The 922746-nt window shown below is 52.2% G+C and carries 815 protein-coding genes, 14 tRNA genes, 3 rRNA genes, 3 other RNA genes, 8 pseudogenes, 1 riboswitch and 1 other annotated feature (2 of these 845 only partly in view); of the genes and pseudogenes, 369 read left to right on the forward strand and 474 right to left on the reverse strand.

The features are described from left to right. A protein-coding gene (gene maeB, locus FOB24_RS18365; protein ID WP_038642540.1) for an NADP-dependent oxaloacetate-decarboxylating malate dehydrogenase crosses the window boundary here: on the reverse strand, window positions 1-2201 show its 5' portion. Its footprint begins 79 nt before the window's first position; only the first 2201 of its 2280 coding nucleotides appear in the window; its start codon is at window positions 2199-2201; its stop codon lies off the left edge, out of view. A 279-nt stretch (window positions 2202-2480) separates the two neighbouring features. Here maeB and tkt (FOB24_RS18370) point away from each other — a divergent pair, with 279 nt between their 5' ends. Further along, a complete protein-coding gene (gene tkt / locus FOB24_RS18370; RefSeq protein WP_150345290.1) occupies window positions 2481-4475 on the forward strand; it encodes a transketolase in 1995 nt (664 codons plus the stop codon). Here the strand turns inward: tkt (FOB24_RS18370) and FOB24_RS18375 are convergent. The 3 genes from FOB24_RS18375 to aegA all read right to left on the reverse strand — a co-directional run bounded on the left by FOB24_RS18375 (window position 4465) and on the right by aegA (window position 8254). Then, window positions 4465-5508, reverse strand: a complete 1044-nt coding sequence (locus FOB24_RS18375; protein ID WP_038642544.1) for a DUF1176 domain-containing protein — start codon at window positions 5506-5508, stop codon at window positions 4465-4467. The genes tkt (FOB24_RS18370) and FOB24_RS18375 overlap by 11 nt on opposite strands. A gap of 123 nt (window positions 5509-5631) precedes the next feature. Continuing rightward, entirely contained in the window at window positions 5632-6207 is a 576-nt protein-coding gene (gene nudK / locus FOB24_RS18380) for a GDP-mannose pyrophosphatase NudK (RefSeq protein WP_006683526.1), read from the reverse strand. 67 nt (window positions 6208-6274) lie between these two features. Continuing rightward, window positions 6275-8254 (reverse strand): formate-dependent uric acid utilization protein AegA, encoded by a 1980-nt coding sequence (aegA, locus tag FOB24_RS18385; protein WP_085049249.1) that lies wholly within the window; start codon window positions 8252-8254, stop codon window positions 6275-6277. A gap of 263 nt (window positions 8255-8517) precedes the next feature. On the opposite strand from aegA, the gene narQ reads away from it, so the two are divergent. Continuing rightward, window positions 8518-10215, forward strand: coding sequence for a nitrate/nitrite two-component system sensor histidine kinase NarQ (narQ, locus tag FOB24_RS18390; RefSeq protein ID WP_087856429.1), 1698 nt, complete (start codon window positions 8518-8520; stop codon window positions 10213-10215). Window positions 10216-10399: 184 nt separating this feature from the next. Further along, a complete protein-coding gene (acrD, locus tag FOB24_RS18395) occupies window positions 10400-13513 on the forward strand; it encodes a multidrug efflux RND transporter permease AcrD (RefSeq protein ID WP_069324476.1) in 3114 nt (1037 codons plus the stop codon). A gap of 75 nt (window positions 13514-13588) precedes the next feature. Here the strand turns inward: acrD and ypfM are convergent, their stop codons facing one another. Then, on the reverse strand, window positions 13589-13648 hold the full coding sequence (ypfM, locus tag FOB24_RS18400; RefSeq protein ID WP_001386977.1) for a protein YpfM: 60 nt from the start codon (window positions 13646-13648) through the stop codon (window positions 13589-13591). A gap of 388 nt (window positions 13649-14036) precedes the next feature. Here ypfM and FOB24_RS18405 point away from each other — a divergent pair, with 388 nt between their 5' ends. Genes FOB24_RS18405 through FOB24_RS18415 form a run of 3 tightly spaced genes read left to right on the forward strand, consistent with a single transcriptional unit; the run spans window position 14037 to window position 15752 of the window. Next, complete coding sequence (locus tag FOB24_RS18405) at window positions 14037-14393, forward strand: ArsC family reductase (protein ID WP_150345291.1); 357 nt, start codon at window positions 14037-14039, stop codon at window positions 14391-14393. A gap of 3 nt (window positions 14394-14396) precedes the next feature. Beyond that, window positions 14397-15524: a succinyl-diaminopimelate desuccinylase gene (dapE, locus tag FOB24_RS18410; protein ID WP_038642554.1), complete on the forward strand. Its 1128-nt coding sequence runs from the start codon at window positions 14397-14399 to the stop codon at window positions 15522-15524. Window positions 15525-15551: 27 nt separating this feature from the next. Continuing rightward, window positions 15552-15752, forward strand: a complete 201-nt coding sequence (locus FOB24_RS18415; protein WP_003037974.1) for a membrane protein — start codon at window positions 15552-15554, stop codon at window positions 15750-15752. 104 nt (window positions 15753-15856) lie between these two features. On the opposite strand, the gene ypfH is transcribed toward FOB24_RS18415, so the two are convergent. The 6 genes from ypfH to dapA form a co-directional block, all read right to left on the reverse strand. After that, entirely contained in the window at window positions 15857-16555 is a 699-nt protein-coding gene (gene ypfH / locus FOB24_RS18420; RefSeq protein ID WP_150345292.1) for an esterase, read from the reverse strand. A gap of 73 nt (window positions 16556-16628) precedes the next feature. Continuing rightward, window positions 16629-18644, reverse strand: a complete 2016-nt coding sequence (locus FOB24_RS18425) for a tRNA(Met) cytidine acetyltransferase TmcA (protein ID WP_150345293.1) — start codon at window positions 18642-18644, stop codon at window positions 16629-16631. Window positions 18645-18659: 15 nt separating this feature from the next. Continuing rightward, complete coding sequence (ypfJ, locus tag FOB24_RS18430; RefSeq protein WP_085049253.1) at window positions 18660-19523, reverse strand: KPN_02809 family neutral zinc metallopeptidase; 864 nt, start codon at window positions 19521-19523, stop codon at window positions 18660-18662. A 128-nt stretch (window positions 19524-19651) separates the two neighbouring features. Next, on the reverse strand, window positions 19652-20365 hold the full coding sequence (gene purC, locus FOB24_RS18435; RefSeq protein WP_003835086.1) for a phosphoribosylaminoimidazolesuccinocarboxamide synthase: 714 nt from the start codon (window positions 20363-20365) through the stop codon (window positions 19652-19654). 111 nt (window positions 20366-20476) lie between these two features. Then, on the reverse strand, window positions 20477-21511 hold the full coding sequence (gene bamC, locus FOB24_RS18440) for an outer membrane protein assembly factor BamC (protein ID WP_038642564.1): 1035 nt from the start codon (window positions 21509-21511) through the stop codon (window positions 20477-20479). Between the two features lie 16 nt (window positions 21512-21527). Further along, complete coding sequence (gene dapA, locus FOB24_RS18445) at window positions 21528-22406, reverse strand: 4-hydroxy-tetrahydrodipicolinate synthase (protein WP_006683510.1); 879 nt, start codon at window positions 22404-22406, stop codon at window positions 21528-21530. Window positions 22407-22551: 145 nt separating this feature from the next. On the opposite strand from dapA, the gene FOB24_RS18450 reads away from it, so the two are divergent. The 3 genes and pseudogenes from FOB24_RS18450 to FOB24_RS24665 all read left to right on the forward strand — a co-directional run. Further along, window positions 22552-23124, forward strand: a complete 573-nt coding sequence (locus FOB24_RS18450) for a glycine cleavage system transcriptional repressor (RefSeq protein ID WP_038642566.1) — start codon at window positions 22552-22554, stop codon at window positions 23122-23124. Next, on the forward strand, window positions 23124-23594 hold the full coding sequence (gene bcp, locus FOB24_RS18455; RefSeq protein ID WP_038642568.1) for a thioredoxin-dependent thiol peroxidase: 471 nt from the start codon (window positions 23124-23126) through the stop codon (window positions 23592-23594). Before FOB24_RS18450 ends, bcp begins: the two co-directional genes overlap by 1 nt. A 21-nt stretch (window positions 23595-23615) precedes the next feature. Beyond that, a pseudogene (locus FOB24_RS24665) lies at window positions 23616-23774 on the forward strand (hypothetical protein); the annotation flags it as partial. On the opposite strand, the gene iadA reads toward FOB24_RS24665, so the two are convergent. The 4 genes from iadA to FOB24_RS18475 form a co-directional block, all read right to left on the reverse strand. Beyond that, window positions 23705-24868 carry a beta-aspartyl-peptidase gene (gene iadA, locus FOB24_RS18460; protein ID WP_150345294.1) on the reverse strand — a complete coding sequence of 388 codons (1164 nt, stop codon included), beginning with the start codon at window positions 24866-24868 and terminating at the stop codon, window positions 23705-23707. The pseudogene FOB24_RS24665 and the gene iadA sit on opposite strands and share 70 nt — an antisense overlap. A gap of 11 nt (window positions 24869-24879) precedes the next feature. Continuing rightward, window positions 24880-25341 (reverse strand): YjiG family protein, encoded by a 462-nt coding sequence (locus tag FOB24_RS18465; protein ID WP_003037948.1) that lies wholly within the window; start codon window positions 25339-25341, stop codon window positions 24880-24882. 1 nt (window position 25342) lies between these two features. Then, complete coding sequence (locus FOB24_RS18470; protein WP_085049255.1) at window positions 25343-26002, reverse strand: nucleoside recognition domain-containing protein; 660 nt, start codon at window positions 26000-26002, stop codon at window positions 25343-25345. 166 nt (window positions 26003-26168) lie between these two features. Continuing rightward, entirely contained in the window at window positions 26169-27233 is a 1065-nt protein-coding gene (locus FOB24_RS18475; RefSeq protein ID WP_006683504.1) for an AI-2E family transporter, read from the reverse strand. Window positions 27234-27459: 226 nt separating this feature from the next. Between FOB24_RS18475 and bepA the strand changes: the two genes are divergently transcribed. Further along, window positions 27460-28923, forward strand: coding sequence for a beta-barrel assembly-enhancing protease (gene bepA / locus FOB24_RS18480; protein WP_038642574.1), 1464 nt, complete (start codon window positions 27460-27462; stop codon window positions 28921-28923). 71 nt (window positions 28924-28994) lie between these two features. Further along, window positions 28995-29354 carry an arsenate reductase (glutaredoxin) gene (gene arsC / locus FOB24_RS18485; protein ID WP_126317574.1) on the forward strand — a complete coding sequence of 120 codons (360 nt, stop codon included), beginning with the start codon at window positions 28995-28997 and terminating at the stop codon, window positions 29352-29354. A gap of 34 nt (window positions 29355-29388) precedes the next feature. On the opposite strand, the gene FOB24_RS18490 is transcribed toward arsC, so the two are convergent. The 4 genes from FOB24_RS18490 to FOB24_RS18505 all read right to left on the reverse strand — a co-directional run bounded on the left by FOB24_RS18490 (window position 29389) and on the right by FOB24_RS18505 (window position 33812). Then, a complete protein-coding gene (locus FOB24_RS18490) occupies window positions 29389-30090 on the reverse strand; it encodes a DnaA inactivator Hda (protein WP_211924219.1) in 702 nt (233 codons plus the stop codon). 95 nt (window positions 30091-30185) lie between these two features. Next, on the reverse strand, window positions 30186-31475 hold the full coding sequence (gene uraA / locus FOB24_RS18495) for a uracil permease (RefSeq protein ID WP_038642578.1): 1290 nt from the start codon (window positions 31473-31475) through the stop codon (window positions 30186-30188). A gap of 96 nt (window positions 31476-31571) precedes the next feature. Beyond that, the gene (gene upp / locus FOB24_RS18500; protein ID WP_038642580.1) at window positions 31572-32198 is read right to left on the reverse strand and encodes a uracil phosphoribosyltransferase; all 627 of its coding nucleotides are present in this window, start codon (window positions 32196-32198) and stop codon (window positions 31572-31574) included. 183 nt (window positions 32199-32381) lie between these two features. Next, window positions 32382-33812: a 6-phospho-beta-glucosidase gene (locus tag FOB24_RS18505; RefSeq protein ID WP_150345295.1), complete on the reverse strand. Its 1431-nt coding sequence runs from the start codon at window positions 33810-33812 to the stop codon at window positions 32382-32384. Between the two features lie 295 nt (window positions 33813-34107). Between FOB24_RS18505 and purM the strand changes: the two genes are divergently transcribed. The 4 genes from purM to ppx all read left to right on the forward strand — a co-directional run bounded on the left by purM (window position 34108) and on the right by ppx (window position 39575). Further along, a complete protein-coding gene (purM, locus tag FOB24_RS18510; protein ID WP_150345296.1) occupies window positions 34108-35145 on the forward strand; it encodes a phosphoribosylformylglycinamidine cyclo-ligase in 1038 nt (345 codons plus the stop codon). Further along, window positions 35142-35783, forward strand: a complete 642-nt coding sequence (purN, locus tag FOB24_RS18515; protein WP_085049257.1) for a phosphoribosylglycinamide formyltransferase — start codon at window positions 35142-35144, stop codon at window positions 35781-35783. Before purM ends, purN begins: the two co-directional genes overlap by 4 nt. A gap of 179 nt (window positions 35784-35962) precedes the next feature. Then, window positions 35963-38029, forward strand: a complete 2067-nt coding sequence (ppk1, locus tag FOB24_RS18520; protein ID WP_069324466.1) for a polyphosphate kinase 1 — start codon at window positions 35963-35965, stop codon at window positions 38027-38029. Window positions 38030-38033: 4 nt separating this feature from the next. Further along, the gene (ppx, locus tag FOB24_RS18525) at window positions 38034-39575 is read left to right on the forward strand and encodes an exopolyphosphatase (RefSeq protein ID WP_038642590.1); all 1542 of its coding nucleotides are present in this window, start codon (window positions 38034-38036) and stop codon (window positions 39573-39575) included. Here ppx and FOB24_RS18530 read toward each other — a convergent pair. After that, window positions 39555-41825, reverse strand: a complete 2271-nt coding sequence (locus FOB24_RS18530; RefSeq protein ID WP_150345297.1) for a bifunctional diguanylate cyclase/phosphodiesterase — start codon at window positions 41823-41825, stop codon at window positions 39555-39557. The genes ppx and FOB24_RS18530 overlap by 21 nt on opposite strands. Before the next feature lie 347 nt (window positions 41826-42172). On the opposite strand from FOB24_RS18530, the gene FOB24_RS18535 reads away from it, so the two are divergent. The 4 genes and pseudogenes from FOB24_RS18535 to FOB24_RS18550 all read left to right on the forward strand — a co-directional run bounded on the left by FOB24_RS18535 (window position 42173) and on the right by FOB24_RS18550 (window position 45150). After that, entirely contained in the window at window positions 42173-42376 is a 204-nt protein-coding gene (locus tag FOB24_RS18535) for a YfgG family protein (protein ID WP_071888163.1), read from the forward strand. A gap of 432 nt (window positions 42377-42808) precedes the next feature. Continuing rightward, window positions 42809-43057: pseudogene (locus tag FOB24_RS18540) on the forward strand (mechanosensitive ion channel domain-containing protein); the annotation flags it as partial. 236 nt (window positions 43058-43293) lie between these two features. Then, window positions 43294-43962, forward strand: coding sequence for a hypothetical protein (locus FOB24_RS18545; RefSeq protein ID WP_085049260.1), 669 nt, complete (start codon window positions 43294-43296; stop codon window positions 43960-43962). Between the two features lie 33 nt (window positions 43963-43995). After that, entirely contained in the window at window positions 43996-45150 is a 1155-nt protein-coding gene (locus FOB24_RS18550; protein ID WP_150345298.1) for a hypothetical protein, read from the forward strand. A 429-nt stretch (window positions 45151-45579) separates the two neighbouring features. Here FOB24_RS18550 and guaA read toward each other — a convergent pair whose 3' ends face one another. Both guaA and guaB read right to left on the reverse strand, forming a co-directional pair. Then, entirely contained in the window at window positions 45580-47157 is a 1578-nt protein-coding gene (gene guaA, locus FOB24_RS18555; protein ID WP_038642595.1) for a glutamine-hydrolyzing GMP synthase, read from the reverse strand. Window positions 47158-47226: 69 nt separating this feature from the next. After that, window positions 47227-48693: an IMP dehydrogenase gene (guaB, locus tag FOB24_RS18560; protein ID WP_038642597.1), complete on the reverse strand. Its 1467-nt coding sequence runs from the start codon at window positions 48691-48693 to the stop codon at window positions 47227-47229. Between the two features lie 160 nt (window positions 48694-48853). Here guaB and xseA point away from each other — a divergent pair, with 160 nt between their 5' ends. Beyond that, a complete protein-coding gene (gene xseA / locus FOB24_RS18565; protein ID WP_085049327.1) occupies window positions 48854-50227 on the forward strand; it encodes an exodeoxyribonuclease VII large subunit in 1374 nt (457 codons plus the stop codon). Here xseA and FOB24_RS18570 read toward each other — a convergent pair. From FOB24_RS18570 to FOB24_RS18625, 12 genes are all read right to left on the reverse strand, one after another. Further along, window positions 50224-50439 carry a zinc ribbon domain-containing protein gene (locus FOB24_RS18570; protein ID WP_074458516.1) on the reverse strand — a complete coding sequence of 72 codons (216 nt, stop codon included), beginning with the start codon at window positions 50437-50439 and terminating at the stop codon, window positions 50224-50226. The genes xseA and FOB24_RS18570 overlap by 4 nt on opposite strands. 139 nt (window positions 50440-50578) lie before the next feature. Next, window positions 50579-52120: a peptide MFS transporter gene (locus FOB24_RS18575; protein WP_038642603.1), complete on the reverse strand. Its 1542-nt coding sequence runs from the start codon at window positions 52118-52120 to the stop codon at window positions 50579-50581. A gap of 299 nt (window positions 52121-52419) precedes the next feature. Further along, window positions 52420-53892: a ribosome biogenesis GTPase Der gene (der, locus tag FOB24_RS18580; protein WP_150345299.1), complete on the reverse strand. Its 1473-nt coding sequence runs from the start codon at window positions 53890-53892 to the stop codon at window positions 52420-52422. Between the two features lie 117 nt (window positions 53893-54009). After that, window positions 54010-55188, reverse strand: coding sequence for an outer membrane protein assembly factor BamB (gene bamB / locus FOB24_RS18585; RefSeq protein ID WP_069324460.1), 1179 nt, complete (start codon window positions 55186-55188; stop codon window positions 54010-54012). 10 nt (window positions 55189-55198) lie between these two features. Next, entirely contained in the window at window positions 55199-55819 is a 621-nt protein-coding gene (locus FOB24_RS18590) for a YfgM family protein (protein WP_038642608.1), read from the reverse strand. A 13-nt stretch (window positions 55820-55832) separates the two neighbouring features. After that, window positions 55833-57107, reverse strand: coding sequence for a histidine--tRNA ligase (gene hisS / locus FOB24_RS18595; RefSeq protein ID WP_069324459.1), 1275 nt, complete (start codon window positions 57105-57107; stop codon window positions 55833-55835). Between the two features lie 110 nt (window positions 57108-57217). After that, window positions 57218-58336 carry a flavodoxin-dependent (E)-4-hydroxy-3-methylbut-2-enyl-diphosphate synthase gene (ispG, locus tag FOB24_RS18600; RefSeq protein WP_016154000.1) on the reverse strand — a complete coding sequence of 373 codons (1119 nt, stop codon included), beginning with the start codon at window positions 58334-58336 and terminating at the stop codon, window positions 57218-57220. Window positions 58337-58362: 26 nt separating this feature from the next. Continuing rightward, the gene (gene rodZ, locus FOB24_RS18605; RefSeq protein WP_150345300.1) at window positions 58363-59361 is read right to left on the reverse strand and encodes a cytoskeleton protein RodZ; all 999 of its coding nucleotides are present in this window, start codon (window positions 59359-59361) and stop codon (window positions 58363-58365) included. Between the two features lie 285 nt (window positions 59362-59646). Continuing rightward, window positions 59647-60813: a bifunctional tRNA (adenosine(37)-C2)-methyltransferase TrmG/ribosomal RNA large subunit methyltransferase RlmN gene (locus tag FOB24_RS18610; protein ID WP_003037713.1), complete on the reverse strand. Its 1167-nt coding sequence runs from the start codon at window positions 60811-60813 to the stop codon at window positions 59647-59649. Between the two features lie 250 nt (window positions 60814-61063). Further along, the gene (gene ndk / locus FOB24_RS18615; protein WP_003037710.1) at window positions 61064-61495 is read right to left on the reverse strand and encodes a nucleoside-diphosphate kinase; all 432 of its coding nucleotides are present in this window, start codon (window positions 61493-61495) and stop codon (window positions 61064-61066) included. Between the two features lie 149 nt (window positions 61496-61644). Further along, complete coding sequence (gene pbpC / locus FOB24_RS18620; protein WP_150345301.1) at window positions 61645-63957, reverse strand: peptidoglycan glycosyltransferase PbpC; 2313 nt, start codon at window positions 63955-63957, stop codon at window positions 61645-61647. Then, window positions 63958-68892 (reverse strand): alpha-2-macroglobulin family protein, encoded by a 4935-nt coding sequence (locus tag FOB24_RS18625; protein WP_150345302.1) that lies wholly within the window; start codon window positions 68890-68892, stop codon window positions 63958-63960. A gap of 206 nt (window positions 68893-69098) precedes the next feature. Between FOB24_RS18625 and sseA the strand changes: the two genes are divergently transcribed. Both sseA and timP read left to right on the forward strand, forming a co-directional pair. Continuing rightward, window positions 69099-69950: a 3-mercaptopyruvate sulfurtransferase gene (sseA, locus tag FOB24_RS18630; RefSeq protein WP_085049321.1), complete on the forward strand. Its 852-nt coding sequence runs from the start codon at window positions 69099-69101 to the stop codon at window positions 69948-69950. A 357-nt stretch (window positions 69951-70307) separates the two neighbouring features. Continuing rightward, entirely contained in the window at window positions 70308-70418 is a 111-nt protein-coding gene (gene timP, locus FOB24_RS24545; protein ID WP_263364683.1) for a small toxic inner membrane protein TimP, read from the forward strand. Between the two features lie 36 nt (window positions 70419-70454). Here timP and sseB read toward each other — a convergent pair whose 3' ends face one another. From sseB to trmJ, 11 genes are all read right to left on the reverse strand, one after another. Then, the gene (sseB, locus tag FOB24_RS18635; protein ID WP_150345303.1) at window positions 70455-71231 is read right to left on the reverse strand and encodes an enhanced serine sensitivity protein SseB; all 777 of its coding nucleotides are present in this window, start codon (window positions 71229-71231) and stop codon (window positions 70455-70457) included. Between the two features lie 70 nt (window positions 71232-71301). Beyond that, a complete protein-coding gene (gene pepB, locus FOB24_RS18640) occupies window positions 71302-72585 on the reverse strand; it encodes an aminopeptidase PepB (RefSeq protein WP_038642620.1) in 1284 nt (427 codons plus the stop codon). Between the two features lie 61 nt (window positions 72586-72646). Further along, window positions 72647-72847 carry a Fe-S cluster assembly protein IscX gene (iscX, locus tag FOB24_RS18645; RefSeq protein WP_003037694.1) on the reverse strand — a complete coding sequence of 67 codons (201 nt, stop codon included), beginning with the start codon at window positions 72845-72847 and terminating at the stop codon, window positions 72647-72649. Between the two features lie 11 nt (window positions 72848-72858). After that, window positions 72859-73194: an ISC system 2Fe-2S type ferredoxin gene (gene fdx / locus FOB24_RS18650; protein ID WP_137350948.1), complete on the reverse strand. Its 336-nt coding sequence runs from the start codon at window positions 73192-73194 to the stop codon at window positions 72859-72861. A 1-nt stretch (window position 73195) separates the two neighbouring features. Further along, window positions 73196-75046 carry a Fe-S protein assembly chaperone HscA gene (gene hscA, locus FOB24_RS18655; RefSeq protein ID WP_150345304.1) on the reverse strand — a complete coding sequence of 617 codons (1851 nt, stop codon included), beginning with the start codon at window positions 75044-75046 and terminating at the stop codon, window positions 73196-73198. Between the two features lie 15 nt (window positions 75047-75061). Beyond that, window positions 75062-75577, reverse strand: coding sequence for a co-chaperone HscB (gene hscB / locus FOB24_RS18660; protein WP_038642626.1), 516 nt, complete (start codon window positions 75575-75577; stop codon window positions 75062-75064). A gap of 74 nt (window positions 75578-75651) precedes the next feature. Next, window positions 75652-75975 carry an iron-sulfur cluster assembly protein IscA gene (gene iscA / locus FOB24_RS18665; RefSeq protein WP_003037681.1) on the reverse strand — a complete coding sequence of 108 codons (324 nt, stop codon included), beginning with the start codon at window positions 75973-75975 and terminating at the stop codon, window positions 75652-75654. Between the two features lie 20 nt (window positions 75976-75995). Further along, window positions 75996-76382: a Fe-S cluster assembly scaffold IscU gene (gene iscU / locus FOB24_RS18670; RefSeq protein WP_002913991.1), complete on the reverse strand. Its 387-nt coding sequence runs from the start codon at window positions 76380-76382 to the stop codon at window positions 75996-75998. Window positions 76383-76408: 26 nt separating this feature from the next. Next, entirely contained in the window at window positions 76409-77623 is a 1215-nt protein-coding gene (iscS, locus tag FOB24_RS18675) for a cysteine desulfurase (protein WP_038642631.1), read from the reverse strand. A 112-nt stretch (window positions 77624-77735) separates the two neighbouring features. After that, the gene (gene iscR / locus FOB24_RS18680; RefSeq protein ID WP_003037674.1) at window positions 77736-78227 is read right to left on the reverse strand and encodes a Fe-S cluster assembly transcriptional regulator IscR; all 492 of its coding nucleotides are present in this window, start codon (window positions 78225-78227) and stop codon (window positions 77736-77738) included. A 173-nt stretch (window positions 78228-78400) separates the two neighbouring features. Further along, window positions 78401-79132, reverse strand: a complete 732-nt coding sequence (gene trmJ / locus FOB24_RS18685; protein WP_069324453.1) for a tRNA (cytosine(32)/uridine(32)-2'-O)-methyltransferase TrmJ — start codon at window positions 79130-79132, stop codon at window positions 78401-78403. A 118-nt stretch (window positions 79133-79250) separates the two neighbouring features. Here trmJ and suhB point away from each other — a divergent pair, with 118 nt between their 5' ends. Continuing rightward, window positions 79251-80054 carry an inositol-1-monophosphatase gene (gene suhB / locus FOB24_RS18690; protein WP_003835237.1) on the forward strand — a complete coding sequence of 268 codons (804 nt, stop codon included), beginning with the start codon at window positions 79251-79253 and terminating at the stop codon, window positions 80052-80054. Window positions 80055-80158: 104 nt separating this feature from the next. Here suhB and FOB24_RS18695 read toward each other — a convergent pair whose 3' ends face one another. Both FOB24_RS18695 and FOB24_RS18700 read right to left on the reverse strand, forming a co-directional pair. Further along, window positions 80159-81139: a nickel/cobalt transporter gene (locus FOB24_RS18695; protein WP_150345305.1), complete on the reverse strand. Its 981-nt coding sequence runs from the start codon at window positions 81137-81139 to the stop codon at window positions 80159-80161. After that, window positions 81130-81768, reverse strand: coding sequence for a DUF1007 family protein (locus tag FOB24_RS18700; protein WP_150345306.1), 639 nt, complete (start codon window positions 81766-81768; stop codon window positions 81130-81132). Before FOB24_RS18700 ends, FOB24_RS18695 begins: the two co-directional genes overlap by 10 nt. Before the next feature lie 417 nt (window positions 81769-82185). Here FOB24_RS18700 and FOB24_RS18705 point away from each other — a divergent pair, with 417 nt between their 5' ends. The 6 genes from FOB24_RS18705 to FOB24_RS18730 all read left to right on the forward strand — a co-directional run bounded on the left by FOB24_RS18705 (window position 82186) and on the right by FOB24_RS18730 (window position 88969). After that, window positions 82186-83169, forward strand: a complete 984-nt coding sequence (locus tag FOB24_RS18705; protein ID WP_038642638.1) for an autoinducer 2 ABC transporter substrate-binding protein — start codon at window positions 82186-82188, stop codon at window positions 83167-83169. A 103-nt stretch (window positions 83170-83272) separates the two neighbouring features. Then, complete coding sequence (locus FOB24_RS18710; RefSeq protein WP_069324450.1) at window positions 83273-84781, forward strand: sugar ABC transporter ATP-binding protein; 1509 nt, start codon at window positions 83273-83275, stop codon at window positions 84779-84781. Further along, window positions 84774-85763 carry an ABC transporter permease gene (locus FOB24_RS18715; protein ID WP_038642642.1) on the forward strand — a complete coding sequence of 330 codons (990 nt, stop codon included), beginning with the start codon at window positions 84774-84776 and terminating at the stop codon, window positions 85761-85763. Before FOB24_RS18710 ends, FOB24_RS18715 begins: the two co-directional genes overlap by 8 nt. A gap of 1 nt (window position 85764) precedes the next feature. Further along, window positions 85765-86718: an ABC transporter permease gene (locus tag FOB24_RS18720; RefSeq protein ID WP_038642644.1), complete on the forward strand. Its 954-nt coding sequence runs from the start codon at window positions 85765-85767 to the stop codon at window positions 86716-86718. Window positions 86719-86735: 17 nt separating this feature from the next. After that, entirely contained in the window at window positions 86736-88373 is a 1638-nt protein-coding gene (locus FOB24_RS18725; protein WP_038642646.1) for an FGGY-family carbohydrate kinase, read from the forward strand. After that, window positions 88370-88969, forward strand: coding sequence for a KpsF/GutQ family sugar-phosphate isomerase (locus tag FOB24_RS18730; protein ID WP_150345307.1), 600 nt, complete (start codon window positions 88370-88372; stop codon window positions 88967-88969). The genes FOB24_RS18725 and FOB24_RS18730 overlap by 4 nt, the downstream gene beginning before the upstream one ends. Before the next feature lie 266 nt (window positions 88970-89235). On the opposite strand, the gene FOB24_RS24315 is transcribed toward FOB24_RS18730, so the two are convergent. Beyond that, window positions 89236-89550 (reverse strand): hypothetical protein, encoded by a 315-nt coding sequence (locus FOB24_RS24315; protein WP_190971842.1) that lies wholly within the window; start codon window positions 89548-89550, stop codon window positions 89236-89238. Window positions 89551-89613: 63 nt separating this feature from the next. On the opposite strand from FOB24_RS24315, the gene csiE reads away from it, so the two are divergent. Next, window positions 89614-90891 carry a stationary phase inducible protein CsiE gene (csiE, locus tag FOB24_RS18745; protein ID WP_038642650.1) on the forward strand — a complete coding sequence of 426 codons (1278 nt, stop codon included), beginning with the start codon at window positions 89614-89616 and terminating at the stop codon, window positions 90889-90891. Here the strand turns inward: csiE and FOB24_RS18750 are convergent. The 4 genes from FOB24_RS18750 to FOB24_RS18765 all read right to left on the reverse strand — a co-directional run bounded on the left by FOB24_RS18750 (window position 90886) and on the right by FOB24_RS18765 (window position 97743). Further along, window positions 90886-92034 carry a 3-phenylpropionate MFS transporter gene (locus FOB24_RS18750; RefSeq protein ID WP_150345309.1) on the reverse strand — a complete coding sequence of 383 codons (1149 nt, stop codon included), beginning with the start codon at window positions 92032-92034 and terminating at the stop codon, window positions 90886-90888. The genes csiE and FOB24_RS18750 overlap by 6 nt on opposite strands. Before the next feature lie 88 nt (window positions 92035-92122). Continuing rightward, a complete protein-coding gene (locus FOB24_RS18755) occupies window positions 92123-92965 on the reverse strand; it encodes an aldose 1-epimerase (RefSeq protein WP_137347042.1) in 843 nt (280 codons plus the stop codon). Continuing rightward, the gene (locus FOB24_RS18760) at window positions 92965-94404 is read right to left on the reverse strand and encodes a sugar porter family MFS transporter (protein ID WP_150345310.1); all 1440 of its coding nucleotides are present in this window, start codon (window positions 94402-94404) and stop codon (window positions 92965-92967) included. The genes FOB24_RS18755 and FOB24_RS18760 overlap by 1 nt, the downstream gene beginning before the upstream one ends. Window positions 94405-94476: 72 nt before the next feature. Beyond that, window positions 94477-97743, reverse strand: coding sequence for a DUF5107 domain-containing protein (locus FOB24_RS18765; RefSeq protein WP_150345311.1), 3267 nt, complete (start codon window positions 97741-97743; stop codon window positions 94477-94479). 114 nt (window positions 97744-97857) lie between these two features. Here FOB24_RS18765 and FOB24_RS18770 point away from each other — a divergent pair, with 114 nt between their 5' ends. Further along, on the forward strand, window positions 97858-99051 hold the full coding sequence (locus tag FOB24_RS18770; protein WP_150345312.1) for an ROK family transcriptional regulator: 1194 nt from the start codon (window positions 97858-97860) through the stop codon (window positions 99049-99051). Between the two features lie 3 nt (window positions 99052-99054). Here the strand turns inward: FOB24_RS18770 and hcaR are convergent, their stop codons facing one another. Further along, the gene (gene hcaR / locus FOB24_RS18775) at window positions 99055-99948 is read right to left on the reverse strand and encodes a DNA-binding transcriptional regulator HcaR (RefSeq protein ID WP_150345313.1); all 894 of its coding nucleotides are present in this window, start codon (window positions 99946-99948) and stop codon (window positions 99055-99057) included. 135 nt (window positions 99949-100083) lie between these two features. Between hcaR and hcaE the strand changes: the two genes are divergently transcribed. Genes hcaE through hcaD form a run of 5 tightly spaced genes read left to right on the forward strand, consistent with a single transcriptional unit; the run spans window position 100084 to window position 104301 of the window. Then, a complete protein-coding gene (hcaE, locus tag FOB24_RS18780; protein WP_137350954.1) occupies window positions 100084-101445 on the forward strand; it encodes a 3-phenylpropionate/cinnamic acid dioxygenase subunit alpha in 1362 nt (453 codons plus the stop codon). Next, complete coding sequence (hcaF, locus tag FOB24_RS18785) at window positions 101442-101960, forward strand: 3-phenylpropionate/cinnamic acid dioxygenase subunit beta (protein WP_150345314.1); 519 nt, start codon at window positions 101442-101444, stop codon at window positions 101958-101960. Before hcaE ends, hcaF begins: the two co-directional genes overlap by 4 nt. Beyond that, window positions 101960-102280: a 3-phenylpropionate/cinnamic acid dioxygenase ferredoxin subunit gene (hcaC, locus tag FOB24_RS18790; RefSeq protein WP_038642667.1), complete on the forward strand. Its 321-nt coding sequence runs from the start codon at window positions 101960-101962 to the stop codon at window positions 102278-102280. The genes hcaF and hcaC overlap by 1 nt, the downstream gene beginning before the upstream one ends. Continuing rightward, the gene (gene hcaB, locus FOB24_RS18795; protein WP_150345315.1) at window positions 102277-103089 is read left to right on the forward strand and encodes a 3-phenylpropionate-dihydrodiol/cinnamic acid-dihydrodiol dehydrogenase; all 813 of its coding nucleotides are present in this window, start codon (window positions 102277-102279) and stop codon (window positions 103087-103089) included. Before hcaC ends, hcaB begins: the two co-directional genes overlap by 4 nt. A 9-nt stretch (window positions 103090-103098) precedes the next feature. Beyond that, on the forward strand, window positions 103099-104301 hold the full coding sequence (gene hcaD / locus FOB24_RS18800; RefSeq protein ID WP_150345316.1) for a phenylpropionate dioxygenase ferredoxin reductase subunit: 1203 nt from the start codon (window positions 103099-103101) through the stop codon (window positions 104299-104301). Between the two features lie 78 nt (window positions 104302-104379). Here hcaD and glyA read toward each other — a convergent pair whose 3' ends face one another. After that, the gene (gene glyA / locus FOB24_RS18805; protein WP_032939458.1) at window positions 104380-105633 is read right to left on the reverse strand and encodes a serine hydroxymethyltransferase; all 1254 of its coding nucleotides are present in this window, start codon (window positions 105631-105633) and stop codon (window positions 104380-104382) included. A gap of 326 nt (window positions 105634-105959) precedes the next feature. On the opposite strand from glyA, the gene hmpA reads away from it, so the two are divergent. After that, on the forward strand, window positions 105960-107150 hold the full coding sequence (gene hmpA / locus FOB24_RS18810) for an NO-inducible flavohemoprotein (protein ID WP_069324438.1): 1191 nt from the start codon (window positions 105960-105962) through the stop codon (window positions 107148-107150). Window positions 107151-107251: 101 nt separating this feature from the next. Here hmpA and glnB read toward each other — a convergent pair whose 3' ends face one another. The 5 genes from glnB to purL form a co-directional block, all read right to left on the reverse strand. Continuing rightward, window positions 107252-107590: a nitrogen regulatory protein P-II gene (gene glnB, locus FOB24_RS18815; protein ID WP_000717694.1), complete on the reverse strand. Its 339-nt coding sequence runs from the start codon at window positions 107588-107590 to the stop codon at window positions 107252-107254. Between the two features lie 60 nt (window positions 107591-107650). Further along, window positions 107651-108985 (reverse strand): two-component system response regulator GlrR, encoded by a 1335-nt coding sequence (gene glrR, locus FOB24_RS18820; protein ID WP_304441077.1) that lies wholly within the window; start codon window positions 108983-108985, stop codon window positions 107651-107653. Next, window positions 108985-109728, reverse strand: coding sequence for a two-component system QseEF-associated lipoprotein QseG (qseG, locus tag FOB24_RS18825; RefSeq protein ID WP_038642680.1), 744 nt, complete (start codon window positions 109726-109728; stop codon window positions 108985-108987). Before qseG ends, glrR begins: the two co-directional genes overlap by 1 nt. Before the next feature lie 22 nt (window positions 109729-109750). Next, window positions 109751-111181, reverse strand: coding sequence for a two component system sensor histidine kinase QseE/GlrK (gene qseE / locus FOB24_RS18830; RefSeq protein WP_123261017.1), 1431 nt, complete (start codon window positions 111179-111181; stop codon window positions 109751-109753). A 599-nt stretch (window positions 111182-111780) separates the two neighbouring features. Then, complete coding sequence (gene purL / locus FOB24_RS18835; protein WP_150345317.1) at window positions 111781-115668, reverse strand: phosphoribosylformylglycinamidine synthase; 3888 nt, start codon at window positions 115666-115668, stop codon at window positions 111781-111783. A gap of 257 nt (window positions 115669-115925) precedes the next feature. Here purL and mltF point away from each other — a divergent pair, with 257 nt between their 5' ends. After that, window positions 115926-117476 carry a membrane-bound lytic murein transglycosylase MltF gene (gene mltF, locus FOB24_RS18845; protein ID WP_150345318.1) on the forward strand — a complete coding sequence of 517 codons (1551 nt, stop codon included), beginning with the start codon at window positions 115926-115928 and terminating at the stop codon, window positions 117474-117476. 40 nt (window positions 117477-117516) lie between these two features. On the opposite strand, the gene tadA is transcribed toward mltF, so the two are convergent. From tadA to murQ, 4 genes are read right to left on the reverse strand one after another with little or no spacing between them, the layout of a single operon-like run. After that, window positions 117517-118014, reverse strand: coding sequence for a tRNA adenosine(34) deaminase TadA (gene tadA / locus FOB24_RS18850; RefSeq protein WP_038642688.1), 498 nt, complete (start codon window positions 118012-118014; stop codon window positions 117517-117519). 57 nt (window positions 118015-118071) lie between these two features. After that, a complete protein-coding gene (gene yfhb / locus FOB24_RS18855) occupies window positions 118072-118707 on the reverse strand; it encodes a phosphatidylglycerophosphatase C (protein WP_038642689.1) in 636 nt (211 codons plus the stop codon). A 3-nt stretch (window positions 118708-118710) separates the two neighbouring features. Then, window positions 118711-120075 (reverse strand): PTS transporter subunit EIIC, encoded by a 1365-nt coding sequence (locus tag FOB24_RS18860; RefSeq protein ID WP_150345319.1) that lies wholly within the window; start codon window positions 120073-120075, stop codon window positions 118711-118713. 9 nt (window positions 120076-120084) lie between these two features. Then, window positions 120085-120978 (reverse strand): N-acetylmuramic acid 6-phosphate etherase, encoded by an 894-nt coding sequence (murQ, locus tag FOB24_RS18865; protein ID WP_085049329.1) that lies wholly within the window; start codon window positions 120976-120978, stop codon window positions 120085-120087. A 117-nt stretch (window positions 120979-121095) separates the two neighbouring features. Between murQ and FOB24_RS18870 the strand changes: the two genes are divergently transcribed. Beyond that, complete coding sequence (locus FOB24_RS18870) at window positions 121096-121944, forward strand: MurR/RpiR family transcriptional regulator (protein WP_085049300.1); 849 nt, start codon at window positions 121096-121098, stop codon at window positions 121942-121944. A gap of 55 nt (window positions 121945-121999) precedes the next feature. Beyond that, complete coding sequence (locus FOB24_RS18875; RefSeq protein WP_038642696.1) at window positions 122000-122260, forward strand: YfhL family 4Fe-4S dicluster ferredoxin; 261 nt, start codon at window positions 122000-122002, stop codon at window positions 122258-122260. On the opposite strand, the gene acpS is transcribed toward FOB24_RS18875, so the two are convergent. From acpS to rseD, 12 genes and pseudogenes are all read right to left on the reverse strand, one after another. Then, window positions 122257-122637, reverse strand: coding sequence for a holo-ACP synthase (acpS, locus tag FOB24_RS18880; RefSeq protein ID WP_038642698.1), 381 nt, complete (start codon window positions 122635-122637; stop codon window positions 122257-122259). The genes FOB24_RS18875 and acpS overlap by 4 nt on opposite strands. Then, window positions 122637-123368: a pyridoxine 5'-phosphate synthase gene (gene pdxJ / locus FOB24_RS18885; protein ID WP_003838383.1), complete on the reverse strand. Its 732-nt coding sequence runs from the start codon at window positions 123366-123368 to the stop codon at window positions 122637-122639. Before pdxJ ends, acpS begins: the two co-directional genes overlap by 1 nt. A gap of 11 nt (window positions 123369-123379) precedes the next feature. Further along, a complete protein-coding gene (gene recO / locus FOB24_RS18890) occupies window positions 123380-124108 on the reverse strand; it encodes a DNA repair protein RecO (protein WP_038642700.1) in 729 nt (242 codons plus the stop codon). A 134-nt stretch (window positions 124109-124242) separates the two neighbouring features. Next, window positions 124243-125148: a GTPase Era gene (era, locus tag FOB24_RS18895; protein ID WP_110497136.1), complete on the reverse strand. Its 906-nt coding sequence runs from the start codon at window positions 125146-125148 to the stop codon at window positions 124243-124245. Then, the gene (gene rnc / locus FOB24_RS18900; protein WP_003037579.1) at window positions 125145-125825 is read right to left on the reverse strand and encodes a ribonuclease III; all 681 of its coding nucleotides are present in this window, start codon (window positions 125823-125825) and stop codon (window positions 125145-125147) included. Before rnc ends, era begins: the two co-directional genes overlap by 4 nt. 269 nt (window positions 125826-126094) lie before the next feature. Next, the gene (gene lepB, locus FOB24_RS18905) at window positions 126095-127069 is read right to left on the reverse strand and encodes a signal peptidase I (RefSeq protein ID WP_038642704.1); all 975 of its coding nucleotides are present in this window, start codon (window positions 127067-127069) and stop codon (window positions 126095-126097) included. A gap of 15 nt (window positions 127070-127084) precedes the next feature. Continuing rightward, window positions 127085-128884 carry a translation elongation factor 4 gene (gene lepA / locus FOB24_RS18910; protein ID WP_038642706.1) on the reverse strand — a complete coding sequence of 600 codons (1800 nt, stop codon included), beginning with the start codon at window positions 128882-128884 and terminating at the stop codon, window positions 127085-127087. 270 nt (window positions 128885-129154) lie between these two features. Then, a complete protein-coding gene (gene rseC, locus FOB24_RS18915; protein ID WP_042306646.1) occupies window positions 129155-129619 on the reverse strand; it encodes a SoxR-reducing system protein RseC in 465 nt (154 codons plus the stop codon). Next, entirely contained in the window at window positions 129616-130572 is a 957-nt protein-coding gene (gene rseB, locus FOB24_RS18920; protein ID WP_038642710.1) for a sigma-E factor regulatory protein RseB, read from the reverse strand. The genes rseC and rseB overlap by 4 nt, the downstream gene beginning before the upstream one ends. Further along, window positions 130572-131222, reverse strand: a complete 651-nt coding sequence (rseA, locus tag FOB24_RS18925; RefSeq protein ID WP_008785497.1) for an anti-sigma-E factor RseA — start codon at window positions 131220-131222, stop codon at window positions 130572-130574. Before rseA ends, rseB begins: the two co-directional genes overlap by 1 nt. A 31-nt stretch (window positions 131223-131253) precedes the next feature. Further along, on the reverse strand, window positions 131254-131829 hold the full coding sequence (gene rpoE, locus FOB24_RS18930; protein ID WP_003037573.1) for an RNA polymerase sigma factor RpoE: 576 nt from the start codon (window positions 131827-131829) through the stop codon (window positions 131254-131256). Beyond that, window positions 131826-131991: pseudogene (rseD, locus tag FOB24_RS18935) on the reverse strand (rpoE leader peptide RseD). The gene rpoE and the pseudogene rseD overlap by 4 nt, the downstream one beginning before the upstream one ends. Before the next feature lie 263 nt (window positions 131992-132254). Between rseD and nadB the strand changes: the two are divergent. Beyond that, the gene (nadB, locus tag FOB24_RS18940; RefSeq protein ID WP_038642714.1) at window positions 132255-133877 is read left to right on the forward strand and encodes an L-aspartate oxidase; all 1623 of its coding nucleotides are present in this window, start codon (window positions 132255-132257) and stop codon (window positions 133875-133877) included. On the opposite strand, the gene trmN is transcribed toward nadB, so the two are convergent. After that, on the reverse strand, window positions 133862-134599 hold the full coding sequence (gene trmN / locus FOB24_RS18945; RefSeq protein WP_085048976.1) for a tRNA(1)(Val) (adenine(37)-N(6))-methyltransferase TrmN: 738 nt from the start codon (window positions 134597-134599) through the stop codon (window positions 133862-133864). The two genes, nadB and trmN, sit on opposite strands and share 16 nt — an antisense overlap. A 132-nt stretch (window positions 134600-134731) precedes the next feature. Between trmN and srmB the strand changes: the two genes are divergently transcribed. Further along, the gene (gene srmB / locus FOB24_RS18950) at window positions 134732-136060 is read left to right on the forward strand and encodes an ATP-dependent RNA helicase SrmB (protein WP_038642718.1); all 1329 of its coding nucleotides are present in this window, start codon (window positions 134732-134734) and stop codon (window positions 136058-136060) included. An 18-nt stretch (window positions 136061-136078) separates the two neighbouring features. Here srmB and FOB24_RS18955 read toward each other — a convergent pair whose 3' ends face one another. Continuing rightward, the gene (locus FOB24_RS18955) at window positions 136079-136975 is read right to left on the reverse strand and encodes a LysR family transcriptional regulator (protein WP_087856395.1); all 897 of its coding nucleotides are present in this window, start codon (window positions 136973-136975) and stop codon (window positions 136079-136081) included. Between the two features lie 102 nt (window positions 136976-137077). On the opposite strand from FOB24_RS18955, the gene eamB reads away from it, so the two are divergent. After that, a complete protein-coding gene (gene eamB, locus FOB24_RS18960) occupies window positions 137078-137665 on the forward strand; it encodes a cysteine/O-acetylserine transporter (RefSeq protein WP_038642722.1) in 588 nt (195 codons plus the stop codon). A 78-nt stretch (window positions 137666-137743) separates the two neighbouring features. On the opposite strand, the gene grcA is transcribed toward eamB, so the two are convergent. Further along, the gene (gene grcA / locus FOB24_RS18965) at window positions 137744-138127 is read right to left on the reverse strand and encodes an autonomous glycyl radical cofactor GrcA (protein ID WP_005121223.1); all 384 of its coding nucleotides are present in this window, start codon (window positions 138125-138127) and stop codon (window positions 137744-137746) included. Window positions 138128-138444: 317 nt separating this feature from the next. Between grcA and ung the strand changes: the two genes are divergently transcribed. Further along, window positions 138445-139134, forward strand: coding sequence for a uracil-DNA glycosylase (gene ung, locus FOB24_RS18970; RefSeq protein WP_042306632.1), 690 nt, complete (start codon window positions 138445-138447; stop codon window positions 139132-139134). A 33-nt stretch (window positions 139135-139167) separates the two neighbouring features. Here the strand turns inward: ung and FOB24_RS18975 are convergent, their stop codons facing one another. After that, complete coding sequence (locus tag FOB24_RS18975) at window positions 139168-140247, reverse strand: tRNA/rRNA methyltransferase (RefSeq protein WP_038642726.1); 1080 nt, start codon at window positions 140245-140247, stop codon at window positions 139168-139170. A 207-nt stretch (window positions 140248-140454) separates the two neighbouring features. Here FOB24_RS18975 and trxC point away from each other — a divergent pair, with 207 nt between their 5' ends. The 5 genes from trxC to FOB24_RS19000 all read left to right on the forward strand — a co-directional run bounded on the left by trxC (window position 140455) and on the right by FOB24_RS19000 (window position 146176). Next, window positions 140455-140874, forward strand: coding sequence for a thioredoxin TrxC (trxC, locus tag FOB24_RS18980; protein ID WP_003037559.1), 420 nt, complete (start codon window positions 140455-140457; stop codon window positions 140872-140874). Window positions 140875-140943: 69 nt separating this feature from the next. Beyond that, the gene (gene tapT / locus FOB24_RS18985; RefSeq protein WP_087856392.1) at window positions 140944-141642 is read left to right on the forward strand and encodes a tRNA-uridine aminocarboxypropyltransferase; all 699 of its coding nucleotides are present in this window, start codon (window positions 140944-140946) and stop codon (window positions 141640-141642) included. A gap of 36 nt (window positions 141643-141678) precedes the next feature. Beyond that, complete coding sequence (locus FOB24_RS18990) at window positions 141679-144339, forward strand: bifunctional acetate--CoA ligase family protein/GNAT family N-acetyltransferase (RefSeq protein ID WP_038642730.1); 2661 nt, start codon at window positions 141679-141681, stop codon at window positions 144337-144339. A 114-nt stretch (window positions 144340-144453) separates the two neighbouring features. Next, window positions 144454-145809 carry a CDP-diacylglycerol--serine O-phosphatidyltransferase gene (gene pssA / locus FOB24_RS18995; protein ID WP_061382223.1) on the forward strand — a complete coding sequence of 452 codons (1356 nt, stop codon included), beginning with the start codon at window positions 144454-144456 and terminating at the stop codon, window positions 145807-145809. A gap of 31 nt (window positions 145810-145840) precedes the next feature. Continuing rightward, a complete protein-coding gene (locus tag FOB24_RS19000; RefSeq protein WP_201746028.1) occupies window positions 145841-146176 on the forward strand; it encodes a YfiM family lipoprotein in 336 nt (111 codons plus the stop codon). On the opposite strand, the gene FOB24_RS19005 is transcribed toward FOB24_RS19000, so the two are convergent. From FOB24_RS19005 to rluD, 8 genes are all read right to left on the reverse strand, one after another. After that, window positions 146173-147471, reverse strand: coding sequence for an MFS transporter (locus tag FOB24_RS19005; RefSeq protein ID WP_061382224.1), 1299 nt, complete (start codon window positions 147469-147471; stop codon window positions 146173-146175). The genes FOB24_RS19000 and FOB24_RS19005 overlap by 4 nt on opposite strands. A gap of 414 nt (window positions 147472-147885) precedes the next feature. Then, window positions 147886-148001, reverse strand: a 5S ribosomal RNA gene (rrf, locus tag FOB24_RS19015). 99 nt (window positions 148002-148100) lie between these two features. Further along, window positions 148101-151005 (reverse strand): 23S ribosomal RNA (locus tag FOB24_RS19020). A gap of 209 nt (window positions 151006-151214) precedes the next feature. Continuing rightward, window positions 151215-151290: transfer RNA gene (locus FOB24_RS19025), tRNA-Glu, on the reverse strand. Between the two features lie 85 nt (window positions 151291-151375). Beyond that, window positions 151376-152915: ribosomal RNA gene (locus FOB24_RS19030) — 16S ribosomal RNA — on the reverse strand. The 16S, 23S and 5S rRNA genes sit together here with 1 tRNA gene alongside, the layout of an rRNA operon. Window positions 152916-153331: 416 nt before the next feature. Further along, complete coding sequence (gene clpB, locus FOB24_RS19035) at window positions 153332-155905, reverse strand: ATP-dependent chaperone ClpB (protein WP_150345320.1); 2574 nt, start codon at window positions 155903-155905, stop codon at window positions 153332-153334. Window positions 155906-156034: 129 nt separating this feature from the next. Further along, complete coding sequence (gene yfiH, locus FOB24_RS19040) at window positions 156035-156766, reverse strand: purine nucleoside phosphorylase YfiH (protein WP_085048919.1); 732 nt, start codon at window positions 156764-156766, stop codon at window positions 156035-156037. Further along, window positions 156763-157743, reverse strand: coding sequence for a 23S rRNA pseudouridine(1911/1915/1917) synthase RluD (gene rluD, locus FOB24_RS19045; protein WP_038642740.1), 981 nt, complete (start codon window positions 157741-157743; stop codon window positions 156763-156765). Before rluD ends, yfiH begins: the two co-directional genes overlap by 4 nt. Window positions 157744-157874: 131 nt before the next feature. Here rluD and bamD point away from each other — a divergent pair, with 131 nt between their 5' ends. From bamD to pheA, 4 genes are all read left to right on the forward strand, one after another. Continuing rightward, window positions 157875-158612: an outer membrane protein assembly factor BamD gene (bamD, locus tag FOB24_RS19050; protein WP_005130417.1), complete on the forward strand. Its 738-nt coding sequence runs from the start codon at window positions 157875-157877 to the stop codon at window positions 158610-158612. 270 nt (window positions 158613-158882) lie between these two features. Next, window positions 158883-159221, forward strand: coding sequence for a ribosome-associated translation inhibitor RaiA (gene raiA, locus FOB24_RS19055; protein ID WP_003031244.1), 339 nt, complete (start codon window positions 158883-158885; stop codon window positions 159219-159221). A 102-nt stretch (window positions 159222-159323) separates the two neighbouring features. Next, window positions 159324-159449, forward strand: a sequence feature (Phe leader region). Next, window positions 159325-159372: a pheA operon leader peptide PheL gene (gene pheL, locus FOB24_RS19060; RefSeq protein WP_100249759.1), complete on the forward strand. Its 48-nt coding sequence runs from the start codon at window positions 159325-159327 to the stop codon at window positions 159370-159372. It overlaps the preceding feature by 48 nt. A 22-nt stretch (window positions 159450-159471) precedes the next feature. Further along, window positions 159472-160632, forward strand: coding sequence for a bifunctional chorismate mutase/prephenate dehydratase (pheA, locus tag FOB24_RS19065; RefSeq protein WP_038642743.1), 1161 nt, complete (start codon window positions 159472-159474; stop codon window positions 160630-160632). Window positions 160633-160674: 42 nt separating this feature from the next. Here pheA and tyrA read toward each other — a convergent pair whose 3' ends face one another. Together tyrA and aroF are read right to left on the reverse strand one after the other, a co-directional pair. Continuing rightward, entirely contained in the window at window positions 160675-161796 is a 1122-nt protein-coding gene (tyrA, locus tag FOB24_RS19070; protein WP_038642745.1) for a bifunctional chorismate mutase/prephenate dehydrogenase, read from the reverse strand. Window positions 161797-161806: 10 nt separating this feature from the next. Next, window positions 161807-162877, reverse strand: coding sequence for a 3-deoxy-7-phosphoheptulonate synthase AroF (aroF, locus tag FOB24_RS19075; RefSeq protein WP_150345321.1), 1071 nt, complete (start codon window positions 162875-162877; stop codon window positions 161807-161809). Between the two features lie 215 nt (window positions 162878-163092). Between aroF and FOB24_RS19080 the strand changes: the two genes are divergently transcribed. The 4 genes from FOB24_RS19080 to FOB24_RS19095 all read left to right on the forward strand — a co-directional run bounded on the left by FOB24_RS19080 (window position 163093) and on the right by FOB24_RS19095 (window position 165855). Then, a complete protein-coding gene (locus FOB24_RS19080) occupies window positions 163093-163467 on the forward strand; it encodes a DUF2799 domain-containing protein (RefSeq protein ID WP_038642749.1) in 375 nt (124 codons plus the stop codon). A 158-nt stretch (window positions 163468-163625) separates the two neighbouring features. Then, a complete protein-coding gene (locus FOB24_RS19085) occupies window positions 163626-164144 on the forward strand; it encodes a YfiR family protein (protein ID WP_038642751.1) in 519 nt (172 codons plus the stop codon). Beyond that, on the forward strand, window positions 164137-165360 hold the full coding sequence (dgcN, locus tag FOB24_RS19090; RefSeq protein WP_121529417.1) for a diguanylate cyclase DgcN: 1224 nt from the start codon (window positions 164137-164139) through the stop codon (window positions 165358-165360). Before FOB24_RS19085 ends, dgcN begins: the two co-directional genes overlap by 8 nt. 12 nt (window positions 165361-165372) lie before the next feature. Further along, window positions 165373-165855: an OmpA family protein gene (locus FOB24_RS19095; protein WP_038642755.1), complete on the forward strand. Its 483-nt coding sequence runs from the start codon at window positions 165373-165375 to the stop codon at window positions 165853-165855. A 138-nt stretch (window positions 165856-165993) separates the two neighbouring features. Here the strand turns inward: FOB24_RS19095 and rplS are convergent, their stop codons facing one another. The 5 genes from rplS to ffh form a co-directional block, all read right to left on the reverse strand. Then, complete coding sequence (gene rplS, locus FOB24_RS19100; RefSeq protein ID WP_006687325.1) at window positions 165994-166341, reverse strand: 50S ribosomal protein L19; 348 nt, start codon at window positions 166339-166341, stop codon at window positions 165994-165996. A gap of 39 nt (window positions 166342-166380) precedes the next feature. Next, a complete protein-coding gene (gene trmD / locus FOB24_RS19105; RefSeq protein ID WP_003031232.1) occupies window positions 166381-167148 on the reverse strand; it encodes a tRNA (guanosine(37)-N1)-methyltransferase TrmD in 768 nt (255 codons plus the stop codon). A 44-nt stretch (window positions 167149-167192) separates the two neighbouring features. Next, complete coding sequence (gene rimM, locus FOB24_RS19110) at window positions 167193-167741, reverse strand: ribosome maturation factor RimM (RefSeq protein ID WP_003031230.1); 549 nt, start codon at window positions 167739-167741, stop codon at window positions 167193-167195. 18 nt (window positions 167742-167759) lie between these two features. Continuing rightward, on the reverse strand, window positions 167760-168008 hold the full coding sequence (gene rpsP, locus FOB24_RS19115; RefSeq protein WP_003031228.1) for a 30S ribosomal protein S16: 249 nt from the start codon (window positions 168006-168008) through the stop codon (window positions 167760-167762). A gap of 250 nt (window positions 168009-168258) precedes the next feature. Beyond that, window positions 168259-169620 carry a signal recognition particle protein gene (gene ffh, locus FOB24_RS19120; RefSeq protein WP_006687321.1) on the reverse strand — a complete coding sequence of 454 codons (1362 nt, stop codon included), beginning with the start codon at window positions 169618-169620 and terminating at the stop codon, window positions 168259-168261. Window positions 169621-169786: 166 nt separating this feature from the next. Here ffh and FOB24_RS19125 point away from each other — a divergent pair, with 166 nt between their 5' ends. Together FOB24_RS19125 and FOB24_RS19130 are read left to right on the forward strand one after the other, a co-directional pair. Continuing rightward, the gene (locus tag FOB24_RS19125; protein ID WP_042313291.1) at window positions 169787-170578 is read left to right on the forward strand and encodes a cytochrome C assembly family protein; all 792 of its coding nucleotides are present in this window, start codon (window positions 169787-169789) and stop codon (window positions 170576-170578) included. Between the two features lie 18 nt (window positions 170579-170596). Then, window positions 170597-171886 carry an HlyC/CorC family transporter gene (locus tag FOB24_RS19130; RefSeq protein WP_038642758.1) on the forward strand — a complete coding sequence of 430 codons (1290 nt, stop codon included), beginning with the start codon at window positions 170597-170599 and terminating at the stop codon, window positions 171884-171886. Window positions 171887-171935: 49 nt separating this feature from the next. Here FOB24_RS19130 and grpE read toward each other — a convergent pair whose 3' ends face one another. Next, on the reverse strand, window positions 171936-172529 hold the full coding sequence (gene grpE, locus FOB24_RS19135; RefSeq protein WP_038642760.1) for a nucleotide exchange factor GrpE: 594 nt from the start codon (window positions 172527-172529) through the stop codon (window positions 171936-171938). A gap of 122 nt (window positions 172530-172651) precedes the next feature. Here grpE and nadK point away from each other — a divergent pair, with 122 nt between their 5' ends. The 3 genes from nadK to bamE all read left to right on the forward strand — a co-directional run bounded on the left by nadK (window position 172652) and on the right by bamE (window position 175771). Then, on the forward strand, window positions 172652-173530 hold the full coding sequence (gene nadK / locus FOB24_RS19140; protein ID WP_038642764.1) for an NAD(+) kinase: 879 nt from the start codon (window positions 172652-172654) through the stop codon (window positions 173528-173530). An 85-nt stretch (window positions 173531-173615) separates the two neighbouring features. Further along, on the forward strand, window positions 173616-175277 hold the full coding sequence (gene recN / locus FOB24_RS19145) for a DNA repair protein RecN (protein WP_087856188.1): 1662 nt from the start codon (window positions 173616-173618) through the stop codon (window positions 175275-175277). 149 nt (window positions 175278-175426) lie between these two features. Further along, on the forward strand, window positions 175427-175771 hold the full coding sequence (gene bamE, locus FOB24_RS19150; protein WP_003826401.1) for an outer membrane protein assembly factor BamE: 345 nt from the start codon (window positions 175427-175429) through the stop codon (window positions 175769-175771). 50 nt (window positions 175772-175821) lie between these two features. On the opposite strand, the gene FOB24_RS19155 is transcribed toward bamE, so the two are convergent. Beyond that, window positions 175822-176118 carry an RnfH family protein gene (locus FOB24_RS19155; protein WP_038642768.1) on the reverse strand — a complete coding sequence of 99 codons (297 nt, stop codon included), beginning with the start codon at window positions 176116-176118 and terminating at the stop codon, window positions 175822-175824. After that, window positions 176102-176545 carry a type II toxin-antitoxin system toxin RatA gene (ratA, locus tag FOB24_RS19160; RefSeq protein ID WP_038642770.1) on the reverse strand — a complete coding sequence of 148 codons (444 nt, stop codon included), beginning with the start codon at window positions 176543-176545 and terminating at the stop codon, window positions 176102-176104. Before ratA ends, FOB24_RS19155 begins: the two co-directional genes overlap by 17 nt. A gap of 154 nt (window positions 176546-176699) precedes the next feature. Here ratA and smpB point away from each other — a divergent pair, with 154 nt between their 5' ends. The 8 genes from smpB to FOB24_RS19205 all read left to right on the forward strand — a co-directional run bounded on the left by smpB (window position 176700) and on the right by FOB24_RS19205 (window position 196321). Further along, window positions 176700-177182: an SsrA-binding protein SmpB gene (gene smpB / locus FOB24_RS19165; protein WP_043017973.1), complete on the forward strand. Its 483-nt coding sequence runs from the start codon at window positions 176700-176702 to the stop codon at window positions 177180-177182. A 567-nt stretch (window positions 177183-177749) separates the two neighbouring features. Continuing rightward, window positions 177750-188990: a BapA/Bap/LapF family large adhesin gene (locus FOB24_RS19170; protein WP_150345322.1), complete on the forward strand. Its 11241-nt coding sequence runs from the start codon at window positions 177750-177752 to the stop codon at window positions 188988-188990. A gap of 71 nt (window positions 188991-189061) precedes the next feature. Next, the gene (locus FOB24_RS19175) at window positions 189062-190471 is read left to right on the forward strand and encodes a TolC family outer membrane protein (RefSeq protein WP_150345323.1); all 1410 of its coding nucleotides are present in this window, start codon (window positions 189062-189064) and stop codon (window positions 190469-190471) included. Further along, the gene (locus FOB24_RS19180) at window positions 190468-192654 is read left to right on the forward strand and encodes a type I secretion system permease/ATPase (RefSeq protein WP_150345324.1); all 2187 of its coding nucleotides are present in this window, start codon (window positions 190468-190470) and stop codon (window positions 192652-192654) included. The genes FOB24_RS19175 and FOB24_RS19180 overlap by 4 nt, the downstream gene beginning before the upstream one ends. A gap of 7 nt (window positions 192655-192661) precedes the next feature. Next, window positions 192662-193825: an HlyD family efflux transporter periplasmic adaptor subunit gene (locus FOB24_RS19185; protein WP_150345587.1), complete on the forward strand. Its 1164-nt coding sequence runs from the start codon at window positions 192662-192664 to the stop codon at window positions 193823-193825. 72 nt (window positions 193826-193897) lie between these two features. Further along, window positions 193898-194261: a transfer-messenger RNA gene (gene ssrA / locus FOB24_RS19190) on the forward strand. Between the two features lie 166 nt (window positions 194262-194427). After that, window positions 194428-195675 carry an integrase domain-containing protein gene (locus FOB24_RS19195; RefSeq protein ID WP_190971843.1) on the forward strand — a complete coding sequence of 416 codons (1248 nt, stop codon included), beginning with the start codon at window positions 194428-194430 and terminating at the stop codon, window positions 195673-195675. 1 nt (window position 195676) lies between these two features. After that, window positions 195677-196321, forward strand: a complete 645-nt coding sequence (locus FOB24_RS19205; protein WP_150345326.1) for a hypothetical protein — start codon at window positions 195677-195679, stop codon at window positions 196319-196321. 345 nt (window positions 196322-196666) lie between these two features. Here FOB24_RS19205 and FOB24_RS19210 read toward each other — a convergent pair whose 3' ends face one another. Together FOB24_RS19210 and FOB24_RS19215 are read right to left on the reverse strand one after the other, a co-directional pair. Then, window positions 196667-197179: a TIR domain-containing protein gene (locus FOB24_RS19210; RefSeq protein ID WP_150345327.1), complete on the reverse strand. Its 513-nt coding sequence runs from the start codon at window positions 197177-197179 to the stop codon at window positions 196667-196669. 142 nt (window positions 197180-197321) lie between these two features. Further along, window positions 197322-198158 carry a macro domain-containing protein gene (locus FOB24_RS19215; protein ID WP_150345328.1) on the reverse strand — a complete coding sequence of 279 codons (837 nt, stop codon included), beginning with the start codon at window positions 198156-198158 and terminating at the stop codon, window positions 197322-197324. A 529-nt stretch (window positions 198159-198687) separates the two neighbouring features. Between FOB24_RS19215 and FOB24_RS19220 the strand changes: the two genes are divergently transcribed. From FOB24_RS19220 to FOB24_RS19230, 3 genes are read left to right on the forward strand one after another with little or no spacing between them, the layout of a single operon-like run. After that, window positions 198688-198903, forward strand: a complete 216-nt coding sequence (locus tag FOB24_RS19220) for an AlpA family transcriptional regulator (protein ID WP_020801525.1) — start codon at window positions 198688-198690, stop codon at window positions 198901-198903. Window positions 198904-198938: 35 nt separating this feature from the next. Further along, window positions 198939-201008 carry a DUF927 domain-containing protein gene (locus tag FOB24_RS19225; RefSeq protein ID WP_150345329.1) on the forward strand — a complete coding sequence of 690 codons (2070 nt, stop codon included), beginning with the start codon at window positions 198939-198941 and terminating at the stop codon, window positions 201006-201008. A gap of 37 nt (window positions 201009-201045) precedes the next feature. After that, a complete protein-coding gene (locus tag FOB24_RS19230; protein WP_150345330.1) occupies window positions 201046-201477 on the forward strand; it encodes a hypothetical protein in 432 nt (143 codons plus the stop codon). A gap of 129 nt (window positions 201478-201606) precedes the next feature. Here FOB24_RS19230 and FOB24_RS19235 read toward each other — a convergent pair whose 3' ends face one another. From FOB24_RS19235 to FOB24_RS19245, 3 genes are all read right to left on the reverse strand, one after another. Next, window positions 201607-202443: a hypothetical protein gene (locus FOB24_RS19235; protein WP_200028691.1), complete on the reverse strand. Its 837-nt coding sequence runs from the start codon at window positions 202441-202443 to the stop codon at window positions 201607-201609. A gap of 41 nt (window positions 202444-202484) precedes the next feature. Then, window positions 202485-202736, reverse strand: coding sequence for a helix-turn-helix transcriptional regulator (locus FOB24_RS19240; RefSeq protein WP_150345331.1), 252 nt, complete (start codon window positions 202734-202736; stop codon window positions 202485-202487). Window positions 202737-202855: 119 nt separating this feature from the next. Then, a complete protein-coding gene (locus FOB24_RS19245) occupies window positions 202856-203128 on the reverse strand; it encodes a helix-turn-helix transcriptional regulator (protein ID WP_150345332.1) in 273 nt (90 codons plus the stop codon). Between the two features lie 129 nt (window positions 203129-203257). Between FOB24_RS19245 and FOB24_RS19250 the strand changes: the two genes are divergently transcribed. The 6 genes and pseudogenes from FOB24_RS19250 (at window position 203258) to FOB24_RS19275 (ending at window position 207185) form a co-directional block, all read left to right on the forward strand. Then, on the forward strand, window positions 203258-203533 hold the full coding sequence (locus FOB24_RS19250; RefSeq protein WP_150345333.1) for a helix-turn-helix domain-containing protein: 276 nt from the start codon (window positions 203258-203260) through the stop codon (window positions 203531-203533). Between the two features lie 112 nt (window positions 203534-203645). Beyond that, window positions 203646-204167: pseudogene (gene srlA / locus FOB24_RS19255) on the forward strand (PTS glucitol/sorbitol transporter subunit IIC). After that, the gene (locus FOB24_RS19260; protein WP_150345334.1) at window positions 204164-204538 is read left to right on the forward strand and encodes a PTS glucitol/sorbitol transporter subunit IIA; all 375 of its coding nucleotides are present in this window, start codon (window positions 204164-204166) and stop codon (window positions 204536-204538) included. Before srlA (FOB24_RS19255) ends, FOB24_RS19260 begins: the two are co-directional and overlap by 4 nt. Then, the gene (gene srlE / locus FOB24_RS19265; RefSeq protein WP_150345335.1) at window positions 204535-205515 is read left to right on the forward strand and encodes a PTS glucitol/sorbitol transporter subunit IIB; all 981 of its coding nucleotides are present in this window, start codon (window positions 204535-204537) and stop codon (window positions 205513-205515) included. The genes FOB24_RS19260 and srlE (FOB24_RS19265) overlap by 4 nt, the downstream gene beginning before the upstream one ends. A 10-nt stretch (window positions 205516-205525) precedes the next feature. Continuing rightward, entirely contained in the window at window positions 205526-206539 is a 1014-nt protein-coding gene (locus FOB24_RS19270) for a Gfo/Idh/MocA family protein (protein WP_150345336.1), read from the forward strand. A gap of 439 nt (window positions 206540-206978) precedes the next feature. Further along, on the forward strand, window positions 206979-207185 hold the full coding sequence (locus FOB24_RS19275) for a hypothetical protein (RefSeq protein ID WP_150345337.1): 207 nt from the start codon (window positions 206979-206981) through the stop codon (window positions 207183-207185). Between the two features lie 84 nt (window positions 207186-207269). On the opposite strand, the gene hxlA is transcribed toward FOB24_RS19275, so the two are convergent. From hxlA to ptsG, 4 genes are read right to left on the reverse strand one after another with little or no spacing between them, the layout of a single operon-like run. Further along, window positions 207270-207905, reverse strand: coding sequence for a 3-hexulose-6-phosphate synthase (hxlA, locus tag FOB24_RS19280; RefSeq protein WP_150345338.1), 636 nt, complete (start codon window positions 207903-207905; stop codon window positions 207270-207272). Window positions 207906-207928: 23 nt separating this feature from the next. Then, the gene (gene hxlB, locus FOB24_RS19285; RefSeq protein ID WP_150345588.1) at window positions 207929-208492 is read right to left on the reverse strand and encodes a 6-phospho-3-hexuloisomerase; all 564 of its coding nucleotides are present in this window, start codon (window positions 208490-208492) and stop codon (window positions 207929-207931) included. Next, window positions 208492-209334: a glucose-6-phosphate isomerase family protein gene (locus tag FOB24_RS19290; protein ID WP_150345339.1), complete on the reverse strand. Its 843-nt coding sequence runs from the start codon at window positions 209332-209334 to the stop codon at window positions 208492-208494. The genes hxlB and FOB24_RS19290 overlap by 1 nt, the downstream gene beginning before the upstream one ends. Further along, complete coding sequence (gene ptsG, locus FOB24_RS19295) at window positions 209331-210857, reverse strand: glucose-specific PTS transporter subunit IIBC (RefSeq protein WP_150345340.1); 1527 nt, start codon at window positions 210855-210857, stop codon at window positions 209331-209333. Before ptsG ends, FOB24_RS19290 begins: the two co-directional genes overlap by 4 nt. A 222-nt stretch (window positions 210858-211079) precedes the next feature. Between ptsG and FOB24_RS19300 the strand changes: the two genes are divergently transcribed. The 3 genes from FOB24_RS19300 to FOB24_RS19310 all read left to right on the forward strand — a co-directional run bounded on the left by FOB24_RS19300 (window position 211080) and on the right by FOB24_RS19310 (window position 216788). Continuing rightward, complete coding sequence (locus tag FOB24_RS19300; RefSeq protein WP_150345341.1) at window positions 211080-212759, forward strand: SgrR family transcriptional regulator; 1680 nt, start codon at window positions 211080-211082, stop codon at window positions 212757-212759. A 1113-nt stretch (window positions 212760-213872) separates the two neighbouring features. Beyond that, the gene (locus FOB24_RS19305) at window positions 213873-214748 is read left to right on the forward strand and encodes an integrase domain-containing protein (RefSeq protein WP_150345342.1); all 876 of its coding nucleotides are present in this window, start codon (window positions 213873-213875) and stop codon (window positions 214746-214748) included. A gap of 165 nt (window positions 214749-214913) precedes the next feature. Next, on the forward strand, window positions 214914-216788 hold the full coding sequence (locus tag FOB24_RS19310) for a hypothetical protein (RefSeq protein ID WP_150345343.1): 1875 nt from the start codon (window positions 214914-214916) through the stop codon (window positions 216786-216788). A 259-nt stretch (window positions 216789-217047) separates the two neighbouring features. On the opposite strand, the gene FOB24_RS19315 is transcribed toward FOB24_RS19310, so the two are convergent. After that, window positions 217048-218331 (reverse strand): hypothetical protein, encoded by a 1284-nt coding sequence (locus FOB24_RS19315; protein WP_150345589.1) that lies wholly within the window; start codon window positions 218329-218331, stop codon window positions 217048-217050. A 236-nt stretch (window positions 218332-218567) separates the two neighbouring features. After that, the gene (locus tag FOB24_RS24320) at window positions 218568-218714 is read right to left on the reverse strand and encodes a hypothetical protein (protein ID WP_190971844.1); all 147 of its coding nucleotides are present in this window, start codon (window positions 218712-218714) and stop codon (window positions 218568-218570) included. Window positions 218715-218941: 227 nt separating this feature from the next. On the opposite strand from FOB24_RS24320, the pseudogene FOB24_RS19320 reads away from it, so the two are divergent. Continuing rightward, window positions 218942-220168 (forward strand): annotated as a pseudogene (locus FOB24_RS19320) (integrase domain-containing protein). Between the two features lie 23 nt (window positions 220169-220191). Here the strand turns inward: FOB24_RS19320 and FOB24_RS19325 are convergent. From FOB24_RS19325 to FOB24_RS24490, 3 genes and pseudogenes are all read right to left on the reverse strand, one after another. Continuing rightward, window positions 220192-221625, reverse strand: coding sequence for a P-loop ATPase, Sll1717 family (locus FOB24_RS19325; protein WP_150345344.1), 1434 nt, complete (start codon window positions 221623-221625; stop codon window positions 220192-220194). A gap of 1099 nt (window positions 221626-222724) precedes the next feature. Further along, window positions 222725-223173: pseudogene (locus tag FOB24_RS19330) on the reverse strand (phage polarity suppression protein); the annotation flags it as partial. Window positions 223174-223224: 51 nt separating this feature from the next. Then, window positions 223225-224025 (reverse strand): nucleotidyltransferase domain-containing protein, encoded by an 801-nt coding sequence (locus FOB24_RS24490; RefSeq protein ID WP_150345345.1) that lies wholly within the window; start codon window positions 224023-224025, stop codon window positions 223225-223227. Between the two features lie 407 nt (window positions 224026-224432). Here FOB24_RS24490 and FOB24_RS19340 point away from each other — a divergent pair, with 407 nt between their 5' ends. Beyond that, entirely contained in the window at window positions 224433-224981 is a 549-nt protein-coding gene (locus FOB24_RS19340) for an AAA family ATPase (protein ID WP_038632799.1), read from the forward strand. A 153-nt stretch (window positions 224982-225134) separates the two neighbouring features. Next, the gene (locus FOB24_RS19345; protein ID WP_150345346.1) at window positions 225135-225587 is read left to right on the forward strand and encodes an NUDIX hydrolase; all 453 of its coding nucleotides are present in this window, start codon (window positions 225135-225137) and stop codon (window positions 225585-225587) included. Window positions 225588-225716: 129 nt separating this feature from the next. On the opposite strand, the gene FOB24_RS19350 is transcribed toward FOB24_RS19345, so the two are convergent. The 3 genes from FOB24_RS19350 to FOB24_RS19360 all read right to left on the reverse strand — a co-directional run bounded on the left by FOB24_RS19350 (window position 225717) and on the right by FOB24_RS19360 (window position 227714). Next, window positions 225717-226289, reverse strand: coding sequence for a TetR/AcrR family transcriptional regulator (locus tag FOB24_RS19350; protein ID WP_137351676.1), 573 nt, complete (start codon window positions 226287-226289; stop codon window positions 225717-225719). 88 nt (window positions 226290-226377) lie between these two features. Beyond that, window positions 226378-227241 (reverse strand): arginase family protein, encoded by an 864-nt coding sequence (locus FOB24_RS19355; protein WP_150345347.1) that lies wholly within the window; start codon window positions 227239-227241, stop codon window positions 226378-226380. Between the two features lie 245 nt (window positions 227242-227486). Next, window positions 227487-227714 (reverse strand): DUF1272 domain-containing protein, encoded by a 228-nt coding sequence (locus FOB24_RS19360; protein ID WP_087856195.1) that lies wholly within the window; start codon window positions 227712-227714, stop codon window positions 227487-227489. Window positions 227715-228154: 440 nt separating this feature from the next. On the opposite strand from FOB24_RS19360, the gene FOB24_RS19365 reads away from it, so the two are divergent. The 4 genes from FOB24_RS19365 (at window position 228155) to FOB24_RS19380 (ending at window position 234006) form a co-directional block, all read left to right on the forward strand. Continuing rightward, entirely contained in the window at window positions 228155-228511 is a 357-nt protein-coding gene (locus tag FOB24_RS19365) for a hypothetical protein (RefSeq protein WP_038632820.1), read from the forward strand. A 348-nt stretch (window positions 228512-228859) separates the two neighbouring features. Beyond that, complete coding sequence (locus tag FOB24_RS19370) at window positions 228860-229426, forward strand: Slp family lipoprotein (protein WP_038632823.1); 567 nt, start codon at window positions 228860-228862, stop codon at window positions 229424-229426. A 277-nt stretch (window positions 229427-229703) separates the two neighbouring features. Further along, window positions 229704-230861 carry an efflux RND transporter periplasmic adaptor subunit gene (locus tag FOB24_RS19375; RefSeq protein ID WP_085048906.1) on the forward strand — a complete coding sequence of 386 codons (1158 nt, stop codon included), beginning with the start codon at window positions 229704-229706 and terminating at the stop codon, window positions 230859-230861. A gap of 28 nt (window positions 230862-230889) precedes the next feature. Beyond that, a complete protein-coding gene (locus FOB24_RS19380; protein WP_150345348.1) occupies window positions 230890-234006 on the forward strand; it encodes an efflux RND transporter permease subunit in 3117 nt (1038 codons plus the stop codon). A gap of 213 nt (window positions 234007-234219) precedes the next feature. On the opposite strand, the gene FOB24_RS19385 is transcribed toward FOB24_RS19380, so the two are convergent. Together FOB24_RS19385 and FOB24_RS19390 are read right to left on the reverse strand one after the other, a co-directional pair. After that, entirely contained in the window at window positions 234220-234567 is a 348-nt protein-coding gene (locus FOB24_RS19385; protein ID WP_038632832.1) for an HdeA/HdeB family chaperone, read from the reverse strand. Then, window positions 234567-235163: a DUF308 domain-containing protein gene (locus FOB24_RS19390; RefSeq protein ID WP_150345349.1), complete on the reverse strand. Its 597-nt coding sequence runs from the start codon at window positions 235161-235163 to the stop codon at window positions 234567-234569. The genes FOB24_RS19385 and FOB24_RS19390 overlap by 1 nt, the downstream gene beginning before the upstream one ends. Before the next feature lie 281 nt (window positions 235164-235444). Between FOB24_RS19390 and FOB24_RS19395 the strand changes: the two genes are divergently transcribed. Next, entirely contained in the window at window positions 235445-236074 is a 630-nt protein-coding gene (locus tag FOB24_RS19395; RefSeq protein WP_121529445.1) for a YfdX family protein, read from the forward strand. 76 nt (window positions 236075-236150) lie between these two features. Here FOB24_RS19395 and FOB24_RS19400 read toward each other — a convergent pair whose 3' ends face one another. From FOB24_RS19400 to dpaL, 6 genes are all read right to left on the reverse strand, one after another. Then, window positions 236151-239393, reverse strand: coding sequence for a response regulator (locus FOB24_RS19400; RefSeq protein ID WP_150345350.1), 3243 nt, complete (start codon window positions 239391-239393; stop codon window positions 236151-236153). A 4-nt stretch (window positions 239394-239397) separates the two neighbouring features. After that, window positions 239398-240012, reverse strand: a complete 615-nt coding sequence (evgA, locus tag FOB24_RS19405; RefSeq protein WP_150345351.1) for an acid-sensing system DNA-binding response regulator EvgA — start codon at window positions 240010-240012, stop codon at window positions 239398-239400. A gap of 418 nt (window positions 240013-240430) precedes the next feature. After that, entirely contained in the window at window positions 240431-241717 is a 1287-nt protein-coding gene (locus tag FOB24_RS19410) for an MFS transporter (protein ID WP_042313230.1), read from the reverse strand. Between the two features lie 78 nt (window positions 241718-241795). After that, on the reverse strand, window positions 241796-243388 hold the full coding sequence (locus FOB24_RS19415; RefSeq protein WP_150345352.1) for an N-acyl-D-amino-acid deacylase family protein: 1593 nt from the start codon (window positions 243386-243388) through the stop codon (window positions 241796-241798). A gap of 67 nt (window positions 243389-243455) precedes the next feature. After that, entirely contained in the window at window positions 243456-244640 is a 1185-nt protein-coding gene (locus tag FOB24_RS19420) for a YgeY family selenium metabolism-linked hydrolase (protein WP_038632852.1), read from the reverse strand. A gap of 32 nt (window positions 244641-244672) precedes the next feature. Further along, a complete protein-coding gene (dpaL, locus tag FOB24_RS19425) occupies window positions 244673-245887 on the reverse strand; it encodes a diaminopropionate ammonia-lyase (RefSeq protein ID WP_150345590.1) in 1215 nt (404 codons plus the stop codon). Between the two features lie 380 nt (window positions 245888-246267). On the opposite strand from dpaL, the gene FOB24_RS19430 reads away from it, so the two are divergent. Further along, window positions 246268-248016, forward strand: a complete 1749-nt coding sequence (locus FOB24_RS19430) for a sigma-54 interaction domain-containing protein (protein WP_150345353.1) — start codon at window positions 246268-246270, stop codon at window positions 248014-248016. An 80-nt stretch (window positions 248017-248096) separates the two neighbouring features. Here the strand turns inward: FOB24_RS19430 and FOB24_RS19435 are convergent, their stop codons facing one another. Next, window positions 248097-248597: an anti-virulence regulator CigR family protein gene (locus tag FOB24_RS19435; RefSeq protein WP_038632857.1), complete on the reverse strand. Its 501-nt coding sequence runs from the start codon at window positions 248595-248597 to the stop codon at window positions 248097-248099. 328 nt (window positions 248598-248925) lie between these two features. Here FOB24_RS19435 and FOB24_RS19440 point away from each other — a divergent pair, with 328 nt between their 5' ends. From FOB24_RS19440 to galE, 3 genes are all read left to right on the forward strand, one after another. After that, window positions 248926-249561 (forward strand): carbonic anhydrase, encoded by a 636-nt coding sequence (locus FOB24_RS19440; RefSeq protein WP_038632863.1) that lies wholly within the window; start codon window positions 248926-248928, stop codon window positions 249559-249561. 222 nt (window positions 249562-249783) lie between these two features. Beyond that, the gene (locus FOB24_RS19445; RefSeq protein WP_150345354.1) at window positions 249784-250722 is read left to right on the forward strand and encodes a glucosamine inositolphosphorylceramide transferase family protein; all 939 of its coding nucleotides are present in this window, start codon (window positions 249784-249786) and stop codon (window positions 250720-250722) included. Window positions 250723-250785: 63 nt separating this feature from the next. Next, complete coding sequence (gene galE / locus FOB24_RS19450; RefSeq protein ID WP_038632871.1) at window positions 250786-251802, forward strand: UDP-glucose 4-epimerase GalE; 1017 nt, start codon at window positions 250786-250788, stop codon at window positions 251800-251802. Between the two features lie 46 nt (window positions 251803-251848). Here galE and FOB24_RS19455 read toward each other — a convergent pair whose 3' ends face one another. The 13 genes from FOB24_RS19455 to tctD form a co-directional block, all read right to left on the reverse strand. After that, window positions 251849-253240 (reverse strand): DUF4832 domain-containing protein, encoded by a 1392-nt coding sequence (locus tag FOB24_RS19455; protein ID WP_137351667.1) that lies wholly within the window; start codon window positions 253238-253240, stop codon window positions 251849-251851. A 31-nt stretch (window positions 253241-253271) separates the two neighbouring features. Next, the gene (locus tag FOB24_RS19460; protein ID WP_038632874.1) at window positions 253272-253679 is read right to left on the reverse strand and encodes a hypothetical protein; all 408 of its coding nucleotides are present in this window, start codon (window positions 253677-253679) and stop codon (window positions 253272-253274) included. A gap of 2 nt (window positions 253680-253681) precedes the next feature. Continuing rightward, window positions 253682-254791 (reverse strand): glycosyltransferase family 4 protein, encoded by a 1110-nt coding sequence (locus FOB24_RS19465; RefSeq protein WP_150345355.1) that lies wholly within the window; start codon window positions 254789-254791, stop codon window positions 253682-253684. 1 nt (window position 254792) lies between these two features. Then, the gene (locus FOB24_RS19470) at window positions 254793-256004 is read right to left on the reverse strand and encodes a glycosyltransferase family 4 protein (RefSeq protein WP_150345356.1); all 1212 of its coding nucleotides are present in this window, start codon (window positions 256002-256004) and stop codon (window positions 254793-254795) included. Between the two features lie 14 nt (window positions 256005-256018). Continuing rightward, entirely contained in the window at window positions 256019-257008 is a 990-nt protein-coding gene (locus tag FOB24_RS19475; protein ID WP_150345357.1) for a glycosyltransferase, read from the reverse strand. Window positions 257009-257012: 4 nt separating this feature from the next. Further along, window positions 257013-258383 carry a hypothetical protein gene (locus FOB24_RS19480; RefSeq protein WP_038632883.1) on the reverse strand — a complete coding sequence of 457 codons (1371 nt, stop codon included), beginning with the start codon at window positions 258381-258383 and terminating at the stop codon, window positions 257013-257015. Next, a complete protein-coding gene (locus FOB24_RS19485; protein ID WP_038632887.1) occupies window positions 258380-259591 on the reverse strand; it encodes a lipopolysaccharide biosynthesis protein in 1212 nt (403 codons plus the stop codon). Before FOB24_RS19485 ends, FOB24_RS19480 begins: the two co-directional genes overlap by 4 nt. Continuing rightward, window positions 259588-261717 (reverse strand): GumC family protein, encoded by a 2130-nt coding sequence (locus FOB24_RS19490; RefSeq protein ID WP_150345358.1) that lies wholly within the window; start codon window positions 261715-261717, stop codon window positions 259588-259590. The genes FOB24_RS19485 and FOB24_RS19490 overlap by 4 nt, the downstream gene beginning before the upstream one ends. A gap of 2 nt (window positions 261718-261719) precedes the next feature. Continuing rightward, on the reverse strand, window positions 261720-262277 hold the full coding sequence (locus FOB24_RS19495; protein WP_038632893.1) for a polysaccharide biosynthesis/export family protein: 558 nt from the start codon (window positions 262275-262277) through the stop codon (window positions 261720-261722). 1 nt (window position 262278) lies between these two features. Next, window positions 262279-263565: an outer membrane beta-barrel protein gene (locus tag FOB24_RS19500; RefSeq protein ID WP_137351665.1), complete on the reverse strand. Its 1287-nt coding sequence runs from the start codon at window positions 263563-263565 to the stop codon at window positions 262279-262281. Continuing rightward, the gene (locus FOB24_RS19505; RefSeq protein ID WP_087856207.1) at window positions 263555-264970 is read right to left on the reverse strand and encodes an undecaprenyl-phosphate glucose phosphotransferase; all 1416 of its coding nucleotides are present in this window, start codon (window positions 264968-264970) and stop codon (window positions 263555-263557) included. Before FOB24_RS19505 ends, FOB24_RS19500 begins: the two co-directional genes overlap by 11 nt. Window positions 264971-265420: 450 nt before the next feature. After that, complete coding sequence (locus FOB24_RS19510; protein ID WP_150345359.1) at window positions 265421-266833, reverse strand: sensor histidine kinase; 1413 nt, start codon at window positions 266831-266833, stop codon at window positions 265421-265423. Continuing rightward, window positions 266820-267494, reverse strand: a complete 675-nt coding sequence (gene tctD / locus FOB24_RS19515; RefSeq protein WP_069324600.1) for a transcriptional regulator TctD — start codon at window positions 267492-267494, stop codon at window positions 266820-266822. Before tctD ends, FOB24_RS19510 begins: the two co-directional genes overlap by 14 nt. Window positions 267495-267647: 153 nt before the next feature. Between tctD and FOB24_RS19520 the strand changes: the two genes are divergently transcribed. From FOB24_RS19520 to FOB24_RS19530, 3 genes are read left to right on the forward strand one after another with little or no spacing between them, the layout of a single operon-like run. Beyond that, window positions 267648-268625, forward strand: coding sequence for a Bug family tripartite tricarboxylate transporter substrate binding protein (locus FOB24_RS19520; RefSeq protein ID WP_038632908.1), 978 nt, complete (start codon window positions 267648-267650; stop codon window positions 268623-268625). A 14-nt stretch (window positions 268626-268639) separates the two neighbouring features. Then, window positions 268640-269074 carry a tripartite tricarboxylate transporter TctB family protein gene (locus FOB24_RS19525; RefSeq protein ID WP_087856208.1) on the forward strand — a complete coding sequence of 145 codons (435 nt, stop codon included), beginning with the start codon at window positions 268640-268642 and terminating at the stop codon, window positions 269072-269074. A 10-nt stretch (window positions 269075-269084) separates the two neighbouring features. Continuing rightward, complete coding sequence (locus FOB24_RS19530) at window positions 269085-270599, forward strand: tripartite tricarboxylate transporter permease (RefSeq protein WP_069324599.1); 1515 nt, start codon at window positions 269085-269087, stop codon at window positions 270597-270599. A gap of 34 nt (window positions 270600-270633) precedes the next feature. On the opposite strand, the gene FOB24_RS19535 is transcribed toward FOB24_RS19530, so the two are convergent. Beyond that, entirely contained in the window at window positions 270634-271524 is an 891-nt protein-coding gene (locus tag FOB24_RS19535; protein ID WP_085048892.1) for a LysR family transcriptional regulator, read from the reverse strand. A gap of 98 nt (window positions 271525-271622) precedes the next feature. Here FOB24_RS19535 and FOB24_RS19540 point away from each other — a divergent pair, with 98 nt between their 5' ends. Further along, a complete protein-coding gene (locus FOB24_RS19540) occupies window positions 271623-272225 on the forward strand; it encodes a short chain dehydrogenase (RefSeq protein WP_150345360.1) in 603 nt (200 codons plus the stop codon). Between the two features lie 56 nt (window positions 272226-272281). On the opposite strand, the gene FOB24_RS19545 is transcribed toward FOB24_RS19540, so the two are convergent. After that, window positions 272282-274456 carry an extracellular solute-binding protein gene (locus FOB24_RS19545; protein ID WP_190971845.1) on the reverse strand — a complete coding sequence of 725 codons (2175 nt, stop codon included), beginning with the start codon at window positions 274454-274456 and terminating at the stop codon, window positions 272282-272284. 337 nt (window positions 274457-274793) lie between these two features. Here FOB24_RS19545 and FOB24_RS19550 point away from each other — a divergent pair, with 337 nt between their 5' ends. The 9 genes from FOB24_RS19550 (at window position 274794) to csiR (ending at window position 285170) form a co-directional block, all read left to right on the forward strand. After that, entirely contained in the window at window positions 274794-275618 is an 825-nt protein-coding gene (locus FOB24_RS19550; RefSeq protein ID WP_069324595.1) for an MBL fold metallo-hydrolase, read from the forward strand. Between the two features lie 11 nt (window positions 275619-275629). Continuing rightward, the gene (locus tag FOB24_RS19555) at window positions 275630-276865 is read left to right on the forward strand and encodes an MFS transporter (protein ID WP_038632926.1); all 1236 of its coding nucleotides are present in this window, start codon (window positions 275630-275632) and stop codon (window positions 276863-276865) included. Between the two features lie 31 nt (window positions 276866-276896). Continuing rightward, window positions 276897-277610 carry an MgtC/SapB family protein gene (locus FOB24_RS19560; RefSeq protein WP_038632928.1) on the forward strand — a complete coding sequence of 238 codons (714 nt, stop codon included), beginning with the start codon at window positions 276897-276899 and terminating at the stop codon, window positions 277608-277610. A gap of 240 nt (window positions 277611-277850) precedes the next feature. After that, window positions 277851-278828 (forward strand): glutarate dioxygenase GlaH, encoded by a 978-nt coding sequence (gene glaH / locus FOB24_RS19565; RefSeq protein WP_085048889.1) that lies wholly within the window; start codon window positions 277851-277853, stop codon window positions 278826-278828. Window positions 278829-278847: 19 nt separating this feature from the next. Then, a complete protein-coding gene (gene lhgO, locus FOB24_RS19570) occupies window positions 278848-280116 on the forward strand; it encodes an L-2-hydroxyglutarate oxidase (protein ID WP_150345362.1) in 1269 nt (422 codons plus the stop codon). Between the two features lie 23 nt (window positions 280117-280139). Next, window positions 280140-281588 (forward strand): NADP-dependent succinate-semialdehyde dehydrogenase, encoded by a 1449-nt coding sequence (gene gabD / locus FOB24_RS19575; RefSeq protein ID WP_069324593.1) that lies wholly within the window; start codon window positions 280140-280142, stop codon window positions 281586-281588. A gap of 25 nt (window positions 281589-281613) precedes the next feature. Further along, complete coding sequence (gene gabT, locus FOB24_RS19580) at window positions 281614-282897, forward strand: 4-aminobutyrate--2-oxoglutarate transaminase (RefSeq protein ID WP_038632940.1); 1284 nt, start codon at window positions 281614-281616, stop codon at window positions 282895-282897. 140 nt (window positions 282898-283037) lie between these two features. Continuing rightward, on the forward strand, window positions 283038-284438 hold the full coding sequence (gene gabP / locus FOB24_RS19585; RefSeq protein WP_069324592.1) for a GABA permease: 1401 nt from the start codon (window positions 283038-283040) through the stop codon (window positions 284436-284438). Between the two features lie 45 nt (window positions 284439-284483). Beyond that, entirely contained in the window at window positions 284484-285170 is a 687-nt protein-coding gene (gene csiR / locus FOB24_RS19590) for a DNA-binding transcriptional regulator CsiR (protein WP_038632944.1), read from the forward strand. A gap of 12 nt (window positions 285171-285182) precedes the next feature. Here the strand turns inward: csiR and lysM are convergent, their stop codons facing one another. Together lysM and FOB24_RS19600 are read right to left on the reverse strand one after the other, a co-directional pair. Next, window positions 285183-285632, reverse strand: a complete 450-nt coding sequence (lysM, locus tag FOB24_RS19595) for a peptidoglycan-binding protein LysM (protein WP_150345363.1) — start codon at window positions 285630-285632, stop codon at window positions 285183-285185. Between the two features lie 98 nt (window positions 285633-285730). Further along, entirely contained in the window at window positions 285731-285889 is a 159-nt protein-coding gene (locus FOB24_RS19600; protein ID WP_038632951.1) for a YqaE/Pmp3 family membrane protein, read from the reverse strand. Between the two features lie 184 nt (window positions 285890-286073). On the opposite strand from FOB24_RS19600, the gene FOB24_RS19605 reads away from it, so the two are divergent. From FOB24_RS19605 to FOB24_RS19615, 3 genes are all read left to right on the forward strand, one after another. Further along, window positions 286074-286373 (forward strand): ArsR/SmtB family transcription factor, encoded by a 300-nt coding sequence (locus FOB24_RS19605; protein WP_006687216.1) that lies wholly within the window; start codon window positions 286074-286076, stop codon window positions 286371-286373. 9 nt (window positions 286374-286382) lie between these two features. Then, complete coding sequence (locus tag FOB24_RS19610) at window positions 286383-286910, forward strand: rhodanese family protein (protein WP_038632958.1); 528 nt, start codon at window positions 286383-286385, stop codon at window positions 286908-286910. Between the two features lie 80 nt (window positions 286911-286990). Then, window positions 286991-287170 (forward strand): hypothetical protein, encoded by a 180-nt coding sequence (locus FOB24_RS19615; RefSeq protein WP_038632960.1) that lies wholly within the window; start codon window positions 286991-286993, stop codon window positions 287168-287170. Between the two features lie 36 nt (window positions 287171-287206). On the opposite strand, the gene stpA is transcribed toward FOB24_RS19615, so the two are convergent. Then, the gene (stpA, locus tag FOB24_RS19620; RefSeq protein ID WP_038632963.1) at window positions 287207-287608 is read right to left on the reverse strand and encodes a DNA-binding protein StpA; all 402 of its coding nucleotides are present in this window, start codon (window positions 287606-287608) and stop codon (window positions 287207-287209) included. Window positions 287609-288156: 548 nt separating this feature from the next. Here stpA and alaE point away from each other — a divergent pair. After that, a complete protein-coding gene (gene alaE / locus FOB24_RS19625) occupies window positions 288157-288606 on the forward strand; it encodes an L-alanine exporter AlaE (RefSeq protein WP_003037259.1) in 450 nt (149 codons plus the stop codon). A gap of 36 nt (window positions 288607-288642) precedes the next feature. Here alaE and FOB24_RS19630 read toward each other — a convergent pair whose 3' ends face one another. Next, window positions 288643-288993: a DUF2002 family protein gene (locus FOB24_RS19630; RefSeq protein WP_038632969.1), complete on the reverse strand. Its 351-nt coding sequence runs from the start codon at window positions 288991-288993 to the stop codon at window positions 288643-288645. A gap of 123 nt (window positions 288994-289116) precedes the next feature. Beyond that, the gene (pdxR, locus tag FOB24_RS19635) at window positions 289117-290451 is read right to left on the reverse strand and encodes a MocR-like pyridoxine biosynthesis transcription factor PdxR (protein ID WP_085048885.1); all 1335 of its coding nucleotides are present in this window, start codon (window positions 290449-290451) and stop codon (window positions 289117-289119) included. A gap of 90 nt (window positions 290452-290541) precedes the next feature. On the opposite strand from pdxR, the gene FOB24_RS19640 reads away from it, so the two are divergent. The 14 genes from FOB24_RS19640 (at window position 290542) to emrB (ending at window position 304709) form a co-directional block, all read left to right on the forward strand. After that, window positions 290542-290973, forward strand: a complete 432-nt coding sequence (locus FOB24_RS19640) for a carboxymuconolactone decarboxylase family protein (protein ID WP_038632976.1) — start codon at window positions 290542-290544, stop codon at window positions 290971-290973. A 281-nt stretch (window positions 290974-291254) separates the two neighbouring features. Then, window positions 291255-291500, forward strand: a complete 246-nt coding sequence (nrdH, locus tag FOB24_RS19645; protein ID WP_038632979.1) for a glutaredoxin-like protein NrdH — start codon at window positions 291255-291257, stop codon at window positions 291498-291500. Beyond that, on the forward strand, window positions 291497-291907 hold the full coding sequence (gene nrdI, locus FOB24_RS19650; RefSeq protein ID WP_038632982.1) for a class Ib ribonucleoside-diphosphate reductase assembly flavoprotein NrdI: 411 nt from the start codon (window positions 291497-291499) through the stop codon (window positions 291905-291907). Before nrdH ends, nrdI begins: the two co-directional genes overlap by 4 nt. Next, a complete protein-coding gene (nrdE, locus tag FOB24_RS19655; protein WP_150345364.1) occupies window positions 291880-294024 on the forward strand; it encodes a class 1b ribonucleoside-diphosphate reductase subunit alpha in 2145 nt (714 codons plus the stop codon). The genes nrdI and nrdE overlap by 28 nt, the downstream gene beginning before the upstream one ends. A 10-nt stretch (window positions 294025-294034) precedes the next feature. After that, window positions 294035-294994 (forward strand): class 1b ribonucleoside-diphosphate reductase subunit beta, encoded by a 960-nt coding sequence (gene nrdF / locus FOB24_RS19660; RefSeq protein WP_085048881.1) that lies wholly within the window; start codon window positions 294035-294037, stop codon window positions 294992-294994. 354 nt (window positions 294995-295348) lie between these two features. After that, on the forward strand, window positions 295349-296551 hold the full coding sequence (gene proV / locus FOB24_RS19665) for a glycine betaine/L-proline ABC transporter ATP-binding protein ProV (protein WP_038632990.1): 1203 nt from the start codon (window positions 295349-295351) through the stop codon (window positions 296549-296551). Beyond that, entirely contained in the window at window positions 296544-297608 is a 1065-nt protein-coding gene (gene proW, locus FOB24_RS19670) for a glycine betaine/L-proline ABC transporter permease ProW (RefSeq protein WP_038632993.1), read from the forward strand. The genes proV and proW overlap by 8 nt, the downstream gene beginning before the upstream one ends. Before the next feature lie 68 nt (window positions 297609-297676). Next, window positions 297677-298672 (forward strand): glycine betaine/L-proline ABC transporter substrate-binding protein ProX, encoded by a 996-nt coding sequence (proX, locus tag FOB24_RS19675; RefSeq protein WP_003825976.1) that lies wholly within the window; start codon window positions 297677-297679, stop codon window positions 298670-298672. Between the two features lie 191 nt (window positions 298673-298863). Further along, window positions 298864-300048, forward strand: a complete 1185-nt coding sequence (locus FOB24_RS19680) for an MFS transporter (RefSeq protein WP_038633000.1) — start codon at window positions 298864-298866, stop codon at window positions 300046-300048. 122 nt (window positions 300049-300170) lie between these two features. Further along, window positions 300171-300908, forward strand: a complete 738-nt coding sequence (locus FOB24_RS19685) for an AzlC family ABC transporter permease (RefSeq protein WP_069324583.1) — start codon at window positions 300171-300173, stop codon at window positions 300906-300908. After that, the gene (ygaH, locus tag FOB24_RS19690) at window positions 300898-301233 is read left to right on the forward strand and encodes an L-valine transporter subunit YgaH (protein ID WP_042313111.1); all 336 of its coding nucleotides are present in this window, start codon (window positions 300898-300900) and stop codon (window positions 301231-301233) included. The genes FOB24_RS19685 and ygaH overlap by 11 nt, the downstream gene beginning before the upstream one ends. Before the next feature lie 90 nt (window positions 301234-301323). After that, window positions 301324-301854, forward strand: coding sequence for a multidrug efflux transporter EmrAB transcriptional repressor EmrR (emrR, locus tag FOB24_RS19695; RefSeq protein ID WP_042313109.1), 531 nt, complete (start codon window positions 301324-301326; stop codon window positions 301852-301854). A 127-nt stretch (window positions 301855-301981) separates the two neighbouring features. Beyond that, the gene (emrA, locus tag FOB24_RS19700; RefSeq protein ID WP_085048879.1) at window positions 301982-303154 is read left to right on the forward strand and encodes a multidrug efflux MFS transporter periplasmic adaptor subunit EmrA; all 1173 of its coding nucleotides are present in this window, start codon (window positions 301982-301984) and stop codon (window positions 303152-303154) included. Between the two features lie 16 nt (window positions 303155-303170). Further along, window positions 303171-304709 carry a multidrug efflux MFS transporter permease subunit EmrB gene (gene emrB / locus FOB24_RS19705; RefSeq protein ID WP_069324580.1) on the forward strand — a complete coding sequence of 513 codons (1539 nt, stop codon included), beginning with the start codon at window positions 303171-303173 and terminating at the stop codon, window positions 304707-304709. Between the two features lie 101 nt (window positions 304710-304810). Here the strand turns inward: emrB and luxS are convergent, their stop codons facing one another. The 4 genes from luxS to yqaB all read right to left on the reverse strand — a co-directional run bounded on the left by luxS (window position 304811) and on the right by yqaB (window position 308101). Next, window positions 304811-305326 carry an S-ribosylhomocysteine lyase gene (gene luxS / locus FOB24_RS19710; protein ID WP_006687194.1) on the reverse strand — a complete coding sequence of 172 codons (516 nt, stop codon included), beginning with the start codon at window positions 305324-305326 and terminating at the stop codon, window positions 304811-304813. A gap of 149 nt (window positions 305327-305475) precedes the next feature. Beyond that, on the reverse strand, window positions 305476-307032 hold the full coding sequence (gshA, locus tag FOB24_RS19715) for a glutamate--cysteine ligase (RefSeq protein ID WP_038633015.1): 1557 nt from the start codon (window positions 307030-307032) through the stop codon (window positions 305476-305478). A gap of 77 nt (window positions 307033-307109) precedes the next feature. Then, window positions 307110-307538: a YqaA family protein gene (locus FOB24_RS19720; protein WP_038633018.1), complete on the reverse strand. Its 429-nt coding sequence runs from the start codon at window positions 307536-307538 to the stop codon at window positions 307110-307112. Then, the gene (gene yqaB, locus FOB24_RS19725; RefSeq protein ID WP_085048878.1) at window positions 307535-308101 is read right to left on the reverse strand and encodes a fructose-1-phosphate/6-phosphogluconate phosphatase; all 567 of its coding nucleotides are present in this window, start codon (window positions 308099-308101) and stop codon (window positions 307535-307537) included. The genes FOB24_RS19720 and yqaB overlap by 4 nt, the downstream gene beginning before the upstream one ends. 105 nt (window positions 308102-308206) lie before the next feature. Between yqaB and FOB24_RS24325 the strand changes: the two genes are divergently transcribed. Further along, window positions 308207-308344 carry a hypothetical protein gene (locus FOB24_RS24325; protein WP_190971846.1) on the forward strand — a complete coding sequence of 46 codons (138 nt, stop codon included), beginning with the start codon at window positions 308207-308209 and terminating at the stop codon, window positions 308342-308344. A gap of 31 nt (window positions 308345-308375) precedes the next feature. On the opposite strand, the gene FOB24_RS19730 is transcribed toward FOB24_RS24325, so the two are convergent. The 11 genes from FOB24_RS19730 to mltB all read right to left on the reverse strand — a co-directional run bounded on the left by FOB24_RS19730 (window position 308376) and on the right by mltB (window position 316085). After that, window positions 308376-308452, reverse strand: a tRNA-Arg gene (locus tag FOB24_RS19730). Between the two features lie 171 nt (window positions 308453-308623). Next, a tRNA-Arg gene (locus tag FOB24_RS19735) sits at window positions 308624-308700 on the reverse strand. 60 nt (window positions 308701-308760) lie between these two features. Continuing rightward, window positions 308761-308837, reverse strand: a tRNA-Arg gene (locus tag FOB24_RS19740). A 59-nt stretch (window positions 308838-308896) separates the two neighbouring features. Then, window positions 308897-308973 (reverse strand) — tRNA-Arg (locus FOB24_RS19745). 3 nt (window positions 308974-308976) lie between these two features. After that, window positions 308977-309069 (reverse strand) — tRNA-Ser (locus FOB24_RS19750). A 336-nt stretch (window positions 309070-309405) separates the two neighbouring features. Further along, window positions 309406-309591 carry a carbon storage regulator CsrA gene (csrA, locus tag FOB24_RS19755; protein ID WP_000906486.1) on the reverse strand — a complete coding sequence of 62 codons (186 nt, stop codon included), beginning with the start codon at window positions 309589-309591 and terminating at the stop codon, window positions 309406-309408. A 238-nt stretch (window positions 309592-309829) separates the two neighbouring features. Then, the gene (gene alaS / locus FOB24_RS19760) at window positions 309830-312457 is read right to left on the reverse strand and encodes an alanine--tRNA ligase (RefSeq protein WP_061382320.1); all 2628 of its coding nucleotides are present in this window, start codon (window positions 312455-312457) and stop codon (window positions 309830-309832) included. Window positions 312458-312584: 127 nt separating this feature from the next. Next, window positions 312585-313085, reverse strand: coding sequence for a recombination regulator RecX (gene recX, locus FOB24_RS19765; protein ID WP_085048877.1), 501 nt, complete (start codon window positions 313083-313085; stop codon window positions 312585-312587). 72 nt (window positions 313086-313157) lie between these two features. Next, window positions 313158-314222: a recombinase RecA gene (gene recA / locus FOB24_RS19770; protein WP_137347526.1), complete on the reverse strand. Its 1065-nt coding sequence runs from the start codon at window positions 314220-314222 to the stop codon at window positions 313158-313160. A 92-nt stretch (window positions 314223-314314) separates the two neighbouring features. Then, on the reverse strand, window positions 314315-314812 hold the full coding sequence (gene pncC / locus FOB24_RS19775; protein ID WP_003037333.1) for a nicotinamide-nucleotide amidase: 498 nt from the start codon (window positions 314810-314812) through the stop codon (window positions 314315-314317). 193 nt (window positions 314813-315005) lie between these two features. Beyond that, entirely contained in the window at window positions 315006-316085 is a 1080-nt protein-coding gene (mltB, locus tag FOB24_RS19780) for a lytic murein transglycosylase B (protein ID WP_038633043.1), read from the reverse strand. Between the two features lie 265 nt (window positions 316086-316350). Between mltB and srlA (FOB24_RS19785) the strand changes: the two genes are divergently transcribed. The 7 genes from srlA (FOB24_RS19785) (at window position 316351) to gutQ (ending at window position 321319) form a co-directional block, all read left to right on the forward strand. Beyond that, complete coding sequence (gene srlA / locus FOB24_RS19785; protein WP_003825953.1) at window positions 316351-316914, forward strand: PTS glucitol/sorbitol transporter subunit IIC; 564 nt, start codon at window positions 316351-316353, stop codon at window positions 316912-316914. Next, window positions 316911-317882, forward strand: coding sequence for a PTS glucitol/sorbitol transporter subunit IIB (gene srlE / locus FOB24_RS19790; RefSeq protein ID WP_069324575.1), 972 nt, complete (start codon window positions 316911-316913; stop codon window positions 317880-317882). Before srlA (FOB24_RS19785) ends, srlE (FOB24_RS19790) begins: the two co-directional genes overlap by 4 nt. 13 nt (window positions 317883-317895) lie before the next feature. Next, entirely contained in the window at window positions 317896-318258 is a 363-nt protein-coding gene (gene srlB / locus FOB24_RS19795) for a PTS glucitol/sorbitol transporter subunit IIA (RefSeq protein ID WP_038633050.1), read from the forward strand. A gap of 17 nt (window positions 318259-318275) precedes the next feature. Beyond that, window positions 318276-319055 carry a sorbitol-6-phosphate dehydrogenase gene (srlD, locus tag FOB24_RS19800; protein WP_006687183.1) on the forward strand — a complete coding sequence of 260 codons (780 nt, stop codon included), beginning with the start codon at window positions 318276-318278 and terminating at the stop codon, window positions 319053-319055. Window positions 319056-319156: 101 nt separating this feature from the next. Continuing rightward, window positions 319157-319516 carry a transcriptional regulator GutM gene (gutM, locus tag FOB24_RS19805; RefSeq protein ID WP_038633053.1) on the forward strand — a complete coding sequence of 120 codons (360 nt, stop codon included), beginning with the start codon at window positions 319157-319159 and terminating at the stop codon, window positions 319514-319516. Window positions 319517-319587: 71 nt separating this feature from the next. Then, entirely contained in the window at window positions 319588-320361 is a 774-nt protein-coding gene (srlR, locus tag FOB24_RS19810; RefSeq protein ID WP_006687181.1) for a glucitol operon DNA-binding transcriptional repressor SrlR, read from the forward strand. Further along, entirely contained in the window at window positions 320354-321319 is a 966-nt protein-coding gene (gene gutQ, locus FOB24_RS19815) for an arabinose-5-phosphate isomerase GutQ (RefSeq protein ID WP_038633059.1), read from the forward strand. Before srlR ends, gutQ begins: the two co-directional genes overlap by 8 nt. On the opposite strand, the gene norR is transcribed toward gutQ, so the two are convergent. Beyond that, window positions 321316-322833: a nitric oxide reductase transcriptional regulator NorR gene (gene norR, locus FOB24_RS19820; RefSeq protein WP_085048872.1), complete on the reverse strand. Its 1518-nt coding sequence runs from the start codon at window positions 322831-322833 to the stop codon at window positions 321316-321318. The genes gutQ and norR overlap by 4 nt on opposite strands. Before the next feature lie 187 nt (window positions 322834-323020). On the opposite strand from norR, the gene norV reads away from it, so the two are divergent. Together norV and norW are read left to right on the forward strand one after the other, a co-directional pair. Beyond that, window positions 323021-324469: an anaerobic nitric oxide reductase flavorubredoxin gene (norV, locus tag FOB24_RS19825; protein WP_085048871.1), complete on the forward strand. Its 1449-nt coding sequence runs from the start codon at window positions 323021-323023 to the stop codon at window positions 324467-324469. Continuing rightward, window positions 324466-325599 (forward strand): NADH:flavorubredoxin reductase NorW, encoded by a 1134-nt coding sequence (norW, locus tag FOB24_RS19830; protein WP_038633069.1) that lies wholly within the window; start codon window positions 324466-324468, stop codon window positions 325597-325599. The genes norV and norW overlap by 4 nt, the downstream gene beginning before the upstream one ends. Before the next feature lie 102 nt (window positions 325600-325701). On the opposite strand, the gene hypF is transcribed toward norW, so the two are convergent. The 3 genes from hypF to FOB24_RS19845 form a co-directional block, all read right to left on the reverse strand. After that, window positions 325702-327936 (reverse strand): carbamoyltransferase HypF, encoded by a 2235-nt coding sequence (gene hypF, locus FOB24_RS19835; RefSeq protein WP_150345365.1) that lies wholly within the window; start codon window positions 327934-327936, stop codon window positions 325702-325704. A 143-nt stretch (window positions 327937-328079) separates the two neighbouring features. After that, on the reverse strand, window positions 328080-328625 hold the full coding sequence (gene hydN / locus FOB24_RS19840; protein WP_003037366.1) for an electron transport protein HydN: 546 nt from the start codon (window positions 328623-328625) through the stop codon (window positions 328080-328082). Between the two features lie 145 nt (window positions 328626-328770). Beyond that, complete coding sequence (locus FOB24_RS19845; RefSeq protein ID WP_150345366.1) at window positions 328771-329784, reverse strand: LacI family DNA-binding transcriptional regulator; 1014 nt, start codon at window positions 329782-329784, stop codon at window positions 328771-328773. A 263-nt stretch (window positions 329785-330047) separates the two neighbouring features. Here FOB24_RS19845 and ascF point away from each other — a divergent pair, with 263 nt between their 5' ends. From ascF to FOB24_RS19860, 3 genes are all read left to right on the forward strand, one after another. Beyond that, window positions 330048-331502: a PTS cellobiose/arbutin/salicin transporter subunit IIBC gene (gene ascF, locus FOB24_RS19850; RefSeq protein WP_087856227.1), complete on the forward strand. Its 1455-nt coding sequence runs from the start codon at window positions 330048-330050 to the stop codon at window positions 331500-331502. 22 nt (window positions 331503-331524) lie between these two features. Beyond that, window positions 331525-332949 carry a 6-phospho-beta-glucosidase gene (locus FOB24_RS19855; RefSeq protein ID WP_150345367.1) on the forward strand — a complete coding sequence of 475 codons (1425 nt, stop codon included), beginning with the start codon at window positions 331525-331527 and terminating at the stop codon, window positions 332947-332949. 171 nt (window positions 332950-333120) lie between these two features. Continuing rightward, the gene (locus FOB24_RS19860; RefSeq protein ID WP_038633077.1) at window positions 333121-333372 is read left to right on the forward strand and encodes a SymE family type I addiction module toxin; all 252 of its coding nucleotides are present in this window, start codon (window positions 333121-333123) and stop codon (window positions 333370-333372) included. A gap of 45 nt (window positions 333373-333417) precedes the next feature. Here FOB24_RS19860 and hycI read toward each other — a convergent pair whose 3' ends face one another. The 9 genes from hycI to hycA form a co-directional block, all read right to left on the reverse strand. Continuing rightward, a complete protein-coding gene (gene hycI / locus FOB24_RS19865) occupies window positions 333418-333888 on the reverse strand; it encodes a hydrogenase maturation peptidase HycI (protein WP_150345368.1) in 471 nt (156 codons plus the stop codon). Next, a complete protein-coding gene (locus FOB24_RS19870) occupies window positions 333881-334291 on the reverse strand; it encodes a formate hydrogenlyase maturation HycH family protein (protein ID WP_003037385.1) in 411 nt (136 codons plus the stop codon). The genes hycI and FOB24_RS19870 overlap by 8 nt, the downstream gene beginning before the upstream one ends. Beyond that, entirely contained in the window at window positions 334288-335055 is a 768-nt protein-coding gene (gene hycG / locus FOB24_RS19875) for a formate hydrogenlyase subunit HycG (RefSeq protein WP_003037388.1), read from the reverse strand. The genes FOB24_RS19870 and hycG overlap by 4 nt, the downstream gene beginning before the upstream one ends. Beyond that, complete coding sequence (gene hycF, locus FOB24_RS19880) at window positions 335055-335597, reverse strand: formate hydrogenlyase subunit HycF (RefSeq protein ID WP_038633082.1); 543 nt, start codon at window positions 335595-335597, stop codon at window positions 335055-335057. The genes hycG and hycF overlap by 1 nt, the downstream gene beginning before the upstream one ends. 9 nt (window positions 335598-335606) lie before the next feature. Next, on the reverse strand, window positions 335607-337316 hold the full coding sequence (gene hycE, locus FOB24_RS19885) for a formate hydrogenlyase subunit HycE (protein ID WP_006687169.1): 1710 nt from the start codon (window positions 337314-337316) through the stop codon (window positions 335607-335609). Window positions 337317-337333: 17 nt separating this feature from the next. Next, window positions 337334-338257: a respiratory chain complex I subunit 1 family protein gene (locus FOB24_RS19890; RefSeq protein WP_137347520.1), complete on the reverse strand. Its 924-nt coding sequence runs from the start codon at window positions 338255-338257 to the stop codon at window positions 337334-337336. Between the two features lie 2 nt (window positions 338258-338259). Further along, window positions 338260-340086, reverse strand: coding sequence for a formate hydrogenlyase subunit 3 (gene hycC / locus FOB24_RS19895; RefSeq protein ID WP_150345369.1), 1827 nt, complete (start codon window positions 340084-340086; stop codon window positions 338260-338262). Beyond that, entirely contained in the window at window positions 340083-340694 is a 612-nt protein-coding gene (gene hycB, locus FOB24_RS19900; protein WP_038633091.1) for a formate hydrogenlyase subunit HycB, read from the reverse strand. Before hycB ends, hycC begins: the two co-directional genes overlap by 4 nt. A 144-nt stretch (window positions 340695-340838) precedes the next feature. Further along, window positions 340839-341297: a formate hydrogenlyase regulator HycA gene (gene hycA / locus FOB24_RS19910; RefSeq protein WP_038633094.1), complete on the reverse strand. Its 459-nt coding sequence runs from the start codon at window positions 341295-341297 to the stop codon at window positions 340839-340841. Window positions 341298-341495: 198 nt separating this feature from the next. Here hycA and hypA (FOB24_RS19915) point away from each other — a divergent pair, with 198 nt between their 5' ends. From hypA (FOB24_RS19915) to flhA, 6 genes are all read left to right on the forward strand, one after another. Next, window positions 341496-341852, forward strand: a complete 357-nt coding sequence (hypA, locus tag FOB24_RS19915) for a hydrogenase maturation nickel metallochaperone HypA (protein WP_042310587.1) — start codon at window positions 341496-341498, stop codon at window positions 341850-341852. Window positions 341853-341939: 87 nt separating this feature from the next. After that, a complete protein-coding gene (gene hypB, locus FOB24_RS19920) occupies window positions 341940-342812 on the forward strand; it encodes a hydrogenase nickel incorporation protein HypB (protein WP_038633101.1) in 873 nt (290 codons plus the stop codon). Then, a complete protein-coding gene (gene hypC, locus FOB24_RS19925) occupies window positions 342803-343075 on the forward strand; it encodes a hydrogenase 3 maturation protein HypC (protein WP_038633103.1) in 273 nt (90 codons plus the stop codon). The genes hypB and hypC overlap by 10 nt, the downstream gene beginning before the upstream one ends. Next, window positions 343076-344197: a hydrogenase formation protein HypD gene (gene hypD / locus FOB24_RS19930; RefSeq protein ID WP_038633106.1), complete on the forward strand. Its 1122-nt coding sequence runs from the start codon at window positions 343076-343078 to the stop codon at window positions 344195-344197. Next, complete coding sequence (gene hypE, locus FOB24_RS19935) at window positions 344194-345204, forward strand: hydrogenase maturation carbamoyl dehydratase HypE (protein WP_069324562.1); 1011 nt, start codon at window positions 344194-344196, stop codon at window positions 345202-345204. The genes hypD and hypE overlap by 4 nt, the downstream gene beginning before the upstream one ends. A 217-nt stretch (window positions 345205-345421) precedes the next feature. Further along, entirely contained in the window at window positions 345422-347500 is a 2079-nt protein-coding gene (gene flhA, locus FOB24_RS19940) for a formate hydrogenlyase transcriptional activator FlhA (protein ID WP_038633112.1), read from the forward strand. A 102-nt stretch (window positions 347501-347602) separates the two neighbouring features. Here the strand turns inward: flhA and FOB24_RS19945 are convergent, their stop codons facing one another. From FOB24_RS19945 to dcuC (FOB24_RS19955), 3 genes are all read right to left on the reverse strand, one after another. Further along, window positions 347603-347947, reverse strand: a complete 345-nt coding sequence (locus FOB24_RS19945) for a nitrous oxide-stimulated promoter family protein (protein ID WP_044699707.1) — start codon at window positions 347945-347947, stop codon at window positions 347603-347605. 83 nt (window positions 347948-348030) lie between these two features. Next, on the reverse strand, window positions 348031-349725 hold the full coding sequence (locus FOB24_RS19950; RefSeq protein WP_087856230.1) for an NAD-dependent malic enzyme: 1695 nt from the start codon (window positions 349723-349725) through the stop codon (window positions 348031-348033). A gap of 51 nt (window positions 349726-349776) precedes the next feature. Next, complete coding sequence (gene dcuC, locus FOB24_RS19955; RefSeq protein WP_150345370.1) at window positions 349777-351144, reverse strand: C4-dicarboxylate transporter DcuC; 1368 nt, start codon at window positions 351142-351144, stop codon at window positions 349777-349779. Between the two features lie 353 nt (window positions 351145-351497). Between dcuC (FOB24_RS19955) and FOB24_RS19960 the strand changes: the two genes are divergently transcribed. After that, window positions 351498-352391: a MurR/RpiR family transcriptional regulator gene (locus tag FOB24_RS19960; protein WP_085048862.1), complete on the forward strand. Its 894-nt coding sequence runs from the start codon at window positions 351498-351500 to the stop codon at window positions 352389-352391. Between the two features lie 39 nt (window positions 352392-352430). Here the strand turns inward: FOB24_RS19960 and FOB24_RS19965 are convergent, their stop codons facing one another. Beyond that, the gene (locus FOB24_RS19965) at window positions 352431-353801 is read right to left on the reverse strand and encodes a class-II fumarase/aspartase family protein (RefSeq protein ID WP_085048861.1); all 1371 of its coding nucleotides are present in this window, start codon (window positions 353799-353801) and stop codon (window positions 352431-352433) included. A gap of 407 nt (window positions 353802-354208) precedes the next feature. Between FOB24_RS19965 and FOB24_RS19970 the strand changes: the two genes are divergently transcribed. The 7 genes from FOB24_RS19970 (at window position 354209) to FOB24_RS20000 (ending at window position 361458) form a co-directional block, all read left to right on the forward strand. Continuing rightward, window positions 354209-355249: a porin gene (locus tag FOB24_RS19970; RefSeq protein ID WP_085048860.1), complete on the forward strand. Its 1041-nt coding sequence runs from the start codon at window positions 354209-354211 to the stop codon at window positions 355247-355249. A gap of 10 nt (window positions 355250-355259) precedes the next feature. Further along, entirely contained in the window at window positions 355260-356033 is a 774-nt protein-coding gene (locus tag FOB24_RS19975; protein WP_085048859.1) for a DUF4886 domain-containing protein, read from the forward strand. A gap of 181 nt (window positions 356034-356214) precedes the next feature. Further along, entirely contained in the window at window positions 356215-357132 is a 918-nt protein-coding gene (locus FOB24_RS19980) for a metal ABC transporter substrate-binding protein (RefSeq protein ID WP_121529474.1), read from the forward strand. Beyond that, window positions 357129-357944, forward strand: coding sequence for an iron/manganese ABC transporter ATP-binding protein SitB (sitB, locus tag FOB24_RS19985; RefSeq protein ID WP_069324560.1), 816 nt, complete (start codon window positions 357129-357131; stop codon window positions 357942-357944). The genes FOB24_RS19980 and sitB overlap by 4 nt, the downstream gene beginning before the upstream one ends. A 2-nt stretch (window positions 357945-357946) precedes the next feature. After that, the gene (sitC, locus tag FOB24_RS19990) at window positions 357947-358804 is read left to right on the forward strand and encodes an iron/manganese ABC transporter permease subunit SitC (RefSeq protein ID WP_150345371.1); all 858 of its coding nucleotides are present in this window, start codon (window positions 357947-357949) and stop codon (window positions 358802-358804) included. Continuing rightward, window positions 358801-359652, forward strand: a complete 852-nt coding sequence (gene sitD, locus FOB24_RS19995) for an iron/manganese ABC transporter permease subunit SitD (protein WP_087856236.1) — start codon at window positions 358801-358803, stop codon at window positions 359650-359652. Before sitC ends, sitD begins: the two co-directional genes overlap by 4 nt. Window positions 359653-359835: 183 nt before the next feature. Then, entirely contained in the window at window positions 359836-361458 is a 1623-nt protein-coding gene (locus tag FOB24_RS20000; protein WP_150345372.1) for a serine hydrolase, read from the forward strand. 72 nt (window positions 361459-361530) lie between these two features. On the opposite strand, the gene FOB24_RS20005 is transcribed toward FOB24_RS20000, so the two are convergent. The 9 genes from FOB24_RS20005 to FOB24_RS20045 are packed head-to-tail and all read right to left on the reverse strand — an operon-like array spanning window position 361531 to window position 373382. Further along, the gene (locus tag FOB24_RS20005; RefSeq protein ID WP_085048854.1) at window positions 361531-361890 is read right to left on the reverse strand and encodes a hypothetical protein; all 360 of its coding nucleotides are present in this window, start codon (window positions 361888-361890) and stop codon (window positions 361531-361533) included. Then, complete coding sequence (locus FOB24_RS20010) at window positions 361874-362398, reverse strand: chemotaxis protein CheW (RefSeq protein ID WP_085048853.1); 525 nt, start codon at window positions 362396-362398, stop codon at window positions 361874-361876. Before FOB24_RS20010 ends, FOB24_RS20005 begins: the two co-directional genes overlap by 17 nt. Window positions 362399-362409: 11 nt before the next feature. After that, entirely contained in the window at window positions 362410-364086 is a 1677-nt protein-coding gene (locus tag FOB24_RS20015) for a diguanylate cyclase (RefSeq protein WP_137347512.1), read from the reverse strand. A 13-nt stretch (window positions 364087-364099) separates the two neighbouring features. Next, window positions 364100-364462 carry a response regulator gene (locus FOB24_RS20020; protein ID WP_137347511.1) on the reverse strand — a complete coding sequence of 121 codons (363 nt, stop codon included), beginning with the start codon at window positions 364460-364462 and terminating at the stop codon, window positions 364100-364102. A gap of 22 nt (window positions 364463-364484) precedes the next feature. After that, window positions 364485-366617, reverse strand: coding sequence for a hybrid sensor histidine kinase/response regulator (locus FOB24_RS20025; protein ID WP_137347510.1), 2133 nt, complete (start codon window positions 366615-366617; stop codon window positions 364485-364487). Between the two features lie 8 nt (window positions 366618-366625). Beyond that, on the reverse strand, window positions 366626-368041 hold the full coding sequence (locus FOB24_RS20030; RefSeq protein WP_150345373.1) for a CheR family methyltransferase: 1416 nt from the start codon (window positions 368039-368041) through the stop codon (window positions 366626-366628). Then, window positions 368038-369105 carry a chemotaxis protein CheB gene (locus tag FOB24_RS20035; RefSeq protein WP_137347509.1) on the reverse strand — a complete coding sequence of 356 codons (1068 nt, stop codon included), beginning with the start codon at window positions 369103-369105 and terminating at the stop codon, window positions 368038-368040. Before FOB24_RS20035 ends, FOB24_RS20030 begins: the two co-directional genes overlap by 4 nt. Further along, complete coding sequence (locus tag FOB24_RS20040) at window positions 369102-371192, reverse strand: methyl-accepting chemotaxis protein (RefSeq protein ID WP_137351646.1); 2091 nt, start codon at window positions 371190-371192, stop codon at window positions 369102-369104. Before FOB24_RS20040 ends, FOB24_RS20035 begins: the two co-directional genes overlap by 4 nt. Window positions 371193-371252: 60 nt before the next feature. After that, window positions 371253-373382 carry a sensor domain-containing phosphodiesterase gene (locus tag FOB24_RS20045; RefSeq protein WP_223851218.1) on the reverse strand — a complete coding sequence of 710 codons (2130 nt, stop codon included), beginning with the start codon at window positions 373380-373382 and terminating at the stop codon, window positions 371253-371255. 672 nt (window positions 373383-374054) lie between these two features. On the opposite strand from FOB24_RS20045, the gene FOB24_RS20050 reads away from it, so the two are divergent. Genes FOB24_RS20050 through lapD form a run of 5 tightly spaced genes read left to right on the forward strand, consistent with a single transcriptional unit; the run spans window position 374055 to window position 380679 of the window. Continuing rightward, a complete protein-coding gene (locus tag FOB24_RS20050; protein ID WP_150345374.1) occupies window positions 374055-376247 on the forward strand; it encodes a putative bifunctional diguanylate cyclase/phosphodiesterase in 2193 nt (730 codons plus the stop codon). Beyond that, on the forward strand, window positions 376240-377163 hold the full coding sequence (locus tag FOB24_RS20055; RefSeq protein ID WP_085048845.1) for an amino acid ABC transporter substrate-binding protein: 924 nt from the start codon (window positions 376240-376242) through the stop codon (window positions 377161-377163). The genes FOB24_RS20050 and FOB24_RS20055 overlap by 8 nt, the downstream gene beginning before the upstream one ends. Beyond that, on the forward strand, window positions 377147-378040 hold the full coding sequence (locus FOB24_RS20060; RefSeq protein ID WP_087856247.1) for a transporter substrate-binding domain-containing protein: 894 nt from the start codon (window positions 377147-377149) through the stop codon (window positions 378038-378040). Before FOB24_RS20055 ends, FOB24_RS20060 begins: the two co-directional genes overlap by 17 nt. Before the next feature lie 5 nt (window positions 378041-378045). After that, entirely contained in the window at window positions 378046-378735 is a 690-nt protein-coding gene (lapG, locus tag FOB24_RS20065) for a cysteine protease LapG (protein WP_369708756.1), read from the forward strand. Window positions 378736-378744: 9 nt separating this feature from the next. Next, window positions 378745-380679, forward strand: a complete 1935-nt coding sequence (gene lapD / locus FOB24_RS20070) for a cyclic di-GMP receptor LapD (protein ID WP_110497012.1) — start codon at window positions 378745-378747, stop codon at window positions 380677-380679. 73 nt (window positions 380680-380752) lie between these two features. On the opposite strand, the gene FOB24_RS20075 is transcribed toward lapD, so the two are convergent. Continuing rightward, window positions 380753-381019, reverse strand: coding sequence for a hypothetical protein (locus FOB24_RS20075; RefSeq protein ID WP_042311152.1), 267 nt, complete (start codon window positions 381017-381019; stop codon window positions 380753-380755). A 66-nt stretch (window positions 381020-381085) separates the two neighbouring features. Next, window positions 381086-390175, reverse strand: a complete 9090-nt coding sequence (locus tag FOB24_RS20080) for a retention module-containing protein (protein WP_150345375.1) — start codon at window positions 390173-390175, stop codon at window positions 381086-381088. Window positions 390176-390507: 332 nt separating this feature from the next. On the opposite strand from FOB24_RS20080, the gene FOB24_RS20085 reads away from it, so the two are divergent. The 3 genes from FOB24_RS20085 to FOB24_RS20095 all read left to right on the forward strand — a co-directional run bounded on the left by FOB24_RS20085 (window position 390508) and on the right by FOB24_RS20095 (window position 395494). Beyond that, on the forward strand, window positions 390508-391851 hold the full coding sequence (locus tag FOB24_RS20085; protein WP_085048840.1) for a TolC family outer membrane protein: 1344 nt from the start codon (window positions 390508-390510) through the stop codon (window positions 391849-391851). A 90-nt stretch (window positions 391852-391941) separates the two neighbouring features. After that, complete coding sequence (locus tag FOB24_RS20090; protein ID WP_223851219.1) at window positions 391942-394134, forward strand: type I secretion system permease/ATPase; 2193 nt, start codon at window positions 391942-391944, stop codon at window positions 394132-394134. Further along, entirely contained in the window at window positions 394121-395494 is a 1374-nt protein-coding gene (locus FOB24_RS20095) for an HlyD family type I secretion periplasmic adaptor subunit (RefSeq protein WP_150345377.1), read from the forward strand. Before FOB24_RS20090 ends, FOB24_RS20095 begins: the two co-directional genes overlap by 14 nt. 41 nt (window positions 395495-395535) lie before the next feature. On the opposite strand, the gene FOB24_RS20100 is transcribed toward FOB24_RS20095, so the two are convergent. Next, window positions 395536-396093, reverse strand: coding sequence for a helix-turn-helix domain-containing protein (locus FOB24_RS20100; protein WP_223229541.1), 558 nt, complete (start codon window positions 396091-396093; stop codon window positions 395536-395538). A 494-nt stretch (window positions 396094-396587) separates the two neighbouring features. Here FOB24_RS20100 and FOB24_RS20105 point away from each other — a divergent pair, with 494 nt between their 5' ends. Together FOB24_RS20105 and FOB24_RS20110 are read left to right on the forward strand one after the other, a co-directional pair. Further along, window positions 396588-397373 carry a transcriptional regulator gene (locus tag FOB24_RS20105; RefSeq protein WP_087856932.1) on the forward strand — a complete coding sequence of 262 codons (786 nt, stop codon included), beginning with the start codon at window positions 396588-396590 and terminating at the stop codon, window positions 397371-397373. Further along, window positions 397373-397885, forward strand: coding sequence for a hypothetical protein (locus FOB24_RS20110; protein ID WP_150345378.1), 513 nt, complete (start codon window positions 397373-397375; stop codon window positions 397883-397885). The genes FOB24_RS20105 and FOB24_RS20110 overlap by 1 nt, the downstream gene beginning before the upstream one ends. 118 nt (window positions 397886-398003) lie before the next feature. On the opposite strand, the gene FOB24_RS20115 is transcribed toward FOB24_RS20110, so the two are convergent. Then, entirely contained in the window at window positions 398004-399257 is a 1254-nt protein-coding gene (locus FOB24_RS20115; protein ID WP_087856933.1) for an enolase C-terminal domain-like protein, read from the reverse strand. Between the two features lie 326 nt (window positions 399258-399583). Here FOB24_RS20115 and FOB24_RS20120 point away from each other — a divergent pair, with 326 nt between their 5' ends. The 5 genes from FOB24_RS20120 to mutS all read left to right on the forward strand — a co-directional run bounded on the left by FOB24_RS20120 (window position 399584) and on the right by mutS (window position 406414). Then, a complete protein-coding gene (locus FOB24_RS20120; RefSeq protein ID WP_085048833.1) occupies window positions 399584-400351 on the forward strand; it encodes an SDR family oxidoreductase in 768 nt (255 codons plus the stop codon). Between the two features lie 85 nt (window positions 400352-400436). Next, window positions 400437-401789 (forward strand): MFS transporter, encoded by a 1353-nt coding sequence (locus FOB24_RS20125; RefSeq protein WP_085048832.1) that lies wholly within the window; start codon window positions 400437-400439, stop codon window positions 401787-401789. A gap of 10 nt (window positions 401790-401799) precedes the next feature. Then, on the forward strand, window positions 401800-402849 hold the full coding sequence (gene idnD / locus FOB24_RS20130) for an L-idonate 5-dehydrogenase (protein WP_087856934.1): 1050 nt from the start codon (window positions 401800-401802) through the stop codon (window positions 402847-402849). 87 nt (window positions 402850-402936) lie between these two features. Further along, a complete protein-coding gene (locus tag FOB24_RS20135) occupies window positions 402937-403650 on the forward strand; it encodes a FadR/GntR family transcriptional regulator (protein WP_085048830.1) in 714 nt (237 codons plus the stop codon). A 202-nt stretch (window positions 403651-403852) separates the two neighbouring features. Further along, window positions 403853-406414 (forward strand): DNA mismatch repair protein MutS, encoded by a 2562-nt coding sequence (mutS, locus tag FOB24_RS20140; RefSeq protein ID WP_038633127.1) that lies wholly within the window; start codon window positions 403853-403855, stop codon window positions 406412-406414. A gap of 45 nt (window positions 406415-406459) precedes the next feature. Here the strand turns inward: mutS and FOB24_RS20145 are convergent, their stop codons facing one another. Genes FOB24_RS20145 through FOB24_RS20155 form a run of 3 tightly spaced genes read right to left on the reverse strand, consistent with a single transcriptional unit; the run spans window position 406460 to window position 408727 of the window. Next, window positions 406460-406696 (reverse strand): non-oxidative hydroxyarylic acid decarboxylases subunit D, encoded by a 237-nt coding sequence (locus FOB24_RS20145; RefSeq protein WP_038633131.1) that lies wholly within the window; start codon window positions 406694-406696, stop codon window positions 406460-406462. Between the two features lie 10 nt (window positions 406697-406706). After that, entirely contained in the window at window positions 406707-408134 is a 1428-nt protein-coding gene (locus FOB24_RS20150; RefSeq protein WP_038633134.1) for a non-oxidative hydroxyarylic acid decarboxylases subunit C, read from the reverse strand. Continuing rightward, window positions 408134-408727: a non-oxidative hydroxyarylic acid decarboxylases subunit B gene (locus FOB24_RS20155; RefSeq protein ID WP_038633137.1), complete on the reverse strand. Its 594-nt coding sequence runs from the start codon at window positions 408725-408727 to the stop codon at window positions 408134-408136. The genes FOB24_RS20150 and FOB24_RS20155 overlap by 1 nt, the downstream gene beginning before the upstream one ends. Window positions 408728-408885: 158 nt before the next feature. Here FOB24_RS20155 and FOB24_RS20160 point away from each other — a divergent pair, with 158 nt between their 5' ends. Next, a complete protein-coding gene (locus FOB24_RS20160; RefSeq protein WP_038633140.1) occupies window positions 408886-409290 on the forward strand; it encodes a MarR family winged helix-turn-helix transcriptional regulator in 405 nt (134 codons plus the stop codon). 144 nt (window positions 409291-409434) lie between these two features. On the opposite strand, the gene rpoS is transcribed toward FOB24_RS20160, so the two are convergent. The 12 genes from rpoS to cysD all read right to left on the reverse strand — a co-directional run bounded on the left by rpoS (window position 409435) and on the right by cysD (window position 419200). Next, window positions 409435-410427 (reverse strand): RNA polymerase sigma factor RpoS, encoded by a 993-nt coding sequence (gene rpoS / locus FOB24_RS20165; protein WP_000081498.1) that lies wholly within the window; start codon window positions 410425-410427, stop codon window positions 409435-409437. Between the two features lie 62 nt (window positions 410428-410489). After that, window positions 410490-411572 (reverse strand): murein hydrolase activator NlpD, encoded by a 1083-nt coding sequence (nlpD, locus tag FOB24_RS20170; protein ID WP_223229542.1) that lies wholly within the window; start codon window positions 411570-411572, stop codon window positions 410490-410492. Between the two features lie 164 nt (window positions 411573-411736). Then, window positions 411737-412363 (reverse strand): protein-L-isoaspartate O-methyltransferase, encoded by a 627-nt coding sequence (gene pcm, locus FOB24_RS20175; RefSeq protein WP_038633150.1) that lies wholly within the window; start codon window positions 412361-412363, stop codon window positions 411737-411739. Then, complete coding sequence (gene surE / locus FOB24_RS20180; RefSeq protein ID WP_038633152.1) at window positions 412357-413118, reverse strand: 5'/3'-nucleotidase SurE; 762 nt, start codon at window positions 413116-413118, stop codon at window positions 412357-412359. Before surE ends, pcm begins: the two co-directional genes overlap by 7 nt. Beyond that, complete coding sequence (gene truD, locus FOB24_RS20185) at window positions 413099-414148, reverse strand: tRNA pseudouridine(13) synthase TruD (RefSeq protein ID WP_038633155.1); 1050 nt, start codon at window positions 414146-414148, stop codon at window positions 413099-413101. Before truD ends, surE begins: the two co-directional genes overlap by 20 nt. Then, window positions 414145-414624 carry a 2-C-methyl-D-erythritol 2,4-cyclodiphosphate synthase gene (gene ispF / locus FOB24_RS20190; RefSeq protein WP_150345379.1) on the reverse strand — a complete coding sequence of 160 codons (480 nt, stop codon included), beginning with the start codon at window positions 414622-414624 and terminating at the stop codon, window positions 414145-414147. Before ispF ends, truD begins: the two co-directional genes overlap by 4 nt. Further along, a complete protein-coding gene (gene ispD, locus FOB24_RS20195) occupies window positions 414624-415334 on the reverse strand; it encodes a 2-C-methyl-D-erythritol 4-phosphate cytidylyltransferase (RefSeq protein ID WP_038633159.1) in 711 nt (236 codons plus the stop codon). Before ispD ends, ispF begins: the two co-directional genes overlap by 1 nt. Before the next feature lie 18 nt (window positions 415335-415352). Further along, on the reverse strand, window positions 415353-415664 hold the full coding sequence (ftsB, locus tag FOB24_RS20200; RefSeq protein WP_003034163.1) for a cell division protein FtsB: 312 nt from the start codon (window positions 415662-415664) through the stop codon (window positions 415353-415355). Between the two features lie 214 nt (window positions 415665-415878). Beyond that, a complete protein-coding gene (locus tag FOB24_RS20205) occupies window positions 415879-416202 on the reverse strand; it encodes a DUF3561 family protein (RefSeq protein ID WP_038633162.1) in 324 nt (107 codons plus the stop codon). Between the two features lie 47 nt (window positions 416203-416249). Beyond that, on the reverse strand, window positions 416250-416855 hold the full coding sequence (gene cysC / locus FOB24_RS20210) for an adenylyl-sulfate kinase (RefSeq protein WP_150345380.1): 606 nt from the start codon (window positions 416853-416855) through the stop codon (window positions 416250-416252). Then, window positions 416855-418282 (reverse strand): sulfate adenylyltransferase subunit CysN, encoded by a 1428-nt coding sequence (cysN, locus tag FOB24_RS20215; RefSeq protein ID WP_150345381.1) that lies wholly within the window; start codon window positions 418280-418282, stop codon window positions 416855-416857. The genes cysC and cysN overlap by 1 nt, the downstream gene beginning before the upstream one ends. Window positions 418283-418291: 9 nt before the next feature. Further along, the gene (gene cysD, locus FOB24_RS20220) at window positions 418292-419200 is read right to left on the reverse strand and encodes a sulfate adenylyltransferase subunit CysD (RefSeq protein ID WP_150345382.1); all 909 of its coding nucleotides are present in this window, start codon (window positions 419198-419200) and stop codon (window positions 418292-418294) included. Window positions 419201-419454: 254 nt separating this feature from the next. On the opposite strand from cysD, the gene FOB24_RS20225 reads away from it, so the two are divergent. Further along, window positions 419455-420492, forward strand: a complete 1038-nt coding sequence (locus FOB24_RS20225; RefSeq protein ID WP_150345383.1) for an aminopeptidase — start codon at window positions 419455-419457, stop codon at window positions 420490-420492. 50 nt (window positions 420493-420542) lie between these two features. Here the strand turns inward: FOB24_RS20225 and cysH are convergent, their stop codons facing one another. From cysH to cysJ, 3 genes are all read right to left on the reverse strand, one after another. Beyond that, entirely contained in the window at window positions 420543-421277 is a 735-nt protein-coding gene (gene cysH, locus FOB24_RS20230; RefSeq protein WP_085048822.1) for a phosphoadenosine phosphosulfate reductase, read from the reverse strand. A gap of 76 nt (window positions 421278-421353) precedes the next feature. After that, on the reverse strand, window positions 421354-423066 hold the full coding sequence (gene cysI / locus FOB24_RS20235) for an assimilatory sulfite reductase (NADPH) hemoprotein subunit (protein ID WP_150345384.1): 1713 nt from the start codon (window positions 423064-423066) through the stop codon (window positions 421354-421356). Continuing rightward, the gene (cysJ, locus tag FOB24_RS20240) at window positions 423066-424865 is read right to left on the reverse strand and encodes an NADPH-dependent assimilatory sulfite reductase flavoprotein subunit (RefSeq protein ID WP_150345385.1); all 1800 of its coding nucleotides are present in this window, start codon (window positions 424863-424865) and stop codon (window positions 423066-423068) included. Before cysJ ends, cysI begins: the two co-directional genes overlap by 1 nt. 438 nt (window positions 424866-425303) lie before the next feature. Between cysJ and queD the strand changes: the two genes are divergently transcribed. Next, window positions 425304-425666, forward strand: a complete 363-nt coding sequence (queD, locus tag FOB24_RS20245; protein WP_137351637.1) for a 6-carboxytetrahydropterin synthase QueD — start codon at window positions 425304-425306, stop codon at window positions 425664-425666. A 47-nt stretch (window positions 425667-425713) separates the two neighbouring features. Here queD and queE read toward each other — a convergent pair whose 3' ends face one another. From queE to FOB24_RS20260, 3 genes are all read right to left on the reverse strand, one after another. Then, window positions 425714-426385 carry a 7-carboxy-7-deazaguanine synthase QueE gene (gene queE / locus FOB24_RS20250; protein WP_038633185.1) on the reverse strand — a complete coding sequence of 224 codons (672 nt, stop codon included), beginning with the start codon at window positions 426383-426385 and terminating at the stop codon, window positions 425714-425716. Window positions 426386-426456: 71 nt separating this feature from the next. Further along, a complete protein-coding gene (locus FOB24_RS20255; protein ID WP_069324549.1) occupies window positions 426457-427146 on the reverse strand; it encodes an N-acetylmannosamine-6-phosphate 2-epimerase in 690 nt (229 codons plus the stop codon). Next, entirely contained in the window at window positions 427146-428702 is a 1557-nt protein-coding gene (locus FOB24_RS20260; protein ID WP_150345386.1) for a maltose/glucose-specific PTS transporter subunit IIC, read from the reverse strand. The genes FOB24_RS20255 and FOB24_RS20260 overlap by 1 nt, the downstream gene beginning before the upstream one ends. A gap of 165 nt (window positions 428703-428867) precedes the next feature. On the opposite strand from FOB24_RS20260, the gene FOB24_RS20265 reads away from it, so the two are divergent. Continuing rightward, the gene (locus FOB24_RS20265) at window positions 428868-429692 is read left to right on the forward strand and encodes a MurR/RpiR family transcriptional regulator (protein WP_087856940.1); all 825 of its coding nucleotides are present in this window, start codon (window positions 428868-428870) and stop codon (window positions 429690-429692) included. 55 nt (window positions 429693-429747) lie between these two features. Here the strand turns inward: FOB24_RS20265 and eno are convergent, their stop codons facing one another. The 5 genes from eno to rlmD form a co-directional block, all read right to left on the reverse strand. Continuing rightward, the gene (gene eno / locus FOB24_RS20270; protein ID WP_003034129.1) at window positions 429748-431046 is read right to left on the reverse strand and encodes a phosphopyruvate hydratase; all 1299 of its coding nucleotides are present in this window, start codon (window positions 431044-431046) and stop codon (window positions 429748-429750) included. Window positions 431047-431132: 86 nt separating this feature from the next. Next, the gene (gene pyrG, locus FOB24_RS20275) at window positions 431133-432770 is read right to left on the reverse strand and encodes a glutamine hydrolyzing CTP synthase (protein ID WP_005130912.1); all 1638 of its coding nucleotides are present in this window, start codon (window positions 432768-432770) and stop codon (window positions 431133-431135) included. 224 nt (window positions 432771-432994) lie between these two features. Beyond that, entirely contained in the window at window positions 432995-433786 is a 792-nt protein-coding gene (gene mazG, locus FOB24_RS20280; RefSeq protein WP_085048930.1) for a nucleoside triphosphate pyrophosphohydrolase, read from the reverse strand. Between the two features lie 113 nt (window positions 433787-433899). Continuing rightward, complete coding sequence (gene relA / locus FOB24_RS20285; RefSeq protein WP_042310708.1) at window positions 433900-436134, reverse strand: GTP diphosphokinase; 2235 nt, start codon at window positions 436132-436134, stop codon at window positions 433900-433902. A gap of 100 nt (window positions 436135-436234) precedes the next feature. Then, complete coding sequence (rlmD, locus tag FOB24_RS20290; protein WP_150345387.1) at window positions 436235-437533, reverse strand: 23S rRNA (uracil(1939)-C(5))-methyltransferase RlmD; 1299 nt, start codon at window positions 437531-437533, stop codon at window positions 436235-436237. Window positions 437534-437590: 57 nt separating this feature from the next. Between rlmD and barA the strand changes: the two genes are divergently transcribed. Then, on the forward strand, window positions 437591-440347 hold the full coding sequence (gene barA / locus FOB24_RS20295) for a two-component sensor histidine kinase BarA (protein WP_038633206.1): 2757 nt from the start codon (window positions 437591-437593) through the stop codon (window positions 440345-440347). Window positions 440348-440390: 43 nt separating this feature from the next. Here barA and FOB24_RS20300 read toward each other — a convergent pair whose 3' ends face one another. The 8 genes from FOB24_RS20300 to syd form a co-directional block, all read right to left on the reverse strand. Continuing rightward, window positions 440391-441533, reverse strand: a complete 1143-nt coding sequence (locus FOB24_RS20300) for a glycerate kinase (protein WP_085048816.1) — start codon at window positions 441531-441533, stop codon at window positions 440391-440393. Window positions 441534-441615: 82 nt separating this feature from the next. After that, the gene (gudD, locus tag FOB24_RS20305) at window positions 441616-442956 is read right to left on the reverse strand and encodes a glucarate dehydratase (protein WP_042310713.1); all 1341 of its coding nucleotides are present in this window, start codon (window positions 442954-442956) and stop codon (window positions 441616-441618) included. A gap of 20 nt (window positions 442957-442976) precedes the next feature. Next, complete coding sequence (locus tag FOB24_RS20310) at window positions 442977-444317, reverse strand: enolase C-terminal domain-like protein (protein ID WP_038633213.1); 1341 nt, start codon at window positions 444315-444317, stop codon at window positions 442977-442979. Window positions 444318-444319: 2 nt separating this feature from the next. After that, entirely contained in the window at window positions 444320-445672 is a 1353-nt protein-coding gene (gudP, locus tag FOB24_RS20315) for a galactarate/glucarate/glycerate transporter GudP (RefSeq protein ID WP_061382367.1), read from the reverse strand. A gap of 344 nt (window positions 445673-446016) precedes the next feature. Continuing rightward, a complete protein-coding gene (locus tag FOB24_RS20325; protein ID WP_038633219.1) occupies window positions 446017-446466 on the reverse strand; it encodes a flavodoxin in 450 nt (149 codons plus the stop codon). 19 nt (window positions 446467-446485) lie between these two features. Then, the gene (gene truC / locus FOB24_RS20330) at window positions 446486-447268 is read right to left on the reverse strand and encodes a tRNA pseudouridine(65) synthase TruC (RefSeq protein ID WP_042310721.1); all 783 of its coding nucleotides are present in this window, start codon (window positions 447266-447268) and stop codon (window positions 446486-446488) included. After that, window positions 447268-447597, reverse strand: a complete 330-nt coding sequence (locus FOB24_RS20335) for a YqcC family protein (RefSeq protein WP_087856945.1) — start codon at window positions 447595-447597, stop codon at window positions 447268-447270. Before FOB24_RS20335 ends, truC begins: the two co-directional genes overlap by 1 nt. 632 nt (window positions 447598-448229) lie before the next feature. Further along, the gene (gene syd / locus FOB24_RS20345) at window positions 448230-448775 is read right to left on the reverse strand and encodes a SecY-interacting protein (protein ID WP_038633227.1); all 546 of its coding nucleotides are present in this window, start codon (window positions 448773-448775) and stop codon (window positions 448230-448232) included. Between the two features lie 68 nt (window positions 448776-448843). On the opposite strand from syd, the gene queF reads away from it, so the two are divergent. From queF to xni, 5 genes are all read left to right on the forward strand, one after another. Next, window positions 448844-449692, forward strand: a complete 849-nt coding sequence (gene queF / locus FOB24_RS20350) for an NADPH-dependent 7-cyano-7-deazaguanine reductase QueF (RefSeq protein WP_038633229.1) — start codon at window positions 448844-448846, stop codon at window positions 449690-449692. Between the two features lie 113 nt (window positions 449693-449805). After that, window positions 449806-451170 carry a nucleotide 5'-monophosphate nucleosidase PpnN gene (ppnN, locus tag FOB24_RS20355; protein WP_038633231.1) on the forward strand — a complete coding sequence of 455 codons (1365 nt, stop codon included), beginning with the start codon at window positions 449806-449808 and terminating at the stop codon, window positions 451168-451170. A gap of 562 nt (window positions 451171-451732) precedes the next feature. Continuing rightward, window positions 451733-453022, forward strand: a complete 1290-nt coding sequence (locus tag FOB24_RS20360) for an HAAAP family serine/threonine permease (protein ID WP_006687002.1) — start codon at window positions 451733-451735, stop codon at window positions 453020-453022. Between the two features lie 53 nt (window positions 453023-453075). Further along, entirely contained in the window at window positions 453076-454443 is a 1368-nt protein-coding gene (locus FOB24_RS20365) for an L-serine ammonia-lyase (RefSeq protein ID WP_085048811.1), read from the forward strand. 170 nt (window positions 454444-454613) lie between these two features. Beyond that, window positions 454614-455369 (forward strand): flap endonuclease Xni, encoded by a 756-nt coding sequence (xni, locus tag FOB24_RS20370; protein ID WP_087856946.1) that lies wholly within the window; start codon window positions 454614-454616, stop codon window positions 455367-455369. Between the two features lie 81 nt (window positions 455370-455450). Here the strand turns inward: xni and fucO are convergent, their stop codons facing one another. The 7 genes from fucO to FOB24_RS20405 all read right to left on the reverse strand — a co-directional run bounded on the left by fucO (window position 455451) and on the right by FOB24_RS20405 (window position 463626). Then, window positions 455451-456599: a lactaldehyde reductase gene (gene fucO / locus FOB24_RS20375; protein ID WP_069324536.1), complete on the reverse strand. Its 1149-nt coding sequence runs from the start codon at window positions 456597-456599 to the stop codon at window positions 455451-455453. A gap of 27 nt (window positions 456600-456626) precedes the next feature. Continuing rightward, the gene (gene fucA / locus FOB24_RS20380; protein WP_003034062.1) at window positions 456627-457274 is read right to left on the reverse strand and encodes an L-fuculose-phosphate aldolase; all 648 of its coding nucleotides are present in this window, start codon (window positions 457272-457274) and stop codon (window positions 456627-456629) included. A gap of 142 nt (window positions 457275-457416) precedes the next feature. Further along, window positions 457417-458415 carry a LacI family DNA-binding transcriptional regulator gene (locus FOB24_RS20385; protein ID WP_038633242.1) on the reverse strand — a complete coding sequence of 333 codons (999 nt, stop codon included), beginning with the start codon at window positions 458413-458415 and terminating at the stop codon, window positions 457417-457419. A gap of 66 nt (window positions 458416-458481) precedes the next feature. After that, window positions 458482-460062, reverse strand: a complete 1581-nt coding sequence (locus FOB24_RS20390) for an FGGY-family carbohydrate kinase (RefSeq protein WP_150345388.1) — start codon at window positions 460060-460062, stop codon at window positions 458482-458484. A 53-nt stretch (window positions 460063-460115) separates the two neighbouring features. Then, entirely contained in the window at window positions 460116-461066 is a 951-nt protein-coding gene (locus FOB24_RS20395) for an ABC transporter substrate-binding protein (RefSeq protein WP_061382372.1), read from the reverse strand. A 73-nt stretch (window positions 461067-461139) separates the two neighbouring features. Next, entirely contained in the window at window positions 461140-462123 is a 984-nt protein-coding gene (locus FOB24_RS20400) for an ABC transporter permease (RefSeq protein WP_087856949.1), read from the reverse strand. 3 nt (window positions 462124-462126) lie between these two features. After that, window positions 462127-463626, reverse strand: coding sequence for a sugar ABC transporter ATP-binding protein (locus FOB24_RS20405; RefSeq protein ID WP_069324532.1), 1500 nt, complete (start codon window positions 463624-463626; stop codon window positions 462127-462129). 465 nt (window positions 463627-464091) lie between these two features. On the opposite strand from FOB24_RS20405, the gene fucI reads away from it, so the two are divergent. The 4 genes from fucI to fucR all read left to right on the forward strand — a co-directional run bounded on the left by fucI (window position 464092) and on the right by fucR (window position 468586). Beyond that, complete coding sequence (gene fucI, locus FOB24_RS20410) at window positions 464092-465867, forward strand: L-fucose isomerase (RefSeq protein ID WP_150345389.1); 1776 nt, start codon at window positions 464092-464094, stop codon at window positions 465865-465867. Between the two features lie 99 nt (window positions 465868-465966). Further along, complete coding sequence (gene fucK, locus FOB24_RS20415; RefSeq protein WP_121529501.1) at window positions 465967-467385, forward strand: L-fuculokinase; 1419 nt, start codon at window positions 465967-465969, stop codon at window positions 467383-467385. A gap of 1 nt (window position 467386) precedes the next feature. After that, complete coding sequence (fucU, locus tag FOB24_RS20420) at window positions 467387-467809, forward strand: L-fucose mutarotase (protein ID WP_006686989.1); 423 nt, start codon at window positions 467387-467389, stop codon at window positions 467807-467809. A gap of 57 nt (window positions 467810-467866) precedes the next feature. Next, window positions 467867-468586 carry an L-fucose operon activator gene (gene fucR, locus FOB24_RS20425; RefSeq protein ID WP_121529503.1) on the forward strand — a complete coding sequence of 240 codons (720 nt, stop codon included), beginning with the start codon at window positions 467867-467869 and terminating at the stop codon, window positions 468584-468586. A gap of 43 nt (window positions 468587-468629) precedes the next feature. On the opposite strand, the gene rlmM is transcribed toward fucR, so the two are convergent. From rlmM to FOB24_RS20445, 4 genes are all read right to left on the reverse strand, one after another. Beyond that, window positions 468630-469730, reverse strand: a complete 1101-nt coding sequence (gene rlmM, locus FOB24_RS20430; protein ID WP_038633266.1) for a 23S rRNA (cytidine(2498)-2'-O)-methyltransferase RlmM — start codon at window positions 469728-469730, stop codon at window positions 468630-468632. Further along, a complete protein-coding gene (locus tag FOB24_RS20435) occupies window positions 469723-470118 on the reverse strand; it encodes a DUF423 domain-containing protein (protein WP_003034037.1) in 396 nt (131 codons plus the stop codon). Before FOB24_RS20435 ends, rlmM begins: the two co-directional genes overlap by 8 nt. An 18-nt stretch (window positions 470119-470136) precedes the next feature. Further along, complete coding sequence (gene gcvA, locus FOB24_RS20440; protein ID WP_038633269.1) at window positions 470137-471054, reverse strand: glycine cleavage system transcriptional regulator GcvA; 918 nt, start codon at window positions 471052-471054, stop codon at window positions 470137-470139. Window positions 471055-471416: 362 nt separating this feature from the next. Beyond that, window positions 471417-471644 carry a YgdI/YgdR family lipoprotein gene (locus tag FOB24_RS20445; protein WP_016154261.1) on the reverse strand — a complete coding sequence of 76 codons (228 nt, stop codon included), beginning with the start codon at window positions 471642-471644 and terminating at the stop codon, window positions 471417-471419. 192 nt (window positions 471645-471836) lie between these two features. On the opposite strand from FOB24_RS20445, the gene csdA reads away from it, so the two are divergent. Then, complete coding sequence (gene csdA / locus FOB24_RS20450; RefSeq protein ID WP_085048929.1) at window positions 471837-473042, forward strand: cysteine desulfurase CsdA; 1206 nt, start codon at window positions 471837-471839, stop codon at window positions 473040-473042. Beyond that, window positions 473042-473488, forward strand: coding sequence for a cysteine desulfurase sulfur acceptor subunit CsdE (gene csdE, locus FOB24_RS20455; protein ID WP_069324527.1), 447 nt, complete (start codon window positions 473042-473044; stop codon window positions 473486-473488). The genes csdA and csdE overlap by 1 nt, the downstream gene beginning before the upstream one ends. Before the next feature lie 78 nt (window positions 473489-473566). Here the strand turns inward: csdE and tcdA are convergent, their stop codons facing one another. Together tcdA and mltA are read right to left on the reverse strand one after the other, a co-directional pair. After that, entirely contained in the window at window positions 473567-474373 is an 807-nt protein-coding gene (tcdA, locus tag FOB24_RS20460) for a tRNA cyclic N6-threonylcarbamoyladenosine(37) synthase TcdA (protein ID WP_038633280.1), read from the reverse strand. Between the two features lie 134 nt (window positions 474374-474507). Next, complete coding sequence (gene mltA / locus FOB24_RS20465) at window positions 474508-475605, reverse strand: murein transglycosylase A (RefSeq protein WP_150345390.1); 1098 nt, start codon at window positions 475603-475605, stop codon at window positions 474508-474510. 205 nt (window positions 475606-475810) lie between these two features. On the opposite strand from mltA, the gene FOB24_RS20470 reads away from it, so the two are divergent. The 3 genes from FOB24_RS20470 to FOB24_RS20480 all read left to right on the forward strand — a co-directional run bounded on the left by FOB24_RS20470 (window position 475811) and on the right by FOB24_RS20480 (window position 476240). Then, window positions 475811-475887 (forward strand) — tRNA-Met (locus FOB24_RS20470). Window positions 475888-475935: 48 nt separating this feature from the next. Beyond that, window positions 475936-476012, forward strand: a tRNA-Met gene (locus FOB24_RS20475). 151 nt (window positions 476013-476163) lie between these two features. Beyond that, window positions 476164-476240: transfer RNA gene (locus FOB24_RS20480), tRNA-Met, on the forward strand. Window positions 476241-476315: 75 nt separating this feature from the next. Here FOB24_RS20480 and amiC read toward each other — a convergent pair. Continuing rightward, the gene (gene amiC / locus FOB24_RS20485; protein ID WP_042310761.1) at window positions 476316-477569 is read right to left on the reverse strand and encodes an N-acetylmuramoyl-L-alanine amidase AmiC; all 1254 of its coding nucleotides are present in this window, start codon (window positions 477567-477569) and stop codon (window positions 476316-476318) included. A 234-nt stretch (window positions 477570-477803) separates the two neighbouring features. Here amiC and argA point away from each other — a divergent pair, with 234 nt between their 5' ends. Then, entirely contained in the window at window positions 477804-479135 is a 1332-nt protein-coding gene (argA, locus tag FOB24_RS20490; protein ID WP_038633289.1) for an amino-acid N-acetyltransferase, read from the forward strand. A gap of 44 nt (window positions 479136-479179) precedes the next feature. Here argA and recD read toward each other — a convergent pair whose 3' ends face one another. The 12 genes from recD to rppH form a co-directional block, all read right to left on the reverse strand. Further along, the gene (gene recD / locus FOB24_RS20495; RefSeq protein WP_150345391.1) at window positions 479180-481009 is read right to left on the reverse strand and encodes an exodeoxyribonuclease V subunit alpha; all 1830 of its coding nucleotides are present in this window, start codon (window positions 481007-481009) and stop codon (window positions 479180-479182) included. Continuing rightward, entirely contained in the window at window positions 481006-484551 is a 3546-nt protein-coding gene (recB, locus tag FOB24_RS20500) for an exodeoxyribonuclease V subunit beta (protein ID WP_150345392.1), read from the reverse strand. Before recB ends, recD begins: the two co-directional genes overlap by 4 nt. Beyond that, entirely contained in the window at window positions 484544-487432 is a 2889-nt protein-coding gene (gene ptrA / locus FOB24_RS20505) for a pitrilysin (RefSeq protein ID WP_038633297.1), read from the reverse strand. Before ptrA ends, recB begins: the two co-directional genes overlap by 8 nt. A 179-nt stretch (window positions 487433-487611) precedes the next feature. Further along, window positions 487612-490980 carry an exodeoxyribonuclease V subunit gamma gene (gene recC, locus FOB24_RS20510; RefSeq protein ID WP_150345393.1) on the reverse strand — a complete coding sequence of 1123 codons (3369 nt, stop codon included), beginning with the start codon at window positions 490978-490980 and terminating at the stop codon, window positions 487612-487614. Window positions 490981-490992: 12 nt separating this feature from the next. Beyond that, entirely contained in the window at window positions 490993-491316 is a 324-nt protein-coding gene (locus FOB24_RS20515) for a prepilin-type N-terminal cleavage/methylation domain-containing protein (RefSeq protein ID WP_038633302.1), read from the reverse strand. Then, window positions 491301-491708 carry a DUF2509 family protein gene (locus tag FOB24_RS20520; RefSeq protein ID WP_085048798.1) on the reverse strand — a complete coding sequence of 136 codons (408 nt, stop codon included), beginning with the start codon at window positions 491706-491708 and terminating at the stop codon, window positions 491301-491303. The genes FOB24_RS20515 and FOB24_RS20520 overlap by 16 nt, the downstream gene beginning before the upstream one ends. Further along, window positions 491705-492268, reverse strand: a complete 564-nt coding sequence (locus FOB24_RS20525; RefSeq protein WP_150345394.1) for a prepilin peptidase-dependent protein — start codon at window positions 492266-492268, stop codon at window positions 491705-491707. Before FOB24_RS20525 ends, FOB24_RS20520 begins: the two co-directional genes overlap by 4 nt. Beyond that, window positions 492259-492729, reverse strand: a complete 471-nt coding sequence (locus FOB24_RS20530; RefSeq protein WP_150345395.1) for a prepilin peptidase-dependent protein — start codon at window positions 492727-492729, stop codon at window positions 492259-492261. Before FOB24_RS20530 ends, FOB24_RS20525 begins: the two co-directional genes overlap by 10 nt. Before the next feature lie 184 nt (window positions 492730-492913). After that, the gene (gene thyA / locus FOB24_RS20535; protein WP_038633316.1) at window positions 492914-493708 is read right to left on the reverse strand and encodes a thymidylate synthase; all 795 of its coding nucleotides are present in this window, start codon (window positions 493706-493708) and stop codon (window positions 492914-492916) included. Between the two features lie 6 nt (window positions 493709-493714). After that, window positions 493715-494590: a prolipoprotein diacylglyceryl transferase gene (gene lgt / locus FOB24_RS20540; RefSeq protein ID WP_038633319.1), complete on the reverse strand. Its 876-nt coding sequence runs from the start codon at window positions 494588-494590 to the stop codon at window positions 493715-493717. 188 nt (window positions 494591-494778) lie between these two features. Continuing rightward, window positions 494779-497025: a phosphoenolpyruvate--protein phosphotransferase gene (ptsP, locus tag FOB24_RS20545; RefSeq protein ID WP_038633322.1), complete on the reverse strand. Its 2247-nt coding sequence runs from the start codon at window positions 497023-497025 to the stop codon at window positions 494779-494781. Window positions 497026-497037: 12 nt separating this feature from the next. After that, on the reverse strand, window positions 497038-497568 hold the full coding sequence (gene rppH / locus FOB24_RS20550; protein WP_003825602.1) for an RNA pyrophosphohydrolase: 531 nt from the start codon (window positions 497566-497568) through the stop codon (window positions 497038-497040). A gap of 684 nt (window positions 497569-498252) precedes the next feature. On the opposite strand from rppH, the gene mutH reads away from it, so the two are divergent. The 4 genes from mutH (at window position 498253) to FOB24_RS20570 (ending at window position 501248) form a co-directional block, all read left to right on the forward strand. Continuing rightward, a complete protein-coding gene (mutH, locus tag FOB24_RS20555; RefSeq protein ID WP_038633327.1) occupies window positions 498253-498948 on the forward strand; it encodes a DNA mismatch repair endonuclease MutH in 696 nt (231 codons plus the stop codon). 75 nt (window positions 498949-499023) lie between these two features. Further along, window positions 499024-499737 (forward strand): TerC family protein, encoded by a 714-nt coding sequence (locus FOB24_RS20560; RefSeq protein WP_038633330.1) that lies wholly within the window; start codon window positions 499024-499026, stop codon window positions 499735-499737. Window positions 499738-499882: 145 nt separating this feature from the next. After that, complete coding sequence (gene ygdR / locus FOB24_RS20565) at window positions 499883-500101, forward strand: lipoprotein YgdR (RefSeq protein ID WP_038633333.1); 219 nt, start codon at window positions 499883-499885, stop codon at window positions 500099-500101. A gap of 106 nt (window positions 500102-500207) precedes the next feature. Then, entirely contained in the window at window positions 500208-501248 is a 1041-nt protein-coding gene (locus FOB24_RS20570) for an NADP(H)-dependent aldo-keto reductase (protein ID WP_150345396.1), read from the forward strand. Between the two features lie 84 nt (window positions 501249-501332). On the opposite strand, the gene lplT is transcribed toward FOB24_RS20570, so the two are convergent. Further along, window positions 501333-502526, reverse strand: a complete 1194-nt coding sequence (gene lplT, locus FOB24_RS20575; RefSeq protein WP_038633338.1) for a lysophospholipid transporter LplT — start codon at window positions 502524-502526, stop codon at window positions 501333-501335. Then, window positions 502519-504678 (reverse strand): bifunctional acyl-ACP--phospholipid O-acyltransferase/long-chain-fatty-acid--ACP ligase, encoded by a 2160-nt coding sequence (aas, locus tag FOB24_RS20580; protein ID WP_085048794.1) that lies wholly within the window; start codon window positions 504676-504678, stop codon window positions 502519-502521. The genes lplT and aas overlap by 8 nt, the downstream gene beginning before the upstream one ends. A 597-nt stretch (window positions 504679-505275) precedes the next feature. Here aas and galR point away from each other — a divergent pair. After that, entirely contained in the window at window positions 505276-506304 is a 1029-nt protein-coding gene (gene galR, locus FOB24_RS20590) for an HTH-type transcriptional regulator GalR (RefSeq protein WP_038633343.1), read from the forward strand. 13 nt (window positions 506305-506317) lie between these two features. Then, window positions 506318-507328 (forward strand): LacI family DNA-binding transcriptional regulator, encoded by a 1011-nt coding sequence (locus FOB24_RS20595; protein WP_038633346.1) that lies wholly within the window; start codon window positions 506318-506320, stop codon window positions 507326-507328. A gap of 49 nt (window positions 507329-507377) precedes the next feature. On the opposite strand, the gene lysA is transcribed toward FOB24_RS20595, so the two are convergent. Next, complete coding sequence (gene lysA, locus FOB24_RS20600; protein ID WP_150345591.1) at window positions 507378-508634, reverse strand: diaminopimelate decarboxylase; 1257 nt, start codon at window positions 508632-508634, stop codon at window positions 507378-507380. Window positions 508635-508752: 118 nt separating this feature from the next. Between lysA and FOB24_RS20605 the strand changes: the two genes are divergently transcribed. Beyond that, the gene (locus FOB24_RS20605; RefSeq protein WP_137347586.1) at window positions 508753-509688 is read left to right on the forward strand and encodes a LysR family transcriptional regulator; all 936 of its coding nucleotides are present in this window, start codon (window positions 508753-508755) and stop codon (window positions 509686-509688) included. Here the strand turns inward: FOB24_RS20605 and FOB24_RS20610 are convergent. Further along, complete coding sequence (locus FOB24_RS20610) at window positions 509660-510367, reverse strand: aspartate/glutamate racemase (protein WP_150345397.1); 708 nt, start codon at window positions 510365-510367, stop codon at window positions 509660-509662. The two genes, FOB24_RS20605 and FOB24_RS20610, sit on opposite strands and share 29 nt — an antisense overlap. Before the next feature lie 141 nt (window positions 510368-510508). Here FOB24_RS20610 and FOB24_RS20615 point away from each other — a divergent pair, with 141 nt between their 5' ends. Both FOB24_RS20615 and FOB24_RS20620 read left to right on the forward strand, forming a co-directional pair. After that, a complete protein-coding gene (locus FOB24_RS20615; protein ID WP_038633354.1) occupies window positions 510509-510835 on the forward strand; it encodes a cupin domain-containing protein in 327 nt (108 codons plus the stop codon). 196 nt (window positions 510836-511031) lie between these two features. Next, the gene (locus FOB24_RS20620) at window positions 511032-511919 is read left to right on the forward strand and encodes an Rpn family recombination-promoting nuclease/putative transposase (protein ID WP_038633357.1); all 888 of its coding nucleotides are present in this window, start codon (window positions 511032-511034) and stop codon (window positions 511917-511919) included. 55 nt (window positions 511920-511974) lie between these two features. Here FOB24_RS20620 and araE read toward each other — a convergent pair whose 3' ends face one another. The 5 genes from araE to FOB24_RS20645 form a co-directional block, all read right to left on the reverse strand. After that, the gene (gene araE / locus FOB24_RS20625; protein ID WP_038633360.1) at window positions 511975-513393 is read right to left on the reverse strand and encodes an arabinose-proton symporter AraE; all 1419 of its coding nucleotides are present in this window, start codon (window positions 513391-513393) and stop codon (window positions 511975-511977) included. 316 nt (window positions 513394-513709) lie between these two features. Beyond that, window positions 513710-514471: a 2-dehydro-3-deoxy-D-gluconate 5-dehydrogenase KduD gene (kduD, locus tag FOB24_RS20630; protein WP_003033923.1), complete on the reverse strand. Its 762-nt coding sequence runs from the start codon at window positions 514469-514471 to the stop codon at window positions 513710-513712. Window positions 514472-514529: 58 nt separating this feature from the next. Continuing rightward, complete coding sequence (gene kduI / locus FOB24_RS20635) at window positions 514530-515366, reverse strand: 5-dehydro-4-deoxy-D-glucuronate isomerase (RefSeq protein WP_042310807.1); 837 nt, start codon at window positions 515364-515366, stop codon at window positions 514530-514532. 480 nt (window positions 515367-515846) lie between these two features. Then, entirely contained in the window at window positions 515847-517025 is a 1179-nt protein-coding gene (locus FOB24_RS20640) for an acetyl-CoA C-acetyltransferase (protein ID WP_006686936.1), read from the reverse strand. 102 nt (window positions 517026-517127) lie between these two features. Continuing rightward, on the reverse strand, window positions 517128-518012 hold the full coding sequence (locus FOB24_RS20645) for a LysR family transcriptional regulator (protein WP_121529516.1): 885 nt from the start codon (window positions 518010-518012) through the stop codon (window positions 517128-517130). Window positions 518013-518113: 101 nt separating this feature from the next. Here FOB24_RS20645 and FOB24_RS20650 point away from each other — a divergent pair, with 101 nt between their 5' ends. Continuing rightward, the gene (locus FOB24_RS20650; RefSeq protein WP_038633369.1) at window positions 518114-518569 is read left to right on the forward strand and encodes a multidrug/biocide efflux PACE transporter; all 456 of its coding nucleotides are present in this window, start codon (window positions 518114-518116) and stop codon (window positions 518567-518569) included. 142 nt (window positions 518570-518711) lie between these two features. Beyond that, the gene (locus tag FOB24_RS20655; RefSeq protein ID WP_038633372.1) at window positions 518712-519941 is read left to right on the forward strand and encodes an amino acid permease; all 1230 of its coding nucleotides are present in this window, start codon (window positions 518712-518714) and stop codon (window positions 519939-519941) included. A 387-nt stretch (window positions 519942-520328) separates the two neighbouring features. Here FOB24_RS20655 and rcnR read toward each other — a convergent pair whose 3' ends face one another. After that, window positions 520329-520601 carry a Ni(II)/Co(II)-binding transcriptional repressor RcnR gene (rcnR, locus tag FOB24_RS20665; protein ID WP_003825567.1) on the reverse strand — a complete coding sequence of 91 codons (273 nt, stop codon included), beginning with the start codon at window positions 520599-520601 and terminating at the stop codon, window positions 520329-520331. A gap of 120 nt (window positions 520602-520721) precedes the next feature. Here rcnR and FOB24_RS20670 point away from each other — a divergent pair, with 120 nt between their 5' ends. Continuing rightward, window positions 520722-521603: a nickel/cobalt efflux protein RcnA gene (locus FOB24_RS20670; RefSeq protein ID WP_085048787.1), complete on the forward strand. Its 882-nt coding sequence runs from the start codon at window positions 520722-520724 to the stop codon at window positions 521601-521603. Between the two features lie 45 nt (window positions 521604-521648). Here FOB24_RS20670 and FOB24_RS20675 read toward each other — a convergent pair whose 3' ends face one another. The 7 genes from FOB24_RS20675 to FOB24_RS20705 form a co-directional block, all read right to left on the reverse strand. After that, window positions 521649-523031 carry an amidohydrolase family protein gene (locus FOB24_RS20675; protein ID WP_150345398.1) on the reverse strand — a complete coding sequence of 461 codons (1383 nt, stop codon included), beginning with the start codon at window positions 523029-523031 and terminating at the stop codon, window positions 521649-521651. Between the two features lie 12 nt (window positions 523032-523043). Beyond that, window positions 523044-523994, reverse strand: coding sequence for a carbamate kinase family protein (locus FOB24_RS20680; RefSeq protein ID WP_150345399.1), 951 nt, complete (start codon window positions 523992-523994; stop codon window positions 523044-523046). 26 nt (window positions 523995-524020) lie between these two features. Then, the gene (locus FOB24_RS20685) at window positions 524021-525571 is read right to left on the reverse strand and encodes a hypothetical protein (RefSeq protein ID WP_038633383.1); all 1551 of its coding nucleotides are present in this window, start codon (window positions 525569-525571) and stop codon (window positions 524021-524023) included. Window positions 525572-525691: 120 nt separating this feature from the next. Then, window positions 525692-527107 carry a YlbE family protein gene (locus tag FOB24_RS20690; RefSeq protein WP_121529519.1) on the reverse strand — a complete coding sequence of 472 codons (1416 nt, stop codon included), beginning with the start codon at window positions 527105-527107 and terminating at the stop codon, window positions 525692-525694. Then, complete coding sequence (gene fdrA / locus FOB24_RS20695) at window positions 527107-528654, reverse strand: acyl-CoA synthetase FdrA (RefSeq protein WP_085048783.1); 1548 nt, start codon at window positions 528652-528654, stop codon at window positions 527107-527109. The genes FOB24_RS20690 and fdrA overlap by 1 nt, the downstream gene beginning before the upstream one ends. After that, on the reverse strand, window positions 528632-529420 hold the full coding sequence (locus FOB24_RS20700; protein WP_121530029.1) for a DUF2877 domain-containing protein: 789 nt from the start codon (window positions 529418-529420) through the stop codon (window positions 528632-528634). The genes fdrA and FOB24_RS20700 overlap by 23 nt, the downstream gene beginning before the upstream one ends. Window positions 529421-529546: 126 nt before the next feature. Next, window positions 529547-530152, reverse strand: a complete 606-nt coding sequence (locus FOB24_RS20705) for an ankyrin repeat domain-containing protein (protein ID WP_085048781.1) — start codon at window positions 530150-530152, stop codon at window positions 529547-529549. Between the two features lie 391 nt (window positions 530153-530543). Between FOB24_RS20705 and FOB24_RS20710 the strand changes: the two genes are divergently transcribed. Next, window positions 530544-531473, forward strand: a complete 930-nt coding sequence (locus FOB24_RS20710) for a LysR substrate-binding domain-containing protein (RefSeq protein ID WP_038633395.1) — start codon at window positions 530544-530546, stop codon at window positions 531471-531473. A 35-nt stretch (window positions 531474-531508) separates the two neighbouring features. Here the strand turns inward: FOB24_RS20710 and FOB24_RS20715 are convergent, their stop codons facing one another. The 6 genes from FOB24_RS20715 to pgaA all read right to left on the reverse strand — a co-directional run bounded on the left by FOB24_RS20715 (window position 531509) and on the right by pgaA (window position 538431). Beyond that, the gene (locus FOB24_RS20715) at window positions 531509-531781 is read right to left on the reverse strand and encodes a GNAT family N-acetyltransferase (RefSeq protein ID WP_003033869.1); all 273 of its coding nucleotides are present in this window, start codon (window positions 531779-531781) and stop codon (window positions 531509-531511) included. A gap of 11 nt (window positions 531782-531792) precedes the next feature. Continuing rightward, window positions 531793-532023 carry a 4Fe-4S mono-cluster protein YjdI gene (gene yjdI, locus FOB24_RS20720; protein ID WP_038642853.1) on the reverse strand — a complete coding sequence of 77 codons (231 nt, stop codon included), beginning with the start codon at window positions 532021-532023 and terminating at the stop codon, window positions 531793-531795. Between the two features lie 80 nt (window positions 532024-532103). Next, window positions 532104-532610, reverse strand: a complete 507-nt coding sequence (gene pgaD / locus FOB24_RS20725) for a poly-beta-1,6-N-acetyl-D-glucosamine biosynthesis protein PgaD (protein WP_150345400.1) — start codon at window positions 532608-532610, stop codon at window positions 532104-532106. Further along, the gene (gene pgaC / locus FOB24_RS20730; RefSeq protein ID WP_069324829.1) at window positions 532607-533941 is read right to left on the reverse strand and encodes a poly-beta-1,6-N-acetyl-D-glucosamine synthase; all 1335 of its coding nucleotides are present in this window, start codon (window positions 533939-533941) and stop codon (window positions 532607-532609) included. The genes pgaD and pgaC overlap by 4 nt, the downstream gene beginning before the upstream one ends. After that, complete coding sequence (gene pgaB / locus FOB24_RS20735; RefSeq protein WP_087856768.1) at window positions 533938-535959, reverse strand: poly-beta-1,6-N-acetyl-D-glucosamine N-deacetylase PgaB; 2022 nt, start codon at window positions 535957-535959, stop codon at window positions 533938-533940. The genes pgaC and pgaB overlap by 4 nt, the downstream gene beginning before the upstream one ends. 9 nt (window positions 535960-535968) lie before the next feature. After that, window positions 535969-538431 (reverse strand): poly-beta-1,6 N-acetyl-D-glucosamine export porin PgaA, encoded by a 2463-nt coding sequence (pgaA, locus tag FOB24_RS20740; protein WP_150345401.1) that lies wholly within the window; start codon window positions 538429-538431, stop codon window positions 535969-535971. Between the two features lie 808 nt (window positions 538432-539239). On the opposite strand from pgaA, the gene FOB24_RS20745 reads away from it, so the two are divergent. Continuing rightward, window positions 539240-539776 (forward strand): GNAT family N-acetyltransferase, encoded by a 537-nt coding sequence (locus tag FOB24_RS20745; RefSeq protein WP_150345402.1) that lies wholly within the window; start codon window positions 539240-539242, stop codon window positions 539774-539776. A 34-nt stretch (window positions 539777-539810) separates the two neighbouring features. On the opposite strand, the gene FOB24_RS20750 is transcribed toward FOB24_RS20745, so the two are convergent. The 3 genes from FOB24_RS20750 to FOB24_RS20760 all read right to left on the reverse strand — a co-directional run bounded on the left by FOB24_RS20750 (window position 539811) and on the right by FOB24_RS20760 (window position 541650). Next, window positions 539811-539884, reverse strand: a tRNA-Gly gene (locus FOB24_RS20750). A 79-nt stretch (window positions 539885-539963) separates the two neighbouring features. Further along, on the reverse strand, window positions 539964-540698 hold the full coding sequence (gene actS / locus FOB24_RS20755) for an amidase activator ActS (protein WP_038642856.1): 735 nt from the start codon (window positions 540696-540698) through the stop codon (window positions 539964-539966). Window positions 540699-540786: 88 nt separating this feature from the next. Then, a complete protein-coding gene (locus FOB24_RS20760; protein ID WP_223229509.1) occupies window positions 540787-541650 on the reverse strand; it encodes a LysR family transcriptional regulator in 864 nt (287 codons plus the stop codon). Here FOB24_RS20760 and FOB24_RS24550 point away from each other — a divergent pair. From FOB24_RS24550 to idi, 5 genes are all read left to right on the forward strand, one after another. Beyond that, the gene (locus tag FOB24_RS24550) at window positions 541604-541738 is read left to right on the forward strand and encodes a hypothetical protein (RefSeq protein ID WP_255366011.1); all 135 of its coding nucleotides are present in this window, start codon (window positions 541604-541606) and stop codon (window positions 541736-541738) included. The genes FOB24_RS20760 and FOB24_RS24550 overlap by 47 nt on opposite strands. A 161-nt stretch (window positions 541739-541899) precedes the next feature. Next, window positions 541900-543393 (forward strand): UbiD family decarboxylase, encoded by a 1494-nt coding sequence (locus tag FOB24_RS20765; RefSeq protein ID WP_038633458.1) that lies wholly within the window; start codon window positions 541900-541902, stop codon window positions 543391-543393. A gap of 11 nt (window positions 543394-543404) precedes the next feature. Then, window positions 543405-543983: a UbiX family flavin prenyltransferase gene (locus FOB24_RS20770; protein WP_038633460.1), complete on the forward strand. Its 579-nt coding sequence runs from the start codon at window positions 543405-543407 to the stop codon at window positions 543981-543983. A 14-nt stretch (window positions 543984-543997) separates the two neighbouring features. Further along, on the forward strand, window positions 543998-544714 hold the full coding sequence (locus FOB24_RS20775) for a DUF554 domain-containing protein (RefSeq protein ID WP_150345403.1): 717 nt from the start codon (window positions 543998-544000) through the stop codon (window positions 544712-544714). Window positions 544715-544767: 53 nt separating this feature from the next. Further along, the gene (gene idi, locus FOB24_RS20780) at window positions 544768-545316 is read left to right on the forward strand and encodes an isopentenyl-diphosphate Delta-isomerase (protein ID WP_038633466.1); all 549 of its coding nucleotides are present in this window, start codon (window positions 544768-544770) and stop codon (window positions 545314-545316) included. An 85-nt stretch (window positions 545317-545401) separates the two neighbouring features. Here the strand turns inward: idi and lysS are convergent, their stop codons facing one another. The 5 genes from lysS to xerD form a co-directional block, all read right to left on the reverse strand. Next, window positions 545402-546919 (reverse strand): lysine--tRNA ligase, encoded by a 1518-nt coding sequence (gene lysS / locus FOB24_RS20785; protein WP_006686909.1) that lies wholly within the window; start codon window positions 546917-546919, stop codon window positions 545402-545404. Between the two features lie 9 nt (window positions 546920-546928). Then, window positions 546929-548027, reverse strand: a protein-coding gene (gene prfB, locus FOB24_RS20790; protein WP_100194817.1) for a peptide chain release factor 2 whose coding sequence is annotated in 2 segments (ribosomal slippage) — window positions 546929-547951 and window positions 547953-548027 — 1098 coding nt in all. Because the reading frame shifts where the segments join, the coding sequence is not laid out codon by codon here. A gap of 91 nt (window positions 548028-548118) precedes the next feature. Further along, on the reverse strand, window positions 548119-549852 hold the full coding sequence (recJ, locus tag FOB24_RS20795; protein WP_150345404.1) for a single-stranded-DNA-specific exonuclease RecJ: 1734 nt from the start codon (window positions 549850-549852) through the stop codon (window positions 548119-548121). Between the two features lie 5 nt (window positions 549853-549857). Next, window positions 549858-550571 carry a bifunctional protein-disulfide isomerase/oxidoreductase DsbC gene (dsbC, locus tag FOB24_RS20800; protein WP_061382414.1) on the reverse strand — a complete coding sequence of 238 codons (714 nt, stop codon included), beginning with the start codon at window positions 550569-550571 and terminating at the stop codon, window positions 549858-549860. Window positions 550572-550594: 23 nt separating this feature from the next. Next, on the reverse strand, window positions 550595-551491 hold the full coding sequence (gene xerD, locus FOB24_RS20805) for a site-specific tyrosine recombinase XerD (RefSeq protein ID WP_038633475.1): 897 nt from the start codon (window positions 551489-551491) through the stop codon (window positions 550595-550597). Between the two features lie 113 nt (window positions 551492-551604). Between xerD and fldB the strand changes: the two genes are divergently transcribed. Further along, window positions 551605-552126 carry a flavodoxin FldB gene (fldB, locus tag FOB24_RS20810; protein WP_038633478.1) on the forward strand — a complete coding sequence of 174 codons (522 nt, stop codon included), beginning with the start codon at window positions 551605-551607 and terminating at the stop codon, window positions 552124-552126. A 100-nt stretch (window positions 552127-552226) separates the two neighbouring features. Here fldB and FOB24_RS20815 read toward each other — a convergent pair whose 3' ends face one another. Together FOB24_RS20815 and sdhE are read right to left on the reverse strand one after the other, a co-directional pair. After that, window positions 552227-552634 (reverse strand): protein YgfX, encoded by a 408-nt coding sequence (locus tag FOB24_RS20815; RefSeq protein WP_038633481.1) that lies wholly within the window; start codon window positions 552632-552634, stop codon window positions 552227-552229. Next, window positions 552615-552881, reverse strand: a complete 267-nt coding sequence (sdhE, locus tag FOB24_RS20820; protein WP_016154349.1) for an FAD assembly factor SdhE — start codon at window positions 552879-552881, stop codon at window positions 552615-552617. Before sdhE ends, FOB24_RS20815 begins: the two co-directional genes overlap by 20 nt. 256 nt (window positions 552882-553137) lie before the next feature. Between sdhE and ygfZ the strand changes: the two genes are divergently transcribed. Then, the gene (gene ygfZ, locus FOB24_RS20830) at window positions 553138-554118 is read left to right on the forward strand and encodes a tRNA-modifying protein YgfZ (RefSeq protein ID WP_150345405.1); all 981 of its coding nucleotides are present in this window, start codon (window positions 553138-553140) and stop codon (window positions 554116-554118) included. A gap of 91 nt (window positions 554119-554209) precedes the next feature. On the opposite strand, the gene trhA is transcribed toward ygfZ, so the two are convergent. Next, window positions 554210-554869 (reverse strand): PAQR family membrane homeostasis protein TrhA, encoded by a 660-nt coding sequence (gene trhA / locus FOB24_RS20835; RefSeq protein WP_038633489.1) that lies wholly within the window; start codon window positions 554867-554869, stop codon window positions 554210-554212. A 163-nt stretch (window positions 554870-555032) separates the two neighbouring features. Continuing rightward, window positions 555033-555344, reverse strand: a complete 312-nt coding sequence (gene yqfB, locus FOB24_RS20840) for a N(4)-acetylcytidine aminohydrolase (RefSeq protein WP_085048763.1) — start codon at window positions 555342-555344, stop codon at window positions 555033-555035. A gap of 52 nt (window positions 555345-555396) precedes the next feature. Here yqfB and FOB24_RS20845 point away from each other — a divergent pair, with 52 nt between their 5' ends. Together FOB24_RS20845 and bglA are read left to right on the forward strand one after the other, a co-directional pair. After that, window positions 555397-556125 carry a MurR/RpiR family transcriptional regulator gene (locus FOB24_RS20845; protein ID WP_150345592.1) on the forward strand — a complete coding sequence of 243 codons (729 nt, stop codon included), beginning with the start codon at window positions 555397-555399 and terminating at the stop codon, window positions 556123-556125. Between the two features lie 120 nt (window positions 556126-556245). Beyond that, a complete protein-coding gene (gene bglA, locus FOB24_RS20850; protein ID WP_038633498.1) occupies window positions 556246-557679 on the forward strand; it encodes a 6-phospho-beta-glucosidase BglA in 1434 nt (477 codons plus the stop codon). 93 nt (window positions 557680-557772) lie between these two features. Here the strand turns inward: bglA and FOB24_RS20855 are convergent, their stop codons facing one another. The 8 genes from FOB24_RS20855 to FOB24_RS20890 form a co-directional block, all read right to left on the reverse strand. Beyond that, a complete protein-coding gene (locus FOB24_RS20855; protein ID WP_137347456.1) occupies window positions 557773-558516 on the reverse strand; it encodes an SDR family oxidoreductase in 744 nt (247 codons plus the stop codon). A gap of 78 nt (window positions 558517-558594) precedes the next feature. Next, window positions 558595-561468 carry an aminomethyl-transferring glycine dehydrogenase gene (gene gcvP / locus FOB24_RS20860; protein WP_150345406.1) on the reverse strand — a complete coding sequence of 958 codons (2874 nt, stop codon included), beginning with the start codon at window positions 561466-561468 and terminating at the stop codon, window positions 558595-558597. Between the two features lie 162 nt (window positions 561469-561630). After that, entirely contained in the window at window positions 561631-562020 is a 390-nt protein-coding gene (gene gcvH, locus FOB24_RS20865) for a glycine cleavage system protein GcvH (protein WP_006686886.1), read from the reverse strand. A 24-nt stretch (window positions 562021-562044) separates the two neighbouring features. Further along, on the reverse strand, window positions 562045-563139 hold the full coding sequence (gene gcvT, locus FOB24_RS20870) for a glycine cleavage system aminomethyltransferase GcvT (RefSeq protein WP_110496904.1): 1095 nt from the start codon (window positions 563137-563139) through the stop codon (window positions 562045-562047). Window positions 563140-563591: 452 nt separating this feature from the next. Continuing rightward, window positions 563592-564794, reverse strand: coding sequence for an FAD-dependent 2-octaprenylphenol hydroxylase (gene ubiI / locus FOB24_RS20875; RefSeq protein ID WP_087856778.1), 1203 nt, complete (start codon window positions 564792-564794; stop codon window positions 563592-563594). A gap of 81 nt (window positions 564795-564875) precedes the next feature. Next, window positions 564876-566054: a 2-octaprenyl-6-methoxyphenyl hydroxylase gene (gene ubiH, locus FOB24_RS20880; protein ID WP_150345407.1), complete on the reverse strand. Its 1179-nt coding sequence runs from the start codon at window positions 566052-566054 to the stop codon at window positions 564876-564878. Continuing rightward, window positions 566051-567376, reverse strand: coding sequence for a Xaa-Pro aminopeptidase (pepP, locus tag FOB24_RS20885; protein WP_150345408.1), 1326 nt, complete (start codon window positions 567374-567376; stop codon window positions 566051-566053). Before pepP ends, ubiH begins: the two co-directional genes overlap by 4 nt. Before the next feature lie 25 nt (window positions 567377-567401). Beyond that, window positions 567402-567980, reverse strand: a complete 579-nt coding sequence (locus FOB24_RS20890) for a YecA/YgfB family protein (RefSeq protein WP_087856780.1) — start codon at window positions 567978-567980, stop codon at window positions 567402-567404. Between the two features lie 167 nt (window positions 567981-568147). Here FOB24_RS20890 and zapA point away from each other — a divergent pair, with 167 nt between their 5' ends. The 3 genes from zapA (at window position 568148) to FOB24_RS20905 (ending at window position 569318) form a co-directional block, all read left to right on the forward strand. After that, window positions 568148-568477: a cell division protein ZapA gene (zapA, locus tag FOB24_RS20895; RefSeq protein WP_003026980.1), complete on the forward strand. Its 330-nt coding sequence runs from the start codon at window positions 568148-568150 to the stop codon at window positions 568475-568477. Between the two features lie 41 nt (window positions 568478-568518). Continuing rightward, window positions 568519-568702, forward strand: a non-coding RNA gene (gene ssrS, locus FOB24_RS20900) — 6S RNA. Between the two features lie 19 nt (window positions 568703-568721). Continuing rightward, window positions 568722-569318 (forward strand): 5-formyltetrahydrofolate cyclo-ligase, encoded by a 597-nt coding sequence (locus FOB24_RS20905; RefSeq protein WP_150345409.1) that lies wholly within the window; start codon window positions 568722-568724, stop codon window positions 569316-569318. A gap of 380 nt (window positions 569319-569698) precedes the next feature. Here the strand turns inward: FOB24_RS20905 and serA are convergent, their stop codons facing one another. Both serA and rpiA read right to left on the reverse strand, forming a co-directional pair. Beyond that, entirely contained in the window at window positions 569699-570931 is a 1233-nt protein-coding gene (gene serA / locus FOB24_RS20910) for a phosphoglycerate dehydrogenase (protein WP_006686878.1), read from the reverse strand. Window positions 570932-571201: 270 nt separating this feature from the next. Then, on the reverse strand, window positions 571202-571861 hold the full coding sequence (gene rpiA, locus FOB24_RS20915) for a ribose-5-phosphate isomerase RpiA (RefSeq protein WP_016154364.1): 660 nt from the start codon (window positions 571859-571861) through the stop codon (window positions 571202-571204). A gap of 170 nt (window positions 571862-572031) precedes the next feature. Here rpiA and argP point away from each other — a divergent pair, with 170 nt between their 5' ends. From argP to FOB24_RS20940, 5 genes are all read left to right on the forward strand, one after another. Then, window positions 572032-572925 (forward strand): DNA-binding transcriptional regulator ArgP, encoded by an 894-nt coding sequence (argP, locus tag FOB24_RS20920; RefSeq protein WP_032940465.1) that lies wholly within the window; start codon window positions 572032-572034, stop codon window positions 572923-572925. 233 nt (window positions 572926-573158) lie between these two features. After that, window positions 573159-575303: a methylmalonyl-CoA mutase gene (scpA, locus tag FOB24_RS20925; RefSeq protein ID WP_085048757.1), complete on the forward strand. Its 2145-nt coding sequence runs from the start codon at window positions 573159-573161 to the stop codon at window positions 575301-575303. Beyond that, window positions 575296-576291, forward strand: a complete 996-nt coding sequence (gene meaB / locus FOB24_RS20930) for a methylmalonyl Co-A mutase-associated GTPase MeaB (protein WP_038633531.1) — start codon at window positions 575296-575298, stop codon at window positions 576289-576291. Before scpA ends, meaB begins: the two co-directional genes overlap by 8 nt. A 10-nt stretch (window positions 576292-576301) precedes the next feature. Then, entirely contained in the window at window positions 576302-577087 is a 786-nt protein-coding gene (scpB, locus tag FOB24_RS20935; protein WP_032940464.1) for a methylmalonyl-CoA decarboxylase, read from the forward strand. Window positions 577088-577111: 24 nt separating this feature from the next. After that, window positions 577112-578578, forward strand: a complete 1467-nt coding sequence (locus tag FOB24_RS20940; RefSeq protein WP_150345410.1) for an acetyl-CoA hydrolase/transferase family protein — start codon at window positions 577112-577114, stop codon at window positions 578576-578578. Here the strand turns inward: FOB24_RS20940 and srsR are convergent. From srsR to tkt (FOB24_RS20985), 9 genes are all read right to left on the reverse strand, one after another. Then, entirely contained in the window at window positions 578575-579471 is an 897-nt protein-coding gene (gene srsR, locus FOB24_RS20945; protein WP_038633537.1) for a LysR family transcriptional regulator SrsR, read from the reverse strand. The genes FOB24_RS20940 and srsR overlap by 4 nt on opposite strands. Before the next feature lie 123 nt (window positions 579472-579594). Beyond that, entirely contained in the window at window positions 579595-580341 is a 747-nt protein-coding gene (locus FOB24_RS20950; RefSeq protein WP_003027002.1) for an oxidative stress defense protein, read from the reverse strand. A gap of 93 nt (window positions 580342-580434) precedes the next feature. Further along, window positions 580435-581070 (reverse strand): arginine exporter ArgO, encoded by a 636-nt coding sequence (argO, locus tag FOB24_RS20955; RefSeq protein WP_038642859.1) that lies wholly within the window; start codon window positions 581068-581070, stop codon window positions 580435-580437. A gap of 208 nt (window positions 581071-581278) precedes the next feature. After that, entirely contained in the window at window positions 581279-582139 is an 861-nt protein-coding gene (locus FOB24_RS20960) for a small-conductance mechanosensitive channel MscS (protein WP_038633539.1), read from the reverse strand. A gap of 192 nt (window positions 582140-582331) precedes the next feature. Further along, a complete protein-coding gene (gene fbaA / locus FOB24_RS20965; RefSeq protein WP_038633542.1) occupies window positions 582332-583411 on the reverse strand; it encodes a class II fructose-bisphosphate aldolase in 1080 nt (359 codons plus the stop codon). A gap of 88 nt (window positions 583412-583499) precedes the next feature. After that, a complete protein-coding gene (gene pgk / locus FOB24_RS20970) occupies window positions 583500-584663 on the reverse strand; it encodes a phosphoglycerate kinase (protein ID WP_038633545.1) in 1164 nt (387 codons plus the stop codon). A 39-nt stretch (window positions 584664-584702) separates the two neighbouring features. Beyond that, a complete protein-coding gene (gene epd / locus FOB24_RS20975; RefSeq protein WP_038633548.1) occupies window positions 584703-585731 on the reverse strand; it encodes an erythrose-4-phosphate dehydrogenase in 1029 nt (342 codons plus the stop codon). A 311-nt stretch (window positions 585732-586042) separates the two neighbouring features. Next, complete coding sequence (locus FOB24_RS20980) at window positions 586043-586909, reverse strand: glycerophosphodiester phosphodiesterase family protein (RefSeq protein WP_150345411.1); 867 nt, start codon at window positions 586907-586909, stop codon at window positions 586043-586045. A gap of 315 nt (window positions 586910-587224) precedes the next feature. Further along, complete coding sequence (tkt, locus tag FOB24_RS20985) at window positions 587225-589216, reverse strand: transketolase (protein WP_085048755.1); 1992 nt, start codon at window positions 589214-589216, stop codon at window positions 587225-587227. 279 nt (window positions 589217-589495) lie between these two features. On the opposite strand from tkt (FOB24_RS20985), the gene loiP reads away from it, so the two are divergent. Next, on the forward strand, window positions 589496-590254 hold the full coding sequence (loiP, locus tag FOB24_RS20990) for a metalloprotease LoiP (protein ID WP_038633572.1): 759 nt from the start codon (window positions 589496-589498) through the stop codon (window positions 590252-590254). 185 nt (window positions 590255-590439) lie between these two features. On the opposite strand, the gene speB is transcribed toward loiP, so the two are convergent. The 4 genes and pseudogenes from speB to FOB24_RS24600 all read right to left on the reverse strand — a co-directional run. Continuing rightward, window positions 590440-591360 (reverse strand): agmatinase, encoded by a 921-nt coding sequence (speB, locus tag FOB24_RS20995; RefSeq protein WP_150345412.1) that lies wholly within the window; start codon window positions 591358-591360, stop codon window positions 590440-590442. A gap of 164 nt (window positions 591361-591524) precedes the next feature. After that, the gene (gene speA, locus FOB24_RS21000; RefSeq protein ID WP_072014782.1) at window positions 591525-593501 is read right to left on the reverse strand and encodes a biosynthetic arginine decarboxylase; all 1977 of its coding nucleotides are present in this window, start codon (window positions 593499-593501) and stop codon (window positions 591525-591527) included. An 8-nt stretch (window positions 593502-593509) separates the two neighbouring features. Beyond that, a complete protein-coding gene (yqgB, locus tag FOB24_RS21005; protein ID WP_064507034.1) occupies window positions 593510-593641 on the reverse strand; it encodes an acid stress response protein YqgB in 132 nt (43 codons plus the stop codon). Window positions 593642-593899: 258 nt separating this feature from the next. Beyond that, window positions 593900-594001, reverse strand: a pseudogene (locus FOB24_RS24600) (hypothetical protein); the annotation flags it as partial. Window positions 594002-594418: 417 nt separating this feature from the next. Here FOB24_RS24600 and metK point away from each other — a divergent pair. The 8 genes from metK to ruvX all read left to right on the forward strand — a co-directional run bounded on the left by metK (window position 594419) and on the right by ruvX (window position 601605). After that, complete coding sequence (metK, locus tag FOB24_RS21010) at window positions 594419-595573, forward strand: methionine adenosyltransferase (protein WP_006686850.1); 1155 nt, start codon at window positions 594419-594421, stop codon at window positions 595571-595573. Window positions 595574-595975: 402 nt separating this feature from the next. After that, complete coding sequence (gene galP, locus FOB24_RS21015; protein ID WP_069324803.1) at window positions 595976-597370, forward strand: galactose/proton symporter; 1395 nt, start codon at window positions 595976-595978, stop codon at window positions 597368-597370. Window positions 597371-597448: 78 nt separating this feature from the next. Beyond that, window positions 597449-597946, forward strand: coding sequence for a SprT family zinc-dependent metalloprotease (locus FOB24_RS21020; protein WP_150345413.1), 498 nt, complete (start codon window positions 597449-597451; stop codon window positions 597944-597946). Between the two features lie 94 nt (window positions 597947-598040). After that, entirely contained in the window at window positions 598041-598748 is a 708-nt protein-coding gene (gene endA / locus FOB24_RS21025) for a deoxyribonuclease I (protein WP_085048753.1), read from the forward strand. Window positions 598749-598822: 74 nt separating this feature from the next. Beyond that, window positions 598823-599554, forward strand: a complete 732-nt coding sequence (rsmE, locus tag FOB24_RS21030) for a 16S rRNA (uracil(1498)-N(3))-methyltransferase (RefSeq protein ID WP_038633593.1) — start codon at window positions 598823-598825, stop codon at window positions 599552-599554. A gap of 12 nt (window positions 599555-599566) precedes the next feature. Next, window positions 599567-600514, forward strand: a complete 948-nt coding sequence (gene gshB, locus FOB24_RS21035; RefSeq protein WP_038633598.1) for a glutathione synthase — start codon at window positions 599567-599569, stop codon at window positions 600512-600514. A gap of 111 nt (window positions 600515-600625) precedes the next feature. Then, the gene (locus FOB24_RS21040; RefSeq protein ID WP_032940453.1) at window positions 600626-601189 is read left to right on the forward strand and encodes a YqgE/AlgH family protein; all 564 of its coding nucleotides are present in this window, start codon (window positions 600626-600628) and stop codon (window positions 601187-601189) included. Further along, window positions 601189-601605 (forward strand): Holliday junction resolvase RuvX, encoded by a 417-nt coding sequence (ruvX, locus tag FOB24_RS21045; protein ID WP_038633601.1) that lies wholly within the window; start codon window positions 601189-601191, stop codon window positions 601603-601605. The genes FOB24_RS21040 and ruvX overlap by 1 nt, the downstream gene beginning before the upstream one ends. On the opposite strand, the gene FOB24_RS21050 is transcribed toward ruvX, so the two are convergent. Continuing rightward, window positions 601602-602582: a type IV pilus twitching motility protein PilT gene (locus FOB24_RS21050; RefSeq protein WP_150345414.1), complete on the reverse strand. Its 981-nt coding sequence runs from the start codon at window positions 602580-602582 to the stop codon at window positions 601602-601604. The genes ruvX and FOB24_RS21050 overlap by 4 nt on opposite strands. 17 nt (window positions 602583-602599) lie before the next feature. Here FOB24_RS21050 and FOB24_RS21055 point away from each other — a divergent pair, with 17 nt between their 5' ends. The 5 genes from FOB24_RS21055 to hemW are packed head-to-tail and all read left to right on the forward strand — an operon-like array spanning window position 602600 to window position 605906. After that, entirely contained in the window at window positions 602600-603304 is a 705-nt protein-coding gene (locus tag FOB24_RS21055) for a YggS family pyridoxal phosphate-dependent enzyme (protein WP_038633606.1), read from the forward strand. Between the two features lie 18 nt (window positions 603305-603322). Further along, window positions 603323-603889 (forward strand): YggT family protein, encoded by a 567-nt coding sequence (locus tag FOB24_RS21060; protein ID WP_038633609.1) that lies wholly within the window; start codon window positions 603323-603325, stop codon window positions 603887-603889. Then, window positions 603886-604176: a DUF167 family protein YggU gene (gene yggU, locus FOB24_RS21065; protein ID WP_003027101.1), complete on the forward strand. Its 291-nt coding sequence runs from the start codon at window positions 603886-603888 to the stop codon at window positions 604174-604176. Before FOB24_RS21060 ends, yggU begins: the two co-directional genes overlap by 4 nt. 7 nt (window positions 604177-604183) lie before the next feature. Further along, window positions 604184-604777, forward strand: a complete 594-nt coding sequence (locus FOB24_RS21070; protein ID WP_038633614.1) for an XTP/dITP diphosphatase — start codon at window positions 604184-604186, stop codon at window positions 604775-604777. Further along, the gene (hemW, locus tag FOB24_RS21075; RefSeq protein ID WP_150345415.1) at window positions 604770-605906 is read left to right on the forward strand and encodes a radical SAM family heme chaperone HemW; all 1137 of its coding nucleotides are present in this window, start codon (window positions 604770-604772) and stop codon (window positions 605904-605906) included. Before FOB24_RS21070 ends, hemW begins: the two co-directional genes overlap by 8 nt. Before the next feature lie 116 nt (window positions 605907-606022). On the opposite strand, the gene ansB is transcribed toward hemW, so the two are convergent. From ansB to trmB, 4 genes are all read right to left on the reverse strand, one after another. After that, window positions 606023-607069 carry an L-asparaginase 2 gene (gene ansB / locus FOB24_RS21080; RefSeq protein WP_038633619.1) on the reverse strand — a complete coding sequence of 349 codons (1047 nt, stop codon included), beginning with the start codon at window positions 607067-607069 and terminating at the stop codon, window positions 606023-606025. A 188-nt stretch (window positions 607070-607257) separates the two neighbouring features. Then, window positions 607258-607977 (reverse strand): YggN family protein, encoded by a 720-nt coding sequence (locus FOB24_RS21085; protein WP_038633622.1) that lies wholly within the window; start codon window positions 607975-607977, stop codon window positions 607258-607260. A 49-nt stretch (window positions 607978-608026) separates the two neighbouring features. Then, entirely contained in the window at window positions 608027-608353 is a 327-nt protein-coding gene (locus FOB24_RS21090) for a YggL family protein (protein ID WP_038633626.1), read from the reverse strand. Continuing rightward, window positions 608353-609072 (reverse strand): tRNA (guanosine(46)-N7)-methyltransferase TrmB, encoded by a 720-nt coding sequence (gene trmB / locus FOB24_RS21095; RefSeq protein WP_038633629.1) that lies wholly within the window; start codon window positions 609070-609072, stop codon window positions 608353-608355. The genes FOB24_RS21090 and trmB overlap by 1 nt, the downstream gene beginning before the upstream one ends. A 160-nt stretch (window positions 609073-609232) precedes the next feature. Between trmB and mutY the strand changes: the two genes are divergently transcribed. From mutY to FOB24_RS21115, 4 genes are all read left to right on the forward strand, one after another. Beyond that, window positions 609233-610285 carry an A/G-specific adenine glycosylase gene (mutY, locus tag FOB24_RS21100; RefSeq protein ID WP_121530031.1) on the forward strand — a complete coding sequence of 351 codons (1053 nt, stop codon included), beginning with the start codon at window positions 609233-609235 and terminating at the stop codon, window positions 610283-610285. Between the two features lie 27 nt (window positions 610286-610312). Beyond that, complete coding sequence (locus FOB24_RS21105; protein ID WP_003027126.1) at window positions 610313-610582, forward strand: oxidative damage protection protein; 270 nt, start codon at window positions 610313-610315, stop codon at window positions 610580-610582. An 86-nt stretch (window positions 610583-610668) separates the two neighbouring features. After that, on the forward strand, window positions 610669-611754 hold the full coding sequence (mltC, locus tag FOB24_RS21110) for a membrane-bound lytic murein transglycosylase MltC (protein WP_129694833.1): 1086 nt from the start codon (window positions 610669-610671) through the stop codon (window positions 611752-611754). Between the two features lie 210 nt (window positions 611755-611964). Then, window positions 611965-613221, forward strand: coding sequence for a nucleoside permease (locus tag FOB24_RS21115; protein ID WP_069324795.1), 1257 nt, complete (start codon window positions 611965-611967; stop codon window positions 613219-613221). Window positions 613222-613277: 56 nt separating this feature from the next. Here the strand turns inward: FOB24_RS21115 and FOB24_RS21120 are convergent, their stop codons facing one another. Further along, window positions 613278-615413, reverse strand: a complete 2136-nt coding sequence (locus FOB24_RS21120) for an ornithine decarboxylase (RefSeq protein WP_137347442.1) — start codon at window positions 615411-615413, stop codon at window positions 613278-613280. A gap of 467 nt (window positions 615414-615880) precedes the next feature. Here FOB24_RS21120 and FOB24_RS21130 point away from each other — a divergent pair, with 467 nt between their 5' ends. Both FOB24_RS21130 and FOB24_RS21135 read left to right on the forward strand, forming a co-directional pair. After that, the gene (locus tag FOB24_RS21130) at window positions 615881-616588 is read left to right on the forward strand and encodes a DUF554 domain-containing protein (RefSeq protein WP_038633642.1); all 708 of its coding nucleotides are present in this window, start codon (window positions 615881-615883) and stop codon (window positions 616586-616588) included. 105 nt (window positions 616589-616693) lie between these two features. Further along, a tRNA-Phe gene (locus FOB24_RS21135) sits at window positions 616694-616769 on the forward strand. A 214-nt stretch (window positions 616770-616983) separates the two neighbouring features. On the opposite strand, the gene FOB24_RS21145 is transcribed toward FOB24_RS21135, so the two are convergent. From FOB24_RS21145 to FOB24_RS21265, 25 genes are all read right to left on the reverse strand, one after another. Then, entirely contained in the window at window positions 616984-618324 is a 1341-nt protein-coding gene (locus FOB24_RS21145; RefSeq protein WP_150345416.1) for a VasL domain-containing protein, read from the reverse strand. Between the two features lies 1 nt (window position 618325). After that, window positions 618326-618769 (reverse strand): type VI secretion system baseplate subunit TssE, encoded by a 444-nt coding sequence (gene tssE / locus FOB24_RS21150; RefSeq protein ID WP_085048745.1) that lies wholly within the window; start codon window positions 618767-618769, stop codon window positions 618326-618328. Continuing rightward, window positions 618769-619302 (reverse strand): type VI secretion system lipoprotein TssJ, encoded by a 534-nt coding sequence (gene tssJ / locus FOB24_RS21155; RefSeq protein ID WP_121529532.1) that lies wholly within the window; start codon window positions 619300-619302, stop codon window positions 618769-618771. The genes tssE and tssJ overlap by 1 nt, the downstream gene beginning before the upstream one ends. Then, window positions 619277-620365 (reverse strand): type VI secretion system baseplate subunit TssG, encoded by a 1089-nt coding sequence (gene tssG / locus FOB24_RS21160; RefSeq protein ID WP_150345417.1) that lies wholly within the window; start codon window positions 620363-620365, stop codon window positions 619277-619279. Before tssG ends, tssJ begins: the two co-directional genes overlap by 26 nt. Next, window positions 620326-622092 carry a type VI secretion system baseplate subunit TssF gene (tssF, locus tag FOB24_RS21165; RefSeq protein WP_150345418.1) on the reverse strand — a complete coding sequence of 589 codons (1767 nt, stop codon included), beginning with the start codon at window positions 622090-622092 and terminating at the stop codon, window positions 620326-620328. Before tssF ends, tssG begins: the two co-directional genes overlap by 40 nt. Before the next feature lie 22 nt (window positions 622093-622114). After that, a complete protein-coding gene (gene tssA, locus FOB24_RS21170; RefSeq protein WP_150345419.1) occupies window positions 622115-623713 on the reverse strand; it encodes a type VI secretion system protein TssA in 1599 nt (532 codons plus the stop codon). Beyond that, on the reverse strand, window positions 623710-627087 hold the full coding sequence (locus FOB24_RS21175; protein ID WP_190971847.1) for an ImcF-related family protein: 3378 nt from the start codon (window positions 627085-627087) through the stop codon (window positions 623710-623712). Before FOB24_RS21175 ends, tssA begins: the two co-directional genes overlap by 4 nt. Next, on the reverse strand, window positions 627059-628243 hold the full coding sequence (locus FOB24_RS21180) for a hypothetical protein (protein ID WP_150345420.1): 1185 nt from the start codon (window positions 628241-628243) through the stop codon (window positions 627059-627061). The genes FOB24_RS21175 and FOB24_RS21180 overlap by 29 nt, the downstream gene beginning before the upstream one ends. 4 nt (window positions 628244-628247) lie before the next feature. Further along, a complete protein-coding gene (locus FOB24_RS21185; protein ID WP_150345421.1) occupies window positions 628248-628514 on the reverse strand; it encodes a PAAR domain-containing protein in 267 nt (88 codons plus the stop codon). Window positions 628515-628675: 161 nt separating this feature from the next. Further along, a complete protein-coding gene (locus tag FOB24_RS21190) occupies window positions 628676-629473 on the reverse strand; it encodes a hypothetical protein (RefSeq protein WP_137351588.1) in 798 nt (265 codons plus the stop codon). 247 nt (window positions 629474-629720) lie between these two features. Then, complete coding sequence (locus FOB24_RS21195; RefSeq protein WP_150345422.1) at window positions 629721-630392, reverse strand: hypothetical protein; 672 nt, start codon at window positions 630390-630392, stop codon at window positions 629721-629723. Between the two features lie 112 nt (window positions 630393-630504). Beyond that, window positions 630505-631173, reverse strand: coding sequence for a hypothetical protein (locus tag FOB24_RS21200; RefSeq protein ID WP_087856805.1), 669 nt, complete (start codon window positions 631171-631173; stop codon window positions 630505-630507). A gap of 88 nt (window positions 631174-631261) precedes the next feature. Continuing rightward, a complete protein-coding gene (locus FOB24_RS21205; protein WP_087856806.1) occupies window positions 631262-633325 on the reverse strand; it encodes a lipase family protein in 2064 nt (687 codons plus the stop codon). A gap of 5 nt (window positions 633326-633330) precedes the next feature. Continuing rightward, a complete protein-coding gene (locus FOB24_RS21210; protein ID WP_150345423.1) occupies window positions 633331-635865 on the reverse strand; it encodes a type VI secretion system Vgr family protein in 2535 nt (844 codons plus the stop codon). 54 nt (window positions 635866-635919) lie between these two features. Next, window positions 635920-636321 (reverse strand): hypothetical protein, encoded by a 402-nt coding sequence (locus FOB24_RS21215; RefSeq protein WP_150345424.1) that lies wholly within the window; start codon window positions 636319-636321, stop codon window positions 635920-635922. Window positions 636322-636327: 6 nt separating this feature from the next. Further along, window positions 636328-637020, reverse strand: coding sequence for a hypothetical protein (locus FOB24_RS21220; protein WP_121529540.1), 693 nt, complete (start codon window positions 637018-637020; stop codon window positions 636328-636330). Next, complete coding sequence (gene tssH / locus FOB24_RS21225) at window positions 637013-639637, reverse strand: type VI secretion system ATPase TssH (protein ID WP_150345425.1); 2625 nt, start codon at window positions 639635-639637, stop codon at window positions 637013-637015. The genes FOB24_RS21220 and tssH overlap by 8 nt, the downstream gene beginning before the upstream one ends. A 160-nt stretch (window positions 639638-639797) precedes the next feature. Continuing rightward, window positions 639798-640289, reverse strand: a complete 492-nt coding sequence (gene tssD, locus FOB24_RS21230; protein WP_003024437.1) for a type VI secretion system tube protein TssD — start codon at window positions 640287-640289, stop codon at window positions 639798-639800. A gap of 17 nt (window positions 640290-640306) precedes the next feature. Beyond that, window positions 640307-641971, reverse strand: coding sequence for an OmpA family protein (locus FOB24_RS21235; RefSeq protein ID WP_150345426.1), 1665 nt, complete (start codon window positions 641969-641971; stop codon window positions 640307-640309). A 3-nt stretch (window positions 641972-641974) separates the two neighbouring features. Further along, window positions 641975-642616 (reverse strand): type VI secretion system protein TssL, short form, encoded by a 642-nt coding sequence (tssL, locus tag FOB24_RS21240; protein ID WP_087856812.1) that lies wholly within the window; start codon window positions 642614-642616, stop codon window positions 641975-641977. 5 nt (window positions 642617-642621) lie between these two features. Further along, window positions 642622-643959, reverse strand: a complete 1338-nt coding sequence (tssK, locus tag FOB24_RS21245) for a type VI secretion system baseplate subunit TssK (RefSeq protein ID WP_150345427.1) — start codon at window positions 643957-643959, stop codon at window positions 642622-642624. A gap of 23 nt (window positions 643960-643982) precedes the next feature. Beyond that, entirely contained in the window at window positions 643983-645512 is a 1530-nt protein-coding gene (gene tssC, locus FOB24_RS21250; protein ID WP_069324335.1) for a type VI secretion system contractile sheath large subunit, read from the reverse strand. Between the two features lie 65 nt (window positions 645513-645577). Further along, window positions 645578-646075 carry a type VI secretion system contractile sheath small subunit gene (gene tssB / locus FOB24_RS21255; RefSeq protein ID WP_085048740.1) on the reverse strand — a complete coding sequence of 166 codons (498 nt, stop codon included), beginning with the start codon at window positions 646073-646075 and terminating at the stop codon, window positions 645578-645580. Between the two features lie 467 nt (window positions 646076-646542). Continuing rightward, on the reverse strand, window positions 646543-648405 hold the full coding sequence (gss, locus tag FOB24_RS21260) for a bifunctional glutathionylspermidine amidase/synthase (RefSeq protein ID WP_121529545.1): 1863 nt from the start codon (window positions 648403-648405) through the stop codon (window positions 646543-646545). A gap of 153 nt (window positions 648406-648558) precedes the next feature. Continuing rightward, window positions 648559-650847 (reverse strand): FdhF/YdeP family oxidoreductase, encoded by a 2289-nt coding sequence (locus FOB24_RS21265; protein ID WP_150345428.1) that lies wholly within the window; start codon window positions 650845-650847, stop codon window positions 648559-648561. A gap of 218 nt (window positions 650848-651065) precedes the next feature. Here FOB24_RS21265 and yghU point away from each other — a divergent pair, with 218 nt between their 5' ends. Beyond that, a complete protein-coding gene (gene yghU, locus FOB24_RS21270) occupies window positions 651066-651932 on the forward strand; it encodes a glutathione-dependent disulfide-bond oxidoreductase (RefSeq protein WP_150345429.1) in 867 nt (288 codons plus the stop codon). A gap of 95 nt (window positions 651933-652027) precedes the next feature. Here yghU and hybG read toward each other — a convergent pair whose 3' ends face one another. From hybG to FOB24_RS21320, 10 genes are all read right to left on the reverse strand, one after another. Beyond that, complete coding sequence (gene hybG, locus FOB24_RS21275; RefSeq protein WP_003024459.1) at window positions 652028-652276, reverse strand: hydrogenase maturation factor HybG; 249 nt, start codon at window positions 652274-652276, stop codon at window positions 652028-652030. A gap of 30 nt (window positions 652277-652306) precedes the next feature. Further along, window positions 652307-652648: a hydrogenase maturation nickel metallochaperone HypA gene (gene hypA, locus FOB24_RS21280; protein ID WP_003828349.1), complete on the reverse strand. Its 342-nt coding sequence runs from the start codon at window positions 652646-652648 to the stop codon at window positions 652307-652309. Further along, the gene (gene hybE / locus FOB24_RS21285; protein ID WP_038633834.1) at window positions 652641-653129 is read right to left on the reverse strand and encodes a hydrogenase-2 assembly chaperone; all 489 of its coding nucleotides are present in this window, start codon (window positions 653127-653129) and stop codon (window positions 652641-652643) included. The genes hypA (FOB24_RS21280) and hybE overlap by 8 nt, the downstream gene beginning before the upstream one ends. Next, entirely contained in the window at window positions 653122-653616 is a 495-nt protein-coding gene (locus tag FOB24_RS21290; RefSeq protein ID WP_032944999.1) for a HyaD/HybD family hydrogenase maturation endopeptidase, read from the reverse strand. Before FOB24_RS21290 ends, hybE begins: the two co-directional genes overlap by 8 nt. Next, window positions 653616-655319 (reverse strand): hydrogenase 2 large subunit, encoded by a 1704-nt coding sequence (gene hybC / locus FOB24_RS21295; RefSeq protein WP_038633838.1) that lies wholly within the window; start codon window positions 655317-655319, stop codon window positions 653616-653618. The genes FOB24_RS21290 and hybC overlap by 1 nt, the downstream gene beginning before the upstream one ends. Next, window positions 655316-656494 carry a Ni/Fe-hydrogenase cytochrome b subunit gene (gene hybB / locus FOB24_RS21300; protein ID WP_038633842.1) on the reverse strand — a complete coding sequence of 393 codons (1179 nt, stop codon included), beginning with the start codon at window positions 656492-656494 and terminating at the stop codon, window positions 655316-655318. Before hybB ends, hybC begins: the two co-directional genes overlap by 4 nt. After that, the gene (gene hybA, locus FOB24_RS21305) at window positions 656484-657470 is read right to left on the reverse strand and encodes a hydrogenase 2 operon protein HybA (RefSeq protein ID WP_003828357.1); all 987 of its coding nucleotides are present in this window, start codon (window positions 657468-657470) and stop codon (window positions 656484-656486) included. Before hybA ends, hybB begins: the two co-directional genes overlap by 11 nt. Before the next feature lie 2 nt (window positions 657471-657472). After that, the gene (gene hybO, locus FOB24_RS21310; RefSeq protein WP_003024486.1) at window positions 657473-658591 is read right to left on the reverse strand and encodes a hydrogenase 2 small subunit; all 1119 of its coding nucleotides are present in this window, start codon (window positions 658589-658591) and stop codon (window positions 657473-657475) included. A 190-nt stretch (window positions 658592-658781) separates the two neighbouring features. Further along, entirely contained in the window at window positions 658782-659069 is a 288-nt protein-coding gene (locus FOB24_RS21315; protein WP_038633845.1) for a DUF2623 family protein, read from the reverse strand. Between the two features lie 85 nt (window positions 659070-659154). After that, complete coding sequence (locus FOB24_RS21320) at window positions 659155-660795, reverse strand: methyl-accepting chemotaxis protein (protein WP_038633848.1); 1641 nt, start codon at window positions 660793-660795, stop codon at window positions 659155-659157. Window positions 660796-661277: 482 nt separating this feature from the next. Between FOB24_RS21320 and FOB24_RS21330 the strand changes: the two genes are divergently transcribed. Further along, entirely contained in the window at window positions 661278-662318 is a 1041-nt protein-coding gene (locus FOB24_RS21330) for an aldo/keto reductase (RefSeq protein ID WP_042310975.1), read from the forward strand. A 64-nt stretch (window positions 662319-662382) separates the two neighbouring features. Here the strand turns inward: FOB24_RS21330 and FOB24_RS21335 are convergent, their stop codons facing one another. Continuing rightward, on the reverse strand, window positions 662383-662886 hold the full coding sequence (locus FOB24_RS21335) for an ESA_00282 family adhesion-associated protein (protein ID WP_150345430.1): 504 nt from the start codon (window positions 662884-662886) through the stop codon (window positions 662383-662385). A 104-nt stretch (window positions 662887-662990) separates the two neighbouring features. On the opposite strand from FOB24_RS21335, the gene FOB24_RS21340 reads away from it, so the two are divergent. Continuing rightward, a complete protein-coding gene (locus tag FOB24_RS21340; RefSeq protein ID WP_085048736.1) occupies window positions 662991-663395 on the forward strand; it encodes a hypothetical protein in 405 nt (134 codons plus the stop codon). Between the two features lies 1 nt (window position 663396). Next, window positions 663397-663804 (forward strand): hypothetical protein, encoded by a 408-nt coding sequence (locus FOB24_RS21345; RefSeq protein WP_038633861.1) that lies wholly within the window; start codon window positions 663397-663399, stop codon window positions 663802-663804. Between the two features lie 71 nt (window positions 663805-663875). On the opposite strand, the gene exbD is transcribed toward FOB24_RS21345, so the two are convergent. Both exbD and exbB read right to left on the reverse strand, forming a co-directional pair. Beyond that, window positions 663876-664301 (reverse strand): TonB system transport protein ExbD, encoded by a 426-nt coding sequence (gene exbD, locus FOB24_RS21350; RefSeq protein WP_038633864.1) that lies wholly within the window; start codon window positions 664299-664301, stop codon window positions 663876-663878. Window positions 664302-664307: 6 nt separating this feature from the next. Further along, window positions 664308-665042 (reverse strand): tol-pal system-associated acyl-CoA thioesterase, encoded by a 735-nt coding sequence (exbB, locus tag FOB24_RS21355; protein ID WP_061382446.1) that lies wholly within the window; start codon window positions 665040-665042, stop codon window positions 664308-664310. Window positions 665043-665292: 250 nt separating this feature from the next. Between exbB and metC the strand changes: the two genes are divergently transcribed. Together metC and yghB are read left to right on the forward strand one after the other, a co-directional pair. Further along, window positions 665293-666480, forward strand: a complete 1188-nt coding sequence (gene metC, locus FOB24_RS21360; protein WP_150345431.1) for a cystathionine beta-lyase — start codon at window positions 665293-665295, stop codon at window positions 666478-666480. 131 nt (window positions 666481-666611) lie between these two features. After that, window positions 666612-667271, forward strand: coding sequence for a DedA family general envelope maintenance protein YghB (gene yghB, locus FOB24_RS21365; RefSeq protein ID WP_003024510.1), 660 nt, complete (start codon window positions 666612-666614; stop codon window positions 667269-667271). 90 nt (window positions 667272-667361) lie between these two features. Here yghB and FOB24_RS21370 read toward each other — a convergent pair whose 3' ends face one another. Further along, a complete protein-coding gene (locus FOB24_RS21370; RefSeq protein WP_139815576.1) occupies window positions 667362-668261 on the reverse strand; it encodes an AraC family transcriptional regulator in 900 nt (299 codons plus the stop codon). A gap of 193 nt (window positions 668262-668454) precedes the next feature. Between FOB24_RS21370 and yqhD the strand changes: the two genes are divergently transcribed. The 4 genes from yqhD (at window position 668455) to FOB24_RS21390 (ending at window position 672691) form a co-directional block, all read left to right on the forward strand. After that, the gene (gene yqhD, locus FOB24_RS21375; RefSeq protein ID WP_038633876.1) at window positions 668455-669618 is read left to right on the forward strand and encodes an alcohol dehydrogenase; all 1164 of its coding nucleotides are present in this window, start codon (window positions 668455-668457) and stop codon (window positions 669616-669618) included. Between the two features lie 103 nt (window positions 669619-669721). Further along, window positions 669722-670549: a 2,5-didehydrogluconate reductase DkgA gene (gene dkgA, locus FOB24_RS21380; RefSeq protein ID WP_038633879.1), complete on the forward strand. Its 828-nt coding sequence runs from the start codon at window positions 669722-669724 to the stop codon at window positions 670547-670549. 188 nt (window positions 670550-670737) lie between these two features. Beyond that, complete coding sequence (locus FOB24_RS21385; RefSeq protein WP_038633882.1) at window positions 670738-672192, forward strand: DASS family sodium-coupled anion symporter; 1455 nt, start codon at window positions 670738-670740, stop codon at window positions 672190-672192. Between the two features lie 43 nt (window positions 672193-672235). Then, entirely contained in the window at window positions 672236-672691 is a 456-nt protein-coding gene (locus FOB24_RS21390; protein ID WP_042310999.1) for an HIT family protein, read from the forward strand. Between the two features lie 55 nt (window positions 672692-672746). Here FOB24_RS21390 and FOB24_RS21395 read toward each other — a convergent pair whose 3' ends face one another. After that, window positions 672747-674918 carry a YgiQ family radical SAM protein gene (locus FOB24_RS21395; RefSeq protein WP_003024532.1) on the reverse strand — a complete coding sequence of 724 codons (2172 nt, stop codon included), beginning with the start codon at window positions 674916-674918 and terminating at the stop codon, window positions 672747-672749. 198 nt (window positions 674919-675116) lie between these two features. Between FOB24_RS21395 and FOB24_RS21400 the strand changes: the two genes are divergently transcribed. Further along, a complete protein-coding gene (locus FOB24_RS21400) occupies window positions 675117-676592 on the forward strand; it encodes a TrkH family potassium uptake protein (RefSeq protein WP_087856818.1) in 1476 nt (491 codons plus the stop codon). 16 nt (window positions 676593-676608) lie between these two features. Here the strand turns inward: FOB24_RS21400 and ftsP are convergent, their stop codons facing one another. From ftsP to FOB24_RS21420, 4 genes are all read right to left on the reverse strand, one after another. Next, window positions 676609-678021 carry a cell division protein FtsP gene (ftsP, locus tag FOB24_RS21405; protein WP_038633892.1) on the reverse strand — a complete coding sequence of 471 codons (1413 nt, stop codon included), beginning with the start codon at window positions 678019-678021 and terminating at the stop codon, window positions 676609-676611. A 71-nt stretch (window positions 678022-678092) separates the two neighbouring features. Continuing rightward, a complete protein-coding gene (gene plsC / locus FOB24_RS21410; RefSeq protein WP_038633894.1) occupies window positions 678093-678830 on the reverse strand; it encodes a 1-acylglycerol-3-phosphate O-acyltransferase in 738 nt (245 codons plus the stop codon). Between the two features lie 194 nt (window positions 678831-679024). Further along, a complete protein-coding gene (gene parC / locus FOB24_RS21415; protein ID WP_150345432.1) occupies window positions 679025-681283 on the reverse strand; it encodes a DNA topoisomerase IV subunit A in 2259 nt (752 codons plus the stop codon). 118 nt (window positions 681284-681401) lie between these two features. After that, window positions 681402-681797: a YgiW/YdeI family stress tolerance OB fold protein gene (locus FOB24_RS21420; RefSeq protein WP_038633899.1), complete on the reverse strand. Its 396-nt coding sequence runs from the start codon at window positions 681795-681797 to the stop codon at window positions 681402-681404. Between the two features lie 151 nt (window positions 681798-681948). Here FOB24_RS21420 and qseB point away from each other — a divergent pair, with 151 nt between their 5' ends. The 4 genes from qseB (at window position 681949) to FOB24_RS21440 (ending at window position 684990) form a co-directional block, all read left to right on the forward strand. Then, a complete protein-coding gene (gene qseB, locus FOB24_RS21425) occupies window positions 681949-682608 on the forward strand; it encodes a quorum sensing response regulator transcription factor QseB (RefSeq protein ID WP_150345433.1) in 660 nt (219 codons plus the stop codon). Beyond that, window positions 682605-683954, forward strand: a complete 1350-nt coding sequence (gene qseC / locus FOB24_RS21430; RefSeq protein WP_069324346.1) for a quorum sensing histidine kinase QseC — start codon at window positions 682605-682607, stop codon at window positions 683952-683954. The genes qseB and qseC overlap by 4 nt, the downstream gene beginning before the upstream one ends. Window positions 683955-684063: 109 nt before the next feature. After that, the gene (locus FOB24_RS21435) at window positions 684064-684645 is read left to right on the forward strand and encodes an NAD(P)H-dependent oxidoreductase (RefSeq protein WP_006688047.1); all 582 of its coding nucleotides are present in this window, start codon (window positions 684064-684066) and stop codon (window positions 684643-684645) included. A gap of 30 nt (window positions 684646-684675) precedes the next feature. Then, window positions 684676-684990, forward strand: coding sequence for a putative quinol monooxygenase (locus FOB24_RS21440; RefSeq protein WP_069324347.1), 315 nt, complete (start codon window positions 684676-684678; stop codon window positions 684988-684990). A 99-nt stretch (window positions 684991-685089) separates the two neighbouring features. Here the strand turns inward: FOB24_RS21440 and parE are convergent, their stop codons facing one another. From parE to nudF, 5 genes are read right to left on the reverse strand one after another with little or no spacing between them, the layout of a single operon-like run. Continuing rightward, complete coding sequence (gene parE, locus FOB24_RS21445) at window positions 685090-686982, reverse strand: DNA topoisomerase IV subunit B (protein ID WP_005123094.1); 1893 nt, start codon at window positions 686980-686982, stop codon at window positions 685090-685092. Between the two features lie 28 nt (window positions 686983-687010). Further along, window positions 687011-687592 carry an esterase YqiA gene (gene yqiA, locus FOB24_RS21450; RefSeq protein ID WP_038633915.1) on the reverse strand — a complete coding sequence of 194 codons (582 nt, stop codon included), beginning with the start codon at window positions 687590-687592 and terminating at the stop codon, window positions 687011-687013. Further along, window positions 687592-688419 (reverse strand): 3',5'-cyclic-AMP phosphodiesterase, encoded by an 828-nt coding sequence (gene cpdA / locus FOB24_RS21455; RefSeq protein ID WP_069324348.1) that lies wholly within the window; start codon window positions 688417-688419, stop codon window positions 687592-687594. The genes yqiA and cpdA overlap by 1 nt, the downstream gene beginning before the upstream one ends. A gap of 24 nt (window positions 688420-688443) precedes the next feature. Then, window positions 688444-688866, reverse strand: coding sequence for a DUF1249 family protein (locus FOB24_RS21460; RefSeq protein WP_003024582.1), 423 nt, complete (start codon window positions 688864-688866; stop codon window positions 688444-688446). Next, window positions 688863-689495: an ADP-ribose diphosphatase gene (gene nudF, locus FOB24_RS21465; protein WP_038633920.1), complete on the reverse strand. Its 633-nt coding sequence runs from the start codon at window positions 689493-689495 to the stop codon at window positions 688863-688865. The genes FOB24_RS21460 and nudF overlap by 4 nt, the downstream gene beginning before the upstream one ends. Before the next feature lie 199 nt (window positions 689496-689694). Between nudF and tolC the strand changes: the two genes are divergently transcribed. The 3 genes from tolC (at window position 689695) to FOB24_RS21480 (ending at window position 693165) form a co-directional block, all read left to right on the forward strand. Then, window positions 689695-691173 (forward strand): outer membrane channel protein TolC, encoded by a 1479-nt coding sequence (tolC, locus tag FOB24_RS21470; protein WP_121529552.1) that lies wholly within the window; start codon window positions 689695-689697, stop codon window positions 691171-691173. Window positions 691174-691321: 148 nt separating this feature from the next. Beyond that, window positions 691322-691999, forward strand: coding sequence for a DUF1190 family protein (locus tag FOB24_RS21475; protein WP_006688037.1), 678 nt, complete (start codon window positions 691322-691324; stop codon window positions 691997-691999). Between the two features lie 5 nt (window positions 692000-692004). Beyond that, window positions 692005-693165, forward strand: coding sequence for a glutathionylspermidine synthase family protein (locus tag FOB24_RS21480; protein WP_038642878.1), 1161 nt, complete (start codon window positions 692005-692007; stop codon window positions 693163-693165). Between the two features lie 84 nt (window positions 693166-693249). Here the strand turns inward: FOB24_RS21480 and ygiD are convergent, their stop codons facing one another. Next, the gene (gene ygiD / locus FOB24_RS21485; protein WP_121529553.1) at window positions 693250-694038 is read right to left on the reverse strand and encodes a 4,5-DOPA-extradiol-dioxygenase; all 789 of its coding nucleotides are present in this window, start codon (window positions 694036-694038) and stop codon (window positions 693250-693252) included. 147 nt (window positions 694039-694185) lie between these two features. Here ygiD and zupT point away from each other — a divergent pair, with 147 nt between their 5' ends. Further along, window positions 694186-694959: a zinc transporter ZupT gene (gene zupT / locus FOB24_RS21490; RefSeq protein ID WP_038633928.1), complete on the forward strand. Its 774-nt coding sequence runs from the start codon at window positions 694186-694188 to the stop codon at window positions 694957-694959. 66 nt (window positions 694960-695025) lie between these two features. On the opposite strand, the gene FOB24_RS24335 is transcribed toward zupT, so the two are convergent. Then, window positions 695026-695202 (reverse strand): DUF4051 domain-containing protein, encoded by a 177-nt coding sequence (locus FOB24_RS24335; RefSeq protein ID WP_121529554.1) that lies wholly within the window; start codon window positions 695200-695202, stop codon window positions 695026-695028. A 394-nt stretch (window positions 695203-695596) separates the two neighbouring features. On the opposite strand from FOB24_RS24335, the gene FOB24_RS21495 reads away from it, so the two are divergent. The 3 genes from FOB24_RS21495 to dsbI are packed head-to-tail and all read left to right on the forward strand — an operon-like array spanning window position 695597 to window position 698777. Further along, entirely contained in the window at window positions 695597-697393 is a 1797-nt protein-coding gene (locus FOB24_RS21495; protein ID WP_085048724.1) for an aryl-sulfate sulfotransferase, read from the forward strand. Between the two features lie 23 nt (window positions 697394-697416). Beyond that, window positions 697417-698085, forward strand: coding sequence for a thiol:disulfide interchange protein DsbA/DsbL (locus tag FOB24_RS21500; RefSeq protein WP_150345434.1), 669 nt, complete (start codon window positions 697417-697419; stop codon window positions 698083-698085). 14 nt (window positions 698086-698099) lie between these two features. Beyond that, window positions 698100-698777: a protein-disulfide oxidoreductase DsbI gene (gene dsbI / locus FOB24_RS21505; RefSeq protein ID WP_085048722.1), complete on the forward strand. Its 678-nt coding sequence runs from the start codon at window positions 698100-698102 to the stop codon at window positions 698775-698777. Window positions 698778-698861: 84 nt separating this feature from the next. On the opposite strand, the gene ribB is transcribed toward dsbI, so the two are convergent. Beyond that, window positions 698862-699515: a 3,4-dihydroxy-2-butanone-4-phosphate synthase gene (gene ribB / locus FOB24_RS21510; protein ID WP_038633931.1), complete on the reverse strand. Its 654-nt coding sequence runs from the start codon at window positions 699513-699515 to the stop codon at window positions 698862-698864. A gap of 106 nt (window positions 699516-699621) precedes the next feature. Further along, window positions 699622-699772, reverse strand: a riboswitch (FMN riboswitch). Window positions 699773-699904: 132 nt separating this feature from the next. On the opposite strand from ribB, the gene ubiK reads away from it, so the two are divergent. Next, window positions 699905-700201, forward strand: coding sequence for a ubiquinone biosynthesis accessory factor UbiK (gene ubiK, locus FOB24_RS21515; RefSeq protein ID WP_150345435.1), 297 nt, complete (start codon window positions 699905-699907; stop codon window positions 700199-700201). A gap of 33 nt (window positions 700202-700234) precedes the next feature. Here ubiK and glgS read toward each other — a convergent pair whose 3' ends face one another. The 4 genes from glgS to FOB24_RS21535 all read right to left on the reverse strand — a co-directional run bounded on the left by glgS (window position 700235) and on the right by FOB24_RS21535 (window position 706489). After that, window positions 700235-700441, reverse strand: a complete 207-nt coding sequence (gene glgS / locus FOB24_RS21520) for a cell surface composition regulator GlgS (protein WP_150345436.1) — start codon at window positions 700439-700441, stop codon at window positions 700235-700237. Between the two features lie 365 nt (window positions 700442-700806). After that, the gene (hldE, locus tag FOB24_RS21525; RefSeq protein WP_038633941.1) at window positions 700807-702240 is read right to left on the reverse strand and encodes a bifunctional D-glycero-beta-D-manno-heptose-7-phosphate kinase/D-glycero-beta-D-manno-heptose 1-phosphate adenylyltransferase HldE; all 1434 of its coding nucleotides are present in this window, start codon (window positions 702238-702240) and stop codon (window positions 700807-700809) included. Window positions 702241-702299: 59 nt separating this feature from the next. Continuing rightward, window positions 702300-705140, reverse strand: coding sequence for a bifunctional [glutamate--ammonia ligase]-adenylyl-L-tyrosine phosphorylase/[glutamate--ammonia-ligase] adenylyltransferase (gene glnE / locus FOB24_RS21530; RefSeq protein ID WP_150345437.1), 2841 nt, complete (start codon window positions 705138-705140; stop codon window positions 702300-702302). Between the two features lie 47 nt (window positions 705141-705187). Then, a complete protein-coding gene (locus FOB24_RS21535; RefSeq protein ID WP_150345438.1) occupies window positions 705188-706489 on the reverse strand; it encodes a CYTH domain-containing protein in 1302 nt (433 codons plus the stop codon). Window positions 706490-706731: 242 nt separating this feature from the next. Between FOB24_RS21535 and FOB24_RS21540 the strand changes: the two genes are divergently transcribed. Both FOB24_RS21540 and FOB24_RS21545 read left to right on the forward strand, forming a co-directional pair. Then, window positions 706732-707352 carry a TIGR04211 family SH3 domain-containing protein gene (locus FOB24_RS21540; RefSeq protein WP_038633948.1) on the forward strand — a complete coding sequence of 207 codons (621 nt, stop codon included), beginning with the start codon at window positions 706732-706734 and terminating at the stop codon, window positions 707350-707352. Window positions 707353-707414: 62 nt separating this feature from the next. Then, complete coding sequence (locus FOB24_RS21545; protein ID WP_121529559.1) at window positions 707415-708647, forward strand: multifunctional CCA addition/repair protein; 1233 nt, start codon at window positions 707415-707417, stop codon at window positions 708645-708647. A gap of 48 nt (window positions 708648-708695) precedes the next feature. On the opposite strand, the gene FOB24_RS21550 is transcribed toward FOB24_RS21545, so the two are convergent. The 3 genes from FOB24_RS21550 to folB all read right to left on the reverse strand — a co-directional run bounded on the left by FOB24_RS21550 (window position 708696) and on the right by folB (window position 712338). Beyond that, the gene (locus tag FOB24_RS21550; protein WP_087856827.1) at window positions 708696-710786 is read right to left on the reverse strand and encodes a glycosyl hydrolase family 18 protein; all 2091 of its coding nucleotides are present in this window, start codon (window positions 710784-710786) and stop codon (window positions 708696-708698) included. Window positions 710787-711064: 278 nt separating this feature from the next. Then, window positions 711065-711883, reverse strand: a complete 819-nt coding sequence (gene bacA / locus FOB24_RS21555) for an undecaprenyl-diphosphate phosphatase (RefSeq protein ID WP_087856828.1) — start codon at window positions 711881-711883, stop codon at window positions 711065-711067. A gap of 86 nt (window positions 711884-711969) precedes the next feature. Then, window positions 711970-712338: a bifunctional dihydroneopterin aldolase/7,8-dihydroneopterin epimerase gene (gene folB, locus FOB24_RS21560; RefSeq protein WP_038633959.1), complete on the reverse strand. Its 369-nt coding sequence runs from the start codon at window positions 712336-712338 to the stop codon at window positions 711970-711972. A gap of 106 nt (window positions 712339-712444) precedes the next feature. On the opposite strand from folB, the gene plsY reads away from it, so the two are divergent. Further along, window positions 712445-713062, forward strand: a complete 618-nt coding sequence (gene plsY / locus FOB24_RS21565; protein WP_003828443.1) for a glycerol-3-phosphate 1-O-acyltransferase PlsY — start codon at window positions 712445-712447, stop codon at window positions 713060-713062. Window positions 713063-713109: 47 nt separating this feature from the next. On the opposite strand, the gene ttdR is transcribed toward plsY, so the two are convergent. Next, a complete protein-coding gene (ttdR, locus tag FOB24_RS21570) occupies window positions 713110-714042 on the reverse strand; it encodes an L-tartrate utilization transcriptional activator TtdR (RefSeq protein WP_150345439.1) in 933 nt (310 codons plus the stop codon). Window positions 714043-714254: 212 nt separating this feature from the next. Here ttdR and ttdA point away from each other — a divergent pair, with 212 nt between their 5' ends. The 10 genes from ttdA (at window position 714255) to ureG (ending at window position 722330) form a co-directional block, all read left to right on the forward strand. Then, the gene (gene ttdA, locus FOB24_RS21575; protein ID WP_038633966.1) at window positions 714255-715163 is read left to right on the forward strand and encodes a L(+)-tartrate dehydratase subunit alpha; all 909 of its coding nucleotides are present in this window, start codon (window positions 714255-714257) and stop codon (window positions 715161-715163) included. Continuing rightward, complete coding sequence (gene ttdB, locus FOB24_RS21580; protein ID WP_006688017.1) at window positions 715160-715765, forward strand: L(+)-tartrate dehydratase subunit beta; 606 nt, start codon at window positions 715160-715162, stop codon at window positions 715763-715765. The genes ttdA and ttdB overlap by 4 nt, the downstream gene beginning before the upstream one ends. Window positions 715766-715813: 48 nt before the next feature. Continuing rightward, window positions 715814-717277 carry an anion permease gene (locus FOB24_RS21585; RefSeq protein ID WP_042311057.1) on the forward strand — a complete coding sequence of 488 codons (1464 nt, stop codon included), beginning with the start codon at window positions 715814-715816 and terminating at the stop codon, window positions 717275-717277. A 123-nt stretch (window positions 717278-717400) separates the two neighbouring features. After that, window positions 717401-718225, forward strand: coding sequence for an urease accessory protein UreD (locus tag FOB24_RS21590; RefSeq protein WP_199966698.1), 825 nt, complete (start codon window positions 717401-717403; stop codon window positions 718223-718225). 10 nt (window positions 718226-718235) lie between these two features. Then, window positions 718236-718538 carry an urease subunit gamma gene (locus tag FOB24_RS21595; protein WP_003024678.1) on the forward strand — a complete coding sequence of 101 codons (303 nt, stop codon included), beginning with the start codon at window positions 718236-718238 and terminating at the stop codon, window positions 718536-718538. A gap of 9 nt (window positions 718539-718547) precedes the next feature. Further along, on the forward strand, window positions 718548-718868 hold the full coding sequence (locus FOB24_RS21600) for an urease subunit beta (RefSeq protein ID WP_038633976.1): 321 nt from the start codon (window positions 718548-718550) through the stop codon (window positions 718866-718868). Then, on the forward strand, window positions 718861-720564 hold the full coding sequence (gene ureC, locus FOB24_RS21605) for an urease subunit alpha (RefSeq protein WP_110496800.1): 1704 nt from the start codon (window positions 718861-718863) through the stop codon (window positions 720562-720564). The genes FOB24_RS21600 and ureC overlap by 8 nt, the downstream gene beginning before the upstream one ends. A gap of 9 nt (window positions 720565-720573) precedes the next feature. Next, window positions 720574-721032 carry an urease accessory protein UreE gene (gene ureE, locus FOB24_RS21610; RefSeq protein WP_150345440.1) on the forward strand — a complete coding sequence of 153 codons (459 nt, stop codon included), beginning with the start codon at window positions 720574-720576 and terminating at the stop codon, window positions 721030-721032. Then, window positions 721032-721703 (forward strand): urease accessory protein UreF, encoded by a 672-nt coding sequence (locus FOB24_RS21615; RefSeq protein ID WP_110496798.1) that lies wholly within the window; start codon window positions 721032-721034, stop codon window positions 721701-721703. Before ureE ends, FOB24_RS21615 begins: the two co-directional genes overlap by 1 nt. A gap of 9 nt (window positions 721704-721712) precedes the next feature. Beyond that, window positions 721713-722330 (forward strand): urease accessory protein UreG, encoded by a 618-nt coding sequence (ureG, locus tag FOB24_RS21620; protein WP_038633986.1) that lies wholly within the window; start codon window positions 721713-721715, stop codon window positions 722328-722330. A gap of 87 nt (window positions 722331-722417) precedes the next feature. Here the strand turns inward: ureG and tsaD are convergent, their stop codons facing one another. After that, window positions 722418-723431, reverse strand: a complete 1014-nt coding sequence (gene tsaD / locus FOB24_RS21625) for a tRNA (adenosine(37)-N6)-threonylcarbamoyltransferase complex transferase subunit TsaD (RefSeq protein ID WP_038633989.1) — start codon at window positions 723429-723431, stop codon at window positions 722418-722420. A 236-nt stretch (window positions 723432-723667) separates the two neighbouring features. Here tsaD and rpsU point away from each other — a divergent pair, with 236 nt between their 5' ends. The 3 genes from rpsU (at window position 723668) to rpoD (ending at window position 727998) form a co-directional block, all read left to right on the forward strand. Continuing rightward, a complete protein-coding gene (gene rpsU / locus FOB24_RS21630; protein ID WP_001144069.1) occupies window positions 723668-723883 on the forward strand; it encodes a 30S ribosomal protein S21 in 216 nt (71 codons plus the stop codon). A gap of 240 nt (window positions 723884-724123) precedes the next feature. Continuing rightward, window positions 724124-725869, forward strand: a complete 1746-nt coding sequence (dnaG, locus tag FOB24_RS21635) for a DNA primase (protein WP_038633998.1) — start codon at window positions 724124-724126, stop codon at window positions 725867-725869. A 284-nt stretch (window positions 725870-726153) separates the two neighbouring features. Further along, window positions 726154-727998 carry an RNA polymerase sigma factor RpoD gene (gene rpoD, locus FOB24_RS21640; RefSeq protein ID WP_038634001.1) on the forward strand — a complete coding sequence of 615 codons (1845 nt, stop codon included), beginning with the start codon at window positions 726154-726156 and terminating at the stop codon, window positions 727996-727998. Window positions 727999-728043: 45 nt separating this feature from the next. Here the strand turns inward: rpoD and mug are convergent, their stop codons facing one another. Next, window positions 728044-728550, reverse strand: coding sequence for a G/U mismatch-specific DNA glycosylase (mug, locus tag FOB24_RS21645; protein ID WP_069324359.1), 507 nt, complete (start codon window positions 728548-728550; stop codon window positions 728044-728046). 124 nt (window positions 728551-728674) lie between these two features. On the opposite strand from mug, the gene FOB24_RS21650 reads away from it, so the two are divergent. After that, a tRNA-Ile gene (locus FOB24_RS21650) sits at window positions 728675-728750 on the forward strand. 148 nt (window positions 728751-728898) lie between these two features. Here the strand turns inward: FOB24_RS21650 and FOB24_RS21655 are convergent. The 5 genes from FOB24_RS21655 to FOB24_RS21675 all read right to left on the reverse strand — a co-directional run bounded on the left by FOB24_RS21655 (window position 728899) and on the right by FOB24_RS21675 (window position 733851). Next, the gene (locus FOB24_RS21655; RefSeq protein ID WP_001573898.1) at window positions 728899-729222 is read right to left on the reverse strand and encodes a DUF1889 family protein; all 324 of its coding nucleotides are present in this window, start codon (window positions 729220-729222) and stop codon (window positions 728899-728901) included. Between the two features lie 109 nt (window positions 729223-729331). After that, window positions 729332-731146, reverse strand: coding sequence for a diol dehydratase reactivase subunit alpha (locus tag FOB24_RS21660; protein WP_121529564.1), 1815 nt, complete (start codon window positions 731144-731146; stop codon window positions 729332-729334). A 10-nt stretch (window positions 731147-731156) separates the two neighbouring features. After that, the gene (locus FOB24_RS21665) at window positions 731157-731585 is read right to left on the reverse strand and encodes a diol dehydratase small subunit (protein ID WP_079225973.1); all 429 of its coding nucleotides are present in this window, start codon (window positions 731583-731585) and stop codon (window positions 731157-731159) included. A gap of 2 nt (window positions 731586-731587) precedes the next feature. Beyond that, on the reverse strand, window positions 731588-732172 hold the full coding sequence (locus FOB24_RS21670; RefSeq protein ID WP_038634014.1) for a propanediol/glycerol family dehydratase medium subunit: 585 nt from the start codon (window positions 732170-732172) through the stop codon (window positions 731588-731590). Between the two features lie 11 nt (window positions 732173-732183). Continuing rightward, window positions 732184-733851, reverse strand: a complete 1668-nt coding sequence (locus tag FOB24_RS21675) for a propanediol/glycerol family dehydratase large subunit (protein WP_016243883.1) — start codon at window positions 733849-733851, stop codon at window positions 732184-732186. A 392-nt stretch (window positions 733852-734243) separates the two neighbouring features. On the opposite strand from FOB24_RS21675, the gene FOB24_RS21680 reads away from it, so the two are divergent. From FOB24_RS21680 to FOB24_RS21695, 4 genes are read left to right on the forward strand one after another with little or no spacing between them, the layout of a single operon-like run. Then, window positions 734244-734672, forward strand: a complete 429-nt coding sequence (locus FOB24_RS21680; RefSeq protein ID WP_150345441.1) for a GlcG/HbpS family heme-binding protein — start codon at window positions 734244-734246, stop codon at window positions 734670-734672. Window positions 734673-734694: 22 nt separating this feature from the next. After that, window positions 734695-735858, forward strand: coding sequence for a 1,3-propanediol dehydrogenase (gene dhaT / locus FOB24_RS21685; protein ID WP_150345442.1), 1164 nt, complete (start codon window positions 734695-734697; stop codon window positions 735856-735858). A 16-nt stretch (window positions 735859-735874) separates the two neighbouring features. Beyond that, the gene (locus FOB24_RS21690; protein WP_150345443.1) at window positions 735875-736228 is read left to right on the forward strand and encodes a glycerol dehydratase reactivase beta/small subunit family protein; all 354 of its coding nucleotides are present in this window, start codon (window positions 735875-735877) and stop codon (window positions 736226-736228) included. Beyond that, a complete protein-coding gene (locus tag FOB24_RS21695; RefSeq protein WP_150345444.1) occupies window positions 736229-736759 on the forward strand; it encodes a cob(I)yrinic acid a,c-diamide adenosyltransferase in 531 nt (176 codons plus the stop codon). On the opposite strand, the gene dhaR is transcribed toward FOB24_RS21695, so the two are convergent. The 3 genes from dhaR to FOB24_RS21710 form a co-directional block, all read right to left on the reverse strand. Continuing rightward, window positions 736737-738662, reverse strand: a complete 1926-nt coding sequence (gene dhaR, locus FOB24_RS21700) for a dihydroxyacetone kinase operon transcriptional regulator DhaR (RefSeq protein ID WP_150345445.1) — start codon at window positions 738660-738662, stop codon at window positions 736737-736739. The genes FOB24_RS21695 and dhaR overlap by 23 nt on opposite strands. An 89-nt stretch (window positions 738663-738751) precedes the next feature. Next, window positions 738752-739849 carry a glycerol dehydrogenase gene (locus FOB24_RS21705; RefSeq protein WP_007372185.1) on the reverse strand — a complete coding sequence of 366 codons (1098 nt, stop codon included), beginning with the start codon at window positions 739847-739849 and terminating at the stop codon, window positions 738752-738754. Window positions 739850-739907: 58 nt separating this feature from the next. Further along, a complete protein-coding gene (locus FOB24_RS21710; protein WP_223851221.1) occupies window positions 739908-740228 on the reverse strand; it encodes a hypothetical protein in 321 nt (106 codons plus the stop codon). 181 nt (window positions 740229-740409) lie between these two features. Between FOB24_RS21710 and FOB24_RS21715 the strand changes: the two genes are divergently transcribed. Further along, window positions 740410-742068 (forward strand): glycerone kinase, encoded by a 1659-nt coding sequence (locus FOB24_RS21715; protein ID WP_137350646.1) that lies wholly within the window; start codon window positions 740410-740412, stop codon window positions 742066-742068. A 40-nt stretch (window positions 742069-742108) separates the two neighbouring features. On the opposite strand, the gene cfa is transcribed toward FOB24_RS21715, so the two are convergent. Next, window positions 742109-743263: a cyclopropane fatty acyl phospholipid synthase gene (gene cfa / locus FOB24_RS21720; protein WP_038634036.1), complete on the reverse strand. Its 1155-nt coding sequence runs from the start codon at window positions 743261-743263 to the stop codon at window positions 742109-742111. Between the two features lie 66 nt (window positions 743264-743329). On the opposite strand from cfa, the gene FOB24_RS21725 reads away from it, so the two are divergent. Further along, on the forward strand, window positions 743330-744178 hold the full coding sequence (locus FOB24_RS21725) for a helix-turn-helix domain-containing protein (protein ID WP_137347596.1): 849 nt from the start codon (window positions 743330-743332) through the stop codon (window positions 744176-744178). Here FOB24_RS21725 and FOB24_RS21730 read toward each other — a convergent pair whose 3' ends face one another. Beyond that, entirely contained in the window at window positions 744179-744952 is a 774-nt protein-coding gene (locus tag FOB24_RS21730) for a siderophore-interacting protein (protein WP_150345446.1), read from the reverse strand. Between the two features lie 236 nt (window positions 744953-745188). On the opposite strand from FOB24_RS21730, the gene FOB24_RS21735 reads away from it, so the two are divergent. Next, on the forward strand, window positions 745189-745863 hold the full coding sequence (locus FOB24_RS21735; protein ID WP_190971848.1) for a PadR family transcriptional regulator: 675 nt from the start codon (window positions 745189-745191) through the stop codon (window positions 745861-745863). 52 nt (window positions 745864-745915) lie between these two features. Here FOB24_RS21735 and FOB24_RS21740 read toward each other — a convergent pair whose 3' ends face one another. Then, on the reverse strand, window positions 745916-747436 hold the full coding sequence (locus FOB24_RS21740; RefSeq protein WP_087856867.1) for a methyl-accepting chemotaxis protein: 1521 nt from the start codon (window positions 747434-747436) through the stop codon (window positions 745916-745918). Window positions 747437-747866: 430 nt separating this feature from the next. Between FOB24_RS21740 and ygjG the strand changes: the two genes are divergently transcribed. Next, window positions 747867-749246, forward strand: a complete 1380-nt coding sequence (gene ygjG / locus FOB24_RS21745; RefSeq protein ID WP_167371260.1) for a putrescine aminotransferase — start codon at window positions 747867-747869, stop codon at window positions 749244-749246. 215 nt (window positions 749247-749461) lie between these two features. Then, a complete protein-coding gene (locus FOB24_RS21750; protein ID WP_137347594.1) occupies window positions 749462-751480 on the forward strand; it encodes an NADPH-dependent 2,4-dienoyl-CoA reductase in 2019 nt (672 codons plus the stop codon). A 56-nt stretch (window positions 751481-751536) separates the two neighbouring features. Here the strand turns inward: FOB24_RS21750 and rlmG are convergent, their stop codons facing one another. Beyond that, window positions 751537-752673, reverse strand: coding sequence for a 23S rRNA (guanine(1835)-N(2))-methyltransferase RlmG (rlmG, locus tag FOB24_RS21755; RefSeq protein ID WP_038634052.1), 1137 nt, complete (start codon window positions 752671-752673; stop codon window positions 751537-751539). 84 nt (window positions 752674-752757) lie between these two features. On the opposite strand from rlmG, the gene FOB24_RS21760 reads away from it, so the two are divergent. The 4 genes from FOB24_RS21760 to sstT all read left to right on the forward strand — a co-directional run bounded on the left by FOB24_RS21760 (window position 752758) and on the right by sstT (window position 757054). Continuing rightward, window positions 752758-753258: a M48 metallopeptidase family protein gene (locus tag FOB24_RS21760; protein ID WP_038634055.1), complete on the forward strand. Its 501-nt coding sequence runs from the start codon at window positions 752758-752760 to the stop codon at window positions 753256-753258. Window positions 753259-753330: 72 nt separating this feature from the next. After that, the gene (locus tag FOB24_RS21765) at window positions 753331-754329 is read left to right on the forward strand and encodes a Gfo/Idh/MocA family protein (protein ID WP_150345447.1); all 999 of its coding nucleotides are present in this window, start codon (window positions 753331-753333) and stop codon (window positions 754327-754329) included. A gap of 268 nt (window positions 754330-754597) precedes the next feature. Then, window positions 754598-755566 carry a TerC family protein gene (locus FOB24_RS21770; RefSeq protein ID WP_150345448.1) on the forward strand — a complete coding sequence of 323 codons (969 nt, stop codon included), beginning with the start codon at window positions 754598-754600 and terminating at the stop codon, window positions 755564-755566. A 243-nt stretch (window positions 755567-755809) separates the two neighbouring features. Next, window positions 755810-757054, forward strand: coding sequence for a serine/threonine transporter SstT (gene sstT / locus FOB24_RS21775; protein WP_085048679.1), 1245 nt, complete (start codon window positions 755810-755812; stop codon window positions 757052-757054). A 16-nt stretch (window positions 757055-757070) separates the two neighbouring features. On the opposite strand, the gene FOB24_RS21780 is transcribed toward sstT, so the two are convergent. The 3 genes from FOB24_RS21780 to uxaC all read right to left on the reverse strand — a co-directional run bounded on the left by FOB24_RS21780 (window position 757071) and on the right by uxaC (window position 760648). Beyond that, complete coding sequence (locus FOB24_RS21780) at window positions 757071-757625, reverse strand: YgjV family protein (protein ID WP_137347591.1); 555 nt, start codon at window positions 757623-757625, stop codon at window positions 757071-757073. Between the two features lie 108 nt (window positions 757626-757733). Beyond that, the gene (locus FOB24_RS21785) at window positions 757734-759221 is read right to left on the reverse strand and encodes a UxaA family hydrolase (protein WP_150345449.1); all 1488 of its coding nucleotides are present in this window, start codon (window positions 759219-759221) and stop codon (window positions 757734-757736) included. A gap of 14 nt (window positions 759222-759235) precedes the next feature. Next, window positions 759236-760648 (reverse strand): glucuronate isomerase, encoded by a 1413-nt coding sequence (gene uxaC / locus FOB24_RS21790; RefSeq protein ID WP_085048678.1) that lies wholly within the window; start codon window positions 760646-760648, stop codon window positions 759236-759238. Window positions 760649-761121: 473 nt separating this feature from the next. Here uxaC and FOB24_RS21795 point away from each other — a divergent pair, with 473 nt between their 5' ends. The 11 genes from FOB24_RS21795 (at window position 761122) to FOB24_RS21850 (ending at window position 769253) form a co-directional block, all read left to right on the forward strand. After that, window positions 761122-762423 carry an MFS transporter gene (locus tag FOB24_RS21795; protein ID WP_032940740.1) on the forward strand — a complete coding sequence of 434 codons (1302 nt, stop codon included), beginning with the start codon at window positions 761122-761124 and terminating at the stop codon, window positions 762421-762423. Window positions 762424-762557: 134 nt separating this feature from the next. Next, window positions 762558-763334, forward strand: a complete 777-nt coding sequence (gene exuR, locus FOB24_RS21800; protein ID WP_038634073.1) for a transcriptional regulator ExuR — start codon at window positions 762558-762560, stop codon at window positions 763332-763334. Between the two features lie 349 nt (window positions 763335-763683). Further along, window positions 763684-764346 carry a DedA family general envelope maintenance protein YqjA gene (yqjA, locus tag FOB24_RS21805; RefSeq protein ID WP_003024820.1) on the forward strand — a complete coding sequence of 221 codons (663 nt, stop codon included), beginning with the start codon at window positions 763684-763686 and terminating at the stop codon, window positions 764344-764346. A gap of 3 nt (window positions 764347-764349) precedes the next feature. Next, a complete protein-coding gene (mzrA, locus tag FOB24_RS21810) occupies window positions 764350-764733 on the forward strand; it encodes an EnvZ/OmpR regulon moderator MzrA (protein ID WP_038634076.1) in 384 nt (127 codons plus the stop codon). A gap of 148 nt (window positions 764734-764881) precedes the next feature. After that, complete coding sequence (locus FOB24_RS21815; protein WP_038634079.1) at window positions 764882-765250, forward strand: DUF1090 domain-containing protein; 369 nt, start codon at window positions 764882-764884, stop codon at window positions 765248-765250. Between the two features lie 33 nt (window positions 765251-765283). Further along, window positions 765284-765589: a DUF883 family protein gene (locus FOB24_RS21820; RefSeq protein ID WP_006687949.1), complete on the forward strand. Its 306-nt coding sequence runs from the start codon at window positions 765284-765286 to the stop codon at window positions 765587-765589. A gap of 2 nt (window positions 765590-765591) precedes the next feature. Further along, a complete protein-coding gene (locus tag FOB24_RS21825) occupies window positions 765592-765987 on the forward strand; it encodes a phage holin family protein (protein ID WP_038634082.1) in 396 nt (131 codons plus the stop codon). Next, the gene (locus tag FOB24_RS21830; protein ID WP_150345450.1) at window positions 765987-766286 is read left to right on the forward strand and encodes a YqjK-like family protein; all 300 of its coding nucleotides are present in this window, start codon (window positions 765987-765989) and stop codon (window positions 766284-766286) included. Before FOB24_RS21825 ends, FOB24_RS21830 begins: the two co-directional genes overlap by 1 nt. A 171-nt stretch (window positions 766287-766457) precedes the next feature. Beyond that, window positions 766458-766850 (forward strand): DoxX family protein, encoded by a 393-nt coding sequence (locus FOB24_RS21835; protein ID WP_032940735.1) that lies wholly within the window; start codon window positions 766458-766460, stop codon window positions 766848-766850. A gap of 189 nt (window positions 766851-767039) precedes the next feature. Then, the gene (locus FOB24_RS21840; protein WP_038634087.1) at window positions 767040-768026 is read left to right on the forward strand and encodes a glutathione S-transferase family protein; all 987 of its coding nucleotides are present in this window, start codon (window positions 767040-767042) and stop codon (window positions 768024-768026) included. 861 nt (window positions 768027-768887) lie between these two features. Then, window positions 768888-769253 carry a DUF805 domain-containing protein gene (locus FOB24_RS21850; RefSeq protein WP_038642883.1) on the forward strand — a complete coding sequence of 122 codons (366 nt, stop codon included), beginning with the start codon at window positions 768888-768890 and terminating at the stop codon, window positions 769251-769253. A gap of 109 nt (window positions 769254-769362) precedes the next feature. On the opposite strand, the gene yhaJ is transcribed toward FOB24_RS21850, so the two are convergent. Beyond that, window positions 769363-770259 carry a DNA-binding transcriptional regulator YhaJ gene (yhaJ, locus tag FOB24_RS21855; RefSeq protein WP_016154624.1) on the reverse strand — a complete coding sequence of 299 codons (897 nt, stop codon included), beginning with the start codon at window positions 770257-770259 and terminating at the stop codon, window positions 769363-769365. 104 nt (window positions 770260-770363) lie between these two features. On the opposite strand from yhaJ, the gene FOB24_RS21860 reads away from it, so the two are divergent. Both FOB24_RS21860 and FOB24_RS24340 read left to right on the forward strand, forming a co-directional pair. Beyond that, window positions 770364-771065, forward strand: a complete 702-nt coding sequence (locus FOB24_RS21860) for a pirin family protein (RefSeq protein WP_005131482.1) — start codon at window positions 770364-770366, stop codon at window positions 771063-771065. A 26-nt stretch (window positions 771066-771091) separates the two neighbouring features. Next, window positions 771092-771241 carry a hypothetical protein gene (locus FOB24_RS24340; protein ID WP_170973652.1) on the forward strand — a complete coding sequence of 50 codons (150 nt, stop codon included), beginning with the start codon at window positions 771092-771094 and terminating at the stop codon, window positions 771239-771241. A gap of 53 nt (window positions 771242-771294) precedes the next feature. Here the strand turns inward: FOB24_RS24340 and FOB24_RS21865 are convergent, their stop codons facing one another. The 9 genes from FOB24_RS21865 to tdcA form a co-directional block, all read right to left on the reverse strand. Then, a complete protein-coding gene (locus FOB24_RS21865; RefSeq protein WP_150345451.1) occupies window positions 771295-772605 on the reverse strand; it encodes an L-cysteine desulfidase family protein in 1311 nt (436 codons plus the stop codon). A gap of 24 nt (window positions 772606-772629) precedes the next feature. Continuing rightward, window positions 772630-773961, reverse strand: coding sequence for an SLC5/6 family protein (locus tag FOB24_RS21870; RefSeq protein WP_038634097.1), 1332 nt, complete (start codon window positions 773959-773961; stop codon window positions 772630-772632). A 744-nt stretch (window positions 773962-774705) separates the two neighbouring features. Further along, entirely contained in the window at window positions 774706-776070 is a 1365-nt protein-coding gene (tdcG, locus tag FOB24_RS21880) for an L-serine ammonia-lyase (RefSeq protein WP_038634099.1), read from the reverse strand. A gap of 87 nt (window positions 776071-776157) precedes the next feature. Next, window positions 776158-776553, reverse strand: a complete 396-nt coding sequence (locus FOB24_RS21885) for an enamine/imine deaminase (RefSeq protein WP_110496762.1) — start codon at window positions 776551-776553, stop codon at window positions 776158-776160. Between the two features lie 13 nt (window positions 776554-776566). Beyond that, the gene (gene tdcE / locus FOB24_RS21890) at window positions 776567-778861 is read right to left on the reverse strand and encodes a 2-ketobutyrate formate-lyase/pyruvate formate-lyase (RefSeq protein WP_085048674.1); all 2295 of its coding nucleotides are present in this window, start codon (window positions 778859-778861) and stop codon (window positions 776567-776569) included. 28 nt (window positions 778862-778889) lie between these two features. Next, on the reverse strand, window positions 778890-780098 hold the full coding sequence (gene tdcD, locus FOB24_RS21895; protein ID WP_079225955.1) for a propionate kinase: 1209 nt from the start codon (window positions 780096-780098) through the stop codon (window positions 778890-778892). A gap of 31 nt (window positions 780099-780129) precedes the next feature. After that, entirely contained in the window at window positions 780130-781461 is a 1332-nt protein-coding gene (gene tdcC / locus FOB24_RS21900) for a threonine/serine transporter TdcC (protein WP_006687934.1), read from the reverse strand. 22 nt (window positions 781462-781483) lie between these two features. Then, window positions 781484-782473, reverse strand: a complete 990-nt coding sequence (gene tdcB, locus FOB24_RS21905; protein ID WP_150345452.1) for a bifunctional threonine ammonia-lyase/L-serine ammonia-lyase TdcB — start codon at window positions 782471-782473, stop codon at window positions 781484-781486. 98 nt (window positions 782474-782571) lie between these two features. Further along, window positions 782572-783510, reverse strand: a complete 939-nt coding sequence (gene tdcA, locus FOB24_RS21910; RefSeq protein WP_042311194.1) for a transcriptional regulator TdcA — start codon at window positions 783508-783510, stop codon at window positions 782572-782574. A 1148-nt stretch (window positions 783511-784658) separates the two neighbouring features. On the opposite strand from tdcA, the gene FOB24_RS21915 reads away from it, so the two are divergent. The 18 genes from FOB24_RS21915 to FOB24_RS22000 all read left to right on the forward strand — a co-directional run bounded on the left by FOB24_RS21915 (window position 784659) and on the right by FOB24_RS22000 (window position 801020). Beyond that, a complete protein-coding gene (locus tag FOB24_RS21915; RefSeq protein ID WP_150345453.1) occupies window positions 784659-785168 on the forward strand; it encodes a redoxin family protein in 510 nt (169 codons plus the stop codon). Between the two features lie 394 nt (window positions 785169-785562). Continuing rightward, on the forward strand, window positions 785563-786474 hold the full coding sequence (locus FOB24_RS21920; protein ID WP_150345454.1) for a helix-turn-helix domain-containing protein: 912 nt from the start codon (window positions 785563-785565) through the stop codon (window positions 786472-786474). A gap of 492 nt (window positions 786475-786966) precedes the next feature. After that, complete coding sequence (locus tag FOB24_RS21925) at window positions 786967-787509, forward strand: fimbrial protein (protein ID WP_150345455.1); 543 nt, start codon at window positions 786967-786969, stop codon at window positions 787507-787509. A gap of 76 nt (window positions 787510-787585) precedes the next feature. Continuing rightward, window positions 787586-789949: a PefC/AfrB family outer membrane usher protein gene (gene pefC / locus FOB24_RS21930; protein ID WP_150345456.1), complete on the forward strand. Its 2364-nt coding sequence runs from the start codon at window positions 787586-787588 to the stop codon at window positions 789947-789949. Then, the gene (locus FOB24_RS21935; protein WP_150345457.1) at window positions 789933-790625 is read left to right on the forward strand and encodes a fimbrial chaperone; all 693 of its coding nucleotides are present in this window, start codon (window positions 789933-789935) and stop codon (window positions 790623-790625) included. Before pefC ends, FOB24_RS21935 begins: the two co-directional genes overlap by 17 nt. Continuing rightward, window positions 790626-791690: a hypothetical protein gene (locus FOB24_RS21940; RefSeq protein ID WP_150345458.1), complete on the forward strand. Its 1065-nt coding sequence runs from the start codon at window positions 790626-790628 to the stop codon at window positions 791688-791690. A 35-nt stretch (window positions 791691-791725) separates the two neighbouring features. After that, window positions 791726-792238, forward strand: a complete 513-nt coding sequence (locus tag FOB24_RS21945) for a fimbrial protein (protein WP_223851222.1) — start codon at window positions 791726-791728, stop codon at window positions 792236-792238. A 9-nt stretch (window positions 792239-792247) separates the two neighbouring features. After that, window positions 792248-792727 (forward strand): fimbrial protein, encoded by a 480-nt coding sequence (locus tag FOB24_RS21950; RefSeq protein ID WP_150345460.1) that lies wholly within the window; start codon window positions 792248-792250, stop codon window positions 792725-792727. A gap of 14 nt (window positions 792728-792741) precedes the next feature. Next, window positions 792742-793263: a fimbrial protein gene (locus FOB24_RS21955; protein ID WP_121529579.1), complete on the forward strand. Its 522-nt coding sequence runs from the start codon at window positions 792742-792744 to the stop codon at window positions 793261-793263. Between the two features lie 8 nt (window positions 793264-793271). Beyond that, entirely contained in the window at window positions 793272-793766 is a 495-nt protein-coding gene (locus FOB24_RS21960) for a fimbrial protein (RefSeq protein ID WP_150345461.1), read from the forward strand. 27 nt (window positions 793767-793793) lie between these two features. Then, the gene (locus tag FOB24_RS21965; protein ID WP_150345462.1) at window positions 793794-794282 is read left to right on the forward strand and encodes a fimbrial protein; all 489 of its coding nucleotides are present in this window, start codon (window positions 793794-793796) and stop codon (window positions 794280-794282) included. Then, a complete protein-coding gene (locus FOB24_RS21970; RefSeq protein ID WP_223851223.1) occupies window positions 794275-794829 on the forward strand; it encodes a type 1 fimbrial protein in 555 nt (184 codons plus the stop codon). The genes FOB24_RS21965 and FOB24_RS21970 overlap by 8 nt, the downstream gene beginning before the upstream one ends. 78 nt (window positions 794830-794907) lie before the next feature. Further along, the gene (locus tag FOB24_RS21975) at window positions 794908-795177 is read left to right on the forward strand and encodes a hypothetical protein (RefSeq protein WP_223851249.1); all 270 of its coding nucleotides are present in this window, start codon (window positions 794908-794910) and stop codon (window positions 795175-795177) included. A gap of 64 nt (window positions 795178-795241) precedes the next feature. After that, window positions 795242-796381 carry a polysaccharide export protein gene (locus FOB24_RS21980; protein ID WP_150345463.1) on the forward strand — a complete coding sequence of 380 codons (1140 nt, stop codon included), beginning with the start codon at window positions 795242-795244 and terminating at the stop codon, window positions 796379-796381. Continuing rightward, entirely contained in the window at window positions 796369-796815 is a 447-nt protein-coding gene (locus FOB24_RS21985; RefSeq protein WP_150345464.1) for an arsenate reductase/protein-tyrosine-phosphatase family protein, read from the forward strand. Before FOB24_RS21980 ends, FOB24_RS21985 begins: the two co-directional genes overlap by 13 nt. Window positions 796816-796829: 14 nt before the next feature. Next, a complete protein-coding gene (locus FOB24_RS21990) occupies window positions 796830-798986 on the forward strand; it encodes a polysaccharide biosynthesis tyrosine autokinase (RefSeq protein WP_396027586.1) in 2157 nt (718 codons plus the stop codon). Between the two features lie 86 nt (window positions 798987-799072). Then, window positions 799073-799702: a DsbA family protein gene (locus FOB24_RS21995; protein WP_190971849.1), complete on the forward strand. Its 630-nt coding sequence runs from the start codon at window positions 799073-799075 to the stop codon at window positions 799700-799702. A 478-nt stretch (window positions 799703-800180) separates the two neighbouring features. Continuing rightward, window positions 800181-801020: a helix-turn-helix domain-containing protein gene (locus FOB24_RS22000; RefSeq protein ID WP_150345466.1), complete on the forward strand. Its 840-nt coding sequence runs from the start codon at window positions 800181-800183 to the stop codon at window positions 801018-801020. Between the two features lie 895 nt (window positions 801021-801915). On the opposite strand, the gene rnpB is transcribed toward FOB24_RS22000, so the two are convergent. The 5 genes from rnpB to garP all read right to left on the reverse strand — a co-directional run bounded on the left by rnpB (window position 801916) and on the right by garP (window position 806577). Beyond that, an RNA gene (rnpB, locus tag FOB24_RS22010) (RNase P RNA component class A) lies at window positions 801916-802292 on the reverse strand. A 32-nt stretch (window positions 802293-802324) separates the two neighbouring features. After that, window positions 802325-803470 (reverse strand): glycerate 2-kinase, encoded by a 1146-nt coding sequence (gene garK, locus FOB24_RS22015; protein WP_150345467.1) that lies wholly within the window; start codon window positions 803468-803470, stop codon window positions 802325-802327. A 65-nt stretch (window positions 803471-803535) separates the two neighbouring features. Then, window positions 803536-804426 (reverse strand): 2-hydroxy-3-oxopropionate reductase, encoded by an 891-nt coding sequence (garR, locus tag FOB24_RS22020; RefSeq protein WP_038634119.1) that lies wholly within the window; start codon window positions 804424-804426, stop codon window positions 803536-803538. A 30-nt stretch (window positions 804427-804456) separates the two neighbouring features. Further along, a complete protein-coding gene (gene garL, locus FOB24_RS22025; protein WP_038634122.1) occupies window positions 804457-805227 on the reverse strand; it encodes a 2-dehydro-3-deoxyglucarate aldolase in 771 nt (256 codons plus the stop codon). A 15-nt stretch (window positions 805228-805242) separates the two neighbouring features. Further along, the gene (garP, locus tag FOB24_RS22030; RefSeq protein ID WP_150345468.1) at window positions 805243-806577 is read right to left on the reverse strand and encodes a galactarate/glucarate/glycerate transporter GarP; all 1335 of its coding nucleotides are present in this window, start codon (window positions 806575-806577) and stop codon (window positions 805243-805245) included. A 406-nt stretch (window positions 806578-806983) separates the two neighbouring features. On the opposite strand from garP, the gene garD reads away from it, so the two are divergent. Beyond that, window positions 806984-808555: a galactarate dehydratase gene (garD, locus tag FOB24_RS22040; RefSeq protein ID WP_038634129.1), complete on the forward strand. Its 1572-nt coding sequence runs from the start codon at window positions 806984-806986 to the stop codon at window positions 808553-808555. Window positions 808556-808614: 59 nt separating this feature from the next. Here garD and FOB24_RS22045 read toward each other — a convergent pair whose 3' ends face one another. Beyond that, window positions 808615-809424, reverse strand: coding sequence for a DeoR family transcriptional regulator (locus FOB24_RS22045; protein WP_038634132.1), 810 nt, complete (start codon window positions 809422-809424; stop codon window positions 808615-808617). A gap of 267 nt (window positions 809425-809691) precedes the next feature. Here FOB24_RS22045 and kbaZ point away from each other — a divergent pair, with 267 nt between their 5' ends. The 9 genes from kbaZ (at window position 809692) to FOB24_RS22090 (ending at window position 817354) form a co-directional block, all read left to right on the forward strand. After that, on the forward strand, window positions 809692-810969 hold the full coding sequence (gene kbaZ / locus FOB24_RS22050; protein ID WP_263364684.1) for a tagatose-bisphosphate aldolase subunit KbaZ: 1278 nt from the start codon (window positions 809692-809694) through the stop codon (window positions 810967-810969). Window positions 810970-810988: 19 nt separating this feature from the next. Continuing rightward, on the forward strand, window positions 810989-811462 hold the full coding sequence (gene agaV, locus FOB24_RS22055; protein WP_038634137.1) for a PTS N-acetylgalactosamine transporter subunit IIB: 474 nt from the start codon (window positions 810989-810991) through the stop codon (window positions 811460-811462). 10 nt (window positions 811463-811472) lie between these two features. Beyond that, a complete protein-coding gene (gene agaW / locus FOB24_RS22060; RefSeq protein WP_038634140.1) occupies window positions 811473-812252 on the forward strand; it encodes a PTS N-acetylgalactosamine transporter subunit IIC in 780 nt (259 codons plus the stop codon). Next, window positions 812242-813120, forward strand: coding sequence for a PTS N-acetylgalactosamine transporter subunit IID (agaE, locus tag FOB24_RS22065; protein WP_038634142.1), 879 nt, complete (start codon window positions 812242-812244; stop codon window positions 813118-813120). Before agaW ends, agaE begins: the two co-directional genes overlap by 11 nt. Before the next feature lie 16 nt (window positions 813121-813136). Beyond that, window positions 813137-813571, forward strand: a complete 435-nt coding sequence (gene agaF / locus FOB24_RS22070) for a PTS galactosamine/N-acetylgalactosamine transporter subunit IIA (RefSeq protein WP_150345470.1) — start codon at window positions 813137-813139, stop codon at window positions 813569-813571. Further along, complete coding sequence (nagA, locus tag FOB24_RS22075) at window positions 813568-814701, forward strand: N-acetylglucosamine-6-phosphate deacetylase (RefSeq protein WP_150345471.1); 1134 nt, start codon at window positions 813568-813570, stop codon at window positions 814699-814701. The genes agaF and nagA overlap by 4 nt, the downstream gene beginning before the upstream one ends. A 300-nt stretch (window positions 814702-815001) precedes the next feature. Then, a complete protein-coding gene (locus tag FOB24_RS22080) occupies window positions 815002-816156 on the forward strand; it encodes an AgaS family sugar isomerase (RefSeq protein WP_085048665.1) in 1155 nt (384 codons plus the stop codon). 12 nt (window positions 816157-816168) lie between these two features. Beyond that, window positions 816169-817044, forward strand: coding sequence for a tagatose-bisphosphate aldolase subunit KbaY (gene kbaY, locus FOB24_RS22085; protein ID WP_087856879.1), 876 nt, complete (start codon window positions 816169-816171; stop codon window positions 817042-817044). A 130-nt stretch (window positions 817045-817174) separates the two neighbouring features. Continuing rightward, on the forward strand, window positions 817175-817354 hold the full coding sequence (locus tag FOB24_RS22090; protein WP_223229507.1) for a sugar phosphate isomerase family: 180 nt from the start codon (window positions 817175-817177) through the stop codon (window positions 817352-817354). Window positions 817355-817358: 4 nt separating this feature from the next. On the opposite strand, the gene FOB24_RS22095 is transcribed toward FOB24_RS22090, so the two are convergent. Next, window positions 817359-818360, reverse strand: coding sequence for a Fic family protein (locus FOB24_RS22095; RefSeq protein ID WP_087856880.1), 1002 nt, complete (start codon window positions 818358-818360; stop codon window positions 817359-817361). 2 nt (window positions 818361-818362) lie between these two features. Next, complete coding sequence (gene rsmI / locus FOB24_RS22100) at window positions 818363-819226, reverse strand: 16S rRNA (cytidine(1402)-2'-O)-methyltransferase (RefSeq protein ID WP_038634156.1); 864 nt, start codon at window positions 819224-819226, stop codon at window positions 818363-818365. 63 nt (window positions 819227-819289) lie between these two features. On the opposite strand from rsmI, the gene FOB24_RS22105 reads away from it, so the two are divergent. Genes FOB24_RS22105 through dolP form a run of 4 tightly spaced genes read left to right on the forward strand, consistent with a single transcriptional unit; the run spans window position 819290 to window position 822904 of the window. Then, a complete protein-coding gene (locus FOB24_RS22105; protein WP_150345472.1) occupies window positions 819290-821341 on the forward strand; it encodes a penicillin-binding protein activator in 2052 nt (683 codons plus the stop codon). Then, window positions 821299-821694, forward strand: coding sequence for a YraN family protein (locus FOB24_RS22110; protein WP_038634160.1), 396 nt, complete (start codon window positions 821299-821301; stop codon window positions 821692-821694). Before FOB24_RS22105 ends, FOB24_RS22110 begins: the two co-directional genes overlap by 43 nt. 34 nt (window positions 821695-821728) lie before the next feature. Continuing rightward, complete coding sequence (diaA, locus tag FOB24_RS22115) at window positions 821729-822319, forward strand: DnaA initiator-associating protein DiaA (RefSeq protein WP_003024948.1); 591 nt, start codon at window positions 821729-821731, stop codon at window positions 822317-822319. Window positions 822320-822328: 9 nt separating this feature from the next. After that, window positions 822329-822904 carry a division/outer membrane stress-associated lipid-binding lipoprotein gene (gene dolP / locus FOB24_RS22120; protein ID WP_003024954.1) on the forward strand — a complete coding sequence of 192 codons (576 nt, stop codon included), beginning with the start codon at window positions 822329-822331 and terminating at the stop codon, window positions 822902-822904. A 93-nt stretch (window positions 822905-822997) separates the two neighbouring features. On the opposite strand, the gene FOB24_RS22125 is transcribed toward dolP, so the two are convergent. After that, window positions 822998-823633: an NAD(P)H-binding protein gene (locus tag FOB24_RS22125; protein WP_150345473.1), complete on the reverse strand. Its 636-nt coding sequence runs from the start codon at window positions 823631-823633 to the stop codon at window positions 822998-823000. Between the two features lie 128 nt (window positions 823634-823761). Between FOB24_RS22125 and FOB24_RS22130 the strand changes: the two genes are divergently transcribed. Beyond that, window positions 823762-824280, forward strand: coding sequence for a type 1 glutamine amidotransferase domain-containing protein (locus FOB24_RS22130; RefSeq protein ID WP_038634164.1), 519 nt, complete (start codon window positions 823762-823764; stop codon window positions 824278-824280). Here the strand turns inward: FOB24_RS22130 and FOB24_RS22135 are convergent. Further along, window positions 824260-824703 carry a YhbP family protein gene (locus tag FOB24_RS22135; RefSeq protein ID WP_150345474.1) on the reverse strand — a complete coding sequence of 148 codons (444 nt, stop codon included), beginning with the start codon at window positions 824701-824703 and terminating at the stop codon, window positions 824260-824262. The two genes, FOB24_RS22130 and FOB24_RS22135, sit on opposite strands and share 21 nt — an antisense overlap. A gap of 52 nt (window positions 824704-824755) precedes the next feature. Between FOB24_RS22135 and FOB24_RS22140 the strand changes: the two genes are divergently transcribed. Continuing rightward, on the forward strand, window positions 824756-825055 hold the full coding sequence (locus FOB24_RS22140) for a GIY-YIG nuclease family protein (RefSeq protein ID WP_038634168.1): 300 nt from the start codon (window positions 824756-824758) through the stop codon (window positions 825053-825055). Here the strand turns inward: FOB24_RS22140 and FOB24_RS22145 are convergent. Both FOB24_RS22145 and ubiT read right to left on the reverse strand, forming a co-directional pair. Then, window positions 825042-825545, reverse strand: a complete 504-nt coding sequence (locus FOB24_RS22145; protein WP_003024966.1) for a GNAT family N-acetyltransferase — start codon at window positions 825543-825545, stop codon at window positions 825042-825044. The two genes, FOB24_RS22140 and FOB24_RS22145, sit on opposite strands and share 14 nt — an antisense overlap. After that, window positions 825539-826063 (reverse strand): ubiquinone anaerobic biosynthesis accessory factor UbiT, encoded by a 525-nt coding sequence (ubiT, locus tag FOB24_RS22150; protein WP_038634172.1) that lies wholly within the window; start codon window positions 826061-826063, stop codon window positions 825539-825541. The genes FOB24_RS22145 and ubiT overlap by 7 nt, the downstream gene beginning before the upstream one ends. A 220-nt stretch (window positions 826064-826283) precedes the next feature. Here ubiT and ubiU point away from each other — a divergent pair, with 220 nt between their 5' ends. The 3 genes from ubiU to FOB24_RS22165 all read left to right on the forward strand — a co-directional run bounded on the left by ubiU (window position 826284) and on the right by FOB24_RS22165 (window position 829361). Beyond that, complete coding sequence (gene ubiU, locus FOB24_RS22155) at window positions 826284-827279, forward strand: ubiquinone anaerobic biosynthesis protein UbiU (RefSeq protein WP_006687898.1); 996 nt, start codon at window positions 826284-826286, stop codon at window positions 827277-827279. An 8-nt stretch (window positions 827280-827287) separates the two neighbouring features. Continuing rightward, on the forward strand, window positions 827288-828166 hold the full coding sequence (locus FOB24_RS22160) for a U32 family peptidase (RefSeq protein WP_449508533.1): 879 nt from the start codon (window positions 827288-827290) through the stop codon (window positions 828164-828166). A 187-nt stretch (window positions 828167-828353) separates the two neighbouring features. Further along, entirely contained in the window at window positions 828354-829361 is a 1008-nt protein-coding gene (locus FOB24_RS22165) for a luciferase-like monooxygenase (protein ID WP_150345476.1), read from the forward strand. 88 nt (window positions 829362-829449) lie between these two features. On the opposite strand, the gene mtr is transcribed toward FOB24_RS22165, so the two are convergent. From mtr to FOB24_RS22225, 12 genes are all read right to left on the reverse strand, one after another. Next, window positions 829450-830694, reverse strand: coding sequence for a tryptophan permease (gene mtr, locus FOB24_RS22170; RefSeq protein WP_038634179.1), 1245 nt, complete (start codon window positions 830692-830694; stop codon window positions 829450-829452). Between the two features lie 146 nt (window positions 830695-830840). Further along, window positions 830841-832766 (reverse strand): ATP-dependent RNA helicase DeaD, encoded by a 1926-nt coding sequence (deaD, locus tag FOB24_RS22175; protein ID WP_150345477.1) that lies wholly within the window; start codon window positions 832764-832766, stop codon window positions 830841-830843. Continuing rightward, window positions 832759-832839: a protein YrbN gene (yrbN, locus tag FOB24_RS22180; protein WP_010723222.1), complete on the reverse strand. Its 81-nt coding sequence runs from the start codon at window positions 832837-832839 to the stop codon at window positions 832759-832761. Before yrbN ends, deaD begins: the two co-directional genes overlap by 8 nt. A gap of 106 nt (window positions 832840-832945) precedes the next feature. Then, complete coding sequence (gene nlpI / locus FOB24_RS22185) at window positions 832946-833830, reverse strand: lipoprotein NlpI (RefSeq protein WP_038634184.1); 885 nt, start codon at window positions 833828-833830, stop codon at window positions 832946-832948. A 109-nt stretch (window positions 833831-833939) separates the two neighbouring features. Continuing rightward, window positions 833940-836075: a polyribonucleotide nucleotidyltransferase gene (pnp, locus tag FOB24_RS22190; RefSeq protein WP_038634187.1), complete on the reverse strand. Its 2136-nt coding sequence runs from the start codon at window positions 836073-836075 to the stop codon at window positions 833940-833942. A gap of 246 nt (window positions 836076-836321) precedes the next feature. Next, on the reverse strand, window positions 836322-836591 hold the full coding sequence (gene rpsO / locus FOB24_RS22195; RefSeq protein ID WP_000059465.1) for a 30S ribosomal protein S15: 270 nt from the start codon (window positions 836589-836591) through the stop codon (window positions 836322-836324). 273 nt (window positions 836592-836864) lie between these two features. Next, the gene (gene truB / locus FOB24_RS22200; protein WP_121529596.1) at window positions 836865-837809 is read right to left on the reverse strand and encodes a tRNA pseudouridine(55) synthase TruB; all 945 of its coding nucleotides are present in this window, start codon (window positions 837807-837809) and stop codon (window positions 836865-836867) included. After that, window positions 837809-838213, reverse strand: coding sequence for a 30S ribosome-binding factor RbfA (rbfA, locus tag FOB24_RS22205; RefSeq protein ID WP_003024988.1), 405 nt, complete (start codon window positions 838211-838213; stop codon window positions 837809-837811). Before rbfA ends, truB begins: the two co-directional genes overlap by 1 nt. Before the next feature lie 220 nt (window positions 838214-838433). Further along, window positions 838434-841124 (reverse strand): translation initiation factor IF-2, encoded by a 2691-nt coding sequence (gene infB, locus FOB24_RS22210; protein ID WP_038634196.1) that lies wholly within the window; start codon window positions 841122-841124, stop codon window positions 838434-838436. Between the two features lie 24 nt (window positions 841125-841148). Next, window positions 841149-842636, reverse strand: coding sequence for a transcription termination factor NusA (gene nusA, locus FOB24_RS22215; protein ID WP_038634199.1), 1488 nt, complete (start codon window positions 842634-842636; stop codon window positions 841149-841151). A 28-nt stretch (window positions 842637-842664) separates the two neighbouring features. Beyond that, window positions 842665-843117: a ribosome maturation factor RimP gene (rimP, locus tag FOB24_RS22220; protein WP_003024996.1), complete on the reverse strand. Its 453-nt coding sequence runs from the start codon at window positions 843115-843117 to the stop codon at window positions 842665-842667. 207 nt (window positions 843118-843324) lie between these two features. Further along, window positions 843325-843401: transfer RNA gene (locus FOB24_RS22225), tRNA-Met, on the reverse strand. A gap of 334 nt (window positions 843402-843735) precedes the next feature. Between FOB24_RS22225 and argG the strand changes: the two genes are divergently transcribed. After that, the gene (gene argG, locus FOB24_RS22230; protein ID WP_006687887.1) at window positions 843736-845079 is read left to right on the forward strand and encodes an argininosuccinate synthase; all 1344 of its coding nucleotides are present in this window, start codon (window positions 843736-843738) and stop codon (window positions 845077-845079) included. A gap of 197 nt (window positions 845080-845276) precedes the next feature. On the opposite strand, the gene FOB24_RS22240 is transcribed toward argG, so the two are convergent. The 18 genes from FOB24_RS22240 to rlmE form a co-directional block, all read right to left on the reverse strand. Then, window positions 845277-845363 (reverse strand) — tRNA-Leu (locus FOB24_RS22240). Window positions 845364-845372: 9 nt separating this feature from the next. Beyond that, a complete protein-coding gene (gene secG, locus FOB24_RS22245; protein WP_006687886.1) occupies window positions 845373-845705 on the reverse strand; it encodes a preprotein translocase subunit SecG in 333 nt (110 codons plus the stop codon). A 214-nt stretch (window positions 845706-845919) separates the two neighbouring features. Next, window positions 845920-847233: a M23 family metallopeptidase gene (locus FOB24_RS22250; protein ID WP_150345479.1), complete on the reverse strand. Its 1314-nt coding sequence runs from the start codon at window positions 847231-847233 to the stop codon at window positions 845920-845922. After that, on the reverse strand, window positions 847230-848069 hold the full coding sequence (locus FOB24_RS22255; protein WP_160955928.1) for a prepilin peptidase: 840 nt from the start codon (window positions 848067-848069) through the stop codon (window positions 847230-847232). The genes FOB24_RS22250 and FOB24_RS22255 overlap by 4 nt, the downstream gene beginning before the upstream one ends. A gap of 79 nt (window positions 848070-848148) precedes the next feature. Further along, window positions 848149-848988 carry a hypothetical protein gene (locus FOB24_RS22260; RefSeq protein ID WP_150345481.1) on the reverse strand — a complete coding sequence of 280 codons (840 nt, stop codon included), beginning with the start codon at window positions 848986-848988 and terminating at the stop codon, window positions 848149-848151. Continuing rightward, on the reverse strand, window positions 848985-850013 hold the full coding sequence (locus tag FOB24_RS22265; protein WP_137347335.1) for a type II secretion system F family protein: 1029 nt from the start codon (window positions 850011-850013) through the stop codon (window positions 848985-848987). The genes FOB24_RS22260 and FOB24_RS22265 overlap by 4 nt, the downstream gene beginning before the upstream one ends. Beyond that, window positions 849997-851355, reverse strand: a complete 1359-nt coding sequence (locus FOB24_RS22270; RefSeq protein ID WP_170973651.1) for an ATPase, T2SS/T4P/T4SS family — start codon at window positions 851353-851355, stop codon at window positions 849997-849999. The genes FOB24_RS22265 and FOB24_RS22270 overlap by 17 nt, the downstream gene beginning before the upstream one ends. Window positions 851356-851531: 176 nt before the next feature. Further along, on the reverse strand, window positions 851532-852140 hold the full coding sequence (locus tag FOB24_RS22275; protein WP_051594486.1) for a hypothetical protein: 609 nt from the start codon (window positions 852138-852140) through the stop codon (window positions 851532-851534). After that, window positions 852128-853024: a hypothetical protein gene (locus FOB24_RS22280; protein ID WP_150345482.1), complete on the reverse strand. Its 897-nt coding sequence runs from the start codon at window positions 853022-853024 to the stop codon at window positions 852128-852130. Before FOB24_RS22280 ends, FOB24_RS22275 begins: the two co-directional genes overlap by 13 nt. Window positions 853025-853027: 3 nt before the next feature. Next, on the reverse strand, window positions 853028-853570 hold the full coding sequence (locus FOB24_RS22285) for a hypothetical protein (RefSeq protein ID WP_038634220.1): 543 nt from the start codon (window positions 853568-853570) through the stop codon (window positions 853028-853030). A 12-nt stretch (window positions 853571-853582) separates the two neighbouring features. Next, entirely contained in the window at window positions 853583-855052 is a 1470-nt protein-coding gene (locus tag FOB24_RS22290; RefSeq protein ID WP_223851224.1) for a type II and III secretion system protein, read from the reverse strand. 1 nt (window position 855053) lies between these two features. Then, window positions 855054-855485, reverse strand: coding sequence for a TcpQ domain-containing protein (locus tag FOB24_RS22295; protein ID WP_085048649.1), 432 nt, complete (start codon window positions 855483-855485; stop codon window positions 855054-855056). Window positions 855486-855515: 30 nt separating this feature from the next. After that, a complete protein-coding gene (locus tag FOB24_RS22300; protein WP_150345483.1) occupies window positions 855516-857399 on the reverse strand; it encodes a prepilin-type N-terminal cleavage/methylation domain-containing protein in 1884 nt (627 codons plus the stop codon). 116 nt (window positions 857400-857515) lie between these two features. Further along, the gene (locus FOB24_RS22305) at window positions 857516-858232 is read right to left on the reverse strand and encodes a type IV pilus major pilin (RefSeq protein ID WP_137347341.1); all 717 of its coding nucleotides are present in this window, start codon (window positions 858230-858232) and stop codon (window positions 857516-857518) included. A gap of 444 nt (window positions 858233-858676) precedes the next feature. Further along, window positions 858677-860014 (reverse strand): phosphoglucosamine mutase, encoded by a 1338-nt coding sequence (gene glmM / locus FOB24_RS22310; RefSeq protein ID WP_038634228.1) that lies wholly within the window; start codon window positions 860012-860014, stop codon window positions 858677-858679. Then, the gene (gene folP, locus FOB24_RS22315; protein ID WP_038634231.1) at window positions 860007-860855 is read right to left on the reverse strand and encodes a dihydropteroate synthase; all 849 of its coding nucleotides are present in this window, start codon (window positions 860853-860855) and stop codon (window positions 860007-860009) included. Before folP ends, glmM begins: the two co-directional genes overlap by 8 nt. 99 nt (window positions 860856-860954) lie before the next feature. Beyond that, window positions 860955-862889, reverse strand: coding sequence for an ATP-dependent zinc metalloprotease FtsH (gene ftsH, locus FOB24_RS22320; RefSeq protein ID WP_003025013.1), 1935 nt, complete (start codon window positions 862887-862889; stop codon window positions 860955-860957). Window positions 862890-862988: 99 nt separating this feature from the next. Next, window positions 862989-863618, reverse strand: coding sequence for a 23S rRNA (uridine(2552)-2'-O)-methyltransferase RlmE (gene rlmE, locus FOB24_RS22325; RefSeq protein ID WP_150345484.1), 630 nt, complete (start codon window positions 863616-863618; stop codon window positions 862989-862991). A 125-nt stretch (window positions 863619-863743) separates the two neighbouring features. Here rlmE and yhbY point away from each other — a divergent pair, with 125 nt between their 5' ends. After that, window positions 863744-864037 (forward strand): ribosome assembly RNA-binding protein YhbY, encoded by a 294-nt coding sequence (gene yhbY / locus FOB24_RS22330; RefSeq protein WP_003025016.1) that lies wholly within the window; start codon window positions 863744-863746, stop codon window positions 864035-864037. A 153-nt stretch (window positions 864038-864190) separates the two neighbouring features. On the opposite strand, the gene greA is transcribed toward yhbY, so the two are convergent. Further along, on the reverse strand, window positions 864191-864667 hold the full coding sequence (greA, locus tag FOB24_RS22340) for a transcription elongation factor GreA (RefSeq protein WP_003025019.1): 477 nt from the start codon (window positions 864665-864667) through the stop codon (window positions 864191-864193). Window positions 864668-864915: 248 nt separating this feature from the next. Here greA and dacB point away from each other — a divergent pair, with 248 nt between their 5' ends. Beyond that, window positions 864916-866349, forward strand: a complete 1434-nt coding sequence (dacB, locus tag FOB24_RS22345) for a serine-type D-Ala-D-Ala carboxypeptidase (RefSeq protein ID WP_085048645.1) — start codon at window positions 864916-864918, stop codon at window positions 866347-866349. A gap of 36 nt (window positions 866350-866385) precedes the next feature. Here dacB and opgB read toward each other — a convergent pair whose 3' ends face one another. The 5 genes from opgB to rplU form a co-directional block, all read right to left on the reverse strand. Then, window positions 866386-868710, reverse strand: coding sequence for a phosphatidylglycerol--membrane-oligosaccharide glycerophosphotransferase (opgB, locus tag FOB24_RS22350; RefSeq protein WP_137350629.1), 2325 nt, complete (start codon window positions 868708-868710; stop codon window positions 866386-866388). Between the two features lie 123 nt (window positions 868711-868833). Next, on the reverse strand, window positions 868834-870006 hold the full coding sequence (gene cgtA, locus FOB24_RS22355; RefSeq protein WP_038634240.1) for an Obg family GTPase CgtA: 1173 nt from the start codon (window positions 870004-870006) through the stop codon (window positions 868834-868836). Between the two features lie 15 nt (window positions 870007-870021). Beyond that, window positions 870022-870987 carry a DMT family transporter gene (locus tag FOB24_RS22360; protein WP_006687874.1) on the reverse strand — a complete coding sequence of 322 codons (966 nt, stop codon included), beginning with the start codon at window positions 870985-870987 and terminating at the stop codon, window positions 870022-870024. A 127-nt stretch (window positions 870988-871114) separates the two neighbouring features. After that, window positions 871115-871372 carry a 50S ribosomal protein L27 gene (gene rpmA / locus FOB24_RS22365; RefSeq protein WP_003025030.1) on the reverse strand — a complete coding sequence of 86 codons (258 nt, stop codon included), beginning with the start codon at window positions 871370-871372 and terminating at the stop codon, window positions 871115-871117. Window positions 871373-871391: 19 nt separating this feature from the next. Beyond that, window positions 871392-871703, reverse strand: a complete 312-nt coding sequence (gene rplU, locus FOB24_RS22370; RefSeq protein ID WP_003025032.1) for a 50S ribosomal protein L21 — start codon at window positions 871701-871703, stop codon at window positions 871392-871394. A gap of 258 nt (window positions 871704-871961) precedes the next feature. Here rplU and ispB point away from each other — a divergent pair, with 258 nt between their 5' ends. Together ispB and sfsB are read left to right on the forward strand one after the other, a co-directional pair. Then, a complete protein-coding gene (ispB, locus tag FOB24_RS22375) occupies window positions 871962-872933 on the forward strand; it encodes an octaprenyl diphosphate synthase (protein WP_003025033.1) in 972 nt (323 codons plus the stop codon). A gap of 223 nt (window positions 872934-873156) precedes the next feature. Then, window positions 873157-873441: a DNA-binding transcriptional regulator SfsB gene (gene sfsB / locus FOB24_RS22380; RefSeq protein WP_038634246.1), complete on the forward strand. Its 285-nt coding sequence runs from the start codon at window positions 873157-873159 to the stop codon at window positions 873439-873441. A 56-nt stretch (window positions 873442-873497) separates the two neighbouring features. On the opposite strand, the gene murA is transcribed toward sfsB, so the two are convergent. From murA to mlaF, 7 genes are all read right to left on the reverse strand, one after another. Then, a complete protein-coding gene (gene murA / locus FOB24_RS22385; RefSeq protein ID WP_047026390.1) occupies window positions 873498-874757 on the reverse strand; it encodes a UDP-N-acetylglucosamine 1-carboxyvinyltransferase in 1260 nt (419 codons plus the stop codon). A 53-nt stretch (window positions 874758-874810) separates the two neighbouring features. Then, window positions 874811-875065, reverse strand: coding sequence for a BolA family iron metabolism protein IbaG (gene ibaG, locus FOB24_RS22390; protein ID WP_032940719.1), 255 nt, complete (start codon window positions 875063-875065; stop codon window positions 874811-874813). 169 nt (window positions 875066-875234) lie between these two features. Next, window positions 875235-875528, reverse strand: a complete 294-nt coding sequence (gene mlaB / locus FOB24_RS22395; protein ID WP_150345485.1) for a lipid asymmetry maintenance protein MlaB — start codon at window positions 875526-875528, stop codon at window positions 875235-875237. Beyond that, the gene (gene mlaC, locus FOB24_RS22400; RefSeq protein ID WP_038634253.1) at window positions 875528-876163 is read right to left on the reverse strand and encodes a phospholipid-binding protein MlaC; all 636 of its coding nucleotides are present in this window, start codon (window positions 876161-876163) and stop codon (window positions 875528-875530) included. Before mlaC ends, mlaB begins: the two co-directional genes overlap by 1 nt. Before the next feature lie 18 nt (window positions 876164-876181). Next, complete coding sequence (mlaD, locus tag FOB24_RS22405; protein WP_038642894.1) at window positions 876182-876739, reverse strand: outer membrane lipid asymmetry maintenance protein MlaD; 558 nt, start codon at window positions 876737-876739, stop codon at window positions 876182-876184. Window positions 876740-876743: 4 nt separating this feature from the next. Next, complete coding sequence (gene mlaE, locus FOB24_RS22410) at window positions 876744-877526, reverse strand: lipid asymmetry maintenance ABC transporter permease subunit MlaE (protein ID WP_085048643.1); 783 nt, start codon at window positions 877524-877526, stop codon at window positions 876744-876746. Window positions 877527-877533: 7 nt separating this feature from the next. Beyond that, window positions 877534-878346 carry a phospholipid ABC transporter ATP-binding protein MlaF gene (gene mlaF / locus FOB24_RS22415; RefSeq protein ID WP_038634255.1) on the reverse strand — a complete coding sequence of 271 codons (813 nt, stop codon included), beginning with the start codon at window positions 878344-878346 and terminating at the stop codon, window positions 877534-877536. Between the two features lie 215 nt (window positions 878347-878561). Here mlaF and FOB24_RS22420 point away from each other — a divergent pair, with 215 nt between their 5' ends. The 11 genes from FOB24_RS22420 to npr all read left to right on the forward strand — a co-directional run bounded on the left by FOB24_RS22420 (window position 878562) and on the right by npr (window position 886480). Further along, a complete protein-coding gene (locus tag FOB24_RS22420; protein WP_150345486.1) occupies window positions 878562-879539 on the forward strand; it encodes a calcium/sodium antiporter in 978 nt (325 codons plus the stop codon). Window positions 879540-879552: 13 nt separating this feature from the next. Continuing rightward, entirely contained in the window at window positions 879553-880539 is a 987-nt protein-coding gene (kdsD, locus tag FOB24_RS22425; protein ID WP_038634261.1) for an arabinose-5-phosphate isomerase KdsD, read from the forward strand. Window positions 880540-880559: 20 nt separating this feature from the next. Next, window positions 880560-881126, forward strand: a complete 567-nt coding sequence (kdsC, locus tag FOB24_RS22430; protein ID WP_069324401.1) for a 3-deoxy-manno-octulosonate-8-phosphatase KdsC — start codon at window positions 880560-880562, stop codon at window positions 881124-881126. Beyond that, a complete protein-coding gene (gene lptC / locus FOB24_RS22435) occupies window positions 881123-881698 on the forward strand; it encodes an LPS export ABC transporter periplasmic protein LptC (protein WP_038634267.1) in 576 nt (191 codons plus the stop codon). The genes kdsC and lptC overlap by 4 nt, the downstream gene beginning before the upstream one ends. After that, on the forward strand, window positions 881667-882215 hold the full coding sequence (lptA, locus tag FOB24_RS22440) for a lipopolysaccharide ABC transporter substrate-binding protein LptA (RefSeq protein WP_038634270.1): 549 nt from the start codon (window positions 881667-881669) through the stop codon (window positions 882213-882215). Before lptC ends, lptA begins: the two co-directional genes overlap by 32 nt. 6 nt (window positions 882216-882221) lie before the next feature. Next, window positions 882222-882947, forward strand: a complete 726-nt coding sequence (lptB, locus tag FOB24_RS22445) for an LPS export ABC transporter ATP-binding protein (RefSeq protein WP_003025073.1) — start codon at window positions 882222-882224, stop codon at window positions 882945-882947. A 46-nt stretch (window positions 882948-882993) separates the two neighbouring features. After that, complete coding sequence (rpoN, locus tag FOB24_RS22450; protein ID WP_038634272.1) at window positions 882994-884427, forward strand: RNA polymerase factor sigma-54; 1434 nt, start codon at window positions 882994-882996, stop codon at window positions 884425-884427. Between the two features lie 22 nt (window positions 884428-884449). Then, window positions 884450-884737, forward strand: a complete 288-nt coding sequence (hpf, locus tag FOB24_RS22455; protein ID WP_038634275.1) for a ribosome hibernation promoting factor — start codon at window positions 884450-884452, stop codon at window positions 884735-884737. Between the two features lie 82 nt (window positions 884738-884819). Next, entirely contained in the window at window positions 884820-885311 is a 492-nt protein-coding gene (gene ptsN / locus FOB24_RS22460; protein ID WP_038634278.1) for a PTS IIA-like nitrogen regulatory protein PtsN, read from the forward strand. 45 nt (window positions 885312-885356) lie between these two features. Continuing rightward, window positions 885357-886211 (forward strand): RNase adapter RapZ, encoded by an 855-nt coding sequence (gene rapZ, locus FOB24_RS22465; RefSeq protein WP_003025085.1) that lies wholly within the window; start codon window positions 885357-885359, stop codon window positions 886209-886211. Continuing rightward, complete coding sequence (npr, locus tag FOB24_RS22470; RefSeq protein WP_003025086.1) at window positions 886208-886480, forward strand: PTS phosphocarrier protein NPr; 273 nt, start codon at window positions 886208-886210, stop codon at window positions 886478-886480. The genes rapZ and npr overlap by 4 nt, the downstream gene beginning before the upstream one ends. A 66-nt stretch (window positions 886481-886546) precedes the next feature. Here npr and mtgA read toward each other — a convergent pair whose 3' ends face one another. From mtgA to FOB24_RS22490, 4 genes are all read right to left on the reverse strand, one after another. Then, window positions 886547-887266 (reverse strand): monofunctional biosynthetic peptidoglycan transglycosylase, encoded by a 720-nt coding sequence (gene mtgA / locus FOB24_RS22475; protein WP_038634281.1) that lies wholly within the window; start codon window positions 887264-887266, stop codon window positions 886547-886549. Then, complete coding sequence (gene elbB / locus FOB24_RS22480) at window positions 887263-887916, reverse strand: isoprenoid biosynthesis glyoxalase ElbB (RefSeq protein WP_038634284.1); 654 nt, start codon at window positions 887914-887916, stop codon at window positions 887263-887265. The genes mtgA and elbB overlap by 4 nt, the downstream gene beginning before the upstream one ends. A gap of 229 nt (window positions 887917-888145) precedes the next feature. Next, window positions 888146-890482, reverse strand: coding sequence for an aerobic respiration two-component sensor histidine kinase ArcB (gene arcB / locus FOB24_RS22485; RefSeq protein ID WP_069324404.1), 2337 nt, complete (start codon window positions 890480-890482; stop codon window positions 888146-888148). Between the two features lie 207 nt (window positions 890483-890689). Then, entirely contained in the window at window positions 890690-891619 is a 930-nt protein-coding gene (locus tag FOB24_RS22490; protein ID WP_110496730.1) for a TIGR01212 family radical SAM protein, read from the reverse strand. 683 nt (window positions 891620-892302) lie between these two features. Between FOB24_RS22490 and gltB the strand changes: the two genes are divergently transcribed. The 5 genes and pseudogenes from gltB to FOB24_RS22510 all read left to right on the forward strand — a co-directional run bounded on the left by gltB (window position 892303) and on the right by FOB24_RS22510 (window position 901000). Next, a complete protein-coding gene (gene gltB / locus FOB24_RS22495) occupies window positions 892303-896763 on the forward strand; it encodes a glutamate synthase large subunit (RefSeq protein WP_137347345.1) in 4461 nt (1486 codons plus the stop codon). A 12-nt stretch (window positions 896764-896775) separates the two neighbouring features. Further along, a complete protein-coding gene (locus FOB24_RS22500) occupies window positions 896776-898194 on the forward strand; it encodes a glutamate synthase small subunit (protein ID WP_038634296.1) in 1419 nt (472 codons plus the stop codon). Between the two features lie 82 nt (window positions 898195-898276). After that, window positions 898277-898363 (forward strand): annotated as a pseudogene (locus FOB24_RS24500) (hypothetical protein); the annotation flags it as partial. Between the two features lie 116 nt (window positions 898364-898479). Continuing rightward, window positions 898480-899733: a cytosine permease gene (gene codB, locus FOB24_RS22505; RefSeq protein ID WP_150345487.1), complete on the forward strand. Its 1254-nt coding sequence runs from the start codon at window positions 898480-898482 to the stop codon at window positions 899731-899733. Next, on the forward strand, window positions 899720-901000 hold the full coding sequence (locus tag FOB24_RS22510; protein WP_085048635.1) for a cytosine deaminase: 1281 nt from the start codon (window positions 899720-899722) through the stop codon (window positions 900998-901000). Before codB ends, FOB24_RS22510 begins: the two co-directional genes overlap by 14 nt. A 60-nt stretch (window positions 901001-901060) precedes the next feature. Here FOB24_RS22510 and nanQ read toward each other — a convergent pair whose 3' ends face one another. The 5 genes from nanQ to nanR all read right to left on the reverse strand — a co-directional run bounded on the left by nanQ (window position 901061) and on the right by nanR (window position 906051). Next, window positions 901061-901528 carry an N-acetylneuraminate anomerase gene (gene nanQ, locus FOB24_RS22515; RefSeq protein ID WP_038642896.1) on the reverse strand — a complete coding sequence of 156 codons (468 nt, stop codon included), beginning with the start codon at window positions 901526-901528 and terminating at the stop codon, window positions 901061-901063. A gap of 2 nt (window positions 901529-901530) precedes the next feature. After that, window positions 901531-902400 carry an N-acetylmannosamine kinase gene (nanK, locus tag FOB24_RS22520; protein WP_087856902.1) on the reverse strand — a complete coding sequence of 290 codons (870 nt, stop codon included), beginning with the start codon at window positions 902398-902400 and terminating at the stop codon, window positions 901531-901533. Window positions 902401-902506: 106 nt separating this feature from the next. Continuing rightward, complete coding sequence (gene nanT / locus FOB24_RS22525) at window positions 902507-903997, reverse strand: sialic acid transporter NanT (protein ID WP_038634306.1); 1491 nt, start codon at window positions 903995-903997, stop codon at window positions 902507-902509. Window positions 903998-904106: 109 nt separating this feature from the next. Next, the gene (gene nanA / locus FOB24_RS22530) at window positions 904107-905000 is read right to left on the reverse strand and encodes an N-acetylneuraminate lyase (RefSeq protein WP_085048633.1); all 894 of its coding nucleotides are present in this window, start codon (window positions 904998-905000) and stop codon (window positions 904107-904109) included. A 259-nt stretch (window positions 905001-905259) separates the two neighbouring features. Next, complete coding sequence (gene nanR, locus FOB24_RS22535) at window positions 905260-906051, reverse strand: transcriptional regulator NanR (protein ID WP_038634311.1); 792 nt, start codon at window positions 906049-906051, stop codon at window positions 905260-905262. Between the two features lie 353 nt (window positions 906052-906404). On the opposite strand from nanR, the gene dcuC (FOB24_RS22540) reads away from it, so the two are divergent. Continuing rightward, window positions 906405-907772 carry an anaerobic C4-dicarboxylate transporter DcuC gene (gene dcuC / locus FOB24_RS22540; RefSeq protein WP_085048632.1) on the forward strand — a complete coding sequence of 456 codons (1368 nt, stop codon included), beginning with the start codon at window positions 906405-906407 and terminating at the stop codon, window positions 907770-907772. Window positions 907773-907827: 55 nt separating this feature from the next. Here the strand turns inward: dcuC (FOB24_RS22540) and sspB are convergent, their stop codons facing one another. From sspB to zapE, 5 genes are all read right to left on the reverse strand, one after another. Then, window positions 907828-908331, reverse strand: a complete 504-nt coding sequence (sspB, locus tag FOB24_RS22545; protein ID WP_038634317.1) for a ClpXP protease specificity-enhancing factor — start codon at window positions 908329-908331, stop codon at window positions 907828-907830. Window positions 908332-908336: 5 nt separating this feature from the next. Beyond that, complete coding sequence (gene sspA / locus FOB24_RS22550) at window positions 908337-908975, reverse strand: stringent starvation protein SspA (protein ID WP_003025132.1); 639 nt, start codon at window positions 908973-908975, stop codon at window positions 908337-908339. 316 nt (window positions 908976-909291) lie between these two features. Continuing rightward, window positions 909292-909684, reverse strand: a complete 393-nt coding sequence (gene rpsI, locus FOB24_RS22560) for a 30S ribosomal protein S9 (protein WP_000829815.1) — start codon at window positions 909682-909684, stop codon at window positions 909292-909294. A gap of 15 nt (window positions 909685-909699) precedes the next feature. After that, a complete protein-coding gene (gene rplM / locus FOB24_RS22565; protein WP_003025141.1) occupies window positions 909700-910128 on the reverse strand; it encodes a 50S ribosomal protein L13 in 429 nt (142 codons plus the stop codon). Window positions 910129-910343: 215 nt separating this feature from the next. Next, window positions 910344-911471 carry a cell division protein ZapE gene (gene zapE / locus FOB24_RS22570; protein WP_038634326.1) on the reverse strand — a complete coding sequence of 376 codons (1128 nt, stop codon included), beginning with the start codon at window positions 911469-911471 and terminating at the stop codon, window positions 910344-910346. Between the two features lie 192 nt (window positions 911472-911663). Here zapE and zapG point away from each other — a divergent pair, with 192 nt between their 5' ends. The 3 genes from zapG (at window position 911664) to degS (ending at window position 914755) form a co-directional block, all read left to right on the forward strand. After that, entirely contained in the window at window positions 911664-912062 is a 399-nt protein-coding gene (gene zapG, locus FOB24_RS22575) for a Z-ring associated protein ZapG (RefSeq protein ID WP_003025147.1), read from the forward strand. Window positions 912063-912230: 168 nt separating this feature from the next. Next, window positions 912231-913598, forward strand: a complete 1368-nt coding sequence (gene degQ, locus FOB24_RS22580; RefSeq protein ID WP_038634331.1) for a serine endoprotease DegQ — start codon at window positions 912231-912233, stop codon at window positions 913596-913598. Window positions 913599-913687: 89 nt separating this feature from the next. Beyond that, window positions 913688-914755, forward strand: a complete 1068-nt coding sequence (degS, locus tag FOB24_RS22585) for an outer membrane-stress sensor serine endopeptidase DegS (RefSeq protein ID WP_038634334.1) — start codon at window positions 913688-913690, stop codon at window positions 914753-914755. 146 nt (window positions 914756-914901) lie between these two features. Here the strand turns inward: degS and mdh are convergent, their stop codons facing one another. Next, complete coding sequence (gene mdh / locus FOB24_RS22590) at window positions 914902-915837, reverse strand: malate dehydrogenase (protein WP_038634337.1); 936 nt, start codon at window positions 915835-915837, stop codon at window positions 914902-914904. Window positions 915838-916273: 436 nt separating this feature from the next. Between mdh and argR the strand changes: the two genes are divergently transcribed. Then, complete coding sequence (gene argR, locus FOB24_RS22600; protein ID WP_003025162.1) at window positions 916274-916744, forward strand: transcriptional regulator ArgR; 471 nt, start codon at window positions 916274-916276, stop codon at window positions 916742-916744. Between the two features lie 375 nt (window positions 916745-917119). Continuing rightward, entirely contained in the window at window positions 917120-917386 is a 267-nt protein-coding gene (gene yhcN / locus FOB24_RS22605) for a peroxide/acid stress response protein YhcN (protein WP_038634340.1), read from the forward strand. Window positions 917387-917442: 56 nt separating this feature from the next. Here yhcN and FOB24_RS22610 read toward each other — a convergent pair whose 3' ends face one another. The 4 genes from FOB24_RS22610 to aaeX form a co-directional block, all read right to left on the reverse strand. Beyond that, a complete protein-coding gene (locus tag FOB24_RS22610; RefSeq protein WP_038634342.1) occupies window positions 917443-917721 on the reverse strand; it encodes a barstar family protein in 279 nt (92 codons plus the stop codon). Between the two features lie 117 nt (window positions 917722-917838). Further along, window positions 917839-919806 carry a p-hydroxybenzoic acid efflux pump subunit AaeB gene (gene aaeB / locus FOB24_RS22615; RefSeq protein WP_038634345.1) on the reverse strand — a complete coding sequence of 656 codons (1968 nt, stop codon included), beginning with the start codon at window positions 919804-919806 and terminating at the stop codon, window positions 917839-917841. Window positions 919807-919811: 5 nt separating this feature from the next. Continuing rightward, entirely contained in the window at window positions 919812-920744 is a 933-nt protein-coding gene (gene aaeA, locus FOB24_RS22620) for a p-hydroxybenzoic acid efflux pump subunit AaeA (RefSeq protein WP_038634348.1), read from the reverse strand. Window positions 920745-920751: 7 nt separating this feature from the next. Next, window positions 920752-920955 carry a p-hydroxybenzoic acid efflux pump operon protein AaeX gene (gene aaeX / locus FOB24_RS22625; protein ID WP_003025177.1) on the reverse strand — a complete coding sequence of 68 codons (204 nt, stop codon included), beginning with the start codon at window positions 920953-920955 and terminating at the stop codon, window positions 920752-920754. Window positions 920956-921139: 184 nt separating this feature from the next. Between aaeX and aaeR the strand changes: the two genes are divergently transcribed. Next, the gene (gene aaeR, locus FOB24_RS22630) at window positions 921140-922069 is read left to right on the forward strand and encodes an HTH-type transcriptional activator AaeR (protein WP_038634351.1); all 930 of its coding nucleotides are present in this window, start codon (window positions 921140-921142) and stop codon (window positions 922067-922069) included. Between the two features lie 85 nt (window positions 922070-922154). On the opposite strand, the gene tldD is transcribed toward aaeR, so the two are convergent. After that, window positions 922155-922746: the final stretch of a metalloprotease TldD gene (gene tldD / locus FOB24_RS22635; RefSeq protein WP_038642897.1), read on the reverse strand. 854 nt of this gene lie beyond the right edge of the window; 592 of the gene's 1446 nt are visible here — the last part of the coding sequence; its start codon lies beyond the right edge, outside the window; the stop codon is at window positions 922155-922157.

A 922746-nucleotide genomic window follows, 5' to 3' on the forward strand; every position in this document is an offset into this window, starting at 1 on the left:
AATACGTGCACCGGTTTCGCTACCCCCATCAACACTGGGCCGACCGTTACGCCTTCGGAGCTGGAAACACGTAGTAAGTTGTAACTAATACGAGCAGCCTCCATATTCGGCATCACCAGAATATTGGCTGAGCCTTTCAGTGGGCTATCCGGCATACGGTCGTTACGGATACTTTCCACCAGCGCGGCATCACCGTGCATTTCACCGTCAATCATCAATTCCGGCGCACGCGCCTTAATCAGCGCCAGTGCTTCACGCATTTTGCTGGCAGACGGACAATTTGATGAGCCAAAGTTGGAATGTGACAGTAATGCCACCTTCGGTTCGATACCAAAGCGACGCACGGTTTCTGCCGCCATCACGGCGATTTCAGCCAGTTGCTCCGGCGTTGGGTCATCGTTGACGTAGGTGTCGGCGATAAAGGTGTTACCGCTTGGCAGCAGCAGTGCGTTCATCGCCCCGGCTGTATGCACGCCATCACGGTGACCAAACACCTCTTTCACCACGCTGAAGTGCTCATGATAGTCACCAATCGTACCGCAGATCATCGCATCGGCTTCACCGCGCTGCACCATGATCGCGCCGATAACCGTAGTGTTGGCAATCACCGCACGCTGCGCCTGCTCCTGGGTAATACCACGGCGCTTCATGATCTGGTAGTACTCGTTCCAGTACTCTTTAAAGCGCGGATCGGACTCATTGTTAACGATTTCAAAATCGACGCCGGCTTTGATCTGCAGTCCCAGTTTCTGGATACGCATTTCGATCACACTCGGACGACCAATCAGGATCGGCTTCGCCAGACCTAAGGTGATCAGCTCCTGCGTCGCATGCAGCACACGCGCCTCTTCCCCTTCCGTCAGCACCACACGCTTCGGCGCTTTACGTGCCTGGGAGAAAATCGGCTTCATGAACAGGTTGGTTTTGTAGACAAATTCGGTCAGCTTATCGATATAAGCGTCAAAGTCAGCAATCGGACGCGTTGCCACACCGGAGTCCATCGCCGCTTTTGCTACCGCTGGAGCGATTTTAACAATCAGACGCGGGTCGAACGGTTTAGGGATGATGTATTCCGGGCCAAAGCTCAGGTCCTGGTCGCCATAGGCGGAGGCCACCACTTCGCTCTGCTCGGCGTGCGCCAGCTCAGCAATGGCGTGTACCGCGGCCAGTTTCATCTCTTCGTTGATGGCGGTAGCGCCGACGTCCAGCGCGCCACGGAAGATGAACGGGAAGCAGAGAACGTTGTTAACCTGGTTCGGGTAGTCGGAACGACCGGTACAAATGATAGCGTCCGAGCGCACCTCTTTTGCCAGCGGCGGCAGGATTTCCGGTTCCGGGTTGGCGAGTGCCAGGATCATTGGCGCACGCGCCATCTTCTTGACCATTTCCTGGGTCAGCACTTTGGGACCGGAGCAGCCGAGGAAAATGTCTGCGCCGTCAATCACGTCATCCAGCGTACGTTTACCGTCATCCACTACCGCGTAAGCTGCTTTGGTTTCCGCCATGTTCGGTTCGCGGTCTTTGTAAATCACGCCTTTGGAGTCGCAGACCACAATATTGTGTTTCTGCATCCCCAGCGCCACCAGCAGGTTCATACAGGCAATCGCCGCCGCACCTGCGCCGGACACCACCATGCGTACGTCAGAGATATTTTTCTCTACCACCCGCAGACCGTTAAGAATTGCGGCGGTACTGATGATCGCCGTGCCGTGCTGATCATCATGGAATACCGGTATATTCATACGCTCGCGCAGTTTTTGCTCGATGTAGAAGCATTCCGGCGCTTTGATGTCTTCGAGGTTGATGCCGCCAAACGTTGGCTCCAGGGCCGCCACGACATTGATAAATTTATCCGGATCAAGCTCATCCACTTCGATGTCGAACACGTCAATCCCGGCGAATTTCTTAAACAGAACGCCTTTTCCTTCCATCACCGGTTTGCCAGCCAGTGCGCCGATATTGCCCAGGCCCAGCACAGCTGTACCGTTGGAGATAACCGCAACCAGGTTGCCGCGCGCGGTGTATTTGTAGGCCGCCAGCGGGTCCTTTTCAATTTCCAGACACGGGGCTGCAACGCCTGGCGAGTAGGCCAGAGCAAGATCGCGCTGTGTTGCAAGAGGCTTGGTCGGAGAAACCTGAATTTTACCTGGTACTGGAAATTCGTGGAAATCGAGGGCGCTTTGTTTTAACTGGTCATCCATCTTGTTGTTCCTTTCACGTGTCGATCAAAAAAGTGGCGCGGGTAACCATGCTACGAGCCGCACATTATCACCTCAGTCAGCGGCCCAAACTTTGAAGGTCCCCAAACTCTCGCCATTCAAAGAAAGAATTTGTTATCAACTTATAACAGCCATGTTACCTGCTTAATCCAGCAATGCCATGCTTGTCTGCTATGCTTTTTGCGTGTGCAGCCCGCAATTTTCCCAAAAGTGTGAATTAACACACGCATCTAACGCTTTACTTTTCAAGGAGTATTTCCTATGACCCGTAAAGAGCTTGCCAATGCCATTCGTGCGCTAAGTATGGATGCCGTACAAAAAGCTAACTCAGGCCACCCCGGCGCACCAATGGGAATGGCCGATATTGCCGAAGTACTGTGGAATGATTTCCTCCGCCATAACCCGACCGATCCCACCTGGTACGATCGTGACCGGTTTATTCTGTCCAATGGTCACGCTTCAATGCTGCTTTACAGTCTGCTGCATCTTTCCGGCTACGATTTGCCGTTAGAGGAGTTGAAGAACTTCCGCCAACTGCATTCGAAGACGCCAGGGCACCCGGAAATCGGCTACACGCCGGGCGTGGAAACCACCACCGGCCCGCTGGGTCAGGGTTTAGCCAACGCGGTTGGCCTGGCGATTGCCGAACGCACGCTGGCGGCGCAATTTAACCAGCCGAATCATGAGATTGTTAACCACTATACCTGGGTGTTTATGGGCGACGGCTGCCTGATGGAAGGGATTTCCCACGAGGTTTGTTCCCTGGCGGGAACCCTGGGACTGGGCAAACTGATCGGCTTCTACGATCACAACGGCATCTCGATCGATGGCGAAACCGACGGCTGGTTTACCGACGATACCGCGAAACGCTTTGAGGCCTATCACTGGCATGTAGTGCATGAGATTGACGGTCATGATCCTGAGGCAGTGAAAAAAGCGATTCAGGAAGCGCAGGCTGTTACCGATAAGCCATCGCTGATTATCTGCCGCACGGTGATTGGTTTTGGCTCACCGAATAAAGCCGGGAAAGAAGAAGCGCACGGCGCCGCGCTGGGCGAAGAAGAAGTGGCGCTAACCCGACAGAAGCTGGGGTGGCACCATCCTGCTTTTGAGATCCCCAAAGAGATTTACCGGGCGTGGGATGCACGGGAAAAAGGTGAGAAAGCGCAACAGGCCTGGAACGAGAAATTCGCGGCGTATCAACAAGCTCACCCGCAGCTGGCGGCTGAATTTACCCGTCGAATGAGCGGCGGGCTACCGGAACAGTGGGAAGAGACGACCCAGAAGTACATTACCGACTTACAGGCTAATCCGGCCAAAATCGCCACCCGTAAGGCCTCGCAAAATACCCTGAACGCCTACGGTCCGATACTGCCTGAACTGCTTGGCGGCTCAGCGGATCTGGCGCCGAGCAACCTGACCATTTGGACAGGATCTACGTCGCTTAAAGAGGATCCCGCCGGAAATTACATCCACTATGGCGTGCGGGAGTTTGGCATGACCGCGATTGCCAACGGTATCGCCCATCACGGTGGCTTTGTGCCGTACACCGCCACGTTCCTGATGTTTGTCGAATATGCCCGTAATGCCGCGCGCATGGCGGCGTTGATGAAGGCCAGACAAATCATGGTTTATACCCACGACTCGATTGGTCTGGGGGAGGATGGTCCTACGCACCAGGCCGTCGAACAGCTCGCCAGCCTGCGTCTGACGCCTAATTTCAGCACCTGGCGACCGTGCGATCAGGTTGAGGCGGCAGTAGGCTGGAAGCTGGCGGTCGAACGCCATGACGGGCCAACGGCGCTAATCCTCTCCAGACAAAATCTGGCGCAGGTTGAGCGTACACCTGAACAGGTGCAGCAGATTGCCCGCGGGGGATATGTGCTGAAGGACAGCGGCGGTAAACCGGATGTTATTTTGATTGCTACCGGTTCAGAAATGGAAATCACGCTGCTGGCGGCGGAAAAACTGACCGGTGAGGGTCGTAACGTGCGTGTGGTTTCTCTGCCCTCGACCGATATTTTTGACGCTCAGGATGAGGCGTACCGGGAATCGGTCTTACCGGCAAACGTCAGCGCCCGGGTGGCGGTGGAAGCAGGCATTGCCGATTACTGGTACAAATATGTCGGTCTAAAGGGGGCAATTGTCGGCATGACCGGTTATGGAGAATCAGCTCCGGCAGATAAATTGTTCCCGTTCTTCGGCTTTACGGTGGATAACATCGTCGCCAAAGCGCATAAAGTGCTTAACGCGTGATCCACAATGTGGGCCAGGCATCTGGCCCATGCCAGTTATCGCAACTTGGTTCCTGAGCATAACGCGCCAGGCGAAACCGCTGTCCGTCGTAGCGCCAGCGCGTCTGGATACCGCAATCAGCCAACCCTCGTCCTTTGGCGAGGGTGACCAGTTCCCGCGACTTCTCGTCAAACGTGGCGTTGGTCAGTTCCATATCCCGACTTTCGGCATCCGTTTTAAATGGCAGACTCAAACGGACGGCACTGGAGGTTAACGGTTTTGCGCGTGAAACAATCCACGCCAGATCGATGGTGTTATACGCCCCGGCTTCACAGCCGATCATCAGTAGCGCTTTGTCATCCGTCAGGGCCGTGACGCGCATCTCGCGACGCAGTGGATCGATCGAGCAGCGAATACCATTGATGCGCCAGTTACCATAATCCAGCAGCTCACTGCGCTCTTGTTGCGTTAAGGGCGTTGGCGTTGGGTTAATGACAGCCACACCTTTCAGGGCCGGGGCTGGCGGTACGCTGAGCGGCGGCTCATCACCTTTTTCGATCCAGGCGGTTTCGCTCCCCACGCGTTTTTGCTGGGCGTCGATAAACAGCAATGCGGCTTTTAATCCGATCAGTGAAAGATTTTGCGCGCCTTTTTGCAGGGTTATTGCCTTCGCGTCCTGTACGGTTTGTAAAAATGCGCTAATAGTGACCGGATCATCGGTCATCAGTTGCCAGGGCGTAATACGCCAGTGCTCACCGCTAAGCGAAAGCGGTGCGCCATCCAGCAACAGGCGCGGCGCAATTTCGCTCTCTTTTGCATGGGAAGGCTCCAGCCCTCCCAGTTCAATACGCAACACCGCATCGGTGTGCGCCCCGGCGCTGCGGCTGAGGGTCATGACCAGGCCGTGATGTTCTCCGGTATTGCGCGCCACGCAAAAATTCTGGTTATTACACGTCACCTGCCAGTCAGAAAACGCCTGCTGCGCGGGCGCGGCCCACAGCAAACGGACGGGAATCAGTCCGAGCAGAAAAATGAAAATGACGCGATAGCGCATGGACGGTACAACCCCGGAATTAAAACACACAGCCTAAGCGGTATCTTCCTTGCGCGACTGATGTGGCTCAATAAGAATCGTCGGATTGGCCGTCTATTTGTAAAGAAATATTAATACTCAGGGTTAATCCATAAGGTGCGACGACTGCAGGTAGTTCAACAACAGCACCGTTTTGCCGTCACGGATCTCACCCGTTTTAATCATTTCCAGCGCCTGCGTGAACGGCAACTCCAGAACCTCAATATCTTCATCTTCAACACCGCCGCCTGCATTTGCCCGCTGACTGTCGCTGTATTGCGCGATAAAGAAATGGATCAGCTCCGTTACGCCGCCCGGCGACATGTAGAGTTCGAACAGTTTACGCACTTCCCCCACTTCATAGCCGGTCTCTTCAATCGCCTCTTTACGAATACACGCTTCTGGTTCGTCGTTATCCAGTAGTCCGGCGCAGGTTTCAATCAGTTGGCCGTCTTCGTTACCGTTGACCCAGGTCGCGACGCGGAACTGACGGATGAGCACCACGGTTTTCTTCTCCGCGTTATACAGCAGAATTGTGGCGCCGTTGCCGCGATCGTAAACCTCGCGCTTGTGACGAATCACCTCACCGTTACTTCGGGTCAGATCATAGGTAATATTGCGCAGGATGAAGTAGTTATCAGAAAGGACTTTATCTTTGATGAGGGTAATTTTTTGCGACATACCGGCTCCACGGCGAGAAGTGAGAAATAATACTACGCCGTGAAACCGGGTTTGTCTTGACCTTCGGCTAGTGAGATTTGACTGATTTTACGCCCAGCCAGTCGACGATCCCTTGGGCAGCATGCCGCCCTTCAGCCATCGCCGTGACCACCAGGTCCGCACCGCGTACCGCATCTCCGCCGGCAAAGATTTTCGGGTTACTGGTTTGATAACGGTACGCGCTCTCAACGTTGGCGGCAATGCGTCCCCAGTTATCGACCTTAACGCCATGCGCCTCCAGCCACGGCATACCGTGCGGGTGGAAACCAAACGCCATGATCACCGCGTCTGCGGGCATAACAAACTCACTCCCGGCGATCGGCACCGGACGTCGACGCCCATTCGCGTCCGGCTCGCCAAGCTGGGTACGTAAGAAACGCACTCCGCTGACTCGTCCATCGGCATTCAACACCAGCTCAACCGGCTGGACGTTAAACTCAAAGTTCGCCCCCTCTTCGCGCGCGTTTTTCACCTCTTTTTTCGAACCCGGCATGTTGGCTTCATCACGACGATAGGCGCAGGTAACCTGGCTTGCCCCGTGACGCAGCGCGGTACGCACGCAGTCCATCGCCGTATCGCCTCCGCCCAGCACCACAACGTTCAGCCCGGCGGTATCGATAAACGGTTCTTCAGGCAGTTCATCCAGCCCCATCACCTGTTTGGTGTTGGCAATCAGGAACGGCAGCGCATCATAAACGCCCGGCGCGTCTTCATTCGGCAGGTCCGCCTTCATGGAACGATAGGTCCCCACGCCCACAAATACGGCATCGTACTCTTCCAGCAGCGTCGCCAGCGCCACATCCCTACCCACTTCACAGTTAAGTTCGAAATGAATGCCCATGGCGCTGAAGATTTCACGGCGACGCGCCAGCAGCGTTTTGTCCAGCTTGAAGGCCGGTATGCCAAACGTCAGCAAACCGCCGATTTCAGGATGGCGATCGTATACGGTGGCGCTAACGCCGTTTCGCGCTAACACATCCGCACAGGCCAGGCCTGCCGGACCCGCGCCGATAATCGCGACGCGCCTATCCACTTTCTGTACGTGGCTTAAGTCCGGTCGCCAACCTTTGCTCAGCGCCCGGTCAGAAATATAACGCTCAATATTACCGATAGTCACCGCGCCATGCTCGTTACGCACCGTGCATGCCCCTTCGCAGAGCCGGTCCTGGGGACACACGCGCCCGGTCACTTCCGGCAGGCAGTTGGTCTGATGAGAAAGCTCAACCGCCGCGTCGATGTTCCCGGCTTTGACCAGTTCTATCCACTGCGGAATATGGTTATGCAGTGGGCAGGTCCATTCGCAAATACTGTGGTCGCCGCATTTCAGGCAGCGGGATGCTTCCCGTTCCGCCTGCGCCGTGCGAAACGGCAGATAGATCTCTTCAAAGCTGGTTTTTCGGGCTTCAATCGCCAGCTTATCTGGCTCACCACGCGCAGGCGTCGCCTGCATTTGCTCACGTTTGGTGATGGCATCCTGAACAAAATCGGTAGCGCTACTGTGCCAGGGCTGACTCTCCAGACTGGCTGTACGCAGTCTGCGCGCTTTTGACAGGCCGGTAAGCGCGTTTTCCGTCACCAGCTGTAACGCCTGTGCCGGACAGTTTTCCACGCAGGCGGGGCCTTCTTCACGCCCCTGGCACAAATCGCATTTATGCGCAGTCGCTTTCACCTTTCCTTTAGCCACGGGAGTGAGTACGATCTGCATCGTGCCAAAGGGACAGGCCACGACGCACGATTTGCAGCCAATACACTTTTGCGGGTTCACCTGCACGCTGTCGTTATCATGGCTGATTGCCCCGTTTGGGCAACTTCTGGCGCAGGGGGCATCTTCACAGTGGTGGCAGGTCACCGCACTGCGCTGTTGCTGATGCTTGATGACGGTAATTCGGGGCTGAAAATGCCGCGGGCTCAGGACATGCTGCTCGCCATTGTGGGCCATGACGCAAGCGACCTCACAGGCATGGCAACCCAGGCACTGCTGGCTATTGACCATAATAAAACGATTCATGGCTTCCTTCTTTTTTGGTTGCAAAAACCTTATTCTTTATATGACTGTTGTTATTAACCGACACGGAAGGAAGCGGCAATGTTCATTTGCCCAGGAAGCACAACTATTTATCCAGAACCTGTGGCAGATCAATTTATTTCATCGCATATGAAATTGTGTTTCAGTTACCATCCAGTTTCATGGCGTTTTATTAACATTTATCAAATACACCGTATCGTTCGGGCTGTATCAAGGCGCGACGTGTATTGTGTGAGGATGCGCAAGTGACGGTAAAGCGTCCGGTCTCGGCCAGCCTGGCCAAGGCTTTTTTCTACATCGTGCTGTTGTCGATTCTCTCAACGGGTATTGCGTTGCTCACGCTGACCAGCAGCTTGCGGGATGCTGAAGCCATCAACGTTGCTGGCTCATTGCGCATGCAAAGTTACCGTCTGGGTTACGATCTGCAAAGCCAAAGCCCGCAGCTCAACGCCCACCGCCAACTTTTCCAGCAGGCGCTAAACTCGTCGGCATTACAAAATCTGAATGCGTGGTATGTACCGCAAGCGGTGAAAAGTCGCTATGGACGACTGCATGCAAACTGGCTGGAAATGAACGCCCGTCTGATCGATGGCGATTTAAAATGGTACCAGGCCAATATCAATAACTATGTCGATCAAATCGATCTCTTCGTGCTGGCGTTGCAACATTACGCCGAACGCAAAGTGATGCTGGTTTTTGGTATTTCGCTGGCAGGCGGGATTGGCATATTCACGCTCGTCTTCTTTACCCTGCGGCGCATTCGCCAGCAGGTGGTGCGGCCGCTAAATAAGCTGGTAATGGCCAGCCAGCATATTGAGCACGGTCAGTTTGATATCCCACCGCTGGATACCGGTTTACCCAACGAACTGGGGCTGCTGGGCAAGACCTTTAGCCAGATGTCGAGTGAATTACACAAGCTGTACCGTTCACTGGAAGCCTCGGTCGCAGAGAAAACCCACGATCTCCACGAAGCCAATCGCCGTCTGGAGGTGCTGTATCAGTGCTCACAGGCGCTGAATACCAGTCAGATTGATGTGTACTGCTTCCGCCATATTTTACAGATTGTCCGCGAACATGACGCCGCGTATTTCCTGGAGCTTACCGTCGGTGATAACTGGCGGATTAGTGAAGGGAGCAAAAGCCCCGAGCTGCCAATGCAAATCCTGCCGGTCACGATGCAGGAAACCGTCTACGGCGAACTACACTGGCAAAGTCCAAACGTCAATGCCTCGACCCCGCTGCTCAACAGCGTATCTTCTATGCTGGGACGTGGGTTGTACTTCAACCAGGCGCAAAAACATTTTCAGCAGCTGTTGTTAATGGAAGAGCGCGCGACCATTGCACGCGAACTGCACGACTCGCTGGCGCAGGTGCTCTCTTATCTACGCATTCAGCTCACGTTGCTGAAGCGCTCGATTCCAGAGGATAACGCTCCGGCGCAAAGTATTATGGCGGATTTCTCTCAGGCGCTGAATGATGCCTATCGTCAACTGCGCGAGCTGCTGACCACCTTCCGTCTGACCTTACAGCAGGCCGATTTACCCTCCGCCCTGCATGAAATGCTGGAAACGCTGCAAAATCAGACCTCAGCTAAACTGGTGCTCGATTGCCGGTTGCCTACGCTGGCGCTGGATGCGCAAATGCAGGTGCATCTGCTGCAGATTGTTCGTGAAGCGGTACTGAACGCAATTAAGCATGCTAACGCAACCGAAATTGCCGTCAGTTGCGTCACCGCGCCGGATGGCAATCATACGGTTTATATTCGCGATAACGGCATCGGCATTGGCGAACCGCATGAGCCCACCGGGCACTATGGATTAAATATTATGCGTGAACGAGCGGAAAGACTGAGCGGCACATTGACCTTCTCGCAGCCCTCCGGCGGGGGAACGCTGGTAAGCATCAGTTTTCGTTCGGCTGAATCCGACAGTAAGCTAACGTAAAGAACCGCAAAGCGCCGTCGGGTCTGGATCCAGGTCTGACGGCGCTGGCACAAAAGGTATGCTGTAAACGGGCATGATAATTTACATTATCTTCTTTTTTTCTCCACGTTTGCCCCGTACCTTGCCGCTAAAGTGAAGCAAGTCATACCCATAACGATACGCAGAAACACGAGGTCCCCTTTTAATGGCGAATTTTTTCATCGATCGCCCCATTTTTGCCTGGGTGTTAGCTATCCTGTTGTGTCTGACAGGAGCCCTGGCTATTTTTTCGCTACCCGTTGAGCAATATCCCGATCTGGCCCCGCCCAACGTGCGGGTAACCGCCAACTATCCTGGTGCATCTGCACAAACGCTGGAAAACACCGTGACCCAGGTCATCGAGCAGAATATGACCGGTCTCGATAATCTGATGTATATGTCATCACAGAGCAGCGGGACAGGCCAGGCGACGGTTACGCTGAGTTTTGTCGCCGGGACCGATCCTGATGAAGCCGTACAGCAGGTGCAAAACCAACTGCAATCGGCAATGCGTAAGCTGCCGCAGGCGGTACAGGATCAAGGGGTCACGGTACGCAAAACCGGGGATACCAATATTCTGACCATCGCCTTCGTCTCTACCGATGGCTCCATGGATAAGCAGGACATCGCCGATTATGTGGCGAGTAATATTCAGGACCCGCTCAGTCGTATAAACGGCGTGGGGGATATCGACGCCTACGGTTCACAATACTCCATGCGTATCTGGCTCGACCCGGCCAAACTTAACAGCTTCCAGATGACCGCCAAAGATGTGACCGACGCTATCGAGTCACAGAATGCGCAGATTGCCGTCGGGCAACTTGGCGGCACGCCTTCAGTGGACAAACAGGCGCTGAATGCGACGATTAATGCCCAGTCGCTGCTGCAGACTCCGGATCAATTCCGCGATATTACTCTGCGCGTTAACCAGGATGGTTCGGAAGTTAAACTGGGCGACGTGGCGACGGTCGAAATGGGGGCTGAAAAGTATGATTATCTCAGCCGCTTTAATGGTAATCCCGCCTCCGGTCTGGGCGTGAAGCTGGCCTCCGGCGCCAATGAAATGGCAACGGCAACGCTGGTTATTAACCGCCTGAACGAGCTGTCGCAATATTTTCCGCACGGGCTGGAATATAAGGTGGCGTATGAAACCACCTCCTTCGTAAAAGCCTCAATTATCGACGTGGTAAAAACGCTGCTGGAAGCGATCGCGCTGGTATTTTTGGTCATGTACCTGTTCCTGCAAAATTTCCGCGCCACGCTGATTCCCACTATCGCCGTTCCCGTCGTGCTGATGGGTACCTTCTCCGTGCTCTACGCCTTTGGCTATAGCGTGAACACGTTAACCATGTTTGCGATGGTGCTGGCGATCGGCCTGCTGGTGGATGACGCCATTGTGGTAGTGGAAAACGTCGAGCGTATTATGAGTGAGGAGGGCCTCTCACCGCGTGAAGCCACGCGAAAATCGATGGGACAAATCCAGGGCGCGCTGGTCGGTATCGCCATGGTACTGTCGGCGGTGTTTATCCCAATGGCCTTCTTCGGCGGCACTACCGGGGCTATTTATCGCCAGTTCTCGATTACCATTGTTTCCGCGATGGTGCTGTCCGTTCTGGTGGCGATGATCCTCACCCCTGCGCTGTGCGCCACGCTGCTTAAACCGCTGCATAAAGGCGAACAACACGGGCAGACCGGTTTCTTCGGTTGGTTTAACCGCATGTTTAACCGCAATGCCGAACGCTACGAAAAAGGCGTTGCCCGGATCCTGCATCGCAGCCTGCGCTGGATCCTGATCTACGTTCTGCTGCTCGGCGGTATGGTCTTCCTGTTCCTGCGTCTGCCGACTTCCTTCCTGCCGCTGGAAGACCGCGGAATGTTTACCACCTCGATACAGCTCCCCAGCGGCTCCACCCAACAACAAACGTTGAAAGTGGTAGAGGAAGTAGAGAAGTATTACTTCACCCACGAAAAAGACAACATCATGTCGGTCTTTTCCACGGTAGGATCCGGCCCCGGCGGGAACGGACAAAACGTGGCGCGTATGTTCGTGCGTTTAAAAGACTGGGATGAGCGTGACACCACCACCGGGACCTCCTTCGCCATCATCGAACGCGCGACCAAAGCGTTTAATAAGATTAAAGAGGCTCGCGTCTTCGCCAGCAGCCCTCCAGCCATTAGCGGCCTCGGAAGTTCGGCTGGTTTTGATATGGAACTGCAGGATCACGCCGGCGCGGGCCATGACGCGTTAATGGCCGCACGCGACAAGCTGATTGAGCTGGCCGGGAAAGACGCGTCCCTCACCCGCGTTCGTCATAACGGACTCGACGACAGTCCACAATTGCAAATTGATATCGATCAGCGCAAAGCCCAGGCGCTGGGCGTGTCCATTGACGACATCAACGACACATTGCAAACGGCCTGGGGCTCCAGCTACGTTAACGACTTTATGGACCGCGGCCGCGTGAAGAAAGTCTACGTCCAGGCGGCGGCAAAATACCGCATGCTCCCGGACGATATCAACCTGTGGTACGTCCGCAATAATAGCGGCGGCATGGTGCCTTTTTCGGCCTTTGCCACCTCGCGTTGGGAAACCGGCTCACCGCGTCTGGAGCGTTATAACGGCTATTCTGCCGTCGAGATTGTCGGTGAAGCCGCGCCCGGCGTCAGTACCGGTACGGCGATGGACGTGATGGAGTCGCTGGTCCGCCAATTGCCGACCGGATTTGGCCTGGAATGGACGGCGATGTCTTATCAGGAACGACTGTCGGGTTCTCAGGCCCCCGCCCTGTACGCCATCTCTCTGCTGGTGGTGTTCCTGTGTCTGGCAGCGCTGTACGAGAGCTGGTCGGTGCCCTTCTCCGTCATGCTGGTCGTGCCGCTGGGGGTTATCGGCGCGCTGCTGGCCACCTGGATGCGCGGTCTGGAAAACGATGTGTATTTCCAGGTCGGGTTATTAACCGTTATCGGACTCTCAGCGAAGAACGCGATATTGATTGTTGAATTCGCCAATGAGATGAACGAGAAAGGACACGATCTGCTTGATGCCACGCTGCATGCCTGTCGCCAGCGCTTACGCCCGATTCTGATGACGTCGCTGGCGTTCATCTTTGGGGTGTTGCCGATGGCCATCAGCAATGGCGCAGGTTCCGGCGGTCAACATGCGGTGGGGACCGGTGTAATGGGCGGGATGATTTCAGCCACAATCCTGGCAATTTACTTCGTTCCCCTGTTCTTTGTGCTGGTCCGTCGACGCTTCCCATTGAAGCCACGCCCAGAATAATCGGACACAAAAAAGGCGACTTACGTTGAGTCGCCTTTTTTTATCCTTTGCAGGATATGAATTTCTTCCAGAAAATTATTTACGAAGCATGACTTCGATAAAGTCTTTCCAGTTCCCCAGTTCACGTTCAATCATAACAACCTCTCTTATTATTATGAGCATTCTACGAAATCATCATCATCAAAAGAAGATCATTTAACCGATGGTTGTGATTACATCCTCCCGTGTTTGGGGTATATGTGATCACTATGCGCTAAACCCATAAATTTTATGTGACTTACTGCAACATTTTGAAATATTCATACATCATCTACTACTTTGACAATTCTGATGGAAAAACAGGCTGATGCAAACAGGCAAATTCTGATTTTCATTTATACGATAGTTTTGGAACTTTCAGGAATCATTATTCACCCTTGTTCAACAATGTTATATTTCTCTATAACGCCTGAATGACAATATGTATTATTCATGTTCACAAAACATAGGCATAAATATTCAAATTCCATCAATAAGGATTCAGATGATTACTCTCTACGGCATTAAGAATTGCGATACGATTAAAAAAGCCAGACGCTGGTTAGAAGAACGAGGGATCGACTACCGCTTCCATGATTATCGCGTCGACGGCCTGGACAACACGCTATTACAGTCCTTTATCAGCGAATTAGGTTGGGAGCCGCTGCTCAATACGCGTGGAACCACCTGGCGAAAACTGGATGAAGCCACGCGTAGCCAAATCACTACTGCGGACGCCGCCGCCGCGTTGATGATTGAAATGCCTGCAATTATCAAACGCCCATTGCTCTGCGCGTCGGGTAAGCCTATGCTGCTTGGTTTCAGTGATTCCAGTTATACGCAGTTTTTTAATGAGGTGTAATCTATGTCGTGCCCGGTTATTGAGCTGACTCAGCAGCTTATTCGCCGTCCTTCTCTGAGCCCGGATGATGCCGGGTGCCAGGCGTTAATGATTGAACGCCTGCGCGCGGTAGGTTTTACCGTTGAGCGAATGGATTTTGGTGACACGCAGAATTTTTGGGCATGGCGCGGTAAAGGTGAGACCCTGGCATTTGCCGGTCACACTGACGTAGTGCCTGCCGGCGATGTCGATCGCTGGATTAATCCGCCGTTTGAACCGACCATTCGCGATGGCATGTTGTTTGGGCGTGGCGCTGCCGATATGAAGGGTTCACTGGCGGCGATGGTCGTGGCCGCAGAACGCTTTGTCGCCCAACATCCTAATCATCAGGGCCGCCTGGCATTCCTGATAACCTCTGACGAAGAGGCCAGCGCCAAAAATGGCACCGTGAAGGTGGTTGAAGCGCTCATGGCGCGGAACGAACGCCTCGATTATTGTCTGGTTGGCGAGCCGTCCAGTACGGAAATCGTTGGCGACGTGGTGAAAAATGGTCGTCGTGGTTCACTGACCTGCAACCTGACCATTCACGGCGTGCAGGGGCACGTAGCCTACCCGCATCTGGCTGATAACCCGGTACACCGCGCAGCGCCTATGCTCAATGAACTGGTGGCGATCGAGTGGGATCAGGGTAACGAGTTCTTCCCGGCGACCAGCATGCAGATTGCCAATATTCAGGCAGGAACCGGCAGCAACAATGTTATCCCGGGCGAGCTCTTTATTCAGTTCAACTTCCGTTTCAGCACCGAATTAACCGATGAAATGATTAAAGCCAGGGTGCTGGAACTGCTGGATAAACACCAACTGCGTTATACCGTCGACTGGTGGCTCTCCGGTCAGCCGTTCCTGACCGCACGCGGTAAACTGGTGGATGCAGTAGTGAACGCCATTGAGCACTATAATGAAATTAAACCGCAGTTACTGACTACAGGCGGGACATCCGACGGGCGTTTTATTGCCCGCATGGGGGCACAGGTAGTAGAGCTTGGGCCGGTCAATGCGACCATTCATAAAATTAATGAATGCGTTAATGCCGCCGACCTGCAACTGCTGGCCCGTATGTATCAACGTATCATGGAGCAACTCGTCGCCTGATGAGTGTTCCTGTAAGAGGAAATGAGCATGGACTGGCTGGCAAAATACTGGTGGATTTTAGTGTTGGTGTTTCTGGTAGGCGTATTGCTGAACGTGATTAAAGATCTCAAGCGTGTCGACCCTAAGAAATATCTCGCCAATAAGCCGGAGCTTCCCCCGCATCGTGACTTTAACGATAAGTGGGACGACGACGACGATTGGCCAAACAAGGATCAACCGAAGAAATAATATGTAGGCCGGATAAGTTCCGTAGGCCCGGTAAGCATTAGCGCTACCGGGTATTAAGTGCCGGATGGCAACGCTTCGCGTTTTATCCGGCCTACTGTGATCAATCAGATCATCTCAATCACATCATCATCGTGAGGCTTACCACCGCTCAGCGCTTCATCAAAGTAGTGTTTCGGTACGGTAAAACGCAGATGATCGAGCGCAAACTGCATGCTGTGTTCATCAATGGCGTGCCCCAGATTTTCGACGATATCCAGCGTCACATCTCCACCGGCGCGAATTAACGCTTCCTGCGCAGCAACGGCGTGAGATAACTCAATCACCCGGTCTTCACCGCCGTGAATCAAATGTACCGTCGTAGCCGTGGTTGCAATCTCTGGTAAGGTGGCGTAGCGACCATTGAAGGCGATGACCCGCGATGCCAGCCCCGGCTCGGCTTTAATACTCTCAAGCGACATAATCGCCCCCTGAGAAAAACCAATCAGCGCGGTAGCCTGAGGTGAAACGCCGCTGTGTTTTTGCCAGTAGCGCACGGTTTCAATAAAGACCGGCATAATGGCGTCAACACGCGCCTGCCGGTTCTCCTCCGTTACGCCCTGAACCGAAAACCACTGACGTCCGGAAGGAGAACCATAAGGCTCAGCCCCGCCAATGCTGACGATGAGCGCATCCGGAAACAGCGGTGCAAACCAGGAGCCGATTTCGCCCATGGCAACCGGGTTATCGCCGACGCCATGAAACAGCAGCAGTAGCTGTTGAGCGGGTTTATCAGGACTTTGAACAACAAAATGGTCATGTTTCATGGCGATCTCCTTAACTGATGAGAATCATTCTACGCCGCTTAACCGCAATGACCATGTCAGTAAATTGAAGAAGTTAGTGAAAATTTTGCCATTGCATAATGCGATTTTGTAGCCGCTGTATACGTTCAGCATCCAACTGTTTCAGCGCCTGCGCCGCCTCGGCCCGCTGAACGACCAGCAGTGCTTTACGCCCGGGGATCTTCAACTGCTGGCACAATTCGACATCGCTGCGTTTAGCCTGTAAGCGGCCCCGCAAGGCCGGGAGAGGTAACTCGCTATGCTGAAGCAGACGAGTCAGACAGCCAAGCGACGTCAGTAATGGCCGATGGGCGAAGGCAAATCCCACCAGATCATTCCAGTCATGCTCATTAAGCGTAGACTCTTTCAACGGGTCCAGCGGAATGCCCTCACCGTTCCACTGCGTAAGTATCTCCGCATCGCGCCGCAGACGCAGGTGTTCGCGCCCGGCGAGGCGTTTTCCCGCTTCGCTAATAGGCAGTAACGCCATGGCGGTATAGCACCCGCTGCTGGCTTCGCGGTGATTGCCCATTCGCACCAGAACAAAACCACAGCGCTGCCAGAAACGCCAGAGTTCGACCGTATACCCAAAACTGACGGACAGATAGTCACATTGCGTGGAGTAACGCCGGGCCTGCATAATCAACTGCTGCCCGATACCTTCTCGCTGGCGAGCAGGATGAACCGCAATTCGGCTTACCCGCCGTCCAATGAGCGTTGCCGCCAACGGATCACCGCCGTGCGCCGCCAGTGACTGTGCAACCAGATTTCCTCGTGGTCGGCGATATCCTGCCCAAACGGCCTGGCTTAATTCCGCAGACAGTCCCCCTTCATCCACCAACCAGACGGCTCCCGCCACCGAGTCTGCACACGATGCCTGAAGGAAATGCTGGCCAGGCGCGTCCATCATTCGCCGCAGATCCAGTGGCGAAGTGCGATAGTGCGCCCCGGAAAGCAGTTGATATACCGCTACCGGCAGCGCCGGGTTGTCATACCAGGATTGTTGTTCAAATGCACTGAAATGGAGATCGCCCGACGGGGCATGCGTAAACGTTTCGTCGTCAAACAGCAGCGCATCGCTGACGATTTTCTCCAGCGGACATCCCAGCGCCCAGCGTACGGGCTGTTGTAACTCAAAACGTCGAAGATGGGGAAAGCGGGCGCAGAACTTCAACAAGAAGCCTCTGCCGGTTCCCTCATAGCCCTGAACGGTGGTGGTTAATAGCGTGCGGGGAAAACGCGCGACTAACTGATGCAGTAGCGGCGCGGGGATTGCGGCGGCTTCATCAACGATAAGCCAGTCTGCGGTTGCAGAACTGCTTAACAACGCGTCCGGGGCCATAAAGCGGTAACGTTCTGCGGCAAATTGCGCCAGCACATCGGTTGCCGCTTTGGCAGGCGCGGTAACAATTGCAGTCCCGTTGATACGTGCAATCAGTTGCCCCGCCAGCGCGGATTTTCCCCGACCACGCGCGGCCGTCACGGCAACCACGCCAGAAGGCATAGTCAGTAACTGCGATAAAATCAGCGCCTGTTCAGGCTGAGGTTCACCGGTTGCCGCGTGCCAGTCGGCGCAAGCAGCAAAGTGGGGATATGTAGCGGGCTGATGCTGCTGCCAGTGCAACGCCTGTCCATCACGGGAAATGACCCGTTTGACGTGTTCAACAAAATACGGCGTTGGAATCGGGTCAGCGCAGTCACTCCAGCGCAGTGAATCCGCGTCAGGATGCGTGTGCCAGCTATGCCAGGGTGGAGTCAGCAACACCAGCCAGCTGCCGGCGATCAGCGTGCCGCTTAAGGCGGCAAACGCCGCAGCGTCAAATCCCTGCCCGGCGTCAAAAACTGCATGATGGAATTCACGCCCTAGTAATGTTTGCAGCGCCTGCGGCGTACAGTTCGGCTCAGCAGGGGCTTGCGCCCCTACCCATAGCCAGTCACCGGGTAACGCGTTGCGTAGCGCTAATGCTTGCGCCTGACGCCAGCTATCCTCGCCGCTGATAACCAGCAGACGGCGGATGCCTTCGCGGGTCATCTGTTCAGTTAACGCCCTCAGCGCCGTGTTATCAGACATCCCTGCCTCTGTCTCTTAAATGCCTTTTCCAAAAGTATTGCACTGCCCCGGATCGCCACTGTCAAAGCCGCGTTTGAACCAGGTAAAGCGCTGTTCAGAAGTTCCGTGGGTAAAACTGTCCGGTACAACGCGGCCTTGTCCTTGCTGCTGCAGGCGATCGTCACCGATAGCTTGCGCGGCGTTCAGCGCCTCTTCCAGATCGCCGGACTCCAGCACGCCCTGCTGCTGCATACTATGGCCCCAGACGCCGGCAAAGCAATCCGCCTGCAGTTCCATACGCACGGAAAGACGGTTCACTTCAGCCTGTGAGGCATTCTGTTGCATCTGACGAACTTTCGGTTCAATACCCAGCAGTTTCTGCACGTGGTGGCCCACTTCATGGGCGATAACATAGCCCTGAGCAAAATCACCATCGGCGCCCAGCTTGTTTTTCATATCGTCGTAGAAGGAGAGGTCGATGTACACGGTGCCATCCGCCGGGCAGTAAAACGGGCCCATCACGGACTGGCCTGCGCCGCATCCGGTACGCGTAGCGCCCCGATACATCACCAGCTTCGGCTGTTGATAGGTCCGGCCCATTTTTTCAAACTGCTGTCCCCAGGTATCCTCCGTGGTGGCCAGAATCACCGAGGTAAATTTTGCCGCTTCATCATCATTTGGGCTGATGGAGTGTGATGATTGCTGTTGGGAAACGGGTTGACCGGTCATTAATCCGGTGAGATCCACGCCATAATAACCTGCGACCAGCACCACTATCAGCAGGATGATGCCGCCTTTACCACTGGGCAAACGAAAACCAGGCCCGCCCATAGAAGGGCCGCCGGAGCTGTTTCGTCTGTCTTCTACATTGTCACTTTCACGACGCCCTTGCCAGCGCATAATCACCTCAACTTTTTATTCATTATGATGATGATCGTAGGCGGTTCGGAACAGGATTACCATAAGAAACAGTAATCAAAATCGGCGAGATTGATGAGCCGGTGAGCGATCGCCGGCTCAAAGGGGAATTAGTCTAACTTGACACCCAGGCGATGCGCGACGGCTTCATAGGCTTCGATCAGACCGCCCAGGCTCTGGCGGAAGCGATCTTTGTCCATTTTATCCAGCGTTTCTTTGTCCCACAGACGGCTACCGTCCGGTGAGAATTCATCGCCCAGCACCACTTCACCTTTATACAAGCCAAACTCAAGTTTGAAATCGACCAGAATCAAGCCCGCATCATCAAACATCTTTTTCAGCACGTCGTTCGCTTTGTAGGTCAGCTCTTTCATACGCGCCAGATTCTCTTTGCTCACCCAACCAAAAGTTTCGCAATAGGAATCGTTAATCATTGGATCGTGCATAGCATCGTTTTTCAGGAACAGATCAAACAGCGGCGGATTCAGTTCAATACCTTCCTCAACGCCTAAACGCTTAACCAGTGAGCCCGCCGCGCGGTTACGCACCACACATTCAACCGGTACCATCTCCAGTTTTTTCACCAGACATTCGGTATCGGAAAGCAGTCGCTCCATCTGGGTAGGAATGCCCGCTTCTTGCAGTTTAGTCATAATGAAATGGTTGAACTTATTATTCACCATGCCTTTACGGTCAAACTGTTCAATGCGCGCGCCATCCCCTGCTGACGTATCATTGCGGAATTCGAGCACCAACAGGTCCGGGTTTTCCGTGCTGTATACGGTCTTCGCTTTACCACGATACAACTCAGCTTGCTTTTGCATCTTTATTACTCCTGGGTGTGAATTAACGATAAATATTGCGTTTTTCTGCCGACGCACACGTTTGCGTATCATATCAGAAAAAAAGGGCTGGAGTTATCCAGCCCTTCATTTTTACTTACTGAACGCTGCCTGGAAGACGGCGACCAGCGCGTCGTTCTGGCTTTGCGTCAGGGTATGCCCCTTCGGATCGATAAACTGCATACTACTGCGGTTATCTAAATCACCGACCTGCAGTTTATAGTCGCCAGACACTAAACCTGGATCGCTTGCGCCCAGTTCCTGCCAGCTGCTATCAGACAGTGGTTTGTAGGTCACGGCGATGCTACCCTGAGAACGGGTGCTGTCGGTCACTTTCATGCCCACTTTCTCAAGCGCTGCCGGCAGACGCTGCCACACCACGTTGAACGGTCCACGCACCACCAGCATTGGTAAACCAGTGTCGTCGGCGGCGCTCTGAACATCCATGGTTGCTGCAGAGCGGTTCTGCGCGGCATTCGCAGCATCTGTGGCGTTCTTATCCAGACCAGCAGAGATGACGTTCATCATCTCAGCGCTGTAACGCTGCATAGATGCCGCATCGGCTACAGGTTTACCCGCCTGCTCGAGGTTAGTCAGTTTCACCGTTACCGCTTGCTGATAGCCCTGCGGTTTAACCGAGATTTGATAACGTCCACGGTACTGCTCGTCTTCATCCAGACGGTTCCAGTCAACCCAGTCGGTGGTCAACGTCTGGCTGGCATCATCACGCTTAGCGATCGTGTAGTTTTTAGACTGAATGACGCTAACGACCTGTGGCCACAGCGTGTTGCCACGACCATTTTCCACCAGTAATGTCGACGTATCACCTGCGATCTGGGTACGAGCGCCAGTGACTAACGCTAACGGCTGGGCCGGTGGGCGAATATCCAGCGCTTTACCCACGGCACCGCTACCGTTGGTTACCGGGATATTATAATCACCTGACATAACCGGCAGAATCATCCCAGCTGGCGCATGAAGCTCAGCAAGCGGTGCGGCCTCCAGATAGGATTCATCACCGCTCACCTGGCGCTTATAGCGCGAGTCAGAACTACAGGCCGCGAGCAACATAACAAGCGAAACACCCGCAACCTTGGCCAGGCGCGACTTTTGTACTGAGTAAGCCATCAAATCTCCCTAAACTTTACAGCAAACCGGCATGCTTAAGCGCCGCCTTGACGATTTCACGAGCATTGTCCGTGATTGGCGTCATCGGCAGACGCAGCGTATCGGTCGCCACAAGTCCCAACTCCTTACATGCCCATTTCACTGGGATAGGATTGGGTTCGACAAAAAGTTTGTTGTGTAACGGCATCAGACGCTGGTTAATTACCCGCGCCTCGGCAAAATGCCCTGCAGCCGCCAGTTTGCACATTTCAGCCATGTCACGCGCCGCAACGTTAGACGTTACGGAAATCACGCCATGACCACCGAGCTGCATAAAATCCAGTCCGGTCGCGTCATCACCGCTGAGCAGAATGAAGTCGTCTGAAACCAGCTCTTTGATCTGGTGAACGCGACTTAAGTTCCCCGTGGCCTCTTTAATAGCGATAATATTTTTTACTTTCGCCAGACGGCCAACGGTTTCTGGCAGCATATCGCAGCCAGTACGGGACGGCACATTATACAGAATTTGCGGCAGGTCAGTATGTTCAGCGATGGCTTTGAAATGCTGGAACAAACCTTCCTGGGTTGGGCGGTTGTAATACGGCGTCACCGTCAGGCAGCCGACAACACCGCTATCGTTGAAACGCTGCGTCAGACTAATGGCTTCTGCGGTCGCATTGGCGCCCGTTCCGGCAATTACCGGAATACGCCCGTCGGCCAGCTCCAGCGTCATCATCACCACATCGCCATGTTCATCATGACTCAGGGTGGCAGACTCACCGGTGGTGCCAACCGAAACGATCGCCGAGGTGCCGCTGGCGACATGATAATCAATCAGTTTTTTCAGGCTCGACCGGCAGACTTTACCTTTCTCATCCATCGGCGTAACAAGCGCGACAATACTTCCCGTGAACATGGGCCATCCTCTGTGCAAACAAGTGTCTCAATGGTACGTTTGGTACGACAATAAAAGCAAGCGACCAGAGCCGTTCTGATTGTTGTATGCATGTTTTTTTTATGCTTTCCTTATGATTACCTCACCGCTCAAAGGAAGAACAGGTTTGACATCGTCATCGCAACACTATCTGGTCATTACTGCGCTGGGTGCCGACCGCCCAGGAATTGTGAACACCATCACGCGTCATGTCAGCAGTTGCGGCTGTAATATCGAAGACAGCCGACTGGCGATGCTGGGTGACGAATTCACATTTATCATGCTGCTGTCAGGCACCTGGAATGCCATCACCCTGATTGAATCAACCTTGCCGTTGAAAGGCGCTGAGCTGGATTTATTGATTGTCATGAAGCGCACGACTGCGCGTCCCCGCCCAGCAATGCCCGCCACGGTATGGGTGCAGGTCGATGTCCCCGATTCTCCACATTTGATTGAACGCTTTACCGCCCTGTTTGATAGCCACCAAATGAATATTGCGGAACTGGTTTCACGCACGCAACCGGCTGAGAATGGAAAGACGGCGCAGTTGTTTATTCAAATTACCGCACATAGTCCTGCGTCACATGACGCGGCAAATATTGAAGATGCGTTTAAAGCACTCTGTACAGAACTCAATGCGCAAGGCAGTATTAACGTCGTCAATTACTCACAGCATGATGAACAGGATGGAGTTAAGTAATGAACCCACTGAAAGCCGGTGATATCGCACCGAAATTTAGCTTGCCGGATCAAGACGGAGAACAAGTAAATTTAACCGACTTCCAGGGACAGCGTGTTCTGGTTTATTTTTACCCGAAAGCCATGACACCCGGCTGTACCGTACAGGCCTGCGGCCTGCGCGATAACATGGATGAGTTAAAAAAAGCAGGTGTTGAAGTGCTGGGAATCAGCACCGATAAACCGGAAAAACTTTCCCGATTCGCGGAGAAAGAAGTTCTTAACTTCACGCTCTTGTCCGACGAAGATCATCAGGTTTGCGAGCAGTTCGGCGTCTGGGGTGAGAAGTCATTTATGGGCAAAACCTACGATGGCATCCACCGCATCAGCTTCCTGATTGATGCTGAAGGGAAAATTGAGCATGTGTTTGATAACTTCAAAACCAGCAATCACCACGACGTGGTAATGAACTGGCTGAAAGAGAACGCCTGATTCACGTTTTTCTGAAAAAAGCCTGATGGCGCTTTGCTTATCAGGCCTACAGTTTGCACACTTTGTAGGCCGGATAAGGCGTTTACACCGCCATCCGGCATCAACCTCGGTTATTCAAACGTCCCTTTGACGCAGGCTTTTTTCTCTCTGACTACCGCTTTTCCCTTCGCCCACAGGTGATTCACCTCCAGCGCGTCGTTCAGCACCAGAATATCCGCATCGCATCCCACAGCCAGACGCCCTTTATGCTCCAGCCCTAAAAATTCTGCCACCGTACGCGTCAGCGGACACAGCGCCTGTTCCAGCGGTATAGTATGAACCTTCACCAACTGGCGCACCGTTTCCGCCAGTGATTCAAACCCCGCGACGCCAATCCCGGTGAGATTACCTGACTCATCAAATTCCGGTTGGCTGCCGTTGCCGTCCGAGCTCAGGGTAATGCGCGACAGCGGCACATTTTGGCGCAGCGCCGTGGCAATAGCCGTGGCCGGATCAACAGGCTCATCAATGCTGCTGGTAATATCGATAAAACCGCCTTTGCGGGCATACTCCAGTGCCGCCTGGAACAAGGGTTCCGCACGGTTAACGTGAGTCGGCAACAGTTTAGTTATCGGCACGTCGCAGTTTTCAAGGATCTGATACAACGGTTCCAGCATGCGCGGGCTGTCGCCCATATGGAAAACGCTGATCCCCGGTTTGCGCCCTAACAATCCACCGACGCGCGACTGCGCCGCCATGTTCGCCAGTGCCTGGGTATCTGGAGCTGAAGAACGATGGTCCGAAATCGCACACTTCACGCCAATCACTTTATCGATCAGCGCCACGTCGCGATCGATGCTGCCGGTGATAGTCGGGGAAGGCAGAGAATACGCTCCGGTCAGCATCCAGGCGCTGATACCTTCAAACTCCAGCGCGCGGGTTTTCGCCAGCAGCGACTCCGGATGACGGGTAATACCATCTGTGCCCAGCAATCCCACCACCGAAGTGACGCCAGCTTCAACCAGCCGTGACAAACGCACTTCCGGCGTGCGGGTGTGCGGCCCCGCTTCACCGCCACCGCCAATCAAATGGACGTGCTGATCGATAAACCCCGGGCACACAATCGCGCCGTCCAGATTGACGCACTCGCAGCCGGGAAAGTCTTCAGGAGAAATCGACGGCGCGATGGCAACAATTTTGCTGCCGGATACCAGTATATCCTGTCGCCCTAGATCTTCCGGCGCGTACACATGTCCCTGCTGGAACAATGTCAAATTAAGAATTGAACAGTTCATAACCTTCCTTGTCAGGCAATAACCTGCATGACCCAAATAGAGAGCAGTGCATTAATGACGCACACCGCAATAATAAGCGGATAGTAACGAGGATGGACCCCCGCAGTCCCCAAACAACGTCCCACATTTTGCACCGGATTACCCATCAGGTAGATAGCGGGTAATAATACCGTGGCATCATGTCCCGAAAGCGTACCGGCAACAACCAGGCTGGCGCAAACACCGACGCCGCCTCCCATACTCATGACCGCCGCCAGAAGGACGGTGGCAGATTCGCCCGGCAGCCCCCATAACGCCATCACGGGCTCACATACCCGCCCGACAATCTCGAGCAGCCCCGTTACTTTCAGCGCCTGGATAATCACAAACGCCATCACCACGTTCGGTAACAGGCTGGTTGTTGCTATGGTAAACCCGCGCCGTGCGCCATCGATAAACATATCCATGACGTTTTTACGTACCTGCGTTGTCATCTCAGGCCTCCTGCTGCGTACGGCGATTTTCCAACTGCGCAATCCATAAGCGCAGCAGGTTAGCCCCCACAAATTTGAACACGAGGATCACCGCCAGCGGCGTAATCACCGGAACGGTAACCATCGTAAACAGCGCGGCCCCTGAGGAAAAATAGTTGGTAATACAGGCGCTGCCGCTGGTTTGCCAGCAGGCAAAAACGGCACGTTCCTGTTCAGTGATAATGCCCTCTTCAGCCATTTCTTTCGTCATCCCGGCTGCGGCATCGGTATTTTGCAAATTCGCGATCAGCGCCAGCGAACAAACACCTGGAATTCCGAGCAACGGGCGCAGGACTGGCGTCATTAACTGTTGTGCGGCGCGCAATCCACCTAACCCTTCGGTGACGGAGATAATCCCCAGAGAAAGAATGACGGAAGGCGCCAGCTCCAGTGCGAATAAAAAGCCATCTTTAGCGCCCATGCCACCCGTGCCGCGAAAAGAGATGGCCGTATCGCCTGCCGCATTAACCTTCCCAAACGCACCGTTAAGGACGGTGAAGTCAAATACCCGCCACCATTCGGTACTTTTCGCAAACATGCCGGAAAAAAGAATAATTGTAATAAAAAAAGCGAGATAACCGCCCCATCCCACCTTTTGCTGCGTGTGTGTGTTGTGACCCATGTTGTTCTCCTGTTGGTCTTATTCCTTGCGTGACGAAAAGACATCACGCGGGTCAAGTTAAAGACAAACGCGGAGAAAAACGACACCAGAGGAGATTATTCAGAAAGTGTGGATAGAGGTCAGACAAGTTCAGCTCCGGCGACATTGCATCGCCGGAGTTTGCAGATTAAGGTTCGTCAACGGCCTGACCATCAGGCCAGGCATGCATGACGGCTTTGATAAGCGTCGCCAGAGGAATCGCAAAGAATACGCCCCAGAATCCCCACAGCCCGCCAAAAATAACGACCGACAGAATAATCACCAGCGGGTGCAGATTAACGGCCTCGGAGAACAGTACCGGGACCAGCAGATTACCGTCCAGCGCCTGGATTATCAGGTACACGGCAAAGCAGCTCCAGAACTCGGTGCCAAGCCCGAACTGGAACAACGCCACTCCGACGACCGGAATCGTCACCACAAAAGCGCCGATATACGGGATCAAAACCGAGAACCCCACCAGCACCGCCAATAGCAGAGAATAGTTGAGGCCAAACAGCAGGAAGCCGAGCCAGGTCGCCACGCCGACCACCACCATTTCCAGCACCTTTCCGCGGATATAGTTGGTGATTTGCTGATTCATCTCTTTCCATACCTGTCCCGCCAGTCCGCGATTACGCGGCAGTACCCGACGCACGGCGTTCAGCATCTGACCTTTATCTTTGATCAGGAAGAATACCATCAACGGGACAAGCACCAGATAGACCGCCAGCGTCAGCAATCCGACCAGAGAGGCTAACGAATATTTCACCACCGAATCGCCCATGGTGAGCATCCGCGAGCGCATATTCTCCGCCATCGCATCAATAATGCCCGCATCCATCAGCGCCGGATAACGTCGTGGCAAAGTGGCGGCAAAATCAGATAATTTATTGAGCATACCGGGCATATCGCGGATCAGGTAAATCCCCTGCTGCCACGCGACGGGCATCACGACAAACGCCATCAGCAGCAAAATACCGACAAACACCACCAGCACGATTGATGTCGCCCAGCGCCGTGAACAGCCGATATGTTCCAGCCGTACAGTCGGCCACTCAAGCAGGTACGCCAGCACAATGGCGACCAACAGCGGCGCCAAAAGACCGCTAAAGAAGAACAGGATGCCAAAACCGGCAACCAGAATAATTAGCAGGGCGATGGCCTCGGGGTCGCTAAAGCGGCGGCGATACCATTGCATCAACATTTCGAGCATAAAACCCTTCCATGAACCCAATAGCGGGATTGCGATCCCGAATTGTATCGAAATGTCACAAAAAAGACTTCGCTTTTTATGGCTGATTACGCAAAGTGAAAAGACATTTTTCCTGGGTGTTCATCGTCAGGTTTCACAGTTACACTCCCTAAGCTTGCGGAGTGTGAACGATACTTCACGGCATTGGTCAAATGGCTATCTCAAAAAAGAATACAGGACAGAGGTTATGTTCAGGCAGTTGAAAAAAAACCTGGTTGCTACCCTCATTGCCGCACTGACCATCGGTCAGGTTGCGCCCGCATTTGCCGACCCCGCGGACACCCTGCCTGATATGGGAACCTCGGCAGGGAGTACCCTTTCCATAGGACAGGAAATGCAGATGGGCGATTTTTATGTACGCCAGCTGCGGGGTAGCGCGCCGTTAATTAACGATCCGTTGCTGACCCAATATATTAATAGTCTGGGGATGCGTTTAGTTGCACACGCCGACTCGGTAAAAACGCCCTTCACCTTCTTTTTAATCAACAACGATGAAATTAACGCCTTTGCCTTCTTTGGCGGCAACGTTGTTTTGCACTCCGCACTGTTCCGCTATTCCGATAACGAAAGCCAACTGGCATCGGTTATGGCGCACGAAATTTCCCACGTCACGCAGCGTCACCTGGCGCGAGCGATGGAAGATCAGAAACGCAGCGCCCCGCTAACGTGGGTCGGTGCGTTAGGATCCATTTTATTGGCGATGGCCAGTCCCCAGGCGGGTATGGCGGCGCTGACCGGTACGCTGGCGGGTACGCGCCAGGGAATGATCAGCTTTACGCAGCAAAACGAACAGGAAGCGGACCGCATCGGTATTCAGGTACTGCAACGCTCGGGATTCGATCCCCAGGCCATGCCGACATTCCTGGAAAAACTGCTCGATCAGGCCCGTTACTCTTCGCGTCCACCGGAAATTTTGCTGACCCACCCCCTGCCAGAAAGCCGTCTGGCAGATGCGCGTAACCGCGCCAACCAGATGCGCCCGGTCGTCGTCCAGTCTTCAGAAGATTTTTATCTGGCCAAGGCGCGAACCTTAGGCATGTATAACTCTGGTCGCAACCAGTTGACCGATGACTTGCTGAGTAGCTGGTCGAAAGGCAACGTACGCGAGCAACGTGCGGCGCAGTATGGTCGGGCGTTGCAGGCAATGGAGGCCAGTAAATACGACGAGGCGCGTAAAGCGCTGCAACCATTGCTGACGGCCGAACCAAACAATGCCTGGTATCTTGACCTGGCAACGGATATCGATCTCGGCCAGAAGAAAACCGGCGACGCGATTAATCGCCTTAAAAATGCTCGAGACCTGCGAGTCAATCCGGTACTGCAGCTCAATCTGGCAAATGCGTATTTACAGGGCGGACAAGCCAAAGAAGCAGCCAATATCCTGAATCGTTATACGTTTAACCACAAGGATGACCCTAACGGCTGGGATTTGTTAGCGCAAACGGAGGCTGCTCTCGGTAACCGCGATCAGGAACTGGCTGCCCGTGCGGAAGGGTATGCCCTTGCAGGGCGTCTTGACCAGGCGATTTCGATGCTCAGCAGCGCAAGTTCGCAGGTCAAACTGGGAAGCCAGCAGCAGGCCAGATACGATGCCCGTATCGACCAGTTGCGCCAGTTGCAAGAACGTTTTAAACCGTATACGAAGATGTAATTATCGAACTCTTGCCGGATGGCGATGCTGTAGCGTCGCCATCCGGCAGTATTGTTATGCAAGGAGAAGTCATGTCAGACGCGATTAAAATCTACCATAACCCACGTTGTTCCAAGAGCCGCGAAACGCTGGAATTGCTGAAGTCCAACGGCGTGGACCCGGAAGTAGTACTGTATCTGGAAACGCCGGCAGACGCCGCAACCCTGCGTGAACTGCTGCAGATGCTGGGCATGTCCAGCGCGCGCGAACTGATGCGCCAGAAAGAAGATCTCTACAAGTCGCTTAACCTGGCGGACAAGAATTTGAGTGAAGATACGCTGATTCAGGCGATGGTTGAAAATCCGAAGCTGATGGAGCGCCCCATTGTGGTTGCCAAAGGCCAGGCGCGGATCGGACGTCCGCCGGAGCAGGTACTGGAAATCGTCGGTTAACCTGAAATCGCCGCACTCTTTTCGGCTGCGGCGTTTACAGTTTCAAAATCTCTTTTACGAACGGAATGGTCAGCTTACGCTGGGCGGTGATCGATGCGTGATCAAGCTGATCCAACGTCATAAACAGCGTACGCATTTCCCGATCCAGACGTTTAAGCAGGAAACGTCCCACATCTTCCGGCAGTTCAAACCCACGAAGCCTGGCGCGTAATTGCAGCGCCTGCAGCTTATCTTCATCGGAAAGCGGCTGCAGCTTGTAGATCTGTCCCCAGTCCAGTCGCGAGGCGAGATCCGGTAACCCCAGATTGAGCTGCCTTGGCGGGCGATCGCCGGTGATCAGCAGACGCGTTTTCCCAGACTCCAGAATACGGTTGTAGAGATCAAAGATCGCCATTTCCCACAGCGAATCACCGGCCACACATTCGATGTTATCAATGCATACCAGCGATAAATGCTCCATACCGTCGAGCACCTCGGGAACAAACCAGGTGCGCTTATCGAGCGGCACGTAGCCTACCGCATCGCCGCGCGCAGACAGTTCCGCACAGGCTGCATGCAGCAAATGACTACGGCCAGCGCCTTCACGCGACCAGAGATAAATATACCCGCTATGTTCCTGACGCAGCACGTTTTGCAGTGCAGCCAGTAAAGAGGAGTTATCCCCCGGCCAGAAACTTGCAAACGTTTCGTCGTCAGGAAGATAAAGTGGCAAAGAGAGCTGTGCCGGTGTGTTCAGAGATACCTCAACCCAGGATTTCATAAAATCGCGTTGAGTTTAACACAGAAATGCGTCGCGATAGAACCGGGCAGCGATGCCGCCCGGTCAGAGACTTACTGTTGCGGGCTGTCTGCATCTTTTGCGTCGAGCACCACTTCTTCCGGACGCAGCAGGCTGATGACTTTAAAAATCAAGCTCAGGCAGACACCAACGATGGTCGCCAGCGCCATGCCTTTCAGCTCTGCGGCGCCAATGTGAACTTTCGCGCCACTCACGCCAATGATCAAAATGACCGAGGTCAGGATCAAGTTCTGAGCTTTGTTGTAGTCAACTTTTGATTCGATCAGTACGCGAATACCGGAAGCACCAATCACGCCATACAGTAACAACGATACGCCGCCCATGACCGGCAGCGGGATGATCTGGATCGCCGCCGCCAGCTTGCCTACACAGGAGAGCAGAATGGCAAAAATCGCGGCGCCGCCAATAACCCAGGTACTGTAAACGCGGGTAATCGCCATTACGCCGATGTTTTCGCCATACGTGGTGTTCGGCGTAGAGCCAAAGAAACCGGAGATGACCGTAGACAGGCCGTTGGCGAACATAGAACGATGCAAACCAGGATCGCGAATCAAATCTTTTTTCACGATATTTGCCGTCACTACCAGGTGTCCGACGTGTTCAGCGATAACCACCAGCGCAGCAGGCAAGATGGTCAGAATGGCAACCCATTCAAAACGCGGCGTATAGAGAGTCGGCAGCGCAAACCAGTGCGCCTGGGCAATCGGCGTGGTGTCCACAACGCCCATCACGAAAGAGAGCGCATAACCGGCCAGCACCCCAATCAGAATCGGGATAATCGCCATAAAACCGCGGAACAGTACGGAGCCAAATACCGTCACCGCCAGCGTCACCATCGAGATGATGATGGTTTTCGAATCCGGTAATTGCCCTTCAGCAGGCAGTAATCCCGCCATGCCCGCAGCAACACCTGCCAGCTCCAGGCCGATGACGGCAACGATTGCGCCCATCGCCGCCGGAGGGAACATCACATCCAGCCAGCCGGTGCCTGCTTTCTTAACGATGAAAGAAACCAGGCAGAACAGGACGCCGCACATAATGAAACCGCCCAGCGCCACTTCATAACCTAACGGCAGCAGCAGCAGCACCGGAGAAATAAACGCAAAGCTGGAACCGAGATACGCGGGAATTTTACCCTTACAGATAAAGAGATACAGCAACGTACCAATGCCGTTAAACAGCAAAACGGTAGCCGGGTTGATGTGGAACAGAACTGGCACCAGTACCGTAGCGCCAAACATGGCGAACAGGTGCTGCAAACTAAGCGGGATTGTCTGTAAAAGCGGCGGTCTTTCACTTACCCCGATAGCACGGCGCGTCATAGTGTTTTCCTCTGAGTGTTGTTTGTTATTAGCGATTAGGTTGTTGTATTCAAAAAAAAGCCGACTCTTAAAGTCGGCTTCTTTTCACTTATTCGTTTACTTGGTACCAAAAATCTTATCGCCGGCATCGCCAAGCCCCGGAATAATGTATCCGTGCTCGTTCAGTCCCTGATCGATGGAGGCCGTGTACAGCTCAACATCCGGGTGCGCTTTTTCCAGCGCCGCGATACCTTCCGGCGCCGCAACCAGCACCAGCACTTTAATGCTGGTGCAGCCTGCATTTTTCAGCAGGTCGATGGTGGCGATAACGGAACCGCCGGTCGCCAGCATCGGGTCTACGATCAGCGCCATACGCTCATCGATGTTAGAAACCAGCTTCTGGAAATACGGAACCGGCTCCAGCGTTTCTTCGTTACGGTACATACCGACAACGCTGATACGCGCGCTCGGAACGTTTTCCAGTACGCCTTCCATCATGCCCAGACCGGCACGCAGGATTGGCACAACGGTGATTTTTTTACCTTTGATTTGGTCTACTTCAACCGGACCGTTCCAGCCCTCAATGGTCACCTTTTCGGTTTCCAGATCAGCGGTTGCTTCATAAGTCAGCAGGCTGCCAACTTCCGAGGCGAGTTCACGAAAGCGTTTAGTGCTGATATCGTTTTCACGCATCAGTCCCAGCTTGTGTTTGACGAGTGGGTGTTTGACTTCCACGATCTTCATACTCTTCTCCTTTCCTCAGACGAGTGGCAACCACAAAAAAAATCGCCGGATTATACCGCTTTTCGTCTCTGGCGCAACACTGCATCCGCTTGATATGGATCAACCAAAGTCGTTTGCGTCTGGATGATGAGTATAAAACAAGCCCCGTACTCATGGCGGAGCTTGTTATCAATGCTATGAATTTTAAAGATATTCAGCATTAGTCTGGATGACGTTTTGATACCATGAAAAAGATTTCTTAGGCGAGCGTGCTAATGTCCCACTACCGTCATTATTTTTATCGACGTAGATAAACCCGTAGCGTTTTTTCATCTCCCCCGTCCCGGCCGAGACTAAATCAATACACCCCCACGGGGTATATCCCATCAGTTCCACGCCATCTTCCACCACCGCTTTTTTCATCTCACGTATGTGGGCGGCAAGGTAGTCGATACGGTACTGGTCGTTGACTGTACCATCGCTCTCGCGCACGTCGATGGCGCCAAATCCATTTTCGACAATAAATAGCGGCAGTTGATAATGATCCCAGAACCAATTCAGCGAATAGCGCAGACCGACCGGATCAATCTGCCAGCCCCAGTCCGATTTTTGCACGTACGGGTTAGGTACCAGGCTTTTCGACTCATCGTAATCTAACTGGGGGTTATCCGCCGTAGCCTGCGTCGCGAAAGACATATAGTAGCTAAAACCGATGTAATCAACGCAGCCCAGGGCCAGCGCCTGACGGTCTTCCTTGGTGATATCGAGTTCAAAGCCACGGCGAGCAAAGTAGTTGAGAAGATGCTGCGGGTATCTACCACGCACATGCACGTCGGTAAACCAGTAACGACGGTGCATGGCGTTCATCGCCATCATCATATCGTCTGGCGCGCAGGTCAGCGGGTAGATTGGACACATGGCAATCATGCACCCTACCTGCAACGCGGGGTTAATTTCACGCGCGGTCTTCACCGCCAGCGCGCTTGCCACCAGTTCATAGTGCGCAGCCTGGTACATGACCGGCTCGCGATCTTCACCAGGCTGGTACTTCAGACCAGAATTAGTAAAAGGGGCGAAGTCTTCGTGATAATTCGCCTGGTTGTTAATCTCATTAAACGTCATCCAGTACTTCACTTTGTGCTGATAACGCGTGAAAACCACCCCGGCAAAACGGACAAAGAAATCGATAAGTTTACGATTGCGCCAGCCGCCGTATTCCGTCACCAGATGGTAAGGCATCTCAAAATGCGACAGCGTAATTACCGGCTCAATGCCATATTTCAGACATTCGTCGAACAGATCATCATAAAACTGCAGGCCGGCTTCATTAGGTTGCGCTTCATCGCCTAATGGGAAAATACGCGTCCACGCAATGGAAGTACGAAAACATTTAAAGCCCATTTCAGCAAACAGCTTTATGTCCTCTTTATAGCGGTGATAAAAATCAATCGCCTCATGGTTAGGGTAATTTTTACCGGCGATCACACCGTCAGTAATTTCACGCGCCACACCATGCGCCCCCGCCGTCATCACATCAGCAACGCTAATTCCCTTTCCACCTTCCCGCCAGCCACCTTCCAGTTGGTGAGCGGCTACAGCGCCCCCCCACATGAAATCTGCTTTAAATCCAGACATACCTTCCCCCTATCATGATTACCCTGTTCAAAACACTCTCGGTGAGGTCCGTAACAGAAAACAGAAACCGGTTTCAGTACGATACTGCGCATTTGGCTGGCTGGTTTCAAGCACAAGAATGTACCCGGTTTCATTTTCGTGGCGCGATTCAAACAAATAGATAAATGACTGTAAAATGCTGAAAAAATCAGCAGATAAAACTTGATGCAGAGCAGGCTCGCAAACGTTTGCTTTCCCTGTTAGAATTGCGCCGAATTTAACTTTTACTGCAAGTAAACATGTGGGGAAGCAGGCAGTGACCGATAAAACCTCTCTTAGCTACAAAGATGCCGGTGTTGATATTGATGCAGGTAATGCTCTGGTTGATCGAATCAAAGGCGTAGTAAAGAAAACGCGTCGCCCGGAAGTAATGGGTGGTCTGGGTGGCTTCGGTGCGCTGTGCGCATTGCCGCAAAAATATCGTGAACCGGTACTGGTTTCCGGCACAGATGGCGTAGGCACAAAACTGCGTCTGGCGATGGACCTGAAACGCCACGACACCATTGGCATCGACCTGGTCGCGATGTGCGTCAACGACCTCGTGGTTCAGGGTGCTGAGCCGCTGTTTTTCCTCGACTACTATGCGACTGGCAAACTGGATGTGGATACCGCAGCCAGCGTCATTAATGGTATTGCCGAAGGCTGTCTGCAGTCAGGCTGTGCGCTGGTGGGCGGTGAAACGGCTGAAATGCCGGGCATGTACCACGGCGAAGATTACGACGTGGCTGGCTTCTGCGTTGGCGTCGTCGAAAAATCCGAGATTATCGACGGTTCAAAAGTGGCTGACGGCGACGTGCTGATTGCGCTCGGCTCCAGCGGCCCGCACTCCAACGGCTACTCCCTGGTACGTAAAATCGTTGAAGTCAGCGGTTGTGACCCTGAAACCACCGAGCTTGAAGGCAAGTCGCTGGCCGATCACTTACTGGCCCCGACCCGTATTTACGTAAAATCCATTCTGGAGCTGATCGGGAAGGTTGATGTGCATGCCATCGCCCACCTGACCGGCGGCGGCTTCTGGGAAAATATTCCGCGCGTCCTGCCAGACAACACACAGGCAGTGATCGACGAATCCTCATGGCAGTGGCCAGCCGTCTTCACCTGGCTGCAAACGGCGGGTAACGTCAGCCAGCACGAGATGTACCGTACCTTCAACTGCGGCGTAGGCATGGTCATCGCCCTGCCAGCTTCGGAAGTGGACAACGCCCTCGCTTTGCTCAATGAGAAAGGTGAAAACGCATGGAAAATCGGTATCATCAAAGCCTCTGATTCCGAACAGCGTGTGGTCATTGAATGAAAAACATTGTGGTGCTCATTTCCGGTAACGGAAGCAATTTGCAGGCGATCATCGACGCCTGCGAACAGAAAAAAATCAATGGCACCATACGGGCAGTATTCAGTAACAAGGCCGATGCGTTCGGCCTTGAACGTGCACGAGAAGCGAATATTCCGGCACATTCGCTGGAGGCCGCTCAGTTTGCCAGCCGCGACGCATTTGACCGCCAACTGATACAAGAGATTGACGCCTACGGCCCCGATGTCGTGGTGCTGGCCGGTTATATGCGCATCCTCAGCCCGGCGTTTGTTGCTCACTATTCTGAACGGTTGCTGAATATCCACCCGTCTTTATTGCCGAAGTATCCCGGTTTGCACACGCACCGTCAGGTACTGGATAACGGCGATGAAGAGCATGGAACCTCCGTCCATTTTGTTACTGATGAACTGGACGGTGGACCGGTTATTCTCCAGGCCAAGGTTCCGGTATTTGAAGGCGACAGCGAAGATGACGTCACTGCCCGGGTTCAGGCCCAGGAACATGCGATTTACCCGCTGGTGGTAAGCTGGTTTATCGATGGTCGCCTGAAGATGCGCGATAACGCAGCATGGTTGGACGGCGTTCGCCTGCCGCCGCAAGGCTACGCCGCCGACGAATAATCACATCTTCCGGTAGGCCTGATGGCGCTTCGCTTATCCGGCCTACTATTCTTCCCCCCTTTCTCTTTGCTATCAGACAGTTTATTGTCATATTTTTCTGGCACAGTTGGACATCTGAGAGCAATGCTCGCCATAATAAATCGGTAGTGTCCCGTGAATGAAACGGAGTAAAAGTGGTAATGGGTCAGGAAAAGCTATATATCGAGAAAGAACTCAGCTGGTTAGCGTTTAACGAACGTGTACTCCAGGAAGCTGCTGATAAATCAAACCCGTTGATCGAACGGATGCGTTTTTTAGGCATCTATTCCAATAACCTCGACGAGTTTTACAAGGTTCGTTTTGCCGAACTGAAGCGCCGAATCATCATTAGCGAAGAACAGGGTTCAAACTCTCACTCCCGCCATCTGCTCGGCAAAATCCAGGCCCGCGTATTAAAAGCCGATCAGGAATTTGACGGCCTGTATAACGAATTACTGCTGGAGATGGCGCGTAACCAGATTTTCTTAATCAACGAACGCCAATTGTCGGTGAATCAGCAGAGCTGGTTACGCCATTACTTCAAGCAATATCTTCGCCAGCACATTACGCCGATTCTGATTAACCGTGAGACGGATTTAGTCCAGTTTCTGAAAGATGACTATACCTATCTGGCGGTGGAGATTATCCGTGGTGATACGATCCGCTACGCGCTGCTGGAAATCCCTTCTGACAAGGTTCCCCGTTTTGTGAATTTGCCGCCGGAGACCCCGCGTCGTCGTAAGCCGATGATCCTGTTGGACAACATTTTACGTTATTGCCTTGACGATATTTTCAAAGGGTTCTTTGATTACGATGCGCTGAACGCCTATTCGATGAAAATGACCCGCGACGCGGAATACGATTTAGTGCACGAGATGGAATCCAGCCTGATGGAGCTGATGTCATCCAGCCTGAAACAGCGTCTGACCGCCGAGCCTGTGCGCTTTGTTTATCAGCGAGATATGCCTAATGCGCTGGTCGAGGTGCTGCGTGAAAAACTGACCATTTCTCGCTACGACTCCATCGTTCCCGGCGGGCGTTACCATAACTTCAAAGACTTTATTAACTTCCCCAATGTTGGCAAAGCTAACCTGGTGAATAAACCACTGCCCCGTCTGCGTCACATCTGGTTCGATAACGAGAAATTCCGTAACGGATTTGATGCAATCCGCGAGCGTGATGTACTGCTTTATTATCCGTATCACACCTTTGAACATGTGCTGGAACTGCTGCGTCAGGCCTCCTTCGACCCAAGCGTACTGGCGATAAAAATCAACATCTACCGTGTGGCAAAAGACTCGCGCATCATCGACGCGATGATCCATGCCGCGCATAACGGTAAGAAAGTCACTGTCGTCGTGGAACTGCAGGCACGCTTCGATGAAGAAGCCAACATTCACTGGGCCAAACGTCTTACCGAAGCGGGCGTTCACGTCATCTTCTCCGCCCCAGGCCTGAAAATTCACGCCAAGCTGTTTCTTATCTCACGTAAAGAAGGCGATGACGTCGTGCGCTATGCGCATATCGGGACCGGTAACTTCAACGAAAAAACGGCGCGCCTCTATACCGATTACTCATTGCTTACCGCCGATTCACGCATTACTAACGAAGTTCGCCGGGTGTTCAACTTCATTGAAAACCCATATCGTCCGGTAACATTTGATTATCTGTTGGTTTCTCCGCAGAACTCACGTCGCCTGCTGTACGCCATGATCGACAAAGAGATCGCTAACGCACAGCAAGGGTTACCTTCAGGAATTACGTTAAAACTGAATAACCTGGTCGACAAAGGTCTGGTGGATCGTCTCTATGCAGCCTCAGGCTCGGGCGTGCCGGTCAATTTATTGATTCGCGGTATGTGTTCTCTGATCCCGAACCTTGAAGGCATCAGCGACAATATTCGCGTTATCAGCATTGTTGACCGCTACCTCGAACATGACCGGGTTTATATCTTTGAGAACGGCGGCGATAAGCAGGTGTATCTCTCCTCGGCTGACTGGATGACAAGAAATATCGACTATCGTATCGAAGTCGCTACCCCACTACTTGATCCACGCCTCAAGCAACGCGTGCTGGATATCATTGATATTTTGTTTAGCGATACGGTGAAGGCTCGCTTCATCGATAAAGAACTGAGTAATCGCTACGTGCCACGTGGAAACCGCCGTAAGGTTCAGTCACAATTGGCGATTTACGACTACATCAAATCACTCGAGCAACCTGACTAACGATATGCCAATACACGACAAGTCACCACGACCGCAGGAATTTGCTGCGGTCGACCTGGGTTCAAACAGTTTTCATATGGTCATTGCCCGCGTGGTTGATGGTGCAATGCAAATCATCGGACGACTGAAACAACGCGTACATCTGGCGGATGGGCTCGGCGCAGACAACAAGCTGAGCGAAGAAGCAATGGAGCGCGGATTAAGCTGTTTGTCGCTTTTCGCCGAACGACTGCAAGGTTTTCCCCCGTCGAGCGTATGTATCGTGGGAACCCATACTCTACGTCAGGCGCTGAACGCGACCGATTTTCTCAAGCGAGCAGAAAAAGTCATCCCCTACCCGATTGAGATTATTTCTGGCAATGAAGAAGCACGTCTGATTTTTATGGGCGTTGAACACACCCAGCCGGAAAAAGGCCGCAAGCTGGTTATCGATATCGGCGGCGGTTCAACGGAACTGGTGATCGGCGAAGATTTCGAACCCAAACTGGTCGAAAGCCGCCGTATGGGCTGCGTTAGTTTTGCTCAGATGTATTTCCCGGGCGGCGCTATCAGTCGGGAAAACTTCCAGCGCGCCCGCATGGCGGCAGCGCAAAAACTTGAAACGCTAACCTGGCAGTTTCGCATTCAGGGCTGGAACGTTGCGCTGGGCGCGTCGGGTACCATTAAAGCGGCACACGAAGTGCTGCTGGAGATGGGGGAGAAAGATGGTTTTATCACCCCCGAACGTCTGGAAAAACTGACCGCTGAAGTGCTGAAGCACGCGTCATTCGATGCGCTCAGTTTGCCGGGACTGTCAGAAGAACGAAAAGCGGTGTTTGTACCTGGGCTTGCTATTTTGTGCGGCGTTTTTGATGCGCTGGCGATTCGCGAGCTTCGGCTGTCCGATGGCGCGCTACGTGAAGGCGTGCTGTATGAGATGGAAGGCCGTTTTCGCCATCAGGATGTACGTAGCCGCACCGCCAGCAGCCTGGCGAATCAGTACAACATTGACAGTGAGCAAGCCCGGCGTGTGCTGGAAACCACCATGCAGATGTATGACCAGTGGCATATTCAGCAGCCAAAACTGGCCAATCCCCAGTTGGAAGCGTTACTGCGCTGGGCTGCGATGCTGCATGAGGTTGGGCTGAATATTAACCATAGCGGCCTGCATCGCCATTCTGCTTACATTCTACAAAATAGCGATTTACCGGGATTCAATCAGGAACAGCAACTGATGATGGCAACATTAGTTCGTTACCATCGTAAAGCTGTGAAACTTGATGATTTACCCCGCTTTACGCTGTTTAAGAAAAAACAGTTTCTGCCGTTAATCCAGCTATTGCGTCTGGGGGTATTACTGAATAATCAGCGTCAGGCGACAACCACGCCGCCGACCCTAACCCTGCTAACCGAAGACAACCACTGGACCTTACGCTTCCCACATGACTGGTTCAGCCAAAATGCGCTGGTACTGCTCGATCTGGAAAAAGAGCAGCAATACTGGGAAGCGGTAACCGGCTGGCGTCTCAAAATTGAAGAAGAAAGCTCACCCGATATCGCAGCATAAGCTCCCAACAGGTGCCGGCTCGTCTGGCACCTGCTCTTCCAGCGTTTCGCGCAGCGGCAACGGTTTGCCAATCAAATACCCCTGCAGGTAATCAATTCCCAGCGAAATCACCGCGCTGCGTATTTCTTCGCTTTCGACATACTCCGCAACCACCAGCATTCTTTTCATCCGCGCCAGATGACAAATGGAGGCCACGATTTGGTAATCGAGGCTGTTCGAAACGATATTACGAATAAAACTGCCGTCAATTTTCAGGATATCGGCATTCACATTTTTCAGTCGCGCATAGCTGGCATATCCGGTGCCAAAATCATCAATCGCAATCTGACAGCCCAAAGATTGCAGCTGTAGTAACGTCGCCTGTGCCTGTTCCGCATTGGTTAAGGCATTGCTTTCCGTCACCTCAAAGATGAGTTGCCAGGCTTCAACTTTGTATTTCGTCAGTAACTGATTGATGTCATGCGGAAGCCGGGCACGGCATACCGATGTAGGTGATAAGTTAATAGCAAACCGACGGGCAGGCATTTGTTCCCGATTCCGCGCCATAAATTTCAGCGTGTTTTCAATCACCCACATGTCGATGCTGGATGACAAACCAAACTCGTGCGCTACCGGCAAGAAATTATCCGGAGCGATAGTTTCACCATCATCCCCATGAAGTCGCAGCAGAATTTCATGATAGACATCGCCACGCACGCCAGCGATCGGCTGCGCCATCAGGAAAAAGCGATTGTGCTCCAGCGCCTGCTGCAGACGGTTCATCATCGCAACCTTATCTTTCAGGTCACGTTGCAAGTGCATCACGCCGCGTCGCTGCATATTTTCTGGAGAATTGGTCGCCAGAGATATTTCGGCAATGGTGCTTAACTCACCGAGCAATAAATAAATGTGGTTAACCGGAGCGCGAACATAGCAAAAGCTGATGCCAACCTGCGGCTGTAAAGGCATGCCATCCCAGATAAAGCGGAATTGCTTAATATGCCTGTCCAGGGCTTCAATGCGCTCCTGGTGAGCCTCTGTGTTAAAACGCAAAACGAGATCATTACCCGATAATTGATAGACATGCTCATCCGGTTCTAACAGAGGTGTTATCCACTGAGCGAGCTTTTGCTTGTACTGGATACGCAGCATAATGCCGTAATTTTTCACCAGCAGTTCCATGCCGGGCACGCGCAAAAAGCAGAGCACTGACCAGGGCGCTTTTTTCAAATCCCGATTCAACGCACGCAAGTTTGGAATATGTACCATTGGATCAAAGAATGCCAGACGATGGTTCCGTCGGGTAACAAACCGCTGGCGCGTTGCCAGTACGGCAATGAAATTCACTATAAAGGAGAAAACCAGATAGCTCGATGAGGTAATGGCAAGCTGGGTATCATAGCCCGAATACCAGGGCATATAGCGCTGATAATAATGAATTGCAGTAATAAGTACGACTGACCATATCAACGAAATAAATCTATAACCGTAACGCATTGCGCCCCATAGCATAACGGGCAGTAACAGTGACAAGGTATAATTCGTGCTAAATATTGAGCTTTGTTCATTTAGCGGCATACACAACATTGACATAAATGCGGCCAATATAATCGACCAGACTGCAAGCTCTGTTTTGGTAACTTTGCTGTCAAACTGCTGCTTTAACTGAGAAAAATAGCCTCTCAGGTGCAATGGATTGCGAATCGTTCGAATAATAAGATAGCACAGTGGTACCCCAACCAGATTCCCCGCCAGCATAGCCTGATAATTGATTAACGTGCCGGTGTTAAAGGGCATTACGCCCACCATGCCTGATTTGCTCTCATAGACGCCCACAAAGGCGGCAAACTGGAAGAGAATCAGAAACAGCGTTGCCGGGCAGAACACCTGCCAGAACATTCGCTGAAACATCAGGTGAGAATCGCCGTGGGAAACATTGTTGCGTCGGGGAACGAATACCTTATACCCGCCCCAACTAAGCACTAGCGTAACTATAAAGTGAGAAATTATTGAGAGTGTTTCAAATAGTCCAACCTGCGGATATTTATACCCGATTATGGAAATGATAATTCCTGGCAATGCCGCCCAGCCAAAAAAGAGCATCAGACTAATCATCAGCGCCAATGGCAGATAGAAAAGTATTACGGTCCCCGTACTAATATGGGCATAGGTGTTGGCAGTGCTCAATATAGGCAACAGCAAAGAAGGCAAGATGAGAGGTAACGCCCACCATCTATCTCTAATACCAATATATTTTTTATTGAGTTTCATAGATGCTCAGTAGAATCCCACACATCCTGTAGGGGGTATTCAGACAGGCATCCCACCTGACTTTAAATCGTTAAAGTAATACATCATATTGATTCATCAATTCTAGTTGTCAGCAAAGGCCGACGTTTGATACATATCAAAAAAAATGCCCCTCATTAATCAATTATTACTCTTTTCATTATTTTTTATCGTTAATTCATTATTCGCGCAAATAATCATATTAATTTCCATAACATAAGGGGATAAAACAACTGAAGCAATTTTACATAACGAAGAATTGACCATTCCCTCACAGTATGCCTTAATGTGAGTATCGCCCATGTCGGGTACACTACAAGGAACCTTTTGTGAGCCAGGTTACCAGCCTACGCAAACGACACCGATTTAACAGTCGCATGATCCGGATCGTACTGCTTATCAGCTTCCTCTTCTTCTTCGGACGCTTCGTCTACTCCGCCATTGGTGCGTGGCATCACCACCAGGACAAAAAAGAATCTCAGCAGCTAACCCTGCCGCAACAGACCTCCCCAGCACAAACAGCCCCACGTTAATCGCTCGCAGACCGCGTTGATGTCCTGACCCTCAAGATTCCTTACCGGATGGCTAATCGTCTGACAGTTAACCATCCGGTAAGGGATTTGTGTTCCCTCCCGTCACTACTTTTATAATGCCGCATACTACCCCAGCAAATCATTTTTTGATTTCCGTACAATTGCGCAATATTTTCGCTCCTCGTCACCACACTATTCGCACTGAGTTACTATGTTTCTGTGTATTGGAGATAATAAACGTAAATACAGTTCAAATAGTCACTCACCGATAGCATTAGTTAATATAAATAACGCACACATTAATATTTAAAATGTAATTACATATATATAAGATTTTGGCTTTTTATATTCAACAAGGTAATACGATGCAGGGTTTTACATTATTCCCGAAAATTCGAAGCGGTATTGAATGACTCACTGGGCACAGCGATGCTATCCAACATCACCGCTGGTGTATTGTTGGTTTCCTTGCGACCTTTCCGCGCCGAAGAAATCGTGCAGATTGGCACTGTCACCGGGACAGTTGAAAAAGTGCATCTTTTCTCAACCACCCTACTCACCGCTGATAGTAAAAAGGTGGTGATCCCTAACGGCAAAATCATCGCTGACAATATTGTTAACTGCTCTCGCCCCCCGTTTCGCCGCACCGACCAGGTCGATTGTCGATTAAAATACGCTGACCGGGGGTATTTCCTCTGCTGGGCCGCATTAGCGTTGATTAATAGCTTAAAAACCCACTCTTAAATAAAATTTAAAAATTAAATGCTAAAAAGGAGACCGTAAATATCATCATCGTTACATGTTTCCAGGTCTCACATTACAGGCTACAAAAAACAACCTCCCCCCCTCCCCAACATATCTGTACAATACTCTCTATCGTTTTCTATGCGTTATTCATGATGAAGGAATCCATAAAAATGGAACAACCGGTCAAATGTGACCCACATATCCTGTCGTTACTGAAAAAAACCTCCCTCAATCACATTGACTATCTGGTCGACGTTCTGACAGACAACGGCAAGGGCCGGGTAGCATTATCATCGTCCGTTAAGGACTTACTACTCGAAGAGAAGGCAGAACGGGATTACAGCGAGCATGGACTGCGGCATCTGCTACATGAATTGCAGGAATATGGCGGACACTCGCTCGTTAATATTTTCCGCAGTGAGCCGTTGCCTTATTCTGAGTTATTAACCGATGTTCATAAAAAGCTCAATGGCAAAGACAGCAAGAAAAAAAATAACGCCACAAAAGAGCGGGAAATCGTCCTAAGTTTGTTTGGTGATGACTGGCAGTCATTAGCCGATCATGAACGTTGGGAGCGCTGCACAGAAACGAAAGTTGTCTCCGGTTTTTTCAAGATGCAGGATAATCTGCGCATCAACGATAAAGGGGTTGTTATCGGCCTGTCAACTGCGGCAAGCGTAGCGGCATTTGCCGCACTCCGCTTACATCCCGTCACTGCTATCGTCAGTACGATTGGCCTTGCTAACCAAACGCTTGGGGAGGCATACCGGGTAACAATTCCTTTCATTGCCCATATCGCGATGCTCAACATGCTTTACTCGCCCAAAGTAGCGCAGTAAAAATACCGTAACTAACCCAGCAGAATTCACCCTATGTCAACTTTAGCGAACAACAATCAGATAGCTGAGCAAGAAGCGGCCTTCGAGGTGGACATCGTCGACGCGCAAAATAATGCCCTGGTGAAAATACGCAGCCAGCCTGGATACTGGCAAGATATTGCGCAACAGGACTCGCAGACGGAACTTGATCCCAGCAGCATTTCACTCTTTAACCACTGGCTCAGTAGCGTACCCACCGTCGCCACTGCCGTTGCAGGTAACGCGACACAATTAATGACCTGTTCTTTCGAATACAGCCAACTGATACAGGCGAAAGATGGCAGCGGAGCAATCGGCGCGGTACTTAATCCAGACACCAACAAAATTGGCGCGCAAGCCCGATTTAACGAAGCTGAAAATCTGAAGTCGCTGGTCAATGCCAGCCTGGTTTTTAATATCGCGTCACAACTTCTGGCCCAAAAACATCTTGCCGATATTAATGAGAGACTGCGGGTCATCGAACAAAAGATCGATTCGATTAAAAGCCATCTTGAACAATCGCGCCTCGCGAAGATCCAGGCTTTCCATGAACATCTCAATATTATCGGTTTATTACTGAGCCGTAATGAAATTATCACCAAAGAGTCACTACTCAACCTGGCCAAAAGCGCGCAGGAAGTACGCTCGCAGGTTAAGCATCTTGAAAAGGATATCACTCAGGCATATCGAGAAATTGAACAATTTGAACCAACCAGTTGGTTTGGATCTGACGATCTCCGGGAAGCGCTCAAACGGAAAATAAGCAATGTGGAGCGGTTGCAGCGTGAGTATCTGACGGGTATGCAATGTTTGTTGGTGGCTAATCTCATCCTGTTCATCAAGCATGACGGCAACCAAGAATTTGTCCTGACAAGCGAAGTATATTTAAAAGAACTGAATGCCAGCAACGGCATATTTCAGCAATGGGAAAAAATAAAACGTAAAGTCGCCCATCATCTCAGCAAGATGAAGCCGTTATTTGAACGAGCAAGCAGCACCCAGGCAAATGCCTTACAGGTAGAACGCAAGCTAAATCAAACGGATAATCTGCTTAATACTGATAACGTTTTACTCACACAACTCGGCGAACGCATCCAGGCAGCCCAATCACCGCAGGTATTGTTAGAGATTGTGGATAATAAGGTGCTGAGAGGTCGCTTTTTGCGTTAGCGCACCGACGCTAACTAACCGTCCAGAATTGGCTATACAATACGAGATGTCGCGGCTGGAAGCAGCGGCATCTCGCCAACCAAGCGGGTGAAGGCGTGCTGGCTGTGATTTCCACAAATTATTGATATTTGGCAATCTCATTCTAATGACGATCAACTTGAAATATACGCTGTAAATTCCGCAAAGAATATATCCAGTTTTAGTAATAAGCAGGACATAGAGTCCCCGAAGTAATCAATATGGATATTCATTATTATTAAATGATTTTCTTTATGACTCGACCTGGTTCGACGATTACGTCAAATTTACCGTCAGGAACTGTGCGCCGCATAGAAAACTCATGAATGTACACAAATAAAAACCCCCTGTAAAAACAGAGGGTTGATTGCATTTTTACCTGTTCATGAAAACTCAGGAAAGGTTATCGGCTTATTCCCACTCAATCGTGGCTGGCGGCTTACCGCTAATGTCATACACCACGCGAGAAATGCCGTTCACTTCGTTGATGATGCGGTTAGAGACGCGGCCTAAGAAGTCATACGGCAGGTGCGCCCAGTGTGCGGTCATAAAGTCGATAGTTTCGACCGCGCGCAGAGAGACAACCCAGTCATATTTACGGCCATCGCCCATCACGCCAACGGAACGTACCGGCAGGAACACGGTAAACGCCTGGCTGACTTTGTTGTACAGGTCAGCTTTGTGCAGCTCTTCAATGAAGATAGCGTCCGCACGACGCAGCAGGTCGCAGTACTCTTTCTTCACTTCACCCAGCACACGAACGCCGAGACCTGGGCCCGGGAACGGGTGACGGTAGAGCATGTCGTACGGCAGGCCCAATTCCAGACCGATTTTGCGCACTTCGTCTTTGAACAGCTCACGCAGCGGCTCAACCAGCCCCATCTTCATCTCTTTCGGCAGGCCGCCCACGTTGTGGTGAGATTTGATGACGTGTGCTTTACCGGTCGCGGAAGCGGCAGATTCGATTACGTCAGGATAGATAGTCCCCTGCGCCAGCCACTTCACATCTTCCAGCTTCAGCGCTTCTTCGTCGAATACTTCAACGAACACACGGCCGATGATCTTACGTTTAGCTTCCGGATCGTTCTCGCCTTTCAGCGCTTCCAGGAAGCGCGATTCGCCTTCCACGTGAACAATGTTCAGACCAAAGTGGTCGCCGAACATGTCCATCACCTGCTGGGCTTCGTTAAGACGCAGCAGACCGTTGTCTACGAACACGCAGGTCAGGTTTTTACCGATTGCGCGGTGCAGCAGCATCGCGGTGACGGAAGAATCCACGCCGCCGGAAAGACCGAGGATCACTTTGTCGTCGCCAACCTGCTCGCGAATACGGACAACGGCATCGTCGATGATTTTCGCCGGAGTCCACAGCGCTTCACACTGGCAGATATCGCGTACGAAACGCTCCAGCATGCGCATACCCTGACGGGTGTGGGTTACTTCCGGGTGGAACTGCACGCCGTAGAAGCGTTTTTCTTCGTGCGCCATAATGGCGAACGGGCAGGTCTCGGTGCTGGCAACGGTGACGAAACCTTCCGGGATCGCGGTTACTTTGTCGCCGTGACTCATCCATACGTCGAGCAGCGGTTTGCCGTCGGCGGTCAGAGAATCTTCGATACCGCGAATCAGCGCGCTGTCGGTCTGTACCTCAACCTGGGCGTAGCCGAATTCACGCTCGTTAGAACCTTCAACGTGGCCGCCCAACTGCATTGCCATGGTCTGCATACCGTAGCAGACGCCGAAGACCGGCACACCGGCGTTGAAGACATACTCAGGCGCACGCGGGCTGTTTGCTTCGGTGGTGCTTTCCGGGCCACCGGAGAGGATGATGCCGCTCGGGTTGAACTCACGGATTTGTGCTTCAGTAACATCCCATGCCCACAGTTCACAGTAGACGCCCAGTTCACGTACGCGACGTGCAACCAGTTGGGTGTACTGCGATCCGAAATCGAGGATGAGAATGCGATGTTTATGAATATTGTCTGTCATTTGACGATAATTCCGAGGCAAGTGAAACAATAACAAAACGCCCGGTTTAAAACCGGGCGCGGAAACTTATCAGGAGCCCAAGCGGTAGTTCGGGGACTCTTTGGTAATGGTCACGTCGTGAACGTGGCTTTCCTGGATACCCGCACCGCTGATACGCACGAATTCAGCCTTCGTACGCAGCAGGTCGATGGTACCACAACCGGTCAGACCCATACAGGAACGCAAGCCACCCATCTGCTGGTGAATGATCTCTTTCAGGCGGCCTTTATACGCTACGCGGCCTTCGATACCTTCCGGCACCAGTTTGTCAGCGGCGTTGTCGCTCTGGAAGTAACGGTCGGAGGAACCTTTGGACATCGCGCCCAGGGAGCCCATACCGCGGTAGGATTTGTAAGAACGGCCCTGATACAGTTCGATTTCGCCCGGAGACTCTTCGGTACCCGCCAGCATAGAGCCAACCATGACGGCAGCGGCGCCAGCGGCAATCGCTTTAGCGATGTCGCCGGAGAAACGGATACCGCCGTCGGCGATAACTGGAATACCGGTACCTTCCAGCGCTTCAACCGCGTCAGAAACGGCAGTGATCTGCGGAACGCCCACGCCAGTGACGATACGGGTAGTACAGATGGAGCCAGGGCCGATACCGACTTTCACCGCGCTGCAACCAGCTTCGGCGAGTGCGCGAGCGCCAGCGCCAGTGGCGACGTTACCGCCGATGATTTGCAGGTCAGGATATTTAGCACGGGTTTCACGGATACGTTGCAGCACGCCTTCAGAGTGACCGTGAGAGGAATCGATCAACAGTACGTCAACGCCGGCAGCAACCAGCGCGTCAACACGTTCTTCGTTACCTGCACCTGCGCCTACAGCCGCGCCGACACGCAGACGACCATGCTCGTCTTTACATGAGTTCGGTTTACGTTCTGCTTTCTGGAAATCTTTAACGGTGATCATGCCGAGCAGGTGGAAGCTGTCATCAACAACCAGCGCTTTCTCAACGCGCTTCTCGTGCATTTTGGCCAGCACGACATCACGCGCTTCACCTTCACGAACGGTCACCAGGCGCTCTTTCGGCGTCATGTATACGCTAACCGGCTGGTTCAGGTCAGTCACAAAGCGCACGTCACGACCGGTGATGATGCCAACCAGTTCGTTGTCTTCAGTCACTACCGGGTAACCCGCAAAACCGTTACGTTCAGTCAGTTCTTTCACTTCACGCAGGGTGGTGGTTGGCAGCACTGTCTGCGGGTCGGTTACCACGCCAGATTCGTGTTTTTTCACGCGGCGGACTTCTTCAGCCTGGCGCTCGATAGACATGTTCTTGTGGATAAAACCGATGCCGCCTTCCTGTGCCAGGGCAATAGCCAGGCGCGCTTCCGTCACGGTATCCATTGCTGCGGAGAGCATAGGAATGTTCAGGCGAATCGTTTTGGTCAGCTGAGTGCTAAGGTCAGCCGTGTTCGGCAGAACGGTAGAATGAGCGGGAACGAGGAGGACGTCGTCAAACGTCAGGGCTTCTTTTGCGATACGTAGCATGGGCAATATCTCACCTGGGAGGTTATTAAATATTGCCGCGGCATTATACAGAGCGTAACCGATTGCATCCACACTTTTTTGCAAAAAAACCTTGCGCTCCTCTGTGAGCATGTTACTTTCGACTGAATAACCTGCTGATTTAGAATTTGATCCCGCTCACATGTTATCCTCTCAGACCGCCTCAATTTTTACCGTAAGCCGCCTGAATCAGACGGTTCGTCTGCTGCTTGAGCAGGAGATGGGACAAGTGTGGATCAGCGGCGAAATATCGAATTTCACCCAGCCCTCTTCCGGCCACTGGTACTTCACCTTAAAAGACGATAACGCCCAGGTGCGCTGCGCGATGTTCCGCAACAGCAACCGCCGGGTGACGTTCCGTCCGCAGCACGGTCAGCAGGTACTGGTACGCGCCAACATCACGCTGTACGAACCGCGCGGCGATTACCAGATAATTGTTGAGAGCATGCAGCCCGCGGGCGAAGGGCTATTACAGCAGAAGTATGAACAGCTGAAAGCCAAACTGCAGGCGGAAGGGTTGTTCGATCAGCAATATAAGCAACCGCTGCCCTCCCCGGCCCACTGTGTCGGAGTGATTACCTCGAAAACCGGCGCGGCGCTGCACGATATTCTCCACGTTCTTAAACGCCGCGATCCGTCGCTGCCGGTAGTTATCTACCCTACCGCGGTACAGGGCGACGACGCGCCGGGGCAAATCGTTCGCGCCATTGAACTGGCAAACGCGCGCGGCGAGTGCGACGTGTTAATCGTCGGGCGCGGCGGCGGCTCGCTGGAAGATTTATGGAGTTTTAACGACGAACGCGTGGCGCGCGCAATATTTGCCAGCCGCATTCCAGTGGTTAGCGCCGTCGGCCACGAAACCGACGTCACGATCGCCGATTTTGTCGGCGACCTGCGCGCGCCGACGCCGTCGGCGGCGGCGGAAATCGTCAGCCGTAACCAGCAAGAGCTGCTGCGTCAGGTGCAATCTGCCCAGCAGCGTCTGGGCATGGCGATGGATTACTACCTCGCCAACCGCACCCGTCGTTTCACGCAGCTTTTCCACCGCCTCCAGCAGCAGCACCCGCAGTTGCGTCTGGCGCGCCAGCAAACTTCTCTGGAACGGCTGCGTCAGCGCATGAGCAGCGCGCTGGAAAACCAAATAAAGCAGGCGAATCAGCGCCAGCAACGTATGCTGCAGCGACTGAATCAACAAAATCCACAGCCCCGCATTTATCGCGCACAAGCCCGTATTCAGCAGTTGGAATATCGTCTGATGGAGAATGTACGCACACGTATAAGCGAACAGCGAGAGCGTTTCGGCAACGCGGTTACTCATCTCGAAGCGGTCAGTCCGCTGGCGACGCTGGCGCGCGGCTACAGCGTTTCTACCACCACGGGCGGCGGCGTACTGAAACAGATCAAACAGGTCAGCGCAGGCGATGTCATCACCACCCGACTAGCAGATGGCTGGGTGGAAAGCGAAGTGAGGGGCGTAACGGCGGCGAAAAAAACGCGGAAGAAAAAGCCGGTTTAAACCGGCACATACTCCACGCGTTTTTTCGAAATCAGCCCATGGCCATGCTGACAGAAATAATCCACCGCGCCACAAGCCTTGAGTACTTCGAGTGGTTGATGGCACTCTGGGCAACGTGCTTCCAGTTGAAAATCTTTTTGGCAACTCTCACAGCGCGCCGCACCGTTTTGTGGCTCCAGTTCAGCGTGGCAATCCGGACAAATGATAGACATTGCAACTCCAGTACAGGGATCGATTCTTGCGTTGAGTTTAACACGCTGCGCTAAATGTCGCCCAGGTCCAACAAAACGTCATACCTCATCAATTGAATGACCGGGGCATAGTTTCTGCCCCGGCATAATCGAGGTGTTATCAGGCGCTGGTTGCCGGTTTAGTTTGCGTATTTTCCAGCATGCGACGAATGGGAACAATAAGGACAATCAGGATCGCGGCGCAGATCAGCAGCGCAATCGAGCAGCGAGCGAAGAGATCCGGCAGCATATCCAGTTGGTCAGCCTTCACATGACCGCCAATCAGACCTGCGGCCAGGTTACCCAGCGCACTGGCACAAAACCACAGGCCCATCATTTGCCCACGCATTCTTTCCGGTGCCAGCAGCGTCATGGTCGCCAGACCGATCGGGCTCAGACACAACTCGCCAAGCGTCAGCATCAGGATACTGCCTACCAGCCAGAATGGAGAAACGCCCGCCCCGCCGTTGCTGAGAACGTTTTGCGCCGCCAGCATCATCAGGCCAAAGCCTGCCGCCGCACACAAAATACCGATAACGAACTTAGTGATGCTGCTCGGGCGAATGTTCATACTCGCCAGCTTCGGCCACGCCCAACTAAATACCGGCGCCAGCAGGATGATAAACAGGGCGTTTATCGACTGGAACCAGACCGCCGGAATTTCAAAATCACCGATCATACGGTTAGTGTAGTCGTTGGCGAACAGGTTGAACGAGGTGGGTTTTTGCTCAAACGCCGACCAGAAGAATGCGGCGGAAACCAGCAGGATAAAGCAAACCAGCAGTCTGGCGCGCTCTTTGCGATTCAGGCCGGCAAAGATGAACAGGTAGATAAAGTAGAGCGCAACAGAGGCGGCAATCACGTACACCAGTATGCTGGCAACCGCGACCGGATTAATCACAATCACGCCCTGCGCAATCAGCGTAACGATAATCGCCACACCGACAGCCAGCGCGAGTAGCCATGCGCCCACACCGTTACGCTTCACTACCGGGCTGTTCCAGGTCGAGTCCAGTCCCACTTCGCTGTCGTAGCGTTTCATCGACGGAACGGCAAACACACGGAAGATGATTAACGCCACCAGCATCCCGATACCACCGATACCAAAGCCCCAATGCCAGCCATGGGTTTTAATCAACCAACCGGAGATCAAGGGGGCGATGAATGACCCCATATTGATGCCCATGTAAAACAGCGAGAAACCGCCATCACGACGCGCATCGCCTTTTTTATACAATGTGCCAACCATGACCGAAATACAGGTCTTAAACAGACCGGAACCGAGCACGATAAACATCAGGCCGATAAAGAACAGGTTATTACCCATAATGGCCGAAAGCGCAATCGACAGATGACCAAGCGCAATCAGGATGGAACCGTACCATACGGCTTTCTGTTGGCCGAGCCAGTTATCCGCCAGCCAACCACCAGGCAGCGCGGCGAGATACATCGTACCGGCAAAAATACCCACAATCGCCGAGGCGTTTTCACGCGCCAGCCCCATGCCGCCGTCATAGACGGTAGCCGCCATAAACAGGATCAGTAATGGGCGAATGCCATAAAACGAGAAACGCTCCCACATCTCTGTGAAGAACAGCGAGCCGAGCGGATAAGGATGGCCGAAGAAAGTTCGGCTTTCTTTTTGATTAACAGAGGATTGCATAATTCTCCCGAAAGTTATGTCGTCGTGCGTGTATACACCGCATGTACGCCAGCCAGTTACGTATCTGACCGATTTTTTACATGCGGCGAAAAGTTATTTAACCATTTGATAACCTAAGACTAGTTTTGTCTAGTACCAACCCCCGGACTTTAAGATGAAAACTCGACAAATGTCTACTTTCTTAGATTTAAACTTGGTAAAAAACGAATAGTGATTGACATCGCACGGTCAGAAGCTGGCGATGGAATACCGAAAAAAAACCCGCGACAAGCGCGGGTTTTTATCAACATCAGCAACGATTATTTGCTTTTTTTAATGTGCTTAATCAAACGTTTACGTTTACGCATCTGGGTCGGCGTCAGTGTATTACGTTTATTCGCAAACGGGTTTTCCCCTTCTTTGAACTGAATGCGGATCGGAGTCCCCATCACGTCCAGAGTTTTGCGGAAGTAGTTCATCAGATAGCGCTTATATGAATCCGGCAGATCTTTCACCTGATTGCCATGAATCACCACGATCGGCGGGTTATAACCACCGGCATGGGCATATTTCAGCTTCACGCGACGACCACGTACCAGCGGCGGCTGATGATCTTCTACCGCCATGGTCATGATACGCGTCAGCATCGCGGTACTAACGCGACGGGTGGCGCTGTCGTACGCTTCGCGGACCGATTCAAACAGATTACCGACACCGCTACCGTGCAGCGCAGAGATAAAGTGTACGCGCGCAAAATCAATAAAGCCCAGACGGAAGTCCAGCGTTTCCTTGACCTGCTCTTTCACTTCCTGCGTCAGGCCGTCCCATTTGTTGACGACAATAACAAGTGAGCGCCCACTATTGAGGATAAAGCCCAGCAGCGACAGGTCCTGATCGGAAATACCTTCCCGCGCATCAATCACCAGCATGACCACGTTGGCATCTTCAATCGCCTGCAGCGTTTTGATGACTGAGAATTTTTCTACCGCTTCGGTAATTTTCCCGCGCTTACGCACGCCAGCGGTGTCGATCAGCACATATTCACGGTCGTCGCGTTGCATCGGAATATAAATGCTGTCACGCGTGGTCCCTGGCATGTCGTAAACCACCACGCGGTCTTCGCCGAGAATACGGTTAGTCAGTGTGGACTTACCTACGTTCGGACGCCCGACAATCGCCAGCTTGATCGGCAGATCCTGCGGGTTGAAGTCGTCTTCAGGCTCTTCTTCACCGTTTTCTTTGGCTTCCAGTTGCGCCCAATATTCCGCATCTTCATCGACTTCTTCCTGCGGCGCAACGTCATCCATCCACGGCAGCAGAACATGCTCCAGCAGGCTGAGAACGCCGCGACCATGGGAGGCAGCAATCGGATAAATTTCACCCAGACCCAGCGAGTAGAAATCAACAACCGCCTGATCGGGATCCAGTCCGTCCGTTTTGTTGGCCACCAGGAACGTCGGTTTCTGGCGTGAACGCAGATGTTTAGCAATGGCTTCATCCGCTGGCATCAGGCCAGCACGCGCATCCACCATAAACAGTACAACGTCCGCTTCTTCGATAGCCAACAGAGACTGTTCAGCCATGCGGGTTTCAACACCGTCTTCCGTACCATCAATACCGCCGGTATCAATACAGATAAACTCGCGGCCTTCAATTTCCGCACGACCGTACTTACGGTCACGAGTCAGACCCGGGAAATCCGCAACCAGCGCATCTCGGGTGCGAGTTAGACGGTTAAATAACGTGGATTTGCCAACGTTAGGGCGCCCGACAAGCGCGACCACAGGTACCATGTTTAAAGCCTCATTTAAAAAATCATCAGACAACGCGCACATTTTTGTGCCGTTGTTAAAAACAGTAAAACGGCCCCTGCACCAGGAGCCGTTTTTCAAAGCGAGCGGCCAGGACGATTAACGCGTAATGGAGTACAGCGTACCGTCTTTCGCCTGGATCAGCAGTTTACCATCCGCAGAGACTGGCTCGGTCAGGAAACCGGAGCTGTCGACTTTCTGCTGGGCAACAAAGCGACCATCTTCAACGTTAATCCAGTGCAGGTAGCCTTCGCTATCGCCCACAACCAAATTGCCGTTATACAATGCCGGAGACGTCAGCAGACGGTGCAACAGATCGCTTTGCGTCCACAGCGTCACGCCGCCGTCGGTGGTCAGCGCCAGTATGCGGTCGTTCTGATCGACCAGATAGATACGGTTTCCGTCGACGATGAAATCATTCACCGAGCCCAGTTCACGTTTCCACATAATCTGGCCACTGCGCAGATCCAGCGCGGTCAGGTTACCATTATAAGCCAGCGCGTAAACAACGCCATTGACGATAACCGGGGTGGTATCAACGTCACTCAGACGATCGATTTCCGTTGGGCCTGTCGCCTGAGAAATACGTTGCTGCCAAATCATCTGGCCCTGTTGCATCAGCACGGCGCTTACGCGACCGTTATCACCACCAACAATTGCTGCGCCAAAGGCCGTCGCAGGGGCAGATTCGCCACGCAGAGACAGGGATGGCATGTCGAGGTTAACGGTCCACTTGATGGCGCCGTCAGCTTCGTTCAACGCCTGCAATTGACCGTTGCTGGTGTGGATTAATACCATGCCATCGCTCACAACCGGCCGGGACAGCGCTTCACCGGCAACTTTCGTTTGCCATGCGGTGGTACCGTCGCTGGTATTCAACGCATACACCTGCGCTTTTTCACTGCCAATGTAAACATGACCACCGGACACGGTTACGCCGCCAGAAAGCTGTGCAGATGCACGGGAGAACCAACCGTCTTTCTCACCCAGATTAACAGACCACACTTCTTTACCGTCGTCTGCGTTCAACGCTTTCACGACACCTGCGCGATCGGCTGCATAGACAACGTTATCCGCCAGCGCAGGATGAAGATTGGAATAGAAATCACCAATACCGTTGCCCACGGAAGTGCTCCAGTCCGTAGACGGAGTAAACTGGTTTTCAACCACCGGTAATGGGGACATCTTAACGACATCTTCTTCGCCACTAAACAGTGAACAGCCGCTCAATAGGGTAACGGAAAGCAGCCCTGGCAGAAGTAATTTACGCAATTGCATCGGGTCCCTCTCAGATGGACAAATTATTGATTTTCATCTGCATCATTTCGCTCAGAGCAGGAGAGGCATCGCTTTTCACACCCGCTTCCCATGCGCTACGCGCACCTTGTTTGTCGCCCTTGCTCAGCAACGCTTCACCGCGCAGATCGGCAACAATGGCCGTCCACCCTTCACCTTTAATAGTATCGAGTGTTTTCAGCGCGGTATCAGCCTGTTTAAGCTGAACCTGAACACGAGCCAGACGCAGGTTAATCACCGCTTTGAGATTCTCATCGCTGGTTGCAGCCAGGCCTTGTTGCAGCTGGCTTGCGGCTTTCTCAAGTTCATTTTGGTCAACAAACTGCTGCGCAAGTTCCAGTGAAGCTAACGCGCCGTAGGTATTTTTATTCTCTGCTGCAAATTTCTCTGCCGCAGGAATGCTATCCGCTTTACCCGCGCTAACCGCGGTCACCGTATTTTGGTATGCCAGAGAAGCAGAGCGTGCGGACTCCGTCTGATGGCTGGTCCAATAACGCCAGCCAACCAGTGCGCCAACCCCTAAAATTATCCCAACCGCCAGCGCTTTGCCGTTTTCGGCAAAGAAGCGTTTTACCGCATCAACCTGGTCGTGTTCGTTCTCGTAAATTTCCACGCTGTCCTTCTCCTTAGCCCAGTAGAGTGCGCAAATGCGCGGCAACGCCATCCTGCGCTACTGCCGTTTGCTCACCAGAGCGCAAATCCTTCACTACAACAGTACCGTCAGCCACTTCGGACTCACCCAGTACCAGTGCAACGCGGGCGCCCCACTTATCGGCACGGGCAAACTGTTTCTTAAAGTTGCCGCCGCCGTGGTTGGTCATCAGTTTCACACCAGGAACTTCATCACGCAGACGTTCCGCAAGCCGCATTGCCGCCGACTGTGTGTCTGTGCCTGAAGCAACCAGGTATATATCGACAACAGGGGAGGCAATAAATTCCGGATTCACTGCCTGAACTAACAAAACAAGGCGTTCCAGGCCCATGGCGAAGCCCACAGCTGGCGTTGCACGACCGCCCAGTTGCTCTACCAGACCGTCGTAACGACCACCGGCACACACGGTGCCCTGCGAGCCCAGACTGCTGGTAACCCACTCAAATACGGTGCGGTTGTAGTAATCAAGACCACGAACCAGACGCTGATTAACGGTGTAGGCAATCCCTGCGGATTCCAGTAGTTTGCACAGACCCGCGAAATGCTCGCGAGAGTCGTCATCGAGATAATCACCCAGCGCAGGTGCGTCGTTGAGTAGCGCCTGCACTTCTGGGTTTTTGGAGTCAAGCACGCGCAGCGGGTTGGTGTACATGCGACGCTTGCAGTCTTCGTCCAGTTTCTCTTTATGCTGTTCCAGATAGGCGACCAGCGCATCACGGTAGTTAGCGCGGGCTTCAAGCGAACCAATTGAGTTCAGCTCCAGGCTAACATGTTGAGAAATACCCAGCGCGCGCCACCAGCGAGCGGTCAGCATAATCAGTTCAGCATCAATGTCCGGGCCCTGCAGGCCAAACACTTCGACACCCAACTGATGGAACTGACGATAGCGTCCTTTCTGCGGACGTTCGTGGCGGAACATCGGCCCGATATACCACAGACGCTGTTCCTGATTGTACAGGAGACCATGTTCAATGCCGGCGCGTACGCAGCCCGCAGTCCCTTCAGGACGCAGAGTCAGGCTGTCGCCATTTCTGTCCTCAAAGGTATACATCTCTTTTTCAACCACGTCGGTAACTTCACCGATCGCGCGTTTGAATAACGGGGTCTGCTCTACAATCGGCAAGCGGATTTCACTGTAACCGTAGCTACCGAGCACGTTTTTGAGTGTGCCTTCAATGCGCTGCCAGATGGCGGTTTCGCCAGGCAGATAATCGTTCATGCCGCGAATGGCTTGAATGTTTTTTGCCACGTTTATTCTCTTTATGAATATAAAAATGAACCCTCAGCGCTAACCCGAACAATGCGGGCGCCATGCGGGTTCAATCATACACGGGAAGCACGCCGCTTCCCATCACGTTGTTATTTTTCAAGCTGCTGCACGTCGATACGGCGCGCTTCGTCCAGGATACTCGCTTTAGCGCGAATACGGGCTTCAAGCTGTGTGATCATATCGTCGTTGTCGAGTCGGTCCTTACGCACACCGTCTTCGTACAGGCCGCTTTTCTTGTTACCGCCCGTCACGCCCAACGTAGAAACCAGCGCTTCGCCAGGACCGTTTACCACACAGCCGATGATCGAAACATCCATTGGCGTAATGATATCTTCCAGGCGTTGCTCCAACGCGTTAACCGTACCGATAACGTCGAATTCCTGACGTGAGCAGGTTGGACAAGCGATGAAATTGATCCCGCGCGCGCGAATGCGCAGCGATTTCAAAATATCGAAGCCCACTTTGATCTCTTCCACCGGATCGGCAGCCAGAGAAACACGCAGCGTATCGCCGATCCCTTCTGATAGCAGCAATCCTAAACCGATCGCGGATTTCACCGCCCCGCTACGTGCGCCACCGGCTTCGGTGATCCCCAGATGCAGCGGTTGATCGATCTGTTTCGCCAGCAGGCGATAGGATTCTACGGCGAGGAAAACGTCAGAGGCTTTAACGCTGACTTTGAATTGATCGAAGTTCAAACGATCGAGGTGATCCACATGACGCATAGCGGATTCCAGCAGCGCCTGCGGCGTCGGTTCACCGTATTTTTCCTGCAGATCTTTTTCCAGCGATCCGGCGTTTACGCCGATGCGGATAGGAATATTTTTATCACGAGCGCAGTCTACTACCATACGGATGCGCTCTTCATTACCGATATTGCCTGGGTTGATACGCAGACAGTCAACGCCGTATTCCGCCACTTTCAGCGCGATACGGTAGTCGAAGTGAATATCGGCAACCAGCGGGACATTAACCTGCTGTTTGATAAGCTTGAACGCTTCTGCAGCATCCATTGTCGGTACAGAGACACGAACAATATCTGCGCCTACGCGTTCCAGCGCTTTGATCTGATTAACCGTCGCTTCCACGTCAGTGGTGCGCGTATTGGTCATAGACTGTACGGCGATGGGCGCGCCATCGCCGATCGGCACGTTCCCAACGTAAATGCGTGTCGATTTTCTACGTTGAATTGGAGCCTGGTTATGCATTAAAAAATCTCCCGCATTGCCGTCTGTTACTGAGCCGGTGATTGTTCGGCATTAACGGTCAGACGTGCAACCTGGTTAGTTCTGATAAAACGACTCAGATCGACAGGTTTACCCTGGAACTGAATCTGCACTGCCGCCGGAGCGCCAATTTTCAGTTTGTACGGCGCCTGACCGGTCAAATTCAGATTACCGTCTTTACGCTGCATACCGCTGAACAATTTTTTACCGGTCGCATCGGTTACTTCCAACCAGCAATCGGCGGTAAAGTTCATTACCAGTGCGTTAGGATCGGCTGCTGGGGTACTTACACCCGCCTGGTCAGTCGGCAGCGGGGCCGCATTTGTTGGCGCTGTTGGCGCTGCGGTTGCGGTATCCACATTGGCCTGAGACGGTGCCACAACAGCATTCTGTTGCGCATCCGCGGCTGGCGCCGGGGTTGCCGGAGCATCCGTCGATGGCGCGGCGTCCGCCACTGCGCCATCATCTGCAGTCGGCGTCGTCTCCTGACCTGCTGCGGCGCTGGTATCTAACGGTACATTCTGCGCGCTGTCTTTACCGGCATTCAGCTCAGCAGAAGATTGATCGGCCATGGTGCTGATCTCTTCCTGCTGCGCTTTGTGGTTCTGCCACCACCAGGCGCCTGTCAGTCCGACAACGACAAACAGCACCAGCCAGGTGAAGGTCATTAACCAGCCATCGCGCTTTTTACGACGCTTACCGAGCGAGAAGCTCTGCATCGGCGCGACTTTAGCAGGGCGAACTGGAGCCTGTTTTTCCAGCCCTGGCAACAGTTCTTCTTCAGGAATATGCACCAGACGCGCATAAGAACGGATGTACCCACGCAGGAATGTTGAAGCGAGATCGGCTGGTGCCTTATCTTCTTCAATATCGCGTACCGTGGAGACCTTCAGGCACAGTCGTTCCGCGACTGCCTGTTGGCTGAATCCGAGTTGTTCACGGGCATTGCGCAGACGAACGCCGGTGGAGAGTGCTTCATTTTTGTCGTGCGTGGCTTCAGTATTCATTCGCTACAGCTGCGTAAATTTGGGTTCTGGCGCCGGCGAGTCACAATGCTCACCCACACCGCGAAACATCTGGTCAGTTAACCTTCGTCAGACAGTATAAAACGGTCAGACTACCAATGACAAAAAAGCGTAAACCTGAGGGCTAAACTCTTGTTGCGCCGTTACATACTGCCTTAAAGTCGACAAAAACGCACCGTTATTATTGACCTGACGACAACAACCAAAGAACCTCACCTGGCTTACATTGCACTACGGTACAAGAATTATACCGTAGTGCGCTCGACATCAAACGGTTTTGATGTCGATAGCATCACCCTGCATACGCTTGCGCAGAGTACGCTTGGTACGGTCGATAACGTCGCCTGCCAATTGGCCGCAGGCTGCATCGATGTCATCGCCACGTGTTTTACGCACGATGGTGGTGAAACCATAGCTCATCAACACTTTGGAGAAACGATCGATACGGCTGTTAGAGCTACGACCATACGGTGCGCCAGGGAACGGGTTCCACGGGATCAGGTTGATCTTACACGGCGTATCTTTCAGCAGTTCAGCCAGTTGATGCGCGTGTTCGGTACCGTCATTAATGTGATCCAACATGACATACTCAATGGTCACACGACCCTGGTTGGCGTTGGATTTTTCCAGATAACGACGCACTGCCCCGAGGAACGTTTCGATATTGTACTTTTTGTTGATAGGCACAATTTCGTCACGAATTTCATCGTTCGGCGCATGCAGAGAGATCGCCAGCGCAACGTCAATCATATCGCCCAGCTTATCCAACGCAGGTACAACCCCTGAGGTGGAAAGCGTAACGCGACGCTTGGACAGCCCGAAACCGAAGTCATCCAGCATGATTTCCATCGCCGGCACCACGTTAGTCAGGTTGAGCAACGGCTCGCCCATCCCCATCATCACCACGTTGGTGATAGGACGAACACCCGTTGCTTTTACCGCGCCGACGATTTTCGCCGCACGCCAAACCTGACCAATGATTTCCGACACTCGCAGGTTACGGTTAAATCCCTGTTGCGCCGTAGAGCAGAATTTACACTCTAATGCACAACCAACCTGTGAAGAAACACACAGGGTCGCGCGATCGTCTTCCGGAATATAAACGGTTTCAACGCGCTGATCGCCAACCGCGATAGCCCATTTGATCGTGCCATCAGAGGAACGCTGCTCTTCCACCACTTCCGGGGCGCGAATTTCAGCGACTTCTTTCAGCTTGTTACGCAGCACCTTATTGATGTCAGTCATGTCATCAAAGTTGTCGCTGCAATAGTGGTACATCCACTTCATGACCTGATCGGCACGAAACGGCTTTTCGCCCATTTCTTTGAAGAATTCGCGCATTTGCTGACGGTTCAGATCCAGCAGGTTAATTTTTCCATTTTTATTTGGAACCGCAGGAATGACGACTTCAGAGGTGTTAACTAATTCAGACATAATTTTTTCCGGCCTCGTTGTTACACGTTGTGGCCCGTGGAGGGTTAAAAAGAAACGCCCCGGCAAGCGGTCTGCTCTTCCGGGGCGTTGCATTGTACAAAGTCTGGCGCAGGGATGCCACGTTTGCACGAAGCATTAGCGAAAATAATATGTAAAGAAAGAACGTAGGCCTGATAAGACGCCTCGCGTCGCCATCAGGCAAAGCAGAGCCGGATGCGCAAACGCTTATCCGGCCTACAGGACGAGCTTATTAGCGCGTACGCGGGCAAACCTCGCCCTCACCGAAGAAATAGGCGATTTCGCGAGCGGCAGATTCAACGGAATCAGAACCGTGAGTCCCGTTTTCGGTGAAGCTGTCAGCGTAGTCGGCACGCAGGGTTCCGGCCAGCGCGTTCGCCGGGTTGGTAGCGCCCAGCAGATCGCGATGACGCTGTACGGCGTTTTCGCTTTCCAGAACGGAAACAACGATCGGACCGGAGGTCATGAATTCAACCAGACCGTCAAAGAACGGTTTGCCGTCGTGCTCAGCATAAAAGCCACGCGCCTGCTCAACGGTCAGGTGCAGCATTTTAGTCCCTACAATCTTGAACCCTGCAGCTTCAAAGCGCGCAAAGATGCTCCCAATAACGTTTTTTGCCACCGCGTTTGGTTTAATGATGGAAAAAGTACGTTCAATAGCCATTGATAACCTCTGTAATATGTTCTGTTGTTGTCTATATAGATGTACGACCTGGCGCGGATTATAAAGAGCATCCCGGCAATTGACTATTGATGAAGGTAACATTTCTTTAAAATAAGATGAGTTTTAGCAACAAATACTCACCAACTGGTCTACTGCACCGAAAATCTCACCGTCGCCACCTGTCCGGCGTCATCCATCACCAGCAGTTGGTAATCCCCTTTGACCGTCAGACGTAGCGTCAAGTGACGCCCGCGCTCGTCCAGACGTTGTCCGTTAAGAAACCACCAGCGATCGCCTGTTCCACCGCTGGTTTGCACCGGCAATGAAGCCTCTGGAGAACCAGGTAAACGCTTCACAATCGCGCCATCGCGCAGACCTGTCAACTGCAACCGTAACCCGGGATCCTGCCCCAACGGCGGACATGTGGCAGAAACAGGCGGTAATCTCGCCCCACGGCGCTCTGATTCCGGCAGCCATGGTTCAAGCGGCAAGGGCCAGACGATAAGCGTCTGTTCGCGCGCCTGCGGGCAATCCGCCGCCACGCGTTTGCCCTCTCCGTCCAGCCAGACAGGGAAACGAATGCCGTTAACGCCTTCCTGCTCAGGTAATAACAGTGTTGGCGGCTGACTGCCATCCAGTAGCCAGGTTGCCAGCCGGCGGCGACAGTTACTGTCTCCAGCCGCAAGAGATTGCCCGCCCGGCCAACATACCACGCCGCGGCTAACGGATTCAGGACGGGGGTCTTCCGGCTGATTCGTCCCGCGAGAGAGCAGCAGATTGTTGACCTGATTGAGCACAGGTACGGCGCTGGCAAAGCCAAACTGCCCCACCACCGGCGTACCGTCGGGCCTGCCGGTCCAGATGCCAATCACATAACGGGCGTTAATCCCAATCGCCCACGCATCGCGATAGCCATAGCTGGTGCCCGTTTTCCACGCCAGAGGAACCACTCTGCTCAGTGCGTTATCCGGTAGCGGTTGTGCTTCGTCAGCCATAATCCGGCGAATAATCCACGCCGCGCCTGCCGACATCAGCGGACGCTCCAGTAGCGGGTCTGCCGGCTGCAGACGCAATTTACCCGCCTTCCCGTGGCGGGCAAAGGCGCTATACGCCGCCGCCATATCATCAAGCCTTGCCCCCGCCCCGCCTAAAATCAGCGACAGATTCGGCGCAGCCCCTGCGGGCAGATATAACGGTAAACCGACGTTACGTAACGATGCGGCAAAACGCTTCGGGCCATAGGCTTCCAGAACCTGGACCGCAGGTAAATTCAGCGAACGTACTAGCGCCTCGCTCATACTTACCGGTCCGTGAAAACCACTGTCAAAATTCCCCGGTCGATAATCACCGGTTCGCCGTGGTACATCCTGCAACAACGAAGCGGGATGAATTAATCCGTCATCCAGAGCCAGACCATAGATAAACGGCTTCAGCACCGATCCCGGCGAGCGGATCGCATTCACCATATCCACATGACCAAAGCGGGAGTCATCATTCATATCCACTGACCCCACCCAGCCACGCACGCTCATATCGGTGTGATCGACCACAATCATCGCCAGCGAACTGCGCGCCGGCAATCGCCCTTTCCAGTTTTGCGCCAGCTCTTCGAGTTGCCGCTGCAACCCGGCGTCAAGGGTAGTCACGATTTTATCGCTGCGGCTTTTTCCCAGCATCATGCGCGAAAATAACGGCGCTAACTGCGGCATCTGCCTGGGGGCCAGCCAGACCGGCTCTTCGCGTGACTCCTGCACCTGTTTTGCGGACCAAATGCCCTGAATTGCCATACGTTCGAGCACTTTATTACGCGCCGCTTCAGCGCGCTCCGGCCAACGGTCCGGACGCAGACGGCTCGGCGCCTGTGGCAGCACAGCCAGCAATGCTGCATCGGAGTAGCTCAGTTGTGCAGGCGATTTGCCAAGATAGGCCCAGCTCGCTGCGCCCACGCCTTGCAGCGTGCCGCCAAACGGCGCACGGTTAAGATACAGCGTCAGAATGTCGCGCTTGGACAGATGCCATTCCAGTTGCAACGCGCGCCAGAGCTGGCGAAACTTGCCGCCAAAGGTGCGTGGGTGGGGATCGAGTAAACGCGCCACCTGCATGGTGAGCGTACTGCCGCCCGAGACGACACGCCCGGATGAGAGGTCCTGCCACGCGGCGCGCAGTACTGAAAACGGATTGACCCCGGGGTGTTTCCAGAACCAACGGTCTTCGTAGTTAATTAAGGCCTGAAGGTAGCGGGGGGATACCTCATCAATCGTCACCGGATAACGCCAGATACCGTCCGCGTCGGCGAAGCGCCAGAGAGGCGTACCATCGTGCGCCACCACGACACGCGCGGGATCCACCTCATGAAGCGGCAGCGGCCAGATTTTGTCTGCCGCCCAAATCGCCATCACAAACACTAGCGCAACGACTGCCAGCCAGAGCCAGCAGCCGCGTTTACCCAACCCGCGCATCATTTATGGTCTGACAATCAAAAGCCCCTCTGCCGCACCGGTTGCCCGCCACTGCGGAACATACATTGATTCCACCTGCGGGACGGGAACCTGATACGTTCCCGGTGTTACTGCTCTCGCCAGATAGACCAGCGTAACCGGCTGTCCTTCATTGACCGCCACCGCAGCGACAAAGCGATCGTCACGGAACTCAATATGCTGGATATCTGCCTGCTGCATCTGATTGAGCAGGTTCGCCACTTCGCTACCGCTATCCTGCAGACTGGCGCTGCCGTTAGCCAGATTTTGGTTTTCCAGCTCCAGTCCGGCAGGCAGTAAGTCGACGACCAGAGCATCCGGCACGTTCTGGCTGGCTTTAACGTCCAGCCAGACCAGCACCAGTTCGCCGCTGCGCAGAGAATCCAGTGATTTGCTGCTCCCGTCGAGTCCCAGGATCTGACGTTCAATATGCAGGACGTTGCTGGCAGGCGTCGGTGCGGTTTGCGGATAACCGCTGACATCCAGACGCAGCCACAGCGGCAGATTACCGGTATTCGTGACGCTCAGCGTGGACAGCTCGTCGGCATCCAGATTCCGGGTTTGCGATTTATCACCTGCTAACGGTTGTTCAGAGAGTGATGTTTGCGCCTGCCACGTGCCAGGTAAATCCTGTAACGTACGCGCGGCAAGGAACAACGCATTATTTTCCTGAGTAGAGAGCCAGCGCTGACCAAAGGCCTGTTCTGACAATGTGTTCAGCAACGTATTCTGCTCTTCAGGTTTGAGCTTGTTCTCTTCCAGCAATGCCAGCATCAGCGCGTTGTCGCGTAGCTGACTGCCGTAATCCGCCATCCACTGTTGTGCATCGCGACGCGGTGTATTCAGCGCCAACGTAAGCGCCTGTTCACTGCGATTAGCATCGCCCATGTTTTTCAGCGCGATCCCCAGTTGCAACAGCGGCAAACCAGAAGCCGCCTGAGCGCGGCGCTCCCAGATTTCACGCAGTGCGCCAAGCGGGGCTTTTTGCTGACGAGCCAACACCAGCGCGGCGTAGGCCTGTACAGCAAACCGGCTTGCAGACGAGTCATCGGTATAACGAATCGACATCATCCCCGGATCCTGCAAATAACGCAGCAGCCGCTCGTTCCCCCGGTTAATCACCTCAACCGGGACGCTGTAGCCTTGTTCGTTCGCGCGGACGAGGAAATCCATTACGTACGCGGTCAGCCAGTACTCTTCCGGCCCGTTCTTATCCCACAGCGCAAAACCGCCGTTATCGCGCTGCATTTGCAGTAAACGGGAAATGCCAATCTCTACTGCCGCACGGCGTTTTTCATCACTGTCGCCCGCGATACCTAATGCCTTCAGTTGCGCAGCATTGGTGTATAAAGAGGGGAACAACCCGCTCGCCGTTTGCTCAAGACAACCGTAAGGGTAAGCTTTCAGTTCACGGATGTAGCGCGCCAGATTCAGCGGCGGTTTACCGCTGAACAGCAATTGTCCCTGCATTGTCACAGGAGAGAAATTAGCCAACTCTTCGCCTGGCAGCTGCCAGGTTGCCCCCGGCTGGAGCGCAACGCCATTATTGACAGTTTGCGCGGGAAACGCCGGGCGCACGCCAATCTTCCACTGTTTGTGCTGCACAGGCAGCGTCTCCCCTGGCAGAGACAGACCGCTAATCTGCGCCTGAATTTCCCCCTCGCCAAAGCCTTCCCGCGCGCGCACCGGAATAAACAGCGTAGTCCGTACGCCTGGCGCCAGATTCACAGGCGCAAGATCTTGCCCTATCAGTTCCAGTAAACCGCTGGCCGCGAGGTTAATATTCAGCGTCTGTGGTTTATCGGTCAGGTTGGTCACGTCCAGCGTCAGGCGCGAAGTATCTCCCCCGGCCAAAAAGCGCGGCATGTTCAGTTCAGCAATCACCGGCGCGGCGACAATCACTTTGCTTTCGCTGCTACCAAAGTCATCCGCCGTCCAGGCCTGCGCCATGACCCGCAGCTCGCCGTTGAAATCACCAATCGGTAACGTCACCGTACCTTCGCCCTGCTCGTTAAGCGTGACCGGTAACGCCTGTTGCGCCACGATATTGACGTGATTAACCGGAGGCTTACCGCCACGCTTTAACTCATCGCCATCGCCACCAAAGCGCAGCGCCGCCAGACGTCCTTGTCCTTCGATGACCTGACCGTAGATATCATAAATATCCGCACCATAGCGTTTTTGTCCGAAAAACGCCTGCCATGGGTCGGGCGTAACGTAATCAGTGATGTTCAACACCCCGCTATCAACGGCAGAGACCAGTACGTTAACCTGTTTTGGCACGTCGCCATTTTTAACGCTGGCTTTAATCTTGACGGTTAATGGCTGATTTGGGCGTATTTTCGTCGGACTTTCCAGCACCAGTCCCAGACGACGATTTTCATCGCCCAGCGGTAAATGCAGCAACCCAACCGCCCGTTTTGGCGTCGCCGAACGGGATTTGTCGCCAGGACGAACCACCAGCGCACTGAGATACAAATCGTGGCGATTCCAGGTTTTATCGACTGGAATAGTGAGGTCCAGGCCATTCGCAGGCACGTCTATTTCTTGCCACCACAACGGTCCTTCGCTAGATTCTACCATCGCATAACCTTTGCCAGCCGCGGGGGCGGCAATATGCAGCTTCATGGTATCGCCAGGACGATAGCCGGGTTTATCCAGTTTCAGGGTCACACGATCGGGGCGAACAGAGCCGCTGCCGTCGCTATTATCCTGCCAGCTATAACCCGCCCAGAAGCGCACGCTGCTCACCGCATCATTCGGCGCTTTTACTTCCAGACGATAGGCGCCCCACTCAACCGGGAAGCTCACTTTACCGGTTTCATCGGCCTTAAGATCCAGAGTCTGCTCACCTTCGATCAGATCTTTTTGATCAAACTGCGATTGCCAGCCCTCGCCTTCAGTCCAGTTCCAGTAATAATCACGACGTTCGCGGATCAAACGCACCTGCAAGCCGGACACCGCTTTTTTATCGCCTTGCGCATCGGCATAAACGATATCGAAAGCAGCATTGCTGTCTTCATCGACGATAGGCTGATTCACCGTGGTGTCAGTGCGATAATCATAAACAGCTTTAGCCGCAAACTGCGGTCGAATCCCCGGCAGCGTATCTGCAGGCCAGATGGCTTGTTCAACCCGACGCGTCACCGGGCGGCCACCCGACTCCAGCAGGCTGGCTTGCAACACCACCTGTAACGGGGAATGCGTCTCCTGCCACTGGCTGTTGGCGGTCACTTCGCCGCGACCGTGATCGTCCAGCGTGAGCTGAACTTCATCAAGACTGCGGGAAAGGTTTTCTTCGGCAATATTACCAAACTGAAACCCCGGCAGTGTCTGCACCGCTTCGCGTAACGGGCGCAGGAAAAGCTGCCCTTGCAGAGCGTTGCCGTTGGCGGGCGCGCCGTACAGGTAGTAACCCACCACCGAGAATTTCACTTCATCAGTTGGCGCTACCGGCATTTTGCTGGCGGTGAGATTGAGCGCCATCCGCTCTGGCATAAAATCTTCAACGTGGAAATCCCACATCCGCGACTGGTTGTCGCCAGTATTGGCGCGAATATGCCACATACCGGTCGGCGCGCTGCTATCCAGCGGCCAGCTAAAGCGGTACAGACCGTTCTCCGGCTGGCTAACAACCGAGCGTAAAACCTGTCCGTCGGGCTTGACCACTTCCAGCTTCACCGGCTGGTCGGGCAACGTTTTACCGTCGCTGTCACGTAGTAATCCATTGAGGATCACCGTTTCACCGGGGCGATAGAGATCGCGCGGACCAAACATAAAGAACTGTTTGCTGTATCCCGGTGCGCCGGCAATATCAAACTCAGCCAGATCCAATGCCGGAAGTTTCAGGTCAAGCAGCGTAGTCTGCCCGTCTTTGCGGGCCAGCAATAAGGCAGCTTCTTTATCAGTCTTAAGCTGTACATGCCCCTGCGCGTCACTGGTGGCTTGCGCCAGCGTCTGCCCTTTTTCGTTGAGTAATGTGACTTCAATGCCCTGCTGCGCTGCGCCGTTTTCCAGACTCTGCGTAAAGATATCCAGTTGATTATGGTAACGATGCGCTGACACACCAATATCGCTGAGCGTAAACAGCGTCGCGGCATTACTGTAGTTGTATTTTCCGGCCTGATTCATCACCGCGATGTAAACACCAGCCTGCTGCAACGGTTTGATTTCGCTCAGCGGCAGCAACAGCTTTTCGCGAGTGTTGCGCGCAGGGTTGAGGTCAAAGCGTCCGGTATAGACCAGTTCCGCCATTTTCAGCAGATTATCGGATTCCCAGTTCGACAACGAATTGCGGTATTCCCACTGGCTGACAAACGCGCCGAGCGACTCTGGCTTCACGCGATAAAAATTCACATCCACACTGTTAACGTTGAGCGCCATCACCGGCAGCCCTTCAATCACCTTTCCCGGCAGTAGCGAACCGCGACTGGCGAACCCTACGCTCGGCTGGACGTCACGTGTGGTGATATTTTTTTCATAATCGATACCAAACGTCGCTTTATTCAGCGCCAGTAAATCACGCTCAATGGTAACCACCAGTTCCCGGTTAGGTTCGAGGTGCCGTAAGCGTAGCTCTTTCAGGTTTGGCGCCAGCTCCCAGGCACCATCGACTTTGCCGCTTTTTTTATCGACAACGTGCACTACGCGGGAAAAATCCTGTTCCGGATCGAGGGGAATGGAGAAGGTCAACACGAGCGTTGCCGCGCCGTCGAGCTGGACCTCTGAGGCATCTAACAGCGTCAGCGACTTGCCCTGACTTTGTTGCATCAGCTTCTCTAACTGGGCCTTGTCTTTTGCGGGCGCAGTCTGCGGAGCAGGTGCATCCGGCTTCGCAGCCGTCGTCGATTTTTCGTTATTATTATCACACCCGACAAGTGCCAGCATCAGCATGCAGGCCGCTACGCGTAAATGTTTCATTTTTCATCCCTGGCCATAGTGGCCCGTTAGCTACGTAGAACAACTATTATGCGTTAGTTTTCAGGCTGTGGAAGCCAGTAAATGAACAACGTTGTCCTAATTTTCGTGATTAATGTGGATTCGCCTGACAAATCAGCCTCTTTTACTTGTCGCTTTGCACTAAACGTCCGACAATTTGCCAAAACCTGGTAAAAATGGAGATGCCTATGACCACCGCCTTCTTTGTCGCTGCCGACTGGCTTGCCGAACACATTGACGACCCGGAAATACAAATCCTTGATGCCCGGATGGCACCTCCAGGTCAGGAAGATCGCGATGTTGGCGAGGAGTATCGCGCAGGTCATATTCCTGGCGCCGTTTTTTTTGATATTGAAGCGCTTTCCGACCATACCTCGCCGTTGCCGCACATGATGCCGCGCCCGGAAGCCTTCGCTGTCGCGATGCGCGAATTGGGTGTTCATCAGGATAAACATCTGGTTGTCTACGATGACGGCAATCTGTTTTCGGCGCCGCGCGCATGGTGGATGCTGCGGACTTTTGGCGTCGAGAATGTCTCCATTCTGGCGGGCGGTCTTGCTGGCTGGCAGCGCGATGAGCTGATGCTGCAGGAAGGAAACGAGGAGTTACCCGAAGGCGAATTTAACGTCGCATTTACGCCTGAAGCCGTGGTGCGCGTCACCGATGTGCTGCTGGCCAGTCATGAAAAAACGGCGCAGATCGTCGATGCCCGCCCGGCTGCGCGTTTTAATGCCGAAGTTGACGAGCCGCGTCCAGGCCTGAAGCGTGGTCATGTACCCGGTGCGCTTAACGTACCGTGGACAGAGCTGGTTCGTGACGGCGAACTCAAAACTACCGATGAGCTGGATGCTATTTTCTTCAGCCACGGCGTGAGCTTTGACCGCCCCATTATCGCCAGCTGCGGCTCCGGCGTAACGGCTGCCGTGGTGGTACTGGCGCTTGCCACGCTGGATGTTTCGAACGTCGCACTGTATGACGGGGCGTGGAGCGAATGGGGAGCGCGCAACGATTTACCGGTAGAACCATCTGAGGCTAAATAAAATCTGATTTACTCATCTTTTTCGCCCACAAAAAAACCGCCCAAATGAGCGGTTTTTTTGTGCCAGTCCGGTTCGCGGCCTTTCCAGCAGGCGTTGTTGCCATAGCAACGCAAGCACACCACAGTGCGGTAATATTCCTTTTAAAGGGAGCTAAAGTCAAGTTAATTAGCTCGAAAACTATTCAACAATTGATGTATTATCCTGACCGGCCCTTTTCGCCGTCTCGCAAACGGGCACTGGCTTCAGGAAAGGATGTCCCGTGGCCGTAAACGCAAGCACACCACAGTGCTTGCTATCACGGCATTATCGCCAGTGGTGCTGTCGTGATGCGGTCTTCGCATGGACCGCGCAATGAAGATGCGATACTTCTGTATCGTGCTTGTTGTTTCTGGCGCGTTGTGTCTTCACGGGGACCAGAGTTACTCAGGTAATTCTGCACGCGTGACGCTCAGCACCCAGGGCAAGTAAGCCTGGTAGCCGCCCTTCGGGGCGGCTTTCCTTCACTCAGATAATCCGGTTCTGTTTAAAGTCGCGCAGGAAGCCGCCCCAGCGGCGTTCGTAGAACGGTGCGATATGCTCGGTGATAAAGTGGCTGACACCCTTCTCGCCTTTCTTCACCTGGCAAATATCAATCGGTTCATCGCCCGGCAATGTGTCGGTCGCGACGCTGCCCGCAGCGTGGATGATCTCTTCAATATCACCGTCAGCTTCAATCCCGATCAACAGGTTTGGCTGAGCTTCCGCACTTTCTTTGATTGAGCAGAGAAACGCACGTTTTACCGGCTTGATGGTTTTAAACAGCGTGGTCAGCGAGTCGATCATCTGCGCTGGCGGTTCAGCAACTTCAGAGAGGATCAGCGATTCGCCGCCTTCCAGTACTTCCTGGGTGCTTAGCGGACTCCCCTCATCACCGATCAGCAGACTGATTTCACGCGGCATAAACTCTTTGCCGGTCGGCAACTTCGCGTTGAGAAACAGCGTTTCGCCGAGCGTCATTTCAAATAACGTACGCACCGGCATGACGACAAATGCTTGCTCATCTTCAACCGCCTGCTGCAGGGTCTCAAGGGAAGTAAAGAACGGGATCACGGTTGTGCCGTCTTCTTTTTCCCAGTGCTGAAGGTCGAGGGCGCTGTCTTCAACCACCGCCTCGCCTTCTGCAGCAGTACCCGGCACCCAGACGGTGGATTCAAGTAAAGTACGGAAAAATGCCGGTCGATGCGCAGGCTCTGTCGCCGCTTGTTCCAGCAACGTTTCTAATTCATTTTTTGTTTCGGACATAAGGATCACAAATTGGATGAATACATGTAGGCCGGATAAGCGTAGCGCCATCCGGCAATACAGTCATGAATTATGCGGTCAGCAGATTCGCGATGGTGCGCACACCCAGACCGGTTGCGCCCGCAGACCACTGCTCAACTGGCGCTTTGCGATAAGTTGCAGAGCAGTCGATGTGCAGCCAGCCTTGCTGGTAGTTTTCCACAAAATGAGACAGGAAGCCTGCTGCAGTGCTCGCACCCGCCGGATAAGCCGCACTGCCGGTGTTATTCAGCTCGGCAAAGTTAGACGGCAGCTGACTACGGTGGAACTCAGCCAACGGCAGACGCCAGAACGGCTCGTTTTCTTGTGCCGCGCTTGCCAGCAGACGGGCAGCCAGCTTGTCGTCAAAGCTGAACAACGCGTGATAATCGTTACCCAGGGCGGTTTTCGCGGCACCGGTCAGCGTAGCTGCATCAATAATCAGCTCCGGTTTTTGCGCGCTGGCGTCGATCAGACCATCCGCCAGCACCAGGCGTCCTTCCGCATCGGTATTCATCACTTCCACTTTTTTGCCGTTGCGATAGTGAATAATATCGCCCAGCTTAAAGGCGTTGCCGCTGATCAGGTTATCCGCACAGCACAGGTACAGCTTCACACGCTTGTTCAGACCACGGGTGATGGCAAACGCCAGCGCGCCGGTGACCGTTGCCGCACCGCCCATATCGGACTTCATTGAGTCCATAAATGCGCTTTGCTTGATGCTGTAACCGCCGGAGTCAAAAGTAATGCCTTTGCCAACCAAACAAGCGTAAACCGGGGCTTCTTTGTCGCCAGTCGGGTTGTAGTCCAGCGCCAGCAGCACCGGAGGACGCTCAGAACCGCGCCCCACGGTATGCAGTCCCATGTAGTTCTGCTCACGCAGATCTTCACCTTTGGTGATGCGGTAAGAGACGTTATCGCAGGCAACAGAGCACAGCAGATCGACCGCGCGCTGCGCCAGTTGTTCCGGGCCCAGTTCTTCCGCCGGGGCATTAATGGTATCGCGCACCCAGTCAATAATCTTCAGACGGTTATCCAGCTCTTTGCGCTGTGCTTCGTCCAGGGCAGCCCACTCAACTTTGCGACTGCCTTTCGGTCCTTTATAACCCTGCCAGAAAGCCCAGCTGCGTTCGGTATCCCAGCCTTCACCGTCCAGTTGCACGTGTTTAATACCCAGGCCGTCGATTTTACGCGCGGCGCGCTGGATAAGGCCGAGGTCATCTTTTCCGTTCAGGTGCAGGGTAATGCCTTCATTATTAATGCTGTATGTTGCCTTTTCACCCCAGCGGGCATCGGCAGGTTGCGTGGAAAGCGTAATTTTCATGGCTTCTGTCATTTTATTTATCCTTATTTTCGCGCATACAGGAAAACGGGCCACCCGTGGGCAGCCCGTTGACTTATTCGGCTTCGTCCAGCCAGACCAGTAAAATGGCCTCAAGGATTTTTTCGTTCGATGCCTGTGGATCATCATCGAACTCTTCCAGGTCACAGATCCATTGGTGCAGATCGGTGAAACGAACGGTCTTGGGATCGAGATCGGGGAAGGCGTCGTACAGCGCTTCACCGATTTCACGGCTATCGGTCCACTTCAGTCCCATACTACCCTCTGTTAATGCTCACGTGCATGATTGATTGTGTAACGTGGGATTTCGACCACTAAATCGTCCGCGGTTACCCGCGCCTGACAGCTTAAACGGCTCTCCGGCTCCAGGCCCCAGGCTTTATCCAGCATGTCGTCTTCTTCTTCCGTGCTTTCCGGCAAAGAATCAAAACCTTCACGTACGATGCAGTGACAGGTCGTACAGGCACAGGATTTTTCACAGGCATGTTCAATCTCGATGCCGTTACGCAGGGCAACGTCGAGAATGGTTTCGCCAGTCTCAGCTTCCAGAACTGCGCCATCGGGACAGAGATCCTGATGAGGCAAAATAACAATCTTTGGCATATTAAACCTCGTCCACGGAATGGCCTTTCAGCGCGCTACGGACGGATTTGTCCATGCGGCGAGCGGCGAATTCCTGGGTTTGTTTGTCTACGTTTTTAATGGCTTGTTCTATCGCGTCAACATCGTCACCCTGCGCAACCTCGCTCAAGTGCGCGGCGGCGGTGTCGATAGCCTGACGCTCTGCGGCGCTTAACAGCGCGGCATCAGCGTTCAGCGCACCGGATAAGCTTTCCAGTACACGTGCCGCTTCGACTTTCTGTTCTGCCAGCATACGGGCTTTGACGTCCTGCTCGGCAAAACTCATCGAATCCTGAATCATGGAGGCGATTTCACCGTCGGTCAGACCATAGGACGGTTTGACCTGAATGGAGGACTCAACGCCGGTGGATTTCTCCATAGCGGTGACGCTCAGCAGCCCATCGGCATCCACCTGAAAGGTCACACGGATATGCGCGCCGCCTGCTGGCAGCGCAGGAATACCGCGCAGCGCAAAGCGCGCCAGTGAACGACAGTCCTGCACCAGCTCACGCTCGCCTTGCATCACGTGGATGGACATCGCGGTCTGGCCGTCTTTAAAGGTGGTAAAGTCCTGCGCACGCGCCACCGGGATAGTGGTGTTACGCGGGATCACTTTCTCCACCAGACCGCCCATGGTTTCAAGGCCCAGGGACAGCGGAATGACGTCCAGCAGCAGCATTTCGCTGTCTGGTTTATTCCCGACCAGAATATCCGCCTGGATTGCCGCGCCGATAGCGACCACTTTATCCGGGTCGATAGAGGTCAGCGGCGTACGGCCAAAAAACTCACCAACGCGTTCACGTACCAGCGGCACGCGGGTTGAACCACCGACCATCACCACTTCCAACACATCCTGCGGCTCAACGCCCGCATCTTTCAGCGCGCGACGGCAGGCCAGCAGCGTACGCTTAACCAGTGCGGAAATCAGTTCATTGAAGGTTTCACGGGTGATTTCACCCTGCCATCCCGCCACGTTAACCGTTACAGAATCGGCGTCGCTGAGCGCAATTTTCGCCGCAATGGCGGCATCCAACAGTTCACGCTGTACGCGGTTGTCGCTGCGATCGGCAACCCCCGCCTGCTCGCGAATGTAATCGGCGAGCAGATGGTCAAAATCATCGCCGCCGAGCGCGGAATCACCGCCGGTCGCCAGCACTTCGAACACGCCGCGGCTCAGGCGCAGAATAGAAATATCAAAGGTACCGCCGCCAAGGTCATAGACTGCGATCACGCCTTCCTGACCGGAGTCCAGGCCATAAGCGATCGCCGCAGCGGTCGGCTCATTCAGCAGACGTAATACGTGCAGACCAGCCAGGCGCGCGGCGTCTTTGGTTCCCTGACGCTGTGCATCGTCAAAATATGCCGGAACGGTGATCACGACGCCGTCCAGTTCACCGGACAGCGATTCGGTTGCCCGCGCGGCCAGCGCTTTCAGAATATCAGCGGATACGCGCACCGGATTAAGTAAACCGACAGCGGTTTCAATCATCGGCAGGCCGTTTTCACTGGCCTGAAACGTATAAGGCTGATGCGGATAGCGCGCCTGGATATCCGCCAGAGAGCGGCCCATCATGCGTTTTACCGAACTCACGGTATTGGCCGGGTCAAGCGCGGCATTGGCGCGGGCATCGTAACCGACAGAGTAGCCCTGCGGCTGATAGTGAACCACTGACGGCAACAGGTGGCGACCCTCATGGTCTGCCAGCGTTTCGGCCTGGCCGCTGCGTACGGTTGCAACCAGGGAGTTGGTAGTGCCTAAATCGATACCTACCGCCAGACGACGCTGGTGCGGCGCGGCGCTCAGACCAGGCTCACTAATTTGTAATAAGGCCATTTTCGCTTCCGGAAATTAAAAATCGAGCAGTTTTTCTTCGAGTTGTTCTGCACTGCTTCGCAGTTTATCGAGAAAACGCAGCTTACGCACGGTATCCGCCGCCGCGTCCCACATCTCGTTATCCAGCTGTTCAACCATCAGTTGATGGCGACTTTCAAACATTTTTTTCACGCGCTGGATAAAACTTTCCAGTCGCGATTCGTCTTTCGTCTGCTCGATCTCGTCAAGCTCTTCCCGCAGTTCCAGTTGCTCCATCAGGAACGCGGTATCACGCACCGTGTGCTGCTCATTGCGAATATCAAAACCGTGTAAAGACAATAAGTATTCGGCGCGCATCAAGGGATGACGCAGCGTTTGCCAGGCCTGATTAATGGTGGCGGACTGCGAAACCGCAGCAAGTTGTTCCGCCTGAGAACCGCTGGCGAATTTATCAGGATGATACTGACGTTGTAGATCCTGAAAACGGATCGTCAGGGCCTGGAGATCAATAGGATATTGAGCGGGTAATCCGAAGAGAGTGAAGTAATCCATAACTATCTCAGGGGTAGCCTGTTAGAACAAACCCCACACGTAAAATCATGCGTGTGGGGTTATCGGTGAGCGCGTTATACGTGGAAGCTTTCGCCGCATCCACATTCGTCTTTCACGTTCGGGTTAGTGAACTTAAACCCTTCGTTCAGACCTTCTTTGACGAAGTCTAACTGCGTACCGTCGAGAAATTGCAGGCTCTTACCGTCGACCACAACTTTAACGCCTTTGTCTTCAAACACGGTATCTTCAGCCGCCGGCTCGTCAACAAATTCCAGTACATAGGCCATACCTGAGCAGCCGGAGGTTCTCACGCCCAGACGCAGGCCAAACCCCTTACCGCGGTTAGCCAGGAAGGTATTTACACGCGCTGCTGCACTGTCGCTTAAGGTAATCGACATAATAAAACCTCAACTCTTAATTATTTTGCTTCACGTTTGCTTTTGTAATCCGCAATCGCGGCTTTAATCGCGTCTTCAGCCAGGATAGAGCAGTGAATTTTCACCGGTGGCAGTTCAAGCTCGTCGGCGATATCGGTGTTTTTAATCGCCTGTGCTTCGTCCAGAGATTTCCCTTTTACCCATTCGGTAACCAGAGAGCTGGAGGCAATGGCGGAACCGCAGCCGTAAGTCTTGAAACGCGCGTCTTCAATGATACCCTCATTGTTGACTTTGATCTGCAACTTCATCACGTCGCCACAGGCCGGTGCGCCGACCATGCCGCTACCCACGTTCTCGTCGCTGTTGTCAAAAGAGCCCACGTTACGTGGATTCTCGTAGTGATCGATAACTTTTTCGCTGTAAGCCATGTTGAATTCTCCTTATTGGTGCCGAATTAGTGATGTGACCATTCAATACTGTTCAAGTCCACGCCCTGTTTGAACATTTCCCACAGCGGAGAAAGGTCGCGCAGACGGCCAATGGAGTTGCGAACCAGATTGATGGCGTAGTCAATCTCTTCTTCGGTAGTGAAACGACCTAAAGAGAAACGAATTGAGCTGTGTGCCAGCTCGTCGGTCATACCCAGCGCGCGCAGCACGTAGGATGGCTCCAGGCTTGCTGAAGTACATGCAGAACCGGAGGATACCGCCAGGTCTTTCAGCGCCATAATCAGCGACTCGCCTTCAACAAAGTTGAAGCTGACGTTGAGAATGTTCGGCGCGCCCTGTTCGAGATCGCCGTTCAGGTACACTTCTTCCATGTCCTTCACGCCGTTCCACAGACGGTTACGCAGACTGCGCAGACGCGCCATCTCGGTTTCCATCTCTTCTTTCGCGATACGGTACGCTTCACCCATGCCAACGATCTGGTGGACAGGCAAAGTACCGGAACGCATGCCGCGCTCGTGACCGCCGCCGTGCATCTGCGCTTCGATACGAATACGCGGTTTACGACGCACGTACAGCGCGCCGATACCTTTCGGACCATAGATTTTGTGGCCGGAGAAGGACATCAGGTCAACTTTCAGTTGGCTCAGGTCGATAGGCAGTTTGCCCACGCTCTGAGTGGCGTCAACGTGATAGATGATGCCGCGCGCACGGCACATTTCACCGATAGTCGCGATATCCTGCACCACGCCAATTTCGTTGTTCACGTGCATGATGGACACGAGGATAGTGTCGTCACGCATTGCCGCTTCAAGTTCTTTCAGGTCGATAATACCGTTACGCTGTGGGGCGAGGTAAGTGACTTCAAACCCTTCGCGCTCCAACTGACGGCAGGTATCCAGCACAGCTTTGTGTTCGGTTTTGCTGGTGATGATGTGCTTGCCTTTTTTCTGATAAAAGTTGGCTGCACCTTTAATCGCCAGGTTATCGGATTCCGTCGCACCGGAGGTAAAGACGATTTCACGCGGATCGGCACCGACCAGATCAGCGATCTGATTACGGGCGATATCTACCGCCTCTTCAGCATGCCAGCCAAAACGGTGTGAACGGGAAGCTGGGTTACCAAAGTTTCCGTCCAGGGTCAGACACTGCATCATTTTCTCGGCAACACGCGGGTCCACCGGCGTGGTTGCGGAGTAATCGAGATAGATCGGTAATTTCATTGCTCTATAAACTCCGTACATCGCTTCAATGCAAGGAACCAGGCAACCGGCTGGATGTACGACCGAGTTAACGGGGCGTTTAACACCCCGGCCTGATTCTAAAATACTTTTATTATGCGCGTAACTTAACGTCGATCGCGTCTTGAGCACGATTAGTGCGTGGAGCGTCATGCGTGTGCTGGCGACCAGACACATCCAGGACTTCCTGATTATTCACCAGTTCGCCCAACGTAATGTTGTTGAGGAAACCGGTCAGACGATCGCTCAGATCGCGCCACAGCGCGTGGGTCAGGCATTTATCGCCGCCCTGACAACCGCCTTTGCCCTGGCAACGGGTCGCATCTACAGACTCGTCGACAGCGCTAATGACTTCACCTACTGCGATGCTGCCGGCATCTTTACCCAGCAGATACCCGCCGCCTGGTCCACGTACGCTTGAAACCAGACCGTTTTTACGCAAACGGGAAAACAGCTGCTCCAGATATGACAGGGAAATTCCCTGACGTTCAGAAATATCAGCCAACGGTACCGGGCCCGTTTCTGAGTTGAGCGCAACGTCCAACATTGCGGTCACGGCATAACGCCCTTTTGATGTCAGTCTCATGTCTTACTTAGCCTCAAACTCGCCCCTGCCCGGGGTTTTTTATTGTAAAATGGGGGTATTGCATAGCAGGGGCAAGTCTGACATTCCCGACTAAATCAGTCAACTATTTACTTGACTAATTTAGTCAGGTATTTAACCTTCAGTGCCGTTTTCACTTGCAGGAGGCGTTTCGCTTACTTGCCTTTATTCTGCTGTTCGATAGATGCCAGAATCCCGCGCAGGATATTCAGCTCCTGACTCTCAGGACGCGCACGCGTAAACAGACGGCGCAGCTTGTTCATCACTTGTCCCGGATGGCCTTCGCGAATAAACCCGGTCGACAGCAGCGTTTGTTCCAGATGACCGTAAAAACGCTCTAAATCATCCACCAGCGGATACTCAGCTTCTTCGTATTCGACGCTCTTATCACCTTCCTGCGTCGCCAGCCAGGCCATGCGGACTTCATAAGAGATAACCTGCACCGCCATCGCCAGGTTGAGCGAACTGTATTCCGGGTTCGCAGCAATGGCGACGTGATAATGGCATTTTTGCAGTTCTTCGTTGGTCAGGCCAACGCGTTCACGACCAAATACCAGCGCCACCGGCGTATTCGCCGCTTCAGAGACGCTTTTTAAGCCGCATTCGCGCGGGTCCAGCATCGGCCACGGCAACGTACGGGAACGCGCGCTGGTGCCTACTACCAGACTACAACCCGCCAGCGCTTCATCGAGGGTATCGACGATCTGCGCGCTGCCGATCACATCGCTGGCGCCTGCCGCCAGGGCGATGGCCTGCGAGTCCGGTTTGACCAGTGGATTAACCAGCCACAGATTGGTTAAACCCATGGTTTTCATTGCACGGGCCACAGAGCCCATGTTGCCAGTGTGAGAGGTTTCCACCAGCACAATTCGAATATTTTGCAGCATTGTATTTCTTCGGCTAAAGATTATTCGGGCATATTATCATAAAACGAAGACATATTCCGAACTCGCTGCTATACTCTGCGCCGTTTTCCCGTTCTTTAACATCCAGTGAGAGAGACCGATGCATCCGATGCTGACCATCGCCGTGCGCGCAGCGCGCAAGGCGGGTAATGTAATTGCCAAACACTACGAAACGCCAGACTCTGTAGAAACCAGCCAGAAAGGCAGCAATGATTTCGTGACTAACGTCGATAAAGCCGCCGAAGCGATTATTATCGAAACGATTCGCAAATCTTACCCACAGCACACCATCATCACCGAAGAAAGCGGTGAACATGTTGGTGAAGATTTGGATGTTCAATGGGTTATCGATCCACTGGATGGCACCACCAACTTCGTAAAACGCCTGCCGCACTTCGCGGTATCTATCGCAGTACGCATTAAAGGCCGTACTGAAGTTGCCGTTGTTTACGATCCAATGCGTAATGAACTGTTCACCGCAACCCGCGGTCAGGGCGCGCAGCTTAACGGTTACCGTCTGCGTGGCAGCACGGCTCGCGATCTGGACGGCACCATCATTGCCACCGGCTTCCCGTTCAAAGCGAAACAGCACGCCGCTTCTTACATGAAAATCCTTGGCAACATGTTTACCGAATGCGCTGACTTCCGCCGTACCGGCTCTGCCGCGCTGGATCTGGCCTACGTTGCCGCAGCCCGCGTTGACGGTTATTTCGAAATTGGTCTGCGCCCGTGGGATTTCGCCGCAGGCGAGCTGATTGCGCGTGAAGCTGGCGCCCTGGTGTGCGACTTCACCGGCGGGCATAACTACATGGCGACCGGCAACATCGTTGCAGGTAACCCGCGCGTAGTGAAAGCCATGCTGGCTAACATGCGTGACGAACTGAGCGACGCGCTGAAGCGCTAATCGTTTGATGCCGGATGGCGGCTAGCGCCTGATCCGGCCTACCAGGGAAGTTCCCCGTAGGCCTGATAAGCGAAGCGCCATCAGGCATTCATCCTACAACAGTGCTAAAAAGGTCTTATCCCTCGCCCCACCGGCACCGCGCTCATCCACATCACCACCGCTGCCGCAATTAATACCGCGCCCCCGGCTAACGCCAGCGTCGTCCAGCCAATCTGTCGCCACAGCACCGGCGCTTTATGCCCGCTAAGTCTCACCGCCAGCGTGCGGAAACTGTGTACCAATAAAGCCAGTGACGTAATCGTCAAAGAGGTGCCCGCCGCCATCGCCAGCGCCGACGCCATGCCCCAGTAAAAGACGCCAATCACTTTACTGAACAGCAGTACCATGATGGCCCCGGAGCATGGGCGCATCCCCATAGACAGAATAATCATCAGCCGGGCGCGCCAGTCATCACCGCTTTGCACCTGTTCAGGGTTCGGCAGATGCTGATGCCCGCAGCCACAGCCGTCGTGATGCACATGGCGCGGCATGAAGGCGGTAAACGTTGGCCGCTTTAGCAATAAGCGCAGTTTTTTCAGTGCCCGCCAGCACAGCAGCAGGCCTAACACGCCCACCAGCACATAACTCCCTCTCTCCAGCCAGAAGCTGCTCATATGCAGCTGCCGCGCAGGCAACTGCAAGACGGTGAGCACGATAATCACCAGACCAATCGCGACCAGTCCTTGTAATAAAGACGACGCCAGCGTCAGGCCGATACTGGATTTGAGTTTTGACGGGTGCGTCGCAAGCCAGGTAGTAATCACCACTTTTCCATGTCCCGGCCCCAGCGCATGCAGAACACCGTAGAGAAAACTAAACAGTAGCAGCGATCCCCCTGCCTGGGTCGGACTGGCAGCAACCGCTTTCAACAATCCGCTCATCTGTTGGTTTACTTCGCGCTGCCAGACGATGCTTTTCATCATCACCTGCGGCCAGGCCAGCCATAGCCACAGTATGCCGCCTGCCGCCAGCAGCAAAAATAGCGCCAGCGGCCACAGCGTGAGCCAGCGACGTCCAGTGGGTCGTGGTTGATAAACTACTGACATTGCAGCGTTACCGTTTGTGCGAACTGTTTACCCAACTCCATATCCTCCGGCGGGGCGTCTTCTTTATCCAGCGACTGCGCAAAGATCAGCGTTTGTTCATTCGGCGTCGGGGTGTGTACTGAAATACGGCATTGCTGGCTGATCGCCTGCGACAGCCGGGCATCGCTATCCTGGTCATAGCTCATGTCCACGTAGTAGGTCGGATCGAAGGTTGAAATGGTATATTTTTGACCACTCAGCGGCTGTGGTTCAGCTAAGGGTAGAACGAACGTCAGCACCGCCTGATGTTCCTCACGTTCCATGCCGTATTCCGTCGGCCTGTTTTTAAACTTTACCTTTTGCCCTCCATGCCACACTTCAGTGAAATAATGCTGCCCAAGCACATTCGCCATCACTTCCGCCGCCAGTTTTTTCCAGATCTCCGAGCCAGGTTTAGCATTCCCCGCATCGTAAAGCAGATCTGCCGAGGTGATTTCATCCACCGTCCAGCGCATTTTCAGCGCCACGAACTGATTATTCTCGCTCACTATCTCGGTTTTCAAATGGATAAAGCTGTGGGGATGCGCACCTGCGCCAAAGGACAGGACAGCAAGAAACAACGTTACAATGATGTGCTTAACACGCTGCATGACTTCTCCACGATAAAAATCCAGGCCGCCAGAAATAATGGTGTGTTTGGCGAAAGAGTGCTGAGGATAACATTGAACGAAAAAATGTTGAGCCCCCTTTTCCGGTATCGATTCAGTTCTCAATTTCGACAATTCTTTCTCCAGCAACACCCGTCTGAATCCCTTTTCGCGGCCACAATTTATGCAAAATGATAATAAATTGTTAATTAAAAGTTTTATTTTAATTATTTATTAACAATAGTTTTGCTGGTATGGATATAAAACTCCATGAATTTAACTAATATTTAACCATTAGTTTTCTTTAAATTTACAATAACGGACATAGATCACATTCACGGAACTTATGATTCATTCCCTCTTCCATTCGTAGTTAACTTCACCCCGTGACATGTCCTGCCCCCTACGAAAGGTACAACTATGAAATTCAAACTCGCATTACTCAGTGCAACCCTGGTTTCTGCATGCATGTTGTCCGGCACGTCCTTTGCGGCGGAAAAATATGAAATTGCTGTGGTTGCCAAAGTCACCGGGATTCCGTGGTTTAACCGGATGGAAACCGGCGTTAATGAAGCAGCAAAAAAACTGGATGTGAATGCTTACCAGACCGGGCCTTCCACGCCGGATCCGGCTCAACAGGTGAAAGTCATTGAGGATCTGATCGCCAAAAACGTTAACGCGATCATCGTGGTGCCGAATGATGCCAAGGTCCTTGAGCCGGTGCTGAAAAAAGCGCGCGATAAAGGCATCGTGGTGCTGACGCACGAATCCCCGGACGAGCAGATTGGTCAATGGGATATTGAAACCATCGACAGTGAAAAATATGCGCAGGCTAACGTCGATGAATTAGCGAAAAGTATGGGCGGTAAAGGGGGTTATGCCATCTATGTCGGTTCGCTGACGGTACCGTTGCATAACGCGTGGGCCGATTTTGCGATTAAGTACCAAAAAGAAAAATATCCCGAAATGTTCGAGGTCACTTCACGTCTGCCGGTCGCGGAAAGCATCGATAAATCCTACGCCACCACGCTGGACCTGATGAAAACCTATCCGCAGATGAAGGGCATTATCGGCTTCGGCTCGCTGGGTCCGATCGGTGCGGGTCAGGCGGTGCAGAAAAAACGCGCCAAAGATAAAATCGCCGTCGTCGGGATCGCCATGCCAGCACAGGCTGCGCCGTACCTGATGCGCGGCGATATCAAAAAAGCGCTGCTGTGGGATCCAAAAGACGCGGGCTACGCGCTGGTAACGGTGGCCGACCAGCTGTTGCAGGGTAAAGAAGTGAACGCCGATTTGAGTATTGATGGTTTAGGGAAAGCCGATATCGACACGGAGAAGAAAGTGATCCGCTTTAACAAGATCCTCGAAGTCACCAAAGACAACGCACAATCACTCGGTTTCTAAGGCTTTAGCCGACACCAGGGAACCTTAACGCCGACCGTCTGGTCGGCGCTATCAACCAAACTAACACTTAGCGTCCATGCGGACGTGCGCAGGGGTATTGTCCATGACAGACACCACCGCATTTATCACTCTTGAGAATATCAGCAAACAATTCCCGGGCGTGCTGGCGCTGGATAACGTGAATCTGACGCTGAGAAAAGGCGAAGTTCACTGTCTGGCGGGTCAAAACGGCTGTGGTAAAAGCACCATTATTAAAGTGATCTCTGGGGTGTATCATCCGGAAAAAGGCGCGCAGATTTTACTCGATGGTAAATTATTCCATCACCTGACGCCGCAGCTTTCTTCCCATTATGGTATTCAGGTTATTTATCAGGACCTGTCGTTATTCCCTAACTTTAGCGTCGCTGAAAATATCGCGGTCAACCGCTATCTGCCCGGTGGCGATATCTGGGTACGCCGTGGCGCGATGAAACAGCAGGCGCTGGCCGCCATGAAACGCATCGGCGTGAACATCGATCCCGATAAAAAAGTCGAAAAACTGTCGATTGCCGACCGGCAACTGGTCGCCATTTGCCGCGCTATTGCCGCCGATGCGCGTCTGGTGATTATGGATGAACCCACCGCTTCGTTAACCCGCCAGGAGGTCAATGGTCTGCTGCGGGTCGTCAACGAACTGAAAGCGGCCGGGATTTGCGTGGTGTTTGTCAGCCACCGTCTGGATGAAGTGATGGAAGTGGCGGACCGTATCAGCGTGATGCGCGACGGCAAACTGGTGGGAACATACCCAGCCAGCGAACTCGACAGTCACGAACTGGCCTTCCTGATGACCGGACAACGCTTCCACTACAGCCCGCTGCCGGAAAGACCCGCTATTGAGCAAGAGCCGCTGCTCGAGCTACGCAACCTCAGCCGCCGGGGGAAATACCAGAACATCAATTTATCGCTACATAGCGGTGAGATTGTCTCCATTGTCGGTCTGCTGGGTGCCGGTCGCACCGAGCTTTGCCTCAGTTTGTTCGGCATGACCCATCCGGAAAGCGGCGAAATGCGCATTAACGGTCAGCCGGTTACTCTGCGCAATAACCATGACGCCATCAAACACGGGATCGGCTATGTCTCAGAAGATCGCCTGACGCAGGGGTTGATCATGGAGCAGTCGATCTATGACAACACCATCGTCACGGTGTTTGACCAACTGCATACCGGCAGCGGTCTGCTCGATCATCGTAAAGCGCAAAAGCTGGTCGCCGATTTGATCCGTGAGTTGAACATTAAAGTCTCCGATCCGCATCTGCCGGTTAAAACGCTCTCCGGCGGTAATGCTCAACGCATTGCCATTGCCAAATGGGTGGCAACCCATCCGCGCATCCTGATCCTCGACTCCCCTACCGTCGGCGTGGATATCGCCAACAAAGAGGGGATTTACCAGATAGCCCGCGATCTGGCGGAACAGGGAATGGCGGTACTAATGATTTGCGATGAAATCCCGGAAGCGTATTACAACAGCCATCGTGTGCTGGTGATGCGCCGCGGCAAACTGGTGGCGGAATTTAATCCTCATCACTGCCGTGAAGAGGAGATTGCTGAAGTGGTCGAGGTAATCAATGAATAGTCTGCGTCTCTCCCGTTTAATCGGGCAACATGAATTCTGGCTGGGCCTGCTGGTCGTGGCGCTCGCCGTCGGGCTGAGCGTCAGTACCGATGAGTTCCTGTCGCTGGGCAATCTCACAGATGTCGCCACCAGTTACGCGATTCTCGGCATTCTCGCCTGCGGGCTGTTTGTGGTGCTGATTTCCGGCGGGATCGACATCTCATTTCCGGCGATGACCGCGATTGCCCAGTATGCGATGGCCAGTTGGGTGATCGCTCACGGCGGCAACTTCATATTGGCTTTAACCATCGCAATGGCGGTAGGTCTGCTGCTTGGGCTGATTAATGGCTTCCTGGTGTACTGGCTGCGCGTTCCGGCGATCATCATTACCATCGCCACGCTAAACGTCTACTACGGCCTGCTGGTTTATGCTACCAAGGGTACCTGGCTGTACGGCTTCCCGGACTGGTTTATGAACGGTATCAACTGGTTGTCGTTCACCGCGACAGACGGCTACGACTACGGTTTAACCCTGCCCCTGCTGTGCCTGGCGGCGGTGATCATCTTTACCGCCGTACTGATGAACTATACCCGTCTTGGCCGTCAGGTTTACGCCATGGGCGGCAACCGCGACGCGGCCTCGCGCCTGGGGCTGAATTTGCTGAAGCTGCATTTCTACGTCTATGGCTATATGGGCATTCTGGCAGGCGTTGCCGCCGTGGTTCAGGCGCAAATCACCCAGTCTGTTGCCCCCAATTCCCTGCTCGGCTTTGAGCTGACGGTGCTGGCGGCGGTCGTGCTCGGCGGCACCAGCATGAGCGGCGGGCGCGGTACGTTAACCGGAACGCTACTGGGTGTTGTGCTGCTGGCGTTCTTGCAAAATGGTCTGACGCTGCTGAGCGTCTCCTCTTACTGGCACACCGTGTTCAGCGGCGCCATTATCCTGGTCAGCATTAGCGCCACGGCCTGGAACGAAAAACGTAAACTGGCAAGGGAGCTTTGAGATGAAAACAATCGCCAGATTTTTACCCGGTGATGCCATCATTCGTCTGCAATGCGTCATTATTGTGGTCGTCGCCCTGGTCTTCTCGGCCCTGCTCGGCAGCCGTTTTTTCAGCGTCGCTAACTTCCAGTCGATCGGCTCGCAGTTGCCAATCCTCGGCATGCTGGCCCTCGGGATGGGCATGACCATGCTGACCGGCGGCATTAACCTGTCGATTATTGCCGGTGCGAACGCCTGCTCGCTGGTGATGGCGGCGATTATCGTCACCCACCCGGATAACCCGCTGTTTCTGGCGCTGGCGTTGATTGCAGGAGCAGCGGTGGCGGTGGCTATCGGCACGCTCAACGGCGCTTTAATTGCCTGGGTCGGCGTCTCGCCTATTCTCGCCACCCTCGGCACGATGACGCTGATCTCGGGGCTGAATATTTTGCTCTCCAACGGGACGGTGATTTCCGGCTTCCCGACCGCCATTCAATACCTTGGTAATGCGACGATTGCCGGTATTCCGGTGGCACTGCTGCTCTTTTTCCTCGTGGCAATCCTGCTGTGGGTGCTGCTGGAGCACACCACGCTTGGGCGCAGCCTGTATCTCGTCGGTTCCAATGAGCAGGCTACCCGCTACAGCGGTGTGAATACCGTACGGGTACAAATTTCGGTGTACGTTATTTCTGCCCTGCTCGGCTGGGTCGCCGCCATTCTGATGATGGCGAAATTCAACTCGGCAAAAGCCGGATACGGTGAATCCTACCTGCTGGTCACCATCCTTGCCTCCGTGCTCGGCGGTATCAATCCGGACGGCGGCTTCGGACGCATTATCGGCCTGGTACTGGCGCTGATTGTGCTGCAAATGCTGGAAAGCGGCCTTAACTTGCTGGGGGTCAGCAGCTATCTGACGATGGCGCTGTGGGGCGCGGTGCTGATCCTCTTTATCGCATTACAGAATCGTAAAGCCTGATTTCAGGAGAAAAAATTATGGCAAGTTACTTTATTGGTGTGGATGTCGGAACCGGAAGCGCCCGCGCTGGCGTGTTTGATCTCAACGGCAGAATGGTCGGTCAGGCCAGTCGGGCCATCGAGATTTACCGTCCGCAGGCCGATTTTGTTGAGCAGTCTTCCGATAACATCTGGCAGGCTGTGTGTAACGCGGTACGCGATGCGATTAACCAGTCGGATATCAATCCTATCCAGGTGAAAGGTCTGGGCTTCGACGCCACCTGTTCATTGGTGGTGCTGGATAAAGAAGGCAACCCGCTGACCATCAGCCCTTCCGGGCGCAGTGAACAGAACATTATTGTGTGGATGGACCATCGCGCCATTACTCAGGCCGATCGCATTAACGCCCTGCATCATCGGGTGCTGGACTATGTGGGCGGTATTATCTCCCCGGAAATGCAAACGCCAAAACTGCTGTGGCTGAAGCAGCATATGCCCAATACCTGGGCTAACGCCGGTTACTACTTTGACCTGCCTGATTTCCTCACCTGGCGCGCAACGGGCGATGACACACGCTCATTGTGCTCGACGGTGTGTAAATGGACCTATATGGGCCATGAAGATAAATGGGATGCCAGCTATTTCCGCCAGATTGGGCTGGAAGATTTGCTGGAGCACGATGCCGCCAAAATTGGCCGTTACGTGAAGACCATGGGCGAACCGCTCGGCCATGGGCTGTCAGCGCGCGCCGCCAGCGAAATGGGACTCATCCCCGGCACCGCGGTCAGCGTATCAATTATTGATGCCCACGCCGGTACGCTCGGCACGCTCGGCGCCAGCGGCGTTTCTGGCGAGGTGCCGGATTTCGACCGTCGTATCGCACTGATTGGCGGCACCTCCACCGGACACATGGCGATTTCCAAAGAGCCGCGTTTTATCGGGGGCGTATGGGGGCCTTACTACTCTGCCGTGTTGCCGGAATACTGGCTCAACGAAGGCGGGCAGTCGGCTACGGGGGCGTTAATCGACCACGTAATTCAGTCGCATCCGTGCTACGACACCCTACTGGCGCAGGCAAAATCCCAGGGACAAACCATTTATGAAGTGCTGAATGCGTTGCTGCGTAAAATGGCCGGTGAGCCGGAAGATATCGCCTTCCTGACCCGCGATATGCATATCCTGCCCTATTTCCACGGCAACCGCTCGCCGCGCGCCAACCCAACGCTTACGGGTGCAATCACCGGACTTAAGCTGTCGCGCACGCCGGAAGATATGGCGCGACAGTATCTGGCAACCATCCAGGCCATTGCCCTCGGTACCCGGCATATTATTGAAACGATGAATCAAAGCGGCTACACCATCGATACGATTATGGCCAGCGGCGGCGGCACGAAAAACCCGATCTTCGTTCAGGAGCATGCCAACGCCACCGGCTGCGCGATGCTACTGCCGGAAGAGAGTGAAGCCATGCTGCTGGGCGGCGCCATGATGGGAACCATCGCCGCAGGCGTTTTTGACTCCTTCCCGGAAGCGATGTCGGCGATGAGCCGGATTGGTAAAACGGTCACCCCGCAAACCAACCGTATTAAACAGTACTACGATCGCAAATATCGGGTATTCCACGAGATGTATCAGGATCATATGAAATATCGCCAGTTGATGCAGGAGGAGGCATGAGTAATTCATGGTCTCAAGCCACCGGCGTATTCCAGATCTACAGCGATGCCCTTGCGGGACTGGGACAGCATCTGACTGAGCCGGTCTGGCAGTCGCTGATGGCGGAACTGCGCGGATGCCAGGGGAAAATCGTCGTTACCGGCGTCGGTACCTCCGGCATTGCGGCGCGTAAAGTCGCGCATATGCTCGCCTGCGTGGAGCGCCCGGCGATTTATCTCAATGCCACCGATGCGGCGCACGGCGATCTGGGGTTTTTACGCGCCGACGACCTGGTTATTATGCTGTCGCGCGGTGGCAATTCGGATGAACTTACCCGGCTGCTGCCTGGGCTGGCGGCGAGAAATGTGCCGATCCTGAGCGTGACGGAAAACGCCAATTCGGCCATCGCTAAAGCGTCGAGGCTGGTGATTTCCACCGGCGTACAGCGTGAGGCCGACCCGCTGAACATGCTGGCGACGACCTCAATTCTGCTGGTTCTGGCTATCTTTGACGCCGCCTGCGCCTGTCTGATGAGTGAAAGCGGCTACTCAAAGGAGACGCTGCTGGCGGTGCATCCCGGCGGCGATGTGGGATTAACGCTGAGCCGTGGGCAGTAACGCCAGGCATCTGTTCCGGAGGTAATGAATCTGTTGCCTCCGGTGTATTGCTACGTTCACCTTATGTTTTTCACTTCTCTGAAATAATAGTACCCGTGAACGTGTTAAGGGTACTATCGCCGTACCCTTAACAATCCCGGCTCCCGGCGGGAAAATTGCCACTTCGTGGTTCCCTCCGCTTATTCCTCCAGGCTACCGGGCCGGGCGCGAGGTAGCGTCCTTGCAAAGCGCGCCCTGAGCCAGCATCCATGCTGGCTCTCCCGGCCTTACGGAAACACGTCGGCAATTTTCAGCCGTACCAGCCCACACCTGACCACCTGTATTTTTATTTGAAAATATCTGAACAGCAAAACCGATATAGCTAAAAGCAAGAGCGCTGAAGCGACACCCCGATCCGGAATCACATGTTCTCCATAATGTTTAACAGACATGCAGTACATCTCTACCAGTTCTTTTATATGTAAACTAAAGATAAAACCGTGAAAAAGTGGATTAACGCGCTGCGTTTCACTACCGCTATCTGTTCCGCACGTTAAAAATTCTGTGACGCTCCCCAGCATTCCTGGCGTAAAGCTTTCCATTCCGCAAATCTATGCGCAAACTTTAACTATTCTTATCAAACATACTCACGGGAGATTCTACAGATGATGTCAACGCTCGCCCCGCCATCTGTACTTTCCGCTCCCCAACGCCGTTGCCAGGTACTGCTGACGCTTTTTCTGCCGGGGCAGATTGCTACCGCGCAGACCTTCAGCAGTCTCAATGGCGTCGATGATGCCACCGTTCAGGAGGATATCATTGGCGCGGGGCTCGAAATCCAGCGCTATCATCGGCTCGCCATTACTTCCGCCCAGAATGGCGGCTATACGATCGAAGGCGCCCCGCTGAACCAGCGGCTGTGCCTGTTGCATTGGCTGCGCCGTGGCCTGCGGATCTGCCCGACGTTTATCACGCAACATTTCACACCCACATTGAAAATGGCGCTTAAACAGCAGGGTATAGCGCGCACGTTGTATGATGACACCAATCTGCATGCGCTGATTAACCTCTGCTCCCGACGCTTGCAAAAGCCCTTTGAGTGCCGTGATATCCAGTTCCTGCGGCTGTTTTTACAATACTGCCTGCTGCAACATCACGCGGGGATCACCCCGGAGTTTAATCCGCTCCAGCAGCGCTGGGCGCAATCCTGCGCGGAGTATGCGCTCGCTGAGGAGATTGCCCGCCACTGGCAACGTCACGTCATGCAAAGTGCGCCGCCGGGCGAATCGCTGTTTATGGCATTGCTGTTCTCAATGATTCGCATCCCCGATCCCATCCGCGATAACCACCAGCAGGATCGCCGTTTGCGTCTGGCTATCGCGCGGCTGGTGCTGCGTTTTCGCGAGTATGGCAACGTTCGCTTCAGTGATGAACAAGGGCTGAACGACCAGTTGTATATCCACCTTGCCCAGGCCCTGAACCGCAGTTTGTTTGCCATTGGTATTGATAACACGCTGCCGGAGGAGTTCAGCCGACTTTATCCCCGGCTGGTTCGCACCACCCGCGAGGCGATACACGGATTCGAAGCGGAATACGAAGTGCAATTTTCAGAAGAAGAGATCGGTCTGGTGGCGGTGATTTTCGGTGCCTGGCTGATGCAGGAGAAGGATTTGCACGAAAAGCAGATTATCCTGCTGACCGGCAGTAATGAACAACTCGAAGCGCATATTGAACAGCAGCTACGCGAACTGACGCTACTGCCGCTCAACGTAAAACATATGCCAATGCAGGACTTTCAAAAAGAGGGTGCGCCGCGCGGCGTAACGCTGATCGTCACACCGTACACTACGCCGCTGCCGCTGTTTTCACCACCGTTGATTCATGCGGATCTGGCGCTGACGTCTCACCAGCAGCAGCAGATCCGCAAAATCCTCGAATCATAACGTCGCAGGCTGCGCCACTACTTTCGGGCGCAACACGATAGCCGGTAGCGCCACCAGCGCCATCACCCAGAATACGCCGCTGCCCAGGTTTTGGTACAGGTAGCCAGCGAAAACGGTCATGATGGCGATACTGCCGCCCATCGCTATCGCGGAATAGACCGCCTGTAAACGAATCACTTCGCTGCCCTGTCGCGCCGCGATATAGCGCATTGCCGCCAGGTGGCAGACGGTGAAGGTACCGCAGTGCAGGATCTGCACCACAATCAGCCACGGTAGTTTGGTGCTCCAGCCCATCAGCCCCCAACGCGCCACGCCGCAAACGGCGGAAAGCAACAGCAGATCGCGGGCACTAAAGCGGCGGAACAGCTTGTGGCTGAGCGCGAAGATAATGACTTCCGCCACCACGCCCAATGACCATAAATAGCCCACCGCCGAAGCGGAATAACCAGCAGACTGCCAGTAAATGGCGCTAAAACCATAATAGGCGGCATGCGCGCCCTGCAGCAGACTCACGCAGGCAAGAAAACGCCAGCTTTGCGTTATTAACGCGCGCCAGGCGGGCCACCCCGCACTCTCCTGCTGACGGGTTTCACCTGCTGGCTGCACGCTCGGACGAATCATCATGCCCAGCAGCATTGAGGCGACGCCAAGCGACAGCAGAATAAGGATCACCCGATAGTCAAACAGGCTCACCAGCTTACCGGTCAGCGCAGAGCCAATCACAAAGGCCACGGATCCCCACAGTCGAACCCGCCCGTAATCCATGGTTATCTGTTTTTGCCAGGTGTTAGCCAGCGCGTCGGTCAGCGGCACCAACGGTGAGAAAAACAGGTTAAATCCGACCATCACCACCATCAGCCACGCCACGTTGGTCCCCGCCCAGAAGGCCAGCGCAAACACCAACGTCAACAGAGCCAGAATACGTAAAGCGGTAATCAGACGAGAGGGATCGCTCACGCGCGGCGCAATCAGCAAGCTACCGAGAAAACGGGCAATCAGCCCCGCGCCCAGCAGTAAACCAATGGTTTCCGGTGTCAGCCCCAACCCTTCGAGCCAGACGCTCCAGAAAGGCAGAAAAATACCGTAGCTAAAGAAATAGGTGAAATAACCGAGCGCCAGCCAGCGCGTGGAATGCAAAGCCATGAATCCCTCCCGTTTGGAGACGGTAGTCTGGCGATAAACTCTGGCTGGCGCAAGAGACCATTAACAGGCAGATAACATGATTTTCGCCCTATTCGACACAAATTTGCATCGCAAAATGACAGCGTTCTCCCTGCGCTAAAACCTGCAATCCCGGCTGCCCCTGCATGTGGTGGGCATTCACCGGATGCGTCTGCGGCTCCAGGCACAGGAATGGTTCACCCGACATTCTGAACAGCATCAGCCACGGAGTTTGCGCTAAAATCGTGACTTTCATCACATCGCGCTGAATAACGGCCCGCCCGCTCCAGCCAGAATAACCCACATTCAACCAGGCATCTTCACCGTATTGCGCATGCATAAAATCCGCTGCGGGTGGAATATCACTTTGCCAGTCCAGTGGCAGATGCTGTTCCCCCTCCGGCCAATAGCCGCTGGCGGTGAACTGAGCCGTACTGTACGTATCAAAGGCGAAAAACGGATGGAACCCGCAGCCATAGATCATCGGTCGTTCCCCGCAATGGGTGAGCGTCAATGAAGCATGCAGGCTCGAAGCTTCCAGTTGGTAGCAAATCTGCGCCGTATAGTCGTAGCCACAGGGATGCCAACTGCGCAACTGTAGCAAACAACCGCTTGGTGTCGCGGTGATAACCCGCCAGCGCTGCAGCCAGCCGTCACCGTGCAGGAAGAAGTGTTCATCCGCCTCATGGTGCGGTAGCACAACCTCTTCCCCACGTAGCATAAAACGGTTGCCCGCCACCCGGTTTGCCACCGGCAGCATCGGGAACAGGCCGCAATCACCGGGCTGCTGACCATGACCTTCACGTAATATTGCCCGTTGATGTTGTAACGAAACCAGACTCAATAGCGAACCGCCCTGCGGATCTACGCACATCCGTAGATGTGCGTTTTGAAGCATCAGCAGAGAATTCATTAGCGGGTGCTTCGTTGTTGGCTTGATGCGCCAACTTTCGTATGCTGCGCCGCCAGCTGTTCCTCCAGCGCTTCCAGCGTCACGCCTTTGGTTTCCGGCACATTACGCAGAATATAGATAAAGCCCATCGCGCAAATCACACCGTAGAGCAGGAAGCTTCCCGATGCGCCCAGACTCGCATTCAGCAGTGGGAAGGTATAGGTCAGCAGGAAGCAGGCAATCCACAACGCCAGCGTGCCGAACGACATCGCTAACCCGCGTACTCGGTTGGGGAAGATTTCGGACAGCAGTACCCATGTTACCGGGGCCAGCGTCAGGGCGTAAATGGCGATCGCCGCCAGCACCAGTACCAAAACCGGCCAGCCCAGAATGCCCAACCCGTATGCCCCGGCAATGAGTACGTAGATAACCGTCAGCCCTGATGCACCAAACAGCATCAGTTTACGACGCCCAATTTTGTCCACCAGCGGCAGAGCGGCAAGGGTAAAGACCAGATTGATGATCCCGGTCGCTACGATCGATTTTAACGTGCCGTTGATGTCGAATCCGGCAGAAGCAAATATCTCCTGCGCATAGTTGAAAATAACGTTGATCCCACACCACTGCTGGAACACTGCCAGCACCATGCCAATAATCACTATCGGTTTGATCTGCGGTTGTAACAGTGATGACCACGCGACCTTGTGGTTATCTTTTTGTAGCGTATGTTCAATCTCTTTCAGCGTTTGCCCGGCATATTCCGCCGAACCAATGCGCTGCAGCATGGTGCGCGCACGTTCGGCTTTTCCTGCCTTCACCAACCAGCGCGGCGATTCAGGGACAAAGAACATCAGCACCAGGAAAATTACCGCGGGCACTAATTCAGCGCCAAACATCCAGCGCCAGCCCGTCTGACCGTTCCAGCTTTCCACAATCGCCTGCTGCGTAGCGCCTGTAGCGACAGGTTCGGCAATCATCAGGTTGATAAGCTGCGCCGCCAGGACGCCAATGACGATGGTGAGTTGGTTAACGGCAACAAAGCGACCACGCTTTTCCGCCGGGCTGACCTCAGCGATATACAGCGGGCTTAGCGCGGATGCCAGACCAATCCCCACGCCGCCAACGATGCGATAGACAACAAACATGTCAAAATTGCTGGCAACTGCTGTTCCCCAGGCTGAAGCGCTAAAAAGGATTGCCGAGAGAATCAGCGGCATCTTTCGGCCAAACTTATCGGCACACCAGCCGGAAATCAGCGCACCAAAGATACAACCAACCAGCGCCGAGCTCATCGCCCAGCCAGATTGCGCCGGATCGGTAATCGAAAAATAAGCTTCATAGAAGGGCTTTGCCCCGCCGATCACCACCCAGTCATAGCCAAACAGTAAACCACCGCAGGCGGCAACCAGGCAGATAGTCCAGACGTAACCAATCTTTAAATGTGTCTGCGCGTTATTCATTATGATTCCTCTTTCAGGGAAACGCAGGGAACAGAAGGTTTCGGGTGAGGTTGCCCCCACCCGTTTCGGGTGTTACTGGAACAGCCTTACGTTAATGGCGTGACGCAGCAGTAACGCCTTGTCATGCGCCGGATTGAGTTGCAGAAGCTCATCAAGATCGCGCTGGCAAGCAGAACTATTTCCCAGCCCCAGATGCCCAAGCGCATTGATAAACAGGCAGTGTTGCTGGTGTTTTGCTTGTGCTGAGGTATCCAGCACCACCAGATCGGGCAGCGATACGGCAAAGAAATCGACATCCGGGACGTTGTCGCGATGCGACTCAACCCATTGCAGGAAGCTGTTGAACAGAGCGTCCGCCTGTGCATCATCGCCAAGTTTTCTCTGCGCCATACCCTGCCAGAAGAGATAGTCCACCGGCTGGTCGTTGTAGTAACGTCCGGCATCCAGTGAGCTACCGCCACGCGTGGCACGGGAGAAATAGCGCCGGGACTCCTCGAAATGCCCCTGCTGCTGGGCGCAATAACCCAGCAAATACCAGATGTCATTATCCGTTTGCCCAGGCAGGCGCCCCTCTCCAAGGTTTTGCGGGTAGTGCAGCGCCTGTTGCAGTTGCGTGATGGCGGTTTGCGGGTCGCCCGACTGAACGGCCTCCAGTGCGCGATGCATCTGATTCAGTAGATATTGCCCGGTGGCTTTGCCTTCTCCTCCCTCCCACGGATGAAATACACGCTCACGTAAGATTGCCGCGGCCTCGTCGTAGCGCCCCAATCCATTCCACAGACTAAGCAGTTCCACCGTCAGATCGTCACGATGGAAGACAATATCTTTGCTGGCTTCCAGTCGTTGCAAACGCTGTTCAGCCGGTTGCGCCATCAGCTTTTTGAGATAGTCGAGTTCGAACAGGAAACGGGCATTTTGCGGCTCCAGTGCTACGGCCTGCGACAGATACTGCATCGCCTGCTGTGCATCGTGCTGTTTGTTCCAGGCATAGATACCCAATAAGCGATGCACTGGGGCAAAATCCGGCTCCTGCGCAAGGGTAAAGTGCCAGCAGGAGACCGCCTCGTCATAGCAGCGTTTGCTGTACCAGAAACAGCCGAGCAAATAACGGGCAAAAGCGCTCTGCTCGAGGGTTTGCAGCATCTGTACTTCATCCAGCGTATTGGGAAAACGGACGCGATTTTGCAGACACTTACGCGCTCGTTCGATAAAAGGTTGCGGATTGTCGCTCAGCGAAGCGCGCCACAGCATCGGTAGCGTTTCCTGGCTGTCGAGCAGTTCCAGCACGCCACGGGCAGCATCTTTTTGCCCCAATGCGATCAACCAGCCAGCCAGTTCACACGCGTTGGTACCGCGCCGCCCGGTAATCGAGATTAGCGCCTGTGCCGTCGCTTCATCCTGACAAATAGCCCAGCGTGCATAGTGCAGGGTGTAACTCAGCGGATAATCAACCAGCTGTTGGCGAATGTATTCCAGCGCTTGCGCATTGCGATCAAGCTTAGCCAGCGCCAGCGCTTTCAGTCCCATCGCCAGGTTATTACTGCCGTTAAAACGCAGGCTCTGCTCGACTTTTTCCAACGCGCCGGCATAGTCCTGACGTTTCATCGCCAGGCGCGCTAACGACCAGAAAGCCGCATCCCGGCAGTTGCCGCTCCAGCTCGCCTTATAATAATTATCCCAGGCGCTTTCATCGTCGCCCTGGCGTTCCTGCGCGGCGGCCAGCAGCATACTCGCCTCGCCATCACGCGGATTCTTATTGAGCTTGTGCGCCCGTTCCAGCGCCTTGCCCGCGCAATGGGCTGCTAATGCCCAGTCCGCGCGGTTTAGCGCCAGCGTCCCCAGCGCCACATTATTGCGATAATCAAGCGGGTCGACCTCCAGCGCGCGGCGGTAATAGTCTTCGGCATAGCGGCTGGCGTGGTTGTACTGCTCCAGATGCTGACCAATAAAATAGAGTTCATCGGTATTAGCAATCGCTTCTGGCTGAGCTGGCGCGCTGGCCGCCGAGGGTAGTGGTAACTCTTGCGCCATGTGCTCTTCGTACTGTAAAAGCGTGGAGCCATCGGCGCGAGTGACGGTCATCGTTACCCGGGCATGGCCATTGTCAGACACATCGGCTAACCAGCTCTGCCCCGGCTCAAGGGTGAGTGTATTCTCAAAGAACGCCTCCCCGTGTGCCGCAAGCGTAACCTGAACATCGCGTAGCGGCGCTATCGCATAAACGCCCACTGAAAGTTGGCTTCCCTCACGCACCAGCCGAAGCGCCAGTTGCGTGCTGGCGTTTTGCACCATGCCAAGTTCGCTGTAGGGCAGGAAGTTTTGCACGAAAACTTTCTCTTCGTACGGCGCAAGCCAGGTGAAATCCGGTTGGTTATCGGTAAAGACCCCGGTCATCAGTTCGATATACGGACCGTTGTCATCAGTGAGATTACGATCCCAGGCAACGCCAAAGTCGCCGTATCCCCAGGTCCACTGTTTTTTCCCCGGCGAAACATGGTGGTCCGCCACGTGCAGTAATCCACCGCGTTCGCCGTGGTGCCAGGCGCCGACAAAGTCATAATCCGATTTTTCCGCCATATAAGAGGTCGGAACGGGTACGTTTTTGTAGCGAGAGATATCCACACCCGCCGAGTAATCCACTTTGTAGTAGGTGCCAGTAGCGACAGGAAACGCTGAAACATCGCGCTTGCCGTGGTCGAATACCGCGGTTACATCCGGCGGAAACACGCTCTGATGATCGTCGCCGCCTTTCACCGCCGGATTCGCCCACCACAGGAAGTGGCGCGGCGTGGCGTTACCGTTAAACACCTTCCCGGTTATTTCGATCAGCGCGCGATCTGGATACAGTGTGAATCCGGTCATCACCTGTAAACCACGCATGGGTTCGACCTCCCCCATCCACACGGTATATTCGCCCTGCTCGCCCTGCTGTTGCGTAAAATCAACCGGCATAAAGGTGGTTGGACGATGATGCTGCGGCCAGTTGAACTCAATGCCGCCAGAGATCCATGGCCCAAGCAGGCCAACCAACGCTGGTTTCACCACTTCGTTGTAGTAGACGAAATCACGTTGCTGCACTTTGTCATACGCACGATGGATACGTCCGCCTAATTCCGGCAGCAGCATGATGCGAATGAAGTCATTCTCCATCCACACCGCCTGATAGTCGCGCATTTCACGCTTGCCGGTCAGGGTATCAATCACGCCGTAGGGATAAACCGCACCAGAGGATCCCTGATATACCCTTTTCTCCAGAAACATCGGGTTAGCGTCTTCTTCACCCACCGTCCACGTTGGGAGGGTGATCGTTTCCTGCCAGACTTTAACTGAACCGTACATGCCGCTCTCCACTCAATAAACAAAAGTAAAAATTTAACCTGAGGCTATTCTGCGGCAGTTAAGTAGCGTTAAAATGCGCAATGCTCACGCAATATAGTAAAGGAAGTTAAGTGTATGCAGCGTTCGGGATTCAATAACGCCAGGGTACGTCAAGCAAATAAACAGATCTTTTTGTCGCATCTATGGCGGGAAAAACAGCTTAGCAAGTCGCAGTTGGCGCAGCTGACCAGTCTGTCGATCCCGGCGGTCAGCAATATTCTTGAAGAGCTGATGGATGAAGGGAGAATCAGCCATTCGCGAGAGACGTTAAGCCAGCGCGGTTTGAGTAGCGGCAGTTATCATTTGCCAGAAACAGGTGCCTGGACGCTCTGCATCAACGTCACCCCCACCAGCATCACCAGCCAACTGGCGGACGCGCGTCTGGTGGCCGTCGGTGACTGGCACCATGAGGTCATTAATCCTGATACGCCAAAAGCGCTACTGGCGGCATTGGCGACACACTGGCGAGAATACCGTCGGCAATTTCCAGAGGTTACGATTAATCTGGCGCTGGGCGTGCACGGCCAGGTTGATCCGATTACCGGCGCATCAAAAACCATGCCTCAGGCTCCGTGGAAAACACCGGTGGAAATAAAATACCTGCTTGAGGAGATGCTTGGTGTGCAGGTCCGGCTGGACAATGACTGCGTGATGCTGGCGCTGGCGGAAAAGTGGCAAAATCCGGCGGCTAACGGTGATTTTTGTGTGATTAACGTTGATTACGGCATTGGCTCATCGTTTGTCATTAACGATAACATCTGGCGGGGCAGTTTGTACGGCAGCGGTCAGATTGGCCATACAATAATTGATCCGGACGGGGTTGCCTGCGACTGTGGCCGTTATGGGTGTCTGGAAACGGTGGCGTCATTAAGCGCACTGAAAAAGCAGGCTCGCGTGTGGATGAAATCGCAACCGACATCCCTGTATGATCCCCAAACGCTGACGACCGACCAGCTTATTGATGCCTGGAGGCACGGAGATGTTCGCATTCAGGCGTGGGCCGAACATGCCGCCAGCGCCATTGGCCTGAGTCTGTACAATTTTCTAAATATATTAAATATTAATCAAATCTGGCTGTATGGTCGTAGCTGCGCCTTCGGCGAGAGCTGGCTCAATACGCTGGTGCAGCAAACCGGATTTAATCCGTTCGATCATGGCGATAACCCACGAGCCCGGGCAACGCAGATCGGTTTCGGTAAGCTTAATCGCGCTCAGCAACTGATGGGCATCGGCTATCTGTATGTCGAGTCGCAGCTTAGCGAGCTGTAGTCGTTAATCCACAACGCTTACGGCTAAACGTTCATGCACCGTGGCGATAAAGTCGGTCAGCGCCGGTTTCAGCGCCCCCTTTTTCCACGCCATCAGCAGCGCAATGGTTGGAACATCGCCAACAATAGGGCGAAAAACCACCTGCCCGGTATTAAAATTATTCATATAACCGGGTATCAAAGTCACCCCCAACCCCATGCTGACCAGGTTCATGGTCACCAGAATATTGGTCGCCACCTGCACGATATTGGGCTGGCTTTTTTGCTGCTGAAACCAGTTTTTGACAATCATCGCTAACGCGCCGGAATAGGCCGGATCGGTACTGACAAAATTGACGCCGTGCAGTTGCTGTGCCGATATCGATTTCTCATTAGCGAGTGGATGATTCACCGGTAATACCACCACCAGCGGCTCATGAATCAGCTCCAGATAATCCAGTTCCGGGCTGTAAACCGGATGACGCATTAAGCCAACGTCCAGCTCTCCGCGCAGGATCTTCTCCTCCTGCTCAGTGGTGATCAAACTGACCAGTTCAATATGCATATCCGGTTGTTTTAAACGAAACAAAGGCAGCACTTTGGGCAACAGATTTACCTCTGCGGAAGGGACAAAGCCGATGGCGAAATGGTTATCTTCCTGCACCGTTTTACGGGCGCGAACTTTGGCATTTTCCGCCTGCGCGAGGATAACCAACGCATCCTGTAAAAAACATTCACCTGCTGCCGTTAACGCAACTTTGCGCTTGTCCCGCACCAGCAAGGGAACCCCCACACAGGTCTCCAGATCGCGGATCTGACTGCTTAACGAGGGCTGAGAGGTATGCAGTTTTTCTGCCGCCCGGGTGAAATTCAGCGCCTGCGCCACCGCCACAAAATAGCGTAAGTGCCTCAGTTCCATGCCCTTCTCCTTGTTATCGAAAAAATGTCTCAACTGGTAGAAATTTACTATTTCACAGATTGATAACTAACCAGCAACATCCTTAGGGTACAAAAAAAGAAGGTCAATACATCTTAGCTTTCAGGATTAAAAAATATGACCATACCCTCAAATTTAGACATCTACCGACTGATCGACACGCAAAACGGTCGCGTAACCCCACGTATTTATACCGACCCTGAAATTTACCAACTGGAGCTGGAACGCATCTTCGGACGCTGCTGGCTGTTTCTCGCCCACGAAAGCCAAATCCCCAAACCGGGCGATTTCTTTAACACTTATATGGGCGAAGACGCCGTGGTGGTGGTGCGCCAGAAGGACGGCAGCATCAAAGCGTTTCTCAACCAGTGCCGCCACCGCGCGATGCGCGTGAGTTATGCCGACTGCGGTAACACCCGCGCCTTCACCTGCCCGTATCACGGCTGGTCATACGGCATTAACGGCGAGCTGATCGACGTGCCGCTGGAGCCGCGCGCCTACCCACAAGGGTTGTGCAAATCCCACTGGGGGCTGAACGAAGTGCCATGCGTCGAGAGCTACAAAGGGCTGATTTTCGGTAACTGGGATACCACCGCGCCGAATCTTCGCGATTATCTCGGCGACATCGCCTGGTATCTCGACGGCGTGCTGGATCGCCGTGAAGGCGGCACTGAAATCGTCGGCGGCGTACAGAAGTGGACCATCGACTGTAACTGGAAATTCCCCGCCGAACAGTTCGCCAGTGACCAGTATCACGCGTTGTTCAGCCACGCCTCTGCCGTACAGGTATTGGGCGCGAAAGACGACGGCAGCGACAAACGCCTGGGAGACGGTCAAACCGCCCGCCCGGTGTGGGAAACCGCCAAAGACGCGCTACAGTTCGGCCAGGATGGACACGGCAGCGGCTTCTTCTTTACCGAGAAACCGGACGCCAACGTCTGGGTCGACGGCGAAGTCTCCAGCTACTATCGCGATACCTATGAAGAGGCCGAGCGGCGTCTGGGTAAGGTACGCGCGCTGCGTCTCGCCGGTCACAACAATATTTTCCCCACGCTCTCCTGGCTGAACGGTACCGCCACGCTGCGCGTCTGGCATCCGCGCGGGCCGGACAAAGTCGAAGTATGGGCGTTCTGCATCGCCGATAAAGCCGCCTCTGATGACGTCAAAGCCGCTTTTGAAAACAGCGCCACCCGCGCCTTCGGCCCGGCGGGGTTCCTTGAGCAGGACGACTCGGAAAACTGGTGTGAGATTCAAAAACTGCTCAAAGGCCACCGGGCACGCAACACCAACCTGTGCCTGGAGATGGGGCTCGGCCAGGAAAAACGTCGTGAAGACGGCATTCCGGGGATCACTAACTACATCTTCTCGGAAACCGCCGCCCGCGGCATGTATCAGCGTTGGGCCGATTTATTAAGCAGCGAAAGCTGGCAGGAAGTGCAGGAAAAAACCGCCGCATACCAGCAGGAGGTGATGAAATGAGCGCGTTAGTCTCCCCTGAGCTGCATCACCGCATCAGCCAGTTTCTGTATGAAGAAGCGCGTCTGCTGGACGACTGGCAGTTCCGCGGCTGGCTGGCGCAACTGGATGACGACATTCGTTACACCATGCGCACCACGGTGAATGCCCAGACGCGCGACCGCCGTAAAGGCGTACAGCCGCCGACCACCTGGATTTTCAACGACAATAAAGACCAGCTTGAACGCCGCATCGCGCGGCTGGAAACCGGCATGGCCTGGGCCGAAGAGCCACCTTCCCGCACCCGCCACATGATCAGCAACCTGCAGGTGAGCGAAACCGACCAGCCGGACGTGTTCGCCGTGCGCCTGAACTATCTGCTGTACCGCGCACAAAAAGAGCGTGACGAGACGTTCTACGTCGGCACGCGCATGGATAAGGTCCGTCGTCTGCAGGGCGACGAATGGCGCTTACTGGAGCGTGAGATCGTGCTCGATCAGGCGGTGATCACCTCCCACAACCTGAGTGTACTGTTCTGATGAGCCGCATATTTGCCTGCTCCGCCACGGAGCTGCCGGAGGGGGAAGCCCTCCGGCTGGAAACCTCTCCCGTCATCGCGCTGTTTCACGTTGGCGGTGAGTTTTATGCCATTAACGATCGCTGTAGCCACGGTAACGCCTCGATGTCGGAGGGCTATCTGGAAGACGACGCCACGGTGGAGTGCCCGCTGCACGCCGCCAGCTTCTGCCTGAAAACCGGCAAAGCGTTGTGCCTGCCCGCCACCGATCCGCTCACCACCTATGCGGTGCATGTGGAAGGCGGCGAGGTGTTTATTGATTTACCCGAGGAGGCCAGATGAGCGATTTACGCGATAACGTTGTGTTTATTACTGGCGGCGGCTCCGGGCTGGGGCTGGCGCTGGTAGAACGCTTTATTGAAGAAGGTGCGAAAGTCGCCACGCTCGAGCTGTCCGCAGCGAAGATTGCCAGCCTGCGCCAGCGCTTTGGTGAACACGTACTGGCGGTGGAAGGCAACGTGACCTGCTATGCCGACTACCAGCGCGCGGTTGATCGGATCCTCACCACCTTCGGCAAGCTGGACTGTTTTATCGGCAACGCGGGTATATGGGATCACAACGCTTCGCTGGTCAATACGCCCGTCGAGGCGCTGGAAAGCGGCTTCCACGAGCTGTTTAACGTTAACGTGCTGGGCTATCTGCTGGGCGCCAAAGCCTGCGCCCAGGCATTAATCGCCAGCGAAGGCAGCATCATCTTTACCCTGTCTAACGCCGCATGGTATCCCGGCGGCGGCGGGCCCCTGTATACCGCCAGCAAGCACGCGGCCACCGGGTTGATTCGCCAACTGGCCTACGAACTCGCCCCCAAAGTGCGGGTGAACGGTGTCGGCCCGTGCGGCATGGCGACCGATCTGCGTGGCCCGCAGGCGCTGGGGCAAAACGACACCTCGATTATGCAGTCGCTAACACCGGAGAAAATCGCCGCCATTCTGCCGTTGCAGTTCTTCCCGGAACCGGCTGACTTCACCGGCCCGTACGTGATGCTGGCGTCACGCCGCAACAACCGTACGCTAAGCGGCGTGATGATCAACGCCGACGCCGGCCTGGGGATCCGTGGGATCCGCCACGTCGCGGCTGGTCTGGATCTGTAAGGAGTCATCATGAACGAACAGATTATTGCCATCATCGGCGGCGGCCAGGCGGGAGCGATGGCCGCCGCCGCGCTACGTCAGCAGGGGTTTAGCGGACCGTTACACCTCTTTTCTGACGAGGCTCACCTGGCCTACGAGCGCCCGCCGCTGTCAAAAGCGATGCTGCTGGACGATAACCCGCAGCTTCAGCCGGTTCTGCCCGCCAGCTGGTGGCAGGAACACAACGTGCAGTTGCATCTGGGCGTTACGCTACGCGAGATTGATCGCGCCTCGCGTACGTTAACGCTCGCCGATGGGCAAACCTACCGCTGGACTCAGTTGCTGCTGGCTACCGGGGCCGCCGCCAGACCGCTACCGCTGCTGGATGCGCTGGGCGAGCGCTGTTTTACCCTACGTCATGCGGGAGATGCCGAGCGTCTCCGGGCTGCGCTACAGCCAGGAAAATCGATCGTGATTGTCGGCGCGGGCACCATTGGCCTGGAGCTGGCGGCCAGCGCCATCCAGCGCGGCTGCCGGGTGACGGTAGTCGAACTGGCATCAACGGTGATGGGCCGCAATGCGCCTGCGCCGGTGCGCGACTATCTGTTAGCCCGCCATCAGCAGGCCGGGGTGAGAATGCTGCTCAATAGCGCCATTGAGCACGCTGAAGCGGGAGAATTTCTCACGCTCACGCTGCAAAACGGCGAATTACTGAAGGCCGATGCGGTGGTTTACGGCATCGGCATCGTGGCGAACGATACGCTGGCCCGCGACGCGGGGCTGGAAACGGCCAATGGTATTATTGTCGATAGCGCCTGCGCCACCTCCGACCCGGTCATTTTCGCCGCCGGTGATGTGGCGCTCACTCGCCAGCCGGACGGTTCGTTAAAGCGCATAGAAAGCTGGGAAAATGCCAACTGCCAGGCGCAAGTTGCCGCTGCTGCTATGCTCGGTTTACCCCTGCCAGAAGCCACGCCGGGCTGGTTCTGGACCGATCAATACAGTGATAACCTGCAATTTGTTGGTGAAATGCAGGGAGAAAGTTGGCTCGCACGTGGCGATCCTGATGCGCAGAAAGCAATATGGTTTAGTTTGCAGAATGACGTTATTGTCGGCGCAGTGACGTTGAACCAGGGCCGGGAAATGCGCTTATTGCGGAAATGGATTCAGGCTAAGAAAAAGCCGCCAGTGGCAGCTTTAGTCGATGAAACAATCTTGCTTAAGTCACTATAACTGGCGGATGTCTCTTCGTTTATCCGGCCTACAGGTAACTCACCTGTAGGCCGGATAAGGTCCAGCAATCAATATGACTTACGCGTAAACCGGGAAGCGTGCGCAGATATCCAGCACTTTACCTTTGATGCGCTCAATTACCGCTTCATCATTGATATTGTCCAGAACATCACACATCCAGCCAGCCAGCTCTTTCACTTCCGCTTCTTTAAAGCCACGGCGAGTGACAGCCGGAGAACCGATACGGATACCGGAAGTCACAAACGGGCTCTTCGGATCGTTCGGTACGCTGTTTTTGTTCACGGTGATGTTAGCACGACCCAGTGCAGCGTCAGCTTCTTTACCGGTCAGGTTTTTATCAACCAGATCCAGCAGGAACAGGTGGTTTTCAGTCCCACCGGAAACCACTTTGTAGCCGCGGTTCAGGAACACTTCCACCATCGCTTTGGCGTTTTTCGCAACCTGCTGCTGGTAAACTTTGAACTCTGGCTCCATCGCTTCTTTCAGCGCCACGGCTTTCGCCGCAATCACGTGCATCAGCGGGCCGCCCTGCGCGCTTGGGAACACGGCGGAGTTCAGTTTTTTGTACAGCTCTTCATCACCGCCTTTCGCCAGGATCAGGCCGCCGCGCGGACCCGCCAGGGTTTTGTGGGTGGTGGTGGTCACAACGTGAGCGTGCGGAACCGGGTTCGGGTAAACGCCGGCGGCAATCAGACCGGCAACGTGCGCCATGTCGACGAACAGGTATGCGCCGATGCTGTCGGCGATTTCACGCATTTTTGCCCAGTCAACCACGCCGGAGTAGGCAGAGAAGCCACCGATAATCATTTTCGGTTTGTGCTCTTTGGCCTGCTTAGCCATGTCTTCGTAGTCAATTTTACCGGACTCATCAATGCCGTAAGGAATGATGTTGTACAGTTTGCCGGAGAAGTTAACCGGGGAGCCGTGAGTCAGGTGGCCGCCCTGCGCCAGGTTCATACCCAGCACGGTATCGCCCGGCTGCAGCAGCGCGGTGTAGACAGCGAAGTTAGCCTGAGAGCCAGAGTGCGGCTGTACGTTAGCGTAGTCAGCGCCAAACAGCTCTTTAGCGCGATCGATAGCCAGTTGCTCAACGATATCAACGTACTCGCAACCGCCGTAGTAGCGCTTGCCCGGATAACCTTCAGCGTATTTGTTGGTCAGCTGAGAACCCTGCGCCTGCATTACACGCGGGCTGGTATAGTTTTCGGAGGCGATCAGTTCGATGTGCTCTTCCTGACGTACTTTTTCCTGCTCCATAGCCTGCCACAGTTCGGCATCATAATCGGCAATGTTCATTTCACGCTTTAACATCCGCATCTCCTGACTCAGCTAACAAGTAAATTTTGGCCTGAAAAGGCAGTCTTCCAGGACTTCGGCCAACAGTATAACCGAATCATTCTTCGATAACAGGTCTTGACAAAGGATTTTACGCAAACGATTACCTTCACGGCACACAAGGCTTTGGAGAACAAAGGTCTGCTGAATTTCAACGGATTTCTTTTCAGGTTTGTGATGCAGATTTTTCACGATGTAACCTTTACAACGCAAAGTTACAAAGAACCATTTACAATGCAGGGGTATTTTTTATAAGATGCATTTGACATACATCATTAAAGTTTCAGATAAAGGAAGACCGTATGCTTGACGCACAAACCATCGCTACAGTGAAAGCCACCATTCCCCTGCTGGTTGAAACAGGTCCGAAGCTGACCGCCCATTTCTACGATCGCATGTTTACGCATAACCCAGAGCTGAAAGAAATTTTCAACATGAGTAACCAGCGCAATGGCGACCAACGTGAAGCGCTGTTTAACGCCATTGCCGCGTATGCCAGCAACATCGACAACCTGCCAGCGCTGTTGCCAGCCGTTGAGAAAATCGCCCAGAAACATACCAGCTTCCAGATTAAACCAGAGCAGTACAACATCGTAGGAAGTCACCTGCTGGCCACGCTGGACGAAATGTTCAGCCCGGGCCAGGAAGTGCTGGATGCGTGGGGCAAAGCATACGGCGTGCTGGCGGGCGTGTTTATTAACCGTGAAGCGCAAATCTACAGCGAAAACGCCAGCAAAACCGGCGGTTGGGAAGGTACGCGTCCTTTCCGTATCGTGGCGAAAACGCCGCAAAGCCGCGCGATTACCAGCTTTGAGTTTGAACCCGTCGATGGCGGTGCAGTGGCGGAATACCATCCGGGTCAATACCTGGGCGTCTGGCTGAAGCCGGAAGGTTTCCCGCATCAGGAAATCCGTCAGTATTCGCTGACCCGTAAGCCAGATGGCAAAGGCTACCGTATTGCCGTGAAGCGCGAGGACGGTGGTCAGGTTTCAACCTGGCTACATAACCACGCCAATGTCGGTGATGTAGTTCACCTGGCCGCGCCAGCAGGGGATTTCTTTATGGACGTCGCGACCGATACGCCGGTGTCGCTGATTTCCGCAGGCGTGGGCCAAACGCCGATGCTGGCGATGCTGGATACGCTGGCGAAAGCTCATCATACGGCGCAGGTTAACTGGTTCCACGCGGCGGAAAATGGCGATGTACATGCTTTCGCCGATGAAGTAAAAGAACTCGGCAAAACGCTGCCACGCTTTAGCGCACATACCTGGTATCGTGAGCCAAACGAAGCCGATCGCGCGAAAGGTGCGTTTGATAGCATTGGTCTGATGGATCTGAACAAACTGGAAGGGGCAATCAGCGATCCGGCGATGCAGTTTTATCTGTGCGGCCCGGTCGGCTTTATGCAGTTCGCCGCGAAGCAACTGGTCGGTCTGGGCGTGAAAAACGAGAACATTCATTACGAATGCTTCGGCCCGCATAAAGTATTGTAATGTATTACGCGAGTAGGCCGGATAAGGCGTTTACGCCGACATCCGGCAATCACTCTGCCTGATGCGCTACGCTTATCAGGCCTACAAATTAACGGCGCGGCTTAGATTGCCGCGTCGTCTTCTTCACCGGTACGAATACGAATAACGCGCGCCACGTCGAAAACAAAAATCTTACCGTCACCGATTTTACCGGTCTGTGCGGTACGAATAATGGTGTCAACGCAGGTATCGACGATGTCGTCGGGAACCACAATTTCAATTTTTACCTTCGGCAGAAAATCCACCATGTATTCCGCACCACGGTATAACTCGGTATGGCCTTTCTGACGGCCAAACCCTTTCACTTCTGTCACAGTCATACCGGTAATGCCGACTTCAGCCAGCGCTTCACGGACGTCGTCCAGCTTGAAAGGTTTAATAATCGCATCAATCTTTTTCATGCTATTCCTTGAAAAGGTCGCCTGTCTTTTGATCGAATAAAGCTAACATAATCCGCAGATTTATTCTTTGAAATCGTTTGCATCCAGCTCATGGCGAGAAAGCAACTTGTAGAACTCGGTGCGATTGCGCCCCGCCATTCGCGCCGCGTGGGTCACATTGCCTTTTGTGATTTGCAATAGTTTGCGCAGGTAGTTAAGTTCAAACTGATTGCGCGCTTCAACAAAAGTCGGCAGCGCGGTGTTCTCCCCTTCCAGGGCCTGCTCCACCAGCGCATCGCTGATAACCGGCGAAGAGGTCAAGGCCACGCACTGCTCAATCACGTTGACCAACTGGCGTACGTTGCCCGGCCAACTGGCGGTCATCAAACGCTTCATGGCATCGGTCGAGAAGGCACGCACGAAGGGTTTGTGCCGTTCAGCAGACTGTCGCAGCAGGTGGTTTGCCAGCAGCGGAATATCTTCCGTACGCTCGGCAAGCGCTGGGATCTTCAGACTAACCACGTTGAGGCGATAGTACAAATCTTCACGGAACTCGCCCCGCGCCATCGCTTTAGGCAGGTCGCGGTGGGTAGCCGATATAATGCGCACATCAATGTCTATATCGCGGTTACTGCCCAGCGGCCTGACCTTGCGTTCCTGTAAAACGCGCAACAATTTGACCTGTAACGGCGCGGGCATATCGCCAATCTCATCAAGGAACAGCGTCCCGCCTTCCGCCGCCTGAAACAGGCCCTCGCGATTGCTTACCGCACCGGTAAAGGCGCCGCGCGCATGACCAAACAGTTCGGATTCCAGCAGCTGTTCCGGTAACGCGCCGCAGTTAATAGCAATGAATGGCTTGTGGCTGCGCGGGCTGGCGTTATGAATCGCCTGGGCAAACACCTCTTTCCCGGTTCCGCTTTGACCGTTAATCAATACGCTCACATCCGATTGCGCTACCATCCGCGCCTGTTCTAACAGACGCAGCATCAGCGGGCTGCGGGTGACGATAGACTCACGCCAGCTGTCATCAGTGGCTGGCGCAGACTGTTCCAATGCGCCATCAATCGCGTGGTATAACGCGTCTTTATCAACCGGCTTGGTGAGAAAACTGAATACCCCTTGCTGCGTCGCGGCAACGGCGTCAGGGATGGAACCGTGAGCAGTGAGGATGATAACCGGCATTCCAGGTTGTACTTTCTGGATTTCAGTAAACAGCTGCATGCCGTCCATTTCATCCATACGCAGATCGCTGATAACCAGATCCACTTTTTCGCGGTTCAGCACCCGTAACCCTTCCTGCCCACTTTCGGCGGTTACGACGCTGTAACCTTCGCTGGTCAGTCGCATACCGAGCAATTTCAACAGGCCCGGATCGTCATCCACCAGCAGCAGATGTGCGGGCTTACGGCTTATCATGGTGTGACCTCATCGGCAGATGGCGCAGTGCCATCCTCGTTATCAGGCGTGGTGAGTTTATCATTCCCGTGCGGCGCGTCAGGATTGTAGCTGCCGGCAGGTTTGCGCGTGGAAAGCTGACGTTCTATATCGGTCAGATTCTCCAGCTTACGGGTTGTGAGATCGAGCTGGGACTGCAAATGCTGCTGCTGTTGACGCAGCGTGTCCAGATCGCTGTCCGATGTTTGCTGGAGTTTACTGTAGCGCATACGCTCTTCGGCAAGCTGCAGTTGTAGCGTTTGGCTGCTGAGCCAGACCTGATACAGCGGTCTGACTTGCGGCGGAATTTGCGGACTTAATGCCTCGAGGCGCGTAACAGCCTCCCGCCTTTCAGGTGGCGTAATGTTAGCGTTATCAAGCAGAATCCCGCGTCTGAAAGCCCCCTGCCAGGTATCTGGCATCATCATACTGGCTTCACTGCGCGCCTGTACCGGCATCAGGCGATTGGCGCAATCCATAGCCCGCAGCCAGTACAGTGGGTTTGTCTCTGTAGGCTGGCTCGTCAGGGACCAGATATCCGTACACTCGGTTGCAAGATAGTCCGCCAGTTGGTAAGGCGGAATTTTCTCCTGAGAGGGGTCGCCAGTAACATGATTCACCGCGTTCGGCACGCACCCGGCCAGCGCCAGACACGGCAGGCTCATAAGCAAGACTCGACGGAAAAAATGTCGTTTAAGCATTCGGAAAACAACGTGTGGCATACTCACCAGACTTAGGTTTATTTTAGTGATTTTTTGCAGCAGATAGGGGCAATTCTATGCGAAAACAAACGCTTTGCGCATGGTCATCAACCAGATACAGTTTGCCTCGCATACGGCGGATGCAATCTCTGGCAATGCTCAGCCCCAACCCGCTTCCTTTTACCGCCCCTTTTCGCTGATGGCTACCCTGGAAAAAAGGCTCGAAGATCATGGTCTGTTCTGCTTCTGGAATCGGTGTGCCTGTATTCGTTATATCGATGTATACCGTTGAGCCATGCAAACTGCTGCGAATCCAAATGTTACCGGATTCAGCGCCATAGTGCACCGCATTGGAATAAAGATTGTCCAGCACGCTCATCAACAGCATCGGTTCCGCCAGGCAGGTGTTCGCCTCAAGCGCTACCTCAGTATGTATCATTTTGCCGCGAGCAGGCAGGCTATGTGCAGAAACAACGCTTTCAACCAGCGGCGCGATGTCCACACTCTCAAGCTCAACCTCGTCATCCGCCAGTTTGCGGTTGTAATCAAGAAGCTGCTCAATCAGCTTTTGCAGGTTACGGCTGCTGTCATCCAGAATACCGACCACCTCTTTTTGCTCCGGCGTAAGCGGTCCAACGACCTGATCGGCCAGCAACTCCGTCCCTTCGCGCATGCTCGCCAGCGGCGTTTTCAGCTCATGGGAAAGATGACGTAAAAACTGATGCCGTTGCGACTCAAGCCAGGAAAGACGTTCGCTCAACCAGATAATGCGCTGACCGACAGACCTCAGCTCACGCGGCCCGGTAAATAATACGCTGTCGCCCAGCGAGCGCCCTTCCCCCAGCCGATTGATCATCCTTTCTATGCCCTTCACCGGGCCGATAATCATACGAGTGAACAGCAGTACCATCGCCAGGCTGACGAGAAACAGCACCAGCGCCTGCCAGCCGAAGAACTGCCCACGTTCGGCAATTTCCTGCTGTAGCTGCTGGCCACGAGAAAAGACCACGGTGCGCGTCGCCTGTACCATCTCGGTATTGGCATTCGCAAACGCTTCCAGCCGGGCTGCCGCTACGCTATCTGGACCGCTGTTATTGCACTGTAATTGCGCGAGGTCGTTGAGATCCTGACGTAACGCCTGATAAAGCTTGGTATCCGGCAACACGCCCGCATGCGCATCCAGCATGTCGCTATAGCGCTTACGCTGACTCTGGTAGACCTTTGCCAACGTTGAGTCATCAAGCACACAATACTGCCGGTAGCTACGCTCCATCTCCAGCGCGGCGTTGGTCATCGCCTCACTGCGTCTGGCGTCAATCAGCGTGGTGCGGTTGGTCAGCGCCGCCTGCGCGCTCAAGGCATTCAGGCTTTGCCACGCCTGCCAGGCCAGAACTAACAACGGCAGCAGAATCAGCAAGAATGCCAACATAACCAATTGACGTAAAGATCGGGGGAAAACTGACCAGCGCTTCAAGGCGTTACTCTCAATGGACAGGAATAGCTTGATGCTAACTGAGGGGAACGCCAGATACAACAAAGCCGGGATTAACCCGGCTTTGTTGTGGAATAAGGCGGTGCCTAACTCGACGTTTCGCCCGGAGGTTGATATGAGCCATGCTAATATCAGATGTTGGACGGCAGGCACCTTGTTGTGCGTCATTCGAAGTTTATGTAGCGCTTCCCGAAGGGGCTGACATAAGAAGGTGAATGAGCCACTGGTTAATATTATGCAGCATCTGTGCCAATATTCAAAACACTTTGTTAACACAATGATAGATATGAAGAATATCGTTGTTCATGCAAAAAATAGTTCTGCCGGTTTTTTGCACTTTCTGTCGCCAATCAGCAACAGCTGTAGCACTTAAAAACAAAACCATTATAAATCATATAATTAAATGTCTCTTTTTGACGACATCATCACCCCGCCCATGTCGGGATTTACCGACACTTTAATTTTGCGGCATAAGCACTGAGTTTATTGCCGGATGGCGGCGTAAACACCTTATCCGGCCTACAAAGAGACAGGCAAAAAAAAAGCCCCTCGCAGGAGGGGCTTAATGGCTATCGGGCTAATTAACCGAGCTGTTTGCGCGCGTTGCGGAAAATACGCATCCACGGGCTGTCTTCGCCCCAGTTTTCCGGGTGCCAGGAGTTAGCCACGGTGCGGAACACACGTTCCGGGTGCGGCATCATAATGGTGACGCGACCATTTTCAGTGGTAACGGCAGTAATACCGTTCGGCGAACCGTTCGGGTTCGCCGGGTAGGTTTCGGTCACCTTACCGAAGTTATCAACGTAGCGCAGCGCCACCAGGCCTTTGCTCTCAAGCTGAGCCAAATGCGCGTCGTCACGCACTTCCACACGGCCTTCACCGTGAGAAACGGCAATCGGCATCATCGAACCAACCATGTCGGAGAGCAGTAAAGACGGGCTTTGCGTCACTTCGACCAGGCTGAAGCGGGCTTCAAAACGATCGGAGTGGTTACGCACAAAGCGCGGCCACAGGTCGCTTCCCGGGATCAGTTCACGCAGGTTAGACATCATCTGACAACCGTTACACACGCCCAGCGCCAGCGTTTGCGGGCGATGGAAGAAGGTTTCAAACTCATCACGGACGCGGTTGTTGAACAGAATCGACTTCGCCCAGCCCTCCCCGGCGCCGAGCACATCACCGTAAGAGAAGCCGCCACAGGCTACCAGCGCCTGGAAATTCCCCAGACCGATACGTCCGCCCAGCAGATCGCTCATGTGCACGTCGATAGCATCGAAGCCCGCACGATGGAAAGCGGCCGCCATCTCGACGTGGGAGTTAACGCCCTGCTCACGCAGTACAGCGACTTTAGGACGTGCGCCGGTGGCGATGTACGGGGCAGCAACATCTTCGTTGATATCGAACGTCAGTTTAACGTTGAGGCCAGGATCGGCGTCGTTGGTTTTAGCGTCGTGTTCCTGATCGGCGCACTCCGGGTTGTCGCGCAGACGCTGCATCTGCCAGGTGGTTTCTGCCCACCACATACGCAGGGTAGTACGGCTTTCGCTGAACACCGGCTGTCCGTTAGCGGAGAGAGTGAAGCGGTCGCCTTCCACGGCTTTGCCGAGGTAGTGTACGCAGTCTGCCAGGCCGTTGGCCGCCAGAATGGCTTCCACCGCGTCACGGTCAGCGGCGCAAACCTGGATCACCGCGCCCAGTTCTTCGTTAAACAGCGCTGCCAGACGATCGTCGCCCAGCGTGCTGATATCAGCCTCAATACCACAGTGCCCGGTGAAAGCCATTTCCGCCAGCGTCACCAGCAAGCCGCCGTCGGAGCGATCGTGGTAAGCCAGCAGCTTGCGCTGTGCGACCAGCGCCTGCATGGCCTCGTAGAAGCCTTTCAACTGCGCCACATCACGTACGTCGGCCGGTTTGTCGCCCAGTTGGCGGTAAACCTGCGCCAGCGCGGTCGCGCCGAGTGCGTTGTGGCTCAGACCAAGGTCAATTAACAGCAGGGCATTATCTTCAGTAGAGAGCTGCGGAGTAATGGTGTGGCGCACGTCTTCCACGCGGGCAAAAGCGGTGATCACCAGTGACAACGGCGAGGTCATTTCGCGCTGTTCGTTGCCTTCCTGCCAGCGGGTCTTCATCGACATGGAGTCTTTACCCACCGGAATGGTCAGGCCAAGCGCCGGACATAATTCTTCCCCGACGGCTTTTACCGCTTCGTATAACCCGGCATCTTCACCCGGGTGACCCGCAGCCGCCATCCAGTTTGCGGAGAGTTTAATGCGTTTGATGTCGCCAATCTGTGTTGCCGCAATGTTAGTCAGCGCTTCACCTACCGCCAGACGGGCAGAAGCTGCGAAGTCCAGCAGAGCGACTGGCGCACGTTCGCCGATAGACATCGCTTCACCATAGTAGCTATCAAGACTGGCGGTGGTCACCGCACAGTTAGCCACCGGGATCTGCCACGGCCCGACCATCTGGTCACGCGCCACCATACCGGTAACGGTACGGTCGCCGATGGTTACGAGGAAGGTTTTTTCCGCGACGGTCGGCAGATGCAGTACGCGGTTCACCGCATCGGCAATCGAGATTTCGCCACGATTCAGGGCATCACCCTTCGCTTTCAGCGTCTGCACGTCGCGGGTCATCTTCGGCGTTTTGCCCAGCAACACGTCCAGCGGCATATCGATCGGCTGGTTGTCGAAGTGGCTGTCGCTCAGGGTCAGATGCTGCTCTTCGGTGGCTTCGCCAATCACCGCGTACGGCGCGCGCTCACGCTTACACAGCTCGTCAAACAACGGCAACTGGTCAGCGGCCACCGCCAGCACGTAGCGCTCCTGGGATTCGTTACACCAGATTTCCAGCGGGCTCATACCCGGCTCGTCGCTGAGGATATCGCGCAACTGGAATTTACCGCCGCGACCGCCATCGCTTACCAGTTCCGGCATGGCGTTGGACAGACCGCCCGCGCCGACGTCGTGAATAAACAGAATCGGGTTGGCATCGCCCATCTGCCAGCAGCGGTCGATAACTTCCTGACAACGGCGTTCCATTTCCGGGTTATCGCGTTGTACGGAGGCGAAGTCGAGATCGGCATCAGACTGACCGGAAGCCATAGAGGATGCAGCGCCACCGCCGAGGCCGATGTTCATCGCCGGACCGCCGAGGACAATCAGCTTCGCGCCGACGACGATCTCGCCTTTCTGCACGTGATCGGCGCGGATGTTGCCGATCCCTCCCGCCAGCATGATCGGCTTGTGGTAGCCGCGCAGCTCTTCACCGTTGTGGCTGTTAACCTTCTCTTCGTAAGTTCGGAAGTAGCCGGTCAGCGCCGGGCGACCAAATTCATTATTAAACGCCGCGCCGCCTAATGGCCCTTCGGTCATGATATCCAGCGCGGTAACGATACGGTCCGGCTTACCAAAGTCTTCTTCCCATGGCTGTTCAAAGCCCGGAATACGCAGGTTGGAAACGGAGAAGCCCACCAGCCCGGCTTTCGGCTTCGCGCCGCGCCCGGTTGCGCCTTCATCACGAATTTCACCGCCGGATCCGGTTGCCGCGCCCGGCCACGGAGAGATGGCGGTCGGGTGGTTGTGAGTTTCTACCTTCATCAGGATATGGGCTGGCTCCTGATGGAAATCGTAGCGACCGGTTTTGTGGTCGGCAAAGTAGCGCCCCACGTCAGAACCTTCCATCACCGCGGCGTTGTCTTTATAGGCGGACAGCACGTGGTCCGGGGTGGTTTCAAAGGTATTTTTGATCATCTTAAACAGCGACTTCGGCTGCTGTTTACCGTCGATAACCCAGTCGGCGTTAAAAATCTTGTGGCGACAGTGCTCAGAGTTGGCCTGCGCGAACATGTACAGTTCGATGTCGTTCGGGTTGCGCCCCAGTTTGCTGAACGCGTCCTGCAGATAGTCGATTTCATCCTCCGCCAATGCCAGGCCGAGACGCACGTTGGCGTCAATCAGCGCCTGACGGCCCTCATCCAGCAGATCGACGCTGGAGACCGGCGCAGGCTGGTGATGCGCAAAGAGTTTTTCGGCATCGTTTAGCGCAGAGAAAACCGTTTCCATCATGCGGTCGTGCAGTACGTCGGCAACCTCCTGCCACTGCTCCGCAGTCAGCGTAGAAGCTTCTACATAGTAAGCAACGCCACGTTCCAGACGGCTAATCTGTTGTAGGCCGCAATTGTGGGCAATATCAGTCGCTTTAGAAGACCACGGGGAGATGGTGCCCGGACGAGGGGTGACCAGCAGCAATTTGCCCTCAGGAGCGTGGCTGTGAAGAGCAGGACCATATTTCAGCAGGCGTGCAAGCTGCGCGTGCTCATCTTTATTCAATGGTGCGTTCAGATCGGCAAAATGGACGTACTCGGCGTAAATATTGTGGACCTGGAGGTTGGCAGCCTGAAAACGTGCCAGCAGTTTGTTAATACGGAATGCAGACAGTGCAGGTGAACCACGCAGAATTTCCATCATAAGTCTCTCGTCTTCTAAGCTTTCGGTGTGCCCAAGTGGGGGAAACGGGCGGTATTATAAAGAATCTACCGCGCCGACGAAACCGTTTGCGTCGAAATAAAATCGCGGCCTCGTCTTATCATCAAATGCGGTCTGTTTTCTGAATAAGTTGCCAACTGACGCAAGTTTAAGCAAAATGCCGCTCATTAATGACGACTTCACTTCTTAAACAACACTACAGCAGGCAGAGACAACGTACGGTTCAGAGAATTAACTAATTGAAAAAATTAAAGATTAATTATCTGTTCATCGGCATATTAACGCTGTTGTTGGCAGCGGCCCTCTGGCCATCTATTCCCTGGTTCGGTAAAGCCGAAAATCGTATCGCCGCCATTCAGTCGCGGGGAGAACTGCGCGTCAGTACCATTGACTCGCCATTAACTTATGCGACCCTCAACGGCAAAAAATTCGGTCTGGATTATGAACTGGCCCAGGCGTTCGCCAACTATTTAGGCGTGAAATTAAAAATCACCGTGCGCCAGAACATCAGCCAGCTGTTTGACGACCTGGATAACGGGGATGCCGATCTGTTAGCCGCAGGTCTGGTGTATAACAGCGAGCGGGTGAAAAATTACCAGCCCGGCCCGACCTATTACTCGGTGTCACAACAGCTGGTGTATCGGGTTGGGCAATATCGCCCCCGAACCCTGGCTAGCGTGAATGAAAATCAGCTGACTATCGCCCCGGGGCATGTGGTGGTTAACGATCTCCAGCAGCTAAAAGAGAAAAAATTTCCCGACCTGAGCTGGAGAGTGGATGACAAAAAGGGCACCACTGAACTACTTGATGATGTCATCGCCGGTAAGCTGGATTACACCATTGCCGATTCCGTCGCCATCAGCCTGTACCAACGCGTACACCCTGAGCTGGCCGTCGCGCTGGACGTCTCCGACGAACAGCCGGTGACCTGGTTTAGTCGTCTGGACGATGACAATACGCTGGCCGCTGCCCTGTTGGATTTCTTTAATTCCATGAACGAAGAGGGTTCCCTGGCAAGACTGGAAGAGAAATATCTTGGGCATGGCGATGATTTTGACTATGTCGACACCCGTACCTTTTTGCGCGCCGTAGACAGCGTGTTGCCAGACCTCAAGCCGCTGTTTGAGAAGTATGCGCAGGAAATAGACTGGCGACTGCTTGCCGCGATCTCTTATCAGGAGTCGCACTGGGACGCGCAGGCCACTTCTCCGACCGGCGTACGCGGACTGATGATGTTGACCAAAAATACCGCCCAGAGTCTCGGGCTGACTGACCGTACCGATGCCGAACAGAGCATCAGCGGCGGCGCGCGTTATTTGCAGGATATGATGAGTAAAGTGCCGGATACCGTCCCGGAAGGGGAACGGATCTGGTTTGCGCTTGCCGCCTACAATATGGGTTATGCACATATGCTGGACGCGCGGGCGCTGACGGTCAAAACCAAAGGCAATCCGAATAGCTGGTCCGATGTAAAACAGCGGCTACCGCTGCTCAGCCAAAAGCCGTATTACAACAAGCTGACCTATGGCTATGCGCGTGGTCATGAAGCCTACGCCTATGTGGAAAATATCCGTAAATACCAGATAAGCCTGGTGGGATATCTGCAAGAAAAAGAAAAGCAGGCGCAGGAAACGCAGCAACTGGCGCAGGATTACCCGGCGGTGTCGCCCGCGGAGTTATTAGGTAAAGAGAAATTCCCGCTTTCCGCGTTTCTGTCTCAGACGTCGTCAAACTACCTGACGCACTCCCCTTCCCTGCTGTTTTCAGCGCAAAAGAAAGAGGAAAAGTAGTCTTATCGGCCTGATAAACATCAGGCAATCAGACCGGCATTTACGCATTGGCGGATTTTTTCAGGGCTTTAATTTCCTGACGACGCATACGAAAGAAATCGCTGAGCAGCGTGGCGCATTCATCCCGCAGGACTCCCTCTGTCACTTCAACCCGATGATTCATTCCAGGGTGATGTAGCACGTCAATTAATGAACCCGCCGCCCCCGTTTTCGCATCGCGCGCGCCAAAAACCACCCGGCCGATACGGCTGTGCACCATCGCGCCGGCGCACATCACGCACGGCTCCAGAGTGACGTACAACGTGGCATCCAACAGACGGTAATTTTGCAGCACCAGGCCGCCCTGACGCAGCGCCATAATTTCAGCGTGGGCCGTGGGATCATGGTGACCAATCGGCCGGTTCCAGCCTTCGCCAATGACGCGGTTATTATGCACTAATACTGCGCCCACCGGGACTTCACGCTCATCCCAGGCGCGCTTTGCCAGCGTTAAAGCATGACGCATCCAGTATTCGTGGCTAAATTCAACTTCAGACAAAGGGGGTAACTCCAGTAATCAAAGCGGGCGCATTATACACAGACGCTATCGTTTACTCTATTCGAGTTGTTGCAGTTCCCCACGCGGTGTGACGCGCCAGCGATGCTGGCAAAAAGAGAGCAGCGGGTTGTCCTGCTTACTGTCGCTATAACCACTATAAAGTTGCAGCGGCGCGCCAATCTGGCGTTCCAGCTGTGTCACTTTCTCATGCCCCAGACAACGCAGAGGCAACACCCAGCCACCGTATCCTCGCGCCATTTTACTGGCGATCAGATTGACGCGCGGTAGCCACGGGGTATCAAAGTAAACCTGCTCCACCAGCGACTGTGGGGAGCCGGTGATAAGCCAGATGTCGGCGTCAGAACTTAACAGATAAGTGGTCAGCCGCTGCTGTACAAGCGGAAACGCCGTCACGTTATCGCGAAACCAACGTACAAAATCGGCCTGGTGCGCTTTCAGACGCGCCTCGCTACGACCAAAAGTGCATCCCCACAACAGCAGGCTCATTGGCCAGCGGGCCGCGCGTCCTTTTATCAACAACGCCAGCGCAATCACCGGTAACAGAGGCAGCACAAGCAACACGTTCAGCGGCTGACGACGCAGCAGATAACGTATAAAACTCCCGAACATATCCTGCTGATGTAACGTGCCATCCAAATCAAAAAAGACAACGCGGCGCTGGTGATTGGTCAAACTTTATTCCTCTGGATCGTTGAACCCCAATAGCCAGGTAAACAGAAACCCGGCAATAACTGCTACCAGATAGCCTAACAGATAGAACATCACTTTTCCGGCAACAATCGTTAATGCCAGCGGTAATCCTGAGATACCAAAGGTGATAACCGTCGCCACTTTCCAGTAGCTTATCAGCGCCCCGCCTACCGCTCCGCCAAGACAGGCACCGATAAACGGCTTACCCAACGGCAGCGTAACACCAAAAATCAGCGGTTCGCCAATCCCCAACAATCCAACCGGCAACGCCCCTTTGATCACCTTTTTTAGTCGTGCGTTGCGGGTTTTCATCAGCACCGCAATCGCAGCACCGATTTGCCCAACACCCGCCATTGCAAGGATTGGGAAGAGCGCGTTATAACCATGCGCCTGCACCAGTTCGACGTGGATAGGCACTAACCCCTGATGAAGTCCGGTGAGCACCAGCGGCAGGAAGGTTCCCGCCAGTATAGCGCCGACCAGAAAACCGCCGCGATCGATAGCCCAGGATGCGCCGTGAGCGATAGATTCGGAAATCCAACCGCCCAACGGTTGCAGCGCCACTATCGCAATAGCCCCGGTAATAATGGTGGTCAGCAGTGGGTTAAGGATCAGTTCCAGTGATTCCGGCAGCAGTTCGCGGAATTTGCGTTCGATCCAGCACATCAACGCTACCACCAACAGCACGGCGATTACCCCGCCGCGCCCCGGCTGCAGCGTTTCGCCAAACAGGGTAATTTGCGCCAGTTGCGGACTGGAGAGGATCCCCGCCATCACTCCGCCCATCGCCAGAGAACCGCCAAAGACTTTAGCGGTATTCACCCCGACCAGAATATTCATAATGGCAAACACGGCGCTGCCAAATATGCCCATCAGTCCAAGTAAATTCGGATAGTGGGTCGCAAAATCCCCGACGATATCCGGTCGCTTAAGGATGTTAATAATGCCGGTAATTAAACCGGAGGCGATAAACGCCGGAATAAGAGGGATAAAGACGTTCGCCAGCTTACGCAGCGCATCGCTCATCGGCGCTTTGTATTTCGCTTTAGCCGCTGACTTCGCGAGCTCGATATCATGCGCATCGGTGCGCTCGCCGCCAACGGCAATCAGGGCGCGCATAGCATCCACCACCCTGGCGGCTTTACCGGGACCGACGATGATCTGGTGCTGCGCGCCCTGCTTCACGTAGCCGCTGACGCCGGACAGTTGCTTGAGTCGGGATACATCGAGCTGAGCCTCATCCCGGACTTCCACCCTGACACGGGTCATACAGTTTTCCAGGCGCAGAATATTTTTCTCTCCGCCAACGCCCAGCAGAATGTCGCTGGCCAGCACCGCCGTCTTATCCATATACACCTCTTAGTGTTCTAACGCCGCGCGTAAAAAACCCTGGTGAGCGGCAAGCTTTTCGCGGGCGGCAGCGGCGTCCAGGCCGGTGAGCGCCATTAAAATGGCGGGTTTAACCTCAAAGTCAGTCTGCTTTAACAGCGCTTGCGCCTGCTCTCGCGCAATGCCAGTGGCCTCAACCACCATGCGACACGCCCGATCGACCAGTTTGACGTTGGTTGCCTGCATATCCACCATCAGGTTCTGATACACCTTGCCAAACTTCACCATCGCACCGGTGGAGATCATATTGAGCACCAGTTTTTGCGCAGTGCCGGATTTCAGTCGTGTTGACCCCGTCAGGGCCTCCGGCCCTACCACAGGGGAGATGGCAATATCCGCTTCATGAGCAATAGGAGAGTCCGGATTGCAGGAAATCGCCACCGTCGTACAGCCTACCGTCCGGGCATATTTCAGCCCACCAATCACATACGGCGTACGACCTGACGCCGCCAGACCAACCACCAGATCCTCTGGGGTAAGGTTGAGCGTACGCAGATCGTCTTCACCTAACTGCGGGTTATCTTCCGCGCCTTCAACCGCCTTCAGCAACGCGCCCGGTCCTCCGGCTATCAGGCCAACCACCAGACCGTGCGGTACGCCGAAAGTCGGTGGGCATTCAGAGGCATCCAGCACGCCAAGACGCCCGCTGGTACCCGCGCCCATGTATATAATGCGTCCGCCCGCTTTAAGCGCATCCGCCGCCGCATCGACCGCTCGCGCAACTTCAGGAAGAGTGGCTTTTACTGCTTGTGCTACCAGCGTATCCTGTTGATTAAAACGATGAACCAACTCCAGCGTGGAGAGCGCATCAAGATCCATGGTCTGAGGGTTACGGGTTTCTGAAACTAATGCACCGAGATTCATTTTTTGGTCCTTAGGAATTTTTAATTCATAATAATCTGTCATAATGGAATATTATATTCATCCAGGCGAGGGAAATTTTGTTTTGTAATCGCCATCACGTTTTCGCCAGGAGACAGCATGAACTGTTTAATTCGCATTCGTCAGCGTTACCCGGATCTCGCGCAAAGCGATAAAAAACTTGCGGATTATCTCCTTGCTCAACCAGATACCGCGCGTCATCTCAGCTCACAGCAGTTGGCCTTCGAAGCGGGCGTCAGCCAGTCCAGCGTGGTGAAGTTCGCGCAAAAATTGGGTTTTAAAGGATTTCCGGCACTGAAACTGGCGATTAGCGAAGCGCTGGCCAGTAATCCCAACCCCCATTCTGTTCCGGTGCATAACCAGATTCGGGGTGATGACCCGATGCGTCTGGTGGGCGAAAAGCTGATTCAGGAGAACGTGGCGGCGATGCATGCGACGCTGGATATTAACAGCGAAGAAAAACTGTTGGAGAGCGTCACGATGTTGCGCTCTGCCCGACGTATTATTCTGACCGGTATTGGCGCATCGGGTCTGGTCGCGCAGAACTTTGCCTGGAAGCTGTTGAAGATTGGTTTTAACGCGGTAGTCGAACGTGATATGCACGCCCTGCTGGCGACGGTGCAGGCGCTTTCACCAGGCGATTTGTTGCTGGCTATTTCGTACACCGGTGAGCGCCGCGAACTTAATCTGGCGGCAGATGAAACGCTGCGTACCGGGGCCAAAATTCTCGCCATCACCGGATTTACGCCCAATGCCCTGCAGCAACGTGCAAGTCATTGTCTGTATACGATTGCCGAGGAACAGGCTACGCGCAGCGCCGCGATCTCCTCCACCCACGCGCAAATGATGCTCACCGATTTACTGTTTATGGCGCTGGTGCAGCAGGATCTGGAGCATGCCCCGGAACGCATTCGTCACAGCGAAGCGCTGGTAAAAAAACTGGTCTGAGCAAAGAATGCGCGTATAATGCCCGCCCGATTTGTGATGTTTTGAGAGTTTCCTGATGGCCCTGTTAATCACTAAAAAGTGTATCAATTGCGATATGTGCGAACCTGAATGCCCGAATGAGGCGATTTCGATGGGTGACAGCATTTACGAGATTAACAGCGACAAATGTACGGAATGCGTAGGCCATTACGACACGCCAACCTGCCAGAAGGTGTGCCCGATCCCCAATACTATTTTGAAAGATCCGGCACATTTAGAGAGTGAAGAGCAGTTGTGGGATAAATTCGTCCAGATGCATCACGCGGACAAAATCTAACTTTCAATAATCACCGTGGCGCAGGCGTAGTGACGCTCATCGGCCAGCGTCACATGCATATGGGCGACGCCGAGTTTTTCCGCCAGGTTTAACGCCTCTCCCCATAACCGCAGACGCGGCTTACCGAGCTCGTCGTTGAAAACCTCAAACTGGTTGAACGCCAGGCCGTTGCGGATACCCGTACCAAAGGCTTTTGCTGCCGCTTCTTTAACCGCAAAACGCTTCGCCAGAAAACGCACCGGCTGCTGATGCGTCTCCCAGATTGCCCATTCGTTGTCGCTGAGCACGCGTCTTGCCAGACGGTCACCGGAGCGGGAGATCACCGCTTCAATGCGGGCAATCTCCACGATATCCGTACCTAATCCCAAAATCGCCATTAGCCACGCGCTTCCAGCATCAGGCGTTTCATTTCTACTACCGCGTCTTTCAGACCGCTCATCACTGCGCGTCCGATAATGGCATGACCGATGTTCAGTTCGTGCATTTCAGGGATCCGCGCGATGGCTTTAACGTTGTGGTACGTCAGGCCGTGACCCGCATTCACCTTCAGGCCAAGGCTTGCGGCAAAGGTCGCCGCTTTGGCGATACGCGCCAGTTCGCTGGCCTGTTCCGCGTCAGTTTTCGCATCAGCGTAACAGCCGGTGTGAATTTCAATAAACGGCGCGCCAACTTCAGCAGCGGCTTTAATCTGTTCTTCGTCGGCATCAATGAACAGTGAAACCAGAATGCCAGCATCCGCCAGGCGTTTACAGGCGTCGCGCATTTTGTCGCGTTGACCGGCGACGTCCAGACCACCTTCGGTGGTAACTTCCTGGCGTTTTTCCGGCACCAGGCAGCAAAAATGCGGCTTCGTCTCAACGGCAATGGCCAGCATCTCTTCGGTTACCGCCATTTCCAGATTCATACGGGTATCCAGCGTCTGGCGCAGAATACGCACGTCTCTGTCGGTAATATGGCGACGGTCTTCACGCAGATGTACGGTAATGCCGTCTGCGCCCGCCTGTTCAACGATAAACGCCGCCTGAACCGGGTCCGGGTATGCGGTGCCGCGTGCATTACGTAAAGTGGCAATGTGGTCAATGTTGACGCCTAACAGTAATTCAGCCATGACAATCCTCGTTAATCATTTTTAATTTTTACTGCGCGTTTTGGCATAAATTGCCGGAACAGTTCCCGGCTTTTTAACGGCTTACCACCAAGATACGGCTTTAACGCCATGCGGGTAAAGCGTTTCGCAGCGCGAAGCGTATCAGCATCCGGAAATTCACGCGACTCAAGCGCTTTCAGATGGCGTCCGGTAAAGGTGGCGTTATCAATCACTACACTTGCGATAAATCCTTTCTCTTCCCGATAGCGATAGGTCATGGTGTCATCTACCGGCTCACCGCTACCCGCGCAGTGGGTAAAATCCACGCCATAACCCAGATGACCGAGTAAAGCCAGTTCAAAGCGACGCAAGGCAGGCTCTGGCGAACCCGTCGCGCCTGCCAGCGCCTGAATACAGTTCAGGTAGTCGAAAAAGAGTTCAGAAAAGCGGGTCTCGTATTCAAGCACGCGTGAGATAAGCTCGTTGATATACAGACCGCTGTACAACGTAATACCGCTTAGAGGGAGTGCCAGAGAGACGGCTTCGGCGCTACGCAAGGTTTTGACCTCACCACGTCCACCAAAGCGAAGCAGTAACGGCGTAAAAGGCTGGAGGGCGCCTTTAAGATTGGAACGTTTGGAACGCGCGCCTTTGGCTACAAGGCGCACGCGGCCCGATTCTTCCGTGAAGACGTCCAGTACGAGGCTGGTTTCGCTCCACGGGCGGCTGTGCAGGACAAAAGCGCGTTGCCATCCTTCCATCATAATACTCGTCGTCTTTCAAGTTGCAGGTGCGTTAGCTGCGCCCGTTCACCCCAGTCACTTACGAGAGTAAGCTCCCGGGGATTCACGGACTTGCCGCCTTCCTGCACCTCGAAAGCCATAGAGTATTAAAACTACTGGTCGTCGCCGTAACCGAGGCTGCGCAGCGCGCGTTCGTCATCGGCCCAGCCGGATTTCACTTTCACCCACAGTTCAAGGTGAACAGGCGCTTCGAACATTTCCTGCATGTCTTTACGCGCTTCAATACCGATGGTTTTAATTTTGGCCCCTTTGTTGCCAATCACCATCTTCTTCTGCCCTTCACGTTCGACAAGGATCAGACCGTTGATATCGTAGCCGCCGCGCTCGTTAGAGATAAAACGCTCAATCTCAACGGTGACGGAGTACGGCAGTTCAGCGCCCAGAAAACGCATCAGCTTCTCACGGATGATTTCAGAGGCCATAAAGCGCTGAGAACGATCGGTGATGTAATCTTCCGGGAAGTGATGAATTGCTTCCGGCAGATGCTTACGTACGATACCCGCAATGGTATCAACATTCAGACCGGTCTCGGCAGAGATCGGCACGATGTCGAGAAAGTTCATCTGGCTGGCCAGGAACTGCAGGTGCGGCAGCAGATCGGCTTTTTCCTGAACGTTATCGACTTTGTTCACCGCCAGAATTACCGGGGCTTTACCATCACGCAGCTTGTTGAGCACCATTTCGTCGTCCGGCGTCCAGCGAGTGCCTTCCACAACGAAAATCACCAGCTCAACATCACCAATCGAGCTGCTCGCCGCCTTGTTCATCAAGCGGTTAATGGCACGTTTTTCTTCCATATGCAGGCCCGGGGTATCAACATAAATCGCCTGATACGCGCCTTCGGTATGGATGCCAACAATACGGTGACGAGTTGTCTGAGCCTTACGAGAGGTAATAGAAATCTTCTGCCCAAGCAGATTATTCAACAAGGTGGATTTGCCAACGTTCGGGCGGCCGACGATGGCAATAAATCCGCAGTAAGTTTTATCGATGCTCATTCCAGCTCCAGTTTTTTCAACGCCTGTTCGGCGGCAGCCTGCTCAGCCTTACGACGGCTCGAACCTGTGCCAACCACCGGTTCACTCAGGCCGCTGACCTGGCAGTGGATAGTAAATTCTTGATCGTGAGCTTCACCACGGACCTGCACCACCAGGTAGGACGGCAGCGGCAGGTGGCGACCCTGCAAATATTCCTGCAGGCGCGTTTTCGGATCTTTTTGTTTGTCGCCTGGGCTAATTTCATCCAGACGGGTTTGATACCAATTCAGGATCAGTTGTTCAACGGTTTGAATATCGCTGTCGAGGAAGACGCCGCCGATCAAAGCTTCAACGGTGTCCGCCAGGATCGATTCACGACGGAAACCGCCGCTTTTCAGCTCGCCTGGCCCCAAACGTAAACATTCACCGAGGTCAAACTCACGGGCTAATTCTGCCAGCGTATTACCGCGAACCAGCGTCGCGCGCATGCGGCTCATATCACCTTCATCCACACGCGGGAAACGGTGATATAACGCATTAGCGATGACAAAGCTCAAAATAGAGTCGCCTAAAAATTCTAAACGCTCGTTATGTTTGCTGCTGGCGCTACGGTGAGTTAATGCCTGCTGCAACAGCTCCTGATGATTAAAAGTGTAGCCCAGCTTCCGTTGAAGCCGATTAATTACGATGGGGTTCATGCGATACCAATAAATGAATGCGTCAACAATTCAGCACACGAAACAGACCTGATATACGCCATTCACTTAGCCATCTGGCATCGTCTGAATGCTTTTGTATACAAACCAACGCTGTTTCGTGTGCCGTGGCAACCTGTCGGTGCCAACCTAAAACTTCGGGGGAATATTCTATACACAACGACAAGGGATGTCGTTAGTCTGCGGGAATTTATCCGAGAAATAATTCACGTTGTCGCCATAATGACGACAACGTGAACGATTATTAGCAATTAATGAATACCACCAATACGGCTTAAACGCACGCCGGTCGGCCATTCACCCTCTTGCTTGTCGAAACTCATCCAGATTGCAGTCGCTTTACCCACCAGATTCGCTTCCGGCACAAATCCCCAGTAACGGCTGTCCGCGCTATTGTCACGGTTATCACCCATCATGAAGTAGTGTCCCGGTGGGACGATCCAGGTCGCTAGCTGCTGGCCAGGCTGACGGTAGTACATCCCTACCTGATCCTGCGCGATTGGCACGGTCAGAATGCGGTGCGTTACCTCACCGAGCGTTTCTTTACGTTCGGTGAGGCGAATACCGTTCTCTTTCGTTTCGTTCAACGGAACTTCAAAGAAACCGCTGGTCGCTTCCCCGCCGTTGCGACGAGCAAAGGTCTGCACAAAATCACTTGGCTGAACATCAGAGTAGGTTACCGGCAGCGCATTTTCACACGCCTGACCGGAGCTGCAACCAGGCTGAATAGTCACCTCTTTCGCCACCGGATCGTACGTCACTTTGTCTCCCGGTAAACCGACAGCGCGTTTGATGTAGTCCAGGCGCGGATCTTCCGGGTATTTAAACACCACGATATCACCGCGTTTCGGATGGCCGGTTTCGATCAACGTTTTCTGGTAAATCGGATCTTTAATCCCGTAGGCGAATTTCTCCACCAGAATAAAGTCGCCAATCAACAGCGTCGGCATCATCGAACCTGACGGGATCTGGAACGGTTCATAAATAAACGAACGCACCACCAGCACGATAGCTAATACCGGGAAAACGGATGCGCCAGTTTCCAGCCAGCCCGGCTTAGGGGCCACTTTTTTCAGCGTTGCTTTATCCAGTGAATCACCTGCAGCAGCTTGCGCTGCTGCCTGACGCTCCCGGCGTTTTGGCGCGAAAATGAATTTATCTACGCACCATAAAATGCCCGTCACTAGTGTGGCAATCACCAGAATCAGGGCAAACATGTTCGCCATGCCAACTCCTTAAGATTATTTGCTGTCTTTACCGACATGCAGAATGGCGAGGAACGCTTCCTGCGGCAGTTCGACGTTACCGATCTGCTTCATGCGCTTTTTACCCTCTTTCTGTTTTTGCAGCAGCTTTTTCTTACGGCTGATATCGCCACCGTAGCATTTCGCCAGAACGTTTTTACGCAGTTGCTTCACCGTTGAACGCGCGATGATGTGCGTGCCGATAGCCGCCTGGATCGCGATATCAAACTGCTGGCGCGGGATCAGATCTTTCATCTTCTCGACCAGCTCACGGCCACGGCTCTGGGAGTTGTCGCGGTGAGTGATCAGCGCCAGCGCATCGACACGTTCGTTGTTGATGAGGACATCAACACGCACCATGTCAGACGCCTGGAAGCGTTTGAAGTTATAGTCCAGCGACGCATAGCCGCGGGAGGTCGACTTCAGGCGGTCGAAGAAGTCGAGTACCACTTCCGCCATCGGAATTTCATAGGTCAGCGCGACCTGGTTACCGTGATAAACCATGTTGGTCTGTACGCCACGTTTCTCGATACACAGCGTGATGACGTTACCAAGGTAAGCCTGCGGCAGCAGCATGTGACACTCGGCGATCGGCTCGCGCAGTTCGTAGATGTTGTTCAGCGGCGGCAGCTTGGACGGGCTATCGACGTAGATTGTCTCCTTCGCTGTGGTTTCCACTTCGTAAACTACGGTCGGCGCGGTAGTGATCAGATCCAGATCATATTCACGTTCCAGACGTTCCTGAATGATCTCCATGTGCAACAGGCCAAGGAAGCCACAGCGGAAGCCAAAGCCCAGCGCGGTTGAGCTTTCCGGCTCATAGAACAAGGAAGCGTCGTTCAGGCTCAGCTTGCCGAGCGCATCACGGAAGTTTTCGTAATCGTCAGAGCTGACCGGGAACAGACCGGCATAAACCTGCGGTTTCACCTTCTTGAAACCTGGCAGCGCTTTCTCTGCCGGATTACGCGCAGACGTTAAGGTATCACCCACCGGGGCGCCAAGGATGTCTTTAATCGCACAAACCAACCAACCTACCTCGCCGCATTTCAGCTCGGTACGGTCAACCTGTTTTGGCGTAAAGATGCCCAGACGGTCGGCGTTATAAACCTGACCGGTGCTCATCACTTTAATCTTGTCGCCTTTACGCATGGTGCCGTTTTTAATACGCACCAGCGAAACCACGCCCAGGTAGTTATCGAACCAGGAGTCGATGATCAGCGCCTGCAATGGGCCTTCCGGATCGCCTTCCGGCGGCGGAATGTCGCGCACCAGACGTTCCAGCACGTCGGTCACGCCCACGCCGGTTTTCGCCGAGCAGCGTACTGCGTCGGTGGCGTCGATGCCGACGATATCTTCAATTTCTTCCGCTACACGCTCAGGGTCAGCGGCTGGCAGGTCAATTTTGTTCAGTACCGGCACCACTTCCAGATCCATTTCCATGGCGGTGTAGCAGTTGGCCAGCGTTTGCGCTTCTACACCCTGCCCGGCGTCAACCACCAGCAGTGCGCCTTCACAGGCGGCAAGCGAGCGGGAAACTTCATATGAGAAGTCGACGTGGCCCGGTGTGTCGATAAAGTTAAGCTGATAGGTTTCACCATCAGATGCTTTGAAATCGAGCGTCACGCTCTGCGCTTTGATAGTAATACCGCGCTCACGCTCAAGATCCATCGAGTCGAGAACCTGCGCTTCCATTTCACGGTCAGACAGGCCACCGCAGATCTGGATAATACGGTCAGACAGCGTCGATTTACCGTGGTCGATGTGAGCTATGATTGAAAAGTTACGTATGTTCTTCATATAGAGTAATTATTGTGCCTTACGCCCGCCTGAGCAGGCTCTGAGAAGTCGCTGATCTGAGCTTAACGTCTGTTTAAGTGAAACGCCGCATTCTACACTACAACGCTGAGGCGAGGAAACGTTCATAGAGCAAGGATAGCGGGAACTGGAAACAACCTTACAAAGTCGGTGAAACTTTTGCCGGATGGCAGCATAAACGCCTTATCCGGCCTACGCCTGCATCTGAAAACACGGTAGGCCTGATAAGCGCAGCGCCATCAGGCAAAGATATCACTGCTGGGTTTCAACGCGAATAAGATCGGGCGGGAGGGCAACGTTCAGAATGACCGGCTGCCAGGCTTCACGTTCAGCAAGCTTACGGGAATATCCGCGGGCGATCAGGAATCCGCCCACGCCACCCAGTACAGCCCCGCTTAAAGCTGCCAGGTCGGAGCCAAACAGCACCTGGAACAGCGCCGCGAAAAGAAAGAGCCCCGCCAGCGGAGACATATAAACCAGCATCGCCGATCCCAACAGGCTCCTCTCGGCAATGCCCAGCTCAACTTTTTGACCAGGGGCCAATGGCTCATCGCTGGGTACCACAATAGTGTGCGTGGTCTGCGGTCCAAGTTTATTCAGCACGCGGCTCCCGCATCCGGCCCGGGAAGCACAGCTGCTACATGACGCTTTCACATCACAGCTGACCGTCGCCAGACCATTTTGCCAGGAAACGACTGTCGCCCACTCTTTGATCATTGTGCGGCCCTGAACTTAATATTGTCCGCGATACGCTTCGCCGTTTGTGGCGGCAGTTCGCCCACTATCGTAATTTCCGCGTTATCACGCACGCTGGTGCTGACCGTTCTACGCCCGGTTCGCAGCAGTTGATCGGTGCTGTTTTGCGTCGCGCGGTTTACGTTCACGGAGAAACTGAACAGGCCATCCGAATAAAGGCGTGATTCAATCGGCATGTTATCCATGGTCGGCAGCGGACGTCGACTGCTGGAGACTTCACTAAAGCCTTGCGGCACCCATGACGGACTCCAGTTGAAGTTGGTTTTTTCACCCGCAGGAACCGACAGCAACGGCGGTAGATTGGCTTTCGCCAGCGTCTGCATGCTGTCGCTAACGCCGTTGTTTACGGTAAAGGCGATGACGCGGAACTGTTCCAGCGTTTCGCCATCACGATCGAGAAGATCGACACGCATCGGTAGCTTGGTTTCGGTGTCCATCCAGACGATATAGCTGTAACGCGTGCCGTCACGAGCGACAACGCGGATCACTTCACAGAGCCGATCGGCAATGCGAGTGCGGCCTACTGAAATAAAATCATAGTAGGGTGCAAGGCGTTTGAAGTCGGTATAAATCAGGGATGGCAATGAATCAACGATATAGTCGCCGTTCAGCGTGAACGGTTCGAGCCCAGGCTCGAAATAACTTATTTCATTGCCGCGTTGCACCACTTCCCGGCGCGGTCCATCCAATTGCAACAACTGCGCTAACGGACGGTTATCCTGGCGGGCATGGCGATAACGTAGGGATTCAACACCCTGTTTATTGATGCTGACAAATGACAGCTCATAGGTTAGCGACTGGCTGGCCAGATTCATCTGCTGCAACAACGCCCCGGACGCAGGATTGGCCGAGGCGTTTACAGAGAAGAACAGGCTACCAGCCACAAGTGACATGGCAAACCAAAGTTGCTTCATTACTGCGATTGCGTTCCTAAAGTTTGAATTCCTGGCACCTGCACAGCGGCTTGCTGTGTTTGCGCCTGCTCAAACTGAAGCTGTTCAGAGTGCAGTCGACGTTGCAGTTCGTAATCCTGCAACATGGCATTAATACGACGACGCTGCTCCTGTACCTGCTGTTGCTGACCGCCGCTGGCTGTCGCGTCAGAAGGTACACCCAGGCTTACCGGACTGGCTTTACCCATCATCGGTAATGTATTAAATACCGGCGTTTCGGGCTGCTGGGACGTTTCAGATTGACCGTTATAGTGCTGGACGCCAACAATAACTGCAAGTGATACACACGCGGCCACCCCCATTTGGGTAAGCTGCGCGGCCCACGGACGCATTTTCTTCCAGAATGGCATTTTCTGCCACTGGTGCGGTGCTGGTTGGGCCTCAGGAATCAATGGCGCCGTCTGACGTACTGGCTCATCCTGGATGGCAGCCATTACGCGGGCGGAAATATCGAAATGGAGAACGTCGGCGGTATCACCTCGCATGGAATCGCGAATCAGGTGATAACTCTCCCAGGTTTTTTGCATTTCCGGGTCGTGAGTCAGCTCTTTAAGCAACTCAGTATCCAGCGTTTCACCATCCATTAAAGCGGAAAGTTTTTCTTTCTGCATGCCTAATACCTTTTCCAGTATCCCGCTATCGTCAACGCCTGATAAGCGGTTGAACTTTATTATCAATAGCTTCCCTCGCTCGGAAGATACGTGAACGCACCGTACCTACCGGACAATCCATGATAGCGGCTATCTCTTCATAGCTCAGGCCATCCAGCTCCCGCAAGGTTATTGCCATGCGTAAATCTTCCGGGAGGGACTCAATAGTTCGGAAAACTATCTGTCTCAGTTCTTCTGACAACATTAAGTTCTCAGGGTTCGAAATTTCTTTCAGTGCACCGCCACTTTCGTAGTTTTCTGCTTCAATCGCATCTATATCACTGGAAGGTGGACGACGCCCCTGAGCGACCAGGTAATTCTTCGCTGTATTGACTGCGATACGATACAGCCAGGTATAAAAAGCACTATCCCCCCGGAACGAGTCCAGCGCACGATAGGCCTTGATAAATGCTTCTTGTACTACATCGGGTACATCGCCCGACGGTACATAGCGAGAAACCAGACTCGCCACCTTATGCTGATAGCGGACTACCAGTAGGTTAAAGGCTTTCTGATCTCCCTTCTGGACCCGTTCTACCAGGACCTGGTCCGTTAACTGCTCGCTCATCCGAGGTAAAGTCTCCCCAAACCAAATTTCCACGCGCTGTCGAAACGCCACTCCATAAGCTTCACTATGAGCAAGCAAATGCTTAGAGTGCTCAAGTTTCGTAAAGTTCCGTTACGCATTTGTTTTTTGTTTGTCATGTTGTAGACAGGTCTTATCTCTCATTATAAGTCTACATAACCCGATCAACGCACTATCTGTAAGAAATGCCCATTTCACCGCTTGCAGAGTAACCCAACGGCCACTTTATTTCATCACATAATCTGATGCTAACGGCCTGCTTCACAAAATAATTTTGCTCATTTCGGCCTCGTCATACTTTTTCTTTCATGTTTAGCCATTGCAACACATTTAAAAATAAAACGTGCAGCAACGCGTATTCTGGTGCTATTGTGAGCAAACACTGTTTAGTAAATTAAACAAACATTATGAATACAACTCCTGAATTATCCTGTGACGTGCTGATCATTGGCAGCGGAGCTGCCGGACTCTCGCTGGCGCTGCGGCTGGCTGAGAAACATCAGGTTATTGTACTGAGCAAAGGTCCTGTTAGCGAAGGCTCGACGTTTTATGCTCAGGGTGGTATTGCCGCGGTTTTCGATGAAACCGACAGTATCGACTCCCACGTTGAAGACACGCTGGTTGCCGGGGCCGGACTTTGCGATCGTCATGCGGTAGAGTTTGTCGCCAGCAATGCCCGCACCTGTGTGCAGTGGCTTATCGATCAGGGTGTGTTATTTGATACGCAGGTTCAGCCCAACGGTGAAGAGAGTTATCACCTGACCCGTGAAGGCGGTCATAGTCATCGACGCATCCTGCATGCTGCGGATGCTACCGGTAAAGAAGTCGAAACCACCCTTGTCAGCCAGGCGCAAAATCATCCTAACATACAGGTTCTGGAGCGCAGTAATGCCGTCGATCTGATTGTCTCTGATAAAATCGGCCTGCCGGGAACGCGTCGGGTTGTTGGGGCCTGGATCTGGAATCGTAATAAAGAAGCTGTCGAAACCTGCCATGCGAAGTCAGTGGTGTTAGCTACCGGCGGCGCGTCAAAAGTGTATCAGTACACTACCAATCCGGATATCTCCTCGGGGGACGGGATTGCGATGGCCTGGCGCGCGGGATGTCGTGTCGCCAATCTTGAATTTAACCAGTTTCATCCAACGGCGCTGTATCATCCGCAGGCGCGCAATTTCCTGCTGACCGAGGCGCTGCGTGGCGAAGGCGCGCACCTGAAGCGCCCGGACGGCTCGCGCTTTATGCCCGATTTTGACGAGCGTGGCGAACTGGCTCCCCGCGATATCGTCGCCCGTGCCATTGACCACGAGATGAAGCGTCTGGGCGCTGACTGCATGTTCCTCGACATCAGCCATAAACCGGAAGCATTTGTTCGTCAGCATTTCCCGATGATTTATGAAAAACTGCTGGGACTGGGCATCGATTTGACCAAAGAGCCGGTCCCTATCGTCCCTGCCGCGCACTATACCTGCGGCGGTGTGATGGTTGATGACTTTGGCCGCACGGATGTCGACGGTCTGTATGCCATCGGCGAAGTGAGCTATACCGGCCTGCATGGCGCCAACCGTATGGCGTCGAACTCATTGCTTGAGTGCCTGGTTTACGGCTGGTCAGCCGCTGAAGATATCGACAGGCGAATGCCTTACGCACGCGGTGTCAACACACTTCCCGCCTGGGATGAAAGTCGTGTGGAAAATCCGGATGAGTTGGTGGTGATTCAGCATAACTGGCATGAGCTGCGCTTATTTATGTGGGACTACGTCGGGATTGTGCGTACGACTAAGCGCCTGGAGCGCGCGCTGCGCCGTATCACCATGCTGCAACAGGAAATCGACGAGTATTACGCCCATTTCCGCGTGTCGAACAATTTGCTGGAACTGCGCAACCTGGTGCAGGTTGCCGAGCTGATTGTACGCTGCGCAATGATGCGCAAAGAGAGTCGGGGCCTGCACTACACGCTGGATTATCCTGAACAACTTCCCGAGTCAGGCCCGTCCATCCTCTCGCCGCTAAGTCATCACATAAACAGATAAAACGCCTGGGTCAGCGCCGTGTAACCTTCAGAGTAACGTTGGTCTGGCCCACGGATAACCAACCTGTCGCTAAAGCACTCCCCGGCCTGCGGGGAGAATGCCAACAATACACGATGTGGTAGCCGGGCCTCAGTTTCTGCCACATCCGTACGTAAACGCAAATGCCAGCCCATACTTAATGCCTGCTGGGTAAAGGCGTTACCAATTTGTTCCGGCAGCACGACACAAAAAAAACCATCTTCAGTAATACTCCCCGCCGCCAGCGCCAGCAATGCTTCATGATCGAGCGCGGTCGTGTAACGTGCCTGTTCGCGCTGCGGCGTGGCGCATTCCACTCCCTGTTCATAATAAGGTGGATTGCTGATAATCAAATCAAAACGCACGGTCTGGCGTGGTATCCATTGCTGCGCATCTGCTGTATGAACGCTGACGCGATGCATCCACGGAGATTGCGCGATGTTCTCCTGCGCCTGCTGCGCGGCGTCAACATCAAGCTCCACGGCGTCAATGATGACATTTTCATCAGTACGCTGGGCCAGCATCAACGCCAACAGGCCGCTCCCGGTACCAATATCCAGGATCCGTTTTACGCCCGCAACGGGGGCCCAGGCCCCTAATAAAATACCGTCCGTTCCGACTTTCATCGCACAACGATCATGCGCCACAAAAAACTGCTTAAATGTAAATCCATTACGTCTAAGTACGGATGTAGACTGGGGCATGGAGAACAACCTTCCTGGGGAAAAAAGACGATAACATAGGATAAAAACAATACCTGAGAAGCTATATCCATACAAACAGATGAAGATTGCAGCCGTAACGTCTATAATCAGCGCCCCACACAGAGGTAGAACATGACTGTAACGACTTTTTCCGAACTTGAACTCGATGAAAGCCTTCTGGATGCCCTCCAGGAAAAAGGTTTCACTCGCCCGACCGCCATTCAGGCTGCCGCCATTCCGCCTGCGCTCGATGGCCGTGATGTACTCGGTTCTGCGCCGACAGGCACCGGTAAAACGGCGGCATATTTGCTGCCAGCGTTGCAGCACCTGCTCGACTTCCCGCGCAAAAAATCTGGCCCACCGCGCATTTTAATTCTGACGCCAACGCGCGAACTGGCGATGCAGGTTGCCGACCACGCCCGTGAACTGGCGAAGAATACGCATCTGGATATCGCCACAATTACCGGCGGCGTGGCTTACATGAACCATATGGAAGTCTTTAGCGAAAACCAGGATATCGTGGTCGCCACCACCGGTCGCCTGCTGCAATACATCAAAGAAGAGAATTTCGACTGCCACGCGGTTGAAACGCTGATCCTCGATGAGGCAGACCGTATGCTGGACATGGGCTTTGCCCAGGACATCGAACATATCGCCGGTGAAACCCGCTGGCGTAAGCAGACGATGTTATTCTCTGCCACGCTGGAAGGCGACGCGATTAAAGATTTTGCCGAGCGCCTGCTGGAGGATCCGGTTGAGGTTTCGGCGGATCCCTCGACCCGCGAACGCAAGAAGATCCATCAATTTTACTACCGTGCCGATGACATTGAGCACAAAACGGCTCTGCTGATCCATCTGTTAAAACAGCCGGAAGCGACCCGTTCGATTGTTTTTGTACGTAAGCGTGAGCGTGTACACGAGCTGGCAGGCTGGCTGCGCCAGGCTGGCATTAATAACTGCTATCTCGAAGGCGAGATGGTACAGATCAAGCGTAACGAAGCGATCAAACGCCTGACCGATGGTCGTGTGAACGTACTGGTTGCGACCGATGTTGCCGCCCGCGGGATCGACATTCCTGATGTTAGCCACGTGTTTAACTACGACATGCCGCGCAGTGGTGATGCCTATCTACACCGCATTGGCCGTACCGGCCGCGCTGGCCGTAAAGGTACCGCGATTTCTCTGGTTGAAGCGCACGACCACCTGCTGCTTGGTAAAGCGAGCCGCTATATCGACGAACCGCTGAAGGCGCGCGTTATTGACGAACTGCGTCCGACAACTCGCGCGCCAAGTGAGAAATCTAACGGCAAGCCGTCCAAGAAAGTGCTGGCGAAGCGCGCCGAGCAAAAAGCCAAAGAAAAAGAGAAACCGCGCGTGAAGAAACGTCACCGCGACGCCAAAAATATCGGCAAACGTCGTAAGCCGAGCGGAACGGCTCCCCAGCAGTCCGACAAAGAGTAAAACCGTATGCCGGGCCGTTTAGCCCGGCATTTTTTCATGCATCGCAAAGCTCTCTTCAATACACTCAATAAACACCCGCATCGCCGGGCTAACGACTTTTCCAGCATGATAACCGCACAATGCCGTAATTAACTCCGGCTGTTCGCTGAACGGTAACTCAACCAATTCCCCTGAACGTAGCTCCTTCTCAACGGCAAAACGCGGCAAAAAACTGACGCCAAGATTTGCCGATACGCAGTGCTTGATGCTCTCAATACTCCACAACTCAATCGTATTTTCCAGCGTAATATGACGCTTACGCAGTAGCCCTTCGAAGCGTTGTCTGAAAATACATTGCGGTTCATTAATGATAAAGCTGCAGGGAATGTGCTGGTGATGCCGGGTGAAATCAACGTGCTGCAGCAGAGGCGACGCAACCAGCGCCAGTGACTGATCGCCCAGCGGTATCATCTCAAGTGCATCATCATTACCAACACGATAAAACACGCCCAGATCAACCTCATCACCGAGCAACGCATCGCGAATGACATAGCAGTTAAGCGACTGTAAGGACAACCGCACATGAGGCGCGCGTTGTTTAAATCGCTGTAGAACCTGCGGCATTTTATACGCCAGCAGCGTTTCGCCGGTCGCAACGCGTAGATCGCCGCTCGGCTGCGCATCCTGCTGCGCTGACTGACGAATCGATGCCATCACGCGGGTCAGGTCGTGTATATGCGGCATCAACCGTTTGCCCTCACTGGTGAGACACATTCTGCGGCCAATTTTTTCGAACAGCTGCACCGAAAGCTCTTGCTCAAGCTGCTGAATATGAAACGTCACGGTCGATTGCGTACAACAAAGCTTTTGTGACGCCCGCAGGAACGACCCCTCTTCCACCACCGTTTTTAACGTAATAAACCGACGTAAATCCATCCGCACCAACCTATCGAAAATATCGAACTCAGAATGCGAAAACATTCATTTTTTTAAATGTTTTGACTCGAGTACTGTCTACCAAAACAGAGGAGATAACAAGTGACCCCCATACTTTTAAGTGCATTCTGGACCTATACATTGATTACCGCGCTAACCCCCGGCCCAAATAACATCCTTGCGCTCAGTGCTGCGACGTCACACGGTTTTCGCCAGAGCACGCGCGTACTTGCCGGGATGAGTCTGGGCTTTTTAATCGTCATGCTGATATGCGCCGGGATTTCGTTTTCGCTTGCCGCGATGGATCCTGCCATCATCCACTGGCTCAGTTGGGCAGGCGCGGCATATATCTTGTGGCTGGCATTGAAAATCGCCACCAGCCCGGCGGCAAACGATAATTTGCAGTCCGAACCGATCGGCTTCTGGGCGAGTTTTGGCTTGCAGTTTGTTAACGTCAAAATCATTTTGTACGGCATTACCGCGTTATCCACGTTCGTACTGCCCTATACGCAGGATGCACACTGGCTGATTGGGGTGAGTATTCTGCTGGCGCTGATCGGCACCTTTGGTAATGCATGTTGGGCACTAGCAGGCCATCTTTTTCAGCGCCTCTTTCGCCGTTACGGCCGACAGTTGAATATCATTCTGGCGCTGCTGTTAGTGTATTGCGCAGTACGAATTTTTTACTAACGGATATAAAAAAGCGGAAGACGCGCTGGCATCTTCCGCTTTTGATCCTCTGCTAAACGGGGTTATTCCCCGCGAGCCTTACAGGCTCTCAGTAAAGGTACGAGCAATAACGTCGCGCTGCTGTTCTGGGGTCAGAGAGTTGAAACGTACCGCATAACCAGAAACACGGATGGTCAGCTGCGGATATTTTTCCGGATGCTTAACCGCATCTTCCAGCGTTTCGCGACGCAGAACGTTCACGTTCAGGTGCTGACCACCTTCCACGCGAACTTCCGGCTGTACGTCTACCGGCACTTCACGGTATTCGATTTCACCCAGTTTGCTGACGGCAACGACGTCATCCGCATTGAAACCTGCTTTCGCAACGATGCAGCGTGCTTCGCCTTTTTCGCTGTCCAGCAGCCAGAAAGAGTTCAGCAGGTCGTCGTTTGCAGCTTTAGTAATCTGGATACCTGTAATCATTTGATGCCTCCCCGGCAAAATTATTTGATCTCGGTTGGCCGTCATCCGGCCAATTGGTAAAACCATTGTTGCTTGAGTGTATATATACCCCTCACACACCCTTGGATCTTTGATTTAAATCAATAAAAACCACACATGAAAAGTGGTGATAGGTGGATTTTATTGTTTTACATCAACTTACGCCACGTACACAGCTAAACTTTTTACATAAATTTTCAACTATCTTTAAGGCCCATGCCGTTGAGAAACGTACAGAATTTTGCGACGTGGTAAGAAGCAGTTAAGCTAGAGGGATTGAAAATTCGCAGGAGAGCGAGATGGCCACCGAATTAACCTGGCACGATGTGCTGGCAGATGAGAAACAGCAGCCTTATTTTGTTAACACGCTACATACTGTCGCTGGCGAGCGTCAGTCGGGTATGACAATTTACCCGCCGCAAAAAGATGTGTTTAACGCTTTTCGCTTTACCGAACTTGGCGACGTGAAAGTCGTCATCCTGGGGCAGGATCCTTACCACGGTCCAGGCCAGGCACACGGTCTCGCGTTCTCTGTTCGTCCGGGTATTGCCACTCCCCCATCGCTGCTGAACATGTACAAAGAGCTGGAAGCGACGATTCCAGGCTTCACGCGCCCAACGCACGGTTATCTGGAAAGCTGGGCACGTCAGGGGGTACTGTTACTGAATACCGTACTCACCGTCCGCGCCGGTCAGGCACATTCGCACGCCAGCCTGGGCTGGGAAACCTTTACCGATAAAGTCATCAGCCTGATTAATCAGCATCGCGAAGGCGTCGTTTTCCTGCTCTGGGGTTCACACGCACAAAAGAAAGGTGCGATTATTGATACCCAACGTCACCATGTGTTGAAAGCGCCGCACCCGTCACCGCTCTCCGCGCATCGCGGTTTCTTTGGCTGCAATCACTTTGTACTGGCTAATGAATGGCTGGAACAACGAGGTGAAAAACCGATTGACTGGACGCCGGTGTTACCTGCAGAAAGTGAGTAAAAAAATGCCAGCGATTCGCTGGCATTTTTATTATCAGGCTTTGTTCTGACGCCACCACTCCGCGAGCAGTACGCCGGTTGCCACAGATACGTTGAGCGTTTCAACGTTACCCGTACCGTCAATCGCCACGCACAGGTCGTCGGCTGAGCATGCCGCTTCCGGCAGCGCTTCACGCTCACGCCCTAATACCAGCACCATTTTTTCCGGCAGCGTGGTAGTAAACAACGGTTTGCCTTTCACGCTTGAGGTCATCACTACCGTGTAACCTGCCTTACGGAAGTCGTCCAGCACATCGACAATGCTGTCACCGGTGATCGGCTGAACATGCTCTGCGCCACCTTCAGCGGTACGGATTGCCGCACCTGATTCCAGCAGCGCCGCGTCCTGTACCACCACGCCTTTCACACCAAAGTGGGCGCAGCTACGCATCATTCCGCCCAGGTTGTGCGGGTTAGCGATGTCTTCCAGAGCCAGTACGCAATCCTGCGCCCCAGCCTGACCCACCCACTGCTTAACGGTGGTACCGTTACGTTTTTTGATCAGGAAGCAAACACCACCATGGTGCTCAGTACCGGAGGCTTTCGCCAGCTCAGCTTCGTCAACCACATGGTAGGCTTTACGGTTTGCCGCCATCCAGCGTAATGCTTCTTTAAAGCGCGGGGTGACGCTCTGCACGAACCAGGCGCGAACAATAGCGTCCGGACGACTCTGGAACAGAGCCTGACAGGCATTTTCACCGTAAACGCGGGTTTCTTCCGCGCGCTGACGACGTAAGACTTCAGGATCGATAAAACTCTTGCCGCTAATGCCACCATGATCGGCTTTATCCTCAGCATCATCATTCGGTGCGCGGGACACGGTACGCCATGGTGAATCTTCACGTCTGCGATCGCGTTCTGCATCGCGGTCACGACCACGTTCACGGCCGCGTTCGCTGTTCGGACCCTTTCTGTCATCACGGGCAGGGCGACGACCGCCTTCGGCTCGGGAAGTACCGGGGCGTCCGCCGCCTTTACCAGTACGTGGATTTTGGGTGCGTTTATCCGAGTCATCGTCACTGCGGACGTACATCACTTTGACCTTGCCGTTTTTGTTCTTCAGTTCGTCGCTCATGTTTTTCTCCACCTGCTCTGCGCGAAGCGCGCAGATTACCCGATGTGCACGTCGTTAGCCATTATTTCATTTAAAAGCTAAGGACTATTGTACTCATTGAATAAAACGCATTGTTGTTTAGAACAGACTCCCCGATAATATGTAACATAATAGAAACATACTGGCGTCACTGCCATGAAGTCCACACTACTCATCCAGAGGTTAGTTATGAATACCGTTTGTACCAGCTGCCAGGCTATCAACCGCATTCCCGACGATCGTGTCCAGGAAGCGGCTAAATGCGGACGCTGTGGTCACGACCTGTTCGATGGGGAGGTGATCAATGCGACCGGTGAAACACTGGATAAACTGTTAAAAGACGATCTCCCGGTGGTGGTTGATTTTTGGGCCCCCTGGTGCGGACCATGCCGTAACTTTGCCCCAATTTTTGAAGATGTCGCGGAAGAGCGTAGCGGTAAAGTACGTTTTGTTAAAGTGAATACAGAAGCCGAGCGTGAACTCAGCGCCCGCTTCGGCATCCGCAGTATTCCGACCATCATGATCTTCAGAAAAGGTGAAATCGTCGATATGCTTAATGGCGCCGTACCTAAGGCTCCGTTTGATAGCTGGCTTAACGAATCATTATAATCTCTGCGGGGCGCATCTTGTGCCCCGTTTTCACCTCTGCGACAATAGCGTTTTTCAACGTGTTCCCCCATGACCGATAACGCAGTTCTTCAGTTACGCGCTGAGCGCCTCGCGCGCGCCACGCGTCCTTTCCTCGCCCGAGGTAACCGTATTCGTCGCTGCCAGCGCTGCCTGCTGCCGCTAAAGCTCTGCTTATGCGCAACGTTAGTACCGTCTGAGGCCAAAAGCCGTTTTTGTCTGGTCATGTTTGATACAGAGCCGATGAAGCCCAGTAACACGGGACGTTTAATCGCCGATATTTTGCCCGATACCGCGGCTTTTCAGTGGTCACGCACCGAACCGCCGCAGGCGCTGCTTGAGCTGGTGAAAAATCCCGATTACCAGCCGATGGTGGTATTCCCGGCTTCCTATGCGGGCGAAGAGCGCGAAGTGATTTTCACGCCGCCGACCGGCAAACCGCCGTTGTTTATTATGCTCGATGGCACCTGGCCGGAAGCGCGTAAAATGTTCCGCAAAAGCCCGTACCTCGACAACCTGCCGGTGATCTCCGTTGATTTATCGCGCCTTTCTGCTTATCACCTGCGTGGTATTCACGCCGAAGGGCAATACTGTACTGCCGAAGTCGCCATCGCTTTGCTGGATCTGGCTGGCGATACGCAAGCTGCGGAAGGGTTAAGCGATCACTTCACTCGCTTTAAAACCCGTTACCTGGCAGGAAAAACTCAACATCAGGGAAGCGTCACAGCAGACTCGACAGAAAGCGTTTAAAATCATTCGGTCACTGGTGTCATTAAGGAAGCCGATATGAGTCAACGTGGTCTGGAAGCACTACTGCGACCGAAATCCATTGCGGTGATTGGGGCGTCGATGAAGCCTAACCGCGCGGGTTACCTGATGATGCGTAATCTGCTTGCCGGCGGTTTCAATGGGCCAGTTCTACCGGTGACGCCCGCCTGGAAAGCGGTATTGGGCGTACTGGCCTGGCCCAATATCAGCAGCTTGCCTTTTAGCCCCGACCTCGCCGTGTTGTGCACCAATGCCAGCCGTAACCTGGCATTGCTCGAAGCGCTTGGCGAGAAAGGCTGTAAAACCTGCATTATTCTTTCGGCTCCCGCGGCCCAGCATGCAGAACTGCTGGCCTGCGCCTCACGCTATAAAATACGCCTGCTGGGTCCCAACAGTCTGGGACTTCTCGCCCCCTGGCAGGGACTTAACGCCAGCTTTTCCCCCGTCCCGATTAAGCGCGGCAAGCTGGCTTTTATCTCTCAATCCGCCGCCGTATCCAATACCATACTCGACTGGGCGCAGCAGAGAGAAATGGGCTTTTCTTACTTTATCGCGTTGGGTGACAGCCTGGATATCGACGTTGATGAGCTGCTGGATTACCTGGCGCGCGACAGTAAAACCAGCGCAATATTGCTCTATCTCGAACATTTGAGCGATGCCCGGCGCTTTGTCTCTGCCGCCCGTAGCGCCGCGCGCAACAAACCCATTCTGGTGATTAAGAGTGGCCGCAGCCCAGCAGCGCAGCGTTTACTGCACACCAGTGCAGGGATGGACCCAGCCTGGGATGCGGCTATTCAGCGCGCCGGTTTATTACGCGTGCAAGATACTCACGAGCTGTTCTCGGCGGTCGAAACCCTGAGTCACATGCGCCCGCTGCGTGGTGACAGACTAATGATCATCAGTAACGGCGCCGCGCCTGCCGCACTGGCATTGGATGAGCTATGGTCGAAGAATGGCAAACTCGCCACGCTGAGTGAAGATACCTGCCAGAAATTACGCGATGCGCTACCAGCCCATGTTGATATCGGCAACCCGCTGGATCTTCGTGACGACGCCAGTAGCGAACACTATGTAAAAACGCTGGATATTTTGCTCGCCAGCCAGGACTTCGACGCCCTGATGGTGATTCATTCGCCCAGCGCCGCTGCCCCCGGGACCGAAAGCGCGCAAGCGTTGATCGAAGCAGTAAAGCAGCATCCTCGAGGGAAATTTATCTCCTTACTAACCAACTGGTGCGGGGAGTTTTCTTCCCAGGAAGCCCGTAGGCTATTTAGCGAAGCAGGGGTGCCCACCTACCGTACACCGGAAGGAACCATCACCGCATTTATGCATATGGTTGAGTATCGGCGTAACCAGAAGCAACTGCGAGAAACGCCTGCGCTACCGGACTACCTGACCACGAACACCGCCGAGGCGCATAATCTGTTACAGCAGGCGATTGCCGAAGGGGCCACATCGCTGGATACCCATGAAGTGCAGCCGATTTTACAAGCTTATGGCTTACACACGCTCCCGACCTGGATCGCCAGCGACAGCGCGGAAGCTGTGCATATCGCAGAGCAGATCGGCTATCCGGTGGCGCTTAAGCTGCGTTCCCCTGATATCCCGCATAAATCGGAAGTTCAGGGGGTAATGCTCTACCTGCGTACGGCAACAGAGGTACAGCAGGCCGCGAATGCGATTTTTGATCGGGTGAAAATGGCCTGGCCGCAGGCGCGCATCCACGGTTTATTAGTGCAAAGCATGGCGAATCGCGCTGGCGCTCAGGAGCTTCGCGTCGTCGTTGAACACGATCCGGTATTTGGCCCGCTGATTATGCTGGGTGAAGGCGGGGTTGAGTGGCGACCAGAAGAGCAAGCCGTGGTGGCATTGCCGCCATTGAACATGAATCTGGCGCGTTATCTGGTGATCCAGGGGATCAAAAATAAGAAGATCCGCGCTCGTAGCGCACTACGCCCACTGGATATCGCCGGGCTGAGCCAGCTTCTGGTGCAGGTATCCAACCTGATCGTCGATTGTCCGGAAATTCAGCGTCTGGATATCCATCCGCTGCTGGCCTCCGCCGGTGAATTTACCGCGCTGGACGTCACGCTGGACATTGCCCCTTTCACGGGCGATAACGAAAGCAGATTGGCTGTACGCCCCTACCCTCATCAGCTTGAAGAGTGGGTTGAGTTGAAGAACGGCGAGCGCTGCCTGTTCCGCCCCATTTTGCCAGAGGATGAACCTCATCTGCAGCAGTTCATTTCTCAGGTAACCAAAGAAGATCTTTATTATCGCTATTTTAGTGAGATCAACGAATTTACCCATGAAGATTTAGCCAATATGACACAGATCGACTACGATCGTGAAATGGCCTTTGTCGCTGTGCGTTGTAGAGATAATCATGAAGAGATCCTCGGCGTGACGCGAGCTATCTCGGATCCTGATAACGTAGATGCCGAGTTTGCCGTCCTGGTTCGTTCTGATCTCAAAGGACTTGGACTGGGTCGCCGATTGATGGAAAAATTAATTGCCTATACCCGAGATCACGGACTTAGACGTTTGAATGGTATTACGATGCCAAACAATCGCGGTATGGTCGCCCTGGCCCGGAAACTCGGGTTCGTTGTTGACGTCCAACTCGAAGAGGGGATTGTTGGGCTAACGCTTAATCTGGCCCAATTTGAGGAATCGTGAGTAAGGTACTGGAAATGTTGACCACATTAATGGGTACTGGTGGTATCATTGCCCGCTTATGTCGTCTGCATAGCACAGAGGACCCTTCAATGAACAGAGAAGAAATGCACTGTGATGTTGTCAAAATTTAAGCGTAATAAACATCAACAACACCTTGCCCAACTACCCAAGATTTCTCAGTCAGTTGATGATGTAGATTTCTTTTATGCTCCCGCTAATTTCAGGGAGACTCTGCTGGAAAAAATCGCCAGCGCGACGCGACGGATCTGCATTATTGCGCTGTACCTGGAACAGGATGACGGTGGCAAAGGCATACTCGACGCGCTCTATGCGGCAAAACGGCAGCGTCCTGAACTGGATGTCCGGGTGCTTGTCGACTGGCACCGAGCCCAGCGCGGGCGCATTGGTGCTGCGGCATCTAATACCAATGCTGACTGGTATTGCCGCATGGCGCAAGAAAACCCCGGTATCGATATTCCTGTCTATGGTGTGCCGATTAACACGCGCGAAGCCCTTGGCGTTCTACATTTCAAAGGCTTTATCATCGATGACAGCGTCCTGTATAGCGGCGCCAGCCTGAACGATGTTTATCTGCATCAGCATGATAAATATCGCTACGACCGTTATCAGTTGATTCGCAACCCTCAAATGGCCGATATCATGTTCAATTGGGTGGCGCAAAACCTGATGAATGGTCGCGGCGTTAATCGTCTTGATGATATCAATCGCCCTAAAAGCCCGGAAATTAAAAACGACATCCGCTTGTACCGTCAGGAACTGCGCGATGCGTCATTCCATTTTCAGGGAGATGCGGATAATGAACAGCTTTCTGTTACGCCTCTGGTTGGACTCGGAAAATCCAGTCTGTTAAATAAGACTATTTTCCACCTCATGCCCTGCGCAGAGCACAAACTCACAATTTGTACCCCTTATTTCAATCTGCCCGCCATACTGGTGCGCAATATCATTCAGCTGCTGCGTGAAGGGAAAAAGGTCGAAATCATTGTCGGTGATAAAACCGCCAACGACTTTTATATCCCGGAAGATGAGCCTTTTAAAATCATCGGCGCGCTGCCCTATCTGTATGAAATTAACCTGCGCCGTTTCCTGAGCAGACTGCAATATTATGTGAATACCGACCAGTTAGTCGTGCGCTTATGGAAAGATGATGACAACACTTATCATCTGAAAGGTATGTGGGTTGATGATAAATGGATGCTGCTCACCGGCAACAACCTTAATCCTCGAGCCTGGCGTCTGGATCTGGAAAATGCCATCCTTATCCACGATCCTAAGCAAGAGCTGGCGCCCCAGCGCGATAAAGAGCTGGAGCTTATCCGCACGCATACCACCGTGGTTAAGCACTACCGCGACCTGCAAAGCATTGCTGACTATCCAGTCAAAGTGCGTAAGCTGATCCGTCGACTACGCCGTATTCGTATCGACAGATTAATTAGCCGTATTCTGTAACCAAAACCCCGTCACTGACGGGGTTTTTCATATGGAGGCAACGGTGCGCCTGTTTATTCTTACCAGTATCCTGGCTATTTCTGGCTGCAGCCACATGGCAAACGACCGCTGGAGCGGACAAGACAAAGCTCAACATTTTATTGCCTCCGCCATGCTTGCCGCAGCCGGTAACGAATATGCCCAGCATCAGGGTAACAACCGAGATCGCAGTGCGGCTATTGGTTTGATGTTCTCAGTCAGCCTGGGCGCGTCAAAAGAACTGTGGGACAGCCGCCCCGCTGGGAGCGGCTGGAGCTGGAAGGACTTTGCCTGGGATGTTGCGGGCGCCTCAACCGGCTATGCAGTCTGGCAACTGGCGCATCATTAGAGGCGCAGCCCTTTCCCCTTACCATGCAGCATCAGCGATACTAAAAATGCGACGACTGCCAGCGCGGTAACGTACCAGAAGAATGTGGTTTCCATACCGATGGATTTCAGGGATAAGGCAACATATTCGGCTGAACCACCAAACAGAGCATTCGCCACCGCATAAGATAACCCAACCCCCAGGGCGCGTACCTGCGCCGGAAACATCTCAGCTTTCAGAATGCCGCTGATGGACGTATAGAAACTCACGATCAACAAGGCGCACATTACCAGAGCAAACGCCATATACGGAGACGTCACGTTTTGCAATGCAGTCAAAATGGGAACGGTGAAAATCGCAGCTAATGCGCCAAAGCATAGCATGGAAGTACGTCGGCCAATTTTATCTGACAAAGCGCCAAACAATGGTTGCACCAGCATGAACACGCACAGTGCCGCCGTCATAATCCCACTGGCTACGTTGGCATGCATACCTGCGGTATTAACCAGGTACTTCTGCATATAGGTTGTGAAGGTGTAAAAACACAGCGAGCCAGCAGCAGTAAAGCCAAGCACCATGATGAAGGCTTTGCGATTACGCCACAGACCTTTCAGAGAGCCCGCTTCTTTCAGCGCGCGAACGTCCTGTTTCGAGGTTTCATCCAACTGGCGACGCAGCCATAGCGCGACAATAGCTAACACGGCTCCCAGCGCAAATGGAATACGCCACCCCCACTCTCTGAGCGCTGAATCTTCTAAGGTTTGCTGTAAAATGACCACAACCAGTAATGCCAATAGCTGCCCGCCAATTAACGTTACGTACTGGAATGAAGCATAAAAACCTTTCTTACCTTCAATGGCCACTTCACTCATGTAGGTAGCGCTGGTCCCGTATTCGCCCCCGACAGACAGTCCCTGAAATAGTCTGGCCAGTAGCAATAGCGCAGGAGCCCAGGTACCGATGGTTTCATACCCCGGAAGACAAGCGATCACCAGCGATCCCATACACATCATACAAACTGACAGCAGCATGGATTTTTTGCGCCCGTGCTTATCAGCGATGCGACCAAACAACCAGCCGCCAATTGGTCGCATCAGAAAGCCTGCGGCAAAAACGCCGGCAGTCTGTAAGAGTTGCGTAGTGGTGTTTCCTGATGGAAAAAAGATATGAGCAAAATAGAGAGAGCAGAAAGAATAGATATAGAAATCAAACCATTCGACCAGATTCCCTGATGATGCTCCGACAATCGCCCAAATACGACGGCGGGTATCGCCGTCTGTCAGCGTCCCGTTCTCAGTTACACTGCTATCAGCCATTAGAATTATACCCCTGCCAAGGATCGCGTGAATTTATCAATGCTAGTTGTGTCTTTTTTGGTAAACCAAATGTTATATAATTGTTATAATTAATTATGCGATATAAGTCACGGTTTTAATTAGCACAGAAAGGATTCAGATATGTTCGAGGGGATAGAGTTGGAGGTCGCATAAGGCGACAGGTTTCATTTCGTACAGACGCAAAAAAGCCCATCCGGCAGGACGGGCTTTTGCACTTGTTTGATGCCTGGCAGTTTATGGCGGGCGTCCTGCCCGCCACCCTCCGGGCCGTTGCTGCGCAACGTTCAAATCCGCTCCCGGCGGATTTGTCCTCCTCAGGAGAGCCCTCACCGACAGACAACAGATAAAACAAAAGGCCCGGTCTTTCGACCGGGCCTTCCGCTTTTATTTGATGCCTGGCAGTTCCCTACTCTCGCATGGGGAGACCCCACACTACCATCGGCGCTACGGCGTTTCACTTCTGAGTTCGGCATGGGGTCAGGTGGGACCACCGCGCTACAGCCGCCAGGCAAATTCTGTTTATTAACCCGCTTTTTGGCCGGTTAATCTTATCTGTATCAGGCTGAAAATCTGTCTTCTCAAATCCGCCAAAACATCTTCGGCGTTGTAAGGTTAAGCCTCACGGTTCATTAGTATCGGTTAGCTCAATGTATCGCTACACTTACACACCCGACCTATCAACGTCGTCGTCTTCAACGTTCCTTCAGGAGACTCAAAGTCTCAGGGAGAACTCATCTCGGGGCAAGTTTCGTGCTTAGATGCTTTCAGCACTTATCTCTTCCGCATTTAGCTACCGGGCAGTGCCATTGGCATGACAACCCGAACACCAGTGATGCGTCCACTCCGGTCCTCTCGTACTAGGAGCAGCCCCCCTCAATTCTCCAGCGCCCACGGCAGATAGGGACCGAACTGTCTCACGACGTTCTAAACCCAGCTCGCGTACCACTTTAAATGGCGAACAGCCATACCCTTGGGACCTACTTCAGCCCCAGGATGTGATGAGCCGACATCGAGGTGCCAAACACCGCCGTCGATATGAACTCTTGGGCGGTATCAGCCTGTTATCCCCGGAGTACCTTTTATCCGTTGAGCGATGGCCCTTCCATTCAGAACCACCGGATCACTAAGACCTGCTTTCGCACCTGCTCGAGCCGTCACTCTCGCAGTCAAGCTAGCTTATGCCTTTGCACTAACCTCCTGATGTCCGACCAGGATTAGCTAACCTTCGTGCTCCTCCGTTACTCTTTGGGAGGAGACCGCCCCAGTCAAACTACCCACCAGACACTGTCCGCAACCCGGATTACGGGCCCACGTTAGAACACCAGCCATTAAAGGGTGGTATTTCAAGGACGGCTCCATGCAGACTGGCGTCCACACTTCAAAGCCTCCCACCTATCCTACACATCAAGGACCAGTGTTCAGTGTCAAGCTATAGTAAAGGTTCACGGGGTCTTTCCGTCTTGCCGCGGGTACACTGCATCTTCACAGCGAGTTCAATTTCACTGAGTCTCGGGTGGAGACAGCCTGGCCATCATTACGCCATTCGTGCAGGTCGGAACTTACCCGACAAGGAATTTCGCTACCTTAGGACCGTTATAGTTACGGCCGCCGTTTACCGGGGCTTCGATCAAGAGCTTCTCCTTACGGATAACCCCATCAATTAACCTTCCGGCACCGGGCAGGCGTCACACCGTATACGTCCACTTTCGTGTTTGCACAGTGCTGTGTTTTTAATAAACAGTTGCAGCCAGCTGGTATCTTCGACTGATTTCAGCTCCATGAGTAAATCACTTCACCTACATATCAGCGTGCCTTCTCCCGAAGTTACGGCACCATTTTGCCTAGTTCCTTCACCCGAGTTCTCTCAAGCGCCTTGGTATTCTCTACCTGACCACCTGTGTCGGTTTGGGGTACGATTTCGTGTTACCTGATGCTTAGAGGCTTTTCCTGGAAGCAGGGCATTTGTCACTTCAGCACCGTAGTGCCTCGTCATCACGCCTCAGTGTTAAAGTGAACCGGATTTACCTGGAACACACACCTACACGCTTAAACCGGGACAACCGTCGCCCGGCCGACATAGCCTTCTCCGTCCCCCCTTCGCAGTAACACCAAGTACAGGAATATTAACCTGTTTCCCATCGACTACGCCTTTCGGCCTCGCCTTAGGGGTCGACTCACCCTGCCCCGATTAACGTTGGACAGGAACCCTTGGTCTTCCGGCGTGCGGGTTTTTCACCCGCATTATCGTTACTTATGTCAGCATTCGCACTTCTGATACCTCCAGCAACCCTCACAGGCCACCTTCAACGGCTTACAGAACGCTCCCCTACCCAACAACACATAGTGTCGCTGCCGCAGCTTCGGTGCATGGTTTAGCCCCGTTACATCTTCCGCGCAGGCCGACTCGACCAGTGAGCTATTACGCTTTCTTTAAATGATGGCTGCTTCTAAGCCAACATCCTGGCTGTCTGTGCCTTCCCACATCGTTTCCCACTTAACCATGACTTTGGGACCTTAGCTGGCGGTCTGGGTTGTTTCCCTCTTCACGACGGACGTTAGCACCCGCCGTGTGTCTCCCGTGATAACATTCTTCGGTATTCGCAGTTTGCATCGGGTTGGTAAGTCGGGATGACCCCCTAGCCGAAACAGTGCTCTACCCCCGAAGATGAATTCACGAGGCGCTACCTAAATAGCTTTCGGGGAGAACCAGCTATCTCCCGGTTTGATTGGCCTTTCACCCCCAGCCACAAGTCATCCGCTAATTTTTCAACATTAGTCGGTTCGGTCCTCCAGTTAGTGTTACCCAACCTTCAACCTGCCCATGGCTAGATCACCGGGTTTCGGGTCTATACCCTGCAACTTAACGCCCAGTTAAGACTCGGTTTCCCTTCGGCTCCCCTATACGGTTAACCTTGCTACAGAATATAAGTCGCTGACCCATTATACAAAAGGTACGCAGTCACACCCGAAGGTGCTCCCACTGCTTGTACGTACACGGTTTCAGGTTCTTTTTCACTCCCCTCGCCGGGGTTCTTTTCGCCTTTCCCTCACGGTACTGGTTCACTATCGGTCAGTCAGGAGTATTTAGCCTTGGAGGATGGTCCCCCCATATTCAGACAGGATACCACGTGTCCCGCCCTACTCTTCGAGTTCACAACCTGTGCATTTTTGTGTACGGGACTATCACCCTGTACCGTCGGACTTTCCAGACCGTTCCACTAACACACATGCTGATTCAGACTCTGGGCTGCTCCCCGTTCGCTCGCCGCTACTGGGGGAATCTCGGTTGATTTCTTTTCCTCGGGGTACTTAGATGTTTCAGTTCCCCCGGTTCGCTTCATTACGCTATGTATTCACGTAATGATAGTGTGACGAATCACACTGGGTTTCCCCATTCGGAAATCGCCGGTTATAACGGTTCATATCACCTTACCGGCGCTTATCGCAGATTAGCACGTCCTTCATCGCCTCTGACTGCCAGGGCATCCACCGTGTACGCTTAGTCGCTTAACCTCACAACCCGAAGATGTTTCACTTCTGATTGCGAAAATTTGAGAGACTCGAACACACCATTTATCTGTTCTTATTACGGAGAACAGACACAGTGTGTCGTTTCAATTTTCAGCTTGATCCAGATTTTTAAAGAGCAAATATCTCAAACATCACCCGAAGATGAGTTTTGAGATATCAGGGCGCGCGTCTTTCACTCACGAACCAGCAAGTGGCGTCCCCTAGGGGATTCGAACCCCTGTTACCGCCGTGAAAGGGCGGTGTCCTGGGCCTCTAGACGAAGGGGACACTGAAGTCTCAATCGCAAGACGCCTTGCTATTCACTTTTCATCAGACAATCTGTGTGAGCACTGCAAAGGTCGGTTCTTTAAGGTAAGGAGGTGATCCAACCGCAGGTTCCCCTACGGTTACCTTGTTACGACTTCACCCCAGTCATGAATCACAAAGTGGTAAGCGCCCTCCCGAAGGTTAAGCTACCTACTTCTTTTGCAACCCACTCCCATGGTGTGACGGGCGGTGTGTACAAGGCCCGGGAACGTATTCACCGTGGCATTCTGATCCACGATTACTAGCGATTCCGACTTCATGGAGTCGAGTTGCAGACTCCAATCCGGACTACGACATACTTTATGAGGTCCGCTTGCTCTCGCGAGGTCGCTTCTCTTTGTATATGCCATTGTAGCACGTGTGTAGCCCTACTCGTAAGGGCCATGATGACTTGACGTCATCCCCACCTTCCTCCAGTTTATCACTGGCAGTCTCCTTTGAGTTCCCGACCGAATCGCTGGCAACAAAGGATAAGGGTTGCGCTCGTTGCGGGACTTAACCCAACATTTCACAACACGAGCTGACGACAGCCATGCAGCACCTGTCTCAGAGCTCCCGAAGGCACCAAAGCATCTCTGCTAAGTTCTCTGGATGTCAAGAGTAGGTAAGGTTCTTCGCGTTGCATCGAATTAAACCACATGCTCCACCGCTTGTGCGGGCCCCCGTCAATTCATTTGAGTTTTAACCTTGCGGCCGTACTCCCCAGGCGGTCGACTTAACGCGTTAGCTCCGGAAGCCACGCCTCAAGGGCACAACCTCCAAGTCGACATCGTTTACGGCGTGGACTACCAGGGTATCTAATCCTGTTTGCTCCCCACGCTTTCGCACCTGAGCGTCAGTCTTTGTCCAGGGGGCCGCCTTCGCCACCGGTATTCCTCCAGATCTCTACGCATTTCACCGCTACACCTGGAATTCTACCCCCCTCTACAAGACTCTAGCCTGCCAGTTTCGGATGCAGTTCCCAGGTTGAGCCCGGGGATTTCACATCCGACTTGACAGACCGCCTGCGTGCGCTTTACGCCCAGTAATTCCGATTAACGCTTGCACCCTCCGTATTACCGCGGCTGCTGGCACGGAGTTAGCCGGTGCTTCTTCTGCGAGTAACGTCAATCGCTGTGGTTATTAACCACAACGCCTTCCTCCTCGCTGAAAGTACTTTACAACCCGAAGGCCTTCTTCATACACGCGGCATGGCTGCATCAGGCTTGCGCCCATTGTGCAATATTCCCCACTGCTGCCTCCCGTAGGAGTCTGGACCGTGTCTCAGTTCCAGTGTGGCTGGTCATCCTCTCAGACCAGCTAGGGATCGTCGCCTAGGTGAGCCGTTACCCCACCTACAAGCTAATCCCATCTGGGCACATCCGATGGCAAGAGGCCCGAAGGTCCCCCTCTTTGGTCTTGCGACATTATGCGGTATTAGCTACCGTTTCCAGTAGTTATCCCCCTCCATCGGGCAGTTTCCCAGACATTACTCACCCGTCCGCCACTCGTCACCCGAGAGCAAGCTCTCTGTGCTACCGTTCGACTTGCATGTGTTAGGCCTGCCGCCAGCGTTCAATCTGAGCCATGATCAAACTCTTCAATTTAAGTTTGATGCTCGTGAATTAAACTTCGTAATGAATTACGTGTTCACTCAGAGACTTGGTATTCATTTTTCGTCTTGCGACGTTAAGAATCCGTATCCTCGAGTGCCCACACAGATTGTCTGATAAATTGTTAAAGAGCAGTGCCGCTTCGCTTTTTCTCAGCGGCGCGGGGTGTGCATATTACGCTATCCCGCTTCAGAGTCAAGCGTTTATTTACGCTTTTCTCCGCTGACCCGGCGGCGTGTAATCCGTTGTTCCGTGTCAGTGGAGGCGCATTATAGGGAGTTATTTCAGGCTGACAAGTTAAAAATACAAAAAACTTATCAAACGATTACTTTTTACTCAACCCTTCTATTTTTGCCTGGTTTTCAAACAAAAACGAGCCCCGCAGGGCTCGTTTATTATCGTTTTGTGACTTACTGCACTGCCACGATACGGTCGTCGTTCACTTCCAGGCGAATGGCTTTGCCAGGAATCAGCTCCCCAGACAAAATTTGCTGCGCCAGCGGGTTTTCGATCTGTTGCTGGATAGCGCGTTTCAATGGACGCGCGCCATATACCGGATCGTAACCATTCGCACTCAGCAGTTTGAGCGCTTCGTCAGAGATATGGATTTCATAGCCACGCTCTTCCAGACGTTTATACAGACGCTGCAGTTGGATCTGAGCAATAGAAGCAATGTGCTGCTCACCCAACGGATGGAATACCACAACCTCATCTATACGGTTGATAAATTCCGGGCGGAAGTTATGGCTCACAACGCCCAGCACCATATCCTTCATGTGGCTGTAATCGAGCTCGCCAAAACGTTCCTGGATCAGATCGGACCCCAGGTTCGAAGTCATGATGACCACCGTATTACGGAAGTCGACTGTTCTCCCCTGCCCGTCGGTCAGACGACCATCGTCAAGCACCTGCAGCAGAATGTTGAACACATCCGGATGCGCTTTCTCCACTTCATCCAGCAGGATGACGGAGTAAGGACGACGGCGCACTGCTTCAGTGAGATACCCCCCCTCTTCGTAGCCGACATATCCCGGAGGCGCACCGACCAGACGAGACACCGAGTGTTTCTCCATAAACTCGGACATATCGATACGCACCATTGCATCGTCACTGTCGAACATAAAGTTTGCCAGCGCTTTACACAGTTCGGTTTTACCGACACCGGTCGGCCCAAGGAACAGGAATGAACCAATCGGACGGTTCGGGTCAGACAGCCCAGCACGGCTACGGCGAATCGCGTTAGATACCGCTTCAACCGCTTCGTTCTGGCCAATCACACGGCTGTGCAACTCCTGCTCCATACGCAACAGTTTTTCCCGTTCGCCTTCCAGCATGCGGGCAACCGGGATCCCCGTCCAACGCGCCAGCACTTCAGCAATTTCTGCATCGGTCACTTTGTTACGCAACAGACGCATAGTTTTACCTTCCGACTGGGTAGCGGCTTCCAGCTGTTTTTCCAGCTCCGGGATTTTACCGTACTGTAGCTCGGACATCCGCGCCAGGTCGCCCACACGACGCGCCTGCTCGATGGCGATCTTCGCCTGCTCCAGCTCAGCCTTAATCGTCTGAGTACCGGAGAGCGAGGCTTTTTCCGCTTTCCACTCTTCTTCTAACTCGGAATACTGGCGCTCTTTGTCGTCCAGTTCTTCGTTGAGCATATCAAGACGTTTTTTACTCGCCTCATCAGACTCTTTCATTAATGCCTGCTGTTCCAGTTTGAGCTGGATAATACGGCGGTCGAGTCTGTCCAGTTCTTCCGGCTTGGAGTCAATCTGCATACGAATGCTGGATGCCGCTTCATCGATCAGGTCGATGGCTTTATCCGGCAACTGACGGTCGGCAATATAGCGGTGAGACAGCGTCGCTGCCGCAACAATCGCCGGGTCAGTGATCTGCACATGGTGGTGCAGCTCATAACGTTCTTTCAGACCACGCAAAATGGCGATGGTGTCTTCTACTGAAGGTTCAGCCACAAACACTTTCTGGAAACGACGTTCCAGCGCCGCATCTTTTTCGATGTACTGACGATATTCATCGAGCGTGGTTGCGCCTACGCAGTGCAGTTCCCCACGCGCCAGCGCCGGTTTCAGCATGTTACCGGCGTCCATGGCGCCATCGGCTTTACCTGCGCCAACCATGGTATGCAGCTCATCAATAAACAGAATGACGTTGCCTTCTTGTTTAGAGAGATCGTTCAGCACACCTTTTAAACGTTCTTCAAACTCGCCACGATATTTCGCCCCGGCCACCAGCGCGCCCATATCCAGCGCCAGTACGCGGCGGCCTTTTAAGCCTTCCGGCACTTCGCCGTTGATAATACGCTGCGCCAGCCCTTCAACGATGGCGGTTTTACCGACGCCAGGTTCACCAATCAACACCGGGTTATTTTTAGTACGACGTTGCAGCACCTGAATGGTGCGGCGGATTTCTTCATCACGACCGATAACCGGATCGAGCTTGCCCTGTTCGGCGCGTTCGGTCAGATCGACGGTATATTTTTTCAAGGCCTGACGTTGGTCTTCAGCTCCCTGATCATTCACGCTTTCACCTCCACGCATTTGTTCAATTGCCTGAGTGATATTGGCGGTCGTCGCCCCTGCTGATTTTAATAAATCGGTCAGCGTACCGCGTGACTCAAGCACCGCCAGAACGAACAGTTCTGACGAAATAAAGTTGTCCCCTCTTTTTTGCGCCAGCTTGTCGCAAAGATTCAGTACACGCACCAGATCCTGAGAAGGCTGCACATCACCGCCGGTGCCTTCTACCTGCGGCAAGCGGCTCAACGCCTGGTCAATGGCTGTACGTAACTGGCCGGCATTAATGCCAGCAGAGGTTAATAAAGGACGTACCGATCCCCCTTCCTGATTCAGCAAGGCGCTCATTAGATGAAGTGGTTCGATAAATTGATTGTCGTGCCCCAATGCGAGTGACTGGGCATCGGCAAGAGCAAGCTGGAATTTATTAGTAAGACGATCCAGACGCATAACTCCTCCCATAACAGGTCAAAATTGCTACTGGAGATTAAATGAGGTCATCCCTCAATTATTCAAGGTGAATGACCTGAATTATGTGAAAAGAAAATTACACGTACCGGATCGTCTTGATTCTTTAGGTTATATCAGCCAAATAAAACTTGCCATACGACCCGTGGTATTGTCGCGACGATAAGAGAAGAAAGTCTCACTTTCGCTGAAGGTGCACCGGTCACCGCCGTAGAGGTGCGTCACGCCGACATTTGCCAGACGCTGGCGCGCAAGCTGGTAGATATCCGCCAGATATTTGTCTGCGCGCGGTACAAATGCGAGGTCCGCCTGCGGATCATGCGCCATGAACGCTGCGCGGACTTCTGGCCCCACTTCAAACGCGTTCGGGCCAATCGCCGGGCCTAGCCAGGCAATAATGTTTTCAGGTTTGTCGGCAAAACACGCCACCGTCTCTTCCAGCACACCGGCGCATAATCCGCGCCAACCTGCATGGGCCGCCGCGACTTCCGTACCTGCACGATTACAAAATAGTACGGGCAGACAGTCCGCCGTCATCACCGCACACACGGTGCCTGGCGTATTGCTGTATGACGCATCCGCACGTTTGGAGGAGTACGGCTCGCCCGTCAGTTTCAGGACCTCCTTACCGTGGACCTGTTCCAGCCAGACTGGCTTTGAAGGCAGATTGCCCGCAGCAAACAGTCGTTTGCGGTTCTCTTCGACATGCTCCGGGTTATCGCCGCAATGGGCGCCCAGATTCAGCGAATCATAAGGCGGCATACTGATACCGCCAATACGGGTAGAACTACATGCCGCAACACCTTGCGGTAGCGGCCACTGCGGGACAATTAGCTTACTCATAACCAGGCAATATCATCCTTATGTTCTTCGAAATCAGCGCGCATCACTTCAATCAGTTCCACCATATCTTGCGGAATTGGCGCATGCCATTCCATTTCGATACCGGAAATCGGGTGATACAGACGCAGCATGGTCGCGTGCAGCGCCTGACGGTCGAACTTACGCAATACGGAAATAAATTCGTCAGAAGCGCCTTTTGGTGGACGCGGACGACCACCGTAGACCGGATCTCCCACCAGCGGATGAGTGATATGCGCCATGTGCACGCGGATCTGGTGCGTACGTCCGGTTTCCAGACGCAACCGCAGACGCGTGTGCACACGGAAGTGTTCCATAATACGATAGTGCGTCACCGCCGGTTTACCCATCGGGTGTACCGCCATGTGTGTACGCTTGGTCGGGTGACGGCTAATCGGCTCTTCAACGGTTCCGCCCGCTGTCATATGACCAATCGCCACGGCTTCGTACTCACGGGTAATTTCACGCAGCTGTAATGACTCCACCAGACGCGTTTGCGCCGGAACGGTTTTTGCCACCACCATTAATCCGGTCGTGTCTTTGTCCAGACGATGGACGATACCCGCGCGAGGAACATCCGCAATTGGCGGGTAGTAATGCAGCAACGCATTCAATACCGTGCCATCAGGATTGCCTGCGCCCGGATGCACCACGAGGTCACGCGGTTTGTTGATAACAAGAATATCGTCATCTTCATACACGATATCCAGCGGGATATCCTGAGGCTCAAAACGAACCTCTTCGTCAATTTCTGCATTGATGGAGACCTGCTCTCCACCCAACACTTTTTCTTTCGGTTTATCGCAAAGATTGCCATTTACCAGCACGCGCTGGTCGAGGATCCATTCTTTTATGCGCGATCGCGAATAATCAGGGAACAATTCGGCCAAAGCCTGATCTAAGCGTTGACCGAGCTGATTTTCGGAGACTGTTGCGGTGAGTTCTACTCGTTGTGCCATAAACTGCTTCTTTGTTTAACGTTGGGTTTTACGGCTTTGCCGTTTAATATAGTGTGCTATTGTAGCTGGTCTTAACCGGGAGCAGGAACAGAGAATCTCCCGTAAAACATTTTGAGGAAAGTCAAAACGTCATGACGCGCATGAAATATCTGGTGGCAGCAGCCACGTTGAGCCTGTTTTTGGCGGGTTGCTCTGGTTCAAAGGAAGAGGTGCCCGATAATCCGCCAAATGAAATCTACGCGACTGCTCAGCAAAAGCTGCAGGACGGTAACTGGAAACAGGCAATAACGCAATTGGAAGCGTTGGATAACCGTTATCCATTTGGACCGTATTCTCAGCAGGTGCAATTAGATCTCATCTACGCCTACTACAAAAACGCCGATCTGCCACTTGCTCAGGCTGCCATCGATCGTTTTATCCGTCTTAATCCGACACACCCTAACATTGATTATGTCATGTATATGCGTGGCCTGACCAATATGGCGTTGGATGATAGCGCACTGCAAGGATTCTTTGGGGTTGATCGCAGCGATCGCGATCCACAACATGCCCGAGCTGCGTTTAATGACTTTTCCAAGCTGGTACGTGGCTATCCGAACAGCCAGTACACCACTGACGCCACTAAACGTCTGGTGTTCCTGAAAGATCGTCTGGCGAAGTATGAATACTCCGTTGCGGAATATTACACTGCCCGTGGCGCATGGGTGGCGGTGGTAAACCGTGTGGAAGGCATGCTGCGCGACTACCCGGATACCCAGGCAACGCGTGATGCTCTGCCGTTAATGGAAAACGCTTATCGCCAGATGCAAATGAATGCTCAGGCAGAAAAAGTAGCGAAAATCATTGCCGCCAACAGCAGTAACACCTGATTTACCTCAGAATGCAAAACGGCAGCCCCAAGGGCTGCCGTTTTTTTATCCGTTTACGCCATAACTGAAGCGGTTTAGCTCCAACGCATCTCATCAAATATGGCCTGCTTTCTGCTATTCCTCAAGTAAAAAATCGCTTGTTCCTGCGGTGCCTCACAAAAAGGTTTTCTTGACAAAAAGCGACAAAATAATGTGATTTAAATCACACATTTTGACATTAGGAACGGTATGCTGGAATCACCAAGACGGGAAAGACAAGAGGTAAAATTTATGACAATGAACATTACCAGTAAACAAATGGAAATTACTCCGGCAATTCGCCAGCATGTCGCAGACCGTCTCGCCAAACTTGAAAAATGGCAAACTCATCTGATTAATCCACATATCATTCTGTCTAAGGAGCCACAGGGTTTCATTGCTGATGCCACCATCAATACACCGAACGGACATCTGGTCGCCAGCGCAAAACACGAGGATATGTACACCGCAATTAACGATTTGATCAACAAGCTGGAACGGCAGCTCAATAAAGTGCAGCACAAAGGCGAAGCCCGTCGTGCAACAACTTCAGTCAAAGACGCCAACTTCGTCGAAGCAGAAGAAGAGTAGTCCCTTACATTGAGTGTATCGCCAACGCGCCTTCGGGCGCGTTTTTTGTTGACAGGGTGAAAACAGTACGGGTACTTTACTGACGTAGCCAAAGGAAAATTACATGAAACTTACCCCGTTCTTCTTCGCATTCTTTTTTACCTTCCCCTGAATGGGAGGCGTTTCGTCGTGTGATAAAGAATGCGAAGACGAACAATAAGGCCTCCCACAACGGGGGGCCTTTTTTATTGATAACAAGAAAGGCAACACTATGACATCGGAAAACCCATTGCTGGCGCTGCGCGATAAAATCAGTTCGCTGGATGAAAAATTACTGGCCCTACTGGCTGAACGGCGTGGGCTGGCCGTAGAAGTCGGTAAAGCTAAACTGCTTTCACATCGTCCAGTACGTGATATCGACCGCGAACGCGATCTGTTAGACCGGCTGATTCAGCTTGGCAAAGCACATCATCTCGACGCGCACTATATCACCCGCCTGTTCCAACTGATTATCGAAGACTCCGTCCTGACGCAGCAGGCACTGCTCCAGCAACATCTGAACAAAATTAACCCCCATTCCGCGCGCGTCGCATTCCTTGGGCCAAAAGGCTCATACTCACACCTCGCCGCACGTCAGTACGCTGCCCGTCATTTTGAACAATTCATTGAAAGCGGCTGCGCGAAATTTGCCGATATCTTTAATCAGGTCGAAACCGGACAAGCTGACTATGCGGTGGTCCCGATTGAAAACACCAGCTCCGGTGGGATTAACGACGTCTACGACCTGCTGCAGCACACCAGTCTGTCTATCGTTGGCGAGATGACTATTACAATTGACCACTGCGTACTGGTATCCGGCACAACCGATCTCGAGACCATTGATACGGTATACAGCCACCCGCAGCCGTTCCAACAGTGCAGCAAGTTCCTGAGCCGTTACCCACACTGGAAGATTGAGTACACCGAAAGCACCTCAGCGGCGATGGAAAAAGTTGCACAAGCTAACTCACCACGCGTAGCCGCATTGGGGAGCGAAGCCGGAGGCGTACTGTATGGTTTGCAGGTTCTCGAGCATATCGAAGCTAACCAGACACAAAACATCACCCGCTTTGTGGTACTGGCACGCAAGGCTATCAATGTTTCCGACCAGGTTCCGGCGAAAACCACGCTGCTGATGGCAACAGGCCAACAGGCCGGTGCGCTGGTTGAAGCGCTGCTGGTACTGCGCAACCATAATCTGATTATGACTAAACTGGAGTCACGCCCGATTCACGGCAATCCATGGGAAGAGATGTTTTATCTTGATATCCAGGCCAATCTGGAATCCCCCCAAATGCAAAAAGCGTTAAAAGAATTGGGGGAGATTACGCGTTCGATGAAAGTGCTGGGATGTTACCCGAGTGAGAACGTGGTGCCGGTCGATCCGAGTTAACGTGACAATGCCGGATGGCGCTAAGCTTATCCGGCATCTTAGTTAAGGACGGCTGTCATTCGCCTGGCGCAACAAAGTACGGCTTTCGCTCTGGAAGCGTTTCGCATAATCGCCAAACCAGTGCTCCACCTTACGGAAGCTGTCGATAAACGCTTGCTTATCGCCCTGCTCCAGTAAACCAATCGCCTCACCAAAACGTTGATAGTAGCGTTTGATCAGCGCAAGGTTGCTCTCAGACGACATAATGATATCGGCATACAGCTGCGGATCCTGGGCAAACAAGCGTCCAACCATCGCCAGTTCAAGGCGATAAATCGGCGAAGAGAGCGCCAGCAATTGTTCCAGTTGCACGTTTTCTTCCGCCAGGTGCAGACCATAGGCGAAGGTCGCAAAGTGACGCAAGGCCTGAATAAACGCCATATTCTGGTCGTGTTCAACGGCGCTGATCCGATGCAACCGCGCGCCCCAGACCTGAATCTGTTCCAGGAACCACTGATAGGCTTCCGGCTGACGTCCATCACACCAGACAACCACCTGTTTTGCCAGACTGCCGCTGTCCGGACCAAACATGGGATGTAACCCCACCACCGGACCATCGTGCGCTGCCAGCATCGCCTGTAAAGGACCATTTTTCACCGATGCCAAATCGACCAGGATACAGTCAGACGGCAGACGCGGTAATTTAGCGATCACCTGCTCGGTGACGTGGATCGGCACGCTGACGATCACCATGCCTGCATCAGAGACGATCTCCGACGCGCGATCCCAGTCCTGCTGTTCCAGGATCCGCACCTGATAACCTGACAGAGTGAGCATTTTTTCGAAAAGACGCCCCATCTGACCACCGCCGCCGACGATCACTACCGGTCGTAGGGAAGGACAAAGCGTTTTAAATCCTTTGTCATTTTCACTGGAGTAGGACTCGCGCATAACCCGGCGCAGCACATCTTCAATCAGATCCGGCGGTACGCCAAGGGCTTCCGCTTCCGCGCGGCGTGAAGCCAACATAGAGGCCTCCCGCTCCGGCACGTAAATCGGCAGCCCAAAGCGGCTTTTTACTTCACCGACTTCAGCAACCAGCTCCAGGCGGCGTGCCAGCAAATCCAGCAGCGCCTTGTCGACTTCATCAATTTGATCGCGTAATGCGGTCAATTCAGCAACCATAACCAACCTCTTATGCTACACGCGCCGACAGCTGGCCGTTTAAATCCTGGCTAATTTCACGCAGTAGCGCATCCGTCATTTCCCAGCTAATGCATGCATCGGTTACGGACACGCCGTATTTCATTGCGCTGCGCGGCTGTTCGGAAGACTGGTTGCCTTCATGAATATTACTTTCAATCATCAAACCAATGATCGAGCGATTGCCATCTTTGATTTGCGCAATCACGGATTCAGCCACGGCAGGCTGACGGCGGTAATCTTTATTGGAGTTACCATGACTGCAATCTACCATCAGGGAAGGTCTTAGTCCCGCCTGTTCCATCTCTTTTTCGCACTGGGCAACATCTGCCGGGCTGTAGTTCGGCGCTTTGCCGCCACGCAGGATCACATGACCGTCCGGATTGCCCTGAGTTTGCAGCAGCGCTACCTGCCCTGCCTGGTTAATACCGACAAAACGGTGTGACTGCGCCGCGGCACGCATGGCGTTGATCGCGGTTGCCAGGCTACCGTCAGTGCCGTTCTTAAAGCCAACCGGCATCGAAAGACCAGAAGCCATTTCACGGTGAGTCTGTGATTCCGTGGTACGCGCACCGATTGCCGACCAGCTAAACAGATCGCCCAGGTATTGTGGGCTATTAGGATCCAGGGCTTCAGTTGCCAGCGGGAGTCCCATATTTACCAGTTCAAGCAGCAGTTGACGCGCAATTTTCAGTCCAGCTTCAACATCAAAAGAGCCATCCATATGAGGATCGTTAATTAACCCTTTCCAACCAACGGTAGTACGGGGTTTTTCAAAATAGACGCGCATCACCAGGTAGAGGTTATCGCTGACCTCTGCGGCAAGGGCTTTAAATCGACGAGCGTACTCAATTGCCATTTCAGGATCGTGAATGGAGCACGGACCACATACCACCAGCAGACGCGGATCGCGACCGGAGATAATATCTGAAATGGTTTTACGCGACTGGGAGATTTGCGCCTCTTGTGCCTGGCTCAGCGGAAATTCAGCTTTCAGCTGTTCCGGAGTCATCAGAACCTGTTCGTCGGTAATATGTACGTTGTTCAGCGCGTCTTTTTGCATGATGGTGATCCTGTTTAGCTCGTTTGCGATAGTTGATCCTCAGCGAGGAGGAAATAACGATATCACAACGGGTAAAGATTTCAATCCATAATCCGTAAATTTTAATTTACATCGCGCTATTAAGCACTAAATAAAGCCTATCTGAGTGTACATTTAAATTTACATCATCCTGATATCAGATCCACTATGCTTAAAAAAACGCGGGAGCACAGGCTATGAAGCAACTCATCAGCACCTTATTAATACTACTTCTTAGCGGATGTCAGATAGACCCCTATACTCACGCCCCTACCTGGACTGGCACCGACTGGTACGATGCCGGGATACGCGATGCCATTTCAGGCTATGCGGTTAAAGATAATGAAATTCTTGCCGACAATTACAATGATCCAGAAGTCGATCGTACGGAATATCTTAAGGGTTACGCCGAGGGACAACGTAAAACCTGCCAGCAGGATTTTGTTTACGCCAGGGGTCTGGCCGGGAAAACCTTTCCCCCAAGTTGCGATACTGTCGAAAATGTTGACCAGTTACACAACGCCTGGCAAAAAGGGGCAAACGAAGGTAATGCCGCTATAAGACTAAATTAAACAATAACTTATATTTTATATGCACATAAGATTTAACTTAAATTATCCATAGCTTTATACCCGGAATAATGACGACTTAGGAAAATAATGTTATTTTGTCTCAAACAATCTTGAGTGTATTTCGACGCTTTACGGCAACCGCTGGTAGGTAACTATTCATGAGCTATTCTTACCGACTCATACTTCTACTGGCACTGCTCCTGACCGGATTACCGCTGTACGCCCAGAGCGTTACGGAAGAAGCAAAATCTGTACGCGCGATGGTTTCCGGCATCGTCAGTTATACACACTGGCCTGCACTTTCCGGGCCACCAAAACTGTGTATTTTCTCTTCATCGCGTTTTTCCAGTGTACTGGGAGATACCAGTACTGGTGCTTTACCCTATCTTCCCGTCATCATTCGTACGGAACAAGAAATATTAGTTTCGCAGTGTGATGGTTTTTATTTTGGAAAAGAATCCCCTGGTTATCAGGTGGAATTAAAGAATAAATATCCGACAAAGGCACTGTTATTAATCGCTGAACAGAATCCCGAATGCGTTATTGGCAGTGCCTTTTGCCTCATAATTAAAGATGAAGATGTGAGATTTTCCGTAAATATGGATTCCCTTTCACGCAGTGGCGTAAGGGTCAGTCCAGACGTATTGATGCTTGCACGGAATAAAAAGCATGGATAAGGGCCATTCTCCCATAACACGCCCGACGTTTAAGCGGACATTACGGCGTATCAGCATAATCAGCGTCCTGGTCACCATGACGTTGATCTGGCTACTGCTTAGCATTTCCTCCGTGCTGGCATTAAGACAGTATGCGCAAAAGAACCTGGACCTGACCGCAGCCACGATGACTCGTACACTTGAAGCTGCATTAGTCTTTTCTGACAGTGTTGCGGCAACAGAAACTCTGGCGGCGCTAGGGCAACAAGGGCAGTTTTCCGTAGCGGAAGTGCGTAATAAAAAGCAGAACGTGATCGCCACCTGGCGCTATGACGCGCAGGACACCACTGAAAAGATCAGCGGTTTGATCAGCCACTGGCTGTTTCCGCAACCGGTCACACAGCCCATTTTGCATAATGGCAATGTTATTGGTGAAGTGCGCCTGACTGCCCGCGATAGCGTGATCAGCCATTTCATTTATTTGTCGCTGGCCGTTCTTACCGGATGCATTCTGTTGGCATCAGGCATTGCATTAATGCTCACTCGCTATTTGCACAATGGCGTAGTAGAAGCCCTGCAAAATATCACCGAGGTGGTACATGATGTCCGTACCAACCGTAACTTTTCACGACGTGTTTCAGAAGAACGTATCGAAGAATTTCATCTTTTTGCTCAGGATTTTAATAGCCTGCTGGACGAAATGGAGGAATGGCAACTTCGGTTGCAGGCAAAGAACGCTCAGCTTTTGCGTACCGCGTTACATGATCCTCTGACAGGACTGGCAAATCGCGCCGCATTTCGCAGCAGCATTAACGCCCTGATGAACGACGATGCTGCCCGCAGCAGTTCTGCATTGCTATTCCTTGATGGTGATAATTTTAAATTTATTAACGATACCTGGGGCCACGCAGCGGGCGACCGTGTCCTGATTGAAGTTGCAAAAAGGCTGTCCGAGTTTGGAGGTGATCGACATCACCCCTACAGGCTTGGCGGCGATGAGTTTGCCATGGTGCTGTATAGCGTTCACTCAGAATACGAAGTTCAGCGTATCTGTGCCGCACTGTCACAAGCGTTTAACCGACCTTTTGACCTGCACAATGGTCATCTGGCAAGCATGACACTCAGCATTGGCTTTGCGCTGACGTGGGAACATGCCTCTGCCGAAAAATTACAAGAACTTGCCGATCAAAATATGTATCAGGCCAAACATTTGCGTTCTGAACGCATTATTAAATAAGGAATTACACACATGTTAAAACGTCTATTTTCACCGTTTTTTCTGCTTTTACTGATTGTGGCAGGCTGTCAGGCACCTCAGGGAAAATTTACCCCAGAGCAAATTGCAGCTATGAAATCGTACGGATTTAGCGAAGTTTCAGGAGACTGGTCTCTTGGCCTGTCTGACAATATCCTGTTTGATAAAAACGACTATAAGCTACGTCCGGAAAGTGAAAAGCAGATTCAGGAAATGGCATCCAAACTGGCTGCTACCGGGCTAAACCATGCTCGTCTGGATGGTCATACGGATAACTACGGCGAAGACAGCTACAACGAGGCTCTGTCGCTCAAACGCGCGAATGTCGTGGCCGATGCCTGGGCACAAGGCGCTAATATTCCCCGTACCAATCTGACCACCCAGGGACTCGGGAAGAAATACCCTATCGCCAGTAACCAGACCTCTAAAGGTCGTGCTGAAAACCGCCGTGTCGCGGTCGTCATCGCCACACCGTAATCATCCCCGGCTGACTGTATCCAGAGAGTATGTAAAGTTCCCCGGCAGTCAGTCTGTTCCCATCAGTAAATATCGCGATAAAAAAAGGGCCAGCCTTTCGGCCAGCCCTTTTCTAACAGGATGTCGCTTGCGCGAATCTTAGTTAAGACGCTCTTTGATACGAGCAGACTTACCAGTGCGCTCACGCAGGTAGTACAGTTTAGCTTTACGAACAGCACCACGACGTTTAACAGCAATGCTGTCAACTACCGGAGAGTGAGTCTGGAAGACACGCTCAACGCCTTCGCCGTTGGAAATTTTACGAACAGTGAATGCAGAGTGCAGACCGCGGCTACGAATAGCGATAACCACGCCCTCAAATGCCTGCAGACGTTTTTTGGAACCTTCAACAACCCATACTTTCACTTCCACGGTATCACCCGGACGGAAGGAAGGTACGTCCTGCTTCATCTGTTCTTGTTCAAGTTGCTTAATAATGTTGCTCATAATTTAATCTCTTATCCTGGGTAAACTGATATTGGGGGCTTACGCCTGCCCATCATGTTTATGTTGCTGTTGTGCGTGTTCCTTTTTGAACTCCGCCAGCAACCTTGCTTGCTCTTCAGTCAGAGCCAGGTTTTCCAGAAGTTCAGGTCTTCTAAGCCAGGTCCGGCCCAGCGACTGTTTCAAACGCCAGCGACGTATCTCAGCGTGGTTCCCCGACAGTAACACTGCCGGTACTTCCATCTGCTCTAACACTTCAGGTCGGGTATAGTGTGGACAGTCCAGCAACCCGTCAGCAAACGAATCTTCGATTGCTGATGCTTCATGACCCAGAACCCCCGGAATAAATCGGGAAACGGAATCGATCAGCGTCATTGCCGGTAACTCACCACCGCTGAGGACGTAATCGCCGATTGACCATTCTTCATCAATTTCGGTTTGAATCACGCGCTCATCGATACCTTCATAGCGACCACACACCAGAATCAGCTTTTGATTCGTGGCCAGTTCGCTGACGCCCGCTTGATCAAGCTTGCGTCCCTGAGGTGACAGATAAATCACCTTTGCGCCTTCACCAGCCGCAGCTTTTGCTGCATGAATGGCGTCCCGTAAGGGTTGCACCATCATTAACATCCCCGGTCCGCCGCCGTAAGGACGATCGTCCACGGTACGGTGCCGGTCATGAGTAAAGTCTCGAGGACTCCAGCTCTGGATGTTCAGCAGGCCATTTTTTACTGCCCGGCCAGTTACCCCGTAATCGGTAATTGCGCGGAACATTTCAGGAAACAGGCTAACGATACCTATAAACACAAGCCAATCCCCATAACGCCGACTTTTACCGTTTATCCGGTGGTTTAAAAACCAGGATCCCAATCTACTTCGATAGTACGAGTAGCGAGATCGACTTTCTTGATAACCTGCCCATCGAGGAACGGTACAAGACGTTCCTTGATACCAAACGCATCTTTCAGGTTTGCCTTGATGACAATGACGTCATTCGAACCGGTTTCCATCATATCGACGACTTTACCGAGATCGTAGCCTTCAGTGGTCACTACCTGGCAGCCCATAAGGTCTTTCCAGTAGTAGGAACCATCTTCCAGCGCTGGCAACTGCGAGGAATCCACGACAATTTCGCAATTGGTCAGTAGATTCGCCGAATCACGATCGTCAACGCCTTTCAGCTTGATGATCAGATCCTGATTGTGGTGCTTCCAGCTTTCCAGCTGTACTTGCTGCCACTGACCCGCCTTCTGGATAAACCAGGGCTGATAGTCAAAAATGCTTTCGGCGTCTTCAGTGGAAGAAAACACTCTGAGCCAACCACGAATACCGTAAGAAGACCCCATTTTCCCCAAAACGATGGGTTCCACAGGAGCCTGCGCGGCGAGTTGCTTGCTCATCATGACCACCGTGACAGATTAAGCTGCTTTGTTTGCTGCTTTGATCAGCGTAGCTACGCGATCAGAAATAGTCGCGCCCTGGCCAACCCAGTGAGCGATGCGATCCAGATCCAGGCGAGTGCCTTCTTCTTTTTCGCTAGCGATTGGGTTAAAGAAGCCAACGCGCTCGATGAAGCGACCGTTGCGTGCATTACGGCTGTCGGTGACAACAACCTGGTAGAACGGACGCTTTTTAGCGCCGTGACGAGCTAAACGAATAGTAACCATAACATCCTCTTGTGTGAATAAAACACCGGGCCCCATCGAGGGAAGGGACCCGGTGTCATATTAAAAGCCCGAAAATTTTACTGATTTCTGGGAAAAAAGCAATCAACATGTGATGAAGCTTGATTCCAGGGCGTGACCGTTGCAGCCAGTTTGGCGTCGGCGTGCGCGCAGAAAGCGGAGCGTACACGCAGTACGTGAGCATTTCGAGCACACCCCGGTGCCGAAGTAGCAAGTGAGCCTGGCCGGGAAATTAGCGGCCCGGGAAGCCTGGCGGCATCATCCCCTTCATACTCCGCATCATCTTCGCCATCCCGCCTTTCTTCATTTTCTTCATCATGCGCTGCATGTCGTCGAACTGTTTCAGAAGGCGGTTAACGTCCTGTACCTGCATACCGCAGCCGGTAGCAATGCGGCGTTTACGGGAACCTTTGATGATTTCCGGCTTAGCGCGTTCTTTCATCGTCATCGAGTTGATGATGGCTTCCATACGCACCAGCACTTTATCGTCCATCTGCGATTTCACATTGTCAGGGATCTGACCCATACCCGGCAGTTTGCCCATCAGGCTTGCCATACCGCCCATGTTTTTCATCTGCTTGAGCTGCTCAAGGAAATCGTTGAGATCGAAGCCGTCGCCTTTTTTCAGCTTGCTGGCTAATTTCTCTGCCTGCGCGCGGTCAACTTTGCTTTCGATATCTTCGATCAGCGACAGCACGTCGCCCATGCCGAGAATACGTGAAGCAATACGATCCGGGTGGAACGGCTCCAGCGCTTCGGTTTTCTCGCCGACACCGAGGAATTTAATCGGCTTGCCGGTGATATGACGAATTGAAAGCGCCGCACCGCCACGAGCATCACCATCAACTTTAGTCAGCACCACGCCGGTTAATGGCAGCGCTTCGTTAAAGGCTTTTGCGGTATTGGCGGCATCCTGACCGGTCATCGCATCGACGACAAACAGCGTTTCTACCGGCTTGATAGAAGCGTGGACCTGTTTGATTTCGTCCATCATCGCTTCGTCAACGTGCAGACGACCGGCGGTATCCACCAGCAGCACGTCGTAGAATTTGAGTTTGGCTTCTTTCAGCGCGGCGTTGACGATATCGACCGGTTTTTGACCGACATCCGACGGGAAGAAGTCCACACCAACCTGCTCGGCCAGCGTTTCCAGCTGTTTAATCGCCGCCGGGCGATAAACGTCCGCGGAGACCACCAGCACTTTCTTCTTGTGCTTCTCACGCAGGAATTTCCCCAGCTTACCCACGCTGGTGGTTTTACCTGCCCCCTGCAAGCCCGCCATCAGCACGACGGCAGGCGGCTGAGCAGCCAGATTCAGGGTCTGGTTTTCTTCGCCCATTGCCGCAACCAGCTCGTTACGGACAATCTTGACGAATTCCTGACCCGGCGTCAGGCTTTTGTTAACTTCATGACCAACCGCTTTCTCTTTTACGCGATTGATAAACTCACGCACTACCGGCAGCGCTACGTCAGCCTCCAGCAGCGCCATGCGCACTTCGCGCAGCGTCTCTTTAACGTTGTCTTCAGTAAGGCGTCCACGGCCACTGATATTGCGCAGCGTGCGCGACAAACGATCGGTTAAATTATCAAACATTGTCTCTCGCCTGGGGTGGAAACGGTCGGTCGCGACAGCGACACATCAACAGAAATTTGTCGCAGTATAACATGAAGCCGCCTTTGTTGTTATGCAACGGTTGGAGCAGCGGTCACGTAACGCTATACTGCTTTTCTTTATCACTGGCCAACTGTCGACACCTAATATGCCCGTTTTTGCTCTGCTCGCCCTTGTCGCCTACTCAGTCAGCCTCGCGCTGATTATTCCCGCTCTGCTGCAAAAAAACAGCGGCTGGCGGCGTATGGCTATTCTTTCTGCGGTCGTCGCGCTGGTAAGCCATGCTATCGCCCTGGAAGCGCGTATCCTGCCCGGCGGTGAAAGCGGACAAAACCTGAGCCTGTTGAACGTTGGCTCGCTGGTTAGCCTGATGATCTGCACGGTAATGACTATCGTCGCTTCACGTAACCGTGGCTGGCTATTACTGCCCATTGTCTACGCCTTTGCTCTGATCAACCTCGCCTTCGCGACGTTTATGCCTAACGAGTTCATCACCCATCTCGAAGCGACACCGGGCATGATGATTCACATCGGGCTATCGCTGTTTGCTTACGCCACGCTGATTATCGCCGCGCTGTATGCACTACAGCTGGCCTGGATCGATTATCAATTGAAAAACAAAAAACTGGCGTTCAGTAATGAAATGCCGCCACTGATGAGCATTGAGCGGAAAATGTTTCATATCACCCAGATCGGCGTGGTTCTGCTGACGCTCACTCTGTGTACTGGCCTGTTTTACATGCATAACCTGTTCAGTACTGAAAATATTGATAAAGCCGTTCTTTCTATCGTGGCATGGTTTGTCTATATCGTTCTGTTGTGGGGGCATTACCATGAAGGCTGGCGCGGACGTCGCGTCGTATGGTTTAACGTCGCAGGCGCAGTCATTCTGACGCTGGCCTATTTCGGCAGCCGTATACTGCAGCAGTTCGTGAGTTAAATCTTTAAGGAACCCTACGTGGAACACATCTCCACCACCACGCTCATTGTCACGCTTCTCATCATGGTGGTCATTTCCGCCTATTTTTCCGGTTCTGAAACCGGAATGATGACTCTGAATCGCTATCGTCTGCGGCATCGGGCCAAGCAGGGTAATCGTCAGGCAAAACGCGTTGAAAAGTTACTTCGCAAACCGGATCGCCTGATAAGCCTGGTACTGATCGGTAATAACCTGGTGAATATTCTGGCCTCTGCGCTTGGCACGATTGTCGGTATGCGCCTGTATGGCGATGCCGGCGTCGCCATCGCCACCGGGGTGCTAACGTTTGTGGTGCTGGTTTTTGCCGAAGTACTGCCAAAGACCATTGCCGCGCTGTATCCAGAAAAAGTCGCCTACCCGAGCAGTTTTTTGCTGGCCCCCCTGCAAATCATCATGATGCCGCTGGTCTGGTTGCTTAATACCATCACCCGTCTGCTGATGCGCATGATGGGTATCAAAACGGATATCGTGGTGAGCGGTTCGCTGAGTAAAGATGAACTGCGAACGCTGGTGAATGAATCACGCTCCCAAATCTCACGTCGTAATCAGGATATGCTGCTGTCCGTGCTGGATCTGGAAAAAGTCAGCGTCGATGACATCATGGTGCCGCGCAGTGAAATCATCGGCATTGATATTAACGACGACTGGAAATCAATCGTGCGCCAGCTTTCGCACTCCCCTCACGGTCGTATTGTGCTGTACCGCGACTCACTCGACGATGCCATCAGTATGCTGCGCGTACGCGAAGCCTGGCGATTAATGGCGGAGAAAAAAGAGTTCACCAAAGAGACCATGTTACGCGCGGCTGACGAAATTTATTACGTCCCGGAAGGTACGCCCCTCAGCACCCAGCTCATTAAATTTCAGCGCAATAAGAAGAAAGTGGGTCTGGTGGTCAATGAATATGGCGATATTCAGGGGCTGGTCACGGTCGAAGATATTCTGGAAGAGATTGTCGGCGATTTCACCACGTCAATGTCACCGACGCTTGCCGAAGAGGTGACGCCGCAGAATGATGGCTCAGTGATCATTGACGGCAGCGCCAACGTTCGTGAAATCAATAAGGCGTTTAACTGGCACCTGCCGGAGGATGACGCACGTACCGTGAACGGTATTATTCTTGAAGCGCTGGAAGAGATCCCGGTTGCCGGCACGCGAGTGCGTATTGGGCAGTACGATATCGATATTCTCGACGTGCAGGACAATATGATTAAACAGGTACAAGTGTTGCCGGTTACACCGCTGCGCGAGAGCGTATCGGACCAGTGAGAGGAGTCCGGACCGGGTAGCGCATCAGCATTACCCGGCCCGAGGCTGATTAGCCTTTGGCTTTCGCCACGGAGACCATCGCCGCACGGATGGTACGTCCGTTCAGGGTATAGCCTTTCTGCATGACCATCAGCACATTACCGGCAGCAACGTCGTCAGACTCTACCATTGCAATGGCCTGATGCACGTTCGGGTCCATCGGCACATCGATATCCGCAACCACCTGCACACCAAACTTCGCCACCACATCCAGCATTGACTTACGCGTCAGCTCAATACCTTCAATCATCGGTGCCATCGCATCATTGTCTTTGTCCGCTACTTCCAGCGCACGATCCAGACTGTCCAGCACCGGCAGCAGCTCGTTGACGAATTTTTCCAGCGCAAATTTATGCGCTTTTTCTACGTCCAGTTCGGTACGACGACGCAGGTTTTCCATTTCCGCTTTGATACGCAACACGCTGTCGCGCTCGCGAGTTTCGGCCTCAGCAAGCTGAGCTTCCAGATTCGCAATTTTTTCATCGCGCGGATCCACCTGCTCAGCAGAAGCGTCTGGTTCAACCGCCTCAACTTCTTCATGCTGATCCATGATAATTTCTTCCGGGGCTTGCCCCTCAGGCGTTTTCTGTTCTTTACTACTCATGAATTTCTCCGCGTTTTTTTCGCATTCATCTCGCTAACCTGGATTATTATGGGGATAAGATTCAGGGTTTCAAGGGAAGTACTCACATTGTCACTAATCTTCGTTACAAGGACCTCGAGAAAATGAACAATCATTTCAAGTGTATTGGCATTGTGGGGCATCCACGTCACCCCACTGCACTGACAACACATGAAATGCTCTACCGTTGGCTGTGCACCAAAGGTTATGAGGTTATCGTGGAGCAACAAATCGCTCACGAGCTACAGCTGAAAAATGTGAAAACCGGTACGCTCGCGGAGATTGGCCAGCAGGCAGACCTCGCCGTAGTCGTCGGTGGCGACGGCAATATGCTGGGCGCTGCGCGCACCCTGGCACGTTATGACATCAAGGTTATCGGCATTAACCGTGGTAACCTCGGTTTCCTCACCGACCTCGATCCAGACAATGCCCACCAACAATTAGCCGACGTACTGGAAGGCCACTACATCAGCGAAAAACGCTTTTTACTCGAAGCCCAGGTATGCCAGCAGGATTGCCAGAAGCGCATCAGCACCGCAATCAACGAAGTGGTACTGCATCCAGGCAAAGTGGCGCACATGATTGAGTTCGAAGTGTATATCGATGAAATCTTTGCTTTCTCTCAGCGTTCGGATGGGCTAATTATCTCCACGCCTACCGGCTCTACCGCCTACTCGCTCTCTGCCGGAGGCCCAATTCTGACGCCTTCTTTGGATGCTATTACGCTGGTACCGATGTTCCCGCATACGCTTTCTGCGCGTCCGCTGGTGATCAATAGCAGCAGCACCATTCGCCTGCGCTTTTCTCATCGCCGTAGCGATCTGGAGATCAGCTGCGACAGCCAAATCGCCCTGCCGATACAGGAAGGGGAAGACGTATTGATCCGCCGCTGTGATTATCATCTGAACCTGATACATCCAAAAGATTACAGCTATTTCAATACATTAAGTACAAAACTGGGCTGGTCAAAAAAATTATTCTAATTTAACGCTAACCTCTTTACTGTATAAAAAACCAGTTTATACTGTATGTAATTACAGTTATGGTTTTTCATACAGGAAAACAGCTATGTTGGCACAACTGACCATCAGCAATTTTGCTATCGTTCGTGAACTTGAGATCGATTTCCAGAACGGCATGACCGTCATCACCGGTGAGACAGGTGCGGGTAAGTCCATTGCCATTGATGCTCTCGGTTTGTGCCTGGGCGGGCGCGCAGACGCTGACATGGTGCGCGCAGGCGCTGCGCGAGCCGACCTCTGCGCCCGTTTCGCCTTAAAAGACACCCCGGCAGCTTTGCGCTGGCTGGAAGAGAACCAGCTTGAAGATGGCCGTGAGTGCTTGCTGCGTCGCGTGATCAGCAGCGACGGCCGCTCCCGTGGCTTTATTAACGGTACCGCCGTTCCGCTGTCACAGCTTCGTGAGCTGGGCCAGTTGCTGATTCAAATCCACGGTCAGCACGCGCACCAGCTTCTGACGAAATCCGAACACCAAAAATTCCTGCTTGATGGTTACGCCAATGAAGCATCCCTGACCCAGGAAATGACCGCGCGCTATCAGCTATGGCACCAAAGCTGCCGCGATCTGGCGCATCATCAGCAACAAAGTCAGGAACGCGCAGCACGGGCGGAACTGTTGCAATATCAGCTAAAAGAATTGAACGAATTCAACCCGCAGCCGGGCGAGTTTGAGCAAATTGATGAAGAGTACAAGCGTCTGGCTAACAGCGGGCAATTGCTCACCACCAGCCAGCAGGCGCTGGCTATCCTCGCGGATGGCGAAGACATCAATCTGCAGAGCCAATTGTACACCGCAAAGCACCTGGTCACTGAACTCGCAGGCATGGACGGCAAACTTTCCGGTATCCTGGATATGCTGGAAGAGGCAACCATTCAGCTCAGCGAAGCCAGCGATGAACTGCGCCACTATTGCGATCGTCTGGATTTAGACCCTAACCGTTTGTTCGAACTTGAGCAGCGTATTTCAAAGCAAATCTCGTTGGCACGTAAGCATCACGTCTCCCCGGAAGCGTTGCCGCAGTTCTATCAGTCTTTGTTAGATGAGCAACAGCAACTTGACGATCAGGCCGACTCGCTCGAAACCTTAACCCTGGCGGTGAGCAATCACCACCAGCAGGCGCTGGAAACAGCAAAAAGGTTGCACCAACAGCGCCAGCATTATGCAGAGGAACTGGGACAATTCATTACCGAGAGTATGCATACCCTTTCGATGCCGCATGGTCTCTTTTGCATTGATGTAAAATTTGATGAGCATCATCTGAGCGCGGACGGAGCCGATCGCGTGGAGTTTAAAGTTACCACTAACCCGGGTCAGCCGTTACAGCCGATCGCGAAAGTTGCTTCTGGCGGCGAGCTGTCGCGCATCGCTCTGGCTATTCAGGTTATTACCGCACGTAAAATGGAAACCCCGGCGCTGATTTTCGATGAGGTTGATGTGGGCATCAGCGGTCCGACGGCTGCGGTCGTGGGCAAAATGCTGCGTCAGTTGGGGGAATCAACCCAGGTTATGTGCGTAACTCACCTGCCGCAGGTTGCTGGTTGTGGTCATCAACATTTCTATGTCAGCAAGGAAACTGACGGCGCAATGACGGAAACACACATGCAGCCGCTTGATAAACGCGCGCGTCTGCAGGAGTTAGCCCGCTTACTTGGCGGAAGCGAAGTCACGCGCAATACCCTCGCAAACGCAAAAGAACTGCTGGCGGCATAAACTTTTTTCCCTTGTGAAGGTCTGAGTTCAACATAAAATCGCCGACCGACCCGACAGCAAAAGGTTTTAAAGTGGTGAAAGGTCTATTATCATCGGCATATTACATATGAGCCGCGTACTGCTCGGGCCCGAAAAGGAATCAAATCACTATGCGCTGTAAAACGCTGACTGCTGCTGCAGCAGTACTACTGATGTTGACTGCAGGCTGTTCCACTCTGGAGCGAGTGGTTTACCGTCCTGACATCAACCAGGGAAATTATCTGACACCGACCGATGTCGCCAAAGTGCGTACAGGCATGACGCAACAGCAGGTTGCTTATGCTCTGGGTACCCCGATGATGTCCGATCCTTTTGGCACAAACACCTGGTTCTATGTGTTCCGTCAGCAACCTGGACATGAAGGCGTAACTCAGCAAACGCTGACGCTGACCTTTAACAGCAGCGGCGTATTGACCAACATTGATAACAAACCTGCCCTAACCGACAACAAGTAGGTTTGAGAGATCAAAAAAAGGTGCTCAATGAGCACCTTTTTTATTGTCTGTTATTTTTTAGCGGATTTCTCTGCTCGCTGCCTGCGCAGCTCTTTGGGATCGGCAATCAGCGGCCGATAAATTTCCACCCGATCGCCGTCATGCAGAACATCAGCAAGCTTTACCGGACGGCTGTAGATGCCCACTTTATTTTTGCTGAGATCGATATCATTACGCAATTCCAGCAGCCCGGAAGCGCGGATAGCCTCTTCCACCGTTGCGCCCTGCTGCAGCGTTACGCGCTGTAAATACTGTTTTTCGGGCAGCGCATATGCCACTTCAACGACAATTTTAGCCGACGCTGACACTGTAAACCTCTTTCGCGCGAACCGTGAAAGCCTGCACCATATTCGAAGCCAGCTCTTTAAAGATGCGGCCAAACGCCAGCTCGATGAGTTTATTCGTGAACTCGAAATCGAGATGAAACTCAATGCGACACGCGTCCTGGCTTAACGGCGTAAACTTCCAGCCGCCAATCAGTTTTTTAAACGGTCCATCGACCAGATGCATCAGGATGCTCTGGTTACTGGTCAGTTGGTTACGCGTGGTGAACGTTTTGCTAATCCCTGCTTTGGAGACATCCACTGCGGCCGTCATTTGTCCCGGAGTCGACTCCAGTACGCGGCTACCGGTGCACCCCGGTAAAAACTGGGGATAGGATTTAACATCATTCACTAACTGATACATCTGCTCCGCACTGTAAGGTACTAAAGCGGTCCGGCTAATCTGAGGCATAACAATTTCCATCAATATCAATCACACAAATAATACCATTTATCACTCGCTAAAAAAAACGCTATAGCCCAACTCGTGCTAAGATAGCGCCTTGCGCCCCGCTGGATGAAATGGGGTGTTTTTCGATTCCAGATTACCTATACTGAGCGGCATTATGACGAAGAAAAAAGCACACAAACCTGGCTCAGCCACAATCGCGCTTAACAAACGCGCACGACACGAATACTTTATCGAAGAAGAGTTCGAAGCAGGACTCGCTCTGCAGGGCTGGGAAGTCAAATCCTTGCGCGCAGGTAAAGCTAACATCGGCGATAGCTACGTTATACTCAAAGACGGCGAAGCGTTCCTGTTTGGCGCCAACTTCACACCGATGGCCGTTGCCTCAACACACGTGGTATGCGATCCCACCCGTACCCGTAAGCTACTGTTAAACCAGCGCGAACTCGACTCTTTGTATGGTCGTATGAATCGGGATGGTTATACCGTAGTAGCACTGTCGCTGTACTGGAAGAACGCCTGGTGTAAAGTAAAAATTGGCGTCGCTAAAGGTAAGAAACAACACGACAAGCGCTCCGACGTGAAAGAACGCGAATGGCAGGTGGATAAAGCACGTATTATGAAAAATGCCGGGCGATAACCTTCTTTTCTCTGTGGCCAGTCTATCACCATGATGACTGGCCTTTATTTTTTAGTTATTGAAAGTCGCACAATACATTCATAGTAATTATAGATTCCATTGCTGAATCGTTCAGTTAAAAATACGAACCCCAGCCTGCAGGCAAGCAGTAGTCCAATAAAATAAAACTTCAAGTACTCCCGCGCGCTATTTTTCATCTTTCAAAATAGCATTATTATTACTGTTGTTTATTATTAACAATAAATAACAAAAACAACAATTACAGCAACTTATAAATAAAACCTATTTATCGAAACGTTTAACTCATTTCGATGCAAAATATCACCATATGTTTTTAATATCTGGACATTGCAGAAAGTTTTCTTTCTGACTATATCATCTAATACGAAAGAACTATTTTGGTGCTCAGACTACGACTTAATTTTTTCAGAAACTGATACCAGTAAATCTTATCCATGAAATTACATGTGTAAGTTCATCATTATGATGAACGAGGCACCTGTCTGCTCATTTTCCCGGCACGCCGTTGCGGATTAATACTCCCGACCTGCCATCAGGAGTGAACATATGCGTCTACTCGCCGTTGTATCGAAGTTGACTGGTGTTTCTACCAATGTTGAAGCCTCTGAAATTACACTCAACTCACCTTCTATTGTGAAACTGTCCGTTTCACGTGAGGAGGTCAGCCAGTTGACTCGTGTTAATCAGGATCTGGTTGTCACACTCCGTTCAAGTGAAACCATCACCATTAAAAATTTTTACGTCGGAAAAGGTGATGCGCAAAACCAGCTCGTTCTGGAAGACAGCAATGGCGCGCTATGGTGGGTTCAGGATACGGATGGTGCTTTCCATTTTCAGCACCTGGACGATCTCACGCCGCTGATGACGGCCGAAGGCAGTCATGACGGAGGCGCAATCTGGCCCTGGGTCCTTGGCGGGGTTGCGGTCGCTGGCGGAATTGGCCTCGCTGCAGGAGGTGGCGGTGGTGGCGGCGGCGGGAGCGGCGGGAGCGGCGGGAGCGATAATAATGCCGGAAACGGTAATGGTAGCGGCGGCAACGGTAATGCCGGAAACGGCAATGGTAACGGCGGCAGCGGTAGTGGCGATGGCGATAACGGCGCGCCGCCAACAACAACCCCCAATATGCCAGACATGCCCGTCATCACCAGCGTAATTGACGACCAGGAGCTTATTACCGGCCTTGTCAATCAACAGGAGTCCACCAACGATAATACGCCTGAACTCCAGGGTACCGGCCCGGCAAATGCCACATTACATATTTTTGATAACGGCGTCGAAATAGGCCAGGTTACTATCGATGCCAACGGCCACTGGTCGTTTACCCCCTCATCCCCTCTTGCAGACGGCACTCACCAGTTTACCGTCAGCGCGTCAAATAATGCGGGTAGTAGTGGGATGTCAGACAGTTGGGTGATTATTGTCGATACGCTTGCCCCTGATACCCCCGTGGTTACTCAGGAAATCGACAATGTCGGTTCCATTACCGGTCTTATCGCCAATGACGGCGAAACCGACGATGCCACGCCAACTCTCACTGGTACTGGCGAAGCAGGGAGTACCATCAGCATCTATGACAATGGCATCCTGATTGGTATGGAGCCAGTAGATGACAATGGTAACTGGACCTTTACGCCTGATACGCCCCTCAGCGACGGCGTTCACAATCTGACGCTGACGCAAACTGACGCCGCAGGTAACGTGAGCGCGGAAACGAGCCTGCCGACATTTACCGTTGATACGACCGCGCCTGCAGGCGCGGTGATTTCCGCAGTAAACCTCGAAGGCACCACGGTAACGGGTAGAGCGGAAGCAGGAAGTCTGGTCACTATCATTGGTAGTAATAGCCAGGTTTTAGGGGCAATAACGGTCGATCAAACCGGCAATTTCGTCATCGCGATTTCCCCCTCACAGACGCACGGCGAAGCGTTGCTCGCGAAGATTCAGGATAAGGCGGGCAACATCGGGCCAGATACCCCATTTTATGCCACAAATTCCGGCTATCCGGGCGTACCCGTTATCGTCAGCGTTATGGATGATGCCGCACCGTCAATCGGGTTATTGAGCAACAATCAGGCCACCAACGATCAAACGCCAACGCTCTCTGGCACTGCGGACGCTAACAGCACCGTTAACATTTATAACAATGGTACGATTATCGAAAGCGTGGTTGCCGACGCCAATGGCAACTGGAGCTGGACATCCGCTACGCCGTTGCCGGAAGGGCCGCACGCTTTCAGCGCCACGGCAACAAACCAGCTAGGGACAGGCGGTATGTCGCCAACATTTAATATTAGTATCGACATACAGCCGCCGTCGCCACCAGACGATCTCAGCGTCTCCGCAGACGGCAGCGTTGTCACCGGGACGGCCGAACCGGGCAATACTGTCGTTATCACCGACAGTAATAACACTCCGATCGGCAGCGGCGTCGCCGGAGAAGATGGATCATTTACCATCCCCATTACCCCGCCACAGACCAATGGCGAAACGATTACCGCCATCGCGACCGATCCGGCAGGCAACCCAAGCCAGCCAGAAACCACGCTCGCGCCAGATATCACGGCTCCGCAGCCGCCTGCTAACCTGATAATTAATCCTACGGGCGATCAGGTTACCGGCACCGCAGAACCCAACAGTACGGTACATATTCTGGATCCAGATGGCGCAATCATTGGAACAGCAACTGCTGGCCCGAGCGGAGATTTCACCGCCACGCTGGTTCCGCCGCAGACTAACGGTGAACGCCTTAACGCGAATGCAACGGATGCAGCAGGCAATACCAGCGGTAACACTCCGATTACCGCACCAGATACCACAGCACCTGATGCGCCAACCGGCGTCATCGTCGCCGGGGACGGCGGTTCTGTAAGCGGACATGCCGAAGCGGGAAGCACCGTCACTGTCAAAGACAGCAACGGCAATCAGATTGGTGTTGGTCAGGCTGACAACGGTGGCAACTTCACCGTGTCGATTACACCGTCGCAAATGAACGGCGAAACGGTAAAAGTCACCGCAACTGACAGCAATAATAACGAAAGTCTGCCAACCTCGGCGCTGGCACCGGATATCACCGCACCAAACCAGCCGATTATCGTTGCCGTGACGGATGATGTTGCGGATGTCATCGGCCCCATCAGTAACAACGGCTTAACTAACGACGATAAACCTAAACTCGAAGGCACTGCCGAGGCCGGAGCTCAGGTTAAAATTTACGATAACGGCGAACTGTTAACGACCGTCACCGCTGATCTCAACGGTAACTGGAACTACACGCCCACAACAGCGTTGACCCAGGGCGCGCACATATTTACGGTGACGGCAACCGATGCCGCCAGCAATACCAGTAGCGCCGCAAGCTGGAAAATAATTGTCGATAGTCTCGCTCCAACCGTCCCCGTGATTACGCTGATTAACGATGATGTCGGCAGCATCACAGGTAGCGTCGCGAACAACGGTTGGGTCACCAACGATAATACGCCAACCATATCAGGCACCGGTGAACCCGGTTCTTTGGTGAGCCTGTACGATGGCAGTTTGCTGATGACAGTCATGCTTGTCGATAGCACGGGAACCTGGAGTTATACCGTTCCAGCAAATCAGGCGCTCAGCGACCGCATCCACCAGTTTACAGTCTCTGCTACGGATGCCGCTGGTAACGTCGTCACCTCCTCCACCGTGGTCAGCGTTACCGTAGATACCCAACCGCCAGGCAATCCTGTCATTTTGACTGCCACCGACGACGTCGGGAATGCGCCGATTGATCTGTCCACCGGTAGCCGCTCAAACGATACTTTGCCGCTGCTGAAAGGGACCGGGACAGCCGGTTCTACCATCACCCTCTATGATGGCGCCACGTCGATTGGTAGCACAACGGTATTACCTGATGGCACCTGGAGTATTCAACTCAGCCAGCCGCTCAGTGAAGGTCCACATAGTTTGTCAGCAATTGCGACAGACGTTGCAGGCAACGCCAGTAACCCAGGTAATTTCACGCTGACCATTGATACCACCCCACCGCCAGCCCCGGTTATCAGCTCAGCAGAAGGTCTGATTGGCACAACCCTACAAACGTTGAGCAACGGTGGCAGTACCAAGAGCACGACCCCCGAACTGTCCGGAACCGGCGAACCAGGCGCGACGATTACCCTTTACGATAACAACGTTTTTCTTGGTACCACCACCGTTCAGCCAAATGGAAGCTGGACATATACGCCGACAGGTCCACTGCCGGACGGTCCGCACAAATTTACGGCGACGGCGACCGATGTGGCTGGCAACACGGGGATCCCGTCAGCAGGCTTTACGCTGACGGTAGATAACCTGCCGCCAGCAAAACCAGAGCCGCCAACCATAACGGATGACGTCAACCCGATGACCGGCATCATCACTAACGGCATCACTAACGATACCACGCCAACCTTTAGCGGCACGGGCAACCCTGGCGATCTTATTTCTATCTACCTTGATGGCAACACTTCACCGCTGGGTACCGCGACCGTTGGCGCAGATGGCTCCTGGAGCTTTACGCCCACCAGCCCCATTAATCCGGACAATTATCAGGTCACCCTCACCGCAACCGATCCTGCTGGTAACGTCAGCCTACGTTCGGATGCTGTTGCCCTGGGGATTGATACGACACCTTCAGCGCCGCCGGTGATTATCGCCGCTAACGATAATGTCGGCGACGTCCAGGGCGATGTTGCGGCTAACGGCGTGACCGATGACACCACGCCAACCATTCGAGGTACTGGCACCGACGGGGATACTATTACTCTGTATAACGGCGGTACGGTGCTCGGCACAGCAACGGTGGTAGGCGGAACCTGGAGTATTACGCCCGGGACGGCACTGACTAACGGGAGCTACACGCTGATCGCCACCGCAACCGATCCGGCCGGTAACATCAGCGACAGCTCAAACAGCATTTCGTTTACGGTTAACAACACGAAGCTGACCCTACCGCTGGTCACGGATATTCAGGATAACGTCGGCGTCTTTACTGGTTCGCTAACCAGCGGCAGCGTGACGGACGATACAATGCCAACCATTAGCGGGACCGGCACGCCGGGCAGTACGGTGTTAATTTATGACGGCACAACGACACCGATTGCCACGACTATCGTTGCCGCGAACGGCAGTTGGAGTGTCGAAGTTCCTCTTACGCCCAACGCTACTCACACATTGACCTTTGGTGCCCAGGATGGGGCAGGTAACGTACTGGCGGCAGATAATCCGCTAACGTTGATTGTCGATACGCAGCCTCCTGCCATTCCAGTTGTTACCAGCGTAGATCCTGATGGGACGAAAGTAAGCGGCACAGCAGAAATTGGCAGCACGGTAATTATCCGTAGCGGCAACACCGTTCTTGGTCAGGGAGTGGCTGACATTTTAGGGAACTTTACTGTCACGATTTCACCGGCACAAACAACGGGTCAGGCGCTCACCGCTATTGCCCAGGATCCTGCAGGCAATCAGAGCGATCCTGCGCCGTTTAACGCCGCCATCTCCAACGTGCCACATCCCCCGACTCTTGAGATTGTCGATGACATCGCGCCCATCATGGGGGTGATTGGCAACGGTAAAACTACGAACGACACCTTACCGCTGTTGCAAGGAACAGCTACCGCAGGGGCGACTGTTAATATTTATATAGATGGTGTTTTGCAATCCCCCCCGGTGATAGCCGACACCGTTTCTGGTGCATGGAGTTATCAGTTACCCACTGCGTTGACTAACGGCACAACCTATAACTTCACGGTGTCACAAACTGTAGGCGGCATCACCAGCGGTTTATCGCCCAACTACGCCATCACCATCGACACCACCGCTCCGCAGGTGCCAACTATCACCAGCATCATTGACGATGTTGCCCCTGGCACCGGATCGTTGGATAAAGGGCAAATTACCAACGACTCACGCCCGACATTCAACGGAACCGGCGAAGCAGGCGCAACCATCACCCTTTACGATAAGGGCGTTGCTTATGCCACAACCACGGTAAACAGCAACGGTTTCTGGAGCTTTACCCCGACCGATCCTCTGGGAGAAGGCGACCATCTCTTCACCGCTCGCGCAACAGATGCCGCAGGCAACCAGGGAGATCCGTCCAGTGATTTCCGAATCATTGTCGATACCCTGGCGCCGGATGCCCCCTCCATTGTGACGGTCACAGACAACGTTGGTACAACTCAGACCCTGACCTCCGGACAGTTGACCAACGATAATACCCCAACGCTCGCGGGCACCACTGAAGCGGATTCGGTTGTGACCATCCGCGATAATGGCGCAGTGATCGGCACAACCACCAGCGATGAAAACGGCAACTGGAGCTTTACGCCTGCGCCTGCTCTCGGTGAAGGCAGCCACTCACTGACCGCCTCCGTCACGGATGGCGCGGGCAACATCAGCCCGGCCACGCCACCGTTTGTGGTCGTCGTCGACACGCTTCCCCCTGCTGCGCCAGTCATCACCTCGGTGATTGACGATCAACCCGGTAATACGGCGCTAACTAACGGACAGTTGACCAACGATGCGCTGCCAACGCTGAACGGTAAAGGTGAGATCGGCGCCATCATCACGATCCGTGATAATGGTAGCGACTTAGGGACAACTCAGGTGGATGCGTCGGGCAACTGGAGCTTTACGCCAGAAACGCCCCTGGGCCAGGGTCAGCATATTTTCACCGCCGTTGCCACCGATCGGGCAGGAAACACGGGCGGAGTATCATCATCGTTTACGATTGAACTGGACTCTATTGCCCCGTCAATACCGGTCATCAGCACGGTGCAGGACAACACCGCCCCGACAACAGGCCCAATAACAAACGGCCAGACCACGAATGAATCCCGTCCGGCCCTGAGTGGCACCGGTGAAGTTGGCGCGACGATTACTGTCCTGAGCGACGGTCAGCCCATCGGCACTACGACCGTTGGCGCGAACGGTACCTGGAGCCTAACCCCAACGGCTGCACTCAGTAACGGGCCACATACGCTGACCGTCACCGCTACAGACAGTGCGGGTAATACCAGCCCTCCATCCAATGGCTTCGCACTTATCGTCGACACGGTGTTGCCGGGGACGCCAGTCATTACTCAGGTTGCGGATGATGTCGGTCCGGCAACCGGTAATCTGAATAACGGCCAGGCCACAAACGATACACAACCCACACTCAACGGCACAGCTGAAGCCAATTCGACGGTCAAAATTTACGATAACGGAACGTTTATCGGTTCAACCACAGCGGATGGGACGGGCGCCTGGAGCTTCACGCCGCCAGCTCTGGGCAATGGCAACCACGCGCTGACAGCAACCGCGACGGACGCTGCCGGAAACGTCAGCCCAGCGTCCGCTGGATTTAACATCGTTGTTGATACCGTCGCTCCCCTGGCGCCAACCATTATTCAGGCTTTTGATGACGTGCTGCCGGGTACCGGAACGCTGTCGAACGGAGCCTTTACTAACGACACCCGTCCGTTACTCAACGGCTCGGCGGAAGCGGGCGCCCGAGTGGCCATCTACGATAATGGCACGCTGCTGGCGACGGTGACTGCGGCGATAGACGGCACCTGGGAATATCTGCCCGCCACGCTGGGCAACGGTCAGCATGTGTTTACCGCCATTGCCACCGACGCCGCCGGCAACGTCAGCCCGGCGTCGAGTGGATTTACTATTAATGTCGACACGCTTGCGCCAACTACCCCGATACTGGTCTCGGTGGTCGATGACGTCGCAGGCGGCGTGTTCAATGCGGTGCTCAGCAACGGGCAACTCACTAACGATGCGCGCCCAACGCTGAACGGCACCGCTGAAGCAGGCAGCACCGTCAGTATCTATGACGGGAGCACCCTGCTAGGAACGGCACTGGTGCAGAGCAATAACAGTTGGTCGTTTACCCCAACCACGCCGTTGGCGAGTGGATCGCACACCTTTACCGTCACCGCCACCGACGCGGCGGGCAATACCAGCGGCGCGACGGCCGGTTTTAGCGTCGTGGTGGATACTACCGCCCCGACGCTGCCTGCAATCAGCAGCATTATTGATGATGTCGGACCAAACACCGGCGCGATTGGCAATAATCAGCCAACCAATGACGCACGCCCAACGTTAACCGGCACCACCGAAGCCAATGCGCGGATCGATATTTATGATAACGGCATCTTCGTCGTCAGCGTGACGGCGGACGGCAGCGGCAACTGGAGTTACACCCCGCCCACCGAGCTGGCACAAGGTCCTCACTCCTTTACCATCACCGCAACGGACAGTGCAGGTAACACCAGCGGCACATCGGCTCCCGCAGCGATAGTGGTCGATACCGTCGCGCCAGGCATTCCTGGCGGACTTTCAGTAAACGCCACCGGCACGACGCTCACAGGCGTTGCCGAGCCCAACAGCACGGTCATCATTACCTCTAACGGCGGAACGGTGCTCGGTACGGCAACCGCGAACGCCTCCGGTAACTTCACCTTCACGCTGAACCCACCGCAAATCAGTGGGCAAACGCTGTTGGTTAGCGCACAGGATGCCGCGGGCAACATCGGTACAGCAGGCAACGTTCTGGCACCCTTTACCGGCGTACCGCCTGCGCCCGTTATTGCCAGCGTGTTCGATGACGTCGGCTCGGTCACTGGTCTGGTCACTGCTGGCAAAACCACCAATGACACCCTGCCAACGCTCAGCGGAACGGCGCAGGCTAGCGCCGTGGTCCGACTGTATAACAACGGGGTGTTCATGGGCGCCACGACCGCAGATGGCAATGGGCTCTGGAGCTTTACCCCAACCGGCGCGCTCAGCGAAGGTAACCACGCGTTTACCGCCACGGCAACAAATGCCAACGGCACCAGCGGATTGTCCGGTTCGTTCAGCGTGATTGTGGATACCACCCCGCCCTCCGCGCCAACAATACTGATCAGCGCCGATGGCGGAACCGTAAGCGGCGTCGCCGAAGCGGGAAGCACGGTTACTATCTCTCTACCCGGCGGCACCAGCGTGACGGCCATCGCCAACAGCAGCGGTGTCTATAGCGTCAACTTGCCGGTTCGCCAGATTGAAGGTCAATCGCTGTCCGCCACGGCGACCGATGCAGCGGGTAATACATCATCGCCTACAAGCGTTATCGCCCCGGTATTGCCGTTGCTGGCCGAAGACAACATTACCCGTCTGCCGCTACAGACCGATGTGATCGTCAGCACCGAGCATAAAAGCGATTATGGTTTCCTGTTGGTCAACGCGCTGGGTAATGTGGCGAACGTGCTGGGGGACGATACGGCAACCGTCAATTTTAATATCGCCTCTGGCGGCAGCGGATCCATTACGATCAATGCAGCCGCGACCGGCGTGGTCCTGTCACTGCTAAACACGCTGGAGATCGTGATCCAGCGCTTTGACAGTTCGCTGAATGCCTGGGTGACGGTAGTGGATACCGGCCTACCCAACTTTGCCAGCCTTCTCACCTTAGGCGCTTCTGGCGTAACGCTTAATTACAGCGGACTGACGGGGGGTGATTACCGTGTCGTAAGCTATAACACCAACCTGCTGGCAACGGGCTCTTACACCAGCCTTGATGTCGCGGTGGTGAAAAGCAGCGCCGGGACCATCATCGGCGGTACGACGGAATCTGGCAACATCATCACGGATATCGATCCCACCAACGGGCAGGATAACGCGCCGTCTGGCACGCTGGTCACCTCCGTAACCGACGGTAACGGCAACATCGTGAGCGTCCCGGCGGGCGGTATTGATGTGCAGGGGAAATACGGCATCCTGCATATTAATCAGAACGGTAGCTATACCTACACCCTGACCAATACGTCAATTTCAGTGTATGGACGCTCCGAAAGCTTCACCTATACGCTGACGCATGGCGCAGATAGCTCATCGGCAAAACTGGTGGTAACGCTGGGCCAGCCCCCAGCGACCAGTACAGTCACAGCAGCAGATGATATTGCCGCGCTGACTTACGGGACGCAGGTCATTGCGATCGATAATGGAACGTCAAAACAAACCGGCTTCACGCTCGTTAACGTTGGACTGGGTAATGTGCTGGACGTCAGTCTGGTTAACGGCCTGACCAACCCTATCAAATTCAACGTGGATGATGGCGCAACCCGCACGCTGACCGTGCAGGCGAATGTTCTCGGCGTGACGGTGGGCGGTTTTGATCTCTACATTTATCGCTTCAATGAGTCTATTCAACAATATGAACAGTTCCGTGTGAAGCCCAATTGGGTCACCGCGGTGTTAGCCGGCGGCTCTACGGAATACACCATCACGCTGCCTGGCGGAGACTATCTGTTCCTGCTTAACGCTTCCGGCGGTCTGGCTCTGGCAACCACTTATACACTGGACATTAAGACGGATCATACCTACGCCGTAGACAGCCTGAGCGCGTCGACCAACGGAAATCTGTTGGTCAATGACTCGGCTCCGGCCAATACCGTTATTACCGAGGTGAACGGCGTCGCCGTTAACGGGACGGGCATCACAACCATAAACGGGCAGTACGGCACGCTGACTATTGATGCGAAGGGGAACTACACCTACACGTTAAAAAGCGGGCTGGGCGCGGACGGCATCAACACTCCTGACAGCTTCGTGTATAAGGTCCGGGCGCCAAACGGCGACACCGGCAGCGCGTCGCTGAACATTACGGCAACCCCGCAGGCACTGGATGCCGTCAATGACATCAGCCCCCAGATGGCGGTCACCACGCAGGCGGATACATCCCGGTCGTTCACCGATAATAGCGTCGGTAACGCCAGTTGGAACGCCCAACTCTTGTCAGCAACGTCACAAAATGGCACAGGAACTATTGAGGTTGCAGCGGGAACGGCGGTGCAAAACGCCATCCTGCATTTTAACGTCGCTTCAGGTCTGACGCTGGGCGGACTAACCGTCACCTGGACACTGTACGACAGTAATAACGTCAAGGTGACTAATGGCTCGTTCAACGGCGGATTGCTGGTTGGCGGCAATATTGATATTGCCCTGAGCGGGATTGTACTGCATAGCGGTAACTACCGCCTCGACTACACCGGCAGCGTCGGGGCTCTGGGGCTGGGGAATATCACCATCACCCCAAGCGTAAAAGGCACGATAATCGATCTGCAAAACTTCGAAACCTCCGCCGCAAACAGCGTCACGGGCAATATCTATGACGGAGACCATATTGCCAGCGTGCATACCCTGCTGACGGTGAACGGCACTGGCGGTAGCACTGCCACATTGGATCCGCTTGGCAACACGACCAGCGCCATCATTAACGGTCTGTACGGCAAACTGACCATCGGCATAGACGGCCATTACACCTATGCCCTCAACAGCGATGTTTCACTGGCCTCCATCACGACCAAAGAGACGTTCAACTACACCCTCAACGACCAGCAAGGCCATACCGATACCGCCACGCTGACCATCGACATGAATCCGCAGGTCGTGAGCACCGTGGATGCCGATCGTCTGACCGGCAGCGCATACGGCGATACGCTGATTTATCACCTGCTTAATGCCAACAACGCAACCGGAGGGAACAACAGCGACAGTTGGACCAACTTCTCGATGGCCCAGGGCGACAAGATCGATATCCACGAACTGCTGAGCGGATGGAACCATCAGGCTTCTACGCTTGGGAACTACGTACAGGTCACCACCAACGGATCCAACACCGTGATCGCCATCGACCGCGACGGCACGGGGGGAACTTATCAATCCACCAACCTCATCACCCTGGAGAACGTCAACACCACGCTGAATGAACTGCTACAGAACAACCATCTCATCACGGGTGGTTAATCCATAAAGCTCCGGGCGCCATGACGCCCGGAGCAACTGCCGTAACGGTTGTATTTTGAAAGGGATGAGATATGGGAAAAGTCATGCCCGTGGCATTACTGCTGGCATTAACACTGTGTTCCATGCGGGTGAATGCCGAAGATGAGCCGCAAGTTATTACGCCGGAAGGGTTGGCAAACAGCCAGATGCTTCCAAGCCTTGACGGCTCCGTCGCCGATCTGCCGCTAAGCCCTGCCGCCCCCGGTACTCTGACGCTGAACGATGCCGTGAGTCGTGCCGTGAGTTGGCACCCTTCCATTCGTGAATCTATCGGCAAACTGCTCTCACAGAATGAGCAGATAGACGTGGCGAAGTCGAAATATTATCCACAGGTAACTGCCGGAATGAACAACGGCTACAGCAATACTTACACCGACCACGGCTTTAGCCCGGCCCTGGTTATTTCGGTGTCGCAAATGCTGTATGACTTCGGCAAAGTGGCCAGCCAGGTCCGCGCTGAAACCGCAGGATCCGCGCAACAACAGGCTAATGTGTTACTCAGTATTGATACCATCGCCCACGCGACCGCCAACGCGATAGTCCAGGTGCAGACGTGGCAGCAAATGGTGGACGCCGCCGAGGAGCAACTCTCCGCTCTGAACGACATTGGCCGATTGACCCGGCAACGCAATGATGAAGGCGCAACCTCACTATCAGACGTGGTGCAAACCGATGCGCGTATAGAGTCCGCGCGTTCGCAACTGGCGCAGTACCAGGCCAATCTCGACAGCAGCAAGGCAACGCTGATGAGTTTTCTCGGCTGGAACTCGCTCAACGGCATCAGCAATGAATTTCCCGGCAAACTGGACAGCAGTTGTGATGTCGTTAAACCCGACGATAAGCTGGTTCCTGCCGTGCTGGCGGCGTGGGCGCAGGCGAATGTGGCGCAGGCCAATCTCGACTACGCCAACGCGCAAATGACGCCGACTATCTCTCTGGAGCCGTCGGTTCAGCACTATCTCAACGACAAATATCCCAGCCATGAGGTGCTCGACAAAACCCAGTACTCCGCATGGGTTAAAGTTGAAATGCCGCTGTATCAGGGAGGCGGACTTACCGCCAGACGCAACGCCGCCAGTCATGCGGTTGAGTCAGCCCAGTATTCCATTCAACGAACCCGGCTTGAGGTACGGCAGAAATTACTGGAATCCCGCAGCCAGGCGATGAGTCTCGCCACCGCTCTGCAAATTCTGCGACGCCAGCAGCGACTGAGTGAACAAACGCGCGAGCTGTATCAACAGCAGTATCTGGATCTTGGCTCTCGCCCGTTGCTCGATGTGCTTAACGCCGAGCAGGAGGTGTATCAGGCGCGTTTTGCTGAACTCCAGACCCAAAACCAGCTACGCCAGTTACAGCTGAACTGCCTCTACAACACCGGCTCGCTACGCCAGGCATTCGCCTTAAATAACCGCAGCATTCAATCGGTGGAGATACAGCTATGAGCGACGTCGATTCACATGCGGAAGAGGCCATTGGCGAACAGGCCCTGAGCCAGTGGGCGCAGGCGATGACGTATATTGCCAGCCACTATCGCGTTGCCTGCTCCCCCGGCGCAATCCAGGCCAACGCGCCATGGTTTGCAGGAAAAAACCGCACCCTCGCGCTGACGCAACTGGCGCGCCAGGCAGGCCTGTCATTTCACGCACTGGATACCACAAAGCAGGCGTTCAGCCAGTGGCGTTTACCGGTAGTGGCTGAACTGCGCGACGGCCAAATCATGGTGCTAGAACATTTCAACGGTGACGATGCGCTGGATGTTTTTATCATCGCCGAAGAGGGGCAGCGTAACCGGCTGACGGTTGCAGAGCTTGTGCCGGAGATCGTAAGCATTACCGCGCTGCGCCCGCTTTCGGCGCTAAAAGACAGTCGGGTAGACCGCTATATTTCTCGCTTTAAGCCGGACTGGATGCGCGAACTTGTTTTACAGGATATCCGCCCTTACCTGCCGGTGATGGTTGCCGCTTTCCTGATTAACGTTCTGTCGCTCGCCGGGATTATCTTTTCGATGCAGGTCTACGATCGGGTGATTCCGGCCCAGTCGTATCCGACGCTGTATGTTCTCTCAACCGGCGTTCTGGTGGCGGTACTGTTTGGCTTTCTGCTGCGCGAAGCACGTACCCACATTATGGATCTGCTGGGTAAACGCGCCGATATGCGCATTTCCGATCGGGTGTTCAGTCATGCCCTGCGGCTGCGTAATAGCGCCGTACCTCGCTCTACGGGGAGCTTTATTTCTCAACTCCGCGAGCTGGAGCAGGTTCGCGAGATGATCACCTCCTCGACTATGTCGACTATTGTCGATCTGCCTTTTTTCTTTCTGTTTATCGTGGTATTGGCCTGCATTGCCCCGCCGCTGGCATGGATAGCGCCCGTCGCCGCCCTGCTGATGATCCTACCTGGTTTACTGTTACAGAAGAAGCTGGCGGTGCTCGCCAACCAGGCCGCACATGAATCCACCCTGCGCAACGCGGTACTGGTTGAAAGCGTTCAGGGGCTGGAGGACATCAAGCTGATGCAGGCGGAAAACCGCTTTTTACAGCAGTGGAACAGCTACATCCGCATTACCGGAGAGTCCGGACTGCGCACGCGCAAGCTGACTCAGGGGCTGATTGGTTGGGGCATGTCGGTACAAAGCCTGGTCTACGCCGCCATTATTATGTTCGGCGCGCCGATGGTCATTGAAGGCACGATGACCACCGGGGCCGTGGTGGCCGCCTCCATGCTCGGTTCCAGAATGATTGCCCCAATGGCTAACCTGTGCGGCGTGCTGGCCCGCTGGCAGCAGGTCAAAGCAGCGAAGATGGGGTTGGACAGCATCATGCAGCTCCCCACCGAAACGCAGTACGATGAAGATCGGGTACATCAGGAAATTCTTCACGGTCATTATCTCTTTGAAAACGCGCACTTTCGCTACCACAGCGACGATCAGCGCGTGCCGCTGCGTATCTCACGTCTGGAGATCATGCCCGGGGAACGAATAGCGCTCCTCGGTCGTAACGGCGCGGGGAAATCAACGCTGCTGCAGGCCATGGCGGGCGGCGTGGAGATTATTCAGGGCGAGGTCCGACTCGATAACCTGAGCCTGGCGCAAATCGATATGGCCGATTTACGCCGTAACATCGGTTTTCTCAGCCAGAATGCGCGGCTGTTTTTCGGCACCCTGCGTGAGAACCTGACTCTTGGCGCGCCGCATGCCAGCGACGCGCAGATATTCGAAGCGCTGGAGGTCAGCGGCGCAGCGGCTTTCGTTAAACAACTCGCCAAAGGGCTGGCGCATCCGATTATGGAGGGCGGCAACGGTCTGTCCGGTGGACAGCGGCAGTCGATTTTGCTGGCAAGAATGCTGCTGCGCTCGCCCAATATCGTGCTACTCGATGAACCCAGCGCTTCACTCGATGAACATACCGAGCGGGAGTTTATTCAGCGGCTAAACCTCTGGCTGGGCAACCGTACACTGATTGTCGCCACCCATCGCGTGCCGGTTCTGGAGCTGGTCGAGCGCGTGGTGGTATTGAAAGAAGGTCAACTGGTAATGGATGCCCCGAAAGCGCAGGCGTTGAGTGCAAGTCGGGCAGCTGTACCTACTCACGGTCGGGAGTGGAAAAATGAAAACCAATCCGCATGACGCCGCCATGGACGATCTGGATATCCGCCGCGAACACCATTTTTCCGGGGCCAACCGCATTATTCTGCTCAGCACGCTGTTATTTGCCGTGCTGGGTATCTGGGCGTATTTCGGTAAACTTGATGAAGTCTCGACCGGCAGCGGGAAAGTGATCCCCAGCTCACGTGAGCAGGTATTGCAGTCGCTGGATGGCGGGATCCTCGCCGAGCTGACGGTACGCGAGGGCGATAAGGTGCAGGCCAATCAAATCGTAGCGCGCCTCGATCCTACCCGCTCTGAGTCCAACGTTGGGGAAAGCGCCGCCCGCTATCGCGCCTCGTTGGCTTCCAGCGCGCGGCTTAATGCTGAAGTTAACGATCTGCCGCTGACCTTTCCCGATTCACTACGCGCCTGGCCGGATCTCATCGCCTCCGAAACGCGTCTGTATAAAAGCCGCCGCGCGCAGCTTGCTGATTCCATGGCGGAACTGCAGGACGCGCTGGTCTCAGTCAATAAAGAGCTGGCCATTACCCAACGTCTGGAGAAAAGCGGCGCCGCCAGCCATGTGGAAGTGCTGCGCCTGCAACGACAAAAAAGCGATCTGGGATTAAAAATCACTGACCTGCGTTCCCAATACTTTGTGCAGGCGCGTGAAGCGCTGTCTAAAGCCAACGCCGAAGTGGATATGCTGGCGGCCATTTTGAAAGGACGTGAGGATTCCGTCACCCGGTTGACCGTGCGCGCGCCCATGCGCGGCATCGTGAAAAATATCCAGGTCACCACCATTGGCGGGGTTATCCCACCCAATGGCGAAATGATGGAAATCGTGCCAATAGACGATCATCTACTCATTGAAACCCGTCTGTCGCCGCGTGATATCGCATTTATTCACCCAGGCCAACGAGCGCTGGTCAAGATAACCGCTTATGACTACGCCATTTATGGCGGTCTGGAAGGCGTAGTTGAAACCATCTCTCCGGACACTATTCAGGATAAAGTGAAACCGGAAATCTTCTACTACCGCGTGTTTATCCGTACCCATCAGGACTACCTGGAGAACAAACTGGGACGCCAGTTCTCCATCGTACCGGGCATGATTGCCACAGTGGATATAAAAACAGGTGAAAAAACCATCGCCGACTATTTAATCAAACCGTTTAATCGGGCTAAAGAAGCGCTACGCGAGCGGTAAATCCTTGAGGATTAGGGGTTGCGGGGGCTGGTCACGCGTGTCACAAGTCTGTTATACTTGCTCTAACACATTGGGGCTGATTCTGGATTCGACGGGATTCGCGAAACCCAAGGTGCATGCCGAGGGGCGGTTGGCCTCGTAAAAAGCCGCAAAAAAATAGTCGCAAACGACGAAAACTACGCTTTAGCAGCTTAATAACCTGCTCTGAGCCCTCTCTCCCTAGCTTCCGCTCTTAAGACGGGGATCAAAGAGAGGTCAAACCCAAAAGAGATCGCGTGGATGCCCTGCCTGGGGTTGAAGCGTTAAAACTAATCAGGCTAGTCTGGTAGTGGCGTGTCCGTCCGCAGGTGCCAGGCGAATGTAAAGACGAACTAAGCATGTAGTACCGAGGATGTAGGAATTTCGGACGCGGGTTCAACTCCCGCCAGCTCCACCAAACATTCATTCATGATGCATCATGAACCTTAAAAAAGCCTGTAACTTCAACGAGTTGCAGGCTTTTTTGTTGCATGTGTGGTCATGATCTCTGTATGAATCTTGACCTTTTGGCACCATGTTTAGCACCACGGTATCGTGGGGCTAAAAAAGCGTGGTGCTAAAACATGCCTAAGCAACTGAAACCCTTAACAAATGTGGAGATCGCTGGCGCGAAGCCCCGTAGCACGGATTATGAGCTACGGGACGGTGAAGGCCTGTACTTGCTGGTTAAGACTTCAGGGAGGAAGGCCTGGCATTTCGAGTATTATCATCCCGTCACCAAAAAGCGCACCAAAACCAGCCTTGGCCCTTACCCGGTCGTTACACTGGCCATGGCTCGCGAAACTCGCACGAAATACAGACGACTGCTCTGGCAGGGCATCGATCCCCGTCAACACTTAGCAGGAATAGCCGAAGAAAAACGCATCCAGAATGAATGCACGCTGGAAAAAGTTGCGGAACAGTGGCTCAAAGAGAAGAAACGGACCAGCGATCTTAGCGAAGATCACGCCAAAGATGTCTGGCGTTCGCTGGAGATGCACGTCTTCCCTTCTCTGGGTAACACGCCCGTCACTGAGATCCGCCCGAAGATGCTCAAGGAACACCTCACACCGCTGGAAGAACAGGGCATCCTCGAAACGCTGCGGCGAGTCATCTCACGGCTTAATGAAATCTTCCGCTTCGCCATCTCCGAAGAGCTCATCGAGTTCAATCCGGCTGACAACCTGGTCGCCCGCTTCAAGAAACCGAAAAAGCAGAACATGCCCGCCCTTCACCCCAGTGAACTGGGCAGATTAATGCTGGCGCTACAGAACGCCTCTATCCGCAAGGAAACACGCTGCCTTATCGAATGGGAGCTACTGACCTGGGTTCGCCCCGGCGAAGCCGTTAGCGCCCGCTGGTGCGATATCGATATGAAAAAAGCGGAATGGCGTATCCCTGACACCTTTATGAAGATGAACCGTTCGCACACGGTGCCGCTTAGCAAACAAGCGCTGCGCGTTCTTCAGGTTATGGAACCCGTCAGCCGCCATCGTCCGTGGGTCTTCCCCAGCATCCGCAAACCACTGGAGCACATGCACCAGCAGACCGCGAACGCCGCGCTTATCCGCATGGGGTTCGGCGGCGAACTGGTCGCCTACGGTATGCGCAGCATCGCCAGAACGGCGGGAGCAGGTCATTTTCCCCGTGAAGTCCTGGAATCTGCGCTAGCACACCAGAAAGAAGACGAGATCGAAGCGGCCTACAACCGCAGCGACTATCTGGAACAAAGGCGACCGCTGATGCAGTGGTGGGGAAACTACGTTGATGCCGCCAGACGGCAGGTGCTGCTCGGTGCAGAAGAACCGCTGCGGATCGTAGAAGGAGAATAATGTGACCAGTCCCATTCGTCAGAATCTGTTTGAACGGGAATGTGATATGCCGCTGCTGGAAGCGCGGCATCTTGCCCTTCTGCTTCTCGGCCTCGATGCTTCCCAACCGGCAAACGCCCTGCCGGAAGAACATCAGGAAAATTACCGTATCCTGCACGACGCCATCAGCCGCACCATCAAAGCTACAGGCATGGTCAGCGCCCCGGCGAATAAACGTATGTTCTATGCCGATGAGATGTTTGCCCTGGCCTGGCGGCTTATTGATGACGAACTTACGCCGCCAGAAATTAAGGCCCGCAGCCTGAAGGCGGTGATGAAACTGTCACGCAACAGCCGTGGCCGCAAGTGGCTGAAGACGCTCGGTGACGATGCACTGCCGGATCTCACTGCTTCAGCACAACCTTCCCTGCGTGGAATGCATAAGCGCGACAAGGCTCGGGAAAATACTGCCAGGCTCTGCTGGTTACTGGTTCAGCTTCTGGTTGAGGAGACTGACGGGCGTTATGGGACGCCTGATAAACCGGCTTCGGATCGGATACTTCGTAAGCTGAAAACGCTGGTGCAGGAGCGGGAAGTGCCGTCGGATGGGCTTGGACGAGGGACCTTTTATGAGGTGCTTAAGATGGGGCGGGAGAAAAAACTATAGGTGTCTGTAAGGTGTTTAATGAATTGGCAATAGTCACTATTCTGGATAACAAATAAGTTCTTTAGATGTCGTTAAGCAAAGCCAGAATGTATCTGATAGCAATCATCATCTAATAAGCCAAGAGTTTCCCTCTATTGGTATGGGGTATCTTGGTATATACACACCAATCATAAAGATAATAACAATCATATACATTACAAATATGAAATCTGTACTCTAACCTAGCTCGCAACTTTATTTATGCATTAAATTTAGTTTATAACAAAATATATTAAAATGTTCCAAGGTGATGGAATGAATATTTATCAAGAATAAAAAACATTCATTCCATTTATATCAACACAGCTAGCTCAAGGCTGTCTTCACAGCTAAATAATCCCAGTAATAATTTCCCTTATCATAATAGCACATAGCTGTATGAGTACCTGCATTCCTTAATGAATCCGGACACTTAGCTTTATTAACAGACGCAGCATTGTAAAGAACAATTATTTTCAAACCATCTCTTAAAGCTTTATCACATTCATATTCAATATAGCTGCGATGATCTACTGAATTCCCTCTGGCACAATAGCCAGAATAACTATTATAGCTACTGCAATATCGACAACTACCACTTCTAGCAGTTTTAGTATTATTTCCAACAACCAGAACGAATGTTTTAGAAGCATTAAGGCGTGTGGCTAAAGAAGATTTTATGCTGCAGTTCAGACTACTATCCCGAGCCTGAGTTAAGTCATGCGCATCGGTGAAGGATAAACTCCAATAATTACTATCATTCCAAGCATGTAACTGTTGAATTGCTTCTTGATCTCCATCCCATTCACCAGCGATATATGTTTTCGTTCTATACACCATTATATTACAACTCCTTTCTTTGAATTTAACATTTAACATTTAACATTTAACATTTAACATTTAACATTTAACATTTAACCAGTTCAAATGTAATTTTATTGAAAAATAAAAAAATCAATTCAATGAAATTAATTTAAGTGAATCACAATCCATTTCGTGCTGATTGAAGGTCGAATAAATTTATTTTGTCGATTTTATCCTTATGAATAATTATGGTTAATTTAGCAGGGTGCGTAAAACGCATTTCACTTATTCTAAATGTCCAAAGCATAATTTTTAACAAATCTTCATCAGTAATATTTTTATGCTCTTTTATACGTGTGATGCCCGAACCAAAAATAGGAACAGAAACACTTTTCTGTGCATATACTCGGTTGACTCTATCCCAAAAATTGATCAAGAATTCAAGATACTCTGGCATTGTTAAACGGGCTTCATTAAAATCATTAAATTTAGAAAATGCTGTTAATAAATAATCCTCCCATACACAAATAGTTCCGAGTTCATATTTTTGTTTTTTACCTGACAATCTTTCGTATTTAAAATCTAAAACATCATCCCTTGAAAAAGGATACTGTTGAATATGGTTATCAAGTTCCTCAACTGTGCAGGAAAGATGTTCTGTAACAAACAATCCATTAAGACTATGATAGGCAATGATTTTATCATCAACCTGCGTATCGAAATATTCGTTAAAAGCTATGACTTTAAACCCTTGCTCAGCAAAAATATCTCCAGATTTAATTGTCACTGTACTTCCGTCAACGGTTAAATCAATAGATTTTATTTTATTTGAAACGATCCAGATTATAATGTAAATCACAAATAAAATAATACCACAAACTATTCCGGCAGGATTTTTATATTTAGCAGGAATATCCCAAAATAAAACAATTGCAGCAATAGCCCCTGTAATACCAGTTGCATACTTATAAAATATTGCCCTAACCTTTCTATCAAAAAAATTAACTTTTAACATTCTCGGTTCCTGAAAAGGATTTATATTTATATATTGCTGAACCCAATCTAGCGCTATCCCATCCACGTAATAATGAATGGCAGTCCTAATTCTATACAATTTGATCACACAAAATCCATACAAAAAGTGCGTGTTTTTATAAAACTATAGCCTGACAGCAATGCATAATATAGCCTTAGCGTGTTGATAAAACAGAGGGCCGAAGTATGAGCAACGAAAGGATATAGGTGGTCGCATATCGATTTCAATGAACCATTAGGAAGATGTCAAAAACTCTAATAGAGTAGAAAGCTTCCGTAGACGTTCATAGCCATCCATACAACTTATAAAGTTCCCCCCTAAGAACACCCCATTATAAAAAACATTAAATTACAACAAGTTAAATGTAAATTTAAAACTTTCCAATCTAACCATTGCTTTCAGACTCATTCATTTCTATCCGGACTCCGATTTTTCACCCGGACCTATACCTCCCCTCCCCGTTCCGCGCTATAACCGCCTCGACACTCTGTTCCCGTGAGGTGCAATCATGAAAACCCGTGCTGACAGTAACGATGCTTTTCCCGAAAGCGGCAATGTGCGTATGCGGCAGGTAGTCCAGTTTCTGGCGATGAGCGAATCGTCGGTTTACCGCCTGATTAAAGACACCGACTTTCCCCGCCCCGTCCACCTCTCTTCCCGACTGGTGGTTTTCGATGCCGCTGAAATCCGCCAGTGGCAACAGCGCCGCACCGCCATCCGTTAATCCACGCTCAGGGATGAGCCGACCGATACCCCATCATGAAACGCGCTCCTTTTCTCTGTAAGCAGTCTCCGGACCGCACGCTCGAAGTGGTGATCCTTGCCGGAAGCCTGGCATGGGAGACCTCACGCGCCTGGCGGAAAGATCCTGACCGGGAAGATGATGTTCCCCCGGTGGTACTCGGCCCGGATGAACTGGCCGATCTGGATAATCTGACCATTATCAGACCCAACACACTCTACGTCCGGGTACTCCGCACTGGCGATATCCACGAAGAGGAGTTGCTGAAAATCGCCGTAAAACTGGCACATGCGGATGTGCAGATGGCCCGGCTGATGAGCCCCGACGGTGAGCTGCTGGAGGACTGGAGCGGTCAGCTTGCACGCCTGCGGCAGGAAAGGCCTTCTGACATCCTGCCGGATCACTTCCGCCTCGATGAAGAGGCACTGTGGTTTGACAAGCTCACCGAACGCCGGGACGGGGAAAGCGACGTCCAGTCCCAGCGCATCTGTTCCCCGCTGCGCGTCACCGCTATCACCTGCGACAGCCATGACGGCAGCTATGGCCGCCTGCTGGAATGGCACACCACCACCGGGCAGCTGCGGCGCTGGGCCATGCCGATGGCAATGCTCAGCGGCAACGGCGAGGAGCTGAGGCGCATTCTGCTGGAGAACGGCCTGACCTACATCTCCACCCGCCCCGCCCTGCGCAGCCTGCTGTGCGAGTACATCTCGCGGTCACTCCCCGGACGCCGGGTCACCTGCGTGGAGAAAACCGGCTGGCACAACGGCGTGTACGTGCTGCCGGATGAGGTTATCGGTCCCGGTGGCGACAACGTCATTCTCCAGGGCAGCCACTATCTGACTGGCGGCTTTGCGCAGGGTGGTACTCTGGCGGAGTGGCAGGAGCAGGTCGCCGCACTCTGTGCAGGCAATTCACGACTGGTCTTTGCCGTCTGCTGTGCGCTGGCCGCCCCGCTGCTGCGCCTGACCGGAACGGGCGGCGGGGGTTTTCACCTGCGTGGTGAGTCCACCGACGGCAAGACCACGGTGATGAAGGTGGCTGCTTCCGTCTGTGGCGGCACGGATTACTGGCACTCCTGGCGGGCCACCGGGAATGCGCTGGAAGGAATTGCCAGCCGACACAATGATGCCCTGTTGCCGCTCGATGAACTGCGCGAAGTGGACCCGCGTGAGGCCGGAATGATTGCCTATATGCTGGCGAACGGCCAGGGCAAGGGGCGCGCCCGCACCGACGGCGAAGTACGCAACCGCAGACACTGGACGCTGCTGCTGTTCTCCACCGGGGAGCTGTCGCTGGCGGAACACACCGAATGCGCCGGGGAGCGCCTCTACGCCGGGATGGACGTGCGCATGGTACAAATCCCAAGCGACACCGGGCAGCATGGCGCGTTTGAGCAGCTACACGGCTTTGCCAGCGGCCAGCAATTTGCCGATGCCCTCTGCGACCAGGTCGCCCGCTTCCACGGCACCGCCTTTCGTGCCTGGCTGGCCTTCCTCACCAGTGACCAGGACGCCAGCACCACCCTGGCGAGAGAGTTACTTCGCCGCTACCAGACCGCCCTGATGCCGGACAACGCCGGAAACCAGGTGCAGCGCATCGTGGCCCGTTTTGCCCTGCTGGCGGTGGCCGGAGAGATGGCGACGCTGCACGGCATTACGGGCTGGCAGGAAGGCACGGCGTATGAGGCGGTGCAGATCTGCCTGCACGCCTGGCTGAACGAACGCGGCCATATTGCCAACCAGGAGGATGAAGGCGTGCTGGCACAGATCAAGCGGTTCATTACCGCGCACCAGTACAGCCGTTTTGCCTCGTGGGACGGCCCGGACCGCCCGCTGAATATGGTGGGCTTTCGCAGGGTGGAAAAAGATCCGCTGACGGGTGAAGAGCACACACTGTTTCACATCCTGCCGGAGGGCTGGCGGGAAATGTGCCGGGGATTCAGTCCCGCCAGAGCGGCCAGATTATGCCAGGAAGCAGAATGCCTGCTGCCCGGCAGCGACGGGAAATACCAGTCGCAGGTTCGCCTGCCGGAGATCGGCAAAGCCAGAGTCTACCGCCTCACCTCCCGCATCCTCAGTATCTGAGTGCCATCTCGCGTGTCTTAAAAAAAGGTGGTACAGGGTGGGACAAGTGGTACACGCAGGGCTGGCGCGGGTTACAGCGTCCCACCTTAAAGAATTTGGTTTAAAAAAAGTGGTACAGGGTGGGACAGGTGTTGCTGATTCTGTCCCACTTTTCAGACTGGCATTTTTCAGGTGGTACAGCGCAAAGCCACGGCTGGCGCGGTTGTACCACTTGTCCCACCTGTACCACCTCAAAAACAGAAGGAATGAAAATGGCGAAAAGGGACTGAAAAGGCAAAGGCTGAAAGGAAGGGAGAATAAGGGGAACGGGCCTGCCCTTAAAGGGCAAAAATATTTTCAGTTTTCAAACAAAGGCGGCTATGTATTTTACAAGTTCATGCAAGCTGGCAAAGCCATATTAGCTCAAACTACGTGCTCAGCGGCACTATTTCAGATGGTGTCACCAGCGCTCTACTGGCGCTGGCAGTGACCGAAAAGAATGAGGAGTTGAGCTAACGTCTATTTTAAGTGAAACAGGGTGAAGTGAACTGGAGGCGGCTCTAAAAATCGCAATCCTACTGCAATCATAAGCTCTTCATCCCAATAAAATTATAACGTACTAACTTTTAGTTTCTTTATTTTTCATATCAACGCCAGTTGTTTTACTATCAATTACGGTAGGTGACTTTTCATTATATGATGTCCATGATTGCCAACTAAACTGGAGCAATTGAAAAACAGAAAACATAACAGCAATCACACCTAATATTTTAACTACTGGTCTTTCAACAAAAACATTGACTTTATATGATAAATTTTTGTTATGAACTTTAATTTTGTTTTGCTGCAATAAAAAATACATGTGTTGAAACCAGTAAACCTTTGACATAGTAGATTTGTGCAATCTCACATATTCCTTTGCAGCAAATGCTTCTACTTCTTCTTTTCCTGTTAAATTATCCCTATGTTCTCCATCATTAAGCTTCATAAAACTTGCCATTCTGGGGTGTTCAACACAATTCTTTCCATATACGGATAAAATTAAAGCTGATAGATTATATTTTCTAGAATCAGGTATTCTTTTGGATTCATTCTGAGTTAATACTTTATATCGGTGAGACAAAGCCTCAAAACCATAATTTATATTTGTCATATTCCAGTGAAGCCAATAGCCGTTTATATTATCCGATACAAACTCAAAAAATTGCCTTAACATCTCCCCTTCAAGAGCATCGTAATGTTCATTTATCAGATTTCTTTCAATTTTATTTACTTCAGCGACTAAATGAATTGAAAAACTATGCATGGTAGCACTACCAACATGTAACACAGCAATAGATGTAATTCTAGGTGAGTAGTTTTCATTGTTATCATTCAAATTCTCACACGAATAATGAATGATGAAGAGATCTTTTTCATTTGCCTTTAGTTGTTTGAGTGTTTCTTTGGCGCTCACTTATCATCCCATCCATATAATATTTTGAGGTAGAAGAATTTCTATTTATCACTTAAGTATAATTCTAGCACTTTCATCGCGAAACAGTCATCACGGATATAAAAATAGCATTCTGGCACATCCAGCACTCGAGCAAACTCACATACCAACTCAAACGTCGGCTTATGTGTACCATTCTCATAGTGCGACAAACGCGAATACGCTGTAGCCTCTTCTATACCAGCAAGTACACCAAGTTTTTCTTGGGTCAGCTTTGCTCGCAGACGAGCTTCTTTTAGTCTCTTGGGGATCATACCGTGTGTCCGGTGAGGATTTCACGATAATCTTTAGCATTACTCAAGTTTTTTTATCTTTAGACTTCATAAAGATAGAAACTATAACATCAATGGGTGCACTAACGGGAACAATTAACTTATACGTATCTTTTCCACTGTACCCGTTTTCCCCCATATAGCTTCAGCATCGTATCAGCAAAACTGTCATCCAGTGTGTAGAAGTAGCCTTCAGGCACATTGAGAACTTCAGCAAATCGACAAACCAGTTCGAATTTAGGTTTATGCCGGCCATTTTCGTAATGGGACATTCTCGAATACCCCGTTTCTTCAGAAATACCTGCCGCAATAGCCAACTCCTCTTGTGACATATCCGCTAATTCTCTCGCAATCCTAAGACGTTTCGGAACCATAACCTTGCCCTGTTAGTGGTTATATTGACAGCATCTTTAGCATTCCTTAAGATGGGTTATCTTTAGAGTTACTAAAGTTATGGTAACTGATTGTCTTAACTGGTTTTAGGCATGAGAGAGGTAAACGGAATGGCTAAAAAAGACTGGCACCCCGCCGACATCGTTGCTGCCTTACACAAGCGCGGTACCAGTCTGGCAAAACTCTCGCGGGAAGCGGGACTGGCCTCTTCGACGCTGGCGAATGCTCTGAGCCGACCGTGGCCGAAAGGCGAGTGGCTGATTGCCATCGCGCTCGACGTGCATCCGTCAGAGATCTGGCCCGGCCGTTACCTCAACTCCAGTAACAAACGTGAACCCCGTAAACCGCTTCACCCCATGACAACAACCGACAACTCCGGGACATAACGACCCGCGCTGTGAGTGGCAGGACGCATTAACCAACGACACCTGACAGGAGAGTTGTTTATGCACACCGAACCACAAACCAACACCATCGCACTGAGTACAGGAGGCCGCCATGTTTCTGGTCTCCCTGGCTGAAGGCTTTATCCACCTGTTCCATGCCGCAGGCAAAATCTTCCTCGACATGATGACCGGGCTTATCCCGATGCTTATCTGTCTGCTGCTGGCCATCAACTTCCTGATGAAGCTGGTCGGCACCGTCAGAATGGAGAAAGTCGCCGCCCTGCTCGGCCGCTCGCGCATCCTCACCTACGGCGTGCTGCCGGTGCTCGGCTGGTTCTTTATGAGCAGCCCCGGCGCGCTGACGCTCGGTTAGCTCCTGCCCGAGAAGAGCAAGCCCGGCTATGAGGACGCACTCGGCACCACTGCCCATCCGCTCACCAGCCTGTTCCCCCACGTGGTGCCGTCAGAGCTGTTCGTCTGGCTTGGCGTCGCTGCCGGAATACAGGCGCTTGGTCTCCCGGTCACCTCACTGGCTCTGCGCTATATCGCGGCCGCCATGCTGATTGGCCTGATACGCGGGATTATCACCGAGTACCTGTTTCTGCGTCTCAGCAAACGGGGGAACGTGCCATGATGACCTACCGTGCACATATCGTCGCCGTCGGGGTGTTTGTTGCCGATGGTCTGACCGACAAAATGCTGATCACCTTCGACAGCAACGGGCCGAAGGACTGCCTCGATTACTCGCTGTCGCTGGAGACCTTATTACGTGAAGAGAGCCTGTTCATTCTGCCCGGTGACACCCTTTTACTGGCCGGGTTCAGCTATCTCATTACCGCCGTGGGTAAAGGGGCGCAGCAGGCGCTGTTTGAACTCGGCCACCTGACCATGAAGTTTGACGGCGGGCTGAATGCCTTCCATCCCGGCGTGGTCCACCTCTCCGGTCCGTTGCCTGCGCTTGCGTCCCTGCACGGGGAACTGGTGATTGCGGAGGGACGCCCATGAACACGGTGCTCATTCCTCCCGGCCCCGGAGGCTACGGTAAGGGGCTGTGGCTGCCCGTCGCCAGTGGCAAGAAGGTGCTGTCACTCACCGGGCGCGAAATCCATCCCGTAGCCATTGAAATTGGCGCACTGACCGAGTCGGAAATCGTCAATGGCTTTGCCAGTATTCCCCCGGATGAGGAACTGCTGTGCGTGGTGATTAACTGCGCCGGGTCCCTGCGCTGCGGCCTGTATCCGCAGAAGGGTATTCCGACCATCAACGTGCTGCCTACCTGGCGGGCCGGACCGCTGGCGCAGTTTATTAACGAGGATAACTACGTCTCCGGCGTGACGATGGAGCAACTGGTTCTCGTGGATACCGCCGAAGCCCCGGACGGTGAACCAGAGTCCGTGCCTGTCGCTGCGCCACGGGTTATCACCACACCGCCGCCTCCGCATGGCGCAGAGAAACTGGTGCGCATGGTCGAAAAAACAGGTACCGCCGTCGGCCACGTTATCGCCCTGCTGTTTGCCGCCAGCCGCGAGGCAGTGGATGTCTCCCTGCGTAACGTTATCCCGTTTATGGCCTTTGTCTCGCTGCTGATAGCCCTGGTGCAGGAGACCGCGCTCGGCAGCCTGATTGCCCACGCCCTGACGCCGCTGGCGAACTCGCTGTGGGGACTGGTGCTGCTGTCGCTCATCTGCGGTATTCCGTTCCTCTCCCCGGTGCTCGGGCCGGGCGCGGCCATCTCGCAGGTGATTGGCGTGATGATTGGTACGCAGATTGGCGCGGGTGCGATATCTCCGGCCTTCGCCCTGCCCGCGCTGTTTGCCATCAACGTGCAGGTCGGCTGCGACTTTGTCCCGGTGGGCCTTTCCATGCAGGAGGCAAAGCCGGAGACCATCGCCAAAGGCGTCCCTGCCTTTTTACTGTCGAGGCAACTGACCGGGCCGCTGGCCGTCATCATCGGCTGGCTGTTTTCCCTGGGCTTATTCTGAGGACATCATCATGAACAAAATCAGAGCCGCCGTGGTCGGCGCGGGTATCTACGGCAAACACCATATGAATGCGTACCGCCATAACCCGGACACGGTCCTGGTCGCCATCTGCGACACCGATGCAGAGCGCTGCGATGACCTTGCCATGGCATATGGCGTAATCGGCTATACCCGGCTGGAAACACTGCTGGAAGAGGAAGCCATCGACGTGGTCTCGGTGGCGACGCCGGATCCGTACCACACCGAATCCATCCTCACCGCCCTGCGCCACGGCAAGCATGTGCTGGCGGAGAAACCGCTCGCCACCTCGGTACGCGAATGCGAGCTTATCGTGGAGATGGCGCAGCAGCGGGGCCTGCTGGTCGGCGTCGATTTTCACAAGCGCTGGGACCCGGCGGTGATGCGCATCAAAGCTGAACTGGAGAAACCGGAAACCGGGCAGATCCTGCGCGGCCATATCAGTATGGACGATGTGATAACGGTCCCGACGCAGTGGCTGAACTGGGCGGGCGCAAGCTCCCCGGTGTGGTTCCTGGGTTCCCACTGCTTCGACCTGGTGCGGTATCTCTCCGGGCAGGAGGTGGTATCGGTGTATGCGGTGGGCCAGAAGCAACTGCTGGACGTGTACGGGATAGACACCCACGACAGCGTGCAGAACCTGCTGACCATGGCTGATGGCAGTTCGTGGGTAGTCGAGAATTCATGGGTACTGCCGGAGGGGTTTCCGAAAGACAACGACGGGCGCATTGAGATCCTCAGCGGGACGATGTATATCCGTAGCACCTCACAGCACCGGGGGCTGGAAATCACCACCCCGGATAAGACACTTACGCCCAACAGCTACTTCATCAACTACCGCAACGGCATCGCCAGCGGCTTCGGCATCGATCCGATAAACGACTTTGTGCGGGCGGTCAGGAACCGTTCGCCGTACCCGGTGATGGCAGAGGACGGACTGGCGGTCAGCCGGATTTGCGAGGCGGTGCATCGCAGTCTGGAAAGCGGTAAACCTGAAAACATTTAAACTAATGGCGCAGATAGTTCTCTGCGCCAGTCTCGTACTATTTTATTAAGCTCTATCCACGCGTCACCATAAAATCAGACGTTACGCTTCCACTATCAAACCAACTGTCCCAACCTCCATCTGCTGGAATAGTAATACGCGTATGCTTTGCCACAGCAATATTCACATACTTAGTATATTCCTTGAAGCATACGTTTTTCTCTGACGAACCAACTAACTGCCGTGTTTTGGATAATGTTATCTATTTCATGCCATATATTTCCTTCGATACATAGCAAAAATTATTCTTTATAAGAAATCGCAAAATTTTCCGACTATTTGTTTGCACTACCACACAATATAAAAATTGGATGAGCGGATAGTGTTATTCGGGCGCATGAAAGCCTCTCCGCGCCAACACGATAAAATTATCTGAAAACCACCATATGAGGATTAAATAATGGAAACTGAGCATGAAGCTATCAATATTGCATTAACCATTGAAAATGGTGTTGTTACCAATGTTCGCCAGATTCGAAAAGATGAACATATAGCCTCCCTGGATACTTTTCTCTGGATAGTAAAGCGCACTGGCTATGAGGTTATTCCGCCTCAAGAAAACACTCAAAATCCAGAAAATATCAAGGTTCTCGCTGAAGTCGAATAAATGAATACATTGCCCAGAATGATTAATTTGTATGTACAACTGTAATCAGGAAATCAGGCGCAGAGTTCCCCCTGCGCCTTCACCTCAGTGATGCTGCAACAACACCTGCGAAATCTTCCTCGCCTCACCAGCCGGATCCGCCGAATGCGTGATCGCTGATCCCACAATCACCACATCCGGTCCTAACAGCGCATAGTCCTTTACCGTCAGGCTGGTGATGCCACCTGCTACTGCAATCCGGGATTTCCGGCGCGCCTTCAGCATCGTTATCAAATCATCTATCGGCTTGCGCCCCGCCGCCTGCTGGTCGGTGCCGGTGTGTACCGCCAGCATATCCGCGCCCGCCTCCTCCAGCAGGCGAACCCGCGCGGGGAGATCGTCGACGCAGATCATATCCACCACCACCTGCTTTCCAGCCTCCTTCGCTGCGCGAATGCAGGACTGGATTGTTAGCACATCGGTGACGCCTAACACCGTGACATAATCTGCCCCGGCGTCGAAAAGCAGCTGCGATTCAAAATGGCCGCCATCCATAATTTTCGCATCCGCCAGTACTTCCTTATGTGGATATTTTTCTTTAATGGCTTTAATCGCCTTCACGCCTTCCCGAATAAGAAAAGGCGTGCCCACCTCAATAATATCAACGTCATCAACCACCTTATCGATAAATACCAGCGCTTCAGGCAGGGTTAACTCGTCCAGGGCAAGCTGTAATTTCATGTTGGTTTCCTTGTGTCGAATGACTATTCGAGGTTGGCGTGCAGCGCAAAGCCTTTGGTTAAGCGATATCCCGTCGACTGCGCCAGATTCACAATCATGGAATCGCCCAGCACCATGACCGCCTCTTCAAACAGGCTGCCGCCGGGCAGAATGCCTTTCACGTTATCCGGTCCATCCGGCAGTTTGTCGGTATAGGCCGGGATCCTGACCACTACGTCAGCCAGTTTCCCCTGCGTGGACTCGGGGAAAATGGTCAGCAGGGCCACTGTGCCCCCCAGTTGCTTTGCTTTCGTAGCCACATTCACCAGCGAAGCCGTTTCGCCCGATGCGCTGGCCAGCAGCAGCAGGTCGCCTTTTTGCAGAGCAGGCGTGACCACATCGCCGACAACATGCACCTTCAGGCCGATATGCATCAGGCGCATCGCCAGAGCTTTCAGCATTAACAGCGAACGTCCAGCGCCAAAAACAAATATCGCGTTCGCTTCAGCGATGGCCTGCTCCAGACGCGCCAGCGCAGCGCCATCAATCCGCGCCATCGCCTGATGCAGGTCGCTACAGGCGACGCCTGCAACAGATTGCGTTTCCATCATGCGTCCTCCTGACAGAGCGGGAATAAATCATCCTGATACTCGAGCATCCCCATGATTTCCCGGACATAGTTATCGACATGCCCCAGAAAGTGAAAACGTTCCGGCGCGGCGCGGTAGCGCTGGTAAAGCGGCGTATCGAAGGTGATGCCAAGATGCGGGTTCTCTTTGACGGTGGCGAATTTGATGTGCGGAATATGCGGGTAGTAGTGATTCTTGCGCACGCAGAGCTGCCCGTTCTCCTCCACGATGTAGCAGGCCATACCGTGGTAAAACTGCACCGTGTCGTAGTGAACCGCGCAGGGTTTATACGCGAGGTTGCTGAACACCAGCGGCCCGTCGCCGATATTGATGGAACAGTGGCCGTAATTCGGCGGCACGATAATGCTCTGGCCCTCCTTCACCACCGCCACGATAAGATCGTCCACCAGCAGATCTTTTGGTGCGACGGCAAAATCCGGCGACTTTTGCAGGATATATGCCGCCGTGCCCTTAATCACCTCATACACTTCCGGATGGGTGTTGCGCCGCGTGTCGTTATAGCCGTGATAATGGCCGCTGGTTTTCTTGCGCTCCTTGCCGATCGTCCCCGGCATGATGATGGTAATGTCATACTGGTACTGGTCAGCGGTGAGCCGTTCCTGATCCTCCGCAAAACTGAGCCCGCGATAGACATCGTAAGCCGGTTCATCACGCTGCGCTTCGGTGAACTCCGGTAAGACCACCGCCATCTGCCCGGCGCTTTTGCGGCCAAAGCCGAGATAGTTCAGCGGCAGTTTCAGCGCCATCACGCCATCGTCATCGAGATACAGCGGCAGGCCGCTGTGGTGTAGCTGTTTCATTTTGCCTCCTGTGTATACGCGTTAGCTGCGCGGATCGCCTCTTTCAGCCGATCGGATTTCATGCCAAAGACGCTCTGAATGTTGTTCCCGACCTCAACGACGCCCGCCGCGCCAAGCTGTTTCAGCAGCGCTTTGTCCACCAGCGTCTTATCCGTCACGTCAATGCGCAGACGCGACATGCAGGCCTCGATGCTGGTCATATTCCCCAGCCCGCCATAGGCCAGAATGATGCCGCTCACCAGGTCGTTCTGTTCGTTTTCCTGCGTCACCGCACTTTCTTCGACTTCACGCCCCGGCGTCAGCAAATTCCAGCGGCGGATGGCAAAGGTAAACAGGGCGTAGTACACCGCTCCCATCACCAGCCCGACCGGGAATACCATGTACCAGTGAGGCGCGCGCGGCAGGACGCCAAAGAAGAGATAGTCGATAAGCCCGCCGGAGAAAGAGAGCCCGATGTGTACGCTGAACCACTCCATCAGCAGGAACACCAGTCCCGCCAGGACGGCGTGAATGCCATATAGCACGGGCGCAACAAACAGGAAGGAGAACTCAATCGGCTCGGTGATACCGCAGACGATGGAGGTGATCGCGCCAGAGAGCATAATGCCCTTCACCCGCGCTTTGTTTTCCGGGCTGGCGCAGCGGTAGATCGCCAGCGCAATCGCCGGAATACAGAACATCTTGATGGGCGTCAGCCCGGCCATAAAGGTTCCGGCGGTAATCGGCACCTGATCTTTCAACTGGGCAAAGAAGATAAGCTGGTCGCCATGCACCACCTGCCCGGCTTTGTTCACGTACTCGCCAAACTGCAGCCAGAACGTCGGCCACCAGACATGGTTAAGACCAAACGGGATCAGCAGCCGCTCGACAAAACCGAACAGGAAGGCGGACACGCCCGGCCCCTGCACCGTCATAGTATTCGACAGGCCATTAATCAGATGCTGAACCGGCGGCCAGACCACCGCCATCACCAGCCCGACAAACAGCGCAGCGAAGGAAGTCACTATCGGCACAAATCGCTTGCCGGAAAAGAACTCCAGCCATGACGGAAGCTGGATGCGGTAATAGCGTTTATACAGCCAGGCGGCGATAATCCCGATAATGATGCCGCCAAACACGCCGGTCTGGAGCGAAGGGATGCCCAGCACCATCGTGTAGTCACGCACCTGCGCCACCGATTCGGGCGTGATCCCAAGAAACTGGCCGATGGTGACGTTCATAATCAAAAACCCGGCGATCGCCGATAACCCGGCAATGCCCTGATCGTCACTAAGCCCTACCGCCACGCCGACCGCAAACAGCAGCGGCAGGTTAGCGAAAATCGCACTACCCGCTTCCGCCATCAGCTTCAGCACGTGAACCAGCCAGTCAGCGCCGAGAAACGGCAGGCTGGCGACAATATTGGGATCCTGAAAGCTGACGCCGAAGGCCAGCAAAATACCGGCGGCAGGCAGCATGGCAATGGGGATCATTAACGATCGCCCGATGCTTTGTAACATTTGCAGAAGGTTGAATCTTTTCATCTCGATCTCCTGAGCGCGTCTTTATGACAGGGATTCGCACAACAGCAGGTTCTGCTCCGAACACCTTCAGTATCCGAACCGGAGATGATTAAAAAAACAGCAACCGACGACGAAAGTTATTTCCGGTTTTCGCTTAAAACCGGAAAATTTATGAGGGCAATCACGCCAGAAGCCGTCAGAAAGGGATAAAAGAGGAAATCGCGTTCGGCGGGAGGCCATCATATGAGTATCTTCGAGGCGCATTTTCGCAGGCTGCACGCCCGCTACGGCGCAGGTCAGACGCACGAATTACAGATGCAGGAGATCGCCGCCATCTTCGGCTGTTCGGTGCGTAACTGCCGGATTGCGCTGAAAAAGATGCATCAGGAAAAATGGCTCGACTGGCAGCCCCAGCGCGGACGCGGCAAGCGCTCACGGCTCCATCTGTTAACCTCGCCGGAAAAGCTGTTCAGCCAGAACGTCAATAAGCTGCTGGAGAAGCAGGATTACGGCAACGTGCTGAGGTTTATCGGCAACGACAAGTATCTGCTGGATCGCCTGAGCCTGTGGCGCTTTGGGGTACAGGATAAAAGCAGCGAAACGCGGGTGCGCATCCCCTACTACCGCAATCTGGATCCGCTTAATCCGCTCGTTCCACTGCGGCGAACCGAACGCCACCTCCTGCGCCAGTGCCTCAGCGGACTGACGCGCTATGACGCCGTTCAGGGCAAGATCGTCCCCGATATCGCCCACTACTGGACCCACAACGAGGACTTTACCCGCTGGGAGTTTTGGCTGAAATCCACCGCCCGCTTTGCCGATGGCAGCGAACTGGATGCCTGCGCCGTTCAGCGCTGCCTGCTCGCCGCCAGCCAGAGCCCGCAGTTCGCCCCGCTTTTCAGCCCAATCAAAACCATCACCGCTGACGCCCCCTGGCATCTGGCGATTGAAACGCATCACCCGGTCAGGCGGCTCGACTGTCTGCTCGCCACCCAGCCGACGATGCTGTTTGATTACCAGCACGGACACATCCGCTGTACCGGCGCTTTCCACCTACAGGAGCACAGCGACAACTTTATGGTTTTGCGGCGCAATCAACACTGGCATCAGGCGCGCCCCGGACTGGATGAGCTCACCATTTTCACCTGGGCTCCGGAGCATATCAGCATGAGCTTTATTCCCCTGCTGCGGGGCGAAGAGGCGCAGGATGACCGCCCGCTCAACGAGCGTAGTCTGGAGCAGGGGTGCTGCTTTGTGCTGCTGGACAGTGACGGGGCCTTTGCAGATGAGGCCGGAAGACGGTTTATCAATTACCTGCTGCAACCTGTCGAACTCCTCAGCCAGACGCAGCTTCCCGACGAATATGCACGCATCCTCTCCGTTGCTCAAGGTATGCTGCCGCAATGGAACCACCGCCCGGTGGATTTTGGCGGGGTCACCGCGCCGTTTAACCTGCGTCAGCCGGTTATTATCAGCACCTTTCAGCAACCGGAACTGGTGGAGCTTGCCGGAGCAATTCGCCGCTTGCTTGAACGCTGGCATATTCGCGCCGAAATACGGATCGACCCATTTGACCGCTTTAACAGCCAGCCGCGTCCCCCTGCGGATATCTGGCTCAGCAACTTTATGCTCGATACGCTTTCGGTTCCGGCGTTTCTGGAATGGCTGGCGTCCACCGCGCTATTTACGCGCTTGCCTGAAGCCCAGCGACAAAATCTGAACGCCCTGCTACCGACTATTTTGAACAGCGATGATGAACAGGCATTTGCAATTATTGCCGCCTTTTTCCATGAGATGACCCATCAGCGATATGTCATTCCTTTGCTGCATCACTGGATGGAATTTGCGACCGAGAAGTCATTTACCTGGCGGGATTTAAATACGCTGGGATGGCCGGATTTCAGCCAGCTCTGGCTCGAATAATGCACGCCCGCAAAAGCTCGCTAAAGGGCCTTTAAAGGCCTTTAAGGGTAAGGGAGAGAACTGCACCATTGTGGCTGTCAATTCGTTTTGTTTAGCTCTTCCTGATTTTCTTCTTGCCTGGGAGAACTGGCATGTTTTTTCGTTTCTGGATCCAGAAGAGCTGCGTCCAGCATCAGAGTAACATTCCGCATAGTGCGTTAGATCATTCTGCATACCCAATTCTGTTCGTTTAAGTATTTTAGGTACGGCTGAGATAGCGTGGTTTGAACCATCAGAACAATTAAAATCTACGCCCGCAAAGGCTCGCTTTAGCGAGCCTTTGCGGGCGGCATTTCTGGATAATTATCCATAAAAGCCTCACCAGAGATGTAAAAGAATCCTTCCTGCCGCGGCATTCTCTGGACAATATTTTCCCAATCTTCTGATGCTCATGAAACCGCATACTGCATCATGATAATAAAGTTATTTATTATCAATGAATTATGCGGATTAAATCAGCTTGACCATCGCATCAACAATGCTATTTTTACGGTAACTGCCGCAGTCCTGGGACTGCACCCGAGACAGCCACGACCTTAGAGGACTGTGCCTGGCTGCTATGTCAGGTTGGTCAAGCCCTTAACCCCGCAAGCCGGACAATACGGCGGGGGCGTCTCTGACGCAGTCCGGTCGTTGTTGCTGCTATAACCTGTGCCAACAAGAGGCAGGTTGGTACCGCGTCTTTAGACGGAGCGTATCTCTGCGCCAGTAAACAGGTTGTCTGAAACGGCGGCGCGTCACTTTGGAGGCGAAGCAAAACAAAGTGACGCCGACGCACACCGCTGCGCCAGCCGCCGTCTTATCAGGCTTATCGTTGTATTAACCCTCTGACGCCATCATTTCTGCGTCAAAAAGATAACAAGGAGGAATGAACAGTACCGGAGGCGGATCACGACGATCCGGGGGCATCCCTGCTGAGGCAGGCGGCCTGCACACCGTGCAGTACCGTACCCCACCATACCTAAACTCTCGCCTTCCGGCGCACCGGTATTGTTCAGCATGGCGCAATGTTCAGTGCCGTGCATACCCCACGCGCCGGAAAATATTGCTACCGCATCAGGCGGAGGAGTCAGCATGTCGCGACTGTCACAGGATATGAAAAAACAGGCGCACCACGCAGGTGGCAGCCACAAAACTGTCCACGACCGCGAACAGATGGCGCAGCGTTTTGCCCGTCATCTGCTGGCGCAGAATATTCAGGTCACCAGCACCAGCCAGCTCAAAGCCAGACACGTCGCTGGATATATCCATGAACGGCTGGAACAGGGTATTTCGCTGCGAACGCTACAGAATGAGATGGCGATGGTGCGCTCTATTTTGGTTGAAGCCGGACGCACACAACTCAGCCAGTCAGAATTAATCAGCAACAAATCACTCGGTATCAGCGGTGCCAGCCGCGACGGAACGCACCGGGCCATTCCGGATGCGCTTTACCATCAGGTACTGGACCGGGTTCATCATATCGACGCAGGCCTCGCAGCCAGCCTGCAACTGGCGCGGGTGATGGGCCTGCGTGGTCAGGAGGCGGTACAGTGCTGCCAGTCGCTGAAAACCTGGGATAAACAGCTGGAAAAAGGGGCTGAACGTCTACCGGTGATCTTCGGCACCAAAGGCGGGCGACCGCGCATGACACAGGTGACGGACCGGGAAGCGGTTCGTCAGGCAGTGAAAGAGGCGCTTGGGATTGCCGGGGAGCGTAACGGGCATCTCATTGACAAGCCGGATCTGAAATCCGCAATGGACTACTGGCACAACCATCTCCGCGATACCGGGCTGACGGGGGAATACTCTCCCCACTCCCTGCGCTATGCCTGGGCGCAGGATGCGATCCGCTATTACGAAGAGCAGGGTCTGAGCCATAAAGAGGCGCTGGCGGTGACTTCAACGGATCTGGGGCATGGTGATGGGCGGGGAAGATATATTGAGCAGGTATACGGGTATACTGATTGAATCTCACTAATACAAGATGTTTCATTCCTTTTTGTATGTAAAAATTCATAACTACTTTAAAATTTTAAATGCACAATAAAAATATAGATAGATAATGTGTACTGTTTCCATTTCACCACACTTGAGTTTAAAATACCAAGATTCATCTAAAACCAGGATTGTGTCATGAAAATTTCATATTTAAAATCATCTCCGTCAATGATTGAAGTTTTAAAAAATAACTATGAAGCATTTATAATCAAAAACTATAAATTCAATCACTTAGGTTTATTTCATGACGAAGACAGTATTTATGCTGTAATACAGAATTACAAAGAATCTAATACTACGTTAGATGAAATACAAGAACTTTACAACTACAGATTTAAAACCGCAGGTGTTCCGGAACCAACGTTTACAGAAGAAGTAAAAGACAACTATATAAAAATAGATCTTAGAAATACATATGAAAAAGTAAGTTTATTTGGCCAACCATTTAACGCATTCGAATTTAATAATAACATACGCATAGCCATACCATCTAAATTTCATCCTTTTCATGTTGACATGAAGTGGTCCGACAACAGTTTTACATTTACCTTCAATAAAGAACTTACTCCTAATGATATTGATGAAATCATTTTAATATGTGAAAGCTTAGGTTTTTATGGTTATAAATACAATATTAAAACAGACCATGAACTACCTGATTATAATCATCAAATAAAGAAAAGTAATACACAAGGAAATCTTACATTAGTTGCGAGTCAATACCTTAGGAATAATCAACCTAAAGAAATCTTGGAGAAATATGAAGAGGATCAAGACTTTTGGACAGAAAAAAGAGCCAATATTTTTTCAGATGTCAATCTAACCAAGGATGAATGTCTTATTGATTCATTCAGAAAGAGTCAAAACAGATGCTTTGTCGATGCCAGTGTATTTCCACGAAATAACATAAGAGAATATATATCACTGTATGACACTGTAATCATTGCAATTCCATTAGCAGATTCACCCAATAGTCAGAGTTTTTATGACATTTTTAAAATAAGCAAGATTGAGCTGTTAGAGTTAGTTCGACGTGGACGTATAAAATTCGTCGCATTCCAAAATCTCCAGCGGTATGATTCAAATTTTTTGGCGGATGTTCTGTCTGTTGATCCAGAATGTGTATTATTTTCAAGAAGATTAGCCGCCGCGACATTATTAGCAATTAGAGAAAAAACAGGATTATTTGGATTCGCATTTGATAGCAGCACTCAATATAACTTATTGAAAGAATGCTACAATTCAAAAGTCGATGCACTTAAAATATTAGCAGAGTCGTTATCGGAAAATATAGCATTTTTTGAGTATGGCATAAATCAAAGAGGTGCATTGGGTATTAGTCAATTTTGTGGGGCAAGCTTTGCAGCCCAAATATATAAATCACGCGGTCGCGATTATGGTATTGAGCTAATGACAAGCGCAATGTCACTTGAGTTCTCACTAGGGCTAGGGGCACATCACTTTCCCTTTGAGCACACAGGTTATTCTGAGGTAAATGCCTGTAAAATCCTTAATGGCATATATAATGGAGTTCAGCAATCACAAAATGAACTTCGAGAAATGGAGATACAGACTTTACTATCAAATATTTTCACTATTAATAACGACATGAATGTTCTCGAGTTAGATGACATCTTAAGCAAATACAGTCGACGTATGATCCCACAAATATTACAAGAGTATGCCCATCTGACACCTGAAGAATTAAGCTTTAAGATATACTCTCTAAATAAAGATATTAAAGCAATTGAAAAGAGGAAGCAAAATTTGTCTATTTTAGACTTGTCAGGTTTTGCCCCAGTAGTTGCAGGGGCAGTAATGGAGTATAAGGGACTATCGGGAGCGGGTTATATTGCGTTGCTACCATGGATTTTCAAATTATTAAAAGTCACCACCAATAATTCAAATATATTCAGCAATGAAATATTTAGTAATTTAGAAGCTTTAACTTTAAATACTCCAAGAAACACAATGTTGGTACATAAAATAAGACAAGACATGCCTAAATAGTACGTTTTAATTCGATGCATTATACTATTTGCACATCAACCAAGCCCATACGAATGTATGGGCCATAACGATGCTTTCACAGGTATGGCCATTTATTTGGAAAATTTTAAATCAGATCGTTTAATCTTTTTTTCTAGTATAGCAACCATTTCTCTTAACTTTTTTATAATTTCAATAATCGCCCTACATTGCATCCATCACGAATAAAATGAATTGAGAATGAGTTCATTGAAAAAATCTCATCAATTCATAATGTAATTTAGTGATCTTTTGAAGAATAACCCTCGATCTCTATAACAACTTCTAAAGTATACCCACCATTCTGGCTTGCAAAATCCTCTTTGGTAATAGACACATAGCGATTATCTTTCTTTATCATAACTGGGATCTTACTAAATAGCTCATTAATATTAAAGTCATCATCCCCTAATGCTTTTGATATTAATTCTTCCGCAAGCAATGAAATGGTATTTTTTGAACAATTTGATATGGGTGAATTATTTATATTAGCTCTTAACTTGAGTTTCTTAGCAGCATATTCATCTCCATATAAATAATATGCAACATTATCACGAAATAAACCATCATTACCAATCTCAATCATATGACTACATGATATCCAAGTATCAAAACTGAAATGATAATCATTGGTGTCAACTCCTTTTCCAACAAGAAAATCTTTGGCTAAGAATGGTGACCACCCATATTTATTATCTACTTCGGGTGGATTAGATTCGATTTTTTTCCGTAATTTTACGTCTTTTAAACTTGCCTTAATTCCTTCTTTCGTCTTAATTTCATTAATATGTATGTTTCTTACCCAGCGATTAAGAGCATCAAGATCTGTTCTAAAGAAGCAAATCGCTAATTTTTTTGCATAATTAAACAGAGCCTCATCGTCAAAATATATTTTTAATCCTAATAACTTAGTTTCATAAGCTTGATAAAGGTAAAGCATATAAATAAATGGCATAAACGAAAATGATAATAAAACTGGCGTCAGAAGTTCAGTAAGATTAGCCCAAGAAAACATTACCGAAGGCGACATAATTGAAACAAAAAATGAATGGGCAAAATAAAATATAACGAAAACGCCTAGTACTACCTTTATCGTCGCTCCGATTTTTTCTGTTTCTTTTTTCGTATTAGCTACGACAGCCAGCAACCCTAAAAAAAGCATAATAGGGTATATTATAAACTCTATAGCAAAGGAAAAACTTTGTAGTTCAAGAATAAATGTAAGTAGAGCACTTAATCCAATCGTTTCTTTGATTTGTGATTTTAAATAATACTTACTGCTCTTTATTTTATGTGTTTCAAAGATTGTTACGAAAGCATATGTAATTACCCATACCAAAGTGGTCTTAAGATTATCTGTACTCCAAACACCAATTTCATAAAAAAGCACAATACAAATAGACGTCCAAACAACCGCAAAACCTAATACTGTCAAAATTTGTTTATGGAAAAATGTTTTGATAAGTTGATAAAAAGAATCACTAATATCCTTTTTACACCAAAGCAGAGCAATGATTATTAACATCCATATAACAAAAGCATACTCTCTACTATTAATGTCCATTTAGTCACCATTACTCAGTTAAATTCATTTCAAAGTTACATTTTATCAAGCCTTTATCATTTTAAACTGAATTACGGTAGGCGTACCAACTTTGTATAAGATAGAATACAACAAGCTTCATGCTTCTTTTTTAGATAGTTTGTTGTTCGTGCCTATCGTACACTTTGCGACTGTTCGTTTTGCATCTATTCCAAGCATCAATCAATACAATAAATTTCAGCACCATAAAGATAATCATAAAAATCAACAAGATACAAAAACCCCTTCCATATCAACATCATCGCCACTCTTTTTGCGCCTTCCCTTCCCCGCAAAAAATCAAAATCTCCAACAAACTCAACCACCTCCATCACCAATTACAAGGACGCCAGCACCAAAATTCTCCATCGGTGATTACCAGAGTCATCCGATGAAGTCCTGAGAGCCCGCACGGCGCAAGCCCTGCGGGCTTTTTTGTATCTGTTGTTGCCCGAGGGCATCCGGCTAAATCCAGAGAAAATTGGTACACGTTTAGGTAAACGGTAGGATGTATACCTAAAAGCGTATACCAACTCATGAAGGAGCGGTCACAGTGGCACGGACAACACGCCTCCTTACCAACATCGAAGTTCTGCGCGCTAAAGCGTTAGAGAAGGATCTGACGCTACATGATGGCGATGGGCTTTTCCTGATAGTGAAAACCAGCGGGAAAAAGCTCTGGCGTTTCCGTTATCAACGTCCAGCGACAAAACAGCGGACAATGATGGGGCTTGGTGCTTTCCCAGCCCTTTCACTTGCTGACACCCGAGGGTTAAGAGCGGATTGCCTTGTTAGCCAACAGAATTGACCCACAAATTCAGGTCTAAGTTGCAGAGGAACAGCAGCAAATCGCCCTGGACAGTATTTTCTCAACGGTCGCCGCTAACTGGTTCCAGCTCAAAAGTAAAAGCGTTACCCCTAATTACGCAAAAGACATTTGGCGCTCATTGGAAAAAGATGTATTCCCTACTATTGGTGAGATCCCCGTTCAGAAAATCAAAGCCCGGACATTGGTTGAAGCACTTGAGCCAATCAAAGCTCGTGGGGCGCTTGAGACTGTACGTCGACTAGTGCAGCGTATTAACGAGATAATGATTTATGCCGTAAACACAGGTTTGATTGATGCCAATGCAGCATCAGGTATCGGAATGGCCTTTGAGAAGCCCAAAAACAAAACATGCCGACGCTTCGGCCAGAGGAATAGCCAAAGCTGATGCGTTCTCTGGTCATGTCGAATCTATCTGTTCCGACTCGCTGTTTAATTGAATGGCAACTCCTGACGCTTGTGCGCCCTTCTGAGGCCTCCGGTGCTCGTTGGACAGAAATCGATCTCGATGCAAAGCTTTGGACTATTCCAGCCGAACGGATGAAGGCTAAGTGGGAGCATATAGTTCCTCTATCTCTTCAGGCATTAGAGATTCTTGATGTGATGAAGCCTATCAGTGCCCATCGTGAACATGTTTTTCCGAGTCGGAATGACCCAAATCAACCAATGAATAGCCAGACAGCAAATGCTGCTTTAAAACGGATTGGGTATGGTGGGAGGCTAGTTGCTCATGGCTTAAGATCTATTGCTAGCACAGCCCTAATCGAACAAGGCTTTAATATGGATGTAATCGAAGCGGCATTAGCTCATATAGATAAAAATGAAGTTCGCCGAGCTTACAATCGTTCCACTTATTTAGGTCAACGTATTGTTCTAATGATATGGTGGGGTAATTTCACGCTAAAAATGTATAACCATTTAAAATGCTACCATTTTAAAATGGTAGCATTTTAACTTTAAAAGTATACAAAAAAAAATCACACAAGATTTAGAGCTTTCCACATACCACGATGAAGACAGATTGTTTTATCGATATCAAAATATGCATATTTATTCCAGTAAACATATTCATATTTATCCTCACCGAACTTATGACCTATAGCACTACATTTAAATAACACTTCAAGTAACTGCTTAAGCTTATCAATATCATTACCATTAGTATCATAATGTTGTAGCAATGTGCTAAATTTGAACTCTCTTTGCTTAATTACTGATATTGCTCGTAAAAAACTCACCACATCTACATCACCAATATAACCGCTGGTTTCATCTTTTATTTCAGGAAGAAAATAATCATTAGAATAAGCTCTAAGACCTTTATATATAGCGTCTTCACTTACTTTCACTTGAGTGTCATCATGATACTCCTGAATATATTTCAGCAATTGAAAAAAGTCCCTCGGCGTATGTCTTGTATGACTTAACAAAAATGAAAGAGTTTCGCGATTATTAATTTCCGCATGAAAGAAATCCTTAAGCTCATATCTGTTTGCAGTTGCAATTCTCGCTCTTAAATTAGCAGCTTTAACCAAATGAGTTTGCGAGGCATCTTTTACATCGTTATACCAATTAAGGACTATAGATGAATCATTTGCCGCCTTATTTTTATTCCCACTAGGTAATCTCTCGTATAAATCGACACGTATCAATATACAAATCTTAGCCTTAACCCCTTTAATTTTAAATTCTCTGTTAAGATTATTGGCTTCAAATATTAATGCCGACAGTATTTTTAGGTGCATCTCTTTATTTAAATAGACATCATCCAAACCATCAATCAAAACAATATTTGTTTTGCTAGATACTTTTTTATGAACCATATCCTTAAGAACATCAACTACATTATGAAATAGAATTGTAGCTTCACTATTAGCCCCTGCAGAATAATTAAATTCAAGTATTTTTGGTAATGAAATCTTAAAACTTTTCTTAGACGCACTAAGCGTAATATTATCAATATCACCAGAACCGAGCAACCCTATATCACGCAATTTTGAAACTGACTGGGAAAAATCGACTATATTTTCACTCCAAACCTCATTACCTTTTTTACTATCCATTAAATTCACTAATAAAGACAGTAATAAATAAGACCAGACTCTTGGAAATTTAGTTTCATCACTTTCATCACCAGGATAAATTTGCGAAAATTTCGCAAATGGATAATCTTTCAGGTATATATTAACTGCATTAACACTGTCAATATCTTCAAGCTCAGATTGAAGATTTATTTTTTCTGATATAGTTGACTTTCCACTCCCCTTGTACCCCTGGATAAGAAATTTATCTCCTCTTATTATCTTTTCTACCGCATCATTGTAATTATAAAAACCATCTTTAATGAGCTCTGGAAAATATGCTCTTTCTTGCTCTCCAGCAGTGCTACCAAAATTTATTTTATTAAACATACCAAATCTCCATATAATGAAAAAACACTGGCTAAAAAACCATGTATGATGACCGAGTTACCTCTAGGATATCTCACATGATCATCAACCAAGCCGCTAACAGCGATTTTGCACCACTGAACAAAATACGTACACCTACAGATTTTCACATTCATTCACCCATTTTAGACATGAGTGATAGCGTTGCAACTACCTGATCTTTAGATCGTATATAAACAGAAATGATATAACTTACAATTCTCATGGAAGCCGTAAGAAAACCATCCTTCAACACCTGCAACATAATCTTTTCAATATCTTCACACAATGCAATAAAAAGGGGCAGGCTAATGCACCTTCAACCCTAGCCCTCCAAGTTTTCATCACCAAAAAAGTCGTCTAAAGCAATAAATAATAACAATTTCGACAATGCCTCCTCTTCAATCCCTCCCCGCATTATGGTTATGTTTTCATGCGAGTGTATTAAGAGAAACACTCGCGTCAGGCCCAGTACCGAACGCCACAAATTTGTCATTCTTATACATGAAAATTTACACGCAAAGGGAGCCAGCTATGCGGAGAACATCTCGTGTTGTTTACATGATGCGTATGGCTGGTGTGATACAAAGCTGTGCCGCTGTTTAAGCGCGGCAGCAGAGACTACGCGGCAGCAGTAGCTTAATGATTGTAAAAGTCTGTTTTAGTACAAAGTAATTGAACATCAGGGACATGCCACTAAGTTAAGTAGCATCGATAAATTTTTGGTACCAGAAAGATGAATTCCAGCGACTTCCCTGACGCACTCAGAAGCGCTATACGTACACCGCACATTAATCCCCGTACTCATTCCCATTTGTTTGGATTAATGATGACAGCGGAATACTGATGCGCAGTAAATTGAAATAATAAATTATTATCCCAGCGCGCAATGCTCTCCCCGCCACGCCTGCCCGCTTTATAGGGCAGTTTTCATGCAGGTGCATGAACCGGCACAGGCCGCGCCGGTACTGGCGTGGTGGGGGAAATAAAATACGGGGATTTGCATGCAAAACCATGCACCTTATGGATGCATGGCTTTTTTTCGGAAAAAATAGCGGAATTTTGCGGATTTTTTTGCGTGCTACCGTGCGGCCAGTTCCGCACGTCGGCGGGTGTAAATCAGGTTCTGTGCCGGGTGAATTTCTGGCGATTATCATCCCGCGAAGCCGCATCAGGCCTGAATCCGATGGCCGTTAAAATGTCGCTGTCCTGCACGGAATAATTAATTTTTTCACCTGCGGCCAGCCACACCGACAGGGCTTCACGCAGATAATCAACCGAATGCTGCATGGCGCTCTGTTTTACTGCGGGAAGCTGTTCGTTAGACCCCATCAGCTCAGGTGCGAGCGTGGCGGCCAGCTCCGCGTCGTGCTGCTGCATAAAGTCATGGAGACGGTTGCGGATGCTGATGTGCTGCACCTCCTCATGTGAGCGGATATAGCGACCGGCGGCCTGATTAATCTCCCATTTTTTAACGTCGATATTGTCGCGCAAATCCTGCATTCTGCGCGGGATTTGTGTATTAGCTGCATCTTCCGTGATGCTTTACACTCCGGCCATGTAAACGACCGGAGTATAAATTTAACCTCTGTCAGAGTACTCTTTCAGCATGGCAAGAACCGCCCAACGTGCCGCATCGTCTGCAATATTGTCAGGCAAAGCATCAGCTCGCAGATTGATATAAGCATCAGCGGCCATTTTGATGGCCATGCTGACGGAGTCACAATCGTGCGTGGACAGCGTAGAAGTCAGCAGGCCATCAGGATCAATGCTGAGGAATTCAATGCGGCGAACCCCACGTTGCGGTAAATTTGCACGACGGTACAGCATAGGTCCCAGCACCTGCTCGCGGAAGAATGCCAACATACCCATCGCTTCAAAAAGTTCGCCCCTTCCCAGTTTAACCACCGCATAATGAAGCCAGATCCAGGCGCGGGACTCAAACCACTCCGGCGTCATGTTTGGCCAGTGAGCGCTAAACGTTGCCAGTTGTCGCTCCAGAGCAGTGTTATCACGGGTAAATAACACCGCTGGCTCCTCAACGCGTTGAGTGAGCATATCCAGGGTGACGAATTTCAGATCAACATGAAGGAGTTCAGGGCCATACAGGCATATAAGCAGACGAGGCTCTCCGACATGTTCCCCGGTGAAAGCATGCAGCAGATGGCCTAATGTTCCGGCGAGCGCCCTACGCTGCGCCATGATTTCGTTGTAGTAGAGGGGATCTACGACAACGACAAAATCGAGATCGGAGTATTTATCAAATCCGCCGTGAACAATCGAGCCACCAGCAAGAAGGGAATGGATTCGCGAATCCGACTGAAATTTAAGCTTGAGTTGCTCTGCAAAACTTCTGTGTAAATCGGGTAATGTACTCAGCATACTTTTTCCTGTTCACAAAAAATACAAAGCATTTCAGAATATCGAGTAGTTTATATTCAGGCCAGATATTTTTTGCAGGAACAGTCATGTCCTTTGAAGACGCTCACTTAGCCGCATGCCCACTATTGGTGGGGAAGACCAGAGAGCGAAGTGCAGCGTTTAGCTGGGGGAACGTTTGATCGTCTGCATTGGCAACGTCCTCAGATTCCATCGAATGGTGAAATCCTGCCCACCTTTCAGTCGTATTGCTAGCACAGTTTTAGAACGTCCTGTCAGAACGAATAGCGGATATGCAAGCCAGGATAAAATGTAGTTAGTCAAACCACCAACAAGTAATCTGCCGACACGGGAAAATACGCCATAAGAATTGCTACTTCATCGCGTCTATAAATGTTCAGGAGGGTTCAATGTCTTCATCTTTTCAACATCGTATCATTCTTACAGGTGGCCCTGGGTCAGGCAAAAGCACGATAATTGATACCATAAAAAAAAGAGGTTTTTGGTGTTCTAAAGAAGCTGGACGAGGTGTTATACAAGACCAGGTTAACATCGGCGGTGATGCATTGCCATGGGCCAATCAAACTGCGTTCGCAGAGCTCATGCTATCCTGGGAAATGCGTTCATGGCACGAAGCAGAAGGGCAAACAAGACCCTGCTTCTTCGACCGCGGTGTTCCTGATGTTGTAGGTTATTTACGTCTTTCAGAGCTTACCATACCGAAGCATTTGGAAAACGCCATCGAGAGATTTCGCTATAACCGAACCGTATTTATAGCACCACCCTGGCGTGACATATATGTACAGGATACCGAGCGCAAGCAATCTTTCGATGTCGCCGTCGCGACCTATCACGCAATGGTGCAAACATACCGTATGTATGACTATCAGTTGATTGAATTGCCATGCGTTTCCGTTGAGGAGCGTGTGGATTTTATCCTTTCCAGGATAGTATGCTGATAAAACAGCAACTACGCGTAATGGCGAATCCCCCTGCCTGAATCGGCCATCGTGGCATGAAAATACATTCTCTATGCGCGCGCTTGCAGACTGCAATTTATGTTTGTATGAAAATCCGCAATGAGGGTTTAAATTTTATTTAAGAGGGAATAAATGCGTACTCGTCCATCCTCTCGATTGATAGTTCTTTCACCTGAAAATCACGTTCTGCTCTTTAGGTTCTGCCATAAAGATGATGCTCTGGATGGAAAAACTTACTGGGCAACGCCAGGGGGAGGAGTTGAGCACAACGAGTCTTTTGAGCAGGCGGCGTTACGTGAATTATTTGAAGAAACGGGCCTGACAACAAAAACGGCGGGACCACAAATCGCCTCCAGAACCTTTCCTATGATGTTGCCAGGGGGTGAGAACGTTCTTGCTGAAGAACGTTTCTTTATTATTACTGCAGATAAATCAGATATTGACCGCTCAGGTTGGAGTAACAACGAAAAAGAAGTCATTCGCGAGCACTACTGGTGGAGCTTAGAAGAGCTCAGACAAACTAATGAAATCATCTTCCCACTCGATTTGATAATTAACATACTCGAAGGTTCCCCCTGCACTTAACTCTCTGAAACGGCTTAGATGTCCACTTCTGACACGAAGTGGACAAGTTACCTGAGCTGAAGGTCCGCTATGAGCGAGGAGCGGATATTTGCGATTCCCTGGCTAGCGCGTTAACTAACGCTGTTAGTATTATTTCAATAATTTTGCCATCAACTCAAAAAACATAGGCAGGTCGCGGCTGAAAGAGAAGGATGCGTTTATAGCCTTACGCGCGATTAAACCGTCAATAAAGGCAAAAAGAATAATCGTGACTTCCTCAAGGCTAATGTCCCGACGAAACTCTCCCGCTGCAATTCCGTCTACGATAATTCCCGCAATACTTTGCCGCATGATGGTATCACTGGATATATACGTTTTCTGCAATTCAGGGTTCCGCGCAGACTCCGCCATGATTTCAACCCACAGTTGATGCGTAACTGGGTAACCTACATCGCTTATGCACGATGTAACCTGCGCGCAAAGGCGCTCGAAATAAGTACCGTTAGACGGAGCATTGTGAGCGGTCAACGCTGAATTCTGCTCTTCAAGAACGATTGCCTTGATGAGGTCATCCTTGCTTTTGAAATACGTGTACATCGCTCCCTGGCTGATCCCTGCCCGGTTAGAAATTTCACGCACGCTTGTCGCACTAAAGCCTTTTTCTGCAAAACAGGTAGCGGCAGCGGTAATCAGCTTATGGTAGGTTTCGGTTTTCTTTAACATGTTGACTATTATGTTTAATCCAGGGCCCAGACTTTAGCGCGCTTTTTATCCTGGAGCCAGTATTGAACTCTGCCCCCAGAATCAGACCTTACTTCATAAGCGGCAATGCATTGAGCATGTTCTTCAGATTCAGCATATCCCAGGGTAAATGTTCAGCAAGTGTAAGGCCAACAGGTTCCGCTTTTGAGGTTGCCTGATCTACCAGATTTAGAACATCTGCAATAGATAGTTTACCTTCGGCGACATCACCAAAGTCATGTTCTCCTCTGCCAGGCCTGGCGAAAAGAACCGAACGGAAAAGTGACGGATCGAGAACGTCCAGATCAATGTGTATTGCCAGATGTTCAATATTTTCTCTCTCTACCCATTCCGCGACATCTTTCGCGTCGTTTTTAACCTTTTCAGGACCTATTGTCTCAATGCGATGACTAGCCAGATACTCAGCTTCATAAGGCAGCGGATCGTGGATACCTGCAATCATTATTTTTGAAGGGTTGAGTCTGGTGGATACATGAGCAACTAAATCTTTATCACCTGTCCCAATTAGCGCTCCAAGAACATGGGCATGGGCGTTTGGATATTGTTTGGAAGTCTGCACATCAGGATGAGAGTCAATCCAGAGCACCCCCAGTTTATCACCGTATTTATTGAGCAGATGGGCAAAAGGAGCCAGTGATACCAGGCAATCGCCACCAAAAACGACGATTGAATCAGGATCATATTTCTTAATCAGAGCGCCTGCATCGGTAAGCTGACTGATAATTTGAGGTTTGGCTGTGATGCCGTCCACTTCGACCTGTAGCTCCGTTGTGGGCTCATCAACCGGAACAGACTCAAAAGGGCCATCTGATTCGGGGGAAAGATACGAGAGAAGAAGCGAGCCAAGATGATAGGCTGGATTATTGCCACCTTGCCATTGAGGGAATAAAAGTCTGAGCGTTTTACTGGTCATAATTTGCCTGTGCCTATTTATAAACGAAATGATTTGCGTGAAGTAATTACCCGCAAAATGAATGAACGTTCATTCATTTTTGATCAGTCGTTGATCCTTCGCAAGCAGGGCAGCACGTTTAGTAAATTAAAAAAGGGAAAGAATCTTTGCAGTCTTATTTCAACCAAAGTCCACTTCTGGCACTAAGCTGACGACCAACAGAATCATGGGCCGTGACAAGCAACGAGCGAACATAGTTTACATCTCTACTGTTTATAGTAACGCTGAGTGGATGCTGGGTGCCGCAGGAGGGATGCTTCGGGGCGTATTGGACGTCGCACCAGCTCCCCACCGCAGTTCGGGCACTGGCCATTAAGTCGTTGGGTCACGCAATCTACGCAAAATGTGCATTCGAATGAACAGATGTAGGCCCCTTTTGATTCAGGTGGCAGATCTTTATCACAGCATTCGCAATTAGGACGGAGTTCAAGCATGGTGCTCTCTTATTGTTAAAGGCACATCATTGGACATACCAAAAGCCCTCTATCGGTATCACTTTTGCGATAAACGACGTTATTGTTTATGCCCGTATTAAATAAGCATGGTCTACAGGCCGGAAAAATCAAGAGAGTGAATTATTTGATAGAAACGCTCACCTTCGGAAACGAACGACCAGCCTATAACGCCCCAATCAATCACATAAAAATCAAACAGATAACACTTTTCATATCAACATTATCACTACGCTTTTTGCACCTTCCCTTTCGCGCAAAAAAACAAAACCCGCAACAAAAATAACCGTATTAATTGCTCACAGCTGCACTAAATGGATAAATAACGTTATCAGCACTTACAGTTTTTTCCTAAAGTCAGCGCTTCGTTTGTATGCCATGCTTCATTACGCTAATAACTTATAACGCTAAGCGAGGATATTATGAAAAAGACAATTATCGCATTATCTGCCATTCTGCTGGCTTCTCCTGTTATTGCCGCAACAACACACGCAACCGATAATGATGTAGCCGCCGCGCACGAAAACGCGAATACTGCAAAAGAAAAACTGCATCAGGCGCAGAATCAGGGCGAAGAGCAAAAATTAAAAGCAAAACATGCTGCTGAAGGTAAGCAAGATGACCTGAGCAGCAAGGTGAGTGAAGGTTCACAAAAAGCCTGGAATGATACCAAAGAAGGTACAGAAAAAGGCTGGAATGCAACAAAAGAAGGTGCAGAGAAAGGTTGGAATAAGACCAAAGAAGGTGCAGCCTCCGTTGAGAAAAAAATCAGCGAATAATCCTCCAGCCATTCAATAATAAAAAGCCGCGAAAGCGGCTTTTTACTATTAGCATGATCCGTCCTGCACAGCGCTGACACGTTCCTGACTTAAATCCGCAGAATGTGATGATGACAGAGTTCAAACGGACCCAACATGATGCCATGATCGTCACCGGGTGATAACCTTGTGGCGCCATCACCATCACGGTTGTAGACTGTCATACACTCATCCAGCGCCCCGCTAAAATACTGTCTGTTATTACCATAAGCTACAATTATATTAATTTTAGATAATCAGCCTCGCGCCTGCTGACAATAATGAGTAAAGGTTTACTATAGACCTGTCTTTTTTTAGCAGGAAAGTAAAATGAAAAAAACAAAAGGGTTGCTGATTATTGCCCTTGCTTTCACTCTGGCATCATGTGCTTCAATTCCTGAAAATATCAAAGGTAATAATCAACCAGATATACAAAAAAACTTTATCTCCGTGCATAACCAACCGGGGTTATATACAGGCCAGCAGGCCCGATTTGGGGGTAAAGTCATCAATGTAATTAACAGCAAAACGGATACGTTACTGGAAATCGCCGTTCTGCCGCTGAACAACGACGCTAAACCACAAATAGACGCCAGCTATCAGGGACGTATTATTGCCCAACAGAAAGGTTTTCTCGACCCGGTAAACTACAGAAACCACTTCGTGACTATTTTAGGGACAATTCAAGGGGGTGAACAAGGATTCATCAACAAAATCCCGTACAACTTTGTTAAAGTTGATTTACAAGGTATTCAGGTTTGGCATTTAACTGAGTCCGTCAATACGACCTATAATATGTGGGATTACGGTTATGGCGCGTTCTGGCCAGGACCGATGTGGGGAATGCCCTACTCCGCAAATACCGTAACCGAGGTTACTCCAGAGCTAGTGAAATAATCTCTGTAGTACGATGACGCGAATAGACTCAGGAGCCGAGTGTTTGCCAACACGCTTTCTAATCACTCCGCGTTTAGCTTATTGCGTCATCGTGCTCCATGCGATCCTTCGCTAAATATTCATTGTTTCTGTTACATATAATTTTAACCGCTAACTTTTAGCGCGGAAATGGGCGTTACTCTTCTCATGCCTGACCATCTTCTGTTATTTACCGATAACTCCCCCACCCTGCATGCCATAAAAAACATTTGTGCTTACGAATTCTTCAGGGATTACTATGAACAGAAAATGCTTACTGTTGATACCACTATTTTTTAGCAGCGTCATTATTACCGCCTGCGATAATAAACCTGCAGTAAAAACCACTACGATGGAACCCGAGGTCGGCGTTGTGACCTTAGCGCCTTCCTCGGTGAATATTAAAAGTGAACTTCCTGGCCGCGCGGTTTCATTTGAGATCGCCGAAATCCGCCCTCAGGTTGGTGGGATCATCATTAAACGTAATTTTATTGAAGGTGACAAAGTCAGCAAAGGAGAGTCACTGTATCAAATTGATCCCGCCCCGTTGCAGGCCAGGCTGGATGTAGCCAGAGGCGCACTGGCAAAGGCGCAGGCGGCGGCCAATAATGTGCGACTGACATTAAATCGGCAGTCAGCATTAATAAAATCCAATTACGTCAGCCGCCAGGACTACGACACGACGCGCTCACAGCTTAATGAAGCAGAGGCCAATGTCGCCGTCGCAAAAGCGGATCTTGAGCAGGCTACCATCAACCTTCGTTACGCCAATGTCACCTCGCCAATTGAGGGTATCAGCGGTAAATCCTCCGTAACCGTGGGCGCGCTGGTCACCGCGAATCAGGGAAACGCGCTGGTTACCGTGCAAAGACTGGATCCAATTTATGTTGATTTAACGCAGTCAGTACAAGACTTCTTACGCCTGAAAGAAGAAAAAGCCAGTGGGAAGATTGCCCAGCAGAAGGGCAAAATTCCGGTTGAACTGATGCTGGAAAATGGCAAGCCCTATCGCTATACCGGCACGCTTGAGTTTTCCGATCCAGCCGTCGATGAGACTACCGGTTCCGTGACCTTGCGCGCCGTATTCCCCAATCCGCAGGGTGAAATTTTACCCGGAATGTACGTCACTGCATTGCTGGATGAGGGCAACCAACAAAATGTTTTAATGGTCCCACAGCAAGGGATTACGCATAACGCGCAGGGAAAGGCCACTGCATTAACCCTCGATCAAGAAAACGTGGTGCAACTGCGCGAAATAAACGCGGTGAAGGCTGTAGGCAATCAATGGTTGGTGACGACAGGATTACATCCCGGCGATCGGGTCATTGTGTCCGGATTACAAAGAATCCGTCCGGGAATCAAAGCCAGAATCCTCGCTGCAAAACCAAACACACCTGACACGGTAACTGAACAGTAATATTTCAGGTATTAAGGACACTTTCTTCATGGCTAACTTTTTTATTGAGCGCCCGGTTTTCGCCTGGGTGCTCGCTATTATCATGATGTTTACCGGCGGTATCGCGATAATGAACTTGCCCATCGCGCAATATCCGCAAATTGCTCCCCCCACCATTACCATTAGCGCAGCCTACCCCGGTGCAGACGCCAAGACCGTTGAAGACTCGGTGACTCAGGTGATTGAACAGAATATGAACGGGCTTGATGGCCTGATGTATATGTCATCCACCAGCGATGCGGCCGGTAATGCGTCGATTATCCTGACCTTTAAAACGGGGACCTCACCTGATATAGCGCAGGTTCAGGTACAGAATAAGCTACAGCTGGCGATGCCTTCCTTGCCACAAGAAGTCCAGCAGCAAGGGATCAGCGTTGATAAATCCAGCAGCAATATCTTAATGGTCGCCGGTTTTATCTCTGATAATAACAGTCTGAGCCAATATGATATTGCTGACTATGTGGCGTCGAATATTAAAGACCCACTGAGCCGCACCCCCGGGGTCGGGAGCGTACAGTTATTCGGTTCGCAATACGCCATGCGTATCTGGCTGGATCCGCAAAAGCTCGACAAATATAACCTTACGCCGCAGGACGTTATTACCCAGCTCAAAGTACAGAATAACCAGATATCGGGCGGACAGCTGGGAGGAATGCCGCAATCAGCCGACCAGCAGTTAAATGCGTCGATCATTGTTCAGACACGCCTGCAAACTACCGATGAATTTGGCAAGATCTTCCTTAAGGTTCAGCAGGATGGCTCCCAGGTTCTGCTGCGGGATGTCGCTCGTATTGAGCTGGGTGCGGAAAATTATGCCACGGTGGCACGTTACAACGGAAAACCCGCCGCCGGGATTGCAATTAAACTTGCCGCTGGCGCCAATGCCCTTGAAACATCCCAGGCCGTTAAACAAGAGCTGAACAGGTTATCAGCCTGGTTTCCGGCCAGCATGAAAACCGTTTATCCCTATGACACTACCCCCTTTATCGAGATTTCAATTCAGGGTGTGTTTCATACATTGATCGAGGCAATCATCCTGGTATTCCTCGTCATGTACCTGTTTTTGCAAAGTTTTCGCGCGACGCTTATCCCCACTATCGCGGTTCCGGTTGTTATTCTCGGAACCTTTGCGATACTCGACGTCGCCGGTTTTTCGATCAATACGCTCACGATGTTTGGCATGGTGCTGGCAATAGGACTGCTAGTTGATGATGCCATCGTGGTGGTTGAGAACGTAGAACGTATTATTGCCGAAGAGCATTTGTCACCCAAAGCGGCGACGCATAAAGCGATGGGGCAGCTCCAGAGAGCGCTGGTTGGTATTGCCGTCGTTTTATCCGCCGTGTTTATGCCAATGGCGTTTATGAGCGGGGCTACGGGTGAAATTTTCCGTCAGTTTTCTATTACCTTAATTTCCTCCATGCTGCTGTCGGTATTTGTGGCGATGAGCCTGACGCCCGCACTCTGCGCTATGCTGTTGAAATCCCACGAGGGAGAAAAAGAAAACACCCATTTTCTGTTTACCCGTTTCAATCACTTCATGGAGAAATGCACCCATCACTACACTGACAGCACCCGTAGGCTATTACGTTGCACCGGCCGCTATATGGTAGTCTATTTAGTGATTGGCGCTGGCATGATGGTGCTGTTTCTCCGTACTCCCACCTCCTTTTTGCCTGAAGAAGATCAGGGCGTTTTCATGACCACGGCACAATTACCTTCCGGTTCAACGATGGTAAATACCAGCAAAGTGCTTGGGGAAATAACGGATTACTATCTGACAAAAGAACAGAAAAATGTTGCGTCTGTTTTTACCGTTGGCGGATTTGGCTTCAGCGGACAGGGGCAAAATAACGGTCTGGCATTTATCAGCCTGAAACCGTGGTCAGAACGCGTTGGCGAAGAAAACTCGGTTACCGCCATCATTCGACGGGCAATGATGGCCTTAAGCACCATTAATAATGCCGTCGTTTATCCGTTCAATTTACCCGCAGTCGCCGAATTGGGTACCGCTTCAGGTTTTGATATGGAGTTGCTGGATAACGGTAACCTTGGGCATGAAAAAATGATGCAGGCCCGCAACCAGCTCCTGGCTTTGGCCAGCCAGTCACCCGATGAAGTTAACGGGGTGCGCCCAAATGGACTGGAAGATACGCCGATGTTTCGCATTCACGTCAACGCGACAAAAGCAGAGGCGATGGGTGTGGCATTGTCGGATATCAACCAGACCATCTCTACGGCGTTTGGTAGCCGCTACGTCAATGATTTCCTTAACCAGGGGCGCGTTAAAAAAGTGTATGTCCAGGCCGATACGCCGTTCCGTATGTTGCCGGACAATATCAACCACTGGTACGTACGTAACGCCTCCGGCGCGATGACGCCGCTTTCAGCCTACTCATCAACCGAATGGACCTACGGCTCTCCCCGTCTTGAACGCTACAACGGACAGCCTGCAATGGAAATTCTCGGCCAACCGGTCGCAGGGAAAAGCAGCGGCGATGCGATGAAATTTATGGCATCACTGATTAATAAACTGCCAGCGAGCGTCGGTTATGCCTGGACGGGACTGTCGTATCAGGAGGCGTTGTCCACCCACCAGGCACCAATGCTGTACGGCATTTCTCTGATCGTCGTATTTCTGGCGCTGGCGGCATTGTATGAAAGCTGGTCAATACCATTTTCCGTAATGCTGGTTGTACCAATTGGGGTGGTCGGTGCTTTGCTGGCGACCGATCTGCGTGGCCTGAGCAATGATGTTTACTTTCAGGTTGGCCTGCTCACCACCATGGGACTTTCAGCTAAAAACGCTATTCTGATCGTCGAGTTTGCTGTCGAGATTATGCAAAAAGAAGGAAAAACGCCGCTTGAAGCCGCGGTGGAAGCTGCGCAAATGCGTTTACGTCCTATTTTGATGACGTCATTGGCCTTCATTCTGGGGGTTATCCCACTGGCAATAAGTGACGGCGCTGGCTCTGGCGCGCAAAACGCCGTCGGTACGGGCGTTATCGGTGGAATGCTGGCCGCGACCGTGCTGGCGATCTACTTTGTTCCGGTCTTCTTTGTTCTTGTCGAAAACATGCTGGCGCGATTTAAAACCCGACATTGATTCCCTGCCCTTGTAAGTGCTTATCCCTGGGATCGGGTAATAAGATCCCAGGAATGGCGCTTCGCTTATCAGATCTACAGTAGTTAGCAGACACAGCTATCCAGCGAGTTTCCTCGTGGATAGCTGGGCGAGTTATTTTATTGTGAGGGGAAATGTGGGTGTGGGGACAGAGGTTGTCAATTCTAACTAAAGCCAGGCTATCGAAACGGTTAATCAGTAGTGCAGACCGGCCCCCTTCAGATTTACGGTCAGTTCGCCTAATTTCGTATCCGGGTGTTGATGACACATGTTAATCATTTTCGGAACAGCGACAGTTTCCACCTCATGCAGCGGAACATAATCATCGCCTTTAAAGTCAGAATTTTTATTAACGATCACAAAGGCAATTGCCGTCATGTATTGCCGACTCATATCAGCAAACTCTTTACAGGTCATATCTTGTGGCGCAGCTTCGGTTGCCTGAGTAGCAAACGCACAGCTCATCGGTGCCAAAACAGAGGTCATAATAACAACAGCTGAAACCATCATTTTAATATTCACGATACACTCCAGAGGCAGTATTAATGGTGATTGGCAAGTTTGTCTGTTGCTACCAACTTCGTATTCCTGCGCAGACTGATAAAAGCCAAAGAACTGAAGATCATCTCGACCCCAATAAAAATCGAGGTAAACACGTAAGACTTGTCGGGATCCATATTCAGCCATACGCCAGCAATAAGCAGATCTAAAATGCCGATAAAAATGTTCCAGCCATAGCCCGGACTGCGGAACATTTGAACTCCGGAAGCCACACGAAAAATACCGCCAAGAATAAACAAGCAGCAAAAAACCATAGCCAACGAATTCATGCCAATCACCGGGTTAACAAGGAAACAATACCCCAGCAGTAACCATGCGATAGCAAAAAACGCATAGGTAAATTTGGTTTTCAACTGCTTCTTCCCGGCGCTAAACAGGCTATAAATAGAATAAAAACCGCACACCAGGAACATAAAACCTGTCGCATAGCTTAAATAAACGCCAGCAGCGATAGGATAGATTAAGCAGCAAATGCCACATACCAACAACAGCACCGCCATAATTGTTGCGTGTCTTTTATAATGAGAAAGTGTTTTTTCATTAAACGTTCTCAGGGCTTGCTGATTAAAAATGAACATACATCCTCCGTTACATGTAAACGTAATGTAACCTACTAATAAAAGAGTTAATACTCACACAATACATATCACTTACAATGAAATAATAAGACTTCAGATAAGGATGCGTATATAAGAAGAAAGGAATGTTGTTATCCGTTTAATCCTACACATGTCAGACGTCTGACACCTGTAAGATTAAGCGCTCATTATTCTATCCTGGCTCTGATTCCTCTCTTTAAACTTATTTAATATGATTATTGCGTTTGGTGAACAATACCAACTTTATTCAGGAGAACGTAATGAAAAAGATTATTCTTGCAGGTCTGCTTGCAACTATGATGGGCTCAGCTCCGGTAATGGCATCTGCCACTACTCCCACTGCGGCACAAACAGCCACAGCCAATGTACAAAAAGAAGCAGCCGATATTATGCAGGTCGCCGTAAAAGGTGCCAATGCGATGCGCGATATTCAACTGGCTCGTCTGGCTCTGTTTCACGGACAGCCTGACAGCGCAAAAAAATTAACCAATGACGCCGCTTCCCTGTTGGCAGGCGACAGCAGCGACTGGGCGAAATTTGTCAAAGCAGCGCCTAAGGCGAAGATGATTGACGATCAGTACGTAATTATTAACGCTACGATCGCATTATCAGAAGACTATATTGCTACGCCGGAAAAAGAATCTGCTATCAAAACCGCGAATGGCAAAATGGCCAAAGGTGACTGGAAAGGTGCAGTGGATACCTTGCAACTGGCTGGGATCAGCGTGCTTCAGACCCAATACCTGATGCCTTTGAATCAGACGCGTAAAGCCGTTGCCAGCGCCCAAAAACTGCTGTCCACGGGTAAATTTTATGAGGCTAACCTTGTGTTAAAAGGTGCTGAAGAAGGTATTGTTATTGATAGCGAAATGGTGGGTGCAGGCCAGTAATACTCTGTACTAACGAGTGATGAATCAAGACATTTCTCTCCGGATCGGGCAGCTACGGCTACCCGATCCGGGGGGATTAATGGCTCATCAGACTGTCGATCTCAATTTCAATTTCTCGCATGACAGCAACAATTTTCTGTAATGCCTGCTGCCGTACAGCCAGCGGAAGATCGTCATGTCGCATAGACTCAAAAGGTTCGCAAAGCGTCTGAAGCGCGGTGATACCCAGAATTTGCGCCGAACCATGCAACCGATGAAGCGCCCGTAAAAACAGCTGCGGCTCATCTTGCGCAACGGCTTTCTCAGCCGCTTGTAAATCACTCAGCGTTGCTTCGCGGAATGTTTCGAGTATCTCGTTCATTAATGCGCGATCGCCACCGGTATTTTCAGTCAGTACATTGAATTTTAAATGCCGGATTGCACAAGGTGACGCATAGCCCGTGTCGATTTTGCTCAGTTCATGCGTCAGCGTCTGGATTGACACCGGCTTAAACAGACACAAATTCATACCGTTTTGCAGACATCGATCGCGTGACTGCGGGAGCGCACTGGCCGTCAGCCCCCATATTTGCAAGTGAGGTTGTTGACGACGTAGTGAAGCCGCGAGATCAAACCCGTCTTTCTTAGGCATATTCACATCGGTTATCAACAGGTCGTATGATTTTTTGGCCAGTTTGGCTTCGGCTTCCTCGCCATCACAGGCCTCATCCACGCTGTAGCCAATGGTATTCAACTGGCGTTTAAGTAGCAGGCGATTAGTTGGGTTATCGTCTGCGATCAGAATCGACAGACACGGTAGCGGTAGCACAGCGCCAGGGGTATCCCCATCCGCTACTATCGACTGTCGGGCAGTTTCAACCGGCAGCGTAATCGTGAACGTGGTTCCCTGAGCCGGAATACTCCTCAGCTCCAGCGTACCGCCCATCAGCGTTACCAGTTCTTTGCAGATAAATAACCCCAGACCAGACCCCGTTTGTTGACGTCCGCAACGCCCCTGAGCATAACGATGGAACAGTCCAGCCTGCTCTTCTTCGCTAATGCCACAACCGGTATCACTGATGGCGATTGTCAGGGTGCCGTGATTATCTGTGTCCGGAGTCAGTCGGGCCGTAACATGAATACTGCCCTGCGCCGTAAACTTCAGCGCATTTCCCACCAGATTGGTGAGAATTTGCCGCAAAGCCTGCTGATCGACAAATACCCGCTCATTTACTGGCAACTGGCTGACACAGGCAAGCGATATACCTTTCTGCCTGGCCAGGGCATCGAAAGAGTGGCACTGCAATTCAATAAGCTGCGAGAGATCGGTCCACTGGGGAACAACCTCATATTTTCCGGATTCAATCTTATCAACGTCCAGAATCTTACCAATCAGTCCCAGCAATGATTGAGCCGTCGCCCCAGTCAATGCAATGGCCTCTTTGCGTTGTGCCGGACTGAGCTCAGAGCTTGAGAGTAATTCCACAAAACCAACAATCGAGCTTACCGGGGTACGTAACTCATGACTCATGCTCGCCAGAAAACGGCTTTTGGCTTTTGTGGCGGCAATCGCTTTATTCTTTTCGGTCTCCAGCTCTTGAGATAAAACCTCTTTCAGATGCAACTGTTCTTCCAGTAACCGCTGCGATTGCTTTCTTTTACGGACTTCACGGGAGAGTGATATCCCCCAGATCAGGCTAATAGCAATAAGTACCAGCGCAAATAACCCCAGTTGATAGAACTGTTTGCTATATCGGCTCCAGATATCAACCTGGGTATTGGAAATCTTCGACCACTTCTCCGTCATCTGTAAAATTTCACGCGGAGGTATGGCTTGCAGGGCCTTATCAATGACAGACTTCAGCATCGGCTCATGAGAAGAAATAGCAAAACTCACCGCTGCGCCTGGCATATCAGGCAGCCGGAAGAAGTGCATATTATTCTGGTAGTAATGATCGGTAATGAACTTTGCCGACAATTCGGTCGCGATTGCCGCATCAACGTCGCCCTCCTTGACCATAGCCATTGCAGCGCTACCGGTATCCGCATTCACCCAGGTCACCTGCGGATACTGTTGTTTGAGGCCACGTTCCAGAATATGTCCGGCAGGCAGAGCAATACGTATCGGTTTTCCCAGCAGCGAGTCGGCTGTTTCCTGGCGCGATGTGATAACCACGAATGCAACATTCATCAGCGGATCGCTCAATGCCGAATCGTCCTGGTTTTGGTTAGTCGGGGCGATCGTCGGATACATATCCCACTGCCCACCACTGATGAGTTTGGTCTGTTCACTTCTGGACGTGGCCAAAACAGGTTCAAAATTAAGACCCGTTTGCAGATGAATAATATTCAGCAAATCGCCAAGAATACCGCGTAACTCGCCGCTGCTATCTACCAGCGTATAGGGTGGGTAATCCGGGTTGATCAAAATGCGGATAGTATGTTTATTCTTCAGCCATTCTTTTTCCTGATGACTGAAAGGAATGGGCGCATTCAGATAAGCAAGATTACCGCGATTTAACCAGTTCTGCATCACCTGCATATGGATTTCATTACTTATTGATGTAATAAAACCATCAAGAATATTTCTTAATAGCGGTTGATTTTCATTAACCACAAAATAATTATATTGTTCTTGCTTATCAAAATAATGCGTAATAACCAGGGATTGCGAGAAATACCGCGAGATACAATGACTAGTGGTAATATTGTTACCAATATAATATTGGTTATCATCGTTCACCACCGACGCCATTGCCTGATACTCGTCGTCATAAAATGAGACTTTAGCATCAGGAAAAGCGTCCTGGATAACGTTAAGAAAAGGGCAATCCCGCACACAGGCGACGCTGACCTTATGGTTCGTCATCAGCGGTAGCATCGTGTTTTTTAATGACGTCACAAGCGTCGGCCACGTTGTGAGTAATGCCGATGTGCGCAGTAAATGCCCGCCGACATCCTGCCGCCGGGAAAGCTGGGTTATCAACGTATCAACATCATTACTGGCGAGTGCGGCAAGCGCCTGCTGCTCGTTATCGTATTGCTTTATAACAATTTTTACATTGAGACTTTTTTGCATTAGCGCAAGGTAGTCCGCGTTAACGCCCCGATAATTTTCCCCGCTGTTTTGATAGACAATAGGTGAGACTTCCGGTAACCAGGTGCCAACCACTAATGTTTTTTTATGCGCCAACCAGTTTGTTTCTTCCCTGTTTAAGCTGATATTTTGCACCGCAGTATTATAGTTACTTTTTAGTTCAACCTGGCGCGCTGAACTCACATCCGTAGATAATCCGATGGTAAATATGACCATCAAAAAAATAAATAAGCGTTCCAGCATTACTCTACCCTATTTTATTTCTTTGCGCGTAATCATAAATTTCCATTAATGAAGAACAATCTAATTTTTCCATTAAACGACTTTTATAAGTACTGACCGTTTTATTACTGATATTCATTTTACTGGCAATCGTACTGTAATCCATACCATTAAGGATATAACGCAACACTCTCATTTCCTGTGTTGATAACGTATCAAGTTTATCCTGTTCGCTGGCCGATGAACCAGTAAAGTGTTCAAGGGAGAAAGGGAAATAACTATAACCATTTTTGGCGGCTTCGATGGCGGCAAGAATATTATTCATGCCTTCTTTTTTACTCACAAATCCGTTAGCACCGTATTCAGCACTACGTTTACCATAAAAATATTCATTTTTTGCTGAAATGATAATGATCACACCAGCATAGTGCCGTTTGCGTAATTGTTCCAGCACCTCGATGCCACTGATACCAGGAATATCCACATCAATAATTAGCAGTTCAGGTTTGTTTTTTTCAACCACCTGTACGACTTGCTCGCCACTGTCGAGTTCAGTGGTCACAGCGATACCATTAGTATCGAGTAAGTTGCGAATGGCAATGCGGGCCAAAGGGTGATCATCAACGATTATCGCGTTCATTGCGTATAAGAATCCCGATAAATAAAGAAAGGCGATGGCTATAGTGCAGGTGAGTCTTCAATATTACTGATTTATAAGTGCCAGACCCAAGACGCAAATTCTAACATAGTCACGTGTATATTTTATGATTTTTTCATAATCAAGATGAATAAATCATAAAAATAACATTTAGATTTACAAGAATTAAACCTTGAGCCTTTCTGTAGATCAAATCATTAACACATTATAGAGGGAATATTCCTACACATGTAGGACTGGTCTTTCATTTATTATGCTTAATTCTTAATAAGGAGAGGAATAGAATTGCAGTGGTAACTGTACATCTGGCGGGAAATTCAGTTATTGCGAGTGATTAAACGTTGATGCCCGTCAATCCCTGTGGCTCTGAAACAGCAGAGCCACAGGAGACAGACATTAATCAAGCCTGACTGGGTAATGCTCCAACCGCGCGCGAGTTTTTCACGGTCAGCGTAACGACGGCAGAACATAACAGTGCGGCAATCATAAAGATAAAGGCGCTGTTATAGCTTCCTGCGCTGCTTTGGATCAGCCAGCCGATGATAGGTGCAGAAACAACGCCCGCCATCTGACCGCCAAAGTTAACGATCCCCGACGCCCGTCCCATAATGTTGCTGGGGATAGTGTCCATCAAAATTCCCCAGAACGTCGCCATAGCGAAGAACATGAACAGGGCTGAAATACACTGATAAACCACCGCCATATCTGCGCTGCTCACGCTGAAGGTCAGGTACAGGAAGCCTGCGGCAATGACTGAGGTGACGACGTACAACGTTTTACGCATCGGTTTGAATTTATCTGAACAGTATCCGCCTAACAATGTGCCTCCTGCGCCAAACAGGAAGGGAATTGCCGCCATTACGCCGGTCTTGGCCAGAGAAAATTCACGTACGGTGATCAGATAACTGGGCAACCAGGTTGAAAATCCCCAGAAGGTGATATCAAACAAAAACCAGATACTTGCCATTTGCCAGAGCACCGGCATTTTGAGTACGTCTTTAAACGCGATAGCGCTGGTATTTTGCAGCCCACCCTGATCGTCAACGGCCAGTTCCGCCAGATCCTGCTGCGTAATGGCGGGGTGATCTTTCGGGTTGTCACGCGTAAATAAGTAGATCCCTGCGGCAATAAACAGTCCAGGAATACCCAGCACGATAAAAACCATATGCCAGCCAAAAGCCCCAATAATGCTGGCTGCGACCACAACCGCCAGCGCCGGGCCTAAGGTGTTCACCGTTGATTGAATCGCCGTCGCGCGCCCACGCTCTTTCGACGGGAAATAGGTCGAAATCATCTTCCAGGAGGCCGACGGGAAGCACCCTTCGCCGATACCAAAGAAGAAGCGCACTGCCAGCATTAGCGGTAGCGTCAGCACAGCGCCGGTTAAGCTGGTGAAAACAGACCACCAGGCAATACCAATGGCCATGATTTTACGCGAGCCAAACTTATCCGCCAGTAAACCACCGGGAATTTGAAACGCGGCATAACCAATAAAAAAGGCGCTAATAATTAAACCCTGTTGGGTGGTATCCAGATTTAAATCTTTGCCGATATAAGGGAGCGAAACGCTCATGACCATTCTGTCGAGAAAAGAGAGGAGCCACGCCAGCCAGATCAATGTCAGGACGGTATATCTTGCTTTCCAGGTCTTTGGTTTACCTGAAGGTAAAGATGTTTGTAGGTTCATTGTGATGTCCTTAGGGTGTAGTGATCTACCGCGGCCATAAATAGTCGCGATAGATCAATGCGTGTTTAGCGTTATTTATTAATATTGTTTTCTTATAACCGTACCGCTACAGGCATAACTTTCCGTGCCATTAATTAAGGCAATGCGCCCATTAACCATGACAATTTCAATCCCTTGCGGATACTGATTAGGTTCAACAAACGTGCCCCTATCAGCGATAGTGTTCGGATCGAACATCACAATATCCGCCGCGTAACCCACCTTCAGCAGCCCGCGATCCTGCAGGCCCAGCACCTCAGCAGGTTTACCCGTCATTTTGCGAATTGCCGCTTCCCAGCTCAGACATCCCTCTTCACGTACGTATTTACCGAGCACACGTGGGAATGCGCCGAACACGCGAGGGTGCGGTTTTCCGGCCCCCATTAAACCGTCGGTACAAACGTTTTGCTCTGGCCGACAGAGAAACTTAATCACATGCTCTTCAGTGCCGTAGAAGTCGACCATTCCGACGGCGTTTTCTTCTTCATAAAGCAGGTCGAAGGTGGCGTTGTAGGGGTCTTTCCCGCGCAATTCACCCAACTGGAGGAGGTTCAGACCAACGGCATCCTGATTTTTGGCCGTTTTCACGCTGGTAACAAAAATCTGGTCCAGACCGGCAAAATCGATAAAGTTATCCCAGCCAGGGATGCCCTGCTGAATATCCTCGATCATTTTGGCGCGCAGTTCAGGTGAGGCCAGGCGTTCCAGTAATTTGTCTGTTCCACCGGAGTGGACCCATGGCGGCAGGATCACGCCGAGCATCGTGCTGCCCGCCACATAGGGATACTGGTCGAAAGAGATGCGGATCCCCTCTTCCTGCGCCTGCTCCAGCATCCCCAGCATCTGGTCGATCAGTCCCCAGTTTTTCTTTCCGCAAACCTTCATATGTGAAATATGTAGCCAGACGCCTGTGGCTTTGGCGATATCGATCAGTTCCTGCGTTGAGTTGATAATATCGTCAGCTTCACTGCGCTGATGTACCACAAAGATCCCGTTATATTTCGCCGTGACCTTGCACAGTTCAATCATTTCGGCAGTATCGCCAAAGGCGCAAGGCATATAGATAAGCCCGGTGGAAAGACCAAACGCGCCCGCTTTTAATTCCCGCTCAAGAACTTCGCACATCTTCGCCACATCTTCACGGGTCGAAGGCCGCCCATCCAGCCCCATCGCCTCCATGCGCACATTGCCATGCGGAACTAAATAGGCAAGGTTTGTCGCCGGATGTCGTGATGCCAACAGATTGAGATAACCGTCCGTATTTTTATATTTCCAGTCTATTTTGTCGGTATCGCCGTCCAGTCCGGCGATATTTTTACGCCACGCCGGAATATATTCTTCCGGCAACGGTGCTAACGCGACGCCATCCTGCCCCAGCAATTCAGTGGTAATTCCCTGGCGAATTTTTGCCGACAGCGCGGGGTTAATAATCGCCGACAGATCAGAGTGCGTATGGGTATCAATAAAGCCAGGACAAATAATTTTTCCCGTGGCATCAATAACCTGTTCATTGACGCCAACTTCTATTTGACCGATTGCGACAATACGTCCGTCATCAACGACCACATCGGCAATTCTGCCTTCACTGCCCGTCCCATCGATCACATTTCCGTTTTTGAAAATGGTTTTCATCGTTATTCTCCATTGCGGCGGCGCTGCGCGGCACCGCCTGTAAGGTAAGAGGATTTTTATCGTTCTTTTATTGGCGATAGAGTGTCTGGATGATGCTGTAATAGCCGCTGGCCGAACCGGTTAACTGATCGATCTCGATATACTCATCAATGGTGTGCGCCAGATTTTCACGCGAAGGTCCGAAGCCGATAGTTTTAATTCCCGCTTCGCCCGCATAGTGACTACCGTTGGTGCAAAATGAGTATTGCGTGATGGTCGGATTAAACCCGGCCTCGCGGACGCCAGCCAGAGCGGCTTGCACGAATTCATCCGACTCGTCATACACCCAGCCCGGGAAGAAGCGCTCCCCCTCAATGGTGGCACCGGTATAGCAAGACTCCTGGCCCACAGCGTAGGAGACACGGGCCTTAAACTGCGGATCCTGCGTGATGAATTCTGCCAGGACATTTTCCAGCGGGGCAATGACGCTTTCTTTGGTTTCGCCCACTAGCAAACGGCGATCGTAGGTTGCGCGGCAGTAATCCGGCACGACCGAGGCACCTGGGTACGGCGAAGATTTAATGTCGGTCAGTTCGAGAATGCCAGGCCCGAGTACTGGGTGCGTTGGCGGGGTAATGGTGCGAATTTTGTCGATCAATTGCGCCATTTTATACACCGCATTAATCCCTGCCTGCGGGTTGGCGGAGTGCGCAGGTTTACCAAACGTTTCAACCACAATTTCAGCACGTCCACGCTGGCCAATTTTCAGGTTTAGCTCGGAAGCTTCACCGATGATTACGTAGTCTGGCTTATAGCGCTCGCTGACCAGACGAGCGGCAATGCCTTCAAAGCACTCTTCATGCACGATACAGGCAACGTAGATTTTCCCGGCGAAATTACGCTGGTTGTCCTGGCCGAAAAAACCCACGGCGGAGATCATTGCCGCCACGGCGCCTTTCATGTCGGTCGTACCGCGACCATAAATCTTGCCATCTTCGATATCACCGCCGTACGGGTTGCGGGTCCACTTCTCTTCGTTCACCGGTACAGTATCAATATGTCCATCGAGGACCAGCGTTTTCCCTGGCTGATTACCCACGATACCGCCAACAATGTTGCCGTACTTATCAACATGGATGTCATCGAACTGGTAATGCTGCATCATTGTTTTTATGGCATTAACCACTTCCCCTTCCTGACCGGAATAACTTTTTTGTTGGATTAGCGCCTGACAGTTTTTAATCACTTCTTCAATACGGTTTGCAGATAACATGGTTTTCTCCGTTCTTATTCTCAATCAGGAAATTATTTGTTGATGCTCGGGTACTGACCGCCCCAGACAATATCCAGATACTGTTGTGGGTCAGTGTCACCCTCAGTACTTATCAACAACACGCGGGAATGCTCATCCAGCCCCAGTTGCGTACGCGTTTGCGCCAGTTCAGGCGAGGACATCAGCAGTGACAGCAGGCCGGTCGTCACCGCCCCGGACTCACCAGAAACGATCTGCGGATCGCCTGCCAGCGGATTACCCAACATGCGCATGCCAAGCGCCGCAACCTCATCCGGGCAGGAGGCAAATGCGGTGGCATAATCACGCAACAGCTTCCAGCCAATGCTATTTGCCTCACCGCAGGCGAGACCAGCCATCACGGTTTGCAAATCTCCGCCCACCGCTATGGCATCACCCTCTTTCGAGCGGGCGGAGCGGTAGAGACAATCGGCAATTAACGCCTCGGCGACGATCACTTTCGGGCGATTTTCTCCCCATGCCGCCGTCACCATTCCCTGAACCATGCCGGCAAACGAGCCAACGCCTGCCTGAACAAAAATGTGCGTCGGCGCAACCTGATGCAGCTGGTCGATCGCCTCCAGCATCAGCGTGCCGTAACCCTGCATAATCCACTGCGGGATCTTTTCATACCCTTCCCAGGCGGTATCCTGCACCACTATCCAGCCATGCTTTTCCGCCTGTTCCGCGGTCATGCGAACCGCATCGTCATAGTTCATATCGACGATTTCGGCGGTAGCGCCTTCGTTACGGATCGACGTCAGACGTTGCTGTGAAGAACCTTTTGGCATGTAAACCACGGCATTTTGCTTCAACTGTCGCGCCATCCAGGCAACGCCGCGACCGTGATTGCCATCGGTGGTGGTAGCAAACGTAACGGTTTGCAGATCGCGGCGCACCTCTTCGCTGGTCATCACATCAAACGGTAATTCGCTGATATCTTTACCGACTAATTCTGCGATATGGCACGCCATCGCATAGGAACCGCCCAGCGCTTTAAAAGCTTTCAGGCCAAAACGCTGCGACTCATCTTTGAGGTAGATATTTTTTACGCCCAGTTTTTGTGAAAGTGCCGGCAGCGTATACAACGGCGTTGGGGAATATCCCGGAATAGACCGATGAAAATTCAACGCCTTGACCAACTCCTGGTGGCTAAACGGAGCCAACGGCGCGTTCGGATGTTCGGTAAACGGTGTCTGGTTGATAAAAAATGATAAGTTTTCCTGCATCATAAAACCTCATTGTGCTGGTAATCCATTCCCTGCAATTGATGTCATACAGAGATATTTCCGCTATCGGTAATGCCAATAGAGCAAAATGCTTACCAGCTTTTTATTAATTGAGTAAAATCTTATGAATAAATTAATAAACACTTAAATTTCAATTAAATAGATAGAATGCAATATTTGCAGCCAAAAATATCATCGCGTTAGTTTATCGTTTCATTTTGATAAATTCTCACAATTGATAAATAGTGTGATCGCGGAAGATAAAATAAAAAAAACATACTAAAACAGAGCAGTAGATTGATTTTTCGCAAATCATTTTTGGATTAGTTCGCCTATTTATCATTTTCCATGAGAAATGCGACACGCGCCGGAGAAGTAGCATGATTTCAGTACTCAGCAATATTCAGGATGATATATGCAATTATGCCGATGCTATTTCTGGCATCACCGGAACGGATGTTGAGATCATTGATGAATCTTTAATGCGCATCGCTGGCACCGGTAAATACCGGCACATGCTCAATGAAAACGTGGCAAAAAATGGCTACATCTACCGCCACGTTTTGCAGGTGCGGGAAACGGTGCTGATCAAAAATCCTGGCGAACATCCACTGTGTCAGTTATGTGAAAAACACCACTATTGTTCTGAAATGCTGGATTTGAACGCACCAATTTTTCTCAACAATCGCGTCATTGGGGTGATCGGGATTATTTGCTCAACCCAGGCGCAGCGCGACACCCTCCTGAGCCAGATTGAGAAATTTGTTACTTTCATTGAGCAAATAGCCGTGATGATCTCCAGTAAGGTTTTTGAATGTCTGGAACGTTTACGCGCGCAGGAAAGGCTGGGCGCATTTCGCCGTCTGATCGATGCCATGGACCGCGGCGTCGTGGCAATCGATGGTGATGGTCTTGTCTGGCATGCCAACCATTCAGCCGATCGCATTCTCAATCGCGAGGTTCAGGGATTACCGTTAACCATTGAAACAACCGGGGACAGTTTGTATGGCGATGAGGAGGCCTGGCTGACGCTCGAAGGTCATAAATACCATGTACTGTGCAAGCAAATTTCGCTCTCGTCTTTGGATAACGATCGCTTAACCATGATTATCTTTCGTGACGCGCACGACTACCTGAGTACCCTTCTTCCATCGCCTTATGAGGCCGACACCCAGGTGCGGTTGATTGGTCACTCCCCCTTGATGGAACAGCTCAGAAGCACCATCGGTAAAATCGCCAACAGCTATGCCAGTGTGCTTATTACCGGCGAAAGTGGCTCAGGAAAAGAGGTCGTGGCATTTGCCATTCACCAGAGCAGCCCCCGTAAAGCCGCCCCCTTCGTAACAATCAACTGTGCTGCCATTCCCGAACAGTTGCTGGAAAGCGAACTGTTTGGTTATGTGCGCGGCGCATTCAGCGGGGCCGACCCCAAAGGCCGCGTGGGAAAATTTGAACTGGCCAACGGCGGCAGTCTGTTTCTGGATGAGATCGGCGATATGCCGCTTCATCTGCAGGCTAAGCTGCTCAGGGTTCTGCAGGAAAAAGCGATCACCCGCGTCGGGTCTAACAACACCATCAATATTGATGTACGAATTATTGCCGCGACTAACAAAAACATTAACGCGATGGTGGAGAGTAATCAGTTTCGCGAAGATCTTTTCTATCGCCTGAACGTGGTCCCTTTGGTTCTTCCCTCGTTGCGCGAACGGCGGGCAGATATTGCGGTCCTCGCGCAATATTTTGCCGATGAGTTTTCGGTCAGTTATCAGCGACCATCACAAAAACTTCCCGATGATGTCATCAACCGCCTCTATGCCTGGCACTGGCCTGGCAACATTCGTGAATTACGTAACGTTATCGAATATATTTTCGTGATGCGCGGGGAAGCCGCAGGGATCAACGCCAGCCATCTGCCTCCTTACCTGCTCACCGCAGCTGACAGCAGAAAAACGTCGATGACAGCCCAGCCTCAGCAGCTTGCTAATAAGGGAAAACAAGCGGAAAGGGAGGCCATAGAAAATGTCATCCAGCGTTTTGGCGCAAGCGTGGAGGGGAAAAAACAGGCAGCGACCGAACTGGGGATCAGCATTGCCACGCTTTATCGAAAAATAAAGCTGTACGGGTTATAAACCTGACCTTACTTAACGAAAAAGCCCGCGTAATGCGGGCGCCCAGCAGGCACAACAGAGCCAATTAATTCCGTGGCGAATCAATCAAACACGCCATTAATAACGGCAGTGACAATCGCCGTGCTCAGTGCAATCAACACCAGATTGTCGCCAACGACCTGCCATTCATAACCAGGATAATACGGCAGTTGATTCAACATAGAAGGTGGGACGCTTTTTTTAGCTATCCCCGGAGGAAGCGGTTTTCCTCGCGCCAGATTTTTGGCAATGCCTGGCGGCAGTGATTTATACCCCGTCAAACCATATCTGACAGCATACTGCCTGGCCACGTTATAGCTGATGTCGCTATCCACATGATCCGGCTTGCCATAATTTTTACGCTGTTCTGTATGTGCATTATTTTTTTGGCCGGCGTTTCCTTTCTGGCTGTTACCACTATTACCCTTGTTTCCGCTATTACCATGGTTGCCACTATTACCATTGCCATTGCCGTTACCGGGGTTTGCGAATACAGGGGTGGCGCACATCGTCATCGCGGCAACGGCGACTAAAGCCGTTGCTAAAGTACGGAGTCTGGACATGATGATTCCTTGAGGTGTGGATACATATAAAAATGTAAGGTATTCCATGATGACTGGCTATCGCTATAACTCCGATTTATTGGCAAAAAAAGCGATGTCATTTTGCCAGGCGTAGGCTTGCGAATGTCCCCATTTGCAGTCTACCCCCGCCATCTGTTAACTCAGAACGGCAGAACGCATATCACATTTCACCCTCGCTACGGTGGAGAAAAATCAGTCAAAAATGTTGCGAAACTGCTATAAACTCTTTCGCTTCTGTCGGCTGGTGTTAAACTGGAAAGTGTGATCTTCATCATAACCTGCTCAAACAGAGAAAAGAGACACTGCTATGCAACATATCATTGAGGGCTTCCTCAACTTCCAAAAAGAGATTTTCCCTCAACGTAAGGAACTCTTCCGCAGCCTGGCATCCAGCCAGAATCCAAAAGCGCTTTTCATCTCCTGTTCCGATAGCCGTCTGGTGCCAGAACTGGTGACTCAGCAAGAGCCCGGGCAGTTGTTCGTTATCCGCAACGCCGGCAATATCGTCCCCTCTTTCGGACCGGAACCCGGTGGTGTCTCCGCCACCATCGAATATGCGGTAGTCGCACTCGGTGTGACGGATATTGTCATCTGTGGCCATTCCAATTGTGGCGCGATGAAAGCCATTGCTGATAGCCAGCCCCTCGATCCAATGCCCGCAGTGGCGCACTGGCTGCACTATGCCGATGCAGCTAAGGCCGTGGTCGAGAAGAAAACCTGGGATAATCCCATCGATAAAGTTAACGCCATGGTGGAAGAGAACGTTATCGCTCAGTTGAACAATATTAAAACGCACCCTTCCGTTGCTGTTGGACTGCGAAATAATGCGCTGCGTCTGCATGGCTGGGTGTATGACATCGAAAGCGGTGAAATTCGTACCCTGGATAAAAACAGCAAAACCTACGTTTCCCTTGCTGACAATCCGCAGGTACATTTCGAGTAAACCCTCCACTGGAGCAAGGATGCTCTGGATAATTATTTCCTACTTTTGTGCTATAGACAAAAAACACACCCGGACCTAATTTTTAAAAATAGCCTCTGATGTTTCTGCATTAGCTTTCGCGCATTCATTCAACATTACGACAGATATCATGTACGCAGCAGCAAATTAGCTGTTCGTATGAGATTTTTGTTAAGATGCAGGTAATTAAAGGAGTAGGCGCGAATGCAAACGAAAATAAAAAAAATAATTAAAACATTTTTCTATCATGAGTCGTGGGACATCATGATTCTAAAGGATCATGGCTCACACTTATTCCCCGATAACACTCTGGAAATACTGAGTAAAACTACTGCCCAGCAGTTAAAAAAGAAATATACGTTTCAGGCCGACCCTTTTATTGTTGAAAAGGCCGATAAACTGTATGTTTTTTATGAAGCTTTTAGCTTTCGAAATTCGAAAGGTACGCTAAGATGCCGCGTCCTGGATCGTGAACTGACTGAAATCGATGATGTTAAACTTGAGGGCTTTGACGACTTAAGGTGTCATTTGTCATTCCCTTTCCTGATTCATATCAACGATCAGCTTTTCATGATCCCTGAGTCTTCAGAAAGAAAAGAAGTCATACTGTTTCAGTCGGTAGAATTCCCGGCACGCTGGAAGAAAATCAAAGTCTTAATATCGGATACTGAATTAACTGATAATGTGTTTCTCACAATTAATGAAACCTGCTATCTTTTATCCACCACAATGGATAATGAAATCATTATTCACTCTGCTGAGAATATCTTTGGGGAGTGGCAGCGGATTGCCCCCTCACTGAAGGTGAGCAACCATCACCACCGGGGAGCCGGCGCACCTTACCTTGTCGATAACAAAATGTACTTCCTCACCCAGGAGTGCACACCTGAAACCTACGGAAAATCTATCTACATCAAAGAATTAGTTGCATTGAACGATACTGTTTTCGATGAAAGCCTGATCGAGAAAATCAATTCCTCGATCAACCACAGTGATGGTGTCCATACACTAAACTTCTCAAATAACTATATTGTTTATGACTCAAAAATAAACAAGTTCAGTTTTTTATCTATACTTAAAAAAATATCTTATAAATGTATGGTGAGATATCGTAACTACAACCTTACCAGACTTCACCAATAGCATGTTTTCTATGGTAGTGGCGTGAATCAATGCCCGTTTTGATAGCATAAATCTGGAGTCTGTATGGCAATTCTTGTCACTGGTGGCGCAGGTTATATTGGTTCACATACTGTTTTAACACTACTGGAAAGAGGCGATGATGTCGTTGTCATTGATAATCTGTCGAACTCTTGTCAAGTCTCGCTGGACAGAGTCGCGGAACTCGCCGGAAGGAAACCAACTGTCTATATCGCCGATATTTTGGATCGGCAGGCGTTAAAGAACATTTTCACCCGCCATAACATCACTGATGTCATTCATTTTGCGGGACTCAAATCGGTTTCGGAGTCGATAAAAGAACCCCTCGCCTACTATGAAAACAACGTCACGGGTACGCTGGTATTACTTGATGAGATGCGGGCCGCAGGCGTGAATCGTTTTATTTTTAGCTCATCGGCCACGGTATACGGTAATCCGGAAAGCGTGCCGCTAAGCGAGCAGTCGCGCACGGGCGGTACGACCAATCCGTACGGCACGTCTAAATTAATGGTCGAACAGATTCTGGCCGATTTTTCACGCGCACAGCCCGATTTTCGCATCACCTGCCTGCGCTATTTTAACCCGGCCGGAGCCCATCCATCGGGTCGAATTGGCGAAGATCCTAACGGTATTCCCAATAATCTGGTCCCGTATATCTCCCAGGTCGCGATTGGTAAACTTGAGACCGTGTCGGTATACGGTAATGACTACCCAACCTCCGACGGTACTGGCGTTCGTGATTATATACACGTCATGGATCTGGCGACCGGCCACTTAGCCGCGTTGGATTCCCAGAACAAAGGCGCCGCTTACAAGGTGATTAATCTTGGTACCGGAGTCGGGTATTCCGTACTTGACCTCATTGAGGCGTTTGAAAAAGCGGCGCAGACAAAAATTAATTATCAGTTTGTCGCCAGAAGACCCGGAGACATCGCCGAGTGTTGGTCAGACCCTTCTCTGGCGCGAAAAGAGTTAGGCTGGCAGGCTATCTATAGCCTTGATGAAATGATGCGCGACACGTGGAACTGGCAAAAAAATAACCCGAATGGTTATAACCTGTGATGTTCTCAGCCACGAGCCTGGTCGCCAGGCTCGTGGCTTTACCAGGCTAGCGTGACGTTATTGTTGATACACGATACCAGCCGTTGCTCTGCTTCCCTTCATTGGCCAGGTTGATTCTCGCGGCGCCGGATTTATCCAGCATCGCAACCTCAATCGCATATTGCCCTTTCGCCAACTGCTCCGGCATAGGCAGCGCATAGCTAACCTGATGAATTCCAGGGAGCCAATGTCGTATATCATCCGCCGCATTGCCCTGCGCCACCACCTTATTCGCACTGTCTACTACACGAAATGCCAGCGTATAGGACAGGTAGATCGGTGCCACTCCATCGTTATACCAGGTACTGTTCAACGTCAGAGTTTGTCCACTGTTCCACACTGACTCATGGCTCAGGGACGCTAAGCGAAATCGGTAGCCCAGTTTGGTCAGCGCATCGTCGACAATCGGTCGATAATCGCTGGGTATCGCTCTCGATTTCAGGTTGATGGTACTGGCATGCTGCTTGAGCGCCCAGTCAAAAATCCCCTGCACTTCGGCGCGCGTATAATGAAAAGAATTCTTCCAGTCCTGCATATACGAACAGATTTCCAGACTCACCGGCGCGCGTTTCCAGGCATCGTTAAAGCCTGCATAACTTTGCTGCGCTGCCAGTAATCGCTGAGGATAGTCATCTTGCATATGATTCCACGAGTCTGAAAACACGCGCAGGTCGCCCCAACAGTCCGCTCGCCACCCGGCCCCACGCGCCACCGCATTTGCCAGGCTTTGCCCACCGCTTATCAGCATAATTTTGGGCGTTTTGGGAAAGGCAGAAAAGTGCATCGCAACGTAGCGATCCAACTGTCCGGTGGTGTATCGCTGCATGAGTGGCTGCAGGTCGGGGAAGTTGCTGTTATGCCACTCTCCCCACGACCCCACCATGCCGATATCAACAAAAGCGAGATTCTCATTACCATCGTAGCGCTGACCCAATGCGTTGAGCAGTCGCTGGCTGTATTCGATAAACAAAGGGTCATCTAAATCCGGCACAAACGTCTTATTATCAGACGTCCAGGTCCCTTTTACGCCTTTTTTAATCAGCCAGTCGGGAATTTTAGTGCCATCCGCCGGATCGGCAAGCGCCATAAATCGTAGCCCGACATTCATCGCGGGACGCTGCGCCGCTGCGTATTTAAAGGCATCATCCACCAGCGCAAAATTGTACTGGCCCTCAACAGGTTCCAGATCTCGCCAGTAAAATCGCTCATACTCGAACCCGGTATTGGGATAATCCGCCAGACTCAGCGTTTCACCGTATCCCTGATGAAAACTGGCAACGCCAATCCCCGGATTAGTTAACGGCCCTGTCAATGCTTTGGGAGTTACGGTCGTTAATGCGGCCATGACCGACAGCGGGAGGAACATACCCAATAGCGCAGAAACCCATTTACTCTTCATCGCAGTAACGCCCCCCACTGGTTTAATCACGCTAGTGGTTTTTCAGATTTAACCACCAGTCCCAAATACCGACGTGAAAATTTTGGAATACATCAATACCTAACGCTGATTTGATCATATACAACGTCAGCAATACGCAGCAGGTGACGAACAGCACGGCGATCAACAGCAAAAAAGTGAGCAAGATCCGCGATAAAGTCGATTCCTGGCGATGCTGGCGGCGTAAATCTCTGCCAAACAAAAAAACCAGATAAAAACGTTTACTGAAAAAAGGAAAACTCCGGCGAATATCAATTTGATGCCGTGACGCCAATGTCGAGGCCAGGATCGCGTTTTCTACCCCTGCTTTTTGTTCCGGGGTCAACCCCGCCGCTATTTGCTCATCAAGGTGAGCGTAGAATCGCTCGATGACGGGAGGACGATTTTGAGGACTGGTCAAAATTAACCTATATCTTTATCAATTGAGTGATAGACGTTGACTGTCTTTTTGGCGATTTCATACCAATTATAGTTTTGCAAATATACACGATAGTCCACGCGATTGGCTGTCACCCAGTGGGTTAATTTCTCGGCCAGACTGTTCACATCCCCGACCTTAAAATAGGCTTCGGCAGGTAGCTGAACTTCCAGGTTCGCCGGAATATCACTGACCACGGTGGGAAGAGAAAAGGACATCGCTTCCAGCAACGCAATAGGCAGACCTTCGTGATATGAAGGCATCACAAACAGTTTCGCCTGTGAAAATACCGCCTGCAGCTCATCACCGCGTAAAAATCCGGTCATCACGACGCCTGGCGTGTCGGCGGCCTGCTTTTTGAGGCGAATGCTGTATTCAGTCGGATGATCCGCATCGCCAATTAACACCAGCGGCATGGTCAAACCGCTTTGTTGATAAGCGGCGATGGCGTCATGCATCCCTTTTTCTTCTACAAATCGTCCAACCACCACAAGATAATTTTTCGGCTGTAGCCTAAAGCGGGAGAGCGTATTTTCGATAGTCAGCTCAGATAATAACCGCGGATCGTTCACACCGTTGTGAATTAAATGCGCGTCATAGCGACCATGTTTTTTCTGGATCAGTTGATTAATCACCTCAGAAATCACAATCACCTCGTTGGCGTATCTCACCGCCCAGCGTTCACCCAGCAACAGTATTTTTTGGGCAATGAAACCCCATTTCTGACGATCGTAGTCAGGCCCATGGTGGGTAAAAACGACCTTTTTGCCTAAAACACGTAATAATGGGATCACAAGGCCTGGTCCGATAGCATGCACATGCACAATATCCGAATGGTCGAAAACTGTCCTCAATGCCGCCAAAACGGAATGAACAATTGCTTCCAGCGAACGTTTTTTGGGCGCCCACAGCGCATAGGTTTCGACTTTCTTATACGTTGACCGTTTGTAATTCACATACGGTGAGCGAGCGATAACACAAATATCAACATCGAGCTGCTGCTTAATAGCAGGATAAAGATTCTGGCAGTGAGTCTCCACGCCGCCCAACACATCCGGAATACCTCGTGTGCCAAAAACCGTTATTTTTTTCATACTATGGCCTGCTCAGCAGTTCTTTATACAGCGCCAGTAAGGTATCCATATGTTTACTTAGCGCATATTTTTCACTTAACCGCGCACGACCATGTAACCCCATAACCCGCGCTTTCTCTGGTGCGTCAGCCAGCGTATCCATCGCATTCGCCAACGCTTGCGCATTGCCCGGCTCGAATAAAATCCCTTCGATACCGTCACGAATTTGTTCCGGGATCCCGCCAATGCGCGAACCAATCACCGGTTTGCCTAAAGCCATCGCTTCTAATATCGCCATGGAACAGTTTTCATAACATTCAGAAGGAAGGATCACCGCCCGCGCATGCTTAATAAGCTTATCGAGAGCCTCCCCTTGCTGCACATAACCTAAAAACTCGACATCCGGGTATTGGGCGACTAACTCGTCATGTAGCGGACCGTGGCCCACAATTTTTAACGGTGCTTTGTTCTGCATTTTCTTATGTGCCGCCAGCAGCGTTGCCACCCCTTTTTCACGGCTCAGGCGACCAAAGAACAACATATAGCCTTCATCGCTTGTCTCATCCAGAGGACGGCTGTCATCGACCCCATTAACGATCACATCAATGCGGGAATTCGGCAGCGTACGCAACAACACGCCGCGTAAAAAAACGCTCGGCGAAACAATCACATCCAGCGCCTGGTAATTTTGCGCAATGTATTGCCAGGTTGCCTCCAGAGAGAGCAATAAGCTTTTTGAAGCGGAACCTTCCTGGCAACGATACCTGAAGGCATTAAAAACCGTGCCGGTGATACAGGCATCACACACTTTGCCGTCGCGCAGCATGGAATATGCAGGACATACAATCTTATAGTCATGCGCAGTCAGTACCGTTTTGCAGCCAAAATTGCGCGCAACTTTAATTATCGCTGGCGTTAACTGGTGGTAGATATTATGAAAATGCACGATATCCGGGCGCTCTTTTTGCAATAACGCCAGCATTTTTTTGCAGGCCTGCGAATTATGAATAAAGTTAACCGCCGTTTTGATCCCGCCCAACAAATTACTTTCTTTGTGGTAGTCCACATTGCTGACAAAATAATCCGCATAGTCCGAAGGGAAATTTTTCTCATGCTGCATCGAGAAATCAATCACCTGCACTCCGGCCTGTTTCAGCATATCGCGCTCTTGAAAATAAACTGTTTCCGCGCCGCCTTTGATGAAAAAAAACTTATTTACTAATAAAACTTTCATGGCGTCTGCCTTAGTTATTCATGAATGATTTTACTGTCAGGCGGAGTCAACGGATCGCGTAGCGGATGTGTCAGCCCTATAACAAGTCCCGCAGAAAGCACAGCTAAGTTCATCACGCTTTGCAGGCCGTTCAATAACGACCGATTCTGCACGGTTTTCAGTATGACAAAGGCAAGCAATGGCAGAAATGCGATATCGAAAAGCTCAAGATTTAAAGTCACCGCCGCAATGAATAAGGCCACCAGGTAAACAGCAAAAATCGCCTCATTTTTAACCATCTTTAACGCGTTGGTGAAATAGGGTTTTCCCCAGGCGCAGCGTAAAAATTCGCCCGGCGCCTGATAGTATTTGCTTTTCCAGCGATGCTTCAGCATCTGAAAGGTCGGCATGGTATGCGAAGTATGAATGAAATACGGAATATTCAGACGACGTAGTTTATAACCCGCGTCAAGTAAACGCAGGCCGAGTTCGGCTTCTTCATAAGCGTGCAGATTACGGTTGGTAAGATAACCAATTTTCTCAATGGCGGAGCGGCGATATAGCCCCCCGCCGCCTAAATGGTCGCTGTCCCCTACGGGATAGATTTTATTAATGCGTTGCTTACGCGATTTAAATTCATAGTTAACGGCATCGTCCATTTCGACGGTTCCCGCTACGCCTGCATATTCCGGTTCAGCCTGCAAAAACGCGACAGCCTGATCCACAAACCCTTCTTCCAGCTCCATGTCGCCATCCATCAGCAACAGATATTCCCCCTCACTATAAAGGTAACCCAACTGATGTCCGACGCCACAGCAACGATCGCCAGGATCGGTTAATGACACCACAGTCACCCCTTTATCGATCGCCAACTGCTGGGTGTTATCCGTTGACAGACTATCTGCCACAATAATTTTATGTGGATAATCAACAAGCTGTTTCCGGATACTATCAATTGTTTTCTCAATACATTCAGATTCATTGAGCGTTTTAATACTCACTGAAATAAACGGTTTATTGTCCATACAATTACCCTACGCAGCGAAGGACGGTTCGACGAATCACTAAACTTGATCCTAGTGATAAATAGAACAGGAATTGTAACATCGGTATAATCATCAGTATCTGGCTGTAAGGTAAGCTAATTAAGCAAGCAATCGCAAAAGCATTAAATGCCGGAGCAAAGCTCAACAATTGCAGATCCTGCTGGTCCAGTTGTTCAAGCATCAGTAAAGGCTTGGGCTGACATATTTTCAGGATATAAATGAATAAGCTAATGAAGAGTAACGTGCCAATCACCCCCACTTCCCACAGCAGCATACTCAGAGAAGTCGAGTCGAGGATTAAGTTATAAATAATATTCAGAAAGCCTGGCGAAACCGTACTACCACTGTTAGTGGCGTTGAGTCCATAGCCAAATAACGTTCCTGAAAGTCCCCACAGATCGTTATTTTTTAGCCAGAACAGGAAGGTCGTAAAGCGCCCTAACTCCCCGGTAGACATAATGTAGTTCGGGTCAAAAATATAGCTCAAAGAGTCGATGAAAATACTCAACGAGCTTTTCGACGGATCGCCGCCAAACGCAGTAGAATAATAATACGCAAGGATCACTATCGACAGGCTAATCAGCAGCAACATCCCCGCCACAATAACCAATAACGTCTTCAGATTAACCTTGCTAACGTCTTTAACGTAGCTCGGTGAGATCCACACCCACGCCAGGAACAGCGGCGATAGCAGGATAACGAACTTTACTTCGCCAATAATACATAGCCCGATCCCGAGAACAATGTGCAACGCCATGGATTTAAACGTGGTCAGTCCGTGCTTATACTCAGAGACCTTTAACAACATAATCAGCAGGCAAAACAGGCCCATCGCAGCAGTGTTACCGCCCCCCATCGGGTCGCCGCCAAACGTGCCCACCACGGAATCCCATTTTTCATCTTCACCACGCACCGCGACACGCTGGGGAACAACCAGTAAAACCTGATAAATCATTACCGGGATCTGCGCGTAAAACACCCAGTACAAATAGCGAGTCACGCGATAAATCTGCGACTCCCGGCAAAATCCCAGCAGTAAACAGATCATCACCAGCGACAGTGCGATTTCATTTTTAAAGGCCACAATCGCGACGGTGATCCCTCCCTGAATCAGAGTTGAAGCCCCGGCCAGTATCAGGAATGAGAAATACAGCGCCAGCACAATCGTCTCCTGCGCGTCCAGACGCAGCGAGCCATCTCGCGTCTGCATCACCAGTAATCCCACCATCAACAGGGTCAGAAAAAAGGGGATCCATAGCACCGACTGTATGCCGGTAAAGTATTGCACCAGGCCACACAGGATCAGGGTAACGAAGGTATAACCTTGCAAATAATATCCGGTATTCAGCGTCATAGTATCACCGGCCTGTCTTTCAGCAGATTAGCCCGCTTATTCATTTTCAAATAAATAAAGGCGTAGCGAATAAATGTCAGTGAAGAAAACAAAATCACCGACGTTGCATAGTCTTTATAAAAATAGGGCGTCACGACAAAAGCGAATAGCACAATCGCCAGTTGCTCCAACTGGATGCGCAGAAAATAGCGATGTGAGCCAAAAATAAGCTCTATGACCGTCAGGGGGCTTATCGCCAGCGCCGGGAACAGGTAGGGTAGCATGTAGCGTGACGTTTCAATGGAGTTAATCCAGTCTTCGCTAAAACCAAGGCGCATCACAATCGGGTAGAAAATAAACACGCCAAGAGTACAGATAACTCCCAGCACCAACAGTAGCATCCGTACCCGGGTATATTCCTGATAATTAAAGGTGTTATTTCTAAAATCGATAGACCACTTGGAAAAAATAGTATTGCGCACCGCGTTCCCGATGATCACCACCGGCGCCAGGCAGAAGCGGCTGACCACGGAAAAATAACCGGCTGTCAGCGCCGAAAACCAGAAGTTAATCAGCATAATCGGCAGATTGCTGCTGGCCATCGCCAACACCTCAGCGCTGCCAACTTTAGTGATGTGATGAATATTCTGTTTAAAAAAATGCCAATTGCTGGCGGGTCGCAAATGTTGGGCCGCCACCAAACGAATATCAAACGAATGCAAAATACAGCTGATGGTCAGTACCATCGTCGCGCAGGCCCATGACCAGTAGAACAGTTGCACATGGTGCGTAACCAGTATCGAAAGTAATACCACCACAGAAACAGAAATGCGCTGGAAGATCAGAAAACGAAAGTTAGCTGTGCGCAGCGCCAGGTTTTCCGAGATCAGAACCCACGCCGTAGCAAGCGTCAGTAAATAGAGAAACAGTATGCTCTGGTGAAACAACCACGCGGTCAGTACAGCGTAGGGTAAGGCGATAATCGTGCTTTGTATCAGGCAAAACACAACATTCTGTACCAGTTCGTCGTCCTGCTGTTTAGGAATTAACAGCTGTGACGCAAAAGTACAGACCTGAGCGCCCACCACGGCAATACTGTAGTTGAGCGCATAAAGCCCCACTTCAGCCATATCGTACTTGTGTGAGATCAACCAGATAGACAGCGCACCAATCAACTGCGAGATGACTGATGAACCGGCTATCGTGGAGGCGCTCTTCAGTAGACTCATACGCGGCCTGGCGTTGTCATCAGTTGATCGGTGCTGAAGTTCAGTGAACGCAGGCCCTCTTGTGTTTCAAGGTCCTTTTCTTCAACCGCATTCAGCACAGCGCCAATCACAACGCCATCATTTTCCTCGATCTTGTCCAGCGCGTTGGCTATATGTCCCGCCGAACCCGATCCGGCTTTCACGATGAAAATAACGCCATCAACGGCGCGTTTGATCAATTGCACGTCCTGACTCTGATTTACCGCAGCCACATCGATAATGATGCGTTGATAGTGGGATTTCAGTTCGTGCATTAACGGCTCAAGGTGCCCGGACGACAACATCAGCAGAGAAGAGATGGTGGTCTTCCCGTGCGGGATAAAATCGAGATTATCACTGAGCTTGATCCGCGCCTGTTCAAGCTGGGTCTCCCCACGCAGCAGTTCCGCTACGCCTGCGGACGTTGCCGATGCCAACTCGGATGAGAGTCCGTCAGTATTGAAGAAATCCGCATCGATAAGCAGCGTTTTCTGATCGAAACTAAAGGAATTTGCTAACAGACTCGCCAGCAAAGAGCGCCCTTCACGGTGCTCCGTCGACGCCACGGCGAGCGTCTGTAACGGTCGATTATCCAACATAATCCGGGTACGGATACCGTGCACAATATCGGCATTCAGCGGGTTCTTCAGGATCATGTCCCGCACCTGCGCGCGCCCTGAGGTTCCGCTAAAACGACGGATTTCGCCCAGCGGAGCAACGTTCAGACGTTTTTTCATACGACTCAACGTACCGATTGAGTTGTCCATCGCCGCTTTGACAATGAAATACATGATACTGAACACCACCACCAGCAGGACCACCATCACCAACAAGAGGGATTTATTCGGCTTCGCTGGTTTTAGTGCGGGAACGGCAGGATCATATAACACCGCGTCGGCATTTACGCCGGACAGCGACAGTTCCTGAGTACGTTGATACAGCGATTTATACAGATCTTCCATTTTATCTAACGACAGCTTTTGGCTATTCCAGGCATCACGTTTTGAGGCCATTTTCTGGAAGATCTCTTTCTGTTGCTCCACCTGCTGCTGATAGTTCTTTTCATCCGCCAGCGCCGCCAGATATTGCTGACGTAACCCCACTTTCAGCTCACCAAGAACCCGTCCGGTTTGGCTTTGGATCGACTGGACATCAGCTTCTGCTTTTAAAATAGCGGGATTTTTCGGCCCGTATACTTTGCGCAGTTCAGACAACGTGCGCTGCGCTTGAATTAACGCGATACGTAAATCCTGAATCTGAGCGTGGTTAGAGACCGAAGGTAGAGAGATAACGCTCTCCACCGACCGCCCTCCGCTGTTCACCTCGTTATAGACAGATTCTGCGGCAACGCGACGTTGGGTCGCATCAGCCAGACGATTGGTGACGATACTTAACTGCTCGGTTTCAAAACCATCGATACCGCGAAAAGTCAGCAGCCCGGCGTTTTTCAGATAGCTGTCCATTTCCTCTTTTTGTTTCGCTATCGACTTCTGAATCTCTTCCATTTTTTCAAAATTCAGTTCGCGGGCTTTCTCTACTTTCAGGCGCTTTTGCTCAACCGTATAGTTGATGAACGCCTGCGCGACGCCGTTGGCAACGTCAGCAGCCATCAGCGGCGAGGGGGATTCATAGGTGATAGACGCCAGGTTCGTTGTACGAATACCGATGACATTCAGGTTTTTCGACAACGTTTTCAGCGCTTGCTCCATCCTCAACTGCCGGCTCTCATTGCTTTCCGCTCCCTGGGTACCGGCTTTTTCCCCGGTAAATTCCGGGTTTTCATCCAGTTTCATATCGCGGACGGCTTGCTCAAGCACAATACGCGAATGCATCAACGCATATTGCGTTTCATAGTAACCACTGCGCGTTGAATCGAAACCATCAACCTGTGGGAATGGAGAAACGTTATCGGCCTGGGCTTTAATCAGTACCGTCGCCGTTGAGACATACTTTGAGGACATCATGCTGATTAATGGGTATGCCACGACCCCGGCAACGATACCGGCCAGTGCGATTTTCCAGGCGTTCTTTTTCAGCTCTTTGGCAAAGCGGGAGAATTCAACCGTACTTTCTCGTTTTTTGCCGTTTTCCACTATAGATAGTTTCATCGTCAGAAGAACCCCATGCCAATAATCACGACATCCCCAGGATGAACAGAGTGCGTTAAATCGACATTCTCAAGCAACTGATTGCTCCCCGACAGGCGAATGTTGATATCTTTTCGGTCAGCACGATCTGTAAATCCGCCCGCCTGCGCAATTGATTTCTCGACGGTAAGACCTGGCTCCCAGGCAAATCCGTTCGGGCTTTTCACCTCGCCCGAAACATAGTATTTACGGAACTCGGCAATACTCACTGTCACCATCGGCGTGGTAAAGTAATCTCCCGTCAGCCGTTGAGTTAATTCGTTAGTCACCTGTTCGACAGTTTTATCTTTTAATTTAAGAGCGCCCACAAACGGGAAATTAATCTCCCCGCTCTTATCCAAAATAAACCGCATCGTCATATCAGGTTGACCGTGAACAGCGATATTGACAGTATCCCCCGCCCCAAGCCGGTAATCCTGCTGAACAGTAGCAGGATCATCCATTAATCTCGGGCTGGACGTTGTGCATCCGACCACCAGGATACTGAATAGCAAAAACGCGCACAGTTCTATTATTTTCATTTTAGATCTGAACCTTAGCTTTAAGCATAATCATAGAATTATCATAACCCAACGTTCTAATAACTTCCTGGTTGTCGTTGGGACCGATATAAAACGAGTCAGTATCCTTATTCGAATTCAATGTATCTAATTGATATTTAATCTCAAAATTAACCGATGGCGTATAGTCGTAGCTCATGGTTACGCTAAATACCCCATCTTTATCATGCCGATCCTTGTTCTGTTTTTTATAGTCTTCCGCAGTGTATGAATAATCCAGCAAAGTCGAAAAACGATTACCTAACCAGAAATGCTGGTAAGAAATGCCATACTGGGTCACTAAAATGTATCCCCCAACCTCCGACGGGTCTTTAATACTTTGTGCCGAGTGGGCTGTGAAAACCGACTGTTGCAGCGGCTTCCACTCTGCTTTTATGTCCCAGTTGAGGCCATTAAAATCATGCGAATTTGTGCTGTTTTCAAATGTTTTGTACAACCATGAAATATTCATGTCGACGTTAGTTTTTCCGGTCAACTGCGACTTCATGCCGTACAGCAAATAGTACTCATTAGTATCTTTTTCTGAGTTGTTGTCATAGCGACGCTGGTTAGTAATAAAGCTATAGCGAAAGCGTGTTCTGGATGTGTATTGGTCAAAAATTTCCGCTACCAGACTATTTTCGTGCCATTCCTGTTCCTGAATGTAATGGTAGAAATCCTCACTGGTATCCTGCACATCAGAAGTATTACCGAAAGTCAGTTTTTTGTATAACAACGCCAGTTCCGCTTTGCCACGCCCCTCTGGCGCGCCGTAGCTGTAGCGTAATTCACTGTTGATGAAATTTGTCGTCAACGGTGATTTAATGCCATACTGCTCGAACTGGCCCGGTAAAAAGCCCTCGGTAATGCCGCGGCCACGGGATTCATGTCCAAGCGAATCCTCCAGATTGAGGGTTAAGCCATGCTTGAGTCCATAACGCCAGGCCCCGTTAAAACGGAAAAAATGATCGGTGTAGTTATCAGCAGAATCGCTCGAGTAGTTACGGTAATCCCCAGAGTACATCAGTAAATACTTATCCTGACCGCGCTCGCCGATCATACTCAGCACTGGCGCTGCGCTCTGAAACGAGGAACCGACAGCATCGCTGTTATGTGGCTGATAGGTCACGTTATCATTATAACCATAATCCACAGCAACCTTGCCCTGGAAGTCGATCCCCGCAAAGCCTATGTGTGATTTCGGTGTTAAATCAGCCCATGCGGACTGCGTTATCACGATTCCGGTAATAACGATTAATTTAGTATGCATTCTTACCGACAAATCCTTTGAAAATGGTTTTAATGATAATTTTTATATCCAGCCATAATGACCAGTTTTGAATGTACTCAATATCGTACTGAACCCGTTTTTCCATCTTATAAAGCGCATCGATTTCCCCACGAAAACCGTTAATCTGCGCAAGTCCGGTGATGCCAGGCTTTACCTTATGGCGGATCATGTAATTTTCGACCTGTTTACGATACTGCTCATTATGCGTAACCGCATGGGGTCTGGGACCCACAATCGACATACTTCCCTGCAATACGTTAATAAATTGCGGAAGTTCATCCAGCGATGTACGGCGTAAGAAACTACCGAATTTCGTCACCCGCGGATCGTTTTTCGTGGCCTGAATTACCGTCCCGGAATTCTCCATAACGCGCATAGTGCGAAATTTCCAGACCTTAATTTTTTGCCCACTCAGGCCATACCTGTCTTGTTTAAAAAAAACCGGCCCACGAGAAGTGAGTTTGATACCAATAGCAATAACCAACATCAGCGACGAAATCATCAGCATAATGATACTGCCAAGCACCAAATCTTCCGCCCGCTTAATAAACGAACCCGCCCCTTCAAACGGTGAGCTAAAGATACCGATGGTTTGCAGGTTGTGGATAGAGCGTAGCTTGGACATATTGTTGCTGTAGGTATAAAAGTCAGGAACAATATAGGTATCTACGGTGGTGTCTGACATCATAGCCAGGAAATGGCGGATGCGGTGCAGCGCCACCATCGGTAAAGCGATATATATTTCGTCAATATTTCCCAGTCGGGCTTCCTCAACCAGATTAATCACCGGGCCACGAAAGGGGCTTTTGATCTTATCAACGATGTCGCCACAGCGCGATAACGCCCGCTCATCATAAAAAGCCAGATCCAATTTGATATTGGCGTACTCATACAGTAACGCGCTTTCCGCGGCCAGACCATTGTCGGTCAAACCAATAATCGCCACGCGCATACTCTTTTTCGTTGAATATTTAAAAATAAAAAAGCGAATGTAATAAAGAAAAGGTAATGGAATGAAGTACCAGTAAATAATGGCAGAATAAAAAGGCGAAGGTAAGCGGTCTAAGTAACCGAGGGACTCCGGTTCTGCCACTGTCATACTCACCAGCTCGTTAAAAAAAATAGCCAGCAGCGTACAAAAAAGTAACCGTTTTTGATTACGTAAACCAATCGTTTTAATTTTTTGCTGATAAATCTTGATATATTCAGCAAACAGCAAAAAAAAGACTGAAAACAGAATGCTCAGAATAGCAATGGTGTTAAATGGCATCAACCCCAGCAGATGGGCACTAAAAATTAGCGTCACATTAATAACGATAAAATCAACCAGTTTTAAAAAGACTGGATATCCTTGACTGCTAATCTTTAGCGATTTTTTTAGCATATCTCAGCCCATTATCTATTGATATTTAATTATTTTTTCTCATTTCATGTTGCTAATTATATCACAAGTCTAAAAAACGCAATGACCCATTGTCAGTAAATGTAAAAAATAATGTTTATTAGTGTGATTCAAACCACTCATTCATTCTCATCATTATGATTTTAAAGAAAATTAATGCAACATAAGTTTTAACCACCAAATCAAAAAAGTTCATTTTTTACAACAAAATCATCATTGACAATTAACAAAACATGGTCTATGAAAAAACGTTTTATGTATGACAAATTTCACTACGGCTTTGCTTGATTTATTCTGAACCCACCTTTCATTGTGGCTAAACGCTGTAATTAAATAACAACAAATACCTTATAGTGATATTTAAAAACGCAACAATAACAAAGTTAATTACTTTTAATTATATTTGAGTGCCGGCGCCACAATAAAAACATATCAGGCAGCAACGCTTAAAAAGCGCACCCGCACGCTTAACCCACCTAATGTTTCGCTGCGTGCCAGCTGCGGATGCGTCCGGTGTAAGCGAGCAATGTCGTTAACCAGCGCCAGACCAATTCCTGCGCCAGGGACATTGCCAACGTTATCAAGTCGATGAAACGGTAGCATAGCCTGATGAACCATCTGGTCATCTATACCTGGCCCGCTATCCTCAATCATCAGCACCACGGCTTCGCCTTCACGCTGCAGTCGGGCAGTCACCACCCCATGCGCAGGGGTGTATTTCAGGGCGTTATCCAGTAGATTTCCACACAGCTCGCCGAGCAGGACTTCATCGCCCTCAATCCACACCGCGCCCTGTTCCCCCTCATAACCCAGATCGATAGCTTTACTGCGCGCCTGCGCCAGCCGGGTAAAACAGCTGCTTTGCACCACCTCATACAAATTAACCGGTGAGAAGTGCTTTTCTTCCTGCTCTTTGCGCTTAACAGCCGACAGTTGAAGCAGCCTTTCCGTCAGCTGAATAGTGTTATCCAGAGTCACGCTCATGGCCCGTAAACTCTCGAACCATTGCTGAGGCTGCGGGCTGGCGAGGGCTACCGCCGCCTGAGTTTTCAGTACCGCTAACGGCGTTTTTAGCTGATGGGATGCGTCCGCGCTGAAGCGTTCCTGACGAGAGATAAGGCCACGAAGTCGGTCCAGATAGCGGTTGAATGCCACAATCAGCAGACGGGTTTCCGACCACGGCAACAGCTCCGGCAACGGCGTCAGCAGCCCAGGCTCACGACGCACCATCAGCGATGACAACTGGCGCATCGGACGTAGCACCCGACGCAGCAGCCAGCCAACCAACACCAGCGTGAGCATTACCAGCAGTCCTTGCGAAACCCACGAGGAGAACAGCAGCTGTCGCGCCAGATACCGCCGCGATTGCAGCGTTTCAGCGACATAAATTTCCGCCATACCGGTAATGCCGCCCTCGTTGACTGGCTGAAGAAGACGTGCCACGCGGATTGCCTCGCCGCGATATTCAGTGTGATAAAACCACGCCAGCGCCGGATAAAGCCGGGTGCGCGAGGTTGCAGGCGGCATCGCAGGTAAATCGTCATAACCTGATATCACCTTCCCCGCCGGGTCGACCACTTTGTAATACAGCCTGTCATTCATATTCAGTTCAAAACTGTCCAACACCACCCACGGCACATTCACTTCCAGTCGTTTATTACGTACCACTAACCGCTCAGAGACGGTTCTGGCGGACGAGAGCAGGGTCCGATCATACGCCTGCGTCGCCGCCTGTAACGCGCTGACATAGCTGTTAAATGCCGACAGTCCCCACAGCAACAGCAGCGGTAATCCCAGAAACATCAGCAGTTGCAGATACAACGACTGGGGCTTAACCCATTTCATCGCTACGCTCCAGCACATAGCCCAGACCCCGTAGCGTGGCGATGCGCACATCGCTTCCCTGAAGTTTTTTACGCAGACGATGGATGTACAGTTCGATACTTTCGGGGCTGACCTCATCGCTTAGACTGAAAACCTGTTCAAACAACTGCTGGCGCGAAACCGGACGCAGGCGACGGTACATCAGCACCGTCAGCAGAGCCTGTTCACGCGGCGTAAGCGCCAACGGCTGTCCCTGTAACATAAAATAGCCTTCATCGTGAAACGCCAGCTCCCCCAGTTGCTGTATGCCTTGCACCTGCCCCGCGCTGCGACGAAGCAAAGCCCGCAGGCGGGCATCAAGCTCTTCGATTTCAAACGGTTTTGCCAGATAGTCATCGGCCCCGACGTTTAACCCTTTCACCCTGTCGGCCACCGCGCTGCGCGCCGTCAACAGCAGAACGGGGAGCGTCTGACCGCGCTTGCGCAGCCGCTGGACGACTTCAAGACCGTCCAGCCCCGGCATATTGATGTCCAGCACCGCCAGCGCATACGTTTCGCTATGTAAAAGATGGTCGGCCGCCAGGCCATCAAAAACGCAGTCGACGGCAAAACCGTTTTGCACCAGCGCTTTCTCCAGCCAGTGAGCTAACTCACGGTTATCTTCCGCTAATAAGAGACGCATATCACATCCTGTAAAGTTTCTGCCGCATTGAAAGGGAATTGAAAGGTTAATGTTTTAACAATCACGCAACCGAACTGCTACACATCGGCTCACATAATCACAAAAATCTTCTTCCGTACCCGAAAATCCGGTTTTCCGGTGTGAGGATAAACAATGAAAAAACAATTACTTCGTACCCTTACTGCAAGCATTTTACTGATGAGTACCTCTGTTCTGGCAGAACAAGCGCCATCGCGCACCGAATGTATCGCCCCGGCGAAACCCGGCGGTGGCTTCGATCTCACCTGCAAGTTGATTCAGGTGAGCATGATGGAAACCGGCGCTATCGAAAAACCGATGCGCGTAACCTACATGCCCGGCGGCGTTGGCGCTGTGGCCTATAACGCAATCGTCGCTCAACGCCCGGCTGAAGCGGGTACCGTGGTGGCTTTCTCCGGCGGCTCCCTGTTGAACCTGTCACAAGGTAAATTTGGTCGCTATGGCGTGGATGACGTGCGCTGGTTGGCAAGCGTGGGCACGGATTACGGCATGATAGCCGTACGCCAGGACTCACCATGGAAGACGCTGAAAGATCTGCTGACGGCAATGGAAAAAGATCCTAACAGCGTAGTTATTGGCGCGGGTGCCTCAATCGGTAGTCAGGACTGGATGAAGTCGGCGCTGCTGGCGCAAAAAGCCAACGTCGATCCGCACAAGATGCGCTATGTGGCCTTTGAGGGCGGCGGCGAACCGGTTACCGCGCTGATGGGCAATCACGTGCAGGTAGTTTCCGGCGATCTCAGCGAGATGGTGCCTTATCTCAGCGGCGACAAAATCCGCGTGCTCGCGGTGTTCTCTGAAGAACGCCTGCCGGGTCAGTTAGCCAATGTGCCAACGGCCAAAGAGCAGGGTTACGACCTGGTGTGGCCAATCATTCGTGGCTTCTACGTTGGACCAAAAGTCAGCGATGCCGAATACCAGTGGTGGGTCGATGCCTTTAACAAACTCCAGCAGACTGAGGAATTTAAAAAGCAGCGCGATCTCCGCGGCCTGTTCGAGTTCAACATGAGCGGTAAGCAGCTCGACGAGTACGTGAAGAAGCAGGTCACGGATTATCGTGAGCAGGCGAAAGCCTTCGGTCTGGCGAAATAAGCGCAGAGGCAAAGATGATGAGCGATCGTATTTTTGCAGGTATCTGGCTGTTGCTCTGTATAGCCGGGCTGTTCGTGGCCTGGCAAATCACCAGCGAATACAGCTATGAGCCGGTTGGCCCGCGCCCCTTTCCGCTGGGCATTATCAGTCTGATGCTGTTATGCGCCGTGGCGCTGCTGTTGCGCCACCCGGACACCATCAGTTGGCCTCGCCGCCATGTGCTGCAAAAGCTGCTGACGATGGTGATTGTTCTGTTGATGTACGCCTGGGGTTTTGAATGGCTCGGTTTTCCCATCGCCACCGCCATTCTCACCGTGGTGATTGGCATGCTCTTCGGCGCAACCATTCCGGCTGCGGGTATTTCCGGCGCGGTACTCGGCATTCTGTTGTGGTATGCCTTCGACCGGCTGCTTGACGTCACCTTACCACTCGGCGCCTGGCTGGGTTAACGGAGAAACGATGGATACCTGGATTTATCTTTCTCAGGGTTTCGCGGTGGCGATGACGCCGGAAAACCTGGTTATCGCCTTGATTGGCTGCTTTGTCGGCACCATCGTCGGGCTGCTGCCCGGCCTCGGGCCGATTAACGGCGTGGCGATCCTGCTGCCGCTGGCTTTCGCTTTGCACCTGCCGGCTGAATCTGCGTTGATCCTGCTGGCGACGGTCTACATTGGTTGTGAATACGGCGGGCGTATCTCCTCGATCCTGCTGAACGTGCCCGGCGATGCGGCAGCGATTATGACCGCGCTGGATGGCTACCCGATGGCGCAGCAAGGGCGTGGCGGCGTTGCGCTCTCTATCTCGGCGGTCAGCTCATTCTTTGGTTCGCTTATCGCTATCGGCGGCATCATTTTGTTTGCCCCAGCGTTAGCCCAATGGTCGCTGTCCTTTGGCCCGGCCGAATACTTCGCCTTAATGGTTTTCGCCATTGCCTGCCTCGGCAGCATGATGGCGCAAAATCCGCTGAAATCATTTCTGGCAGCGCTTATCGGTCTCGGCCTCGCGACCGTCGGCGTGGACGCCAACACCGGGGTTTATCGCTTTACCTTTGACAGCGTTCATCTCTCCGACGGTGTGCAGTTTATCGTGGTGGTGATTGGGTTGTTCTCTGTCTCAGAAATACTGTTAATGCTGGAACATACCAGCAGTGGCCAGACGCTGGTGCGTAAAACGGGCCGCATGTTGTTCAATGCCAAAGAAGGCGCACAGTGCGTGGGCGCAACCCTGCGTTCATCGGTGATTGGCTTTTTCGTCGGCGTTCTGCCTGGCGCAGGCGCCACCATTGCCAGCGCTATCACCTACATGACCGAGAAAAAGCTCAGCGGCAACAGCGACAGCTTCGGCAAGGGGGATATTCGCGGTGTGGCGGCACCTGAGGCCGCAAACAATGCCTCGGCCTGTGGCTCTTTTATTCCGATGCTGACGCTCGGCGTTCCAGGCTCCGGCACCACGGCAGTGATGATGGGCGCGCTGACCCTGTACAACATCACCCCTGGCCCGGCGATGTTCACCGAGCAGCCGGATATCGTTTGGGGACTGATTGCGGCGCTGCTGATTGCCAACGTGATGCTGCTGGTGATGAACATCCCGCTGATCGGCCTGTTTACTCGTATGCTGACTATCCCGCTGTGGTTTTTGGTACCGGCTATCGCGGCAGTCTCCGCGGTTGGCGTGTACGCCGTTCACAGCACAACCTTTGATCTGGTGTTGATGGTCGCCCTTGGCGTACTGGGCTACATTCTGCGTAAGATGCACTTCCCGATGTCGCCGCTGATTTTAGGCTTCGTTCTCGGGGAAATGCTGGAGCAGAACCTGCGCCGGGCGTTGTCTATCAGTAACGGCAGCATGGATATTCTGTGGGCCAGCGGCGTAGCGAAAGTGCTGCTGGTGATGGCGGTACTGGTTATCGTTATCCCGCCGGTGCTGCGCCTGATCCGTAAGCGTAACAGCAAACCGCAGGTGGATATCGGTTAGTAATATGCCGGATGGCGCTGGCCATCCGGCATTTTCATCTTAATTCCTGAACTGCACTAAGAACGTGCTCGACAAACCGCGTCAGCTTCGGCAACGCACGCAAATCTTGCCGCCACAGCAGATGAATGGGTCGTGGCTGCGGCGTAAACGCCTCCAGCACCCGCACCAGCCTGCCAGTAGCTAACTCTTCCGCCAACAGCACCTCCGGTTGTAACAACAGCCCCGCCCCCGCCACTGCCGCCATACGCAGGCCATGACCATCGTTACAGCGCAGGATCGCATCGCGCTTCCATCTGACTTCGCCCCCCGCGCCCGGTAGCATCCATTCGTTGCGGGCCGTCCACACGGTGTGGGACAGGCACAAATGATCCACCAGATCCGCGGGCGTGAAGGGGGTGCCATGACGAGCGAGATAATCCGGTGACGCGCAAATCGCCATACGGTACGGACACAGGTATTTCGCCACTACATCAGTCTGATGGATATCGCCAATGCGGATCGCCAGGTCAACCCCTTCATTCACCAGATCGACCATCCGATTGGTCAGATCCAGTTCAATGCGCACTTCCGGCCAGGCCTGTAAAAACGAGGCGGCCAACGGCGAGATAACGCAGGCGCCAAAGGAGGTTGGCGCGCTGATCCGCAGCGTCCCCGCAGGCGCCAGCCGCAGACGCTCCACTGAGCGTTCGGCTATCGACACCTGTTCCAGCACACGCCGGGCTTCTTCAAAATAGACACGACCGGCATCGGTCAGACTCTGGCGACGTGTGTTGCGCTCCAGCAGGCGCGTACCGAGTTGCGCTTCAAGGTGGGTGATATACTTCCCTACCATCACCGCAGACATTCCCAGTCGCGTGGCCGCGGTGGTAAAGCTCCCGCTCTCCACCACCGCGATAAACGTTTCCATGCCGCGCAGTTTATCCATATTGCAAACCTCTGGTTAGTAATCATCTAACTTTTGGCCAGTTTATCCGATTTCATTTTCATTAAAGAATAGCGGCTCACACTATTGCGGAGGTGGTTATGAAAATCGTTATTGTTGGTGCCAGCGGTACGGTGGGTCGTGCAGTTACGGAAGCATTAAGCCGTAAACATGAAGTGATCCGTGTGGGCCGCACGCAGGGAGATTACCAGGTTGATATCACCTCCCAGGAGAGTGTCGGGGCATTGTTTGAAAAAGTCGGACGGGTAGATGCGATCGTTTCCGCCACCGGCAATTTGTTCTTTGGGCCGCTGTCGACGATGACCGACGAGAACTTCAACCAGGGGTTACAGGATAAGCTATTAGGCCAGATTCGTCTGGCATTAACCGGGCAGCATTTTCTCAATGATGGCGGCTCAATTACGCTCATTAGCGGCATCATCGCCCATGAACCCATCGCGCAGGGGGCGAATGCGGCAACGATCAATGCCGGTCTGGAAGGATTTGTTCGCGCGGCGGCCTGTGAGCTGGGGCGTGGGCTGCGTATCAACCTGATTAGCCCAACCGTGCTCAGTGAATCCGCCGCAGCCTACGACGATTTCTTTCCGGGTTTTGAAAGCGTCCCGGCCGCTACCGTTGCCAACGCCTATCGCCGCAGCGTGGAAGGCATCCAAACCGGGCGTACTTATAAAGTAGGTTACTGATAAAAGCATGACCTCGCCTCTTACGTCATCAGTAAGAGGCAAGCCACTGCCTATTTTCAGACACCCGTTTCGTTTCTTATTCGCGCATTAATATATTCCACGGCCTGAGAGACATCCATAATGCCGTTAATTGCATTCGTCACACCTTGCCCGATAATAATCTCTGCCTGGCGCAGGTTGAAAGGTTCACCTTTACTTCCCTCAGACTCCCTTATTCCCGTCATGCCTTTTTCATTCAATAAATTAAACCACGGGTAGAGATTGAGAACGTTTTGATCGTGACATATTCCAGACCAGGCGCTATTTCCTCCCAGCAAAACCAGATGGCGCGCAATTTCATCGGAATAAAGCCAATGAAAGAACTGCTCAACCTGTTTTTTCTTTTTACTGTAGCGGGACATTCCAATGGAACCGCCCCCCAATTGTGGAAGTTGCCCCGGAACGGGAGCATAGCCAATAGTGGGCGCTATGGCCGTGTGCGCTACATCGTTGAACAAATTGAGATACATGATCAGCATGGCAAGATTTCCACGCTCAAACTGTTTTACCGCGTCACTCCACCACTCACCGGGCAGATTCACGGCGATAGAAAGCTGTTGTAGATATTGTTCGAGTACAGTTGCGGCAAGTGAAGGCTCGAGTTGTACCGGCTCGCCTTCGCGCACCAAACGCCCACCGAGCGCGTAGTAACGCAGCAGATACTCGGTAGCAATAAGCCCCGAGCTTCCCAGCGTCACCGCTGTTCCCATCGGGCGCTGTCTGTTTTCTGGCTGATGTAATTGACTAAAGAAAGCCGCTATCTCATCAAATTGCGCAAAGCTCTCTGGCAGCGTTAACTCTTTTCCCGTTGCTTCATAAAACATCCGTTTAATCGTCGCATCTTCAAACAGATCTCGTCGATAAAACAAAAGCTGCATACTGGCATCAAAGGGTATTGCCCATGCGGTCCCATTCACCATGCTGAAGTGCTGTTGAATTTGCTCAGAGAAATTTTCCAACAGCAATGGAAGCTCAGAAGAGACGGATTCCAGCGGCAAGAGTGCTTTCTCTGCAAACCACGGAAAACACGCCATATCGATTCGCAGTAAATCGTAATAAGGATGTAGATGAAGGTGAGAGAGGATTTCAAAAACTTCATCATAGGGATAAACCGCAAGATTTACCTTAATACCGGTCTGGCGATAAAAGTGGGGTAACAGTTTCTTCAACGCATCAGTCGAAGGACTCGGTAAAATTAACATATTCAGCGTCGCCTCTGTTTCAGGCGGCGGCACGTACTGTCCATTCCAGGAAAAACCGCAATTTGTCAGAATACGATGCTTTTCTTTACTTTTAGGCAGGCGAATACTGGAGGCAATAGTTGTCCCCAGGCGACCATAATCCATCTGGTAGCTGGTGATCCCGTCGAAGGATGCAGGGAGATTATCACTCAGTTGCAATATCGGCGGACAGGACTGGGAGCTACCAAACCAGGCTGCTTGCGTCAGTGCTCGCGTTCTCTCAGAGTCCTGGACAATAAACAGATCGGGAATTGCCCCGCGAAAAAAGTCAAAAGCGACGGTGTTAGCTTCACTGGCATGTGCAGGTAAAATCGTAAGCTTCGTATGCGGACTTAATTCCCGGCAGGTTTCCTGTATCGCCTGAGTAAAGCTCGCGCTATGGGAAAATTCCAGACGTTCGCAAAAAACACCAATATGGCCCGGCTGCTGCGCCAGCGCCCTCCTCGCTATTTCTTCGCCTGCAGTGACATAGTCAAGGCTAAAATAACAAACTGCGCCGACAGGCTGGCGATATGCAAACAAAATATTTTCCGGGGAAAGCCTGAGCAAGTCGTAATAGGGCTGACTGTCATTCAGGCAACTGACCGAGACAACAGCCTGATAAGACTTTGCCGCCAGCGTTTGCAGAATCTCGAGCTCAAGATTAGGCAGATCGTTGGTCAGGTAAAGGTCGATCGGTTCGCTTAATGAAGGCTGCCAAACCTGATGCAATCCCCGATAGAGTTGAAAGTACTGTTCGGCATTGATGTCGGGCAGAATCAATGCCACTCCCTGACTTTTGCTGGCTCTTAACGATTGCGCCTGCGCATTCAACTGATAGCCAACTTCTCGGGCTGCACGTTGAACCGCTTCAATCTTCTCGACGCTTACATTCCCTCTGCCATTGAGCACATTCGAGACAGTCCCATGCGACACACCGGCAATTCTTGCTATGTCTTTGATAGTTGGCATTTTTACATCCTTCCCCTGATGCTTTGATGCTAGCACGGCGCTCATCAGGAAACTATCTTCAGCACTAAAATTTGAACGTTACAATATTAAAAAGTGCATTTTATAAGCATGTCATAATAAAAGCCTGACGCTATCGATAGACACACCTCATGCACGAAAAAACATTAACACAATGAAATATATGTATAAATTTTATAATTTTTGAAGAGGATCACTTCTGAGGAAAAAGATCGTTGTTCATATAAAATACCGGAACCATAATTGACACGTTCCAATTACGTTTTATTACATAAACGTCTAAAAAAACAACAATCACATTTGTCATTAAGAGGGAAACATGAAGATTCATTTTCTGGGTACCGCTGCATCTGAAGGGATCCCCAATCCTTTTTGCCGTTGTGAGCACTGCCAGCAAGCCCGCATTCGTAAAAGTAAAGACTTACGCACACACTCTTCAGCGATTATCGACGATGAACTGCTCATTGACGTGGCGCCTGAATTCAGCCAACAACTGCTGCGAGATGGCCTGGATGCAACAGAGATCAGATCGCTATTGTTCACACATACTCATCCCGATCATTTCAACGTCGGCGATCTTTTTAGCCGTATGGAAGGGTATGGATTTGAAATTACTCATCCGTTGCACATTTTCGGTAATGACCGTGCAATTAACGGTGCTGCGGAAGTATTACCAGGCTACAGCGCTGAAAGATTTGCTTTTCATTGCCTGGTGCCCTTCGTGACCGTTGAAACTCGCGGATACCGCATCACTCCGCTGCTGGCTAACCATGCCAAGTGGGAGCTTTGTTATACCTGGTTTATTGAAAAAGAAGGCCAGTCAATTTTCTACGGACATGATTCAGGCTGGTTTCCTGAGCTCACATGGCAGTGGCTGAAAGGGAAAAAAATCGATCTGGCTGTCCTGGAGTGCACCTACGGTTTTAATGGTGATAATCGTACAAATAACCACATGAGTCTGGAAACCGTCTTCGCCGCCAGAGACAGGCTTGCGGAACTCGGTTGCCTTGAGAAAAATAGCCAACTTATCGTCTCGCATATATCACACAGCGGAGGTCTGCTGCACGACGATCTCGTTGCGGCATGCGACAAAGAGAACATTCTTGTCGCCTGGGACGGGCTTAACCTGAGCATCAACCAGTAAGGATATGCAATATGGACCTTAATAAAACACCACGCCTGTTGATTATGATGTTCATACAATATTTCATGCAGGGTGCCTGGAATATGACCATGGGGCTGGTATTGAGCACCTATGGTATGGCAACAATTATTGGCTCATCCTATGCTTTGCTTGGCCTGGCGACTATTCTTTCCCCGCTATTTATTGGCATGGTCGCCGACCGCTTCTTTGCGTCACAAAAAGTCATGGCGATCCTGCATTTAATTAATGCAGGTGTACTGTTGTTTGTTCCGCAATTTATTGAGGCACAAAACACAGGTATGACGTTAACCATGATTTTCCTGGTTGGTCTGCTGTTTTATCCAACAACTGCGCTGGCGAACAGTATCAGTTTCAGCCACATTAACGGAGTAAAATATTTCCCATTTATTCGTGTATTCGGCACATTTGGCTTTATGGTCATCGGCTTTATCATTGGTGAAATGGGTTATTCTGGAAATACCATCACCTGGTATATTGCGTCGGCCTCCGGTGTTGTTCTCGGCCTGTACTGTTTTACGTTGCCAAATACCCCGCCGAAAGCAAAAGGAAGCGTGTTTACGCTTCGCGATCTGTTATGTCTGGATGCTCTGGCGCTCTTCAAAGACCGCAGCTTCTCGGTTTTGATGCTCAGTATTTTTGTCCTGATGATCCCCAAAACGGCTTATTCCGCCTATATCCCGGTCTTTTTAAAAGCGCTTGGATTCGATAACGCCGCCTCAATGATGCAGGTTGGCATCGCCTGTGAAGTCATTTTCATGTTCCTGCTGTCGTTCTTCTTACTGAAAGCTGGCTTCAAAATCACGCTGATGTTAGGCGCCGTCTGCTGGATCATCCGCACACTATTATTTGCTAATGCCTCGCTGGATGCCAACATGATGTTTGTGCTGATCGGCCTGATGTTACAAGGATTCTGCTGGGACTTTTTCTTTACCGTGGGCGACATTTATGTTGACCGTAAAGCAGCGCCAGAGATTAAAGCACAAGCCCAAAGCTTGCGATTTATCGTCTCCAACGGCGTTGGTCTGCTATTTGCCTCCACCGTATGCGGGCAAATCTTTAACAACACCGTGACGGAACAAGGTCCAGAGGCGTTGCCACAATGGGAAACATTCTGGCTAGTTTCAGCAGGCGTTGCCGCAGTGGTCAGCGTATTCTTCCTGATTTTCTTCCGGGACGATATTTCGAAACGCAAAACGGACCTCACATTGAAAAAAGCAAACTCCTGATCGTTAAAGACTCTCTCATTAAGGTAATTGCATGAATAATCTGGCCGCCATCATCAATGAGCAAGGATTGTTGCCTTTAACTACGATCATCAAAATCAGTATTGCATTTATTCTGGGTGGCATTATTGGCCTGGAAAGAGAATCGAAAGGGAAACCGGTCGGCTTCAAAACCTGCGTTATTTTATCCGTAGCCAGCTGTGTATTAACTGTCGTATCAATACAATCTGCTGAATACTATGCAGAAATTTCGATGAATATCCGTAGCGATCCTATGCGCCTGGCGGCGCAGATTATCAGCGGCGTTGGTTTTCTCGGTGCGGGAGTCATTCTGCACCGACATGACGATGCTATCTCTGGTCTCACGACTGCGGCAATTGTCTGGGCATCTGCAGGGGTGGGAATCACCTGCGGAGCCGGTTTTTATTTTCATGCTGTTTTTGCCACGGCTTTATTTTTATTAGCGATCAAACTAAGCCCATTCATTATCTTCTTACAGACCAGAAACCAGTTTCCCGGAAAAGTGAAAGTGCGGGTTATTCTTGATGAACGAAACGCTGTGGAAAGTCTGATAACCCGCATTCATCAACAGAAAAACATTATCGAAAACATCACTATCAGAGATATCAAGAAGGGCAAAATTGAAGTTAATCTCAAAATCGTAATTCGTCAAAAGATGACCTTGCCCGACTTATATCACGATCTGACTCATGTGGAACACGTCTGCGCCATCGCCCTGGAACATTAATACACCTTATCTTCCTCTTTAAAATCAGGGGCTTTTGCCCCTGAAATAGCCACTCAGTATCCATCCAGCTTCTAAATCCTCACCTTTTGCAATGTTAAATAATTGTTGTTTTTGATCACAAATAAGAAACAAACAAGCTCATTGTGTGCGCGTTTTTCAAAAATGTAGATATTTTTAATTTATGGCTACGAAACGAGCTGCGCCATATCTCCCTGACAATCTACTGAGAGGATCGATTTGATGAACGCACTGACTGCCGTACAACCGAACGCTGAAGATCCAGCCCAGCACTACAGAGGTTTCACACTGAAACCATCAGTCCAGTCTCCACGTCTGCTGGAGCTGACTTTTTCTGCCGAGACCACTGAGCAATTTCTACAGGCCGTCGCGCAGTGGCCGGTGCAGGCCCTGGAATACAAATCTTTCCTGCGCTTCAAAGTGGGCAAGATCCTCGATGATTTATGCGGCAACCAGTTGCAGCCCCTGCTGCTGAAAACGCTGCTCGATCGTGCCGAAGGCGCGCTGCTGATTAACGCCGTCGGCGTGGATGATGTGGCCCAGGCTGAAGAAATGGTCAAACTGGCGACGGCGGTCGCGCATCTGATCGGACGCTCCAATTTTGATGCGATGAGCGGTCAATACTATGCCCGTTTTGTGGTGAAAAACGTCGATAACTCAGACAGCTACCTGCGCCAGCCGCACCGTGTTATGGAGCTACATAACGACGGAACCTACCTTGAAGAAATCACCGATTACGTGCTGATGATGAAGATCGACGAGCAGAACATGACCGGCGGTAATTCGCTGCTGCTGCACCTCGACGACTGGGAACATCTGGAGCAGTACTTTACCCATCCGATGGCGCGTCGCGCGATGCGCTTTGCCGCGCCGCCAAGCAAAAACGTCAGCAAGGATGTGTTCCATCCGGTATTTGACGTTGACCAGCAGGGCCGCCCGGTAATGCGCTACATCGACCAGTTCGTCCAGCCGAAAGACTATGAAGAAGGCGTCTGGCTGAGCGACTTGTCCGATGCGCTGGAAACCAGCAAGAACATTATTTCCGTTCCGGTTCCCGTGGGTAAATTCCTGCTGATCAACAACCTGTTCTGGCTGCACGGCCGCGATCGCTTCACCTCGCATCCTGACCTGCGCCGCGAACTGATGCGCCAGCGTGGTTATTTCGCTTACGCGAGCAACCACTACCAGACCCATCAGTAAGGGCGAAGGAAAAAAGCGGATGTATGATTTTGTGATTATTGGCGGCGGCATTATCGGCATGTCGACCGCCATGCAACTGATTGATGTCTATCCGGACGCCAGAATCGCGCTGCTGGAAAAAGAGTCCGGCCCGGCCTGTCACCAGACGGGCCATAACAGCGGCGTGATTCATGCCGGGGTTTATTACACGCCCGGCAGCCTGAAGGCGCAGTTTTGCCTGGCCGGAAATCGCGCCACCAAAGCCTTTTGCGACCAAAACGGCATCCGCTACGACGTCTGCGGGAAAATGCTGGTTGCCACCTCCCCTCTGGAAATGGAGCGTATGCGCGCGCTATGGGATCGCACCGCTGCTAACGGCCTGGAGCGCGAATGGCTGAATGCGCAGGAGCTACGCGAGCGTGAACCCAACATTACCGGACTGGGCGGCATTTTCGTCCCGTCGAGCGGGATCGTCAGCTACCGCGAAGTAACCGCCGCGATGGCGAAGATTTTCCAGGCCAAGGGCGGTGAGATTATTTACAACGCCGAGGTCAGCGCGCTGAGAGAACACGCCGCGGGCGTGATCGTCCATACCCGTCAGGGGCACGAATATGAAGGCGCAACGCTGATAAGCTGTTCCGGCCTGATGGCCGATCGACTGGTGAAAATGCTCGGCGTTGAACCCGGTTTTATCATCTGTCCGTTCCGTGGCGAATACTTCCGTCTGGCGTCAGAACATAATCAGATAGTCAATCATCTGATCTACCCGATCCCCGATCCGGCGATGCCGTTTCTCGGTGTGCATCTCACCCGCATGATTGATGGCAGCGTCACGGTGGGCCCCAACGCGGTACTGGCATTTAAACGCGAAGGTTACCGTAAACGCGATTTCTCACTCAGCGATACGCTGGAGATCTTCGGCTCTTCCGGCATCCGCCGCGTGCTGCAAAACAACCTGCGCTCCGGGCTTGGCGAAATGAAGAATTCGCTGTGCAAAAGCGGCTATCTACGGCTGGTGCAAAAGTACTGTCCGAGTCTGACGCAGAAAGATCTGCAACCGTGGCCTGCGGGCGTGCGGGCGCAGGCGGTGTCGCCGGACGGCAAGCTGATCGACGATTTCTTGTTTGTCACAACGCCACGCTCCATTCATACCTGCAACGCCCCTTCTCCGGCAGCAACGTCAGCGCTCCCTATCGGCGCGCATATTGTCGGCAAAGTACATGCGCTGCTGGAGAGCCAGAGTAATCCCGGACGCACGCTGCGTGCGGCACGTAGCGTGGAGACATTACACGCCGCATTCACCCGTTAACATGATTAAGACAGGAAGTAATTATGCAACTAAACGATCCAACCTTATTTCGCCAACAGGCGTTGATTGACGGCAACTGGCGTGACGCCAACAACGGCGAGACCATCGCAGTAACGAATCCCGCCAATGGTCAGCAATTGGGTAGCGTACCGAAAATGGGGGCGGATGAAACCCGTGAAGCCATTAACGCCGCGAACCGCGCTCTACCCGCCTGGCGTGCGCTGACCGCCAAAGAACGGGCCAATATTCTGCGTCGCTGGTTCAACCTGATGATTGAACATCAGGACGATCTTGCTCGTCTGATGACCCTGGAACAGGGTAAGCCGCTGGCGGAAGCCAAAGGCGAAATCACCTATGCCGCCTCATTTATTGAGTGGTTTGCCGAAGAGGGCAAACGCATTTATGGCGACACGATCCCCGGCCATCAGGCTGATAAGCGTCTGATCGTCATCAAGCAGCCGATCGGCGTTACCGCCGCGATTACGCCGTGGAACTTCCCGGCGGCGATGATCACTCGCAAAGCCGGTCCGGCACTGGCGGCGGGTTGCACCATGGTGCTTAAACCGGCCAGCCAGACCCCCTATTCCGCGCTGGCGCTGGCAGAGCTGGCTAATCGCGCCGGCATCCCGGCTGGCGTATTCAGCGTGGTGACCGGTTCAGCAAGCGCGGTCGGCAACGAACTGACCGGCAACCCGCTGGTGCGCAAACTGTCATTTACCGGCTCCACCGAAATTGGCCGTCAGCTGATGGAACAGTGTGCCAAAGACATCAAGAAGGTGTCGCTGGAGCTGGGCGGCAATGCGCCGTTTATCGTCTTTGATGATGCCGATCTCGACAAAGCCGTGGAAGGCGCGCTGGCGTCGAAGTTCCGTAACGCGGGGCAAACCTGCGTCTGCGCCAACCGTCTGTACGTGCAGGACGGCGTATATGACCAGTTTGCCGAAAAACTCGAGCAGGCGGTGAGCAAGCTGCGCCTCGGTGATGGTCTGCAACCAGATGTCACCACCGGGCCGCTGATCGACGAGAAAGCGGTTGCCAAAGTGCAGGAGCATATCGCCGATGCCCTGGATAAAGGCGCACGCATTATCGCTGGCGGTAAACCTCATGCGCTGGGCGGGAACTTCTTCCAGCCCACCATTCTGGTCGATGTACCTGCCAACGCGAAGGTCGCCAAAGAAGAGACATTCGGCCCGCTGGCGCCGCTGTTTCGCTTTAAAGACGAAGCTGACGTCATCGCCCAGGCCAATGACACCGAGTTTGGCCTGGCAGCCTATTTCTACGCCCGTGATTTAAGCCGCGTCTTCCGCGTTGGCGAAGCGCTGGAGTACGGCATCGTCGGGATTAACACCGGCATCATCTCCAACGAAGTCGCCCCATTTGGTGGGATCAAAGCCTCCGGTCTTGGCCGTGAAGGATCGAAATACGGCATCGAAGACTACTTAGAAATCAAATATATGTGTATCGGCCTTTAATAAAACAAATACTGGAGAACACCTGATGAGCACCAACAAAGAACTCATGCAACGTCGCAGCAACGCCGTTCCCCGTGGCGTAGGACAGATCCACCCTATTTTTGCCGAGCGGGCAGAAAACTGCCGGGTCTGGGACGTTGAAGGCCGCGAATTCCTCGATTTTGCTGGCGGTATTGCGGTGCTGAATACCGGTCACCTGCACCCGCAGATTGTCTCTGCGGTAGAAGCGCAGTTGAAAAAACTGTCGCATACCTGCTTCCAGGTGCTGGCCTATGAGCCCTACCTGGAGCTGTGCGAAATCATGAACAAGAAAGTGCCGGGCGATTTCGCCAAGAAAACCCTGCTGGTGACCACCGGTTCTGAAGCCGTGGAAAACGCGGTGAAAATTGCCCGCGCCGCCACCAAACGTACAGGTACGATCGCCTTCAGCGGCGCTTATCATGGCCGTACCCACTACACCCTGTCGCTGACCGGGAAAGTCAACCCGTACTCCGCCGGAATGGGGCTGATGCCGGGCCATGTTTATCGCGCACTTTTCCCTTGCCCGCTGCATGGCATCAGTGAAGATGATGCTATCGCCAGTATTCACCGCATCTTCAAAAATGATGCCGCGCCGGAAGACGTTGCCGCCATCGTCATTGAACCCGTCCAGGGCGAAGGCGGTTTTTACGCGGTCACCCCGGCATTTATGCAGCGTCTGCGCGCCATTTGTGACGAACACGGGATCATGCTGATTGCCGATGAAGTGCAGAGCGGCGCGGGCCGCACCGGTACGCTGTTCGCCATGGAGCAGATGGGCGTTGCGCCCGATCTTACCACCTTCGCCAAATCTATCGCTGGCGGCTTCCCGCTGGCAGGGGTAACCGGTCGCGCCGACGTCATGGACGCTATCCCGCCGGGTGGCCTGGGCGGTACCTATGCCGGTAACCCGATTGCCTGTGCCGCCGCGCTGGCGGTGCTGAACATTTTCGAGCAGGAAAATCTGCTGCAAAAGGCCAACGAACTGGGGCAAACCCTGCGCGAAGGCCTGCTGGCTATCGCCGAAACGCATCGCGAAATTGGCGACGTGCGTGGGCTGGGGGCGATGATCGCCATCGAACTGTTCGAAGACGGCGACCATACGAAACCAGACGCCAAGCTGACCGCAGAAGTGGTGGCGCGCGCACGTGATAAAGGGCTGATCCTGCTCTCCTGCGGGCCTTACTACAACGTGCTGCGCATCCTTGTCCCGCTGACCATTGAAGATGCGCAAATTCGCCAGGGGCTGGATATCATCGCCCAGTGTTTTGCTGAGGCGAAGCAGGGCTAACTATACAAAAAAGCAATCCGTAGGCCGGATAAGGCGGAGCCGCCATCCGGCACATAGGGTCAATAACAATAATACGCGTGCCCCGGCGCGGGAATGCCGGGGTGCTCTCCCAAGTGAAATACTTTCGAGAGGTTTACAAGATGGGGCAAGTGTCACAATCACATGATTTAGGGGGCGGGCTGAAATCACGCCACGTCACCATGCTGTCTATTGCCGGGGTTATCGGCGCGAGTTTATTCGTAGGTTCAAGCGTGGCGATTGCAGAAGCCGGTCCCGCGGTATTATTAGCTTATCTGTTTGCCGGACTGTTGGTGGTGATGATTATGCGCATGCTGGCCGAAATGGCCGTCGCCACCCCGGATACCGGCTCCTTCTCCACCTACGCCGATAAAGCCATTGGCCCATGGGCAGGTTATACCATCGGCTGGTTGTACTGGTGGTTCTGGGTGTTGGTTATCCCACTGGAGGCCAATATTGCCGCCATCATTCTGCATTCCTGGATCCCAGGCATACCTGTCTGGTTATTTTCTCTGGTTATCACGCTGGCATTAACCGGCAGTAATTTGCTGAGCGTCAAAAATTACGGTGAATTCGAATTCTGGCTGGCGCTGTGCAAAGTGATTGCCATTCTGGCGTTTATTGTCCTCGGCGCGGTGGCGATTAGCGGTTTCTATCCTTATGCTGAGGTTAGCGGCGTTTCACGCCTGTGGGATCAGGGCGGCTTTATGCCGAACGGTTTTGGCGCCGTACTCAGCGCGATGCTGATCACCATGTTCTCCTTTATGGGTGCAGAGATTGTTACCATCGCCGCCGCCGAGTCCGATACCCCGGATAAACACATCGTCCGCGCCACCAACTCGGTTATCTGGCGTATCTCCATCTTCTATCTGTGCTCCATTTTCGTGGTGGTGGCGCTGATCCCATGGAACATGCCGGGGCTAAAAGAAGTGGGTTCTTACCGCTCGGTACTGGAGTTATTGCATATCCCACACGCGAAGTTGATCATGGACTTCGTCATTTTGTTGTCGGTGACCAGTTGCCTGAACTCCGCGCTGTATACCTCATCCCGTATGCTCTATTCCCTGAGCCGTCGTGGCGATGCCCCCGCCTTTATGGGGAAAACTAACCGCAGTAAAACGCCTTACGTGGCGGTGTTGCTGTCTACGGGGGCGGCATTCCTCACCGTGGTGGTCAACTATTACGCCCCGGCCAAAGTGTTTAAATTCCTGATCGACAGCTCCGGCGCCATCGCCCTGTTGGTTTATCTGGTGATCGCGATTTCCCAACTGCGGATGCGCAAAATTCTGCTGGCGCGAGGCGGTGAAATTAAACTGAAAATGTGGCTTTATCCGTGGCTGACCTGGCTGGTTATCGCCTTTATTATCTTTGTGCTGGTGGTTATGCTCTTTCGCCCGGCGCAACAGCTGGAGGTTATCTCTACCGGGTTGTTAGCCATAGGAATTATTTGCACGGTGCCCATTATGGCACGCTGGAAAAAACTGCTATCGTGGCAAAAAGCACCCTTGCAAAATACGCATTAAATCTGTTCCCGGCACACGCCGGGACATTTATTCAGGAGTAAGACCATGACCGCCATTCCCCAACCGACGGCCATTGATGGATACCGCTGGCTCAAGAACGACATCATCCGCGGTATTTATCAGCCTGATGAGAAACTGCGTATGAGCCTGCTGACCTCGCGCTATGAGCTTGGCGTGGGACCGCTGCGCGAAGCACTTTCACAGCTGGTGGCGGAGCGACTGGTCACGGTGGTTAATCAGAAAGGATATCGTGTCGCCCCGATGTCCGAGCAGGAATTGCTCGATATTTTCGATGCCCGCGCCAATATGGAGGCCATGCTGGTTGCACTGGCCATCGAACGCGGCGACGACGCCTGGGAAGCGGAGATTCTGGCACGGGCGCATATGCTCAGTAAGCTTGAAGCTGTGGACGCCAGTGAACAGATGCTTGATGAATGGGATCAGCGCCATCAGGCATTTCACTCGGCGATTGTCGCCGGCTGCGGTTCCCAATATCTGCTGCAAATGCGCGAACGATTGTTTGATTTAGCGGCACGTTACCGGTTTATCTGGCTACGTAAAACGGTGCTGTCAGTCGAGATGCTGGAAGATAAACACGATCAGCATCAAACGCTGACCGAAGCGATTCTGGCACGCGATGCCGTGCGCGCCAGCGAATTAATGCGCCAGCACCTGCTGACGCCGATTCCAATTATTCAACAGGCGATGTCCGGCAAGCTGCTGACGGAATAAACCCGCACATCATTATTCTTCCGGAATACGTAACACCTGCCCGGGATAAATTTTATCCGGGCTTTTCAGCATCGGTTTATTCGCTTCGAATATTTTATTGTACAGGTTAGCGTTACCGTAAACCTGTTTGGCAATAGCGCTCAGGGTATCGCCCGCTTTCACGGTATAAAACTGGCTTTCACTCGCGGGTGCAGAGGTTTTAACCTGATCGTCCACGCTGGCGATACCGGAGATATTACCAATCGCAATCAGGATTTTCTCTTTCACTTCCTGGCTTAATCCATCGCCAGAAACGGTGGCCTTGCCTTCGTTAATTTGCACGTTCACCTTATCTGCATCAGGGATGCCGGTTTTATTCAGGTGTTCCTGCACCTTCTTCACCAGATCGGCCGTGTCATGATTTCCGGTGACCGCATCCCAAAGTTTTTCACCTGCATCTTTCACAAAATTGAAGAGTCCCATATCCACCTCGGTTATTAACAAGCAACACCAGGAAGTGTAGCAGAGGAGAGAGGACGGCAAAGAAAACGGCGCAAATGCGCCGTTTATGAAAGGAAGTATTAATTACGCGTCTGTACCCAGAAGGCGTGGATCAAACCAGGAATGTAGCCCAGCAGCGTCAGAACGATATTAAGGATAAACGCCCAGCCGAATCCTTTTCCCAGCAGTACGCCAAGCGGGGGCAGAATAATAGTAAAAACGATTCTCCAGAAACCCATACACACTCCCTACAAGCAAAAAGTTAATCATTGTTTAAAAAGAGATTTTATCTCTAAGAGTAGCCATTCTACTCAAATCCGCCAGCCTTCCCCTGCTGTTTTACCCTCCTTTACGCTCTTTACGCTGGCGTACGTTGGCTTTTTATTTTAGAATTTGCTTAATTTAGATTATGCTTAAATACATATGACTGAACTTGAACAACTCCAGGCCAGCGCTGAACAGGCTGCCGCTTTGCTTAAAGCGATGAGTAACCCGAAGCGGTTGCTGATTTTGTGCATGCTCTGCGGTTCGCCCGGTACCAGCGCGGGCGAGTTAGCACGCGCTACCGGACTGAGTCCTTCCGCCACGTCCCAGCATCTGGCACGTATGCGTGAAGAAGGTCTGATAGACAGCCAGCGCGATGCCCAGCGCATCCTTTATTCCATTAAAAATGCGGCTGTGAATTCGCTGATCGCCACATTAAAAACACTGTATTGCCCATAAGGAGCCATCATGACCATTGGGAAGATTTCCCCGCGCGAGGCGCAGACGCTGGTCGCGCAAGGCGCGAAACTGATTGATATCCGCGATGCCGACGAGTATCTGCACGAGCATATTCCTGAGGCGCATCTGGCACCGTTACCCACGCTTGAGCAGGGATCGTTGCCTGCGAATTTACGCGCCGAGCAGGTGATTTTTCACTGCCAGTCAGGCAAACGCACACAAAATGCAGCGAACAAACTCAGCGCCATTGCCGCGCCTGCGCAGGTCTGGTTGCTGGAAGGTGGAATTGATGGCTGGAAAGCCGCAGGTTTACCGGTGGCAAAAGACAGTTCACAACCACTGCCGCTGATGCGTCAGGTGCAGATAGCCGCAGGTAGCCTTGCCTTACTCGGCGTCATTCTCGGATACGCCGTCAACAGCGCCTTCTTCCTGCTGAGCGGTTTTGTGGGTGCCGGGCTGATACTCGCTGGCCTCACCGGCTTTTGCGGCATGGCGCGATTGCTGGACAAAATGCCCTGGAACCGGCGTACTCATTAAGCGGTAATACCTGAAACAGCGCTGTACCCGTCGATTGACGTGATCTATGGTGAGTTGTGCGATAAATAAAGGAGCGCAATATGTTTAAACCTGGCGATCTGGTTCAACCACGCATGGGCGGACCTAAACTGAAAGTTGTCGAAGTCAACGAAGATCAAATTGTGGCGGTACAAGCCAGTAATGAAAGCGGTGAAAAATTCACACTGAAAGCAGCTGACGTGACGCGATATACCGAAGACGGTGATTTCGGCGTTTGCTGAAAACAGGCGGTGAGGTCACCCTCACCGCATTTATAATTAGATTAAAAAGTCATCAAGAGATTTACCGGCAGCCAGCGCCTGGGCAATTGGCTTTGGTGTCCGACCTTGTCCGGTCCATGTTTTTGTTTCACCGTCGAAATCGGTAAAACGATATTTCGCCGGGCGTGGTTGACGTTTTTTGACTGCCCGCGACGTCGCTGGGGTCATACTCAGCAGCTCTTCCGGATTGATCCCATCGGCCTGCATCAGGGCCAGCAAATTATTAATTTTTTCCTGCTGTTCTGCACGTTGGCGCTGTAGCTGTTCTTCTTCATCGCGGCGTTCTTTAGTCACTACTCTGAATTTTTCGAGCATATCTTCCAGCACATCAACGGAAAATTCACGTGCCATTACACGCAGCGAGCGGATATTATTTAAGTTTTTTAACATTGAACTCATATTAACAAAACCTCTTTAACGTAAAAATGGTATCACGCTAAATATTGTATGCAACTGATTATTATTTTTCCAGTCTAATTTTTTCGCAGATTATAAAACAAATAGCCAATCCAGTTATTTAAATGGCTATCCTGAAACCTGACATCAAATATTTTATATTCCCAGGATAGTCACTGTAAATATACTCGCATGACCTCTCAGCGCATCGTCTGATAAACACATCACTTTATTGCCCAGGGCCGGCACGCGCACATTCTGAACATCAGTCAACTTTCAGAAAAGGAGCGCAAAAAATTCAGAAAAACAAGTATTCATAACCTATTGATATAAAATACTTTTAATCAGCAGAACAACGAAAACACCAAAACGAACAAAAATCAAACCAATGCAGAGCATTTTATCGACAAAAAGACAATAAATAAAAATTTTAAGCTAGTTGCTAGTTATTATCCAGGCAGATATCCTATTGAAACGCGAAAGCAGCAAGACAAATCACTAGCATTAAAGGTATTCAAAACCTTTTTCCCCTTTTTACAAGGAGCATTAACATGTTCTCTCCGCAGTCACGCTTGCGTCATGCTGTAGCAGACACGTTCGCGATGGTTGTTTATTGTTCTGTCGTGAACATGTTGATCGAGATATTCCTTTCTGGAATGAGCTTTGAACAGTCACTGTACTCCAGACTGGTGGCCATCCCTGTCAATATTCTGATCGCCTGGCCATACGGCATGTACCGTGATTTGTTTATGCGCGCGGCACGTAAAGCCACGCAGGCAGGATGGGCAAAAAACCTGGCGGACGTGCTGGCTTATGTCACCTTCCAGTCGCCGGTTTACGTGATTATTCTGTTGACGGTTGGCGCGGACTGGCACCAGATTACGGCTGCGGTAAGTTCGAACATCGTGGTATCGATGCTGATGGGCGCAGTATACGGCTACTTCCTTGATTATTGCCGCCGCCTGTTTAAGGTCAGCAGCTATCACCAGGCTAAAGCCTGACACGCCTCTTCGCGACTGGCCCTGCCAGTCGCGTTATTAGTTAGCGTTAACGTCGCCAAATAACCCACTCAGATAACGCTCAAGTGCAATACGCGAACTGAAGCCGTGCGGAATACCATAATGCTCATGGGTCTCTCCGGCTAAATACAACGGGAATTGCTGGTAGTGATCGCAGGTTTTAATGTCTGTCGCAGGTTCCGCCAGTGAAGAGCTGCGCTCTTTAAGCGTGGGATGGATGACTAATGCGGTACGTCCCATACGTGCTTCCCGGTTAACGTACACATAATTTTCACCACGTCGATAGCCGTACGTTTTCGGCGTCACTACATCAACGGTAAAGCCCACTTTTTCAAGTACGCGCGCCACCTCATCAGGTCGTAAATACATATTATTTTCCTCGTTATCTTTTACTGCGGGCTTACCTTACCTGATTCAGCATTAGCAACACTTTCAGAAAAGTCCATAAACGAGTGAAGACGGTGGGACGAATATCTTAAGAACCGTGCAGATTTATGTCAGCGCCTGCCGCAATTGATAGGCCGCCTGCTGCGCCATTTCCGCTGAGCTAATATTGGTAAATGACAATAATATTCCCCCTTGTCCGTTCGGCGTTATACGCCACTGGCTCAAGGCCTGTACGGCCAGACCTGCCCGATTCGCTTTACGTACTAACGCAACATCGTCTGCGTCTACACTCATCACCAGTTGGATCCCACCCTCTTGCGGGAGCACGCTAAAACCGTGTTCGGTCAGAGCATTTACCATCCACTGACGTCGCTGGGCATAATGTTGACGCATGCGTTTTAAGTGCCGCCAGAAGTGCCCCTCGCGCATAAAATCCGCCAGCGTTTGTTGCCATAAAACCGGAACGCTACAAGCCGCCAGCGCCACCTGCTGGCGAAAATGCTCGACCTGAGTCATGGGCACCACCAGCCATGCCGTGCGTAGCGCAGGAAACATTGATTTGCTGAACGTTCCGGCATAAATCACCCGCTGCGGCGCATCCAGGCTTTTCAACGGCGGCAACGGTTTACCGTGGTAGCGAAATTCACTGTCATAGTCATCTTCAATAATCCATGCCTGGGTGCGGGCCGCCCACTCCAGCAACTGATGGCGACGCTCCAATGAAAGGGCCACACCCAGCGGGCTTTGATGCGCGGGTGTAAGCAAAACAAAGCGCGCCTGCGGGTAATCGCGGATCCCAGCGCAGACATCCAGACCATTGGCATCAACAGGAACCGGCATCAGCGCAATTCGCTCCTGAGCCACCACCGGTCGGATCAACGGAAAGCCGGGATCTTCGACCCACATCCCTTCACCGGGTTGAGACAGCGCGCGCAGAATTAACGTCATCGATGCCGCATAGCCAGAGGTGATAAAAACCTGCTCCGGCTGGCACTCAATGCTGCGTGAAACGCGCAGGTAATCAACAATCGCCTGACGCAGCACCCTTTCGCCGCAAACCTCCCCCACCGCCAGATCAAAACGCGTTTGGGTGCGTAAACGTCGGCCCATCACCCGCGCCCATACTTCACGCGGGAAGAGATCGAGTGCGGGTAGCCCCATCTGAAAAGGTTGGGGTCTGGGATTTTCTCCTGCGAAGATAGCGGGAGCCGCAGGCGCGGTCTCTGGTCGCAACTGCTCACTGACAAAAGTTCCCGCCTGCCCACGTCGAGCCAGCCAGCCCTGCGCCACCAGCTCGGCATAGGCATGTTCCACCGTCGAACGAGAAACCCCCAGTTCCTGGGACCACGTCCGGCTGGAGGGCAATCTTGCGCCTGGTTTGAGTTCACCTGTCTCAATGGCATTTTTTAACTGGCGGGCGATTTGTTGATAGCGCGGCATTTATGGTCTGCTTTTTTTGCAAAAATATGGCCCTCTGTAACAGTCCATTATAGTGCTACATTGCGGGTTATCCAAACGAGGAGAAATACCATGACAATGTTACGCCAGCCCTATTATGAACTCAGTCCTGAAATCTATAACGCTCTGGTTCAGGCCAGCAAAGCGCTGGAAAATTGCGCACTGGAACCTACGCTGACGGAACTGGTTTACCTGCGGGTCTCGCAAATCAACGGCTGCGCATTTTGCCTGGAAATGCACAGTAAGGCGTTGCGCAAAGCAGGCGTTGCGCAGGCCAAACTCGACGCGCTGGCAGGTTGGCGAGTGAGCCACCACTTCAGTGAACAGGAACGTGCGGCGCTGGCATGGGCCGAATCGGTCACTCATATCGCCAGCACCCACGCGGAAGATGATGTTTATCTGCCGCTGCTCGACCATTTTAGCGCGAAAGAAATCAGCGATCTGACGTTTGCCATCAGCCTGATGAACTGCTTCAATCGCCTGGCGGTTGGTATGCGTATGTAATTCTGCCCTGCCGGATGGCGGGATAAATGCCTTCTCCGGCCTGGGATGTGTTCTCCTGTAGGCCGGATAAGACGCGACGCGTCGCCCTCAGGCAGCCCGTCATGCTACACATCCCTGCCCCCGTCACGCTCATCAACCCTGCCCTTCATCAATCTAAAATTACCATATCTTGTATGGTTGAATATTTTTAAAACTACATCTAGTATCACTCCTATCAAGACACCTACAATCCGACGCTATCAATCGCGTCGATCTTTTATCTACAAATGGAAATACGAATCATGCGTATTATTATTTACACTCGTAATAACTGTGTTCAGTGCCACGCCACTAAGCGGGCAATGGAAAGCCGCGGGTTTGATTTTGAGATGGTAAATATTGATTTGCAGCCCGCTCTGGCTGACAGCCTGCGCGATCAAGGCTTTCGTCAGTTACCGGTCGTTGTCGCCGGGGAAACCAGTTGGTCCGGGTTTCGCCCGGACATGATCAACCGTCTGCGCCCACAACCCGATATGGCCAGCGCATGAGTCAGCTCGTCTACTTCTCCAGCAGCTCCGAAAATACGCACCGCTTTATCCAGCGTCTGGGGCTGCCTGCCATCCGCATTCCGCTTAATGAACGCGAGCGGATCCGGGTCGACGAACCTTACATCTTAATCGTGCCGTCCTACGGCGGCGGCGGAACGGCAGGCGCGGTTCCGAGACAGGTGATCCGCTTTTTAAACGATCCGCACAACCGGGCGTTAATCCGTGGGGTGATTGCTTCCGGCAATCGCAATTTCGGTGAAGCCTATGGCCGCGCGGGTGAAGTCATCTCACAAAAATGCGGCGTGCCGTGGCTCTGGCGCTTTGAGCTGATGGGCACCCAAAGCGATATCGACAACGTTCGACAAGGAGTGAGTGAATTTTGGCAACGACAACCGCAGAACGCATAACCCAGCCAACGCTGGATTATCATGCCCTGAACGCCATGCTGAATCTGTACGATAAAGCTGGACGCATTCAGTTCGACAAAGACCATGAGGCGGTGGAGGCTTTCTTTGCCGCCCACGTCCGCCCCAACTCGCTGACGTTTGCCAGCCAGCAGGAGCGCCTGGAAACGCTGGTTGCTGAAGGCTACTACGACGAAAGCGTATTAAGCCGTTACGATCGCGCATTTGTAATAAAGCTCTTTGCTCACGCCCACGCCAGCGGATTCCGGTTCCAGACGTTCCTCGGCGCATGGAAGTTCTACACCAGCTATACGCTGAAAACGTTCGACGGTAAGCGCTATCTCGAAGATTTTGAGGATCGGGTCACGATGGTGGTGCTCACGCTGGCGCAAGGCGATGAAACGCTCGCCATGCAGCTTAGCGATGAAATGCTCTCCGGGCGCTTTCAGCCCGCCACGCCAACCTTCTTAAACTGCGGCAAACAGCAGCGCGGCGAGCTGGTTTCCTGCTTCCTGTTACGCATTGAAGACAACATGGAGTCCATTGGCCGGGCGGTTAACTCTGCGCTGCAACTTTCCAAGCGCGGCGGCGGCGTAGCGTTTTTGCTCTCTAACCTGCGTGAAGCAGGTGCGCCGATTAAACGCATTGAGAACCAGTCATCCGGCGTGATCCCGGTAATGAAAATGCTGGAAGATGCGTTTTCTTATGCCAATCAACTCGGCGCGCGTCAGGGCGCGGGCGCGGTGTATTTGCACGCGCATCATCCGGACATTTTGCGTTTTCTGGATACCAAACGTGAAAACGCCGACGAGAAAATCCGTATCAAAACCCTGTCGCTTGGCGTAGTGATCCCGGACATTACCTTTAAACTGGCCAAAGAGAATGCCGACATGGCGCTGTTCTCGCCCTATGACGTGGAACGCATTTACGGCAAAGCGTTCGGCGATATCGCCGTCAGTGAACGCTATGACGAACTGCTTGCCGATGGACGCGTGCGCAAAAAATACATTAACGCCCGCGATTTCTTCCAGCGGCTGGCTGAGATCCAGTTTGAGTCCGGCTACCCTTACATCATGTTTGAAGATACGGTGAATCGCGCGAATCCGATTGCTGGTCGTATTAACATGAGCAATCTGTGCTCCGAAATTTTGCAGGTTAACAGCGCCTCCACCTACGATGAAAATCTCAACTACGCGCAGACCGGACACGATATCTCCTGCAACCTCGGCTCGCTAAATATCGCCCATACCATGGATTCCCCGGATTTTGGTCGTACCGTGGAAACGGCGGTTCGCGGCTTAACCGCCGTTTCGGATATGAGTCATATTCGCAGCGTGCCCTCGATTGCAGCCGGAAACAGCGCATCGCACGCGATTGGTCTTGGTCAGATGAACCTGCATGGCTATCTGGCGCGGGAAGGCATCGCCTATGGCTCGCCGGAAGGGCTGGATTTCACCAATATCTACTTTTACACCATCACCTGGCATGCGCTGAATACGTCAATGAAGCTCGCCCGCGAACGTGGTAAAGCCTTTGCTGGATTCAGGCAGTCTCGCTACGCCAGCGGCGAGTATTTTAGCCAGTATCTGCAGGGTGACTGGCAGCCAAAAACCGACAAAGTTCGCGCACTGTTTGCCGCCAGCGGCATTACGCTGCCGACGCGTGAGATGTGGGCGCAGTTGCGTGAAGATGTCATGCGCTACGGCATTTATAACCAGAATTTACAGGCAGTTCCGCCAACCGGCTCTATTTCCTACATCAACCATGCGACGTCAAGTATTCACCCGATCGTGTCAAAAGTGGAAATTCGCAAAGAGGGCAAAACCGGGCGCGTGTACTACCCTGCTCCTTTTATGACCAATGAGAATCTGGCCTTGTATCAGGATGCCTACGAGATTGGCCCACAAAAAATTATCGATACCTATGCTGAAGCGACGCGCCATGTCGATCAGGGACTGTCGCTGACGCTCTTTTTCCCCGATACCGCCACTACCCGCGATATTAACAAAGCGCAGATCTACGCCTGGCGTAAGGGCATTAAATCGCTGTACTACATCCGACTGCGTCAGCTGGCGCTGGAAGGGACCGAAATCGAAGGTTGCGTGTCATGCGCGCTGTAAGGAGGAGATCATGACATTATCCCGCGTGAGCGCCATCAACTGGAACAAGATTGAAGATGATAAAGACCTGGAGGTATGGAATCGCCTGACCAGTAACTTCTGGCTACCGGAAAAAGTCCCGCTTTCTAACGACGTCCCGTCCTGGCAAACGCTGAGCGCTGCCGAGCAGCAGTTAACTATCCGCGTTTTTACCGGGCTAACGCTACTCGACACCATTCAGAATGTTGCCGGTGCGCCAGCGCTAATGGCGGATTCATTAACACCACACGAAGAAGCGGTGCTGTCGAATATCAGCTTTATGGAAGCCGTTCACGCCCGCTCATACAGCTCTATTTTCTCCACGCTTTGCCAGACCAAAGATGTGGATGCCGCCTACGCCTGGAGTGAGGAAAATATCCCGCTCCAACGTAAGGCGCAGATTATTCTGGCCCATTACGCCAGCGATAATCCGTTGCACAAGAAGATTGCCAGCGTGTTTCTGGAATCATTCCTGTTCTATTCCGGCTTCTGGTTGCCGATGTATTTCTCCAGCCGCGGCAAACTGACTAATACCGCCGATCTCATTCGTCTGATCATTCGTGATGAAGCGGTCCATGGGTATTACATTGGTTATAAATTTCAAAAAAGCCTGGAGCATATTTCCGAATCCGCACGCGAGGAGTTAAAGAATTTTGCCCTCGACCTGCTCATGGAGTTGTATGATAACGAAGCGCGTTATACAGAAGAATTGTATGCAGAAACCGGTTGGGTGGATGACGTCAAAGCCTTCCTTTGTTACAACGCCAATAAGGCATTAATGAATTTGGGTTATGAGGCGTTATTCCCGTCAGAAATGGCGGAGGTTAACCCGGCAATCCTTGCCGCGCTGTCGCCCAACGCAGACGAAAACCACGATTTCTTCTCAGGTTCTGGCTCATCTTATGTGATGGGTAAAGCTATCGAAACCGAAGACGACGACTGGAATTTTTAACTCTCATTTTCACGGGAAATACCGTACATTTTTCGCGGTAATATTTTAACAGGATCACACTTTTATCGTGCAATTATAATTGTGTGATCTACACTCAATATCAGCCGCATTATTCGCCTGCATTACACCAATTCAGGCGCTTTTTCATTGGCGTTTACAAAAAATATCAGTTAACGCACATTCACGCTCAGCCCTTATATCACGGGAAATCCCGCCGACTGACCTTCGGCAATATTCATGCCACAACTAAATTCAGGGTTGTCTCAGATTCTCAGTATGTTAGGGTAGAAAAAGGTCACTATTTCCATCAGGTAACATATCGATATAAACAAATAACAGGAATCATTCTATTGCATGGCAATTAAATTAGAAGTGAAGAACCTCTATAAGATATTTGGCGAGCATCCTCAGAGAGCGTTCAAATATATTGAAAAAGGACTTACAAAAGAGCAAATTCTGGAGAAAACAGGGCTATCGCTTGGCGTTAAAGACGCCAGTCTGGCCATTGAAGAAGGCGAGATATTTGTCATCATGGGATTATCCGGCTCGGGTAAATCCACAATGGTACGCCTTCTCAATCGCCTGATTGAACCCACCCGCGGACAGGTACTGATCGACGGCGTAGATATCGCCCGGATCTCCGATGCCGAACTCCGCGAGGTGCGCAGAAAAAAGATTGCGATGGTCTTTCAGTCCTTTGCCCTGATGCCGCATATGACGGTGCTGGACAATACGGCATTTGGCATGGAATTAGCCGGCGTCGCCGCGGATGAACGTCGCGAAAAGGCGCTGGATGCGCTACGTCAGGTCGGTCTGGAGAATTACGCTCACAGCTACCCGGATGAACTTTCCGGGGGGATGCGCCAGCGTGTAGGCCTTGCCCGCGCATTAGCCATTAATCCTGACATCTTATTAATGGATGAGGCCTTCTCAGCCCTCGATCCATTAATTCGCACCGAGATGCAGGATGAACTGGTAAAACTCCAGGCGAAGCATCAACGCACCGTGGTCTTTATTTCCCATGATCTCGACGAAGCTATGCGTATTGGCGACAGAATTGCCATTATGCAAAACGGTGAAGTAGTACAGGTCGGTACACCGGATGAAATCCTGAATAATCCGGCTAATGATTATGTACGCACCTTCTTCCGCGGCGTTGATATTAGCCAGGTGTTCAGCGCGAAAGATATTTCCCGCCGTAGCCCCGAAGGTTTAATTCGTAAAACACCCGGTGTAGGCCCTCGTTCGGCGCTGCAATTATTGCAGGACAAAGATCGCGAATATGGTTACGTGATCGAACGTGGCAATAAATTCGTCGGCGTCGTCTCTATCGACTCACTAAAAACCGCGCTTAGTCAGGCGCAAGGTATTGAAGCGGCGTTGATCAATGAACCGCTGGCTGTCGATGCACAAACTCCTCTCAGCGAGTTGCTTTCTCATGTCGGCCAGGCACCGTGCGCGGTACCGGTAGTTGACGAGGAACAGCAGTATGTGGGCGTCATTTCAAAACGCATGCTGTTACAGGCTTTAGATCGTGAGGGGGCAAACAATGGCTGATCAAACTAATCCGTGGGATACCACACCAGCGGCCGATAGCGCCGCACAGACCGCCGATGCGTGGAGCACACCATCCTCCGCGCCTACTGACGGCGGTAGCGCAGACTGGCTGACCAGCGCGCCCGCGCCGGCACCAGAGCATTTTAATATTATGGATCCGTTCCATAAGACGCTGATCCCATTGGACAGTTGGGTCACCGAGGGGATCGACTGGGTGGTTACCCATTTTCGTCCGGTCTTCCAGGGCATCCGTGTACCGGTGGATTACATTCTCAACGGCTTCCAGCAAATGCTTTTAGGTATGCCAGCCCCCGTGGCGATTATCCTGTTCGCCCTGATCGCCTGGCAGATTTCCGGCGTTGGAATGGGTGTCGCGACGCTGATTTCGTTGATTGCTATCGGCGCCATTGGCGCGTGGTCGCAAGCGATGATCACGCTGGCGCTGGTGCTGACCGCGTTACTGTTCTGTGTGGTGATCGGTCTGCCGATGGGCATCTGGTTGGCGCGCAGCCCTCGGGCGGCAAAGATTGTTCGTCCTCTGCTGGATGCGATGCAAACCACCCCCGCTTTCGTGTATTTGGTGCCGATTGTCATGCTGTTCGGTATTGGTAACGTCCCGGGCGTAGTGGTGACGATTATCTTCGCCCTGCCGCCAATCGTCCGTCTGACCATTCTGGGGATTAACCAGGTGCCGGCCGACCTGATTGAAGCCTCGCGCTCGTTTGGCGCCAGCCCGCGTCAGATGCTGTTTAAAGTGCAGCTCCCGCTGGCGATGCCCACGATTATGGCCGGGGTTAACCAAACGCTGATGCTGGCGCTCTCGATGGTGGTCATCGCCTCGATGATTGCCGTTGGCGGATTGGGTCAGATGGTTCTGCGCGGAATTGGTCGTCTGGATATGGGATTAGCCACGGTTGGTGGCGTTGGGATTGTGATCCTCGCCATCATCCTGGATCGCCTGACGCAGGCCGTTGGTCGCGATTCGCGTAGCCGGGGTAACCGTCGCTGGTACACCACCGGTCCCGTTGGGCTTATCACTCGCCCTTTCACGAAGTAATACACCCGTTGCCCGGTGGCGCTGCGCTTACCGGGCCTACACGTCCCTCCAATAATTAAGGAACAACGATGCGACAGAAAGTTATTATTGCCACAGCGTTTGCCACCCTTGTCTCCACCAGCACTTTCGCTGCCGACCTGCCGGGCAAAGGCATTACCGTCCAGCCAATCCAGAGCACTATCTCTGAAGAATCCTTCCAGACGCAGCTGGTTGCCCGCGCGCTGGAGAAACTGGGTTACACCGTTAACAAAACCAGCGAAGTTGACTATAACGTCGGCTATACCTCCATTGCCTCTGGCGATGCAACTTTTACCGCCGTGAACTGGCAGCCGCTGCATGATGATATGTACGCCGCGGCGGGCGGAGACAAAAAGTTTTATCGCGAGGGGGTATTCGTTACGGGTGCCGCACAGGGTTATCTGATCGACAAAAAAACCGCTGAGCAGTACAAAATCACCAACATCGCCCAGTTAAAAGATCCCAAGATCGCCAAAATTTTTGACACCAACGGCGACGGCAAAGCCGATATGATGGGCTGTTCGCCAGGCTGGGGCTGTGAAGCGGTGATCAACCACCAGAACAAAGCCTTCGATCTGGAAAAAACGGTCGAGGTCAGCCACGGTAACTATGCGGCGATGATGGCAGACACCATCACCCGCTTTAAAGAAGGCAAACCCATTCTTTACTACACCTGGACGCCGTACTGGGTCAGCGACGTGATGAAGCCGGGCAAAGATGTGGTCTGGTTGCAGGTACCGTTCTCTTCCCTGCCGGGTGAGCAGAAAGATATCGATACCAAATTGCCAAACGGCGCTAACTACGGCTTCCCGGTGAACACCATGCACATCGTCGCCAACAAAGCCTGGGCGGAGAAAAATCCGGCGGCAGCGAAACTGTTCGCTATCATGAAATTACCGTTGGCGGATATCAACGCACAGAACGCGATGATGCATGATGGTAAAGCGTCTGAAGCCGATGTTCAGGGTCACGTAGACGGCTGGATCAAAGCCCACCAGCAGCAGTTTGACGGCTGGGTGAACGAAGCGCTGGCTGCGCAGAAATAACCCACTCGCAGGTCTGATAAGCATAGCGCCATCAGGCACAGTAACCGCACCATTGCCGGATACGCTAACGCTTATCCGGCCTGTTTCCCTCTATCCCACCTAAACCGCACAATCCATCACCCAACAAATCAGCAACAGTTAATCACTTCCGTTATGATTGTTTTCTGCAACCCATTATTCAGTTGAAAACCATGACGAAAACCACTCAGGGACTTAGCCCTTCGCTGATCCTGTTAATGTCTATCGCCACCGGCCTTGCCGTCGCCAGTAACTATTACGCGCAACCGCTGCTCGACACCATCGCCCGCAACTTCTCACTGTCAGCCAGTACAGCAGGATTTATCGTCACCGCGGCCCAGCTCGGCTATGCCGCAGGTTTGCTATTCCTGGTACCGCTTGGCGATATGTTTGAGCGACGGATGTTGATTGTCTCCATGACGCTGCTGGCGGCTGGCGGCATGCTGATTACCGCCAGCAGCCAGTCGTTGGGCATGCTTATCCTCGGCACCGCCCTGACCGGACTGTTCTCGGTAGTGGCGCAGATCCTGGTTCCACTGGCGGCAACGCTTGCCACCCCGGACAAGCGCGGGAAAGTCGTCGGGACGATTATGAGTGGCCTGTTGCTGGGTATTCTGCTGGCGCGTACCGTAGCCGGGTTACTGGCGAACCTTGGCGGTTGGCGCACCGTATTTTGGGTGGCATCGATACTGATGGCATTGATGGCGATTGCGCTGTGGCGCGGTCTGCCGAAGATGAAATCAGATACCCATCTTAACTATCCGCAGCTGTTAGGTTCCGTATTCAGCCTGTTTACCCATGATAAATTGCTGCGTACCCGCGCAATGCTGGGTTGCCTGACTTTCGCCAACTTCAGCATTCTGTGGACCTCAATGGCATTTTTGCTCGCCGCGCCGCCGTTTAACTATTCTGAAGGGATGATCGGTCTGTTCGGTCTGGCGGGAGCCGCGGGGGCGTTAGGCGCACGCCCGGCGGGTGGTTTTGCCGATAAAGGAAAATCACATCTCACCACTACCGTTGGCCTGTTGTTACTGTTGCTCTCGTGGCTGGCTATCTGGCTCGGGCATACTTCGGTGCCAATGCTGATTATCGGTATTCTGGTTCTTGATCTCACCGTTCAGGGGGTGCATATCACTAACCAGACGGTTATCTATCGCATTCATCCGGATGCACGTAACCGTCTGACCGCCGGCTACATGACCAGCTATTTTATTGGCGGGGCCGCGGGTTCGTTGATTTCGGCCTCCGCCTGGCAACATGCCGGTTGGGCTGGCGTTTGTCTGGCGGGTACGACCGTTGCCGTACTCAACCTGTTGGTCTGGTGGCGAGGTTTTCACCGTCAGGAAGCCGTAAATTAAGCGTATAGCGCTTGTTTACCGCTGATTGGGCTCCTCAGGGTGTTAAGGAGCCCATCAGTCTGCTAAGGTTATAACTCATTGAACCAAGTTATATTAATTTCGGTAATGAAACCTATAACCCTATGGAAAGCCCTATACCCCAGTCCGGATCCCGTTCGGCGACGTTAACGGAAGGATTCAAAGACAGTCTGCCGATAGTTATCAGCTATATTCCGGTCGCTTTTGCATTTGGTCTAAATGCTACTCGCCTTGGCTTTACGCCGGTCGAAAGCGTCTTTTTCTCCTGCATTATCTATGCGGGAGCCAGCCAGTTTGTCATTACCACCATGCTTGCCGCAGGCAGTTCTCTGTGGGTCGCCGCACTGACCGTTATGGCTATGGATATCCGCCATGTTTTATACGGTCCCTCCCTGCGCAGTCGCATCACACAGCGCCTGAACAAACCCAAAAGCGCGCTGTGGGCCTTTGGCCTCACCGATGAAGTCTTTGCCGCCGCAACGGCTAAACTGGTCCGGGATAATCGGCGCTGGAGTGAAAACTGGATGATTGGCATTGCGCTATGTTCCTGGGCTTCCTGGGTATTCGGCACAGTGATCGGCGCGTTTTCCGGTAGTGGTTTACTCAAAGATTATCCCGCGGTTGAAGCGGCACTGGGCTTCATGCTTCCGGCGCTATTTATGAGTTTCCTGCTCGCCTCTTTCCAGCGTCAACAGGCGCTCTGCGTGACTGCCGCACTGGCTGGCGCGCTGGCCGGGGTAATACTCTTTTCTATCCCTGCTGCCATCCTTTTGGGCATCATCTGTGGATGCCTGACCGCGCTGCTCCAGTCATTTTGGCAGGGAGGACCTGATGAGCTATGAAGTTTTACTGCTCGGCCTGCTGGTCGGCTGCGTGAATTATTGCTTTCGCTATTTACCGCTCCGTCTTGGGGTAGGGAATGTTCGCCCGACAAGACGCGGTGCGACGGGCATATTACTTGACACCATTGGCATTGCATCAATTTGCGCCCTGTTGGTGGTGTCTACCGCGCCAGAAGTGATGCACGATGCTCGTCGGTTCGTGCCTACGCTGGTAGGGTTTGTCATACTGGGCGCAAGCTTCTATAAGACCCGCAGCATCATCATTCCGACCTTACTGAGTGCTCTGGGCTACGGATTAGCCTGGAAAATGCTGGTTGGCTTATAGACAAAAACAATCATTTTAAATAAATAATACATTTACTTTATTTGTCACTGTCGTTACTATATCGGCTGAAATTAATGAGGTTATACCCAAATGGATAGTTCGTTTACGCCCATTGAACAAATGCTAAAATTTCGCGCCAGCCGCTACGAAGAGTTCCCTTATCAGGAAGTGCTTCTGACTCGTCTTTGCATGCACATGCAGGGCAAGCTGCTGGAAAATCGCAATAAGATGCTGAAAGCTCAAGGGATTAACGAGACATTGTTTATGGCGTTGATTACGCTGGAGTCTCAGGAAAACCACAGTATTCAGCCTTCTGAACTGAGTTGCGCGCTTGGCTCGTCACGGACTAACGCTACCCGCATTGCGGATGAGTTAGAAAAACGTGGCTGGATTGAACGTCGCGAAAGCGATAACGATCGCCGCTGTCTGCATCTGCAATTGACCGAAAAAGGCCATGCTTTTTTGCAAGAGGTGTTACCACCTCAGCACAACTGCCTGCATCAACTCTGGTCATCTCTTAGCACCACCGAAAAAGATCAGCTTGAGCAAATCACCCGTAAACTTCTGACCCGTCTTGACCAGATGGAGCAGGATGGCACGGTATTAGAAGCGCTGCGCTAACGCGCCGACTCGCTCAGAAATCCAGATTTATAAATGAAAACCGACAGGCCAGCACGCATACTGCTGGCCTTTCTGATGAACAGGTCGGCTCAGCCGATGTGAAAAAAATAAGATCGTGGAGAACAACATGAGCGCAAATGCGGAGACTCAAACCCCGCAGCAACCGGTTAAGAAGAATGGCAAACGTAAAAGTATGCTGCTCCTTCTGACCTTGCTCTTTATTATCATTGCCGTGGCATATGGGATTTATTGGTTTTTAGTACTACGTCATTACGAAGATACTGACGATGCGTACGTGGCAGGGAACCAGGTTCAGATCATGGCGCAGGTATCAGGCAGCGTGACGAAAGTCTGGGCTGATAACACTGACTTTGTTAAACAAGGCGATGTGCTGGTTACTCTCGATCAGACGGATGCTAAGCAGGCATTCGAAAAAGCCAAAACGGCATTGGCTTCCAGCGTGCGCCAGACGCACCAACTGATGATCAACAGTAAGCAGTTACAGGCTAGCATTGAAGTGCAGAGAACCGCGCTGGCGCAGGCACAAAGCGACTTTAATCGCCGCGTCCCGCTGGGCAACGCCAACCTGATTGGCCGCGAAGAGCTGCAACATGCGCGAGATGCCGTTGCCAGCGCTCAGGCGCAGCTTGATGTCGCTATCCAGCAATATAATGCTAACCAGGCAATGATTCTCGGCAGCAAGCTGGAAGATCAGCCCGCCGTACAACAGGCCGCCACCGAAGTGCGCAACGCCTGGCTGGCGCTGGAACGTACCAGAATCGTCAGTCCAATGACCGGCTATGTTTCCCGTCGTGCCGTACAGCCTGGCGCGCAAATCAGCCCAACCACGCCGCTGATGGCAGTTGTTCCGGCCACCAACCTGTGGGTCGATGCTAACTTTAAAGAAACGCAGCTAGCGCACATGCGTATCGGCCAGCCTGCGACGGTTATCAGTGATATTTACGGCGATGACGTGAAATACACCGGTAAAATTGTTGGCCTTGATATGGGTACGGGCAGCGCCTTCTCCCTGCTGCCTGCGCAAAACGCAACCGGTAACTGGATCAAAGTCGTCCAGCGTCTGCCGGTACGTATCGAACTGGATGCGCAGCAGCTGGCGCAACATCCGCTGCGGATCGGTTTGTCTACGCTGGTTACGGTAGATACCTCCAATCGTGACGGACAGATTCTGGCAAGCCAGGTCCGCACCACGCCGGTATCAGAAAGTAATGCACGTGAAATCAACCTTGCTCCGGTCAATAAAATGATCGAAGAGATCGTGCGGGCCAACGCGGGCTAATTCAAAGGTGCGTGTGATGCAACAGCAAAAACCGCTGGAAGGCGCGCAGCTCGTCATTATGACGATCGCGCTGTCTCTGGCGACATTCATGCAGGTGCTGGACTCCACCATTGCTAACGTGGCGATCCCTACTATCGCCGGGAACCTGGGCTCTTCGCTGAGCCAGGGAACCTGGGTGATCACCTCATTCGGGGTGGCGAACGCTATCTCAATTCCAATCACCGGTTGGTTGGCAAAGCGCTTTGGCGAAGTAAGGCTATTCATGTGGTCAACGACTGCCTTCGTCATTGCGTCATGGGCATGCGGGATGTCCACCAGCCTGAACATGCTGATTTTCTTCCGCGTGGTACAAGGGATTGTCGCCGGTCCACTAATTCCGCTTTCGCAAAGCCTGCTGCTGAATAATTATCCTCCCGCCAAGCGTTCCATTGCCCTCGCGCTGTGGTCGATGACGGTGATTGTCGCCCCAATATGCGGCCCTATTCTTGGGGGCTATATCAGCGACAACTATCACTGGGGTTGGATATTCTTCATCAACGTGCCAATCGGCGCGGCGGTGGTATTGATGACTCTGCAAACTCTACGCGGGCGAGAAACCAAAACCGAGCAGCGACGCATTGACGCCATTGGTTTGGCATTGCTGGTCATTGGTATCGGTAGCTTGCAGATTATGCTCGACCGCGGCAAAGAGCTGGACTGGTTTGCCTCACAGGAGATTATCATCCTGACGGTGGTCGCCGTTGTCGCTATCAGCTTCCTGATCGTCTGGGAGCTTACCGACGAACACCCGATTGTCGATCTCTCGCTGTTTAAGTCGCGAAACTTTACCATCGGCTGCTTGTGTATCAGTCTGGCCTATATGCTCTACTTCGGCGCAATCGTCCTGCTGCCGCAGCTATTGCAGGAAGTTTACGGATATACAGCAACCTGGGCCGGTCTGGCCTCCGCCCCGGTTGGGGTGATCCCGGTGATCCTGTCGCCGATAATCGGTCGCTTCGCGCATAAGCTGGATATGCGTCGTCTGGTCACGTTCAGTTTTATTATGTACGCCGTCTGTTTCTACTGGCGCGCATGGACGTTCGAACCGGGTATGGATTTTGGCGCATCGGCCTGGCCGCAGTTTATTCAGGGATTCGCGGTAGCCTGCTTCTTTATGCCGCTGACGACCATTACGCTGTCCGGTTTACCGCCTGAACGTCTGGCGGCGGCGTCCAGCTTGTCTAACTTTACGCGAACGCTGGCAGGTTCTATCGGAACCTCCATCACCACGACAATGTGGACTAACCGTGAGTCGCTACACCATGCGCAGTTAACGGAGTCCGTTAACCCCTACAACCCAAATGCACAAGCAATGTATAACCAACTGCAGGGATTAGGGATGAGCAAGGAGCAAGCCTCTGGCTGGCTGGCCCAACAGATAACCAATCAAGGGCTGATCATTTCCGCCAACGAAATCTTCTGGATGTCAGCGGGGATCTTCCTGGTGCTGCTTGGTCTTGTCTGGTTCGCTAAACCGCCGTTTGGCGCAGGCGGCGGCGCGGGCGGCGCACATTGATCAAAAAAGCCAGTTCATCTGAACTGGCTTTTTTATACCGGCTGGCGCCTATTATTTGTCGACCAGATGAGAAGCGTGAGCTTCACCATCCAGCATGACAACTAAATATGCAGTTCCTGCAGCTTCTCTTTCGGCAGTGCCAGCTCTTCATTGCTGTTCACACGAACATCGTGCTCAAGGATATGACGGGCAATGTCCTGCGCTTCACTGAGAGAGTGCATCTGATACGTGCCGCACTGGTAAATGTTCAGTTCTGGGATCTGGTTTTGATCCTGCACTTTCAGTACGTCAGCCATCGCCGCTTTCCACGCGTCGGCAACACGCTGCTCGTCCGGCGTGCCAATCAGGCTCATGTAGAAGCCGGTGCGGCATCCCATCGGAGAGATATCGATAATCTCAACGCCGTTACCGTTGAGGTGGTTACGCATAAAACCTGCAAACAGGTGTTCCAGCGTATGGATACCTTTCTCAGGCATCACTTCTTTGTTCGGAATGCAGAAACGCAGATCAAACACGGTGATTGCGTCGCCATGCGGGGTGTTCATCGTTTTTGCAACCCGGACCGCGGGAGCTTCCATCCGGGTGTGATCGACAGTAAAACTATCTAACAACGGCATTTAGCCACCTCCGATAAATTTTTTAAAAATAATCTGAACTCTTTGTTCCGGGGCGAGTCTGAGTATATGAAAGACGCGCATTTGTTATCATCATCCCTGTTTTCAGAGATGAAATTTTGGCCACTCCCGAGTGGCCTTTTTCTTTTGTATCAAGCGTGCTTTTCCAGCCACACGCTAAACGGCTCGGTATCAGCCGCTTCGATCTCCTGCTGACGACGCTTTGACGCTTCGGTTTCAGCAATAAACTCTTCTTCCTGCAATATTTCCAACGGCTCTTCGCGCAGAAGGTTTCGGTATGCCTCACCCAACGCTTTGCCCGTACCGCCAATGCCTTCATCAATCATAGACCGTAGGATCCGGGCGGAGAATGTCAGTTCAGGATTATCAAAGCAGGCGACCAACTCGTCGCATACCTTTTGATACTCCTCTCCCCCGTGGATGCTGTCCAGCGTTTGTGCTACGCGTTTCAGGTCGCGGAACAAATCTTTACCCACTTCAGGCAGTGGGAACTGCGCTGTCTCACAGCCAATGCCTAAGGTCAGGCCAGGCTTACGCCCTTCCAGAATAACGCGATTCCAGTTAGTACGCGTACATAACAGCTCATCGCTACTCATTTCCGGCGCATCGGCCAATGCGCACCAGACCATAAACAGATCGAGGAAGCGTACCTGTTGCTCGTCTACGCCGATTGGTGAGAACGGGTTAATATCCAGTGAACGTACTTCGATGTACTCAATACCGCCACGCAGAAGCGCGTCAGAAGGCGTTTCACCACGACGAGTGACGCGTTTCGGACGGATAGGCGCATACAGTTCATTTTCAATCTGCAAAACGTTGCTGTTAATTTGCAGACGCTTACCGTCCTTCTCCAGACCGATCGCCGCGTACTCCTCGGAAGGGGTTTTAATCGCGCGCTTTAATCCTGCCACATACTCATGCAAATCGTTAAACGTAATTCCGAGATTGCTTTGCGACTTATTGGTATAGCCCAAATCGCTCAAACGCAGCGACGTCGCGTACGGCAGGTAATACATCCCACAGTCGGTTTTTTCAAACGGCAGGGTGGTCGGTTTTCCTTGCAGGAAGGAGGAACAAATGGCCGGAGAAGCGCCAAACAGATACGGGATGACCCAGCCAAAACGGTAATAGTTACGGATCAGACGGAAGTAACCCGCAGAGATCTTCTCTTTAGCATCTTCACCGTCCGTTACGCCGCATTTCGCCTGCCAGAAAGCCATCGGCAGCGAGAAGTTGTAATGTACGCCGGAGATGGTCTGCATCAACGCGCCATAACGGTTTTTGAGGCCTTCGCGATAAAGCGTTTTCAAACGACCGGTATTCGACGTACCGTACTGCGCCAGCTCAATATCCTGACCGTCGGCAATATAGCAAGGCATGCTCAACGGCCACATACGCTCGTCGCCCAGGTTTCTGGCGGTATAACGATGCAGGTCGCGCATGAACGTCAGCATTTTATGAATATCGTCGCCAGGTGGAGTAATAAACTCCAGCAGCGCTTCGGCAAAGTCCGTGGTTATCCACTTATGTGTTAGCGCTGAGCCTAACACCTCAGGATGGCCTGTCGTCGCCAATGACCCATCAGCATTGACGCGCAGCGTTTCACGCTCCAGCCCACGTTGAATCCCCTTTAACGCCTGAGGATGGTTTTCCAGCCAGGCCAGCGCCTGTGATACGTTCGGGATCAAATTGACCTCCCGCCTGTCAAAATCGTTTTAATTAGCATAATGGTATTGGTTACCCTGAAGGCTATCTCACAACACAATTAGTGCCACCACATAATGCCTTGCGTCGTAACCGCTGCGACAACAACATAGCGCAACGCCTTGCCAAGGCATAAGAAAAAGAGAACTGGGCCCCACGAGATGCGCATCCATCCAGCTAACAGGCACAGTAAATCACCCACAACCGGCATCCAGCTTAATAATAGTGTGACAGCGCCATAGCGCCGCAGCCAGCCAGTGGCTTTCTCTTGCCAGCGCGATGTTTTACGCAATGGAAAGAAACGCCCAAGGATAACGTTAGTTAACCCTCCAAGGCTATTACCCATTGTTGCTGTTAAGACTAAGACCCAGGGATGACTTACCCCAGAAATCAGCAAAGCAACCAGAACAACTTCAGAATTGCCGGGTAATAGCGTGGCGCTGAGAAAACTGCTGGCAAACAGTGACAGGAGCGATAGTCCATCACTCACAATAACCGAACATCCACGGCGTCCATCCCCGCTGCGCTCGCCGCCTGCAGTCCAAAATCGGCATCTTCAAACACGACGCAGCGCGCCGGAACAACCCCCATTCGCTCAGCACAAAGCAAGAACGTATCAGGAGCAGGCTTATGGCGTTGTACGTGATCGGCGGCCACCACAGCATCAAAATAGCGACGCAGACCAAGGTGAGCGAGTAGAGCCTCTGCAATTGCGCTTTCACTCCCCGTCCCTACCGACATAGGACGGCGGCCATGCCAGGCTTTCACTACTTCAACCAACGGTAAAGGCTGGACGCTATCCAGCAGCATGCTTTTTACCTTGTCCGTTTTTTCTCGTGCCAAAACATGGGGGTCAAGATCGGCATGATTCAATTCAATCACCGCCTGGGCAATACGCCACGTTGGAGAGCCGTTGAGGGCAACCATGGCTTGTTCATCAAACCGTAGCCCATAATGGCCCAATACCTCATGCCACGCCTTACGGTGCGTAGGTTCGGTATCCAGGATGGTGCCATCCATATCAAAAATCAAACCCGCATAACGTTCGTACATCGTCTTCTCACAAGCCGAATGACCAGACGTTATTTTATCGTAATTGATTGATTTTGTCGCTGACAGCGAATTGAGGGATGTTCAGGGAGTATGTGGAAATGATTCATGAGGGGGAAAGTGCTGGCGATTATCTCGGAGAAGATGGTGCATCCGGGAGGATTACTCGGCTGCGCCTCGCCCTGCGGGCCGTTGCTGAAGCAACGTTATCCTCCCTGGCGCTGGCGATTATCTCGCAGACCATGAAGAAACAGTTTCGCTGTTATTCAGGAGAAGATGGTGCATCCGGGAGGATTCGAACCTCCGACCGCTCGGTTCGTAGCCGAGTACTCTATCCAGCTGAGCTACGGATGCATCGGGAATTGCTGATTACTACTGATACGGCAAAGAAGATGGTGCATCCGGGAGGATTACTCGGCTGCGCCTCGCCCTGCGGGCCGTTGCTGAAGCAACGTTATCCTCCCTGGTGCTGGCGATTATCTCGCAGACCATGCAACAACAGTTTCGCTGTTATTCAGGAGAAGATGGTGCATCCGGGAGGATTCGAACCTCCGACCGCTCGGTTCGTAGCCGAGTACTCTATCCAGCTGAGCTACGGATGCATCGGAAAACTTGCTTTACTGCCGATATTGATATCGTAATAAACGATATCAAGTAAGAGATGGTGCATCCGGGAGGATTCGAACCTCCGACCGCTCGGTTCGTAGCCGAGTACTCTATCCAGCTGAGCTACGGATGCATCGGGAAACTTACTTTACTGCAGATTTGATGTCGCTGCTAAAGCGCTATCAAGTAATATGGTGCATCCGGGAGGATTCGAACCTCCGACCGCTCGGTTCGTAGCCGAGTACTCTATCCAGCTGAGCTACGGATGCAAATGGCGGTGAGGCGGGGATTCGAACCCCGGATGCAGCTTTTGACCGCATACTCCCTTAGCAGGGGAGCGCCTTCAGCCTCTCGGCCACCTCACCAACACGCCTCTTACGAGTGCTTCGAAGAACTTGTTTCTGCTCATCGTCGCTGCGTGGCGCACATATTACTTTCTGGGACTTATAAGTCAAACAATTTTTCCAGAGCTTTTATCGTTTGCACATTTCACGCGCAATTAGTCTGCAAAAACGGCAAAAAGAGTGTTTTATCAACAGATAAATTGGCAGTTTCCGCAGACAATGAACAAACAGAAAATTCGCCGGGAACGACAATGTGCGTATGGGAAAAGAGAAAATGGGGGGAGTGAAGCAGAAAAGCGAAGAAAGAGGACAACTCAATCAGGTTGCGCCTCACCAGAATGGTGAGACGCGAAAACCTTAATAACTGGACTGCTGGGATTTTTCAGCCTGGATACGCTGGTAGATCTCTTCACGATGGACAGAAACTTCTTTCGGGGCGTTTACGCCAATGCGTACCTGGTTGCCCTTCACCCCTAAAACTGTCACGGTGACCTCATCGCCTATCATGAGGGTCTCACCAACTCGACGAGTCAGAATCAGCATTCTTTGCTCCTTGAAAGATTAAAAGAGTCGGGTCTCTCTGTATCCCGGCATTATCCATCATATAACGCCAAAAAGTAAGCGATGACAAACACCTAAGTGTAAGCAGTCACGGCATCACATTCTGTTAAACCTAAGTTTAGCCGATATACACAACTTCAACCTGACTTTATCGTTGTCGATAGCGTTGATGCAAACGCTGCGGATTGAAGCCCGCAGCGTCGACTTACGCTTATAATTATTACAGTTTTGCGCTGACCCAGCCTTTCACACTGGCTAACGCTGCAGGCAGAGCCGCTGCATCCGTACCACCGGCTTGCGCCATGTCCGGACGACCACCACCCTTACCGCCTACCTGCTGAGCGACCATACCAACCAGTTCCCCTGCTTTCACTCGGTCTGTCACATCCTTAGACACACCAGCAATCAGAGAAACCTTACCTTCAACTACCGTTGCCAGAACGATAACGGTAGACCCCAGTTGATTTTTCAGATCATCAACCATGGTACGCAACATTTTCGGCTCAACGTCCGCAAGTTCACTGACCAGCAGCTTCACGCCGTTGATATCAACCGCTTTGCTGGAGAGATTTGCACTCTCCTGCGCCGCAGCCTGTTCCTTCAATTGCTGCAATTCTTTTTCGAGTTGACGCGTACGTTCCAGTACAGAACGCACTTTATCACCGATATTCTGGCTATCGCCTTTCAGCAGCTGCGCGATATCGCTTAAGCGGTCGCTCTCAGCATGCACCGTTTGGATAGCGCCTTCACCGGTTACGGCTTCGATACGACGAACGCCCGCCGCCGTGCCTGACTCAGACACAATGCGGAACAGACCGATATCCCCCGTACGGCTGGCGTGAGTACCGCCACACAGTTCGGTGGAGAAATCGCCCATACTCAGAACGCGCACGTGGTCATCATATTTCTCGCCAAACAGCGCCATTGCGCCTTTGGCTTTCGCCGCTTCCAGATCCATGATGTTCGTTTCAATCGGCAGGTTGCGACGAATTTGCGCATTCACCAGATCTTCAACGGCACGGATTTCAGCAGGCTTCATGGCTTCGGTATGAGAGAAGTCGAAACGCAGCACTTTATCGTTAACCAGCGAGCCTTTCTGTGCCACATGCGTGCCCAATACCTGGCGCAGCGCCGCGTGCATCAGGTGCGTTGCGGAGTGATTCAAGCGGATACGCGCACGACGAGCTTCATCCACATCAGCCTGTACTGCATCGCCTATTTTCAGAGAACCCGCAGACAGTTTGCCGATATGACCAATCGCCTGGCCATATTTTTGCGTGTCACTCACGGCAAACGCAAAGCCCGCACCTTTCAGTTCGCCCTTGTCGCCAACCTGACCACCAGATTCCGCATAGAACGGCGTCTGATCCAGTACAACAACAGCGTCCTGACCGGCGTTAATGGCGTCTACCGCTTTACCATCGACAAACAGCGCAGTCACTTTGCCGTTCAGCTCAAGATGCTCATACCCTTTAAATTCTGAAGCGCCATCAACGCGAATCATCGCATTGTAGTCTGCGCCAAAACCGCTGGCTTCACGCGCACGACGGCGCTGTTCTTCCATTGCGGCTTCAAAGCCCGCCTCGTCAACCTTGATGTTGCGCTCGCGGCAAACGTCTGCCGTCAGGTCAACCGGGAAGCCGTATGTGTCATACAGACGGAAGGCGGTTTCGCCATCCAGCGTATCACCCGTCAGTTTTGCCAGCTCTTCGTCCAGCAGTGCCAGACCACGTTCCAGCGTACGAGCGAACTGTTCTTCTTCGGTTTTCAGAACCTGTTCAACCATTGCCTGTTGACGCTTCAGCTCTTCACCTGCAGACCCCATGACTTCCACCAACGGACCAACCAGCTTGTAGAAGAAGGTATCCTTCGCGCCCAGCATGTTGCCATGACGTACCGCGCGGCGAATGATACGGCGCAGCACATAGCCACGGTTTTCATTCGACGGGACAACGCCATCGGCAATCAGGAATGCACAAGAACGGATATGGTCGGCGATAACGCGCAGCGACTTGTTGCTCAGATCGGTCGCACCAGTAACTTTCGCGACGGATTCAATCAGTGAGCGGAACAGGTCAATTTCATAGTTGGAGTTAACGTGTTGCAGCACGGCCGCAATACGCTCCAGCCCCATACCGGTATCCACGGACGGCTTCGGCAGCGGTTCCATGGTGCCGTCAGCCTGACGGTTGAACTGCATGAAGACGATGTTCCAGATCTCAATGTAGCGATCGCCATCTTCTTCTGCGCTTCCTGGAGGGCCGCCCCAAATGTGGTCGCCGTGGTCGTAGAAAATTTCGGTGCACGGACCGCAAGGACCGGTATCACCCATCTGCCAGAAGTTGTCGGATGCATAGGCCGCGCCTTTGTTATCACCAATGCGGATGATACGCTCGCGCGGAATACCAACTTCTTTTTCCCAAATTTCATAGGCTTCATCGTCAGTTTCATAGACGGTGACCCACAGACGTTCTTTTGGCAGGGCAAACCAGTTTTCACCGGTCAGCAGTTCCCATGCGAATTGAATGGCGTCGTGTTTGAAATAATCGCCGAAGCTGAAGTTGCCCAGCATTTCGAAGAAGGTATGGTGACGTGCAGTGTAACCGACGTTTTCCAGGTCGTTGTGCTTACCGCCCGCACGTACACAACGCTGCGAGGTGGTTGCGCGGGAATAATTACGCTTGTCGAGGCCAAGGAAAACATCCTTGAACTGGTTCATCCCGGCGTTGGTAAACAACAAAGTAGGGTCATTGTTTGGTACCAGGGAGCTGCTGGCAACTACCTGATGTCCTTTACTATGGAAAAAATCGAGAAACGCCTGACGGATCTCAGCGGTGCTCTTGCTCATAATTATCCTGAAGAAATCAAGCTAACGAAATGTCATTACCAGCATCGGCAGCAAACTGCGCCTCTGGCAATCGAAAAGTGGGAATAAGATAAGTTTTCTTTACTGGGAAGTAAAATCCCGTATGCGCTCAATCGTCAAAATTTCGCCATATTGCCTGAATATCTTCCATCAGATAGCCACGATAGAGCAAAAAACGCTGGACCTTTACCTTATCTGAAAAATCGACTGGTAAAGGTTCACCGTATTTCCTGATTGCCTGCTCGCGCGCAAGCACTGCCCAGTCAATTTCACACTCGCGCATGGCGCGCTCAATAGCCTCACGCGAGATTCCTTTCTGGCTGAGTTCCTGCCGCACTCGCGCAGGCCCATAACCTTTGCGGCTACGGCTGGCAATAAACTGCTGAACGAAGCGGTCATCATCCAGATAATGACTTTCAATGCACCAGGCAATGACCTTGTCGTAATCTTCCGGGGAAGCATCAATGTCTTCCGGCCCTTGTTTGCCCATCACCGGCGCGGCCAGCTTCCGCCGTAGTTCCTGCTCGCTGTGATCGCGCATTGCCAGAATACGCACGGCGCGGTCAAGCAGTCGGGAATAAGCGGATCGGCGGGAAGTTGCATCTGTCATAGTAAACCTTCAGAAATGCAAAAGGGCTGCATGATATGCAGCCCTTTACTGTATGCGATGTAAAACAGATTATCAGAAATCTTCGTTCGTTTCTGCTACGTCTGCAGCACCGTCATCAACGGAGAAATCTGGCGTTGAATCCTGGTTATTGAGCAGTAACTCGCGCAATTTCTTCTCAATCTCTTTTGCGGTTGCCGGGTTTTCTTTCAGCCAGTTGGTCGCATTCGCTTTACCCTGACCGATTTTCTCACCGTTATAGCTGTACCATGCACCGGCTTTTTCAATCAGCTTCTCTTTCACGCCCAGGTCAACCAGTTCACCATAGAAGTTGATACCTTCACCGTACAGAATCTGGAATTCAGCCTGTTTAAACGGCGCGGCGATTTTGTTTTTCACGACCTTAACGCGGGTTTCGCTACCAACCACGTTGTCGCCCTCTTTCACTGCGCCAATACGGCGAATGTCCAGGCGCACGGAGGCATAGAATTTCAGCGCGTTACCACCGGTAGTGGTTTCCGGGTTACCGAACATAACGCCAATTTTCATACGGATCTGGTTGATGAAAATCAGCAGCGTGTTGGACTGCTTCAGGTTACCGGCCAGCTTACGCATCGCCTGGCTCATCATACGCGCCGCAAGCCCCATGTGAGAGTCGCCAATCTCGCCTTCGATTTCCGCTTTCGGCGTCAGCGCCGCCACGGAGTCGACAACGATAACGTCAACCGCACCGGAACGCGCCAGCGCATCACAGATTTCCAGCGCTTGTTCACCGGTATCCGGCTGGGAACACAGCAGGTTGTCGATATCAACGCCAAGCTTACGGGCATAGACGGGATCCAGCGCGTGTTCCGCATCAATGAACGCACAGGTTTTACCTTCGCGCTGAGCGGCGGCAATAACCTGCAGCGTCAGCGTCGTTTTACCGGAAGATTCAGGCCCGTAGATTTCGACGATACGGCCCATTGGCAAACCGCCCGCGCCTAATGCGATGTCCAGAGAAAGCGAACCGGTGGAGATGGTTTCCACATCCATGGAACGGTCTTCACCCAGGCGCATGATGGAGCCTTTACCGAATTGCTTTTCGATCTGACCCAGCGCTGCCGCCAACGCTTTCTGTTTGTTTTCGTCGATAGCCATTAATTACTCCTGTCATGCCGCTTTCGGGGTAAACCGCGAAACGTGAAAGATAATGTTCTGTTGAGGCAATTATACTGTATGCTCATACAGTATCAAGTATTTTGTAGAAATTGTTGCCACAGGGTTTGTAACGCATAGGCAGTCGCCTGCCGACGTACCGCATCGCGGTCACCGCTGAAACATTCCCGGCGGGTAATCCCCTCGCCGCTTGCGCTGGCAAAGGCAAACCATACCGTACCCACAGGCTTTTCCTCACTGCCGCCATCCGGCCCCGCAATACCGCTGATCGAGACCGCGAAATGCGCGCGGGCCGCTTTTAGCGCGCCAATCGCCATTTCCACGACGACAGGCTCACTCACCGCGCCATGCTGGGCCAGCGTCTCTTCGCGCACGCCAATCATCTGCGCTTTGGCTTCATTGCTGTAGGTCACGAACCCGCGTTCAAACCAGGCGGAACTGCCGGCAATATCCGTAATGGCTTTGGCCACCCAACCGCCGGTGCAGGATTCCGCCGTCGTAACGGTCGCCCCGCGCGCTTTCAGCGCCAGGCCAACCTGCTCGCTTAACTGCATCAGTTCACTGTCGGTCATTTCAGCCTCTGTCAGTTAAAAAAATATGCCGCACAAGATAGCACTTTCACAACCAATGTGGGGATGGGGAGAACGTTTTACGAGGGGGATTCCAAAAATTGATCCGTTGCAAAATAAGACCCGCCGGATGGCGATGTCAGAGCATCTTATCCGGCCTACAAGCAATATCTTATTTGTAGGCCGGTTGGAGCGATTACTGTACGCGCGCCAGCGCTACCGCCTGACCCAATTGCCACACCGCCATCGCGTAGTGGGTACTGTGGTTGTAGCGGGTGATGGTGTAGAAGTTTGGCAGCCCGTACCAGTACTGATAACCGGTGCCAATATCCAGGCGCAGCAGGCTGGCCTGCTGATGATTCCCCAACGACTGCTGCGGCGTCAGACCCGCGGCGGCAAGCTGTGAAATGCTGTACTGGGTTTTAAAGCCGTTCGCCAGCCCAGGCGCCTGACCATTCGCCGGCACCGCGACCGTATCGCCTTTCACCCAGCCGTGGCCTTTGAAATAGTTCGCCACGCTACCGATGGCGTCAACCGGATCCCACAGATTAATGTGCCCATCGCCATTGAAATCGACCGCATATTCTTTATAGGAAGACGGCATAAACTGGCCGTAGCCCATCGCACCGGCGAAGGAACCTTTCAAATCGAGCGGATCATCACTTTCATCTCGCGCCATCAACAGGAAAGTTTCCAGTTCGCCAGAGAAGTATTCCGCACGACGAGGATAATTAAAGGACAGCGTCGCCAGCGCATCCAGAATTCGCGTTTTGCCCATCACGCGGCCCCAGCGCGTCTCTACGCCAATAATACCGACGATGATTTCCGGTGGTACGCCGTAGACCTGCCACGCACGGTTCAGGGCATCTTCATATTGATTCCAGAAGGCCACGCCGTTTTGCACGTTATCCGGCGTGATGAACTGCTTGCGATAACGCAGCCACGCGCCGTTAGGTCCGGCTGGAGGTTGAGTCGTCGGCGCCTGACGGTCCATCAAACGCAATACCGAGTCCAGCCGCTTGGCCTGCGACAGGATCTCCTGCAACTGCTGGCGATCAAAGCCATGCTTGTTCACCATCTTCTCGATGAACTGTTGCGCGTTCGGGTTATTGGCAAAATCACCGCCCGTTAGCATGACATTGTGCTGTGGCTCAAGCAGGAAGCCGCCGGAAGGCGTACCCGTAGTCGTTTGAGTCTCTGAAGGTTTAGGTTTGCTGCTACAGGCAGCAAGCAATACGAAAAGGGGAAGTAACGCTACATAACGACGCTTGAACATGAGACATCCATTAAACAAATTCAGCCTGGGAGAAGTATGGTAAAGCATCCTCAGCCATACAAGGAAGCAGTAGTCGCTCTGCTTCACAGAATTTCCCCCCTCTTGCACTTCCGACCGTCATATTTGCGAGCGCTTACGCAATAACTTTCAAAATAAAATATTTACCTTTCATTTTGAGATCAAAATAACACTTTTAAATCTTTCGATCTGATTAAAATTAGTTTCCGTTTGGCAAGATAACTAAAAAACCCTACAGGAGAGAATAATGATCGACACCATCACACTCGGTGCTGAGTGGTTTATCGGGCTGTTCCAGAAAGGCGGAGAGGTGTTTACCGGCATGGTGACCGGTATTCTTCCCCTGCTGATTAGCCTGCTGGTCATCATGAATGCGCTGATTAACTTTATCGGCCAGCAGCGTATTGAACGTTTTGCTCAGCGCTGTGCCGGAAACCCACTGTCCCGCTATCTGCTGCTGCCGTGCATCGGCACATTTGTGTTTTGTAATCCGATGACGCTAAGCCTGGGCCGCTTTATGCCAGAAAAGTACAAGCCCAGCTACTACGCTGCGGCCTCTTATAGCTGCCATTCCATGAATGGCTTATTCCCGCACATCAACCCCGGCGAGCTGTTTGTCTATCTCGGTATCGCCAGCGGCCTGACGACGCTGGGCCTTCCGCTTGGCCCGCTGGCGGTGAGCTATTTGCTGGTCGGTCTGGTCACCAACTTCTTCCGCGGCTGGGTAACCGATTTCACCACCGCCATTTTCGAGAAAAAAATGGGCATTCAACTTGAGCAGAAAGTTCATCTGGCGGGAGCAACATCATGACGCGTATTCGTATTGAAAAAGGCACCGGCGGCTGGGGCGGCCCGCTTGAACTGGATGCCGTACCGGGCAAGAAAATTGTCTATATCACTGCCGGGACTCGCCCTGCGATTGTCGACACGCTGGCGAATCTGACTGGCTGGCAGGCCGTTGATGGTTTCAAAGAGGGCGAACCGCCGGAGAGTGAAATTGGCGTGGCGATCATCGACTGCGGCGGCACGCTGCGCTGTGGGATCTATCCCAAACGTCGCATACCCACGGTAAATATTCACGCCACGGGGAAATCCGGTCCACTGGCCCAGTACATTGTCGAAGATATCTATGTCTCTGGCGTAAAAGAAGAAAACATTACCGTTGTCGGTGAAGCATCCATTGCGCCGCAACCTGCAAGCAGCACGATTGGTCGCGATTACGACACCAGTAAAAAGATTACTGAACAAAGCGATGGTCTGTTGGCAAAAGTCGGTATGGGCATGGGGTCAGCCGTTGCTGTCCTGTTCCAGGCCGGTCGCGACACTATTGATACCGTTCTGAAAACCATTCTGCCATTTATGGCGTTCGTCTCGGCGCTGATCGGCATCATCATGGCTTCTGGTCTGGGAGACTGGATAGCCCATGGACTCGCACCGCTCGCCAGCCACCCGCTGGGACTGGTGACGCTGGCGCTGATTTGCTCTTTCCCGCTGCTGTCACCTTTCCTCGGCCCTGGTGCGGTCATCGCCCAGGTTATCGGGGTGCTGATCGGCGTACAGATTGGCCTGGGGAACATCCCTCCCCATCTGGCGCTACCGGCCTTGTTTGCCATTAATGCGCAAGCCGCATGCGACTTTATTCCCGTGGGGTTATCGCTGGCCGAAGCGCGTCAGGACACGGTCCGCGTCGGCGTGCCATCCGTCCTGGTAAGCCGCTTCCTGACCGGCGCGCCTACCGTTCTCATCGCCTGGTTTGTATCCGGCTTTATTTACCAATAAGAGGCACTCAAAAATGACCGTGATTTATCAAACCACCATCACCCGCATCGGCCAAAGCGCCCCGGACGCACTTTGCGACCAGATGTTAATTACCTTTCGTGAAGGCGCGCCAGCGGATATTGAAGAGTTTTGCTTCATCCATTGCCACGGCGATCTGAACGGTTCTTTGCACGCCGGGATCCAGTTTGAACTGGGCCAGCATCACTACCCGGTCACCGCCGTTGGCAGCGTGGCGGAACAAAACTTACGTGAACTGGGGCATATCACCCTACGTTTTGACGGACTCAGCGAAGCGGAATTCCCTGGCACCGTACATGTGGCGGGCCCTGTACCGGACGATATCGCGCCGGGCTGTATTTTGAAGTTTGTTGCTTAAGATTGAAGGAGAAAAAGATGAATCAGGTTGCCGTTGTCATTGGTGGAGGCCAGACCCTGGGAGCGTTCCTTTGCCGTGGGCTTGCGACAGAAGGATACCGCGTCGCGGTGGTGGATATTCAAAGCGATAAAGCCGCCAACGTCGCGCAGGAGATTAACGCCGAGTTTGGCGCAGGCACAGCGTACGGTTTTGGCGCTGATGCCACCAGCGAACAGAGCGTGCTGGCACTGTCACGCGGAGTGGATGAAATATTTGGTCGCGTCGACCTGCTGGTTTACAGCGCGGGTATCGCTAAAGCCGCGTTTATCAGCGACTTTCAGCTTGGGGATTTCGACCGCTCGCTGCAGGTGAATTTGGTCGGTTACTTCCTCTGCGCCCGTGAATTCTCACGCCTGATGATCCGCGATGGCGTCCAGGGACGCATTATCCAGATCAACTCCAAATCAGGGAAAGTAGGCAGTAAACACAATTCGGGCTACAGCGCGGCAAAATTCGGCGGCGTGGGTTTAACCCAATCGCTGGCGCTGGATCTGGCGGAATACGGGATTACCGTCCATTCGCTGATGCTCGGCAACCTGTTGAAATCACCGATGTTCCAGTCATTATTACCGCAGTACGCTACCAAACTGGGCCTTAAGCCGGATGAAGTAGAGCAGTATTACATTGATAAGGTTCCGCTCAAACGCGGCTGCGATTATCAGGACGTGCTGAACATGCTGCTGTTTTATGCCAGTTCGAAAGCCTCTTACTGCACCGGACAATCGATTAACGTCACCGGCGGTCAGGTGATGTTCTAAGAGGTATGACTGCCCGGTGGCGCTGTGCTTACCGGGCCTACGAATATTATGTAGGCCGGATTAGGCGCAGCCGTCATCCGGCAAAATCAAAGGAGCGCATTATGGTTTCCGCACTGATTACCGTCGCCGCCATCGCCTGGTGCCTGCAACTGGCGCTTGGTGGCTGGCAAATATCCCGCTTTAACCGCGCGTTCGATAAACTTTGTCAGCGGGGTCGGGTGGGCGTGGGGCGTTCCGGCGGACGGTTTAAACCGCGCGTGGTCGTCGCCATCGCGCTTGATGAGCAACAGCGGGTTACCGATACGTTATTTATGAAAGGTCTTACCGTATTCGCCAGACCCGGCAAAATTGCCACCATAATGGGCAAACATCTTGATGATTTACAGCCTGATGTGATCTTTCCCCATGATCCGTTAGCGCAGAATGCACTATCATTGGCGCTTAAACTGAAACATGGGTAATTTCGTTGTGAATGCTAATAGCTTGCGAAATTATCATTTTGCAACCTAAATAAGTCAGGGTAATCACGCCTATGAAACCTCGTCAGCGTCAGGCTGCCATACTGGAGCACCTGCAAAAGCAGGGAAAATGCTCGGTTGAAGAACTGGCCCACTACTTTGACACGACCGGCACAACCATTCGCAAAGACCTGGTCATTCTGGAAAATGCTGGAACCGTCATTCGTACCTATGGCGGCGTAGTGTTGAACAAAGATGAATCTGACCCGCCCATCGATCACAAAACCCTAATTAACACGCATAAAAAAGAGCAGATCGCTGAAGCCGCCGTCCGTTATATCCATGATGGCGACTCCATCATTCTGGATGCGGGCAGCACCGTATTGCAGATGGTGCCGATGCTTACCCGCTTTAGCAACATCACCGTCATGACCAACAGTCTGCACATTGTTAATGCCCTTTCGGAGCTGGACAACGAGCAAACCATCCTGATGCCTGGCGGGACCTTTCGCAAAAAATCTGCGTCATTTCACGGTCAACTGGCAGAAAACGCCTTTGAGCAATTCAGCTTTGATAAACTCTTCATGGGGACCGACGGTATTGACCTCAATGCCGGCGTGACCACCTTTAATGAGGTCTTTAGCGTCAGTAAAGCGATGTGCAATGCCGCTCGCGAAGTGATTCTGATGGCTGACTCCTCAAAATTTGGGCGTAAAAGCCCTAATGTTGTGTGCAGTCTGGAAAGCGTTGACAAGCTGATTACCGATGCAGGTATAGACCCTGCATTTCGTCAGGCGCTGGAAGCAAAAGGGATTGAAGTAATCATAACCGGAGAAACCAATGAGTGATGCACTACTGAACGCGGGCCGTCAGACGTTAATGCTGGAACTGCAGGAAGCCAGTCGACTGCCGGAGCGACTGGGCGATGATTTTGTCCGCGCCGCCAATACTATCATCCACTGTGAAGGCAAAGTCATTGTCTCCGGGATTGGCAAATCAGGCCATATTGGCAAAAAAATTGCTGCGACCCTCGCCAGTACCGGCACCCCTGCCTTTTTTGTGCATCCGGCGGAAGCGCTGCATGGCGACTTAGGCATGATTGAAAGCCGCGACGTGATGCTGTTTATCTCTTACTCCGGCGGCGCGAAAGAGCTGGATCTCATCATTCCGCGCCTGGAAGACAAATCCGTCGCCCTGCTGGCCATGACCGGAAAACCAACCTCGCCGCTGGGCCTGGCGGCCAAAGCCGTGCTGGATATTTCTGTTGAACGTGAAGCCTGCCCAATGCGCCTGGCGCCGACCTCCAGCACCGTCAACACGCTGATGATGGGCGACGCGCTGGCAATCGCCGTGATGCAGGCGCGCGGCTTTAACGAAGAAGATTTTGCCCGCTCGCATCCGGCCGGCGCGCTGGGCGCTCGTCTGTTAAATAAAGTGCATCACCTGATGCGCCGTGACGATGCCATTCCGCAGGTAACGCTGACCACCAGCGTCATGGACGCGATGCTGGAACTCAGCCGCACGGGTCTTGGTCTGGTGGCTGTCTGTGATGACGCGTCACTGGTGAAAGGCGTCTTCACTGACGGCGACCTGCGCCGCTGGCTGGTTGGCGGCGGCGCGCTCACCACGCAGGTTAGCGAAGCAATGACCCATAATGGCATTACGCTGCAGGCACAGAGCCGCGCGATTGACGCCAAAGAGATCCTGATGAAACGCAAAATCACTGCCGCACCGGTGGTAGATGAAAACGGGAAACTCACCGGCGCTATCAACCTGCAGGATTTCTATCAGGCCGGTATTATCTAATCCTTCAGCCCCAGGCGTTTCGCCAGCCGGTGCAGGTTGGCGACGTCTGTTTCCAGCGCCCGCGCGCTTGCCGCCCAATTGTGGTTATTTTGCGCCAAGGCCCGGCGGATCATCTCGCGCTGAAATGACTCCGTTGCCTCACGCAAATTGTGATGCTGCGGGATCTCTGCCACGACGTCCGGCTGCGGTACAGGGCTTTCATCCTGCAAGGCAAAATGCTGTGCCTCCAGCACCACCTCATCCCCTGCCCGGGTAGCCCTTGCCAGCACAACCGCCCGATGAATGGCATGTTCCAGCTCGCGCACGTTTCCGGGCCAGCCGTAACTCAGCAGATGATTACGCGCGCCGGGGCTTAACACAACGCGGGAAAGTCCCAGCCGCAGCCGACATTGCTCGCAAAAATAGCCTGCCAGCAGCACTACATCTTCGCCGCGCTCACGTAGTGGCGGCACGGAAAGGGGAAAAACGCTCAGACGATGAAACAGATCCGCGCGAAAATTCCCCGCCAGCACCTCTTCTCGTAAATCACGATTGGTCGCCGCCAGTACGCGCACGTCAACGCGCAGGCTGCGATCGTCCCCTACGCGCTGAATATCGCCATACTGCAATACGCGCAGCAGCTTGGCCTGCAACGCCAGCGAGAGTTCGCCAATCTCGTCGAGAAACAGCGTGCCGTTATCCGCCATTTCAAATTTACCGCTACGATTACTGATAGCCCCGGTAAAAGCCCCTTTTACGTGACCAAAAAGTTCACTTTCCGCCACGCTTTCGGGCAACGCCGCGCAGTTGAGATACACCAGCGGATTCACCGCACGCGGCGAACCTTCATGAATCGCTTTGGCTACCAACTCCTTCCCGGTCCCGGTTTCGCCGCTGATCAGTACGTTGAGATCGGACCCTGCCACAATCTCAATCTCTTTTTTCAACTGCATCATATTGGGCGACAGGCCAATCATCTGGGTTTCCGTCACCTGCTCGAAAGCCGTCGACGAACCCGGCAGCATATTCTGGCTTTCCAGTTGTTCAATCAGCAACGCATTACTCAGCGCCCCCGCAGCCAGAGCGGCAATTAGCCTAAGCTCTTCATCGCTGAAGACATCGAACTGATCGGGCTCCATGCCATCCAGCGTTAACGCACCAATCAGATTTTGTCCGGCAAACAGCGGCAACCCGATGCAGGCATGCACTTTCAGGCTCTCCTGACCCGGGATTAACCCGTCATAAGGATCGGGCAGATCGCTGTCGGCAGGAAAACGTACCACGTCCCCGGCGCGGGCAATCGCCTCCAGCCGCGGATGTCCCTCCAGCGTGAAGCGGCGGCCGAGGACATCCTGCGCCAGGCCATCGATAGCCAGCGGGATAAACTGTCGCGACTCGTAGCGCAGCAGTGCCGATGCGTCGCACTCCAGCACCTGGCGCAAGGTCGTGATCAGGCGCTGAAAACGGTCCTGATGACCGATACCGCTTTGTAATTCAATGGCGATACCCGCCAGCACATCTACTGAAAAGCTCATGGCAACCTCATTGTCATTTTGACAATTCATATTGTCATATTGACAATAAAATAAACAGTCATTTTGACTACCACTTTATAGGCACTAAATAATAAATCATTAAAAATCAAACAATTAAAAAGTTGGCACACAACCTGCAATTAACAAAATATCTTTTTAGAAAAACGCTGAATTAATTGAGGTTGCTATGTCTATTCTGGTTAAAAATAACATTCATTGGGTTGGCCAACGTGACTGGGAAGTGCGAGATTTCCACGGCACTGAATACAAAACGCTGCGCGGTAGCAGCTACAACAGCTATCTCATCCGTGAAGAAAAAAACGTGCTGATCGATACAGTAGACCATAAGTTTAGCCGTGAATTCGTGCAGAACCTGCGCAGTGAAATTGACCTCGCGGATATCGACTACATCATCATTAACCACGCGGAAGAAGATCACGCCGGTGCGCTGACCGAACTGATGTCCTGCATCCCGGACACGCCAATTTACTGCACCGCTAACGCGATTGATTCCATCACCGGCCACCACCATCATCCGGAGTGGAACTTCAACGTGGTGAAAACCGGTGATTCTCTGGACATCGGCAACGGCAAACAACTGATCTTTGTTGAAACGCCGATGCTGCACTGGCCTGACAGCATGATGACCTACATGACCGGCGATGCGGTACTGTTCAGTAACGATGCTTTCGGCCAGCATTACTGCGACGAACGTCTGTTCAATGATGAAGTTGACCAGACCGAACTGTTCGAACAATGCCAACGCTACTACGCCAACATCCTGACCCCGTTCAGCCGTCTGGTGACGCCGAAAATCACTGAGATCCTCGGCTTCAACCTGCCGGTCGATATGATTGCCACCTCCCACGGTGTGGTATGGCGCGACAACCCAACGCAGATCGTTGAGCTGTACCTGAAATGGGCGGCCGATTATCAGGAAGACCGCATCACCATCTTCTACGACACCATGTCCAACAACACCCGCATGATGGCGGACGCCATTGCCCAGGGCATCAACGAAGTTGACCCGAACGTGGCGGTGAAAATCTTTAACGTCGCCCGTAGCGACAAAAACGACGTCCTAACCAACGTCTTCCGTTCTAAAGGCGTACTGGTCGGTACTTCCACCATGAACAACGTGATGATGCCGAAAATCGCCGGACTGGTGGAAGAGATGACCGGCCTGCGTTTTCGTAACAAACGCGCCAGCGCCTTTGGTTCTCACGGCTGGAGCGGCGGCGCAGTTGACCGCCTGTCCACCCGTTTACAAGATGCCGGTTTTGAGATGTCGCTTAGCCTGAAGGCGAAATGGCGTCCGGATCTGGATGCGCTGGAACTGTGTCGTCAGCACGGTCGTGAAATTGCACGTCAGTGGGCGCTTGCTCCGCTACCGGAAACGACCGTCAAAGCGACAACCAAAGAAGAAGAGTGCGCTTGTGCCGCTGCGGCTGCGGCTGACCTCGGCCCAAGCATGCAGTGCAGCGTGTGCCAGTGGATTTACGATCCAGCAAAAGGCGAACCGTTGCAGGATGTCGCGCCAGGTACCCCATGGAGCGATGTGCCGGATAACTTCCTGTGCCCGGAATGTTCATTAGGTAAAGACGTCTTCGACGTACTGGCAACGGAGGCAAAATGAGCCACGGAATTGTCATTATTGGTTCGGGCTTCGCCGCCCGCCAGTTAGTCAAAAATATCCGTAAACAGGATGCAACTGTTCCGTTGACCCTGATTGCCGCTGACAGCATGGATGAGTACAACAAGCCCGATCTCAGCCACGTTATCAGTCAGGCACAGCGTGCAGACGACCTCACCCGCCAGTCGGCGGGGGAGTTTGCCGAACAGTTTAATTTGCGCCTGTTCCCCTACACCTGGGTGACCGACATCGACACCGATGCCCACATCGTGAAAAGTCAGGACCAACAGTGGCAGTACGACAAGTTGGTGCTGGCGACGGGGGCTTCAGCCTTTGTGCCTCCAGTCACCGGACGTGAGTTAATGCTCACATTGAACAGTCAGCAAGAATACCGCGCCTGTGAAACGCAACTGCGTGATGCCCAGCGGGTACTCATTGTCGGCGGCGGTCTGATTGGCAGTGAGCTGGCGATGGATTTTTGTCGTGCCGGTAAAGCGGTAACACTTATCGACAACGCCGCCAGCATTCTGGCCTCGCTGATGCCACCGGAAGTCAGCAGTCGCTTACAGCATCGTCTGACCGATATGGGTGTGCATCTGCTGCTGAAATCACAGCTTCAGGGTCTGGAAAAAACTGAATCGGGTATTCGCGCCACGCTCGATCGTAGTCGCCGCGTAGAAGTCGATGCGGTGATCGCCGCCACCGGTCTGCGCCCGGAAACGGCGCTGGCGCGTCGTGCCGGATTGAGCATTAATCGTGGCGTCTGCGTCGACAGCTATCTGCAAACCAGCCACCCGGACATTTATGCCCTCGGCGACTGCGCGGAAATTAACGGTCAGGTGCTGCCGTTCCTGCAGCCGATTCAACTGAGTGCCATGTATCTGGCGAAAAACCTGCTCGGCGGCAATGCTCCGCTGAAGCTACCTGCCATGCTGGTAAAAGTTAAAACGCCGGAACTGCCATTGCATCTGGCGGGGGAAACCCAGCGGCGCGATCTGAACTGGCATATTGCCGCGGAAGCGCAAGGTATGGTGGCCAGAGGAATGAACGACGAAGGCCAGCTATGTGCGTTTGTGGTCAGTGAAGACCGGATGAAAGAGGCCTTTGCGCTGCTGAAAACATTGCCCATGTAAGTCTGTGGTGCCGGATGGCACCGCTTCGCGCCTTATCCGGCCTACAAATAGATGCTCACTTGTAGGCCGGATAAGGCGCAGCCGCCATCCGGCACCTTACCCTTAAGCTAACGCTCGCGCCGCGGCAATCACGCCCTGCCCCAGCGATAATCCCCCATCACCCGCCGGTAAACGCTGCGGGAACAGTAAGGTAAAATCAGCCAGATAAAATGCCAGCCGCGATGACAACAAACGGTTATGCATCACGCCACCGCTGAATACTAACGTCTTAACGCCACGCGCTTCAGCCTGCTCACGCATCAGCGTGGCAAACCCACACGCCAGCGCATCATGAAACGCCCACGCTCTTGCCGCAGGCGCCCCCTGCCAGTTCAGCCATTGCTGCCAAAAAACAGCCAGGTCAAGCTCATTACCTTGCAAGGGGATTGTGACCGGATGCTCAACGCCTTCACATTGCGATGCCAACGCCTCCAGCGCGCAGGCGGCCTCGCCTTCATAGCTCAGCGAAGTCGGTGCGCACTGGAGCGCGGCGGCAACGGCATCAAACAGCCGTCCGCACGATGACGCCAGCGGCGCATTGATCCCCCGCTCAATGGCGCGTGCCAGCACGTTCCAGTTTTGCTGTTGCAGCGCCGATGTTTCCGGGAATCGCTGCCAGTCAGGGACAAAACGCAGACACTGCGCGAGCAGGTTACGCCACGGCTGCTTTGCCGCCAGATCGCCGCCCGCCAGCGCGACCGCGGGTAAGCCGCCCAGGTGTTCGCATTCACGATAGTTGACCCGCAAACACTCTCCGCCCCACAGCGCGCCGTTTGCCCCCATGCCGATACCGTCTAACGTCAGAGCGATAACGTCGCCACCGTCCAGCGGCCAACCGTGCTCGGCCATACACGCAGCGGCATGCGCATGGTGATGCAGCACCGTTTCGCTCGGCAGATTCATCTCACTGGCCCACAGGCTGGAAACATAGCCGGGGTGGGCGTCATGCACGATACGCTGTGGCGTAAAGTCATAAATGTTCTGGATCAGGCGCAGCGCATCACGCCACTGCTGCTGGATGCCGTCATCGCTGAGATCGCCCAAATGCTGACTGATAACCGCCTGTTCGCCACGTACCAGACAGAAGGTATTTTTTAGATCCGCACCTAAACACAGCATCGGCGGCACGTCACGAAAACCCGGCGGCAACGCGACCGCATCCGGCACGTAACCCCGCGAGCGGCGCAGCATTTCCCCGCTTTCACGCACCACGGAGTCATCCATGCGCTGCACAATTTCGCGGTTATGCAGCAGGAAACCGTCGGCAATTTCGCGTAAATCTTCCAGCGCCTGCGCGTTGGTAATGGCTGGCGGCCTGCCGCTGAGGTTGCCGGAGGTCATTACCAGCGGGCACTGCATCTCTTGTAACAGGAGATGCTGCAACGGATTCGCTGGCAGCATAACGCCAACTTCCGTTAACCCTGGCGCTATTCCCTCGCTCAATGCCGCTACATAGCGTTTTTGCACCAACACGATTGGCGCGGCAGGGGTGGTTAACAGACGACGCGCAGCTTCAGGCAGTCCGTCGTCAGCAGGCAACATCACCGCCAACGGTTTAGCCGGGCGATGTTTACGCAACCGGAGCAGCGCCACAGCATTATCATTTCGCGCATCGCAGACCAGATGAAAACCGCCAATGCCTTTCACAGCGACAATGCCGCCCGCTTTTAGCAACGCTACCGCCGCCTGCAGCGCCTCTTCTTTTTCCGCTCGCTCACCCGCGCTTAGCCATTCAAGATGTGGACCACATTGCGGGCAGGCAACGGGTTGGGCGTGAAAGCGACGGTCATAGGGATCGCGATACTCTGTATCGCATTGCGCACAGAGAGGGAAGGACGCCATCACGGTAAACGGACGGTCGTACGGCATGGCGCGGATAATCGTAAAACGCGGACCACAATGGGTACAGTTGATGAAGGGGTAGCGATAGCGACGTTCGCCGGGGGTGTTCATTTCAACAAGGCATTCGGGACAAGTCGCCGCGTCCGGGACAATTTGCGTATTCATCGTACCGCCTGCACTTTGGCGAATCGAGAAATCGGCAGGCTGCTGCGTCCAGGCGAATGGTTCGCTCTCAATGCTATCAATGCGCGCCAGCGGCGGACAATGTTGATGTAATTGCGCAATAAACTCCGCCGGCTCTTCCTGTAAGCGCACCACCACACCGTCACCGTCGTTGCACACGTCGCCATGCAGTTGCAGGCGCTGCGCCAGTTGCCAGACGAAGGGGCGAAACCCGACGCCCTGTACCTTGCCGCGAATACGCAGTTGTACGCCGGAGTGGTTATTGATTGTCATTATGTCCTTCCCGCAGTCATCTATCCCGGTTTGCCGGATGGCGCTACGCTTATCAGGCCTACGTGAATGCGAAAAGTAGGCCGGATAAGGCGAAGCCGCCATCCGGCATAAGTACTACCGTATTTTACGCGGACTTTTAGCGATCAGAACAGCAAAGATGCGGTGGAGTCCAGCGCCGCGCGGCGGCGTTTTTCAGCGCTCAGTTGCTCAAGCTTATTGCGATCCACATAAATCAGCGCGTGAGTCGGGCAGACTTCCATACAGGCAGGACCCGCTTCGCGGTGGTGGCACAGGTCGCACTTGTTGGCTTCGGCTTTTTCTGCACGAACGTTCAGGCCCGCGCCGCTGTTACGCACAACCGGACGCACGACAACTTCCATTGCCCCATAAGGACACGCCACCACGCAGGTTTTACAGCCAATGCAGCGTTCCTGCATCACGTGGACAAAGCCTTTATCACGGCTGATTGCTCCGTTCGGACAGACGTTAGCGCACGGCGCGTCTTCACACTGGCGGCACAGCGTCGCCGTGGAGACGTTAACGCCTTTGATGACGTGAATGCGGGGTAAAAAGGTTTCAGGGGTCAGCGATGCGCAGTCCTGGTTATCCTGATGGGATACTACGCAGGCCACTTCACAGGTACGGCAACCAATGCATTTATTGGCGTCTGCAATGATGAAACGGTTCATCAATTTCTCCAGCAATGACAGATTATCTGCCGAAGCATTCACGAATCGTGCCAAATTTTAATGCACTGTTATTAAAGGATTTTTATTTTGATGGATGTGAGAATGGTGTGTCATCGTCACTAGTGACGATGACAAATGACAGCCGTCAGCGCGAAACGTATGGCGCAACAGAATCGCGCTGAATGAGTTCCCCGGTGAAGATTTTTGGCGGCGTAAATGCCCCGTCACCCAGCATAAATATCAGGCGACCAATCGTTTCCTGGATCATTTCCGTCACTGGAATTTTGACGCTGGAAAGCGCCGGAATAGTGTATGGCGCGATGGCGATATCATCGAAACCAATCACCGACACCTGGGCAGGCACACGGATACCCTGATCATGCAACTGCTTCATCGCGCCTATCGCCATATCATCATTGCTGGCCACCAGCGCGGTAAAATTGATCTTGCGTGAAAGCAAGGTATCAACGCCCGCGGCACCGCAGGCTGGCGTCCACTTTCCTTTGACAATCAAATCATTATTTAGCGAAATGCCATGCGCAACCAGCGCGTCTTTATAGCCTGAGAGTCGTTCCACACCGGTAGGCGAATCCATCGAGCCGGTAATAAAACCAATCTCCTGGTGCCCGGCGGCAATCAACTGCGCAACGGCGTTAAAGCTGGTTTGTTTTTGATCGCACCAGACGCTGTGGCTACTGTTTTTACGCAGCCGTCGATTAAGCACCATGATCGGCTGGGCGTGCGCGTCAATGATCTCGTCTATTTCATCCACGCTGAGAAAACGCGGATAGATCATAATCGCGTCACAGCGCAGGTCGAGTAAGTACTGGATCGCCTGACGCTCTTCCTCTGCGCTATGTTTACCATCAGCCAGCAACAACTGGCGCCCCTTATCCTCCGCCATCCGCGCGGTGTGAAACAGCAGCTCGCTGAAATAGACGCCATGATAAAGAGTATTGGTCACCACCAGACCCAGCGTCTGCGTGGTCTTCGCCGCCAGGCTGCGCGCCAGTAAATTAGGGCGGTAACCACTCTCTTCAATGGCCTGAAACACACGGTCTTTGGTTTCCTGGCTGACGTAACCGTTCCCGGAAAGCACCCGGGAAACCGTCGCTTTCGACACCCCGGCCCGCTTCGCCACCTCCAGCATCGTGGTCATAGTACTCATCCCTTTGCTCTTAATGTGACGCAGTGTACTGCACCGTTTCGCCGCTGTCCTCGCTGCTAAAACGCGGCGCCTGACATCTGGTGATCATCATCACAATTATAAAAACAATAAAAATTAATTCTTGTTTAAAGAATATAAATTAAACATGATTTTGTGGAACCGGTTTCCTATCTGAGTTTCATCAACTCAGAAACGTGACCTGCGCAAACGGATAAAACATAACGTACCCTACTGATAAAACAGGATTAAATCCGATGTCCAAGAATTATGCAGCGCTGGCGCGCTCCGTTGTGACGGCTCTGGGAGGCGTCGACAACATCACAGCAGTGACCCACTGTATGACCCGTTTGCGTTTCGTTATCAAAGATGATGCGCAGGTCGATAGCGCGACGCTGAAAACGCTTCCTGGCGTGCTGGGCGTAGTACGTAACGATAATCAGTGTCAGGTGATCATCGGCAACACCGTTTCGCAGGCGTATCGCGAAGTTGTCAGCCTGCTACCTGCCAACATGCAACCTGCTGAGCCGCAAACCAAACCCCGGCTGACGCTGAAACGGATTGGCGCGGGGATCCTCGATGCGCTGATCGGCACGATGTCACCGCTGATCCCGGCAATTATCGGTGGATCAATGCTCAAACTGCTGGCAATGGTTCTGGAAATGACCGGCGTGCTGGTAAAAGGATCGTCCACCCTCACCATTCTGACCGTTATCGGCGACGGCGCATTTTTCTTCCTGCCGCTGATGGTCGCCGCTTCGGCAGCCATCAAATTCAAAACCAACATGTCGCTGGCAATTGCTATTGCGGGTGTGCTGGTCCATCCCAGTTTTATCGATCTGATGGCAAAAGCCGCGCAGGGTGAGCACGTTGAGTTCGCCCTGATCCCGGTGACGGCGGTCAAATACACCTACACCGTGATCCCGGCACTGGTCATGACCTGGTGTCTGTCATATATCGAACGTTGGGTGGATCGTATCACGCCGGCAGTGACCAAAAACTTCCTCAAACCGATGCTGATCGTGCTGATCGCCGCCCCGCTCGCGATCGTTTTAATCGGCCCGATTGGTATCTGGATCGGTAGTGCAATTTCAGCGCTGGTCTATACCATTCACGGCTATCTCGGCTGGCTGTCGGTCGCCATTATGGGCGCACTGTGGCCGCTGTTGGTGATGACGGGTATGCACCGCGTGTTTACGCCCACCATTATCCAGACCATTGCCGAAACCGGTAAAGAAGGCATGGTGATGCCCTCTGAAATCGGCGCTAATCTGTCGCTGGGCGGTTCATCGCTGGCGGTGGCATGGAAAACCAAAAACCCGGAACTGCGTCAGACAGCGTTGGCGGCCGCCGCTTCAGCCATCATGGCAGGCATTTCCGAACCCGCGCTGTACGGCGTGGCGATCCGTCTGAAACGCCCACTGATTGCGAGCCTAATCAGCGGTTTTATCTGCGGTGCCGTTGCCGGTATGGCTGGACTGGCGAGTCATTCCATGGCGGCCCCTGGCCTGTTCACCAGCGTCCAGTTTTTCGATCCGGCTAATCCGATGACCATTGTCTGGGTGTTTGGCGTGATGGCGCTGGCGGTCGTGCTTTCCTTTGTATTAACACTGATTCTCGGCTTTGAAGATATTCCTGTCGAAGATGCTGCCGCGCAGGCCAGAAAAAATCAGGCCGCACAAGCGGGCAATATCAATGGAGCCAGCATTTGACTGGCATGAACTGAGGTTAACTATGTCTGTTTTTCCGCAAGGATTTTTATGGGGCGGCGCGCTGGCCGCCAACCAGTCTGAAGGGGCATACCGGGAAGGCGGCAAAGGGCTGACCACCGTCGATATGATCCCCCACGGCGAACATCGGATGCCCGTTAAACTGGGTCAGGAGAAGCGCTTTACGCTTCAGGATGACGAATTTTATCCCAGCCATCAGGCGATCGACTTTTATCATCGCTATAAAGAAGATATTGCGCTGATGGCGGAAATGGGGTTTACGGTTTTTCGCACCTCAATAGCCTGGAGTCGTCTCTACCCTAACGGCGACGAACTGGCGCCTAATGAAGAAGGTATCGCGTTTTACCAGGACGTTTTTGCCGAGTGTAAAAAATACGGCATTGAACCGTTAGTCACGCTATGTCACTTCGATGTGCCCATGCATCTGGTTACCGAGTACGGCTCCTGGCGGAACCGCAAAATGGTGGAGTTCTTTACCCGTTACGCCCGCACCTGCTTCGAAGCCTTTGACGGTCTGGTGAAATACTGGCTGACGTTCAACGAAATCAACATCATGCTGCACAGCCCTTTTTCAGGGGCCGGGCTGGTATTTGAAGAGGGTGAAAATCAGGATCAGGTGAAATATCAGTCCGCCCACCACGAACTGGTTGCCAGTGCCCTGGCGACGAAAATCGCCCATGAAGTGAATCCGCAAAACCGGGTCGGCTGCATGCTGGCGGGCGGTAATTTTTATCCTTACTCCTGTAAACCAGAAGATGTGTGGACCGCGCTGGAAAAAGACCGCGAAAACCTGTTCTTTATTGATGTGCAGGCGCGCGGGGCTTATCCCGCCTACTCCGCCCGGGTGTTTCGCGAAAAGGGCGTGACGATAGAAAAAGCCGCAGAAGATGACGACATCCTGAAGAACACCGTCGATTTCGTCTCGTTTAGCTATTACGCATCACGCTGCGCCTCCGCTGACATGAACACGGGCAACACCAGCGCTGCCAACGTAGTGAAATCACTGCGTAATCCGTACATTGCCGCCAGCGAATGGGGCTGGGGTATCGATCCGCTTGGCCTGCGCATCACGATGAATATGATGTATGACCGTTATCAGAAGCCGCTGTTTCTGGTGGAAAACGGGCTGGGGGCGAAAGATGAAATGGATGCCAACGGCGAGATCAATGACGACTATCGCATTCGCTATTTACGCGAACACATCCGCGCCATGGCTGACGCCATTGAAGATGGTGTGCCGCTAATGGGTTACACCACCTGGGGCTGCATCGATCTGGTTTCCGCCTCAACCGGCGAGATGAGCAAGCGTTACGGTTTTGTGTATGTAGACCGGGACGATGCGGGCCAAGGCACGCTGGCGCGTACCCGCAAAAAATCATTCTGGTGGTACAAAAAAGTGATCGCCAGTAACGGGGCCGATCTGGCGTAATTCCTCAGCCGGAGGGTTTTGTAATCCTCCGGCAGAATCACCTATTTTCATTTCATGAATTGCATTCCAAATGTGGAATCTTCCTTCCAGTTTCCGGTTTGCCCTTGCGCATTTTTACTGGCATTTTATTCAGTAGTTTTTCTCTTATCCGTTCACCACAAGGAAGCGTTCATGTCTGATGAAAATGGCACAACAGCAGTGGTTATCACCAAACCCGTACGTCGTTTGAAAGTGGGCTATGTCAGAAAACGCCATGAAGATCGTAACACGGGTTTCACGCTCCGTATCAGTCGGCATGCCTCGCTAACGCTGAACGGCGACTGGCTGGAACAAGCGGGATTCCCTACCGGGACGGCAGTGAATGTTTCGGTGATGCAGGGGAAATTAATTATCGAGCAGGCAAGTGAAGAACAGAGTGTGTGAGGCTCAAAACAGGCCGGATGCCACTGGCATCCGGCGTTGGTAAGGTTACTCTTCTGGCGCTTCTAACCCGGAAAATCCACCGTGGCCTTCCCATCCGGCTAATCGTTGATAGACGGTCTCGACCGCATCTTTGATCGGCTGCGTCATCGGGTAATAAAAACCGACAATATCCGGCTGAATGCCGAGGAAGATCACCTCGCCAACATTCTCTTTTAGCTGATCGACCAGATAGTTCAGCGGCATGTTGTGGGTGGTCATCATGAACATTTCAGCAATATCATCCGGGTCGATAATGCGGATTTCACCCGGGTTTAACCCCATGTCGGTGGCATCCACAATCAGCAGACGCTGTGGGCGCAGTTCACGGATAGCGACGATATCGTTTTCCGGCGCGCTGCCGCCGTCGATGACAACCCAGTTGCCCTGAGGATTGGCAGCGCACATTTCCGCCAGTAGCGGACCCGCGCCGTCATCGCCCATCATGCTGTTGCCGACACAAAGTAAAACGTCAGTCACGGTGTCTCCTCACCATCAGATAGATGGCGCTTTCCTGGTGAATATCATGCAGCATGCTGAGCATCAGCTTGCTCCACTCCTGCTGCTGCGGAGTCTGCACGGCGCGCGCATCATCAAACGCGCGCGCCAGCATTTGCACATGGTTGAAATCGATGACGATCTCGCCATACTTCGGCACGCCTTCCATTTTCCGCCGGGCTTCGCTGCCCTCGGCAAGGGTGGCTATCCACGCCAGATATTCATCCCACGGACAGGTTAACGCCGCTTCCAGGCAATCGATGATCCCAAGGTGGTGACCAATCGCCAGGCTGTAATAGACAACCTGCTGCGCCTCTGCGGGCGTCGCATCGTTCTCATCAATAAACTTACGGCTCAGTTGACTGAACACCACCGTTTCACTCATCGGATACGCGCCTCTTCGACTACATGGTTAAGATGCGTGACGATTTCGGTCAGACGCGGATCGTTTTCCGCTTCCAGCCAGCGCGCCACCTGATGTTCACCCTGCCCTAACTGCGTCATATAGTCATCAGCAATCTGGCGACCGTAGCGGTAACCCGCCAGACGGCGAGCTTCGCGGTCCACCTTCACACGCAGCGGTTGAACCATATCCGGATGCAGAATTTCAGCGGGCTGTTCGTCCAGTTCACCTGGCGCACGCGCATGAATTTTCTGTTCCAGCAGACCCAGCGCCATCGCAAAACCGTACAGCGTTGCCGCAGGCGTCGGCGGACAGCCAGGAATATACACGTCCACCGGAACGATTTTATCCGTGCCACCCCATACGCAGTATAAGTCGTGGAAGATACCGCCGCTGTTACCGCAGGCGCCGTAAGAGATACAAATTTTCGGATCCGGCGCAGACTGCCAGGCGCGCAGCGCCGGAGAACGCATCGCGCGGGTTACCGCGCCGGTAAACAGCAGGATATCCGCATGACGCGGCGACGGTACCACTTTGATACCAAAGCGTTCGGCATCAAACAGCGGAGAGAGCGTGGCGAAAATTTCGATTTCGCAGCCGTTGCAGCCGCCGCAGTCCACACGATAAACATACGCTGAACGCTTGATGCTTTTCAGCAGCGATGCTTTCATGCTGGCAATGGATTCATCCACCGTCATCGGTACCGGAATACCGTTGGCGTCACGTGGGCCTAATAAATTGCTCATCAGCTGGCCTCTTTCATATGGCGAGTCAGTTCAATACGGTCAGACGGCACCAGACATTTCTGGCGCTTACAATCCGGGCAGGTCTCAAAGCTTTCACGGTGGTTTTCCGCGCGGCTGTCACCGTTGTGTTTGAGCAGCGCAATGGCGTAATCAATCTCTTTTTGTACCGCGAACGGGCGGTTACAGACGCGGCAGTTACACAGCGAAAAGCGAGACTGCTGCAGGAAATCTTCTTTCTTCCATACCGCCAGCTCATATTCCTGCGACAGCTTGATCGCCGCCGTCGGGCAAACTTCTTCGCAGCGGGCGCAGAAGATGCAGCGACCGAGGTTGAACTGCCACGCCAGCTCATTGGTAACCAGATCGGTTTCAACCGTCAGCGCATTGGATGGACACGCATTGACACAGGCCGCGCAGCCAATGCACTGCTGCGGATTGTGCTCGGGTTTACCGCGGAAATTTTTATCGACCGCAATCGGCTCCAGCGGATACGACGACGTCGGCGCCCCGGTTTTGATGACTTTTTTGATAAAGGTAAACATGGCGATTCCTTATTTCAGCGGCGAGTTTTTACGCTCGATGCTGTAGCGCTCAAGTTCTTTGTACGGTACGACTTTGCTCTTCTTCTTACGCACATCGACCACGGTCATACGGTCAGTACAGGAGTAGCAAGGATCGAGGCTACCGATAATCAGCGGGGCATCGGAAACAGTGTTGCCACGCAGCATGTAACGCAGCGTTGGCCAGTTGGCGTAGGTCGCCGCACGGCAGCGCCAGCGATACAGTTTCTGGTTATCGCCGGTCATGCTCCAGTGGATGTCATCGCCGCGCGGCGCTTCGGCAAAGCCCAGCGCGAAGCGGTGAGGAATATAGGTAAAGCCTTCCACCGCCAGCGGGCCGCCCGGCAGGTTGTCCAGACCAAAGTCGATCATGTTTAGTGCGGTATAGACTTCATTGATACGGACTTTAAGACGAGAAATGACGTCGCAACCCTGCTCGCTGTGCACTTCCATCGGCAGCAAACCATAACCCACAAATGGGTGATCGGCGCGGGTGTCACGCGCGTGACCGCTGGCGCGAACCATCGGACCGACGTTACTAAAGTCGCGGGCGATCTCCGGATCCAGACGACCAATACCCACGGTACGCTGTTCCATGTTCGGCGTGCTGAGCAGCATATCGACCAGTTCCTGCACCTCACGACGCATCTGCTGCGCCAGTTGACGGGTCTGGATCATATCGTCTTTCAGCAGGTCACGACGGATACCGCCGATCAGGTTCATACCGTAAGTTTTACGCGCCCCGGTGAGGATCTCCGCCATCTTCATCGACGTTTCACGCACGCGGAAGAACTGCATAAAGCCGGAATCAAAACCGGTGAAGTGACAGGCCAGGCCGAGGTTCAGCAGGTGCGAGTGCAAGCGCTCCACTTCCAGCAGAATGGCGCGGATCATCTGCGCGCGTTCCGGCACCACGATACCCATCGCATTCTCTACGGAGGTAGTATAGGCGGTGCTGTGGGCAAAACCGCAGATGCCGCACACGCGGTCCGACAGGAACGTCACTTCGTTGTAACCCATACGGGTTTCCGCCAGTTTCTCCATGCCGCGGTGGACATAGAACAGACGATAGTCGGCGTCGATGATGTTCTCGCCGTCAACAAACAGACGGAAGTGACCGGGTTCATCGGAGGTCACGTGCAGCGGGCCAATCGGCACCACGTTATTTTTCTTGTCGCCCAGTTCGTTGATGAACTCGTAGGTTTCAGCATCCGTCGTCGGCGCCGGGCGTTGACGATAATCCATACTGTCTTTACGCAGCGGATACAGCTCGTCCGGCCAATCATCCGGCAGCACCAGACGACGTTCATCCGGCAAACCGACCGGGATCAAACCGTACATGTCGCGCACTTCACGCTCGCCCCAGACGGCTGCCGGAACGCGTGGCGTCACGGATGGGAATTCCAGCTTATTGGCATCCACTTCAACGCGGACGGTAATCCAGCACTTGGTGCCCTGCTCCATCGACATCACGTAATAAACGGCGTAATGGCCGCACAGCTGACGTTCGTCGTTACCAAACAGCACGGACAACCAGCCGCCCTGTTTGTAGTACAGGAACTCAACCACTTCCGGCAGGTAGTTCACCTTGACGGTGATCGTCAGCTGATCTTTGGTCTGCCAGGCTTCATCCAGCACCACGCCCGGAAAGGCCTGGTGCAGAGCGGCGAGATAGTGTTGACCTAATTTTTCTTCAGACATGCTCAAACTCTCTTAAATCACGCCACCAGCAAGGAGACGAACGCTAAAAACGCAAACCCAAAACCGGCCCAGGTCACGCGTGAAGTGGCGCAAAAACGCAGACGCGCCATGCTGTTTTCGAACAAGGCAATGACCAGCACGCCGAGGACCAGCTTGACGACGGCAATCACCAGCGCCAGCAGCAGCCCACCCGCGGTGAAGGTCTCCATCTGTCCCCACGGCAGGAACACGCCGACGAACATTTGCAGAACGACCAGCTGTTTGAGGCTAATGCCCCACTTCAGCACCGCAAAACCGCTGCCGCTGTATTCGGTCAATGGACCTTCCTGCAGTTCCTGCTCTGCTTCCGCCAGATCGAACGGCAGTTTGCCCATTTCGATAAAGGTGGCGAAAGCACAGGCGCACAGGGCCAGAATCAGCGGGATGCTGCGCGCAGCAGGCCAGTGGTAAACGGTATCGGCGATATTGCTGATATGGGTTGAACCCGCAACCTGCGCCGCCACCCACAGTCCCAGCAGCAGGATAGGTTCAACCAGCACGCCGAGCATCGCTTCGCGGCTGGCGCCAATCGCAGTAAACGGGCTACCAGTATCCAGACCCGCGATAGAGAAAAAGAAACGGGCGATGGCGAACAGGTAAATTAAGGTGATCAGATCGCCCAATTGCGGCAGCGGTGAACCAACGGTCACTACCGGCAACGCGGTGGCGATAGTCAGCATCACGCCCACCATCACAAACGGCGTCAGGCGGAAAACCCAGCTGGAATCCGCAGGCGCAATGCTCTGACGGCCCAGCAGTTTGATAATGTCGCGGTATTCCTGCAAAACGCCCGGACCGCGACGATTATGCAAACGCGCACGCGCCACGCGGGTCACACCGGACAGCAGCGGCGCCATGGCAAACAGCACCAGCGCCTGAATTAACGGATATAAAACACTCATTTTCAGGCTCCTCGTGAAACCATAATCACCACCAGCACCGCCAGCTCAATCAACGCCAGGCGACGAAACAGTACCGGGGCGGCCGCATTCTGCCAGCCCGGAACCAGTGATACCGGGTTCAGCCATTTACGCAATTTGAGTACCGGGGCAAAGGCTTCTTTCACCGGCATGGCAAAACCGTGGGCGGTAATGACCATTGACTGCTCGTGATCGTAACCACACACCCATGCCGCACCGCGTGAACGCGACGGCAGACGGTTGCCTTTGAAAATTGCCATGATGATGAACGGCAGCAGCGGACACGCGATCAGCAGCAGCGTGATCATTGGCTGAGAAACGGTGGTGTTCGCGGTTTCCAGCGGCAGTGGAACGGCAGAGGAAATCATCGGCAGCAGCCACGGCGCAGCAACGCCGCCAATCACGCAGCAGATAGCCAGCGCAACCACGCTCACGCCCATCAGGATTGGCGCGCAGCAGGCATTTTCAGCTTCCTTCGTGCGCGGCGCGCCAAGGAACGTAACGCCATACACTTTCGCCATACACATCACCGCCAGCGCGCCAGTAATCGCCAGTCCTACCGCCAGCAACGGCCCTAACAGACGACCGACAAACGCGCCGCTGTTGCCAAGCTTAAAGAAGGACTGATAGATGACCCACTCACCGGCAAAACCGTTCAGCGGCGGCAGTGCGGCCATCGCCATCAGGCCAACCAGCATCGCCAGAGAGATAACCGGCATACGTTTACCGATACCGCCCAACTTCTCGATATCACGATGACCGGTACGGAACCAGATGCTGCCAGCACCGAGGAACAGAACGCTTTTGAACAGGCTGTGGTTGACCAGATGATACAGACCACCGGTCAAACCCAACGCAATCAGCGCCGGTTGATTCAGTGAAATCCCGGTTACGCCAGCGCCCAGCCCCAGCAGAATAATGCCGATGTTTTCCAGCGTGTGGTACGCCAGCAAACGCTGGATGTTATGTTCCATTAGCGCATACAGACCGCCGACAAATGCGGTGATCATACCCAGCACCAACAGCGTAATGCCCCACCACAGCGGCGCGTTACCGCCCAGCAGCGACAGGGAGAGAATACCCAGCAGACCGACCTTCATGACCACGGTAGAAAACAGTGCCGCAGCCGGCGCGCTGGCGTTGGCGTGTGCCTGCGGCACCCAACCGTGCAGTGGGATAATCCCGGCCAGCAGGCCAAAACCCGCCACGCCCAGCAGCCAGATGTCAGACCCAAGCGGCAGCTCCTGGGTGCGCAGGTCAAGCAGGCGCAGCTCCAGCGTACCGTAGCGCTGCCACACCAGGTAGCAGGCAATCGCCAACAGCAGCGTGCCGATGCGCCCCAGCGCAAACCACAGTTTGCCCTCTTTACTGCAACCGGTCAGGAACACCGCGCACAGCGCCATGATTTCCGCCATCACCACCAGCGTACCGAGGTTGCTGGCAACCACCGCACATACCGCTGCGGCCATCAGCAGATTCACCAGCAGGCCGTTGGCTTTCACCTGTGGATGGCGATGCCAGTCAATGTTGTACAGGCTGACAAACAGACCGCACAGGCCCAGAGTAATCAGCCAGATAGCGTTCAACGGGGTAATTTGCAGGCTGTGACCAATAAACGGCATCACACCGCTTACCGCCAGCGCGTTGGTCAGCACCATAAAACCCGCGCCAGCCGTACACAAACTGCCAACCGCGCCGCCAACCCCTGCAATCCAGCCGCTCAGCGGTTTATGAAATGAAAACAGAAATGCCAGAACCGCAGCCGCTGTAAACCAGGCCACGCCGCTGTTAATCAGTGAAATTGCGCTCATTTTGCATCTCCACTTTGAGCCTGCTGAAACAAGGTGAGATCGCCGAAGTCGGTATTGAAAGTCAGCTCACGCTTACGTTTGCTGGCGCGGGCGATATCCATGTTGCTCACCAGATGCAGGGCTTTGGTCGGACACATGCGTACACAGGCCGGACCTTGCTCGTCAAAACTACACAGATCGCATTTCACCGCGATGGCACGAATGCCCGGGACCCAGTCCAGCAGCGTGCTTACGCGAGCTGGAGCTGGCGGAGCCGGCGGCGCTTTTGATGTATTGGCGTTTGCCGGGATATGCAGCGGACGGCTACCGGAAAACTCAATAGCGCCGAACGGACAGGCGATCCCGCACAGTTTGCAGCTTACGCACAGGCTTTCATTCAGCTGTACGGCGCCGTCAACGCGATTAATCGCATTAACCGGACAAACGGTAGCGCAAGGCGCATCTTCACACTGGTGGCAAAGCTGCGGCGCGGATTCTTTTTCATTTAACATCACTTTCAGGCGCGGCATTGACTGCAGGCCATGCTGGCGATGTGTCTCTGAGCAGGCGGCTTCACAGGTGTGGCAGCCAATACAAAGAGTGGAGTCAGCAATTACAAAACGATTCACCAGGCATTCCTCAGGTGATAGTCATTTTTGACGAAAACATGTCAGGCAAATGTCATTTCGACATTTTTCGACATGCCCATTCCCTAAACTGTCGTGACGCAGTAGTAACGCCGCGTCATGACAAACGTGGGCAGCACCCGAGGCTTACGCCGGGCTATGTCCCGCAACCAGCTGGCTTAAATTCACCGGCATATTGTTCTCAACCGCGGTGTACAGGCTGTCGTAGACACTGGCGATTTTTTCGAGATAGTGCTCCAGCACCTGCTCGCGATCGCGGTTGCTGATACGCTCATCAACTTTACCGTCGATGGTCAACTGTGCCTGTGCAATCAGTTGTTTATCATCACCCTCTTTCGTTTCGACGTAATACTCGATGGTGTGACTGTTGAAGCCATCCGCCAGCGTGACGTAGATAACGAAGTGTTCAAAAAGGACAAAGCACAGATCTTTGTCCGGCGCGCAGCTCATCGCATGATGCAAACGCGCTTTCGACAGGGTGATCCCCTGAACCAGCGAGTTGCAGTAAATACGCCACTGGTCCTGTAGGCGACGATGCCGTTCAGCGATGTAATCGGCTTTTTCGCTTATTTCCCAAATAGTCATGTCAGGTTACCCGTTTAGCAGAGATGAACAGCCTTAAGCACATTTCATGCCAAAATTAATTTCCTTTATTTTCAAATATATAAAAAATCAAAGACGGGTGACGACGTGTCATTTCGTCATTGTCGTCATTGTCACGGATGAAAAAATTCAACCTGGCATGTTTATTGCTTTTAATACGGCAACTTCATAGGAGGCGGTATGCACGAAATAACCCTCTGCCAAAGAGCACTGGAATTGATTGAACAACAGGCCACGCAACACGGTGCCAAGCGAGTAACTGGGGTCTGGCTCAAAATTGGCGCATTTTCTTGCGTAGAAACCAGCGCTCTCGCCTTTTGTTTTGATCTGGTATGCCGTGGGACCCTTGCAGAAGGTTGTAAACTCCACCTCGAAGAACAAGAAGCAGAATGTTGGTGCGAATCTTGTCAGCAATACGTCACGTTACTGACGCAACGCGTGCGTCGGTGTCCGCAATGCAACAGCGATACGCTGAGAATTGTGGCCGATGATGGTCTACAGATTCGACGAATTGAAATAGGCGACGCCGAAGACTAATTCCGGTGGCACCTGCCAGGCCGGAGAAGACGCTTGCGTCGCCATCCGGCAAAAAGCCTGTAACAAGAAAGAGATCAGGAGTGAGCGATGTGTACGACATGTGGTTGCGCTGAAGGCAACCTTTATATAGAGGGTGATGAGCATAATCCCCACTCGGCGTTTCGCAGCGCGCCATTTGCCCCGGCGGCTCGCCCGGCGCTGAATATTACCGGTGTGAAAACCTCTAATTTCGCACCGAGCCAGACCGCAGAAGGCGACCTGCACTACGGTCATGGCGAGGCGGGTACCCATGCGCCAGGCATGAGCCAGCGCCGTATGCTGGAAGTCGAAATTGACGTGCTGGACAAAAATAACCGCCTGGCCGAACGTAACCGCGCCCGTTTTGCCGCTCGTCAGCATCTGGTATTAAACCTCGTCTCAAGCCCGGGCTCAGGTAAAACGACGCTACTGACCGAAACGCTGATCAAGCTGAAAGACAGCGTTCCGTGCGCCGTGATTGAAGGCGACCAACAGACGGTCAACGATGCCGCCCGTATTCGCGCCACCGGCACCCCCGCCATCCAGGTCAACACGGGTAAAGGTTGCCACCTTGACGCGCAAATGATTGCTGACGCCGCGCCGCGTTTGCCGCTTGATGACAACGGCATTCTGTTTATTGAAAACGTCGGTAACCTGGTCTGCCCGGCCAGCTTCGACCTCGGCGAACGTCATAAAGTGGCGGTGCTGTCCGTCACCGAAGGCGAAGATAAGCCGCTGAAATATCCGCATATGTTTGCCGCCGCATCGCTGATGCTGCTCAATAAAGTGGATCTGCTGCCGTACCTCAATTTTGATGTTGAAAAGTGCATCGCCAGCGCCCGGGAAGTGAACCCGGACATTGAGATCATCCTGATTTCCGCCACCAGCGGCGAAGGGATGGACCAATGGCTCTCCTGGCTGGAGACGCAGCGATGTGCATAGGTGTTCCGGGTCAAATCCGCACCATTGATGGCAACCAGGCCAAAGTCGACGTTTGCGGTATTCAGCGCGACGTCGACCTGACGCTGGTCGGTAGCTGTGATGAAAATGGTCAGCCGCGTCTGGGTCAGTGGGTACTGGTCCACGTCGGCTTTGCGATGAGCATCATTAATGAAGCAGAAGCGCGCGACACGCTCGACGCGCTGCAAAATATGTTTGACGTTGAGCCGGATGTCGGCGCGTTGCTGTACGGCGAGGAAAAATAAATGCGTTTTGTTGACGAATACCGCGCACCAGAACAGGTGATGCAGTTGATAGAGCACCTGCGTGAACGTGCCGCTCTCCTCCCCTACACCGCCGAGCGACCGCTGCGCATCATGGAAGTTTGTGGTGGTCATACCCACGCTATTTTCAAATTCGGACTCGACCAACTGCTGCCCGAAAACGTGGAGTTCATTCACGGTCCTGGCTGCCCGGTTTGCGTTCTGCCGATGGGCAGGATCGACAGCTGTGTTGAAATCGCCAGCCATCCGGAAGTGATTTTCTGCACCTTTGGCGACGCCATGCGCGTGCCGGGAAAACAAGGCTCACTACTACAGGCCAAAGCGCGCGGCGCGGATATCCGCATCGTCTATTCGCCGATGGATGCGCTGAAGCTGGCGCAGGAAAACCCAACGCGTAAGGTTGTGTTCTTTGGTCTGGGTTTTGAAACCACCATGCCAACCACCGCCATTACCCTGCAGCAGGCCAAACAACGCGATGTGCAGAACTTTTACTTTTTCTGTCAGCACATTACGCTAATCCCCACGCTGCGCAGCCTGCTGGAACAGCCGGACAACGGCATCGATGCCTTTTTAGCACCGGGGCACGTCAGCATGGTGATTGGCACCGACGCCTATAATTTCATTGCCTCAGATTTCCATCGCCCGTTAGTGGTCGCCGGCTTTGAGCCGCTCGACCTGCTGCAAGGCGTGGTGATGCTGATTGAACAGAAAATCGCCGCCCAAAGCCAGGTCGAAAACCAGTACCGCCGCGTAGTACCGGATGCCGGTAACGCCTTAGCGCAACAGGCCATCGCTGAGGTATTTTGCGTCAACGGCGACAGCGAATGGCGCGGTCTGGGCGTGATCGAATCGTCTGGCGTTCACCTGACGCCGGACTATCAACGTTTTGATGCCGAAGCGCATTTTCAGCCAGCGCCACAGCAGGTATATGACGATCCGCGCGCGCGTTGCGGAGAGGTGTTGACCGGCAGATGTAAACCGCATCAGTGCCCGTTATTTGGTAAAACCTGTAACCCGGAGACCGCGTTTGGTGCACTGATGGTCTCCTCAGAAGGCGCATGTGCCGCCTGGTATCAGTATCGTCAGCAGGAGTGTGAAGCATGAACAGCGTACAACTCGCCCACGGTAGCGGCGGTCAGGCTATGCAGCAGTTGATCAACAGTCTGTTTATGGAGGCTTTTGCTAATCCGTGGCTGGCGGAACAGGAAGATCAGGCGCGTCTGGAACTGGCGCAGTTGGTTGCAGAGGGCGATCGTCTGGCGTTCTCTACCGACAGCTATGTTATCGATCCGTTGTTCTTCCCCGGCGGTAATATCGGCAAGCTGGCTATCTGCGGTACGGCTAACGATGTCGCCGTCAGCGGCGCGATTCCGCGTTATCTCTCCTGCGGGTTTATCCTTGAAGAAGGTCTGCCGATGGAGACGCTGAAAACCGTCGTCACCAGCATGGCGGCAACCGCACGCGAAGCGGGCATCGCCATCGTGACCGGTGATACCAAAGTCGTGCAGCGTGGCGCCGCAGATAAGTTGTTCATCAACACCGCCGGTATGGGCGCGATCCCCGCCAACATTCACTGGGGTGCGCAAACTCTCGGCCCTGGCGATGTATTGCTGGTTAGCGGTACGCTCGGCGACCATGGCGCAACCATTCTTAATCTGCGCGAGCAATTGGGTCTTGATGGCGAACTGGTTAGCGACTGTGCGGTGCTCACGCCGCTTATCCAGACGATACGTGATATACCCGGCGTGAAGGCGCTGCGTGACGCCACCCGTGGCGGCGTGAATGCGGTGACGCATGAGTTTGCCGCATCATGTGGATTTGGTATTGAGCTGTCTGAAGCGGCCCTGCCCATGAAGCCTGCGGTGCGTGGCGTTTGCGAGCTGCTGGGCCTTGATGCGCTCAACTTTGCCAACGAAGGCAAACTGGTGATTGCCGTTGAGCGTCAGGCTGCTGAAAGCGTGCTTGCTGCGCTGCGCGCGCATCCGTTAGGACGCGACGCGGCAATGATTGGCGAAGTAGTTGAACGTAAAGGTGTACGTCTTGCCGGACTGTATGGCGTGAAACGAACCCTCGATTTACCACACGCTGAACCTTTACCTCGTATATGCTAGCAGGCAGTTGGCAGCATGCTGTAAGCCGGATAAGACGCATTGGCGTCGACATCCGGCATTAACGCTGCATTATCGCCTGATGGCTTTGCTTATCAGGCCTACGGATTGCGTGACCAGCGAGTTTGCGGTCAGCCATCCGGCAATAATTTACGACTTATACCTATAATTCATTTACCGTTTTCGCACCGTTTTGCGGTGCTTTCCCTGGAAAAGCAATATGTCGTATACACCGATGAGTGACCTCGGACAGCAAGGCCTGTTCGATATTACTCGTACATTATTACAGCAGCCCGATCTTCAGTCTCTCAGCGAGGCGCTTTCACAGCTGGCCAGGCATTCCGGACTGGCCGACTGCGCGGCTATTGTCTTATGGCAGGCACAAACGCAACGTGCGCGTTATTTTGCGACGCGCGAAAATAGTAAACCTATCGATTATGAAGACGAAACGGTGCTGGCGCATGGGCCGATACGCCGTATCCTGTCGCGCCCCGACGCGCTGCACTGCAACTATCATGAGTTCACGGAAACCTGGCCGCAGCTGGCATCCGGCGGATTGTATTCTGAATTTGGTCACTACTGTCTGCTGCCGCTGGCGGCGGATGGGCGCATCTTTGGCGGTTGCGAATTCATCCGCAACGAAGACCGACCATGGAGCGAAAAAGAGTACAATCGGCTCCAGACCTTCACCCAGATTGTCGGTGTCGTGGCTGAACAAATTCAGAGCAGAGTCAGCAATAACGTCGATTACGATCTGCTGTGCCGTGAGCGTGACAACTTTCGCATCCTGGTCGCCATCACCAATGCGGTGCTTTCCCGACTGGACATAGATGAACTGGTCAGCGAAGTCGCCAAAGAGATCCACCATTATTTCGACATCGATGCTATCAGTATCGTGTTACGCAGCAGTCGCAAAAATAAGCTGAGCATCTACTCCACCCACTATCTGGATGAGCATCATCCGGCGCACGAACAGAGCGAAGTGGACGAAGCAGGCACACTCTCTGAGCGGGTCTTCAAAAGCAAAGAGATGCTGCTGATTAACCTGAGCGAACGCGACGCCCTTGCTCCTTATGAACGGATGCTGTTCGAGACCTGGGGCAACCAATTACAGACGCTGTGCCTGCTGCCGTTGATGTCCGGCAATAACATGCTTGGCGTACTGAAGCTGGCGCAGTGCGAAGAGAAAGTCTTCACCACCGCCAATCTCAAACTGCTACGCCAGATTGCCGAGCGTGTGGCGATTGCCGTGGATAACGCCCTCGCCTACCAGGAAATTCACCGTCTGAAAGAACGTCTGGTCGATGAAAACCTGGCGCTGACCGAGCAGCTCAACAACGTTGACAGCGAGTTCGGCGAAATCATTGGCCGCAGCGAAGCGATGTACAGTGTGCTCAAACAGGTCGAGATGGTGGCGCAAAGTGACAGCACCGTATTGATTCTCGGCGAGACCGGGACAGGCAAAGAGCTGATCGCCAGAGCAATTCATAACCTGAGCGGTCGTAACGCCCGCCGGATGGTAAAAATGAACTGTGCGGCAATGCCTGCCGGATTGCTGGAAAGCGATCTGTTTGGTCATGAGCGCGGTGCGTTTACCGGAGCCAGCACGCAACGTATTGGGCGTTTCGAACTGGCGGACAAAAGCTCACTGTTCCTTGATGAAGTGGGCGACATGCCGCTTGAGCTTCAGCCGAAGCTATTGCGCGTTTTGCAGGAACAGGAGTTTGAGCGTCTGGGCAGCAATAAGCTGATCCAGACCGATGTCCGTTTGATCGCCGCCACCAACCGCGATCTGAAAAAGATGGTCGCCGATCGCGAGTTTCGCAACGATCTCTACTATCGGCTGAACGTCTTCCCGATCCATCTGCCGCCGCTGCGCGAACGCCCGGAAGATATTCCGCTATTGGTAAAAGCTTTCACCTTTAAAATTGCCCGCCGAATGGGGCGCAATATCGACAGTATTCCCGCTGAAGCGCTGCGTACGCTGAGCAGTATGGAATGGCCGGGTAACGTGCGTGAACTGGAAAATGTGGTAGAACGCGCGGTGCTACTCACAAGGGGCAATGTACTGCAACTGTCTCTGCCGGATGTTGTCGCTTTGACGCCTTCCACGCCGCCAGTGGCGACCGAAGTCGCACAAGATGGCGAAGATGAATACCAGCTGATCATGCGCGTGCTGAAAGAGACTAACGGCGTGGTTGCCGGCCCCAAAGGCGCGGCGCAACGACTGGGACTGAAGCGCACGACGTTACTGTCACGCATGAAGCGCCTGGGTATTGATAAGGATGCGCTGGTTTAACGGTTCGCCCGATGGCGCTTTGCTTATCGGGTCTACCCACTGGTGCGTTTATATTTGTAGGCCGGATAAGGCGCAACCGCCATCCGGCATAGAATTGCTACATTACTTCTTCCGCTGGTACTTCTCGGGTAATTCCGGGACGGGACGTTTGTCATCAATCAGATGACGTACGGTCAGTATCGGATGACGCCAGAGCATTCTTGGCCCAGCCCAGCGCATAATCTGCTTCATCTCTTCACGTTTGGCGGGTTGATAACAGTGTACCGGGCACTGTTTGCAGGCCGGTTTTTCCTCACCAAATACGCACTTATCCAGACGCTTTTGCGCATAGGCAAACAACGCATCGTAATGCCCCGGCTCGTCTGAGGCCTGCGGACACTGGCGCTCGTACAGCGAGATCATTCTCTGGATCGTCATTTTTTCACGTGCAATACGTTTGCCGGACATGGTGCCTCCCAATTAAGTTGCATAAATAATACACCTTAAAAGTGAAGGCAACCATCATATGAGTTCGCTTACCCGGAAAATGACTAAATTGCCCGTCGTTTATAAGGGCGGTAGTGCGGTAGCCAAAAGTTATCTTTAATGCTCCGCAACAAGGCATCGTCGCTCATTTTTTCCGCCACACCTGATTGCCACGCCGCCTTGCCGACCTCAAACGCAATGTTGCGAGTCACCTCGCATATTGTGCCAATCTCTGGTAACAGCGCGCCTTCACCGTCACGCACCAGCGGAGAAGCTTCCGCCAGCGCACGGCTTGCCGCCATCAACATTGCCTCTGTTACCCGCGTCGCGCCGCTGGCGATAGCCCCCAGACCGATCGCCGGGAAAACATACACGTTATTACACTGTGAAACAGGAATGACACGTCCATACATCTCTACCGGCTCGCATGGGCTACCGGTTGCGATAATGGCCTGTCCCTCGGTCCAGTGAAGAATATCTTCTGGCCGTGCTTCCATTTTCGAGGTGGGGTTCGACAACGGCATCACAACAGGACGATCGCAGTATTGGTACATCGTGCTAATCACTTCCTGCGAGAACAATCCTGCCTGGCCCGAAACGCCCAGCATTACCGCAGGTTTGGCATTGCGGATCACCTCCAGTAACGACGGAGTCTGCATCTCGTATTGCCAGCCAAATAACGCATCGGGCGACTGCGCCAGCGGTTGCTGGAAAACAGCTAATGCCTCATTGGTCGTCATCACCAGACCGTCGCGATCCACCATAAAAATGGTCCGTCGGGCTTCAGCCTGGCTCATTCCCTCAGACATACGACAAGCAATAATATGCCGGGCGATCCCACATCCCGCAGCCCCCGCCCCTACAATCACGATCGATTGCTGACGGAAGTCCCGGCCGCTGCCACGGCAGGCAGCGAGTATGGTGGCCAGAGCCACCGACGCCGTGCCCTGGATATCATCATTAAAGCAGCACAATTCATCGCGATAACGTTCCAGCAAAGGCACGGCTGTATGTTGGGCGAAATCTTCAAACTGCAGCAGTACGTTGGGCCAGCGCCGTTTTACGGCAGCAATAAACATTCCAATAAACGCGAAATAATCTTCACCGGTTACGCGCGGATGACGCCAGCCGATATAGCGCGGATCGTCCAGTAGTCGCGTATTGTTCGTGCCGACATCCAGTAATATCGGCAGCGTATTCGCCGGATTAACTCCGCCGCAGACGGTATAGAGAGACAACTTCCCGATAGGAATGCCCATACCACCAACCCCCTGGTCGCCCAATCCCAGAATACGCTCGCCGTCGGTGACGACGATCACCTTGATATCGTGCCGTGGAATATCATGCAATATATCGTCAATACGTTCGCGATCGGGCCAGGAAATAAAGACGCCGCGCGCTCGTCGGTATATCCAGGAAAATTTTTCGCAGGCAGCACCTACCACCGGGGTATAAACGATTGGCAGCATCTCAGGCAGATATTTTTTCAGCAGGTAATAAAATAACGTTTCGTTGGTATCCTGAATATTTCTCAGATAAATATGTCGGGCATTATGTGATTCTGCTTCGAGGTACTGTTGATAAGCTCGCTCGGCTTGTTCATCAATATTCTCAATAGCGCATGGCAGTAATCCACCAAGGTTAAAGTCATGCCTTTCTTGCTGAGTGAAACTGCTTCCTTTGTTTAATAACGGAGACTCAAGCAGTAACTTTCCCGTAAACGGAACGTATAAAACATCGTTTGTCACGTTGACATCCATAAATTACAACCAGATAAAAAATAAGAGCCTGCATTAACAGGCTCCCGGGATTCAAATCAGGACATAGTTGGCAATCAGCATCGCCGCGATACCGGCCAGCGCGGGAAGCAGCGTTCTTCTAACGATCATAAACGGTGAACATTCCCCCGCTTTACTTACCGCAATAATGATGCCAGCCACTGGAGACATCGAGCGCCCCATACCCGCCATCAGCTGCATAGGGAGGATCATATTGACGGCGCTTTCACCAAATTTTGCCGCAATCGAGGGCGCCAGGCCGGAGAAGGAGAAAAAGGCCGCAACGCCAGAGCCTGTCAGCACAGCGGTTACGCCCACCAGCGCAGTCATCACCAGCGTCATGCTGGTAAAGCCCAGACCGGCGTTTTGTACGGACTGCAGTAAGTAATCCACCGCGCCAATTTTCTGCAGCCCCTGAGCATAGATGTCCGCACATACCAGTAAAGAAACGATGCTGGTAAACATGCTGCCCATCCCTTTGAAAAAGACCTGTATTCCTTTGCAGCAACTTTTAAAATCCCGCGTGGTCGCCAGTTCGAAGAAAAAAGCGACCACTGCGCCAAGAATCATCGCCGTGACCACGTCAATTTTGATGGATTTGATCACTAGCGGACTAAAGACCAGCACCAGTACCACGGGTAATACCGGCAACAACGCGTAAACAGCAGGGACTTTACGCCCCTCTTCTTCGGCCTCAACCACGCTTTGTGCGCCAGGTACGAAGCCATCTTTCTTGTCGAAATATTTTGCGGTGAAATAAATCACCACCGCCACAGCCAGCATGACTACCACAGCCACCGGCATCTGATAATGGGCAAAGTAGATAGCACTTTCCATACCGGCATGCTTCGCCGCCAGATTCGCCGTACCAACCGCAGGCCCTAAATCCATAAACGCGCACAGGCCAATCATCGCGGCCGCAGAAGCTTTACTGACACCCAGGCGAACCAGAACCGGGAAGAATGTCACCAGTAGCAACATCGCCAGACCCGCCGCACTTGAAATTGCCACATGCAGAAGCTGCGCACAGATATACCCTAACGCAAGGATTAAATAAGGCGCTTTAATCACCTGCAGCGGTCGAATGCACATATTAACCATCGCATTCGACGCTTTGATGTGATCCATATAGCTGGCGAATCCTCCCGCAGCCATAATGATAAGACCAATGCCCGCAATTTGTGTGGTAAGCGATTCTTTTGCAAAACTAAAGATATCCAGCCAGGTTGACCCCGTGGATTTCGCTTTATCATAGAGAATGCTGTTTTCTGGATAAAACAGTACGGTAATGGTCAATAATGCCAGTCCAGCGAGTAATAAAACAGTTTGCGGCTGATAATTTTTCACAATTAACCATGCAGCAATAACTGTTATCACTATTGCTATAATAAACGCCGTCATAATAACAATTCCTATGCCATACAAATCGGGTAGGGTTACCTGTCATATCATCATAGCTTATGTAGGATAGTAAAAAATAACACCTATATATAAGCAGCTATAATATGTACGTTAATTTATCGTATTACATACTCAAATATTGAGTCTTAATTGTAATGGTTTGTGTGAGCGTAAAATACGGGAAAGGTGTTTTCCCACCCCTTTTTGTGAGTAAGATCGCAACTCATCTGAATGTGTCCGCGCTCTGCAGAAATAGATGGATACGGGTTTCCAACATATTCACTCTATGATTGACGTCGAAAGCGTATTACCCTATAACAACGTTGATATACAACAGCCATCGGGTATTATCCATGTACAAAAAAAACACATTAAGTCTGGATGAATATAATTCTCTTACTCTTAATATGGGTGATTTAACTGAATCTGAATGCCGACTCAATGAGTACATAAATAAACACTTCAATGAACTCCCCTATCATGGCATTGTCGACCTCTCACAAAATGCGATGGTAAGCAAAGCGACCATTGGCCGATTTTTGAATAAAATTGGGTTTACGGGCTATGCTGCTTTCCGCAAAGCATTAGACATTACGCTGTCAAAAAATAAAATCTCTGCACCTTTTGAGAAAAACACCATACAGCGTAACAATCCTGACATTACCACTGAAAGTATCGTTACCGATTTCACCCACAAAGTAGCAGAATTATTTAATCAATTTAAGAATAATATCGATATTACAAGCCTGAATGCTTTTATCGATCTGGTACTGAACAATCAACGTCATATTTATGTTGTTGGTCCTTCGTCTTCTCATGCCATGGCGACACATTTTTGTACCTTGTTAAAGTACTTTCGCAGTGACATCACTCTGTTACCGACGGATATCAGCGAACTCCCTAAATGTCTCATCAATATTAAGGAGGACGACGTACTGATTGTGTTCTCCTACTATCGATTTAATCGGGTAGCCCTCAATATTGCAAAGTGGTTCAGAAAAAAGAATGCTGCCGTGGTGCTGGTGACCAACTCAGAGGCAAACCCATACGGTAAATTTTGCGATCTGCAGTTTGTTCTCCCCAGCGACGTACAATCCATTTTTCAAAGCCGTATTCTCGGCTTCTTCTTCATCGAACTGATTTTGCATCTGGCTTATGAGAAAGGAGATAACGAGGGGAATTTTGCCCAACTGGAAGAATTGTTCGTCTTCTTTGAAACATTTTCGGCCTCAGCACACAACACGTAATGCCGCCAGGAGGATTCTCTCTCCAGGCAGCATTACGATTCAGGCCATCTCTGTCGTTTTCACACGATCGAATTCAGCAACCGTTTCTGCAATTAGCGCATCGTTAGCCCCAATATATGACAGCGGTTCGCAGGCGGCGGCAATTTCCGCCACAGACAATGACGCGCGGATTACCGAACTGGACTGCACGATCTCCATGAAGCTTTGCTCGCCTGTTGCATGCTTCAGCAGGTTTTTCACTAAGTTATAGGCAGATTCCCTGCCAATTTTAGCGGCAAGCTTCATCGTCAGCGATTCCGACATAATAAAGTGCTTCGAGCAGTCAAAATTAGCGCGCATCTTCTCTTCATTAATAATGAGATGAGAAAGCAAATTTTTTGCACGTGTAAGACTGGTCGATAAGGCATTAGAGGCCTCCGGAAGGATCGTCCAGTTCAGGACCCTCATAGAGGCGGCTCGCACATCCTGTTGATCCAGCATGGACGGTGCGCCGGAAGCATACATCCAGCCCATTCTGGCCAGCGTTTGCATCATGTTACTGGCGCGCGGATTGACTTTGTGCGGCATCGTGCTGGATCCGCCGCCGCCTTCGCCCTCAAACACTTCAGCAATCGGCGTGCGCCCCATGGTTTCGACATCGTTAGCCAGTCGACACAGCGTGCCGTGAACAAGCGCAAAAAACTGCACAACTTCAACGACCGCATCCTGACTGGCGTTGTTAATACCACAGGGCACGTTCAGACCTAACGCCTGCATCAGTCGTTCACGCGTTTCCATTCCCTTCTCGCCCACGGAAGCCAGATTCCCCACCGCACCGCCAAAGAGTCCGGTCACCGCACGCGGATACAACTGCTGGAGTCTTGCCAGATGGCGGTTAACCTCTGCCAGATAACTGCAAACATGAAGCCCCCATGTTGTGGCGGAGGCATCCACCGAATTGGTGCGCGCAACCATAACCGTACGGGTGTGACGTATTGCCATCGCTTTCATCGCTTCACCCACATCACACAATTGCTCACGCAGCAACTGCAGCGTTTGCTGCAATCTCATCGCCATTCCTGAATCCAGTAGGTCCTGAGTGGTACATCCCCAGTGCAAAAACTGGCTTACCAAAGGTGTGCCAGAAGCAGAGATCTGATCAATTAGCGGTTTTATCGCCATCCCCACCGTTTGTGTATCCTTGGCCAGAGCAGGCCAGTCTATCTGTATTTCCTGGCAGGCTTGCGCAATTTCTGCTGCCGCCTGCTCAGGGATAATCCCTAACTCACTTTGAATGCGTGCGACAGTGGCCTCAAAACGCAGCCAGCAACGCATCAGATTGTCGTCAGACCATATTTCCCGCATCCGACCGTGGGTGAACAATGAAGAATAAAGATCAGAATCAAATACCGTTGTTTGCTTACCGAACATACAGCGCCTCTCCGGCCAATGAATGCGTCATAATCGAAAATGTGATTAATCAATTTTGCGGGATCTGTCCTGCAAATTACAGGGGAAAATAGTATTCCCACCCCAAAACCGACTATGAGAATGCACTATTCCCATTTTCAGTTTTTACATCCGATAGAAATGGGATGCACTTCACAGTAATTTTCGCATTACATTTTAAACAGTCGTAATATTTCAATAAAATCGCTCATTAAATATAAGAACCATTAATACAATAGCGCAATCGGAGATATTTATGCGTGAATAATCACATTTCATTACGAGAAAAAATGTTTCCCATATCGCTGCCATTCCTTTTCCACAAACAATTATCCCGCTGTGAACTTTCTTTTTATGGTCAGGAAATTAATGCTGTTTTGAGGGATGACATGAAGCTAAAAAATTATTCACTAATATTACTAATGGGTATGAGTTCCTCGGCGTTCGCCTTAAACGTCTATAATAAGGATGGAAATACTCTGGATATCTATGGTCGCGTTGAGGGCAAAATTGCCAGTGGCCAGAATTCATTTGCCGGTAGTGAAAGCCGAAGCGATCTGGGTGGCCGTGTAGGTATTTATCTCACCCGAGATCTGGATCTTCTGCCAGATACCAAAATCGTGGGTCGCCTGGAATGGCAGGTGCGTACCGAAAAAAATGATAACAATACCGGTGAAAGCGATATGGAGGCCCGCTATTCCTATGTCGGCCTGTCGAATAAAACATGGGGTGAACTGATCACCGGGAGAACCAAAAACCCGCTGTATCAGGTAATGAAAATGACCGATAAGTACAAAAACTTTACCCCCAATATCTACAGCTATGGCATTACAACCATTGATGATTCGTACCAGTTCAACCGCCAGGACGGCACCGTACAGTGGAACGCCAAATTTGCGGGCAATGAGATTCAGTTGGCATGGGTCTCTGGTAATGGCAACAGCGATAACGAAGCCCTGGACTACGGCGCGATGGCCAGCTATCGCAAGTCTTTCAAATTTGGCGATTTTAGAATTACACCTGCGATTGCTGCCAGTCGTTATAAACGACAGGATGGGGTAGAGACTACCGATGGACGTAATCAAAACGATCAAATTATGGGAGGGTTACAACTCAACTATAAAGCCTATGAAGTCGCGGTAACCGCGTTACGGACTTCTATTTCCCGCGATAACAAAAGTGATAATAATTATAAAGGAATGGATTCACTTATTTCCTACAACTTTGGCACCGTCAAGGTTCTCACTGGATATAGTTTTTTAAATGAAGATGGTAAAGATATCGCTGAAAAAGAAGACTGGCGTGCTGAAGCGCAATTAACATTGGCTGAAGATACGTGGTTATCATTTACTTATGATAAAGAATTCGCCAGTAAGAACAAAAAAACCAATGATGATGCGCTCATCGTTGGACTCCGTTATGATTTCTAAGAGATAACCGATGAAAAAAATAACCTTGTTTACCGCTGCAATGACCCTTGCACTGAGCAGCATTTGCTCTCACGCGGATACATTATTAGCGCCTTCCGCCCATGCCAAAATGGATGGTGAGAATAAAATTGTCGCGCTTTATGGTAACTCGTTCACTTTCTATAACAATAATATCAATACCCGATTGCGGGATTTGACGCAGTCTTTACTGCCGGACCATGCCAAAGGCTATAAATATCGGGGGATCACGATTTCCAGCGGTCATTTAGGCTGGCAAATTGAGAATATGCGCTACCAGAACACGCTACAGAAATGGGATGTGGTGGTATTGCAGGGGAACTCCACAGAAACGATCTCAAAGAAAGAAAGCACCCGGCAAAACTTCGTTGACTCCGCAACCCAAATGGCCGAAATGGCGCATAAAGCAGGTGCAAAAGTCGTCTATTTCATGACCTGGGCGAAGAAAGCTCAACCCGAAGATAGCCAAAAACTGGCGGATGCTTATATCTCCATTGCGCAAAAAACGGGGGGATATGTCGCTCCGGTAGGTCTGGCTTTCGAGAAAGCGCGCAAAACCCATCCGGAAATAAACCTGTATTATCATGATGGCGTACACCCTTCGATTTCTGGAACGTATCTCGCAGCCTGCGTATTTTTCGCTACCCTGTATAACCAGTCTCCGGTCGGCGGCGCGCTTCCTGTTGATACGGATATGACCCCAGCTGCCGCCAAAGCGTTACAACAGGTAGCATGGGAAACCGTCACTGAGTTCCAGAAGTCATAATCATCAGGTTATTCATCCGCTGCGCGGCGACAATCGTGTCGGCGCGCAACGCGTTATCCCCGTCAATTCCTTAGCACCCTACGCAAATAAGAATTATTTTCATTTGTTTATACCTTGTGCTATATAACATAGCAAAGGCTATATTCGTTGATAAATTAACCACTTTGTTGTGAGGGATACTATGCCGCAGTTGCCCCATCTGAAGTCATTTCTCCTTGCTGGCGCGTTAACGGCGCTGACGTTGTCGCCTGCCTGGGCGCAAGAAAAGTTCAAAGTGATAACCACTTTTACGGTGATTGCGGATATGGCAAGTAACGTGGCAGGTGACGCCGCGGACGTCAGTTCCATCACCAAACCTGGGGCAGAAATTCATGAATATCAACCCACGCCGGGCGATATCAAGCGGGCGCAAGGCGCACAGCTTATCCTTTCGAACGGACTCAATCTCGAGCTGTGGTTTGCCCGTTTCTACCAGCATTTATCCGGCGTGCCGGAGGTAATGGTCTCCAACGGTGTGCAGCCAATGGGTATCAGCGAAGGGCCGTACAACGGCAAACCGAATCCGCACGCCTGGATGTCGGCAGAGAACGCGCTTATCTACGTGGATAATATTCGCGATGCGCTGATGAAATACGATCCGCAGAATGCCGCGATCTACCAGAAAAATGCGCAGAGCTATAAAGCCAAAATCCAGCAGACCCTGGCGCCACTACATGCAGAACTGGCGAAGCTCCCTGCCGATAAACGCTGGCTGGTCACCAGTGAAGGCGCGTTTTCTTATCTGGCACGCGATAACGGCCTGAAAGAGTTGTATCTGTGGCCGATCAACGCCGATCAGCAGGGCACCCCCAAACAGGTACGCAAAGTGATCGATGCGATCAGAGCGCATCATATCCCAACGGTATTTAGCGAAAGCACTGTCTCCGACAAGCCTGCGCGTCAGGTCGCCCGTGAATCCGGTGCGCATTACGGCGGTGTGCTGTATGTCGATTCGCTCAGCGCTGCTGATGGCCCGGTACCGACCTATCTGGATTTACTGCGCGTCACAACACAAACCATTGTTAACGGCATCAACGAAGGTCTGGAGAGACAACCATGAGTCACTCTGCGATTACCGTAAATCAGGTTACGGTGACGTATCGCAACGGTCACACCGCATTGCGGGACGCCACTTTTCAGGTTCCGGGCGGTTCGATTGCCGCCCTGGTCGGCGTAAACGGTTCGGGAAAATCAACGCTTTTTAAAGCGCTGATGGGTTTTGTTCGCCTGGCGCAGGGGGAAATATCTATTCTGCAACAGCCGGTTAATCAGGCGCTGAAACAGAATCTGATTGCCTATGTTCCTCAGTCGGAAGAGGTGGACTGGTCGTTTCCGGTACTGGTGGAAGATGTGGTAATGATGGGTCGCTTTGGCCACATGGGCTGGCTGCGTCGGCCAAAACAGATCGACCGCGCCTGTGTTGATGCGGCGCTGGCACGGGTCGATATGCTGGACTATCGCCATCGCCAGATAGGTGAACTGTCCGGCGGGCAGAAAAAACGCGTTTTTCTGGCGAGGGCTATTGCCCAGGATGGACAGGTGATTTTGCTGGATGAACCCTTCACCGGCGTGGATGTGAAAACCGAGGCGCGCATCATCGACCTGCTACGCGAACTGCGCGATGAGGGGCGGACCATGCTGGTCTCTACCCATAATCTGGGGTCCGTTACCGAGTTTTGTGATTACACGGTAATGATTAAAGGTACGGTGTTGGCAAGTGGCCCGACCGAAACCACCTTTACGACTGAGAATCTCGAGCAGGCATTCAGCGGCGTTCTGCGCCATGTGGCGCTGAGCGGCGGTGAGCAACATGTGATTACCGATGATGAACGCCCGTTTATTTCGCGACGCGCGGCCAACGAGGGGGAATAATCATGAACTGGCTGACAGAACCGTTTGGTTACCAGTACATGCTCAACGCGATGTGGGTCTCGGCGATGGTCGGCGGCCTGTGTGCGTTTCTCTCCTGCTATCTGATGCTCAAAGGCTGGTCGCTGATTGGCGACGCGCTGTCGCACTCTATCGTTCCGGGCGTTGCTGGCGCTTATATGTTAGGGCTTCCCTTCGCGCTTGGCGCTTTTCTTTCCGGTGGACTGGCAGCGGGCAGCATGCTGTTTCTCAATCAGCGCTCGCGCCTGAAGGAAGATGCGATTATCGGACTGATTTTTTCCTCTTTTTTCGGTATCGGGCTGTTTATGGTGTCGCTCAATCCGATGTCGGTCAACATCCAGACCATTATTCTGGGAAACGTGCTGGCGATTGCACCGGAAGATATTGTGCAACTGGCCATCATCGGCGTCATCTCGCTGACTATGCTGTTGTTGAAGTGGAAAGATCTGATGGTGGTTTTTTTTGATGAAAACCACGCGCGCTCCATCGGTCTGAATCCTGGCTGGCTAAAGCTGTTATTTTTTACGCTGCTCTCCGTTTCCACGGTTGCCGCTCTGCAAACCGTCGGCGCATTTCTGGTGATTTGTCTGGTGGTCACACCCGGCGCCACCGCCTGGCTGCTGACGGATCGTTTTCCACGTCTACTCACTATCGCCGTAGCTATCGGCAGCCTGACCAGCTTTTTTGGCGCCTGGCTGAGCTACTGGCTGGACGGCGCAACCGGCGGAATTATTGTGGTTCTACAAACGCTGCTGTTCCTGCTGGCGTTTGTCTTTGCGCCAAAACACGGTCTGCTGGCGAATCGCCGTCGTGCCCGTCAGGTAAACAAGGAGTCCGTATGAGCTTAACGACGCTGCTGGAACCCTTTCAGTTTAGCTTTATGGTCAATGCGCTGGTCATCTCCACCATTGTCGCCATCCCCTGTGCGCTGTTGTCAGTGTTTTTGGTGCTTAAAGGCTGGGCGCTGATGGGCGATGCCATGAGCCACGCGGTTTTCCCCGGCATTGTGCTGGCGTGGATTGCAGGTATTCCACTGGCGATTGGCGCGTTTATCGCCGGACTGTTTTGCGCGGTGGCGACGGGCTATCTCGACGACAATAGCCGAATTAAGCGTGACACCCTGATGGGGATCGTCTTTTCCGGTATGTTTGGCGCGGGCCTGGTGCTGTACGTTTCGATCCAGTCGGAGGTCCATCTCGATCATATTCTGTTCGGCGATATGCTGGGCGTGTCGTTTAGCGATATTGTGCAAACCTCCGTTATCACGCTGGGGATTGCGCTTATCATCGGGCTAAAGTGGAAAGATCTACTACTGCACGCATTCGATCCGCATCAGGCAAAGGCCAGCGGTCTTAACACGACGCTGCTGCATTATGGTCTGTTGTGTATGATTGCCCTGACGATCGTCGCCACGCTGAAATCGGTAGGCATTATTTTGTCGATTTCCTTACTAATTGCCCCGGGCGCCATCGCGATATTAATGACACGGAAATTTTTCCATGCCTTGTGGCTGGCAGTGGTTATCTCAGTCGTTACCTCGTTTATGGGCGTGTATCTGTCATTTTTCATCGACAGCGCACCAGCCCCCACCATCGTCGTACTATTTTCTCTGCTGTTTGTGATTACTTTTATTTATTCCGGTCTGCGCGATCGCCGTTTCGAACGGCGACGCCAACAATACGACCGCTAACGGCGTGGGCAGTGATATGTCCACTATCGTTATTAGAATACGTAATGACAATATTCCCAGCGCCCTGAACAAATGTCCCGCTCTGAAAGCATGCCATATTGAATAACGCTATTTATTAATCAAATAGCCGCAATCGCATTAGATAAAAATACAGCTAAATTTCAGCCAGCGGGGAGCTTTGCTATGAATGTTAAGTTAAAGGTTATTTCGGCATGTGTGTTACTTTCCATGTCAGTCTCAGCCACCCAGGCGCTAGCCGCATCTGATACCAACGGGACAACTTATTTAGTTAATCGTGGTAACCCACAGTTAAAAGCCAACGGCAAATATATCGACCAAATGATTGCCGAGGTAATGGCAAAAAATAATCTGCCGGGTTTATCCATGGCTATCGTCCAGGCCCCCTATATTCCGCGTTCTGCAGGATACGGCCTGGCAACGGCAACCAATGATGAACTCGCGTCCACCAAGACTATGTGGGGGATTGGGCCAATCACTCAGGCTTTTACCGCCGTTGCGGTGATGCAACTGGTAGAACAAGGTAAATTAAGCCTTAATACCCCGGTGAGCAATTATTTACCGGACCTGCCACAAAGCTGGCATGACATTACGATTCTGGAGTTAATGCAACATTCATCTGGGATCCCGGACTTCAGATTATTCGGCTATAAGCAGACGCAAAAATATACGCCTGCGCAGCTGGTTGATCTCGTCAAAAATAAACCGCTCGAATTTAAAAGCGGTACGGATATCAACTCCAGCGCGACCGATTTTATTCTGTTAGGGATGGTTATTGAGAAGGTCAGTGGAATGAGTTACGCAGACTTTATCGACAAATACCAAATCGAGCCGTTAGGCCTGCAAAGCACCATGTTCGCGAAAGACATGCCAACGAAAGTGTTTCTCGATCGCCCCACGCCTGATAAGCAACACAATCAGCACGCAAAATTTAAATCTGAAATCCCCTGGATAAACCCCGTTGAGCCCGCGACAGGTTATGTCTCATCGGGTGACAAACTGGAGCCGGTAAGCGCAATCGCCACTAATAACCTGTACGCCTACGGCGGCCTGTGGTCATCTGCAGAAGATATCAGTAAGTGGGATATCGGTCTGGCAGGCAGTACGCTGGTTAAAGACAAAACGCTGCGTGACATCATCTATAGCCCGGCAAAACTGAAAAACGGTAAAGTTGTGCCTGCCATGGCTGGCTGGGAATTTACCCATCATCCTGGTTTCCTTGAAATCAAAGGCACCACGGGCGGATTTAGCGCCTATCTGAGCCGCTTTACCGCCGGTGATGAGCTGGTTTGCGTGACCCTATTGACCAACAAAGAAGGTGTGGACCTGACTCAGGTGGCGCGTGATATCGCTGAGGCCTATAAAACCGGTCTGGGCTCTGGATTAAATTCAGAGAAGATCAAAAATCAGGAGAGTAAATTTTCTGTCGATGAGACGATCTTCCGTCTAAAAGCCCTTCTGAAGAGTGAAGGAGTTCCGGTCTTCACTGAAATTGATCATGAGAAAAATGCTAAGGATGTAGGCATGAACCTCAGGCCCACCAAAGTCCTGGTATTTGGTAACCCGAAAGTCGGCACAAAACTCATGCAAGATAAACAGGGGATCGCGCTGGCTCTGCCACTACGTGTTTCGGTTTGGCAGGATAAGATTGGACGGGTTTGGGTGGGCTATGAAAATCTGGATGATGTGGCAAAAACCTACGATCTTCATGATCAGCAGACCGTTGATAAAATTGACAACTTTATGACTACACTGGTCAGCCGGGCTGTAGATGTTTATACCCAGTAACCGGAGAAGACTTCCCGGTCATCACCTGTAGCGGGAGCGTGACGGCTCCCGCTACGCATGGGCGTTCACTATTCAGCGCCAGCTTAACAACGGACTAAACGCTTCGCTGCCCACCAGCGCACGCAGCGCTGGTAGATGGCAATTACGCGCCAGAAGCGGCGGTACGGCAAAAATCGTATCGCCAGGTAAGATGACATTCTCCAGTTGCCCCCACAGGTACCAGCCGGTCTCAACCCCGCTATCCGGGACAAACAAATGCAAATGCCTGCCCTGTTGCGGCTCATCGGCAATGCCCAGCCACTGGCTAAAACGCGGGATATCCGGCGCAACCCCTGTCACCAGCGAACAGCGCCCAACCTGATTTGCCGGAATATAAAAATTGAGCGTCCCGAGGGTAATACGCACCGCAGCCAGATTAATGAGAGTCGGCATAACCACTGGTCTCCTGATAACGCGCAAAAACCAGATTCAGATCGAGCAGCGTGAACCAGGTTTCCGCCACGTTAACCACACCCACGGCGATAGTCTGCAGCGCCGGAGGCAGCGAGTCTCCCGGCAAGTGGATCTGGCTTTCGGCGACTTCCAGCACATCAATCAGCTTATCTATCAGGATCCCGCTTTGCATTTTTTCGGCGCAACCAATCAAAATGGTACGTTTACCTGCCGGGTTAACGTCAGGTTTGTCGATCAGGCTGTCCAGCCTCATCACCGACTCCACGCGACCACGGTAGTTGATGACGCCTTCCAGCATCGGCGCACAGCAGGGAACCCAGGATATAGGACGCTCCGCGAGGATCTCTTTTATCTGCGCCCCGTAGAACGCAAAATTCTTACCCGCCAGCTGAAATAGCACCAGCGTGCGCTGCGGTTCATCTACGTTTTCACACTCCGGCTTTTCACCGTGATTTAGGGCGAGAATTTGCTCCAGCTGTTGGCTCATGTTTTCTCCTTTTACTCAGCAATGCAGAAGGTGTTACGGCCATTTTGCTTCGCGGCATACAGCGCCTGATCGGCGCGTTCGCGCAGCGTTTCAACACGATCGCCAAACTGCCACTGCGCAATACCCGCGCTGAAGGTACTGTGAAAACTGGCGTCATTGACGGCGAAGGTGACCTGTTCATAGTCCCTGCGCAATCGTTCGACCACCCGAGCCGCCTTTTCGCTACTGGTATTGGGCATAATGATGACAAACTCTTCGCCCCCGTAACGCCCAACAATATCGGTGCTGCGTAAGCGATGGGAAAACAGCTGCGAAATCCCAACAATCACCTGGTCGCCAACCGCATGCCCGTAGGTGTCGTTAATGCTTTTGAAATGATCCAGATCCACCATCACCATGCAGAACGGATTACTACTGTAATTCGACTCGGCAATCGCGCTTTTCAGAAAATGGGTCGTCGTCGAGTGGTTATATAACCCACTCAGACTGTCCTGCGACATACGCGCGCGCAGAGTGCGCATTCTTTCGGCACGGATAGACACGGCACGGATGAGCTCCTCAGGATCGGCTTGTTTGAGAATAAAATCCTCCGCGCCGATGCTCATTGCCCCAAGCTGCGCATGCTTGTTGGTCTCGCTGGAGAGATAGGCGATCGGCAGACCAATATGCTGTGGTATTTGACGAATAAGTTTCGTTAACTCCTCACCGCTAAATTCCGGCATATGGTAGTCCATCAGTACCAGATCAATCGGTTGCGCGTTCAGCACATGTAGTAAATAGTGAGGTTTCTCCAGCACATGTACCTCCATGCCCGCCATGCGCAGCCTTTCAGCGTTGTATTCCGCCACCGCGGGCTCGTCATCGATCAACAGCACCTGATACGGTTTTTTCAGCGAAGGCTGCGTCAGGCGGTGTAGTTCCTGTACCAAATCAGTGATAGAAGCCGGTTTCACGTAGTAGCCATCACAGCCGGATTTAATGGCGTTGATGCGGGCGTTAAAATCGCTGTGGCAGGAGAGAAATAGTACCGGGAAAGGTTTGCCTACTTTCTGCTTCAGATCCGCCATCGCCAACGGTCCACCGTAGGCGTTGTCCGGAAAGCTGACATCCATAATCACCACGGCTGGCGGTTGTGCCAGTACGGCTTGCGTAAAATCCTCAGTATTGGCAAATACATGACAGGTAAAGCCGAAACAACGCAACTGGGTAGCAAGCAACTCAACCTGGTCGACGTCATCATCACACAGGTAGATAGGCTTACTGGCCCGCCGGACATATCCCTCTTCCGGACGCTGCGAGGAGACAGGAAAGGTGAACTCCGTGTCGCTAATACGATGCTCAAGATTGAGCTGCTCTTGGGTGAGGGTATACAGCCAGCGAATAATTCTCCGCAGCTCATCATAATGAAGTATGCTTTGCTCTGTTTCCGGTTCTGTTAGTAAACGCTCACCTTCTGCTGAGGCATTCGCCAGCGGGCTAAAACCAAAAGACCCCGCTGAACCGTGAATACTGTGCAGCAGAATGTGCAGTTGTTTACGACAGGTTTCGCTGGGTTCAGCGACTAATTGAACGAGCAGCCTTTCTGCCTGTGCCAGCATATCGGGGATGCGACGTAAAAATCCCTGACGCAGACGCGCTATTTTTTCCTGCGCTGCCGCCATCGCTATGTGCTTATTTTCTGGTTTCATCAAACGCCCAGGCTTATTCAGTAACGGCGGACGGTAGCAGGAGCGCATTTACTGCCGCCCCCAGATTTTCCGCCAGGTTTTCATCTTTTTTTACCCACCGGTCGTACCGGAGATCGCTGGCCGTCACTTCGTTTGCACTGAGTAATATAAAGGGCTTAGACCAGGCCTGAGCGCGTAACAGCGCCAACAAATCCAGACCACTGATCTCAGGCATATGCAGATCGCTAATCACCAGGTCGATGTTTTTATCCGAGTCCAGGCACGCCAGGGCAGAAATAGCGCTTTCCACAATCACCACGTCGTAGCCATCCATCTGCAAAAAAATAGAGGCCAGTTCAGCCGCAAAAAGATCATCATCAACTAATAAAATTCGCATCTTCTCTCTCGATTTTGCGCCATCAGCACAAAAGCATTTTTAATGTTTTTATTAAACTGTCCTGCTCGAAATCGCCTTTAGCGATGTAGGCGTCCGCCCCTACCTGAATGCCCCGTCGTCGGTCTTCTTCCTTCGCGCGGGACGTCACGATGATGATTGGCGTGTGCTGGTAATTTTTCTCTGCGCGCAACGATTTGGTGAAGGTAAAACCATCCATAAACGGCATTTCGACATCCGTCAGTACGGCATCGAATTGGGTCAGTTTCGCTTTTTGCAGCCCTGACAGCCCATCTTCAGCCAACGTGACCTGATAGCCATGCGCCTCCAGCACATTTTTTTCTATCTCGCGGGTATTGAGGGAATCATCAACCACCAGCACGTGCCAGGCATCTTGCGCCACGCTCGTCGCGGGCGCCGGGGCGCTGGTTTGCCGTGACTGTTGCGCCATCGCCATCAGCGCAGGCACTTGCAGGATGCTGACCAGTTGGTTATCCGGCGTCTGTACCATCCCGGAGACCAGCGACTGCTGCTGCATATGCTTTGGTAAGGGTTTGATCATCATCTTGCGTTCATCGAGCAGCTTATCTACCCGCAGCGCCATTTTGCTGTACTGGTTCTGCACGACGATTAAACGTTGTCCCGCCGATGAGAGATTGCCCTGGCGATCGTGAATGCCCAGCAGAGCGCCTGTGCATACCACGGGAATAAACTCGTTATGCAAAATAATGGCCGGTCGCCCGGCGATATCGCTAATCCCCTCCGGGGTACATTCCACCACTTCGACCACATACTGTGCCGCCAGTCCGAACAGGTGTCCCTGCTCTTCAAATTGCATAATTCGCATCATCGTGAGCGAGACAGGCAGGCGCAGGCTAAAGCTGGTTCCGACGCCCGGGCGACTGTATACCTGCAAATCACCTTGCAGGTCGGTCACCACCGTTTTGCGCACCACATCGAGACCCACACCGCGCCCTGAAAGCTCAGAGACTATCTTGCTGGTGGAAAAGCCGGGATGAAAAATCAGCTCATTACACTCCTGCTCGGAGAGTTGTCCGGCCATTGATGCGGGAACCAGGCCTTTACTGACCGCCTTCGCGCTGATGGCCTCATAATTCAGACCGCGACCGTCATCTTCGATGCGCAGTAATATTCCGCTGCCGTCCTGCTGAGTGGTGATGGTAATGGTGCCGCGGGTCGATTTACCCAGCGCCAGGCGTTCGTCGATCTCGCCAATACCGTGATCGACCGCGTTACGCAGCAAATGCGTCAGGGATTCCGATAGCCGGTCAATGAGCTGGCGGTCAATTTCCACTTCACCGCCGACGAAGCGGCACACCACCTGTTTGTTCAGCGTGGACGCCAGTTCACTGACCTGGAGGGAGATCGGCTCAAACAGCGTCGATAGCGGAAGCATGCGGATCCGCGCCGCCACATCGTACAGTTCAAACATCTGCAAATGCTGGATCTGAACGCTTTCTTTTAGTTGAGCGCTAAAATCATGGATCTGCTGGCGAAGCTGCTCGGCGCTCAGGCCCGGCAATCGGGGGACCAACTGACTCAGGTTTTGGATCTGCTGTTCAAGGCGATCATGTCCGGCGAGCACTTCCCCGAGGATGTCGATCAGGCCATCCAGCTTGTTCAGCTTTACTCGTACGAAATCGGCCTGCTTGATACCGGAGTCCAGGGAGGGGGCTGCGGCAGAAGCCGAAACACCAGGTTTGTCCGTAGCCGCTGGCGACTCCAGCGCCACAGTAACGGTTTCTCCCCGGCTGGCGGAGGCCAGGCGTTCGCACAGCCCGGCATCCGCCGGTGGCAACTGATTATCGCCCTCGCTGACAAAAAGCTGGGTCAACTGGCCCGAAAGATACTCCACGGACTCATGAATCAGATTACCCAGCGCTCTGTCCGGCGTCAGTTTGTTATCACGCAGCTCACTTAATACATCTTCAAGATGATGAGTGACATCAGCGATACTTTGCAATTTCAGCATCCGCGCGCCCCCTTTCAGGGTATGCGCGGCGCGAAACATCTCACCTATCCAGGCTTCAGTATGTTCATCAGCGGAAAGGAGGAACGCCCCTTCGCTGATCGTCTGCAAATGACCTCTCCCTTCATCAATAAAGCGCAGAACGAATTTTTTCAGATCGATAGCCATAATCGCTCTTATTTGCCACTTCGGTGGGCAAATTGCGCCAGTTGATGTTCACAAAGAAAACGAAACGTATTGCCAGGAAACACCATCGGCAAACGCAGACGACAAACCGCAGAAGGGTTGTTCATTTCGTCGTTCAGTAATTGCATCACCACGCGATACGTACGCTGCGCAGGCTGGCGTAACTCGCTTTGACGGTACATTTCGGCCAGATAATAGTGCGCCGGCCAGTAACCCGGCTCCTGATAAACCACCTGTTTAAACCAGGCGATAGCCTGCTGCGTCTGGCGCTGCCACATCATCGCCAGGCCGAGCAGCATTTTGGCCTCTGCCGACCACTCATCCTGGGCGAGGATCTTCTGCGCGTTTCCGGCAGTCTGAGAAAACTGACGCTGTTCGAGGGCAATGACGCCCTGAATCAGCAGCGCATCCGGATTACGGGGATCGTCGCGCAATACGCAGGCGATACACTTTTCGGCCTCAGAAAAACATTTATCATCGAGACAGGCACGCGCCTTTTTTAGCCAGTCATCATTTTTCTGAACCATGGGCATGGAAGGTTCATCCTCCACTACCGTTCTTGGCCGTGGAGCGCGTACCGCGACCCTGGGTACTGGTGCGATTGTTGGCGTTTCACGATGATGGCAAAAATAAAAAATTCCCTGTTCCTGCTCCAGCTTCAGGATGTCGAAATTGTTGGCTAACGTTTCCGCGTTGCCAAAAAATAAGGCCCCCTGAGGCTGTAGCATTTTCGACAAATTACCGTGCAGTTCACGACGCGTTGGCGTGTCGAAATAGATAGAGACGTTGCGCAGCAAAATGATGTCCACTTCCGGCAACAGCTGCTCTTTTATAATGTTGGTGCGGTGAAACGAGACTTTCTCGCGGATCGCATCATGCAGTCGGTAGAGATTTCCTGAGCGGGTAAAGTAGCGCTGCTGAATGTCTGGGTCGACGCCGCGAAACGAGTAGCTTGAATAGCTGGCGTTTCTGGCTTTTGCCAGGATGACCGGGTCAATATCACAACCGTAAATTTCAATCCGCTGGGCCATTTCGCCCTGGTATTTCTCATGCAGTTTAATCGCCAGCGAATAGGCTTCTTCTCCGGAAGAACATCCGGCGCTGAGAATACGTACCGGGCCGCTGCGCTGTTGCAGCAGACGCGGGACCCACTTATCGCAGATCAGATCCAGCGTCTCGTTTTCGCGGAAAAAATAGGTTTCGTTAATGGTTATCAGCGTAATGAAGCGATCAAACTCGTCCTGCGAAATACGCAGTTGTTCATAATATTCATAGTAATTACTGATGTTTCGTTCGCTCATACGCCGTTTCAGCGCCGATTTCAGCAACGCTTCCATTGCGTTATCAAAGTGCAAACCCACCCGGTCTTTGATCAGGCGGGCGTAATCAGGAAGATTGGGGATCATGGCAATTTACTCTCAAAATGCCCGTGAAAGGCCATCGATAGCAGCACCTTCGCGAGACCGTCCAGCGGGATCGTGCGGTGTATCAGTTGCCTGTCGATCGCGTTCTTATTCATACCGAACACCACCGAGCTCTCTTCATCCTGCGCCAACGTTCGCCCTCCCCGGCGGAAAATAAGCTCAATGCCGCGACAGCCATCGCTACCCATACCCGTCATAATCAGCCCGACGGCCTTTTCGCGAAATACCTCAGCCACCGACTCCAGCAACAGATTGCAACTGGGATGATAGACATCGCTTTCCTGTCTGGGGATTGCCGCCAGGCGTTGATTGCTTTTGACGATCAGATGCTGCTCCGGCGGTAAAATATAGACGTATCCCGCTTCAACCCGATCGTCTTCCTGCGCCAGCCGCACCTTCAGTTCGGTCACGCTGTCCAACCAGTGCACCATATTTTTTGCGAAGCCATCGGCAATATGTTGGGCAATGAGCACCGGGCATGGAAACGTACCGGGGAGATCCTGTAATAGCTTGCTCAGTGCCTGCGGCCCCCCCGTCGAACAGGCAATCGCCAGCACAAAAGGCCAGTCCTGCGGGGTCTTTACTGTGTCCGTCGTCGGGCGCGCGGCGGGCATTACTGGTTCGGTTGGATGGCGTAATCCCTTGATATGACGGATCACTTTCACACCGACTAACAATTCCACTTTGCGATGCAGCGCATCGGTCGAGAGCGGGAAATCGCTGCTATGGTGCAGCACCGCCAGAGCACCACGGGAAATATAATCATCATCCCATTGTTTTTCTGGGCAAAACCGCATCACAAGGATGGGAATAGCGCTGGTCGCCATGATCGTTTCCACAACCTCAACGTTATCGGGGCTTGAGGTATCCAGCGTCAGAATCAGCAGATCGGGCATCAGTTGTTGTAATAATCTCATCGCTTGTCTGCGATGGGCTGCTTGCCCCACCACTTTAATGTGCGGATGATCTTCCAGTTGCCTGACCAGTTCATTACGCGATGCGCTGTCCAGGTCAAGGATCAGCACCCGTATATTGCCGCTGTTCATACATCCGTTTCCGTCAAGGTGAATGACGTCGACGCCTCTTTCAGCGCTTTCGACAGTTGCGTCATATCCTGACTGACAACCAAAATGTCTTTGATCGATTGCGAGGTATAGTTACTGGCCACGACGATCTCACGCAGCGCCATGACCACCTGATTGCTCGCCGTTTTCTGCTGCTGGGTCGATAGTGAAATTTGTAGCGCCGCCGTAGAGGTTTGCTCGGCGGTAACGACGATGTCGTTCAGATGTTCAGCACTGACTTTACAGGCCCTGGCTCCCGCTTTAATGCTCTCGCCGCCTTTCTCCGCGTTCAGCACCAGACGATTGATCGCGTTTTGGATCTCGCTGATCTTATTCTCGATCTCAACCGTCGATTCCGTTACTGAATCGGCCAGACGACGAATTTCAGCCGCCACCACCGAGAAACGCTTACCGGCTTCTCCAGCGCTGGCAGCCTCCAGCGCGGCGTTAAAGGCGATAAGTTTCGTTTGATCGGCAACGCTATTGATGATCACCATCACGCGACTGATTTCCGTCGACTTATTGCCGAGCATCATAATTTCACGCATGTTTTGCTGATTATCGGTATCAATATCCGTCATCCGCATCAGCAATTGTGACATCGACTCTGAACCTTTATTGCAATCCTCAAGCGTCTGGTTGGCAATATCCACCACCGCCCGCGAGTGCTCAGCAATTTGCGTAGAAGAGGCCGACAGCTCTTCCATCGTGGAAGTAATTTCGGCCACCGAAGATGACGTTTCCACGCTGGTTGACGCCTGACCATCTACCGCCTCGGTGATATGCAGCGATGCCTGATGTACCGAATCCGCGTGAGAAACCATATCGCCGACCAGCGAGTGCAGACGCTGACGCATCATCTCTACCGCACTCAGCAGTTCGCCAATTTCATCGTGATGATCGATCTCCACGTCAACCGTTAAATCTCCTTTTGCGATGGTCTGCGCAATCCCGAGTACGCGGTTTAAACGGCGTGAAATCAGAAAACGACTGGCAACGGCAATCAGCAGTAAAATGACCGGTAACAGGAAAGCCGTGAACAACAACAGGCCATTGCGTACCAGGTTACTGCTTCTGGATACATCATCAACGTAGCTGGTGGTGGCAATGATCCAGTCGATCCCTTCGATATATTCATAGACGGCAACCTTGGTCCTCGGTGGCGTACCGTAGCGACTTACCCAGTTGTAGTAAGTGATGCCATTTTTATGTTCGAGGATATCGGCAAACAGCTTATAGCCATTGGCATCGGTGATATTAATCGCCTGTTGATTGCTCAACGATGGATGGACCAACATACGACCCGGTTCGAATCCGGCATCCAGCACGTAGGCGTAACCCTCTTTACCAATATGCACATTCAACAAACGCTGAATAATCGGTTGCAGACTTTGTTTAACATCGAATCCCACCGCAACCGCGCCAACGACCTGACCATATTTATCGGCTATCGGCTCATAGTGGCTAATAAACTGCTTTCCGAACAGCGTGACCACACCCGAAAATGGTTTGTTTTTCAGCAGTAGCGGCAATGCCGGGTTATCGTGCCCCAATGCCGTTGCGGTGGCCGTATTGCCAGAGCTTGCCAATAACGTGCTGCTAACGCGCACAAACTGCTCGCCTTGCAAAATAAATGTGCTGGCAAATACGCTGGTTAATTCGGTGAAATGCGCGTTAGTATTGGGATTGCTCAGTATCGCTTTTAATTCAGTTGCATCCATATAACGCAGCGGTTTATCGGCAACGTTTTGGTAATTATTAATATAAACATTACTGTAATGCTCTGCATCGCGGGTGACACGCTGGAATTCATTAGAAATACTATTGTGGAAAATACGCGTGTTGGTTTTAATCATCTCCAGGGCATTAGCCTGCAATTCACGGGAAAGGTAAGAAGATAATATAAAAGAGGCACCGATCAGCAGCGTTGCAATACAAAAAACCAGAATCATACCGAGCTTCATCGCCACACCGGGATGGATATTGTGTAGCCATGAGAGCAGCCGGGCGCGCAGTCCCATACCGGCAGCGCCCGCCGTTCGATTCTTCACTTTACTAATGTCACTCATGATTTTTATTCTCTACCTGAGAAGAAGTTACTTTTTTGGCCATCAGGCGTTAGCGCCCTGCTATTCCAACGTGAGCAATGGCGTAGGTTTGCCAATGTGATATCCCTGTAACCACCCAACATTCATTTTTTCCAGACATGCCTGAATATTGGCGTTTTCGACAAATTCGGCGACGACCTGCATATTTTTCATTTCAGCGACACGGCAGAAGGACTCGACGATGTAGTAGCTGATCTCGCTTTCGGTGATCCGTCGAATAAAAGAACCGTCTATTTTCAGAATGTCTGCTTCGATATTCATCAAGCGCGCATGACTGGCAAATCCGGTACCAAAGTCATCAATCGCCACGCGGCATCCCAGCTGACGTATTAAGCTCAGGGTTTCCACGGTTTGTTCTTTATCTGATAATGTATCCGCTTCGGTTATTTCAAAAATAATCCGCTGCGGCTCCACAGCGTAATCGTGCAGAAGCTGAGTGATTCGGGACACGATATTTGAACGACACACCGTGACTGGTGCCAGGTTAATGGCAAAACAGCGCTGCGGATGGGTGCGCATGAACTTTAGGGTGTTTTCGATAACCCAGAGATCGATATCCGGCGCCAGCCCCGCATCATGGGCAACCGGCAGAAAGCTGTTTGGGGGAATAAATTCCCCCCGTTCGTTGAGCATACGGATCAATATTTCATGATACGGCGCTTCGCCATGGGTACTGACTATCGGCTGGGCCATCAGAACGAAGGCATTATTATCCAGCGCATTTTGCAATGCGGTACGGATTTCAGTTTTATCAACGATGTGGTTGCCAAGGACCCGGCTATGCTGCGCTTCGAGGTTTTCCGGCCTGCCGTTGGTCAGGGATAAGCCGGCGACCATGCCGAGCTTACCCACCAGCTGGTAGATATCATCGCTATGATCGTTAATCAGGCAGTAGCCCAAACCACTGCGAAAACCCAGCCGGTGATTGTTGTAGAAGAGGCGAAAACTATTGGCAGCCTGGTACAGGTCGCATAACCGCTCGCAGGTCCCATTTTCCAGGCGGATAAGCAGATCATAACCCGCGTGATAATAGACCTTCTCGCTTTTGATCAAATGACTCCTGAGATGCTCAGCAAGGATCTTCTGGTAGCGGGCGCGAAAATGAAAACCATAGCGGCGCGAAAAGAGCTCCAGCTCGGGGATCTGTATCAGGCATACCGTCGCCCCCTCAGTGGTAAACAACTCTGTCTTCAGAGCACGCAGGTTCGCCATGCCCGTCATCGGGTCAGTCAGACCCAACAGCAGGACCTGGTTAAACCGCTGACGGGTAAATTTTGCCAGCGCTCCCATGATCACAATGGTGAGTGAAAAGACAAAAATAAGGGTGGAAACCAGCGCCTGATGCAGCATGAAATTGATGTCGCTGGCGATATAGCTGTCGTTATGTTTGCCTAAAATAATCAGTACGACTGTCCACACCAGCATGGTGAACGAGTGACCAATCTTAATCGCCCCCCACAGCATCAATGGAAATAACAGGATCAGGCTATAGAAAGAAAAAAAGATGTTCGGACTGTGCGGTGACGTCAAACAGAACATCAGTGAAATCAGCAAAATACACCAGATGCTGACGCCAAAAGCGGTGATATTCCCTTTACACTGAAAGACAATCGCTCTGATAAAGGTCAACAGGTAAGACGGTCGACGAATGATGCGATAAATTTTGTAGAAAAAGGGGATGCCCGTCAGGCAACCGTTGATGATCCCCTGAATACGTACCAGCATCTCCAGGCTCATAACTGGAATATTGTCCACATCCGGGCGATGACCATGGGTGACGAACGCGGCAAAAATCCTGCTGAATAACAGATAGAGCAGGATGTTAAAGCCGCATAGCCAAATCAGGCGGCTCAGGCTGATTTTTATACGGCCAAAACTTGCGCAGCTGCGTCTGCCCGTCACGTTGCGATAAGCGGCATAGCTCAAGGTTGAGGCCATAACCAGACACAGCGCATCCACCCGCTCGCTTTGTGGTCCCACTACGAACATCAAGGCGAGAAACAGAATAAATCCCGGCAATACCCGAAAACCAAACAGAACCAATGCGGCGGAAAATACGGCGAGTTTGAGATCGTAAACTGTTAAAATATTATTATTGAGAAGACAATAGCCGTTAAGATATTGTGCCAGTGGATATAACAGGCCAGGCAAAGCAAGTGGCAGGCACCATTTTTGAATGCTTTTTGCTGTGTGAGTATTTATTATCGCGTCCAAATCAATTTATCCGCTATGCACTATACCAATAGGACTTTAATCCAGACTCGAATGTCACAAACAAATCCTTTTGGGTCAGTCGCTGAACCATAGCAAAATTGTCAACATTGACCGCGCACTGAGAAAATAAAGTTAGGCTCTATATTGAAGCGAGCATCTTATTCATATCAGATCAGGAAATAAATACCCATTAATAGACAAAAATGGACATCCCGGCGGGATGAAACTACAGCACACTCACTTAATAGCATAGCTAATTCATTGATGCTAAATATAAAAACCACACCTTACTGACAACTTCACCACACCTCCAACCAGTACAAACAAAAAACACGCCTTGTCGTTTTAATGTCAACATTAATATCCTGGATGAGGCATAATGAAAAATGTATTTTTATGAACACTTTTGCCTGTTGACGATAAGCACAGCGTTATCTATATTCGCATACCGTTATTGTTGTCATTACTCATCCTGGTTCAATGTTAGTTATTTGTTACGTCATTACGTTTCACATCTTTCATCTACTTATTTGCAACAATAATATCCCATTAAGAAATAACAGAAATAAATTTAGCATCGCGTAATCAATTCAGGAATTAACATAATCCGTGGCAAAGTCTCTGTTTTCCCTTAAAGCAATAAAAGGGTGGCAACATTCCATCACTGGCAAAATAACGCAATTCTTGCTGGTGGGTATCGTTATTGCTTTTAGCGCTGGCGCCTTTACCAACTGGAGCCTGATAGACAGCTTTTCTTATCAACAGTGGGTGCAGCGCGCTGAGGCGAATGCGCAGATTATGACCTACATTATCCGCAGCGTGTACACCACCGTTTCGGTTGAAACCAGCGATGCCGGGCAGATCTCCCGCATCGTCTCCGACAGACAACTTGGCGATACCGACTCCATTCTGCAAACGGGTTATAACCCGGTAGACGTCCTGGCGTTGGCATCAGTGCAGACGCACAGCCCCACCTGGCTGTTTCTCTATACGCCGGAAAAAGGGTATGTTGGGATTAACAACAAGTCTGAAAATGGCGAAGGAATTATCTCCTTCTCTGGTCGTTTGCCGCGCGATGTGCTGGTCAATTACTATGTTGGCTTCGCCCAGATCAATGGCGAAGAGTGTTTCATCAGCGCCGTCCCGATATTGACGCCTTCCGGCGAGATCCTCGGGAGCCTGATAAGCAGCATCGGTAAAAAAAGTGAGTTGTACGCTACCTACGATGCGATGCTGAAAAAGAGCTGTATCATTTTCGTCCTGATTTTGCTGGTGACGCTGGCGCTGGTTACGCTGTTTATGCGCCGCTTATTCCGACCGGTTCCGCTGCTGATCAACTCCCTCACCCGTATTGCCCATGAAGAGACCGACTGCATTACCCCTTATCTTGATCAGGACGATGAGATTGGGCATCTCGCAGGAGCGATTGAGAAATTGCGCGTCGCCATGAAAGAGCGCGGTTATCTGCAACGCATGCATGAAATGTCGCAAAAGATGGAGCATATGGCCCATCATGATTCGCTAACCGGCTTACCCAACCGCGTTTCGTTTGGCCAGGCGCTAGATAAGCGCGTCAGTGAAATTCATCTGGATGAAAAACCGTTCAACCTGCTATTGATTGACCTCGACAATTTCAAACCGGTCAACGATACCTTCGGCCATAAAGCCGGGGATGAACTGTTAATTAGCGTGGCCCAGCGCCTGCAATTGCTGCTCGGCCCTGACGACATCGCGGCGCGTCTGGGCGGTGATGAGTTCGCCATCCTGCAACATGTCAGCGACAACGCCATCAGAGAGGCGAATCGCCTGGCAAAACGCATTATTCGTGCGCTGAGTACCCCATTCACCTGGAGCACGCATACTTTTTCCATCAGCTGTAGCATCGGTATCACCACCGCGCCATATCAGGGCAACAATACCTCGACACTGATGATCAATGCCGATCTTGCTATGTATGCCTCTAAGCATCATGGCCGCGGCTGCTTCCATTTCTTTGAAGACGGCATGGTGATGAAGCAGACCCACCGCCTGTTTATTAATCAGGAAATTATTGATGGTATTGATAACAAGGAGTTCGAACTTCACTACCAGCCAATCATAAACCTGGCAGATGAAAGCGTGTATGGGTATGAATCGCTGATCCGCTGGAATCATCCCAGCAAGGGACTGATTTACCCAGATTATTTTATCAGCATAGCCGAAAGTTCCGGCCTGATTGTACGTTTAGGCGAATGGATTATTCGTCAATCCTGTGAAGCGGCGGCTAAATGGCCGGAGCGCACCAGAATTGCCGTCAATATATCGGCCTACCAGTTGCACAGTCCGGGGCTGGTGGATGTGATCAAAGACGCCTTACGCATCAGCCAACTCGCGGCAGATCGCCTTGAAATAGAAATCACCGAATCCGAGAAACTGGATAGATCAATCGCCTTACCCGTACTGCAAGAGATCCGCGCTATGGGCATCGAAATCGCCATGGACGATCTGGGAACCGGGTATGCGGCGCTGGATTACCTGCTGATTTATCCTTTCACCCGCATCAAGATCGCCCGCACGTTGGTCGATAAGCTGCAGCAGGATAATGCCAGCCAGTATTTGATTGTGATGCTGATTCAGTTTGCCCATAAGTACAATATGTCGGTCACTGCTGAAGGGGTGGAGACCGCGCAGCAGCGTGACATCCTGCGCGACATAGAGTGCCAGAATGTTCAGGGCTATTTCTTTAGCTATCCGCTTCGCGAACATGAGGTGCTTTCCGCGTTTGCCGAAGAGGTTATTGAAGAAGGTCTGAGCAATGCCTGACATCTTTCGCCTGGCAAAACGCCTGCTCATGATGGTTGTACTGCTGGCAGTGGCCACGCCATGCATGGCAGATAAGCAACTGCATACGCTGGAACAGATCGCCAGCAAGAAAACCATTACCCTTGGCTATCAGGATGATGCGTTTCCCTTCTCCTGGCAAAATGGAAATACCCCTGCGGGCTACTCCATTGATATCTGCAACAGTATCGTCAGCGCGCTCAAGACCAAACTCCAGCTAAAAAACCTGAAAATAGAGTGGGTAAAAGCCAATTCAGCATCGCAGTTTGTGCTGATTAAAAACCACATGGCAGACATCATGTGCATACCTGCCTTTTATTCACAAAGCCGCCACAGCATGAGCGAGTTCTCCCTGCCGTTTTATTTTTCGAGCACCCGCTTTGTGATGCGTAAAACCGAAAGCAGCGACAACCTGGCTAAGCTTTCTGGACATAGCGTACTGGTAAAAAGCGGTACGATTTACGTTGAGCAACTGCAAAAAGTGAATGCCGCGAATGATCTGGATATTAATATTCAACTCGACACCAATAATATTACGGCCTTCAACGAACTGAAGAACGGGGAGTATTCAGCACTGATCTCCAGCACGGTATTACTCAAAGGGATGATTGCTCAAACACCAAACCCTGAGGAGTATGCGCTGTCAGATATTGCACTCAGCGCCCCGCTACCAGCGGGCCTGTTGCTCCCGTTACATGATAAAGAATTTAAAGAGTTTGTTGATGGCACGTTGTCTTCTCTGATGACCAGCAACGACTTTACTGCGCTGTACAATAAATGGTTTCAGTCACCGATTCCGCCGAAATCCATCAATTTAAACATTCCCATGTCAGATAACCTGAAAGCACTAACGGCTGCTAAAAAGAAGATCAGTTTTGATTATGAAAAATATAATTAATCGTGAAATGGCAAGGGTGAAACGTACGGTGCAATGGCTGATCCTACTGGCAGGTATCGTCATCTCTCCTGCGCTGATGGCTCAGCAAAACGCCGCGACGCTCGACCATATTCAGAACAGCAGCGTGCTAAACGTGGGCTATCGCCAGTTACCGCCATTTTCATTTACCGACAACAATGGCAAGGTCACGGGTTATACCATTGCGGTATGTAACATGATTGCCGATAAGTTGCGCCAGTATCTTAAGCTCAATAGCTTAACTATTCATTATATTCCCGTGAGCTTCGGGGAACGCTTTACCGCATTAAACACGCGCAAAATTGATATGGACTGTAGCGTAAATACCAATGCGCCGGAGCGGATATCCAGCGTCTCATTTTCTCTCAACTATTACATCGCAAAAATGCGCATCATTGCGTTACGTAAAAATAATATCCACTCGATTGTCGATCTTAAAGGCCGCACGGTGAGCCTGCCTGGAAGCTCAAAAGATTTGCTGGAGTTTAATAAAGCCAACAGAGAGCAGCATCTTAATATTTCGACAATTACTACCACCACGATAAACGGTGCGTTTGACAAGATGGCGCATAATGAGGCCGCCGCCTTATTCCTTGATGATGTTCTGGCCTGGCCGTTGATTAAGGATAGCGAGCAACCGGAACTGTTCAGCGTGTCGGCACAGAGCATCGGCAATGATATGCACTATGCCATTATGATGAGGAAAAACGATCCGCAGTTCGTGACGTTTGTTAACAGCACGCTGAAAGATTTCTTCGCCTCACCGATCAACGCGCAGTTACGCAAAAAGTGGCTGTCTCCCTGGTCCTGCGAAAAGATGAAAATCCCATCGCCAGGCAGTTGTCAGCATAGTAATTGAACACTATCAGCCGCTCTTTACACCACCGCCTGCTGCGCCTGTGGAAAATCCCCGGGGTGCTGCTGTTGCTATTGACCGTCCATTCGCTGCGCGCCGCCTGGGATTTTGCCAGCATCCAGCAGAAATCCGATGCGCTTTACGGCCCCGCAAGCCCGCAAGCGCAACGGCGGATCAACGCCTGGCAGCAGTTGTTGCTCCAGTTGCGTAATGCAGACGAACAAACACAATTACACGCCGTAAACCAATTTTTTAACGATAAGCTCCGTTATACCGAAGATATTGACGCCTGGCATGACGTCGATTACTGGGCAACCCCCATTGAATCACTGCGCAAAGGTGAGGCGGATTGTGAAGACTACGCGATCGCTAAATATTTCACTCTCCGCCAGTTGGGCATCTCCGAAGACAAACTGCGTATTACCTATGTTAAGGCCTTGCGTTATAACCGGGCGCATATGGTGCTGACCTGGTACCTCACGCCTGAAGCTATTCCTCTGGTACTCGACAGCCTGACCAATACCATTTCACCGGCCACCCAGCGTATGGATTTATTACCCGTGTACTCCTTTAACAACACTGGCCTTTGGCTTCCGGGCAACCAGAACAATAAGCGCGTTGGCGACAGCAAGAGACTTTCTCGCTGGCAGCAAGTTTTCATCAAAATGCGGGAAGAGGGCTTCCCGATGGATAAATAGGAATCACCTGTGTCTCTTTTTAAACAGTTACTCCTGACAATCTCTCTCTTTATGATGGTTGTGTTTAGCGGCAATTTTATCGTGACGTTAGAAAGCTCTCGCGATCAGTCCAATAACCAACTCCTTTCACATGCCCAGGATGCAGCAACCGCGCTGGGCGTTTCGCTGACCCCCAACGTCAACGATCCGGCGATGATCGAGCTAATGGTTAGCTCCATTTTCGATAGCGGTTACTACAAAAAAATCCGTATTGTCGATCTGCAAAACGGCAAAACGATGCTTGAGCGTCGCGCGGCGGCGTCGATTCCCAATGTTCCCGGTTGGTTTGTTGATCTGGTGGATGTGACTCCGCAAACCGGCGAGGCGACAATTATGCGCGGCTGGCAGCAGGCCGCTCGTGTGGAAGTGACCAGCGATCCGATCTTTGCCGTACAGCGTCTGTGGGACAACACTTTGGGCAATCTGCTGTGGATGCTGTCCTGTAGTCTCGTCTGTTTAATCGCTGGCATTCTGCTGCTGCGCAAACTGCTGCGCCCGCTCAATTATCTGGCAAAACAGTCAGAAGCCATTGCCCGCCGCGAATTTCTGACGCTACAGGAACTGCCAAAAACACCGGAATTACGCCGCGTCGTTAACGCCATGAATTTGATGGCAGCGAAGCTCAAGTCGTTATTTGAAGAGCAAGCTGTCTATAGCGAACGTCTGCACAATGAAGCTTATCTCGACAGCCAGACCGGAATTGCCAACCGCCGCGCGTTCGATATGCAGTTTCAGGCGCGGCTAAGTGATGCCGATACGGCGCCAGGGTATCTGATGCTGGTTCGCGTTCAGGACTTAGGCGGTCTGAATCAGCGTTTTGGCGGCCCGCATACCGATAAGCTGTTGCTCAATATCGCCAACCTGCTGAACGCGCATAAAGAAAAATATGCCTCTCTCGACAGTACCCTCGCCCGCATTCGCGGCGGCGAGTTCGCCCTGCTCTGTCCGGGGGTTACGCACGGTGAAATGCTGGACATGGGCAATTCGCTGTGTCAGAAGCTGACGGCCTTTTATGCCACCGGTATGTCAGACCAACAGCCGGTCGCCTATACCAGCATGGTGCCATTCAGCGCCGGAGATAACGCCCAGTCATTGCTGATCCAAGCCGATCGCCTGCTGGTGGAAGCAGAAACACATACCGACCATCAGGTGGTTCCCACCACCGAGGTGCCAGCGGCTACCGAAGATCAGCATTTGTGGTTTGTTCGCCTTGAGCATGCGCTGGAAAATCAGCAATTCCAGTTGGTTTATCAACCCGTTGTGGATTGCCGCACGCCCGACAAAATCCTGCATTACAAAGTGCTGTCGCGCATTATTGACGAACAGGGCAACACCATTACCGCCGGTCGTTTCCTGCCGTGGATCCACCGCTTTGGCTGGAGCCATCGCCTCGATAAAGTGATGCTGAAACTGACGTTGAACCAACTAAAAACTGCACCGGGGAAATTAGCGCTGAGTATTTCAGGCAGTTCTGTCGCCAGTGCGAACGCCATTGCTGACCTGCTCAATCCGCTGCGCTATTCACCGAAATTAGCCCATCAGTTGATTCTGGAGCTGGATGAAAATCAGCTCCCGGGACCACATCAGATGGCGGCATTTGTCAAAGCTGTAGGCCAGCATCGCTGCGCGCTCGGTCTGCAACACTTCGGCAGTCGCTTCAACATGATCGGTCATCTGTCGCAGTGGGGGCTTGCTTATCTGAAAATCGACAGCAGCTATATTCGCAATATTGATGAAGAAAACGATAAACGTTTGTTTATTGAAGTGTTGTGCAGCGCCACGCGCAGTATTGATTTGCCGCTGATTGCCGAACGTGTTGAAACGGAAGGCGAGCTTAAGGTACTGCAGGAATTAGGGATTGATGGCGCAATGGGTCAATTATTAGGTGAACCCGCGCCGTTGTGATAACAGCAGGCAGCCTGTATATCGCCGGATGGCGCTTCGCTTATCCGGCCTACAAGCCGGCTGCCTGTATCAACTAAAAAATACGGTCATCACTCCCAAGCAGTTGTTCTAACCCGCCAAGCTCCTGACGCGCGTTCGCGCGATTCATTAATTTAACCTGCGCCATCGGCGGAAGATCGGTAATGGCAATCACGCCTTTACGGATCAGCAGGTAAATCAGATCGTCGAGCACACGGACCATCTCCAGGTCGCTTTTTTGCAGCATCTCTAACGTCTGTTGGGTGTCATTTTCAGCGTTTTTGCCAGCGCCTGCTGCCTGCGCGTGTGGTCCAGAATTCATATCAGTGTCTTTCATTTCGTATACCCTGATGCCGCTGCCCTGTTCGCACAGGGCAGCAAGCAACGGTTAGTGTATGGGGTTGTGATCGGGTTTGGCTATCAGGTGATCCAACGAGTAGGTCGCAGAATGCAGATCGCCGCTTGCATGAGTAGACAGCGCAGTATCAATGCCATGCGCGACCTTCGCCGGACTGGCTATTTGATGGTGATCGCCGCCGCTTTGAATGTACTTCGCAATATCCACGCCTTCGTGCAGTTCACGCGCCAGATCGCTGAGATCGACTTTATCGAGCACAGCCTTCGCCTTATCGTCAGCACTCAACACGGCAGTTGCCTGCCCGTGTCCGGTCGCGGCTGGCGCATAAGACAGAGATAATGCGTTGTCGTCGAACAGGTTGTGCAGCGCGTGCTGCATCGCGGCATGATTTCCTTTATCCGCCGTATGCCCTTTGTGTGGTGCCGGATCATCCATCGTCACATTCAGCGTTTGCGTATACGGCGTAATATTGCCGTGGTCATCATGCGCCTCAACCAATACACTTACGCGGTTATGGCCTGCCCGGAACGCTGAGGTCTCGGCCTCAATGTCATAGGTCAGCCCATTATTGCCCTGATGAAGAATCGCATCGTACTGATGCCCATTTACCAGCGCTTTAATATGCTCCCCATCATGCACATCACCGCTCACGCTGCCGGTGATATGGGTGATAGCCCCCTGTGCTTCCGCACGTGAAATATGGTTGTCCCCGGTGAGTTTATCCACGATAAGCGTGGCGTCTGCCTGTTGATCCACAGCATAGGTGTGGGACGTTGTCTTTGAATACGGGTTGCCTGGCGCATCATGACCGTTGACCTCAACCGAGAACGCGGTGTTCGCTTTCATGACATCGCTGTCTACATCGACATGATAAACCCGCTCACCATTCCCCAACGTATCTACCGAACCAGTATATTCATGACCACCAATCTTTAATTTGATCGAATCCCATACATCCACATCGCCGCCAAGATGCCCGGTTACACTCACCGTCGTTCCCTGAAGTTCCTGCTGGTTCAGGACGTTATCCTGGGTGACGCTATCAATATCCATCGTTCCTGCAGCAGTCCTGTCAATAGTGATGGTCTTATCGGTATGGATCTCATCACGGTTACCTGCATCATCATGGGCGGTGACGTGAGCGGTTATTTTTTGATCGTGAATCAGGTCAACCGTACTGGCATCTACGCTAAATACCTTCTGCCCGCCGCTGTTTTTCACATCAGCCACCAGATCTTTACCGTTAACCGTAATGGTCACCCGATCGCCAACATCCACATCCCCGGTCACATAACCGCTGATGGTGGTTTTCGCATGCTGAGTTTCCTCGTTATTCAGCACATCATCGACTGACACCTTATCCAGCACGATGCTGGCATCAACCTGCGTATCGATAGTGACCGTTTTGTCGTTTACGGCATGCATTGGGTTCAACGCCGAATCCTGCCCTTCTACGCTGACGTGAATATTCGGGTCATTTTGCAGCCCGACCGTACTCACCATCGCTTTGTAGCCCAGTTGCCCGTTCATATGCGGCAGCTCAATGACACGCGTATGTACTGTGACGCCATCGACGAGAATGGCGACTTTATCACCGAGATGCACGTCGCCATCCACCGTACCACTCACCTCTACGCTTCCGGCTTTCACTTCATCAGCATTGATAATATCGTCGCCGCCGACGGTGTTGATGGTCACGCTGCCGCTTGCCGACTTATCAATCGCATAGCCCTGCGTGAAGCTGGCGGACTGCACGTTACCGTGATCGTCATATCCTGAGACTGTCGCGACAATCGCGCGATCGGCCAACAGGTCTTTGGTGTAAATATCGACGCAGTAGCGATGGTTATTATCGACAGTCGCCGCATAAGGGTTTCCGTTAACCGTCAGCGTTACCTTATCGCCCGGGTGCACATCTCCGGATACCGACCCCGTTACTGTCATCTTAGGTTGCAGCGATTCCCGCGCGTTCAGCACATTGTCACCGGCAATGTTATCTATCGTCACGCCAGCATTAGCGCTCAGATCGACCACGACATGGCTGCTGGCAGAGGCGCTACCCAGGTTGCCGTTATCATCCGTTGCCATGACCGTCGCGATAATATCCGGGTTATTGTGCAGATCGTTAATACTGACCTTCGTCGACCAGGCCAGGTGACCATGTTTATCATCATGCACGACCGCAGTTAGCGTATTGCCATTGACCTGCAGACTCACCACGCTGCCATCGTGAATGCCTTCGCCGCTGACCGTGCCGCTGACGGTCGTTTTTCCGCTTTGCGCCTCAGCCGCATTGATAACATCATCACCGGCTACCTTATCCATCGTTATCTGCAGCGGGTTATCCGTATCGACGGTGATGGTTTTCTGCACCGTATCTGTGGCTGTCCCAGCCGTGATGGAGACATCAAACATCGGGTGCGCCTGCAGTTCGCTGGTCGGCACATCAACCTCATATGCCAACTGTCCCGGCATCGTCGGGAGGCTCATAACATGTCCGGTGTACTGCACATGATTGATGGTGACAATCACTTCGTCCCCGGACTGCACGTCGCCGCTGACCAGGCCACGGATTGCCGTTGTCGCCTTTTGCGCTTCATCGTGGTTGAGAACGTCATCGCCCGCCACCTTATCAACGGTAAGATGCACGGTCGGTTGGTGAGGTTGCGTGGTTCCTGTTCCCGTTGTCGTCGGGGTGTGCATACTAAAAGGCGTATTGGCAGGCGTATAAGTCTGGGTTACCCACGGGAGATCGATAAATTTATGCTCTACCGCTGTCGCCGTGTTGCCGTGATCGTCATGGGTGGTGATGGACACGGTGATATTGCCGTTGTTATTCCAATCCTGAGAAAGAATATCCAGCGTGTAACCCAGTTGCCCATCAGGGAGGGTAATAACATGCGTTTCCAGATGCGTGTTGTTACCCACATCAACGGTAACCAAATCATTAAGCTTCGCGTCCGGGGTAACATGCCCGGTTACCGTCACAAATTCAGGGCGGTTTCCAGCGGGTAGCGCCCAGCCTCGCCAGCTCAACGCAGAATCAATCGTAATCCCGGCATCGGCAACGGTATCAACCACTACAGGCATGTCATCGTGCCCGTGAGCAATATTGCCGGCGTCATCTTTGGCCGTCACTTCGGCATGAATATGCGGATCCATTAGTAGATCCAGAGTCGACACCTTCGTGCTGAAAGCCCGCTGGCCGTTGTGATCTTCCACCTGCGCATAATAGATCTGATGATTGATGGTGAGTTCAACCGTATCACCGATTTTGACATCGCCTCCCACCGTACCCGTAACCGTCGTTTGCGGCTTAAGGGCTTCGTCGTGGTTAATCACCGCATCACCACTGCCAGTGACGATCGGATCGATATGAACTATCGCGTCAATCTGGTCGTCGATAATCACGGTGCTGTGCGCATCTGCCGTGGCGTTATTTCCTGCCGCATCAGTGGTGGTGATGGTTGCGGTGATATGCGGATCGTTTTGTAGCCATTGCGTATCCACGCCAATGGAATACCCCAGGGTTCCCAGATTGGGCAGGTTCGTCACCGTCGCATCAACCATATGGCCGCCGATATTCAGGTGCACCACATCATTAACCCTGGCATCGCCGCCCACCGTACCGCTGACGATCGTCGTGGTTTGCCCCAATTCGATCTTATTCAATACATCGTCGCCCGTTACCGGATCGATGGTGATTGAGGCCAGCGCTTGCGCGTCGAGATTGACGTCATGATGCGCCACAATATGGGCATGGTTCTGCGCCGCGTCGGTGACATCCATTGAGACTTCAATGTGCGGGCTGGCGACCAGATCGGCCGTCGCAACGGGAACGTGGAATCCCATTTGTTGATTACCGCGATCCTCTACCACACCGGAATAGGTATGGCCGTTGATGGTCATAACCAACGGATCGCCGGGGTGAACTTCCCCGCTCACCGTCCCGCTCACCATCGTATAGCCATGCATCTGCTCAGCAAGGTTCAGGGTATTATCCGGCGTCACGGCATCAATGGTTATCTGCGCATCGACACGGGTATCGATAATCACTGTGGTTTCTGCATTGGCCGTCGCCGGGTTGCCCGCGCCATCGGTGGTGCTGACCGTCGCGGTCAGATGCGGATCGGAGATCAGATCGGCGGTACTGACTTTAATGCTATAGCCGAGAACGCCGCCTCCGGTATCGCTCACTTTTCCCGTCAGGACGTGGCCATTCACGGTGAGATAAACGACGTCATTTACATGAACATCCCCAGCCACTTTCCCGGTTACATACGTGAATGGTTGTTTTGATTCATCACCATTAATCATATTGTCGCCAGTGACGGGATCAATCGTCAGCATGGCTTTGGCATGTAAATCAACCAGCAGGTCGTGCGTTATCTCCGCTTGCTGGAAATTATGCACATTATCTTCACCGACTACACGAGCAACGATATGCGGGTCTTTGACCAGATCGCGGCTCAGAACGTCCAGCTTATATCCCAGCGCATTGTTATGTTCCGGGAGTGCCTGCGCGGTTGTTTCGTAGGTATGACCGTTGACGATGACCTGAACTTTAGCGCCCGCGTGTACATCGCCGGACACCGTGCCCATCACCTCAGTGAGATGTTTTGCTGCTTCTGCGCCGTTGAGCTTGTCATCGCCCGCTACCGTATCAACGGTGATTCCAGCCCCGGCATGGTTATCAATATGCACCATATGGGTTGCGGTGGTTATAACCTCATTTTCCACCGCATCGTGAGAGGTAACCGTGACCTTAACGGACACATTTTTATCCTGGAGCCCCTTATTATCACTGAACGCCGTTGAATCAACGGGGACTTGATAGCCCAGATGTCCGCCACCAAGGTCGATGACCTTGCCGTTAAACGTCTGGTGATTGATCTCAACGATCACCGCATCGCCAGGCTGCGCGTCTCCTCCCACCTTGCCGCTGATGAGTTGCATCGGCGTATCCAGCTCCTGGTGGTTAAGGTTGTTGTCGTCAGTAACGTTATCAATAGCCACGGTGCTGTGCGCCTGGGTATCCAGCGTGACGGTTCGATGCTCCACCGCAACCGCCTGATTGCCCGCAGCGTCGTGGCTGACCAGCGTGACCATTACGTCGTTGCTGCCTTCCTGCAGCACACCCGTTGGTACAAACACTTCGTAGCGCAGAACGCCGTGATCGTTAACCACTGTGCCGCTAAAGTCCTGATTTTGCCCCTGCACGTGAACAGTCACCACGTCACCCGCTTTGGCATCCAGACCTTTCGCGATACCGCTAATCAGCGTCGGCATGCGGTTTTCAATGGCGTTTATCACGTCATCGGACGCCACCACTGCGGTCGTCACCACGTTTTTAGCAAAATTATCGATATGCACTTTATGGCTGTCAGTCGCGATGGCAAGGTTACCCGCCGCATCATGCGAGGTGACCGTGACGTGTACGTCGACATCCGTCAGCACATGAACGCTGTTGTTCGCAAACGCTGATGAGTCCACATCAATACGGTAACCCAGCTTCCCCTGACCAAGGTCAATGACTTGACTCTCGTACTGATGACCATTAACCACCAGTTGGATCGGGTCGCCGACCTTCGCATCTTTCCCCCCGACGATGCCCGTAATGCGCTGTGTCGCCGCGGACAGTTCCTGGTAATTGATGACATTGTCCGTGGCAACGTTATCCAACGAGATAGCGTTATGCGCATGCGTATCGAGGGTGATAATACGGTGCGATTCACTGGTCACCGCGTTGCCCAGCGCGTCATGGCTGAGCAGTGTTGCGACCACCGCATTCTTACCTTCATGCAGAGTTCCATGCGGCAAAACCACTGCGTAGCGTAACTGACCATTATCGTTGATCACCGTGCCGCTAAAGTCCTGTCCTCGTACGCTGATGGTCACCGCATCGCCAACTCTGGCATCGCCCCCCGCCACGATACTCACAATGGTGGGCATGCGATTTTCGTTGGCATTCACCACATTGTCCGTCGCTACCGCATCAATTTTGAGCGTGTTTTCCGCATAGTTATCGATATGAACTTTATGCGTATCGGTGGCGATGGCCAGGTTTCCAGCCGCATCATGAGAAGTGACCATCGCGGTAATATTCACATTCGTCAGAACATGGCCGTTGTTATCGGCAAATGCAGAAGAGTCCACATCGATGCGATAACCCAGCTTACCGCGGCCAAAATCAACCACCTTACCGCTGTACTGATGCCCATTTATCGCCAGTAAGACCGGATCGTTGACCTTCGCATCCTCACCGCCAACAAAACCGGTAATCGTCTGTTTAGCCGCAAGCAGTTCCTGGTAATTCAGCGCATTGTCTGCAGTGAGGTCATGTATGCGGATAGTATTGTGCGCCTGCGTGTCTAACGTGATGGTGCGGTGTGCCAGCGCGGTAACTTCATTTCCCACCGGGTCATGACTGACCAACGTCACCACTACGTCGTTTGTACCTTCCTGTAAGGCCGTCTTCGGCAACGCGACTTCGTAGCGCAACTGCCCGTTATCATCAACGATTGTTCCGGCATAGTTTTGCCCATGGACGCTGACGGTGACCGCATCGCCCGCTTTAGCATCACCACCAGCGTCCCCGCTAATTAGCGTTACCATACGGTTTTCAATGGCGTTGACCACATCGTCCGTCGCCACAGCATTGATGCTGACCTGATTGGTGGCGAAGTTATCAATGTGCACGCTGTGGGTGTCGGTGGCGATCGCCAGGTTACCCGCCGCATCATGAGAGGTGACCGTGACCTTCACGTCCACGTTACCGTCGACCGGCACGCTGTTGTCAGCAAAGTCTGCAGTGTTTACCGTGATACGGTAGCCCAGCGCATTGTGGCCTAAATCGATAACCTCCCCGCGGTACTGGTGACCGTTGATCTCCAGTTGTACCGGATCGCCAGGTTTAGCATCTTCATTGCTGCCAATGGTGCCGGAGATGACCTGGTTACGAGTGTACAACTCCCTACGATTCAGGGTGTTATCACTATCTACCTCATTGATTGTCAGCGAGTTATGCGCCTGAGTGTCGAGCGTGACGGTACGGTGCGCGAGCGCGGTGACTTCGTTACCCGCCGCATCGTGGCTGACCAGCGTTACCACCACATCGTTTTTACCTTCCAGCAACGTTCCTTTCGGTAATGCCACTTCATAGCGCAACTGACCGTTATCATTGACTACCGTTCCGGCATAGTTTTGCCCCTGTACGCTGACGGTGACCGCATCGCCCACTTTGGCATCACCGCCTGCCACACCGCTAATCAGCGTGGTCATGCGGTTTTCAATGGCGTTGACCACATCATCCGTCGCCACCGCGTCAATGTTGACCTGATTGGTCGCAAGATTATCAATGCGCACGCTGTGGGTGTCGGTGACAATCGCCAGGTTGCCCGCCGCATCGTGAGAGGTAACAGTGACCTTCACTTCCACGTTACCATCAACCGGCGTGCTGTTATTGGCAAAGTCGGAAGCGTTAACCGCAATGCGATATCCCAGGCTGCCGTTGCCAAGATCAATCACCTGCCCGCTGTACTGATGATGATTAACCACCAGCTGTACCGGGTCGCCCACTCTGGCGTCTTCTCCGCTGACGGTTCCGGAAATCACCTGATTACGCATATACAGTTCGCTGCGGTTCAGGACGTTATCATCTGTCACGTTATCGATAGTCAGCGCGTTATGTGCCTGGGTGTCCAGTACCACGGTACGGTGCGTCACGGCGATGGCTTCATTGCCTGGCGCGTCGTGGCTGACCAGCGTCACCTGCACCTCATTCGCGCCCTCTTTCAGGGTGGCTGAAGGCACCACGATCTCATAGCGTAGCTGCCCATGGTCGTCGAAAATCGTGCCATGAAACTCTTTGCCCTGAAGGGTCAGGATGACCGGGTCGCCCGCTTGCGCATCGCCGCTGGCGACGCCAGAAATGACGGTCGGCATACGAAACTCATTGGCATTGACGACATCATCATTCGCCACCGCGTCAATAGTCACGGTGTTTTGCGCGGATAAGTCGGTATCAACATGATGCTCGGTGGAAACCGTTGTGCGATTGCCGGCATCGTCGAAAGAGGTCAGCGTGGCGTGAATATTCGGGTCGTTCAGCAATCCCTGAGTCTGTACCGGAATGGTATAAATCAGAGCGCCATTACCCGGGTCAGTAACGACGCCGGTATATTCTTTACCATCAACCAATAAGGTAACGATATCACCTGGTTTGGCATCTCCGCCTGCACTCCCATGGATCATCGTCTGCGGCTGGCGTGACTCTGAGTAGTTGATGAGATTATCAGGGGTAACGCTATCGACCGTAATATCAATACGTGGTCCGGTGATATCAATCAGCGCATGATCGACACTTTCTGCCGTTCGTCCTGTGACATCGGTCGCTATTGCCACTACGGTTACATTTCCTGGCACTAATCCGCTAAGGTCGGTATTAATATTCCAGTGACCGTTATTCACCGGAACCTCAACGGTGAATGTGTTTTTTTGGCTATCTGTGAAGGTAAGCGTGACGTGATTTTGATTACTGGTGCCGCTTAAATGGGTCTGGTGAAATTCACTGTTGTTAATAAATCCGTCATTACCGGCAAACTCGGTAATTTGCACTTCAGGCGGGAAAACGCTCGCCGAGCCTGCTCCCACTCCTCCAACCGGCAAATTGATCTCCCAGTTCGGGCTACCCAGACCTTTAGTATTAAAACCCGCTGTAGGATCAATCACCTGTCCGGTTAATTCAAGCTGAACCAGGGTGTGACCACCGCCACCGCCCTCAAGCTGTACCGGCGCGTCATTACCCGCCGCGGTGGCTTCCAGCACCTGCGTCGGGTCAGCGCCGTCGGCAATGGCTTTTTGTACGGCGGCAATATCCTGGGCATCATGCTCCGGATTATGGTTGACCTGTAGCCCGTGTTCGCCCCAATGGCTGTTACGGCCAATATCCAGCGTCTTCCCGTCTGGTAAAGAGAGACTCACCGCGCCGCTGGCGCCGGTCACAATTTCCTCACCGCTATATACTCTGTCGCCCTCATGAACAAGTCGTTGTGCGCCATTAGCATCGACAACGTATACCTGCCCAATGATTGCTTTGATCACACCGAGTAATTTGCTCACCGTAACCTCACTTAATTACCATCATTATTTTTATAAAATCGTTAATATATTAACGAACAAATATCACATTCATTTAATGTAAACATTAATATCTCAATGTAGAAAAAAACACATTTTAAAGAATGCAATTACATGAGACTTGACTGGCAAATGAATATAATAAAAAATAACCAAAAATAAAACACGATGTGACAAAACATGTCTGAGAATAGCTGACCACAGGCTTCAATTAAGACAATTTACCTTTGTTAATTAATATAACGTGTTTGTAAAAATGGATGATAGCGACGACAGCAGGATGTCATAACCGTGTCATATAAGGCATTCATGTCATGAAGAAGTTTTTAGTTTTTCTGCTTTCATGCTTTTCAATATCCTCAGTAAATGCAGAAGACTTACAAAATACCGTTAAAAACGCTTTAGCTAATCATCCTGAAGTTAATGCCGCAATAAATAGCCGTTATTCTTCAGAGCAAGAGCTGCGGGCCGCTCAAGGTGGCTATTTACCCTCACTCAATTTAAATGCAGAGGCCGGACGCAAAAATGTTGATGATGCAACGACTCGCGCGGCAGGACGCAATAACGGTCTGACCCAGTCACCTAACGAAGCGACGCTGAGTCTTGAGCAAAATGTGTTTAATGGTTTTGCCACCTCCAGCGAAGTTGCACGGCAAAAAGCGACCGTTGACTCGCGCGCCTGGAGCGTGATGAACACCAGCGAAAGTACCGCTTATGCGGTCATTCAGGCCTATTTCGACGTGCTACAACGCGAAGAGTTTGTTCGCCTTGCTGAGGACGATCTGGCGAACCACGAACGCATTTACGACCAGATAAAACTGCGTACCGATCAGGGAGTTGGGCGCTCAGGGGACTTTATGCAAGCCGAAGCGCGTCTGGCGCAGGCGCGTAATAACTTGCTGACCGAGCAGACGAATCTTGAAGACGCGAAAACCACCTTTGTCAGCGTGACGGGCATGGATCCGCAAGGTTTAAGCCTGCCCGAGAGTATTGACTCTCAGTTGCCCACCTCGCTGGAAGACGCCAAAAGTCGGATGGAAAAAAACAGTCCATTACTGAAATCCGCCAATGCGGATATCGACGCCGCGCATCAGCAGTATGAGGCCTCGAAATCAACCTTCTATCCGCGCGTGGACGTTGAGCTTTCCCGCGGGATTAGTAATAACACCGACACCACCCGCGCCCATACTGAAGAGTGGGAAGCAATGGTAAAACTGCATTACAACCTGTACCAGGGCGGTAGCGACAAAGCCAATATGAACTCCCGCGCGTATCTGCATAAACAGGCGCAGGACGTACGCAATAACACGCTACGCCAGCTGAATCAGGAGCTGCGCCTGGCCTGGACGGCGTTACAAAACGCACGCGCTCAGCTTCCTTCAGCGGAAGAATATGCCGACCGTAGCGTTAAAGTGCGCACTGCTTATCAGGATCAATTCAGTCTTGGCGAACGTACGCTGCTGGATTTGCTCGACAGTGAAAATGAAGTTTTTTCTTCTAAACGTCGCCTTGTTGAACTGCGTTATCTGGCGATGACCAGCGGCTACCGTATTAGCGAACGCACGGGTGAATTAATGAATATTCTAAAAATCACACCGCCGCCATCAGGGCAACCGGTCGATTCACAACAAGAAAATAGCTTACCGGATCTGCATTAATAATTATTAATCCAAAATAAATCTCTGACCTGCACGCTGATAATTAGCTTGCTATTATTTTAACGTGCACGGTCAGAAATGGTTGCGAAAATGAGTGCACAAGCTGAATTATTAAATGAAGTATCCGGGAATTATGCTTCTCCTAATTCTCAACATCACGACCCCCGCAGTTATAATGACGATCCGTTATTAGATAGCTTACTCATTCTGTGTGCGTTGCACGGTAAACCGGCGAGCCGTTCAACATTAAGCAGTGGTTTGCCATTAGAAAACGATCGGCTCACGCTGAATATATTTCCACGCGCGGCGGCAAGGGCCGGTTTAAAGGCGCGGATTGTCACGCGCGCGCTCGATAAAATTCCGGCCATGTCTCTGCCTGCAGTCCTGTTACTGCGTTCTGGCGGAACCGGAGTATTACTGGCATGGAACGACGACGGCAGCGCCCGCTTTATGCCCAGCGAAAGCGAAGGTGGGGAGATTTGCGTCGATGTCGCCACGCTTGAACAAAGCTATGCCGGTAAAGTGATTTTTGCTCATCCGCGCCACGAATTCGATTTGCAGGCGGAAGCTTTTCTGCCACGTACCAAATCCTGGTTTAAAGACACCCTGAAGCTGTCACGTTTCCTGTATATGGATGCGGTGCTGGCCAGCCTGCTGATCAACCTGATTGCGCTCGGCACGCCGCTCTTCACCATGAACGTCTATGACCGGGTCGTACCTAACCAGGCAACGGTCACGCTGTGGGTGTTGGCGGTCGGTATCTGCCTGGCTTTTGTTTTTGATCTGATATTGAAAATGCTGCGCGGTATCTGCCTTGATATTGCGGGCAAAAAAAGCGATCTCATCATCTCCTCAACGCTGTTTGAGCGCATTATCGGCATGGAGATGAAAGAACGTCCGGCGCGGGTGGGCAGCTTTGCGCAGAATATTCACGAGTTTCAGTCGCTGCGTGATTTCCTCTCATCACTTACGCTGACGACGATTATCGATCTGCCCTTCACCCTGCTGCTGCTGATCGTTATCGGGATTATCGGCGGTGCGCTGGCCTGGATCCCGCTCCTGACGCTGCCGATTGCTTTGTTGTGCAGTTGGGCGTTACAAAAACCGGTCAACGCGGCAGTCACTAAAACCATGAGTCTCGCCAGCGAACGCCAGGCATTGCTGATTGAAACCCTGAGCAGCCTGGATGCCATCAAAGTGAACAATGCCCAGAGCGAACGCCAGTTTCAGTGGGAACAAACGCTGGGCAGCCTGAGTCGCCTCGAGCTACGGGTGAAAACGTTGTCCAGCCTGGCGAGCAACCTGACCGGCTGGTTCCAGCAAATCTCCGGGGTGGTGATGATTATCGTCGGGGTGTACATGATTATCGGCGGCAAACTGAGTATGGGGGGACTTATCGCCTGCTACATGCTCAACGGCCGGGCATTAATGCCGCTGGGTCAGTTAACCGGCCTTATCGCCCGTTATCAGCAGGCGAAGCTCACCATCAAAAATACCGAGAAAATGATGTCGCTGGCGCAGGAGCGTCGCGCGGATGAAAATCCGCTCAAACGTGAGCAGCTACAGGGCAGCATAGAATTTCGCGATGTCGATTTCAGCTACCCCGAACAACAGAACCTGTCGCTGCAAAAAATTAATCTGACCATTCAGCCCGGGGAACGAATCGGCATCATCGGACGCAGTGGTTCCGGTAAAAGTTCGCTCAGCAAACTGCTGGTCAATCTGTACCAGCCCAGCGCCGGAAATATTCTGATCGACGGTATCGATTCTCGTCAGTTGGATGTGAACGATCTGCGCCACAGCATCGGCTACGTGCCGCAGGATATCCAGTTGTTCAATGGCACGCTACGCGACAATTTGCTGTGCGGGGCGCGTTATATCGATGACGAAACCATGCTGCGGGCAGCAGAACTGGCCGGCGTCAACGATTTTGCGCGCTTGCATCCTGACGGCTATAACCTGCAGGTTGGCGAGCGCGGCTCCCGACTTTCCGGCGGACAGCGGCAGGCGGTAGCGCTGGCGCGCGCGCTTTTGCTGGATCCGCCTCTTCTGTTACTGGATGAACCCACCAGCTCGATGGACAACACCAGCGAGGAGAAGATCAAACACGCGTTGGTCCCCTGCATCGCGGGCAAAACGTTATTACTGGTTACGCACCGCGCTTCCATGCTGTCGCTGGTTGACCGCCTGATTATTGTCGATAAAGGACGCATCATCGCGGATGGCCCGAAAGCTGTGGTGATGGATGCGTTGAAAAAGGGGCAGATTAATGCATCTCGCTGATTTCCTGGCTCGTGCCCGCCGCGCTATGCAGCACTATTTTCATGGCCGTGATGAAAATCAAACTGACAGTATCAATGAAGTCAGCCAGGCCATTATTGATGACTCCCCGAGAGTGATTCGACTGACGCTGTGGACGATCCTCGCGCTGGTGGTGTTGTCTTTCGTGTGGGCTGGCTTTGCGAAAATCGATGAAGTCACCCGCGGGGAAGGTAAAGCGATCCCGTCATCCAAACTGCAAAAGATCCAGAACCTGGAAGGTGGGATCGTCACCGAACTGTATGTGCACGAAGGGCAAATTGTTAACCCCGGAACGCCGTTGCTGCATCTGGATGATACGCGCTTTGCCTCTAACGTCGGCGAAACAGAAGCGGATAAACTCGGCCTGCGGGCAAAAGTTGAGCGCCTGACGGCGGAAGTTGAAAACCGGGACTTTGCTATTTCCCCAGAGATTGCCAGCAAAGCGCCGGATGTCGCGCGGGGAGAAACTGAACTGTACAACAGCCGCCGGGAGCAGTTTCACAACGAAATATCCGGACTTGAAGAACAGTTAGTGCAGAAAAAACAGGAGTTGCGCGACTTTGAATCGAAAGAAGAGCAGTTTAAGCACAGCCTCGGGTTAATACGCCAGGAAATCAAAATGTCCGAGCCGCTGCTCGCCTCGGGCGCCATTTCGAAAGTGGAATTACTGCGCCTGCGTCGTACCGAAGTGGAAACCGCCGGGCAGCTCAACTCTGTTAGTTTGTCGCTGCCCAAAGCCGCGTCAGAAATTAAAGAGATTGAGAATAAAATCGGCGAGAGTCGAGGCCGCTTCCAGAGCGATGCGCTGGCTCAACTCAACGAGGCCCGTACCAATCTGAGCAAAACCCAGGCCAGCGTAAAAGCGCTGGAAGACCGGGTGAATCGTACCATGGTCACTTCACCGGTGCGCGGTATCGTCCAGCAGGTGATGGTGAATACCATCGGCGGCGTCATCCAGCCTGGCAGCGATCTGGTAGAAATCGTTCCGTTGGATGACAAGCTGTTAATCGAAGCCAAAATACAGCCGCGCGATATTGCCTTTCTCCATCCGGGTCAGCATGCAATGGTGAAATTTACGGCCTACGATTACACCATCTATGGCGGTCTGCAGGGCGAGGTGGTGCAGATAAGTCCGGACACCGTCACCGATAAACAGGGGCGAAGCTTTTACATTGTTCGCCTGCAAACGGACAAAAACTACCTGGGAACGAAAGAGCATCCGATGCTGATAATCCCAGGCATGGTAGCAAGTGTCGATATTCTCACTGGCAGGAAAACGATTCTCAGCTATCTGTTAAAACCGATTATTCGCGCTCGCGCGGAGGCACTCAGAGAACGTTAAGCGTCTGCGCTCCCTTTTATCATGTCAGGGAGCGCATAAATTTATAACGGAGTACAGAAGGAAAGTTTTCCCCGGTTTAACGTGATTTTCCCGTCATTAACCAGTTCCTGTAAAACCTTGTGGATGGCGCTGCGGGAGATATGATTACGGGTCAAAATAAAGGTATACACGGACGTTTTCTCACGCACCTCAGGTTCCATCGACCAAATATATTTTACGTGTTCAATAATCTGCTCACGAATGGTGCGATGCGACTGCAACGCTTCACGCTGGAAATAGCGTTGCAGGTGATGCGTTAAGATATCAAACGCCTGCTTCCATAAGTTTTTAGCGGTAAACAAATGATCGGCGTTCTGCACGCTCATTGCCCACATTTCACAATCGGTATCGCAACGTAAATAGTGTCCGGCGACTTCAGTGCGCATTTGCGGCAAACCGAGTATGGCCGGAGCAGAAATACTCACGGTTACCAGATCATTTTCCACACGATAAACAGAGACGGTCCCTTTCTCCAGAAACAAGATATTTCCATCAACCTTCAGATCAATACGCTGGCGTTTTTTGCGTAACGACAGCCAGGCATTATCTGACTTCTTCATTTCATCACCCACAAGTACTACAGCATTTTCAATTTCTTTCTGGAACATGGGACTCTCTACCGCAAATTATGGCTTTATCAAAATTCACTTAGCATCAAAAATAAATGTCAGCCCTCAAGAAAGCTGACATTTATCCCTCTTCTACATCTGCCACCGGCATTCCCTGGTGCCGTGGGCGCGTTCAGACACATGCTGTTTTCGCGTGGTGGCGTCAGGCAGTATATTGCGCTGTCCATAAAGAATTAATGGCAATCATCTTTGCCGCCATTATTTCATCTTTCTCTTCTTTGCAAGGTAGCCAAAAAGACACAGTCCATTGATTTATATATGGTTTATTTTTATTAAAAAAGTTATCATTGTTGTTATATTATGATACTAATTTGAAACACTTCGCGATTTCCGTTGTAGGATCGGGGCCATGCTGGTAGCTATTATGGGCTAAGTGGTATCATGGCTTACCAGCCACCTGGCGCATTATCAAGAGTAGAGACACTATGCCTGAGACTGGCAATGTCAGTTATCTGATTGAAAATAAAATAATATTTACGCCAGCCACACAATGTCTGGCGCGAGTAGCTCAACCCAATCAGCAGATAAAACTCAAACACTCAGCGTCATTATGTCTTTTATTACTTATTCAGCATCGCGGCCAGGTGGTTTCACAAAACGAACTACTGGAGTTTGGCTGGGGTAAAAACCATCGTCAGGTTAGTTTCAATGCCTTTTATCAAAGCATTCTCTCCCTGCGTAAAAGTTTGCTACAGCTGGATCTGGAGCAACCGCTAATCACAACCATCCCTCGCAAGGGGTTGATTATCCAGGAATCGTTTGACATTCAGACGATTGAGACGCCAGAGGGGATCTCTTCTTCAGGTGAAGAGTCCGTGGCCCCGGATACCGTTATAGAAGATCTGTTGCCCGGGACACCGCGTCAATCTTTGTTCACCACCGCAGAAATAATCATGGTGACGCTGACTCTTATAATTTGCGCGCTTATATTATACCCATGGCAGGCCAGCGATGATTATTTTTCCAACTATATCACGGTCAGCAAAACGCCCACTGACTGTCAGTATTACTTTAACAATGATGCCAGTAATTTCTCCCGGCATACGGCGTTTATCAACAACAATCCGGGATTGTGTCAGAGCAATAAATTCATTTATATTACGACCTATCCTGAGTCAAAGAAATTGTCCGTGCTTGTATGTCGCTCACCGATGAAAGCCAGGCAAGACAACGCCTGTCAGTCGGTTTATTACCCCCGGTATGATAGCTAATGAATTTATATCCCCGCACGTCCCGCATCCGGACAGGTGTAATCCTGCTGATCTGTTTTGCTGCGCTCATGGTTACTGCCGTCTATCGGTTCAGTAAAAACACAGGTGAACGTCATAATCTGACCTGTCGTTCAGCCATCGAAATAGTACGTAATACAAGCTCATTTCGTGGGATTATTGATATTAAAATCGGCGGGAGTAAAGGCATTGTGAATGTTGATGGTATCATCAAAGATGCCAGAAATAATGAGCAAACCGTGCAACGCATGGTCCTGTTTACACAATCCAGCTACGGCTCAAGTCCGGTCTGGATTTCACAGAAAATACAAATATCCAATCGCGAAACGGCCCCCGCCAGCCTTATTCAGGAACTGCTCCCCGACTTTTTCCTGACCAATACCAGCGTATCCAACGTCGATTATTTTGCGCTAAATAGCAAGACGTATCTGATTACCAAAGAAGGGATCCCCTACCTGTACTGCCAGAATTATGCGTTGCCGCAAAATGAATAATAAGTAAGCGTTCTGGCGGCCAAACCTACGGGGGAATGTCAGTGGCCAGGTTTATCGTTCCCCCTCTCCGGTAAGATGGCCGTAGACACCACGCTATCCTACGGCCTCTGTACGCGAATTATGGTCTGGAGGCCGTGCCATCAGGAGTCCGCGCCATCGTCCAGGACGGAATCCCCCCTTCACAGGGGTATTTCGCCGCTTCCGCTTCGTTAATATCGATGCCGAGACCGGGCTTATCATTCAGGTATGCATAGCCCCGATCAATCTCCGGGCAGCCAGGAAAGACGTCGCGCAACGCGTCATTCATCGGCGTATATTCCTGAATGCCAAAGTTGGGTGAACTCATATCCAGGTGCATGTTTGCGCAGACGCCAACGGGAGAAATATCACCCGGTCCATGCCATGCCGTACGAATACCATTTAGCTCACTATATACCGCCAATTTCTTCGCAGGCGTAATTCCACCAATAGTACTGACATGGCAGCGAATGTAATCAATAAGTTTGTTGTCGATAAGAGGTTTCCATTCGTTAACGTTAACGAACAACTCCCCCATAGAGATAGGCGTGGAGGATTGCTGGCGCAACATTTTCAGCCAGCCGATATTTTCTGGCGCCACCGGATCTTCAAGATAAAAGAGCTGAAATGGTTCTAGCGTTTTAGCCAGATTAACCGCAGTAACTGGCGTTACCCGCTCATGTACGTCATGAATAAATTCGATCCCAAATCCCAGTTTATTGCGTAAATGTTCAAACAGCCGTGGAACACTTCTTGCGTAGGCATCAGGGTCAAAATAGATGCCAGCCGTTTTCGTTCGGGGCGAACGTTTGGGTTGAATGTTTTTTGCTCGAGCAAGCTGAGTTGCGATAAGTTTTAAATCATCCGTTCCCGCTCCGCCATACATTCCCATCTGACAGCGCACATACTGATACCCCTCCTCCATCCGGGCACGAATGTTGTCTTCCACTTCCACTTCATCGCCGCCATCGGTATGGCAGTATAAAGGAATACCATCGCGGCACTTGCCTCCCAGCAACTCATAAACAGGCATTCCCGCAAGTTTGCCTTTGATATCCCACAGCGCCATATCAACGCCCGATAAGGCATTGTTCATGATGGGGCCATTACGCCAGTAACCGCTGACGGCTCCGGACTGCCAGATATCCTCAATACGACGCGGATCTTTGCCAATCAGGAATGGCGCCATAAATTCATCTATCGCACTTTTGACCGCAGCAATACGCTGTGTAAATGTCGCGCACCCTAATCCGTACAACCCCGGCTCATTAGTCTCGATTTTTACAACCGCCAGGTCGATACCTCCAGGGGCCGTCAAAATCGTTTTCACATTCGTAATCTTCAGGTTACTCACTTTAGCTTCCTCATCAAGTCAATTAATGTTCAGCGAACTGCATCGTCTGCCACGCCTCAATGTTGTAAGTTGTCCTACAAATTTACGTTGTTATATCACGATGCTTTTGTATCTGTGATGGCGATACTTCATTTTGTGATCTCGATCATGCCAACAAAAACAAAATCATTAAATATCAATGATATAAAACAAACGAAATAATGAATTCGAAACTTGTTTGTGATCCGCATTGCAATTTCATATACCAAGAATTGATTTTAAGTTGTTATAAACCCACCCTAACAATACATCAGTCGTCATACATATTTATCTACGAGGAAAGCTACATGAGCGATTTATTTAATCTTCAGGGGAAAACCGCAATGGTTACCGGATCTGCTCGCGGGTTAGGATTTTCTTACGCTCAGGGACTTGCCGCAGCAGGCGCGACGGTGATCCTGAATGATATTCGCGAAGCTCTGCTAGAGGATTCTGTCAAAACGCTGACGGCACAAGGCTATTGCGCACACGGTCTGGCCTTTGACGTTACGGACGAAGAGGCCATTGAAAAAGCGTTCAATACGCTGGATGCACAGAATATCCAGGTTGATATTGTGATCAACAACGCGGGAATTCAGTACCGTAAGCCGATGGTTGAACTGGAACTGGAACACTGGCAAAAAGTAATTGATACCAACCTGACCAGCGCATTTCTGGTCTCCCGCGCTGCCGCAAAACGGATGATTTCACGCCAGAGCGGAGGAAAAATAATTAACATTGGCTCATTAACCAGTCAGGCAGCCAGGCCTACCGTAGCGCCTTACACAGCAGCCAAAGGCGGGATCAAAATGCTTACCTGCTCGATGGCGGCGGAATGGGCACAATTTAACATTCAGACCAACGCGATCGGTCCGGGTTATATTCTGACGGATATGAATACCGCGCTAATTGAAGATGAGAAGTTTGATAGCTGGGTGAAAAATAGCAATCCGTCTCAGCGATGGGGACATCCGCAAGAATTAATTGGTACTGCAGTTTTCCTGTCATCAAAAGCATCTGATTATATCAACGGGCAAATTATTTACGTCGATGGTGGATGGCTGGCTGTTTTATAAAAACAATCACCCTACATTTTGCCTTTAAAATCACGGGATATCTTTTTCAGCAAAGAAGATATTCCGATAAAATACGGGCCTTATTATGAAAGCTTCGAGATCTCGACTATTTATTCTTTCCTTATTATTTGTTGTTACTGCCATAAATTATATGGATCGGGCAAATCTTGCCGTCGCGGGTTCGAATATACAAAATGATTTCAATCTAACTCCAACACAGCTTGGTTTGCTTTTCTCAATGTTTACATGGGCCTATGCTGCAAGTCAGATTCCGGTAGGCTATGTTTTAGACCGTATCGGGTCACGTGTTTTATATGGTGGAGCTATCATTCTGTGGAGTGTTTTCACTTTTATGATGGGGTTTTCTTCACATCATTTATTTGCTACCTCAACAGCCTCTTTTGCAATGCTCTTAGTTTGTCGCGCATTGATCGGAGTAGCAGAAGCTCCATCGTTTCCATCAAATACAAAAATTATTGCAACATGGTTCCCTGACCATGAACGTGCACGCGCCACTGCAATATACTCCAGCGCTCAATACATTGGATTAGCCCTGTTAACACCTGCGCTCTCCTTCATCGTCGCTACCTATGGGTGGGAGATGTCATTTTATTTATCTGGCGCAGCAGGCATTTTATTTGGTATATATTGGCTAATCTATTATCGCGATCCCCAGCATAGTAAGTCCGTCAATCAGGCAGAGCTTGAATATATTAAGGCAGGCGGGGGATATGGCTCGGTGAACCAAGCGGCTGTAAGCAAAAAAATTAGCTGGCATGACATCAAATTTTTCCTGGGTAAGAAAACTATTTGGGGATTATTTATCACTCAGTTTGCCTGCTCATCAACACTCTACTTCTTTTTGACATGGTTTATTGTTTATCTGGAACAAGGTCTGCATCTTTCCATTTCTAAAGCTGGGATCGGCGCGATGCTGCCTTATATTATGGCAATGTTTGGCGTACTTTGCGGTGGAACATTAAGCGATCTCTTATTGAAAAAAGGTAAATCAAGGACGTTTGCACGCAAGTTACCTGTGATGGTTGGACTCTGTGTCACCATGATTATTGGTATTGTTAATTTCTTCGAAAATCAGCCAGTAATAGCTATTGTGATACTGTCTATTGCCTTTTTTGCTAATGCTTTTTCAAATTTAGGATGGGTAGTCTGGAGCGATGTTATTCCACGTAATTTCCTTGGTACCATGGGCGGCTTTTTGAATATATGTGGAAACCTGTCTGGTATTATCAGCCCCATCGTTATTGGTATTATTCTTCAGGAAACACATAATTTCCAGTATGCCATGTGGTATATCGCAGGTGTCGCAGCCCTAGGCTTATTAGCTTATATGTTTCTGGTTGGTAAAATAGATGTCATCGTTCCCGATGAAAAAAACATTTCCACGAAAGAAACAACACCCGTTACTGCTAACAAATAATGAGGTAAGTATGAGTTCTGAAAAGATAATTTGTAAAGCCTGTCTGGCTCATGCAGAAAAAGATATTCGATTTGAATCCCGCGAAATTGAGCATAATGAAAATCAGGTGCTAGTAAAGGTGGCTTGTGGTGGTATTTGCGGTTCCGATATCCATTACTATCAACATGGGCGTGCCGGCATGTCTATCCTTAAAAATCCGATGGTTATTGGTCATGAGTTTGTTGGAATTGTAAAAAAAGCACAGGATGGTTGTGGGCTGAAACCGGGCCAAACTGTTGCGATAAACCCATCCAGTCCGTGCAATCAATGTGAGATGTGCCTATCAGGCCATCAAAACCTCTGCGGTAATATGCGTTTTATGGGCAGTGCCCAGTTTAATCCTCATGTTAACGGCGGCTTCTCCGAATACGTTTCCGTCAAGCCGGAACAATGCATACCCTATAAGAAAGAAATTTCTGCGTCGGTAATGGCTTTCTCTGAACCCTTAGCCGTCTCTATTCACGCCATTAAAATGGCAGGTCAACTAACAGGGAAAAAAGTATTAATTATTGGCGCAGGACCTATCGGATGCCTGATCCTGGCTGCCGCCAAAAGCGCAGGCGCTTCTGAAGCCGTAGTTTCCGATTTGAGCCCTCGCTGCCTAGAACTGGCACAAAAAATGGGCGCAACAAACGTAATGGATCCACGTGATGAGAATCAGGTTGCCCATTATCAAAAACACAAAGGCTATTTCGATGTGGTTTTTGAAGCCTCTGGCTCACCCGCTGCTATCTCTTCAACGGTTGATTTCACTCGACCTTCTGGTGTTATTGTACAGGTGGGGATGGGACCCAGTCCCGTTAACTGGCCGGTATCAGCCATGTTGGTGAAAGAAATTCGCTGGGTGGGTTCGTTCCGCTTCATCGATGAGTTTGTAACGGCGGTACGTTGGCTGGAAGATGGACGAGTCGATCCCCGTCCTCTGATTAGCGCAGAATACGCCCCAGAAAAAATAGAAGAGGCGCTTATTACTGCCACTGACAAAAATATCTCAGCAAAGGTACTTATTCGTTTCGATTAACAGGAAAAGCGCCGTCAGAGGCGCTTTTTTCTTATGTATGAGTTGCTATACTATGGACCAATTCAGGGATCAGGACGGACACTAAACTTGAGCATAAAATCCATTCAAAAACAGAATGTTGTAAATGAAATTTATGATCAGATAAGCAGTAAATTGCTGGACGGCAGTTGGCCCCCCGGTAGTCGTCTCCCGTCGGAAGCTGAACTTACCGCATCATTCAACGTCAGCCGGGTCAGTGTTCGCAGCGCAGTACAGCGCTTTCGTGATTTAGGTATTGTTGTAACTCGCCAGGGAAGCGGCAGTTATGTCAGCGATAACTTCACACCAAAGATGCTGAGTAACGATCCCCGTCCTATCATGCATCTTAGCCGTGAAGAGTTTCACGATATGATGATTTTTCGCCAGACGGTTGAATTTAAGTGTGTCGAGTTAGCCGTAACTCATGCAACAGATGATGATATTCACTGCTTGGAACAAGCTCTCAACAATATGTTGATTAACAAAGGCGATTATAAAAAGTACTCTGAGGCGGATTACGACTTTCATCTGGCTATTGTCAAAGCCTCCCACAATAGCGTGTTTTATAATGTGATGAATTCCATTAAAGACATCTATTACTACTACCTTGAAGAGCTTAATCGCGCGCTGGGAATTACGCTTGAAAGCGTTGAAGCCCATATAAAGGTGTATATGTCCATAAAGAATCGCGATGCAACAACTGCCGTTAAAGTACTCAATGAAGCAATGTCAGAGAACATTACCGCCATTGAAAAAATAAAATCCACAACTGATTCACTATAATGATGAGTGCTACCAGTAAATCCCCCTCCCCAGAATACATTGTCATCGTCTGAGTCGCCCCGGAGCGGAATCTGGATCGAGAAGTCATCCTTCCCCGCTTTCCCTGAAAAGCATATCTCCGTTATCATGTGCCTCTTATGTGATAACAACGAAAACAAGAATATCGCAATCCATTGAAAATCAGGGAACTGGACACAACTCCATGAGTACAATCGATAATCTCGACGCCCACACCCCAATGATGCAGCAGTATCTCAAGCTGAAAGCTCAGCACCCGGAAATACTGCTGTTTTACCGCATGGGCGACTTTTATGAACTGTTTTATGACGATGCGAAACGCGCGTCTCAGCTGCTTGATATCTCCCTGACTAAGCGCGGCGCATCCGCAGGCGAGCCCATCCCAATGGCGGGTATTCCCCACCATGCGGTAGAAAACTACCTTGCCAAGCTGGTCAATCAAGGGGAATCCGTCGCTATTTGCGAACAGATTGGCGATCCGGCCACCAGCAAAGGACCGGTGGAGCGTAAAGTTGTGCGCATCGTTACGCCCGGCACCATCAGTGATGAAGCGCTGTTACAGGAGCGCCAGGACAACCTGCTGGCCGCCGTCTGGCAGGACAGCAAAGGCTACGGCTATGCCACGCTGGACATCAGCTCCGGGCGTTTTCGCGTTAGCGAGCCTGCCGACCGCGAGACCATGGCCGCCGAACTGCAGCGAACTAACCCGGCGGAACTGCTGTATGCCGAAGATTTTGCAGAAACCTCACTGATTGAAGGACGTCGCGGCCTGCGCCGCCGTCCGCTGTGGGAATTTGAAATTGATACTGCCCGTCAGCAGTTAAATCTGCAGTTTGGCACACGAGACCTGATTGGCTTTGGCGTTGAGAACGCCCCGCGCGGATTATGCGCTGCTGGCTGTCTGCTGCAATATGTGAAAGATACCCAGCGTACCTCACTGCCGCATATTCGTTCCATCACCATGGAGCGTCAGCAGGACAGCATCATTATGGATGCCGCCACCCGCCGCAATCTGGAGATCACCCAGAACCTGGCTGGCGGCGTTGAAAACACATTGGCTTCGGTACTCGACTGCACCGTAACACCGATGGGCAGCCGTATGCTCAAGCGCTGGCTGCATATGCCGGTCCGCGACACCAAAATCCTCACTGAACGCCAACAAACAATCGGCGCGCTACAGGATATCACCAGCGAATTGCAACCCGTGCTGCGTCAGGTGGGCGATCTGGAACGCATTCTGGCGCGTCTCGCTCTGCGTACCGCGCGCCCGCGCGATCTGGCCCGCATGCGCCACGCTTTCCAGCAACTCCCAGAACTACGCGCGCAACTGGAAAACGTAGACAGCGCCCCGGTGCAGATGCTGCGTGAGAAAATGGGGGAGTTTGCGGAGCTGCGTGAACTGCTGGAACGCGCCGTAGTGGAAGCTCCACCGGTGCTGGTACGCGACGGCGGCGTCATCGCGTCTGGCTATAACGAAGAGCTGGACGAGTGGCGAGCGCTGGCCGATGGCGCAACCGACTACCTCGACAGACTGGAGATCCGCGAGCGCGAACGCACGGGTCTTGATACGCTGAAAGTTGGATTCAACGCCGTTCACGGATACTACATTCAGATCAGTCGTGGACAGAGCCATCTGGCGCCAATTAATTACGTGCGTCGCCAGACGTTGAAAAACGCTGAACGCTACATTATTCCAGAACTGAAAGAGTATGAAGACAAAGTTCTGACTTCCAAAGGTAAGGCGCTGGCACTGGAAAAACAGCTATACGACGAGCTGTTCGATATGCTGCTGCCGCATCTGGCTGATTTACAACAGAGCGCCAGCGCGCTGGCGGAGCTGGACGTCCTGGTCAACCTCGCAGAACGTGCTTATACGTTGAATTACACCTGTCCGATCTTCACCGATAAACCCGGTATTCGTATTACCGAGGGTCGTCACCCGGTGGTGGAGCAGGTACTGACAGAGCCGTTTATCGCCAACCCGCTCAACCTTTCCCCACAGCGCCGGATGCTGATCATCACCGGGCCGAACATGGGGGGAAAAAGTACCTATATGCGCCAGACCGCATTGATTGCGCTGCTGGCGTATATCGGCAGCTATGTCCCGGCACAAAAAGTCGAGATTGGGCCTATCGACCGTATATTTACCCGCGTTGGCGCGGCGGATGATCTGGCCTCGGGTCGTTCCACCTTCATGGTTGAGATGACCGAAACCGCCAACATTCTGCATAATGCTACCGAAAACAGCCTGGTGCTGATGGATGAGATTGGACGCGGCACTTCAACCTACGACGGCCTGTCGCTGGCATGGGCGTGCGCAGAAAACCTGGCGAATAAAATCAAAGCATTAACATTGTTCGCCACCCACTACTTCGAACTGACTCAGTTACCGGAGAAGATGGAAGGCGTCGCGAATGTACATCTGGACGCGTTAGAGCATGGCGATACCATCGCCTTTATGCACAGCGTACAGGATGGCGCGGCGAGCAAGAGCTATGGCCTGGCGGTAGCAGCCCTGGCAGGTGTGCCGAAAGAGGTCATAAAACGTGCGCGGCAAAAACTGCGCGAACTGGAAAGCATCGCGCCGAATGTTGCCGCAACCCAGGTCGATGGTACACAGATGTCGCTGCTTTCGGTTGCGGAAGAAACATCTCCCGCCGTTGAAGCGCTGGAAAATCTCGACCCGGATTCACTCACGCCTCGCCAGGCACTGGAATGGATCTATCGGTTAAAAAGTCTGGTGTAACGCCGTTGTGCCGGGTACGGTTTCGCCGCACCCGGCATTTTTTGATTAACGCTTATCTTCCGCCAGCAGCGGCGGGATACTTGGCACCATTGGCGCATCGTCGATATCTTTCTGCGTCATGCGAAACGCTTGCGGATAATGCTCGCGGCTGGTACGGCGTAGCGGCTCGGTATTACGCCAGGTGTACAGACAATGCTGGCACTGATATACGGTCCAGACACCTTTTACCGGCGAGTTCGCCATCACTTCAATATGTTCATCGGCACAACGTGGACAAATCATCTGCTACTCCTTATTTACGGTTGGCCAGCATGGCGGTCAGCTTTTCAGCCCAGGCTTTTGTTTCCGGTAAATCACATACCGGTTGGCTGTAATGACCTCGGTTATCCGGTGCAACCGGTGTCGTGGCATCGATGATGAGCTTGTCGGTAATCCCCGCCGGACTGGAACCGGGATCAAGTTCCAGCACCGACATATTCGGCAGTTGCACCAGATCGCCCGCCGGATTGACCTTCGAGGAGAGCGCCCACATCACCTGCGGCAGGTTGAACGGGTCAACGTCTTCATCAACCATAATCACCATCTTCACGTAACCCAGGCCGTGCGGCGTGGTCATAGCACGCAGCCCCACCGCGCGGGCAAAGCCGCCGTAGCGTTTTTTGGTGGAAATAATCGCCAGCAGTCCGTGGGTGTACATGGCGTTCACCGCCTGCACTTCCGGGAATTCGGCTTTCAATTGTTGATAAAGCGGTACGCAGGTCGCCGGGCCCATCAGGTAGTCGATTTCGGTCCACGGCATACCGAGATAGAGTGATTCAAAAATCGGTTTGCTGCGATAAGAGACTTTATCGATACGCACCACGGTCATATTGCGTCCACCGGAATAGTGGCCAGTAAACTCGCCAAACGGACCTTCGATTTCGCGTTTACGGCTTTCAATGACCCCTTCGAGGATCACTTCAGAGCCCCACGGTACGTCAAAACCGGTGAGCGGCGCGGTAGCGATCGGGTACGGGCTTTCACGCAGCGCTCCCGCCATCTCGTATTCAGACTGATCGTATTTCAGCGGCGTGGCGCCCATCAAAGTGATGATAGGATCATTACCCAGCGTGATGGCAATCGGCAAATCTTCACCGCGCTCTTCCGCTTTATGCAGGTGCAGCGCGATATCATGCATTGGCACCGGTTGCAGACCGAGCTTACGTTTGCCCTTCACTTCCATGCGGTAGATGCCGACGTTCTGTTTGCCGAAGTTGTCCCGATCCAGCGGATCGCGCGACACCACGCAGGCTTTATCCAGGTAGAAACCGCCGTCGCCATCGTTCAGGCGAAACAGCGGCAGAATGTCGAAAAGATTAATGTCTTCGCCGTCGACGGTATTTTCAGCCCATGCCGGGTTCGCACGACGTTCCGGGGCAACCGGAAATTTATCCCAGCGACGGATAAACTCATCAATCTGTTTTTTCACCGGGGTATTTGGTGGCAGACCTAAAGAGATGGCGTGATTCTGCCATGAACCGATGGTGTTCATCGCCACGCGGGCATCGGTAAAACCGCGAATATTGTCAAACCACAGCGCAGGCGCGCCATCACCAATACGCCCGGTCGCGTTGGCCGCCGCCGCCAGATCCGGCTCGGCGTTAACTTCCTCACTGATTTTCAGCAGTTGTCCCTGGTCGTCCAGCGCCTGCAAAAAGCTGCGCAAATCATCAAATGCCATTATTCGTTCTCCTGTGCAAAATTCTGCGCCTGTCGTAATCCCTGCCAACGACGGGCGTTAGGGTGTTCAAGCCCAAACTGGTCGAGCACGCGCGCGACAATGTGCTGGGTGATGTCATCGACCGTTTGCGGATGGTTGTAAAACGCGGGCATTGGCGGGACCATCGCCACGCCCATGCGGGAAAGCGCGAGCATGTTTTCCAGATGGATGGTGCTGAGCGGCATTTCACGCGGCACCAGCACCAGTTTGCGCCCTTCTTTCAGCACCACGTCTGCGGCGCGCCCCACCAGCCCTTCCGCGTAACCTGCGCGAATACCGGCCAGCGTTTTCATGCTGCAGGGGATAATGATCATGCCGTCAGTACGAAACGATCCGGAGGAGATGGTCGCGGCCTGGTCCGCGGGGTTGTGGCAATAGTCTGCCAGTGCGGATACATCGCGGACGCTGTACGGCGTTTCCAGCTCAATGGTCGTTTTTGCCCATTTCGACAGCACCAGATGGGTTTCCACCCCCGGCATTTCCCGCAGCGCCTGTAGTAGCGACACGCCGAGCGGTGCGCCGGTAGCCCCCGTCATTCCTACGATCAGTCTCATTCAATTCCTCAATTTGTTCGTGTACGAACATTTTGATTAAAATACTCCCACAATTCATTGTGGGCAAGGCCACCGCGCACGGATAGCTAAAACAGCGATGGTTAAAAAAGGAGGCGTAACCCGCTATGATAGAGACTGACCGATATCCCGGAGCTCTCATGCCGTTACGCAATAAAGCATTTCATCTTTTACGTCAGCTTTTTCAGCAGCATACGGCTCGCTGGCAACATGAGTTACCAGAGCTAACCAAACCGCAGTACGCGGTGATGCGCGCCATTGCCGAACAGCCCGGCATTGAACAGGTCGCCCTGATGGAGGCAGCGGTCTGCACTAAAGCCACACTTGCGGAAATGCTGAGCCGGATGGAAAAGCGTGGGCTGGTCAGGCGGGATCACGACCCGGCGGATAAGCGTCGGCGGTTTGTTTATTTGACTGCGCAAGGAGAAGCATTATTGGCCAGCGCAACCCCGGTAGGAGATCGCGTGGATGATGAGTTTCTGGGCAGACTGAGCGAGGAAGAGCGCAAACAGTTTACTCAACTGGTGCGTAAGATGATGGGATAATCGTTCGGATGGCGGTTTTGGGTGATGTCTTTGTAGGCCCGATAAGCAAAGCGCCATCGGACAATATGTGCCGACCAATAAGCGGTAGCGCTAAAGAAAAAGGCCAGTCTCGATGAGACTGGCCTTTCTTGATGGAACTTGTGCTTACTCGCGGAACAGCGCTTCGATATTCAGCCCCTGAGTCTGCAGAATTTCGCGCAGACGACGCAGGCCTTCAACCTGAATCTGACGAACACGTTCACGCGTAAGACCGATTTCGCGGCCCACATCTTCCAGTGTCGCAGCTTCATACCCCAGCAGACCGAAACGACGTGCCAGCACTTCACGCTGTTTGGCGTTCAGTTCGAACAGCCATTTGACGATGCTCTGTTTCATATCATCGTCTTGCGTGGTGTCTTCCGGGCCGTTTTCTTTTTCATCGGCCAGGATGTCCAGCAACGCTTTTTCGGAATCGCCACCCAGCGGGGTGTCTACCGAGGTAATGCGCTCGTTGAGTCGGAGCATACGGCTGACGTCATCAACCGGTTTATCCAGTTGTTCAGCAATCTCTTCTGCGCTCGGTTCATGGTCCAGTTTATGCGACAACTCACGCGCGGTACGCAGATAGACGTTCAGCTCTTTTACAATATGAATCGGCAGTCGGATCGTACGGGTTTGGTTCATAATAGCCCGTTCGATCGTCTGACGGATCCACCACGTTGCGTATGTTGAGAAGCGGAACCCGCGTTCCGGGTCAAACTTCTCGACGGCACGGATAAGCCCCAGATTGCCCTCTTCAATCAGGTCCAGCAATGCCAGACCGCGATTGCCATAACGGCGAGCAATTTTCACCACCAGACGCAGGTTACTTTCAATCATGCGGCGGCGAGAGGCGACATCTCCACGCAGTGCGCGACGCGCAAAATAAACTTCTTCTTCGGCTGTTAACAGTGGTGAATAACCAATCTCACCAAGGTAAAGCTGAGTCGCGTCCAACACACGCTGTGTGGCCCCCTGCGATAACAGCTCTTCTTCAGCCAGGTCGTTATCACTGGGTTCCTCTTCACTCAAGGCTTTCTCATCAAAAGCCTCTACTCCGTTCTCATCAAATTCCGCATCTTCATTTAAATCATGAACTTTCAGCGTATTCTGACTCATAAAGGTGGCTCCTACCCGTGATCCCTAACGGAACTAGCAAGTGAAAGCCTGGTTCCGCCGAATTATCGCTGCGGCAAGTAACGCAGCGGGTTTACGGATTTCCCCTTGTAACGAATTTCAAAATGCAAGCGTGTTGAACTGGTTCCGGTACTACCCATGGTAGCTATTTTCTGCCCCGCCTTGATTTCTTGTTGTTCCCGGACCAGCATTGTATCGTTATGGGCGTAGGCGCTCAGGTAATCATCGTTATGTTTGATGATAATAAGATTACCGTAACCACGCAGCGCGTTACCGGCATAAACGACGCGTCCATCTGCGGTCGCGACAATAGCCTGTCCTTTGCTGCCTGCAATGTCGATCCCTTTATTGCCACCTTCGGTAGCCGCAAAGTTTTCGATCACTTTGCCGTCAGTTGGCCAGCGCCAGGTAGAGATTGGCGCGCTGGTCGACGTTGAGCTTGCAGTTGTTTCGGTTGTGCTAACTGCTGGAGCCGTTACTGGCGCTGTGACAACTGTCCCAGCAGGCTTGTTGTTCGGCAACATTTTGTTAGCACTTTGTTCACCTGAATCCTCAGAATACGTAATTGTTGGTTTCGAAGCAACAGCAACGGTGGAATTTTGTGCAGGGTTGGTCACAACTCCTTGCTGTGCTGCATCCGCCTGGGTGATGGCATTCCCACCGGTAATCGGTGTACCCGAGGCGTTGCCCACTTGCAGAGTTTGGCCGACATTCAGGCTATACGGGGCCGGAACGTTATTGCGCTGTGCGAGGTCACGGAAATCGTTCCCGGTAATCCAGGCAATATAGAAAAGTGTGTCGCCTTTCTTGACAGTATAGGTGCTGCCGCCCGTGTAGCTACCTTTCGGAATATTCCCATACTTACGGTTGTACACGATACGACCGTTTTCCATCTGTACAGGCTGTTCTGCAACAGGTTGAATTTGCGTTGGTTGCGTAGTCGGAGTCTGCACCGGTTGGATCTGTGGCGTCTGTTGTACTGTCGACGTCGAGCCCATTTTTGGCGGAGGCGTAATCAGCATGCCGGAACTGGTGTTCGTGGATGCACCGCCGTCAACCGAGCTGACCGGCGCTGGTGGATTCGAGGTGTTTGAACAACCTGCCAGCCATAATGAAACCAGTGACAATGCCGCAATACGGCGAATGGTAAATTTGTGGCTTCCCGCGCTCATTTATCCCCCAGGAAAATTTGGTTAAAACCCGTAACGTAATCACCGTGCAAAAGCATCGACACGATACGCTGACTAATTCCAGAATATCCAGGAAAACTCCAGGTATTCAGAGCCAGTGTCTACGCAAGCTCCCCTTTTACTAAGGGAACAAAACGTACGGCCTCCACGGTATCAATAATAAATTCGCCTCCCCGACGACGCACCCGCTTCAGGAACTGGTGCTCATCGCCCACGGGTAAGACGAGAATACCGCCTTCATCCAGCTGCATCATCAGCGCAGTTGGGATCTCCGGCGGTGCTGCCGTTACAATGATAGCGTCAAACGGGGCTCGCGCTTGCCAGCCCTGCCATCCATCACCGTGACGGGTAGAAACATTGTGTAAATCCAGCTGTTTCAGGCGACGACGCGCCTGCCATTGCAGGCCTTTAATACGCTCAACGGAGCATACATGCTGCACCAGATGCGCCAGAATCGCCGTCTGGTAGCCGGAGCCAGTGCCAATTTCCAGCACCCGCGATTGCGGCGTTAGCTCAAGCAGCTCAGTCATGCGTGCAACCATATAAGGCTGCGAAATCGTCTGCCCTTGACCAATCGGCAAGGCAATATTGTCCCAGGCCTTATGTTCAAACGCCTCATCAATGAATTTCTCACGCGGCACGGCGGCGAGTGCATCCAGGACATGCTCATCTCGGATGCCCTGCGCACGTAATTGTTCAAGAAGAGTATGTACGCGTCTGCTTACCATTGCGTGTCGACTCCCACGCTGTCCAACCAGCTCGAAACCACCTCATGCGCGCCGTAGGCGGTTAAATCGACATGCAGCGGCGTGATGGAAACATAGCCTTCATCGACGGCGGCAAAATCGGTATCCGGCCCGGCGTCGCATTTTTCCCCCGGCGGCCCAATCCAGTACAACGTATTTCCGCGCGGATCCTGCTGTGGAATAACCTGATCCGCCGGATGGCGGCTGCCGCAGCGGGTGACGCGGATGCCTTTAATCTGATCCAGCGGTAGATCCGGAACGTTGATATTTAAAATACGCCCGGTGCGCAGCGGTTCACGACTCAGCGCCCGTAAGATACGACAGGTCACTGCCGCAGCAGTATCGTAGTGCTTATGGCCATCAAGCGAGACAGCCAGCGCAGGGAACCCAAGGTGACGACCTTCCATTGCCGCCGCAACGGTACCGGAATAGATGACATCATCCCCGAGATTAGGACCTGCGTTAATACCAGAAACGACAATGTCCGGACGCGGACGCATTAACGCGTTCACGCCCAGATAGACGCAGTCGGTGGGCGTACCCATTTGTACGGCGATATCGCCGTTATCATAGGTAAACGTGCGAAGTGAAGATTCCAGCGTCAGCGAGTTAGACGCGCCACTGCGGTTACGATCCGGGGCAACCACCTGTACGTCAGCAAACTCACGCAGGGCTTTCGCCAGCGTTTGTATACCGGGTGCATGGACCCCATCATCGTTACTCAGCAATATACGCATAATCACCCATTGTGTTAATAAGTTCCCTTACTACACTGGTGGCGAAGCTACCTGCCGGTAGCCAGAAGCGTAACTCAACGGTTACGTCATCCCACCAGTTCCAGCTTAATTGTTGTGGATACAGCAACATAGCGCGTCGCGATGCCTCGACTTTCTCGCGCAATAGCAGAGACTGCAGCACGGTTTCATCCGCAACAGCGCTTTCTTCAAACACCAGCGCGTCGCGCTGAGTTCCCCACTCACCGCTACCCGGTAATGCCGCTGTAATCATCAATTCTTTGTCATCGACGCGACGCTGTAATTCAGTCTGTTCTTCCTGCGTGGCGACAAACCAGCTTCCGCGTCCCGACAATTGTAGCGCATCGCCGTCAACAACTTGATTAAAGTCTGTTTTTTTCAAGCGTTCACTGACGATCTGATTAAACAACGCGCTACGGGCCGCCGACAACCAAAAACTGCGTTTATTGCGATCGCGCACCGGCGCATCGCTTTGCGCCCAGCGCAGCGCCCCTTGCAGGTTGCTGCCGCCGATCCCAAAACGCTGAGCGCCAAAATAGTTCGGTACGCCGCGCTCGCTAATCGCCTGTAATCGCGCTTCAACATCATTTCGCTCGCTCACTTCACGCAGCACCAGCGTAAATTCGTTGCCTTTCAGCGCCCCTAAACGCAGCTTACGCTTGTGGCGCGCGTACTCCAGCACTTTACAGCCTTCGAGCTCAAATTTGCTTAAATCAGGCATTACATTGCCCGGCACGCGCGCGCACAGCCACTGTTCCGTGACCGCATGCTTATCTTTTTGCCCGGCAAAGCTCACTTCACGGGCGTGAATTTTCAGGAACTTCGCCAGCGCGTCAGCGACAAAACGGGTATTGCAGCCGTTTTTCAGGATGCGCACCAAAATGTGCTCGCCTTCGCCATCCGGTTCGAAGCCTAGATCTTCGACGACGACAAAGTCTTCCGGATTGGCTTTCAGGACGCCATGGCCCAGTGGTTTACCATGAAGATATGTCAGATTCTCAAACGCAGTCATTTCGTTGCCTTAATGAGTAACGCCACCGCTTCACAGGCAATCCCTTCCCCACGCCCGGTGAAACCGAGTTTTTCCGTGGTGGTCGCTTTCACGTTAACATCATCCATATGGCAGCCAAGATCTTCGGCAATAAATACGCGCATTTGCGGAATGTGCGGCAGCATCTTCGGCGCCTGAACAATAATCGTCACATCCACATTACCAAGCGTATAGCCTTTCGCCTGAATACGCCGCCAGGCTTCACGCAATAATTCGCGGCTATCTGCACCTTTAAAGGCCGGGTCGGTATCCGGGAAGAGTTTACCGATGTCACCCAGCGCCGCCGCGCCCAGCAAGGCATCGGTTAGCGCATGTAACGCCACATCACCATCAGAATGCGCCAGCAGTCCTTTTTCATACGGGATGCGCACGCCGCCAATGATAATTGGGCCAACGCCGCCAAAAGCGTGTACGTCAAAACCGTGTCCGATTCGCATTATGCATTCTCCAAATGGATTGTTCGGGAGAGATAAAACTCCGCCAGCGCCAGGTCTTCCGGGCGGGTGACTTTGATGTTGTCAGCGCGTCCTTCGACCAGTTGCGGATGAAAGCCGCAATATTCCAGCGCCGAAGCTTCGTCCGTAATGGTTGCGCCTTCGTTGAGCGCACGGGTCAGGCAGTCGTGCAACAGCTCGCGAGGGAAAAACTGCGGCGTTAATGCATGCCATAAATCGGTACGATCGACCGTATGGGCAATGTCTGTGCGGCCCGGTTCAGCGCGTTTCATCGTATCGCGTACGGGTGCCGCCAGGATCCCGCCAGTGCGGCTGGTTTCACTGATTGCCAGCAAACGTGCTAAGTCATCCTGATGCAGACACGGACGCGCGGCGTCATGCACCAGCACCCAACGCGCATCTCCTGCGGCTTGCAAACCGGCAAGGACAGAATCGGCACGTTCGTTGCCACCATCCACTACGGTAATTTGCGGATGCGCGGCAAGTGGAAGTTGGGCAAAGCGGCTGTCGCCTGGGCTGATAGCGATGACGACTCGCGTCACCCGGGGATGGGCCAGTAGCGCATCAACCGAGTGTTCAAGAATGGTTTTATTGCCAATTGAGAGGTACTGCTTAGGACACTCTGTTTGCATTCGGCGGCCAAATCCGGCAGCCGGCACCACGGCGCAAACGTCCAATAAAGTGGCTGCCATGTTAGATCCCTGGACGATTTATCGATTGTTTTGCCCTGCAGTCTGGGCGCGTTTAGACGCGTCAGGCACCAGACGATAAAAAGTTTCGCCCGGCTTAGTCATGCTGAGTTCGTTGCGCGCGCGCTCCTCAATGGCCTCTTGTCCGCCATTGAGATCGTCAATTTCGGCAAAGAGCTGATCGTTACGCGCTTTAAGTTTCGCGTTTGTAGCCTGCTGCGCAGCAACATCATCGTTGACGCGACTATAGTCATGTATGCCGTTCTTACCGAACCACAGCGAATACTGTAGCCAGACTAATAAAGCCAGCAACAGCAGCGTAAGTTTACCCATCCTGCCCCCTGAAAAACGGCATTAACATCCCATAACTTCCGTAGACGACTTTACATCAACGGACGGGAATGCCGCGACAACGCGGGCAAATGTACCACATTTGCCCGTTGTTACGTATACCCCGTGTAAGGAGAACATAATCTCATTGTTGGTTACGGTTTGAATTATGACCAGACAGTGAACGACATCGGCGATCGTTTAAAACGCACTTAGCCTAGCCCAAAAGCCAAAAGAATAGCGCGCTAAACATTCCACCCACCACCAGTAGGGTGCTGGTAATGCTCAGCAGCAGCTTTCCTTTTAATAGCGAGTGCAGGGCAATACCCGCCACAATCGCCACGGGCAGCAACGCGAGGAAGAAAGGCCAGGTATAAAGGAAGAAAAACAGTGTGTTAGGGCCATACATCAGACATGGGAACCCCAGCGCCAGCAGCCACGCTACAAAACCGACCACGGCCCCTGGTAGGGACCAGGTGGTTTCGTCGTCGGTAGCGAAGGTCTCTGACTCTGTAATAGTAATGTTATGGCTGTTACGCATATCTAATCCTGTGACCGTGACTGACCGGGCATGTAAGCTCGGGTGTCTCAGGATCTGATAATATCTCCCTGCCTCAGCAGGTCTAATAATTGGGGAACCAAATTTGTTACCAATTGTTCACCATCCAGATGAATCTCTGGCGATTCAGGCGCTTCGTATACCGAATCAATTCCGGTGAAATTGCGCAACTCCCCCGACCTGGCTTTTTTATACAGCCCTTTTGGGTCGCGCGCTTCGCACGTTGCTAATGGCGTATCGACAAAAACCTCAACAAAACGCCCTGCGCCAACGCGCTCGCGGACCATTTTTCGCTCGGCGCGATGCGGAGAGATAAAGGCGGTCAGAACTACCAGACCGGCATCCACCATCAGGTTAGCCACCTCGCCAACCCGACGGATATTCTCCTTACGATCGGCATCGCTAAACCCCAGATCGCTGCACAGGCCGTGACGCACGTTATCGCCATCCAGCAGATAAGTGCTGACGCCCAGCTTGTGCAACGCTTCTTCCAGCGCTCCCGCTACGGTAGATTTACCGGAGCCAGACAGTCCGGTAAACCACAGCACAACACCACGGTGACCGTGGCGTTGCTCCCGCTGTTGCGGTGTAACAGGATGGGCATGCCAGACGACGTTTTCGTCATGCAGCGCCATTATTTGCCTCCCAGCAGATCGCGCGCACCCCAGTGTGGGAAGTGGCGACGCACCAGCGCATTCAGCTCCAGTTCAAACGCGCTGAACTGAGAAGCGGCGGCCTGCTCCTGGATGATAGGCTCACGCACCAACCCCGCGCCGACGGTGACGTTAGTCAGGCGGTCAATGATAATCAACCCACCCGTAACCGGGTTCTGCTGATAGGTATCCAACACCAGCGGTTCATCAAACGTCAGATTAACCAGACCAATGCCGTTCAGCGGTAACGCGTCGACCTCACGCTGGGTCAGGTTGTTAATATCGACCTGGTACTGCACGGTGTCCACGCGCGCGCGGGTCTTCTTGCCGGCAACTTTGATGTCGTAGCTCTGCCCCGGCGACAGCGGCTGTTCCGCCATCCACACCACATCAACGGCAGCGCTTTGTACCGCTGGCAACGCTTCACCTGCATCCAGCAGCAGGTCGCCCCGGCTGATATCAATCTCATCTTTCAGCACCAGGGTGATCGCTTCACCGGCATGCGCTTGCTGTAAATCACCATCAAAGGTAACGATCCGCGCCACGCTCGACTCAACGCCGGACGGTAACACCTTGACGCGTTGCCCTACCTGCACGCTACCGGAGGCCAGCGTTCCGGCATAACCACGAAAATCCAGATTTGGTCGGTTCACATACTGCACCGGGAAACGCATCGGCTGGGTATCGACAATGCGCTGGATCTCAACGGTTTCCAGCACTTCGAGCAGCGTCGGGCCGCTGTACCATGGCATGCTGACGCTTGGCGAAGCCACGTTATCGCCTTCCAGCGCGGAGAGCGGCACAAAGCGGATATCCAGATTGCCCGGCAGTTGTTCAGCAAACGTGAGATAGTCTTCGCGGATGCGGTTAAATGTCTCTTCGCTAAAGCTCACCAGATCCATTTTGTTGATCGCTACCACCAGGTGCTTGATCCCAAGCAGCGTAGAGATAAAGCTGTGACGACGGGTCTGATCGAGCACGCCTTTACGCGCATCGATCAACAGGATCGCCAGGTCGCAGGTCGACGCACCGGTCGCCATGTTGCGGGTGTACTGTTCGTGACCGGGGGTATCCGCAATAATAAATTTGCGCTTCTCGGTGGAGAAATAACGATAAGCCACGTCGATGGTGATGCCCTGCTCGCGCTCGGCCTGCAAGCCGTCAACCAATAGCGCCAGATCGAGTTTTTCGCCTTGGGTGCCATGGCGTTTACTGTCGTTATGCAGCGATGAGAGCTGATCTTCATAGATCTGCCGGGTATCGTGCAGCAGTCGACCAATCAGGGTACTTTTGCCGTCATCCACGCTACCGCAGGTTAAAAAACGCAGCAGGCTTTTGTGTTGCTGGGCAACCATCCAGGCTTCAACGCCGCCTTCATTAGCAATTTGTTGTGCAAGTGTCGTATTCATGGCGGCTCCTTAGAAATACCCCTGACGTTTCTTCAGCTCCATGGAGCCCGCCTGGTCGCGGTCAATCACGCGCCCCTGACGTTCACTGGTGGTTGAGACCAGCATCTCTTCAATAATTTCCGGCAGCGTCTGCGCATTCGACTCCACCGCGCCGGTCAGCGGCCAGCAGCCAAGCGTGCGGAAACGCACCATGCGCTTTTTAATCACTTCGCCGGGTTGCAGATCGATTCTGTCGTCATCAATCATCATCAGCATGCCATCACGCTCCAGCACCGGACGCTCAGCCGCCAGGTACAGCGGTACGATGTCGATATTTTCCAACCAGATGTACTGCCAGATATCCTGTTCGGTCCAGTTAGAGAGCGGGAATACGCGAATGCTTTCGCCTTTGTTAATTTGTCCGTTGTAGTTGTGCCACAGTTCCGGACGCTGATTTTTCGGGTCCCAGCGATGGAAGCGATCGCGGAAGGAGTAAATGCGCTCTTTGCCGCGCGATTTCTCCTCATCACGGCGTGCGCCGCCGAACGCGGCGTCAAAACCGTATTTATTCAGCGCCTGCTTAAGCCCTTCGGTTTTCATAATATCGGTATGCTTGGCGCTGCCGTGGACAAAGGGGTTGATGCCCATCGCCACCCCTTCCGGGTTTTTATGCACCAGCAGTTCGCAGCCGTAGGCTTTCGCCGTGCGGTCACGAAATTCATACATCTCGCTAAATTTCCAACCGGTATCAACGTGCAGCAAGGGGAACGGCAGCGTGCCAGGATAAAACGCTTTGCGCGCCAGATGCAGCATTACGCTGGAATCTTTGCCGATGGAATACATCATCACCGGATTAGAAAACTCGGCGGCCACCTCACGAATGATATGGATGCTTTCCGCTTCCAGTTGCCGCAGGTGGGTAAGTCGTTTTTGATCCATAACCGTTCCTATGTAATGCCGTTATTTTGCTAACGATGCTCAGATAACCTGACTATAGGGAGGGCAAGGAGGCGAATGAAATTACGAATTGGAATGAGTAGTTCCTCAAAGGAATAACGATCTGGAAAAGCAAATATCAAAAAGTGCTTAAGCCACCGGATTTCGGGCATTTAGGAGCAAATGAAATTGTTTTACCGCGATCACGGTTTCATACTAGCGGCTAAAAATTTCTGCTTGGTATTTAAGGACTCACTATGTTTTCCGCATTGCGCCACCTGACTATCGCCCTGGCGCTCGGCGCGTGCTTTATCCTTCCCGCACAGGCAACATCTTCGAAGCCCGGAGATTTCGCAAATACCCAGGCACGCTACATCGCCACATTCTTCCCAGGCCGTGTGACGGGTTCTCCGGCAGAAATGTTATCTGCTGATTATATACGTCAGCAATTTCAGCAGATGGGCTATAGCAGTGATATTCGGACGTTTAACAGCCGCTATATTTATACCGCCAAAGATAATCGTAAAAACTGGCATAACGTAACGGGCAGTACCGTCATTGCAGCACATGAAGGCAAAGCGCCACAGCAGATTATTATCATGGCGCACCTCGACACCTACGCTGCGCAAAGCGACGCCGATTCCGATGCCAATCTGGGTGGATTAACCCTACAGGGTATCGACGACAACGCCGCAGGGGTGGGCGTGATGCTGGAGCTGGCTGAACGACTCAAAAATGTGCCGACGCAGTACGGTATTCGCTTTATCGCCACCAGCGGTGAAGAGGAAGGCAAACTCGGCGCAGAGAACATCCTGAAGCGAATGAGCGCCGCCGAGAAGAAAAATACGCTGCTGGTTATCAACCTCGATAACCTGATCGTTGGCGATAAGCTCTATTTCAACAGCGGGAAAAGAACCCCGGAAGCCGTACGAAAACTGACGCGCGACCGGGCGCTGGTCATCGCACGCAGCCGCGGTATTGTCGCCAGCACCAACCCCGGACTGAACAAAGACTATCCGAAAGGTACCGGCTGCTGTAACGACGCAGAGGTGTTCGATAACGCGGGAATTGCCGTCCTTTCCGTTGAAGCGACCAACTGGAACCTGGGCAAGAAAGATGGCTATCAACAACGCGCCAAAAGTCCTTCATTCCCGGATGGCAACAGCTGGCACGATGTGCGTCTGGATAACCAACAGCATATCGATAAAGCGTTACCGGGCCGGATAGAGCACCGCAGCCGCGACGTGGTACGCATCATGCTGCCGCTGGTAAAAGAGCTGGCGAAGGCAGGGTAATCCTGAAAAAAAAGAGCCCCGGTAATGCATAACGCTTACCGAGGCTCATATTACCCTTCGTGCAGCCCGCATTCGCGCTTCAGCCCGAAGAAGCGCGTCTCTTCTTCCGCCATGCCCGGCTCCCATTTGCGGGTAGTATGCGTATCACCCACCGACAGATAGCCCTGGTCCCACAGCGGGTGATATTTCAGCCCGTGCTTTTGCAGATACTGGTAAACGGTACGGTTATCCCAGTCGATGATCGGCAGCACTTTAAACACGCCGCGCTGAATTGCCAGTACCGGCAAATGCGCCCGGCTGCCTGACTGCTCGCGGCGCAGGCCCGCAAACCAGGTCTGTGCTTTCAGCTCTTTTAGCGCCCGGTTCATCGGCTCGACTTTGTTGATGTCATTGTATTTCTCAATGCCTTCAACGCCCTGCTCCCACAGTTTGCCATAGCGTGCTTCCTGCCAGGCAGCACTCTCCTTCGCCCGATAGACTTGCAGATTCAGCCTGAGTTTGTCCGTTAACTCGTCAATAAACTGGTAGGTTTCCGGGAACAGATAGCCGGTATCGGTCAGAATTACCGGGATATCCGGGCGGATCTGATTCACCAGATGCAGGCTTACTGCGGCCTGAATACCAAAGCTGGAAGAGAGCACGTATTCTCCCGGCAAATTCTCCAGTGCCCACGCCACGCGGCCTTCGGCGTCCAGCTTTTCCAGTTGGCTGTTAGTTTCCGCCAGCGCCATAACGCGTTCAACTTTCGGCAGGTCGTTCAATGCGTGTAGATCAAGTACGGACATGATTACCTCATCTTATGCCTGATGGCGCTACGCTTATCAGGCCTACAAAACCGTCGCGTCACCAGGCAAAGGGAACTTATTCCCAGAAATCACGCGCTGGATCGAGCACCGGGCGAATGATGCCCGCACGCACCGTAAAATCGCCGAAGCCTTCACCCGCTTCACGCTCTTTCGCCCAGCGCCCGACAAGTTCGTCAATGGAATCGAGAATTTCCGCTTCCGTAATGTTTTCGCGATACATGCGTGGAATACGTGTTCCCATGCGGTTGCCGCCCAGATGCACGTTGTAACGCCCCGGGGCTTTGCCCACCAGACCCAGCTCCGCCAGCATCGCGCGGCCGCAGCCGTTCGGGCAGCCGGTCACGCGCATCACGATATGCTCGTCCGGGATGCCGTGTTTTTCCAGAATCGCTTCCACTTTGTCCGTAAACGACGGCAGGAAACGCTCGGCCTCCGCCATCGCCAGCGGACAGGTCGGGAACGACACGCAGGCCATCGAGTTTTCACGCTGCGGTTTCACCGCATTCATCAACCCGTGGTCGCGCGCCAGCTTCTCGATCTTCGCTTTCTGGCTTTCCGGCACGCTGGCAATAATCAGGTTCTGGTTAGCGGTGATGCGGAAATCGCCTTTGTGGATCTTCGCGATCTCCAGTAAACCGGTTTTCAGCGGACGTCCAGGATAATCCAGGATACGACCGTTTTCGATAAACAGCGTCAGGTGCCAGTTGTTGTCGATCCCTTTCACCCAACCGATGCGATCGCCACGACCGGTAAATTCATACGGGCGGATCGGCTCAAACTTGATCCCCGCGCGGCGCTCAACCTCTTCCTTAAAGGTGTCGATACCGACGCGCTCCAGGGTATATTTGGTTTTCGCGTTTTTACGGTCGGTACGGTTACCCCAGTCACGCTGGGTCGTCACCACCGCTTCGGCCACGGCCAGGGTATGCTCCAGCGGCAGGAAGCCGAACTCGCTTGCCGTACGCGCGTAGGTTTTCTTATTACCGTGCTCAATAGACAGACCACCTCCGACCAACAGGTTAAAGCCCACCAGCTTGCCGTTTTCGGCAATAGCCACGAAGTTCATGTCGTTGGCGTGCAGATCGATATCATTCTGCGGCGGGATCACCACCGTGGTTTTAAATTTACGCGGCAGATAGGTTGCGCCGAGGATCGGTTCTTCGTCGGTGGTGGCGACCTTCTCCTGATCGAGCCAGATCTCCGCATAGGCGCGGGTGCGCGGCAGCAGATGTTCAGAGATCTTTTTCGCCCACTCGTAGGCCTCGGCGTGCAGCTCGGACTCATACGGGTTGGAGGTGCACAGCACGTTACGGTTCATGTCGTTGGCGGTCGCCAGCGCGTCCAGCCCGACGGAGTGCAACATCTGATGCACCGGCTTGACGTTCTTCTTCAGAATGCCGTGGAACTGGAAGGTCTGACGGTTGGTCAGACGGATGCTGCCGTAAATCGTGTTGTCAGCGGCGAATTTATCGATGGCCTTCCACTGGGTGGTGGTGATCACCCCGCCCGGCAGACGACAGCGCAGCAACATCGCATGGCGCGGCTCCAGCTTCTGCTCGGCGCGCTCGGCGCGAATGTCGCGGTCATCCTGCTGGTACATGCCGTGGAAACGAATCAGCAGGAAATTATCGCCGTGAAAACCGCCGGTCAGACCGTCATTCAGGTCTTCCGCGATGGTGCCGCGCAGGAAATTACTTTCACGCTTCATGCGCTCGGCGTCAGTCAGTTTGCCTTCGACCACTAAAGGCCCTGGGTGTTTTTCGCTCATTAGTAGACATCTCGCTGATAACGGCGCTCGACGCGCAGCTCACTTAAAAATTCATCCGCCGCTTCGATGTCCATTGCACCGAATTCAGCAATCACTTCCAGCAACGCCTGCTCAACGTCTTTCGCCATGCGATTAGCGTCGCCGCAGACATAAATGTGGGCACCGTCATTAATCCAGCGCCACAGCTCTGCGCCCTGTTCGCGCAGTTTGTCTTGTACGTAGATTTTTTCTTTTTGATCGCGGGACCAGGCCAGATCGATACGGTTCAGCACGCCTTCTTTCACGTAGCGCTGCCATTCGACCTGGTAGAGGAAGTCTTCGGTGAAGTGCGGGTTGCCGAAGAACAGCCAGTTCTTACCTTCCGCACCGTCGGCGGCGCGCTGCTGCATAAAGGCGCGGAACGGCGCGATACCGGTGCCCGGACCAATCATAATCACCGGGGTCTGCGGGTTAGCCGGCAGGCGGAAGTTGTCGTTGTGCTCAATGAACACGCGCACTTCGCCCTCTTCTTCCACGCGGTCGGCGAGGAAGCTGGAAGCACCACCGGCGCGGGCACGCCCTTCAATATCGTAACGCACGACGCCGACGGTCACGTGCACTTCGCTTTCAACTTCCGCCTGTGAAGAGGCGATAGAGTACAGGCGCGGCGTCAGTGGACGCAGCAGGCCGATTAATGCTTCGGCATCAAGCTGTGCCGGGGAGAAACGCACCATATCGACGATTGGCGTGGTAGCCGCATACTGCTGAAGCTGGGCTTTATCGCCCACCAGCGGCAGCAGCGATTCACTGCGCGTCAGCGTGGCGTAGTTTTCCACGATATTCGCGGTGTTGACCGTCAGCTCAAAATGCCACTCCAGCGCTTCGGCCAGCGGCAGGATTTTTCCTTCCACCGTAACCGGCTCATCCCCTTTCAGCCACAGCAGTTCAACCAGCTCTTTCACCAGTGCCGGATCGTTCTGATACCACACGCCCAGCGCGTCACCCGGCTGATAACGCAGGCCGGAATCACCGAGATCGATTTCGATATGGCGGACGTCTTTTTCCGAGTTACGACCGGTAATTTTCTGATTCACCGACAAGGACGCCGTCAGCGGCGCTTCTTTGGTGTATGGGCTGGTATGTACTTCATTTACCGCACCGCTCGCTGCAACTTGTACAGACGGTGCTGCAGGCGCACGCGCTTTCAGTACATCAACCAACCGGGCACGCCACTGCGCGGCAGCGGCCTGATATTCGACGTCGGCATCGACGCGATCGAGCAGACGTTCACCGCCCAGCTCAGCCAGCTTGCTGTCGAAATCTTTACCGGCCTGACAGAAAAATTCGTAAGAGGTATCGCCGAGAGCAAACACGGCGAAAGCGGTGTTATCGAGTTTCGGCGCTTTTTTCGAGAACAGGAATTTATGTAACGCCACAGCTTCTTCCGCTGGTTCGCCTTCTCCCTGAGTCGATGCCACCACAACCAGCAACTTTTCATTGGCGATTTGTTTGAATTTGTAGTCGCCGGCATTGATCAGAGTGACATTGAGCTTCGCGGCAATCAGATCATCGCGCAGGGCTTCCGCCACACGACGCGCATTGCCGGTTTGCGAGGCGGAGATAAGCGTAATCCCCGGCATTTCGGCAACAGGCGCAGGAGCCGCTGCATTCGCCCCCGGCTGCTGATTCAGCACGCCCCAAAAATAACCAGAAACCCACGCAAGCTGCGCGGGAGTGAAATCGGTCGTGGCCGCCTGAAGGCGAGCCAGTTGCTCCGGGTTTAGCGGTAGCAGAGCGGAAGGTGGGGCCTGTGTCGTCATGCGTTGTCATGTTCCAGTAAGCAAAGCTGTTTTTCGTGCCCAAATGGCACCAAAAAAAGAAATGAAAATACTCTAAATAATTCGAGTTGCATGAAGGCGGCAAGTGAACGAATCCCAGGAGCTTACTGAAGTAAGTGACTGGGATAAGAGAGTGAAGCCAACACACATGCAGCTCGAAGTATGACGAGTATTAGGTTAACGGCGGGCATAGTAACAATTAAAGAAGGGATAGAAATAACAAATAACCAAATGAACTAACCTGTTTTAGTTATAGTTATTAACAGCAAAATCGATTTAATAAGCATTTGATATATAAATAGTTATTGAACATTATCTTTATGAATGGATTGTTCTGATACTCTGCGCCCTTTTAACTAATGATAAAATTTGCTCTTTACGGTACCCTACGGCGGTTTTTCGCATTCTTGAGAGTAAAAAATGTCCACCACCTTGTTTAAAGATTTCACCTTCGAAGCCGCTCACCGCCTGCCGCATGTACCGGAAGGGCATAAGTGTGGTCGCCTACATGGTCACTCATTTATGGTGCGTCTTGAAATTACCGGTGAAGTCGATCCGCATACCGGTTGGATCATGGATTTCGCAGAGTTAAAGGCGGCGTTTAAGCCGACTTATGACAGACTTGATCACTACTATCTGAACGATATTCCAGGCTTAGAAAACCCAACCAGCGAAGTGCTGGCAAAATGGATTTGGGAGCAGGTAAAACCGGTTGTCCCTCTGCTGAGCGCAGTGATGGTAAAAGAGACCTGCACAGCGGGTTGCGTGTATCGCGGCGAGTGATTGTGACTTTGCCGGATGGCGATGCGAAGCCCACCCGGCAAAATTTATCAGGCAATATTCAGGTATTTATGGGTCTGCATCGACAGACGCCAGTTACGCGCGATACAGGTATCAATGCACAGACGCGTCGCGTCTTCTTTCTGGCTGATTGGCTGTAAGGCAATAATTCGCGGCTTATCATCGCTCAACGTTGCCAGCAGTTCATCCAGCGCTTCAATATCGCGAACGCGGCCGACCGGATGTTTGATTTCATTCGCGCGCTCCAGCGCCTGTGACAGCACATCATAACCACCGCGCATATTCACCTTCGGCGATACGGTCACCCAGGTATTCGGCGTACAGCGTACTTCGTGGGTACCGCTGGTTTCAATCTGGCAGCTAAAGCCGTTCTTTTCCAGCAGGTCAGTCAGCGGCATCAGGTCATGAATGCAGGGCTCACCGCCGGTGATCACCACGTGACGGGCGGTATAGCTCTGACGCTGAATAACAGCCAGCAAATCTTCGCTGCTCGCCGCGCCCCACTTATCGCTCTCTTTCGTTTTAGCCAGGATGCTGTACAGGGAGACTTCCCGATCCTCAAGCTTATCCCAGGTGTGTTTGGTATCGCACCAGGCACAGCCAACCGGGCATCCCTGTAAACGAATAAAAATGGCGGGGACGCCGGTAAAGTAACCCTCACCTTGCAGGGTCTGGAACATCTCGTTAATCGGGTACTGCATAGCGTTCTCAATATGGGGATAAACGCTAATTATCGCAGATCCCCGCCAAAGTATCATGCCCCATCGATGCTTTACGAGGCGATCGCCGCGACAAAGCGTGCCGTTATCTGCTGCGGACGCGTGATAGCGCCTCCAACCACCACGGTATGCGCGCCTAATGCCAGGCAACGTGCGGCGCGTTCCGGGGTATCGACGTTACCTTCCGCCACAACCGGTATGGTGACCGCCGCCAACACCTCACGTAAAAAACCGCAGTCGTTTTCCGCCAGCACATGCCCGGCAGTGTCGGCGGTATAGCCATAGAGCGTGGTGCCCACGCAGTCAAAACCCAGCCGCTCGGCTGTTACCGCCTCATCGACGGTGGCGATATCCGCCATCAGCAGTACGGACGGGTAGCGGGCGCGGATTTGCGTGACCAGCTCTTCCAGCGTTTGCCCACCGGGGCGCGGTCGCGCTGTCGCATCCAGAGCAATAATTTCCGGCTCAACGGTCATCAGTTCATCCACTTCTTGCAGGGTGGCCGTGATAAATACATCGCTGCCCGGATAATCGCGCTTGATAATCCCTATTACCGGCAGGGAGACGCTCTCTTTGATCGCGCGAATATCTACCACGCTGTTCGCACGGATACCTGCCGCACCGCCCTGCGCTGCCGCCAGCGCCATACGCGACATAATAAACGGGCTGTGCAGGGGTTCATTTTCCAGCGCCTGGCAGGAGACAATTAATTTACCTTTCAGGGAATCCAGTACAGTTTTCATCACGATAAGATCTCTTCGACTTCATTTTTAATGATGGTGACATGCGGGCCATAAATCACCTGAACACCGTTGCCGCGAATAATTACGCCGCGCGCTCCGGTCGCTTTCAGCGCAGCTTCATCAACCTTGCTGCTCTCTTTCACCGTCACGCGTAAGCGTGTGGCGCAACAGTCCACCTCTTCCAGATTCTCTTTGCCTCCCAGCCCGGCGATGACTGCCGCTGCGCGTTCGCTCTGAGGCAGACCGGACTCCACCTGGGCAGCGCTCTCACGCCCCGGCGTCAGCCAGTTAAAGCGGTTAATCAAATAACGGAAGGTGAAGTAGTAAAGAAAGAACCACGGAACCCCAACCAGGGGGACGTACATCCAGTTGGTTTTCGCTTCCCCCTGTAGCACGCCGAAGAGGAGGAAATCGATCAGTCCCCCCGAAAAGGTTTGCCCAATAGTGATATGTAAAATATGCGCCATCATAAACGCCAGACCATCGAAGAAGGCGTGAATGACATATAACACCGGAGCCACAAACAGGAAGGAGAACTCAATAGGCTCAGTGATGCCGGTCAGGAAAGAGGTCAGGGCCGCTGATAGCAACAGTCCGGAGACAAGCTTTCTGTTCTCCGGTTTTGCCGTGTGGTACATCGCCAGGCATGCGCCAAGCAGGCCAAACATCATGGTGATAAAGCGCCCGGACATAAAGCGCGAGGTACCGGTATAAAACTGCTGCGTATTCGGATCGGCAAGTTGGGCAAAGAAAATACGCTGGGTGCCTTCGACCAGTTGACCGTTGACGATTTCGCTCCCGCCCAGCGCCGTTGTCCAGAACGGCAAATAAAAGATATGGTGTAAACCCAGTGGGCCAAGCATACGCAGAATGAAACCGTACAGTAGCGTCCCCAGATAGCCCGTCGCATCCACCAGACCGCCCAGTCCAAAAATGAGCTTCTGGAAATGCGGCCACACCACCGTCATGATCGCCCCCACCACAATCGCGGCAAGCGAGCTGATAATCGGTACAAAACGCGAACCACTGAAAAAGCCAAGAAACTGAGGGAGTGAGACTTTATTGAAACGGCTATGCAGCGCGCAGGTGACCAGACCAATCACGACCCCACCAAAAACGCCCGTTTCCAGCGTCTGAATGCCCAGCGTCATTCCCTGGCCCACAGCACCTGGATTCTCGTGCGCCAGCGTTCCGTTGAGCGTTAACAAAGCATTGATGGTGGCATTCATCACCAGAAAAGCCAGCAATGCCGCAAGGCCCGCCGTGCCTTTATCCGTTTTCGCCAGTCCCACGGCAACACCAACCGCAAAAAGCACCGACAGGTTGGCAAACACGATAGAACCCGCGCTGGTCATGATCGTGAAGATTGCCTGCAGCCAGTCGACATTCAAGAAAGGGTAGGCCGTCAGCGTATTGGGATTCGACAAAGCCCCACCAATCCCCAACAACAACCCCGCTGCGGGCAATACCGCAATCGGCAGCATGAACGATTTGCCGAACCGCTGCGCTTTTTCAAACCATGCGCCTGACGAAGCGCCGCTAAATATTTGCATCATTTTTTCATCTCCCCGATCATTGATGAAAATTTTTACCATAATTAATTTTAAAAATGAAAATTACCATCAAAAACCAGGACGCCGATCATACTTTTTTAAAATGACTGGCATCTCTCCCCTGCTTTCCGCCACACTATCGGCAGAGAAACGCATTAAGGATTTTGCATGTCAGAAAATGAAAACCTGCTGCTGAGATTGCGCCAGGGCGTTGATGGATATAGTCGAACTCAACAAAAGCTGGGAGAGTTTGTGCTTAGCGATCCGGCAAGAGTGGTCTATCTGACGATTACCGAACTGGCGCGTGAAAGCGACACCAGCGAGGCGAGCGTCACGCGTCTGTGCCGTACGCTGGGGTGTAAGGGCTATAACGAATTTAAGATGGCGCTGGCACTCGACCTCCGGCAAGGAGAGCCGGTAGAGCACAGCGGTGATGAGATTGACAATGTGGTCAATGAATCCGTGCAAGCGCTGCAGGACACGGCAAAATTACTCGACAGAACATTACTGGAAGCAGCCGCTCTGGCGCTGCATCAGGCTCAGTCGGTACAAATTTATGGCGTAGCGGCCAGCGCTATTCTGGGGGAATATTTACATTACAAACTCCTGCGCCTCGGCAAACCCGCGCAATTGTTCAGCGACATGCACCGTGCTGCTATGAACGCTACAACGCTAAGCAAAGATACGCTGGTAGTGGCGATATCCAGTTCGGGATCCACGCGCGATCTGCTGCATGTCGTAAAGCTGGCGCGTAAGCAAGGCGTACGCGTACTGGCGCTGAGTAATACACCACGCAGTCCGCTGGCTTCGCTGAGTGATATTCAACTGGTCGCAGCCAAACCGGAAGGTCCGTTGAGCGCCGGCGCGCTAAACGCCAAGGTAGGTGTCATGCTGTTAGTGGAACTGCTCACCACGTCGCTGATTGGACTGGATGAAAAGTACAGCGATGTGAGCCAGCAAACGGCGAGTGCGACCTTACCACTACTACTTTAAAGGCATAAAAAAACCCGCCGCAGCGGGTTTTTACGTTAAGAGTTAAAGAACAGGATTACGCCTGACCTTTGATCTCTTTACGACCGTTGTACGGAGCTTGTTCGCCCAGCGCTTCTTCGATACGAATCAGCTGGTTGTACTTAGCTACGCGGTCAGAACGGCTCATAGAACCGGTTTTGATCTGGCCTGCAGCGGTACCAACAGCCAGGTCAGCGATGGTAGCGTCTTCAGTTTCGCCAGAACGGTGAGAGATGACAGCGGTGTAGCCAGCGTCTTTCGCCATTTTGATCGCAGCCAGAGTTTCGGTCAGAGAACCGATCTGGTTGAATTTGATCAGGATGGAGTTAACGATGCCTTTTTCGATGCCTTCTTTCAGGATTTTGGTGTTGGTTACGAACAGATCGTCACCAACCAGCTGGATTTTGTCGCCCAGAACTTTAGTCTGGTATGCGAAACCATCCCAGTCAGACTCGTCCAGGCCATCTTCGATGGACACGATCGGGTACTGTTTGGTCAGTTCTTCCAGGAAGTGGGTGAATTCTTCGGAGGTGAACGCTTTGTTGCCTTCGCCAGCCAGAACGTATTTACCGTCTTTGTAGAATTCAGAAGCTGCACAGTCCATCGCCAGAGTGATGTCTTTGCCCAGCTCGTAGCCAGCTGCTTTAACCGCTTCAGCGATTACAGCCAGAGCTTCAGCGTTGGAGCCCAGGTTCGGCGCGTAGCCGCCTTCGTCACCAACTGCAGTGTTCATACCTTTAGCTTTCAGAACTTTAGCCAGGTTGTGGAACACTTCAGAACCCATACGTACGGCTTCTTTCAGAGTCTTAGCGCCAACCGGCTGAATCATGAACTCCTGGATGTCGACGTTGTTGTCAGCGTGCTCACCACCGTTGATGATGTTCATCATCGGAACCGGCATGGAGTATTTGCCCGGAGTACCGTTCAGTTCAGCGATGTGCGCATACAGCGGCAGGCCTTTAGCAGCAGCTGCTGCTTTGGCGTTCGCCAGGGACACAGCCAGGATGGCGTTTGCACCGAAGTTGGATTTGTTTTCAGTACCGTCCAGATCGATCATGATCTTGTCGATGCCAGCCTGATCTTTAGCATCTTTACCCAGCAGAGCCTGAGCAATTGGGCCGTTAACAGCTGCAACAGCTTTCAGTACGCCTTTACCCATGAAACGGGATTTGTCGCCATCGCGCAGTTCCAGTGCTTCGCGGGAACCAGTAGAAGCACCTGACGGAGCTGCTGCCATACCAACGAAACCACCTTCCAGGTGTACTTCGGCTTCAACAGTCGGGTTACCACGGGAGTCGATGATTTCACGACCGATGATTTTAACGATTTTGGACATTAGGTTTTCCTCAGTACAAGTTAAACTAAAACTCCAGACAAACAATGCACCCGAATGGGTGCATTGCCGTTCTAACTTTTTACTTCTTACTTCGCCTGACGCTTCTGATGTTCACTGGCGGCTTTCACAAAGCCGGCAAACAGCGGGTGCCCATCACGTGGCGTGGAAGTAAATTCCGGGTGGAACTGACAGGCCACGAACCACGGATGATTCGGTACCTCGATGATCTCGACCAACTGATCATCACCGGAACGGCCTGCAACACGCAGACCAGCAGCTTCAATCTGTTTCAACAGCATATTGTTGACTTCGTAGCGGTGACGGTGGCGTTCAACGATTGTCGGCGTGCCGTACAGTTGACGGACCAGGCTTTCATCGCTCAGCTGACACTGCTGCGCGCCAAGACGCATGGTGCCACCCAGATCGCTCTTCTCGGTACGGACTTCGACGTTGCCGTCTTCGTCACGCCATTCGGTAATCAGAGCCACCACCGGGTACTTACAGTCTGGCACAAATTCCGTGGAGTTGGCGTTGTCCATACCCACTACGTTACGCGCAAACTCAATCAACGCAACCTGCATACCCAGGCAAATGCCCAGATAAGGAATATTGTTCTCACGCGCAAAGCGCGCCGTCGCGATTTTACCTTCAACACCACGGTAGCCAAAGCCGCCAGGGATCAGGATAGCATCAAGACCTTTCAGGATCTCAACGCCGCGCGTTTCGACATCCTGCGAATCGATCAGCTTGATGTTGACGGTGACACGATTCTTCAGACCACCGTGTTTCAGCGCTTCAATCACTGACTTATAGGCGTCCGGCAGTTCAATGTACTTGCCGACCATACCGATAGTCACTTCACCTGCCGGATTCGCTTCTTCGTAGATAACCTGCTCCCATTCTGACAGATTAGCTTCCGGACAGTTCAAGCTGAATCGTTTACAAATATAATCGTCAAGGCCCTGGGATTTCAACAGGCCCGGAATTTTATAGATGGAATCGACATCTTTCAGAGAAATCACCGCTTTTTCCGGAACGTTACAGAACAATGCAATTTTCGCACGTTCATTCGCCGGAACTGCGCGATCGGAGCGGCAGATCAGGATATCTGGCTGAATACCGATAGAAAGCAGCTCTTTTACAGAGTGCTGAGTCGGTTTCGTTTTGACTTCACCTGCCGCCGCCATGTACGGAACCAGCGTCAGATGCATAAACAGCGTGTGCTCACGGCCAATTTCTACGGCCATCTGGCGAATCGCTTCAAGGAACGGCAGAGATTCGATATCCCCAACGGTTCCGCCGATTTCGACCAGAACAACATCATGACCTTCACCGCCTTCCAGAACGCGCTCTTTAATTGCGTTGGTGATATGCGGGATAACCTGAACAGTAGCACCCAGATAGTCGCCACGGCGTTCTTTACGCAGAACGTCAGAGTAGATACGCCCCGTGGTGAAGTTGTTGCGGCGGCTCATTTTCGTACGGATGAAGCGCTCATAGTGACCCAGGTCCAGGTCGGTTTCAGCGCCGTCTTCGGTAACGAACACTTCCCCGTGTTGGATTGGGCTCATAGTACCCGGATCGACGTTGATGTACGGATCCAGTTTCATCATGGTCACGTTGAGGCCACGGGCTTCAAGAATGGCTGCGAGGGAGGCTGCGGCAATGCCTTTTCCCAGAGAGGATACGACCCCGCCGGTCACAAAAATATAGTTCGTTGTCATGCTGGACCTGAGAAGTTAGGGTGAAACGATGGAATTACCAAGACGGGAAAGTAGTATACCCGAACATGACGAGCGCCACAAACTTTCATTATCCCTCCTCTTCACCAGGCTCACATTAACATCGGGAGTGAGAAAATAGCCCCTTTGGGGTAAATGTTTTTGACGTAAATCAAGCGCTTGTTATTTAAAAAATCACACAAAACGCCCTTGACCGACGAAATCCCTTAGAGATCAATTTCCTGCCGTTTTACCTGTTGCCAGACTTCTTCCATCGTTTCCAGATCAACACCCGTCATTTCCAGACCACGAGCAGCGACAATTCGCTCAACTTCACGAAAACGTCGTTCAAATTTCTCGTTCGCTTTTTGTAACGCAGTCTCGGCTTTTGTCCCCAGATGACGAGCCATGTTGACTGTGGCAAACAGCAGATCGCCCATTTCCTCCTCCAGTTTAGCCTGGTCGACAACAGCCTGCTTTGCCTCAAACATGACTTCGTCGATCTCTTCATAAACCTTGTCGACAACCGGTCCTAATGTTTTCCAATCGAAGCCAACATTAGAGCAGCGTTTCTGGATTTTCTGGGCGCGCATTAACGCCGGTAAACTGCGGGGAATATCGTCGAGTGCGGAATGCTGTGCTTTCCCGGCGCGTTCTTCGCTTTTAATTTGCTCCCAGCGGGTTAGCACTTCTGTACTGTTGCTGGCAGAAACATCAGCGAATACATGCGGATGCCGGCGTTCAAGCTTATCGCTGATGGCGGCGCAGATATCATTGAAATCAAAACGGCCTTCTTCCTGCGCCATCTGGGCATAAAACACCACCTGGAACAACAGGTCGCCGAGCTCTCCGCGCAGATCGTCGAAGTCTTCACGCGCAATCGCATCCAGTACTTCATAGGTTTCTTCGAGAGTGTAAGGGGCAATAGTGGCGAATGTCTGCTCTTTATCCCACGGACAGCCGTTTTCCGGGTCGCGCAAGCGCTGCATAATACCGAGCAGTCGATCGATTTGGTTCATGTGAAAATCCTGAAATTTCAATATGGTAGGCCGGATAAGGCGATAGCCGACATCCGGCAACATGGCAATGCCTGATGGCAACGCTAACGCGTTTTATCCGGCCTACAAAATAATTAATTACCGTGCAACCGCCGCGCGTCGATCACATCCGGCACCTGGTTCAGCTTGCCAAGCACGCGTCCGAGCACCTGCAGGTTATAGATTTCGATGGTCATATCGATGGTGGCCAACTGTTGTTTGGTATCGCTCCGGCTGGCAACCCCCAGCACGTTCACTTTCTCGTTGGCAAGAATGGTGGTGATATCACGCAATAAACCGCTGCGATCGTTGGCCTGTACGCGAACCACCAGCGAATATCCCGCCGAGTAGCTTTCGCCCCAAACCGCATCAACAATCCGCTCCGGCGCATGCGAACGCAGCTCTGCCAACTGTTCGCAATCGGCCCGGTGCACGGAAATACCGCGCCCCTGGGTGATAAACCCAACGATTTCATCGCCAGGAATCGGCTGGCAGCAGCGCGCGATGTGGTGCATCAGGTTACCGACCCCTTCCACCACGACGCGACCATCGTCTTTACGGCGACTCTGCGGCGCCTGGGTTTTCTGCTGAAGCTGTTTCAGCGCGGCTGCATCCTGCTCGGCAGCGCTGGGCTTATTAAACTGCGCCTGCAGGAAGTTCACCATCTGGTTGAGACGGATGTCTCCTCCGCCAATCGCCGCCAGCAGTTCATCCAGTTCATTGAAGCTGTAGCGCGGCAGCAGATGTTTTTCCGCCTCTTTCAGGCTAATGCCCAGGTGCGCAAGCTCATCGTCGAGGATCTGGCGGCCCGCAAGGATGTTTTTGTCACGATCCTGTTTACGGAACCAGGCGTGGATCTTCGAGCGACCACGGCTGGTGGTCACATAGCCAAGGTTAGGGTTCAACCAGTCACGGCTTGGGTTTGGCTGTTTCTGGGTGATAATTTCAATTTGATCGCCCATCTGTAACTGGTAGGTAAACGGTACGATGCGCCCACCAATTTTCGCGCCAATACAACGATGCCCTACATCACTGTGAATGTGATAAGCAAAGTCCAGCGGCGTGGAGCCTGCAGGTAAGTCAACAACGTCACCTTTTGGCGTAAAGACGTAAACCCGGTCATCGAAGACCTGGCTGCGCACTTCATCCAGCATTTCGCCGGAATCCGCCATCTCTTCCTGCCAGGCGATCAGCTTACGCAGCCACGCAATGCGGTCTTCATGCCCAGAACGCGCCGCGCCTGACGCAGTCCCTTCTTTGTACTTCCAGTGCGCCGCCACGCCCAGTTCGGCATCTTCATGCATCTGTTTAGTGCGGATCTGGATTTCAATGGTTTTTCCACCCGGCCCCAACACAACCGTATGGATCGACTGGTAGCCGTTGGGTTTCGGATTAGCGACGTAATCATCGAACTCATCCGGCAGATGGCGATAGTGAGTATGTACTATCCCGAGCGCGGCATAGCAGTCCTGTAGACGCTCCGCCACGATGCGCACCGCGCGCACATCGAACAGTTCATCGAAGGCTAACTGCTTTTTCTGCATTTTACGCCAGATGCTGTAGATATGCTTCGGACGCCCGTACACTTCGGCTTTGACGCCTTCCGTTTTCATTTCTGAGCGCAGATGACCAACGAACTCTTCAATATAGTGTTCGCGATCGATGCGACGCTCGTGCAGCAGCTTAGCAATGCGTTTGTATTCGGCCGGGTGCAGGTAGCGGAAGCAGTAATCTTCCAGCTCCCATTTTAATTGTCCGATGCCCAAACGGTTGGCCAGCGGCGCATAGATATTGGTGCACTCTTTTGCCGCCAGAACGCGTTCATCTTCCGGTGCGTCTTTCACTTCACGCAGATGCGCGATCCTCTCCGCCAGCTTGATGACCACGCAGCGGAAATCATCCACCATTGCCAGCAGCATACGGCGGACGTTATCGACCTGCTCGGAAGAGACTGAATCGGTATGCGTGGCTTTCAGCTGGCGTATCGCCGCCATATCGCGCACGCCATGGATAAGATGCACAATGGATTTACCCACGCTTTCGCGCAGGATGTCCTCACTGACCACGTTGGCATCCGCCAGAGGAAATAGCATTGCCGCACGCAGCGTGTCGATATCCATGCTCAACATAGAGAGTATTTCTACCATCTCCACGCCACGCCATAGCAGCAAATCCGCATCAGGATGTCCCTGTGTTTGCTGCTGGCAGTACGCCCAGGTTTCGGCTAAGCGTTCACACGACTGCTGGCTGGAGATTCCCAGACTCGCGATCCATTTCTTGGGATCAAACTCACCAGCTTTATTTATATGTGCACTTCTTACCGCAACCATTGTCCTCTCCTTTAGGGGCCAGGCCTGTCGAAGTCGACAAGCCATACCCATTGTCTTTCATGCTGCATTACAACCCGAAATCCAATGGGTACAAATTTCATTACAAACGCTCAAACAGGACCATCGATTCCAGGTGTCCAGTGTGCGGGAACATATCGAGCATTGCCAGTCGCCGTATGGCATATCCCGCGTTGAGCAAAGCGTCGCTGTCACGAGCCAGCGTTGCTGGGTTACAGGATACATAAACAACGCGACCAGGGCTTAATTTTATAATATGTTGCATCACACCGGCAGCCCCCGCACGCGCAGGATCGAGCAATACTTTGTCGAATCCGTTTTTCGCCCACGGCTGCTGGGTAACATCCTCCTCAAGGTTTTCATGAAAGAATGTCACGTTGTGTAATCCGTTATTCAGCGCGTTTTCCCGGGCTTTTTCGACCAGCGCCGGTACTCCTTCAACCCCCACCACGCTTGCTGCCCGCACAGCCAGCGGCAGAGTAAAATTCCCCATACCGCAGAACAGATCGAGCACGCGATCTTCAGGTCGCACATCCAGCCATTCCAGCGCACAGGCGACCATTTTTTGGTTTACCCCTGCATTGACCTGAATAAAATCACGCGGGCTGAAGCTTAACCGTAGTCCATTTGAGTCATACCAGGGCGATTCTTCTGATACTGATTCCAGTATCTCGCTTTGCGGGGCCAGAAACAAAGACAGCCCCTGAGAATGCGAAAAGCATTCCAGTTTTTCTTTATCCGCAGCACTTAATGGCGCCGTGTGGCGCAAAATCATCAACGCGCCGCTCCCTGCCTGCACCAGCTCAACATGACCGAGATGACGTAACCCTTGCAAACTCTCCAGACACGCCCTGATGTGGGGCAACAGCACTTCAAGTTGGGGCACCAGAATAGGGCATTGTTTGACATCAATAATGTCGCTGGAACCGGATTTGCGAAAACCCATCTGCAATTTTTGTTCTTTTGACCGATAGTTCAGGCTCAAACGTGCGCGACGACGATAGCCCCACGGGGTATCAGCGATAACATCCGACACTTCACATTTCATTAAACGCGCTAACGCCGCGCTTTTGCTACGCTGCTGCAACGGGATGCTGGCGTGCTGCTGCTGGCAACCGCCACAGACGCCAAAATGCGGGCAACGTGGCACTTCACGTTGTGGACTGTCATTTAAACGTCGTTTTACTTGCGCGCGGGCGAACTGTTTTTTATCTTCGGTAATCACCACCTCTGCGCTTTCCTGGGGTAGCAATTCCGGTATAAACAACGCCTTTCCGTTATGGCGAGCGACACCCTGACCAAAAGGATCGAGGTCATTGACGGTAACGGTTATGATCTGACGCGTCGTCACGCGTCGTTTTGCAGAGTAGAATTGCGCCATCGACGAGATATTTCTCTATTTAACAGTGTGACCCTAATTGTCCCATAACGGAACTCCATGACCAACTACAGCCTGCGCGCACGCATGATGATTCTGATCCTGGCCCCGACCGTCCTGATTGGTTTGCTGCTCAGTATCTTTTTTGTTGTGCATCGCTATAACGACTTGCAGCGTCAACTGGAAGATGCCGGCGCCAGTATCATAGAGCCACTGGCGGTCTCCAGCGAATATGGCATGAACCTGCAAAACAGGGAATCCATCGGCCAGCTCATCAGCGTGCTGCATCGCCGCCATTCCGATATCGTGCGGGCAATTTCTGTCTATGACGAGAATAACCGGCTGTTTGTCACCTCCAATTTTCATCTCGATCCGTCTGAAATGCAGCTGGCGACCGGTTCACCGTTTCCCCGTAAGCTGAGCGTCACCCGGCTCGGGGATATCATGATCCTGCGAACGCCAATTATATCGGAAAGCTATTCGCCGGATGAATCTGCCATAAGCGACGCCAAAAATACGCAAAATATGCTGGGGTATGTAGCGCTTGAACTGGACCTCAAGTCGGTTCGACTGCAGCAATATAAAGAGATCTTTATCTCCAGCGTAATGATGCTGTTTTGTATTGGTATTGCGTTAATTTTCGGCTGGCGTCTGATGCGCGACGTAACCGGCCCGATTCGCAACATGGTGAATACCGTTGACCGTATACGTAGAGGGCAGCTCGACAGCCGCGTGGAAGGTTTCATGCTGGGCGAGCTGGATATGCTCAAAAACGGTATCAACTCGATGGCGATGTCTCTTGCAGCCTACCATGAAGAGATGCAGCACAATATCGATCAGGCGACTTCCGACCTGCGTGAAACCCTGGAGCAGATGGAAATTCAGAACGTCGAACTGGATCTGGCGAAAAAACGCGCACAGGAGGCGGCCCGAATTAAGTCTGAGTTTCTGGCTAACATGTCGCACGAGCTACGCACCCCGCTGAATGGCGTGATTGGCTTTACGCGCCTGACGCTGAAAACCGAGCTTAACACCACGCAACGCGATCACCTGAATACGATTGAGCGATCGGCCAACAATCTGCTGGCCATCATCAATGATGTGCTCGATTTCTCCAAACTGGAAGCGGGCAAGCTCATTCTGGAAAGCATTCCGTTCCCGCTACGCAGCACGCTGGATGACGTCGTCACGCTGTTAGCGCACTCGTCCCATGATAAAGGGCTTGAGCTGACGCTGAATATTAAGAATGATGTGCCGGACAACGTCATCGGCGACCCGCTGCGCTTACAGCAGGTCATTACCAATCTGGTCGGCAATGCCATCAAATTTACCGAAGGCGGTAATATCGACATTCTGGTCGAGAAACGCGCCCTCAGTAACACGAAAGTGCAAATTGAAGTGCAAATCCGTGATACCGGCATCGGAATCCCTGAGCGCGATCAGTCACGCCTGTTCCAGGCCTTCCGTCAGGCGGACGCTAGTATTTCCCGCCGCCACGGCGGTACCGGACTGGGTCTGGTCATTACGCAAAAACTGGTCAACGAAATGGGCGGGGATATCTCCTTCCATAGCCAGCCGAACCGCGGATCCACCTTCTGGTTTCATATTAGTCTCGATCTCAACCCTAACGTTCTCATCGATCGCTCGACAACCCGGTGCCTTGCTGGTAAACGACTGGCTTATGTCGAACCTAACGCCACTGCCGCGCAATGCACGTTAGATATATTAAGTGAAACGCCGCTGGAGGTGATTTACAGCCCTTCATTCTCCGGGCTGCCGAAGGATCACTACGATATTCTGCTGATTGGCATTCCGGTCACTTTGCGCGAACCGCTCACCATGCAACATGAGCGGCTGGCAAGCGCAGCGGCGATGACCGATTTCCTGTTATTAGCCCTGCCCTGTCACGCACAGATTAACGCCGAGAAATTGAAACAAGGCGGCGCGGCGGCGTGTCTGCTGAAGCCTCTCACCTCAACCCGACTGCTGCCTGCGCTGACAGAGTATTGCCAGTTGAACTACAGCGCGGATCAGCCATTGCCAGATGAAAGCAAAATCGCCATGACCGTTATGGCGGTGGACGACAACCCGGCGAACCTCAAGCTGATTGGCGCACTGCTGGAAGATAAGGTACAGCACGTCGTACTCTGCGACAGCGGGCACCAGGCGGTGGATCGCGCCAAACAGATGCCGTTTGATCTGATCCTGATGGATATTCAGATGCCCGACATGGACGGTATTCGCGCCTGCGAACTGATCCACCAGTTGCCTCATCAACAACAGACGCCAGTTATAGCGGTCACCGCGCATGCGATGGCCGGGCAAAAAGAGAAGCTGCTCAGCGCCGGGATGAATGATTACCTGGCGAAGCCTATCGAAGAAGATAAGCTGCACAATCTCCTGTTACGCTACAAACCCGGCGCGGCCACATCGCTTAGGGCGCTCGCGGTTGAACCTCCGGAGCCGGTCGTCAATCCGAATACCACGCTCGACTGGCAACTGGCATTAAGACAAGCCGCAGGGAAAAACGATCTGGCGCGGGATATGCTGCAAATGCTGCTCGATTTTCTACCCGAGGTGCGCAACAAAATTGAAGAACAACTGGTAGGCGAAAACCCTGAAGGGCTGGTGGATATGATTCATAAGCTGCACGGTAGTTGCGGCTATAGCGGCGTCCCGCGCATGAAAAACCTGTGCCAGCTCATTGAGCAACAATTACGTAGCGGGACCAAAGAAGAAGAGCTGGAGCCTGAGTTTTTAGAGCTGCTGGATGAAATGGACAACGTTGCCCGCGAAGCGAAGAAGTTGTTGGGCTGATATTCGCCGGATGGCGGCGCGACCGCCTTATCCGGCCTGTAACTCAGCGTAACTGTTGCCCCGCTTTCAGCGTCGCAGCCACGTTGCGCGCGGTCATGCGTACGTTCTCATTCGCATTCTTCAGCGCCTCATCCAGCGAACAAATGGTATAGATGACGCTGAAAACCGCATCCAGCCCATGCTGGTGCACAACACCGACATCCGCCGTCAGGCTACCGGCAATGCCGATCACCGGTTTGTTGTAACGCTTTGCGATCTTCGCCACGCCAACCGGAACCTTACCGTGAATAGTCTGGCTGTCGATACGCCCTTCACCTGTCACCACTAAGTCTGCATCCGCAACGCAGGCATCCAGGCGTAACGCATCCGTCACGATCTCAATACCGCGGCGTAGCTGTGCGCCGCAAAACGCATACAGCGCCGCCCCCATACCGCCAGCAGCGCCACCGCCGGCCAGCTCCAGCACATTGACGTCCAGATCGCGCGCGATCAGTTGCGCATAGTGCGTAAGCGCCCGATCAAGACGCGGAATCATCTCCGCCGTCGCCCCCTTTTGTGGGCCAAAGACCACTGAGGCTCCTTCTTTACCGGTCAACGGGTTAGTGACGTCGCAGGCCACTTCGATACGACATCCGGCAAGACGCGGGTCTAACTGCGAGATATCAATCCGGGTGAGCGATTCCAGGCCCATCGCGCCATGAGCAATATCTTCATCTTGCGCATCCAGCAACCTTGCGCCCAGCGCCTGCACCATACCAGCACCGCCATCATTGGTGGCGCTACCGCCAATCCCGATGATGATATGCTCCACGCCCGCATCCAGCGCATGCCGAATTAGCTCCCCAGTTCCCCAGGAGGTGGTTTTCAGCGGATCGCGTAAATTAGCAGGAACCTGCTCCAGCCCGCTGGCGGCTGCCATTTCAATAAACGCCGTGCGCTCATCGCCGGATAAACCATAAAAAGCCTGAATTGTATTGCCCAAAGGGCCGGTAACATCAACATGCACAAGGTGGCCTTGCGTAGCGGCAACCATCGCTTCGACCGTTCCCTCACCGCCATCTGCGACCGGGATCTTCACGTAATCCGCCTCAGGCCAGATCTCACGGAATCCCAGTTCAATCGCCGTTGCGACTTCAAGCGCACTCAAACTTTCCTTATAGGAATCCGGTGCGATCACTATTTTCATAAAGCATCCTTACGCATGTTGACTGTGTTAAGCATACACCAGGAGGAAAACCGCTCCATTCATGGGAGCGGTCCCAGTTCGCTTAGCGTACCATGCACGGGCGCTTATTATCAAATGTCCAGTTGGGGATCAGATACTGCATTCCCATCGCATCATCACGTGCACCCAGTCCATGTTGCTGATACAGCTCATGCGCTTTCATCACCTGATCCATATCCAGCTCCACGCCCAGGCCCGGTTTCGCCGGAACCTGCACCATACCGCCCTTGATTGCAAAAGGTTCTTTGGTCAGTCGCTGGTTACCTTCCTGCCAGATCCAATGGGTATCGATAGCGGTAATTTTCCCAGGCGCCGCCGCCGCGACATGAGTAAACATCGCCAGCGAAATATCAAAGTGGTTGTTAGAGTGCGAGCCCCAGGTCAGCCCGAACTCATGGCACATCTGCGCCACGCGAACAGAACCCTGCATCGTCCAGAAGTGCGGATCCGCCAGCGGGATATCCACGGACTGCAACGACAGGGTATGCCCCATCTGACGCCAGTCGGTAGCGATCATATTGGTCGCCGTCGGCAGCCCGGTAGCTCGACGGAATTCCGCCATCACTTCACGACCGGAGAAGCCCTGCTCTGCGCCGCACGGATCTTCCGCATAAGCCAGCGATCCTTTCAGGTACTTACCAATTTTAATCGCTTCATTCAGCGACCATGCGCCGTTGGGATCGAGCGTGACGCGCGCCTGTGGAAAGCGTTTCGCCAGCGCCACAATAGATTCCGCTTCTTCTTCCCCGGCCAGTACGCCGCCTTTCAGTTTGAAGTCGTTGAAACCATATTTCTCATACGCTGCTTCCGCCAGACGCACTACCGCATCCGGGGTCATCGCCTCTTCATGACGCAGGCGATACCAGTCGCATTTTTCATCCGGTTGGCTTTGATACGGCAGCGGCGTCGCTTTACGGTTACCAACGAAGAACAGATAGCCAAGCATTTCGACTTCGCTACGCTGCTGACCATCGCCCAGCAGAGATGCGACGTTGACGCCCAGATGCTGACCTAACAGATCCAACATCGCCGCTTCGATCCCGGTAACCACATGAATAGTGGTACGTAAATCGAAAGTCTGCAAACCACGGCCACCGGCATCACGATCGGCAAACGTATTACGTACCGCGTTCAGTACGTTTTTATACTCACCCAGCGTTTTACCCACCACCAGCGGAATGGCATCTTCCAGGGTCTGACGAATTTTTTCGCCGCCAGGAATTTCCCCTACCCCGGTATGACCAGAGTTATCTTTAATAATCACAATATTACGTGTAAAGAACGGGGCATGGGCACCGCTCAGGTTCATCAGCATGCTGTCATGGCCCGCAACCGGGATCACCTGCATAGAGGTCACGACGGGGGTAGTAAATTGTGCGCTCATATTTAAATCCTTATTCAAAATTAGTGGCGGCCGAAAACGGGACGTTTACGGTCAAAAGTCCATCCGGGAATCAGGTACTGCATCGGGCCTGCGTCATTACGCGCGCCGCCGGGCAGCGCCTTATAGGCCTCATGGGCTTTCTGTATCTGCTCCCAGTCCAGCTCCACGCCCAGACCGGGCGCATCGGGTACCGCAATTTTTCCGTTTTTAATCTCCAGCGGATTTTTGGTCAGACGGCAATCGCCCTCCTGCCAGATCCAGTGGGTGTCGATAGCCGTCGGGTTGCCCGGTGCCGCGGCGCCAACGTGGGTAAACATCGCCAACGAAATATCAAAATGGTTGTTGGAATGGCAGCCCCAGGTCAGGCCCCAGTCATCGCATAACTGTGCCACGCGCACCGCGCCGGAAAGGGTCCAGAAGTGCGGATCGGCCAGCGGAATATCTACTGAATTCAGCATCACCGCATGCCCCATTTCACGCCAGTTGGTGGCGATCATATTGGTCGCCACCGGCAGACCGGTCGCACGGCGGAACTCGGCCATCACTTCGCGGCCTGAAAAACCCTGTTCGGCACCGCACGGATCTTCAGCATAAGTCAGAACATCGTTCAGCCCTTTACACAGGGAAATGGCTTCATCCAGCAGCCAGGCCCCGTTGGGATCAACCGTAATACGCGCCTCCGGGAAGCGTTTTTTCAGCGCACGAGCGGTGTCGATTTCTTGCTCGCCGGGCAGTACGCCCCCCTTGAGTTTGAAATCTTTAAAGCCGTAGCGATCTTGCGAAGCCTCTGCCAGGCGCACCACCGCTTCACTGTTCATCGCTTGCTGGTGACGCAGGTGATACCACTCATGGTGGCCCGGCGTGCTCTCCAGATACGGCAGATCGGTTTTGCTGCGATCGCCGACATAGAACAGATAGCCGAGCACAGTGACCGCATCGCGCTGCTTGCCTGGCCCTAACAGTTCACAAACCGGAACGTTCAGCGCCTTGCCCAGCAGATCGAGCAATGCGGCTTCAAGCGCGGCCACCGCATTAACCCGCAGTTCAAAGGTCCAGGCGCCTTTGCCGAAAGTGTCAAAGTCAGCGGCCTGGTTGCCTTTATGCACCTGCTGAACCACTTTATTCAGACGCGCGACTTCCTGTCCCAACACCTGTGGGATTGCATCCACCAGCGTCTGATAAATCACTTCACCGCCCGGCGCTTCACCAACCCCGGTATTGCCGGCGTTATCGGTGAGCACCACGATATTGCGGGTAAAATATGCGTTATGCGCACCGCCAATATTGAGCAGCATGCTGTCATGCCCGGCCACCGGGATGACCTTCATATCGGTAATAACGGGACTCGATTGTGTTGTCATCGTCATTGTCCTGCGACAGGTTTCAATTCAATACGTTTAATATCCCCCACCAGCACCAGATAACTGACGACAGCAATCAGCGCATGTACCCCTACGTAAATCAACGCGCCGTTAAACGAGCCGGTAGTGCCCACAATGTAGCCAATGGCAATTGGCGTGACGATGCCGGAAATGTTGCCAAACATATTGAACAGGCCGCCGCTCAGACCGCTGATCTCTTTTGGCGCGGTATCGGCCATCACCGCCCATCCCAACGCGCCGATGCCTTTGCCGAAGAAGGCCAGCGCCATAAAGCCGATGATCATCCACTCGACGTTGACGTAGTTACAGAACACCATCACCATCGATAACAGCATCCCCATGACGATTGGCGTTTTACGCGCGATATTCAGCGAACCGGTACGGCGCATCAGCCAGTCGGAAATAATGCCGCCGAGCACGCCGCCCGCAAATCCGCAAATGGCCGGGACCGAGGCAACAAAGCCGGCTTTCAGAATGGACATACCGCGCGCCTGCACCAGATAAACCGGGAACCAGGTGATAAAGAAGTAGGTCAGCGCATTAATGCAGTATTGGCCAATATAAATACCGATCATCATTCGCGAACCCAGCAGTTGTTTGATCTGCCCCCACTTCACGCTGAACGGTACTTTAGCTTTGGCTGCCGCCTGATCCATATTGATCAGCGCCCCGCCTTCGGCAATGTACTCCAGCTCTTTTTGGTTTACGCCCGGATGCTGGTTCGGTTCATGAATCACCTTCAACCAGATAAAGCTGATAACAATTCCGAGACCGCCCATAAAGAAGAACACGTGTGACCAACCCACTTCATGAGTCAGCCAACCCATGATTGGCGCGAAGATAACGGTGGCAAAGTATTGCGCCGAGTTAAAGATAGCGACCGCCGTGCCCCTTTCCTGCGCCGGGAACCACGCCGCCACAATACGACTGTTGCCGGGGAAAGAGGGGGCTTCGGCTAACCCTACGAGGAAGCGCAGGGTAAACAGCGCGACGATAATACCGAAGCCGCTAAAGATATCGACGAAGCCCTGCAGCAGGGTAAACATGGACCAGATAAAAATGGACCAGAAATAAACACGTTTGGAGCCGAAGCGATCGAGCAGCCAGCCGCCGGGGATCTGGCCGATGACATACGCCCATGAGAAAGCGGAGAATACATACCCCATGCCTACCGCATCCAGGCCAATGTCTTTGGCCATCTCCGAACCGGCAATGGATAAGGTGGCGCGATCGCCGTAGTTGAAGGATGTGACGATAAACAGCATCACCACTATCCAGTAGCGAGCGTTAGTGCGTTTTTCCGCGCTGCTCGCCGCCTGACTTAATGAACTCATTGTTGCACTCCTGAATCCTGGCTTGCGCCAGTTCATTCTGTACAGCACCTGTAGGGTGATCAGAATGAGAGGTTAGTGTGTGGCAGTTTTGGTACAGCTCAGGGCCGTTTTATTCTGACTCGCTGCCATTCCGGGAACTGACGGGAAAAGTATATGAAGGAGTGCCACTTCCCCTCACCGTGCATGAACACAACATTAGGGAGGCAGTGAGAAGTTGTTTGGGGCATAAGCCCAAAGCAATGGAAGTTAGTTCACGTAATTGGGGTTTTATTGCCGGGTGTCGGCTTCGCCTGACCCGGCCTACGGTTTTCTAATGGGGGTTGTATGCCCGTGCGGGCGAAGGATTATTTAAGCAAGGTGCCCCAGTTTTCTACCCAGGGATTAGATTCGCTTTCCGGTTCAGGATGCTCGCTGGCATCAATCAGCAGCATTTCACCTACGCGCTGCGCGCTTTGTTCCTGTAACAGCGCATCGAACTGCTTGCCGCCATTGCAAAAATTAACGTAGCTGCTGTCGCCAAGCGCAATGACGCCATAACGCAGATTCGGCTGGAAACCAAGACTATCTTTGATTCCCTGAAACAGCGGTACGATGCTATCCGGCAGATCGCCCTGCCCGGTCGTTGAGGTTACCACCAATGCATATTTATCCTGATATGCCTGCCAGTCGGTAAGCTCCGGGTCTTCAAATACCGTGGCTTTATGGCCCTGCGCAGTTAAAATCGCCTCGGCCTCTTCGGCAACCAGCAGCGCGTTTCCATACATCGTGCCGACAAAAATTCCAATTTCCGCCATAACCTTTATCTCCAGGGACTTAAGAATCTATCTGTTCATCCTGACCTGACAGCCCGCTGAACTCAACCCTTTCATTCTCCGGGAGAAGTCCACGCCAGCCAAACTGTGACAGCGCCTGCATCCAGACCTCATCCAGCCCGGCGCGAATAACCAACGGCTCGCCAGTGAAAGGATGAGTCAGCTCAAGCTGACTGGCATGCAGCATCAAGCGCTGACAGCCGAAATGCTCTGCGGCGCTGCGGTTTTGCCGTAAATCACCATGCTTGCTGTCGCCAATAATCGGATGGCGCAAGTGAGCCAAATGGCGTCTGAGCTGGTGCTTACGACCGGTCTGAGGCTCCAGTTCCACCAGCCCGTAACGGGTGGTGGGATAGCGCCCGGTCGCCACCGGCATTTCAACCGTCGCCAGACCGCGATAATGGGTGACCGCAGGCTGCGGCTCTTTATCCTCGCGGGCAAATTTATCGGCTATCTTATCCAGCTCTTCCACCAGCGGGTAATCCAGCACGGCGTCGTCCATCAGCCAGCCACGCACAATCGCATGATAGCGTTTCTGCATTTGATGATGTTCAAACTGCTGAGACAGCAACCGCCCGGCTTCGCTGGACAGCCCCATCAGCAGCACGCCGGAGGTCGGTCTGTCGAGCCGGTGGGCGGTAAACACGTGCTGACCAATCTGGTCGCGCACCGTTTGCATCACCACCACTTTCTCATCGCGGTCGAGCCAACTGCGGTGAACCAGCCAACCAGAAGGTTTATTGACCGCAACCAGCCATTCGTCCTGATAGAGGATCTCCAGCATCAGGCATTATCACTTGTAAATAGCGCATCCAGTTCCTGCAATGCCGTCAGGAGAATGTCGCGTTGCGGGTGATCGGCCGTCAGTGCCATTTCGTAATACGGTGCGATGGCAAAAGCCTGCGGCAACGGCTGCGCATTATCAAGCAGCGTATGCATACGGGGAATCAACACCCACTGCAGCCATTCGACCGGCTCCATGGTATCCATACAAAAAGGCTGCGTGCTGGCAAACAGATGCTCTGCTGGCTCGTCCATCCGCCAGTGATGATGTTCACGCAGTAGCGCTTCAAGCGCGCGTAACTGCTGGCGCACACGGTCATGAGTCGTCATGAAATTAACCTCAATGATGAAAAATCTGGCGCGAAGAATAGCATTAGTGAAGAGGAAATAAAAAAAGGGAGCACTGTAAAAACAGTGCTCCCGGTTCGTTTCGCAGCATTCCAGCTACTTTTGGTGCTCCCTGCTCATCCGTGACAACTTTTCCTGTGGTCTTGCGACCTTGTTCATCCTGAACTTTTGCATCCTGCTCACACCACCCCGATGTGAAAACTTCATCCTGAAGCGTCCTGGCCATCCTGACCCGCCGAACATCCTGACCGGCTCTCATTCTCCATCCTGGAGGTGTCCTTTAACGCATCCCGCGCTTTCCTCTTTGCTTCATCCTGAAGCCTGTCCTTGCAACACCATCCTGGTGTGTCCTGCCGAAGAGCCATCATCCTGATGTTCACTTCGTTGTGCGACTCCTTGTCGACAGATATAGAATCGCCTGTTTCGCTTTGTCTTACAAGATACCTACAGACATACCCTTAAGATAATTTTCATATGAAAGTTGACAATAAAATATTAACAGATTGAATTATAAGTAATTATTAGTTTTTCAATTCATTAAGTCTTCACTTATTACCTGGCAATGTCCTACAGGGTTTGTAAGAGATATCTCACACGATTGAGGGCAAACTGGATTACAGAACTGGCTTAAGTTGAGTGAGGAATTCCGCAAGCGAGGCCGCCAGCACCGTTCGTTGACGGGTTCCCAGCGTTTCTTTGCACACTTCACCGGACAGATTGCACACCGAGATGACATCAAGTTCGTTGTCCTGCGTGGCAATAAAAAGCGTAGGCGAGAGCTTGAGTCGCTTTTGCGTAACCAGGTGACCAATCAGGTTTTCCTGGACGCGCCTGAAGTCATCCTCACTCCAGGTTTGCAGCAACGTCAGCTTTTCATTCGCAAACTGCGCGTGCATATCCCCGGCAAACTGGGTGGTGTAAAAAGCATGAACGGCAGGTTGTATCACAATGTCAAAGGCACGTTCAACCGCATTGACGTTTTTTTCACCGACAAAAGGCTGAGGTTGCCAGTAAACCGCATCGTTAGTGGAAGAAATGATGCATGGTGAAGGTACGCCATACAGCTCTTCGCTGAGCGGCCAGCTGTTGTTTTTGTCATGCCACGCGTCGCAATAACGCGTCGTAAAGGCTGTCAACGCCTGCGCTGTCAATTCGTCCACTGATTTCTCTCTTCACAAAAGCCAGGATACACTTGTCGCATAGTGTATCTGGTTTATGACGGTGAAACATGTCTTCTTATGAAAATCATCGGGCGCTTGACGGCCTGACTCTCGGTAAATCAACGGATTACCGGGACAATTACGATGCCAGTTTGTTGCAGGGCGTTCCGCGCAGCCTCAACCGCGACCCGCTGGATTTAAAGGCCGATAATTTGCCTTTCCACGGTGCCGACATCTGGACGCTGTATGAACTGTCATGGCTGAATGCTAACGGCTTACCGCAGGTTGCGGTCGGTCATGTGGAGCTGGATTACACCAGCGTAAATCTGATTGAATCGAAAAGCTTTAAGCTGTACCTGAACAGTTTTAACCAGACGCGTTTTGACTCCTGGGAGGCGGTACGCCAGACGCTGGAAAACGATCTGCGCGCCTGCGCTCAGGGCGATGTCAGCGTGGCGCTATACCGCCTTGACGAACTGGAAGGACAACCGATCGCCCACTTTAACGGCACCTGTATCGATAATCAGGATATCGTCATTGATAACTACCAGTTCAGCACTGAATATCTGGAAAATGCCGTGAGCGGCGAAAAAGCGGTGGAAGAGACGCTGGTCAGCCATCTGCTGAAATCCAACTGTCTGATCACCCACCAGCCCGACTGGGGCTCCATACAAATTCAGTATCGCGGACGCAAAATCGACCGGGAGAAGCTGCTGCGTTATCTGGTCTCCTTCCGCCACCATAATGAATTTCACGAGCAGTGCGTGGAGCGTATTTTCAATGACATTCTGCGCTTCTGCCAGCCGGAGAAACTGAGCGTCTACGCGCGCTACACGCGGCGTGGCGGTCTGGACATTAACCCATGGCGCACCAATACCGATTTCACGCCAGCTACGGGCCGACTGGTACGTCAGTAATCTTTTTTCTCAATTTTGCGTGTCGGATTCCGCGCGCAAGGTTGTGAAAGGCCATCAGCCAGGGCTATTGTAACTACCAGGGAATGACGTTTTGCGTCCCATAAGGAGTCTACTTGATTACACATATTAGCCCACTTGGCTCAATGGACATGTTGTCGCAGTTGGAAGTCGAATTACTTAAACGCACGGCCAGCAGCGACCTGTATCAACTGTTTCGTAACTGTTCACTTGCCGTTCTGAACTCCGGTAGTCTGACCGACAACAGCAAAGAACTGCTGTCCCGCTTTGAAAATTTCGATATTAACGTGCTGCGCCGCGAACGGGGCGTGAAGCTGGAGCTGATTAACCCGCCTGAAGATGCGTTTGTTGATGGGCGCATCATTCGTGCGCTGCAGGCCAACCTGTTTGCCGTGCTGCGCGACATTCTGTTCGTCAATGCTCAGATCCATAACGCGGGTCGTTTTCAGCATCTGGATCTCGAAAGTTCAGTGCATATTACCAACCTGGTGTTCTCGATCCTGCGTAACGCCCGGGCGCTACATGTCGGTGAAGCGCCGAACATGGTCGTCTGCTGGGGCGGTCACTCAATCAACGAAAATGAATACCTGTATGCGCGTCGCGTCGGCACCCAGTTGGGCCTGCGTGAGTTGAACATCTGTACCGGCTGCGGTCCGGGAGCAATGGAAGCGCCAATGAAAGGCGCAGCGGTCGGTCACGCCCAGCAGCGTTACAAAGACAGCCGCTTTATTGGTATGACTGAACCGTCAATCATCGCCGCTGAGCCGCCTAACCCGCTGGTTAACGAACTGATCATCATGCCGGACATTGAAAAACGTCTGGAAGCGTTCGTGCGCATCGCCCACGGTATTATCATCTTCCCGGGTGGCGTCGGGACTGCGGAAGAGCTGTTGTATCTGCTGGGGATCCTGATGAACCCGGCTAATAAAGATCAGGTGCTACCGCTGATTTTGACCGGACCAAAAGAGAGCGCCGATTACTTCCGCGTGCTGGACGAGTTTATCGTGCACACGCTGGGGGAAGATGCCCGCCGACACTATCGCATTATCATTGACGATGCGGCGGAAGTTGCACGCTTGATGAAAAAAGCGATGCCGTTGGTAAAAGAGAACCGTCGCGACACCGGAGACGCCTACAGCTTTAACTGGTCGATTCGTATCGCACCTGATTTACAGATGCCGTTCGAGCCGTCCCATGAAAACATGGCTAACCTGAAACTGTATCCGGATCAACCCGTTGAAGTTCTGGCGGCCGACCTGCGTCGTGCATTCTCGGGTATTGTGGCCGGTAACGTGAAGGAAGTCGGCATTCGCGCCATCGAAGAGTTTGGCCCGTACAAAATCCACGGTGACCGCGAAATGATGCGCCGCATGGACGATCTCCTGCAGGGGTTCGTTGCGCAGCATCGTATGAAGTTGCCAGGCTCCGCGTACATCCCTTGCTACGAGATCTGCGCCTGACCTTCAACACCCGATAGCAGACGCTATCGGGGTGACAGTTTTGTCCATATCAAAGCCGGGTTTGGCGCAGTCGCCTCCCGGCTTTTTTTAGTGATACCAGTCACATAGCTCAGACGATTATATAAATACCAATGATATGTCGTTAAAAATCACGCGCCACGCAAACGATTACCTCCAAAAACCAACCGTTATTTATCTCAGGAAATTATTATTAGTCGCCAAAATCCTCTAAAAACAACAGTTTTTACAGCGCAACGCTCGTATCTTCGCGCCTTCGCTTTCATGAGATATGTCGTTAATGTTAGCCTCTGCGCCCGTAAATTCGCTTTGACTATTTTTTAACAGATTAATGGTCCAAATTTATCCACATAAAAGGTGGATTATTGCATTTGGGATCGCGATCACTGATACATTCATTACTAAAATGTATCTTTCCGCCCGCAAATTATTACGGCGAAAAATTATATAAAAAATCGCTCAACGAATTTCGATTTACAGTCGGGTTCTTTCTCATTGGATTGACCCCAAACCCGACTTTTTAAGCTTCCTCCAGGAGAAATAGATGGAAAACACTCAAACCAGCACTATCGTTACGGGCCAGACCCGCAGCGCATGGCGCAAGACGGATACCATGTGGATGCTGGGCCTTTACGGCACGGCGATTGGCGCGGGTGTATTGTTCCTGCCGATTAACGCAGGTGTAGGCGGTATGATCCCGCTGATCATCATGGCAATCCTTGCCTTCCCAATGACCTTCTTTGCGCACCGTGGCCTGACCCGCTTCGTGTTGTCCGGTAAAAACCCGGGTGAAGACATTACTGAAGTTGTAGAAGAACACTTTGGCGTTGGCGCAGGTAAACTGATTACCCTGCTCTACTTCTTCGCAATCTACCCGATTCTGTTGGTTTACAGCGTAGCAATCACCAATACCGTTGAAAGCTTCCTGACCCACCAGCTGGCGATTACTCCGCCGCCGCGTGCCATCCTGTCTCTGATCCTGATTGTCGGCATGATGACCATCGTGCGCTTCGGTGAGCAGATGATCGTGAAGGCGATGAGCATCCTGGTATTCCCGTTTGTTGCTGCCCTGATGCTGCTGGCTCTGTACCTGATCCCTCAGTGGAGCGGCGCGGCGCTGGAAACACTCTCTTTTGACTCTGCGGCTTCTACCGGCAACGGTCTGTGGATGACTCTGTGGCTGGCGATTCCGGTAATGGTGTTCTCCTTCAACCACTCTCCGATCATCTCCTCCTTCGCCGTGGCGAAGCGTGAAGAGTACGGTGATGACGCTGAGAAGAAATGCTCCAAAATCCTGGCATTCGCTCACATCATGATGGTACTGACCGTTATGTTCTTCGTTTTCAGCTGCGTACTGAGCCTGACCCCGGCGGATCTGGCTGCAGCGAAAGAGCAGAACATCTCTATCCTGTCTTACCTGGCGAACCACTTCAACGCGCCGATTATCGCCTGGATGGCGCCAATCATCGCGATGATCGCTATTACCAAATCCTTCCTCGGCCACTACCTGGGCGCACGTGAAGGTTTCAACGGTATGGTGATTAAGTCTCTGCGCGGCAAAGGCAAAACCATCGAAATCAACAAACTGAACAAAATCACTGCGCTGTTCATGCTGGTAACCACCTGGATTGTGGCGACGCTGAACCCAAGCATCCTCGGTATGATTGAGACCCTGGGCGGCCCAATCATCGCGATGATTCTGTTCCTGATGCCGATGTATGCCATTCAGAAAGTACCGGCAATGCGTAAATACAGCGGCCATATCAGCAACGTCTTCGTTGTAATTATGGGCCTGATCGCTATCTCCGCAATTTCCTACTCTCTGTTCAGTTAATTCCCCTGCGCCGCTCCCCGGGGCGGCGCACCTCGATACACAATGGACGCCTCATGATTAGCGTATTCGATATTTTCAAAATCGGCATTGGCCCTTCCAGCTCCCATACTGTTGGCCCGATGAAAGCAGGCAAACAATTCACGGATGACCTGATTGCACGCGGAATTCTCACTGACGTAACCCGCGTAGTGGTTGATGTTTATGGTTCTTTGTCCCTGACGGGGAAAGGTCACCATACCGATATCGCAATTATTATGGGTCTGGCGGGTAATCTGCCGGATACCGTAGACATTGATGCCATCCCGGCCTTTATCCAGGATGTGAACACTCATGGGCGTTTGCTGTTGGCGGACGGTCAACATGAGGTCGAATTCCCGGTCGACAAGTGCATGAATTTCCATACGGACAATCTGTCCCTGCACGAAAACGGGATGCGTATTACTGCACTGGCGGGCGAAAAAGCCGTTTACAGCCAGACTTACTATTCCATTGGCGGTGGGTTCATCGTTGATGAAGAACACTTTGGTTTACCGAACAGCGCTCCGGTAAACGTACCGTATCCGTATAAATCTGCGGCGGATTTGCAACGTCATTGCCAGGAAACCGGTCTGTCGCTTTCCGGCCTGATGATGCAAAACGAACTGGCGCTGCACAGCAAAGAAGAGCTGGAACAGCACTTTGCCAACGTCTGGGAAGTGATGCGTAGCGGGATTGAGCGCGGTATCACCACCGAAGGCGTATTGCCGGGTAAACTGCGCGTTCCGCGTCGTGCGGCGGCGCTACGTCGTATGCTGGTAAGCCAGGACAAAACCACCACTGACCCGATGGCGGTTGTTGACTGGATCAACATGTTCGCGCTGGCCGTGAATGAAGAAAACGCTGCCGGTGGACGTGTGGTTACCGCGCCAACCAACGGCGCATGCGGGATTGTTCCTGCAGTGCTGGCTTACTACGACAAGTTTATCCGCGAAGTGAACGCTAACTCGCTGGCACGCTACATGCTGGTCGCGAGCGCCATCGGTTCACTGTACAAGATGAACGCCTCTATCTCTGGCGCCGAAGTCGGCTGTCAGGGAGAGGTTGGCGTAGCCTGCTCCATGGCAGCGGCCGGTCTGGCTGAACTGCTGGGCGGTAGCCCAACGCAGGTATGCATCGCGGCGGAAATCGGTATGGAACACAACCTGGGTCTGACCTGCGATCCGGTTGCTGGCCAGGTTCAGGTACCGTGCATTGAGCGTAATGCCATTGCTTCGGTCAAAGCGGTTAACGCCGCGCGTATGGCGCTGCGCCGTACCAGCGAACCGCGCGTGTGCCTCGATAAAGTCATCGAGACCATGTACGAAACCGGGAAAGACATGAATGCCAAATACCGCGAAACCTCTCGCGGCGGTCTGGCGATGAAGATTGTCTCCTGCGATTAATTCTCAGCACATTTTAGGATCTGTAGGCCGGATAAGGCGCTCGCCGCCATCCGGCTTTTATTGCCTGATGGCGCTTCGCTTATCAGGCCTACGGATCGCACTATTTCGCAATGCTCGCCTCCCCCCGCCGTGAATGTTACCCTACAGCCTGATTTGTTAGGGAGAACACCGTGGCCGTCCACTTACTTATTGTCGATGCACTGAATCTTATCCGCCGCATTCACGCCGTACAGGGATCTCCCTGCGTGGAGACGTGCCAGCACGCGCTCGATCAATTAATTGTGCACAGTCAGCCCACGCACGCCGTGGCGGTATTTGATGATGAAGCGCGCAATAGCGGCTGGCGTCACCAAAGACTGCCTGATTACAAAGCCGGTCGTCCACCGATGCCAGATGACTTGCATCAGGAAATGCCCGCCTTACGCGCCGCTTTTGAACAGCGCGGCGTCAGCTGCTGGGTCTCCAGCGGTAATGAAGCCGACGATTTAGCCGCTACGCTGGCGGTTAAAGTTTGCCAGGCGGGACACCAGGCCACCATCGTCTCCACCGATAAAGGCTACTGTCAGTTGCTCTCCCCGACGCTGCGTATTCGCGACTATTTTCAGAAGCGCTGGCTGGATGCACCGTTCATTGAGAAAGAATTTGGCGTGCTGCCGCAACAACTGCCCGATTACTGGGGGCTGGCCGGGATCGGTAGTTCAAAGGTTCCTGGCGTGGCAGGTATTGGCCCCAAAAGCGCCACACAATTGCTGACGCTGTTTCCAACGCTGGAAGGGATTTACGCGCATCTTGATGAGGTGCCGGAAAAGTGGCGCAAGAAGCTTGAGATGCATAAAGAAATGGCGTATCTGTGTCGCGATATCGCACGACTGCAAACGGACTTACATATCGACGGGAATTTACAGCAGCTACGGCTGGCTCGGTAGTGTTATTGCCGGATGACGGTGTAAACACCTTATCCGGCCTACTTATCGTACAACCCTGTAGGCCGGATAAACGCCGGGTGATTACCAGGCGGTATGGTACAGCTCAACGATATCGCCCAGGCTCGCTTCACGCGGATTTCCCCCGGTACAGACATCATCAAATGCAGCCTGCGCCAGCGCAGGAATATCCTCTTTGCGTACGCCAACATCGCGCAGGTGCCGCGGGATCCCAACATCGTGGTTAAGGGCAAATACCGCATCCACCGCCGCTTTCCGTGCTTCTGCCAGCGTCAGTCCTTCAACCTTCACCCCCATCACCCGGGCGATATCGCGGAATTTCTCCCCGGTGTATTCGGCGTTATAGTGCATCACATGCGGCAGCAAAATGGCATTTGCGACGCCGTGCGGGGTGTTATAAAACGCGCCCAGCGGGTGCGCCATGCCATGAACTAATCCCAGACCAACGTTGGAAAAACCCATTCCCGCCACATACTGGCCCAGCGCCATCGCTTCCCCCGCCTGACTGTCGCCCGCGACCGATCCGCGTAAAGCCCCGGCAATAATTTCAATCGCTTTAATGTGCAGCGCATCGGTAAGCGCCCACGCCGCGCGCGTGATGTATCCTTCAATGGCATGGGTCAGGGCATCCACACCCGTGGCCGCTTTTAACGCCGCAGGCATGCCGTCCATCATGTCAGCATCGATAAACGCCACCTGCGGAATATCGTGTGGATCGACACAAACAAACTTACGCCGGTTTTCTTCATCCGTGATCACGTAGTTAATAGTCACTTCCGCCGCCGTCCCTGCTGTGGTTGGGATAGCCATAACCGGCACGCTCGGGCAGCGCGTCGGGGATAACCCTTCGAGGCTGCGTACATCCGCAAACTCAGGGTTATTGTTGATAATGCCAATCGCTTTACAGGTATCCTGCGGGGAGCCTCCGCCAATGGCTATCAGATAGTCTGCGCCACTTTGCTCAAAGACCGCCAATCCTTCCTGCACCACCGCAATGGTTGGGTTAGGAATAACGCCTGAATAGATGTCCCACGCCAGACCCGCGTCATCCATCCGGGACGTCACCTTCTCGACAACACCGCACCGCACCAGGTTTTCGTCGGTCACAATCAGCGCCTTGCGATAACCACGACGGATGACTTCATCGGTCAATGCACCAACAGCTCCCCGGCCAAACCATGCCGTTTCGTTCAGAATCATTCTGTTCGCCATCGTATTTCTCCTTTTCGCTATGCGAAATTACTCTTCAATTCGTAATCCGTAAGATTTGAATTTCTCCAGCACAATAGCGATCTCCTCATCGTCCAACACCGGAACCGGATCAACAATGGCCAGGGTGCTCAGATAAAGGCGCGCCAGAACTTCCACTTCATGCGCCAACCACAGTGCTTTTTCCAGATTCGCTTCACAAGCAATCAGCCCATGGTGCTGTAAAAGCGTTGCCTTACGGTTTTTCAGGGCGACGCTCACATGCTCTGACAGCTCTCGTGTACCAAACGTCGCATAAGGCGCACACGGAATAGAGTTTCCCCCCGCCGCCGCAATCATGTAATGGATTGCCGGAATTGGACGGTTGAGAATCGAAACGGCCGTACAGTGCACAGCATGGTTATGGACGACCGCATTGGCGTCCGGACGCGTCTGGTAAGCCGCCAGGTGAAAACGCCATTCGCTGGAGGGTAACTGACCTTTATCATATTTTCCGTCGTTATCTACATACACGATCATGTTTTCAGTAAGTCTTTCATAAGGAATACCGCTGGGCGTGATCAACATCCCATTCTCATATCGCGCACTCACATTTCCCGCCGTCCCCTGATTTAATCCAAGGCTGGTCATTTCAAGACAGGTTTCAATGATTTCTCGTGACAAACGCATTCTTTCCATAATGATTCTCCGGGTACAGTTTCTCCTCGTCTTTAATTGCGAAAAATGTAGCCGCAGAGTAAGACGGGTCAGGTTTCAGATATGGGCAGCCACTGAATGTATTTACTCAGATCCAGTTGGCCGATTTATTTATAGCAACGTATTATTGTTGTCTTACGCGCTTAATAAGTTTCATCGGTACTTTTACAGTTTCTTTAATAGGTTGGTCGTCTATGGCACTCATCATCATATCGAATGCTTTTTCCGCCCAAACATTTTCATCCTGCTGCATTGACCAGACATTATTGGCGAGGAATCCCAGCATCGGATGTTCATCGAATGTACCAATATTAATATCAGGTGGAATTGTGCCGAAACGATGGCGAATAGCGTTAATAGCACCTTCCAGTACGGGTAATGATGAGGCTATAAACGCCTGTGGCCGCCCCTGTTCACCAATCAATCTATCCATCAGCTGAAAGCCACCTTCAGGAGTGTTGTCAGGACCTTCACGCACCCAATCACGGTGATGAATACCATTATTCTTCAAAGAATTAAGGTAACCTTGCAGACGATCGCCAATACTGGGTAATCCGGTATCTCCGACTAAAAACCAGATTGGAGCCTTTCCGGCATCAAACAAACTTTGCGTCAACTTTTCGCCGCCTAAAATATTATGACTTTCAACCAATGCGTTATCGGTATACTTAAAATCACGGTCCAGTAACACCATCGGTTTTCTGACCTGGCGTAAATGGTGTTGCTGATTCTCCAATGTAGAGGGAACAATAAAAAGGCCATCAACATTGCGAGCGATTAACGCTTTGGTCAATTTATTTTCGTAATCAACATCATCATAGGTACAGCTAATCATTAACTGATAACCGGAGCGACGACAGCGTTGCTCAAGTTTCTCGGCGAGAGTGGCAAAAAAAACGTTGGAAATATTGGGAACAATCAGTCCCAATGTATCCGTTTTATTCAATTTCAGGCTACGGGCTGAATGGTTTATGACGTAACCATAGCGCTCAACATATTCATTAATACGCGTTTGGGTTTTGACACTGATTCGATATTGCTCTGCTTTCCCGTTCAGCACCAGTCGTACGGTCGTAACCGATAAATTCAGATCGCTGGCTATCTGTTCTACTGTTTTAGCCATTTATATGCCCCAGTCCACATCCAAAAACGTCAATCTCCAATCATAAAAGTATTTTAAACTTTTGTCTTACTGCATAAGCTGGTTAATCGCCTGCTGCTGATCCCACATCATCAGATAAGCCTGGTATTTGCGGTCATAGAAGTCCCGCCGTGCCGGATTAGCCTTAATAATCTCGCCGGAGCGAACCATCGCCTGGCATGCAGATGGAATATTCGCCCACGCGCCGCTTGCTACCGCGCCGGTGATAGCTGCCCCTAACGTCACTGCATCTTCCTCCTGCATAAGATGAATATCGCATCCGGTAGCATCGGCATATTCCCGCATCCACAGCGGGTTATGCGTTGCGCCGCCGCACAGCGCCAGTCGGGAAATGGTATGGCCGTTTTCACGCATCACTTCCATAATGTGCCGCGTGCCGCAGGCAATCGCCTGTAACGTCGCCAGGTACAGGCGAGCCACCTGCATCTCGCCTCGCTCAAGAGTCAAGCCGCAGACGCTGCCCCGTGCATCGGGTCGCGCGCGGGGGGAGCGATTGCCATGGTGATCGGCCAGCACATGCAAATAACGACCAGGTTCAGACTCCTTCCTCTCAAGTTCCGCAACCCATTCGTTGACTAAAACGATCGGATGGCAACCCCGCGCCTCGGCCTTATGAAATAGCTCGGCACTCGCGCCTGATTCCTGGAGCGTCCAGTCGACCAATGCCCCAGCAGCGCTTTGCCCTCCCTCCGTCAACCAGTAACCAGGCAGCATGGCAGACCAATACGGTCCCCATACGCCCGGCGTATAAATTTCCTGTTTGCTGCACAGCATATGGCAGTTTGACGTTCCGCTAATCAACGCTAACGTTCCCGTAGGCTCAACGCCAGCAAGCGCCAAACCGCCTGCATGGGCATCAATCATCCCACTGGCGACGACAACTGCCGTCGTCAGCCCCAGCGCCTGGGCCGCATCGGCGCTAAGCGTTCCCACGGCGGCGCCTGGCGGAAGAATATGCGACGGGATTTTGCCCGTTAAATCCGTTAACTCTACGGCGTCGAGCAGAGAGTGGCTAAAGCGTTGTTCATGGGCCAGATAGTTCCATTTACAGGTCAGCGTACACAGACCGGCAACGTCACTCCCGGTGGCTTTACAGACAAGATAGTCAGCCAAATCGTAAAAACGATGCGCACTGTGCCAGGTTGCAGGGAAGTGTTTTTTTAGCCACAGCACCTTGGGAAGCTCCATTTCGACGCTGACTTCACCGCCAACGTAACGCAGAGCCGGATCCTGCGTAGCGTTAATATGCTGAGCTTCCTGCACCGCGCGATGATCCATCCACATGATGATGTTATGGTCTGATGGTTCGCCTGGTGAAACCGCCAGGCCCTGCCCCTGCTCGTCGAGAGCCACCAATGAACAAGTGGCATCGAATCCCAGTGAACGGATATCCTCAATGCAGATCCCGGATGACGATACTGCCCCCTTAACCGCATCGCAAACCTGCTGCCAGATTTCTGCAGATGACTGCTCAACCCGAGCGGGGCCGGGTCGAAACTGCGAGATAGGGCGTGTCGCAAAGGCCAGACGTTTGCCGCTGGCATCGAACACACCCGCCCTGACACTGGCAGAGCCGACATCCACACCGAGGAAATATCCACTGCTCATAGTAACTCCCTGACGTTAGCTAATAGTGGGGCGAGTACCTCGCCCCAACGCTCTTATTTTTTACCGAATGGGTGTAACAGCTTGTCAATTTCTGGGGTATCAATGTTCTTCGCACTAACGAATTTCACCGGAATATCAATCTCTTTTGGTACAGACTGACCGGATACCGCCGCATTCAGCGTCTTGATACCCTGATAGCCAATCTGGTAGGCGTCCTGCACAACAAAGCCCTGAATCACCCCGGACTTCAGGAAGGCAATAATGGCCTCGGTGCTATCAAAACCAATCACCTTCACTTTGCCTTTCAGGTTTTGACTATCAATTGCGTTTGCTACGCCGAGCGTTGAGCCTTCATTCGTGCCATAAATCCCTGCAATATCCGGGTTGGCCTGAATCATATCGATGGTTTTATCCATCGCTTTTTGCGGATCGCCATCGCTATACTGGACCGGTAGCACCTGGATATCCGGATATTTCTCCTTCATGCGGGCAATAAACCCTTCTGAACGCTCAATCGCTGAGGAGGTCCCTGCTACGTGCGCAATAATGCCCACTTTTCCTTTGTTGCCCACTTCCGCTGCCAGCGCGTCTGCCGCTTCAGCCCCGGCTTTACGGTTATTCGTGGCGACAAAACTGACCGGAATATCAGAATTCACACCGGAGTCAAAGGTCACAACTTTAATGCCGCGTGAATTTGCGGTCTCAACTAATGGCGCCAGCGCATTGGCATCTAACGCGGCCAGTAATAGTCCATTAGGTTTTTGCGCCATCGCGTTTTCAACTAACTGAATCTGCTCGGCAATCTGAGTTTCATCCGCCGGGCCCACGTAGCTGGTTTTGTCACCCAACTCTTTTGCTGCCGCTTCCGTCCCCATTTTTACGGTTTGCCAGAATTCATGCTGGAAACCTTTACTGACCACGGGAAGATTCATATCTTTAGCCAAAACGCTGGATGTCATACAGGCCAGCAGGGATAACGCATAGACAAAATTCCTGGTTCTCATTGTTTTACTCCGTTCTGAGTGAGTCACCCTAAACGTCAGGGTTATGATGTCCCGTGACTTCCGGGAGCGTAAATCAACGAATTTTTTTGCGTAATGTGTCGAGATAAACCGCAGCAATGACCACTACCCCCATGGCCACCATTTGCCAGAACTGGGAAACACCCATCAGGTTCAGACCATTTTTCAACACGCTCATAATGAATGCGCCAATGATAGTGCCGCCGATGGTGCCAATCCCGCCCATCAGACTGGTACCGCCAATAACGACCGCCGCGATGGCTTCCAGCTCATAACCCACACCGACCGTCGGCTGCCCGGAGTTTAAACGTGAGGCCAGAATGACCCCGGCAATCCCGGTCAGCAGACCACAAAAGGCGTAGACGAAAATTTTCACGCGCTGCACTTTAATCCCGGAAAGATGTGCCGCCACCTCATTACTGCCCACCGCGTAAACATAGCGGCCTATCACCGTTTTCTTCAGGATGTACGCGGCGATGAGCGCCACCACCACCAGGTAAAAAACGGGATAAGGCAGCACATCAAACAACCGTCCCTGGGCCAGCATTTTGAAGGTGGGGTAATCAGCGAAGTAAATCGCGCGGCCATCGGTCATCACCATATTGATACCTCTGACGGACATCATCAGACCCAGCGTGGCGATAAAAGGCGGGATAGTCATTTTGGTGACCAGCAGACCATTGATATAGCCGCATAATCCTCCAGCCAGTACACCCGCAAGAATACAGACGGGCAGAGGCAGACCTAGCGTGGCGCAGATACCTACCGCGACACCAGAAAATGCCACGACTGAACCGAGAGAAAGGTCGATCCCTGAAGTGATAATGACGAAGGTAACGCCAATCGCCATAATGCCAATCACCGAGGTTTGCAGGGCAATTGTCATAATGTTTTCAGTGTTAAAGAAAAATGGCGAACCAAAACTAAAAAATATTACCAAAATAATCAGACTTAAAAGTGGCGCAAGGCGCATTAAAAGTTCTTTGTTAATTTTTATTTTCTTATTATTGCTGTCTGAAGAGGTTACAGAGATAGTCATAAGTTAGTCCTCTAACGTCGCATATTGCATGATTTTTTCTTGTGTGGCGTCATCAGAAGCTAGCTCCCCGGTAATACGCCCATTACGCATCACTAAAATGCGATCGCACATACCCAGCACTTCCGGTAATTCAGAGGAGATCATGATAATTGATTTCCCTTTTGCCACCAGCCGATTCATTAATTCATAAATTTCAAGCTTGGCCCCCACATCAATCCCGCGAGTGGGTTCATCAAAGATGAGAATATCGGTGTCTTTACACACCCATCGGGCAATAATAATTTTCTGCTGATTACCACCACTTAAATTCAAGGCGGCTTGCTCTAAATGTGGTGTTTTAATACGTAGGGCTTTAACCTGTTCCTCGCTGGTTTTCTGGCAACGTTTGCTGTCCACATTGCCAAAACGATCGGAATACTCAGGGTAATTGCCCAACATAATATTGCGCTCAACGGACAGTCCTAATGCCAGTCCCTCTTTTTTCCGGTCCTCGGTTAAATAGCTGATACCCTGTTGGATAGCATCAGGAATATCTTTAATCACCGTAACTTTACCGTTCAGCTTAAGGGTTCCACCATCAATGGGATCCGCGCCAAAAATCGCCCGCGCCAGCTCAGTACGCCCTGCGCCCATCAGACCGGCGAAGCCCAGGATTTCTCCTTGGTAAAGCGTGAAATCAATATTGTTCAATACACCATTACGCGTCAGCCCACTCACTTCCAACACGGGCTTACGTTGAGCCAAAGGTTCACGGCGAGGATAAATATTACCGAGGTCACGCCCGACCATCATGGCAATCAGGTCGCTAATTTTGACCGCATCATAATCCACGGTGGCAATAAACTGCCCATCGCGCATTACCGTAGCGCGATCGGCTATCAGCGCCAGCTCCTCCAGTCGGTGCGAAATGTAAACAATGCCAGTCCCCTGTTCTTTCAATAAACGGGTTACCTGAAACAAGCTGTCGATTTCCGTTTCCGTCAGTGCCGCCGTAGGTTCATCCATAATAAGAATCTTGGCATTGACCGATATCGCTTTAGCTATCTCAACCATTTGTTGTTGAGCAACGGTCAGATCGGCAACCAGCGTGTCTGGGGCGATATTCAGGTTTAACTTTTGCAAAATATCGATCGCAGCCTGCCGCTGTTGTTTTTCGTCCAGACGCCAGCGATTATTTTTGCAAAACTCCCTGCCAATAAATATATTTTCTTCAACGGTGAGTTCAGGGAAGAGATTAAATTCCTGATGAATAATCGTGATACCTGCACTTTGCGCACTTAACGGGTTAGCGAAAGTAACTGGCTGCCCCTCAAAAATAATCTCCCCTTCGTCAGGCTGATAAACACCGGATAAGATCTTCATCAACGTAGATTTTCCTGCGCCATTCTCACCCAGCAGCGCATGAACCTCACCTTTGTGTAAAGCAAAATCCACATTACTCAACGCTAATACGCCGGGAAAACGTTTCGTAATATGACTCATCTGTAAAAATGTTTCAGACATTGCTGCTTTCCTCAATATACAGAAACTGCAGTCAGTGAATCAGGCGAAAACAAGATTGCCAGAGAGCCATCGTCACCGTTAATGCGAATACTACTTACAAGTTCATATGCGTTTTATCAATTATGCTAACTCGAGTTAGCGAAGTGCCTTTTAAAGCTATTTTAGCTACTCAAATTAGCCAAATTATTTGGTTTAAAACTGTGATGCTGAACAGACAATTTATTATATATTTATGATTTAAAAGGATTTTATTAAAAATCTGCGTATTTGTTTATTTGACGCAGATCGAATTTTAACCACTTCTCGTGAAGCCTCTCACAGTTCCATAACAAAAAAGTTGTGTAAAAAACTCTCCAATACCTAAGCTAACTCGAGTTAGCAAAAATGGGTAATTCAGCCAACTGCGACAGTGGTGTCCAACATCCGCTTTTGCAGCACGGCACAAAGTGAGATGAGGAACCTCGAATGAGAAAAAATAGCTTACCGAAGATTGGTATCCGCCCGGTTATTGATGGCCGTCGTATGGGGGTACGTGAGTCGCTTGAAGAGCAAACCATGAATATGGCGAAAGCCACCGCCGCGCTTATTACGGAAAAACTTCGCCATGCCAGTGGCGCACAAATTGAATGTGTAATTGCCGACACCTGTATTGCCGGTCTGGCGGAATCCGCAGCCTGTGAAGAAAAGTTCAGCAGCCAAAATGTTGGCGTAACGATTACCGTTACCCCCTGCTGGTGTTACGGCAGCGAAACCATCGACATGGATCCGATGCGTCCGAAAGCTATCTGGGGCTTTAACGGCACAGAACGCCCTGGCGCCGTTTATCTTGCTGCCGCGCTGGCTGCGCATAATCAAAAAGGTCTGCCCGCGTTCTCCATTTACGGTCACGACGTACAGGATGCCGGCGACACCACCATCCCCGCCGACGTCGAAGAAAAACTGCTGCGTTTCACCCGGGCGGGCTTAGCCGTTGCCAGTATGAAAGGTAAAAGCTATTTATCCGTAGGCGGCGTTTCTATGGGCATTGCCGGTTCTATTGTCGATCATAACTTCTTTGAATCCTGGCTGGGAATGAAGGTTCAACCTGTTGATATGACTGAACTTCGCCGTCGAATTGATCAGAAAATTTATGACGAAGCTGAACTGGATATCGCACTGGCGTGGGCAGACAAGCATTTCCGCTACGGCGAAGATCAGAACGCCCAACAGTATAAGCGTAACGAAGAGCAGAGCCGCGCGGTACTGAAAGAAAGCCTGCTGATGGCGATGTGCATCCGCGACATGATGCAAGGCAATCAGAAGTTAGCAGACAAAGGTCGTGTTGAAGAATCGCTGGGTTACAACGCGATTGCCGCGGGCTTCCAGGGCCAGCGTCACTGGACGGATCAATATCCAAACGGCGACACTGCCGAAGCACTGCTGAACAGCTCCTTCGACTGGAATGGTGTGCGTGAACCGTTTGTTGTCGCGACTGAAAACGACAGTCTCAACGGCGTAGCGATGCTGTTTGGTCACCAACTCACTGGTACAGCACAGGTTTTTGCTGATGTGCGCACCTACTGGTCGCCAGAGGCGGTGGAGCGTGTCACGGGTAAACCGCTGACCGGGCTGGCTGAGCACGGCATTATTCACCTGATCAACTCTGGATCGGCAGCCCTGGACGGCTCTTGCAAGCAGCGCGATGGCGAAGGGAAACCAACCATGAAGCCGCACTGGGAAATCACGCAGAAAGAGGCCGATGATTGTCTGGCGGCGACCGAATGGTGTCCGGCTATTCACGAATACTTCCGCGGCGGCGGCTACTCCTCTCGCTTCCTGACCGAGGGCGGCGTGCCATTCACCATGACCCGCATCAATATTATCAAAGGGTTAGGACCGGTTCTGCAAATCGCCGAAGGCTGGAGCGTGGAGTTACCAAAAGAGGTGCATGCTCAGCTTGATGCGCGTACCAACTCGACCTGGCCGACCACCTGGTTTGCGCCGCGCTTAACCGGTAAAGGTCCATTCAGCGATGTCTATTCCGTCATGGCTAACTGGGGCGCGAACCACGGTGTGCTGACGATTGGCCACGTCGGCGCAGACTTTATTACGCTTGCCGCCATGCTGCGTATTCCGGTTTGCATGCACAACGTGGAAGACGAAAAAATCTATCGTCCTTCAGCCTGGGCAGCCCACGGTATGGATAGCGAAGGCCAGGATTATCGTGCCTGCCAAAACTACGGCCCGCTGTATAAACGTTAATGTGGCTTAGCCCGGTGGCGCAAGCTTATCGGGCCTACGGACGAGTGAACCTTAGGCCGGATAAGCGCAGCGCCATCCGGTAGCGTTTCAGGAGTTGTTATGAAACAAGACGTTATCCTGGTACTCGATTGTGGCGCAACCAACGTGCGGGCCATTGCCGTTGACCGGCAGGGAAAAATTATCGCCCGCGCCTCAACGCCCAACGCCAGTGATATTGCCGCAGAAAACGGGGCCTGGCATCAGTGGTCGCTGGAGGCCATTTTGCAACGCTTCGCCGACTGCTGTCAGCGGCTCTCCACGCAACTGGCCAATTGTCGTATCTGTGGGATCGCCGTCACCACCTTCGGCGTAGACGGTACGCTGGTCGATCAACACGGCAAACAGTTATATCCGGTAATCAGTTGGAAATGCCCGCGCACCGCAGCAGTGATGGAAAATATCCATCGCTACATGTCGCCGCAGCAACTGCAGGAAATCTCCGGCGTCGGCGCGTTCAGCTTCAATACCCTGTATAAACTGGTGTGGCTGAAAGAAAACCATCCACAACTGCTCGAACAGGCACACGCCTGGCTGTTTATTTCGTCGCTTATCAACCACCGTTTAACCGGCGAGTTCACCACAGATATCACTATGGCGGGCACCAGCCAGATGCTGAACATCCAGCAGCGCGATTTCAGTGATGACATTTTGCAGGCAACCGGCATACCGCGCCGACTGTTTCCACGTCTGGTGGAAGCGGGCGAACAGATTGGGGTACTGCAACACGAGGCCGCCATCCTGCTCGGGCTTCCAGTGGGTATTCCGGTGATATCTGCCGGGCACGACACGCAGTTTGCGCTGTTTGGCGCGGGGGCTCAGCCAGACGAACCGGTGCTCTCTTCCGGTACATGGGAAATTCTGATGGTGCGCAGTGCGCAGGTGAACACCTCTCTGCTCAGCCGTTATGCGGGTTCCACTTGTGAATTAGACAGCCAGGCCGGACTGTACAATCCCGGCATGCAGTGGCTGGCCTCCGGCGTACTCGAATGGGTGCGTAAGCTGTTTTGGACTACCGAAACGCCCTGGCAGACGCTGATTGACGAAGCCCGGTCCATTCCTGCTGGCGCAGAAGGCGTCAAGATGCACTGCAACCTGCTGGCCTCTCAGAATGCGGGCTGGCAAGGGGTTACGCTCAATACCACCCGCGGGCATTTTTATCGCGCCGCGCTGGAAGGACTGACAGAACAGTTGCAGCAGAATTTGCACACGCTGGAAAAAATCGGTCATTTCCAGGCCTCTGAATTGTTATTGGTTGGCGGGGGCAGCCGTAACGCATTGTGGAACCAGATTAAAGCTAACGTTCTCGGGATCCCTGTCAAAGTGCTGGATGACGCCGAAACCACCGTGGCAGGCGCCGCAATGTTTGCCTGGTCAGGTATGGGTGAATTTACCACCCCGGAACAGGCTCGTGCCCAGGTGAGCTACCAGTACCGTTACTTCTATCCGCAAACCGAATCTGAACTGACAGGAGTCGAGTAACATGCTCAAAACGATATCACCCTTAATTTCTCCCGACCTGCTGAAGGTGCTGGCTGAAATGGGTCACGGCGATGAGATTATCTTTTCCGATGCCCATTTTCCGGCTCACAGCATGGGACCGCAGGTGATTCGCGCCGACGGTCTGCTGGTCAGCGATCTGCTGCAGGCGATTATTCCGCTTTTTGAACTGGACAGCTACGCCCCGCCGCTGGTGATGATGGCGGCAGTAGAAGGCGACGCTCTCGATCCTGACGTCGAGGCTCGCTATCGCCAGGCGCTTTCCTTACAGACCCCCTGCCCAGACATCACGCGTATTGACCGTTATGCCTTTTACGAACGCGCGCAAAAGGCGTTTGCGATCGTTATCACAGGAGAACGGGCAAAGTACGGGAATATTCTTTTAAAAAAAGGGGTAACGCCATAATCTCTGGTCAGCATGCCCGTCTGGTACGGGCATGCTGCATAAAATGAGGATCAGAACATGAAAGCGGCGCGCCAGCAGGCCATCGTAGATCTGCTTACCCACCACAAAAGCCTAACAACCGAAGCCCTGTCATTGCAGCTTAACGTCAGCAAAGAGACCATCCGCCGCGATCTCAGTGAATTACAAACCCAGGGCAAAGTGCTACGCAATCACGGACGGGCCAAGGCCATTCACCGGAAAAATCAGGACAGTGGCGACCCGTTTCATATTCGACTCAAAAGCCACTATGCGCACAAAGCGGATATTGCGCGGGAAGCGTTGGCATGGATTGAAGAAGGAATGGTGATCGCCTTAGACGCCAGCTCAACCTGCTGGTATCTGGCACGTCAGCTACCGGACATCGACATTCAGGTTTTTACCAACAGCCAACCCATTTGCCAGGAATTGGCAAAACGCGAACACATTCAGCTCATCAGCTCTGGCGGCCGCTTTGAACGTAAATACGGCTGTTATGTTAATTCCGCGCTCATCTCGCAGCTAAAATCCCTCGATATCGATCTGTTTATTTTTTCCTGCGAAGGGATCGACAGCGACGGCACGCTCTGGGACTCCAATGCCACCAACGCAGACTTCAAATCCATTCTGCTTAAGCGCGCATCGCAATCTTTATTGCTGATCGATAAAAGTAAGTTTAATCGTTCCGGGGAGGCCCGGATTGGGCGTCTGGATGGTGTGACGCATATCGTGTCAGATACGCAGCTGATTGAAACAACATAGACCGGATAAGACGTTTACGCCGCCATCCGGTCTATGTTTAGCGTTATCGCTCGTCCCGGCGACCGCCGACGGCAGCCCACAGACGACGCACGTGTACGGTCACTTCTTCCCGATCATGATACAACTGACGCGCCTGCATCTGGGCATTGACGCCATGCTCATCAAGCTGTGCCTGGATATAGGCCAGATTCTGCGATACCTCTTCATAACGTTTTTTCATCGGCAGCTTGAGGTTGAAGATCGTCTCGCGACACCAGCCGTTGACCAGCCACTGCGCCATCAGCGCGGCAACCTTCGCCGGTTTCTCCACCATGTCGCACACCATCCACGAGATGTTGTTACGATTCGGGCGATACTTAAATCCGTCTTCGCGCAGCCAGGTGACCTGCCCTGTATCCATCAGGCTTTGCGCCATCGGACCATTATCCACGGAATAAACCCACATGTTGCGTTTAACCAGTTGATAGGTCCAACCGCCCGGACATGCGCCTAAATCCACGGCATACATGCCATTGGCCAGACGCTCGTCCCACTCATCTTCTGGAATGAACACATGCAGCGCCTCTTCCAGCTTCAGCGTTGAGCGGCTCGGCGCATCGGCCGGGAACTTCAGGCGCGGAATACCCATGTAGAACGGGGAGTTATTGTCAGGCCAGGAATAACCGGTATAACAACAGCCAGGGGCGATAAAGAAAACATGAACCACTGGACGTTTCGGCGTTTCATATTTTGCCAGTACGCCCGCTTCGCGCAGCGCCGCGCGCAGCGGTACGGTAAATTTACGGCAGAACTTAACCAGCTCTTTGCTTTCATTGGTGTCGGCGACTTCGACCCGCAGATCGCCGCCTTTTTCCACCACGCCCTGCAACATGCCGACAATTGGCGTAATACGGTCTTCCGGCGGTAAATATTGCAGCAGTTCGCCCACCACAAACATTTGACGGGCAAAAATCAACGAGCTAAACGGCAGCTCTTTCACTAACTTTTCGGCATCGTCCTGCTGATAGCATTCGAAGATCACATAGCCCGCATTGTCTTTTACACGGGCGAAACCGAAGATTTCCCGACGTCCTGCTTTATCCGTAATTTCTGCGGCGCACTCTTTTTCAAAACCCGGGCGACACAACAATACAACCTTATTCATGGCTAACGCCCTTACGTTTCAATCGAATAGCGCCCACTAACATCAGCGCCCAGCCCACAAGGAAGCTGAAACCACCGACGGGGGTAACAAACGCCCACAGGCGTAAATGGGAGAGCGCGAGGCAATACAGGCTGCCGCTAAACAGCACCGTTCCTAATGCCAGAAACACGCTACTCCAGTAAAACCAAATGCTAATGCGTCGCTGCATGGCGACGGCCAGGCCGAAGATAGCCAGCGTATGAAACGCCTGATACTCAAGGCCAGTCTGGATCCAACCCATTTCTACGACACCCAGGGTTTTACTCAGAACATGTGCCCCAAAGGCGCCCAACGCCACAAAGATAAAACCACTTACGGCGGCAAAAATCAGCATAAAACGGCTGGTCATGTTAATACCCTACGTAATTTATTGTTCATAACGAAAGCGGAATTTTTCTTGTTCCGAGGCCGCTTTCGCCAGTATCCACTGACGGAAGGCGGCTATTTTACCCAGTTCTGCCTGACTGTCATGACAAACCAGATAAAACGCGTTTTTGCTGACCAGAACATCGTTAAACGGACAGACCAGACGTCCGGCTTCAATTTCGGACTGCGCCATAACGTTATTCGCCAGCGCAATCCCCTGTCCATGGATAGCAGCCTGTAGCACCATGGCGCTATGGCTGAAGATAGGTCCTTGCTGTACGTTGATATGATTCAGGCCAAGCTGGCGCGTATAGGCTTGCCAGTCACGCCGCGACGCATCGTGCAACAATGTGTGTTTTGCCAGATCATCCGGCGTCTTCAGCGGCTTATCACCAGTAAGTAACAGCGGCGAGCAGACCGGCAATAAATATTCTGCGTACAATTTTTCAACGCGCAGACCCGGCCAGTTGCCGCGTCCGTAGAAAATCGCCACATCAACATCGTCAGCCAGTTTGTCTTCCTGACGGTCCACCGCCTGGATCCTGACATCGATTCCCGGATAAGCTGAGTTAAAGCTAGAGAGTCTGGGCACCAGCCATTGGATCGCGAAACTGGGCAATAAACTAACGGTAAGCGCACCTTTTGCACTGCGTGCCTGAAGTTTACGCGTCGCGTCAGTTAATTGCGAAAAAATCTCTTTGATGTCGAGGAAATAGCTTTGACCCTCTTCTGTTAACAGCAGAGATCGATTGCGTCGACGAAACAGCTTCAGCCCCAGGAAATCCTCAAGTGACTTGATTTGATGACTTACTGCGGCCTGCGTCACAAAAAGCTCTTCCGCTGCGCGGGTAAAGCTCAAATGGCGCGCTGCGGCATCAAAAACACGCAATGCATTTAGGGGTGGTAATCGTTTTGACATGACTTTTAGGCTTTGATGTTAAATAAATTTAACAATTATCTAACAGGATGTAACCTATTAGTTTTTTTTATCTGAGCCATTATAAATTGTCCGTTGAGGTTCTACCAGCAAATACCTATAGTGGCGGCACTTCCTGAAGCCGGAACGAAAAGTTTTATCGGAATGCGTGTTCTGGTGGGCTTTTGGCTTACGGTTGTGATGTTGTGTTGTTGTGTTTGCAATTGGTCTGCGATTCAGACCATGGTAGCAAAGCTACCCTTTTTCACTTCCTGTACATTTACCCTGTCTGTCCATAGTGATTAATGTAGCACCGCCAAATTGCGGTGCTTTTTTTTGTCCGACTTTCTGTCGATGGCGACCGGTTAGTTATCCAGTTCTACCATCTCTTTCACATCGGTACGGTTGATCTGCTGTTTGTTGCCGTTAGCGTCTTTATACGAAATCATTCCCGTTTCATTGTCGGTCTGTGGCTTGCCATCAGATACGATTGATCGACCATCGTTGGTGTGCATCACGTAATTCGATCCAGAACAGGCGCTCAGGGCAAAAGTCAGCATACAGGCAGAGATAATTGCGGCAGTCTTTTTCATCTTCTTCTCCTTAAAGCGATTTATGCTATTAAAAACACACTCCGTAACAGGCAAAATTGCTCGCCTAACGCTATTTAGCATAAGACACTGTGAGGACTTTGCCAGGATATCCAGAGTATTCCGATGGTTAGCACAACCCTTGTGTCAGCGCCTGTTTTGCGCGACGATCGGTTTATTGAACTGAGGATGACCATGAACGCATTTAATCCCGCGCAGTTTCGCGCACAATTTCCCGCACTCAACGATGCCGGCGTCTACCTCGACAGCGCTGCTACTGCACTGAAGCCGCAATCCGTGATTGAGGCGACCCAGCAATTTTATAGCCTGAGCGCCGGGAACGTGCATCGCAGCCAGTTTGCCGAAGCGCAACGCCTGACCGCGCGCTATGAGGCCGCACGGGAAAAGGCCGCGCGCCTGATCAACGCCCCGGATGACAAAACGATAGTCTGGACCCGTGGCACAACGGAAGCTGTCAACATGGTTGCCCAAAGCTATGCGCGTCCGCGCTTACGGCCGGGCGATGAGATTATCGTCAGCGTGGCGGAACATCATGCCAATCTCGTTCCGTGGCTGATGGTGGCAGAGCAAACGGGCGCTAAGGTAGTCAAACTCCCGCTCAACGCCCATTTGCTACCGGACGTCGAGCGTCTGGTTGAGCTCATCACTCCGCGCAGTCGCATTCTGGCGCTGGGGCAGATGTCGAACGTCACCGGCGGTTGCCCGGATTTAGCCCGCGCCATTACGCTCGCCCATGCGGCTGGCATGGTGGTGATGGTTGATGGCGCGCAGGGAATTGTGCATTTTCCCGCTAACGTGCAGCAGTTAGATATTGATTTCTATGCCTTCTCGGGCCACAAGTTGTATGGCCCTACCGGTATTGGCGTACTGTATGGTAAGCCAGAATTACTGGAAGCCATGTCACCGTGGCTCGGCGGCGGCAAGATGATTAGCGAAGTCAGCTTTGACGGTTTCACCACCCAGGCGGCCCCCTGGAAGCTTGAGGCCGGTACGCCTAACGTAGCTGGCGTCATCGGGCTAAGCGCGGCGCTCGAGTGGCTGGCGGACATTGATGTTGCGCAGGCCGAAAACTGGAGCCGGGGTCTGGCGACGCTGGCAGAAGACGCCCTGGCGAAACGTCCCGGTTTTCGTTCCTTCCGTTGTCAGGACTCCAGTCTGTTAGCCTTTGATTTCGCTGGCGTTCATCACAGTGATATGGTGACGCTGCTGGCCGAATATGGCATTGCGCTGCGCGCAGGGCAACACTGCGCACAACCACTGCTGGCGGAGCTGGGCGTATCCGGGACCCTACGCGCCTCTTTTGCGCCCTATAATACGCAAAGTGATGTGGATGCGTTGGTCGCAGCCGTTGACCGCGCGCTGGAAATATTGGTGGATTAATGACAAGCCCTTTATTCGCCGGACACCCGTTTGGCACAACCGTAACGGAAGAGACGTTGCGTACTACGTTTGCCCCGCTCAGCCAGTGGGAGGATAAATATCGTCAGCTAATTCTGCTGGGTAAGCAGCTTCCGGCGCTGCCGGAGGCGCTAAGGGCGCAGGCAAAAGAGATTGCGGGGTGTGAAAACCGCGTCTGGCTGGGATATACCCTGCACGAGAATGGCACCCTGCATTTCTTCGGCGACAGCGAAGGCCGCATTGTGCGCGGGCTGTTGGCGGTATTGCTCACCGCCGTTGAAGGTAAAACCGCAGCCGAGTTACGGGCGCATTCACCCATGGCGCTATTTGACGAGTTAGGGTTAAGCGCGCAACTCAGCGCCTCGCGAAGCCAGGGCCTGCATGCGTTGAACGAGGCGATTCTTGAGGCTGCCCGGCAAGCCGGATGACGACGGCTGATGCGTCTTATCCGGCCTATAACACCGCACGAACTGTAGGTCGGATAAGCATAACGCCATCCGACACAATCAACTCTGGCGCGCCGCTTTCGCCATCATCTTCTTCAGCGCATGGGAAACGGCTACAAAGCCAAAGGTAGCCGTCACCATGGTGGCGGCGCCAAACCCTGAGGCGCAATCCATACGTTTCGGCCCTTCCGCCGTCGCCTTCATGGCACACACCGAGCCATCTGCCTGCGGGTAAACCAGCGCCTCGGTCGAGAACACGCAATCCACGCCCAGCTTGCCTTTACTGTTTTTCACCACGCCAAAATCACTCTTCAGCCGCTCACGCAGCTTGGCCGCCAGCGGATCCTGAATGGTTTTTGCCAGATCAACCACCTGAATCTGCGTCGGATCGATCTGCCCGCCCGCACCGCCGGTGGTTACCAGCGGAATCTTATTACGCCGACAGTACGCAATGAGCGCCGCTTTCGGGCGCACGCTGTCAATCGCATCGATGACATACGAATAACCCGCATTCATATACTCCGCAACGTTATCTGGCGTAACAAAATCATCGACCACGTTCACCCGGCACTCCGGGTTAATCTGGCGGATACGTTCCGCCATCACCTCAGCTTTTGCTAAACCAACGTTATCGCGCAGCGCATGGATCTGACGGTTAGTATTGGTAACGCAAACATCATCCATATCGATGAGCGTAATCGCGCCAATGCCGGTACGCGCCAGCGCTTCCGCCGCCCACGATCCCACACCGCCAATCCCGACCACGCAAACATGCGCGCCGGCAAATAACTGCAGCGCATTTTCGCCATACAGCCGCGCCGTGCCGCCAAAACGCTGACGCCAGGCGTCACTGATAACCACAGACATAGAACCTCAAATATAGAAAACAAAAAGAGCGGACAAATACCGCCCTTGATGACTGCATCACTGCCTGATGGCGGCTACGCCTTATCAGGCCTACTCAGTAATGTAGGCCGGATAAGCGAAGCGCCATCCGGCAATTAACCGCTAAATACGTTACCCGCGTTGGCCGCTGTTTTCAGCACCCATACGCGACCGTAGTGATTATACCACCCGGCACGATGTCCGGCGTCAGCGCCAATGCCCTGATAGATATCAAAGTGCTGGCCTTTAATCGCACCGCCCACATCCAGCGCCACCATCAGGCGCAGTTCATATTGACCGGTGAACTTACCGTTATTGTCCAGCAAGGGGACTTCCGCCAGTAACGTGGTGCCCGCAGGAATGATACTGCGGTCAGAAGCCACGGATGCGCGGCCAATCAGCGGTACCGCGCTGGCCCCTTTCACCGGCGCAAAAGATTGCGGCTTAAAGAAGACAAACGATGGGTTCTGCTCCAGCAGCTCACGCACTTCGGCCTCGCTGTGCGTCTCTCCCCAGTGGCGAATGGCCTGCATCGACATATCTTCTTTTTTCACTTCGCCACGATCAATCAACACCTTACCGATACTGCGATAGGCATGGCCGTTTTTCCCGGCATAGCTAAAGAAGTTTAGCGGGCTGCCGTCGCCAAAATCGATATAGCCACTGCCCTGAACATCCATAATAAAGTTGTCCATCAGGGAGTTGCTGTACGCCAGAATATAATTATCGCTTAGCGCGCCTGCGTAGATCTCGGCACGAGAGGGTAAACGTCCGCGTTTTGGCGGCATGCGATAGATAGGATACTGGAACTCGCCCTGACGCGTGTGGCGCGCCTGAATAACCGGCGTGTAATAACCCGTAAACTGGACGTTACCGTAGTTGTCCGCCCCTTCCATTTGCCACGCGTCAATACCAAACTGACGCATGCTGCGCGTATCACCGCCCGCACGTAACCATTGCTGGATAGCGTTGTAGACGTTGCTCTGGTTACCGTACAAACGCGGCGAAGCGCTGCGAATTTGATTAACCTGCTCGGCGAAATCACCGGCATTGATTGGCGCGCCAACCGCATCAGGCTGGTTCACCAGTGAGAAAGGCTGGGTAAATTTCCCGTCTTTATACTGCTGCCCACGATCGGTGGGTTTTGAGGAACACGCGGCGAGCATCGCAACGACTGCTCCCACCAGAAGATATTTTGCCCAACGTCCTTTCATTGTTCTCGTCTTATGTTGCCTGAATGCGAGACGAAGATAACAAACCCCCGTACCTAATGAAATGCGTATGCATACCCGAACGCAAATTTTGCGCAAAAAATAATCCAGAATACGTTGTTTTTGTTCATTTTCACCCTTAAAACGTGATCGAGGTGAAAAAAGGGTTGCATGAAAATGCGAGCAGAGTATAGTGCGCATCCACGGACGCGGGGTGGAGCAGCCTGGTAGCTCGTCGGGCTCATAACCCGAAGGTCGTCAGTTCAAATCTGGCCCCCGCAACCAATTAAAATCAGAAGCAGTAACGTTACTCGATGGAAGAGTAATGACGGACGCGGGGTGGAGCAGCCTGGTAGCTCGTCGGGCTCATAACCCGAAGGTCGTCGGTTCAAATCCGGCCCCCGCAACCAATCATATTTGCTGCAATATTTTTGCAAAGTAGTTCGAATCACAGCAAGGCGGCGACGCAGTGAATCCTTAGGAGCTTACTCCAGTAAGTGACTGAGGTGAACGAGGAAAGCCAACGCAGATGTGGTTTGAAATACGAAGCAAAAAGACGGACGCGGGGTGGAGCAGCCTGGTAGCTCGTCGGGCTCATAACCCGAAGGTCGTCGGTTCAAATCCGGCCCCCGCAACCAACACATTAAGCACCTTAACGGGTGTTTTTTTGTATCTGTCGTTCGTAAAAAAAAGCGCTTTTCAGCGCTTTTTTGTTATCCCCTTCTCGCCAGCGTCGCACCATCGGCAAAGTAGGCTTTAATCCCTGCCAGAATCGACTCCGCCACTTCCTGCTGGAAGGTCGCCGTCTTCAGCTTACGCTCTTCTTCGACGTTACTGATAAATGCCGTTTCCACGAGGATAGAGGGAATATCCGGCGCTTTCAGCACCGCGAACCCGGCTTGCTCAACCTGATTCTTATGCAGGTTGTTGATTTTACCAAGCTTATTCAGCACCGCTTTGCCAAACTTCAGGCTGTCGGCGATGGTCAGCGATTGCACCATATCGAACATGGTGTGGTCGACATAACGGTCACCGCTTTTGCTAACGCCACCGATGAGATCCGAGGCGTTCTGGGTTTGGGCCAGATATTTTGCCGCGGTACTGGTCGCCCCTTTAGTCGAGAGCGCAAACACCGATGAGCCGCTGGGTTGCCGGCTGGTAAAGGCATCGGCGTGAATAGAGACAAACAGGTCCGCACGCTGTTTCTGCGCTTTCGCCACACGCACTTTTAGCGGAATGAATATATCTTCATTACGCGTCATAAAGACCTTCATGTTGCCCTCTTTCTCAATAAGGGCCCGCAGGCGACGGGCAATTTGCAGTACCACATCTTTTTCACGCGTCTTGTATTTCCCCACCGCACCGGAGTCTTCTCCACCGTGCCCGGGATCCAGCATAATGACAATCGGACGATCGCGCCCCGCTTTACCCGGCTGCGGACCACTTTGCGCAGGCGGCACCTGTTTATCCAGATCGCCCTTGTTGTAATCTTCAAGCAGCGCCAGCAACGGATCCTGAACATCCTGCGCATTGGCAGGATAAAGATCCATGACCAGACGCTCTTTAAAACCGGCGACGGGGGCCAGGGCAAAGAGTTGCGGCTTCACATTCTGTTTCAGCTCGAACACCATCCGCACGGTCTGCGGGTCAAATTGCCCGACTCTCGCCGACTTAATATAGGGATCGTCAGGACGAATCTGCGCGCCGATGCCCTTAAGCACCGAGTTCAAATTAACGCCTTCAATATCGACAACCACACGCTCAGGATTACTCAGGGCAAACTGTTTGTATTTCAGCAAACGGTTGGATTCCACCGTGACGCGGGTATAACTGGACGCAGGCCAGATACGAACGGCAACGACCTGACTCACGGCAGCCAGACCAACCTGACTGACGCTCAAAAGCCACATAGCACCCGCACCTTGCAGTAAACGACGGCGACTGATTGCTGAATTGGATCCCGACATGCTTCTCCCGAGCAAAAGAAATCTTTATTGAAGTAATACGTAAAACGTCCGAATTGACCGGAAACTTTAACGAATGACGCATAATCTGTCATCTATAAAAGGGTAAACATTCTTTTTATATTCACGGCATTACTGAAAAAAATCTTCGGCATGAGTAAAAATTACGCTTGCGCACAGCACCAAAACAGAATAAAAATACACAAATTACGAATAATCATGCAATGAGGGTGTGCCGTGGTGAAGGAGCGTAGAACCGAACTGGTACAGGGATTCCGCCATTCTGTTCCCTATATCAATACCCATCGGGGAAAAACGTTTGTCATTATGCTGGGCGGCGAAGCCATCGAGCATGAAAACTTTTCCAGTATCGTCAATGACATTGGGCTTCTTCATAGCCTCGGCATCCGCCTTGTCGTGGTCTATGGCGCACGACCGCAGATTGATGCCAATCTTGCGGCGCATCATTATGAGCCGGTGTACCACAAAAATACGCGCGTCACCGACGCTAAAACCCTGGAGCTGGTCAAACAGGCTGCGGGATTGCTCCAGCTTGATATTACCGCCCGCCTGTCGATGAGCCTGAATAATACGCCATTGCAGGGTGCGCATATCAATGTGGTCAGCGGTAATTTTATTATCTCCCAGCCGCTGGGCGTTGATGACGGTGTGGACTACTGCCATAGCGGGCGTATTCGTCGTATTGATGAAGAGGCCATTCACCGTCAACTGGACAGTGGCGCGATAGTCCTGATGGGGCCAGTCGCCGTATCCGTTACCGGTGAAAGTTTTAATCTGACGTCAGAAGAGGTCGCCACGCAGTTGGCTATCAAACTGAAGGCGGAGAAAATGATTGGCTTTTGCTCCTCCCAAGGGGTCACCAACGATGATGGCGATATTATTTCCGAATTGTTCCCTAACGAAGCCCAGGCGCGCGTCGAGTCACAGGAAGAGAAAGGTGACTACAGCTCAGGTACGGTGCGCTTCCTGCGTGGTGCGGTGAAAGCCTGTCGCAGTGGCGTACGCCGCTGCCACCTGATCAGCTATCAGGAAGATGGCGCGTTGCTGCAGGAACTGTTCTCACGCGATGGCATCGGTACGCAAATCGTGATGGAAAGCGCGGAACAAATTCGTCGCGCCACCATTAACGATATCGGCGGCATTCTGGAACTGATACGTCCGCTGGAACAACAAGGCATTCTGGTCCGCCGCTCCCGCGAACAACTGGAAATGGAGATCGACAAATTCACCATTATTCAGCGCGATAACCTGACCATCGCCTGCGCCGCACTGTATCCTTTCCCGGAAGAGAGGATTGGCGAAATGGCCTGCGTGGCGGTACACCCGGATTACCGTAGTTCGTCACGTGGGGAAGTATTGCTGGAGCGGATCGCCGCGCAGGCCCGGCAAATGGGGCTGAGTAAGCTGTTCGTACTGACCACCCGCAGCATCCACTGGTTCCAGGAACGCGGCTTCACGCCGGTGGATATCGACCTGCTGCCGGAAAGCAAGAAAGAGATGTACAACTATCAGCGGCGATCAAAAGTGCTGATGGCTGATTTGGCCTAGGCGTGGCTGCCGGATGCGGCATAACAGCCGCATCCGGCCTACAGCTACATCATGCCGTCATTAAATAATGCTGATAGCCCGCTGCGGCGTTCGGTACGCATGACAATTGCCCCGCCCAATATTCGTTCATCGGCATACAGCGACAGACGGCGGCGCGCGCGGGTTACGGCGGTATAGACCAGCTCGCGGGTAACCACGGGGGAATGCTGGCTGGGTAAAATCAGCGCCGCATGATCAAACTCAGAGCCCTGCGATTTATGTACCGTCATCGCCCAGGTGGTTTCATGCTCAGGCAAGCGGCTGGGTTGCACCGACTTAATCGAACCGTCCGGCAGCGCAAACCACACCCTCAGCCCTTGTCCGCGATCGAGGGCAATGCCAATATCACCGTTAAATAATCCCAGCGAACTGTCATTGCGCGAAATCATCACCGGTCTTCCCTCATACCAACGACTGTGCGTCGAACGGTGAATTTTACGTTTTTGCGCCATCACCTGCTCAATGCGCTCATTCAAACCGCCTACGCCAAACGGGCCTTCCCGCAAAGCGCACAGCAGCTGATACTCATTGAAGGCCTGAATGATGGCATCCGGCGCGGCGCCCTCATGCAGTAAATCCAGGTAGTGCCCATAACCTGCCAGCGCCTCATCCAGCATCGCGGCGTAATCTTCACTGCTGCGTAACGTGCGTTTTTCGATATCGCTGAATCCCTGCTGGAAAACCGTTTTTACCGCAGCTTTGTCACCGCGATTAATCGCAGCAGCCAATTGACCGATCCCAGAATCACTGCCGAAACGATAGCTTTTTTGCAGCAGACACAAGCTGTCACGCAACGCCGCCGCCTGAGTACCCGTTCCCGCCGGAATAGCGCTCCCGGTCAGGCGACTAAGCTGCCGGGCACGTTCCGGGGTAAATCCTTCGCTGACAAAAGCACAAATATCCCCGAGCACCGCCCCCGCCTCGACGGAGGCGAGCTGGTCACGATCGCCGAGAAAAATCACCCGCCCGTGCGGCGGCAGGGCATCGATAAGGCGCGACATCATCGGCAAATCAATCATTGAAGCTTCATCCACCACCAGCACATCCACATGCAGCGGATTCCCCGCGTGATGACGCAAGCGCTGGCTGCCGGGCTGAGCGCCTAATAACCGATGCAGCGTACTGGCATCATCGGGAATGCGTTGCTTTTGCTCATCGGTAAGCGGCAGTTCTCGCAACGCCGCTCCCAGCGAGGCGGTCAGACGCGCAGCCGCTTTTCCCGTTGGCGCCGCCAGACGAATACGGCAGCGTTCACCGTCCGCCATCTGGATCAACGCCGCCAAAAGTCTCGCGACCGTTGTCGTTTTTCCAGTGCCCGGCCCGCCGGAGATCACTGATATACGGCGGGTCAGCGCCACAGCAGCGGCCACCTTTTGCCAGTTAACGCCTTCCGATGATGGAAACAGCGCCTCCAGCGTGTCAGTCAGCCGTTGTTCATCCACCTCAATGGCATGGTTAACTTCACTGAAAAAACGCGCCACCGCGCGTTCGTTATGCCACATGCGGTTCAGATACAGGCGATCGCCGTACAGCACCAGCGGGGTCGGTTGCTCGCCACGGCTTACTGCCCCGGAGGCCAGCAAACATTCCGCCCAGTCTTCAGGCTCGCCCATCTCAGCAAGCCAGGCGCTTAACAAAGGATGAGCATCTTCGCGTAAGGATAATCGCGAAAGCGGTAAGCAGACGTGCCCTTCTCCCGCTTCGCGGCTGAGCAATGCCGCAGCCAGCGCAACCGCAGGATTACCATTTCCGGCCACTGCCAGCGCAAACTGGGCATCCAGAGGCCGGAGCTGTTTTTGTTCAACGGCTTCCAGTAATCGTTTCTGGATTGTCATGACATCTCCTCCAGCTCCGCACCAGCAAACATCTCATCCATCAAAGCGATCAATTCTCCGTCTGGTCGGGTGGCGTAAATTCCCTGCTGCGGATCCTCGCCATCAACGCCGCGCAGGAAAAGATAGATAACGCCGCCAAAATGGCGTTCATAGTCATAATCAGCAATGCGATGGCGTAAGTAGCGATGCAGCGCCAGGGTATAAAGTTGATATTGCAGGTCGTAGCGATGCGCCTGCATGGCTGAGGCCATCGCCTGCTGCGTGTAGGCTGCGCTGTCTTCACCCAGCCAGTTAGATTTGTAATCAAGCAGGTAATAACGCCCCTGATGACGAAACACCAGGTCAATAAACCCTTTTAGCATGCCGCGTACCTGCATAAAATCCAACGCAGAGCAGCCCGCTGAGAGCGGATCGTATTTACGGATCAACGCATCAAGTCGGCTGGCCATCAGCGGCTGCGAAATCGGCAGATAAAACTCCATCTCCACCTGTTTTTCACGGGCGGAAAGTTGGCTCAAACTGACGCCCGTCTCGTTAAGAGGCGCCTGCAAAATGGCGTCCAGCCATGCGGTCAAAACCGGCGTCCAATGCGCGTCATAACCGCCCAAGGCCAGTTTTTCCTCGACCCAATGCGGATCTACCGGTTGGGTAAAATCAAGGTCCTCAAACAGGCTATGCAAAAACGTGCCCGGCGAGGCGCCGCGCGGAAATTGATGCGGGGTGAGTCCTGACTCCGCAATGACCTCGCCAACGCCTGCGGCATCAACATCCAGGCGCGGGATCAGATCCTGCGCGATTCCATGTCCGCGCTGTTGCAGGCCGGAATAACTGGTCACGCGCCAGCCATCGCCGGGGGTGCGTTGCAATGTTCTCGCACTCAATGTGGCGCTGACCGGCTGTGCAACCTGCCAGCGCTCACCGTCAGGTTGACCTGGCGTCAGGCAGGCAATATCGTCGCAACCCAGCGCGTCAATCGCGCCACGCAGTCCCACGGCATCCATTGGCTCACCTTTTTGCAACAGACGACCAAGGGCGCTCTGATGCACATCGGTATCCCCTTTTTTATCGCCCCGACGACGTATCAACGGCGCAACGCCAAGGCTGCAGTGCCATACCGAACGGGTTAGCGCAACGTAGAGCAAGCGCAGGTCTTCCGCCAGGCGTTCAGCCTCTGCCAGCTCAACGCTCTCCCTGGCGTCACTGAGGTCCAGTACCGCTTCAAAGGAGCTGCGATCGTGGTAGAACGCCTGATCCTGGACGCGGAAATTCGTGATAAACGGCAGCCAGACCAGCGGGTATTCCAGCCCTTTCGATTTATGAATAGTCACGATTTGTACCAGATGCTTGTCGCTTTCCAGTCTGAGCTGCTGGCTTGACGCATTGCTGTCCGGTTCAAGAATATGCTGGGACAACCAGCGCACCAGCGCATGCTCGCTTTCCAGTTGCGATCCCGCTTCCTGGAGCAGTTCGCTGATATGTAAAATATCGGTTAGACGGCGTTCGCCCCCTGCCGTCGCCAGCAGGTTTTCCGCAATCTGGCGATTTGTCATCAGCGCACGCAGCATCGGCATGACGCCGCGTTTATGCCAGATTTGACGATAGCCGTCGAATTCTTCAACTACCGCATCCCAGGCATTCTCATCGTTATTTAATGCTTCAATATCCTGCGCATTCAGCCCCATCATTGAGGTCGCCAGCGCGCTACGCAGTGTGTTTTCCCGTTCCGGCGTCATCACCGCTTGCAGCATCCACAGCAATTCCTGCGCTTCCAGCGTTTCAAATACGCTGTCACGGTTCGAAAGGTAGACGGAGGGAATCGCCAGTTGCGTCAGGGCATCGCGGACCAGCGCCGCCTCCTGGCGGCTACGAACCAGTACGCTGATGTCTGAGGCGCGTACCGGCCTGGATGCTTTACCGCTGACCAGTTGCGCATCACCAGAGTGTCCGGCCTTCAGCCAGTCGCGAATTTGCGTCGCGCACACCTGCGCCATGTAGTTCTGGTAGTCGCCTACGCCACAACTTTCCCCTTCCATCAGCCACATACTCATTGCGGGCTGCGTTTCACCATGTAAAACAAACCGCAGCGACTGGTTTTTCTCTGCAAATTTTACCGGGCTAAAGGGGATTTCGCGGAACATAAAGGCGTCGTCCATCTGGCTGAAAAGCGTATTCACGCTATTGACCATGCCGGGGGCAGAACGCCAGTTGGTATCGAGCGTATAGTGTGCGCTGACTTCGCTGCGCGCCTTCATATAGGTGAAAATATCCGCGCCGCGAAACGCATAAATAGCCTGTTTGGGATCGCCAATCAACAGCAGCGCGGTCTCTGGCTGATGCTGCCAGATCCGGCGGAATATGCGGTACTGCTGCGGATCGGTATCCTGAAATTCATCGATCATCGCGACCGGGAAACGGGTACGGATAGCCGCCGCCAGCGCATCGCCGCTGTCACTGCGCAACGCCGCATCCAGACGGCTGAGCATATCGTCAAAGCCAAGCTCGCCGCGTCGACGCTTCTCCTCAGCAACAGCGGAACGGATCTCCGCCAGCGCCCGGGTGATCACCAGATCGCGGAGAGTTAACGGTTCGCTAAGTAGTTCATCAATGGCGACGAAAAGCGGGTGCTGAGGCGTTACGCCCCCCGCTTTGGTGCGCTCTTGCAGAAAACGCTGTGAGAATTTCTCCAGCGCGTCAGGAAGCTGGTAACTCTGGGTTTCTTCCTGTGCCCATGCGCTGATCTTTTCGATCCACTTGCTCTGGTTACCGCGATTGAATTTACGTCGGTCGATCCCTGAGGCTTCCAGCAGACCGTCCAGCTCATCAACAGAGCCGCGCCATTGCTGCTTAATCCGGTTAATGCGGGCGAGAATTTGTTCGTGTCGGGAGGCCAGCGTTTCGTCATCGGACGGGGGAGCCTTGATCACCGGCGCTTCGCCCTGCAGATAGCGATCGATATCCCTCAATAGCGCCTGAGGACCTTTCCACGTTTCAAAAATGACCTGCGCAATGTCGCGGGACAACGGATAGCAATGCCGCCGCCAGAAGTCCGCGCACGCCTGATAACGCAGCAGTGATTCGTCTTCAATCAGTTGCTGTTCAAACAGCATGCCTGACTCAAAGGCGTTGAGGCTCAGCATGCGCTGACAAAAACCATGAATGGTAAACACCGCCGCTTCATCCATCTGTCTTTCAGCCAATAGTAGCCACTGGGCGGCCTGTTTTTTATCGGCTATTTCGTCTAACAAACGGGCATATAGCGGGTTGTCGGTGGTTTCACGCAGGCAGGCAATGCGCAGCTCATGAATGTTGCTACGAATTCGGCCACGCAGTTCCTCTGTGGCCGCCTCGGTAAAGGTGACCACTAACAGTTCTTCAACGGTCAGAGGACGTGGAAAGGCGGCAGAGCCGCCCAGTCCAAGCAGTAAACGTAAATACAGGGCGGCGATGGTAAAAGTTTTACCGGTGCCCGCAGAGGCTTCAATCAGGCGCTCGCCCGTCAGGGGCAAGCGCAGTGGATCAAGGGACTCAGCGGCATCATTCATTCTTGTCACTCATCAGGGGTAAGGTTTGCTGCAACGCGCTGACGGTCTGCCACACTTTCCAGCCTTCCGGGCGCACGTATTCTGCTTTCCCGTTCTGACTGCCGGAAACCTGTGACAGTATCGCCATGCCTTGCGGCTCAACCACCGCCTGATGGAAGAAGTCGGCAAGTTTTTGCGGCGTCAGCAGTTTAATCTGAGCCACTATTTTATCACGTGAATCGAAGCGCATATTGCCGCGATCAAAATCTTTGCTTAACTGTGAGGCTTCTTCCCCCAGCGTTTGCGGCGCCTGTAGCATTTGCGCAATGATCGCCTGCTGAATTTGTGCAAACTCTTCTGGTTTCATTGCCCGCAGCTTCGCTTCCGCCGTCGGGAAAAATGCTTTATAACGCTCCCAGAGGTAAGACGGTTGCTTATCACTGCTTTGTAACAGGAACCCCATCCCCCACTGACGCCCAACGCTCATCGGGAAAGCAAATACGGCATAGCCTAACTGCTCTTCAGTACGCAGTTGGTTGTAGAACCACGGCTGAACAATTTGCCCTAACATGGCGCTGTAGGCTGAACTGCTGTATTCGTCATAGCCAGTTGGCACAAATACCGCCGCCAGCGCAGAATCCGTGCTGCTGCCCGCTTTCTCAAAGATGACGGACTGCTTCTTGTCCACGACCACTTCTTTGTTCCGGCACCACTGCGAGCCCTTCGCGCCAAGCTGTTTCTGAATATCCTGCGCCATGGTTGTAGCCTGAGCTTTGCTCATATTACCCACCACCAGGAACTCAGGCCGCGCCCCCGCTTTTAACGCATCGCGGTAGGACATCACCTCTTGCAACGTAATGGATGGCAATAGCGCGCGACGTTCATCGCGTGAGAAATAGGGCACCTGAGACAGCATTTGCACCGGCATAATCGCCTGATCGTAGGCTTTACCTTTTTCCGCAGAGTCCATCATCTGGGCGTACCAAGATTTCGCCTGTGCAAGTTGTTCATCCGTTGAGGTGTAGCTGAAATAACCGCTCAATAACGCCTGAAAAAGCTGCGGCAGACGTTGAGTGTAACCGTTAGCGTTAAGCATCAGACCATTGTTAGCGTTGGTCGAAAAACCTATTCCCCCCACCGATGCCTGGTTGCTTAACTGATCGAGCGCGATTCCCGCCAGGTAATCGTTCAGGGCGAATAATACCTGGTTGCGCGCGCTGTCCATCGCTTTCGGGTTACGCAGGATCACGCTGACATCAGCCTTCGGCTCGCTGGCAAAATACTGGCTCGGCGCATACACCACGCGCAAATCCGGCTCATCGACGATCAGTTCCGGGTGAGCGTATTTTTTATCCGCTTTGATCAGCGTGAAATCATCCGGAATGTAGGGGTTCAGCTCTGGCAAAGACAGCGCAATGCCCTGTGCTTTTTGCTGCCAGTCAGCAAAGGTTTTGTCGCTGATTTTGTCCACCTGATAAGGCGCATCGACAAAATAAGCGGTTTTATTATGCGGTTCTTTCGCGCTGATATACCAGATACGCGCATTCTGCGGCGTCATCATTGCCAGACGTTGCGCAATGGCTTGCGCATCATATTGGTCGGCAATATTCACCGCATCCAACGTATGCTCGACGGGAACGCGGATCATGGTATCAGCCAGCCATTCCACGTAGTCCATATCACGAGTGATTGAAGGATAACGGAAATCGAGATCCAGCACGTGCGCCAGTTCGTTAAAGTAGCGTTTATCGACGCCTTTCTCACGTAACAGATTGAGATAGCTAAAGATAGCCGCAACAACTTCATCGCGGTTTGCCAATCCTTTGTCGGTTAACGTCGCAGAAATGGCTAACACCCCGCTGTTGCCATTCACCACCGGATCGGAATCGGCGCGAATGCCCTCCACCAGCCCCTGTTTTTGCAGCCAGTCGGACAGCGTACCAGGACTACGATTGCCAATCAGGTAGGTTATCAGTTCATCAGTTTTACTGCGGAACTTTGCGCTGTTGTTATCGATACGAAACTCGACGCGCAGGACTTTGCGCGGCATTGCCGGCACATAGTGGATGATGATGCCTTTCTGCGCGTCGGTGACAACCGGTACGGTGATTTCCGGTTTTTCGATATTTCTGTTCGGTACGCGGCCGAAAGTATCAGCGGCTATCCGCGCCAACTCTGGCAGTGGTTTATTACTATAAATCACCGCCTTCATCAGGTTCGCGGAGTAGTACTTTTCATGAAATTTTTGTAAGGCCAGCACCACCGGGTTACCCGGTTTATCGCTTAATGTCTCCAGATTTCCGCCGGAGAAACGCGAGCCAGGGTGCGCCGGGTTGATCGTCTCAGCGCTAACCTGCGCCATACGCATCCCATCCCGGGTACGCGCCAGCGTCAGCTCGGAGTTCACCGCGTTACGCTCGCGATCGGCATATTTTTTATCCAGCAACGGATCGGCGATCGCGTCCGCCAGTCGATCCACTGCCCCCACCAGCGCGTCGTTTTCGACTTCAAGATAAAAAGCCGTACGGTAAGGCGCTGTGCTGGCATTGTGGCTGCCGCCATGCATTTTCAGGAATTCAGCCAGGCTGTCGGGCTGCGGGTATTTTTTCGAGCCCATCAGACACATGTGTTCGAGATAATGCGCCAGCCCCTGATGATCGTCCGGATCTTCCAGCGAGCCAACAGGCACCACCAGTGCAGAAAGGGATTTCACGGCCTGCGGATCGGATACCAGCAACACGACCATGCCGTTATCAAGGCGCACGGCCTGATACTGGCGGGTATCTTTATCGCTTTTACGGATGGTTTCAGCTAAAGGCTGCCAACCGGTATCTGCCTGACTTACGGGAACCCAAAGGGCGACGAACAACAGTAATGCGCTGAACCAGGTGCTGCGGGGCATTCACAAACCTCATCATTAACGTATTCACCTGTTCACTGCAAACCACGTATCAATACGTGGCATGAACAGGGCAAGACTTCGTGCTGAACAAGTCAGCATCTTCTCTTTTTAAGAATCAGTCCGTGACAGAATGCGCATCATAGTGGAAGCCATCAAATTGCGCAATTTTTATACAACCATCAGGACTGGTTAAAGCGAAAAATCGGTAACAGATAGCGCTGTGACTGTAAAACAATGCGTTCCAGCGTCTCGGCATCCAGTTGACGCCACAGGCGTTGATACCAGATATCATCGCCTTCGCCACGAACCATCATGTTGCCTTCATAAGCCTGCAAAAACTTACTGCGCGCTTTTTGCAGCGTATCGTCGTCCTCTAACATGGCATCATTTGCAGCGTCATAACAGGTTTTTATCCATGCGCCGCCGCTTTCCGGTAATACCAGCAATGGCGACGACATGCCTTCCCGATATCCCTCAATGAGCTGCGACAAATACAGCAGCGCCTGTTCTGCCGCCAGTGGAGGGAAACGCCATTCCCCGTCTTTGCGCAGGAACAACCGACTCTCTCCCGTACCGCCACTGGCACAATAGACAAGATGTTCCAGCCAAAGTTGCACTCCCTGGGCAATGCTTATTAATGATGGGCGCCAGCGCAACAAACCGTCCTCTTGCACCTGCGGCAGCCAACCGGTGATTTGCACACCGTTACAGATGAGATCAATCTCCATGCTCTGGCAAGGCTGACGGCAGGCAATAATGCGTTCAGCCAGCGACTGCATCTCCTGACGCTGCGTATCCCACAGAATTTCGCCAAATGACCCATAGGGCAGCACGCCTGCCGCACGAAAACGGCGGAACAGTCGTTCAGCATCGTTCTCTTCAACCAGCGTGTTAAGCAATTGCTGATTAAGCTGATAGCGAGTTAATCCTTCCAGAACAAAAGGTTCAGTTTCCGGGATCTCACTTTCTTCAGAACGAAAGTTGACCTGCAAACGCATCTGAAAAAAGGCCCGTACCGGATGAGACCAAAATCGCTGTAACGTTTCCAGCGTTAACATGGCTGGCATTTCAAAGGGGAGAGGCTGCACAAAATCCGTATGCGCTTTTCCTGACAGGCTCGCCGCAGGCAGCCACTCCCGGGCGTAGCTTTGCTGTTCGCCGGGCTGATAGTTTCGTGCGTCAAAAGGCATGCGGGTATGCAGACGGGTAATGTGCGCTTTTACCCGGGCTTCGCTTTGATCGCAGGTCAACGATTCGTCGCCCGGCAAATAGTGGCTTTGCCCGATGTAATCCATCAGTTCCTGCACCAATACCGACGGGAAGCGTTCGCTGTTATCCTGAATTGAGCGGCCAATGTAGCTGATGTAGAGCGTTTGCTGCGCCGAAATTAATGCTTCGAGGAACAGATAACGGTCATCATCGCGACGGCTGCGATCGCCCCGCATCGGTTTTTGACTCATCAGATCAAAGCCCAGCGGCGCAAGCTGACGCGGATAAACGCCATCGTTCATGCCCAGCAGGCATACAACCTTAAAAGGAATAGAGCGCATCGGCATCAGCGTACAAATGTTAACGGGCCCTGCCAGGAAGCGCTGGCTAATGCGTTCCTGGTCGAGACGCTGCGCCAGCTCATCACGTAGCAAGGAAAGCGGTACGGCATCGCCATACTCAGCCCCCAGTCCTTCAGTAATAATGGCCTGCCACTGCTGTTCAATCAGCGTCATCGCCGCTTCGGTATCCGCATCCGGCAGGAAGAAATCATTAAGCATGTCCCGACAAACAGGCAGCCACTCTTCCAGCGGGCGCTCCTGCGCCAGTCCTCGACGCCAGAGATTAAGCTGCATCAGCAACGAGGCCAGATGCCCTACCAGTTCGGCAATCAAACCGCTCGACTCATCATAGGGCAATACCGATTGCCACTCGCCCTGGGCGCTTTCCATCGCATAGCCGAGCAGCATGCGCGTTAAACCAAATTGCCAGGTATGCTGACCCGTTGGCGGAAGTTCCAGCTCACGCACGTTATCGTCGTCAATTCCCCAGCGAATACCTGATTCATTGACCCACAAACGAAGATAGCGCAGACCATCTTCATCAATATTGAAACGTGCCGCCAGCACGGGTACATCCAGTAATGCCAGCACATCCTCAGAGACAAAACGGCTATCCGGCAGCGACAGCAGACTGATAAAGGCCTGCAAGACGGGATGAGACTGACGCGCCCGACGGTCGGAAATCGCATAGGGTAAGTAACGGTCGGCTGGCGCGCTGCCAAAAACCGCCTGAATGAACGGGCTGTAGCTGTCGATATCCGCCACCATCACGATAATGTCGCGCGGCGTCAGCGTGGGATCTGCTTCCAGCATTGCCAGCAGTCGGTCATGAAGAATTTCCACTTCACGCTGAGGGCTATGGCAGACATGGAAAGTCACGCTGCTGTCGTTCACATCAAGCAGTCGTTTGTTATCGCTCCGGGAATACTCGTCCAGCGTAACGCCCGCCACGGCCCGGCTTTGTAACTCGAGAATATCCGACTGAATGTTATGCAAAAGATTGTCTGGGGTTATATCGACAAACGCATCCAGCTCCTGGCTGTTTTCCAGTTCTGAAAGCAGATAAATATAATCACGTCCCAACTTACCCCACGAGGCCAGCATCGGGTTGCCTACATCCTGCTCACCATCACTGTTAAACAATCCTGCCGCATTCTGAGTATCACGAAACAGCGGTAGGTGACGTTCTTCAAAACTGTGCCGACGCTGACGCGCCAACAGCTTTGCCAGCCAGGCGGGATCTTTAATGTCGCCCCAATAGTAGCGACAAGGGTTGGTAAACAGCAGATGAATATCAATGTGCTTACCCAACGCCTGCAAGGCCTGCAGGTAAACCGGTGGTAGCGCCGAAATTCCGCAAATAAAGACGCGAGAAGGCAGCCCCTGCGGACATTCAGACACATTTTCCAGGGTGTGAATAAATCGCTGATATAAATTGGCGCGATGCCAGCGCGGTTGACCCAGTTCAGCGGTGTATTCCACCAGCGCTTTCCACAACGGAGCCTGCCATGCCTGAGCCTCGCCGAGTCCTTCAATCTGGCGCCCCGCTTCCCACTGCGTTAACCAGTCAGGGCGATAAACTAAATACTGATCGAAAAGGTCCGCCGCGCGAGAGGAAAGCTGAAACAGCTTACGTTTATCGGTGTCGTCCGTCAGATAATTTCGCAGCAGTGCGAAGTCATCGTTATCCAGCAATTGCGGCAGCAGAGTCATTAACTTCCAGCTCATGCTCTGTTTGCTGAACGCGCTCTCTTTCGGGATATCCGGCAGCACGCGCACAAACATATCCCAGATAAAACTCGCGGGTAGCGGGAAATCGATGTTGGCGGCGATACCAAATTTCTGTGCAAGGGTCATCTGTAGCCACTGCGCCATACCGGTGCTTTGCACCAGGATCATTTCCGGCTCAAAGGGATCGTCCAACCGCTCGCGCTCAACGATAAACTCCATTAACGCTTCCAGCACATCCAGACGATTGGAGTGGTAGACCCTTAACATAGCGGCTCCTGACTACTGACGGTTCGGGCAATGCAGACGTGTCATTTGACCTTGCCTGCCCAGAGGTGAAGAAATTTTAACGCTGATGCTGACACATCCTGCTTCCGTTGTCTGCATTCGGTTAACCTGCCAGTTCACAGGTGGTGAAAACGGATACAGCTGGGTTTGCTGCCAGGCGTGACGCCAGAGTTGCTGATACTGGTTTCTGACGATAAAACTGTTCATCAACGCCCGCTGGTATCCCGATAGCGCAGTCACAACCATGATCATCAGCACCATTGCCAGCATCACTTCCGGCAGGCTAAAACCACGTTGTCTGTTCAGGGAGTCTGACATAACGCTACCGCCTTTAACGGACAAAAATCGCTCCAGCCATGCGCCGAAAATTCGATATTGCCATCGATAACCGCTCCCTGACGCCATAACGATACCCCTTCATAATGCGCAATAAGCAGCACGGAAGTCTCAGTAAGTCGTCGCAGGCAAACCGCGACATCCTGCCCGGTATAACGCCGACACTGTAAAGCCGGTTGTAAGCCCCAGGACTGCATGCGTCCCCATTCGATGGCGGATTGCACTACCGCCTGCCGTTGCAAAGACCGACTTTCCGTTGTAACACGCGATGCAAAACTCGTTTCTTGTCGGCTAACACCCTGCAATAACAGGCTGCCGAGCACCAGAAGTAGCAGGACCATCGCCAGGGACGAAACACCTCGCTCACTATTCACAGGTTGAAACCTGTCACACTGTAAAAGGCTTCAATGACTTTTTGCGGTTCGACGTTGCTCACTCCACGCAAACGCAACGTAAGGAGTGGTTGAAATCCGCGAATATTCAGGCGCTCAACCTTAAACGCCTGAATCTCTATCGTGGCTGGATCGGTCATTTTCTCCCACCCTTTGCCATTACAACTCGTTGCTCCTCGCTGGGTCTCCAGGACTTTGTCCTGTAAACGAAATCCGATGGTATCGGACTCTTTCGCGGGAACGCTCTCCCAGATGCCGTTACTGTTGGCATCCCAACGGGCAATGACACAGTCACCCTTAGCCGATATCACCAGTCCCTCTCCGACACAGCTTCCCCGGCAATACCCTGCCCGCTGAAGATGTTTTGCCACGGTATAGACCCGCTGCCATATTTCATCCTCCAGCGCTAGCTGGCGCGTATTGCGCAGGATCTCTCGCTGCAGAGCGGGTAAAAATCGCGCTGCGCTAAGCAGTAAAATGCTGCTAATGACCATAGCAATGAGCACCTCCAGCAGTGAAAAACCCTGCTCGTTTACAGACATGACCTGGCCTCATCGCGCTCGCAAAGCCTGATCCGCCCCCAGCCTGATACCACCACGCGCCATTCGCCTGCCGCATTTTTCAGACGAATATGTCCAGCCCATGCCGTATTGCGCAGCCCATAAAAGGCCAGTGAAGGCGTTATCTCTGCCATTTCGACATCGTCCCAGCGCGGTGCAAACACCAGCGGTGAAGTCGGTTTACACCCGTCTTGTAAAGCCGCAGAACTGACCAGACACCACGATGGCCCATCCTCCATCACGCTTATCACGTTATCGCGGTTACGCCAGTTAGCATCTTCACGTAATTGCAGCAGGTAGTCCCGCACCTGACAGGCGGTCTGCCACAGGCGCTGTTGTTGTTGCCAGGACTGCCAGCCATACAACCCGGACGCGCCAAGCGCCGCGACAATCAGCATCGCAATCAGGGTTTCGAGAAACGTGTAGCCTTGTTGTTTGTTCATGCCGCCAGTATGGCGTGAGGAAAATGAATAACGAGCGGGAAATTCGGTTTCTACGGCGAGCTACGGGGAATATTTGACGCGTTGCAGAGCGTTGCAATATTTCAGGAACCCGCGCCGAAGAATGAAATGACAGACAAAAAAAACCGACGCGCGAAGGCGTCGGTTGTGACAGCATCAAGCCCGGTTAGATAGCTACTGGCGCTTTAATACCGGGATGTGGATCGTAGCCTTCGATTTCGAAATCTTCGAAGCGATAATCAAAGATAGATTCAGGCTTACGTTTGATGATCAGCTTCGGCAACGCGCGCGGTTCGCGGCTAAGCTGCAGATGCGTTTGATCCATATGATTGCTGTACAGGTGCGTGTCGCCGCCGGTCCAGACAAAATCACCCACTTCAAGGTCGCACTGCTGCGCCATCATGTGTACCAGTAAGGCGTAGCTGGCAATGTTGAATGGCAGACCGAGGAACACATCGCACGAACGTTGATACAGCTGGCAAGAGAGCTTGCCATCCGCCACATAGAACTGGAAGAAAGCATGGCACGGCGCCAGCGCCATCTTATCCAGCTCACCGACGTTCCATGCGGAAACGATGATGCGTCGAGAGTCCGGGTCATTTTTCAGCTGGTTTAGCACCGTGGTGATCTGGTCAATATGGCGACCGTCCGGCGTTGGCCACGCGCGCCACTGTTTGCCATAAACCGGGCCTAAATTACCGTTTTCATCCGCCCATTCATCCCAGATTGAGACATTGTTTTCATGCAGGTAGGCAACGTTAGTGTCACCCTGCAAAAACCACAGCAGCTCATGAATGATCGAGCGTAAATGGCAGCGTTTAGTCGTAACCAGCGGGAACCCTTCCTGCAGATTAAAACGCATCTGATGACCAAAAATGGAAAGCGTTCCGGTTCCGGTACGGTCGTTTTTCTTTGTGCCTTCATCCAGCACTTTTTGCATCAGTTCTAAATACTGTTTCATGGTTCCTCAGGAAACGTGTTGCTGTGGGCTACGGCGGTACGCCCAAACCATCATAATAATGCCTGCGACAATCATCGGGATAGAAAGGATCTGTCCCATGCTGATGTACTGCACCCAGGTGCCGGTAAACTGTGCGTCAGGCTGGCGGAAGAATTCAACGATAATACGAAACGCGCCATAACCAATCAGGAACAGACCGGACACCGCACCCATAGGACGCGGCTTGCGAATGTACAGGTTCAGAATGATAAACAGTACAACCCCTTCCAGCGCCATCTCATAAAGCTGCGAGGCGTGACGCGGCAGCGAGCCGTAGGTATCAAAAATGGACTGCCACTGCGGGTTGGTTTGCAGCAGTAAAATATCTTCGGTACGGGAGCCCGGGAACAGCATGGCATACTTGAAGTTCGGGTCGACGCGTCCCCACAGTTCACCGTTGATAAAGTTGCCCAGACGCCCTGCGCCCAGACCAAACGGGATCAGCGGAGCGATGAAATCAGAAACCTGGAAGAACGAACGCTTGGTGCGTCTGGCGAAGATAATCATCACCAGAATCACACCGATAAGCCCGCCGTGGAAGGACATGCCGCCATCCCAGACGCGGAACAGATACAGCGGATTATCGAGGAACAATGGGAAGTTATAGAACAGTACGTAACCAATACGTCCGCCGAGGAAAACCCCGAGGAAGCCTGCATACAGTAAGTTTTCTACTTCATTTTTAGTCCAGCCACTGCCCGGACGATTAGCACGGCGCGTCGCCAGCCACATCGCGAAAATAAAACCCACCAAATACATCAAGCCGTACCAGTGAAGCGCGACGGGTCCGATTGAGAAAATGACCGGATCGAAATCCGGAAAATGCAGATAGCTACTGGTCATCTGTCACCACAAGTTCTTGTTATTTCGCTGAAGTCAGACAGCAATTGATAAGCGCGCCTGCATAAAGCAGGCGCTCCAAAGGTGCGAATGATAGCACAAGGGGATCGCAGCGGATGCCGGGAAGATGTAAAAGATCTGTATAGGTAATCTTTCCCCCGTAATGCCTGACAGCGTTACGCTTATCAGGCCTACAGTCCCCCGCGAATCAGCCCCCCCATACCGCGGCGCTCCATAAAGGCCGCCACCTGATGGCGTACTTCTGCCGCCATCTGCGCTTCCAGGCTGCGCTGAGCCAGCGTTTGCGCCTCGCCAAAATCGATATGGCGCAGCAGATATTTAACGCGAGCCACGGATCGACCGTTCATTGATAAATGACGGAAACCCAGGCCGATCAGAATGGCCACGCACATCGGATCGCCCGCCATTTCACCGCATAAGCGCAAATCGATACCGCTTCTTTCGGCTTCTTGCGCAATCATCGCCAGCGCACGTAACATCCCCGGATGCAGGCTGTCATAAATGCTGGCCACCCGCGTATTGTTACGATCAACGGCCAGAATGTATTGGGTGAGATCGTTGGTTCCGACCGAGATAAAGTCTATCCGGTTAGCCAGATGCGGCAACATAAACACCATCGACGGAACTTCCAGCATGATGCCGATGCGCGGTTTCGGGATTGCGTAACCGATCATCTCTTCCACTTCGCGTCCGGCGCGTTCAATCAGGCGTCGCGCTTCGTCCACTTCATCAATACTGGTCACCATCGGCAGTAAAATGCTCAGGTTACCGGTTGCCGCGTTTGCACGCAGCATGGCCCGGACCTGGATCAAAAAGATCTCCGGTTGATCGAGCGTAATGCGGATCCCACGCCAGCCAAGGCATGGGTTCTCTTCACTGATCGGCATGTAGGGCAGCTGTTTATCGGCCCCGACATCCAGCGTCCGCAGAGTCACCGGCTTGTCGTTAAACATTTGCAGCATCCCTTGATACTGCGCAACCTGTTCTTCTTCCGAAGGAAAGCCGCTTTGCAGCATGAAAGGAATTTCTGTGCGATACAGACCAATGCCATCGATCCGACTGCCCAGCTTCTCTTCATGTTCCGGGCTGAGGCCCGCATTGAGCATCACCTTCACGCGCTCGCCGCTTTTTAACTGCGCCGGTTGGTTAACGTCATCTTCCGCCAGGCGGCTCAGCTCGATCTCTTCACTGATAAGGCGCTGGTATTCCTGGACCAATACCGGTTCCGGATCGACCAGCACTTCGCCACGATAACCATCCACCACCAACGTTCGACGGTGTAGTACTGACGGCTGGATATCAGCCCCCATGACGGTCGGAATACCCAGCGCACGCACCATAATCGCCGCATGAGAGTTGGCTGCGCCGTCCCGGACAACCACGCCGACTAACCGGTCCTGGGGAAGTTCCGCCAGCGTCGTAGCGGAAAGCTCATCCGCCACCAGCACAAAACGTTCCGGCCAGGCATTCGGTCCCTGGATCGAGTCGTCAAGATGGAACAGCAGACGCTGGCCCAGCGCGCGTAAATCTCCGGCCCGCTCTTTGAGATAGTTATCGCTCAGCGCGGCAAACTGTTCGGCAAATTTTTCGATGATCGTTTTAACGGCCCACTCAGCCACCGAGCCGTTATCCACTTCCGCAAACAGTTCGCGGCGCAGACGGGTATCGGAAAGCAGGTGCGAGTAGAGATCAAAGATCGCCGCCGTTTCTTTCTGCGCCCCGGCGGTAAAGCGTTTGCTGTAACGGCGGAATTCGTTCGCCGCCTCTTCCAGCGCGCCGGTCAGCCGCTCGCGTTCAAGCACCGGGTCCAGCGTTGAAGCCTGATAGACCTGCTCCATCAGCGGTAGCGTTGCATCCTGCCAGCCTTCGGCAATGGCTACGCCGGGAGCGGCAGGCAATGCACGGATACGCGTTTGCCGGTATTGGCCGAACAGTGCGTTCAGTTGTGACTGGGAAAGTATGGCCGCCATTTGCGTGGCGAGCGTCACCAGGAAAGACTCTTCGCTTTCGTCGTACTGACGTAATTCACGCTGCTGCACCACCAGCACACCTAACAGCTGACGACGCTGAATAATCGGTACGCCTAAGAACGCACGAAAGCGCTCTTCTTTTACCGAAGGGATGTATTTAAAGCTGGGATGTTTTTGCGCATCGGCGAGGTTGATAGGTTCCGCCAGCCTGCCAACCAGGCCAACGATACCTTCATCAAACGCGAGTGCGACGGTGCGACCACGTGGTTTTTTCAGACCTCGTGTCGCCATGAGGTAATAACAACGTCGGTCGTGATCGGCCAGATAGACCGAGCAGACCTCTGTATCCATCGCAAGACAGATGTCGGTAACCAGTATATTGAGCGCCTCATTAAGACGCGGAGCACTGGCCACCTTTTCGACTATTTCGCGCAGGCGGGTGAGCATAATTTGCGTAGCTTAACCTCTTTTACGTCTGTACGCAGGTGCGCTTTGCGGTTTAGGAGTGCTCTCCTGAAGCGCCATGACAACACTTGCGAATTCTTTCATCACCCTGCGATAGACATCGCGTTTAAATGACACCACCTGTCGAACCGGATACCAGTAACTCACCCAGCGCCAGCCGTCGAACTCAGGTGTACTGCTGGTTTGCATATTAATTTCAGCATCGCTGCTGACCAATTGCAGAAGAAACCATTTTTGTTTCTGGCCGATACAAACCGGCTTTGTGTCCCAACGCACCAAACGTTTCGGTAACTTGTAACGCAACCAGTTACGAGTAGAAGCAAGGATCCGTACATCTTTACGGCTGAGACCCACTTCTTCAAAGAGTTCCCGGTACATCGCCTGCTCTGCCGTCTCTCCTGCGTTTATCCCACCTTGTGGGAATTGCCAGGAGTGCTGACCAAATCGCCGGGCCCACATGACCTGCCCCTGGCGGTTACAAATTACTATCCCTACATTCGGGCGGTAGCCATCGTCATCAATCACCGGACTACCTCAACATAAACCTTATATACAAACGATTGTTTCACACTCCTGAGAGGCGGTAAACCACTCTGTTAAGGGTGCGATATTCTAATAACAATTGAATAACTCACAGCGAAGCCCAGAGTTATAAACAGAAGAAGGGCATTCAGGGCGATTTTATTCACCTTTTCTGTGGATATAGTTGTGAAGAAGTACGGAATTACTATGGGAAAACCCAGAACAGTCCGAATAAGACATTCGTCACATATAAAAAATAGTCTTATTTATTCATTAAGTTAAAAACGATCGGCACCAACGCACACACATAAATGTGATGTGTATCACGCACACGATCTTCACGCTGATGAAAGATCGACCAGCGTTGGTTTTATCCACAGATTATGCCAATAAGTTAGGCACAATTTGTGTAAAAATTCGATTTTCGTCGCACGTCAAGGCTGTAAATTGAAACAGTAGTGGGGGTTTTTCACAGTTATCCCATCTTTCTGTGGATAACATGGTGTAAGATCCTGTTCATTGTCAGTGACCAGAATTGGAAAACCCGCATTGCTGTTGCGCAACTGCGCGCGTGTGAATATAAAAACCAATATAAATCATATAATTGAATAAAGCATGTGGAAAAAGATAAACTCTGTCCACACGGTATAAAATCATTGCTCATTTTTTCACCTAAGGGTTAATCCGATGCCAGAACTCCATCCGCTACTTTCTCCACCTGACTCTGAAGCCCAATTGCTGACTCAGGCGCGGCAGCTTGCGGGCTACTCGTTGGGAGAATTGGCGACCATGGCGGGACTCGTCACCCCCAGGGATCTCAAGCGTGATAAAGGCTGGATTGGCGTCCTACTGGAGATTTGGCTGGGTGCCAGCGCAGGCAGCAAGCCGGAGCAGGATTTTGCGGCGCTGGGCGTGGAGCTGAAAACGATCCCTGTGGACAGTCTTGGCAGACCGCTGGAAACCACCTTCGTATGCGTAGCGCCGTTAACTGGCAATACAGGCGTCACCTGGGAAACCAGCCATGTGCGGCACAAACTTAAACGCGTACTGTGGATCCCGGTAGAGGGAGAACGCAGTATTCCACTGGCTGAACGTCGCGTCGGCTCGCCCTTGCTCTGGAGCCCAAACGACGAAGAAGACCAGCAATTACGGTTGGACTGGGAAGAACTAATGGACATGATTGTGCTAGGCCACGTCGAACGCATCACCGCTCGCCATGGGGAAGTGTTACAACTGCGTCCCAAAGCCGCCAATGCCCGAGCGCTTACCGAAGCGATTGGCGCCCATGGCGAACCCATCCTGACCCTGCCGCGCGGGTTTTATCTGAAAAAGAACTTCACGCGCGCATTGCTTGAGCGGCATTTCTTATTCCAGCCGCAATAGGCACTGCCCGGCCTTTCACCCGCCGCGTTACGGGCCTATAATTACCGCTTCTTTTTTTTGGCAGGACTTTGCTCGATGTTATTTGCATGGATAACCGATCCTAACGCCTGGCTTGCGCTCGGTACGCTGACGCTGCTGGAGATCGTTCTTGGGATCGACAATATTATTTTCCTCTCTCTGGTTGTAGCCAAACTTCCGACAGCGCAACGCAATCATGCCCGACGTATTGGGCTGGCGGCAGCAATGATTATGCGTCTGGCGCTGCTGGCCTCTATCGCCTGGGTAACACGGCTGACAAACCCGTTGTTCGAGGTATTTGGCGAGGCGATTTCGGCGCGCGATCTGATCCTTCTGCTCGGCGGGTTGTTCCTGATCTGGAAAGCCAGTAAAGAGATCCACGAATCCATTGAAGGTGAGGAAGAGGGACTGAAAACCCGCGTCTCTTCATTCCTGGGCGCGATTGTGCAGATCATGTTGTTAGACATTATCTTCAGTCTGGATTCCGTAATTACAGCGGTAGGCTTGTCTGACCATCTGTTTATCATGATGGCGGCGGTGGTGATTGCCGTGGGCGTGATGATGTTTGCTGCTCGCCCAATTGGTGAGTTTGTCGATCGTCACCCTTCAGTGAAAATGCTGGCGCTCTCTTTCCTGATTCTGGTCGGTTTTACGCTAATTCTGGAAAGTTTCGACGTCCACGTTCCAAAAGGATACATCTATTTCGCCATGTTCTTCTCTATCGCGGTAGAGACACTGAACCTGTGGCGTAATAAAAAAAATCCGCTCTGATGAAATCTGTCGCTCCCCGCAAGGGGAGCGAATACCGCACCGTACCTACCTCTTCTCACAGTTTAAGATTTTACTGCTTTCGTCATGCATAACTTCGCGTTATTACTAAACTATTGTCAGACGCAGGCCATGAGAGGATAAGCAGATGAAAAAATGGGCAGTTTTGATTTCCGCCGTAGGACTGGCTTTTGTAGTTTCTGGGTGCAGCAGCGATTATGTAATGGCGACAAAAGATGGCCGGATGATCCTGACCGACGGAAAACCAGAGATTGACGACGATACCGGTCTGGTGAGCTACCACGATCAGCAAGGCAATGCGATGCAGATCAACCGCGACGATGTATCTCAAATCATTGAACGCTGATGGTTGAGGTCAGCAGCGCGCTGACCTTAACAATTTTACTTCCCTTTTTCTCTTCCCTCAGCCATTTTTATAATCCTTATGTTGTGATTATAAAAAGGAAACGGCTATGCAATATCACCGTATACCCCACAGCTCGCTGGAAGTCAGTACACTGGGGCTGGGCACAATGACGTTTGGTGAACAAAACAGCGAAGCCGACGCCCATGCACAGCTCGATTATGCCGTGGCACAAGGCATAAATTTGATCGACGTTGCCGAGATGTATCCGGTACCGCCGCGCCCTGAAACCCAGGGGCTCACCGAAACGTACGTGGGCAACTGGCTAGCCAAACACGGTAGCCGCGAAAAGCTAATCGTGGCGTCGAAGGTCAGTGGACCATCACGTAACAACGACAGCGGCATTCGACCGAATCAGGCGCTGGACCGTAAAAATATCCGTGAAGCGCTGCACGACAGCCTGAAAAGACTGCAAACCGATTACCTGGATCTGTATCAGGTTCACTGGCCGCAGCGCCCCACCAACTGCTTTGGTAAGTTAGGCTACAGCTGGACGGACTCCGCGCCGGTCGTCTCCCTGTTGGATACGCTGGACGCGCTGGCTGAGTTTCAGCGCGCGGGAAAAATTCGCTACATCGGCGTTTCCAATGAAACCGCGTTTGGTGTGATGCGTTATCTGCATCTGGCGGACAAACACGATCTGCCGCGCATCGCCACTATCCAGAATCCCTACAGCCTGCTGAACCGTAGCTATGAAGTTGGACTGGCAGAAGTCAGCCAGTACGAAGGGGTTGAACTACTGGCCTATTCTTGCCTGGGCTTCGGTACGCTAACCGGTAAGTATCTGAACGGCGCGAAGCCTGCCGGCGCACGTAATACGTTGTTTAGCCGTTTCACACGCTACAGCGGTGAGCAAACGCAAAAGGCCGTTGCAGCCTATGTGGATATCGCGAAACGCCATAATCTGGATCCTGCGCAAATGGCGCTGGCATTCGTGCGTCGTCAGCCGTTTGTCGCCAGCACCCTGCTGGGAGCAACGACGATGGAGCAGTTAAAAACCAACGTTGAAAGCCTGCATCTGACGTTGAGCGAAGAAGTTCTGGCCGAGATTGAAGCGGTGCATCAGGTGTATACCTATCCTGCACCATGACGGTTAGTGCCTGATGGCGCTACGCTTATCAGGCCTACAGAAAGCATTCCCTGTAGGCCCGATAAGGCAACTACACGTCACAGACTAATGGCGGCGCTGCCAAATCCATAGCGCCGCAATCGCCAGCGCAAACAGCGCGCCAAATCCAATACCAATCGCTACCGCCGGGATCCCCACCAGCACCGCCAGCGAGTAAATACCCAGCATCAGCAGCATCGCGCTGTTTTCACCCAGGTTTTGCACCGCAATCGCATTACCCGCACCGACGCTTTTCTTGCCCCGCTCCTGTAACAACGCATTCAGCGGCACCACAAAGAACCCGCCTGACACGCCAATAAGCATCAGCAACGCGTAAGCCGGAAGCAGCGCATGTTGCAGCGAGAAGATCAGCACCACGACGCCAATCAGGATCCCCGCAGGCATACAGCGCGACACGGTTTCCAGCGTCACCAGCTTCGCCGCCGCACCCGCGCCGACCACAATCCCAATCGCCACCATGGCATTCAGGTAAGTAGGTGTGGCGTTATCGGTGATGCCCAGCGCCACCGGCACCCACAGCACCAACAGAAAACGCAGCGTGACGCCAGCGCCCCAAAAGAGGCTGGTTCCCACCAATGAGAAACGCGTCTCACCGTTACGCCACAGCGAAGTGGCCGCACAGAAAAAACTGCGGGTCATTTTCCCCAAATGCCAGGACTGGCCAGGGCGAGCCGCGGCCAGCTTCGGGATAAACAGGTTAGCCACCACGGCACCCGCATAGGCCAGCGCACAGGCAGAAAGCGCAGCAATCACGTGCCAGTCGGCCAGCACGCCCCCCGCCACAGAACCGAGTAAAATCGCGGCAATGGTGGAGGCTTCCATCAGGCCGTTAGCTTTCACCAGTTTGTCGCCAGTGGTCAGTTCACCGAGAATGCCATACTTGGCTGGTGAATACGCCGCCGCGCCGATCCCCACCAGCGTATAGCCGAGAAACGGATTAACGCCGAAGCAAATACTCGCCGCGCCCAGCAGCTTCATGCCGTTAGCGAACATCATCACCCTGCCTTTGGCAAAGCTGTCCGCCACCTGCCCGACAAAGGGCGCAAACAGGATGTAAGCGCCCACAAACACCATTTGCAGGATCGGCTGACTCCAGTCCGGATAAAATTGTTCCTTAAGCAAAGCCAGCGTGGCGAACAGTAAGGCGTTATCGCCAAACGCCGACAGGAACTGCGCGGCGATAACGGACATCATCCCTTTGGACCAGATAGAAGTGTTAGTGTGCACTGACTCACTCATGTTGTTTTTCCGGCTCATCGACCCAGCTTTTCAGCGTGACAAAATCCGGCTTACCGCTGCCGAGTAATGGGAGTTGTTTCAGGTGGCGAATATCACGCGGCACGGCAAGTTCAGGCACGCCGTGCGCTCGCGCATACTGCTGCAGTTTTTCGCGCGTCAGTTCACTGTCGGTGGTGAACAGCACCAGCGCCTCGCCTTTGCTGGCATCGCTTTTGATCGCCGTGGCGTGCATTTTATCCGCAGATACCGCCAGCGCCAGTTGCTCAACCATTTCCAGCGAGACCATCTCTCCGGCAATTTTAGCAAAACGCTTGGCGCGTCCCTGGATCTGCACAAAGCCGTTTTCATCAAAGCGCACGATGTCTCCGGTGTCATACCAGCCGTGCTCAATCTCACCCTGCGCATTTTCTGCCGTCGGCACTTCCAGCACGCCGGGTTTTTCGACGCGCAAATAGCCGCTCATAATATTAGGGCCTTTTAGCTGTAAACGCCCTCCGTCCTCAATGCCTGGAACAGCTAACAGTCGGGCATCCATACCGGGCAAGATGCGCCCTACCGTTCCTGATTTCGCCGCCATCGGCACGTTGATTGACACCACTGGCGCACATTCCGTCACGCCATAGCCTTCAAGGACGCGCAGACCAAATTTCTCCTGCCACAGCTGTTTTGTGGTGTCTTGCAGTTTTTCCGCTCCCGCCACCACATAGCGCAGACGGTGAAAATCATAGGGATGCGCGAAACGCGCGTAGTTGCCAAGGAACGTTGACGTACCAAACAGTACGGTGCAGTTCCGGTCGTAGACCAGCTCCGGCACAATGCGGTAATGCAGCGGGCTGGGATAAAGAAACACTTCTGCGCCGGTCAGCAGCGGCGTGAATAATCCCACCGTCAGACCAAAGGAGTGAAATAGCGGCAACGCAGACATAAAGCGGTCGTCGGCGGTGAAATCGGCGATGGTTTTAATCTGCTCGACGTTCGCCAGAATGCTCTTGTGGCTGTGTACCACACCTTTCGGATGACCTTCCGAGCCAGAGGTAAAGAGGATCACCGCGGCCTCTTCCGGCTGCTGTTTCACCTGCGCCAGATGCGGCGCCAGCAGGTGTGAGAAAATCCACAGCTTATCGCTAAACGTCACATCGGCTTTCAGGTCTTCCAAGTAAACCCAGCGCACCTGGGTGAGCTGCTCCGGTAAATGCCAAAGTTTGCCTTTATCGAGAAACTGTCGGGAAGTGAAGATAGTTTTGATTTCTGATGCAGTAATGGCGCTGGTTAGCCCTTTTACACCTGCTGTATAGTTCATCATCGCCGGAATACGTCGACGCGCAATAGCGCCAAAAATGACCGCCGCGCTGATCCCCGCGTTTGGCAGCATCAGGCCAATTTTTTCACCCTCAGAGGTATATTTTTCCAGAATACGCGCCACAAACAGCGTCTTCGTCAGCAGTTTACGGTAGCTGTCCGGCGTAAAGTTAACATCTTCAATGCAGTTTTTGCCTGCGCCAAAGCGATATTTCGCCGCCAGCAGAGACTCATAAAGCGTTTCACGCGGGCGCACCGCCATGCGCGCTTCCATCATAATTTGATGCAGCATTTCACCCGCGATTTTGCGGCGATCGCGAGCACGCGGCGCTTCCGGCATCGGCATATGGGTCGGCGGCAGGATGTGCAAGCGAATACGCGGGAAGAATCGCTGTTTAACCAGACCTTTCAGGCGACTAAAGCGTGACAGCTCCGCGCCTTCGATGCGCACAGGAACCACCGTGGCCCCTGACTTTGCCGCGACAAACCCGGCGCCGTCATAGATTTTCATCAATGAACCGGTGGTCGAAATACGCCCTTCCGGGAAAATAACCACCGGACGCCCCTGCTCGACCAGGCGAACCAGATGTTTAATCGACATCGGTTTGGTCGGGTCTAACGGCACGAAATCAATCAGCGGGGTCAGCCAGCGCATGTACCATTGCTGACTAATAGAGGTGTAAACAGCAAAAACGGGGCGGATCGGTAAAAAAAGCGCCAGCAGGATGCCGTCGATAAATGAGACATGGTTGGGAGTAATTAGAACGCGTTCTCCCTGTAGCGCGCTGATATCGCCCGTGACGCGAACGCGGAAAAGCACGCGAAACAGATTACGAAAAAAGCCAAATAGCATCTCAACTCCCTGTGCCATTAATTACATAAACATTAATGATGGGAGAGTATACGAGTTGGGGAATGGGCGCGACAGGTAACTGGTGAATACAATCCGAAAAAAAACCTGCGCATCCGCGCAGGTCGGTGCAAGAGACAGGTACGAAGTGCGTACCGAATAATCTCACCAATCAATACCTCTGGGATCTTGATTGTGGTCGTCAGCAGCCAGATACGCCAGTGCGAAAACGCAAAGGAATGAACCCAAATGCAACGAGTTGTGTAAATTATCGGTTACTGTTACAGATAGGCCGAAGACAAAAAAAAACCTGCGCATCTGCGCAGGCTGGTGTAAATCTAGTGATCAACCCGAAAGTTGATTTCACCTATCAATACCTCTGGGATCCCAACTTTAGCAATCTGCTCAGTGCCCTCACCAGCAAACAATCGCAACAGCACATCGCAAAGTGTAAGTAAAAATTAGCGTTTTCTATTTTCTGTCTTACTTCGCTCGCGCGCGCTCACATTTGCGACGTCCTGACAGGCAATCTGCTTGAACAGCCAGCCGTTTTCCGTAACACTGACACAATGTAAGCGTTTACCCACAACAGGTACTATCATGGCGACCATAAAGGATGTAGCCCGACTAGCTGGTGTATCAGTCGCCACCGTTTCTCGAGTGATTAATGATTCCCCCAAAGCCAGCGAAGCATCGCGTCTGGCCGTAACGAGTGCAATGGAATCACTCAGCTACCACCCCAACGCCAACGCGCGTGCGCTGGCGCAACAATCTACCGAAACCGTCGGACTGGTGGTTGGTGATGTGTCAGATCCATTTTTTGGGGCAATGGTTAAAGCTGTCGAGCAGGTGGCCTATAACACCGGTAATTTTTTACTGATCGGCAACGGCTACCATAATGAACAGAAGGAACGTCAGGCGATTGAACAGCTTATTCGCCACCGCTGCGCTGCGCTTGTTGTCCACGCCAAAATCATCCCGGATGCAGATCTGGCTTCATTAATGAAGCAAATCCCCGGCATGGTATTAATCAACCGAATTCTGCCAGGATTCGAACAACGCTGCGTTGCCCTCGATGACCGCTTCGGCGCGTGGTTGGCTACCCGACACCTTATTCAGCAGGGCCATACGCGTATCGGTTATCTGTGCTCCAATCACACCATTTCAGATGCGGAGGATCGCCTGCAAGGCTATTACGATGCGCTGACGGAGAGCAATATACCGATTAACGATCGGCTGGTGACCTTTGGCGAGCCGGATGAGAGCGGCGGTGAGCAGGCCATGACCGAGTTGCTTGGCCGTGGTAAAAACTTCACGGCTGTAGCCTGCTATAACGACTCAATGGCGGCTGGCGCGATGGGCGTGTTAAATGATAACGGCATTGATGTACCAGGCGAAATTTCCCTGATCGGCTTCGATGATGTGCTGGTTTCCCGCTATGTGCGTCCACGTTTGACCACGGTACGCTATCCGATAGTGACGATGGCGACCCAGGCCGCTGAACTGGCGCTTGCGCTGGCGGAGAAGCGACCTGCGCCTGAAATCACCCACGTATTTAACCCAACTCTGGTGCGCCGCCATTCCGTTTCGACGCTGACAGAGCCGGGCAATTCTTCGTCAAACGATTAACCAGGATAGCGTCATGACCACGATGTTGGACGTTTCACGACACGCTGGCGTCTCAAAAGCGACCGTTTCGCGCGTGCTGAATGGTACGGGTCAGGTAAAAGAGAGCACGCGCCAGAAAGTGTTTAAGGCCATGCAGGCACTTGATTATCGACCCAATTTTTTAGCGCGTTCTTTAGCGAACCGTACCAGCAATAGCATTGGCCTGGTGGTTTCCACGTTTGATGGATTCTACTTTGGCCGCCTGCTGCAACAGGCTTCGCGCCAGACGGAATCTCACGGTAAGCAGTTGATCGTCACCGACGGTCACGACACGCCGGAGCGTGAACAGGAAGCCGTGCAAATGCTGGCCGACAGGCAGTGTGATGCCATTATTCTCTATACCCGTTATATGAGTGAGCAGGCGATTATGTCACTGATGAACAGCATTGCTATGCCGTTGCTGGTCATTAACCGTGATGTCAGTCAGGCCCGCGATCGCGCGATTTTCTTTGAACAGGAAGAAGCCGCGTTCCAGGCGGTCAATTATCTGATCTCCCAGGGGCATAGCGATATTGCCTGCATCACCGTGCCGGGCCATACCCCTACCGGTAAATCACGTTTGATGGGATATCGTAAAGCGCTGGAAAAAAACGGTATTCCCTGGGACCCCGGCAAGGTTAAATACGGCGATTCAACGATGACGCGTGGCTATGAAGCCTGTCGTGAGCTGCTGGAGGAAGGGGTGACATTCAGCGCTCTCTTCGCCTGTAACGATGACATGGCATTAGGTGCATCAAAAGCGTTGCATCAGGCTGGCCTGAAGATCCCGACGGACGTCTCGCTCTTTGGTTTTGACGATGCGCCCAGCGCTAAATGGCTGGAGCCGGGACTCTCTACCGTCTATCTGCCGATTGACGCCATGATAACAACGGCAATTGACCAGGCTATCCGTCTGGCCAACGGTGAGAGCGTAGAGCCGATCCCACCGTTTACCGGCAAACTGGTGTTGCGGGAATCGGTGACAACGGGGCCGTACTTTAAGTAATCAGATGCCGGATGGCGCTACGCTTATCCGGCTTTTCACAACGCTGTATTCAGATTAATTCCAGCGCCAGTAGCTCATCAATAGTCTGACGACGACGGATCAGTCGCGCCACGCCGTGATCAAACAACACCTCCGGCAGCAGCGGGCGGCTATTGTAGTTTGACGACATTGACGCGCCGTACGCCCCGGTATCATGCAGCACCAGATAATCCCCCGGCACCACCGCTGGCAGTAGACGGGTTTCCACATTTCCGCCTTCCTGCTGGGTAAAGACGTCGCCGGACTCACACAGCGGCCCGGCTACTACGGTTTCTATTTGCGCGGCTTGCTCCAGAGAACGGCCATCCCCCGCCAGTGCAGAGATATGATGATAGCTACCGTACATCGCCGGGCGCATCAAATCGTTGAAGCCTGCGTCAATCAGCACAAAGTGGCGGCTGCCCATCGCTTTTACGCTGCGCACCTGCGCCACCAGCACGCCGGATTCCGCCACCAGAAAACGGCCCGGTTCGATCTCCAATTTAACAGCGTGACCCAGATGACGCGCAATTTGATCGCGCGCGGAGTTCCATAACCCAAAATAATGATCGGTGTTGATCGCCTCTTCGCCCTCACGATATGGGATCGACAGCCCGCCGCCCGCGGAGATCGCCTCCAGATCCTGACCAAACTCGACAACCTGACGCACCATCGCGCCGCATACCTGTTCCAGATGGCCGTAGTCGACGCCGGATCCGATATGCATATGAATGCCAACCAGCTTCAACTGATAGCGCTGGATCACTTCCAGCGCCGCCGGTAGATCGCTGTACCAGATACCGTGTTTGCTGTTCTCGCCGCCGGTGTTGGTTTTCTGACTATGTCCATGACCAAAGCCAGGGTTGACGCGTAGCCACACGCGATGGCCCGGCGAAAGCTGACCCAGTTGCTCCAGCATATCCACTGAACCGGCATTTACCGGAATGCTCAATTCATGCACCCGGGCGAGCGTCGCGCCATCGATCATATCGGCGGTAAAGACAATCTCATCTTTTCCCGGCTCAAAACCCGCCGCCAGCGCGCGTTCAATTTCGCCCAGCGAGACGGAATCGACCTTCACACCCTGCTCGCGCATCAGGCGCAGAATATGAATATTTGAGCATGCCTTCTGGGCAAAACGCACCACGTCAAACTGGCTCAGTTTGGCAATCTGCGCGCGGATAATCTGCGCATCATACACCCACACCGGGCAGCCAAATTCAGCGGGCAGGCGTAGCAGGTTGTCGGCGGTGAGATCGGTATCAGTGCTGTTGAGTGGGCGTGGCATGGTGTGCTCCGGTATTGGCTTTTGCATGATTACGCCACAGCCCGAAAAGAATAAAAAATATCGTTTTATCGTGAGTCTATGCAAAAATGATATGGATTACATCATTCGAGGATTCGCCATGCCCGCCGTTAACCTGCGCCATATTGAAATTTTTCACGCCATCATGACCGCAGGCAATCTGACGGAAGCCGCGCGGATGCTACATACCTCGCAGCCGACCGTCAGTCGGGAACTGGCCCGATTCGAGAAAGTGCTGGGATTAACGCTGTTCGAACGTTCGCGTGGCAGGCTGCATCCGACCGTGCAAGGGTTACGTCTGTTTGAAGAGGTGCAACGTTCCTGGTATGGTCTGGACAGGATTGTGAGCGCCGCTGAAAGCCTGCGCGAATTTCGTCAGGGCGAATTATCGATTGTCTGCCTGCCGGTATTCTCACAATCTTTTTTACCGCCGCTGCTGGAGCCGTTCCTCACACGCTACCCGCAGGTCAATATTCAGATAGTGCCGCAGGAGTCACCATTGCTGGAAGAGTGGCTGTCGGCGCAACGCCACGATCTGGGCATCACAGAAACTCTGCATACTCCCGCCGGCACTAAACGTACAGAATTGCTGGCGCTGGATGAAGTATGCGTGCTGCCACAGGAACATCCGCTGGCCGAGAAATCCGTGCTCACACCGCAGGATTTTCAGGGCGAAAACTACATCAGCCTGTCGCGGACCGACAGCTACCGTCAGCTTCTGGATACCTTGTTTAATGAGCATCAGGTGAAACGCCGCATGGTAATAGAAACCCATAGCGCCGCTTCAATTTGTGCCATGGTGCGGGCGGGCGTAGGGATCTCGGTGGTCAATCCATTAACGGCGCTGGATTACGCCAGTAGCGGGATCGTTATTCGCCGCTTCAGTATTTCGGTACCGTTTACGGTCAGCCTGATTCACCCGCTTCATCGCCCCGCCTCGGCGCTGGTAGATGCTTTTACCGCGCATCTGCAAGCCCATCTGCCGAAGCTAATCGATCCGCTGAACGCTATTTTGCATCGACAGACGAAAGCATAAACTCCACCGCATCTTGCGCATGGATAGCCGCAGTGTCGAAAACCGGTAGTGGGCTTAGCTCGGCTGGCACCAGCAGACCAATCTCGGTACAGCCAAAAATTACCCCTTGCGCGCCCTGCTTAGCCAGCTGAGCAATCACACTGAGGTAATAATCGCGGGACGTTTCATTGAATTCGCCGAGGCACAGCTCATCGAAAATAATCTGGTTTATTTTTTGCCGGTCGTTAGCGTCAGGGATAAGCGTACTAATGCCAAATTCAGCCTGTAAGCGCCCACGGTAAAAATCCTGCTCCATGGTGTAGCGCGTACCCAGCAGCGCCACGTTGCTCATCTGCTGCTTTTGTATGGCGCGACCAGTGGCATCAGCAATATGCAGGAACGGTACATCACAGGCGGTTGCAATCGCATCAGCAACCTTGTGCATCGTGTTGGTACACAACACGATGCCCTCAGCTCCCGCCTCCTGTAGCCCTCTGGCGGCCTGCGCGAGGATCTGCCCGGCCCGCTGCCAGTCGCCGCTGGACTGACAGGCTTCAATCTCATGAAAATCTACGCTGTGCAACAGAATCTGTGCCGAATGCAGGCCACCCAGACGCTGTTTTACCCCTTCATTAATGAGTCGATAATAAGGAATGGTGGATTCCCAGCTCATACCGCCTAACAGACCGATCGTTTTCATCGCTTCCCCTCATTTGTTGTTATCTCTTCAGTGAACCAAAGATGTGATCAACTTTCCACATCTGTTGGTGTGCATTTCTTTTTATACTTTGCTGATATAAATTTAATAAAACACCGTTTCACTAACTTACAGGAATGTCGGATGTTTATTTTTCATAAAGAGACCACGCTTGAAGATCTGGGCAATGGCGTTACCCGTCGCATTCTTGCTCACGACGGTAAAATGATGGCGGTTGAGGTGAACTTCGAGCAGGGCGCGATTGGTCCGCTGCACAACCACCCGCATGAACAGCTGACTTACGTTTTATCCGGTGAGTTTGAATTTACTATTGGGGAAGAAAAGCATGTCGTTTCCGCAGGTGACACCCTGTATAAACAGCCCAACATTATGCATGGCTGCGTCTGCTTAAAAGCAGGAACATTACTCGATACGTTCACTCCGATGCGCGACGATTTTCTGCACGGGTAATTTCGCTGTTCTCAAACCATGCTACTGACCGGTCTGAGAACACGCTAAAATGCGTACTCAGTTCCCTAAAAATGCATACGTTACAAGGTAGGGTATTTTCCTTCGATACCAGCTCGCATAAGCGTTAATTCCGGGATGCGCCCCGCCATGTGGGCGATTACAGTCACGTTAACTTAATTAACGGTGACGGATCGCCATGACAAAAATGACAACGGCCACTCCACATGACGCGGTCTTCAAACAGTTCTTGTACCATCCCGATACCGCAAGAGATTTTCTGGATATCTATCTTCCATCAACCTTGCGGGAGCTATGTGATCTGCAAACACTAAAACTGGAATCAGGCAGTTTTATTGAGGATAGCCTGCGAGCCAGCTACTCCGACGTGCTGTGGTCATTAAAAACAAACGAAGGCGTTGGATATATCTATGTTGTTATTGAGCATCAGAGTTCGCCAGACGCTCACATGGCATTTCGGCTAATGCGCTACGCCATGGCTGCAATGCAACGCCATCTGGATGCTGGCCATAAAACATTACCTTTGGTGATACCGATGCTGTTTTATCATGGCGCTCTCAGCCCCTACCCCTTTTCACTCTGCTGGCTGGATGAGTTTGACGATCCCGCATTGGCACGACAGTTATACTCAGCAACATTTCCGCTGGTAGATATCACCGTAATACCCGATGACGAAATTATGCAACATCGCCGTATAGCACTGCTGGAATTGATGCAAAAACATATCCGCAAGCGTGATTTAATGGGATTAGTGGAACAACTGGTCTCGTTGCTGGCTACGGGATACGCTAATGACAGCCAGCTCAAAACGCTATTTAATTACATGATGCAGTTTGGAAATACGCCTCACGTTGATAAATTTATCCGTGAGGTTGCCTATCGGGTACCACAGCAAAAGGAACGTCTGATGACTATCGCGGAAGTATTGCAACAGGAAGCCAAACAACAAGAGGCGTTACGCATTGCCCAGATGATGTTAGCGAATGGTATTAGTCATGAAATTATACTAAAGATAACCGGGCTGTCTGCTAAGGACATCCTCGCCAGGCAGGCCTCTCCACATTGAAACAGGTAGCAATGGGAGCCCGATAATGAGTTGATCTATCGGGCTCTCTGCTCACTTACACCCCAATATTTCTTAGCTTCTCACCCGACATCAGCTTGCGCTCGATGTGTTCCAGCGTGACGTTTTTGGTTTCCGGGATAAGCCAGAATGTAATACCGATAAAAGCGACGTTCAACGCGGTATACAGCCAGAATGTACCCGCCGCGCCGATGCTGTCGAGCAGCGTCAGGAACGTGGCGCCAATGATCATGTTCGACACCCAATTGGTGGTGGTCGAGCAGGTGATACCAAAATCGCGGCATTTCAGCGGCTGAATTTCCGAACACAGGATCCACACTACCGGCGCGGCGCTCATCGCGTAACCTGCAATGCACATCATGGTCATACCGACTGACAGCCAGGATAGACCACTGGAAGCCGTGCCGTTATCAAACTGCATCAGGCAATAGCCGAGTACCAGCGTCCCAATGGCCATCACGCTGAAACCAATTTTCAGCGCCGGTTTGCGTCCGGCTTTATCAACCGTAAAGACGGCAATAAATGTCGCGAACATGAACGTTAAGCCAACCACCAGCGTGGCAATCATCTGCTGTTCGGTGGTGGTAAAACCCGCCATTTTAAAAATGCGCGGCGCGTAATACATAATGATGTTCATCCCGGTGAACTGCTGCATCGCCTGCAACAACATTCCGAGGAAAACCGCACGACGCACGTTACGGTTAATTTTAAACAGCGCCCATCCGCCCTGCTTCAGCTTCAGGCTTTCACGGATTTCGTTCAGCTCATCGCGGGCTTTTTCTGACGTATCGCGCAGCATTCGCAATACTTCTTCGGCTTCGATGTGGCGACCTTTTTCCGCCAGCCAGCGCGGACTGTTCGGCAGGAAAACCACCAGGATAATCAGTAAAACCGCCGGGAGCGCCAGCACCCCCAACATGGCGCGCCAGTTACCGCTGTAGCTAAATGCCGTATCAGATAAAAAGGCCAGCACAATACCCAGCGTAACCATCAACTGGTACATACTGATCATCTTACCGCGCACATTCTCACTGGCCATTTCGGAAAGATAGAGCGGCGCGGTGTAAGACGCGATACCCACCGCAACGCCCAGCACCACGCGGGCAAAAATAAGCATTTCAACGCTGGACGCAAACGCCGATCCCAGAGATCCGACGACAAAAAGGATCGCGCCCGCCATCAGGCTGTATTTACGTCCCAGGCGGAATGACAGCCAACCATTAAATAGTGCGCCAATTGCCGCACCCAGCATCATGCTGCTCACCACCCACTCCTGCAGGCGGCTGGTCAGGACAAAATGATCGGTGATGAAAGGCAGCGCGCCCGCTATCACGCCAATATCCAGGCCGAATAACAATCCTGCGACAGCCGCAGAGATAGAGACAAACATATTCATACGTCGCGTATCGCGCACAGGGCGCGGCGCTAAAGCAGCATCATTATTTATTGAGACCATTTTTTTCCTGCCAGATACAGAGTAAACCATGTCCCTGAAAGTAAGGGATCCCTTACATGGAGCGTCAGGCGGGAAACGGCAAAAACATGGATGAAATAGCTACACCACCTCGTTATGTGATGGATATTCCAATTTTAAAATTTATCGGCAACCACTCAATTAAATTTAATTTATTGATATTAAAGAGGATTAAGCATTACAAATTCATACATATATAATTATGTATGGATTAATTTATAGACAGAATATGGATTAAAATAACTTAAAACCAAAAAAAACCCTGCCAGATGACAGGGTTTGTTGTTCAGAAAATGTATTAACGTGCCAGCCAGCCGCCGTCTACCGCAACGGTATAGCCGTTAATATAGTCAGACGCGCTGGACGCCAGGAACACGACAGGCCCCATCAGGTCGCTCGGCAGTCCCCAACGTCCTGCCGGAATACGATCGAGGATTTCTGCGCTACGCTGCTCATCAGCACGCAGTTGCTGAGTGTTGTTGGTCGCCATATAACCCGGCGCAATCGCGTTGACGTTGATGTTATGTTTTGCCCACTCGTTCGCCATCAGACGGGTGACGCCCATTACGCCGCTTTTAGACGCGGTGTAAGACGGAACGCGGATACCGCCCTGGAAAGAGAGCATAGAGGCGATATTGATAATTTTGCCGCCGTTACCCTGAGCGATAAAGTGCTTCGCCGCGGCCTGAGACATAAAGAATACGCTCTTAATGTTCAGGTTCATCACGTCATCCCAGTCTTTTTCGCTGAAGTCGATCGCATCGTCACGACGGATAAGGCCCGCATTGTTGACCAGAATATCGATATGGCCGAATTCTGCCACTGCGCGCTCCAGCAGCGCTGGAATACCATCAATTTGGCGCAGGTCGGCGGTCAGACTCAAGAAACGGCGGCCCAGTGCGGTCACACGTTCGATGGTTTCCGTCGGTTCAACAATGTTGATACCGACAATATCGCAACCCGCTTCCGCCAGCCCCAGCGCCATACCCTGACCCAGGCCGGTGTCGCAACCGGTCACAACGGCGACTTTACCTTCAAGAGAGAATGCATTCAAAATCATTGTAAATCCTTAATTTTTTATAATGCCCGCCGCAGGCAGGCACGGCTGTCGCCCGCAACTAGCGCAGATCTTTGACGGCGACATGGTCCATATCATCAAAGACCTGGTTTTCACCAACCATGCCCCAAATGAACGTATAAGCTTTTGTGCCAACGCCTGAGTGAATAGACCAGCTCGGCGAAATCACCGCCTGCTCGTTGTGCATCACAATATGACGCGTTTCCTGGGGCTGTCCCATCATGTGGAAGACGCAGGTATCTTCTTCCATGTTGAAGTAGAAGTAGACTTCCATACGGCGTTCATGGGTATGGCACGGCATGGTGTTCCACAGGTTGCCCGGCGCCAGTTCAGTCAGGCCCATGCTCAACTGGCAGGTTTCCAGCACATCCGGCACAAAATATTTGTTGATGGTACGACGGTTACTGGTGAGGTTGTCGCCCAGCGTCACTGGCGCAACGTCAGCAGGCGTGACTTTTTTGGTTGGATAAGTCGTGTGGGCCGGCGCGCAGTTGTAGTAAAACTTCGCCGGTTTCGCCGTATCAACGCTGGCAAACACCACTTCTTTTGCCCCTTTGCCGACGTACAGCGCATCACGATGACCAATTTCATAGCACTGACCGTCAACGGTAATCGTGCCCGGACCACCGATGTTAATCACACCCAGCTCACGGCGTTCGAGAAAATAGGTTACGCCCAGTTGTTTACCGACTTCGCCACCCACAGAGACGGTTTTGGCCACAGGCATAATACCGCCGACAATAATACGGTCGATGTGGCTGTAAACCATGGTGTATTCATCTGCGACAAATACTTCTTCGACCAAAAACTCATTACGCAGCCCCTGAGTGTCGAGGGTTTTTGCATGCGCACTATGGATGCTTTGTCTTACGTCCACATTTACCTCCAGTGATAAATTGACCGTGAATACTTTAACGAATAGCAAAACGCTGTTCCGTTTTATCTAATGCGCTCATGATAGCCCTCCCGGATAGGGTTTTCAATTGCAAATGAAACGTTGTTTCACTTTTTCCGCATCTTATTATCAAAAGTGTAATTGCGATCACGCTCGGCAAATAAATCGCGGGAGCACTTCAAATAAAATCATTTAAAACAATTAGATAGATAAAACGCAAAGGAGATAATCATGAGTGGCAGGGATAAGACATTGAAAATACAGCCGGGCATATACGATGTTTGTACACCTTTGCTGACAAAGTGCGCAGTCAATCACATGAAATGAAACAATGTTTTGATATATTGACGGCGTTTAGAGTGTATGTTTCTGTAACTGGCCTTGCCCTCCTGTTGGAGGGCTTTTTTATGGATGCCGGGGTAACACACAAAAAAGGCGTTTAAGATGGGAAATCTAAGATCGTTAGTCTCGTTCGATAGCGAGCGCCACCCCTTGACCGCCGCCGATACACAGCGTTGCCAGCCCTTTGTGCGCCCGACGTTTCACCATTTCATGCACCAGCGAAACCAGAATACGACAACCCGATGCGCCAATCGGATGGCCAAGCGCAATAGCGCCGCCGTTCACATTTACCCGCCGCTCATCCCACTCCAGCATTTTCCCAACGGACAATGCCTGCGCGGCGAACGCTTCGTTGGCTTCGATCAGATCAACATCAGCCAGTTGCCAGCCCACACGCTCAAGGCAGCGGCGCGTAGCATACACTGGCGCAATCCCCATCAGTGCGGGATCGACCCCGACGCTGGCGAACGCGCGAATGCGGGCCAGCACCGGCAAATTCAGCTCCTGCGCCTTGGCCTCGCTCATCATCATCACCGCGGCGGCGCCATCGTTGATGGATGAGGCGTTCCCCGCGGTGACCGAACCGAGCCGGTCGAAGGTAGGATCCAGACGCGCCAACCCTTCCGCACTGGCATCGGTACGCGGTTGCTCATCGGTATCCACTACGAATGATTGGCCATTACGCTGGGTCACCACCGGCACGATTTCATCTTTAAAGCGTCCGGCGTCGATAGCCATCCGAGCCTTGTGTTGCGAGTGCAGCGCGTAGGCATCCTGTAATTCACGGCTAATGCCATATTCCCGCGCCAGGTTTTCCGCAGTGACGCCCATATGATAATCGTTGAAAGCATCCCACAGACCGTCATGCACCAGGCTGTCGACCAGTTGACTGTTCCCCAGTTGTGCGCCAGTGCGGCTATCGGTAAGGACATGCGGCGCACGGCTCATATTCTCCTGCCCGCCGGCAATTACAATGTCAGCTTCACCGCACTGGATAGCCTGGGTTGCCAGATGCAGCGCTTTCAGCCCCGAACCGCAAACATCGTTAATGGTGATGGCGGAAACGGTATTAGGTAGCCCACCATTGATGGCGGACTGACGGGCCGGGTTCTGCCCGGCACCTGCGGTAAGCACCTGCCCGAGGATCACTTCATCCACGGCGTGAACATCCACGCCCGTGCGTTCCAGCAACGCTCTGACCACCATGCTGCCTAACTCAACGGCAGAGTGGCGCGCCAGTGTTCCCTGGAAGCAGCCGATCGGTGTCCTTAACGCCCCGACTATCACAACCTCTTTCATCACGACCTCAGCGCAAAATAACACCGCAATAGTAGATGATTGTTAAAAGTAGTTATCAAAGTTGTTTAAAAATGGTGATTTTTATCACAAAGGAATTTCGTATCATTTATTGGTCATCTGAACGCCACTCTGCTGTAAATGGTCGCGCAGCCAACTTCCCGCCACGCCAGGCGGTGATTTCTTATTCCACAACAGATCGATAGAGATAGCCTTTGGCCAGCCGGACACCTGTAGCTGAACCAGCGGTTTTTCCGCGGCAAACTCCTCCACCAGCGCACAAGGGAGCGCGCACCAACCGAATCCCTGAACCGCCATACTCAGCAACAACAAATAGTTAGGCGCTGACCAGACCGGTCCGCGCGCCACGTTAGTACCGCTTTCCAGGTAGGTATTCAGGCGCAGTTCGCGCCAGGTGTGGAGTTGTTCCCATTGTAGTTTTTCCTGACTCGCCAGCGGATGCGAGTCCGCAACGTACAACCCCATCCAGGATTGCATCGGCAGCCGCGTCACGCCCATGTCGGTCGGGTAATCCTCTCTTGCCTCAATCAATCCGACCTGCGCGCGCCCTTTTTGCAACAGATCGATCACGTCTTCATCTTCACCAATCAGACATTCAAACTCGGTATGCGGAAACTTGCGGTCAAACTGCACCATCAGTTCTTCCAGCACATCCGGGTGCAGCGTGTCCGAAAGCACGAAGGTCAGGCGCGCCTCCGTCTCACCCGACAGCGAGATTGCCGCCTCATCGAGACGTTCGCTGGCCGTCAAAATTGCCTGCACATAGCCCAGCACCCGTTTACCTTCTTCGGTCAGCGTTGGCTGACGGGAGGATCGGTCAAACAACGCAAAACCGAGATCGGCTTCCAGATGCGCAATTGCCGTACTGATAGTGGACTGGCTTTTACGCAGCCGTCGGGCCGCCGCAGAAAATGAGCCGCAGGAAACGGTCTCTACAAATGCCGTTAACGCTTCAGGAGAGTAACGCATGAACTATCTACTTTATCGATGGATACTATCTTTTAGATATCACATAAAACGATAAAATTGCCACCATTCCGTTATCCGGGCATCAAAGAAGGTTTGAGGTTATGCAACACGATACAGTCCAGCGCCGCTCGTTAGTAGAGCGAATTTTTCATGCCGTTTGTTTTGAAGGCATTGCCACCGCGATCCTTGCGCCGACTACCGCGTGGCTGATGCAGCGTTCGGTGCTGGAAATGGGCGGACTGACCATTATTCTGGCTACCACGGCGATGATCTGGAATATCATTTATAACGCCCTGTTTGACCGCTTATGGCCGTCGCATCGGGTAAAACGTACGGCTAAAGTTCGCGCCTTTCACGCCTTAGGCTTCGAGAGCGGTTTTATTGTGATCGGGGTGAGTATCGTGGCGTTCGTGCTGAACGTCAGTCTGCTTCAGGCATTCACGTTGGAAATAGGTTTCTTCCTGTTCTTCCTGCCGTACACCATGTTCTATAACTGGGCGTATGACACATTACGCGAGCGCATGATGAAGCGCCGCCAGCAGCGCGTTACTGCCTGATAATTCAATAAATAGTCGGAATTATCTTGATTCCGGCTATTCATCCATTCACCAGCCCGCTTGTTCACACTTCCCCCAGCTCCTCTCATTTGTGGTAAATTGCGCTTCTTTTTGTTTATTTTATAGTTGATACGTTCAAATAATGTCGAAAATTTGGTCAAAAGAAGAGACTCTCTGGAGCTTCGCACTATATGGGACTGCCGTCGGCGCAGGAACCCTCTTCCTCCCCATACAGCTGGGTTCTGCAGGCGCGGTGGTGCTGTTTATCACCGCCCTCGTGGCCTGGCCTTTAACCTACTGGCCACACAAGGCGCTGTGCCAGTTTATCCTGTCGTCAAAAACGTCAGCAGGCGAAGGCATCACCGGTGCAGTCACCCATTACTACGGCAAGAAGATCGGTAACCTGATCACCACTCTCTATTTTATTGCCTTCTTTGTCGTCGTGCTGATCTACGCCGTGGCGATAACCAATTCACTCACCGAACAGCTGGCAAAACATATCGCCATCGATTTGCGTGTTCGCGTGCTGGTGAGTCTCGGCGTGGTGCTGGTACTGAACCTGATTTTTCTGATGGGCCGACAAGCCACCATTCGGGTTATGGGCTTTCTGGTATTCCCGCTCATCGCGTACTTTTTGTTCCTTTCGCTCTACCTGACCGGAAGCTGGCAGCCAACGCTGCTCACCGGCCAGATGTCTTTCGATCAGCACACGCTTCATCAGGTTTGGATCTCTATTCCCGTGATGGTTTTCGCTTTTAGCCATACGCCAATTATCTCAACGTTCGCCATTGACCGACGTGAGAAATACGGCGAGCAGGCCATGGGTAAATGCAAAAAAATCATGAAGGTCGCCTACGTCATCATCTGCCTGAGCGTACTGTTTTTCGTCTTCAGCTGTTTGCTTTCGATTCCAACAAACTATATCGAAGACGCGAAAAATGAAGGCGTGACCATTCTGTCAGCGTTATCGATGATGCCAAACGCACCGGCATGGCTGTCGATTTCCGGGATTATTGTCGCCGTTGTGGCGATGTCAAAATCGTTCCTTGGCACCTACTTTGGCGTGATTGAAGGGGCAACAGAAGTGGTAAAAACGTCGCTGCATCAGGTGGGCGTGAAGAAAAGCCGGGCTTTTAACCGCGCCCTGTCCATTATGTTAGTTTCGGCCATTACGTTTATCGTCTGCTGCATTAATCCTAATGCGATTTCAATGATTTACGCCATTAGCGGGCCACTCATCGCCATGATTTTGTTTATCATGCCGACTCTCTCCACTTATCTGATTCCGGCGTTAAAGCCGTACCGTTCAGTGGGTAATCTGATCACTCTGATTGTCGGGTTGCTGTGTGTATCTGTGATGTTTTTTGGCTAGAACGTATAGTTAACGGCTCATTCTCCTGAAATTGGGTGCGATGCCGCTCATTTAACGACTCAGTTTCAGAAAGTATCAACCTGTGTTAGCGGAAGTAATGAACATGCTATCTCAGAGAAAGGGTTCCGTTCACCTCATGTTCATTGTTTCTCTGAAGTACCGATTCCTGTGAACGTGCAAGGGAGGCTCACCGCCGCCTCCCTTGCAACCCAGGCTCCCGGCGGGATTGTAAAGGGCGTGGCGAAGAACGCCCTTTACACGTTCACGGGTATCGATGCTTCAGATAAATGACACTGCTGAGGTGAACGGAACCCTGAGCAAGAATCACATATTCACCCTACATGCTTAACTTGACGGTATTGAACGTGGATGAGCCGTTCAACTGACTTATTTGATATACGAATCCAGTACTTTCAGGACCACATCCAAATCTTCTTCGCGCTTTATTTCATCGCCCTGATGCACGATGTGCTCGGTCAGATGCCCCTTAATCACCTCACGCATTAACCCGTTTACCGCACCGCGGATCGCCGCGATTTGCTGCAATACTGCCGCGCATTCATGCGGTTCATCCAGCATGGTTTTCAACGCCGCTACCTGCCCCTGAATCTTGCTGGTTCGGGCTTTCAGCTTTTGTTTGTCGCGGATCGTATGTGACATAGCTTTACCTTTTTAACGTCTTGCCGTAGCGACAATACCATCGACATTCTACTGGGGGGTAGTATTTAATACTGGGGGGGAGTAGAATCGGGCAAAATTAAACAACTAAGAATCATTCTCATGGGTGAGTTTTCTACACTTCTTCAGCAAGGTAATGCCTGGTTTTTCATTCCCAGCGCGATTTTATTGGGTGTGTTACACGGTCTGGAACCGGGACATTCGAAAACGATGATGGCGGCCTTTATTATTGCCATTAAAGGCACCATCAAACAGGCGGTGATGCTGGGGCTGGCGGCTACACTCTCGCATACCGCCGTGGTGTGGTTGATAGCACTGGGCGGGATGTATATCAGTAAAGCGTTTACCGCCCAGGCCGTTGAGCCCTGGCTGCAGTTTGTCTCGGCGATTATTATTCTCGGCACTGCATTCTGGATGTTCTGGCGCACCTGGCAGGGAGAGCAGAACTGGCTGGCCCGGACGCATCACGAGCATCACCATGATCATGACGATCATCATCATCGCCACCACCATCATGACCACGATGATGATCATCACCATCATCACCACGAACACGATCATGACCATGCCGCGCTGGCAGGGCTGAGCGAGGGTTCAAAAGAGTATCAGGATGCCCACGAACGGGCGCATGCCACTGATATTCAGCGCCGCTTTGCGGGCAAAGAGGTCACCAACGGCCAAATATTACTGTTCGGCCTGACCGGCGGGCTTATCCCTTGCCCAGCCGCCATTACGGTGCTGCTGATATGCATCCAGCTCAAAGCCTTCACGCTGGGCGCGACTATGGTGCTGTGCTTCAGCCTAGGACTGGCGTTGACGCTGGTGACGGTGGGTGTGGGCGCAGCAATCAGCGTACAGCAGGCGGCCAAACGCTGGAGTGGATTTAATACGCTGGCACGCAAAGCGCCTTATTTTTCCAGTGCGCTCATTGCGATGGTCGGCTTATATATGGGCATTCACGGCTATATGGGGATCGTCGGTTAACGAGCAGAGTGCGCAGCAGCAGTTGCCGCTGCGCGTAAATCCAGACTAGCTTGCGACATTCCCCCACACCAGTTGTCCTTTATGGAAGGTCGCGGTGCGGGGGGAGATGCGGGCAACCGCTTCTGCCGAACAGGAGGCATCCACCAGCACAAAGCTGGCTTCATCCTGCGCTTTCGGCCACACGCGTTCACCTTTATCGTTTAGCGGCAGCACATCGCCGGTGGCAAGAAACAGCGCGCGCGACAGGTTAAGCTCGTTGGGGCGAATATAGAGCTGCGCGTACAGATTCGCCTTCTCCAGCATGTCTCCCAGCCCGTACGGCGACCAGTGGTCAATCACGCTGTCGGTCCCGGTAATCACCTCCACGCCTTTGTCACGCAGTTGTTTGAGTGGCATATGCAGCGTGCCAATCGGCACCGTCGAGGCAATGGTAATCTGCTGAGCCGCCATACGAGTCGCCAGCGCGTCAACCTGCTGTTCGTTCAGCGTTGCCAGCGCGAAAGCGTGGCTGATGGTCAGTTTGCCCTTCAACTGCGGCGTTTTCTCTACCGTTTCCACCATGTAATTCACCGCCGCCACGCCCGCCGGGCTGGTTTCGTGCAGATGAATATCCACGCCTTTATCGTAATCCAGCGCAATCTGGAACATAGTGTCGAGGGATTTTTCCATCGCCCCGTCCACGCTGGTTGGGTCCAGACCGCCAACGTAATGCGCCCCCGCTTGCATCGCTTCACGCATCAGCGGTTCAGATTTTGATAACAGCAGGCCATGCTGCGGAAATGCCACGATTTCACAGGCAAAACCCGGCTGACGACGCGCCAACACCGCCTGCAAGTTTTCCAGGTTTTTCAGCCCGGAAACCGGTTCGATGTTGCAATGGCTGCGGGCGATCGAGGTACCTTTGGATTGCAGCAAATCGATAAGCTTTTCCGCGCGCTCCTGGGTGTAAGTCTGGAGTTCAGGCAGCAGCTTTTGCTCCAGGCGGATCATATCCTGAATAGTGGTGCCAGCCGGACGGTTCAGTGAGCGCCACGGACCGCCATAAAAGGTTTTATCCAGGTGGATGTGCATGTCGCGCATAGCGGGCAGCATCAGCTTGCCGCCCGCATCGTAGTGCGGCAGTGTCGCATCCGGATGCTGCTTATTCTCGCGCAACGCAACGATTTTCCCGTCCTGGATTTCGATGGTTTGCAGCGCGGTACGGGTATGGACTGCCACCGAATTTTCGTACCCGAACCCGGCTTCCAGCAGAACGTTGTCCAGGTAATAGTGTTTATCGTTAATCGTCATTGTGCTCTTCGACCCGCAGGTGTTCCCGACAGGATTAGCAGCATACGCGACCGGGGCCACCGCGCCAAACAGCGCGGCAGCGGTCACCATTTTTCCGCTCTGGCTTAAAAATTCGCGGCGGCTGTTACTTTCTTTCATTCGTATCTCCTCTCAGGAATGGACAATGTGGGTACCCGTTTCGCCGCGGAGTGCGGCGGGCAGACATTCCGGCGTGGTGATGATCACTCGCTTACCGCCGCGTGCCAGGAATGTCAGGCTGGCAACGATTTTGGGTAGCATGCTGCCCGGCGGGAAATGTCCTTCCTGCATGTAGCGGGTCATCGTGGCGACATCCACCGTATCCAGCGCCTGCTGCTCAGGTTTGCCAAAGTGAATACACACTTTCTCAACGCCGGTGGTGATCACCAGAATGTCGGCGTGAATCTCCTGAGCCAGCAGCGCTGTGGAAAGATCTTTGTCAATCACCGCGTCCACGCTCTGGTAATCACCTTGCTCACCACGCACCACCGGGATCCCGCCGCCGCCCGCGCCAATCACCACAAAGCCTTGCCGGGTTAGCGCCTTAATCGCCTCCGCTTCGACGATGCGCTTCGGCTCTGGCGAAGCGACCACCCGACGGTAGCCGCGCCCGGAATCCTCCACAAAGCGCCAGCCGGGATTGACCCGCAGCAGTTCATCGCGCTGGGCTGCGTTAAAGAATGCGCCGATAGGTTTGGTTGGATTCGCGAAGCCCGGATCGTTTTTGTCGACCTCCACCTGGGTCACCACGGTGACCGCTTTCTGCTCGCCGCGCCGCGCCAGACGATTGTTCAGCGCTTGTTGGATCAGATAACCGATGCCGCCCTGGGTATCGGCGACACAGTTTGCCAACGGGGTCAACGGCAAACCTTCACGCTCATGCGCGATTTCCGCCCGTCGCAGATCCAGCCCCACCTGCGGTCCGTTACCGTGCGTCAGCACAATGTTGTAGTCCGATGCCAGCATCTCCAGCACCGTATCCGCCACCGCTTTCACCGCTTCAGCCTGGTGCGCAATCGACTGGCTGGCGTTATTTTTGATAATGCTGTTGCCGCCAATGGCAACGACCACAAGTTCTTTCATAGTGTCATCTTCCGCTTGCAGGCGATTCAGGTGGATTTTGTCGGTTGCTGCTCAGGCGCAGTCACCGCTTCACGGCTGTCGAGCACATGCTTGAGGACAAACATGCCGCTCATCATCAGGTAGGCCAGCACAAACATCATTGAGCTGCCCTCTGCAAAGCCGACCGCCGGGGAGTGGATCACACCAAACAGCGACAGCAGTGCGCCAAAGGCGGCGGCAATCGCCCCACGCAGTGGCTTATTCATAATGGCGAAGATGGCGACACAGCCCCACAGCATGCTGGCCAGCGGCGCGCCGCTTCCCAGATGCACCAGCCCGTCGTAATAGACGCCTTTGCTGTGCAGCAGGTCGCTACCGAGCTTACCGGCTGACGTACCAGCCGCGCCCATCACGCTATTAACGATGGTTAGCGCCCAGTTAGCGATCCACGGGAACAGACAGATGAAGATAACGGGAACCTCGACTTTGGGCGTTTCTCGCACCACCTGGTTGGCGGTCACCACGCCGATAAACACCAAAATCGGCACTATCGCGGTCATCGGAATAATGGCGAGCATAAACGCCCCCAGACCAAACAGCGGTACCAGGAACATGGTAATGCCTGAAGCGAGGGTGTAACCAATGCTGGCGCCCATCGCCTTCCAGCCTGCATGGCCGACATACACGGTCACCGGGAACGGGTTGCCCAGCATGCAACCGAGCATGGAGGCAAAACCGTTCGCCATCATGACCTTACGGGTGTTGTACTCATCGCCTGCGGCGTGCGCGCTTTCTATATTTTCGAGGTCAAAAATGTAGTTCGCCAGACCCAGAGGCACCGCAGACGCCAGATACGGTAGCGCGTGCGGTAGCCCTTGCAGGAAGCTGTCGACATGAATTTCCGGCGGGTTAAAGCCAAAAGAAGACATCGACGCTTTAATCGCTTCCGGGCTTTGCAAACCTGAGATCCACGCCAGGGCCGTCCCGGCAATCAGCAGCAGCAAACCGGTAGGAATGCGGGCAAAAATCGGCTTCTTACCGAACCAGTTAATAAAGATCAGCAGCAAGACGATGAAAGAAACGGTTGGCGCTTCAAATGCCTGCAGCATTGGGTTCATCGCCAACAGCAGCAGGCCCAGGCCGGATAAACAAGAGAGCAGTACCGTTCGTGGGATCATCTTGCGGATGGTCTCGCCCAGGAAGGAGCCGCCCACCAGGATTAACGCTTCCACAAAGCACCATACCAGCGCAATCTGGATGGCGAAGTTGGCATCTTTGGTTTGCTGATAAACCGGCATCAGCACCAGGAAGGTCACGGTAAAGATCGACGGTGCGCTCGGCCCGGACGGCAGCGCCGTTACGTCATTACGTCCGGTGTGTTTTGCCATTTGCAGGCCAAACCAGGCGTAGCAGACGCTGGCCACCAGCACCGCCAGGCCAAAGGCAGGCGCAATGCGGCCATAGACTATTTCGGTTGGGATCCCGACGACAAAAATGAGCAGCCCCATCATTGTCAGCAGGTTCGTCAGGTTGTTGGTCATCAGCCCAAAGTAAGCCGCCCAGTCACCACGTTTCCATTCTAGTTTTATGCTGTTCATGGAATATCCTTAACAGGTTAAGCATCGTTTGCGATCGCGGAGATCGCCCAGCCCTGCAGGTAAGCAACGTTTTGCGCTTTGCTACTGTGGGGCTAACGCCGTTAGCCCCGGTTGTTGTTATTAGCAGTAGCGGTCACGCCAGTTGAGGATCGCCTTTTCAAAACAGGCGAACGGCGGGTGAACGATTCCGGCGCCGATCATGCCGATCCCCGCATCTTTGTGCGCAATGGCGGTGTTGATCACTGGCAAAATGCCGGTGCTGCCCACGCGCGTAATGTCGATAGCAGTCGGTACGCCCATAAAACCGAGCAGCGGAATGGTAACGTTGGGGTTTTCACCGAGGGTGATTTCGCACATCTGGCGAGAGAAATCGACCGCCTCCTCGACCGTACCGCCGACCAGCGCCACAATGGCAGGCGCCGTCGCCATGGCAAAACCGCCAATGCCATAGGTTTCGGTAATCGCGCTATCGCCAATATCGCGCCCGGAATCTTCCGGCTTATAGCCCGCGAACATTGGGCCAATTACCTGCTGCGCCGGACCGGTAAACCATTGCCCCGGCAACCCGCTGACGCGCAGACCGAACTCGACGCCGTTACGCGCCATCGTCGTGACCACGGTGCTGTATTCAATGCCGTGTGCTGCGTCCATCGCGGCTTTACACATCGCCATCCAGGTCGGCCCGGAGAAGTAATCACTGCTGAGGACGAACTCGAATACCTCGCGCTGCTGCTCAACCGGATAACCGGTCTGGATGATCCACGGCGTTAGCGCCTGAATCAGTAGCGCCGTCCCGGCGTTGTTACGGTTATGGCATTCATCGCCCATGTGCAACGCCTGCGCCAGCATCAGACGCAGATCGATTTCGCCCGCCAGTTTCATGGCATCACGCAGCATCGGTCCCATCACATCGCGCATCCAGTTCAGGCGATCGATAACGCTCTGATCGTTCGCCCCCATGCGCAGGATCTTCGCCATCTGCTCGCTCATATTGGTATATGCGCGGTTGCCGTAGGTTTTGTTCTCCACGATGTGCATAAACATCGACGCTGACGTCACACCCGCCATCGAGCCAACACAGTCATGCTCGTGGCACGGAGAGAAGATGATCTCCCCCGAGGCGGCCAGTTCGGCGGCTTCATCCAGATCTTTCGCCAGCCCTTCAAACACCAGCGCCCCGGTTACCGCGCCCTTCATCGCGCCGCACATTTTTTCCCAGCGGATCGGCGGGCCGGCGTGCAAAATGGTGTTGCGGGTCATGCCCGGCACCACGTTGATGGCCTGGTCATAACCAATCAGCACCGGATGCGACTGGATGATGCGCTCCAGCGCCTGCTGGTTAGCGGCCGCGATTTTGTCCGCCAGCGGCGAATCAGCAATGTCGTCCAGCGCCGCGACCACCTGCATGTTGCCCTGGCCCGGCGGCGTCCAGTCAAGCTGGGTTACCGGTACGTTCTGCTTTTTCAGGTCATCGCTGAACATCGCGATGCCGACGTTAATCACGTTCAGCGGCTGGTTAAACAGTGTCTGGCTCATCAGGCTTCCTCCCCTTTACAGATAAATTCACGCGCCAGCAATCCGGTGTTGGTACTACTGCTCGCCCAGATAACCCCGGCATCGGTCAGCATCTGGCACTGTTTTTCCAGCGACGGCGTATCGAGATCGGTTCCCAGTACATAGCCGAGGATTTCCAGAGGACGCCCCTCTGCGGCGGCGATCGCTTTGGCTTCAACGATCGCGTCCAACATCACCCCGACCGGATCTTCATGCGATCCAAATCCAAGCACGAAATCCATCACGATCACGCCCACTTCAGGATCGCGCGCCTCCTGCAGCAGACGACTGATACGGTTGGTGGGATCGATCATCGGGTGTGGTTTACCGTTGGTAAAATCGTCATCACCGAAATCAAGGAAGGTATGCGCCACGCTGCGGTTGAGATCTTTCAGGCGGAACGCCGGATCGGGGTGAATGTTGCTGTAAACCTGCGCGTGTTTTTCCATGGCGGCAAACATCGCCTCATCACACAACGTGCCGCCGCAGAATAAGCCACGGATGTACTTTTGCTGTGGGGTCAGGCGGGCGCGGACCTCTTCAATCAGCGGCCAGTTGAGCGGATGCAGGTCCAGGCTCTCTTTTTTCACGCCGGTCAGCAGCACCGCTTTCAGCGCCGCTTCTTTGGTACCGCGTGCAAACTGCAGACCTTGTTCATCCGCAGGCGCGGCTTCGCGTCCGAGGAAGCACACCACGACTGGCTTTTGGCAGGCGCGCGCACGCTCCAGCACCTTGCGCGCCACCGCTGGGGCAGGAGGTTTAGAGATAAGCGCAATGATTTCGGTTTGCGGATCGGCTTCCAGCATGCCAATCGCATCAAGCATCATCAGGCCGCCAATCTTCTCACTCAGATCGCGACCACCGGTGCCAATCAGTTGGGAAATCCCGCCGCCAAATTCATGAATGCGCACGCTCAGTTCCTGGCTGCCAGTGCCGGATGCGCCCACAATCCCAATGTTGCCGCGACGTACCGCGTTGCCAAAGCACAGCGCCGCGCCGTTAATAATGGCGGTTCCGCAGTCTGGCCCCATCATCAACAGCCCCTTTTCGTGCGCCAGCTGTTTTAGCGCCAGTTCATCCTCAAGAGAAACGTTGTCAGAGAACAGCATCACATTGAGGTTATTTTGCAGCGCCTGACGCGCTTCACGCGCCGCAAACAAACCGTTGACCGAGATCACCGCCAGATTGCTGTCAGGAACATGCTTTTTCGCGCTGGCGAGCGTGGCATAGCGCGCTTCATGCTGGCCGCCCTGCTCTTTATGCGTAAACAGATCTTCAATTGCGACCAATGTCTGGTCGTTCGCCGCCTCGCTGGCGCCTTTAATGACAATCATCAGGTCGCCACTTTTCGCCTCTTCCAGTTCAGGCGTCAGCAGGCCGAGATTCTTCAGCACGCCCTTGTTCATTTCCGTAGCCATCGCCACGAATGCCTGCTCAACGCCATCGAGCTTATTGGCGCGTGTGGAGATAGACATCAGTGAAACGGAATCAAAATACGTGTTCTTTTTAACAACTATCCTGATCGACATAATTCCCTCCGGACCTGTGGCTCAGGGCGCAGGCATCCGCCATGCCATACAGCATGTCGCAGCCAGAACTTGAGCCGATATTTTTAATGTCAGTAATATATTGCGTAGAAACGGGTTGTTGCTCAGTAATAATATGCTGCAGCAGCCGCACGACGCTTTCCCGATAACGTTGATGCAAAGCTTCTTCGAGCGTTATTTTGCTAAGTAGCGTCGTATTATTTCCGGCGCATTGTAATGCTGCTAAAAAATCTCCACGATATTTCTCCAGCGGATGTCCTGGAATTAATAAAATGGCACTTAAGCCCACTAAATAATCATCGGATGATGGCGTCAGGCCAATTCCCAGACCAATTAAATGGCTGGCCGCTGTTGAAATATTTACTCCCGTATATAGCGCCGCTATTAGTGTTTGTCGGCGGTTGAGTAATTGACGGGTGATTTCCTGATAAAACGGGTTGTCCCCCTGATACAAAAATAATGTGTCGTCGCTGCTTAACTGTTGGCGGATTACCTCTTCCCAGCGCTGCCAGCGGACTGCGGCGAGGGTGACTGCATCTGGCGCCCACTGTGGTATGCGCCACGGCAGGCAACCAGAGGTCTCTATCCATTTATCTTTGCCAACGGCTATCCCCGACTCGGTAAATCTGACCTGCTCACCGGGGAGAAACAGGTTCGCGCAATGCGTCAGCGCCAGCCGACAGCTATTAGGCGCGTTATCACAACCTTCACTCAGCAACGTCAACAGTCGCTGCTGGTCAGGTATCAACAGGTTCACCGCGCGGGAAAAAACCTGTTCAACTTGCCCCGTCCCCCGGAAAGCGAGAAACGCGCTATCTGCGGTTAGCGCCTGTACGCATCGCCGTGATGGCGTAGCGATAGCGGCGCTCCTCTGTCAGGCTCCGGCGGCAATCAGCAGCTCGGCAATTTCGTGATAACCTTTCTCCCGCGCCAGTTCCAGCGGGGTTTTACCGTATTTATCCGTCATATGTGGGTTTGCGCCATGGTCAAGTAGCAGCTTGACGATCTCTTGCTGCTTCGCGCCGCCATCATTAAGCACAATGGCTTCCAGAAGCGGCGTCCAGCCCACGAAGTTGGTATGGTTGACATTGATATCGGTACGCAGCAGCAGCTCGCGCACGATCTCCACATGACCTTTTTCACTGGCTGGCGTAATGCCTACGCCGCCAAAACGACTCAGGCAGTTAAGGTCGGGGTTAGCAGGTAATACGGTACGCAGCAGCGTTAAATCGTTAGTCAGGCAGCTAATCAGGAAAGGATTAAAACAGGTTTGGTCCTGTTTATTAATATCGGCACCGGCGGCAATCAATAAAGAAACACAGTCATAATGCTTATTCAGGCTGGCAATAATAATGGCGGTACGTCCCTGGCGGTTCGTGGCATTAATATCCACATTTTTTGCCAGACAGGATTTTAATCCATCGGTATTACCTTGTTCTGCCGCCAGCAGAAATTCAGTAATGAGTTCTTTCTCTGACATAATTGCTCTCCTGCAGTTTTTTAGACTTTCTAAATATCCGATAAGCTGAGAATAGCAACAGAGTGTAGAGAATAACATCCGCTTAAATTTCATTCATCGTAAGCGCGTCAATTATTGAATAAAATTTAACAATGAGAGCAAAGCGTGCTGTAGTGCAATCTTTCCCTTATGGCTGGGGCGTTTTTTGCCACTCATGAATAGTCGGGTAAATCAAGCGGTATGCTGCGCGGATAGCGGCCTGCAATTAATATGCAGAAGTGTGATTGCCTTCAAATCAAATGTAAAACTAGTGTTAAATTCTGTTCAAAACTGATTGCTCTGTATAAGGATTACAAATACATTCAACAATCATTATGCGGCGGGGCGTGTTGGTAGCCTGAGAGGAGAAAAGATGAATTCCATTTTTACCGAGGAAAATCTGCTGGCATTTACCATGGCTGCCCGCTACAGCAGCTTCAGCAAGGCTGCGGAGGAGCTGGGCTTAACCACATCGGCTATTAGCTACACCATTAAACGCATGGAGATGGGGCTCGATGTGGTGCTGTTTACGCGTAGCACCCGAAGCATTGAGTTGACCGAGTCTGGTCGCTATCTGTTTCGCAAGGCCTCCGACCTGCTCAACGACTTCCACGCGATTAAGCGCAGCATTGATACCATCGCTCAGGGCATTGAAGCCCGGGTGCGCATCTGTATTAACCAGTTGTTGTACACCCCACAGCATACGGCGCGGCTACTGCAGGTACTCAAGAAACAGTTCCCTACCTGCCAGATAACCGTCACCACCGAGGTGTATAACGGCGTCTGGGATTCGATCATCAACAACCTTGCCAATATCGCCATTGGCGCGCCCGATACGTTACTGGACGGCGGCGGGATTGATTATACCGAGATCGGCGCTATTCGCTGGTCGTTTGCCATTGCCCCGGATCATCCGTTGGCTTTTATGCCTGAACCGATTTCTGAGAGCCAGTTGCGTTTGTATCCGAACATTATGGTGGAAGACACCGCCCACACCATTAACAAAAAGGTCGGGTGGCTGTTACACGGCCAGGAGTCGATTCTGGTTCCAGATTTTAATACCAAATGTCAGTGCCAAATTCTGGGCGAAGGCATCGGTTTTTTACCGGATTATATGGTGCGCGAAGCGATGGAAAAGTCGCTGCTGGTCACGCGACAGATCCACAATCCGCGTCAGGATTCACGGATGCTGCTGGCAACCCAGCATTCGGCAACCGGTCGAGTCACTCAGTGGATTAAAAAAGAGTTTGGCCCGCAAGGGGTACTGACGGGCATTTATCAGGATTTGTTGCATCGGGAGTGATATGCCGGATAAGGCTATCCGGCGGAAATCAGACTTCAGGCGCGAATATCGTCGTACTCGCGGGTTTTATCAAATTCATGTTTGGCAAACGGACACAGCGGAATCACTTTGCGATTTTCAGCGCGCATTTTCTCCACCACCTTCGCCACCAGCTGTTTGCCGACGCCCTGACCTTTCAGACTGGGGTCAACATCGGTATGTTCAATGATGCTCAGGTGCTCGCCCGTCGGCACAAAGACAATCTCGGCAACCTGATTGCCTTCAGCATCGTTGACATAAAATTTGTTGTGGCCTGCAAGAATTTCCATGGTTCCCTCACTTATTTCTGGCGATATTTCAGCGCACCGCTTGGACAGGTATCGATGACCTTAATAACCGTCGCGACATCCACTTCATCGGGGATTATCCAGGGTTTGCGTTTCAGATTGAAAAGCTTCGCGCTTCCCCGCACGCAGTTTCCTGAATGCTGACATATCGCCGTGTTGAAGTAGACGTCAATCTTCTCGCCGGTATAGGCCCGGTAACCTGCCTCCAGTAGTTCCTTTTCCACGACATTACCTCGCATTTTTATTGTCTGAGTCTAATCATAGACCGATGCGAGGCTGAAGGAAGTGGCGGGTAGCAGAAATATCACTCGGGCCTTTTCTGTAACGATGGCTCCCGCTCCGGCGGCAAATATTCCAGCATTGCAGGCGTCGGCGGCGGCAGGCGGTTATCGGCGATGTGCTTGTCCACATCGATATGACTGATTTCGCCATTCTCATGGTGATGGACCGTCAGCACCCTCGCTTTGTTCAACTCTATAACCAGTTCACGGGTAATACGTAAACTTTCCGCCAGCTCATGGTCTTCCAGTCCTGGTCTGCGACTGCGACGCTCCACCCGAAAACGAAACTGGTTGTATTTCGCCCAGCCGATCAGCACCAGTCCGTTGACCAGCGCGACAAGGATGTAAAACGTGACCGTATCCAGTGTGGTGAAAAAGGGACGCACGCCCATATACGGTGAATGCGCCAGGGCCGTAATCAGCCCTTTGTAGATTAAGTATAAAAATCCAACCCAGGCAAAAATCGTTAACAGAACGTCAATGATGCGCGGCAACAGACGCCGCTCCGTAAAGATCAGCGGCTGACTCATGATTCGATCCTCCCTATTCCACGGTCAGGACTCACCCAGCGCGCCCTGCCGCGTTTGCGTTTGAGCATCACTTTCGGGAATGACACCAACGTGGTAAACAGGCTCAACAGCCAGTACACCACCGGGAACCAGATTATCCAGAACAATGAGGCGCCAATGCCTTTTTCATAGCGTCGTTCAATCATCAGGCTTATCGCAAACTGTATTAAGCAGACCACGCCGAGAATAAGTCCGGTAAAGGCTGGCGGGAACAGATGTTGAACATACAGCGAGTCCGGCATCGGGATCATCAGTCCCAGCAGGAACAGCACGATACTGATCGCATAGGCAAATGCCCACGTGGTAGAAAAGCAGAACTCGAAAAATAGCGGCCACATGCGACGGAACTCCCACGACCACAGACGGCGCATGTTAACAATAAACACCTCCGCCCCGCCTTGCGCCCAGCGCAGGCGCTGCTTCCACAGCCCTCTTAACGTTTCAGGCATCAGGATCCAGCACAGCGCGCGCGGCTCAAAGAATATCGACCAATGGCGCAACTGCAGTTTCCAACTGATATCGATGTCTTCGGTGATCATGTCCGGGCTCCAGTACCCCACCTCGGCCAGCGCGCGACGACGAAACGCCGCAACTACGCCAGAGACGCTAAAGATCTGACCATAGACTCGTTGAGTACGCTTAATTAAGCCGATAATGGAAGAGAACTCACCGACCTGCACACGACCGATTAGCGTGGAACGGGTGCGAATACGCGGGTTGCCGGTTACCGCCCCAACGCGTGGGAACTGGATCAGCGGAGCGACCAGATACGCCACGGCATCGCGATCCAGTAACGCATCGCCATCAATACACACCAGGTAATCGCTGCGCGCAGCGGCCGCGCCCGTTTTGAGCGCCAGCGCTTTGCCCTGGTTTTCAGCCAGATGAATGACGCGCAGGCTGGGGTACTCAATCGCCAACTGTTCCAGAACATCGTGCGTATCGTCCGTTGAACCGTCGTTAATGGCAATCACTTCGATATTCTTGTAGCGCTGTGCCATCGCAGCGCCGATGGTTTCCCGCGCGTTGATTCCTTCGTTAAAGCAGGGGATCAAAATGGAAACCAGCGGATTTCCCTCCAGCATCGGTGGCGGTGTATCGTCTCCCCATTTCCAGTGACGCTCACGATAAAACCAGAAATAGACCCCGCCGCTTATCCATAATGCAGACATGAATAAAGGCCAGAAGAAGACGAAGTTCAACATGACTTCACCTGTAAAGATGACTGCCACGCCAAACGGCAGGCTGAACATCAGGCAAAGTATCAGGAAAGCAATAATGCGATCGGTCATTTTTGCGGGTACCAGTATGAGGAGAACGTCGAGCGAATCTCTGACATCTCAGGTTTGTCGCTGATGAAATCATCCGGATAATAGCCGTAGTTACCTGCACCACTTAGTTTCAGTTGGCGCATCCATTCGGCTATTTGTTTTCCACTGATTTCTGCCTCGTCCCCGGATTTACGCCAGTCTCGTGCCTGCAGTTCAAACACGGTTTTGTCCAGCGCGCCGGGCGTTTGTGCAACGGCATTGACTAATCTGTCGAGCCAGGCATTGGCATCATTAGCCGGGATCTGCTCCATGAATGGCATCGCCATGGGTGCCGTCCAGTCATAGGTATTGAGGAAATCATTCAGGTTTTGCGCAAACCAGGCTTCGCTTTCAGGCTCCAGTACCGGCATGGCGTATATATTGCGGGCAGTTTGCACCTGCGGACCGCGAATATTGCGCACTGAGCGGGTCAACTGTTTGGTGAAGTCGATCAGCATCTTACTTTTCAGACGCGTCCAGCGTTCGAAGGTTTGAGGGTTGCTACGGATTTGCTCAATACTTCCCGGAAGCCCTGCGGCGCGGTAGGCGGCTAACGCCTCCGGTGACGCATCTTCAAAGTCCGTCAGGAAAGCATCGTCGTGGAACAAAATCCCTTTGAAGCTGGCGTGCTTCGCCAGGTCTTCATAGATTTCAGTGATACGTTTACGCGCTTCGCTGTCCCAGGGAGACAGACGCACATAGTTCTCATGATTGATCGCAGTGCGTCCTGTTTTCGGATCCCATGCCGTCACGCGTGGAATGGAAGCATCGAGGTCGAAAGCCAGTACCGGCATCCAGGCATATACCGTCACCCCGGCCCGCGTTTGTAACTGCCAGGAGATATAGTTAAAGAGATCGGCACGCATCGGCAGCCAGCGGTTAGGGAAATAGAGTTCGCGAATATTCCCGTCGCCTTTAGGATCGGCGTACGCCTGCAGGAAGACATGAGAAATGCGCATGTCATAAACACGCTGGATCAACTTATCGATGTTTCGCTTCTGCTGGGCAGGATCTTTGTCATACACGTAATCCAGATCGACGTGCATCACACGCATCGTTTGTGGTTCACGTACCTGAGCGACCTGACTGGCAAAGCGCTTGAGAGACGGGTTATCAGAGATCAGTACGCGCGGGATATCATCAAGAAACGCAGCGTTCGCCAGCCCTTCATTGAGCGTAAAGGCCATCTTATAGCCATGTTCTTTGGCCAGGTTTAAGGTGGTGCCGTTAGCCGCACCATAAGGCCACACCCACGCGCGCGGCGATTTCCCGGTTACCGATTTAATCTTATTGGTGATCAGCGAGATATCAGTATTAATGCGACGATTGTACTGTTCGTCGGTTTCGTAAGTCCCGGTTTTCTTATCGAAAAGGCGATTCGCCACCGCAGGTTCTTTGCTTCCTTGCGGGTTCGCCTCAGCGCCGAAATGCGAGTTCCAGGTGTGCGCCCCCACTTCCACCAACGGCGATTTGCCCATTTCCTCGACCATCTTCCAGGTGGCAAATTTATCTCGCGCCGTCATTAAGCCGCCAAAATCGACTTTTTTATTGGCTGGAGAATCAACCCAACTGCCCACTGGAGCCCAGAGCGCAGGCCAGTTGTAGGCTTTCAGCAGCGGCCAGACGCGGGTATAAAAACTGCTGTATCCGTCGTCAAAGGTGAGTAAGACCGCTTTTTCCGGCAACACAATTTTACCGTCATGAGCGTCCAGAATTTGCTGCACGCTAATCGGGTTATAGCCATTATCACGCAGCCAGGCCATTTGATCGCTCAACGCGCTGGTGCGCACGGAGAGGTAGCGCTGGTCGGCGGCGCCATCCTCAACATCATGATAGCCGAGCACCAGGAAGCTGTTTTTCGGCCATGGATGATCTGCCGTCAACGGCGTTCTCTCTGCGGGAGGAACATAGCGAGGCGTTGTATTGTGCGCGCTACTGCACGCGGTAATCATCAACCAGCCAGCGATTAATGCGCTAAGCCACAGGCATCTTTTCAGCATGAACAATCCTTAAAACCTGACATTTAAATCGAAAGCGAGGGAGATATTCCGCTCACGTTTACCGTCATAGGGGCGTTTATCCCAAACCAGCATCACCCCGCCATCTACGACGTTGTTCCATTTGAGCCGTTGTCCATATCCCACCTGAACGATAGCGCCAACGTCTTCACCTTGCTGCCAGTAGCCACCCACTCCGGCTATGCCTTGCTGGGTCCACACGGTGTCATAATGGCGGTAAAGAACCTGTTCCGCGCTCAGGCCTGGCACAACGGAAAAATCACTCTTAGGGTTGTAATACGGCACATTCTCTTTAGTGTTGGTGCTCCCACCGATACCCGGAGTAAAGTCCAGCGTAAAGCGCGGCGTGGTCCACATGCGCTCTTTTCCGCTCAGCCCATATTCGATGCGATCGTTACCATCCGAGAAATGTGATGCGGCAAACGACAATTGGTATTCACGTCGTTCGTTTTGATACCAGCGAACAAACAAATCGCCGCTGTTGGCATACACGCCGCTACGCAGCGCGCGCAGTGGTGTGTTGCGCGAAAGACGCTCGGCCGAACCGCCCATGCGCCAGTTATCGTTGAAATCATGCCAGGCGGAAAGACGACCGCCTATTTTCTGCCCATCGCCATAGTTTCGGCCAGACACTTCCATTTCGGCCCAGTAATCACGGGAAGTCCATTCCGCACCTGCCGCCAGATCGCGGCTGATCCCTTTCCCTTCCTCAAACTCGCCGGTCGCGAAGTTGAATCCGGTAAACAGTCGCCAGTTGTCATTAATTGGCGGACTGTAAATGGCCGTGTTGATGTTGAAATCATTCTTACCGCTGACCGGGCTATCGGACGAGATACCCTGCGTGCCGCTAATACGTACTTCCGACATTTTATGCACATCACGCATGCGTGCGAGGCGCAGCGTCGCTTCATCATCCGGACTGCGAGCAATAACGTCATCCGTCAGTTCATCGGCCTGCTTCCACTCCTGGAGATCCAGCGCCACATAGGCCTGCTGACGCTCCAGTTCCAGGTTACTGGGCTCAATCACTTCCGCCAGTTTAAGCTCTTTCTCCGCCGCATGCGGCAGTCCACGGGCTTCAAGAACAGAAGCATAGGATATGCGCAGCCCTTGGTTACCCGAGCCTGTTCGCGCCAGATGCTCTGCGAGTTTTTCTGCCTCCGGCAGTTCATTGGCAGCGATATGATATTGCGTCAGCAGCGACTGTCCCAGCAGCCAGTTATCGTTTGGCTGCGGCGTTGGCGAACCATAGATGCGTCGCAGATATGGGCTGTCTTTAATTAACGCATCGACCTGTTTTTTAGCTGCATCAAAGTTTTCATTATCGATGTGCGCGTAGAACAGATCCTGTTGATCCTCAGGACCGAGCGGCGTAACCGGAATCGGTCCGTTCGGATAGTAGATGCTCATCAGCATCGCTTCGGTTTTTTCCGGCTGCCGTTCGCTTAACCATGCCGATGCTACCCAGCGTTTTGCGTAGTTTGGCACCTCGCCGCTCGCAGACAGCGATTCGTATTCACTAATCACTTCAGAAGTGCGTTTACGGACCAGCAAGGCGCCCATGCGGTCAATTCTGGCCCGACGGACATCATTCTGCGCAGAAGGCTCATCTTTCCAGGCAGTCAGCAACTGGTCATAACGGGCCAGCGCTTTATCAGCCACGATAAAACGCTCTTCTTCATTACGCGCAGAGGTATAAGAGGAACGTACCATTTCAGCCGCCGCATCAAGCTCAAGGCGACGCTTCACAGGATCAGCAGTTGGTACCACCTCTGCCATATTTAAGGCGGGCCCGGAAACGCGGTTTGCTGACAGCGCAGACAGTAATGTGGATTTTGCATTTTTGTTGCCTGGATCGACGTCATCCGCCTGGCTGGCAACTAACAACGCATCCCAGTTTTTTCCCTGCGAATGGTAGACATAGGCAAGTAGCGCATCAGAATCAGCCCCGGGATGCGCCTGCGCCCATTTATTCGCTTCAGTAAGGGCTTGCTGATTGTAGCGAGCATCCGCCAACGTCATTATCCAGCCGGTACGTACATCTACGTTATCAGGCTCTTCCTGTAAAACGCTTTCCCAGATGGCTAAAGAATCATTCCAGTTCTTCTGGTTGCGATATGCTCGTGCAGCGGCGACTTTGCCCCGGGCAGGTACATTCATCTGTCCACGATACTGCTGCCAGATTTCAATTGTGGTTTTATCGTTGTTATCGACCCAACTGGAAACTTGCAGCCAGTCGGCAACCTGATTTGGCGTTAGCGCGCTTTTCTTTCCCTGATCCTCAAGGAAACGTAATAGCGGTGCGCTATTACCTCCCCGCGCTTCAATAACCAAAGCGTCATAATCTGATACCGCTGCAAAGATTGGCATCGGGAAAAGAATGCTTGCCGTAAATAAACAGCTTACAGACTTAAAACGTTTAATGAAGTTGGCATGTCGACGCATACTTAACATATCTGCCCTTATATCTTACATCATAGTGAAAATAAGCGTTTTCAATAAGTTACAGTCAATCCCTGACGGTTGCCGACCATGTAAAACGCACTGCCGCTTATTTCGTAATAGGGTTATGAAGCAATTAATTCTTTCGTCTTATTGACTACCTGTGCCTCGTCCTCTAATCATTGGAAAGAAGGCATAAACTCGAGAATTTTATCACTCAGCGTAGTTCGTGGCTATGTAATAAGATAATGCTTAGGCAAAAAAAGGATTTTAGACTAAGTTATTCTAATACTCTTGGGATTGAATTCTGGATTTAGATTAATTTCCCGTGGAGAAGTCATGTGACGATGTTAACTATTGCCGGATGACATAACTACCCTCTGTAACTGTTTGCATGGTAACTATTTGGTATGAATAGAGAAAGTTCTGATAACAGGTGCTCAGATAACAAGATACGCACTATAACGTATTTTTAGGTTGCAGGCAGTGTTGATGAAATAAAATTAAGGGTACAGCCGGAATAATAATTAGGTACAGTGATAATATTATGATATTAAAGTACTTTATTAATTTATGATTGAACGTTAGTATTTTCCCATCCACCAATGTCGGTGTGGGAAATTATCAGTTTTCCTATTTAATATTTTTATTTATCACCCTGACTTGCTATCGTCAGCATCAGCCACAATCAATTCTTTACCCTTACAATTAACAAGCCTAATTTCATTATGAACTGCTGATTGAAGCATAACTTTTTGCGCTTACCTTCCCTTCAGACTTTCAGGTAATCTGAAAAAAGACGCCAATGGGAGCTGGTCTAATGAAAATCGTTAATGCAGAAGAAAAACACATCCCCGCCATACGCGATATCTATGCACACCACGTTATTCACGGTACTGGCAGCTTTGAAACCGCCCCACCGGATACCCACGAAATGCTGGCTCGTCTGAAAAAAATTCATAGTCTGGGGCTGCCGTGGGTTGTCGCCCTGCAGGAAGACAAGGTCATCGGATATTGTTATCTCACTCGTTATCGTGAACGCTACGCTTACCGCTATACCCTCGAAGATTCGATTTACATTGACCCGGCGGCACAGCGTCAAGGGGCGGGAAGTGCGTTACTGCGCCATGTTATTGACTGGGCCGAAACGCATGGCTATCGACAATTAATTGCCATGGTCGGCGACAGCAATAATCAGGGATCGCTAAAAGTTCATCAGCAGGTCGGATTTACAGAAATAGGCACGCTGAAAGACGTTGGCTTCAAGCATGGTCGCTGGCTGGATACAGTTTTGCTGCAACGCGCTCTGGGGGAAGGGAACAGTACACTACCAGCGGATGTCGATGCTGCTATTTAACTTTTCTAAGGGATGACTTCAGGAAAAGGAAATCTGGAGCGGGCGAAGGGAATCGAACCCTCGTATAGAGCTTGGGAAGCTCTCGTTCTACCATTGAACTACGCCCGCATTGAAGTGCGTAAGGGATTATAAACCTTACGCTCTTCTTGGCAAGGGACGAACCGACTGACTGGCGATTAATTCACCGTCAGCATTTTGGCTTACTGCCCTGCGGCGGTAAATAACGCAGCGGATCGATAGCTGTTGCGCGATAACGGATCTGGAAATGCAGACGCACCGTCGTCGCATCCGTGCTGCCCATCGTGGCGATCTTCTGCCCGGCTTTCACGTTTTGACCGTTGTTCACCAGCATGGTGTCATTATGCGCATAGGCAGTGATGTAATCCTCACTGTGCTTAATCATGATGAGGTTGCCATAGCCCCGCAGTTGATTGCCGACATAGACCACTTTCCCGGCTCCGGCCGCATAAATCGGCGTACCGCGCGCAGCAGAAATATCAATGCCCTTATTACCGCCGTCCGCCGTGGAATAAGGCAGAATCACCTTACCGCTGGCGGGCCACTGCCAGCAGCGTTGTCCTACCGGCGGCCAGGAGGACTGAGGTACAGAAGAAGACGGTCTGACGGCAGCCGTTTTGGTAGAAGATTTGCTCGAGGATTTCGCGGTTGCTTTACGCGCTGTTGTACTGGTTTTCGCATCACCGTTAAGCTTCAGCTTTTGCCCCACCTCAATGGTATAAGGGGGGGAAATGTTGTTCAGACGGGCGAGATCCCGAACGCTGGTGCCAGTAGAGCGTGAAATGGCGTACAGCGTATCACCGCGCTTCACAGTATACGTGGAACCGGAATCAGATGAACTGGAACACCCTGCCAGGATCAGGCTGCTCACCAACATTATCGTGATATAAAAACGTTTATTCATCAGCCATTCTGCACTCAACACAACGTTTACCTCGAAATCAGAGGTCATTATCATACCAGCCAGCCGGACGATCCCCAATCGCTACGCTTCAATCGGTAGGGTTAAACGGATATCCCTGTGCGATAATATCCATTAACGCGGGTAGATAAGGCATAGAGGGTAATTTCACCAGCGCAGGATAAAATATTTGTGGCGAAGGAAAAACGTCTACCACGTAACATTGGCTAAGTTTATCAGCATCGACTTCCGAAGACGGTAATAACGTCGCAGCCTCAAGGCCGGACTCCAGCCAGTCGAGAATGACCCCCGGTTGCGTAATATGCATGATCACTTTTGCGCTTACTCCGGATTTACGAAACAGATCCATCAGCATCTCGTAAGTCCCTGAATCCTTTGCCCGATGCAGCAGCACCAACGGCATCTCCGCCAGCGCAGTGTAGTTATAGGGATTTGCAGGAGGGCCCGGCAGGCATTTTTTATTAATTACCGCCACCAGCTTAATCGGATCGAACGACACATAATCAAAGCCTTCACTGCGATAGGGACGCTGTATTAAAGCAATATCGATTCCCCCTTCCGTTAATAATGTTTCAAGATGGCTGGAGTCGGTAACAGAAATATTGATCGCCGTATCCGGATTACGTCGGTAAACTTCCATCAACAGTGCTTTAAAATAGTTCTGGTAGAGATGAGTTAAACCTATTCTTAATTCGGCTCTGTTTTTTTGTGCAATATCTGTCGTTTCCCTGGCGGTATCCTCCACCTGACGTAATATTTCACATCCTTTGCGATAGAGAAAAAAACCGGCCTCCGTGGGTTCAATACGATTTCCACGGCGAACAAAGAGCGAGACCTGAAGTTCTTCTTCCAGCTCCTGAATCCGCTTGCTGAGGGGGGGTTGCGCCATGTTCAACGATTTCGCCGCCTGGCTGACCGACCCTTGTTCCACCACCCGACAAAAATACCGTAAGCGCTTTAAATCCATCATCATCACCCGTGGTTTAACGTATCGCCAGTATCACACTTACCCAAAAAAATAAAAAGCCAGCCCGCTACATCTCATGTTAATTAATCATTATTTAACAGGTCATTAAAATAAACTTTTTTGATCTACTAACTATCCGGTAAACGGTATTTGTGTAAAAGCGCCACGGAAAATATTGTGCAGACAACGAAACATCTTTTCCGAAGGAACCATCCCATGGCAAATACTGATAACAAATCTCCCTCAACGGTGCATGATTTACGCTCTGCGCTCCAACTACTGAAAACACTTCCCGGCGAGTACGTTGAAACCGATACCGAAGTCGACCCGCACGCGGAACTCTCTGGGGTGTATCGTTATGTGGGCGCGGGCGGAACCTGCCAGCGCCCGACCCGCAAGAACGGGCCGGTGATGGTATTTAATAAAATCAAAGGATTTCACGATATCAGCGTGGCAATTGGGCTGAACGGTTCGCGCCAGCGCGTCAGCCATTTTCTGCAGTGCGAACCAGCAAAACTAGGGCATCTGCTGAAAGATTCTGTGGAAAACGCCATAGCGCCAGTCATGACTCAGGGCGCGGCGGAATGTCAGGAAGTGGTGCATCTGGCGAGCGATGCCGATTTCGATCTGCGTAAACTATTACCCGCTCCGACCAATACAGAAGAAGACGCTGGTCCCTATATTACCATGGGCCTGTGCTACGCCTCAGACCCGGAAACTCACGAATCCGATATCACCATTCACCGCTTGTGTGTACAGAGCCGCGACGAACTGTCCATGTGGCTGACCCCTGGTCGCCATATTGATGCTTTCCGCATGAAAGCAGAAGCCGCAGGTCAGCCGCTACCGATTTCAATCAGCATCGGCGTGGATCCGGCGATTGAAATTGCCGCCTGTTTTGAGCCGCCAACCACCCCACTGGGCTTCAACGAATTGAGCATTGCGGGCGCGCTGCGCGGCAAAGCCGTTGAGATGGTGCAGTGTAAAACCATCAACGAAAAAGCTATCGCTCATGCGGAGATCGTCATTGAAGGCGAACTGCTGCCAAACGCACGCGTACGCGAAGATCAGAACACCCATACCGGGCGCGCAATGCCTGAGTTTCCGGGTTATACCGGCGAAGCGAAAGAGGCTATTCCGGTGATCAAAGTGAAAGCCGTTACTCACCGCATTAACCCCATCTGGCGCACCACCGTCGGACCTGGCGAAGAACATGTCAATATGGCCGGTATTCCGACTGAAGCCAGCATTCTGGATATGGTAGAACGCGCCATGCCGGGCAAACTACTCAATGTTTTCGCCCACTCGGCGGGCGGTGGCAAACTTCTGGCGGTGCTGCAGTTTAAAAAATCTTCTCCGACAGATGAAGGTCGGCAGCGCCAGGCTGCTCTACTGGCTTTCTCTGCATTCCCGGAACTCAAGCACGTCATCCTGGTGGATGAGGATGTAGATATTTTCGATAGCGACGACGTTCTCTGGGCCATGCAAACTCGCTACCAGGGGGATGTCGACACCATTACGATCCCTGGCGTTCGTTGCCACCCGCTCGATCCGTCACAGGTGCCGGAATACAGCCCGAGCATCCTGCAACAGGGAATGTCCTGCAAAACCATTTTCGACTGTACGGTGCCATTCCACCTGAAGCACAACTTCCAGCGTTCCAAATTTAAAGATGTGGACGTGAAGCGCTTCCTGCCGGATTTCGAGTAAAGGAGACCACCATGACAGCACGCATCATCATTGGGATCAGTGGGGCCTCCGGGTTTCAGTACGGCGTTAAGGCGCTGGAGTTGCTTCGCCAACACCCCGTTGAAGTCCATCTGGTGGTCTCAAAAGGAGCAGAAAAAACCTGCGAACTGGAGACAGATTACCGCCTGGACGATGTGACAGCGATGGCTGACGTGGTACATCCCATCGCGGATCTGGGGGCGGCTATCTCCAGCGGTTCATTTAAAACACTGGGGATGCTGATCGCACCATGTTCCATGCGCTCTTTGGGCGCAATCGCCCACTGCCTGACGGACAACCTGCTGACCCGTGCGGCGGACGTGGTGCTGAAAGAGCGTCGTCGTCTGGTGCTGCTGGCCAGAGAAACGCCGCTGAACCTCGGCCATATTCGCAATATGGCCGCAGTAACTGAAATGGGCGGGATCATCTTTCCGCCGGTTCCGGCGCTGTATCAGCGTCCGCAAACGGCGGACGACATCATCACCCATAGCGTTAATCGTGCGCTCGATCTGTTCGACCTTGAAGTCAACAATATCCCCCGCTGGGGTGAAGGCGAGCTAAATTTTACTTAACAGGACATTTCTCAATGTTAATCGGCCCATATGTAAATGGTTCCGCCGTCATTCTTGGCGGGCTAGTTGGCGCAATGGCGGGCGGCAAGCTCCCTGAGCGTGTGAAAACGGCGCTGCCGATGACTTTCGGGCTTTGCTCCGTTGGTCTGGGCATCACGCTGGTACTAAAAGTGAAATATATGCCAGCAGTGGTGCTGGTAATGGTGATCGGCGCCATTCTCGGTGAATTGCTGCATCTGGAAAAAGGAATTGGTAAAGCCGCTGGCTCCACGCGCGGTTTAATCAACAAAGTTCTGCCGCCAGTTAATGGCCTGGGTCACGAAGAGTTCACAGAGAAATTTGTCGCCATCCTGGTACTGTTTTGCGCCAGTGGCACCGGGATTTTCGGGGCGATGACCGAAGGGATGAGCGGCGACCCATCAATTCTGTACATCAAAACGATCCTCGATCTGTTTACCGCAGGGATTTTTGCCACACTTCTCGGCTACGCGGTTATGACCATCGCCATCCCACAAATCATTATTCAGGTGGCGCTGGCGATGCTGGCAGTGATTATCCTGCCGATGATCACTCCTGACATGATGGCGGATTTCTCTTGTGCTGGCGGACTGCTGATGGTGGCCACCGGTTTGCGTATCTGTAACATTAAACTTTTCCCGGTCGCCAACATGTTGCCAGGGCTTGTTTTGGTAATGCCTTTGTCCCATTTATGGGCTACCCTAGTGGCCTGAGTGCATGACCCGGCGGGTTTGTGTCGGGTCATTTTTTATTTTCAGGAGTTGTCATGGCCGGGGAACATGTCATTTTGCTGGACGAGCAAAATAAACCGTCAGGCATGCTGGAAAAGTATGCCGCCCATACCTTCAACACCCCTTTGCATCTCGCGTTTTCCTGCTGGATATTTAACGACCAGGGACAACTGCTGGTGACGCGCCGTTCACTGCACAAAAAAGCCTGGCCTGGCGTCTGGACAAACTCTGTCTGTGGCCATCCGCAGTCGGGGGAGACAACCGAAGATGCCGTTATCCGCCGCGCCCGTTTTGAACTGAGCGCAGACATTACCGCGCTCGCCTCTGTATATGCGGATTTCCGTTATTGCGCTACGGATCCCAATGGAATTATGGAGAACGAAGTTTGTCCGGTCTATGCCGCGCAGCTTACCAGCCAACTACAGCCAAATGCGGATGAAGTGATGGATTACCAGTGGAGCAATCTTGAGGATGTGTTAAGCGGGATTGATGCAACGCCGTGGGCGTTTAGCCCGTGGATGGTGATGCAGGCTTCAAACGATAAGGCGCGAGAATTACTGCGCAAGTTTGCCAACGGGAATTAATTGCCTGATGGCGCTATGCTTACCTGGCCTACATAGCGAATTGTAGGCCGGATAAGGCATCAGCCGCCATCGGGCATGTCACATCTTACTTAACCGGGCGCATCGCCGGGAACAGGATCACGTCGCGGATGGTGTGGCTGTTGGTGAACAGCATAACCATACGGTCGATACCAATACCCAGACCCGCAGTCGGCGGCAGACCGTGTTCCAGAGCGGTAACGTAGTCTTCGTCGTAGAACATCGCCTCGTCATCACCCGCATCTTTGGCGTTAACCTGATCCTGGAAACGCTGCGCCTGATCTTCCGCATCGTTCAGCTCGCTGAAACCGTTACCGATCTCACGTCCGCCGATGAAGAATTCGAAGCGATCGGTGATTTCCGGGTTTACGTCATTACGACGCGCCAACGGAGAAACTTCGGCCGGGTACTCGGTAATGAAGGTCGGTTGAATCAGGTGCGCTTCCGCGACTTCTTCGAAGATCTCGGTCACGATACGGCCCAGACCCCAGCTCTTCTCAACTTTGATGCCGATAGATTCAGCGATCGCTTTAGCAGAGTCGAAGTTATCCAGATCGGCCATGTTGGTTTCCGGGCGGTATTTCTGAATCGCTTCGCGCATGGTCAGTTTTTCGAACGGCTTACCGAAGTCGAAGACTTCTTCGCCGTAAGGCACTTCGGTGGTTCCCAGTACGTTCTGCGCCAGCGTGCGGAACAGTGATTCGGTCAGTTCGATCAGATCTTTGTAGTCCGCATACGCCATGTAGAGTTCCATCATGGTGAACTCTGGGTTATGACGAACAGAGATGCCTTCGTTACGGAAGTTACGGTTAATTTCGAATACGCGTTCGAAGCCGCCAACCACCAGACGCTTGAGGTACAGTTCCGGCGCGATACGCAGGTACATATCCAGATCCAGCGCGTTATGATGGGTGATGAACGGACGCGCCGCCGCGCCGCCAGGGATCACCTGCATCATCGGGGTTTCTACTTCCATAAAGCCGCGACCCACCATGAACTGGCGGATGCCAGCCATAATCTGTGAACGCACTTTAAAGGTATTGCGGGATTCATCGTTAGAGATGAGATCCAGATAGCGCTGACGATAACGCGCTTCCTGGTCCTGCAGACCGTGGAATTTATCCGGCAGCGGGCGCAGCGCTTTCGTCAGCAGACGCAGCTCGGTGCAATGAATGGACAGCTCACCGGTCTTGGTCTTGAACAACTTACCTTTCGCGCCGAGGATATCGCCCAGATCCCATTTTTTGAACTGCTCGTTGTAAACGCCTTCCGGCAGATCGTCACGAGCAACGTACAGCTGAATACGGCCGCCAACATCTTGCAGCGTAACGAATGAGGCTTTACCCATAATACGGCGGGTCATCATACGACCAGCAACGGATACCTCAATGTTCAGCGCTTCCAGCTCTTCGTTTTCTTTCGCGTCGAAGTCAGCATGCAGTTGGTCTGAGGTGTGATCGCGACGGAAATCGTTCGGGAACGGGATCCCCTGCTCACGCAGGCTCGCCAGCTTCTCACGGCGCGTTTTCAGTTCATTGTTAAGGTCGGCTACCGCGTCAGCGCCCTGTACGTGTTGTTCAGACATGTTGGTTCCTCATAACCCTGCTTTCAAACTTGCTTCGATAAATTGATCCAGGCTGCCATCCAGCACCGCCTGCGTGTTACGGGTTTCAACCCCGGTACGCAGATCTTTAATGCGGGAGTCATCAAGGACATAAGAACGAATCTGGCTACCCCAGCCGATATCTGACTTATTGTCTTCCATCGCCTGTTTCTCGGCATTCTTCTTCTGCATTTCCAGTTCATAAAGCTTCGCTTTCATCTGCTTCATGGCCTGGTCTTTGTTCTTGTGCTGGGAACGGTCGTTCTGACACTGCGTCACAATCCCGGTCGGAATGTGGGTGATACGCACCGCCGATTCTGTACGGTTAACGTGCTGACCGCCCGCGCCAGAGGCGCGATAAACGTCAATGCGCAGATCCGCCGGGTTGATGTCGATATCGATATCATCGTCAACTTCCGGATAGACAAACGCCGAGCTGAACGACGTATGGCGGCGACCGCCGGAGTCGAACGGGCTCTTACGTACCAGACGGTGTACGCCGGTTTCAGTCCGCAGCCAACCGTACGCATATTCGCCAGCAATTCTGATGGTCACGGATTTAATACCCGCCACTTCGCCTTCAGATTCTTCAATAATTTCAGTCTTAAAGCCGCGAGCTTCGGCCCAACGCAGATACATACGCATCAGCATGCTCGCCCAGTCCTGCGCTTCCGTACCGCCGGAGCCAGCCTGAATATCGAGATAGCAATCTGCGCTGTCATATTCGCCGGAGAACATACGACGGAATTCCAGCTGCGCCAGCTTATCTTCCAGGGTATCGAGTTCTGCTACGGCTTCGTTAAAGGTTTCTTCGTCGTCGGCTTCTACAGCCAACTCCAACAGGCCGGAGACATCTTCCAGGCCCTGGCTCATTTGGTCGAGTGTATCTACGATGGCCTCAAGGGAGGAACGCTCTTTACCCAGCGCCTGCGCGCGTTCGGGTTCGTTCCATACGTCCGGCTGTTCCAGCTCGGCGTTTACTTCTTCCAGACGCTCTTTCTTGGCATCATAGTCAAAGATACCCCCTAAGAACGTCAGAGCGCTCCGTGAGGTCCTGAATGCGGTTATTTACCGGATTAATTTCAAACATTGTCTGATTTCTTTTATTGGACTAGTCAAAATGCGGTTATAAGAGCGGGATTGTAACTAATCCACGCCCTTTTTTATAGCGATTAGTGACGCTAAAGTGGCCAGATATTATCGATTATTAGCTGCAAACTACGGTTGCCGCGAAACTCATTAATATCCAGTTTGTAGGCCAACTGAACATCGCGCACGCCGTTGTCCGGCCAGCAACTGGTATCAACGTTGAACGCAATTCCGTCCAGCAGAGGTCCGCCGCCAACCGGCTCCACCATCACCTTCAGATGACGCTCACCCACCAAACGCTGCTGAAGCAGACGGAAATGTCCATCAAACAGCGGTTCCGGGAACATTTGCCCCCACGGCCCAGCATCACGCAGCATTTGCGCGACCTCCATGGTCATCTCCGCGGCGCTTAGCGGGCCATCTGACACCACTTCGCCCTGCAGCAAGGCGGGATCCAGCCACTCGGTTACCAGTTCGCCGAAACGCTGCTGGAAACGCTCAAACTGCGCCTCTTCCAGCGACAAGCCCGCCGCCATGGCGTGACCGCCAAACTTGAGGATCATGCCAGGATGAAGGGTGTCCAGGCGCTCCAGCGCATCACGCATGTGCAGCCCCTGAATCGAACGCCCGGAGCCTTTGAGCGTACCGTCGCCGGCAGGAGCAAACGCAATCACCGGACGATGAAAACGCTCTTTAATGCGAGATGCCAGAATGCCGACTACTCCCTGATGCCACTCAGGATGGTACATCGCAAGGCCGCCCGGTAGCGTCTCGCTACTGCGCTCCAGCTTTTCACACAGGGTCAGCGCTTCCGCCTGCATGCCCTGCTCAATTTCTTTGCGTGTCTGATTGAGCGCGTCCAGTTCATTGGCCAGCACGCGTGCCTCGCCAATGTTGTCGCACAGCAACAGCGCCACGCCGACGGACATATCATCCAGACGGCCAGCGGCATTCAGCCGTGGCCCCAGCGCAAAACCTAAATCGCTGGCAGCCAGCTTAAGTGGGTCGCGGTTGGAAATCTCCAGCAGCGCCTTAATGCCGGGACGGCACTTTCCGGCACGAATACGGCTTAATCCTTGCCACGTCAGAATGCGGTTATTAGCATCCAGCGGGACCACGTCGGCCACTGTGCCGAGCGCGACCAGATCGAGCAAGTCCGCCAGGTTCGGCGGCGCAATGCCTCGTTCATCAAACCAGCCTTTGTCACGCAGGAAGGTGCGCAGCGCCAGCATCAGATAGAAGGCCACGCCAACCCCTGCCAATGATTTAGACGGGAATTCACAGTCCTGCAGATTGGGGTTGATGATCGCCTCTGCATTAGGCAGCGTATCCCCTGGCAGATGGTGATCGGTCACCACCACCGGGATCCCCAGCGCTCTGGCATGTTCCACACCGGCGTGAGACGAGATGCCATTGTCTACGGTGACAATCAGCTGAGCGCCACGCGCATGCGCCTGCTCCACCACTTCCGGGCTTAAGCCATAGCCGTCTTCAAAACGATTAGGCACCAGGTAGTCAACGTTACCGCAACCCAACGCACGCATCGCCAGAATGCTGAGCGCCGTACTGGTCGCGCCATCGGCGTCAAAATCGCCGACCACAATAATGCGGGTTCCCGCGCGAAAGGCGTTATAGAGGATCTCAACTGCTTTTTCGACGCCGTTCAAATGCTGCCACGGCAGCATTCCTTTTACGCTACGTTCAAGTTCCTGGGCGCTGCGCACGCCGCGGCTGGCGTATAAACGACGCAGCAATGGCGGCAGGTCATCAGGTAGCTCGGTTGTCTCGTCGGCTTCACGCCGACGAAGTTGTATCTTTTGTTTCACGCGAATTATTTACCGCTGGTTTGTTTTGCATGTGCGTCGAGGAATTCTTTCATCTCTTTCGGGCCCTGATAGCCAGGCACGACATAGCCGTTGCTCAGCACAATCGCCGGCGTGCCGCTAACGCCAAACTGCACGCCCAGCGCGTAGTGGTTCGCGATATCCACATCACAGGTTGCTGGTTTCACGTCCTTGCCTGCCATCGCGTCATCAAAGGCTTTGTTTTTATCCTTCGCGCACCAGATCGACTTCATGTCCTGCTCGGCCTGGCTTTCCAGACCCTGACGCGGGAAGGCCAGATAACGAACGGTGATCCCCAACGCATTATAGTCTTTCATCTCTTCATGCAGCTTGTGGCAGTAACCACAGGTGATGTCGGTGAAAACGGTAATGACGTGTTTTTCCTGCGGCGCTTTGTAGACGATCATCTCTTTTTCCAGCGCGTTCAAATGCTTCATCAGCAACTGGTTAGTAACATTCACCGGGCTTGCGCCGCTCACGTCATACATCGGTCCCTGAATAATATGTTTACCGTCTTCAGTCACGTACAGCACGCCGCTATTGGTCAGTACGGTTTTCATACCCGCCACCGGAGCAGACTGAATCTCGGTGCTCTGTACCCCCAGCTTTGCCAATGACTGGCGAATCGCCGCATCGTCTGCATGTACCATGCCGGAAAACGCCGTTGCCAGCAGGGTGAACATCATAAAACGTTTTTTCATAACCTATCCTTTCCTGTCAGCACTCACGCTCGCGGGTGATGCTGTTGATGTAGTTGACGCAAGCGCTCCGTTGCGACATGAGTATAAATTTGTGTTGTCGAGAGGTCGCTATGCCCCAGTAGCATCTGCACCACGCGCAGGTCAGCGCCATGATTGAGCAAATGCGTGGCAAAAGCATGCCGCAGGACGTGCGGTGACAGCTTCTCGCTGTCGATTCCCGCCAACACAGCATAGTGTTTAATACGATGCCAGAAGGTCTGACGGGTCATCTGTTGCGCCCGCTGGCTGGGAAACAGCACATCAATTGATACACCGTTGAGCAACCATGGACGCCCATGTTCCAGATACGTTTCCAGCCAGTAAACCGCCTCTTCACCCAACGGCACCAGGCGTTCTTTGTTGCCTTTACCGATCACCCGAACCACACCCTGACGCAGGCTGACGTCACTCATTGTCAGTCCCACCAGCTCAGATACGCGCAGGCCCGTTGCATACAATACTTCCAGCATGGCTTTGTCGCGTAGCTCCAACGGTTGCTCAATCAGCGGCGCCTGCAACAGTCGCTCCACCTGTGCCTCACTGAGATCTTTGGGCAGGCGCTGCGGAAGCTTCGGTGATGCAAGCGAGGCGCTGGGATCGTCTTCGCGAAATTTTTCGCGGTAAAGATGCTGAAAAAAGCGCCGCGTAGCACTGAGCAAGCGAGCGGAACTGGTGGCTTTATATCCCCCATCCATCCGCTCGGCCAGTAATGCCTGCAGATCATCGCTCTGCGCCGTCGCCAGCGAGACGCCACGGTGATGTAACCATTCGACAAGCATGGTCAGATCGCGACGATACGCACTTAACGTGTTTTCCGCCAGATTTCGTTCCAGCCACAGGGCATCAAGAAACTGCTCGATGCGCGCCAGATCCTGTTCCACTCGCGCCCCTTATTCCACTCTCATTTTTGATGCATTATGCCTCATTGTGCCGGGATTGCGGCGATTCTGTTACACTACCCGCAACGCTACAGCAGAATTGAGATGTTTACGTCATGAACATGGGTCTTTTTTACGGTTCCAGTACCTGCTACACCGAAATGGCAGCAGAAAAAATCCGCGATATCCTGGGTCCCGAACTGGTGACACTGCACAACCTCAAAGATGATTCCCCGACCTTAATGGAGCAGTATGATGTGCTCATTTTGGGCATCCCGACCTGGGATTTTGGTGAAATTCAGGAGGATTGGGAAGCGGTCTGGGAGCAACTGGACGACCTCAACCTGGAAGGCAAAATTGTCGCGCTTTACGGGATGGGCGATCAGCTAGGATATGGCGAATGGTTCCTGGATGCGCTGGGGATGCTGCACGATAAACTGGTCACCAAAGGCGTCAAGTTTGTCGGTTACTGGCCAACCGAAGGCTATGAATTTACCAGCGATAAACCCGTCATTGCTGATGGACAGCTGTTTGTTGGTTTGGCACTGGATGAAACGAACCAGTACGATCTCAGCGATGAACGCATCCAGAACTGGTGCGAGCAAATTCTTGGGGAAATGGCCGAACACTGGTCCTGATAAGCGTGTTGCCGGATGACGCCGTGAACGCCTTATCCGGTTTACCTCACGCATCAAACCTAAGGCCCTAAAGCGGCACGCCATCAGATATTTGTTGGCATTACCCCTGCTTCGCCTGTTGCAGCATTAACCGCCGTAAATCTCGCCACTCAGCCTCATCCATACTGTCTGCCGCCAGCCACAAATGCTGACGTTTCCCGGTATCTGAACGCAAACGCAGCATCATGCCTGTTTTGACCATCCAGGGCGCGCTAACGATAGTCCACTCCTGCCCTTGCCAGCGCAGACGGCCGTCCATCAACAGCCTAATCTCGCCCTGACAGGCGTTAATTCTACGTTGGCTGCGTACGCTGTCGAACACCACCAGAGAGAGCAGAACCATCCATAATGGGGTGTAGCTCAAAGGCCAGGGCATCAATAAAATAAATACCGCGACCAGCCCATGAACGAGCAACGAAAGCCACTGCGCGCGCCATGAAACGCGTAAATCAGATTGCCACTGGACCACGTTCCCGATTCCGTGTCTGGATAAGTCGCACCATCTGCTCCAACTGAGCATCAGCTGGTTTCCCATGATTCATCAACCAGTTAAATAAATCTGGATCGTCACATTCTAGCAGACGGATAAAGATACGTTTTTCTTCGTCACTTAAGCTGTCATATTCATGTTCGAAAAACGGCATGATAGAGATGTCCAGCTCGCGCATACCGCGGCGGCATGCCCAATGAATACGTGCTTTATTATTAATATCCATGTTCTTCTTCCTGTCTCGCGAAAACGAAGTATCCGGCTATTGTAACGTGTTTTTCACGCGCTTTTGCGGGATTATCAGCTAATGGAAGCACATTCGCTAAATAAAACCGCATTAAGTCAAAGGATTCATCATTTTTGGATGTCTCCTCGCAAAGCTTACTATATGGCACAAATAGCCTGTTTAAACCGCTTGCAATGGGCCATAGCTCTTTTACCATTAGTCATTATCACTGCGTTAAGCAAATCAGGACATTATTATGGCTTTTACATCTTTTCCTCCTCGCCAGCCTTTTGCGTCAACGCGTTTACCTCTGACGCTAATGACGCTCGATGACTGGGCGCTCGCCACCATTACCGGTGTCGACAGTGAGAAGTATATTCAGGGTCAGGTCACGGCTGATGTCAGCCAGATGACCGAGCATCAGCACGTGCTGGCAGCCCATTGTGATGCCAAAGGTAAAATGTGGAGCAATCTGCGCCTGTTCCGTAACAGTGAAGGTTTTGCATGGCTTGAACGCCGCAGCTTGCGCGATGCGCAGCTTACAGAACTGAAAAAATATGCGGTCTTCTCGAAGGTAGTGATTGCGCCGGACGACGAGCGTGTTCTGTTGGGCGTAGCGGGATTCCAGGCACGAGCGGCGCTGGCCAATCTCTTTAGCGAATTACCGAACAGCGAAAAACAGGTTATTACCGAAGATGCTTCCACAATACTGTGGTTCGAACACCCTGCCGAGCGTTTCCTGCTGATTGTTGATGTTGCAACGGCGGAAAGCCTGGTTGAGAAACTGCGCGGCGAAGCGGAGTTAAATAACAGTCAACAGTGGCTGGCGCTGGATATCGAAGCGGGTATTCCGGTCATTGATACTGCCAACAGCGGACAGTTTATTCCCCAGGCGACCAATATGCAGGCTCTGGGCGGGATCAGCTTCAAAAAAGGCTGCTATACCGGCCAGGAAATGGTGGCGCGCGCCAAATTCCGCGGCGCCAACAAACGCGCCATGTGGACTCTGGCAGGTACGGCCAGCCGGGTGCCGGAAGCTGGCGAAGATCTGGAACTGAAAATGGGTGAGAACTGGCGTCGTACTGGTACCGTACTCGCCGCAGTACAGCTCGCTGATGGCCAGATACTGGTGCAGGTCGTGATGAATAACGACATGGAAGCCGACAGCGTGTTCCGCGTTCGCGATGACGCAAAAACGCTGCATATTGTGCCGCTGCCGTATTCGCTGGAAGAGTAAAAGCTTAACGCCGGATGGCGCTACGCTTATCCGGCCTACAGGCACATTTTGTAGGCCGGATAAGGCGTTAGCCGCCATCCGAAATCAAGGGTTACGCCTGTCCAACATACAAATAAATCGCCAGGAAGTGGCAAACGCTGCCGCCCAGTACAAAGCCGTGCCAGATCGCGTGGTTATATGGAATGCGCTTACAGACATAGAAAATAACGCCCAGCGAATACACCACACCACCAACGGCCAGCAAGGTCACGCCTCCCGCCGCCAGTTTAACCGCCAATTGATACACCACAATCAGCGATAGCCAGCCCATTGTCAGGTAAGTCACCAGCGACAGAACCTTAAAGCGGTGCGCAATGGTCAGTTTGAATAAAATACCGAGCAGCGCCAGGCTCCAGATAACAATCATCAGTCCACGTGCCAGCGGCGAATCAAGCCCCACCAGCAGAAATGGCGTATAGGTCCCGGCAATCAGCAGATAAATCGCGCAGTGGTCGAATTTTTTCAGCCAGACTTTCGCTCGCTGATGGGGGATCGCGTGATACAAAGTTGAGGCGAGGAACAGCAAGATCATGCTGCCGCCGTACAGGCTATAACTGGTAATCGCCATAGCGCTGGCGTTGGTATCCACTGCCTGAACCAGTAACAACACCAGCCCGACAATCCCAAACACCAGCCCGATACCGTGACTGATGCTGTTGGCTATTTCCTCTGCCAGCGAATATCCCTGCGCGATTAATGGTTTCTGAACCATAGCTTACTCCCGAGAAACGAACACTTTCGTTATTGCCCCTCTAGCGTAACTGAGAATGGTTCCAGTGAACACCTGTTAGCTGTAATATTTATCTTAAAATAAATAGTCCATAAAAATCATATAATTAATTTTAATCTTTCAGCTAACAAGTGTACACATTAAATCAAACACATTTAAAATCAATCACATAAAATTGCGTTTGATCCGGGTAAATTTCGGCAATCACACGTTTCAGTTCTTCAAGCGACATGTTTTCCTGCTGAGCATGTTTTTCAGTCAGCGTATCCAGCGTGACGGTTGAGGTGCCAACAACTTCAATCGTGCAGAAGTATCCCTCATCTTCAAAGCGCCCAACCCGTAGAATGTCACCGGTTTTGAAGTGTGATTCGGACTCGTCACGAATGGTGATGGTTTTGCGTCCGGCCAGAATGTCATCCTGGAAACGCTGAAAAAAAGTGATGTCATTTGGCTGCATGTTATTATTCCCTGTAGATGAAGTCTGATGAGTGAGTTTTGCTATTGTGAGTATGTTCTCCCACGCTGCCATCGCCAGTCTCAACAATCTTGAGATGCTGGTCTACAACTATGTCATCAAAAATCGTGACAAAGTCATGTACATGACCATTCGCGAACTGGCCGATGCCGTGGGCGTTTCCACTACCACCGTACTGCGCTTTTGCCGCAAGCTTAAGTGTGAAGGTTACTCAGAATTTCGCGTACGCTTCAAATTATATTTAGAGCAGAATGAACCGCAACAGGCTAATTTCGGCGCCAGCGAAATTATCAGCTTTTTTAAAAGCGTCAATAACGACGAATTCGATAAACTGCTCGATCAGGCTGTTGATATTATATTATCTTCCGAACGTATTATATTTGTTGGCGCAGGAACGTCAGGAGCGCTTGCGAAATATGGCGCGCGTTTTTTCTCCAACGTCGGCAAATTCAGTAATCATATTGACGACCCTTATTTTCCGGTAACCAATGATATGGCCAGAAACGCGCTGGCAATCGTGCTTTCCGTCTCCGGCGAAACAGAGGAGATCCTGCGTTTTGCCAGCCAGTTCAGTCTGCACCACTGTAAAGTGCTGTCTGTAACCAGCCATGAACACTCACGTCTGGCGAAACTCGCCGACTTTAATCTCTCCTGGCACGTTCCACAAACACGCATTGCCGGGGTATACGATATAACCACGCAAATCCCCGTTATTTATATTCTGGAATCGCTTGGCCGCAAACTGGCGAAAAGAATAGCGTAAAAAAACAATCTGTTTTTTTGATGTAACAAATCACATTAATGCTATTTTGTTATATCGTGACATTTAGGTTTCCTTTGTTAGACTCAAAATCAGATTGTATTAATTTGAGACTGAGCGCAGATGAAAAAACTTACCTTAGCAAAAGATTTTTTATGGGGCGGCGCGGTTGCGGCGCACCAGGTCGAAGGTGGCTGGAACAAAGGTGGCAAAGGCCCCAGCATTTGCGACGTACTGACCGGTGGGGCACACGGCGTTCCACGAGAAATCACTCAGGAAGTCGTGCCCGGTAAATACTACCCCAACCACGAAGCCGTCGATTTTTACGGTCATTACAAAGAAGACATTAAGCTGTTTGCCGAAATGGGCTTCAAATGTTTCCGTACCTCCATCGCATGGACCCGTATCTTCCCCAATGGGGACGAAACCCAGCCGAACGAAGAAGGTCTGAAGTTCTATGACGACATGTTCGATGAATTACTGAAATACAACATCGAACCGGTCATCACCCTTTCCCACTTCGAAATGCCGCTACATTTGGTTCAACAGTATGGGAGTTGGACCAATCGCAAAGTTGTTGATTTCTTTGTTCGATTTGCTGAAGTCGTCTTTGAGCGTTACAAACACAAAGTCAAATACTGGATGACCTTCAACGAGATCAATAACCAACGTAACTGGCGCGCACCGTTGTTTGGCTATTGCTGCTCCGGTGTGGTGTATACCGAGCATGAAAACCCGGAAGAGACCATGTACCAGGTGCTGCATCACCAGTTCGTGGCCAGCGCGCTCGCAGTGAAAGCCGCACGCCGCATCAACCCGGAAATGAAAGTGGGCTGCATGCTGGCTATGGTGCCGCTCTATCCATTCTCCTGTAAGCCCGAAGATGTCATGTTCGCCCAGGAGTCAATGCGTGAACGCTACGTCTTTACCGACGTCCAGTTGCGCGGCTACTACCCAAGCTATGTGTTGAACGAGTGGGAACGTCGCGAATTTAACATCAGGATGGAAGACGGCGACGAGCAAATCCTGCGTGAAGGCACCTGCGACTATCTCGGATTTAGCTACTACATGACCAACGCGGTGAAAGCGGAAGGCGGTAGCGGTGATGCCATTTCCGGTTTTGAGGGTAGCGTGCCGAACCCGCACGTCAAAGCGTCCGACTGGGGCTGGCAGATTGACCCGGTTGGCCTGCGCTATGCTTTATGTGAGCTGTACGAGCGCTATCAGAAGCCGCTGTTTATCGTTGAAAACGGGTTTGGCGCCTACGATAAAGTGGAAACAGATGGCAGCATCAATGATGACTACCGCATCGATTATCTGCGCGCCCACATCGAAGAGATGATGAAGGCGGTCACCTATGATGGCGTAGATCTGATGGGCTACACGCCGTGGGGCTGCATTGACTGCGTTTCGTTCACCACCGGTCAGTACAGCAAGCGCTACGGCTTCATCTATGTGAATAAGCACGATGACGGCACTGGGGATATGTCGCGTTCACGCAAGAAGAGTTTTGAGTGGTATAAAGCGGTGATCGCCAGCAACGGCGAGAATCTGTGATTTTTCGCCGGATGGCGGCGTAAACGCCTTATCCAGCCTACAGGTATGATCCCGTGGGCTGGATAAGCGCAGCGCTATCCGGCCATTAAATCCCTACTTCCCGCCGGCCAGCTCCAGAAAACTGCCCGTGACGTAAGATGCCTTCTCGCTCAGTAGCCAGCAAATCGCCTGCGCGACTTCTTCCGGCTGCCCACCACGCTGCATAGGCAACATGGATTTCACGCGATCAACCCTTCCCGGCTCTCCACCCGACGCATGCATTTCAGTGTAGATCAGGCCTGGACGTACGCAGTTTACGCGGATCCCCTGCGCCGCCACCTCCAGTGCCAGGCCGGTGGTGAGCGTGTCCACCGCACCTTTTGAAGCGGCATAATCAACATATTCGAATGGCGCACCGAGCCGTGATGCCGCCGAAGAGACATTCACAATCGCCCCACCCTGACCGCCGCGCTTAAACGACATGCGCTTTACCGCTTCCCGACAGCACAGAAAATAGCCGGTAACATTGGTCGCCAGTACGCGGTTAATTCGCTCTGCAGTTAAGTTTTCCACCGTGGTCTGTTCAAATAAAATCCCGGCATTATTCACCAGCGCAGTCAGCGGTTCCCCTTCACGGTCGATCGATTCAAACATCGCCAGCACCTGACTTTCATCACTGATATCCGCACGCAGCGCAAATGCCTTACCACCTGCCGCGACAATGTTGTTCACCACCTCGGTTGCCGCACGAATATTGTGATGAAAATTAACGGCGACCGTGTAACCCTCCAGTGCCAGTTGCAGCGCGGTTGCTCGCCCAATACCGCGACTGCCGCCAGTAACAAGTGCGATTCCCATAGAGACCTCCAGATATGAAAAAGCCGGGAGGCGGCTTCGCCTTACCCGGCCTGGAAATTGTTTAACTACGCGGAAAAGTTACTGATATTCGCTCATCGGCACGCAGGAGCAGAACAGGTTACGGTCGCCGTAAACGTCATCAAGACGCTTCACGGTAGGCCAGTATTTGTTCGCCACGCCTGCCGGGAAGACTGCGATTTCGCGGCTATAACCGTGGTTCCACTCGCTCACCAGCTCATTCTGGGTGTGCGGCGAGTTTACCAACGGGTTATCTTCCAGCGACCACTCACCGGCTTTCACGCGCTCGATCTCAGCGCGGATTGCCAGCATCGCGTTAATAAAGCGATCCAGTTCCACTTTGCTTTCAGATTCGGTCGGTTCCACCATCAGCGTACCCGCTACCGGGAACGACATGGTTGGCGCATGGAAACCATAGTCGATCAGACGTTTGGCAATATCCAGTTCGCTGATGCCGGTCTCTTCTTTCAGTGGGCGAATGTCGAGAATACATTCATGCGCTACACGGCCATCGCGACCGGTATACAGCACCGGATAGGCATCTTTCAGACGGCTGGCAATGTAGTTAGCGTTAAGAATAGCGACCTGGCTTGCCTGCTTCAGACCTTCTGCGCCCATCATACGGATGTACATCCAGCTGATTGGCAGAATGGATGCGCTACCGAACGGTGCGGCAGACACCGCGCCCTGACGGGTAAGCATCCCTTCAATCTGTACCACGCTGTGGCCCGGCACAAACGGTGCCAGATGCGATTTAACGCCGATCGGTCCCATGCCCGGGCCGCCGCCGCCGTGCGGAATGCAGAAGGTTTTATGCAGGTTGAGGTGCGAAACGTCCGCGCCGATAAAGCCCGGCGTGGTGATTCCAACCTGGGCGTTCATGTTCGCGCCGTCGAGGTACACCTGGCCGCCGAACTGGTGCACAACTTCACACACTTCGCGGATCGTTTCTTCATATACGCCGTGGGTGGACGGATAGGTCACCATGATGCAAGAAAGGTTCGCAGCATGTTGTTCTGCTTTTGCCCGCAGATCGTCGAGGTCGATGTTGCCGTTCTTATCACAGGCGACTACCACCACCTGCATCCCCGCCATTTGTGCGGAAGCCGGGTTAGTACCGTGGGCGGACGCCGGGATCAGGCAGATATCGCGATGGCCTTCGTTACGGCTTTCGTGATAATGACGAATCGCCAGCAGGCCAGCGTATTCGCCTTGTGCGCCGGAGTTCGGCTGCATGCAGACTGCGTCATAGCCGGTCAGTTTTACCAGCCACTCGGAAAGCTGACCGATCATCTGGTGATACCCTTCCGCCTGCTCTGGCGGGCAGAACGGATGCAGTTCAGCGAATTCCGGCCAGGTGATAGGAATCATCTCGGCGGCGGCGTTCAGCTTCATGGTGCAGGAACCCAGCGGGATCATCGCCTGATTCAGCGCCAGATCTTTACGCTCCAGCGAGTGCATATAGCGCATCATCTCGGTTTCGCTGTGGTAGCGGTTAAACACCGGGTGGCTGAGGATCGCGTCGTCACGCAGCATGCTGCTCTGAATGGAACGGCTGTCGAGCGCCACGTCTTTATCCAGTGTGTCGATGCTCAGGCCGTGGCTGTCGCCCAGCAGAACATTGAACAACTGCACCACGTTTTCACGGGTGGTGGTTTCGTCGAGCGTAATACCTACCGCGTTATGAATATCGCTGCGCAGGTTGATCTCTGCCGCTTCCGCACGCGCCAGTACCGCAGCTTTATCGGCCACTTCAACACACAGCGTGTCGAAGTAGTGCGCATGACGCAGCTTTAAGCCTTTCTGTTGCAGACCAGCCGCCAGAATATCGGTCAGGCGGTGGATACGATTAGCGATGCGCTTCAGACCGACCGGACCATGATAAACGGCATACAGGCTGGCGATGTTAGCCAGCAGTACCTGTGAGGTACAAATGTTGGAGTTCGCTTTCTCACGACGGATATGCTGCTCGCGAGTCTGCATCGCCATGCGCAGTGCGGTATTGCCCGCCGCATCTTTTGATACGCCGATAATACGGCCTGGCATGGAGCGTTTGAATTCGTCTTTGGCGGCAAAGAATGCCGCGTGTGGGCCACCGTAACCCATCGGTACGCCGAAGCGTTGCGCAGAGCCGAAAACGATATCCGCGCCCTGTTTGCCCGGTGCGGTCAGCAGAACCAGCGCCATAAAATCGGCAGCGACGCTGACCACAACTTTACGGGATTTCAGCTCAGCAATCAGTTTGCTGTAGTCGTGCACTTCACCAGTGGTACCAACCTGCTGCAACAGCACGCCGAACACATCCTGGTGATCCAGTGCTTTCGCTGCGTCATCCACAATAACGTCAAAACCAAAGGTTTCGGCGCGAGTGCGAACCACATCCAACGTTTGCGGATGAACATCAGCCGCCACAAAGAAACGGTTGGCGTTTTTCAGTTTGCTGACGCGTTTGGCCATCGCCATGGCTTCGGCCGCCGCGGTGGCTTCATCCAGCAGAGAGGCGGAGGCCATGTCCAGCCCGGTCAGGTCCAGCGTGACCTGTTGGAAGTTCAGCAGCGCTTCCAGGCGGCCCTGAGAGACTTCCGGCTGATACGGCGTATACGCGGTATACCAACCCGGATTTTCCAGCATGTTACGCAGGATAACCGGCGGCAACTGCACGGCGGTGTAGCCCATGCCGATGTAGGACGTGAAGCGCTTGTTACGCCCGGCGATGGCTTTTAATTCGGCCAGCGCAGCGTATTCTGTCGCCGCCTCGCCTACCTGCGGCGGGGTTGCGAGCTGAATGTCTTTCGGCACAATCTGGCCGATCAGCGCGTTTAACGACTCGGCGCCAACCGCATTCAGCATCTCTTGCTGCTGCGCGGCGTCCGGTCCGATGTGGCGTTCAATGAAAGCGCCGCTGTTTTCAAGCTGGCTTAACGTCTGTGTCATGGGCGATGGTTCCTGAAACGTGCAGTGAATCGTGATTGTCTCTAACTCAATTGCCCGGTGGCGCTGACGCTTACCGGGCCTACGCGTGCGAAAACGAATACGCAAAATAATTCGCGTTGCAGTGAGTAGGCCGGATAAGCATTAGCGCCATCCGGCACAACATTATTCGTCTTCTAACAATGCTTCGTACGCAGTGGCATCCAGCAGCGATTCGATTTCGCTTTCATCGCTGGCTTTGATTTTGAAGATCCAGCCACCGGCATACGGTTCGCTGTTAACCAGTTCCGGGGAGTCGCTGAGCGCGTCGTTAACCGCGACAATCTCACCGCTTACTGGCGCATAAATATCAGAAGCCGCTTTTACGGATTCCGCAACGGCGCAGTCATCGCCCGCGCTGACGGTCGCGCCAACTTCTGGCAGGTCTACGAAAACCATGTCACCCAACAGCTCCTGAGCATGTTCGGTGATACCAACGGTGTAAGAGCCGTCAGCTTCTTTGCGCAGCCATTCGTGTTCTTTGCTGTATTTCAGTTCTGCAGGTACGTTGCTCATCAATCAATCTCCAAAAAGGATGAATCACGCGACGGCTTTGCCGTTACGCACAAAAACAGGTTTAGTGACTTTTACTGGCATTTCGCGGTTACGGATCTGCACGATCGCTGTCTCACCGATACCCGCAGGGACACGCGCCAGCGCGATGCTGTAGCCCAGGGTTGGGGAGAATGTTCCGCTGGTGATAATGCCTTCATGTTGGTTACCGGAAGTGTCAGTGAAACGGACTGGCAGTTCATTACGCAGCACGCCCTTCTCGGTCATCACCAGTCCGACCAGCTGTTCATGGCCTTTGTCGCGCTGCATTTCCAGTGCTTCACGACCAATAAAGTCGCGGTCGGCAGGTTCCCACGCAATGGTCCAACCCATGTTGGCTTCCAGCGGAGAAATCCCTTCGTCCATCTCCTGACCATACAGGTTCATACCCGCTTCCAGACGCAGCGTGTCACGCGCGCCCAGACCGCAAGGTTTGACGCCTGCTTGTACCAGCGCACGCCAGAAATCAGCCGCTTTTTCATTCGGCATGGCGATTTCATAGCCTGCTTCGCCGGTATAACCGGTGGTTGCGATAAACAAATCACCCGCCTGAACGCCGAAGAACGGCTTCATACCTTCTACCGCATGGCGCTGTTCGTCAGTAAACAACGTGGCTGCTTTTTCCTGCGCGTTTGGCCCCTGCACCGCAATCAGAGACAGGTCGTCACGAACGGTGATGTCGATGGCGTAGGGTTCAGCGTGTTGGGTAATCCAGGAGAGGTCTTTTTCGCGGGTGGCGGAGTTTACAACGAGGCGGAAGAAATCTTCAGTGAAGTAATAGACAATCAGGTCATCTATCACACCGCCCGATGCGTTAAGCATACCGGAGTAGAGGGCTTTACCCGTCTTCGTTAGCTTCGCAACGTCGTTTGCCAGCAGATAACGCAAGAACTCCCGGGTGCGGCTGCCGCGCAGGTCGACGATGGTCATATGCGACACATCAAACATACCGGCATCGGTGCGAACAGCATGGTGTTCATCGAGCTGAGAACCGTAATGCAGTGGCATCATCCAGCCATGGAAATCTACCATGCGCGCGCCACATAGCGTGTGTTGTTCGTACAAAGGAGTCTGTTGAGCCATCTTTTCCTCGTTGAATAAGCGGGGCTACCAACTCTTTCGCGGTGAAATTTTCGCCACGAAACCCAGCACCGCAGCCGCTCCAGGGGCTACGACGCAAACGTTCTCTTTGTCCTGAACTTACCACCGAAACAGACGCTAAACCATAAGGCAAAATTAGCTATCACATTAGCTTATGGCAAAAAATGGCCAGATCGACGACAGAATATAAACCCACAAGCACGCCAAAAAATCAGAACAACAAACAGGAAAGAGAAGAAAAAATCAGCATCAAGCCACATTAAATATGGAAAAAATGTCAAAAATGGCGTTATGAAAAAAACGTGATATTAAAAAAACTAATGCGAAAAAAGGTGTGGAATTAGATTATTTCAAATGAGAGAAGCATCCCGGCGCGAGGGCCGGGAGAGGAAAATGTGACGGGTCTCAAACTCTTAAGATTGTCCTTACGGACGCTAGCGTAGCCACTCGGGAAGATCGTTCAGCCCCATCGCCTGACGGATGAGCTGCGGTTTTACACCCGGAAGGGTATCGGCCAGTTTCAGACCAATATCACGCAGCAGTTTTTTCGCCGGATTCTCGCCGGCAAACAGTTCACGGAAGCCCTGCATACCGGCCAGCATCATTGCTGCGCTGTGCTTACGGCTGCGCTCATAACGACGCAAATAGAGATACTGGCCAATATCTTTGCCCTGACGTTGTAGCCGCTTAAGCTCATCGATAAGCTCTGCCGCATCCATAAAGCCGAGGTTAACCCCCTGGCCCGCCAACGGATGGATGGTATGCGCCGCATCCCCCACCAGCGCCAGACGATGGGCGGCGAACTGACGAGCATAGCGTCCCGTTAGCGGAAACGTCTGCCGTTCGCTTTCAACGTTGCACAGGCCCAGACGGTTATCAAAAGCGATATTCAGCGCCTGATTAAACTCATCAACGCTTGCCTGCTGCATGCGTTCGGCTTCCTGCGGAGAAAGTGACCAGACGATAGAGCACAGATGCGGGTCACTGAGCGGCAGGAATGCCAGGATACCCTCGCCGTGAAACGCCTGGCGCGCAACCGCGCCGTGAGCTTCCTGCGTACGGATCGTCGCCACCAGCGCATGATGACGGTAATCCCAGAAGGTGAGCGGAATGTCTGCTTTATTACGCAGCCAGGAGTTAGCGCCATCCGCGCCGATCACCAGGCGAGCCGTCAGCATAGTGCCCTCTTTCAGAGTCAGAAATGCCTCGTTCTCCCCCCAGGCTACCTGCTGTATTTCAGCGGGCGCCAGCAGCGTAATATCCGGCGAACGCTGCGCCTTTTGCCATAGCGCGTAATGGATCTCTGCGTTTTCGACGATGTGGCCCAAATGGCTGTAGCCCATGCTCTGGTCGTCAAACTCAATGCGCCCGAAGCTGTCTTTGTCCCAGACTTCCATACCGTGATAGCAGCACGCGCGACGGGCAGCGATATCTGACCAGACGCCCAAACGAGTAAGCAGTTTTTCACTGGCGGCATTGATTGCCGACACGCGAAGCTGAGGAGGTGCATCCACCGCCAACGACTGCGGAACATGTTGTTCTAACACCGCAACGCGTAACCCGCTGCCCTGCAAGCCGCAGGCAACCGCCAGTCCCACCATGCCGCCACCGACAATTGCTACATCAACACTTTGCACTGTTTACTCCTGGAAACCGGAACAATCAAAACCGTAGGCCGGATAAGGCATTTACGCCGCCATCCGGCTTACAGGCCATATTTATCGCGCAACCCAACCCAGGGTCCGCTCCGCCAGCGCATCGCGCGCGGGTGTGAATAACTCCATCGCCATCAGCCCGGCATTTCGCCCAACAACCAGCGGGGCCCAGCGGTTGGCAAACAGATACACCAGATTGTTGGTTACGCCAATTGTCGTTTCGCGATCGCGCTCACGACGTTGCTGATAGCGTGCCAGCACTGCGTAATCACCAATATCTTCCGCGCAGTTTTGCGCCTGAGTTAACGTCTCAGCCAGGCTCATTACGTCGCGCAGACCAAGGTTGAAACCTTGTCCGGCAATGGGATGTAGCGTCTGAGCGGCGTTCCCCACCAGCACGGTACGATGGGTAATCGCCTTCAGCGCAGTGGTTAATGACAGCGGATAAGCGCTGCGTTTACCGGTCTGGGTAATACGTCCCAGCCGCCAGCCAAACGCGGTTTGCAATTCACGGCAAAACCGTTCGTCGGACCAGGCCATGATCTCATCGCGCTGATCCAGCGAATGGCACCACACCAGCGAGCAGCGACCATCAGACATCGGGAGCATTGCCAGCGGGCCATGCTGCGTGAAACGTTCAAACGCGCGCCCATCGTGGGGAACGGAGGTCGAGACATTGGCGATTACCGCCAGTTGTTCATAAGGCTGCTGCAGCCAGTCCACGCCGCAGGCGGTAGCCAGCGCGGAACGTGTACCGTCAGCGGCGACCACCACGCGACCGGTAATGGCCTCGCCATTTTCCAGTGTGACCTCAACATGGCCCTGCGTACGCGACACGCTGGCAACGCGATCGGGACAATGCAGCGTGACGCCCGGCGCTTTACGCAGTAGCGCAAACAGACGCAGCCCAACATCGTGGAGTTCCACCACCTGCCCCAGCGCCGGGAGACGATATTCCTGCGCATCCAGCGTAACAAATCCGGCATGACCGCGATCGCTGACGTGGACCGTTTTGATTGCCGTTGCGCAATCGGCAATCGCCTGCCATACGCCAATTCGCGCCAGCTGCTGACAGGTTCCTGCCGCCAGCGCAATCGCCCGGGCGTCAAACCCAGGATGACGGTCAGTTTCAGGTTCGCTCGCTTCTATCAGATGAACTGGCAGCGTCCCATGACTGAGCTGGGAAATGGCCAGCGCCAGCGTCGCGCCGACCATGCCACCACCAACGATAATTACGCTCATTGCAGTCGCGCCGCAGCCATTAAGGCTTCAATATCATCCGCTTTCTTCACCACGCTGGCGGTCAGATTTTCATTACCGTCTTCGGTGATAAGGATGTCATCTTCTATACGAATGCCAATGCCCCGATAAGCAGCCGGTACATTGGCATCCGGCGCGATATATAACCCTGGCTCGACGGTCAGCACCATTCCTGGCTCAAGGATACGCGAACGATCCTGACCATAAACGCCAACATCGTGCACATCCAGCCCCAGCCAGTGGCTAAGGCCATGCATAAAGTATGGCCGATGCGCATTCTCGGTAATTAACTGGTCGACGTCGCCGTGCAATATGCCAAGCTTCACCAGACCGGTAATCATGATGCGCACAACTTCACCGGTGACGTCCTGAATGGAAGTTCCGGGGCGATACAGACGTAGGCTGGTCTCTAAGGATTCCAGCACGATATCGTAGATTTCACGCTGCGCGGGGGTAAATTTGCCATTAACCGGAAAAGTACGCGTAATGTCGCCCGCATAGCCTTTGTATTCACAGCCAGCGTCAATCAGCACCAGGTCGCCATCGCGCATTTCACTTTCATTTTCGGTGTAATGCAGGATACAGCCGTTTTCACCGCTTCCGACAATGGTGTTATAGGACGGATAACGCGCGCCGTGGCGGGTAAATTCGTGGTGAATCTCCCCCTCCAGTTGGTATTCAAACATCCCCGGACGGCATTTTTCCATCGCGCGGGTATGCGCCAGGGCGGTGATCTCTCCGGCACGGCGCATGATCGCAATCTCTTCTGGTGATTTGAACAGGCGCATTTCATGCACCATCGGACGCCAGTCGATGATCGCGCCAGGCGCGTGCAGATTTTGTCTGGAACCTTTGCGTAGTTTATCCAGCGCCGTGCAGACAATTTCGTCAGCCCAAGCGTACTCGCCCTGTGCGTGATACACCGCGTCCAGGCCATTGAGCAGCAAGTGCAGCTGTTGGTTGATTTCACTGAAGGCCAGCGCCCGGTCAACGCCGAGTTTTGCCGGCGCGGCATCCTGGCCCAGACGGCGGCCAAACCAGATCTCCGCCGTCAGATCGCGAACCCGGTTGAACAAAACGCTGTGGTTATGAGTATCATCACTTTTAATCAGCACCAGCACGGCTTCAGGCTCGTTAAAGCCGGTGAAATACCAGAAATCACTGTTCTGGCGGTACGGGTATTCACTGTCCGCGCTGCGCGTCGCTTCCGGCGCGGCAAAAATCAGCGCGGCGCTGCCGGGCTGCATTTGTGCCAGCAAAGCCTGACGACGACGCTGGAATTCTTGCTGAGATATCTCACTCATAACACTCTCCTTGGCGTTGTTGTATTTAGTGCAGAGTCGGTTTACGGACTTCCGGCGCAGTCGGCTGCTGACGCGTAAACGTGTCATGGCACAGCAAGGCGGCTACACGCACGTATTCGATGATCTCTTCGAGCGACATTTCCAGCTCTTCCTGATCTTCGTCTTCGTCATAGCCCAACTGGGCGATATTGCGCAGGTCGTCAATCGCTTCACCGGTTTCGCCGGTCACTTTGTCGAGCTTAGGCTGCGTGACGCCGAGGCCCAGCAGGAAGTGGTTTACCCAGCCAGCCAGCGCATCGGCACGATCGAATACGCTGACGTCATCACCTTCAGGCAGAAAAAGCTGAAAAAGGAAGCCGTCGTCCTCAAGGGCATCGCTGGTAGCAGAGTGCATTTTCAGCAGCGCCTGAGCCAGCTCGTGACCAAAGGCCAGACCTTCGTTCGTCAGGTCGTGCAACAGCGGCTGCCATGAGCTGTCGTTGTTACCGCCACAAATTATCCCGCTGATTAAGCCGTGCATTTCGGCCGGGGTTAATCCAGCCCCTTGTTGGTTCAAAAACTGGCTAACTTCGCTGTAGCCAGGCATTTCGTTCTGTATAGACATAAGCATTCGTCATCAAAGGGAGGAATATTCATGATATGCTACCACTTTGGACCCTGGTGGACCAGAAAAGGGCTTGTATCTTGATACCAGGGTAGCTATAGTGTCGCCCCTTCGCGGACCCAAGGTCTGGAGACGAAGGCAGCGCAGTCAATCAGCAGGAAGGTGGCATGTCTGCACAACCCGTCGATATCCAAATATTTGGCCGTTCACTGCGAGTGAATTGCCCGCCTGAACAAAGGGATGCGTTGAATCAGGCTGCGGACGATCTCAATCAGCGATTGCAAGATCTGAAAGTTCGCACTAGAGTCACAAATACTGAGCAGTTGGTTTTCATCGCCGCGTTGAACATCAGCTATGAATTAACTCAGGAAAAAGCGAAGACGCGTGAGTACGCGGCGAGCATGGAACAACGTATTCGGATGCTGCAACAGACCATCGAACAAGCGTTGCTTGATCAGGGTCGCATAACCGAAAAAACGGGCCAAAACTTTGAATAACACTTTTCGGTTTACTGTGGTAGAGTGACCGTGAAGACAAAATTTCTCTGAGATGTTTGCAAGCGGGCCAGTCCCCTGAGCCGATATTTCATACCACAAGAATGTGGCGCTCCACGGTTGGTGAGCATGCTCGGCCCGTCCGAGAAGCCTTAAAACTGTGACGACACATTCACCTTGAACCAAGGGTTCAAGGGTTACAGCCTGCGGCGGCATCTCGGAGATTCCCTTCTACCTGGCAACAGCCATGACACTACTTTCTGAACTCCCTTTATCTCGACAAGAAATACGCACACTGATTCGTCAGCGTCGCCGTGCGCTTACCAGCGATCAGCAACAACAATTTGGTCAGCAAGCCGCGACCAGAATGCTCAGTTTTCCCCCTGTTGTTCTTGCCCATACCGTAGCGGTGTTTCTCTCTTTCGATGGCGAACTCGACACCCAACCGCTGATCGAACAGCTGTGGCGAGCGGGTAAGCGCGTCTACCTTCCGGTTCTTCATCCCTTCAGCCCTGGCAACCTGCTGTTCCTGCACTATCATCCGCAGAGTGCGCTGGTGACCAACCGCTTAAAGATCCAGGAGCCGCGACTTGATGTCCGCGACGTATTGCCACTGGCAAAGCTGGATGTACTGGTTACGCCGTTAGTCGCGTTTGATGAAGACGGGCAGCGCCTGGGCATGGGCGGCGGATTTTATGACCGTACGTTGCAAAACTGGCAGCAGCATAAGATCCAGCCCGTGGGCTACGCGCATGATTGCCAGTTAGTGGAAAAGCTGCCTGTCGAAGAGTGGGATATCCCACTGCCTACGGTGGTGACACCATCCAAAATTTGGCAGTGGTAGCCGTTTTTTGCCGATTGACAGCGCCGTTTTTTTGACCTAAATTCCTCGGTGAAGGGTGAGGGAGGCGAACCTCCCTCCTGCGTACTCTCTGTTAATATGCTGGGCAAGCGATGATTAACAGGATCAGCAGCATGATGACGTATCTCATCATCGTCCCTTTCCTTTTTAGAGCCCCTGCTTCGGTAGGGGCTTTCCCGTTTCAGCGCGATGCTGAGCCCCTATCGTAAATTTCTTTTAGTGCTGTACAACACGCAGCACTGCCTTTAGTTGCCAATTGCGGCAAGGCTCGAAAACAGAATGTATACGTTACAGAAAGAAATTTTGAGGCAGGGAAATCAGAGGAAAGATGGGCAGGTCATCGCCTGCCCATTTAGAGGAAATTAGTACAGCAGACGGGCGCGAATGGTTCCCGGAAGGGCTTTCATCGCCAGCAGCGCTTTTTCCGCCACATCTTCATCCGCTTCAATATCGATAACCACATAACCTACCTGCGCGGAAGTCTGCAGATACTGCGCGGCAATGTTGACGCCCTGCTCGGCAAAAATCTGGTTCAGCGCGGTCAGAACGCCAGGACGGTTTTCGTGAATGTGCATCAAACGACGACCACCGTGCAGCGGCAGCGAAACTTCCGGGAAGTTAACCGCAGACAGCGTGGAGCCGTTGTCGGAATACTTGATCAGTTTCCCCGCCACTTCCAGACCGATATTTTCCTGTGCTTCCAGCGTGGAACCACCAATATGCGGCGTCAGGATCACGTTGTCGAAATCACACAGCGGCGAAGTGAACGGATCGCTGTTCGTTGCCGGTTCGGTTGGGAACACGTCAATTGCCGCCCCTGCAAGATGTTTGGTCGCTAACGCGTCGCACAACGCAGGAATATCAACCACCGTACCGCGTGCGGCGTTAATCAGCAGCGCGCCCGGTTTCATCAGCGAAATCTCACGCGCGCCCATCAGGTTTTTGGTAGAGGCATTTTCCGGCACGTGCAGGCTCACCACGTCGCTCATATTGAGCAGATCGGAAAGATGCTGAACCTGCGTGGCGTTACCCAGCGGAAGTTTATTTTCAATATCATAGAAATAGACATGCATCCCCAGCGATTCCGCCAGAATGCCTAACTGAGTACCGATGTGCCCGTAGCCGATGATCCCCAGTTTTTTGCCACGCGCTTCAAAAGAGCCAGTAGCCAGTTTATTCCACACGCCGCGGTGCGCTTTGGCATTCGCTTCTGGTACGCCGCGTAGCAGTAGCAGCAGTTCGCCAATCACCAGTTCAGCAACGGAACGTGTGTTAGAGAATGGCGCGTTAAACACCGGGATCCCGCGCTTTGCCGCAGCGCTAAGATCAACCTGGTTGGTGCCGATGCAGAAGCAACCAATCGCGACCAGTTTTTCTGCGGCGGCAATTACATCTTCAGTCAGATGGGTACGGGATCGCAGGCCAATGAAGTGAGCATCACGGATGGACTCTTTCAGTTGTTCGGTGTCCAGAGCGCCTTTGTGAAACTCGATGTTGGTATAACCTGCTGCACGAAGGCTCTCGAGTGCTTTTTGGTGCACGCCTTCTACCAGCAGAAATTTAATCTTATCTTTCTCCAGTGATACCTTTGCCATTTCCCCGACCCTGTCTTTTTTGTCCAATCTGATGTGTTGTGTGTGGGATTTTCATCCGCCTCTTCAACATATCAAAAAATAATATTGCAGCAATATGAACGTTTGCGTCGTCATGCTGAGGAAATGTCATTCAGCGGGAAATGTCAGAGGAAAATACTGGCGATAACTTTTTCTTTGGAGAGATCGGCAGGGCAATATTGTAAACGTGACACAAGTCACCAAATTTGCCCTGCCAAAATTTTTTTAACGGGAGAAGACGCTCCCATCAGATCATTTTACGATAGTTTTCACGCCGTCTGGGGTACCGATCAGCGCGACATCCGCACCACGGTTAGCGAACAAACCTACGGTTACCACGCCCGGAATCGCATTAATGGCGTTTTCCAGCGCGATAGCGTCGAGGATTTCCAGACCATGCACGTCAAGGATCACGTTACCATTGTCAGTTACCACGCCCTGACGGTATTCAGGGCGACCGCCCAGCTTCACCAACTGGCGAGCCACTGCGCTACGCGCCATTGGGATAACTTCTACCGGCAACGGGAAGTTACCGAGAATATCGACTTCTTTGGACGCGTCAGCGATGCAAATAAATTTCTTCGCCACGGAAGCAATGATTTTTTCACGGGTCAACGCTGCGCCACCGCCTTTAATCATCTGCATATGGCCGTTGATTTCATCTGCACCGTCAACGTAGACGCCGAGGCTGTCCACTTCGTTAAGATCGAACACGTGGATGCCAAGGCTTTTGAGTTTTTCGGTCGAGGCGTCAGAACTGGACACCGCGCCTTCAATCTGACCTTTCATTGTGCCCAGCGCATCAATAAAGTGTGCGGCTGTTGAACCTGTACCTACGCCCACAATGGTACCGGGCTGTACATACTGAAGTGCCGCCCATCCTACTGCTTTTTTCAGTTCATCCTGCGTCATGATCGTTTCGCCTGTGGTGTGAATATGGTGGGAAAATTCACGCGCATTATAGAACATTGTGCAGAAAAATGTCCCCACACCCGCTCCCGGGTGGCTGATTTCGTCTTTACCCAACCCAAATTTGTGTCATAGTGCAGAACAAGCAAAAATTTCAGGAGTGCGCCAAAGCAATGAAACGTCCGGACTACAGAACACTACAAGCACTGGATGCGGTTATTCGTGAACGAGGATTTGAGCGCGCGGCGCAAAAGCTGTGCATCACGCAATCCGCCGTTTCACAGCGCATAAAACAGCTTGAGAATATGTTCGGACAGCCGCTGCTGGTGCGTACCGTACCGCCTCGCCCTACTGAACAAGGGCAGAAACTCCTGGCGCTCTTACGCCAGGTTGAACTGCTGGAAGATGAGTGGCTGGGTGATGAGCAAACTGGCTCCACGCCGCTGCTGCTTTCGCTGGCGGTAAACGCCGACAGTCTGGCGACCTGGTTGCTTCCGGCGCTGGCCCCGGTACTGGCTAATTCGCCAATTCGCCTGAACCTGCAGGTTGAGGATGAAACGCGAACGCAGGAACGTCTGCGCCGTGGTGAAGTGGTCGGTGCGGTGAGTATTCAACATCAGGCGCTGCCAAGCTGTCTGGTGGATAAACTTGGCGCGCTGGATTACCTGTTTGTGGGTTCAAAAGCGTTCGCCGAGCGCTATTTCCCGAACGGCGTCACTCGCTCTGCCCTGCTGAAAGCCCCGGCGGTCGCGTTTGACCATCTTGATGATATGCATCAGGCGTTCCTGCAACAAAACTTCGATCTGCCGCCAGGCAGCGTGCCTTGCCATATCGTTAACTCATCAGAAGCCTTCGTCCAGTTGGCCCGTCAGGGCACGACCTGCTGCATGATCCCGCACTTACAGATAGAAAAAGAGCTGGAAAGCGGTGAGCTCATCGACTTGACGCCGGGCCTGTTCCAGCGTCGGATGTTGTACTGGCACCGTTTTGCGCCGGAAAGCCGCATGATGCGCAACGTTACCGACGCGCTGCTGGCTTACGGTCACAACGTACTGCGTCAGGATTAAACTGTTTGTAGCCTCTGAGTGCCGGATGGCGGCGTAACGCCTTATCCGGCCTACCCCCTCTTACCGCTTTTTCATGTTATTCCCGCCACGTCTTTGAAATACATCACAAAATAAAACATACCACGCGGCAAAAAACGACGCCCTGTTGGCTATTTTTTGCTGGCGACAAGCCAAATGAAAAAGCTCACCGTATCTCGTAAAGATTCAACTTATTGCGTAATACGGAGCAAAAAATGGCTAACGTGCAAGAGTGGCAAACACTTGCCAATAAAGAACTCAGTCGACGGGAAAAAACCGTTGAGTCGCTGGAAAGACAGACGGCGGAAGGGATTGTCATCAAGCCGCTGTACACCGAGGCTGACCTCGATAATCTGGAAGTCACGGGCACCCTGCCCGGCCTGCCGCCTTACGTGCGCGGCCCACGCGCCACCATGTATACCGCGCAGCCGTGGACCATCCGCCAGTATGCCGGTTTCTCTACCGCCAAAGAATCCAACGCCTTTTACCGTCGCAACCTCGCCGCCGGACAAAAAGGACTTTCCGTTGCCTTTGACCTTGCCACCCACCGCGGCTATGACTCTGACAACCCGCGCGTGGCGGGCGATGTCGGCAAAGCGGGCGTGGCGATCGATACCGTCGAAGATATGAAGGTGCTGTTTGATCAGATCCCGCTGGATAAGATGTCGGTGTCGATGACGATGAACGGCGCGGTGCTGCCGGTCCTGGCGTTTTATATCGTCGCGGCTGAGGAGCAAGGCGTAACGCCGGAACAGCTCACCGGGACCATTCAGAACGATATTCTGAAAGAGTATCTGTGCCGCAACACCTACATCTATCCACCAAAACCTTCAATGCGCATCATCGCCGACATCATCGCCTGGTGCTCCGCCAATATGCCGCGCTATAACACCATCAGTATCAGCGGTTATCACATGGGGGAAGCCGGAGCGAACTGCGTCCAGCAGGTAGCGTTTACGCTGGCTGACGGCATTGAGTACATCAAAGCCGCACTGTCTGCCGGGCTGAAAATTGATGACTTCGCCCCGCGTCTGTCATTCTTCTTCGGTATCGGCATGGATCTGTTTATGAACGTCGCCATGCTGCGCGCGGCTCGCTATTTGTGGAGTGAAGCCGTCAGCGGTTTTGGCGCAACCAACCCGAAATCTCTCGCTCTGCGTACCCACTGCCAGACCTCCGGCTGGAGTCTGACCGAACAGGATCCCTACAACAACGTGATCCGCACAACCATTGAAGCACTCGGCGCCACGCTTGGCGGTACCCAGTCGCTGCACACCAACGCCTTTGATGAAGCGCTCGGTCTGCCCACCGATTTCTCTGCTCGCATCGCGCGTAATACACAGATCATTATTCAGGAGGAGTCAGAGATCTGCCGCACCGTCGATCCGCTGGCCGGATCGTACTACGTCGAATCATTGACCGATCAAATCGTGAAGCAGGCGCGCACGATCATTAAACAAATTGATGAAGCGGGCGGCATGGCGAAGGCGATTGAAGCTGGACTCCCCAAACGGATGATCGAAGAAGCTTCGGCGCGCGAGCAGTCGCTGATAGACCAGGGCAAACGCGTCATCGTTGGCGTGAACAAGTACAAGCTGGATAAAGAAGACGAAACGTCGGTACTGGAAATCGACAACGTGAAAGTGCGCAACGAACAGATTGCTTCACTACAGCATATCCGCGCCACTCGCGACAATGATGCCGTCAACGCCGCGCTAACGGCGCTGACCCACGCCGCGCAGCATAATGAAAATCTGCTGACCGCCGCCGTTAACGCCGCCCGCGTTCGCGCCACGCTCGGTGAGATCTCCGACGCGCTGGAAGCCGCTTTTGACCGCTATCTGGTTCCCAGCCAGTGCGTCACCGGCGTGATTGCGCAAAGCTATCACCAGTCCGACAAATCCGCCAATGAGTTCGACGCCATTGTTGCGCAAACCGAACAGTTCCTCGCGGAAAATGGTCGCCGACCTCGGATCCTGATCGCCAAGATGGGCCAGGATGGTCACGATCGCGGCGCGAAAGTGATCGCCAGCGCCTACTCCGATCTCGGCTTCGACGTCGATCTCAGTCCGATGTTCTCCACGCCAGAAGAGATCGCCCGTCTGGCGGTAGAAAACGATGTACATGTCATAGGCGCATCGTCACTGGCTGCAGGGCATAAGACGCTGATCCCTGAACTGGTCACGGCGCTCAAAGGCTGGGGACGCGCAGATATCTGCGTGGTGGCAGGCGGTGTAATACCACCACAGGACTACGCCTTCCTGTACGAGCATGGCGTGGCAGCCATTTATGGCCCCGGCACGCCAATGCTCGACAGCGTCCGCGATGTATTGACCCGGATCAGCCAGCATCATGATTAACGCCGCCACGCTTGACGATGCCGTCCGACGCTTGCGGCGCGGTGAACGGGCCACGCTTGCCCAGGCGATGACGCTGGTTGAGAGCAGCCACCCGCGCCACCAGCCACTGAGTACGCAATTGCTGGACGCGATAATGCCGTTCACCGGTAACGCGCTGCGTCTGGGCATCACTGGCACGCCGGGCGCGGGCAAAAGCACCTTTCTGGAGGCGTTCGGTATGCTGTTGATCCGTCGGGGATTACGGGTGGCAGTGATTGCGGTCGATCCCAGTAGTCCCGTTAGCGGCGGCAGCATTCTTGGCGATAAAACCCGGATGACGGAACTGTCCCGCGCAGAATCGGCATTTATTCGCCCGGTTCCTTCCAGCGGTCATTTAGGCGGCGCCAGCCAGCGTGCCCGTGAATTAATGCTGTTGTGCGAGGCGGCGGGCTTTGACGTAGTGATTGTGGAAACCGTCGGCGTCGGGCAGTCAGAAACTGAAGTCGCCGGCATGGTGGATTGCTTTATCTCACTGCAAATTGCCGGCGGTGGCGACGATTTGCAGGGCATCAAAAAGGGCCTGATGGAGATGGCGGATCTGGTCGTCATCAACAAGGACGACGGTGATAACCGTAACCAGGTTGCCATCGCCCGCCATATGTACGAATCCGCCCTGCATATTCTGCGCCGCAAGTATGACGAGTGGCAGCCGCAGGTTCTGGCCTGTAGCGCTCTGGAAAAACGTGGCATCGAGGAGATTTGGCAGGCGATAACTGACTTTAAAACGTGCCTTACCGTCAGCGGTCGACTGGAAAAAGTCCGCCAGCAGCAAGCGGTGGACTGGTTACACAAGCAGGCTGAAGAAGAAGCTTTGCATCTGCTGTTTACCCGGACTGATTTCGACCGTTATTTCCAGCAGACGCTGCAGGCCGTCAAAAATAACGACCTTTCGCCGCGTACCGGTCTGCGTCACATTAGTGAATTTATCCAGCATCATTACTTTGAATGAAGAGAACATTATGTCTTATCAATACGTCAACGTAGTCATCATCCAGAAAGTCGCGGTCATTGAGTTCAATTACGCCCGCAAGCTCAATGCGCTGAGCAAAGTGTTTATCGACGATCTGATGCAGGCGCTGAGCGATCTTAATCGTCCGGAAATTCGCTGCATCATTTTGCGCGCCCCGAGCGGGGCCAAAGTGTTCTCTGCCGGACATGATATTCATGAACTCCCCTCCGGACGTCGCGATCCGCTCTCCTATGACGATCCGCTGCGCCAGATCACCCGCATGATCCAAAAATATCCAAAACCGGTGATCTCCATGGTCGAAGGCAGCGTCTGGGGCGGCGCGTTTGAGATGATCATGAGTTCCGATCTCATCATCGCCGCTGAAACCTCTACCTTCTCGATGACACCGGTCAACCTCGGGGTACCGTATAACCTGGTCGGCATCCACAACCTGACCCGCGATGCTGGATTCCACATCGTGAAAGAGCTGATCTTTACCGCCTCGCCGATTACCGCTCAGCGTGCGATGGCCGTCGGGATCCTCAACCATGTGGTTCCTGTCGACGAACTGGAGGATTTCACTCTGCAAATGGCGCACCACATCTCGGAGAAAGCGCCGCTGGCCATCGCCGTCATTAAAGAAGAACTGCGCGTGCTGGGCGAAGCGCACACCATGAACTCAGACGAATTTGAGCGTATTCAGGGCATGCGCCGCGCGGTGTACGACAGCGAGGATTATCAGGAAGGGATGAACGCGTTTATGGAAAAACGTAAACCCAATTTTGTCGGCCATTAATCACGCCCGAGGAAGGAGACGGCCATGAAACGGATGAGTGCCGAAGAAGCGGCAGAAATTATCCAGCACGACGATATGGTGGCATTCAGCGGCTTTACCCCTGCGGGTTCGCCAAAAGCATTACCTAACGCAATTGCTCAACTCGCCTGCGAACGGCATCAGGTCGGGCAACCTTTTCAAATCCGCCTGCTGACAGGAGCTTCAATTGGCGCTGCCGCTGATGATGCGTTATCCGCGGCGGATGCCGTTTCCTGGCGGGCTCCCTATCAAACATCATCGGGCCTGCGCGAGAAAATTAATCAGGGTCAGGTGAGGTTTGTCGATCTCCATTTGAGCGAAGTGGCGCAAATGGTCAATTATGGCTTTTTTGGCGAGATCGATGTTGCCGTCATTGAAGCCTCCGCCATTGCGCCAGATGGTCGGATTTGGCTTACCAGCGGCATCGGCAACGCGCCGACCTGGCTGCTGCGGGCGAAAAAGGTGATTATCGAACTGAATCATTACCATAACCCGCGCGTGGCGGAGTTTGCCGACATTGTGATACCCGGCGCGCCGCCGCGGCGAAACAGCGTGCCGATTTTTCACACCATGGATCGCGTGGGCAGCCAGTGTGTGCAGATAGACCCGAAAAAAATTATCGCGGTCGTGGATACCGAACTACCCGATGCCGGAAATGCCGCGGATAAAAGCAACCCGGTCAGCCAGCAAATTGCCGATAACGTGGTGACATTTCTGCTGGCGGAAATGGCGCACAAACGCATCCCAGCGGAATTCCTGCCCTTACAAAGCGGCGTGGGCAATATCAACAACGCAGTAATGGCGCGACTGGGCGAGAACCCGGATATTCCACCCTTTATGATGTATTCCGAGGTGTTGCAAGAATCTGTAGTGCATCTGCTGGAAACGGGCAAGATAACCGGCGCCAGCGCCTCCAGTTTGACCATTTCAGCCCCATCGCTGCAGAAGATTTATGACAACATGGACTTCTTCGCCAGCCGGATTGTGCTGCGCCCGCAGGAGATTTCCAATAACCCGGAAATCATTCGTCGGCTGGGCGTCATTGCGCTCAATGTCGGTCTGGAGTTTGACATCTACGGTCATGCCAATTCCACACACGTAGCAGGTGTGAACCTGATGAATGGCATTGGCGGCAGCGGCGATTTCGAGCGCAACGCCTACCTGTCGATCTTTATGGCGCCGTCGATTGCCAAAGGCGGGAAAATCTCCACCATCGTACCGATGTGCAGCCATGTCGATCACAGCGAACATAGCGTCAAAGTGATCGTTACCGAACAGGGAATTGCCGATCTGCGTGGGTTATCTCCGATGCAGCGGGCGCACACGATTATCGATAACTGTGCGCATCCTCTGTATCGGGACTACCTGCACCGTTATCTGGAACGAGCGCCCGGCGGGCATATCCATCACGATCTCAGCCATGCGTTCGATCTGCATCGTAACCTGATCGAAACCGGATCGATGCTCGTTTAACTTGCCGTACCCTCACGATCTTCAGCAATATGCTGAAGCATCGTGGCGGTATAACGATGGTTTTTCAGCGAATAGAGAAATTCCTGCATATACATAGGGCTGCCGGGCGCATCAAAATATTTCAACGTCGAGGGGTTAACCAGCCGCCAGGCAAAATGGGGGATCACCGTCAAAAACTGCCCACGCTCCACCGCGCTAATCTTGGCCATAAAGCTGTACGGACGGTAGATAATCGTCGGATGAATTCCGCAGGGCCGCATGTAAGCATCGAGCATCGCCTCAAAGTTGGCGCGATTCTGGAAGCGCATTTGCAGCCATGGCAGCTCACGTAGCAGCTCATGCGGCTGTTTTTCTTCGTAGCGCCGGGAAACGAGAAACCCCAGACGCAGCGGAGACAACTCGCTAATCGCCAGATTTTCCAGTTCCTGCACGCGAGGGGAAACGTGCTGCGGTGAGATAATAAAATCCAGTTTCCGATCGAACAGGTTATCGATCACCCCATTCTCGCTGAATTCAATGGCCTGAGCCGTCACGCCATCGTACTTGTCGCCAAGGCTAATCAACTGGTCGAAAATAATCGTTGGATAGGTATTGTCGATGCCGATGACGATTTCTCGCGAGCGGCGAGAGGCGTTATGGATTTCGTTATCAATAGCAGAGAGACGCTGATAAACAGGGAACAGTTTCTGATAGAGCTCCTGCCCGGCTTTATTCAGGCTGATGTTGTTATCTTTGCGGGTAAACAGCGTATAGCCGATTTGATCTTCCAGTGCGGCAATGCTTTTACCGAAAGGCGATGCGGTCATATGGATTTTTTCTGCCGCTCTGGCGATGTTATTGGTTTGCGCCAGCAGAATGAAATTACGCATCTTTTTCGAGATAAAAATATCCATAGCGTCCCCTTAAAAATCGCTATGGCCTATCCTCATTACGGCGAAAAAAAAGACTGGATGTGAGATCTCATTTTTACAGTTGCTCACAGAAAAAACCCGGCTGGAAGGCCGGGTTTGAAAAGATTACTGGGTTTTGGCAGGTGTTGCTGCCGGCTGCCCCGCAGTCGGTTCAATCTGGAAGACCACATCAACCTGATCGTCAAACTGAATAACCGGCTGTTCGTAGGTTTCCTGAGCAGATGCCGCAGGCGCTGCATCTGCTTTCATCATCCGTACCATCGGGCTCGGCTGATAATTGGACACGTGGTAGCGCACACTATAAACGGGTCCCAGTTTGCTGTTAAAGCCCGCTGCCAGCTGTTCAGCCTGATGAATTGCATCATCAATTGCCGCTTTACGCGCCTTATCTTTGTAGGCATCCGGTTGGGCGACGCCAAGCGATACCGAACGGATCTCATTCAGACCAGCCTTTAGCGCGCCATCAAGCAGAGCGTTGAGTTTGTCCAGCTGACGCAGCGTCACTTCAACGGTACGCACCGCACGATAACCTTTGAGGATGCTTTTGCCGTTCTGGTAATCGTAGTCCGGCTGCGTACGCAGGTTGGCAGCGCTAATGTCTTTCTTCGCTATCTGATTCTGCTCAAGGAAGGACAGATATTGCGCCACGCGCTCATCGGCTTGCTTCTTCGCTGAAGCCGCATCCTTCGCAGCAACATTGACTTCAATCGCCAGGGTGGCGATATCAGGCGTTGCATCCACGCTTGCCGTTCCGGAAGTCACGATGTGCGGTCCGTTTGGCAACTCATTTGCCTGTACCGATAGTGCGCTGAATCCGACTAATGCCGCCAGAGCCATTATTTTGAACTTCACGGTCGTTCCTCCATGTTTCATTAATTACCCCGAAACTCAGGGCACATGCAGGCAAGCTTAGCCGATCTCGCTGCGTTGTCCATCAGACAACACTTAGTTGAACAGCGCATGAACATGCGTAACACCTTCTTTTGCCAGTTGAAAAGCGATAAACCACATCACTAATCCTACTAAGATATTGATGATGCGCTGTGCTTTAGCAGTGCGCAGACGCGGCGCCAGCCAGGCCGCCAGCAATGCCAGACCAAAGAACCACAGGAACGAGGCGCTGACGGTACCCAACGCAAACCAGCGCTTAGGTTCAACGTCCAGTTGGCCTCCGAGACTCCCCAACACCACAAAGGTATCCAGATAAACGTGTGGGTTAAGCCAGGTCACCGCCAGCATAGTGGCGATGATTTTCCAGCGCCCCTGCTTCATTACTTCAGCGCTGGCCAGTTCCAGATTACTGCTCATCGCCGTTTTTAACGCACCGAAACCGTACCAGAGTAGAAACGCCACTCCCCCCCAGGTGACCAGCGCCATCAGCCACGGTGACTGCATCAGCAAGGCGCTACCGCCAAAAATCCCCGCGCAAATCAGCACCAGATCGCTGATGGCACAGAGTAATGCAATCATGATGTGATACTGGCGACGAATGCCCTGGTTCATTACAAAGGCGTTTTGCGGACCAAGCGGTAGTATCATGGCCGCGCCAAGCGCAAGCCCTTGAAAATAATAAGATAACACGTTACTCATCCCGAACTATTTCTCTTAGGAGCAGACTATAGCGCGGGAGAATCATTAGCGGAAATTGATAATATTAATCGTAGATTAGAGAAATTAATGAGAGGATATTTTGCCGGATAGCAGCTAACGCCTTCTCCGGCCTACAGTATAGAAATCTGACCAGGCCGGATAAGCGAAGCGCCATCCGGCACCGTGGTGCAGAAAAAGATTACTCTGCCGCGTTCTCTTTCACACGCTTGAAGTTCACATCCATCTGCGGATACGGGAAGCTGATGCCGTTGGCGTCAAACTCGCGCTTAATACGCTCCAGTACGTCCCAATAGACGCTTTGCAGATCGCTGCTGTTGCTCCAGACGCGTACAACGAAATTAATCGAAGAAGCGCCCAGTTCATTCAGGCGCACCGTCATTTCACGATCTTTAAGGATGCGCTCGTCGGATTGGATGATATCGGTGAGGATTTTCTTCACCTGATCGATATCGGAATCGTAGGCCACGCCGATAATGAATTCGTTACGACGAACCGGTTCGCGAGAGAAGTTAATGATGTTCCCGGCAATGATTTTACCGTTTGGGATCACCACAATCTTACCGTCTACGGTACGCATGGTGGTAGAGAAAATCTGCACGTTAAGTACGGTTCCCGCTACGCCGCCGAGGTCTACATACTCACCCGCGCGGAACGGACGGAACATCACCAACAGCACGCCTGCGGCAAGGTTGGACAGCGAACCTTGCAGCGCCAGACCCACGGCTAAACCTGCGGCACCGAGAACGGCGATCACGGAGGCGGTTTGCACCCCTACGCGGCCCAGCGCGGCAATCAGCGTGAAAGCGATAATACCGTAGCGCACCAGTGCGGAGAGAAAATCGGCAACCGTTGCATCAATTTTCCGCGACACCATCAGACGGTTAACGGTGTTTGATACGATACGCGCCACAATCATACCGATGATAACAATGGCGATGGCCGCAACGATGTTGACGGCATAGCTCAACAGCAGTTCCTGATTGCGGACCAGCCAGGTGCCCGCCCCGTTTATGCTGTCGACAACATTCAAATCTTCCATTCACTATTCCTTTTTTGCTTACCCAAATGGGAAAAAATAAAGCCGCCCCGCCGGGACTGGCAATCTGACAAGAGTAAACAATAAACCTGATTTTTGCCAAACAGACCACAGAAATCTCTGCCAGCAGCCTGTTGAAATGGCAATAAAAAAGGCCCGCATTGGCGGGCCTCATGTCACGTAGAACGGCGTAAATTACAGAACGTCAACCGCGTTCAGTTCTTTGAAAGCCTGTTCCAGACGGGTGATCATGCTTGTCTGACCAGCACGCAGCCAAACGCGCGGATCGTAGTATTTCTTGTTCGGCTGATCTTCGCCTTTCGGGTTACCCAGCTGGCCCTGCAGGTAAGCTTCGTTTGCTTTGTAGTAGTTCAGAACACCTTCCCAGGTCGCCCATTGGGTATCGGTATCGATGTTCATTTTCACTACGCCGTAGCTTACGGAGTCTTTGATTTCCTGAGCAGTAGAACCGGAACCGCCGTGGAAGACGAAGTTCAGGCTGTTGTGCGGCAGGTTATGTTTCTTAGAAACATAGTCCTGAGAGTCGCGCAGGATGGTCGGGGTCAGAACCACGTTACCCGGCTTGTAAACGCCGTGTACGTTACCGAAGGAAGCGGCGATGGTGAAACGCGGGCTGATTTTGCTCAGCTCGGTGTACGCATAATCAACGTCTTCCGGCTGGGTGTACAGTGCGGAAGCGTCCATGTGGCTGTTGTCCACGCCGTCTTCTTCGCCACCGGTGCAACCCAGTTCGATTTCCAGGGTCATGCCCATTTTGGACATGCGCGCCAGGTATTTGGAGCAGATTTCGATGTTCTCTTCCAGAGACTCTTCAGACAGGTCGATCATGTGAGAAGAGAACAGCGGTTTGCCGGTTGCTGCGAAGTGTTTTTCACCCGCGTCCAGCAGACCGTCGATCCACGGCAGCAGTTTCTTCGCGCAGTGGTCAGTGTGCAGGATAACCGGAACACCGTAGTGTTCAGCCATCTGGTGAACGTGATGCGCGCCAGAGATAGCACCCAGGATTGCAGCGCCCTGAGGCACGTCGGACTTCACGCCTTTACCCGCGATGAAAGAAGCACCACCGTTGGAGAACTGTACGATTACCGGCGCTTTAACTTTTGCAGCGGTTTCCAGTACGGCGTTGATGGAGTCGGTACCAACGCAGTTAACAGCTGGCAGAGCAAAGTTGTTTTCTTTAGCTACCTGGAAAACTTTCTGTACGTCATCACCAGTGATTACGCCTGGTTTTACGAAATCAAAAATTTTAGACATGTTGCGAGTCCTGTATCTTCGGCCTTGGAAAGGGCGCGCGCTCTAAAGCGCGCTAATAATTGGGCAGGTTACCCTGCCCATTAAATGCTTACTTTTTAGCGCGCTCTTCGAGCATCGCTACTGCTGGCAATACTTTACCTTCCACGAATTCGAGGAAAGCGCCGCCGCCAGTGGAGATGTAGGAGATTTTGTCAGCAATGCCGAACAGGTCGATTGCTGCCAGGGTATCGCCGCCGCCCGCGATGGAGAACGCTTCGCTGTCTGCGATAGCGTTAGCAACGATTTCAGTACCTTTACGGAAGTTCGGGAATTCGAACACGCCAACCGGGCCGTTCCACAGAATGGTTTTCGCATTCTTCAGGATTTCAGCCAGCTGCTGTGCAGAAGCGTCGCCGATATCCAGGATCTGCTCGTCTTCTTTCACGTCGCTAACGGATTTCAGCGTCGCCGGCGCAGTTTCGGAGAACTCAGTCGCTACGCGAACGTCGGTCGGAACCGGGATATCGCAAGTGGTCAGCAGACGCTTAGCTTCGTCAACCAGGTCGGCTTCGTACAGGGATTTACCGACGTTGTGGCCTTGAGCGGCAACGAAGGTGTTCGCGATACCGCCGCCAACGATCAACTGGTCAGCGATTTTAGACAGGGAGTCCAGAACGGTCAGTTTGGTAGAAACTTTAGAACCACCAACGATAGCAACCATCGGACGAGCCGGTTCTTTCAGCGCTTTGCCCAGCGCGTCCAGCTCAGCAGCCAGCAGCGGACCCGCGCAAGCTACATCAGCGAATTTGCCGATACCGTGGGTAGAAGCCTGCGCACGGTGAGCCGTACCGAAAGCATCCATGACGAATACGTCGCACAGCGCCGCATATTTTTTGGACAGAACTTCGTCGTCTTTCTTCTCGCCTTTGTTGAAGCGAACGTTTTCCAGGACCACCAGCTCACCGGCAGCGACTTCAACGCCGTCCAGATAATCTTTTACCAGGCGAACCGGAGCAGACAGTTTGTCTTTCAGGTAGTTAACAACCGGCAGCAGAGAGAATTCTTCGTTGTACTCGCCTTCGGTAGGACGACCCAGGTGGGAAGTTACCATCACTTTAGCACCCTGCTTCAGGGCCAGTTCGATGGTCGGCAGGGAAGCACGGATACGCGCGTCGCTGGTTACTTTCCCTTCTTTAACTGGTACGTTCAGGTCGGCACGGATAAAAACGCGTTTACCAGCCAGATCCAGATCGGTCATCTTAATTACAGACATGGTGAATCCTCTCGTTGATACTTAAAGTTTTGTCGACGCTCAAGCGTCGAGCCTGAAACCAATAGCAGCCATCGCTAACGTTGTGTCGAGCATACGGTTAGCAAAGCCCCATTCATTATCACACCAGACCAGAGTCTTGATCAGGTGAGCACCACTCACGCGCGTTTGCGTACCATCAACGATGGCGCTGTGCGGGTCATGGTTAAAATCTACAGAGACCAACGGTAATTCCGTATAGTCAACTATACCATGAAATGCACCTTGTGCTGCTTTTTGCAGCAACTGGTTGACTTCGCTGGCTTTTACCGGTTTTTTCACCGTCACGCTTAAGTCGATCGCCGTCACATTTATGGTCGGTACACGCACCGCGATCGCTTCAAAACGATCGTTAAATTGCGGAAAAATTCGCGTAATACCCGCCGCCAGTTTGGTATCAACCGGAATAATTGACTGGCTGGCCGCTCGCGTACGACGCAGGTCAGGATGATAGGCATCAATCACCTGCTGATCGTGCATCGCAGAGTGGATCGTTGTAACGGTACCAGACTCAATGCCGTAAGCATCATCCAGCAATTTAATGACGGGAATTATACAATTCGTGGTGCAGGAGGCGTTGGATACAATTCGGTGCTCAGCGCGCAGCTGATCCTGATTAACGCCAAATACAACCGTTGCGTCGATGTCGGGACTGCCAGGATGTGAAAAGAGCACTTTTTTTGCACCGGCGGCAATATGCGCCTCGCCGTGTTCGCGGTTACCGAAGACGCCCGTACAATCCAGCACAACGTCAACACCCAGTTCACGCCATGGCAGCGCGTCAAGCGTTCGCTCATGCAAAATGCGGATCGCGTCATCACCAACGATGAGCTGGTCACGTTCCTGACGAACATCCCAGGCAAAACGCCCATGGCTGGTGTCATATTTCAACAAATGCGCCATGCCTGCAGCATCCGCCAGTTCGTTGATTGCCACCACGGTGATTTCCGCCCGACGCCCGGATTCATACAAAGCACGAACCACGTTGCGTCCGATGCGACCGAAACCATTAATCGCTACGCGTACGGTCATAGGTCTCCTGCAAGGATTTCTCAGAAACGATGTGGCAGACAGAGTAATGCAGCAAATCGCTCAGGGAAACCTTACCTGTCGCAAACTGCGACTAATTGGTTAATTGTCGAACATTTAATCGACTGAAACGCTTCAGCTAGAATAAGCGAAACGCGGAATAAAAGGAATGATTGTCCAGCGACAGAACGCAGTTATCTGACTTATGTCACATTTTTACCGCAACACACCCATTAAAACTGCCTCAGCGTCATAATAACGCTCGCCATCCGATGGAATAATGTTCCCCCCGGATGGCTTATTGCCTACAACCGCTATTTCAACCCGGCAATCATCAATGGAGAATTGACGAGAACGCCGTCAGCTCCAAGTTTCACAGCCTGCTGGTAGCTCTCGGCATCGTTGATGCCAAGTAGAATGATATGTGCGCCCGGCTGTGAACGGAAGCAGGACATCGCTTCGTCATCCCAGCGCATTGTAGCTTTAGAGCGCCCCTCTCCCAGCGTGAATTTTTCAACCACCTCAACCTGGCTCTGAAGCTCCAGGCCATACCAGCGCTCCCGAGAATCTTCGGCAGTAATTCCGCACAGGTGACCCATGGTAACATTGGCCAGTAACGTACGCGTTATATCCCGGCTTTCGAAACGGGCCACATCCGGAGGCAGCGCCGCTAAAAAGCGTGAATCCGTCGAATAGATACGCGTACGTTGTAGCGCCTTGCTGCTGCTCAAAACGCGGTGGATTGCATTGGCAATATCGGCCGGTACTGCATCCGGGGATTTTATATCCAGATAGAAGAACGTATCTGGCCAGCGCGTTAGCGCCTGTTTCAACGTGGGAATACCGATATTTTTATTACGATAAGGGGAGTCAGGGGTACCAAAATTAATGGCCGCATCGGCTTTCGCTAGCTGCTCGGCGGTAAATTCAGAGACCTTGCCTTTTAAATTTGTCAGGCTGCTAAGATCGGAAGGACGATACAACACAGGCACACCATCCTTACTTAGCTGGACGGTTATCCAGATGGCATCAGCATGGTTATTCAACGCTTTTTCAATAGCGGGTAAGGTATTTTCTGGCGCATCCCCGGTCCCTCCTCGATGTGCAATTACTTGAGGTGCAGCCTCCACGGCTGCAGCGCAGAACAGGAGAAAAGCGGCGCTAACGTGTTTAATATTCATTATACTCCCTTAATATAAAGACATTGATAAAAATGAACTTAAAAGACGGAATAATTAAAATTCAATACAGACCGACTCAAATAATAAATGCAATGAATGCATTTAATTTGAAATGTATTTCAAATTTATGAAAACGCACAAAAAACCAGTGCATTCACGTCAGTTTTTATCGACAAAATATAATAGATTCAGCCGGACACTTATATTAAATGAAAAATAGATGAAAGATAAAATGCTTAACACACTTTTCTGCCGCAATCAGTGTACCAAAAAAAACGGGCCGCCTAAGCGACCCGTTTTCATCTGTAACCGTAATTACAGCAGTTCTTTTGCTTTCGCGACAACGTTGTCTACGGTGAAACCGAACTCTTCAAACAGCAGCTCAGCCGGAGCAGACTCGCCAAAAGTGGTCATGCCGACGATAGCGCCGTTCAGGCCCACGTATTTGAACCAGTAGTCAGCAATCCCCGCTTCGATTGCCACGCGTGCAGAAACGGCTTTCGGCAGTACGGATTCACGGTAAGCGGCATCCTGTTTGTCGAACGCGTCGGTGGACGGCATGGAAACCACGCGCGCCTTCACGCCTTCAGCTGTCAGTTTGTCCCACGCAGCCACAGCCAGCTCAACTTCAGAACCGGTCGCAATGAAGATCAGTTCCGGCTGACCAGCGCAATCTTTCAGCACGTAGCCGCCGCGAGCGATGTTCGCCAGTTGCTCTTCGGTACGTTCCTGCTGTGCCAGGTTCTGACGGGAGAGGATCAGCGCGGTCGGGCCGTCCTGACGCTCAACACCGTATTTCCACGCCACGGCGGATTCGACCTGGTCACACGGACGCCATGTGCTCATGTTTGGCGTCACACGCAGAGACGCAACCTGCTCTACCGGCTGGTGAGTCGGGCCATCTTCGCCCAGACCGATGGAGTCGTGGGTGTAGACCATCACCTGACGCTGTTTCATCAGCGCAGCCATACGCACCGCGTTACGGGCATATTCTACAAACATCAGGAAGGTAGAGGTATACGGCAGGAAACCACCGTGCAGGGAGATACCGTTAGCGATAGCGGTCATACCGAATTCACGCACACCGTAATGGATGTAGTTACCGGCGGTATCTTCGTTGATCGCTTTAGAACCAGACCACAGAGTCAGGTTAGAAGGTGCCAGGTCAGCAGAGCCGCCAAGGAATTCCGGCAGCAGAGGACCGAATGCTTCAATCGCGTTCTGAGACGCTTTACGGCTGGCGATCTTGGATGGGTTCGCCTGCAGCTTAGCAATGAACTCGTTCGCTTTCGCGTCGAAATCAGCCGGCATGTCACCTTTCATACGACGGGTGAATTCAGCCGCTTCCTGCGGGAAGGCTTTCGCATATGCAGCGAACTTCTCATTCCACGCAGCTTCTTTTGCCTGGCCTGCTTCTTTCGCATCCCACTGAGCATAGATTTCAGACGGGATTTCGAACGGCGCGTATTTCCAGCCCAGCTGTTCGCGGGTCAGTGCGATTTCAGCATCGCCCAACGGCGCACCATGAGAGTCATGGGTACCCGCTTTGTTCGGAGAACCGAAACCGATAATGGTTTTGCACATCAGCAGAGACGGTTTGTCGGTCACTGCGCGCGCTTCTTCGACTGCGCGTTTAATCGCATCAGCATCGTGACCATCAACGCCACGAACCACATGCCAGCCATAAGCTTCGAAACGCTTAGCGGTGTCATCGGTGAACCAGCCTTCAACGTGACCATCGATAGAGATGCCGTTGTCATCGTAGAACGCAACCAGTTTGCCCAGCTTCAGCGTACCGGCCAGAGAACATACCTCGTGAGAGATACCTTCCATCATGCAGCCGTCGCCCATGAAAGCGTAGGTGAAGTGGTCAACGATGTCATGACCTGGGCGGTTAAACTGCGCCGCCAGCGTTTTTTCAGCGATAGCCATACCGACTGCGTTCGCAATACCCTGGCCCAGAGGACCCGTCGTGGTTTCAACACCTGCGGTGTAACCCACTTCCGGGTGACCCGGTGTTTTGGAATGCAACTGACGGAAATTCTGCAGCTCAGACATCGGCAGGTCATAACCGGTGAGGTGCAGCAGGCTATAAATCAGCATGGAGCCGTGGCCGTTAGACAGCACGAAGCGGTCACGGTCAGCCCAGGACGGGTTAGTCGGGTTGTGGTTCAGGAAATCACGCCACAGGACTTCGGCAATGTCAGCCATACCCATCGGGGCACCCGGGTGACCGGATTTGGCTTTCTGTACTGCGTCCATGCTCAGCGCACGAATAGCATTGGCAAGCTCTTTACGTGAGGACATTTTGACTCCAGATCGGATAATGAAGGCCACGCCCTAAACGACTTGACGACAGCGCGTTTTGGGCTACGCCGGAAAAAAGTGCCAACAATGTAACCCAAGCCGCGTGTCATGTACATGGAGCATCCTTTTACCGCTTCAGAAATCTCTGGATCATGCACGCATGTTGCGCAATCTTCTCGCCCGCTTATTGTTCTTTTCTTTATACTTATGCTGAGCGTCGGTTTACCTGCAAACGACGCATTTTTTAGAATAATCTTGACTTTGTGCGGAAGAGAAAAAATGAAAATTCGCGCTTTACTGCTTGCTACGAGCATGGCAGCGGCATTGACCGGCTGCCAGAACATGGACTCAAACGGACTGCTTTCCTCAGGCGCAGAGGCTTTTCAGGCCTACAGCCTGAGCGATGCTCAGGTAAAAGCGCTGAGCGATCAGGCCTGTAATGATATGGACAGCAAAGCTACCATCGCCCCGGCTGGCAGCGAGTATGCAACGCGTCTTGGCAAAATCGCCTCCGCGCTTGGCGATAACATTAACGGCCAGCCGGTGAACTACAAAGTCTATATGGCGAAAGATGTAAATGCTTTTGCCATGGCGAACGGCTGTATCCGTGTATACAGCGGCCTGATGGATATGATGACGGATAACGAAGTCGAAGCGGTGATCGGCCACGAAATGGGCCACGTCGCGTTGGGTCACGTGAAAAAAGGCATGCAGGTTGCGCTGGGCACGAACGCGGTGCGTGCAGCGGCGGCCTCCGCTGGCGGCATTGTCGGCAGCCTGTCGCAGTCGCAATTGGGCGATCTTGGCGAGAAACTGGTGAACTCACAGTTCTCCCAGCGTCAGGAATCCGAAGCGGATGATTACTCGTATGATTTGTTGCGCAAACGCGGGATCAATCCGGCAGGCTTAGCCACCAGCTTTGAGAAACTGGCAAAACTGGAAGCCGGACGTCAAAGCTCAATGTTTGACGATCACCCGGCATCCGCCGAACGTGCGCAGCATATTCGCGATCGCATGAGCGCGGACGGAATTAAGTAATCTTCAAGCAGTGCCGGATGGCGGCGTGAAGCCTTATCCGGCCTACAGATTTCATCCCATTATCGGACGTAATTGGCGAAGTCAGTTTGGGCCCGGCCAGCGCACAGCCACCGGAGCGTACACGTAGTACGTGAGGATGGCGAGCACTGCCCGGCCCCAAAATGACGAGTAAAATAGTCCGACTATTATTCGCCTTTCTTCGCCGCCTGAATATACAGCATTTCCAGTGCTAACGTCGCCGCCGCCAGCGCGGTGATCTCAGACTGATCGTAAGCCGGCGCCACTTCCACCACGTCCATACCCACGATATTCAGATCCTTCAGACCACGTACCAGCTTGATCGCACGATCGGACGTCAGACCGCCGATTACCGGCGTACCGGTACCCGGCGCAAACGCAGGATCCAAGCAGTCGATATCAAAGGTCAGGTACACCGGCATATCGCCGACGATCTGCTTAACCTGGGCGATGACGTCGTCCACGCTGCGATCGTTCACCTGGCAGGCATCCAGTACGGTAAAGCCATTATCTTTGTCGAACTCAGTGCGAATACCAATCTGTACAGAGTGGTTCGGATCGATCAACCCTTCATTTGGCGCAGTATAGAACATGGTGCCGTGGTCGAATTCGCAGCCGTTAGCGTAGGTGTCGGTGTGGGCATCAAAATGCACCAGCGCCATCTTACCAAAGTGCTTTGCGTGCGCGCGCAGCAGCGGCAGCGTGACGAAGTGGTCGCCACCGAAGGAAAGCATGCGCTTACCTGCAGAAAGCAGTTTCTCTGCATGCGCCTGCAGTTTCTCACTCATTTCACGGGCATCGCCAAACGCATACACCAGATCGCCGCAGTCCACCACGTTCAGGCGCTCGCGCATATCGAAGTTCCACGGGAAGCGGTTATGCTCCCACGCCAGATTAGTGGAAACCTGACGGATTGCTGCCGGGCCATGGCGACCGCCCGCGCGGCCAGACGTTGCCATATCAAACGGTACGCCGGTGATCACCCAGTCGGCATCGCTATCGTAAGGCATGAAATTCATCGGCAGACGCAAAAAACCAAAGGCGTTAGAAACCAGGGAGTTGTCGTATTGATGACCTAAGGTGCTCATGTGCTGACCTCTTGTAAAATCGGTGAAAAAAAATCCCCTCCGCGTCGTTAAGCCCGACGAGGAAGGGATTGATTTACGTGACTACTTGTATCGGCGAATTATCGCCGTTAATTTGTACGGATTCAAGTGAGCGCCGCAAACGCAGCGCCACCGGGAATTTACCGTTATTCATCTTCCAGATAGGTGTATCCGTACAGCCCTGCTTCAAATTCTTCGAGGAACTGTTGTTGCAACTCGGCGTCCAGATCGGTGTTTTTCACCTGATCACGGAACTGCGTCAGCAGCGTTTTCGGATCCAACTGCACATACTGCAGCATGTCCGCCACGGTATCGCCTTCGTCAGACAGCTCAACTTCCACGCTGCCGTCAGGGAAGACAAACACGTCAACGGCTTCGGTATCGCCGAACAGGTTGTGCATGTTACCAAGGATCTCCTGATACGCGCCGACCATAAAGAAGCCCAGCATCGGCGGGTTCTCCGGGTCGTATTCCGGCATCGGCATGGTGGTGGCAATACCATCCCCGTCAACGTAATGGTCGATAGCACCATCAGAGTCACAGGTAATATCCAGCAGCACCGCGCGGCGCTCAGGCGCCTGGTTCAGCCCTTCCAGCGGCAGCACCGGGAACAGTTGGTCGATCCCCCACGCATCCGGCATTGACTGGAACAGTGAGAAGTTGACGTAAATCTTATCCGCCATCCGCTCCTGCAGCTCATCGATAATCGGGCGGTGCGCGCGATTGCTCGGATCGAGTTGTTTTTGCACATTATGGCACATGTTCAGATAGAGCTGCTCTGCCCACGCACGTTCCTGCAGGCTAAAGGTGCCAGAAGAGTAGCCAACGTGAATATCGTGCAGGTCCATCTGGCTGTCGTGCAGCCATTCACGCAGCGAACGACGCGTGCCCGGCTCGTGCATCTCCTGCCAGGTTTCCCACATGCTTTGCAGGGAGCGCGGAGCGTTGTCTGCCGGCGGCGTCGCTTCGGTAATTTCGCTACGCTCAACGCCAATGATGTTGGAGACCAGCACGGTATGGTGCGCGGTAACGGCACGACCCGATTCAGTGATCACTGTCGGGTGCGGTAGACCATGCTCTTCACAGGCGTCGCCAATCGCCCAGATAATGTTGTTGGCGTATTCGTTCAGGCCGTAGTTTACGGAGCAGTCGGACTGCGAGCGGGTACCTTCATAGTCCACGCCCAGGCCGCCGCCCACGTCGAAGCACTGAATATTCACGCCCAGCTTGTGCAGCTCAACGTAGAAACGGGCCGACTCACGCACGCCGGTGGCGATATCGCGAATGTTCGCCATCTGCGAGCCAAGGTGGAAGTGCAGCAGTTGAATGCTGTCCAGACGGCCGCGCTCACGCAGAATTTCTACCAGTTGCAGTACCTGGTTTGCCGCCAGGCCGAATTTGGATTTTTCACCACCGGAGGACTGCCACTTGCCGGAACCCTGCGACGCCAGACGCGCTCGCACGCCCAGACGCGGAACGACATTCAGGCGTTCAGCTTCATCCAGCACGATGGCGATTTCAGACATCTTCTCGATAACCAGATAGACCTTATGGCCCATCTTCTCGCCAATCAGCGCCAGACGGATGTATTCACGGTCTTTATAGCCGTTACAGACGATCACGCTACGGGTCATTCCGGCATGAGCCAGAACGGCCATCAGTTCAGCCTTGGAACCCGCTTCCAGTCCCAACGGTTCGCCGGAGTGGATCAGTGATTCAATCACGCGACGGTGTTGGTTGACCTTGATCGGGTAAACGAGGAAATAGTCACCGTTGTAGCCGTAGGATTCACGGGCGCGTTTGAACGCGGCGTTAATCGAACGCAGTCGGTGTTGCAGGATCTGCGGGAAGCAGAACAAAGCAGGCAGACGCTGGCCCTGCGCTTCACGGGCTTTCACCAACTCAGCAAGGTCAACACGCGCTTCTGGTACGTCCGGATCCGGGCACACGCTGATGTGACCCAGTTCATTGACGTCATAGTAGTTATTACCCCACCAGGCAATATTGTAAGTACGCAGCATCTTGCTGGCTTCCTCGGAACTCATTGCAACCTCCTGCATGGAGCGTAGTACACCGTGTTCGCCTGCTGACGAAGGCGAACCCAAAGAAATGTCGTCAGACATAGCGAACCTCAAATTTTATTAACAAGTGTAAAACAGTTGACTACTATCGCAATCCAAAGACGCGATAACAACCCAAATACAGGCAGAATTTCCAGCAGATAGTGCTGACGCTCCGACTGTGCGACCGGTTTCTTTTTCATATCATTGTAAACACGTAACCGAACGTACTGCTGACAGTTCGGCGAAACCACGAGAAAACTCTTGTTTACCAAGAGCGCCCTTGTTCAGTTCTTAGTGACCGTTACCGGCTCTTGAGTCCTGAGATACGCCGAGATGGGTATACACTTCATCCTTCATGCAGCCTCTTTGTTGGCTACGCGCATTCGCCCCAGTCACGTACTACTCGTACGTTCAGGGGACTCATTCATTTGCCGCCTCGACGCAGCATAAATGATTTTGTGTATATAACATCGACAGGTATGCAAAACAGAGATGCAGATTGCGGGGGACATATGTACACCAGAACGGTGCGACAGATTCAGCAGAATACAACGGTTCATTATCTCGTATCACCTCCACGGTTGCTCCTCACGGAGAACCCACAAGCCAAAGCTAAAGTTTTAACCCGGCTGGAAGTGGCAACACGATGAAAATGTCGTGTGCTTTTTGTATGAGCCGCGCGCCGCGTTTTATACCGACAACAGTACGAAAAAGCAAAAGATAAATGCACACATTGCCAGCACCGTCAGGAAAAATTTCCAGTTACATTTTCAGTACAATGCGACCTCAATCAAAAAAAGCTGGAAATCAGGCGAAGAACTGTCCTAAAATAGCCGTCCAGATGTTAATCCATCTATACCGATTAACACTCAGACTGCCAGTGTCCGTCATCTGCAGACTCATGGTAGAATCTTCTACACATGGCTATCCCACTCGACAGTTTGAGCTAACCAAATTCTCCTTAGGTGAAATTAAATATGGCAAAACACCTTTTTACGTCCGAGTCCGTATCAGAAGGGCATCCTGACAAAATCGCTGACCAAATCTCTGATGCCGTGCTGGATGCAATCCTGGAACAGGATCCGAAAGCACGCGTTGCCTGCGAAACCTACGTCAAAACCGGTATGGTTTTAGTTGGCGGTGAGATCACCACCAGCGCATGGGTCGATATCGAAGAGATCACCCGTAACACGGTGCGCGAAATTGGCTATGTGCATTCCGACATGGGTTTTGACGCCAACTCTTGTGCGGTACTGAGCGCAATTGGTAAGCAGTCTCCGGACATCAACCAGGGCGTTGACCGTGCCGATCCGCTGGAACAGGGCGCGGGCGACCAGGGTCTGATGTTTGGCTACGCCACCAACGAAACCGATGTGCTGATGCCAGCCCCGATTACCTATGCTCACCGTCTGGTGCAGCGTCAGGCTGAAGTGCGTAAAAACGGCACCTTATCCTGGCTGCGCCCGGATGCAAAAAGCCAGGTTACCTTCCAGTATGACGACGGCAAAATCGTCGGTATTGATGCGGTCGTTCTGTCGACTCAGCACTCTGAAGATATCGATCAGAAATCGCTGCAAGAAGCCGTTATGGAAGAGATCATCAAGCCGGTACTGCCGACTGAATGGCTGAATGCTTCTACCAAATTCTTCATCAACCCAACCGGTCGTTTCGTTATCGGCGGCCCAATGGGCGACTGCGGTCTGACCGGTCGTAAGATTATCGTTGATACCTACGGCGGTATGGCTCGTCATGGTGGCGGCGCATTCTCTGGTAAGGATCCGTCTAAAGTTGACCGTTCCGCAGCCTATGCGGCCCGCTACGTCGCGAAAAACATCGTTGCCGCTGGCCTTGCTGACCGTTGTGAGATTCAGGTTTCCTACGCAATCGGCGTGGCTGAACCGACCTCTATCATGGTAGAAACGTTCGGTACCGAAAAAGTGCCTTCAGAACAGTTGACCCTGCTGGTGCGTGAGTTCTTCGACCTGCGCCCGTATGGTCTGATTCAGATGCTGGATCTCCTGCACCCAATCTACAAAGAAACCGCAGCCTATGGTCACTTTGGTCGTGAGCATTTCCCTTGGGAAAAAACCGACAAAGCGCAACTGCTGCGTGACGCTGCCGGACTGAAGTAATTCAGTCACGACTGAACGCTTATGCTTCTTAAGACCAGCCTCGGCTGGTCTTTTTTATGCCCATCTTCTCTCTGCCTCCCCTTTCCATAACAGCGCTATTAATCCTCTTTTTGAACGAAAATGAAAGCGATTACATTAAGCTGTGTTTCCTCCTTCTTCTAATTAACATAACCTGGCCATCTCTTGTGCATCATTGTTACATTACTTTTCAGTATTGTCTTAATTCCAGGCAAATAACTGTATCGTATTCTTATAAAAACCTTATTTTTCAAAGTCATAATTAATAATCACTATGAATACCAATGTAAGCGATTACACTAATGTGATGTGATTCGCATTTTTTTACCCCGTACTCACCTACCCTTAACATCAACAAAACTAGCTACCCAACCGGAGGGCATCATGCCTGACAATAAAAAAACGGGGCGTTCCAACAAAGCCATGACATTTTTTGTCTGCTTTCTTGCAGCCCTGGCTGGATTACTTTTTGGCCTGGATATCGGTGTTATTGCCGGTGCTTTACCGTTCATCACCGACGAGTTTCAAATTACCCCGCACACTCAGGAATGGGTGGTGAGCTCAATGATGTTTGGTGCGGCTGTAGGCGCTGTCGGCAGCGGCTGGCTCTCCTTCAAACTGGGGCGTAAAAAGAGCCTGATGATTGGCGCGATCCTGTTTGTTGCCGGTTCATTGTTCTCCGCCGCGGCACCAAACGTTGAAGTACTACTCGTTTCCCGCGTTCTGCTGGGCCTGGCCGTTGGCGTTGCGTCTTATACCGCGCCGCTGTACCTGTCCGAAATCGCACCGGAAAAAATCCGCGGCAGCATGATCTCGATGTATCAGTTGATGATCACCATCGGGATCCTCGGCGCTTACCTCTCCGATACCGCGTTCAGTTATAGCGGCGCATGGCGCTGGATGCTGGGCGTAATCATTATCCCTGCTCTGTTACTGCTGATTGGCGTTATCTTCCTGCCGGACAGCCCGCGTTGGTTTGCAGCTAAACGTCGTTTTGTCGATGCCGAGCGCGTTCTGTTGCGTCTGCGTGATACCAGCGCTGAGGCCAAACGCGAACTGGATGAAATTCGTGAGAGTCTGCAGGTTAAACAAAGCGGCTGGGCGCTGTTTAAAGAAAACAGTAACTTCCGTCGTGCAGTGTTCCTTGGCGTGCTGTTACAGGTGATGCAGCAGTTCACCGGGATGAACGTCATTATGTATTACGCGCCAAAAATCTTTGAACTGGCGGGTTATACCAACACCACCGAGCAGATGTGGGGAACGGTTATCGTTGGCCTGACCAACGTGCTGGCAACCTTTATCGCCATTGGCCTGGTTGACCGCTGGGGCCGTAAACCTACGCTGATTCTTGGCTTTATCGTTATGGCTGTAGGTATGGGCGTACTGGGCACCATGATGCATGTGGGTATCCACTCCGCTGCCGCCCAGTACTTTGCCGTGCTGATGCTGCTGATGTTTATCGTTGGCTTCGCGATGAGCGCCGGTCCGCTGATTTGGGTACTGTGTTCTGAAATTCAGCCGCTGAAAGGCCGCGATTTCGGCATCACCTGCTCTACCGCAACCAACTGGATTGCTAACATGATCGTCGGCGCAACCTTCCTGACGATGCTGAACTCGCTGGGCAGCGCTAACACCTTCTGGGTCTACGGCGGCCTGAACGTCCTGTTCATCTTCCTGACCCTGTGGCTAATCCCGGAAACGAAAAACGTCTCTCTGGAACACATTGAACGTAACCTGATGAAAGGTCGTAAACTGCGCGAAATTGGCGCACACGACTAATCACTCAAGGCTTCCTCCCCAGGCGGGAGGAAGCCTTCCTCTTGCAGTCCCTTCCCTGTCGCACTATCCTCTGGCGTTATGAAAACCTCCCGACTTCCCATCGCCATCCAGCAAGCCGTTATGCGCAGCCTGCGGGAAAAACTCGCCCAGGCCAATCTCAAGCTGGAACGTCATTACCCGGAGCCAAAGCTGGTTTTCCAACAGCGCGGAACCGCCGCAGGTACGGCGTGGCTACAAACTTACGAAATCCGCCTCAACCCGGTGCTGCTGATGGAAAACGTCGATGCGTTCGTTAACGAAGTGGTACCCCATGAACTGGCGCATTTGCTGGTGTGGAAGCACTTTGGCCGCGTCCCGCCGCACGGAAAAGAGTGGAAATGGATGATGGAGAGTGTGCTGGGCGTCCCGGCCCGACGCACGCATCAGTTTGAGCTGCAATCCGTGCAACGTAAAACCTTTGCTTACCGCTGTAAGTGCCAGGAACATCACTTGACCGTTCGCCGCCATAACCGTGTTGTTCGCGGTGAAGCTACCTACCGCTGCGTCCATTGCGGCGAACCACTGGTTGCAGAATAATATTCAGAATTATCAGGAACCTTTCTGATCTAGCTGATTGCATACAAGAACAACTTTCGCTACGTTGCGGGCTCGTTTTGACACGGAGTTCGTGATGTACCGTAATCTTTCTTTTGCCGCGGCCATGTTAGCCGCTGCGTTTTCTGGCCCGGTGTTAGCCGAAGGTATCAACAGTTTTTCTCAGGCGAAAGCAGCAGGCGTCAAAGTTAACGCCGATGCGCCGGGCGATTTCTACTGCGGTTGTAAAATTAACTGGCAAGGTAAAAAAGGGGTCGTTGACCTTGAATCCTGCGGCTATAAAGTGCGAAAAAACGAAAACCGCGCCAGTCGTATCGAATGGGAACATGTTGTCCCTGCCTGGCAGTTTGGCCATCAGCGCCAGTGCTGGCAGGACGGAGGACGTAAAAACTGCGCCAAAGATCCAGTCTATCGCCAGATGGAAAGCGATATGCATAACCTGCAGCCTGCAGTGGGTGAAGTAAATGGCGATCGCGCAAACTTTATGTACAGCCAGTGGAACGGTGGCGAAGGCCAGTATGGGCAGTGCGCCATGAAGGTTGATTTCAAAGAGAAAGTTGCCGAGCCGCCAGCCCGCGCCCGCGGCGCTATCGCACGCACCTATTTTTATATGCGCGACCAATACAACCTGACGCTCTCCCGCCAACAAACCCAGCTTTTTAATGCCTGGAACAAGCAATATCCGGTTACCGACTGGGAGTGTGAGCGCGACGAACGCATTGCGAAGGTACAGGGGAACCATAACCCCTATGTGCAACGCGCTTGCCAGGCGCAAAAGAGCTAACCTACACTAGCGGCAATATTTTTAACCATGCCCTGGCCTTTCGCAGCCCAGGGCCATGACGCGGATGTTTAACTATGCGCATTCCTCGCATTTATCACCCTGAACCACTCGCTTCCGGCAGCCAAATTTCACTGTGTGAAGATGCCGCCAACCATATCGGTCGTGTGCTGCGTATGGGACCAGGCCAGGCGTTACAGCTGTTTGACGGCAGCAATCAAATCTTTGACGCCGAAATCACTCACGCCAGCAAGAAAAGCGTTGACGTGAAGGTGCTTAACGCCGAACTCGACGATCGTGAATCGCCGTTGCACATCCATCTGGGCCAGGTGATGTCGCGCGGCGAAAAAATGGAATTTACTATCCAGAAATCGATCGAACTGGGTGTAAGCCTCATTACGCCACTTTTTTCTGAGCGCTGCGGCGTTAAACTGGACAGTGAACGCCTGAACAAAAAGCTCCAGCAGTGGCAGAAAATCGCCATTGCCGCCTGCGAACAGTGCGGTCGTAACCGGGTGCCTGAAATTCGCCCGGCAATGGATCTGGAAGCATGGTGCGCTGAGCAGGACGAAGGGTTGAAACTGAACCTGCATCCTCGCGCCAGCGCCAGCATCAATACGCTGCCGCTGCCGGTAGAGCGCATCCGCTTGCTGATTGGCCCGGAGGGTGGGCTGTCGGCAGATGAAATTGCCATGACCGCACGTTATCAGTTTACTGATATTCTGTTAGGACCTCGCGTTCTGCGTACTGAGACAACTGCGCTCACCGCCATTACCGCGCTACAGGTGCGTTTTGGCGATCTGGGCTAACGGAGAAGAACAATGATCAAGCTCGGCATCGTGATGGATCCCATCGCAAGCATCAACATCAAGAAGGATTCCAGCTTCGCTATGCTGCTGGAAGCACAACGTCGTGGTTACGAAATTCACTATATGGAGATGGCCGATCTTTATCTGATCAACGGTGAAGCCCGCGCCCGTACGCGGACCCTGAGCGTAGAGCAGAACTACGACAAATGGTATGAGTTCAAGGGTGAGCAGGATCTCCCGCTGGCCGATCTGGATGTGATTCTGATGCGTAAGGATCCGCCATTTGATACTGAGTTCATTTACGCGACCTATATTCTGGAACGTGCAGAAGAAAAAGGGACGTTAATCGTCAACAAACCGCAGAGCCTGCGCGATTGTAACGAAAAACTTTTTACCGCATGGTTTGCCGACCTGACGCCAGAAACGCTGGTCACCCGTAACAAAGCGCAGCTAAAAGCCTTCTGGCAAAAACACAGCGACATCATTCTCAAACCGCTGGACGGCATGGGCGGCGCATCTATTTTCCGTGTGAAAGAAGGTGACCCAAACCTCGGCGTCATTGCCGAAACGCTGACCGAACATGGTACTCGCTACTGCATGGCGCAGAATTATTTGCCGGCAATCAAAGACGGCGACAAACGCGTACTGGTCGTGGATGGCGAACCCGTTCCGTACTGCCTGGCGCGTATTCCGCAGGGTGGTGAAACCCGTGGCAACCTGGCCGCCGGTGGTCGTGGCGAGCCGCGTCCATTAACCGACAGCGACTGGGAAATTGCCCGCCGCATTGGCCCAACGCTGAAAGCGAAGGGATTAATTTTTGTCGGTCTGGATATCATTGGCGATCGCCTGACGGAAATTAACGTCACCAGCCCAACCTGTATTCGTGAGATTGAAGCAGAATTCCCGGTTTCAATTACCGGTATGCTGATGGATGCCATTGAGGCACGTTTGCAAAAATAAAAGAACTCGCCGGTAGAAGGGATCCTACCAATACTCATAGTGACAGCGCTCGTATTTGTACGCATACTGGGCGCTGTTGCTTTTTTGAACCAGGAAACAGAACCTCTGACAATGAATTTACAGCATCACTTTCTTATTGCCATGCCTGCTCTCCAGGATCCGATTTTCCGCCGTTCCGTGGTGTATATCTGTGAACACAATGAGAACGGAGCAATGGGGATTATCATCAATAAACCTCTGGAAAACTTACAAATTGAAGGGATTCTGGAAAAGCTGAAAATTACTCCTGAAGCACGCGATCCGGCTATTCGTCTGGATAAACCGGTGATGCTCGGCGGGCCGCTGGCGGAAGACCGTGGGTTTATTCTGCATACCCCGCCGTCACGCTTTGCATCCAGTATCCGCATTTCAGATAACACCATCATCACCACCTCCCGCGATGTATTAGAAACCTTAGGTACGCAGGAGCAACCCTCTGAGGTGCTGGTTGCGCTAGGCTATTCATCATGGGAAAAAGGCCAGCTCGAACAAGAACTGCTGGATAATGCCTGGCTTACGGCCCCCGCCGATCTCAACATCTTGTTTAAAACGCCGATTGCCGACCGCTGGCGCGATGCGGCGAAACTTATCGGGATAGATATTCTGACCATGCCTGGCGTGGCGGGACATGCCTGATGAGCGGAACATTACTCTCTTTCGACTTTGGTACCAAAAGCATTGGCGTTGCGATTGGTCAGCGTATTACCGGTACCGCGAGACCCTTGCCCGCGATCAAAGCACAGGACGGTACGCCGGACTGGAATTTGATTGAACGCCTGCTGAAAGAGTGGCAGCCAGACGAAATCATTGTCGGCTTACCGCTCAATATGGATGGCACCGAACAACCCCTTACCGCACGCGCACGCAAGTTCGCTAACCGTATTCACGGTCGTTTTGGCGTTACCGTGACGTTGCATGATGAGCGTTTGAGTACCGTCGAAGCCCGCTCCGGCCTGTTTGAGCAAGGCGGGTACCGGGCACTGAATAAAGGTAAAGTGGACTCCGCTTCTGCCGTTATTATTCTCGAAAGCTATTTCGAGCAGGGCTACTAAAGCCGTCCCTGCGCCTGGCGCTGCTGCAGGCTCTGCGTAAACGTCTGCATGCCTGTCTGTTGCCCGGTTTGAATTACGCCGGGTAGCTGATGCGTTTTCCCTTCACGGATCAGGTTACCGACGGCGGGCGTGTTGATGAGCAGTTCGAATAGCGCCACGCGTCCTCCCTGCTTATCTTGTTCCAGCTTTTGCGAAAGCACTGCCCGCAGGCTGTCTGCCAGCTGATTACGCACCGGATCTTTCTCCGGTGCGGGAAAAGTATCCACCAGCCGCGCAATCGCCTGAGCCGCCCCTCGCGTGTGTAACGTTGCCAGCACCAGATGCCCGGTTTCCGCAGCCGTTAACGCCAGACGAATGGTTTCTACGTCGCGCAGCTCGCCCAGCAGAATGACATCAGGATCTTCGCGTAGCGCGCCGCGCAAACCGGCGGCGAAAGAAGCGCAGTGTACGCCCACCTCCCGTTGTTGAATGAGACAACGCTGGCTGGTGTAACGATATTCAATGGGATCTTCCAGCGTCAAAATATGTCCCGCGACGTGCTGATTAAGATATGCCACCATCGCCGCCAGGGTCGTTGATTTACCGCTGCCGGTAGCGCCGGTCACCAGAATTAATCCATTTTCACTGTGCAGCAGCTCAGGTAAGGCGGCGGGAGTCTGGAGATCATCCAAACATGGGCAATCAAGCGGCAATAGCCTTAGCGCCAGAGAGATTCCCTGCTGATGAACAAATGCGCTCGCACGCAGACGCCGTGAGTTCGTCAGCGTAATGGCAAAATCCAGCTGCCCCTGTTTCTGCCACTGTACCTGTTGTTGCTCGCTGAGCCAGCACATCAGCAACGTCTCTACGTCAGGCGTGGTAAACGGCGCGATTTCGACATTTCCGCGTATGCGCCAACGCGCAGGCCATGCATTGCACAGGTGTAGATCCGACACGTTATGCTTTACACTAAGGGCCACTATTTCTTCCATATTCATATGAACATCCTCGGAAAATGAACGATATCGCGCATAACCTGGCACATGTCCGGGACAAAATCTCAGCCGCCGCGACGCGTTGCGGGCGGTCTTCAGAAGAAGTTACGTTGCTTGCAGTCAGTAAAACCAAACCTGCGAGCGCCATCGAAGATGCCATTGCCGCAGGTCAGCGAGCCTTCGGTGAAAATTATGTTCAGGAAGGGGTGGATAAAATTCGCTACTTCCGGGAACAAGGCGTCAACGATCTGCAGTGGCACTTTATCGGCCCACTGCAGTCCAACAAAAGCCGTCTGGTCGCTGAACATTTTGACTGGTGTCATACGATTGATCGTCTGCGCATCGCTACCCGTCTTAGCGAGCAGCGCCCGGCGGAACTGCCGCCGCTGAATGTGCTGATCCAAATTAATATCAGCGATGAGAACAGTAAGTCGGGTATTCCGCTGGCAGAGCTTGATGCACTGGCCGCTGAAGTCGCCGCATTGCCGCGTATTAACCTGCGTGGTCTGATGGCAATTCCGGCGCCTGAGTCAGATTATGTAAGGCAGTTTGAAGTTGCACAGCAAATGGCTGTAGCATTTACCGGGTTGAAAACACGCTACCCAGGCATCGACACCCTCTCACTGGGGATGTCTGATGATATGGATGCCGCAATTGCGGCGGGTAGCACGATGGTGCGCATTGGCACCGCCATTTTTGGTGCTCGTGATTACACTAAAAAATAAGGAAAACTAAGGAACACCATGAATACGTTGACCTTCCTGCTCTCAACGGTAATTGAGCTGTATACCATGGCGCTGCTGCTACGCGTGTGGATGCAATGGTCTCGCTGCGATTTTTACAACCCGTTCTCGCAGTTTATAGTGAAAATCACTCAGCCTGTTATTGGGCCGTTACGCCGTGTGATTCCCCCGATGGGGCCGATTGACAGCGCCTCGGCATTAGTTGCGCTCGTTCTCAGCTTTATCAAAGCCATCGTGCTGTTTAAGGTGGTCACGTTCCAGCCGATCATCTGGATCGCCGCCGTACTGATTGTCCTCAAGACCATCGGACTGCTGATTTTCTGGGTACTGCTGGTGATGGCGATTATGAGCTGGGTCAGCCAGGGCCGCAGCCCCGTGGAGTACGTGCTGATTCAACTGGCGGATCCGCTGCTGCGTCCTATTCGTCGTATCCTCCCGGGTATGGGCGGCATCGATTTCTCGCCGATGATTCTGGTTCTGCTGCTCTATGTGATTAACATGGGCATCGCGGAAGTGTTACAGGCGACAGGCAATATGCTGCTGCCGGGGCTGTGGATGGCGCTATGAGTGCCGTTACACCCTGCGACGACGGTCTGGTTTTACGGCTCTACATTCAGCCTAAAGCCAGCCGTGACAGTATTGTGGGTTTGCATGGCGACGAAGTAAAAGTCGCCATTACCGCCCCACCGGTGGATGGGCAAGCGAACAGCCATCTGGTGAAATTTCTCGGCAAACAGTTCCGTGTGGCAAAAAGCCAGGTCGTTATTGAGAAGGGCGAGCTTGGCCGTCACAAACAGGTTAAAATCATTCATCCGCAACAGATCCCGCCCGAAATTGCGGCGCTAACTGATTAGGTATCCCATGCAAAAAGTTGTCCTCGCGACCGGCAATGCCGGTAAAGTGCGTGAACTCGCCTCTCTTCTGAGTGATTTCGGACTTGATGTCGTTGCCCAAACGGATCTGGGTGTTGATTCTGCAGAAGAGACCGGGCTGACGTTTATTGAGAATGCCATTCTGAAGGCGCGTCATGCCGCGCAAATTACCGGACTGCCGGCCATTGCTGATGACTCTGGTCTGGCGGTGAACGCCCTTGGCGGCGCGCCGGGCATCTATTCGGCCCGTTATTCCGGCGAAGATGCGACCGACAGGCAGAACCTGGAAAAACTGCTTCACACCCTGCAGGATGTTCCTGATGACAAGCGCCAGGCACAGTTCCACTGCGTGCTGGTCTATATGCGCCACGCAGACGATCCAACGCCGGTAGTGTGCCACGGAAGCTGGCCGGGTATTATTACCCGTGAACCTGCCGGAAACGGTGGCTTTGGCTACGACCCGATCTTCTTTGTGCCGACTGAAGGGAAAACGGCGGCTGAACTGACCCGTGAAGAGAAAAGTGCAATTTCTCACCGCGGACAGGCGTTGAAGCTGCTGCTGGATGCCCTGCGTAATGGTTAAACTTCCGCCGCTAAGTCTTTATATTCACATCCCGTGGTGCGTGCAAAAATGTCCGTACTGCGACTTTAACTCGCATGCGCTGAAGGGCGACGTTCCTCATGACGACTATGTGCAGCATCTGTTGAGCGATCTGGATACTGAGGTGGCCCACGCCCAGGGACGTGAAGTAAAGACAATTTTTATCGGTGGCGGTACGCCGAGCCTGCTTTCTGGCCCGGCAATGCAAACACTGCTCGACGGCGTGCGCGCACGCCTGAAGCTGGCCGCGGATGCAGAAATCACGATGGATGCGAATCCCGGTACGGTGGAAGCCGATCGCTTTGTTGATTATCAACGCGCTGGCGTAAACCGAATCTCCATTGGCGTACAGAGCTTTAGCGCCGCCAAACTTGAGCGCCTGGGGCGTATTCACGGACCGGAAGAAGCCAAACGTGCCGCGAATCTGGCGAGCGGTCTGGGGCTACGTAGCTTTAATCTCGATCTGATGCACGGCCTGCCGGATCAGACTCTGGAAGAGGCGTTGGGCGATTTGCAACAGGCCATCGCGCTCAACCCGCCGCATCTCTCCTGGTATCAGCTGACTATCGAACCCAACACGCTATTTGGTTCACGTCCGCCGGTATTACCGGACGATGACGCGCTGTGGGATATTTTTGAGCAAGGCCACCAGTTGCTGACTGCAGCGGGGTATCAACAGTACGAAACCTCAGCCTATGCGAAACCAGGCTATCAGTGTCAGCACAATCTCAATTACTGGCGTTTTGGCGACTATCTTGGCATTGGCTGCGGCGCGCACGGCAAAATCACTTTCCCGGACGGACGCATCCTGCGCACCACCAAAACGCGGCATCCACGCGGATACATGCAAGGACGTTACCTGGAAAGCCAGCGTGATGTCGCCGAAGCCGACAAGCCGTTCGAGTTCTTTATGAACCGTTTCCGGTTACTGGAGGCCGCGCCGCGTGCAGAATTCACGCAATACACCGGGCTTGCCGAAGACGTTATTCGTCGACAGATTGATGCAGCTATCGCCCAGGGTTACCTGAGTGAATGCGATGAATACTGGCAGATTACCCAACACGGTAAGCTGTTTTTGAATTCGCTGCTGGAGCTGTTTCTGGCGGAGTAATACGGTAACGATGTAGGCCGGATAAGGCCTTGAGCCGCCATCCGGCAAATTGCCTGATGGCGCTGCGCTTATCAGCCCTACAGGGTTAGGGCGATAAGCGCAGCCACCTGCATCGATTAATACTGATTAAACATTTCCTGGATCTGCTTAGGATCCTTGGTTTGCGTCAGCGCAAGCTGCAGCAGAACACGCGCTTTTTGCGGGTTCAGAGAACCTGAAGCCACAAAGCCGTATTTCGCATCATCAACTTCAGCATCCTGCGTGGTGGAGCCGGTTGGTACACGGGAGGAACGCACCACGACGGTACCTTTATGCGCGGCAGTGGCCAGCGTATCGAATACCGTTTTATACAAGTTGCCGTTACCTACACCCGCACTGACGATACCTGCATAACCCGCGTCGACCAGCGCTTTGGCCGGCAGATCCGAGGCGTTAGCGTAGTTGTAAACAATCCCCACTTTCGGCAGTTCGGTCAGCTTAGACACATCGAACGGAGTAGACGTGGTGTGCTTACGCGCAGGCGTACGCTGGTAGTCAATCTTGCCGTTATGGATGTAGCCCAGCGGGCCATAGTTAACGGATTTGAAGGTGGCTACATCGGTAGTGTTGGTTTTGGTCACGTCGCGACCATCCATCACGGTGTCGTTCATCACCACCAGCACGCCACGGTTGGCAGAGGCTTTGTCTGCAGCCGTCACCACTGCGTTATACAGGTTGAACGGGCCATCGGCGCTCATCCCTGTAGACGGACGCATTGCACCCACCAGCACTACCGGCTTGTTGCACTTGACGGTCAGGTCGAGGAAATAGGCGGTTTCTTCCATGGTATCCGTACCATGCGTCACCACAAAACCATCGGTTTTATCACACTCGGTGTTAATCTTTTTCGCCAGCGTTAACCAGACGTCGTCATTCATATCCTGAGAGCCGATGTTCACCACCTGCTCGCCTTTAACAACCGCGATGTCTTTCAACTGAGGTACGGCTTCAACCAGATTCTCTACGCCTACCTTGCCTGCCGTGTAGTTAGATTTTGTCGCGGAATCACCACCGCCGGCAATGGTCCCGCCGGTTGCTAAAATAGTGATGTTTGGCAGTGCAAGCGCCGCGCCGCTGAAACCCATAACCAGTGCGGCAAGTGCCGTTTTCTTGAAAAACTCCATGTTATTTCTCCAGTTACTTGAATTTGCAGCATTATGTCTATCTTACAGATGAATAATGTGACGGCATCCAATTAACCAGATTTATATCTCCATCAAATTGCCATTCTTAGAGATGGATATCAAAAAAACAGAAAGATACAAAATAAAACGGCACAGAATGTTTCTGTGCCGTTAAAAAGAGGTGAAAATTATTTCAACGTGCTAACCAGCGTTTTACGATCGTTTTCCAGCGTCACGACGCGGGCGCAAACATCTTTGCCAAACTGCTGGAAGTCTTGTTCCTGATTCTTCCATTCGTTCTGAATTGACGTTTGCAAACCACCGAGGCTCCCGAGCACGCCCTGCAACGGGTTACCGCCGCCTTTGAGCACAGCTTTGGCACCCATCTCGTTGATGCTGTCCTGCAAAATGCCGCCCATCGCCTGATTCACTAATTGCTGCCCGTCGGCGCGGACCTGGTCAATCGCCTTATAGTGGAAGGTCAGCCCATCAGTACGATGTTCGATGATGCGGTTCATCTGCGCTTTCAATTGCGCATCCAGCTTGGTTAAGCGGCCACGCATGTTGCTGCTTTCACCGACCTCTTTGGCGATGATTTTGTCCAGCGCCACGCGACCTTTCTCTACGCGCGCTCTGGCACCTTCGTCAATCCACGGCAGGCTGCTACGCAACGCGGCCTGATAATCTTTAGCCTGCTCACGCTGTGCGGCGTTCAGGTTGTACTGCTTACCGTTAAAGGTGACATCGCCGGCCTGGGTAATAACCAGATCGCCGTTTTCGCCTTTCACCTGCACCGTTTGTGGGTTCAAAATCACATCGTCACGTGGGGTGACGCTGCACTGATAATCGGCATGTGCGGCCATCGCCGTGAACGTTAGGACTGCCGCCAGCAGCGTTTTGCGCATCATATCTTTCCCTCAATACAAATCGGGCCGGCATTTGCCGACCCTGTGCTACTTAGTCCCACCAAATATCGAAAAGTTCGCTGGTGCGCACTTCTTCAAGTTTATGCTCTTCCAGCCACTTACGGACGATTGCCTGATGTTCTTCGGTGCATTTGCCGATTTCCTGCAGACAGATCAGACCTTCCCAGGCCAGATAGCCGCTGCCGTCAAAGGCCAGTTTGTTCGGTTCGATAACCTCATCGATAAAGTCATCAACGATTTTATCGACCTGCTCTCCAGATGTACCTTCCGGGAAACGCCATGCAACCGAAAATCCTATTTCCTGGAATTCGTCGATGTGCATTTTTTTACGCAGACGACGGCTACGGTTCTTTGCCATTATTTCACCCTCTCGAACATTAAGTCCCATACGCCGTGGCCAAGACGATGACCACGTTGTTCAAATTTGGTTACCGGGCGCGATTGTGGGCGCGGTACATAATCGTTACTCTCTGACTGGTTTTTATACCCGTCGATAGAGGACATCACTTCCAGCATGTGCTCCGCATACGCTTCCCAGTCGGTTGCCATATGGAACACGCCGCCCAGCTTCAGCTTACTTAAGATATGCTCAGCAAACGGTACCTGGACGATACGGCGTTTATTATGACGTGCTTTATGCCACGGGTCAGGGAAAAACAGCTGAACCATAGATAAAGAATTGTCAGGAATCATTTTATGCAGGACTTCAACGGCATCATGGCACATGACACGCAAGTTCTCGACGCCCTCTTCATGGGCTGAAGCCAGACACGCGCCAACGCCCGGCGAGTGAACCTCGATGCCGAGGAAATTCTGTTCCGGACGCGCTTTCGCCATCGCCACCAGCGAAGCCCCCATCCCAAAACCAATTTCAAGCGTGACTGGCGCATCGCGACCAAACAGCGCAGCGAAATCTACAGGCTCTTCGCTGAACTCAACGCCCATCACCGGCCAGTAGTTTTCCAGCGCGTGTTCCTGCCCTTTCGTCAGTCGCCCCTGGCGACGAACAAAACTACGAATCCGGCGCAGAGGGCGGCCGTTTTCATCAAATTCCGGTGAAATGACGTCGTTCTTCATAAAAGTTTAGTCTGCTGTGTTTGAGTTCTGAAAACGGGCATTATCCAAAGTTAGTTGCCGGATGCAAGTAAAGGAAGAAAGTGAGCAGCGGAAAGTTCCGGTTTACACCCCGTTGCCGCTGTGCTGCAATCTTGCCCCCGGCAATAATGAAACGGTAATCATGCAAGCCTCTCAATTTTCAGCTCAGGTTTTGAGCTGGTACGACAAATACGGGCGCAAGACGCTGCCCTGGCAAATTGACAAGACGCCTTACAAAGTATGGCTCTCTGAGGTGATGCTGCAACAAACTCAGGTTGCCACCGTTATCCCCTATTTTGAGCGCTTTATGGCGCGCTTTCCGACGGTAACGGATTTGGCCCATGCGCCGCTGGATGAAGTTCTGCATTTATGGACCGGGCTGGGCTATTACGCCCGTGCGCGCAATTTACATAAAGCCGCGCAGCAGGTTGTGGCACTGCATGGCGGTACTTTTCCGCAAACCTTTGATGAAGTCGCCGCCCTGCCAGGCGTTGGACGCTCGACCGCAGGCGCGATCCTTTCACTCTCTCTGGGTCAGCATTTTCCGATTCTTGACGGTAACGTCAAACGCGTGCTGGCTCGCTGTTATGCTGTAAGCGGCTGGCCGGGGAAAAAAGAGGTCGAAAAGAAACTGTGGGAACTGAGCGAGCAGGTTACGCCTGCCCACGGCGTTGAGCGTTTTAACCAGGCGATGATGGATTTAGGCGCTATGGTTTGTACACGTTCAAAGCCTAAATGTTCGCTGTGTCCGCTAGAGAATGGCTGTGTAGCGGCCGCCAATGCAAGCTGGGCGCTGTATCCTGGTAAAAAACCCAAACAGACGTTACCGGAACGTACGGGCTATTTTTTACTGCTGCAGCATGATGACGAGGTGTTGCTATCGCAGCGTCCGCCCAGCGGCTTATGGGGTGGTTTATACTGTTTTCCGCAGTTTGACGACGAAGATGGGCTGCGTAAGTGGCTGGCGCAACGGCAAATTAACACAGATAATCTGATCCAACTTAATGCGTTTCGCCATACCTTTAGCCATTTCCACTTAGATATTGTGCCTATGTGGCTTCCCGTGTCTTCATGCACCTCATGCATGGATGAAGGCAACGCGCTCTGGTATAACTTAGCGCAACCGCCATCTGTTGGGCTGGCGGCTCCCGTGGAGCGTTTGTTACAGCAATTACGTGCCGGTACACAGATTTAACGTAGCGGTCGAAAGAGAGGATTTTTTATGAGCAGAACGATTTTTTGCACTTTCCTGCAACGCGAAGCAGAAGGTCAGGATTTTCAGCTGTACCCAGGCGATCTGGGAAAACGCATTTATAACGAGATTTCTAAAGAAGCCTGGGCGCAATGGCAGCACAAGCAAACCATGCTGATTAACGAGAAGAAACTCAATATGATGAACGTCGAGCACCGTAAACTGCTGGAGCAGGAGATGATCAACTTCCTGTTTGAGGGTAAGGACGTGCATATTGAAGGCTATACGCCAGAGTCATAAGAACCGTTGCCGGATGGCGCTGCGCTTATCCGGCCGACGATTTAATCTGGTCCTTGCATATAACAAACACAACACGCACTCCCGGAATGATGAAAAAATATCTCGCGCTTGCCGTTATTGCGCCGTTGCTCATCTCCTGTTCCAGTTCGACCAAAAAAGGCGATTCCTATAACGAAGCCTGGGTCAAGGATACCAACGGTTTTGATATTCTGATGGGGCAATTTGCCCATAACATTGAGAATCTGTGGGGATTTAAGGAAGTGCTGATTGCGGGTCCGAAGGACTACGTAAAGTATACCGATCAGTACCAAACCCGCAGCCACATCAACTTTGATGACGGTACGATAACCGTCGAGACCATTGCCGGAACAGATCCTGCCGGGCACCTGCGTCGGGCGATTATCAAGACGTTGCTGATGGGCGATGATCCGGGTTCTATCGATCTCTATTCCGATGTCGACGACATTAAGATTTCCAAAGAGCCGTTCCTGTACGGACAGGTGGTCGATAATACCGGCCAGCCAATTCGTTGGGAGGGACGTGCCACCAACTTTGCCAACTACCTGCTGCAAACGCGACTTAAAAGCCGCAGCAATGGCCTGCGTATCATTTATAGCGTAACGATCAATCTGGTACCAAACCACCTTGATAAGCGCGCGCATAAATACATCGGCATGGTGCGTCAGGCATCGCGTAAGTATGGCGTTGACGAATCGCTGATTCTGGCCATCATGCAAACCGAATCCTCGTTTAACCCGTATGCGGTCAGCCATGCCGATGCGCTGGGACTGATGCAGGTGGTACAACACAGCGCCGGGAAAGATGTTTTCCGCTCGCAAGGGCGCTCAGGCACACCTAGCCGCAGCTTCCTGTTTGACCCGGCCAGCAACATTGATACCGGCACGGCTTATCTGGCCATGCTCAACAATGTCTATTTGGGCGGCATTGATAATCCAACCTCGCGTCGCTATGCGGTGATCACCGCGTATAACGGCGGTGCCGGCAGCGTGCTGCGCGTGTTCTCGAATGATAAAATTCAGGCCGCGAATATCATTAACAGCATGTCCCCTGGGGACGTTTATCAAATCCTGACCACCCGACACCCATCAGCTGAATCACGCCGATACCTTTACAAGGTCAATTCCGCACAAAAATCATATCGACGCCGCTAATGTATCCCTCTTCTGTCCCCTTAAACGAGGTTAAGAAGAGGGAAAAGTGTTAACTCCATCACTCTTTTGCCTTGCAATTAGAAATTGTTTGCAAATATTTGTCACAGGTAACAAAAAAAGAGTACTGCTCGTTGATAGAATCACATCATATAGCCACGGCAAATGTGCCTTTTAAAACATTCATCCGCATTACGGTGTGAGGAAATTAACATGAATCTTAAGCTGCAGCTGAAAGTTCTCTCGTTTCTGCAGTTCTGCTTATGGGGTAGTTGGCTGACTACTCTCGGCTCCTATATGTTTGTCACCCTTAAATTCGATGGTGCATCCATTGGCGCGGTGTATAGCTCGTTGGGGATCGCCGCCGTGTTTATGCCGACGCTGTTAGGGATCGTGGCCGACAAATGGGTCAGTGCGAAATGGGTATACACCATTTGTCACCTGGTCGGTGCCGCAACGCTGTTCGCCGCAGCCGAAGTCACCACGCCAGGCGCCATGTTCTTTGTGATTTTGCTTAACTCACTGGCCTATATGCCAACGCTGGGGCTCATCAACACCATCTCCTACTATCGTCTGCAATCAGCCGGGATGGATATCGTTACCGATTTCCCACCAATTCGTATCTGGGGCACCATCGGCTTTATCATGGCGATGTGGGGCGTAAGCTTCTCCGGCTTTGAACTGAGCCATATGCAGCTGTATATCGGTGCGACGTTGTCTGTGGTACTGGCGCTGTTCACTCTGACGCTGCCGCATATTCCGGTCGCCAATCAGCAGAAAAACCAGAGCTGGTCGTCTATGCTGGGTCTGGATGCCTTTGCGCTGTTTAAAAACAAGCGCATGGCGATTTTCTTCATCTTCTCAATGATGCTGGGCGCGGAGCTGCAGATTACCAATATGTTTGGTAATACCTTCCTGCACAGCTTCGACAACAACCCGCTGTTCTCTGGTAGCTTTATCGTTGAACACGCATCGGTGATGATGTCGATTTCACAGATTTCTGAGACCCTGTTTATCCTGACCATCCCGTTCTTCTTAAGCCGTTACGGTATTAAGAACGTGATGCTGATCAGTATCGTCGCGTGGATGCTGCGCTTCGGCCTGTTTGCCTACGGCGATCCGACGCCGTTCGGTACCGTACTGCTGGTTCTGTCGATGATTGTTTACGGCTGCGCCTTCGACTTCTTCAACATCTCTGGCTCCGTGTTCGTGGAGAAAGAAGTTCGCCCTGAAATTCGTGCCAGCGCACAGGGTATGTTCCTGATGATGACCAACGGCTTCGGTTGTATTCTGGGCGGTCTGGTGAGCGGCAAAGTGGTTGAACACTACACGCTGAACGGTATTACCGACTGGCAGACCGTGTGGCTAATCTTCGCAGGTTACTCGCTGGTTCTGGCATTTGCCTTCGTTGCGCTGTTTAAATACAAACACGTGCGCGTTCCGGCAGGCACGCAGACCATCGCACACTAATCTTTATAATGAAAGAAGGTCACCATCAGGTGACCTTCTTTTTGGCCAGATGCCGCTTATTTCACAACATATCCATACAGACGCTTAATGCCGTCTGCATCCGTCTCACTGTAAACGCCTTGCAGCTCCGGCGAGAAGCCAGGCAGCAGGTTTACACCCTCTTCCAGCGCCAGGAAGTATTGTTGCACCGCCCCGCCCCAGACTTCGCCAGGCACCACGCACAGCACGCCCGGAGGATAAGGCAGCGCACCTTCCGCCGCAATGCGGCCAGCAGCATCACAAATACGCACCAGTTCAACATCACCACGAATAAAAGCGCTGTTGGCATCCTGCGGATTCATCGCCACGGCAGGCAGACTCTCCTGACGGAACATCGCTTTTTGCAGATCTTTCACATCAAAGCTGACGTACAGTGAGTGCATCTCCTGACACAGTTCACGCAGCGTGTAATCCCGGTAGCGCACCGGATACTTGTTGAAGATAGTGGGCAGCACTTCAGCCAGCGGCGTGTCGTTCTCAATGTGCTGTTCAAACTGCGCCAGCATCGCCACCAGTTGCGCCATTTTCTCTGCGCTTTCAGCCGGGGTCAGCAGGAACAGAATCGAGTTGAGGTCGCATTTCTCCGGCACAATGCCGTTTTCACGCAGGTAATGCGCCAGAATCGTCGCCGGAATACCAAACTCAGTATATTGCCCGGTTTGCGCATCAATGCCCGGGGTAGTTAACAACAGCTTGCAGGGATCGACAAAATACTGGTCGCGCGCGTAACCGGAAAAACCATGCCACTTCGCGCCAGGCTCAAAGCTAAAGAAGCGACGCTCGCTGGCAATCACCGCCGTCGGATAGGTTTCCCACGGTTTGCCATCAACCACCGGGGGAATAAACGGCTGAATCATCTTACAGCGAGCAATAATCGCTTTACGGGCCTCGATTCCCAGCGCCACGCACTCTGCCCATAGCCGACGACCGCTCTCGCCTTCATGAATTTTGGCGTTAACGTCCAACGCCGCAAACAGCGGATAAAACGGACTGGTGGAAGCATGCAGCATAAACGCGTTGTTCAGCCGCTTATGCGGGCAGAACCGCGCCTGGCCGCGAATGTGGTTATCCTTTTTGTGGATCTGCGAGGTTTGCGAGAACCCAGCCTGTTGTTTGTGTACTGACTGCGTCACAAAGATCCCCGGATCGTTAGCATTAAGCTCCAACAGCAACGGTGAGCTATCGGCCATCATCGGGATAAATTGCTCGTAGCCGACCCATGCGGAATCAAACAGGATGTAATCACACAGGCTACCGATTTTGTCGATCACCTGCCGGGCGTTGTAGATCGTGCCGTCATAAGTGCCGAGTTGAATGATCGCCAGACGGAACGGACGCGGCTGGTCAGCCTTTTGTGGCGCAACTTCACGGATCTGCTGACGCAGGTACTGCTCATCAAAGCAGTGCTCATCAATGCCGCCGATAAAGCCAAACGGATTACGCGCCGCTTCCAGATAAACCGGCGTTGCACCCGCCTGGATCAGCGCGCCGTGGTGGTTCGACTTATGGTTGTTACGGTCAAAAAGCACCAGATCCCCACGCGTCAGCAGCGCATTGGTTACCACTTTATTGGCCGCAGAGGTTCCGTTCAGCACAAAGTAGGTTTTATCCGCGTGGAAAACTTTCGCGGCAAATTTCTGCGCATGTTTCGCTGACCCTTCATGAATCAGCAGATCGCCAAGCTTAACGTCAGCGTTGCACATGTCCGCACGAAACAGATTCTCACCAAAGAATTCGTAGAAATGCCGCCCCGCAGGATGCTTCTTAAAAAACTCACCGTGTTGGTGTCCCGGGCAGGCAAACGTGCTGTTCCCCATTTCGACATACTGGGTCAGCGTGTCGTAGAACGGTGGCAGTAGATCGTCTTCATACTGACAGGCAGCAGTCTCCAGCTCCAGCCACTCCTGAGCCTGACCACGAATGACCGCATTGACTCCCGCTGGCACCTCCACATCGGATTCCGCGAACAGAAACACGGGTAAATGAAAACCTGTGCGTTTAAGCAAAGCAAGGATCCCGCTGCGGCTGTCCGCAACGGTAATGACGACTGCCGCAACGTCAGTAAAATCGGTACTGTCCAACGAGACCACCTGACGATGGCTGGACAGACGAGAGACCAGTTCACTACTGGCGGCAATTTTCATTGATTTCATAAGCGCAATAACCCGTTTCGGGAAAATCAAAAGTCCCGGCAAAGCCGCACTGCTTTGCCCACGAAATGACAGGTCAAACTGGTTACCAGCCCCGACCGCCAGACATCAGTAAAAGCAGATAGCCTCTGATCTTACTGTTATCCTGCAGTGAGCGTGCGCTTACCTCACCGCATGGTGGAAGCGTGAAGATATGTTGCAGGAAGGGGCAAGCGTCGCGCAAAAAGGCGATATGGAAGGCGATGTAGGGGGAATAATTTCATCCCAGGCAGCCCCATTCAGACAGGAGAAAATTCGCGCAATCATGGCACCTTTCACTGACAGGCGCAAGATAAAATCCGGCGCTAAAACCTCACAGATAAACAAACATTTTGTCTGAAATTAGCGGCATAATAATGCAATCTGAAACATAATTTCACCCAGTCAATTGCCTTCAGGATCAAGACGATAATGGGTATGCAGGAGCAAACGTGGTAATCGGACCCTTTATTAATGGCGGCGCCATTTTATTTGGCGGCGTTTTCGGCGCACTACTTAGCCAGCATTTACCGGAGCGCATTCGGGTCTCGATGACCTCCATATTCGGCCTGTGCTCTTTGGGAATTGGTATCTTGCTGGTTATCAAATGCGCCAACCTGCCGGTAATGGTTCTGGCAACGCTGGTTGGCGCGTTAATTGGCGAATTCTGTCATCTGGAGAAAGGGATTAACGCCGCCGTAGCCAAAGCACAGCAGCTTTTCACCCGTTCGGACGCCAACGCAACGCATGAATCATTTATCCAAAGTTACGTGGCCATCATCGTGCTGTTTTGCGCCAGCGGAACCGGGATCTTCGGGGCGATACATGAAGGCATGACCGGCGATCCAAATATATTAATCGCGAAATCGTTTCTTGATTTCTTCACGGCCATCATTTTTGCCTGTTCGCTGGGGATCGCGGTCTCTGCCATTTGTGTGCCGATGCTGGCAATCCAGTTGACGCTGGCCGCCTGCGCGGCGCTGATTTTACCCCTGACCACGCCTGCAATGATGGCTGATTTCAGCGCTGTAGGCGGACTATTGCTGCTGGCAACCGGTTTACGTATTTGCGGCATCAAAATGTTTGCCGTTGTAAATATGCTCCCGGCCCTGCTGCTGGCAATGCCGCTTTCCGCCGCGTGGACGGCATTTTTTGCCTGAGAATGCGTGCAATAGCAGCAATGTGGTGATAGATTGTGCAGTCTGCATTGATTTGAAGAAATTTCGTTGACGAAGCGAAGCGAATCGGGTTTAATGCGCCTCGTTGCCCGGATAGCTCAGTCGGTAGAGCAGGGGATTGAAAATCCCCGTGTCCTTGGTTCGATTCCGAGTCCGGGCACCACTATTTAAAGAACCCGCCCAAAAGGCGGGTTTTTGCTTTTGGAGAAGCGGACTCTCCATCGAACTCCGTTCGATTATTCGCCGCCAGCGGCTCACCCCTTCGGGGCCAGCGCGACAAGCACGCTGTTCAACGCCTACGGCGTTAGTCCGAGTCCGGCACCACTATTTAAAGAACCCGCCCAAACGGCGGTTTTTTGCTTTTTGGGGAATAGAATCTAATCCCTTCCCGTAGCGCTTTCTTTCAATAGCATATAGCGATTAAGAAGCTGATTAATCCGCATATCGAGCTGCTGATACAAAGCGGGTGATACACTCCCCTGCTTTTTTAATTCGTCATCTATTTGACGCAATAACTCTTCTGTCGGCGGCGTTTGGTCAAGCTGGCGGCGGATAGTGAAAATGGCTGATTTCAGCTCCGACCCCGTCAGATATTTACCTTTGCGTTCATCAAGCATATTTAGCCGAGCGGTTAACGCGTCCAGACCCTGCTGGGCATCATGCCAGTTTTGCAGAGCGCTTTCCGGCAATGCTTCCGTGGTTAACGCTTTCTGTAACCCACTAACGAATGTCGTTGTCTGCGATTCCTCCGGCCACAGGGTGACTAACTGCTGCGCTAATGATGCGGCATATTCTCTCGACCACAAAGGTGACAGGTCATGTAAAACGTCCAATTGCCCTTGCGTTGCGGCAATTATTTCCTGCTTCTGTTCCTTCAAATCTGAAGATTGCCTCAACGTGGACAATTGCTCTGGCGTCAGCATCTGCGGCAATGGCTTCACCAGTTCATATCCGTCGGCGCGCATATGAGTGATACCAAGAAAAGCGCCTGTACTTACGACCGCAGTCACCATGACACCGATAGCAAACCCCAACCACATCCGTCGGGTTCCATGTGCGGTTTGAGTAGCAAAAACCGTTGCGCTCGATTGCTCTGATGGCACAGGTTCATTAACCACAAAGACCAACTGTGGCACTGACGTCTCAACGTTAATGGTCGCACCTGAAGCCGGTATCATCACAGCGCCCGCTCCCGAATCCGCTTCAGCCTTCTCCAGACGCAAAGCAGCATTGTGCATCCAGGTAACCACTGCCTCCAGTTTACTCAGCGCTTTCAACTCAAGTCGCTGCAGCACTTCGCAGGCATGTTTTAAACTCTGTTCAACCCGATACACCATTGATAAATCAGCATATGACAGCGTCAGCGTACGCAATTCTTGCTGTAAACGGGCAGACAGCCATGCAAGAACCTCAACGCGGGCATGCGTCTGCTGCGGCCATATAGCACTCCAGTGATGCGTCAATAAGGCTTCCATAAGTTCCGCGCCTTCGGCAAGCCCTACCAGGCCCGCATTACGTATTCTGCCGACGGTATACCAGGCCAGGGTTTGCAGTTCGACGCCGTTATGACGAAACAATGTCAGGCTTAACTGTTCAACCTTGTGCCAGTCAACATCCGGGCGCGCGGGGTGAGTCAGTTTGCTGATTTCATCGCGTAACTGCCCGAACTCCGTAAAAGCACGCGGGTCGCCACCGGTGATGATGCGATTCTTTTCCATGTCAGTACACTCTCGTCTCAAGCCAGCCCTGCTTCTTAAGATGACGAATAAGCACCCGTCCCTCAGGGGTAAAGTCAGTGCCATAGCGAACAATGCCCAGGTCCTGCAGTTCAGCATCGATTGCATAACGCAAATGCCCCGGCGCTTCCTGCTCCTGCATCGTTACCTGAATACCTTTTAGTCGCGGTTCATATTTCAATAAAACCTGAGAAAGTATGCTGATAAGCTGATGCGCCGTTCCTGGCATCCCCTGGAGGATTTTGGTCATATCCGGCAGACCGTAGTCGGGCAAATGTTTGAGGCTACCGGCACGAGTATTCAAAATCCGCTGCATATTATCGAGGACGGACAAAATGACCTGCGTGTTTTCACTAACTGCGTGCAAAGGAAAACCACCGGAAAAATTACCCAGCAAGATGTCATAAAGAGAAGGCCGTTTAGTCATTACTCGTCCTCCTGCGTCAGGAGAATCAGAGCCTGAGAATTTAATTCAATCACTCGCGCCTTATCAGGATCGAGATCTTCACGCTCTAACACAACACGCCATGAATCCTCAGACTGATCGGGAGAAATGAACATTCCCGCCACGCCAACATATTGCGCTTCCTTTTCGAGTGGAATATCGACTGTTACGCTTTCACCAGGACGTACCCGAATATCTTTCTGAGCCAATAAATCTGCTTTCACCGCCGTGCTGTCTTGCGCAAATAAAGACTGATAGTTTGCCGAATCAAATGCTTTACGATCTCTGAGTTGGTAAATACGGACGACAGTTGAAAGCGCGATACCCTGCGCATTTTTATTAGCGGCTTCTCTGGCGGAAAGATCCAAATGCAATGTTTTAATTTCCTTATAAAAAATTGACTTCGTTAATGACACTGCGCCTTCAGATACTTTTTGTGTCAGACCACATCCGGTTACCAGACTGGTCATTGCGGTTATTACGGCAAAATTAATAGCGATAATCGCCAGTCTCATCGGCTTCCATCCGCTGATCGTGTTGACTAAGGCTCTGCCAAAGCCCAAGTGTAATCGTTATGAGTTGATTCTTCGTTTCCGGATTATCCAGACGCATTACAGCCGTTCGGCCGAGCAGTACTGCGCGTTCGCTTTTATTACTGGTAAGTTGAGCATCCGGAAGCGCCGAGCGAGGAATCCGTAATTGCAGCCTCGCATTCACTCTGGCACCTAAATAAACGTGCATCAGCGCGAGAAAATCATGGTAAAGCTGACCACCGGGTAACCAGTCACGAACCTCATCGGGAGCATCCGTTGTCAGAGTAATTAGCACCTGGCTGTTAATATCTACGGCGCTATGCCCCATCACCGGACGAGAATGAAGGCTAACGGGTTGCCGTGTACTCATTTTTAACGCCTTATCCAGCAGGATTAAGCGTTTATCATGAGGGGTCACGGTGATATTTGTTGTTGGTGATAATAAAGAAACCAGCGCGGATATTCCTTCCGCCGTGCGAGTTGGCATTCTCATTATTCCTAACAGCGCCAAAAAACGCGATAACGGGGTCTCGGTTTGTTTACCACATCCCGGAATCCCCAACCCGGTTAGCCCCAGTAAATATTGCGATGTTTCATCTGTACCGCCCGGGCGAAAGGTCGCTGGATAGCTATATTTACGCCAGACTCGATAAAACTGCGTAATTAAGCGGTGATTAAAAATATCCAGAAACTCAGCGGCAACGTCTGAGCCTTCCTGACGCTGGGCGATATCATCCTGATAGGTTGTCGGCAGCGGCGATTCCACACCATACAACCCCATAAAAGTGACCCGAACCGTTGGCGGCAGTGTGGGTTGTTGCGGATCATATACTGCACTTTTTAGCTCCCCCGCCGGGAAGCCCATTCCCGGATGAGGGCGAAAACGAACGGCATCGAAGCGCGGGCTTTGTTGGCTTCCGGGACAGGGTGCTTGTGGACCCCACTGTTCCAGCAACTGGCAGAAACGATAAAAATTGGTACGGGGCAGGTTTTCACCAAGGCTATTTAGCAGCCGGGTAGCCGCTGATTGTGATTCTCTTTCCATCGCAAGCTTTTCCCTGCCGGCTGTATGATTAAAGTAAGCTGATTAAACAAATGAATATCCGCATACAATGCAAAAAAGCGGTTAAGCATTTCTCCAAACAGATGAATATCGCCCTCACCGGTAAATCCGTTCTCATCAAGCGTTATTTCGATGTCCACCCCTCGTAGTAGAAATCCTTTTTCAAAGCGCTGTATTTCATGTTGTTGAACATCCATGATCGCATCCAGACGACGATAATTAAGCTCATCATCCTGCCAGTTATAGAGAGACAACGTTCCTTTGAGCACTTCAGCGCTGGCCATCATATTCAGAAAGCTGGATCCCAGGTGACTCAACACTCGCCAGTGAAAACGATCCTCAGCGGGAGGGTAAGCGGGGAGAGTCGGTTTACATAGATTACGCACGGCAAGCGGCGTCTGGAGGATCTGCTCACAACGATTAAGCAATGAACTCTGCAACGCTCGTCTGGGTAGCTGACCGTTTGTGCCGGTCACTTTCAAAGACACGGTTTCATACTCAGCCAGACGATCCCGCTCCCAGGCATCTCCTCCGAGTATCAGCCAGGTATCATACAATCCGGATACGCCGCGTCTGACGCGAGTATGGTAGTAACGTTCAGGCGCATTACGGCGCATCATGCCTCCCTTGTGGCGAAAGCTGGTAAAGGGGACATAGCCAGCATTACGCGTTCGCTGCGAACCTGAAACCGCATCTACCGAATAAATTTCCGTGTGACCATCCTGCAATCTGCGCGGACGCAGCAAATATTCGCTTTCAAGCCCATTAACCACCAGCGGATCGGCTTCCAGAGTGAAGAGATTAATAACCGGAACGCAATGAAGACGGATGTTTTCACTCCCCAGAGGAAGCTCAGAACTCCACTGTTGAGTCAGTACAGCTTCTATTTCAAAACACGCTATACCGGCAGGAAACGTTACCTTTTCCAGGCCGTTTAGATGGACAAACATAAATTTTTCGCGGAACGTAAAATACTCAAGCAATAATTGCCAACCGCCAAACGCCGTATCGCCTTTTGCCCATAAACTGTCTTCACTGGCAAATCCGCCCGGGGAAAAATACCCCTCCAGTCGAATACGTTCTACGCTATTGGGGAGTCTCAAATAAAGAGAGGCCAGACGCTTTGTCAAAGCAAGGTGCAGCGCGTGGGTCACCGGTGCGTCGCCGCTCAGATAAAGACTGAGGCGCGTCAGATCGGTTTGCGACCAGTCCATCTGTGGATTGCACTTTATTCGCATACGGATGGCCGAGCGTCCGTCAGGTTCGGCATCAATATTCACCACCGTGACAGACAGTGGATTGAGCGTGACGGGCTGAGTAGTACGATACTGACATACCGTTTTTTTAGGGCCAACTGGCTGGGACAATACACCAAACCCCGCATTGATCCGTTCGCTCATTTTCAGTACATCAATATCAGGTAAAAGCTCGACAATACTTAAGGAGGGAATGGTACGTAAATAATGTGGCCACAGCAGGCTCATTAAGCCTTCGGTAAATTCAGGGAGATGATCATCGATTTTGGCGCGCAAGCGTCCCATCGAAAATGCAAAACCTTCAAATAATCGCTCCACATACGGATCGGGAATGCCGACTTTATCCAGATCCAGCATCGCTGCACGATCCGGATGCGCCTGCGCAAACTCTTTTGCCGCTTCCCTTAAATAACGCATTTCCGCGGCATAATAACGCAGAGTTAAATCTTCCATTTTACAGTTCGCTTTTTTAGTTTTAGCCACACAAGACGGCGGCTCTGGCGGGATCAATGGCGACCAAACCGGACAACAGAGAGTCCATCTCTGGCGCCAGACGCGCTTTGTCACTTTCACTGCGGTTGGCTTTTAAACGCAGAAGTTTCAGCCGTCGCGCTTTGATTTCAAACAGCAGTTCAGGCTCCCATTGTTTGAGGGTGAGAGCGTGTGCTGTCGTATTCAATTCGCCAAGCAAATGCAGCGCGAGATCGTTGCGCCCACATTGTTCGGTCAGACGGGCCATCAACAACTGGCGTAACCAACGCTGTCGAGGTGAAATAATGCCGGGGCGAGTCTGAAGCCAGGCAAGCGCTGCTTCAATGCCTTCGCTATCCGCCAGCGCCAGCGCCTCGCTTTCAAGGAGCAGAATATCGTCATCCACCCCAGCGGTAGTCGCAGCGACTTTTTCCGTCCGCCAGTCGCTTTCCTGCAGCACGTCACGGGCTATCCACTCGCGGGTGACATCGTCAGCAAAGGGAGTTCCATCGTTAAAAGCCAGTGTTTCCAGACCCGGCATCCGATGTAGCAGCATTTTCAGATCGCTGATGATAATCGTGGCATTTTTATCCCATGGCGACCCCGCCCTGGTTAGCGCCTGATGAAGGTACCACTGCACGTCCAGCCAGAAATGATTCACTCCCTCGACAAATAAGCTGTCAGTTAACTCAATCAGTTCAGTCCAGTTTTGCTGCAAATACAGACGTTTGAGCTGCGCGCGGTAATCACTCTTGGGCGGTACCAGGCGTGTACGTCCGGCGCCATCTGGCGGAGGAAGCTGGCTGACCGTATCGAGGCGCACGCTTTTCATCAAATGATGCGCCGCCAGCCAGCCTTCCGGCTGATCGCTTAAGTATTTTGCCAACACCCGTGCCTGTTCCAGCAGCTCACGGCCAGAAGCAATACTTTTGAGGACGGGGGGTTCTGCGCTGTGCCGGCTGGGTTGAGCGCTGATATTTTGCGGTACCAATGCCTGAGCGCCGCCAGACTGCGCCAGCCGATTTTCCAGCGCGCTATACAACGCCCCAAGCCCTGGACGAATACTCTCTTCTCGCTGACTAAACTGCTGCTCCAGCAGCATCAGCGCACCGGCGATCCGTTGCGTGTCAGGTCGTGAAACCTCGGGAAAACGCGCCAGACTATCCAGCATCCGCCCGCCTGCCAGCCATTCAAGGGCGGCCTTATGGCTGTTGGCTCTTAAGGGATGGAGAGAATCGCCATATTGCTGCATCAGGCCAGCCAGCAAAATCAGACCATCCGCCAGACCGGACTCACCATCCTGATGCAAACGCGCCCATGTGTAGTAGGTGACAACACGGACATCTTTACTGGTATGGGTCAGAATTTTTTCCGCAAGCTCAATGATGAGCTCCGTTTGCGCGCCAGACAGTTTATTCACCTCCTCTCGCATACGCTGAAAATCATCGTCATAGCCAGGATCTTCACCACCAGGGTTGACTGCCGAAATGGGCAATAGCCAGTTTTGCCATAGCGCAGTCTGCGTTTGCGCCTGTTCCATGAGTTGCTGTTGTTCATCTGGCGAAGCCGTGCTGGCATCCAGTAGACGTTTCAGAGCGTTCATTCTTCTTCCTCTGAGGAAATCTTGCTGCTAACAACAAAAATTGCTTCTGGTAGTTCAAAGTCGCGGAGTTTGAGTAATACGAGCGGGCCTTCACCTGCTTCCGTTCGCAGGGTGTAGTTCAGCGGCAATCCATCCTGCGCTGTCCAGCGCAGGTTAAAACCGCTGTTTACGCCAGCGTTATCGGTTATCTCCGCTTTCTCAAGCAGTCGTATCCACCCCCAGGTACCGGGGTTATCTGAGTAGATTCGGGTTCCCGTATTGGTGCTCACCCAGCTTAGGGTTGCCCCTGACGCTTGCGTATCGGCAGGCCAGACAACGTTTTTCCACGCTGGCATCTGATTAACGTAGGTGAGTTTCTGCCCATCCAGTACGAGGTCGGTCTGCATGACATCCCGCGCCGTTCCAGGACGCAGTTCAAAACGCATCCCGGCTTCTCCACGAATAAATGCGACATCCGCAATTTGACTGAGCTGGTCCATCGCCTCGAGGAACGCCGGATTAAACACCAGTCCCTGAGCATTCACCGTGTCGGCAACCCAGTGACGTCCCTGTTTATGCAGCACACCACTTAAATGGCTTTCGAGAAAATGCGGGATCCGACCATTATCGCTTCGCAGATATTGCGCCAGCAGCGGCAGAGAAGCCTCGCTGCCAACATCGCGAAACGGATATCGTCCGCCGAATGCACTGTTCCAGTCATTCACAATCAGCGCCTTCCATTGCGCATTCAGGCCCGCCGCGGTCGGTTGCAATACCTGCTGCCATGACTGCTCCAGCGGCTGAACAAACATAGTTTGACCAAATCCACTCCATGCTTGCCCCAGACTGGCCGCCACCAGATTGCCATAGTCACGCGTGGTGGTGAGATCGATGGTTTTGCCCTGAAACACCGTTTGCGCCAGGGCCTGACTCATTCCCTGCGGATCGGCAGCGTTAGTAATCTGCTGGAGTTTCAGCCTGACCTGCGTTACCCGGGTCAGGTAGGTTTGCAGACTCAGGTGGCTGATATCCTGCCCGGCAGATTGTTCATCCATCAAGGCCAGGATTGGCGAGAAGGTACTCGCCATAGGGCCTTCTTCCCGCGCATGCTGGTCAATGGTTTGATTTTCTTTAGTGTTAAATAGCTCCTTTGCCGACTTCACCAATGAGTCCGACAGCGCTTCACCGGTTAACCCTGTACGTCCCTGAACGACGAGCGTATTCATTAACGCAATCAGAGGAGACTGACGGATATCGGCAATCAACGTGAGTTGATCGATAGCATCGCTTAGCGTCTGGGTGCGCTTCCAGCGAATACTGTTGAGAAAATCGAGCCAGTTGTCGGCAAAATCCGTGAAGTAACGCTCGCTAAGACGCGTCTTTAATGCCTGGGGAGAAAGAGGATCGCTTGCAGAATGCGTATCATCCCCCAGCACCTGATCCATTTCTTCCCGGCGGTTGTTTACGATTTTCTCTATGGCGGGCAAAACCTCCTCTTCCCAGGCTTTGCGGGTATACACGCCAGCAACCGAACTGCGGGTATAAAATACGTGCTCTGCCCGGGTATCGCCGGTCATGTCTTCCAGACGAAGATCGGTGTAATGCGGAGTTACCTGTTCAATGATTTTCTGATACAGGGCAGCTTCGCCATTGCGGATCCCCATCTGACGAATTAACAGCGTTCGCACCTGGCTAATAAGATTTTTATCGGCTGCTATTTTCCATTCAGGATGCGCCTGAAGGTGTTCTCCCCAGAATTGCCAGAGGCCAGGCCCAACGCCCTGCCATGATGCACGCGAAATACCCGCTCGCTCCGGCCAGTCTTGCATCAACGCCTGACTAAAAAATGACGCCTCCATCTGTTCAGGTCGGGAGAGCATCAGATACATTTTCAGTTGGTTGTAGGCGATCTTTGCCTGGGCAGTAAACTGCGGGCTGTCTGGAGCCAGTCGGGTTAAAGCCGTTAATTCCTGAGTAAGATGTTGAGCGGCTTCATCACGCAGGAGCGGAATAGCGATACGCGTATAACGCGGCCATAGCGCATCCAGCAGAGCATCATTTTGACTTAAACCGAAGCGGTAGTACCACGGCACCCCATTCTGCTGACGCCAGCGAAGCATGCCTGGCGTTTGCTGAAGAGCGGAAAGCGCCGTAAGACGCTCGGCGAGCGGTTTATCCGGGCCGCCTGCCAGTCTCGCCTGATCCAGACTTTCGCCGATCAGATTGCGATTCGCCAGGAAAGACACCACCATTCCCGCCCCCCATAGCAGTATCAAACCGGCTGTACAGACTGCCAACACCCCCATCCCTGAACGGCCTGTACGCTGTGCCTTAAGTTCAGCTGGTAACGCAGGGAGTGAATCAAGCAGCGCACGCCAGCGATCATCACGCCTCCAGGCATGCGCAACGCCCGATGAGGTACTTTCCGCATACTGGCTCAAGATGACCGCCGCCAGCGGCAATGGCCGATGCGGGCTAAAAAAAGTGGACAACGATTCGCTGATGGCTTCTGCGCCAGGCATCAGCAAATTAGCCATTTTCAGTAAGACGTTATCGCGGATATTGCGCGTAACCTGCTGCGTGCCCTGCTCCGCCATCTGTATTGCGAGCGAGGTCAACTGCGAACGACATAAAGCCGTGGTGCATCCTGCAGGAAACAAACACGTCGCAGAGTGTAGGGTTACGTCATCCCGTGTGCCATGCAGCGACCAAAGGTACAACGGCACTCGCCAGCGAAGCGTGGTAAAAACAGCCTGAAGATGGCGGACGGCATTATCTGCTTGTTCTGCGCTTAAAGAGACAACAGGTGTTGATTGAACCAATGCCTGCTGGTGCTGAAAGGTGGGGGTTACCCATACAATCCCATCCAGCGGGCGCCGATGCAGCTTGCGTATCGCATCAAACAGCGTGACATCTGGCGTTTCAGTGAGCCCACCTCCCCAGATTAACACCACGCCATCCCCTTCAACCCAGCGCAGAGAGGTGAGTTTTGGCACCAGCAGCTCAACCTGAGAGGCATCCCCCATCACCAGCAGAATACGCGTTTTGGCGCGCCAGCGGCGGCCGTAATTCCCTTTTAGTGCATCACGAATTTCTCCTGTCCGTATATTCCTGGAGGGTATTTCCTCTATTCGGGATTCATTTTCAGGAAAAACGCCGACATTTTCCTCGCTTACGCGAAACAGATGCTCCCTTGCATAAAGGCTGATATGCGGATACAGGCGAATCAAAATAATTAAAATTGCCGTGGCTACAACTAAGAGAAATTTCTTCGTAGGTGAATCTGCGCCCAGATACTCACCAAAGCGATTCGCCAGCCATGATAATCCCGCTAGGATTACCAAAAACAACACAGCCTGACTTCCCCTACTCCATAGATGGCTTGTCGTATTCATTATCACTCCAGGGTAAAACGGTACAGATATATGGCTGTTGTTCCTGAACAGAAACGATCAAATATGGTGCTGAGTGATGCTTTGACATGTCAGCGGTCACACCAGCACATAGCCAACCGGAAAATGGACCGGGGATCCCCATGAATCGTTCAAGAACAATGGTGTTTTCAACCTGCCAATGAACACCATTCTCATGAGCAATTGGATAGAGTTGCGTACTCAACGAAGCAATTGACTGGTAATCAGACACAATGGCCCTGGTTTTTTTCGCACTGACCTGTGTAGTAAAAAAAGTGGTTAAATCTTGCAACAAACACGATTTATCCAGAGGCATTGGACGCAATAAGCGACATTTTCCTTCCAAACCGTAATTGCGCGCAACATCATCACTGGCTAAAAGAAAAACAGCCATTCCATCAGAATATTTATCGTGCCCATTAAATTGCAAAATCAGAAAAAGATCGCTTCTGACTTCAGCATCTTTCAGGTTCGTATCCAGTTGGTGGCACGGAAACTCAATGACAATCCGTACAGAGGAAGGCTGCGGCTTGGCAGGTAAACTTGTCTGCCAGATGCGATGAAAGTTGGATTGTAGTAAGCAAATTTCTTCAGTTGAACCATCCGTGACGAGGGTTACATGCAACGGAATGCCAGTCGGTAATATGCTCAGAGATTCAGCTATACTGTTAAGCAAAACAGCCGCGGCATAGCATTGATTTTTGACCTGAGGTAAGTAATTGATACGATTAACCAAATCATATTGGTTTGCGATATTCTTTGAATTACCAGCAATAATTGCAACGGTAATTTTCTCTGGTAACAATACGCAGCTATTCATCACGACAATAGAGCGCTGTCCCCAAGACTGCCATTCACGCTGAGAAATCAATATTTCTTTTTGCAAAAACTCATAATATTCAAGCGCCCGCCCATATAAATACCCTCTAATACTGGCAATTATTAACCACAGAAACACTGGAAAAAGTGAAACCAGCCAGATGTTGACATCATTAATAAAAAACAGATGCTCTGTTGCATGCAATACAAAAAGTAAGATGCTTACTATTACTGATAATATACCGACCAGTATCCATCGCCAGAGAGAAAGAGGTTCAGGAGCTACGGGCGTGATAATTCTATGGCGTTCCCAGCCCATGGTTTCATCCTATTGATGCTTCCGGCGCACTTGAAATAACCTGACATCCACACAAACTGTGGCATCCATCGACAACTATCGGCTTACCATCAGAAAACCATTCTGGCGAACCTTCAATAATAGGATTAACACCATGGAAGGGTATCGGGCAACTGACCATATCACCCAGAAGTGCCACTGTTTTCCCTTGAACAAACATGGTTGAAGATGCAGATATTACACTTCCACCATGAGTCGTTTTATCACCAAGCAAAACAAAACCTTTTGACATAATGAACCTCCTAATAAAATATCTATTAAATAGTCTCACTAATCATTTAATATAATGATTGTATTGGGAACCACTATAAACATTGAAGAGCTAGCAATGTTTGGCATAATCCTTGATTAAATTAATTGTTACACTTTTGGCAAATCTATATCTACTGAGTGTTAGTTTGCAGATGCCTTGCGTTCACTACTGATTTTCTGCAGCCGTTCGAAATCAGGTTCAGTTTCTCCAAGCTCGACTGAACCATCCGGATAAACCAGTTTTACCTGTTCACCATGCCCCCAGGTTAAAGGATCTATCCAGGTAACCACTTCATTAAAATGTATAACCGGCCTGAAAATGACACGTTCAATATCGCTATCAAGCCTGTATGCGTAGAAATTTTTCCGTCCTGTAAATGAAAGCGTTACCAGATTTCCGGCTAAATGGTTTTCCTTTTTTCGAGGGTAAAACTCCTCATTAATTACTTTATTTATCCCTGGCAGGGGTTGAGATCGTCCATTTGCAGCGCGGGGATAATGTTCATCAAACACAAACGTGATTCTTTTAAAAATTGTCTTATCAATTCCCTCAAGAATTTTACTGCCTTTTTTATACTTCAGCTTAAATTCAACATTACTCAGTTTCCAGTCACAGTACCAGCCCTTTTCCACCGGCACCGTGACGCTATAAATATTACTGTTCTTTTCCCGCTCCGGCTCATAGGTAGTGACACTGGAATCATCTTCGTAGTGTTTTTTAAAATTACCATCACGCCTGGTGCGCTGGCATTTATGTGAGCGATAGGTCACGGAGAACCACGGTTTCTCAAGAAGGTCCGGCGTATCCATTGCTATGGTGACTTTTCTGACATCAGATGAAAAGAAACTGCCGTCACATCCGGACAGCAGCAGATAAAAGATGGTGAGAAGCAGACGTTTATTGTGTCTTATTCTTATATAACCATGTGGATAACTCATAAATGATATATACCTCTGACACTCTGATATGAATTAGAATGTTTATATTTATTTCACCAGATAAGATAGTGATTACGTTTTTTTGATAAAATTTATCATTGTTGAACATTGCATTAATCACTGCTTTGTTGGCGCTCGCGCCTGATTTTCTGCAATCGTTCGAAATCAGGTTCAGTTTCTCCAAGCTCGACTGAACCATCCGGATAAACCAGTTTTACCTGTTCACCATGCCCCCAGGTTAAAGGATCTATCCAGGTAACAACTTCATTAAAATGTATAATAGGTTTAAAAATAATATATTCAACATCACGCTCAAATTGATACGTATAAAAAAACTTCGACCAGTAAACCTTAATTCATTAAAATCCCCAATGATATGATGTTCGATCTTAAATGGGTAAATATCTTCATTAATTACTTCCCTTCTACCATACCTACTGTCAGATAATCCATTCGTTGCACCAGGTTGATGATCATCAAACCGGAATATTATTCTTTTAAAGGCCGCATCCTGTTTTCCATCATAAAAATTATTCTTTTTTTTATACTTTAGTTTAAATTCAACATTACTCAGTTTCCAGTCACAGTACCAGCCCTTTTCCACCGGCACCGTGACGCTATAAATATTACTGTTCTTTTCCCGCTCCGGTTCATAGGTAGTGACACTGGAATCATCTTCGTAGTGTTTTTTAAAATCACCATCACGCCGGGTGCGCTGGCATTTATGTGAACGGTAGGTTACGGAGAACCACGGTTTCTCAAGAAGGTCCGGCGTATCCATTGCTATAGTGACCTTTCTGACATCAGATGAAAAGAAACTGCCGTCACATCCGGACAGCAGTAGACAGAGTAGGGGAATAAACAAGAGTGTGTCATATCCCGTCTTTGTATAGCTGTGTTGATTTCTGATAAAAAACATATTTTGTTTCCATCATCCGGGGCTAGCCGGAATAGCTACATTATATATCCCGATGGCTCGATATAATTAATCAAGGATTATTAGTAATAATCGTCCCCGACCGAGCGTGGTGTCAGTCACCTGATTGTTGACGTTCATTACTTATTTTCTGAAGCCGGTCGAAACTGGGAAATGCGTTACCATATTCAACATAACCATCTGGATAAACCAACTTAACCTCTTGGTCATGCTTCAATGTAAAGGGTTCTATTAATATGACCATCCTATCAGGATGAATGACTGGTCTAAATAGAACGCGTTCAACATTATTATTGAATCGATAAGAATAAAAATAAACACGTCCTGTGAAAGATAAATCAATATAATTCCCAACCAGATGATTTTCTGTTTTAAAAGGATAAAAAACCTCATCAATAACCTGAGTCTTTCTGGGCTGGAATTCTGTTAGACCATTCGTTGCTCGCGGGTAATGCTCATCAAACACAAACGTGATTCTTTTAGAAATTGTTTTATCAATACCCTCAAGAATTTCGCTCCCCTTTTTATACTTTAGTTTAAATTCAACATTACTCAGTTTCCAGTCACAGTACCAGCCCTTTTCCACCGGCACCGTGACGCTATAAATATTACTGTTCTTTTCCCGCTCCGGTTCATAGGTAGTGACACTGGAATCATCTTCGTAGTGTTTTTTAAAATCACCATCACGCCGGGTACGCTGGCATTTATGTGAACGGTAGGTTACGGAGAACCACGGTTTCTCAAGAAGGTCCGGCGTATCCATTGCTATAGTGACCTTTCTGACATCAGATGAAAAGAAACTGCCGTCACATCCGGAAAGAACCAAGAATAGTAAAGGAGACAAGAGAAGCTTAGAGTTCTTCATCCTCATTAGCGAATGTTTTAAATCGCAATAGCGCATTTTTCCCGCCCTCCACAGATTCTGATATTAATAATGTGCCTGACATTTCTTCTTGCATTTTACTAAAAAGTAAATTCCTCTGTCTTTCATTCTCACAGACCGTTACCGGACCTTTGTAAGGTTCAATACGGTTAATAAACCTTTCTCTCTTTCTTTTTCTCTGCATTTCTCTGCCTGGATCGCATAATTCTAGCAACTGATTATTTAAGAATGGGATATATTTATCCCCCATCAGGTGATGCATCGGGTTAATAAATGAATCCTGGTCCGGGTTAGCGTTCGGAGGAAACAGCCTGGTGTATTGAGACTGGAGTTTCTCGGCCTGAGAATATGCTCCTGAGTCTAATGCCGGAACAAGATAGAACTTGCTGCTGTCATACAGTGCTTTAACATATTGTGTCTTTCTGTAGACCCCTCCATCGCTATCTAAAGTAGGCCCCATACAGGTATAGTGCTGTTCCGCTCTGAAGAAAACTACCACATTGCCATGATGTAAAAAACACTCGCTGTCAGCCACAACCTTTGAATAAGCCCACTGCGTTAATGACGTAATAAAGCCAAAAAAAGTACCAAAATAGTCATACAAATCGTTATCCAGCTTCGCTTCCGGCGGAACAAAGGTGACCATATCGGCGTCATTGACATGCCGGTAATGCACTATCTCCGCCATATTCTTTATGGCACTGACGGTAAACGTTCTGGGCATTCCATAGGTATAAAGGATTGGATTCCACGCTTTTAGCTCTGTGGCATAAATCAGAGATAGTGCACCACCTAAGCTGTGACCGCAGATATATAATGATTTGTAACTACCCCATTTATTCTTCAGGCTCAAAAGTAAATACTTAAACTCGTCATCAAAAACATATTTCGCAATACTGAACGCATCCCAAAAGCCTTTATGGACAAACCCCTCTGGCAGCAGTTGTTGAGGCACTTTGCTATCATCTATCCGGGTACTGGTCACTATGGGTCTGAACGTAAAATCACTTAACCAGTCCTGAAATTCCTGTGAACCACGCCAGCCCACGATCACATCATCATCACCATAGATATAAAATATTTGCGTATCGGCAAACTCCATACATTTATTATCTTCTGTAAAAAAAACCTCCCCCTCGCTCTGAGGGGTATCTTTTAGCAATTCTGCGGTATCGAGAAATACAGCACCTTTGTAACTCTTGCTAAAAGGTACATCAATAACGACGGGATAAAACAATTGACGACCATTTCCAAGATTAGGAATCGATGATAGATCCATGAAGCCATTAAAGAATTTGAAGAAATCTTCGCTATTTGAATAGGTCAAATTAGCCATCAATCCCTGATTATAAGCATTCACTATTGAATAATTTTTGGTATTATGCAGCAATAAGTTCCACGATCTAAACGGACAAATTTCCACTAATACTCTGGCATTAAAATGAAGTGCCGCAATTTTCAGCCCAGAAAACTCAGGGTCGGGAAAATGATATTCTGGATACTGAGCTAACTTATGTAACTCCTGGTATTGTCTTTCTTGCTCATCTTGATATTCATTTGAATCCCCCTCCTTTTCCCATACATATTTGTTATGTTGTTTATACTGTTCATCCCACCAGGGCATGGCGGGTGCTTTGTCGCAAAGATTACCGATAACAACGTGATAGATAATACATCCCGTCTCTTCATCAATTCCGAATCCATTCATTTTTCTAGTTTCGGAGCTCATTCTTTGTTCAGTGTTTAGCGGGCGCTGTTCCATTTCATCAGCCAATGGCTGGGCTTGAATCTTTAGGATCAGTGTGCAACGGGGAATTTCTTCAATACGAATAATACCATTCGCATCACTTACCCCATGATAAGAAGCTGGTTTTTCACCTCTATGCGTGGGATCGTTATCTGCCATATAAGGCATATTCGCTACGGGTTTTCTTTGTTCATCAATAAGCTGTATTTCGATCCAATTTTTCTTTTGTTCTGGCGCAGTTGCACTGCCAAACTCACCAGAATTTGAGGTTTTGGTTTCACTCACAGGGATTATTCCTTATCACTGGTTTTACTGTCCGGAAACTCAATTTTTACGGAGGAGGGTATTGCTGTGTATACTGGTATCGTCTGACCATTCTCATCTGATATCCCTTCATATACATCACCTTCAGCAGTCGTCATTCGATAACTAACATCAGGCATTATTTCTCCGGTCTTTTCACTAGTGATTGTGAAACCACCTTTATAACCTCGAGGCAGATCCTCTACTGGAGTATTCAAACTTGTAGCCCCTAATTTCTGCACATTCATTGACTTCAGCAGGATATTATTCGGACATCCCAGTTCGATATTCCCCTCTTTCAACCGGATATACGCCCCACCACAGCTCAGCAAAAGCTCCTCGCTCGCATTCACGGTGATTTTCCCCTCTGTGCTGCTTACCGTAATATCATTCTTCGCAGTCATGCCCATTTCATCGTCCTGGGCCTGAATATCCACTTTTCCCTTTGCCGCATACAGCTGCATCCCCTGTCCCTGCGCATACAGGCTTACCGTATCGCTCGCCGCCACCGTAAATGATCTGCCAGTACTAATATCCGTATTGTGCGCCGACATTATTCCCACGCTGTCCGTTCCCGAGGACACCCGTACGGCCTTCGCACTCATCATCCCTACACCCGCTGGCGCATGCAGAATAAGCCCCGGCTGAGCCAGTTCCTCCAGCGCATCATTGAGCGTCTGCTGGCTCGCTGTGTCTCCCGCCGTTGCCTTTGCCGTCTCCGCTGACCGCTGCAGACTCCTTGCCAGTGACAGCGCCTGCTCAAGCTGACGTATCACACATTCCATCTCCAGCATCCGGTCCACGGCTTCCGCCTGCATCTCTGCCGTTATCAGAACCCCTTTACCGCCGCGTACCGCCACCCAGTCGTCGGTGCGCAGCTCTGCCCCCTCTCCCCGCAGCGCACGCTGTGCATCCACGTTATGCCCCAGATTAAGCTGCGTCTTCCCGCCGTACTCGGTACTGAGCTTGACGTGCTCCTCACCCCGTTTGTCCTCCATGCGCAGCTTGTTGTTCGCGGGCGTGCGGATGACGTTGCGGGTATGGTTTGCCTGTGTCACGTGGTCAGGATGCCGGGAGTCATGCAGCACATGGGCGATATAGGGCCGGTCCGGGTCACCTTCATGGAACGCCACCGCCACTTCTGTGCCCTGTATCAGCGGGAAGTGAATACCGTAGGTGTCGCCACCGTAGGGTTTGGCAAGGCGTACTGGCATACTTTCGTAGCCCTGCTGTTTCGCATCGCGGTCCGCATCAAACTTAACCCAATAAAGCCCGCTCTGATTTAAATGAGCATATTCATCATTCTTTTTCGGGCTTGAAACACGTGCCATTAGCGTGCCGCTAATCACTGGCCGCGGTTTGAGTGGAGGTCTCCAACAGCGCGTTTCACTGTAAATGGTCGCCATCAACACCACTTGTAGCGCTTCCTTTCGGCTGGCGCTGAATGAAACCGCCGTAACCAGCAAGCTGTTACGCACACTGGCAGGAAGCGTTGGGACAGGTGTCGATTCCGCAATATTCAGGACCTGAGCCGGGCGGAGGCTCACATCGGTTGATAATCCAGTGATTGTCGCTTGTGAGGAGAGATAACGTTCATGTTCCAGTCGCGCCCAATAATTCCCTGTCTCAGGCGCCGGCGAAACCTGATCACCCGTTTCAAGATGGCGTGGGCGATAGTGGTAAACATCCCCGTAAGTCACCCCGTCACCTTCACCGTAAGTCATATCTGCTTGTGCAGAAAATAATATTTTCTGAGCCTGGCGATGGTTATAATCCCCGGCTGTAACCGATGCCTGCACCGTAGACTCTTGGAACTGAATATCCCAGACTGAGTCGACTCCATTGTCATTCATTCCGGAGGGACTATTCAGCGGTAATGTTTTACCAAACTCCCATGCGCTTTGTTTGTCAGCAAAAGAGATCACCTCAGTGCCAGCATCAGGCTGAAGCCGGAAGAAGAAGAATATTCCAACTTCAGAGAGCAGGCGTTCAATAAAAACCAGATCGCTCTCCTGATACTGATTAATTTGCTCTCTTTTGGGATATTCCATTACCAAATCAAAATTATATTCCCAGTCTTTTAAACCATGCTCCTGTAAAATTTGAGTAACCACTTCAGGAACTGACATATTAATAAAGAAACGGTGTGTGCGAAATTGGTTTTTCAGCAACGCGACAAAAGGTTCAATGATTATCTGATAGATAGCCTGGTCTTTTGAACCACTGATACGATGGAAAGATGTCACAATACCATGTACGATTTTGCGGGCAGTTAACTCACTTAACTCCCCCATTCCCATAGTCAATGTCGTTGATTTTCTGAGTATTGATTCGACCGCAATATCTTTATCCTGGCTGGAAAAATGTACTACGTATCGATACAGCGAACTCATTTCCTCTGTACCATTAAAGTTAATAACATCCAGTACAGACTTGCATGAAGGGATATACAATTGATAACGATTCAGCGTATTTTCAGATATAAATGACATCCCGCCGCCAAGTGATTCATCCATTCCCATATATTTAACCCCTGTAAATTTATAAAGAGCCACTTCCAGAACAAAAACTTACCCTCAACGCATTGTTTTTATTAAACTGACCAAATCTTTTTTCTTGTTAGTGACAATAGAAAAAGTAAATCGATGATTATCATTTGATATCCAAAGTTCTTCTCTTCCATTATCACTATAATCATAAAGATGAAAGCCAAGACCTGTTAGATAATCACGAATAATTCCCACATCACCACCGTGAAAAATAACAAGATTTGTTTCCCGTGTACTTCCATCAGGAGAAATATATTCAAAGCGATAATTATTTGATATCCTTGGAGCCTGCTTGATATCAACGTCAGTATAGAAATAGTAGTCAAAAAGATCGCTTTCCCGATATTCTAATTTATCTGGCCAGGGTATTAGCAGCGATGACAAGAAAATCAAAGCAATCGTCACCAGTATTATTTTATAGTAGCTCATTATCATTCACCTCGACAAAAATGAATAATAACCGCCATCCCCGGTGATAATTTCTACCCGACCAGAAGTGAAATCACTCCACGGTTGCACCCATGTCATAAATGAAGGCAGGCGCCCTTTATAGGGTTTATGGACAGCACAGTTATCCTGGGGGTCTGGAAACAGTAATGGTAAAAATCCTTTATTCTTATAATTGCCTATCGGCCCATAAAAATCCCATCTACTCAGTGCCCGCTCTTTACTAACTAAGCTCAGTCTTGACGGGTAGTCTGAGGGAAGGATTGCCCGGTAGAAGCCTAAAAGATCGGAGGTAAGATCCTCTCCGCTAAATCCACTGTCGGTATACCAACTAAAACACCAATTAGATTGCAAACGTTCAAACAAGCGCGCCGTCATCATCATCATGGCTAACGCAACGCTGTTTTTCTCACATGTAGATAAACCTTGTTTGATACGCCACTTAACAAACTTTCCTGTACCAAACTGGCGATGATATACAAACATCTTTTGGCTATAGGTGACGTCATAATAACCATCACGACTTGATTCACCTCGTTTTATATCTAACAGTAGGTTTTTAATATCACTTCCCTGTGCATGGCCTATATCTATCCATCCCAATATTTCGCTGTAAACAAGCCCTGTTTTACGATCCAAGGTCCACTCGGAAGGTTCAATAATATCGTCACGTTTACTCATCATTAAACTCCAGCATCATTCCCTCTTCATCATTCCAACTTAAAGTGAGTTGCTGAGGTTTTTGCTGCCGGGAAAGATACGTTAACAACTGCTGACTGAGCACAGGTAAGATTTGTTGATTCAGCAGACTATCGATATTCCTCGCTCCCGTATCCGGTAGCAGGCAAGCGGCGGTCAGGGCATCAAAAAGGTTCTCGGATATTATTGTGGTGATGCCGTAGTGACGCAGTAATCGCTGGCTAACCTGCTCCAGTTTCATCTGTACAATCGTACGTAACGCAGATTCACTGAGCGGATGGTAGATAATTGTCTGGAAGCGGGCCAGCAGCGCCGGCTGGAAATGATCGCGCAACAGTGGGCGCAGCAGTTCGTGCAACTCTGACTCTGTGGTTCCCGGTTGCTCTTCCAGCAGTTGCATTACTGCGTCGCCGCCAAGATTGGAAGTCATCAAAATAACGGTATTGCGAAAATCAATTTCACGACCTTCGCCGTCACGCATGAAACCACGGTCAAATACCTGGTAAAACAGGTTCATGACGTCGCGATGCGCTTTTTCTACTTCATCCAGTAGTACCACGCTATAGGGGCGTTTTCGCACAGCTTCGGTCAGGATCCCTCCCTGTCCATAACCCACGTATCCCGGAGGTGAGCCCTTTAGCTGGCTCACGGTATGCGGCTCCTGATACTCAGACAGATTAATCGTGATCAGCGATTTTTCACCGCCAAAGAGAATGTCAGCCAGGGCCAGCGCCGTCTCTGTTTTGCCGGTTCCGCTTGGCCCGGTAAGCAGAAACACGCCCTGTGGGCCGTTTTCCGGCGTAAGCCCTGTTTTTGATGCCCGCAACCGCTGTGCGATTGTATTCAGCGCGTAATCCTGCCCGATAACGCGGTTTCCCATCTGGGTTTCAAGCGTCAGTAAATCCGCCTGGGAATCCTTCATTAATGAAGACAAAGGTACACCGGTCCAGTCGGCGATCACCGTAGCAACGGTGCGCGCGTCTACATCCGGAAACAGTAACGGATGGCCCTGCTGAAGCACACTAAGCTGCTGCTGTAATTCAACCGTTTCCGCCTGACGAGAAATATCACGGCGGCTGGCCAGCAGTTGCTCAGTGAGCGTTAATTCCTGGCCGTACTGGGTTTCGCGTTCATCCAGTTCGACAAGCAGACGATTTTCCCGCTGTTCAATACTGGCCAGCCTTTCACCATGCTGGCCATTTCCTACCGCGAGGTCTGCAAGCAATGCCTGCTTTTCAATTTCAAGCGCGGTGATCTCCGACTTCAAACGCGTCAGTGGTTCAGGAACGGTATCAAGGCTCATCCGCACTCTTGCACCTGCGGTATCCAGCAGATCGACGGCTTTGTCGGGTAATTGCCGCCCGGTAAGATAGCGGCGAGAGAGCGTAACGGCGGCTTTAACCGCTTCGTCGGTGATGTGAACGCCATGATGTTCTGCATAGCGTGATTTCAGACCACGCAGCATTAAACAGGCAGTGTCATCATCCGGCTCATCAACTTTAACCATCTGAAAACGCCGCTCCAGCGCAGCATCACGCTCAAAATACTGTTTATATTCGCTCCATGTGGTCGCCGCGATGGTTCGTAGTTCACCTCTGGCCAGAGCGGGTTTTAGCAGGTTGGCTGCGTCTGCACCCCCCGCCTGATTACCAGCCCCGATGATGGTATGGGCTTCATCAATAAAGAGCAGAACAGGCGTTGGCGATTGCTGAACGGCATCAATGATATTTTTTAACCGCTGCTCAAACTCACCTTTCACTCCAGCACCGGCTTGTAACAGCCCAAGATCCAGCGTGCGTAGCGTTACTGATTTCAGGCTATCAGGCACATTACCTTCAGCAATACGCAGCGCCAGCCCCTCCACCAGAGCGGTCTTGCCGACGCCAGGTTCCCCGACCAGAATGGGATTATTTTTTCGCCGACGGGACAGCACATCCACCATTTGCCGGATTTCATTATCGCGACCAAATATCGGGTCGATATCGCCAGCACGCGCTTTCGCGGTCACGTCCAGCGTAAATTTCTCGAGCACGCCTTGTAATGCTGGCGACAACGTCGACTGAGCCAGTCCTGGACGCACTTCGTCATCTGGGGAAACCTGCGTCAGAGCGGCTTCTTGCTGCCTTTCCGGACGTTCATCCGACTGGACATTTAATAGCGGCAGAAGCCGTTCCAGTTGAATATGTCCGGCGCTCAAAAGAGGCCACAGGCCGTCACACTGCAATAGTGAAGGCTTTCCTACCAGCGCCATCAGCAGATGTACGCCACGTATCTGCGAATTTTCATCCGTTGCGGCACACAGCCACGCTTGTTGCATTAAAGAAAGGAGCGCATCAGACAACTGCGGGCGACTTTTCACGGAACGAGGCTGAACATCCAGATGCGCCAGCAGTGACTGCCAGAGATTGTCGATATCCCATTCATAACGACGAGCAATGACCGTAATATCGCCCTCTCCCTGCTCCAGCAGCTTTAGTAACCAGTGTTCGGGCGTGATTTCTGCATGCGCGCGCGTCTGGCATAACGATGCCGCTGCTTCAAGCGCCTGAGCACAATAGGGGTTGAGACGTCGTAATAACACTGCTGACTGGTGTTCCATTTGCTTCCTGACTCCCTGTATTCAGGCACGCTACCGCCCGTGGCCGTAATCCAATGCCCATAAGGTAATAGTGATGTTGATACTCTCTGCTGAACCCCGCCCGGGACGCTCAGCAGAGGGCATAAAAAAACGGATGAGGAAATCCTCATCCGTTAGTGCATTACGCGGTGGTACGCTCGTTCCAGGCGTCAGAATGGATGATGTTGCCATCCTTATAGGTCCAGACGATCTTCTCGTAGCGCAGTTCAATCTGTTCCAGGTGGTTATGCTTCTCTTTAGCGGGATCTTTAATGTCGTACATCACCGGGTTTACTTTCACCACTTTCACGTTGTGCAGTGTGGTGTTGAAGTATTCCACTTCCTGACCCGCATCATTGATGCGATACCATTTGAACTCTGCCTGACGCAGGGTCTGACCGGTGGTTACAGCCTTGTACAGATACGGGCTGGAGGCATCGATTTCCTTAGTGAAAAGGAACGGGGTATGGATGCGCGTCCCGGTCAACTTACCGGTGTTGTTATCCGTAGGGATGTACAGATTATGTTCCTGGGCCACGACTTCGATACTGCCCACACGGTCTTTCACATCAACAGAGCCTTTAATATCCGCGCCGCCGTCGTCTTTCAGCCAAAGGTAGACTGGAATTGCCATAACTCTTTCTCCATTTTTTACTTCGCTAATGCGTCACCGCCTTGCGGTGACGGTTCCTTCATGCCCGGCACCTGACAGGCATCAGCCTGCGGTACCAGACTGATCTCTACACGGCGGTTAGCTGCCCGCCCCTCAGGCGTATCGTTGCTTTTGTAGGGACGTAATTCGCCATAGCCCTGAACGGCAAAACAGCTCTCCGCAACATCGCCGGTATCGCGCATCCAGTCGCGAACAGATTCCGCACGTTTGAGAGAAAGCTGCTGATTAGATTTATCGTCACCCACATCATCGGTATGTCCGGCGATGACGATCAGCCAACCGGGTTTAGCTTTGATATTGACCAAAGCCCTAATGAGTACTTTTGTTGAACCGGCCTTTAACGCCCATTTGCCCGTATCAAACAGCGACATACTGTCCAGACGTACGGTTTGCGGGGAGGTCACTTTCGGTTTTTCAGGTGGTAGCCAGTCGCTGATGGCGGCTAGCAAAGGCGGGATCAATCTCATCCCCTGATACAATCCCATTGAAAGAGAAAGGGGTTCACCTCGCTGATACCAGCGATCCAGCCGCTGCGCATCCCGACGAAGTTGATCCTGAGCCTGAATCTTTGGCTCGACAGGATTACCGCTAAGATGGCGGTATACCGTCAAATGATCGTTGGTGATCCTGATGAGATGTTGGTTATTGATAAAGCTGCATGTCATTGCCAGCCCGACAAAAAGGCCGCACAGAAGACCACTTACGCCCACCGCTCGTTGAAAAGCAGTCAGCGCCCGGCGGTGTGATAAAAAAGGCAATGCTAAATCAGGAAAAGGCAACTGTACGGGCGCTGCTGACGCGGCTGGAGGAAGCGTTGTTTGAGCCGTGATATGCCGTTGCCACAGATTACTTTCGCAGACCGCCAATGAGGTGAAACACACTACCCGTAAAGCAGAGAAAAGAGGCGGAGCATGGCGCTCGGTGTCGCCTTGTACCTTCTGCAGCCATCCCAGTAAATTATCTAACCACACTGCATGTGTAAGATGAAAATGACGAGCCGGGCGCTCTTGCGAAGAGAAAGGCGCAAAGTCGTCTAATCCCGTAGCCGACTGCACTTCCGCATCCTGAGGCGTACGAATAAACCAACGTACACTCTCATTGCACTGAGGAGAATTCAGCCAACAGCACAGCCAAAACGGCGGTATACCTGATAACCAACGCCGGCTTTGGGCCACCACACGCCGCCAGCTGAGCAGCATGTGCTTAAGCGCGCCTTCATCATTATGCCGTTCTGGAGCCAAGGCCAGCATCACGGAAACGCGCATAAGAAGCCCCGGACGCTGCGTAGCTAACTGACGAACCAGAGCAATATAATGCTCCGGAGACTGGACAGATAAATACCAGCCCTGTGAACTCTCGCAAGAATCGCCGCGTCCGGCAAACAAGGGATCATTATCGCCACACACCAGCACAACAGGCCCACTGAAACTCTCCGGAGGGAGCGGAACTTCATGAGCAGAATGAGCAGACTTCAACCGACCATACTGACGCCAGGCATAAACCATCCCTGGAATGAAAAGCAGTAAAATAAAGACGGTAAGCCCACTCCTTACACCCGCACTTAACGGACTAAATCCCCAGACCAGCAACAAAGCCAGCACGGCCGCCAGCACAGAGTTAACGATCCCTCGCAACTGAGCCATGTCTTATCCCTGCCCAATAAGCTGAGCTACCTGCCCTTGTAAGACATGAGAAAATGTCAGCCACAGGGCACCCAACGCCAGCGCACCGACAATCCATGCCAACCACCAGCGGCGCTTACCGCCTGAGAATCCAGAGGCCAGCATGATAACTGGGGCATCGTGCTTTAACTTAAAAGGCATCGCCTGAGTCGCCAGCGCTTCAAGAACATCTTCACGACGCTCGTCACCTTGCTCACGATAGCGCCCAACAAAACCGAGCGTGATTGCACGATAAAAGCAGGTTAATACGGCAGTATCAGGAACGGACTCGCGCAGGACGGTACGGATGCGCTCCCAGAGCTCTTCTCCTGCATTGGTCGTGTTGAAATAGCGGGCCTGTAAGGGGGTCGCAAGCCAGGTGGTATAACCGCTATCCTGCCGATTGCGGTTCAACACGCTTTCATCCAGTAACGCACATTGCGTGTAGAGCATGTGCTCAACGCTGTGTTCGCTGTACCCCATCTCGCGCAATGCCTCACGCGCAGAATCAACCCATTGACAGGCCTGGCGATAAAAAGCAGCCCCATCATCGACTTCCGCCCCGCCACGTAACTGGCTGACAGCAAGCCAGGTTGGCCAAAACACCTGATCAATATCCTTATTCATTTATTTCAATCCCTTAAGACCGCGAAAAGCTCAAGTTGAATCTCTCCCAACGTTCCCGGCACATAGAAAGCGCAATTACCGGCATCCAGCATGGCCTGGGCTGCTGGATGATTAATCTCAAGAGCAAAGTATTGATTTTCCAGTCGTAACGGGATGGCTGCGGGTACATGCGTTAGCGGTTTTAAAGGAATACCACTCAGTGCCACATTGACGACATCAGAGACATCTGCCCGGCTCCCTGCTTTACAGAGCTGTGGGAATTGCGTAAGGAGGACATGCGCAGGAAGATCCGAGCGAACGGAAAGGTAAAAATCAGCGCCTTCACGCAGTCGGGCATCCGACAAAGCGCCATACCAGAACTGTCGCTCTTGCGTCAGTTCAATAGCGACAACGCGAGATGGCAGGCTGGCTTCCAGCAGTTCCACCAAAAGTGCAAACAGCGGAGGGAATACCTGCTGCGGATTTGCGTGCTGGTATGGAGGTACAACGCTGACATCATGGTCTAATGAAAAAGTCAGCAGGCTGCCTGCTAACCGCGCCAGCTCACGCCACAAAAGTTCGGGGTGACGGCCTGGGTTTTGCAGCATTTCTTTCAGAACAGGCTCTGAGCTATTAAGCGCATTCAGCAGCCAAAACAACGAAACATCAGCTACCGCAAAATCCGCCATTCGTTCATTACTTTCTCGGCGCAAGGCCATCAGGCGGCGACAACGAGCCTGGATACGATGCACCAAATCACTAAGCGAATTGATTAATGAGGAGCTGGCTGAGAGTGAAAGCGCTGGGGGTAAAAAATCACGTCCCAGCTCCCATTGCCCCTGAGCATTACGAATAAGGCAAGCTACCGGACAAGTCAGGTAAGCGCTGTTATCGTCATGGCTATACCGGAGGGTGATAGCATGCCGCAGCACTGCCATATCAGTTCTTTCCTGACCTGAGAGATCCTGTACTGGCAGCCATTCCTGCTGCCAGCGACACGGACGGCTAACGCCGTTGCCTGATGAAAGATTGCCGCCATTAGCCGAAAGCAGCGGCAACGCCAGCACGATCTCAACACTGCTGTAACCAGTAAGATGCGATAAATCACACGCCGGAGGCAGGTTATCTGAAATACCTGTATCCACTAACGTGCCGTCAGGAAAGCGCACAACCAGATTAACGGGATTCAAACGGGAAACCGTTAGCGCACTTTCATCAAACTCCGCGCTGATGACACCCCACGGTGATGAAAGTGACATGTGAGCAACAACGTCAGCGACATAGGCATCCCAACGTGTCTGTTGCTGAAACTGCTGGGGAGCCAGAAAGGCACCCTCGCTCCATAACGGACGATAGATCTTCATCGCACCTCCTGTGCGCTGCGTCGTTAAGATTTCGACTTAGGCATTTGTGAAACTAACGACAAGCTGACGTCCATACCTTCAACCTGGAAATGCGGAATGGCATACAGGCGCACACGGAAGAAACCGGGGTTATCCTCAATATCCTCCACCACGACACGCCCATCACGCAGCGGGTGTGATGCCTGCAAATCATCGCCAGGATCGGTCATTTCGGTTACCAGACTGCGCAACCAATTATTAAGCTCAAGCTCAAGCAGGCGGCGATCTTTGGTCGTACCAATATTTTCTCGCTGCAGTATTTTCAGGTAATGTGCAATACGAGAAAGCAGGAAGATATACGGCAAACGAGAGTTAATCCGACTGTTAGCCGTCGCTTCCGGCGTATCATACTGCGCAGGTTTCTGAGCCGAGTTAGCGGAGAAGAAGCAGGCGTAATCACGATTCTTGTAATAAGAAAGCGGAATAAAACCAAGGTTGGCGAATTCAAACTCCCGGGTTTCCGGAATCATCACCTCAGATGGAATCTTCACCTGATTACCCGTACCCAGATCGTACAAATGGATAGGCAAGTCTTTAACTGCGCCGCCCGCCTGCGGCCCACGGATCTGGACGCACCAGCCATTCTTGATAAAACTTTTCACCATGTTCACAGCGAAAGAGAAAGATGCGCTGGTCCACAGATATTTTTCGTGATCCGGCCCCTTCACCTCTTCAACATAGTTAAAGCTACGTACCGGCACGGTATCAGGACCATACGGCAGACGACCCAATACACGCGGCATAGTCAGCCCGATGTAGCGTGAATCGTCGCTATCACGAAATGCTTTCCACTTGATGTATTCAGCACGTTCGAAATAATCATTGATGTCTTTTATGGCCGCGACTTCTTCCATATTTTCTTTCAGGAAAAATTTCGGCCCAACGGAACCGATAAACGGCATATGACAGGCTGCCGACACGCCAGAAATATTGCGCAGCAGTGCAATATCCTGCGGGCTGTTATCAAATTCGTACGCTGAAATCATTGCCGCAATGGGTTCGCCGCCAGGCTGATCATATTCTTCAATATAAACATGGCGGTATAACCCGCTCTGGATAAGCTCCGGCGCATCGTCAAAATCATCACGTAACGCATCCTTGCTGATATCCATCATTTCTACCCGGACATTGCGACGAAAATCGATGCCGGTGATCATCGAATGTAAACCGCGCCAGAGCGATTCTTGCTTCTGAAACTCAGCATGATGCATAACTTCATTAACCTGATCGCTAATCTGCTTATCAAGACGAGCAATTTGTTCATCAAGCAGCGTTTTATCCAGGCGCTCTACTGGCTGTGCAGCGTCCGCCAGACATGAGACCAGAACCTGAATAGCGGCGGTCACGCGTTCAGCCGGAGCGGCATCAGAAAGCGCTTCATCGCTCTGCCACGCATCTACATTTTTTAATGCCGAAACAGGGGAAAGATTAATTTTGTCAAAGAGGGATTGATAAACGCTGCGTTCACTGGTCGTAGTGGCCGCGACTGAAGAGGTATGTTCCTGAACAGACATCAACATATTCCTTTTATGGTCCTTTACTATTCCTGCCAATTAAGCGGAGGAAACCCTGTATAGCGTTAAATCTCTTCTGGCATCATGGTTGCCAGTTCATTACGCAGTTCCTGACTCAGGGCTGGATCCTTTAGGATGGTTTCCAGCTCGCGGCGAAAAGCAGCGTTATCAAGTAAGTTAGATTTCAGGTCACGAAGTAAGTTACGCATAGCCAACAGAACGCGTAATTGTGGGATATTTCTGGCTACCTGCTCAGGCTCAAAATCGCGGATATTTTTAAAGGTAAGATTAATATCGTCATTTCTATCATCGCCAGCTAACGTATTTTTAACACTCAGATTAACCACTGGTGAGAACTTAGCTAACACATCATTGAAATTATTTTTATTAATATCAACCTTTTCGCGTTCCGATAGTGGTCGTTGTTCTCTACCATTACTGAAATCACCCACGGTTAAAAGTTTTAACGGCAATTCAACTTTTTTCTGAACGCCTCCGGTATGTAAATCTAACTTGATATTAACGCGTGCCGTTGGCACTTCATTCTGAAAACTGTCACCCATACGTCCCTCTCAGACCGGCGATTCCTGCCGATGTTTTGCGTTTCCTAACAGAGCATTTTCCAATCGCTCAACGAGTCTCATACAACGTCATTTTTGTGGGCAGCCAATAACGACTGTTAATGACAATTAATGATTATAATTAGTATAGCGACGTAATCCGATATATTATCCAAGTGAAAACATGATCAATATCACCAATCAACCAAATAACACATTATAATTATTTATTTAAAAAAGAGATCAAGAAGCTCTTTATCTAATACAAGCCACAGGAATTAATTAATGTTAAATGCATTCACTGAATAAATGTATTCTTATTAAGAAACATTACCAAAATAAATAATTATCATTATAAATATATGCCACGGTGTTTATTAAAATATAATCGGAATCAATTTAACTATAAATAAAAAAAGCCGAAGATATACTCCGGCTTTTCGCACCTCATTTCTGGACATGAAGAAAGATTACGCTTCCTTCACCACAATCAGTGGCTCAATATCGCTCTCTTTTTTAATTACCAGCGACTCGTCGCCGCGCAGACAGGTTCCGCCGTAGTTACCGCCTACGGTGAAGGTACAAACCTGAATATATTTACCGGCAACCTTCGGCAGACACCAAAGCTGCTGATAAATGTTCTTCTGTTCAGCAAACTTACCGCTGGTTTTATCCAGGAGCTCTTCCTGGTGGCTCACCAGATCGATGTTGCTGCCACAACGTCCTGCAATAGGTTTCACTGCATAACCGGTTCGCGCCAGCTCTTCATTAACAGTGAAATCAGTATCAAGCAGATAGCGATGGTGCGGGAACAATTGCCACAGGATCGGCAGAATCGCTTTGTTGCCAGGGATCACCGTCCACAGAGGCTCGAAGACCAGCACTTCCGGGCGTAGTAGCACGTCTATCAAACGCACTTCCTGATTGGTATGCCCGGTACGGATGGGCACTGCGGCATACTCCGTTTCGCTGACCTCTCGCACCTGCTCTATCGCGGTTTCCCACGCCCAGGTTTTCCAGACGCAGTTCACCAGGCGACCATCACCGTCAATCAACTGACCGGCGTCATCCCAACGTAGCTCATCGAGGCCACGCAGAATTTTGCTGTCAAACCCGGCCTGACGCAGCGCCTGCTGCATAAACTGCGCGTGATAGTTTTCCTCAATATCCTTATCCTGCATGATGTGGACAAAAGGACGCGCGCGGCTGTGTTTCCAGGCGCCAGCCAGTTCGTTGATCAATCCTTCAGCCGGGTTATGTCCCTGTCCTGTGTAGCCCCGCTCGGCCCATCTTTCGAGGATCAAACCGGCTTCGGTATGACAGGATGCGGAATCGGCGTTGTACTCATATACCTTCAGTCCGCGTTCATCCATACAGAAATCCATACGCCCCGTGATCATATGATGCCGACGACGCTGCCAGGAAAGACGCAGACGCGGCCAGAGGATTTTCGGGATGTCGAAAAGCGCGAGCAGGTTGTCGTCTTTGAGCACTTTGTCGGTCGCGTGTAGATACATCAGGTGCAGTTCGTTGGTGGCTTTAATCAGCTCCTGCTCCGCGCTCTCGGTAATGGTGAAATACTGATGCGGATCCTGATTAATGACGTGACCGTTCGCCAGCACGTAGGCTTTTTGCAGCGGATCCTGCTCATCCAGCCATTTACCGTCGAACTGGCCACTATTTTCCAGTCGCGCGCCGCTAATTTTCAGTGAGTCATTGGCGATCTCCGGCTGCGGCAGGCTGTCACGGGTATCATCGGTCTGGATCATCCAACCAAGGATGGTGGTGTCGTCAAAGGTATCACGCAGGGTATAACAACCGTTTTCAACCACCATTTCCAGTTCGCGGGTCCACTGCTGTCCGGGAGGCAGCGGCGTGTGGATCACGTTCTGTTCGGCAATGCGGATTTTGTTTTCCAGCAATTGGGTGACTACCGCCACATGGCCGGTGTCTTTAAATTCGCCGCCTTTCTGCCAGATAAGCAGAGCACCTGCAACTGGCGCACGGGGTGAACCATTCGGAAATGCCTGTAACGGCAGGATATTGTCATTCACCACTTCACGCAGGAAGCGTAAGGAGAAGATCTCCCATGCCATGCCCACATCGGTGAAAACCATGCCATAGTTCAGGAAGAGAAAACGGCGGGCAAACTCTACGCACTGCCATTTGTGGCCCATATATTCGTCGTCGATATAGCTGCGAAATGCCGCGTCATCGTCGTAGTCCCGTGGGTCGAGGGAGCTGTAATCTGAAGAGTAGATTGCTACGCCGCCTGGGGCGTAGCCCAATAATGTCCCGAATGGGGCATCCTGACTGGTCGTTCCTTTGCTCATGCACCTTACCTCAAAACAATACAGCCTGAGCAGGTTGGCGTGAATTTATCGCTCTGATTGCCTGCTCTGCGACACTAACCGGACAGAGGTCAACATCATCATACACCTCAACGCAGCGGCTGGCGCTCAGAGGCGAAAAATTCACAGCAGGAACTACGCTTTTTTCAGGGTGACCGGTACGCTTTTGTACGCCGGAGTCAAACTCTGTGTGTCTACCGCATCCAGCGAAAGCAGGACATTCGCTTCAGGCAGATAAGCGCCAACAGAGCCTGCCGCCATGTTGTAAATCACCACCGTTAAACCGTGCATAACACGTTCCGCACAGGGCTGGCCGTTGTCGTCCAGCGCCTGAACGTTGACCACATCGCCCTGGCTCAGACCGCGAGCCGCCGCTTCTTCGGCGCTTAAAAACACCACATCACGCCGACCGGTAATGCCACGATAGCGATCGTTCATGCCATAGATAGTGGTGTTGTACTGATCGTGACTACGCAGCGTCGCCAGAACTAACGCATCGGCAGGTTGATTTTCCCGCTCCACCGCTTGCTGATGGCTGACGATAAAGTTGGCTTTGCCATTCGGCGTTCGCCATTCACGTCGCGAGGCGGGCGTATCTATGCGAAATCCGCCCGGCTCGGCAATACGTGCGTTATAATCACGGAACGCCGGGATCACGGCGGCAATGGCGTCACGGATCAACGCATAGTCTCCGATTAACGCTTCCCAGTTGATTGGTGAAAGAGGTAGCGTGGCGCGAGCGATACCAGCGACAATAGCAGGTTCCGATTTTAGCCAGCGGGAAGCCGGTTTCAGCGCGCCGCAGGAGGCGTGAACCATCGACATCGAGTCTTCGACGGTCACCGACTGGATCCCCGTCGCCTGAATGTCACGTTCCGTTCGCCCTAACGCGGGCAGCAGGTAGTTATGTTTTGCCAGCAGCAAATGCGATCTGTTCAGCTTGGTCGCAACATGGACCTGCAGATCCAGATTTTTCATCGCCGCAAAAGTACGCTGCGGCTGCGGCATCGCCACCGCCAGATTACCCCCCATGCAAATGAGCGCTTTTGCCTCTCCCCGTTCGATGGCCCGGATACTCTCCACGCTGGAGCGGCCATGCTTGCGCGGCACGCTGATAGCAAAATGCGCCTCAAGGCGTTGCAGGAACTCTTCGGACGCCGCTTCATTGATACCCACGGAACGATCGCCCTGCACGTTAGAATGACCGCGCAACGGGCAGATCCCCGCGCCCGGTTTCCCCATATTGCCTTTCAGCAGCAGCAGGTTTACCAGTTGCTGAACGTTCCCGGTGCCGTTTTTATGCTGGGTAATCCCCAACCCGTAACAAATAATGGTGGCGCGGGATTTGTTATAGCTGTGTGCCAGATCCTCCATCTGACTGCGCGTCAGTCCGGAGTCCTGTTCCAGTTCTGCCCAGCTACACTGGCGTAAATCGTCATACAGCGCCGAATAACCCTCGGTATGCTGATGAATAAAAGCATGATCGAGGCAGGGCTGTCGATCCAGTAAGATCCGCGCTTCATCCATTTCGATCAGCGCTTTCATTATGCCTTTGAGCAGCGAGGCGTCACCGCCTATTTTAACCTGATAGTAATCGCTGCTTAGCTCCGTGGCCTGGCCGCCAAACATTTCTTTTGGGCTTTGCGGGAAGCTAAAGCGCTCAAGCCCCCTTTCGTTCAGCGGATTGATGGAGATAATTTTGGCTCCGCGTTTGGCTACCTCGCGTAAAGTGGTCAGCATGCGCGGATGGTTAGTGCCGGGGTTATGTCCGATACAAATGACCAGATCGCAGTGGTCAAAGTCGTCCAGTTCAACGGTCCCTTTCCCAAGGCCAATGGCCTGCGTTAATCCTGTGCTGGTAGGACCGTGGCACATGTTTGAGCAATCAGGGAAATTGTTACTGCCATACTCGCGGGCAAACAGCTGATACAGAAATGCCGCCTCATTTGAGGTTCTGCCGGAGGTGTAAAACTCAACCTGTTCCGCTAAGTCATAGCTGCGCAGACGCTCACCGATGTCGTGGAAGGCGATATCCCAATCCACCGCCTGCCAGGTGTCTGACGCTGCATCGTATTTCATTGGATGCGTCAAACGACCAATGTTTTCCAGTTCATAATCGCTGTAGTGCCAGAGCGTGGAAACCGGATGACGGCTGAAAAATTCCGGGGACGCTTTCTTGCTGGTTGTCTCCCAGGAGACCGCCTTCACGCCATTTTCGCACAGCTCCATTGGCGCACGATGTCCAGGGTCCGGCCACGCACAACCCGGACAATCGAACCCTTTCACCTGGTTCATTTTGAACATTGCGATAATGTCGCGGGCGATAGCCTTTTGCGAAAATACCGAAGCAGTGACGGCTTTTACCGCGCCCCACCCACCCGCCGGGCCCTGATAATCGCTTACTCCTGGAACACCATTTTTCATTATTACTGCTTATTCACCGCCAATTTTTGATGGTGAATACGGTAGCAATTTCCGTCCAACATTGATTTCCTCTTCATGGAGTACGGCCCGGCTACAATGAACGGGTTAGATTTATCTTCCCCTTTCAGCACAAAGCGACATAAAGTCCCAATCTGTTAAATTGAGTTTTCCCTAACTGCTACACTGCATCAACACAACCACTCAGAAGGCAGGTCAACATGTCAGACAATACCTATCAGCCCGCGAAAGTCTGGACGTGGGAAAAATCGAACGGCGGCGCATTCGCCAATATCAACCGCCCGGTTTCCGGCGCCACCCATGAGAAAACGCTGCCGGTCGGCAAACATCCGCTGCAGCTCTATTCGCTGGGTACACCAAACGGGCAGAAAGTGACGATTATGCTGGAGGAACTGCTGGCGCAGGGCGTCAAGGGCGCGGAATACGATGCATGGATTATCCGTATTGGCGATGGCGATCAGTTTTCCAGCGGCTTTGTTGAGGTGAATCCGAACTCGAAGATCCCTGCGCTGCGCGATCACTCGCAAAATCCGCCGGTTCGCGTTTTCGAGTCTGGCGCAATCCTGCTCTATCTGGCGGAAAAATATGGTTACTTCCTGCCGCAGGAATTGGCTAAACGTACTGAAACGCTGAACTGGTTGTTCTGGCTACAGGGTGCGGCCCCCTTCCTCGGCGGTGGTTTTGGTCACTTCTATAACTATGCGCCGGTAAAAATTGAGTACGCTATTAATCGCTTCACAATGGAAGCCAAGCGCCTGCTCGACGTGCTGGATAAGCAATTAGCGCAGCATCAGTTTGTGGCCGGAGATGAATACACTATTGCCGATATGGCGGTCTGGCCGTGGTTTGGCAATGTGGTTCTGGGCAACGTGTACGACGCGGCAGAGTTCCTTGACGCAGGAAGCTACAAACACGTGCAGCGCTGGGCAAAAGAGATTGCAGCGCGTCCGGCGGTTAAGCGTGGCCGTATTGTAAACCGTACCAACGGGCCGCTGAACGAACAGCTTCATGAACGCCATGACGCCAGCGACTTCGATACCAATACCGAAGATAAGCGCCAGGCTTAAAATGCCTGATGGCGACGCCGGGGCGTCTTATCAGGCCTACAAAGATGTCATGCCGTAGGCCGGATAAGGCGTTTGCGCCGCCATCCGGCATAAAATCACGCGCTGGTGACGTCGTACTCCATACGGCGAAGTGCGTCTAACGTGGCTTTAGCTTCATCTTCATCAATGATGCTCATGGCGAACCCTACGTGCACCAGCACCCATTGCCCGACCAGCTCAGCTGTATCACCTTCACAAATCAGGGCAATATTGACATCACGTTTGATGCCGCACACTTCAACCTGCGCAAGCTGGTGAATATCTTCACCAACGGCCAGAACCTGACCAGGGACTCCAATACACATATCTGACTCCGCCCCATAGCAATCTATGGGTTATTCGACTTCAATACTTTTCACTTTCAGTGAATCGCCAGCATCAACCCGCAGACGATCGCCCTGACATAGTGGACATTGCGCATCATGCTGGGTGATTTCCACAACCTGACTGCAATCCCAGCACCACGCCTGGGCTGGTTTGTAATCAATATGCAGCTCACAACCCTGTGCCAGCGTCCCCTGACAGACGATGTCGAAACTGAAACGGACGGCACTCTCCTCAACGCAGGAGAGTGCGCCAATTTCCAGCCAAACGCCGGTTACGCGTTTGACACCGTGCTGCTCTGCCTGCTGTTGAACAATCTCAACCGCGCTCTGACAAAGGGACAGCTCATGCATTTTCGCAGTTCCGACGACCCAGCAGCAGCGCGCGGCGATTTAGCTGCGGCGCATTCGGATCGCTCACCGGCAGCGATAACAGCATGCGCGCGCAATCATCAGCCAGACGGACACCTTCTTGTGCCGACATGCTGTGCGAAAGCGGCGACATCAGCGAACAAGAGAGGTATTGCGATACGCCCTCCAGTTCACCCACGGTAAAGGTCATTTCGCCATACGGCAGACGCAACCCGATTTTTTCGCTGACTTTACGCACCGGCCAGATCTGGTCCGGTCCGGGGAAAATCAGTGCGCTGAGCATCCAGGGTGTGATAACACACCCCGTCCACTGACCTTCAAACAGCGTAAAATCAGAGACATACACCGGCATATTCGGATGCAGGAAGGAAAGATCGTGCATTGAACGCCGGGCAATCTCTTCAAACGCCGCCTGAATTTGCGTCTTCGGGGCCGTCTGAAAACCGACAAACTCCTCAGACATGAGCCGCCTCCCGAGGGATCGCTTCAACGCCTGATTCGCGAAGCGCGGCAAGAACCTGCTCAAGCGCAGGTTCAATCATGGCTTCAACCGTCGGCGTTAGCCCGATATGCGGTTCCAGCGATTCCGGAATAACACCGACTAACGTCAGCTTTTTCGGAAACTCGCCGGTGAAACGCAGGGCCGACAATACGTCGGCCAGGCCAAGCTGGTGCGGTGAGATTTTGTTCGTAAACAGCGCCGGAATCTCTTCATCCCGCAGGACCATCATCGTTCCCGGCGTGTTTTTCTTCGACACTATGGCGTCAGCAATGATCAGATGATCCCTGTTCGCCATATCGCCGAGAAGCTCCATCCCAGCCGTACCACCGTCCAGAACATCAACAAAGTCTGGCAGGATGTACCGTTGCTCTAACGCCTCAACGATACGCACCCCGATGGCTTCGTCGGTCAGCAAAATATTGCCGACCCCTAAGACTAATATCCGCATTACAGAACCTTAACTGAGACCACTTCGTTCCCGTCAACGTCCACCACATGCACCGCACATGACATACAAGGATCGAAGGAGTGAATGGTACGAACCACTTCCAGCGGTTTGTTTGGATCGGCGATTGGCGTGCCTACCAGCGAGCGCTCGTACGGTCCGACTTCATCGTTGAAGTTACGTGGGCCTGAGTTCCAGGTTGACGGAACAACCGCCTGGTAGTTGCTGATAATACCGTCTTTAATCACCATCCAGTGAGACAGCATACCGCGCGGCGCTTCGAGGAAACCAACGCCTTTAAATTCGCCCGTTGCCGGAATATCCGGTTTCACGAAGGTGGTGTGGTCGCCTTTACCAATGTTCACAATCAGCGCGTTGTACTGATCCTGCAGAACGTTCTGCAGTTCACAGCAGTGAACGGTACGGCCAATGATACGGCCCAGCGTTGAGTGCAGTTGCGACACTTCGATGGTTTTGCCGGTCAGCTTGGTGTAAATCGCGATGATTTCATTCAGCTTGGCATGAGTAGACTCGCGTTTGGCCGCCAGTTTACACAGCATGTTGGCCAGCGGCCCCACTTCAACCGTTTTACCGTAGAAGGTCGGCGCTTTAACCCAGGAGTATTTGCCGTCATCAGACCAGCCGGTGTAATCCGGAACCGTTGTACCTTCCCACGGAGCCTGCGGCGCTTCGTCTTTGTACCACGCGTGTTTCGCACTCTCCTGAATCCCTTTGATCAGGTATTCATCGGAGTGAGAAGTGATCGGACGATAGGTCGACAGATCTTCATTGGTGATGTAACCACCCGGGAACAGGAAGCTGCCGTTTTTACCGTCAGTCGGGAATTCCGGCGCGCTCAGGTAGTTAACCGCACCCTGACCGCGTTCCAGCCACTCAGGGTAGAACGCAGCGATAACCGCGGTATCAACTTTGTAAACCTGCTCAACAAAGTCGCTCAGCTTATCGATGAAGGACTTGATGTACATCAGGCGCTCAAGGTTCAGCACGCCGAGGCCGTCGAGGTTAATTGGGTTAGCAACCCCACCTACCGCCAGGTTCTGGATGTGCGGCGTTTTACCGCCCAACAGCGCGACAACGCGGTTGGCATCACGCTGGCATTCCAGCGCCTGCAGGTAGTGTGCAACCGCAATCAGGTTCACTTCCGGCGGCAACTGCATTGCCGGATGACCCCAGCAACCGTTGGCAAAAATGCCTAACTGACCGCTGGCGACAAGATCTTTGATCTTATTCTGAACCTTGGTGAACTCTTCCGTACTGTTCAGGTGCCAGGAGGACACACCGTTCAGCATCGCGGACGCTTTCGCTGGATCGGCTTTCAGCGCCGAGGTGATGTCCACCCAGTCCAGCGCCGAGAGCTGATAGAAGTGAACAATGTGGTCATGCGTGGTGTGCGCGGCCAGAATGATGTTACGGATGTACTGTGCGTTCACCGGAACATCAATATTCAGCGCGCTTTCTGCTGCACGAACGGAAGAGATAGCGTGAGTGGTAGTACAAACGCCACAGATACGCTGAACAATCATCCAGGCATCGCGCGGATCGCGGTTTTTCACGATCTCTTCCATGCCGCGCCACATGGTACCGGAAGCCCATGCTTTAGATACCACGCCATTTTCAATTTCGCAGTCGATGCGTAAATGACCCTCAATACGGGTTACCGGATCAATAGTAATTCTCTGGCTCATGCTTTGCTCGCCTCATGACGATTTTGATCGTTTTGTTTTAAAGGAGGAAGTATCGGCAGTAGACGAATGAGTACGATGTATGCACAAATCTCAATAGCCACAAAACCAATAGAAATCAACAGTTCTTCCCAGGTTGGGAAGTAGTGGTAGCCACCACCAGGATTGAACGCCACCAGCGAATAGGACAGACGCCATGTTGCACAACCCAGCAATGCGCTCAGCGCGGACAGATACAGCATGCGTGAGTCATTACGCAGCTTAGTGACGCGCAGCACCACCAGCGGGAAGACCATCAGTACGACTTCAATCCAGAACATTACGGAGTAAAGATCGCCTGCAAACGCATAGGACAGTTTGTCGCGATAGATCAACTCGCCAAAGCGCAGAACCACGAAAATCGCCAGCAATATGCTGATGGTATTCGTCAGCTTGATGAACAAGCTTTTCTCGTCCGGACCGTTACCTTTCAGACCGGCTTGGACCAGTGAGCCTTCAAAGATGACGATCGAGAAACCCATAATAAAGGCGGTTAATACGGAGAAAAGCGGCAACATTTCATACGCTTGCCATAGCGGATGCACCTTATAACCCGCAGAAATCATCAATGACCCCATTGAAGACTGGTGCATGGTTGGCAGCAGCGCGCCGAGAGCGATAATAAAGAACATCACTTTATTCAAACGCTTGAGGGAGACTTTCCACCCCAAACGTTCAAACAGAGCCGGAGCAAATTCCAGCGCCATGACGCCGATATAGATGGTCATACAGACCGCCGTTTCGAACAATACCGAGTTCACGTTGAAGTGACCTGGAATGTAGAAATACGGCAGGTTCCAGTAACGACCGACGTCAATGGTGATCGACAGACCACCCAGCGAGTAGCCAAACAGGCTTGCCAGCAGCGCCGGACGCACCAACGGATGGTATTGCCCTCTGTTGAAAACATACACCGCCCACGCCAGCGCCCAACCGCCACACGCGAAGCCAGTACCAATCAACAGGTCAAACGCGATCCATACACCCCATGGGAAACCGCCGTTCAGATCGGAGACTGAACCCAATCCGAAGACCAGACGTTTCACGATCAGGAGCATACACAGGACGATTAACGGCCCAAAAATAATGACCGGTTTGCTGATTATTTTTCCGCCCAGCGGTTTAGGATCATGACTCATGATCGTCTCCTCCGTCGTGATGGTCGTTTTTCGTGTTACGACGAACCAGCACGGTTAAGCCCGCCAGCGCAGCCAGGGGTAATATCATGCCCTTATACAGGGAATGTTGAACATGTTCAGAACGCGCACCGGTTGAAAGATCATCCAGTTTTGGCAGATCCAAATCCTCGTAAGGAACACCCGTCAGCACCATCACCTGCGTACCACCACCTTCCTTCTCACCGTACAGGTGTGGGTAGTACTTCGGTACCGTATGCAGATAGGTATCGCCCGCTTTCACCGTCTGACGCGGATAGTGGTATTCGCTGCCAGGCTTCAGCGCGAGACGTTTTTTCGCCTCAGCCATCAGCTCTTCACGCGTACCAAAAATCACCGCCCCGGCAGGACACACTTCAACACAACCCGGTAAACCGCCTTTATCCAGACGCTCAACACCTTTCTGGTTACACAGTTCACATTTGTGAAGCGCGCCAAACGGGTTGTTGTAGTCGTACTTAGGCACGTTGTACGGACAGGCGACCATGCAATAGCGGCAACCTGTGCAGACATCTTTGTCATAGTGGACGATGCCGGTTTTCGGATCTTTCTTCAGTGCGGAGACCGGGCAAACGGAGACGCAGTTCGGATCGACACAGTGCATGCACTGTTTCTTAATGTATGCGTAGCCATTTTCTTCCTGGTCTTTGTTAACGCCTGTTCCGCTACGCCACACCTGGATGATGTTATTGGTATACGGCGACAGCTTGTCGTTGTTTGACCAGGTCTGCTCGCCTTCCGGGTTACGCGCCGGAAAGTTGATGTCCTGACACTTGGTGACACAGGCCTGGCAGCCCACGCATAGCGTCGAGTCATAGAGCATCCCAAGAGAACCCGGGATCGGCGGACGGTTTTCTGCAGCCGCATGGCTGATGGACGGCGCAGCGCCCAACAGCAATGCCCCGCTGGAGGCTGCTTTAATAAAGTTACGTCTGTTCACGGTTATTCTCCCCGTGAGTCAGCGTTATCTTTCTTCTGCTGACGACCCAGTTCACGAACCGCCATCACGCTGACGCCGGCGACCAGCCCTACCACGCCACCAAGCAGTCCAATCGCGCCGGCAGAGACATTGCCACCTTCTTTCATGTTGACATCAGGTTTCTCGGAGCGCGGGGTTTGGTTTTCCACATGAGCAAGCTGGTGAATACCTTTATGGAAACCAACGCCTTCTTCGTTACAGCCGTAGCAAGGGTGACCGATAGCCACCGGCCACACGCCGCCAACATCGCAGAATTGCAGCGTTGAGCAGTTGCCGTAGGTTTCGGGTCCTTTACAGCCCAGATGGTAGAGACACCAGCCTTCACGGTGGCCTTCATCGCCAAACTCTTTCGCAAAGCGGCCAGCATCGAAGTGCGGGCGACGCTCGCAATGTTCGTGAATCAAACGGCCATAGGCGAATGTTGGACGGTTTTTGGTATCCAGCTTCGGCGGCTTACCGTAAGTGATGATATGTGCGACCGTTGCCAGGAAGTTATGCGGGTTCGGCGGACAGCCGGGAATGTTGATGATGGTTTTGCCTGGCAGAACTTCCTGCAAGCCGACTGCACCCGTTGGGTTAACGCCAGCGGCAGCAACACCACCCCACGCGGCGCAAGAGCCAATGGCAATGATAGCGGCTGCGCCTTCAGCGGCCCGGCGGATATGATCCACGATCGGCTCACCGGCAACCATGCAGTAAATACCATTATCTTTCAGTGGGATAGAACCATCTACAACCAAAACATATTGCCCTTTGTACTTCTCCAGAGCGTTATGTTTGTTCTCTTCAACCTGATGGCCGAAGGCGGCAGAGAGTACCTCATGGTATTCCAGAGAGATTGTCTCCAGGACGAGGTTTTCCACTGTAGGGTGTGTCGCGCGAAGCAGCGATTCAGTACAACCCGTACACTCCTGAGCACCAATCCAGATAACCGGTGGGCGCTGAGGGCGGGAAACTGATTCGGCCATTTCTGCGGCGGCTTTGCTACTGAGCCCCATGGTGGCGGCCAGTGCTGCACAAAGCTTCATGAAATCGCGGCGATTGATGCCGCTCGAATTGATGAGAGAGTTATCTCCAGTCATTTTATAGTTATTCCGTTGCGAAGACCTGGCTTTTTATTTTGCACCATTCGCATGTTGCATATTGCGATCGGCGCGCCATTTACCACACTTTTTATATGGTTATGTGCGATATAATACTTCGACGGAGCAACAAAACGAAGGCGTAGGTCAATAGTGTAATTAATTAAAGCAAGATAATACCCCTTTCGGATCAAGCTTCGAGCCGATAGCCGGCCATGAAAAAGCGAATTGTTGTACTGGACTGGTTCTCTTTAAAGAAATCCATCACCATCTCCTTATCCAGTCCATAGCGACGCGTCAGGATGCCCGCTTCCCACGCGCTGAGCTGTCGATCGCCTGTTTTTTCAAACATTCGATGTGAAAACCCCAGTACAAAACCGCGTTTATAATCCGCGCAAAAATGCGCCACCGAGCGTGCGCTATCCGCATTTTCCGCGTTTAATCCGGCCATCAGGCCTTTACCAAAATGGTTGTCCATGCATAACCCCCAATCGCTATATAATAAATTATATAGCGATTTTTTAAGCAAAGACCAGAGGTATCAGGGACTTTTTTGTGCCAGCTTAAAACGACACCCAGTCATCCGTTTTAGCTGTTGCAGAGGTTTTGCGTTCTGCTGAAGGGGAAGCGGTCGCAGTGGCAGTGTATTGCACGTCGTTAGCTGATAGACGGAACTGTTGCACCGAACGTTGCAGATCTTCCGTTTGCCGTTCCAGCGCGACTGCCGCGGCGGAAACCTGTTCGACCAGCGCGGCGTTCTGTTGCGTAACGCTGTCCATCTGCGTGATCGCCACGCTTACCTGTGAGATGCCTTTGTTCTGTTCTTCCGAAGCAGAGGCGATTTGTTTCATGATGGTGGTGACTTCTGTCGCGCCGCGCAGAATCGCCTCCATCGTTAATCCAGTCTCTTTAACCAGACGAGCACCCTGATCGACACGACGCGACGATTCGCCGATCAGCGTCTCAATCTCTTTGGCTGCTCCGGCGCTACGGCTGGCAAGATTACGCACCTCACCGGCAACCACGGCAAAACCGCGCCCCTGCTCGCCCGCTCTGGCCGCTTCAACCGCCGCGTTAAGCGCCAGAATATTGGTCTGGAAAGCAATGCTGTTAATCACAGAGGTAATTTCCGCGATCTGTTTAGAACTGGCGGCAATGCCGTCCATGGTCTCAACCACTTCTGAAACCAACGAGCTGCCTTTACCTGCCGTTTCTGTCGCCGTATCGGCCAGTTGGCTGGCCTCACGCGCATTTTCGGCGTTCAGTTTTACCGTTGCGGTCAGTTGCTCCATGCTGGCTGCGGTCTCTTCCAGCGCCGCAGCCTGCTCTTCAGTACGTGAGGAGAGGTCGTTATTACCGGTGGAAATTTCCGTCGCTCCTCGCCAGATATTGTCACTACCAGAACGAATGGTACTCACGGCTTCGCGCAGGCTGTCCTGCATCGCGCACAGTAACGGCACCAGTTGGCCCACGCAGTTACGACCAAAATCTTCAATAGAATGGCTGAGATCGCCCTGCGCAATTTGTTGAAATTGTTGGCGAATACGTCCCAGAGGTTTCACCATCATGGCGACGAGGTAGCGGTCGGTAAAGAACAGGAGCGCAATACCGAGGATTACGGCGGTGATAATTAGCGTCCGGATGATAGACGTTTTGCCATCGACCATAACACGGGTGGTATCGAGCCTTTCACCCGCAGTGGTGTTAAAACGCTCAGCACTGGCGCCAAATTCACGGCTCAAGGCTGGCGTAACGGTGCTGGCATGCTCCGCAAAGGCCGTGAGCGTGCCCTGCTGAGCCAGTTGCATTTGTGGGATAACGCCGTTATCCAGCAGCGCCTGCCACTTGGTCAGCACCGCCGCGGCGACTTCCGGATCCATGGGGCCGGGAGACAATGTTTTCATCTCCTGGAGTTTTTTACTCATATTGTCCAGGGACTGTTGCGCTGGCGCAAAATCCGGCGTTCCGCCGCTCATTTTGACATCCATTGCGCGACTTAACCGCGTCACAAAACGAAAATACTGATCGTTACCCTGGCTGAGAACAGTCATCTGATGGACGAGATGACGGTCAATATCATTCCCTTCTGATATTTTTGATAAAGAATGAAGACTGAATAAACCCACGCCCGACCACAGCAGGCAAAAAAGTCCCAGTATTGCCAACATGACAATACGAATAGTGAAGTTTTTCAGCAAACCCATAATAATTTCCTTGCCGTTGATGAGGAATTCGCCATCAGGCGATACTTATCCTTGTTATCGGCAGGCGGTAGAGAAGATATAATGCGTTCTTTATTTTTTTACTTTCTTAAGTCCAGGCCATATCTCTCCAGATGATATCAACATGAATGCTAATGAAATTAGCTAGCATTATTATTCAGATAACTCACCTAAATTATTTAATAATGCTTTGTTTTTTATCGTAAATATTTATTAAACCCTGCAAGAGTGCGCTCCCAAGAGAAATCAGAGTCAGTATTATCATAATGAGAGGTCAGATCATTATGAAAGCCGTGATTAACGCAGGGAGATATATAGCCTTCACACGCGGGTCTCCTTCAATAACTCGCATAACGAATTCTGCCCAGTTTTTCATCCCAGTGTGACCTGTGAACGGAATATTCACCGAGAACCCGCTAGAATAGAAACGCTGTTTCGAAATTCACCTGCACTAAGGAGATCTCATGGCCTGGTTTGCCAATCCTGAACGTTACGAGCAGATGCTCTATCGCTACTGTGGACGCAGCGGTTTACGCTTACCCGCGCTGTCGCTGGGTTTGTGGCACAGTTTTGGGCACGTTCAGGCGCTGGAGTCACAGCGCGCCCTGCTGCGTAAAGCCTTTGATTTAGGCATCACCCATTTTGATTTGGCCAATAACTATGGGCCGCCCCCAGGCAGCGCAGAAGAGAATTTTGGCCGTTTACTGCGCGAGGATTTTGCACAATACCGAGATGAGTTGATCATCTCCACCAAGGCAGGCTACGACATGTGGCCAGGGCCGTACGGTTCTGGCGGTTCGCGTAAATACCTGCTTGCCAGCCTCGACCAGAGTCTGCAACGCATGGGTCTCGACTATGTCGATATCTTCTACTCGCACCGCGTGGACGAAAATACGCCAATGGAAGAGACCGCCTCAGCGCTGGCCCATGCGGTGCAAAGCGGTAAAGCGCTGTATGTCGGCATCTCATCCTATTCCCCGGAACGAACGCAAAAGATGGCCGAACTGCTGCGGGAATGGAAAATTCCACTTCTTATCCACCAACCCTCTTACAACCTGCTTAATCGCTGGGTAGACAGCAGTGGCTTGCTGGATACGCTGGAAGCTAACGGCATGGGCTGTATTGCCTTTACGCCGCTGGCCCAGGGACTGCTGACGGGGAAATACCTCAACGGCATCCCGGAAGGTTCACGTATGCAGCGTGAAGGGAAAAAAGTCCGTGGGCTAACAGAAAATATGCTGACGGAAGAAAACCTTAGCAGCCTGCGTTTGCTCAATGAGATGGCGCAACAGCGCGGACAGTCGATGGCGCAAATGGCTTTAAGCTGGCTGCTAAAAGACAACCGGGTCACTTCGGTATTAATTGGCGCCAGCCGACCGGAGCAACTGGAAGAAAACGTTCAGGCATTGGCTAATCTGACGTTCAGCGCCGAAGAACTGGCGCAGATCGATAAACACGTCGCTGATGGCGAGCTGAACCTGTGGCAAGCCTCATCTGACAAATAGCCGTTCGTCACTCCGTGCCGGGTAGCCATGTAGATCTACCCGGCCATGGTAACGCGCCATGACCTTATACTTCTTCTGCTTTGAGCTGTGGACGCTGGTATTCCGGCCACACCAGCGCGACGAGCGCAGGGTAAGCCTCCAGGCTGAACTCCCTGAAGCACTGACGTAAGTTGAGCACATCCAGATCGGCATGCGAGACCTTCTCGCCGCTGAGACAGCGTTTTTTTATATTGTCGTAATATTTATACACCGCAGAGTTAAGGTCGCTACAGCGCCGCTGCGCATCAAATAAGCCAGGCGTCTCATTCAGCTCCGCCATCGTCATCCGTTTGATCGTCGAGTGGATAAAATCGATATATTCGTGATTAACCCGCCAATACCATACCGGGGTAATCGAATTCATCAATACAGAAAAATGATCTTCACCCTCTTCTTTACTCAAGATTTCCGGCTGGTGTCCAGCGTTACCATTTTCTGCATAGCGGTTTTTATTTGCGCTGCGCATCAACAAAAGCACCCCGCAGGTAAGCAATAGCAGGGTAATAACAGAATAAAATATACTGTTCATATACTGGCTCCATTTTTTTTGATTTTAAAATTACGCCATGCTATTGTCAACGCAGCCTGACATATTAAAAACAATACAGTATTGGCATCAAAGGATATTTCAACATGCTTCCCGAGCATCTTGTTCCCGCGCATTATCATTTATCTCAAACATCGACTAATACCTTCCCCACAGAAAACAGTGAAAATTTGACTCAGGGAAAGAGAACATTAAGCGATTATGAAGCAGATATTTTGATCAGCGCTACAGCGACCGGCCAGGCGCGCAATATGTTGTTTGAAGAGAGCGACCGTCATTTAAAAGAGCGTTTGTTTTGCGCGGCAAAGATTGAGTCATTCACGCGCTTGCTCAATTCATTGCAAGCAGAAGGCGACATTAACGCACAAGAATTAAGTGAAATTTTGACCGAAAAAACAGCCATCATTAATGAGCAAGGCAATAAAATTTGGCTTAATTTAATTACCCGCGAATCCAGCGATCCTATTTTTTATTCTCTGGAAGAGAAATAAAATGAAAGATGTTGAGGATAATAATGTTTATTTGGCTTTAGATGACCATAAAAGTGATGAGTTTGTCTTAAAGCAGAATTTAGCCATCCTGATTGCCAATAAAAACGCAACACTGGAAAGCGTTGCCCAGGAAATGGTTTCTATACCCGCCGCGCTGGTGCGGATGAAATGGCAAAATCGCCGTGAAATTTATGCGCTACAGGCGAAAGAAGAGATCTATGGCGCCGCGATTGAGGCCATCATAGCCCAACAACCCGAACTGCGGGATAAAATCATGGCCCGGCTGGAGAGCACCTACCAGCATATACTCGCGCGAGAAACGGCCACCTTACGCCTGACGCGCAAGCTGTCCGAAGGCAGCTACGAACCGACCAGGATAACCACGGTCGCGTTAGATGAAAACAGATAAGAACAGGTTTGTGGGGCGTGGAATCAGGATAAGCAGGCCGGGTAGGTGAAAACCACTACCCGGCGAGAAAGTTACTTCGCTTTCACGGTCTCTTCACCGACCAGACCAATCTTCAGGAAACCCGCCTGATGCAGCGAGTCCATTACCTTCATCATGGTTTCATAATCGACGGTCTTATCCGCGCGGAAGAAAATTGTGGTGTCTTTCTTCCCTTCTGTCAGCGTATTGAGCTCGCTAATCATGGTTTCATCCGTCACCTGATTGTTGCCGATAAACATACTTTTATCGGCTTTGACTGACAGATAAACCGGTTTTTCGGGACGCGGCTGCGGCGTACTGGTGGAGGCAGGGAGATTCACCTTCACATCTACTGTTGCCAGCGGCGCGGCCACCATAAAGATGATCAATAAAACCAACATAACGTCGATAAACGGCGTCACGTTGATTTCATGCATTTCACCGTTATCGTCCAGGTTTTCATTAAAGCTCATTGCCATGGAACATTACCCTACACGTAATTTCTGCGCAGCACGTACCGGATGCGCGGAGGCGCTGGCGTTCAGGTCCAGATCGCGGCTTTGCAGCAACAGCACCTGCGCCGCGACATCGCCCAGCATCGCTTTATAGCTGCCAATCTGACGTGCGAAAATATTGTAGATGACGACCGCAGGAATCGCCGCAACCAGACCAATCGCGGTCGCTAACAGCGCTTCTGCAATACCCGGCGCAACAACGGCCAGGTTGGTGGTTTGGGTTTGTGCGATCCCGATGAAGCTGTTCATGATGCCCCATACCGTACCGAATAAACCCACGAATGGCGAGATTGCCCCGATGGTGGCCAGGTATCCGTTACCGCGTCCCATATGACGACCTACTGCCGCCACACGACGCTCCAGACGGAAACCGGTGCGCTCTTTAATACCTTCGTTGTCGTCACTGCCTTCCGACAGTTCCAGCTCGTTCTGCGCTTCATAAATCAACTGTGCGCCAAGGCTTTTAGCATCGAATCCTGCGGCAATCTCGTTTGCCTGGTCTAAAGAGCGGGCATCCGCCAGCAGTTGCTGTTCACGCTTAAGACGGCGTTTCTGAGTAAAGAACTCAAGGCTCTTACTAAAGAAGATAGCCCAGGTGACCACTGACGCTAAAATCAGCCCAATCATCACGCACTTAACCACGATATCGGCGTGCTGATACATACCCCAGACGGAAAGGTCCGTCTGCATCAAATTATTACCCACTCTGTATCTCCAGGACGCAAATCACAAAATCTAAGCGTAATCATATCAAAACAACGTCGAATTGATAGTCGTTCTCATTACTATTTACATATTGCCGCACCTTTGGTTTCTTTTCCTTGCGCTTACGCAGTAAAAAAGTCACCAGAAGCATTTTGAGATTATTTTCTACTGTATGACCTTTCTGCAGGATGCGTCATCTTTGATTCATGGTAGTTTAGACATCCAGACGTATAAAAACAGGTAATACACCATGGCAGATAAACAACTTGAAACCAAACTCGTGCACGCAGGACGCAGTAAAAAGTACACGCTGGGCTCGGTAAATAGCGTGATCCAGCGCGCTTCTTCGCTGGTGTTTGACAGCGTTGAGGCAAAAAAGCAGGCCACGCGCAACCGTGCTAACGGTGCGCTTTTCTACGGACGTCGTGGAACCCTGACGCATTTTTCGCTGCAGGAAGCCATGTGCGAACTGGAAGGCGGCGCGGGCTGCGCGTTGTTCCCTTGCGGCGCGGCAGCCGTTGCCAACACCATCCTTGCCTTTGTTGAACAAGGCGATCATGTGTTGATGACCAATACCGCCTATGAACCCAGCCAGGACTTCTGCACCAAAATTCTCGGCAAACTAGGCGTCTCAACGGGCTGGTTTGATCCGCTGGTGGGTGCCGATATTGTGAAGCACATTCAGCCGAACACCAAAGTTGTCTTTCTGGAATCACCCGGCTCCGTCACCATGGAGGTACATGATGTGCCGGCAATTGTAGCCGCCGTCAGAAGCGTTGCGCCTGATGCAGTCATCATAATTGATAACACCTGGGCTGCCGGCGTGCTGTTCAAGGCGCTGGATTTCGGTATCGATATCTCGATTCAGGCGGGTACGAAATACCTGATTGGTCATTCCGACGGCATGGTCGGCACAGCGGTATCCAATGCCCGTTGCTGGGATCAACTGCGCGAAAATGCCTATCTGATGGGACAAATGCTCGACGCCGATACCGCCTATATGACCAGCCGTGGATTACGCACGCTGAGCGTACGCTTACGCCAGCATCATGAAAGCAGCTTAAAGGTCGCCGAGTGGCTGTCCAACCACTCACAGGTCGCCCGCGTTAATCACCCGGCGCTGCCCGGCAGTAAAGGCCATGAATTCTGGAAACGTGATTTTACCGGCAGCAGCGGGCTATTCTCCTTTGTGTTGAATAAGAAGCTAAATAATGAAGAGTTAGCCGCGTATCTGGATCACTTCAGCCTGTTCAGCATGGCCTACTCCTGGGGCGGTTTTGAGTCGCTGATTCTCGCCAACCAGCCGGAGCACATTGCGGCAATCCGTCCGCAAGGCGAGGTGGACTTCAGCGGAACGCTTATCCGTTTGCATATCGGTTTAGAGAATGTTGACGATCTGATTGCCGATTTAGCCGCAGGATTTGCCCGAATCGAGTAACATTGCCATAGATGGACATATATGCAGACACTTCTGGTGGAAAAGTCTGCAATTGTTGCGTCCGGGATCAAGGCATCCCGGACAATTCAGGAGTACAATCCACACATAAACGCTGTTCCACAGGAAAGTCCATGGTAGTTATTCAAGATATTGTCTCCGCGCTCTGGCAACACGACTTTGCCGCGCTGGCGGATCCACACGTTGTGAGCGTGGTGTACTTCGTCATGTTCGCCACACTGTTTTTAGAAAATGGCCTGCTGCCCGCCTCCTTTTTACCCGGAGACAGCCTGTTATTACTGGCTGGAGCGCTGATCGCCCAGGACGTGATGAGTTTTTTACCTACCATAGCTATTCTGACCGCCGCCGCCAGCCTGGGCTGCTGGCTCAGTTACATTCAGGGACGCTGGCTGGGCAACACGCGAACGGTAAAAGGCTGGCTGGCGCAATTACCTGAAAAATATCATCAGCGCGCCACCTGCATGTTTGACCAACACGGCCTGATGGCGCTGCTGGCCGGGCGCTTCCTGGCGTTCGTACGTACCTTGCTGCCGACTATGGCGGGAATTTCAGGGTTGCCTAACCGTCGATTCCAGTTTTTTAACTGGTTGAGCGGCCTGCTGTGGGTCACCGTCGTCACCAGCTTTGGCTACGCGCTGAGCATGATCCCGTTCGTTAAACGCCATGAAGATCAGGTGATGACCTTTTTAATGATCCTACCGATTGCCCTGTTAACCGCAGGTCTGTTGGGAACCCTGTTCGTGGTGATTAAAAAAAAATACTGTAGCGCCTGAGTCGCATCCGTAGGCCGGATAATCTCCGGCATTTTGCCTTATGGCGCGCAGCTTTAAGGCCTACGGTGTACCTTTCAGACGGACAAGAAATCAACTCCCCTGCATCATCCGAATTCTGGCCGCATCTTCCCCCGGCGTCACGCCAAAGAAACGTTTGAACTCCCGGCTAAACTGCGATGCGCTCTCATAGCCGACGCGCATGGCTGCCGCACTGGCCTTCATCCCGTCATGAATCATCATCATCCGCGCTTTATGCAGACGATAGCTTTTAAGATATTGCAGCGGCGACGTGCTGGTCACCGCTTTAAAATTATGATGAAACGCCGACACGCTCATGTTCGCCTCTGCCGCCAGCTGCTCTACATTGAGATTTTCGGTGTATTTGGTTTCAATCCGCTTCAGCACCCGGCTTATCAAGCTGAAATGCGTCTGACGACTGACCAGCGCAAGTAACGCGCCGCCGCGCGGCCCGGTCAGCACATGGTAGAGGATCTCGCGAATGATCTGTTTGCCGAGAATACGCGCATCCAACGGGCGCTCCATCACATCCAACAGTCGCTCAGCGGCGCAGAGAATTTCGTCTGAAAGCGTCGCGGAGTTAATTCCACTGGCCGCCATGGCAGGCTGAAACAGCTCGTCTTCTCCAATGTCCATCAACAGCTCCTGCAATTGCAGGATATCGACATTCAGATAAATTCCGGCCAACGGAACCTCCGGTGTCGCATACGTTTCACATTCAAAGGGTAAAGGTACGGTTAGCAGCAAGTATTCATTGGCGTCATAACGAAATACACGTTCATTGATATAACCAATTTTATGTCCAGAGAAGAGAAATATGATGCCTGGCTGATACATGACCGGTGTGCGCGCCGCTGGCACCGTTCCGTGCAGCAGGCGGACATCTGGCAGCAATGCACTGAGTTTATTTTCATTGTTTTTCAGCTGCTTAATTTTATCTGTCAGCAGAAGGCAGATCTCTTCACGGTTCATAAAGCACCATTTCATCATCGGTTTGCGACCCTGACATAATGCGCAGATTTATCCGTTTTCTCCAGTAATCTGTAGAAATGGGCAAGACATCGGCAGAAATGAGCATTGAGAGCAGCGCGGCTGGCGACCACAATGTTCATCATCCGGCAGACACTCTCCTGCCCTCTTTTTTACCCACACAAGGGAACGAGCAATGAACAATTTTAATCTCCATACCCCAACCCGAATTCTGTTCGGTAAAGGCGCTATTGCAGAGCTGCGCGACCAAATCCCTCAGGATGCCCGCGTACTGATTACCTACGGCGGCGGCAGTGTGAAAAAAACCGGTGTCCTGGCACAGGTTCAGGATGCACTGAAAGGCCTGGACGTGCTGGAGTTTGGCGGTATTGAGCCAAACCCGTCTTATGAAACGCTAATGAATGCGGTAAAGCTCGTGCGTGATGAAAAAGTAACGTTCCTGCTGGCAGTGGGCGGCGGTTCGGTACTGGACGGCACCAAATTCATCGCGGCAGCAGCACAGTACGCTGACGGCATCGACCCATGGCGTATTCTGGAAACTCACGGCAACGACGTAAAAAGCGCCATCCCGATGGGCTCCGTATTAACCCTGCCCGCCACCGGTTCTGAATCTAACTCCGGCGCGGTCATCTCGCGGAAAACCACCGGCGACAAACTGGCCTTTATGACCCCGTTTGTACAACCGGTATTTGCCGTTCTGGATCCGGTTTACACCTATACCCTACCGCCACGTCAGGTTGCGAACGGCGTTGTAGATGCCTTCGTGCATACCGTTGAGCAGTATGTAACTTATCCGGTCGACGGGAAAATTCAGGATCGCTTTGCCGAAGGCATTCTGCTTACGCTGATCGAAGAAGGTCCGAAAGCCTTGCAGGAGCCGGAAAACTACAACGTGCGTGCGAACGTGATGTGGGCGGCAACCCAGGCGCTGAACGGCCTGATTGGCGCAGGCGTACCGCAGGACTGGGCAACCCATATGCTGGGCCACGAACTGACCGCGATGCATGGTCTGGATCATGCGCAAACGCTGGCCATCGTTCTGCCTGCGCTGTGGAATGAAAAACGCGATACCAAGCGTGCCAAACTGCTGCAATACGCAGAGCGTATCTGGAATATCACCGAAGGTTCCGAAGACCAGCGTATTGATGCCGCCATTGCCGCTACCCGTGCTTTCTTCGAACAAATGGGCGTACCAACACGCTTGTCTGACTACGGTCTGGACGGTAGCTCCATCCCGGCGCTGCTGGAAAAACTGCAAGCGCACGGCGGTACGAAACTGGGTGAACATCAGGACATTACGCTCGACGTCAGCCGTCGGATTTACGAAGCTGCCCGCTAAGGTTTTTTAACCTCCGCCTTTCGTTTTTGGGTATTTATACCAGACTTAAGTCACACCTAACTCACCGGAGCTTGCTCCGGTGACTGTAATCCAGGGGGGAATTATGACCGGTCCAACCATTATCAAGCTACAGGATGGTAACGTCATGCCGCAACTGGGCCTGGGGGTCTGGAAGGCAAGCAACGAAGAAGTCATTACCGCTATCCATAAAGCACTGGAAGTGGGTTATCGTTCGATTGATACCGCCGCCGCATATAAAAACGAAGAAGGTGTCGGCAAAGCGATACGTAATGCCGGCGTGCCGCGGGAAGAGTTATTCATCACCACCAAGCTGTGGAATGATGATCAGAAACGCGCCCGTGAAGCCTTACTCGAAAGCATGGAGAAACTCCAGCTCGATTACCTCGATCTTTACCTGATGCACTGGCCTGTTCCGGCGATCGATCACTACGTTGAAGCGTGGGAAAACATGATCGATCTGCAAAAAGAAGGGCTGATTAAGAGCATCGGCGTGTGCAACTTTCAGATCAATCATCTCCAGCGCCTGATCGATGAAACTGGCGTTCATCCCGTGATCAACCAGATAGAACTGCACCCACTTATGCAGCAGCGCCAGCTTCATGCCTGGAACGCCACGCATAAGATCCAGACCGAATCCTGGAGTCCATTGGCGCAGGGCGGGAAAGACGTCTTCGACCAAAAGATCATCCGTGACCTCGCAGAGAAATATGGTAAATCACCAGCGCAGATTGTCATCCGCTGGCATCTGGATAACGGTCTGGTGGTTATTCCGAAATCGGTGACGCCTGCCCGTATCGCTGAAAACTTTAACGTCTGGGACTTCCGCCTGGATAAAGAAGAATTAGGCGAAATCGCGAAACTCGATCAGGGCAGACGGCTGGGACCAGACCCGGACCAGTTCGGCGGTTAATCTCTTCTCTCCGGCCCGACACTCCCGTCGGGCCTTGCTGGCAATGAAATATCAGGAAACAATTAACATACATATATTGATGTATTTCTTGCAGTCGCTGGAGCAGCATTACGCAACATAACCTGTTAATTATTCAATAAATATATTCATCTAATGAATATATTTACCACACCTATAGGTGCGTAATCGTGGCTGATAAAAAAAGTAATGGCGTCAAATGGCTCCCATTAATTCTTATAGTACTCATTTCTGCCGGTCTCTGGCAGCTTACTCCCCCCACTGGGTTAAGTGCGCCAGCCTGGCATTCGGCAATTATCTTCGTTGCCACCATCGCCTCTATTGTGGCGAAAGTCTTACCCATCGGCGCGGTCGGCATTATTGGTATTACGGTGTTCGCGCTCGCCTATGCTGCCGGCGATAAAACCGCCAGCGGCGCCATCACCACGGCACTCAGCGAACTGAACAGCTCACTTATCTGGCTTATCGTCGTGGCCTTTATGATTGCCCGTGGGTTTATCAAAACCGGCCTCGGACGACGCATTGCGTTGCAGATGATCCGCCTGCTCGGCAAGCGCACGCTGGGACTCGCCTACGGTCTGGCTTTTGCCGATCTGATCCTCTCTCCCGCTATGCCGAGTAATACGGCGCGCTGCGGCGGCGTCATCTATCCGATTGCCGACTCTCTGGCGCGTAGTTTCCATTCGAACCCGGAAGATGAGTCCCGCAGTAAAATCGGCACCTTTCTTATCACCTGTATTGGCAACGTCAACGACGTGACGGCAGCACTGTTTATGACCGGCTATACCGGCAACCTGCTGGCAGTAAAACTGGCGGCCAACGCCGGGGTTACGCTGACCTGGGGCGGCTGGTTTATGGCGGCGCTGCTACCTTGTCTGGTCTCTTTGCTGCTCGTTCCGCTACTGGTCTACTGGCTGGTGCGCCCGGAAATCAAACACACGCCGGATGCCCCTAACCTGGCGCGCAAAGAGCTGGCGGAAATGGGCCGCATGTCACGCGGTGAATGGCTGATGCTGGCAACCGTCGGCGTACTGCTGGTGCTGTGGATTTTTGGCGATACGCTGGGCGTTGACGCCACCACCGCCTCGTTTGTAGGGCTGTCGATTTTATTGCTGAGCGGCGTACTGAGCTGGGAGGACGTCAAAAGTGAGAAAGGGGCATGGGATACGCTGATTTGGTTTGCCGCGCTACTGATGATGGCGAATCAGTTGAAAAAACTGGGCTTCACCACCTGGTTCGGCAATCTGATTGGCGATAGCCTGAGCAGTACTATGCACGGGACCAGTTGGGTGATCGTCCTGCTACTGCTGAACGCCGCCTATTTCTATACCCACTACTTTTTTGCCAGCGGAAATGCGCAGATTGCCGCGCTGTATGCCGTTTTCCTCGGCGTCGGGCTGCATCTGAATATTCCCGCGGCCCCCACGGCGCTAATGCTGGCCTTCACCAGCAGTTTGTACTGCTCGCTCACCCAGTACACTCATGCTCGCGGTCCAATTCTGTTTGGCGCAGGGTACGTTCCAACGGGCGTCTGGTGGCGCACAGGATTTATCATCAGCCTGTTTAACCAGGCGGTCTTTATTACCGTGGGTCTGATGTGGTGGAAGGTGTTGGGTCTGTACTAAACTGACTGCGTTCTGAGGAATACCTTACCTGCGGAGAAAAGGAATGACCTGTATTTTCTGTCAAATTGTTGAAGGCAAAGCGCCCTGCCATAAGGTATGGGAAGACGAGCACCACCTGGCTTTTCTGTCGATTTTCCCGAACACCGACGGTTTTACCGTGGTGATCCCGAAAAAACATTACCCGAGCTATGCCTTCGATATGCCGCCGCAGGCGTTAGCGGACCTGATGCTGGCGACCCAAAAAGTGGCTAAGAAACTGGATAAGGCTTTCCCGGATGTCAGTCGTACGGGAATGTTCTTCGAAGGTTTCGGCGTAGACCATGTGCACAGTAAATTAAGTCCTATGCACGGTACTGGCGATTTAACCCACTGGAAACCGATTGAATCGCGGCAGAACAAATTTTTCGAGCAGTATGAAGGATATCTGTCGTCACACGATCATGAACGGGCTGATGACGAAAAACTGGCCGCATTAGCGGCCAGAATTCGTGAGGCATAAATACTGATCTCTTCTGCCCGATAGCGGTGCAAGCACCTTATCCGGGCAAGACAGATTAACGTCCCGCCACTTTCCCGCGTTTTTTGTTCGCGGCAGGCGTCTGACGCTGGTGCGCCACTGGCGTGTGTTTGGTCAGCGCCGGACGAGTATGACGGTTCTGGCGACGCGCTTCGCGCATCTCTTCCAGCGTAGGCGCCGGAACCAGACATTCGCGACGCCCGCCGATCAGATGCTTTTTACCCATATCTTCCAGCGCCTGGCGGATTAACGGCCAGTTGGCCGGATCGTGGTAGCGCAACAGGGCTTTATGCAGACGACGCTGCTTATCACCTTTCGGCACCACCACGTCTTCACTCTTATAACCAATTTTACCCAACGGGTTTTTCCCGGTGTAATACATGGTTGTGGAGTTCGCCAACGGCGATGGATAGAAGTTCTGCACCTGATCCAGACGGAAACGACGTTGTTTCAGCCACAGCGCCAGATTCACCATATCCTCATCACGCGTACCCGGGTGTGCGGAGATAAAATACGGGATCAGGTACTGCTCTTTACCGGCCTGTTTAGAGTAGGTATCGAACAATTCCTTGAAGCGATCGTAGCTGCCCATCCCCGGCTTCATCATCTTCGACAGCGGGCCTTCTTCAGTATGCTCTGGCGCAATCTTCAGATAGCCGCCCACGTGATGGGTAGCCAGTTCTTTGATGTAGCGTGGGTCTTCCACCGCGATGTCATAGCGCACACCGGATGCGATAAGGATCTTTTTAATGCCTTTGAGATCACGCGCCCGGCGATAGAGGTTAATTGTCGGCTCATGATTGGTATCCATGTGCGGACAAATATCCGGATAGACGCATGACAGACGACGGCAGGTTTGCTCCGCACGCGGTGACTTACAGCGCAGCATATACATGTTCGCCGTTGGGCCGCCGAGATCGGAAATCACGCCGGTAAAGCCCGGGACGGTGTCGCGAATGGCTTCGATTTCATTGATGATCGAATCTTCAGAGCGACTCTGGATGATACGGCCTTCGTGCTCTGTTATCGAACAGAACGAGCAGCCGCCAAAGCAGCCACGCATTATGTTGATCGAGAAACGGATCATCTCATAGGCCGGAATACGGCTGTCGCCATACGCCGGATGCGGTACACGCTTGTACGGTAACGCAAAGACGCTGTCCATCTCTTCGGTAGACAGCGGAATAGCTGGCGGGTTGATCCAGATGTAGCGATCGCCATGCTTTTGCATCAGCGCACGCGCGCAGCCTGGGTTAGTTTCGTGGTGCAGGATACGCGACGCATGCGCATACAGCACTTTATCGCCCTTCACTTTTTCGAAGGACGGTAGCAGCACGTAGGTTTTTTCCCACGGTTTCGGACGCGGCGGCTGCACGGTGACCGCTTTCGCTTCCTGCTTTTTCGGTGCGACAGGTTTGTTATCAGCACACGGCAGATCTTCACCGTAAGGATGCGGGATCGGGTCAATCTTGCCTGGCGTGTCGAGACGCGTAGAATCCACCCCACTCCAGCCCGGCAACGCTTCTTTAACCATAATAGCGGTGTTACGCACATCGCGGATCTGATCGATAGTTTCCCCCATCGCCAGACGATGCGCCACTTCCACCAGCGGACGTTCGCCGTTGCCGAACATCAGCATATCGGCTTTCGAATCCACCAAAACGGAGCGGCGAACGGTATCAGACCAGTAATCGTAGTGCGCGGTGCGGCGCAGGCTGGCCTCAATGCCGCCAAGAATAACCGGCACATCTTTCCATGCTTCTTTACAGCGCTGGGTATAGACCAGCGTGGCGCGGTCCGGACGTTTACCCGCCACGTTGTCCGGCGTGTAGGCATCATCATGGCGCAGTCGGCGATCGGCGGTATAACGGTTGATCATCGAGTCCATGTTGCCAGCGGTCACACCAAAGAACAGGTTCGGTTTACCCAAACGCATAAAATCGTCTTTGTTGTTCCACTCCGGCTGGGCGATAATTCCGACGCGAAAGCCCTGAGCTTCCAGCATACGGCCACAAATCGCCATACCAAAGCTTGGGTGGTCGACGTAGGCATCGCCGGTCACCAGAATGATGTCGCAGCTATCCCAGCCAAGTTGGTCCATTTCGTCACGTGACATCGGCAAAAACGGTGCCGGGCCAAAACAGGCAGCCCAGTACTGCGGCCAGGAGAAAAGGTCTCTGTCCGGTTGGATCAGGGATATTGCGCTCATAGTGCTTCCAAAAATGGTAAAAAAATAATCAAAGGCCGGGGATTATACGCTGTATGTCGGCAAGAAATGAAGTGGAGTCTGAACCAGACCAGTAGAAAGTTGTATAAATTGTTAAATTTTACGACAGCCATTTTTATCAATCATAATTAACACCATGCCGGCCAGCTGAGATCACTCTTTTCGGCGGGGGATTTTTCATTGCGACTCAACGATTCACTGCATATTTCCCAGTTACGGGTTGTTGTTCACCTGTGCGGATTTCTGGTTCTTCTCTACAGCTTCTCCATGCTGCCGCCGATGACCATCGCTCTGTTAAATAAAGAGCGGAGCTTTTTCGCATTTTTCAGCACATTTATGACTTTCTTTACCCTCGGCGGCGGGGCGTGGCTGGCAACCAAACATGCGGGAATTCAACTGAGAACCCGAGATGGATTCGTCATTATCGTTTTGTTCTGGCTACTGTTTTCGTTAATTAGCGCAATGCCGATGTGGATGGACGATGGCTTAAATCTCTCCTTTGCCGATGCCCTGTTCGAAGGGGTTTCCGGGATTACCACCACAGGCGCAACGGTGATTGACGACGTCAGCGCCTTGCCGAAATCGTATCTTTACTATCGTGCTCAGCTCAATTTTATTGGCGGCCTGGGCGTTATTGTCCTCGCCGTGGCGGTATTACCGCTGCTGGGTATTGGCGGCATGAAACTGTATCAGTCTGAAATGCCTGGCCCCTTCAAAGAAGAACGCCTCACGCCAAGGCTTGCCGATACCGCACGTACGCTGTGGTTGACCTACGTCATTCTGGGTCTTATTTGTACTCTGGCCTACTGGGCTGCCGGGATGTCGTTTTTCGACGCCTTATGCCACGGGCTGTCGACGGTCTCTCTTGGCGGATTTTCCACTCGCAGCGAGAGCATCGGCTTTTATAACAGCCACGCTATAGAACTCGTCGCCGGACTGTTCTCACTGTTATCCGCGTTTAACTTCACCCTCTGGTACGTTGCTATTGTAAAACGTACCTTCAAGCCCTTTCGTCGTAATGCCGAGCTGCGTTTCTTTCTGCTAATTGCGCTGGTGGTCACGCTGATCGCCACCTGGCAGGTCTGGCGGGCAGGTATGTACGGGCTAACGGACAGCCTGGTGCATGCCTTTTTTCTGGCCAGCTCCATGCTGACGGATAATGGCCTGTCAACGGCGGATTACGCGCAGTGGCCCTCGCACACGATCTTCATGCTGCTTAGCGCCAGCTTCTTCGGCGGTTGTGTGGGATCGACGTGCGGGGGAATTAAAGTGCTGCGCTTTTTGATTATGTTCAAGCAGTGCCGCCAGGAATTACACCAGCTCGCGCATCCTCGCGCCCTGCTGAACATCAAAGTGGGTAACAGCGTGGTAAGCGACAGGGTGGTGCGTTCGGTATGGAGCTTTTTCTTTCTCTACGTTTTGTTCACCAGCTTTTTTATCTGGGCGCTCAATCTGATGGGCTACGATCTCTTCTCCTCTTTCGCCACCGTCGCCGCCTGCATCAACAATATGGGGCTGGGATTTGGCGTTACCGCCACGACGTTTGGCACGTTAAATGAGGAGGCAAAGCTGCTGATGTGCGCGGCCATGATCATGGGGCGTCTGGAGATTTACCCCATACTGATCCTGTTTTCGCGCATGTTCTGGCGGGCGTAACGCAAACCCCGGCGCGTTACGGCGCCGGGTTCACCAGGATCTGACCGATCGAGCCACGATCCGCCATTTCCAGCGTCTGGCTGTTAAAGTAGAACGGGAAATGCGCCCAGGAAGGTTGACCGTAATAAACCAGTAGCTCGACCTGACCATCTACCCAAACGGTATCTTTCCAGCCTCTGTCTTCCGGGAACGGCATCGCGCCGTTCACATTACGGATCAGGAACGAGACGCCCTCAATATGGAAAGACTGCGGCATATCCGCCCGCACCGTCCAGCGCTCCCAGGTACCCTGCTGCGCGGTAATATCCATGCGGTTGACGTCCCACAACTGACCGTTGATCCCCGGATCGTCATCCAGGCTGATATCACGGCTGCGAATCGGCGAACCGCTGAGGATCTCGGTTGGCAGCAGGCGCATTGGCAGGCTGTCAGTCACCAGCGGCAAGAGGCCGGTTGGTCGCAGAGTCAGCACCAGCGTGGAGATAAGAATACTTGATGGTTCAAAGAATCCCCGGATCCTGTCGACAATGCTGGCCGCCTCGCCACAGGTAATAGAGACCTCATTACCGTTAGTCATATCCACCAGGATCTCACGACGTTCGCCTGGCGCCAGCGAGAGCTGTTTCAATGAAACAGGCGCGGGTAAAAAGCCCTGATCGCTGGAAATCACATGCAGCGCACGGCCATCACTCATTTGCAGTTGGTAACGACGCGAGTTTGACGCGTTCAGCAAACGCAAGCGTACCCAACCGCGGGAGACTTCGACATACGGACTTTGCGCCCCATTAACCAGAAGCGTATCCCCAACAAAACCGCCGCTGCCGGGTTCGCTGTATTCCGGCGTCCCAAAGTTGTCCAGACGCTTGTCCTGGATAATGATCGGAAAATCATCCACGCCGTAATGGTTGGGAATAGACAGGGATTTACTGACCTCATCTTCAACCAGCCACATCCCGGCAAGACCGTTATAGACCTGCTGAGCAGTACGATTTGGCGTATTGGCGTGATACCACAGCGTGGCGGCATTCTGGCGGATCGGCAGCACTGGCGCCCAATCCGCATTAGGGGACATCATGCGCGCCGGGCCCCCCATCAGCGGACCAGGCACCTGTAATCCGGCGACGGTCATCGAGACATTTTCTGTCAGACGATTGCTGTAAATAAGCTTGACGTCATCCCCTTTCCAGACGCGAATTGTCGGTCCCAGGTAGCGGCCGTTAATCCCCCAGACAGGCGCGCGCGTGCCTTGTGTAAAGGACCAATGCGCGCGTTGCAGCGTCATAAATAACGGCTGCCCCCGACGAGACTCCAGCAGTGGAGGCACAGGTAACGGTTGTTGCTGACCGGCAGCATTAGCCTTCAGCGGAACAGCACCTGCACACAGTGCGATCCCCGATGCCTGAATGAACTGACGCCGACTGAATGACATATAAACTCCATGAAAAACTGGCGATTAACACGCAGGAAATCTTTTCCTGTAAAAAACCCGAATTGTGCGGATTAAACCTTACCGGCGGCTTCCCGCTCAGCAACTTCTTTATCGAGTTCTGCGATTTTTTGTTCCATCAGCGAGCGGCAATGCGCTGCCAGTTCACGAACCTGATCTTTACCAAAGTGGCTAATATCCACCGGCGGCAACATCTCTACAATCGCCAGACCATTATTGAGTCGGTTTAATTTGATCTTGTTCGAGGTTGTAGAAACGCAGACTGGAATGACCGGAACGCCTGCAGCAATCGCCGCATGAAACGCGCCGGTTTTAAACGGCAGCAGACCACGGCCGCGGCTGCGCGTCCCTTCCGGGAACATCCAGATAGAAATACGACGTTTTTTGAAATGGTTCACCACGGCTGCAATGGTGCTGTGCGCTTTAGCACGGTTGTTTCTGTCGATCAACAGGTTACCGGTTAACCAGTACAACTGCCCGAAGAACGGGATCCACAGCAGGCTTTTTTTACCCACCGTTACCGTCGGCGGCTGAACGATATTCGAAGCGGTAACCATGTCATAGTTGTTCTGGTGGTTACAAATATAGATAGCATTACCATAATTCTGCGCGTCTGCCGGCATGCGGCACTCGACCTTCAGGCCATAAAGGGGAGCCAGGCGGCCAAACATATGACCGAACGTTGCAACGTGTTTTGGATTCCGTGGGCTGAACAGACAGTATATACAACCGAAAATACAGACCAGAATGCAGTAAATAACAGTAATGATTAAACGAAAAATATATAACATAACAACCTCTAAGGCCTAAGAGCCTGGCATTTTACGTCACCGGATACATAACTCTGCATCAGGTTAGGGCTTTGTTAAGGCGGCTCTCTGGAAAAGCGTATTGTTAATCGCAACGCACGAATAAACAACGGTTTTACGGGAAATTTTAACGTTGGCTCTCCCTGAGCGAAAGCAGGGAGAGCCGGGCAGTCGCGTTATTCTTCGCTGTCGCCCTGACTGGCGCGTCGAGGCGAGTCAATTTCAATGCGATCGATACGCTGTAGACCACGCATCAGCGTGCCGCGACGACCGCGTTCGCCGGTCACTTTCTGCAACTCTTCAGGACGCAGTTTAATTTTGCGTTTACCGACATGAATAGTCAGCGTGCTTTGCGGCGGCAGCACATAGAGCAGCGCCAGGCCATCTACGCCTTTCGCCGCTTCTGCTGAAGGGATATTGATAATCTTGTTCCCTTTGCCTTTCGACAGTTGCGGCAAATCGCTCACCGGGAACATCAACATCCTACCGGCCATCGTTATCGCCAGCAGCATATCGGTTTCATCTTCAATCACCACCGGCGGCATAACGCGCGCATTTTCAGGCAGCGTAATCAATGCTTTACCCGCACGGTTACGTGCTACCAGATCGTTGAAGGTACAGACAAAACCGTAGCCCGCATCGGATGCCATCAGCAGTTTCTGATCGTCGCCTTCCATCAGCATATGCTCCACCGTCGCGCCCGGCGGCAGCGTGAGCTTACCGGTCAATGGTTCGCCCTGACCACGTGCCGACGGCAGCGTAATCGGGTCGATGGCGTAGCTGCGTCCGGTCGAGTCAACGAACACCACCGGCTGGTTGCTCTTGCCCTTCACTGCCGACTTAAAGCTGTCGCCCGCTTTATAGCTTAATCCTGGCGCATCAATGTCGTGGCCTTTGGCGCTACGCACCCAACCACTCTGAGACAATACAATGGTCACCGGCTCAGACGGCAGCATGTCGTGCTCGCTCATCGCCTTCGCTTCTTCGCGTTCCTGCAGCGGGGAGCGGCGATCGTCGCCATAGGCCTCGGCATCAGCCTGCAGCTCTTTCTTCAGCAGGTTATTCATTTTACGCTCGGAAGCGAGAATGGCCTGCAGTTGATCGCGCTCTTTCGCCAGTTCATCCTGCTCACCGCGGATTTTCATCTCTTCGAGTTTGGCAAGATGGCGCAATTTCAGCTCAAGGATAGCTTCAGCCTGCGTTTCAGAAATGCCAAACCGCGACATCAGCTCAGGCTTAGGTTCATCTTCATGACGAATGATCTCGATCACTTCGTCAATGTTGAGGAACGCCACCAGCAAACCTTCAAGGATATGCAGGCGCTTAAGCACTTTTTCCAGACGATAGTTCAGGCGACGACGCACGGTATCACGGCGGAACGCCAGCCATTCGGTGAGGATCTCCAGCAGGTTTTTCACCGCCGGGCGACCGTCGAGGCCAATCATGTTCAGGTTGATACGGTAGCTTTTTTCCAGATCGGTGGTGGCAAACAGGTGGTTCATTACCTGTTCCATATCCACGCGATTGGAGCGCGGGACAATCACCAGACGGGTCGGGTTTTCGTGATCCGATTCGTCACGCAGGTCGTCAACCATCGGCAGCTTTTTGTTGCGCATTTGAGCAGCGATCTGCTCCAGCACTTTTGCCCCGGAAACCTGATGCGGCAGCGCGGAAATCACCACCGCGCCGTCTTCTTTCGTCCATACCGCGCGCATACGCACGGAGCCGCGTCCGTTTTCGTAAATCTTACGAATTTCCGCACGCGAGGTAATAATCTCGGCTTCGGTCGGGTAATCCGGCCCCTGCACGATGTCCAGCAGTTGATCGAGCGTTGTTTTCGGCTGCTCAATCAGCGTAATCGCCGCTTTGGCGACTTCTCGCAGGTTATGCGGCGGAATGTCCGTCGCCATACCAACGGCAATACCGGTCGTACCGTTCAGCAGAATATTTGGCAGACGCGCAGGCAGCATCTTTGGTTCCTGCATGGTGCCGTCGAAGTTTGGCACCCAGTCCGACGTTCCCTGGCCGAGTTCACCCAGCAGGACTTCCGCATATTTAGACAAGCGGGATTCGGTATAACGCATCGCCGCGAAGGATTTGGGATCGTCGGGCGCCCCCCAGTTTCCCTGACCATCAACCAGCGGATAACGGTAAGAGAACGGCTGCGCCATCAGCACCATCGCTTCATAGCAGGCGCTGTCGCCGTGCGGGTGGTATTTACCCAGCACGTCACCGACGGTACGGGCGGATTTTTTAAATTTGGCGCTGGCATTCAGCCCCAGTTCGGACATTGCATACACAATGCGACGCTGAACGGGTTTCAAACCATCGCCAATAAATGGCAACGCCCTGTCCATGATGACGTACATGGAGTAGTTCAGATAGGCGTTTTCCGTGAATTCATGCAGCGCCAGGCGCTCTGCCATATCGCTCATTAATCGTGGTTCCTCAACTTTGTACCCCTCTATTGAAGGGCAATATTGCCGCAGATACTACCCTATCTGGCGTGTTGAGTCACAAAGAAAAGGGCCGCGAATGCGGCCCTGATGGGGATTATTTAGCAACTTTGCTAATCTGTTTCACGTCGATTTCAACGGAGTTCCAGTCTTTATCCACTTCGCCCTGGATCTCAACCACATCCTGCGGGGTTACGGTTACGCCGTTCCAGCGCTTATGGTCAATATCCACATTCACCGTGCCGGTCGCATCTTTAAACACATACAAATCGTCGGAAATACGCTCAACGATGTTCCCACGCAAGGTAACCCACGCATCATCGCGAAGCGATTTAGCACTTGCTACCGTCGTGATGCTGCCGTTCGGGCCGACAAACCCGCCGCTTTGGCTTTGCGTGGTCGTCGTTGGCCCAGAGAAGCCGCCCTGCTGCGCTGCCAGAACAGGTGCGGAACACAGTGCCATTACGGCAACCATTGCAGCTAATTTTTTCATCGTCATGTCTCCCTTTCATGTTGGTTTACGACTATTAAATAAGTTAATCCTTAACAAGTTCTTAAGGAAAAAAAAGATTCTTTTTTGCTGTACAGATGCGGCGGCGACAAGGTTTACTGACGGCAAAGAGAGTTTTCGCAGGGAAGAATATATGCGCATTTTACTGGTTGAAGATGATACGTTGATTGGCGATGGCCTTAAAACCGGTCTGAGTAAAATGGGTTTTAGCATCGACTGGTTTACCGAAGGACGTCAGGGGAAAGAAGCACTCTACAGTGCCCCGTATGATGCGGTAATCCTCGACCTGACGCTGCCAGGCATAGACGGACGGGATATCCTGCGCGAGTGGCGAGGCAACGGGAAGCAGGAACCGGTGCTGATCCTGACCGCCCGCGACGCGCTGGCAGAACGCGTTGAAGGCTTACGCCTGGGCGCGGACGACTATCTGTGTAAACCCTTCGCGTTGATTGAAGTTGCCGCCAGGCTGGAGGCGCTGGTGCGTCGTGCCAGCGGCCAGGCCAGCAACACATTACGCCATGGCGAGGTGACGCTTGATCCCGGCGCGCTGGTCGCCACGGCGGCTGGCGAACCGTTGTCTCTTAAGCCCAAAGAGTTCGCGCTGCTGGAGCTGCTTATGCGTAACAAGGGCCGCGTCCTGCCCCGCAAACTGATTGAAGAAAAACTGTATACCTGGGACGAAAACGTCTCCAGCAATGCGGTTGAAGTACACGTCCATCACTTACGCCGTAAGCTCGGCAGCGACGTTATCCGTACCGTGCATGGCATTGGCTACACCCTGGGTGACGCATGAAACTCGCACAACGTCTCAGCCTGCGCATCAGGCTAACGCTTATCTTCATGATTTTGGTTTTAGTGACCTGGCTGATTTCCAGCTTTGTCGCCTGGAAGCAAACCACCGACAACGTGAATGAGATGTTCGACACGCAGCAAATGCTGTTCGCCAAGCGTCTGGTCACGCTGGATCTTGATGAACTCAAAGCCTCTGAACGCATCGCGCATACCCCGAAAAAATTCAAACATGGTCATATTGACGACGATGTACTGACCTTTGCGGCCTACACGCCAGAAGGGAAAATGGTTCTTCACGATGGAGATAATGGCCAATACATTCCCTACAGCTATCGCCGGGAAGGTTTTGACGATGGCTATCTGAATGGCGACAACGATAAATGGCGTTTTGTCTGGCTGACTTCCGCAGATAAAAAGTATCGAATCGTTGTCGGGCAGGAATGGGAATATCGTGAAGATATGGCTTTAGCGATTGTGACAGCACAATTGGTGCCGTGGTTGGTCGCTCTGCCGCTGATGCTGTTAATCCTGATTGTGTTGTTAAGTCTTGAACTTAAGCCACTGAAGAAACTGGCGCAGGCGCTACGTTTACGCGACCCGGAATCAGAAGAACCGCTCAGTTTGAAAGGCATTCCTGGCGAAGTCCGCCCGTTGGTTGAATCACTCAACCAACTTTTCACCCGTATTCATACCACCATGGTGCGTGAACGGCGCTTTACTTCAGATGCCGCTCACGAGTTGCGTAGTCCATTGACGGCGCTGAAAGTGCAAACCGAAGTGGCGCAACTGTCTGACGATGACCCGCAGGCACGGCAAAAAGCCTTAATGCAGATGCAGGCCGGGATCGATCGCGCCACGCGTCTGGTCGATCAGTTACTGACGCTTTCGCGCCTTGACTCCCTCGACAATCTTCAGGATGTGGCGGAAATCTCGCTGGAGGAGTTGCTGCAATCTTCGGTGATGGATATCTACCATTCGGCCCAGCAGGCGCATATTGACGTACGTTTGCAGATAAACGCGCACGGCATCACATGTACCGGGCAACCGCTGTTACTCAGCCTGATGGTGCGAAATCTGCTGGATAATGCGATTCGCTATAGTCCACGGGGAAGTATTGTGGAAGTGACGCTCAACGCCCGCAATTTTAGCGTCAAAGATAATGGTCCAGGTATTGCGCCGGAAGTTCTGATGCACATTGGAGAACGCTTTTATCGCCCACCGGGGCAAAGCGTGACCGGCAGCGGTCTGGGGCTGTCAATTGTCCGTCGCATCGCGACCTTACACAGAATGTCAGCCTCGTTTGGTAATGCGCCGCAAGGCGGCTTTGAAGCTAAAATCAGTTGGTAACTGCGTTATTATTGCTCAGTCAGCAAAAGACTTTGCACATTTTGCTAATTTCACCGTACCGATCATCAGCGTAGAATCGGCCTCAAACGTTATTCTTTGAGGACACAAAATGAGCAACATCCTGATTATCAACGGTGCGAAAAAATTTGGCCATTCTAATGGGCAATTGAATGACACCCTGACCGAGGTCGCGGACGGTATCCTGCGCGACCTCGGGCATGATGTTAGAGTCGTACGCGCTGACAGCGACTATGATGTGCAAGCAGAAGTGCAGAACTTCGTCTGGGCAGACGCCGTTATCTGGCAAATGCCGGGTTGGTGGATGGGCGCGCCGTGGACGGTGAAGAAATACATTGATGACGTGTTCACTGCCGGGCACGGTACGCTGTACGCCAGCGATGGCCGCACGCGTTCAGATGCGTCAAAAAAATACGGTTCCGGCGGACTGATTCAGGGCAAAAAATACATGCTGTCTCTGACCTGGAACGCGCCGATGGAAGCCTTTACGGAAAAAGATCAGTTCTTCCATGGCGTTGGGGTTGATGGCGTTTATCTCCCATTCCATAAAGCAAACCAGTTCCTGGGAATGGAAGCGCTGCCGACCTTTATCACCAATGACGTGATTAAAATGCCGGATGTCCCGCGTTATATCGCAGAATATCGCAAGCATCTGAACGAAATTTTTGGTTAACTGGTAACCTGGAATTAGAAGGAGTTAACCATGCTTACCGTTATTGCAGAAATCCGTACACGTCCAGGTCAACATCACCGCCAGGCGGTACTGGATCAGTTCGCTAAAATCGTTCCGATCGTTTTACAGGAAGAAGGTTGCCACGGCTACGCGCCGATGGTCGATCATGCTGCTGGCGTCAGTTTTCAGACTACAGCCCCGGATTCAATCGTCATGATTGAACAGTGGGAAAGCATCGCCCACCTTGAAGCGCATTTGCAGACCCCGCATATGAAAGCCTACAGCGAAGCCGTCAAAGGCGATGTGCTGGAGATGAATATTCGTATTCTGGAGCCGGGCATTTAAGTTATTGTTCTGGCCGCCGGGCCAGATAAGCGTACGCCATCGGGCATGATGACCTTGCCGGATGGCGGCACAAACCGCCTTATCCGGCCTACATACCCCTTACCCTTCGAGATCCGCCAGGTCGCCTTTCTCCTGCAACCAGTTACGACGATCTTCAGAACGCTTCTTGGCCAGCAGCATATCCATCACCGCGTTGGTGCGCTGATCGTCTTCATCATCGATGATGAGTTGCACCAGGCGACGAGTGTTCGGATCCAGCGTGGTTTCACGCAGTTGCATCGGGTTCATTTCACCCAGACCTTTAAAGCGCTGCACGTTCGGCTTGCCTTTCTTGCGCTTTAACTGCTCCAGTACGCCCGCTTTTTCTTCTTCCGTCAGCGCGTAATACACCTCTTTCCCGAGGTCGATACGGTATAACGGCGGCAGCGCCACGTACACGTGACCGTGTTTCACCAGCGTGCGGAAGTGTTTCACAAACAGTGCGCACAGCAGCGTGGCGATGTGCAGACCATCGGAGTCCGCATCCGCCAGGATACAGATCTTACCGTAACGTAACTGGCTCAGGTCGTCGCTGTCCGGATCGATACCGATCGCCACCGAAATATCGTGAACTTCCTGCGAGGCCAGCACTTCATCGGAAGAGACTTCCCAGGTATTGAGGATCTTACCTTTGAGCGGCATGATCGCCTGATACTCACGATCGCGCGCCTGTTTGGCCGATCCGCCCGCGGAGTCACCTTCGACGAGGAACAGTTCGGTGCGATTGAGATCCTGTGCGGTACAGTCCGCCAGTTTCCCCGGCAGCGCCGGACCGCTGGTCAGCTTTTTACGCACCACTTTTTTCGCCGCGCGCAGACGACGCTGGGCGCTGGAAATCGCCATCTCAGCCAGCAGTTCGGCTGACTGCACGTTCTGGTTCAGCCACAAGCTGAAGGCATCTTTCACCACCCCAGAGACAAATGCCGCGCACTGGCGCGAGGAGAGGCGCTCTTTGGTTTGCCCGGCAAACTGCGGATCCTGCATTTTCACCGACAGCACATAGGCACAGCGATCCCAGATATCCTCCGCCGACAGCTTCACGCCCCGCGGCAGAATATTGCGGTATTCGCAGAACTCGCGCATCGCATCCAGCAGGCCCTGACGCAGACCGTTAACATGCGTACCGCCCTGCATGGTTGGGATCAGGTTTACATAGCTTTCGGTCAGCAGCTCGCCGCCTTCCGGCAGCCAGAGCAGCGCCCAGTCCACAGTTTCCGTCTCACCGCTAAAATTACCGATAAACGGTTTTTCCGGCAGCGTCGGCAGGCCATTCACCGCTTCGCTCAGATAATCATTCAGACCATCCTGGTAGCACCAGCGCTGTTCGCTATTGTTGACCTCATCTTTAAAGGTGATCTCAACACCCGGACACAATACCGCTTTAGCTTTCAGGACGTGCGTTAAGCGCGAAACGGAAAAACGCGGGCTGTCGAAGAAGGTTTCATCCGGCCAGAAGTGCACGCTGGTTCCGGTATTGCGTTTACCGCAGGTCCCGACAACCTGTAAATCCTGCACCTTATCGCCGTTCTCAAACGCGATGTTGTACACCTGCCCGTCGCGACGCACGTTTACTTCCACACGCTTCGACAGAGCGTTGACCACGGAGATACCCACCCCATGCAAGCCACCAGAGAACTGATAGTTTTTATTGGAGAACTTACCACCCGCATGTAAACGGCAGAGGATCAACTCAACCGCCGGAACACCTTCTTCAGGGTGAATGTCTACTGGCATGCCGCGGCCATCATCAATGACCTCCAGAGATTGGTCGGCATGTAAGATCACGTCCACACGTTTTGCGTGGCCCGCCAGTGCTTCATCCACACTGTTATCAATCACTTCCTGCCCAAGGTGGTTCGGACGGGTCGTATCGGTGTACATCCCAGGGCGACGGCGTACCGGCTCAAGCCCAGTGAGTACCTCAATGGCATCAGCGTTATAAGTTTGCGTCATGGTTTAAATAAGCAGTTCGAATTGATCGTCAGAAACTGTGCAGTCCAAGAAAATCGACAATCTGGTTGAAATAATCTTCGAAGCCCGTGAATGCGTGGTTTCCGCCCTCAGTAACTGTCTGGCGGCAGGAGGCGTAATACGCCACCGCCTGGCGGTAGTCCAACACTTCATCGCCCGTTTGTTGGAGCAACCAGATTAAATCCGGCGCTTCCAGCGGGTCAATCTGCATGACTTTAAGATCGTAAATATGGCGTGACTCTAGCACATATTGCTGCCCGGTGTAGGGGTTCTCGTTTTGACCGAGATAGTCGACCAGCAGTTCATAAGGCCGGACCGCCGGGTTCACCACCACCGCTGGCAGCATAAAACATTGTGACAGCCAGGTGGCGTAATAGCCGCCCAACGAGGAACCGACAATCCCCAGCGACTCGCCGCCATGCTCAAGAACGATCGATTCCAGCATCTCTGCGGCCTGAGCAGGATACGGCGGCAGCTGCGGTACAATCATCTCAACGTGCGGATGGTGCTCCGCCAGCCAGCTTTTCAGCAAACATGCCTTCGCCGAACGAGGAGAACTGTTAAATCCATGAAGATAAAGAAGCGTAGACATCAGTAACCTTCTGAAGCGGTATCAGGGTGAAACCGATTACCCTGCAGACGACACACCTGAGTCTGCAACGTACCGTCAGCAAACAGCTCCAGCGTACGCCAGCCGGGGCTGATGGTATCTAACGTGAAATTAGAACAATGCGGCTTAAACTGCACGCAGGTCGATGGCGTCGCCAACAGGCGGCGACCGTTCCAGTCCAGATCCAGTTCCTGATGAATATGCCCACACAGCAGATACTTCACGCGCGGATAGTTCACCAGCACGTTGTCCAGTTCGGCGGCATTGCGCAGACTGTGTTGATCGAGCCAACTGCAGCCCGCAGGCAGAGGATGATGATGCAGAAGCAGCAAGGTATTGCGTTCAGGCGCATCGGCAAGTTTACGCTCCAGCCATTCGAGCTGAAATTCGCTTAACTCGCCGTGGGGAACGCCAAACACCTGGCTGTCCAGCAACAAGATTTGCCACTGTTCGCCAATGAAGACGCGCTTAGCCGGGGAAATGCCCGCGTCCTGCAGCGAGCTGTACATTGCAGGCTGAAAATCATGATTACCCGGGAGCCAAACGCAGGGCGCACGAAAACTTGCGATGCCCTCAGCAAAATGCTGATAAGCCGCAGCGGATTGATCCTGCGCCAAATCGCCAGTCGCGACGATCAGATCGAACTCTGGCGACTCAGCATGTATTGCATCCAGTACGGATTGATAGCTGTCCCAGGTATTCACACCCAGCAGCGTTTCATGCTTTTCGGCAAACAGGTGAGTGTCTGTAATTTGTAAGATCCTGACTCTGGCCTCACCAGCCAAAGGAAGGGTTAACAGGCTTTCCAAATGGTGTCCTTAGGTTTCACGACGCTAATAAACCGGAATCGCCATCGCTCCATGTGCTAAACAGTACCGTAACCAGTCGGCCAGAAACTGGTTAATTTGATGCTTTTCGTCGCGTTGATGCAACTTTTTATTTGGATAATCATACCGCGCTTTGAAGCGAAAGATCTGCTGACTTGAACACACTTCAGCGACCCTCGCATCATGATACAGACGCACGGTTAAGGACGGCAGGCTCCAGTAAGTCACAGCCGGTGCCGTTTGTTCGATCGCGACAAGCGTAGTGTATCGGGTCGATTCAACGATCGTTAACCGATATTGTGCGTTTGCCACCTGATAGCTCACTGTTTCGCCGGCTGCGTCATTACGTGGCAACAGGCGGCGCAATTGCGAATAATTGGTTTCGCACAGGCGCATCATTTCAGGGAAGTCAGGTGTGTAACGCTTCATTTTTTCCACTCAGTTTTTAACTCTTGATAGTGCAGCTGTAACCATTGCAAAGCGATGACAGAAGCCGCGTTGTCGATTATCCCCTCTTCTACCCATTGGTAAGCCTGTTCCCGGCTAACCACATGAACACGAATATCTTCGTTTTCATCAGCCAGACCATGAATTCCGCTCGCGGTCGTGGCGTCCACTTCACCCACCATAATCGATGAGCGTTCGCTGGTGCCTCCTGGGCTTGCCAGATAACTCAGCACCGGTTTTACGCGTTTAACGTTAAGCCCGGCTTCTTCCATCGCTTCACGGCGCGCGACATCTTCCACGCTCTCGCCTTCTTCGATCATCCCGGCCACCATTTCCAGTAGCCATGGGCTTGCGCTGGTATCAAACGCCGCGATACGGATCTGCTCGACCAGCACAACTTCGTCCCGCTCAGGGTCAAAGGGTAGCAAGACTGCCGCGTGTCCGCGCTCAAAAATTTCGCGCTTTACCTCACCGCTCATACCGCCGTTAAACAAGCGATGGCGGAACCGATAAAGATCCAGTGAAAAAAATCCGCGGTATAGCGTTTCTCGTGCAATAATTTCTACATCATTTTTAGTGAAAGTCATTGGCAAGTTGTCTGGTTTACGCATTGTGCTGTCCTGAAACCAATAGTGTTTAAAATGTGAATTTCAAGGTCGTTTGACTGATGTTTCAACGCCCTTGTGTTAAATTGATGCAAATTAACGCCGTATGGCACGTAACGCCAACTTTTTGCAGTGGCGGATTCTGCTAGAATCAGCAAATATTTTTACAATTTGATCAGCGCTAAATACTGCTTCACAACAAGGAATGCAAATGAAGAAATTGCTCCCCATCCTTATCGGCCTGAGCCTGTCGGGGTTCAGTACTCTGAGCCAGGCAGAGAACCTGATGCAGGTTTATCAGCAAGCACGCCTGAGCAACCCGGAATTGCGTAAATCCGCCGCCGATCGCGATGCTGCATTCGAAAAAATTAACGAAGCGCGTAGCCCATTACTGCCGCAACTGGGATTAGGTGCCGATTACACCTACAGCAATGGCTACCGTGATGCAAATGGCGTCAACTCCAACGCCACCAGCGCATCTCTGCAGTTAACTCAGTCCATTTTTGATATGTCAAAATGGCGTGCCCTGACGCTGCAAGAAAAATCAGCGGGCATCCAGGACGTGACCTATCAGACCGATCAGCAAACGCTGATCCTGAATACCGCCACCGCCTATTTTAACGTACTGAACGCAATTGACGTGCTGTCTTACACCCAGGCACAGAAAGATGCGGTTTACCGTCAGTTAGATCAGACCACTCAGCGTTTTAACGTTGGCCTGGTCGCTATCACTGACGTGCAGAACGCCCGTTCACAATACGATACCGTGCTGGCAAACGAAGTTACCGCACGCAACAATCTGGATAACGCGGTGGAACAACTGCGCCAGGTGACCGGTAACTACTACCCGGAACTGGCTTCGCTGAACGTTGACGGCTTCAAAACCAACAAACCGCAGGCGGTGAACGCACTGCTGAAAGAAGCGGAAAACCGCAACCTGACCTTATTGCAGGCGCGTTTGAGCCAGGATCTGGCGCGTGAACAGATTCGCCTGGCACAGGACGGTCATTTACCGACTCTGGACCTGACCGCATCTACTGGCGTATCTGATACTTCATACAGCGGTTCCAAAACCAACACCTCCCAGTATGACGACAGCAACATGGGCCAGAACAAAATCGGCCTGAGCTTCTCGCTGCCTATCTACCAGGGCGGAATGGTTAACTCGCAGGTGAAACAGGCGCAGTACAACTTTGTTGGCGCAAGCGAACAACTGGAAAGCGCACACCGCAGCGTGGTGCAGACCGTTCGTTCTTCGTTTAACAACATTAATGCGTCCATCAGTAGCATCAACGCGTACAAACAAGCGGTTGTTTCTGCGCAAAGTTCTTTGGATGCGATGGAAGCCGGTTATTCCGTTGGTACACGTACCATCGTGGATGTATTGGATGCCACCACCACGCTGTACAACGCCAAGCAACAGCTGGCTAATGCGCGTTACACCTATCTAATCAATCAGTTAAACGTCAAATCCGCGCTCGGTACGCTGAACGAGCAGGATCTGGTGGCCCTGAACAATACGCTGGGTAAACCGGTATCCACTACCCCGGATACGATCGCCCCTCAAAACGCGCAGCAAGACGCCGCAGCGGATGGTTATACGTCCAACAGCACGACGCCAGCGGCGCAGCCGACAGCCGCACGTACAACCAGCAGCAACGGCAACAACCCGTTCCGTAATTAATGCTGATGACGGGGCTTCGGCCCCGTCTGAACGTAAGACAACGTAAAGATCCGCCCCTTCCTGCGCATTCTCGCCTCTTCCCGCTTCAATTTCGACCAGTCATCCTCTATTCTGAGCAGTATTTACCACTGGGTCCTGGAAGACATATATGAAACGGACAAAATCAATACATCACGCTTCGTTCCGCAAAAGCTGGAGCGCGCGCCATCTGACTCCTGTCGCCCTGGCAGTTACCGCTGTGTTTATGCTCGCGGGCTGTGAAAAGAGCGACGAAACGGTTTCGCTTTATCAAAACGCGGACGACTGCTCAGCAGCGAATCCGGGTAAAAGCGCCGAATGTACCACCGCGTTCAACAATGCGCTGAAAGAAGCGGAACGCACCGCGCCAAAATATGCCACTCGCGAAGACTGTATCGCTGAATTCGGCGAAGGCCAGTGCCAACAAGCACCTGCGCAAGCGGGTATGGCGCCGACCGGCGAAGGCCAGGCTCAGGCGCAGAATCAAAGCAGCGGCAGCTTCTGGATGCCGCTGATGGCAGGCTACATGATGGGCCGACTGATGGGCGGTGGAATGGGCGCTCAGCAGCCGCTGTTCAGCTCGAAAAACCCGGCCAGTCCGGCATACGGCAAGTACACTGACGCCAGCGGTAAAAACTACGGCGCAGCGACACCGGGCCGCACCATGACCGTGCCTAAAACCGCCATGGCGCCGAAACCGGCCACCACCACTACCGTCACCCGCGGCGGATTTGGCGAATCTGTGGCTAAACAGAGCACCATGCAACGTAGCGCCAGCGGTACCACTACACGTTCAATGGGCGGCTGATGGTCATGGAAAGAGTCAGTATTGTTGAGCGCCCGGACTGGCGCGATAAGGCCACCGAATACGGTTTCAACTTTCACACCATGTACGGCGAGCCGTACTGGTGTGAAGACGCGTACTATAAGCTCACGCTTGCCCAGGTTGAAAAGCTGGAAGAGGTCACCGCAGAGCTGCATCAAATGTGCCTCAAAGTGGTGGAAAAGGTCATCGCCAGCGATGAGCTGATGACAAAATTCCGCATTCCAAAGCATACCTGGGGCTTTGTCCGCCAGTCCTGGCAGACACAACAACCGTCGCTTTATTCTCGTCTGGATCTGGCGTGGGACGGCACAGGTGAACCCAAGCTGCTGGAAAACAACGCTGATACGCCAACGTCATTGTACGAAGCCGCGTTTTTCCAGTGGATCTGGCTGGAAGATCAGCTCAATGCCGGCAACCTGCCGGAAGGCAGCGATCAGTTCAACAGTCTGCAGGAAAAGCTGATCGAGCGTTTCACCGAGCTGCGTGAACAGTATGGTTTTCAACTGCTGCATCTGACCTGCTGTCGTGATACGGTCGAAGATCGCGGTACGATCCAGTACCTGCAGGATTGCGCTGCCGAGGCTGAGATCGCCACTGAATTCCTCTATGTCGAAGATATTGGCCTGGGTGAAAAAGGTCAGTTCACGGATATGCAGGATCAGGTTATTGCAAACCTGTTCAAGCTCTATCCGTGGGAATTCATGCTGCGTGAAATGTTCTCCACTAAGCTTGAAGACGCGGGCGTTCGCTGGCTGGAACCTGCCTGGAAGAGCATCATCTCCAACAAGGCGCTATTACCGCTGTTGTGGGAAATGTTCCCGAACCATCCGAACCTGTTGCCTGCTTATTTCGCCGAAGACGACTATCCGCAGATGGATAAATTCGTCGTTAAGCCAATCTTCTCGCGTGAAGGCGCTAACGTCTCCATCATCGAGAACGGGAAAACGATCGAAGCCGTGGAAGGGCCGTATGGCGAAGAAGGCATGATCGTCCAGCAGTTCCATCAGCTACCGAAATTTGGCGACAGCTATATGCTGATTGGCAGCTGGCTGATCAACGATCAACCCGCAGGCATCGGCATTCGTGAAGACAGAGCGTTGATCACTCAGGATCTCTCGCGCTTCTATCCGCATATTTTTGTCGAATAATCGTTGTGCCGGATGGCGACTCCGCTTTGCCCGGCCTACGGCATGAACCGTAGGCCCGATAAGCGCAACGCCATCGGGCATTAATTACCCTACCTGCACCGACAGCATACTCAAACTGCCCATCTCAATACCGTCAACCGGGATCGTCACCGGTTCCATACCGTCCCATGCGCCCAAAACGTACAGCAGCGGCAGATAGTGATCCGGCGTCGGGTTCGATAACGATCCACCTTCATGATCGAGGTAGTTGACCAGCGGGTGCTGTTCAACCGGACCCTGCCATGTCAGGTTGGCCTTCACATAATCGTTGAATGAGGTCGCCCACGGGTATGGCGTGTTCTCACCGTGCCAACGCGCAGTACGCAGGTTGTGTACCACATTACCGCTGGCCACCAGCATAATGCCTTCATCACGCAACGCCGCCAGTTTGCGCCCCATCTCAAAATGCCAGGCCGCGGGTTTGGTACTGTCGACGCTCAGCTGCACCATCGGAATGTCCGCATTCGGATACATCTTGATCAGCACGCCCCATGAGCCGTGGTCAAAGCCCCACGCTTCCTGGTCTAAGGTCACTGGCACCGGAGCAAGCATGTCAACCAGATGCTGAGCCAGTTCCGGTGAACCCGGGGCCGGGTAATGCGTGTCATACAGCGCCTGTGGAAAACCGCCAAAATCGTGGATTGTTTTTGGCGCTTCCATCGCCGTCACACCTGTTCCACGAGTGAACCAATGCGCCGACACCACCACAATGGCTTTCGGACGCGGCAACGTTTCCCCCAGTTGCTGCCAGGCACGGGTATAAACGTTATCTTCCAGAACATTCATCGGGCTACCGTGGCCCAAAAACAATGCTGGCATACGAGCTGAAGACATGATGATATCCTTACTGAGGGAGTCATTTTGATACCATCACAATACGCTTTTTCGGTTGATGAAGAACTCAGATAACCATGATGAAGATCATCAGTTATTTTGACGATCTGGCCCGAACAGCAGATTGATAAGGAGTTAGATTTGTCGATGTCAGTACCTTTACTTCTGACTTTACTGGCAGGCGCCGCCACGTTTATTGGCGCATTTCTCGGCGTGCTGGGGCAAAAACCCTCTAACCGCGTTCTTGCCTTTTCTTTAGGTTTCGCTGCCGGAATTATGTTACTGATATCCCTAATGGAGATGCTGCCCGCTGCGCTGGCCGCTGACGGCATGTCGCCGGTGTTGGGCTACGGGATGTTTATTGTGGGCTTGCTGGGCTACTTTGGCCTCGATCGTATACTGCCGCATGCTCACCCCCAGGATCTGGTGCAAAAAACCACGCAGCCTTTACCTGGTTCCATCCGGCGTACCGCGATTTTATTGACACTCGGCATTAGCCTGCACAACTTCCCGGAAGGAATTGCGACATTTGTTACCGCCAGCAGCAACCTCGAACTGGGCTTTGGTATTGCCCTTGCCGTCGCATTACACAATATTCCTGAAGGATTAGCCGTGGCGGGTCCAGTTTATGCGGCTACGGGATCTAAACGCACCGCGATATTCTGGGCCGGGATTTCGGGCATGGCAGAAATATTGGGCGGCGTACTGGCGTGGTTAATTCTCGGTAGTCTGATTTCGCCGGTAGTGATGGCGGCGATAATGGCGGCCGTCGCAGGTATTATGGTCGCGCTGTCCGTCGATGAATTGATGCCATTGGCAAAAGAGATCGATCCCAATAATAATCCCAGCTATGGGGTATTGTGCGGAATGTCGGTGATGGGGTTAAGTCTCGTCATTCTCCAGTCCATGGGAATCGGATAATCCAGAGGGCGGATGCCACCCTGCAAGTTTAACAGCATCCGCTCATCCATAGCAGAACGCGAAGGACTATTCCTGTCCCTTAACCGTGCCGTTATCTTCGCCAGATCGACGAAAGAGTTTGTTACGCGCCTCAAGCAGCGCATCTCTGTCCTGGCGGAACGCACGACAATAACGCTTCATATGACAATAATAACCCGCCGCAACGAGTGCAATTAATACAATCCAATACCAGGCAATAAACATTCTTTTACCCTTAATATTTAACATCATTAAACATTTAACGTTAAAATTTTACACTACCTTATTCCAACCTACCCCTATAGTGGCATATTCCAGAAACAAATATATGATTTCGATCATATAAATAAGCGACTAAGCTAATAGCCCAGATCGTTATAAACAATTAAACTATGTCGACAAGATCACACAACACAATAATAAACATTGTTCTTAAAATATCTCGCCAATACTATTCAAATAATAAAAATTAGATTCTGCAGAACAATAAGCCTCATCAATATTAATTGATTCATCATTAAAGCAGCATCAGCAATACTATCCTTTGCTTAATTAACATCGTAAAAACATAATATATTCAGCACCATTATATTTACAGGTAATATAAGGAGATATATCCATGTTTACGCAATACCGAAAAACACTTCTCGCTGGAACGCTTGCACTGGCATTTGGATTAACTGTGGGGAATTCGTTTGCCGCAGGTTTTCAACCCGCCCAACCCGCAGGTAAACTGGGCGCAATAGTTGTTGATCCTTATGGAAATGCCCCACTTACCGCACTGATTGAATTAGATAGTCACGTTATTTCGGATGTTAAAGTCACCGTTCATGGTAAAGGTGAAAAAGGGGTTCCGGTTACTTATACCGTTGGCAAAGAATCACTCGCCACTTACGATGGCATTCCTGTTTTTGGCCTTTATCAAAAGTACGCTAATAAAGTTACCATCGAATATAAAGAAAATGGCAAGGCGATGAAGGAAGATTACGTGGTGCAAACATCTGCCATCGTTAATCACTACATGGATAACCGTTCTCTTTCTGATTTACAGCAAACTAAAGTTATTAAGGTTGCTCCCGGCTTTGAAGACCGTCTGTATCTGGTGAATACCCATACTTTCACCGCGCAGGGCGCAGAATTCCACTGGCATGGTGAAAAAGACAAAAATGCCGGCATCCTTGATGCGGGCCCCGCAGGTGGCGCATTACCCTTTGATATCGCCCCTTTTACCTTCGTCGTCGATACGGAAGGTGAATATCGTTGGTGGTTGGATCAGGATACCTTCTATGACGGCCATGACATGGATATCAATAAGCGCGGTTACCTGATGGGCATTCGGGAAACACCGCGCGGAACCTTCACCGCCGTGCAGGGTCAGCACTGGTATGAATTCGATATGATGGGACAGATTCTGGCCGACCATAAGCTGCCGCGTGGATTCCTTGACGCATCGCATGAATCGATCGAAACGGTCAATGACACCGTACTGCTTCGCGTAGGTAAACGCGATTATCGCAAGGAAGATGGCATTCACGTGCAAACTATCCGCGACCAGATTATTGAAGTCGACAGATCCGGTCGCGTTGTTGACGTATGGGATCTGACAAAAATTCTCGACCCGATGCGTGATGCCCTGCTGGGTGCACTGGACGCAGGCGCGGTATGCGTCAACGTCGACCTCGCGCACGCAGGCCAACAGGCGAAACTGGAGCCAGATACTCCCTATGGTGATGCCCTCGGCGTTGGTGCGGGTCGTAACTGGGCTCACGTCAACTCCATTGCCTATGACGCTAAAGATGACTCTATCATTATCTCTTCCCGCCATCAGGGGGTCGTAAAAATTGGTCGGGATAAACAGGTGAAGTGGATCCTGGCGCCATCTAAAGGCTGGAATAAAGCGCTGGCAAGCAAGCTGTTAAAACCGGTAGATGCTAAAGGCAACGTGCTAAAATGTGATGAAAATGGCAAGTGTGAAAATACTGATTTCGATTTTACCTACACCCAGCACACCGCATGGCTCTCCAGCAAAGGGACATTAACCATTTTTGATAACGGCGATGGTCGTGGACTCGAACAACCCGCTTTGCCGACGATGAAATACTCCCGTTTTGTCGAATATAAAATTGATGAGAAAAAAGGAACCGTCCAACAAATTTGGGAATACGGAAAAGAGCGCGGCTATGATTTTTATAGTCCTATCACTTCAGTTATCGAATATCAAAAAGATCGCGATACCATGTTTGGCTTTGGTGGATCGATTAATTTATTTGACGTTGGACAACCGACCATTGGCAAAATCAATGAAATTGACTACAAGACAAAAGAAGTCAAAGTTGAAATTGATGTCCTCTCCGATAAACCGAACCAAACACACTACCGTGCATTACTGGTCCACCCACAACAAATGTTTAAATAATCACGTTAGATTAAGGATTAATTATGTCGTCTAAATGGATCACTTCATTATTTAAAAGCGTGGTATTAACCGCCGTACTTGCCTCATCGTTTGCAGCATCGGCTTTTACCGAGGGTACTGACTATATGGTGCTGGAGAAACCGATTCCTAATGCGGATAAGACGTTAATCAAAGTATTCAGCTACGCCTGTCCGTTCTGCTACAAATACGATAAAGCCGTAACGGCTCCCGTGTCAGAAAAAGTAGCCGACGTGGTTACCTTCACACCGTTTCATCTGGAAACCAAAGGGGAATACGGCAAACAGGCCAGTGAGGTATTTGCGGTAATGATCGCTAAGGATCAGGCAGCAGGAATTTCATTGTTTGACGCCAAATCTCAGTTCAAAAAAGCCAAGTTCGCCTATTACGCAGCCTACCACGACAAGAAAGAGCGCTGGTCAGACGGTAAAGATCCTGCCTTATTCATTAAGACGGGGCTGGATGCTGCGGGTATGAGTCAGGCGAATTTTGAAACCGCATTGAAGGACCCCGCCGTCCAGCAAACGCTGGAGAAATGGAAAGCGGCATATGATGTCGCCAAAATTCAGGGCGTACCGGCTTATGTCGTCAACGGCAAGTACCTGATCTACACCAAAAACATCAAATCCATTGATTCTATGGCTGAGCTTGTCAGAGAGCTGGCGGCAAAATAAACAGGGACCCGGCTATGGCTTTCATTAAAGGACTGTGGCGAGACTTATGTATTGCACCGGTTGATACCCTGGTGAGATGGCAGGAACGGCGCTTTCTGTGGTTACTGATGGCTTGCGCAATGGGTGGGTTAATTATTCTGGCGCACTCTTTCTTCCAAATCTATCTCTACATGGCTCCCTGCGAACAATGTGTATACATTCGCTTTGCCATGTTCGTGATGGTTTTTGGTGGGCTAATCGCGGCGCTTAACCCCAAAAATGTTGTTCTGAAGCTCATCGGCTGCATCGCGGCATTTTACGGCAGCATCATGGGCATTAAGTTTTCCATCAAACTTAACAGCATTCATTATGCAGTACATAACCCGGACCCAGATTCACTGTTTGGCGTACAGGGATGTTCCACCGATCCGACCTTCCCGTTCAATTTGCCGCTGGCAAACTGGGCGCCAGAATGGTTTAAGCCCACAGGAGACTGCGGCTATGATGCGCCCATCGTTCCCGATGGCGTGGCGCTCAGCAGTATGCAAAAGTGGTTTGTCGATCTGTACCAACAGTCGGAAGGTTGGTATCTCCTGCCGCCGTGGCATTTTATGAATATGGCGCAGGCCTGCCTGCTGGCTTTTGGCGTATGTTTGCTGCTGTTAGTGATAATGAGCGGCGCCTGGGCAATCAAACTGGCCAGAACTAAATAGACAGACTGCAATAACAAAAAACCGAAGCCAGAAAACTGACTTCGGTTTTTTTATCCCTGGCACGACAAGCGTGGTAGTGAGCAATTAGCTGGCTTTACGCTCATGCGCCTGACGGTAAGCCACCAGGTCTTCGATAGTGACCACAGCCATATTGTGCTTGCCGGCAAATTCGATGCACTCCGGCGCGCGCGCCATGGTGCCATCGTCATTGGTCAGTTCGCACAGCACACCGGCGGGTTTAAAGCCTGCCAGCGTCATCAGATCGATGGTGGCTTCAGTATGACCGCCGCGAGTCAACACACCGCCTGCCTGAGCGCGCAGCGGGAAAACGTGTCCCGGGCGGTTCAGATCGGAAGGTTTTGCGCCATCCTTAATTGCCGCACGTACCGTAGTGACACGGTCTGCCGCGGAAACGCCGGTGGTCACGCCTTCTGCGGCTTCAATGGTCACGGTAAAACCGGTACCGTAAGCACTGGTGTTATTTTCCACCATCATTGGCAGATCGAGCTGTTTGCGTCGGTCTTCAGTGATGCACAGGCAAACAATACCGCTGCCGTGACGGATGGTCAGCGCCATCTGTTCAACGGTCATGGTCTCTGCCGGGAAAACCATATCGCCTTCGTTTTCACGATCTTCGTCGTCAAGCACCATTACACCGCGTCCTTCACGCAGCGCAGACAGCGCATGTTCAACACGTTCGAAAGGCGTACCAAAAGAGGAAAGTAGCGTCTGATTCATGGTAAAAAAACCTCACTAAAATTATGGTTACCAGAATCAGGGCAGTCTTAGGAGTACCGTCTAAGCGGCAAAAAAATAACGTGAGCGGGTCCATGCCCGACTGGATCGTTACTCTCTCCCATCCGGACTCTAACCGTCGGCCCCGGAATTACACCGGATCTGCTGACCTTTGAGTTTGCACCCAAAGCGCTCGCGGGCTTTCAGCATTAAGCTGATTTACCGCCGGTGGGGAATTTCGCCCCGCCCTGAGAATAAGCGGGTTAACTATAACGCTATTGATTACCTTCATCAACGCCTTTACTCGACTTAGCTTCACACAATTCTGGTTTATGCCTGCGCCCATTCGCACTACAATAAGCAGCAACACGTACCAGTTCAGGGAAACCACAATGATTGACCCGAAAAAAATTGAGCAGATTGCTCGTCAGGTTCACGAGTCGATGCCGAAAGGGATCCGGGAGTTTGGGGAAGACGTCGAGAAGAAAATTCGTCAAACGCTGCAGTCACAACTGACCCGTCTGGACCTGGTAAGCCGTGAAGAGTTTGATGTGCAGACTCAGGTTTTGCTGCGTACCCGTGAAAAGTTGGCGCTGCTTGAACAACGCATGACTGAGCTGGAAGCGCGTGAAAAAACGGCAGAAGTTAAGCCTGCCCCTGCGATCCCCTCAGTCGATCCGCAAGAGTAAAAACGACAACGGGCCGCAAGGCCCGTTTTTCTGTTAGTGTTCCAGTTCGAGTTTCTTCGCCTCTGTCGCCTGCTGGCAGTACAGCGCATAGCGTTTATAAAACCAGCTACGATGCTCCTCATCCATATTGCCCGTGACGGCCTGGATATCAACAGGGTGGCCCTCAGCCTGCATCCTGGCAAAACTGCGGGCCAGGAAATCGAAATTGTTCATTGAATACATGTTGCTGTGCATGAGCATACCCTCCAGTTATTGAATATCTGCTAAGGCCATATGCTTTTTCTGATTTCAGTATTTCCCTATACGCGAAATGGTTTTGTACATAATGTGCGCAAATTTATAGTCCAGGCTCACACTTTCCTATGAAACCTACGTCTCTGCTGAGAGTGAAAAGATGCTGCAGCAAAACGCGACAATCGCCGCCTTTGAGACAGAGCGTCATCGTAAAGCTGAACCGCTGAAAAACAGTCCACAGCCTGTTGAAAAAACCACTGAAGAATAAGAAACAGAAATGCCGGATGGCAACGCTCACGCGTTTTATCCGGCCCACAACCTCGTAGGTCGAATAAGGTGTTTCCACCGCCATCCGGCAAACTTCCCGGCGATTATTTATCGCTGTCTTTTTGGATCTTTTTGATGATATTAGTCGTTGAGCAGCCGTCTTCGAAGTTCAGCACCAGCACTTCACCGCCGTTCGCCCACACCTCTTTGCTGCCCGCAATATCTTCCGGCTTATAATCGCCGCCTTTTACCAGCAGATCCGGCAGGATGCCCGCAATCAGACGCTGCGGTGTATCTTCTTCAAAAGAGACCACCCAGTCGACGGCCTCCAGCGCGCCCAGTACGATCATCCGCTGTTCCAGCGGGTTGACCGGACGCGTTTCGCCTTTCAGACGTTTGGTCGAAGCATCGCTGTTTACCGCTACGATCAAGCGATCGCCCAGCTTGCGTGCGTTTGCCAGATAGGAGACGTGCCCCGCATGCAAAATGTCGAACACCCCGTTGGTCATTACCACTTTCTCACCGCGCTTGCGGGCGCTGGCAACGGCCTGTTTCAGCTCAGATTCGCTCATCACGCCAAAGCCAGTATCTGCACGACCGCGCACGGCGTTTTCCAGTTCAATGGGAGAAACGGTTGAAGTCCCCAGTTTACCTACGACAACACCGGCTGCGGCGTTAGCAAAGTAGCACGCTTCTTCCAGAGAGTTACCCGCCGCCAGCGTCGCCGCCAGCACGCCAATAACCGTATCGCCCGCGCCGGTCACGTCATACACTTCCTGCGCCTGAGTCGGCATATGCAGCGGTGCTTTGCCCGGTTGCAGCAGCGTCATCCCCTGCTCGGAACGCGTGATCAGCAAAGAGGAAAGGTCGAAATCAGCAATCAATTTCATGCCGCGTTCCACCAGCTCATCTTCGCTTTTGCACTTACCAACAACCGCTTCAAACTCAGACAGATTCGGCGTCAGCAGCGTAGCGCCACGGTAGCGTTCAAAATCGGTTCCTTTCGGATCGATAAGCACCGGAACTCCGGCCTTACGCGCCAGCGCAATCATCTGCTGCACGCTTGCCAGCGCGCCTTTGGCGTAATCAGAGAGCACCAGCGCGCCGATAGAACCCAGCGCCTGATTAATACGCTCGTGCAAAGGCTGCGGATCCACACCTTCAAAACCTTCTTCGAAATCCAGGCGAATCAGCTGCTGGTTACGGGAAAGTACGCGCAGTTTGGTAATCGTCGGATGGGTTGGTACGGAGACGAAATCACATTTTACGTTCACATCCGCCAGCGTTTTGCTCAGCGCACGCGCCGCGTCGTCAATACCGGTCAGGCCCACCAGACGCGAATTCGCTCCCAGGGAGGCAATGTTCATCGCCACGTTTGCTGCGCCACCGGGACGTTCTTCGATGGTATCCACTTTCACCACCGGAACCGGCGCTTCAGGCGAAATACGGCTGGTAGGACCGTACCAGTAGCGATCCAGCATCACATCACCGACAACCATGACTCCTGCACGTTCAAACTCTGGCAGCGTTACTTTCATTCCTGTCTCCTGAGAGATTCTCTGAGGGTCTTAAAATTTGCGCGCGATAATAGCACACTTCACTCGGCAACCAGCCACTTCTGCCAGCTGTCGCGCACCAGCGTACGTTCAGCCTCAAAGCACTCTGGCGCCACATGGCCCGGAAGTTCCTGCAAGGCAAGATGGTGAAGTTCATCACGCAGCGTCGTATAAGCATGGGTAAGCGCCAGCGCCTCCTGCTCTTCCATAATGTCATTTTGCGCCAGTAATTCCAGAATGCGCACGTTATCCGACCAACGCGTCAGCTTCGGTTTTTCATGGGCATAGCGCAGCACCAGGTATTGCGTAATGAACTCAATATCGGTAATGCCGCCTTCGTCCGCTTTGATATCAAAACGATCGCGATGCTTATTGCCCAAATGAGCACGCATTTTCTCACGCATTTCGCGCACCTCGGTTTGCAAGGTTTTTCCATCGCGGACGAGGGTCATGATATCGCGACGCACCGCGTCAAACTGAGAGGTCAACTGGGGGTCACCGTATACTACGCGCGCGCGCACCAGCGCCTGATGTTCCCATGTCCAGGCTTCGTTACGCTGGTAATCGGCGAAAGCATCCGCTGATGTTACCAGCATCCCCGCCGCACCGGACGGACGCAGCCGCGCATCCACTTCATACAAAATACCGGAGGAGGTACGGGTACTGAAAAGGTGCATAATGCGCTGCGCAAGACGCAGATAGAACTGTCGCCCGTCAATCTCACGTTCGCCATCCGTCATTACATCCATCGGACAATCGTGCAGGAAGATCAGATCGAGATCCGAGCTGTAACCCAACTCCCAGCCGCCCAGCTTGCCATAGCCGACCACGGCAAAACCGCGTCCCTCGCGATCGCCAAGATGGGTGGGTTGCCCGTAGCGAGCAACCATCTGCGTCCACGCCTGCTGGACTACCGCATCAATCATAGCTTCCGCCAGCCAGGTTAAGTGATCGCTCACCTTCATCACCGGCAGCGTTCCGGCGATATCAGCCGCGGCAATACGCAACAACTGGGTTTGCTTAAACTGGCGCAGCGCTTCCAGTTGTTGCTCTTCGTCATCTTCCGGCACGCGCAGTAAATACTGGCGCAGCTCATCACGGTAGGCATCTGTCGCCGTGGGTTGATACAGCGTGTTCGGATCCAACAGCTCGTCGAGCAACAGCGGATAGCGCGCCAGCTGGCTGGCGACCATCGGCGAGGCGGCACAGAGTGAAATCAGGTGCTTAAGCGCGCCGGGAAATTCGCTCAGCAGCTCCAGATAGGTTGTACGGGTGACAATGCCCACCAGCAGCGGCGTAATGCGCGATAGCGGAACTGAGGCGTCGTCACGCGAACAGACATCGCTCAGCAGATGCGGCATTAGATGATCCAGCACCTGGCGTCCGCGTGGGCCAATGGTGCGTTTATCCAGCTCTTTGCGGAAATCCGCGATCAGCGACAGGACGCGTCGCCGATCGTCATCCGCCAGATGCGTCAGCACCGGCGTGGTGTCATCTTCCTGTAAAGCGTCCTGCCACAGTTCGCGCCACTGTTCTGACAGCGACTCCTCCTGAGTTTCGGCTTCGTCATCGCCAATCAGCTCGTTAAATACCCGTCGCACATTGTGCATATGGCTCGCCAGCACATCGGTCAACTGCTGCCAGTTATCAACGTTCATTCCCCACGCCAGCCGCGCACGATTCAGTTCATCACCCGGCAGCGTCTGGGTCTGTTCATCATTGATACTTTGCAGCAGGTTTTCCAGACGGCGTAAATAGAGATAGGCGGCGCGCAGTTGCTCCGCATCGGTGTCTGGCAACAGGTTTAACGCCTTGATGGCGCTCAGCGTCGGTAACAGTGAGCGGGATTGCAGCGACGGCTCGCGTCCGCCGCGAATAAGCTGGAATACCTGCACGATAAATTCGATTTCACGAATACCGCCCGCCCCCAGCTTAATGTTGTCCTTCAGTCCGCGACGTCGCACTTCACGGGCAATCATCCCTTTCATGTTACGCAGAGACTGGATCACGCTGAAATCGATATAACGACGGAAGACAAATGGTCGCAGCATGGCGCGGAGTTCATTGACGTAAGTGCTATCGGCATCGCCCATAATGCGGGCTTTGACCATTGCATAACGTTCCCAGTCGCGGCCTTGTTCCTGGTAATAATCCTCCAGCGCGGAGAAGCTCAGCACCAGTGGACCACTGTCGCCAAATGGGCGTAGGCGCATGTCCACCCGATAAACAAAGCCATCCATTGTGGGCTGATCCAGGACCTTGATGAGCCGCTGGCCCATACGGGTAAAGAACTGCGCGTTATCCAGCTCGCGTCGCCCGCCCTGCGTACTGCCGTGCTCCGGCCAGGCAAAAATCAGGTCGATATCGGAGGAAAAATTCAGCTCGCCGCCGCCCAGTTTCCCCATGCCTAAAATCAGCAGCGGTTGCGCAACACCTTCTGGATTACAAGGCGTTCCCCATTCTCGACAGCAGGCGGCGTATAACCAGTCACGCGCGGCAACGATCAGCGTTTCAGCCAGATGGCTTAGCTGCTGCAAGATACTCTCTTCCGTCACCAGCGACAGCGTCTGCGCCCACGCGATACGCACCATAATGCGACGGCGAAACAGGCGTAGCTCACGCATCAGCGTGTTTTCATCGCTGACGTCGGTCAACGCCTGCTGTAACCAGGCGGCATAGTGTCGCCATTCGTCCGCCTGAGGCGCTGCGCTTTCCAGCTCGACCAGCCATTCAGGATGGGCAATAAGGCTGTCGCGAACAAAATCACTGAATGTAAGCACTGACTTCGCCTGCACGCTAAGCGAGGACTCAGATATTGTTGTTGGCAGCCGCTCAACAACGGTCGGCCAGTACTGCTGTAACGGTGAAGAGAGCTGCTTCATTTATGAGTTATCCTTTGAATAGCGCCAGATGGCGGCCTCAGTCCTGATTATCGTTTTCCGCTGTGCAGCCAGAACGGTTCCAGCGCGATTGCCTCATTGCGGTAGTGTTCAATTTCAATATATTGGTTGGCCGCAATGGCGTGACGCAGGCCCTGCCAGTTGGCGATCCATTCCGAGGCGACATTTTCGTCATAATATCCCGCCAGCATCAGCATGCTATCAATGTTGCGCGTCAGGCGTGGAAGCTGATCGGCATAGCGATCGCCCAGCGGCTGAGCAAAAGCGGTTTTCAGTTCGGCGGCATGGCGCGAGAGATGAATATCTGAGAAACGCTTGAAGGAGTCGGCAATTTTACCCTGCGCCTTCGCATCAAGGAACGGCTGCCATCCTTTGGTTACCAGCCATTCGGTCAGCGCCAGTTTTGCCATCGCCGTTTGTGTGCTGTAAACCGCCGAAACGGCAGAAACGTCCGACGCCATGATTGCTTCCGACTGGGTCAGCAAATCACGTAAGTGAGCGCTCGCTTTTCGTGGCACATTACCGCCAAACAGCATCAGAATGTGGCGCACCAGGTCCATTGCCGCCAGTACCTCGGATTTCGCCCCCTTGACGCCGCGTACCCACAGCTCTTCATGGTACTGCCACTGGGATAATGCCAGCTCCAGCGCCGCTTCCAGACCTTGCTCGATGCTCGCCTTCGCCGGAACCCGCAAAATGCGCGTCGGTTTGAGTTCACGCGGCGCATTCCCCTGAGCCAAATGATAGCCACGCGCCGCTTTGCTCAGGCTGCCCTGACGTAAACCGGTTTGTGAAACCAGCTGATTTGCCAGCTTCAATACCGCACGGGTATCGCCGCTTAGCAGTTCCAGTTCAAGCTCACAGATAGGCTCAGCAAACTCGCCCGCTTTCACTTCCCCAAGGTCGAGGGCTATCTCAATCCGGCTACCGTCAACATCAAGGCACCATTTTTCACGGTAAAAATCGGTGCTAAACAGCGGCTGCACCTGAGAAGCGAGTTCCGTGGGTAGCTTGCCATCAGGCCAGACTTCAGCGGGAAACAGGGCGAGCTCCAGCTCAGGCGTGCTCAGCGCAACGTTATATTCTGGTCGCTGATGCAGACCGCCCGTTACCCGTCCGGCAATTTTCATGGTCATTTCATAACGACCGTTTTCCCCGCGAATACGCAGGCCCATATCGTGACCACGCAACCAGGCATCCGGCGTTTCGTAGTAGATATTCAGCAACTGGCTGGGCGCGTGATGCTCTCCTCCCAGCGTATTCAGACGCTCACGTAGCGCATCTACAGCATCACTATTGACGATAAATTTTAATTCGATTTCCTGGGCCATGGTCTTGTACTTATGGGTTATGTCACAGTTGAGAAAACTGACTGCGAACTAAGTTCGTTCTTAATGGTCAAGTAGATAGTATTTTGCGCCAAATTGCCATGCAACGAGCAATTTGACGGGCGTAAAAGTTTCGGGTGGTGGCAAAAAGGACACAGATGATTCCGATTGATGTCGAATGCTTTGCGTAGAGACACTGATGCCACTACTATCGTTCCACTTTCTATGACAATAACGACAGCCTGATGCCAAAATTACGCCTGATTGGATTAACTTTACTCGCACTTAGCGCCACTGCAGTCTCACATGCCGAAGAAAAGCGCTATGTCTCTGACGAACTGAACACCTGGGTCCGCAGCGGTCCGGGAGATAATTATCGCCTCGTGGGTACGGTTAACGCCGGCGAGGAAGTCACGCTATTACAGACCGATGCCAACACCAACTATGCCCAGGTGAAAGACAGCACCGGACGTACCGCCTGGATCCCACTGAAAGAGCTGAACAGTACGCCAAGCCTGCGTACCCGCGTTCCCGATCTGGAAAACCAGGTTAAGACGCTGACAGATAAGCTCAATAATATCGATACTACGTGGAATCAGCGCACCGCCGATATGCAGCAAAAAGTGTCGCAAAGCGACAGCGTGATCGACGGGCTGAAACAAGAAAATCAGAAGCTGAAAAACGAACTTATCGTGGCGCAAAAGAAGGTGAGCGCAGCCAACCTGCAGCTTGATGACAAACAGCGCACCATCATCATGCAGTGGTTTATGTACGGCGGCGGCGTGCTGGGTCTTGGTCTGCTGCTCGGCCTGGTTCTACCGCACATGATCCCAAGCCGTAAACGCAAAGATCGCTGGATGAACTGAATCGCCTTCTCCGCCACACTGACATATGATTAAGGGATGATTTTTTTCAAAAGGAAAGTGGCGTGAAGATTTATCTGGTCGGTGGTGCTGTTCGGGATGCGTTAATAGGGCTACCGGTTAAAGATAAAGATTGGGTCGTTGTCGGCGCCACGCCACAAGAAATGCTCGATGCGGGCTACCAGCAGGTAGGCCGCGATTTTCCCGTGTTTCTGCATCCGCAAACCCGGGAAGAGTATGCGCTGGCGCGAACCGAGCGTAAATCAGGCTCGGGGTATACCGGGTTCACCTGTTACGCCGCGCCGGATGTAACGCTGGAGGACGATCTTCAACGTCGCGACCTGACCATCAACGCAATGGCCCGCGATGACGACGGGAAGATTATCGACCCGTATAACGGAGGCAGCGATCTGCGAAACCGTCTGCTGCGCCATGTTTCTCCCGCCTTTAGCGAAGATCCGCTGCGCGTACTGCGCGTGGCGCGCTTTGCTGCCCGCTATGCGCACCTCGGTTTTCGTATCGCTGACGAAACCATGACATTGATGCGCGACATGACCGCTGCCGGTGAACTGGAACATCTGACGTCAGAGCGGGTGTGGAAAGAAACGGAAAACGCCTTAACTACCCGTAATCCCCAGGTGTTCTTTCAGGTTCTGCGCGACTGCGGTGCGCTGCGCGTTCTGTTTCCTGAAGTTGATGCCCTGTTCGGCGTTCCAGCGCCCGCGAAGTGGCACCCGGAAATCGATACCGGTATTCACACCCTGATGACGCTGTCGATGGCCGCCATGTTAAGCCCCGAGGTCGACGTGCGCTTTGCCACGTTGTGCCACGATCTTGGCAAAGCATTAACGCCTAAAGCACTGTGGCCACGCCATCACGGTCATGGTCCGGCGGGCGTCAAGTTGGTCGAGCAACTGTGTCAACGCCTGCGCGTACCAAATGACATCCGTGATTTAGCCAAACTGGTGGCAGAGTTCCACGATCTCATTCATACCTTCCCAATCCTGCAGCCAAAAACCATCGTTAAGCTGTTTGATTCCATCGATGCCTGGCGTAAACCACAGCGCGTGGAGCAAATCGCTCTGACCAGCGAGGCAGACGTGCGTGGGCGTACCGGCTTTGAAGCGGCGGATTATCCGCAAGGCAGGCTGTTGCGTGAAGCCTGGCAGGTTGCGCAGGCGGTGCCAACGAAAGACGTCGTTGAGGCAGGATTCAAAGGTCAGGCGATTCGCGAGGAATTGACCCGGCGTCGTATTGCGGCGGTGGCCACCTGGAAGCAAGAAAAGGCGATCGGTTAAAAAAACTTGCCCCTGTAAAGGGGCAAGTTGAGCTCTTATCAGACGGAATTATTCTTTGATAAATTGAATAGAAGAAACTTTATCATTAAAGCCATCACGTATTGCGGCACTGCCGGCCGTGATATCGATATAATTGCCTTTATAATTCCCGTTTGCATATAGCCGCGCTTTGTAACCCTGAGCGACCTGAATTGAAGATAGCGCATCATTGAGGCTGTAAGTTGACAGATCCTTAATGTCACCATCCATAACAAGAGAACGCCCTTCCAGTCCGTAGTCCTCGTAAGCAATTGCCTTGATAATTTTTACGGATGATATCGCATTATTGCCACTACTCAGCGCGGAGTTACTTTCCAGAAGCGCTATTTTTGTCCCCGAATAATTACAGTTTGTAAAAGCATTCACACCCAAACTACCCTCAGCAATTTTTACTGAAGAGATAGTGTCATTCATTTTTTTGCCTGTTGTGGATTTAACATCGGCTAAACATGAAATATCATCATTAGTCTGAATATCATCACCCAGATAATTTATATCAGTGTAGAGCGTTGCACCTTTCTCTTTGGCAACTGAGGTAGTCAGAATATCATCAACAATATTCCCTAACTCATGGTCTGCCGTATCGCCGCTAATATCCCAAATGATTGCGCCACCAAATCCTTGTTGATTAATATAATCTACTTTTTCACGTATAGATTGCGGATCATCATAGGTTAAAAACTCCTGACTGCCTACGCTATATAAATAAGGAACATGTGACTGCGGATCCCAATACCGTTTGTATTCGCCACTGGCTAGTTTTTCTTTCAGAACATACCACGGGTTGGTGCCAGTATATTGCCCCTCATCATCCCATGCGCCTTTTACAGACGCCTCACCCGGCGCGAATAGCCCCGGCAGTCCCGCTTCAATTTGTGTAGCAGGAACAGACCCCCATCCTCTTCCGTAATATGGAACGCCCATCATTAATTTTTCTTTAGGAATCTGCCAAACATCCGCATATTCACTCATCGCAGAGGAGACATTCAACTTCTGATCGTCATCTTTTTGATTGGCGAAAAGCGGAGCATTGTGGCCCGTTTTTGCATCAAAAGCGCCGTGAATGTCGTATGCCATTACGTTGATACTGTCGAGGTAATCTGCGGTGACAGCCGGGTTAATATAAGCCACATTGTTATGGTTGGTTGTGACAGCGGCAGAAAGTTGATAGTACTTATCGTCTTTGCGCCCCTGCTCATCAAGCTTGGCGCGTAATGATTTGATAAGTTTAGTAAACTGCGCTTTTTCACTGTCGTTGTCCGGATACTCCCAGTCAATATCCAGACCATCAAAATTCCATGCATGGACATAATCGACCATGCTGTTCGCCAACTTCTCAACGCCTTCATCTGTGCGAGTTGCCGCTTCAAACACGCCTTCCTGTGAGTTATCCCAACCACCAACAGAAAGCATAAACGTGACATTATTTTTTTCTGTAAGCTTGTCAAGCTCACGCATTAAATTAGGCGCCTGCGTAGTATCATGCATCGTCACTACACCGTTTTTAACTACGGCAAAACCATAGTTAAGATGGCTCAGGCCCTTATAGTTCACCTTATCGGGGGTAAAGTAATTATGCGCCTCGTAAACCCCCCATTCAGGAAAATAGCCAATCACTTTGCGCTGTGATTTAACCCTTTTCTTCTCACTATTTTGCAGTTCTTCCGCTTTCTGCCCTGTATAAGGGGTAAACTGAAATTCTGAGTAAATGTTAAAATTGACTTTATCGCCCTTTTTCCATACAGAATCCGTGGAAGGACTAACCCCTTGATCAACCCACCATTGCGCCGTCCAGTAATAGCCCAGGAAGCGAACTTTCTCTCCACCTCTATAGGTAGAGTTTGGATCATAAGGCTGAGATATAATAGCAAGCTCATCTTTGGCGGCAATAATTCCATAGGTTGAACCCGGAAAGTTATTCTGACTTTCGTCAGTATAGGCTTCCCAGGTATTTCCCAAATCTTTCGAAATCATCATCCAGGCATCAAGGCCAGAAAAACTATTGGTATCATCGTTATGCGTAACAGAAGCCGCAGATGCCAGGAAAGGAACCCCTATGGCGGCAAAAATAACTGACTGTGCAATCTTGTTTAATTTCATAACTTACTCCATTCAAACGCCATCCATTTAAGAAACAAATATATGTAAATTTAACTTTGCTGCAGTCACATTATTTAACAAAGAAAATAAAGCATACAACTTTTTATGCAGTGTTTAATTAAAAATAAGATTAAAGTGATGAATTAATTTCCCATATAAATCATCTGTACCATAGAATGCTGGCACAACAATTATATACAGCATATTAATTAAAGCGGATTATTCATTTTAAAAATGAAAACATCCTGTAAACAAACAGGATGTTTTCATCAAATTATTCAGAAAAAGACCACATAGACGGCGGCCGCAACAATAAAGCGGTAAATCGCAAACGGAATAAACGAGATGCGTTTAATCAGTTGCAGGAAGGTTTTGATCGCCACCAGCGCCACGATAAACGCTGTCACGAAACCGACTGCAAACATCGGAATATCTGACGCGCTGAGGAAAGACCAGCTCTTGTAGAGATCCAGGACGGTCGCGCCCATCATCATCGGCACCGCCAGTAGGAAAGAAAACTCAGATGCCGCGTAACGACTCACCCCCATCAGCATACCGCCAGAAATCGTCGCCCCGGAGCGGGAAAAACCCGGCCACAACGCCAGACACTGGAAACAACCGATCATAAACGCTTGGCGATAGGTCATATCATCCAGCCCCGGCGCGCGCGGCTCTTTCGGCTTCAGGCATTCTGCGGCTATCAGCAGCAGGCCCCCTACCACCAGCGCATACATCACGTTGATCGGGTTAAACAGCGATTTGATGGTATCGTGGAAAACCAGTCCCAGGACAACGGCCGGAATCATCCCGAGCAGGATATGACCCAGCGTCAACCGACCTTTGCCTGTACCTTCGTGTGGGGCTTTGCCAAAGTGAATGCCAATCAGGCCAAACAGACGTCGCCAGAACATCACCACGACGGCCAGAATAGAGCCCAGTTGGATCACCACTTCAAATGTTTTTGCGGTATCACCCTCAAAACCCAACAGGTGGCCAACAATAATCATATGGCCGGTACTGGAAACGGGTAAAAACTCCGTCAAACCTTCGACCACACCCAAAATTGCCGCCACCAGCAGCGAGTGCATATCACTCATCAATAAACCCCTACATAAAGAAACCACGGCAAAAAAGAGCCGACGAAAGGACCCTTTTATACCTGTTTGTTTTAGAAATTATTAAATTAATTATTTTCTTTCAGATTATTGCCACGCTCAATGATAACCCCGACGTTTGCCGCACGCGCCACCGCGCCAGGCTTACTGAGTTTGATACGCACCCATGGGGAATTAAAGCGACTCAGCAGGAGGTCCGCAACCTCTTCCGCTACGCGCTCTACCAGCGCAAAACGTCCGCCTTCCACATGATTAACAACCGTTTGAGCAATATCAGCATAGCTCAGGCAATCAGCGACATCATCGCTTTTAGCCGATTTACGGTTATCCCATGCCATTTCGATATCGAACACCAATTTTTGCTCGATCGTTTGTTCCCAGTCGTAAACACCGATAGTGGTGATTACTGAAAGTTGCTCTATAAATACAATATCCATCACGACCCGCCTGCTTTTTGACTAACCCGGATACCACTTCCGGCGAAATATGCGTATTATCCATAGAAGTAGCGTTTTACACGACATTTTCAAAACGGAACAGCTTATGAGTGCAATCGCGCCTGGAATGATTATCTTCGCGTACCTCTGCGGCTCTATTTCCAGTGCCATTCTGGTATGCCGCCTCGCTGGATTGCCGGACCCGCGTGACAGCGGCTCCGGCAATCCGGGCGCGACAAACGTGCTGCGCATCGGTGGTAAAGGAGCCGCCGTCGCCGTACTGATTTTCGACGTACTGAAAGGCATGTTACCCGTCTGGGGCGCCTATGCGCTAGGCGTCAGCCCCTTCTGGCTGGGATTGATAGCGATCGCTGCCTGTCTGGGACACATCTGGCCGGTATTCTTCGGCTTTAAGGGTGGGAAAGGCGTTGCCACCGCCTTTGGTGCAATTGCGCCAATTGGTTGGGACTTAACGGGCGTAATGGCGGGAACCTGGCTGCTGACCGTCTTGCTCAGCGGCTATTCGTCGTTGGGCGCTATCGTCAGCGCACTGATCGCTCCCTTTTATGTCTGGTGGTTTAATCCCCAGTTCACTTTCCCGGTTTCCATGTTGTCGTGCTTAATTCTGCTACGTCACCATGACAACATTCAGCGTCTGTGGCGCCGTCAGGAGCCGAAGATCTGGACTAAACTGAAGAAAAAACGCGAAAGAGATCCTGAGTGACGGTACTGCCGGATGGCGACGCTAAAGCGTCTTATCCGGCCTGCAACCTACGGGATTTGATACCCTTCCACTGGCTTGCCTAATCTGTTCTGGCACCACGTCGCCAGAAACTCCACGCACACGCGAAGCTTCACGCTGCGATACAGCGGCTCCTGATAAACCGCCCAGATATTGGCGCTCTGTGCATAGTCCGGAAGTACACGCACCAGTTCACCGCTTGCCAGAAACGGTTGTACGTCCCATTCGGAACGCAACATGATCCCTTTTCCCTGCAGCGCCCACTGCAACACAATCTCACCGCTGTTCGATGAAAGATGCCCAGCTACCTTGACCGATTTTTTCTCCTGACCGTTATCCAGCTCCCACACTCCGTGGGTCATATCGCGTTCTTTGGTGACCAGACAATCGTGCCGACTTAATTCCTGTAGCGTCATCGGCTCGCCATATTTTTGTAAATAGGTCGGGGCCGCACACAATATTCTTTTGTTTTTCGTTAACAAATGCGCAATATAATAATCAGGGATTTCATCATTAATACGAATATCTAAATCGATATTATCCTGCGCCAAATCAATTTGCCGATCGTAAAGCTCAAAATGCACCTGTAACTCAGGATAACTATGCATCAGTTCGGTAATGGCCGGTGCAATATAGCTGCGCCCAAAGCCAAAGCTACAGCCGATACGAATCATCCCCGCCGGGCGCGTTTTGATTTGCGTGACGTCATCAACCAGATGCTGGTAGCCCGCGAGGATCGCCTGCGCATGTTCATAGCAACGTTGACCACTTTCCGTTAACGCCACGCCGCGCGCAGAGCGGTTAAGCAACGTCGTCCCCAGCGTGGATTCGAGAATTTGAATACGTTTTGTCACAAACGCAGGCGTCTGCCCCAGCGTGGCGGCAGCGGAGCTAAAGCTGCCGCTATGAACAATTTCAACCAGCACCTGCAGGTCTTTCGCCAGGGGATACGTGTTCAGCATGGTCGGTATATCCGTAATGTTGTTAACCGCAGTGTAATTCCCTCACGCGTATTAAACCCTGCCTTTGCGCAATTTTTATTGCCTTACCTGGACATCATTCACGAACTGTTAATTGGATATTCACAGTGGCAAATAATATAAAACCACACTTTTAGTGATAGTTTGTGGCGGAGAATTTATTTCCAGAAAATAAAAGAACTGGAGTTTACAAGATGAGCAATCAAAATAACCAAAATGCGATAAATACGCTGACAAACATTGTCGCGAACTTTACCGCCATGATTTCTACCCGTATGCCCGACGACGTGGTGGATAAATTAAAACAGCTGCGGGAAGGCGAAGACTCGCCGATGGGTAAAATCATCTACCACACCATGTTTGACAACATGCAGAAGGCGATTGATCTGAACCGTCCGGCCTGCCAGGACACCGGCGAGATTATGTTCTTTGTAAAGGTCGGTTCCCGTTTTCCGCTGTTGGGTGAGCTGCAAAGCATCCTGAAACAAGCCGTTGAAGACGCCACGGTCAAAGCGCCGCTGCGCCATAACGCGGTAGAGATTTTTGACGAAGTGAATACCGGCAAAAATACCGGCACCGGTGTACCGTGGGTTACCTGGGACATCATTCCTGATAATGATGACGCGGAAATCGAAGTCTACATGGCAGGCGGCGGCTGTACCCTGCCAGGACGCTCGAAAGTGTTAATGCCTTCAGAAGGCTACGAAGGCGTAGTGAAATTTGTCTTCGAAAATATCTCCACGTTGGCCGTTAACGCCTGCCCGCCGGTGCTGGTGGGCGTAGGCATTGCCACCTCAGTAGAAACTGCCGCAGTGCTTTCCCGTAAAGCGGTGCTGCGTCCTATCGGCTCACGTCATCCCAACCCAAAAGCGGCCGAACTGGAACTTCGTCTGGAAGAAGGACTTAACCGCCTGGGTATTGGTCCGCAGGGGTTGACCGGCAATAGCTCCGTGATGGGCGTGCATATCGAATCCGCCGCGCGCCACCCGTCGACTATCGGCGTTGCTGTTTCCACCGGCTGCTGGGCGCACCGTCGCGGCACGCTGTTGGTTCATGCTGATCTCTCCTTCGAAAATCTGTCTCACACCCGGAGCGCGTTATGAAAAAGATCCTCACCACCCCGATTAAAGCCGAAGATCTGGAAGATATTCGCGTTGGCGATGTCATTTACCTGAGCGGTACGCTGGTGACCTGCCGCGACGTGTGCCACCGTCGCCTGATCGAACTGAAGCGCCCAATTCCTTATGATCTGAACGGCAAGGCTATTTTCCACGCAGGCCCAATTGTGCGTAAGAACGGTGATAAATGGGAGATGGTCTCCGTCGGTCCAACCACCAGTATGCGTATGGAAGCTTTTGAGAAAGAGTTTATCGAGCAGACCGGCGTCAAGCTGGTGGTCGGTAAAGGCGGTATGGGACCGTTGACAGAAGAAGGCTGCAAGCAGTTCAAAGCGCTGCATGTGATCTTCCCGGCAGGTTGCGCCGTACTGGCGGCCACTCAGGTTGAAGAGATTGAAGAAGTGCACTGGACGGAGCTGGGCATGCCGGAATCCTTGTGGGTATGTCGGGTCAAAGAGTTCGGCCCGCTGATTGTGTCCATCGACACCCACGGCAACAACCTGATCGCCGAAAACAAAAAGCTGTTCGCTGAACGCCGCGATCCCATCGTGGAAGAGATTTGCGAGCACGTGCACTACATCAAATAACCCTTCCGGAGAGGCACAGAGCCTCTCCCCTTTCGCAGGGATATCACAATGGCACCTTTAGCTGGTTGGTGGCGATACCTGGCTCCGCTGGTGGTCATCGCCATTATTGCTGTTTTACCCGTCCCCACCGGTCTTGAGAGCCACACCTGGCTCTATTTTGCCGTCTTTACCGGTGTGATTGTGGGGCTCATTCTGGAACCTGTACCCGGCGCGGTCGTAGCGATGATTGGTATTTCGATCATCGCCGTACTTTCACCGTGGATCCTGTTCAGCCCGGAACAACTCGCGCAGGACGGTTTTAAATTTACCGCCAAATCGCTGTCGTGGGCCGTTTCTGGCTTTTCTAACTCGGTGATCTGGCTGATTTTCGCGGCCTTTATGTTTGGTACCGGCTATGAGAAAACCGGTCTCGGTCGGCGTATCGCGCTGATGTTAGTGAAAAAGATGGGGCACCGGACGTTATTCCTCGGTTACGCGGTGATGTTCTCCGAGCTTATCCTCGCCCCCGTCACGCCTTCTAACTCCGCGCGCGGGGCCGGGATAATCTACCCGATTATCCGCAACCTGCCGCCGCTGTATAACTCACAGCCCAATGACGCCAGTTCACGTTCTATTGGCTCCTACATCATGTGGATGGGCATTGTCGCCGACTGCGTCACCAGCGCGATTTTCTTAACGGCGATGGCGCCGAACCTGCTGCTGATCGGCCTGATGAAAGGCGCATCTCATACGGCGCTCAGTTGGGGCGACTGGTTCTTGGGTATGCTGCCGCTGAGCATTTTACTGGTGCTGATCGTGCCCTGGCTGGCATATGTGTTGTACCCGCCGGTGCTGAAATCCGGCGATCAGGTGCCGCGCTGGGCGGATACAGAATTAAAAGCGATGGGACCGCTCTGCGCACGTGAGAAAAAGATGCTCGGGCTGATGGTCGGCGCGCTGGTGTTGTGGATCTTCGGCGGCGATTATATTGACGCCGCAATGGTCGGTTACAGCGTGGTGGCATTGATGCTGGTACTGCGCATCATCAGTTGGGATGACATCGTCAGCAATAAAGCCGCATGGAACGTCTTTTTCTGGCTGGCCTCGTTAATAACCTTGGCGACCGGGCTGAATAACACCGGTTTTATTACCTGGTTCGGCAAGCTGCTGGCAAACGGGCTGAGCGGCTATTCACCGATCATGGTGATGGTGGCGCTCATCGTGGTCTTTTATTTGCTGCGCTACTTCTTTGCCAGCGCCACGGCGTATACCTCCGCCCTTGCGCCAATGATGATCGCCGCCGCGCTGGCGATGCCGGAAATCCCGTTGCCGGTCTTCTGTCTGATGGTCGGCGCCGCTATTGGCCTGGGCAGTATTCTGACCCCCTACGCCACCGGCCCAAGCCCTATCTACTACGGCAGCGGCTATTTGCCAACGGTTGACTACTGGCGGCTGGGCGCTATTTTTGGCCTGATTTTCCTCGTGCTGCTGGTGATCACCGGTCTGGTCTGGATGCCTCTCGTTTTACTGTAAAATCCCATTGGGGCGACGTCTTGTCGCCCCTTTATCCATAAGCTTCTCATATGATCGATTTCCCGATGCGCTGAGGCATACTTTTTTGTACGCAAACACCCTCATGCTGATAAGGGAAACGCTCTGGACACGCTGGCGCACGAGACACTCACACGAGGCTGGCAGGCCGAACTGGATCTGCACTTTACCCGCACCGGGCACAAAACGGTGCTCGCCTCGGCGCGTCACTATGGACCTTTGACGGTTCAACGTCCGTTTTATCCCGAAGAAGAGGTATGTCACCTCTATTTGCTTCATCCACCTGGCGGGATCGTCGGCGGGGATGAGCTACATATTTCCGTATCACTCGATGAAAACAGCCATGCGTTAATCACTCAGCCCGGCGCGGGAAAATTTTATCGCAGCCGTGGGCCGCAGGCGTTGCTACGCCAGCATTTCACGCTCGCCCCGCACGCCACGCTGGAGTGGCTGCCGCAGGATACGATCTTCTTTCCCGGCGCTACTGCCACCGTCCAGTCCGTATTTCATCTGACGTCCGCAAGCCATTTGCTGGCCTGGGATCTGCTGTGTCTCGGACGCCCTGTCATGCAGGAAACGTTCAGCCACGGCACGCTACAAAACCGTCTGGAAGTGTGGCGGGATGGGCAACCGCTACTGATAGAGCGTTTGCAGGTGCAGGCAGGGAATCTGAGCGGCGTCGCACATCATCCCTGGATTGGTACGTTGCTGTGTTACCCGGCCAATGAACACATGCTGGAGGGAACGCGCGAGCGGCTTACGCCATTGGGGGATTATGCCGGGGCAACGCTTAACGACTCGCTGCTGACAATCCGCTTTCTGGCGAACGACAACCTGATTGCTCAGCGCGTTATGCGTGACATCTGGCAATTTCTGCGCCCGCTGCTGACACACAAAGCGCCCATGCTACCGCGAATCTGGCAAACCTAAGAGGCCCATTATGGAACTGACCCCCAGAGAAAAAGACAAGCTGTTGCTGTTTACCGCCGCGCTGGTGGCAGAACGTCGCCTGGCCCGCGGGCTGAAGCTGAATTACCCGGAATCAGTGGCGCTGATTAGCGCTTTCATTATGGAAGGGGCGCGCGACGGGCAAACCGTGGCCGCGCTGATGGAAGACGGGCGTCACGTGCTGCGCCGCGATCAGGTGATGGAAGGCGTACCAGAGATGATCCCGGATATTCAGGTTGAAGCCACATTCCCGGACGGTTCGAAACTGGTCACCGTCCACAACCCGATCGTCTAAGGAGCGGCAATGATCCCAGGTGAGTATCAGATCTCAGCAGGCAACATTGCGATCAATCAGGGGCGCGAAACCTGCACGATCGTAGTGGAGAATCACGGCGACAGACCCATCCAGGTGGGATCGCACTATCACTTTTACGAGGTGAACCCAGCGCTGCGCTTTGACAGGGCAGCTACGCGGGGCTTTCGCCTTAACATTGCCGCAGGTACAGCGGTACGTTTTGAACCGGGGCAAAAGCGCGAAGTCGAACTGGTGCGCGTCGCTGGCGCACAAAGGATGGTGGGTTTTCGCAGTGAAGTGATGGGCGCGCTGGAGGCAGATAATGAGTAACATTTCCCGCCAGGCGTACGCCGACATGTTTGGCCCAACCACCGGCGATAAAGTACGTCTGGCGGATACTGACCTGTGGATCGAGGTAGAAAAAGACTTCACCACCTACGGCGAAGAGGTCAAATTCGGCGGCGGAAAAGTGATCCGCGACGGTATGGGCCAGGGACAAATGCGCGCCCAGGCGTGTGTGGATCTGGTGATAACCAATGCGCTGATCGTTGATCACTGGGGGATCGTCAAAGCGGATATCGGCATCAAAGACGGCAGGATCTTCGCCATCGGCAAAGCGGGTAATCCCGATATTCAGCCCAATGTCACAATCCCGATAGGCGTAGGAACAGAAGTCATCGCCGGAGAAGGCAAGATCGTCACCGCGGGCGGCGTGGATACGCATATTCACTGGATCTGCCCGCAGCAGGCGCAAGAAGCGCTGGTTTCAGGCGTGACGACGATGATCGGCGGTGGTACCGGTCCGGCCGCAGGCACCAATGCCACCACCTGCACGCCGGGCCCGTGGTACATCGCCCGCATGCTGCAGGCGGCAGACACGTTGCCGGTTAACATCGGTTTGCTGGGCAAAGGCAATGGTTCAAACCCTGACGCCCTGCGCGAGCAAATCACTGCCGGCGCCATTGGCCTGAAGATCCACGAAGACTGGGGCGCCACGCCTGCCGCTATCGACTGTGCGCTGACCGTGGCCGACGAAATGGACATTCAGGTGGCGCTGCACAGCGACACGCTCAATGAGTCCGGTTTTGTTGAGGATACGCTGGCAGCGATCGGCGATCGTACCATTCATACCTTCCATACCGAAGGCGCAGGTGGCGGCCATGCGCCGGATATCATCACCGCCTGCGCACATCCGAATATTTTGCCCTCCTCCACCAACCCGACGCTGCCTTATACCGTCAACACCATCGACGAGCATCTCGACATGCTGATGGTCTGCCACCATCTCGATCCAGATATCGCTGAAGACGTCGCCTTCGCCGAATCGCGCATTCGCCGGGAAACGATCGCTGCCGAGGATGTGCTGCATGATATTGGCGCGTTTTCCCTGACCTCGTCCGATTCACAGGCAATGGGGCGTGTGGGCGAAGTGATCCTACGTACCTGGCAGGTGGCGCACCGCATGAAGGTTCAGCGTGGTCCGCTGGCAGAAGAAATCGGCGACAACGACAATCAGCGTGTTAAACGCTACATCGCCAAGTACACCATCAATCCGGCGTTGACCCACGGTATCGCCCACGAAGTCGGCTCGGTTGAGCCCGGTAAACTGGCCGACCTGGTGCTGTGGTCTCCGGCCTTTTTTGGCGTAAAACCGGCGACCATCGTGAAGGGCGGGATGATCGCCTGCGCGCCGATGGGTGATATCAACGCCTCAATCCCTACCCCGCAGCCGGTGCATTACCGCATGATGTTCGGCGCGCTTGGCGCAGCGCGGCATCACACCCGCCTGACCTTTATTTCACAGGCTGCCGACGCGCAAAACGTCCCGCAGCAACTTAATTTGCAAAGCGCTATCGCCGTCGTCAAAGGCTGCCGGACGGTAAAAAAGGCTGACATGATCCACAACGCTCTGCAGCCTAATATCACCGTCGATGCCCAGACCTACGAGGTACGCATTGATGGTGAACTGATTACCAGCGACCCGGCAGACGTTTTGCCGATGGCGCAACGCTATTTCCTGTTTTAAGGAGTGAGGATGATCTACCTGACCCAACGCCTTGACCACGCCCACCACGTCACCGCAAGCGTCACGCTACCCATTGATGTTCGGGTAAAAAGCCGCGCCAGAGTGGCGCTGAGCGATGGCCGCGAAGCCGGATTAATGCTACCGCGCGGTTTACTGTTACGCGGCGGCGATCTGCTGACTACCGACGATGGCCGCGAGGTGATCGAAGTGATCGCCGCGCCGGAGTCGGTTTCCGTCGTACGCTGCGCCAACCCTTTTTTGCTCGCCAAAGCCTGTTACCACCTTGGTAATCGCCACGTACCATTGCAGATCCTGCCCGATGAGCTGCGCTACCACCACGATCATGTGCTGGACGACATGTTGCGCCAGTTCAACCTCGAGGTGGCGTTTGCCCAGTTGCCGTTTGAGCCGGAAGCGGGTGCCTATGCGAGCGAGTCACACGGGCATCATCACGGCCATGCGCACTGATGCATAGCACCCAACAGCTGCGCCTGATGCAGCTCGCCAGCAGCAGTCTCCCGGTGGGATCGTTTACCTGGTCTCAGGGTCTGGAGTGGGCGGTGGAAATCGGCTGGGTGAAAAGCGTCGATGACTTCTCTGACTGGCAAATTCAGCAGATGGAGCACAACTTTTTTACCGTCGACTTACCGCTGCTGGCGAGATTGTATCGCGCCTGTGAGCAGGACGATCTCGCCGCCGCGCGCCGCTGGACCGCTTACCTGCTGGCCTGTCGGGAAACCCGCGAACTGCGGGATGAAGAACGCAGCCGGGGCATCGCCTTTACGCGGCTGGTCACCGACTGGGAACCAGACTGTTCCCGGGAATGGCGCACGCTCTTTACCGACAGCCAGCTGTGCGGCATGGCCTGGCTGGGCGTACGCTGGAAAATCCCCCTGACGAACCTGGCATTAAGCCTCGGCTACAGCTGGATTGAGAGCGCAGTGATGGCAGGCGTCAAACTGGTTCCCTTTGGCCAGCAGGCGGCGCAGCGGTTGATTATTTCGCTTGGCGATCGTTACGCGCAAGGTGTGGCACAAGCGCTGGCGTGTCCTGACGCCAGCCTCGGATCCGCAACGCCGTTAGCCGCCATCGCGTCTGCCCGGCATGAAACCCAATATTCCCGCTTATTCCGTTCCTGAGGAGAAAAAATGAGTGATTACAAGCATCCCCTGCGCGTGGGCGTTGGCGGCCCGGTTGGCTCCGGCAAAACGGCGCTGCTGGAAGCGTTATGCAAAGCCATGCGCAGCAGCTATCAACTGGCGGTCGTGACTAACGATATCTACACCAAAGAAGATCAGCGCATTCTCACCGAAGCAGGCGCCCTGGAACCGGACAGAATAGTTGGTGTGGAAACTGGCGGCTGTCCACATACCGCCATCCGCGAAGATGCGTCGATGAATCTGGCCGCGGTCGAAGCGCTGAGCGAGAAATTCGGCAACCTGGATCTGATTTTTGTGGAAAGCGGCGGCGATAACCTGAGCGCTACCTTCAGCCCGGAATTAGCGGATCTGACAATCTACGTGATCGACGTTGCCGAAGGCGAGAAGATCCCGCGTAAAGGCGGGCCGGGGATCACCAAATCCGATTTTCTGGTGATCAACAAAACCGATCTGGCCCCTTACGTAGGCGCTTCGCTGGAGGTGATGGAACGCGATACCCTGCGCATGCGCGGCGAGCGTCCGTGGACGTTTACTAACCTGAAGGCGGGCGACGGTCTGGCGACGATTATTGCGTTTCTGGAAGAGAAAGGAATGTTGCGGGTGTAGCGCGGTTTATCGCCGGGTGGCGGCTTCGCCTGACCCGGCCTACGGTTTTGTTGGCCCGGTAAGCAAAGCCACCACCGGGCAAAAAACTCACGCCGCCGGTAATTCCGCCAGCGGCCAGCGTGGACGCACGGTCACGCCAAGATCCGCCGTTGCGCCCGCTTTAAAACGCACCATCCCCGCGTAGGCGATCATCGCCCCGTTGTCGGTACAAAATTCCGGGCGCGCATAGAACACTTCGCCGCGGCGTTTTTGCATCATTTCGGCCAGTTTTGCGCGCAGCGTGCGGTTAGCGCTCACGCCCCCCGCCATCACCAGACGTTTAAAACCGGTTTGATCCAGCGCGCGTTTGCACTTGATCATCAGCGTATCAACCACCGCATCTTCAAACGCACGGGCGATATCTGCACGCGTTTGATCGTCATTTTCGTTATTACGAATCGTATTCGCGGCGAAGGTTTTCAGGCCGGAGAAGCTGAAATCCAGCCCCGGACGGTCGGTCATCGGACGCGGGAAGACAAAGCGTTTTTCCACACCCTGTGACGCCAGCTTAGACAGCATTGGGCCGCCAGGATAATCCAGCCCCAGCAGCTTGGCGGTTTTGTCAAACGCTTCACCTGCCGCGTCATCAATCGATTCACCCAGTAATTCATACTGACCGATACCAGTGACGCTAATCAGTTGCGTGTGCCCACCGGAAACCAGCAGCGCGACGAACGGAAAAGCAGGAGGATTCTCTTCCAGCATCGGCGCCAGCAAATGCCCTTCCATGTGGTGCACAGGAATTGCCGGCACGCCCCAGGCGAACGCCAGCGAACGTCCTACGGTTGCGCCGACCAGCAGCGCGCCAACCAGACCAGGACCTGCGGTGTACGCCACCGCATCGATCTCTTTTGCCGTGAGTCCCGCTTCTTTCAGCGCGGCCTGAATCAGCGGTACGGTTTTACGTACGTGATCGCGCGAGGCCAGTTCTGGCACTACGCCGCCGTAGTCAGCGTGTAATTTCACCTGACTATACAATTGGTTGGCTAAAAGACCTTTTTCATCGTCGTAAATGGCGATGCCGGTTTCATCGCAGGATGTTTCAATACCCAGTACACGCATGACTTGTTTTACCTCGCTCTATTACCGCGCAGTGTAGGACCAATGCGGGTTGATGTAAAACTTTGTTCGCCCCAGGCGCATGCCTCGTGTATACTCCTTGTCCTTATAAAAGTCCCTTTCAAAATCGCGTGGGTGCTTTACAAAGCAGCAGCAATTGCAGTAAAATTCCGCACCATTTTGAAATAAGCTGGCGTTGATGCCAGCGGCAAACCGAATTTATTAAAGGTGAGAGTTACATGCCGGTAATTAAAGTACGTGAAAACGAGCCGTTCGACGTAGCACTGCGTCGCTTCAAGCGTTCATGCGAAAAAGCAGGTGTTCTGGCGGAAGTTCGTCGTCGTGAGTTCTATGAAAAACCGACTACCGAACGTAAGCGCGCTAAAGCTTCTGCTGTGAAACGTCACGCGAAGAAACTGGCTCGCGAAAACGCACGCCGTACTCGTCTGTACTAATTCATTGAGAGCTAAAGCTCTCAATTCAGACTGAGTTGTAGTTGTAAGGCCGTGCTTCCGGAAGGAATGCGCGGCTTATTTTCGTTTATACACGTCATCATTCAAGCTGCCTCTGCGTTGGCTGCAGTCGTTCACCCCAGTCACGTACTGATGTACGCTCCTGAGGATTCGCTCCCTTGCCGCCTTGATGCATCCTGAATGATTTTGTGTATGTGAGTCATAACAAAATAAACGGGGCATATGGCTGGACGAATTCCACGTGTATTTATTAATGACCTGCTGGCAAGAACCGACATCGTCGATCTCATCGACGCGCGGGTAAAGCTGAAAAAGCAGGGCAAAAATTATCACGCGTGCTGTCCGTTCCATAACGAAAAAACCCCCTCTTTCACCGTAAACGGTGAAAAACAGTTTTATCACTGCTTTGGGTGTGGCGCGCATGGCAACGCCGTCGACTTTCTCATGAACTACGACAAGCTCGAGTTTGTGGAAACCGTCGAAGAACTGGCCGCAATGCACAACCTTGAAGTGCCCTATGAAGCAGGCAGTGGCCCCAGTCAGATAGAGCGCCATCAACGGCAAAGCCTTTATCAATTGATGGACGGCCTGAACACTTTTTATCAACAGTCTTTGATGCAGCCCGCCGCTACCCCTGCGCGCCAGTACCTGGAAAAGCGAGGATTAAGTAGCGACGTTATCACCCGTTTTGCTATTGGTTTTGCCCCCCCCGGCTGGGATAACGTCCTGAAACGGTTTGGCGGCAATGCTGAGAATCGCAAATCGTTGGTCGATGCGGGGATGTTGGTCACCAACGATCAGGGACGCAGTTACGATCGTTTTCGCGAACGGGTGATGTTCCCCATCCGCGACAAACGTGGTCGGGTCATTGGTTTTGGTGGACGCGTGCTGGGCGATGCCCTGCCGAAGTATCTGAACTCCCCGGAAACCGATATTTTCCATAAAGGTCGCCAGCTGTATGGCCTTTATGAAGCCCAGCAGGATAACGCCGATCCGCAGCGCCTGTTAGTGGTGGAAGGTTATATGGATGTGGTGGCGCTGGCGCAATACGGCATTAACTACGCCGTGGCATCCCTTGGGACGTCAACCACTGCCGATCACATCCAACTGTTGTTTCGCGCGACGAACAACGTGATTTGCTGCTACGACGGCGACCGCGCCGGACGCGACGCAGCATGGCGCGCGCTGGAAACCGCACTGCCTTATATGACAGACGGCCGCCAGCTACGCTTTATGTTTTTACCTGATGGCGAAGATCCCGATACGTTAGTGCGTAAAGAAGGGAAAGAGGCTTTCGAAGCCCGGATGGAGCAGGCGTTGCCGCTCTCCGCGTTTTTATTTAATAGCCTGTTGCCACAGGTAGATTTGAGTACCCCGGACGGACGCGCGCAGCTCAGCACGCTGGCGCTGCCACTGATCACTCAGGTGCCGGGCGAAACGTTGCGCATTTATCTGCGACAGGAGTTGGGAAACAAGCTCGGCATTCTGGATGACAGCCAGCTTGAACGTTTAATGCCAAAACTGGCAGAAAATGGCGCTTCCCGCCCTGTTCCACAGCTAAAACGTACGACCATGCGTATACTTATAGGGTTGCTGGTGCAAAACCCGGACCTTGCTCCGCTGGTTCCGCCGTTAGGCGCACTGGACAGCAATAAGCTGCCTGGACTTGGCTTATTCAGAGAACTGGTCAACACTTGTCTGGCTCAGCCAGGCCTGACCACCGGCCAACTTTTAGAGCACTATCGTGGCACAAATGATGCTGCAACCCTTGAAAAACTGTCGATGTGGGACGATATAGCAGATAAAGATATCGCAGAAAAAACCTTCACCGACTCACTCAATCATATGTTTGATTCGATGCTTGAACTGCGCCAGGAAGAGTTGATAGCTCGTGAGCGCACACACGGTTTAAGCAGCGAAGAACGCCGGGAACTCTGGACGCTGAACCAGGAACTGGCCAAGAAATAAGAGAAAGACAAAACAAAGACAAAATCATTCGCGTTGTATCAAGGCAGCAAGTGAACGAACGCCTGGGAGTGTACATAAGTACATGACCAGGAAGAGAGAACGCAGCTAACGCAGAGACAACGTGAAAGATGAAGTATTTAACGGCTTAACTGCCGAATATCGATCGGGAAGCCCCCGACAGCCGCACGGAGAGGCAGCGGCAAAATATAAGTATGCCCTCGTTTTGCCGTTGGCGGTTTTACCGCCCAACACCAATCAAACGAATTAAGTGTGGATACCGTCTTATGGAGCAAAACCCGCAGTCACAGCTGAAGCTTCTTGTCCAACGTGGTAAGGAGCAAGGCTATCTGACCTATGCCGAGGTCAATGACCATCTGCCGGAAGATATCGTCGATTCAGATCAAATCGAAGACATCATCCAAATGATCAATGACATGGGTATTCAGGTGATGGAAGAAGCACCTGATGCCGATGATCTGCTGCTTGCTGAAACCTCCAACAGCACCGATGAAGACGCGGAAGAAGCGGCTGCCCAGGTTCTGTCCAGCGTTGAGTCCGAAATCGGCCGTACAACTGACCCGGTCCGCATGTACATGCGTGAAATGGGTACCGTTGAACTGTTAACCCGCGAAGGCGAAATCGACATCGCTAAGCGCATCGAAGACGGGATTAACCAGGTTCAATGCTCCGTTGCTGAATACCCGGAAGCCATCACCTATCTGCTTGAGCAATACGATCGCGTAGAAGCTGAAGAAGCGCGTCTGTCCGATCTCATCACCGGCTTTGTCGACCCTAACGCGGAAGAAGACATGGCGCCAACGGCGACCCACGTCGGTTCTGAACTCTCTCAAGAAGAGATGGATGAAGATGAAGACGAAGATGAAGAAGATGACGACGACAGCAGCGATGACGACAACAGCATCGACCCTGAATTAGCGCGTGAAAAATTCGCTGAGCTGCGTACCCAGTACGAAATCACCCGCGACACGATCAAGGCCAAAGGCCGCAGCCATGCTGCCGCGCAGGAAGAAATTCAGAAGCTGTCTGAAGTGTTCAAACAGTTCCGCCTGGTGCCGAAGCAGTTCGACTACCTGGTAAACAGCATGCGCGTCATGATGGACCGCGTGCGTACTCAGGAACGTCTGATCATGAAGCTCTGCGTTGAGCAGTGCAAAATGCCGAAGAAAAACTTCATCACTCTGTTCACTGGCAATGAAACCAGCGAAACGTGGTTCAACGCAGCAATCGCGATGAACAAACCGTGGTCTGAAAAACTGCACGACGTGGCAGATGACGTTCACCGCGGCCTGCAGAAACTGCAGCAGATTGAAGAAGAAACCGGCCTGACCATCGAGCAGGTTAAAGATATCAACCGTCGCATGTCCATCGGTGAGGCGAAAGCCCGTCGTGCGAAAAAAGAGATGGTTGAAGCGAACTTACGTCTGGTTATCTCTATCGCCAAGAAATACACCAACCGTGGTCTGCAGTTCCTGGATCTGATTCAGGAAGGCAACATCGGTCTGATGAAAGCGGTTGATAAGTTTGAATACCGTCGTGGTTACAAGTTCTCCACCTACGCAACCTGGTGGATCCGTCAGGCAATTACCCGCTCTATCGCGGATCAGGCGCGTACCATCCGTATTCCGGTGCATATGATTGAGACCATTAACAAGCTCAACCGTATTTCCCGTCAGATGCTGCAAGAGATGGGCCGTGAGCCGACGCCGGAAGAGCTGGCTGAACGCATGCTGATGCCGGAAGACAAGATCCGTAAAGTGCTGAAGATCGCCAAAGAGCCTATCTCCATGGAAACGCCGATCGGCGACGATGAAGATTCGCATCTGGGTGATTTCATCGAGGATACCACCCTCGAGCTGCCGCTGGACTCTGCCACTACCGAGAGCCTGCGTGCCGCAACGCACGACGTTCTGGCTGGCCTGACCGCTCGTGAAGCGAAAGTTCTGCGTATGCGTTTCGGTATCGATATGAACACCGACCACACGCTGGAAGAAGTAGGTAAACAGTTCGACGTTACCCGCGAACGTATCCGTCAGATCGAAGCGAAGGCGCTGCGTAAACTGCGCCACCCGAGCCGTTCTGAAGTGCTGCGTAGCTTCCTCGACGATTAATCTCGCCGTATAAGTTCAAACGCCACCGCAAGGTGGCGTTTTTATTTACATCCCGCGCATGACCAGCGCGTCATCCAGCTCACGATACGCCTCCACCAGCTTATCCAGTGTAATCCGGCTCAATCCGCTGGGATTTGGCAATACCCAAATCTGGGTCGCGCCAATGGTCAGCGTCTGCTTTCCCCACTGCGCTCCGCGCTGACTGAAGCCTTGCTCGAACGCCTGCTTGCCAAGAATCGCCAGCGCGGCGGGCTGATAGTCATCAATCTTTTCAATAAGCTTCCGGCCACCGCTACGCATCTCCTGTAGCTTCACTTCATTAGCCTGCACCGTTGGCCTGTCGACAAATTTAGTCACGCCACAGCGGAAATCCAGCAGGTGTTGCGCCTCTTCTGGCTTCAGTTGGCGATCGGTAAATCCCGCCTGATGGATGACCTTCCAGAAGCGATTAGCGGGGTGCGCAAAGGGGAACCCTGTACCTGCGGAAGATAGCCCCGGATTGATGCCGCAAAACACCACCCGCAGCCCTGGTGCCAGTATGTCCTTAACCATAATTACTCCGAACAATACATCAGAGTAACAGTATAACGGACTGATAATACATTGTTTATAAAATCAGCATCCGTACGCTTATGTCTGGATTGCGACGCGGAGTTACTTTATAATCCACCGCCACGGCCCCTTAGCTCAGTGGTTAGAGCAGGCGACTCATAATCGCTTGGTCGCTGGTTCAAGTCCAGCAGGGGCCACCAAATATCAAGGACTTGCGAGAAATCGCAGGTCCTTTTTTATTAATCTTTCGTTTAGATATGTCTGCCCAATAAGCAGCATGTGGCAACCCTTCTGGACGCCGCCATCCAGAGATGGAAACGTCCGTTAGCGTTTTATTCGATAGTCAGCTCACACGAGTTCTTTGAGCTGCTCCTGCATGTAGGTTGAAAAATACTCTGGGTTTTTGATAAGGATGCGGTTACCGGAGGCAACTTTTTCTGCCCATCCGGCCACTTTTTTCGTGAACTCAGGATTCCATCCCTCCTGCTCACCCCGTGCCATCACAACTTCCGGACTCGCTGGCACACCTAAGTCATGCAAATACTTTAGAATCCCCTTAGCGGTGCTTTCATCCATTGAATGGGGTACTGACGCCGAAGTGTTCATACCACCGATAAAATCCAAGGCTTTCTCAATTGCTGTTGGCATGCTCTTATCCTTAAAATTAACCACGTTAGAGACACCTTGATACTATGTACCCAACTCCGCCGGGATATCAAAGAGAACATCGCCTTTCTTTGACTTACCCCGCAGCTAAACGCTTGCGCGGCTGTTTTCTGCGCTATTTTTTTGCTTCTCCGGCTAAAACCAGCCCGGTCGCCACCGCATTGCGCGGGCCTTCAGTGCCACGGATGTTGCCCTGCCCGGCGACAACGCCGTAATGCGCCAGCGCATCGGTGATCATCTGCGGAATTTCAAAATCCAGCGATGAACCGCCTACCAGCACCACAAAAGTGATATCGCGAATGGAGCCGCCAGGTGATACCTGGCGTAACGCGCGCAGACAGTTGGTGACAAAAACTTTCTCTTTGGCCTGACGACGCACCAGACGAATCTTCTCCAGCGAGGTCTGGTTATCAACCGGGATCAGCTCGCCGTCTTTCAGATACACCACTTTGGCAAATACTGACGGGCTGAGCGGTTCACGAAAAAACTCCACCGCGCCGTTCTCGTGGCGAATGCTGAACAGGCTCTCCACTTTGGCCAGCGGGTATTTTTTAATTTCCTCTGCTAAAAACGGATCGCTTAAGCCCAGTTCCGTTTGAATTAGCAGGCTGACCATATTCCCCGCCCCGGCAAGATGTACCGCCTTCACTACGCCGTCGCTATTAATAATGGCGGCATCGGTAGATCCTGCGCCTAAATCGAGGATCGCCAGCGGCGCGGCGCATCCGGGCGTCGTTAACGCGCCAGCCACGGCCATGTTGGCTTCCACCCCACCCACCTCCACGGGCGTGTTTAGCCGCGCGCTCAGTTCGCTGGCGATAGCCTGCATCTGTAAGCGGTCAGATTTCACCATCGCCGCAATGCCAACGGCGTTCTCCATTGAGCATTCACCGGCAATGCCACCCTGCACCTCGCGGGGAATAAACGTATCCACCGCCAGAAGATCCTGAATATGCACGGCGTTCATGTCATGACCGGTCAGCGAGGCCATCACCTTACGCACCCGCTCAAGCATCCCGCCCGCGTGCGTACCTGCTTCACCGCGAATATCGCACACGGGCGCGCAGGCGCTCATCGCCTGCATAATGGCCTGCGCGCCTTGCGCTACGTCGGCTTCACCGCCGCGCTTTTCGCCACGAATAAAGATCTTACCCGCCGGGATCGTTCGCGACTGCACATCCCCCTGCGGTGTTTTCAGCACCACAGCGGAGCGGTTGCCAATCAGCGCTCTGGCGATAGGGACGATGGTTTGCGTTTCCTCCGGCGTCAGGGCAAAAAAGGTCGCGATGCCGTAAGGATTCGACAATACCCGCACCACCTGCCCTGCGGCCGCCACTTCCACCGCCGCCAGCACACCTTCCGGAACCTTCTCCAGTAGCGTGACTTCATCGACCACCGGCATTGCCCGACGCAGGCGATTGTTCACCAGCACGCCATCATCTTTTTTCAGGATCGCCGCCACCACGTTGATCCCACGATCCAGCGCCTCATTGATGAGCCAGACCGCTTCGAGGAAATCAATCTCTTCGCCCACCAGCGGGATCCAGCCCTGCGCAAAGCGATCTTCGCTCAGTGATGCCAGCTTATCCACGCTGATGGTGGTTCCCATCCCCACGCCGACGCCCCCCGGTGTCTGCGGGTTATGGCCAATCATTGTCGATTCCGTAATGATGGTTTCAGTGATGGTTTCCATCGCCACATCGCCAATCACCGGCGCGGCCTCATTGATGCAGATTTTCGCCACGTCCTGAAGGGACCACGGCGTTTTATCCAGTGCCTGCTGCAGAGAGGCCACCACCCCGGCAATATTGTCCCGCGTCCCTTTCATGCCCGTGGTGGCGACAATCCCGCTGGCAATAAACCGTCCATGCTGCGCCAACGCCACTTCGGTGGTGGCGTTGCCGATATCAATCCCGGCGATTAACGGCATGCGCCCTCCGTCACTGGCTGCCTTTACGCAGCTTGTTTCTCTGCTGATACACCTCTGCCGACTCGCGGACAAAGGCGGCGTTCACCGTGGCATGCCAGGTGTGCTCCAGCTCATCGGCAATCGCCTGTAGCTCCGCGAATGAAGAACGAAACGGACGTAGCGCATTGTAGATCTCCAGAATACGAGCATCCGGGATGGCAATCAGCTCCGCCGCGCGACGGAAATTGCGCGCCACGGCGTGACGCTGCATCTGTTCGGCAATCTGCGCCTGGTACTCCAGCGTTTGCTGAGAAATACGCACATCCTGCGGCCCGACCTTGCCTGCCAGCACATTCTCAAGAGTAATGTCGGTTAACGGTTTCCCGCCAGGCGTCTGGATTTTCTCCGGGCAGCGGGTGGCTAATGGGTAATCCTGCGCGGTCATGATGTTGTTGTTCATGGTCATTCCCTTACCAGTGCAATATGCAGCGTGACGGGTGCAGCATCCTGCACCACGTGTTTGGTTTCTTTGATGTGAAACAGCGCGGCCTTGGCCATAAATTTAGGGCGCACCATCTGGTCATTGACCACCGGCACCGGCGAAGGCGACTCTTTGCGTGCATAGCGCGCGGCGTTTTTACCGATCTGGCGATAGGTTTCCAGCGTCAGCAGCGGAGCCTGAGAGAACAGCTCCAGGTTACTCAGCGGTAGCAGATCGCGCTGATGAATCACCGTGGTTCCTTTCGACTGGATACCAATCCCGATGCCGGAACCACTGAGATTAGCCGCATCCCACGCCATAAAAGAAACATCCGAGGTGCGCAGAATTCTCACTACCCGCGCATGCAGCCCCTCTTCTTCAATCCCTGCCACCAGCTCTTTAAGAATCGCCTTATGCGGCATATCAATCAGGGTTTTGTGCTGATACTTATCAAAGGCCGGACCGACGCCAATCACCACTTCATCTACGCGTTCGTCCGCTGTAGCCGCCTCGCCTTCGCTTACCTGCAAGGTGAAAACCGGCTTACGTTCAGTTGTGCATTCCACGGTGTACCGCCTTATTCAATTGAGCCAGGCTGAACCACGCCCGCGATATTTTTAATTTCCGCCCAGCGCTCGGCGGAGATGCGATAGCCGGTGCCTGGTCCCTGATAATCATTAATGTCGTTAACAGCGCTGACCACCTCAAACTGGCGATCCAGAATGGCCGACGTTTGCAGGTAATCACCGGTGACGCGCTGTCTCAGCATATTGAGGATGTTACTGGCGATATCTTCGAAGCCGCTACGGCTTAGCGCGCCGACGATATCCAGCCCGGTAATATTGCGCTTCATCATCTCTTCCACGGCGGCCAGATCTTCCACCACATTGCGCGCGGGCATATCTTTGCTGCCGTGAGCGTAAGTGGCGGCCTCAACTTCCTCATCGCTAATCAGCGGCAGACCCAGTTCGCGGAACACCGCCTGAATGGCGCGCGCCGCCTTGTTACGGATGGCGATGGTTTCTTCTTCGGTTACAGGACGCAGACCACCGTCCACCATCAGATCGCGTTGCAGAATGTTGTAATCATCGAAGTCTTCCGCATCGAAGTTCGACCCGGCAAACATGTTGTCGTAGTTCGGCACGGCACTATAGCCGGAGAAGATAAAGTCGGTACCCGGCAGCATTTGCATCAGGGTACGGGCGGTACGGCGAATATCTGAGTGGGAAAAGGTCTGGTCATTGGCGGAGGCCACTTCAAGGTCGAGCATCGAGGCAATCAGGTTTTCTGCCAGCACCGCGCGGATCCCCGACGGCACTGCGCCGGTCATGCCGATACAGCTGACCGCGCCGTTTTGCAGCCCCTGTACACCCGCGCCTTTGGTGATAAAGATGCAGCGCGACTCCAGATAGAGCATCGATTTACTCTCGGAATAGCCCATCAGCGCTTCCGAACCGGTACCGGAGGTATAACGCATTTTCAGCCCGCGAGACGCATAGGCCGAGGCGAGAAACGCTTTGGACCACGGCGTATCATCGCCGTCGGTAAACACCGACTCTGTACCGTATACCGATACCGTTTCGGCGTAGCTGGTTAACCCGCGCATCCCCAGCTCCAGCTCCGTCGCCTCCTCAACGGAACATTGCGTGAGCACGCCAGGGCGACCGCACTGGGAACCGACCAGCAGCGCCAGGGCGTTAAACGGCGCATAGCGGGCGATGCCGACCGTGGTTTCCTGTTCTGAAAAACCACGGATCCCCGCTTCAGCCGCATCGGCGGCAATCTGTACCGGGTTATCTTTCAGGTTGGTGACATGGCACTGGTTGGATGGCGTGCGCCTGGCGCGCATTTTTTGCAGCGCCATCATCATTTCCACCACGTTCATTTGCGCCATCACCTCCACCGCTTTCGCCGGCGTGATGGCGGTGGTAATAGCAACAATCTCTTCCCGGCTGACGTGGATATCCACCAGCATTCTGGCGATCTCCAGCGCGTCGAGCCGCATTGCCCGTTCGGTTTCAGCCACGTTAATCGCGTAGTCGGCAATAAAACGGTCAATCATGTCGAACTCGGCGCGGCTCTTGCCGTCCAACTCAACAATACGACCATTCTCTACCTTCACCGACGAAGCCGGATCGTAGGGGCTTTCCATGGCGATCAGCCCCTCTTCAGGCCATTCGCCAATCAGCCCATCCTGATTTACAGGGCGCTTCGCAAGCACTTCGAATCGTTTTGATCTTCTCATAGTTTATGGACTCAAAAGATAAAAAATAGGGACGCCGGGCCGTATTGCCGGGGACACACCACCCGGCATTCGCCTTTCAACAGCAATGGCCGAACTCTAAATGAGCACAGCAATAAAAAAATAAAATTAATTTCGTTCCAATTTGGCACGTAATAAAAATTCATCGTTCCATATTGAAACGGTTCTCAGGAATAGCCGGAGAAAATTGTGACGAAGTTAAATGATCATTATCAATAACTGCCGATACGCAAAATCAAATTAATACTTTTGAAATTTTCACCCTATTGACTTAATAACGCGCGGCGACAAAATAAAGCCAAACCCAATGATAAAAAATAGCTGTCTCGCGATATTTTCGTGACCTCAGCCCTACACTATTTTCAGGAGAAACTGTGAATAAGAGCCAACCAATCGCCACCATTACGCTGGCGGCTGCGAAAAAAATGGCGCAGGCCGTCGAGGCTAAAGCGTCTGAGATCAACGTGCCGGTGGTCTTTTCCGTGGTGGATCGCGGCGGAAACACGCTGCTGATGCAACGCATGGACGACGCGTTTGTCACCAGTTGTGATATTTCACTGAATAAAGCCTGGACCGCCTGCTGTCTGCGCCAGGGGACTCATGAAATTACCGACGCGGTACAACCGGGTGCCTCACTATATGGTTTACAGCTAACGAATCAACAGCGAATCGTTATTTTTGGCGGCGGCTTACCTGTCATATTAAACGATAAATTAATCGGTGCCGTCGGCGTAAGTGGCGGTACTGTCGAACAAGACATGTTATTAGCGCAAACCGCACTGGATTGTTTCTCTGAATTATAAATTAAATCTAAGAAGGTAAATTATGAGCTATCGTATGTTTGATTACCTGGTGCCAAATGTGAACTTTTTTGGCCCAAATGCTATTTCCGTCGTTGGCGAACGCTGCAAACTGTTGGGCGGTAAAAAAGCGCTGCTGGTGACTGATAAAGGTCTGCGAGCCATTAAAGACGGCGCGGTTGATAAAACCCTCGATCATCTGCGTGAAGCCGGTATTGACGTGGTGGTGTTTGACGGCGTCGAACCAAACCCCAAAGACACCAACGTGCGCGACGGTCTGGAAGTTTTTCGTAAGGAGCAATGCGATATTATCGTTACCGTCGGCGGTGGTAGTCCGCATGACTGCGGTAAAGGCATCGGTATCGCGGCGACGCACGAAGGCGATCTCTACAGCTATGCCGGGATTGAAACCCTGACCAATCCGCTGCCGCCGATCGTCGCGGTGAATACCACCGCCGGCACCGCCAGCGAAGTCACCCGCCACTGCGTGCTGACCAATACCAAAACCAAAGTGAAGTTTGTGATTGTCAGCTGGCGCAACCTGCCTTCAGTCTCTATTAATGACCCGCTGCTGATGCTCGGCAAACCTGCGCCACTGACCGCAGCGACCGGGATGGACGCCCTGACACACGCTGTTGAGGCCTATATTTCAAAAGATGCCAACCCGGTTACCGACGCCGCCGCTATCCAGGCAATTCGTCTGATCGCCCGTAATTTGCGCCAGGCCGTAGCGCTGGGCAGCAACCTGAAAGCTCGTGAAAACATGGCCTATGCCTCTTTGCTGGCGGGTATGGCCTTCAACAACGCCAACCTTGGTTACGTTCACGCGATGGCGCATCAGCTTGGCGGTCTGTACGACATGCCGCACGGCGTAGCAAATGCCGTACTGCTGCCGCACGTGGCGCGCTATAACCTGATCGCTAATCCGGAGAAATTTGCCGACATCGCAGAGTTTATGGGTGAGAACACCGACGGTCTGTCCACCATGGATGCCGCCGAACTGGCGATTCACGCCATCGCTCGCCTCTCTGCCGATATCGGTATTCCGCAGCATCTGCGCGAACTGGGCGTCAAAGAAGCCGATTTCCCGTATATGGCGGAAATGGCGCTGAAAGACGGCAATGCCTTCTCCAACCCGCGTAAAGGGAATGAGAAAGAAATTGCCGGGATCTTCCGTCAGGCATTCTGATCAATAAGGGGGCGCAATGTCACTTTCATCACCGGGCGTACATCTGTTTTATCACTCACGCTGGCAGGATTCGCGCGTGCTTGATGAACTATGCTGGGGGCTGGAAGAGCAAGGCGTCCCTTGCCGGACAATCTGTTGCGACGCACATGACTGCGCGCTGGCCCTCAGCAAGCTGGCGGCTAAAAGCTCAACGCTACGCGTGGGTCTCGGCCTCAGCGCCAGCGGTGATATTGCCCTAACCCACGCCCAGCTATCCGAGGATCGGGCGCTGGTCCGTGGGCATATCGCCGCCGGGGCAGCAATGATCCGCATGCTCGGCGCCAATGCTGGCCAACTGGTCAAAGTGCTTCCCTTTAGCGAGATAAAATAAATGTACCGCATCTATACCCGAACCGGTGATAAAGGCACGACTGCGCTGTTTGGCGGCAGCCGTATCGACAAAGACGACATCCGCGTTAACGCCTACGGTACGGTGGATGAACTGATTTCCCAGCTTGGCGTCTGCTATGCCAGCTCGCGCCAGGCAGAATTACGCGAAGATCTGCATGCCATCCAGAAGATGCTGTTTGTGCTGGGGTCGGAACTCGCCAGCGATGAGAAAGGTCTCGCCCGCTTAACGCAGACGATTAACGCCGAGGATATTCAGGCACTGGAGCAGCTTATTGACCGCAATATGGCGCAGAGCGGCCCCCTGAAAGAATTTGTCATTCCGGGGAAAAATCTGGCATCGGCACAGCTACACGTTGCGCGCACCCTGGCACGGCGGCTGGAGCGGATCCTCATCGCGATGGACAGAACGCTGACGTTACGCGATGAACTCAAGCGTTATATCAACCGGCTGTCGGATGTGCTGTTCTCCATGGCCAGAATCGAAGAAACTACTCCAGATGTTTGCGCTTAAACTGGCTGGCATCGATGTCGTACTGCTTCATCTTACGCCACAAGGTCGTGCGACCAATATTCAGCAGTTGCGACATCTCCTGCACGCGCCCACTGGTGACGCGGGCGGCGTGGATAATCGCCTCTTTTTCGATAGCGGTAAAGGTCAGGCTGGCAGGCAGCAGGGAAGACCCGGTCTCCAGACCGGGGCGCTCGGCAAACAGATAATCCGGCAGATTGCTCAGCCGGATATGGCCGTTATCGCTACTGATGGCGATGTTTTCGATAATGCTGTTCAGCTCGAAGTCATTGCCCGGCCATGAATAAGCCACCAGTTGCGCCAGCGCGTCGTCGTCGATCTTCAGGCTGGTTGAAAAGCGTTTTTTCAGGCTATTCAGTCGCGTATAAATCAACGAGGGAATACTGTTACGCCGCGCGCGTAGCGGCGGGATAACAATCTCAAAAGAGTGCAACGCGTAATACAGCTGGCGGCTAAAGCGGTTTTGCTCCACCAGATTAGCGAGATCAACCGTGGTGGTGGCGATCACTTTTACATCCACCGGGATCAGGCGACGGGCATCCAGGCGGGTTAATACTCCCTGCTTGATCACCTGTAACAGCGCGGATTGCAGCTCCGGCGCCAGATATTCAATTTTCTCCAGAAACAGCGTGCCGCCGTTCGCCAGCTCAAGGCGGCTCAACCGACCATTTTCATCATCGGTGGGCGCACTGCCCATAAAATCCTGCCCCAGCACGCTGTTGGCATACAACTGACAGTTGACGGCGATATACGGCCCGCTGGCGCGTTCGCTTTCATTGTGAATGGCCTGGCTCAGCAGCTCTTTCCCGACGCCCTCTTCCCCGCACAGCAGGATCGGGAAACTCCCCCTTGCCGCCTGGCGACCAAAATGGATCAAGCGTCGGGTTTCTGGATCGTCCGTCGACATCTGCTCAAAGGTGTGGCTCACCTTACCGAGCTGGCTGGTCATCAGCTGACGCATTTGCTCCACCGGGTGCAGCAGCAGGATAAAGCTGTTGCCCTGCTCCTCAACAATCGGCTTCAGGGTGATGACGGCATCAACAAACTGGTGCTGACTTTCAAAAGTGACTTCGACGTGATTCAGACCGCGGGCATGTTTAATTGCCCGACGCAGCAGCATGGGCAAATTGAGCAGGTCGTGAATGTTTTTGCCCTGGCTGGCCTGCGCGTCGAGATGCAAAAGCAGCGCCGCGCGCGCATTGAGGAACTGCAACACCCCCTGCTCATTCCAGGCCATCACGCCATCATCCATGCTCTCCAGCAGCCCGTACATCTGGTTCAGATGGCGGTTGGATTCTGCCAGCAGGCTGTCGGTCAGCAATGAATTGCCGACTTCTCTGGCAATCGCCAGCGTCAGGGATAAATCAGAAACGGACTCATGTTCTACCAGACAGCACAATGAGATGGAGCCAAACAGACGTCCATGGTTATCGAACACCGGCGTCGAGCAGAACGACCACGGATGCAACGCCTGTTTAAAGTGCTGAGCGCCAGAGGTTTTTGTCGGCTGCCCCGGCATCGTCGCCAGCGACAGCGCACAACTGCCGATAATGCTTTCCGCGCAATAGCTGCCGTCGCGAAATCCAAGCTCCGCCAGCTGTTCTATCGTCTGCGGATCGCCGCAACGGCTGAGAATACAGGCTGATTCATCCAGAATCAGCAGTGCGCACGGACGACCGTCCATAAACTCCCAGGCATCTTCCAGCGCGGCCTGCGCAATCGTCAGCAGCGCCGTCTTGCGACGACAAATCGACTCAAAGGTCAGCCCTTGCGCCTGATGCGGCGCCTGCCAGGTTTCCCGCTGCATAAACTTGCTGCAACGATGCCAGGACTGGGCGAGAACCGAAGAGACTTCCTGCCCGATGCTATGCGTGTGCGCCGTCATATCCATTTCCGCTGTTTTGCCATAGACAACCCCTCCGGCAGAGACTGTCAGAGGGGGAGAAGATGCTGGGTAAATTTACCTGTGCCCGATTAACGCGCCAGCCACTGCTGTCCCAGCAGGTCTGCCGTCAAAATAGCGGCATGTACGCTTTCAGGCGTCACCGGGAACGGCATATTGTGAATGGTTTCACCTTCTGCGCAGGTGGCTTTAGCCACGGCCATAATCTTGCCGTCAATGTCGTCTTTCACGCCCATTTCCGCTAACGTTACCGGCAGGCCCACTTTCTGACAGAAATTCAGCACGGTTTCGATCTCTTCCATCGGGCTGTTCTGCAGCACCAGCTGCGCCAGCGTACCAAAGGCGACTTTTTCACCGTGGTACAGATGGTGACACTCTTCCAGAATCGTAAAGCCGTTATGGATGGCATGTGCCCCCGCAAGGCCGCTGCTTTCAAAGCCGATACCGCTGAGGTAGGTGTTGGCTTCGACAATACGTTCCAGCGCATCGGTCACCACGCCAGCCTGGGCGGCTAAGCGTGCCTTTTCGCCTTCCGCCAGCAGGGTATCATAGCACAGGCGCGCCAGGCTCAGCGCCGCCACGGTGGACTGCCCGCCCGCCATGCTGGTCGCCCGAGCGTCATAACAGGCTTTCGCTTCAAACCAGGTAGAGAGCGCATCGCCCATCCCGGCCACCAGCAGACGTACCGGCGCTTTGGCAATAATTGCGGTATCCATCACCACCATATCCGGGTTTTTCGGGTAGATCAGATACTCTTCAAACTCACCCGCTTCGGTATAGATAACGGACAGCGCGCTGGTTGGCGCATCGGTAGATGCGATAGTTGGGATCACCACCACCGGCAGCTTCTGGTAATAACCAATCGCTTTGGCGGTATCTAACGTTTTCCCACCGCCAATCCCAACCACACCACGGCAACCGTGTTTTTTCAGAATGGCAATCAGGCGATTAATTTCAACATGGCTGCATTCACCGTTGAAGCGTTCCGCGTGGCAGCTAATGTCATGGCTATGCAGACCATTGAGTACCTTCTCTCCCGCCAGCTTCATGACGAAGTCGTCCGCAATCACGAAAAAGCTGTCCGCCAGATTTTTAGCGTATTGACCAAATAAGGTAGAAGCGTCAGGACCCTGGAGATATTTGGCTGGAGATTGAATAACTTTTAGCATTCCTTTCATCCTCAAATAAGTACATGTTTTTACATGGTGAGCCCTGGCGTTAACCCGTTTAGCCTGATGTTGACGGCGAAAGCGGACGTACCGGAGCGATGTAATAACTGTATGGCGAGGCGTGCACAAAAAAATCTTTCGTCATTTTGTTCTGATATGAAACAGATAAAAAAGGCACACGTTTCATATTGGAACGCTTAACCACAAAAATAATAAGGTTTGCGATCCCGATCCGTTCCTTTACCGCGAAATCACCGTCCAACACGAAGATCAATTTCCCCAATAACGCGCCATCCTGCGTAAAAACCCGCAAAAAAAGGCTGACAGCGCCGTGCAGCCTGCTCTGATCGCAGAAGAAAAAAGTCGAGCGAGTTCGCATTGTGCTGATTTTTCGCCTAATTAAGTTTCATTTCGGAACAAAAAACAGCAATAACGTTTCGTAATGAAACTCATTTTCGCGTTGTTTTTTTCCATGCTGACTTCGCCAGAATCTCTCTATCGCCTCCGCACCATGAACATGCATTCGGGGGTTTGTCTTACACTCAACCTCGAGGGCCGTTATGTCTCAATTCTTTTTTAACCAACGCACCCAGCTTGTGAGCGACGTGATCGACGGTGCAATTATCACCAGCCCGTGGAATAACCTGGCGCGTCTGGAGAGCGATCCGGCCATTCGCGTCGTGGTTCGCCGCGACCTTAACAAAAATAACGTGGCGGTGATCTCCGGCGGCGGTTCAGGGCACGAACCCGCGCACGTTGGGTTTATCGGCAAAGGCATGCTGACCGCGGCGGTCTGCGGCGACGTGTTCGCCTCCCCGAGCGTGGATGCGGTACTGACCGCTATTCAGGCAGTGACCGGTGAGGCTGGCTGTCTGTTGATCGTGAAGAACTACACCGGTGACCGTCTAAATTTCGGTCTCGCCGCCGAGAAAGCGCGACGCCTGGGCTACAACGTTGAAATGCTGATAGTCGGTGACGACATCTCCCTGCCGGATAACAAACATCCGCGTGGCATTGCGGGAACCATCCTGGTGCATAAAATCGCCGGCTATTTCGCTGAACGCGGCTACAACCTCGCCACCGTCCTGCGTGAAGCGCAGTACGCAGCCAACAACACCTTCAGCCTGGGCGTCGCCCTCTCCAGCTGTCATCTGCCGCAAGAAACCGACGCCGCGCCGCGCCATCATCCGGGTCATGCTGAGCTGGGCATGGGCATTCACGGCGAGCCGGGGGCCTCGGTTATTGATACCCAAAACAGTGCGCAGGTGGTGAACCTGATGGTGGATAAGCTGCTGACGGTCCTGCCTGAAACCGGCAGAGTGGCGGTGATGATTAACAATCTTGGCGGCGTATCCGTTGCGGAAATGGCCATTATCACCCGCGAACTGGCCAGCAGTCCGCTATCCCCACGCATCGACTGGCTGATGGGTCCGGCCTCGCTGGTCACCGCGCTGGATATGAAAGGATTCTCACTAACGGCCATCGTGCTGGAAGAGAGCATCGAAAAAGCGCTGCTGACCGAAGTGGAAACCAGCAACTGGCCGACTCCCGTCCCACCGCGTGAAATCAGCTACGCGCCATCATCCCAGCGCAGCGCGCACGTGGAATTCCAGCCCTCTGCCAACGCGCGGGTCGCTGAAATTGTGGAGCAGGTCACCGGAACGCTTTCCAATCTGGAAGCACATCTCAACGCGCTGGATGCCAAAGTCGGCGATGGCGATACGGGTTCAACCTTTGCCGCCGGCGCGCGTGAAATTGCCAGTCTGCTGCAGCGTCAGCAGCTTCCGCTGGATGACCTTGCCACGCTGTTCGCGCTGATTGGCGAACGCCTGACCGTGGTGATGGGGGGTTCCAGCGGCGTGCTGATGTCTATTTTCTTTACCGCCGCCGGGCAGAAACTGGAACAGGGAGCTAACGTTGCCGAAGCGCTGAATGCGGGTCTGGAGCAGATGAAGTTCTACGGCGGCGCAGACGAAGGCGATCGCACCATGATAGATGCACTGCAACCCGCGCTGACCTCACTGCTGGCGCATCCGGACAACCTGCATGCCGCTTTTGACGCCGCGCAAGCCGGGGCCGAACGAACCTGTTTGTCGAGCAAAGCCAATGCGGGTCGCGCATCGTATCTGAGCAGCGAAAGTTTGCTGGGTAATATGGATCCCGGGGCGCATGCCGTCGCAATGGTATTTAAAGCGCTGGCGGAGAGTGAGTTGGGTTAAGTGATAAATGCCTGATGCGCTTCGCGCATCAGGCAGAACGTTAACGATAAACGCGGAGGCCACCCTCGACGCCGCGGCTAAACAGTACCTGCCAAAGCTCAATATCTCTGGCGCGGAAAGCCCCAGCGCAGGCGCATAAATAGTAATTAAACATTCTTCTGAAGGTGGCGGAGTAACGTGAAGACAGCTCCGGCCATGCCTGATTAAAACGCTCATGCCAGGCCATCAGCGTTTTATCGTAATCACTGCCAAAGTTATGCCAGTCTTCCATTACAAAGCGTGATTCGCTGGCCTCGGCAATATGCGATATCGACGGTAAGCAACCGTTCGGGAAAATGTATTTATTGATCCACGGATCGACGCTCATCCCCTTTTTGTTGCTGCCAATGGTATGCAGCAGGAACAGCCCGTCCGGTTTTAAACAACGGTCGGCGATGCTGAAATAGGTGTCGTAGTTTTTCGGCCCGACGTGTTCGAACATCCCCACGGAGACAATGCGATCGTAGTGTTTATCGAGGTCACGATAATCCTGCAGCAGAATATTAACGTCCAGTCCTTCACAGCGCTGTTGCGCCATTTTCTGCTGCTCTTTAGAGATAGTGACGCCTTCTACCGCCACGCCGTAATGACGCGCTGCATATTCCGCCAGTCCGCCCCAGCCACAACCGATATCGAGTAAACGCATACCCGGTTTGAGTTGTAGCTTCTCACAAATCATTTTTAATTTGGCATTTTGCGCATCGTCTAATGTGGTCGCGTCTTTCCAGTAACCACAGGAATATTGCATATGCGGATCCAGCATCAGCGCAAAAAGATCGTTCCCAATATCATAATGTTCTTTGCCGACAATCCAAGCGCGGCTCCGCGACTGCAAATTAAACAGGCGAGCGCTGGCAATGCGTAAAATATCTTTCAGGTTGCCCGGCATTTGCTGGTCGAGTTTTGCTTTGAGAATTTTACAGAACAGAATATCGAGCCGCTCGCAGTCCCACCAGCCTTCCATATAGCTTTCGCCCAGCCCTAACGAGCCTTGTTGCAGTACCCGCTTAAAGAAACCGGCATGATGAAGTTGAATGTCCCAGGCACGAGAGCCATTAATCTGGATATCCGCTTGCGAAAGCAGCTCTTTCCCCATTCGGGTCCAGTTATCATTTGTTTCATTGACGATGACAGCATCTGAACAAAGCGTGTTCATGGTATTTACCAAAGTGGGCTAAAAATCGTTACGCAAGATTATTATGGAAAACTGAATGTATGTATTATGATCTGCGGACAAAATCTATCGAATAGCGGACACATCACCGGGAGCATTGACGATTTATTTATGGAGACTCTCGCGCAAAAACAGTGGAATTCATTCCCCGATAACTCCATTACGGAGCTGCCGCAGGACGTGTACTTTCGTTCTTATGTCCTGGAAGCCAACCATCATGTTCCGCAGCATTCGCACTCTTTTATGCAGTTTCATTTCGCCCGTAAAGGCAGCATGCGAATTGATGTTGCCGGCAAATGCTGGATAATCCCGGCGCATTATGGCATCTGGATCCCCAATAATACCGAACATGCGGTCTGGGCACTGGATGATGTGCATTTAGAGAATCTGGATATTAAGCCGGGTTTTCTTGAAGAAAGCATCAATGAATGTAAAGTGGTGGCGATCAGTGATTTCGCCAGAGAGTTTATTCATTACGCCACCAATTTAATTTCGGGCCATTATGATAGCCAGTCAAAAGAGGGCAAGCTGGTTAGTGTTCTGGTCGATATTATTCTGCAGCTCCCGGAAGTCGCTTTTGTATTACCCTGGCCGCACGATCGCGAATTAACCAAAGTGTGCCGGACAATTCAGGAATCCCCGGCGCTGGAGCATTCGGTTGAATACTGGGCGCAGCATCTGGGCATGTCAGCCCGTACCTTTTCACGGCATTTCAAAAAAGAAACCGGATTGCCCTTCAGCGTCTGGAAGCAAAAAATGCGTATTCTGGAGTCCGTATTAATGCTGAAGAAAAATAAAAGCGTAACTGCCGTGGCGCTGGATGTGGGGTATTCCAGCACCGCGGCATTTAGCTACGCCTTTCGCCAGGCGTTTGGCGTACCACCGTCTAATTACTGATTAACGGCGTTGATGCCAGTAAGCCGTTGCACGCACCAGTTGCTGATCGAACGCCGCGGTTTCAAAGCGAGCGCTGAGGTTTTTTACCACCCTGCCTTCGCCGGTAATCCAGATGAAATAATTGTCTGCGGGCACGTTCAGCCGCGATAAATGTTCGTTCACCGCCTGTTCGTCATGGCCGATAAACCACTGAATAGTAAACTCGTCGAGATGGGCAAAATAGTCCTGATACGCCGCATCCTGCACGCTTACCAGCGCCGTTACGTTCGGGCGTACCGCTAAACGGCTGAGCGACTCCAGCCGTCGGCGCAGCGCGGGCATTCCTGATTCATCACACACGTAAACCTGATACGCATAATCCTCTGGCACCACCAAAGAACCGCGCGGACCACCGATCGTCAGCTTGTCACCCTCGCGAGCATTCATCGCCCATGTGCTCGCCACGCCACCGTCATGAATATAAAAATCCAGCGCCAACTCATGGCGCGCTTCGTCATACAACGGCGTGTAGTCACGGGAGAGCGGACGCACACCCTCGGCCCAGACAATGCCTTCATCGGTGACAACAGGCGGCACAAAATGGCTGCCCGGCTCCGGGAAAAAGACCTTGGTATGGTCATCAAAGCCGTGCGAGCTAAAACCGTCCAGCGCATCACCGCCCAGTACGATGCGCTGAAAACCCGCGCTAATACGTTCAACGCGCAGGACGGTAAGTTCACGGAAGCGCAGTTCATTGCGAACGCGCTGTGGGTAGCGTGAGGTGTTTTTTGTCATTTTTTCGCCTTCGTGAAGATAATACGATATATCTAAATTTATTTTTAAATGATAATGATTGCTAATCAGAAAGATTGCAAGCACTTTTTTGATATAGCCACATTGTGATTACCAGCCATCACAGACCTTATAAAAATAGATAATAATCAATAAATTAAACAATATTGAATTTGTCGACTTGCATAAAAACAACATTTAGATATAAATTAGATATATCTAAAACACATCAGGAGACGATGATGCAAAACCATCATGAAGGTTGCTGTAAACAGACAGAGCACCAACACGAAGGCTGCTGCAAGGGTGAAGGACATCACCACGAAAGCCGCCACAGTGAGCACCATGCAGGCTGCTGCAAAGGTGAAGAGCATCGCCACGAAGGCTGTAACAAAGAACATCGCCATGAACAAGGATGCGGACACCGCCACGGTCGCGGCGGCGGTCGTCGGCAGCGCTTCTTTGGTCACGGCGAATTACGCCTGGTGATTCTGGATATCCTGACCCGCGACGCCAGCCACGGCTATGAACTGATTAAAGCGATTGAAACCCTGACTCAGGGTAACTACACCCCGAGCCCGGGCGTTATCTATCCGACGCTGGATCTGTTGCAGGATCAAGCCCTGATCGCCATCAGCGACGAGGAAGGCGGGCGTAAGCAGATTGCCATCACGGCTCAAGGTCTGCAGTGGCTGGATGAGAACCGCGAACATCTGGAACATATCCACGAACGTATTAAAGCCCGCTGTGTGGGTTTTGAATTACGTAAAAACCCACAGATGAAACGCGCGCTGGAGAACTTCAAAGCTGTGCTGGACCTACGTGTCAATCATGGTGATACCAGCGAGGCGCAGATCAAAAAAATCATTGGTATTATCGATCGTGCCGCGCTGGACATTACTCAGTTAGATTAATCTGCGCAGCAGGCGGAACCCGTATCCGGCGTTGCGCCTGCTGTGGTTAAGATTAATGCAGCACCGTGACCGCATCTTCCAGACGACCCGCGCGATGTTTCACCATCGCGGAAATCTGGGCACTCTCTTCAACCAGTTCAGCGTTTTTCTGCGTAATGCTGCTCAGTTCATTCACCGCACGAGTCAGGCTGGAAAGACCATCGGACTGTTCCAGCGTTGAGTGGCTGATTTGCGCGATCAGTTGAGTGACGTTTTGCACCTGCGCCACAATATCGTCCATCGTACGCCCCGCGGCGTGCACCTGATCGGAGCCGGACTGTACCTTATCGGCGCTGGCATCAATCAGCTTGCGGATATCATTGGCCGCGCTGGCGCTACGACTGGCAAGATGACGCACTTCTCCCGCCACCACCGCGAAACCTTTGCCCTGCTCGCCCGCCCTCGCGGCTTCAACGGCGGCGTTCAAGGCCAGAATATTGGTCTGGAAAGCAATATCGTTAATCAGCGTGGTAATGGTGCCGATCCGCTGAGTGCTGTTGGCAATATCATCCATGGTTTTGATGACGATATCCATCGCCTCGCCGCCGTGTGTTGCCGCGCTGCTGGCAGCAATCGAGAGTTTATCGGCCGCGGCGGCGGTCTCAGAGTTTTGTTTCACCGACGCCGCCATCTGATTCATGGTGGTCACCGTTTCCTGCACATTCTCCACGGTCTGCTGCGTATGCTTGTTCAAATCATCACTGCCTTTTGCCAGCGTTTCGCTGTCGCTGCGCACACAACTCACCTGGCTGGAGACATCATGGATGAGCCAACGGCACATTAACCCCAGTTGCCCCACCGCTCGCAGCATCAAACCCAGTTCATCACTGCGGTTAAGATGCGATACGCTGTTGCGCTCACCGGTCGCCACTTTCAACGCCTGACGAGCAACATTCTCGATGGGACGCACAATTTGCCATTCGAAAATAGCCGTCCCCAGCAGCATTACCAACGCACTCATCAACAGTAACGGCCATTCGGCGCCCATTTGCTGCAATGCGGTCGCCAGTACGGCAAACATCAATGCCATCACGCTGCGTACCCGCCAGCGAATAGGCAGTGCCGGGAGTTTACCCAACCAGCCTTTGCGTACCACCAACCCTTTATGAATACGTCGGTTGCAACGTCCTTCATTCAGCGCCTTATATAAAGGCTCTACTGCCGCAATTTCTTCGTCAGTTGCCCGGGTGCGAATCGACATGTACCCGGTTACTCGCCCTTCCCGCACCATCGGCACCGCGTTGGCCCTCACCCAGTAGTGATCGCCATTCTTACGCCGATTTTTCACAATGCCGCTCCATGGCTCACCCTGCTTAAGGGTGTACCACATATCCGCAAACGCCGCTTTTGGCATGTCCGGATGACGAACCAGGTTGTGCGGCTTATCGAGCAATTCATTCAGTTGATAGCCGCTGACCTGGACAAAGGTATCGTTCGCATGAGTGATATAGCTTTGTAAGTCGGTGGTTGACATGAGGGTGATATCATCATCCAGCGGTGTATTTTGCTGACTAACGTAGGGATGAGAAGACATGGTTGCGTCCTGTGCAGGTTATCTGGTTGTTAACTCTTTCGGCTTATGTTATTTCGGCGATAATCTTTTTATCTTTAGTTGTTAAATTTGATTTAGATCGCAATTTGCGATTAAACCTCAAAATCTGTACGCATTCTAATTCGTTGATTTAAAATACTTTCATTAAGTAACTATTCAATTGCACGTCTTCCCCCGCACCGTGACAGTGCAAACATTGCCCATTTTTAGCGCAAATACGCGTTAATTCGATCTGTTTTCAGGTGCCAAATCTGGGCAAAATGCCAGCAAATGTTAAATGCTGGCATTAAATGTTGCGCAAATAAGATGTTTCCTGGTGTTTATCCCGATTTTTGCTAAGCGCGCCGGAATGGCGCAATCCCTGCAATACTTAAATCAGTATCATGTGATACGCCAGCTCCGGGAGCATATTTTGAACAGGTTACCTTCCAGCGCATCGGCCCTGGCCTGCAGCGCACACGCACTGAATCTCATCGAAAAGCGCACGCTTGATCATGAGGAAATGAAATCATTAAACCGAGAGGTGATTGAGTACTTTAAGGAGCATGTCAATCCGGGGTTCTTAGAGTATCGAAAATCTGTAACTGCAGGCGGGGATTACGGAGCCGTAGAGTGGCAAGCGGGAAGCCTGAATACGCTTGTCGACACCCAGGGACAGGAGTTTGTTGATTGCCTGGGTGGTTTTGGCATTTTCAACGTGGGGCACCGTAATCCAGTCGTGGTTTCCGCCGTACAGAATCAACTCGCGAAACAACCTCTGCACAGCCAGGAGTTACTTGACCCGTTGCGGGCCATGCTGGCAAAAACCCTCGCCGCACTGGCGCCCGGTAAGCTGAAATACAGTTTTTTCTGTAACAGCGGGACCGAGTCGGTTGAAGCCGCCCTGAAGCTGGCGAAAGCGTATCAATCGCCGCGCGGTAAATTTACATTTATCGCCACCAGCGGCGCATTCCATGGTAAATCCCTGGGCGCGCTGTCCGCCACGGCGAAATCCACCTTCCGTAAACCCTTTATGCCGCTGCTGCCGGGCTTCCGTCATGTGCCGTTTGGCGATATTAACGCGATGCGTACCATGCTCAGCGAATGTAAAAAGACCGGTGACGACGTCGCCGCCGTGATCCTCGAACCTATCCAGGGTGAAGGGGGCGTGATCCTGCCGCCGCAAGGGTATTTGACCGCCGTGCGTAAACTTTGCGATGAGTTTGGCGCGCTGATGATCCTTGACGAAGTGCAGACCGGCATGGGGCGTACCGGCAAAATGTTCGCCTGCGAGCACGAAAACGTGCAGCCCGACATTATGTGTCTGGCCAAAGCGTTGGGCGGCGGCGTGATGCCGATTGGCGCAACCATTGCCACCGAAGAGGTGTTCTCCGTCCTGTTCGATAATCCTTTCCTGCATACCACTACGTTTGGCGGCAACCCGCTCGCGTGTGCGGCGGCGCTGGCCACCATTAACGTCCTGCTGGAGCAAAATTTACCGGCTCAGGCAGAGCAGAAAGGCGATATGTTGCTGGATGGTTTCCGCCAGCTTGCGCGGGAATACCCGGATCTGGTGCACGATGTACGCGGCAAAGGCATGTTGATGGCGATTGAGTTTGTCGATAATGAAATCGGCTATAACTTTGCCAGTGAGATGTTCCGCCAGCGGGTGTTGGTCGCCGGGACCCTGAACAATGCCAAGACGATCCGCATCGAACCGCCGCTAACGTTAACGATCGAGCAATGCGATCTGGTGTTGCGATCAACACGCAAAGCCCTGGCAGCATTACGGGTGAGCGTGGAGCAAATGTAATACCTGTCGGATGGCGCTGCGCGTGTCCGGCCTACGAAAGCGTGTCCTTTGTAGGCTCAGGCGTAGCCGCCATCCGGCAGAATCGTTCTCTGGCCCCATTCCTTTTTTGAATCCCATCACAATCACGGCATTCCTCTTTTCCCTTTTACGCTGCGACGGCTAAATTATTAACTCATCCGACCACATAACAATAATTTTACATACTGGACACCTTTATGAGCTATTCGTCGCTGTTCGCCCCGCTCGATTTAGGCTTCACCACGCTTAAAAACCGCGTGTTGATGGGTTCAATGCACACCGGGCTGGAAGAGTATCCCGATGGCGCCCAACGGCTGGCCGCATTCTATGCCGAACGCGCGCGTCACGGCGTGGCTCTGATTGTGACCGGAGGCATTGCGCCAGCGTTATCCGGCGTGGGTATGGAAGGCGGCGCGGTGCTCAACGATACCAGCCAGCTCGCGCACCATCGTGTGATTACCGATGCCGTGCATGACGAAGGCGGCAAAATCGCACTGCAAATCCTGCATACCGGGCGTTACAGCTATCAGCCGCATCTGGTGGCGCCTTCCGCCATTCAGGCGCCCATCAACCGCTTTACGCCGCATGAACTGACGCACGATGAAGTTCTGCAACTGATTGAGGATTTTGCCCACTGCGCGCAGTTGGCGCGAGAAGCGGGCTACGATGGCGTGGAAGTGATGGGCTCGGAAGGGTATCTCATCAACGAATTCCTGACCCTGCGCACCAATCAGCGCGACGACGAATGGGGCGGTGAGTATGCCAACCGCATGCGTTTTGCCGTCGAGGTGGTGCGGGCAGTACGTCAGCGTGCCGGCAATGATTTTATTATTATCTTCCGCCTGTCGATGCTCGATCTGGTAGAAAACGGCGGCACCTTCGAGGAAACAGTCCAGTTGGCGCAGGCTGTAGAAGCCGCAGGCGCAACTATTATCAACACCGGTATTGGCTGGCACGAGGCGCGTATTCCCACCATCGCCACCCCGGTGCCGCGTGGCGCATTTAGCTGGGTGACGCGCAAGCTGAAAGGTCATGTGACGATCCCCCTGGTCACCACCAACCGCATTAACGATCCTAAAGTCGCCGATGACATTCTGGCCCGCGGCGATGCCGATATGGTGTCGATGGCCCGTCCGTTCCTCGCCGATGCCGAACTGCTGTCAAAAGCGCAAAGCGGACGGTCGGATGAGATCAATACCTGTATCGGTTGCAACCAGGCCTGCCTGGATCAGATCTTCGTCGGCAAAGTCACCTCTTGTCTGGTGAATCCACGCGCCTGCCATGAAACCAAAATGCCGATCGTTACAGCCACTGTGCCGAAAAATCTGGCGGTTGTCGGCGCGGGTCCTGCTGGCCTCGCGTTTGCCATTAATGCCGCCGCGCGCGGGCATCACGTGACACTGTTTGACGCCCATAGCGAGATTGGCGGACAGTTTAATATCGCCAAACAGATCCCCGGCAAAGAAGAATTCTATGAAACCCTGCGCTACTACCGTCGGATGATCGACGTGACGGGCGTGACGCTAAGGCTGAACCACGTTGTCACGGCGCGCGATCTGGAAACTTTTGACGAGGCGATCCTCGCCAGCGGGATCGAACCGCGGATGCCGCCGATCGAGGGGATCGATCATCCGAAAGTGTTGAGCTATCTTGACGTCCTGCGCGATAAAGCGCCGGTGGGTAAACGCGTCGCCATCATTGGTTGCGGCGGGATCGGTTTTGATACCGCCATGTATCTGAGCCAACCCGGCGATCCCACTAGCCAGAACATCGCGGAGTTCTGTGTGGAATGGGGGATCGACACCAGCCTGCAACAGCCTGGCGGATTACGCCCGGAAGGTCCGCACTTATCCCGCAGTCCGCGTCAGATAGTGATGTTGCAGCGCAAGGCCAGCAAACCGGGGCAAGGTTTAGGTAAAACGACGGGCTGGATCCATCGTGCCACCCTGCTCTCACGCGGCGTGAAAATGATCCCGGCGGTCAGTTACCAGAAAATTGATGATGATGGATTACACGTCGTATTGAACGGCGAACCGGTAATCTTTAACGTGGATAACGTGGTGATTTGCGCCGGACAAGAGCCACGCCGTGAGCTGGTCGATCCTCTCCACGCGGCAGGTAAAACGGTGCATCTGATCGGCGGCTGCGATGTGGCGTTGGAACTGGATGCCCGCCGCGCTATCGCGCAAGGCACGAGGCTGGCACTGGAAATTTAACGGCATGTCTTTCGTGTGCCGGATAAGGCGCTCACGCCTCCATCCGGCACACGCGATTACCGACGACGACCTAATTTCACCGATTTGAGAATCACAAACTTATTATTGGTGGCGATGGTCTCGCAGTTGCCGAAAATCTTCTTCAGCTTGTGGAAGTAGTCGAGGTGACGGTTCGCCACGATATACAGCTCGCCGTTGATTTTCAGGCAGCGACGGGCGTGATGGAACATCTCCCAGGCGATATTGTCGGTCAGCGCGTGCTTCTGATGGAACGGCGGGTTGCACAGCACGGCATTAAAGCGGAACGGCTCAACCCCGGACAGCGCGTTGTTAATCATAAACTCGCAGCGATCCAGCGCCTCAGGCATATTGCTTTCGACGTTCAGACGACTTGACGCCACCGCCATCGGCGATTCATCCACAAACACCACGCTGGCTTGTGGGTTTTTCGCCAGCAATGTCAGGCCAATCACGCCATTCCCACAGCCGAGATCGACAATCTCTCCTTCAAGATTTGCAGGCAGGTGCTCAATAAAGAAGCGCGCGCCGATATCCAGTCCGGTACGAGAGAAAACGTTGGCGTGGTTATGGATAGTCCAGTCGGTACCTTCCAGCTTCCAGCTTAGCGTTTGCGAAGCAGCGGCCAGTTCAGGTTTGCTGAACGTACAGTTGATCAGACGGGCTTTTTTCCACGCCAGCGTCGTGGTGGTTGGACCCAACACCTTTTCAAACAGCTCCAGCGTCGAGGTATGAATGTCGCGTGCTTTCGCTCCGGCAATAATCCGCGTTTGCGGCGTCACCACTTCACGCAGCGCACGCAGCTGTTGCTCCAGCAGGGCCATGGTTTTAGGAATTTTAATCAGCACCACGCCCGGCGCCTGCGGATAGTCAGCGGTGCTGTCGAGAAACTTGACGCTCGATTCGGCGATGTCGTTGTGACGCAGGTTCTCGCGAGTGGCAAGTTCGCTGAGGTAGGAGTCGCCAATGCTGTACGGTGTATGTTCCGCCAGCGCACAGCCCAGCGCGCCAAAGGTATCATTCAGGATCAGCACCGGGCCGCTAATCTCGGTATCGTCCAGCTGTTGCAGCAGATATTCATCCGCCGCTTCCCACGCCAGCAGCGGGTTAACGTCATCCGTTTCCGGGAAACGTTTAAGTGACAGCGAACGGAAACCGTTGTCTATGTGGCTCATCGGCCCTCCTGAATGGTAAAATTTCGGCGTATCCCTGAAAAGGGTGCGTGAGTATACACTTTTTATACTTTATATGGGGCAATAATGAGTCAGTTGACCTATCTGCAGGGCTACCCGGAGAACCTACTTGATCAGGTACGCACATTAATTGCCGAGCAACGTCTGGGATCGGTATTAGATAAGCGCTATCCCGGCACGCATGACTTCGCGACCGACAAAGCGCTCTGGCAATATACGCAAGATCTGAAAAATCAGTTCCTGCGTAACGCCCCGCCGCTGAATAAGGTGATGTACGACAGCAAGATCCATGTTCTGAAGAATGCGCTGGGACTGCATACCGCCGTTTCTCGCGTGCAGGGAGGCAAGCTAAAAGCCAAAGCGGAGATCCGCGTGGCGACCGTTTTTCGCAATGCCCCGGAACCCTTCCTGCGAATGATCGTGGTCCATGAACTGGCGCATCTGAAAGAAAAAGAGCATAACAAAGCGTTTTACCAACTGTGCTGTCATATGGAACCTCAGTACCATCAACTGGAGTTCGATACCCGCCTGTGGTTAACGCAACAATCGTTAAAGCAAAGTGCGTAGTCGCGCACTGGCTTTGTCTTCAGGGCATGCTAAATTGACGAAAGGATCCCTTTTAGCAGCCTGAAGGCCTTTATGATACGTTTCGCAGTAATTGGCACAAACTGGATCACTCGCCAGTTTGTCGATGCCGCCCATGAAACCGGCAAATATAAGTTAACCGCGGTTTATTCCCGCAGTCTTGAGCAGGCACAGACCTTCGCCAACGATTATCTCGTCGAGCACCTGTTTACCTCGCTGGAGGCGATGGCCAGCAGTGATGCGATTGACGCCGTCTACATCGCCAGCCCAAACTCCCTGCACTTCCCGCAGACAGAGCTTTTTTTGCAGCACAAAAAGCATGTCATTTGCGAAAAGCCGCTGGCCTCAAATCTGGCGCAAGCTGAAGCCGCTATCGCCTGCGCGCGCGAAAATCAGGTGGTGCTGTTTGAAGCATTTAAGACCGCCAGCCTGCCTAACTTCCTGCTGTTGCAGCAAGCGTTACCCAAAGTGGGCAGAATCAGGAAAGCGTTTATCAATTACTGCCAGTACTCCTCGCGTTACCAGCGCTATCTGGACGGTGAAAATCCGAATACATTTAATCCGGCGTTCTCTAACGGTTCGATTATGGATATCGGCTTTTACTGCCTGGCCTCAGCGGTTGCGCTGTGGGGCGAACCACAGAGCGTGCAGGCCAGCGCCAGCCTGCTGGAAAGTGGTGTGGATGCCCACGGCGTGGTCGTACTGAATTACGGTGATTTCAGCGTCACACTCCAGCACTCCAAAGTCAGCGACTCGGTATTAGCCAGTGAAATTCAGGGCGAGTCGGGTTCGCTGGTCATTGAGCATATCTCTGAGTGTCAGAAAGTGTGCTTCGTGGCGCGTGGTGGCAAAACGCAGGATCTGACGGTGCCTCAGCATATCAATACGATGCTGTATGAGGCAGAGACTTTTGCTCATCTGGTTGAATCTGGCGAAGTGGATCATCCGGCACTAAACGTCAGCCGGATCACCGCCAAACTGCAAACGGAAATTCGCCGTCAGACCGGCGTGATTTTCCCCGCAGACGAAACGGTGACGTCGCTGACTGCGTAAAGGTATGTAAAACAAATGTTGCAGGCCATTGACTGCATCCATGGCCTGTAATATTTTGTAACCCGCAAAGGGGAGTAACTTCGTTGTCGGTTGATCGTCATTACGATGTGTGCAAAACCACATCCGGTCACCGGGCAACAACAAAGGAATACGCTAGCGTATTCCTTTGTTGTTGTAAGTGAGACCTTGCCGAATGGCAAGGTCTATGCATAAAAAGCAGCGGCTAACGTCATTCGGCGTTGGCCGTTTTTTTATGCATGGGGGAATTATGAATACTGTCGGCACACCGTTGTTGTGGGGCGGCTTCGCTGTTGTGGTGGTGATTATGTTGGCCATCGACCTGCTGCTGCAGGGTCGCCGTGGCGCACATACTATGTCGATGAAGCAGGCGGCGGCCTGGTCTATCGTCTGGGTCACGCTGTCGTTACTGTTTAACGCCGCATTCTGGTGGTACCTGGCCCAAACGCAGGGCCGCACCGTTGCCGACCCACAGGCGCTGGCGTTCCTTACCGGCTATCTGATCGAGAAATCACTGGCGGTAGATAACGTCTTTGTCTGGTTGATGCTGTTCAGCTACTTCTCGGTACCGCCTGCGTTGCAGCGTCGGGTACTGGTGTACGGCGTACTGGGCGCGATTGTGCTGCGTACGATTATGATCTTCGCAGGTAGCTGGCTTATCGCCCAGTTCGAATGGCTGCTGTACGTGTTTGGCGCGTTCCTGCTGTTTACCGGCGTGAAGATGGCGCTGGCGAAAGAGGATGCTTCCGGTATCGGCGACAGACCGTTAGTCCGCTGGCTGCGTAGTCATTTACGCATGACCGATACCATCGAAGACGAAAAATTCTTCGTGCGTAAAAACGGACTGCTGTTCGTCACGCCGCTGATGCTGGTGTTGATTCTGGTTGAGCTGAGTGATGTCATTTTTGCCGTCGACAGTATTCCGGCAATCTTCGCCGTCACAACCGACCCGTTCATCGTGTTGACCTCGAACCTGTTTGCTATTTTGGGTCTGCGTGCGATGTACTTCCTGCTGGCTGGCGTGGCGGAGCGTTTCTCCATGCTGAAATACGGCTTGTCGGTCATTCTGGTGTTTATCGGTATTAAGATGCTGATCGTCGATTTCTACCATATCCCGATCGCTATCTCGTTAGGCGTGGTGTTCGGTATTCTGTTCGTTACGCTGGTCGTGAATGCGTGGGTTAATCACCAGCACGATAAAAAGCAGCAAATACAGTAACTTTCATTCGCTAGCTGAAAAGCCCGACAACACACTGCGTGCGTCGGGCTTTTTGTTTATCATGTCAAAATAATGTTAATTTAAAGTTATAAAACATGATCTGAACGCAAAAATCAGGAGATTTCGCTTTCCGGGACTTCATCTTTCCTTATACTCAACCAGGCAAACACTTTGTTACATCCAGAAAGATGCGTCATCAGAATGCACACTGGATGAGCAACAACACAATGAAAGGATTACTACATGACTACGCAACGTTCATCGGGGCTGCTCTCGCGTTTGGCGCAAGGGAGCCTGGTTAAACAAATTTTGATCGGTTTAGTACTGGGGATATTGCTGGCGCTGGTGTCAAAACCTGCTGCAGAAGCCGTCGGGCTGTTGGGTACGCTGTTCGTTGGCGCATTAAAAGCCGTGGCACCTATTCTGGTCCTGATGCTGGTTATGGCGTCCATCGCTAACCACCAGCACGGACAAAAAACCAATATCCGTCCAATCCTGTTCCTTTACCTGCTGGGAACATTTTCCGCAGCATTAGCGGCGGTTGTCTTCAGCTTCGCTTTCCCGTCCACACTGCATCTTTCCAGCAGCGCCAGCGACATCGTGCCGCCATCCGGGATTGTCGAAGTCATGCGTAGCCTGCTGATGAGCATGGTTTCTAACCCGATTGATGCTCTGCTTAACGCCAACTATATCGGCATTCTGGTATGGGCCGTCGGCCTGGGTTTTGCGCTGCGTCATGGGAATGAAACGACCAAGAATCTGGTCAATGATATGTCCAACGCCGTCACCTTTATGGTGAAGCTGGTGATTCGTTTCGCGCCGATCGGTATTTTCGGTCTGGTCTCCTCTACGCTGGCAACGACCGGTTTTGCCACCCTTTGGGGCTACGCTCAACTGCTAGCCGTGCTGGTAGGCTGTATGCTGCTGGTAGCGCTGGTAGTTAACCCGCTGCTGGTATTCTGGAAAATTCGCCGTAACCCGTATCCGCTGGTGCTGGCCTGTCTGCGTGAAAGCGGCGTGTATGCCTTCTTTACCCGCAGCTCCGCGGCAAACATTCCGGTGAATATGGCGCTGTGTGAGAAGTTGAATCTGGATCGTGATACCTACTCAGTGTCTATTCCGCTGGGGGCCACCATTAATATGGCGGGTGCGGCGATCACCATTACCGTGCTGACGCTGGCGGCGGTGAATACGCTGGGTATTCCGGTCGATTTACCGACGGCGCTGTTACTCAGCGTGGTGGCTTCGCTGTGTGCCTGTGGCGCATCGGGCGTGGCGGGTGGTTCGCTGCTGTTAATCCCGCTGGCGTGCAACATGTTCGGGATTCCGAATGACATCGCCATGCAGGTGGTTGCCGTTGGCTTTATCATCGGGGTGCTGCAGGACTCCTGTGAAACGGCCTTGAACTCTTCTACAGATGTTCTGTTTACCGCTGCAGCCTGTCAGGCAGAAGACGAACGTCTGGCAAACAACGCCCTGCGCGGCTAATCTCTGTTCCCCTCCGTCATCGGGCGGAGGGGTTCTTATCTTGTACGCTTTTTTCAATTTTGAACGGATCAATTCCGCGTTTTTGCATCCGCCGGAAGCGAATAATGTTCAGGCCGTTCATCACCAGAAAACTCCCTTCGATCATCGTCCCGCCAATCGATCCCAGCCAGAAATTATGGATAACCCAACAGGCGGTTGCGCACCACATAACGCAACGCACGGTTAACCCCTGGCAGCGAAACAGCGCCCAGGTGCTGGCCAGCGTACCGATTATCGGCAACAGCTCCATCGCATGCTGTAATTTCGCAAGCCCGAGAACCAGGGTGAGGATAATAAAAACGGTCATTACCCACAGTTTGCGGGTATGCATCGAGACGAGTGTGCGGATAGTATTAAGCTCGGCACTCATTCCTGCAGGCCAGGCGCCCATCAGGAAAAAATGCACACCAATGGTGGCACTATAGACAGCGAGTTGCAGCCGGAACCGGCGCTCATCGCGATTGAAAAAGGTGGTAATGCCGATTAGAAAGGCGATGACACCTACGCCCTGAGCCAGCCAATACGCGGTCATGCAAGCAACCCCAACTCCATTTCGTAGGCCGGATAAGGCATGTTCGCCGCCATCCGGCCACGGTTTGAGCCTGATGGCGCTGCGCTTATCAGGCCTACATATTTACAATCAAAGGGTTACACCGCTTTTAAAGATAGCCAGTTCTCTAAAATCGTTTCGCTCGTTGCAGGTTTGCTTACCGTTGGCGATATCGACGATGGTATCGACAAATTCTTCCAGTAACTGCGGCATCGCTTTGCCGTGGATCAGTTGTCCGGCGTCAAAATCGATCCAGTGCTTTTTCTTCGCTGCCAGCTCGCTGTTGGTAGCAATTTTCACCGTCGGCACAAATCCACCGTACGGCGTACCGCGACCGGTACTGAACAACACCATATGACAGCCCGCGCCCGCCAGTGCACTGGTGGCGACTGCGTCGTTACCCGGTGCGCTCAGCAGGTTCAGGCCGTGCGTTTTCAGACGTTCGCCGTAGCGCAATACGTCCACCACCTGGCTGGAACCCGCTTTCTGGGTACAGCCCAGCGATTTATCTTCCAGGGTGGTGATACCACCCGCTTTGTTCCCCGGCGATGGGTTCTCGTAGATCGGCTGGTCGTGAGCAATGAAGTACTGCTTGAAGTCATTCACCATGGTGACCAGTTTGCCGAACGTTTCTTCGTCACGGCAGTGGTCCATCAGCAGTTGCTCGGCGCCGAACATTTCCGGTACTTCGGTCAGCACGGTGGTGCCGCCGTTGGCAATCACGTAGTCGGAGAAACGGCCCAACATCGGGTTGGCGGTAATGCCGGACAGGCCGTCAGAGCCGCCGCATTCCAGACCAAACTTCAACTCGCCCAGCTTACCGGGTTCACGCTTATCGTTACGCATCACGTTGTACAACTGGTGAAGATGTTCGATCCCCGCTTCCACTTCGTCTTCCTGGTGTTGACAGACCATAAAGTGAACGCGATCGGGATCGTACTCGCCTAAGGTTTCGCGAAAAGCGTCAACCTGGTTGTTTTCACAGCCGAGGCCGACCACCAGCACTGCGCCCGCGTTCGGGTGGCGCACCATGTTTTGCAGCATGGTGCGGGTGTTGATATGGTCGTCACCCAGTTGTGAGCAGCCGTAGGTGTGGCTGAAGAGATGCACGCCGTCGATACCTTCGGCGTCGTTGGTCTCTTTCAGGAAGCGATTCTGCATCTGACGGGCCATGGCGTTGACGCAGCCTACTGTCGGCAGGATCCACAATTCGTTACGCACGCCAACATCGCCGTTGGCACGACGGTAGATCTGTACATCACGATCCGCTGGTTGCGCTTCAGGTTCCTGAAAGTCGGGTTGATAGCTATATTCATCCAGATCGCTCAGATTGGTACGCGTGTTATGAGCATGAATATGCTCGCCCGCCGCGATTTCCACCAAAGCATGGCCGATCGGTAGGCCATATTTCATGACGTTCTCACCCTGTGCGATCTCGCAGAGTGCGAATTTATGACCACGAGAGACCGCCTGGCGCAGGGTTACCGCCTGCCCGTCAACGGTCACGTCGGTTCCTTCAGCCAAATCAGCGAGCGCTACCGCAACGTTATCCAGCGTATGGATCTTGATGTATTGCATATCAACCCCGGACCTTAGTTCAGTTCAATGGCGAAATAATCGCGCGCATTGTTGAAGCAAATGTTTTTCACCATTTCACCCAGCAGTTGGATGTCGGCTGGGGCTTCGCCCGCAGTAACCCAACGACCGATCATCTGGCACAGAATACGACGGAAGTATTCGTGACGGGTGTAAGACAGGAAGCTACGGCTGTCGGTCAGCATACCGACGAAGCGGCTCAGCAGGCCCAGTTGCGCCAGCTGTGTCATCTGACGTTCCATCCCGTCTTTCTGATCGTTGAACCACCAGCCGGAACCGAACTGCATTTTGCCCGGCATGCCTTCGCCCTGGAAGTTACCGATCATGGTGCCCAGCACTTCGTTATCACGCGGGTTCAGGCAGTACAGAATGGTTTTCGGCAGCAGGTTCTGTTCGTTCTGCTTACTCAGCAGTTTGGACAGTTCTTCCGCCATCGGACGGTCATTGATGGAGTCGAAGCCGACGTCCGCGCCCAGCAGTTTGAACTGACGCAGGTTGTTATTACGCAGCGCGCCGATGTGGTACTGCTGTACCCATTCGCGACGTGCGTATTCTGCACCGAGGAACACCAGCACAGCGGTTTTGAACTGGGCGACTTCATGCTCGCTCAGGGTTTCACCGGCCAGACGACGAGCCAGGATGCTATCCAGCTCCGCTTCGTTAGATTCAGCGAAAAGGACAACGTCCAGCGCGTGGTCAGACACTTTACAGCCGTGAGCGGCGAAGTGGTCCAGACGTTTGGTCAGCGCGGTCTGCAGGTCGGCGAAACGACGGATATCGGTGTCAGAGACTTCACCGAGCTTGGCCATGTAATCGTTAAAGGTCGCCAGTTCGATGTTGAAGGCTTTATCCGGCCGCCAGCTCGGCAGCACTTTCACATCAAAACTTCCGTCTTTAGCAACGGCGGCGTGATGCTCCAGAGAATCGATCGGGTCATCGGTGGTGCCGACCATTTTCACGTTCATCTGCTGCATGATGCCACGCGCGGAGAATTGATCCTGCGCCAGCAGTTCGTTGCACTGGTTCCAAATTTCGTCAGCCGTTGCCGGAGACAGCAGCTTACCTGTAATACCAAACGGGCGACGTAACTCGAGGTGGGTCCAGTGGTACAGCGGGTTACCGATAGTGTGCGGAACCGTAGCGGCCCAGGCATCAAACTTCTCACGATCGGAGGCATCGCCGGTACACAGGCGCTCAGCGACGCCGTTGGTACGCATCGCACGCCACTTATAGTGGTCACCCTTCAGCCAGATGTCATACAGGTTATTAAAACGGTAGTTTTCAGCGATTTGTTGCGGTGGTAAATGGCAGTGGTAATCGAAGATCGGCTGGTCTTTGGCGTAATCATGATACAGACGGCGGGCAAATTCGGTATCCAGCAGGAAATCTTCAGTCATAAACGGAGTCATTATCGTCTTCCTCTCAACGAGTGCGTCAGATTGCTTATGTTTTGATGTTGACAAAGTTATCACACCAATTTCCACACCCCGAAGATATTTTCGTGAGTTAGATCAACAAATGATGACAAAAAAATTACTCTCAAAGAGGTAAATCATGCCTCAGGCCGCGCCAGCACTGGCTTTGCTGAATCGAAATAATGACCACACGAAGATTCACACTTTTGTGATGGCACTCACCTTTTAAAGTTGTATGACAAGTTATCTTTTGGCCGTCGCGATACATAAGCCGACGGAATGCAAATTACCGATGTATCAACATCGGATTGACCGGTACGGAAACCGAATTAGCACAACTATTGACATGGCAACGTTCGGGGAGTACCGGCTTTTTTTTCGGTTCCCCCCTCGTAAAAGAACATCCTCCGCCCTGAACTGGAAGATGACCGCTCGTTGGCGGACATAACAAAACGATGAGGTTTTACATGCGTAAAATTAAAGGGTTACGTTGGTACATGATCGCACTGGTGACGCTTGGCACCGTGTTGGGTTACCTCACACGTAACACTGTGGCGGCAGCTGCGCCGACTCTGATGGAAGAGTTACACATCTCCACTCAACAGTATTCCTATATCATCGCAGCGTATTCTGCTGCTTACACCGTAATGCAACCCGTGGCAGGCTACGTGCTTGATGTACTCGGCACCAAAATCGGTTACGCGATGTTCGCCGTTCTGTGGGCCGTCTTCTGTGGCGCGACCGCACTGGCTGGCAGCTGGGGCGGACTGGCGCTGGCGCGAGGCGCGGTAGGTGCAGCTGAAGCCGCAATGATCCCGGCTGGCCTGAAAGCCAGTTCAGAATGGTTTCCGGCAAAAGAACGTTCCATCGCCGTGGGTTATTTCAACGTTGGTTCTTCTATCGGCGCGATGATTGCACCGCCGTTGGTGGTCTGGGCTATCGTCATGCACAGTTGGCAGATGGCATTCATTATTTCCGGCGCCCTGAGCTTCATCTGGGCGATGTCCTGGCTGGTGTTCTACAAACATCCACGCGACCAGAAAAAACTGTCTGATGAAGAACGTGATTACATTCTGAACGGCCAGGAATCACAGCATAAAAACACAACCTCGAAGAAAATGTCGCTCGGCCAGATCCTGCGTAACCGCCAGTTCTGGGGCATCGCGCTGCCGCGTTTCCTGGCAGAACCGGCGTGGGGGACATTCAACGCCTGGATCCCGCTGTTCATGTTCAAAGTCTACGGCTTTAACCTGAAAGAAATCGCCATGTTTGCCTGGATGCCGATGCTGTTTGCTGACCTGGGCTGTATCGTTGGGGGTTACCTGCCACCGCTGTTCCAGCGTTGGTTCGGCGTGAACCTGATCGTGTCCCGTAAAATGGTGGTCACCATGGGCGCGCTGCTGATGATTGGCCCTGGCATGATTGGTCTGTTCACCAGCCCGTACATCGCTATCGCCCTGCTGTGCATCGGCGGCTTTGCTCACCAGGCGCTGTCCGGTGCGCTGATTACGCTCTCTTCTGACGTATTTGGTCGTAATGAAGTGGCAACCGCGAACGGTCTGACCGGTATGTCCGCCTGGCTTGCAAGCACGCTGTTTGCTCTGGTCGTTGGCGCGCTGGCCGACACCATCGGCTTTAGCCCGCTGTTCGCCGTACTGGCGGTATTCGACCTGCTTGGCGCGTTGGTCATCTGGACGGTACTACAGAACAAATCTGCCAGCGAGATAGATTCAGGTCCACAGACGGGCGATCCCGCGACGCAAAGTTAACCAGATGCGATACAGCAAGGTTATATAATGCTAAGCCGCCAGCTATCTGGCGGCTTTTTTGTCCTCGCGAGTGGAGGCGTAATCGCAAAAGTGGTATAACAAATATAGTCTGCCGTATCATGCCTGGAGCGCATATGGAAATCACTGAACCACGCCGTTTATACCAACAACTTGCCGCTGATCTTAAAGAACGCATTGAGCAGGGCGTCTATCTGGTGGGTGACAAACTTCCCGCCGAGCGCTTTATCGCCGATGAAAAAAATGTCAGCCGTACCGTGGTTCGTGAAGCGATTATCATGCTGGAAGTTGAGGGCTATGTTGAGGTGCGTAAAGGATCGGGGATCCACGTCATCTCTAACCAACCCAAACATTATGTTGCTCCCGACGAAGGTCTGGAATTCGCCAGTTACGGTCCTTTTGAGCTGCTTCAGGCTCGACAGCTCATTGAAAGCAACATTGCCGAGTTTGCCGCCACTCAGGTGACCAAACAGGACATCATGAAACTGATGGAAATTCAGGAGAAGTCGCGTAATGAAAAAAGCTTTCGTGACTCCGAATGGGATCTCCAGTTCCATGTGCAGGTCGCGCTGGCCACGCAGAACTCCGCCCTGGCCGCCATCGTGGAAAAAATGTGGACTCAGCGTATTCACAACCCTTACTGGAAAAAACTGCACGACCACATCGACTCGCGTACAGTAGATAACTGGTGCGACGACCATGATCAGATCCTGCGGGCGCTGATTCGCAAAGATCCCCATGCCGCGAAACTGGCGATGTGGCAGCATCTGGAGAACACGAAGCAGATGCTGTTTAACGAAACCAGCGATGATTTTGAGTTCAACGCGGACCGTTACCTTTTTACTGAAAATCCGGTTGTTCATCTCGATACAGCCGCTAACGGCGCAAAATAATCAATCTTATCGATACAGGCGTGACGAAGCGCCTGTACCTGATGCTTGGTAAGCATTAGGTATAAAATGTCAGCCTGTGTAAATCCTCTCGCCTCCCTCTAATGCGATAAGCAAAATCAGAGTTCAGCAACCGTAATTTCTATAACGGACAACGTTGACCTTTGTTACAATTAGATGCTATTTGAATTTTTGTGTTTAAGAGCTTGCTAACTTCACAACTTCACAGGGAACAGTTCAGGCCGTGAATTTGTATCAGACCGCGCACCTTGCAAAAAATATCAATAAAATCGCGGTGTTACAAAATCCAGAAAAACCGGCATGACGATAACCGATTCTCCAGGAATATTGAATGGAACTACTGACTCAATTACTGAATGCTTTATGGGCTCAGGATTTTGAAACTCTGGCCAATCCTTCCATGATTGGCATGCTCTATTTTGTACTATTTACCATTTTGTTTCTGGAAAATGGACTGCTGCCAGCAGCGTTTTTACCCGGCGACAGTTTGCTGGTACTGGTCGGCGTGCTTATTGCCAAAGGCGCAATGGGTTTTCCGCAAACGGTACTGCTACTCACCACCGCGGCCAGCCTCGGCTGTTGGCTTAGTTATATCCAGGGGCGATGGCTGGGAAACACCCGCACCGTACAAAACTGGTTGTCGCATCTTCCTGCGCATTACCATCAGCGCGCGCATCATCTTTTTCATAAGCATGGCTTGTCTGCGCTGCTGGTTGGTCGCTTCATTGCGTTTGTCAGAACATTACTGCCGACCATCGCAGGGTTATCCGGCCTGAATAATGCGCGCTTTCAGTTCTTTAACTGGATGAGCGGATTGCTTTGGGTCCTGATCCTCACAACGCTTGGCTATCTGCTGGGCAAAACGCCGGTATTTCTTAAGTATGAAGACCAGCTCATGTCTTGCCTGATGCTGCTTCCTGTGGTGTTACTGGTGTTTGGTCTGGCGGGTTCACTGGTTGTGCTGTGGAAAAAGAAATACGGGAACCGAGGATAAATTATGCTGAAATCATGCATAACGCTCCGACGACTTGCCTGGACCACCACCTTTATGCTGTTTATCGGGGCGCTGCTCCTGACCTGGTCGGTTATTCGCCAGCAGGAGTCAACGCTTGCCATTCGCGCCATAAACCAGGGAGCCAGCATGCCTGATGGCTTCTCTATCTGGCATCACCTGGATGCCAACGGCATCCGCTTTAAAAGTATTACCCCGCAAAATGACGCGCTGCTGATCACTTTTGATTCCAGCGCGCAGAGCGCAGCCGCCAAAGTGGTGCTGGACCGTACGTTGCCACATGGTTTCGTCATCGCTCAGCAGGATGATGATAATCAGGCGGTGCAGTGGTTATCCCGCTTACGTGATACCCCGCACCGTTTTGGTTAATCTCCAGGAATCTGAATTAGATCACTCACTTTGGTGATTTCACCGTTTAGCGCCTATGATTAATAAACTGGGATTATGGCCCAACGTTTTATTAATCTGGAGCATCGACCGCAAGCCACAACGTCGAATCACAATGGAAGGTTCAAGAATGAAATACCGCATCGCTTTGGCTATTAGCCTTTTCGCTCTCAGTGCCGGCAGTTACGCCACCACCCTCTGTCAGGAAAAAGAACAGGATATTCAGCGGGAGATTAGCTATGCCGAAAAGCACAACAATCAGAACCGCATCAATGGTCTGAACAAAGCACTTAGTGAGGTTCGGGCCAATTGTACTGACAGCAAACTGCGCGCCGACCATCAGAAAAAAATCGCAGAGCAGAAAGATGAGATAGCCGAGCGTCAAGATGATTTAGCCGAGGCGAAGCAAAAAGGCGATGCGGATAAAATTGCCAAACGCGAACGTAAGCTTGCCGAAGCTCAGAATGAGCTGAAAGAACTCGAATCACGCGATTACTAAGTACGGTAACTACCCACTCAACTGGAGAAAACTATGTCGAAAGATAATGCTACGGACAACCTGCGCGCTGAGCTGAAATCTCTTGCGGATACGCTTGAAGAAGTACTTAGCTCCTCTGGCGATAAGTCGAAGGAAGAGATGAGTAAAATTCGCAGCAAAGCCGAACACGCCCTGCGGGAGAGCCGTCATCGTCTGAGTGAAACCAGCGATGTGATTGCCAAACAGACCCGTGAAGCCGCGGCCAAAGCCGATAACTATGTACGCGAAAACCCATGGACTGGCGTCGGGATTGGCGCTGCAGTCGGTGTGGTGCTTGGTGTACTGCTGTCGCGCCGTTAACAATGGCTGACTCTCAACACGCACAAGGTCCAGGCAAAAGCGTACTGGGTATTGGACAGCGGATCCTGACGATTCTCGTTGAGATCGTAGAAACGCGGTTGCGGCTGGCCGTCGTGGAACTGGAAGAGGAAAAATCAAATCTCATCCAGATCCTGCTGATGCTTGGGCTGACCATGCTGTTCGCGGCGTTTGGGCTGATGAGCCTGATGGTGCTTATCATCTGGGCCATTGATCCGCAATATCGCCTGAACGCAATGATTGCCACCACCGTTGTGCTGTTGGTTATGGCGCTTATTGGCGGGATATGGACTCTGCGTAAAGCTCGCAAAACAACGCTGCTACGCCATACGCGCCACGAACTCGCAAACGACAGGCAGGCCCTGGAGGATGATGCATAATGAGCAGTAAAGTCGAACGTCAACAACGTAAGGCGCAACTGCTTGGGCAGATCCAGCAGCAACGGCTGGATCTGTCTGCCACTCGCCGCGACTGGCTGGAGGCCACCGAAGTTTACGATCGTGGCTGGAAAACGTTGCTGAACCTACGTGGCTGGGTGTTAGTCGGGAGCAGTATTATGGCGGTGCGCACCATCCGGAACCCCAATCGGCTGGTACGCTGGGCTAAGCGCGGTTTTAGCGTCTGGAGCATCTGGCGCCTGGTTAAAGCGACCATCAGACAACAGCAACTGCGCGGCTAATCCCTCCACTCCCCTAACCTCAAAATTTTTGAAAAAATTTGACAGTTTTCCTTGCTAACAATTGTCATTAAGCACGTTTATGATTCTCTCCATCGACAGCAACGACGCGCTCTGCAGCGTCGTTGCACACAAAACACAATAAGCCGCCTGAGTGGTTTCCTGGAGTGAATGATGAAGAAATTAGAAGATGTTGGTGTACTGGTAGCGCGCATTCTGATGCCAATCCTGTTTATTTCCGCAGGCTGGGGAAAAATCACCGGATATGCGGGTACCCAACAGTATATGGAAGCCATGGGCGTGCCTGGTTTTATGTTGCCGCTGGTCATCCTGCTTGAGTTTGGCGGTGGTCTGGCAATCCTGTTCGGCTTCCTGACCCGTACTACCGCGCTGTTCACCGCAGGCTTCACGCTGCTGACAGCGTTCATCTTCCACAGCAACTTTGCGGAAGGCGTGAACTCTCTGATGTTCATGAAAAACCTGACCATCGCAGGCGGTTTCCTGCTGCTGGCTATCACCGGTCCGGGCGCATTCAGCATCGACCGTGTACTGAATAAAAAGTGGTAAGCGAACTATACCCGTCATACTTCAAGTTGCAGGTGTGTTGGCTTCGCTCAGAAACCCCAGTCACATAGTTATCTATGTTCCTGGGGATTTCTTCCCTCGCCGCCTTCCTGCAGCTCGAATTATTTAGGGTATATACTTATTAAAAAACGAGGGGGTCAACTCCTCGTTTTGTTATCCGGGAGAGAGATAATGGGACAACTGATTGACGGCGTATGGCATGACACCTGGTATGACACCAAATCAACCGGGGGAAAATTTCAACGTTCAGCATCGGCTTACCGCAACTGGCTCACCGCGGATGGCGCACCGGGTCCAACGGGCGAAGGGGGATTCGCTGCCGAAAAAGACCGCTATCATCTCTACGTTTCTCTGGCCTGTCCGTGGGCGCACCGTACGCTGATTTTGCGTAAGCTCAAAGGGCTGGAACCGTTTATTTCCGTTTCCGTTGTGCATCCGCTGATGCTGGAAAACGGCTGGACCTTTGATGATACCTTCCCGGCTGCAACCGGCGATACGCTGTATCAACACGAGTTTCTTTACCAGCTCTATCTGCACGCCGATCCGCATTACAGCGGTCGGGTAACCGTCCCGGTGTTGTGGGATAAAAAAAATCACACCATTGTCAGCAACGAATCTGCGGAGATCATCCGCATGTTTAACACCGCTTTTGATGCTTTGGGCGCAAAAGCCGGGGATTACTACCCGTCAGCCCTGCAAAGTCAAATCGACGAGCTGAATGGCTGGATTTATGACAACGTCAATAACGGTGTGTACAAAGCCGGATTTGCCACCAGCCAGGAAGCGTACGACGACGCCGTGGAAAAAGTCTTCCAATCTCTGGCGCGTCTGGAGCAAATTCTGGGGCAGCATCGCTATCTGACCGGCAACCAGTTAACAGAAGCAGATATTCGCCTGTGGACCACGCTGGTACGTTTTGATCCCGTGTATGTGACCCATTTCAAGTGCGACAAATACCGGATTAGCGATTATCTGAACCTGTATGGTTTCCTGCGCGACATCTACCAGATACCGGGCATTGCGGAAACCGTCAATTTCGATCACATCCGTAATCACTACTTCCGTAGCCATAAAACCATTAACCCGACTGGTATTATTTCTGTTGGGCCGTGGCAGGACCTTAACGAACCCCACGGGCGTGACGAGCGTTTCGCGTAATTTACACTGGCCCCTTTGGGGAATACCGATTAGTTAAGCATGTATGGCGAACATGTGATTTTTGCTCAGGGTTCCGTTCACCTCAGCGGTGTCATTTCTTTGAAACGCCGTTACCCGTGAACGTGCAAGGGAGGCTCACCGCCGCCTCCCTTGCAACCCAGGCTCCCGGCGGGAAAATCGTCGCTGCGCGATTCATTCGTCTTATGCCGTCTGCCTGTCGGGTCGGGGCCGAGCCTGCATCCCTGCAGGCCATCCCCTCTGCCCGCATCCCTGCGGGCAGACCCGGTCAGCCGTCAACGCCTCATCGATTTTCAGCCGGACATGGGTCATCGCTTCAACGCTCTGACTTCCAGTAAAATCTGTTTTGCTGTTCAGATATATTCAAATAAAAATACAGATGGTCAGGTGTGGCTGGTCCGGCTGAAAATTGCCGACGTGTTTCTGTAAGGCCGGGAGAACCCGCAGGGATGCGGGTTCAGGGCGCGCTTTGCAAGGACGCTTCATCGCGCCCGGCCCGAAAGCCTGAAGGAATAAGCGGAGGGAACCACGAAGTGGCAATTTTCCGTGCCGGGAGCCGGGATTGTAAAGGGCGTGGCGGAGAACGCCCTTTACACGTTCACAGGAATCGATGTCTCAGAGAAACGATGAACATAAGGTGAACGGAACCCTTTCTCTGAGAGCGCATATTCATAACGTCTACCACACTGGCGATAGTTTCTGAAACTAAGGCGTTCACTGATAAGTATTACCCATCAGCGGGCCAAATAATTAACACATCAAACATTTACCATCATTTCATTCACAGCTATTCTTAATTTGATTGCTTTAAAAACAAGTAATTGAATGCAGAACGAGGCAAAAATGGATTGGTATTTAAACGTATTAAAGAATTACTTTGGTTTTGGTGGTCGCGCGCGTCGTAAAGAATACTGGATGTTTGTGCTGGTCAACATCATCTTCACGTTCGTGCTGGGTATCCTGGACAGAATGCTTGGCTGGGAACGCGCCGGAGGGGAAGGCATCTTAACGACGATTTATGGGGTTCTGGTGTTTATCCCCTGGTGGGCGGTACAGTTCCGGCGTTTGCATGACACCGATCGTTCAGCCTGGTGGCTGCTGGTGCTGCTGATCCCGATCGTTGGCTGGTTGATTATCATCATTTTCAACTGCCAAAACGGAACTCAGGGGAGCAACCGCTTCGGGCCCGATCCCAAACAGTTATCCTGACGTAGCATATGTAGATGCCTGATGGCGCTGCGCTTATCAGGCCTGCAACATACTCCGTCCTCCAGGCCGGATAAGGTGCAATTGCACCGTATCCGGCGTAACAGTCCGGCTATTTTCCCGCAAACAGTTTCGGGATTTCCCGCAGACACCAGGATTTCGCCTCGCCCATACTGTCTCGCCGCCAGGCCATAATGATATCAATTTCACTTGTCGACTCTGGGCTTACTACCCGCAACCGACCAGCCGCAATATCCTCTTCCACCAGCGGGTATGGCATCGTCGCCACGCCCAGTCCGGCTAACAGCGCCTGACGTTTATCTTCTATCGAACTCACCGTCAGACGAGGTTGTTTATCCAGCAGTTGCACGGTCAACACCGGACGTTCACGCGCGGTATCCGCCACCGCGATACCACGGTATTTCACGCGGGTAACTTCTGATAACGGTTCCGGCTCCTGATGGATAGGATGATCCGGTGCCGCCACATACACATTCATCAGCGAGTACAGCTTGCGCGAGTTGATTTCTGAAGATGAGCGAAAATGCATATCCGGCGCAATCACAATATCCGCTCGCCCTTGCTCCAGACGCTCCCACGCCCCGGCCAGAACTTCGGTGATAACGGAAAGCTGGGTATTAGCCTTCCCGGCAAGCCTGTCGATCAGCGGGAAAAACGCCGCCGTCGGCACCAACGCTTCGGTCACGATAGTCAGATGCGTTTCCCACCCACGCGCCAGCGCTTCGGCATCGGTAGTCAGCTTATCCGCAGCTTCCAGCAGGACGCGTCCACGCTCCAGCAGCATACGCCCGACGTTGGTGAATTTTGTGCGGTGACCTGAACGGTCAAACAACACGACGTCCAGCTCTTCCTCCAGCTTCTGCATGGTATAGCTGAGGGCTGACGGAACCCGCCCCAGTTCATCTGCCGCGGCGGCAAAGCTACCGCGTCTGTCTATTGCGTCCATGACGCGTAACGCTTCAAGCGTTAAAGCCCTTTCTTTGGCCATCTCGTTCTCATTCAGGAAATTTGAACATACCGGGCAGAATATCTGGCTAACAATGCAGCGTCTAGCCATTTAACATAAAAGGAAGTAAAGAGAGGTCAAGAACTATGATTACTACCCGTACAGCCAAACAATGCGGACAGGCAGACTACGGCTGGCTGCAGGCCCGTTATACCTTCTCCTTTGGACACTATTTTGATCCTAAACTGCTGGGTTATGCCTCGCTGCGTGTTCTGAACCAGGAAGTTCTGGCACCGGGGGCCTCTTTCCAGCCACGTACCTATCCGAAAGTGGATATCGTCAACCTGATCCTCGAAGGGGAAGCTGAGTACCGCGACAGCGAAGGCAACCATATTCAGGCCAAAGCAGGCGAAGTGCTATTGCTCGCGACACAACCCGGGATCAGCTATAGCGAACACAATATCAGTAAAGATAAGCCGTTAACCAGAATGCAGCTCTGGCTGGATGCCTGCCCGCAGCGCGAAAATGCCTGCGTGCAGAAAGCCACGCTGAGTGCCGGTAAGCATCAGCTGCTGGCCTCGCCGGACGGTGAGCAAGGCAGCCTGCATCTGCGCCAACAGGTTTGGGTGCATCATGTTGAGCTGCAACAAGGCGAATCGCTCAGTTTTCAGTTACATGGGCCTCGCGCTTATCTGCAGTCGATCCACGGCAGATTCCATGCGGTGACGGCTGGCGCCGAAAAAGAAGCCCTCACCTGCGGCGATGGCGCATTTATTCGTGACGAGACTAACATAACGTTAGTCGCCGATACCCCGCTGCGTGCTTTGCTGATAGATTTGCCCGTATAGTCATGGAAAACAATGGAGTACGGCTATTGAGCAAGAAAAAAACAAAAAAACGCCAGCCTGCGGCTGAGCCGCAAAAACAGAATACGGCGACTTTCGGTTATGAAGAAATGCTGACAGAACTGGAAGCGATTGTGGCCGATGCCGAGCTACGGCTCGAAGATGAAGAAGCCGCCTGAAAGGCGGCTAAGAGTGATGCCGGGTGGCGGCTGCACCTTACCCGGCCTATAAATTAATGCGCTTTACTGGCCATGATCTCAATGATCTGCTTGTCGGTTTCCTGCATTGAACGACACGCCAGCGCGCACAGGTTAGTGATAGATTGCTCCACGTTATGCGCCACAATCCCTTCGTTACCCGTTACGGCAGTATCGTCCAGTGCCATCAGCACCGCTTTCCACGCCGCAGATGCGCTGGTTGAAACTTTCATCGCGCAGCTGTTTGAGGCCCCATCGCAAATCATTCCGCTCACGTCGCCAATCATGCTGCTGATCGCCATCGCAATGGTGTTGTAGCGCCCATCGACAATCCATGCCATACCCGCCGCAGCGCCCATCGCCGCCGTGGTTGCCGCGCACAGTGCGGACAAACGTGGAAGCTGATGATGGATGTAGATTGCGCTCAGGTGAGACAGCATCAGCGCACGCGCCAATTTTTCCTCATCCGCGCCAAAGTGATCAGCAACGACCATCACCGGAACGGTGGCGGTAATACCTTGATTACCGGAGCCGGAATTGCTCATCGCCGGTAGCGTCGCCCCGCCCATTCGCGCATCCGATGCCGCACTGGTACGGATCAGAATAGCGGTAGACAGATCGTTTGCCAGCAGGCCACGCGCGCACTGCTTCTCAAGCGTAGTCCCGATGTGCAGGCCCCAGTTGCCGCGCAGCCCTTCCTGCGACAGCGCCCCGTTCAGTTTTGCCGCATCGAGAATAAAGCGGATTGACGAAAACGGCACCGCATTCACAAACGCCAGAATCTCTTCCAGCGAGGTGTGAGACAGTACCGCCAGCGGTGATTCCTGCTCCTCTTCCTGAGTGCTCTCTTCTGTGGCGAACACCACACCTTTGTTGGTTTCAATGCGCACAACGTTGGTATGGCCGCCAACAATGGTCACGCACGCCCATCCTTCAGCGCTGTACACTTTCGCGCGGGAAAAGAGAATATCTTCGCAAGGCTCCTGCAGCATCACCGTAACCTTTCCGGCGCTCAGCATCGCTTTGGCCTGCGCCACCGCCTCAGCCGAAGCGTCTTTCAGCACTTCCAGCCCGGCTTTGGCATTACCGCCGATCGCGCCCAGCGCGGCGGCAATCGGTAACCCCACCATGCCAGTCCCCGGAACGGTCACTCCCAGGCCATTTTTCATCAGGTTTGGCGAGACCCACGCATCAATGCGTTCAACCGCGCCTTCCAGCTCAGAGGAGGCGACGGCCGCCGCCAGAGCCAGAGAGATAGGTTCCGTGCAGCCCAGCGCGGGCTTCACTTCTTCCTGCACTGCGCGAATAAAACTATCCCATAATGGATTCAATGTAGTCTCAAACATAACAACAACCTTTGCTCAGATAACTCAGGAAAATGCCAGGAACGGAGAAACGCACAGCAGCAGGCCCGTGATAATAATCAGATACAGAGAGGCGCCTTTGTATTTGTGCAGTGCTGGAACTTTGTAGACCAGCCACGCCGGGATCAGACAACCCACCATGCCGAAGATTGGGCTACAAATAGAGGTGAAGCTCAGTACCGGCGCATTGAGCACAATTGCGCTCCAGGCCAGTAAGATGGCGAAAACCATAATGCCGCGCTGCACCAGGGTTTCATTGATTTTCTCGGCTGGCATTTTACGGCGCAGCACGTTCATCACGATCCCCTGAGTGGCTTCACGGAAGCCTAAATAGACGCCGAAGAAGGCGGTCATTACGGCAAAGATGTTCAGGATAACGCTGACGATTTTCACCCAGCCAGCGCCATCGCCGCTGATAAACTGCGCGGCAATCGCCAGAGCGGAAATGTTCTGCTCATAGGCTTTAACCGCTTCGTCATGACCCATCGCCAGCGTGAAGGAAACGGCGTAGAAAAAGACCGTAACGAACAGAATACCAAACGCGATGTTCATAGCGCGCAGCGCTTTATGACGCGCCACCTCAATGGATTTTTCGCGAGAACGATATGAGATAACCATTGGGCTCAGAGTCTGAATAAACAGAATCGAGGTCAGCGTAAACGGCAGCGTGATAATCGCGTTTTTGATCAGCAGCGCCATCGGCGGCAGCGAACCTACGTTATATAAATGCCACATCCCTACCATCGACACGCCAAGCGCCGCTACCACCAGCAGCTTGGTCAGTACCATACCGGTAGAGATTTTAAACAGCAGTTTTTCCCCGCGTGACGAGATGGCCACCAGGATACAAATCAGCACCAGGCCATAGAACGGGCTGTCGGACAGTAAGCCTTCAGTCACGCCAAACGTGTGCAAATAGGAGGCGCTGTCGTTAGTGATGGCGGTGGAATAGACGAACATCCAGATGACCAGCATCACAAAATACAATGCCCCCAACAGGATGCCCCAGTTTTTACCCAGGTAGCCGCTGATCACGCTCGGGTAGTCTTTACATTCCGGAGATTCAGCCAGTGTATTGATAAACAGACGCTGGAACAGATACATGGCAGGGTAGCCAATAATGGAGGAGAGTAAGAATACCCACAGCCCCATCAGCCCTACCTGGACGGGAAGAAAAACAATTCCCGCGCCGATTGCCATACCGATACTCATAATGACCCAGCCGGTGTCCGTGCTGTCGAATTTAATGGCTTCGCGCCATTCGCTTTCGGTCATTCCCGCCCGACGCGCCGGAGCAGATGCGTCGAGTATTACGCTGCTATTCGTTGCCGTTTCCATAATTTCCCGCTCAATGTGTAGGTAGAGGTTTTTTATTTTTTTCGTACTGCTTAATGCGATACGCAGTACATAAGGTGCAGGTGAGCTATTGGAGTAATGAATAAATGATACGCGCGGGATCAGAGAAAAACTTCACAAACAAACCCCTGTAATTTCTAAAAGTTAAGAAATAATTTCTCTTTTAATACCATTAAATGTATTAAATTTCTGTTTTTGAAGCAGATCACAACAAAAAATGCGCGCTAAAGTGCTAATGCTGATCAGTTAACACCTCACCTTCTGCGTTTTTTGTTAAAACAGCAAAACAGATTTAACTGGAAGTCAGAGCGTTGAAGCGATGACCCCGGTCCGGCTGAAAATCGATGAGGCGTTGACGGCTGACCGGGACTGCCCGCAGGGATGCGGGCAGAGGGGACGGCCTGCAGGGATGCAGGCTCGGCCCCGACCCGACAGGCAGACGGAATAAGACGAATAGCTCGCGCAGCGACGATTTTCCCGCCGGGAGCCTGGGATGCAAGGGAGGCGGCGGTGAGCCTCCCTTGCACGTTCACGGGTAACTGCGTTTCAGAAAAATGACAGCGCTGAGGTGAACGGAACCCTGAGTAAGAATCACATGTTCTCCATACATGCTTAACTGAGCGAAATTACACTAAAGTGCACCTTTTCTATCATGCCAAATTGATGGATTCATTGCCGGATGGCGGCGCTTACGCCTTATCCGGCCTACCAACACACCCTTTCATCTCAGGTACAAACCACTTTAATCGCCAGGCCACCGCGCGAAGTTTCACGGTACTTGTCATTCATATCTTTGCCCGTTTCGTACATGGTCTCGATCACCTTATCGAGCGAAACGCGTGGCTCAGACGTCCGACGTAACGCCATACGCGCGGCGTTAACGGCTTTTACCGCGTTGATCGCGTTGCGTTCGATGCACGGTATTTGCACCTGTCCGGCAACCGGGTCGCAGGTCAGCCCCAGGTTATGCTCCATGGCGATTTCCGCCGCAATGCATACCTGCGCAGGGCTACCGCCAAGCAACTCTGTCAGCCCGGCTGCCGCCATGGAACAGGCTACGCCAATCTCTCCCTGACAGCCCACTTCGGCACCAGAAATAGAGGCATTCATCTTATACAGCGCGCCTATCGCCCCAGCCGCCAGCAAATATCGGGCAATCGAGTTCGCATTCACCGGGCGGCGGAATTTATCGTAATAGGCCAATACAGCGGGAATAATTCCGCAAGCGCCGTTGGTTGGCGCGGTAACAACCCGACACCCGGCGGCATTTTCTTCGCTCACGGCCAGCGCGAACATGTTGATCCAGTCGATAACGTTCATCGGGTCGCTGGACAGGTTGTCGCTGGAAACCAGCAGTCGCCGCAGCGCCACGGCGCGACGCGGGACGTTAAGCGGGCCCGGCAGGACGCCTTCGGTGTTCATGCCGCGCTCAATCCCGGCGTGCATGACGTCCCAGATGGCGGCAAAACCAGCATCGATTTCCTCTTTGCTGCGCATCGCCAGTTCGTTTTGCATCATCAGGCCAGAAACAGACAACCCGTTGCGCTCGCACAGCTTCAGCAGTTCGCTGGCGGAATGAAAGTTGTAGGGCACGGGTGTTTCAATGTCATGCGCCTGACCAAATTGCTCCTCTTCAACGATAAAACCACCGCCGATGGAGTAATAGGTTTTACTTAGCAGTGTCTCGTTGCCGTGCCATGCGGTAATACGCATACCATTTTCATGGCGCGGCAGCGTTTCGCTATGAAAGAGAATATTTTCGTCTGGCGAGAAATCGACAATATGCGTGCCCTCAGCAACCGGCAAACGTCCGGTACGGGCCACTTCCTGAGTAAAACCAGCGATTGAATCTATATTAACGTTTTGCGGACTGTTACCGGCCAGTCCCATCATGATGGCGACGTCTGTCGCATGACCTTTGCCGGTCAGAGAGAGCGATCCATAAAGATCAACCACGATATGCGTGGTCCTGAAGAGTTCCCCGCTACTGACCAACAGATCGATAAAGCTTTTACCTGCGTTCATTGGCCCCACGGTATGGGAGCTGGAAGGTCCAATGCCAATCTTGAAAATATCGAATGCGCTAATCATATCCACACCCTCGGATTGCCGTTCAGTGAAGACCAGGTTTCACACTCATTAAGGATCGGGGCGATCCTGCGATCGCCCCGCAAGGGATTACAGCGTATCGCCACGCACGGCGATGGCTTCAATCTCCAGCTTCACATCCTTTGGTAAGCGGGCGACCTGTACGCAGCTGCGCGTAGGGTAGATTGCCTTGTGCTCATCAAAAAACTGCTGGTACACCTGGTTAATGGTGGCGAAGTCGCTCAGATCGGAAACGAAAACGGTGGTTTTGACGATATCGCTCACCTTCAAACCGGCGGACTCGACGATCGCTTTCACGTTTTCCAGGCTTTGACGTGCCTGATCGGCCACGTGTTCTGCCACTTCACCGGTCTGTGGACACACCGGAATCTGGCCTGAGGTCAACACCATACTGCCCAGATCCACACCCTGTACGTAAGGTCCAATCGCCCCTGGCGCACATTCGGTTGCAATAACTTTTCTCATATCCCCTCCGGCGTCAGAGCGCCTGGGTGAAAGTACGTGAAATAACGTCCTGCTGCTGTTCGCGGGTCAACGCATTGAAGCGCACCGCATAACCAGACACGCGGATCGTCAGGTTCGGATAGTTTTCCGGATGCTCAATGGCATCCATCAACATTTCACGGTTCATAACGTTAACGTTCAGATGCTGCCCACCTTCCACATGCGCTTCATGGTGGAAGTAACCATCCAGCAGCCCGACCAGGTTGGTTTTACGCACGCTATCCTCTTTGCCAAGCGCAGCCGGCACAATGGAGAAGGTGTACGAAATACCGTCTTTGGCATAGGTAAACGGCAGTTTGGCGACCGAGGTTAACGACGCCACCGCACCTTTGCGATCGCGGCCGTGCATCGGGTTCGCCCCTGGCGCAAACGGCGTGCCTGCGCGACGTCCATCCGGCGTGTTACCGGTTTTCTGGCCGTACACCACGTTGGAGGTGATGGTCAGAATGGACTGCGTCGGCACCGCATTACGGTAGGTCGGCAACACCTTAATTTTCTTCATAAAGCGTTCGACCAGGTCGCAGGCAATACTGTCTACGCGCTCGTCGTTGTTGCCGTATTGCGGATAGTCGCCTTCGATTTCAAAATCAACCGCCAGACCGTTTTCATCACGAATCGGTTTCACGCGGGCGTATTTAATAGCCGACAGTGAATCCGCCGCTACGGACAGCCCCGCCATACCACAGGCCATCGTGCGATAAACATCACGATCGTGCAGCGCCATCAGCGAAGCTTCGTAGCTGTACTTGTCGTGCATGTAGTGGATGATGTTCAGCGCGCTGATGTACTGCACGGCCAGCCAGTCCATAAAGTGGTCCAGGCTCTCCATCACCGTGTCGTAATCCAGCACTTCATCCATTAGCGGCGCCGTTTTCGGCCCGACCTGAATTTTCAGCTTCTCATCCACACCGCCGTTGATTGCGTACAGCAACGTTTTGGCGAGGTTGGCGCGCGCGCCAAAGAACTGCATTTGCTTGCCGATAACCATCGGGCTGACACAGCAGGCAATGGCATAGTCATCGCTGTTAAAGTCAGTACGCATCAGATCATCGTTTTCGTACTGTAAAGACGAGGTGATGATGGACACCTGAGCGGCATATTTTTTGAAGGCAATCGGTAGCTGCTCGGACCACAGTACCGTCAGGTTCGGCTCAGGCGCCGGCCCCATGGTGTGCAGCGTATGCAGGTAGCGGAACGAGTTTTTGGTCACCAGCGTACGGCCATCCAGCCCCATACCGCCGATAACTTCGGTTGCCCAGATAGGGTCGCCTGAGAACAGGGTGTCGAATTCCGGCGTACGCAGGAAGCGCACCATACGGATCTTCATAATGAAGTGATCGATCAGCTCCTGCGCCTGCTGCTCGTTTAAAATTCCCGCTTTGAAGTCGCGCTCAATGTAGATGTCGAGGAACGAAGCGGTACGGCCCAGCGACATGGCGCCGCCGTTCTGCGATTTCACCGCAGCCAGGTAAGCAAAGTACACCCACTGTACCGCTTCCTGCGCATTTCGCGCCGGACGGGAGATATCGCAGCCATACTTCGCCGCCATTTCCTGCATTTGCAGCAGAGCGCGACGGTGTTCAGACAGCTCTTCACGCAGACGAATCGTGGCTTCAAGATTCTGCCCCCACTCCAGATTCGACTGAAGATCGGCAAACTGCAGTTCACGCTCACGCACCAGATAGCGGATACCGTACAGCGCGACGCGACGGTAATCACCGATGATACGGCCACGACCATAGCCGTCCGGCAGACCGGTCAGTACGCCGGATTTACGGCAACGCAGCATATCCGGGGAATAAGCATCGAATACCCCCTGGTTGTGGGTCTTACGCAGGTCAGTAAACAGGTATTCAAAATTAGCGTCCATCTCACGACCATAAGCATCAAAAGAGCTTTTTATCATGTTGATGCCGCCGAACGGATGCAGGGCACGCTTGAGCGGCGCATCTGTTTGCAGACCGACGATTTTTTCCAGTTCTTGTTCAATATAACCGGCGTCATGCGCGGTTATCGTAGTGGCAATATTGGTATCGAAATCAACCGGCGCATGGGTCGAGTTTTCAATACGGATGCCCGCCATAACTTTTTCCCACAACGCCGTGGTTGCTGGCGTTGCTTCGGCGAGGAAAGATTCATCCCCTTCATAAGGCGTGTAGTTGTGCTGAATAAAATCACGGACATTAATTTCTTCTTTCCAGTCCGTACCTTTAAAGCCTTTCCAGGCTTCGGCATACAGCATATCGCTGGTATCGATATTTACCTTCATGAAAAATAATCTCTCTGCTGAAAATTAATTATGCAAATGCTACTGGGATATTAATTTTGCCTAACGCAATGGCATCACGAGCAATCATTTTCTCTTCATTTGTCGGAATAACCGCACAAATAACACGAGCATCCTTATTAGAGATAATTCTTTCGCCATGGGAATTTGGCAGACTATTCATCTCGCTATCGATATTTACACCTAAAACGGCCAGATGCTCGATAACCAAACGGCGAATTAATACTGAGTTCTCACCGATTCCACCGGTGAAAATAATGCCATCAAGACGATGCAGCGATGCGGCATGTCCGGCGATATGACGCGCAATACGATGCACAAACGTTTTAATCGCCAGCTGCGCGCGCTCATGCCCTTCGTGCCAGGCTTTTTCTAACGTACGTAAGTCAGAGGACAGACCGGAAATACCCAGCAACCCGGACTCTTTATTCACTACGCGCTCAAGGTCGCTCAGCGTCTGGTTGGTTTCAGCGGCAATCCACGCCATCGCGCCGAAATCTACGTCGCCGCTGCGTGTGCCCATCATCAGCCCTTCCAGCGGCGTCATGCCCATCGAGGTATCAACGCTCTGCCCGTTACGTACCGCACAGATAGAGGCGCCGTTGCCCAGATGCGCCACAACCAGACCAGAATCATCATTCTGCAGATCCAGAAGTTCATGCGCCCGTTGCGAAACATAGCGATGCGACGTGCCGTGGAAACCGTAACGACGAACGCCTAACTCCTCAAAATATTTCCACGGTAAACCGTACAGATAGGCTTCTGGGGCCATCGTCTGGTGGAAGCTGGTATCAAATACCGCGACCTGCTGCACGCCTGGGAAAAGGTGCTGAGCAGATTCAATCCCGCTTAGGTTCGCATAATTATGTAGCGGTGCTAATGGCGATACCCGGCGAATATTGTCGATAACTTCCTCAGTAATAATTGCTGATTCGGTAAAGATATTTCCGCCGTGGGCAATGCGGTGGCCAATTAAGGCCACGCTGTCCATTAAATTACGTTTTTCCAGTTCAACGGCAATCGCTTTTAATGCGTCTTCGTAGCTGTGGTGAGCCAGCTTAGCTGGCTCTCCTCCATTAATTGCTATGAACGCATTTTCAGAGTTAATACCGTCTGCAATTCCCGCCATTAAAACTTCACAGTTTGCTGCATCGAGCACTGAGAATTTAATGGAAGATGAACCACAGTTAATAACCAGTACTACCGGAAACTCATTCATTTCACTACTCCGCTCATCCTGAGCTTAAGGATTAAAACAGTTTGTAGACAATGTTCAGGATGGTCAGCAGACCAATCACGGTAACAAACACGTTATCCAGACGGCCACGGTATTTCGCCAGCGATGGCGCTTTACGGATGGCATACATCGGCAGCAGGCAGAGCAGAGAGGCAATAATCGGCGCGCCCATTGCTTCAATCAGGTCCAGGATGTTCGGGTTGGCGTATGCCACAACCCAGGTGGAACCCATGATGAAGATCATGCTGATGGTGTTGAGCTTGCCCATGGAAACTTTGGTTTTATCGCCTTTGTAACCAAACTTCAGCACCAGACCGTTCAGACCTTCCAGCGTCCCCAGATAGTGGCCGAAGAAAGATTTGAAGATAGCAACCAGGGCGATGATTGAAGCACCGTATTCCAGAATGGTGGCGAAGGTAGACTTCGTACCGGACAGTGAAGCGAAGTGGTTCGCCAGGTAAGACAGCACTGGAATGTTTTGCGCTTTTGCATCCGCCATGTTTGCCGGAGAGAGCGTGAACAGGCAGCTAAAGGCGAAGAACATTACCACCGCAACCATCAGCATACTGGCGCGGGAGATGATTTTAGAACATTTCTGCTCGGTGAATTCGCGACCGTAATCTTTCTCATACTCTTCGCGTTTAGAGACGACGAAGGAAGAAACGATTGGCGAGAAGTTGAAAGAGAACACCATGATGGAAATACCCAGCCATACGGTAACCAGGATGCCGTCATGGCCAGTCAGGGCGATATTGCTGATATCAACCTGATCGATAACCGCAGAGTTCCAGTAAGGAATCAGTGACAGAGAGATAAGCACCAGGCTGGCAATGAACGGCCATACCAGGTAGCTCATCACTTTAACCATCAGATCTTTACCAAACCAGATGACGAATGCCATCAGCAGCAACAGGAACAGCGCCACGAAGCCACGGTTCAGCGCGGGCATTTGCAGCTGGTTTTCCCAGAAGGTCATAAAGGTGTTGGTAATGGTGACGCCATAAATCCACAGCAGCGGACAAATCGCAAAGAAGTAGAGGAACGTGATTACCACGCCGCCCGTTTTACCAAAGTGCTCTTCAACCGTTTCTGTGATGTTACCGGAAGGGTTAGAACCGGAAAGACACAGGCGCGCCAGCGCACGGTGGCAATAGAAAGCGATGGGGTATGCTAACACCAGCATGATCAGAATGGGGATCAGTCCGCCAAAACCTGCGCGGATAGGGAAGAACAGCACCCCTGCGCCGATGGCTGTACCAAATAAACCCAGTGTCCAGGTGGTGTCCGATTTGCGCCAGGACGACTGCTTTGTCTGGCTGGATACAATGCTATCAGTAGTACTCATATCCTATCCTCAACGAAGTATATTAAGCGTCAACTAAACCAGTAATTTGAGATACACGAGAAAGATCGATATTACCGCCAGAAATAATGCTGACTGTTTTTCTGTTCTGGATATAGCTATCTAATTTCCCGCTTAATAATGCTGCGCATGCCAGCGCACCGGCACCTTCAGTCACAACTTTATTTCGCTGAATTAATGCCACCATGCTGTTGCGAATTTCATCTTCGCTGACCAGGACAATGTCATCTACCAACTCACGAACGATTTCAAACGTTAAAGTACCCGGGCGGGAGACGTCACAACCATCCGCCAGGGTGCCGGTCGTTCGGTGCGTGGTTATTTCTCCAGCGCGGAAAGAAGCCGCCATGCCGTGAACGTTTTCAGACTGTACGCCAATAATTTTAATGGTCGGGTTAATAGATTTAATTGCCACTGCAATACCTGCAATCAGTCCGCCGCCGCCAATTGGCACAATCACGTTATCGACATCGTACAGATCTTCGAGAATTTCCAGACCAATAGTGCCCTGACCGGCAATGACTTTCGGGTCATCATATGGCGGAATAAAGATACGGCCTTCCGTTTCCACAATCTCGCTAACCTTCGCGATGGTGTCGTTGAAGTTGTCGCCGTGCAGCACAACTTCTGCGGAATAATCGCAGGTTGCCGCCACTTTAGACTTCGGCGCGCCTTTCGGCATCACCACTTTGCCGTCAATTCCGAGCATGGCGCAGGAGAGAGAAACCCCTTGCGCATGGTTCCCTGCAGAGCAAGCCACCACGCCTTTACATCTTTCAGCTTCGGTTAATGAACTGAGCTTGTTAAAAGCGCCACGGATTTTAAATGAACCGGTACGCTGCATGTTTTCAAACTTGAGGAAAATTTCCCCTTTGCAACGTTCACTAAAATAGTTAGAGCGAGGCATTCCCGTTTTATATATTTTCCCCGCCAGTCTTTTTTTCGCTTCGAGGATATCTTCAATTGCAACTGGGAGATCGTATGTAATGTGCATTAGAACCTCTTACCTGGGTATTAAAGTAAATAGATAGCCGTAACCATTGTCAGATATAGACAGATGGCGTTGAGTCCGTGTTAAAACAAATTCAATCTTTAATCAACTTCAATTAATTGCCTTCGTCTTCGACAATTATATGATGAATATTCCTTGGCTAATTCCACCAAAATAGATGCTGCTTTTTTAATTCGATAATTTTTCGACCACACGGCGGCATAACGCGCGACGGGTAACGTCTCTTGTACCGGGATAGTAATAAACTGGTTTGAGCCAAACGGTGTGGTCATGTCACAGGGAATTACAGTTAAGAAATCAGCATTGAGAACAAGATTATAAATGGTGACGACGGAGTCAGTATTAACGATGTTTTCACTGCTGATGCCATTATTTTGTAACGTAGTTAGAAGTTCGCGGTAGTATCCCATATTCGTTTGTGGCAACACCCACTGTTCGTTTTTCAACGCGCTCAGCGAGGTGATGCCGGTGCATGTTCGGGACTTGCTGGCGACCAGTATAAAGTCTGACTCAAAGAGCGGCTCAACATGGAGATCCTGTAGTTTCATCTCATCACTCAGCGTACCGATAGCGAAGTCGAGGCGCCCGTCACGAAGCGCGGGTAAGAACGAGGAGAGCTGCGCTTCGTACATGGAAACCTGCGCCTTCGGAAACACCTCTTTAAATTTTTTAATCATGCCGGACATGATGGTGAAGGCGATCAGTGAAGGAAAGCCAAACGACACATCAACCACTGCGTTACTCGTCATGCTGTTCATCTCATCAACCATGTTTTTCATTTCACGAGTAATGGATTCAGACCATGAGAGCATCACCTGACCTGCCTGAGTCAAGGTAACGCCGGTATTTTTACGCACCACTAACTCAATACCAAAATAAGCCTCAACATCATTAATGATTTTGCTGACCGCCGGTTGAGTTAAACCTAATTCTTTTGCAGCAGAACCGATAGAACCACTTCTAATGACTTCCTGAAAGACCACTAAGTGCTGTGTTTTAGGGAGAGAAATAGTATTCATATCGTCCTGCTCTAATAACTTTGTTGACGGCAGGAAGTTTACCAAATTAAGCAAACGAGGATATGTGCGACCACTCACAAATCCCCTTCCCTTACATTTTGTAAGATTATTATTAAATTGATAATTACTTATTAATCATATAGATAGAAAATATCGATCTCACTTAACCCTGACTTTAATCAAAAAAAGATGGGGGGATAACGATTTTTTATGGCTATAACGACATCATTTTTGTTGTTATTTCTTCGAACCACGAAAGGCTATATTTCAATCAATTACAGAGTAATTATCGGTAAAAATGGCGCTTAAATTTAATAAGTAATTTATCAAATATAATTATATTTTATCGTTTATGGTGTTTAAATAACGCCATGCATCACATTTTTTTGCCTTGTTTGTTTGTAAAGAAACATTGCATTTATCAATATTTAAACCAATTAAAACAAATGATCACCATTAGCAACATTACATTAACACTGATTTTGCGCATTTTGTCAGCAACTAATTTTGTGATGGCGATCGATTGCGCGTGATTATTCTCGGTAAAAACGTATCGCGTAGCGTTTTGTGTTGTAAGTCACAAAATCAGAAATCTCTTTTAGAGGCCTATATACCATTTGTATCCAAATCGTCTCGATTATCATCTTCCGGCAGTAGTTACCGCATAAAAGAACGCTACCACGAAAAGAGTGCGGAATAGAGTCCCGAGAAAATTTCCATATCAGTTAACATGCGCACCTGACCACACTAACGGTGATGGAGGGGTATGGCTAATTGGCGAGTGTTTCTTTACGGGCAATAGAGGGTTCTCCCCATCGGACAATCGTTAGCTCCCCCTTTGTTGATACTCGCAAGAAGACAAACTTTGCTCAAGCCAATGCTTTTTAAAGTCATTTTCTTTACATAGATAAAATACCCCTATAGGGGGATATACATTCTAATCATTAAGCATTCTAAAAATTTATTTCATACATTTCCTTTTTAGCTAAGTTTTTGAAATTCGCATCTGCTATTATTTATTTAGGGAGACAACTGAATAATAAAAAATTGAATACGATTTGATTTATTCAGAAAATGATTCTTCCCTATCAGTTGCTATGCCGATTTTAGCGGTTATCCGCATTTATATTATATAAGGATAAAGATTAATGAAACTTGTCAAATCAATTAATAATATTCGCTTAGGAAAGGATTTCAAATTAAAGTTCGGTGAGAACGATCTGACGCTGGATCAAGGTTTCATGTCCGTAGGCGGTAAACTGCCAGCAGCACACGATCTGGTGACTCCAGAACTGGATGTTTTTAAATTACCGAAAGGTGTCAGGAAGATTATTTACACCGTACCATCACTGGATACACCAGTTTGTGAATCCCAAATAAAACAGCTCAGTGAGTCGCTAACTCATGAGGATGTTAGTACTACAAAATATTATGTCATTAGCATCGATACACCATTTGCTCAAAGTCGATTTATCAAAGAGAACAATATCAGTCCGAAAATCCAATTTGTCTCGGATTATGCAAACCATCGCTTTATGATTGAAACAGGATTGCGGATTATTGAATTAAATCTTTTCGCCCGCTCAGTGATTGAGTGTGATGAAACTGATACAGTTCTGAACGTCACAATCCCTGTCGACATCACCCAAATTCCTTAAGTTATTTGCGTACTCCTGGTTGTACAACGCCCGACGACGCATCATAAGACGGTTGAATTCATTTTGAATTTCAGGTTCAACAATATTACCGGGCCTGATCGGGTGTTTTTTTAATCGCATGTATCTTTTTTACTCTGTATGTATAGTTTCCATCACTCATAAAATCCCCTCACACCATTCAGAAGATATCTTTCGTTGATCGTGCTTTTATGACACCTGAGATGGCCATAACTCAAATATTGAGGTTTTAGTTGATGCAATACTACAGCACCAACTCTGCATATAAATATTAGCTGTAATTTTTTCACTATCAGACCAACCCTCTCAAATAAGCATAGAAAAAATCATTACTTGATAATATGTATATTAACCACATAAAAACAAAGGTGCTGCAATGCAAAATTCGATGAACCAAAGAAAATGTTCAGACATGGTAAATTGTAAACAACAAAGTGTGAGTAATAGTAACTATTATCAATCAACCGAAGGCGTAGTTTTAAATCATATCTACGTTGCCAATACAACACTCATCAAATTAAGCAAGGGAGAACTCATCATTAACTCCAGCAATAATGATATGCTGAAATGCACTGGAGAAAGCCTTATTCTTATCGAGAAAAACCAAACACTTAACATAAAATGCAGTGATATCGATAATCATTTAGAATTCAAACTAATCGATATTTCATATGAGTTAATGAGTAAAATGTACTCATTGCTGATCACTGGGAACAAACTGGAATATATGTCAGGCGCGCACAAAAGCATAAGCTCGCGCATGCTTTGTTCACCGTTGCGTCCAGGGATGAATGAAGCCTTTGACAATGTTTTTGGCTGCCTGCAAAAATCAGAGCGCAGTGAGTGTGGGGATTGCACACGCTGTGAAACCGGAACTGAAGGTTCACCGCTGGATTTTACGTTAATGTTTCTGCTTTCGGCCTTTACCGCTCACGAGGATGGTATTGGCATACTAACTCGTACGGTTAAATCAAGCCTAAGAGAAAAAGTATATAATATGGTGAAAAATGATCCATCCAAAGTATGGAGCCTGGACGATGTTGCAGCCAGGTTGTATATGAGCCGCTCCACCCTAAAACGTAAACTTGCGATAGAACAAACATCCTTCAGCGAGATCTATCTCGATGCCAGGATGTGTATGGCGGCAAGGCTACTACGTACAGGCGATTATAATATTACTCAGGTTTCAGTGATGTGTGGGTACAACCATACGTCTTATTTTATCACCACATTCAAGAAATACTTCCAGATAACCCCTTATACTTTTATGAGTCTGGTAAACCACTGAAAGTACGCTTTACTATCAATACAATGGCAAACGTTAATCTGGTTGAATTGTCTTCATCAAGCCCCCTTGACCTTTCCATTCTTACAGTAACTAAGCGCCCTCATCATAGCTAAAACCGCATTAATAATTATACTTTAGCGGGACGAGGGCATTCGCCACCGTCTCCTTCATTATTGACTCCGGCCCAACTAAACAGGCAACAGATTAATCGACACATTTTCGTATCGATGCTCATTAATCTATCAACTACGGATCCCCCCATTTTCTATTGGTTAATCTGGTAAGCTTTATAAGCTAAGGAGGTTAGTATCTTCAGCGCTCATGCTATTAAAAATAAAACATACCAGAATGAAACGCAAAATATTACACATTTAGCTCAACCCTCTATTGAGCCATTGTCTTTCACCGTTCAAAAGATAACATGACCACATCCCTTAAGTGCGCTGATTAGCACTTACAGGTAATCACAAAAAGTTAATCCCTGGAGTTAAAATGAAAAAACTATTTATTCTTGGAGCACTGGCTTCGGCGGTAGCATTCTCTTCTGTCGCATCAGCAAACAGCGGTACCATTAATTTTACCGGTACGATTACTTCTGCAACCTGTACAGTAAGTCCGGTTGTGGGAGGTGGTGTAGCAAGCTCAATCGATTTGGGTACGCCGGGCACGGATTTAACCACAGCCAAAACCGTCCAATTTTCACTGACGCCAGCTGGCCCTTCTGCCGCCGACTGTCTGGCTAAAACCGCTGCTGACGTGAGCTGGAGCGCACCAAACATGGATGCAGCAGGACTGGGTAACAGCGGCGGTTCGGCAACCGGCGTATCCCTGCAGCTAAAAGCCAAGAATGCCACGAAAGCTGACGAACTGGTGACCGACACCAACCGTACTATTGCATATGCAGGTACTGGCACCCCAGCCACACCTTTGACAACGTTTGATTACGAAGCTCAGCTGGTTAAAACGGTTAAAAGCGGTACGGTCAGCGCCGGTAGTTTTGCCACTTCAGCATCCTATACCGTAGCCTATAAATAATCGTATTACCCTCATGCGCCTTTGGGCTGCATAAAATATGCAGCCCGTTTATTTTACAGTTGAAATAATATATAACATGCTTAAAAATAAAATATTATTGCTACTGATTTGCTCTGCATTACAGCCTGTATTTACAGTAATGGCAGATGACGAATTTAACATGAGTTTTATTCGTGGTGGTGCACAGGATAAATTACCAGAAGTCTTTGATAAAAACGTTAACTTTGTTCCTGGTGAATATCTGGTTGATGTTGAGGTTAATGGCGAAAAGGTCGGTAGCGGTTTTATTACCGTTACCGACAGCGAAAAGCAAGCTCTTTGCCTGGCAAACAAATGGTTAAGCGAACAAGGCGTTTTTATCAAGGAGGACTTTTATGCACAGGAATTCGACGCAACCCGAAAGTGTTATGTATTAAGCAATAATAAAACAACAAAAGTTGAGCTGGATAATGGTACACAAACGCTGAAATTACGTATTCCTCAGGCAGCCTTATTGTCTGGGGAACGCAGCCAACGCCCCTGGGATTATGGCGTTCCCGGATTTCAATTAGCATATAACGCGAACACCAGTAAAAGCTCAGGGCAACAGCGTACTAACTATCTGGGTGTGAATGGTAATGCGAACATTGGCAAATGGGTGCTTTCATTTACCACAAATGCCACCGATGAAAGTGGTTTTAACACCAGCGATCTACGTTTAACCCGTGCGCTGGAATCCATTAAGGCCGATCTAAGCATTGGGCAGGCGCAGAGTACCTATAGCCCGTTAATGAATGGGTTTGGTTTTCGCGGGATTCAGTTGACCTCGAATGCGAACATGTCGTCATGGTTAAGCAGAACCTATGCACCTAAATTGCAGGGAATTGCAACCAGTAATGCCAGGGTGACCGTAGAGCAGAATGGGCGCGTATTAGAATCTATTGTTGTCCCCCCGGGACCGTTTGAAATTAACAATCTGGGCGCAATCAGTAGCGGGGATCTGATTATGACCATTACGGAGGAAAATGGCAGTAAAAGAACAGAACATTTTCCTGTAACCATAATGGGTAACCTCCTGCGCCCCGGTGCCATGGACTATGGTTTGGCCGTGGGTAAAAAAATGGCGGGCAATAATAAAAGTTCTGCCGACGGTACCTTCGGACTGGGCAGCCTGGATTACGGTTTTAACTATGCAACGTTTAACTCAGCATTGTTATTGAGTCAGAACTATCAAAACATGGGTATTGGTAGTACCCATTCGCTCGGATGGTTTGGCGCATTATCGACCAGTTTGAACCTGTCAAAAGCCCGGTTTAAACAGAAAGATGAGCAGAAAGGGTATAGTGCTTCCGTTAAGTATGCTCGCTCACTAACCGATACGACGGATTTACAGTTAATCGGCTACCGGTTTACGGACCGCGGATATGTCGAGTATGCCAATTATGATTACCTGAGCTACAGCACGGATGAGTTTAAGTCGAAAAATCGCTATGAGGCGATCCTGGCCCACCGTATACCGGAACAAAATATTTATCTCAGTATGAGCGGATGGATGCAGCAATATTGGGATAAGCCACAGGAGAGTGGAGTGAATTTTATGCTCAGCAAATCATTTAGCCGCTTTTCGGCCTCGCTGAGTGGAAGTTACAGTAAGAAGGGGGAGAATGGCGGAGAATATATGACCAGCCTCTCCTTTAACATCCCGTTCAGTGCATTCGATGTGATGCATTATAGTAATACCTCGATGACCTATACTCGTGAAGGCGGAATGAGTTATATGGCGGGTAGCTCTGCAAATCTTAACGATCGACTGAGTTACAACGTTAGTATGAATCGAGATAATAGCGGGAATAATATTTCGTTATCCACTGGCTATGCTTCGGATTATGCCCAATTAAACAGTATGTATTCGAAAGGTTCTACCAGCCAAAACCTGAGTTTGCAGATGAGCGGATCAGTGCTGGGGGTTTATGGTGGTGGGCTGATGTTGTCACAGAATAGTAATGGTACGCTGGCAGTGATCGATATGGATGGAATTAGCGGTGCGGTAATTAATGGCGGCCTTCCGACAGACAGCAACGGGAGAGCGGTGATCTCTCTGGCGAGTTATTCACCGAACTCTATTAATATCGATGTCGATAAGTTACCAACAGATATTGAAATACAGGGCAATGTGATTAATGTTGTACCAACCGAGAAGGCTATTATCTACAGGAAGATAAAGTATCGTCGTGTTCATCACTATATTTTACGCGTTTTTAGTAAAAATAAGTACGTCATTCCTATGGGAACTATTGCAAAGGATGATGCAGGCAAGGAAGTGGGTTTTGTCAGTAATGGTGGCGTATTGTTGCTTAACGTTGATAGTAACGTAAAAAATATCACACTTGATCAGTGTGTCATTAATTTAGAAAAATTAAGTCCAACCAAGAGAACAATTCAAGATGTTTACTGTAAATAACAAAATCAAAGCTTTTATTGCTGTTGCCATGCTATCTGTAAGCCTAAGCAGTAATGCCGCGTTTAGCCTTAATGGTACTCGCTATGTTTATGAAGGTGGGAAAAAAAGCCTGTCCGTAATGGTCTCTAATGAAAGCGAGCAAAAATATGCCGGGCAGGTATGGATTGATAATGACAATGAAAAAGATAAAGACGTTTACTTCACAACCAGTCCAACATTTTTTAAAGTAGACCCGAAAAGCAGACAGACGATCAGGATTCTGGATATCAACCCTAATCTGCCGCAAGATCGTGAGACGTTAACCTGGCTTAATGTACAAGAGATCCCACCGGCCCCTAAATCAGGTGGAAATGTTCTGGCTATTGCGTTGAACACTCGCGTTAAGTTGATTTATCGCCCACAAACGCTGGTCGATGGGCGAAAAGAAGCAGAAAAGCAGATCAGGCTGTTAAGGACTGATGGGAAATATTTTCTTGAAAACCCCACTCCCTACTATTTTGCTATTACCGGGATAAAAGTGAATGGTCATGAGGTAAAGCTCACTACAAATGAAGGGGCACAGCTAGCCAAATTTGCGCCGTTTAGCAAAGTACAGATCAGCAACTCTTTAACAGGGAATGTATCGGTGAACGCGATTGATGATTATGGCGCAAATAATCAATACCAGGTTAAGTAAATGAGAAAAATATATTCTTGGATTTTCTTGCTATCAATACTAGCAGTGCCCTCAGCATATGCAGGATGTTTTGCGGCGGGCAATGCAGCTTACTATTGGGGATCGCCTTCCAGCAAAATAGAGGTATCTTATTCGCAAAGCACACTCACAACAGAGACTGCTGCTGGTACAAGGATAGGAACAATGAAGGTAACCTTTAGCTGCCCATATTATGTCGGACCAAATTCCTGGCAAACTGATAATTACTTAGGAGGTTCCGCAGGATATATATATGTACCACTTCCGGAATTTAACTTTATCAATAGCAATAGATTGGAACATAACAGTGGGTGGATTTACTTAGCGCCAGAAGGAATAGCGTCTTCTCAGGCTAAATTTCAAGATAGAAATGGTAATTCTTGGAATTTCCCAAATATTTTTCTGGGGTTTTCAGATGCTCTGGGTAGAAACCCAAGAAACAATACCGGCCCGACATTTACTTATGGCATATATACCAACAGAAATATTGGCGGTAATGTTGCGTCCAATAGTAAAGTTATCTCAATGATGACTTCAGCTACTGGAAACCAAATAACCTACAGATCAGGCGGACTTATTCCAGGGAATAAATCCGTAACGCCTACCGTAACAAATAATAGTGTTACCCTGAATTATACAAATACAGTAACATGCTCTGTAACAAGTAATGCAAATAATATTGACCTTGGTGTTGTAAACATAAATGGAGATATGACCAAACCACTGGCGACTATAGTTCTGACTATGAGATGCGGTTTGGGACTTAGTGGTGGGAATATGACATCAAACTATCCATCATTTATAATACCCAGCTCTACATATATCACTATTAATTCACCGGATGCACAAAACCTTTATAATGGTGATTTTAAGCTTCATGTTGGAAATGGATGGGGGGTGAGGTTTGATACAAATCAAAGCCAGGTCTTAAACATCAATAAGCTCAATAATATCACTATACCTGTTTATCCCTACAAGTATTGGGCCGATCCAGGACGTAGCGCTGACTGGAAGGGGGCTGTAAATTTCATTATTAACTATAACTAGTTGGGCGAGATATAATGCGGATAACATATACCTTCATGGCCTTACTATTATTTATACCCGTAGATGTACTGTCTAAAAGTACAACCGCCACGGTAAATTTATCGGTTAAATTCCGAGAATTTACATGCAATATCGCCTCCAGCAGAGGGAATAATTTAAGCTTTGGTGATGTTAATATCACGACCTTAACACTTACTGAAGGACCGGAAATCGAAGCCGATTTGATATTAACGTGTCGTCTTGATAGTGCTACGCCAGAGTTAACCGGGAATAACGCAATCACAGCTTTGCAATCGGCGAATTTGCGTTTCACCTCCCCCGTAAGTACCGGGGGGACAGGAGGCGCTTTTTTAGATGCCGGGCATAATGTTGCGATCCTTCCCTTTTTCAATAATGCCCGGATGCAGTTTAACTCCGATTATAATTTAAAAACATTGAGTGGTTCGGGATACAAATTAAAATTTAAACTTGTTAAAAAAAGTAGCAGCGGAACGATATCCTCAGGTTCGGTATCCGTCGTACTTAACGCTGAGCTGACTTATACGTAGAGTGCAAAGATGACAAGAGTATTCCTGTTTACACTGCTGCTATGCAGTCATAGCGCCTCGGCCAAGACCAGCACATTAAGCATAACCGTAGGGGCAAACCTAATCATTCCGACCTGTACATTAGCTGCCCCTGCGGTGATTAATTTTGGGGATATTAACAGAAATGATTTTTTAAACGGTAACCCAGATTTACGAATCAGGGATTTTGATATTACCGCATCTTGCCACAATGCTTCACGGGTCGAGTTAATGTTTATTCCACGCAATGGCATAGTAAGCGGTAGAAATGATGCGGCATTAACCAGTAACACTAGTGTAATGTATACAGTTTCATTGACAGGTCTGGGGGTTAACAATGTTAATTTTAACAGTAATATAGTTTGGCCGTCACCAGGGACGACATCTGTCAGGATGCTCCTGGGTGCAAATGGTGCGATAACCAAAGGGGTTTTTAATACCTCAATGACAATTCAGTTAACTTATATTTGATATAAGGATAAAATATGAAAAAAGTAATTCCGGTCGTTTTTCTGCTGGGTATAGCTCCTCATTCTTATGCCAAAACGGCGGATACGACTGTCGCAATTAAAGCCAGCGTAACAGGCGCTACCTGTAATATTGTACCAACGCCGACTGAAATTAACTTTAATACTCTGACCGCAGGAGATATCGGCAATAACAGAATCGCCGCCAAAGAGGTAAGTCTTGCCCTGAACTGTGACTGGATTGCTAAAAATGTAAAAGTGACATTTACCCCTACGGAAGGTACCGTTACTGGCAACACCAGCGTAATGCGCTCGGGTAAAACGGGTTTAGGATTCAAGCTCCAATTTGCTAACACTGCGGGAGGTACATTAACTGATACCCCCTTTGGCGTAGAGCAAACCTGGGCAAGTACGACGACTACAGCATCACCTTACAATTTAGGTGGTAAAATTGCGCTTAAACCATTCTATATCAGCGGCGAGGATATCGCAGCCGGTAATGTTGATACCAGCCTGGCCATTAGTGTTCAGTATGATTAAGGAAAAATATGAAAAAAATAGCAATGCTAATTTCCCTTTTTTCATCCTCTGTATTTGCATCTACGGCAACAGTAAATGTCCCAGTGAAAGGTACCATAACGTCTGCCACCTGTACCTTCACTGCAGACTCAGAGGTTAATTTTGGATCTATTACCGCATTAAATATTAATAACAATACCGTTCCGGAAAAAGATATTAACATGACGGTGAACTGTGACTGGACCGCAACGAATATTAAACTTACTTTTATTCCAGGTGCAATCGTGACGGGTGATCCGAAAATAATGCAATCAGGACTAGCGGGTGTTGGTTTTAAATTGCCTACAATGGGTAGCATTAGCAATTTATCATTTAATACTGAACATATCTGGTCTTCCGTGGGGATCCCAAACGGCGGTTCACGCACGATGCCGGTCAAAATTAAGCCGGTAAAAATACCTTCAGAGGATATTGCTGCTGGTAATATTGATACGACGCTGACCATACGCCTGTCTTACGATTAGTGATAACCCTGGCAAGGAATTTAAGCAATGCCATTCAGAGTATATTTCTTTGTTGCGTTTTTTTTTGCTTGTCTCGCTAACGCACAGCAAACGGATACAGTTGTTAATATAAATGGCGCAATTACCGAAGCTACCTGTTCCATTAGTATCTCTTCAGAGGTTAACTTTGGTTCTGTTTCCGCACATGACCTAATTGCTGGAAAGGTAGAAAAGTCAATTAACTTCACACGTAACTGTAATTTGGCCGAGGCAAATACTAAGATGAGGTTTGTTCCCGCACAAGGGATCGTATCAGGTCAAACAAACTTTGGGAAATCAATAATGAAATCAGGACTGAATGGTATTGGTATTGGTGTAATGAAAATGGGGTTGTATGGTGCCCTGAATTTTAATGAGGATTATCCTTATCATGAAAAAACTATTGACCTTAAATTCAAGTTATTACCGATAACGGCTGAACAGATGGCAGCTGGAAATATTGATACATCTGTTATTTTAAGGCTAAGTTATGATTAAACAGCTGCTGCTACCATGCTCGATAATTGTATTGTCATCACTATGCTCATCAACTGCGATCGCTGGTAACAGCACATCCAGTATCGGGGTAAAAATGAAGATCACCCATGCTAATTGTACTGTTAATGGCGGAAAAGGTATTTCTGGAGCATATAACCTGCCGCTAATGAACGAAAGCGGTAACGTCATTGATCGCGTTAGCGCTACTGATGTACCGCTCATTATCGACTGCAGCAAAGGCGTTAAGCCAAGCGCACTCACGATTTCTTTTACTGCCGCGACCCCTGGTTTTCAGAATGCAGCGAATGGTTTGGTGAATACCACAATGGCAAACATTGCTCTCCTTACCCGTTGGAAACGTAATGGCGCAAGCGTGATTGATTTGTCCACTGCTACAGATATATTGTCTGTTAAAGATGCTGAGATTCAGCCAAGCATATATGATAGCTCGTTTAAAGTATATCCAACCATTATCAATACTGCTTCTGCATCATTAATCCCGGGCCGCTACCAGGCTGATTTAACAATTAACATCACCTATTACTAATAGTTTGTTCTGTTTATGGGGAACTAAATTCAAATGTCATTTCATAGCAATGATTCGATTGACAGTTATATCCATAAAATGGACAAACTATTAAATAGAGAAATCAAGAAGGAATGGCGAGTCATTGAATCAGTGTGTGTTGATGAGGGAGAGTATCTTCTTATCCTTGAAAGTAACATGCAAAAGATCATGGCACGGGTATTATCAACTCACGCACCTAATCCCATGGATATTTTATCGCCAACATCGAGGAAGCTATATACTATTAACAACATTAGCAAGCAGATGCTCAGATTTATTAGCGCAATAGAGTTAAATTATAATGAATGGTGCACATTAAAGCGATGACCAATTATATATTCTTAGGCTATGAATTTTAACGCAATCTTAAAACCGTTCGACTTGAGATAATATGAACAGACCACGTTTTATGTGCCCTATTCTGTTTGGCACAATGATACTGCTTTCCGGATGTACGGTATTGCCAGGACAAGGGCTCCCTGTTCAGGGGAAAAAGAGCACTGGTTTGCCACACAATCGTGATGCACTGAATGACAGGCTCAATATTATTATGCTGACTCCCGGACTTGTCGACGCACTGCGTCCGGCTAATATCGTTTCTCGTCCAAACCCTCAATTAGAAAAACAGTTGCTTTCTTATAACTATCGTATTGGTGTGGGTGATGTCTTAATGGTTACCGTCTGGGATCATCCGGAGCTGACTACGCCAGCGGGCCAATATCGCAGTGCCAGTGATACTGGCAACTGGGTCAGTGCTGACGGCACTATTTTTTATCCTTACGTCGGGCGCCTGCATGTGGCAGGTAAAACCTTAAATGAAGTTCGCGACGCTATATCTACCCGCCTGAATGCATTTATAGAAAATCCACAGGTAGATGTCAGTATTGCCGCCTTCCGCTCACAGAAAATATACGTTACAGGCGAAGTGATGCGTTCAGGTGTACTACCTGTTACCAATATTCCACTTACGGTAATGGATGCAGTCAACGCTGCAGGTGGTCTGACTGCGGACGCCGACTGGCGCAATGTCACTCTCACCCATAATGGACAGAAATCTCACCTCTCTTTATATGCACTATTACAGCGCGGTGATCTGACGCAAAACCGTCTGCTTCATCCTGGTGACATTTTATTTATACCCCGTAATGATGATTTGAAAGTTTTTGTCATGGGTGAGGTCGGCAGACAAGCCACCCTCAAAATGGACAGAAGTGGAATGACGCTGGCAGAAGCGCTGGGAAATGCCGAAGGCATGAAGCAAGAGAGTTCAGATGCAACCGGTATTTTCGTGATTCGGGCGCTGAAAGGTAAGCCCGATGGCAAAATTGCCAACATTTATCAACTGGATGCTCAGGATGCTTCCGCAATGGTACTCAGTACCGAATTCCAGTTGGAACCATACGATATCGTCTACGTAACGACAGCGCCTCTGGCACGCTGGAATCGGGTTATATCACAGCTACTACCCACCATTGTTGGTGTGCGCGATTTGACTGAAACCACGCGGTATATCAGAACATGGGCCCGATAAATTTCACCTCGATATTGGTGCTGTGTACTGGGAACATTTGCCGTTCGGTCATTGCAGAACGTTTATTATGTCAATTTTTGCCACCAACTATTTCTGTCACCTCTGCCGGGATCAATGCCCATTATGGGCATCCGGCGGAAAACATGAGCGCGGCAGTGGCGTTCGAGCATGGTGTGTCACTGAGCGGACACATCGCGCGAAATGTCACCCTGGAAATGCTACGTGACTCCGGACTTATCCTGGCGATGGAACCAAAACATATTGCGTTTGTTACATCAATGGCGCCTGAAGCCAGAGGCAAAACATTATTATTCAGCTATTGGTCCAGTAAACAAGCAATCCCCGACCCTTATCGCAAAAGTCGTGATGTTTATGATTATGTGTTTCACCAACTGGAACTGGATGCACAAAGATGGGCCCAGCATCTGGTGTAAAAAAGGACCGTTTAATCTTGAATGAGAATTCGAAATATCCGCGTACTTCCTCGGCGGAAAAAGAACTGGATCTTATCCAGCTACTGCATACATTATTTTTGCAATGGAAAATAATCCTCTGCATAACCATCGCCTTTACCCTGGCTGCATCACTATACGCATTTTTATCTCCCACTGTGTATCAAGCAGATGCCCTAATTCAGGTTGAGCAAAAGCAAAATCAGGCATTTTTGAACCGCTTGAAGAATGTTTTACCAACCGACACATCTACTGTATCAGCTGAAATTGAGTTGCTTAAGTCACGAATGATTCTGGGAAAAACAGTTGATGATCTCAATCTAAGAATACAATCGGAGCAAATTTATTTTCCTGTCACAGGATACCTCTGGGCGAAGCTGAAGGGAGAATCATCAGCAAAAATTACAATACAAGATCTCAGTTTGCCGCAGACTAACGATCAAAACTCGGAGGTTATTCTTACAGTGCAAGAGAAGGGATTGTTTCATCTACAAGGAACAAACTTTTCTTTAGAGGGTAAGGTTGGAGAGCGACTGAAGAAAGAGAATATCATCATCGAAGTTAGCAACATACATGCTGTCCCTGGCTCTCGATTCAAGCTCCGTGAAATAAGTAAACTGGAAGCTATCAGCAATTTGCAACAGCAAATTGACGTGTCCCAACAGGGTAAAGAGAGCGGAATGATCGCACTTCGTATCACGGGACATAACCCAAATGAAATCGCACGCATTCTCGATACGGTAATGAACAACTACGTTCAGCAGAATATCAATCGTCAGGCAGCCCGCGACGCCAACAGTCTGGCTTTTTTACAACACCAGTTGCCGAAAGTGCAGTCTGAACTGGATGATGCTGAAAGCAAACTTAACGTTTACCGACAGCAACAGGATTCTGTTGATCTCAATTTGGAAGCAAAAACGGTACTTGAACAGATGGTGAACGTAGATAACCAACTCAACGCGTTAACTTTCCGGGAAGCAGAGATCTCGCAACTTTATAAGAAAAGTCACCCAGCCTATCGCGCATTACTCGATAAACGCCAAACGTTGGTGCAGGAAAAGAACAAACTTAACAAGCGTATATCTGCAATGCCATCCACTCAGCAAGAAGTTCTGAAGTTGAGCCGTGATGTTGAAACAGGGAGAGAGATCTATTTACAGCTTCTAAGCCGTCAGCAGGAACTCAACATCTCCCGCTCCAGCAACGTGGGGAATGTGCGCATTATCGATCCCGCAGTGACCTGGCCTTCACCGGTTAAACCTAAAAAAGCATTGATTATCATGCTTGGGATGATGCTTGGTCTGATCACTTCATCAGGTCTGACTATTGCTCGCGTAGCCCTGCGTCGTGGGATCGAATCATCAGAAACATTAGAAAATGCGGGAGTTCATGTGCTGGCAACCGTGCCGGTGTCTAAATCGCTGGAAAAAAAATATCGGCATCAGCAAAGGTCTTCAATCGTGAACTTCTTCCGACGAGATACGTCGCCAGGATTTTGTCTGGCATTTGAAGAGCCAGCTGATATTTCCATAGAAGCTGTTCGCGGATTGCGTACCACGCTACATTTTATCATGAAGGAGACACCGAACAGAGTGCTGATGATTTCTGGCGCAACAATGGGATGCGGTAAAACATTTATCAGCAGCAGCCTTGCGGCTGTTATTGCTCAGTCCGGCCAGCGCGTACTTTTTATTGATGCCGATATGCGGCGTGGATACACCCATATTTTATTCAACGTTGACAACAAAAATGGCCTCTCTGATTTTCTAAGTGGAAACGCAACGTTAACGGAAAGTATCCAACATTGTCTGAAAGGCCAATTCGATATACTTACCCGTGGAACATTACTTTCCAGTCCTGTGGATCTTCTGGCCAACGAGCGATTTAAGCAGCTATTGAAATGGGCAAACAATGAATATGACATGGTGATCGTCGACAGCCCTCCGGTTCTTGCGGTTGCGGATGCAATCATCGCCGGGTACGAGGCAGGAACTTGTCTGGTGGTTACGCGCGCAAATCAGGATAGCTTGCAACAGGTGAACCGATGCCTGCGAAAATTTGAGCAAAATGGAATAAACGTGAAAGGCGTTATTCTTAATGGTATCACAAGGGAAGATGCAAATTACTACGCATATGAATACACCACACCTTAGCGCCGTCTCAATAGAAATATGCTGTTCGTTCTAATGCAAACACCTATTATTTTTTACATATTTATACTAACGATATGAGAGCAAGCATGATACAAAAAATATTTTCCTTTGTTGTTCTGACATTTTGTACCTTTAGCGTTAGCGCTTTTCCTATTGCGGAAGGTCAACAATATTCACGAATGGAAAGACCAGTTAAAGAAGCACCTATGGTAGTCGAGTTTTTTTCGTTCTATTGTCCACCCTGCATGGCATTTTCTCGTGAATATAAAGTGAGTGAGGCCATAAACCAGGTACTACCTGAAGGGACAAAAGTTGAAAAGTACCATGTTGGCGCGATGGGTAGTCTGGGACAAAATCTGACAACAGCGTGGTCGGTTGCAATGGCATTAGGAGTAACAGACAAGGTTGAGCATCCTCTATTTATTGCCGTACAGGATAAAAAATCTTTGCGCAATGAGGAAGATATTCGCCAGGTATTTATTGACGCAGGAATTTCAGCCACAGAATACGATGCAGCAAAAGACAGTTTTGCGGTTAAAGCGCTAACGCAAAAACAGATACACGCAGCCCAAAGTTTTGAGGTTCAAGGCACACCATCATTCTATGTTAATGGTAAATACATTTTAAATAACAACGGGACAGGAGAAACATCTCCAGATAAGTATGGCGCTACCGTTGCTCAAATCGTGAAGGCTTTGCTTCTGGGTAAAACATAGTGATAACAAAAGATACGACAGATTCGCAATTCAATGTCGTATCTTTTTGCTAACCCTGATCAATCTGCAACAAAACTGTATCAGTCGAAAGAGAAAAAATTCATGTCCACACCGAAGCTATAATATTATAGCTCTTATAACTAATTCTATAGCTCAAACTTAAATCATCTTACTTTCCTATGCGCTATAATAATCAGCAAATCTCGAATTTATATTAACAAATCACCGATTAACAATGAATAAGTTAGCAGAGGGGTTCTTAGCCGTATTATTTATATCACGCTTTACATTGCGTAAACCAACACGGACAAACTCGTACTGGACGAAACAGCGTTAATAATTGCATCTAATACTGTGAGCATCAACAATTGGCAAGATCTAATCAATACTCACACCCGTCATTTATTACTGAATAAATTTCAAGCAAATAATTTATTTTGGGTATTATTTAAATTAAGATTTGTTTAGCCAAGAGCCTATGAAAAAGAAATTTCTTGCTGATATCATCCATTGGATCGAGGATAACATCGACGAAAAGATCTGCAGTTCAACACTTGAAAATATTAGTGGCTATACTATTAAACACTTATCAAACATATTTATGCAGTATACAAACCTAACCCCGGCAAAATATATTAGAGAAAGAAAGCTTTGTCGCGCTGCTTTTCTACTACGATTAACAAACCTCAAGATAATGGATATCGCATATCAATTGAAATTCGATTCCCAGCAATCCTTTAGCAGAGAATTCAGTAAATCATTCGGATATTCCCCTCGCCAGTATCGAAAATCCAGAGAGTGGGATTTTAAAGCTTTACAGCTTCCGATTCAGCCAGAAAACATACCTGAAATAAAATTCGAGTATTGCATTTTAGAATCAAAAAAATACTATGGATACCGCTTTAGTTTTGAGCAGCAAATGTATTTCATTAGAGAACATGAAACCATCATCAGATATCAAAAGATCATTGATATAATGAGGAAACATCAGTCTGATTTATTTATAAGCAGCACTTTTTCTCCTCACCCTCAGAAAGATCACCAACTGAGCGTTAACTCATTCTTAGGTTTTCACGCTAAAAATGATCGGTTGATATCAACCGATGAGGTATTCACATCTGAAAATGGTAAGTATATAAAATTTTCATTTAATGGCAGCCTCAATGAATATATATACTTCCCAAGGAGCGTCTATTATTATGTACTTCCTAAACTTGGATTAAAAAGACGAGAGGAATCAGACATTGAGATTTTAAAATATATAGATGATGCAAGTCCAGGCACAATATCTTGTGATTATTTTATCCCTGTAGTATAGCTAAAAATAGAAGAGGTTATTTAATGCATAAACAATATATTATGGATATTGTCAGGAACTATGGTTTTATAGAATGTGCTGATATATTATTTTTTTTGAAATATCTGAACAATGAAAAAATTGAGCACACATCTTTATCATGGATTTCAGCGAAACTCAATGAATGTCTGGTTAATCATGATGATGGTAAAGATTATTTTATAGCATTACGGAAGCTAAGAAACGATATAATTAATTTAACAGCCAACACTTGATTATGTGTAAAAAATAAAGTTAGAAAAGAGAAATTATCTATTGTCGTACCAATTTTTTATTATACAAAATAAAGAGCCACCGAAGCGGGGTTTTTATAAAGAGTGAGGCTGACCGATAAGCCGCGTTCTTTTGAGCATAGCGTCGTGGACAGTCATTCATTTAGCCTGCTCATACAGCAAAAACCCCGCCGAAGCGGAGTTTTATAAAGAGTGAAGCTGAACGATAAGCCGCGTTCTTTTGAGCATAGCGTCGTGGACAGTCATTCATTTAGCCTGCTCATACAGCAAAAACCCCGCCGAAGCGGGGGTTTTATAAAGAGTGAAGCTGACCGATAAGCCGCGTTCTTTTGAGCATAGCGTCGTGGACAGTCATTCATTTAGCCTGCCCATACAGCAAAAACCCCGCCGAAGCGGGGTTTTATAAAGAGTGAAGCTGACCGATAAGCCGCGTTCTTTTGAGCATAGCGTCGTGGACAGTCATTCATTTAGCCTGCCCATACAGCAAAAACCCCGCCGAAGCGGGGTTTTATAAAGAGTGAAGCTGACCGATAAGCCGCGTTCTTTTGAGCATAGCGTCGTGGACAGTCATTCATTTAGCCTGCCCATACAGCAAAAACCCCGCCGAAGCGGGGTTTTATAAAGAGTGAAGCTGACCGATAAGCCGGGTTCTGTCGTGGACAGTCATTCATCTAGGCCAGCAATCGCTCACTGGCTCAAGCAGCCTACCCGGGTTCAGTACGGGCCGTACCTTGTGAACCCCTATTTGGCCTTGCTCCGGGTGGAGTTTACCGTGCCACGGACTGTTACCAGCCGCGCGGTGCGCTCTTACCGCACCCTTTCACCCTTACCTGATCCCACTTACGTGGGCCATCGGCGGTTTGCTCTCTGTTGCACTGGTCGTGGGTTTCCCCCCCAGGCGTTACCTGGCACCCTGCCCTATGGAGCCCGGACTTTCCTCCCCTCCGCCCGTCTCCCCCGAAGAGGACGACGACGAAGCGGCGACTGTCTGGTCAGCTTCGGCGCGCAGTATAGAGGGTTTGCGGGGCAATGTCACCCCGCACTGCGCATTCCTATCGCCAGCGTGGCGGCAATGTTCCTTGAAGCACGATAAATATTATCAAATGCCCCACGGAACGCCTCTTCCAGTGTGCTGATACTGGTCAATACGCTAAACACCGCGTCGATACCATATTGATGCACCACCGCCACATCATGCGTCAGGCTGCCGCCAATACCAATCACTGGCTTGTGGTACTTCTTCGCGACATTCGCCACACCTACCGGCACTTTGCCGTGAATACTCTGGCTGTCGATCCGCCCCTCGCCAGTCACTACCAGCGTGCAATCGTGAATATGTTCTTCCAGATTAAGCGCCTGAGTCACAATCTCTATCCCACTGCGCAGATCCGCGCCTAAAAAAGCCATTAACGCTGCGCCCATCCCACCAGCCGCACCGGCGCCGGGAACGTCCTTCACGTCGACCCGCAGCGATTTTTTAATGATGTCAGCATAGTGAGACAGATTACGGTCCAGTTCGAGAATACGTTCTTCCGTTGCCCCTTTCTGCGGGCCAAAGATACGTGAAGCGCCAGTGTCGCCGGTGAGTGGATTGGTCACATCACAGGCCACACGAATTGAACAGGTTTTTAAGCGAGGATCCAGGCCCGAGATATCGATGGCGTTCAGACTCATCAGGCTACCACCGCCGTAGCCAATGTCAGTCCCGTTGGCATCACAGAGTTTCGCCCCCAGCGCCTGCGCCATACCTGCGCCGCCGTCGTTGGTCGCGCTACCGCCAATGCCGATAATGATGCTTTGTGCGCCGCTGTTCAGCGCCTGCAAAATCAACTCCCCGGTACCGCGCGACGTAGTGACTAACGGATTGCGCTTTTCAGGAGGAACCAGCGCCAGACCACTGGCTGCCGCCATTTCTATAAACGCGGTTTTACCGTCCCCGGACATGCCCCAGCAGGCATTCACTTTTTCGCCCAGCGGCCCCGTCACCCACGCGGAATGTTCATTCCCCTGCGTGGCGGCAATCATGGCTTCGACCGTTCCTTCGCCGCCGTCGGCAACCGGAACAGACACATATTGCGCATCGGGAAAAATTTCCCGAAATCCTTTTTCTATTGCCTGAGCCACCTCGGTGGCAGAAAGGCTTTCTTTATAAGAGTCTGGGGCAATTACGATTTTCATAGTTATGTAGCCTGAAAGTGCCGCGCAAGGCAAGAAATACAGGGCGCGCATCCGCGCCCTTCTTGTTAGCGAGTGACTTCCACTTTCGCCAGTTTTTCGTAGTAGCAGGCGAGCGCGCTATGATCGGCGGTGCCCAACCCATCTGCGCGTAGCGCCTGCATCATCTCCATGACAGCAGCCGTCAGCGGCAACTGAGCGCCAACGCCATGCGAGGTATCCAGCGCATTGGCCAGATCTTTAATATGCAAGTCAATGCGGAAACCCGGTTTGAAGTTGCGGTCCATCACCATCGGCGCTTTCGCATCCAGTACGGTGCTGCCCGCCAGTCCGCCACGAATGGCCTGATACACCAGATCCGGATTCACGCCCGCTTTAGTCGCCAGCGTCAGCGCTTCAGACATCGCCGCAATGTTCAGCGCCACAATCACCTGATTAGCCAGCTTGGTCACGTTGCCTGCGCCAATCTCGCCGGTATGCACCACGGAACCCGCCATCGCTTTCAGCAGATCGTAGTACTTGTCGAAAATCGCTTTATCGCCGCCGACCATCACCGACAACGTACCGTCAATCGCTTTTGGCTCGCCGCCGCTGACCGGCGCATCCAGCATATCCACACCTTTCGCTTTCAGCGCCTCGCTGATTTCACGGCTGGCTAGCGGTGCGATGGAACTCATGTCGATCAGTACCGTCCCCGGTTTCGCCCCTTCAATGATGCCGCCTTCGCCCAGCGCCACCTCTTTCACATGCGGAGAGTTCGGCAGCATGGTGATGATCACATCACACTGCTCGGCAATGTCTTTCGCCGTGGCGGCGGTTTCTGCGCCTGCGGCAATCACGTCCGCAATGGATTCCGGGTTACGGTCAGCAACCACCAGCGAGTAACCTGCCTTGAGGAGGTTTTTACTCATTGGTTTACCCATGATACCGAGGCCAATAAAACCAACTTTCATTGTCATGTCTTTATCTCTCTCTACTGTCGATGGTGGTTATTTCTTAAAAGAATCAGCCAGTTTCTGCGTGGCTGAACGGAACACGCCAAGGTCGCTGCCGACGGCAACAAACGTCGCGCCCCACTCCAGATAACGCCGCGCATCCGCCTCTACCGGGGCCAGAATGCCGCTGGGTTTGCCGTGGGCTTTCGCGCGGGCGAAAATGTGCTGGATAGCTTTCTGCACATCGGGATGGGACGCATTGCCGAGGTGGCCTAACGCCGCAGCCAGATCGCTGGGGCCGACGAAGATACCGTCAACGCCTTCGGTCGCCGCGATTGCATCAACGTTATCAACGCCCTGCTGACTTTCGATCTGCACGATGATGGTGATGTTCTTATTCGACTGCGCAAAATAGTCCGGCACGGTGCCAAACATATTGGCGCGGTGGGATACGGACACGCCGCGAATACCTTCCGGTGGATAGCGAGTTGACGCCACCGCATTCACCGCCTCTTCTTCGGTCTCAACAAACGGGATCAGGAAGTTGTAAAACCCGATATCCAGCAGACGCTTAATGATCACCGGCTCGTTGGTCGGCACACGTACCACCGGCGCGCTGGCGCTACCTTTAAGCGCCATCAATTGCGGGATAAACGTCGAGATATCGTTCGGCGCATGTTCGCCGTCCAGCACCAGCCAGTCGAAACCCGCCAGACCTAAAACTTCAGTGCTGATTGGACTGGCTAATGCAGACCAGCAGCCAATCTGAATCTGCTGCGCCGCGAGGGCCGCTTTAAACTTATTCGGGAAAATCGTGTTATTCATCGCCTATACCTTTGTTTATTTCTGCAATTCCATACGTTTAATGTCACCGACAATAAACAGGTAGCAAACCATTGCCATCAGCGCTGAGCACCCTACAAACATCAGCGCGGCATTAAATGAGTGCAACTCGCTCACCAGATACCCAATCACCAACGGAGTAACAATGGAGGCCACGTTGCCAAATACGTTAAATACGCCACCACACAGGCCGACAATCTCTTTCGGCGCGGTATCGGAAATCACCGGCCAGCCCAACGCCCCGAAGCCTTTGCCGAAGAACGCCAGCGCCATCAGCGCGACTACCAGAGCGGTGTTATCGGTGTAGTTACACAGAATAATGGTCGATGCGAGCAGCATGCCGAGCACAATCGGCAGCTTACGCGCCAGGGTGATGCTGGAGCCACGTTTAATCAGATAATCAGAGAACACCCCACCCAGCACGCCGCCAATGAATCCACATAGCGCCGGAATAGACGCCACCAGACCAACTTTGAGGATCGACATACCTTTTTCCTGTACCAGGTAAATCGGGAACCAGGTAAGGAAAAACCAGGTAATTGTGTTAATAAAATACTGTCCGAAGAACACGCCAAGCATCATACGGTTGGTCAGCAACTGCTTGATATAATGCAGCTTAGGACCACCTGACTTCACATCGCCCGGCTTCTTATGGTCCATATCTACGACCGCGCCGTTTTCAGAGATAAACTTCAGCTCTTCTTGCGACATACGCGGGTGATCGGTTGGGTTATGAATAAACTTTATCCATAGCCCGGTGAGCACAAAACCAATCGCCCCCATCACGGTAAAGACGTGCTCCCAGCCCCAGGCGAAGGTCAGCCAGCCGAGCAGCGGCGAAAACAGCGCCAGGGAAAAATACTGTGCGGAGTTAAAAATCGCGGATGCCGTACCGCGCTCTTTGGTCGGGAACCAGGCCGCTACGATACGGGCGTTGGCGGGGAAGGAAGGTGCTTCTGAGAAGCCCAACATAAAGCGCATGATGAACATTGAAATACCTGCCCAGGCCAGCGGGAACATGTCCACAAAGCCCTGCAGGAAGGTAAACAGCGACCAGAAGAACAGGCTCCAGGTATAGACTTTCTTCGAGCCGAACTTATCGAGCAGCCAGCCGCCGGGGATTTGCATCAGCAGGTAAGCCCAACCGAAGGCGGAAAAAATATACCCCATTGAGATGGCGCTGAGGTGCAACTCTTTCGCCACTTCCGTGCCGGCAATTGACAGCGTCGCACGGTCCGCATAGTTAACGGCAGTTACAATAAAAATTATCAGTAATATTAAATAGCGGGTATGTGTACCTTTCTTTTTCTCGACAATTGTATCCAGAATCATTCTATTTACCTCGGGCACATAAAAATGTTTTTATTATTATTTGTTAGCTATCCCTGGTGATAAATTACCGATAATAAAAACACATAATAATTTATCAGACGTTATGAAACCGTGATTTAGTATAATCAGCAGAGCAACGTTAATCATTGTGCAGACGCTCACTAATTACGCGTTGTTAAAATAATATTTTGGGCATATGCACACACGCATGGGCGCTAATGCACACATTTACTGATTAATCCCCTTGGTGGTACGGTCCTGCTGAGTTTAAGTGATCATGATCACATTCTTAATTTTAAACTCCTGACATTCTTATTTCACGATACCGAATATTTATTACTGATAATTAGATTCAAAATATAAATACCCACACTATTATTACCACCTTGCTGGAGAATACTGGACAATGGCCGACATCGAAATCAGACAAGAATCGCCCTCGGCGTTTTATATTAAAGTTCACGCAACAGATAATGTGGCGATTATTGTCAATGACAATGGCCTGAAAGCCGGGACGCGTTTTCCGGATGGGCTGGAGCTGATTGAACATATTCCCCAGGGTCATAAAGTGGCGCTATGCGATATTCCTGTTCACGGCGAAATTGTGCGTTATGGCGAAGTGATAGGCTATGCCGTTCGCGATATCCCGCGCGGTAGCTGGATTGATGAATCCATGGTTGAGCTGCCCAAGGCCCCGCCGCTGGAGACGCTGCCGCTGGCGACCAAAGTACCGGAGCCGCTACCGCCTCTTGAGGGTTATACCTTCGAAGGCTATCGCAATGCAGACGGCAGCGTCGGCACCAAAAATCTGCTCGGCATCTCCACCAGCGTACACTGCGTAGCGGGCGTGGTGGATTATGTGGTGAAAATCATTGAGCGCGATCTGCTCCCCAAATACCCGAATGTCGATGGCGTGGTGGGGCTTAATCACCTGTACGGCTGCGGGGTGGCGATTAACGCTCCGGCCGCCATTGTGCCGATTCGCACCATCCATAATATTGCGCTGAACCCCAACTTTGGCGGTGAAGTGATGGTTATTGGCCTCGGCTGCGAAAAACTGCAACCAGAGCGACTGCTGGAAGGGACTCACGATGTAAAAAGTATCCCGGTCGACAGCGCCAGCATCGTCAGCTTACAGGATGAAAAGCACGTCGGCTTCCAATCAATGGTTGCTGATATTTTGCAAGTGGCAGAACGCCATCTGGCAAAGCTCAACCAACGCCAACGTGAAACCTGCCCGGCATCAGAACTGGTGGTCGGTATGCAGTGCGGCGGTAGCGATGCCTTTTCCGGCGTCACGGCCAACCCGGCAGTCGGTTATGCCTCCGACCTGTTAGTACGCTGCGGCGCGACCGTGATGTTCTCGGAAGTGACCGAAGTGCGCGATGCTATCCATCTTCTTACCCCGCGCGCGATTAACGAAGAAGTAGGTAAGCGCCTGCTCGAAGAGATGGCCTGGTACGATAACTACCTGGATATGGGCAAGACTGACCGCAGCGCCAACCCTTCACCGGGCAACAAGAAAGGCGGTCTGGCAAACGTGGTGGAAAAAGCGCTGGGCTCAATCGCCAAATCAGGCAAGAGCGCCATCGTCGAAGTATTGTCGCCGGGCCAGCGCCCAACCAAACGAGGACTGATTTACGCCGCGACCCCCGCCAGCGATTTTGTCTGCGGTACACAGCAGGTTGCTTCCGGGATCACCGTGCAGGTATTCACCACCGGTCGCGGTACGCCGTACGGTCTGATGGCGGTGCCGGTGATAAAAATGGCGACGCGTACTGAGCTGGCCAATCGTTGGTTTGACCTGATGGACATCAACGCCGGTACCATCGCCACCGGAGAAGAAACCATTGAAGACGTGGGTCTGAAATTGTTCGAGTTTATTCTCGAGGTCGCCAGCGGGCGTAAGAAAACCTTCTCGGATCAGTGGGGACTGCATAATCAACTGGCGGTGTTTAACCCGGCGCCAGTGACCTGATTGCTGAAAGTGAAATTCGATTACAGGTCGGGGAGTTCGAAAACTTTCCGACCTTTTTGTCAAATACTCACCAGAACAACCTCAATCCCATGCTTACGTAATCCTTCCAGACTCTCCTCTGGAATATTTTCATCAACAATAATCATATCGATCCGCTGGGTATCAATGATCTTATGCAGACTGGAGCGATTAAACTTCGTCGAGTCGGTAACAACGATGATGCGCTCCGCGACTTCACTCATCCGGCGATTGAGACGCGCTTCATCCTCATTGTGTGTGCTAACACCACGCTCTAAGTCGATAGCATCAACGCCAAGAAACAGCATGTCGAAGTGATAATTTTGTAGCGATTGCTCAGCCTGATCGCCATAAAAGGATTGCGACTGACGACGCAAGTGACCGCCGGTCATCAGCAGCTCAACCCCTTCGGCTTCCAGTAACGCATTAGCGACATTCATACCATTGGTCATTGCAATCACATTGGTATGCTGGCGCATCAGGCGGGCAATTTCATACGTCGTGGTGCCGGAATCAAGGATCACGCGGTGCCCCGGTTTAATCAACTCTGCGGCGGCTCTGGCAATACTGCGTTTTACCGCTGTATTGAGCGAACTTTTGTCTTCAACAGAAGGCTCAACACCAGGCGTAGTGCTATCGCAAATCAGCGCCCCACCATAGGCGCGTACCGCAATCCCCTGTTTTTCCAGAAAAGCGAGGTCGTTACGAATCGTGACCGTGGAGACGCCATAAAATAAGGAAAGATCGTTAACCTGAACGCTTCCCTGCTGCCGTAACCGCTGGATGATCTGCTCGCGCCTTTCGCTGGTGCCGATAACGCGCTTGTCTGCAGAAGACTCGGTGTTACTCATAAGAAATCCTTTAGTTGTCTCTTTCGTTTTATTTCGTTTTGTCTATTAACGCCTTTCTTTTACGCGAATGCAAGCCCCACAAGCAGAGAAGAGTCGAACGGATTCACGCTGAAACCTTTCATTGCGTTTCTTTTGTGAAACAGATCGGAAAACTATTATCTTTCGTTTTATTTTTAAATCACCATGATGCAGTATTAAATGAAACAAAACGAAAGATTGATGTCGCAGTTATCTGACCTGGAGAGGAAAGTGAAACATCTAACTAAAATGGTCGAGCAACATAAACGGGGGAAGGCAAACGGGATTTATGCCGTTTGTTCCGCGCATCCAATCGTACTGGAAGCCGCAATACGCTACGCCCATGCCAATCATACACCGCTATTGATCGAAGCAACTTCTAATCAGGTTGACCAGTTTGGCGGCTATACGGGGATGACACCAGCCGATTTTCGCAGTTTTGTCTGCGGTTTAGCCGACTCGCTTAATTTTTCTCAGGATATGCTGATTCTCGGTGGAGACCACCTTGGACCAAACCGTTGGCAAAATCTGCCAGCAGAACAAGCAATGGCCAACGCTGACGATCTGATCAAGAGTTATGTCGCCGCTGGCTTTAAAAAGATCCACCTTGATTGCAGCATGTCTTGTGCTAACGACCCGGTTCCACTAACGGATGAAATCGTCGCTGAGCGCGCCGCGCGCCTGGCAAAAGTTGCCGAAGAAACCTGTATTGCGCATTTTGGTGAATCTGACCTGGTCTATGTAATTGGCACAGAAGTCCCGGTTCTTGGCGGCGCTCACGAAGCATTAACCGAACTGGCGGTAACAACGCCGGATGCGGCACGCGCAACGCTGCAGGCCCACTATCACGCCTTTGAAAAGCGCGGACTGGAAGGTATCTGGCCGCGTATCATCGCCCTGGTGGTGCAACCCGGCGTCGAATTCGACCACACCCACATCATTGATTACCAACCGCAGAAAGCCGTGTCACTCAGCAAAATGGTGGAAGACTACGACACGCTGATTTTTGAAGCGCATTCTACCGATTACCAAACGCCTCAGTCCTTGCGCCAGTTGGTTAAAGATCATTTCGCGATCCTGAAAGTCGGCCCGGCGCTGACCTTTGCCCTGCGCGAAGCGTTATTTTCATTAGCCGCTATTGAAGAGGAATTGCTGCCCGCAAAAGCCAGCTCAGGCCTGCGACATGTCCTGGAAAGCGTGATGCTTGATCGACCAGAGTACTGGCAGAGCCACTATCACGGCGATGGCAACGCGCGCCGTTTGGCCCGCGGATATAGCTACTCAGATCGGGTTCGTTACTACTGGCCGGACAGCCAGATTGATGAGGCATTCGAACGTCTGGTACGTAACCTGGCCGACGAACCGATCCCGTTACCGCTGATTAGCCAGTATCTACCCTTGCAGTACGTAAAAGTGCGCGAGGGAGATCTCAGCGCGACTCCGCGAGAACTCATCATTAACCATATTCAGGACATACTGCAGCAATATCACTGCGCCAGCCTGGGTGATTCATCCCATAACGCATAACAAGAAAGAGAAAAATACCATGCCAAACATTGTATTAAGTCGCATTGACGAACGTTTAATTCACGGTCAGGTCGGTGTGCAATGGGTCGGATTTGCGGGGGCAAATCTGGTGCTGGTCGCCAATGATGAGGTGGCTGAAGATCCGGTGCAGCAAAACCTGATGGAAATGGTTCTGGCGGAAGGGATTGCCGTGCGCTTCTGGTCACTACAAAAAGTAATCGACAATATTCACCGTGCCGCCGATCGCCAGAAAATTTTGCTGGTCTGCAAATCGCCTGCGGATTTCTACCGTCTGGTCGAAGGCGGTGTTCCTGTTAATCGTATCAACGTTGGCAACATGCACTATGCCAACGGCAAGCAGCAAATCGCCAAAACGGTTTCTGTAGACGCTGCCGATATAGCGGCGTTTAACGGGTTGAAAGCCGCTGGGGTGGAATGCTTCGTTCAGGGCGTTCCCACAGAACCCGCCCAGGACCTCTATAAACTTCTCTGAGGGATTCACAATGGAAATCAGTCTGTTGCAGGCTTTTGCGTTGGGTATTCTCGCCTTTATTGCAGGCCTGGATATGTTCAACGGGTTAACGCACATGCACCGCCCGGTTGTTCTCGGGCCGCTGGTCGGCCTGATTCTGGGCGATCTGCATACCGGTATTTTAACCGGGGGTACGCTGGAACTGGTGTGGATGGGTCTGGCTCCGCTGGCGGGAGCACAGCCGCCAAACGTCATCATCGGCACCATCGTGGGGACGACTTTCGCCATCACCACTGGCGTAAAACCGGAAGTCGCTGTCGGTGTCGCTGTACCGTTCGCGGTAGCGGTACAAATGGGTATTACCTTCCTCTTCTCCGTGATGTCCGGGGTGATGGCGCGCTGCGATCGCATGGCGGCGAATGCCGATACAGACGGAATTGAGCGGGTCAACTATCTGGCGTTACTGGCGCTGGGGACGTTCTACTTCTTATGCGCTTTCCTGCCGATTTACTTTGGCGCGGAACATGCCAAAACAGCTATAGATGTTCTGCCGACCCGCCTAATTGATGGCCTCGGCGTGGCAGGCGGCATCATGCCAGCTATCGGTTTCGCCGTACTGCTGAAAATCATGATGAAAAACGTCTACATCCCTTACTTCATCCTGGGTTTTGTCGCCGCCGCCTGGCTCAAACTCCCTGTGCTGGCGATCGCCGCCGCAGCACTGGCCATGGCGCTGATCGATTTTCTGCGTAAATCACCTGAACCTACAGCTCCCGCAGCACAAAAAGAGGAATTCGAAGATGGCATCTAATCAAACGGCTCTGCCGAACGTTTCCGAAACCGAAGAAACGCTGCTGTCCGGCACGAATGAAAACGTCTATGAAGACCAGAATATCGGTGCCGAGCTGACGAAAAAAGATATCAACCGTGTTGCCTGGCGTTCCATGTTGTTACAGGCCTCTTTCAACTATGAACGTATGCAGGCATCAGGATGGTTGTACGGCCTGTTACCTGCACTGAAAAAGATCCATACCAACAAGCGAGATCTGGCGCGTTCAATGAAAGGCCATATGGGCTTCTTCAACACGCACCCGTTCCTGGTCACGTTTGTTATCGGGATTATCCTGGCAATGGAACGCTCCAAGCAGGATGTGAACAGTATTCAAAGTACCAAGATTGCCGTCGGTGCGCCGCTTGGCGGTATCGGTGATGCCATGTTCTGGTTAACGTTATTGCCTATTTGCGGCGGTATCGGGGCAAGCCTGGCGCTACAAGGCTCTATTCTTGGCGCTGTAGTCTTTATTGTGATGTTTAACGTGGTTCATCTTGGTCTGCGCTTTGGGCTGGCACACTATGCTTACCGAATGGGCGTTGCAGCTATCCCACTGATTAAAGCTAACACCAAAAAGGTTGGACATGCGGCATCTATCGTTGGGATGACGGTGATCGGCGCGCTGGTAGCGACCTATGTTCGCCTGAGCACCACGCTGGAAATTACTGCTGGCGATGCGGTTGTGAAACTACAAACAGACGTTATAGACAAGCTGATGCCTGCATTTTTGCCGCTGGTCTACACATTGACCATGTTCTGGCTGGTTCGTCGTGGCTGGAGTCCTCTGCGTCTTATCGCCATTACCGTGGTGCTCGGCATCGTGGGTAAGTTCTGTCACTTCCTGTAAATGTAAGGGGTTGTAGATGTTAGGTATTATTTTGACGGGCCATGGCGGGTTTGCCAGCGGAATGGAAAAAGCGATGAAACAGATTTTAGGTGAACAGACTCAGTTCATCGCCATCGACTTTCCGGAAACCTCAACCACAGCCTTACTCACCTCGCAACTTGAACAGGCAGTGAGTGAACTGGATGCTCAGCAAGACATCGTGTTTCTGACTGACTTGTTGGGCGGAACACCATTTCGCGTCGCTTCCACACTGGCCATGCAAAGGAAAGGTACTGAAGTGATCACCGGCACCAATCTGCAACTGCTGCTGGAAATGGTACTGGAACGCGACGGCCTGAGCAGCGAAGCGTTTCGTTTGCAGGCGCTGGAATGCGGACATCGGGGGTTGACCAGCCTGGTGGACGAGCTGGGACGCTGTCGCGAGGAAAAACCCGTCGAGGAAGGGATATGATACAGGTGCTACGCGCCAAGCGTCTGCTCACGGAACAAGGCTGGCTGGACGATCATCAGGTGCGTATTGAGGATGGCACCATTAGCGCCATTGAGCCTATCGTCTCAGGCGTGATGGTGCGCGATGCTGAGCTGTTGTGCCCTGCATATATCGATACCCATGTGCACGGAGGCGCAGGTGTCGATGTCATGGATGATGCGCCGGATACGCTCGACAAGCTGGCAATGCACAAAGCGCGCGAAGGGGTAGCCAGTTGGCTACCCACCACCGTCACCGCCCCATTACCCGATATTCACCGCGCATTGAAACGTATTGCCCACCGCTACTATTCCGGCGGGCCTGGCGCGCAGGTACTGGGGAGTTATCTTGAAGGTCCGTACTTTACGCCACAGAACAAAGGGGCGCATCCGCCTGAGCTCTTCAGGGAACTGGAGCTCAGGGAACTGGATGAACTGATTGCGATTTCCCAACAAACATTGCGGGTCGTTGCGCTGGCGCCAGAAAAAACCGGCGCATTGCAGGCTATCAAACATCTGAAGCAGCGCAACGTACGGGTGATGCTGGGCCACAGCGCAGCCACCTGGGAGCAAACCCGCGCCGCCTTTGATGCCGGTGCTGATGGGCTGGTTCACTGCTATAACGGTATGACCGGTTTACACCACCGGGAGCCCGGAATGGTTGGCGCAGGGTTAACCGACTCTCGCGCCTGGCTGGAGCTTATCGCTGACGGACACCATGTCCACCCGGCGGCCATGAAGCTGTGCTGCTGTTGCGCAAAAGACAGACTGGTGCTGATCACCGATGCAATGCAGGCAGCTGGTATGCCGGACGGGCGCTATACGCTCTGCGGTGAGGAAGTGGAAATGCGCAGCGGTATTGTGCGTACCGCTTCCGGTGGCCTGGCGGGCAGCACGCTCTCGGTTGATGCAGCCGTACGTAATATGGTCGAGTTCACCGGGATTACCTCTGAAGAGGCGATCCACATGGCTTCGCTCCATCCTGCTCGCCTGTTGGGAATCGATCGCCAACGCGGATCGTTAGCGGTGGGTAAATATGCCGACATTATCGCCCTCAATAGCGGCCTGCATTTGCAGCAGATCTGGATTCAGGGTCAGGCTCTCCCCCTTTAGACCTTTCATTTTGTCTCGTATTGGCCTGCGGTCTTTGATCGCCGGGCCTTTCTTTTCCTTTCGCTTATAAAATTTTGATCCGCACAATCTGCAAGCGATTCTTTAAAGATCAACAAGATAATTACAGTCTTCGTTCTCACGATCACAAATTTCGTTTTATTTCATTTTGCATCATTGAACTTTCACTTTCTTTCATATAGATTTTAATCAATCGATCATATGAACAAGTGAAACGAAACGAAAGATAGCGACATTTTGCCAGCGTCTTATGTGGAATTTACGAGACTAAGGACTTAAGTTATGCCAGAAACCTACACCCCTGCTCACGCGTCGACGGGCACCTGGACAGAAGAAGAGATCCGTCAGCAACCCGCTAGTTGGATCCGCTCTCTCGCTAATATCGATAATATTCGATCCGCCATTGATAGCTTTCTCGCGCCATTGTTGCGCAAAAACGATCTGCGGATCGTACTGACCGGGGCGGGTACTTCCGCATTTATCGGCGACATTATTGCTCCGTGGCTGGCAAGCCAAACCGGAAAAAACATCAGCGCCGTGCCGACCACCGATCTGGTCACCAATCCGATGGATTATCTGAATCCCGCACATCCGTTGCTGCTGGTTTCTTTCGCTCGCTCAGGTAACAGCCCCGAAAGCGTTGCGGCTGTGGAACTGGCTAATCAGTTTGTACCTGAGTGCTATCACCTGCCAATTACCTGTAACGAAGCAGGTAGCCTGTATCAAAACGCCCTCGCAAGCGACAATGCCTTTGCACTGTTAATGCCTGCTGAAACGCACGACCGTGGCTTCGCCATGACCAGCAGTATTACCACCATGATGGCCAGTTGCCTGGCGGTATTCGCCCCGCAAAAAATCAACAGCCAGACCTTCCGCGACGTGGCCGATCGTTGCCAGACGATCCTGACTTCACTGGGTGATTTCAGCGACGGCGTATTCGGCAACGCGCCATGGAAACGGATCGTCTACCTCGGTAGCGGTGGGTTACAGGGAGCCGCGCGTGAATCGGCACTGAAAGTCCTGGAACTGACAGCGGGTAAACTGGCGGCATTCTATGATTCGCCGACCGGTTTTCGTCATGGGCCAAAATCGCTGGTTGATAACGAAACGCTGGTAGTGGTCTTTGTTTCCAGCCACCCCTATACACGCCAATACGATCTTGATCTGTTAGCTGAATTACGCCGCGATCGGCAGGCGCTGCGGGTAGTCGCGATTGCCGCACAAACCGATGACGTGATTGAAGCCGGCCCGCATATCCTGCTGCCGCCTGCCCGCACCTTCATTGATATGGAACTGGCGTTCTGCTTCCTGATGTATGCGCAGGTCTTCGCCCTGACACAGTCAATCAGTATCGGTAATACGCCAGATACGCCTTCTGCCAGCGGTACCGTGAACCGCGTCGTACAGGGCGTTGTTATTCATCCCTGGAACGCCTAAAAGGATCGTTTTATGAGCATTATTTCTACAAAATACCTCCTGCAGGATGCGCAAAAAAAAGGCTATGCCGTACCGGCCTTTAACATCCATAACGCCGAAACGATCCAGGCGATCCTGGAAGTGTGCTATGAAATGCAATCGCCGGTGATCCTTGCCGGAACGCCGGGTACGTTTAAACATATCGCGCTGGAAGAGATTTATGCGCTGTGCAGCGCTTATTCCACCAGCTACGGCATGCCGCTGGCGCTGCACCTGGATCACCATGAATCGCTGGACGATATCCGTCGTAAGGTGAATGCCGGGGTGCGCAGCGCCATGATTGATGGCAGCCACTTCCCGTTTGAAGAAAACGTCAAGCTGGTGAAATCCGTTGTGGACTTTTGCCATGCCAAAGATTGCAGCGTGGAAGCTGAGCTGGGCCGCCTCGGCGGCGTTGAAGATGATATGAGCGTGGATGCCGAAAGCGCCTTCCTGACCGACCCGCTGGAAGCGAAACGGTTTGTCGAACGTACCGGCGTCGACAGCCTGGCTGTTGCCATCGGCACGGCACACGGTTTGTACACTAAAACGCCCAAAATCGATTTCCAGCGTTTAGGGGAAATCCGTGAAGTGGTGGATATTCCGTTGGTGCTGCATGGCGCAAGCGATGTTCCTGACGACTACGTCCGCCGCACAATCGAGCTGGGAATATGCAAAGTTAACGTGGCCACCGAACTGAAAATCGCCTTTGCCGACGCGGTCAAAGCATGGTTTGCAGAAAATCCGCAGGGCAACGATCCCCGCTATTACATGCGGGTCGGTATGGATGCGATGAAAGAAGTGGTGCGGAGTAAAATTAATGTCTGTGGTTCAGCAAACAAATTGATGGCTACCTGCGAATTATCGTGACCATCATTATATTCTGCGCGAGTGCTATCTGCGTGTTGTCAGGTAGCGCTCATTGTTCGAATAATTAGTGTACACGCCATCATGACATGTTAAAAACGGCTGCTCATCGTGTGATTCGCAGCATAAGCCAGTGTTGAAGGACATCCTGAATGCTAAAGAGATCTTGCTACTGATAGCAGCTAAAGCGAAGCACAATGCGGTAGAAAACTACCAGGCCGCCACCGTCACTACAACTATTCCTGATTCATTTTTATGGCTGCACCGTAATGTGAGTAGTCTGATTGATGGCTCACAATATCCTGATAAATAAAAATTTACAGCACCCTCCATATCCCCCCTTTTGTCGCGCCAACGCGTTGCAGTTTGCCTTTTAGCTGCAACGCTTTCAGATAGCGCTCTACGGTGCGGGCTGAAATTTCACACTCATCAGCGATACTTTTGGCAGATCTGCCCGGCTGATTCGACAAGATTTGTAGAATACGTTTTTCTATATCCAGTAAATCAGACGACATTTCTTCCGACATTTCTTCCGACATTTCTTCCGACAGGGTTGATGGTTTTCCCAATCCCTCCTGCAAAGCAGAGATGATGTTTTCCAGGATAAACTCTATAAATGGCGTGCAGCTACTTTGCCGGTCGCACTGCCCTAACACCTGGTAATAGCGGTCCTGTTGGTAGTGGATCAGTGTCTCTACGGGTAACCACGCCAATTCCGATCGCCACTCACGCAGGATTAATGTCTGCCACAGCCGCCCCATCCGTCCATTACCGTCGGCAAAAGGATGAATAAATTCAAATTCATAATGGAAAACAGCGCCAGCAATCAGCGGGTGAAGCTCTGTCGTTTTTAACCAGCCCAGTAAATCATTCATCAAACGTAAAACTTGTGAGGCTGGCGGAGCCATGTGAATAAGCTGCTTTTCCCTGTAAACACCAACATTGCCGGCACGTAACTGACCCGGGTTATCGACCAGACCGAGCATGAGGACCCGATGTGCTTGTAAAAGGTCGGATAATTGTTCACTTTTCCATTCCGACATCTTTTCATAGGCCAGAATCGCATTTCTCACTTCCTGTATGTCTTTAGCAGGAGCCAGAATACGTTTTCCTTCCATCAGAGCGGTGACTTGTTCTGTAGTCAATGAATTATGCTCAATCGCTAAAGAGGCCTGAATGGTGCGAATACGATTTTCTTTGCGCAAAAGAGGAGATGCCCTACCAGCCATCGCGGCCCAATGCCCCATCAACTCACCAATTTCAATGACTTGATTAAGGATCAATGGAGTGACGACGAAAGGTGGTTGGTAGGTGCTCACTCTTACTCCCCCTGCTGGTCCAGCGCGTACTTATACAGCGCATTCTTTTTCACGCCGTGAATTTCCGCTGCCAGCGCCGCCGCTTTCTTCAGCGGCAGCTCTTTTTGTAACAACGCCAGCGTACGCAGCGCATCAGCCGGGAGGTCATCTTCCTGCGCTTTATGCCCTTCGACAATCAGCACCATTTCGCCCTTACGACGGTTTTCATCTTCCTTGACCCACGCCAGTAGTTCGCCGACCGGCGCGCCGTGTATGGTTTCCCAGGTTTTGGTCAGTTCGCGCGCCAGCACCACATAACGGGATTCGCCCCAGACGGCGACCATATCTTCCAGACTATCCAGTAAACGGTGGGTAGATTCATAAAAAATAAGCGTACGCGGTTCTGCCTCAATGGCTTTCATCGCATCGCGGCGGCCTTTCGATTTGGCAGGCAGAAAACCCTCATAGCAAAAACGGTCAGACGGCAGACCGGCAGCGCTCAGCGCGGCAATCGCCGCACACGGGCCAGGCAGCGGCACCACGCGGATACCTGCTTCACGACAGGTGCGCACCAGATGGTAGCCCGGATCGTTAATCAGCGGCGTTCCGGCATCAGAAACCAGCGCGATGTTTTGCCCTTCTTTGAGCTTTGCCACCAGCGTCTCGGCTTTTTGTTGCTCATTGTGATCGTGTAAGGCAAACAAACGGGCGTTAATCGCGAAGTGTTGTAACAATAATCCTGTATGACGGGTGTCTTCAGCGGCAATTAAATCAACGGCTTGTAAAACTTCGAGCGCTCGTTGGGTAATATCAGCCAAATTTCCGATAGGAGTAGGTACAATAAAGAGTTGGCCTTGAGAATTATCCGCCGATTCGTGTTGTTTCATTGTGTCGTCCGTATTGCCGATTTAATATTGAGCATTGCGTAAAAAAATATCACTGGATACAGTATGGTACCCTCAACATTTTCTCGTTTGAAAGCCGCGCGCGCGCTACCAGTCATTCTGGCAGCATTGATTTTCGCAGGCTGTGGCACCCAGGCGCCAGACCAGAGTGCAGCCCATATGCAGGGCACTGCGCAGGCTGATTCCGGCTTTTATCTGCAACAGATGCAGCAAAGTTCAGATGATAGCAAGACCAACTGGCAATTACTCGCCATTCGTGCACTGCTGAAAGAAGGCAAGAGCCAGCAGGCTATCGAATTGTTCAACCAGTTACCGCAGAAGCTAAATGATGCCCAGCGTCGTGAGCAGTCACTGCTGGCCGTCGAGATCAAGCTCGCGCAGAAAGATGTTGCAGGAGCACAGGCCCTGCTGGATAAACTCACGCCCGCCGATTTCGACCAAAACCAGCAGGCGCGTTACTGGCAGGCGCAAATCGACGCCAATCAGGGTCGCCCGTCGCTGTCGCTGCTGCGCGCCCTGATCGCCCAGGAACCACTGCTTACCGCGAACGCTAAGCAGAAAAACATTGATGCAACCTGGCAGGCGCTGTCGTCCATGACCCAGGAGCAAGCGCAGACGCTGGTCATCAATGCGGATGAAAACGTACTGCAAGGCTGGCTGGACCTCCAGCGCGTCCGGTTCGATAACCGTAACGACCCGGACATGATGAAAGCCGGTATTGCCGACTGGCAAAAACGTTACCCGCAAAACCCGGGAGCAAAACTGCTGCCAACGCAGTTGGTTAACGTGCAGAGCTTTAAGCCAGCTTCCACCAGCAAGATTGCCCTGCTGCTGCCGCTGAACGGTCAGGCCGCTGTATTTGGTCGTACTATTCAGCAAGGCTTTGAAGCCGCGAAAAACATGGGCACTCAGCCGGTAGCCGCTCCTGTTACCGCCGCGCCTGCTGCGGATGCCTCTGCTGTGACGACCACGGATCAGCCGCAAACGACTGACGGTGTTGCCAGCCCTTCTCAGGCGTCAGTAAGCGATCTTACCAACGAGACGCCTGCGCAGCCAGAAGCTACAGCCCCACAGCCAACCGCACCAGCACAACCAATTATCGCCAGCGCGCCGGCAAATCCGTCCGCTGAGTTGAAAATCTACGACACCTCATCGCAGCCGCTGAACCAGATCCTGGCCCAGGTTCAGCAAGATGGCGCAAGCATCGTGGTAGGCCCGCTGTTGAAGAATAATGTTGAAGAGCTGATGAAAAGCAATACGCCATTAAACGTCCTGGCGCTTAACCAGCCTGAGTCCGTACAGAATCTGGCGAATGTTTGTTACTTTGCCCTGTCGCCAGAAGATGAAGCGCGCGATGCCGCACGCCACATCCGCGATCAAGGCAAACAGACGCCGCTGCTGTTGATCCCACGCAGTTCGTTAGGCGATCGCGTGGCTAATGCTTTTGCGCAGGAATGGCAAAAACTGGGCGGCGGCGTAGTGCTGCAGCAGAAGTTCGGCTCCACGGCTGAGCTGAAAATGGGTGTCAACGGCGGCGCTGGTATTTCCCTGACGGGCAGCCCGGTAGCCTCTTCTGTACCTGCGCAGCCTGGCGTGACGATTGGCGGTCTGACGATTCCGGCAGCGCCCACCGATGCGCAAATCACCACGGGCAGTGGCCGTGTTGACGCCGTGTATATTCTGGCGACGCCGGAAGAAATCGCCTTTATTAAACCGATGATCGCCATGCGTAACGGCAGCCAGAGCGGAGCAACGCTGTATGCCAGTTCCCGTAGCGCACAGGGAACCGCTGGCCCGGACTTCCGTCTGGAAATGGAAGGCTTGCAGTACAGTGAAATCCCAATGCTGGCAGGCGCTAACATGCCTCTCATGCAGCAGGCGCTTGGCGCGGTGCGTAACGACTACTCACTGGCGCGTATGTACGCGATGGGTGTCGATGCCTGGTCGCTTGCCAACCACTTCTCGCAAATGCGTCAGGTGCAGGGCTTCGAAATTAACGGCAACACTGGCGCATTGACCGCAAATCAGGATTGTGTGATTAACAGGAAGTTATCATGGCTCAAATACCAGCAAGGACAGGTCGTCCCCGCCAGTTAACGAGTAAACAGACCGGTGACGCGTGGGAAGCTGTTGCGCGTGACTGGCTGCACAGCAAGGGACTGCATTTCATCGCCGCCAACGTGCGTGAACGTGGCGGCGAAATCGACCTGATAATGCGTGAAGGCAACACCACCGTATTTGTTGAAGTTCGCTACCGGCGTTCAGCCCAATTTGGCGGCGCGGCGGCGAGTGTGACCCGGAGCAAACAACACAAATTATTACAGACCGCCCGCTTGTGGCTTGCGCGCCACAATGGGAGTTTTGATACTGTGGATTGCCGGTTCGATGTGTTAGCCTTCACCGGAAATGATGTTGAGTGGTTTAAAGACGCGTTCAACGACCGCTCATAGTTGAAGATTCAGAGCCTGGTTCTTAAGGATTAGCGTGTTAGATAGAATTAAAGTCTGCTTTACAGAAAGCATTCAAACTCAGATAGCTGCGGCTGAAGCGCTCCCGGATGCGATCTCCCGTGCAGCCATGACGCTGGTTCAGTCCCTGCTCAATGGCAACAAAATTCTCTGTTGTGGTAATGGGACGTCCGCTGCCAACGCACAGCATTTTGCTGCCAGCATGATCAATCGTTTTGAAACGGAACGGCCAAGTTTACCTGCTATTGCACTAAATACTGATAATGTGGTCTTAACTGCGATTGCCAACGATCGCCTGCACGACGAAGTTTATGCAAAACAAGTCCGTGCGCTGGGACATGCAGGTGATGTTCTGCTGGCAATCTCTACGCGTGGTAATAGCCGCGATATCGTGAAAGCCGTTGAAGCCGCCGTGACCCGCGACATGACAATCGTCGCGCTGACCGGGTATGACGGAGGGGAGCTGGCCGGGTTGCTGGGGCCGCAGGATGTTGAAATCCGCATTCCCTCACACCACAGCGCCCGCGTTCAGGAAATGCATATGCTGACGGTCAACTGCCTTTGCGATCTCATCGATAACACGCTTTTTCCTCACCAAGATGATTAAGGAGTACACATGAAGGCATTTTCGCCGCTTGCTGTGATTATCGCTGCACTGCTGCTGCAAGGCTGTGTAGCTGCCGCCGTGGTCGGAACCGCAGCCGTCGGGACTAAAGCCGCGACGGATCCGCGTAGTGTCGGCACTCAGGTAGACGACGGAACCCTGGAATTACGCGTCAATACGGCGTTGTCGAAAGATGCCCAGATCAAGAAAGAAGCGCGTATCAACGTTAGCGCGTATCAGGGCAAGGTTCTGCTGGTCGGTCAGTCACCAAATAGCGAGCTGTCTGCGCGGGCAAAACAGATTGCAATGGGCGTAGAAGGTACCACTGAGGTCTTTAATGAGATCCGTCAGGGCCAGCCAATCGGTCTGGGCGATGCGTCCAACGATACCTGGATCACCACCAAAGTACGTTCCCAGTTGCTGACCAGCGATCAGGTGAAATCCTCTAACGTGAAAGTCACCACCGAGAACGGGGAAGTGTTCCTGCTGGGCCTGGTTACTGAACGTGAAGCGAAGGCGGCGGCGGATATCGCCAGCCGGGTAAGCGGCGTGAAACGCGTCACGACGGCCTTTACGTTTATTAAGTAATACCGATGCCGGATAGCGACGCATAAGCGTCTTATCCGGCCTACAGGACGTCATCGTTTGTAGGTCGGATTAACGTCAGCGCCACCCGGCATTTTATTTTGCCCTTTCGCGTAGCTCGGAGGAGGTCAGGATCGTAACGCCCTCATCTCCTGGCGCCAGCGCTTCTGCCAGCATTGCCCGTGCAACATCACGCGCTTCAATCGACTTCCAGTTACCCGGCAGCAGCCTGAACAACGGCGCTAAAAACTTCTCATTCGTCCGCTGTTTATCCCGTTCCCCCAGTAGCATCGAAGGTCGGACAATCGTCAGGCGCGGCCATTTCTGCGCGATTAACGCCTGCTCCATTTCCCCTTTCACCCGGTTATAAAAAAACGGTGAATCCGCATTCGCGCCCATCGAACTCACCACCAGCATATGCTGGGCACCTAACCGGCGTCCCGTCAGGGCGGTGTCCACCACCAGCGTATAGTCAGCATGGATAAACGCCTCTTTCGAGCCGGCTTCACGCCGGGTGGTTCCCAGACAACAAAAAACGATATCGACCGGATCGGTGACTTGCGCCAGAGCATCAGTTAGCTGCGGATCATGGGGATTATAAATGCCAACCGTATCAGCCAGCGGTCGACGCGTCGGCGCCGTAATGGCGTTGACCCGGGGTTCATTAAGCAGCATACGCAGTAAATTTCCGCCTACCAGCCCCGTTGCGCCTGTTATTAACACCTGACTCATCCTCGCTCCTTTACAGATTTGTCCGTCTTGCACTCTCAGCCTTAGCGACCAGACTTAATAGTTCGTGAGGTAATTATCCGCCAACATGGAAATTCTGCCTCATTCGCAAACAACTCAACGGAGGAAACATGAGCAAGAAGATTGCCGTTTTAATCACTGATGAGTTTGAAGATTCAGAATTTACATCACCAGCAGCAGAATTTCGCCAGGCCGGGCATGAAGTCATCACCATTGAAAAACAGGCAGGCAAAACGGTGAAGGGGAAAAAAGGAGAAGCCAGTGTCACCATCGACAAAGCGATCGAGGATGTGCGCCCTGCCGATTTTGACGCCCTGCTACTGCCAGGCGGTCACTCGCCGGACTATCTGCGCGGGGACGATCGTTTCGTGACCTTTACCCGGGATTTCGTTAACAGCGGCAAACCGGTGTTTGCTATTTGCCACGGTCCACAGTTGCTGATCAGCGCGGATGTCATTCGTGGCCGTAAACTTACCGCCGTGAAACCTATCATCATTGACGTAAAAAATGCGGGCGCCGAATTTTACGATCAGGAAATGGTGAATGATAACGATCAGCTGATAACCAGCCGAACACCGGATGACCTGCCAGCGTTTAACCGTGAGGCATTACGTATTCTCGGGGCGTGAGTCTCGTAGCCAGAGCATTTTTTTGCCAAAGCCCAGCGTGTTGTCCGTAAATTTGACTTCATCCAGCCGAATTTCCCACACGGGTGCGGACAGCATTCTGGCCACCGGGAAGCGGCGATTATACGCTTTACGCGCAACGTCACTCTCCTCCCCCTCAAGACGGCGGATTTTCCCTTTAAACTGTACGCCGCGAATCAGGGCTACCGTTTTGGGTTGGCCGTTTACCGTACCGGCAACAGGCGCACGTGGCCCGGACATCTGAGCATGACGCGTTTTCTCTTCGGTCAGCACATAGAACACCACCTTTTGCGCATCAAACAGGTAAAACGCATTGGCGCACCACAATTCACCATCCTGGTGTACACACCAGGTTACGACGTGCTGTTTTGCCAGCCAGCGGGTCACCGCAGTCAGTGTTTCCATTTCTGTTCTCTTTTATACTGTAGGCCTGAAAATTATCACGTCGATGGTGACAATGACACCCTGGTATCTGTATCTGATCCGTACCGCGGACAACGCTTTATACACCGGAATAACCACCGATGTGGAGCGTCGATATAAGCAACATCAGAGCGGGAAAGGCGCGAAGGCGCTACGTGGAAAGGGAGAACTCACCCTGGCATTTGCGGCGCAGGTCGGCGACCGTTCGCTGGCTCTGCGCATCGAGTATCGCGTCAAACAGCTCACAAAGCGTCAGAAAGAGCGCCTTGTAGAGGGCGGAGGGCTTGAGGCTCTGCTGAGCAGCCTGCAAACCCCGGATGTTAAAAACGATTGAAGTGGTCGTGGTATTCCACCAGGCCCGTCACGCCCTCCAGCGCATCGTCCGCCAGGCGATGAACCTGGAACGCGCTTTCGGTGCCCGGCCAGCGGCAACGCAGGTCATGATGCGCTGCCAGCTCAAAGCCAAAGCGGCTGTACAGTGCCGGATCGCCCAGCGTAACCACCGCGGCGTAGCCAAACTCGTTCAGGGAGTCGAGTCCTTCATAGACCAGTTGACGCGCCAGGCCCTGACCACGGTAGTTTTCATCCACTGCGAGCGGCGCCATGCCGACCCATTGCAGATCTTCACCCTGAACATCGACAGGACTGAACGCGACGTAACCCACTACCTGACCTTCGTCATCTGTCGCAACCAAACCCAGCGTTAAGAAACCATCTTCACGCAGGTCGTGCACTAATTTCGCTTCCGCATCGCTCTCAAATGAACGACGCAGCAACGCATCAATACCGGGGGCATCGATGGGAATCTCAACTCGAATCAGCATGGCTCACCTACCGAAGTCTGTTTGGTGTCTGGCGTCGTTTTCATTCCCGCCTCAACAAAATCCGCCAACTGCATCAGCATGACGCGCAACGCTTTAGGCATCTGATCCAGTTCGATGGCGTCCATCAGATTTTTTACGTATAGCCCTAATTCTGTGTCACCTTCAATCACCAGGCGACGCTGGAAGAAAAGCGTATCCGGATCCTGCTTACGTGCAGCAATCATCAGTAAATCGCTGGCGTCAGCGCTAAAACTCACATCCGCATCGGCACTCTGGCTGACGATAAGTTTATCGTTCTCAACAGAGGTATACCATTGGAGGCCAATATCACGCACATGAATACTCAGCCAGCGGCCTTCGAGGAACTCCAGCTCTCCATCAGCCAGCGCCTGGCTAAACTGCCAGCTCAGAACCTGCTCCAGGACCTGGCGCTTCAGCGCAAAGGGCGTCAGTTTAACCGGTACACTCATCAGAGAAGGACCAAAATGTACTAAGCGTGAACGCAGTTTATCCAACACGAGCTTTACTCCCTGTTTCAATAGTCCTGCTATTTTGCCATATCCAATAAACGACATAGCGGCATAAATCAACAATTCGATGCGAAATTGTTACCTCTTTATTGCTGTCACCAATACGACTTTAACTGCCTCAAATCAAAAATTGTCTCAGCAAGGTTAACTAAAATCCCTCTTCGTTAACATTTCTGCGCCCTTCACGGCGCTACGTTCAGGATAAATTATGGAGCTGCTCTGCCCTGCCGGAAATCTCCCGGCGCTTAAGGCGGCCATCGAGAACGGCGCTGATGCTGTCTACATCGGGCTGAAAGATGATACCAACGCCCGTCATTTCGCCGGCCTTAATTTTACCGAGAAAAAATTGCAGGAAGCGGTGAGTTTTGTCCATCAACACCGTCGTAAGCTGCACATCGCGATTAACACCTTTGCGCATCCGGATGGTTATGCGCGCTGGCAGCGGGCCGTAGATATGGCGGCGCAACTGGGTGCGGATGCACTAATCCTCGCCGACCTCGCCATGCTTGAGTATGCCGCAGAGCGCTACCCGCATATTGAGCGCCATGTCTCTGTTCAGGCATCTGCTACCAACGAAGAGGCGATTAATTTTTATCATCGCAACTTTGATGTCGCGCGCGTGGTGCTGCCGCGCGTGTTGTCTATTCATCAGGTGAAGCAGCTCGCTCGCGTCACGCCCGTTCCACTCGAAGTGTTCGCCTTTGGCAGCCTGTGCATTATGGCGGAAGGGCGGTGTTATCTTTCATCCTACCTGACGGGTGAATCGCCTAACACGGTTGGCGCTTGCTCTCCCGCGCGTTTTGTTCGCTGGCAGCAGACCCAACAAGGTCTGGAATCGCGTCTGAATGAAGTGCTGATTGACCGCTATCAGGACGGAGAAAATGCCGGTTATCCGACACTGTGTAAAGGCCGTTATTTGGTTGACGGCGAGCGCTATCATGCGCTGGAAGAACCCACCAGCCTGAACACGCTGGAGCTGCTGCCGGAGCTGCTGGCGGCCAATATTGCCTCGGTAAAAATCGAGGGACGCCAGCGTAGCCCGGCCTACGTCAGCCAGGTGGCGAAAGTGTGGCGTCAGGCGATCGATCGTTGTATAGCCGACCCACAGAACTATGCGCCACAGGCGGCATGGATGGAAACGCTCGGTTCCATGTCCGAAGGCACGCAGACCACGCTTGGCGCGTATCACCGTAAATGGCAGTGAGAGAAGCAATGAAATATTCCTTAGGGCCGGTGCTGTGGTACTGGCCAAAAGAAACGCTGGAAGATTTTTATCAGCAGGCCGCCGCCAGCCAGGCCGACATTATCTATCTTGGCGAAGCGGTATGCAGCAAACGTCGCGCCACTAAAGTCGGCGACTGGATTGATATGGCGAAGTCGCTCGCCGGCAGCGGTAAACAGGTGGTGCTGTCAACGCTGGCGCTGGTGCAGGCCTCGTCTGAGCTAGGCGAATTAAAGCGCTACGTCGAAAACGGCGACTTCCTGCTGGAAGCCAGCGATCTGGGCGTGGTAAACATGTGCGCGGAACGTAAGCTGCCGTTTGTCGCCGGACATGCGCTCAACTGCTACAACGCGGTGACGCTACGTTTGCTGCTCAAACAAGGGATGGTGCGCTGGTGTATGCCGGTAGAATTATCTCGCGACTGGCTGATCAATCTGCTCAACCAGTGTGAACAGTTAGCTATCCGCGATAAGTTTGAAGTAGAAGTGCTGAGCTACGGCCATCTGCCGCTGGCGTACTCTGCCCGCTGCTTTACGGCGCGTTCCGAAGATCGGCCAAAAGACGAGTGTGAAACCTGCTGCATCAAATACCCGAACGGGCGAGATGTGCTGTCGCAGGAGAATCAGCAGGTCTTTGTTCTCAACGGGATCCAGACCATGAGCGGCTATGTTTATAACCTCGGCAACGAGCTGACATCCATGCAGGGGCTGGTGGATATTGTACGTCTGTCCCCTTCAGGCACTGAAACATTTGCCATGCTGGATGCCTTCCGCGCCAATGAAAACGGCACTGCCCCATTACCGCTTGCCGCCCATAGCGACTGCAACGGTTACTGGAAACGTCTGGCTGGGCTGGAACTGCAATCCTGATAAAACCTCGCCGGATGGCGGCATAAATGCCTTATCCGGCCTACAAATCGCGATCCCGTAGGCCCGATAAGCGCAGCGCCATCGGGCATTGGTTTTGCCGTCAGTCTCATAAAGCTCACTTTGTTAACAACGTTAATCAAATTTTAATGCAGTATTAAATGATTAACCGGTAACAAAGTGAGCCGTTATGACTGACAAAACTATTCCGTTCTCGGTGCTGGATCTGGCACCGATCCCTGAAGGATCTTCGGCAAAAGAAGCCTTTACGCACTCGCTTGAACTCGCACGGCTGGCTGAAAAGCGCGGCTATCACCGCTACTGGCTGGCAGAACATCACAACATGACCGGCATCGCCAGCGCCGCAACCTCTGTGCTGATTGGTTATCTGGCTGCCAATACCACCACGCTGCATCTGGGTTCTGGCGGCGTGATGCTGCCCAACCATTCGCCGCTGGTGATCGCCGAGCAGTTCGGTACCCTGAACACGCTGTATCCGGGACGTATCGATCTCGGGCTTGGCCGCGCGCCGGGGAGCGATCAGCCAACGATGCGCGCGCTGCGCCGCCATATGAGTGGCGATATCGATAACTTCCCACGCGACGTAGCAGAACTGGTGGAGTGGTTCGACGCCCACGACCCGAACCCCCATGTACGCCCGGTGCCTGGCTACGGCGAGCAGATCCCGGTCTGGTTATTAGGTTCCAGCTTGTATAGCGCACAGTTGGCGGCGCAGCTTGGCCTGCCGTTTGCCTTCGCCTCGCACTTTGCTCCGGATATGCTGCATCAGGCGCTGCATCTGTATCGTAGCCAGTTCACCCCTTCGGCGCGCCTGGCAAAGCCGTATGCGATGGTGTGCATCAACATTATTGCCGCCGACAGCAATCGCGATGCCGAATTTCTTTTCACCTCAATGCAGCAGGCGTTTATGAAACTGCGTCGTGGCGAAACCGGCCAGCTACCGCCGCCGGTAGAGAATATGCATCAACTGTGGTCCGCTTCTGAACAGTATGGCGTGCAGCAGGCGCTACGCATGTCACTGGTCGGTGATAAGGCGAAAGTGCGGCACGGGCTGGAGGCTATTTTGCGTGAAACCCATGCTGATGAAATTATGGTTAACGGCCAGATTTTTGATCACCAGGCGCGGCTCCACTCATTTGATTTGGCGATGGATGTGAAGCAGGAATTGTTGGGGTAGTGCTATTTGTGCCGGATGGCGGCTGCGCCTTATCCGGCCTACGCAATCTCTGTAGGCCCGGTAAGCGTAGCGCCACCGGGCAATTGTTCTACTGGTACACCGGCAGCAGGTTAACGCTCGACAGAACATGGATAACCGCGTTGCCGACGCCGAAGACCAGAATCAGGGCAATCATCGGTTTACCGCCCCAGACGCGGAATTTCGGGCTGCCGAAACGTTCGCGAGATTTACGTGCCAACAGCGCTGGCACAATGGCAGCCCAGATAGTTGCAGCTAAACCTGCATAGCCAATGGCGTACAGAAAACCGTTCGGCCACAGCAGGCCACCGACAATTGGCGGCACAAACGTCAGCAATGCGGTTTTAAAACGCCCCATTGCGGAGTCATCAAAACCAAATAAATCAGCCAGATAGTCAAACAGGCCCAGCGTCACGCCGAGGAAGGAACTGGCGACCGCAAAGTTGGAGAACACCACCAACAGCAGATCCAGACTACGGCTGTTCAGCACACCGCTCAACGCCTGCACCAGCACATCAATGTTCCCACCCTGCTGCGCAATACCAATAAATTCCGGACGCGGAATATTACCCATCGTTCCCAGCAACCATACGGTATACAGCACCAGCGCCAGCAACGTGCCGTATACCAGGCACTTAACGATGGTCTTCGGATCCTTGCCGTAATACTTCATCAGGCTTGGGACGTTGCCGTGATAACCAAATGAAGCCAGACAGAATGGCAGCGTCATCAGCAGGTACGGCGTATATGAAGCGTTGCTCTGCGCCACGTTAAACAGCGTTGCGGGCTGCACGTGTCCCAGCAGGCTGCCGAAGGTCAGGAAAAAGGTAATGACCTTTGCCCCCAGCACAATCGCCGTCATGCGGCTAACCGCTTTGGTGCTTAACCACACCACAAACGCGACCAGCAGCGCAAAGCCAAGACCTGCCGCGCGCGCCGGAACGTTCAGCGACATCTCGGCAAAGGTGTGATGCAGAATCGAGCCGCTTGCCGAAATATAGGCGTAGGTCAGAATGTAGAGCACAAAGGCAATGGAGATGCCGTTAACAACGTTCCAGCCTTTGCCCAACAGATCTTTGGTAATGGTATCGAAGCTGGAACCAATCCGGTAATTGAGGTTGGCTTCAAGGATCATCAGCCCGGAGTGCAGCATGCAGAACCAGGTGAAGATCAGCGCCGCCATTGACCAGAAGAACCACGCCCCGGACATGACCACCGGCAGAGAGAACATCCCCGCGCCAATAATGGTGCCGCCGATGATCACCACGCCGCCAAGCAGCGAAGGTGACGTTTGGGTGGTGGTTAGTGTTGCCATTTAGCCATCTCTCCAGTCATTTATATTGTGACTACTTATCAATGTGCTGCACTGTACCAGTACACGAGTACAATTGAAATAAAAAAAGCCCCGATTGTTGAGATCGGGGCTGTATACTTTATTTTACGCTTTTAAGCCGTTTTGGCTTATGCGTCACCGCCGAAACGACGACGACCGGCTGAGTCATCACGACGCGGAGCAGAAGAATCGTCACGGCGCGGGCCACGACCACCTTCACGACGTTCGCCGCTGAAACGACGACCATCACCACGACCGCCTTCACGACGCTCACCGCCAAAACCACGGCCTTCACCGCGACCGCCTTCACGACGCTCGCCGCTGAAACGGCCACCGCCACGACGCTCACCACCGGTATGCGGTACTGCATCGCCAACCAGCTGCATGTTCATCGGCTTGTTCAGGATGCGGGTACGAGTAAAGTGCTGCAGCACGTCGCCCGGCATACCTTTCGGCAGTTCGATGGTCGAGTGGGAAGCAAACAGCTTGATGTTACCGATGTAACGGCTGCTGATATCACCTTCGTTAGCAATCGCGCCAACGATATGGCGGACTTCAACACCGTCATCACGACCCACTTCAATGCGGTACAGCTGCATATCGCCAACGTCACGACGTTCACGACGCGGACGGTCTTCACGGTCGCCACGCGGGCCACGATCGTTGCGGTCACGCGGACCACGATCGTCACGGTCGCGGAATTCACGCTTAGGACGCATCGGTGCATCTGGTGGTACGATCAGGCTACGTTCACCCTGAGCCATTTTCAGCAGTGCGGCTGCCAGGGTTTCCATGTCCAGCTCTTCGCCTTCAGCAGTAGGCTGAATCTGCGCCAGCAGAGCACGGTACTGATCCAGATCGCTGCTTTCCAGCTGCTGCTGTACTTTCGCGGCGAATTTTTCCAGACGGCGTTTGCCCAGCAGCTCTGCGTTCGGCAGTTCTACTTCTGGAATAGTCAGCTTCATGGTGCGTTCGATGTTACGCAGCAGACGACGCTCGCGGTTCTCAACGAACAGCAGCGCACGGCCAGCACGACCCGCACGACCGGTACGGCCGATACGGTGAACGTAAGATTCGGAGTCCATCGGGATATCGTAGTTAACGACCAGGCTGATACGCTCAACGTCCAGGCCACGGGCCGCAACGTCGGTTGCAATCAGAATATCCAGACGGCCATCTTTCAGACGCTCCAGAGTCTGCTCACGCAGAGACTGGTTCATGTCGCCGTTCAGCGCAGCGCTGCTATAACCGCTACGCTCCAGCGCTTCTGCCACTTCCAGAGTCGCATTTTTGGTACGGACGAAGATAATCGCCGCATCAAAATCTTCTGCTTCCAGGAAACGCACCAGCGCTTCATTTTTACGCATGCCCCACACAGTCCAGTAGCTCTGGCTGATGTCAGGACGGGTAGTGACGCTGGACTGTATGCGTACTTCCTGCGGCTCTTTCATAAAGCGGCGGGTAATACGACGAATCGCTTCCGGCATGGTGGCAGAGAACAGAGCGGTCTGATGACCTTCCGGGATCTGCGCCATAATGGTTTCAACGTCTTCGATGAAGCCCATACGCAGCATTTCATCAGCTTCGTCCAGTACCAGACCGCTCAGTTTGGAGAGGTCCAGAGTACCGCGCTTCAGGTGATCCAGCAGACGACCCGGCGTACCAACGACGATCTGTGGTCCCTGACGCAGGGCACGTAATTGCACGTCATAACGCTGGCCGCCGTACAGGGCAACCACGTTCACGCCGCGCATGTGTTTAGAGAAATCCGTCATGGCTTCTGCAACCTGAACCGCCAGTTCGCGGGTCGGTGCCAGCACCAGAATCTGAGGTGCCTTCAGCTCAGGATCAAGATTGTTGAGCAGCGGTAAAGAGAACGCTGCCGTTTTGCCGCTACCGGTCTGGGCCATACCCAGAACATCGCGACCGCCCAGCAGATGCGGAATGCACTCTGCCTGGATTGGAGATGGTTTTTCGTAACCCAGATCGCTAAGGGCTTCAAGGATAGGAGCCTTCAGGCCCAGATCTGCAAAAGTGGTTTCGAATTCAGCCATGTAGTACGTGTGCCTCAAAATTAATGGCGGCCAGTCTACATAACTCATCATGAAATTGATCTGCAATTTTCATTGAAAAGTGTGAACCGGCTCAAAGTAGGTGTATTAACGAACAACAACGCCCTCACCCGTGAAGGTGATGGCAATCAAAAAAGATTACGGGCTGATGTGTACGTCAGCTATTGCTGGTCCGATTCTGCCAGGTCATCTTGGTCCTGGCCCAGGAGCGATAATTCCAACAATGCGTATCGGTGCTCAACAAAGTTATGAACGTTGTTAGCCACCGCCAGTTTGAACAATGCCGTAGCGTTGTCCAAATCCCCCAGACTTAGGTAGTACTTACCTAAATAGAAGTTGGTTTCACTGAGATGCTCAGCGAGCGAGGTGTTATCCGTTGCGTCCGCCTTCAGGCGTTCCATCAGCGTTGCTTCGCTAATGTTGCCCAGGTAGAACTCGACAATGTTCCATCCCCATTGCTCTTTATCCGATTTCTCGAAGCGTTGGTTTAACGCTTCTTTAGCCTGCTTCTCATCGAGCTTCTGCTCGGCAAGATAAAGCCACAGACTGCGGAAAGGATCATTGGGATCGTCTTGATAAAACGCCAGCAGATCATCTTGCGCTAACTTATCGCGACCGCCGTAATACAATGCGATACCGCGATTTAAGTACGCGTAGTTGTAAGTTGGATCAAGCTCAAGTACAGAATCAAACGCTTCATAGGCAGCATCAAAATTGCCTGCCTGCGTTAAATATATACCTAAGTAATTGAATACTTCAGGCATATCTGGTCGGATTGCCAGCGCTTGTGAAAAATCATTTCGCGCCAGTGCCCTCAGACCGAGACTATCATACAACACTCCGCGCTCATATAAAAGCTGTGCGCGTTCGTCATCGGTTAAAGCCCGACTGGCAAGAATTTGTTCCATACGTGCCAGAATCACTTCCTGCTGCAAAGTCGGTTGCAATGGTACTGCGAGGACTTCACTCTTACGCCAGGCGGAATTACTACATCCAGCCAGCGTGAGTGCTGTCGCAACGAAACACCAGCGCAAAAAAGGCTTCATTTCCCACTCCCGAAGACAACGATTGAATGAACGTCCAGGTTCCCCGGTTGCTAACAAGGCGTCCTGCCGGGTTAAAGGCCCTCCGTTCTCACGGAGGGCAATGGCAACCTTACTCGCCCTGTTGGCTTACCGGAGCTTCCGGTTCGCCTGCAGGCTGAGACTGCTCAGTTGCTTCTTTAATGCTCAGACGTACACGGCCCTGGCGATCAACTTCCAGAACTTTAACCGGTACTTCCTGGCCCATCTGCAGGTAATCGGTCACTTTCTCAACGCGCTTGTCAGCGATCTGAGAAATGTGTACCAGACCTTCTTTACCGCCACCGATGGCAACGAATGCGCCAAAGTCAACGATACGGGTCACTTTACCCGTGTAGATACGACCTACTTCGATCTCTGCGGTGATCTCTTCGATACGACGGATAGCATATTTCGCTTTCTCGCCGTCGGTCGCAGCGATCTTCACAGTACCGTCATCTTCGATTTCGATAGTAGTGCCAGTTTCTTCGGTCAGGGCGCGGATAACAGAACCGCCTTTACCGATAACGTCTTTAATCTTGTCCGGGCTGATCTTGATGGTGTGGATACGTGGCGCGAATTCAGAGATATCGCCACGCGGCGCGTTAATCGCCTGTTCCATCACACCCAGGATGTGCAGACGCGCACCTTTAGCCTGGTTCAGAGCAACCTGCATGATCTCTTTGGTGATACCTTCAATTTTGATATCCATCTGCAGTGCAGAGATACCGTCGCGGGAACCCGCTACTTTGAAGTCCATATCGCCCAGGTGATCTTCGTCGCCCAGGATGTCAGACAGAACAACATAGTTGTCGCCTTCTTTCACCAGACCCATCGCGATACCCGCAACGGCCGCTTTGATCGGCACGCCTGCGTCCATCAGCGCCAGGGAAGCGCCACATACGGAAGCCATGGAAGAAGAACCGTTAGATTCGGTGATTTCAGAAACCACACGCACGGTGTACGGGAATTTATCCAGTTCCGGCATCACTGCCAGCACGCCACGCTTCGCCAGGCGACCGTGACCAATTTCACGACGCTTCGGAGAACCGACCATACCGGTTTCACCTACGCAGTACGGAGGGAAGTTGTAGTGGAACAGGAAGTTGTCAGTACGCTCGCCCATCAGTTCGTCGAGGTTCTGCGCATCACGGGTGGTGCCCAGGGTCGCAGTGACCAGCGCCTGAGTTTCGCCACGGGTGAACAGCGCGGAGCCGTGGGTACGCGGCAGAACGCCAGTACGCACGTCCAGACCACGAATCATGTCTTTTTCACGGCCATCGATACGCGGCTCGCCTGCCAGTACGCGGCTACGAACAACGTTTTTCTCAATGGCGTGCAGGATTTCGCCCAGTTCGTTGGCGTCCAGGGTTTCATCTTCTGCCGTAAGCTGAGCGATGGTTTCAGATTTGATCACGTCAACCTGAGCGTAACGCTCTTGTTTGTCGGTGATACGGTAAGCATCGCTCAGGCGAGCTTCTGCCAGTGCGGCAACGCGCGCGTTCAGTGCTTCGTTGACGGCTTCTGGCTGCCAGTCCCAACGCGGTTTGCCGGCTTCTTTCGCCAGCTCATTGATCGCCTGAATAACAACCTGCTGCTGTTCGTGACCGAATACTACAGCGCCCAGCATCTGGTCTTCGCTCAGCAGTTCAGCTTCGGATTCAACCATCAGTACGGCACCTTCGGTACCGGCAACAACCAGATCCAGCTTGCTTTCTTTCAGTTCGTCCTGAGTCGGGTTCAGTACGTACTGGTCATTGATATAACCAACACGCGCAGCACCGATCGGGCCGTTGAATGGGATGCCAGACAGCGTCAGCGCAGCGGATGCGCCAATCATTGCCACGATATCCGGGTTAACCTGCGGGTTAACGGACACAACGGTCGCGATAACCTGAACTTCGTTAACGAACCCTTCCGGGAACAGCGGGCGAACCGGGCGGTCAATCAGACGCGCGATCAGGGTTTCACCTTCGCTCGGACGGCCTTCACGACGGAAGAAGCTACCCGGGATACGGCCAGCAGCGTAGGTACGCTCCTGATAGTTAACGGTCAGTGGGAAAAAGTCCTGGCCTGGTTTCGCTTTTTTCTGGCCGACAACGGTAACGAATACCGCAGTGTCATCCATGCTAACCATAACAGCGGCAGTCGCCTGACGCGCCATCATGCCGGTTTCCAGCGTAACGGTATGCTGACCGTACTGGAATTTACGAACGATCGGATTAAGCAAAATAATATCCTTTCTCTATTTTTTGACGGCACATTTTTGCGCCATCGTTAATACCCGATCTTCTGCGCATCCTCGCGACTAATGACAACCCTAACCCATACGCATGAGTAAAGCCTCTCATTAGCCGCGCGAACCTCTGCAACGGAAGATCATTCATAGCAACAATACATTAGTTTCCAGCGAATTGCTGCCATCTGCTGGAAAAAAGGGGCCATGAAGGCCCCCTCTTTCTGAAACTCGAAAGAATTAGCGACGCAGACCCAGACGCTCGATCAGCGCGGTGTAGCGTGCAACATCTTTACGTTTCAGGTAGTCGAGCAGTTTACGACGCTGAGAAACCATGCGCAGCAGACCACGACGGCTGTGGTGATCTTTTTTGTGCTCTGCAAAGTGGCCCTGCAGGTGGTTAATCTGTGCAGTCAACAGAGCAACCTGAACATCGGTAGAACCGGTGTCGTTTGCATCACGACCAAACTCAGAAACGATTTTAGCGGTAGCTTCAGTACTTAGAGACATTTTAAAACTCCAAAGTGTTAAGAATGAAAGGATGCCGATCTCTAATTCAGCTATCCCAGTGTATACACTTTATCCTTCAAACTGACTCTGCGTTGGCTGCGTCCGCTCACCTCAGTCACTTACCTAAGTAAGCTCCTGAGGATTCTCAGACTTGCCGCCTTGATGCAGCTCGAATGATTTTGTGTATACGCCACGCAGATTGTTAAACAATTCACGCGACGTTAAGCGGCAGTATTCTACTCGCAGCGCCCTTTTATCGCAAGACAGAGAGCGCTATGCAGGATACTCAACCACCAGGCGACGGGGGGCGACACGACCTTCATCGTCGATCTCCCCCATGCCGATAAATTTGCCGTCATCGCCTTCCGTCACACGCACCAGGCCTTCCAGCGGGACACCTGTCGTACGTACCGGGTTACCATTTTTAAAGTAAACCGACGATGTTAAAGGCAAATTAACAACAGGATAGTCCGATGCTGGACTGTCCATTGGCATCAGCAAGGGATCAAGCAACTGAGCGGCCGGAATGTTCTGCTGCTCAGCCTGTTCAACCAGCTCGCGCAAGTGTTCCAGCGTCACCATACGATCCACCGGATACTTGCTGACCGTCAGACGACGCAGGTACGTTACGTGCGCACCACAGCCGAGCTTCTCGCCCAGATCGTCGATAATAGTGCGAATATAGGTGCCTTTGGAGCAGTGAACTTCCAGCTCCAGCTCGTTACCTTCATGGCGAATAAACAGCAGCTCATAGACGGTAATCGGGCGCGCTTCACGCGGCACTTCAATGCCCTGACGCGCATATTCGTATAGCTTTTTACCCTGATATTTCAGCGCCGAATACATTGACGGAATCTGCTCGATATCGCCGCGGAAAGTCTCCAGTGCGCTCGCAAGTTGCTCTGCGCTGAAGATTACCGGACGTTCCTGCACGATTTGCCCGTCAGCATCGGAGGTGTCAGTACGTTGCCCCAGGCGGGCTACTACGCGATAGCGTTTGTCAGAATCCAGCAAATACTGTGAAAACTTCGTCGCTTCGCCGAGGCAGATAGGCAGCATGCCCGTCGCCAGCGGATCCAGCGCGCCGGTATGACCCGCACGGTTGGCATTGTAGATGCGCTTTACTTTTTGCAGTACGTCATTGCTGGACATGCCCTGCGGCTTATCCAGCAGCAGGACACCGTGAATGTCGCGACCACGACGACGAGGACGACTCATCAGTCCTCCTTGCTGTCGTCCGCTGGGTTTACACGACGTTCATCGTCATGTTTCACCACGCTGGTCACCAGGTTAGACATACGCATCCCTTCAACCAACGAGTTGTCGTAGAAGAAGGTCAGTTCAGGCACGATACGCAGACGCATCGCTTTCCCCAGCAGGGAGCGGATAAAACCAGAGGCTTCCTGCAGGGCCTTAATGCCGTTTTTCACAGCCGCTTCGTCCTGGTCGTTAAGGAAAGTCACGAATACTTTGGCATACGCCAGGTCACGGGACATCTCAACACCAGATACGGTAGTCATCATGCCTACGCGCGGATCTTTGATTTCGCGTTGCAAGATGAGTGCGATTTCTTTCTGCATCTCCTGCGCCACACGCTGCGGGCGACCAAATTCTTTCGCCATAATAAATTCTCCAGAATAATGACAAAAAAGGGGCCATAAGCCCCTTTTTAAATTTCTTGCCGGGTGGCGCTTCGCTTACCCGGCCTACGCCTAATCATCTTCTAAGGATTTTGGATTGCAACAAGGCGGCAAGCTCGTAAATCCCCGGGAGCATAGATAACTATGTGACCGGGGTGAGCGAGCGCAGCCAACGCCGTTGCGGTCCAAAAGACGACGAAGATTATGCGATGGTACGTTTGATCTCGATAATCTCGAACACTTCGATCATATCGCCAACGCGAACGTCGTTGTAGTTCTTAACGCCGATACCACATTCCATACCGTTACGGACTTCGTTAACGTCATCTTTGAAGCGGCGCAGGGATTCCAGCTCGCCTTCATAGATAACCACGTTGTCGCGCAGGACGCGGATTGGGTTGTGACGCTTGATAGTACCTTCGGTAACCATACAGCCCGCGATCGCGCCAAATTTCGGTGATTTAAACACATCGCGCACTTCAGCCAGACCAATGATCTGCTGTTTCAGTTCCGGAGACAGCATACCGCTCATCGCCGCTTTCACTTCGTCGATCAGATGATAGATGACGGAGTAGTAACGCAGATCCAAACTTTCAGATTCGATCACTTTACGCGCAGAAGCATCAGCACGGACGTTGAAGCCAACCAGAATCGCGTTGGACGCCGCAGCCAGGGTCGCGTCGGTTTCAGTGATACCACCTACGCCGGAACCGATGATCTTCACTTTCACTTCGTCGGTAGACAGTTTCAGTAAGGAGTCGGAGATCGCTTCTACAGAACCCTGTACGTCAGCTTTCAGTACGACGTTCACTTCGTGAACTTCGCCATCGGTCATGTTGGCGAACATGTTCTCAAGTTTAGATTTCTGCTGACGAGCCAGTTTAACTTCACGGAATTTGCCCTGACGATACAGTGCAACTTCACGGGCTTTCTTCTCGTCACGCACCACGGTCACTTCGTCACCGGCAGCCGGAACACCGGACAGACCGAGGATTTCCACCGGAATGGACGGACCTGCTTCCAGAACTTCCTGACCCAGTTCGTTACGCATCGCACGCACGCGGCCGTATTCGAAGCCACACAGTACGATGTCGCCTTTATGCAGCGTACCTTCACGCACCAGGACGGTAGCAACCGGACCACGACCTTTATCCAGGAAGGATTCGATTACCGCGCCGCTCGCCATACCTTTACGAACAGCTTTCAGCTCCAGAACTTCGGCCTGCAGCAGGATCGCATCCAGCAGTTCGTCGATACCGGTACCGGCTTTCGCAGAAACGTGGACGAACTGGCTTTCGCCGCCCCACTCTTCCGGCATGATGCCGTACTGGGACAGTTCGTTTTTAACGCGATCCGGATCCGCTTCTGGTTTATCGATTTTGTTGACTGCAACCACCACCGGCACACCTGCCGCTTTCGCGTGCTGGATAGCTTCGATGGTCTGCGGCATCACGCCGTCGTCTGCTGCAACAACCAGAACCACGATATCCGTTGCCTGAGCACCACGAGCACGCATAGAGGTAAACGCGGCGTGACCCGGAGTATCCAGGAAGGTGATCATACCGTTGTCAGTTTCAACGTGGTACGCACCGATGTGCTGAGTAATGCCGCCCGCTTCGCCAGAAGCCACTTTCGTAGAACGAATGTAGTCCAGCAGGGAAGTTTTACCGTGGTCAACGTGACCCATGATGGTTACAACCGGTGCGCGCGGTTCAGCCGCAGCGCCGGTGTCACGGTCGCTCATTACTGCTTCTTCCAGCTCGTTTTCACGACGCAGGATAACTTTGTGGCCCATCTCTTCGGCAACCAGTTGTGCGGTTTCCTGGTCGATGACCTGGTTGATGGTCGCCATTGCGCCCAGTTTCATCATCGCTTTGATGACCTGAGAGCCTTTAACCGCCATCTTGTTAGCCAGTTCGCCAACGGTGATGGTTTCGCCGATCACAACGTCACGGTTAACGGCCTGAGCTGGCTTCTGGAAGCCCTGCTGCAGAGCGGAACCTTTACGCTGTTTACCGCCTTTACCACCACGAACTGCGGCGCGCGCTTCTTCACGGTCGGCTTTCGATTCAGCGTGTTTGTTGCCTTTCTTCGCCGGACGCGCGGCTTTCGCGCTGCGAGTACGACCACGGCCGCCTTCAACTTCACGATCGTTTTCGTCTTCTGCCTGGCGAGCGTGCTGAGAAGTCGTGACGTGATAATCGCTGGTATCTTCAACAGGTTCAGCGTTATCCACACCATTTTTCTCGTTTTCTTCCGCCATACGGCGAGCTTCTTCCGCTACGCGGCGAGCTTCTTCTTCAAGCTTGCGACGTGCTTCTTCTTCCGCTTTACGTTTCAGTTCTGCGGCTTCATTTTCACGGCGGGCTTTTTCGGCCTGGGCGGTTTTAGTCATATCGTCGGTCTGTTGATTGCTCACTTTGTCTTTTTCCGCAGCTTCACGTTTCGCTTTATCAGCGGCTTCACGCTTAGCTTGTTCTGCGGCCTCACGTTCGGCTTTTTGTTGCGCCTCGCGTTTGGCAGCTTCTTCTGCCTCACGACGGGCTTGCTCTTCCGCTTCACGCTGCGCCTGCTCTTCCGCGGCCAGGCGTTCAGCCTCTTGCGGATCGCGTTTCACAAAGGTGCGTGTCTTGCGGACTTCGATTTGTACCGATTTGCTTTTCCCACCGGTACCTGGAATATTGAGAGTACTGCGCGTTTTACGCTGCAATGTCAACTTATCCGGCGCTGAGCCGTTCTCACGGTTCAGATGCGCCAGTAAGGTTTGTTTCTCTTGTGCGGACACAGAGTCATCAGCAGACTTCCGGATACCTGCATCAGCAAATTGCTGTACCAGGCGATCCACGGAGGTCTGTATCTCTGCAGCCAGCGTTTTTACGGTTACATCTGTCATACTGTTCCTTCCTGCTACAGTTTATTACGCTTCGTCACCGAACCAGCAAATATTACGGGCAGCCATAATCAGCTCACCGGCTTTTTCGTCGGTCAACCCTTCGATATCAGCCAGATCATCAATGCCCTGTTCGGCGAGATCTTCCAGCGTACAAACACCACGGGCAGCCAGTTTGAAGGCCATATCGCGATCCAATCCTTCCAGATTCAGCAGATCGTCAGCCGGTTTGTTATCACCGAGGCTTTCTTCCTGGGCCAGTGCCAGAGTGGTCAGTGCGTTTTTAGCACGCTCGCGCAGCGCTTCAACGGTCGGTTCATCAAGGCCGTCAATTTCCAGCAGTTCTTTCATTGGCACGTAGGCCAGTTCTTCCAGCGTCGCAAAACCTTCTTCCACCAGAACTGTCGCGAAATCTTCATCGATATCGAGATATTTGGTGAAGGTATCGATGGCGGCATGTGCTTCAGCCTGATGCTTCGCCTGCAGGTCATCAACGGTCATTACGTTGAGTTCCCAACCGCTCAGTTGTGAAGCCAGGCGGACGTTCTGACCGTTACGTCCAATCGCCTGAGCCAGGTTACCGGCTTCAACCGCGATATCCATGGTGTGTTTGTCTTCATCCACCACGATAGAAGCGACATCTGCTGGCGCCATTGCGTTAATCACGAACTGCGCCGGGTTATCATCCCACAGGACGATATCGATACGCTCGCCGCCCAGTTCGGTAGAGACCGCCTGAACGCGCGCACCGCGCATACCCACACACGCGCCCACCGGATCAATACGCTTATCGTTGGTCTTAACGGCGATTTTCGCACGAGAGCCCGGATCGCGAGCAGCCGCTTTAATTTCAATCACTTCTTCGCCAATTTCTGGCACTTCAATGCGGAACAGTTCAACCAGCATTTCCGGTTTGGAACGGGTGACGAACAGTTGCGCGCCGCGCGCTTCCGGGCGCACAGAGTACAGAACGCCACGAATACGGTCGCCAGGGCGGAAGTTTTCACGCGGCAGCATGTCTTCGCGCAGGATCACGGCTTCAGCATTGCTGCCCAGATCCAGGGAAATGTTGTCACGGTTAACTTTTTTCACCACACCCGTAACGATTTCGCCTTCGTGTTCGCGGAATTGATCAACAACCATTGCGCGTTCAGCTTCACGTACTTTCTGTACGATAACCTGTTTCGCAGTCTGGGTGGTGATACGGTCAAAGGTGACAGATTCAATCTGATCTTCAACATAGTCGCCCACGTTCAGGCTTTCGTCTTCGAAGCGTGCCGCTTCCAGCGTAATTTCTTTGGTTGGCTGGGTAACTTCTTCTACGATTACCCAACGACGGAAGGTATCGAAATCACCGCTTTTACGATCAATTTCTACGCGGACGTCGATCTCTTGCTCATATTTTTTCTTTGTTGCTGTAGCCAGCGCACTTTCCAGCGCTTCAAAAATTTTCTCGCGTGGCAGCGCTTTTTCGTTGGATACGGCTTCAACAACAGCCAAAATTTCTTTGTTCATCGCGGGCTTTTCACCTCAATCCAGACTGTTAAAAGTGGGGAACCAGGTTCGCCTTCTGGATATTACTCAGCGCGAACACTTCATCTTTACCTTCGACTGTGACCGTGATCATCTCACCGTCCACCGCTTTGATAACGCCCTGCCATTTACGACGGTTTTGAACCGCCATACGAAGAACCAGCGTGACTTCTTCCCCCAGGAAACGCACGTAGTGTTCAGCAGTGAACAGAGGACGGTCGAGACCCGGCGAGGAAACTTCCAGGTTATAGGCAACGGTGATTGGGTCTTCGACATCCATCACGGCGCTTACCTGATGGCTCACATCAGCACAATCATCAACATTGATGCCATCTTCACTATCAATATAGATGCGCAGTGTGGATGTGCGACCGCGAATAAATTCGATGCCGACCAGTTCGTAGCCCAGGGCTTCAACCGGGGCTGTAATCATCTCTGTTAATTTTTGCTCTAATGTGGACAAGCCCACCCCCAAGACATAAAAAAAGGGCCTAAAGCCCAGTTATTCTGTAGTCAGATAACAAAAAACCCCGATAAATCGGGGCTTTAGATAACTGAACCCTATAACCGCACCTGCGGTTCGGAGAACCTTCCGAAAGAATTTTTTTCAAATCCAGCTACGAAGGCCTAAGTCTTCACAGTATATTTGAAAAAGAACTCTAAGGGAAAGTGGTTGCGGGGGCCGGATTTGAACCGACGACCTTCGGGTTATGAGCCCGACGAGCTACCAGGCTGCTCCACCCCGCGCCTGAAACGTGGCAAATTTTACTCGTTTTGGGTAAAAAATGCAAATACTGCTGGGATTTGGTACCGAGGACGGGACGTAAAATCTGCGCACAGTATATTGATACTCTATGTGTTATGTCAACCTTGTTACCACTATGCAAATCAATGAATGCTGACCAGCGGGTGGTAATCAAGATAAATGTACCGGCCGCGCCGTTATTTAACGAAATTATCACTAAACTCTTCCTGTCATCCAGAAAAGATGATTAAATGAAAACTCATTTATTTTGCATAAAAATGCATTTAGTATAATAAGCCGACCTCTTCACCAGTCTATCAAGCAGGGTTTTATTTTATGACGACGATTCTCAAGCATCTCCCGGTAGGTCAACGTATTGGTATCGCTTTTTCCGGCGGCCTGGACACCAGTGCAGCACTGCTGTGGATGCGACAAAAAGGGGCTGTCCCATATGCATATACTGCGAATTTGGGCCAGCCGGATGAGGATGACTATGACGCCATTCCTCGCCGCGCAATGGAATATGGTGCTGAGAATGCTCGCCTGGTAGATTGCCGTAAGCAACTGGTTGCCGAAGGGATCGCAGCCATTCAGTGCGGCGCCTTCCACAACACTACTGGCGGACTAACCTATTTTAATACCACCCCACTGGGCCGTGCAGTCACCGGCACCATGCTGGTTGCCGCCATGAAAGAAGATGGCGTGAATATCTGGGGTGACGGCAGCACCTATAAAGGTAACGATATTGAACGTTTCTATCGTTACGGCCTGTTGACCAACGCGGAACTGCAGATTTACAAACCATGGCTGGATACCGATTTTATCGATGAACTGGGTGGTCGCCATGAGATGTCCGAATTTATGATCGCCTGCGGTTTCGACTACAAAATGTCTGTCGAGAAAGCGTACTCCACTGACTCCAATATGCTCGGCGCGACCCACGAAGCGAAAGACCTGGAATTCCTGAATTCCAGCGTCAAAATCGTCAACCCGATTATGGGCGTGAAGTTCTGGGATGAGAGCGTGAAGATCCCGGCAGAAGAAGTGACCGTACGCTTTGAACAGGGTCATCCTGTAGCGCTAAACGGTAAAACCTTCAGCGACGACGTTGAGATGATGCTGGAAGCCAACCGCATCGGCGGTCGTCACGGTCTGGGCATGAGCGATCAGATTGAAAACCGTATTATTGAAGCTAAGAGCCGTGGTATCTATGAAGCCCCTGGGATGGCGCTGCTGCACATCGCTTACGAGCGTCTGCTGACCGGTATCCATAACGAAGACACCATTGAGCAATATCACTCTCATGGCCGTCAGTTGGGCAAACTACTGTACCAGGGCCGCTGGTTCGACTCGCAGGCGTTGATGCTGCGTGATGGTCTGCAGCGTTGGGTCGCCAGCCAGATTACCGGCGAAGTGACGCTGGAGCTGCGCCGCGGCAACGACTACTCCATCCTCAATACCGTGTCTGATAATCTGACTTACAAGCCAGAACGTCTGACCATGGAGAAAGGCGAGTCAGTATTCTCACCTGACGATCGTATCGGCCAGCTGACAATGCGTAATCTGGACATCACCGATACCCGCGAGAAGCTGTTCGGCTACGCGAAAGCCGGTCTGTTGACCGCCTCTTCAACGACCGGCCTGCCGCAGGTTGAGAATCTGGAAAACAAAGCGAAGTAACGACTCATCATTTTAAGGCCGCGAAAGCGGCCTTTTTTTATGCGCGGAATATGAGGTGTCTGTAGGCCTGATAAACGTAGCGCCATCAGGCGTTGCAATAATGTCGGATGGCGGCGTAAACGCCTTATCCGACCTACAGACAGCCACGAGTAACAGACGAAAAAAAAGACGCTTTGCAGCGTCTTTTTTCTGGAATTTGGTACCGAGGATGGGACTCGAACCCACAAGCCCGTTAGGGCACTACCACCTCAAGGTAGCGTGTCTACCAATTCCACCACCTCGGTACAGAATACTTAGTGTGGGATATCGCTGGTCGGCTGAGCCGGAGCAGCTGGCTGAGTTTGCTCGGTTTTCGCCGGTGCGCTCAGATTTTCCCACTCACTTCCTTTATTGGTCTTATTGCTGTTCATGTTACCCAGCACCAGACTGATGATGAAGAACAAGGTTCCCAATACAGCTGTCATACGGGTCATGAAGTTACCAGAACCACTTGAACCAAACAGAGTACCAGAAGCGCCTGCGCCAAAAGAGGCTCCCATATCAGCGCCTTTACCTTGCTGCAGCATGATCAAGCCTACCAGGCCAATTGCCACAATAAGGAAAACTACTAAAAGAGCTTCGTGCATAATCAACCTGTTCCTTGCGGAGTTGCCGCGTACAATGCTTCGACCATTAAAGCGGGAATATTTACTGTTTCCCACTGAAGCGGGTGTGAATACTAACCAAAGCGAATCACCTTCGCAAGGGCATTTTTAGGGCATTGTATCAACTGCGGAAAAAAACAGCAAAAGCGCCGCATTCTGCCGGTTAACGGCGGAAAAACGGCTATAAAACAGCCGGCTATTCGGGTTTCGCTTCCGGCGACACCTTCACGAGCCTGTATTTTCCATACCGTTTAACAATGCGCCATACGCCATCCGGCGTCTCTACGGGTTCTCTCTGCGCGTAGAAGGTGGTTTTTTTACCGACGCGCACGCCTATCTGCAAATTCTCCCCTTCCCCACTAATCAAAGCGATGGTCGGCGTCATATCCACCGGCTCGATAACCGCCTGTGTATCTGCCACGTGCGACGCCCGCCTGGCATTGGGGTTTAATGTCGACGCAAAAAGCACCTCCATTGGGTTTACCAACTGGTGATGATGGCTGAGTTCCAGGTGGAGATGAGGACCATTGATGCGCCCGGTTGCCCCTGATAAGGCGATAACATTGCCTCTGAATATCTTATCGCCTTTATGAACCTGAAGCGTATTTAAATGCAGATAGCGGCTGCTCCAGCCATCGGCATGACTGACGGTAATATAGAACCCCGTCACCGGACCATAGCCGGTCGCCGTCACTTCGCCATCGGCAACCGACATTACCGGGCTATTTACCGGTGCGCGCAGATCCACGCCTTCATGCCGCATAAACTGGCGGGTGACCGGGTGGTAACGCATGCCATAAGGAGACGTCACAACAATTTCGTGCGTCAGGGGGAAGATAAACGCCCCGGCAGGCAGGGTATCGACCTCAGAAACGGCATGACGATTCGATAAAGACTGCCAGTTTGGCGCTGGGGCGCTGTTCGTGGGGATCGTCAGATTCAGCACCGAAAAAAAGCTGCTCGCCGTATCATTATCAGGAGCCGGATTGGTTGCAAAGCGATCGGTAGATACAACACCAGCAGGGAAGAAGCTTGCCAGCGCCATAACCTGCGCGCAGGAAAGATCATCATCGGCATCGGCGTTCACCGTAACGTCAGAGGGCCACGTCATAAAAGCGCGACGTGACAAGGTAGCAGCGCTGATGCGACAGGAGAGAGGGTCGGTTTCCCTTCGGGTCTCAATAAGGTTCGCATGGTGTTTACCGGCCTGAAGATCATCGAAACAAGGCTGATAGCGCTGCCGTATTAAAGGCGATGTTGTTACTGGCGGCTGATTCATCAGCACCGCTGTTGCACAGGTTTTCTGCTGATGCACTGGCCGCCATACTGGCAGAGACAGTAAATAAAGCGTACGTGGTATTCGCCCCGTCATGGCTGGCACGGTAGTGTATTGTCGTGGAGCGGGCGGAATGAGCGATACCGTCACGCTGAATTCATCACGCGCAACCTCGTCCCGATACATATCTGGCGCAGCGCGCAGCAAAAGTAACGAAAGCAGAAGAGTGATCACAGGTTAAGCACCGCCGTATACATTAGATAGATCGACATCACAACGATCGCCGGGCCAAATGGAATGTATCCCTGTTTCGCCAGCTCCCCCTGCGGCGCGAATCTGCGAATATAGAAGTAGCGAAACAGAAACAGGCAAAGACCCAACAGGGCTGAGCCCAGCATTAGCACCGCAATATTTTCCACCCCTAACCATGTCGCACACGCGGCGAACAGCTTAACGTCCCCTTTACCGAAACCTTCCCGACCGGTTATCCAGCGGTAACCTTCGGCCATTAGCCAGGTAAAGCCCCATATAAAAACGGCGCCCATTACGCTATCCCGCGGTGAAATTGGAATAAGGTGGCGTACGGAGGCAATAAGTCCCGCCCACAGCAATAAAAACACCAGGCAGTCAGGAAGCAAAAAGGTGCGGATATCGATAACCGCCAGGGTGTACAACAGGCAGAGAAATAACGCCATGAACGCGAGCTGGAGTAAGCTATATTGCGGATAAAGCCAGTAAACCAGAGTGCAAAACACAACGCCAATGACCGCCTCACTTAACGGATAAATACCCGAAATTGTGCAATGGCAATGGCGACATCTGCCGCGTAACAGCAACCAGCTCACCACGGGAATGTTATCCCAGGGCATAACATTGTGCTGGCAGCATGGGCAGTGAGACGGCGGCCACCATAAATTTACCGTGGGAAGCGCACTTCTTTCTTCATCGTCTGCGGTTTCACGCATCAGCATTATCGGTAATCGATAAATAACGACGTTGAGAAAGCTGCCAATGAATAATCCCAGAAGTAGCGCGAGCCAGGGATACGAGGGAGATAAAAAAGCATCCATGCAGAATTTAACTCTTATTAATAGTCGGTGTTGCATTAGTAACGATCGTCTTTTAATAACCGGCGATCGTTACGCGAGATTATTTGCAGTTATCAGGGATAAGCGCCTTCTGGCTTTCTGACATATCCACCTTGTGCGCATGAGGTAATAACGACTTCCATGGGTCACCAGTGCCTGATGACTCTAACCAAACCTGTAAAGCGGCAAGTGCCGTTGGCCTTATTTTATCAGGTAGATTAACGCCATTGAAATTAGCCCCGGCCGCAGTACCACCTACAGCAGTTAATTGCATTTCATCTTTATTCCCTGTCGCTCTGTATTCAAAATATAATGGCTCCACATACGGATTATAAGAGTCTGTAAAAACACCTACGGGTCCGGAATAAGGTGTAAAGAATTCGACTCTGAGTAGTTTCAGGTACCGTAAAGGCAAAGATATCCATGAGAGAGTGCCGTCATAGTAAGGGGAACCGGAAAATATTTTAACGTCATCATCAGGAAATTCGGCGACAAGATCTTTATATGCCGAAATACCCTTACCTACGCTTCCTTTACCTTTTGCAACACAACCACCGTCGTTCTGACAAAAGGCCGTATCACGTCCACTGATTAAACGCGACGGCCAGACAGATTGGTTATTAATAGTGTAAAGATCAATGTAATCATCCACATGCTTACGTTTACCAGCTGAGATATATATGATGTTAAGCTCAGGCCTGGAATAATTAGACACCCAATTACTTGAAGGGACCTGAAACGAAAGAGGGAAAAAGGTATCCCAAAGCTCGCAGTACTGGAGACTGTCGCTAAGACCATATTTTTGCGCTCCTTGCGCCGTTACGCTCGCCAGGAATAAGGCACCCAGTAAGAGTGCACGCTGACAAATGCTTTGTGGTTTTATATTCATTTCATCAATCATCCTACTGCACTTTTCGACAACGTATCCATTAATGAGAACAGCGCCAGAAATACCCAGATAACGCTCCCGCCCAGGATAACGGTGGCTAAGTTCTTTAACAGTCCGGCAAGTTTTTTAATATACTCCTGTATATGATCGCGGGAGCGCTCCGATACCGAGAGCAAAACCTCATTAAACGAGGGGAGATCGGCATACAGGCTGATGTTGAGTAACTCTTCCGCGCCCATCAGTCCGGTATCGAGCGCTTTGCCATAATTCACGCCGTGCGCCATTTTCTCCAGCATGGTGAAAAGATGCCATTTTAGCCAACGGTTAGCATTGAGCTGAATAATTGAAAGCGCATCCGTCAGAGGAATATTGTTACTCAACATTAGCGACAAATTATTCAAAAAAATGGAGGAAGTTAGCTGCCGATAAGTTGAGAACGGCATAATTCTGTCGAGAACCTTATTCCTTATTGTGCCGCTAAAATTGGCCATTGTCAGCCGTGAAAAGATAACCAGAAAGATAAATCCCAGTAGAATTTTTAGCCACAACCCCTCGTAAAGCGCCACGCCAAAATTATAGAGATTCTGTGTCACGGTTGGCCATTTATCAATCGGCACAACGGAGGCAAAGGCGGGGAATACCTTTTGCGAATAGCCGGCAATAACAATTAACGACAAGGTAATCATTATCAGGGGAAATATAAGCGCACCGATGATCTTTTTACGCAGTTCATCGTTGTATTTAATAATCGAAACCAGGGTAAAAAATCCATCAGAAAGGCTGCCGCTTTTCTCCGCCGCGGTGATCACACTCAGTTCAGAATTCGGCACCATACCTTCGAAAACAGCCGCAACGGATGTTTCCTGCTTCATTTGCGTGATAAGATCCATCAACCGTTTACTAAAGGCTTTCCCCAGTAAAGATTGACCTTCTTTTTGCAGTTTTTGCATCGAATCATACAAAGGCAGACCGGCCTTAATCATGTCTGCGCAAAACTGGTAGATATAGATGCGCTGTTTCTTACTGAATTTTTTCAACGATCATCTCCAGATCTTCTGTTGGCAATACGCCAAATTCCATTGCGTACCAGCGCGCATCCACACGACCAAGCAGCACATGCGCCATGACTTTTTCACGGATCTCAAACCCTTCAGCAAGTCCTACCGCTGTCTTTCTTTTTTCCCGCCACAGGGTGTAAACATTAAGCCACTCCTGCCGGGAGATAGCCGCCAGTTCGTCATAGGTTGGCAAAAAATACTCCATCGCCAGCTGCCGTCCTTTGATACCGCTCTTCTTACACTTTACACACCCCTTCTCGCTTGCCCGGAACAGAGTAAAAGTGCGGCCGGAGAGGGTAATCTCTTCATGGACTTGCTTACAGGTATCGCAAAGCACCGGCACCAGTTTCTGACACTGCAACCCAGCAACGAAGCCTGGCGTGGAGAGCTTGTCACTGCTGATACCTAATGCGGACATACGCTGCAGGAGTGAAACGATATTGCCCGCATGCACGGTGGTAAAACAGTAATGTCCACTCTCAACGGCGCCCGCCAGAGCGTTAGCTGAAACATTGTCACGAATCTCCCCCACCATCAGTACATCCGGGTCGCGGCGTAACGCAGATTTAATTGCGGCGTGGAAACCTCCCCCCTCGACGCTGACAACGGAGCTTTGCTTGGCACCGTATATCTGATATTCCACGGGATCTTCGACCGTCAAAAAGCAGCCGCGATCGTCATAGCGGTTTATTTGTAGCCATTCCATCAGATTTTTCAGCGTGGTCGATTTGCCCGAACCTGTCGTTCCCGCAATGACATACGCGCCATAAGGGTTGCTAAGGATCTTTTTCAAATCGGCAATTTCGGCAGACGAGACGCCTATTTTATCCAGCGAGCCCAGGTTATCTTTTTGCAAACCGGAAGGAATAATACGCAGCACAGCATGGTAACAATCCGCCGTTTCGCCAAAAATGGGAAAATGGGCATAACGGAAGCGGTACGGTTTACCGTTAAGACTGTAGAGAATATTCGCGTTCTGCGGAATTGCCCGGTTCCATGTTGTATCTCTGGTTGTAGCCTCTACGTTGTACAAGACAAATACCAGTTCATCACACTGCTGTGATTTAATCTGCATAAACGGCATCAATACGCCATTTACGCGCGCCTCAAGCAACGCCAACACATCATTCCGTGTAATATGAAGGTCGCTGGCCCCCATATTTACAACGCGCTGTAAGATATTGACCAACTGTTTTTGCGTGTCTGTGATATCAATATCATTATGCGCAGCGTTAAGGGCTTTAAGAGAGATAAATTCCAGTATATGAAAATAATCTTCTTCCGTTACTATCGCCAGGCCAATGACTGGCCGTTTATGCATTGATTTCAGCCGGCTTATCTGGAGCTTGTATTCAAATAGCTTATCGATATTGATAGTGTGTACTAATAAATACTCATAACCATCATGAATAGCATTAATGCCTATTCCTTCAAATTCATGATATTCCCAAAGACCGGAAAATATATCTTCAGTCGTTATTCGTTTAAAATCTATATTCACGGGTTAGCTTCCTTAATTTGCAACCCGTTTTTACGATCTTTGGTTAAAATGTATTGTGCGCCGTCCATGGAAAATACATTTCCTGGAGTGACGTATAACAATGTATCACCGCGTTGATTAGCAATAGCAACCCGAGAAAGACCGCCAATGACTGATTCCAGTACTACGTGCGGCTTCGCAATATTATTACCTGTATTTACCGCAGGCGCGCTCTTTTCAGTCTTGATCTTCGCTTCGATTACGGGAGTTGGAGTTGCCCTCGCTTTTATTTTATCTTCACCGCGCAGCTTACGAATTTCGCTCAACATTTTTTCTAGTTCAACCTGTTGCTGTAGCTTGCGATATTCTGACTGATATAGATAATCCTGCTCAACGAGTGCCTGAATATGATCCTGCATCGTCAGTTCCGCTGACTGTTCATTCAGGGCTTTCTCATCGACATTTTTTACCTCAGGAGACGCAGCTTTCTCGCCATTGCCTACCAGCGCTGGTTTACCGGTCTGGTTTTTGGGGGCAGGCGGCAAGTCAGTAGTCGGAGCGGCCTGTACCAGTCCGGATCCCACCATTAATACTGCAAATATGATGATATTTTTTACGCTTTGCATACTAATCCTCCGGATACTTTTATTCCATCGTTAATTGTTTCAATCTTCCTGATAAGAAAGGCATCCCGATACGCCTGTTTATACAAGGCAACCTGTAATAATATCCCTTCGTTCACTGATGTGGAGTGTGGTTTTGTCAGCGTCATGTTCCACTCTGCTGAAAGCATACCGTAAGCCTTAACGTCCCCCGCTAATGTTTTTTCCAGCGCTGCGACTGTCGATTTAGGCAGGGTCTTAAATACAATCTCGCCATTTTTCTTTTTACCCTTTCCGCCCGTCAACGTTGAGTTATAGCTTTTGATATAAGAGATAACCTCATTACAGGAATATAACGACAAAGGTTTGTTCTTCTTATACGCGCTTAATAAGCCGTTTTCTTTGCGGGCAATTTTCATGTCATTGTATTCAAGTGAAACCCCATTCGACCTGTTCTTTCCTTTTTTTACAGGAAATGATGCTGCGTAGGTTTTACCAAAGAAAGTTAACTCTGGTTGCGTCAAAATAGCAGCGGGATCGATTTCAAAAGTCATGTGACACGCCTTTAGCGAACAGCCATAGCTTCGTCCCTCAACAGGAAGTTTAATCAATGCGAACGGAATAACGCTGCGATGAATTTCATCAATCAGGCGAATACCGAAATCAATGCTCATTCCCTCTAATGATTTCTCATACCAGTCATGTACAGAAGCCTTATCGTTAAGCAGTTTCTGCGCAGCCTGGTGTTGCTGAGCAAGCATTTCGTCTTGCGGCATCTTTATAAAATAATACCAATAGCCTGCACCAGCACCACACAACAGTAAAGCAATAGCCAGAATAATAATTATAATTCGACTTGTAGAAAATGTTCCGCTCTTACCTTTCCAGAAATAGAGACCTTCCAGCATAAATTACCCCGCCACCAGAAAATGAAGTGCTAAAGCAAGCAGCGCCAAAAATATCAGACCACCAGCCAGAATGGAGCTAATAATGAATCTGCGACGTCGCTTCAGAGAGAGCTGATGCGCCGCGCATTTCTCTATCACCACAGAAAGCTGGACTTCGGTCAGCGACGTCACTTCCAGGTGTTCATATTGTTCCGGGTGCCGCATGAGCTCATCAAACAGGCTGCGCTCTATAAAGCAATCGGTTCCACTGACAATCCGGCCACCATTAATAATGAGCAGATAAGTGAAGTTATCATCACCATGTGAGAAATAGATGCCGTCCCCAAATAACTCTTTAATATAAATTGCAAAAGGCTCATAAAGGGTAGAAATTTTCTCACAATAACCCACTGCTAAACGCCCGTCAGAATCTTTATAGATTACCCGACGATTAGCCTTTACCATTCCGCGAAAAGCTGCCTGCGCGCCAGGGTCAAGATGAGACATACTGTCCGGTTCCCAGAGCAGACCGGTAAGGATATTATTATCCTGTAACAGTTTATCCATAACCATTTATTCCTATCGGGAAGTAATAGGCTGACGATAATAATCGACGCCAATTACCATGACGATCGTCGCAGATTCATCTTCATTTTTGTCACCGATACCCAATACCTGATATTCCAGACCACCATTTTCACCTTTCACATCATACTTGCCTACCATTAGCAGATCGCCCGGCATAATAATTGATGAGTTAAATGATTCCGTGGTGCTTACGTTCGGTAACTGCACATCATCATAAGTTTCAATGCCTTCCAGATACCGTTTTGTGAAACCACTCACTACCTCAATTCGACCATCTGAAAGCACACGGGGGGTGATGATAAAACTGGTCCCTGTAATAATGGATGATGTTGCGACCGCGACGTTAACCTCACCATTGTCATCGACGGTACGGGTTTTGCTGGAGACGTAATTTTGCGACTTCGTCATATTCAGCGGTATCGCCATATTGTTGCGCGTGATAAAGGAACCGCTTTGTAACGTCCGATCACCCGTTAACTTATATAACGCATCCAGCCCGCTGCTGATATCAACATTGCTGTTTTTCCAGCCTGCCGATATGCCACCCGTTAATGAGTCCAGCAAACTTGAACTGATCTTCATGGTGTTTTGCCCATCATCCAGAGAGAAGTTAACGCCGGCAGAAAGCTGTTTCACTTTCGATTTATCGAGCGTGAAAATTTTATAGGTAACAATAAACTGACGGCTGTTATCCGCTTTATATTTATCTAACGCACGATTGAGCGCCTCATACTCTGACGGTCTTGAGTTAACCATTAAGACAGAAGAATCTTTGAATAGGTTGTAGTTTCCTGAAGAAATATAATTCTTCGCCATATCCTCCACATCATCCCAGAAAGATGATTCGAATTTGGTTTCGGTCTTTCCGGTCAACCCGCCGCTGGAAGTCGCCTCGTTACCAGAAAGATCGAGGTTCGTTTCTGTCTTATTGTTTTCACCATAAAAGTCCAGCTTAATGACATACGTTTCATAAACGTTTATTTTAAGAACGTTATGATTATCAAGTTTTGGGCTTACGTCATAAAGAGAAGCGATATACTGGATAAACGCCTCAAAGGTGCCATCAAATTTTACGCTACGTGCCGTATTCCAGCTACCGCTGTTATTTGACGCACCGGCTTTTGCGCCTATCGCACTCTCGTTGATCCGGTAACTGATTCCCGTTTGTGCAGAGACAGCGTCCATAATGACTGCCAGCGTGGCGGGTTCATAGGATGAAATTTTGACATGTTTTCCCATGATTCGCTGCTGCTCAACGCTATAATCCACCTTTTTCCCTATGTATGCGCGGTCGTACTTAATATACGGCTTCGCTTTTGATTCATCCTGGGTGGTCGCATCTTTAAAATGCTTCTGAATCTGGCTTTCTGAGTCATATTTTTCTTCAAAATCGCTGACACAACCCTGAAGAAAAATGGCTAATATTAACAACCCTGTCTTAATCTTCATCCCTGCACCCATTTTACATTTCATCAATAACAATAACGCGATTTTTTTGATATTTCTTGACTACCAGGCCATAATTCTCAGAAAAAAACAGCTCGCCAAGTTCTTGCAGGATCTCGTCATCCGATTTCCCTGCCAGCGTAATATTGTTATAAACCAGGTAATCTTTTGCACTGTTCCAGAAAAGTTTATAGCCATTAGCCTCCACCCATTTTCTGATTTCCTGGCTTAATAATTTATCTTCCTGAATTACCAGTGGCGGCGCTGAAGGCGCATCCGCGTGATAAGTGTCACCAGTAAACGGGTTTCTGCCGGTATGTTGAACAACCGCACCAGAAGACACTGGAGATGCCGTCATATGGATCTCTGATGAACTATTATTACTTGCCATAGCCTGCGGCAAAAGCATTACCGACAATAAAAGCAGGCAGTATTTCCTGATAATCATATTATCTTCCCTCTGTTTATCAGATTGCTATTATTTGTATTCTGTCGTCGTCAATAAATCATATGGCGTACCTGATTGCGGTATCGTACTGCACCATTTGGTAATGACATAAGATATCGTCAGTGGGTTTACTATATTAACCCCTGCTCCCGTTTCTGAATCATACATGCCCATCGTTGCGGTCACTGCCCATACATACTTGCTGCCCGGGAATATGTATTTTTGCGCCACATTATGATCGACACGAGCCCCACTTGAAACGTCCATCTCAGCCAACTCTACCTGCACAGTAACGCCGCCAAGCAAATCTACTTTCTTGCTATCATCTAATTTGGCGCGAGTCTCATTTTGTTTGACATAGCTACCAGATATGCCGCCATCGTTATAAGCCGAGACAGAAGATATACTGGCAGACAACCGTGGATATAACGCCCTGGTAACTTTTGTTTTTTCCTTATTGCCATCTTCATCCAGGATTGCGTCACCGTTGGCGTCACGCAAAATAATTTCCTGTTCGATGACAGGGCAGGTCTGCACTGCAAATCGATGCATGCCAGAGTTTATTGAACTGTCATCATATGCTGCCACATAATCTTTCTTATCTGTAATATCCGCAGATAAAAGTTCATAGCCAGAATATTCACTCACTGACGGAGTCACAAGTTCAAAAGCATCATATGTACTGGAAGGGTAATAATCCGAAATAATATCAAATCCAGCCATGCTGCTGCCATTCCAGGCATGATAAGAGGTATTATCATCCAGATAAAAATCACCCTCAATTTCTTCGTTATTGTTATTTTTGTATGTAAAGCGCTCAGGGTTACCGTCGGCGGAAAGCATTAAATCACCGCCATAATTACGCTTGAATAAAAAAACTGGCCGTGACGTATTTTCCATCACCAGATTGGCTTTTAGCGTACCCGTTTTGGTCTCATCACCATAATTCTCCGGATCGGTCATATCCAGCGAAAGGATCTGATCTTCACCATGGGCACCTGTGCCTGCCTCCTGGTTGTAACACAGTTCAACTTTACTTGCCTGGGTGTTCCAGCATGCCGTGCCTGAGCCGCCGCCATTGCTCCCCTGATCGTTATCATTCATGTCAAAGGTGATGCGAATACCCAGTTGCTGACCCTTTCCCTGCGTTTCCAGTCGCTCCAGGTTAGACGCCATATCGGAAAACTCGACTGGCGTACTGCCGTCAGATTTCGTTATCAGTTGCCAGGCGTCCGCCGTCCTGACCCGGCGAACAAGCATGATATGCGAAGCAATCAGGCCTGAGTTATTTAACGCATTGTTAAACGCGGAGGCATAATTGGCAAAACTATACTTGTCGTTACTCTCCGTGTAGTTGAACGCAACAATAGCATCCATACGCGCAATCGTGCTGGAGGGGGTTTTAAGATCGTCAGAAGCAAACCCAATCCGTTCAATTTTCGCCGCGGGATTTTTAGCCGCCGTCACAAGTGAGCAGGGTAAATATTCTTGTGTCAGTTCAAATGTTGATTTAAGTGAGACGTTACAGCTTTTGCTGATAAACAAATAACGTTGTTGCTTTTGCTGATTCGCCCCCTCTCCCCACAAAAAATAGTTCGTCCCGGTCCCGGTATCAATGTCCGTAACATTATTAGTTATCCGGTAACGATATTGGGAATCGGTACTGCTGCCTTGCGTGGCTTCATACAGTGGGTTATCTTTTTCACCGTCTTTTGTTTGCAGAGTTTCATCACGCAAATAATTCATCACGCCCTTCATCTCCTGGACAAGCGCGTTCGCGATGGTCTGGCGCATTTCTTTCGCTGCTTGTTTACGGGCATAATTGGTATACATAGCTAGCGCGCCACCAATGATTGCCAGTACAACAATAACTTCCAGTAGTGAAAATCCAGCCTGATGGTTTCGGGACCGCATACTAATTCCTGAAGAACATGAATCATTTTTATATAAATAATAAGTGGCTATTCACAGTAAATAGCCACTTGTTTTTATTCTAAAAAAGAATAGATTCTAATTTAGAGCACAAAGTATTATTTACTACCGAAGATAACACCGTTAATAGAACCCTGACCGTCACAGACGCCAGTTGCAACAATATCAGAAGGCGAAATATCACTCGAGGTCAGCGTCTTAAGAATTGCACCACTTTTACCCACACTGAAGTCTCGGTCAGCGATACTTGGTTCAGACCCGGCAGCGGCACCGGTATTGAGCGCTTCAACATAGTCCCACTGGTTACCCATCTGGGAAATCAGGTTACGACACTCTTCAGACGCCAGACCATTCACCACCACAACAAAGCCTTTTCTCTGAGAACTTGAGCTATCCGTTAACGCGTTATCCATCTGGAACGCATCGTTAGAGAAGCCGTTAAACGCTTCATCAGCAGAGATTTTACCCATACGTACCAGAGTGGCGATTGGCGAGTCATTGGATACAGAAGTATCATTGATATCGGATTTAGACAAACCTTTAATAGAATCGCTTTGCGCCGGATATTGAGCCTGATCTTTATAAGCTTCATTCATTGCAGTACGTACACTGGTCAAGTCATCCTGTACAGCAGACAAGTCCTGAGCCGTAAAAGCCCGCTGGGCTAAAATAACCACACCAGCGGCAATAACACCGATAATCCCTAAGACAATAATTATTTCCAACAGCGTAACACCTCGCTGTTTCTTCATCTCTTTTAACTTAGAGACCTTTTTGGTCACATTCCCTTTTATGTTTAAAACCATTGTACTCATGTTATACACCCTTATTAATTCCGTTAAATTCAGGCTTAGCCACCTGTTCGAATATTATTAATATGGAAAAATAAGAATGCAACAGAACGAAAAAAAACTAAGAATACATTTATATTCAGCAAACACATTTCATACATTATTTTTATAAAATTTATAGGAAAGTATAATTATTATGAATTAGTTAAACCAATAAAACAAAACGTACTTTATAACTGTACTTTTACATGAGATGCGGAATATTTTCAATAATTAAATGTCAATCTTGATAAATTTCTCTTCTTCCTTATTTATTAAGCCCTTATCGATAAAACAATACCGATAATACTGTCATTCCTGTTACTCTGGCATGAGAATGAAAAAAATGCCCGGTTAAATTAACCGGGCGTCTGATAACAAATTATAACGTTCTTTAATAGAGGTAAAACTAACCCCTATAGCTATGTATTAAACCGCTTTCACTGCATCTGCAATACGATGGGCGAACTCAGATACCTGTGCCTCGTCTTCACCTTCAACCATCACACGAATTAATGGTTCAGTGCCAGACTTACGCAGCAGGACGCGTCCACGATTACCCAGCGCCGCTTCAACATCTGCCATCACCGCTTTCACATTGTCATTTTCCAGCGGATCGCCGCTACCTGCGGTGTAACGTACGTTAACCAGCAGCTGCGGGAACATTTTCATGCCGCTGCACAGGTCGTGCAAACTCATATGATTGCGCACCATCGCGGTCAACACCTGCAGACCCGCCACGATACCGTCACCGGTGGTGGTTTTATCCAGCAGGATCACATGGCCTGAGTTTTCCGCACCGATACTCCAGCCTTTTTCCTGCATTTTTTCCAGGACATAGCGGTCACCGACTTTCGCACGGGCAAACGGAATGCCCAACTGTTTCAACGCCAACTCAAGGCCCATGTTGCTCATCAGCGTACCTACCGCGCCACCGCGTAGTTGCCCCTGACGCAGCGCTTCACGGGCGATGATATACATGATTTGGTCACCGTCGACCTTATTGCCTTCGTGGTCGACCATGATCACGCGGTCGCCGTCACCGTCCAACGCGATACCCAGATCGGCTTTTTCCGCGATCACGCGCGCCTGCAGGGCGCGGACGTCGGTAGCGCCGACTTCTTCATTGATGTTAACGCCGTTTGGCTCACAACCGATGGCAATAACATTGGCGCCCAGCTCACGCAGTACGTTTGGCGCAATGTGATACGTCGCACCGTTAGCGCAATCCACCACAATTTTAAGCTCACTCAGGCTCAGTTCATTCGGGAAGGTGCCTTTGCAAAACTCGATATAGCGACCGGCGGCATCGACGATACGGGTGGCTTTACCCAGCTCAGCCGAGTCCACACAGGTGATCGCTTTTTCCATCTCGGCTTCTATGGCTTCTTCAACCGCATCCGGCAGTTTGGTGCCGTCGATAGAGAAAAATTTGATCCCGTTGTCATAGTACGGGTTGTGCGAAGCGGAGATGACAATCCCGGCTTCCGCACGGAAAGCACGCGTCAGATAAGCAACGGCAGGTGTTGGCATTGGGCCAGTGAAAGAGGCAGAAAGACCTGCGGCAGCCAGGCCCGCTTCCAGCGCAGACTCCAGCATATAGCCAGAAATACGCGTATCTTTACCGATGATAATTTTTCGTGAACCATGACGTGCCAGCACTTTTCCTGCCGCCCACCCCAGTTTGAGCACAAAGTCAGGGGTAATTGGGGAGTCGCCTACGCGGCCACGGATCCCATCAGTGCCAAAATATTTACGATTACTCATAGCGTTTGTTTTCCTTTGCAGACAATGTGGCTTCCACCACACGCATCGCTTCTACGGTTTCTTTGACGTCATGGACACGAACGATCTGCGCCCCCTGCATTGCGGCAATCACCGCGCACGCAAGACTACCGTTCAGGCGTTCGGATGGCCCCACATTCAGCAGTTGACCAACCATTGATTTTCGTGACATTCCAACCAGCAGCGGCAGCTCAAAATGATGAAACTCAGCCAGGCGTGCCAGTAATGTGTAGTTGTGGGTGAGATTTTTACCGAATCCGAATCCCGGGTCGAGCAACAATTTATCTTTTGTGATTCCGGCTCGTTCACAACGTGCTATTTGCTCAACAAAGTAACGATTTACCTCAGCGAACACATCCTCGTACTTTGGCGCTTCCTGCATAGTTTTCGGTTGCCCCTGCATATGCATCAAACAAACCGGCAGCCCGGTTTCCGCGGCGGCTTCCAACGCCCCGGGCTCCGAGAGTGAACGAATGTCATTAATGATATGTGCGCCGACCCGCGCGCATTCGCGAATCACTTCGGGTTTTGAGGTATCGACGGAAATCCATACTTCAAAACGTTGAGCAATCGCCTCCACCACAGGGATCACTCGCTGCAGCTCTTCTTCTACGCTCACATCAGCAGCGCCAGGACGCGTGGACTCCCCCCCCACATCAATGATAGTCGCCCCAGCGTTAATCATCAGATTTGCGTGTTTTACCGCCTCAACCAGAGAGTTGTGCGCCCCGCCATCGGAAAAAGAATCTGGCGTAACGTTTAAAATCCCCATGACGTGAGGATGGCTGAGATCCAGTGAAGAACCCTGAGCAAAGAGTTTCATAGTTTTATCCCTGGTAAAAATCTTGAGTATGCAGATAAGAAAAACCCCGGAGCAAGCCCCAGGGTTTTCAATTAAAACACGGTCATCATCAACGATAACTTATTTGTCGCCCAGTTGCTCTGACATGGTGCCAGAGTCCGGCGCACGCGGTTCATCAACCGGACGCGGCGCGCTCGGCTTGCCGGTGCTGCCAGAGTTGTTGTTAGAAGAACCCGGTTCTTCCCAACCCGCTGGCGGACGCACATCGCGGCGAGCCATCAGATCATCAATCTGCGGCGCATCGATGGTCTCATATTTCATGAGCGCATCTTTCATCGAGTGCAGAATGTCCATGTTTTCGTTCAGCAGACGACGCGCACGGTCATAGTTACGCTCAATCAACAGCTTAACTTCCTGATCGATGATGCGAGCCGTTTCATCGGACATATGTTTAGCTTTCGCAACAGAACGTCCCAGGAATACTTCGCCTTCTTCTTCAGCGTACAGCAGCGGACCGAGTTTATCGGAGAAGCCCCACTGAGTAACCATGTTACGCGCCAGGTTAGTCGCGACTTTGATGTCGTTCGACGCACCGGTAGAAACATGTTCAGCACCGTAGATGATCTCTTCCGCCAGACGACCGCCGTACAGCGTGGAGATCTGGCTTTCCAGCTTCTGACGGCTGGCGCTAATTGCGTCGCCTTCAGGCAGGAAGAAGGTCACACCCAGCGCACGACCGCGCGGGATAATCGTTACTTTGTGTACCGGATCGTGTTCCGGTACCAGGCGACCGATAATCGCGTGGCCAGCTTCGTGATACGCGGTAGATTCTTTCTGCGCTTCCGTCATCACCATGGAACGACGTTCCGCACCCATCATGATTTTGTCTTTCGCTTTCTCGAACTCAACCATCGACACGACGCGCTTGTTGCCGCGAGCAGCAAACAGCGCCGCTTCGTTCACCAGGTTCGCGAGGTCAGCACCAGAGAAGCCAGGCGTACCACGTGCAATGATTGCCGCATCGATATCCGGAGACAGCGGTACGCGACGCATATGCACTTTCAGGATCTGTTCACGACCGCGAACGTCCGGCAGACCAACCACAACCTGACGGTCGAAACGGCCTGGACGCAGCAGCGCAGGGTCAAGAACGTCCGGACGGTTAGTTGCCGCGATAACGATAATACCTTCGTTACCTTCGAAGCCGTCCATCTCAACCAGCATCTGGTTCAGGGTCTGCTCACGTTCATCGTGACCACCGCCCAGACCAGCGCCACGCTGACGGCCTACGGCGTCGATTTCATCGATGAAGATGATGCACGGTGCCGCTTTCTTGGCCTGTTCGAACATGTCACGCACACGAGATGCACCCACACCCACGAACATTTCCACGAAATCAGAACCGGAAATTGTAAAGAATGGAACCTTCGCTTCACCGGCGATAGCTTTCGCCAGCAGGGTTTTACCGGTACCCGGAGGACCGACCATCAGGACGCCTTTCGGGATTTTACCGCCCAACTTCTGGAAACGGCTCGGTTCGCGCAGGTATTCAACCAGCTCAGCAACCTCTTCCTTCGCTTCGTCACAACCCGCAACGTCAGCAAACGTGGTTTTGATCTGATCTTCCGTCAGCATGCGTGCTTTGCTCTTACCGAACGACATGGCGCCTTTGCCACCACCGCCCTGCATTTGACGCATGAAGAAGATCCAGACACCAATCAGCAGCAGCATTGGGAACCAGGAAATGAAGATAGAAGCCAGCAGGCTCGGCTCTTCAGGCGGCTCGCCGACAACCTTGACGTTTTTGGTCAGCAGGTTATCAAGCAGCTTCGGATCGTTAACCGGAATATAGGTCGTGTAACGGTTACTATCTTTCTTGGTAACGTTAATCTCACGTCCGTTGATCTTCGCTTCACGAACCTGGTCCTGATTGACCTCTTGCAGGAAGGTAGAGTAATCAACCTTACGGCCATTAGACTCGCTGGGCCCAAAGCTCTGGAATACTGACATCAGCACAACGGCAATGACCAGCCAGAGAATTAGGTTTTTCGCCATGTCACTCAAGGGATTAACCTCATATTACAACTGTGTTAAAAACAGCGTCAGGATACTCTATATCCAGTTTCTTTCAAACTTTCGTTTGAAATCTACCGGTTATGGTTTACGCCCGGTCGCTACAATATACACTTCACGCGAACGGGCGCGAGAAGAGTCCGGCTTACGAACTTTGACCTTCGTAAACAGGGAGCGAATCTCTCTTAGATACTCATCGAAGCCTTCGCCCTGGAACACCTTCACTACAAAACTACCACCTGGCGCTAAAACATCTCGAGCCATTCCAAGCGCCAGCTCTACCAGATACATGGCCCGGGGAATATCCACCGCCGGTGTTCCACACATATTTGGTGCCATATCAGACATGACAACTTGTACTTTACTGTCACCTACGCGTTCAAGTAACGCTTGCAGGACTAATTCATCACGAAAATCGCCCTGAAGGAAGTCCACACCAACGATTGGATCCATAGGTAAAAGATCGCAAGCGATAATGCGGCCGCTGTTGCCGATCTGCGTAACCGCATATTGCGACCAGCCACCCGGTGCAGCGCCGAGATCAACAATCGTCATCCCCGGTTTAAAAATTATGTCACTTTGCTGTATTTCATCAAGTTTAAACCAGGCACGGGAACGTAACCCCTTTTTCTGCGCCTGTTGAACATATTTATCGCTAAAGTGTTCCTGAAGCCAGCGACTCGAGCTGGCAGAACGCTTTTTACCTGTCATTTCACATTCCCAAAGGGCAGTTCATCGTAACCAATGGTGTAAATTTCTACACAGCTATTTGGTGATATATGGGAGATGGCGGTAGAATGACCCGTTTTCAATCCCAACGTAAGCAAAAATATACGATGAATCTGAGTACTAAACAAAAACAGCACCTGAAAGGTCTGGCACATCCGCTCAAGCCGGTAGTTATGCTTGGCAATAATGGTTTGACCGAAGGGGTACTGGCCGAGATTGAACAAGCGTTAGAGCACCATGAACTTATCAAGGTGAAAATCGCCTCGGAAGATCGCGATACCAAAACCTTGATCGTGGAAGCTATCGTACGCGAAACCGGCGCCTGCAATGTACAGGTCATCGGCAAAACGCTGGTACTGTATCGCCCGACTAAAGAACGTAAAATCTCGCTGCCACGCTAAGAATATCCCAAAGTCGCACACGAAGTTTGTGTAAAACGCGGGGTTTTCCGCTAGCAGGAGAGCAAAATGCCACGCTCTCTTCGTTGATAAAAGGCCGCTATGCGGCCTTTTTCCTTTCTTTACAATGTATCAACATCTTAACCAAGATGCGAATTACAGGTATTCGACCTTCGTTACTTCATATTCAACTTCACCGCCCGGCGTTTTGATAACGACGACGTCATCCTGCTCTTTGCCAATCAGGCCACGAGCAATAGGCGAGTTCACTGAAATCAGGTTCTGTTTAAAATCAGCTTCATCATCGCCGACAATACGCCAGGTCTGCTCTTCGTCATTATCGAGATTCAGAACGGTAACCGTCGCGCCGAAAACAACACGGCCATTGTTCGGCATTTTAGTGACGTCAATCACCTGCGCATTGGACAGTTTAGCTTCGATATCTTTAATGCGTCCTTCGCAGAATCCTTGCTGTTCGCGAGCCGCGTGATACTCCGCGTTCTCTTTCAGGTCACCGTGCTCACGCGCTTCCGCGATAGCGGCGATAATTTCAGGACGGCGCACAGATTTCAGAAAATCCAGCTCTTCGCGCAGTTTTTCAGCACCACGTAAGGTCATCGGGATAGCTTGCATTTGTTATACCTCTTGAACATTCCTGTAGGGGGCGATGCTTCTCACCCCGGCTGCTAAGCCCACCCTGGCATACGCCATGCCAGAGTCAGAAGCAAAAAAATACCGACCCGGGGCTCAAGGTCCCAGGTCAGCTACAATTCTCTATTTGATGATCATTTTACCCTGGAGTTCCCTATGGGTCATCGTTTACTTTTTGGGGCGTTGCGCCGTAGTATGACGGCCTGTTTCCAGGTTGTTAGCGCGAGATTATGCGATTTCCCAGATTTACCATTGGATTGACTGCCAGTATAGCGTTCAGCGTTCAGGCTGCGAATGTCGACGAATACATCAACCAGCTTCCTGCCGGGGCCAACCTCGCCCTTATGGTACAGAAGGTTGGCGCATCTGCACCCGCTATTGATTTTCATAGCCAGCAGATGGCGCTCCCCGCCAGTACCCAGAAAGTGATCACCGCGCTGGCGGCGTTGATTCAGCTCGGGCCTGATTTCCGTTTTACCACCACGCTTGAGACGAAAGGCAACGTGGAAGGCGGCGTTTTGAAAGGTGACTTAGTGGCGCGATTTGGCGCCGATCCGACGCTAAAACGCCAGGATATTCGCAATATGGTAGCGACTCTGAAAAAATCTGGTGTGACGCAAATTGCCGGAAATGTTCTGATCGACACCTCTATTTTCGCCAGTCATGATAAAGCCCCCGGTTGGCCCTGGAACGACATGACGCAATGTTTTAGCGCCCCGCCTGCCGCAGCCATTGTCGATCGCAACTGTTTCTCGATTTCGCTCTACAGCGCGCAAAAACCGAACGATCTGGCATTTATTCGCGTGGCATCCTACTACCCGGTCACCATGTTCAGCCAGGTGCGAACCCTCGCCCGTGGCTCTGCCGAAGCGCAATATTGTGAACTGGACGTGGTTCCAGGCGATCTCAACCGCTTCACGCTGACCGGATGCCTACCTCAACGCGCCGACCCGCTGCCGCTGGCGTTCGCCATTCAGGACGGTGCCAGCTATGCCGGGGCGATTATCAAAGATGAGCTAAAACAAGCGGGTATCACTTACAGCGGCACGCTGCTGCGCCAGACGCAGGTCAACGAGCCGGGGACCGTGGTTGCCAGCAAACAGTCAGCGCCGCTGCATGACCTGCTTAAGATTATGCTGAAAAAATCGGACAACATGATCGCCGATACCGTTTTCCGCATGATTGGCCATGCACGATTTAACGTCCCGGGCACCTGGCGGGCAGGTTCCGATGCCGTACGCCAAATTTTGCGTCAGCAGGCGGGCATCGATATTGGCAACACCATTATTGCCGACGGTTCTGGTCTCTCCCGCCATAACCTGATTTCCCCGGCGACCATGATGCAGGTGCTGCAATATATCGCTCAGCACGATAACGAGCTGAACTTTATTACTATGCTACCGCTGGCGGGCCATGACGGCTCCCTGCAATACCGTGCGGGCCTGCATCAGGCTGGCGTGGATGGCAAAGTATCGGCGAAGACAGGCTCACTACAGGGCGTCTACAACCTCGCAGGCTTCATCACCACGGCAAGCGGTCAGCGTATGGCATTTGTGCAGTATCTGTCGGGCTATGCGGTACAGCCGGCTGACCAACGTAATCGGCGTATTCCGCTGGTACGCTTCGAGAGTCGGTTGTACAAAGATATTTATCAGTCTAACTAAGCGGATGCAGGGAGCGGTAACGCTCCCTCGTCGTTTCTAATCGTTTACCGGGATTATCCGCAGCTCGGTTAACCCAATCCCCAGCTTCCTTGGCGGAGCGGATTTAGGAAAACCGATATAATTTCCCTCGTTACTCAACTCCGGATAAGGGGGGACAATCGTTAGCGTATCGAGTCTGTCAGGATTCGTCATATGTAATATCACCGTTTCAGCCTCTGCGTGCAGGGTGAGATAGTGGGTACAGGAACCGATGGAAACGGGAAGCGGTGCACCAATATTTTTGCCAAAGGCTTTTGCCTTGATCTCAACGTCAAATTTCGCGGGCAGTGGTTGGTTATAGGTGATAGCCACCGCGGGTGACAGGTTCGCATCTGACCACCGTCCCCAGTATTCTGGATGCCCCACTCCTGTTATTGATTTCACAAATGCAGGCAGTCCTTCCGCCGCAAACAGTATGCGATCGGACTGATAGCGGACATCCTTTGCGGAAAGTAATAACCGCGCCTGGATACGCTGAAAGCGTTCATGATTCGTTTCGCCCGGAAATTCACTCATCCCGCCTGAATAATCTTCAGCCATTATTTTCTCGATGTGAGTCTCGCTACCGGCTTTTCCAGAGGCAACACACCACCCAGTATTGACGGCAGAATCCGGTTGCCATACGGGGCCAATGCTCAGGCATTGATCTATCCAGATAAATTTATGGCCTTCAGGCAGAAATCCCAGGGTATTCCTTAAAGACATTCCCACGTCATTCCCGTCATCGACAACCGGCCAGACTCGTCCCGGAGATACTTCCAGTAAGGCGGGAATAGGGTATTCAAAACTATCAAAACGCAGCAACTTTCTTCTGGTATCAACGGTAAAATTTTTAATGGACTCGGGAATTCCCCAACGGGAGCGGATAGCAGGCCCCCAGGCTAACAACTTATTTTTAAAGTCGTCAAAAACCGCTGCCAGTGAAGGCTGACTTAATGAACTTCTCCCTAAGCCTATTGCATTATCGCCCCCCATCAGCTCAAGCACCGTTGCCCCATTATCTAACGTGCTTCGCTTATCGGCGATAACTTTCGGCGTCACACCATTTCTGAAAACCACAAATAAATTGCGACGAGGCATTTTATTTAAATAATCCACAGCAGCCGTCATATTTTGCATTACCAGATGATCGGATGAGAGAACAATAATTGTATTACTGGCCCAGGGCGAAGCCTGTATCCGTCTAATGAATTTAGCGATTTCCCTTTGGCTACAAAGCACAGAGGTTAACGCATCGACTTCGCTACCATTTTTTTTATAGCTGACAGGACAGCTCGTGGGGATATAACCTTCAGGGGGATGGGTATCCAGCGTCAACGTGAATAACGCAAAAGGCGTTTTTTGCCGGGACAAATGCTCAAACTTGCGCCAGACCTTTTCCAGCAGCATATCATCATATAGCCCCCAGGCATTCTGGGCGGAAAAATCCTTCTCCAGGCCAGACTCCGCCAGTCCCCAGGCATGGTCAATGCCGTGCGTTTTAAAAAATACATCCTTATCGGCGAAACGTAAATCAGCGCCCTGCATAAACCAGGTTTCATAACCTGAATTTTTCAAAATATCCCCAAGGCAGACTGAAGAGGAAAAGAAGCCCAGACTTGCTTTCTTGCCACTTAAATCGGTCGGTGCAAACAGCGGAAGACCACACTGCGATGCCACGATCCCTGCTATGGTAAAATCCGTCGCCGGATACTGTTCTGTGCCGCTAAAATCCAGGCCATCTTGTTTCAGCGCCGTTAAATCAGGCAGCAACTGAGGAAATGTGTCTTTATCAAAGTAGGTTCTTTCCAGGCTTTCTGCATAAATATATACCAGATTATATTTTGGATTATTAATCCTGGTATCTGGCGTAATATAGTAGCGCGAAAAATCGGAACCATCTACTTCTGCTGGCGGCTTGTTATAATTAGTGAATTGTAATAATGCCGGAGAGATGCCAACAGCAAAAAATGTCAGCAATACGGCGGTTATCGAAGCGTAATGTTTTCTCTCTTTTTGAACATTTTTACCTTGCATGAATCGCCAGCTCAGAAAGAGTAGCAGTCCAATCAGCAAGACAGCAACGACAAAAGGCGCGACGTAATCTTTAAAATCCGCGCCATAAAGCGAGCGGGTCAAAGTATAAATAACAGCGTCATTAACCCCTTCGCCCGTAAAGTAATAACAGCCTAACCAAAACAGGCTTAAAAATAAAGAAATGCACTGAGCAAGTAAAATAAGAGAGGCGTAATAGATTGCCCTATAGCCTTTACTTTTATAAATCAGGGCGGCCAAAACCATTGAGGCCAGTGATATAATAATTGCTACAAATGAGTATTGCATTACCTCGTCTCATACATGCACGCTAAATGAGGAGGAATTATAATTGGTCGTTTAATGCGGGAACATCATTAATATTTTTTTCAGAATATATAAATAAAAGGGCTGGTAAACCAGCCCTCAAAATCAACGCTTATAGATGAACTCAACGCCTTCTTCGTCGTCTTCGTCCCAATCGTCATCCCAGTCATCTTCCGCTTCGTCTTCGACTTCAGCGAGCTGCTGGCGGTGATAATCATCCCACATGAACTCAACTTTCTCTGGCTGTTTCGCTTCTTCAGCCTGAACAATCGGGTTCTCAATGATAAAGGTCATCACATCCCAGCACAGATCCTTCACGCCCAACTGGCTGGCGGCGGAGATCAGGTAATATTTACCTTCCCAGCCCAGCGCTTCGGCGATCGCTTTCGCTTTCTCTTCCGCTTCGGCCTTGTCCAGCAAATCAATTTTGTTGAACACTAACCAGCGCGGTTTAGACGCCAGGTCCTGACTGTATTTTTCCAGTTCGCCAATAATGATACGGGCGTTCTCTACCGGATCGGAGCCATCAATTGGATCGATATCGATGAGGTGCAGCAACACGCGGCAGCGTTCCAGGTGTTTCAGGAAGCGAATCCCCAGACCCGCGCCTTCAGCCGCGCCTTCAATCAACCCCGGAATGTCGGCCACTACGAAGCTCTTTTCGTTGTCCATACGTACCACGCCCAGGCTTGGTACCAGGGTGGTGAACGGATAATCGGCAACTTTCGGCTTCGCCGCGGATACCGCACGGATAAACGTCGATTTACCGGCATTTGGCATACCCAACATACCTACATCCGCCAGCAGCATCAGCTCCAGCAACAGATCGCGCTTATCGCCCGGTGTCCCCATCGTTTTCTGACGCGGAGTACGGTTGACCGAGGATTTGAAACGGGTGTTACCCAGGCCGTGCCAGCCGCCTTTAGCGACCATCAGACGCTGACCATGCTTGGTCATGTCGCCCATGGTTTCGCCGGTGCCCTGATCGATAACGCGCGTACCGACAGGCACTTTAATCGTAACGTCTTTACCGCGTTTACCGGTGCAATCGCGGCTCGCGCCATTCTGACCACGTTCCGCACGGAAAGATTTTTCAAAACGGTAATCGATCAGCGTGTTCAGGTTTTCGTCGGCTTCCATCCATACGTCGCCGCCATCACCGCCATCACCGCCGTCCGGGCCGCCTTTTGGAATATATTTTTCACGGCGGAAGCTCACGCAACCATTACCGCCATCACCTGCAACGACCAGAATCGATGCTTCATCAACAAACTTCATTTTACTCTCCGTAAATCATTCGCCTGAGCGGGGTTGCGAAACCACCGTTTCATGCTTACGTAAACCGCCCCAAATTCGATGACCAATGGCGGAATACATCGCGCCCGCAACCACGATAAACGCACCGAGATAACCTAAAAGGTTTAGCATCGGTCTGGCGAAGAAATCGGGCCAGGCCAGTGATAATAAATCTGAAAATAACAACGTAAACAGCGGGGTAAGCGTAATAATGGCGCTTACCTGCGCCGCCTGCCAGCGCGCCATCGCTTCCGCGAGAGCGCCGTATCCTACCAGCGTATTCAGGCCGCAGAATACCAGGCAGGCCAGCTGCCAGTCGCTGAGCTGCGTGATGACACCGGGTTTAGCCAGCGGCAACAACGCGATCGTACATAAAGTGTACAGTAAAAACAGGATCTGCGGTGACGCCAGACGGCGCAATAACACCTTTTGCGCGACCCCATAGCTCACCCAGACCATCGCCGCACCGACACCAAAGATAACGCCCCAGGTGTAATCGGTGAGTCGGGTAAAAATTTCGATCAGACTGGTATTAAAAAACAGAACCAGGCCGCTCAGAAGCATAATGGCGCCAATCACCTGCGTGCCGCGCATCTTTTCTTTCAGGATAAAGACGCTGGCGATCATCATGCCAACGGGTGACAACTGACCGATAACCTGCGAGGCCGTTGGGCTCAAGTACTGCAAAGATGAACTAAACAGAATGAAGTTACCGAACAGCCCACCGGTGGCTATTGCCAACAGCACCAACCAACGCGCTTTGCGAAAAATGCGCAATGGGGGGAGCTTTTTTTTAACCGCAAGGATAGCGCCAAGGCCAATACTTGCCATTAAAAAACGGTAGAACACCACGGTAGGAGGCTCCATCACCTCCAGCACTTGCTTCATTGCTATTGGCAAAGCGCCCCAACATATTGCAGTCGTGAGTGCTAACAGAATACCAATGCCTGCCTGCTGCTTCATGCCGTATTCCCTGCAAGGGCTCGTTTCCGGTTTATCACGGCGCGACGAGCATATTTACCGGCCGTCGAATGTAAAAAGCCCCGCAACGTGTTGCGGGGCTTTTATCCGTTACCGGGACGCGAAAAACTTATTCAGCAACGATGCTGATGAATTTACGGTTTTTCGGGCCTTTCACTTCAAATTTCACTTTACCGTCTGCTTTAGCAAACAAAGTGTGGTCTTTGCCGCAACCAACGTTGGAGCCAGCGTGGAATTTAGTACCACGTTGACGAACGATGATGCTACCAGCCAGAACTGTTTCACCGCCGAAGCGTTTTACGCCCAGACGTTTAGCTTCTGAATCGCGACCGTTACGAGTCGAGCCGCCAGCCTTTTTATGTGCCATTTAATCTGCTCCCCTTAACTTAAGCGCTGATGCCAGTGATTTTCACATCAGTGAACCACTGACGATGGCCCTGCTGCTTACGGTAGTGTTTACGACGACGAAACTTAACGATTTTAACTTTCTCGCCACGACCATGAGCAACAACTTCAGCTTTGATAACGCCGCCATCAACGAAAGGAACGCCGATTTTGACTTCTTCACCGTTTGCGATCATCAGAACTTCAGCGAATTCAACAGATTCGCCAGTTGCGATGTCCAGCTTTTCCAGGCGAACGGTCTGACCTTCGCTTACTCGGTGTTGTTTACCACCACTTTGGAAAACCGCGTACATAAAAAACTCCGCTTCCGCGCACACCTTTTTGATGATTCAGAGTGCGCTATAAATATTCACAATAGGGCGCGAATATTACGCAAAACGCGAGCCTTTGACAAGTGCTACCGTCAATACATGAAGAAAAAAAACACAACACGTACGGTAACGTTTATCTACGGCGTTTTTTCAGTACAATCAGCATATATTTATAAACCTGAACCCGACGTTACCTTGCCATACGGTGAGGTAATCGGGGCGAGAAGCCCGGCTTTTGCGATGAATTTAGAAAAAATCAATGAGTTAACCGCGCAAGATATGGCGGGGGTCAATGCGACAATCCTTGAACAGCTCAATTCCGACGTCCAGTTGATCAATCAGTTAGGGTACTACATCGTGAGCGGCGGCGGAAAACGCATTCGCCCAATGATCGCAGTACTTGCAGCACGTGCTGTTGGTTACCAGGAAAATGCGCACGTTACGATTGCAGCCCTCATCGAGTTTATCCACACTGCGACCCTCCTGCATGACGATGTTGTGGATGAGTCCGACATGCGCCGCGGGAAAGCCACAGCGAATGCGGCGTTTGGTAATGCGGCCAGCGTGCTGGTCGGCGATTTTATCTATACCCGCGCATTTCAGATGATGACCAGCCTCGGCTCGCTGAAAGTACTGGAAGTCATGTCAAAAGCGGTTAACGTCATCGCAGAAGGTGAAGTTCTGCAGTTGATGAACGTCAACGACCCGGACATCACCGAAGAAAACTATATGCGCGTCATCTACAGCAAGACGGCGCGTTTGTTTGAAGCCGCAGCCCAATGCTCAGGTATTCTGGCTGGCTGCAGCGAAGAACAAGAGAAAGGGTTGCAGGATTATGGCCGTTATCTTGGTACTGCGTTCCAGTTAATTGACGATTTACTGGATTACAGCGCAGATGGCGAGCAGTTGGGTAAAAACGTCGGTGATGACCTGAACGAAGGTAAGCCGACGCTACCGCTGCTGCATGCCATGCGCCACGGCACCCCGGAGCAGGCGCAGATGATCCGCCAGGCCATTGAACAAGGTAACGGTCGTCACCTTCTGGAGCCGGTTCTGGAAGCGATGAACGCCTGTGGCTCTCTGGAGTGGACCCGACAGCGTGCGGAAGAAGAGGCTGATAAAGCCATCGCCGCGTTGCAGGTGCTGCCTGACACGCCATGGCGAGAAGCGCTGATTGGTCTGGCGCATATCGCCGTACAGCGCGACCGCTAATTACCTTCCCCCAGTCACTCATCATCCCGTGCCTCGCACGGGATATTCTTATAAATTCCAATAAATCCTTTCAGCTTTCCGGATTATCAAGCCAGATATTGGCATAATCTGAATATACTCACACCTTACATGAACATTTTAGAACATTTATTCTCGGAGAGTTATAGTGTCGCCACAACCGATCGTGAAACCGTAAGTCATTAACCAAAGGAGAGATGAATTTATGGAAAGCAAGCTGATTGACTGGCATACGGCCGACATCATCGCCGGACTGCGCAAAAAAGGCACCTCAATGGCCGCTGAGTCACGTAAAAATGGCTTGAGTTCATCAACGCTGGCGAACGCGTTAACGCGGCCATGGCCGAAAGGAGAGTTGATTATTGCCCGGGCGCTGGGAACCGACCCTTGGGTGATCTGGCCGTCGCGCTACCACGATGCAAAAACGCATGAATTCATCGACAGAACACGGATGATGAGGGGACCGAGAGGGAAAAAGAATCCTGAATGAACATTAAGCAGTAACCCCCGGCCCAAAGACCAGGGGGTTACCAGAGGCGTTGACGATTACTCGCCTTTCACGCGCTCAATGTTTGCGCCCAGCGCACGCAGTTTATCTTCGATGCGCTCATAGCCGCGATCGATGTGATAAATACGGTCGACCACCGTCGTACCTTCAGCAATACAACCCGCCAACACCAGGCTTGCTGACGCACGCAGATCGGTCGCCATCACTTGCGCGCCGGAGAGCGTTTCCACACCGTGGCAAATCACAGTGTTGCTTTCGATTTCCGCGTGAGCGCCCATACGGCTCAGCTCAGGCACGTGCATGAAGCGGTTTTCAAACACGGTTTCCGTGATGAAGCCTGTTCCTTCTGCCACCAGATTCAGCAGCGTGAACTGGGCCTGCATATCAGTCGGGAACGCCGGGTGCGGCGCAGTGCGTACATTGACCGCCTTCGGACGCTTGCCGTGCATGTCGAGGCTTATCCAGTCGTCGCCGACTTCGATATCCGCCCCCGCATCACGCAGCTTCGCCAGGACGGCATCCAGCGTGTCAGGTTGCGCATTGCGGCAGATAATTTTGCCGCGAGAAATCGCTGCTGCAACCAGGAAAGTGCCGGTTTCAATACGGTCTGGCAGAACGCGATAAACACCACCGCCGAGACGTTCAACACCTTCGATGGTAATGCGATCGGTACCCTGGCCGCTGATCTTCGCACCCAGCGCAATCAGGAAATTAGCGGTATCGACGATCTCCGGCTCGCGTGCGGCGTTTTCAATGATGGTGGTGCCTTCAGCAAGTGTTGCCGCACACATAATAGTGACCGTCGCGCCGACGCTCACCTTATCCATAACGATATGCGCGCCTTTCAGACGGCCATCAACGGACGCCTTCACATAGCCTTCTTCCAGCTTGATCGTCGCGCCTAACTGCTCCAGACCGGTAATGTGCAGGTCAACCGGACGCGCGCCGATGGTGCAACCGCCCGGCAGTGAAACCTGCCCCTGGCCAAAGCGAGCAACCAACGGTCCGAGCGCCCAGATAGACGCACGCATGGTTTTCACCAGATCATACGGTGCACAGAAGACGTTAACGTCACGCGCATCAATGTGCACGGAACCATTACGCTCAACTTTCGCACCCAACTGGCTCAGTAGCTTCATGGAAGTGTCAACGTCCTTCAGTTTCGGGACGTTTTGGATCTCTACAGGTTCTTCCGCCAGCAGCGCCGCAAACAGGATCGGCAGTGCGGCGTTTTTAGCGCCTGAAATTGTGACTTCGCCCTGGAGCTTCGTTGGCCCCTGAACACGAAATTTATCCATTATTCTGTTCTCTGTTAAGAATTTATCTTCGCTACCGGCACATCACCCGTAGCTCAAAAACCATTAAGTTTGCGATCGCGCGCCCATTCCGCTGGGGTAAACGCTTTAATCGACAAAGCATGAATGCGGTTGTCCGCAATGTACTCCATCAACGGGCCATAGACTGATTGCTGCTTCTTGACCCGGCTCATGCCTTCAAACATCTCACCCACGGCAATAACCTGAAAGTGACTGCCGTCGCCAGAAACGTGGACTTCCTGGAGGGAGAGCGCATTCATCAGCACGCTCTGAATTTCATTATTTTCCATGGGCTCTTCATTCGTCAGATAGTGAAAACAGCCCAACATCTTAGAGCAAAGTGGCGCTGTCATAAATAAGCAAAAAGCCTCGCTGATAAATCAGACAAGGCTTTGATGGCAGATCCCTTATGATGGGGATGCTGGATGAAGGCACAAGGCCTTATCCAGCCTGAAAAAATTAACGCGGAAGGACATCGTCAGGCAGATTGTAAAGCTGCGCCAGCGTGTAAACTTTATCGTTAACACCAGCGAGCGAAACGCTGTTCCCCTGCTGCTTGCCCTGATCAATCAAGTGCAGCAGTAACGCCAGACCACCGGTATCCACACGGGAAACCTGGTTCAGGTCGATGCAGGTTACCCCTTGCATCGCCTCAACTCGCGCATCCCATAATGGATTTAACACGTCTTGATCCAGCTCTCCCGCCAGCATCAGCTTGTCACCTTCACGCTTCCAGGTGAGTGACTGGGTCATTATTTTTTCTCTTCCAGGGTAATTTTCTGCTGAGAAATAGATTTCAGTTGTGCTGTCAGGCCATCGATACCTTTGGTACGCAGCAGGTCGCTCCACTCATTCTGTTTGGTGGTGATCATGCTGACGCCTTCGGCGATCATGTCATACGCCTGCCAGTTACCGGTTTGCGAGTTTTTACGCCACTGGAAATCCAGACGAACCGGAGGACGGCCATTCGGATCGATAATGGTCACGCGGATAGGTACGATGGTCGCATCACCCAGCGGCTGCTCAGGGGCAATCTGATAGGTCTGACCGTGATACATTGCCAGCGCCTGACCGTAAGCCTGCTTCAGGTATTCACGAAAGGCGGCGAAATAGGCGTCACGTTGTGCCGGGGTCGCTTCTTTGTAGTAGCGGCCCAGGACCAGCGCACCGGCATATTTAACCTGTACGTATGGCAACAATTCCTGATCGACAACATCGCGCAGGTAATCCGGGTTTGCGCGGATTTTAGGTTGCTCGTTCTTCAGGCGGTCAAAGGTCTTCTGCGCCGCCTCATTCATCAACTTGTACGGGTTAGTCTGATCCGCCGCGGTTGCCGCGCTAAGGGGGGCAATGATCAGCATAGCCACCATCATCAATCGTTTAAACATACGTCGATTCTCCTGAGATTATTTCGTTGCGCCCGCAGGCGTAGTGGCTTCATTATTGCCTTCAGTTGCGGCTGGCGCATCGCCAGAATTCTTATTGTCATCACCTTTACTGTTGCTGTTGTAAAGGAACTGACCAATCATGTCTTCCAGCACCATTGCGGATTTCGTGTCCTGAATCGTACCGCCATCTTTGAGGATAGACGTTCCCAGCTCAGGATCTTCAAAACCGACGTTCAATGCCAGATACTGCTCTCCCAGCAGGCCGGAAGTACGGATGCTCAGGGAGCTGGTGTCAGGAATATGGTTAAAACGCGATTCGATTTCCAGGGTCACGCGCGGCAGGTACGTTTTCGGATCCAGCGAGATATCCGATACGCGTCCAACCACCACCCCGCCAATCCGCACCGGAGAGCGTTCTTTCAGGCCGCCAATATTATCAAAAGTCGCATAAATCGTGTAAGTCGGCTCAGTACGCATTGAGGTAACATTCGCTGCCTTCAGGCAGACAAACAGCGCAGCCAGCAGCGCAATCAGCAGAAATAACCCGACCCAAATTTCATTTTTTTTCGTTTGCATGAACTCAATTCCCAAACATCAGTGCGGTGAGCACAAAATCCAGCCCCAAAACGGCGAGAGAGGCGTGCACAACGGTGCGTGTCGTTGCCCGGCTAATGCCGGCTGAGGTCGGGATCGCATCATAACCATTGAACAATGCAATCCAGGTGACCGTTATGGCGAACACCACGCTCTTAATCAGACAGTTGACCAGATCCAGACGCCAGTCGACGGCATTTTGCATCGCCGACCAGAAAAAGCCTGCATCAATACCTTTCCAGCTAACGCCAACCAGCGAACCGCCCCAGATCCCCACCGCGACAAAAATAACCGTCAACAGCGGCAATGAAATGACACCGGCCCAAAAACGCGGAGAGATCACCCGACGCAGCGGATCGACGGCCATCATTTCCAGACTGGAGAGTTGCTCGGTCGCCCGCATCAGGCCAATCTCTGCGGTTAAGGCCGATCCGGCGCGCCCGGCAAACAGTAGCGCCGCAACAACCGGCCCCAGCTCACGTAACAATGACAGCGCCACCAGCATGCCAAGGCTGGTTTCCGCACTGTAGGTCGTCAGAACCAGGTATCCCTGCAACCCCAGCACCATACCGATGAACACACCAGAAACAATAATGATCAGCATCGATAAGACACCGACATTATAGAGCTGGCGTATCAGCAGCGGCGCATGTTTGCGAAACTCCGGCTTGCCGACAACCGCATTGAACAACATTAATCCGGCTCGCCCGAACGTCCTGAGGGTTTTAATCCCTCGATGTCCGAGTGATGCCAGCGCATTTAACAACATGGGTGGCTTAACTCCCTGTTTTGAGTAAATCGATGTGGTAGTCGCCCGCCGGATAACGGAACGGAACCGGCCCATCAGCAATACCGTCAAGGAACTGACGTACGCGCGGGTCGGCGTTTTCTTGCAGAGCCTGAGCACTACCGTAGGCCACTATTTTTTTGTCCGCCATAATATAGGCGTAATCTGCAATACTCAGCACCTCAGGCACATCATGGGACACCACCACGCAGGTGACGCCCAGCGCACTGTTCAGTTCTGAAATCAGTTTCACCAGCACACCCATGGTAATGGGATCCTGGCCGACGAACGGTTCGTCAAACATAATGAGGTCAGGCTCCAGCGCGATGGCGCGTGCTAACGCGGCACGCCGTGCCATCCCACCGGATAATTCAGAAGGCATTAACTTTGCCGCGCCCCGCAGACCAACAGCTTCAAGCTTCATCATCACCGTGCTTTTCAGCAACGCTGCAGGCAACGTCGTATGCTCGCGTAGCGGATACGCGACGTTGTCAAACACGTTCATGTCGGTAAACAGCGCGCCGGACTGAAACAACATACTCATGCGTTTACGCACGGTAAATAAACGCGAACGGGACATGGCCGGAACGTTCTCGCCGTCGAACAGGATCTCGCCCTTATCCGGGGGTATCTGTCCGCCAATCAGACGCAATAGCGTCGTTTTGCCGATGCCTGATGGCCCCATGATCGCCGTCACCTTACCACGCGGCACCGTCAGGGAAATATTATCAAAGATGCAGCGATCGCCTCGGGAAAAGCTGACATCGCGCATATCGACTAGATTCGCCACAGACTGACCCATTGATTCATCCTTTACTATTGCCTCGTTGATCGAAGAGTTTGGCGCTCAATTTAGCCCTGAACCCAACATATTTACAGATTATTGCCTGTCCTGGTTAGCGAAAGCTGGCATTTGTTTTACTTTTTAGCCGCATAAAGTCAAAATTAAGACTTCGTTACGGCTTCCAGAAGATCCTTCAAGTGGACCGGCGAGTATACCTGAAGAAAGGACTTTAGATGCTTTTAGCGACGGCGCTGTTAATAATTGGTTTACTTCTGGTGGTCTACGGTGCCGACCGTCTGGTATTTGCCGCATCCATTTTATGTCGAAATTTCGGTATCCCCCCCATTATTATTGGGATGACCGTTGTCAGCGTAGGGACGTCGTTACCCGAGATCATTGTCTCTGTGGCGGCATCAATAAATGGGCAACTCGATCTGGCCGTGGGTACCGCTATCGGCTCTAACATTACCAACATTCTGCTTATTTTAGGTCTGTCGGCGCTGATTCATCCTTTTACCGTGCATTCTGATGTTCTGCGCCGTGAATTACCGCTAATGTTGCTGGTGAGTATTTTAGCCGCATCCGTGTTGTATGACGGCCAGTTGAGTCGTAGTGACGGTTTCTTTCTCCTGCTTCTGGCCGTGCTATGGCTGCTATTCATTGTTAAAATCGCCCGTCTGGCTGAGCGACAAGGCAATGACACGCTGACCCGGGAGCAGATAGCGGAACTTCCACGCGAAGGCGGATTGCCGGTCGCATTTTTGTGGTTGGGCGTTGCGTTGATTATTATGCCAATGGCAACACGGATGGTGGTGGATAACGCCACCGTACTGGCGAACTATTTCGCCATGAGCGAACTCACCATCGGGCTGACGGTAGTCGCTATTGGTACCAGTTTGCCAGAGCTGGCAACGGCCATTGCGGGTCTGCGTAAAGGCGAAAACGATATTGCCGTTGGCAACATCATCGGCGCGAACATTTTTAATATTGTTATCGTCCTCGGGTTACCGGCGCTAATTACGCCGGGTGAAGTCAATCCGATGGCCTTCACCCGTGACTATAGCGTCATGCTGCTGGTGAGCGTGATTTTTGCACTACTCTGCTGGCGACGTCCGCGCCAGATTGGTCGCGGCGCGGGTGCGCTGCTGACCGGCGGTTTTATCATATGGCTGGCGATGCTGTATTGGTTATCGCCACTTCTCGTTGGATAACTGGAAACGCATTATGTCGCACTTAGAGTTGCAACCGGGTTTTGACTTTCAGCAAGCAGGCAAGGAAGTCCTGGCAATTGAACGTGAAGGCCTGGCGGAGCTTGATCAGTACATTAATCAAAACTTTACCCTCGCCTGTGAAAAAATATTCAGTTGCCCGGGCAAAGTCGTGGTGATGGGGATGGGGAAATCCGGACATATTGGGCGGAAGATGGCGGCCACTTTTGCCAGCACCGGCACCCCCTCATTTTTCGTGCATCCGGGCGAAGCCGCGCATGGCGATTTAGGCATGGTCTCGCCGCAGGATGTGGTGATCGCCATCTCTAACTCCGGCGAATCCAATGAGATAGCAGCGTTAATCCCGGTATTAAAACGTCTTCATGTCCCGCTTATCTGCATGACCGGCCGTCCGGAAAGCAGCATGGCGCGTGCGGCAGATGTGCATCTGTGTGTTAAAGTGCCCAAGGAAGCTTGCCCGTTAGGCCTGGCGCCGACCAGCAGCACCACCGCAACGCTGGTGATGGGCGATGCCCTTGCCGTGGCGTTATTAAAAGCACGCGGCTTCACCGCGGAAGATTTTGCGTTATCGCATCCGGGTGGCGCACTGGGCCGTAAGCTTTTGCTGCGTGTTAACGATATTATGCATACGGGTGATGAGATTCCGCATGTTAATAAAAGCGCCAGCCTGCGTGACGCCTTACTTGAGATCACACGTAAAAATCTCGGCATGACCGTCATTTGCGATGATGCAATGAAGATTGACGGTATTTTCACGGATGGCGATTTACGTCGCGTCTTTGATATGGGCGTAGATGTACGCCAGTTAGGCATTGCCGATGTGATGACCCCTGGAGGCATTCGCGTGCGTCCGGGCATTCTTGCCGTTGATGCCCTGAACTTAATGCAGTCCCGCCATATCACTTCGGTAATGGTTGCTGATGGCGACCAGTTACTCGGTGTGTTACATATGCATGATCTGCTGCGTGCAGGTGTAGTGTAAGAAACTCAAGGATAAAGAAAATGAGTAAAGCAGGTGCGTCGCTTGCGACCTGTTATGGACCCGTCAACGCTGACGTTATCACCCGGGCTGAGAACATCCGTTTGCTGATCCTGGATGTGGATGGCGTATTGTCTGATGGTCTGATTTATATGGGCAACAACGGTGAAGAGCTGAAGGCTTTTAACGTCCGCGATGGCTACGGAATTCGCTGTGCGCTCACTTCCGGTATTGAGGTTGCTATTATTACCGGACGAAAGGCTAAACTTGTAGAAGATCGCTGTGCCACATTGGGGATCACGCATCTGTATCAGGGGCAGTCAGACAAACTGATCGCCTTTGACGATCTGCTTGGAAAACTGGCGATCGCGCCGGAAAATGTGGCCTATGTTGGCGATGACCTGATCGACTGGCCAGTGATGGCAAAAGTGGGATTAAGCGTAGCGGTGGCGGATGCCCATCCATTGCTGATTCCACGCGCCGACTACGTCACCCGTATCGATGGGGGACGCGGCGCTGTACGTGAAGTCTGCGATTTATTACTCCTGGCGCAGGGCAAACTGGACGAGGCCAAAGGGCAATCGATATGAGCAAAACCAGACGTTGGGTTATCATTCTACTGTCGCTGGCTGTCCTTGTGATGATTGGTATTAACCTGGCAGACAAAGACGAGGCCACTCAGGTCGCCGTCAATAACAACGAGCCAACCTATAAAAGCGAACATACCGATACCGTCGTGTATAGTCCGGAAGGCGCGCTGAGCTATCACTTGATCGCCCAACACGTTGAATATTATTCGGAGCAAGCGGTTTCGTGGTTTACTCAACCGGTATTAACCACGTTTGATAAAGATAAAGTACCGACCTGGTCAATCAAAGCCGATAAAGCCAAATTGACCAACGATCGAATGCTGTATCTGTACGGCCATGTTGAAGTTAACGCCCTGGTGCCTGACTCTCAACTACGCAGAATTACGACCGATAACGCACAGATTAACCTGGTGACTCAAGACGTCACTTCTGATGATCTTGTCACGTTATATGGCACAACATTTAACTCCAGCGGACTGAAGATGCGCGGCAACTTACGCAACAAGAACGCCGAGCTGATTGAAAAGGTTAGAACCTCATATGAAATCCAAAATAAACAAACTCAGCCTTAATCTTGTGCTTGCCAGTTCACTTCTGGCCGCCAGCATTCCGGCATTTGCCGTCACCGGCGATACCGAGCAGCCGATTCATATCGAGTCGGACCAGCAGTCCCTGGATATGCAGGGCAACGTGGTGACGTTTACTGGTAACGTGATTGTGACTCAGGGCACCATCAAAATTAATGCCGATAAAGTCGTTGTGACCCGCCCGGGCGGTGAAGACGGTAAAGAAGTGATTGATGGTTACGGTGAGCCCGCCACCTTTTACCAGATGCAGGACAACGGTAAGCCAGTGAAAGGCCGCGCCTCACACATGCACTATGAACTGGCGAAAGACTTCGTCGTGCTCACCGGTAAGGCTTACCTGGAACAGCTCGATAGCAACATCACGGGTGATAAGATCACCTATCTGGTAAAAGAGCAGAAAATGCAGGCCTTCAGCGATAAAGGCAAACGCGTCACCACCGTTCTGGTTCCGTCGCAGTTGCAGGACAAAAACAAGGCTCCGGCAGAGAAAAAAGGTAACTGATTCGTTATGGCAACATTAACTGCAAAGAACCTTGCAAAGGCCTATAAGGGCCGCCGTGTGGTGGAAGATGTCAGTCTGACCGTCAACTCCGGGGAGATCGTCGGTCTGCTTGGTCCTAACGGTGCGGGCAAGACAACGACATTTTACATGGTGGTCGGCATTGTCCCGCGCGATGCGGGCAACATTATCATCGATGACGAAGATATCAGTCTGCTGCCACTGCATGCGCGCGCGCGTCGCGGCATCGGCTACCTACCGCAGGAAGCGTCTATTTTCCGTCGCCTGAGCGTGTTTGATAACCTGATGGCGGTACTGCAAATTCGTGACGATCTCACTAGTGAGCAGCGGGAAGATCGCGCCAATGAGCTGATGGAAGAATTCCATATCGAACATCTGCGTGACAGCATGGGCCAATCGCTCTCCGGTGGTGAACGACGCCGTGTGGAAATCGCCCGCGCGCTGGCCGCGAATCCGAAATTTATCCTGCTTGATGAACCGTTTGCCGGTGTTGACCCGATTTCCGTTATCGATATCAAACGGATCATCGAACACCTGCGCGACAGCGGGCTTGGGGTGTTGATTACCGACCATAACGTCCGCGAAACGCTGGCAGTTTGTGAGCGCGCCTATATCGTGAGCCAGGGACACCTGATCGCCCACGGCACGCCGACAGAAATACTGCAGGATGAGCACGTTAAGCGCGTATACCTTGGGGAAGACTTCAGACTCTGATAGGGTAGAAGACTTCACGTCACCGCAGGAGAAAACCACTCTGAACATGAAGCAAGGTTTGCAACTCAGGCTTAGCCAACAACTGGCGATGACGCCTCAGCTACAACAGGCTATCCGTCTGTTGCAGTTGTCCACGCTGGAACTTCAGCAAGAACTTCAGCAAGCGCTGGAAAGTAACCCACTGCTCGAGCAAACCGATCTTCACGACGAAATTGATACCCAGGAAAAACAGGACAGCGAATCCCTCGATACCGCAGATGCGCTCGAACAAAAAGAGATGCCAGAGGAATTGCCGCTTGACGCCAGTTGGGATGAAATCTACACCGCCGGTACGCCTTCAGGCACCAGCGGAGATTACATTGACGACGAACTGCCTGTTTATCAGGGGGAGACCACGCAATCGCTGCAGGATTACCTGATGTGGCAAGTGGAGCTGACCCCGTTCTCGGATACCGATCGCGCCATTGCGACATCAATTGTTGATGCGGTTGACGAAACCGGTTATCTCACCGTGACCCTGGACGATATTCTCGAAAGCATGGGCGATGACGACGTCGGTATGGATGAAATCGAAGCCGTGCTTAAACGCGTTCAGCGCTTTGATCCCGTTGGCGTGGCAGCCAAAGATCTGCGTGACTGCTTACTGATCCAACTTTCGCAATTTGATAAGTCCACACCATGGCTGGAAGAAGCGCGCCTGATCATCAGCGATCACCTCGATCTGTTAGCCAACCATGACTTTCGCTCGCTGATGCGCGTAACCCGACTGAAAGAAGACGTGCTGAAAGAAGCCGTCAACCTCATCCAGTCGCTCGATCCCCGCCCAGGACAGTCGATCCAAACCGGCGAGCCGGAATACGTCATCCCGGATGTGCTGGTGCGTAAGCATAACGATCGTTGGGTGGTCGAACTCAACGGCGACAGCATTCCACGCTTGCAGATTAACCAGCACTACGCCGCGATGTGCAATAGCGCGCGCAACGATGCCGACAGCCAGTTTATTCGTAGCAATTTGCAGGATGCGAAGTGGCTGATTAAAAGTCTGGAAAGCCGCAATGATACGCTGCTGCGCGTCAGTCGCTGTATCGTTGAACAGCAGCAGGCCTTCTTTGAGCAAGGCGAAGAATTTATGAAACCGATGGTGCTGGCGGATATCGCCCAGGCCGTCGAGATGCACGAATCGACCATTTCCCGAGTGACCACGCAAAAGTATTTGCACAGTCCGCGCGGCATATTTGAACTGAAGTATTTCTTTTCCAGTCACGTTAACACTGAAGGCGGGGGCGAAGCCTCATCCACAGCGATCCGCGCACTGGTGAAGAAATTAATTGCTGCGGAGAACCCCGCGAAACCGCTGAGTGACAGCAAGTTAACCTCTATGCTGTCGGATCAGGGTATCATGGTGGCGCGCCGCACCGTTGCGAAGTACCGAGAGTCTTTATCCATTCCGCCGTCTAACCAGCGCAAACAACTGGTGTGACCCAACCGATAAGGAAGACACTATGCAGCTCAACATCACTGGAAACAACGTCGAAATCACGGAAGCTCTGCGCGAGTTTGTTAATACCAAATTCGCCAAGCTTGAACAATATTTCGACCGGATTAATCAGGTCTATATTGTGTTGAAAGTGGAGAAGGTTACACATATCTCGGATGCAACACTGCATGTAAACGGTGGTGAAATTCATGCCAGCGCGGAAGGTCAGGATATGTACGCCGCCATTGACGGTTTAATTGATAAACTGGCTCGGCAGTTAACAAAACATAAAGATAAACTGAAACAGCACTAACTTTCCGGGCAGTTAGCGGGTGCAGGACGGCCTGTTGTGCAGCACAACGGGCCATTTGTACAGTTAGCGCTTAGGTGAAATTATGACAAATAACGATACGACTCTACAACTGAGCAATGTTCTTAACCAGGAATGTACGCGCGCGGCCGTTCACTGCCAAAGCAAGAAACGCGCACTGGAAATCATCAGTGAACTGGCGGCAAAACAGCTCAGCTTGCCCTCTCAGGTGGTATTTGAAGCCATTCTGACGCGTGAAAAAATGGGCAGTACCGGCATCGGTAATGGTATTGCCATCCCGCACGGCAAGCTGGAAGAAGACACGATGCGCGCGGTTGGCGTGTTTGTGCAACTCGAAACCCCCATCGCCTTCGACGCCATTGATAATCAACCCGTCGATCTGCTTTTCGCCCTGCTGGTCCCGGCAGACCAAACCAAGACGCATTTGCATACATTATCGCTGGTCGCCAAACGTCTGGCAGATAAAGCCATCTGCCGTCGCCTGCGCGCCGCACAGAGTGACCAGGAGTTGTATCAAATCATCACGGACACCGAAGGTGGACAGGATGAAGCATAACAACCCAATGGCATCCTTTTTTGTCGTTGTGAGGAGAAACAGTACATGGTACTGATGATCGTCAGCGGTCGTTCAGGGTCAGGCAAATCCGTTGCCCTGCGTGCGCTGGAAGATATGGGTTTTTACTGCGTGGATAACCTTCCCGTAGTGCTGTTGCCCGATCTGGCTCGTACACTGGCCGATCGCCAGATTTCTGCGGCCGTCAGCATTGATGTGCGTAACATGCCGGAATCCCCGGAGATTTTCGAGCAGGCAATGAACAATCTGCCTGAAGGCTTCTCACCGCAGTTGCTGTTCCTTGATGCCGACCGTAACACGCTGATTCGCCGCTACAGCGACACGCGTCGTTTACACCCCCTCTCCAGCAAAAACTTGTCGCTGGAAAGCGCTATCGATAAAGAAAGCGATTTGCTGGAGCCGCTGCGTTCCCGCGCAGACCTGATTGTTGATACCTCCGAAATGTCCGTACACGAACTGGCGGAAATGCTGCGTACCCGACTGCTGGGCAAACGTGAACGTGAATTGACGATGGTATTCGAATCCTTTGGTTTCAAACACGGTATCCCGATTGACGCGGACTACGTCTTTGACGTGCGCTTCCTGCCCAACCCACACTGGGATCCGAAGCTGCGCCCGATGACCGGTCTTGACCGCCCTGTCGCCGCCTTCCTCGACAGGCACACAGAAGTACACAATTTTATCTACCAGACCCGCAGCTATCTTGAGCTATGGTTACCCATGCTGGAGACCAACAACCGCAGCTACCTCACTGTAGCCATCGGCTGTACCGGCGGGAAACACCGTTCGGTGTATATTGCAGAGCAGTTGGCAGACTACTTCCGCTCACGCGGTAAAAACGTGCAGTCACGCCATCGTACGCTGGAAAAACGTAAATCATGACCGTGAAGCAAACCGTTGAAATCACTAATAAGCTGGGCATGCATGCCCGGCCAGCAATGAAACTTTTTGAATTGATGCAGGGTTTCGAAGCAGAAGTTTTGCTGCGTAATGATGAAGGAACGGAAGCCGAGGCAAACAGCGTTATCGCGCTGCTGATGCTGGATTCTGCGAAGGGGCGGCAGATAGAAGTTGAAGCCACAGGCCCGCAGGAAGTTGAAGCTCTGGCCGCGGTGGTTGCCCTGTTTAATTCAGGGTTTGACGAAGATTAATCGAGTACACAGAACGTAGCCAGTAGGCCGGATAAGGCGTTTACGCCGCATTCGGCAATAACTCCGCTAATACAGCTTATTTTCCCGCATAAACGACTCACCGCCTAACTGGCGCATTTGGCGCATAATCCACGCCTGACGGCTACGCACATAACCCGAAGGCGCATTCGCTTTAAAACGTAAAGGATTAGGTAGGACCGCCGCCAGCAAGGCCGCTTCAGACATACTTAAGCGACTGGCAGGTTTATGAAAATACCGCTGCGCCGCCGCCTCCACGCCAAAAATGCCGTCGCCAAACTCCGCAACGTTCAGATAGACGGTCAGAATACGTTTCTTGCTCCAGACCGTTTCCATCCCCAGCGTGAGCCCGGCTTCAAGGCCCTTACGCACCCAGCTACGTCCATCCCACAGAAAGAGGTTTTTTGCCGTCTGTTGCGATAACGTTGACGCCCCGCGAATACGGTTTTCATTACGTTCATTATGCGCCAGCGCTTTCTCGATGGCAGAGACATCGAATCCCCAATGGTCAGGGAACTTCTGGTCCTCGGCGGCAATCACCGCCAGCCCCATCCACGGTGAGATCTCATCCATACTCACCCAGTCCGAGTGCGCCACATACCCGAAATCACCGGATAACCATGCGCCCAGTTGCCGCTCGACCATCACCGCCGAAAACGGCACCGGCATCACGCTGAAAAGGGCGATGCCCCCGCCCCAGAATACGGCGAGGACGATAACCGCCCGTAGAAAGATACGCCGCAGAAAAGCGGTAACGCCTGTTCTCATTCAACCAACACCAGCACACGCGAGACCAGTTTATCGATGCCACTCGCGGCCTGAGCGATATCCTGCGCCAGCATATAGGCGGGCGTGGTGACAATTTTGTTGTCTTCATCAACGACAATGTCATCAACCGGACAAGGCACATGTTCAGCGCCCATCTCCTCCAGTACCTCTGCCGTATCGATATCCGTGCCAATGGTCAGACGCAGCGGAAAATCAAAAATTTTGGGTAACATGGCGGGCGCAATACACATAAATCCCAACGGTTTCCCCATCTGATGCATGGCAACTGCCAGCGCGGCTAAATCACTGTCAACCCGGCATTCGCTGCCCTGGCTGGCAAAATTACTCAGATTTTTGGCGGCGCCAAACCCACCTGGCACGATCAACGCATCCAGTTCCGTTGAAACCGCCTGAGCAAGCGGGCGAATCTCGCCGCGTGTGAGACGAGCGGCTTCAATCAGGACATTGCGTGTTTCCGGCATCGGCTCGCCGGTCAGATGATTAATCACATCAGCTTGTTGTTTATCCGGTGCGAAGCAGACGGCCTGCGCGCCATTGCGGGCAATGGCCAGCAGCGTGAGTACGGTTTCATGGATCTCTGCACCGTCATACACACCGCATCCGCTGAGCACGACTCCCACTTTTTTCATCGTGATACTCCTTTCTCAACTGGCTGAAACATATTAGTTATTATGATTTAAATGCTACGCTTCACACATTTAACTGATTCATGTAACAAATTATTTAAGATTTGCTATCTTAACTGCGTGCGGCCTGAAAAATAGGGCTGTGCCTTTGTAAACAATGACAATAAGTTACGGCGCAGCCACGATTTCCCTGGTGTTGGCGCAGTATTCGCGCACCCCGGTCAAGCCGGGGTCATTTTTTTTCCACACTCGCCACCCAGGCTTTTAGTACCGCCACGTCGTGCTGCCACTCCTGCTTCATCTCTTCAATCCATTCAGCAACGTTATCTTCCCAGGCTGGAAGATCTGGCGACTGGATTTGCTGACCTAACTGTTGCAGATGGCGCAGCCCCACCGAACCTGCCGCACCTTTAATTTTATGACCTTCCTCAACCACGCCTTTTTTATCACGTGCAGTCAGATTGGATTCCAGCACGCTCAAATATCCCGGCATCATCTTCTCAAACACCGCCAGCCCGTCGGTAATTAACTTCGGTCCCACCAGCTCGAGGTATTGTTCCAACATAGGAATATCTAACAGCGCTTGCGATTTACTGCTCTCTTCAGATGTCACAGTGCTCTCCTCTTTGTTTCGGGTATCCCAGTATTTTTTGATCATGGCGGTTAAAGCCGGGACTGACAGCGGCTTACTCAGCACGTCGTCCATTCCCGCATCCAGATACTCTTTTTTATCTTTCAGAACGTTGGCGGTAAGGGCCACCAGCGGCGGCAGATCTTCACGCGCGTATTTTTGCGTAAGCTCGCGGGAGATATCCAGCCCGGTCATATCCGGTAGCTGAATATCCAGCAATACCAGGTCATATTCACCCGGCGTGAACATTTCCAGCGCGGCTTTCCCGGTCATGGCGACATCCACGCTATTACCCAGTTTTTCCAGCACTGAGCGCGCGACAATGACGTTCAGTTCAATGTCTTCCACCAGCAGGACATTCAGGGCGGGCAGCGGCATGTCATCGTCTTCAAAAGCGTCTTCAATCTCTTCCGCTACCGCAGGCGCATGCACAGTCAGCGTAAAGACAGAGCCTTTACCAGCCTGGCTGGAGACCGTAATATCGCCGCCCATATTTTTCGCCAGACGCTTTGATACGGCCAGACCAATCCCGGTTCCTGTTGCCGGTTTGCCGCCGTTACTGTCCTTCACCTGATAATACATGGCGAAGATTTTATCCTGTTCATCCTGCGGAATGCCGATCCCGGAATCTTCTACCTCGAAATGCAGCATATTCCCCTGGTCATAGCGCGCCCGCACGGTCACCTGCCCCTGCTGGGTAAACTTCACGGCGTTGCTGATCAGATTCCACAGAATCTGGCGCAAACGCGTGCCGTCGGTAATCACTTTATGCGGCAACGGTAGCGTTGGCTCAAGCACAAAACGCAGCCCTTTTTGCTGCGCCTGCAGGCCAGAGAGGTTTTCCAGATCCGCCATAAAGCTGGTGAAATCGATCGGCTGGTTATCGAGCTGGACTTTACGCCGCTCCATCTTATCCATATCGATAATATCGTTGAAAATATTGCCCAGCGTCACGGCTGAGACGTGGATAGTTTTCAGGTATTTTTCCTGCTCGGCGGTCAAATCCGTATCCAGCAGGATCCGGCTTAAGCCAACAATACCGTTCAGCGGCGTACGCAGCTCGTGACTGATGGTGGAAATAAACGTGGTCTTATCGCGGCTGGCGCGTTCAAGCGCGTCCTGATAACGCTTACGTTCGGTAATATCGCGACCAAAGCCCATCAGGCCATGTCGTTTACCGACGCGGTCGTAGTAAGGCACTTTACGAATTTCAAAGCAGGCTTTGCGTCCATCCGGATAGTCCAGCCACTGTTCATAGGTGAGCGAGACGTTATGACGAAACACCTTCTCGTCGGTCTCAATAACTTTTTCAGCCGCCTCAGGGGAGTAAACGTCAGCCGGTTTCAAATTCACCAGTTGCTTTTCGCTCTTGCCGGTCAGCAACTCCATGGCGCGGTTACAGCCGGAAAATTCTTTATCTTCATTACGATAAAAGACCAGGTCCGGCGAGGCATCAAGGAAAGAGCGTAAAAATGAAGACTGTTGCTCAAGCTGAATCTGCGCTTCTTCGCGCTCTTTGATTTCGACCTTCAGTTGCTCAAACGTTTCCTGACGCTCCGCTTCAGCTTTTTCGCGCTCAACAATTTCCTGATTGAGCTGGGCGATATTATCTTTCAACTGCACATTGAGCTTGAGATCGCGCTCGCGCATCTCTTCCAGCTTTTGCACCAGCCGTGACAGACGCTGCCGGGATTCCTCCAGTTGCTCCACCACCACTGACAAAAAATAGACGGCCCAGGGGGTAATTAACAGACCAAAAAAGATAGAGCGGATGACATCAATGCTTTCTACCTGGCCATGCAGCACCATGGTGACAGCCATTTGCACCACAATTGCCAACACGACCAAAGCCAGCGCTAATAGCAGCGAAAAGCGCACCAGACCTAACTTCATCATCAGGTCGACATAATATTGCGCCAGCATACGAATTTGCTTCATAGAGGGTTCCTTCACGACAACTTGGCACAATAATACTCAATTCTCAGCGTGACGTTGAAGATTGTGCAAGAAATGCGGCGGTTATCGGTGAAATGACCGGGTAGGCGGTAGGCCGGATAAGTTCATCGTAGGCCTGATAAGCGAAGCGCCATCAGGCAAGCAGGCGCAGATTGCCTGATGGCGGCTTTGCCTTATCAGGCCTACATACTAGCTCCCCAGTTGTACCCACGGCGTACCCAGCGCCGAGCCTTGCACGCCGTGCTCGTTAAGGTACTTATCCAGTTCGACCATCCCCGTCCAGCGATTTTCACACCATAGCGGCGCCAACAGCGTTGGGCGACGCGCGCTGGCGGAAATACGATGATAAATCACCTCCGGCGGCGTATGGCGGATCATCTCCCCTGCGGTAATCGTGTAGTCGTCCAGTTCAATCCCGTTCAGCCGCCCGGCTTCCCAGGCTTTCGCCATCGTACTGCCTTTCACAATATGCAGCGGATGCAGCTTAATACCGTCAACGCCCGTCTCCACCACACGTTCCATGGTTTGCAGACATTCTGCCTGCCCTTCTCCCGGCAGACCGACGATCAGATGCGAGCACACTTTCAGCCCGCGCTCGCGCGCCAGCCGCGTGGTGTTTTGGTAGCAGGCGAAATCATGGCCGCGGTTAATTCGGTGCAAGGTTTTGTCATGCGCGGTTTGCAGGCCGAGCTCCAACCACACTTCATAGCCCAGGTCTTTATACTCGCAAAGCAGATCAAGCACCGCTTCCGGCACACAGTCGGGGCGCGTCCCAACGCACAACCCGACGATACTGGCCTGGCTGACCGCCTGTTGATACATCGAACGCAGCACCTGTACTTCAGCAAAGGTGCTGGTGTAGGCCTGGAAATAGGCCAGATAGCGTTTCGCACGATTGACCAGGTGCGCCTGATGTTCAAGCTGCTCGGCAATGGAATGGTGCTGCTGCGCTTCATCGGCAAACGAGGCGACATTACAGAAAGTACATCCGCCGCGCCCGATGGTGCCATCGCGATTTGGGCAGCTAAAGCCGCCGTGCAGCGTGAGTTTATGAACCTTTTGTCCATAACGGCGAGAAAGATCCCCACCAAACATATTGACTAATTTCTGTAACTGCATAATCTGGTAGACCGCGCCTTGAAAAGAGGCCAAAGCCTGCCATTTTTTGCCCCAGTCGGCGATGACCTGGATCAATCGCCCTGGCGAGCCTTTATTCATTGCATAACAAATCAAAATAATCGAAATTTCATTCACTAAAAATGTAATTACTTTTCCTTATATTCGACTCTTTTTTTTATCTTCTTATACTCTTTGCATAAAAACAGTATCTTTAAGACGCCAAAACTTTAAAAACCAGCATAAAATGCCAAACATCTTGATAAACAAAGGCAGGACGAGGGATATACAGCCGTTCTGACAGTGAGACAGATCACACTTCCCTGACCGTTCCTCCTACGTTAAACCTATGTAAAAAACCCTTTTATTTCAGCAATTTCATAAAGTTAATTGCCCTATAGCACATTTTTGCATAAATAAGATTGCCATTTGACCTGTGTGTGGATTCCCGATAACGTGGAAATCCGCTGGAAGCTTTCTGGATGAGCAGCCTGCTCATCATATTTATGCAGTAATTGAGATTCCCTCTGAAGCAAGTCCTCAAACTTGTTTGACCTGTGCGAAAAGGATAAAGAGGGCGAATGCGAGGTAAGCGTATGCACGCAAACCCCGTCGCCATGCTCTTGGTGTGCCCGTGCGCAACGGTTCAGATGGGAATCCCGCAGAGCCTGGGGAGGTTCACTCATATGTTGTACGATAAATCTCTTGAGAGGGATAACTGTGGTTTCGGCCTGATCGCCCACATAGAAGGCGAACCTAGCCACAAGGTAGTGCGTACCGCCATACACGCACTGGCCCGCATGCAGCACCGTGGCGCAATTCTTGCCGATGGAAAAACCGGCGATGGTTGCGGTCTGCTGTTACAAAAACCGGATCGCTTTTTCCGCATCGTGGCGCAAGAGCGCGGCTGGCGTTTAGCCAAAAATTACGCCGTCGGCATGATCTTTTTAAATAAAGACGCTGAACTGGCGGCAGCCTCTCGTCGCATAGTCGAAGAAGAATTACAGCAGGAGACCCTGTCGATTGTCGGCTGGCGCGACGTGCCGACCAACGAAGGTGTTCTCGGTGAAATCGCTCTATCCTCCCTGCCTCGTATTGAGCAAATTTTCGTTAACGCCCCTGCGGGTTGGCGCCCACGTGATATGGAACGCCGCCTGTTCATCGCCCGCCGTCGTATTGAAAAACGCCTCCTGCAAGATAAAGACTTCTACGTCTGTAGCCTGTCGAATCTGGTGAACATTTATAAAGGTCTGTGTATGCCGGCGGATCTGCCGCGCTTTTACCTGGACCTCGCGGACCTGCGTCTGGAATCGGCCATCTGCCTGTTCCACCAGCGCTTCTCCACCAACACCGTGCCGCGCTGGCCGCTGGCGCAGCCGTTCCGCTACCTGGCGCACAATGGCGAAATCAACACCATCACAGGTAACCGCCAGTGGGCGCGCGCCCGTACCTATAAATTCCAGACGCCACTGATCCCTGACCTGCATGACGCGGCGCCGTTCGTCAACGAAACAGGATCTGACTCCAGCTCCATGGATAACATGCTGGAGCTGCTGCTGGCGGGCGGGATGGACATCATCCGCGCCATGCGCTTACTGGTGCCGCCGGCCTGGCAGAACAACCCGGATATGGATCCGGAGCTACGCGCGTTCTTTGACTTCAACTCTATGCACATGGAACCGTGGGACGGCCCGGCGGGCATCGTCATGTCCGATGGTCGCTTTGCCGCCTGTAACCTCGATCGTAACGGCCTGCGCCCGGCGCGCTACGTCATCACCAAAGACAAGCTGATTACCTGCGCCTCTGAAGTCGGGATCTGGGATTATCAGCCGGATGAAGTGGTGGAAAAAGGCCGCGTCGGCCCTGGCGAGCTGATGGTTATCGACACCCGCAGCGGCCGCATTCTGCACTCAGCGGAAACCGATAATGACCTGAAAAGCCGCCACCCCTACAAAGAGTGGATGGAGAAAAACGTTCGTCGCCTGGTGCCGTTCGAAGAGCTGGCTGACGATCAGGTCGGCAGCCGCGAGCTGGACGATGATACCCTCGCCAGCTACCAGAAACAGTTTAACTACAGCGCCGAAGAGCTGGATTCCGTCATTCGCGTGCTCGGTGAAAACGGCCAGGAAGCGGTCGGCTCAATGGGTGACGATACCCCGTTTGCCGTGCTGTCCAGCCAGCCGCGCATCATTTATGACTACTTCCGCCAGCAGTTCGCGCAGGTGACTAACCCGCCGATCGACCCGCTGCGTGAAGCGCACGTTATGTCACTGGCCACCAGCATCGGTCGCGAAATGAACGTCTTCTGCGAAGCCGAAGGTCAGGCACACCGTCTGAGCTTTAAATCGCCGATCCTGCTGTACTCCGATTTCACCCAGCTCACCACCATGAAAGAGGAGCATTATCGCGCTGACCGGCTGGATATCACCTTTGATGTGACCGAAACCACGCTTGAAGAGACCGTCAAAGCCTTGTGCGATAAGGCGGAACAGATGGTACGTAACGGCACGGTACTGCTGGTGCTCTCTGACCGTAACATCGCGAAAAACCGCTTGCCGGTTCCGGCACCGATGGCCGTGGGCGCAGTGCAAACGCGTCTGGTAGAACAAAGCCTGCGTTGCGACGCCAACATCATCGTTGAAACGGCGAGCGCGCGTGACCCGCACCACTTCGCGGTGCTGCTCGGCTTCGGTGCGACGGCCATTTATCCGTATCTGGCCTATGAAACGCTGGGGCGTCTGATCGACACTCAGGCGATTGCCAAAGATTACCGGACCGTGATGCTGAACTACCGTAACGGCATCAACAAAGGTCTGTACAAGATCATGTCCAAAATGGGCATCTCAACCATCGCCTCTTACCGCTGCTCGAAGCTGTTTGAAGCCGTTGGTCTGCACGATGATGTCGTGGCGCTGTGCTTCCAGGGCGTAGTCAGCCGCATCAGCGGCGCAGCTTTTACCGACTTCCAGCAGGATCTGCTAAACCTCTCGAAACATGCCTGGCTGGCTCGGAAACCGATTAGCCAGGGCGGTTTGCTGAAGTACGTCCACGGCGGCGAATACCACGCTTACAACCCGGACGTGGTACGCACGCTGCAACAGGCTGTACAAAGCGGCGAATACAGCGACTATCAGGAATATGCCAAGCTGGTCAATGAGCGTCCGGCGGCCACGCTGCGCGATCTGCTGGCGATTACGCCTGGCGATGAAGCCGTGAGCATTGACGAGGTAGAGCCCGCGAGCGAATTATTTAAACGCTTTGATACCGCAGCCATGTCTATCGGCGCATTAAGCCCGGAAGCACATGAGGCGCTGGCGGAAGCGATGAACAGCATCGGCGGTAACTCTAACTCCGGCGAAGGCGGCGAAGATCCTGCGCGTTATGGCACCAACAAGGTATCGCGTATTAAGCAGGTGGCTTCCGGTCGCTTTGGCGTAACCCCGGCGTACCTGGTCAACGCCGACGTCATTCAGATTAAAGTCGCTCAGGGCGCGAAGCCGGGCGAAGGCGGTCAGTTACCGGGTGATAAAGTTACCCCGTACATCGCCAAACTGCGCTATTCGGTGCCGGGGGTGACGCTGATCTCCCCGCCGCCGCACCACGATATCTACTCTATCGAGGACTTAGCGCAGCTGATTTTCGACCTTAAACAGGTTAACCCGAAAGCGATGATCTCGGTGAAGCTGGTGTCCGAACCGGGTGTCGGCACCATCGCTACCGGCGTGGCAAAAGCCTATGCGGATCTGATCACCATCGCCGGCTACGACGGCGGCACCGGCGCAAGCCCGCTCTCCTCTGTGAAATATGCGGGCTGCCCATGGGAGCTGGGTCTGGTGGAAACCCAGCAGGCGTTGGTCGCCAACGGTCTGCGTCATAAGATTCGTCTGCAGGTCGATGGCGGCCTGAAAACCGGCGTGGATATCATTAAAGCGGCGATTCTTGGCGCGGAAAGCTTTGGTTTCGGCACCGGCCCAATGGTCGCGCTGGGCTGTAAATACCTGCGTATTTGCCATCTGAATAACTGCGCAACCGGCGTGGCAACTCAGGACGACAAACTGCGTAAGAACCACTATCACGGTCTGCCGTTCAAAGTGACCAACTACTTTGAATTTATCGCCCGCGAAGTGCGCGAGCTGATGGCCGAGCTGGGCGTGAAACGTCTGGTGGATCTGATTGGTCGTACCGACCTGCTCAAAGAACTGGAAGGGTTTACCGCCAAACAGCAGAAGCTGGAGCTGTCGCGTCTGCTGGAAACCGCCGAGCCGCATCCTGGTAAGGCGTTGTTCTGCACCGAGAACAACCCGCCGTTTGATAACGGCGTGCTGAACGCACAGCTACTGCAACAGGCAAAACCGTATGTCGACGAGCGCCAGAGCAAAACCTTCTGGTTCGATATCCGCAACACCGACCGTTCCGTCGGCGCGTCGCTGTCTGGCTATATTGCCCAAACCCACGGCGATCAGGGCCTGGCATCTGACCCGATTAAAGCGCACTTCAACGGTACTGCAGGCCAGAGCTTTGGCGTGTGGAACGCGGGCGGCGTGGAGCTGTATCTGACCGGCGATGCCAACGACTATGTCGGCAAAGGTATGGCGGGCGGCCTTATCGCGATTCGTCCGCCAATAGGTTCCGCATTCCTCAGTCATAAAGCGAGCATCATCGGTAATACCTGCCTGTACGGCGCCACCGGCGGTCGTCTGTTTGCGGCAGGTCGTGCGGGCGAGCGCTTTGCGGTGCGTAACTCCGGCGCAATCACCGTGGTGGAAGGTATCGGCGACAACGGCTGCGAATACATGACCGGCGGCATCGTCTGTATTCTCGGCAAAACGGGCGTTAACTTCGGGGCAGGTATGACGGGCGGATTCGCCTACGTACTGGATGAAGATGGCGATTTCCGCAAGCGCGTGAACCCGGAACTGGTGGAAGTGCTGGACGTTGATTCTCTGGCCATTCACGAGGAACACCTGCGCGGTCTGATTACCGAGCACGTACAACATACCGGCTCTTCACGCGGCGAAGAGATCCTGGCTAACTGGCCAGCATTCTCAGCGAAATTCGCGCTGGTAAAACCAAAATCCAGTGATGTGAAAGCACTGTTGGGTCACCGTAGTCGTAGCGCAGCAGAGCTGCGTGTGCAGGCGCAGTAAGGGGTAGCAGCAATGAGTCAGAACGTATACCAATTTATCGACCTGCAGCGCGTTGATCCGCCTAAGAAACCGCTGAAGATCCGTAAGATCGAGTTTATCGAGATCTACGAGCCTTTTTCTGAAGGCCAGGCGAAAGCGCAGGCGGATCGCTGCCTGTCCTGCGGCAACCCGTACTGCGAGTGGAAATGCCCGGTGCATAACTACATCCCAAACTGGCTGAAGCTGGCCAACGAGGGGCGTATTTTTGAAGCGGCTGAGCTGTCACACCAGACCAACACCCTGCCGGAAGTTTGCGGCCGCGTCTGCCCGCAGGATCGTCTGTGTGAAGGATCCTGTACCCTGAATGACGAGTTCGGCGCGGTGACCATCGGTAACATCGAGCGCTATATCAACGATAAAGCGTTCGAAATGGGCTGGCGCCCGGATATGACCGGTGTGCGCCAGACGGACAAACGCGTGGCGATTATCGGTGCGGGGCCGGCGGGCCTGGCCTGCGCTGATGTGCTAACCCGCAACGGCGTGAAGGCAGTGGTGTTTGATCGTCATCCGGAGATCGGTGGTCTGCTGACCTTCGGCATTCCGGCTTTCAAGCTGGAGAAAGAGGTCATGACCCGCCGCCGTGAAATCTTCACCGGCATGGGTATTGAGTTCAAACTCAACGTGGAAGTGGGCCGTGACGTCCAGCTCGACGACCTGCTGAAGGATTACGACGCGGTATTCCTTGGCGTAGGTACCTATCAGTCGATGCGCGGCGGACTGGAGAACGAAGACGCTTCCGGCGTATTCGACGCCCTGCCATTCCTGATCGCTAATACCAAACAGTTGATGGGCTTTGGCGAAAGCAGCGACGAGCCGTACATCAGCATGGAAGGCAAACGCGTCGTCGTTCTCGGCGGTGGCGATACGGCAATGGACTGCGTGCGCACCTCGGTTCGCCAGAACGCAGCACACGTAATCTGCGCCTATCGCCGCGACGAAGAGAACATGCCAGGTTCCAAGCGCGAAGTGAAAAACGCGCGTGAAGAAGGCGTGGAATTCCAGTTCAACGTCCAGCCGTTAGGCGTGGAAGTGAATGCCAACGGTAAAGTATGCGGCGTGAAAATGGCACGTACCGAAATGGGCGAACCGGATGCGAAGGGTCGTCGCCGCGCGGAGATCGTCGCCGGTTCCGAGCACGTTGTACCGGCGGATGCGGTGGTACTGGCGTTTGGTTTCCGTCCGCACAGTATGGAATGGCTGGCAAAACACAGCGTCGAACTGGATTCTCAGGGCCGGATTATCGCCCCTGAGCGCAGTGACATCGCCTTTCAGACCAGCAACCCGAAAATCTTCGCCGGTGGCGATATCGTGCGCGGTTCTGATCTGGTGGTCACCGCGATTGCCGAAGGTCGTAAAGCGGCTGACGGGATTCTGAATTATCTGGAAGTGTAACTCTTCGGGCTCCCCTGCCACAGCCTGACGCTGATGGATGGGGAGCTAATATTTTTCCGCTTACATGGTCAGCTTACTGGTATTACTCACAGACGAACTCATTCGTTCGCAAACCATGCTCGAAACTCAACTCACACACGGTGGTTCACTGACGACGGAGAAAAATTAGCGAAACCATTAACCCCATGAATAATCATCAAGAAAACATCACACGAAAACGTTTGCTTTATTCTGAGAACTGTATATTATGCGGCGGATTTTTTGGGCAAAATTCATGGAGGCGTTGTGTCGCAGGACAACAATTATAGCCAGGGCCCCGTCCCTCTGGCGGCGCGAAAAGGCGTGATACCACTAACGTTTGTTATGTTGGGGCTCACATTTTTTTCCGCCAGTATGTGGACCGGTGGCACACTCGGTACCGGTCTTTCTTATAATGATTTTTTCCTCGCAGTTCTCTTCGGTAATCTTCTCCTCGGTATTTACACTGCATTTCTCGGTTTCATCGGCGCAAAAACCGGACTCTCCACCCCCCTCCTTGCTCGTTACTCATTTGGCGTGAAGGGTTCCTGGCTTCCTTCACTGCTATTAGGCGGCACCCAGGTAGGCTGGTTTGGCGTGGGTGTGGCCATGTTTGCCATCCCGGTTGGCAAAGCGACGGGGATTGACGTCAATATCCTGATTGCGGTTTCCGGCCTGCTGATGACGATGACTATCTTTTTTGGCATCTCGGCACTGACCATTTTATCTATCATCGCCGTGCCCGCCATCGTCATTCTTGGCAGCTACTCCGTCTGGCTTGCGGTGAGCGATGTCGGCGGTTTAGACCATTTAAAAGCGATTGCGCCGCAAACGCCGCTTAATTTCTCCACCGCTCTGGCGCTGGTGGTAGGCTCGTTTGTCAGCGCCGGGACGTTAACTGCTGACTTCGTTCGCTTTGGCCGCAATGCCAAAGGCGCGGTGCTGATTGCCATGGTCGCTTTTTTCCTTGGCAACTCGTTGATGTTTATCTTCGGTGCGGCGGGCGCTGCTGCAGTCGGACAAGCAGATATTTCTGACGTGATGATAGCCCAGGGCCTGCTGCTGCCAGCAATTGTGGTGCTCGGCCTGAATATCTGGACCACTAATGACAATGCGCTGTACGCATCGGGTCTGGGATTTGCCAATATTACCGGCCTTTCCAGCCGTACGCTGTCGGTGGCTAACGGCATTATCGGCACACTGTGCGCGCTGTGGCTTTACAATAACTTTGTTGGCTGGCTAACATTTCTGTCGGCAGCGATTCCGCCGATTGGCGGGGTGATTATCGCCGACTATCTGCTGAACCATCGCCGATATGCCGATTTCAGCAAAGCACGATTTATGACCGTCAACTGGATAGCTATTTTGTCCGTTGCGCTGGGCATCGCCGCCGGTCACTATATTCCCGGTATTGTGCCAGTCAACGCCGTACTCGGCGGCGTATTCAGCTATATCCTGCTGAATCCACTTTTCAATCGCAGCCTTGCTAAATCACCAGAGGTCAGCCATGCAGAACAATAACATCACCATCCGTCAGGCGCGTTTACAGGGACGCGAAGGATTATGGCAGCTCACGATTGAAAACGGGCGCTTCAGCCGGATTGAGCCTCAGGACGCAGCTCCATTGCCGCAGGGCGAAGTACTTGATGCCGAGGGTGGTCTGGCAATCCCACCGTTCGTTGAGCCACATATCCATCTGGATACCACGCAAACCGCGGGTGAGCCGAGCTGGAACCAGTCTGGTACGTTGTTTGAGGGTATTGAACGCTGGGCCGAGCGTAAGGCAATGCTGACTCACGAAGACGTAAAAGCGCGCGCGATGCAAACCCTGAAATGGCAGATGGCTAATGGCATCCAGTATGTCCGTACCCACGTTGACGTTTCCGATCCTACGCTAACGGCTTTGAAAGCCATGCTGGAAGTGAAGCAAGAGGTCGCGCCGTGGGTAGAGCTGCAAATTGTCGCATTCCCGCAAGAAGGTATTCTGTCTTATCCCAACGGTGAAGCGCTGTTAGAGGAAGCCGTGCGTTTGGGGGCCGATGTCATCGGCGCGATTCCCCACTTTGAATTTACGCGTGAATATGGCGTGGAGTCGCTGCACAAAATCTTCGCCCTGGCGCAAAAATACGACCGACTTATCGATGTGCACTGCGACGAAATTGACGATGAGCAATCACGCTTTGTTGAAACCGTCGCGGCGCTGGCGCATCGCTACAATATGGGCGAGCGCGTGACTGCCAGTCATACCACGGCAATGCACTCCTATAACGGCGCATATGCTTCCCGTCTTTTCCGCCTGTTGAAAATGTCCGGCATTAACTTTGTCGCCAATCCACTGGTGAATATTCACCTGCAAGGACGCTTTGACACTTATCCTAAACGCCGCGGCGTCACGCGCGTCAAAGAGATGCTGGAATCGGAGATCAACGTCTGCTTCGGTCATGATGACGTCTTCGATCCGTGGTATCCATTAGGCACGGCAAATATGTTACAGGTGCTGCATATGGGGTTACACGTGTGCCAGCTAATGGGATACGGACAGATAAATGATGGACTGAATCTGATCACTACCCACAGCGCGAAAACCCTGCACCTGCAGGACTATGGCCTGAGCGTGGGGAACACCGCGAATCTGGTGATTTTACCGGCTGAAAATGGATTTGACGCGGTTCGTCGCCAGACGTCTGCGCGATATTCTATTCGTCATGGGCGAGTCATAGCCGAGACAGTCCCCAGCCAAACCACGCTGCACTTGACGCAGCCGGAAGCGGTGACGTTTAAGCGCTAAATTGTTATATCCCGTGTCGGATGGCGCCAACCTTGTCATCCGACACCGTCTCTCTCATCGTCAGGCGTGTAACAAGCTGGCGCGCACCTTAATCACGACTTTTTTGATTTCCCCTGGGTCCCCCACTGCACAACCCGGTTTATGCGGTTCACCCGGCATAAAAATTGCGAATCTTCCCGGCTTTAAGGTGAGCGCCTGCTCATCGGCAATGTGATTGCACAGTTGATAATCGTCCTCAGCATGTATCTCTTCGCACTGGCGAGCAGAATCGGTCATCCCGAACAGAATGCGTTCTTCACCGGACAACAGCACCTGAATATCAATGTACTGCTGATGCAGCTCCGCTTTCTTTTGCTCTGGGCTCTGCGTGACGAACTGCATGACGTTCATAAAAATATTATCGCCCTGCAGCTCATAGCATCCTGGTACTTTCTCCTGCGGCCTTGCCGCAACGGCCAGCGTTAGCGCTTCCTGCAATACCGGATGTAATCCGGAAGAAGGCAGTGAACGCAGCTCATCGGTCATCATCATTATTCTCCCCGGGCCAACAGCGCAGCCCCCAATAATCCAGCGTCATGACGGTAATGCGCTGCCAGTAATTCCACGTGATAGGCCGCTGGCTCTTGTGCCAGATAATGTTCCACCAGCGCCAGATACCCTTCAGCCAGCCCAACGCTGCCGCCAATGACCATGCACTGGCAATCGGTCATGGCCTTCACATCAGCGACAAGCCTTGCCAATGTTCGCGCTGAGCGATGGATCAACTGGCTTGCCTGCTCATCACCCTGCCCGGCACGGCTAAAAATAGTTTTGGCGTCGCATCCGGCAAGCGCGCCTTCAGCAGCCGCCGCGATCCCACGACCAGATGCGATCGCTTCAACGCAGCCCACACGCCCGCAGCCACACACGGGTCCATGCGGATCGGCCAGCGTATGTCCCAGATGCCCGGCCAGACCGCCGACTCCGGTCAGCAGTTTCCCAGCACTCACTACCCCGCCGCCCACGCCGGTGGAAACAGTAATAAACACCATATCGCGATACTCGCCGCCAAGCGCATGATACTCAGCCCACGCCGCGGCCTGCGCATCATTGACCGCCAGCGTCGGCAAACCGGTGAGATCTTTTAGCGTTTGCCGCAGCGGAAAATGCAGCAACCCGCCGAGGTTATGCGGATTCAGCGCCAGCAGAGAACCCTCACGGATAATCCCCGTCGAGGCGATCGCCACCCGCTTCGCCTGCTCTTGTAGTGGCGCAATCAGTGCCTGTAACGCGGCGCGCAGCGCATCCGGCGTTTTGCTGGCAGGCGTTGGCAATTCACGCCGTTCGCGGATTTGCAGACTGCTGTCCACCAGCGCGGCAGCCAGTTTGGTGCCGCCAATATCAATCGCCAGCGTAGTCATGACGCAGCCTTCTGCATCGCGGTGATAAGCTTTTTATCCCACAGCTCAAATAACGACATCGTTCTTCCCTTTCGCTAGTTGCCCGGTTTAGCGCCGGGCAACCCGATTAACTTTTGGATTTCACCATGGTGCTTTTGTCACCGCCGAACGGCACGGCCCCGCTAAATGGCCGACCATCGATGGCATCATGCGTGCGTAACGCCTCAGGGCGCAGCCAGCGCTGTACGCGGGACGGCATATCGAGACCAATCAGCAGGATCACCACAAATGTCAGGCCGAAGGAGAGCGATCCCAGCGCAGTACCCAGATCCAGACGTTGTGCAATCAACGCGCCGATGATCGGCGCCAGTGCCCCGCCCAGCGCCCCAACGTTGTAGGTGAAGCCCAGACCCGCAGCACGCTGGTCGGTATCGAAATAGCCGCCGATTAATTTCGGTAAGATCCCGGAGATCCCCTGACCGAGCATTTGCTGGAAAAACAGCAGCAAACCGAGTACCCAGACGTTAGAACCACCGATCGCAAACACCGGAATAATCAGCAACTGCGAGGCCAAAAGACTGCAGACATAGGCTTTACGGGTACCCAGCCAGTCGCCAAGAAACCCACCGACGCAGCAACCGACCGCCGCGCCAAAGCCGCTAAAGAAGAGCACTCTGGCAACCGTTGAGGGGTCATACATGAGTTCGGTTTTCAGATACGTGGGCAGCAGCGCCTGAATCGGCCACGAGTAAAGGAAAGCGAACAGCACGACGACCATCAGCATGACGCCCGTGGGCCAACGCTTACCGCTGCTTTGCACCATAAAGCTAATGAAGATAAATGCGCATATCAGTCCGAGAATCGCCACGATAGCCGCATTTTGCAGATTGCCCGCAAAGCAGAACCACAACGCGGTTGCGGCGGCGAGAGTCATCAGAATATTGATAACCCGATGTTCGCCCCGGTAGAGAATGTCCACCATCGTCCGCACCGGCGCTTTGCCTTCGTGTTTCTCTTTCCAGTCTTCCGCTTCCGGAATATTTTTACGCAGCCAGAGGGCGAAGATAATCGGCAGAATGCCGATAAAAAACAGCGCGCGCCATCCCCAGACCGGGACCACCAGGCTGTAAACCTGGGCGGCGACCACGGCACCAACGGAGAAACCGGAGATCAGGAAACCACTGGCTTTGTTACGCAGGTGTTTAGGCCAGCTTTCAATGACATAGGTGGCGCTGGAGCCATACTCGCCGGCCATCCCCATCCCAATAACCAGGCGGGCGATAAACATGGTGGTGTAACCCGGCGCGAAGCCGCAAGCCAGCGTCCCTACAGAGAACAGTATGATGCTGGTAACCATCGCCAGGCGGCGTCCGTAACGGTCGCCCATGGCTCCCAACATTAACCCGCCAAACCAGCGGGAGATAAAGGCGGCTGAGATCAAACTGGCAGCCTGCACCGTCGTCAGACCGAATTCGCCTTGTACTTCCGTCAGCACAAGGGCGATTAACACAAAATCAAAACCATCAAGTAAATATCCCAGCCAGGCGGCGGAAAATGCCCGCCATTGCGCCCGATTGAGATGGCGATACCACGGGATGCTCTGGGTAGAAGTACTCATTTTACTCTCCCGACGATTTTTGTTGTTGTGCCGGATAGCGGCTTTGCCTTATCCGGCCTACGGTCGAAAATCCAGGCCGGGCGAGCGAAGCGCCCCCGGCGACCCGCGATTACGCCTTTTCCGCCAGCAGTTGGTTAGCCAGCGCTTTCAGTTCCGGCAGATAGCGTTCATCTACCGGGGCAAACGGCTTACGACACAGCGGAACAGAAACTACGTCCATATAGTGCAGTACCGTTTTCAGGCCACGGAACACGCCAACCTTAATGAGCAGATCGATAACCTTATTGCATTCAGTTTGCAGCTTTTGTGCCGTCCGGATATCGCCTTCTTTGAGCGCTTTCACAATTCCCTGATAACGCCATCCCATGATGTTGTAAGTGCTACCGATACCGCCATCTGCGCCCGCCAGCAAACCAGAAGCGAAAATCTCGTCATAACCGTTATAAAGCACCAGATCGGGATGAGCGCGGCGGATCTGTTCCATCTGATAGAGATCGCCGGAAGTTTGCTTCAGCGCGCCAACGCCAGGTAGCGTCACCAGCGTGTTGATCTGATCCAGCGTCAGTTTTACGCCGCTCAGCGCCGGGATGTTATAGACCACCATCGGCAATCCATTCGCTGAATCAATAATTGCGCGGTAATGATCGCAGTGCTCTTCGAAGCTGAACGGATAGTAAAACGGCGTGACGGCTGAAACCGCATCAAAGCCGTAGCGATACGCGGCGCTCGCCAGCTGCTGGCTCTCTTCGGTGCTCACCGTGCCAACGTGGGCGATAAGCGTCACCTTGCCTTTCGCTTCTTCGGCAACAATTTCCAGCACCTGCTCTCTTTCAACGCGATGTTGGACAAAGGCCTCGCCCGTAGAGCCACCGACATAGAGCCCATCAATACCCTGGCCAATGTTGAAACGCACCAGCCGGCGCAGGCTCTCAACATCCAGCCGCTGTTGGTTATCGAATGGGGTTAACAACGCTGGCATTACGCCTTTTAGATCTCTTGCCATAACTACCTCTGTCGATGATTAGTGTTATCTGACTGCATACCTTTATACCTGTTATACCAGATCAAATAAGCAGCAATACAATACAGAACGCTTATAGTGCGATCTGCTTCACTAAACTCTTCATCCTTCGAGCCGCCTCTGCGTTGGCTGCGTTCGCTCCCCCCGGTCACATAGTTATCTATGCTCCAGGGGACTCGCTCTCTTGCCGCCTTGATGCAACTTGAATGATTTTGAGTTTAAACGATCGTCAGGATCGCGATCACTTACGCAATTTTTTATTTTTGCTGAAGGCGTGCCAGGTTGCGGAAACGCTGTTGAGGTGTTCTTGCAGTGCGCGGTCAGCTTCTTCAGGATCGCGCTGGCGAATTGCGTCGACAATGGCGATATGCTGCTGATAACTCACGTTGTTGTGCTCATACAACTCTTGATCGGCAACGGTTGGGCGGGCAGCAATCAGCCAGTCTAACAGCGCAACATGGATAGCCATAAAGATGGGATTGCCCGGAATCTCCGCCAGCACGCGGTGAAAATCAACGTCCGAGCGAATGAACAGCGTATTGTCATCCAGCGACTGGCTGTTGATCTCCAGTGCTTTCGCCAGTCTGTCGATTTGCTCGTCAGTAGCATGTTCTGCGGCATATCGTACCAGGCTGGATTCAAAGAACAGTCGCAACTGCTCGAAGTGGGCTATGCCGCCGGGATGCGCGAGGAAATCTTTGGCCATACCGGAGAGCTCGCTGATAATGGTATCAGCCGAAGGACGCGAAACGCGGGCGCGCTCGCCGTTGTTGATTTGTACCAGGCCTTTGCGTTTTAACGCTGCCAGCGCTTCTCGTACAGAAGGACGGCCCACGTTAAAGAAGGCCATCAGCTCCCGCTCAGACGGCAGTTGTTCCCCCTCGCCAAATTCCCGACGACGGATCATCTGCTCCAGTTCTTCTTCAACCATCTCAGACAGTTTTTTACGCGCCAGCGGGCGATTGCGTAAGCTACGGCCAATGGTGGATGGAGAGTCTTCAGCTTGCGAATCAAATGCGTTCATAGGGTCCATTCAGCTAAGTCGTGGTGACAAACAACAGCGGGTTTATCCTAACACAGGATCGAAAGCAGGGTGAAATGATGGTCATCCAGACAGTCTGGCTTATGAATAATATATTTAATATTATATTTCGCTTAAACATGCTGATTATCTTTAATTAAACAAGACCATATCAGCTTCGTGAAATTTATGAATATGAACGTGATAATTTATCATAACCCACTATTTTATAACAAAAAATAAATTAACCATTGCATTAAAAATAAGATACCCACTCCATAAAAAGTGCCCAGAAAAATATAACATCCATTTTGACAACAGCATTATTACCGGATTTATCATCTTCCCTGGCATGGAGTGAAACAATGTTCGGCATTATTATCTCTGTCATCGTTTTATTAACGATGGGTTACTTGATCCTCAAAAACTACAAACCCCAGGTCGTGCTGGCCGCAGCCGGGATCTTCCTGATGATCTGCGGCGTCTGGCTGGGTTACGGCGCGCTGGTCGCTGACGATAAAAGTAGCGGCTATCTCCTGGTCGATATTTACAACGAAATTCTGCGTATGCTCTCAAATCGGGCGGCAGGGCTGGGGTTATCCATCATGGCGGTGGGCGGTTATGCCCGTTATATGGACAGGATGGGGGCCAGCAGAGCGATGGTTAGCCTGTTAAGCCGACCGCTGAAGCTAATCCGTTCCCCCTATGTCGTGCTGGCCGCCACCTATGTGATTGGTCAGATCATGGCGCAGTTCATTACCAGCGCTTCCGGGTTAGGCATGCTGCTGATGGTGACGCTTTTCCCAACGCTGGTCAGTCTTGGCGTGAGTCGATTATCCGCGGTTGCGGTCATTGCTACCTCGATGTCGATTGAATGGGGCATTCTGGAAACCAACTCTATTTTTGCCGCGCAGGTCGCGGGCATGAAAATCGCCACCTACTTCTTCCATTATCAGCTCCCCGTCGCCTCATGCGTTATTGTCGCTGTCGCCATTGCGCATTTTTTCGTACAGCGCCGATTCGATAAAAAAACGTTACCGGAAAACAACGGGTTCGCTGAGCAAAAGACGCTGGAAGATGTGCCCCCGCTGTATTACGCCATTTTACCGGTGATGCCGCTGATCCTGATGCTGGGTTCACTGTTGCTGGCACATATGGGATTAATGCAGGCAGAGCTGAATCTGGTGGTGGTGATGCTCATGAGCATGACGCTGACCATGTTTGTCGAATTCCTGCATAAACATAATCTGCGCGAAACAATGGATGATGTGCAGGCTTTTTTTGACGGCATGGGGACGCAGTTTGCCAACGTTGTCACACTGGTGGTCGCCGGTGAGATCTTTGCCAAAGGGTTGACGACTATCGGCACAGTGGACGCCGTGATTAAAGGCGCGGAACACTCCGGCCTTGGCGGCATCGGCGTGATGATCATCATGGCCGTGGTCATCGCCGCCTGCGCGATCGTCATGGGATCAGGCAACGCACCGTTTATGTCTTTTGCCAGCCTGATCCCGGATATTGCCGCCGGGCTGCATATTCCGGCAGTGGTGATGATTATGCCGATGCATTTTGCCACTACGCTGGCCCGCGCGGTATCACCCATTACCGCGGTGATTGTCGTAACTTCAGGGATTGCCGGCGTGTCGCCCTTTGAGGTGGTAAAGCGCACCGCTATTCCGATGGCAGTAGGATTTGTGGTGAATATGATAGTCACCATCGCGCTGTTTTATTGATTGCGGAGCCAGAAAACAGAACAGGCCCGAAAGGGCCTGTTTTTTATTTCACTATTTACTTCACTACGCGTAGCGCTGGGCGCCCGCCGCGAGGCGGCGGCGGAGTGTCATCCGGATCGTTGTCGTCGCTGTTGTCAGGCTTATCGCCATCAATAACCGACATAACCGTTTCACTCTCAAAACCAGACGCTTCGTTGTCGTCATCATTTAAGCTGGCGACATCTTCGTCGTAGGCGGCTTCCGGTTCAAACATCGTACCGGCGCCGTTTTCACGAGCATAAATAGCCAGAACCGCAGCCAGCGGGACGGAAACCTGACGCGGCACACCACCGAAGCGCGCGTTAAAGCGTACTTCGTCGTTTGCCAGTTCCAGGTTCCCCACCGCGCGCGGTGCAATATTCAGAACTATTTGCCCGTCACGTGCGTATTCCATCGGAACCTGCACGTCCTGGAGCGTCACATCCACCACCAGATGCGGCGTGAGCTGGTTGTCTAACAACCACTCATAGAATGCGCGCAGCAGATACGGACGGCGTGGTGTTAGCTGTGGCAAATCCATACAGGTTAACCCCGGCCCAGACGCATTTCACGTTCAGGCTCAGTCAGAGAAGCCAGGAAAGAATCACGTTCAAAGACGCGAGTCATATAACCTTTCAGTTCTTTCGAACCGGCACCGTTGAATTCAATACCCAACTGCGGTAAACGCCACAGCAGCGGCGCCAGGTAGCAGTCTACCAGGCTGAACTCATCGCTCAGGAAGTAAGGTTTCTGACCGAATACTGGCGCAATTGCCAGTAGCTCTTCGCGCAGGCGCTTACGCGCGACCTCGGCTTCAGAAGCGGAACCGTTCACGATGACGTTCATCAGCGTGTACCAGTCTTTTTCGATACGCTGCATGTACAGGCGGCTTTCACCACGCGCAACCGGGTAAACCGGCATCAGCGGCGGATGCGGGAAGCGCTCATCCAGGTATTCCATAATGATGCGAGATTCCCACAGGGTCAGCTCACGATCCACCAGTGTCGGTACGCTCTGATTCGGGTTGAGGTCGATCAGATCCTGAGGTGGATTGTCCTTCTCCACGTGCTCAATCTCGAAACTAACACCTTTTTCAGCCAGCACGATGCGGACCTGATGGCTATAGATGTCAGTAGGACCAGAAAACAGCGTCATTACCGAACGTTTGTTGGCAGCGACAGCCATGAAAACCTCCAGGTATATTCAGAATTTTTACTGCTACCAGCCACTCAGTGACCAGCCAGAAGTGATGTCACCCAGACTCAGGAAAGCCATTACTGTTTAAAATACAAACAAAAAATGAGCAATACCTGACATTTGGGCAGAAAATTGGATGATAGTTTACCAGATTTTGTGACCTTTGTGGTGAGTCGATTCTTGAAATGGGAAAAAAGAGGTGGCAATCAGCGGATTACCGTGGTTCAAGGGAGAGAAATAGTGATAAAAAAACCCGCCGAAGCGGGTTTTTTCGCAAATTGTTGTCTGCCAAAGCAGAAAGCAATTAACGTTTGGAGAACTGCGGACGACGACGTGCTTTACGCAGACCGACTTTCTTACGTTCAACCTGACGAGCATCACGGGTAACGAAGCCAGCTTTACGCAGTTCGCCACGCAGGGATTCGTCGTACTCCATCAGAGCGCGGGTGATACCGTGACGGATCGCACCAGCCTGACCAGAGATACCACCACCTTTAACAGTGATGTACAGATCCAGTTTCTCAACCATGTCGACCAGTTCCAGCGGCTGACGAACTACCATGCGGGCAGTTTCACGACCGAAGTACTGTTCCAGAGAACGTTGGTTGATTACGATTTTACCGTTGCCCGGTTTGATGAAAACGCGAGCTGCGGAACTTTTGCGGCGACCAGTGCCGTAGTATTGATTTTCAGCCATTGCCTATAATCCCGATTAGATGTCAAGAACTTGCGGTTGCTGTGCCGCGTGGTTGTGCTCGTTGCCAGCGTAAACTTTCAGTTTACGGAACATAGCACGACCCAGAGGGCCTTTTGGCAGCATGCCTTTAACCGCGATTTCAAGCACACGCTCAGGACGACGAGCGATCATCTCTTCAAAGGTCGCTTGCTTGATACCACCGATGTGGCCGGTGTGGTGATAGTACACTTTGTCAGTACGCTTGTTGCCAGTTACAGCAACTTTGTCAGCGTTCAGAACGATGATGTAATCACCGGTATCTACGTGCGGAGTGTATTCCGCTTTGTGCTTACCGCGCAGGCGCAGAGCCAGTTCGGAAGCCAGACGACCCAGAGTCTTACCGGTCGCGTCAACAACATACCAGTCGCGTTTTACGGTTTCTGGTTTAGCTGTAAAAGTTTTCATTAAAAGCTTACCCAAATAAATAAGTTACACGTAGGTGTTCACCCAAACGTTTTAGTCAGTTGAGGTTCACACGACAAAGTCCGGCAAACCTACCCCTTCGAATAGCCTATGCCGGCGAGAAAGTTTTGGGAAAAAACTCTCTTGTAACGTGGGGTCGCAAGATTATAGAGAAGTCAGGGTCAAAGATCGACCCCTTTATGTGATTTGCGGCAGGTTTAACCGGCTAAATGTTCCCGCTTCAGGTACTCCTCGCTTTGCATCTCCTGCAAACGCGACAAACAACGCTGAAATTCAAACTTCAGACGCTCGCCCTGGTAGATCTCATATAAGGGAGATGCCGCACTCACCACCAGCTTGACGTGGCGTTCGTAGAACTCATCCACCAGCGCGATAAAGCGCCGCGCTTCGCTTTCCATCAGCATCGTCATGACCGGCACATCAAACAACAGCACCGTGTGGAACAGACGCGACAGCGCAATATAGTCATGCTGACTGCGAGCATCGACGCAGAGCGTGGTGAATGACACAGCCAGCGTTTGGTTTTCGACGGCCAGCGTCTGCATCGGACGATGGTTAATCTCCAGCGTCGGCGCATGTTCACCTTTGGTTCCCGCTAATGCCAGCCACAGCTTATCCATCTGCTGGCGGGTTTCATCATTCAGTGGCGACAACCACAAATGCGCCTGCGTTAAGGTGCGCAGACGATAATCGACGCCGGCATCGACATTCATGATGTCACAATGCTGCTTGATGGCATCAATGGCAGGAAGAAAACGCGTGCGTTGCAAACCGTTACGATACAGTTCGTCAGGCGGAATATTGGAGGTCGCCACCAGTGTGATGCCTCGGGCAAACAGCGCCTTCATTAAGCCGCCAAGCAGCATGGCGTCGGTGATATCAGAAACAAAAAATTCGTCAAAGCACAGCACGTCCGTTTCGGCCTTAAAGCGGTCGGCAATGATTTCCAGCGGATCGCTATGCCCCTGCAGGGCGGTAAGCTCTTCATGGACGCGCAGCATAAAACGGTGAAAGTGCAAACGCTGTTTACGCCCCCCCGGCAGACTATGGTAGAACAGATCCATCAGCCAGGTCTTTCCACGTCCGACTCCGCCCCACATATACAAACCACGCACCGGCGGGTTGGTCGGCGACTCACGCTTGCCCAGCAATTTGCCAAACCGCGCCATCAGACCACTCTCCTGCGGCGCAGGTCGAGCTGGCGTCGTTAGCGCCTGGAAAATGGTTTCCAGTCGATTCACGGCTTCTTGTTGTACGCTGTCGGGCTGATGAGTGCCCTCTTTAAGGGCTTGCTGGTAACGCGATGTCGGGGAAAGGCTTTGCATGATGTTATTGTTATTCCTTGAGAATCGATGTGCCGTCGCTCACGGTTGACGAAAAAAAGGCCGTTCTACATTACGTGATATAAACACGGGATTCCACTTCTACGGGATTAGCGGTTATAGTGGCATAATCAGGCGCAGGCATGGAGCCTAAAGCCAACACCCTACGGAAACACAAGACAACGGGAGATGTTCATGACCTGGGAATATGCGCTAATTGGGTTAGTCGTCGGTATCATTATTGGTGCTGTAGCCATGCGTTTTGGTAATCGTAAATTACGCCAACAGCAGGCATTGCAGTACGAACTGGAAAAAAATAAAGCTGAGCTGGAAGAGTACCGCGAAGAGCTGGTGAGCCACTTTGCCCGCAGCGCTGAATTGCTGGATAACATGGCGGACGATTATCGTCAGATCTACCAGCATATGGCGAAAAGCTCGAGCAACCTGCTGCCAGGTATGTCGCCGGAAAACAACCCGTTCCGTAATCGTCTGGCAGAGTCCGAAGCTGGCAACGATCAGGCGCCGGTTCAGATGCCGCGTGACTATTCTGAAGGGGCCTCCGGCCTGCTGCGTAGTGGCGCAAAGCGCGACTAAACGCACATCATTAAGAAATTTATTGGGCGCAGTAATTGCGCCCTCCGCTTCTCTTCCCGTCCCAGCTATTATTTAGTCGTTAGCCTCATTGTGACCAAACCGAAAATTCAATAACATCAAACTGTTTTGAATCATCTTCCGTTTACTCAAGGTACGAGAGCAGGATCCATGAAAAAACAAACCCAGCTGTTGAGTGCATTAGCGTTAAGTGTCGGGTTAACTCTCTCGGCGCCATTCCCGGCCGTTGCGTCGATTCCCGGCCAGGTTCCCGGTCAGGCTGCGCTTCCCAGCCTCGCCCCGATGCTGGAAAAAGTGTTGCCTGCCGTGGTGAGCGTTAGGGTCGAAGGCACCGCAGTCCAAGGACAGAAAGTCCCGGAAGAGTTTAAAAAGTTTTTTGGTGATGAGCTTCCCGACCAACCTTCACAACCTTTTGAAGGGCTGGGCTCAGGGGTCATTATTGATGCCGCAAAAGGCTACGTCCTGACCAATAACCACGTCATTAATCAGGCGCAAAAAATCAGCGTTCAGCTTAACGATGGCCGAGAGTTCGAGGCGAAGCTGATCGGCAGTGACGATCAGAGCGATATCGCACTGCTGCAAATTCAACACCCCAGTAACCTGACGCAAATCGCCATTGCCGACTCCGACAAACTCCGCGTGGGTGATTTCGCGGTAGCCGTGGGTAACCCGTTCGGTCTCGGGCAAACCGCCACTTCCGGCATTGTATCGGCGTTGGGTCGCAGCGGTCTGAACCTGGAGGGTCTGGAAAACTTTATTCAGACCGACGCCTCTATCAACCGGGGAAACTCCGGCGGCGCGTTACTTAATCTCAACGGTGAGTTGATTGGCATTAACACCGCGATTCTGGCGCCCGGCGGCGGCAGCATCGGCATTGGTTTTGCGATTCCGAGCAACATGGCGCGCACGCTGGCGCAACAGTTGATGCAGTTTGGCGAAATCAAACGCGGTCTGTTAGGGATTAAAGGTACCGAAATGACCGCCGACATCGCCAAAGCGTTCAATCTGAATGTGCAACGCGGCGCGTTTGTCAGCGAGGTTCTGCCTAACTCAGGTTCTGCCAAGGCGGGGGTGAAATCCGGTGACGTCATTACCAGTCTCAACGATAAACCACTCAGCAGCTTTGCCGAACTGCGTTCACGCATTGCGACAACTGAACCAGGAACCAAGGTCAAACTGGGGCTACTGCGTAACGGTAAACCGCTGGAGGTTGAAGTCACCCTTGATACCAGCACGTCATCGTCCGCCAGCGCAGAAATGATCGCCCCTGCGTTGCAAGGCGCTACGCTCAGCGATGGTCAGTTAAAAGATGGCACCAAAGGCATCAAAATTGATAACGTTGAAAAAAGTAGCCCAGCCGCGCAGGCCGGTCTGCATAAAGATGACGTTATCATTGGCGTTAACCGCGATCGCGTAAACTCGATTGCCGAAATGCGTAAGGTGCTGGAAACGAAGCCGTCGATCATTGCTCTGCAAGTGGTTCGCGGTAACGAGAGTATTTACCTGCTCCTGCGTTAACGCATTAAACCGGACATCCCCTCCCCGTGTGATGTCCGGTAAACTCGTGATATGCTGCTGCCGTTCCCTTTTTTAATGACGCCGCCATCATGTTTGTGAAGCTTTTACGTTCGGTCGCGATTGGTTTAATCGTCGGCGCCATTCTGCTGGCGGCGATGCCCTCTCTGCGCAAAATTAATACTCTTACCACACCGCAGTTCGACAGTGCAGATGAAACGCCCGCCAGCTATAACCCAGCGGTTCGCCGTGCTGCACCTGCCGTCGTTAACGTTTATAACCGCAGTATGAACAGCACTGCGCATAACCAGCTTGAGATCCGTACGCTCGGCTCAGGCGTTATCATGGATCAGCGCGGCTATATCATTACCAATAAGCACGTCATTAATGATGCTGACCAAATCATCGTCGCATTACAGGATGGACGTGTATTTGAAGCGCTGCTCGTGGGCTCTGATACGTTAACCGACCTTGCGGTGCTGAAAATCAATGCGACTGGTGGACTGCCGACCATCCCCATTAATAACAAGCGTGTGCCGCACATTGGCGATGTGGTGCTCGCCATCGGTAACCCGTACAACCTTGGGCAAACCATTACCCAGGGGATCATTAGCGCCACCGGCCGTATTGGGCTGAACCCGACAGGACGCCAAAACTTCCTGCAAACGGATGCCTCCATCAACCACGGTAACTCCGGCGGTGCGCTGGTCAACTCATTGGGTGAACTGATGGGCATTAATACGCTGTCATTTGATAAGAGTAACGACGGCGAAACCCCGGAAGGTATTGGCTTTGCCATTCCGTTTCAGTTGGCAACCAAAATTATGGATAAGCTGATTCGTGACGGGCGCGTGATTCGCGGCTATATCGGCATCAGCGGTCGTGAAATTGCGCCACTGCACGCGCAAGGCAGCGGGATGGATCAAATTCAGGGGATAGTGGTTAACGAAGTGGCTCCGGACGGTCCGGCAGCCCAGGCAGGTATTCAGGTCAACGATCTGATCATTTCGGTCAATAATAAACCGGCAGTATCCGCTCTTGAGACCATGGATCAGGTGGCTGAAATTCGCCCAGGTTCGGTCATCTCCGTGGTCGTGATGCGCGATGACAAACAGCTGACGCTGCAGGTGACGATTCAGGAATACCCGGCCACCAACTAACGTCACGTCCTGGCTGCCTACTTACCATGAAAAACCGGAGCACATTGGCTCCGGTTTTTATTAGGCGATATCGTAGAGAGTTAGCACGTAATGCCTGATAGCGCGCAGCTTTCAGGCCTACAAATACACGCTGGCCTCTCTTCGCGTTACTTAACGAATTCTTCGCCCAGAGTAATATCTTTCTTCAGCGTGTCCAGCATGCCTTCCAGCGCGCTTTGCTCAAACGCGCTCAGCTTACCGATGGACTGACGCTCTTCTACGCCGTTTTTGCCCAGCAGCAACGGCTGAGAGAAGAAGCGAGCATACTGGCCGTCGCCTTCAACGTAAGCACATTCAACCACGCCTTTTTCGCCGCTCAGTGCGCGAACCAGTGACAGGCCGAAACGTGCTGCGGCCTGACCCATAGACAGGGTAGCAGATCCGCCACCGGCTTTAGCTTCCACAACTTCAGTACCCGCGTTCTGGATACGTTTGGTCAGGTCAGCCGCTTCTTGCTCGGTGAAGCTCACGCCAGGAATTTGTGACAGCAATGGCAGAATGGTCACGCCAGAGTGGCCGCCAATAACCGGGACTTCAACGTCGCCAGGCTGTTTGCCTTTCAGTTCCGCAACAAAGGTATTGGAGCGGATAATGTCCAGCGTGGTCACGCCAAACAGTTTGTTCTTATCGTATACGCCTGCTTTTTTCAGCACTTCTGCAGCGATAGCAACGGTCGTGTTTACCGGGTTGGTGATGATACCGATACATGCTTTCGGACAGGTTTTAGCAACCTGCTGCACCAGGTTCTTCACGATACCGGCGTTGACGTTGAACAGGTCGGAACGATCCATACCCGGTTTACGCGCGACGCCCGCAGAGATCAGTACCACATCAGCACCTTCCAGTGCAGGGGTAGCGTCTTCGCCGCTGAAGCCTTTGATTTTCACAGCAGTAGGGATATGGCTCAAATCAACGGCCACACCAGGCGTTACTGGAGCGATGTCATACAGGGAGAGTTCTGAACCTGAAGGCAGTTGGGTTTTTAACAGTAATGCTAGCGCCTGACCGATACCACCAGCAGCGCCGAGGACTGCAACTTTCATCCTAAACTCCTTATTATATTGATAAGCAAAGTGTCTATTGCTCCGCGGCGGCGACCTTAATTCACAAATCCAACGAATACAACAACCACGCGTCAAGAATGCGTAGTCACGCAAATTTGGCTTTTATGCATTTAACTTACGTAAAATAAAACCTAAGTTACGTAATTCAAAACCACCCGCCCAGTAGAGCAACTTTCCAACAGGTGCTGACAATATACCCTACCCACCTCTCAAAACAACATCAATTTGATAACAATTAATTTACTTTTAACCTTATTTGCGAGCCGTGACACAGGCATGTTTCTTGATAACGAAATTTGATAAAATTCCGCTCTTTCATAACATTATTTCAGCCTTTACCAGGGCAGACCGTTTGCATAAAAATTCATCTGTATGCACAATAATGTTGATTCTACCGCCATATTACGGGTGACTTATGCGAAGCTCGGCAAAACAAGAAGAATTAGTGAAGGCGTTTAAAGCGCTACTTAAAGAAGAAAAGTTCAGCTCTCAGGGCGAAATCGTCCTCGCCTTGCAGGATCAGGGCTTTGATAATATCAATCAGTCCAAGGTTTCACGCATGCTGACCAAGTTTGGCGCCGTGCGTACACGCAATGCGAAAATGGAAATGGTGTACTGCCTGCCGGCTGAGTTGGGGGTGCCGACAACCTCCAGCCCGCTGAAAAATTTGGTACTGGATATCGACTACAACGATGCGGTCGTGGTTATTCACACCAGCCCCGGCGCCGCTCAGTTGATTGCCCGTCTGTTGGATTCGTTGGGTAAAGCGGAAGGTATTTTGGGAACGATTGCCGGTGACGATACCATCTTCACCACGCCAGCTAAGGGTTTTACGGTAAAAGATCTGTACGAAGCCATTCTGGAGCTGTTCGAACAAGAACTGTAATACCTCCTTCCCCGTCGTCTCCCGGCGGGGAAAAACCTCTGCTTCCCCCTCTTGGTTCTATTTTCCACTGCCATTCGTTTAACAAATGGTGCGTTTAACCGCTAAAATTCGTTCACATAGTGAATATGAAGGCTGAAAAACGCACATTTTGCAAAATACAGTATCTCATTGATTTTAATTAATTTAATTCTATATGAATGTTAAAAACGCCAGTTTTAATTCCTTTAAGTTATAAAAAATAATCCCCTTAAAACCTAATAACCACAGAAACAATTAGCGTGGTATTAATTTATCGCGTTATTAGTGTATACTTGATTTTGTGATGAGGGTCACGAAACAAGACCCACAATAAAAGAATTCGACGAGGTAAATATCATGAAAATCAAAACTACTGTTGCAACTTTAAGTCTTCTTTCTGTTCTCTCTTTCGGTGCAAGCGCCGCGGTTACTCAGGTGAACTCACAAGAAGCACAGAACCTGCAATCCATGGGTAGCATCTCTGTATCTCAGATCGGTAGTTCACCAATGGATATGCGTCAGGCTATCGCCGCTAAAGCTGAAAAAGCGGGTGCCAGCAGCTATCGCGTCACTGAACTCCGTGAAGGTGCTCACTGGCACGCGACTGCAGAACTGTACAAATAAACCCTCGTCGTCTAAACCGACGACTTGCCCCCGCCTGCCGGGGGCTTTTTTATACCTTACATTGAGTGACGAACATTAAAACGCAACTGCCCTTCCAGCTCTTCTTCCGCTTCATCGAACAGTAATATTAATGCGCCATATCGCCTGCGTAGTTTGTCCGGCAAATGGACAAATTCAATCTCCACCGGCAGCGGCAAGACATCTCCGGTAACGACCTCCCACAGAGAATCTAAATCGACCACTTTTTCCCGGGTCAGACCAAATGCGCGCGTAAATTCGCGGTAGAAATCCCCCTGGTCTTCTATCTCGTCAAAATCAAACGTATAGATGTTCATCTATAGCCACCATCCCGACGCCAGTCACTCTACGGACCACCAATATGCAGGGCCTCCCGCATTTCAGGTAAGTATAGCCATAAAAAAACCGACGCTTCTGGCATCGGTTTTTTGTGCTTAATTGCTGGTCAGCGCGTGCTGGTATTTGTGTAGCATTCCACTGAGTCGTTTTACCGGCTCGGTCACCTGTGGAGGGGCTTGCCAGATGATTAACTTCTCCTGATAGATCTCAAGCTCTTCCAGCAACTGGCTAAAGTAGCGGCGGCGTTTATCGTCATTTCCTGCTGAAATCACATGATCGGCGGTGCGACGCAGCTGGCGATGGAAGGCAGATAAATCCTCATTTACCGGTACCGGCGCATCGCGCAAACGCTGATGCGCGATAATCATCGTCAGCGCCAGGCGAAACTTCGCCAGGTCGCCGGGGAATTTGTTCATCAGTAAAAACAACTGCTGATAAAGCGCCGGAAGGTGGTTTTCTTTACGACGAACCACGTTGGTAGTCATTGCAGAAACCGCCGCGGAGACAAACTGGTTGAGTAACACGCGACCAGTTCTGTCCCGCGAGTTATCGCGCACCAGCAGAATGACGATAAACGCCAGCACACAACCAACAATCTGCCCCAGCGCACTGTCAAGAAACTGGCTAAAGTGGAAGGTCATCGGGTTATCCAGCACGATGATATTAATGGTGCTGGCCAGCGCGCCCATCGATCCCAGCCGTCGTTTCTGCACCTCGATTCCCAGAAAGAAACCCAGCACGGCCAGGCTCAGACACAACAACAGCATACTTTGCTGCGTATTGGGGATAATCACCAGAAAATAGAGCGCCCCAAGTGGTAATGCCGCCAACGTACCGTAGATAAAATCTATCGCCACCATCCGAGGGTTAGGCAGGCGCATTGCCAGCGAGGTGACAACCGCAATCATAACCATCGCGCCGCTGCCGGATGTCCAGCCAGTCCACAGCCAGAATAAGGTGCCCAGCACACAGGAGAGCGTGGTACGCCAGAAGTTGACCATCGCATGGTGACGCTCGGCGGACTCCACTTTCACTACCGGCTCGCCTTGCAGGATCTCTTCTTCCGTCGCGCTAATTTTTGTATTACTCACCACACCGCGTTTCAGTAGCAAGTAGCGCGTCGCCGCACCTGCCCAGCTATAAATCGTTACCGGTGTTTCACGTTCGCCAGTCCAGACAATAACCCGACGCATCCGCTTCAACTGTTTATGGACATCCTGCACCGTTTCAACCGGCGTATCGAACAACTCGCGGAAGGTGTCGGTGATAAGTTCCGGGCGGGTATTTTGAATAAGGTAAGTTTCACAGGACTGAGTAATGAGCGTGAGCGACAGCGTGTTTAATGCTTTGAGTCTGCGATTAGCACGCACCCAACGTGAAGACTCCATATTGAGGTTGCTGCGCATGCCCTCCAGCGCCGCCGTTCGACGGACTAAATCGCCCCAGGCTTTGTCCACTTCTTCACTGTCGCCATGCTTTATACACAACTGCATAAGCTGATACTGCGCCACCAGCAGGCTGTCCAGTTCGACATCAATTTCCTGTTTCACCGAGCGGGGCGAAAAGAGCAGATCGGCAACAATGGCGCAGACAATCCCCATCACAATCTCGCTGCAACGCTCAAGTGCAAATTGCGGCGTCAACAACGGTTCAGCCTGGATAGTAATGACGATGATCAGCGCCGTATAACCCGAAAGTCCCCAGGCATAGGAATTCTCGATCTTCACCAGCGACGAGATCCAGGTACAAAAACCGGCCCAGATACAACACACCAGGATCATCAACAACGGAGCGCGGATCATGCTGATAATAATGATCAGGGCGGCAATACAGCCAATAAATGTGCCGACGATACGCAGCATCCCGCGGTAGCGGATGGCGCCTGAATAGGGTTCCCCACCGGCGGCAAAAGCCGGGCCTGCTGCCACAATTGCTGCGGTTAACACCGCCCAACGCGGAGTCTCAAGCTGAAAGTGAAAACCAACGAACAGCGCCAGGACAATTGCGCACGCCAGTTTTACCGCGAAGCGGATATGCTGGTTAGCAATGGAAAAAATACCCATCGCAATTAACCGAACTCGCGCAGGCGGTGCGCCATTTTACGGAAGAAGGATTCCTGACTGGCATCGCGATCCTGCTTACCGGTGATAACAACGGTAGCCGTCGTCCCGGCTGGCCACAGGGTTCCCTGCTGCTCATCAAGACGAATGCGCACCGGTACACGCTGTGCCAGACGGACCCATTCAAGATTGGAATCAATGGTCGCCATACCTTTTGCGTCTCGCGTGCTGCTGGCATTCGTTACGCCAGCCGCCACGCTATCAACGGTACCCTTCAACACATTATTGCTACCAAGCGGGGTAATTTCAGCGCGATATCCAGGGCGTACGCCTTCCAGCTTGGTTTCTTCCATATACGCCAGGACATAGAACGAGTGCTGTTTTACCAGCGCTACCGCCGTGGAGCCTCGGGTAATAAATTCGCCGCTGTAAACATTCAGGTTAGTCACCCAACCATCCGCTGGCGCACGAATAACGGTACGTTCAAGATCCAATTTTGCCAAATCGCGGGTCGCTTGCGCCTTCGCCAACTGGTGTAATACGGTTTGCAGTACGTTGTTAGACTGATCAATCTCTTCACGAGACATGGCCTGCACGCCCAGACGGTTACGACGACCGGCTTCCTGACGTTTTTCCTGCGCCAGAACCTGGTAATAAGAGACGTCGGCTTCAGCCTGTTCGAGGGCTTTTTTATAGCGCGGCTGGTCGATGGTAAACAGCACCTGATCCTTTTTCACCAGTTGGTTATCATGGACGTTAACGTTGGAAATAAGACCCGCAACGTCCGGCGCAATGGCGACGACATCAGCGCTGAAACGCGCATCACGCGTCCACGGCGACTCGGTGTAGAACACCCATGCGCGAAAAATAGCAATGAAGGCCAGAATGACCAGTACGAGAGTCATGGCCGTACGGGAGAGTTTTTTTGTTAGTGTTTTCACTTCAACCTCAAACGAACAGGCGCGTTATTAAATAGAACAGGCAGCAATACAGCGCGGTGTTAAACAGAGCCGGATGCCAGACAAAATCATAGATGCCAGTTGGAACCAGCACCCGGCGCACCAGCCAGAAAATCGCCAGTGACAAAAGCAATTCGAAAAAAATCGGTGGGAAGGACAGACCAAACACCACGATAACGGGAAACAGACTCATGTTGACCTTGGTAGCTTAAGAGAGTGCAGGTGATAGATTTTCTAGCGTATGTCACCGCAGAAAAGGGCAAGGAAGAGCCAGGCGAGAGCGACATAGCCGTTATTTGAATAATAATATATTAACGTAACTGTTATGCTGTTATCTATATTATGTGATCTAAATCACTTTTAAGCCAGAGTGAATAATGGAACGATTAAAACGTATGTCGGTGTTCGCCAAAGTTGTCGAACTGGGCTCCTTCACCGCCGCCGCAAGACAGCTGCAAATGAGCGTTTCATCGATAAGCCAGACGGTCTCTAAACTGGAAGATGAACTACAGGTCAAGCTGCTAAACCGCAGTACGCGCAGCATTGGGCTAACCGAAGCCGGTAAAATTTATTATCAGGGCTGCCGTCGAATGCTGCACGAAGCGCAGGATGTGCATGAGCAGCTGTATGCCTTTAATAACACTCCTATCGGCACATTGCGTATTGGCTGTTCTTCAACCATGGCACAAAATGTCCTCGCCGGGCTGACGGCGAAAATGCTGAAAGAGTACCCCGGCCTGACGGTAAATCTGGTCACCGGCATCCCGGCACCGGATTTAATTGCTGATGGCCTGGACGTGGTCATCCGCGTCGGCGCGTTACAAGACTCCAGCCTGTTTTCACGTCGTCTGGGAGCCATGCCGATGGTGGTCTGCGCCGCTAAAAGTTATCTCGCCCAGTTTGGCGTTCCGGAAAAACCTGCCGATCTCAGCAATCACTCATGGCTGGAATATAGCGTGCGCCCGGATAACGAATTCGAGCTTATCGCCCCGGAGGGGATCTCTACCCGCCTGATTCCAGAAGGGCGCTTCGTCACTAACGATCCGATGACGCTGGTGCGCTGGCTGGCCGCAGGCGCGGGTATTGCCTATGTACCATTGATGTGGGTGATCAATGAGATCAATCGCGGCGAAGTGGAGATCCTGCTTCCCCGCTACCAGTCGGATCCGCGTCCGGTCTATGCGCTGTACACCGAAAAAGACAAACTGCCGCTTAAGGTTCAGGTAGTGATTAACTATCTGACGGATTATTTTGTCGATGTGGCGCAGCTGTTTCAGGGAATGTATGGTCGAGGGAAAGAGAAATAAAAGAGTCCAGGCCGGATAAGGCGTTGACGCCGCATCCGGCAAGATGCCCGATGGCACTGACGCTTATCGGGCCTGGATCATGATGCTATGCGGTGCCGCCGACCGTCAAATTATCGACCTTCAGCGTCGGCTGGCCCACGCCCACCGGCAGGCTTTGCCCTTCTTTACCGCAAACGCCTACGCCGTTATCCAGTTTCAGATCATTACCCACCATCGAAATTTGCTGCATCGCTTCGATACCGGAGCCAATCAGCGTCGCGCCTTTCACGGGTTTGGTCACTTTACCGTTTTCAATCAGATACGCTTCGGACGTTGAGAACACAAATTTCCCGGAGGTGATATCCACCTGACCACCGCCGAAGTTCGGCGCATAAATGCCGTATTCGACGGATTCAATGATTTCCTGCGGCGTGGATTTGCCCGGCAGCATATAGGTGTTGGTCATCCGCGGCATCGGCAGGTGCGCGTAAGATTCACGGCGTCCGTTACCCGTTGGCGCCACACCCATCAGGCGCGCATTCAGTTTGTCCTGCATGTAGCCTTTCAGAATACCGTTTTCGATCAGCACGTTGTACTGGCCCGGTGTACCTTCGTCATCAATAGCCACGGATCCACGACGGTCCGCCATTGTGCCATCATCCACTACGGTACACAGTTCTGACGCGACCAGTTCACCC

This window comes from Citrobacter werkmanii (assembly GCF_008693645.1).
Taxonomy (GTDB): domain Bacteria; phylum Pseudomonadota; class Gammaproteobacteria; order Enterobacterales; family Enterobacteriaceae; genus Citrobacter; species Citrobacter werkmanii.

Bases quoted from the DNA above. Each gene is read 5' to 3' on its own strand.
- FOB24_RS19390 (WP_150345349.1), bottom strand. From the start codon at position 235,163: ATGTTCATTTTTAATCAGCAAGCCCTGAGAACGTTTAATGAAAAAACA.
- nlpI (WP_038634184.1), bottom strand. From the start codon at position 833,830: ATGAAGCCTTTTTTGCGCTGGTGTTTCGTTGCGACAGCACTCACGCTG.
- FOB24_RS18575 (WP_038642603.1), bottom strand. From the start codon at position 52,120: ATGCAATCCTCTGTTAATCAAAAAGAAAGCCGAACTTTCTTCGGCCAT.
- FOB24_RS22300 (WP_150345483.1), bottom strand. From the start codon at position 857,399: ATGCGGTCCCGAAACCATCAGGCTGGATTTTCACTACTGGAAGTTATT.
- FOB24_RS21290 (WP_032944999.1), bottom strand. From the start codon at position 653,616: ATGCGGATATTAGTCTTAGGGGTCGGCAATATTTTGCTGACCGACGAA.
- hcaB (WP_150345315.1), top strand. From the start codon at position 102,277: ATGAGCGATTTACGCGATAACGTTGTGTTTATTACTGGCGGCGGCTCC.
- FOB24_RS21175 (WP_190971847.1), bottom strand. From the start codon at position 627,087: ATGAATACGACAAGCCATCTATGGAGTAGGGGAAGTCAGGCTGTGTTG.
- rpsO (WP_000059465.1), bottom strand. From the start codon at position 836,591: ATGTCTCTAAGTACTGAAGCTACCGCTAAAATCGTTTCTGAGTTTGGT.
- FOB24_RS22510 (WP_085048635.1), top strand. From the start codon at position 899,720: ATGCAGAACAATAACATCACCATCCGTCAGGCGCGTTTACAGGGACGC.
- yghB (WP_003024510.1), top strand. From the start codon at position 666,612: ATGGTAGTTATTCAAGATATTGTCTCCGCGCTCTGGCAACACGACTTT.
- nrdH (WP_038632979.1), top strand. From the start codon at position 291,255: ATGCGTATTATTATTTACACTCGTAATAACTGTGTTCAGTGCCACGCC.
- FOB24_RS21975 (WP_223851249.1), top strand. From the start codon at position 794,908: ATGGACAAACTATTAAATAGAGAAATCAAGAAGGAATGGCGAGTCATT.
- FOB24_RS20030 (WP_150345373.1), bottom strand. From the start codon at position 368,041: ATGATCCCCAATCTTCCTGATTACGCCCGCCTGATCAAAGACCGGGTG.
- FOB24_RS18425 (WP_150345293.1), bottom strand. From the start codon at position 18,644: ATGTCTGATAACACGGCGCTGAGGGCGTTAACTGAACAGATGACCCGC.
- FOB24_RS20090 (WP_223851219.1), top strand. From the start codon at position 391,942: ATGAGTGCACAAGCTGAATTATTAAATGAAGTATCCGGGAATTATGCT.
- FOB24_RS21725 (WP_137347596.1), top strand. From the start codon at position 743,330: ATGATCTGCGGACAAAATCTATCGAATAGCGGACACATCACCGGGAGC.
- plsC (WP_038633894.1), bottom strand. From the start codon at position 678,830: ATGTTATATATTTTTCGTTTAATCATTACTGTTATTTACTGCATTCTG.
- FOB24_RS19370 (WP_038632823.1), top strand. From the start codon at position 228,860: ATGAAAAAAACAAAAGGGTTGCTGATTATTGCCCTTGCTTTCACTCTG.
- csdE (WP_069324527.1), top strand. From the start codon at position 473,042: ATGACAAGCCCTTTATTCGCCGGACACCCGTTTGGCACAACCGTAACG.
- FOB24_RS20125 (WP_085048832.1), top strand. From the start codon at position 400,437: ATGAAAGCTTCGAGATCTCGACTATTTATTCTTTCCTTATTATTTGTT.
- rpmA (WP_003025030.1), bottom strand. From the start codon at position 871,372: ATGGCACATAAAAAGGCTGGCGGCTCGACTCGTAACGGTCGCGATTCA.
- ispG (WP_016154000.1), bottom strand. From the start codon at position 58,336: ATGCATAACCAGGCTCCAATTCAACGTAGAAAATCGACACGCATTTAC.
- FOB24_RS20595 (WP_038633346.1), top strand. From the start codon at position 506,318: ATGACCACGATGTTGGACGTTTCACGACACGCTGGCGTCTCAAAAGCG.
- speB (WP_150345412.1), bottom strand. From the start codon at position 591,360: ATGAGCACCTTAGGTCATCAATACGACAACTCCCTGGTTTCTAACGCC.
- FOB24_RS21320 (WP_038633848.1), bottom strand. From the start codon at position 660,795: ATGGGTTTGCTGAAAAACTTCACTATTCGTATTGTCATGTTGGCAATA.
- ratA (WP_038642770.1), bottom strand. From the start codon at position 176,545: ATGCCTCAGATTAGCCGGACCGCTTTAGTACCTTACAGTGCGGAGCAG.
- FOB24_RS20890 (WP_087856780.1), bottom strand. From the start codon at position 567,980: ATGTCTATACAGAACGAAATGCCTGGCTACAGCGAAGTTAGCCAGTTT.
- FOB24_RS22500 (WP_038634296.1), top strand. From the start codon at position 896,776: ATGAGTCAGAACGTATACCAATTTATCGACCTGCAGCGCGTTGATCCG.
- agaW (WP_038634140.1), top strand. From the start codon at position 811,473: ATGGAAATCAGTCTGTTGCAGGCTTTTGCGTTGGGTATTCTCGCCTTT.
- srlA (WP_003825953.1), top strand. From the start codon at position 316,351: ATGATCGACACCATCACACTCGGTGCTGAGTGGTTTATCGGGCTGTTC.
- FOB24_RS21935 (WP_150345457.1), top strand. From the start codon at position 789,933: ATGTTTACTGTAAATAACAAAATCAAAGCTTTTATTGCTGTTGCCATG.
- cysD (WP_150345382.1), bottom strand. From the start codon at position 419,200: ATGGATCAAAAACGACTTACCCACCTGCGGCAACTGGAAGCGGAAAGC.
- stpA (WP_038632963.1), bottom strand. From the start codon at position 287,608: ATGAGTTCAATGTTAAAAAACTTAAATAATATCCGCTCGCTGCGTGTA.
- gcvP (WP_150345406.1), bottom strand. From the start codon at position 561,468: ATGACACAGACGTTAAGCCAGCTTGAAAACAGCGGCGCTTTCATTGAA.
- FOB24_RS20765 (WP_038633458.1), top strand. From the start codon at position 541,900: ATGGCAAATACTGATAACAAATCTCCCTCAACGGTGCATGATTTACGC.
- FOB24_RS19125 (WP_042313291.1), top strand. From the start codon at position 169,787: ATGCCCGTTTTTGCTCTGCTCGCCCTTGTCGCCTACTCAGTCAGCCTC.
- FOB24_RS18530 (WP_150345297.1), bottom strand. From the start codon at position 41,825: ATGAAACTCAATAAAAAATATATTGGTATTAGAGATAGATGGTGGGCG.
- glgS (WP_150345436.1), bottom strand. From the start codon at position 700,441: ATGCTCATGCACAGCAACATGTATTCAATGAACAATTTCGATTTCCTG.
- FOB24_RS20060 (WP_087856247.1), top strand. From the start codon at position 377,147: ATGAAAAATATAATTAATCGTGAAATGGCAAGGGTGAAACGTACGGTG.
- csiR (WP_038632944.1), top strand. From the start codon at position 284,484: ATGACCGCCATTCCCCAACCGACGGCCATTGATGGATACCGCTGGCTC.
- FOB24_RS24325 (WP_190971846.1), top strand. From the start codon at position 308,207: ATGAGGGGGAAAGTGCTGGCGATTATCTCGGAGAAGATGGTGCATCCG.
- bacA (WP_087856828.1), bottom strand. From the start codon at position 711,883: ATGAGTGATATGCACTCGCTGCTGGTGGCGGCAATTTTGGGTGTGGTC.
- FOB24_RS18550 (WP_150345298.1), top strand. From the start codon at position 43,996: ATGTCAACTTTAGCGAACAACAATCAGATAGCTGAGCAAGAAGCGGCC.
- trmN (WP_085048976.1), bottom strand. From the start codon at position 134,599: ATGCCCCAGTCTACATCCGTACTTAGACGTAATGGATTTACATTTAAG.
- FOB24_RS18505 (WP_150345295.1), bottom strand. From the start codon at position 33,812: ATGTCTGGATTTAAAGCAGATTTCATGTGGGGGGGCGCTGTAGCCGCT.
- degS (WP_038634334.1), top strand. From the start codon at position 913,688: ATGTTTGTGAAGCTTTTACGTTCGGTCGCGATTGGTTTAATCGTCGGC.
- infB (WP_038634196.1), bottom strand. From the start codon at position 841,124: ATGACAGATGTAACCGTAAAAACGCTGGCTGCAGAGATACAGACCTCC.
- bcp (WP_038642568.1), top strand. From the start codon at position 23,124: ATGAACCCACTGAAAGCCGGTGATATCGCACCGAAATTTAGCTTGCCG.
- FOB24_RS21925 (WP_150345455.1), top strand. From the start codon at position 786,967: ATGAAAAAACTATTTATTCTTGGAGCACTGGCTTCGGCGGTAGCATTC.
- ffh (WP_006687321.1), bottom strand. From the start codon at position 169,620: ATGTTTGATAATTTAACCGATCGTTTGTCGCGCACGCTGCGCAATATC.
- csiE (WP_038642650.1), top strand. From the start codon at position 89,614: ATGATGTCAACGCTCGCCCCGCCATCTGTACTTTCCGCTCCCCAACGC.
- qseB (WP_150345433.1), top strand. From the start codon at position 681,949: ATGCGCATTTTACTGGTTGAAGATGATACGTTGATTGGCGATGGCCTT.
- qseC (WP_069324346.1), top strand. From the start codon at position 682,605: ATGAAACTCGCACAACGTCTCAGCCTGCGCATCAGGCTAACGCTTATC.
- FOB24_RS21500 (WP_150345434.1), top strand. From the start codon at position 697,417: ATGTCGTCTAAATGGATCACTTCATTATTTAAAAGCGTGGTATTAACC.
- secG (WP_006687886.1), bottom strand. From the start codon at position 845,705: ATGCACGAAGCTCTTTTAGTAGTTTTCCTTATTGTGGCAATTGGCCTG.
- FOB24_RS21870 (WP_038634097.1), bottom strand. From the start codon at position 773,961: ATGGAAACGGCAACGAATAGCAGCGTAATACTCGACGCATCTGCTCCG.
- FOB24_RS20570 (WP_150345396.1), top strand. From the start codon at position 500,208: ATGCAATATCACCGTATACCCCACAGCTCGCTGGAAGTCAGTACACTG.
- sitD (WP_087856236.1), top strand. From the start codon at position 358,801: ATGAGCTTAACGACGCTGCTGGAACCCTTTCAGTTTAGCTTTATGGTC.
- FOB24_RS21540 (WP_038633948.1), top strand. From the start codon at position 706,732: ATGCCAAAATTACGCCTGATTGGATTAACTTTACTCGCACTTAGCGCC.
- mlaC (WP_038634253.1), bottom strand. From the start codon at position 876,163: ATGTTTAAACGATTGATGATGGTGGCTATGCTGATCATTGCCCCCCTT.
- suhB (WP_003835237.1), top strand. From the start codon at position 79,251: ATGCATCCGATGCTGACCATCGCCGTGCGCGCAGCGCGCAAGGCGGGT.
- FOB24_RS21795 (WP_032940740.1), top strand. From the start codon at position 761,122: ATGCGTAAAATTAAAGGGTTACGTTGGTACATGATCGCACTGGTGACG.
- FOB24_RS21955 (WP_121529579.1), top strand. From the start codon at position 792,742: ATGAAAAAAGTAATTCCGGTCGTTTTTCTGCTGGGTATAGCTCCTCAT.
- tdcG (WP_038634099.1), bottom strand. From the start codon at position 776,070: ATGATTAGCGCATTCGATATTTTCAAGATTGGCATTGGACCTTCCAGC.
- FOB24_RS18415 (WP_003037974.1), top strand. From the start codon at position 15,552: ATGGACTGGCTGGCAAAATACTGGTGGATTTTAGTGTTGGTGTTTCTG.
- ppx (WP_038642590.1), top strand. From the start codon at position 38,034: ATGCCAATACACGACAAGTCACCACGACCGCAGGAATTTGCTGCGGTC.
- hybO (WP_003024486.1), bottom strand. From the start codon at position 658,591: ATGACTGGAGATAACTCTCTCATCAATTCGAGCGGCATCAATCGCCGC.
- FOB24_RS19085 (WP_038642751.1), top strand. From the start codon at position 163,626: ATGAGCTATTCTTACCGACTCATACTTCTACTGGCACTGCTCCTGACC.
- FOB24_RS19340 (WP_038632799.1), top strand. From the start codon at position 224,433: ATGTCTTCATCTTTTCAACATCGTATCATTCTTACAGGTGGCCCTGGG.
- FOB24_RS21060 (WP_038633609.1), top strand. From the start codon at position 603,323: ATGAATACGTTGACCTTCCTGCTCTCAACGGTAATTGAGCTGTATACC.
- bamD (WP_005130417.1), top strand. From the start codon at position 157,875: ATGACGCGCATGAAATATCTGGTGGCAGCAGCCACGTTGAGCCTGTTT.
- nanK (WP_087856902.1), bottom strand. From the start codon at position 902,400: ATGACTACGCTGGCGATTGATATTGGCGGCACCAAACTGGCTGCCGCG.
- FOB24_RS22610 (WP_038634342.1), bottom strand. From the start codon at position 917,721: ATGAACATCTATACGTTTGATTTTGACGAGATAGAAGACCAGGGGGAT.
- mdh (WP_038634337.1), bottom strand. From the start codon at position 915,837: ATGAAAGTTGCAGTCCTCGGCGCTGCTGGTGGTATCGGTCAGGCGCTA.
- argR (WP_003025162.1), top strand. From the start codon at position 916,274: ATGCGAAGCTCGGCAAAACAAGAAGAATTAGTGAAGGCGTTTAAAGCG.
- hscA (WP_150345304.1), bottom strand. From the start codon at position 75,046: ATGGCCTTATTACAAATTAGTGAGCCTGGTCTGAGCGCCGCGCCGCAC.
- srlE (WP_150345335.1), top strand. From the start codon at position 204,535: ATGAACACGGTGCTCATTCCTCCCGGCCCCGGAGGCTACGGTAAGGGG.
- relA (WP_042310708.1), bottom strand. From the start codon at position 436,134: ATGGTTGCGGTAAGAAGTGCACATATAAATAAAGCTGGTGAGTTTGAT.
- FOB24_RS22110 (WP_038634160.1), top strand. From the start codon at position 821,299: ATGGCTCAAATACCAGCAAGGACAGGTCGTCCCCGCCAGTTAACGAGT.
- FOB24_RS18990 (WP_038642730.1), top strand. From the start codon at position 141,679: ATGAGTCAACGTGGTCTGGAAGCACTACTGCGACCGAAATCCATTGCG.
- mug (WP_069324359.1), bottom strand. From the start codon at position 728,550: ATGGTTAAGGACATACTGGCACCAGGGCTGCGGGTGGTGTTTTGCGGC.
- xseA (WP_085049327.1), top strand. From the start codon at position 48,854: ATGTTATCCTCTCAGACCGCCTCAATTTTTACCGTAAGCCGCCTGAAT.
- gudD (WP_042310713.1), bottom strand. From the start codon at position 442,956: ATGAGCGCACAATTTACTACCCCCGTCGTGACCTCTATGCAGGTGATC.
- FOB24_RS20310 (WP_038633213.1), bottom strand. From the start codon at position 444,317: ATGACAACACAATCGAGTCCCGTTATTACCGATATGAAGGTCATCCCG.
- FOB24_RS20980 (WP_150345411.1), bottom strand. From the start codon at position 586,909: ATGAATATTAAACACGTTAGCGCCGCTTTTCTCCTGTTCTGCGCTGCA.
- FOB24_RS21985 (WP_150345464.1), top strand. From the start codon at position 796,369: ATGGGCCCGATAAATTTCACCTCGATATTGGTGCTGTGTACTGGGAAC.
- garD (WP_038634129.1), top strand. From the start codon at position 806,984: ATGGCCGACATCGAAATCAGACAAGAATCGCCCTCGGCGTTTTATATT.
- FOB24_RS21145 (WP_150345416.1), bottom strand. From the start codon at position 618,324: ATGGAAAAGAATCGCATCATCACCGGTGGCGACCCGCGTGCTTTTACG.
- FOB24_RS20680 (WP_150345399.1), bottom strand. From the start codon at position 523,994: ATGAAAGAACTTGTGGTCGTTGCCATTGGCGGCAACAGCATTATCAAA.
- FOB24_RS18700 (WP_150345306.1), bottom strand. From the start codon at position 81,768: ATGCAGCGTGTTAAGCACATCATTGTAACGTTGTTTCTTGCTGTCCTG.
- hycG (WP_003037388.1), bottom strand. From the start codon at position 335,055: ATGAGCAATTTATTAGGCCCACGTGACGCCAACGGTATTCCGGTACCG.
- srmB (WP_038642718.1), top strand. From the start codon at position 134,732: ATGACTGTAACGACTTTTTCCGAACTTGAACTCGATGAAAGCCTTCTG.
- FOB24_RS21040 (WP_032940453.1), top strand. From the start codon at position 600,626: ATGAATTTACAGCATCACTTTCTTATTGCCATGCCTGCTCTCCAGGAT.
- ptrA (WP_038633297.1), bottom strand. From the start codon at position 487,432: ATGCCCCGCAGCACCTGGTTCAGCGCATTACTGTTGTTCGTCGCCCTT.
- hypA (WP_003828349.1), bottom strand. From the start codon at position 652,648: ATGCATGAGCTGTCCCTTTGTCAGAGCGCGGTTGAGATTGTTCAACAG.
- FOB24_RS20610 (WP_150345397.1), bottom strand. From the start codon at position 510,367: ATGAAAACGATCGGTCTGTTAGGCGGTATGAGCTGGGAATCCACCATT.
- FOB24_RS20905 (WP_150345409.1), top strand. From the start codon at position 568,722: ATGACACTACTTTCTGAACTCCCTTTATCTCGACAAGAAATACGCACA.
- FOB24_RS21595 (WP_003024678.1), top strand. From the start codon at position 718,236: ATGGAACTGACCCCCAGAGAAAAAGACAAGCTGTTGCTGTTTACCGCC.
- FOB24_RS21315 (WP_038633845.1), bottom strand. From the start codon at position 659,069: ATGGACAACCATTTTGGTAAAGGCCTGATGGCCGGATTAAACGCGGAA.
- FOB24_RS19250 (WP_150345333.1), top strand. From the start codon at position 203,258: ATGGCTAAAAAAGACTGGCACCCCGCCGACATCGTTGCTGCCTTACAC.
- FOB24_RS19185 (WP_150345587.1), top strand. From the start codon at position 192,662: ATGGACGATCTGGATATCCGCCGCGAACACCATTTTTCCGGGGCCAAC.
- FOB24_RS21705 (WP_007372185.1), bottom strand. From the start codon at position 739,849: ATGCTAAAAGTTATTCAATCTCCAGCCAAATATCTCCAGGGTCCTGAC.
- grcA (WP_005121223.1), bottom strand. From the start codon at position 138,127: ATGATTACAGGTATCCAGATTACTAAAGCTGCAAACGACGACCTGCTG.
- garP (WP_150345468.1), bottom strand. From the start codon at position 806,577: ATGATTCTGGATACAATTGTCGAGAAAAAGAAAGGTACACATACCCGC.
- kdsD (WP_038634261.1), top strand. From the start codon at position 879,553: ATGTCGCACTTAGAGTTGCAACCGGGTTTTGACTTTCAGCAAGCAGGC.
- FOB24_RS19240 (WP_150345331.1), bottom strand. From the start codon at position 202,736: ATGATCCCCAAGAGACTAAAAGAAGCTCGTCTGCGAGCAAAGCTGACC.
- FOB24_RS20715 (WP_003033869.1), bottom strand. From the start codon at position 531,781: ATGGAAATTCTTGCAGGCCACAACAAATTTTATGTCAACGATGCTGAA.
- tdcB (WP_150345452.1), bottom strand. From the start codon at position 782,473: ATGCACATTACATACGATCTCCCAGTTGCAATTGAAGATATCCTCGAA.
- gabD (WP_069324593.1), top strand. From the start codon at position 280,140: ATGCAACTAAACGATCCAACCTTATTTCGCCAACAGGCGTTGATTGAC.
- aas (WP_085048794.1), bottom strand. From the start codon at position 504,678: ATGCTATTTGGCTTTTTTCGTAATCTGTTTCGCGTGCTTTTCCGCGTT.
- FOB24_RS21740 (WP_087856867.1), bottom strand. From the start codon at position 747,436: ATGTCTTCTCATCCCTACGTTAGTCAGCAAAATACACCGCTGGATGAT.
- FOB24_RS20365 (WP_085048811.1), top strand. From the start codon at position 453,076: ATGATTAGCGTATTCGATATTTTCAAAATCGGCATTGGCCCTTCCAGC.
- FOB24_RS22420 (WP_150345486.1), top strand. From the start codon at position 878,562: ATGCTTTTAGCGACGGCGCTGTTAATAATTGGTTTACTTCTGGTGGTC.
- rpiA (WP_016154364.1), bottom strand. From the start codon at position 571,861: ATGACGCAGGATGAACTGAAAAAAGCAGTAGGATGGGCGGCACTTCAG.
- FOB24_RS20405 (WP_069324532.1), bottom strand. From the start codon at position 463,626: ATGTCTGAAACATTTTTACAGATGAGTCATATTACGAAACGTTTTCCC.
- agaV (WP_038634137.1), top strand. From the start codon at position 810,989: ATGCCAAACATTGTATTAAGTCGCATTGACGAACGTTTAATTCACGGT.
- FOB24_RS18465 (WP_003037948.1), bottom strand. From the start codon at position 25,341: ATGACAACGCAGGTACGTAAAAACGTCATGGATATGTTTATCGATGGC.
- FOB24_RS22270 (WP_170973651.1), bottom strand. From the start codon at position 851,355: ATGCATAAACGGCCAGTCATTGGCCTGGCGATAGTAACGGAAGAAGAT.
- galP (WP_069324803.1), top strand. From the start codon at position 595,976: ATGCCTGACAATAAAAAAACGGGGCGTTCCAACAAAGCCATGACATTT.
- rpsU (WP_001144069.1), top strand. From the start codon at position 723,668: ATGCCGGTAATTAAAGTACGTGAAAACGAGCCGTTCGACGTAGCACTG.
- aaeB (WP_038634345.1), bottom strand. From the start codon at position 919,806: ATGGGTATTTTTTCCATTGCTAACCAGCATATCCGCTTCGCGGTAAAA.
- FOB24_RS24335 (WP_121529554.1), bottom strand. From the start codon at position 695,202: ATGTTTATTGCCTGGTATTGGATTGTATTAATTGCACTCGTTGCGGCG.
- pssA (WP_061382223.1), top strand. From the start codon at position 144,454: ATGTTGTCAAAATTTAAGCGTAATAAACATCAACAACACCTTGCCCAA.
- FOB24_RS19410 (WP_042313230.1), bottom strand. From the start codon at position 241,717: ATGAACCTACAAACATCTTTACCTTCAGGTAAACCAAAGACCTGGAAA.
- FOB24_RS19260 (WP_150345334.1), top strand. From the start codon at position 204,164: ATGATGACCTACCGTGCACATATCGTCGCCGTCGGGGTGTTTGTTGCC.
- FOB24_RS19845 (WP_150345366.1), bottom strand. From the start codon at position 329,784: ATGACCACGATGCTGGAGGTGGCGAAGCGGGCCGGGGTGTCGAAAGCG.
- FOB24_RS20530 (WP_150345395.1), bottom strand. From the start codon at position 492,729: ATGAACAAACAACAAGGCTACACGTTTCTCGAAACCCTGATTGCGATG.
- FOB24_RS19270 (WP_150345336.1), top strand. From the start codon at position 205,526: ATGAACAAAATCAGAGCCGCCGTGGTCGGCGCGGGTATCTACGGCAAA.
- FOB24_RS19355 (WP_150345347.1), bottom strand. From the start codon at position 227,241: ATGACCAGTAAAACGCTCAGACTTTTATTCCCTCAATGGCAAGGTGGC.
- FOB24_RS19520 (WP_038632908.1), top strand. From the start codon at position 267,648: ATGAAAAAACAATTACTTCGTACCCTTACTGCAAGCATTTTACTGATG.
- mtr (WP_038634179.1), bottom strand. From the start codon at position 830,694: ATGGCAACACTAACCACCACCCAAACGTCACCTTCGCTGCTTGGCGGC.
- FOB24_RS19980 (WP_121529474.1), top strand. From the start codon at position 356,215: ATGCCGCAGTTGCCCCATCTGAAGTCATTTCTCCTTGCTGGCGCGTTA.
- yrbN (WP_010723222.1), bottom strand. From the start codon at position 832,839: ATGAAAATTGCAGATCAATTTCATGATGAGTTATGTAGACTGGCCGCC.
- tssB (WP_085048740.1), bottom strand. From the start codon at position 646,075: ATGGGTGACAGTTTTCAGAATGAAGTGCCAACGGCACGCGTTAATATC.
- FOB24_RS21660 (WP_121529564.1), bottom strand. From the start codon at position 731,146: ATGCCGTTAATCGCCGGGATTGATATCGGCAACGCCACCACCGAAGTG.
- FOB24_RS21815 (WP_038634079.1), top strand. From the start codon at position 764,882: ATGAAATACCGCATCGCTTTGGCTATTAGCCTTTTCGCTCTCAGTGCC.
- grpE (WP_038642760.1), bottom strand. From the start codon at position 172,529: ATGAGTAGTAAAGAACAGAAAACGCCTGAGGGGCAAGCCCCGGAAGAA.
- mlaB (WP_150345485.1), bottom strand. From the start codon at position 875,528: ATGACCCAGTCACTCACCTGGAAGCGTGAAGGTGACAAGCTGATGCTG.
- lysS (WP_006686909.1), bottom strand. From the start codon at position 546,919: ATGTCTGAACAACACGTACAGGGCGCTGACGCGGTAGCCGACCTTAAC.
- FOB24_RS21345 (WP_038633861.1), top strand. From the start codon at position 663,397: ATGAAAGATGTTGAGGATAATAATGTTTATTTGGCTTTAGATGACCAT.
- pbpC (WP_150345301.1), bottom strand. From the start codon at position 63,957: ATGATGCGCGGGTTGGGTAAACGCGGCTGCTGGCTCTGGCTGGCAGTC.
- FOB24_RS21480 (WP_038642878.1), top strand. From the start codon at position 692,005: ATGGAAAGAGTCAGTATTGTTGAGCGCCCGGACTGGCGCGATAAGGCC.
- gcvT (WP_110496904.1), bottom strand. From the start codon at position 563,139: ATGGCTCAACAGACTCCTTTGTACGAACAACACACGCTATGTGGCGCG.
- raiA (WP_003031244.1), top strand. From the start codon at position 158,883: ATGACAATGAACATTACCAGTAAACAAATGGAAATTACTCCGGCAATT.
- dacB (WP_085048645.1), top strand. From the start codon at position 864,916: ATGCGATTTCCCAGATTTACCATTGGATTGACTGCCAGTATAGCGTTC.
- FOB24_RS20710 (WP_038633395.1), top strand. From the start codon at position 530,544: ATGAATTCCATTTTTACCGAGGAAAATCTGCTGGCATTTACCATGGCT.
- ispB (WP_003025033.1), top strand. From the start codon at position 871,962: ATGAATTTAGAAAAAATCAATGAGTTAACCGCGCAAGATATGGCGGGG.
- FOB24_RS21435 (WP_006688047.1), top strand. From the start codon at position 684,064: ATGAGCAACATCCTGATTATCAACGGTGCGAAAAAATTTGGCCATTCT.
- FOB24_RS19430 (WP_150345353.1), top strand. From the start codon at position 246,268: ATGATTTCAGTACTCAGCAATATTCAGGATGATATATGCAATTATGCC.
- FOB24_RS21770 (WP_150345448.1), top strand. From the start codon at position 754,598: ATGAATACTGTCGGCACACCGTTGTTGTGGGGCGGCTTCGCTGTTGTG.
- mazG (WP_085048930.1), bottom strand. From the start codon at position 433,786: ATGAACCAAATCGATCGACTGCTCGGTATTATGCAGCGCTTGCGCGAC.
- pgk (WP_038633545.1), bottom strand. From the start codon at position 584,663: ATGTCTGTAATTAAGATGACCGATCTGGATCTGGCTGGTAAACGCGTT.
- ureG (WP_038633986.1), top strand. From the start codon at position 721,713: ATGAGTGATTACAAGCATCCCCTGCGCGTGGGCGTTGGCGGCCCGGTT.
- FOB24_RS20685 (WP_038633383.1), bottom strand. From the start codon at position 525,571: ATGAACAGCATAAAACTAGAATGGAAACGTGGTGACTGGGCGGCTTAC.
- ureE (WP_150345440.1), top strand. From the start codon at position 720,574: ATGATCTACCTGACCCAACGCCTTGACCACGCCCACCACGTCACCGCA.
- FOB24_RS21330 (WP_042310975.1), top strand. From the start codon at position 661,278: ATGGCCTGGTTTGCCAATCCTGAACGTTACGAGCAGATGCTCTATCGC.
- rapZ (WP_003025085.1), top strand. From the start codon at position 885,357: ATGGTACTGATGATCGTCAGCGGTCGTTCAGGGTCAGGCAAATCCGTT.
- bamC (WP_038642564.1), bottom strand. From the start codon at position 21,511: ATGGCTTACTCAGTACAAAAGTCGCGCCTGGCCAAGGTTGCGGGTGTT.
- lplT (WP_038633338.1), bottom strand. From the start codon at position 502,526: ATGAGTGAGTCAGTGCACACTAACACTTCTATCTGGTCCAAAGGGATG.
- FOB24_RS21200 (WP_087856805.1), bottom strand. From the start codon at position 631,173: ATGGATACGCCGGACCTTCTTGAGAAACCGTGGTTCTCCGTAACCTAC.
- FOB24_RS19630 (WP_038632969.1), bottom strand. From the start codon at position 288,993: ATGTATTTACGACCTGATGAGGTGGCGCGCGTACTTGAAAAAGTGGGC.
- FOB24_RS19685 (WP_069324583.1), top strand. From the start codon at position 300,171: ATGGAAAGCCCTATACCCCAGTCCGGATCCCGTTCGGCGACGTTAACG.
- FOB24_RS21850 (WP_038642883.1), top strand. From the start codon at position 768,888: ATGGATTGGTATTTAAACGTATTAAAGAATTACTTTGGTTTTGGTGGT.
- lptA (WP_038634270.1), top strand. From the start codon at position 881,667: ATGAAATCCAAAATAAACAAACTCAGCCTTAATCTTGTGCTTGCCAGT.
- FOB24_RS18725 (WP_038642646.1), top strand. From the start codon at position 86,736: ATGGCAAGTTACTTTATTGGTGTGGATGTCGGAACCGGAAGCGCCCGC.
- der (WP_150345299.1), bottom strand. From the start codon at position 53,892: ATGGTACCTGTGGTCGCGCTTGTCGGGCGCCCTAACGTTGGCAAATCC.
- hcaR (WP_150345313.1), bottom strand. From the start codon at position 99,948: ATGGAACTGAGGCACTTACGCTATTTTGTGGCGGTGGCGCAGGCGCTG.
- lysA (WP_150345591.1), bottom strand. From the start codon at position 508,634: ATGCCACGCCCACTCAACAGCACTGATACCGATCTCACCGCCGACAAC.
- FOB24_RS20675 (WP_150345398.1), bottom strand. From the start codon at position 523,031: ATGAAAGAAAGTAACAGCCGCCGCGAATTTTTAAGCCAGAGCGGAAAA.
- FOB24_RS19215 (WP_150345328.1), bottom strand. From the start codon at position 198,158: ATGTTAAAAGTTAATTTTTTTGATAGAAAGGTTAGGGCAATATTTTAT.
- FOB24_RS19195 (WP_190971843.1), top strand. From the start codon at position 194,428: ATGCCTAAGCAACTGAAACCCTTAACAAATGTGGAGATCGCTGGCGCG.
- FOB24_RS19300 (WP_150345341.1), top strand. From the start codon at position 211,080: ATGAGTATCTTCGAGGCGCATTTTCGCAGGCTGCACGCCCGCTACGGC.
- FOB24_RS21070 (WP_038633614.1), top strand. From the start codon at position 604,184: ATGCAAAAAGTTGTCCTCGCGACCGGCAATGCCGGTAAAGTGCGTGAA.
- fucI (WP_150345389.1), top strand. From the start codon at position 464,092: ATGAGAAAAAATAGCTTACCGAAGATTGGTATCCGCCCGGTTATTGAT.
- fucO (WP_069324536.1), bottom strand. From the start codon at position 456,599: ATGGCGAACAGAATGATTCTGAACGAAACGGCATGGTTTGGCCGGGGA.
- rplM (WP_003025141.1), bottom strand. From the start codon at position 910,128: ATGAAAACTTTTACAGCTAAACCAGAAACCGTAAAACGCGACTGGTAT.
- proV (WP_038632990.1), top strand. From the start codon at position 295,349: ATGGCAATTAAATTAGAAGTGAAGAACCTCTATAAGATATTTGGCGAG.
- tsaD (WP_038633989.1), bottom strand. From the start codon at position 723,431: ATGCGTGTACTGGGTATTGAAACATCCTGCGATGAAACCGGCATCGCC.
- uxaC (WP_085048678.1), bottom strand. From the start codon at position 760,648: ATGACTCCGTTTATGACTGAAGATTTCCTGCTGGATACCGAATTTGCC.
- aaeX (WP_003025177.1), bottom strand. From the start codon at position 920,955: ATGAGTCTGTTTCCCGTTATCGTGGTGTTTGGTCTGTCCTTCCCACCG.
- pgaB (WP_087856768.1), bottom strand. From the start codon at position 535,959: ATGCTGAAAAGATGCCTGTGGCTTAGCGCATTAATCGCTGGCTGGTTG.
- FOB24_RS20055 (WP_085048845.1), top strand. From the start codon at position 376,240: ATGCCTGACATCTTTCGCCTGGCAAAACGCCTGCTCATGATGGTTGTA.
- FOB24_RS18860 (WP_150345319.1), bottom strand. From the start codon at position 120,075: ATGGATAAGACGGCGGTGCTGGCCAGCGACATTCTGCTGGGCGTTGGC.
- kbaZ (WP_263364684.1), top strand. From the start codon at position 809,692: ATGGTCGAGCAACATAAACGGGGGAAGGCAAACGGGATTTATGCCGTT.
- rlmG (WP_038634052.1), bottom strand. From the start codon at position 752,673: ATGAGCCACATAGACAACGGTTTCCGTTCGCTGTCACTTAAACGTTTC.
- pheA (WP_038642743.1), top strand. From the start codon at position 159,472: ATGACATCGGAAAACCCATTGCTGGCGCTGCGCGATAAAATCAGTTCG.
- cysN (WP_150345381.1), bottom strand. From the start codon at position 418,282: ATGAATACGACACTTGCACAACAAATTGCTAATGAAGGCGGCGTTGAA.
- norR (WP_085048872.1), bottom strand. From the start codon at position 322,833: ATGAGCTTTTCAGTAGATGTGCTGGCGGGTATCGCCATTGAATTACAA.
- zapA (WP_003026980.1), top strand. From the start codon at position 568,148: ATGTCTGCACAACCCGTCGATATCCAAATATTTGGCCGTTCACTGCGA.
- FOB24_RS20025 (WP_137347510.1), bottom strand. From the start codon at position 366,617: ATGGCTATCGATCTGAAAAAATTCGTTCTGCGCTTTATTGATGAAGGG.
- FOB24_RS20690 (WP_121529519.1), bottom strand. From the start codon at position 527,107: ATGAGCCAGACACTGTTTAACCAGCCGCTGAACGTGATTAACGTCGGC.
- yqgB (WP_064507034.1), bottom strand. From the start codon at position 593,641: ATGAAAAAGAAACCGGTCGCACAGTCGGAGCGTCAGCACTATCTGCTG.
- sitC (WP_150345371.1), top strand. From the start codon at position 357,947: ATGAACTGGCTGACAGAACCGTTTGGTTACCAGTACATGCTCAACGCG.
- tssJ (WP_121529532.1), bottom strand. From the start codon at position 619,302: ATGAGACTGGCGATTATCGCTATTAATTTTGCCGTAATAACCGCAATG.
- qseG (WP_038642680.1), bottom strand. From the start codon at position 109,728: ATGCCACACGTTGTTTTCCGAATGCTTAAACGACATTTTTTCCGTCGA.
- thyA (WP_038633316.1), bottom strand. From the start codon at position 493,708: ATGAAACAGTATTTAGAACTGATGCAAAAAGTGCTGGATGAAGGCACA.
- nanR (WP_038634311.1), bottom strand. From the start codon at position 906,051: ATGGACCCTATGAACGCATTTGATTCGCAAGCTGAAGACTCTCCATCC.
- clpB (WP_150345320.1), bottom strand. From the start codon at position 155,905: ATGCGTCTGGATCGTCTTACTAATAAATTCCAGCTTGCTCTTGCCGAT.
- plsY (WP_003828443.1), top strand. From the start codon at position 712,445: ATGAGTGCAATCGCGCCTGGAATGATTATCTTCGCGTACCTCTGCGGC.
- FOB24_RS24550 (WP_255366011.1), top strand. From the start codon at position 541,604: ATGTTCAACGATTTCGCCGCCTGGCTGACCGACCCTTGTTCCACCACC.
- eno (WP_003034129.1), bottom strand. From the start codon at position 431,046: ATGTCCAAAATCGTTAAAATCATCGGTCGTGAAATCATCGACTCCCGT.
- fldB (WP_038633478.1), top strand. From the start codon at position 551,605: ATGAACATGGGTCTTTTTTACGGTTCCAGTACCTGCTACACCGAAATG.
- FOB24_RS19415 (WP_150345352.1), bottom strand. From the start codon at position 243,388: ATGAAAACCATTTTCAAAAACGGAAATGTGATCGATGGGACGGGCAGT.
- hypF (WP_150345365.1), bottom strand. From the start codon at position 327,936: ATGACAATCAATAACCACTCCGGCGTACAACTGCGTATTCGCGGCAAG.
- dcuC (WP_150345370.1), bottom strand. From the start codon at position 351,144: ATGACGGCGTTTATTATAGCAATAGTGATAACAGTTATTGCTGCATGG.
- rpoD (WP_038634001.1), top strand. From the start codon at position 726,154: ATGGAGCAAAACCCGCAGTCACAGCTGAAGCTTCTTGTCCAACGTGGT.
- queF (WP_038633229.1), top strand. From the start codon at position 448,844: ATGTCTTCTTATGAAAATCATCGGGCGCTTGACGGCCTGACTCTCGGT.
- exuR (WP_038634073.1), top strand. From the start codon at position 762,558: ATGGAAATCACTGAACCACGCCGTTTATACCAACAACTTGCCGCTGAT.
- FOB24_RS20745 (WP_150345402.1), top strand. From the start codon at position 539,240: ATGAAAATCGTTAATGCAGAAGAAAAACACATCCCCGCCATACGCGAT.
- sseA (WP_085049321.1), top strand. From the start codon at position 69,099: ATGACCACCGCCTTCTTTGTCGCTGCCGACTGGCTTGCCGAACACATT.
- ftsB (WP_003034163.1), bottom strand. From the start codon at position 415,664: ATGGGTAAACTTACGCTGCTGTTGCTGGCTTTATTAGTCTGGCTACAG.
- tssL (WP_087856812.1), bottom strand. From the start codon at position 642,616: ATGAATAAGGATATTGATCAGGTGTTTTGGCCAACCTGGCTTGCTGTC.
- ureC (WP_110496800.1), top strand. From the start codon at position 718,861: ATGAGTAACATTTCCCGCCAGGCGTACGCCGACATGTTTGGCCCAACC.
- FOB24_RS20640 (WP_006686936.1), bottom strand. From the start codon at position 517,025: ATGAAAGAGGTTGTGATAGTCGGGGCGTTAAGGACACCGATCGGCTGC.
- FOB24_RS21715 (WP_137350646.1), top strand. From the start codon at position 740,410: ATGTCTCAATTCTTTTTTAACCAACGCACCCAGCTTGTGAGCGACGTG.
- araE (WP_038633360.1), bottom strand. From the start codon at position 513,393: ATGGTCTCAATAAATAATGATGCTGCTTTAGCGCCGCGCCCTGTGCGC.
- murQ (WP_085049329.1), bottom strand. From the start codon at position 120,978: ATGAATCTCGGTGCATTAGTTTCAGAAACCCGTAACCCTCAGACCATG.
- FOB24_RS19440 (WP_038632863.1), top strand. From the start codon at position 248,926: ATGCAACATATCATTGAGGGCTTCCTCAACTTCCAAAAAGAGATTTTC.
- FOB24_RS21970 (WP_223851223.1), top strand. From the start codon at position 794,275: ATGATTAAACAGCTGCTGCTACCATGCTCGATAATTGTATTGTCATCA.
- norW (WP_038633069.1), top strand. From the start codon at position 324,466: ATGAGCCACGGAATTGTCATTATTGGTTCGGGCTTCGCCGCCCGCCAG.
- FOB24_RS20075 (WP_042311152.1), bottom strand. From the start codon at position 381,019: ATGAATTCTGGACCACACGCGCAGGCAGCAGGCGCTGGCAAAAACGCT.
- pyrG (WP_005130912.1), bottom strand. From the start codon at position 432,770: ATGACAACGAACTATATTTTTGTGACCGGCGGGGTCGTATCCTCTCTG.
- FOB24_RS21665 (WP_079225973.1), bottom strand. From the start codon at position 731,585: ATGAACAACAACATCATGACCGCGCAGGATTACCCATTAGCCACCCGC.
- FOB24_RS19540 (WP_150345360.1), top strand. From the start codon at position 271,623: ATGAAAATCGTTATTGTTGGTGCCAGCGGTACGGTGGGTCGTGCAGTT.
- FOB24_RS24315 (WP_190971842.1), bottom strand. From the start codon at position 89,550: ATGGAAAGCTTTACGCCAGGAATGCTGGGGAGCGTCACAGAATTTTTA.
- tssC (WP_069324335.1), bottom strand. From the start codon at position 645,512: ATGTCTGTTCAGGAACATACCTCTTCAGTCGCGGCCACTACGACCAGT.
- garL (WP_038634122.1), bottom strand. From the start codon at position 805,227: ATGAATAACACGATTTTCCCGAATAAGTTTAAAGCGGCCCTCGCGGCG.
- FOB24_RS21195 (WP_150345422.1), bottom strand. From the start codon at position 630,392: ATGTTTTTTATCAGAAATCAACACAGCTATACAAAGACGGGATATGAC.
- elbB (WP_038634284.1), bottom strand. From the start codon at position 887,916: ATGAAAAAAGTGGGAGTCGTGCTCAGCGGATGCGGTGTGTATGACGGT.
- FOB24_RS20620 (WP_038633357.1), top strand. From the start codon at position 511,032: ATGACAAAAATGACAACGGCCACTCCACATGACGCGGTCTTCAAACAG.
- pgaC (WP_069324829.1), bottom strand. From the start codon at position 533,941: ATGACCGATCGCATTATTGCTTTCCTGATACTTTGCCTGATGTTCAGC.
- dnaG (WP_038633998.1), top strand. From the start codon at position 724,124: ATGGCTGGACGAATTCCACGTGTATTTATTAATGACCTGCTGGCAAGA.
- FOB24_RS21085 (WP_038633622.1), bottom strand. From the start codon at position 607,977: ATGATGCGCAAAACGCTGCTGGCGGCAGTCCTAACGTTCACGGCGATG.
- FOB24_RS20705 (WP_085048781.1), bottom strand. From the start codon at position 530,152: ATGTCAGAGAAAGAACTCATTACTGAATTTCTGCTGGCGGCAGAACAA.
- csrA (WP_000906486.1), bottom strand. From the start codon at position 309,591: ATGCTGATTCTGACTCGTCGAGTTGGTGAGACCCTCATGATAGGCGAT.
- ibaG (WP_032940719.1), bottom strand. From the start codon at position 875,065: ATGGAAAATAATGAAATTCAGAGCGTGCTGATGAATGCGCTCTCCCTC.
- ygiD (WP_121529553.1), bottom strand. From the start codon at position 694,038: ATGTCTTCAGCTCGTATGCCAGCATTGTTTTTGGGCCACGGTAGCCCG.
- agaF (WP_150345470.1), top strand. From the start codon at position 813,137: ATGTTAGGTATTATTTTGACGGGCCATGGCGGGTTTGCCAGCGGAATG.
- folP (WP_038634231.1), bottom strand. From the start codon at position 860,855: ATGAAACTCTTTGCTCAGGGTTCTTCACTGGATCTCAGCCATCCTCAC.
- lysM (WP_150345363.1), bottom strand. From the start codon at position 285,632: ATGGGACTCTTCAATTTTGTGAAAGATGCAGGTGAAAAACTTTGGGAT.
- ubiU (WP_006687898.1), top strand. From the start codon at position 826,284: ATGGAGCTGCTCTGCCCTGCCGGAAATCTCCCGGCGCTTAAGGCGGCC.
- dolP (WP_003024954.1), top strand. From the start codon at position 822,329: ATGAAGGCATTTTCGCCGCTTGCTGTGATTATCGCTGCACTGCTGCTG.
- FOB24_RS19095 (WP_038642755.1), top strand. From the start codon at position 165,373: ATGTTAAAACGTCTATTTTCACCGTTTTTTCTGCTTTTACTGATTGTG.
- FOB24_RS21190 (WP_137351588.1), bottom strand. From the start codon at position 629,473: ATGAGTTATCCACATGGTTATATAAGAATAAGACACAATAAACGTCTG.
- fucU (WP_006686989.1), top strand. From the start codon at position 467,387: ATGCTCAAAACGATATCACCCTTAATTTCTCCCGACCTGCTGAAGGTG.
- FOB24_RS20100 (WP_223229541.1), bottom strand. From the start codon at position 396,093: ATGAAGAAGTCAGATAATGCCTGGCTGTCGTTACGCAAAAAACGCCAG.
- FOB24_RS21710 (WP_223851221.1), bottom strand. From the start codon at position 740,228: ATGCGAACTCGCTCGACTTTTTTCTTCTGCGATCAGAGCAGGCTGCAC.
- recD (WP_150345391.1), bottom strand. From the start codon at position 481,009: ATGACAATCCAGAAACGATTACTGGAAGCCGTTGAACAAAAACAGCTC.
- FOB24_RS19365 (WP_038632820.1), top strand. From the start codon at position 228,155: ATGAAAAAGACAATTATCGCATTATCTGCCATTCTGCTGGCTTCTCCT.
- queE (WP_038633185.1), bottom strand. From the start codon at position 426,385: ATGCAGTACCCGATTAACGAGATGTTCCAGACCCTGCAAGGTGAGGGT.
- FOB24_RS19470 (WP_150345356.1), bottom strand. From the start codon at position 256,004: ATGAAAGTTTTATTAGTAAATAAGTTTTTTTTCATCAAAGGCGGCGCG.
- yqhD (WP_038633876.1), top strand. From the start codon at position 668,455: ATGAACAATTTTAATCTCCATACCCCAACCCGAATTCTGTTCGGTAAA.
- mzrA (WP_038634076.1), top strand. From the start codon at position 764,350: ATGCTGAAATCATGCATAACGCTCCGACGACTTGCCTGGACCACCACC.
- sitB (WP_069324560.1), top strand. From the start codon at position 357,129: ATGAGTCACTCTGCGATTACCGTAAATCAGGTTACGGTGACGTATCGC.
- tssG (WP_150345417.1), bottom strand. From the start codon at position 620,365: ATGGAAAGAGAATCACAATCAGCGGCTACCCGGCTGCTAAATAGCCTT.
- kduD (WP_003033923.1), bottom strand. From the start codon at position 514,471: ATGATTTTGAATGCATTCTCTCTTGAAGGTAAAGTCGCCGTTGTGACC.
- FOB24_RS21370 (WP_139815576.1), bottom strand. From the start codon at position 668,261: ATGAACCGTGAAGAGATCTGCCTTCTGCTGACAGATAAAATTAAGCAG.
- iadA (WP_150345294.1), bottom strand. From the start codon at position 24,868: ATGAACTGTTCAATTCTTAATTTGACATTGTTCCAGCAGGGACATGTG.
- trhA (WP_038633489.1), bottom strand. From the start codon at position 554,869: ATGGTTCAGAAACCATTAATCGCGCAGGGATATTCGCTGGCAGAGGAA.
- rbfA (WP_003024988.1), bottom strand. From the start codon at position 838,213: ATGGCGAAAGAATTTGGTCGCCCGCAGCGTGTGGCGCAGGAGATGCAG.
- fdx (WP_137350948.1), bottom strand. From the start codon at position 73,194: ATGCCAAAGATTGTTATTTTGCCTCATCAGGATCTCTGTCCCGATGGC.
- yghU (WP_150345429.1), top strand. From the start codon at position 651,066: ATGTCAGACAATACCTATCAGCCCGCGAAAGTCTGGACGTGGGAAAAA.
- FOB24_RS18625 (WP_150345302.1), bottom strand. From the start codon at position 68,892: ATGAAACATTTACGCGTAGCGGCCTGCATGCTGATGCTGGCACTTGTC.
- aroF (WP_150345321.1), bottom strand. From the start codon at position 162,877: ATGCAAAAAGACGCGCTGAACAACGTACATATTACCGACGAACAGGTT.
- FOB24_RS21940 (WP_150345458.1), top strand. From the start codon at position 790,626: ATGAGAAAAATATATTCTTGGATTTTCTTGCTATCAATACTAGCAGTG.
- FOB24_RS19530 (WP_069324599.1), top strand. From the start codon at position 269,085: ATGGATACCTGGATTTATCTTTCTCAGGGTTTCGCGGTGGCGATGACG.
- fucK (WP_121529501.1), top strand. From the start codon at position 465,967: ATGAAACAAGACGTTATCCTGGTACTCGATTGTGGCGCAACCAACGTG.
- hypC (WP_038633103.1), top strand. From the start codon at position 342,803: ATGTGCATAGGTGTTCCGGGTCAAATCCGCACCATTGATGGCAACCAG.
- tssA (WP_150345419.1), bottom strand. From the start codon at position 623,713: ATGAACGCTCTGAAACGTCTACTGGATGCCAGCACGGCTTCGCCAGAT.
- emrR (WP_042313109.1), top strand. From the start codon at position 301,324: ATGGATAGTTCGTTTACGCCCATTGAACAAATGCTAAAATTTCGCGCC.
- rodZ (WP_150345300.1), bottom strand. From the start codon at position 59,361: ATGAATACTGAAGCCACGCACGACAAAAATGAAGCACTCTCCACCGGC.
- amiC (WP_042310761.1), bottom strand. From the start codon at position 477,569: ATGTCGGGATCCAATTCAGCAATCAGTCGCCGTCGTTTACTGCAAGGT.
- FOB24_RS21690 (WP_150345443.1), top strand. From the start codon at position 735,875: ATGTCACTTTCATCACCGGGCGTACATCTGTTTTATCACTCACGCTGG.
- mltB (WP_038633043.1), bottom strand. From the start codon at position 316,085: ATGTTCAAGCGTCGTTATGTAGCGTTACTTCCCCTTTTCGTATTGCTT.
- FOB24_RS18710 (WP_069324450.1), top strand. From the start codon at position 83,273: ATGACAGACACCACCGCATTTATCACTCTTGAGAATATCAGCAAACAA.
- FOB24_RS21495 (WP_085048724.1), top strand. From the start codon at position 695,597: ATGTTTACGCAATACCGAAAAACACTTCTCGCTGGAACGCTTGCACTG.
- ftsP (WP_038633892.1), bottom strand. From the start codon at position 678,021: ATGTCATTCAGTCGGCGTCAGTTCATTCAGGCATCGGGGATCGCACTG.
- FOB24_RS20155 (WP_038633137.1), bottom strand. From the start codon at position 408,727: ATGAGACTGATCGTAGGAATGACGGGGGCTACCGGCGCACCGCTCGGC.
- gcvA (WP_038633269.1), bottom strand. From the start codon at position 471,054: ATGTCAAAACGATTACCACCCCTAAATGCATTGCGTGTTTTTGATGCC.
- nanA (WP_085048633.1), bottom strand. From the start codon at position 905,000: ATGGCAAGAGATCTAAAAGGCGTAATGCCAGCGTTGTTAACCCCATTC.
- argP (WP_032940465.1), top strand. From the start codon at position 572,032: ATGAAACGTCCGGACTACAGAACACTACAAGCACTGGATGCGGTTATT.
- actS (WP_038642856.1), bottom strand. From the start codon at position 540,698: ATGAATAAACGTTTTTATATCACGATAATGTTGGTGAGCAGCCTGATC.
- pefC (WP_150345456.1), top strand. From the start codon at position 787,586: ATGCTTAAAAATAAAATATTATTGCTACTGATTTGCTCTGCATTACAG.
- FOB24_RS22145 (WP_003024966.1), bottom strand. From the start codon at position 825,545: ATGCTGATTCGAGTTGAGATTCCCATCGATGCCCCCGGTATTGATGCG.
- tapT (WP_087856392.1), top strand. From the start codon at position 140,944: ATGACCGATAACGCAGTTCTTCAGTTACGCGCTGAGCGCCTCGCGCGC.
- nadK (WP_038642764.1), top strand. From the start codon at position 172,652: ATGAACAATCATTTCAAGTGTATTGGCATTGTGGGGCATCCACGTCAC.
- FOB24_RS20120 (WP_085048833.1), top strand. From the start codon at position 399,584: ATGAGCGATTTATTTAATCTTCAGGGGAAAACCGCAATGGTTACCGGA.
- gltB (WP_137347345.1), top strand. From the start codon at position 892,303: ATGTTGTACGATAAATCTCTTGAGAGGGATAACTGTGGTTTCGGCCTG.
- FOB24_RS20040 (WP_137351646.1), bottom strand. From the start codon at position 371,192: ATGAGTGACATTAGTAAAGTGAAGAATCGAACGGCGGGCGCTGCCGGT.
- FOB24_RS19345 (WP_150345346.1), top strand. From the start codon at position 225,135: ATGCGTACTCGTCCATCCTCTCGATTGATAGTTCTTTCACCTGAAAAT.
- FOB24_RS21820 (WP_006687949.1), top strand. From the start codon at position 765,284: ATGTCGAAAGATAATGCTACGGACAACCTGCGCGCTGAGCTGAAATCT.
- rpoE (WP_003037573.1), bottom strand. From the start codon at position 131,829: ATGAGCGAGCAGTTAACGGACCAGGTCCTGGTAGAACGGGTCCAGAAG.
- argG (WP_006687887.1), top strand. From the start codon at position 843,736: ATGACGACGATTCTCAAGCATCTCCCGGTAGGTCAACGTATTGGTATC.
- FOB24_RS21885 (WP_110496762.1), bottom strand. From the start codon at position 776,553: ATGAGAAAAGTTATTGCAACCGAATGTGCGCCAGGGGCGATTGGACCT.
- nudK (WP_006683526.1), bottom strand. From the start codon at position 6,207: ATGTCGCAAAAAATTACCCTCATCAAAGATAAAGTCCTTTCTGATAAC.
- sseB (WP_150345303.1), bottom strand. From the start codon at position 71,231: ATGTCCGAAACAAAAAATGAATTAGAAACGTTGCTGGAACAAGCGGCG.
- ttdR (WP_150345439.1), bottom strand. From the start codon at position 714,042: ATGCTGAACACGTATCCCCTGGCGAAAGACCTGCAGGTGCTGGTTGAA.
- zupT (WP_038633928.1), top strand. From the start codon at position 694,186: ATGTCAGTACCTTTACTTCTGACTTTACTGGCAGGCGCCGCCACGTTT.
- FOB24_RS21860 (WP_005131482.1), top strand. From the start codon at position 770,364: ATGATTACTACCCGTACAGCCAAACAATGCGGACAGGCAGACTACGGC.
- metC (WP_150345431.1), top strand. From the start codon at position 665,293: ATGGCAGATAAACAACTTGAAACCAAACTCGTGCACGCAGGACGCAGT.
- FOB24_RS19860 (WP_038633077.1), top strand. From the start codon at position 333,121: ATGTCTGATGAAAATGGCACAACAGCAGTGGTTATCACCAAACCCGTA.
- barA (WP_038633206.1), top strand. From the start codon at position 437,591: ATGACCAACTACAGCCTGCGCGCACGCATGATGATTCTGATCCTGGCC.
- FOB24_RS20110 (WP_150345378.1), top strand. From the start codon at position 397,373: ATGAATTTATATCCCCGCACGTCCCGCATCCGGACAGGTGTAATCCTG.
- FOB24_RS19490 (WP_150345358.1), bottom strand. From the start codon at position 261,717: ATGAAACTATCTATAGTGGAAAACGGCAAAAAACGAGAAAGTACGGTT.
- FOB24_RS19950 (WP_087856230.1), bottom strand. From the start codon at position 349,725: ATGGATGTCAACGTGACAAACGATGTTTTATACGTTCCGTTTACGGGA.
- FOB24_RS22125 (WP_150345473.1), bottom strand. From the start codon at position 823,633: ATGAGTCAGGTGTTAATAACAGGCGCAACGGGGCTGGTAGGCGGAAAT.
- FOB24_RS21215 (WP_150345424.1), bottom strand. From the start codon at position 636,321: ATGAGCTACTATAAAATAATACTGGTGACGATTGCTTTGATTTTCTTG.
- FOB24_RS19605 (WP_006687216.1), top strand. From the start codon at position 286,074: ATGACTGAACTTGAACAACTCCAGGCCAGCGCTGAACAGGCTGCCGCT.
- FOB24_RS21840 (WP_038634087.1), top strand. From the start codon at position 767,040: ATGGGACAACTGATTGACGGCGTATGGCATGACACCTGGTATGACACC.
- fucR (WP_121529503.1), top strand. From the start codon at position 467,867: ATGAAAGCGGCGCGCCAGCAGGCCATCGTAGATCTGCTTACCCACCAC.
- iscS (WP_038642631.1), bottom strand. From the start codon at position 77,623: ATGAAATTACCGATCTATCTCGATTACTCCGCAACCACGCCGGTGGAC.
- recC (WP_150345393.1), bottom strand. From the start codon at position 490,980: ATGTTAAGGGTCTACCACTCCAATCGTCTGGATGTGCTGGAAGCGTTA.
- FOB24_RS19310 (WP_150345343.1), top strand. From the start codon at position 214,914: ATGAAAATTTCATATTTAAAATCATCTCCGTCAATGATTGAAGTTTTA.
- alaS (WP_061382320.1), bottom strand. From the start codon at position 312,457: ATGAGCAAGAGCACCGCTGAGATCCGTCAGGCGTTTCTCGATTTTTTC.
- tkt (WP_085048755.1), bottom strand. From the start codon at position 589,216: ATGTCCTCACGTAAAGAGCTTGCCAATGCTATTCGTGCGCTGAGCATG.
- FOB24_RS19325 (WP_150345344.1), bottom strand. From the start codon at position 221,625: ATGTTTAATAAAATAAATTTTGGTAGCACTGCTGGAGAGCAAGAAAGA.
- FOB24_RS20515 (WP_038633302.1), bottom strand. From the start codon at position 491,316: ATGTCAGACTCCCTGAACAGACAACGTGGTTTTAGCCTGCCGGAAGTG.
- FOB24_RS21950 (WP_150345460.1), top strand. From the start codon at position 792,248: ATGACAAGAGTATTCCTGTTTACACTGCTGCTATGCAGTCATAGCGCC.
- alaE (WP_003037259.1), top strand. From the start codon at position 288,157: ATGTTCTCTCCGCAGTCACGCTTGCGTCATGCTGTAGCAGACACGTTC.
- FOB24_RS21210 (WP_150345423.1), bottom strand. From the start codon at position 635,865: ATGGGAATGGATGAATCACTTGGCGGCGGGATGTCATTTATATCTGAA.
- FOB24_RS21600 (WP_038633976.1), top strand. From the start codon at position 718,548: ATGATCCCAGGTGAGTATCAGATCTCAGCAGGCAACATTGCGATCAAT.
- ascF (WP_087856227.1), top strand. From the start codon at position 330,048: ATGTCCAAGAATTATGCAGCGCTGGCGCGCTCCGTTGTGACGGCTCTG.
- FOB24_RS21960 (WP_150345461.1), top strand. From the start codon at position 793,272: ATGAAAAAAATAGCAATGCTAATTTCCCTTTTTTCATCCTCTGTATTT.
- purC (WP_003835086.1), bottom strand. From the start codon at position 20,365: ATGCAAAAGCAAGCTGAGTTGTATCGTGGTAAAGCGAAGACCGTATAC.
- FOB24_RS20670 (WP_085048787.1), top strand. From the start codon at position 520,722: ATGGGTGAGTTTTCTACACTTCTTCAGCAAGGTAATGCCTGGTTTTTC.
- FOB24_RS18760 (WP_150345310.1), bottom strand. From the start codon at position 94,404: ATGAATAACGCGCAGACACATTTAAAGATTGGTTACGTCTGGACTATC.
- ansB (WP_038633619.1), bottom strand. From the start codon at position 607,069: ATGGAGTTTTTCAAGAAAACGGCACTTGCCGCACTGGTTATGGGTTTC.
- FOB24_RS19945 (WP_044699707.1), bottom strand. From the start codon at position 347,947: ATGTCCGGCAAACGTATTGCACGTGAAAAAATGACGATCCAGAGAATG.
- nagA (WP_150345471.1), top strand. From the start codon at position 813,568: ATGATACAGGTGCTACGCGCCAAGCGTCTGCTCACGGAACAAGGCTGG.
- aaeR (WP_038634351.1), top strand. From the start codon at position 921,140: ATGGAACGATTAAAACGTATGTCGGTGTTCGCCAAAGTTGTCGAACTG.
- rsmI (WP_038634156.1), bottom strand. From the start codon at position 819,226: ATGAAACAACACGAATCGGCGGATAATTCTCAAGGCCAACTCTTTATT.
- gabP (WP_069324592.1), top strand. From the start codon at position 283,038: ATGGGGCAAGTGTCACAATCACATGATTTAGGGGGCGGGCTGAAATCA.
- pdxJ (WP_003838383.1), bottom strand. From the start codon at position 123,368: ATGGCTGAATTACTGTTAGGCGTCAACATTGACCACATTGCCACTTTA.
- FOB24_RS22285 (WP_038634220.1), bottom strand. From the start codon at position 853,570: ATGGATAAACTGTTACAGGATAATAATATCCTTACCGGTCTGCTCTGG.
- mltC (WP_129694833.1), top strand. From the start codon at position 610,669: ATGATGAAAAAATATCTCGCGCTTGCCGTTATTGCGCCGTTGCTCATC.
- FOB24_RS20940 (WP_150345410.1), top strand. From the start codon at position 577,112: ATGAAACGGATGAGTGCCGAAGAAGCGGCAGAAATTATCCAGCACGAC.
- FOB24_RS19360 (WP_087856195.1), bottom strand. From the start codon at position 227,714: ATGCTTGAACTCCGTCCTAATTGCGAATGCTGTGATAAAGATCTGCCA.
- gutQ (WP_038633059.1), top strand. From the start codon at position 320,354: ATGAGTGATGCACTACTGAACGCGGGCCGTCAGACGTTAATGCTGGAA.
- FOB24_RS21785 (WP_150345449.1), bottom strand. From the start codon at position 759,221: ATGCAATACATCAAGATCCATACGCTGGATAACGTTGCGGTAGCGCTC.
- FOB24_RS22255 (WP_160955928.1), bottom strand. From the start codon at position 848,069: ATGGATGCTTTTTTATCTCCCTCGTATCCCTGGCTCGCGCTACTTCTG.
- pdxR (WP_085048885.1), bottom strand. From the start codon at position 290,451: ATGCCGCGCTATCAACAAATCGCCCGCCAGTTAAAAAATGCCATTGAG.
- ispF (WP_150345379.1), bottom strand. From the start codon at position 414,624: ATGCGAATCGGACACGGTTTTGACGTACACGCTTTTGGCGGCGTTGGC.
- recX (WP_085048877.1), bottom strand. From the start codon at position 313,085: ATGACAGATGCAACTTCCCGCCGATCCGCTTATTCCCGACTGCTTGAC.
- nadB (WP_038642714.1), top strand. From the start codon at position 132,255: ATGAATACAACTCCTGAATTATCCTGTGACGTGCTGATCATTGGCAGC.
- truD (WP_038633155.1), bottom strand. From the start codon at position 414,148: ATGACTGCGTTTGAGAATCTGACATATCTTCATGGTAAACCACTGGGC.
- hypD (WP_038633106.1), top strand. From the start codon at position 343,076: ATGCGTTTTGTTGACGAATACCGCGCACCAGAACAGGTGATGCAGTTG.
- truC (WP_042310721.1), bottom strand. From the start codon at position 447,268: ATGCTGGAGATCCTCTATCAGGACGAATGGCTGGTTGCGGTCAATAAA.
- iscR (WP_003037674.1), bottom strand. From the start codon at position 78,227: ATGAGACTGACATCAAAAGGGCGTTATGCCGTGACCGCAATGTTGGAC.
- FOB24_RS21105 (WP_003027126.1), top strand. From the start codon at position 610,313: ATGAGCAGAACGATTTTTTGCACTTTCCTGCAACGCGAAGCAGAAGGT.
- FOB24_RS20435 (WP_003034037.1), bottom strand. From the start codon at position 470,118: ATGACCAGCCGTTTTATGCTGATTTTTGCCGCCGTAAGTGGTTTTATC.
- FOB24_RS20775 (WP_150345403.1), top strand. From the start codon at position 543,998: ATGTTAATCGGCCCATATGTAAATGGTTCCGCCGTCATTCTTGGCGGG.
- purL (WP_150345317.1), bottom strand. From the start codon at position 115,668: ATGATGGAAATTCTGCGTGGTTCACCTGCACTGTCTGCATTCCGTATT.
- FOB24_RS19975 (WP_085048859.1), top strand. From the start codon at position 355,260: ATGAAAAAAATAACCTTGTTTACCGCTGCAATGACCCTTGCACTGAGC.
- mltA (WP_150345390.1), bottom strand. From the start codon at position 475,605: ATGAAAGGACGTTGGGCAAAATATCTTCTGGTGGGAGCAGTCGTTGCG.
- FOB24_RS22160 (WP_449508533.1), top strand. From the start codon at position 827,288: ATGAAATATTCCTTAGGGCCGGTGCTGTGGTACTGGCCAAAAGAAACG.
- FOB24_RS19420 (WP_038632852.1), bottom strand. From the start codon at position 244,640: ATGTTATCTGCAAACCGTATTGAAGAAGTGATTAAAAACTGTCAGGCG.
- FOB24_RS19485 (WP_038632887.1), bottom strand. From the start codon at position 259,591: ATGAGTCTACTGAAGAGCGCCTCCACGATAGCCGGTTCATCAGTCATC.
- fbaA (WP_038633542.1), bottom strand. From the start codon at position 583,411: ATGTCTAAAATTTTTGATTTCGTAAAACCAGGCGTAATCACTGGTGAT.
- hcaD (WP_150345316.1), top strand. From the start codon at position 103,099: ATGAACGAACAGATTATTGCCATCATCGGCGGCGGCCAGGCGGGAGCG.
- smpB (WP_043017973.1), top strand. From the start codon at position 176,700: ATGACGAAGAAAAAAGCACACAAACCTGGCTCAGCCACAATCGCGCTT.
- hxlA (WP_150345338.1), bottom strand. From the start codon at position 207,905: ATGAAATTACAGCTTGCCCTGGACGAGTTAACCCTGCCTGAAGCGCTG.
- FOB24_RS20605 (WP_137347586.1), top strand. From the start codon at position 508,753: ATGCCCGCCGTTAACCTGCGCCATATTGAAATTTTTCACGCCATCATG.
- FOB24_RS21915 (WP_150345453.1), top strand. From the start codon at position 784,659: ATGAAACTTGTCAAATCAATTAATAATATTCGCTTAGGAAAGGATTTC.
- arsC (WP_126317574.1), top strand. From the start codon at position 28,995: ATGTCAGACGCGATTAAAATCTACCATAACCCACGTTGTTCCAAGAGC.
- hypA (WP_042310587.1), top strand. From the start codon at position 341,496: ATGCACGAAATAACCCTCTGCCAAAGAGCACTGGAATTGATTGAACAA.
- FOB24_RS21980 (WP_150345463.1), top strand. From the start codon at position 795,242: ATGAACAGACCACGTTTTATGTGCCCTATTCTGTTTGGCACAATGATA.
- srlR (WP_006687181.1), top strand. From the start codon at position 319,588: ATGAAACCTCGTCAGCGTCAGGCTGCCATACTGGAGCACCTGCAAAAG.
- ttdA (WP_038633966.1), top strand. From the start codon at position 714,255: ATGAGCAATCAAAATAACCAAAATGCGATAAATACGCTGACAAACATT.
- bamB (WP_069324460.1), bottom strand. From the start codon at position 55,188: ATGCAATTGCGTAAATTACTTCTGCCAGGGCTGCTTTCCGTTACCCTA.
- FOB24_RS20035 (WP_137347509.1), bottom strand. From the start codon at position 369,105: ATGAACAGCGGCAATATACGGGTGCTGATCCTTGACCTGGACAGCGCA.
- yhbY (WP_003025016.1), top strand. From the start codon at position 863,744: ATGAATCTGAGTACTAAACAAAAACAGCACCTGAAAGGTCTGGCACAT.
- srlB (WP_038633050.1), top strand. From the start codon at position 317,896: ATGACCGTGATTTATCAAACCACCATCACCCGCATCGGCCAAAGCGCC.
- ygaH (WP_042313111.1), top strand. From the start codon at position 300,898: ATGAGCTATGAAGTTTTACTGCTCGGCCTGCTGGTCGGCTGCGTGAAT.
- FOB24_RS19225 (WP_150345329.1), top strand. From the start codon at position 198,939: ATGAAACGCGCTCCTTTTCTCTGTAAGCAGTCTCCGGACCGCACGCTC.
- FOB24_RS20300 (WP_085048816.1), bottom strand. From the start codon at position 441,533: ATGAAAATAGTGATCGCACCGGATTCCTATAAGGAAAGTTTGAGTGCG.
- FOB24_RS19465 (WP_150345355.1), bottom strand. From the start codon at position 254,791: ATGAAAAAAATAACGGTTTTTGGCACACGAGGTATTCCGGATGTGTTG.
- upp (WP_038642580.1), bottom strand. From the start codon at position 32,198: ATGAAGATCGTGGAAGTCAAACACCCACTCGTCAAACACAAGCTGGGA.
- FOB24_RS19970 (WP_085048860.1), top strand. From the start codon at position 354,209: ATGAAGCTAAAAAATTATTCACTAATATTACTAATGGGTATGAGTTCC.
- FOB24_RS20095 (WP_150345377.1), top strand. From the start codon at position 394,121: ATGCATCTCGCTGATTTCCTGGCTCGTGCCCGCCGCGCTATGCAGCAC.
- FOB24_RS19275 (WP_150345337.1), top strand. From the start codon at position 206,979: ATGGAAACTGAGCATGAAGCTATCAATATTGCATTAACCATTGAAAAT.
- acrD (WP_069324476.1), top strand. From the start codon at position 10,400: ATGGCGAATTTTTTCATCGATCGCCCCATTTTTGCCTGGGTGTTAGCT.
- kbaY (WP_087856879.1), top strand. From the start codon at position 816,169: ATGAGCATTATTTCTACAAAATACCTCCTGCAGGATGCGCAAAAAAAA.
- FOB24_RS22140 (WP_038634168.1), top strand. From the start codon at position 824,756: ATGACACCCTGGTATCTGTATCTGATCCGTACCGCGGACAACGCTTTA.
- gudP (WP_061382367.1), bottom strand. From the start codon at position 445,672: ATGAGTTCATTAAGTCAGGCGGCGAGCAGCGCGGAAAAACGCACTAAC.
- FOB24_RS21090 (WP_038633626.1), bottom strand. From the start codon at position 608,353: ATGGCAAAGAACCGTAGCCGTCGTCTGCGTAAAAAAATGCACATCGAC.
- mlaE (WP_085048643.1), bottom strand. From the start codon at position 877,526: ATGTTGTTAAATGCGCTGGCATCACTCGGACATCGAGGGATTAAAACC.
- FOB24_RS21695 (WP_150345444.1), top strand. From the start codon at position 736,229: ATGTACCGCATCTATACCCGAACCGGTGATAAAGGCACGACTGCGCTG.
- yqjA (WP_003024820.1), top strand. From the start codon at position 763,684: ATGGAACTACTGACTCAATTACTGAATGCTTTATGGGCTCAGGATTTT.
- kdsC (WP_069324401.1), top strand. From the start codon at position 880,560: ATGAGTAAAGCAGGTGCGTCGCTTGCGACCTGTTATGGACCCGTCAAC.
- FOB24_RS21460 (WP_003024582.1), bottom strand. From the start codon at position 688,866: ATGAAGCGTTACACACCTGACTTCCCTGAAATGATGCGCCTGTGCGAA.
- FOB24_RS22280 (WP_150345482.1), bottom strand. From the start codon at position 853,024: ATGCTGGAAGGTCTCTATTTCTGGAAAGGTAAGAGCGGAACATTTTCT.
- rplU (WP_003025032.1), bottom strand. From the start codon at position 871,703: ATGTACGCGGTTTTCCAAAGTGGTGGTAAACAACACCGAGTAAGCGAA.
- FOB24_RS22490 (WP_110496730.1), bottom strand. From the start codon at position 891,619: ATGCAGTTACAGAAATTAGTCAATATGTTTGGTGGGGATCTTTCTCGC.
- cysJ (WP_150345385.1), bottom strand. From the start codon at position 424,865: ATGACGACACAGGCCCCACCTTCCGCTCTGCTACCGCTAAACCCGGAG.
- hscB (WP_038642626.1), bottom strand. From the start codon at position 75,577: ATGGATTACTTCACTCTCTTCGGATTACCCGCTCAATATCCTATTGAT.
- pcm (WP_038633150.1), bottom strand. From the start codon at position 412,363: ATGGTAAGCAGACGCGTACATACTCTTCTTGAACAATTACGTGCGCAG.
- rseA (WP_008785497.1), bottom strand. From the start codon at position 131,222: ATGCAGAAAGAAAAACTTTCCGCTTTAATGGATGGTGAAACGCTGGAT.
- FOB24_RS19350 (WP_137351676.1), bottom strand. From the start codon at position 226,289: ATGTTAAAGAAAACCGAAACCTACCATAAGCTGATTACCGCTGCCGCT.
- FOB24_RS21335 (WP_150345430.1), bottom strand. From the start codon at position 662,886: ATGAACAGTATATTTTATTCTGTTATTACCCTGCTATTGCTTACCTGC.
- rseC (WP_042306646.1), bottom strand. From the start codon at position 129,619: ATGATCAAAGAGTGGGCGACAGTCGTTTCCTGGCAAAATGGTCTGGCG.
- FOB24_RS19005 (WP_061382224.1), bottom strand. From the start codon at position 147,471: ATGGCTGATAGCAGTGTAACTGAGAACGGGACGCTGACAGACGGCGAT.
- ppk1 (WP_069324466.1), top strand. From the start codon at position 35,963: ATGGGTCAGGAAAAGCTATATATCGAGAAAGAACTCAGCTGGTTAGCG.
- hemW (WP_150345415.1), top strand. From the start codon at position 604,770: ATGGTTAAACTTCCGCCGCTAAGTCTTTATATTCACATCCCGTGGTGC.
- FOB24_RS20560 (WP_038633330.1), top strand. From the start codon at position 499,024: ATGTTATTTGCATGGATAACCGATCCTAACGCCTGGCTTGCGCTCGGT.
- pncC (WP_003037333.1), bottom strand. From the start codon at position 314,812: ATGACCGACAGTGAACTGATGCAGTTAAGCGAGCAGGTTGGCCTGGCG.
- nusA (WP_038634199.1), bottom strand. From the start codon at position 842,636: ATGAACAAAGAAATTTTGGCTGTTGTTGAAGCCGTATCCAACGAAAAA.
- FOB24_RS21235 (WP_150345426.1), bottom strand. From the start codon at position 641,971: ATGGCTCAGTTGCGAGGGATCGTTAACTCTGTGCTGGCGGCCGTGCTG.
- FOB24_RS21835 (WP_032940735.1), top strand. From the start codon at position 766,458: ATGAAGAAATTAGAAGATGTTGGTGTACTGGTAGCGCGCATTCTGATG.
- ndk (WP_003037710.1), bottom strand. From the start codon at position 61,495: ATGGCTATTGAACGTACTTTTTCCATCATTAAACCAAACGCGGTGGCA.
- FOB24_RS19000 (WP_201746028.1), top strand. From the start codon at position 145,841: ATGGAGGCAACGGTGCGCCTGTTTATTCTTACCAGTATCCTGGCTATT.
- FOB24_RS22260 (WP_150345481.1), bottom strand. From the start codon at position 848,988: ATGATTGATGAAATGAATATAAAACCACAAAGCATTTGTCAGCGTGCA.
- yfiH (WP_085048919.1), bottom strand. From the start codon at position 156,766: ATGAGTAAGCTAATTGTCCCGCAGTGGCCGCTACCGCAAGGTGTTGCG.
- tcdA (WP_038633280.1), bottom strand. From the start codon at position 474,373: ATGTCTGTGGTTATCAGTGACGCCTGGCGTCAGCGTTTTGGCGGCACG.
- exbD (WP_038633864.1), bottom strand. From the start codon at position 664,301: ATGGCAATGAGCTTTAATGAAAACCTGGACGATAACGGTGAAATGCAT.
- tdcE (WP_085048674.1), bottom strand. From the start codon at position 778,861: ATGAAGGTAAATATCGATACCAGCGATATGCTGTATGCCGAAGCCTGG.
- FOB24_RS19495 (WP_038632893.1), bottom strand. From the start codon at position 262,277: ATGAAAATAATAGAACTGTGCGCGTTTTTGCTATTCAGTATCCTGGTG.
- FOB24_RS19395 (WP_121529445.1), top strand. From the start codon at position 235,445: ATGAAAAAGATTATTCTTGCAGGTCTGCTTGCAACTATGATGGGCTCA.
- FOB24_RS20265 (WP_087856940.1), top strand. From the start codon at position 428,868: ATGTCAGAAAATGAAAACCTGCTGCTGAGATTGCGCCAGGGCGTTGAT.
- FOB24_RS21475 (WP_006688037.1), top strand. From the start codon at position 691,322: ATGAAACGGACAAAATCAATACATCACGCTTCGTTCCGCAAAAGCTGG.
- luxS (WP_006687194.1), bottom strand. From the start codon at position 305,326: ATGCCGTTGTTAGATAGTTTTACTGTCGATCACACCCGGATGGAAGCT.
- FOB24_RS19175 (WP_150345323.1), top strand. From the start codon at position 189,062: ATGGGAAAAGTCATGCCCGTGGCATTACTGCTGGCATTAACACTGTGT.
- FOB24_RS20205 (WP_038633162.1), bottom strand. From the start codon at position 416,202: ATGCGTAACAGCCATAACATTACTATTACAGAGTCAGAGACCTTCGCT.
- dsbI (WP_085048722.1), top strand. From the start codon at position 698,100: ATGGCTTTCATTAAAGGACTGTGGCGAGACTTATGTATTGCACCGGTT.
- ygdR (WP_038633333.1), top strand. From the start codon at position 499,883: ATGAAAAAATGGGCAGTTTTGATTTCCGCCGTAGGACTGGCTTTTGTA.
- FOB24_RS22295 (WP_085048649.1), bottom strand. From the start codon at position 855,485: ATGATTATCAGGAAATACTGCCTGCTTTTATTGTCGGTAATGCTTTTG.
- ptsN (WP_038634278.1), top strand. From the start codon at position 884,820: ATGACAAATAACGATACGACTCTACAACTGAGCAATGTTCTTAACCAG.
- lgt (WP_038633319.1), bottom strand. From the start codon at position 494,590: ATGACCAGTAGCTATCTGCATTTTCCGGATTTCGATCCGGTCATTTTC.
- nanQ (WP_038642896.1), bottom strand. From the start codon at position 901,528: ATGATGACCGATGAGCTGCGTTCACTGCCTTCTTCCGGATTACATCCG.
- cfa (WP_038634036.1), bottom strand. From the start codon at position 743,263: ATGAACACGCTTTGTTCAGATGCTGTCATCGTCAATGAAACAAATGAT.
- FOB24_RS18695 (WP_150345305.1), bottom strand. From the start codon at position 81,139: ATGTCAGTAGTTTATCAACCACGACCCACTGGACGTCGCTGGCTCACG.
- FOB24_RS19445 (WP_150345354.1), top strand. From the start codon at position 249,784: ATGCAAACGAAAATAAAAAAAATAATTAAAACATTTTTCTATCATGAG.
- tolC (WP_121529552.1), top strand. From the start codon at position 689,695: ATGCAAATGAAGAAATTGCTCCCCATCCTTATCGGCCTGAGCCTGTCG.
- agaE (WP_038634142.1), top strand. From the start codon at position 812,242: ATGGCATCTAATCAAACGGCTCTGCCGAACGTTTCCGAAACCGAAGAA.
- ptsP (WP_038633322.1), bottom strand. From the start codon at position 497,025: ATGCTCACCCGCCTGCGCGAAATAGTCGAAAAGGTGGCCAGTGCTCCG.
- tssE (WP_085048745.1), bottom strand. From the start codon at position 618,769: ATGACTAAACGGCCTTCTCTTTATGACATCTTGCTGGGTAATTTTTCC.
- FOB24_RS18475 (WP_006683504.1), bottom strand. From the start codon at position 27,233: ATGCTCGAAATGTTGATGCAATGGTATCGCCGCCGCTTTAGCGACCCC.
- FOB24_RS19245 (WP_150345332.1), bottom strand. From the start codon at position 203,128: ATGGTTCCGAAACGTCTTAGGATTGCGAGAGAATTAGCGGATATGTCA.
- cysH (WP_085048822.1), bottom strand. From the start codon at position 421,277: ATGTCCGTACTTGATCTACACGCATTGAACGACCTGCCGAAAGTTGAA.
- FOB24_RS22105 (WP_150345472.1), top strand. From the start codon at position 819,290: ATGGTACCCTCAACATTTTCTCGTTTGAAAGCCGCGCGCGCGCTACCA.
- tdcC (WP_006687934.1), bottom strand. From the start codon at position 781,461: ATGAGTACTACTGATAGCATTGTATCCAGCCAGACAAAGCAGTCGTCC.
- hypB (WP_038633101.1), top strand. From the start codon at position 341,940: ATGTGTACGACATGTGGTTGCGCTGAAGGCAACCTTTATATAGAGGGT.
- FOB24_RS18755 (WP_137347042.1), bottom strand. From the start codon at position 92,965: ATGAATTCTCTGCTGATGCTTCAAAACGCACATCTACGGATGTGCGTA.
- idi (WP_038633466.1), top strand. From the start codon at position 544,768: ATGGCCGGGGAACATGTCATTTTGCTGGACGAGCAAAATAAACCGTCA.
- FOB24_RS18405 (WP_150345291.1), top strand. From the start codon at position 14,037: ATGATTACTCTCTACGGCATTAAGAATTGCGATACGATTAAAAAAGCC.
- FOB24_RS20335 (WP_087856945.1), bottom strand. From the start codon at position 447,597: ATGACGACTCATGACCGTGTGCGCCAGCAGTTACGCGCGCTTGAAGCG.
- FOB24_RS20390 (WP_150345388.1), bottom strand. From the start codon at position 460,062: ATGAGCAGTGGATATTTCCTCGGTGTGGATGTCGGCTCTGCCAGTGTC.
- FOB24_RS20000 (WP_150345372.1), top strand. From the start codon at position 359,836: ATGAATGTTAAGTTAAAGGTTATTTCGGCATGTGTGTTACTTTCCATG.
- FOB24_RS19615 (WP_038632960.1), top strand. From the start codon at position 286,991: ATGTTTAAACCTGGCGATCTGGTTCAACCACGCATGGGCGGACCTAAA.
- recB (WP_150345392.1), bottom strand. From the start codon at position 484,551: ATGAATGATGCCGCTGAGTCCCTTGATCCACTGCGCTTGCCCCTGACG.
- pgaA (WP_150345401.1), bottom strand. From the start codon at position 538,431: ATGTTAAGTATGCGTCGACATGCCAACTTCATTAAACGTTTTAAGTCT.
- FOB24_RS21020 (WP_150345413.1), top strand. From the start codon at position 597,449: ATGAAAACCTCCCGACTTCCCATCGCCATCCAGCAAGCCGTTATGCGC.
- sstT (WP_085048679.1), top strand. From the start codon at position 755,810: ATGACTACGCAACGTTCATCGGGGCTGCTCTCGCGTTTGGCGCAAGGG.
- trmB (WP_038633629.1), bottom strand. From the start codon at position 609,072: ATGAAGAACGACGTCATTTCACCGGAATTTGATGAAAACGGCCGCCCT.
- FOB24_RS19080 (WP_038642749.1), top strand. From the start codon at position 163,093: ATGAAGCAACTCATCAGCACCTTATTAATACTACTTCTTAGCGGATGT.
- FOB24_RS20325 (WP_038633219.1), bottom strand. From the start codon at position 446,466: ATGGCGGAAATTGGAATTTTTGTCGGCACGATGTATGGAAACGCGCTG.
- scpB (WP_032940464.1), top strand. From the start codon at position 576,302: ATGTCTTATCAATACGTCAACGTAGTCATCATCCAGAAAGTCGCGGTC.
- ygfZ (WP_150345405.1), top strand. From the start codon at position 553,138: ATGGCTTTTACATCTTTTCCTCCTCGCCAGCCTTTTGCGTCAACGCGT.
- FOB24_RS19375 (WP_085048906.1), top strand. From the start codon at position 229,704: ATGAACAGAAAATGCTTACTGTTGATACCACTATTTTTTAGCAGCGTC.
- hpf (WP_038634275.1), top strand. From the start codon at position 884,450: ATGCAGCTCAACATCACTGGAAACAACGTCGAAATCACGGAAGCTCTG.
- FOB24_RS18955 (WP_087856395.1), bottom strand. From the start codon at position 136,975: ATGGATTTACGTCGGTTTATTACGTTAAAAACGGTGGTGGAAGAGGGG.
- FOB24_RS20960 (WP_038633539.1), bottom strand. From the start codon at position 582,139: ATGGAAGATTTGAATGTTGTCGACAGCATAAACGGGGCGGGCACCTGG.
- trmJ (WP_069324453.1), bottom strand. From the start codon at position 79,132: ATGCTGCAAAATATTCGAATTGTGCTGGTGGAAACCTCTCACACTGGC.
- lepB (WP_038642704.1), bottom strand. From the start codon at position 127,069: ATGGCGAACATGTTTGCCCTGATTCTGGTGATTGCCACACTAGTGACG.
- FOB24_RS19380 (WP_150345348.1), top strand. From the start codon at position 230,890: ATGGCTAACTTTTTTATTGAGCGCCCGGTTTTCGCCTGGGTGCTCGCT.
- FOB24_RS21920 (WP_150345454.1), top strand. From the start codon at position 785,563: ATGCAAAATTCGATGAACCAAAGAAAATGTTCAGACATGGTAAATTGT.
- yqiA (WP_038633915.1), bottom strand. From the start codon at position 687,592: ATGTCTACGCTTCTTTATCTTCATGGATTTAACAGTTCTCCTCGTTCG.
- FOB24_RS18870 (WP_085049300.1), top strand. From the start codon at position 121,096: ATGAACTGTTTAATTCGCATTCGTCAGCGTTACCCGGATCTCGCGCAA.
- dapA (WP_006683510.1), bottom strand. From the start codon at position 22,406: ATGTTCACGGGAAGTATTGTCGCGCTTGTTACGCCGATGGATGAGAAA.
- dgcN (WP_121529417.1), top strand. From the start codon at position 164,137: ATGGATAAGGGCCATTCTCCCATAACACGCCCGACGTTTAAGCGGACA.
- FOB24_RS19680 (WP_038633000.1), top strand. From the start codon at position 298,864: ATGACGAAAACCACTCAGGGACTTAGCCCTTCGCTGATCCTGTTAATG.
- FOB24_RS20400 (WP_087856949.1), bottom strand. From the start codon at position 462,123: ATGACTATCTCTGTAACCTCTTCAGACAGCAATAATAAGAAAATAAAA.
- fdrA (WP_085048783.1), bottom strand. From the start codon at position 528,654: ATGTCGATCAGGATAGTTGTTAAAAAGAACACGTATTTTGATTCCGTT.
- meaB (WP_038633531.1), top strand. From the start codon at position 575,296: ATGATTAACGCCGCCACGCTTGACGATGCCGTCCGACGCTTGCGGCGC.
- FOB24_RS24490 (WP_150345345.1), bottom strand. From the start codon at position 224,025: ATGCTGAGTACATTACCCGATTTACACAGAAGTTTTGCAGAGCAACTC.
- hypE (WP_069324562.1), top strand. From the start codon at position 344,194: ATGAACAGCGTACAACTCGCCCACGGTAGCGGCGGTCAGGCTATGCAG.
- gcvH (WP_006686886.1), bottom strand. From the start codon at position 562,020: ATGAGCAACGTACCTGCAGAACTGAAATACAGCAAAGAACACGAATGG.
- FOB24_RS20770 (WP_038633460.1), top strand. From the start codon at position 543,405: ATGACAGCACGCATCATCATTGGGATCAGTGGGGCCTCCGGGTTTCAG.
- rnc (WP_003037579.1), bottom strand. From the start codon at position 125,825: ATGAACCCCATCGTAATTAATCGGCTTCAACGGAAGCTGGGCTACACT.
- pepP (WP_150345408.1), bottom strand. From the start codon at position 567,376: ATGAGTGAGATATCTCAGCAAGAATTCCAGCGTCGTCGTCAGGCTTTG.
- FOB24_RS19500 (WP_137351665.1), bottom strand. From the start codon at position 263,565: ATGCATACTAAATTAATCGTTATTACCGGAATCGTGATAACGCAGTCC.
- FOB24_RS21420 (WP_038633899.1), bottom strand. From the start codon at position 681,797: ATGAAAAAATTAGCTGCAATGGTTGCCGTAATGGCACTGTGTTCCGCA.
- FOB24_RS21750 (WP_137347594.1), top strand. From the start codon at position 749,462: ATGAGCTATTCGTCGCTGTTCGCCCCGCTCGATTTAGGCTTCACCACG.
- metK (WP_006686850.1), top strand. From the start codon at position 594,419: ATGGCAAAACACCTTTTTACGTCCGAGTCCGTATCAGAAGGGCATCCT.
- recN (WP_087856188.1), top strand. From the start codon at position 173,616: ATGTTGGCACAACTGACCATCAGCAATTTTGCTATCGTTCGTGAACTT.
- hybB (WP_038633842.1), bottom strand. From the start codon at position 656,494: ATGAGTCATGATCCTAAACCGCTGGGCGGAAAAATAATCAGCAAACCG.
- iscA (WP_003037681.1), bottom strand. From the start codon at position 75,975: ATGTCGATTACCTTAAGCGACAGTGCAGCAGCGCGTGTAAATACCTTC.
- uraA (WP_038642578.1), bottom strand. From the start codon at position 31,475: ATGACGCGCCGTGCTATCGGGGTAAGTGAAAGACCGCCGCTTTTACAG.
- FOB24_RS20085 (WP_085048840.1), top strand. From the start codon at position 390,508: ATGAAGAAGTTTTTAGTTTTTCTGCTTTCATGCTTTTCAATATCCTCA.
- degQ (WP_038634331.1), top strand. From the start codon at position 912,231: ATGAAAAAACAAACCCAGCTGTTGAGTGCATTAGCGTTAAGTGTCGGG.
- dkgA (WP_038633879.1), top strand. From the start codon at position 669,722: ATGACCGGTCCAACCATTATCAAGCTACAGGATGGTAACGTCATGCCG.
- hldE (WP_038633941.1), bottom strand. From the start codon at position 702,240: ATGAAAGTAACGCTGCCAGAGTTTGAACGTGCAGGAGTCATGGTTGTC.
- nrdI (WP_038632982.1), top strand. From the start codon at position 291,497: ATGAGTCAGCTCGTCTACTTCTCCAGCAGCTCCGAAAATACGCACCGC.
- FOB24_RS20360 (WP_006687002.1), top strand. From the start codon at position 451,733: ATGGAAAACACTCAAACCAGCACTATCGTTACGGGCCAGACCCGCAGC.
- mutS (WP_038633127.1), top strand. From the start codon at position 403,853: ATGAGTACAATCGATAATCTCGACGCCCACACCCCAATGATGCAGCAG.
- dapE (WP_038642554.1), top strand. From the start codon at position 14,397: ATGTCGTGCCCGGTTATTGAGCTGACTCAGCAGCTTATTCGCCGTCCT.
- FOB24_RS19475 (WP_150345357.1), bottom strand. From the start codon at position 257,008: ATGGACAATAAACCGTTTATTTCAGTGAGTATTAAAACGCTCAATGAA.
- acpS (WP_038642698.1), bottom strand. From the start codon at position 122,637: ATGGCGATTTTGGGATTAGGTACGGATATCGTGGAGATTGCCCGCATT.
- FOB24_RS20255 (WP_069324549.1), bottom strand. From the start codon at position 427,146: ATGAAAACTGTACTGGATTCCCTGAAAGGTAAATTAATTGTCTCCTGC.
- FOB24_RS21765 (WP_150345447.1), top strand. From the start codon at position 753,331: ATGATACGTTTCGCAGTAATTGGCACAAACTGGATCACTCGCCAGTTT.
- FOB24_RS19600 (WP_038632951.1), bottom strand. From the start codon at position 285,889: ATGGGTTTCTGGAGAATCGTTTTTACTATTATTCTGCCCCCGCTTGGC.
- FOB24_RS20010 (WP_085048853.1), bottom strand. From the start codon at position 362,398: ATGAGCCAACAGCTGGAGCAAATTCTCGCCCTAAATCACGGTGAAAAG.
- yqfB (WP_085048763.1), bottom strand. From the start codon at position 555,344: ATGCAGCCAAATGACATCACTTTTTTTCAGCGTTTCCAGGATGACATT.
- FOB24_RS22000 (WP_150345466.1), top strand. From the start codon at position 800,181: ATGAAAAAGAAATTTCTTGCTGATATCATCCATTGGATCGAGGATAAC.
- glnB (WP_000717694.1), bottom strand. From the start codon at position 107,590: ATGAAAAAGATTGATGCGATTATTAAACCTTTCAAGCTGGACGACGTC.
- ubiH (WP_150345407.1), bottom strand. From the start codon at position 566,054: ATGAGCGTAATTATCGTTGGTGGTGGCATGGTCGGCGCGACGCTGGCG.
- FOB24_RS22165 (WP_150345476.1), top strand. From the start codon at position 828,354: ATGACTGACAAAACTATTCCGTTCTCGGTGCTGGATCTGGCACCGATC.
- FOB24_RS21760 (WP_038634055.1), top strand. From the start codon at position 752,758: ATGAGTCAGTTGACCTATCTGCAGGGCTACCCGGAGAACCTACTTGAT.
- FOB24_RS21585 (WP_042311057.1), top strand. From the start codon at position 715,814: ATGGCACCTTTAGCTGGTTGGTGGCGATACCTGGCTCCGCTGGTGGTC.
- FOB24_RS20385 (WP_038633242.1), bottom strand. From the start codon at position 458,415: ATGGCTAAAACAGTAGAACAGATAGCCAGCGATCTGAATTTATCGGTT.
- parC (WP_150345432.1), bottom strand. From the start codon at position 681,283: ATGAGCGATATGGCAGAGCGCCTGGCGCTGCATGAATTCACGGAAAAC.
- sspB (WP_038634317.1), bottom strand. From the start codon at position 908,331: ATGGATTTGCCACAGCTAACACCACGCCGTCCGTATCTGCTGCGCGCA.
- FOB24_RS20225 (WP_150345383.1), top strand. From the start codon at position 419,455: ATGTTTTCCGCATTGCGCCACCTGACTATCGCCCTGGCGCTCGGCGCG.
- lhgO (WP_150345362.1), top strand. From the start codon at position 278,848: ATGTATGATTTTGTGATTATTGGCGGCGGCATTATCGGCATGTCGACC.
- glaH (WP_085048889.1), top strand. From the start codon at position 277,851: ATGAACGCACTGACTGCCGTACAACCGAACGCTGAAGATCCAGCCCAG.
- FOB24_RS19305 (WP_150345342.1), top strand. From the start codon at position 213,873: ATGTCGCGACTGTCACAGGATATGAAAAAACAGGCGCACCACGCAGGT.
- FOB24_RS19855 (WP_150345367.1), top strand. From the start codon at position 331,525: ATGTCTGTTTTTCCGCAAGGATTTTTATGGGGCGGCGCGCTGGCCGCC.
- rsmE (WP_038633593.1), top strand. From the start codon at position 598,823: ATGCGCATTCCTCGCATTTATCACCCTGAACCACTCGCTTCCGGCAGC.
- ribB (WP_038633931.1), bottom strand. From the start codon at position 699,515: ATGAATCAGACGCTACTTTCCTCTTTTGGTACGCCTTTCGAACGTGTT.
- ptsG (WP_150345340.1), bottom strand. From the start codon at position 210,857: ATGAAAAGATTCAACCTTCTGCAAATGTTACAAAGCATCGGGCGATCG.
- proX (WP_003825976.1), top strand. From the start codon at position 297,677: ATGCGACAGAAAGTTATTATTGCCACAGCGTTTGCCACCCTTGTCTCC.
- yhaJ (WP_016154624.1), bottom strand. From the start codon at position 770,259: ATGGCCAAAGAAAGGGCTTTAACGCTTGAAGCGTTACGCGTCATGGAC.
- FOB24_RS22360 (WP_006687874.1), bottom strand. From the start codon at position 870,987: ATGAAGCAGCAGGCAGGCATTGGTATTCTGTTAGCACTCACGACTGCA.
- pgaD (WP_150345400.1), bottom strand. From the start codon at position 532,610: ATGAGTCAGCCGCTGATCTTTACGGAGCGGCGTCTGTTGCCGCGCATC.
- FOB24_RS21830 (WP_150345450.1), top strand. From the start codon at position 765,987: ATGAGCAGTAAAGTCGAACGTCAACAACGTAAGGCGCAACTGCTTGGG.
- FOB24_RS19510 (WP_150345359.1), bottom strand. From the start codon at position 266,833: ATGAAATGGGTTAAGCCCCAGTCGTTGTATCTGCAACTGCTGATGTTT.
- deaD (WP_150345477.1), bottom strand. From the start codon at position 832,766: ATGGCTGAATTCGAAACCACTTTTGCAGATCTGGGCCTGAAGGCTCCT.
- epd (WP_038633548.1), bottom strand. From the start codon at position 585,731: ATGACCGTACGCGTAGCGATTAATGGTTTCGGTCGCATCGGACGCAAC.
- speA (WP_072014782.1), bottom strand. From the start codon at position 593,501: ATGTCTGACGACATTTCTTTGGGTTCGCCTTCGTCAGCAGGCGAACAC.
- FOB24_RS21865 (WP_150345451.1), bottom strand. From the start codon at position 772,605: ATGTTTGAGACTACATTGAATCCATTATGGGATAGTTTTATTCGCGCA.
- FOB24_RS19480 (WP_038632883.1), bottom strand. From the start codon at position 258,383: ATGACGCTGAATACCGGATATTATTTGCAAGGTTATACCTTCGTTACC.
- FOB24_RS21550 (WP_087856827.1), bottom strand. From the start codon at position 710,786: ATGAAATTAAACAAGATTGCACAGTCAGTTATTTTTGCCGCCATAGGG.
- parE (WP_005123094.1), bottom strand. From the start codon at position 686,982: ATGACGCAAACTTATAACGCTGATGCCATTGAGGTACTCACTGGGCTT.
- dhaT (WP_150345442.1), top strand. From the start codon at position 734,695: ATGAGCTATCGTATGTTTGATTACCTGGTGCCAAATGTGAACTTTTTT.
- dpaL (WP_150345590.1), bottom strand. From the start codon at position 245,887: ATGCAGGAAAACTTATCATTTTTTATCAACCAGACACCGTTTACCGAA.
- nudF (WP_038633920.1), bottom strand. From the start codon at position 689,495: ATGCGTAAACCAGACAACTTGCCAATGACTTTCACTAAAAATGATGTA.
- FOB24_RS19400 (WP_150345350.1), bottom strand. From the start codon at position 239,393: ATGCTGGAACGCTTATTTATTTTTTTGATGGTCATATTTACCATCGGA.
- ubiK (WP_150345435.1), top strand. From the start codon at position 699,905: ATGATTGACCCGAAAAAAATTGAGCAGATTGCTCGTCAGGTTCACGAG.
- rluD (WP_038642740.1), bottom strand. From the start codon at position 157,743: ATGGCACAACGAGTAGAACTCACCGCAACAGTCTCCGAAAATCAGCTC.
- tkt (WP_150345290.1), top strand. From the start codon at position 2,481: ATGACCCGTAAAGAGCTTGCCAATGCCATTCGTGCGCTAAGTATGGAT.
- trxC (WP_003037559.1), top strand. From the start codon at position 140,455: ATGAATACCGTTTGTACCAGCTGCCAGGCTATCAACCGCATTCCCGAC.
- FOB24_RS21615 (WP_110496798.1), top strand. From the start codon at position 721,032: ATGCATAGCACCCAACAGCTGCGCCTGATGCAGCTCGCCAGCAGCAGT.
- FOB24_RS18750 (WP_150345309.1), bottom strand. From the start codon at position 92,034: ATGGCTTTGCATTCCACGCGCTGGCTGGCGCTCGGTTATTTCACCTAT.
- tdcD (WP_079225955.1), bottom strand. From the start codon at position 780,098: ATGAATGAGTTTCCGGTAGTACTGGTTATTAACTGTGGTTCATCTTCC.
- FOB24_RS20645 (WP_121529516.1), bottom strand. From the start codon at position 518,012: ATGCGTTACTCTCCTGAAGCGTTAACGGCATTTGTAGAGACCGTTTCC.
- dcuC (WP_085048632.1), top strand. From the start codon at position 906,405: ATGTTCGGCATTATTATCTCTGTCATCGTTTTATTAACGATGGGTTAC.
- gabT (WP_038632940.1), top strand. From the start codon at position 281,614: ATGAGCACCAACAAAGAACTCATGCAACGTCGCAGCAACGCCGTTCCC.
- FOB24_RS19960 (WP_085048862.1), top strand. From the start codon at position 351,498: ATGTACAAAAAAAACACATTAAGTCTGGATGAATATAATTCTCTTACT.
- FOB24_RS21995 (WP_190971849.1), top strand. From the start codon at position 799,073: ATGATACAAAAAATATTTTCCTTTGTTGTTCTGACATTTTGTACCTTT.
- emrA (WP_085048879.1), top strand. From the start codon at position 301,982: ATGAGCGCAAATGCGGAGACTCAAACCCCGCAGCAACCGGTTAAGAAG.
- FOB24_RS20525 (WP_150345394.1), bottom strand. From the start codon at position 492,268: ATGTCTGTAAACGAGCAGGGTTTTTCACTGCTGGAGGTGCTCATTGCT.
- FOB24_RS19435 (WP_038632857.1), bottom strand. From the start codon at position 248,597: ATGTCCAGACTCCGTACTTTAGCAACGGCTTTAGTCGCCGTTGCCGCG.
- FOB24_RS19315 (WP_150345589.1), bottom strand. From the start codon at position 218,331: ATGTTAATAATCATTGCTCTGCTTTGGTGTAAAAAGGATATTAGTGAT.
- glmM (WP_038634228.1), bottom strand. From the start codon at position 860,014: ATGAGTAATCGTAAATATTTTGGCACTGATGGGATCCGTGGCCGCGTA.
- evgA (WP_150345351.1), bottom strand. From the start codon at position 240,012: ATGAACGCGATAATCGTTGATGATCACCCTTTGGCCCGCATTGCCATT.
- FOB24_RS20395 (WP_061382372.1), bottom strand. From the start codon at position 461,066: ATGAGAACCAGGAATTTTGTCTATGCGTTATCCCTGCTGGCCTGTATG.
- srsR (WP_038633537.1), bottom strand. From the start codon at position 579,471: ATGGATATTTTTATCTCGAAAAAGATGCGTAATTTCATTCTGCTGGCG.
- mutY (WP_121530031.1), top strand. From the start codon at position 609,233: ATGCAAGCCTCTCAATTTTCAGCTCAGGTTTTGAGCTGGTACGACAAA.
- hybC (WP_038633838.1), bottom strand. From the start codon at position 655,319: ATGAGCCAGAGAATTACTATTGATCCGGTAACCCGTATTGAGGGTCAT.
- norV (WP_085048871.1), top strand. From the start codon at position 323,021: ATGTCTATTCTGGTTAAAAATAACATTCATTGGGTTGGCCAACGTGAC.
- tyrA (WP_038642745.1), bottom strand. From the start codon at position 161,796: ATGGTTGCTGAATTGACCGCATTACGCGATCAAATTGATGAAGTCGAC.
- srlD (WP_006687183.1), top strand. From the start codon at position 318,276: ATGAATCAGGTTGCCGTTGTCATTGGTGGAGGCCAGACCCTGGGAGCG.
- cysC (WP_150345380.1), bottom strand. From the start codon at position 416,855: ATGGCGCTGCATGACGAAAACGTCGTCTGGCATGCCCATCCTGTTACA.
- FOB24_RS22045 (WP_038634132.1), bottom strand. From the start codon at position 809,424: ATGAGTAACACCGAGTCTTCTGCAGACAAGCGCGTTATCGGCACCAGC.
- pepB (WP_038642620.1), bottom strand. From the start codon at position 72,585: ATGACAGAAGCCATGAAAATTACGCTTTCCACGCAACCTGCCGATGCC.
- dsbC (WP_061382414.1), bottom strand. From the start codon at position 550,571: ATGAAAAAACGTTTTATGATGTTCACCCTGCTGGCAACGGCGTTTTCC.
- FOB24_RS20020 (WP_137347511.1), bottom strand. From the start codon at position 364,462: ATGCGAATTTTATTAGTTGATGATGATCTTTTTGCGGCTGAACTGGCC.
- FOB24_RS19535 (WP_085048892.1), bottom strand. From the start codon at position 271,524: ATGGATAAACTGCGCGGCATGGAAACGTTTATCGCGGTGGTGGAGAGC.
- arcB (WP_069324404.1), bottom strand. From the start codon at position 890,482: ATGAAGCAAATTCGTATGCTGGCGCAATATTATGTCGACCTGATGATG.
- FOB24_RS21945 (WP_223851222.1), top strand. From the start codon at position 791,726: ATGGCCTTACTATTATTTATACCCGTAGATGTACTGTCTAAAAGTACA.
- FOB24_RS19890 (WP_137347520.1), bottom strand. From the start codon at position 338,257: ATGAGTGTTTTATATCCGTTAATTCAGGCGCTGGTGCTGTTTGCCATG.
- FOB24_RS19610 (WP_038632958.1), top strand. From the start codon at position 286,383: ATGACCATTGGGAAGATTTCCCCGCGCGAGGCGCAGACGCTGGTCGCG.
- gshB (WP_038633598.1), top strand. From the start codon at position 599,567: ATGATCAAGCTCGGCATCGTGATGGATCCCATCGCAAGCATCAACATC.
- FOB24_RS21395 (WP_003024532.1), bottom strand. From the start codon at position 674,918: ATGAGCGCAATATCCCTGATCCAACCGGACAGAGACCTTTTCTCCTGG.
- surE (WP_038633152.1), bottom strand. From the start codon at position 413,118: ATGCGTATATTGCTGAGTAACGATGATGGGGTCCATGCACCCGGTATA.
- FOB24_RS19545 (WP_190971845.1), bottom strand. From the start codon at position 274,456: ATGCCAACTATCAAAGACATAGCAAGAATTGCCGGTGTGTCGCATGGG.
- queD (WP_137351637.1), top strand. From the start codon at position 425,304: ATGTCCACCACCTTGTTTAAAGATTTCACCTTCGAAGCCGCTCACCGC.
- FOB24_RS21730 (WP_150345446.1), bottom strand. From the start codon at position 744,952: ATGACAAAAAACACCTCACGCTACCCACAGCGCGTTCGCAATGAACTG.
- yhcN (WP_038634340.1), top strand. From the start codon at position 917,120: ATGAAAATCAAAACTACTGTTGCAACTTTAAGTCTTCTTTCTGTTCTC.
- FOB24_RS19290 (WP_150345339.1), bottom strand. From the start codon at position 209,334: ATGAAACAGCTACACCACAGCGGCCTGCCGCTGTATCTCGATGACGAT.
- loiP (WP_038633572.1), top strand. From the start codon at position 589,496: ATGAAAATTCGCGCTTTACTGCTTGCTACGAGCATGGCAGCGGCATTG.
- yggU (WP_003027101.1), top strand. From the start codon at position 603,886: ATGAGTGCCGTTACACCCTGCGACGACGGTCTGGTTTTACGGCTCTAC.
- guaA (WP_038642595.1), bottom strand. From the start codon at position 47,157: ATGACAGACAATATTCATAAACATCGCATTCTCATCCTCGATTTCGGA.
- hycC (WP_150345369.1), bottom strand. From the start codon at position 340,086: ATGAGCGCAATTTCACTGATTAACAGCGGCGTGGCCTGGTTTACAGCG.
- FOB24_RS18730 (WP_150345307.1), top strand. From the start codon at position 88,370: ATGAGTAATTCATGGTCTCAAGCCACCGGCGTATTCCAGATCTACAGC.
- ttdB (WP_006688017.1), top strand. From the start codon at position 715,160: ATGAAAAAGATCCTCACCACCCCGATTAAAGCCGAAGATCTGGAAGAT.
- FOB24_RS18770 (WP_150345312.1), top strand. From the start codon at position 97,858: ATGCAGCGTTCGGGATTCAATAACGCCAGGGTACGTCAAGCAAATAAA.
- FOB24_RS21965 (WP_150345462.1), top strand. From the start codon at position 793,794: ATGCCATTCAGAGTATATTTCTTTGTTGCGTTTTTTTTTGCTTGTCTC.
- scpA (WP_085048757.1), top strand. From the start codon at position 573,159: ATGGCTAACGTGCAAGAGTGGCAAACACTTGCCAATAAAGAACTCAGT.
- FOB24_RS22305 (WP_137347341.1), bottom strand. From the start codon at position 858,232: ATGAGTACAATGGTTTTAAACATAAAAGGGAATGTGACCAAAAAGGTC.
- FOB24_RS19555 (WP_038632926.1), top strand. From the start codon at position 275,630: ATGGACCTTAATAAAACACCACGCCTGTTGATTATGATGTTCATACAA.
- FOB24_RS20855 (WP_137347456.1), bottom strand. From the start codon at position 558,516: ATGGGAATCGCACTTGTTACTGGCGGCAGTCGCGGTATTGGGCGAGCA.
- npr (WP_003025086.1), top strand. From the start codon at position 886,208: ATGACCGTGAAGCAAACCGTTGAAATCACTAATAAGCTGGGCATGCAT.
- FOB24_RS20005 (WP_085048854.1), bottom strand. From the start codon at position 361,890: ATGCCGACTCTCATTAATCTGGCTGCGGTGCGTATTACCCTCGGGACG.
- FOB24_RS22290 (WP_223851224.1), bottom strand. From the start codon at position 855,052: ATGGGTGCAGGGATGAAGATTAAGACAGGGTTGTTAATATTAGCCATT.
- garK (WP_150345467.1), bottom strand. From the start codon at position 803,470: ATGAAAATCGTAATTGCCCCAGACTCTTATAAAGAAAGCCTTTCTGCC.
- FOB24_RS21120 (WP_137347442.1), bottom strand. From the start codon at position 615,413: ATGAAATCAATGAAAATTGCCGCCAGTAGTGAACTGGTCTCTCGTCTG.
- tctD (WP_069324600.1), bottom strand. From the start codon at position 267,494: ATGCGTCTCTTATTAGCGGAAGATAACCGTGAGTTAGCTCACTGGCTG.
- recA (WP_137347526.1), bottom strand. From the start codon at position 314,222: ATGGCTATCGACGAAAACAAACAGAAAGCGTTGGCGGCAGCGCTGGGT.
- FOB24_RS21185 (WP_150345421.1), bottom strand. From the start codon at position 628,514: ATGTCAAAAGGTTTTGTTTTGCTTGGTGATAAAACGACTCATGGTGGA.
- FOB24_RS20160 (WP_038633140.1), top strand. From the start codon at position 408,886: ATGCCGTTACGCAATAAAGCATTTCATCTTTTACGTCAGCTTTTTCAG.
- FOB24_RS19210 (WP_150345327.1), bottom strand. From the start codon at position 197,179: ATGGTGTATAGAACGAAAACATATATCGCTGGTGAATGGGATGGAGAT.
- FOB24_RS20105 (WP_087856932.1), top strand. From the start codon at position 396,588: ATGCCTGAGACTGGCAATGTCAGTTATCTGATTGAAAATAAAATAATA.
- ung (WP_042306632.1), top strand. From the start codon at position 138,445: ATGGCCACCGAATTAACCTGGCACGATGTGCTGGCAGATGAGAAACAG.
- hycF (WP_038633082.1), bottom strand. From the start codon at position 335,597: ATGTTTACCTTTATCAAAAAAGTCATCAAAACCGGGGCGCCGACGTCG.
- FOB24_RS20015 (WP_137347512.1), bottom strand. From the start codon at position 364,086: ATGAAACCAGAAAATAAGCACATAGCGATGGCGGCAGCGCAGGAAAAA.
- FOB24_RS20145 (WP_038633131.1), bottom strand. From the start codon at position 406,696: ATGATTTGTCCACGTTGTGCCGATGAACATATTGAAGTGATGGCGAAC.
- FOB24_RS22130 (WP_038634164.1), top strand. From the start codon at position 823,762: ATGAGCAAGAAGATTGCCGTTTTAATCACTGATGAGTTTGAAGATTCA.
- endA (WP_085048753.1), top strand. From the start codon at position 598,041: ATGTACCGTAATCTTTCTTTTGCCGCGGCCATGTTAGCCGCTGCGTTT.
- rlmM (WP_038633266.1), bottom strand. From the start codon at position 469,730: ATGAATAAGGTTGTATTGTTGTGTCGCCCGGGTTTTGAAAAAGAGTGC.
- idnD (WP_087856934.1), top strand. From the start codon at position 401,800: ATGAGTTCTGAAAAGATAATTTGTAAAGCCTGTCTGGCTCATGCAGAA.
- hycE (WP_006687169.1), bottom strand. From the start codon at position 337,316: ATGTCTGAAGAAAAATTAGGTCAACACTATCTCGCCGCTCTGCACCAG.
- glnE (WP_150345437.1), bottom strand. From the start codon at position 705,140: ATGAAGCAGCTCTCTTCACCGTTACAGCAGTACTGGCCGACCGTTGTT.
- hycA (WP_038633094.1), bottom strand. From the start codon at position 341,297: ATGACTATTTGGGAAATAAGCGAAAAAGCCGATTACATCGCTGAACGG.
- greA (WP_003025019.1), bottom strand. From the start codon at position 864,667: ATGCAAGCTATCCCGATGACCTTACGTGGTGCTGAAAAACTGCGCGAA.
- hybG (WP_003024459.1), bottom strand. From the start codon at position 652,276: ATGTGTATTGGAGTCCCTGGTCAGGTTCTGGCCGTTGGTGAAGATATT.
- rlmE (WP_150345484.1), bottom strand. From the start codon at position 863,618: ATGACAGGTAAAAAGCGTTCTGCCAGCTCGAGTCGCTGGCTTCAGGAA.
- rpoN (WP_038634272.1), top strand. From the start codon at position 882,994: ATGAAGCAAGGTTTGCAACTCAGGCTTAGCCAACAACTGGCGATGACG.
- FOB24_RS18715 (WP_038642642.1), top strand. From the start codon at position 84,774: ATGAATAGTCTGCGTCTCTCCCGTTTAATCGGGCAACATGAATTCTGG.
- hxlB (WP_150345588.1), bottom strand. From the start codon at position 208,492: ATGGAAACGCAATCTGTTGCAGGCGTCGCCTGTAGCGACCTGCATCAG.
- FOB24_RS21535 (WP_150345438.1), bottom strand. From the start codon at position 706,489: ATGGCCCAGGAAATCGAATTAAAATTTATCGTCAATAGTGATGCTGTA.
- proW (WP_038632993.1), top strand. From the start codon at position 296,544: ATGGCTGATCAAACTAATCCGTGGGATACCACACCAGCGGCCGATAGC.
- FOB24_RS20260 (WP_150345386.1), bottom strand. From the start codon at position 428,702: ATGATGCAAATATTTAGCGGCGCTTCGTCAGGCGCATGGTTTGAAAAA.
- lepA (WP_038642706.1), bottom strand. From the start codon at position 128,884: ATGAAGAACATACGTAACTTTTCAATCATAGCTCACATCGACCACGGT.
- FOB24_RS18610 (WP_003037713.1), bottom strand. From the start codon at position 60,813: ATGTCTGAATTAGTTAACACCTCTGAAGTCGTCATTCCTGCGGTTCCA.
- gss (WP_121529545.1), bottom strand. From the start codon at position 648,405: ATGAGCAAAGGAACGACCAGTCAGGATGCCCCATTCGGGACATTATTG.
- mtgA (WP_038634281.1), bottom strand. From the start codon at position 887,266: ATGAGAACAGGCGTTACCGCTTTTCTGCGGCGTATCTTTCTACGGGCG.
- FOB24_RS19170 (WP_150345322.1), top strand. From the start codon at position 177,750: ATGCGTCTACTCGCCGTTGTATCGAAGTTGACTGGTGTTTCTACCAAT.
- FOB24_RS21735 (WP_190971848.1), top strand. From the start codon at position 745,189: ATGATGCAAAACCATCATGAAGGTTGCTGTAAACAGACAGAGCACCAA.
- tssF (WP_150345418.1), bottom strand. From the start codon at position 622,092: ATGGAAGATTTAACTCTGCGTTATTATGCCGCGGAAATGCGTTATTTA.
- hcaF (WP_150345314.1), top strand. From the start codon at position 101,442: ATGAGCGCGTTAGTCTCCCCTGAGCTGCATCACCGCATCAGCCAGTTT.
- FOB24_RS19550 (WP_069324595.1), top strand. From the start codon at position 274,794: ATGAAGATTCATTTTCTGGGTACCGCTGCATCTGAAGGGATCCCCAAT.
- FOB24_RS19560 (WP_038632928.1), top strand. From the start codon at position 276,897: ATGAATAATCTGGCCGCCATCATCAATGAGCAAGGATTGTTGCCTTTA.
- csdA (WP_085048929.1), top strand. From the start codon at position 471,837: ATGAACGCATTTAATCCCGCGCAGTTTCGCGCACAATTTCCCGCACTC.
- guaB (WP_038642597.1), bottom strand. From the start codon at position 48,693: ATGCTACGTATCGCAAAAGAAGCCCTGACGTTTGACGACGTCCTCCTC.
- tssK (WP_150345427.1), bottom strand. From the start codon at position 643,959: ATGAAGATCTATCGTCCGTTATGGAGCGAGGGTGCCTTTCTGGCTCCC.
- galE (WP_038632871.1), top strand. From the start codon at position 250,786: ATGGCAATTCTTGTCACTGGTGGCGCAGGTTATATTGGTTCACATACT.
- nanT (WP_038634306.1), bottom strand. From the start codon at position 903,997: ATGAGTACTTCTACCCAGAGCATCCCGTGGTATCGCCATCTCAATCGG.
- recO (WP_038642700.1), bottom strand. From the start codon at position 124,108: ATGGAAGGATGGCAACGCGCTTTTGTCCTGCACAGCCGCCCGTGGAGC.
- FOB24_RS21780 (WP_137347591.1), bottom strand. From the start codon at position 757,625: ATGACCGCGTATTGGCTGGCTCAGGGCGTAGGTGTCATCGCCTTTCTA.
- rplS (WP_006687325.1), bottom strand. From the start codon at position 166,341: ATGAGCAACATTATTAAGCAACTTGAACAAGAACAGATGAAGCAGGAC.
- hybE (WP_038633834.1), bottom strand. From the start codon at position 653,129: ATGTCTGAGGAGTTTGTCGGTTTTCAGACGGCCCCGAAGACGCAAATT.
- mlaD (WP_038642894.1), bottom strand. From the start codon at position 876,739: ATGCAAACGAAAAAAAATGAAATTTGGGTCGGGTTATTTCTGCTGATT.
- FOB24_RS20615 (WP_038633354.1), top strand. From the start codon at position 510,509: ATGTTTATTTTTCATAAAGAGACCACGCTTGAAGATCTGGGCAATGGC.
- FOB24_RS21675 (WP_016243883.1), bottom strand. From the start codon at position 733,851: ATGAGAAGATCAAAACGATTCGAAGTGCTTGCGAAGCGCCCTGTAAAT.
- bglA (WP_038633498.1), top strand. From the start codon at position 556,246: ATGAAAAAACTTACCTTAGCAAAAGATTTTTTATGGGGCGGCGCGGTT.
- nrdF (WP_085048881.1), top strand. From the start codon at position 294,035: ATGACATTATCCCGCGTGAGCGCCATCAACTGGAACAAGATTGAAGAT.
- timP (WP_263364683.1), top strand. From the start codon at position 70,308: ATGCGATACTTCTGTATCGTGCTTGTTGTTTCTGGCGCGTTGTGTCTT.
- ypfH (WP_150345292.1), bottom strand. From the start codon at position 16,555: ATGAAACATGACCATTTTGTTGTTCAAAGTCCTGATAAACCCGCTCAA.
- sspA (WP_003025132.1), bottom strand. From the start codon at position 908,975: ATGGCTGTCGCTGCCAACAAACGTTCGGTAATGACGCTGTTTTCTGGT.
- FOB24_RS22080 (WP_085048665.1), top strand. From the start codon at position 815,002: ATGCCAGAAACCTACACCCCTGCTCACGCGTCGACGGGCACCTGGACA.
- FOB24_RS21180 (WP_150345420.1), bottom strand. From the start codon at position 628,243: ATGGGCTGGGAACGCCATAGAATTATCACGCCCGTAGCTCCTGAACCT.
- flhA (WP_038633112.1), top strand. From the start codon at position 345,422: ATGTCGTATACACCGATGAGTGACCTCGGACAGCAAGGCCTGTTCGAT.
- FOB24_RS18570 (WP_074458516.1), bottom strand. From the start codon at position 50,439: ATGTCTATCATTTGTCCGGATTGCCACGCTGAACTGGAGCCACAAAAC.
- mlaF (WP_038634255.1), bottom strand. From the start codon at position 878,346: ATGGGTCAGTCTGTGGCGAATCTAGTCGATATGCGCGATGTCAGCTTT.
- FOB24_RS19220 (WP_020801525.1), top strand. From the start codon at position 198,688: ATGAAAACCCGTGCTGACAGTAACGATGCTTTTCCCGAAAGCGGCAAT.
- iscX (WP_003037694.1), bottom strand. From the start codon at position 72,847: ATGGGACTGAAGTGGACCGATAGCCGTGAAATCGGTGAAGCGCTGTAC.
- FOB24_RS19965 (WP_085048861.1), bottom strand. From the start codon at position 353,801: ATGTTCGGTAAGCAAACAACGGTATTTGATTCTGATCTTTATTCTTCA.
- bepA (WP_038642574.1), top strand. From the start codon at position 27,460: ATGTTCAGGCAGTTGAAAAAAAACCTGGTTGCTACCCTCATTGCCGCA.
- fucA (WP_003034062.1), bottom strand. From the start codon at position 457,274: ATGGAAAGAATGCGTTTGTCACGAGAAATCATTGAAACCTGTCTTGAA.
- FOB24_RS20150 (WP_038633134.1), bottom strand. From the start codon at position 408,134: ATGGCATTTGATGATTTGCGCAGCTTTTTGCAGGCGCTGGACGACCAG.
- cysI (WP_150345384.1), bottom strand. From the start codon at position 423,066: ATGAGCGAAAAACACCCAGGGCCTTTAGTGGTCGAAGGCAAACTGACT.
- rimM (WP_003031230.1), bottom strand. From the start codon at position 167,741: ATGAGCAAGCAACTCGCCGCGCAGGCTCCTGTGGAACCCATCGTTTTG.
- opgB (WP_137350629.1), bottom strand. From the start codon at position 868,710: ATGCAATACTCATTTGTAGCAATTATTATATCACTGGCCTCAATGGTT.
- glyA (WP_032939458.1), bottom strand. From the start codon at position 105,633: ATGTTAAAGCGTGAAATGAACATTGCCGATTATGATGCCGAACTGTGG.
- FOB24_RS18720 (WP_038642644.1), top strand. From the start codon at position 85,765: ATGAAAACAATCGCCAGATTTTTACCCGGTGATGCCATCATTCGTCTG.
- FOB24_RS20650 (WP_038633369.1), top strand. From the start codon at position 518,114: ATGCAACACGATACAGTCCAGCGCCGCTCGTTAGTAGAGCGAATTTTT.
- FOB24_RS21220 (WP_121529540.1), bottom strand. From the start codon at position 637,020: ATGAGTAAACGTGACGATATTATTGAACCTTCCGAGTGGACCTTGGAT.
- folB (WP_038633959.1), bottom strand. From the start codon at position 712,338: ATGGATATTGTATTTATAGAGCAACTTTCAGTAATCACCACTATCGGT.
- garR (WP_038634119.1), bottom strand. From the start codon at position 804,426: ATGACAATGAAAGTTGGTTTTATTGGCCTCGGTATCATGGGTAAACCA.
- hcaE (WP_137350954.1), top strand. From the start codon at position 100,084: ATGACCATACCCTCAAATTTAGACATCTACCGACTGATCGACACGCAA.
- hydN (WP_003037366.1), bottom strand. From the start codon at position 328,625: ATGAACCGTTTCATCATTGCAGACGCCAATAAATGCATTGGTTGCCGT.
- lptB (WP_003025073.1), top strand. From the start codon at position 882,222: ATGGCAACATTAACTGCAAAGAACCTTGCAAAGGCCTATAAGGGCCGC.
- FOB24_RS19505 (WP_087856207.1), bottom strand. From the start codon at position 264,970: ATGCTAAAAAAATCGCTAAAGATTAGCAGTCAAGGATATCCAGTCTTT.
- sdhE (WP_016154349.1), bottom strand. From the start codon at position 552,881: ATGGATATTAATAATAAAGCACGTATTCATTGGGCATGCCGCCGCGGT.
- mutH (WP_038633327.1), top strand. From the start codon at position 498,253: ATGCCAGAACTCCATCCGCTACTTTCTCCACCTGACTCTGAAGCCCAA.
- truB (WP_121529596.1), bottom strand. From the start codon at position 837,809: ATGAGTCGTCCTCGTCGTCGTGGTCGCGACATTCACGGTGTCCTGCTG.
- dhaR (WP_150345445.1), bottom strand. From the start codon at position 738,662: ATGACGGCGCACACGCATAGCATCGGGCAGGAAGTCTCTTCGGTTCTC.
- serA (WP_006686878.1), bottom strand. From the start codon at position 570,931: ATGGCAAAGGTATCACTGGAGAAAGATAAGATTAAATTTCTGCTGGTA.
- FOB24_RS21115 (WP_069324795.1), top strand. From the start codon at position 611,965: ATGAATCTTAAGCTGCAGCTGAAAGTTCTCTCGTTTCTGCAGTTCTGC.
- srlE (WP_069324575.1), top strand. From the start codon at position 316,911: ATGACGCGTATTCGTATTGAAAAAGGCACCGGCGGCTGGGGCGGCCCG.
- FOB24_RS21265 (WP_150345428.1), bottom strand. From the start codon at position 650,847: ATGAAAAATGGTGTTCCAGGAGTAAGCGATTATCAGGGCCCGGCGGGT.
- FOB24_RS18545 (WP_085049260.1), top strand. From the start codon at position 43,294: ATGGAACAACCGGTCAAATGTGACCCACATATCCTGTCGTTACTGAAA.
- rpoS (WP_000081498.1), bottom strand. From the start codon at position 410,427: ATGAGTCAGAATACGCTGAAAGTTCATGATTTAAATGAAGATGCGGAA.
- rlmD (WP_150345387.1), bottom strand. From the start codon at position 437,533: ATGGCGCAATTCTACTCTGCAAAACGACGCGTGACGACGCGTCAGATC.
- FOB24_RS20655 (WP_038633372.1), top strand. From the start codon at position 518,712: ATGTCGAAAATTTGGTCAAAAGAAGAGACTCTCTGGAGCTTCGCACTA.
- zapG (WP_003025147.1), top strand. From the start codon at position 911,664: ATGACCTGGGAATATGCGCTAATTGGGTTAGTCGTCGGTATCATTATT.
- FOB24_RS21050 (WP_150345414.1), bottom strand. From the start codon at position 602,582: ATGAATATGGAAGAAATAGTGGCCCTTAGTGTAAAGCATAACGTGTCG.
- FOB24_RS19640 (WP_038632976.1), top strand. From the start codon at position 290,542: ATGACAATGTTACGCCAGCCCTATTATGAACTCAGTCCTGAAATCTAT.
- FOB24_RS18765 (WP_150345311.1), bottom strand. From the start codon at position 97,743: ATGTACGGTTCAGTTAAAGTCTGGCAGGAAACGATCACCCTCCCAACG.
- rcnR (WP_003825567.1), bottom strand. From the start codon at position 520,601: ATGTCACATACGATCCGCGACAAACAAAAGCTGAAAGCCCGAACCAGC.
- purN (WP_085049257.1), top strand. From the start codon at position 35,142: ATGAAAAACATTGTGGTGCTCATTTCCGGTAACGGAAGCAATTTGCAG.
- tdcA (WP_042311194.1), bottom strand. From the start codon at position 783,510: ATGAATACTATTTCTCTCCCTAAAACACAGCACTTAGTGGTCTTTCAG.
- FOB24_RS21440 (WP_069324347.1), top strand. From the start codon at position 684,676: ATGCTTACCGTTATTGCAGAAATCCGTACACGTCCAGGTCAACATCAC.
- FOB24_RS21390 (WP_042310999.1), top strand. From the start codon at position 672,236: ATGACCTGTATTTTCTGTCAAATTGTTGAAGGCAAAGCGCCCTGCCAT.
- ispD (WP_038633159.1), bottom strand. From the start codon at position 415,334: ATGGCAGCCACTTTATTGGACGTTTGCGCCGTGGTGCCGGCTGCCGGA.
- sfsB (WP_038634246.1), top strand. From the start codon at position 873,157: ATGGAAAGCAAGCTGATTGACTGGCATACGGCCGACATCATCGCCGGA.
- FOB24_RS21340 (WP_085048736.1), top strand. From the start codon at position 662,991: ATGCTTCCCGAGCATCTTGTTCCCGCGCATTATCATTTATCTCAAACA.
- FOB24_RS20845 (WP_150345592.1), top strand. From the start codon at position 555,397: ATGTTCTCCCACGCTGCCATCGCCAGTCTCAACAATCTTGAGATGCTG.
- bamE (WP_003826401.1), top strand. From the start codon at position 175,427: ATGCGCTGTAAAACGCTGACTGCTGCTGCAGCAGTACTACTGATGTTG.
- yqaB (WP_085048878.1), bottom strand. From the start codon at position 308,101: ATGTACGAACGTTATGCGGGTTTGATTTTTGATATGGATGGCACCATC.
- rpsP (WP_003031228.1), bottom strand. From the start codon at position 168,008: ATGGTTACTATTCGTTTAGCTCGTCACGGCGCTAAAAAGCGTCCGTTC.
- FOB24_RS18470 (WP_085049255.1), bottom strand. From the start codon at position 26,002: ATGGGTCACAACACACACACGCAGCAAAAGGTGGGATGGGGCGGTTAT.
- FOB24_RS20445 (WP_016154261.1), bottom strand. From the start codon at position 471,644: ATGAAAAAGACTGCCGCAATTATCTCTGCCTGTATGCTGACTTTTGCC.
- hmpA (WP_069324438.1), top strand. From the start codon at position 105,960: ATGCTTGACGCACAAACCATCGCTACAGTGAAAGCCACCATTCCCCTG.
- era (WP_110497136.1), bottom strand. From the start codon at position 125,148: ATGAGCATCGATAAAACTTACTGCGGATTTATTGCCATCGTCGGCCGC.
- cgtA (WP_038634240.1), bottom strand. From the start codon at position 870,006: ATGAAGTTTGTTGATGAAGCATCGATTCTGGTCGTTGCAGGTGATGGC.
- murA (WP_047026390.1), bottom strand. From the start codon at position 874,757: ATGGATAAATTTCGTGTTCAGGGGCCAACGAAGCTCCAGGGCGAAGTC.
- FOB24_RS22135 (WP_150345474.1), bottom strand. From the start codon at position 824,703: ATGGAAACACTGACTGCGGTGACCCGCTGGCTGGCAAAACAGCACGTC.
- zapE (WP_038634326.1), bottom strand. From the start codon at position 911,471: ATGCAAAGCCTTTCCCCGACATCGCGTTACCAGCAAGCCCTTAAAGAG.
- aegA (WP_085049249.1), bottom strand. From the start codon at position 8,254: ATGAATCGTTTTATTATGGTCAATAGCCAGCAGTGCCTGGGTTGCCAT.
- ftsH (WP_003025013.1), bottom strand. From the start codon at position 862,889: ATGGCGAAAAACCTAATTCTCTGGCTGGTCATTGCCGTTGTGCTGATG.
- ypfJ (WP_085049253.1), bottom strand. From the start codon at position 19,523: ATGCGCTGGCAAGGGCGTCGTGAAAGTGACAATGTAGAAGACAGACGA.
- emrB (WP_069324580.1), top strand. From the start codon at position 303,171: ATGCAACAGCAAAAACCGCTGGAAGGCGCGCAGCTCGTCATTATGACG.
- lptC (WP_038634267.1), top strand. From the start codon at position 881,123: ATGAGCAAAACCAGACGTTGGGTTATCATTCTACTGTCGCTGGCTGTC.
- FOB24_RS22275 (WP_051594486.1), bottom strand. From the start codon at position 852,140: ATGCAAAGCGTAAAAAATATCATCATATTTGCAGTATTAATGGTGGGA.
- rpsI (WP_000829815.1), bottom strand. From the start codon at position 909,684: ATGGCTGAAAATCAATACTACGGCACTGGTCGCCGCAAAAGTTCCGCA.
- FOB24_RS19525 (WP_087856208.1), top strand. From the start codon at position 268,640: ATGATGAGCGATCGTATTTTTGCAGGTATCTGGCTGTTGCTCTGTATA.
- FOB24_RS19180 (WP_150345324.1), top strand. From the start codon at position 190,468: ATGAGCGACGTCGATTCACATGCGGAAGAGGCCATTGGCGAACAGGCC.
- tssH (WP_150345425.1), bottom strand. From the start codon at position 639,637: ATGGAACACCAGTCAGCAGTGTTATTACGACGTCTCAACCCCTATTGT.
- FOB24_RS21825 (WP_038634082.1), top strand. From the start codon at position 765,592: ATGGCTGACTCTCAACACGCACAAGGTCCAGGCAAAAGCGTACTGGGT.
- hcaC (WP_038642667.1), top strand. From the start codon at position 101,960: ATGAGCCGCATATTTGCCTGCTCCGCCACGGAGCTGCCGGAGGGGGAA.
- FOB24_RS19455 (WP_137351667.1), bottom strand. From the start codon at position 253,240: ATGAAGAGTAAATGGGTTTCTGCGCTATTGGGTATGTTCCTCCCGCTG.
- ruvX (WP_038633601.1), top strand. From the start codon at position 601,189: ATGAGCGGAACATTACTCTCTTTCGACTTTGGTACCAAAAGCATTGGC.
- FOB24_RS21055 (WP_038633606.1), top strand. From the start codon at position 602,600: ATGAACGATATCGCGCATAACCTGGCACATGTCCGGGACAAAATCTCA.
- rseB (WP_038642710.1), bottom strand. From the start codon at position 130,572: ATGAAGCAACTTTGGTTTGCCATGTCACTTGTGGCTGGTAGCCTGTTC.
- FOB24_RS19870 (WP_003037385.1), bottom strand. From the start codon at position 334,291: ATGAGTGAAACGGTGGTGTTCAGTCAACTGAGCCGTAAGTTTATTGAT.
- FOB24_RS18975 (WP_038642726.1), bottom strand. From the start codon at position 140,247: ATGAGCGACGAACTGAAGAACAAAAACGGCAAGGTCAAAGTGATGTAC.
- FOB24_RS18375 (WP_038642544.1), bottom strand. From the start codon at position 5,508: ATGCGCTATCGCGTCATTTTCATTTTTCTGCTCGGACTGATTCCCGTC.
- tssD (WP_003024437.1), bottom strand. From the start codon at position 640,289: ATGGCAATTCCAGTCTACCTTTGGCTGAAAGACGACGGCGGCGCGGAT.
- FOB24_RS18705 (WP_038642638.1), top strand. From the start codon at position 82,186: ATGAAATTCAAACTCGCATTACTCAGTGCAACCCTGGTTTCTGCATGC.
- iscU (WP_002913991.1), bottom strand. From the start codon at position 76,382: ATGGCTTACAGCGAAAAAGTTATCGATCACTACGAGAATCCACGTAAC.
- gutM (WP_038633053.1), top strand. From the start codon at position 319,157: ATGGTTTCCGCACTGATTACCGTCGCCGCCATCGCCTGGTGCCTGCAA.
- galR (WP_038633343.1), top strand. From the start codon at position 505,276: ATGGCGACCATAAAGGATGTAGCCCGACTAGCTGGTGTATCAGTCGCC.
- FOB24_RS18875 (WP_038642696.1), top strand. From the start codon at position 122,000: ATGGCCCTGTTAATCACTAAAAAGTGTATCAATTGCGATATGTGCGAA.